Source organism: Flavobacterium sediminilitoris, from assembly GCF_023008245.1.
Classification (GTDB): Bacteria; Bacteroidota; Bacteroidia; order Flavobacteriales; family Flavobacteriaceae; genus Flavobacterium; species Flavobacterium sediminilitoris.
Window position 1 is genome coordinate 3,227,535 of the sequence record NZ_CP090145.1, and the last position, 686,158, is coordinate 3,913,692.

The following is a 686,158-nucleotide window of genomic DNA, read 5'->3' on the forward strand; positions in this document are numbered from 1 at the left end:
ATAACAATATAGAATTAGCCAATACAATTAACAAACTTATCAAAGAATGTATGGGTACGTCTATTACAAAAGATGCTCTTGCTGATTTGACCTTGCAAGAATTAATAATACGAATTATTCAAACACAAACGGTTAAACGTTTTAATAATTCGAAAACTATAAACATTGATAGTCCTATTGTAGCCAGTATTGAATATATCAAAAACAATATTCAAAATCCAATACAATTGAAAGATTTATGTGAAAAAGCATGTATGAGTACTACTTCCTTTTATAGAAATTTTAAGAAAGAGCTAGGAATAAGCCCTATTGAATACATATTAAACGAAAAAATAAAATTTGCGAAAAAATTACTAAGCAATCCTAAAATTCAAATTAACGAAGTTTCTTATGCAACCGGATTTGAAGACTGCAACTATTTCATTCGATTGTTTAAAAAATATGAAGGTGTAACACCAAAACAGTATCAACTAATGAATTTTACAGCTCATTAATCATACGTATTTAATCGAATCTCTTCTAAATTATTCAATTCATCTTCATTAAAAATTCTATATTTTACAATAAATGTCTTATTATAAGGTGTTTCTAACGAAAACCCACCTGCTCCTATTCCATCCATAACATCTAAAGTAAAATGGGCATGTTTCCAATATTCAAATAAATCTTTATCAATCCAAAAATCAAATCCTATAATTTGACCAATGCAGACATCATTCGTTCTTGGAAAAAAAGTACCTTTTTCAAAGCACTGTGGTTGTGTACCTTCACAACATCCACCTGCTTGATAGAACATTAAATCTCCAAATTTAGTTTTTAAATTTTCTACTAATTCTAAAGCAGTATCAGTAACATCTAATCTTTTAATTTTTTCCATAAATTACTCATTTAATAATAAGCCCAGTTTTAAAAAACTGGGCTTAAAAATCTCTTATTAAAAGAACCCTAGTTTATTTTTATCATAAGAAATTAACATATTCTTAGTTTGACGATAATGATCTAACATCATTTTATGATTTTCTCTACCAACTCCAGATTGTTTATAGCCTCCAAATGGTGCTCCTGCTGGATAAGCATGATATTGATTTACCCAAACTCTTCCTGCTTTAATAGCTCTTGGAACCTGATATAATTCATGTGCATCACGAGTCCAAACACCTGCTCCTAAACCATATATGGTATCATTTGCAATTTCTAAAGCTTCTTCTGTTGTTTTAAATGTTGTTACTGCTAAAACAGGACCAAAAATTTCTTCTTGAAAAATGCGCATTTTATTATGTCCCTTAAATACGGTTGGTTGAATGTAATAACCTTCACTTAACTCACCTCCTAATACATTTTCATCACCACCAATCAATAATTCTGCTCCTTCTTCTTTTCCTAATTTTAAATAAGACATAATCTTATCTTTTTGCACTTTTGAAGACTGTGCTCCCATCATAACTGTTGGATCTAAAGGATTACCTATTTTAATTGCAGCAACTCGTTGCAAAACACGTTCTATAAACTTATCATAAATGTCTTCATGAACTAATAATCGAGATGGACAAGTACAAATTTCACCTTGATTTAGACAATATAGAACAGCTCCTTCTATTGCCTTATCTAAATAAGCATCATCATGATCCATTACTGAAGGGAAAAAGACATTCGGTGATTTTCCTCCTAACTCTAAAGTAACAGGAATAATGTTTTCAGTTGCATATTGCATTACTAAACGACCTGTTGCTGTTGAACCTGTAAAAGCAGCTTTAACTACTTTAGGATTGGTCACTAAAGCTCTTCCCAATTCTGCTCCAAAACCATTAACAACATTTAAAACTCCCGCAGGCAATAAATCACCTATTAATTCCATTAAAACTAATATAGAAATTGGAGTATTCTCTGCTGGCTTTAAAACCACACAATTTCCAGCAGCTAAAGCTGGAGCTAACTTCCACACTGCCATTAAAATTGGGAAATTCCATGGAATAATTTGAGCAATTACACCTAAAGGCTCATTTACAATTAGAGAAACAGTATTTTCATCTAATTCACTTAACGAACCTTCCTCTGCTCTAATAACACTAGCAAAATATCTAAAATGATCAATTGCTAAAGGTAAATCAGCAGCTAAAGTCTCTCTTACTGCTTTTCCATTATCTACAGTTTCCACTGCGGCTAAATATTCTAAATTATCCTCCATAATCTGAGCAATTTTATTTAACAAATTACTCCTTTCTGTGGATGAAACACGACTCCATGATGTAAATGCTTCACTAGCAGCATCAACAGCTAAATTTAAATCTTCTTTTGATGAATGAGCAGCTTGCGTAAAAACTTTTCCATCAATTGGAGAATAAACATCAAAATATTGTCCTGAAGCTGGAGCTACAAATTTACCTCCAATATAATTATCATACTTTTCTTTAAAATTTGGTCTCTGAATTAAATTACTCATAATTTTATTTTTTTTGATTCTTTCCAAATTTAATTTCAATACCTAATTATTAATAGCACATTTTATCCATTTTATAGCACAAATTTGATATTAAAGCTATTTTAACGTGTTTTTTTTACAAAAAACATAAAAATACTACTATAAAAAAGTTAAATTATCAATAAATAAGAAAAAGGATTTTACTAAAAATATATTTTAAACTAAAAGCTACAATACTTATCTTTGCAACTTTAAAATTCGATACAAAATGCGTATTTCATACAATTGGTTAAAACAATTCATTAAAATAGATTGGAATTCAGAGGACACATCTTCTCTACTAACAGACCTAGGACTAGAAGTAGAAGGCGTTGACAAGTTTGAAAGCTTAAAAGGAGGATTAGAAGGTATTGTTGTAGGACATGTATTAACATGTGAAAAACACCCTGATGCAGATAAATTAAAAATCACAACTGTTGATTTAGGTGATGGAAAAGAACCTGTTCAAATTGTTTGCGGTGCACCAAATGTAGCTGCTGGACAAAAAGTTCCTGTAGCAACTATAGGAACCAAACTATACGATAAAGAAGGAAACGCTTTTGAAATAAAGAAAGGAAAAATAAGAGGTCAAGAAAGTTTCGGAATGATTTGCGCTGAAGATGAACTAGGACTTGGAGAAGGTCATGATGGAATTATGATTCTTAACGAAGATCTTAAGCCTGGAACATTAGGGAAAGATGTTTTTGATGTAGAAACAGATGAAGTTTTCGAAATTGGTTTAACTCCAAATCGTGCCGATGCGATGAGTCATTTTGGAGTAGCAAGAGATTTAAAAGCTGGGTTAGTACTTAAAGATAAAATTATTGAATTAATAACTCCATCTGTAAGTAATTTTAAAGTTGATAAACGTACTCTGAAAGTAGATGTTTCTGTAGAAGATGACAAACTAGCTCCACGCTATTGTGGTGTTACCATTTCTGATATTACAGTGAAACCTTCTCCGTCATGGTTACAAAATAGATTAAAAGCAATTGGGTTAACTCCAAAAAACAATATTGTAGACGTTACTAATTATGTATTACATGAATTAGGTCAACCATTACATGCTTTTGATGCTAATAAGATAAAAGGAAACAAGGTAATCATTAAAACAGTTGAAGCAGGAACAAAATTCACAACACTTGATGATGTAGAACGTACTTTAGATGCAGAAGATCTAATGATTTGTCATGCAGATGGACCAATGTGTATAGCTGGTGTTTTTGGAGGAAAAGATTCTGGAGTTAATGAAAATACAACTGCTATTTTCTTAGAAAGTGCTTATTTTAACCCTGTTTCTGTAAGAAAAACAGCTAAAAGACATGCTTTAAATACTGATGCTTCTTTTCGTTTTGAAAGAGGAATAGACCCTACAATAACATCTTATGCTTTAAAAAGAGCTGCATTATTAATACAAGAAGTTGCTGGTGGAGAAATAACATCGGATATTGTTGACATTTACCCTAAGAAAATAGAAGACTTCCAAGTATTCTTAAATTTTGAAAAAGTTACAAAAGTAATAGGAGAAGAATTACCGAAAGAAATAATCAAAAAAATATTAGTTTCTTTAGATATTAAAGTTACAAACGTTACTGAAGCTGGTTTAGGATTAGTTATTCCTTCTTATAGAGTTGATGTTCAAAGAGAAATAGACGTTATTGAAGAAATTCTAAGAGTTTACGGTTACAATAATATTAAATTTACTGAAAAGTTAAATGCTACAATTGCAAATTCTTCAAGAACAGAAGAATATAAAGTACAAAATATTGTTGCAAATCAACTATGCTCATTAGGCTTCAATGAAATGATGGCTAATTCTTTAACAACACCTAATTATATTAAGCTATCTGAAAATTTAAAAGAAGAATTCAATGTAATAATGTTAAACCCATTAAGTAACGATTTGTCTGCAATGCGTCAATCTATGTTATTTTCTGGTTTAGAAGCTATTTCATTCAATATAAATAGAAAACGTGGCGATTTAAAATTATTTGAATTTGGGAAAACCTATCATAATTTACCTTCTGGATATGAAGAAAATAAGCACCTTACGTTGTTTGTAACAGGAAATAGAACAGAAGAAAATTGGGTTCAAACTCAGCAAAAATCTGATTTCTTCTTATTTAAAGGATATATAAACTCTATTTTATCAAGAGTTGGTTTAGATAGTAAAATATCTAGTTTACCAGTAGAAAATGATATTTTTTCAGAAGGAATTAGTTTAGCTATAGGAAAAGAAGTTATTGTAGAATTTGGAACTGTTAAGAAATCAATTTTAAAACACTTTGATATTAAACAAGAAGTTTTATATGCTGATATTAATTGGGGAAAAATTCAAAAATACGTTTCTAACAAAATTAAGTTTACTGATATCCCAAAATATCCTGAAGTACGAAGAGATTTAGCCTTATTATTAAACAATGCAACAACCTTTGAAGAAGTTTATAAAATTGCTAAACAAACTGAAAAGAAGCTATTAAAAGATATTAATCTTTTTGATGTATACCAAGGTAAAAACTTACCAGAAGGTAAAAAATCATATGCTGTTAGTTTCATTATTCAAGATGAGAACAAAACCTTAAATGATAAGGAAATTGAAAAAATCATGTCTAAACTACAAACTAATTTCGAAAACCAATTAGGAGCTAGTTTGAGATAAGACTAATATAATCTATAAAAAAACTCGTTTAGAATTTCTAAACGAGTTTTTTATTGAATTATTTATACAAAAGAAAATTATTCCTTAATAAACTTAGTATTTGAGTTTCCTTTTTCTGTATTCACTTTTACAAAGTAATTTCCTTTAGTTAAATTAGAAACATCAACTGATTTCGTTGCATTTGGAACTGTTAATACAACTTGACCTAACATATTATAAATTTCAACCGATTGGATAGCAATATTCTCTTTTGAATTGAAATTTAAAACATCTTGAACTGGATTTGGATATAATGTGAATTTCGAACCAAAATCAAAATCTTGTACACTCAAAGCTTGAATAGCTGTAGTATAAGTATTTGTTGTAACCGGAAAATTATAATCAAAATAAATATTGGCATCATTTGAAAAAGTATCACCAACAACTAAATTTGATCTTGTTTTAATTTTAAAAGCTACAAAACCATCATTTGTAGCATCATTAAAATCTAAATTGATGTTTTCAAAAATAAATTCTACTTTATTATCCTTAATTCTTGTATAATAATCATGGCTTCCTTTTAATGGAACTAAAGTGGTTAAATCAAACATAGATAAATCAATCATATCTTTGACTACAACATTTTCAGCAGAATATGTTCCTGTATTTTCAAAACGAATTAAATAATGCACATACTCTCCTATCATGTCTGGAGCAACCGTTTCTCCTTCTAAACACGTTATATCATTTGGATCATAAGAACCTACAACGGTTTGGTTTAATGTAAATTCATTATCATTTGGTGTTTCGTCTGTGTTTGAAGTTGAAATAACAGCAGAATAATTTAAAATATCACCATTATTAATAGCTGGAGTTTCCATTGGTGAATTTACATTCAAAACGACTTCAATTTCTCTCGTTTCAAAAGGTTGTAAATTGCTATAATTCCAAGTAAAAGTATTTACTGTTTGACTTTCAAAAACTGGATTAGTAGAAACATAGTCTAAAACTGTAGCATCATAAGTAAATGTAATTGTTCCATTTTCTACTTCCGTACCTTTATTTCTATAAGAAATTTTATAATGTGCATCAAAACCTGGTCTTGCAGCAATTCTTGTTATAATAATTGCTTCAACATCAGAATAGACACCGTTTGAAATAATACAAAAATCTTTTAAAGCAGGATTTGCCTGTGTAGGAAAATCTACTGTTATATTTACTGGAGAAATAGTAAAATAACTCGGATTTTCAAGGTTTGGTGTCAATATATGTGTTCCAGCATCTACAGGAATATTAAAATTACCTGAACCATTAGCAATAAAACTACCTGTATTTGTTCCGTTTGCAATTGAAAAATTAAGATTAGGATATAAAGAGTCATCAACATCGCAACCATTACCATTAAAATCATATTTTATATTTCCTGTAATCTCATAATATGTTCCTCCAGGTGTGAAATCGCAATAACTATTTATATTACAATTAGTATATCCAAAACTATCAACAGTATTTTGAATCCATGCAATATCCTCTTCATTTGCACATATATATGCCAAATTGGGAGTATTTTCAGAATATACATCAATTATAGATGGATTATTGTTTTTCAAATTCAAATAAGTCAACTGAGTTTCTGAACAATTTAACTTTCTTAAATTTATTAAATTAGAAAAATCTAATGACGTAATTGGATTATTTTTACAATCCAAGGCAACTAAACTAGACAAACTAGAAACATCTAACACAACTAATTGGTTAATTGAACAACTTAACTCTTTTAGGTTAATCAATCCAGTAACATCTAATGATGTCAATTGATTAGCACCACAATGCAACGTTTTTAAATTTATTAAATTAGAAACGTTTAATGAAGTCAATTCATTAGTAAAACAATTCAATCCTGTTAAACTAATAAAATTTTCTATTCCTGTTAAATCTGAAATATTAGAATTATTAAGATTTAAATAACTTACTTCTTCTGCTTCAATTACTTGTATTTCACCATCATCATTTGCATCAATTTTAAACCATTCTCCAGTTAAGTCTTTTGCAATAGTATTTCCTTGATTAGCAGTTAATAACTTAGTTTTAAAATTAATATCAGGTAAATTTACATTTTGAGCACACATAAAAAATCCTGATAAAATCGTAAATAAAACGTATTTTTTGTTCATAAATATTAGATTTGGATGCACAAATGTACTTTATATTACGAATAACTCAACATGCTGTATTTCCAACTAATCCTACAAAATTCAATATTTAGCTACTCGAAAAGGAATGAATTAACTCAAAAAATGCATTTAAAATAATTTATAGAATGAGTTTTAAAAAAGAATAAAAAAAATACTACTATAAAAAGAAAAAATCCCAATTCGATCAGAATTGGGATTTAAATAAAATTTAACGTTTTTTTAATAAGTAAAAAACTATTTTTTTACAAATTTGGTATTCGAACTACCTTTTTCTGTATTCACTTTCACGAAGTAATTTCCTTTAGTTAAATTAGAAACATCAACTGATTTCGTTGCATTTGGAACTGTTAATACAACTTGACCTAACATATTATAAATTTCAACCGATTGAATAGTTATATTCTCTTTTGAATTGAAATGCAATACATCTTGCACTGGATTTGGATATAAAGTAAATTTTGAACTAAAATCGAAGTCTTGTATACTTAAAGCCTGAAACGTAGTAGTATAGGTATTTGTTGTAATTGGAAAATTATAATCGAAATAGATATTAGCGTTATTAGAAAAAGTATCACCAAGTGCCAAAGTTTGTTTTGTTTTAATTTTGAAAGCCACATAACCATCATTTGTAGTATCATTGAAATCTAAATTGATATTTTCAAAAATAAATTCTACTTTGTTATCTTTAATTCTAGTGTAGAAATCATGACTTCCTTTTAATGGAATTAAAGTAGCCAAATCAAATTTAGTCAAATCAATCATGTCTTTTACTACAACATTCTCAGCAGGATATGTTCCTGTATTTTCAAAACGAATTAAATAATGTACGTACTCACCTATCATGTTTGGACCAACAGTTTCCCCTTCTAAACACGTTTTGTCATTTGGATCATAAGAACCAACCACGATTTGATTTAATGTAAATTCATTATCATCAGGAGTTTCATCTGTATTTGAAGTTGCAATAGTAGCAGTATAATTTAAAACATCATCAATACTAACTGCTGGAGTTTCCATTGGAGAATTTACATTAAAAAACACTTCAATTTCTCTAGTTTCAAACGGTTGTAAATTGCTATAATTCCAGGTAAAAGTATTTACTATTTGACTTTCAAAAACTGGGTTGGAAGATATATAATCTAAAACTGCATCATCGAAAGTTAAAGAAACACTTCCGTTTTCAACTTGATTTCCTTTATTTCTATACGAAATTTTATATTTAGCATCAAAACCAGGTCTTGCAGGAACAGTTGGTAAAACAACAACTTCCACATCATGATGAACTCCATTGGTTGTGACACAAAAATCTTGAACTAATGGACTTGTTTGTGTTGGAAAATTTGCCACGAAACTTGTCGGATTTATGTTGAAATATGTTGGGTTTTCTAAATTAGGGGTTATTGTAAAATTACCATTACCAACTGGAATATAATAACTTCCTGTTTGATTACCTATTGAATAGCTTACATTAGAACCATTATTTATAGAAAAACCTAACTTATCAAATACTAAATCATTGACATCACATCCATTACCATCATTGTCAAAAAATGTGCTTCCTTGTATTTCGTAGAAAATTCCATTAGGTGTAAAACTACAATAGCTATTTACGTTGCAATTATTATAGCCATAAGCTGTAACAATTTGATTGACAAAATTAACATCATCTTCATCTGCACAAATGTATTGTAAGCTTGTGTTATTATAAAAAGATAGACTATTATTAGAACTCCAGAAAGGATTATTGTTTTTTATATTTAAAAAAGTCATATTGTTAGCATCACAATTCAAATCATCCAAATTTATTAAACTAGATACATCTAAACTATTTAGTGAACAATTTCTGCAATTTAATTTTTTCAAATTTGGTAAACTAGATATTAAATTATTTAAATCATTTATACTATGATTATTTTTACAATCCAATTCTAATAAATTAGTTAAACCAGACAAATTTAGATTTGTTAAATTTAAATTATTATAACAATATAAATAATTTAAATTTGTTAAGTTAGAAGCATCTAAACTTGTTAAGTTATTAAAATAGCAATGTAATCTTTTTAAATTTGTTAAACCAGACAAATTTAATGATATTAAATCATTTTCTTCACAATACAATTCTTCTAAATTCGATAATCCAGTTAAATTTAAATTTGTTAAATTATTATATTGACAATACAGTGATTTTAAATTTGTTAATCCAGTTAAATTTAAATTTGTTAAATTATTATTATTACATGCTATTTTTTTTAAATTTGTTAAACCCGAAACATTTAGATTTGTTAAATCATTATTATTACAAAGTAATTGATCCAAATATGTTAGTGCAGTAACATTTAAACTAGTTATATTATTAACACTACAATTTAAATAAACTAAATTGGTAAATGCTTCAATGCCTGTTAAATCATTAATATTATGATTTAGTTTTAAATATTTAATGTTTTGGGCTTCGCTCAACTGAATTTCTCCATCTCCATTAATGTCAATTGTATTATAATTAGTCACATTCCAAAAACCTGTATTTGAATTGTATATTGGTGTTGCCGATGCAATAGTATTACTCGGATTAGCAGCCAACAACTTCCCTTTAAAATTCGCATCAGGTATATTCACAATCTGTGCTTGTACATTCAATCCAAACAAAACAAACAATAAAAAGTAGATTTTCTTCATCATATAAATTTAAGTTCACAAAAATAGTAGAAATTATTAAGATAATTCTTTATTTCTTTCTCTTGTTAACAATTAAATAAGATTGACTTATCCTTAACAATGTCTTTTCTAAAAAAGTAGTATTTTAGCCTCATGATTAAAGTTGTAATTATTGGTAACGGAAATGTTGCCCAACACCTATTAAAAGTAATGTTAAAAACAGACGAGGTAACTATCGTTCAGGTTTTTGCTCGTAATAAAAATAATATTTCTCATTTAATTACCGAAAATCGAATTACTTCAAATTATGACGAAATTGAAGAAGCGGATGTTTATATTATTTCAGTTTCTGATAATGCTATTGCAGAAGTTGCAAGTAATTTGCCTTTTAAAAATCGTTTAGTGGTACATACATCTGGTACTTCTGAACTTTCCGTTTTAGATAATAAGAATAGAAAAGGTGTTTTTTATCCTTTGCAAACGTTTAGTAAATCTAAAGTTGTAGATTTTTCAACTATTCCAATTTGTTTGGAAACGGAAAATGAAAGTGATTATAAAACTTTAGAAATATTGGCAAACTTAATTTCAAAAAAAGCCTATGCTATTTCGTCTGAACAACGTAAAAGTTTACATGTAGCTGCTGTTTTTGTGTGTAATTTTGTGAATCATTTATATCAAATTGGAAATCAAATTTGTAACGAAAACAGAGTCCCATTTGAAATATTGCAACCTTTAATAATTGAAACAGCTAATAAAATAACTGAATTATCACCAAAAGAAGCACAAACTGGACCTGCTTTGAGAAATGATACTAAAACCATTGAAAAACATATTGAATTTCTACAAAATTCAAACTATCAAGAATTATATAAATTATTAACCCAATCGATACAAAATGTCAAAAAGTTATAAAGAACTAATGAACGAAATCACTACTTTCATCCTTGATGTTGATGGTGTACTTACAGATGGAACTATTCATGTTACACAAACAGGTGAAATGCTTAGAAATATGAACATTCGCGATGGATATGCCATGAAAGCGGCTGTTGAAAATGGTTATACCGTTTGTATTATTTCTGGCGGAAGTAATGAAGGAGTACGTGTTCGTTTACGTAATTTAGGAATAACTGATATCCATTTGGGGGTTTCCGATAAAGTAGAAACCTTTAAAGAATTTATAGATATTTACAATATTAAACCTGAACAAGTGTTATATATGGGTGACGATATTCCGGATTATCATGTAATGAAATTAGTAGGTTTACCAACATGTCCTCAAAATGCAGCTCCAGAAATTAAAAATTTAAGTAAATATATTTCTCATATTAATGGAGGAAATGGATGTGTACGAGATGTTATTGAACAAGTAATGAAAGTACAAGGAAAATGGATGGCTCATTTTGATGCTAAATATGATTAATTTAAAGTAATCAGTTATTAGTGTTCAGTTTATTAGCAATAAAATTTAATTGAAATGAAATATCAAGACTCATTGGCTTATAAAAAAAGTTTTGAAATGGCTATGTTAATTTTTAAAATATCTAAGTTTTTTCCACAAGAAGAAAAATATTCTTTAACTGATTAAATTAGAAGGAGTTCAAGAAGTGTTTGTACTAATATTTCTGAAGTCTATAAAAAAGAGATTATCCAAAAACATTTTCGTAGCAAGTTAACCGATTGTGATGCTGAAAATTCAGAGACGCAAACTTAGCTTGAATTCTTTAAAGCTTGTGAATACATTACTGATGATGTTTACCAATCTTTGATTGAAAGAAATAATAAAATAGGAAAACTAATAAATTATATGATTCTAAATCCTACAAAATTTAGTGTAAAATCAGATAAATAATTGACCACTATTCACTGATTACTAAATACTGACCCTAATTACTAAAAAAAATATGAAATACTTAAAATTAATACGCTTTCAAAACCTACTTATACTTGCTTTCATGCAAGTACTTTTTCGATATACATATTTAAAATCGGCAACTTATACAAATTTAACACCAACAAACAATTTTCTGTCTCTTTCAACTTTCCAATTTATACTATTAGTTCTCTCAACAGTTTGTATTGCTGCTGCTGGATATGTGATTAACAATATAATAGATCAAGAGAATGATGAAATTTCGAAACCAAAAGATAGAATTGTAGGGAAATCAATTTCTGAAAGTATAGCTTATAATATTTATGTAACTTTAAATATTATTGGTGTAGGAATTGGATTTTACTTATCAAATGCTGTTGGTAAAAAAGGCTTATTTACTATTTTTATTTTTATAGCAGCTTTATTGTATATTTATTCAACATATCTCAAAAGAATTCTAATCATAAGTAATATTACAGTTGCTTTCATTCTATCCTTCAGTATAATTATTCTTGGCGTTTTTGATTTATTTCCAGCTACTTATAAAGGAAATACAATCCAAATGAGACAAGCTTTTGGAGTACTATTTGATTATGCAATATTCGCCTTTATTATTAATTTTATACGAGAAATTATAAAAGATATTGAAGACACTGATGGTGATTATGCTTCAGGAATTCAAACCTTACCTATTCTTTTAGGAGAAACTAGAACAGCAAAACTAGTTAGCTTTTTAATTCTTATTCCTATTATTCTATTAATTTATTACATTAATGAAAACTTATTAGATTATGATTATGTGTTATATTATGGATTATTATTTATTGTAGGTCCTCTACTCTATTGTATTATTAAACTATGGAGCGCAAAAACCAAGCAAGATTTTAAACATTTAAGTTTAGTTTTAAAATTAGTTCTTTTCTTTGGAATTTTATCAATTGCTGTTGTAACTTATTCTATAAAAAATGCTTAAAGACAAATTAAATCAATATAATATCATTTTAGCTTCTGGTTCACCAAGAAGACAACAATTTTTTAAAGAAATGGATGTTCCTTTTACTATTCAACTAAAAGAAGTTGAAGAAATATATCCAGATACTCTAAAAGCAGAAGAAATAACGAATTTTTTATCTGAATTAAAGGCAAATGCTTTTGAAAACCTTCAAGAAAAAGACATTTTAATCACAAGTGACACAATTGTTTGGCATGAAGAGAAAGCACTAGGTAAACCAAAAAATTACGATGATGCATTTAAAATGTTGCAATCTATGTCGGGAAAAACGCATAGAGTGATTACATCTGTTTCTTTTAAAACTAAAAATAGAGTAGAAACAATTCACGAAATAACTCATGTAACATTTAAAATGTTATCAGATTTAGAAATAACTTATTATTTGGATCATTACAAACCATTTGATAAAGCAGGGTCTTATGGTATTCAAGAATGGATTGGTCTAATAGGCATTTCAAAAATTGAAGGTTCATATACAAATGTTGTTGGTTTACCTGTTGAAAAAGTTTATTCAAAACTGTTAGATTATGCTTAAATTTATTGAAAACCCATATTTACATCAAGAAATACTAACATTCATTGCTATTTGTATTTTCTTTATTTTGAAATTATTCTCTTCGGAAGTAGTTAAAAAATTTGCTCGGGTAAATGAATCTTTAGAACATAGAACAAATCTTGTAATTAAATACATTAATATCCTACTTGGATTATTAGCTATTTTTTCAATCATTATAATTTGGGGTGTAGAAAAAGAACAAATTTTCATTTTTGTATCATCAGTTTTTGCAGTTGTGGGTGTTGCTTCTTTTGCACAATGGTCTATTTTAAGCAATATTTCAGCTGGAATTATCTTATTCTTCTCTTATCCATTCAAAATTGGAGATAAAATAAAAATATTAGATAAAGATTATCCTTTAGAAGGAGAAATTGAAGATATTAAAGCCTTTTATATTATTTTAAAAACAAGTGATGATGAACAAATTACCTATCCAAATAATTTATTAATGCAAAAAGGAATTCTTATTGTGAAATCAAATTTTGAAGATCAAGAATTTACAGATTAAAATCATCTTATAAAATAATGTTAAAAAGGAAGAATTTAAATCTTCCTTTTTTATTTTTAAGCCTAATTTTAAATTTAGAGTTTTAAAAACTATAAAAAAATGATAAAAAAATATCCTTTATTCCTTTTACTTTTTACTCTTTTCGTTCAAGCACAAGCTCCCAAAAAACCAAACTCTAATGAAATTTATGAAGCCATTCAAAAATTAAATTTTTTAGGAAAAGTACTTTATGTAGCCGCTCATCCAGATGATGAAAACACTCGATTAATTACTTATTTCGCTAATCATTATCATGCTGAAACAGCTTATCTATCACTTACACGTGGAGATGGTGGTCAAAATTTAATAGGACCTGAATTAAGAGAAAAATTAGGAGCAATAAGAACGCAAGAATTATTAGCTGCCCGAAATATTGATGGTGGAAATCAATTTTTTACTCGTGCTAATGATTTTGGCTATTCAAAAGAACCTAATGAAACCTTTTCTATTTGGAACAAAGAGCAAGTTTTAGAAGATGTTATACAAGTAATGGAAACATTTCAACCAGATATTGTTATCAATAGGTTTAATCATAGAACTCCTGGTACAACTCACGGACATCACACAGCTTCTGCAATATTGAGTTTAGAAGCTTATAATAAATTATCAACAAAGCCAAGTAGAGTCTTTTTTAATACATCATGGTGGTTTTATGGGAGTGAAGAAGCCTTTGAAAAAGCAGATAAATCAAATTTATTAACATTTAATGCAAATGTATATTATCCACTAAAAGGAAAAAGTAATCATGAAATTGCAGCTTTAAGTAGAAGTCAACATAAATGTCAAGGTTTTGGAGCAACAGGTTCAAGAGGGAGTGAAACAGAATATTTAGAACTTTTAAAAGGAAGTTTACCTAATGCTTCTAATATTTTTGAAGGAATTGATACTTCATGGAATAGAATAAAAAATGGAGCAACAATTGGACAAATATTAAATAAAATTGAAGTAAATTTTGATTTTAAAAATCCATCTAATCATATTCCTGAATTAGTTAAAGCCTATCTATTAATTCAAAAATTAGATGATAGCTATTGGAAAACAACCAAAACCAATCAAATATCTAAAATTATTGAAGCTTGTAGTGGTTTATATTTAGAAGCCATTACTTCAACCGAAAAAGCTACTAAAAATGAAACTATCACAATAAATTTTGAAGCGATAAATAGAAGTAATTCAAATGTAAAACTTTTAAATATTTCTATTCTTAATCAGAATAAGAAGACAAAAAACAAAGTATTACTTAATAATGAAAAAATAAATTTTGAAGAAAAAAACTTTAAAATTCCAAATTCAATTGAATACACAAATCTATTTTGGTTAAAAGAAAAACCAACTGTAGGAATGTATCAAGTATCTAATAAATCTATTAGAATTCTTCCAGAAGAAAAATTACAATTTCCTGTCATTTTTTCGATAGAAATTGAAGGAACAAAAATCGATTTTGTGAAAAATTTAGTCTATAAAAAAAATGATCCTGAAAAAGGAGAAACTTATATCCCTTTTTCAGTTTTACCGGAAGTTACATCTGAAATAGTCAATAAAGTTTCCATTTTTAATAATAATGAGCCAAAAGAAATTGTAGTAAAATTAAAATCTAATAAAGAAAATAGTGAAGGAACTGCAAAATTGATTTTAGATTCTAGTTGGAAAGTTGAACCAAAAGAAATTCCTTTTTCAATTGCTTCAAAAAATGAGGAAAAAACAATACTATTTAAAGTTTTTCCACCAAAAAATGAAAGTAGCACCGATTTTTCTGTTGAAATAAATACCAATACTGAAAAACATCAATTAGAATGTGTAGAAATTAAATATGATCATATACCAAAACAAACTATTTTACAACCATCAGAAGGAAAATTAGTAAAACTAGACATTCAAATTAAAGGTAAAAATATTGGCTATCTAATTGGCGCTGGAGATGAAGTTGGTAAAAATTTAGAAAATATTGGATATCAAATAACATATATCAATCCACATGAAATTTCTGTTGAAAATTTAAATAAATTCGACGCTGTAATCTTAGGAATTAGAGCATTTAATACTATTGACGAACTAAAATTTAAAAACAAAGAACTTTTTCAATATGTTTCAAATGGTGGAAATTTAATTGTTCAATACAATACAACTAATGGGTTATTAACTAAAGAAGTTGCTCCTTATGAATTAGTAATTTCTAGAGATAGAGTAACAAATGAAAAAGCAAAAATCACTTTTCTAAACCCAAATCATCCTGTTTTAAATGCACCAAATAAAATAACTACTAAGGATTTTGAAAATTGGATTCAAGAGCAAGGTTTATATTATCCAAATAAATGGAGTACTTCTTTCACTCCTATTTTAAGTGCAGCAGATGAAGGAGAAAATCAAAAGGAAGGTGCACTTTTAATTGCAAAACATGGAAAAGGAAACTATATTTATACTGGCTTAAGCTTTTTTAGAGAATTACCAGAAGGTGTTTCTGGAGCTTATAGACTACTTGCTAATTTAATATCATTAGACAAATAACTTGCTATGGAAGAAAAAAATAAATGGAAAAGAAGTTACAATTTTGTGTTACTTATAAATGCATTATACATTTTGATTTTCTATATTTTAATGGAAATTTACTCTTAATATGGAAAATTTAGATTGGATTGTACTATCGTGTACACTACTTTTTATTGTTATTTACGGTGCATTAAAAACGAAAGGAAGCGCAAATGTAAAAGACTATCTTTTAGACAATAACGAAACACCATGGTTCACCGTAGGCCTTTCTGTTATGGCAACGCAAGCCAGTGCTATTACTTTTTTATCAACTCCAGGTCAGGCTTATCATGATGGAATGGGATTCGTTCAGTTCTATTTTGGTTTACCACTTGCAATGATTGTTATTGCTTATACTTTTATTCCTATATATCATAAATTAAAAGTATATACTGCTTATGAATATTTGGAACAACGTTTTAATGTAAAAACTCGTACTCTTGCTGCTGTTCTTTTTCTTTTTCAAAGAGGCTTAGGAACAGGAATTACGATTTATGCACCATCTATTATTCTTTCTGCATTATTAGGATGGAATCTAACAATGCTTAATATTATTATAGGTGTTTTAGTAATTATTTATACCGTAACAGGTGGAACAAAAGCAGTAAACGTAACCCAAAAGCAACAAATGTTTGTTATCATATCGGGAATGTTTATTACCTTTTTCTTAATTCTTGATTATTTACCTGAAGACTTAGATTTTACAAATGCACTCCATGTAGCTGGAGCCAATGGTAAAATGGATATCCTAGATTTTTCATATAATCCTGAAACACGTTACACCTTTTGGAGTGGAATTACAGGTGGATTTTTCTTAATGTTATCTTATTTTGGAACAGACCAATCACAAGTTGGACGTTATCTTTCTGGAAAATCAGTAAAAGAAAGTCAAATGGGATTAATAATGAATGGATTTTTAAAAGTTCCAATGCAATTTTTTATCCTTTTAACTGGTGTTTTAGTTTTCGTATTCTTTCAATTTAACGATACACCTTTGCATTTTAATCCAAATAATGTTAATAAAGTAAAAGAATCTACTCATAAAAAATCTTATGAAAATTTAGAAAGTGAATTAGATCATATTAATGAAGAGAAAAAAGTAGTTAATAAAATTTATATTGAACAACTTCAGCATAATGATTTTGACAATCCTACATTAAGAAAACAAATGGTTGCACTTTCATTAAAAGAAAAAGAGTTAAGAGAAGAGGCAAAAGAAATAATTAAGAAAGTAGATACTGGTTCTGAAACAAATGATAAAGATTATGTTTTTCTATATTTTATTTTACATTACTTGCCAAAAGGATTGTTAGGATTATTGTTAGCTGTAATTTTTAGTGCCGCAATGTCTTCTAGTGCTTCAGGATTAAACTCTCTTGCAGCAACAACAGCAATAGATTTATATAAAAGGAATGTAAATGATAAATCTGATAAACACTATGTTTATGCTACACAATACTTTACGCTATTTTGGGGAATTATTGCTATTGGTTTTGCCTGTATAAGTTCCCTTTTTGAAAACCTAATTCAGTTAGTAAATATAATCGGTTCTGTTTTTTATGGAACTGTATTAGGCATCTTCTTAGTTGGATTCTATATTAAATATATAAAAGGTGAAGCTATTTTTATAGGAGCATGTATAAGTCAAACACTTATTTTTATTATCTATTATTTTGCTATTCATATTCAACCAAATGATAGTGAAAAGCTAAGTTATCTATGGCTAAACTTCATTGGTGTTTTACTAACTTTAGTTATTTCATCTATTATTCAATTAATTTTAAATAAAACCAAACAAGAAACTGAAATAAATAATAGTTAAAGAATAAAACAACTCTTAAATCTATTATGAGTATTTTCAATAGTAAACAAAAAAATCCGAACTTTTTAGAAGTTCGGATTTTTTATTTATAGTTTTAAATGATTATTTAGACCATTCTGCAATACTATCTTTATTCATTTTTTCATAATCAGCATTTCCTGCTTTAACCGCTGCATTCAAAGAAGATTTAGCTGTAGCAATTGCTCCTTTTTTATCTCCTAATTTCGCTTGAATCAATGATTTTAAACGTAAATACCAAAATGGTGTATCTGCTCCTGTTGGAGTCATTTCAACAGCACTATTTATCCAAGTTAATGCTTTATTTAAATCATTATTTGATTGGTAATAATATTGAGCCGCTGAAAAATAATCTCTAGAAGTTGGTCCAGCTAACGCTTTTTCTATACTATTCATTGCTATTTCATTTGTAGGAACAGTAAATGGAACAGAAACAGTTGTTCTTTCCCACGCTAAATCTAAAGTAGCACTATCATTTGTTAAACTATTTATTGAAATAGTAAATGATTCTACAGATTTATTCAACGTTTCAGGTTTTACAGTAGTTCTTAAAGCTACTTTACTTTCATCCCATTTTTCTGGTAATCCCCAATTATCTGTTGCTGTATAAAAAATTACATCCCAACTATCTGCTTTTGGAGTTGTATATAAAGCATACTTCCCTTTCTTTAAATCTTTACCATTAACTTTAATGTCTTCATCAAATGAAATTACAGTATTGGCATTTGCTCCTGTTCTCCAATTCTTTCCATAAGGAACTAAATCTCCGTAAACTGTTCTCCCTTTTGCTCCTGGTCTTGAATAATCTATTTTTACATTTGTTAAACCTACAACCTGATCCACTTTTGCAGCAGGACTTGCTTGTGGAGTTTCTACTTGGGCATTAATTGTTAGCGTAGATAATGCAAACAATGCCATTATGAATACCTTTTTCATCTTGATTTTTATTTGTATAAGTTATAATTATGAATTTTTACGAAATTACTAAAAATGTAGAATGAATATGTTAAGCTATTCCTAAAATTAAAAAATATTTGTTTAATATTTTTATATATTTGTTAAACAAAACATTCTGTAGTGAAAATTTATACACTTCATAAAAAACAAAATTTACCCATTACATTAGATGAAGCTTGGGAATTTTTATCAAATCCAAAAAATCTAAAGATAATAACTCCTGATTATATGGGATTCAACATATTATCTGGTGCTGATAAACCTATGTTTTCTGGGCAAATGATACAATATATTGTTACTCCTATTTTAGGTATTCCAACAAAATGGGTTACTGAAATTACTCATGTTCAAGACAAAAAGTATTTTGTAGATGAACAACGTTATGGGCCATATTCTCTTTGGCATCATAAACATTTTTTAAAAGAAATTCCAGGTGGAATAGAAATGGAAGATATTATTGATTATAAGATTCCAATGGGTATTTTAGGTCAATTAGTTCATCCAATATTAGTAAAACCTAAACTCGATGAAATTTTTGAATATAGACGAAAAAAATTGATTGAGTTATTTGGTGAATTTCAACATTAAAATTAAGCTATAAAATATCAATAATGACAATATTCTGGTTTAGAAGAGATTTAAGATTACAAGATAATGTAGGGTTATTTCATGCACTTTATGAAAATGATTCTATTTTACCTATTTTTATTTTTGATCCTGCTATTCTTTCTCAATTACCTAGAAATGATTCACGGGTTACTTTTATTTATAATCAATTAAAAAACATTCAATCACAATTAAATCAGGTTGGAAAATCATTAGCTATTTTTTTTGATGATCCAAAAACAGTATTTGAAAAACTAATTACTGAAAATAAAATAACATCCGTTTATACTAATCATGATTACGAACCATACGCTCGAAAACGCGATAAAAATATTTATCAGATTTTAAAAGCAAATGATATTTCATTCAAAACATTGAAAGATCAAGTTATTTTTGAAAAAAATGAAATTGTAAAAGATGATAATTCACCTTATGTAGTTTATACTCCCTTTTCAAAAAAGTGGAAACAAAAATTAAGTACTACTACTCTACTCTATTATAATTCAGAAGATTTTTTAGATAAAATTGTATCACATTCTTATTCATTTCTTTCATTAGAAACTATTGGATTTGAAAAAAGTGCTTTAAAAATTTCAAAATTTGATATTTCAGAAAAACTTATAGAAAATTACGAGAATACTCGAAACTTCCCTAGTTTAAATGGAACATCAATGTTAGGAGTTTATCTTAGATTTGGAACTATATCTGTTCGTGAAATGGTTAAAAAGGCACAACTATCTAAGAATGAAACTTTCTTAAATGAACTCATTTGGAGAGAATTTTTCATGCAAATACTTTGGCATTTTCCTCATACCATAAATCAAAGTTTTAAACCTAAATATGACGCAATAATTTGGGACAATAATGAAACTCTATTTCAAAAATGGTGTGAAGGAAAAACAGGATATCCATTTGTAGATGCTGGAATGCGAGAATTAAATGCAACAGGACACATGCACAATAGAGTGAGAATGATAGTTGCTAGTTTCCTTTGTAAACACTTATTAATAGATTGGCGTTGGGGAGAAACTTATTTTTCAACAAAACTATTAGACTATGAACAAGCTAGTAACGTTGGTAATTGGCAATGGGCAGCAGGTTCTGGTGTTGATGCTGCTCCTTATTTTAGAATTTTTAACCCAACAGAACAAATTAAAAAATTTGACAAAGACTTAAAATATATTAAAAAATGGGTTCCAGAATTAGAAACATCAAACTATCCAAAACCCATTGTTGATCATAAAGAAGCACGTGAAAAATGCTTAAAAAGATATAAAGAAGCCTTAAATTAAAAACCTTTTTTTAAATTTAAAACATCTAGTTCATTGAAATGGTTAACTATTCTATCGGCTTTAGCTAAATCTTGTAGATTAGAGTTACTACTTCTATAACCGACACAATAAATATCCGCAGCTTTTGCTGCTTCTACTCCATTTGTACTATCTTCAATAACAATACAATTTTCTTTTGGATGTATTGACAAACTTGCAGCATGCAAGAAAATAGCAGGATGTGGTTTTGATTTTGGAAAATCTTCACCACTTACAGTATGTGTAAAATATTGATGTAAATTGAAACGATTAAAAACTCTTTGAATTGTACCTTTTGAAGCTGAAGATGCTAAAATTAATTCAACTTCATTATAATGTAATTCTTTTATTAAATCTTCAACTCCTTCTATTAAATGTAAGTCTTCTTTAGTATCAAAAGCATCATTAAAGAGGAAACGTTTTCTTAGAATTAAATCTTCAACTTCATGTTGCAATTGAAAATTTTCTTTAACTTTTTGAAAAACATTTCGAGTAGAGTTTCCTGTAAATGAAGCATATAACTCATCACTAACTTCAATTTCTAATTCTTCAAAATGTTTATAATAAGCATATTTATGAACGGGTTCTGTATCTACAATTACGCCGTCCATATCAAAAATTACAGTTTTTAGCATTGTTTGTGTTGTTTTTGCAAAAATAGTATTTATAATTTTCATTTCAGAAGTATTAAACCTTTTTCGTTATCTTTAGTCTAAAGATTAAAACATTATAAATTGCAAGACGAAAAAGTGTTTATTGAAGCTTTACTAAATCCGAAAACGCAACAAGAAGCTTTTCGGGAATTATTGCAATTATATCAAAAACCGTTGTATAATCATATTCGGAATATTGTATTAAACCATGACGATACTGATGATATTTTACAAAATACTTTTATAAAAATATTTCAAAATATTTCAAAATTTAAAGGAGAAAGTAAATTGTTTTCTTGGATTTATAGAATTGCAACAAATGAAGCTTTAAATTTTTTACAACAAAAATCTAAAAAACAAGGTATTTCAAATGAAGAAGTACAACAAAAAGCATTAAATAAACTAGAAAGTGATGTTTTTTTTGATGGTGATGAAATTCAATTAAAATTACAAAAAGCAATAGCTATATTACCTGAAAAACAACAATTAGTCTTTAAAATGAAATATTTTGAAGAACTAAAATATGAAGAAATATCAGAAATTGTAGATACATCTGTTGGAGCATTAAAAGCTAGTTATCATTTAGCTGTTAAAAAAATTGAAGAATATTTAAAAAAGAATTAAACCATTTATAGTTAATTTTGTCCTATATATATGAAAGATTTAAAATTAGATAATGAACCGAAAGTAAAATCTGGATTTAAAATTCCCGAAAACTATTTTGAGCAATTTGAAGAGAGGATGATGATGCAATTGCCTAAAAAAGAAACAAAAGTAGTTTCTATATTTCACAGAAAACAAATATGGTTTTCAAGTATAGCCGCTGTTTTATTAGCAATGATTGCTATTCCTGTATATTTTAATTTATCAAAAGCTAAACCTTTAGAAACAGCCACATTAGAATCTTATTTAAGCACGGAATATTCTACTTATGAAATTGTAGATAGATTGTCTAATGAAGACATAATTGCTTTAGAGGATGATTTGTCTCTTAATGATGATGACATTGAAGCTTATTTATTAGACACACAAAACTTAGATTACTATTTAAATCAATAAAGTATGAAAACAAAAATAGCATTACTATTATTATTCATTTCCTCTTTCTCTTTTTCACAAGGGTTTAAAGAAAAAAAAGAAAAAATAAAAGCATTAAAAGTAGCTTTTATAACAGAAGAATTAAATTTAACAACAGAAGAAGCGCAAAAATTTTGGCCTGTTTATAATTCGTATGATGATAAACAATTTGAAATTAGGCATAATAAAATGAAAGCAATTGTCAATCAATATGAAAGTAGTGAAATTGAAAAACTTTCAGAAAAAGAAGCTTTACAACTTGTTAAAAAAATGGAAGCCAATGAAGATGAAATGCATAATCTAAAAAAGAAATATATAAAAGATTTATTAAATGTACTTCCTGCAAAAAAAGTAGTAAAATTAAAGAAGGTAGAAGATGAGTTTAATAGAAAACTTTTTAAACAATATAGAGATCGTAGAGATTAATTAAAAAAGCACTAAAAAGTGCTTTTTTTTTTGATATAGATTGTTATGGAATAGTTTTCTAAGTTCTACTCTAATTTTTAACATAAAAGCCATCTTGAAATTTACAAGATGGCTTTATATATTTAAACTAACTCACTTTTTTAATTCCATCCACCTCCTAAAGCTTTATAAATGTTAACTTTAGCATTCATCAGTTCCATTTTAGCTTCAATTAAATCAAATTCAGATTCCAAAGCATCACGTTGTGTTAACAACACTTCCATGTAATCAGCACGAGCTGACCTAAAAAGATCGTTTGAAATAATTACTGATGTATTAAGTGCATCAACTTGTTTTGATTTAAAGTCATATGTTTTTGACATATTTTTAATCATTGACAATTGATTGGCTACTTCAACATAAGCATTTAAAATAGTACGTTCATAATTATAAACTGCTTGAATTTGTTTTGCATTTGCATTATAATAAGTTGCTTTTATCGCATTTCTATTGATTAATGGTGCTACCAAATCTCCTGCAATTGAATACAATAATGATTGTGGTGTTTTAATCAAATATGAAGGGTTAAAAGCTTGAAAACCAATTCCAGCGGAAATACCTAAAGAAGGATAAAAACGTGCTTTAGCAACTTTAATATCTAATTTAGCAGCAGCCAAATCTAATTCTGCCTGTTTAATATCTGGTCTATTTGCTAATAATTCTGAAGGTAAACCAGCACTAATATTTTCTAAACTTAAATTATTAAAAATAGTTACATCTCTTTCTATAGGTTGGGGATATCTACCTAATAAAAAGTTAATTTTATTCTCTGTTTCTACTATTCTTTGCTCAATAGTAAATTGAAGACTTTGTGTGTTTAATACCTGAGCTTCAAATCGTTTTACAGCTAATTCATTTGAACGTGCAGATTCTTTTAACAATTTTACAATTTTAAGTGCATTGTTCTGAATATCAATATTTTGTTTAACCAAGTTTAATTGATTATCCAACGCTAATAGCTCATAATATGAATTAGCAATTTCTGCAATAAGATTTGTTATTACAAAGTTTTTTCCTTCAACTGTTGCTAAATATCTGCTAACCGCAGATTTTTTAGCATTATGTAATTTCCCCCAAATATCAACTTCCCAACTTGCATAAGCTCCGATCATATAATCTGGTAATGGTTCTGGCATTTCAGTATCAGGTTTAATATCAGTCGTAGCATCATTTGCTCCTTTACTTGTATAACGACCAACTTTGTCAAGTCCTGCTGAACCTTTAATTCCTAGAAATGGTAAATATTCTCCTTTTCTTACTCGAATTTCATTACGTGCAATTTCAATTTCTTGCAACGTGATATTCAATTCTTGATTATTTTTTAAAGCAGTATCAATTAAACTCTTCAAATACGGATCGGCAAAATAATCTTCCCATTTCATTTTTCCTGAATTGATAGTATCTTGAGATGAATTATATTGCTCTGGCACATTAGCATTAGCTATTTTTTCAACCATTTCTGGTGTTTTACAACTAGCTAAATTCAATAATATGAAGGCAATACCTACATATAAATATATCTTTTTGTTAAGCATCTTTATCATTATTTTTTTCATTTATTCTTCTTCTGGAAAACTATCTAATTGATGTACAAAATCTTCTGTTAAAGATCCTTCATCTTCATCTTTAATTAACTTTCTTCCATCTGCTAATGAGGCAAAAATAAAATACAAACCTGGAACAATGATCACACCGAAAACCGTTCCGAATAACATACCTCCTAAAGCAGAAGCACCAATTGTACGATTTCCAATTGCTCCAGCACCAGTAGCAATAATTAAAGGAATTAATCCAGCAATAAAAGCAAATGAAGTCATTAAAATAGGTCTAAAACGAACTTTAGCACCTTCAATTGCAGCTTCTAAAATGGTATATCCTTGACTTCGCTTTAAAACTGCAAATTCAACAATTAATACAGCATTTTTACCTAATAATCCAACTAACATAATAAGTCCGATTTGTGCATAAATATCATTTTGAAGTCCCATTAATTCTAATAATACGAAAGAACCAAAAACTCCAACAGGTAATGAAAATATTACTGCAAGTGGAATAATAAAACTTTCATATTGAGCTGCTAAAACAAAATAAACGAAAACCAATACGATTAAAAATACATAAAGTGATTCATTTCCTCTACCAGCTTCGTCATACGACAAACCTTCCCAAGCAATATCATATCCTTTTGGTAATGTTTGAGCTGAAACCTCTTTAATAGCTTTAATCGCATCCGCAGTTGTATACCCTTTAGCTGGAAGACCTTGAATAGCTGCCGAATTATACATATTATAGCGTGTTACTTCATTAGGCCCTTGTGTTTTTTTAAGTTTCATAAATGCTGAATATGGTACCATTTCTCCATGATCATTTTTGACATAAAGATTTAAAATATCAGATGGAAGTCTTCTGAATTTAGGATCAGATTGTACATAAACTTTAAAGAAACGACCAAACTTAATAAAACCTTGTTCGTAAGTACTACCAATCATTATGTTAAGGTTTTCCATTGCTTTACCAATTGAAACTCCTTTTTGCATAGCTAAATCATTATTGATTTCTAGTTCATATTGTGGATAATTTGCTGCAAAAAAAGTAAACAAGCCTGCTAATTCTTTACGCTTGCCTAAATTTTCCATAAACTGTTTATTCACTTTATCAAATTCTTGGTAATCTGTATTTGTTGTTTTATCTAGTAAACGCATGGAAAAACCTCCAGAAGATCCAAAACCAGGAATTGCAGGTGGTTCGAAAAATTCAACGATAGCTCCAAGTCCTTTAGATTTTTCTTCCAATTCTTCCATAATCTCTTTAACAGTATGATCACGATCTGACCATTTTTTCAAGTTAATAAGACATGTTCCTGCATTAGACCCTCTACCTTCAGTCATAATTTCATAACCTGCCAAAGAAGAAACTGATTCAACTCCTTCAACTTCTTCACAAATTTTTTGAAGTTTTTGAGAAACCTGATTAGTTCTTTCTAATGTTGCTCCAGGTGGTGTTTGTATAATAGCATAAATTGTTCCTTGATCTTCACTTGGAATAAATCCAGAAGGAAGAATTTCACTTGTATAAAAAATACCCGCACAAAATGCCAATAATACACCAAAAGTTAACCATCTTCTATTAACAATTCTTTTTAATACAGCTACATATTTTCCTGTAAGTTTATCAAATACTGCATTAAATTTATCTAAAATTTTAGTCAAGATATTGCTCTTATGAGCTTGCGCATGATGATTCTTTAATAACATTGCACAAAGTACAGGAGTTAAAGTAAGAGCAACAAGAGCGGAAATTACAATTGAACTTGCCATTGTAATTGAAAATTGTCTGTAGAATGTTCCAACAGGTCCAGACATGAAGGAAATTGGTAAGAATACCGAAACCATTACTGCTGTAATTGCAATAATTGCTCCGCTAATTTCACCCAATACTTTTTTAACTGCTGAATATGGTGAAATAGTATGATCTTCATCAAACTTGGCATGCACGGCTTCAACAACAACAATGGCATCATCGACAACAATACCAATTGCTAATACTAAAGCAAACAGTGTTACCAAATTAATTGAAAGTCCGAAAAACTGAATTACAAAAAATGCACCAATTAATGAAACAGGAACGGCTAAAATGGGTATTAACGTAGAACGCCAATCACCTAAGAAAATGAATACAACTAGTGCAACTAAAATAAATGCATCACGTAATGTATGAATAACTTGCTCTATGGAAGCATCTAAGAACTGAGATACATCATAACTAATTTTATAATCTACTCCTGGTGGAAAAGTAGCTTTCATTTCTTCAAGCTTTGCTTTTACTTCTTCAATTACATCACTTGCATTACTTCCATAATTTTGTTTTAATACAATTGCAGCAGAAGGATGACCATCTAAATTTGAATAAATATCAAAAAATTCACTCCCTAATTCTACTGAACCAATATCTTTTAAATGAATACTTTCTCCATTTGAATTAGCACGAATAATAACATTTTCATATTGTTTTGGTTCATTAAACCTCCCTTTATAAGTTAGAACATATTCTAATGATTGAGCAGAAATACCTGAACTTTGTCCAATTCTACCAGGACGACCAATAATACTTTGCTCTTGTAAAGCTTCCATTACTTCATCAATAGAAATATTATAGGCTCTCATTCTATCTGGATTTAACCAAACACGCATTGCATACGTACGACTTCCTAATATTTGTGATCTTGCTACACCTTTAATTCTATTAATTTCAGGAATCATTTTCACATTAGCATAATTGTATAGAAACTTTTCATCCATACTTTTGCTTTTAGAATAAAGATTCACATACATTAACATACTTGGTTGAATTGGTGTGATTACAACACCTTCACGTTGGACTAATTCTGGTAAAAGTGGCATAACTTGATCTACCCTTGTTTTTACCCTAATAACAGCCTGATTAGGATCGGTTCCAGGTTCAAAAATAATTCTAAGTGTTGCTTCACCTGCACTAGTTGCATCGGTTGCCATATAACGCATTCCCTCAACTCCATTTATTGAGTTTTCTAGCGTAATTAAAGTTGATTTTACTAATACATCCGCACTTGCACCTGGATATGCAATAAAGATATTTACCGTTGTTGGTGCAATTTGTGGAAATTGTGAAATGGGAAGCTGTTTGATTGCTAATGACCCTACAAATAATATTATGATTGAAATTACAATCGCAAATACAGGTCTGTGTATAAATCTATTAAACATTTTTTCTCTTTTTAAATTTTATACTACTCGGCATATAACTCCAAATGCGACATTACAGTTTCTGGATTCTCAACTTTATATTCAATTTTATCATTCTCATTTACAAGACGTAATCCTTCAAGAAGAATTTTATCTCCTTCTGAAAGTCCTTCACTAATTGCATATATATGAGGTAATTCTGCTGCAATACTAATGGCTCTAGATTTAACTTGACTATTTTTATCGATTACATAAACATATTTTTTATCAAGAACTTCGAATGTTGCTTTTTGAGGAATTAAAAGAGCATTTTTTATTGGAATAATTGCTTGTACACTACCTGTTTCACCATATCTTAACAAGCCATTTGGGTTTGGAAATGTTGCTCTAAATGGGATATTTCCAGTTTCATTATCAAAATCTGCTTCTATTGTTTCCACTACGCCTAAATAATCAAAATATTGATTATTTGCCATTAAAAGTTTAACTTTTGGTTTGGCATCGGTGTTTTTAAATTTTGCTCTATAATCTAAATATTCTGCTTCTGGAACATTATAATACACCCACATTTCACTATTATCAGAAAGATTTGTAAGTAAATCTCCTTCATCTACTAAACTACCTAAACGTACATGAAAACGGTCTATTATACCATCAAATGGAGCTCTTATTTGAGTAAATTCTAAATGAACATTTGCTAATGCAAGTTCAGCATTGGCTTTGTCTAACTTTGCTTTAGCCATAGCTAACTCATTTGGAGCTACTACGTTATTTTCTGCTAATTTTTTAGTATTTAGATACTCAATTTCTGCAAATTTTGCCTCAGCTTTTGTTTTTTGCATTTCTGCTTCATATAGTTTTGGCATTATCTGGAATAATAATTGTCCTTTTTTTACAAACTGACCTTCATCAACATAAATGTTTTGCAAATACCCTTTTTCTTGTGCTCTTAATTCAATATGACGAATGGATTGGATTTGAGCTACATAATCCTTTGTAATAATAGTATCTTTTCTGATTGGATTAGTAACTAAAAATTTTGTTTCCTCTTCTTTTTCTTTTTTCTCTGTTTTACAACTTGTATTAAACAACAAGGCACAGAAACTCACTAGCATGAGTACTTTTTTCATGATAATTTGGTTTTGATTAAATATGGTTTGGTTTTTTATTTAAGACATGCTGATTTAAACAACACATACTTTTCCCAATAGCAAATTTTGCAATGGAATATTTTTATTTGTTTCCGAAACAAATTGTAGGTAGGCAATAAGATTTTGCCTTTTTAAGAATCATATTCTAAATACTTGAAATATGATGTGTTTTTTATATGAATAAAAGCCTTTAAATCGTTTAAAGAAAAGGAAACGATTTTTAATATAATCAGAAAAATAATTGGACGCTTGAGTATAACAAAGTATATTGAAGAAAGTACTTAATTGTACCTCTTTTTTAAAAGATATTAATTCATCTTCTTCTCCTTCATTATCAGTAGCATGTATTTTATGCTTATTATTATCAATTATGGGAAGTGATGTTCTAACTTTTAATGTGTTATCTAAAACATCAGTATTAAGATTTTTTGTAGTAACGTTTTCAAGAACAGCATGAGAATGACTACTACTATCTACAACAGGTATAAAAGTAGTATTGTATCCTATTGATAAGATGCCAATTAATAAAAATAAATATTTTATTTGTTTCTTTAACATTTCAAGGCAAAATTAAATTATTTTTTTAAACTGACAATTAATAGTACATTTAATAAACTGTTAATATTCAATCGTTAGTTTTACAATTTTATTTTTTCCACCTGCATAAGCAATAGAGTCATTTTGGAAGCGAATAGTATATAAATCTTTGTCTTCTAACATTTTTTTCCAAGTATTTCCACTATCGTTTGAATAATGAACACCTGTTCCGCCAACACAAATTAAAGATTTTCCTTTACTATTTGGTACAAACTGAATGCAAGAAGCGTATCCAAATCCTTGACTTTGCCCTACTAATTGCCATGTTTTCCCACCATCTTTTGTAATGGCTTTATTATTAGAATTATCTTCTTGTTTTTCATAATCGCCACCAGCAATAAAGCCTATATTCTCATCATAAAAATCAGCCGTAAAAATTCCTGTCATCGTTTTTCCTTGTACAATTGGTGTATTATATACTTGCCAAGTATTTCCTTTATCTTCACTTACAAAGCAACGTGATTTTTTTCCTCCTGAAACGATAATTATTTTGTTATTTCTCAACATCACATTAGTGTTACTTGCTGCAAAAGCGGCTTCTCCTTCTTCTACTTTAGGTAATTTATCACATGGTATTTTTTGCCAAGTATTTCCTCCATCATTAGTAATTATGATATTCAAGCAATTTGAAACAGGATCTCCCATAGCTACTCCAAAATTAGTATCTAAAAATTGCATACTATCATAGAATACTTTTTCATTTTCTTCTTGATATACTAATTTTACTACCTTTCTATCATTAGATATTTTATACAATAATGCAGGATTTGCAACACTTAAAATGAAAATAGCATCTTTTGTTTTAGCAATACTTCTAAATTCAGGATGAAGTGAGTCTTTATTTATTCTTCCTCTAAATTTTTTTTGAGTAACCAAATCGATAGCTCCATATTTTCCGTTATTTCCTGAAAACCATAATTGATTACTATCTAAAACAATAGCCCTAATGCTAATTGAATCGTTATAAATTTCTTCACTTATAATTTTTGTAAAGGTAATTTGCTTTGATCCTTGTTTTAAAATTTGCTCTTTACAGGATAATACTATAGTTAGTAGACTAAAAAAAAATAGCTTTTTTCTCATTTTAATTAATTGAAAGGCGAATTTACAACTTATTAATAAAATATTATAGATATGATAATTATCATTTTTCTACTTATTACCTATACTTATTTTTGATGAAACAATTTGAAAGATGTCATTAGTTCAAAAATATAATGTTCCTGGTCCAAGATATACAAGTTATCCAACAGTTCCATATTGGGAAGAAAATCTTTTTTCTATAGATCAATGGAAAAATGCGGTGATACAATCTTTTATTGCGACTAATAAATCTGAAGGTATTAGCCTTTATATTCATTTACCTTTTTGTGAAAGTTTATGCACTTTTTGTGGTTGTAATAAACGAATTACAAAGAGACATGATGTTGAAAAGCCTTATATTACTGCTCTTTTAAAAGAGTGGGATTTATATTGTGAATTATTACCTCAACGACCTAATATTAAAGAGATACACCTAGGAGGCGGAACACCTACTTTTTTTTCATCTGATAATTTAACTTCTTTAATCAATGGTCTTTTTAAAAATGCAAACAAGGCTAAAGACTATGAGTTTAGTTTTGAAGGTCATCCTAATAATACTACTTACGAACAATTACAAACATTATATAATTTAGGATTTCGAAGAGTTAGCTTTGGTGTACAAGATTATGCTGAAAAGGTACAAAAAGCTATTCATCGAAATCAACCTTTTCATAATGTTGCAAAAGTAACATTTTGGGCAAGAGAAATTGGTTATACTTCAATAGGTCACGATTTAATTTTTGGATTACCTTTTCAAACATTAGAAGATGTTTTAGATACGATTGCTAAAACAAATTCATTACAACCAAATAGAATTGCTTTTTATAGTTATGCTCATGTTCCTTGGATAAAAGGCAATGGACAAAGAGGTTTTAAAGATGAAGACTTACCAAAAGATGATATAAAGCGAAAATTATATGAAATTGGAAAAAAGGAACTCTTGAAACATAATTATACTGAAATTGGAATGGATCATTTTGCTTTGAAAAGTGACAGTATGACTAAATCATTTGAAACAGGAAAATTACATCGAAATTTTATGGGCTATACCTCGTCTAAAACAGAAGTAATGATTGGCTTAGGTGTTTCATCTATTAGTGATTCTTGGAATGCTTTTGCACAAAATGAAAAAACTCTAGAAGATTATTATGCTAAATTAGACGAAGACAAACTACCTATTTTTAGAGGTCATATTTTGAATTCAGAAGATTTAATTATTAGAAAACATATTTTAAATTTAATGTGCCAATTTAAAACTTCTTGGAATGATGCTAATACTTATTTTTCTGAAATAGAAACTGTCCTATCAAATCTTACTGAAATGGAAAAAGATGGTTTGTTAAAATTTAAAAATCAATCAATAATTGTTACAGAAAAAGGAAAACCATTTGTGCGTAATATTTGTATGGCTTTTGATTTACGATTAAAACGAAAAGCACCACAAACACAATTGTTTTCTATGACTATTTAAGGATTTTTTAAATATTTAGAAAAACAAAAAACAACCTTAAGGTTGTTTTTTTTATTATTTGCTGCTTAAAATATATTAGTTTGGTGGGCAATATGAATGTACATCTGGAATAGTACAACACCAAATACCTGAATCTGCCATCTTTCCCCAGAATCCACCCATAGCGTCGCAGCTTTCTTTAGTTTTCCAACCACCATTGATTGCTTTTTGTTCTTCTTTACTTAAGCATTTACCTAATTTCTTTAAGTTTTTCATAATTAAATTGTTTATATTGATTTAGCCAATTTACAATTTAATTTTAAAAATATTAACTTTTTTAATGATATTTTTTTTAATGACAATCTGCTTCTGCTTGGACAAAAAGACTTGTTGTTCCTGGTGAAATATAAGGAATATCTAAACCTAGGCCTCTAATAATAAATAATATTCCTATAAAAACTGCAATTATAGGAATCATTTTTTGGATAGTATTTCGAACAGGATTTGTAAGTAAATTAGAAATGATAACTACTAAACTCATCATTGGAACGGTTCCTAAACCAAAAAGTAACATATATAGAATACTATATTGTATGTTTGGCATAGCCAATGCTCCAAATAAAGCGACGTAAACCATTCCGCAAGGTAAATATCCGTTTAATAATCCGATGGTGAAAAAAGATTTATAGCTTCTATTTTTAAATTGTTTACCTAGATTTAATTTCACTTTTGAAATGATTTTATATACAGGTTTTGAAAAATTATATTGGGCTAAAGTCTTTTCTGGCGTTAATGCAATGATAATCATTATTATTCCAACAATTATTGATAACTGTTGTTGCATTCCTGCCAAGAAAAAACCTTCACCCAACAAACCAAAAACTAATCCTAAAGTACTATAGGCTATCAATCTGCCTAAGTGATACACAATTAATTGTGTTATTTTTTTTGCTTCATTATTTCTATCAACAGGTAGCATCATAGCAATTGGTCCGCACATTCCTATGCAGTGAAAACTACTTATTAATCCAAATATGATAGCTGTGTAAAGCATTTTTAAAATGTATTATTATAAACTGTATCTTGTTTTACTTGTATTTTTAAAGAATCGTACCTATATACAGTCAGTATATCATTTTCTAATAATAAATTGATTTTTTATTTCTATATGAAACTCCTTGATATTCCCAATCAATAGTAATGTCCCAAAGACCGCCTACCAAACTACTTTTAGGTATGAGCAAATGTGAAGAAGATAATGAAATTTGCATTTCAGAATCTAATTTCTGGTTAGACGGTCTATATAAGGACACTTTTCCTTTAATAGTTTTATAATCAAAGCTTTCTGGAAAGGAAACCTGAATTCCTTCTGATACTTTTTCAATTTTAATTTTATCAATTAAAGCATTAGCATTGGAAGATTTTTCAATATTTCCTTGCACTTTAAGTTCTTGTTGGTAATAATCTTCTACTACTAGTTCTCTATCATAATTATCATTTAATTGTACTTTTAATACAAAATATAAAATGAATGTTATGAACAATATAAATGCAATTACAATTCCTGTTCCCCAATTTATTTTCATTTTTAATATATTTTAATTTTAAGACTTAATTAAAAGATCTAGGTCCTAAAAAAGTTGTTTTTGTTGTTTCAATTAATTTATCATCATTATAGAAGCCTAATTTTATTTTTATTTTGTCTCCTTTTATTTCTGATGCTTTAATTTCTATAAATAATGTTCCTTGGAATGTTTTTTCAGCTGGAATTTTAATATGAGTATTTCCTACTAGTTTTACTATTCCATTTGGTTTTTCTAATTTAATTGTAATTTTGTCAAAATCTTTAACCGTTTTGTTAATTATTTTATAGGTAAAAACATTACTAATCATTTCTCCTTTTTGTTCGTATAACTGTCCTGGTAAACGAAGTACTTTAGCTTCTACATCATTACGTAAGAAAAGTAAACCTACTAATAATCCTATTAATATTGTAAGCACAGCTATATAACCTTTCATTCTAGCTGTTAACTTAAATTTTTCTTTTTTAACTATTTCATCTTCACTTGCATAACGAATTAATCCTTTAGGTAAACCTACTTTATCCATAATGGTATCACATTCATCAATACAAGCAGTACAATTGATACATTCTAATTGTGTTCCGTTTCGAATGTCTATTCCTGTTGGACATACATGAACACATTGTTTACAATCGATACAGTCACCTTTTCCAGAAGTAGTTCTGTCTTCTCTTTTATCCCATTTTGCTCTTCCTTTTTCTCCTTCACCTCTTACATGATCGTAAGCAACATTTATAGATTTATTATCTAATAGTACACCTTGCATTCTTCCATAAGGACAGGCTATAATACACACTTGTTCCCTAAACCATGCAAAAATGAAATAAAAGACTCCTGTGAAAATCAATAGAGCAATTAAAGTACTTTTATTTTCTACAGGTCCTTCGCCTATGTATTCTAATAATTTATCACTTCCTATTAGGTAAGCTAAAAATACATTTGCTATTAAAAATGAAATAAGAAAGAAAATAATCCATTTTGTAATTCTTTTTCTAATTTTTTCAGTATTCCATTCTTGTTTCGCTAATCGCATTTGAGCACCTCTATCTCCATCTATCCAATATTCAATTCTACGAAAAACCATTTCCATAAAAATGGTTTGCGGACAAAACCAACCACAAAATATTCTTCCAAAAGCAACTGTAAATAATGTAAGTCCTACAACTCCTATTATCATTGAAATAACAAACAAATAAAAGTCTTGTGGCCAAAATGGAAATCCGAATATTGAAAATTTTCGCTCTAAAACATTAAATAATAAAAACTGATTACCATTTATTTTAATGAAAGGTGCTAATAATAAAAAAACCAAAAGAATATAACTTACTACTTTTCGCTTATCATAGAATTTACCATTAGGTTTTTTAGGAAAAATGAAATTTCTTTTCCCTTCTTCATTAATCGTCCCTATAGTATCTCTAAAACTTTCATCAGGTAACTTTTCCATCTTATATAAAATTGTTTAAGAGATTTAATGTACATTAAATCTCTTAATTATTTATTTTGTAGTTAATCCGTTACAATTTCAACTTGTTCGGTTGGTATAACTTCTATTGTCTTTTCTCCCCAAATTTCACCTTCTGCTTCTTTAGCTTCCTTTGGATTCGAACCTTCTAATGATATAATATAACTAGCTAATTTTTGAATATCAGCAGGTTTTATTACTTCTTTCCAAGGTGCCATAACCGGATTTGTTGTACTTCCTTCAGAAACTAATTTAAAGATATTTTTAACTCCTCCTCCATTTATCCAAAATTTATCGACTAGATTTGGACCTATTCCTCCTTGTAAATTTTGTCCATGACAAGAAAAACAATTATTCGCTTCAAAAACTTTTTTTCCTTCTTCAATACTTGCGTCATCAGTTAATAATTCAACATTATCAACATTTACTAAGTCTGGAGCTGTTTTTAAATATTCTTCATGTTCTTTTTCTGCTTTCATCATTTCCATTTCATACTCTTCTTTTTGAGTATAATCACCTATAACATGAAAACGTACTAAATATACAACTGCAAAAATTACACAACCATAGAATAAATATACCCACCATGGCGGTAATACATTATCTAGCTCTTTAATACCATCATAATCATGATCTAGCATTACATCTGCTTCTTGTTCTATAGATTTAGAGCGTGTTAAACTTTTATAAAATTTACTTTCTGTAAAGGATATAGATTGTGCTTCTTCTAATTGTTTTTTCTGCTCTTCTGTTAATAATTGATATGTAACTTTATCAACTGCACTTATAACTATCTCTATGGCTACTAAAAGGAATAAAAAAACACCTAAAAACAAAGAAACCATTGGATATTTTATAAAAGCAGGTTTATCTCCTGAGTCTATGAAGAATTCCATTCCTGCAAAAACTACTGCAAAAATTAATGGAACTCTAACGTATGAAGGAATTAAGTTTTTCATTTTAAAATCTTTAAAAAATTAGTCTTTAATTGGCAATTCACTTAGTTCTTTAATCTTATCTTTCTTGTAACTAAAGACCCAAATAAAAAGTCCTACAAAAAAGGTAAAGAAAATTACTAATGAAATAATTGGATATATTTCAATTCCTGAAATGGTTTCTAAATTATGTTTTATAAACTTCAACATATCTCAAATTATTTAGCGTTATCTTGTTTTGTTATATCAGTTCCTAAACGTTGCAAATAAGCAATTAAGGCTACAATTTCTCTGTCTTTTACTGGAACAAACTCTTTACCTTGTAATCTTTTTTGTTCTTCAAAAGATTTTTTAATGTCTTTATTTTTCATCAAGTTATCTCCTATTTTAGAGGCTTGCTTTTCTATAGAATCCATTGCAGTAGCTACTTCAACATCAGTATAAGGAACTCCTAAAGATTGCATTGCTCTCATTTTATCTTGAGTTGATGATTTGTCTAATGAATTTCTGATAATCCATTTATATCCAGGCATAATAGATCCATCTGAAGTACTTTGAGGATTCCACATGTGATTAAAATGCCAATCATCTGAACGTCCACCATTGTTTGGTTTACCAGGAACTCCTTCTCTAGCTAAATCTGGTCCTGTACGTTTTGATCCCCATAAGAAAGGATGATCATAAACAAATTCTCCTCCTTTTGAATATTCTCCATAACGCATTACTTCTGAACGGAAAGGTCTAATCATTTGTGAGTGACAGTTATTACACCCTTCACGTATATAAATATCTCTACCTTCTAATTCTAATGGAGTATATGGTTTTACACTTGAAATTGTAGGTATATTAGATTTTACCATAATTGTAGGTACAATTTGAATAATTCCTCCTATTAATATTGCAATAGTTGCTAAAATGGTTAATTGAATAGGTTTTCTTTCTAACCATGGGTGAAATTTTTCTCCTTTTAATCTTCCTGATGAAATTTTCACTAATGCTGGAGCTTCTGCTAATTCGTCTTCAACAGCTTTTCCTGCCATTACAGTTCTAATAATATTATAAACTAATACTAGTAATCCTATTACGAATAACGTTCCTCCAATTGCTCTCATTAAATAGAAAGGCATAATTTCGGTAACTGTTTCAAGGAAATTTCCATATTGTAATGTTCCATCTGGTTTAAATTGATCCCACATAGATGCTTGCATAAATCCTGCAACATACATTGGAAGTGCATATAAAATAATTCCTAAAGTACCTATCCAAAAATGGAAATTAGCTAATGCTGTAGAATATAATTTTGTTTTTGTCATTCTTGGTATTAACCAATAAATCATACCAAATGTCATAAATCCGTTCCATGCTAAAGCTCCTACGTGAACGTGAGCAACAATCCAGTCTGTGAAGTGAGCAATTGCATTTACATTTTTAAGGGATAACATTGGTCCTTCAAATGTAGCCATTCCATAACCTGTTATACCTACTACGAAGAATTTTAATACTGGTTCTGTTCTTACTTTATCCCAAACACCTCTTAATGTTAACAATCCATTAATCATTCCTCCCCAAGATGGTGCTATTAACATGATTGAAAATACAACTCCTAAATTTTGAGCCCAATCTGGTAAAGCTGTATACAATAAGTGATGTGGTCCAGCCCAGATATATAAGAAAATTAACGACCAGAAGTGAATAATTGATAATCTATAAGAATATACAGGTCTGTTAGCTGCTTTTGGAACAAAATAATACATTAGACCTAAGAATGGTGTTGTTAAGAAAAAGGCTACTGCATTATGTCCATACCACCATTGTACTAAAGCATCTTGAACTCCTGCATAAACAGAGTAACTCTTCATTGCAGAAACAGGTAATTCTAAACTATTAAAGATATGCAGTACGGCAACTGTTACAAAAGTGGCGATATAAAACCAAATCGCAACATATAAATGACGTTCTCTTCTACGAAGAATTGTCATAATCATATTGATACCAAAAACAACCCAAATTATTGCTATTGCAATATCAATAGGCCATTCTAATTCGGCATATTCTTTTGAAGTAGTATATCCTAAAGGTAATGTAATGGCTGCTGCAACTATAATTAATTGCCAACCCCAAAAGTTAATATTACTTAATACATCGCTATACATTCTTGTTTTCAACAAACGTTGTAAAGAATAATATATTCCTGCAAATATTGCATTTCCTACAAAGGCAAAAATGACTGCATTTGTATGTAATGGTCTTAATCTACCAAAACTTAACCAAGGAATTCCATCGGTCATATTTGGAAAAATAAACATAAATGCCACTGTTAATCCAACTAACATACCTACAACTCCAAATAGTATACTAGCATAAAGGAACTTCTTTACAATTTTGTTGTCGTAATAAAATTGTTGCATCTCCATAATTTAGATTGTTTTTTGTTTTTCTACTTTTATTGTTTTTTCAGAACTCTTTTTTAATTCATCGTCAAATAACATTCTGACCGATGGTGTATAATCATCATCATATTGACCACTTTTTACTGCCTTTATAAAAGCAATCAAAAAGCCAATAGCAACAACTATACTGATTGTGATTAATATATAAATTACACTCATACCTTTAAATTATAAAACAAATGTACTTCTAGCTTTATTCATAAAATATGACATTTATCATGTGTGTTCAAAAAAACAACATCAATTCTTTTTCGCATAATAATTAGACATTATTGTAACAAAGCTAACTACTGTTATAGAGCTTAAAGGCATTATAATTGCAGCTATTAATGGCGATAAATTTCCTGTAATTGCAAACGATAATCCAATTAAGTTATACGATAATGAAAGTCCAAAACTCATATAAATAATTCGCATTGCATTTTTTGAAAATTTCAAGTAATACCCTATTCTCGAAAATTGACTTGCATCCATAATTCCATCACAAGCAGGAGAAAATACATTGACGTTTTCTGAAATAGATATACCTACATTACTTTGCGCTAATGCTCCTGCATCATTTAATCCATCTCCGATCATCATTACATTTTTTCCTTTCTGTTGCAACTTCTCTATATATTCTAGTTTTTGTTCTGGTTTTTGATTAAAAATCAATTCTGTTTTTTCAGGTAATAATTCTTGTAATGTTTGCTTTTCTCCGTCATTATCTCCTGAAAGAATTTTTAATTCATAATGAATACTCAAATTTTCAAATAATTCTTCCAATCCGCTTCTATATTGGTTATCAAAATAATAATAACCTTTGTAAACATCATTAATCTTAATATGAACTCTAGTTTGCTTTGATGTTTCATTCTCTAAATAATTCACCAATGATGACGATCCGATTTTTATTATATTATTTTCGACTTTAGCAATTATTCCCTTTCCTGTTATTTCATTAAATTCATCAATATCAATTTTCTCAATATTTGGTATAAAATCGTATATTTTTCTACTTAAAGGATGATTTGATCCTCTAATTACATTTTTTACTAATTTTAATTCATCATTAGAAAATTCTTTACCATAAAAATTGACTGAAGATTTTTTATTAGAAGTAATTGTGCCTGTTTTATCAAAAACAATAGTATCAACTTTAGCTAATTGCTCAATAACAGTTGCATTCTTAAGATACATTTTCTGATTTCCCATTATTCGCAATACATTTCCTAAAGTAAAAGGAGCTGTTAATGCTAAAGCACATGGACAAGCAACAATTAAAATTGCGGTTAACACATTAAAAGCCATTGAAACATCTATAAATAGCCAAATACCAAATGCTACAAAAGCTAATAATAATAAAATAGGTGTAAAATATCGACTGACTGTGTCAGTTATAGTTTTATGTTTTTGATCGATTTTCTTCTGAAAAACATCATTACTCCAGAGTTGTGTTAGATAACTTTGAGAAACAGAAAATAAGACTTCTAATTCTACTACATTTCCTATAATTTTTCCTCCTGCATAAACCTTATCGCCCGATTTCTTTTCAATAGGAATTGCCTCTCCTGTAACAAAACTATAATCAATTGATGCTTTTTCTGTTATTAAAATAGCATCTACAGGAATTAATTCTTGATTTCTAATAACTAATCGATCTCCTTTTTCTATGTCATAAACCTGAACTGGTACTTCTTTTCTTTCACTTGTCAGTTTTGTAATTGCAATTGGGAAATAAGATTTATAATCTCTTTCAAAGGATAAAAAGCTATAGGTTTTTTGTTGAAATAATTTACCTAATAACATAAAGAAAATAAGACCTGTTAAGCTATCGAAAAAACCTTGTCCATAATCGAAAAGAATATCAATTGTACTTCTTATAAACATTACTAAGATTCCTAAAGCAATAGGAATATCAATATTCAGCATTTTAGATTTTATACTTTTATAAGCTGAAACATAATAATCACTTGCTGAATATAGAAATGAAGGTAGCGATAATGCAAAAATTAACCATCTAAAGAAACCTCTATATTGATTAATCCAAAATTCTTCTACCTCAAAATATTCTGGAAAAGATAGTAACATAATATTTCCAAAACAGAAAAAAGCAATCCCAAGTTTATAAATTAAACTTCTATCTACCTTCTTTTTTCCTTCATCAAAATTATCTAAACTAATGTAAGGTTCATAGCCTATAGAACTTAATAGAAGTACCAATTCTTTAAGCGAAACTTTTGTTGCATCATAAGTAATTCTCACTTTCTTTTCTGGAAAATTAACTTGTGAAGTACTTATACCTTTTTGAAGTTTTTGTAAATTTTCCAAAATCCAAATACACGAACTACAATGTATATGAGGAATAAAAAGTGAAACAATATTTGTTTTATCTTCCTGAAAATCAAGAAGTTTAGAAATAATTTTCTCATCTTCTAAAAAATCATATTTTCCATTAATTTCTTGTGGTGTTGCTCCAGGAGTATTTTGAAAATCATAATAACATGTCAAATCATTTTGACTAAAAATCTCGTAAACCGTTTTACAACCATTACAACAGAAAGATTTTTCATCAAAAATAATTTCGTCTTTTTTTATAATTTTATTACCACAATGGAAACATTCTTTTGTATCCATAAATTTGCTCATTTTACCTATAACAAAGGTTGCAAAAGGAATCAATTTAAAATATGATATTTATCATACTTTGATTATCTTTGTGAGAATAAAAACATCCCAATTATGAGCAAATGTGAACAATGTATAGTTAGGCAATTCAGTTCGATAAAAGCTTTAACAAAAGATGAGCTTATAAAAGTTGCTAATTGTAAGACATCATATACTATAAAAAAAGGACAGCCAATTTTTGAAGAAGGTGAAACCTTAAATGGTATATTTTGCATTAAAGACGGTGTTTGTAAACTATCAAAATTAAGCTCTAATGGTAAAGATCAAATAGTAAAATTGGTTAAACCTGGTGAATTATTAGGGCAACGTTCTATGATAAGTGAAGAATCTGCAAACTTATCTGCTATAGCATTAGAAGACATGGAAGTTTGTTTTGTTCCAAAAAACGAAATTTTACAATTCTTCAATCAAAACAATGATTTTTCAATGAATGTTATGAAAACAATTTGTGGAGATTTAAAAGAATCTGATGATCACATGGTTGATATGGCTCAAAAAACAGTTAAGCAACGTTTAGCAGAAGCCTTATTATATTTAGAACAATCATTTGGAACAAATATTGATGGAACCATCCGAATACAATTATCTAGAGAAGAATTGGCTGGAATGATTGGTACTGCAACAGAAAGTTGTATTCGTTTATTATCAGACTTTAATAAAAATGGGTACATTGATATTATAGGTAAAAAAATACTTATAAAAGATAAAAATACGCTTAAAAAAATCTCCTAATTTATTTTTGGCATAATAATTGAAATCATTCAAATGTAACAATAAATATTGAATGATATGAAAACGAATTTAATAACAGGAATATTTAGTTTTCTCTTTGCAATTACTTCTTTTGCGCAAGATAAAACTACAGTTAGAGCAAATAACAGTGATATTAGTGATAACTTAGATTTAAGAGCCGTTGCTACCATTTTTGGTGATGCATCAGATTTAGAAGACTTTGAAAGACGATTAAATGATCCTAAATCGCAAATATCAAATTTAGATTTAAACAATGATAATTATGTAGATTATCTAAGGGTTATCGAATCTATTGAAGGAAATGCACATATTATTGTTATACAAGCAGTTTTAGACAAAGATCTATATCAAGATGTAGCTTCTGTAGAAGTTGAAAAAGATAATAACAATAATATACAAGTTCAAGTTGTAGGTGATGTTTATATGTATGGAGATAACTATATTTATGAGCCTGTATATGTTCACAGACCAGTAATTTACACCAATTTTTGGATATCAAACTATCGTCCATATTATTCAACTTGGTATTGGAATTATTATCCTACATATTATACTTACTATCGTCCTTTTCCAATTTTTAGATATCGTAATCATATAGCAATACATATTAATTTTGGTAATACTTACAATTATGTATCGACAAGAAGATGTGCTTATGCCTATAACAGCTACTATGGTAGAAGAGCAAATGCTTATGAAAGAAGATATCCTAACAGGTCTTTTAGCTATAGAAATAGTGGGTATTCAAACAGATACGAATTAGATCAAAATAGAAATATAAGAACTCGTGTTTCTGGTTCTAGAGAACTAACAAGCAATAGAAACTCTTCATCAGTAAGAAATAATAGAATTAGTTCAAATGAAAATGGTACAAGAACATCTTCTACAAGAAGAAATGATATAAATGGTACAACTCCTAGAATTTCTACTTCAACAAGAAATAACACTAATTCTGGTATAAGTTCACCTAGAGTTTCTACTTCGACAAGAAGTAATACTAATTCTAGTATAAGTTCGCCTAGAGTTTCAACTTCGACAAGAAGTAATACTAATTCTAGTATAAGTTCACCTAGAGTTTCTACTTCAACAAGAAGTAATACTAGTTCTAGTATAAGTTCGCCAAGAATTTCAACGAGAAGTAATACTAATATGGGTTCTTCAAGAGGAAATAGTACTCCAAAAAACTACTCAGAATCTAGAAGTTCTAGTTCAAATAGAAGTAGTACTCAAACAAGAAGTACAACAAGACAGAGCGGAAATTCTAGCGGAAGCAGAAGTTCTTCATCTGGTCGAGAAAATTCCGGTCGAGGAGGTAGATCATAACAATAAAGAAAGCTGTCAAAATAGACAGCTTTTTTTGTATTAATTACTTATCTTTGCAAGCTGATTAAATAAAAAATGAGATTACATAGAAACTTAGTATTTACTGTTATAGATTCATTATTAACTATTTTTAATGAAGGAGAGTATGCAGACAAAGTAGTAGCAAGAGCTTTAAAAAAAGATAAACGTTGGGGAAGCAGTGATAGAAAATTTGTAGCAGAAACAATATATGAAATTGTAAGATGGAAACGTCTATATGCTGAAATTGCTGAAGTAAGAGAGCCATACGATAGAGATAATATTTGGAGAATATTTGCCGTTTGGGCTGTTTTAAGAGGTATTAATTTACCTGATTGGAAGTATTTTGAAAATACACCTGCTAGGAAAATTAAAGGTAAATTTGATGAATTATCAAAAATTAGAAAATTCAAAGAATCAATTCCTGATTGGATGGACGAATTAGGTGTTAAAGAACTTGGCGAAACTATTTGGACCAAAGAACTTGAAGCTCAAAATAAACAAGCTGAAGTTATCCTTAGAGTCAATACATTAAAAACTACAAAGGAAAAATTAAGAGCTATTTTAATGGATTTGAATATTGAAACAAATATTTCAAAAGATTATGAAGATGCATTAATTTTAAAAGAAAGAGCTAACGTTTTCATGACAGATGTTTTTAAGGCAGGCTATTTTGAAGTACAAGACGCATCTTCACAATTAGTAGCTTATTTTTTAGATGTAAAACCAGGTATGCGTGTTGTAGATACATGTGCTGGAGCTGGAGGAAAAACACTTCACATGGCTTCATTAATGGAGAACAAAGGGCAGTTAATTGCAATGGACATTTATGAAAGTAAATTAAAACAATTAAAATTAAGAGCCAAACGAAATGGAGTACATAATGTAGAATTTAGAGTGATCGATTCTACAAAGGTGATAAAAAAACTACATGAAAAAGCAGATAGAGTACTAATAGATGCACCATGTAGTGGTTTAGGAGTTATGAAACGTAATCCTGATAGTAAATGGAAACTACAACCTGAATTTATTGATAATATCAAAAAAGTACAGGCAGAAGTATTACAAAACTACTCAAAAATTGTAAAACCAGGTGGAAAAATGGTTTATGCAACATGTTCAGTACTTCCTTCAGAAAACGAAGAACAAGTTAAACACTTCTTAACTACGGAAGCGGGACAAAACTTTACTTTTGTAAAAGAAAAAAAAGTTTTAGCGCATCAAAGTGGATTTGACGGATTTTATATGGCACTCTTAGAACGAAAAATATAACACTTTTTTATCACTTAACTATGAAAAAAAACTTTACCCTTTTATTACTATTAACGTTAAGTTACAGCTTTTCGCAAATCCCCACAGGATATTATGATACAGCAACTGGATCTGGATATACTTTAAAAACACAATTATATAATATTATAACAAATCATAATGATCAAGGCTATGATGCTTTTGATGCATTTACGGCTACAAATGATTTAGATCTTTATTATGAAAATGATAACAGTACTATTTTAGACATCTATTCTGAAAACCCTACTGGAATTGATCCATATAATTATACTCCGGTAATTGATGAATGTGGCAATTATAATGGAGAAGGTGTTTGTTATAATAAAGAACATGTTATTCCTCAATCTATTTTTAACCAAAATGCTCCTATGAGAGGTGATGCACACCACTTACTACCTACAGATGGACGTGTAAATGGATTTAGAAGTAACCATCCTTTTGGTTATGTTGGTGCTAATTTAGTTTCACAAAGTGGAATTACAAATCCAACTAGAAATGGGTCTAAATTAGGAAATAATATCAATACTGGATTGTTTTCAGGATATAGTAATACTGTTTTTGAACCAATTGATGAGTTTAAAGGAGATATTGCTCGAATTTATTTCTATTTTATAACTCGATATGAAACACAAGTTACTAATTGGAATTATGATATGTTCAATGGAACATCAGATCAAGTTTTGACAGATACTTTTTTATATACTTTATTAAATTGGCATTTTAATGATCCTGTTTCTCAAAAAGAGATTGATCGTAATAATGCTATTTACACATATCAGAATAATAGGAATCCTTTTATAGATCATCCAGAATACGTTTGCCAAATATATAATTCTCAATGTGCAACATTAAATACTCCTGATTTTGCTTCTGTTGAAAATATCACTGTTTATCCAAATCCAACTATAAATGAGTTTTATATTTCAACAACAACAACTTTAAAAAGTATAATTATATATAATGTAAATGGTCAAATAATTCAAAAAATTGAACAACCAAATACTATTAGTAATGAAACTTATCAAGTTTCTAATTTATCTAGTGGTTTTTATTTAGTAGAAATTGCCTCTGACAATGGAAAAATCATTAAAAAAATCATTGTAAACTAATTTACTCTGATTTAATAATACAAAAAAAAGGAAGACAAATTGTCTTCCTTTTTATTAGTTTATGATTTCTTAATTCTCAATTGGTCCTTCCCATTCAGAAATACCACCTACTAAATTATAAGCATTTGTAAAACCAAGTTCTCTCATAATATTACATGCATTTGCACTTCTAGAACCTGCTGCACAATAAACATAATAATTTTTTTCCTTATCTAATTCTTCAACCTGATAAATAAATCCTTGTCCTTTAAAAATATCGATATTAATAGAACCTGGAATTCTTCCTCTATTAACCTCTTCTTCTGTTCGAACATCTACTATAATTCCTTTTTCATCAGTTAAAAACTGATTCCACCATTGCTGTTGATCTAAATTCATTCTAATAATTTTGATTCAAAAATACTATGCTTTGATTGAACATCCAATAGCTTTTGTAACTTTTACAGTCACTTCTTTATTTTTCAATAAAGCATCAACCGCATTTTCTACATATTTTACTTTTACAGCACTTTCGTCTGAATGATTATCATCAATTGCTCCTATATACTTTACTTTGTTACCATCTTTTCCTTTTTGTAATACATAAACATGTGGTGTTTTTGTAGCACCATATTGAGGATATATTTTTTGTCCCTCATCAAATAAATAAGGAAAAGTAAAACCTTTTTCTTTAGCTCTTACTTTCATCAATTCATAACTATCTTTATCTTGAACTTCTGGATTATTAGGATTAATAGCAATTACAGGGTAACCTAATTTTTTATATTTTTTATCTAATTCAATTATTCTATCTTCATATGCAACTGCATACGGACAATGATTACACGTAAAAACTACAATAAATCCTTTTGCATCCTTATAATCACTTAAAGAAACAAACTTACCATCAACATTTTTAAGCTTAAAATCAGTGGCTACATCATTAATATCATAACCCGAACTAAATGTATTAATTGTAAATGCACTAACAAGCATTAGCAAAAACATAGAAAAAATAATCTTAAATACTTTCATAATATACTTTTATTGGTTTAACATTTTATTCAACTCTTTTTCTAATTCATCATGTGTAAATGACTGTTCATAAAATTTTGAGTTATTTTTATTATAAATAATGGTTGCAGGAATAGCGCCTGACCAACTTTCACTAACTTTTTCAATCCAAGAATTTGCATCTGGATCATCTAAATGAATAACTGTAGATTTTAATTTCTTTTTATTAATAAAAGGAATTAGTCCCTTTTCTACTTGCTTTGGAAAATCTAAGCTAACTAAAATTACTTTTACATTTCTGTTTTTATAATCCTCTCCTACTTCTTCAAAATAAGGTAATTCTTTTATACAAGGCGCACACCAAGTAGCCCAAAAATTAATTATATAAGTGTACTCATCTTTCATATTCATGAAATTTTCAAATCCTTCATAATTATATGATTCCACTTTAATATCATCTATTTCATAAACCTTTATAGGTTTCACTTCATTTTGAGAATAAGCATACCATGAAAATATAAACGTAAAAAATAAATATCGCATCCTAGCTAAGTTTAATTATCAAATTTAACCCTTACTCTATCTCAATATAAAAATTTAACAAAATTTTATTACATACTTGTATATACAAATAAAAAAATGTATTACATTTGTACATACAAATAAAGTACATACAAATGAATATTGAAGCAGAAATAAAAAGTACAGTAAAACTAAGTATAACAAAGAAAGTCATGCTAAACTTAACATTTACCCGAAATTTTATTAGTGACAAATTCAGTGAATTATTAAAGCCTTATGAAATTTCAAGCGAACAGTATAACGTTCTTCGCATACTGAGAGGTCAAAAAGGAAAACATTTGAATATGCAAGATATTCAAGAAAGAATGATTACAAAAAACAGTAATACAACAAGATTAATTGATAAACTATTATTAAAAGATATGGTAAAGCGCAATACTTGTCCAAATAATAGACGTAAAATTGAAGTTAATATTACACAAAAAGGATTAGATGTTCTTTCCGAACTTGATCCAATTATAGAAGAACACGATAAAATTTTTACAAAAAACTTATCAAACTTAGAATTAGAACAATTAAATAATTTATTAGAAAAACTTAGAGAAATTTAAATATGAGTACATTCATTGAAAGCCAAAACTGGCGATATGCTACAAAAAAATTTGATAGCACAAAAAAAATCACAACAGAAGATTTAGAAACACTAAAGGAAGCAATTAGATTAAGTACATCTTCTTACGGATTACAACCTTATAGAGTATTTATAATTGAAAATCCTGAAATTAGAAAACAATTACAACCTGTTTCATGGGGACAAAGTCAAATTATTGATGCTTCACACCTATTTGTTTTTGCAAATATTGTAGACATTCAAGAAAAGCATATTGACGACTATTTAAACAATATTGCAACAACAAGAGATTTAAATATTGAAGATTTAAAAGGTTATAGCGACTTTATGAAATCTAAAATTGTTCCACTTTCACAAGACAAAAAAACAGTTTGGACTTCTAAACAAACTTATTTAGCAATGGCTAACTTATTAAATGCTGCTGCTGAATTAAGAATTGACGTAACACCAATGGAAGGATTTGAACCAGAAAAATATAATGAGATTTTAGGTTTAGACAAACTTGGACTAAATGCGTCATTAATAGCAACTGTTGGGTATCGTCATGAGGAAGATGTTACACAACATTATACAAAAGTTCGCAAATCAAACGAAGAATTATTTATTACACTATAATTATAAACACAAAAAAAACAGAAAAATGAAAAATTTAAAAACAATTGCATTAGCATTAGTAACACTAGTTACAGTATCAGTATCTGCTCAAACTACTAAAAAAGTAAATGTTCAAAAAAGTAAAGTTGAATGGTTAGGTAAAAAAGTTACTGGAAAACACAATGGTACTATTGATTTAAAAGAAGGAGCTTTAGTATTCAAAAAGAAAAAATTAGTAGGTGGAACATTTGTTGTAGACATGACAAGTATTAATACAACTGATTTAACAGGTGACTACAAAGGAAAATTAGACGGACATTTAAAATCAGATGATTTCTTTGGTGTTGAAAAATTTCCTACTGCAACTTTAGTATTCAAAACATTAACAGATAAAGGAAACAACACTTCTACTGTAACAGCAGATTTAACAATCAAAGGAAAAACAAACCCTATTACTTTTGACATTACTATAAATGGTAATTCGGCTACAACTAAATTAATTGTAGATAGAGCTAAATATGATATTAAATATGGTTCAGGTTCATTTTTTGATAATCTAGGAGACAAAACAATCTATGATGAATTTGAATTAGATGTTACACTAAACTTCTAATAAAAATAACAAACTGTTATAAATAGAAAAATGCCCATTAATTGGGCATTTTTTTTTTGACCTTTTAGAAACATTTAATTTTAGTATTTTTATAACTCAAAATAAAGTTATGATTAAATTAGAATTACCAAACTATTTCTTTTCCAAAAAGACATTACCAGAAGTCTATGTTCATTATTTTATAAGTGATGCCCATTCAAATAAAACTAAAATTCAATTAAATGCAAATTTAATTAGTTTCTTACTCGAAGGTTCTAAAGAGCTGTATCATGAAAATTACTCGAAAGCTATTACAAACAATGAGTTTGTAATAGCAAAATCAGGAAATTGCCTCATGTCTGAAAAATTATCAGACAATCAAAAATATGTCAGCCTTTTATTTTTTTTCAATGATGACTTTATTAAAAATTTTAAAAGGAAATACGAACTTTTCACAGATTCTAATCTTCAAAAAAAGCAAGCACACAAAAAGTTTAAAGTCATAGAATATGATAGTTTCATTAAAAATTTTGTGATTTCTATGGAACAATTATTAAATTCAAATACCAAAATAAATGAAGATTTTTTGAAGCTTAAACTAGAAGAAATTCTTTATTATTTGATTCAAGAAAAAGGAGTTGAAATTCTGAATTTTTTCAATACTATTCCTGTTCAAAAACACCATATTCGCTTAAAAAATGCAGTTGAAAATAATATTTTTTCCAAATTAACATTGGAAGAATTAGCTTTTTTATCGCACATGAGTCTATCAACCTTCAAAAGAGAATTTAATAAAATTTATGGTATGTCTCCAAGTAAATGGATACAAGAAAGAAGATTAGAAAAATCAGTTCAAATGTTACTTATTGAAAAAGAGAGACCGATAGATGTTTATGCAACAATAGGTTATGAAAGTCTTTCTAGTTTTACACAATCTTTCAAACATAAATTTGGTATTACTCCTAAGCAATATCAAATTCAAGAATTGAACCAATAGCAACATTTTTTGACCATTTAGAACAATTAATTTAATTCGTGTTAATTTAATTTTGAAGCATCAAATTAAATTAAAATATCATGAAAAAATTAACTTTAGCATTACTTTTATTGACTACAACATTCAGTCAAGCACAAACATTTACTTTGAAAAGTAAAGACGTAGGCGGTCAATCCACAAAAAAACAAGAATTTAATGGTTTTGGTTGTTCAGGCGAAAACGTTTCACCTCAATTATCGTGGGAAAACGCTCCAAAAGGAACCAAAAGTTTTGCCATTACTATGTATGATCCAGATGCTCCTACAGGAAGTGGTTTTTGGCATTGGGTTGTTTTTGATATCCCTTCAAACATAAATGAATTGGTTTCCAATGCTGGAAATATGAGTTTAAATTTAACTCCAAAAAATGTTATTCAAAGTAAAACGAGTTATAATATAAACGGATATGGTGGTCCATGTCCTCCTGAAGGTCACGGAATTCACGCTTACATTATTACTATTCATGCTCTTAAAACCGATAAATTAGGATTAACAGAAAGTACTAATCCTGAAATTGTAGGATACTATTTATGGCAAAATACTATTGAAAAAGCTTCAATTGTTGTGTATTATAACAGATAAATCATGTACAAAATAATTAATACAAAAGAGTTTTAAAAAATATTTTTCAGACTTTTTTATACAAAACTTGTATATAAAAATAAACTTTTGCTATATTTGTGCCTTAATTAAGAAATAAATGATACCGTTTTTAAACAATACTTGGTGGTGGAACAACTTACGTCAAACGTCGTGAGCAAATCCTGCTATAGTATAATTTAAAAAATATAATACATATAAAAGGCTTGTCAATCACGACAAGCCTTTTTTTTATGCCATAAATAGAACTTAGTAAAAAGAAAACACACAATATGAAAACATACAAACTTCACACATCACACAAACAAATACTAGCAGATACAATTACACCTGTAAGTGTATATTTAAAAATAAGAGATAAATTCCCAAATAGTATTCTATTGGAAAGTAGTGATTACCATGCAAATGATAATACATTCTCCTACATCTGCTTCAACCCTATTGCATCATTCAAAGTTGAAAATCAAAAAATTGAAACTATATTTCCAAATAATCATTCTGAAATCATTCCCATTGACAAATCAATCAATGTAATAAATGAACTTGAAAATTTTTCAAAGCAATTTAAAACTGATGAATCAAAATTTAAATTCATAAACAATGGATTATTTGGCTATATATCTTACGATGCAATACAACATTTTGAAACTATAAAAATCGGAAATAAGCCTCACAAAAATGAAATTCCAGAAATATACTATGCTATATATCAAAATATTATAGCCATAAATCATTTTAAAAATGAAGCTTATATTTTTTGTCATAGCATTGATAACACAAATAATACTGACGAAATTAACCAATTACTTCAAGCTAAAAACTTCGCTTCGTTTAGCTTTACAAAATCAAAAGATGGTTATTCAAACTTAACAGATGATCAATTTAAAGAATATGTAACCTTGGCAAAAAAACATTGTCATAGAGGTGATGTATTTCAATTAGTACTATCGAGAAAATTTTCCCAACCATTTAAAGGAGATGAATTTAATGTCTATAGAGCTCTACGAAGCATAAACCCATCTCCCTATTTATTTTATTTTGATTATGGAAATTTTAAAATATTCGGATCATCACCAGAAGCACAATTAGTCATTAAAGATAAACATGCTGAAATTCATCCTATTGCAGGAACATTTAAACGTACTGGAAACGATGAAAAAGATGCAGAATTAGCTAAAAGACTAGGAGAAGATGCTAAAGAAAATAGCGAACATGTAATGCTTGTAGATCTTGCTCGCAATGATTTAAGCAGAAGTTGTAATGAAGTTAAAGTTGAAAATTACAAAGAAGTACAATTCTTTTCACATGTAATACATTTAGTATCAAAAGTAACTGGAAAACTAAAAGAAAACTACAATTTTATGGATTTAGTCTCTAAAACATTTCCAGCAGGAACACTAAGTGGTGCTCCAAAATACAAAGCAATGGAGTTAATAGAAAAAATAGAAAAAACAAATAGAGGCTTTTATGGTGGTGCTATTGGATTCATGGATTTTGAAGGAAACTTTAATCATGCAATTATGATTAGAAGCTTTCTAAGCAAAAATCACGAATTACATTTTCAAGCTGGAGCAGGAATAGTTGAAAGCTCATCTGAAGAAAATGAAATGCAAGAAGTATATAACAAACTAGGAGCATTACAAAAAGCACTTGAAATTGCAGAAACCATATAAATGAACGAAAAAATGAAACAAAACAATAAAATGAAAATAGTAGTCATCGATAATTACGATAGCTTTACTTATAATTTAGTACATTATTTAGAAGATTTAAATGCAACAGTTACCGTTTTTCGTAATGATGAATTTGAATTAGAAGAATTAGAACAATTTGACAAAATTTTACTTTCGCCTGGTCCAGGAATTCCCGATGAAGCTGGATTATTAAAGGAAGTCATAAAAAAATATGCTCCCACAAAAAGCATACTTGGAGTATGCCTTGGTCAACAAGCAATAGGAGAAGTATTTGGAGGAAACCTAATAAACTTAGAAAAAGTATATCATGGAATAGCCACAAATGTTACAAATATTGTTCAAGACACATTATTCACAGATATTCCAAAAAATATTGAAGTAGGTCGCTATCATTCATGGGTTGTTAGTCCTGAAAATTTTCCCGATTCATTAGAAATAACATCGGTAGACAGTAACGGACAAATTATGTCTTTAAGACACAAAACGTATGATGTTAAAGGTGTGCAATATCATCCAGAAAGTGTTTTAACACCTCACGGAAAAAAAATATTAGAAAATTGGTTAAACAATTAGCATAAAAAACACTAATTATTATTAATCATTATCCTAAGCTTATCGAAGGAAACTAATCATTAAAAAAATGAAAACAATACTAAATCGACTTATAAATCACGAAATACTATCAAAAACAGAAGCAAAAGAAGTATTAGTCAACATATCATCAGGAAACTATAATTCCAGTCAAATAGCTTCATTTCTTACCGTTTATCTAATGAGAAGCATCACTATTGAAGAACTTTCAGGTTTTCGTGAAGCTTTACTTGAACTTTGCATTCCTGTAGACTTTTCTGCTTACAATACAATTGATTTATGCGGAACAGGTGGAGATGGAAAAGACACTTTCAACATTTCCACTTTAGCCTCATTTATTGTTGCTGGAGCAGGAATTAAAGTAGCAAAACATGGAAATTACGGAGTTTCTTCCATTTCAGGATCAAGCAATGTAATGGAACAAATGGGTGTAAAATTCACAAATGACATCGATTTCTTAACAAAATCAATTGAAGAAACAAATATTGCCATTCTTCACGCACCATTATTTCATCCTGCAATGAAAAATGTTGGTCCCATTCGAAAAGAATTAGGTGTAAAAACGTTTTTCAATATGCTTGGTCCAATGGTAAACCCATCATTTCCAAGAAATCAAATGGTAGGTGTATTTAGTTTAGAATTAGCTCGAATGTATGCCTATTTATACCAAAATACAAATACAAACTATAGTATTTTACACGGTTTAAGCGGATTTGATGAAGTATCTCTAACGGATGATGTAAAAATTATATCTAATTCATCTGAAATAATCTTAAAACCCGAAGATTTCAAATTACCAAAAATTAATTTAGAATTCATAAAAGGAGGAAAAACAGTTGATGAATCGGCTAAAATTTTTCATAAAGTAATTTCAGGAAACGGATCATCAGAACAAAATAATGTGGTTTGTGTAAATGCTGCAATTGCCATACAAACAGTCGAAAAATCTACCTATGAAAACGCATTAGCAAAAGCACAAGAAAGCTTAAATAGCGGAAAAGCATTTGAAAAATTAAATAAATTAATAACAATAAGTAAAAATTAAAAAAACTTGTATAAATTCGAGAAATCAATCGAATGCAAGTAAAAACATAAAAATAAAATGAATATACTTGATAAAATTATTATTGATAAAAAAAGAGAAGTTGAAGTAAAAAAATCAATTATTCCTGTTTCTCAACTTGAAGCTTCTGTTTTATTTAATGGTCGTACATACTCTATGAGTAAACTATTAAAAAATAGCTTATCAGGTATCATCACAGAACATAAAAGAAGATCACCTTCAAAATCAATTATCAATAATAAACATTCTGTTGAAGACGTTGTTATTGGCTATCAAAATGCAGGAGCTTCTGGAATTTCAGTTTTAACTGATGGAAAGTATTTTGGTGGCTCATTAGATGATTTAATATTAGCAAAAGCTTCTGTAAACATACCTTTATTACGCAAAGAATTTATAATTGATGAATACCAAATTTTAGAAGCAAAAGCACACGGAGCAGATGTTATATTACTAATTGCAGCCGTTTTATCAAGAGAAGAAATTAAACGATTATCAGAATTTGCACAAAGTTTAGCATTAGAAGTTCTACTCGAAGTACACAACCAAGAAGAATTAGAAAAATCAATTATGTATAGTTTAGACATGATTGGTGTAAATAATCGTAATTTAAAAACCTTTGAAGTAAGTTTAGATTTTAGTAAAAAACTATCCTCATTAATTCCTGATGAATTTGTTAAAGTATCAGAAAGTGGTATTGAAACAGTTGATGTAATAAAAGAACTACAACAATTTGGTTACCAAGGCTTTTTAATGGGAGAACACTTCATGAAAACAGAAAACCCAGGTTTAGCAGCAAAAGAATTTATTAATAAAACTATATTATGATGGACGTTAAACTAAAAATATGTGGCATGAAATTTCCAGAAAATATTCAGGAAATCTGCTCATTAGAACCAAGTTATTTAGGCTTTATTTTTTGGAAAAAATCATTACGAAAATATGATAATGATGAAATAATTGAAATTCCAAAACACATAAAAAAAGTAGGAGTATTTGTAGATGAAAACATTGAAGTCATTAAAAGTAAAATTAATCAATTCAAATTTGATGCTATTCAATTACATGGCATAGAATCTCCTAATTTTTGTAAAGAAATTAAGGAATTAAATGTAGAAGTCATTAAAGCTTTTTCAATTGATGAAACCTTCAACTTCGATAAACTTTTAGAATACGAAGACAATGTAGATTTCTTTCTTTTTGATACGAAAGGAAGATTACCTGGCGGAAATGGAATCTCATTTAACTGGGATTTATTAGTAAATTATAAACTATCAAAACCATTTTTCTTAAGTGGCGGAATAGGATTAACAAGTGTTGATGCAATAAAATCATTTTTAAGTACTGGTATAGCCAAATATTGTTACGGAATTGATGTAAATAGCCGATTTGAAAGAAGAACAGGATTTAAAAATTATTCTAAATTAAGAAGACTAAAAAGATTATTATATGAAGACGAAATATAATGTAGACGAAAATGGATTTTATGGAAAATTTGGTGGAGCGTTTATCCCTGAAATGTTATATCCAAATGTAGAAGAATTAAAAGAAAATTATTTAAAAATAATGAATGAACCTTCATTTAAAGAAGAATTCAACACATTATTAAAACAATATGTAGGCAGACCAACACCATTGTATTTCGCAAAACGGTTATCAGAAAAATACAATACAAAAATATACCTAAAAAGAGAAGATCTATGTCACACAGGAGCTCACAAAGTAAACAATACGATTGGGCAAATTCTAATGGCAAAACGATTAGGTAAAACAAGAATTATAGCCGAAACCGGAGCAGGACAACACGGTGTAGCTACAGCTACAGTTTGTGCCTTAATGGGATTAGAATGCATCGTTTACATGGGAGAAATAGACATTAAACGTCAAGCTCCAAATGTAGCTCGTATGAAAATGTTAGGCGCAACTGTCCGACCTGCAACTTCAGGATCAAAAACCTTAAAAGATGCAACAAACGAAGCTATTAGAGATTGGATTAACAATCCATTAGACACCTTTTATATTATCGGTTCAGTCGTTGGCCCTCATCCTTATCCAGATATGGTGGCAAAATTTCAAAGTGTAATTTCAAAAGAAATTAAAACCCAATTATTAGACCAAGAAGACAAGGAAAATCCTGATTATGTAGTTGCTTGTGTTGGAGGAGGTAGTAATGCTGCTGGTGCTTTCTATGAATTTTTAGATAATGAAAACGTAAAATTAATTGCAGTTGAAGCAGCAGGTCATGGAGTTGATTCTGGTGAAAGTGCTGCTACATCAGTATTAGGCAAAATCGGAATTATTCACGGAAGTAAAACTTTGCTAATGCAAACTGAAGACGGACAAATCACAGAGCCCTACTCTATTTCTGCTGGTTTAGATTATCCAGGTGTAGGACCTTTACATGCTCACTTACACGATTCTAATCGCGCTGAATTTATAGCTATTACTGATAATGAAGCTATGCAAGCTGGTTTAAATATTTGTAAAACAGAAGGAATTATACCTGCAATAGAAACGGCTCATGCCTTTGCGGTATTAGATAAAAAACAATTTAGACCAACAGATATAGTGGTAATTAACCTTTCTGGTCGTGGTGACAAAGATTTAAACACATACATCGATTATTTCAAATTCTAAAAAATTTAGAAACAATAAAATGAAAAGAATAAACGCAAAACTTTTAGAAGATAAAAAATTATTATCTATATATTTTACTGCTGGTTACCCTAATTTAAATGATACTGTACCTATTATCAAAGAATTAGAACAAAGTGGAGTAGATATGATCGAAATAGGACTGCCATTTTCAGATCCTCTAGCTGATGGACCAACAATCCAAGAAAGTTCTACAATTGCAATTGAAAATGGAATGACAACAACTATCCTATTCAACCAATTAAAAGATATTAGAAAAACGATACAAATTCCATTAATTATAATGGGATATTTTAATCCAATGATGCAATATGGAATTGAAAAATTTTGTCAAAAATGTGCAGAAATTGGAATTGATGGCTTAATTATTCCCGATTTACCTTTAGACGTATACCAAAATGAATACAAATTTATTTTTGAAAAACATGACCTAAAAAATATCTTTTTAATAACACCTCAAACCTCAAACGAACGCATTACACAAATTGACACTATCTCTAATAGTTTTATTTATATGGTAAGCACAGCAGCCGTAACAGGAAGCCAGTCTGGTTTTGGAATAGAACAATTAGACTATTTTAAAAGAATTGCTAACTTAAATTTAAAAAATCCACAAATTGTTGGATTTGGAATTAAAGACAACGAAACATTTCAACAAGCCACAAAATATCAAAAAGGAGCAATCATTGGTAGTGCATTCATCAAATTTTTAAAAAATAACCCTGTTTCAAAAATTAAAAACTTCATTTCATTTATTAAATAATATACTCATAATATAAAGCTTATAGTTTTTTAACATCATTTTGTAACTTTTTTGTAAAAGTAATCGTATAATTACCATAACTAACTTACAACTATGAACTTTTTAGAAAACTATGAGCCTTTATTAAAGGCGTTTTGGTACATTGCATTACCAGTGAGTATTTTCTTTTCACTACAAACAATTGCTACTTTCATTGGTTTAGGAGGAGCTGAATCGGATGCTGATTCTGACGGAGGTGATGCAGGAGATATGCCTTTTGAACTATTTACTCTTAGAAACTTAATCAATTTTTTACTAGGATTTAGTTGGACAGGAATATCATTTTATCACAAATTTGAGAACAAAACCATCTTAATCATTATTTCAGTATTAGTCGGAATTATTTTTGTTGCTGTATTCTTTATACTAATAAAACAAATTTTAAAACTATCTGAAGATAATAGCTTTAAACTAGAAAATACATTAAACAAAACAGCCGATGTTTATTTAACTATTCCTGAAAATAAATTAGGAAAAGGAAAAATTCAAATTAGTGTAAACGGAGCTTTCCATGAGTTAGAAGCTATGACCACTAATGCTGAAAAAATCCCATCAGGTTCTGTTGTTAAAGTTATTGCTATAGAAAATAGTATCCTTATTGTAGAAAAATTTTAATCCTTATCCTTATATATTAAATTATGTCTGAATTAATTATTATTGTTGTAGCCGCATTTGTGCTATTCGTAACTTTTGTTACCTTAATTTCTCGTTACAAAAGATGTCCGTCGGATAAAATCTTAGTTATTTATGGTCGCACAGGTGGCACATCTGCTAAATGTGTTCACGGTGGTGGTGCCTTTATTTGGCCTGTAATTCAAGATTATCAATACTTAGATTTAAAACCTATTTCTATTGAAGCAAACTTAACAAATGCTCTTTCTCGTCAAAACATTCGTGTTGATGTTCCTTGTCGTTTCACCATTGCAATTTCAACAGAAACAGATAGTATGAATACTGCTGCTGAACGTTTATTAGGACTTTCACCTGATCAGATTCAAGAATTAGCAAAAGATATTTTATTTGGTCAATTGCGTTTAGTAATTGCAACAATGACTATTGAAGAAATTAACTCAGATAGAGATAAATTCTTAGATAACATTTCTAAAAACGTAGATTCAGAATTAAAGAAAATTGGTTTAAAATTAATTAACGTTAACGTAACCGATATTAAAGACGAATCAGGCTATATTGAAGCATTAGGAAAAGAAGCTGCTGCAAAAGCCATTAACGAGGCTAAAATTTCAGTAGCTGAACAAGAAAAAATTGGAGAAACTGGAAAAGCAATGGCTGATCGTGAGAAAGACGTTCAAATTGCCGAAACACATAGAGATCGTGATGTAAAAATTGCAATTACTAATAAAGACAGAGAAGTAAGTATTGCCGCAGCCTTTAAAGACGAAAGTATTGGTAAAGCAGAAGCGCAAAGAGATACACGTGTAAAAACATCAGAAGCAAATGCTATTGCTATTCAAGGAGAAAATGAGGCTAAAATTGCCATTGCACAATCAGAAGCAACTCGTCGTGAACGTGAAGCAGAAGCATTAAGAATCGCTTTAGCTTCTGAAAAAGTACAAAGTGCAAGAGCATTAGAAGAATCATATGTAGCGGAACAAAAAGCGGAACAAGCACGTGCCGAAAGAGAACGTTCTACACAAAATGCTAATATTGTAATTCCTGCTGAAATTGCAAAACAAAAAGCAATTATTGATGCACAAGCTGAAGCTGAAAAAACAAGAGTTCAAGCAAAAGGAGAAGCAGATGCTATTTTTGCAAAAATGGAAGCAGAAGCAAAAGGTTTATTTGAAATCTTAACCAAACAAGCAGAAGGTTATCGTGAAGTGGTTAGTGCTGCTGGCGGTGATCCAACAAAAGCATTCCAATTATTGTTAATTGAAAAATTACCAGAATTGGTTAAAACCCAAGTGGAAGCAGTTAAAAACATCAAAATTGATAAAATTACAGTTTGGGACTCTGGAAATAATCAAGATGGAAATGGTTCAACTGCCAATTTCATTTCTGGTATGATGAAAACAGTTCCACCATTAAATGATTTATTCAATATGGCTGGTTTAAATTTACCAACATATTTGAAAGGTGATGATAAAGCCACAGAAGTAAAACCAACTGAAATTGCCAAAACTAATGATGATAACACTTCATCAGAAGAAGTGAAATAATTAAACAAATTCCAATCTCAAAATTTTGAGATTAAATCCCAAATTCCTAATGGTTTTTGGGATTTTTATTTTTGATATAAAACAACCAACACCTTTTCTATTATCTTTGCCATTCAAATAAATGTATGACTCCTACTCTACTCTCATCGCCTTTACAAGGTTTTACCGATTTCCGATTTAGAAATGCTTTACATAAATATTTCGGTGGTATTGATACTTATTATGCACCATATATTCGTTTAGATGGAAAATTAATTATAAAAAATTCGTACCAACTTGATTTACAATTAGAAAATAACAATACTTTGGAACTCATTCCACAAGTAATGACTAATGATGCTGATGAATTTCTATTTGTAGTCAAGTACATCCAAGAATTGGGATACAAAGAACTCAACTGGAATTTAGGTTGTCCTTATCCAATGGTAACCAAAAGAGGCATGGGTTCTGGACTGATTTGCCAACCTACAAAAATTGATCATATCTTAGAAAGAGCGCATAGTGAAACAGATGTAGTGGTATCAATGAAAATGAGAATGGGTTACGAAAATCCAGAAGAAATTTTGGATGTTTTTCCTATTTTGGATAAATATCCTTTAAAAAATATTGCCATTCATGCCCGAATTGGAAAACAATTATACAATGGCGGTGTTAATTTAGAAGCTTTTCAACGTTGTACCGAAAATACCAAACATAAGTTATATTATAATGGTGATATTACTTCTGTAGCTAAATATAGAGAAATGCAAGAACGCTTTCCAAATATAGATCATTTTATGATAGGTCGCGGTTTAATTGCTGATCCTTTTTTACCAAGCATGATCAAAAACAATACTATTGAGTATCCAAAAGACCGATGGCAAATTTTCAGTGAATTTCACGACACCATTTATCAAGAATATGATGCAGCTCTCTCTGGTCCAACACCTATACGAATGAAAATGCTAGGTTTTTGGGGCTACTTTTCAAATTCTTTTTCCGATCCTCAAAAAACATTCAAAAAAATTAAAAAAGCCCAAAGCCCTAGAGCGTATCAAGAAGCAGTTAAAGAGATTTTAAAAAAGGAAAAGTAAAATAATTAATTCTTACAAATGTTAACATTCAATAAAAACTATTTTATATTAACACTATTTATCTTTGTTATTGAAGTTATAATTGCACTATACATAAAAGATACTTTTATAAGACCCTATTTAGGTGATGTTTTAGTAGTAATACTTCTATATTGCTTCATAAAATCATTCATAAAATCACGCGTAGCAATTGTTGCCCTATTTGTTCTCCTCTTTTCTTTTACAATCGAAACCCTTCAATATTTTAATATTGTTGAAAGACTAGGCTTAGAACAGTATAAAATAGCTCGAATAATAATTGGAACTTCATTCTCATGGATCGATCTAATATGCTATACCATTGGATACATACTTATAGTTATTATTGAAAAAAGGAAAACAATAGGTTTAACAATCAATTAAAGAAAATCAGATTAAATGAGTTTCGTTTATGGCAAAATATACTCTCTTTATTCTAAATATACTGCATTCAAAAATTATAGGTCATAATAGTAACAAAACAATATTTATATATTGCTGATAAATCAATTCGAAAAATTGTTAACCGACTTGATATGTTGTAAATATCTATTAGATTTCATAGAACTCTTAAAATACCAACTATTTAAATAATAAAACTATTAAAAAAATGTTTGTATATATTAAGAGTTGTACACAATTATAAAACTGAACATCATAATTCTTACTTTCAATAACAAAATTGTTAATTAAAAGCTAAATACAAATAGTGCTATGCATTACATAATACTATTTTATAAATTTGTTCTTCATCAAATCAATCAAAAAATGAAAACAAATTTTTTATTATTAATTACAGTTTTATTAGTTTTTTCCTGCAAAGAGAAGGAAAAAAACACTTCTTTAAATCAGAAAAATCCCAAAAACTCTACCTTAAAAATAGATAGTCTCTTAACTGTTTATGAGAAAAATGGAAAATTTATGGGAAGTTTAGAATTAGCTCATAGAGGAAAATCCATTTACTCAAAAACCATTGGATATAGTGACATTGAATCCAAAAAGAAAGCAGATCCAAAAACGAAATATAGAATTGGTTCTATTTCAAAAACGTTTACTGCAGTACTAATTTTTAAAGCAATTGAAGAAAATAAGATATCTCTCAATGAGACCATAGAAAAATACTTTCCAAACATAAAAAATGCTAACAAAATTACTATTGCTAATTTACTTCAACACAGAAGTGGTATTCATAATTTTACAAAAGATGAAAAACTCTTTAAGTATAGAACACAATTTAAATCCTCTAACGATCTTCTCTCAATAATATCAAATTATGAAAGTGATTTTGAACCTAACACTCAAGGAGAATATAGTAATTCTAATTATTTCCTATTATCACAAATTCTTGAGAAAAAATATAATAAATCTTTTAAAGATGTTTTACTAGAGAAAATCACTTTACCATTAGACTTAGAAGACACCTATCATGGCAAACAAATAACCATAAACGACAACGAATCCAATTCTTATAACCTTTCTGAAAAACAGACCAAATTTGCAGAAACTGATATGTCTATACTTATTGGAAGTGGTTCAATTATTTCAACACCAAAAGATGTAAACAAGTTTATGACCGCCTTATTTACAGGTAAATTACTTTCAACAGAAAGTTTAGCTTTAATGAAAACCATTGAAGATAGTTATGGAATGGGGCTATTTCAATACAAAATTACTGACCGAAATGGATTTGGACATCGAGGGCATATAGATGAGTTTAGGTCTACCTCTATTTACTTCCCTAAAGAAGATTTAGCTTTTACCTTAATTTCAAATGGAGCTAAAATTGATATCAATGATTTATATTTAGAAATTATTAAATTATACTTCAATGATGCAGTAATAGAATTATCAGAGACCGAGGTTGAAAAATTTGTTGGAACATATGTTTATGAAAAAGACGAAAAGGATAAAGTAGTTTTTATCCAAGATGAAACTACTTTGGTTCATATTATAAAAGGAGAATTTAAAGAGCCTCTTATTTACAAAGGAAATAACCGATTTGTTATGGAACAAATGTATGGAGAACCTATATCATTTATATTTTCTTCTGATGGAAGCAGTTTAATATTTGAACAAGGCAAATTTAAAGGCAAATATAAAAAAGAATAACTGTATACAACAATGGTAGCTATTGCACAACCCTTCTAAAAAACTATTTTTTTTAAATAATTAATAAAATAAACCTCATTTTGAACATGCCCCAAAAAATTAGACACTATTTGGGGCATTTTTTATGGAAAGAAAAGTAAAAATTTAGTTGACTTACAATCGAGTTTTTGAAGTCTATAAGAACCGATTTTGTAAAAACAAAGTTCTTCTCTTATTTCAAGGGAATAACTTGACATAAAAATAGATATTTTTTGATGGTAAAGTGCAAGTATTTCTTCAAGTTATAGATTAAACTCGCCATTAAGACTTGTTTATTTGCATTTTTAATGCCTCATATGTTCACGCATTTTATATTTCATGAAGTTGACCAAGGTTTCAATGACAGGTTCTATCGTTTTACTTCGCACTCTTGACATTTTCTTGACATAGGTTGATTTTTGGATGAGCTTTTGATACATGCGGTAGTAGTGTACTTTGTAGATACTATCGTCTAGTTTTTTAAACTTGGTACTTTTTCCACAACATTGTATTCTAAATGGACAATTCTTTCAATCAGATTCACTGCTTCGATACGTGTGTTTGGTTACACACATTTTCAACACTGCTTTGAACAAACTTAAAAATACTTCTTCTCCATATAAAACACATGTTCTGCTTGATGTTGTTTAAATAGCCTACCAATAAAATCTTAAAGAATACAATTGGATCAATGTTCTCTTGTTCTTTTTTGCCGTAGTGTTTCTAAGTGAATTTATATATAAAATATAAATCAAGTTCGGTCAATAATTTTCTGTAAAAAATTATCTCCAGAACTATGTCCAACAAATTAAAAGAAACAAATAATTGTGGATTAAAATTCTTCTTTCCTTGTATGAATAAATTTACAAAAAAATATGCTTTTCAATGTTCCATTTTTATTATCTTTGATAGGCTTCTGCACCAAGCACAATAGTTTTTAAGAACAGTGCTAAATCGAAAGTCAGTACTTTTCTTGTATCCAAAAACGGTTTTTAACCTTTTTTTTGTAAGTTAGCGTTTAAAAAATTATTTTCGGTTTATATTAGTGTATAGTAGAATGTTTCTACTTTGCTACCCTGTTACCTTGCAAAGCCGTCAACTATTAGTACAATTATAAGCAGAAATCAAATCGAATAAAAGAAACAAAATGAAAAAAAATATCTTAACAATTCTATTATTTAATTACTTCTTCACGTTTGCACAAGAAAGTAAGGTCTTAACAACATTAGAAACAGATCAACTTATAAATCAAATATCGACTAATCTCAAACAAAATTATTTTGACTCTGAAAAGACAAAAACATTAAATAATATTCTTACGAAAAAGTTAAAAAAAAATGAATTCTATAATCTGCCAACAGATTCATTAACTAAAAAACTGACTTTGTTACTCAGAAATCAAACAAACGATATTCATTTTTACATAGGAAAATCTAACCCTGATGTTGAAAAAGACCCAATAAAAGAATTGCCAAAGCAAAATTTTAATGGTGGATTTACAGAAGTTAAGATTTTAGAAAACAATATCGGTTACATAAAATGGGACAGATGTATTGCAAATGACGAAGCTTTTAGAAAAATAAAAAGTGCTTTAGTTTTTCTTGAAGGAGTGGATAAACTTATAATTGACATTTCAGAAAACCCTGGTGGAGACGGACGAAGTGGTAATTTTATTAATTATCATTTATATGAAAACCCTAGTTACCAAAGCTTATTAATGAAGAGATGTGTAGGAGAAGAAAATTGGTATCAAAGCGAAGTCGCTTACAATTATTCAGATGCACCTAAGTTTTTTGACATTCCACTTTACATTATTACCTCTAAAAACACAGGTTCGGCTTCAGAATATTTTGCTTTTACCGCTCAAGAAATGCAAAGGGCAACTATTATTGGCAAAACAACAGCAGGCGCAGGAAATCCAGTAACTATGGTTACAATGGGAGATTATTTTATGTATGTTCCCGTTTGTGAAATCGTAACTTATGAAGGTAAATCTATAGAAGCAAAAGGTGTAATTCCAGATATAGAACTAATATCAAATGATTTATTGAACGAAACTTTAAACTACATAAATAAAGAATAACTGCCACTAAAATGTGTATAAGCAATAACTGTTTAAGTGCTTAAATCTAAGGCCTGCACTTTTAATAAAAATCAACATCAAATTTAAAATATAAAGTGCTTTTTAATCAGATACTGCTCATACACCCAAACATTGTTTGTAATTTTGACCCGTTCTGAATAAAGGCTATATAACTTTAAACATTATGTATAAAAGCACGACTAAGTTATCAAACGTTATTCAGAACCTTTTTAAATTAAAAATTTTAGATAAACTTACCACAGGTAAAATAAACAAAAACCAATTAGGCAAAACTTACGGAATAAATCCCACTACTATAAACGGAATGGATTAAAAAATACTTTGGTATCTGACATCATTTACATCAGAACCGTGAAAGGATTTTGCTATCTAGTACTTCAGATATGTATTCTCGTAAAATTATCGGTTACGACTTACTCTAAGACATATCACTTTTTGTAATTTATTTTAAAAAATCAAACTTAGAATAACAAAACCTTTTTTTGAGCGCTTTATTATTTGTAGTATGCTATTGAAAACGAAAATTGGATAAACAAAAAAGCCGACAAGAATAATCTTGTCGGCTTTAAGTAGTAATTGTCTTTTGAATTAGTTTACCGCTATCTTTTTATCTATTTGTGTAAGGATAGTTGGGTCTTGTATTTCATTGTCTTTGGCAAACAGGAGTACTTTCGACATTACTTCTGCTGATTTTGGATCATCATCGGCAAAAGGGATGAATAGTCTTCCTCTGTGTTGTGAATGAATAGGTAGGATTGATAAGTATTTTCCTGGTGTTTGATGTACAACTGCACTCCCTAAATGAACGCTATAGTTTGCCATAGTTCCTGTAATTAAGGCATGTGATTCTTTTACCTCAACATTATTAATTTTGAATAATCGCAGTGTCTCTCTTAGTAATACGGCTCTCATTTCAATAGAAGAATGACTGGCTTCTGGATCTACTCCTCCAACGTGGGCTACGCTTACTACGAGGTCTATGTCGCGCATTACTTCTGAAAATATTCTTGGGTTAATGTCTTCAAAAGGAATGTTTTTATAGTCTTTTAATGAATGGAACTCTATGGTTTCTAGTGTTGGGCTTTCTACATCTGCTGGTGAAAACCAATCGGCCATGGCATATAGTTTTACTTGGAAACCTGCTGCATGGAATACTTTTTGTAAGCCTTCTTCATAATCTACTTTCCAACCTTTGTTTTTTAAAAGTGCTAAGGTTTGTTTTGGATGTACTTGATGTCCTGCATATCTACGAGAAATTGCTCTTTCGGCTAACTCGTCTGGTGTAGGTACATATAACTCTCTAAACACTTGTTTGAATGGCTGTACTAACTTGTTATCAAAACAATACGATTGGAAATCTGTCCAAACAGCATTAGCATGCAAATCATAACAATGTGCTATTCTAAATGTTGGGTTTTGATCTAATGGAATAATTTCTCCTGTAGCTGCTACTAAATTACCCGAAGAAAAGAAACCTACTTGTGTATCATTGGCTACAAATACTAATTTTTCTAAATGTTTTGAAATTACTGGATGTTCAAATAGGTTTGTCATTTCGTCTAATGTAAAAGCATCTCCTCTTACCATAGCTTCTTCGAGTCCTTTTCTTGAACGTGACCATTGCTCTCGCATGGTTTTTCTATAACCAGTTAGTTCTATTAGTTCTTTTTCTTTTTTTAGTTTGGCAGGTATGGCTTTTAATTTTTTATCGCCTTTGGTTACTTCTAAATCGGCTTTACCTTCTTGGTTTATAACTAAGCTAATGGTTACATCATCGAAAGTAATGGCAGTATCTTTTGATAATATTTGCTGTACTTGTTTGGTTTCCATTGCCCATGTTAATCGCATTGGGTCTACATAGCCTGCATTTCGGGCTAAGTTTTCCATAGCAACACTAAGAGCCAAAGCTTCACTGGTTTGTTTCATGGAACCAAACTCTTTGCTTTCTTTTTTAAATTGTTGCAGGTATTCATAGCGCTGTAAAACGTCTTTTTCTGGATTGGTTTTACTAAGTGGTACTAATCCATAAACACGCAAATAATCTTGATCGCGTTTGTCTTTTACTTTTGCGGTTACTTCTCTAATTTTTAAACTTCCGGTTAGGGTATCAGAATATAAGCGTGCTCTTCGGTGTCCGTTTCCATCGGTTATGAATTTGGCTGCATCGTATAATATTTCCCATTTGGCTTTTCCTAATTGTTTGTATGATGATATAAACCAGTCTTTATCAACAGCTCCGTTTTTAAAGTCTTGTAGGTCTATTGCAGAATATTTGGCTACTTCGCTTTCTAATTCGGAATTAACATCGCTATAACTTGATGTTTTAGTGTGGGCATGTAACCACCAAATGCCTTCATCTAGTCCTTTCCAGTCTAGGTAATTGCTAATTAGTTTTTGCCATTGTGGTGCGTAGATAGCTGCCTGAACCAGACGTTCTTCTGTGAGTTTACTTTTTTGTATTAATGTGTTAAATGTTTCTTGAGTATCTGTTTGTAATGGGAAACATCTTTTTAATAAGAAGCTAAATAGTTTTTGCTTACTCATTTCGTTATAACCCCATGAATAGATATAGCCTTTGTATATATTGGCTTTTCCTACGTTTTCTAGAAGTTCTACAAAGCGATTGGCTCCGTATATTTTTTCTAAACGTTGTACTAAATGGGTTACGGATGTATTGGCATCTCCTCGTTTGACTTCAATATCTAAGAATGCTTTTCTTATTTTATCTATCATTGGCGATAAGAAAGGAAAGTTTTTCTTTAGGTTAGCGCTATCATGTTCTCTACGGTTGTTTTTATCTCCTGTTAATAAAGATAATCTGTTACCATCTAAAATGCCTTCATATAGTTCTCCTTCGGTTATATATTTGTTTTCGTAAGCCACACAATACATGTACAAAGGTGGTTTGATAAAGGAATAATTTTCTTTTAGGCCAGATAATTGATACCATCTATATAGATTCCAAACTTTATGTTGCTGTTCTGTTGTTAATTTATTTAGTGAAATTGCTTCTAAGAATACGCCAAAATAAGATTCGCTTTGAAAACCATTACCTCTGTCTGAACTTCTATAATAATTGTTTTTTTCGGGCTTATATTCATACTCTAAAACTGATTGAGGTAAATTACTAAAGAGTTTTGAACAGGCATCTATAAGGTACTCTTGTTTTTCTTTGAAAGGGAATTTTAGTTTTAATGCATTTATAATTTTAAACAAAGGGTTTGACCAATAGTATTTATCTTTCTTAGGATTTGGGATTTCATTATGATAGTAGAATACATATTCTTCTAATATATCTCTCCATACTTTTCTATCGCAAGCGGTTGCAAAACTTAATAAGAATAAATCTATAGGCTGTAATTCTTCAGTAAGATACCAATTTTCCCAAACTGTATGTAATGGGTAATTCACAAAACGCTCTTCTGGTGTTACTTTGTCTGTTAATCTTTTTTGTTCACTAAAGTTGTTTCCTAATAGTACTTTTTCTCTAGTATTATCATAATATTCTATTTCATATTCGTAATCTTTATTAGCTTCAAAAAGATTGTATAATCTATCTAATGCTTCTTTGATTGTTTCATATGGTTTTGAAAAACCATATTTATTTTTTTGGGTTACTTGTGTGTAGAAGGAGTCTTTTGCTATTTCGGGTAAAGCATAAGTAGAAATTGCATTTGGATCATAAAAACCATAGCCATTTTCTTGTGATAATACTTCTATATCATTAGATGGATTTATTTGTTCTAAAAACTTAGATTCTCTTTCGGAAAGGTTGCTTTTTTCTGAAAATGCTTTTATCCATTCTTTTATTTTTTCAGGTAATTTTTCTGCTTTTTGAAGTTGTAAAATAAGGTCTAAAGCACTCATTCGTTGTTCAATGTTTCCTTTTTCTATAATTCCTTCTACAAAAGAGATTAAAATGCTATCGTCTTGTTTTATTAGCATTTCAATTATATTTTTCTTCAGAGTAGAATTTTTACGTTTCAGTAAGTCTTCAAAAAGGTCTAATTCTGTTTTATTTAATTCTACAGCACTCAATGTACAAATAGCGGAAGCCATTATAGCTTCTCCTCTATCTTTTATTACTTTTGAGGCAAACTCTCTTTGAAATTCTGTTGGTTTTTCTTTTAAAGCAGTCGTATTATTTTTTAAAGCATAAAAAGAATAACAGTAGTATTTTCCTAATATTTCTCGGGTTATTTTTTCTCTTAAATGAATTGATAGGTTGTCAAAATCATCTAATATAAGTTGTAAATATTCTTGATTTTCTCCTACTAGTGCCATTGCTGAAGCATATAGCGTATCGCGTTCAAATTTAACAGTAGACCAAGAGAATACTTTTCCTTCAAATGTTTTTTCTTTTACAGTTATAGATTGTGTTAAATCATATACTTTTTGAAAAAAGTTGGGATAATCTGGGTTATTTATATAGTATTTTCCTTTTGTGTTTGCTTCTAACAAGGCTTTTAATCTATACGATACAAAAGCTAGTATTTGAAGGTTGTCTGTTTCTAATGCTTTGTAATAAATAGGCATTTCTATGTAAGGATCGTTTGTTTCACCTGTAAATCGTATGGCTAAACATTTTTTTTCTATGGATCCATTTTCTAATAAATCATGCAAATAAGGTACTGTTTTTTGAATATCTAAAACGCCTTGTACCCATAATGCCATGTAAACTTCGTTATTGTTTTTACTTTGAATGCCTGCTGGTATACTATCTTGATTTGCAAAATAGTGCGATGCAAATTGAAGAATGTTACGCACTGTGGTTTCTTTTTCTGCTTCCCAACCTAGTCCTGTCCAGGTATCTATTGCTCTTACTACTGATGAAAAACGAGTTAATTTATTTTCAATAATAACGTTTATCATGTATTCTAAGGCTTCTATACTTGTTTCGTCTAACGATTCTAGAACTGTTTGACGCAATCCTTCTTGTCGTTGTGCAGCAAGTAATAGTTTTTCTACTAGCTCCCAAGAGCTTTTCTTTTCACTATTTAGTAAGGCCTTAATTATGTTTTTTGATACTTTTCCTACTGTTTCTTTATTAAAAATAATATCTTCAATTAATTGATATACTTTTTGATCTCCAGCGTCTATTGCTGCTGACCAAATCATAAACTGGTTTTGAGGATTGGTTATTTCTGTATCATATTTTATTTGTTCTTCTATGGTTAAATTGTAATAGATATTATCTCTATATTGATACAAATAAGAACCTAAAAGTAATGTTCTTAGAAAGTTGACTTGGTTTACTAATAAAATTTTATTGTGATTTGGAGCTCTAAATGAACGTCTTGCATATCCTGTTTGATAGGCTTTATAAGGGAGCTTATTCCAAGCCTCTTTTACATATTTGGCATTGGTTTCTCCAAAGAAGTAAAGTAATAAATCATAATATTTTGGATTGTCCCACATATCATTAGTAACCCATTTCTCAAAAAGAGTTGATTCTTCTGATCCTAGAGAAATGTAATAACTGTAGTTGTTTTTTATGGTTACTAATTGGCATCCAAATTCTGCAACTACTTTTTCTAGTTTATTATTTTGTATTTGTTTTAGTATAAAATCATTATTTATACATTCTTCTAATTCTCTTTTATAGCGAGCAAGAGGGTTCTCTATTACATTTTTCGCTAATGCAAGTTCAATTGACATAGTATTATTGTTTTTTATATAGTATTGATTTTTTTCTTGTTGTTTGTTACCAATAACTTCCTGATAAGAAGGTAAGTCTTATAAAGGTAAGCGCTTTGTTTTCAGATAGCTCTATAGTATCAGAAAGTGTTTGAAGCTCATCATCGCCATAAAAGACAGCAAACAATCCGTCTTCATAAGCTAAAAGAGCTGTTTCTTTTGCTTTTTGTAAATCGATTATATTATGGTTATAAAGTGCTCCAAAGCCTACTTTTCCTGTGTCTGTTAAAATAGGTAAATAGTTTTCTTTGGGTAAATGAATGGTATCTTGATCGTCCCATTCAAAAGAGGAAGTTTTAAATTTTTCAACCTGACTTTCTACAACAGCTTCAAGTAGGTCTTTTAAAGTTACTATTGAGCTAGAAAGTGCTAAACTAATTGTATTATTTTGTAATATAGGATGTTTTTTTCCTAATTGTTTTACTGAAATAGTTAATTCCATAAATGTTATTTTACCATTATATTATACTATTATTATTCACTTTCATTCTATAGTGCCTAACTGTTTTATAGCATATAATATATTATGTTTTACAAGGCTCTAATTTAATAATTTTTACAATATAAAAAGTATTCATTCTTGTATTTTTATAAGATATTTATTACATATATTTTTATTATAATGCAGAATAAAACAGATTCCTAAAAAAAGGAACTACAATAATTTTAACACACATATAGTTAAAAAAATACATATTTAATATCATTACAGTTAAATTTAATGTTATTAATTAATATAAATGATAGTTTTTAAGATATCCAGTTATTTTTTTATTAATTTTATTCTATTACAAATCAAATAAATTATATAGCATATGTTAGACAACATTTTAACGTTAGATGGGATTAAAAAATTGGAAAGAAAAGAGCAAAGAGGAATCCAAGGAGGAAGAGCAAAATGCACTGATGATTATGGAAACTGTATCAAATATGGTCGATTTTGCGCGGAATTAGAATGCGTTTGGGGACCACTTGATTAAAAAGCTTTTTTATAAAAAAACCTAGACCAAAAGTCTAGGTTTTTAATATTTTGTTTTTAACGATTTATTGTGGAAAACAAGTATCACTTACCATTACACAACATCTATGTTGTGGAGGAAGATTGAAATAATATTCACACGTAGGTGCCATTGGTGGTCCCATATAAGTACTACAGTCGCAGCTATTCCCTCCTCCATTAACTGTTTTTTGCTCGTTTCTTGATAACGTTTGTGTTCCTTTTAAACTTAAAATTGATTTTTTCATAATGAGTAATTTGTTTGTTTCTTCAACTTTTTTTAGGTCAATTGAAGTTTTTGACCATTATTGTAATACTATTCTATTCTTTGCTTAATAGAAGATGAAAATACTATATTTATATTAAACTTTAAAAAATTTAACAGTATTTACATACTATTTTTCACCATTTAAAAACAAATTCCTACAATTTAAAAGTTTTTTTCTAAATATTAAATTCTAAAACGCTTAAATCTTATTGATACATTTCTTCTCTAATTTTAATTAGATTAGCTATCGCTTTTTCTTTTATAGGCATTTCTGGAAGGTTGCATTTTTCATATTCCATTTCAATAGTTTCGATTAAATGATCTGCTATTTCAAGCAAATCATCATAATCCATTGCTCCTGCTTTTATTGCTAATAATTCTTCTCTATTTGTTACTCTAATATTTAGTTTACCTGTTGTTATTATTTGCTTTGCAGATTGTAGTAATCGTATTGTATGCATCATGTTTTTTGAATCATACTGTTTTCCGTGTTTTTGGTTTGTATTGTAACGATCTTCATTTCTTTTTGCTATCCAATCCCAATATTCTGCATATTCTTTACAATACATTGAATATCCTTCTAAATTACATGACAAATAAGCTATTTGTTTTTCTTCTTTTGGTACAGAGGACAATGAAACTTCGTTAGATGCTTTATTTTTAATGATGCCTTTATATCCTAAATTTTTATTTTTATCATAAAATAATGCAAAGATTCCTTTCGCATTTGATACTTTCATTAATCCGCAATTTTCCTGTTTGTAATCTTGCTTTTTTAACCATTTTTCTAATGAGATTGATTCTTCATTATTCACACCAAATACATAGCAGAAATCTAATAGACTTTTTCGCTCTTTTGGAATAGGGTTAACTATTTTCTTTTTTAATCCTCTTGCTTTTTTAATTTGAGTGATGGCATACCCTGCAAAACTATCTTTGCTAAGCTTAGATAAAAAATCTTCTATTTGTAAAAGATTCATAATTGGATGTTTGTATAAAATACAATCTTCGGGTGTGGCTAATATTTCTAATATGTTAGGATTATTTTTTAATAATAATTCTATAAAACGTCCTATTTCATAGTAAACCTCATCGTTTGTTTCATTACTAATTTGTGGAATATATTCTAATCCGAAAAATGCTTCTTTAGGTAAATAATACACTCCTTTTATATCTGTATCTGATGTAGATGTATTTAATCCAAACGATTTGCTTCCTGAAATAACTTCAAAGAGAATAAGGTTTTTTGTTTTTAATTCTTGAATCGTCATAAAGGCTTTAATTATTTAATGCTTCGAAATTAAGTTTTTTACTTCTTTTTAGTTTCAATTATTATTTGTTTTTTGCTAAAAACTCAAAATTCTTTAGTAAATTACATTTTCGGTTTTACTATAACCGTTATAAAGCTGTAACTGTTTTTTACTCCGAGTCATAGTAAATAGCGTTTTATTTTCGCCTTTATTTTGAAAAAGGTATCTCTGTCGCATGTGGTTTATTTATATTTGATTTTAAGATAATTACGAATGAAAAAAATATTTTTCTTTTTTGCTTCATTAATTACATTAAGTTCTTTTTCACAAAATAAGAACATTGATAGTCTATTGATAGCATCCGAAGAATTTGTTTATAGAGAATTTGATAATGATATTGATCCTTCTATCATTTTCGAATTAATAAAAAGGCAACCTGAAATTGGAGATATTAATAAACTTGCACTTTCTAACTTTTATATTGCTCATTATTATTATTCCATTTTTGATTATAAAAATTCGGAAGAATATTATATAAAAGCACTAGATGAATTTTATGAAATTAAGAATTGGGGATTATATATTAATACTATAAAGGATTTAGTTTCTATTTATAGGGTTAATAAAGAAACCGATAAGATTAAAAATATTCTTTTAAAGAGTATTACTATTGCACAAAATGAAGAAGTAGGTTTTTATATTTTAAATTCTATACACGAGTTAATTATCTATTTTTCTTATGATGTTAATGAACCTGAAAAGGCTATTGAATATGGAAAATTATTTTTTGATAAACTGGACTATTTTGATAAACAAAACATTACGTCTTCTGAATTTTTATATACTAAAACTGTCGATGCTAATATAGCTTACCTAGAATTAGGACATAGTTATTTAAGATTAAAAGAGTATGGAAAAGCTAAAGAATACTTAGAAAAAGCTCTTGTCTTTTTTGAAAAACGATCTGATTCTGAAAAACTTTCTAGAGTTTATAATCATTTACTTAAATGGGCTATCTCTACTAATCAATCTAAAGAACTTACTTTTAATTATTTAACCGAACTTGAAAAGAATATTAATACACAAAATGATATTGAGTTTAAAAGGTTTAAGATTGCTGTAAAAGAAACAAATAATTTAACTGAAATAAAGAAAAATTTAAAAGAGACTCAAATAAAAAACAAGCAATTATCTAAGTATAATATTATTTTACTGCTATCTATTTCAATAACAATAATTAGTGTTATTCTTATTTTATTTATCATTTATAAATACTATAAAATACAAAAAGAGAGAAACAACAGACTGGCTTATGAAAATTTAATTTTAGAAAAAATTGATGAAGAAAGGAATAATTATTTATCAATAATATCGCATGAATTAAAAACGCCTGTTTTTACAATTTCTGGATTATCTTCTCTTCTGAAAGAGAATAATTATGACAAAGAATCAATTACTATGATTAAAGAAACTAGTGATTATCTTTTACATTTAATTAAAAACATTCTATTGTTACCTTATTTAGAAGATGGAAATTCAAAATTAAATAGTCCTCAAAAGGAAGCCTTTAACATTATAGTACTTATAAAAAATATTATTGATAGTTATAATTTCATTGCAAATCAAAAGCAAATTAAAATACTATATGAATCTGATAATATTAACTTGTCTCAAGATGTAATTGGTTACAAACAAAAAATTTCTCAAATAATAATAAATTTACTTCTAAATGCTATAAAATATTCTCCTAATGGAAAGGAAATCATAATCAAAACTATTATAGATAAAGTTAAAAATACTGATTATATAAAAATGCGCTTTTATATAATAGATAATGGTTGTGGAATAAAACCCGAGTTTCATTCTAAAATTTTTGAATACCGAAAAAAAATAAACCCAGAGGTTGAAGCCAGCCCTAATGACATGAAAGGTATAGGTGTAGGTTTATATGTTGTTTCTAAACTTTTAAAAGAATTGGATTCTGAAATAAAATTTGAGTCCGAATTTGGTAAGGGAAGTACTTTTCATTTCTCTTTAAATTTAAAGCTACATGATGCAATTAAAAAGCAAACGAAATATGAACTTATTTCCCCTATAAACATTCTTATTATTGATGACAATAAGCTAAACATATTAGTTACAAAAAAAATTGTAAAAAACTTAGGGTTCAATGCTTTTTGCTGTACAGATGAGGACGATATTTTACATATAATAGAGCAAAACAAAATTCAATTAATTCTTATGGATATAAATATGCCTTATAGAAATGGTTATCAATTATCTAAGATGATAAAAGAACAATTTAATCTTATTATAATAGCGCATACCGCTGGAAATAATGTTATGAAAAATTCTCCAAAAGTTATTGATGCAAAAATTGATGATGTTATAACAAAACCATATAAAGAAGAAGAATTATTAGAGAAAATAGTTCTTTTCTTCTCTGAAAATTTTAAACTAAATTAATTTATTTTCTAAATAAACAACTTAAAATAAATTATAATTATATTTTTTAACTAAAAAATAGAAAATAAATAAAATAAAAAGTTAATTTTACAAAAACCAAACATTTAAACATTTAAAGAACATGAAAAAACTATTACTTTTATTAATGATTAATTATTTATCAATTTCTAATGCTCAAGTCTTAAATGAAGACTTTGAAGGGGGTATTTTCCCTCCAACTGGTTGGACAACTGACAATACTAATCCATCTCGTCCTTGGGGTTTAACAACCACAATATTTGATGGTGATGCAAACTTACAAAACACCTATAATATTAATGGAACATCAGCCGCAATTGATTGGATTGCTGCTAATAATGATGCTAATTTAATTTCACCAACCTTTAGTTTAGTAGGATACTCAAGTGCTAATTTTAACTTTAACGTGATAGTTGGTTGGTCATATATGATTAATCAGGATTTAGGAGACTTAGTCGCTAAGGTTTCTAACGACGGAGGAACAACTTGGACGCAAGTATGGAGTGAAGATACTGAAACAGGTTTTACAGATGATAATGATAATAATCCGGATTCTGACCTTTATAATACTGTTGCTGTAACCATTGATATGACATCATATCTTGGTCAATCAAATCTTAAAGTTAAATTCCAATATACGGGTAATGATGCTGATGCTGTATCTATTGATGATATAGTTGTAGATGGTAATTTATCTAGTAATACTTTTTTTACTTCAAATTTCATATCTTATCCAAATCCTGTAAGTTCAAATTTGTCTATAAACAATTTAAATAATAATGTTATAAACTCAATCACTATATCTGATTTAAATGGACGAACTATAGAAAATATCAAATATAATAATATGGACTTAGCAAATTTTGAAATTAATACTAGTAATTTAAATTCTGGTATTTATATTTTAAGAATTGATAGTCAAGAAGGTATTGCTACTAAAAAAATAATAAAAAGATAAAACTATTCTTTAATGAAAACAAGCTATCTTAATTCTTGATAGCTTGTTTTTATTTTCTTTCAAAAGCTTTATAAAATTCTATTTCAATTTGTGCTATTTCTTCTTCAATATATTTTCTTGAAAAATGTATAGGAACGGCTTTTTTTACATTTGATTTACGCATTACTTCTCCTGATTGTGATGCATAACTATGAAAATTAAGTATTGCTTTTTCTTTATCTTCATCCTTATAAAATGTTTCTATTAAAACGGTATCACAATCATTAAATAAATTTCTAATTTTATTATGATTCTCTTCGTGTGCTGCATGATCTAAAATAACTCCTAAAGTATTTCCTTTTTCTACTTGCAACAAATAAAAAAGACTTTGAGCTGAATATTTTACTTGATCAATCTCTATTTCACAATTTCTATCCTTATTTATATAAGCATTTTTTAATTCATTTATCCATTTTCCTGGTTTATATGAAGTCTCTGAAATTGCTATATTTATTTTATCATTGTCTTTAAAATGGTATGCAATTACGTCTGTTTTATGGTCTAAAATGGTGTAATTTACAAGTAACCGTTCGTCTTGATAAAGAGAATCCCTATCTTCTAATGGAGTCAATTCCCACTGAGCAGGTTTCATTTCATATACTTTTATCTTGTTTTCGGAAATAATTTCTCTAATTTCATACAGTATAGCGTCTTCTTCTACAAGGTTCCATGTGAATGATCTTAATTTTGCCTGAACTTGTAAGGCTATATTTTTAGGACCACAAATTACAATTCTCTCTTTACAACCTACTTGATGACGCATAATCTGATCAAAATTAATAAAATGATCTATATGCGTATGAGAAATAAATATAGCACGTGTATTCATGCAATCTTTTACAGATAGCATACTTGCTTCTCCACAATCAACTATGTAATTCCACTTACAATTATCTAAGTATATTACAATAGAAATATCTTCTCCTATTTTACTTTTAACTTCTGGTAATATCATTACAATACTATGTGATATTTTTTATTGGGAGTAAAAATAATATTATTATTTTATAAAAAAAATCATACAAAACTATAAACCTCTTACAAAAGAAAAAAGACTGCCTTTTATTGACAGTCTTTTCTATGGTTTTATATATAAATTTCTATAATTTATACATGAAATCATAAATAGCATATAAATTTCCTACAGTAGTTGTATTAAGTAAAAAATTTGGATTTGGTGGCACACAAGTATTAATATTCAAATTATGAGAAATAATACCTGACGAGCTTCCCACTACCCATCTTTTTCCACAACAATTATCGAAATAGAATCCTAATTCTTTCATTGTATAATTTGAGTTTGAAGGTAAGTTTTTATAGGAGTATTTCGCAATATATGGTCCTCCTGATAAATTATATTCAAAAATATCACCACTATTAGGAGGGCATACCAAATTTGTTAAGCCAGATATTACCTGAAGTCTGTTCCCTACAAATGTTAGTCCATTATATTGTTGTACTGGACCAACTGGTGCAAAAGGAGTACAAACTCCTGTACTTACATCTACTCTCATAATTTGAGAAGTACCTTCTTGTATTGCACAAAAGAAGTTTGCTGTTCCATAATTCTCTATATCTTGCAACGGAAAACGTGTTCTTGTTGCAACTGTTGCAAGCCCTGTTGAAATTTGTACTTTAAGTAACGATTGTGGGAAATTAGAATTTCTTCCTGTAACTGCCCATGCAAAATCTGGAACACCTGGCATATCACATAAACCTGTAACACTTGTTACTGGTGTTCCTCCTATTTGTATAGCCGATGTATAAGTATAACCTACTGGTGCTGCACATAGATCTACGCTATATATATAAGAGTTAAATCCTCCTGGGACTGGAGTTCCTGTACCACTAGTTAGTACTAATGCATAAATACTTGGACATGGTGCTGCTGGCGCTTTTGATAATGCTGCATCTTGTTCTTCGTTTAACATGTTCATGTTGGAATCATTTACTTCTTCTGATTTTTGACACGACCATAGAGTCATTGACAAAATACCTGCTACTAATAGCAAGTTTAAATTTAGTTTTTTCATAATTTGTTTGTTTATTTGTTTGTTTTAAAACACTGTATATCAGCACTTAAATTTAACAATAAATTTCATTAACAAAAAACACTCCATCACCAAAATATTAGTTTTAGTTCATATTTTATGATTTTATACATTTTTACTATACCTAGTTTTAACACAAATTAGAATTAAACTATAAAACGATTTTATTAATTTATTATCTCAATTACATTAATTTCAAAACAGGTTCATAATCTACAACCTTTATTGATTTTGGAATCATATATTTTGGCATTTCTTGTGTCATCCAGTTTTGAAACTCCATTTCATTAAAGCTAATCCTATCTTCCACTAATAAGTCCAAATGAATACCAACCATTCCATTTTCTTTGCTACCACTTACTTTTACCCATTTCACTTTTGAATTTCTGTAAATCATCGATTCTATTTCGTTAGGATAAATATTTTCTCCGCCAAGTACTATTAAATCATCCATTCTACCTTTGTAAAAGTAATAGCCTTCATCATTTTTAGACACCAAATCTCCTGTAGTGTAAAAATCATCCTTTTTATCGTCTGATGCCCATTCGCATTTTACAACTAATTGTCCAATATCTTCATTATGTATTGATTTTCCTTTAGTATCCTTCACTTTCATTTTTACACCTAAAATGCTTTTTCCTATTGTGTTTGGGTATTTCTTTAAATCGTCATTCGTTGCAATAATACACACTCCTGTTTCCGATGTACCATACATATTATATATTGCTATATTTGATGTTTTATGAATGTTTTCAATAACCTTAGCAGGCAAAATGTCGCCACCAGAAATAATGCTTTTCAAAGCACTTGTTTGAAGGTCTCGAATAGCATATACTTTCTGAATCATTAACGGAACTACTATCCAACAGTTGATATTTTCTTGCTCTAAAATTTGAAGGGTTTCTTTAGCATCGAATTTTCTAGTCAAGCGGATTTTTTTCTTTAAAAAAATAGATAAAAATAAAGCCGCCAAACCATAACCATGGAAAACAGGTACAGAAATAAATACCGACTTGTTTTCTATTAAGTTCAACTTTTGAATAATGTCGATTACTGGATTTATATATTTTATGGCTGATAATCTTCTTTTTTCATTTTTCGGCTTTCCTTTTGTTCCACTCGAAAGAATAATAATATTACCATTCTTTCTTTTAGCATTTCTTTTTAAAGGCGAAGAAGTTATCGTTTCATTTTCTTCAAAAAAAGGAATATTAAAATCTAAAAACTCTTTCCTATTTTTCCCTACAAGTAAATGGATTGTGTTATTTTCAAAAATAGATTTATAATAGTCTTTTTTCTGATTTGGGTTTAGTAAAATAATATCGGCTCCTAAACTAGAAACAGCAAACAATGTTTTAATCATTGCCACTGAATTATTACTAATGATAACCACTTTACTTTTAGTCTTTATACTATGTTTTACTTCTAAATGATAGGCTAAAGCAATGGATTCTTGATATAATTTTTGATACGATATTTTAACATAATCGTCTTCAAGATAAGCTTCTAAAGAGGATGAATTCTTTACAAAGTCTAACAAAGACAGTAAATTAAAACCGTGTTTGTTGATGGATACCACTAATCTAAACACGTTTTTAACTCCTACGATTTTCATGAATAAGCGAAACTTCATGAGTTATTTTTAGGATGTATAAAATCTACGTTTTCCCAAAGGTATCTCCCGAAAAAACTACCCGTTCTTGGGAAAATACTCCACCAACTTGATGTATGATTTTTTGTTGAACAAATAAGGTTTGCTATTCGTATTGCTGCTTGTTGCGGTAGCATGGCTGGATAATTTGTATAGTTTTCATTTGGAAGAATCATTTTTGTTCTTACCAATGGTAAATATATTGTTTTCCCTTTAATTCCCATGTGTTTCCATTCTAAAAGATTGGTTCGAAACCATTGGTCAAATGCTGTTTTTGACGCTTGATATGCTGCCCATTTTGGAGCTGGTAAAAGCAACACATTAATAGCTGACACATTGATAATTTTTCCTTTGTTCTTTTCTAATACTGGTGTTATTGCCAATAATAATTGCACTGGAGCGAGGTAATTTAATGCATTCGTTCTTGTAAAATCATGATAACGATATAGTGATTTTTCTAAAGAACGTGTTATTGATTTCCCTGCATTAGAGATAAAGATATCTATTCCGTTGGGTAATTCCTTTAAAGATTGAATGGTTTTTTCGACTTCAGTTTCTTGGTACAGATCGGCTGTAATTATAGTGCATTTCGATCCGTTTTGTATTACTTTTTTTGCGACTTCCTCTAGTTTTTCTTTTGTTCTGGCTATCAGTACTAGGTGTACCTTGTAGTTAGAAAAAAGCAAACTCAACTCTTCTCCTATACCATAACTTGCTCCTGTTATTACAATGGTTTTAGTACTTACTTCTTTAGACAATGTTTTTGAATTAATTGTAACAGTAGGAAAAAGTAAGTATTCTAATATTTTTTTCAATGTATGTTTTCTTATTTTAATGACCAAGCCTAGGTTTTAAATACCAAAATAATGATACCGTAATTTATTGTTATTTTATATATCGATATCTTTATTTTAGAAATATATCTCTTTATACATCTGTATCCTTATTTTATTTTAAAAATATATTACATTATGCTTGTATTTCCTGATTTACATCCGTTAAGTTTCAAAAATCAGTTTATTTATTCACATTTTGGCAGTCAAATAGTTTATTTATAAAGTTTTTGTTTATTAATTTTGCCTATAACTTGTCATTTTGTAAAAGAATTCATTAGTATTTTAAAATGATTTTTATATGTTTAAAAATTTTAAGTTACTTATGAGATGCTTTCAGCATGACAAGATTGAGGAAGTTTATTCCAAAAAGAACATTTTAAAAAAAGTAACTAATCAATCCAATTTGTTATTCTTTTTTCAATAAAAAATTTATTTTTTAGTTCAATTCTTTGAGTTTTACCAGTTTCTTCAATCTTATTTGGTATTGATAAAATTCTTTCTTTTAATTCTATGTCAATATCTTTTTCTTTTTTAATATAATATTTGATTAATTCATAAGTAACATAAAATCTAAAAGAATCAACTTCACCTACAAGTGAATCTATTAATGTTATATTAGTATTTTCTAAAATATTTATAGCAAAAAAATCAGGATAAATCTCCTTATATAATTCATCAAATATTATTTCTTTGCCTAAATACTCAAATATATCTTCTTTATCTCTTAACTGCAATGCTTCTATATTAGTAACAATTATTCTTATAAAATCATCAAATTTATTTCTTTCCTTATATGCATTAATTAGTATATCAAAAAGACTCTTAGTCCCATTTATAATAATGACACCTCTTGAAATATTGTATATTACAAAATATAATAATTTATCTAAATCATTATATTTTGAACATATTTTTTTCCATACATAAAAATTATCAGTTCTGTTCCCAAAAACATTAGCATGAATAAATTCTTTTACACAAATTTCAAAAAAAGGTTCAATTTGATTTATTAAAATATAGTCAATTATTTTTAGCCAAAAATCATTCAAATAAGTTATCAAATATTCAAGTTCATTCATTTCTGAATAAATAATACTTAAAGCATCTCTAATTAATGCGGTTGGAATTTTTTTAAAAAAAATCTCTGGATTTAGAGAAGATAAATCAAGATCTCCTACAATAAGACTTTCTATTTCTTTAGGAATATCCTTGGTAATTAACAATGCTCTTACCCATCTATTATCTTTTCTGTCAGATTTAATAATCTCTTGTAATACTCCTTTTTCATAACTACTCAGATTATCCCAATAGGTTATTATATTTTTTAAATTATATAAACTGAAAAATGAATTTTCATAGGTAATAATTTTAATAAATAATTCTTGTCTAACTTGAAAATTATCCTTGGTAAAATCAATTAAATCATCAAGAATTCCTATCTCATAATCTGTTAAATCAATTTTATGTTTAATTTTTTTATCTATTTGAAAATACCAAGCATAAAAAACATTAACTCCATTTTGAAGTGTTAAGTATTTCATAGCTTTCCTCATAGAATTACCAAATCTACCTGAATTAAAATATACACTTGGTGGCAAACTAGAAGAAAATGTAGGATATAATTCTCCCCAAACATTCCATAATTCAAGTTTTTCTTCTTCTGTAAAATTTTTCCAATCAATACACTCTCCAGCATAATCAATTGAAAAAGTTGACATTAAATCACAAGCTCTTATCGAAATTTCTGATTTTGTAAATAAATCTTTTAAATGAGTAAAAATTATTTTTTTTACATTTCCATTCTGTTTGTTCCAACTTAAAAAGCTACCCCAAATAGCATAAAAAACAACTGTTGGATGTTCATCATCAAAAATTTTCTTAATAAGATACTCCTCTTCATCCTTAATTAATGTTGAGAAAAATATTTTTGCGATTTGTTTTCTAATAAAGACTTCATCATACAACAAAAATGACTTAATAATTGTTTCATTTAGTTTAAAATAATTTTCACTTAATAACATTATCTTATGATAATGAACATAAAGCCAAGCGTCATATAGATTAACCTCTTTTTTATTACTAATTAAATCTTCAACTTTATGTATAATTTCATTATTAGGTAGAAACAAACCATCCGCTAAAGTACGTAGCCCTTTTGTTATATATGGTATTTTATCTTTATACCATTTTATAGAACCAGAATCAGTATCACCATAGTTAATAATATTTATAAGTTCTTCTTTTTCTTCTGTAGTAAGTGTATCAATTATTTTTATCAAATTAACTGTAGAATAGTTTTCAACAGAAGGAAAAATTGATTTTGTAGTTAAAAACATTAATTCTTTTACATCTATTTTAAAATCATTTTTTATGTTTGAATATATTGAATACAATTGTTTACACGCGTGAAGTGAATTTTCGTAATTTGTACATCCTAACACCTTTTTTAAAGCATTAATCAAAGTTTTTTGGCTTAGAGTACTTTTCCTGTAAAATAAATTTCGACCAACTTCATAATAATTAGGATGTGAAAAAATTATAGTTTTATTTTTTATTTTTAAAAAGCCTCTTTCTTCAAAATATTCAAGTGCTTTAATATAATCCTTCTTAATTTTGTGCTTTATAGAATATACTGGAAATTCACTTTTCTTATCAAAGAAATTTTTATACCTATTATTGATAAATATTGAATATTCTTCTTGATCTTTAGATAATATGTAGGCAAAATCTATTTCATTAATAGCTAATGTATTACTACAGCAAACTGACAATATTCCAAGTAAAACTGATTCTTCTTTTTTAAACTGAAGAATATCATTTGCGATATCTTTCGAATTATGCCTAGCTATGTTTATTAATTCTATAATAGACTTATTTTCTAATTTATCAGAATCATATTTCGAAAGATAACTTAACTGACCTACTTGGATTTTATCTACTTTCTCATTTTCTATAAACTCACTTATTGAGTTGACAATTATTGGAGTCAATCTTTTTGAAGCGAACTTTTTCCAGAAATTAATTAATACATCACTGTCACTCTCAGTTAAGTTGATTGTTTTATTGATTTCAAAAATTGAATTTTCAAAAAATTCATTTATAATTTCTATTCTATTTGTAACTATCAATTTGTGATTTAGTGGTAATGAGCGAATCAAATCAATTAATTTATTTTTAATATTCATTGATTCATTTGAAGGCTTAGTATGTCCGAACGGATCTTCAAAAATTGCTATTTTATCTTCATTACTATTTTGATTAAAAAAATTTTCAAGTTGAATAAATTCAGTTACTCTAATCGAATTAAAACCGTTATCTATAAAATGATTAGCTAAAACTTTAGCTAGTTCTGATTTACCACATTGAGATACGCCTGTTAAAAAGATAAAATTTGAATTTTTAAGTAACTCTAATGAATTATTTTTCTCTTTTCTTTCAATATAATTAACATCTAATTGGAATTTATTTACCTTCTCTTTATCTATTAATTCATTGAAAATTGGGATAATATTATTTTTTTTATCTCTCCCTTCTTTAACATTCTCAAGTAATTTTAGATATACATATTCAGTATTTGATTGAGATATTGAATATTTCTTATTTAAAGTATTTAAAATAGTATCATCAACTTTATTATCATCTAGCTGTTCCCAAACCATAATATTATTAATGAATTGCTCAACATCTGATTTATTTAAATTTCTTATAAATTTGTCTCTAAAATTACTTCTTTCTTTATCTAATTTTGTATTCTTAAATACAAGTTCTTTTAAAGATTTAGTGATTTTATTTAATTCTTCATTAGAACTTTTTTTATTTTTAATTTGAATTGATGGGAAGTCATTTAAATATTTTAATGTTTCATCATTGCATCTTGATCTAGTAATAAAAAGACATCTACTAGTTTTGTTTTTTACTCTCAATAGTAAATTATTTGAAGAACTTCTTTCTTGAAAATGGAATAACCATTCAAATAATTTAGAAATAGTTAATTCTTTTTTTTCTCTTTTAATCTGAATTTCAATTCTGTCATTGTTTCCATCAATGAATGTTATGTCTTCACTACCTAATTTTTCAACATAAAGTTGATTACTAAATCTATCCCCATAAATCAATGCAAACAATACAGTTATTTTATATTGATATTCATAACCTTTAATTCCTTCAATTGTTACACTCATATAAACTATTTTATTATCTCCCTAAAAACCCTATCCAATTCCTCATTAACAGACTGACCATTTTTTAAACCCTTTGCCTTTTCTTGGTTAAAAGCTATCGTTTCCTTTAAGAAGTTGGTTATTAGAGCTTCTTTTGGGTGTAAATAGGTTTCGTTTTGGTTCGCTTTTATAGTCATTAATTGTTTTACTTTTTCTTGTATATGTTGCGGTGCAATGGGTAACAATTCCATGAAAGCTACTGGTGGAAAGGTATTGTTTTCTATAATCCATTTTCCGGCTAAAGCCGTTCGCAAGGCATAGAAATAACTTTTTAGTTTTACCTCTTCTTGTTCGCAAACGTCCATGAAATTCTTTGTTGTTCCTAAATAATGGTGCAAACATGCAATAGGCGAAAAACAGGCTTTGGCAATGGTTTTTATCTCCTTTGCAAAAACTTCGTTTTCATAATACACAATGGGTGAATGCAGCCACTCTAACAAAGATGCGTTGGATTTTGCTAATAATCGTACTGTTTTCCTCAAATCCCAACCTGATCCATCTAAATCTTCAGCAGTCATGAATTCGATAACATCGGGTTTTTCGAAAATAGAAAGGTAATAGTCCAAATCGTGTTTGTAGATAAAACGAATGTCATAATCACTATCTGGAGAAGCAAAACCCCAAGCTCTACTTCCCGATTCGACTGCGAATAATAGTTCTACGTTTTTTTCTTTTGCAATTTCTTGTAGTTTGGCTAGTATTTTATCTTTCATTGTTTACTATTTTCTCATCAGAAAGTCGGTATTTTTCTGAAGTTTGTTCTATAATATTTCTAATTCTGTTGCGAAGAAATGCAGGTTTAATAATTTCAACTCCGTTTCCAAAGCCTAATAATAAACGTTCTAATTCGTAATTTATAATTAAATACAACGTAATAATTACGCTTCCGTCTTCATTTTCTTGTATTACTCTTTGCGAACTATGAAAGGGTTTCGTTATTACATAGGGCGCATTAGCTGCATCTACATAGATTCTAATTTTTCGAGGATCTAAACCACTATTAACCGTTACTCCTACTACATTTTTATAGTATTCGTCGGCATCAAAATTAGTATCGTGATAGTCTAATGAAAAATCGAAATCAATAGAAACAATTCGATCTAAAGCTAAATTCGTAACGATGCTATCGCCTTCCTTATTTCCTTTCTTGCCTACCAAAAACCATCTATTATTGAATTCTTTAAGAATAAAAGGATGAAAAAAGAATTCGTTGGCTTCTTTGGATTTAAATGATTTGTAACTTATTCTTAAAACGATTTTCTTTATAATTGCCTGATACAATTCGTCTAAAAAATGTAAGCCTTTTAGTTTTTCATTCTTATCGAGATGAATTACTGGTTTTGTATGTGACTTTTCGGCATAGATTTTATCTTCCAATCGTTGTAGAATATCAGATACATCATTAAACAGCGAGAAATCTTTAAACTGTTTCAACATAGAAACTGTTTCGGTTAATACATTAATATCGGTTTCCGTTAGTGGAATATCAGTAATTGAAAATTCTTCATCTTCATATTTATAATACTTTTTGTCATAGACTACAATGGGAGCGTTATAGCCTAATTTTTCACTACGCATCATTTGAATATCCAATTGAATGGTACGTTTACTAATATTATTTTCCTTGCCTTCATATTCAAACAAAGCATTAGAACAAGCTTCAATTAGATCGTCTAATGTCCATTGTCGGTAATTATTTTGTAAACATTTATCGATGGTTTTATATCGTATGAGTGCGTTTTTATTTTGAGCCATTGTTTAAAAAATTAAATGGTGTTTTTATAGTTGAGCTATTTCTTTTTGGATGTTTTCTCTTGCTTTGGTTTCATAAAGCATTCTGTAGGTTTCCGTTTGAAATAGGTTTGTACTTTCTAAAAAGTGTTGCAAGGCTTTTTTACGCCCTGGTTTATATAGAAAATCAGGATAGATTTTGTATTCTTTTCTAATTTGTTCGTAATAATTTTGATAATCTTCCCAATCTTTGGCTAGAATTTCTAAATCAAAATCGATTAACCAATTGGTGTCTTCGTCCTTATTATGTTCATGTTGTTTTGTGGCAACAATCATATCAAAAACTAAGGTTCTATTAATGGTAATTTCTTTAGGTAAGATACTTAAAGCGAATTCGGCACTTTTTAATTCGTTATCTGTTTTCTTCGCATTGTATACGATATCATGATAAAATATAGCATAAAGTGTCTCATTAGGACTTTGAATTTCAGAATGATACTTATTAAAGCTTAGTATCATATTTTCTAAGTGCATCAAATTGTGATAATATCTGTTTTTCTGAGAATATGCTTTTTGTAATGTTAGCCAATGTACTTGAATATCATTTTGATGAAATCCTATTTGTAATAATAGCTTGAAGTATATTTCTTTCAAATTCATGTAAGTTCTTTCCTCAAAAATACAATTTTTTTAAAGTGCTAAACAGAGAAAAAAATATCTATTTAAAATATAACCAAAAAATGGGTAATAAAAAAAAGGTTTTAACACTTGTAAGTGATCGATCAAATGGTGTAACCTGAAAAGCCATAATAAAAAGAGTAAGGAAATTAACATAACAAATTATGAAATTAATCAAAAAAACAGCTTTATTACTTGTGTTTGTATCATTCTTCTCCTGTTCTAATGATGAAGAAACAACTTCTTTAACAAACAATGATTTCAATTCATTAGGGATGAAATCAGATGGCAAACTATTAATTTTTAAAAACATTGAAGATTATGAAAAAGTAGTAAACAATCCATCTGAAGCTTTACAAAATGAAGTTTTAAGTGAAATTGCTAAAATGGGACATCTAACTTATGCTGAAGTGAATCCTATTACAACATTAGATATTAATACAATTAACACTTACATTAGTCCTTATTTTTCACAATTAATTAATAAAGATAATTGTATTCAAATTGGTTCTCATATATTTAAAATTAATAAAAAAAACGAAACGGTGCTTGTATTAGAAGCAAAATATGCAAATGAGTATCTAGATTTAATTCAAGAAAATCTTTCAAACTCACACATTCAAATTTATTCTACAAATGATGATGTATTAGGTTTAATTTCTAATGATGATGAAGCTATTTCAAACAAAGCTTGTAGTGAAGATGCTGCTGGAGGACGTAATCAAGGTGTAGGATTACAAATTGGAGGACGATTAGTTACGCTTTATAGCATTTATGAAAAATCTGGAATTTATTGTTCTGCACATTATTATATGTATTCTAACGCTACTTTTAGTAGTACTGAAAGAGCCTATATACAAACTGAAAACACATGGACAAAAGCAAAATGTAGTTCTGCATCAGGACCTTCTTCATTACCTTGGTATAGTAGTCCTGGACACTATGGTTATGAAAAAACGCTTCCTGTTTACAAATCTACTAAACGATTAAATGGCTACCATTTAAAAGGTAGAATTCGTTTTGAGTCTGGATCTACAACAAGTTATACTACTTCATTTTCTACTTGGGCGGAAATAGAAGCTAATAGTCCTTATTAATAATAAGATGGATTGAACATAAAAAGAAAACCCTGAATTCATACTAAATTCAGGGTTTTTCTTTAATAAATAATATATTACTTCACTTCTTCAAAGTCTACATCTTGAGTTTGATCTTCAGAAGCATTACCTTGTGGTTGAGCATCTTGTGGAGCTCCTTGTCCTTCTGCTTGCGCTTTGTACATTTCTTCAGAAGCATTTTTCCAAGCTTCGTTGATTTTATCTAAAGCTGGAGCAATTGTATCAACATCTTTAGTTTCATAAGCTTTTTTCAATTCTTCTAATGCTCCTTGAATAGCTGTTTTGTTACCTTCAGATAATTTATCTCCAAATTCAGATAATTGTTTTTCCGTTTGGAAAATCATACTGTCAGCTTCATTTAATTTTGAAACTTTTTCCATAGCTGCTTTGTCTGCATCGGCATTCATTTCAGCTTCTTTACGCATTTTTTCAATTTCTTCTGGTGTTAATCCTGAAGAAGCTTCAATACGAATATCATGTGATTTTCCAGTTCCTTTATCTGTAGCTGATACTTTAATGATACCATTAGCATCAATATCGAAAGTTACTTCAATTTGCGGAACACCTCTTTGTGCAGGTGGAATTCCATCTAAATGGAAACGTCCAATAGTTTTATTATCTGTTGCCATTGGTCTTTCTCCTTGTATAACGTGGATTTCAACTGATGGTTGGTTATCTGCTGCTGTAGAGAAAACTTGTGATTTCTTCGTTGGAATAGTTGTGTTAGACTCTATCAATTTAGTCATTACACCACCCATAGTTTCAATACCTAATGAAAGTGGCGTTACATCTAATAATAATACGTCTTTAACGTCTCCTGTTAATACTCCACCTTGAATAGCTGCTCCAATTGCAACAACTTCATCTGGGTTAACTCCTTTTGATGGTTTTTTACCAAAGAATTTTTCTACTTGCTCTTGAATAACAGGAATACGAGTAGAACCTCCTACTAAAATTACTTCATCAATATCTGATGTTGACAAACCTGCATCTTTTAATGCTTTTGCAACTGGCTCCATTGAACGTTTTACTAAAGCATCAGCTAATTGTTCAAATTTTGCACGTGTTAATGTTTGTACTAAATGCTTAGGTCCTGAAGCTGTAGCAGTAACATAAGGTAAGTTAATTTCTGTTTGAGCAGAAGATGATAACTCAATTTTTGCTTTTTCTGCTGCTTCTTTTAAACGTTGCAGAGCCATTGGGTCTTTACGTAAATCAATTCCTTCAGCACTATTAAAATCATTCGCTAACCAATCGATAATCACTTGATCAAAATCATCTCCTCCTAAGTGTGTATCTCCATTTGTAGATAATACTTCAAAAACGCCATCTCCTAATTCAAGGATAGAAATATCAAAAGTACCTCCACCTAAGTCATATACTGCAATTTTTTGATCTTTACCTTGTTTATCTAAACCATAAGCTAATGCTGCAGCAGTAGGCTCATTAATAATACGCATTACTTCTAATCCTGCAATTTGTCCTGCTTCTTTAGTAGCCTGACGTTGCGCATCATTAAAGTATGCAGGAACTGTAATTACAGCTTTAGTAACTGTTGTTCCTAAATAATCTTCAGCTGTTTTCTTCATTTTTTGAAGAGTCATTGCTGATAATTCTTGTGGAGTATATAATCTTCCGTCAATATCAACTCTTGGTGTGTCATTATCTCCTTTTACTACTTTATAGGCAACTGTTGAAGCTTCTTTAGCGCTTTCAGAATATTTATTTCCCATAAAACGCTTAACAGAAGCAATCGTTTTTGTAGGATTAGTTACAGCTTGTCTTTTAGCAGGATCACCAACTTTAATCTCTCCTCCTTCTACAAAAGCAATTACTGAAGGTGTTGTTCTTTTCCCTTCTGCATTAGCAATTACGACTGGTTCTCCACCTTCCATAACGGCAACACAAGAATTTGTTGTACCTAAATCAATTCCAATAATTTTACTCATAACTTTTAATCTTAATTTATTTATTGTGTGTATTTATTTTATTTTTAAAACTTGCTTTTTTACATTTCAATGATTATGCCAACTATAAAAAAGGTTATATTTTGTCATATAACACAAAAAACAATGACAAGATGTCATTATAAAAAAATAGCCACCCATAGGGCGGCTATTCAACCAATTTAATAAATATTAATTTAAATTAAAGTATTCTTCATCTGACATTTCACCTGATTGAATTCTTCTTAATTCTTCAGCATGTGAACGAATATAAGCATCAATTTCAGGATTAAAATATTCTGAACTAGCAGCATTTTGCTTGTATGAACCACTTAAAACTCCTGAATAATAATAGAAGAAGTTATAATCAAAATTAGGTCCGTTTAAAGCATATGCTCCTAATAAAAATCCTAAACGTACTGCTGAACGTCTTTGATAACTTAAACCATGATGTCCAGGACAAGTTGTACAATTATCTCCAATTGAAGCTGCAAATTCATAAGCTGCTGCAATTTGAGAAAAAGAAGTTTTATTAAATCCTGTAGGTCTTCTTAAATAATAACCAGCCATACCGTCTGCTTCTAATTCCGCAGCACGAGCAGTAGATTCATTTTGAGAAGGTAAACCATAAGTATATTGTAATTGATGACCAAACTCATGAGCTAAAATCATAGCATTTACAATATTATCACTTGATTGAGCTTTTGCAGCATTATAGATTGCTTCTCCATAGTAAATTTTACCACTACCATAAGATATAGCGTTAAATGTAGAACTTGGATTACTTGGATCTTTTACAAAACGTAAAGGCACAGCCGGTCTTCCCCAAACGGCTGCAATTTTTGAATTTTGTGTATTCATAAAATTAGTTTCAGCAGAAGTTCCTATTGTAGTACTTAATACAGCTGTTGGACTCCAGTTTCCATCTACATAACCACAATCCCCTTCTAAATGGTTTGGTTGTTCATCTACTATAGATAAAATTTCCTCTTGGTTATTTGAAACAGTTTCTTCGTCTTTACTACAAGATGTTGTAGTTAATACAATTGCACTCAAAAATAGAAATGCATTTTTAAAATTTGTTTTCATTAAAATTATAGTTATAAATTATTAATGAAGCAATATTATAAAAAATAATAACACTTATTTTATATTAAAATTATATAATTTGTTAAAATATTTAATTATTGATATTTCAACTATTAAATTGACGTTTTAACGCCAGAACTACAATTATCATCTTAGTTTTTAACAAAAAATAATGAATAATTGCTAAAAATAACAAAATGTGTTTATTAATCCTTTTGTATTTCTTTGTAGCCTATATTTGCATTTATTAAGTATAAGTATATAATTGTTATGGAATGTATTTCTGTTTTTGATATGTTAAAAATTGGTGTAGGACCATCGAGTTCCCACACATTAGGTCCATGGAGAGCTGCAGAGCGTTTTTTGGAAGATTTGCGAAATGAAAACCTAATTGACTCTATAAATAGAATTAAAGTAGATTTATATGGTTCTCTTTCACTTACAGGTAAAGGTCATGCAACGGATTTAGCTGTCATGCTTGGATTAAGTGGTGCTGATCCTGAATATATTCCTGTTGAAAGTATTGACGTTATAATTACAGCTATAAAAAACAAAAAAGAAATTTTCCTTGGTAACGAAATCATTATTCCTTTTAATATTAGTGATGATATTGTTTTTAATAGAGACTTTTTACCTTTTCATTCAAACGGAATAAAATTTACTGCTTATACTGATAATTCAGAATATGAAAAAACGTATTATTCTATAGGTGGAGGATTTGTTGTTGTAGAAGAAAGAATAAATTCTACTATTAATGAAGAATTAAAATGTGCATTTCCATTTCCTGTTGATAAGGCTTCTGAATTATTAGAATATTGTAAAAAGGAAAACAAGAAAGTTTGGGAAATTGTATATGAGAATGAAAAATCTATGCGTACGGAAGAAAATATCCATTCTGAACTAATGCGAATTTGGGACACAATGCTAGAATGTATGTATATTGGATGTCATACTGAAGGGACTTTACCTGGAGGCTTAAATGTAAGAAGAAGAGCTTATGATATGCATAAAAACTTAATTGGTGTTTTACCTTATGATAATCCATATTCTTGGATGCAGATTATTCGTCAAACTGAAGTAAAGTTTAGACAAATATTAAAATGGGTAAGTTGTTTTGCTTTAGCTGTAAATGAAGTAAATGCTTCACTAGGCAGAGTTGTAACAGCTCCTACAAATGGTAGTGCTGGTGTTATTCCTTCTGTTTTAATGTATTATTTAGTCATTGAAAATCACGATGCAAATGAAGAGCAAATAAAACAATTTTTAATGACCGCTGGAGAGATAGGCAGTATCTTTAAAAAAGGAGCTACTATTTCTGCTGCCATGGGTGGTTGTCAAGCAGAAATTGGAGTTTCAAGTGCTATGGCAGCAGCAGCATTATGCGAAGTAATGGGAGGAACTCCTGAACAAGTACTTGTAGCGGCAGAAATTGCTATGGAACATCACTTAGGGCTAACTTGCGATCCAATAGGTGGATTAGTTCAAATTCCATGTATTGAACGTAATACAATGGGAGCTATAAAAGCGATAAATGCTGCTGAATTAGCATTAGAGACAGATGCAAAAAATGCTAAAGTTCCATTAGATAAAGTTGTAAATACAATGTGGGAAACAGCAAAAGATATGAATACTAAGTATAAAGAAACTTCTGAAGGAGGATTAGCCATTGGAGTTAATCTTGCTGATTGTTAATCTATAATATTATAAAAAAGAGAGAGCAACTAATCTCTCTTTTTTATTTGAATAATCTCCTTCTATAAATGATTCTATTTATGTGGCTAAATCTGATTCATCTACTATTTTATCATTTCTTTTTCTTGAAAGTATAGCTAATCCAAATGTTATAACTCCTAATCTACCTATAAACATTATACATATCAATATTATTTTACCAAATACAGATAAGTCTCCTGTTATTCCTGTACTTAAACCAACCGTTCCAATGGCAGAAGTGACTTCAAATAGTAGTGCTTCAAAAGCATAATTTTCTGTAAAAGAGAGCAGAAAAACACTTAAAAACAATATTGCAGTATAAAATATAAATATTGAAATAGCCATTTCGAGTCTATCAATTGGAATAGTTTTTCCAAAATATGTAACTTTTGATTGATTTCTTAATTTACTTTTCACAATAGCAACAATAGCGGTTAATGTAGTTATTTTCATACCACCAGCAGTGCTTGATGGAGCAGCTCCTACATACATTAAAAAAATAATAACTAAAAGAAAACCTAACGAGTATGTCCCAATGTTAACGGAATTAAATCCGGCAGTTGTCATTGAATTTACAGATGTGAATAGAGCTATTTGTAATTGTTCAAAATGAGTCCTGTTTTTAAATGATGGTTCAAAATAGTTAATTATTGTTGCTAAAAATAAAACAGAAAAAAATGAGTACGTAATCATTTTTGTTGTAAAAGAGATTTCTTTAGTCTTTTTAGTAAAAAAATACCATAAATCTGTAACGACAATAAAACCTAAAGCACCCGAAATTGTTAAAAAAAATACAATTGCATTTAACAAAGAGTTTGTAGCATATCCTTCAAAACTATCATTATATAAACTAAATCCTGCGGTACAAAATGAGGAAACACTATGAAAAATACTTGTCCAGATAGTAAAAAAAGAATCCGAATGTTCTACCCTAAAAACACAATAAAAGAGAATAGCTCCGATTATTTCTATGGTAAATGTAAAAACAATAACTGATTTTAAAAAGTCTTGAACTTTAAATTCTCTTGGCATAGTAAATTCATTATGTAGTATTTTTTTATGCCAATGTGTAATTTGCTTGGTTGTAGATAATAAAATGTAAGTTGTAAAAGTCATATAACCAATCCCTCCTATTTGAATTAAAATTAGAAGAATTAATTGTCCAAAAAAAGTATAATTATCAAATGTACTAACTGTTGCCAAACCTGTTGTAGAAAGTGCAGAAGTAGAAGTAAATAATGTATCAATAAAAGAGGTAGGTATTTTTTGTGCAAATGGCAAAGAGAGAAAAATCCATCCTAAAATCATATACATAAAAAATCCAAAAAAAATACTCTGTTGAGGTGTTAATCGCAAGTGAAATTTTAAATATTGACGTCTTGCTGTTTGAAATAAGGTTTTAGGCATTTTTATTTTCAATTTTAAATTTATAATAATTTTTAACAAAGTGGGAAGCATAAATTAATCCTAGTTTTTCAGCTACCAAACACAAATCTTTCAATTGATTTTCTAAAGGATCTTCTCGTTGTGGACATTGATTAATTTTCATGAATTCATGAAACCATAACCTTGATTCTACATCACTTTGATTAGGGTTAATTATTTCATTAATAGACAAACATGTAGTATTGCTTGGCACATTAGCTGTGTTGCGGATTAATTTTTTCATGTAAAATGCTTTTTTTAGATTAAGGTAAATCGATATCCAATTCCACTCTCAGTAAGTATCATTTCTGGATGATTTGCGTCTTTTTCTATTTTTTTTCTAAGTTGAGCTATAAAAACTCTTAAGTATTGAGTCTGATCACTATAACTTTTTCCCCATACTTCTTTTAATAAATATTGATGAGTTAATACTCTTCCTTCATTTTTAACTAAAGTGGCTAATAAGTTAAATTCCGTTTGTGTTAATTTCAGATCTTCATTATTAACTTTTACAACTCTTGAAACTAAATCAATTGAAAAACTAGAAGAACTTATAATAGGCTCAGAAATTTCTTTAATATGATGTCGTAAATGTGAACGAACTCTTGCCAATAATTCTTGTGTTCTAAATGGTTTTATTAAATAATCGTTAGCACCATTATCTAGGGCTTTAACTATCTCAATTTCTTCACTTTTAACAGATAAAATCATAATAGGATTAGAATACCATTCTCGTAATTGTTCTAATACTTTTTGACCATCAATATCTGGCAAACCTAAATCTAGCATAATTAAATCTGGTTGAAACGCTGCTGCAAATCGAATCCCTTCTAAACCATTTTCTGCAAATTTGACTTCAAAATCATTACTACTTAAAGTTATATCTAAAAGTTTTCTAATTTGAACTTCATCATCGATTACTAATATTTGGCGCTTATTCATTTTCAACGGTATTAAAGTTTGACATTTTAGTTTCAATTTTAATAGTAAATTTTGCTCCTCCTTCAACTCTATTTTCTAATGCTATTTCTCCATTTTGAGCTTCAACAAAGCCTTTAACAATAGACAAACCTAAACCTGAACCACCAGGTCTTGAGTTTTTAAGCCTATAAAATTTATCAAAAACATAATCAATTTCATCTTTAGGAAAACCTTTTCCTTCATCTAAAATTTCTATCAGTAAAATATTTCCATTATTCTTTAAATTGATCAAAATAGTACTATGCTCAGGTGTATAAATAATGCAATTATTTAATAAATTATAAATAATATGCTCTGTTAAACCATAATCTAATTTAAATAAAGGAAAATCTTCAGAACAATTTACTATAATCTTCTGGGAATATAACTTTGTATTTAATGTTCTGATAGCTCCATAAATGATTTCTTTAACATCAACCCAATCCATTTTTGGCACAATAACACCTGACTCTAATCTTGACATATTTAACAAGTTTTCAACTTGATTATTCAATCTTAGTGTGGCAATTGATATTTCTTCTAAGAGTTTTTCTTTTTGATTATCGTTTATCGTTTTATTATTCTGAAGTGCGTCTGTTGAACCAATGATTGCCGATATTGGAGTTTTCAATTCATGCGATAAACTATCTAAAAGTGTATTATATAGCTTTATCGATTTAAGTTTAGCGTCTTTTTTATTAGCTATATGTTCTATTTGTTTGATTTTAAATGTTAAAACTGCATTTATTAGTGCAATAACGAAATACATAAAAAACATTAATACATCTTCTGTATTTTCTATATGAAAAGTAAAATAAGGTTTTATAAAAAAGAAATTCCAAATTAAAGCACTTAAAATAGCTCCAATTAATGTTGGAATAATACGATAAAACATCGCTAAGAAAGAAACTGTAACTAAAAGAATAAATGCTATTACTTTATAACCTATCAAATCTTTAAATACAAAACAAATAAATGATATTAGTATTACAAAAAGAATGCTAAAAAAATATTGCTTGTTTGTATTTGTACTTCTATTTAACACACTTAATTTCTTTATTGTTTAACACAGCAAAGATAAGTTGGGTTTCATAAATAATATATAAAATAATCCTCTGTAAGTATAAAGATTTTATAAAGATTTCATTTTTCTTGTATCAATTATATAGACAATTTTCCATAAATTATCATACTCTTTGATAAGTGTAAAAGAGTTAACTCCTTGATGACTTAACTTTTCATTTACAAAAAATTCATAAGGAGTCCAAACATGAGCTAAATCACCATCAATCTCTATTCTATAATCTAAAAGTTTTTCTAAAAAGATAACATTAGAAGGAATTGAAGCTATCGATTTTAAAAAAACATCAAAACCATCATTCTTTAATTTTGTTCCTTTGTTTTTAGTACTTACTGTACACATAATTATTTCTTCATGACACATTTTCTTCAATTGTGTAGTGTCTTTTAAATGAAAGGCAATAAAAAAATCATCAATACATTTTCTAACTTCATTTTCTTGAGAGAAAGAAGATGAAATGGCAAATAGACTAACTAGTAAAAAGAGAGACTTTTTCATATTCGTTTTTAATTAATTGGTTGTTATTTTACAAAAAATGTTACATTATTCATGATAATTTCAAATTTATTTTATTTGGTTAATTTGTATCCTATTTTGATTTATTACATTTGCCTAGAATAAAACAACGAATCATAAGTAAATTTTAGATTAAATTTCTAATTTAAAATTTCATAACATACAATCGATATAAAATGTCAGTAGCTAAAAAAGATTATAAAAGAATTACTACAAAAACACTAGTTGAAATGAAAGATAATGGAGAAAAGATCTCCATGTTAACTGCTTATGACTTTACAATGGCAAAAATTGTAGATTCAGCAGGAGTAGATGTAATTCTTGTAGGTGATTCTGCTAGTAATGTAATGGCTGGTCATGAAACTACATTACCAATTACTCTTGACCAAATGATATATCATGCATCATCTGTAGTTAGAGCGGCAGAAAGAGCTTTAATCGTTGTTGATTTACCTTTCGGTTCTTATCAATCAGATCCAAAAGAAGCATTGAGGTCAGCTATTAGAATCATGAAAGAAAGTGGCGGGCACGCTGTAAAACTAGAGGGTGGAAGCGAAATAAAGGATAGTATAAAACGTATTTTAAATGCTGGGATTCCTGTAATGGGACACTTAGGACTAACTCCTCAATCTATTTATAAATTTGGAACTTATACTGTAAGAGCTAAAGAAGAAGAGGAAGCTGATAAGTTAATTGAAGATGCTAAAATGCTTGAAAGGGTAGGTTGTTTTGCTATAGTATTAGAAAAAATCCCTGCTGCATTAGCAAAAAAAGTTGCCGAAAGCATCTCTATTCCTGTAATCGGAATTGGAGCAGGAAATGGTGTTGACGGACAAGTTCTTGTGCTTCATGATATGATTGGTATGACACATGAATTTAGTCCTCGATTCTTGAGACGTTATATGAATTTATATGAAGAAATGACTACAGCCATTGGTCAATATGTTACGGATGTTAAATCTGTTGATTTTCCAAACGAAAATGAACAATATTAATTCTTTATTATACTTTTTAAAGATTTTTACTTTTAAATAATGGCAGAAAAAATAATTTCTACTAAAGATAATCTTCAGATTCTTCATGAAGACAATCATATTATTGTAATTAATAAACGCGTTGGAGATATTGTTCAAGGTGATAAAACAGGAGACAAACCATTATCTGAAGTTGTAAAAGAATATATAAAAGAAAAATATAATAAACCTGGAGAAGTTTTTTTAGGTGTCATTCATCGTTTAGACAGACCAACTACTGGTATTGTAGTATTTGCAAAAACATCAAAAGCATTAACACGATTAAATGATAGTTTCAAAAATAGAGAAACACAGAAGACATACTGGGCTGTTGTAAAAAATAGCCCTCCAAAAAACAATGATGTTTTAATTCATTATTTAAAAAGAAATCCAAAAAACAATACTTCGAAAGCACATATTAAAGAAGTCCCAGAGAGTAAAAAAGCAAGTTTAGCATATACAATCATTAGAAAATTAGATCATTATATTGGATTAGAAATCCAACTTCATACTGGAAGACACCACCAAATTAGAGCACAACTATCTGCAATTGGTTGCCCTATAAAAGGAGATTTAAAATATGGATTTGATAGAAGTAATCCCGATGGAGGTATTCATTTACATGCCAGACAATTAGTCTTAACTCACCCTGTAACAAAAGATATTTTAAAAATTATAGCTCCTACACCGAAAGATGTAATTTGGAATGCTATTTCTTCTTAAAATATCTTTTGAAAGGATTTTCATATTTAAATTAATACTCTAGCAAAGCTTTTAATTCTGCTTCAAAACGTGCTTTTGGTAAATATTGATCTTCTAAAGCTTTCACAAAAGGAATAGCACTTTCAATACTTGCTACTCGTTTTACTGGAGCATCTAAATATTCAAAACAGTTTTCCATTATCATTGCAGAAATATCACTTGAAATTCCTCCAAATAAAGTATCTTCTTGTAAAATAATCACTCTATTTGTTTTCTTCACAGAAGTATAAATCGTTTCCCAATCTAAAGGTTGTAAACTTCTCAAGTCAATTAAATCAGCAGATATATTTGAGTTATTAGATAATGTCTCTAATGCCCAATGTACACCTGCTCCAAAAGAAATAATAGTCACAGCGGTTCCTTCTTTTAATAGTGCAGCTTTTCCAAGCGGAATAGTATAATAATCAACAGGAACATCTTGATAAATACTTCTATATAATTGTTTATGTTCAAAAAACATAACTGGATTAGGGTCATTAATTGCTGTGTTTAATAATCCTTTTGCATCATAAGGAAAAGCAGGATATACTACTTTTAATCCAGGTGTTTTGGTAAACCAAGCTTCATTAGTTTGTGAATGAAATGGTCCTGCTTGTGTTCCACCACCACAAGGCATTCTCACAACAACATCGGCCTTTTCATTCCATCGATAATGTTGTTTTGCTAGTAAATTTACAATTGGGTTGAAGCCAGTAGAAACAAAATCAGCAAATTGCATTTCCATAACAGCTTTATATCCATTAATAGAAAGCCCATTTGCAGTAGAAACTACTGCACTTTCACAGATTGGTGTATTTCGAACTCTTTCTTTACCAAATGCATCAACAAAACCATCAGTAATTTTAAACGCTCCACCATATTCTGCAATATCTTGCCCCATTATAACCAAATTTTCATGTCGTGCCATTGATTGACGTAATCCATTAGAAATAGCATCAATAAGACGAATACTCTCCTTTTCTCCAGAGGCTTCAAAAGCTTCAAAAGTATAAGGTTTATACATATCATTTAATTCTTCTTCCAAATTAGCAACTACATCTGGTTCTGTTTGAGTTAAAGCCCAATGCTCATCAATTTCAGCTTTAATACTCGATTTTATTTGAACATCATCCTCTTCATTTATTACATAAGTTCTAATTAAATAATCTTTAAAATTAGAAATCGGGTCTTTCTCTGCCCACATATCCATCAATTCCTGCGGTACATATTTTGTTCCACTTGCTTCTTCATGACCACGCATTCTAAAAGTTTTAAATTCTAATAAAACGGGTCTTGGATTTTCTAACATTGATGCTTTTAATTCAGAAACTAAATTTACAACTTCAAGTATATTATTTCCATCCACAACATAGCTTTCCATTCCATAACCAACACCTTTATCTGCTAAGTTTTCACAACGATATTGTTCATTTGTAGGAGTAGAAAGACCATATCCATTATTCTCAATTACAAATAAAACTGGTAAATCCCATACTGAAGCAATATTTAAAGCTTCATGAAAATCTCCTTCTGATGTAGCTCCTTCACCTGTAAAAACGGCTGTAACCTTACCATTCTTCTTTAATTTATTTGCCAAAGCAATTCCGTCTGCAACACCCATTTGCGGGCCAAGATGAGAAATCATCCCTATAATTTTATATTCTTGTGTTCCAAAATGAAAACTTCTATCTCTCCCTTTTGTAAATCCTGTTTTTTTACCTTGCCATTGTGAAAACAAACGATGTAATGGAATTTCTCTAGTAGTAAAAACACCTAAATTTCTATGCATCGGTAATATATACTCATCTTTATCTAAAACGGATGTTATACCTACCGAAATAGCTTCCTGACCTATTCCAGAAAACCATTTTGATACTTTACCTTGACGTAAAAGAATTAACATTTTTTCTTCTATCATTCTAGGTTTTAAAAGCTTCTTATATAAATCTAAAAGTTCTTTATTACTTAAATTTTTTCTATCAAAATTCATACAAACGTTGTCTATTAATTTCTTTCAAAAGTATAAAAAATAACATTTTTAAAATAGATTGTTACAAAAAAATATTTTTAAATAATTTAAGCTATTCATATAAATGTTAATAACTTTCCTAAATTGAATTAAAAATATTTATTTACATTTGTTTTATGTAGGTGTTAAGCCTATTGTAAGTTATTAACAAAATGTAATATAATGCAAAAAATTCCAAGTGTTGACTTACGTGATTTCCTGTCGGATGATCCGGCACGTAAACAAAAATTTGTAAATGAAATCGGAAAAGCCTACGAAGATATTGGCTTCGTAGCATTAAAAGGTCACTTTTTAGATGACAAATTAGTTGAAGGTTTATATGGAGAAGTTAGAAACTTTTTTTCACTTCCTTTAGAGACTAAAAAGAGTTATGAAATTCCAGGAATTGGAGGACAAAGAGGTTATGTTTCTTTCGGAAAAGAGCATGCAAAAGGTCGTTCTGCTGGAGATTTAAAAGAGTTTTGGCATTTTGGTCAGTATGTAGATACTAATTCAAAATATGCTGGAGAATACCCTGATAATGTTGAAGTAAAAGAATTACCAAATTTTAATACAATTGGTAAAGAAGCATATCAAATGCTTGAAAAAACAGGAATTTATGTTTTAAGAGCATTAGCTTTATACATTGGTCTTGATGAGTTCTATTTTGATAAATACATCAAAGATGGAAATAGTATTTTACGTCCTATCCATTATCCACCTATTACAGATGAACCAAAAGATGATGCTGTTAGAGCGGCCGCTCATGGTGATATCAATTTGATTACATTATTAATGGGTGCACAAGGAAAAGGATTACAAGTTCAAAATCATAATGGAGACTGGATTGATGCAATGGCTGAACCAGATGAATTAATGATAAATGTAGGTGATATGTTATCAAGACATACAAACAATAAATTAAAGTCTACAATTCATCAGGTTGTTAATCCTCCTAGAGAATTATGGGGAACTTCTCGTTACTCAATTCCATTTTTTATGCACCCCGTTAGTGACATGAAATTAAATTGCTTATCTGAATGTATTGATGATAACAATCCAAAATTATATGAAGATATAACAGCGGGAGAATTTTTACATGAAAGACTAGTAGAATTAGGCTTGATTAAAAAATAATTGTAAATTTATATTTTTACAAAAAGGCATTGAGTTTAATCTTAATGTCTTTTTGTTTTTATTTTACAGCAACACAAAATATTGAGAAACTTAACAAAAATTATATAAGAATCTCTTTTGTGTTTCTTAAATTTCATACTATGAGCTTAGAAGACCAACTAAAAAAACTATTTCCTGATCATCAAGTTTCTAACGAACCTGAAATGGTTGAGGAAACAAAACACGAATTATTTGTTCAAAAAGAACCTATGATTTGTAAATATGAAAAAAGAAAAGGAAAACCAACAACAATTATTGCAGGTTATGAAGGAGAAGATGAAGATTTTAAACTATTAGCAAAAGAAATCAAAAACAAATTTGCTGTTGGTGGAAGTTTTAAAGATGGAGAAATTATAATTCAAGGAGATTATCGAGATAAAATTATGAAATATCTTCAAGAAAAAGGTTTCAAAACTAAACGTGTTGGAGGCTAAAAAATGCATTCAACCATCCGTTTTAAAACACTTTAACCATTTAAACTAAAAAAATGATACAAAATTCAGAACTTATATTAAATCCAGATGGGAGTTTATATCACATCAATTTAAAACCCGAAAACATTGCTCACGATATTATTTTTGTTGGAGATCAAGAAAGAGTAGAAAAAATTACAAATCGCTTTGATTCTATAGAATTTACAACTCAAAAACGTGAATTTAAAACACAAACTGGTATATTCAAAGGAAAAAGATTAACTGTTATTTCTACAGGAATTGGTCCTGATAATATTGATATTGTTTTAAATGAATTAGATGCTTTAGTTAATATTGATTTAGAAACTCGCAAACCCAAAGAGAAACTTACCGCTTTAAATATTGTTCGCATTGGAACATCTGGTTCCTTACAAAAGGATATTCCTGTTGACAGCTTTGTCATGAGCGAATATGCTATTGGATTAGACAATATGCTTCGCTCCTACTTAATTGACAAGGTTTCTGAAAAAGATATTGAAAATGCTTTTATAGAACAAACAAATTGGGATTTACAAAAAGGTCGTCCTTATGTAATTAAATGTAGTGAATCTTTAGTGGATAAAATTTTTAGTAATAAAATGCACAAAGGATTTACTGGAACGGCTGGTGGATTTTATGGTCCACAAGGTCGCGTATTACGATTAGACATTCAAGATCCAGAATTGAATACCAAAATGGATAATTTCAATTTTAATGGAACTCGTATGACAAATCTTGAAATGGAAACCGCTGCAATATACGGATTAGGTAAACTTTTAGGTCATAATTGTTTATCTTTAAATGCAATTATTGCCAATAGAGCAACTGGAGATTTTAGTTCAAATCCATATCAAACCGTTGAAAATTTAATCGATTATACTTTAGAAAGATTAGTAAAATAATATGAATTTTAGATTTGCCAGACATACTAATGATTTAGCTAAACTCAAAACCTTTTATACAAATATATTAGGTTTTGAAGTTTTAGGTAGTTTTGAGAATCATGATAATTATAATGGTATTTTTATAGGGAAACCTAATTTAAACTGGCATTTAGAATTTACACAATCCAATGAACAAGCAATTCATGTTTTTGACGAAGATGATGCTTTAGTATTCTATCCTGAAACTATTGAGGAATATGAGCGTCTAATTTTCAAAATAAGACTTGAAAACATTCCTTTTGTTACATCAAAAAATCCTTATTGGAATGAAAATGGGAGAATGATTTTAGATCCTGATGGCTATAGAATTATAATTTCTAATTTAAAAATTAAATGAATAATGTTTACAATTGAAACTGACCGTTTACTTCTTCGCCCAATTGAATATAACGATTCTGAAGGTATGTTTTTACTAGATAGTAATCCAAATGTTCATAAATATTTGGGAAATAATCCATTGAAATCTATAGAAGAAAGTATTGTTTACATTGAAAATATTAGAAATCAATATCTGGCACATGGTATAGGACGATTTGCTGTAATTTTAAAAGAAACAAATGAATTTATTGGCTGGAGTGGATTGAAATATATAACAGAAGAAGAAAACAATCATATCGATTTTTATGAAATAGGATATCGTTTCCGTGAAGAATTTTGGGGAAAAGGATTTGCTTACGAATCTGCAAAAGCTTGGTATGATTATGCCTTTAATGAATTAAAAGTAGATGTGTTATATGCTTCTGCTCATATTGAAAATATAGGTTCTAGGAAAATTCTTGAAAAAATTGGGCTAAACTTAAAAAACAAATACGTTTGGAATGAAAAGATTCCATGCGTTTGGTATTCATCAAATTAAAATTCCAATATGAATTTAAAACTAGAAACAGAACGACTTCTTCTTAGACCATTAAATTTTAATGATGCAGAAGCTATGTTCGCAATGGATGCAAATCCTAATGTTCATAAATACCTTTGGAACAAACCTGCTCAATCCATTGAAGAATCTATAAAAGTTATTGAATATGTACAAAATCAATATAAAGAAAACAATATTGGACGTTTTGCTACTATTTTAAAAGAAACAGAAGAATTTATTGGTTGGACAGGAATTAAATTTGTTAATGATCATGTTGAAAATGGAAATACCAACTTTTTTGATTATGGTTATCGCTTAAATGAACCTTTTTGGAATAAAGGATTTGCTACAGAAGCCACGCAATTTTGGTTAAATTATGGCTTTAACAAAATGAATATTGAAAAAATGAATGCCTATACACATGCTAAAAATGGAGCTTCAAACCATATTCTTCAAAAATGTGGAATGGAGTTTATAGAACAATATAAAGCTGAAGATGGAATTCAATGGAAATGGTGGCAAATGATAAATCCAAATAATTAATTTCTACTCCACAAAAAGGATACTAATCATTTTTTGTGTTTTCTAAGCAAAATAATTTCATTTTCTGCTTAAATAATCTATACCTTAGCCAAAAAATAATCCCAAAATTTCCACAAGAAATCATATCAAAAAATTCAAATAAGATTATCTCATTTATATTCAGATAGTCAACGAATTATATTTTAAAAATTTAAAAAAACCTATGAATTTAACATTACAAACAGATCGATTAATTTTAAGAGAACTTCTATTTTCTGATGCTGAAGCACTATTTAAGATGGATAAAAATCCAAATGTGCACACTTATTTAAGCAGTAATCCTGCAAATGACATTGATAATGTTACAGATTACATTGGCGAAATCAGAAATCAATACATAAAAAATAGAATTGGTCGTTTTGCAGTTGTATTAAAAAAAACAAACGAAGTTATAGGTTGGGCAGGAATCAAATTTGTGACAGAATCTGAAAATAATTTAGTAAATTTCTACGATATTGAATATCGTTTACAAGAAGAACATTGGGGAAATGGATATGCAAAAGAAGCAGCAGAAGCATGGCTTCAATATGGATTTAACAAAATGAAAAAATTTAATATTTATGCTTCGACACATACTGAAAACAAAAATTCTAAAAGAATATTAGAAAGACTTGGAATGAAACAAAAAACAGAATATAATTGGAATAATATTCCTTGCGTTCGATATGAAATCACAAAAGAACAGTTTAATAAATAGTACTAAAAAATTGAGCTAAAAATTCTTTGAAATCAAATACCTTTAAAATCATAACAAATGAAGACAATAAAAATAGCTGGTGTACCAGAACATTTTAATTTGCCATGGCATTTATGCATAGAGAATGGTGAATTTGAAGAAGCAGGAATTGATTTACAATGGACAGACGTGCCAGAAGGAACTGGTAAAATGTGTCAAATGCTAAGAAATGGAGAAACTGACATTGCTGTAATCCTTACTGAAGGTATCATTAAAGATATCATTGCTGAAAATCCTAGTAAAATTGTTCAAGTATATGTTAAAAGTCCTTTAATATGGGGGATTCATGTTGCTAAAAATTCTACATTTAACTCAATTAATGATTTAGAAAATAAAAAAGCTGCTATTTCACGTTTTGGTTCAGGTTCACACTTAATGAGTTATGTGAATGCTCAAAATAATAATTGGGATACAAGTAACTTACAATTTGAAATCGTAAATACCATAGATGGTGCTGTTGAAGCATTAACATCTGAAAAAGCAGACTATTTTATGTGGGAACGTTTTATGACAAAACCATTAGTAGACAGTGGTGTTTTTAGAAAAATAACCGATTGCCCTACTCCATGGCCTTGTTTTGTAATTGCTGTTCGAAATGAAGTTTTAGAAAATCACCCGCAGATTATTGAACAAATTTTAGAAATTATAAATGTAACTACAGAAGAATTTAAACAAATTCCAAGTATAGATAGAACATTGGCATCGAAATATAACCAAAAATTAGAAGATATTCAAGAATGGCTATCTTTGACACAATGGTCTCAAAAACAGTTAGACAAAAAAACAATAGAAAAAGTACAAAATCAGCTTCATACGTTAAATATTATTGAAAAAACCGTTCCTTATGAAATGATAGCTAAATAATTACTTAATTTTATCGTTTTAAACCTAAATGATAACTATAAAACCCATTTCTTTCTCAAAATTAAAAGAAAAGCTTTCCTTACCTAAGCCATGGGATACTATTATCATTTTTTTATTAAATATTCTTATAACAGTTCCAGCATTTTTAATTGCGCATCAAAATTTAATAGAATTAAATTGGGTTTACAACTTAGATAGAATTATTCTTTTTATTTTAATTTTAGGAATAATACAACTTATACTTCAACTATTAAAAACAATTATCATACTATGTATTTTCATATATATCTTAACACTTATATATGGAACACTCTTTGGTAATTATGGCTTTCAAAGAGTTTATGAAGATTATCGCTATATGATTTATGCTATGAGTGAGAATCCTAAACCACAAGATTTAATTATTTCAAAATTACTGCCTTTTCCAAACAAATCTAAAATAATTGATGCTGTTGATTTCACAAATCCAAAAGTTAGAAATTTTGCATTATATGCCACTACAAAACATTTTAAAGAAATAAAAAAATCTAATAATAGAACCTTAATTCAATGCTTTGCGGTTTTTAAAGAAATTAAAAATAACTGGAATTATGTAAACGATCCGAAAGGAAGAGAATATATTGCTTATGCTTCTGAAAGTTTACAACATTTTTCTGGAGATTGTGATGATCATGCCATTTTAATGGCTGCTTCTATAAAAGCAATTGGAGGAACTCCAAGAATTATACACACAGGTGGACACATGTATCCTGAAATGCTAATTGGAAATAAAAATGATTTAGAAACCGCAATCTATTTAATAAAAGAGGTTTTGTTTAAAAAAGAAAGTAAAAACCAACAAATCCATTATCATATTGACGAAAGAGGTCAAACTTGGTTAAATTTAGATTATACGGCTAATTATCCTGGTGGACCATTCATGAAAGAAGAAATTTTAGGGGAATTGACTTTTAATTAATTTACAAATATTTTTATAAATGGAATTAAAAGAAAAAATTAAATTAATAACAATACCCAGCGAAAATACTATAAAAAATCATTTTCTTGGGTTATTAACCGTTAATAACTCTTTTCGATCAGAATTAAAAAATGATACGATTTTACTGTGGAAACGCAATTCAAAAGTTATATCTAATTATCCTATTTTTGAAATAGTTATTAAAAACGAAAGCATTAAATCCATTAAAATAAAAAAATCCAATAACAAAACTACTTAATATCCTTATTTACATAGCTCTAATTGCAAATTATATAGCTATAATATTATTAGGAAAACAGGTAAGAGAAAAAATCATTCTGACTATTATAACATCAATAATTATTTTTTTAATATCAATATTATACAAACAAATTAAAAAAGATAATTATGATCTGTGCCTTTCAAATTTAAATTTTGAATTAAACAAAATCTCTATTTCAAATAAAGTATCTACTACTTTTTTTAAAAACAATAACGCAGTTAAAAATGAGAAAGAATTTGGTATAAAAATGACATTAAGAAGATTACTTATTTATCCTTTTTGTCTTTTTATAATATTCTTTTTACTTTATAATTTAATAGATGGCAATTTTAATACAAATGCTATTTTTGGAATTTCCATAGCTATAACATATCTCATTATTGATTTAAAAATAATACTTGGTAAAAAGAAATAGTCTACCAATCTATTTCTGGTTTCCCAATACTTTTTAAATATTCATTTGCCTTACTAAAATGCTTATTCCCAAACCATTTACCCTGATTAGCACTCATAGGTGAAGGATGACCCGAAGTTAAAATCAAATGTTTGGACGCATCTATAAACTTAGCTTTTTTTTGTGCGAAAGCACCCCAAAGTAAGAAAACTAAATGTTCTTTTTCATTAGACAATATTTCTATTACTTTATCTGTAAATTGTTGCCAATGCAAATGTTTGTGACTATTTGGTGTATCTTTTCTTACGGTTAATGTAGCATTTAATAACAATATTCCTTGTTTTGCCCAACGTTCCAAATTTCCTGATGTAGGTTCAAAAACAACATCAAAATCAGTATTAATTTCTCTATAAATATTTCGCAAAGAAGGTGGAATTTTTATAGTATCATTCACAGAAAAAGCCAAACCGTTTGCCTCACCAATTCCATGATAAGGATCTTGTCCTAAAATAACAATCTTTGTATTTTGAAACGAACATTGATTAAAAGCATTAAAAATTAATTCTTTTGGTGGATAACATTCGTAAGTTGCATATTCGGTTTCCACATTTTGCAATAAAGTTTTAAAATAATCATTTTCCAACTCGTTTTGCAAATGCGTTTGCCAAGAAGCTTCAATTTTTGGGAACATAGTATAAAATTTTACCAAAAATATACATTTATAGTTCAATTGAATGTAAATTTGCATATAAAATCGATATAAAAAGAATGATTTCAGTTACCGATAAAACCTTACAAGATTTAGAATTTCATACTATTTTAGAAACTATTTCTAATAAATGTAATACCGAAATAGGTCAAGAAAAAGCACAACAAATTGTTCCCTTTAAAAACAAAGAACAATTAATAATTGAATTACATCAAACTTCAGAATATGTTGCATCTTATTCTAATAATAATGCAATTCCTAATCATGGTTTTGAAACCATTACTAAAGATTTACATTTTCTAGGCATTGAAGATAGCTTTCTAGATATTAATAGCTTTAAGAAAATTGCTCATGTTGCAGAAACTGCCAATACGCTTTTACACTTTCTAAAAAAGTTTCATGATTATTATCCAAAATTAAATCAAAAAGCACTAACAATTGAAAGTACTAAAGAAATCAACAAAGCCATTGATACTATTTTTGATAAATATGGAGAAATAAAAGATAGTGCTTCACCTGATTTAGTAAATATTAGAAAAAGTATGCAATTAGTTCGCGGAAAAATAAATCAAAGTTTTGGTTTTGCACTTTCTCAATATAATTCATCAGGTTATTTAGATGACATTCGAGAATCAGTTGTTGAAAATCGTAGAGTTTTAGCTGTTTTAGCTATGTATCGAAAAAAAGTAAAAGGCTCATTATTAGGCAGTTCAAAAACAGGAAGTATTGTTTATATTGAACCTGAAGCAACATTACGCTATTCTAGAGAGTTAAGCGAATTAGAACAAGATGAAAGAGAGGAAATTATTCGCATTTTAAAACAATTAACCAATGTTATTCGCCCTTATAAAAGCTTATTAGAAGAATATCAGAACTTCTTAGCTGATATTGATTTGATTTCAGCTAAAGCCAAATATGCTAATGCTATTAATGGTATTTTACCTAAAATTACTGAAGAAAAACATTTGTATTTAAGAGATGCTTTTCATCCTATTTTATATCTAAATAATAAAGCTAAAAACGAAATAGTGCATCCGCAAACTATTGAATTAGATAACGAAAGTAGGATTATTGTTATTTCTGGACCAAATGCTGGAGGAAAAACCATTTCATTGAAAACCATAGGTTTATTACAATTAATGCTACAATCAGGTATCTTAATTCCAGTTCATGAACGTAGTGAGACTTTTTTATTCGACCGTATTCTAACAGATATTGGCGATAACCAATCTATTGAGAATCATTTAAGTACCTATAGCTATAGATTAAAAAACATGAATTACTTTTTAAAGAAATGTAATGCTAAAACTTTATTCTTAATTGACGAATTTGGGACAGGTTCTGATCCTGAATTAGGTGGTGCTTTAGCTGAAACTTTTTTAGAAGAGTTCTATGCTAGAGAAGCTTTTGGAATTATTACCACGCATTATACTAATCTGAAAATTTTAGCAAACGAATTACCATGCGCTATTAACGCAAACATGCTTTTTGATGAAAAAACATTAGAACCTTTATATAAATTACATTTAGGACAAGCCGGAAGTTCCTTCACCTTTGAAGTAGCACAAAAAAACGGAATTCCTTTTGGTTTAATTAATCGAGCTAAAAAGAAAATAGAAAGAAGTAAAGTTCGTTTTGATAAAACAATAGCAACACTTCAAAAAGAGCGTTCTAAATTAGAAAAAACTTCACAAAATTTAAAAGAAGAAGAATCTAAAGCTCGTGAAGAAAGTAAAAAAATGGAGAATATCAATGCGAAAATTCAAGATAAACTGGAACGTTATCAAGAATTGTATGATGCTAATCAACGATTAATTTATTTAGGGCAACGATTAGATGATATTTCTGAAAAATATTTTAATAATAAGGATAAAAAAACATTAATTGGCGACTTCTTAAAAATGGTTGAAATTGAAAATTCAAAAAGAAAGAAAATTTCAGCTAAAGAAAAAAAAGTAAAAGAAATTGTAGAAAAAAAGATTATTGAAGAAGTAAAAGAAAAAGTAGAAGAAATTAGAATCGAGAAAAAAGAGAAAAAAATTAAAGCTCAAAAAATAGAAGCTGAAAAACCAAAAGTTCTTCTAAAAGTTGGAGATAGAGTTCGAATGAGTGAAGGAAAAGCGATAGGTACAATTGACAAAATAGAAAAAAATAAAGCTATTGTTAACTATGGTATTTTCACATCAAAAGTAAGCTTAGATCAATTAGAATACATTCAACCTCTCTAAAATAAAAAAACATTATGGAAATTAAAGACATCCCTAAAAATAAAAAAGTCATCTTATTTGATGGAGTTTGCAACCTTTGTGATTCATCCGTACAATTTATAATAAAGCATGATAAAAAAGATATATTTAGATTCACAGCCATACAGTCAGAAATAGGACAAGAAATCATAAAACATACTGGTATTAATACTGAATCTATTGATTCTATTATATTATATGAACCTGGAATTGCCTATTACTATAAAGCAGAAGCAGCTCTTTTAATTGCGAGAGAACTAAAAGGTATCTACAAACTTATAAGTTACCTTAATTTTCTTCCAAAAGTGATAAAAAATGGTGTTTATGATTATATAGCTAAGAATAGATATAAATGGTATGGAAAAAAAGAAGCTTGCATGATTCCTACACCAGAATTAAAAGCTAAATTTTTATAAGAATATATTTTATAGAAGGGAATTTAAACAAAAAAAGCCTTGCAAATGCAAGGCTTTTTGTGATCGCGCCAGGATTCGAACCTGGGACCTACTCATTAGAAGTGAGTTGCTCTATCCAGCTGAGCTACGCAACCAAAATTTATTTTCGTCGGGGTGGCAGGATTCGAACCTGCGACCTCCTGCTCCCAAAGCAGGCGCGATAACCGGGCTACGCTACACCCCGAAAAACAAAAAAGCGGAGAGACAGGGATTCGAACCCTGGCATCGGTTACCCGATGACAGATTAGCAATCTGCTCCGTTACCACTCCGGCACCTCTCCAATAATCTGATAAAGAACTCATCTTTTTTGCGGTTGCAAATCTATGACATTATATCGCTATTCACAACATTTTTACAATAAATTTTTAATATTTTTTATATATTTTTCAGAACAAACTATTAATCAATAATATACAGTAAAAATATTTTTATCCTAAAAGCTTTTATTAACTTTACCTAATAAGATTTTTAATTCTAAAATCAGAAATCATGCAAATTTACCAATAAAAATAGTAAATTCGCAATTCAATCTAAAAAAATAAATCATGAATAAGAAAGTTGTCATAGTTTCTGCTGTAAGAACACCTATAGGAAGTTTTATGGGTGCATTATCAAGTGTTCCTGCTACAAAATTAGGAGCAACTGCAATAAAAGGCGCTTTAAATAAAATAAACTTAGACCCTAAAGAAGTTGATGAAGTTCTAATGGGTAATGTTGTACAGGCAGGAAATGGTCAAGCTCCTGCAAGACAAGCTGCTCTTTTTGCGGGTATTTCTGATGATGTACCTTGTACTACTATTAATAAAGTTTGTGCTAGTGGAATGAAAGCTGTTATGCAAGGTGCACAAGCTATTATGAGTGGAGATGCTGATGTTGTTATTGCTGGAGGAATGGAAAACATGAGCTTGATTCCTCATTATGTACACATGAGAAATGGTGTGAAATTCGGATCAACGTCATTAGTTGATGGAATGCAAAAAGATGGATTAGTAGATGCTTATGATAATAATGCAATGGGTGTATTTGCTGATTTATGTGCTACTGAACATAAGATTTCTAGAGAAGAACAAGATAATTATGCTATTCAGTCTTATACACGTTCTACTACTGCATGGGAAGCTGGAAAATTTGACTCAGAAATAGTTCCTGTTGAAGTACCTCAAAGACGTGGTGATGCAATCATTGTTTCTAAAGATGAAGAATACACAAATGTTAAACTAGAAAAAATACCTGCTTTATCGGCTGTTTTTACTAAAGAAGGTACTGTTACTGCTGCAAATGCCTCTACAATAAACGATGGTGCTGCTGCATTAGTACTAATGAGCGAAGAAAAAGCCAATGCATTAGGGTTAAAACCACTTGCTTATATAAAATCATATGCAGATGCTGCACAAGAACCAAAATGGTTTACAACTGCTCCTGCAAAAGCATTACCAAAAGCATTAGACAAAGCTGGTTTATCATTATCAGATATTGAATATTTTGAATTAAATGAAGCTTTTTCAGTAGTTGGTTTAGCAAATACTAAAATATTAGGTTTAGATAATGATAAAGTTAATGTTAATGGTGGTGCCGTTTCATTAGGTCACCCTCTAGGTTGTTCTGGTGCTCGAATTATTGTAACCTTATTAAGTGTATTAAATCAAAATAATGCAAAACTTGGAGCGGCAGCTATTTGTAATGGTGGTGGTGGTGCTTCAGCTATAATTATTGAAAAAGCATAATTTATTATTCTTTAATCATTTATCTTTAAAACTTAAAAAACACAATATATCTTAATTTAGATGTTTGGAATTTCTAACTTGGCAATTGTACCGATAAGACTTGAACCTTCAGATAGAAGCGAACAAGTTTCGCAATTACTATTTGGTGATCATTTCAAAATATTAGAACAAATTGAAAAATGGGTCAAAATCGAAACAGCCTTTGATAGTTACATTGGTTGGATTGATAATAAACAATTTCTAAATATTAATGAAGATCAATTCAATTTAATTGAAAACTCTGATGTAGTACTTAATGGTGATTTTATTGAATATATTACTACAAATGATAATCAACTAATTCCAATTCCGTTAGGAAGTTGTGTTTCATCTATTGACTCAAAAATTATCAACACTCCTAATTTCCTTTTTGAAGGATCTAGGATATCTGGAATTAAAGATAAATCTAATATCATTAAAACCGCATTTATGTACTTAAATACTCCTTACTTATGGGGAGGAAAAAGTCCTTTTGGTATTGACTGTTCTGGTTTTACACAAATGGTTTATAAATTAAACGGATACAAAATTCTTAGAGATGCTTCTCAACAATCATCACAAGGAGAAGCACTAAGTTTTATTGAAGAAAGTGAACCTGGTGATTTAGCCTTTTTTGATAATGATGAAGGAAACATTATACATGTAGGCATAATGATGGATAACAATTATATTATTCATGCTTCTGGAAAAGTTAGGATAGACAGATTAGATCATCTTGGAATTTATAATGCTGAAATTAATCGTCATACCCATAAATTAAGAGTTATAAAGAAAATTATATAAAAAAAGACCTCTAAAATTAGAGGTCTTTTTTTATATAAACTCTGTCTAAAAACTAAACATAATACTCTTAGAAGATTTTACAGTAGTAATCTACTTACTTTTAACATGAAATAAAACATTTTGATATCGCCAAAATAAAAACGTTTTTTACGAACACTATCTAATCATCCCTATTAATACTACATCTAATCGATTTACTTCCTCACAAATCTATATTCAAATATTAAAAATTCTTACATAATTTCATCCTATTAATTATAAACTTAGTTAAGAATACTATCGTTTCCACTCATTATCTTTGAAAACCAAATAAACCATCTTCAATAACTATTCATTTTTTTTAATAATTCTTTATTGATAAATGAATAAAATTTATAAATATTTTGTTTAATTTGTAAAAAACAACGACAAAATGCAATATAAAGCAAATGAAACCGATCCTACAACTCTCTATAAATTACTAACAGGAACAATAATTCCAAGACCTATAGGATGGATATCAACTATAGATGAAAAAGGAATTAATAATCTTGCTCCTTTTTCATATTTCAATATGGTAAGTAGCGATCCTCCTTGCGTAATGTTTTCTACACGTAGAGATAATAATAGTTACAAGGACACTTTAAACAATGTATTAAAAAACAATCAATTTGTAGTAAATTTAGTAACAGAAGATATTGTAGAACAAATGAATAGAACATCTGAAGCAGTTGCAGCAGAAGTAGACGAATTTACTTTAGCAAATCTGACTCCTATCGATTCTGTTACTATTAAGCCTAAACGTGTAAAAGAAAGTTTGGTACATTTTGAATGTGAAAAAATACACCATTATTTTATAGACAATGATGAAGGTGGTGGTGCTTGTATTGTAATAGGTAAAATCATTACACTACATATTGATGACGCTATACTTTCAGAAAATAATCGAATAAACTTAGATATTTATAAGCCTGTTGCTCGTTTAGCAGGTTCAAACTATGGTAAAATAGGCGACATATTTTCAATCAAAAGAGCATAAACATGAAAACAGAAACTTTAGAAATAGAAGCAGCAATACAAATTCAAAAACCCATAAATGAAGTATTTGATGCAATTATAAATCCGGATAAGATGTCTAATTATTTTATTTCTGAAAGTACTGGAAAAATGGAATCAGGCAAAACATTAATTTGGAAATTCCCAGAGTTTGATGTAGAATGCCCTATTCGAATTGACAAAATTCAACAAAACAAATACATTTCTTATTACTGGACAATTAGTGAAAAGGAACTTCTTGTTGAAATTACTTTAATTGAAAAAGAAAACAATTCTACTTTAGTTTCAATTACTGAAAAAAGTATGAAAAACGATAATGATGGACTTAAATGGTTTTCAGGAAATACTTTTGGTTGGTCTAATTTCTTAGCCTGCTTAAAAGCCTATTTAGAATATAATATCAATTTAAGAAAAGGAGCCTTTGATTTTATGCGTAAAGAAAATCAATGCTCTTAATTAACCCTAATTTGAAGATAAGAAGATTACTTCTTCCCTTACAATAACAAATATGAAGATAACAGTAATAGGTGGTGGTCCTGGAGGACTTTATTTTTCGATATTAACCAAAAAAGCAATACCAGATTGCCAAATCGATGTTTACGAACGCAATCGTCCGGATGATAGTTTTGGGTTTGGTGTAGTTTTTTCAGATGAAACTCTAGGGGAATTCTTAAAACGTGACATGCAATCCTATGAGTTGATTCGTAGTAAGTTTGCGTATTGGGATGATATTATTATTGCTCGTGATGGAAAAGAAATTAGTATTGCTGGAAATGGTTTTTGTGGTTGTTCTCGTAAAACTTTATTACAATTACTGCACCAACGTTGTCAAGAAGAAGGTGTAAATCTGCATTTTGAAGCCAATGTGGACGATTTAAGTCAATTTTCTGATTCAGATGTAATTGTAGCTTGCGATGGTATTTCAAGCCAAATAAGAACACAATTTGAAAATGAATTTAAAACAAAAATAACACTTAAAAAAAATAAATTTGTTTGGATGGGTTCTACAAAACCTTTAGAAGCCTTCACCTATTTCTTCAAACAAACAAAACACGGAGCTTTTGCAGCACACACCTATCAATATGAAAAAGGAATGAGTACTTGGATTTTCGAATGTGCTCCAGAAACTTGGGAAAAATTCCAATTCGATACTTATAACGAACAAGATACAGTTGAAAAACTACAACATTTATTTAAAGAAGAATTAGATGATCATCCTTTAATAACCAATAAATCACATTGGAGACAATTTCCACATATAACCAATGAAAATTGGTACAAAGATAATATTGTTCTATTAGGCGATGCAAAAGCAACAGCGCACTATTCTATCGGTTCAGGAACAAAATTAGCTATGGAAAGTGCTATTGCTCTATCTGATGCTATAATTCATAATCCTAATAATATTAAACAAGCGTTTCAAGAATATGAAAAAAGCCGTAGAAACACTGTAGAAATGATTCAGTATGCTGCTAATGTGTCCTTAGATTGGTTTGAAAATATGGATAGACATATTCAGCATCCTTTTTATCAATTTGCTTTTGGTTGCATGACTCGTTCTAAAAAAGTAACGTATGAAAATCTACAAATAAGAGATAAATCATTTACAGATAAAGTTTTAGAAGAATTTAATAACGACGTTTACCAATCTGAACTTATTTCAGAATCCAAACCTATAGAAATACCTGCTGCTTTTTCTCCTTTTAAACTTCGCAACTTAAAGCTTCAAAACCGAATTGTAATGAGTCCAATGGGACAATATTCGGCAGAAAATGGATTAGTAAATGATTGGCATTTCCAACATTATTCTTCTCGTGCTATTGGTGGTTTAGGATTGATCTTAACCGAAATGACTGCTATTTCAAATACTGGAAGAATCACATTAGGATGCACAGGAATTTATACTAATAATCAAATAGTTGAATGGAAAAGAATTAATGATTTTATTCATCAAAATACACAAACAAAAATTGGAATTCAATTAGGTCATTCAGGTCGAAAAGGTGGAACAAAAAAGCCTTGGGAAACCGAAGATTTAAAAGATAAATGGGAATTAATTTCCGCTTCAGCAATTGCTTTTAATGAACATTTTCCAACTCCTAAAGCAATGACTTTAGAAGATATGGATCTAATAACTTCCCAATTTGTTCAAGCTAGCAAAAACGCAAATGAAGCAGAATTTGATATGATTGAATTACAAGCGCATCATGGATTTCTATTAGCTTCATTTCTTTCTCCATTAACTAATATTCGCACAGATGAATTTGGAGGGAATATCGAAAATCGTTTAAAATTTCCATTACGCGTTTTCACAGAAATGAGAAATGTTTTTCCAAAAGATAAACCAATGTCTGTTAGAATTTCAGCAACAGATTGGGCTGAAAACGGAATTTCTCCAGAAGAAGTAATAATCATTGCAAATGCTTTTAAAAATGCTGGTGCAGATATTATAAATGTATCTACAGGAAATACAGTAGCACATCAAAAACCGCAAATAGGTAGAATGTGGCAAACTCCTTTCTCTGATATAATTAAAAATACCATTCATATTCCAACAATTACAACAGGATACATTCAAGATATTGATCAAATAAATACTATAATTCTCAACGGAAGAGCTGATCTAGTCGCTTTAGGAAGACCTTTATTATTAGATCCAAATTTTGTAAGAAATGCACAAGCTTATGAAAAATTTCAAGCTAATGATATTCCTAATCAATACAAAATGGGGATTTCTCATTTATATCCTTTAAAAGCATCTGAAAGAAAACAAGTGGAAGGAATGAAAAAAGCCTTAAAACCAAAAAGCAATAAGAAATAATTACGAATTATGAAAAATGATAATATTATTCAAATAAAAAGTTATGCGTTTGCAATTAGAATTGCAAAAGTCTATCCATTTTTATCAAATGAAAAAAAGAACTTGTATTAAGTAGACAGCTTTTGCGTTGTGAAACTTCAATTGTTGCGAATATAGAAGTAGCGATTGAAGGTTAATCTGATAAAGATTTTTTTACTAAATTAACTATTCCATATAAAAAAACCAGAGAAACACATTACTGGGTTAGATTATTAAAAGATACTGGTTACTTAACAAATGAAGAAAGTGAAAGTTTATTAAATGATGTAACTGAATTATTAAAAATAATTGGTTCTATTCAAAAAACGCTTCGTAATTCGTAATTTAAAATTCGTAATTAATCAATGAAACACTACCAAGACAATTTCGCTCACAATAGCTTACCAACTTTGGATTTACAACCAGAATATACCTTTTTGGATTTACCTCAATTTCAACATCCTGAAATGCTAAATTGTGTTGAACGCTTATTGGATAATCATATCAAAAATGGAAATGGTGATGCAATTTGTATTCGTACGTTTGAAGAGACTTGGACATATAATGATTTATATGAAAAAGCCAATCAAATTGCTCATGTTTTAGTAGATGACTTAGGTTTAGTTTCAGGAAATAGAGTTTTATTACGTTCTGCTAATAATCCAATGATGGTAGCTTGCTGGTTTGCTATTTTAAAAGCAGGTGGAATTGTTGTAGCAACTATGCCTCTACTTCGTGCCAAAGAATTAACAACCATAATAGATTGTGCAGAGATTTCCATTGCGCTATGTGATAGTAATCTATCTGATGAAATGAATCTTTCAAAATCTACTTTTTTAAAACAAAAATGCTTCTTTAGAAATAGTAACTTAGAACAATTAATACTATCCAAACCTAAAATATTCCATAATTTACCTTCAAAAGCAGATGCCATTTGTTTAATTGGATTTACTTCTGGAACTACCGGAATACCTAAAATGACAGCACATTATCACAGAGATATTTTAAATATTTGCGAAGCTTTTCCTATGTATTCTTTGCAACCTACTTCAAATGATATTTTTACAGGAAGTCCTCCTCTTGGCTTTACATTTGGATTAGGTGGTTTGGTTTTGTTTCCAATGTATTTTGGAGCTTCAACCTTTTTAATAGAAAAACCAAGTCCAGATTTACTTTTAAAAGCAATTGAAGAATATAAAATAACTATCTGTTTTACTGCTCCAACAGCTTGGCGAGTTTTAACAACAAAACTACACGAATTTAATGTCTCTAGCTTACGAAAATGTGTTTCAGCAGGAGAAACATTAGCCTTACAAGTTTGGCAAGATTGGTATAATGCCACAGGATTAAAAATTATTGACGGAATAGGAGCTACAGAAATGCTTCACATATTTATTTCGTCCAATGAAAACAATATGAAACCTGGTGCAACAGGATTACCAGTCCTTGGATATAAAGCAAAAATTATAGATCATGATGGCAATGAATTACCTCCAAATACTCCTGGAAAACTTGCTATAAAAGGAATTACAGGTTGTAAATATTTAAATCGTATTGAAAAACAAAAAGAATATGTTCAAAACGGTTGGAACATTACAGGAGATATTTACAAACAAGATGAAGAAGGCTATTTCTGGTTTGTGGCTCGCGGTGACGATATGATTATTTCTTCTGGCTATAATATTGCAGCAATTGAAGTAGAATCCGTACTTTTAACGCATAAGGATATATTAGAATGTGCAGTAGTTGGATTACCAGATCCTAATAGAGGAATGGTTGTTTGCGCTCATATTGTTTTAAAAGACAAATCAAAACAATCCGATGAACTAGCCAAAACAATTCAACAATGGTTTAAAGAAGTAGCTGCACCTTATAAATATCCAAGAATTATTAATTTTATAGAAATTTTACCTAAAACAGAAACAGGAAAAATACAACGATTTAAACTAAAATAAACATATTATTCTGAACTTGTTTCAGAGTTTAAAATATAATTAATTTTTTATGAGAAAAGCATTTTTAGTATTTAGTATAACTTCTATAGCTATAATAGGCTTATTGACTTATATAAATTGGAAATTCAGCTTCCTTCTATTAATATTCATCCCATTAATTCTTATGGGATTATACGATATGTATCAGTCGAAACATACTATTAAAAGAAACTTTCCACTTTTAGGACGAATGCGATATCTACTGGAAGATATAGGACCAGAAATGCGTCAATATTTTATAGAAACAGATACCGATGGTAAACCTTTTAATAGACTGCAACGTAGTATGGTGTATGCTCGAAGCAAAAAAGAAACTGATTCAAAACCGTTTGGAACACAACTAGATACTTACAAATCAGGTTATGAATGGATTAATCATAGTATCAGAGCCATTTCTTTTAAAGATTTAAATCATAATCCTAGAGTAAAAATAGGATCTTCTCAATGTACAAAACCATATATGGCGAGTATGTTCAATATTAGCGCTATGAGTTTTGGTAGTTTAAGCAAAAATGCCATTTTAGCCTTAAATAATGGAGCTAAAGAAGGTGGCTTTTTTCACAATACAGGTGAAGGTGGACTCTCTCCTTATCACTTACAAGGTGGCGATGTAGCTTGGAACATTGGAACTGGCTATTTTAGTTGTCGAAATAATAACGGAACGTTTAATGCAGATGAATTTCAAAAAAGAGCAATACTTGACAATGTAAAAATAATAGAAATCAAATTTTCACAAGGTGCTAAACCTGGTCATGGAGGTATTCTACCTAAAGAAAAAGTAACTGATGAAATTGCAGCTATTCGATTAGTAGAAAAAGGAAACGATATTATCTCACCTCCTACTCATTCTGCTTTCACAACTCCATTAGAATTAATGACCTTTATTAGATTACTACGAGAAAAATCAGGAGGAAAACCTATTGGAATTAAAATTTGCATTGGTAATAAATCAGAATTTATAAGTATTTGTAAAGCAATGGTTGAAACGAACACTTATTTAGATTTTATAACTGTTGATGGTGGTGAAGGAGGAACTGGTGCTGCTCCACCTGAATATTCTGATTCTGTAGGAATGCCATTGCGTGAAGCTTTAGCCTTTGTATATGACTGCCTAAATGGCTTCGGAATAAAAAATCAAATAAAAATTATTGCTACAGGAAAAGTTATTTCTGGATTTGATATTATTCGAAACCTTTCTATAGGTGCCGATTTATGCAATTCAGCAAGAGGAATGATGTTTGCCTTAGGTTGTATTCAAGCATTAGAATGTCATTCTAATACTTGTCCTACTGGAGTGGCAACACAAAACCCAAAATTAACTAAAGGTTTAGTTCCTGAAGAAAAAAGCATTCGCGTAGCAAGATATCAAAATGAAACTGTAAAAAGTGCAGTTGATTTAATGGCATCAGCAGGAATAGATCATCCAGATAATGTAACAAGAGATTGTGTTACTACTCGTATTGACAATAATAAAGTAGCCACTTTTGCTGAAATATTTCCAGAATTAGAAACAGGTTGTCTATTAAATGAAAATACTGTGCCTGAAAAATTCTTATATTTTTGGAAAAAAGCAAGTAGCGAAAAATTTTAATTTAATTAAAAATTAGTCATACTACATTATGAATTACTTTATAAAACAAGAAAAAATACGCTTCCAACATGTTGATTATGCAGGCATCGTATTCTATCCTAGATTTTTAGAAATGCTTAACTGCCTAGTTGAAGATTGGTTTGAAGAAGCGTTAGAAAGACCCTTTTCTAAAATGCATGAAACAAATGGTATTCCAACAGTCGATTTGAAAATACAGTTTAAGAAAGCAGCACGTTTAGGAGAAATATTGAATAAAAAACTTTGGGTTAAAAATCTTGGAGGCGCTTCTATTTTGTGTGGTTTTATATTTGAAGATGAAAAAGGAAAAACATGTCTTGAAGGAGAAGTAACCTTAGTAAATGTAGCCTTTAATGAAAATCGAAACAATATAAAAGCAGAACCCTTTAATGAAGAAATGAAGAATAAAATTATGAATTACAAATTATGAACTACGAGTTAATCTCGTTTTCAATTCATAATTCGTAATTTAAAATTCGTAATTAATAAACTATGGAATTTAAAAAATTTAAAGCAGCAACCGTTCAAACAGCACCCGTTTTCTTAAATGTAGAAAAAACTATTGATAAAGCTATTTCATTTATAAAAGAAGCTGCAAATAATGGAGCTAAACTAATTGCTTTTCCTGAAGTTTTTGTAGCTGGTTATCCATATTGGAATTGGATTATGACACCCGTACAAGGAAGTAAATGGTATGAAGAATTGTATAAACATTCTGTTGATATTACAAGTCCTGAAATAAAAAAACTTTGTATAGCAGCAAAAGACAATGATATTCAAATTGTTATTGGAATAAACGAAAGAGGTAAAAGTTTTGGTGAAATATATAATACTAATTTAATTATAGATAATAAAGGGACAATTATTGGTAAACATCGGAAATTAGTACCCACTTGGGCTGAAAAACTAACATGGACTTCTGGTGATGGTTCATCATTAAAAGTATATGATACAGAAGTGGGACCATTAGGAACCTTAGCTTGCGGTGAAAACACCAATACATTAGCTCGTTTTACTTTACTTACTCAAGGTGAATTAATTCATATAGCTAATTATATTTCATTGCCAGTTGCTCCACCTGACTATAACATGGCGGAAGCTATAAAAATTAGAGCTGCTGCTCATTCATTTGAAGGAAAACTTTTCACTATTGTTTCATGTTCGACAATCTCAAAGGAAATTATGGAAATATTAAAGCCAGATGTTCCAAATGTAGAAGAACTCTTAACCCGTAAAAATTCTGCTTTCTCTGGATTCATTGGACCAAATGGAGCTACTATTGGAGAACCTTTAATCGATGATGAAGGAATGATTTATGCCGATATTGATTTGGCAAAATGTATTCAACCAAAACAAATGCATGATATTTTAGGACACTATAATCGATTTGATATTTTTGATTTACGAGTAAATACTGCTCCTACAAAAAATATTACCTTTATAAATAATCACGAAGAATTCAATAAAAGATAAAATACCTGGCAGGTTTATAAAACCTACCAGATATAAAATTATACATTTATGGAAGAACAAAACCAATCAGATGATCAATACGGAAGAGCTAGAGTACAAAATACTCCAGAACTAGAAGCATATTATAAAGAATTAGAAAATCTTGGTGCTGGTGCATTATGGACAGTTGCCAATGATATAGAACCTTGGGAACCTAAATCCAATTCTGTTCCTATGCTGTGGAAATATGATGATTTACGTGATTTAGTCTTAAAATCATCTGAACTAGTAACACCTGAGCAAGCTGGAAGAAGAGTTGTCTATTTAGTCAATGATAAAAGAAAAGACGTTGCAGCTGTTGTAGGTTGGTTATATTCAGGCATTCAAATTACACGACCAGGAGAAAGCACTTCGGCTCATAAACACAAAGCCTCTGCCCTACGTTTCATTATGGAAGGAGAAGGTGGTTATACCGTTGTAGATGGAAATAAAATTACGTTTGAAGTAAATGATTTTGTGATTACACCAAACTCCACTTGGCATGAACATGGTGTTGATCCAAATGGAAAAACTTGTATTTGGCAAGACGGATTAGATATTCCTTTAATAAATGCTCTAGAAGCGAATGATTATGCTGTCTTTGATGGTAAACAACCTTTAGATGTTCCCTTGAACTATTCTCCTATCAATTATGGAACTGCTGGAATAATTCCTGCTGATAAAGTTTGGGACAAACCTTATTCTCCTTTATTCAAATTTTCTTGGAAAAAAGTATACCCTGCTTTAGTTGAAGCTTCAAAAAGCAATAAAATTAACCCTTTTGATGGTGTTATTATGCAATATTCTAACCCTATGACAGGAGGACACGTAATGCAAACTATGGGTGCAGCTATGCAACTTTTACCTGCTGGTTTTAAAGGAAAAGCTCATAAACATACTGGTTCGTTTGTATATCAATGTGCAAAAGGAAAAGGATACACAATCATTGATGGAAAACGATTCGATTGGAAAACACGTGATATTTTCTGTGTTCCATCATGGGCTTGGCATGAACATCATAACGCATCAGAAACTGAAGATGCTTGTTTGTTTAATTTTAATGATTTACCCGTTATTGAAAAACTAGGCTTATATCAAGGAAAAGAATACACTGAAAACGATGGATTTCAAATAATTAAATAATAATTTCAAGAGCAATAATCAATTAAAATTAGAATGGGGAAAAAATTAACTGTATATATGATTGATGGAACTGCTTATGGTCCAAGATTGAGTGAAATTGGTAATTGGGTTGGAAAAGCTATATATAGTCCAAGAGCTTCTATAAATAAAATTATGAATAGAAGTGAATTTGATAATCCTGGGATTTATTGTTTAAAAGGCGATCCTACTGATGATGCTTTTGATGAAAAAATATATATTGGTGAAGCAGAAAACATAAAAAATAGATTAAAACAACATTTAAGCGACCCAAATAAAGACTTTAAGGAATTAATTTTCTTTGTTAGTAAGGATGAGTTATTAACTAAAACACAAATTAGATATTTAGAGTCAAGATTAGTACAAATTGCGATAGAAGCTAAAACTGCTCAAATTGATAATGGAAACTCTCCGAGTTTACCAACATTGCATGAGGCTGATATTTCAGATATGGAATATTTCCTTGAACAAATCAAACTAATTTTACCTGTAATGGGTTTTAAATTTTTAATATCTTCAACTGTCAAACAATCTGATGAAAATCAAACAGAAAATATTAATTCCATTCATGAAACATATTTCATCAAAACAAAAACTTTCAAGGCTTCAATGAAAGAAACTGATCAAGGTTATATTGTAACTAAAGGTAGTGAAGCTAAAAAAGAGCTTTCAGAATCTTGTACTGAAACCTATGTAAATATGAGAAGAAAATTAGTTGAAACTGAAATAATGATTGAAGATAAAGGTAAATTAATCTTTGTGGAAGATACTGTTTTTAATAGCCCTAGTGCTGCTTCAAATATGATTTTAGGAAGGAATTCAAATGGATTCACTGAATGGGTCAATAAAAATGGTCAAACATTCAGAGATGTTCAAGAAATAACAAATGCAAATAATGTATAAACAATAATTTAAAAAAATTAAAAACTGTTAACTTATAACAGCAAACTTAAAAAATATGAAACTACTTACTTATAAAACAGAAACTTCAGAACCAAGACTAGGCTTTATTTATAACAAACAAATTATTGACATGGAAGATTTTGGAGATATTTCCAATTTCCCATTGCCAAGTGATATGTTAGAACTAATTGATATGGGATTTGAAGTCATTTATGAAATTAATAATCTAATAGAAGATACAACAGAAAAACAATTAGCTCAAATTAGTTATAAGATGGAAGAAATAACTATTTTAGCACCTATTCCTTATCCTAGAAAAAACATCATTGGAATTGGATTAAATTATACTGAACATGTTGCGGAAAGTGCAAGAACATTAGATACTGCAAAAGAATTACCACAACAACCTGTTATTTTTTCAAAACCTCCTACAACTGTTACAGCAACAAATACTGATATTTTATTAAATAGAAACCTTACGAATCAATTAGATTGGGAAGTAGAATTAGCTGTTGTAATCAGTAAAAAAGGGAAATATGTTTCTAAAGCCGATGCACTAGATCATGTTTTCGGATATACCGTTATCAATGATATTTCAGCAAGAGATTGCCGTCGTTCAGGACAATGGATTGTTTCTAAAGGACAAGATACTTTTGCACCAATGGGACCAATTATAGTAACCAAAGATGAAATTGAAAATCCTCAAAACTTAGATTTATCTTTAAAAGTAAATGGTATTGAAAAACAAAATTCAAATACTAAGTTTATGCTTTTTAACATTAATGATTTAATTGAAGATTTAAGTACGGTTTTTACATTAGAAGCAGGCGATATCATTGCAACCGGAACTCCTGCTGGTGTAGGAGCTGGAAGAAACCCGCAAGAATGGTTGAAAGATGGCGATATAATTGAGGCTACAGTTGAAGGAATTGGAACTATTGTAAATACGGTAAAAGAGATTTAATACACACTTTAACTAATTGAATGCTTCTTTTGGAAAACACCTTGTCTTCCAGAATGCAGTTAAAAAACTAGAATCCCAATAAAAACCTTATAATGAAAAAAATTGTATTATCACTACTTCTTATTATCAGCCTAAAAAATAATGCTCAAGTTACTGATGTTGTCACCAACATCGATTGGCCACAAGATATAATAACCCACAATAATGATTTGTACATCGTTGAACGTTCAGGACAACGAATAATAAAAACTGATCTTACAGATGCAACTCATCAGATTACAACTTTAGTATCAGGAATGATAAATATGTATGGTGTTGCTATTCATACTAATTATTTATACTTTTCACAAAATACTACTGATAAAATCTTTAGAATAGATTTAACAGCAACTAACCCCACTCCAGAATTAGTGCTCTCAAATGCTCTTGGTGCTTATTCAATAGCTTTCAAAGGAGATGAATTATATATTTGTGAAAGATCTAATAATAAAATTGTAAAAATTAATGTCACAGAATCAAATCCTGTTAAAACTGATGTAGTAACTATAAATACACCAGAAGGTTTGTTTTTTAATGGAGATGATTTGTATGTTTCTGGGAATAATGATTATAAAATTTATAAAGTTGATACGAATAACCCAAATCCTACAGCTACAGTTTTAACTGCTCTTTCTTATGGTATACATGCACAAGGAATGACTGTATACAATAATGAACTCTATTTTACGCAAGCTAATGTTGCAAGGGTTTCTAAGATAGATCTATCAGTTGCAAATGCTTCACCTGAAATTGTAGTTGATAGTGGCTTAAATGGCCCTAGAGCTTTAGCTATCTCTGGTAGTAATTTATTCATTTCAGATTCTTCTGGAGATAAAATATCCCAATTACAATTGGGGACATTAAGTATACATGAAAACACTATAGCGGATCAATCATTAAGTCTTGTTCCAAATCCTGCTAATAATGTAATACAGGTTCGTGGATTACAAGAATTAACAAATTATAGTATTTATTCTTATTTAGGGAAAAAAATTAGTTCTGGCAATACTAATAACAATACATTTATAAACATTGAATCTCTAGAAAAAGGAGTCTATTTCATTCATTTAGAAGCTACTAAATCTACATTACAATTTATAAAAATATAAAAATGAAAAAATACAGAATAGGTCAAATTGTTCCTTCTTCAAATATAACGATGGAAACCGAAATACCAGCAATCTTTCGTTCTCGCGAAACTATTTTACCAGAACGTTTTACGTTTCACAGTAGTAGAATGCGAATGAAAAAAGTAACCAAAGAAGAACTCGAAGCAATGGATGCCATGAGTTTAAAATGTGCACAAGAGCTTTCAGATGCTCATGTGGATGTTATGGGTTATGCGTGCTTGGTAGCGATTATGAGTATGGGACGTGGTTATCATTGTGTTTCCGAAGTAAATCTACATCAAGAAACAATTGCAAATGATTTCCCTACTCCTATTGTAACTTCTGCTGGAGCTTTAATTAATGGACTAAAAGTATTAGGTGCAAAACAAATTTCAATTATTACACCTTATATGAGACCTTTAACCAATATGGTTGTTGATTATATTGAACACCAAGGCATAAAAGTAAAAGAAAGTATTGCTTTAGAAATTCCTGATAATTTAGAGGTAGCCGCTCAAAATCCGATGAATTTATTAGAGATTTACAAACAATTAGACTTAACAAATGTAGACGTATTGGTCGTTTCTGCCTGTGTGCAAATGCCTTCTTTAGAAGCTATTGACATCATTCAATCAGAATGTGGTATTCCTGTAACATCTGCTGCTGTTTGTACTACTTATGAAATGATGAAAAAAATTGGCATTGAAGCTAAATCTACTATTGGTGGAGAATTGTTAAGTGGAAAATATTAAACAATACTTCTTATAAAAAAAATGCTGCTCAAAAAGAAAATATAGTTATTCTTTTTGAGCAGCATTTCTAATTTTATAAATAGGTTACAATTATTTTTTAACAAACTTATTACTAGAGATTATTTTTCCTCCTTTATAAATTTTAATAAAATATACCCCTTCATTCAAATCTGAAATAGTAATAGCTCTCTCTTTTGATGTAATTACTTTTTTCCCTTGCAAATTATAAATTTCTACAGTATCGAAATTACTTTTAGAATGAACATTTAAAACCGAAGATACTGGATTTGGATATATTACAAATAAATCTTTATTTTCTAAATTATTATCCTTCATTTTACCAAAACCTAATTCACCATTTGGATCAAGTACTACTGTATCATGATAAATAACATTTGTTGTTTTTGTTGTTGTACAACCAGTATTCACATCTGTAACTACAACAGTATAAGGATAAACACCGTTTTGAGTCTTAACGATTCCTATTTCATTAGCTGTACTTATTACAGTACTTGTTGTCGTTGTTCCTTCATACCATTTGTAAGTATAATTTCCTGCTGGTAATCCTTTTACTTTCCTAGTGGTAGGTTGGCCTAATTGGTTAATCATATTTACACCAAAATTAAAGCTTGGTCCACCTTTCACAATAATTCTCATCGTTTTCTCAAACCAACCATTGGAAGCACCAGAATTTATAGCTAATTTTACTCTATATTCTACTGTAGTTCCTTCTGGAGCAGTGAAATTATATCCTCCAAGAGTATTATATACTTGTGATAAATCAATTGGTGCATCAGATGGCAATCCAGAGTACCAATTATTAACCCATTGTGAAGTATTTCCATTTGCATCTCTTTTATGTATTTCGATAAAGTAATTAAAAGGCAAATAAGTATCTACTGTACCTGTAGCATCTAAAATTACCGATTCACCACTACAAGTAAAAATACCAATATTAGTATCTGCACTTAACCCATTCAATGCCATACCTACATTACTTGGTCCAACTAGGCTTGGGTTGCCATTACTTTCTATAACTACATCGTCTAAAAACAAATCCATGTTTCTCATTGTAAAATTACTCGTTGGAATATCTATATAAGGAGCAAAAACTAATTGCGTATAATTTTTCGCTGGTGTAAATGTAAATGTTACAGTAGACCAAGTATTAATAGAAGGTGATGTTATATTCTTTACCACTTGAATATCTGTATATGGAAAAATTGTATTTACAGAATTATTAAGGTTAAGATCCATCTCTTGAGGAGAACTTAATGAAATATTATGATTAGGCTTCGCATCATTAGTAGCCATAATGTACAAATGATCGAATACTCCTTTTGTTAACATTTTAAAACTAACAGTATAAGTTACTCCTTGCTTCATTGGATAATACATATAAAAAGTTTGTCCTTCTCTATTCCATTTACCCATATGAGTTATTTTATGGTATGCATGCGCAAATCGGTTTCCAGTAGGAGCATTTACTTGTGCAAAACCACTAGCTTCTGATCTTGGTGATCCTGTTATAGTATACCAACTTGGTCCTAAATTATTTTGCTTAAATCCATCATAATTAGAAACTGTAGTTGTTTGTGTACCATAAATATTTTCAAATCCTCCATTAATTAATTGATAAGGCTGTGCATTTGAAAATAAACTGGCAAGAAGCAAACTCGTAATGATTAATTTTTTCATTGTAATATATTTTATTTATTTATATCACAAAATTAGAGCTAGCAATAGGATTAGTTCCGAGTTACTCAACCTGTTTCATAAAGGTTTATTCACCCTTTCTTATTATTTAAGAATAATGGTTGATAGTTAGTAATAGACTTTATATCAAAAAAAAAAGCGACCTGAATATCTTCAGATCGCTTTCATTTTATTAGGTCAAAAATTACTCCACAATTGTCATTTCATCAACAATGTTTTTCGCTCCTGAGAAATTCTCAATTACCCATAACACATAACGGATGTCAACATTGATTGTACGTTGTAAGTTTTTATCAAAAATAACATCACCAGCCATAGCTTCAATGTTTCCATCAAATGCTAAACCAATTAATTCTCCTTTACCATTTAATACTGGAGAACCTGAATTTCCTCCTGTAATATCGTTATCAGTTAAGAAATTTACGTGTAAAGAACCATCTTTATCCGCAAAACGACCAAACTCTTTTTTAGCATTCATTTCTAATACTCTAGTAGGTAAATCAAATTCTAAATCTCCCTTCTTGTATTTTTTAACTTGTCCTTCTAACGTTGTGTAGTTATTAATCGTTGCATCATTACGTTTGTCTGTTGGCAATGCACGAACTTTTCCATAAGTTAAACGTAAAGTTGAATTAGCATCTGGATATTTAATCTCTCCTATTTTAGACTCTCTTAAACCTTCTACTAATAAACGGAAAGAAGCTCCAAAATCATTTTGTGCTTTTACTAATTCATCACTTTTCGACAAGTAATGATTCAATAAATCATTAGTTAAAGCATATAATGAATCATTTTTAAGTGATTCTTCTGATGGTGTATCTAAAAATGCTTTTACTTTATCAACAGAAGTAAAAATACTTGAATCAAAAGCTTCATTTACATATTTTGTAAAATCGCCATTGTTTTCTTTCGCTAATTTTATAACTATTGGTGCTAAAGTATAACCTGCTTTCTTATTATATAAACTCAATTGAGCTGCTAAAATATCTTTTTCCGCAGGAATATGTAATTCTTTATGCATTGCTTCAGCCATTTCTATAATCATTGGAGCCATTTGTGCTCTCTTTGTAGCATCTGCTTTTGTATAAATATCTAATTGTCTTCCTAAGCCTCTAGCAACTGTTCCAAAAGCCGATGTTCTAAATAACTGCATTAAATAGTTATCATGTTGTGCTTTTTCATTAGTCATTGCATAATACGCATTAATTGTAGGCACTACATTTCCGTATTTTGCTTTATTTGCTTTCTTGTTTGCCCATTTGTGAAATTTAGCTTCTTGAGCTGCTTTTGTTTTAGCTGTACCAAACTTTGATAACGCATCAATCATTCCTTGACGGTTTTTCCAATAGTTGGCAACACCTGCAAATTTAGAAGCATAAATAAGATTTAACGCATCACTTTGCACCATGTATTTTTTCATGTTATCCATTCCAGTTTTTGAACCTTCAACCCAAGCTGGATAAGCAAATTTTACATTTTGTTCAATTCCACCAGCAGGCATCCAACGGTTTGTTCTTCCTGGGTAACCTAAAATCATAGCAAAGTCATTTTCTTGAACTCCACCAATATTTACTGGTAAATGGTGTTTTGGTTGTAAAGGTATATTACTAGTTGCATATTCTGCTGGATTACCATTAGCATCTGCATATACTCTAAACATTGAGAAATCGGCTGTATGACGTGGCCATTCCCAGTTGTCTGTATCTCCACCAAATTTACCTAAACTTTCTGGTGGTGTTCCTACTAAACGAACGTCTTTATAATCTTGATATACAAAATAATAATACTCATTTCCTTGAAAAAACGGACGAACAGAAACAGTATATTTCCCTCCTTCATTATTTTCTTTTTCAATTTTTGCAATTTCTGCATTGATAGCTTTTTCTCTATCTGCTTCACTCATATTCGGATTTACAACCGATAATATTCTTTTTGAGCAATCATCCATACGAACAAAGAAACGTACGTATAAGCTAGAAGGTTTTAACTCTTCTGCTCTATTTTTTGCCCAATAACCATCTTTTAAATAATTTTTTTCTGCTGATGATAATTCTGCAATAGCATCGTATCCACAGTGATGATTTGTTAAAACTAAACCGTCTTTTGAAATCATTTCTGCAGTACATCCACCATTAAATTGTACAATCGCATCTTTTAAACTGTGATTGTTAATACTGTAAATTTCTTCAGCCGTTAATTGCAAGCCCATTTTTTGCATGTCGCGGTGATTTAATCGTTCAATAAACATTAAAAACCACATTCCTTCGTCCGCTTTTACCGAAAAAGGTACAAGCATACAAAATGCAATAAGCGATAATAAAACTTTTTTCATATTATAATATTTCTTTAGTTCTGCGAAGATAATTTTTTTAAAAAAGATTGGTATAATTATCTTAAATAAAAATGAGACATTAAGATAATATTAACGTATAGACGTTCATTTTTATAAATCACAACAAACAACACAAACCAATAATAAAAACGCTTTGTTTGTTATTATTCGAAAATTAAAAGTGTTAATAGAATTACTGATAAAACAATTAACTATTAAACTATATCCTATTAAAGCATACTTCACAAAGTGTTAATTTTGTATTATCTATAGTTTTAATACTTTCTACCGCATCTGTCATAACACATTTTTTATTGGAACAATGTGGTAAACCCAGATTATGCCCAAATTCATGAACCGCAACTTTTTTCAATCTTGTAAAATGAATCATAGAATTTTTATGTTGCAATCGAAAAGTGGAAACAATACAACTATTTCCTGGACAATAAGCTAATCCCATAATTCCCCAATCTTCATATTTGTACTTTGGTTCTCTTGTTTTTCCCGATTTATCTTTTTTAGTTGTAGATATATCGCTTTGAGTTATACCTATAATAAAATCTAGAGTGTCTGCTTTAGCTTTATTCTGAATTTTAATGATACTATCGGCTCTATATCTAGCTGACTTGATTTGGATAAAAGCCTCTTTTGGTAATTTAATTTCAGGCAATACAATTGTTTTAACTTTATAAAATTCGGAAATTGTTATTGCAATAGTATCTGCTTTACCTTTTGAAAAACCAGCATAAGGCTGAATTCCTACTATTGTATTTTTATTTAATCCACGTGTACACGAACAAAGCATTATTATAATGGAACAAAAAAAGAATCTAATTACCATTTTTATTATTATTTATAATTGATATACTAAAAATTAAAAGTATTAAATAAAATTAACACAGTATTAAAAATATTAAAATCGCACAATACAATAAAAAAATTGTCGCAATTACACCTATATAATGTCATAATTATAGACTATTAGTTACATAAAGAATATGGATATTTGTAATAAGATTTTTTATATTTATAAATACAAAACTAAATAATACCTAAAAACAGCAACGTGTAATGAATGCTATGTTGCAAATGAAAAAAATAGATTGCCAAAAATTAAAAAATGTATACAATGAAAACTAAAATTAAAATTACAACACTTGTAAATGCCTCAAAAGAGAAAGTTTGGCGTTACTGGACAGAACCTAAACATATTATAAAATGGAACAATGCTTCCGAAGATTGGCATACTCCAAAAGCAGAAAATGATTTTACTGTTGGAGGAAAATTTGTTTATACTATGGCCTCAAAAGATGGATCAATGAGTTTTGATTTTGGAGGAACTTATAACGAAATAGAAACAAATGAAAAAATAGTATATACTATTGATGACAATAGAATTGTTGAAATCCTATTTGAATCTACTGATGATCAAATAAAAATAACAGAGACTTTTGAAGCTGAGACACAAAATCCAATTGAAATGCAACAAACAGGTTGGCAAGCTATTTTAGATAATTTTAAAAACTATACAGAAAACAATTAAACTATACATATCATGGGAAAAGTATCAATTTATTTAAATTTTCAAGGCAAAACAGAAGAAGCATTTAATTTCTACAAAACAATCTTTAAAACGGAATTTATAGGGAAAATTATGTACAACAAAGATGTTCCTATACAAGAAGGAATGCCTCCATTCCCTGAAAGTGAGCAAAACAAAGTAATGCATGTATGTTTACCTATTTTAGGAGGAACTCATTTAATGGCAACAGATATGTTAGAATCAATGGGACATAAAGTCATTATTGGAAATAATACTAGTATAAATTTAGAACCCGATTCAAAAGAAGAAACAGATCGTTTATTCAATTTATTATCTGAAGGAGCTACAGAAATTCAACCTATGCAAGATATGTTTTGGGGTGATTATTGGGGTTGCTGTTTAGACAAATTTGGAATCCGATGGATGTTTAATTATACTTATCCACAAAAATAGAATAACACTATAATAAAAACTGTGTAAGTCAGAAATAATCGCTTACACAGTTTTTTAAGTATTATGAAAGAGTATATTCTTATTATTACCCATTTGTTCTTCTACTACTTAATTTATACTTCATTACATCTTTTGTGAATGTTGTATTTTGAGTATTCAAGTAATTCAATTCAGAAACAATCTCTGGTTTCTTCTCTATCAGTTGTGCTACCACTTCATAGGTTATCGTTCGTATTTTTTTATTAATAGTATTATTTTTTCCAAACTGATTTTTAATTACTTGAATAAAAGTTTCTCTATTATTCACATTTGTTTTAGTATCATAAATTATCTGAATTTCTTCTTCTAAAGATGTTTTTTGTTCTAAATGCTGAAAATAAATTGTTAAACATTCTTGCCTTTGCAGATTCTTGTCCCAACCATCTAATAATAATTCTTGCGCTTCTTTAGGTGCTTTTATCTTTTCTCGTAAAATTTGTGCGGCCTTTACATACTGCCCTCTGTTTACACTATCATCGGTAACTTTATAATAGGCTTTATGTGCTCTTTCTATATCGTTTAAATTGACATACATATCGCCCACTTTTTCAAAGTTATTAGTCTTTTCATATAAACGTAACGCTTCTGTATATGCTTTTCCTTTTTCAAAACATTCTGCTGCTTTGGTTTCGTTTTTTAAGTATTTTAAATTAATTGTTGCTGCTTCTATATACAACTCACCATCATACAAAACATTAACCGCAGTATAATTATCTTTTAACAATTTCATGTATACATGAGCGGCTTTTTTATATTCTTTTTGTGCAACATATTCTTCTGCTAAACTTCTATATTTTTGTTCAATTTTATTAAAAACACTGGTTTCTAACAATACATTTGAACCCAAACCATTATCTGATCTATTAATACTTTCTCCTGAATTACTTAATCTCTTTAATACTTTATACAAGACCAGAGAAATTACAACTGTTGTAAGCATTAAAATTACAAAATCATTACTTCCTAAATAGAATCCAGAAATTAAAGAATATATTACTTTAGTGAGGAGGATTATGAATACTACATCCATAACCTTCTTTTCGAAAGAACGTTTATTTTCCATCTTTGTCTTTATCTTTAAATATATCTTTTTCTATATTGAACAAATCATTAATTAACGTAGCTATAAAAATTAAAGTCAATATAGAATACCATTTTGTAAGTCCAAAGTTAGCATACATAAAACTAATTAAATAATACAATGAAACCACAAGAATCAAAAGCATTAGTACTTTATTTATTGTAGCTGATTTTCCTTTAAAATCGAACTTGGATCGCATCCCTAAACGAATGATACCACCAATACAAATTGCAACAAATAGAAAAAGTACAAACTTATTACCCGTTGAGGATACTAAATAATCATCGGACAAGCTTTTTGAATGGGAAATGCTGTAATTAGCAAAATACTTAATAATGTTAAACATAAAGAAAACCCCTATAACTAGTAAAATAATATTCACAATCTTTGAACTTTTTTCACTCGCATTTTGAGCAATTGGATTGCCAGCATTATCTGTCCAACCAAAAAAGCGAGAAAAAGATTCTTTAAAACTACCTCCAAATTGAAACACTCCAGCGTTATCTCCTCTAGATGTACCTAAAGTATCTAAGGGTATTGCATATTTCATCGCTAATTCTGGATTTTTATCCATAAAAGCTAAAAACTTCTCCATTTCTTTTTTATTACCTGCTATTAGTTTTTTCATATCGAAAGGTAATTTTTCTAACTGTTCTTCTTCTGTTAACGGATTTTCTAATGCTTCTAAAATGGTCGCTTCATCATATTCCACATGAACCGAACGCAATTGTTTTGGAATAAAAATACCTGAATGAGGTGTTTTTAGCCTTACATTAATTTTTCTAAAAGGATTTAAAATTGTTACCCAATCAATCGCTTCTTCTAGTTCGATTAAACCCAATTCTGGATGTAAAAAATGATAATGCTCTCCCAAAATTTTATTCCCTTCTTCTTTAGATAAAAAAGGAGCAATTATAGCATATTCTGGAATAAATACTTTTTCTTCATACAGTTGTACTTGTAAATGAGCATGCTCCTTCTCAATTGTATTTACAGGAAGTACAACCAAACAACCATATAGTTCGTTTGCTACTGAACTAGGAATTGGATAACAAGCATAGGAAGCGATAGCAATACCCAACTCTTGCAGGTTTTGCAACCATACCAAAGGAGTATTGCCTTTTATCACAATTCCTGCAATAGGATATTTGTTTCTTTTATACGGTTGTAACGTTAGCTTCATGTTCTATAATATACTGAATGAATGGTTTGTAGTATTTATCGTGGAATTCTTGTACTTCAATAATTTTTAAATCATTTTTTTCTGGTAAAAAATAAGGATTACCTACAAATATTTCATCGGTTGACATTGCTGTTTTAAAATCTAAAACAAATGGAATATACATTTTTGGAATACTGGTATTACTGCTTTCTAATTCTAAAATTCCATTATTACTTTTAATAATACTTCCATCTTTAGACATGAAATGCGTTGTTTCAATATAACAAGTCGCTCCTAAATTTTCTAAATCAGCCTTTATACTTTGCGCTTCAACATTAGTTAAATTCTCTTGTATTACCATTATTTCAGTTTTGAATTCAAATATTTCAGTTTTAGTTAAATTCAATTTATGAATAAAATATTGTACTACTTTAGATCTATTGTTTCCATGCTTTTTTAATAGTAATGAAACACGTTCTTCAAAATAAATTGTGTCTTCGGTATAACCTTCATAACCATCAAAAAAAGTAACTTCATGCAACTGTTTACCATTAATAATAAGCAAATTATTACTTATCTTAATTTCCTTAAATCGTTTGAGTAAAGTATATTTTTTAGTATTGTTTCTAAAATTGTACACAAACTCCTTATTTTTAATCACATATCCCTTAAAGCACTCTTTTACAGCATCGTGAGCCGTTACAATACAATCGTACGCATCGGTAATTTTGTAAAATAATTCCCCATCTGAAAGATAAATATTGTTTTCCTTTGAAAAAAGGATTAACGGATTTATGGTATTAACTGTTATTACCTTAGCTTCAGTAGTTTTCCGTTCCAAATCATAGTAATAAAGTGTTTTTTCTTCGGCTATCCAATTTACTAAAAATAAGACTCCTTTTTTATCTTTGTACAACGAATATTGCCCTGTAATAAAAGGAATAGCACTCGCTATTTTTGCAAAACCTTTACTGAGTGGTTCTTCTTGAAAAGCAAACAAACTGGTATTAAAATACAAATAGAATTGCCCTTCATAATGAAATACATTATTATAATTTCGTTCTACAGGATATAAAATAGGCACTTCTCCTTGATTCCTACTCTTAATTACTCTAGTTTGTAATACTGGTTTTTTACTCCATAATTCTTCTAAAGGCAATTGTATCTTTTTTATATGTTTTCTTACCTTATTTTTTACTTTATAAGTATCAATTACTCCAGAAGCAGTAGTTGTGACGATGAAATTAATCTTATCAAAATGTTCGTTAATTACTTTAGTAAAAGGTATTGATTCAAAGTTTTCTTCTTGAGTAAACACGAATAATTCTACCTCCTTAAGACTTCCGTATTCTTTTTCAAAATACTGCTCTAAACCTTCTCCTCCATCTAATCCTCCACTCAATTGTTGCAAACTAGCAATTACTTGGCTTACTGTATCTATTTTTATTGGTGTATATTGCTTACCAAAGGCATATACCACACATTCGATATCGGTTTTTGGATGTTTTGCAATCGCTAAAGCTGTAGCAAAAGCTACTATTTTTGGGTTTCCCCAATTTTTTAACGAAACATCGAGCAACAAAACACGTACTTTCTTATTGTCTTGTGGTGGAATTTCTCGTTGAATGTATAAGGCTTCATTATTAGCCAAACGCGACATGAAAACCATGTCATCATTGGCAAACTCAGACAATAACAACTTATCGAAATCACCTTTATTCGTTAAATCAGAAACACCTCCTATAGGTTGTTGACTTGGTACATTATGATGAAATGGAATATTCAATCCAGACCAAATGCGTTGTATTAAACTACCTACTTGAAACGTTTTTTGTTCTTGAATTAGTTCTTCTATAAAATCAATTGTCTTGTTCGACTCTAAAGGTTGAGAAACTTCTTCTTCTAATACTTCTTCTATTTTTTCAGGTTCAGGTAAAGCTGTTAATGCTTTGAGTAAAGATTCTTTAGTAGGAAACTTTTGTTTTAATAAAGCAATCGTTCTAAAGTCCTTTATAAAATTGGCATCATTGAAAGGAATTGATCCAATTATCTCTAAATAATCTGATTTAATATCTTTAAAATCACTAATTAGCTTCTTAGCAGTTTCACTACCAACTCTATTATGGCATTTTTCAAAAATGGTTTTAAAAAGTAAAATACGATTATCACCTGTTTTGTACTCTTCAGGTAAACTCGCTAATATTTTTAAAAAATCAAAAGCAGCACCTACTCGATACAAATTAGCATTAGGAAATGAACTAGCCCGTTCCTTCGATTTAGCATAATGATGTAAAGTAACTAATAAAGCTTCACTATTTGAATTGGTAGCTACAATAGCTAACAACAATGAACCAAAAGGTGGAATACAATCATCCGAAAGTAATTCTAAAACTTCTGTAACATATTCTTTATACGCTATCGATGTACCATCTAATGATTCAAAAACGTAACGAAAATTATCAGCTTCGTCAAAATGGAAATTACATTTCCAAAAGTAATCCTCATATTGTTGAAAATATTTATTAAAATCCATTTTTTTATTCGTTTACCGTTAGTCGAAACGAGCTAAGGCTTAAAGGTTTACAATCACTCAAAGGAATAGACAAATAGCTGTTATTATTTTGAAACAAAAGCATACTGTCATTATTCGGGTTGAGTTGTTTTTTTATAATTGGAAACAAAACATCAAATTCCAAGGCATAACCTGTTGGAAACAAACAATTGTCTTTTAACCAATACGTTTGTCCTTTAATAGGTAACAAAGGTGTACCTAAAAACAATATGCTATCTTCAATGATTATCCATTTTAAATTCTGCAAACGTACTTGCGGTAGTGTTTCAATATACCCTTTTACATTTTCCAATTTAGTGATTACTCCATAAGGCTTTTGTTCGGCTTCACTTTTTACTATCTTGATGTCTATTTTGTCATGAATACCAAAATAATTCATATTGTATTTCGGTAAATCAATAGGCAAAGCATTCAAAATAGGCATCCACAACAAAGCAGAAGGTAATTTTTTCGTAGGTACTAATTTGTCCTTACGAAACAACAATTGCTCTTTCAATTCATACACTATAATGTGCGGAATTTGTAGCAAAACGACATCGTTAATTTGCAAAGGAGTAAAGTCTTTAATAAAAGCCCTTTCTCCTTCAAAAGCCAATTTCAAATTGTCCCAATGACGTATAGGAGCTAAATATTCCAAATGACTTTTATGTAATTCCACATAGTACATTACGCAAATGTTTTAAGCATTTTCTGCCACAATTGTTCAATTTCCTCTTGAATGTATTTCTTTTGTTCTGGGTTTTTAATCCAATCACAACGGGTTTGCACATAGCGCAATTTATCTTTTATGATATTCTGCTCTTCAAAAGACAAGGTACCGTCGTTCCATTTCTCTGACAAATACTTCACTTCTTTCATTACCTCTTCTGCATCAGGAACTTTATTATAAACTGCTTGTGGATGGGCTTTTTCACTAGTATCTTTTTCAATCACATGATTCACAATACCTTCCAAAACCTCAACTTGTTCTTCGGTGTCCCAAATGTATTTCAACACCCACAAATCCGATAAAATAGCAGTGTCCCTACCACAAATAAAAGCACTTGCCGCAATTAAATTTTGAATTTTAACCGCTCTACGGTCGGAAACATTGATTCCTGCATTACGCAACGAATGAATTAAATCGACATATTCTTTACGAATAGGTGACAAATCTACTTTTCGTGTTGCTGCTTGCAATTCTCTCACTTCATCTGCTTTTATAGTTGGAGTTGTTTCATCTGTTTTATTTTCTAATTTCCAACCCGCTAAAAGTACTTCGTTCAATAAATCAGGATCTACATAATCACATTTTACGCGAAGTAAAAAACGGTCTAGCAAAGCGTTTAATGCTTCGTCTTCTGGTAATAGATTACTCGCTCCCACAAACATTAAGGCTGGCAATTTCTTTGTTTCTTTACCTCTACGGAATATTTTTTCGTTCAAAGCCATCAATAAACTATTCAAAATAGCCGAATTGGCATTGAAAATTTCATCTAAAAAAACCATAGACGCTTCTGGCATCATGGCTTCGGTATTGGTAACCAATTCACCGTCTTTTAACTTTCGAATATCAAAAGGACCAAAAATTTCATTTGGTTCTGTAAAACGGGTTAATAGGTATTCGAAGTTTTTACCGTCTTCGATACCATTAGATAAAGCTCTAACAATAGCACTCTTTGCTGTTCCAGGAGGACCTAACAAAAAAGCATTTTCTCTAGCCAATAAACTTATACCAAGCAAATCGACAATTTCGTTTTTACCGATGAAGGTTTCTTTTATATGTTTTAAAAGGGCGTTTAAAGTATGTAGTGTGTTCATTTATATCAATAATAATTTACAATTCGTTCCAAAAAATCGTTTTATAATCGCCAAAATTGGCTAAAAGCAAGGGTTTAATTACTTCTAAACTTCCTCTATTTTTATCTTTCTTTTCCGTTACTCTATCTAAAAATAATTGCGTTAAACAAGAATCGGATAAAACAATACTTAAGTCTATATTTTCTAAATTCATTTCATATCCTATTCCAGAATAAGGAAACTGTTTTAGTTTTTGTTCTAATACAGGAAGAATCACATCATCTGCATCCATGTGTTGTAATTGTAAAAGCAATTGCGGTAAAAAGCGCAAACACAAATCGGCTGAAAGCATTGCAGAAGGCGTCATAGGTTTGCCAAAATCTGGAAACAACGTACTTATTTTACTAGCTGTATCTTCTCTATTTAAGACCAATTGCGTTGTAAAATATACTATCTTACTTCCCCACAAAGCTGCAACTTCATCAAAATCAGGAGCTTGAAAAGGATAATTGAGTTTCTCTTTTTCATATTCATCCCTGAGAAGTTCAATAACTTCCTTTTCTTCTTCTTTTGAAATATCCAACTTCTTATCATAGATAATCGCATGTTCTCTAGAACGCAAATGATAGATAGTATCTAAAAAGGGTATTTTTTTGTCGGTCATTACTCCTCCTTCGTTATCTGATCCATTAATTTCAATAAATATGGCAGTCTATACTCTCCAAACATATTTTTAATATGATGAGCTACGACTTCTTTCTCTAAACCAATAGCAGATACAAACAACGGATTTTTACTTTCTCCTCGTAAAATTTCAACTACAGTTTCAGTGTTGCTTTGAAAGGATGTTTTTGCCATTCCAATAATGGGAAATTTTTTATCCAAGGCTTCATACAAATGACCTCCTAAACCATATTTTCCATCATTATCTACATAAATATGCCCGTCAATAATAATTGCTTCCAATTCTTCTAAGGAAACTTCTTCTAAGGCATTCATAATACAAGGCAATTCTCTTTTGTAAAAAGAACCCGGTTCATACTCCATCACGTCTTTTGTAATATGTGTCACTACATTACTAGGGGTTTCACTTTGCCAATTTTCAAAAAATAGCAAAACGGTTTTGGCATAATCAGTTTTATAATGAACGTCTATCGTTAAAATCATATTCTGTAAGGTTAATAAAAACAAATATATAGTATTTGTTCAATTTTCAAATTATTTTTAGACTAATTATACTACAAATAAAACCTTTACCAAAGAAAATCTAATGATAGAAAACTTCAGTAAAGGCACATCAAGAGTATTTTATTATAGTAATCCTAATAGCTAATGACTATTCACTAAGAACTAACTACTAAGGACTAATCACTCATTCTCAAGACACCAATGCAGTATCTTAGCAATATTCTTGGCATCATCTACACCTCTGTGGTGTGTGCCTTCTAATGGAATATTTAAAATGTCCAACGCTCCGTTCATACCTACTTTTTTATTCAGTCCTTTCACTTCACTAAACAATTCTTTTACGTTAATGTGATGACTTCCCATAGGGTAACTAATTTTCCTGTAGGAACATTGTTTTTTAAGCATGTTCAAATCGTACTGACCATAACTTGCCCAAGTGTATTGATCGGGTTGGTATTCCTGTTCCAGCATTTCAATGGCATCTTCAAAAGACATTCCTTCATTATCCAATAATTCTTGCGTAATTGTGGTCAGTTCTGTACAAAACGGACTTACCGTTGAATGTTCTGGTTTAATAAGGATTCCTTTATTTTTAGTAATCGCTCCAGAAAGAGTATCTAATTCACAAATACCTATTTCTATTATTTCATTAACTTGCCCTTTAGGTACTGGACCGTTCCAGCAAGTTGCTTCTAAATCTATGATGATTATTTTTTCTGTTGTTTTCATTTTTTATTTTTCATTGCTATAAAGATGGAATCAAATGCTATTGCATTTTTGTTTTTCTCATTCTTTACTTTCATTTCATCTAATTTTACTTTAGCCATGTGTTTATGTATATCATCCAAAAAAGCATTTTTTGGTGGTTTACTATTAACATTTAAGTTACTTAAGCCTACTATACTAGTCACCATACCTATTATTTGTATGGCATGAACTATTCCATGAACTATATTTTTATTTGTATTCTCTTTTTTCATTATTTCTAAGGTTATTTAAAACCTCGAAATAAGAATTCCGAGGTTTTGATTAATCTACTAACAACTGCGTTACGGCAGCTGCATTAATGGCCCATTTTTGGTCGTAAACTTCATCCGCATCAAGTGAATCTACAATTTGTAATTTTTGAGCCTTTGCTTTTATAGTTAACAAACTACCAATATTCAATTTGCTCGATAATTTAGCTAATAGAGCTTGTACTCCTTTGTAATCCAAACCTTGAACTACTTGACCACCAAAAGTCATTTCTAACCAAACGATTTCTCTTTTGGCTACATCAAGTACACCAAAAACTAAACCTTTAGCCACATTTTGAGTTACTCTTACTTGGTGATCTACACAAGAAGGGTCGTATGCTACACCAGATCGCTCTGAAATAGTCATTGGATATTTACTATTCATCCAACCTACAACTAAGTTAGGTGTAATACTTCCATTACTATAAGCATTACAAGTAAAAGTTACATATTTGGCTCCAGCATAAGCTAGTGCATTTACATCAATATTGATATATTCGGCAGTACCTATTTGATTTGGAATACTTCTTATATCTCCACTATGCGTACAACCTGTTGCTTGCAATTGGCTATACGAACAAATCTCTGTTTTATCTGCATACGCAATATGACAACTCAAATCCATATCCAAATGTTGTGCTGGTAAACCTTGTCCCCATTGCATAAACAATCGTACAGTATTGCCTGCTATTGGAAAACGTGTTCCCATTAAGGCTACTGGTAAATCTTGTATGCTCTCACTTCTATCTCCTATAGACACTGGCATATTGAATAATTGTGGATCAATATAAATCGTTTTGTTCTCATTCTCTTGAGCTGCAAATCGTTTCTCCATTGCCAACAAGCACAACTCTTCAATTTGATTTTGCATCGCTTTTAATTGGTCTTCATTGTACAACGATAACAATCTATTTGGTCCAATTTTCTTGTTTACTCCACCTAAAGGTTTCACACTTCTTTGTATGTTGCTATCAAAGTAGTTTTGTGCATACATGTTCAACGTAAACACCAAACGAGCAGGTACTTTATCAATTATCTTCTCAAAAGCCGCTATCGTTTCATCAGGTCCAAACCATAACATATTAGAGAACAAAGAACGAGCAAACAAACCTGGTCTTTCTTGTAATAGAGCAAAAGTGGTAGCCGCATCCGATTTTAAACGGAAATAATTTACTTTTCCTTGCCACACTTCATACGTTTGATTATAAAATACATCTAACAATGTTTTCAAAGCTTCAAATCCTTTTCTCTTACTATATTCTGACAAACGCAAAGCTCTAATAAAACGCACCCACATTGCTCTTTTTGGATGCATCATTTCACATGCTTTTTCTGCTTCTAATGGTAAATTATTCAACCATGTAGCTACCATTAAACATTCCTTTCTTGAATATTTTAATTTCAAATCTATTGCTGTAATCAATTTCGCTTTCGCACTATTATCAGCAGCAACAAAGAAATGTTGGTTATTACTAGCAATTCTATTGATGATTGTTTTTGGTTCAATGATCTGTAATAAATTGGTTTTCTTGTACCATAAATAACGTAAAATATCCGTTGGAGAAGTAAAAAGAGAACTTGCCTTTTCTTCTTTATCCAAGTCGATTAACGTATCAATCACTAACATCATCGTTTCTTTAATTCCAATTTTCACTTCGCTTGGCAAAGGCAAATAAGACAACAATCCCTTCAAACTATCTACTTGTGTAGCATCTAAAGCGGTTTTAGAACTTAATAACGAATGATAAAATTCGTTTAACTCTTTCTCAGTCCAAAGCTCCAATACTTTCATTTTACTACCTTGTCCTTCTTGTTTAGTAGTATCAAACTCAAATGGAGTACCACAATAAGGACAACCATTATAACGCTCTAATGGAAACGTATTCGCAGGAATAATATGTCCACATGCTAAAGTGGTTCCTTTATTGGTTTTAAAAACATTCGCAAAAAAAGTAGTAATATGATCATACAAAGACTCTCCTGTTGGAATTTCCCAGTTTTTTACTAATGGTGTCCAGTTTTTGTTAACTCCTACTACTTCTTTTATAGTATCTTGAATTTCTAATTTATATATTGGATGCACTGCATTAATAGCTTGTAAAGCTTCTTCTGAAAAAGCAAATCCTAATTTGGATACATTAGCTACTAAAACCGATGTTGGTCCTGTAATCGTTGTTGTTGTTCCAGTGATGAATTCACTAGGAATGTATAGTGCGTTTTGACGCAAGCTGATTTTTAATAATTCGTTTGTTTTCATTTTATTTATTTTTAAAAAAATTAGATAATGGTGCTTCTGTTTTCTACCAAAGAGTTTGAAGTAAGAAGCACTTGACCTTAATTCTAGAAGATAATAGGCTAACTAGCATGACAAATTTTAAGTTTGTGGTTGAAGTAAGTTAGTTTTGACCTTCTATAGTGGAGCAGATGGGATTCGAACCCATGACCTGGGCGTTAAAAGCGCTGAAGTAAGTTTGAATTGACCAAAACGCTATTTGAAAATGTACCAACATTTTTGGACTCGAACCAAGACTTCCGAAGAAGTCTAACCTGATTGAAGTATGTTGCTATTGTCCAACTAGTTCTGACGTTTTGATAATGTATAAACTAACCTGCTCTACCACTGAGCTACTGCCCCAAAAGATGAATCAACTGATAATCGTACAAGTGTGTTTTCTGGAAAAAAATTTGAAGTAACTTATACTTGACCTTGTTGACTCATTTTTAGTATTTAAAAGAACGTTTTTATTTCTTTACAAAGATTTCATTATTAGTACGCAATTATTTTACGTAGTGCAAATATTTTTTAAATATCTTATTATAAACAACAACTCAAAACAATTATTCTCAAAGCTATCGTGCTGTAAACGTTCCATAAGTAATTTATATAACATTTTTTAACCACAATTATTTATACATATATTCTTGCATAGAATTTTAAAATATAAACACCAATAGTTCAAAAAGACAAAAAAGCCTTCATCACGAAGGCTATAAATAAATTCGTAAAAATTAATTAAATTACTTTTTTATAATTTTACCTCTCTGTTTATATCCATCACTGTTTTTAATTTCATAAAAATAGATTCCAGACTTCAAAAAATCAATATTTAAATTTTCTTCTAAACTATTCTTTTCAATTAAAATCTTATGATTATTATCAAATAATTGAATAGATAAAGTTTTTAGATTCTCTCCTTCAAATGATAAAAACTCACTTGCTGGATTAGGATAAACATTTACTTTATTTTCAATATTCATCAGTTCATTTTCTATTTCTTTAGAATTATTAAATGAACTTTTACTTTGCTGAACATCACATCCTCCACAGTCTAATACTTTTTCAATCTTTACAACTCTCTTGATTTTATTACCAAAACAGTTCATCATTACATTTCCTCCAGTATTAAAATTTAAGTGAAAAGAATGCATTGTTCCATTTTCAAATTCAATAACAACACAATAACAAGAATGACATAAACTATCTACTTTTGTAACTTTCACACAAGACATAGTTCCACAATTCTCAATAGAAGATATTAAACAATTTTCATTTGTATTATTATTACAAGAATGCTCAACTAAATTGACATAAGCTGGACTTCCAGGTCTTAAAAAATTTATATTCATGGAATTTTCAATAATTAAAAATCCACTTGAAGGCAATGTTTCAAACTTCATTGTTAAAGTATCAAAATCCGCTTGAATGATTATTACTTTCATTCCATTCATTAAGTTAGTACTTATAACTGAATTAGTTGAAGCATCATATTGAGCATTTTGAGATAATGGTAAATTAGGATTAATGATCAATTCTTGACTTCCATTTACTCTTTTTAATACCCATTTAGAATTTAATTTTTGAGAATTTGTTAGTACTGAACTTGACTCTCTTGTATAAGTATGAAAAACATTACAAGAAGCTACATCATCATAATTTGCTCCAGTATCAAAAATTGGAGACTGTACTATTCCATTTCCTACAACTCTATCTATTTGAGAAAAGAGTGTAGATGTAATTAAGACGAATACTATTAAAATTTTATTTTTCATGTTTGTTTGAATTCCTTTTGCATTTACATGCCATTTTATACGAAAACTTTAGGACTTTAGTTAAATGTTCCGTATTTATTATATCCTTTTTAGGATATAAATAATTATATATTACGAATTTATTTAAAACAAAAATAAATTAAAAATTGTAAGAAAAAACACAAAAGTTGTTAAATAATATCACATTAAAAACAAACTCGCCTTTACTTTAAACCCAAATTACGAATTAGAAATCTATTACAAAATCTAATGTATAATCTGGATTAAAGAACGGAAAAAGAGAGGTTAAAAAAAGTGTTGCAATGGTTTTCTATTTCATTTACCCTATTGTACTGGCAAATCATACAAACAGAAAAGCAAAACAGCAGTTCCAGAAACGTACACCCTTTTCAGGTCTTTAGATAATGTTTCTTCATTAAAAAGAAAGGTCTCTTTGCAAAGGCTAATTGTTTTTATAGTAATCTTAAAAGAACGTTTTATTTTCTGACACAAAGATTTCAACAGTAGTACGCAGCTATTCTACGTAGTATAAAAAATGTATAAATTATTCTCAATATTGTCTTATAATCATTAACCATTAATAAATGCTATAACAGTTGCCAAATAGGCTTCTCTAACCGCTTCAAATCGGGTGATGTTTGGAATATGATTCACTTCCAATAAATACTTCTTACCATCATTACCTACTATGTAATCATTTCCTATCATATCCATTTGCATGGCTTTTTGAATGTGTAAAGTATCGGCTAATAATTCAGCATCTACTGGCATAAAACCCGCACTATTGGGATGAATAGATTTTAACCACGTTTCCCCTTCCAGTTTAATTTGCCAATGCTTATCACCAAGTACCATAATACGAACCGCTTCTCCTTCAAAATAAGCTTCGGTTGTAGCGGTAAATTCACTTTCCCATTCGCCCGTAAAACGATGTTTGTTTTCGCCACAATGCCAATTGCCCCATTTAGCAACCGTATCTTCTGTTGCGTTCATTGACGCTCCTGCACTAATAAATCCTCTTGGTGCACTAAATTGCGTATGCGTTAAAGCCTTCACCAAACAAGGAATCTTAAAGCGGCAATCGAGCATGGCAACTGCATTAGGATAACAATCCCCATTCCAGATAGCCAAACCAGCAATAAAATCGAAATCATTATCATAGATACCGTAATAGACTACTTTATCTACAGGTAACATGCCTACTCCATTGGCTTTTTCCATGTATAATACTTGGCCTTTTACCACAATTTTTGGAAGGGCTTGATGCCAAATGATCAGTCCAGAATAATTAGCTCTAATGACCTCATATTCTTCTTGTTCTATGCCAACTAAGGCTATTCTGTTATAGATTTGCATTTTTTTATTGTTTCAAGCGTTCTTGATGGGCTTTATCTCGTTGCTCTATGGCTCCAAAAGGACTCCCTTTGAAATAACCAATATTCACAAAACCATTCTCTTCTGTAATAAGAGATTCTTTCTTAGTAACAGCTCCTGTATATTTAGAACCATAATTCCCTTCTAATTGTCCCGTTGCAGGATTTAAATCGCCCCATTTGGGTGTTTTTCCATTATAAATAGGTTCTACGAAATAAATAATTCCTGTTATCCTCGATTTCATTAAGAATCTTCCTGTTTCGTCGGTATTCGTTAAAAATCGTTTTAGTATATCTTTTCTCATTTTTCTATTTTTTTTAATTGTTTTTATTTTGTTGTTTTTTTAACCACATAGGTACTCTCAATCTGCGTCACTTCGAGTGCGAAGCGTATCGAGAAGCTATCATTATGTTTTACCTATTCAAAAAATAGAGATACAAAGCCTTAATAATACTTTTCACATCGGTATTGGTATAAAAACCAGAACTGTTGATGCAATTTATTTCTACAATTTTCCAGCCATCAGAAGTCAAACAAATGTCCATAACGAAAGCTTCTTCTAAGTTAAAAAGGGAAATCATTTCTTTGGCAAAAGCCATTCCTTCAGCAGCAACACTAGCTTCAAAAGCAAAATCTCCATTAAACTTATAATAACCAGCATCTATAATTTGTCCGCCTACAATCCAAACTCTTGCTTCCTTTATAGTTGTTTTAGGTTTGGAAATTTGTATTTCTGAATCTTTAGTAATGGAAAGCTTTGGATGGGCTAAAGCCTCAATAATAAAATCTTCCCATTCTTCTTTTTCAAATACTTTTCCTGTGAAAATTTTAGCTTCTTTATAAGGTTTTATAAATTTCTTCTCTCCTTTTTGCCAAACCAAATCATCTGTTAGCTTTCCAATCTTTATTTCATCATTCAACAAATGTGAACCATAATAATGAGCATACACTTCATACAAATGATTGCCACCATAAAACGAACCTGGAAACCAGTCTTTATATTGTTTTGCTAATCGTGCCATAGTTACCGAACCATATACAAAAACATCCTTTCGATTAGCTTTCATAGCAATTTCGGTATCGGTTGGTTTTATATTTACAACTTCATATTCTATTCCTAATTCGTCCAAAGCATCAAAAACTTTATAATGATCCGGATCTAAATAGATATTGGCTTGGACTAAAAAATACATGATTTCTAAATTTTTAATTGTTGTTTTTACATAAGACATAAGGTTCTCGATACATTTTTAATTAAATCGCTATTTACATTTCATTAAAAATACTCTAACTGACGAAGTATTAACAACATCAAACCTAGTACTCTCAATCTGCGTCACTTCGAGTGCGAAGCGTATTGAGAAGTTTATACTACCTATGCTTCTATTCTCCGTTTTATTACTTTTATTAATTCTACTTTCACCGTTTCTGGAAAACCTGATAATCCTGGAATATCATTATATTCTACTATAAATTCGTTTCCTTCTTTATCTATTAGCACATCTAAAGCGAGAATATCTGCTTTTAAATGATTGCTTACTTTTCTAATTCTTGTTTCCCAGATAGAGCTTACTTCTATTAATTGAAATTCGTTTGTTAATACATTCGATTTCCAAAATTGTCCTTTGCGTTGCATCGCCCAAACTTTATCTTTTACTATCAAATAGCGTATATCAAACTGATAATCAATATAAGGCTCGATAGTACTATAATCATTGGTTACAAATAACAAATCTTGAATATCTTGCCATTTTTCAGCGTTTTGAACCAATACTTTTCCATAACCACCATGATAGTTACCCACTTTAACTACAAAAGGAAATGGCATTGCTATGTTTTTTAATAATCTAGAATGCGTAACTACTTGAAAAGGAATTACAGGCATTCCTAGATTCGATAAAACATGCAACATAGACAAACGATCATAACCTTGAAGTAACGTTTCAGCACTATTCACACAAACAACATTGGAACTCTTAATGATTTCTAAAGCCGTTCTATGCTTCCAATTGGGTGAAATGGCACCCAATCTCCAAATGATTAAATCGGGTGCACATACTCCTTCACTATCTACAACAAAGAGTTTTTTATCTTTCAGTATAAAATCAGAATCTTGAATTTTCTTCTGAACTACAGTAAACTCTGGAAGATAATCTTGCCAATATTTTTCTCCATTCAGTACTAAAATTGTTTGCATTGTTTTACACTTTAATCGTCATAAACTCTTCTTTAATTAAGCTTATCACTTGGTTATTGACTCTTTTATTGATGCTTTTTTGTTCTTCTTTTTCTAAAACATCTAAAGCTGTTGGGTTGTCTTTTTTAAAATCAGCAATCACATCTTGTGAAAACAATCCTACCAATTTACCCATCATTTTAGGCTGAAATTCTCCTTCTTTACTCAACACATTATACAATCTGTTAATAGTAATATAGTCTTGAATAGTTTCCCAAATGGTTTGTGCTTCTCCTGAAAAATAATTCTCTTTATGCTCTTTTTTAGGTTTGTTGTTTTTACCTACTTCAGCCCATTTTTCATTTTTATTCTTCAAAATCACTCTAGAACCGTTTCCGAAATACTTTGGAATAATTGGCTTAATAATAACTCCTTCGCAAATATTGTTTTCTAATTGGGGTAAACCCAACCAATTTGGAATCAAGGAGTTAAATTCATTTGGATAACGAAAGGCTTCTTCTAAAGTACCCTCAAACAAGGTTTTTGCATAAAAGAAACCTGTTTTTTCAAACACACTATTTGCCGAATCAACGGTTAAGTAATGCGTGCCGTTTACTTTAATATCAAAAGCATAGAAATCATTTTCTGGGCAATAATCCACTCCTTTTTGTACTTTGATAGCGTTTTTTGCTACAGCTACTTCTTTATGGTTGTAATTTCCACCAAACAATTCCCCAAAAATCACAATGAACTTAGTCTCTTGAAATTCCGATTGTACCGTTTTAAAAGCTTCCAATACTTTCTCTTTGTATCGTTTTGCTACTTCATGAGCATTGTAAAAAGTCTCCTCTTCACTAACGAAATCAGTACGCTTTGCAATCTTAATCGTTTCTCCATCCGTATAAAAAGAGAAGTTAGCACCGTGTACCTTTTCTTGTACCACATAGATTTCTTTCTCAAAACCATGAATTATAATTTGTTCCAAAACTTGTTTTTGGTACGTATTTTCTATTGAATTGTATTTTCTAAATTCCATTTTATTAAACTAAAAGTTAAAAACTAAAAATTAAAAGCTAAGTACTAAGTACTATTCACTAAGTACTAATTCCAATCGCTTAACACCAAAATCAGATTTTCTTAACTTACACATTCTGTCATCTACTTTGTGGTGAAAAACAATACCTTCTATATCTGTTTCATCACTCATTAAGAAAGCTTTTAAATCCTCAAAAGCAACACTTTCTAAATCAATTATTTCAGAACCGTGTTTTACCAATTGGTGTGTTTCAAATCGTTCCGGGTTACCTTGCACTTTAGGACCACAGAGTTCATATGTACCATCTAATAATATTGTTAAACTATCAAACCCTTCAAAGAAGAAACGATCTTCTGATTTGGTTCGATCACATTTTATCCAGTGTGGATGATGACCCGATTTACTATCTGCTTCTTGACAAGGAATGGCTCCATCAGGAATTTTTCTACCCTTTTTAGCATCAAATCGTTTAAACAATTCACCATCAATAATAGCCACCGAAGTACCATCAAATTTTCTTGTCGCTATCGCTTCCCCTTCAAAAACCCAAGCATTTTCTTTGTTAATTATGCTCGTTACCCTACCTAAATCTTTAGGATCTTTTTCAAATAATGTACTTATCTTTTTCATCTTATTTTTCTTTTTTATGGTTAGTTAAACCTTAATAATTTGAGTCCAAATCCAATCGAGAAGCTTTACTTCAAAAAAGAGTTCTCGATACTTTTTAACTACGTTGCTCTACGTTAAAAAACTCGAACTGACGAACTGCTAATTACTAAGCACTATTTACTAAGTACTAATCACTTAAACACCAGAAGGAATCGAACCTCCATCTCCAGCATACATTGCTGTTGCTCTAACCTTTGAGCTATAGCATTTTGTTGATTTGTCAGGATTCGAAACCGAACAAAGAGAGTCAAAGTCTTACTATTCACTAATTACTATTCACTAATCACTAATTACTAATTACTATTCACTAGCTACTAAACAGTCTGGGAAGCAGGACTCGAACCTACAACCTCTCGCATCCAAAGCGAGTAAACAACCAATCGTTATCTTCCCAGCGGTTACTCAAAGTCAAGTCTTTTTGAGAGACAGTCAAAAAAACCATCCTTTGAGTGGGTGTTCCTTTCTAAGAACATTTTGTGATTTTGTCAAGATTCGAACTTGAAACCTATTGCTTCGTAGGCAATTGCTCTCTCCAGTTGAGCTACAAAATCAGTTGCGGAGAGCAAGGGAATTGAACCCTCATTACCTTGTGAGTAAACCGATTAGCAGTCGGGTGTAACAAACCAATATTTACCTACTCTCCAAATTTTAAGCATAAAAAAAAGCACCTCGTTAAAGGTGCTTCATGTTTACAAATAAGATAGTATTATCTTATTGCCTATAGTGATGCACCTGCATGTTTCGTTTTACCGCGAAGTCAAAACTCGGGTTTAGTGAAAAGCTACGCTCTAGTGAAATTAAATTCATTTTTTGTTCTCCTTTATACTGTATATCTAGTGTTCTCATGTTTCTTAATTATAAATTGTTACTGATTAATTAATCAATTGTTTTATTACTTCTTCAAAAATCAATCATTACTAATTGATTGCTTCATTATTTCTGCTGCAAAGATAAAGTCAAAAAAAGTAAACTTCCAAATCTTTTTTTAAATTATTTTATTGACTATCAATTAGTTACACTTATTTTTAAGCAAAAAAAAGCCTGTCCGTTTTACAACCGATATTCTTAAATCATCCAAATGACTGTCTCTCATTTGCTTAGCTTTCAAGTCTTATTTTGTTTTATTTTTATTAAGCATTAAACATTTTTTTCTTTTTTTTAAATTCTCTTCTCTTTCCTCTATTCTCTTCACTAATTACTAAGTAATAAACAACAAAAAAAGCGCCCTCTTGTGAAGGACGCTTGTATATATTGTGAAGTAAAAAGTACTTTTTCTGTATTCTAAAACTCATAAAACATTACAAACGACCTATTGCCCTTAGCAGGGAATCCTTCTGCTAAACGGTAGTTACTATCTTTTGATAGTATTACAATATGTTGTCTTAATGTTTTCATTTCGAGGACAAATATAAGATTTATTTTATAAAATTCATTTTTTTAATAAAAATTACATCTAAAAATGCTAAAATTATAAGATTACTTTAAATAGTACTACTTAACCACAAGATCCAATTCTAAAATGGAAACCAAACAATGAACACAATCTTTATTTTTTAGAACATCCTTTTATTGTAGATTCAATGCCTTTCCATATTTGACTTTCAGAAGCTAATCCAGGTTTTTTAATTATTGTATAAGCTACACTGTTACTAGTAGGATTAAAATTAAACTCTAAAAGCACTTCTCCTACAATTGTACTTGTTTTTGCTGTTCCAGAATTAGCTCCAGGTGGAGCATAAACCGTTCCGTGTTCTTTTAAGCTTGTTGCTTTTACACATTCCCAAATTGATGGTGTTACTCCATCAAAAGTTTTTGATTTTGACATAATGTTTATTTTTAAAGTTGTTTATTTTTAGACCCTTAAATATCTTTTCTATTAAATTTATAATGGAAACCTCATCCTTATTTCTAAAGAAAAACTAATTATTTTACTCTATCGAAAAGGTGGACCATAAATCCATAATACCAATGATTTTCTTGTTCCTTTTGTTACAGGAGTAACTCTATGTAAGAAATAAGAAGGAAATAGTATTACGCACCCTTTTTTCCTTGGTAGTTTTACCACTTCATTTCCTATCATAAACTCAAAATCACCACCTTCATAGTCTTCTGGATCTGATAATTGCATGGTAATACTTACTTTTCTTCTAGCATATTTTTCACTTCCTAAGTCCATATGCCAATCAAAATGTCCACCATTATGATGATAAGCTGTATATTGTAAATCATCAACTATTTCTGTAAGATCAAATTTCCAAAGAGATTTATTCGCTTCTGTAGCCATAGTAATAAACCTTTCATACAACCATTTAAAATCTGGAACTTCTTTTTTAAGCCATTTAATTTCACTTTTTCGTTTTATTTCTAAATCATCCGTATCATGTGATATTTTTGCAATATTAAAAGGAATAGGCTCCTGAATTTGTTCAATTTGGAGTAATTCATCTTCTGTAAATGCTTCTTGAAACCAATACCAATTATCTAATTGGCATTGGTCATAATTATCTAATAGCATATTCATAATCAAATATTTATAAGTACTATTTTTTACAATCTAATGATTCCATTAGCTGGAACTTGATATTTCGGGGTTCCAATATTCATAAAATTAAGTTCATTTTGAGCTCTTTCCGTTGCATAGGATTTAGTTTCTAAAGACCCGATACTTCCTCCTACAAATCCTCCTACAACTGTATTCATAAGTCCTGTATCAAAACTATTTCCATGAATGGCATTCGATCCTAATTGAATGGATACATCAATAGCCTCAGATTTTGCTATTCCCGCTGATACTCTTGAAAATAAATTTCCCCATCCAGATTTATAATCAATACCTGGTATTGCCCATGATAATGTAGAACTTAATACTCCTTTGATTAACGCTTCATCCAAACCAGCTCCTAAACTATTTCCATGTGCTGCATTATCTATTAATGTAGCAGATGTAACAGCTAATTCGGCACCAGCAACAGCAAAAGCTCCTTTTATTCCAGCATTGGCTACTTTGGCCAAAGTACTTACAGCTTTCCCTGCATCTGCAGCTGCTTTTACTCCTGTAGCTGCTTCTGCAGCTATAGATCCTGCTGCTCCAAAACCACCTGTTATAGCACCTACAACAAATCCAATTGCTGTATTAATACCATATTCTTTCCAACTGAAATCGTTTGTTATTAAACTAACTGCAGAATACGTTACAGAACTTACTCCTGCTCCTATAAATGCCCCTGCTAAAGAAGCTAACCCTATACTCACAGGTGTAGAAAGACCTCCTGTAACCGCTTCTAAAACTCCTGCTACAACATCTATAGCTACACCTATTAAAATTTCAAATGCTCCAATAATAGCGCCTCCAATTGCGGAAAAGAAATTACCTATAGAAAAATTACCCGATGGATCAATGTAAACTAATGGACTATTCCCAGCATAGATATAAGGACTAAAGAATTGATTATAATTATCAATTACGCCAAATCGACCTATTCTACTAAAATAAAAGCGAGCTTTATAATTATATATGCCTAATTCATAATCATATTCTTGACTAGTAAACAAATAAGGAAAGAAATCCGTTTCAGGCTGAGCAACAACAGTTACGTTTCCATAGATATCATATTCATAAGCCGCAATAGCATTAGCATTATCGTCCATAATTACTCGCACAGAACCTAAATGATCCTTCAAAGTAAAATAGGTATTATTATTTTTTACAAAGGATACTACACCAATTGGTCCATATACCATATATAAAGTATCTTTTACACTATTACTTTTCTTTATTTGTACTAACGGATTACCCGATAAACTTTTTACATACAACGTGCTTTCTTGAACAGAACCTCCAGAATATTGTTGTTTTAATACTCTATCACTTGAATTATTATAAAAGAATTTATACTGTTTTTCAAGATTTAAATCATTTATAACAGCAGTCATACGTGAACCAGCATCATAGGTAAATTGTAATTGCTGCGCTTCGTAACCATCATCATCAGAGGTTTGATAATGTGCAATTGAACCATTTAAATTGTATTGAAAGTCAAATAAAGTACTTTGATTTTCTATATCTGTTACTTTTTGAAGACGATCTCCTTTTCCAATTTCTGGTTCAAATTGATAGGTTTTAGAATCAATCGTTATCGTATCAAAATTCCCATTATTATCAAACTTATATTGCTTAGTATTCAACTCATTCTGTCCTCTACTCTCTTTAACGTTTTCTAATGCATTTAGTGAATTATAAGTATTGGTAAAAGTAGAGCCCGCACTCATATCTGAAGGATATTGAAAACGAATAGCTGCCGATTGTCCATTATAATAAGCAGGTCCTTCTGGCAATGAAGTTTGTAAGGTTTCTTGAAAAATAAAAGAACTATCTTGTGTTTTAGTATCCTTTACATTATCAAGCCATACAGGAGAATTATAGCCATAATTACGAATAAAACTATTTCCAGTAGGGTTTAACGTTTCTTCTAAAGGTTTTCCAGTAGGATTATAAACATAAGAAGCAATATTACTTGAAGAAGCCGTATTTCCTATACGCTCAATTTGTCCTATAGTATTATACGTATAATAAACTGAATATGGAGTACTCCCTTTTTCAACCGGATAATCAATTTGAGTAATACCGCCTAAATTATTGTAATAAAAACGAGTTTCATAATTTTCATTATCAAAATCAATTACCTTTTGAGTTCTACTAATTACATTGCCATAAATGTCATATAAGAAATTTTCTATTACATCTGCATTACCATCGTCTGAATGGTTATTTTCCGTTTTTACTACTTGTCCTATTTGATAAGGAGCATTAGTCCCATCATAGTCATAATACGTTTTCATTCGCCAAGTTGACACATTTTCAGGATATTCTGGATGATAATTGGCCTGATCTTGTAAAGCATTTCTATCCCAAACTCCTGCAACATAGCCAGTTTCACTTATTCTTCCTGAAAGATCATATTTATAATATTGATAATTCCCTTGAGATTTGCCTTCTGCATCTTGGCGGAAACGCAAACGATTAGACCTGTCATAAATCATTTCTGTAGTTCCTCCATTTGCATTTGAAGTACTGATTAATTCACCAATAAAACTATACGTTTGATAACTTATCCAATCTTCGTTATTTTGTCCACCTTCTTCATAATTGGGTGATAATGCACGTATTGGATACCCTAAATCATTATAATAAACTGCTGAAACAATTTCTGCTGTTGCCGATTTTTGACTTACTTTTCTAACTTCTTGATTTCTCTTATCGGTAATAGTATAGGTTTTATTTCCATTTTGATCTGTAACACTTACCTGATAATATTCTCCTTTTGGCAAACCATAAGTTCCGTCATTACTTCCATATTCATACTTCTGAGTATTAGCTCCCAACTTATAAGCTACACCAGGCATGGATTGCTCTAGTATTCTTCCAAGTGGAGAAGTTTCGTAGCGATATCCAAAATAAGGATAACCTTCATCCTCTTGATAAGTATCCGTTATTAAACCTTGCATTTTTTGTGTATCAAAATCATACAAAGCAAACTCTGAGATATACTGAAAAACAGGTGTGCTGGTAGAGGCTTCAACAAAAGCAGGCTTTGTATTGGCAATTATATTTCCTTGATTGTTATAAATATTTTCAATTACAGTCATTCTAGTATTATCTAGTAATTGAGACTGCATATCATTTCCTACAGCATTCACAAATGTTTGCGTAGCCATAGGGCTAATCATTGTTAATAAACTATTTATGCTAATCTTATTGTTTGTAAATAAGCTCAGTTTTCCAGAAATAATACTATTCGATTTATAATTAAACACAAGTATTCCATCGGCAAAAAACAACAATGTATTTTTAGTAACCATAACAGTCCATTGCGATGCTAAAGAAGCTATTTCTGTTGTATTAGAAGTCTGATTTATTTTATAGAACTTATTAAACTCCGATTCATATATGGCATCTTCCTTTGCATTGACAGCATTTCCAATAACTTTAGAATAGCACCCTGTTCTTAACAACAAAGATTGTGCATCCTCTTTAGATTTAGGATGACTTATTTTTATACTTGGTTTTTTAAACTGAAGAATTTGATGATCACTTCCTAATAATTCCCATTGACTAGTAGAAGGATTCCATTGAATGGTATATTGATCTCCTATTTGTAAGCCCAATGAGTTCGAAATGATTTCTTTTGGCATTAACTGAACTAATAATCCATAATCATTCAATTCGTTTCCTTTATAACTTAAAATTCCTTCACCAGAAGATTTTGTATAATTCAATACACCATTTTCTGTTTGCCAGTCTTGCTCATTAGAAGGAGTCCAATAGTTTTTCCATTCATTACCCTGAGTAAAAGAGAGAGCATCTCCTCCATTAACAGCCATTATCTTTAGTTTACTATTAGGATTTTCTGTAGAAAAAGCATTATCATTTCCTGTTCGTGAAAAATAATTCGTTGCCATTGATGTTGTCTTTTCTGCAAAACTTGTATTGGCCACTATTCTTTGGTAATTATCAAAAAACTTTCTTTTTACTTCTCCATTTGAACCTAAACTAGCTTGAATAGCATCAATTTGAGTATTAACCGAAGTTGCAGAAAATAGACTTTGCAAAGGAGAAAAACGAACACAATCTACTAAAACCGCAGTTGCAGTATTATTATTTTGTGCCTTAATACTAATTGTTATAGCACTATTCCCATTTGCTTGTACTGCTTTTAAATTTAAAATTTGATACACATATAGCCATTTACCAACCTCATTACCAAAAGACAACTCTATTTCATTTCCTACTGTTGTTCCATTTTGGCTAAAAGATACAATCCATTTTGCATCGCCTTTAGAAGTATCAAAACCGTCTGGAAGTTTCACATAACTTGAAAAAACATAATCTTGTAATTGATTTTGAGGAGTAAAGCTATTTTCTAAACCTATTCCTTTCTCTATTTTTAACGATGCTTGTCCTATTTTAGCATCTATAGTTGCGTCTTTATCATTAGGAATAATACTTGCATTAGGTAAAATGGTCCATCCATCATTATCTTCATAAGATTCAAAACTCAAAAATGAAGCTTCTTCCCCTATTTTACTAGCGGTTAAAAATTCGGCTATTTGGAATTGTGCATCTGTGCTATAGATATAAGATGCTTTTACCCCTTCCACATCCATCATTTCATTTACAGTATCATAAACACCTCTTGTAACAACCTCTTGTTTTTTTAACCAATCATTATTATTTTGAATAGTAGAAAAATCAAAATCAGGTGTATTCTTATCATTATCTAGCCATTCAAAATTTTGAAAAGGAGACCATTTCCATTCCGCATTAGTTGACCAGTTTTTCCATGTAACGATTTTAGAACTTACACACTTTTTCTCTGTGTTTTTATCACTTATAAACACCGATTCTTGTGCTATAGCATTCAACAAATGTTTTTGTTGCATTGCAGCTTGATAATTTGGAATCTGAATAGCGTATTTTTTCTCACTGGTAATTGTTTTCTGATCACCATTTGAATCATAATAAGAACTAAAAGAACGCATTGGCAATCCAATATCCTGATAGTATTCTATGGTTGATAATTGAGTAACGCCATCTTGTTCTGATACTGTTTTACTTATTCTAAAAAAAGCACCAAATAAATAACTTTTCTGATTTACATTAGCCGTAAATATTTGCCAATAATTAATATCCTTGCTTACTAAATTACCTTCTTTATCGTATTGCAATTTTTGTAGTAAAGCACCATTTAGCAACTGACTATAATTATACACCCAATTTGTATTGTAAGGAATTTCATTTTGCAAAGACACCCCATTAGAAAAATAACTAATTAAAATGCCACTTGTTGTTAAAGCCACATCGGGTATTTTCGTACCCATAAAAGTAGTTACTTTTGGAAATTGTGCTAAACTAGAATGAGCATCATACGTAATAATAGATTGTGCAGAACGAGTATAATCATAAGATTGATAAAAAACATCTTCACTATTTACATCATTCGTAATAGCGATATAAGATACTGGTGTTACCTGAACCGAATCAGTAGCTTTACCATCTACTACTTTATATAAGGCTAGAGAACTACAACTATCAAATTCCTGATTAGAAGGATAGGTTACAAAAACATCTGCTCCAGCTAATAAAGTACCTGCTTTTACTGTTTCTTGATCCACCATTATTTTTTGTCCAAAACCTTCAGAAGTAATAGGTAATTTTACAGGTGCGCTTAAACTACCATTAATAGGATTTACAAAATACGTTTGTGCATTATCATCTGTAGTATCTTGATAAGCAATATACATAGAAGCTCTATTCTGAACTGTTTCAGGAGCGTTTAAATTATTTAATTGCTGTGTTTGCTTAATCCAGTTACCATTTGTATTCTGATAAAAAACATCTTTCCCAACCGTCATATAATTACTACTCACGGTAATATGTTTACCTGTTGAAGCTAAATTTTGAGGCGCTCCCCATGAACCAAAGTTTGGGTTAAATTGTAAATATTGATTACTATTATTTTGTCCTTGTTCTTTAGACATAGTTGCAATGTCTAAGCCAGTTGCAAAATGTACAATATCTTCGGGCTTAGTAATAAAAGAAGCCGCTTTCCAATTTAGCGGATTATTATTATTTCCCATTCCACCAATATATCTATTCAAGAAAGGATTATTGGCTATCAAAGAATCCGTTAATAAAGTAGAAAACAATTGATATTGCGATTTTCCTTCTACAATAGGAGACTCATACGTTTTCACTAAAGGTGTTCCTGCATTAAGCAAATTAAAATTCTTATCCCATTGCAGAATTCTAAGGCTATAACTTATTTTTGTATCCGTTTGATCTGTAATATAAGTAGCCACTCCAAAGGAATTACTCAAAGTCATATTCAATGGAAAATCTAATCCTTCAGAGTCATTTTTATAGATGGTAACATTTGAAGTGTTGTATACTGCACTTTTAGACCAAACATTATTTCCATTGTGATAAAACAATTGAAATTGTAATAATTTTGAAGTAAAATTATAGAAGGTTGCAATATAATAATTATCTCTTGCCTTGATTGCTATATTAGACGCCTTAGAAACATCGGAAGGAGAAGGTATTGCAATTGCTATTCCTCCTTGTTGTAATCTAGCGGAATTATTCCATACTTTTTGTCTCCAATTCCATTGAAATGCTGTAATAGGAGTTGTAGTAATATCTTTACTAGAAACAATAACAAAGTCTTTACCCGATTCGACGCTTACTTTTGATGTTTCTGATTGTAACGGAAAATATTGCGCTCCATTCGTTAAATTAAACGTTCCAAATTGTTCTGGATTTCTTCGGTATAGAAATAATTGAAATTGTTTCTTTGTTTTATCAGTAAAATAAAGCGCTATATAATCTTGTTTGGTTATTACGCCTAAACTATCCATATCAAAATCAACATTATTAAAATAATTTTCAGTTGATATATCTGAATTTAATTGATATTCAGACCAGTTGCCCGACCAAGAATGTACTTTTGCCACTAGTTTTTTATTTGCCTTATCATACCAAGTAATTACCGTATAATCAGAACCAAACCAAACCCTTGGAGTTGCATTAGCCAATGGTGCATTAATTTTAATATTACGAGCACTATTTAAAGGCTCTTCCTTATAACTATAGATAGCTTTTGCTCCTTGCGGATAAAGAATACTTTTTAAAGCACCCGAATTAATATCTTGAATTGTATCATAATACTCAAACTCAATACCAGGCAATGTATTACCACTTGGTTGCACTTGCCAAAAACTTTTTAAAACCCTTTTCCACATCAAAGGATATACCTCAACTTGGCTATTTGTTCCTAAATTAATGAAATCATATTCAAATAAGATTGTAAATTGAAGAATATTCAATTTATTTCTTACTTCAATATAATCTAAATAACGTGTTTCATAGCTGTCTTGGTAAGCATTGGGTGTAGGCTGATTAGTATGACTAGATTGATATTCTACAATATTTTTAGTACTTGGATTTTTAGCTCCATATTTTTCTCCATAAAAAAACACAATTGTTCTTTTAAAACTATCTTCTATTTTTTTAAGATAAGATGCCTGTGTATAAACAAGGCCATTAGCATTTCCTACAGGAACATCTACATTATCATAAGTATAAAATACCGATTCTCCCCAAGTATTTCTAACTTCTGATAAATTCCAAGCATTTGCAAAATGTTCCTGTCCTATAGTTACATTAGAAGCTCCCATCCAGTTGCCCCATTGCACTCCATATTGAACCGTATTTCTACCACTATTTTTATCTCCATAAATAAAAACAGTTCCATCTTCCTTAATTATGGTCCATTTCTCATTATAAGCATCATATTGAGCATCCCAAAACTCATAATTTCTAAGTTGAAACAATAAGATATCTACCGGATTTGTAGGTAAAAATCCATCTTGTATCAATTGGTTTGCACTACCATTACTCACTAAAAAATACTCATCAGACGAGCTGGTACCGCTGCCATTTTTATTGACCGCAATTTTATCAAACGACATATCCCAACCTAATCCTAAAATTCCAGTTGGATTTGAAATATTCCAATTTTTAACTGAATTTTGAACATTACTATTATACATCATATTAATATCTACATCTAATCCTTTTCTTCCCTGAAAAGTGGCAATATTAATGGGTACATTAACCGTTCCTGTAAATAGATTAACACTATCTTTTACTTGACCAACTGCTTTATTATCAAACTGAAACGTAGTAACTTGAGGTTTACTCTGCTCAGTATTAGCTTTTGTATTATTGAAACTCATTTTTTCTGTTGTTTATTTGGTTGTAATAGTTTGTTTATAAAAATTGTAAGCACGCTTTACTAACAAAATTGTTCGTTATGGGCGAACTTCCATAAGTAAGTATAGTATGAACAAAACCACTTGGTCTACCCATTGGCATTTTAATGAACGGACAAGATTCCCATCCTATGTTTTCGTTGTATTTATTAGCCAAAAAGTGTAAACTTTTATCTAGCCATTCTAAGTCTATAGGCTTTTCTAAATAACGAGATGCTATTTCAATGCCAAGCAAAGCAAGCGCAGTTTGTAAAGAATCGGAAGGTTGTTCTGGTAAAGACCATCCACCATCAGCATGCTGAGAATTAAGTAAAAAAGCCAAAGCTTCTGCAACAACTTGTTTATCTCCTTTGCCATAACAAATAGCTCTTAAGCTAACAAACGTGCCATAATAAAGACCATAATACCAAGTGCTTTCCCACGCTCCTTGATTTTGTTTATTATATAAAAACTGTAGTCCTCTTTGAATATCAGTTTCAAAACGTTCTTTATCATATTTTTGTAGCGCATATAAAAAATTAGCCACAACATCAACGTCAGAACCTGTTCCCCATGCTTTATGAATCCATTCATACTGCAACTGCTGTTCTTTTGTTAAATTCTCTTTTGGAAGTATCCATGTTTCCCATCCAAAATCTTCATTTGCCTGATTATTCAATATGGTTTCAATAGGCACTTCAAACAAATCTTTAAAGCCATCTTTTGGATAAAATTTACAAAATACCTGAAGAATTTGTGCTAAATCGTCCACATCTGGAGGCAACTCTTTCAAATCAGGAAAATATCCCCATCCTCCTATTCCTCCTTCTCTTTTAACGCTTTTTAAATAGGTTAACTCCGATGCTATAATTTCTTGTAAACGAATAGGATATTTCTCTTGTGCATCAATTAAAGTATCAACTAGTAAAGCCCTTTGAAAAATATCCGCTATTTGTAATTCTTGTTCCACCTGAAAAGCTTCCTTTGTAAAAGGCATACTATGTTTTGTATTCACAAAACCGGCTTCTTTTTCTGTAACCAAGTGCTTTATCCCTTGCTCAAAAAGGAAGTTCCAAGAGGCTTTTTTTGTGATAAATTCTTCACTATTCTTTAAATATTCTCTATTCGCATGTAACATGGTCTTTTTTTATTTTAAATTGACTTAAATAATCAAACAGCATTTCTTTTGTAACTTTTTGTTTTTCTAAAACTAAACTTTCCACTAATTCATATTCTTTTTCATTGGGTCTACTAAATAAAGGGGCTGAGAGATAGTAATTTTGATCTACATCAAATATATCGGCTCTATTATTGGCCTCAGATTCATTATAGAAATGGTATTTTAACCTACTTTCTGAAGGACCTGCCAAACCTGCTGCTACTATTCTTGGATGCTGACTTTTATTGGTTGGTGAAGCATGAAACAGTGCTGGGCTTCCTATATAAATTTGCCCTGCTTTCATAGGCAATGAAACACCAAATTCTTTTAAAAGTGCATCTTGATACGTAGAAAAAGGAAAAGGAGCTCCACCGCATCTAGGAAAATGTAAAAAATGATGACTTCCCGGTATTACTTCTAAAGCACCATTTTCTAAAGTAGTATCTAGTAAAGGAACCCATAAACCAAGGGGTTGAAAACGTCTTTCATCTAAAAATGAAGGGTCTTGATGCAGGGGAACAATACCTATATTTTGATGAGGGTATTTAATATTGAAATTTCCCCAAAAGAAAGTAACCTCTTCAAAAATAGTCGCCATTGCTCTTTCAAAATGGTTACCTATTCCCTTAGAAACTGCATTTCTATAGATAGCGCTTTTACTCATAATCGTTGAAGCAAAAGCAGCTTCTCCTAGATCTCCTTCTAAAGAATCATACAATTTTTTAAGTGATGCTATTTCGTTATCATTTAAAAAATCGACCACTACATATCCGTTTATATCAAAAAAAGCTTGATGCTCTGGATTTTTAAAAAGAATTCTATTTTCTATACTTGTTTTCATTTTTAAACCGATAATTTCATTTTCTTATGTGCTTCTCCTAATATTGTGGTAACACTTTCTTCATTTTGAGGATCAAAATAATAAGGAACTTCTCCTATTTTTTTTGCTCTAGCCTCATCTGGTCTGCTAAACAAAGGCGTTTCTATATAATAATCTGGTTCCAACTCAAACACCTCCATAGTTGCTCCTGGGTTTCTAAAATCTTGATAATAACAACGCATTTGACTTTCTTCCTCTGCTAACCAAGCTAGCGCAGCTACTCTTTCAGTATTGCTAAAATTAGAAGGCGACCAATGGAACACTTTAGAACTTCCTATATACGCTTGTCCGGCCTTAATATCTAAGCGTTTAAAGTAATTTTCTATCAAATAAGGGCTCAATTCATTGTATGGAAATTTAGGAAGCGTACTTCTTGGACCATCATTTAATTTATGACTGCCATCTATAACTTCAAGAGCGCCATTTGTGGCATTAGTGTCTATAAGAGGTACCCACAACGTAATACCTTGGTATTTTGATTCGTCCACATAAGTAGGATCTTGATGTATAGAACAAATACTTTCCGATTGATTTGCTTGCTTAGATGTAAATATTCCGAAAAAGAGTTTGAAATTTTCTAAATGCAAGGCAACAGCTTTCTTAAAAGTCTCTGTTATGCCATCAGATACTTTCTTTCTGTAATTGGCATCCATACTCATATTAGACGTGGAAAAACCTCTCTCCTTAGGCTGAGCATTCAATTGATTATATAATTGTTGTAGTGTATCAACTTCTGAAGGATTCAAAAAATCAAGTACCACATATCCCTTTTCTTCAAATTCTTTTTGTTGAATGGGGTTTTTAAAAACATTTCTCATATTTCTTTATAAAAAAATTAGACTTTGATCAATTATCTTGGATAAACAACGTTTGCAGTTTGTAAAACCAAGACAAGACAATAGCAAAAGGAACCGCTGGAAAAACCCAATAATTATAAATAGGTATTCTACCCAAAAAGAGTATGGGATAGCCTTTAGCTTTAGGATAATCTTCGAAAAAAAGTTGAATACTTTCGTCAACTTCTAATGGTATCCTTTCAATCATATATAAGGATAAAACAACCACCATTTTAGATAAAAATTTACATTTGGTGCAATATCCTTGATAGTAAATAGCAATTTTATTTTTTGGAATAATGATGCTTTGCTTCATGTGTATAGATAATAAAAATCTAGTGCAGATTACAATGAGTATGCTGCAATAGTAAATTTGAATAATTAAATATTTTGCTTAAAGAGAAAAAGCAGCGTTGTATAACTAAAACTGTAATGAATGTGTTTTAATTAGATACTATTTTATTCTTTAAATAAAGATTTAGTCTTTTATTTCCCATAATGTCTATTCCTAATCCGTAATAAGAAACAGCACATTCGTTTTCTAACACTTCTTTTTGTATTGGAAATGGGGTAACCTTATTTTTTATTGTGGTTTCCTCTAATAAAGTAACCCATTCACTAGGGTTTAGTTCAACGTAAGAAGGACAAGCACAAATATCAATTTTTGCATCAAACAATTTTGAACTGGCAATATGAAAACCTACATTAAATACTACACCTGCTAAATTCACCTCTTTATCTCCTATTACATCGTTAAAAAAATGGGTAACCGATTCATCGAGTAAAACTGGTATTTTTAAATCTTCAATTGTAAGTTTATGGGTTAATCTAAAATAAATTTTAGCCCTTACGTTTTTTAAAGAACTGCCTTCTAAACCGATACTCATAATATTAGCATACGGACTCAACGTTTTTACAAATTCATCAACTTCTGTAGCATTAGGCATTAAATGCTTTAACCAATCACTAAATCTTTTCCAAGAAGCTTCTTTACCACCTCTTCTGCCATCAATATAAATAGCCATACCCTTACTATCAGGAGAAGCGCCTAACCAAAAAACACCATCTGGATATTCTTCCATGTTTTCTTTAGAAACAGGTAAATGAAAGGCTAACATTTCCTCACACATTTCCTTTATTTCTTCCGTTTGTGTGGTGCTATATAATTTTTGCAAAGCTTGATAACTATACTGAAATCGTTCTTCTGGCGAACCTACAATGCATGAAGGATCACTTATAAAACGCCCATGCAAACCTTCGCTTGAAGAGCTAATGCAATATTGCAATGGACTGCCATCTATATTTAAGCCCGATCTACCACCTAGTTGAAGATTAGTTTCTTCTGGTAAAGCCAGTAGTTCATCTCTTAAATCCAACACCTGTTTGGCCGAAGCCAAACTAAGTGTGGATGCATAAGATGAAAGTTGTGCTACGTTTGACAAAATTGAATCTTTAGTCGCATTCATAGCTTTACTTTTTTAAACTTGTTGCAAAATAATATTAGATTGATGTCCATCATTTCCAGATGTACCACTAGTACCTGCACTACCTCCAGATCCTTGTGCTCCTCCTGGTGAACCTGCTTTACCAGCACTTCCGCCATTTCCACCTGTACCTCCTGAACCTCCTTTAGGAACTGGAGCAGATGTTAAAACACTACCTCCATGATATTGCACCACTATACTACTAGCACCGTTTCCTCCATTTCCGCCATTTCCTCCGTTGCCACCTTTTCCGCCATTTCCTGCAGCACCACCATCACTAGCACCACAATCTGAACCAGCAGGACAGCCAGACGCTTTTCCGCCATCGCCACCATTTCCACCAGTTTGTCCGTTTCCACCATTTCCACCAGCTCCTCCGCTTCCTGCGGCAGCAGCAACTACTATAGAGCCTGTTAATTGCCCTATTGTTATTGTAGCATTCGGACAATCGGAACCATTTCCACCAGAAGCACCTGAACCTGCATCGGCTCCGTTAGCTCCTGCTGTTCCTTTTGAAGAACTAGGTCTACAAACCGAATCCCAATCACAGTTGGCATTTGTACCATTATTTCCACTAGGTGCAGCGCTTGAAAAGCCTTGACCAGCCGTTCCATTACTACCATCTGCACCGTATATTATTATATCTCCATTTAAATTACTCATGTCTATTAATTTTTAATGTTGTGTCTATTTTTAATTACATTTTTACTAACTCTGCAATTCGAATATCGGCAGTAGTTAATACTTTTATTTGTCCTCCTGGTTGAATGGTTACTTTATTATAACTCACCTGTACTGGTCCGCTTCCTGAAATAATCAAAGGATTAGCAGGTGTTACCACCACATCAGCTGCTACTTTATAAACCGCTACTTTTGGAAGTGGAGCAGCAGATCTATTAGCTGTTGCAGCAGAAGTATCTATTTTAAAATCTTTTACTTCATTTAAGTCTTTTAATTCTGGCTGAATAGCACAATCCGGATGAGGTGGATTGGAGAAAAATAATTTTCCGTCAGCAGTTGAAATCTCTTTTGTGCTCATGATTTTTGTTATTTGTTATTAATTTGTTTTTTTGTTGATGCCCTACTTTAAAGCACCAATTACATAAAGTAAAGCCAATGATTTATTTGTAAATGACGTCTTTTACAACTATCAAAATAACTTTGAAAAAAGATTCCATTAATTAAAGCTTATCTTAATGAATCTCTTTTTTTGTAGAACTACATACCAAATGTATTCAGAAATAATAGCGAGGTTATAGGTATAAATACCTGTTTTAAAAAATAACCTGTTTTTTAACTTAACATACAGATTATCAATATATAATGTTAAAAAAATAACCTGTACTAAAATAAAAAACGCCCTCTTGTAAAGGGCGTTTTTGTATGGTGAGGAGTGGTTATTTATTTTTTAAAAGTTATTTTTTATGATTCATCTAAGTTAATAATACTATCTCCAAACCATTCTTTCGCTGTTTCTAAAACTTTTTCAGAAGGCTTTATATAATATACCGCTAGATTCTCTTTTGCTCTTGTACAACAAACATAAAATAGCTTTTGTGTTCTTTCAATAATATCTTCCTTATCTTTTGTGTTTTCAAATAGATATTTAAAATTATACTTTGCCCAATTTCCATTATCTAAAACAATTAAGACATTATCATATTCAGAACCTTTTGTTTTATGTTGAGTTGAATAAGGTGTAAATCCTTCTAAATAATTGTATAAATTGATAAATTCTTGATAGGAAACTTCTCGAACTCTATTATAAATGTATTCAGATGATTTTATAAAATCATTTAACGGTTTGTCATTTTTGATAACTATTCTCAATTCATCTGCTATATCAATGACTTCACCAATAGTTGTAGTTTTATTTTTTAATAATTTCTCAATATCATCTTTAAGTTTTCTTTTCTCTTCTATGGAATTAATTTTTCTTTCATTCTTTTTAATTATTCTAAAAAACTCGGAAAAATTCTTGTTCTCATAATACAAAAGAGTATGTTGAATTTTAAAGAGATGTTTAATCAGATTATCTCTTTTTGAACCTTTTTTGTTTTCTTCATCTTCAGATTCTTTTTTATCATCTACTAGATGATCTTTAACAACATAAAGGTTCTTGTACTTAATAAAAGGTTCATCTTTTACTGGTTTATAAATTTCTTCATCTAACTTCTCAACATCTTTTAATATTTTAATATCATACACATAATCAATCTCTATAATACCAGTATCATTTTTAAATTCATTGATTAAGTATTTTTTTGAAGGCTCTATTTTATCTTCTTTAATTGGCTTTAATTTTTGAATTAAATCACTTAAACTTTCATTTTGAGAAGGATGTAAAGTTCTTAATTTTTCTAAATATTTTAATACGGTAAAATGACTTAAACTTTTACTATCAATTTCTTCTTTAACATTTTTAGCAATTTGAGTAAAAACCTGATTTACTGTTGTGTTATCATCAAAATCGACCTGTCTAATTTTTAAATATTTTCTAACTTTAGATAAATGTTCTATAAATTTATCTTTATCATAAATACTCATCAAAGTTGAAAAATTTGCCTGTGATGCAATAAGGTTATGAGTTAAATTCAGTTCTTTGGTGTTTTTAGAATCGTCAAAATTCCATTTTATATCAAGATTAGAAAGATATTTTTTGAGTTTTGGTAAATCAGAATTTGTTGAATGTAAGAATAAAACATTGCCTTCTTTTGCACTCTCATCTACCAACATATTAGGTGCTTTTACATCTTTTGAAGGTTTTTGTATTACATCATCAGTGCGCAATTTATTCGCTAAATCAATTACTTTTTGAGGATTTCTTCTGTTTTCAGCTTTGATAACTTTTTTTAGTTTAGTATCTTCTTTTTTTAAATACTCATCTAAATTACCAATTCCCTCGTCATAGATGGATTGCATTGTGTCACCAAAAAATCCAATTATTGTTTTATTTGTTTTTTTTGAACGAGATAAATGATCTAATAAAATTTCTACAACTTGTCTATCAGTATCTTGATACTCATCTACAAAAATAAAATTGAATTTGTCATTGATGCTATCACAAAGTTTTGAGTAATTAGCAAACATATAATTTGCCAACGTAAGCAATTCATTGTGTGAAATATTACCTTCTGTTAAACTAACAAATTCTTTATATTCAATATCTTTTCCTTCAAAAATAGAAATGTCAGGATTCTCTAATTGAAAACTGGTTACACTTTCTTCTTTAGCTAAATCGATTATACATTTTTTTAGCTCATTTTGAAAGTTCTTAATACAATCCCATAGAAAATCGTGTATGGTAGAAACTTTTAATTTTTTATGATTTACTCTTTCTTCAATTTCTTTTACTGCTGCATTAGTATAGGTAATACAAGCGATTTGTGCAGTAGGTTGTTCATCTAAAATTTGTCTAATAATAGAAACCAAAGAATAGGTTTTTCCACTTCCTGCACCACCACTTAGTAAAAAATGATTTTGATTATCGATGTGCTCTAAAATTTCAAAAACTTCAGGCTGTTTGTCTTTTAGCTCTAGTCTTTTCGTAACCATAATAATCCTTCTCTAATATAATTTGGTATTTGCCATTGTGAATCTGGCTTTTCATTTAATAGAATATCAATTGCCAAAGTTGGTTTTTTATCAACGCCTTTTTCAGCTAAAGTAAAAGCACACTTATTACTTTTAAATTTTTTTAACCATTTAGCAATTAAACCTTGAAAACTATTCTTTTTATTACATATAAAATCATAATTGATATGAAAAAAGGCATCTTCAAAACTTCTTGCGTGATAAATTTTTTCTGCTTTTTCTTCTGTTTGATAAACAATTAATAGATTACCTAAAGCATTTTGTTTCCATTTTCTATCAATCTCTCTTTTTAATATTTTACCTTCAATATTCAGTTTTTTGAAAAAATCTAGATCATTTAATGTTTTTCCAAAGTAATAACGAAGAGAAGAGTTTGATGTTTTATCAGCTTTAGTATCATTAGCAGGACATTTAATAACTTCCATTTTTGGTGTTGTACCGTCAGCTTTGAATTTTAATTGTTGTGTTTTCTCATCTTTTGCTTGTACTTCATAATAGCTATCAATATCAGTAATAATTAAAGACCTTACGCCTATAAAATCAATAAACTTCTCAAAAATATGTGAATGGGCACCTACTTCTACAATAGAAATATTTTGAGATAATAATTTAAGTTCATTTTCTACTATTGATTCTTCATTATCTATTTTCTGCATCATTGCAGGTAATAAAATTCTCTCAGTATCACCTTCTATAAAAATAGCTTTATCAGCAAAAAATAATTCGGCTCTATTCAGTGTTAAATATTGTTTTAAAAAGCGATAGTTCTTCTTTCCTTCTTCTCCTTCTTCTAAATATTCCTTTTCTAAATCTTTTAAATTCTTTGCTTTTATATCATTTACAAATTCATTTTTTAGATACTTAATTGCATTAAAATCTTGGCAATTCGCCACAATGTGTGAAGAGTGAGTGCTAATGATATATTGAAAAGGTTGTGGTTTTAGAGAATTACCATCCTTATCTTTTTTTATTATGCCTTTATTTAAAAGATTTGTAATGTTTTGAATAAAAACATATTGCATTTGTGGATGTGTATGCGCTTCTGGTTCTTCAATTAATAATAAATTGATACTCGCTGGATTTTCATCTTTTTTTCTTGCAAACTCAGAAACTAAAATTTTGATTTGAAAAATCATACTAATAAGATTCATATATCCTAAACCATTATACTGTTCAGGGAAATCGGTCTCATTATGATTATATACAACCGTTGTATTACCTTTTAATAATTCCTTATGCTGTAATGTCGAAATTATCTTGATTACTGATTCATCCTTTTTAATGCCTCCAAACTCTTTTACAGTATCAATAGTTTCACTAAATAAACCTTCATAAACTTTACCTAATTTTTCATCCGTTTCTTCAATTGCTGCATTGAACTCTTGAATTTTCTCTTCATCCGCATCATTTTTTTCACTTCTTTCATATATTTCTGATGTTTGTGTAGATAAGGTTTTATTGTTGTCCTTATTCGTTACCCCTCTTTTAGCATCGATATACTTGAAATTGATAATATCTTTCAAGTTGTTTTTTAGCTTACTTTTTTCTAAATCATTAAAATTTGATTCAATGATTAAATTTTGCTCATAATCATAATCGATACTTTTCCATCTTCTTTTAAAATATTTATCTTGATTGGTTTTGAAAAAGTATTCAAATGTTTTCGGAGTATAAGTTTTACTTGGCTCTAACTTAGATTTTTCAGTTTGTTTTGATTTTTCTTTAGTTAGGAATAATTTATATTCCTTTCTCATTTCTTCATAATCATTGAAATGCAAGGAATATTCATAACCTAAAACAATTTTATTATGATTAGGTTCTAAATCCATCATTAAATCAAATATATTACTCGTGTTATCTTTTTCATCATAAGATATAACTAATCTTAACTTAATACCATAGAGGGTTTTATCGTATTCTTCTTTATTTTCAATTTGTTTAGGATTAGTAATTAGTTTTTCAATTTCTTTCTTATAATCTAAATTAAAATCTTCAGCTTTAATTTTATTTTTATCACTATCACTATTGATAAATTTTTCTAAGCAAGTGAGGATAGAAGTCTTTCCTGTATTGTTTTTCCCTAATACTAGTGATAAAGTGTCTTCTAAATCTAACTTAAAGTCTTTTAATAATCTGAAATTGCTAATGTGTATTGATTCTATTTTCATTTCTTATTTGTAAAAAATTGTATTATCCCAAATATCCCAAAAACGTCTCACACTATTTTACGGTTTCCCGTAACCTTGAAAATAAATAAGTTATAAGGGTTCTCTTTCTCAAATTTAAACAAAAAAGAGTTTACTTTTTCTTTATTTGTAAGAAATTATTGTTTTCAAACATAAGGCAATACCAAGGATGTTTTGCAGGTAGAAATACCTGTTTTTTTAAATGATTGTGATTAATGATTGTGGCAAGGTCTACGCACAGAATTGTCTCCCTGAAAGGGTCTCATTAGAAGATCTATAATATTGAACAGCAAATGGGATGCTTACAGCATGACAAGATTGTGGTTAATGATTACATGAGGTTTACGCACAAAATTGTCTCCCTGTAAAGGGTCACATTAGAAACTCCGCAATGTTGAGCAGCAAATGGGATGCTTACAGCAGGACAAGATTGAGGTAAATGATTACGCACAGAATTGTCTCCCTGTAAAGGGTCGCATTAGAAGCTCCGCAATGTTAAACAGCAAATGGGATGCTTACAGCATGACAAGATTGTGGTTAATGATTGTGGCAAGGTTTACGCACAGAATTGTCTCCCTGTAAAGGGGCACATTAGAAGCTCTGCAATGTTAAACAGCAAATGGGATGCCTACAGCATGACAGGATTGTGGATTTGGTTTACGATTAAATAAACATGCAGATTTACAGCGTTTTAAAAACAAACTTAAACCTTCAACAATTAGTCTCTTTCTATTTAATTGTAAACGTTAGGCTTAGTTTTAATGCTATATTATCTTTAAATTCGGGAAATCCATACGCACCATAACGATAGAAAGCACTACCTCCAAAACCAAGATATCCAATATCTAAATAATTCATTTTTAAAATAGTATCTATTTGTAATCCCGATTCTACGAAAAGCTTTTCTTTAGTAGTAAAAGGCAATTGAAGATGTTGATTCGTTCCGCTCAAATTACCCCAACCCATGTTGTGATGAAGACTAATGCTTGGTTGAAACTGTTTTACTTTGAATAATAGAGAACCAAAATTGTGGTGTAAAAATAAATGCGCATACTGATCGGAAACAAACTCATACAAACGCATGGTTTGAAACGCATCTTTAATAAAATAAGGATATTTTTCTACATAGCTTCCTTCACCTGTAAAGAGTAATCCTAAAGGAACATCTTTAGTAATACTACCTGCTTCAAATCGGTAATGCGTGTTTCCGAAGTTCTTAGTAAAAAAAGTTTGCTCTACACTAGCTTCAAATTTTTGATAGGACAAAGCACTTTCTTGAAAACCTTTAAAACCATTGGCAAAATAGAATGAAAAAACAGGAGCACTGCTGGCAATAGCTACTCTTCTATTAAAGGACTGTATGATTTTCTCATTAGGAGCCCAACGCATTAAAACAGATACTTGAGCATTTTTATAATTTTGTTCTGTTTCATTTTCATCTAGAAAACCAACATTATATTGTGGATTCACAGTATAAAAATCGCCTTTTACTTTCCAAGTAGTATACCTCAACATACGAAAAGTAAAATAGGTAGAATAGTTTTTAATTTGATCCATATACAAAGCCAAATAATTTCTTAAAACTAAACCTTTTTGTTGGCTACTTTTCAATCCGTAGGCACCAATTTCATTCAATTCGGTCTCATAAGCAACCCCCAATCGAATATCGTTTCTCTTTGAAAACTCATATTCTGAAAAGCCTCCATATTTCCATTCATGATCTCTTAACCCATAGCCAACAAAAGCACCTAACTTTATTTTTTTAGAAAACAAATCGCTAGTAATAATCCCTGTTCCCAATCGGAAACCTTCGTGCCTATTGTATTTCAAGGTTTTGCTTAAGTCTAAATCTATTTTTCCTAAAGGTATTTTTCCATCGGCTAATTTTTGCCCTAAATGCAATAAGTTATCAAATTTAAACGCTTCACCCAAACTGTCCATTACTTTAAATGTAATTTTCTCTTTAAGGTTCAATGTTTCACGTCGATTAGCATTCCAAAAAAGACTGTCTTTGTAGGCTGCACCATCTGCCATTCTTACTTTTTCAATACCAAACGTTTTTTTCTTCAATTCTGGCTCTAAAACAACTTGATTAATATAACTTCTACCATTTGCAATAATACCAATCGATTTTTCTTCTGCACTCGTTGTTTCTAAAACATAATTCAATTGCTCAGGAAACCAATGATTGTTGAGAAATTGATACTTTTGTTGTATTGTTAAATCTATTTTTCCTTTCTCAAAAGGAGTTGCAGTAACATTTTGTACAGCATAGCCGTTGGAATTAATATGCATAACCCCTTTTAGACCTTCTATATTTTTGTTTTTTTTAGGTTGATAACTAATTACATAAACAGTATCTACTCCGCTGTAATACTCTTCTTCCAGTCGAAAATTATACTTTTTAAGACTTCCATTCGCTATAGGGTTCAGATAATGAATATCAAAAAGTGTAATATTATCATTATAAAATGAAAACGGTTGCAAATCGGATGCCAATGAAGCGAAGTTAGGATGCTTAAACCCAGAAACACGGGTTGCAATTACGACCTCTTCACTAGTATTGGGAAATAAAAATTTACGATCGCTAACCGATTCCATCAAAAAAACGTGACCTCCTTTTAAAAATGTAGAAATAGAATTAGTATCGTTTTCTTTTGTTGTTGATTCTTTAAAATCGAATACAGTCTTATTATAAGATCTATAGGTAAACGAAGCTAGTTTTTCTGGATTATTCTTGTCTTTATTCTTAATCACTTCTTTAATAATTCTATTGGCTGGATTCTCTGCTGCATAAACAGTCACTTCATTTAAAGCAACCTTAGAAGCATTTAAAGCTACCACAATACTTGTCTCTCCAGAATAGGCCAATTCTTTTTTCTCATAGCCCACATAGGAAAAAGAAAGTACCGAAATATTTTCTTTCAGTTCCAATTCGAATTTCCCATCAATATCACTAACCGTACCCCATTTAGGGTCGTTATTAATTATTATATTAACAAAAGCTAAAGGTTGATTATTGTCTGTAGCTACTACTACTCCACTTATTCTTTGTTGCCCCACAACAACACAACATATGCATAAAAAAAGAATACTAAATATAACGTTTTTCATTTATTTTTAGATGAATAATTAATTAATTTTTCATTGACTTACTAACTCCAAAATAATTAAAGTCAAATTCAAAAATACATATTATCAAAAAGTTATTCTTGCATAATTACCAATTTTTATGTTAAACTACTCCTTTTTTTAGGCTACATCCACAATCTTAACCACTTTGCTCTTATCGTCTATTACCGGAACAAAAGCACCTCCTGTATAATTAAAGAAGCCCAATTCAAGAATCGTAAATACAATCCCTGTACTGTTTGTGGGCGGTTCTAATAAGGGTAAGTGTAAATAATCGGGTAATTGTTTTTTACTATAAAAACAGATAGCACTACTTGTTAATTGTGCCTCTTGCGTAGAAAAATTGAAAGTGAAACAATGTACTCTAGCTCCTAAATAACTGGCTTTTTTGGGATAGCTTAAATAATTTGTGGCAACTTCTAAACAATCGCTAATAGAATAATTTAAATCTATAGCCTTATCTGGGTTAAAATGGTAGCCTTCTAGCATTTTTTTAGCTTCAATAGTTTGTAGGGCTATTGCTAACGTGCGCTTTCCTCTTTCAGATGTTGTATCGCACGTCATTACAGCACGCATTTTCTTCGTTAAGCTATTTACTACTGCTAGGTTATTCTGTTTTGGTAAAATGCCTATTAAATGCATTCTAATTACTTTACACAAAGATGATACTTTTCCAAACTCGGTGGCATTTTCTCTGCATTTTTTATATTTCTTTGCGCTTTTTAAGTCTTTGGTTGTAAAACCGCTAATTGATCTAATAATCATTTGCCCTCTAGACTTATAAATAACATAGTTTCCTATTCTTTTTGGGTAGTTTCCCTCTACTTCTATTATTGCCATAGTACTATATTTTATTGTTTTATTTTTCCTTTTAATCTTGTTCGGGCTTTGTTCGGGTTTTGTTCGGGGTTGTGGTACCCTTAGTTTTGCTTCAATTTGTAATTTTTATTAAAAAATGGGGTGCTTTGCGAACGAAACCTTACTCAATATAAAATGAAACCATAAAAACTATGCCATCTTTATGAAACAATGACTTGTTAAGGGGTGATTGTTAATGATAAATGGTTATTAATTATTAATCAAGATTGAATATAGTTTTTCAAACATATTAATACAATACAAACAAATTTATATTTTATATTTTTCTAGTCATAATGGCTAATTATTAATCACAAATTAAAATTTGTTTTTATAAATTTATCAACATAATACAAATAAGTTTGAATTTTATTTTATAGGTGTTGATGGTTTTGTTTGTGGAATCTCTTATGGGATGCTTACAAGAACAAGGTTGAGAAATAAAAAATCGCAATCTCTCTTTGTAAGTATATTGAATACCTTTCAAAGGTCTTTTAACTTGTGTTTTTTTCTATACTCAAAAAAAAAACGTCTTCAAAAGAAGACGTTTTATTATTAATGAAGTTTTCCTTCTAATGAGGTAATTTATTTTTTAAAAGACCATAGAAATATGTTCCTAACAAAGCTCCTATAAAGACTACTGCTACACCATATATTCCTGCTCCTAATAGGATAAAAATAGGTCCTGGACAACATCCAACAAGTCCCCAACCTAATCCAAAAAGAATTCCTCCTACTATATAACGAACAAATCCTTTTTCCTTTGGAACGATTTCAATAGGTAGTCCTTTAAAATCTTTTATCTTATTTCTTTTGATTATCTGTATTCCAACAACTCCTGTTGTAATAGCGACCATAATAACACCATACATGTGAAAGGATTGAAACATAAACATTTCATATATACGATACCACGAAACTGCTTCTGCTTTAGTTAAAACAATTCCGAAAATAAAACCAGCTAATATAAATTTTAAAAATTTCATACTTAAAAAATTAAAGGTAAAATAATATGTGCCATAACTAATCCTCCTATAAAAAAGCCTATTACCGCAATTAACGATGGTAATTGCAAATTACTTAACCCTGAAATAGCATGACCTGATGTACAACCTCCTGCATAACGTGTCCCAAATCCTATTAAAATTCCACCTAATAGAAGTATTAAAAATCCTTTTGGTGTTTGTAAAATGTCCATTCCAAAAATAGCGTCAGGAACTAACTTCCCATTTGGAGCATCAATATTCATTGTTACTAATTGTTCAATTGTTTTTGGATTTAATTCCACTCCTGTTCCATTACTTAAAAAATGATACGCAACAAATCCTCCTAGAATAGCACCAAGAACTACTGCTAAATTCCATTTTTGTTCGCGCCAATCAAATTTAAAAAAATCAGAATGTTTACCTGCTCCTGCTATTGTACATAAGGTTCGCAAATTAGATGACATCCCAAATGATTTTCCAAAATAAATTAATACAAGCATCATTAATCCGATTAAAAAACCAGAGATTGCCCAATGCCATGTTCCATATAAAAATTCCATACTCAATATTTTTACACAAAAGTAGCTATTCATTTATTTTTATATGTAACTTGGGTTACATAAATTTGAACAAAATTTAAATTAATGAAAAAGTTTGAAATCGAAATTAAATGGACTATTATTTATAGTTTAGTATATATAATTTGGATGTATATTGAAAAACTATTAGGTTGGCATAATGAAAGTATTCTTTATCAACCTGTTTACAATCTATTATTTACACCTGTTAGCGTATTCTTATTTACATTGGCACTAATTGATAAAAAAAGAAATTATTATAAAAATGAAATTGATTGGAAACAAGGAAGTATTTCTGGAATTATTCTTTCTGTTTTAATTACAGTTTTAAATCCTGCCGTTTTATATATAACACATAATTTTATTTCTCCTGATTTTTTTGATAATGCAATTAATGCTTCCATTTCAGATACTTTTACTTTAGAAAAAGCAAAAGCACATTTTAATATAAACACTGCTATTTCAAACAGTGTCTTTGAAAAATTATCTTTTGGAGTTGTCATTTCTGCTACTATTAGCTATTTTATTAGAACTAAAAAAAATTAATTTATGAGAATCTTTTTAATCTTTACATTAACCATTCTTTTCTCGTCGTGCATTAGTACTAAATCTACGATTAAAAATGTTGATAATACAGCTATAAAACCAAAAATATCTAATGGTGCTTTTGAAATTACTGAATATGCTTTAGACTCTCAATATGGCTATGACGCAGATTATCCTATTAATATTGGCCCTCTTTCTGACAGACTTGAAGAGCTAAATATAAAATATTATTTTAATAGACTTGAAGGACCGAATGGGGAAAAAATAAATTATTCAAAAACAGATACATGTTGTCCATTTCCTACTGACACAAACAATATAGGAGCTGGAACATTATCTATATACGAAGTTCAATTTGAAGGAAGTGATAAAAAAGTAATACTTTATTTTAATATATATGAAAAAGGTAAAATAGTATGTCCTAAAGGCTTTACTATTAAACAAAAACAGTAATATATAATTAATTTATTCTTAAAGTAACATAAGTGACCTTCTAAACCTAAGTTTAGAAGGTTTTTATTTTTATCTTTGCACTTCAAAATCAATACATAATGAATTTAGAAAATATTCCTCAAATAAAACATACAAAAAGTGGTAATTTTTTCCTTTTAGCCGGTCCTTGCGCCATAGAAGGTGAAGAAATGGCTATGCGAATCGCAGAAAAAATTGTTACAATAACAGACCAATTAGAAATTCCATACGTATTTAAAGGTTCTTTTAAGAAAGCTAATCGTTCTCGAATTGATAGTTTTACAGGTATTGGAGACGAGAAAGCGTTAAAAATATTAGAAAAAGTTTCAAAAGAGTTTGGTGTTCCAACGGTAACAGACATTCATACTAATGAAGATGCAGCAATGGCAGCAGAATATGTAGATATCTTACAGATTCCTGCTTTTTTAGTACGTCAAACTGATTTAGTTATGGCAGCGGCTGCAACTGGCAAAACTGTAAACTTAAAGAAAGGACAATTTATGAGTCCTGAAAGCATGAAACATGCAGTACAAAAAGTTTTAGATTGCAAAAATGAAAATGTAATGGTAACCGATAGAGGAACTATGTTTGGCTATCAAGACATGATTGTGGATTTTAGAGGGATTCCTACTATGAAACAATATGCTTCTACTGTATTAGATGTTACTCATTCATTACAACAGCCTAATCAAACTATTGGAGTTACAGGTGGTCGACCAGATATGATAGAAACTATTGCAAAAGCAGGAATTGCTGTTGGTGTTGATGGTATTTTTATTGAAACTCATTTTGATCCAGCAAATGCTAAAAGTGATGGTGCAAATATGCTACATTTAGACTACTTTGAAAGCTTAATGAAAAAACTTGTTGCCATTAGACAAACTATTAACCAATTTTAATTCTCAATCATTTTATTACTAATGAAAAAACAATCATTTTTAATGGTTGTACTAACTTTTTGTGTTTTTTCACAGTACGCCTTTTCACAAGAAACAGTTGAAAAACCTGAAAAATACACAGCGCATAATAAAGGGAAAATCTATATCTATTGGGGTGGAAATAGAGAAACTTTCTCTAAATCGGATATTCATTTTAAAGGTGCAGATTATGATTTCACTTTATATGATGTTCAAGCACATGATAAGCCTAAAGGATGGCACATGGATTATATCAATCCAGCGAGAATGACTATTCCTCAAACTAATTTTAGAATAGGATATTTCATTTCTGACCATTACAATATTTCTATTGGATTTGATCACATGAAATATGTAATGTATAATGACAGAAGAGTCAATTATTCTGGCTATTATCCTAATCCTGGAGACTATTATGAAAACCCTATTAATGATCAATTAACACTAACTGAGGATTTTCTTTTGTTTGAACATACTGATGGATTAAACTATGTAAATACTGAGTTTTCTAGAGTAGACGACATTTCAAGTTGGTTTGGATTACCTAATACTGATAAATTTCAAGTTAATGTTACTGAAGGTTTAGGTGGTGGTTTCATTTTTCCAAAAACAAATACAACCTTACTTGGAAAAGATCGATATGATGAATTTCATATATCTGGTTATGGCTTATCTGCAAAAGCAGGATTGAATTTTACGTTTTTTAAACATTTCTTTATTCAAACTGAGGTAAAAGGTGGTTATATTAATATGAATAACATAAGAACTACCAAAGATAAAGCAGATAGTGCTTCACAAGATTTTTGGTTTTTACAAAGTGTATTCACTATTGGTGGAATATTTAGAATTTAAACCTTTCCAAAATATTAAGCAAAAAGCACTCTATAAGAGTGCTTTTCTATTTTTAAACATAAAGTAATTTAGCTTCTTTTAACACTGATATTAAAATAGTATTATCAATTTCTTCTAATTTAAAATACCGTAATGATTTTACTGTGTTTCTATTTTCATCAACTAAAAATTCTTGATTTTCTTTTAATTGGAATCCTTTAGCAAAACCTACATCTACAAATTTTCTTTTATGATTTGGCGCTAAATAACAAAATGGTTTCTTGTTATAATAGAAATAAGGAATTCCCCATTTGAAAAATAATTCTATCTCTGGTAGTTCTTGTTCTATTACTGCAATAATGTGAAATAAAATTTCTTTATATAAATCAGGTTGTTTAAATATATAAGCTTCTGCTGGTTTCATATTTATTCTGTTCCTATTTCTGTAATTTTACTTTTATTTTTTGACCTTGAAATTAATGTACTTCCAAATTTATAAAATTTATAAACCAACCAAAAAAAGAAAAGAAAAACTAGAAATACACCTAAATAATATCCTATGAAATAAGCTAAACCGTTTTCTTCATGTCTTTCATAAAATAAACTATTAATCACACTCAAAATCAGCATTAAAAATAGAAATACACTTATAACTCTAATAAGATAACCTAAAAATATTTTCATTCTTTAAATTTAAAACTTCGTTAATCAATACCATATTTATCTACCAAGTAAAGCAATGAAGTCATTGTAGCAGCTCCTAGTTCTAATTCTCTTTTATTAATAGCATCAAAAGTATCTGTAGCAGCATGATGATGATCAAAATAACGTTGTGAATCAGGTTTTAATCCTGCCTTAATGATATGTTTTGATTTTAAAGGCCCAATATCAACTCCTGCATGACCTATAACAAAACGGTGTACCAAATAAGGTTCAAATAAATATTTCCATTTCGTTATTTTTTCAAAATCGGCTTCATTTGCATCAATTGAAAATCCTCTAGGAGTAAATCCTCCTGCATCACTTTCTAATGCAAAAATATGGTTTTCATTGTTCTTATTCGATAATTCTTCATATTTAAGTCCTCCTCTATTTCCATTTTCTTCATTCATAAACAACACCACACGAATTGTATTCTTTGGTTTATATCCTAATTTTTTAAAAGTGAATAAAGCTTCCATACTTTGCACACAACCAGCACCATCATCATGAGATCCGTCTCCTAAATCCCAAGAATCTAAATGTCCTCCTACAACCATTATTTTATCTGGATTTACAGATCCTTTTATTTCTCCAACCACATTATAAGACAATACGTCTTCGTGAGTTTCACAAGATTGTTTAAAATAAAACTGTAGGTTTTGGTTTTCTTTTAATAAATCACTTAATAAATTAGCTCCATTTGTACTTATTGCTGCTGCCGGAATATACATATCTTTAGGCAAATCTCCATAATTTGTATTTCCTGTATGCGGATAATCATCTATACGCAAAGTCATGGATCTTACAATAACGCCTACAGCTCCTAACTTTGCTGCTTCCCTTGCTCCAGAAGAACGTTGATCTACACATCCACCATAAGCTTTAAAAGTTTCAATATGAATAGGTGTCATAGGTCTATTAAAAAACACTATTTTCCCTTTCACTTTTTCAGAACCTAGTTCATTCATTTCTTCAATACCTCTTACCTCTATAACCGAAGCTTTTAATCCTTTTTTTGGTGTTGCTATAGAACTTCCTAATGCACAAATAGGAACATTTATTTTTTTACCTTTATTTTCTATATAAGCTCGTTCTTTTTCTCCTCTAACCCATTTAGGAACTATAACTTCTTGTAGATAAACACGATCTAATCCTAATTTTTCTAATTCTAATTTTGTATAGTTTACAGCTTCATCAGCAGATTTTGAACCTGATAACCTTGAACCAATGGTATTTGATAAATAATCTAACCAATCATAACACTTAGAGTTTGTTAAAGTTGATTCGTAAATATTTTTCAACATTACTTCATCTTCAGATTGTCCGTATATTGCTAAATTACAAAGCAATAATAAAAAGGTTATCTTCTTCATTTTAATTCTTTAATGGATTACTAGTATTTAGGTTAAAAATATTATAATTATTTCATATTAAATTCAAAATCTAACATATTTAACAAATTAGAAATAAAATTTGTTTTTTTACAAATATTACTTTACTTTGTATTTCAAAGTACTTTAAAATGGAAGCAAGTAAATATTTAAAAGACATACAAGATATTAAAGAAATGATGAGTAAATCTACTCAATTCATTTCTTTAAGTGGTTTATCTGGTATTTTAGCAGGAGTCTATGCCTTAATTGGTGCTGCTTATGTAAATTATCTTATTAACACTCATTATGGTCGTTATATTACTTTGGAAAGTAAAACTTTTAAATTAATTCTTTTAACCGCTTTTATTGTATTGGTTTTGTCATTAAGTACTGCTTATATTTTAACTGCAAAAAAAGCAAAAAAACTAGGTGAAAAAGTTTGGAATCCTGCTTCAAAACGAGTTTTAATTAATTTTGCTCTTCCTTTACTAACTGGTGGAATATTTGCTTTATTATTATTAAAAAATAAACATTACGGATTAATTGCTCCTGTAACATTATTATTTTATGGATTAGCTTGTTTAAATGCTAGTAAATATACTCTAAGAGATGTTCGCTACTTAGGTATTACTCAAATTATTCTTGGCTTAATTGCGGTGGAATTTTCAGGTTATGGCTTGTATTTTTGGGTAATTGGCTTTGGCTTTTGTCACATTCTGTATGGAAGTATTATGCATTTTAAATACGATAGAAAATAGAATGAAAACATTAAAAAAAATAACTTTTATACTTATTGGTTTCTTTATAATTGGTGCTATAATTAGTCTAAAAAAATTATCTAATGAAGTTGAAACTGCTTTTGAGATAATAAACAAAAAGAGTCAGAATACTTATATAAATGGAGATATTATTTTTCAAACGTCAGAATCTGAACAATGTGAAGCTGTAAAAATAGCGACTAATTCAAAATTTTCTCATTGCGGAATTATTTTTATTGAAAATGGGAAAACATACGTTTATGAAGCTGTTCAACCTGTTAAAATGACTCTTTTGAATGAATGGATTAACAATGGAAAAAACAATAGATATGTAGTAAAACGATTAGAAAATGCTGATAAAATACTTACCGAATCTATTTTAAAAAAAATGAAATCATACGGAAAAACATTAAATGATAAAGATTATGATTTGTATTTTGAATGGTCAGATGAAAAGATATATTGTTCAGAATTAGTTTGGAAAATATATAAAGAAGGAGCAAATATTGAATTGTGTAAAACTAAAAAACTAAGTGATTTTAATTTAAAACACCCAGTAGTACAAACTATTCTGAAACAGCGTTATGGAACAAAAATACCTTATAATGAAATTGTTATTGCTCCATCTCAATTATATGATTCTAATTTATTAATAACAGTATTTGATAATTACTAAAATGAAATACCTCATCACCATTAAAAAATACAAAAAATCTCTTTTATCACTATTTGTTCTGTTATTAATTGTAATTAGTATTTCCAATTACACTATTCAAAAGAATGCAAAAAATAAAACGTATTCAACTATTAATTCAATACAAAAAAACAAAGTTGGATTAGTACTAGGAACAAGTAAATATTTAAAAAGTGGTGCTTTAAATTTATATTTTAAATATCGAATTGATGCTACTGTTGAATTATACAAAAACAATAAAATTGATTTTATATTAATTAGTGGAGATAATGGAAATGAAAAATATGATGAACCAACTGATTTTAAGAATGAATTAATAAGCGAAGGAGTTCCTGCTAATAAGATATTTTTAGATTATGCCGGTTTTAGAACCTTAGATTCGATATTAAGAGCAAAACTTATTTTTGGATTAGATCAATTTACTATAATTTCGCAGCAATTTCATAATGAGAGAGCACTTTATTTGGCTAACAAAAACGGAATTAATGCAATTGCTTATAATGCAAAAGATGTCTCGAAACGATATGGAATAAAAGTAAAAATTAGAGAATATTTTGCTCGAACTAAAGTATTTCTTGATATACTTTTTAAAGTAAAACCAAAATTTCTTGGTCCAAAAATTGAAATAAAATAATTAAATATAAAGTAGTGAAAAACATCATTCAAAATATTAATAAAGCCTTTGATCACCGAATTCGTTTAGGAATCATGTCGGTTTTAATGGTAAATGAAAACGCTGATTTTTCAACTTTAAAAGAATTATTAGGCGTAACCGATGGTAATTTAGCGAGTCATGCTAAAGCATTAGAAAATGAAAACTATATTACAGTTGAAAAACAATTTATTGGTAGAAAACCAAACACAAAATATATTGCCACAAAAGAAGGAAAAAAAGCTTTTCAAGAGCATATTGAAGCACTTGAAAAATTAATATCAAACAGTTAAGACTATTTTTTTATTCAACAACTTTGAAATTCAAAGTACTTTACATTAATTATGAAAGATAAAATAATCGAAAAAATGTACGAAATCAGTAAAAAACCATATCAAAAATGGTTTAAAAAAAATGACCCTTGGAAAACAACTCGTGAAGAACTAATTGCGTTACCTAAACAAACATTAGGTTTTCAATTAGGCCATTTCTTAATGCGTTACAATTTTGAAATTCAGGAAAAATTGGAAGATCACGATGTGATTCATGTATTAACGAACACAGGAATTTCTGTAGTAGATGAAATTGGTATGCAATACTATTTATTAGGTAATGGTAAAAGAAGTTTGTATTTATTTATGGTTATTACAACTGGTTTTCTTTTCTATCCTAGACAAAGTCATTATTTCTTAAATCAATATGATAAAGGTAAAAAGGCACATCAATTTTATCATTTAGATTTCCAAAAAATGCTTTCTATTCCTGTTAATACTATTCGAGAATCTTTTAATATTATATAAAATGAAAACGTTATCTAACATCTATTCTACTAATAAAAAACAAAACTTATTTTTACTTTTTCTTTCTCTATATTGCGCTATCTTACTTCTTTTTAGAGCAAAAATTACGCAGTCTATATTCTATTTTTTCTTAATTTGGAATTTATTTTTAGCTGCAATTCCTTATTTGATTTTACAATTTGCCAAACAAAAAATTCAAATATTAGAAAATGTAAAAACTAGGTTTATATTATTTACATCTTGGTTATTATTTTTACCTAATTCTTTTTACATTTTAACCGATTTTGTTCATTTAAAAAAAGGAAAACCTGAATTATTTTGGTTTGATTTGGTTTTACTTTTTTCTTTTGCTGTTCTTGGTTTTTTATTTGGCTTACTTTCATTAAAAGAGTTTAAAAATTATTTTTCGCTCTTTTATTCTAAAAAAACATTGCTCATTATAATACCTACTATTTGTTTTTTAAGTGGTTTTGGAGTTTACCTAGGTAGATTTCTACGATTTAACAGTTGGCACATTCTTACCAATCCTTTTTCTCTTATTCTAGAAGCTTTTCAAACGTTATTCACATCTGAAGCATTATTCTTTTCGGCTCTGTTTGGAAGTCTTATTTATATTACCTTCTTAATTCAAGATACTTACAATGGAAGACTATAATCAAAAAGTAATTTCAGATGGAAATTTAGCTAAAATAGTATTCATTCTTTCTTTTAGCATTGGAACTCTTATTCTAGCATTGTTTAAAATTACAAAGCATGAAACTTTTATAGTTATAGGGTTTTACTATGTAATAGCTGCACTCTTTTTCAATTTCATTCTATTTGTAAATTTAGTTTATGATTTAATAGTTTATAAAACAATGCAACTTTTTCTATTAAAACACATTTTATTACTCTTAATCAATATTCCAATAGCTCTTTTTTATCTGTATTCAGTATTCAAATCGTTTACGAATCAATTATTTAACTTTTAAAAACAATAATCATGGAAAATCAAACACCATCACAAAATCCGAACTCTGTTTCAAAATTCTCTTTTTTTCAAAGTAATACTGCCAAAATGATAATGGTAGGAATACTTTCTTTATTTTTATTAATTCCGTTAAATTTAGTTCAAAGTCTTATTCGAGAGCGTTCTCAACGAAAAAATGAGGTAACGAAAGAAATTACTCAATTATGGGGAAACGATATTCTATTCTATGGTCCTATTCTTAAAGTTCCATACAAAACATATTCTGAAACTGCGGTTGTAGATGATAAAACAAAAGTGACAACTATTCAAAAACAAGCACATTTAGAATATGCCTATTTCTTTCCTAGCGAATTAAATAATAAAACGAATATTGAAAAAGTCGATCAATTAAAAAGAAGCTTATATAATCCTATTGTTTTTAAGGCTAATATAAAGTTTAATGGTACTTTTCAAGATGTTTCATTTGATAAAATTTCGGTTAATGAAGAAGATGTTCTTTGGGACAAAGCAACTATATTAATTAAAACCACTAACCTAAAAAGCATTAAAAGTGATTTAAAAATAAATATTAATACAAATGATTATAGTTTAGAGTCAAAAAGTGACGAAGACAATTATTTTGGTACATTAGAAACAAATTCGTTTGTTTATAAATCAAATGAAAAACTTACTTTTTCATTTGAAATGAATTATAATGGAAGTAATAGTTTACAGTTTATTCCTGTGGGAAAAACGACAACTACATCAATCGATGCAAATTGGGATTCACCTAGTTTCATTGGTAATTTTGCTGCAAGCGACACAACTAAGAAAGTGACAACTAAAAATTTTCATGCTGATTGGAAAATATTGCACATTAACAGACCATTTTCTCAACAATACACTGAAAAAATTCCTAATTTAAAAGGGTATTCTTATGGTGTTAAGTTGATTGAGCCAGTAGATGAATATCAACAAAATGAACGTGCTTCAAAGTATGGCTTTTTAGTTATTGGGCTAACTTTTCTTATTTTCTTTTTAATTCAAACTATTAGCAAAAAAAGTATTCATATTTTCCAATACACTATGATAGGTTTGGCTTTAATCATGTTTTATACTTTATTAATCTCTATCACAGAACATTCTAGTTTCACAATAGCTTATATTATAGCTTCAAGTGCTGTTATTATCATGCTTCTACTCTATTCTTTTTCTGTTTTAAAAGAGAAAAAATTTCCATTCTTCATTAGCATATCTCTTTTAATTTTGTATAGTTTCATATTTGTAATAATTCAATTAGAAAATTATGCTCTACTAGTAGGAAGTATTGGCTTATTCTTTATTCTTGGAGCAGTTATGTATTTCTCAAGAAAAATAGATTGGAATACTAATTAAAAACAAATCATATGAATACACTACATTTTTCGAATGCCTTAAAATTTGCTATCGCTGGAGCAGTTTTAGCATTAGTTTTAATTTCAATATTAGTTTTTACAGTACCAAATCCAAATCCTGAATGGGGCAAATATTGGTACATAAAACCTTTACTTATTACACCCTTTATTACTTCTATTGGCGGTGTGTGCTTCTATTTTATAAATACTAAGAAGACCCAATCCAGACTTTTGAATTTACTTATATTTTTAAGTAGTGTTTTGGTACTCTTCTTCTTTCTTTGGATTGGAACAGTTTTAGGTTTAGATGGTACCCTTTGGAATTAAAAAAATCCTGATTACTACAACGTAATCAGGATTTTATATTTAATTTATAAAAGAAATTATTCTTTATCGTCTACAAAATCTTGTAAATAAGCAAATCGTGGTGTTAATTTACCATTCTCAGTTACTTTGGCTCTTGCCAAAACACCATCAGCATCTTCATTGTAAAAAGCTGGAATGACATGTTTTAAGAACATAACTCCAAATCCTTCACTAGCATCTTTAGGTAATTCACATGGAAGATTGTCAACTGCCATTACCCATATAGCTGCTGGATGAGTCAAAGCTACTTCTTTATGTTCACTTGGTAAATACCCATAAACTGGATTTGCTATTGTACTAGGTTTAATAGTACATGCAATTGGTCCATCAATATCACAAGAAATATCGGCTACAACCTTTAATTTACATTTTGATGATCGTAGCATTTGGTTTGATAAAATAACAGGAGCATCATTTCCATAAAAATGTCCAGCGATAAACATATCTGAAACTTCAGCAAAACGCTCAAAATTAGATTCATATTCAGATGAATTAATATAAAAATCTTTTTTATCTAAAATTTGCCCATCTTTTCTCTTGTTATAATCTAAAACATCAATAAAAGTGTATACTGGTTCTGTATATGTTTTAGTTAAGTAATGCTCTACTGTTACTTGTTTAATTTTCATTGCATCAAGCATTTCCTTTGCTCCATGGGCTACTTTCCCGTTTCCTGTCAATACAATTTTTATATTAGGTAAATGATTTCTTTTTAAACGTTCAATCAGAGCTTTTTGATCTGGCAAATCTTCTGCTTTTGCTAAATTAAATAATTCATATTTCATTCCAAAAGCTCTAATACCGTTATAAGCCCCTACAATTCCCGCATAACGACCGAAACCTATTAACCTACCATTATCTTTATCTACAATGGTTTCATGATCGTATAATTCAATATTCTTTTCTAAAACTGCTCTTAATAATTTCCTGTTATAAGGCTGCTTTTTTATAGTATGCGAAAAGAAAAAGTATTTTTTATTTGGGATTAATGATTCTATTGGCACTTCTTTTACTCCTAATAATACATCACAATCCTCTAAATTTTCTGAAACATTAAAACCTTTTTCTTTATATTTATCATCAGAAAACACTCTAATATCAGAAGATTCAACAATTATTTCAGCTTTTGGAAATTGAGTGATAAAATTAGACAACTCATCTGGTGAAAATACGACACGTCTATCTGGTGGATTTTTACGTTCTTTAATAATTCCGAATTTCATTTGTTAATTTTATATCAAGATTATATTAATAATGTTACAAATATAACTTTATGAATCTCTAAAAACAAGATTGTTTTTTCAAAAAAAACAATGTACTTTTGCGTAACTTTAAAATCATCTTTATTATTATAGATTTTTTTAAATTAAACTTGGGGTCGACTGGTTTTGACAGCGAGTGGAATTGAGAAGTAAGCACGTCGAGAACTGGAACAATTCTCGTTAATAAATGGTTCTAAACTTTTAAACGGCGAAAATAATTACGCTTTAGCTGCTTAATCTGAATTATAGTAAGATTTGCCTAGTCCCAACCAGGTTGGGAAGCTAGATTCACCTCGAAATCCTTGGTTTATGGAGTTTGATTTAGGTGAACCGTAAAAGTAAACCTAGAAACGGTAATGCTTTAAATCCGTTTTGAAAATGTAAAGCTAAGCAAAAAGTGGCTGTTTTTGGTCTTGCTTTTTGTCGAAAATTTAAACAAAAACTAAACGCGTAGAAAGCTCTTCGATTGCTTGTTTGGACGAGAGTTCGATTCTCTCCGACTCCACAAAAAAACCTGTAAAACACTTATTTTACAGGTTTTTTTATTTTCTTCCTCTAAAAAATCATTAACTAAAATCTATTGAAATCAATAACATTATTCTTTTAAATAAAAAACGACATAAACATCAAAAAACTCCTTTTCTCCCCTCAGTTAACTACAAAGAGAAGGTATTAAAAGACTAAACTCACCTTTCAGAAGAGCATTCGTAGGATCAGAAGACCGTAAGAAGCTGTCCCAAGACCATTTTCAGGCTAAAATTGACGTACTAAAAACTTTCCCAATACTTTTAGTAGTGCTAGAAATATAAAAAAAATTAAGTTTGTATCCATACATTCCATTTAGAAGAATAAAAAGCAACCTTTATTAATCAATATTCACATTTAACAGAAGACAGAATATCCCCTTTAAAGTGTTTATTTATATCATTTTAGCTAATATTTAAACTTTTATCAGTAGTTTAGGTACAACAAAACAAATAAATACATCATAGCAATAAACACTACTATACGCATCCAAATTGGAGGCGAATATCTTACGCGATTTTCTAAGTTAGTGATATATTAAAAAGTGCATACACATCACACTTTTTCATTATTACAACCTTTACCAAAAGAATTTGTAAGTCAAGCAATAGATAAATCACAAAGCTATATTGGTCAAACCATAAAAATTGAGATACAACCTTCAACTTTAAGAACATCATCGCCATTTTGTTTAATGGGATAATAACAGAAGTACAAATGATTCGTACTTCGGGAGCAACAGGAGGAATCATAATCAATGACTATAGTCCAACCATTGTAATGGAAGGAACACCAAAAACACAATCTTTGTCAGACGATTCTTTGTCAGATATCATAAAAAAAATCACAGGCAGCTATCCTCAAAGAGAGCTGCAACCGACAGTTGATATAAAAAACGATACAAGTTTGCCTTATGTAGTGCAATACAGAGAAAGTCAATGCTACAGAAGTAAATTATCAGCAGAAAGCTATTCTAAAGAATGATAACCCTGTAGATTGTTAATAAAATATTTTATACGAAAAATTAACACCTAACAACTCCTCACACCATCCTCAAACTCGTTATCCAAACAACGGACTTAACCCTCAACAAATTCCACAAACAAAATTATTGAACATTAATAATTCACCATCAACAATTAGCCTTATTCTACTATCTCAAAAGGCATACCAAAAACTAATAAAAACCTTTTTTTGACCGGTTGTAACTGGTTTTGACTTAATTTGACAGGTTATGACGTATACTGATGTATTAAAAGCGGTTAAATAAGGGTTTTGTTCGGAAGTTGTTCGGAAGCGCTGCGGACGAGTAGTACTAAACAGGCACTTTTTCGCAACAATCTCCGAACGAAACTGCTACCAAACTGCTACCAAACCTAAAAAAATAGTGATTAGTGATAGTGAAAATTAGGAATTAAGAGTTAGAAATGCCTCAAAATAGTGTTATTGATTTTAATGAAAACTGAATGCTTTGAACTTTTCAACTTTGAATTAGAAAAAAATACCCTCGAATATGGTTTCCCATAAGATAACTATTTTTATCTATGCTAAATTTTGGCTTGGAATATATATTCAATTATTCATTTGAAAATAAAAAATTATTTATTAAGAATCATTATAGTTCAGAAAAAGAAAACAGAGCTGAAATTTTAAATATCACTTCTATTATTGGTCAAAATGGAACAGAAAAAACTTCAATATTAAATTTTAAAAAAAATAATTTTGCTGAAGGTTTAGAGTTACATGAACCTATAATTTTTATTTGTAAAGAAGATTCTGTAATTACAATTTATCATACAGAAGAAATTGAGTTTAAAAATGATTTTAGTAAATTTGATTTTAAATTAATAGAATTAAACTACATAAAGAAAAGCTTAAAGATAAAGGTGTAATAGGTAAATTTGGGTTACGGAGAAGAGCAAGTAAAAATACATCATAAAGCGATTATAGAAAAATAGCATCAAAAAGAGAAAAGGATATTTGCAAATACATTTCTTCCCATTCTTGGTATAGTATTCCAATCTGCAAAAGTAGTATACTCACTATCTAATATATTTTCAATTCCCATTTTTAAGTTGAATCTATAACTATTAAAAGTAAAAGTATAATGAGATCCAAAATTCAAAATGGCATAATCAGGCTTTTTAATTTCTCCATAATTTGGTGCATAATGGGTATGCATCAGGTTCCCTTGAACACCTAACTCTGAACTAAATTTTCTTTTCTTAAATTGCATTTTACTCGTATAGGCTAAAGGACTTATAAATGGTAGGTTTTCATTATCGCTCCCCTTTCCATAACTATATACAATTTGATTTATCCATTTTAAATCATTTGTAAGATACATTTCATAATCAAAAACCGATTTTATTAAAGTGGCATAATCTAGAGCATTATACATTTTCACACCATTTGCTCCAATTGTCATAGGTAAAATTGTGGCAGCTGTTGTTCCTATAATGTAATTTGAAATGTGAAAATATGAAGTTGATAATGACGTTTTCAGTTTTGATGACTTATAACGAATAGCAAATGAGCCTTCAATAGATTGTTCGTTTTTTAAATCTGGATTTCCTACATAATCAAATTGATCAAAACTGTTAAACAAATAGAAGCCATATCCTTCTGAAACTGATGGAGCTCTTTCTCCATAAGCTAATCCGAAATTAAATGCAAGCCTCTCTTTTTTCCAATTGTAATTTGAAGCAAAGCTTTTTAAGATTCTGCTTTTAGCAGCATTCATGTTTGGATAAAAAATTCGCAAACTTTCTAATCCAAATGTGCTTTTAACTTCATTAAAGTGATTGCCTAAACTTCCTGAAATTTTTAGAGATGAATGACAGTTAAGCTCGTAGGTATTATCCAAATAAATTCCATTATAAAAAGTAACAACATCGGGCCAAGTAAGCATGAACATTATGTTTTCATTTGGATCACTTGGGTACATTGTCATTTCTGCTTTAGAACGATTGTAAAACGAATTAAAAGTGGCAGAAAAGGTATTCTTTTTTACTTTTCCATTCAAATTTAAATACATACCATACGTATCACTCCAACCCGGCATATCCATATGAATAGGCACATTAGGACGCTTAGTATCATCCATTGTATGTGTAATAGTATTGTAGTAGACTTTTGTTTCTAGTTTGTTTATAAATGAATCTAACGGATTATATTCAAATTTTAATGATGTAATTAAAGCTTCTGCCAAAGACACATCCATAGGTAGCGCAGGATAACCTACATCTGTAGCTTTATCATAAATAACAGCCGTTTCAATATATTTATTTTTATTAAATTGATAGCCAATTGTATTTGAAATATTTAGTTTTCTAAATTGTGAGAACAGTACCTCGTTTTTGTTACCAGATATATAGTTTTCTGCTGTTCTAAACATAACATTGTTGTCTATAAAAAACAAATTATCTGTATAATTCAATGCTGCTCCGAGTATCTTTTGTTGGTTATTAAATTCATATCCAGAATGAACATAACCGTTTATTCCTTTTTCTCCAAACTCACTTTTACTTCTTTTTAAATCAATTGAACCTCCAATAGTTGGACCATGACAGCTTCCACTCTGCCCCGAAGAAATTGCAGCTTCAGAAAGGTTGGAAATCTCAACGTAGGAAGTAATTGGATCCATTTTATCGGTACAAGCTCCAAATATTCTCATACCGTCTATAGTTATCACAGTACGTTCTGAACTCATGTTATTAATATTGGGTTCCCAAGCATAACCACCTCTTTTTATCATTTCCACAGCACCACTTTGCTGCAAATATTCATCTAGTGTAGCCAATGCTTTAAATTGCTTTTGTTCTAATGTTGCTTTTTTCCCAATAAGGAGTATCTCTTTTAATTGCACAGAAGAAAGAGTGTCCTTTTCTTGGGCAAATAAGTTGGTTAGCCAAAATAATAGTAAAACTAAATAATATAATTTTTTCATCTTTTGAGAATAAGAGTTTCTGTTTTACTGTCAAAAACAGTAAAAATTGAAGAATTAAAAAGGTTAAGTGGTAATTCCTAACCTTTGTTAATTAAAAAGATTTTTTAGAATTCTAATTCTAAATAAAGGCTACTAGCAAGGTTCGTTTCAGTAACACTTTCCCCTTTTAATACTGTATTAGTAGAGTTTAAAAGTTGAAGATTTATTTTCCAATAACCAGTCATAGTTAACGATAATTTTCCATGATACAATGCGTCAGTTCCTTGAGTTAGATTGAGATTATTGGGTGAACCATGATTTCCCATACTAGGCATTCTTGGGTCTATTTTTATTGTATAATCATCTACAATTGGAAAATTCATCATGCTTTCCATTTTAAATAATCCGAAAGTAGCATCATTAATAGCAACTTTAGGTAGTTTTGGATCAATCAGTGCAATAATATAACGTGTCCCATCAGCACCCATAAAAGAAGTTACTCTTTGTTTAGTAGAAGCGGGTACATCAATTAATGCAGTTACAATGTAGTTAATTCCATCTATCGAATAATCGATTTTTAAATCCCAATATTCAGCACTATTCTGAGCCATTTGAAAAACAATATATCCATTATATAGAGTTTCTTTGGAAGCTGTTTTAACAATTCCTGATTTCGGACACGAATGCATCATCGATGTCATATGCATTACAGGACTCCAACTAAGGGTTGCATTTTTTTCATATGATCCAGTCGTTTTATTTTTTATACGAAGTGAAATCGCATTATAACCTTGTTCTAATGCTCCATTGGCATTATATAACTCAATAACATGTGTATCATTTGTTATTTCTTGAATTTTATTTAGACCACTTAATTCAGTTACAGTTGTCGCTGTAATATTTTCATCATCAGACGAGCAAGAAATTATAGTTACAAATACAAAAAGCAATGCATATTTTAGATTTTTCATCTTTAATTTTAATTTATTTTTAGACATAAGAAGTTAGTATCAGTTATAAAATAACCAATAGATTGATAAAAATATCAATGTTGTTTTTTATAGTCTATACTAAAATTGGAGGATGAAATATTGAAGTAATATTTATTCGAAAGTATATGCAATTATATTGATTTAATACCTTTTTATTAAGCTGTCTTATAGTTCTCAAACCATTTTGAATGCTATTTTGAAAAAACAATATTTCTAATGATAAGGTTGTATACTTTTTTTTATTGGAATCAGTCGTATCTTTTTTAGCTTCATTAGCCAATTCACTTTTAAGGTGACATTTACCATTACATCCTAATTCTGGCGTACTCGTATTTTCACATAATTCAGTTGCTATAAAATCATAATTAATAATATAATCTAAAATTGGAAAACCAGGTTTAAACAATATTATAACCATTAATATGTATGCGATTTTTTTCAACTTATAAAATTTAATTCCACAAAACTAATAGCGAAAAATGAATTTCAATATGATTACAATCATAAATATAAAAGTAAATCATCCTGAAATTTGTAGTATAAATTAAAAAATGAATTTATGACTAAACTAACTTTATTATTAGCGGTTTTTGCTTTGACAATTTCATGTGGAAAAAGTAAAAAAGAAGAGGGTGAAGATTTCATGCCTTCTTCAACAACAGAACAAACAACGGAACAAACAACAGATGCATCTTCTTATGATCCTAAAAGAGGGGAAGGAAAATATGAAAATGTAGATTTAGGTGCTTCCTTAGATAAGGAACTAGCTGCAGCGGGTGAAAATGTTGCAGGAGTTAAATGTACTTCATGTCATAAAATGACAGACGAACGTTTAGTAGGACCAGGATGGAAAGGTGTAACAGAACGTAGAACACCAGAATGGATATTAAACTTCATTACTAATCCGGATCCAATGATTGATAAAGATCCAGAACTACAAGCGCAATTAGAATTGTGTTTAGTACGTATGCCTAATCAATCCATAAACGATGACGAAGCAAGACAGATTCTTGAGTATATGCGTAAAAATGATGGCGTAAATTAAAACTAATTTTAACATGAAAAATAGATTTTTAAAAACAAGTTTTATTGCTGTTCTTATTGCTTCTTTCTTTGGTTCTTGTAAACCAAAAAACACAAACGATGCTGTAAGTGGTGATGCTGCTCAAAAAGCCTATGTTGCCCCTGGTAAATATGACGAGTTTTACAACTTTGTTTCGGGTGGTTTTAGTGGACAAATGAGTGTTTATGGATTGCCAAGTGGTAGAATGTTAAAAGTAATACCTGTATTTTCTGTTGATCCAGAAAGTGGTTGGGGATTTAGTGAAGAAACAAAACCAATGTTAAACACTTCACATGGTTTTATTCCTTGGGATGATGCCCATCATCCAGAAATGTCTCAAACCAATGGTGAAGTAGACGGTCGTTGGGTATTCATTAACGGAAACAATACCCCACGTATTGCCCGTATAGATTTAAAACGTTTTAAAACAGCTGAAATTATTGAGTTACCTAATAGTGCAGGGAATCACTCCTCTCCTTTCATTACAGAAAATACGGAGTATGTGGTTGCTGGAACACGTTTTGGAGTACCAGGAGATTATGAAGATGGAAATGTGCCTATTAACACTTATAAAGAGAATTACAAAGCACATATCAGTTTTGTAAAAGTAGGTGCTGCAGGTGAAATGGATATCGCGTTTCAATTACGTTTACCTGCTGTAAATTTTGATTTAAGTCATGCTGGTAAAGGTAAATCACATGGTTGGTTCTTCTTTTCTTGTTATAATTCAGAACAAGCTAACACGCTTTTAGAAGTTAATGCTTCGCAAAAAGATAAAGATTTTATCATGGCAGTAAACTGGAAGAAAGCAGAAGAATATATCAAGGCTGGAAAAGGCAAAAGAGAAAAAGCAAGATATGCTCATAATTATTGGGATGAAAAAACGCATACAGCAATTTCTGAAATTAAAGAAGATGTATTAGTGTTGGATGCAATGGCATTAAAAGACATTTGTTACATGATTCCTTGCCCAAAATCGCCTCATGGTTGTGATGTTGATCCTTCTGGAGAATACATTGTAGGTTCTGGAAAACTAGCGGCTTTAATACCTGTATTTAGTTATACAAAAATGTTAGCTGCTATTGACAAAAAAACATATGAAGGAGACTATAATGGTATTCCTGTTCTTAAATATGATGCGGTACTTCATGGTGAAGTTCAAAAACCAGGTTTAGGGCCTTTACATACAGAATTTGATGGAAAAGGAAATGCCTATTCGACAATGTTTGTTTCCTCTGAAATTGTGAAATGGGATATTGAAACACTAAAAGTATTAGATAGAGTACCTACTTATTACTCTGTTGGTCACTTAATGATTCCAGGTGGTGATAGTAAAAAACCTTTTGGTAAATATATGGTAGCTTATAATAAAATTACGAAAGACAGATATTTACCTACTGGACCAGAATTAACACAATCTGCACAGTTATATGATATTACTGGAGATAAAATGCAGCTAATATTAGATTTTCCAACCATTGGAGAACCTCATTATGCACAAGCAGCACCCGCAGATTTAATTCGTAATAATGGACAATACAAATTCTATAAAATAGAAGAAAACAACCATCCCTATGCTACAAAAGGTGAAAAGGAATCAAAAGTAGTTCGTGATGGTAATACGGTTCATGTTTACATGACAAGCACACGATCTCATTTTGCTCCAGATAATATTGAAGGCATAAAAGTTGGTGATGAAGTCTATTTTCATGTTACTAATTTAGAACAAGATTGGGATGTACCTCATGGATTCTCTATAAAAGGAGCTAAAACAGCTGAATTGTTAATCATGCCAGGTGAAACAAGCACTTTAAAATGGATTCCAGAACAAGTTGGAACAGTACCATTCTATTGTACCGATTTTTGTAGTGCGCTACACCAAGAAATGCAAGGTTATGTTAGAGTTTCTCCTAAAGGAAGTACAACTCCAATTACTTATAGTGTTGGTACAAACTTTCCAGCAACTAAATAAAATAAATTTAAAAATAAAGGGAACAGTGTGTTCATTGTTCCCTTTTTAAATATAGTAATTATGAATACCTCTAAAATAACAGTCTTCTCAAGAATAATCCTTGTACTAATAAGCGGATTATTCATTTTCTCTCTTTCTTTTCCAATGTGGCAAATAGAATTAGAAGCTCCACAATATCCTGAAGGCCTAATTTTAAAATTACATGCAGACAAAATTGGAGGTGATGTTGAAATTATAAATGGATTAAACCATTATATAGGGATGAAAACATTGCACACAGAAGACTTTATTGAGTTTAAGATACTTCCATATATCATGCTGTTTTTTGGCTTTATGTCTTTACTAATGGTATTTGTGGCAAAGAGAAAAGGTGTCTTACTATTGTTTGTTACATTTATTCTTTTCGGAATTTTAGCAGGAGTCGATTTCTATAGATGGAATTATGAATATGGACACAATTTAGATCCTAGTGCAGCAATTATAGTTCCAGGAATGGCTTATCAACCACCACTTATTGGATACAAACAATTATTGAATTTTGGAGCCTACTCTATTCCAGATATTGGAGGATGGATATTAATAACAGCTGGATTATTATTAGGCTTTATTTTAGTGAAAGAGTTTAACTTATTGAAAAGGTTTAAAAAAAATAAGATTGCTCTAGTACTAGTAAGTATGGGATTTATGTCTTCTTGTGGAAGCACTGAACCAGAATCAATTAAATTAAATGTAGACCAATGTAGTTTTTGTAAAATGAGTATCTCAGATGGTCGATTTGGTGCTGAAATTATAACTAAAAAAGGTAGAGTCTATAAATTTGATGATGTTGCTTGTTTGTCTAATTATGTACATGAAAATACTGTTGATGCAGAAAAATTTTACGTACATGATTATGCTACAGAAAACACATTAATTCCAGCAGAAACAGCCTATTACATTAATGGTACACAAATTTCAAGCCCAATGAGAGGAAACACAGCTGCTTTTGCTTCAGAAAAAATAGCAACCGATTATATGAATAAACTAGATTCAAAATCTATAACTTGGAATGATGTTCTAAATCCGTAAAATATTTTTCAATGAAAAATAAAATACACTTACTTCTTATACTCTTTTTATCAATTTCAGTACATTCTCAAATTATTGAAGTCGGACCCAAAAAAGAGATAAAAAGTATTAAAAAAGCAATAGCTTTAGCAAAAGCTGGCGATACTATTCTAGTACATAAAGGAACTTATAGAGAAGGAAATATAATAATTGATAAAAAAATTATACTTCTAGGTAAAGATTATCCAGTACTAGATGGTGAAAAAAAACATGAAATACTTTCTATTAAAACAGATAGTATAATTATAAAAGGTTTAAAATTCATCAGGTCGTCTTATGCTTCAATGGAAGATCCTGCGGCTATAAAAGTATATAGTAGTAATTTTATAACTATTGAAAATAATATTTTAGATGATAATTTTTTTGGGATATACATTCAAAACGGAACAAATTGTCTTATAAAAAATAATAAAATTAGAGCTTACGGTAAAGAAGAGCAAAAATTAGGAAACGGAATTCACTGTTGGAAAAGCAATGACATTCAAATAATTGCAAACAATATTCAAGGTCATAGAGATGGTATTTATTTTGAATTTGTATTTGATTCCGTTATTTGGAGAAATATCAGCCAGAATAATATTCGTTATGGTTTGCATTTTATGTTTTCGCATAACGATTCCTATATAACCAACACATTTAGAAATAACGGTGCAGGAGTTGCAGTAATGTATAGCAAAGAAGTTAAAATGATGAACAATTTATTCGATCAAAATTGGGGTCAATCCGCTTATGCTTTGTTATTAAAAGAAATAAATGATAGCTATATTTTAGGAAATAAATTTACTAAAAATACAGTTGCTGTACACATGGAAGGTTCTAACCGAATTAAATTTGAAAAGAACTTATTTCAAGAAAACGGTTGGGCAATGAAAGTTCAAGCAAGTTGTGGTGATAATGAAATTACCAGAAATAATTTTGTAGGAAACACTTTTGATATGGGTACTAATGGTAGTCTTGTTCTCAATTCTTTTAATGAAAATTATTGGGACAAATACGAAGGCTATGATTTAGATAAAAACGGAATTGGAGATGTACCTTATCATCCGTTAAGTTTATTTGCAGTTCTCTCCGAAAATACTCCTTCAACCATGTTGTTGTATCGAAGTTTTATGATTACTCTTTTAGACAAATCAGAAAAAATTTTACCAAGTATAACTCCTGATAATTTTATTGATAATAAGCCTCTGATGAAAATGATTCCAGGTTGAAAAGTTGTTAATTCATGGGGTTAAAATTTTAAGAGATTTATCGTAATCTTACTTTCAACAACACGAAACCCACAACGCATTATGAATTGAAAGTCAATAAGTTCAATCAAAAACCTGTAACTTAAAACCTTTAACTCGAAACTGGAATAATGATAGAAATAAAAAATATAAACAAGAAATTTGGTAAACTAGAAGTATTAAAAAACATTAACCTTTCTTTTAAACAAGGGGAATGTATTGCACTTATAGGACCAAATGGATGTGGAAAAACAACTTTAATAAAGTCTATTCTTGGTATGGTTTTACCAGATAATGGAGCAATTGAGTTTAACGAAAAATCCATAAAAAAAGAATTTCAATATCGAGATAAAATAGGATATATGCCACAAATAGGACGTTATCCAGATACGATGACAATAGGTCAAATCATTGAAATGATTAAAACCATTAGAAACTCAAATGCAATTTTAGATGAAGAATTAATTCAGGCATTTGAACTGGAAAAAATGTTCGACAAACAAATGCGAACGCTTTCTGGTGGAACTACTCAAAAAGTGAGTGCTACTTTAGCTTTCTTGTTTAATCCAGATGTACTTATTTTAGACGAACCAACAGCGGGTTTAGATCCTTTAGCTTCAGAAATTTTAAAAGAAAAAATAATTAAGGAAAAGGAAAAAGGAAAATTAATAGTAATTACTTCACACTTATTAAGCGAATTAGACGATTTAATTACCGAAATAATATTTATGCAAGATGGAGAAGTATATTTCCATAAAAAGATTGCTTCACTTTTAGAAGAGACTAATGAAACTAAAATCTCTAAAGCCATTGCACAAATTTTAAAGCAAAATAAAAAATGAACAGAATTATAAAAATCATACTTTCTGATATTCTAAAAAACAAAATTGTATTGGCATACACTTTAATTTTAGCCATACTATCTTGGGGATCCTTTAGTTTAGAAGATAACTCGTCCAAAGGAATTTTAACTATTTTAAATGTAATATTATTTACAGTTCCTTTAGTTTCTATACTATTTGCAACCATTTATTTATATAATAGTTCAGAATTTATTGAACTTTTACTGAGTCAACCCATAAAAAGAGTAAAAATTTGGATGAGTTTATTTATTGGACTTTCCTCATCTATGGTTATTTCTTTTTTTGTAGGAGCAGGAATTCCGTTACTAATATTTGCACCAACTGCTATAGGTTTAATGATGGTTTTAGTAGGAAGTTTAATATCAATTGTCTTTGTAGCGTTAGCTTTTTTAAGTTCTATTATAACGCGTGATAAGGCAAAAGGAATTGGTATCTCCATTATGACTTGGCTTTATTTTGCCTTGCTTTTTGATGGAATAGTTTTATTCTTATTATTTCAATTTTCAGAGTATCCAATTGAAAATGCTATGGTTGGTATTACTGCATTTAGTCCAATAGATTTGGCACGCATTCAAATATTATTACAATTAGACGTGTCTGCAATGATGGGTTATACTGGAGCAATTTTTAAAGATTTCTTTGGTACTTCACTCGGATTATTTCTATCCTTTTTGTTACTTTGCATGTGGGCTATAATTCCTTACTTTATATCCCTTTGGAAATTTAAAAATAAAGATTTATAATATTTCATTATGAAATCGCCATGATTCTATAACACGAACACTAATAAAGATTTTCATGGTGATACATATTTCCAAAATTTAAATATTATCTATATATGAAAAATGATATTCAAAACAGAAACGACATAATTCTCTTGGTAAATACTTTTTACGATACTGTAATTGCTGATGACGTTATTGGTTATTTGTTTACTGATGTAGCTAAAGTAAATTGGAATTTGCACCTACCTAAAATGTATGATTTTTGGGAAAACATATTATTTAGTACAGGAAATTTTGAAGGAAATCCAATGATAAAACACAAGGAATTAAATCAAAAAAGCAAATTAAGTGAAGATCATTTCAATCATTGGAATAAATTATTTAATGCTACGGTTGATACACTTTTTAAAGGAGAAAAAGCAGATGAAATTAAAAATCGTGCTATGAACATTTCGCAAATGATGATGCAAAAAGCGGTAGATTAATTTTTTATAAATCCACCTTTGTTTTCTGTTCGCTTTAAAGAATGAGAAACTACTAAAAGGGAAACATCTATCATGTTTTCTAATTCGTATATTTCCTTAGTAACTTTATGATTTAATTTTAAACTATCAATTGCTTTTTTCCATAAATTCAACTGGTTTTTAGTTATTTCTAAATCAAGGTTATTTCTAACAATACCCACATTTTTTTGCATCATAATTTGCAATTCTTTTCTCGTTGAAACAATCCAATTTTTATTAAAATATTGTTTATTTTGATCTTTCTCTATTGAATAAACTTCAATTGAATTTGTAATGGTGTTTTCTTTTAAATAATTAAAAATTCTATCCGAGTACACTATTGCTTCTAGTAATGAATTAGATGCTAATCTATTAGCACCATGTAAACCTGTTTGTGAACATTCACCACAAGCAAATAAATTTTCAACAGAAGTTTTACCATTTGTGTCTACTACTACTCCACCACAAACATAATGTTGAGCAGGAATAACTGGAATCCAATCATTTTCAATAACAATTCCAATAGATTTACAACGATCATAAATCATTGGAAAATGCTTTTTGAACTCTATTATATCTAAATGGGTACAATCTAAATACACACATTCATTACCCGATTTTTTTAATTCTTTCTCAATACATTGCGATACAATATCACGTGATGCTAATTCACCACGTTTATCACAATCTAACATAAATCGATGTCCGTCTTTATTACGCAAATAAGCTCCAAAACCTCTAACTGCCTCCGAAATTAAAAAAGTAGAACTTAAATCGTTACTGAATAAAGCTGTTGGATGAAATTGAATAAATTCCATATCTTTTATTGAAGCATTTGCTCTATTTGCCATTGCAATTCCATCTCCAGTAGCAATTACTGGATTAGTTGTATGTCCGTAAACCTGACCAATTCCTCCTGTTGCTAATAAAGTAAAATCAGCTTGAAAAGAGAGTAACTCATTTGTTTTTTCATCTAAAACCCTTGCCCCAAAACAAATATTGTCTTTAACAATTAAATCTGTACCAAAATGATAATCAAATATTTCTATATTTTTTTGAAGATGCGCTTTTGCTAAAATAGCACGTTCAATTTCATAACCCGTTTGGTCTTTATGATGCATTACACGATTGCTTGTATGTCCGCCTTCCCTACCCAAATCAAAAGACCCTTCTCTGTTTCTATCAAATTGCGTTCCCCAATCTATTAATTCTTGCACACGTTTTGGACCTTCAGTTACTACAATTTTTACAACTTCTTCATTACATAAACCATCTCCACAAATTAAAGTATCTTCAATATGTTTTTGAAAATTATCTTCAATTTGATTCATAACAACTGCAATGCCACCTTGTGCATATTTTGTATTCGATTCTTCTTCGTTGGCTTTCGTAACTATTGTAACCTTCTTATTTGGAAAATGTTCTGCAATTTTAATTGCAAAAGTTAATCCAGCAACGCCAGAACCTAGAACTAAATAATTGGTTTTTCTCATATTTACGATAATTCGAGCATTCGATTAATTGGTAATAGTGCTTTTTCTTGAATTTCTAATGGTACTTTAATTTCAGGAGATTCATTCAATAAACAATCATAGACCTTTTGTAAGGTGTTCATTTTCATAAAAGCGCATTCACTGCAAGCACAAGTATTATCTTCGTGTGAAGGAGCAGGAATAAGTATTTTATGCGGTACTTGCTGTTGCATTTTATATAGAATTCCAGCTTCGGTGGCAACAATAAACTTATTTGAAGAAGATTCTTTTACATAATTTATCATTCCAGCGGTTGAACCAATGTATTTTGCAGTTCTTAAAATATGTGTTTCCGATTCTGGATGTGCTATAATTTCAGCATCTGGATGTAGTTTGCATAAATCTAACAGCTTTTCTATTGAAAAAGCTTCGTGCACAATACAAGAACCATCCCACAACACCATTTCTCTTCCTGTTTGTTCCATAATGTACTTACCTAAGTTTTTATCGGGTGCAAATATTATTAGTGTTTCTTTAGGAACTGAATTCACAATTTTTAACGCATTGGAAGACGTACAAACAATATCTGACAGTGCTTTAATTTCAGCCGAACAATTCACATAGGTTATTACAATATGATTAGGATGTTCTTCTTTAAATGTCTTGAATAAATCAGGCGGACAAGAATCGGCTAACGAGCAACCTGCTTTTAAATCAGGTAGAATAACTTTTTTATTCGGATTCAAAATTTTAGCTGTCTCAGCCATAAAATGAACTCCTGCAAACAAAATAATGTCAGCATCAACATTTACTGCTTCTTGAGATAAACCTAAACTATCACCTACATAATCAGCAATTTCTTGTATAGCCTCTTCCTGGTAATAATGCGCTAAAATTACCGCGTTTTTCTCCTTTTTTAATTGAAGAATCTTTTCTTTTAATATATCCGTATTCATTTTCTTCTTGTATTAAAAATTTAATGCCAATCTAATAATCGTTGTTCCCCTTCTATTCTTTTAATATCGGTAATATCTTGCGACATTTCAATTACACCTCTGTATTTTTTATCGTTATCTCTAACCGCAAAATAGCGTATGTAAATCAATCGTTCCTTATAATTTATCCAAAACGAAGCTTCATTTTTATTTCCTTTTTTAAATTCTTCTAAAATTTTTAAAACCGTATCTACACTTTTTGGTGGATGACAAAATTTTACTTCTCTACCAATAATTCCAGCACTTCTTGGAAAAACTCTTTCTTCTCCACGATTATAAAAAATTACCTTATCATTCTCATCTACATAAGTAATATCTAAAGGCATGGTTCTAAAAAGCAAATTAACTTGCTCCACTGTCATGTATCCTTCATCAAAATGAGAAGCCTCTTTCGAAGTAAAATCCAAATTCCGTTCAGTTAAATCTTCTGAAGGATGTATGTATTGATTTTCTGGATAATTTGGAGGAGTTTCTTTTAGCATCCAACCAATCTCTTCTTCTCCTTTTCGCATTGTAATCCAATCTTCTTCTTTTAAAAGGTTTAACGCCATTGGAAATAACATTGTTTCTTCTATTTCCATTAATCGATAAATACCATTTAAAAGATATTCTAAATTTATTTTTAATTTTTCAAAGTTTTTTGTTACTACATAACCTCTTAATAATCGAAATTGCTCTCTTAAAGTATCATGAAAAGACCACATTCCTTTAGATGGACCATTCCAATTGTATTTTTCTAAAAAAGGAAATAGTTGATTCTCTTTTCGAACAAAACGTTTTTCAATTGTTTCTAATTGATTAAAAACATTAAAGAACTTTTGAAAATCATCTTCAGGATCTGATTCTACTAGTTCATTTATTAAATCATTTATTAAATCATTCTCTTGAAAATAAATACTAACTGGATGTCCTTTTTCTAAAGTAGAAATTATTTTTTCTTCCATTTATTTGTCTTTTTTAATACATCATTTTTCTTCTGCAAAATAAAAGTGAATATTTAGTTCTGGTTATGACTTCAATCATAAAAACTAATATGCTTTTGATTGTAATATTGTTACAGATTATAATTTAAAAATCAAGTTACAAAAACGAATAAAACATAGAAATTATGAATATATTAGAAAAACAAACCATCGGAGAATATGTTGCAAACGATTTTAGAACAGCTTCTGTATTTTCTAAATATGGCATTGATTTTTGCTGTAAAGGCAATAGAACTATTGAAGAAGCTTGTAGTAAAAAAGGATTGGATGCTGAACTAATTCAAAAAGAAATTGACAAAATAGTAAAATCCAAAAATAGTAATCACACAGACTTTCAATCTTGGCCAATCGATTTCCTAATTGATTATATTAAAAAAAATCACCACCGTTATATTGAAGAAAAAACACCTACTCTATTAGCTTATTTAGATAAACTATGTAAGGTTCATGGAAGCGCACATCCAGAATTATTGTTGATCAATGAATTATTCAAAAGTAGCGCAGGTGAATTGGCACAACACATGAAAAAAGAAGAATTAATTTTGTTTCCATTCATCGAGAAAATGTCGAATGCAATTCGTGGTAATTTTAGTTTAGAACCTCCTCATTTTGGAAAAGTAGAAAACCCAATCGCTATGATGAAAGATGAACATGAAAATGAAGGTGATCGCTTTGTTAGAATTTCTGAATTGACTAATAATTATACACCTCCAACAGATGCTTGTAATACCTATAAAGTTACGTTTTTAATGTTACAAGAATTCGAACAAGATTTACACAAACATATTCATTTAGAAAATAACATTCTATTTATTAAAGCAATTGAAATGGAAAAAAAGCTTTTCGCTTCATAAAATAGAACAAAAAAAATCTAAAGAAATATATAAATGGAAATATATGTTATTAAAAGAAACGGCGATTATAAACTTTATGAAAGTTATAAAATAAAAGATGCAATCGAGAAGAGCTTTAATAGTGTAACTGTTCCGTATGATGAAAGTATTTATAAAACAGTACTAAACCAAATTGAACAAAAAGAAGTTTGGGCGGTTGAAGATATTCAAGATTGCATTGAAAAAACGCTGTTTGAAAAAGGATATTTTGATGTAATGCGTTCTTTTATGTTATTTCGTCATACTCGAAAACTACAAAGAGAACATGTAGATGGTTTAAACGATGACACTACTTATGTAGATAGCACACAAACTATTGAAGAATACATTTTTCAAACTGATTGGCGCATAAATGCAAATGCAAATACTTCCTATTCAAATGCAGGATTAGTAAACAATACTGCGGGTAAAATAATAGCTAATTATTGGTTAGACAAAGTTTATACTAAAGAAGAAGGCTACGCACATAGAAACGGAGATATTCACATTCATGATTTAGATTGTCTAACTGGTTATTGTGCAGGTTGGAGTTTGAGAGTGCTATTAAATGAAGGTTTTAATGGCGTTAGAGGTCGTGTAGAAAGCAAGCCTCCTTCTCATTTTAGAGAAGCACTCGGACAAATGGCTAACTTCTTGGGAATATTACAAAGTGAATGGGCAGGCGCACAAGCTTTCAGCTCATTTGACACCTATTTGGCTCCTTATGTTTTCAAAGATAATTTATCTTTTGATGAAGTTTTAAAAGCAGTTAGAAGTTTCGTTTATAATTTAAATGTTCCAGCTCGTTGGGGACAATCTCCTTTTACGAATATTACCTTAGATTGGGTAGTTCCCTCTGACTTGAAAGAACAAGTTCCAACTAAAAATGACATTCATCTATTTAGAGGAATTAACAAACAAGTTTTATTAGAAAAAGCAAAAGAAAGAGGCGTTTCTAACTTAGAAGAAATGCGTTACGAACATTTTCAAAAAGAAATGAACCTCATCAATAAAGCTTATTATACGGTTATGACCGAAGGCGATGCAAATGGGCAACCGTTTACTTTTCCTATTCCAACAGTAAATATCACAGAAGATTTTGATTGGGATGGAGAGAACACTGAAATCCTTTTCGAGAATACTGCTAAAATTGGTTCATCTTATTTTCAAAACTTCATAGGAAGTCAATACATTTTAAATGAAAATGGAGAAAAGATTGAAAACGAAAGTGCTTATAAACCAAATGCTGTGCGAAGTATGTGCTGTCGTTTGCAACTCGATTTACGTGAATTATTAAAACGTGGAAACGGTCTTTTTGGAAGTGCCGAAATGACAGGAAGTATTGGTGTAGTTACTATTAATATGGCTAGACTTGGTTATCTGTACAAAAACAATAAAGAAGACTTATATCAACAATTAGATAAATTATTAGAAATTGCTAAATCTACTTTAGAGAAAAAACGTGTCTTTATTCAAGATATGTACGAAAGAGGTTTGTTTCCTTATACCAAACGTTATTTACCCCACTTTAGAAACCATTTTTCTACAATTGGAGTAAATGGAATGAACGAAATGGTTTTAAATTTTACCGATGGTATGTACGATTTAACTTCTGGTTATGGCAATGATTTTTGTTTAGACGTTTTAGATTATATCCGAAACAGAATGAAAGAATACCAAAAAGAAACAGGTAATTTGTATAATTTGGAAGCAACACCTGCCGAAGGAACTACCTATCGATTTGCAAAAGAAGATAAAAAACGTTTTCCTGAAATTTTACAAGCAGGAATGGAAGACAATATTTATTATACGAATAGTTCACAAATACCTGTCGATTTTACTCAAGACCCATTTGAAGCTTTACTAATGCAAGATGAGTTGCAATGTAAATACACTGGAGGAACCGTACTGCATTTATACATGAATGAACGAATAAGCTCTTCAGAAGCTTGTAAAAACTTTGTAAAAACAGTAATAACAAACTTCAAATTACCTTATATAACAGTCACACCTGTATTTAGTGTTTGTCCAACTCATGGTTATTTAAATGGCGAACACGAATATTGTCCGAAATGCGATGAAATTTTAATTGAGAACCTTAATAACACAACTTATGAACACAAAAACTAACGAAGTACTAGAACAAAATCAACATTTAAGAACAAAATGCTTGGTTTATACTAGAGTAATGGGATATCACAGACCTGTAGAGAGTTTCAATATTGGAAAAAAAGGCGAGCACAAACAACGTGTTCATTTTAAAGAAAATGCGTGTTAGCAAAATCCATTTCAAATATAACACCTTTTACTCTTTTAGACTATCCACATAAATCAGCTTGTATATTGTGGTATGCAGGCTGTAATATGAGATGTTTGTATTGTTACAATCCTGAAATAGTTTTAGGTAAAGGAACTATTTCTTTTACAGAAGTAATTTCATTTTTAAAAACAAGAATCGGATTGCTAAATGCTGTTGTTTTTAGTGGTGGAGAATGTCTTATTCATAAAAATATACTAGAACATATTGAACTAGTTAAAAAAATGGGTTTTCTTGTCAAAATAGACACAAATGGAAGTAGTCCAAAGGTTTTAAAGAAACTATTAGACGCTAGTGTAATAGATTATGTAGCCTTAGATTATAAAGCCTTACCCAATAAATTCAAAACAATTACAAAATCTAACTTGTTTGTCGAATTTGAAGCGTCATTTGAACTCTTAAAAGCTTCTAAAATTCCATACGAAATACGAACAACTTACCATTCTGAACTTTGTACCAATGCTGATTTAATTGAAATGCAAAATTATCTTAATAACAAAGGATATACAGGTAATTTCTATGTCCAAAATTTTAGTAACGGAAGCGAAACACTTTCTCCTTTACCTAGATCAGTCAACTTAAAAAAGAAAGATTCAGCTTCTATTAAAAATTCAAAAATTATAATTAGATAAAAAATACCGAAAACAATGTTTCGGTATTTTTTTATGCACTTTTATTTCCTTTTGGTAAATAATACAACCAACTAAACCCTATTAAAAACAACACTAGTGATGCTATAAAGGCAGGTATTAATATTTCCCTATTATCATCTAAAGCATTGTTTAATGCTGTATAAAGCAGCCAAATTTGCAAAGTAACATTCAGTATTAATATAAATATTAATGTTGATAATATGGTATTCAACTTATTTGGATTCGCTTTGTTCTGACTTGTTCTGAAATTACTCATAGTTTTACTTTTTAAATTAGCTTATCGCTTCTTGGAATGATTTTACAAAAACACCCGTTTCTTTAAAAAATACTTCTAATCTTGGTAAAGCTCTTGGCGGTGGGCCTTGTAGAACTTCTCCTGTCATAGCATCAAAATAACCTTTATGACAAGGACATTCAATTTTTCCAGAACCAGGTTCATAAAACACAGAACAAGATAAATGTGTACATTTTTGTTCGTACGCTCTAAATTCGCCATTTTCTAAATGAATAAGAATATAGGGAACTGTGCTTCCTTCAATAACAAAACCTCTAGTTCCTCCAACAGGTATTTCCTCTTTTTCACATACATAATGTTCCCCTGCTACTTTTTCTTTAGGGTCTAAATAGGCTTTTGCAGCTACTAAACCACTTCCAACCATTAAACCACCAGATACTAATGTTAAAAATTTAGCAAAATCACGACGGCTAACTTGTGTTGCATCTTGTTTATGAATAGGAAAATCTTTTTTCCAATTTTCATTATTATTTTTATCAGGCATAACTTAAGTTTAATATATTATTAATTCATTACTACCTTTCGGCATCATGATATTTACTTTTGTATTGACAACTTCTTTTCCAAAAACAAAAGTGTTTACTGGAGAACTGTTAGGACGCATTTCTTGAATTTCTTCTCTTGTACCATAAAATAAAGCACCACTTGGACAAACGGTTGCACACATTGGTTTTTTACCAACGCTTGTTCTATCGTAACACATAGTACACTTCATCATTAAGTCATATTCTTCTACTTTTTTTGGTACTCCAAACGGACAAGCAATTACACAGTTGGAACAACCAATACATCTTTCTGTATTTGCAGTATGTACAATTCCGAATTCATCTTTAGAAATAGCATCCGCAGGACAAACACTTGCACAAACAGGATCATCGCAATGCATACAAACTTGTACTGTTGTTTGAATCGTTTCAGAACGTTCCACATAATTGACATGAATCATAGAATCTTGTCCATTTGTTTCACATTCCGCACAAGCCATTTCACAAGCTTTACAACCAATGCAACGTTGCATATCTACAAAAAATTCTTCATTTTTATTAAAATTGGTATAATTCATATTTTAATTTTTTATAGATTAAATACTAGCGTATGCTTTCGTTTCACTTGATGGTTTTGCTTGTTGTCTTAAAGGTTCTAGTTTACAAGCAGAGACTTTAAATTCTGGAATTTTTGAAATAGGATCCAAAGTTCCAGGTGTTAATAAATTAGCCGATTTTAATCCAGACCAATGGTAAGGAATAAATACCGTGTCTTTACGAATAGTTTCTACAATATTTGCAGGAAATATAGCTTCACCTCTTCGAGTACTTACTTTAATTAATTCATTTTGTTGAATACCATATTTTGCAGCCAATTCTGGATGAATTTCTAATAATGGTTCTGGATATTGGTCAACTAATTTTCCAATTCTACGTGTCTGTGTTCCACTTAAATATTGTGAAACTACACGACCAGTTGTTAATGTTACTGGATAATTTTCATCTGTAACTTCACCTGGTAATTTATAAGGAGCTGGGTTAAAGTGTGCTTTACCATCTGGTGTTTTAAACTTTTTATCTTCCCAAAGTCTTGGAGTTCCTGGATGATCTTCCGTAGGACATGGCCAAAACATTCCCATATTATCTTCAATTCTTTTATACGTAATTCCGTTATAATCGGCAGTACCTCCTTTAGAAGCAACTCTTAATTCATTAAAAATAGCTTCATTATCATCATAAGTAAACTTATCTTTTACACCTAATCTTTCTGCTAATTCTAATAGAATAGAAGTATCTGTTCTTGCATCTCCTGGTGGAGTTACTGCTTGACGAATTCTAATTACTCTACCTTCGGCAGAAGTTGTTGTTCCTTCTTCTTCTTCCTGTAATGAACCTGCTAAAACAATGTCAGCATGACGAGCCGTTTCGTTTAAGAAAAAGTCGATACATACATAATATTCTAATTTTTCTAAAGCTTCACGAACGTAATTACTATTTGGTAAAGAAACCAATGGGTTAAAACATAAAGAAATTAAACCTTTTATTTCACCTCTATGAATGGCTTCAATAATTTCATAAGCAGATAATCCTTTTCCAGGCAAATCTTTTTCATCTATACCCCAAACTTCAGAAATATATTTTCTGTGTTCTGGGTTTTCAATATCTCTATTTCCAGGTAATTGATCACATTTGTGTCCGTGTTCTCTACCACCTTGACCATTTCCTTGACCAGTAATGGTTCCATAACCACAATAAGGTCTTCCAATTCTACCAGTTGCTAATACTAAATTGATACAACCTAAAACATTATCAACTCCTTTAGAATGATGTTCAATTCCTCTTGCATGTAATAAGAAACTTGTTTTGGCTTTACCCCAAAGTTCAGCAGCTTCTTTAATTTTTTCTTTTTTAATTCCTGTTACTTCTTCTGCCCATTCTAATGTATACTCTTTTACAGCATCGATAGTCATATCAAATCCTGAAGTATAATTATCAATAAAATCATGATCTAACATATCGTTATCAACCAAATATTTTAACATTGCCCCATATAAAGCTGAATCTGTTCCAGGTTTTACATTTAAATGCACATCAGCAGTTCTTGCTAACGGAATAACACGAGGATCAACAACAATAAGTTTTGCACCTCTATCACGTGCTTTCCATATCCAATGTGTTAATGTTGGGAAAGTTTCACTAATATTCGCTCCAGCGACAATAATAACTTCAGCATATTCTAAATCTGCATACGTATTAGAAGCTCGGTCTAAACCAAAAGCTTTTTTGTTTCCAGCACCAGCACTTACCATACACAAACGACCGTTATAATCTAGATTTTTTGTTTTAAGTGCTATACGAGCAAATTTACCAACCAAATAACTTTTTTCATTAGTTAAAGAAACTCCAGATAACATAGAAAAAGCATCATTTCCGTATTTTTCTTGAATACGTTTAATTTCTGAAACCGTTTTATCCATAGCTTCATTCCAAGAAATTGGTTCAAAACCTTTACCTTCTACTCGTTTTATAGGACTTAAAAGTCTGTCTGGATGATTATTTTGTAAGTAGCGTTGCACACCTTTTGGACACAATCTTCCTTCGTTAAAAGGAAATTCCATCCATGGTTCAAAACCTACTACTTTATTGGTTTTTACTAATAATTTTATTCCGCATTGCATACCACAAAAGCAACAATGCGTTTCAACCACTTTATCTGGTTCGTCCCTTCCTTCATATCCATCTTTTGGTGAATAATTTAAATGAGGTCCAAATTCTTCTATAATTTTTTCTGCTGAAACAGGTAATTTTGCCATGTCTTTATATTTTCTGTTCTTGTTTTTTTAAGTGTTCTGATTAAATCTCAACTGTAAACTATATTCACAAACTGTGTCTGAACACTAAAAACTGAACACTGATTACTTATAAACTATCCAAATAATTTTCCACCCTCTTGTCTAGCTTTCAAATGTGCTTGAGCTAAACGCGATCTTTTTCCTTCTGGGCTTAAATCTAAATGTGAACTCCCATCTTCTCTATCGAAATTGAAACCTAATTCTTTTGTAACAATTTTTAAGTCATTAACATGAAGATTTGTTGTAAACTCTTTACCAGTATGTTCACAAATTGCCATTCCTTGCTTCATTCCTTCTTTCTTGTAAATATGAGCACCAATTTGTGCTGGTCTTTGAATAATATGAAAGAATTTTCCAAACGGAATCCAAATAAGAAACATAATTACGGTAACCGCATGCGTAACTGCAAGAAAATCAAAGGCAAAACCTTTCATAAATTGGTATGAATAGGTTAATCCCAAACCTGTTACTGAGATTGCAATTAATAAAATTAAAGGAAGTAAATCTCCTTCAAAAGTTTGTGTTGCAATTAAACCAGGGTTTGTAAGACGTCTTCTCAAATAATAAAGAGAACCTAAAATTACCAACCAAGAAGACCAATTTAAAGCATGGAATGTTAAAAACGCAATAACTGAACCCAACTTAAATGACATTATGTGGAAACCAAAAAAATGAGCTTCATAAATATCAATTCCTCCTGGAGCCAACGTAAAATGAATCCATCCAAAAGTCAAAGGAATTGTAATTAAAAAAGCAGAAGTACAACCAACAGCTATCATAAAATGGGCAATCCAACGGTACTTTCCTCTAGGATAAATAAATTTTTGGAAAGCAATATTTTCAATCGATTCTTTAGAAACAAACCAAAGATGAGAAAACACTTTTCCTGTTACTAAGTAACTAACTCCTCTTTTAAAATATATCCATGTTGGAGGACGTTGTAACCAAACAGAATAGCGATATACAATACCAAAAAAAGCAAATAGTGTCCCAAATAAATAGGTAATTAATGCAGCATCGAAGTTTTGTAAATTTCTAGATCCGAAAAACACCAAAGAAATCATAAAAACAGATAAAGCTGTAGCTATGAGCAATGCTTTTGTATTAAATGTTTTGTTCTTCATTTGTATACTATAATTTGTTTTAGTGAGATAAAATTCATCTTCAAAAAAGACAAATTTTACCATCATTTAAATATAATAAAAATTTATAACTTATTCTTTCACAAACACTTCTGTTATGAAAAGAATTATTATAATTATTTATGGATTATCCACTTCTCTTTTAGGTCCTTGATAATACCACCAGTTCAGAATTAAGCAAATTAAATAATAAACTGCAAAACCATATAACGCATATTCAGGCGTTCCAGCAGTTACTTGTTGTCCAAATACATTAGGAATAATAAATGCTCCATAAGCAGCAATTGCAGCTGTCCAGCCTAATACAGGACCTGCTTTTTCTTTACTAAAAATATAAGGAATACTTCTAAAAGTAGATCCGTTTCCAATACCAGTTGTTAAGAATAAAACCATAAATGCACCGAAAAATGGCCACCAATATGATTCTGGAGTTTCAGAACCTCTTGCTTGTACAACATAATAAGCAACTGTTAATGCAGCTATAATTTGAAAAATAGTACTCCACATTGTAATTTTTGCTCCACTATTCACTTTATCAGAAAGAATTCCTCCAATTGGTCTAACTAAAGCGCCAAAGAGTGGTCCTAAGAATGCCCAAAGCATAATGTTAGGAGCATTAGGGTTTACCCATTCTGGATCAACTGGATTTGAATACACAAATATATCTTGCGCTAATTTTGGAAATACCATTGAAAACCCAATAAATGAACCGAAAGTCATGGTATAAATAATTGTCATTATCCAATTGTGTTTGTCACCCAATATTGAAAATTGTTTATTAAGATTCTCTTTTATATCAGCAGGAGTTCCATATTTCATTAATAAAACAGTAAGAACAATTACTATGGGAAGTACTATCCACATTGCAGAATCTTTCATTCCAAATGATTCCCAAGGAATTCCAACTAACATAAAAGCACCAATACCAGCTGCTATTAAACCTAACATTATCATATATAATGTTTTTGAAATTCCTTTTGCAGTATTTGGCATACTTGGAGTTCCTGTAGATACATTATTCATTCCGAAAAATGCAGCTAAAGAAGCTAATATAATAAGCGGAACCCAAATCCATGCTGCATTTTGCATCCCTTCAAAAGGAGCTCCTTTCGCTGTTGCAATTGCACCAGCTGTTCCACCAAATAAAGAGAATGTTACAATAAACGGAATTGTTTTTTGCATCACTGCAACTCCCAAGTTACCTAGTCCTGCATTCATACCTAATGCATATCCTTGTGCTTTTTTAGGGAAAAAGAATGAGATATTACTCATTGAAGAAGAGAAATTACCACCACCAAGTCCAGATAATAAGGCCATAATAGCAAAGAATAAATATGGTGAATTTACATCAGACAAGGCTATTCCTGTTCCTACTGCTGGAATAAGTAATAATGCGGTTGTTATAAAAACTACATTTCTACCACCACCTAATGAAATCAAAAAAGAGTTAGGTAATCGCAAAGTTGCTCCTGCTAAACCTGCAATTGCTGGTAACGTATAGTAAAGATTATTTACTTCTTTTAATGCATTTACATAGGCTTCAGTTCCTACCACAAGTCCATCGGTCATTCCGAAATTGAAGCCAAATTCTTTCATGTACTTAATAAGTACGCCCCACATAATCCATACAGAGAATGCAAGTAATAATGCAGGAATAGAAGTCCATAGATTTTTATCGGCTATCTTTTTCCCTGTAGACTTCCAAAAGCCTTCGTCATCTACGTTCCAATCTTTAATATTTACTGACATAAAATTATTATTAAATTTATAACTAATTAGGTAGCATTAATTGTACTATTATTTTTGTTCGATTTGCGTTGTAAATTCAGGGTTGTTTTTACGAATTGCTTTAATAATGGTTTTATGCATCCATATTAAACAGATTGTTGATACTGCAAAAATGAAGAACCAAGAACTTGTCCAGAATCCTGTGGAAGTTAACAAGTAACCAAAAACAATTGGTCCGAAAAATCCACCAAGTCCACCTATAAGTCCGACCATTCCTCCAACAACACCAATTTCATTTGGAAAATATTCAGGAATATGTTTGTAAACAGCAGCTTTACCAATTCCCCAACATACACCAATAAGGACAACTAAAACCAAATACACCCACATGTTTGCTTCAAATTGAATATGAGTAACACCTTTTGCTAATAATTCTTTCTTTTTAACTGTTTGGTTTTCTGCAACAATTACTTCTTGCCAAGATGATTTTACAGGAAAAATTGGTTTATTTGTTATTTGTTTTTCTGTTTTTGGAGTAATAACATATTCTTTATCATTAACCATTAATTTCTCTGAAGAAACATTGGTAACAATACCATTATTTCCTGCTAAAACTCCAGGACCAGCAGTAAAAACTTCCATTTTAGGAAACATTAATAAGAAGCTGATAACCATTGAAGTTCCTAAAACCCAATACATTACTTTTCTTGCCCCAAACTTATCTGATAAATAGCCTCCAAATGCTCTAATAATACCCGATGGTAAACTGAATAAGGTTGCAAATACACCTCCCATAACTAAAGTTGTATGGTAAACGTTCATGAAGTTTGGTAATAACCATTGAGAGTAAGCTACAAAACATCCAAAAACGAGGAAGTAGTACATTCCAAATCTCCAAACTCTCATCGATTTTAGAGGCTGTAAAAGGGTTTTGATATTTTTTGTTTCTCCTTGAACAATTTTTTCTTTTGTCAAGAAAACAAATAAAAAGCCTATAACTACAAGTACAATACCGTAAGTAATTGGTAAAAGTTTCCAACCATTTTCTGGGTCACTTTCTGAAAAATAATTTAATAAAGAAGGAGCTAAAAAAGTAGTTAATGCTGCACCTGCATTTCCCATTCCAAAAATACCTAAAGCTCTTCCTTGCCATTCTTTTGGGTACCAAATAGAAGTATATCCAATTCCAACAGCAAAACTAGCTCCAACAACTCCAAATAGTAAACTTAAAATGGCAAATCCCCAAAATGAATCTGCAAATGGAATTAAAAATAAAGGAATGGCACATAAAAATAATAACCATGTAAATACTTTTTTACCACCATATTTATCAGTTAAAATACCTATTGGTAATCTTGTTAATGCTCCAGATAAAATAGGAATTCCCATTAACCAACCTGCTTCAATAACAGTCCAATTGAAAATTCCTTTGTCTATTAAATAGGTTACTAAAACACCGTTTAGTGTCCAACAAGCAAAACACATTGTAAACGCGAGAGTGTTTATAAATAATATCTTGTGTGATTGTGATAAATTACTCATACCATTACCCTTAAATAATTAACTTTGTGTAAAATTAGTACTCTAGAGCTGCAAATTTTATGACAATTATCAGTAAATGTTAATTTTTTCTTAACCTCCTATTTTTATCATGCTTCTGTTTTTAGAAAAAAGCTTCGGGTTTTGAAATTCAGTATCATTTTCCATTCCACCTCTTACTAGAAATTTAGATTTAATATTTTCTTCTATAATAGGAAGTATGCTTTCTCCATTTCGTAAAGCATCTAAAAGAGAATTTTCAGTATTGGAAAACAAACAGTTTTTTAATTTTCCATCCGCAGTTAAGCGAATTCTATTACAAGTGCTACAAAACGGATTAGAAACAGAGCTAATTACGGAAAAACTTCCTTTAAAGGACTCTATTTTATGATTTCGAGCTGTGTCATTTATTTTATCATTTATTCGGAGAATAGTTTTCTCTTCAAAATGATTATCTACTTTTTCTAAAATTTCTGCATAAGTTACCAATTTCGATTTGTCCCATTGGTTTCCGTTAAAAGGCATAAATTCTATAAAACGAATTTGGATATTTAAGGCTTTGGTAAGGTTTATAAAGTCAATAATTTCACAATCATTAAAACCTTTTATTAAAACAACATTTAGTTTTACTATGAAATTATTTTCTAAAAGCAATTTGATATTTTTCCAAAGTACCTCAAAATGATCGCGTCTGGTAATTTGCTTGTATTTTTCTTTTTGTAAAGTATCTAAACTTATGTTTAAAGATGTAATTCCTGCTTCTTTAAACGTATCTATATATTCATGAACTAAAAGTCCGTTAGTAGTAATATTTAAATCAATATTTAATTTTCCAAGACGTTCAATAATATCTCGAGCATCTTTTCTAACTAATGGTTCTCCTCCAGTTAAACGAATTTTTTTTACACCAAGTGACACAAATGTTGTGGCAATAGTTTCAATTTCATCAGCCGTCATTATATGTGCTTTTGGAGTTAAGTTTATTCCTTCAGCAGGCATACAATAAGTACAACGAAGGTTACAATTTTCAGTAATTGAAATTCGCAAATAATCATGCACTCGACCTTGTAAATCTTCTATTTTCATGTATGTTTTTTTTTAATGGTCACATGGAATCGCTTATATTAATTATTTTTTATGATATGCAATCAAGGTAATTTCAACATATTATTTTCCGTGGTTAAAACCATTAATTATTTTGAATAAATGCAATACAGATGGGAAAATAGCGTCAATCGATTCGCTTGCTCCATTTGTAGAGCCTGGTAAAGCAATTACTAAAGTAGTTCCAATGAATCCAACCACACTTCGAGATAACATTGCATAAGGTGTTCTTTCTTGTCCATACGAACGAATTGCTTCTTCAATACCAGGAATTCTTCTGTCTAATAATGGAATTAGTGCTTCAGGAGTTACATCTCTGTTCGATAAACCAGTTCCTCCAGTCAAAATAACTAAATCCGTTTTACCGTCTTTTAATGTGTTTACTGTTTTTTGAATATCTGTAATTTCATCAGGAATGATACTATAATTTGAAACTTTTAAACCCAATGTATTCAATTTAGAAGTGATTACTTTCCCTGCTTTGTCTTCTTTTTTCCCATTAGAAACACTATCGGAACAGACAATCACTGCAACATCTAAATTTAAACTTTTAGCATCATTAAAGTCAGATTTTCCACCTTTTTTATGCAGTAATTTAATCGTTGAAATTTCTACATTTTTATCGATAGGTTTCAGCATGTCGTACATTGTTAAAGCAACAATACTTGCTCCATGCATGGCTTCTACTTCAACTCCTGTTTTATAAATCGTTTTAACTGTAATTTCAATATGAATTTCCATTTCTTGAATATCATAAGCAATTGCTGTGTATTCAATAGGTAATGGATGACAATCTGGAATAGCGTTTGAAGTATTTTTCACCGCAAATAAGCCAGCAGTTCTTGCCACTTCTAAAACATCTCCTTTTGGAACGGTTTTATTTTTGATTGCTTCTATAGTTGCTGCACTTCCAACTTTCACAATTGCTTGAGCCGTTGCAGTTCTTTGCGTGATTATTTTATGCGTAATATCGACCATGATTAGTTATTTTTTTTCCAAGTATAGGTTTCGTCTTCAAATATTTCTTTACCAAAAATGGCTACTTTTTCTTTAATTTCTTCTACCAAATAGTTCAATGCTTCATATACTACTTTTCTTCTTGGAGCCGAAACAAATACAAACAGGCAAATTTCACCAGCTTTTACGAGACCTAAACTATGGTAAATATGTAAACATGTTAGATCGTACTTTTCAAAAGCAGCTTCACGAATTTCATAAAAATTTTGCTCTGCCATTTCTTCATAAGCTGAATAGTCAATTGCTGCAACTGTTTTTCCATCTATTTCATCAGCACGAACTTGACCTAAAAAAATATTATGTGCTCCAATAGAAGTTTTAGTTTGGTGCTTAGCAATTGAGTTACCAATAAATTCTGCTGAAATTGGTCCTTGAACAAATGATTTTTTTTTAGGTTTTGATGTTTCCATTTTTCTTTGTTTAAATAACTTCTAATTGTATGTTTTGAATGCCTTTTTGTAAATGTGCTATGTTTGTAAATCCGTTTTCTAAAAATAAGTCTAACGCTTTTTTACTGCGAATTCCACTCTGGCAAAAAAGAACAATAGGTTGATCTTTATTAAATTTCTTAATATGTTTTTCTATTTCTAAAAACGATATATTGATGACGCTTTCATATTTTAATTTTGGTGTTTCATGTGCTTCACGTAAATCGATAATCGTATAGTTTTCATTCGAACAAAGATCTAAAAAAGCCTCTTTACCAATTTCATGATTCTGCTTTTTTGAACTTTCTAATTCGATACCTTTTTTAGTTCCAATACGAATTTGTTCTTCGTTTCTACTAAATTCTAATTCGTTAAAAGACATGTTCAAAGCGTTATAAATAAGTAGTTTTCCTGAAAGAACTTTTCCAATTCCTAAGATAATTTTCAATATTTCCGTTGCTTGAAGCATTCCTAAAGTATTAGGTAAAACACCTAAAACTCCTGTAGTTATACAATTTGGAACTTCTTGAGCATTTTTCTCAGGAAACAAACATCGATAACTTGGTCCACTTTGGTAATTAAAAACACTTATTTGTCCTTCAAATTTATGTATAGAAGCATAAATCATTGGCTTACCCAAATGAATGCTTATATCGTTAATAAGATATCGCGTTACAATAGTATCGGTACAATCTACCAATATTTCATAATCTTTTGAAATAATTGCAATATTACTTTCGGAAATAAATTCTGGATAAACATTTACTTTTACATCTGAATTTATTTTTTGAATTGAATTAGCTGCTACATCCACTTTATTTTTCCCACAATCATTAGTTGTATAAAGCAATTGACGGTGTAAATTCGTTTCATCCACAACATCACCATCCACAATTCCAAGTGTTCCAACTCCAGAAGCTGCCAACATTTGTAAAACAGGACAACCTAAACCACCAGCACCAATGACCAACACTTTTGCGTTTAGTAATTTTTGCTGACCTAGACTTCCTATTTCTGGAAGAGCCATTTGTCGTGTATATCGTTTTGAATGTTCCATCATTGTTTTTTAACCACCTGCAAAAGGAGGTAATAATGCTATTATGTCGTTATTGTTTAAATTAATTGCTGTTGTTGTAATTGATTTATTCACCGCAATAGCAAAAGAAATATTCTGTAAACCTATATATCTTTTATTTAATTCTTTTATCAAATCGTTTGTTGTAAAATCTGATTTTTCAAGACTATACAACTCTTCGTTTGTGTTTGTGATATCAGCTATTAAGCCAAAATATTTTAGTGTTATCGTCATTTTATTAAATTTTGATAGTCCTCTTTGGTATTTATATTTTGTAATAAAGCACACCACTTATCAGGAACTTCAATTGTTTTATGTGGAATTGCTTCAACAACCATTCGTAATCTTAATTGCTCACTTTTTAAATGTTCTTCAAAAACAGTTACTGCTTTTCGATTATAAACCGCAATTAGCGGACTTGTTTTATCTGCGATTTTTACTTGTGTAATTAGTTTTTCGTTATCTATATTATTAATCAGCCAAGTAATAATTTCTGCTGAAATTAATGGAACATCAACACTCAAAATTATATTTTGTTCTGTTTGTGAATGCGATAAAGCTGTAAAGATTCCACCAACTGGTCCTTTATCAGGATAAATATCTTCGATTCGATTACAGTTTAAAAAATCATAATCTGAATTGGTTGAAACAATCGTTATATTTTGAATAGTGGCTTCTTGTAATGCTTTTACAATATGTGCAATAAATACAGTTTCGTTTAAAAGTAGCATACCTTTATCAGAACCCATTCTAGAACTTTTTCCACCTGCTATTATGTATGCTGATATAGTCGCCATTAAATAGTGTAGAGTTTAATAATTGCTATTCCTAAAACGAAAGCCAAGACATTTCGTAATACAATATTGTTGAATTTTTTACTTCCGTAATATGCTCCCAATAATCCACCGATGAAAACAATTCCAATTAATAGAGTTGATGAACTTGGTATTTCGCCTCCTTTTGATAGAAACCCAAAGATTCCAGAAATTGAATTTACAAATATGAATAAAGCAGAAACTGCTGCAGTTTGTTTCATATTTGCCCAGCCTAATAAAAGTAAAACCGGGCTCAATACAATTCCTCCGCCAATACCAATTAAGCCAGATAAGAATCCGATTATTGCTCCAATTAGTAATGCGTATTTTATGTTTATTTCTTTTAATTCAGCCTTTTCTTTCCCGAAGAAACCTAATAATCGAAATACAGCAAATAATAATAATGTTCCTAATATGATTTTATAAATTTTAGAATCCACTGTTAAAAATCCGCCTAAAAAAGAGAACGGTATAGATGTAATAGCAAACGGATAAAATAAGTTCCATTTAAAGTTTTTCTCTCTGTAATAAAAGTAAAATGAAATTCCTGAAACTAAAATATTCAAAATTAAAGCCGTTGGTTTCATGAATGCAATTGGTAAAGCAAACAAACTCATTAAAGCCAAATAACCACTTGCTCCACCGTGTCCAACACTTGCATATAAAAAGGCTACTATTGGTAATAGTAAAAGTAATAATGGTGAATTTATGATTTCTGAGACTAACATAAAGAATGCTTTTTTAATTGTTCATCTAGAAACTGCCAGCAATCTTTATTTATCGTTTCGAAAATAATAATTAAAGATTTTCCATAAGGTGTTAATGAAGTTCCACCTCCTTTTACTCCACCGATCTTGGTTTCAATAATAGGTTTATTTGTGGTTTTACTTACTTCATCAATTAAACGCCAAGCTTTTTGGTACGAAATTTTTAAAGCCTTAGACGCTTTATTAAGAGAACCTGTTTCATCAATCATTTTAAGTAATTGCACGCGACCTTCACTTAAAAGAATTCCGTTATTAGATTCTATCCAAATTTTACTCTTGATTCGCAAAATAAACTTCTTTCGTTATACTTTTACAAAGATAACGAAATGAGAACATCATAAAATATGATAAATATCAACTTTTGAACCTTTTTCTAATTCGTAATTTCCTTCTGGAAGATGAATTAGACAATTTGAAAGCGCAAAAGTATTTAACATAGAGGATTGCTGGTGCGATAATACTGAGACATCATTATCTGAAAAAATAGCTTTTAAAAATTGACTTCGCGTATTATTTACTGCTAAATTATGCGTCAATTCTTTTTGAACAAGATTGTTTTTAGGATTTGTCTTTCCTGTAATACTGTGTAAAATAGGTTCTACATATATATAATAACAAGTTAAACTTGCAGCCGGATTTCCTGGTAAAGCAAAAATCAACTTATTCTCTATTCTACCTGCTAATAAAGGTTTTCCTGGCTTTTGATTAACTTTATAAAATAATGTTTCCACCTTTAACTCTTCCAAAGCGCTTTTAACAAAATCATAATCACCAACAGAAATTCCACCAGAAATTAATACTATATCATTTTCTTTAAGTGTCTTTTCAATACTCTTTTTTGTATTTGAGAAATCATCATTTACTTCGTAAGTGTTAATTTCATCAAAATTAGCATTCAATAAAGCAGCTTGTAACATTATTGAATTACTCTCAAAAACTTTACCGTGTTCTAACACATTTCCTGGTTTAATTAATTCATTTCCTGTTACTAGAATTCCAATACTTGGTTTTTTAAATACGGTAACTGTTGTAATTCCTAATCCAGCTAAAAAACCAATTGCTGCTGCATTTAAAATTGTACCTTTTGTAAGCGCTATTTCATTTTCTTTAATCTGTTCACCAATAGGTCGAATATTAGTATGTAAAGCAACACGTTCGTTTAAAAGAACTGTTTCCTTTGTACAAGTAGTTTTTTCAATCTGAATAACTGCATTTGCAGAATCTGGAACTGCAGCACCAGTAAATATTTTAATAGCTTCACCTGGTTTTAAAACCATTTTATGTGCATCTCCAGCTTTAATTTCTCCTATTAAACGATACGATAGAGAATCGTGTAAATTTAAAGCATATCCATCCATCGCAGATTGTCTAAATGGTGGCATATTTATGGAAGAATACACATCATTTGCTAAACAATAATTTAAGGCTTTTAGCAAAGGAAGTTCAACTTCTTTAGAGTTAGGAATAGCATTATTTAATATTGTTCTAGCTTGATGTACAGAAATCATAATGGTGGTTTTGAATTTCAAATTTAAGATAAAATGAGGACAAAATTGAAAAAGTTATAAATCGAAAAAAGACTATGCCTTATGAATGACATAGTCTTTTATCTCTAACAACCAATTAACTATTTTGAAGAATTAAATATTCTTGGATTAATATTAATCATAACAAAAACCCAATTATTATCTAATCCTTTATTTCCAGCTTTTAAAACTTCTAAAGTCTCTGAACCAAACATTTGTGAGTATCCTGCTGAAATTCCGATATTTTTATGTAATTCATAAGAAGCAACTAAATCAATCTCTGTCCCTAAATAACTATCCATTGTTCTTGTAATATAGGATGGATCAATTACATCTGCTGCGGTCATAAACATATGAGGTGTTACACTAAATTTCCATTTATCTGAAACGTAATTAAATTTCAAGAAAAAATCTTGTAAACCAACCGTATTTTTATGATTTCCAACATAGAAGTAATCCATTAAACCATTGAAAGCGTGGTTTGTTCCAAAAATAGGATTGAATGATTTAATTTTATCATCAGTATCCGTTTGATCTTTACCCGATAATAATTCGTAACCAAGACCTGCTTTTACCTTTTCTGTGAAGGCATAATTTACATTTAACCCAATATTATAAGCACTTACAGAAGTATTATTTGTAGCTAATCTGCTTTTACCTGTTTGTGCATAAATACCTAAATCGGCATCTAATTTATTTTTTTTGTATTTTAAAAACGTTCCAAAAGTTTGCATATAATCTACTTTCAAATCGGTAGTGATAGGCTCTTCATATTGAAACCCAGTATTTAATGCTAACAAACTCATTTGCAAATCACTAAAAACTGTATGATACCAAGCATATTGCATATTTTTATAATTAGTAACATATAAATCACGATATAAACCTTCTGTATCTGCATTTAAAGCAGCTCCTAAGTCTAATTGATTTTTATCTTTTTTATAAGACACAACTAGCGCATCATGACTTTGTCCTTGTTGGATCCAATCAATTTCTCCGAAAATTCTTTGATTATCGTAGGATATAACTTGTCTACCTAAACGAGCATTCCAAGAATCATTGAAGCTATATTGTCCCCAAGCTTCAAATAGCATTACACCATTTTTGTCATTAGTTGCCGTTGTTTTAACATCTCCCCAAGTTCTAACGTTTTGTAATGTAAGTTTTGCAGATATTTTTTCTTGTTTAAAATTAAAATTTAATCGAGTTCTTTGCGAAATAAATGAAGTTGGTAATTCATTATCTAGCATTAACCCTTTAAAACCATTTCTATATTCGTAACGTGGTCTCATTTGTAAATTTACATCAATTTCTTGCGCAAATGATGTTACACCCATTAAGACAAATATAGATAATGAAACCTTTTTTATATAACTTGTTTTCATATGTGATTATTTATTATTTTAATTTATAAGACAAAATTAAAGTTAAGAATTATGCTATTTGATGACATTTATCAGGCATTAGGATATTTTATTTTATTTTATAAAATGCTGATTTATATTATTTTAAAAAAAGAGTTTTTTACTTTTAAATATTAAAATAAAACTTGTTTAAATAGTTCCTAAGCTTGATATAAATTCATTTAAACTATCAACCTCTACATGTTCCATTAACACAATTTTATACCATTTGTTATCGTTATTATGCGATTCGGGAACCAAACCAAATTTAGATGCTATATCTGTTGAAATAAATTCAGATTTTATAGTAACAATATTCATAAAAGATTCTCTAAAATAGGTTATGTTCAAATGGTCTAGTTGCTTGCACAGCCAATCGGTTCTCAATTCCAGAATCTTTACTTTTTCAAACCAACCATTTTTACCATAGGTTTTTAAAATCATCCAAACAGCAACAGCGTTTGCTCCAGAACGGCTACCACTTAATGTTAAATCCATGCCTTCAACGTATGCCGCTTCTTTGGTTAACACATTTTCAATCAAATTTTTTCTACATATAAATATTCCTGTTCCATAAGGAGCTTGAAGCATTTTATGTGCATCAATGGTTATCGAGGAAACATGTTGATTAGTAAAATCTAAATGATTTTTAGGAGTCAAAAATGGATATACAAAACCACCATAAGCAGCATCAATATGAAGTTTGAAAAGTTGGTTGTATTTTGCTAAGAGATTGGTATATATATCGGGATTGTCTACTGAACCAAACATGGTTGTACCCATGTTTGCGACTATTATAAAATATTTTTTACCTTTTGAAATCGCTTCTTGTAATAGTGTTTCTAATTTAATTTCATCAATAGTTCTATCCTCAAAGTTAACTTCAACTCTTAACCAGTCAATCATTAGCAAGTTAGCACCTTTTGCAATTGAATAATGAGTGTCCTCTGAAGCTAAAATACTGATTTCTGATAATTTTGCTTGATAGGTATTCATGAAATGATTTCTATAAATCCATAAAGCTTCGATATTTGCTTCTGTTCCACCAGTTGCAATATAACCATCATAATCATCAGTTGTGGCATTAAAAATATCAACTGCAAGAATTTCGAGAACTTCTCGTTCAATTTCTTGTGTTCCTTTAAAAGCTTTTTCGGAAATACCGATAGTATGACAGCCAATATTGTTTGGATTCGCTACATAGGTCATTAAAACGGGAGCGTCTTTTAAAAAAGAAGCATCATCATAAAATACTTTTCCATCTAATTTTGAAGCTGGGTAACCTAAGGAGACATCTTTTGAAAAGTTAATATTTTCATTTAAAGCTTTAGTAATACGTTCTAATCTATCGTTTTGTGTGGATTTATGCCAGTTGCTCATATTAATAAGATATTGAGTTAATTTCTGCTTTATAAAGATTTAACTGTTGATTAATTGTGTCTTGATTATTTTTCAAAAAAGAAGTGTTTTTAAATAAATTTTGATAATATTCTATACCTTGATTAATGTTATTTCTGTATAAATTCCATTTCTTTATTTGACTTGCTGTTACATCATTAGTTAAAGTATTAACTTCATTTCTCAAATAATCTACATACATTTTTAATTCTTTGATGAACAAATTAGGTCTATCTGATTGAAGCACTATATTCGCGTTACCGTAAATATGTTGCACCATCTCTTTTAGTGAAACTTCTTTGTTAAAATAGGCCAAATTTGGTCCTGGACAGATAACTACTCCTTGTTGTTGCCCTTTTATATCCATACCATTTTCCAAATAGGAAGCATTGGCTAAGCCAACACAAAGACAGGCTTTATCGGTAATCAACGATTTTTGATTTATAAACTCATTCAATGATAATTTCTTTTTGTTTTCTTCTAGTTCTTTTAACTTAATGTCTTGGTATTTTTTGGAAGCAGTACAAAGTCCAACGTCATCATATTGTTTGTTTAGGGCTAAAAACTTCTTCGGACAAGAGCTTCCTGCTTTATTATCGCTAATTCTTTTTTCTTTCCAAAAATCATTAGAAACGCCTTTAATAGAATTAAATGGAACACCAAGCGGAGAAATATTACTCAAATAAAAATCATCTTCTTTTGCATTTGCTAACAATTTTCGAGTTTCTGTGTCTACTGAAGTAGCTTCTGGAACTAAAAGAAAAGGAGAACCCCAACCCACCGATTCTAAATTGTAATTTTCTAATAAAAACTCGTGTTCTTCAGCCGTTCCAACTCCGCCTTGAGCAGTAATTTTTAAAGGCAAAGGTTCTTTTGGAATTGGCATTTGTTTTATTTCTAATGCTTTTACAAATAAATCGTGAGTAGCATTAATTAATTCGGTTTTTTTTGTTTTAAACTCTTCTAAAATTGGTCCTAATAATAAGCCATCCGTAGCAAATGCATGTCCGCCACAATTTAAACCAGATTCAATTCGATATTCAGAAACCCAAAGTCCTTTTTTAGCTAAAAAACTACCTTGGATTAAAGCCGAACGATAATCACTTACTTTTAAAATTATTTTTTTCTTAAGAAATGCATTTTCATTTGGAAAGAAATCTGGGAAATTTTCAAAATAACTATATAATCTAGGATTCATTCCAGCTGAAAGTACAACTGAAGATCTTAAATTACTGTTAGCAAAACCACGTAGAGCAGCATGTGCATCATTAAATTCTGTTGGTAATTTTTCTTTTCCTTCATAATTATCTTTATCAACTTTTGTCATGATATTGACATCTATTTCACCTAATGAACTATTTTTTTCTAAAAACTTCCTTAAGGCATCTTTAAAACAGATACCTTCATCTATAAATTTTTGCAACGTTTTTTTTACGTCTGATTTATTAGGAAGTAAAGCAATGTAGTTTTCTAAAGCTGATTTACTTTCTGTTAATTCGGTTTTAAATTTTTCAAATTTATCATTTACAATAGTATCCATTAAATTTAGATAATGGGTAATTCTTTCAGCACGATAATCATGAAATTTTTGCGTAATTTCTTGATAAGGAAGGCTGAATTTTTTGCTATAAAAGGCACGCATTTTTTCTATTAAATCATCGTCAGTTATAGAGACAACAGAAGAGATACCGAAATGTGCAATTCTAATTGGACTGTCTATTGTATACGCCAAGCCCATTACTGGAATATGGAAAGTATGATTGTTTTGTATTTTCATATAATTGTTCAGTTTTGAAGCTACGAAAGTTGTAAAAATCATTGGAGTAAAGAATGATAATTATCATACTTACTGCACAAAAGAGAATAACTTATATTATTTTCTAGATTTCTATTCAAATTTAAAGGTAGGATGTACTAAAACGTCTGTTTTAATAGAGTTTGAAATCAAACAAGCTTTTTCAGATTTTTGCAATATGCGTTCTGCTTTTTCAGTATCGTTTGGATCGCTAATTGTAAGTACTGGTTTAATAATAACTTGTGTCATTAAATATTTGCCTTCTACTTTCTCTAAAATTCCGTCTGAACTACATTCAAAATCTATAAAGTCAAATTTTGAAAATTCGGCAATAGCCAAAAAAGTAGTCATAAAACAACTTAAAATGGACGCTGTGTATAAATGCTCTGGTGACCAAATATTTGGAATTCCTTTGTCAAATTCTGGTGGAGTTGCGACTTCTATTATAGTTGGTAATTCGTTTGATGATAAAGTTCCTTTTCTATCTGAATTCCATTTTAAATTTACATTATAGCTATGCTTTTCCATTTTATATGTGTTAATTTTTGAATAACACAAATGAACGAATTAGTATTTTTTTTGATTATGATTTAAATCACAAAATATTAAATTATTAATGTTATAATTCCAATCAAAACGAATAAAAACAGACTTAAACTTACTTTCCAAGCTGAGTTTGCCTTTTTTAATTCCATAAACTGAAAAGTTACAACTAAAAACTTGATACTTGAAATTAGTAAAATTGCAATTGTTATAATTTTAGAGGTATTATTATTGGATAAAAAAGCAGTAAGTACTGTAAGAATGATAAGTACTATATATACTTTTGTTAATTGTTTTTTCATATGTAAATATTTATTGTTTTTTATTGGTCATATGCAATTTACAAGTCTTATTTTGTGTTTATGACCAAAAACGTACATGCTTATTTCATTACTAAAAGATTAAATAAAGGATAGGAAAAAGCAATAACCAAATGATATCGCACATATGCCAAAATGTAGCTGAAGCTTCCACATCTTCAAGTTTTGCATTGTTTTTACGAATACTTTTCCCTGTTATAAAAAGAATTATAAGTCCTATTAAAACATGAATAATATGAAAACCTGTTAGCAACCAATAAAAAAAGAAAAAAGTATTTGTTTCTAAAGTAATTCCGTTTTCAATTTTTGTATAGTATTCAAAGCTTTTAAGTAATAAAAACAATACGCCTCCTAACATAGCAAGTTTAAAAAACAAATTCGTTTTCTTAGTATTCCCATCTTTATAAAAACTTACAGCATTTGCAATAAACAGACCGCTAGTAAGTAAAAATAAGGTGTTAATTGCTCCAATAGTTGTGTTAAGTTGTAATTTTGATTGATGAAAAACTTCTGGTTCTTGTGTACCATAATGTACAAATGCAATAAGTGCCATTCCAAAAGTAATTAGCTCTAAAAAGATGATTATCCACATTAAAATTCCTCCAGGGGGATAATAAATATTTTTATAATCAATTGCTGTTTTATTCATTATTTAATGTTTAATTTTTTCGTAAAGCTTTACTAATGATTTTAATAAATCTTCTGGATGTGTTAATATTTGATAATGATTTTGTCCAAACATTAAAGGCAAATAATATTTTGCTTGTGCTTCTATAGCTAAAGCATACGTGTTTATTTGCTTTTGTTTTAATTCTTTTAGCGTTTGTTTTACATCGTGAATACCATACTTTCCTTCGTATTTATCATAATCGTTTGGTTTACCATCTGAAAGAAAAATAATCCATTTATTTTTAGAATCTCTTTTCTCTAACAAAGCACCAGAGTGACGAAGCGCAGCTCCAATTCTTGTATAACCTTGCGGTTCTGCAGCACCAATTTTATTTTTGGCTTTTTGCCAATCTTCATCAAAATCTTTTAAGGTTAAATAAGAAGCATAATTCCTTGTTTTAGAGTAAAAGCAATTGATAGAAAAATCAATATCAAATTCATTTAATATTTCTCCAAACAGAATAGAAACCTGTTTTTCTACATCAATAATTTTATTTCCAGCAGCATAAGAGTCACTTGAAAGACTAATATCTAAAAGCAATAAAATAGAAATGTCTTTTTCTTTTTTTCGGTTAGATAAATAGATGTTTTCAGAAGGTGTTCTTTTTGATAACACATCGATAATCATATCAGTAGTTGCATCAATATCAAATACATCACCTTGTGATTGCCTATGATGTTGTTGCATTTTATTATTAACATTGGTCAACATTTTACGCAAGCCATTTAAAACAGAAGCCTTCTCTGTGATTGTTTTTTTATAATAGTTAACATCCGTTTTTACTTGTGAAATTGGATATACTTTACAAAAGGAGTCTTTATATGCTTTTGAAGAATAATCCCATTCATTGTATTTTATGTGATAGCCTTTCTCATCTCTTTCTGCACTTTCAGAAATGGTTGTATTTTCAATGAAATCAGCTTGATAAACAGAATGTGTAGTATCATTTACACGAACTGTAAATTTCATATTTAGTTCTTCTAAAGCTTCTTGGTGTTTTTCTAATTCATCTGAACCATCAAAATCTCTCCAATTACCATTAAATTCTTCAGCTGTTTCTACTTTTTCGAAACTATGTAGCAATACGTAATCTTCTTGTTGTTTTTTATCAATTGTAAGACTTTTTATTTCTTCAACCGGATTTGCTTTTAAAACGGTTGGTTCTTTTTCACCCGTTGCCTTTTTTGTTAGATCAGAAAAATTATTTAATGTTTTATCTACTTCAACTTCTGCACTATTTCGCATCCATTTTCCATACAACCAACTATAATCAATTTCTTCTTTTGCAGCATAAAAAGTATAAAAATCATTGTGAAGAGAATTTGTAATTGGGAATTCTTCAAATAAACTTTTTAAAACAATTTCAGAACATTCTAAAGCTTTAAGTTGCGAATTATCAAGCGTTTCATCTTTGTTTTCCTTCCAATTAAATCCTAACTTTCTTTGTTCCGTTAAGTACAAAAGTCTAAAAAAGTAAAAAGAAAGGTTTGCTTCGTAAGTAGAAAAATCTCCGAATGAAATAGGAAAAAAAAAGTTATTATTTTTATAACCGCCTTCGCGTTCTGCGGGAAATATTTCAATTACATCCGCAGTAATGGCTCTTGCTAAAATGGTTAAACGTGATTTTATATCTTCTAAATGAACCATACGATTAACTAAATCAGCATCAACCTTTTTATTCTTTTTAAAGAATTGCAAAACCTTGCTATATACTATTTCGTCAAGTTCCATTAAATCATCAAGTTACACAAATCGGTTAAGGCTTCTGCTATTTCCAAATCGTCCGTTAAAGGTTCTACGATAGCTACTTTTACAGCTAGTCTTTTAGGTAAATTGGTATGTATTAATTTTGCTGCGTCTACTAATAAACGTGTAGAAACGGTTTCTGCTAAACCTAATTCGGTAAGATTTCTAATTTTATTACCAATTTTAACTAGTTTTTTAGCAATATCTGGGTCAATATTTGTTTCCTGAATAAGGATTTCAATTTCCTGAGAAGCTTCTGGATAAGCAAAAGACAAAGCAGTAAATCGCTGTTTTGTAGAAGGTTTTAGTTCTTTAAATCCTCTTTGGTATCCTGGATTAAAAGAAGCAACCAACATAAAATCTTCGTGCGCTTTTATGGTTTCTCCTAGTTTATCAATATAAATTTCTCTTCTATGATCGGTTAAGGAGTGAATGGCAACAATAACATCTGGGCGTGCTTCTGCAATTTCATCTAAATATAAAATAGAACCTTCTTTTACTGCTTTTGTTAATGGTCCGTCTATCCAAATAGTTTCAGCACCTTTAATGATAAATCGTCCTATTAAATCTGTTGAAGATGTTTCTTCGTGGCAACTTATTGTAATTAACTTTTTATCTAATTTATGTGCCATGTATTCTACAAATCGCGACTTTCCTGTTCCTGTAGGACCTTTTAATAAAAACGGAATCTTGTTTTGGTATACATTTTCAAAAACCTCAACTTCTTTGTCTATTGGATGATAAAATGGAATATTTACGCTCATTTTGTTCTTTTTTGGATAAAATGGATTTAGTTACTTTTTAACGGTTTCTAATATTTTATCTATCGTTTCTTTATTATTTACACCTAAACCTTCTTGTTGATGAATCAATTCTCCTTCTCTATTAAACACACTTATAATATTGGAATGTGAAAAATCTATAGGAGTAATTTTTTTATATTTTACAGCTAAAACGTTAGCAAATTCTTGAACTGTAGCTGGTGTTCCTTGTAAGAATGTCCAGTGTTTATCATCCATAAAATTATCTTTTGCAAACACTTTTAATCTTTTTGGTGTATCGGTTATTGGATCGATACTGACTAAAATGAAGTTTAAATCTTTTAATTGTTCTTTAGGAATTTTAGATTCAATATCACGCATATCAGCTACTAATCTCGGGCAAGCAGCTTTACAACTAGTATAAATCATAACCATTACCGAAACTTTTCCTCTGAAATCTTTTATTTCAACAGTTTTGTCGTCTTGGGTTTTCCATTTACTAGATAAATTAAAGATTGACTCTTCAGAAATTGGTGTTTCTTTAACTTCCTTTTCTTCTTGTTTACAACCTAATAGAAGTAAACTTGTAATTACGAGTACTATTCTATATTTTTTCATTTTTCAATATCTTTTACACATCTAAAACCTAAATTTTGTATCGAATAATTTGCCTTAATACTTCCTCTAAAAGCATATCTCATAAAAGCAGCATAGTTCATTAAATCAGTAGCGTTTAAAGAACCACTTCCACAGAATAGATTATTGTTTTCTGCTGAATCACTTCTAGATTCACCTGTAATTAAAATAGAGTTGAAATCGGAAGTCCATTCCCAAACCAAACCATGCAAATCATAAATTCCATAATAATTTTTGAAAGTATGACCAACTTCATTTTGGTAGGTTTTTGGTTTTTCGTACCAATCTAAAATATTTTGGTTATAGGATTCAATTTCTCTTGCATCTGCCTTTGTTTCGTTTGCCATTGCTACATATTCCCATTCATCTACTGTTGCTAATCGTTTACCTTGGCAATCGCAATAGGCATTTGCTGCATACCAAGATACGTTTGTAACAGGACTGTTTGGTTTTGAATTTGTACTTAACAAAGTATCATTTTTCCATTTTACAAGATAATTTCCATCTGCAAATATTTTTTTAACTTTTGATTTTTGCCATTTTTCATTTTTCTTTACAAAATCAAGAAATTCTTCATTTGTAACAGGATATATATCCATAAATAAATCATTTACAATTACTTGCTCTTGATTTTTCCCATATAAAGGAACATAACTTCCACCTTTTACTAAAACCATTTCAGTTGTAACTTTAAAAGAGCTATATTGTTCTTGTTCTATAATTACATTTGAAATAGGATTAATTTCAGTAGTTGTTTGTTCTTTACTTTTTTGACAAGAAACGATAAGTGTGAAGATTAATATGAATACTATTCTATACATTAATTTATGTTTTTTCATTATTAAAAAATAACCATGATAGTCACAATCAAGTACTATCATGGTTAATAATAGTACTAACTATTTATTCTCTTGTCTTATTTTAGCTACCATTTCTTTAGTAACTTCTTTTTTACTGTTATCCCAAGTACTATACACATACGTTAAAACGTTTGCAATTTCCTCATCTGTTAATGTTTGTGCCGTCATAACACTATTGTATTTTTTACCATTAACTGTCATTTCTCCCGTTTTACCTCTAAGTACTATTTCAATTGCTCGATTTACATCTGCATTTAAATAATCTGATTTAGCAAGAGGTGGAAAAGCATTTGGTAAACCTTCTCCGTTTGGTTGATGACATGCAAAACAAGTTGTTGAGTAAATTGATTTCCCTTCTGCAATTCTTTCAGGTAAAGTGACAGCTATTGTAGGAGAAGCAGATTTATTTCCTGGCATTGTTTGAATTGTTCCTCCTTCTGGTAAATACACATTATCTGATTGTGTTCCAGAATAAATGGTTTTATTTTCATCTCCAGTTACTTTTAAAATTCCTAAACTACCTTTGTTAAATGTTCTAAAAATAGAATGATCTACAATTACTAATGATCCAGGCACATCTACTTTAAAGTCTACAATTACTGCTCCTCCTGCAGGAACTAAAGTAGTTTGCACATTTTTATTAATCATGGATCCTCCTTCTATATGTACATTGTCGAAAATTTCACCAATAACATGGAATGAAGACACTAAGTTTGGACCTCCATTACCTACATACAAACGTACAGTTTCTCCAACTTTTGCTGTTATTTCATTATCTCCTGTTAGTGATCCTGTTTTTCCGTTGAAAACTACATAATCGGGTTCTTCTTTAATTGCTTTTGCCATATCGAAAGGTTGTAATCCTTTTTCTCCATAAGCACCTTTTGTATAGAAATCTCCTTGCATAACGTAGTACTCTTTGTCTACTTTTGGAAGTCCACCTGCTGGTTCAACCAAAATTAAACCATACATACCATTAGCAATATGCATTCCTACTGGAGCAGTAGCACAATGGTACACAAATAGACCTTCATTTAAAACTTTAAAAGAAAAAGTAACTTCGTGCCCTGGAGCAACAAATGAAGATGCTGCACCACCACCTGGTCCTGTTACTGCATGTAAATCAATATTATGAGGTAATTTATTGTCTGGGTGATTTTTTAAATGAAATTCAACTTCATCACCAACTCTAGTCCTAATAAAACTTCCTGGAACAGTACCTCCAAATGTCCAATACATATACTTAACACCATCGGCCATTTCGCCTTCTTGTTCTAATATTTCTAAATTGACAATTAATTTTTTAGCTGGTCTATCCCCTACAGGTTTTGGAACAAATGGCGGAGAAGTTAATTCTGCAATAATTGGTGCTCCTTCTGTTTTTATATTTGAAGGATCAATGACTACTTCGTTCTTCTCATTTGATTTACAACTTGCTAATAAGGTGATTACTGTAATAGCAAGTATTAATTTCATGCTTTTCATATATAAATTTTAATTAGTTTCTAAAGCTTCGTCTGTTGGTAAGCCGTATTTTATAAATTCGTAGATATACATTCCTATACCTACAGTAAACATTGTTGCACAGATTAATAAAACTACAAAGTGAATTGCAATTTCATTTTGAACATCCATGAAATCCATTTTTAATTTTCTTTCCATATACACTTGTGCAACTCCAGCTACACCAAAAGCTACAGTCATTCCAAGTATACCAATATTGGAAATCCAAAATGCCATTTGTCCTGTTGTATTGTTATAGCGTTTACGACCAGTTAAGTTTGGTAATGCATAACTAATAATAGCTAAAACTATCATTGCATAAGCTCCCCAGAAAGCATAATGACCATGCATTGCTGTTACTAAAGTACCATGTGTGTATAAATTAGTTTGTGGTAAAGTATGTGCAAAACCTAATAAACCTGCACCTATAAAAGATACAATTGCTGCACCTATTGTCCAAAATAATGCTAATTTATTTGGATGACTTTTTTCTCCTTTACGATACATATTTACTGCAAATAATGCCATGGCTAAGAAAGCTAAAGGTTCTAATGCAGAAAATATACCGCCAACAATTAACCAAATTTTGTTTACACCAATGTAGTAATAATGGTGACCAGTACCTAATACTCCAGATAAGAAAGTTAATCCGACAATTACATATAACCATTTTTCAATAACCTCTCTATCTACACCAGTAAGTTTAATTAATAAGTAAGATAAAATACCTCCCATAATTAACTCCCATACACCTTCAACCCATAAATGAACAACCCACCATCTAAAGAATGAATCCATTACTTGACTATCGAACCAAATCATTCCTGGAATGTAAAGTAAAGCTGCAAATACTAATCCCATTGTTAGTACTAAAGCAGTAGTTGTTTTTCGTTTTCCTTTAAATAGAGTTCCTAAAATTAATCCTAAGAAAACTAATACGTTAACAACTACTAAGAAATCTAGTTCTCTTGGAATTTCTAAAAATTTCCTTCCTTCCCAATGATTAAAATGAAATCCTGCTATTGCAATTACACCTACAACTGCAAGAGAAATCAATTGAATATACGCCCATTTTATACTTATTAATTCGCGTTGCGCTTCTTCTGGAATTATATAATATGCTGCACCCATAAATCCAGTTAAAAGCCATACTACAAGCAAATTTGTATGAACAGCTCTTGCTGTATTGAATGGAATTATATCGTGTAAGCCTTGTAATCCTATTCGATCAAAGCCCATTATAAAGCCATAAATAATTTGCAACGAAAACAAGAGCATGCATAATGCAAAAAACCAATAGGCTACTTTTTGTGATTTATATTTCATATTCTTATTTTATTTTATGTTGATCTTTCATTTTATCTTTTGCTAATGGAGAAACAATTCTGTCGAATCCATTTAAATCAATATTGCCTATCCATTTAAAATAAGCTACCATTGCATCTGCATCTTCAGCGCTCATTTTGTATGCAACCATTTTTCTACCTTTTGGAGCCCAAGGTATTGGAGACATTAGGACTGCTTTTATGTAACCTTCTCCCCTCCGTTCAATTACTTTAGTTAATTCAGGAGCATAATAGCCACCTTCTCCCATTATACTATGACAACCCATACAGTTATTGGATTCCCATATTTCTTTCCCCTTAACAACATTTTTATCAATGTCTTTGTAGTTGGTTTGGTCATTTCTAGGCATAAAAGAATAAATAGTCAATCCAATAAATATTAGAAAAGTAACTACTGTTCCGCCTAAAAAAAACGCTCTTGCTTGAGATTTTGAAAGCATAGATTTATAGTTTTAGTTAGTATTTTATATAAAGGACTTATCTGTCTTTTATATAATCAAATTTCCCTATTTTATTCATTAAAAAATATGATTAGAATCATAGTAACAGAAAAAACAGGTACAAAAGTTGTTTTTATGAAATTTATTTTTATGGTCGTGAAGCTAAAATGAAAAAAAGCATAGACTACGACAATCTATGCTTTTCAACTAAAAAAGAAGAATTGTATGAATTAATAATTAACTTTTTTATTTAGGTAATAGAACATCTCCAATTACATGGATTAAACCGTTTGAAGTTTCAATTGTTGCTACAACTTCTGAACCATTTACGAATGTTTTCTCCCCTTGTTTTGTGATTTTTACTTTTCCTCCATAGACCATATCATACTCTTGACCGTCTTGCATGTATTCTGTTTTTAAATTCCCTACATAAGTATGATAACCTAAAATGTTTTCCAAATCACTTTTTTTCTCTGGTTTTAAAAGTCCTTCAACTGTTCCTGCAGGCAATTTTTCAAATGCTGCATTAGTTGGTGCAAAAACTGTAAATGGACCAGCATTACTTAATGAAGTTACCAAATCCGCAGCTTTTACGGCTGCAACCAATGTTGTATGATCCTTACTTCCTGAAGCAACTTGAACAATATTTGGATTAGAAACATCATCTTGCACTCCTTCTTGACCAATACTTAGATCGACTGCATTTTCTGAAGATGGAGCTTCTTGTGGAGTTTCAATATTTTCTTTACAACTAGAAGAAAGAAATATAAATGCTAGTGCTAAAAAGGAAAATGTTTTTTTCATAATAGTAGAGCTTTAAATTTTACTGTACAAAGTACCAACATAAAGACTACATATTTTATGAGTCAAATCATAAGAAAATAAGAATTTTATTTTTCTTTACGATTAAAACTAACTATTGCCAAAATACCTATAAACAATATAAATGCAATGCATAATAATACTTCATTTACATAAGGAAGTATTATATAGTTAAACGAGGTTATACCTTGAATTGCTAAAACAAATTCGTTCAAAAAAATTCCAATTATAAAAATTGCTAATCCATTTCTTGTGAAACGATTTAATACTAATAATTTGTTTGTATATATATAGACTAATAAGAATGATGAGATAATTGCTAATAAAACTAGGTGTAAATAGGCAATAACTATTGGTCTAAATCCGAATGCTAACTTTCCTATTAATGGAACAGTTGAGCCCAATTGAAGAAACAGTTTAATAAACACACATAATAAGATGCTTACATATATATATTTAAAAAGAGAAGAATGTGAAAACTTCGAATTAAATGAATTAACAATTATTTTATAAAATTTTATAAATGCTACAATTTGTAATATTGCAGCAAATATTGCAATTAAATAAACCCAAAATGGAAGTTTTATCCAAAGAATAGACAGTAGGAAAGCTGGAATACAACTAATGAAAAACCAATTAAATGTTGTTCTATTTGCTTTTTCGAGTTGAAGATCTGGAACCAATTGACTCACAAAAAGACCTATACATGCAAACCAAAACCATCCATTATATTGAAAGTGTAAATAAAAATATATGGAAGACAAATAATAATCTTGTTGAATATTTTTAGTTGCCATCATGAATGCCAATGCAAAAGTTCCAAAAGAAGAAATAATATTAAAAAATAACGAAGCCTTAAACCAATCTTTACTTAATGTTGACTTCTTTATTAATTTTAAATCTTTTAAAAATAAATAGGCAAACCAAAAAGAAACGAAAAGAGATAGTGTAGAAAATGCAATTGAAATAAAGTTATATCCATTAAAGATAAAACTAAAAAGCATAATATAAGAACATACCAAATTGGCTATCAAAACTTTATTATATTTATTACTATCAAAATCGACACTGATTTTTGATAGAAAATGTACCATCAATACAAACAATGTTTGAGTAACCCAACCTGAAAAAGCAAAATGAGAATGAGAATGTTGTATGTTTTTTTGATGTATAAAAGGCAATTCAAAAACTATTTTATATCGCATTAAGAGTCCTAAAATTGCAACTAACAATAAATTTAATAATGAAAATTTAATCCAATTTGAAATTCGAAAATTCATATCAATAAAATAATTTATGATTAGTTATCTCTACTTTTTTATCTTTCTTCATCTTTGTTAATGTTCGGATTACTGTTTCTACTCTTAAGCCTGTAAAATCTGCAATCTCTTGTCGAGTAAAAGGAATTTGCACTTTAACAGTTGGAGTTGTACAGCTTTTTTTATAATTGTCTAAAAATGCATTTATTCTAAATTCAGGCTTTTGATTAATAATCTGTCTACTCGTAACCGCTTTTCTGTAGGCTTTAAATGCTAAAAGCTCTAATATTTTCTGATTAATTGCTGGATATTCATGAATAATCGTTAGAAATTTGTCTTTTGAAATTTTAATAACAACACAATCTTCGATAGCAATTGCTGTGCAAGGATATACTTCATTTATTAAAAGTGGTGGTTCACCAAAACTATTTCCTTTATAGAAAAGACCTTGAGTAAACTCTTTACCATCTTCATTTGTATTAAACATCTTTACCGTACCTTGAATAATTTGGTAATAAAATAATGCTAAATCTTCCTCATAAAAGATAACTTCATCTTTTTGATATTTTTTGGAAACTGCTCCCCATGTAAATAGTAAATCTAAATCTATTTGCATTACTAAACATTTTTTTGTCAATACAAATATTATTTTCCTTCTTAAAATAAAAAATGATATTTATCATATCTAATGTCTCAAATAAGAAAAATATGTTAAATAGAAGCAATAAAAGGAGTAAATAACAATTCTACTAGTATCAATACCTCCTTTCTCACGAGCCAAATGACCATCTTGGGTTTTGTAAAAAATAATATCCTCGATAGTACCTTTCAATTTAATTATGCTTTTTTGTCTAGTTATAACATCGAAAAATTTAATAAATAAATCCCTTAATCATAATCCATATTGCAAAATTTCCGATTGATTATAAAGCAAAATTAAGGTAAAATTAGAAGCAAAAATTAAGCACCTACTCAGATGTCACCCAATAAAATAAATGTCATTATAAGCCCTAAGAATAATTAATAAACGAACTTATAACCATTAAAAACCAATTGAAAAGTATAGGTTATTAGTATTTATAGAGTTCTGTAAGTATATTGGTTTAAAAGTAAAACATGTAGAACCGTATATTATATAAAAAAGCTAGTTTAAAAATTAAACAATTTACTTTCAATTCTCTAATATAATTCGTCAATTTATCCCATATAATTTAAGTCAATTTGAATACTATAATGAGGTAATAAAATTGGTTACCCTAAAAAACATTGTAAAGTCTTATAAAATATGGATCAATTAGAGTAGACTGTTTCTCTCCAACTCTACTATTAAAAACACTGTGATCCCTTAATATTAAAGAGCTAACGATTTTAAAGTTTTATACAAAACTGTGCGAATTTCTCAACTTGTTTAAGTACCTCAAAATTATAGTGATATGAAAATTTATTTTACTGAACCAAGTTTTATAATACAACTATAAAAGTAAACAAATCTATAATACTTATAAAATATATCAAGATATTGAAAGTAAATATTTATTATGTGACATCTTTTTACTAGATTCACTTATTATTATTTTACTTTGCTTCTGATTTTAAAAAAAAGAAAATATAATAAAAAAACTGAGCAAAATAATTTTGCTCAGTTTTAACTTTTTTAATCAACTAAAAATTTAAATAAAATTTTTATTGATTTAATGCTTCAGCCTTGTCTTTCATTTCTAAAACTTCATAAGACATTTTTAATACTTTTTTTGTATTTTGATCTTCAGGACTAAGTTCTAAAGCTTTTTCAAAATAAGGCAACGATTTCTTAAATAGTTCCTTACGTTTATTCATCAATTCATCAAACTTTTGTTTATTTTCAAGATTTTTATTAATCTCATCAACTATTTCTTTATCTTTAACAACAATATCATAACCTAGACTGAAATACATTTGAAATTCTCCATTTATCAATTGCTCATCATTTACATTTAAAGATTTTGCTATTTCAAATGCTTCTTTTGCTTTATCAATATTCTTATTTTGTAAAGCAACCAAAGCTATCATTTTATAAACCTCTCCTTTTTTCTCTTCTAATTTTTCATCTCTTGGTTTTTCGTAAGTCCCTAAAGAGACCATATTATCACGAGCTTCTTTGTTAGGAAATAAATCTTCAGTATTATCCATTTTATTAATCGCATAATAACTAACACTCTTTAAATAATCACTATTCTTCAATTCATCATAAAATCTATCTGCTAATAAATAATCTCCAGCTTGTATAGACAATTGTGCTGAATTTTCAAGTGCTAACCCTTCATTTTTGGTATCAAATATGTATAAATTATGAAACATTAATGAGGCTTCTCTAAACTTATTTTCTTTATATAACTTTGTAGCTGTATTATTCAACAATTCTCTAAAATCAGCTTTTTTATTTTTTAAATCGTCTGAATATATATATTTTCCATTATTTTGTTCTAATTCAATTATTCTGTCTATAGTTTTTCCATATTCTTCTAAAAAGTCTGGATTAAAAAGTTTTATTTGATCTTCCATAGTAGCATTCACTCCTTTTGAAGCTAAATCTATAGTTGGATAAATAACTTTAAAAAAATGCGCATACTTTTTATCCGATTCAGAAGAAGCAATTGATATTAGTTTATCAGAAGATTCTTTATATTTTTTTAAATCTTCATTTGAAATATTTTCTTTAAAATAAATTTTCTTAAGTGTTTTTAACTCATCTTTTTGAGCAAAAGTAGTCATTGATACAAACAACACTACTGTTAAAAATAATGATTTCATTTCGTTTGATAGTTTTTAATTTTAAAGCCCAAAACTAATCATTTTGGGCTTTAAATAATTATTCATTTGTTTCTGTGTTTTCTGTTGAATCAAGCTCTATATTGGTAATTTCTTCTGCATCTACAACTTCTGCATCTTCTTCTCTAAGAACTTTCGTTACAGCTGCAATAGAATCTTTCCCTTTAATATTAATTAAGCGAACTCCTTGAGTTGCTCTTCCCATAACTCTTAAATCTGAAATTTCCATTCTAATAGTTAATCCAGACTTGTTAATAATCATTAAATCATCTTCATCTGTTACAGCATTAATAGCAATTAAAGCTCCTGTTTTCTCGGTTAAATTAAGTGTTTTAACACCTTTTCCACCACGATTTGTAACTCTATAAACTGGTTCTCCATCTTCTTCTAATTTTGTACGTTTACCATAACCATTTTCGGTAACTACTAAAATTTGAGAATCATTAATATCTTTTTCATCAATTGATACCATTCCTATCACTTCATCTTTTTCATCTGCTAAAGTGATTCCACGAACTCCAGAAGCAGTTCTTCCCATTGGACGCGTCTTACTTTCTTCAAAACGAACTAATTTACCTGATTTTACTGCTAATAAAACATGGCTATTTCCTGTAGTTAATTTTGCTTCTAATAATTCGTCGTCTTCTTTAATTGTAATTGCATTAATTCCATTTTGACGTGGACGAGAATATTGCTCTAAAGAAGTTTTCTTAACTTGACCTTGTTTAGTTGCCATAATCACATAGTGACTATTAATATATTCTTCATCTTTTAAATCTTTAGTACAGATAAATGCTTTTACTTTATCATCTTTCTCTATATTAATCAAATTTTGGATAGCTCTTCCTTTGCTTGCTTTTGTTCCTTCAGGAATTTCAAACACTCTCATCCAATAGCATTTTCCTTTTTGAGTAAAATACATTAAGTATTGATGATTTGTTGCTACAAATAAATGTTCTAAGAAATCTTGATCTCTTGTTGCAGCACTTTTTTGCCCAACTCCACCTCTATTTTGAGTTTTATACTCTGTCAATGATGTACGTTTAATATAACCTGCATGTGATATAGTAACTACAACTTGTTCATCTGCAATTAAATCTTCAATACTTACATCTCCTCCAGCATATTCTATTATTGAACGTCTTTCATCTCCATACTTCTCTTTAATTTCTGCTAATTCAGTTTTGATAAGTTCCATTCGCAATTCTTTACTTGCTAATAATTCTTTCAATCCTGTAATTAATTTCATTATCTCATCGTATTCAGCACGAAGTTTATCTTGCTCTAGTCCTGTTAATTGACGTAAACGCATTTCTACGATGGCACGAGCTTGAATTTCCGATAATTTAAATCGTTCAATTAATTTATTTCTTGCTTCTTCCCCATCTTTAGAAGAACGAATTAATGCAATTACTTCATCAATATTATCAGAAGCAATGATTAAACCTTCTAATATGTGTGCTCTTTCTTCTGCTTTTCTTAATTCATATTGTGCTCTACGAATTACAACTTCATGACGATGTTCAACGAAATGATGAATTAAATCTTTAAGATTTAACATTTCTGGTCTTCCATTTACAAGTGCAATATTATTCACACTAAACGAAGATTGTAATTGAGTATATTTGTATAATGTATTTAAAACTACATTTGGAACCGCATCTCTTTTTAATTCATAAACAATTCGCATCCCATTTCTATCCGATTCATCACGAATAGTTGCAATACCTTCAATTTTTTTCTCATTAACCAAGTCAGCCGTTTTTTTAATCATGTCGGCTTTGTTAACTTGATATGGAATTTCAGTTACAATAATAGCTTCTCTATTATTTGATTCTTCAAAACCTGCTTTAGCTCGCATAACAATACGTCCTCTACCAGTTTTAAAAGCTTCTCTTACTCCTTCATATCCATAAATAACACCTCCTGTAGGAAAGTCGGGTGCTTTTACATGTTGCATTAACTCATCAATTTCAATATCATTGTTATCAATATAAGCTAATGTTCCATCTATTACTTCTGATATATTATGAGGAGGCATATTTGTTGCCATACCTACTGCAATACCAGATGCACCGTTAATTAACAAAGTTGGAACTTTTGTAGGTAATACTTTTGGCTCTTCCAAAGAGTCATCAAAATTCAATTGAAAATCAACCGTTTCTTTTTCTATATCCGCCAACATATCTTCCGATATCTTTCGCATTCTTGCTTCGGTATAACGCATTGCTGCTGGACTATCGCCATCAACTGATCCAAAGTTACCTTGACCATCAACCATTAAATATCGTAAACTCCACTCTTGAGCCATACGAACCATTGCATCATATACTGATGTATCTCCATGTGGATGGTACTTACCTAATACTTCTCCAACAATCCTTGCTGATTTTTTATAAGCACTATTAGAACGAATTCCTAACTCATGCATTCCAAATAATACTCTTCGATGTACTGGTTTTAACCCGTCTCTAACATCTGGAAGCGCTCTAGATACAATAACCGACATTGAATAATCAATGTAAGCTGACTTCATTTCATCTTCAATGTTAATAGGGATTAACTTTTCTCCTTCAGACATAAGTATTTAAATTAAAATTATATTCATTTTGTTAAACGTGCCAAGATACAGCTTTTTATAATTTTCTATTTAATTTTTCAAGATAAATTTGAATGATTTATTAACAATCTTCTCTTGAAAAATGATTTTAAAAGTTTTCCACAGTATTTTTTTTTGTCATTTTTTTTTTGTCAATTAGCAATAGAAACTGAAAAGGGCATATTTTTTGCTTATTCTCTCATATCTTAGTATATTTACACCTACAATTTTGATTAAAATGGACGATAATTTTTCACCAAGAGTAAAGGATGTTATTTCCTACAGTAAAGAAGAAGCTTTACGTTTAGGTCATGATTTCATTGGAACAGAACATTTAATGCTAGGACTTCTTAGAGAAGGTCAAGGTAAAGCTATGGCTATTTTAAACAATTTAACTGTAGATTTTGATCATTTAAGAAAAAAAGTTGAAGTCTTAAGTCCAGCAAATTCAATAGGAATTCAAAATAATGACAAAAAGAATTTACACCTTACTCGACAAGCAGAAAGGGCTTTAAAAACTACTTTTTTAGAAGCCAAATTATATAACAGCTCTACAATAAGTACGGCACATTTATTATTATGCATATTAAGAAATGAAAACGACCCTACTACAAAATTGTTAAACAAATTAAAAATAGATTACGAATCTGTTAAAGACCAATATACAGCAATGATAACAAACGAAAATGATTATATAGAAAACCTTCCTAAGGCTGAATTTAATGATGATGCAGGTCAGGAAGAAGGTACTCGTGAAGGCGGATTTAATAATCCACCTTCAGGAAATAAGACAAATAAAAAATCAAAAACACCAGTTTTAGATAATTTTGGAAGAGATTTAACTGAATTAGCTGAAGAAGGAAAATTAGATCCTGTAGTTGGTCGTGAAAAAGAAATCGAACGTGTTTCACAAATTTTAAGTCGAAGAAAGAAAAACAATCCTCTTCTTATTGGTGAACCAGGAGTAGGAAAATCAGCTATTGCAGAAGGTTTAGCTTTAAGAATTATAAAGAAGAAAGTTTCAAGAATTCTTTTCAATAAACGTGTTGTAACATTAGATTTGGCTAGCTTAGTTGCTGGTACAAAATATCGTGGGCAATTTGAAGAGCGAATGAAAGCTGTAATGAATGAATTAGAAAAAAATGATGACATTATTCTTTTCATAGATGAAATTCATACAATTGTAGGAGCTGGAGGCGCGACAGGATCTTTAGATGCTTCTAACATGTTTAAACCTGCTTTAGCTAGAGGAGAAATACAATGTGTTGGAGCTACTACCCTAGATGAATATCGTCAATATATAGAAAAAGATGGTGCATTAGAAAGACGTTTTCAAAAAGTAATTATAGAACCAACTTCTGTTGAAGAAACAATTACAATATTAAACAATATTAAAAGTAAATATGAAGACCATCACAATGTAACATACACAGATGAAGCTATAGAAGCATGTGTTAAGCTTACAAATAGATATATGACTGAAAGGTTTTTACCAGACAAAGCTATTGATGCTCTAGACGAAGCTGGTTCAAGAGTTCACATTACAAATATTGATGTTCCAAAGCAAATTTTAGAATTGGAACGTCAGTTAGAAGAAGTTAGAGAACTTAAAAACACAGTTGTAAAAAAACAAAAATATGAAGAAGCCGCTAAACTTAGAGATGATGAAAAACGCATCGAAAAAGAATTAGCAATTGCGCAAGAACAATGGGAAGAAGATGCAAAAAACAATCGAGTAACTGTCACAGAAGACAATGTGGCAGACGTTGTCTCAATGATGACAGGAATTCCTGTCAACAGAATTGCTCAAACCGAAAGTAATAAATTAGCAAAACTTCCAGAATTAATAAAAGGAAAAGTAATTGGGCAAAATGATGCTGTTGAAAAAATTGCAAAAGCAATTCAGCGCAATAGAGCTGGATTAAAAGATCCTAACAAACCTATTGGTTCTTTCATTTTCTTAGGGCAAACAGGTGTTGGAAAAACTCAATTAGCGAAAGTTCTTGCTAAAGAATTATTCGATTCTGAAGATGCACTTGTTCGTGTTGATATGAGTGAATACATGGAGAAATTTGCTATTTCAAGATTAGTTGGTGCTCCTCCAGGATATGTTGGTTATGAAGAAGGAGGACAATTAACAGAAAAAGTACGTAGAAAACCTTATTGTGTAGTGCTTCTTGATGAAATTGAAAAAGCACATCCAGATGTGTTTAATATGATGCTTCAAGTTTTAGACGACGGACATTTAACCGACAGTTTGGGTCGAAAAATTGACTTTAGAAATACTATCATTATCATGACATCAAATGTTGGTGCTCGTCAATTAAAAGATTTTGGTCAAGGAGTAGGATTTGGTACTGCTTCAAAAATTTCTCAAGCTGGAGATAACTCTAAAGGAATTATTGAAAATGCATTAAAAAAAGCATTCGCTCCTGAATTCTTAAATAGAATTGATGATGTAATAGTATTTAATGCTCTTGAAAAAGAAGATATTGATTTAATAATTGATATTGAAATGGATAAACTGTATTTAAGAGTAAAAGACTTAGGATATGATTTAAAACTTTCTGAAAAAGCTAAAGACTATATTGCCGATAAAGGATTTGATAAACAATTTGGAGCTCGACCACTAAAAAGAGCTATTCAAAAGTATGTTGAAGATGCCTTAGCAGAAGAAATTATAACTTCTAAAATTCATGAAGGCGACGAAATTTTTATGGATTTAAATGAGACAACAAACGAGCTCACTATAGAAATAAAAAAATCTGAAAAACCTACTAATTAGTAGGTTTTTCTTTTCTTTACTAAATATTTAAAAAAAAGTATTACATTAGAAATAAATTTTACAATATAAAATGCAAGATAAAGTAATCGTTGGAAGCGAAGAATGGTGTTCCCTTCCTACATTAGGTATTCCAACAATAAAAGCACGTGTAGATTCAGGAGCTAAAACATCTGCTTTACACGCAACAAATATTAAAACATTTCAAAAAGACAGTGAAGCTTGGGTAAAGTTCGATATAAACCCTATTCAAAACAATGCAAAAACAGTAATTCATTGTGAAGCTAAATTAGTAGATCAAAGAATTGTAAAAAGCTCAAGTGGATATCGTGAAAAAAGACATGTAATAAAAACCCATCTTGAAATTGGTGGAAAAAAATGGGATATTGAACTTACTCTTACTAATAGAGATTCAATGGGATTCCGAATGCTTTTAGGAAGAGAAGCAATGTCTGGAAGGATATTAGTTGATCCTGAAAAAAAATATGTATTAGGACAACCGTCAAATGAAAAACTAAAAGAATTTTATTATGACAATTCAAACATCAAACAAGGACTTAGAATAGGTCTTCTTGCAAGTAATCCAGAATTATATAGTAACAAAAGAATTATTGAAGCAGGTGAAATGCGTGGACATGAGATGCACTTCTTAAATTTAAAATACTGCTACATGAAATTAGATGCTGACACACCTGAAATTCATTATCGAGGTGGAAAGGTTTTAAATGATTTTGATGCTGTAATTCCTAGAATTAGACCTAGCATGACTTATTATGGTTGCGCTTTAACTCGACAATTTGAGGCTTTAAAAGTTTTTGCATTAAATAACGCAGCCGCAATTACACAATCAAGAGATAAATTATTTTCACTTCAATTATTATTAAATAATGGTGTTGATATTCCAACAACTGGATTTGCAAACTCTCCATTAGATACTGATGACTTAATTAAAATGGTTGGTGGTTCTCCATTAATTGTAAAATTACTTGAAGGAACACAAGGTAAAGGAGTAGTATTAGCAGAAACAAAAAAAGCAGCTGAATCTGTAATAAATGCCTTTAAAAGCTTAAATGCTAATATATTAGTACAAGAATTTATTAAAGAAGCAAACGGAAAAGATTTACGATTATTTGTTGTAGATGGAAAAGTTGTAGCAGCAATGCAAAGAGAAGCTGCTCCAGGTGAATTTAGGGCAAATATTCACATGGGAGGAACTGCATCTGTTGTAAAAGTAACTTCTGAAGAAAAGAAAATTGCGATAAAAGCTGCAAAAGCTATGGATTTAAAAGTTGCTGGTGTCGACATTATTCGTTCATCTAAAGGTCCTTTATTATTAGAAGTTAATTCATCTCCTGGACTTGAAGGAATCGAAGGTGCAACACAAAAAGATATTGCAGGAGAAATGATTAAAGCAATTGAGAAAAATTTTAAATGGAAATAAAAAATTACTAGAACCCAATTATAAGAACTATTATTTTGGGTTCTAATAATTTAAACATACATATATATTTTAAACTAAAAATTATGAATCTTATTTCACAAATTATTATTGCTTTTGTAGCACTACTCCATTTCTATTTTTTATGGTTAGAAATGTTTGCTTGGACAACAAAAGCTCCAAAAGTATTCCGAAATTTTCCAAAAGATTTATTTGGAAAAACGAAAACTATGGCTGCAAATCAAGGATTATATAATGGTTTTCTTGCCGCAGGATTACTTTGGTCATTAACAATAAAAAACCCTATATGGAGTCAGAAAATTGCAATTTTCTTTTTAAGTTGTGTTTTAATAGCTGGAATATATGGTGCCATATCAGTTTCAAAAAAGATCTTCTACGTTCAAGGTATTCCAGCTATTTTAGGGCTAATTAGTGTTTTATTTTTAAAAGGATTATTGTAAAACCTCACTGTCTATTTGAAAACTCATCAAAAAAGCAATTGATTTTTCAATATCATAATGTAAAATTCTATCTTCACTAACAAATGAAACCTCATCACGATATGCTTTTATAAACATTTCAATAAACTCACTCGATTTTAAAGGTCTTCTAAACTCTATTGCTTGTGATGCATTTAATAACTCTATTGCTAAAATACGCTCTAAGTTTTCAATAATTCTTAATGTTTTTGTCGCTGCATTTGCCCCCATACTAACATGATCTTCCTGACCATTACTTGAAACAATACTATCAATACTTGCTGGCGTAGCTAACTGCTTATTTTGACTTACAATACTAGCTGCTGTATATTGAGGAATCATAAATCCTGAATTTAATCCTGGATCACTAACTAAAAATGCTGGTAACTCTCTTAAACCAGATATCAATTGATATGTTCTTCTTTCTGAAATACTTCCTAGCTCTGCCAAAGCAATTCCTAGAAAATCTAATGCCAACGCTAAAGGTTGCCCATGAAAATTACCTCCTGAAATAATTTGATCTTCTCCTACAAAAATATTTGGGTTATCTGTTACCGAATTAATCTCTGTACGAAAAACTTTTTTCACATAATCAATTGTATCTTTACTTGCTCCATGAACTTGTGGAATACATCTAAAAGAATATGGATCTTGCACATGTTTCTTTACTTTTGCAATAATTTCACTATCTTCCAGTAAATCTCGCATTCTTTCGGCTGTAACTATTTGACCTTTATGCGGTCTAACCATATGAATTAATTCATTAAATGGTTCTATCCTTCCATCAAACCCTTCTAAGGAAACAGCTCCTATAATATCCGCTAAATAAGATAACTTACTAGCCTTTATAAGAATATGAACACCATAAGCGGCCATAAATTGAGTCCCATTTAATAAAGCTAATCCTTCTTTTGACTGAAGAACTATTGGCTTCCAATTCATATTTTCAAGAATCTTAGATGCTGGTTGTCTAAATCCATCTTTATAAACTTCTCCTTCCCCAATTAAAGGTAAAGATAAATGTGCTAAAGGTGCCAAATCTCCACTTGCTCCTAAAGAACCTTGCGTATAAATTACTGGTAATATATCATTATTATAAAAACCTATCAATCGCTCAACTGTTTCAAGTTGAACACCTGAATGTCCATAACTTAATGATTGTATTTTTAACAATAACATTATTTTTACTATCTCTTGTGGAACTTCTTCACCTGTACCACAAGCATGAGATTTTACTAAGTTTTCTTGTAATTTTGATAAATTCTCATTTGAAATTTTCACATTACATAATGAACCAAATCCTGTATTTATTCCATAAATAGGGTTGTCATTCAATTTAAGCTTATCATCTAAATATGATCTACATTTAACGATATTTGCTCTTGCTTCTTCTGATAATTCTAATTTTAAATCATACGAAATAATTTCATTAATCTTTTCTATTGATAATAAATCTGAACTTATATAGTGTACTGTTTCCATTTCAAAAATTTTAAAGTCCAAAATTCCGTAAACAATTGTTAAGAAACAACATTTTTAACTACTATTTTAATGCATTATTATTAATCTGATATTTAGAATTTTACAAAAAACGCATTTTAACAAGTAAGTAAAGTTTAAAAGATAATAAAATCAAAAAAAAATAACAAAAAGTTCTCAATAAGCATAATTTGTCATATATTTGATTGATGTTTAATAACAAAAGAACATATTCTTCAATAAATACAATCAAAAATTTGATTGTATCTTTTGCTATTACAACAACTTCTACAATCATTACTACCCCTTAAGGGGTAAATCATTTCATATAATCCCGTATTATATATTTTTCATTTGAAAGATATACTTCTTATTATATTTTATTTTCAAAAAACATCAAAATGATTGTATTAAAATTTGGAGGCACATCTGTAGCCAACGCTCAAAATATTTCAAAAGTAATTGATATAGTAACTAAAAAATCTAAACAAAATAATTTAATTGTTGTTGTTTCTGCTCTAAGTGGAGTAACTGATTTACTTCATTTAGCAGGAAGCACAGCTATAAAAAAAGACAAAACATATCTTGATATTATTTTAAAGATTGAAACAAAACACATTGAAACAATACAAAAATTAATTCTTCCAGATGAGCAAAATACATTAGTTAACCTCATTAATAAAGAAATAGCCCAACTAAAAATACTATTAGATGGTTGTTATCTTCTTGGAGAACTTACACCTAAAACATTAGACCGCATTTTAAGTTTTGGAGAATTATTATCTTCTCAGATTATTGCGTCCGCTTTAAAAAAAGTAAATATAAATAATTCCTTTGTTGACAGTAGAAATTTCATAAAAACAAATGCTTTTTTTGGCAAAGCAATAGTCGATTTTAACAAAACAAAAATATTATTAACTGATTATTTTTCAAAAAACAATAATCAAATTTCACTATTCCCAGGATTTATAGCATCTACCGATGACGGAAACACAACTACCTTAGGAAGAGGAGGTTCAGATTATACAGCTTCCATTCTAGCATATTGCTTACACGCATCTTCTTTAGAAATTTGGACAGATGTTAATGGAATGTTTACTGCTAATCCGAAAATAGTAAAGCAAGCAAAACCTATCGTTTCTTTATCATATCAAGAAGCTATGGAATTATCTCATTTTGGAGCCAAAGTACTTTATCCTCCTACTATTCAACCTGTCTTAAATTCAAATATTCCTGTTTGGATTAAAAACACATTTGAACCTAACGAAGAAGGAACTTTAATTTTTAATGAATCTGTTTCAAACGGAAATCCTGTAAAAGGTATTTCACATATTGAAGACATTTCGTTAGTTACTATAGAAGGTTCTGGAATGATAGGAATAACAGGCTCTTCAAAACGACTATTTGAAGTACTATCGCTTCATAATATAAATGTCATTTTTATTACACAAGCATCTTCTGAACATTCAATTTGTATTGGAATTTCAAATAATGATGCTGAAAAAGCAAAACTAGCTATTGATAATACTTTTGAAATTGAAATAAATCAAAATAAAATCAATTCTTGCATTGTAGAAAAAGATTTATGCATAGTAGCATTAGTAGGAGAAAACATGAAGAATCATCAGGGATTAAGTGGAAAAATGTTTGGAACATTGGGAAAAAACAATGTTAACATTCGTGCTATTGCTCAAGGAGCTTCAGAACGAAATATTTCAGTAGTTATCGATAAAAACGATGTTAAGAAAGCATTAAACTCACTACATGAACGTTTTTTTGAAGACAATACAAAACAACTTAATTTATTTGTAATGGGAGTTGGAAATGTAGGAGAAAAATTTATTGATCAAATACATCAACAAAAAAAGTATTTGAGAGATAATCTTAAAATCAATATGAGAGTAATTGCCTTATCAAACTCACAAAAAATGATTTTTAACGAAGACGGAATACCATTAAATAACTGGAAATCAAAGATGAATAATGGTGAAAAAGCAAATATTAAAAATTTCATTCATCAGGTACAAAAGTTAAACCTTCGTAATAGTATTTTTGTTGATATTACTGCAAATGCTGAAATCGCTTCTATTTATGATAAATTTTTAGAAAAAAACATAGCTGTTGTTACATGTAATAAAATTGCTTGTTCTTCAAAATTTGAAAACTATAAACATTTAAAAAACTTATCGAGAAAGTACAATGCACCATTTTTATTTGAAACTAATGTTGGTGCTGGATTACCTATAATAGATACTTTAAAACATTTAATTGCATCTGGTGATAAAATACATAAAATCAAAGCTGTTTTATCAGGAAGTTTAAACTTTATATTTAATAATTTTAGTGAATCTTTTTCTTTTTATGATGTTGTAAAAGAAGCTGGAATTCAAGGATACACAGAACCTAACCCAAAAATAGATTTAAGCGGAATTGATGTAGCTAGAAAAATTCTAATTCTAATTAGAGAAAGCGGTTATGAAATGGAAATAGAAGCCATTCAAAATAACTCCTTCCTTCCTGAAGAATGTCTAAATACAACAAATAATGATGACTTCTTTAATTCATTAACTAAGTATGCATCACACTTTGATTCTCTTTTAAAAGAAGCTAAAACAAAAAACAGTAAATTAAAATATGTTGCTTCTTTTGAAAACGGAAAAGCTAGCATTGGTTTAGAATTTATTCCAAAAGAAAGTCCATTTTACAACCTAGAAGGAAAAGATAATATTGTACAATTTTATACTGATAGGTATGTAGATCAACCTTTATTAATAAAAGGTGCAGGAGCTGGTGCAGCCGTTACAGCATCTGGTATTTTTGCCGATATAATTAGAATTGGAAATGTATAAAACTTATTTCTAGTTCTAAGAGTAATTAATTGTCTACGAACTAGAAAATCTAAATAAAAAACAATGAGTAATATAAAAATATTCTGTCCTGCTACAATTGCAAATCTTAATTGCGGATTTGATGTAATGGGACTATGTTTAGAAACTATAGGTGATGAAATGATATTTAGAAAATCACCAACAAAAGGGATAAAAATCACTAAAATAACAGGTGCAGAATTACCTTTTGAAATCGATAAAAATGTTGCAGGCGTTGCTGCATTAGCTATATTAAACAACTATGAAAAAGATTTTAATCCAGTATCATTTGGTATCGAAATTGAAATTCATAAAAAAATTAAAACTGGCAGTGGAATTGGTAGTTCTGCGGCAAGTGCAGCTGGAGCTGTTTTTGGAGTTAATGAAATTTTAGGAAAACCATATTCAAAAAGTGAATTAGTACATTTTGCTATGAAAGGAGAAGCTATTGCAAGTGGATCTGAACATGCAGACAATGTTACACCTTGCTTACTTGGCGGTTTCACTTTAGTAAGAGGTTATGATCCTTTAGATATTATCAAAATTGAAAGTCCAAATGAACTTTTTGCAGTCGTTTTACATCCTCACATAGAAATTAAAACTTCAGATGCTAGAGCCGTTTTAGAACCAATGATAAGTTTAAAAAATGCAATTAAACAATGGGGGAATTTAGGAGGGCTAATAGCTGGTTTATATATGAAAGATTATGAAATTATTAGTAGATCTCTAGAAGATGTAATCATAGAACCGCTTAGAAAAGGATTAATTCCTAATTTTGATAAAGTTAAAAATAGTGCTTTAAAAAATGGAGCATTAGGAGCTGGAATTTCTGGAGCTGGACCTTCAATTTTTGCATTATGCAAAGGAAGTAGCATTGCTAAAAATGTAGCAAAAGCAATGGAAAACACCTATTTAAAAACAAATATCCCTTTTGATATACATATTTCAAAAGTAAATGATGAGGGAGTAAAAATAATTTAATACACCAATTTTAAAATGAAATATTACAGTTTAAACAATAAAAATCATACGGTGTCTTTTCAAGAAGCAGTAATAAACGGACTTTCACCAGATAAAGGATTATATTTCCCATCAAAAATTTCAGAATTACCTAAAACCTTTTTTGAAAACATTGAAAATACATCAAATGAAGAGATTGCTTTTGAAGTGATTAAACCTTTTATAAAAGATGAAATTCCTGAAAAAGAATTAAAACAAATTATTAAAGAAACTATATCTTTTGATTTTCCTTTAAATAAAGTAGAAAATAATATCTATTCATTAGAACTATTTCATGGCCCAACAATGGCTTTCAAAGATGTTGGCGCTCGATTTATGTCACGTTGTCTAGCATATTTCAACAAAAACAAAGACCAAAAAAATATCGTTTTAGTTGCTACTTCAGGAGACACAGGAGGAGCTGTTGCAAATGGTTTTTTAGGAGTAAAAGGTGTAGAAGTAATTATTTTATATCCATCAAAAAAAGTAAGCGATATTCAAGAAAGACAACTAACTACTTTAGGACAAAATATCACAGCATTAGAAGTCGAAGGTAATTTTGATGATTGTCAAGATATGGTAAAAAAAGCCTTTTTAGACGAAGAATTAAGACATCAAAATCTTACCTCGGCAAATTCTATTAATATTGCACGTTGGTTACCTCAAATGTTTTACTTTTTCTTTGCATATAAAGCGCTTAAAAAATTCAACAAATCATTAATCACGTCATGTCCTAGTGGTAATTTCGGGAACATTTGTGCTGGAATATTAGCAAAAAAACTAGGTTTACCTATTCATCATTTTGTAGCTACAACAAATGCAAACGACACTATTCCTAGATTTTTAACAAATGGAGTTTATGAACCAAAACCATCAATTGCTACAATTTCAAACGCAATGGATGTTGGAAATCCAAGTAATTTTGTTAGAATCCAAGAAATGTATAACAATGATTTGTCTGAATTTAAAAAAGATTTTTCATCTTATACTTTTACAGATGAAGATACATTAGAAGTAATGAAAAATATTTATAATCAATATAATTATATTGCAGAACCACATGGAGCAGTTGGCTATTTAGGTTTAAAAAAAGAACTTAAAAATCACCCCGAAGCAATAGGTTTTTTCTTAGAAACTGCACATCCTGTAAAATTTATAGATATTGTTGAATCTACATTAAACATAAATCTTCAAATTCCTGAACAAATAAAAAATGTTCTTAGCAAAGAAAAGAAAAGCATTAAAATAAAAAATTACGATCATTTAAAAACAATAATACTTACAAAATAATGCTATTACAAAAAACAAGAAAAATGTTAAAAACATATCGACAATTTATAAGTTTTCGAGCCTTTTAATTGAGTTTTTTTGAATAAATTAGCCACTTTAATTTTTTAACTACAAATAATGAAAAATACGACTTTATCACACGTTCATGAAAGCTTAGGAGCAAAAATGGTTCCTTTTGCAGGTTACAATATGCCTGTTCAATATGAAGGTGTAAATACGGAACATGAAACTGTAAGAAACGGTGTAGGTGTTTTTGATGTCTCTCACATGGGTGAATTTCTTTTAACAGGTGAAAATGCATTAGCATTAATACAAAAAGTAACATCAAATGATGCTTCTGTTTTAGAAATTGGTCGTGCACAATATTCATGTTTACCAAATAATGAAGGAGGAATAATTGATGATTTAATTATATACAAAATAAAAGAAGATCAATATTTATTAGTTGTAAACGCTTCAAATATTGAAAAAGATTGGAACTGGATTTCATCTCAAAATGATTTAGGTGTCGATATGAAAAATATTTCAGAAGACTATTCATTACTTGCAATTCAAGGTCCTAAAGCTGTTGAAGCTATGCAATCTTTAACATCTGTAGACCTATCAACAATCAAATACTATCATTTTGAAGTAGCAGATTTCGCAGGAATAGAGAATGTAATTATTTCAGCAACTGGATATACAGGATCAGGTGGATTTGAAATCTACTGTAAAAATTCTGAAGTAGAACAAATTTGGAACAAAGTGTTTGAAGCTGGTGCTTCCTATGGCATAAAACCAATTGGTTTAGCTGCACGTGATACACTACGTTTAGAAATGGGATTCTGTTTATATGGAAATGATATTAACGATTCTACTTCACCACTTGAAGCTGGATTAGGATGGATTACAAAGTTTACAAAAGAATTTACAAACTCTGAAAATTTAAAAAAACAAAAAGAAGAAGGTGTAAGTCGTAAATTAATTGCATTTGAATTAATTGATAGAGGAATTCCACGTCACGATTATGAAATTGCAGATGCTAATGGAAATGTAGTTGGAATTGTAACTTCTGGAACACAATCACCATCATTAGGAAAAGCCATTGGATTAGGATATGTTCCTACAGCATTATCAAGTGTTGATTCTGAAATTTTTATTCGAATTAGAAATAAAGACGTAGCAGCAAAAGTGGTTAAATTACCATTTTATAAAAAATAAGTAACAATTTGAATAATTGTAAAGAAACCTTATTTTTGCACATTATACTGAGATAAAACAATTAGAAATGGGAAGAGCATTTGAATTTAGAAAAGCACGAAAAATGAAACGTTGGTCAGCAATGGCAAAAACGTTCACTAGAATAGGTAAAGATATTGTTATGGCCGTTAAAGAAGGCGGACCAAACCCTGACACTAATTCTCGTTTAAGAGCTGTTATACAAAATGCAAAGGCAGCAAACATGCCAAAAGACAATGTAGAACGCGCTATTAAAAAAGCTTCCGATAAAGATACTGCTAATTTCAAAGAAGTTCTTTTTGAAGGTTATGCTCCACATGGAATAGCCATACTTATTGAAACAGCTACAGACAATAACAATAGAACTGTTGCAAATATTAGAAGTTATTTTAATAAATGTAATGGAACAATGGGAACACAAGGTTCTGTAGAATTCATGTTTGATCATACTTGTAATTTTAGAATTCCAGCAGAAGGACAAGATGTAGAAGAATTAGAATTAGAAATGATTGATTTTGGTGTAGAAGAAATTTTTGCAGATGAAGATGGTATTCTAATGTATGCTCCTTTTGAAAGCTTTGGAAATATCCAAAAAGAATTAGAAAATAGAAATTTAGAAATCTTATCTTCTGGTTTTGAAAGAATTCCACAAGTAACAAAAGAACTTACTCCTGAGCAAGTTGCTGATGTAGAAAAGTTATTAGAAAAAATTGAAGAAGATGATGATGTCATGAATGTATATCACACAATGCAAGAAAGTGCAGAATAATTATTCAAAATAAATTCAAAAAACTCCAAGATATACATACTTGGAGTTTTTTTGTATAAATAGACATATTGTAAGATTTTACATCATTTTTATTACATTTGTAATTATAAATAAATTTAAAAATGGAAGACAATCATAAACAAACAGAATTTCAATCTTATACAAAACAAAATTGTAATACTTCTTTAGAAATGTTAGAGCAAAATATTGCTTTATCTCTTGAAAAACAAGGAAATCTTGCTGATATAATTGATTCTAAATCTTGGCAATTTGATATGAATGAAGGCACAATTTCATTTGAAGATATTATATTACCAATTCAAATCATAGGATCACTTTCTTTCAATAACAATTCTTGGATGTGGGGTTGGGCAAATAGCAAAAGTGGAATTCCTGAAAACTTACTTATTCAATCAAATAAATTAAAAGCCATTGGTGAAGAAAAAAACATTGAAGAGTTAACAAATCCTCATTTTCATGTAGAAGAAAATTTTGAGCATAAAATAGGAATGATTGCTTGCGGAATCTTTAATTCAAAGAGCTATTATTGTGCGAATTATGGTCAAGGAACACTTGTAGTTACAATTGATGATGATGCAATTCCAGCAATTGATAAAAGTAAACCTGAAAAAGTAATGACCAATTTTCCACAAGCAATAAGTAGTTTTGATGTTAATCATAAAAATGCCTTTATAAACTACTTAATTGACAGAGAAATACCATTAAAGATTACAAATAATTCTATCGAAGGAAAAAAAGATAACAATATTATAATTGCTAACTTTGATGAACTTAATCGACTTACTTCATTAAATGGAGAATTAAAATAATAGTAACCTATGGTATATTCTGACAACACAATTGAAGCCTTAGAATCAGATTATTTATATATTGAAACCTCTCAATTAATAAATGCTGGTAAAGGATTATTTACGGCTATTAAAATATACCAAGACGAAATTATCTCCATATTTAAAGGAGAAATTCTAAATGACGAACAAGTAAAAGAACGTATCACAAATAAAAAAGATCAATATTTCATTAACATGATTGATGGCAAAACATTAGATTCAATGAATGTTGATTGTTTTGCAAAATATGCAAATGATGCTAAAGGTACTTCTAGTTCTAAATTTAAAAATAATGCTAAAATTACTTTAGATGAAAATAACAATGTTTGCATTATAGCTACAAAAAACATTAAACCTAATGAAGAAATTTTCTGTAGCTATGGTGCAAAATATTGGAAAAACAGGAAATTTTAACTTCTATACATCATCTTAACCATCCTTCTCTATCCAAACTACGATATTGAATAGCTTCAGCAATATGATGAGATTGAATAACACTTGAATCCTCTAAATCAGCTATTGTTCGAGATACTTTTAAAATTCTATCATAAGCTCTCGCTGATAAATTTAATCGTTCCATTGCTGTTTTCAATAATTGCAATGATTCATCATCTAACGCACAATATTCTCTAATTAACTTACTACTCATCTGAGCATTATAATGAATAGTCTTCATGTTTTGAAAACGCAACGATTGAATATTTCTTGCTTTTGTAACTCGTTTTCTAATTTCTGCACTATTCTCTGCCTTTCTTTTTTCCGATAATTTTTCAAAAGGAACAGGAGTCACTTCAATATGAATATCTATTCTATCTAATAAAGGACCTGAAATTTTACTCAAATAACGTTGCATTTCCATTGGCGAACTTGATACAGGAGCATTTGGATCATTAAAATAACCTCCAGGGCTTGGATTCATACTAGCCACTAACATGAAAGATGAAGGATATGTAATTGTAAATTTAGCTCTAGAAATGGTAACTTCTCTGTCTTCTAATGGTTGACGCATTACTTCCAATACTTCTCGCTTAAACTCAGGTAATTCATCTAAAAACAAAACACCATTATGTGCTAACGAAATTTCCCCTGGTTGTGGATAGCTTCCTCCTCCTACTAAACTTACACTCGAAGAAGTATGATGAGGATTTCTAAATTGCCTTTGTGTCAATAACCCAGCCTCTTTTACTTTTCCTGCTACAGAATGGATTTTAGTTGTTTCCAATGCTTCTTGCATGGTCATAGGAGGTAAAATACTGGGTAAACGCTTTGCTAGCATTGTTTTACCAGATCCTGGCGGGCCAATTAAAATTATATTATGACCTCCAGCAGCAGCAATTTCCATACATCTTTTTATAGATTCTTGTCCTTTAACATCAGAAAAATCAAATTCTGGAAATTCTAGTGTTTTATTAAATTCTTCTTGACAATCAATAACCGTAGGAATCAAATCACCTTTTCCATTAAAAAAATCAATTACTTGTAATACATTTTCTACTCCATAAACATCTATTCCATCTACAACAGCTGCTTCTTTAACATTTTGAATAGGCAAAATCACTCCTTTAAAACCTTCTTCTTTGGCCTTTATAGCTATTGATAACGCTCCTTTTATGGGTTGCAAACCACCATCAAGTGATAATTCACCCATAATAACATAATCATTTACTAAATCTATTTTTATTTGATTAGAAGCTGCTAAAATTCCAACAGCAAGCGTTAAATCGTAGGCAGAACCTTCCTTACGCAAATCGGCTGGAGCCATATTTATCGTAATCTTCTTTCCAGGTAACGAATAATTATTGTTTTTGAGTGCAGCAGCAATACGATAACTGCTTTCTTTAATTGCGGAATCTGGTAATCCTACCAAGTGGTAGCCTATTCCTTTATCAATGTTTACCTCAACGGTAATGGTCGTCGCTTCCACACCGAAAACGGCACTTCCGAATACTTTTACTAACATGGCTTATACTTTTAAATTTTGGCTTATATAAGTACAAATATAGAAAAGATTTTGAATTTTAATACTTTTTTAATTATTAACAATTATTCTTAACTGTAAACAATTATAAAAATTTATTTATAAATTAGTAAAAAATCCTTAGTAAATAATATTATGAGTTCAAAGATAGATATTTCTTCAACAGCAGTCGAAAAAGGAATTGAATTAGTCCAAGGATTTCTTGAAAAATTGGTTGGTGCTACCCTTGAAGAAACTGGTCTATTACTTGGTGATAAAATAAGAATATTTAGATTAAATAATCAAATCAAAATGCTTGTAAAAGCTCAAGAAATTTGTAAACAAAATAATATTACTTTAAAACAATTATCTGTTAAAGCGCTTGTACCATTATTGGAATATTCAAGTTTAGAAGATAATGAAACATTACAAGAAAAATGGAGTAATTTATTAGTTAATCTTATTGATACAAAAGAAAATTACGAGTCGTCAATTTTTCCTTTTATACTAAATCAGTTAAGTTCAAATGAGTTATTAATTATTGAAAAAATTTATAACTATAAAAATGAAAATTCACATTTAATCGATTATTCTAGTATTGATTCTAATTTTACTAATATTGAAAGAATAAATTTAATTAGATTAGGATTGATTGAAATGGATATTACATCAAAGACTAATAAAAATAAAGCAACTTTATTATTAGGTGGCAGACAGTTTGGGTTAAGTGATTTAGGAAAGATGTTTATAGAATCTTGTACTTTACATAAATAAGAAGTATCAAATCAAATATCATAAATATTAACCTACAACCCCAATTAAGCATTTCCATTCCTTTTTATTATCTTTTTGCTCGTTAATTAGTTTCATAAATAGTTAATCTAACTATTGTAAATAAGATTTTACATTTTAAAATCTTTTGCTTTGATTATTCGATTTGTAGTTCGCTACATCAATTCTTTGGGAAAAATCTAGCTGAAAAGTATACTCACTTTAAACAATACAACAACCTACTAAAGCATTTACGCCTCTTAAACAAAGTGTAACAACACAGTTTACACCTATAACCTACTCCAAACGCACTATTTTACTACCAACTACACCTGATACCTGCACTAAACGCACTGTTTTAGGAGCAACTACACCTGCTTTTTTGGTTTTTCTATAAACAGGCACAGCAGCTACTTTCTACCATCCTACTCTAAAATTTTGAGGCAATTTTAAATGGCTTTTTGGCATTGTTATTGTTAATGTTTCAAATTATAACTTAGTATTAAGTTAATTTAAAATTAAATACAGTACTTATGGAAACAAATGCAAACAATTCAAAAAATGAAAAATCTACTAAGACTAGAAATGTTCCAGTAGCCGATATTAACTTCGGCAATGTCATTACAACAGTAAGCGAAAAATGGGCAGCTTCTAGTTGGCTAACATTAAAATGGTTAACCGTTGCGCAATTTCAGGCGGATGCAACGAATTATAACAACACACTATCTATTAGATTATCTAAAGGCGCTACACGACCACAAATTACACAAACATTAGAGGCCTTAGAAAAAACAATGGATACGCATTTGTCATATGTAAAAGGCTACATTACAGATAAATATAAAAAAGAAAACAGTACCAGCTATTTTGCAGCTTTTGGTATTGAACACAAAGGCAATCGCTACCTGTTACCAACAGATAAAAACAAAAGAGTGGAAGCCTTGAAATTAATGATTAGCGCACTAACAGAGCACGAGTTTGAAGACAAAGAATTTGGGTTGGCTTTCTGGACTTCCTTACAACAACAATATAGTGTTTTAGTAAAAGAAGCCACAACAACAGATGGTCTGGTTTCGGTTAAAGTAGGTGATAAAAACATCTTAAAGAAAAATCTAAATAAAGGATTAAATGCCATTATTTATACTTTAAAAGCCAATTATCCTGATACATACAAACAAGAATTAAGAGACTGGGGCTTTCAAAAAGAGAAATATTAAGCTTTAACTTGTCCTTTTAGTAAACAAAAGTGTTTGCAAATTCAATTCCTATTATGAAATGTAATAGGAATTTTTATTATCAATGCCTAAATAAAGTGGACCGTTTTTAAATTAGTTTTCATTTAAATGTACTTTTGTAATCAACTTATTTTAGAGACTTGCACGCTGTCAACTCACATCCAACAACCAACAACAGACAACCTGACAATAGACAACCATCAACCCAAATTAGGCATTCCAAATCATTTTTATTACCTTTGCGCCTCGTTATTTGATTTCATACAATAGTTTATCTAACTATTATTTATAAGATTTTAATTCTAAAATCTTTCATTTTAATCATTCGATTTGTAGTTCGCTACATCTAGCCTTTGGAAAAATTCCTTAACAGGCAATACATAATTTTAAAACAAATAAAATGCACGCAGTAGATTATTTAATCTTTGTTGTTTACATGCTAGCTATGCTTGGTGTAGGTTTTTATTTTTACAAAAAAAACAAATCTTCAGAAGATTTTTATGTTAGTGGAAGAAACATGAGTAGCTGGCACATTGGACTATCCGTAGTAGCTACCGATGTTGGTGGTGGATTTTCAATTGGTCTTGGTGGCCTTGGCTTTACTATGGGAATTTCAGGATCTTGGATGCTATTTACAGGATTAATTGGTGCTTGGTTAAGTGCTGTTTTCTTAATTCCAAAAGTAAGTAAACTAGGTCATTTGCATAAGTTTTTTACTTTTCCACAAATTTTCAATCATTTTTATAATGCCAAGGTTGCATTATTAGCAGGAATTATATCAGCTATTGGTTATATTGGTTTTACAAGTTCACAAGTGTTAGCTGGAGCCAAATTAGCCTCAGCAACTATTGAAGGATTAAACCTTCAAACTGCTCTAATCATTATGGGGGTTATAGCAGTAGTTTACACCGCTGTAGGAGGCTTAAAAGCAGTAATTTACACTGATACCATTCAATGGATCATCTTAATTGTCGGACTCGTTTTTATAGGTATTCCTATAGCTTATAATGCAGTTGGTGGTTATGACGTTATCAAAGCAACTCTAGCACCTGAATATTTATCGTTAACCAATGTTTCTTGGCATCAAATCTTAAATTGGTCTGTAACCATAATTCCTATTTGGTTTATTGGAATGACACTATACCAAAGAATTTATGCTTGTAAAGACGAAAAAGAAGCAAAAAAAGCATGGTTTATTGCTGGTCTATTTGAATGGCCTATAATGGCTTTTATGGGAGTTATTCTAGGAATGCTTGCAAAAGTTGCTGCCACACAAGGAATGTTTGACGGAATAACAGATGCCGCTTCAATGGACAGTGAAATGGGATTACCTATACTTTTAAGTACAATTTTACCTATTGGATTAATGGGATTAATGCTTTCTTCCTATTTTTCAGCAATTCTTTCCACTGCTGATAGCTGTTTAATGGCAGCTTCTGGAAATATTGTAACCGATATTATTTCTAAATTTTCTAAAAAAGAATTTTCAGAAAAGAAAATGCTTCAAATTTCACAAATTGTAACACTCTCTGTTGGAGCATTTGCAATTCTTTTAGCTTCTCAAATGCAAAACGTATTAGAACTTATGCTCTACTCCTACGCTTTTATGGTTTCTGGTTTATTTGTCCCTGTTCTAGGAGCATTATTTTGGAAAAAAAGCAATGCTAAAGCCGCTTTTTGGAGTATGCTTTTAGGAGGTGGAACAACTATTGGACTAATTCTATCTAACAACAAATTACCATTAAATTACTCATTACCAAAACATTTAGACGCAAATATCTTCGGAATTAGCATATCTTTAATAACATTCATATTATTATCAAATTATCATTATAAAAAAATAAACAATGGAATTTAAAATTATTACTCCAGAAACAGGAGAACACAAAACATATAATCATCAAATAATTGCCGAATTTCTATTTACACATTTAGAACAATATGGCGACAAAACGGAAGATATCTTAAAATGTATTAACTATGCTATGAATCCTTCTAAAGGAGGAACTATAATTGTAGGATTAGACAATGAAAAGATTGTAGGTGCTGTTATCTTAAACAATACTGGAATGGAAGGCTTTATTCCTGAAAATATTTTGGTTTATATTGCAGTTGATAATAGTCAAAGAGGAAAAGGATTTGGGAAACAATTAATGCAAAAAGCTATTGAAACTGCAAATGGAAATATTGCATTACACGTAGAACCCGATAATCCTGCCAAAAAATTATATGAAAAACTTGGATTTACAAATAAATACTTAGAAATGCGTTTAACTAAATAAAAAGTTTTGAAAGAGCTTATTCAACTTAGAAAAGAATTACATCAATACCCAGAAATATCTGGAAACGAAAAAGAAACAGCTAAACGTATTCTAACATTTCTTTCCCACTATTCTCCTGATACAATTATAACAAAACTTGGAGGAGAAGGAATTTTAGCAACTTACAACGGAAAAGAAAAAGGAAAAACAATATTATTCAGATGTGAACTAGACGCTTTACCTATTCATGAGATTAATTCATTCAGTCATCAATCTGTTTATGAAGATGTTTCTCATAAATGTGGACATGATGGTCACATGGCAATTTTATGTGGATTAGCTAAAGAATTATATCAAAATCCAATAGAAAAAGGAACTGTACTATTACTTTTTCAACCTGCGGAAGAAGACGGAAATGGTGCCAGAAGAGTTTCAAATGATAAAAAATTTAAAGAAATCAAACCCGATTATGCTTTTGCATTACATAATTTGCCTGGATTCAAAAAACATCAAATTATTGTAAAAGAGCATACCTTTACTTGTGCTGTAAACAGTATGATTATAAAATTAAGAGGAAAAACATCTCATGCGGGCGAACCAGAAAACGGAATTAATCCTGCTTTAGCAATTTCAGAAATTATTAATCATTTTGATGCTATTATTAAAAATGATGTAACACAACCTGATTATTGTTTAATTACTCCTATTTACATTAACATGGGAGAAAAAGCTTATGGTGTTTCTGCTGGATATGGTGAAATTCATTTTACAATTAGAAGCAATAGTAATCTTCAAATGAGAACAATAGAAACTCATTTAGAATCTATTATACAATCAATTGCATCAAAACATAAATTAGAACTAAATATAGACTGGACACAAAGTTTTCAAGCTAATGAAAACAATGTTGAAGCTATAAATATAATTCGAGAAGCCGCTTCTAAGAATCGTTTTGATATACTTGAAAAAGAAGAACCTTTTACTTTTGGTGAAGATTTCGGATTGTTTACACAAAAATTTAAAGGAGCTATGCTAGGTTTAGGTTCAGGAGAAAAAACGCCTTCACTTCATAATCCAGATTATGATTTCCCTGATGAAATAATAGAAACAGGAATAAAATTATTCCATCAAATTACAAAAGACATTTTAAATGCATAAGAATTCCATCATAGAAATTAATCAAAATGCTCATAAAAACAATATTGATTTTCTAAAAAAAACCTTTGGTAAAAAAGTAATTCTTTCTTCTGTTGTAAAAGGAAACGCTTATGGTCATGGTTTGAAAGAATTTGTTTTAATGGCATTTGCAAATGGCATAACTCATTTTTCTGTTTTTGACGTCGAAGAAGCTAAAATAATATTTGATACATTAGGAAATAAAGTAACTATTCTTATTATGGGATTTGTTGCAGATGATGATTTGGCTTGGGTAATTAGCCATCAAATTGAATTCTTTGTTTTTGAACGCTACCGATTAGCAAAAGCATCAAAAATAGCAAAAAAGCTAAATCAAAAAGCTATTTTACATATCGAAATTGAAACTGGAATGAATCGAACAGGTTTTAAAATCAGTGAAATTTCAAAAGTAGCACAATTCTTAATCAAAGAAAAAGACAACCTCTATTTCAAAGGCTTATGTACACATTTTGCTGGAGCAGAAAGCATTGCAAATTATTATAGGGTTCAAAAACAAATTGTTATTTTCAATGAAGCAAGTTCAATTTTCAGTACATTTGAATTACATCCTAAAATAAAACATTCGGCTTGTTCTGCTGCCGCTATGATGTTTCCAGAAACAAGAATGGACCTAGTTCGAATTGGTATATTACAATATGGTTTATGGCCTAGTCCTGAAGTTTTAGTTAGTTATTTAAACTCTAAAAAGAAAAAAATAGATCCTTTACAACGTGTTATTACTTGGAAAAGTGAAGTAATGAGTGTAAAACGAGTAAAATCGGGAGAATTTATTGGATATGGAACAAGTTTTATGGCAAAAAATAAGATGAAAATTGCAACTATTCCATTGGGTTACTCACATGGTTATAGCCGTTCATTAAGTAATCAAGGACGTGTTTTAATAAATGGAAAACGTTGCATGGTTATTGGTACAGTAAATATGAATATGCTAACAATTGATGTTTCTGAAATTGAACATGTAAAAAAAGGTGATGAAGTTGTTCTAATTGGCACACAGGAAAAACTTACCGTTTCAGTCGCTTCATTTAGTGATTTTAGTAACCAATTAAATTATGAATTATTAACCCGTATTTCTAAAACAATACCAAGAAAAATTACACTATAATGGCTTTTATAAAACTATATCGAAGAAAACTAAAAGAAAATTATACGTTTTTAAACACCATGTTTAAAGAACGAAATATTGAATGGGGAGTTGTTACAAAATTACTTTGTGGAAATACTATATACCTAAAAGAAATCATTTCATTAGGTGTAACCGAAATGCACGATTCAAGAATTAGTAATTTAAAAAAAATTAAAAAATTAAATCCAAATATTAAAACATCATATATAAAGCCACCTTCAAAACGAAATATTTCAACAATTGTTCAATATGCTGATGTAAGTTTTAATACAGAAATTTACACTATTCAAATGCTTTCTGAAGAAGCGAAACGACAAAATAAAAAACACGGAATCATTATTATGATTGAAATGGGTGACTTGCGTGAAGGTGTTTTAGGAGAAGAATTGCTTCATTTTTACGAACAAGTCTTTAGTTTACCTAATATTGAAATTAGAGGAATTGGAACTAATTTAAATTGTTTAAGTGGTGTAATGCCTACTCAAGATAAACTAATTCAACTGAGTTTATACAAACAATTGATTGAAGCTAAATTCAATGTAAAAATACCTTGGGTTTCTGGTGGAACTTCTGTTGCTGTTCCTTTAATGCTTAAAAATGCACGACCTATGGCTGTAAATCATTTTAGAATAGGAGAAGCATTGTTTTTTGGAAAAGATTTATTTACAGGTGAAACAATAGAAGGGTTACATAATGATGTTTTCAAACTCTATGCAGAAGTTATTGAAATTACTGAAAAACCAGATAATCCTATTGGTGAATTAGGTGAAAATGTAGCTGGAAACACATACGAAATTAATGATGATACTGATTTAAGTACTACTTCATTGCGTGCTATTCTAGACATTGGATTACTAGATATGCAACCACAATATTTAGAAACAGACAATCCAAATATTACTATCGTAGATGCTAGTTCCGACATGATGGTTGTTGATATTTCAAATTCTGAAAAAATTTATAAAGTAGGTGATTTAATCTCTTTTAAATTGCAATATATGGGTGCACTTTATCTTTTAAACTCTGATTATATTGAAAAAATAGTGGAATAAAAAACCCAATCATAAGATTGGGTTTTTGTTTTATTTCTTAAAATTAGCAATACCTTCTTTTAACCATGTTTTATATTCTTCAACATCTGGTGTATAACCTACTGGGTCTGATATATCTTTACCTTCTGAATTCAAAACGATATAATATGGTTGAGCATTATTTTTATATCTTGTAATCTGAAAATCACTCCATTTATTACCGATAGTTTTTATTTCTTTTCCTGTTTCAGGAGAAATGTATTGTTCCTTTTCATCTAATGAACGTTTATCATCAACATAAAGTGAAATTAAAACAATATCGTTTTTTAACATTGAAAGCACTTCTGGTTGTGACCAAACATGCTCCTCCATTTTTCTACAATTCACACATGCATGTCCTGTAAAATCTAAAAGAATAGGTTTACCAACTTCTTTTGCATAAGCGACTCCTTTTTCATAATCATGAAAAGCGATAATTTTATGTGGCCCATAATGGGCATGTGCTGGTAAAACTGAAGTAGCTTCTCCTCCACCTCCTTGAGAATTTCCTACTCCATAAGGACTTTCACTATATGTCATTGGTGGTGGAAATCCTGAAATTAATTTTAAAGGTGCTCCCCAAAGACCTGGAATTAAATACACTGTAAATATTGAAACCAATAAAGCTAAAAATAATCTTCCAACAGATATATGTGATAATGGACTATCATGAGGTAGTGTTAATTTACCAAATAAATATACAGCCCAAGTACCAAAAATCACAATCCAAATAGCTAAAAAGACTTCTCTTTCCAACCAATGTGCTTGTAAAACTAAATCAGCATTTGACAAAAATTTAAAAGCTAAAGCAAGTTCTAAAAATCCTAATGAAACTTTAACTGTATTTAACCATCCTCCTGACTTTGGTAATGAATTCATCCAACCAGGAAACATCGCAAAAAGCATAAATGGTAATGCCAAAGCTGAAGAAAAACCTAGCATTCCTACAATTGGAGCAATTCCTCCTTTAGAAGCTGCTTCTACTAATAATGTTCCTACAATAGGTCCTGTACATGAAAACGATACAATAGCTAAAGCTAATGCCATAAATAGAATTCCTACAACTCCTCCTCTATCAGCTTGTCTGTCTACTTTATTTGCCCATGAATTTGGTAAAACAATTTCAAAAGCACCTAAAAAAGAAGCTGCAAAAAAGACTAATAAACCAAAGAAAATAATATTAAACCAAACATTAGTTGATAATGCATTTAGAGCATCGGCTCCAAAAATACCTGTTACTAAAGAACCTAATAATAAATAAATTAAGATAATTGAAATCCCGTAAATAAAAGCGTTTTTCTTTCCTTCAGCTTTCGTTTTACTTTGTTTTGTAAAGAAACTTACTGTCATTGGAATCATTGGGAATACACATGGCGTTAACAAAGCCGCAAATCCACCTAAAAAAGCCAAAATAAATATACTTAACAATCCTTTTTTCTCTTCTTTTTTTATCTCTTTTTTAGTAGCTGTAGTAGTCTCAACTTTCTTAACTTCTTCTACATTAGAATTTGTTGAATCTGTTATAACTTCGTCTACTTTTGTTATAATTTCTTCGGTAGTCTTTTTATCTTCTTTTGTATCAGTAATTACTGCTTTTTCTTCAACTTTTTCTACTATCGTTTCTTGTTTAATTTCTGGTAATTTGATTGTTAAATTATCATCTTCTTGAATACATTTTCCATCGATACAAACTTGTCCTGATAATGCTATTTTTATTTCTTTAAGGTTTGTATTTGTAACTTTTATAAGCTGTTTAAATTGTGCTTTATTAACAAAAAAGTATTCATCTACTTCAAATATTTCGTTGTATTCTTTTATATATTTACCTTCTGTTGTTTTTCCTACTAAAGTATAATTTCCTTTTGCATTTTTAAATTCAAAAACAAGCGGCTGAGAACCTCCATCTGGTGTGTTTTGAGAATATAGATGCCAATTATAGTCAATTGTAGCATCTATTATTAATTCAAACTCTGTATTTGACTTTTGAATAACTTTAGTAGTCCATTTTACAGGGTCTAATATTTGAGAATTTCCCGTTAAGGAAAATATTATTATTAAAAAAGTAAAAATTTTTTTCATTATTTAAGTTCTATTTTTAGGGTGTTTTGTGTGTTTTCATTTGCTAAAAAACGTTGATCTGCTCGCTTGCCTATTACCCAAACAATTTCATTGTTTGAAACAAGTAACCATTGTTCTTCTTTTTCTAAAAGTGAATATTTTTCATCTTTAAAATATTTACTCAATTTTTTCTTTCCATTCATTCCTGAAGGATAAAAACTATCACCTTCTTTTTTCTTTCTTATCTCTAAAGGAAACTGTAATTTATCTTCATCAACAAATATAATATTGTTATCTGAGTTTGAAATGTAACTTATGTTACAAAAAGAGAGATTTAAGGGAACTTTATGATTTTTTAAGTTTTCATTAATAAAAAAAGACTCTTTTAGTTCTTCTTTTTCTTTTGGAGATAATAATAAATAATTTCTGTCTTTTAAAAGTATGTAAGAATTTGAAAAAACTTGTTTTCCAGATTGTGCATATGGTAAATTATAAATATCATCCCAAGCTGTAAAACCATACTCTTTCAACCATTGATACAAATAACTTTTATAATTCTTTAGTTTTAATAATTCTTCTATGTTGATTTGAATTTTATGATCTAATTGAGTTACTATTCTTTCATACATAATTGCAGTAACATCTTCAACTAGCTCAACAGATTGCTTCAAATGATTCAACGTTTCTTGAAATGATGTTAAAAAGCTAGGGTTCAATTGTTTTAAAACAGGAACAACTGCATGACGGATTTTATTTCTTAAATATTTATCTGATGCATTGCTAGAATCTTCACGCCAATCTATTTGATTTTTATTTGCAAAATTTTCAATCTCATTTCTAGAAAAAATTAGCAAAGGTCTTATTATCTTATCATTTTGCTCTGGAATTCCTGTTAATCCTTCTAGACCTGTTCCTCTAGTTAAGTTTATTAGAAATGTTTCTATTTGATCATCTAAATGATGAGCTGTTACAATATAATCATAGTTGTTATTTTCTATAATTTCATTAAACCAATTATATCTTAATTCTCTCGCAGCTAATTGTGTAGAAAGTTTACGCTGAACTGCATAATCACTTGTAGAAAATTTTTGGATAAAAATGGGAATATTATATTGCGTACACAATTCTTGTACAAAAAGCTCATCTTCGTCACTTTCAGTATCTCTTAACTGAAAATTACAATGTGCAACACCTATTTCCAACTGTATTTTTTTACATAAATGAACCAATACAACACTATCAATTCCTCCACTAACAGTCAATAGTAATTTCTTCCCATATAAATGTGGAAAATTTTGATCTAAATGATTTTTAAATTTTTCTAACATTGTAAAAATATAGAATCACGAATTTAAGGTTTTTCAACAAATTAATTATCTAAAATCCATTTTATAAGATTGTCTTTATCAACTATTGACCATGAATGTGGATGACGATCTCCGTTTTTTCTATATCCTTTATTCTTTGTTAAAACTAAGGATACTTTTTTAAACTCATCTTGCTTCAATTCTTTATAAAATTGTTGAATAAAATATGAATTCAAATCTTTTTCTTCATTGTTCTTTGTTTCTTTCCACCAATCTATATCTGGTTCTGTATAAAATCTAATCTTAATATTTTTTAAATACTTAGCATTACCAATATTTTTTGTTTCTAGTGTAAAAGGGGCTTTTTTTTCATACAAATTAATGCTATCATTTGGATTTCCTAAATCTGATTGAAGTTTTTGAATAATCCAATTAGATTCTTCAACACTATCACTTGATATATTCATACTAATATTCTTCTTTGCAACATAGTATAATCCTAATATATCAACTGGTGAATCAACTATAAAAACACCTTTTGGTACAATTTTATTATGCGTTTTCAATAAATAATTACTCCATAATAAGCTTACATTTCCTCCACTTGAAAAACCTCCAATATGCACATTTTCTGTTTTCACATTCTGTGTTTCAAAAATAGAATTGAATAAATCTGACAATGCTACAAACTCACTTTCATTTAAATACAACTTCTGATTATAATTCATTAATAGTACAGAAACACCTTGACTTGTAGCGTAATCAATTATTGGGAACTCGCTTTTTGTATCTTCTATATCGCAAGGAAAACAAGGAAATAAAACCAATATTGCTTTTTGCTGATTTACTTTAAATAGTTCATATTCTGGCTCAATAATATGCTCATAAGTATTCGATTTTGCTTTACAACTAATTTGCAGCAAACACAAAACTAGAATAATAATCTTCTTTTTCATAACTATTATCTTAATCGTAAAACTTCAAACATTGCTTTTGCTTTTAACAAACACTCCTCATATTCGTTTTCAGGAATAGATTGAGATGTTATTGCGCTTCCTACAGAAAAAGATAAATATTGTTTTTTAGCATTATATAGGATACTTCTTATTACAACATTAAAATCGAAATCTCCTGTTGGACTAAAATAACCAACTGCTCCACTATATAATCCTCGTTTCGTTTCTTCTAGATTTTCAATAATTTTCATAGCTGAAATTTTTGGCGCTCCTGTCATGCTTCCCATAGGAAAGGTAGACTTAATAATTTCTATTGGAGATATTGTATTTTCAACTTCCGAAACAACCGTAGAAATCATTTGATGTACTTGTTTAAAAGTATAAATTCCACATAATTCTTCAACAGTTACGCTTCCTTTTTTAGCTGTATGAGACAAATCATTTCGTACCAAATCAACAATCATAATGTTTTCTGATCGCTCTTTTTCATTTTTAGAAAGCTCCGTTTTTAATTGATTATCTTGTTCAATATCAAAACTTCTTCTTGCTGTTCCTTTTATTGGCTGGGAAATTACTTTATTATTTTCTTTTTTTAAATATCGTTCTGGTGAAGCAGAAAGTAAATAATGATTATCATTTTTAAAATAAGTTGCAAAAGGTGGTTCTGAAATAGCATTTAATTCTTGATATATTGCTACTGGATTAATAACAGCATTTTTTGCAAAAAATTCCATGCAAAAATTAGTTTCATAAATATCTCCTTTATGAATGTATTCTAATATCTTATTAACTTTTAAAAGATATTCTTCTTTTGAAATTCTTTGTTTAATAGCATCTATAACTACTTCTTCAGATTTAGCGTAAGAACATTGCGAAATTTCGATAAAATCTGTTTCAACTTCATCATCACACATATTCAAATATCTAATTTCCAAATAATTATCTCTTAAAAAAAACAACTTTTTAGGTTGAAAAAAATATAAATCAGGAAATTCTAATCCGTCAAAGTTTTCTGATTTTAGTAATTCAACATCATTCTTTACATCATAAGAAATATAACCAAACAACCAATCTTTAGCATGTGATTGATATTGATGCAAATCTTCAAATACATTATGATAATCTGTTTTAATAGATGTGAAAGCTTCAACAGCTAAAATACAATCATAACTAGAATATTTTTGATTATAGTCGTTTGAATCTAAAAACGTAACTTCTCTAAATTGACTAGACCAATGTAAAAGTTGTGATTTAAATTCTTTAGGATCAGAGATAGTTTTAAAAATAGAAGTTCTCAAATTTTGAAATTATAATTTTTTAAAGTTCAAAATTACGATTTAAAAGCAGAAGTGGTTTAAACTTTTTTAATTGAGACAAAAAATAACGTTTTCCCGTCAATCAAAAATGCTTAAACCACCTTATTATTGATACTTTAATCTATTTAATTAATTCTATAACTAGACTACATCCGTTTGCTAATAAATTTGTATTAGTATTAGATAATGATGAATAAATAGAAACGGCTTCATAAGCAGTAAGATTAACCAATTTCACTAAAGATACAGTTCTTGTATCATTTCCAGAAATAGTACTATATGTTCTTGTTCCTGGAATTTCAGTTCCGTAAATTCCTAAATAAAATTCTGGATGAATTGCAGATCCTGAACTTTTTCTCAATGAAACTGTATATGAAATTCTATATAATCCTGTTTTTTGTACTTGAATACTAGAAGCATTTAATGACATTCCATTACTAACTCCATTTGTTCCCAAATTAATGGCTCCTGAAGATAAAACGCTACTTGAATTTTTATAGATTTCACCATATAGTTTCAAATCATTCAAATCTGCCCAACTTGCTTTTCCACTTTCATTAGAAACAAGTACTTTCCCTAAACCTTGATTTCCATCAACTATTTTTATTGAACCATTAACATGTAATCGTTCGTCTGGTGAATTAGTACCAATTCCTATTTTATTATTACTACTAGTTGAATTTCCTAAAATTATTGAATTTGCCTGACTTGCCGTTGCTTGATAACCAATAGCTGTAGCATTCTGACCACTTGAAGTAGCTCCTGTTCCTATAGCTGTTGCTTGTTCTCCTGAAGCTGTTGAAAAATTCCCCAATGCTATTGAGTTGTTATTTGAAGATGAACTATTGAATCCTAACGCAACAGATCTATAACCAGATGCTGAAGAATTTCTCCCTATTGCAATAGCCTCATTTGAAGCTGAAGAATTTGCAGATGTTCCTATTGCTATAGAATGTTCATCATTTGAAGTAGAACCTCTACCAATTGAAATTCCTCCATTAGGATGAAATCTTCCAAAACTTGAGTTATTTATTTTAAACGCTAATGAATGATAATTATTGGTTCCTAAATATTCGCTTCCTGTAGTTAATGTGTTACCATTAAAAGCCCAACCACTAGTTGTTCCTATCGCTCCTGCAGCATTATTCATTTTTTTCCAAACAGTGTCCCAATAGTAAAACCCAGGAGTCACATCTGAAATTGTAGAAGTATTGTAAACTAATAAACTAATAGCTGGGTTGCTAATTGTTGTTTTATCTGTTGAAGATAATAAGTTTACCCTAGGTATTAATAATCCTGAATTATTGCTTTTTATATCCAAAGCTGAGGAAACATCTGGAGACGTAGTTCCGATGCCAACTTGAGAAAATAAAAAACGACTAAAACAAAATGCAATGGTTAATAGCAATGTTTTTTTCATGTTCTATTTTTTTGGGCGCAAAAGTATATAAAACACAAATACGATTTTCACTCCACCTATTACTTTTATTTATAGCACTATAAGTAAAACAATGTTATTAAAATGACCTTAAATACAATGAGAAAAAAAATAAACTAATTAATATATTATGATTAAAACAATAATTTCATCAAAATAGCCCTTATTTATTATCAAATTCTAAAATCAGATGATTTCAACCCAAGAACACTTAAAAAAAACAGCTTAATTTACTATATTTGCGAGGCTTAAAAAAATTTTAAATAAACATAAAATATATATTTCATGTCAAACCAACCTAAGATTATTTACACTATTACAGATGAGGCACCAATGCTAGCAACTCATTCATTTTTACCAATAGTAAAAGCTTTCTCAAAGCCTGCAAATATTACAATAGAAACAAGAGATATTTCATTAGCAGGAAGAATTTTGGCAAATTTTCCAGAATTTTTAAATGAAAACCAAAAAATAGCTGATGCTTTAACCGAACTAGGTCAATTAGCAACAACTCCAGAAGCAAATATCATAAAACTTCCAAATATTTCTGCTTCTGTACCTCAACTTAAAGAAGCTATTGCAGAGTTACAATCACAAGGTTATGCAATTCCTAATTTCCCTGAGGAACCACAAAACGAAGAAGAAAAAACAATAAAAGCAAAATATGCTAAAGTTTTAGGATCAGCTGTTAACCCTGTTTTACGTGAAGGAAACTCAGATAGAAGAGCTCCTAAAGCAGTTAAAAACTATGCAAAAGCACATCCACATTCAATGGGAGCTTGGTCTTCAGATTCAAAATCACATGTTTCGCACATGAATGATGGTGATTTTTATGGTACAGAAAAATCGGTTACAATAAAAGATGCTGGTAGTTTCACTATTGAATTTACTGATGCTAATGGAGCTACTAATATTTTAAAAGAAAATTCTCCTCTAAAAGCAGGAGAAATTATTGATAGCTCTGTAATGAACATGGGGAAACTTAAAAAATTCATTGCAGAACAAATTGACGATGCAAAAGCAAAAGGTGTTTTATTTTCGGTGCATTTAAAAGCAACCATGATGAAAATTTCAGATCCATTATTATTTGGAGCTTTTGTAGAAGTTTATTTCAAAGCAGTATTTGAAAAATATGCAACATTGTTTGAAGAATTAGGAATAGACACTCGCAATGGTTTAGGAGATGTATATGCTAAAATTCAAGGTCATGCAAAACAAGCTGAAATTGAAGCCGATTTAACAACTGCAATAGAAAATGGACCAGCTTTAGCAATGGTAAATTCAGACAAAGGAATTACAAATCTACATGTTCCATCTGATGTAATTATTGATGCTTCTATGCCTGCAATGATTCGTAATTCAGGACAAATGTGGAATGCAGCAGGAAAATCTCAAGATACTAAAGCAATTGTTCCAGATAGATGTTATGCAGGAATTTATCAAGCAACCATAGATTTTTGTAAACAAAATGGTGCATTAGATCCTAAAACAATGGGAAGTGTTCCAAATGTAGGTTTAATGGCTCAAAAAGCCGAAGAATACGGATCACATGACAAAACATTCCAAATGTCAACTAACGGAACTGTTGTGATAAAAGATGCAAATGGAACAATATTAATGGAACAAGCTGTTGAAGCTGGTGATATTTTTAGAATGTGCCAAGTAAAAGATGCTCCTATTCAAGACTGGGTTAAACTAGCAGTTAATAGAGCAAGAGCTACTGGAGTTCCTACAATTTTCTGGTTAGATGAAAACAGAGCACATGATAGACAAATTATAGAAAAAGTAAATTTATATTTAAAAGATCATGACACTGCTGGTTTAGATATTCGCATTATGAATCCTGTTGATGCTACAAAATTCTCACTAGAAAGAATAGTAAAAGGATTAGATACTGTTTCTGTAACAGGAAATGTTTTACGCGATTATTTAACAGACTTATTTCCTATTTTAGAAGTAGGAACATCTGCAAAAATGTTATCTATTGTTCCTTTAATGAATGGTGGTGGATTGTTTGAAACGGGTGCTGGTGGTTCTGCTCCAAAGCATATTGAACAATTCATTGAAGAAGGATATTTACGTTGGGATTCATTAGGTGAATTTTTAGCATTAGGCGTTTCTTATGAACATTTAGGTAATGTTTTCAATAACCCTAAAGCATTAGTATTATCTGAAACACTAGATGAAGCTACGGAAAAATTCTTAGAAAACGATAAATCTCCAGCTAGAAAAATTGGAAGTATAGATAACAGAGGTTCTCATTTTTATTTAGCATTATATTGGGCAAATGCATTAGCAAATCAGGATAAAGATGCTGAACTAAAAGCAATCTTCTCTCCTATAGCTACAGAATTAAATGCAAATGAAGCTAAAATTAATGAAGAATTAATCACTGCACAAGGTAAACCACAAACTATTGGTGGTTATTATCATCCAAATTTTGATGCTACTGACAAAGCAATGCGTCCAAGTGCTACTTTGAATACTATTTTAGCAAAATTGAATTAAAATTCAAACTAATAGAATAAAAAAAGCGACCAAATGGTCGCTTTTTTTATTTCTCAATAATTTTACTTTAATCAAGTTAATAAACTTTATTCTTTCTTTTCTTCTTCGCTAGTACCATCTTCATCCTTAACTACTACAATTTTAGCTAGCACTCCCGTTGTTAAATTCCATTCATTTTTAGTAATTAAAATACCTTTATCATCATAAACAGAAAAAGCAGCAGTATTTGGCCCAGAAGTTCCCTGATTTAAAGCTAAAAATTCAATTTTATTAAATCCTTTTGATAAATCTAAATAAAATTCTTTTGATGCCGATTCCAATAGAACATCAGGAATTAAAATAGCATCATTAACCAATATTCGCACTCTATCTCCATCAGGATATTCATGGTCTCTACATACTATTTTTATATATTTAGCTTTAGTACTAAATTGCCCTAAGAATTGATTACTTTTAAAACTTTCGTCAATAGGTTTATCGTGATGTTTTTTATTTAGATTATCTCTTATCTCATCACCTGGATTAATAAATTTTTTATCATTTTCTAAGATACTTTTAGAATCTGTCTTTTTATTTAAAATGGAATATCTTTTCAAATAACTATTATCTTCATTCAAGATACTCTTATATTCTAAGGAAGGTAGTGACGAAGATGTATTTGATTTTTCTGTCTCAAAAGGATTTTTAAGTTGTATATCAAAAGTACGTTTCTTTTTATCAACTTGTGAAAACAAGCTAATACTAAACAATAATACAACAACAACTAATCTCTCTTTTTTAAATTTCATATAACAAACCTATAATTTAGTACAGAATTAATTACAATAATTAACCATACATTAACAATTTTTGTAGTAAATTTTTCAAAAAAAAATTTCACATTTGCTTAACAAAAATCAGACTATGAGCAAATCTATAAAATTTGTTTTACTATTTATAACAATATTCTATTTAAATAGTAATCAGGCACAAGAAAAGTTCTCTTTAAGTGGAACGATTTCAGATGAAAATACTAATGAAACTTTAATTGGTGTAACTATAATTATTGAAGAATTAAAAACTGGAACTACAACAAATGAATATGGTTATTATTCTATAACATTACCGAAAGGAAATTATACTGTACGGTATACTTATATAGGTTTTGAAGACAAAGTAGAACAAATTTCCCTACAAGAAAATATTCGAAAAAACATAACAATAAAAGAGAGTAATGTTCAACTAAACGAAATTATTGTTACTGAAAATCAATATAAACCAAATATTGAAAAACCTGAAATGAGTGTTAACAAAATTTCTGTTAATACTATTAAAAAAATGCCCGCAGTTTTAGGTGAAACAGACGTATTAAAGTCTATTCTTACCTTACCTGGAGTTACTAATGCTGGTGAAGGACAATCAGGATTCAATGTACGTGGTGGCGCAGTAGATCAAAATCTTATTTTATTAGATGAAGCTACTATTTATAATTCTTCTCACTTATTTGGCTTTTTCTCTGTTTTCAATGCTGATGCCATTAAAGATTTAAAATTGTATAAAGGTGGTGTTCCTGCGCGTTTTGGAGGAAGAGTAGCCTCTGTACTAGATATTTACCAAAAAGATGGAAATAGCAATAAATTCCATATGAATGGAGGAATAGGACTTATTTCTAGTAGAATTTTAGCAGAAGGACCTATTGTAAAAGACAAAGGATCTTTCCTTGTAGCAGGAAGAAGTTCTTATGCACATCTTTTCTTAAAACTTTCTGGTAATGAAAACTCAGCCTATTTTTATGATTTAAATACGAAATTGAGTTATAAACTTAACGATAACAATAATTTATATGTTTCTGGATATTTTGGCAGAGACGTTTTTAGTTTAAGCGAAAGTTTTATAAATACATATGGTAATTCGGTTTTAAATCTACGTTGGAATCATTTATTTAATGATAAATTATTTTCCAACTTATCATTAATCTATAGTGATTATTATTATGGTTTAACTTTAGATTTTGTAGGATTCAATTGGGATAGTGGTATCAAGAATTACAATTTAAAGTATGATTTTAAACATTATTTAAGTAATAAAACAAAACTAACTTATGGTATAAATACTGTATACTATGATTTTAATCCTGGAAAAATTGAGCCTACAGGTTCCGATTCTGGAATTAATCCTGAGCAATTAGATAAGAAATATGCCTTTGAGCCTGCTATTTATATTGATGCTGAGCAAAAAATTACAGATAAATTAGCCATTAACTATGGTTTACGATATAGCATGTTTTATCGTTTAGGATCACAAGAAATTAATATTTATGAGAACAATCAGGCTGTTACTTATGATGAAGATTTAAAAATTTATGAAAAGGCAACACCTATTGGAACAAAAAAATATGGCAAAAATGAAACTATTGCCAGTTTTGACAATTTAGAACCAAGACTTTCCATTGCCTATATTATTGATGAGAATCAATCTGTAAAAGCAAGTTATAATAGAATGAGTCAATACTTACACCTTATATCAAACACACAATCACCTACTCCATTAGACGTTTGGGCTCCAAGTGATAATTTCTTAAAACCTCAAATTTTAGATCAATATGCTATTGGTTATCAAAAAAACATCAAAAATGGAAAATATTCGTTTGAAATAGAAACGTTCTATAAAGACGTAAAAAATCGTTTAGATTATATTGATGGCGCAAATTTAATTGCAAATAATGCTATTGAGCAAGTAGTCTTAGCAGGAAAATCTAGAGCGTATGGTTTAGAAGTTTTAGCCCGAAAAAATGAAGGTAAATTAAACGGTTGGATTTCTTATACACTGTCTCGTTCAGAACAACAAACAGCAGGAAGAACTGCAACGGAAATAGGAATAAATAACGGAAACTGGTACAAAACAGGTTGGGACAAAACACATAATCTATCTGTAACAGGAATATATGAATTAAATGAAAAATGGAGCTTTGGAAGTATTTTTTCATTACAAACAGGTCAACCAGTAACTTATCCAAACGGACAATATATTTACCAAGGACTTTCAGTACCTAGTTATGGAGAAAGAAATGCTAATAATTTACCTGCTTACCATCGTTTAGACATTTCAGCAACATTAACTCCTAGAAATAGTGCTAATAAAAAATTTAAAGGAGAATGGGTTTTTGGAATCTATAACATATATAGCCGTAAAAATGCTGCTTCTATAAGTTTCAGACAAAATGCTGATACTGGTAGAAATGAAGCCGTTCGCCTTTCAATTTTTGGAATAGTTCCAAGCGTAACATATAATTTTAAATTTTAAGTCATGATAAAAGTCATAACAAAAATAACAATAGCAATAATCACCTTAGTTACTATGGTAGCCTGTGAAGATGTGGTAGATATCAACTTAGATACTGCGGAACCTAAACTTGTAATTGATGCTTCTATTAAGTGGGAAAAAGGAACAGCAGGAAACGAACAAGTAATTCGTTTAACTACTACTACAGATTATTATACCAATTTAATTCCAAATGCTACAGGAGCAATAGTAACCATCTTTGATGGAACAACTACTTATGATTTTATAGAAGATTTTGGAACTGGAAATTATATTTGTACTAATTTTAACCCTGTTATAAATGGAACATACACTTTAACCATTATATATAAAGGAGAAACTTACACATCAACAGATACTTTATATCCAACACCAGATATTGACACAGTAGAACAATCGGTAATAACAGGTTTTGGAGGAGAAGATGCTATTGAAATTAAATTCTTTTATCAAGACAATGGAGCTGAAGACAATTTTTATTTAATTGGATTCAAAAATAATACCATAGCTTATCCAGAATATGGAGCTGTTGATGATGAATTCTTTCAAGGAAATCAAATGTTTGGACTTTATGTAGATGATGAGTTAGCGGCTAATGATGTTCTTAATCTATCGCTTCAAGGTATTTCTGAACGCTATTTTAATTATATGAATAAACTTTTAAATATTGCAGGAAGTAATGGAGGAAATCCTTTCTCTTCTCCTCCAGCTACTTTAAGAGGAAATATTATCAACCAAACCAATACTAACAATTTCCCTTTTGGATATTTTAGTTTAGGTGAAATTGACACGGAAACTTATGTAGTGCAATAGCAATTTGAAATTAAAATTCCTACATTCGTAACTCATAATATGTAATTCATAATTTACCATGTCCTCTCATCATATTGTACGTGACGATCAAGAACCCGCATTAATTATTGCAAACGGATTAGCATGCAATCAAGAACTATTAGGCCAATTATTAGAATGGTCTCCATTAGTAATTGTTCTAGATTCTGCAATCGAACGGGTTTTAGAATTAGGAATAAAGGTTGATGTCCTTTTAGGCGATTTTGACAGAGGATTTGATCCAAATTATTATAAAGAAAGTCAATATCCTATTGAAATTGTTCATACTCCAAATCAAGATAAAACTGATTTAGAAAAAGCATTTGATTATTTAATTGCAAGAGGAATTCCTGCTGCAAATGTAGTTTGGGCAACTGGAAAAAGGGCCGATCATACTATTACAAACATCACAAATATTGTTCGTTATAGGACAATGCTTAAAATAGTTATTTTAGACGATCATTCTAAAATACATCTACTACCTAAAAAATTTGAAAAATGGTATCCAAAGAAAACGCCTATTTCATTAATTCCCATAGGTGAAGTATTTGGTATTTCTTCTAAAAATCTCTTTTACCCATTACAAAATGACACATTAACTATTGGCTATAAAACAGGTAGCAGCAATCATGTAATTGAAGATGGAATTGTAACTATTGAACACCAAAAAGGTGATTTATTATTAATGGAATGTTGGGATTAAATATTTTTATTCCCTTTTTTAATGAATCATTATTTAAAATTATTCAAGTACTATTTTCTTTTTTACAACGTCTTTCTCAGAAATTAAAGTAGCTAAATACATCCCTTTAGATAATGCGCTAACATTAATCGTTGTTAATTGTTTATTTCCAATCACAGCTTCAGAAAAAACAACTTTTCCTTGTAAATCATACAATTGTAAAGTGTAATTCTCTTCTGGTGAAGTTCCTAAATCAATGGTTAGATATTGTTTCACAGGATTAGGAAAAAACCTTACTAAATTAACCTTATTAAAAAGATTATCACTTAAAGTAGTATAAGCAACTGCAAAATGCAACATAGCTCCTGTGGCAGCTTTAGCAACATTATAATTATACACAGGATCCATATTTACTAATAAATCAGTAGCCGAATGACCATGAGTTGTTTCATTCGTTTCATAAAAACCTGTAATCACTTCTTCATTATTTTCAAAAGGAATATAGTCAGATGAATATGCATGAGCTAAATTTGTATTTAATGGAGAATAAAGCGTTACACAAGTCATTAATTCGTTTGTAACAGTATTTGACGCTGCATTATTACTTGTTGGAGAACTTGTATCGCGTTCGCAAGTAATTGTATTGTTTGTTTCTCCTGCTACTCCTCCAACCTGATCAATATTAAAAACTAATTTTATATCTAATTTAGGAGTAGTTCCATTTACCACATTATTTACATAATGTTGACTTCCTAATAATCCATCTTCTTCTCCACTAAAATTAATAAACTTTATAGAATATTCTGTTTCAACATTTTGCAATAATCTTGCTACTTCAAGAATAGTTGCCACTCCACTACCATTATCATTTGTTCCTACTCCATTTAATGAATCATAATGTCCACAAATAATAACATAAGTATCTGGATAAACGCTTCCTACTTTAGTCACAATTAAATTTTTACAAGTATAACTACCATTTGCAAAAGTATCTTCCTCAAGTTGAGCAGCCGTATAGCCAAAACTCAGGTACTTATTTCGAAGCCAATTATAAGTATCTTCTAGCTCTTGAGTACCTCTTCTTTTAACTCCTAAATTTTCAAAGTCAGTTAAAGCGTTAGTAATATTTGACTGTGAAACTTGATTCGCAATATCTGCATAGGCTTGTATAAAATTCTGTCCAAATAACCCATTGATAAACAATAATAACAGTGCAACTAAGTGTATTCTTTTTTTCATACATTATAATTTATAGTATATTAGGGCTAAAGCATTAGTAACAAATATATAATTTATTCTGCAATCAAAAAATCTTAGATTAACTTTGTAACTTTACCATTATTAAAAAACGTATCTATTCTAAATGAAATTCCAAGTCGTATCAGATTATAAACCAACAGGAGATCAACCGCAAGCCATTGAAAAATTATCTAATGGAATTATAAATGGGGAAAAGTACCAAACATTATTAGGAGTTACAGGATCAGGAAAAACTTTTACTGTAGCTAATATGATACAAGAAGTACAGAAACCTACTCTAATTTTAGCGCACAATAAAACCTTAGCTGCTCAATTATACTCTGAGTTTAAACAATTTTTCCCTAATAATTCCGTACAATACTTTGTATCCTACTATGATTATTATCAACCAGAAGCGTTTATACCTGTTACTGGAACTTATATAGAAAAAGATCTTTCGATTAATGACGAATTAGAAAAATTACGATTAAGCACCACTTCTGCACTACTTTCAGGACGAAGAGACATTGTCGTTATTTCATCTGTTTCTTGTTTATATGGTATTGGGAACCCTGTAGAATTTCAAAAGAATGTCATTACCATAGAACGTGACCAAGTAATATCACGAACAAAACTATTACATAGACTTGTACAAAGCTTATATGCTCGTACAGAAGCTGAATTCACACCAGGAACCTTTAGAATAAAAGGAGATACTGTAGAGATTTTTCCAAGTTATGCAGACGATCCTTTTCGTGTACACTTCTTTGGAGATGAAATTGAAGAAATCGAAGCTTTTGACCCAAGAACAGCCCAAGTCATTGAAAAATATGAAACACTAAATATATATCCTGCCAATATGTTCGTAACATCTCCCGATGTACTTCAAAAAGCAATTTGGGAAATACAGCAAGATATGGTAAAACAAGTAGACTATTTCAAAGAAATAGGCAAACATTTAGAAGCAAAACGATTAGAAGAACGTACTAACTTCGATTTAGAAATGATACGTGAACTAGGTTATTGCTCAGGAATTGAAAATTATTCTCGTTACCTTGATGGTAGAGAAGCAGGAACAAGACCTTTCTGTTTATTAGACTATTTCCCAGATGATTTCTTAATGGTAGTTGATGAAAGCCATGTTACCATATCACAAGTACACGCTATGTATGGTGGAGACAGAAGTCGAAAAGAAAACTTAGTAGAATATGGATTTCGATTACCCGCAGCAATGGACAACAGACCATTAAAATTTGAAGAATTTGAAGCCTTACAAAATCAAGTTGTTTACGTTTCCGCTACACCTGCTGATTACGAACTACAAAAAACAGAAGGTATATACGTAGAACAAGTTATTAGACCTACAGGATTATTAGACCCAATAATTGAAATTCGTCCAAGTGAAAACCAAATAGATGATCTAATAGAAGAAATACAAATTCGTTGCGAAGCCGATGAACGAGTACTTGTTACAACACTTACTAAGAGAATGGCAGAAGAATTAACTAAATACTTAACCAAAGTAGCTATTCGCTGTCGCTATATTCATTCTGATGTAGACACTTTAGAACGTGTAGAAATTATGCAAGATCTACGAAAAGGAATTTTTGATGTACTAATTGGAGTGAACCTACTACGTGAAGGACTTGATTTACCCGAAGTATCCCTTGTAGCTATTTTAGATGCAGACAAAGAAGGTTTTTTACGTAGTCATCGTTCACTTACACAAACAGTAGGACGTGCTGCCCGAAACGTAAACGGAAAAGCCATTATGTATGCAGATAAAATAACTAAAAGCATGCAAAAAACCATCGATGAAACCACATATCGACGTGAAAAACAAATGGCATATAACCTTAAACATGGACTAGAACCAAAGGCACTAAATAAGAGCCTAGGTAATGCATTAAGCGGAAACTCTGTTTCAACACAATATTATGACAACTTAGAATACAAAGCAGCCGAACCTGAAAGTGAATACCTAAGTAAACCCGAAATTGAAAAGAAAATTCGTGAAAAACGAAAAGCAATGGAAAAAGCAGCAAAAGAACTCGACTTTATGCAAGCAGCCAGATTAAGAGACGAAATTAAAGCATTACAGGAAAAGATATAACAATAAGACTAATGAAAAACACCGCTCAGATACTACAACTCACAGACGAGATTGAAATCATTGAAGCTATAGGCTCACACGTTTGGAATAAGAAACAAGAAAGTGACAATCTTACAGAAGCCGAAACCACTTTTGTCCTTATCGACATATTTGAAGGAGCCATGAACGAAGGCGGTTTTTACTATTTCTTTAATGGGGAAACAGGAAGTTTTGCTAGAGAAATATTAGAGGCTTACAAAAATATTGAAGCACCAAAAACGGCAAATATCATTGCAAAAGCAATTGGCTTATTCGGTATTAATAACTACTTTGACGAAACTGGAAAAAGACAAAATGCGATTAATAAACTTGACGAAAAAGCACTTTCTGGTTGGGAAGATTTAGACGAATTATTCTTTAACGACGAACAAGAAGAAGACATCGTTGCTCTAATAGTAGCCTATATAAAAAAGAATCAAACTCAATTTGATTATTAATTTAAAAATATCTTTTCAACAAAGTATTCTTCCTTGTTTTAATATAAAAAATAAAACCTTAATTATATGAAAACAACTCCCGAACACAATGAACGCATAGCTAAAATGACTTTTGGTTCTGTGTATCCACATTATTTAGCAAAAGTGGAAAAAAAAGGCAGAACAAAAGAAGAGCTACATCAGGTAATTGAATGGTTAACAGGCTTAAATGAAAAGAAAACACAAAAACTTATCGAAGAAAATGTAACTTTTGAAACGTTTTTTAAAAAGGCTAAAATACACCCAAATGCTCATCTTATTAAAGGCTTAATTTGCGGTTACCGCATAGAAGAAATCGAAAATCCTTTAACACAAAACGTAAGATATTTAGACAAATTAGTAGACGAATTAGCAAAAGGTAAAAAAATAGAAAAAATTTTAAGAAACGAATAAAACTATTTTTTTACTATAATCTTAAGATTGATTTGTAATGAAAAATGAAGAACAAAAATTAGACAACCCTGTTTGGTATTCTTTGACAGAAACCCAAATGCCATTTGCTGTTGAATATAATAATATAAAGTTTTATAAACCAAATTATTGCTCATTTGGAGGTTTTACAGATTTAGATAAAACATTAGCAGGATGTGATCAATATTCAACATTGACTACTAATTTTTATATTGTTGGTCCTAAGCCAGAATTTAGTGAATCTTTAAAAATAAATAAGGAATTAGTTTGCAATCAAATGATAACTTCAACACCAATAAATATTGAAATAAAAGAAACAATTATTGAATTGCAAACAAATAACGAAACGGATTTATTTAATCTGGTTAATTTAGTTCAACCCGGTTATTTCAAAAAAGAAACATCACAACTAGGTAGTTATTATGGAATATATAAAGATAATCAATTAGTGGCAGTTGCTGGTGAACGAATGAAGATGAATACTTATACAGAAGTCAGTGCTATTGTAACTCACCCTGAACATACAGGTAAAGGATATGCAAAACAACTAATTGCTCATGTGACTAATAAGATATTAAACGAGAATAAAATTCCATATTTACATGTTGTAGAAAATAATATTGATGCCATAAAATTATATGAAAAACTTGGTTTTTTAACAAGACGAAAAATTAGTTTTTGGAATCTTACAATGAATGACAACTCTGAAACATAAACAACAAATAGCTAGACTAATAAACAATACCTTATAATTAAAAAACGCTGAATGTATTCTCAACTAATAAAAAATATATCAAAATATATTGAATTGAATTTGGAAGAAGAACGTTTATTCGAGACTTTTTGGACAGAAAAAACAATAACCAAAGGAGATTACTTATTGAGAAATGGTGAAGTGTGCAAAACAGATAATTACATCATATCAGGTTCATTAAAAGCTTTTTATATAAATTCAGATAATGGTAAAGAAGAAATTTTATATTTTGCTATTGACGATTGGTGGGCAACAGATATTGACAGTTTTCAGAAGCAAAAAGCCTCAATTTACAATATTCAAGCATTGGAAGAAACAAAATTATTGCAAATTCAGCATCAATCATTTCAAAAAATGCTAAATCTTATACCGAAACTGGAAAGATATTTTAGAATTATACTAGAAAATTATTTAGGAAGCTTACAACGTCGAATTATAATTAATAACTCTTATGATGCAACACATAGATATTATGATTTCTTAGAAAACTACCCAAAAATTGAGAAAAAAGTTCCTCAATATTTAATCGCTTCATATTTAGGAATCTCTCCCGAATTTATAAGTCGTATAAAGAGAAAATAAAAAAAGATTAAACTAGATCAATTTTTATCATTTTATTTTAATAGAATTTTGCTTTTTAAAATAGAAGCAAATGAAAAAAATACTTATTATTAATGCAAGTGTTAGAAATGAAAACTCTCACAGTAGAAAACTTACAAAACTATTTGTAGAGAATTGGCAAAAAAAATATCCAAACGATTCTTTTACTTTCAGAGAAGTTGGATTAAACAAAATTCCTCCTATTGACAACGATTGGATAGCAAGTGCCTTTATAAAGCCCAATAACAGAAATGAAGACAATCAAAAAGGAGTTGAATTAAGCAATGAACTTGTAAAAGAATTAAAAGAGAATGACATTTATGTGATTGGCACACCTATGTATAACTGGTCAATTCCTAGTGGATTAAAAACCTATATAGATCAAGTTATGAGAATAAATGAAACTTGGGCATTTCGTTCTGGTAAACCAGATGGTGATTACATTGGATTACTTAAAAATAAAAAGATGTTCATCCTCTCTAGTCGAGGAGATACAGGATATGGAGAGAATGAAAAAAATCAACACATGAATTTTCAAACAACATATTTGAAATTCATTTTTGGAATGATGGGAATAAAAGATATAACCATAATTTCATTGGATAATGAAGAATTTGGAGGAGACATTTTTGAAAATTCAAAACAAAAAATCTATAAAAAAATTGGACTAATTGAATAAATTATTCTCTATAAAGTAACATTCCAAAACCTCATTTTAATTAATTAAAAATGAGGTTATTTTTTTAATATAACTTACCAAAACACCTCTTCTTAATACTTGCTTTCATTATATTTGTGAAGTTGTACTGTAACTATTTTGATATACAAAATAAATTCTACATTAAAATTTATTTACACAACCTATTTGAAAATAATTAAACTAAAAAATCTAGAAAAATGGGATTATTCAATAAATTACTGGGAAATGCAAGTGAAGTTTCTCCTGAAAAATTAAATGAAAAATACAAACGATTATTAACCGATAATGAAGAAATTGAATTAGGATTTCAACTATTACGAGATACTTTTGTATTCACAAACAGACGTTTAATTCTAATTGATGTTCAAGGTATTACAGGAAGTAAAGTTGAATATAAATCAATGCCTTACAAAAACATCTCAAGATTTTCATTAGAAACGGCTGGAACGTTTGACTTAGATGCTGAATTAAAAATATGGATTTCAAGTGAAGATATTCCATCTGTAAGTAAAAAATTCAATAAAAGCATTGATGTTTATGAAGTTCAAAAATACTTAGCAAATAAGGTAATGTAAAAATTACTATTTGTAATTTAAACTAATCTTACATAGTAATAAATAGATATCAATAGAATAGTAAAACATCAAAAAAAAATTAATATATAAAATATGGAAATGTAATAATCCTTAAAATTTATATTCTTTTTCCTAAAAAATAAAAATATAGTTTTCTAATAAAAGATATAAATTGACAATGAGTAATAAAATTATATTTGATGCAAATATCTAAATAAAAATTCATAAAAAAATAACTTTTATATTTCTATTTGCGTTCTTCACTAACCCTCTTTTTAATCAAATAGAAATAAATTCAACAGAATATTCATATACATAATAAAATTGTTAATGTATAAGAATGGGAATACTTTTCACGGAACAGAAATCATAATAAATAAAAATAGTATTATTACCAATGCTCACAACGTATATGAAAAAGATTCTATTAGAATTTATCAAGATATAATAAAGAAGAAACCTCTCCGTATGGAAAAATTGAAGTTGTTTGTGAGGTAAATAAAACAATACTTTACGCTAAAGAATTTGAAATAGATTCTTTTAAATATTTTTTTGATTTTGCAATTATAAAATTCAACAAAAAGATACAATATATCAAAGAACGTTTTATTAAATTAGAAAATGAACACAAGAGGAGGAAGTAATAATTCTCACTTATGGATTGAAAAAAAATGACCATTAAAATTTAATCAGAAATCCATAATCATCATTTAATTTTTATAAACCAATATTGCTTATATAAAAAAATTAAGTATCTATGTAGTATCTTAATTCTACCTAAAAATACCTTATAGAAATATCTAATTTCATAAAAAAGCCAAAAAATATCCTTTAAACTTAATTTTAAAAACTTTTCTATCTTCGTAAAAAAATATCATTTATTATTAAAGAATAAACATGAACTTTATTATATTTATACCTATTGTTCCATCTTCCTCTGATTTCAACCCTATCCTAATAATAATACCTGTTTTAATATTAGTTTATATACTAATAATAAAAACAAATATTTTTTCATTAGATAAAAAATCTAATGCATATTATAAAAAGGATAAAAAGTATTATTCAATAGAAGATAAATATAATACCGTTAAAATTGAAAAAGAAAGAGAGCTAAATCAATTATTAGAAAAGATAAACAAAAAAGGCATAAACAATTTGTCAGCGAAAGAAAAAAGAAGGCTAGACGAATTATCAAAATAAACAAATAAACACAACAAACACATAAACATGAAATTAATACATGACACTACACTATCAACACTGATTGTGCTTAGCTTAATAGGCTGCAACAATCCTAAACAACAGATCACTAATAATACACAAGAAGTAAAAGATACTATAGCTAAAGTTATTTTTACAAATAAAAATCAGGAAAAAAGTATTGCTATAAAAGATAATTGTGATAACTATCCTGTAGATTCATTATTAACTACTAAAATATTAACAACAGGAACATTCCACAATGACGAAATTGAAAAAGACGATAATGAAAAAGTGTGGTTAGGTCTCTTTAAAACACCTGAAGGATACTCAATAGCTAAAACTAAATTAAATGCATCAAGAGTATATGATGCGGTTTTAGATGAAAATGAATATGAAAAAACAGCTTGGAATATAAAAACCGCAATAGAAGATACTTGCATTGTACTTATAGAACCTTTATCATTTATAAAAGAAAAAAGCATAGAAACCATTACTCTAAATGAAACTTTACTACCCAACCATTCAAAGAATTTTAATTTTTTAGGAATAGATTACAAATTAACTGCAACTGGAAATACAAAAAAAGATTCACAAATTTTAGATTATTATATTGTATCTAACTATAAACTATACCTTACAGCGTCAATAAATGGGAAAGATTATACTCAATTACTAGTTGCAAAACCATCCTTCGATTACCAAATGATCCGAATATTATTCGCTGGAGATATTGACGGAGATGGAAAATTAGATTTATTACTTGATACATCCTCACATTATAATGCTACAAGTCCCACATTATATCTTTCAAAACCTGCTATACAAGGATCTATAATTAGACCTATGGGGAAACACACAAGTGTAGGCTGCTAAAACATTTTAATAATCTAAGATTAAATTAATGACTCCATATAACTTTATTCCTTTTCCTAATTTAGAGAGTAATCGATTAACTTATAGAGCTGTAGAAAAAACAGATATTAATGAAGTAATTGCTCTTAGAGGAAATGCTGAAAATATGCAATACATTCCTAGACCATTAGTTACAAATATTGACGAAGCTTTAAATCATATAAAAATGATACAAGACAAAATAGATTCAAATGAAGGAATAAATTGGGCTATTACAGAAAAAGGAAATAATAAAATGATAGGCATAATAGGTCATTATAAAATAAAACCTGAACATTTTCGTTGTGAAATAGGCTATATGCTTCTACCCGATTATCAAAATAAAGGATATGTTACAGAAGCCATTCAAACTGTATTAAGTTATGCTTTCCATAACATGAAAATGAACTCCGTTGAAGCATTAATCGATCCTAGAAATACTGCTTCTGAGCGCGTTTTACAAAAAAATGGTTTTATAAAAGAAGCTCATTTAATAGAAAACGAATATTATAATGGAAATTTTATAGATACTGTAATTTATTCATTACTAAAAAGAAATTTCATACAATAAAAATATGACCGAATTCCAAAAACAATATATAGAAGTAGAAGAACTTTTAAACTTTGAAGATTATAATCAAGTAATAAAAAGAGTTATTGATTTTACTCTAGATACTGAAAATATTACATTTTATACTAAAACTAATCATTTTTTAAATTGGTTAGATACTAATGACCAAAATACACCTGAAAAAAAAGAAAAATTACAAAACTTACTTAATGAGCTCTATACATTCTTAATTCAAAAAGAATGTCATATACATCAAACTATTATAACTGTAGAACAAATAAAAAAAGTTTATAATTCAAGCTTTGTATTAGGACCTATAAATTTAGACATTAAAACAGGAGAAATAATAGGTTTAGTAGGCGAAAATGGAAACGGAAAAACAACATTGCTACGTAGTTTATGTGGTGAATTAATACCTACATCTGGCTATATAAGATATCATTTTGAATATGAAGACATTTATGATTTAAGAACCAAACTAGTTTATATTCCGCAAAGAACAGATACTTGGAGTGGCTCTATGTATGAAAATCTAGAATTTACGGCAAGTTGTTATGGATATAAACCAGAAGAAAACAATTTAATAATCGACTTAATCATCACTCGATTAGGACTTCGAAAATTTAGAAACTATAATTGGAGTGGTTTATCTTCCGGTTACAAAATGCGATTCGAATTAGCTCGAATGTTACTCAGAAAACCTAAAATATTACTAATTGATGAACCATTAGCTAATCTAGATATTTTAGCACAACAAACCATATTAGATGATTTTAGAAATATTGCTAATTCACCCTTCAGACCTATTGCTATTGTTTTAAGTTCTCAACAATTATATGAAGTAGAAAAAACATCCAATCAAGTTGTATTTTTAAAACAAGGATCTCAAAAGAATTTAAACACTGAAAACGACATAACAAAACACTGCATTATTGAATTTGAAAGCACACAAAATCTAAGTGATTTGAAAACAGCTTTTACAGGATTAAATATAATATCGATAGAACAAAATGGGGGAACATATATTGCCATTTTTCCTGAAGATGTTGATATAATCAACTTTATGAAAACAGTAATCAATCAAAACATTTCAATTAATTATATGCGAAATATCTCAAACTCAACACGTCGTTTCTTCGTTAATTAAAAATTCACATTCAAAATGTTTAAAAATATTCAAAAACAACTTTTATTAAAATATCCTCTCATTTGGAATACTAAATTTATTTCAATGCTCATAATTGGTATCATCTATCATATTATTTACTTTATTTTGGGCTACTTTGAAGGAACAATAGATTTCTCAAATAAAAACAAATATGACATTGAATTTCAATCTGTAATGTTTGGTGTTTTACTCACTATAATACTCACTATATTGTGGTTAGTAAACTATTTTAAAAACAATTCATTAAAATCGTTTTATAGCAAATCTAAATATGCGCTATTTTATGAATGGTTTCAAATTTTTATAATTTGTACATTTCTTATTTCATTTTACTTACCGTTTTCATTTGGAAAACAACTCCACCAACGAAACTATTATTCGTATGAAGAAACACAAAAACGATGTGAAATAATTAGTTTAGCTGATATTTTTATAGATGGAAGTTTCTCTCAAACAGAAATAAATTCATTAAAATCAGATTTAATTGATGAATCAAATCATTCAAAAATAAATGATACCACAATCAATAATACCATTGATAAAACTGAAGAATATGTTAATGAAATTGAAGAACAAGTAGAACAAATATCGCATTACACTTATAAAAATTATATTGTTTTTAATGGTAAAAAATACGATGAATTTTCACTTTTAAACCGTAATGTTTTTCACTTTACAATTAATAGCTATGAAAAAGACTCTATAAATAAGATTAAGGTTAAAACTTGGCTACAAAATAATGACAAACAAGAAATAAAGAGTTTAATGTCTGCTTATCTGAGAATGATAAATGAACATCATTTAAGTACAAATCTTACTTTAAATGAATGGTTAGATATAACATACAAATCACCTTTATTTAAGGATTTTTTATATATAACTCCCTATAAGAATGAATATGAAACCAATAGATATTATAACTATTATAATGATTCAAGAATGAGACAGTCAACTGAACAAAATGAAAGATATTCTAAATATTTTGTACAGCAAAATGTATTGAAAGACAAGTACGAAACTGTTTCAGAAGCCTATACAAATCCTATCATAAAATACGATGAAATTCTTGCTTATTTCTATGGTGCCTTGGGTTTTTCATTATTAATCTTTTCATTTAGAGTAACAACAGGGAAAAGTTGGTTAATTGCTGTACTAACAGTTGGAATCATAAACATTATATTAGGTATTTTTTCTGCTTTAGGTTCTTCAAGCAACATATACCTTTACTTATCACTATTTACCATACTTGTAATCTCATTTTACTTTTTCTTAATTTATAACAATAAAAGAAGCCTTGATTTAAGTAGAATAGCTTTAAATATACTATTATGGTGTTTTCCTTTAATTATTCCTATACTCTATTTTATTGTAAGAGAACATTATTTACGTTATCATTACTACTCTGATGAATATTCACAATATATATCTCCTGAATATAGATGGTTGGAAAACAATATTTCAGAAATATTTTTAATTAATTTTATACTATCAATTGTAGCTTTATTTTTCTTATCAAGAATCATTAGAAACTGGAAAGGACTAGCAGAAAATTAGAACCTGATAATTACAATTATTTCAGCATCAATAACTGTTTTTGGTGCTGAAATAATTTTAAAATAAATAAAAATAATATTTACCCTTTAAAAAATAAGAAACTTTCATTATCTAAACTAACATTAAATAAAGTTGAAATAATTTAAAATCAAATTTTTCTCATGTCTAGAAGTTTGAACAAGAAGAGAGTTTTTTTATGCATAGAACATTAGTTTAACCATACACATAATTTTCAATATCAATTTTACTATTCTCATAAATTAAAAGGTTGTCAAATTTGACAACCTTTACTATTTTTATATTACTTTATGAATCCTATTAAGCGGAATAACAACACCTTGTTTTAAAATAATTCTATTATCAGTTACACCCCAAATTGTTGTTTCTGTCATTTTTATACTTTCGTCATCTTCAAAATAAATTTTTATCTTAAGATGTTCTAAGTTTCCTAACGATAAAGCTCTGTCAAGATCATTTTTCCTTTGATACACCTCTTCTTTATCCTTTAATACTTCTGTGTTAGGAAAATGCAAAGAACTAATAGATTCTTTGTCTATTATTTGATATTCTAAAGTCATAGTAGAAATTAATTAGGTTAATTAACATAAAAGTAATTAAAAAAAACAATTAAATCATATAAAAAATAGTTAAAAAACAACTATTTAACGGTATTTTTAGTAAAACATAATAAGTTGTATTTGTTTTTATAAACATAAAAAACGGTTTAAAATATTTTAAACCGTTTCTTAAAAGAATTAATAATGTATTTTTAATTTATTGAACTGCTAAAGCTGCATTTATATTTCCATATCCATAATCTGAATTTTTATTTGGATATAATGATGCTGATTGTTTTAATTTATTTAAGACTTGTGTTTTAGTCCAACTTGGATTTTTTGCCCATACAAGAGCCGCAATACCAGCAGTAGTAGCGGTTGCTACAGAAGAGCCTCCTACATAATCTGTTTGATTTTCATAATAACTTAAAACAGGTGCGCTATTTCCTGAAGATGAACGCTCCATAACAACTGTAAAATCTATTGTGCTTCCAGAATGGCAATTTGAACATTTATTATATCCAGAACCTTCTTTAATACCTGTAACAGCTACAGTCTCACTCATCCAAGCTGGAAAAATAACTCCTACAAAATTTGTAAAGCTAGTGGAAGTTCCTCCTGCACAAAATATTAATTTTCCTCTATTATTCGCATATCTAACACCATCTTCAATTCTACCAACAGAAAATATATGTCCCATTGACATTGAAATTATTTTAACTGATGAATTATTACCTAAACCAACAAATGCATTTTGTACTCCTTTTTGTTCATGATAACCTTCTAAAACCACATTTGAAGCCGCTCTGTATGAAATTAAATTTGCATTATAAGCAACACCTACAGGTAGCCCTTTATTATTTCTAGGTGCAGTAGCAGTAGCAGTCATACTTGTTCCATGACCACATTTATCATTTGGTCCATCTGTTGAAGTTGACCATGGCCAAGCTGAATCTACATAAGTTCCATATTTTTGAACTGATCTACCAGATGAACTCCCATTGTTAAAATTACTTCCTAATAGAGATTGATTTGGAGAAACTCCTGAATCTATAACACCAATCGTTATTCCTGCTCCTGTACTAGTATTCCAAGCTGTTGGTATATTATGTTTATAGAAATTCCAAGGTACTTTTGCGTTAGGTGTGATTGTTGTATAATCAGAAGAACTTAAAGATTCTGATTCATATCCACATCCTGAAGAACCAGAACTTGAACTTTTATTTGTTCCATTCTCTTGCTCAAATTGGAAGAATTTATAATCTCCAGGTTCTATATATCTTACATGATTGTTTTGTCTTAAAAGAGCTAATGTGCTTTGATCTTTTATGATTACATCAATAATATTCAAAACAGGATCTTTATAAATAAGTGTTTTCTCAGAAGAACTAGTTTCATTATCTCTAATGATTTTTAATATTTCTTCTTCAATTCCTATTGCTTTAGAAGATGCTTTTTCAAAATCATTTTGAGAACTACCATAGCCTATAGTCACAATATTTGACCCATGTTGAGTGGCACTCCAAAGCATTTGTAATGATGCGTCTTTCCAATAAAACTGACCTGTTTGCTCTAAAGTACTTTTAATTCCATCATTAATTTGTTTGGTTGTTAATAATTCTTGATTAAGATTTTCAGACTCTAAAACTGAATCTTTTTCATAATTCTCTTCAGAACATGAAAAAAATAAACCTAAAACTGCAAGACTACAGATTTTTAATACATTTTTTTTCATTTTGATAGTTTATTTATTGTTTGTTGTTACGAATATATAAAAAAATACTATCCAGTAATGATATATATATAGTTTTTTAAGTAAAATAATAATAATTTAATAAAACAAAAATAATAGTCCTGTAAAAACAATTAAGATATTTTGATATCACATTTTTCTAAGTACTTTTGTAATCTTATGCAAAAAACGGTTAACATATTAAACAAAAGAGCAAGATTTGATTATGAAATAATCGATAGATATACTGCTGGAATTGTTTTAACTGGTACAGAAATAAAATCTATACGTTTGAGTAAAGCATCAATCGCAGAAAGTTTTTGTGAATTTCATAACAATGAACTTTTCATAATCAATGCTACAATTGAAGAATACCTTTATGGTACACACTATAACCATAGGGCTAAAAGTGAAAGGAAGTTACTTCTTAATAAAAAAGAACTTAAAAAGCTTCAAAAAGATAGTGATAATAAAGGCTTAACAATTATTCCTTTACGCTTATTTACCAATGAAAAGGGATTAGCAAAACTAGATTTGGCACTTTGTCGCGGAAAGAAAAACTACGACAAAAGAGAGACTATGAAAGAAAGAGATACTAAAAGAGATATTGACAGAATTAAAAAATCATTTTAATTCTTATCTTCTAAAAGTGGAACAAAACGAAACTCACCAAATTCATGTTTTTCAAATTGTGTCTCATTTTTACGAACTAACATTGTCATAATTTGATTCTCTTCTCCTAAGGGAATAACTAATTTTCCTCCTATTTTTAATTGAGCCATTAATGGTTGGGGTATAAAAGGAGCGCCAGCCGTTACAATTATACTATCAAATGGAGCATATTGAGGTAGTCCTTTATAACCATCTCCAAAAGAAAGATGCTTTGGTCTAATTCCTAATTTAGGAAGTAATAATGATGTTGTTTTAAAAAGTTCATTTTGTCTTTCAACAGAAAATACTTTTGCACCCATTACACACAAAACAGCGGTTTGGTAACCGCTTCCTGTGCCTATTTCTAAAATTTTATGTTCCTTTTTCACTTCTAATAATTGACTTTGAAAAGCAACAGTATAAGGTTGAGATATAGTTTGTCCAGCACCAATAGGAAAAGCTTTGTCTAAATATGCGAAATCCTCAAAACTTGAATTTAAAAATAAATGACGTGGAATTTTTTTAATAGCTTCTAATACATTTTTATCAATAATTCCTTTTTCCTCTAATTGTTTAGCAAGTTGATTTCTAAGACCTTGGTGTTTGGATGTATCTTTCAATTTAATCTAGGTTAGTTTTCGGTAAAAATAGAAAACTAATTATCAAATATCAATTATAAATTATCAATTTATTGCTATTTTTGTTGAAAATACTCTATTATGCTAAAAATTGGTGTTCTAGGTGCTGGACATTTAGGAAAAATACATTTACGATTATTAAATCAATCTTCAAAATATGAATTAGTTGGGTTTTACGATCCTTTCGAAGAAAACGCAATCAAAATAGAAGCAGAATTTGGTTATAAAAAATTTGATTCCATTGCAGCGCTAATTAGTGCAGTTGATGTAGTTGATATTGTTACGCCAACTTTATCACATCATGATTGTGCTTTAGAAGCTATAAAAGCAGGTAAGCATGTTTTTTTAGAAAAACCCATTTCTAATACTGTTGAAGAAGCAGAAGAGATTATTGAGTTAGCAAAAAAACATAATGTAAAAGGACAAGTAGGTCATGTAGAACGATTTAATCCAGCATTTATAGCGGTAAAAGATCAAATTCAAAATCCGATGTTTATAGAAACACATCGTTTAGCAGAGTTTAATCCTCGTGGTACAGATGTTCCTGTAGTTTTAGATTTAATGATTCATGATATTGATGCTATTCTAAGTGTTGTGAAATCAAAAGTAAAGAGCATTAATGCAAGTGGTGTTTCTGTTATTTCCGACTCACCAGATATTGCCAATGCTCGTATCGAATTTGAAAATGGATGTGTCGCAAATATTACGTCTAGTAGAATTTCTATGAAAAACATGCGTAAATCACGTTTTTTTCAAAAAGATGCTTATATATCTGTTGATTATTTAGATAAAATCTGTGAAGTAGTAAAAATGAAAGATGCTCCAGAAATTCCTGGTGATTTTGATATGATTCTACAAAATGCAGAAGGTATAAAAAAACAAATCTATTTTGATAATCCAAATGTAAATGCAAATAATGCTATTTTAGATGAATTAGAAACTTTTGCAGATGCTATCAATAATGATACTACTCCAATTGTTACCCTTGAAGATGGTACAGAAGCATTACGAGTTGCTTATCAAATCATTGATTGTTTTAACAAATAGTTTATGTTTAATAAGATTTTTAACGATACAGAAATTTTAATTGAATTTTCTATAATTTGTGGTTTAACAATTATAGCTTCATTACTTTTTGATCGTTATTTAAATCATTATTTAAGCGGAAGAACATCAACTCTAAATAATGATCCTACTAATTTCTATTTTTTTAAACATCTTTTTAAAGCAATTATTTATCTAATAGGATTTGGTTGGGCTTTATTGACTTTACCTATAACAAAAACCTACGGACATTCATTATTAGCTGGTGCAGGAGTTACAACATTAATTGCAGGTTTTGCATCACAACAAGCATTAAGTAATATTGTAAGTGGAGTATTTATACTCATTTTTAAACCTTTTAGAATTAATGATTTAATAGAGTTTCAAGGAAAAAAAGGAAAAGTCTTAGAAGTAAACCTTCATGATACTGTATTATTAGATGAATTTGAAAATAAAATAATAATCCCTAATTCTATTTTATCAAATGGAATTATTACCAATTTTAAAAATAACATAAAATGAAACAAATAGCTGTAATAGGAGCTGGAACTATGGGTAATGGAATTGCGCATACATTTGCACAATCTGGATTTACTGTAAAATTAATTGATATTTCTGAAAAATCTTTAGAAAAAGGAATGGCAACCATTGCTAATAACCTTGATCGAATGGTTACAAAAGGAGTAATAACAGAAGATGATAAACATAAAACTATTGCTAATATTATTACTTATACTGATATTAAAGATGGTGTTGTAGGTTGCGATTTAGTAGTTGAGGCTGCTACAGAAAACGTAGCTTTAAAAATGAATATTTTTAAACAATTAAGTGATGTTTGTGATCACAATGTAATTTTAGCATCAAACACATCTTCTATTTCTATTACACAAATTGCAGCACAAGTAGTGCATCCTGAAAGAGTAATTGGAATGCATTTTATGAACCCTGTGCCAATTATGAAATTAGTTGAAATTATCCGTGGCTATAACACATCTGATGAAGTAACTAAAATTATCATGGAATTATCAATTAAATTAGGAAAAACACCAACAGAAGTAAATGATTATCCTGGATTTGTAGCTAATAGAATTCTAATGCCAATGATAAATGAAGCGATTGAAACCCTATATAATGGTGTTGCAGGAGTTTCTGAAATTGATACCGTTATGAAATTAGGAATGGTACATCCAATGGGACCATTACAATTAGCCGATTTTATTGGATTAGATGTTTGTTTGTCTATCTTAAATGTAATGTACGATGGATTTAAAAATCCAAAATATGCACCTTGTCCATTATTAGTAAATATGGTAATGGCAGGAAAATTAGGAATTAAATCTGGAGAGGGTTTCTATGACTATGCTGAAAGCAAAAAAGCAGAAAAAGTATCAAAACAATTTTCAAAGTAAAAATAGGAAACAGCTAAAAGTGATTAGTAACGAGTTATAAACTTTTGCTAATCACTTTTAACTAATCACTGAAACATGGCTAAAATAATTCCTTTTAAAGCAGTTCGTCCTTCACCTGACAAAGTAGGACTTGTTACTTGTAGAAACTATGAAGATTATAGTGCTGCTGAGCTTGCTGCTTGGTTAAACTTTAATCCTTATTCTTTTTTACATGTAATTAATCCTGCTTATGCCAATGTACAAAGTATTAGCTTAGATAAACGTTTTAAAGGAGTTGCCTTAAAATATAAAGATTTTAAAGATGAAAACATTTTCATCCAAGAAGAAAGACCAGCATTTTACTTGTATGAAATTAATACTAAAAATAAAATTTTCACAGGAATAATCGCAGGAACTTCCATTAAAGATTACCAAAATAATCATATTAAAAAACATGAAGACACGCTAGAGTATCGTGTAGAAATGTTTAAAAATTATTTGCATCAAACACGTTTTAATACAGAACCCGTATTAATTACATATCCTGACAGTATTGAATTAACAACATGGATTTTGTTAAAAAAACAAAACGAACCACTTAGTCAGTTTTCAACTACAAACAAGGAAAAACATACACTTTGGAAAATAGACACCCAAAGTGATATAGATTGGTTAGCAGATCATTTTGAAAATATACCAGATTTGTATATTGCTGACGGGCATCATCGTTCTGCATCGGCTGAAATGCTCTATAAAGACGATAAGCACTTAGGGAATCCAAATTTAGATTACTTTATGAGTTTTTTAATTGCCGAAAGTAATGTGAAAATTTATGAATTTAATAGAATAATTAAAGATCTTAATAATTACACCAAAGAAGATTTTCTAAAAAAAATAGCCCAACATTTTATTATTAAAGCTAAAGAACAAGAATTATGGAAACCACAAAATAAGTTTGAATTTGGAATGTATTTAGATGGGAATTTCTATGCTCTTTTCTATAAGAATGAGAAAATTAAAAACGATTCGTTTTTAGAAAATTTAGATGCTCAAATTTTATATGATACAATATTAAATCCCATTCTTGGAATTGAAGATTTACGTAATGATGAAAGAATAAAGTATATTCCTGGTAAGCAATCTATAACAGCAATTAAAGAAGTTATTGATGAGGGAAACTATAAAGTAGGATTTATGTTATATCCTTCAGATATTTCAGAAATTAAGACTTTAGCAGATAATAATTTAATTATGCCTCCAAAAAGCACTTATATTGAGCCAAAGTTTAGAAGTGGATTAATTGTTTATGAATTGTAATGAAAGAATTGCCTAATTTAACACAATTACGTTTTTTTTTAGCCTTATTTGTACTTTTATTCCATTTGCCTGAATATTGCATAAACAGAGGATTTCCATTTTATAATGAATTACCTTTATTTTTCAAAGGTAAGGAAGCAGTTTTAGTATTTTTTTCATTAAGTGGTTTTTTAATCATAAGAGGATTAATTATTGAAAAAGAAAAAAATGGATTCATCAATTTAAAAAGATTTTATTTCAGAAGAATCTTAAGAATCTTTCCATTATACTACCTTATTTTATGCTTTGGGTTTATTTTTTATCAAGTTATTGCACCTCATTTTGGATACAATATTCAAAACGATTATAATTTAACATTTGGAATTCTTTTAGGAGCAACTTTTTTTGCAAATGTGTTAGCAACTTACAAACCTGGTGGGATAATAGAAATACTTTGGTCTATTGGAATTGAAGAACAATTTTATTTATTTGTAGCACCTATTTTATATAAAGTTAGAATTAAGTGGATTCTAGGTTTTCTAATAGTATTTACAATTATATATTTTTTATTATTTCATTCAAATTTTGAAAACTTAAGCTTTTTAAAAAAGTATTCAATGTATTTTTATCACTTTTCATTTAGTGGCATAATTGCATGTTTATCTTTAAAATTTAAAATGAATTTGCATTATTCCTTTAAAATTATAGTTTTGAGTATTTTCTGCTTATTATTTTTTTCAAATATTTTTGTAGATTATTTTATTTCTCCAATGTATAATTTATTTTGTATGATTTTTTTTTCAATAGCAATTTGGATTTTATCATTAAAGGGAATAGCTGTTTTTAATCATAACTTTTTACATCATTTAGGTAAAATATCCTATGGAATTTATATGTATCATGCTGTTATGTTTCAATTGATTGGTTTTTTGTATCTTAAATTTAATATTACAACTTTAATTTCTGCAAATCAATCTATTTTGTTATTTTACAGTACAGTAATTATTTTCACAATTATAATTTCACATTTTTCATATAAACATTTTGAAAGCTATTTCATAAAACTCAAAAAACATTAAAATGTCAATAGCAATTAATCTTAACGATATAAAATCATCACTTCCTGAGCAAGTTACTCTTGTTGCTGTTTCAAAAACGAAACCTATTAGTGATTTAAAAGAAGCTTATGAAGCTGGTCAGCGTATTTTTGGTGAAAATAAGATCCAAGAAATGACCGACAAATATGAAGAAATGCCAAAAGATATTGAATGGCACATGATAGGTCATGTTCAAACCAATAAAGTAAAATATATGGCTCCTTATGTAAGTTTGATACATGGAGTAGACAGCTTTAAACTTTTAAAAGAAATTAATAAACAAGCATTAAAAAATAATAGAATTATTGATTGTTTACTTCAAATTCACATAGCAGAAGAAGAAACAAAATTTGGTTTAGACAAAAAGGAATTAGAAGAAATTCTATCTTCTGAAGAGTTTAAAAACTTTAAGAATATTAAAATAGTTGGTTTAATGGGAATGGCTACTTTCACAGAAAATCAAAATCAAATTAAAAAAGAGTTTTTACATTTAAAATCTATTTTTAATACCTTACAAAATCAATTCGAAACCTCTAATTTAAAGCTAAAAATACTCTCAATGGGAATGTCTGGAGATTATCAGTTGGCAATTTCATGCGGAAGTACTATGGTTCGAATAGGAAGTAGTATATTTGGACACAGAAAATAGAAGAAATAAAGAAAAATATAAACACTTCTAACTAAATTTACTAAATTATACTAATTACTGAATACTAAATTTGTACGCAATACTCGACATAGAAACTACAGGTGGACAATATAACGAAGAAGGAATTACTGAGATTGCCATCTATAAATTTGATGGACATGAAATAGTAGATCAGTTCATTAGTTTAGTAAATCCTGAAAAACCAATTCAGCCATTTGTAGTAAAATTAACTGGAATAAATAATGCAATGCTTCGTTCAGCACCAAAGTTTTATGAAGTAGCAAAACGTATTATTGAAATTACAGAAGGTTGTGTACTTGTTGCTCATAATGCTGCTTTTGACTATCGCATTTTAAGTACCGAATTCCGAAGACTTGGTTATACGTATAAAAAATCGACACTTTGCACCATTGAATTGGCTAAAAAATTAATTCCAGAACAGCCTTCATATAGTCTTGGGAAATTGGTTCGCTCACTTGGAATTCCTATTGCTGATAGACATAGAGCAAATGGAGATGCTATGGCAACAATGAAACTTTTTCGATTATTACTTTCAAAAGATAGTGAGAAAGAAATTGTAAAAAGTTATGTAAAAACAGAAGTAAAAGCAGGAATTCTTCCAAAATTACTTGATATAGTTGAATCATTACCTTCAAAAATAGGTATCTATTATATTCATAATGAAAAAGGAGATGTTATATACATTGGTAAAAGTAAAAACATAAAAAAGAGAGTAAACCAGCATTTCACAGGTACTAGCCCTAAGAGTAAAAAAATTCAAAGAGAAGTCTTTACTGTAACTTTTGAGGAAACAGGAAATGAATTAGTAGCTCTTTTAAAAGAAAGTGAAGAGATTAAAATTAATAAACCAATATACAATAGAGCACAACGAAAAACATTATTTCAATGGGCATTGTATGCTGAAAAAGATTCTAAAGGTTATATAATTTTAAAAATTTCCAAATCTGATGGCAGAAAAAAAGAAATCACTTCATTTACTTCTCTTCAAGAAGGAAGAAAAACACTTTTTAAAATAACAGAAGAATATAATTTATGCCAAAAATTAAATGGATTATATGACACTAAAAAAGGATGTTTTCAATATGATGTAAAAACTTGTTTTGGAGCTTGTATTGAAAAAGAAAAACCAGAAGATTATAATAAAAGAGTAAATGAATTTATAGATCAAAATACTTTTTTAAACAACAATATGATTATTATTGACAAAGGAAGATCTCATGATGAGAGAAGTGCAATATTAATTGAAAATGGAGTGTATAAAGGCTATTGTTTTTATGGTTTAAATTATCAAATTAATAATATAGAAATTTTAAAAAAGCTAATCATTCCAATGCAAAATAACAGAGATACTAAAAACATTATCCAAGGTTATTTAAGAAAACGAAAAGTAATGAAAGTAGTAACATTTTAATTTTTTTAAATTTGTACTATGAAGTCCGAAAAATCAATATTTAAAAAATTTAGGCAAAAAGCACATATCATAATCTATGGTACAAACACAGTTTATGGTAGACTTTTCGATTTGTTTCTATTAGTCGTAATTCTTTTAAGTGTTGTATTAGTAATGCTTGAAACAGTTCAAGGTTTTGATACGAAATATCATGATCAAGTTGTGTTTTTAGAATGGAGTATTACTATTTTTTTTACAATTGAATATTTTTTACGAGTTATTTCTATAAACAAACCATTCAAATATATTTTTAGCTTTTATGGAATTATTGATTTAATAGCAGTGCTTCCTATGTATTTGTCATTATTTTTAACAGGAACAAGCGTATTAACCATAATAAGAGCATTTCGATTAATTCGATTATTCAAAATATTAAATCATCCTCAATTTACAGGACAATCATTGCATCTTAAAGAAGCTATGCTTGCTAGTAGAGGTAAAATTGTAGTTTTTATTTATTTTGTATTAATTAGCACTGTTTTTATAGGTTCAATTATGTATGTTATTGAAGGTCCAGAAAGTGGATTTACAAGTATACCTACAAGTATTTATTGGACTATTGTTACTTTAACAACTGTTGGATATGGAGATATTTCTCCTGTTACTCCTCTTGGTCAATTTGTTGCTTCTTTTGTAATGGTTTTAGGTTACGGAATTATTGCTGTTCCTACAGGAATTGTTACTGCGGAAATGGCAAAAACAAATCGTAAGCATCCTGAAATCAATAAGAAAAACCCTTGTGCAAATTGTGGAACAGAGGATCATTATACTGACGCTGAATTCTGCTATAATTGTGGAAATATATTAAGAAATGACTAATTTTTTAATTACTATAATTGGTCCAACTGCCATAGGAAAAACAGCTTTAAGTATAAAGTTAGCACAACATTTTAATTGCGAAATTTTATCTTGTGATAGTCGTCAATTTTTCAAAGAAATGAAAATTGGCACTGCTGTTCCTAATGATGACGAATTGAAAGCAGCAAAGCATCATTTTATACAAAACAAATCCATCTTTGAGAATTATAGTGTAGGTGATTTTGAAGAAGAAGCTTTAAATAAACTGAATGCACTTTTTAAAGAAAATAATATTCAAATATTAATTGGAGGTTCTGGATTATATGTTGATGCTGTTTTAAAAGGATTTGATGAATTCCCAGAAATAGACACTTCAGTTAGAACAGAAATAAATGAAAAATATGATCAGTATGGATTAATTTATCTTCAAGAAAAACTAAAGGAATTAGATATAGACTATTTTACTAAAATTTCAAATGAAAATCCACAAACACTTCAAAATCCGCAACGTATGAAACGTTTTGTTGAAGTATGTATTGGAACAGGAAAACCATATTCAAGTTTCATTGGAAGACGAAAAAATGAAAGAAACTTCATCCCAATTATAATTGGATTAGAAGCGGAAAGAGAAATTATGTATGATAGAATAAATCAACGAGTAGATATTATGATGAAGGAAGGATTATTAGGAGAAGCTACTCAACTATTTCCAAATAAACATTTAAATGCATTACAAACTGTTGGTTACAGGGAACTTTTTGAATTTTTAGATAAAAAAACTACTTTAGATTTTGCTGTTGAAGAAATTAAAAAGAATACCCGACGCTTTGCAAAAAGACAAATTACATGGTTTAAGCGAACAGAAAACACAAAATGGTTTGATTATAAAACGAATATAAAAGAAGTTACAGACTATATAAAATCGAGAATATAAAAATGCCTATATCATCAAAATTTACATCAATACTTGAACAAGAATATGAAATTAACTTTTTAAACTGCTATCCAAATGGCTATTTAAAATATACCGATTTATGCAATTTATTACAAATAACTGCTGGAAATCATGCAGATTTAGGAGGAATTAGTTTTACAGACATGCAAGTTTATCATCAAGCATGGGTAATGAGTAGAATGCGTTTAGAAATAGATAAACTTCCTAAATGGCGTGATATTATTGTTATAAAAACATGGATAAAAAGTTTAGAAAATTCACGTTCAATTCGATGTATGGAAATGTATCTCAATGATGAAAAAATAGTTGGGTGTGAAACGTATTGGGCAGTAATTAATACAAAAACAAGGCGTCCTGATTTATTAGCGTTGCCACATGAACATTTTGAGAAATTTCAAATTAATGCAACTCAACAATCTACTATTAAAATTGATATTGATGATTCCAAAGTTATTACTACTAAAAAAATAGTTTTATCGGATTTAGATGTTGTAAATCATGTAAATAACGTAAAATATTTAGAATGGTGTTTTGATTATGAAGATCCTAAAAGAATAATAAAGCAAGAAGTAAAATCATTAGATATTAATTTTATGCGTGAATTAAATTTAAATGACATTGCCGAAATTAATGTTTCTAAAAAAGAAGCACATACTGTTTATAATATTACTAAAGAGGATAAAAATGCTTATGCATTACAAATAGAATGGAAATAAAAAAATTCAGAAAATACAGCCATAAAAAAATGAGTTCAATATGTAATTGAACTCATTTTTTTATGACGAAATATCTTGTATTATTTCTTAACTACTAATCTAAATCCTTCACCGTGAATGTTAAGAATCTCAACATTTTCATCACGTTTCATGTATTTTCTAAGTTTAGCTATGTAAACGTCCATACTTCTAGATGTAAAATAATTATCATCTCTCCATATTTTTGTTAATGCTAACTCTCTAGGCATTAAATCATTTTCATGTAATGCTAACATTTTTAGTAATTCACACTCTTTTGGCGATAATTTAACTGGTTCTTCATTTTCAAATGATAAGAAACGAAGTTTAGAATTTAAATGAAACTTTCCAATTTCAAATTCAAATTTTGTATTATCTGGTTTAACTTCTGTTGCTTTTCTTTGAATAATAGCTTTAATTTTCATTAAAAGTACTTCAGAGTCAAATGGTTTATTTAAATAATCATCTGCTCCTACTTTGTATCCTTTTAAAACATCTTCTTTTAATGTTTTAGCTGTTAAAAATATAATAGGTACTTCTTGATTTTTTTCACGAATTTCTCTTGCTAATGTATATCCATCTTTATACGGCATCATCACATCTAATATACATAAATCGTAAATATCTTTTTTAAATTTTTCAAACCCTTCCATTCCGTTCTTTGCTAAGGTTACATCAAAATCATTAATGATTAGGTAATCCTTTAATATAGCTCCAAAATTTGGGTCATCTTCAACTAATAAAATTTTTCTAGCTTCCATATTTTTTTTAATTTATTAATGGCATTTTAAATATAAATGTACTTCCTTTTCCTTTTTCACTTTCAACAAAAATTTGCCCATTATGGTCTTCAACTATTTGTTTAACATAAGACAAACCTAGACCATGTCCTTTTACATTATGCAAATCTCCTGTATGCTCTCTATAAAATTTCTCAAAGACTCTTTTTTGAGCTACTTTACTCATTCCAGATCCTTGATCTTGTATTTTAATTATAATAAAATCTTTAATATTCTCAGTAAATACATCAATTATAGGTGCTCCTACTGAATATTTAACTGCATTATCCAAAACATTTACTAAAACATTTGTAAAATGTACATCGTTTAACAATATTGTTGTTCTAGTCGCTTCAAAATGCGTTTTTATTTGTCCTTCTCTATCTTCAATTATCAAACTAATATGTTCAATTGCATCTTCTATTATTTGTAAAACATCTACAGGTTCTTTGGAAATATCTAATTCATTTTTTTCTAATTTAGAAATTCGTAAAACATTTTCCACCTGTGCATGCATTCTTTTATTTTCTTCCTTAATCATTTGAAGATAACGTTGTACTTTATCTTTATCTTCAATAATTTTAGGATTCTTAATGGCGTCGAGTGCAAGATTTATTGTTGCAATAGGTGTCTTAAACTCGTGCGTCATATTATTTATAAAATCGGTTTTAATTTCCGAAATTTGTTTTTGTTTAATTAATTGATTTAAAGCACTTGAATAGGTTAAAACAATTATTAATGTAAATAATAAAGACAACATTGTAATTCCTAATATTGATGAGAAAAAGAATTTACTCTTTTGAGGAAATGTAACCAATAATTGATATTGACTCATTCCTTCATTATCCTGAAAGATAGGAATTCCATAAGTAGATCTTTTATCATACTTAAATTTATCTGAACGTATTTTTGTTGCAAGACCATTACTATAAATACCAAACTCAAATGGTGTTTTTATTTGATATTTATCTAACTCGTCTTTTAAATATTTTTCAAGTTCTTGTTTGCCTATTCTGTCTTGAATAGCTCTTTGCGATACAATATCTTTAAAAAAAAGTTGAAAATTAACTTTATCTAAAGAGGATAAACTACCCGATTTTTCTATTGTAACATCTGGCTTTCTAGTCATTTCAATCGAAGGATTATCAATTGAAGTTCCTGCATAAATTTCTGTCTTTCTATTTGAAACTAGACTTCCTACATTTATTGTATCTGCATTTTTATCAAAAAAAGATCCATTTATTCCATAATTTTCAGCAACTAATGAACTTGTATAAATTATTGTTTCATTTGTTTTTCTATTTCTTTCTAAAAAAAAGAATTCTTTTAACGTGTTTGTTTCTGGTTCTTTACCTATACTATCTTTAATTTTATTGTATTGTTGGTAAAATGAAACCAGTTCTTTATTATCTATTGCATCTGCGACATTACCTATAATTTGCTGAACATGAAGCTTAAACTCCTCTTCACTCTTTTTTAATGACGTATTTATCCAATATAATTGAACAATTATTATCCCTACCAAAGATAAACTCATTAAAAAAACCAATAAGCGAAACCTTTTTTTATTCATCAATACAAAATTAGTATTTTAACATTTACTTAGTGAAAACATTAACCAAAGATTAACATTAACAGAATTTATTACGATATTTTTAAAATTTTAAGAATTTTATCAATTTCCAAAAAAGTATCATTTAAATTAATATTCTGCACAATAAAATCGCTTTTCTTTGATTTTTCATCATCAGAAAGTTGATTTTTCATTCTTTTTAATATTTCATTTTTATCAATATTATCTCTTTTCATTATCCTATCCATTTTCACATTTTCAGGTGCTGTAATTAATATTACTTTATCACATTCTTTATCTCCACCTGTCTCAAATAGTATAGCAACTTCTTTAATAATAAAAGGAGCATTCTTGTGTGTTTTTAACCAATCTTTAAAATGTTGCTTTACTTTTGGATGAATTAACTGATTTAACTGATTTAATTTTTCAGGATTTTGAAAAACAATTGAAGCAATTTTTTTTCTGTCTAATTTATGTTTATCGTTTAATATATTTTCTTCAAAAAGCAACTGAACTTCAACAACAACGTTTTCATCGTCCATTATTTTTTTTGCTTCATCATCAGCTATATATACAGGAATATTTTTCGAAGCAATATATTTTGCAACGGTACTTTTTCCGCTTCCAATTCCCCCGGTAAGTCCAATAATTTTTGTCATATTACTTCTTAAAAAATAATTCTGGGTGTGCTTCTTCTGGTTTCTTTTTTAGTACAAATAAATTTGTAAAAGCCTGAATAAATCCTTTTCCATAACCATAGAATTGAATTAAGCTTGCAAAAACAGCGTAACATCCTATTTTAATACTTTTATTTTGTAATAATGCACTCACAAAAATCATTCCAAAATAGAATACATAACAAAATAAAAAGTAAGGAAATGAAAAAACAGCAAAAAGGATACTAAATATAAACCCTAGTAAGAATAAACTAGGAAACCAAAATGTTATTTTTGCATATTCTGGATACCAAAAATTCAATATTGGTCTGGCTTTTCCAAATTTATTTACCTGAGTATAAAACTTATTCCAATCTATTCTTCTTTTATGATAAACATAAGCGTCTGAAATCAACTTTGTTTTAAAGTTCATTTTCCATAATCGAATTGATAAATCTGGGTCTTCTCCAGGATGAATATTTCCAAAACCTTTTGAAGCTTCAAATGCTTTTTTGGAAAGTCCCATGTTAAAACTTCTAGGTTGAAATTTGTCTATTTTTTCGCTTCCTCCTCTTATTCCTCCCGTTGTAATAAAAGAAGTCATAGTAAAATTTATCGCTTTTTGAATATCTGAAAAAGTATCTAATGCTTTGTCTGGACCACCAAAGCAGTCAACAAATTCTAAAGTCAAAGAATCTGAAACTTTTTGCAAATAGTCTTTAGGAATAATACAATCTGAATCTAGAATAATGAAATAATCTCCTTTAGCATTTCTCATTCCGAAATTTCTAGAATCTCCTGGTCCTGAATTTGACTTAAAGAAATAGCTTATATCTAATTTATCTTTATATTTTTCAACTATTTGATTGCATTTTATAGTTGAACCATCTTCTATAATAACTATTTCAAATGCATATTGAAAGCTTAATTGTGTTAGACTTTGTAACAACTCATCTATTTCATCTGGACGGTTATAAACGGGTATAATAAACGAAAAAAGCATCCTTGTAATTTTTTTAACAAAGATACTCTTTATAAAATGCATTTCTAAAAAAATAGAATTAGATTTTAATCCACAATTTTTTAAAAATTATCTCTTATAATTATAAATTTGTACCTTTATACACGCTAGAAAATTAAATATAAAATATAATCTATGAAAATGTTCCCATTAAAAACAAAAAAGCAGTTCCTGATTTTAGCATTCCTACTGTTATTTTGCATTCCTCAAGACCTTTTTTCACAAGGACCACCACCTTGGGCGCCAGCTCATGGATATAGAGCCAAAACAAAACACATCTATTTCCCTGATCAAAATTTTTACTATGATATTGAAAAAGGTGTCTATCTTTATTTAAATAATGGCAATTGGTCAGTTTCTGTTTCCCTTCCTTCTATATTTGGTCGTATCAATTTAAACACAGCCCGTAAAGTAGAATTAGAAATTGGTGGACACACCCCATACCAATATAACGACAAACATATTATTGCCTATAAAAAACCTAAAAAAGAGAAAAAACAGAAAAAAGTTAAGGAGCGTAAACATTAAATTCCAGCTATTTCTTTTATTTCAGATACAAATCGCTCTGCTAAAACGTCTGCTTCATTTTGAGAAGGCGCTTCTGTATAAATACGAATAATCGGTTCTGTATTTGATTTTCTTAAATGTACCCATTCTGTTGGAAAATCAATTTTTACACCATCAATAATAGAAATATTTTCATTCTTATATTTCTCAGTCATTGATTTCAATATTAAATCTACATCTATTTGAGGTGTTAATTCAATTTTATTTTTACTCATAAAATATTGTGGATAACTTGCTCTTAATGCTGCAACTGTAATATCTAAATTAGCCAAATGAGTTAAAAACAAGGCAACTCCTACTAAACTATCTCTTCCGTAATGACTTTCTGGGTAAATAATTCCTCCATTTCCTTCTCCTCCAATAATTGCATTTGTTTCTTTCATTAAGGTAACAACATTCACTTCTCCAACAGCACTTGCTTTATATTTTCCTCCATGTTTTTCTGTAATATCTTTTAATGCGCGAGAAGAAGACATATTTGAAACGGTGTTTCCTTTTGTTTTACTTAAAACATAATCTGCACAAGCAACTAATGTATACTCTTCTCCAAACATTTCTCCATCATTTGAAATAAAAGCTAATCGGTCAACATCTGGATCGACTACAATTCCAAAATCAGCTTTTTCTTCAATAACTAGTTTACAAATATCTCCTAAGTGTTCTTTTAAAGGTTCTGGATTATGTGGAAAATGTCCATTTGGCTCGCAATATAATTCTACTACTTCAACTCCCATTTGTTCTAACAACTTAGGAATAATAATACCTCCTGAAGAATTTACTCCATCTACAACTACTTTAAATTTTCTTTTAGCAACTATTTCTGCATCAACTAAAGGCAAGTTTAAAACTTCATCTATATGAATATCCATATATGCGTCGTTCTCTGTAACTTCTCCTAATGAATCAACATCTGAAAAGTGGAAAGATTCTGCTTCAGCAATTTCTAATATTACAGCACCGTCATCTCCGTTTAAAAACTCCCCTTTTTCGTTTAGCAACTTTAAAGCATTCCATTGTTTTGGATTATGTGAAGCTGTTAAAATAATACCTCCATCGGCTTTTTCTAAAGGAACAGCTATTTCAACTGTTGGTGTTGTAGATAACCCTAAATCAATAACATTTATTCCTAATCCTATTAATGTGTTTACAACTAAATTATGAATCATTGGTCCTGAAATACGAGCGTCTCTACCAATAACAACTGTTAACTTTTCTTTATTACTATTTTGTTTTAAGAATGTTCCATAAGCAGATGCAAATTTTACAGCATCTAACGGTGTAAGATTATCTCCTACTTTCCCACCTATTGTTCCTCTAATTCCTGAAATTGATTTTATTAAAGTCATATTATTTTATATACGATTTATAAACTTTGATTTACAATATTTAATTAATAAATTATAAATTGCAAACAAATATAGTAATTGACCTTTTAAAATCTAAAGGAACTTTAAAAAAAGACAAAATGAATTTCTTAGCCCATATCTATCTTTCTGGAAATAATGACATGATTAAAATTGGTAATTTTATGGCAGATGGTATTCGCGGAAATGATTATTTAAAATTCCCTGATGAAATTCGAAAAGGAATTATGCTTCATCGAGAAATTGACACTTTTACAGATGCGCATCCTATTTTTAGAAAAAGTAAGCATCGCTTGCATGAAAGATATGGTCACTATTCAGGTGTAATTATTGATATTTTCTATGATCATTTTTTAGCTAAAAATTGGGAAACGTATTCTTCAGTTCCATTAGCAACTTATATAAACACATTTTACAAACTATTAGATACTAATTTTAAATTACTTACACTAAAAACTCAAAAGATGTTACCTAGCATGGTTAATCAAAATTGGTTACTAAGCTATGCAACAGTTGAAGGAATTGGTACTATTTTATATCAAATGGACTATCGAACAAAATTTAAATCTAAGATGCAATTTGCTACAGACGAATTAAAACTTTACTATAATGATTTTGAAAATGAATTTACCCTTTTCTTTGAAGAAGTTAGAAAAATGAGCATAGAAAAACTACAGAATGATTAGTGTATTTTTCAATTAAAGGCTAACTTCGCAGAAATTTTAATCTTCTAATGTCGCCAAAAAAAACCAATCTTATTATTCGATTATTGAGCAAAGGCTTTAAGCGTTTAGAACGATTCGTTTTCATTTTAAAATTATTAGTTACACCTAGGCAATTTATCTATTTTTCTTGTGTCTTAGTTGGAATTTCATCTGCATTAGCTGTAATTCTTTTAAAAACATTTGCACACTGGGTTTATAATTTTGCTCAATATTTAGACGGTATACTTCATTTACCATATAGTAATAGTCTTTTGCCTATAATTGGTATTTTATTAACCGTTTTAGTAGTTACAAAGCTCTTAGATGGATCTATACAAAAAGGAACCTCTCATATTATGTATGCTGTTGCTAGAAAGGGAGGAATGATGCCTTTTAAGCAGATGTATTCTCAAATAATTACTAGTTCTTTCACTGTTGGTCTTGGTGGAAGTGCTGGTTTAGAATCTCCAATTACCATTACTGGAGCAGCATTTGGAAGTAATTATGCGCAAAATTATAGATTAAGTCATAAAGATAGATCACTATTATTGGCTTGTGGAGTTGCTGCTGGAATTGCAGCTGCTTTTAATGCGCCAATTGCTGGTGTACTTTTTGCAATAGAAGTTGTATTAGCAGAAATTAGTATTACAGCTTTTATTCCTATTATGATTAGTGCCGCAACTGGAGCATTAGTTTCAACTATTATTCTTAATGAAGATATTTTATTGACCTTTAAACAAGGTGAGGTTATGGATTATCATAATATTCCTCAATATGTACTACTTGGTTTATTATCTGGCTTTGTATCCATAAATTATGCTCGAACTTTTAGAAAAATTGAAAATCATTTTGCTAATTCAAAACTTGGAAACTATAGAAAAGCATTATATGGCGCTTCGTTATTAGCCATTTTAATTTTCTTCTTCCCTTCATTATTTGGTGAAGGATATGAAAGTATCAAAATTTTAGCAAATGCGCATCCTGAAAAAATACTCGACAATACATTATTAGATAATTTTAAAGATAATAACTGGATATTGCTAGCTTTTGTAGGAATAACAATGATGATTAAAGTATACGCAACAGGTCTAACTCTTGGTTCTGGTGGAAATGGAGGTAACTTTGCTCCTTCCCTTTTTGTGGGTTCATATTTAGGTTTTTTTGTGGCCAAATTTTTTAACCTTATAGGAATAACAAAACCGTTATCTGTGAGTAATTTCACTTTAGTTGGAATGGCTGGTGTTTTAAGTGGTTTATTTCATGCTCCGCTTACTTCAATATTCTTAATCGCTGAAATTACAGGTGGATATAATCTAATGGTTCCATTAATGATTGTCTCTTCTGTAAGTTTTGCTATTTCAAAACGTTTTGAGCCTTATTCTTTTGACATTAAGCATTTGGCTGATAAAGGAGAAGTTTTCACTAATAATAAGGATAAAAATATTCTAACCTGTTTAGATATATCTACTTTTATTCTAACAAATTACAAACCTATTCAAGAATCTAAGTCTCTAGAAGAATTAGTAGAAATTGTAAAACATACTGACAATATTGTATTTCCAGTATTAAATGAAGAGAAAGAATTTTTAGGATTAATTTATTTAGATAATATACGTCCTATTATATTTTCTCCATTTAAAATAAAATACACTTCCACACATGAAGTAATGCAATCTCCAAAAGAAATCGTTTTACATAATGATAGTTTGGAAATAGTAATGGAAAAATTTGAAAAAACAGATACTTCGATTTTACCTGTATTCAAAAATGGTCTTTTTTATGGTTTTATCTACAAAACAATGATTCTTGAAAAATATAGAGATCAACTTAAAGAAATGGTAATTGAATAATTTTTATAATTCATTTAAATAAGCTATTTTTAATATCTTAAATTCCTTTTTACATGAAAAAATTAGCATTTACAATTTTTATTTGCTGTATTCTGAATATTTCATTTTCTCAAGAAAAAAAAGATATAAAATTTGACAAACAAAAATTTTTAAAAGAACTATCAGACAACGCATGTATATGTATTGATTCAATAAACACATTTGACAAAATTAAAGATAGTATAGCTTCAGAAATCAGCAAATGTATCGACAATCAAGTTGGCGCTTATCAAATGGGAATTAAAATTGATAAAATTAAAGACTTAGAAAAAGAAGCAAAAACAGTTGATGGTAAAAAACAAATTGATATTTCTATCAATTTCAACCCAAATTCTAAGGAATATAAAGAATACTACTATGAAATTGAAAGATATTTAAACGAGAATTGTGATGTTATAAAATCTAAAATGAAATCAAACGATAAGCTAAGTGCCAAGTCATTATCTAAAAATAGTTTAGCATTAGAATATTACAATAAAGGTTTAGATGCTACAAAAGAAAATGATTTTGAAGGAGCTATCAATTATTATAAAAAAGCCGTTGAAATAGATCCTGAATTTGCTTTTGCTTATGACAATATGGGAATTTGCTATAGAAGATTAGAAAATTATGACGAAGCTATAAAAGCCTATGAAAAATCATTAAAAATAGATCCGAATGGCTTAATGCCTCTACAAAATATTGGTGTTGTTTATATCTATAAAAAAGAATATAAAAATGCTATAAAAGCTTATGAAAGATTAGGCGAAATTCAACCTAATAATCCTGAAGTATTTTATGGCCTTGGTTCTATTTATGCTCAAAATTTAAATGATCTTGAAAAAGGATTAGATAATATGTGTAAAGCATATTTAATTTATGTAGCACAAAAATCACCTTATAGAACAGATACTGAACAATTTATTCAAATGCTTCATAGTGAATTTAAAAAACAAAATAAACTAAACGATTTTAATTCAATTTTAGAAAAAAATCGCATCAAAACAAATTAGTTATTATTGAATAATATTACAATAGAAAACAGTAGCAAAATATTTCACTACTGTTTTTATTTTTTTAAATTTAAGCTTTATTTAGATTTTTCCTCTATAAAATAATCATTTTGATTCTTAAACAATACATTAAATATTCTTAAATTAACATAAACTCTAATAATATATTACTTCTGGTTCTTCCAGTTTACTTGAATTTATTTTTTGTTCCAAGACTAATTTGTCTCACTCCTATTTATCTGCAATTAAAACATGAGGAGCAATATAGCTCCATCTCTACAAGATATTTTCAACTTCAAGTAAACTTATTGCATCCAAATCAGTTTCAACAATTTCAAAATTACTATCTAGATCAATTGTTTCTAACCCATTCTCAATAAAAGTACCCCAGTAAAGTCTAGGAGAAATATTAGTAATAACAACTAATCTAAAATCATTATGCTTTATTCTTAATCCTATTCCTAAATAATTTTAATTTATTAAAAAATAGCCATCTAATTTAAAAATCAAAAATACTTATCTACTTAAAAATAGTATCTTTGCATTTTGCCAAAAATTATGTTAAACACAGACGATACTATTGAGATCATAGGTGCAAGAGCACATAACCTAAAAAATATAGATGTTACCATTCCCAGAGAAAAGCTAGTTGTTATAACTGGATTATCGGGTTCTGGAAAATCTTCCCTTGCATTTGATACTATTTATGCAGAAGGTCAGCGTAGATATATTGAAACCTTTTCAGCTTATGCCAGACAATTTTTAGGTGGATTAGAAAGACCCGATGTAGATAAAATTGATGGTCTTTCACCTGTTATCGCAATTGAACAAAAAACAACTAGTAAAAGTCCGCGTTCAACTGTTGGTACAATAACCGAAATATATGACTTTCTCCGTCTTTTATATGCCAGAGCAGCAGATGCTTATAGCTATAATACAGGAGAGAAAATGGTTTCTTACTCAGATGAGCAAATAAAAAAACTTATTATTGAAGACTTTCAAGGCAAAAGAATTAACATATTAGCGCCTGTAATTCGTTCTAGAAAAGGACATTATAGAGAATTATTTGAACAAATTTCAAAACAAGGTTTTTTAAAAGTTCGTGTAGATGGACAAATTAAGGATTTAGAATTTGGAATGAAAATAGATCGATATAAAACACATGATATCGAAATTGTAATTGATAGACTTGCCATTGAAGATGATGAAGATACTGATAAAAGATTAAATGAAAGTATTAAAACGGCAATGTACCATGGAGATGATATTTTAATGGTAATTGAACAAGAAAGTCAAGAAGCACGCTATTATAGTAGAACATTAATGTGTCCTTCATCGGGAATATCTTATCCTAATCCTGAACCTAATAACTTTTCTTTCAACTCTCCAAAAGGAGCTTGTTCTAATTGTAACGGATTAGGAACCGTTCACGAAATTAATCTTGGAAAAATTATACCTAATCCAAAACTATCTATAAAAAACGGTGGTTTTATTCCTCTAGGAGATTATAAAAATTCATGGATTTTTAAACAATTAGAAATAATTGCACAAAAATTTGAATTCAAAATAACAGACCCTATTGAAACACTTCCAAAAGAAGCAATGGAAATGATTTTATATGGAGGAAATGAAAAATTCTCTGTTGTTTCTAAAGTAATGGGAATTACAAAAGACTATAAAATTGATTTTGAAGGAATTTCAAACTTTATCAAAAATCAATATGAAGAAAGTAATTCAGCTTCCATAAAGCGTTGGGCAAAAGAATTCATGGACGAAAATGATTGCCCTGAATGTAATGGAACACGTTTAAGAAAAGAAGCACTTTATTTTAAAATAAATGAAAAAAACATAGGAGATTTAGTCCAAATGGATATCTCTGAATTAGCAGAATGGTTTGCTAATTTACCAAAGCATTTATCCGAAAAACAAGCGACTATTGCAACTGAAATATTAAAAGAAATAATTGCTCGACTTCAATTTTTACTTGATGTTGGTTTAAATTATCTATCCTTAAATAGAGGTTCTAAAACATTATCTGGTGGAGAAGCACAACGTATTCGCTTAGCAACACAAATTGGATCACAATTAGTAGGCGTTTTATATATTTTAGACGAACCTAGTATTGGCTTACATCAAAGAGATAATGAACGCTTAATAAAGTCCTTAGAAAGCCTTCGCGATCTAGGAAATTCTGTTATTGTTGTAGAACATGATAAAGACATGATTGAAAGAGCTGATCATGTTATTGATATTGGTCCAAAAGCTGGTCGTTTCGGTGGTCAAATTATTAGCGAAGGAACTCCACAAGAAATTTTAAAGCACAATACTATTACCGCTCAATACATGAATGGAAAAATGAGTATTGAAGTTCCTACAACACGTAGAGAAGGAAATGGAAAAACACTAAAGTTAACTGGTGCAACAGGAAATAATTTAAAAAATGTAACTGTAGAATTTCCATTAGGAAAACTAATCTGTGTTACAGGTGTTTCTGGAAGTGGGAAATCTACATTAATTAACGAAACACTCTACCCTATTTTAAATACGCACTTCTTTAATGCAGTAAAAAAACCACAACCATATAAAAAAATTGAAGGACTAGAACATATTGACAAAGTAATTGACATAGATCAAAGTCCAATAGGAAGAACTCCAAGAAGTAATCCTGCTACTTATACTGATGTTTTCTCAGAAATAAGAAGTCTATTTACCCTAACACCAGAAGCTCAAATTAGAGGATACAAACCTGGTCGTTTCAGCTTTAATGTAAAAGGTGGTCGTTGTGAAACTTGCGAAGGTTCTGGTGTTCGTACTATAGAAATGAGTTTTCTACCTGATGTATATGTAGAATGTGAAACATGTCAAGGTAAACGTTTTAATAGAGAAACTTTAGAAATCAGATATAAAGGAAAATCTATTTCCGATATATTAAATATGACTGTTGACGAAGCAGTAGACTTCTTTGAAAACATTCCAAAAATATATAGAAAAGTAAAAACCATCCAAGATGTTGGATTAGGCTATATAACTCTTGGACAGCAAAGCACAACCCTTTCTGGTGGTGAAGCGCAACGAGTAAAACTCGCAACAGAACTTTCAAAGAAAGATACAGGTAATACTTTTTATATATTAGATGAACCTACAACTGGTCTACATTTTGAAGATATTCGTGTTTTAATGGATGTTATCAATAAATTAGTAGACAAAGGAAATACTGTATTAATTATTGAACATAACTTAGATGTTGTAAAACTAGCCGATTATGTTATTGATATTGGATATGAAGGCGGAAAAGGTGGTGGACAATTAATAGCAAAAGGAACACCCGAAGAAATTATAAAAAATAAGAAAAGTTATACTGCCCAGTTTTTAAAAAAAGAATTATCTTAGCAAGCTTGATTAATTTTAAAATAAGAAAAGAAAAATGGCATTAGAGCAATACGAAAACGAAGATTACAGAATTCAAGAGAAATTCAAACAAAAAACTTGGAACGAAATAAGAACAAACGATTCTTGGGCAATTTTTAAAATCATGTCTGAATTTGTTAATGGATATGAAGCAATGGGAAGAATTGGCCCTTGTGTATCTATATTTGGTTCGGCAAGAACAAAACCAGAAGACAAATACTATTTATTAGCTGAAAAAATAGCCTATAAAATTAGTAAAGGTGGTTATGGTGTTATTACTGGTGGTGGTCCTGGTATTATGGAAGCTGGAAATAAAGGAGCTCATTATGGTGGTGGAACTTCGGTAGGTTTAAACATCGATTTACCTTTTGAACAACATTTCAACCCTTATATTGATAGAGATAAAAACTTAAATTTTGATTATTTCTTCGTAAGAAAAGTAATGTTTGTAAAATATTCTCAAGGATTTGTAGTAATGCCAGGTGGTTTTGGAACATTGGATGAATTATTTGAAGCAATTACGCTAATTCAAACTAAAAAAATTGCTAAATTCCCTATAATATTAGTCGGAACAGAGTTCTGGAGCGGTTTAATGGATTGGGTAAAAACAGTACTTTTAGAAAAATTCAACAATGTAAGCTCTCACGATTTAGATTTATTTACAATTGTTGACAATGAAGACCAAGTATTAGAAGCACTTGATAATTTTTATAAAAAATACAATCTGTCTCCTAATTTTTAAATATCAAACCGACCTTATGGTCGGTTTTTTTTATCTTTTATTTTTCTTATGATGCTTCACTTTACAAGTATTTATACCTAAAAGTGCATAAATTCCGCAAAATTGTATTGAAGATGTAACAACCATTACTAAACCTAATACTAATACAATCCATTTTAGTGTACCATCAATAGAACCTGAAAGCCCTAATATCAATGCAATTACACCAATAATAATTCGAAGAAAACGATCCCCATTCCCAATATTTTTTTTCATAAGATATATAATATTAAATTAATTTTCTATTGGTTTTCCATTCGCTTTCCAACTCGTAATTCCTCCATCTAACTCTACAATATTAGTAAAACCTAGATTTTTAAGTTTCTCAACAGCTTTACTACTTCTTCCTCCTGATTTACAATATACTAAAACTGGTTTTTGTTTATCTAGATTAGTCACTTTAACATCAAAATCATCGGCTTTAACATCAATATTCATAGCATTTATAAGATGCCCAGAAGAAAACTCATCAGAAGTTCTCACATCAACTAATTGCACATCTTTCTCATTCATTCTCTGCTCAAACACAACATCAGAAACGGTAATACCTTCTGTTTTTTCTTTTAAACAAGCAGTTGCTGCTAAGAAAACAAAGCTAATAATTACTAATCTAAATTTCATTCGTATTTTATTTTAAATAATTTAAGAAATCAATTTTTGAATCTTTTTAAACCATTTATATCTAAAAACAATTCTTTTTTGACGTCTAAATATACAAAAAAATTAATTCAATTGCTGTTTAATAATTGAAACTAAGTCTCTTGATGAAACAACTCCTGATTGTCTCCATAACATTTTACCTTCTTTAAATAAAATTAAAGTCGGCACACCTCTTACCATAAACTCACTCGCTAAATCTTGATATTGATCAACATTTATTTTAATAATTTTAACCTCATCTTTCAATATCGATTTTGTTTCTTGTAATATAGGCGACATTGTTTTACACGGTCCACACCAGTCAGCATAAAAATCTACCAAGGTTAATTGTTCCTGTCCTATAAGTGCATTAAATTTTTCATTCATAACTATTTCTTTTATATTACGAAATTACAAAAAACTATTCTCAAAAAATGTAATCTAAGTTACATAAAGCAACATCTTCAATCCCAAAAAGATTACGTACCTTTGCCCAAAATACAGCATTGATGAAAACATTTCAAGATTTCGACTTACCTAAATCACTTCAAAAAGCAATAGATGAACTAGGTTTTGTTCATCCAACTCCAATTCAGGAAAAATCATTTTCAGTGGTTTTATCAGGAAGAGACATGATGGGAATTGCTCAAACTGGTACGGGTAAAACATTTGCGTATTTAGTTCCTATTTTAAAACAATGGAAATTTCAAAATACAGATTCTCCTAGAGTTCTTATCCTTGTACCTACTCGTGAACTTGTAGTTCAAGTAGTGGAAGAAGTAGAGAAACTAACCCAATTTATGTCTGTTCGTTCACTTGGTATTTATGGAGGCGTTAATATCAATACTCAACGTAAAAGTTTAGCTGAAGGAGTTGATATTTTAGTAGGAACTCCAGGACGAACAATGGATTTAGCTCTTGATGGAGTTTTACGTTTCGATGCTTTACAAAAATTAGTTATTGATGAGTTTGATGAAATCTTAAATCTTGGTTTTCGCGTTCAATTAACATCTATCCTATCTATGATGAAAAGCAAAAGACAAAATATTCTGTTTTCTGCTACTATGACTGAAGATGTAGATGCTGTTTTAGATGAATTTTTTGAATTTCCAGAAGAAGTATCTTTAGCTCCTAGTGGAACACCATTAGAGCAAATTACTCAAAAATTATATCATGTACCTAATTTCCTTACGAAAGTTAACGTAATTAAACATCTTTTATCTACAGATGAAACAACAGAGCGTGTTTTAATTTTCGTAAACAATAAAAAATTAGTAGATGTTGCTTTTGAATTATTAAATGAAGATTTCCCAGATCAGTTTGGAGTAATCCACTCTAATAAATCTCAAAATTACCGTTTGAGTACAATGGCTAATTTTCAAAATGCAAAACTAAGAGGAATCATCACAACCGATGTAATGGCTCGTGGTTTAGATATTTCAGATATTACTCATGTTTTCAATTTACAATTTTCTGAAATTCCAGAACAATATATTCATAGAATTGGTAGAACAGGTCGTGCTGACAAAGAAGGTATTGCTATTAGTTTTGTGGCACCTTATGAAGACGAAAAATTATTAGCTGTTGAAATGCTAATGAATATGGAAATTGATATTTTAGAAATGCCCGATTCTATTGAAATTTCAGAGAAAAAACTTGAATTTGAAAAAGACAAACGTAGATTTAAATCTATTGGTAAAAAAATAAATACTGACGAAAGAGGTGCTGCTTTCCATGAAAAGAAAGATAAAAATAAGAAAGTAAATCTTGGTGGACCTGGAAAAACAAAACCTAGAAAAACAGCGCCTAGAAACAGAGCTGCTGAAGCAAAAAAAGCAGCTAAACGGAAAAAGAAATAACACATCATCTACATTCAACTTTGTAAATGTTATTATAAAAACAAATATCCAAAATATCGTAAAATGACAAACGATTTTTTTCAAGATCAACAATTTTCAGGAAATATTTTCAAAGAAGATGATATTAAATATAAAGAATTTGAAAATTGTCAATTTATCAATTGTGATTTTAGAAACTGCTATTTTACTAGCGTATATTTTATAGATTGTACATTTACAGAATGTAATTTTAATGATACTAAAATTAATTATGTTTCTTTACGTGGTGTAGAATTTTTTAAATGCGACTTTACAAATGTAAATTTTGCCATGACAGATCAAGTTATTTACGATTTTAATTTTACAGACTGCCTTTTAGATTATTCCAAATTTTATGCTTTAAAATTAAAAAAAATAAGATTTACAGGTTGTAGTCTTGTTTCTGCCGATTTTATGAAAACCGATTTAACAGAAGCAATCTTTGATCATTGCGACTTACGCAGAACCGTTTTCATAGAAACAACACTTAACAAAGCTGATTTCACAACAAGTTTCAACTACACTCTTGATCCTGAAATAAATAAAATAAAAAAAGCACAATTTTCACTAGAAGGATTACAAGGCTTATTGTCAAAATATGATATTATTATAAAATAATACTGTTTAGCATAGAAGTCTTTTAATTAATCTATTCAAAAAATTACGAAAAACTCTATATAATAAAAAAAGCGATACTCATTTTAAGTATCGCTTTTAAAATATAAAATTAGATCTAGTTGATAGTTGTCATACTGATTTTCTCCAATGTAACTTTCACATCTCCACCACCTTTCTTTTTGATTATTACCTCAAAGTTTTTATCAGAATCCAATAAATCATCAGAAACATAATAAGAGTAATTTAGTTTTACACCATTTTCTCCTATAGTATGGTTTTCTCCTGTTCCATGATCATGAGCAACACCAAAAAAAGTCATTGTTCCAACATATTGATCTTCTTTTCCAGGATAGCGAAGATATACCGTATAATAATCTTTTGGCTCTTTATAAACTACTACATCTAAATTCAACACTATATAAGCATTAGCGCTACTTTTTAAAACTTTATTAGTACTTTTCGATAAAGTATTAACTATTTTATGCTTAAAAACATCATCTCCAAGTGTTTTTCCTACTTTTTGTTCCCAAATAACTTTTGTTTTTGGATCTTGAAACGCAATCTTACTCTTTGCCATTGATTCATTGGTTGCTAAAACAGCAGGTTCAGAAGTATAAAGTAAATTATCATAACTATAATCTAAATTAAACACTACATCATATAATTCTTTCATAGTATAGGTAATATGACTTCCATCAGGTTGTATAAATTCATAAACCCAAGGATTGGCTTCTAATTCTGCTAACGTAGGACGTTGTCCATAAGCCGTAACATCCCAAGATTCCCAAATACGATCCACCATACTGTGATGTAACCAAAAAACAGGATCAAAACCAGCAGAAGGCACATTTGCCATTAATCCTGAATAATCATTCAATTGATAAATTTCATTAAAAAAAGTCTCACTTGGATTAGCATATGATCCTCCTATTAAATCATGCATATAACCATGAGGCGAACCTTCTAAACTTCTACTAAAACCAGCATCTCCTGTAAAAGTAGGGTTTGTTTTCAACTCATTAAGTGCTAACTCAATCTGCTCCACATTATCCGCAGGAATAGGTTTCCCTTCATTAAGCACACTATACCTTGCTTGTTCATATAAAGAAGTTTCTTTATTACTCAACAAACTTGGCATCGTATTATTTTGCCCATAATTCCAGTATGGCAAGGCAAAATCAGCTTTCCCCGATAATTCTCTAACTATCTTTTCTAAGTACCAAATATACATTCTATGCCAAAGAAGAAAATGTAGTTTTGCATTTTGTGTTCCATTATGTGTACAATCTCCCCAAGCCCATAATTTATCTGCACTAGTTTGATATTCCGGACAAAGTACATTTTTTCCGTTAATCTCTTTTGGAATATTATGCATAGCACCTTGATAATACCAAGCTATACCATTACTACAGTCCATCTCTCGCATTTTCTTGAAAGCAACATTCATGGCTTCCAAATCAGCTTGTGCTTCAGGAGAAGAAGCATTCAATCGCACGTATTTTACGTTGTTTTTACTTTGACTATAGCTTAAGCCTGTAATCAAAATAGTTGATAATAAAAGAATTAGTTTTTTCATTTTGTCTGTTTTTAGTGAATATTGATTATTTGTTTGTTTACATTAGAGTGCTTCTACTTCAAAAGTTAGAATTTCAGAATAATCAGGATTTGCTTTATCATATATTTTAAACTTAACAACTCCTTTACCTGCTTTTTTAGCCGGAATTACATGAATTGCTATAAAGCCTTGCTGATCTGCGTTTAGTTTATTAAAAACGGAACCTTTAGGAATTCCTATTTGACAAGCTCCATGCTGACACATAGAACAATCCCATTCTTTTGGAAATGAATTATATATTGTTTCCCACACAAGATATATTGGTTTATTAGAAATATTTTCAACTTTAATTTTTGATATATCTAATCGCTTATTTTTTGATAAACTTTCTTTATTTATTGCATTCCCTACTACAGAAAAAGTAGGCTTACTTTGTGAAAATGCAAGTGAGAATGATAAAAGAATAATACTATAAAATAATGTTGTTTTCATAATTATTGGTTTGAATATTAATAAAAAACAGGAATATTTGCTTTAAAATGTACTTTTTTCAAAATTGGATCAATAAAGCGATAAAGAATTCGTTCCTTTTCCTCTATATTCTCTAAAAAAAGAAGTAGTTCTAAACACTCTTTAGGATAAAGCTGTATTTTAATTTCTTTAGATGAAACCAATACATGATTCGCATCTCCAAAAATTAATTTAAATTTCATACTCGATGGTAAAGCTATTTCATGAAGATATAATCCTGAATTGACTAATCTTAATAAAACACCCTCACTTTTAATATCATTTAAAGATTGTAATCCTTTTATATCTTTAATCATTTTACCATTAATCAAAAAATAATCAGGATTATATTTAGGAAGAACTATTGGCTTATTTATATCATCATGTGCCACATTCATAATTTGATCAGTATGCCATTTTGTATCTATTTCATGACTACACCATAATGCTTCATTCCCTTTTTTTTCAGATAAAGAATCGTTCTTTTTTGGTTGTATAATGATAGTTCCAAACATTCCTGCTTGAAAATTAAAAGGATTATTTTCTGGACTATAATAAAGGTAAACACCCGGTTTTTCTGCTTTAAATGAATAAAAACCATGTTCCATGTGGTCAATAGGTTTCTTCTCTTTCATCACTTTTCCATTCTCCTCTTTTTGTAAAAATTCTATACTTTCACAATATAAAGAAACAGGATTTCCTTGAGAAATATTCCAAAAATCAATGTTTACACTATCTCCTTCAATAACATTAATAGAAACACCTGGCAATGTAACTTGACCTGAAAGAGAACTACTAAATCCAAATACTCTAATATTTAATTTTTCTTTAATAGATAATTCTCCTGTAGTACGACCAATAATTAAACATTCCTCTTGAGCAAAAAAGGATATACTCGTACATAAGAAAAAGATTATGATTAATAATCTGCTTTTCTTTTCTACTTGTAAATGTAAATGATTGCTCATATATAAACACTTGTTAATTTTTTCAAATTTAATTTAAAGGTAGTTAAAAAAACAGCGTACAAATACCTGTTTTACTATCATTTTTTGGCAGAAATACTATAATCTTATTAAGATTAACTTATTGATTTTAAAAAACATAAATAATTATTTTTCTTAAAATTAGTTTGTAACTTTAATAGTTATTTTTTACTAAAAAGTATAAGTAATAATAAATACCAAACTTTACTCAAATTAGTTTAAAAAAGCGATTAATCTCTTCAATAAAAATTGAGCTATATGAGAAATGTAATTTTATAGATAGAATATTTAATAAATAAAATATTAATAACTTTCAAAAGATAAATACTTCCAAAAATTATTTCATTTTTTCTCTATTTTAAAGCTTTTATATTTATAAAAAATAATCATTATATTTGTAATAAATCATAATAAAAAAGCTACAAAAAACACATCTGACAAATTTTAAATGACTGATTTTAAAACTTTTGATACTGAAAGATTAATTCTTAGACCAACATCTAAAGAAGATGCAAAATTTATATTTGAATTATTTAATACTCCTAGCTGGTTAAAATATATTGGAGATAGAAACATTAGAACTATTGAAGATGCAGCTATATATATTGAAAATAAGATGCTATCACAACTTGAAAAGCTGAGCTTTTCTAATTACACTATAATACGAAAATCAGACAATGCTAAAATAGGAACTTGTGGTTTATATGACAGAGAAGGATTAGATGGTATTGATATAGGCTTCGCCTTTCTTCCAGAATATGGAAAAAAAGGATATGCATTTGAAGCAGTAGAAAAATTAAAAAACAGTGCATTTGAAGAATTTAAATTAAAAGAAATAATAGCCATTACAAGAAAAGATAATTTTTCATCTCAAAAACTATTAGAAAAACTAGATTTAAAACTAGAAGGAATAGCCAAACTTCCTAATGATGATGAAGAATGGTTACTTTATAAAATTAAAGCATAATAAAATTAAAATAATGGATAAAGAACTATATAAAAAAACATTTACTGAAGAAGATTCAGTAGGCTGGTTATCAATAGATGCTTCACTAGAAAAAATATACGGAAAAACAGAACCTCGACACTATGGTCCATTATGCGGACTTCACTATGTTGCAGGCGGAACTGATCCTATAGATGGTGCCAGCATTTATGATTCTGAAAAGCAAGAATTACATAGACACATCATTAGTTATGGAATGTCTGATTTATACTATAATGAAGAAAAAGCAGGCGAAGAATTTAGTAAATGGGGATTTGAATTTACTTTTAGATTAAAACCTTTTGAAGATGATAAAAATGATCCATTATGGGCTGTACAAGTCATGAACAATCTAGCACGATATGTTTATAAAAGTGGAAACTGGTTTGAAGAAAATCATTTTATTCCTGCAAACGGTCCAATAAGATTAAACACTGAAACAAAAATAACAGGTTTTGTAATAGCATTAGATCCTGAACTTGGAAAAATCAACACTCCTCATGGTGAAGTATCATTTCTGCAACTCGTAGGTATAACAGAAAATGAAGTAGAAAAACTAAATGCCAATCCAACAACAACCGAAGTAGAAAAACTCATATTGGAATTAAAAAAAGACAACCCATTACTAATAACCGATTTAAATAGAAAATAAACAACCCTAAATAAATTTATAATTCTTATTCTATTTAAAATACTAATTCAATTATTATGAAATTTTATACCTTAATACCTAAATCTCTCAAACCTTTTTTCGAAATAGAATTAGAAAATTATAAAATAGAATATGCATCAGGCAATTTAGAAAAAGCTTGGAATCATTTAGAAAGAGCACATATCATTGGACAAAAATATCCATATTCACATAGTCTTGTTCATTGGAAAATGCTTGTATTTGGATTCAAAATAAAAAATGGTAAAGAAATAGTGGGACAAATTCCAAGACTAATTTTTGGAGGAATAAAATCATTTGTAGGTAAAATCCCTGTAGGTAATCCAGGTGGAGCAAACGTACCTCCATTAAAACCATTTCCTATTGAAAAAGAATTACAAAACATTTTCATTACAGCAGGAATAAACCCTATATAAACGCAAACCATTACGGATTTAATGACTCCAAAAGAAATACTTGATAAAATTAATATTGCCAAGCCTAAACTTCCTAATAATGAAGTACTCGCATTAATAGCATTCAAATGGAATAATGATGAATTAGATACTTGGGATGGAGGATTTGATTTAAATGAAAAAACACGAAGTAATATAATCGAATTACTCATCCCTAATTTTATTATAAAAGATAATGACTATTTGGAAATTTTAAGATTTCTATTAAAACAAGAAATTGAAAACTGTAATGAAAGTGAGTCTTTCTTAGTAACACTACAAACTTGTTATGATAGTTTAGCAGATTATAAACACTTAGAAGACATACCTCTTTTACTTGCCGCAAATAATGATACAAGTTTTGATGCAAACTGCGCCTTATCTAAAGATAGATTATTTTACAATGGCTATAATAATGTAATGAATTATTTAAAATCTAATAAAGATATTGATGAAAACATAATCGAACAAATTGAATATTATGCTGATTCCTTTAAATATAAAAATAACAATTAGTCTTAAAATAAATCTCAAAAACATAAAATTTAATTAAAATCATTAAAAGAAGAAAACATAAATGAAAGAAAAGTAGAACCAAACCCAAAAACACAATTATGATCCTCTTTTTCATTTTAAGCATTTCCCTTTTGCAACTAATACTATTCTATTTAATAAATAGATTTTTACTAAAAATACCTATTCTTATAATCTCTATTTTAATTTTAATTTGTCATTTTTTTATATTTCCAAAATTATTTTTCCCTCAATTTCCCAAAGGACAAATAAAATGTGGTTTACCTGCATTTGCAATAACACTAAATTTTTGGATATTTGGTACAATTACAACTTTAATAACCCATTTTATTTGGAAATTAAAAACAACAAAATAGCCTAATGAGTACATTAGGCTATTTTGTTAAATACATAAAAAAATTAACCAATTTTAATAAAACGCTTTGGTTCTGGTAATGTTTCTTCTCTTTTTGGAAGAGTTAAATATAGAATTCCATCAACATAAGTTGCATTTATAGCCTCTTTGTTAACTGTTTCTGGTAAAGAAAAAGAACGTTTAAATGATGAAAAACTAAACTCTCTACGCGTATATTTATCGGTTTCTATTTTTTCTTCTAAATCTTTGGTAACTTCTGATGAAACAGTTAAAAGATCATTATCAATTTCAATTTTAAAATCTTCCTTTTTAAAACCAGGCACAAGCAATTCTATTGAAAAACCAACTTGAGTTTCTTTTACATTTACCGCAGGAACTTTAGTTGTAAAATCTTGAGTTCCTCCAAAAAAATCAGGCTTAAATAATTCTTCTATTATAGAAGGAAAAAATACTTTTGGATTTGTTTTTACTATGTTCATAATTTATTTTTTTAAGTTATACGTTTCCTAGTATCAAACAAAAGACATTCCAAAATATAAAAAAGTCAAAATGACATTTGCATAAAGCATAAAAAGGTCATTTTGACTTTATTTTTAATAATTAACTTTTATTTAACTGACTAAATTTCAGTTTTTTAAATATCAAAAAAGAAAAGAATTAGAATCTTCAAATCGATATAAAAAATCAAAAAACATTGCTTTTGTAAGGCAACTAACATTAAAATAATTTTAGAGATTGTTACTTTACAAAAAAAATAAACAAATGAATTTAACAGACGAATTAAAGAAATACGCAGATCAAAGTGCCGCTAAAATTCCAGCAGAAGTTCTAGCTATAATGAAAAATGCTATACAAGAATTAGAAAGTAGCAATTTAGTCAATCAAGCATTAAAAACAGGAGATAAAATCCCAACAATTGAGTTACCAAATGCAACAGGCAAAATAATTTCTATTCAAGAACAAATAAAAAAAGGTAAAGTAATCATTGCTTTTTATAGAGGAGGTTGGTGTCCATACTGCAATTTAGAATTAAAAGCCTTACAAGAGATTCTTCCTCAAATAAAAGAAAAAGGAGCTTCTCTAATTGCAATAACTCCAGAAACACCCGATAATTCATTAAACACAATTGAAAAAAACAATCTTGAATTTGAAGTACTAACTGATAAAGACAATAAAACAGCTAGCAAATTTAATTTAACTTATAAACTACCTAAAGAATTACTAGATATTTACCTGAATTTTGGAATAAATTTAGAAAAAAGTAATAACAACCAACTTGGAGAACTACCTATTGCAGCCACTTATGTAGTAGATACAAAGGGTACAATTATTTTTGATTATATCAAAGAAGACTATAAGCTAAGAGCTTCTACCGAAGCAATAATTGCTTCGCTTTAAACTACCTTATAAACAAATTAAAAAGATTGATTTTAAAATCAATCTTTTTAATTATGCTGTTCACTAAAAACCGATAATAAAACTTCCCCATCAATCATTCTATTAGGAGAATTTTTCATTAAATGAAGAACACGTTTCATAGCATACGGATTTAAACCCATATTAATGCCTATTTCATTTATCTTAATTTGTTCTCTCTCATGCAAAATGCCATCTGAATGCATTAATAAAGACAACCTATAAAATTGACAAATCCTACTAAACTCATCCTTAATAATCTTTTTTTGCGCTTTTTTCTCAAAAAGCTTCAAAAAAGAAGCCTTATCAATCTCAAGTTCTTGCGACACCATTTCAATGAAATCATACTCTCTATCGTGTAATTCTCCGTCTACTAAAGCAAAAGAAATCATCTCTTGTAATAAGCTAATCTTTTCTTGATAATCATCCATATTATTACATTCTTTTTTGTAAAAATAATAATTCTAAATTTAATTAGATATCTTTGAACCCTATATTTTATAAACATGACAAATAACGATATATTTAAAAAACTAAGAGTTGCACTTCAATTACGTGACGATCAAATTGTTGAAATCTTAGAATTAGTAGACTTTAGAGTTTCAAAAGGCGAACTTGGTAACATTTTTAGAAAAGAAGATCACCCTAATTATGTAGAATGTGGAGATCAATTGCTACGTAATTTTCTAAATGGATTAGTTATTCATCTTCGTGGTACAAAGGAAAACCCTAAAAACCCAATGGATGTAATTAAAAGCCATAAAAATGATGCTCCAACGGAAAAACGAGAAATAAAACCAAAAACAGAGAGCTTCAAAAAACAAACAACAACTTTTAAGCCAAAACCAAAGAAGAAACCACTTCCTAAAAAAGAACCTATTGTGGAAAAAGTACGTTTTAAAAACGGCAAGAATAAATCAAAAGACTAATGCTTCTTTTTGGTATAATAGGAATTTTGGTTCTATTCTCACCATTAGCAGCTCTTTTCTACGATAGTTCTGTAAAAAAAGGATGGAAAAATAGTTTTCTAAACATTTTCTATTTTCTACTAATTATAATAGCATCAAGTATTTTATTAAAAATATTCAAACTATTTTTTATTACTACAATACCATTATTATTCCTCATTTTTTTATCTTACAAAAACATCAAAAAAAATAAATAAGAACAACCATCTACTTTTAACTAAAAACCACAAGATTTTTGTATTTTTGGGCATTATTAAACGAATACCCTCTAAATAAAAATAAAATAAATGCAGTTTAAACATCCAGAGATTTTATACTTCCTATTTTTATTGGTTATACCAATTTTAGTGCATTTATTCCAACTCCGTAAATTTAAAAAAGAATATTTTACAAACGTAAAACTATTACGCCAACTACAACAAGAAACCCGAAAAAGTAGTACGCTAAAAAAATGGTTACTTTTAGCAACACGCTTACTTCTTTTAGCTCTATTAATATTCGCTTTTGCTCAACCTTTTTTTACTGCAAAAGAATCTAAAAACAAAGAAAATGAATTAATCATTTTAGTAGACAACTCCTTTTCAATGCAAGCCAAAGGAAACAAAGGAGAGCTATTAAAAAGAAGCATTCAAGAATTATTAGAATCACTTCCAGAAACACAAAATTTTTCACTTTTAACAAACAATAATGTCTTTTGGGATGTTGACATTAAAACCATACAAAGTGAATTACAAAAAATAGAATATTCAGCACTTCCATTTGAATTAGATTTTTTATTAACACAAATCGATTCTAAAAAACCCAACACTAAAAAAGATTATCTGATAATTACAGATGCTATTGGAACAAATTCTAAAAAAATTGAAGATTTAAACCAAACAAATCAAGTTTACTTTATAAACCCTGTTGCAGAAAACAAAAACAACATTAGCATAGAAAACGTTACCCTATCACAAGTTTTAGATGCCTTTTATGAAATAAAAATCACTTTAAAATCGTATGGTAAAACAGAAGAAGCCATTCCTGTTGCAGTGTATAACAAAGAAGCATTAATTGCAAAATCACAAGTTACATTTGACAAAACAGAAAAAGAACTAAAAATAAATATTCCTAAAAATTCTTTTCATGGAAAAGTAACACTACAAGACAATAGTTTACAATATGATAATGAATTTTACTTTAGCATTTCACAACCCAAAAAACAAAATGCAATTATCATTGGAACAGAAGAAAAAAACAAATTTTTAAATAAAATACTAACCGAAAATGAGTTTGTTGTTACTAATACCGAACTAACAAAATTAAACTATAGTAGCATTGAAAACCAACAAACTATTATTTTAAACGAAATTTCCGAAATTCCACAAGCACTAGGAACTACTCTACTCTCTTTTTACAACAAAGGAGGAACAATTATCCTTATCCCATCAATAGAAAACAACATTCAAAACTTAAATAATTTCTGTAAAAATTTTGGTTCTTTTAAATTTTTAAACACTACTGATACAGAAAAACAAATCACGAAAATAAGTTTTAATCACCCTATTTATAAAAATGTATTTGAGAAAAAAGTTAGTAACTTTCAATATCCTAAAGTAACAAAATCTTTTATCCCTTCAGGAAATGGATTACCCATTTTACAATTTGAAGACAATACCAACTTTGCCATTTCAATTTCAAACAAAATTGGAAATCTATTTGTTTTTACAGCACCCATAAACAAACAAAACTCAAATTTTCAAAACTCACCTTTAATTGTGCCTACTTTTTACAATATGTCACAATCCAAAACAAATTCAAAAACCAACACATTTACAATAGGTGAAAATGAAACTATAATTATTGATGCTATCTTATCTAAAGACGAAGTTGTAAGCATTACAAACAAACAAAACAGCTTCATTCCACAGCAACAAATTATAAATGCAAAAGTAAAGCTAGCCTTTGGAGATTATCCAGAATTAGCAGGAAACTATAACATAAAGCAAACTGAAAACACAATAGAAGAAATCAGTTTCAACTATCCAAGAACAGAAAGCGATTTAAACAATACAAACACAACACTTTTCAATAAAACCACAACCGTAAACAGCATTGAAACCGTTTTAAACGATTTACATTCAAAACGAACCGATACTGCATTGTGGAAATGGTTTATTATTGGCACATTACTTTTCTTATTGATTGAACTACTAATTCAAAAATTCGTAAAATGACAACCGTTTTAATTAAAAAAGCAACCATAATAGATAAAAACAGTTCGTTTCACAACCAAACCGTTGATATAAAAATTGAAAACGGAATCATAATTGAAATTGCAAAAAACATAGCTTCCGAAAACAACATTGAAGTTATAGAAAAAGAAAATCTACATGTTTCACAAGGTTGGTTTGACTCTTCCGTTTCTTTCGGAGAACCAGGCTATGAAGACAGAGAAACCATTGCAAACGGATTACAAGTTGCAGCAAAAAGTGGTTTTACAGCCATAGCACTTCAACCTAACAGCTTTCCTGTGATTGACAATCAATCGCAAGTGAAATTTGTACTCGACAAAGCTAAAAACCAAGCCACTACTCTATTCCCTATTGGAGCACTAACCAAAAATAGCGAAGGAACAGACTTGGCCGAACTATTCGATATGAAAAATGCAGGTGCTATTGCTTTTGGAGATTACAACAAAGCCATTCAAGACGCAAATATTCAAAAAATAGCCTTACAATATGTACAAGACTTTAACGGATTAGTCATCAGCTTTTGCCAAGATTACTCCTTAAAAGGAAAAGGAATTGTAAATGAAGGAATAGCCTCTACAAAATTAGGATTAAAAGGAATTCCCGCATTAGCAGAAGAACTACACATTGCTCGCAATTTATTCTTACTAGAATACACTGGTGGAAAATTACACATTCCAACCATTTCTACTCAGAAATCAATACAATTAATTAAAGAAGCTAAAGCCAAAGGATTACAAGTAACTTGTAGCGTTTCCGTACATCATTTAGTCTTAAATGAAGAAATACTGTCAGGATTCGATTCACGATATAAAGTAACACCACCATTACGAGATGAAGTTACGCGAAAAGCACTAATAGAAGCCGTAATTAATGGAACAATTGACTGTATTACATCAGATCATAACCCGCTAGATATTGAACATAAAAAATTAGAATTTGATTTAGCAAAAGACGGAACCATTGGTTTAGAAAGTGCTTTTGGAGCATTATTAACTGTTTTACCACTTGAAGTGGTTATTGAAAAACTAACCGCTGCAAAAAAAATCTTCGAAATTGAAGAAAACAAAATAGAAATCAATACAAAAGCAGAATTAAGCTTCTTCAATCCAGATGGAGAAGAAATATTTACCAAAGAAAACATTTTATCAAAATCAAAAAACTCCGCTTTTCTACAACAAAAAACAAAAGGAAAAGTATATGGAATATACAACAATAAAAAATTAATAATTAATAATTAATAATTTACAATCATAATGAACGATATAGAAAAAGGGAAAAACGCAGCTCTAGTAAGCTATATAACCATAATAGGAAGCGTTATTGCAATTTTTATGAATCAAGATGAAAAGAAAAGTGAATTTGCCAGTTTTCACATTCGTCAAGCATTAGGTATTTTTTTAACTTTCTTCTTCTTAGGTTATCCTATAGGCTATTTCAATAGTTGGATGGTTTCCTCTGCATTTTGGTTATTTATTTTCATCCTTTGGATTTACGGTTTCCTAGGCGCTCTAAATGGAGAAAAGAAAATAGTACCACTAGTAGGTGAATTTTATCAAAAATGCTTTAAAAGCTTATAAATGATCACTTCTAAAAGTGAAAAAATAAAATCGAAAATCATTTTAACCGATGTAATCAAACTAAAGAGTAAAGGAATATTCATTATTCTTTTACTCTTTCCTTTAGCACTCATTTTAAGTACAATCTACAGTATCTACAAGAGTAGCCCAGTAGAGAAATCTAACATTTTAACACTCATAATCAGTTTCATAGCCCTATTTATTTTAGCAGTAATACCATGCCTAAAAAAAGGACTAGCCACAGACAATCAAAAAAACATTTACATTGTTTATACATTAAAAAACAAAATCCTCCTCAAACAAATCCTAATTCCAAATAATTATAACGAATTTATAATTATAGAAGAACCCTTTTCAAAATCTAACACAAACATCACTATTAACAATAAAATTGCTGAGTTTAAATATCCCATTTACAAATTTGTTGCACAAAGAAAAACCCACAATAAACCCATTTTTACAGTTGATAATAAATCTTCAAAAAATGAACTCCAAACATTTTTAGAGATACAAAGCAATTTAAAACACAAAACATGTTAAAAAATGTAAGTCAGTTTTTACACGTATTGCAAGTTTAAAAAGAATAGGTTACGTTTGTAACACATACTTAACCAATACAAGTTAGTTTTGTATGATTTTATCATAAATTAAATTATACATAATCTGAGGAGCATTGAAACTAATTAAGAAAATACAAATCTGTAATAATCTGGATGATATTCCAAATTTTAAAACCATCAAGTCACTTGAAAGAGGAATTGAATGGAAAATAGTATTTGGTAATGAAATTAAGTCCAAAAGAGAAAAAATTGGTAGTCAATGGAAACTTGAACATCCTGAATTCCAAATTTCAGTTCATACAATAGAACCTGAAATAAATATTGTCAAATTAATTACGGGCAAAGAAATCGAAGAACACCAAGAGTTCTTTGAAAAATGCGCAAAAGATTATAGGAATTTAGCAATTAAATTGATAAACAAATTTTCCGAAAAACATAATATAAAAATTGATCCTAAATACCCTATGAATACTCTATTTCATACTGAAAAACTTGGATATAAGCCAGTTGGACAAATGAACGAATGGAGATATGCTTTTCACGGAATACATTGTGGATTAACCAATAATAAAACTGGACAGCGAATTGAAATTCCTTTAACCTTTGGATTGGAATTCGGACAACTTGACCCTTATTTTTTCACAGATTTTATTAAATCTACTAAAGAATATCTGCCTTTACCAGTTGAAATATATTGCGACTACGCTGACGGAAAAAGAATTTTAGAAAAAATGGTGGAAATTGGAAAATTCGAATACGTGAATTCTAATTGGCCAAATGAAAGAGGAATTGTAGTAACGGATAGAGAAAAAGTTAAAGTTTATAACCCAGATACGGAATTGGAAGAAGAAAGACTATGTACAACAACGTATAAAAATAATGGTGGAATTTCTACCAAAACAAAAGATAATAATAATCTATTTTGGTCTAAACTTAAGCGTATGTGGTCATAAATTCACTACTACTCATACACCAACCGTTGTGTGCAATAAAAAAAACGAAAAACATATGGAAAAATTAATCTACATTTTACTGGTATCACTTATTACTGTTCCAATATTCGGACAAAATTCAGAGGATTATTTTACTCGATTAAAGGCGATTAACAATCAAGATATTATATTTTACAATATTGACGGAGTTAATTTTTCAAGCCAAACTTTTAGCAGTGAATTTTCAGAAAAAGGGCTCAAAAAGATTTTTAGAAAATACTCAATTGATAAAAATGAACTGAAAGTAAAAGACGAAAAATTATCTTTCAATAACTACTATGTTAGCAAAAACGAAAAAATATCTGAAAACTTAACTCAAAATAACTCATATTACTTTGTGGAAAATGAAAGTAAAAGAGTTTCCGTTTTCTGGTTCGGTTCTATAAATAAACAAGATAGAGATTTTGAACGAAAATTTATTAATCTAATTTTGGAAAATAAAATCCCTAAAAATGTCTTTGAACCAATGACAATCGACAGTATTGATTTTGCTGGCAGACAAATAAAACTTGGAAATAGTTGCTATTGGACAAATGTAAATACCGTTCAATGTCCATATTACGGAGAAATGAATTGGTCTATTCATAAAGATTTGACCGACGCTCAAAATTCGGTCGCCAACCAACTTGAGATGACCAAAGCAAAAAAAGGCGGAAAAGTGATTTCAGAAGATTTTGTGGATATTGAATTTGAAGGAAACCCGACCAAAGCTAAAAAAGTTATTTATGATTTTACAGGTGTAACTTCTCTATTGGCTGGAATGTCTGGAGGAAAAACATTAACTATTTACTATGTTGCTAGTGAGGTTAGAGATAATTATGTAAGTTGCGTTTTAAGTTTTTGGAACAACGACACAATTACAGAAAACGGACTTGCACCATTGTTGGAAAAAGTAATGAAACTAAAATAATTACTGCTGCCAACACCGTGTAAAAATAATTGATTGGTTCTCGCCTACTCGGAAAATCCTGCGGATTTCCCTCTGGTTTATTCTTTTTTTAATAAGTTAAGTTACGTATACATAAACATTGTAAACAATTTTGACCCTTCTTGAATAAAGACTAAATAATAGTAACTTTATAGAGATTTTTTTAAATTAAAAGTTTTTAGATAAAAATGAAAAATTATATTTTCCTGTTATTCATTATCACCGTTAAACTATTTGGGCAAAACAATACTCAAATTATACCACCAAAAAAACTATCACCTTCAGAAATATATACTAAAGAATATGATTTTATTGATGAAGAAGAACAAAAATTTGAAAAATTTAAAAGACAAATAAAGGCTGTTACAACAGAAGATTATTTAGAAAAAATTAGAACCTACTCAAAAGATTCTTTAAAAACACTAGCCATAAAACTGCTAAGTCTAAAAGAATTAAATGAAAAAAAATTACTTCAAAAAGATATTTCACTAAATTCAGAATATTATATTCGCTTACTTGAAGAATTAAAATCTAGTGAAATAAATAATCAAGAATATTTTTTTCTAGAAAAAGAATTGAATAGCTACTATTTGATTAATTTAGAAAAGAAACAAACTTTTAGCATAATCCTAAACATTATCTTTGGAATCATAATAGCAATTCTTATCTATACTATTTACTCATTAAAATCTCAAAAAAGATTAAACATTATTGAAGAACTTAGTAATCAAGAAATAAAAATTAAAGAGCATATACTAAATGGTAAAAGCAATAAAGAAATTGCAGAAGAACTCTTTATTAGTTTAAACACTGTTAAAACACACATCACTAATATTTATAGCAAGTTAAATGTCTCTAATAGAAAAGAATTAATTAATAAATTTCAAAAATAGTACCAGTACTAGTACTTAAATCATACAACAGAAAAAGCACTTTAAAGAGTGCTTTTTTTTTATTTGTAGAAGTATTAATTAAAAACACTATTAAAATAAAATGCTTAAAAAATATTATTCATTCGCATTATTCTTCTCTTGTTTAATTGGACTTTCACAAAATAATTTTACTTTAAAAATAGAACTCATAGGTTCAGGAAATGAAACTATAAAAGAAGGTAATGCCTATCTATTTGATGCAAAAACAAACCAAATTATTAAAACAGAATCTATTGTAGATAAGCAATTAATTTTTACTTCATTAAACGAAGGAAATTATACGCTTCTTATTACTTGTGAAGAGTTTGAAGAATTTGAACAAAAAGTTTTTTTAAATAAAAATCTAACTTTAAAAATAGAATTAACTAAAATTAATTTTACTGAACTAAACGAAATTGTAGTAAAAGGGAATAAAAAGACTTTTACAAATTCAAACGGAAACATTAAAGTCGATATTGCCAATTCTATTTTTAAAGCCATTCCAAATCCAATAGATTTACTTTCAAAACTTCCAGGGATACAAATAAGTGGAGATCAGGAAAACATATCTATAATTGGGAGAGGAAACCCATTAATTTATATAGATAATCAAAGAGTAGGAATAAATGATTTAAATACTTTATCGGTTGAAGATATTAAGACACTAGAAATTATCAAAAACCCTTCGTCTAAATATGAAGCCGAAGGAAGAGCAGTAATTTTAATTACAAGAAAACTAAGCAAAAAAGACAAATTTGAAACTACTATTTCTGAAGTTGCTTCAGTTAAAAAGAGATTTAATAATTACTTAGGAATAAATTCAAATTTTAAAAAGAATAAAACCGAAATAAAAACTAATTTCAACTACAATCAATTAAATCCTTGGGAAAGTGCAGCGAATAATCTTGAAATTCCAAATGACAATATAACTTCAAATTTTATTGCCGAATCATACTCCAAAAGACGTCAATTTATTCTAGGAGGTGGTCTTTATCATCAAATTAATGAAGATGATTATTTATCATTCAATTTGAGTGGAAAAATTCAAAAAGACAATGACGAAAACACGACTAATACTTTCCATGATCAAAACAATGTTCAAAATAAAATTGAAACATTAAATAATAATGATGAAAATAGAAACTTTTTAAATTCATTTGTTAACTACAACAAAAAAATAAAACCTTTAGACATAAACTTATTTACAGGTTTCCAATTCTCTAATTTTAATCAAAAATCAAATAGCATTATCCAAAACAATTATGATAACACTCAATTTGACTTAACACAAAACAGAAATCAAAAATTTAATGTAGATGTATTTTCAGGAAAAACTGATTTAGAAAAAACATTTAAAAATGAAATGAAATGGGAAGTTGGAGCCTTATACTTATCAGCAGAAGCTAAAACTGATTTTGAAGTTTTAGACTTTATTTCAAATAATAATGAAAACTCAAATTATAATTTTAAAGAGAAAAACATATCAGGATATACACAATTATCTGGAAAAATTAAAAAAATAAATTATTTATTTGGATTACGAACAGAAAACACAAGCATTAAAGGAAAATATGCAAATGATGATTTTTTATTAATCGATAAAGATTACACTAATTTTTTTCCTAAAATCCAGCTTGACATTCCTATTGATAGCACAAAAACTATACGCTTTAATTATGCTAAAAGTATTTCAAGACCCAATTATTCATCAACAAGCCAAATATCAATTTATACAAACCCTTATTTAGTTTATTCAAGAAATATTAATTTAAATCCAACAATTACAGATGAAATTTCGGGAACTTTTCAGTACAAAGACAAATCTGTAAAGCTAAATTTCTATCGTAGCAAAGATCCTGTAAATTTTGCGTTTTCATATGATTCTACTGTTAACTTAATTACATTTAATTCTATTAATTATACCAAAGAATCGGGTATAGATTTAGAGTTTACACTTCCATTTAAACATAACATTTGGAATTCAACAAACAGTTTTAATTTTATTGTAAACAAAATCGAAGATAAATCTGCTGTTTTTAATGAATCAAAGCCCTATTTATACTATTATTCAAATCATATTTTTGAATTACCTAAAGAATTCAATTTTTCAATTACAGGTTGGGGTTTAACAGAAAGGAAAGAAGGAATTTTTAAACGAAATTCATTATTCATTATGAATTTAGCATTGTCTAAAACATTACTTAAAAATTTTGATTGCACAATAAACTTTAATGATGTTTTCAGGAATATGAATTTTAATGAAGATTTAACCATAAACAATATCATTTCTAAAGGAATATATTATACGGATACAAGAGAAATATCACTTTCAATACGTTATAAATTTGGAAAGATTAAAGATTCAAATTATCAAGAAAGAGATATTGACCAAAACTCGAATAGAATTAGATAAAAAACAACACACAACAGCCATAGCTATTGCACAACCCTTCTAAAAAACTATTTTTTAAAAATAATTAATAAAATAAATCTCTTTTGAAGCCATTTAAAAGAGCCTTATTTTTTTGAAATAAGTACTATTTTATAAAACAGCATAACTTAAAAAATGTTTTTTATATTCGAGTTTTTAAACATAGAGAACCACAAACTTGTCATGCTGTAAGCATCCCATTAGCAACTAACTCTATAATACTATACATTAGTTTAGGTATTTTTATGAAAAGAATGTTAAGTCCTTGTATAACTTCCACATACGCTCCACACCCAAAGGGACGTAGATTGTGTTGAATGATTATACTGAAAATAATACTCCAAACCACCACTCCGTCTGTTCGAGTTTTTTTATGAAATAAAATGGAATAAAACTTCTCGATACGCTTCGCACTCGAAGTGACGAGTATCGAGAACTCGAGAACCACAAAAAACACTCCCTTACAGAAAACCCTAAAATAAATAAAAAGCATCTTATTTTACCAAAGCAAACAAAACACATTGTAAAAAGAATAGGTTAGGTTTGTAAGTATAAAAATATACTTTATCACACATACCTAACCAATACAAGTTGGCTTTGTATGATTTTGTTACACTTAATAAACAAGTTATCTGCAATGCCAAAAAAATCATAGAAATCGACATCTTCTGAAAAAAAAATACAAGAAAAATAAAATCCTTAACAAAACAATATAACCTTAATTAAATTTGATTTTTGTTACCTTTGTTACTATGATAATAGAGAAAATAAATATCGAGCCCTTAAAAGATGAACTGCCTAGTGAATACGCTGACAGATTAGGTATTTATTATACAAAATCAGTTTCTATTAAACATAAAAAAGAAAGCGGACAGTTTTTCACACCTACTCCAATTGCAAATTTAATGGCTTCATTTTCAGATTTAAAAAGTGAAAGTTTAAGAATATTAGATCCAGGTTGTGGAGCAGCAGTTTTAACTTGTGCATTAATAGAAAACCTAACAAATAAGAATAAAAAACTAAACTTTGTAGACATAGTTGCTTACGAAACTGATCCAAATTTAATCTCATTTTCTCAAAAAGCATTAGATTATTTAAAGTTTTGGCTTAAAGAAAGAAATGTTAAATTTCAATATCTTTTGCATATTCACGATTTTATTTTAGATAATGCTAAAGCATTAAAAACAAAAACTTTATCAAAAAATAATTTTGATTTAATAATCTCTAATCCTCCTTATTTCAAATTAGCAAAAGATGATATAAAAACCATTGCGGCAAAAGAACTTGTAAGTGGACAACCAAATATTTATTCCATATTTATGGGAATTGCTTCTAAATTATTAAAAGAAAACGGAGAATTAATTTTTATTACTCCAAGAAGCTTTGCTTCAGGAAATTATTTTAAAGCTTTTAGACAACTTTTTTTTAAAACTGTACAAATTGATAAAATTCATTTATTCAATTCTCGAAAAGATACTTTTAATAGAGATAGTGTTTTACAAGAAACCGTTATTATTAAAGCAATTAATGAACCTATAAATCCAAACAAACAAGTTATAATATCATCGAGTTTAGGAATAAAAGATATATTTGAACCTTCTGTCAAATATTTTCTTTCATCCGAATTAATTGATATGAAATCAGAAGAAAAAATATTACACTTACCAACAAATGACAAAGAAGAAAGTATTTTAAATCTAGTTACTTCTTGGAAAAATAATTTAATAGATCACAATATACAAATCTCGACCGGACCAGTTGTTTCATTTCGTTCTTGGGATTATATCCAAAATAACTATCAAAATGGAACCGTTTTTTTAGCACCTTTATTTTGGTTGCACAATGTAAATAAAATGTTTCTAGAATGGCCAATTACATCAAAAAATAAAGGTCAATTTATCAAAATAGAAGACAGTTCAAAATCTATCTTGCTTCCTAACAAGAATTATATTTTTTTAAGACGTTTCAGTACAAAAGATGATAAAAGTAGACTGATTGCTTCTCCTTATTTTTGCAATTATGCAAAATCTAATTTTATCGGAGTGGAAAATAAATTAAATTATATTTATAGAAAAAATGGACATTTAGAACGAAGTGAAGTGGCAGGACTTTGCGCATTGCTGAATAGCGAATTATTTGACACATATTTCCAAATATTTAATGGAAATGTAAATGTAAGTGCAACAGAATTAAGAGGTATGAAAATACCAACATTAAATGAAATAAAAGAAATAGGAAATAAAATAATACTAACAAATGATTATTCAATGGAAAACGTAAACCAAATCGTGAACTCCTATTTTGAATTTGAGAATATTTTTATATAAATTTATGAGCAAATTACTTGAAGCGCAAGAAATATTAAAAACAATTGGCTTACCGCCAGCACAATATAATGAAATGTCAGCACTTACCTTTTTGGCTATTTGCAACATAAAAGAAAACGATAATTGGGCAAATGCAACTAAACAAAGTTTAGGTGTTACGAAAGGTATAATGATTTTTGTAAATGAAAATTACAATAAAAATTACGCTCCAAATACAAGAGAAACATTTCGAAGAAATGTTTTACACCAATTTGTACAAGCAAGATTAGTAGATTATAATCCTGACAATCCTAATTTACCAGTAAATAGTCCAAGAGCTCATTATGCAATTACAAATGAATTTTTAGAAGTTGTAAAAACCTATAAAACAAAAGGTTGGAATAATTCAGTAAAAAAATTCATTTCAATTGTTGGTAAACTTTCCGAAGTTTATTTAAAGGAAAGAGAATTAATTCAAATTCCTGTTAAACTTGCAAACGGAGATATAATAAAACTTTCAGCAGGAAAACATAATGAAGTTCAAGCAGCAATTGTAGAACAATTCGCACCAAGATTTGCAAATGGTGGTACTTTACTATATTTAGGTGATACAGCGAAAAAGGACTTATATGTTAATGAAGAAAAATTAAAAGAGTTAGGAATTCCAATTGACCAACACAGTAAATTACCTGATGTTGTAATATTTGATTCTGAAAGAAGTTGGCTTTTCCTAATAGAAGCAGTTACTTCTCACGGACCAGTTTCTCCGAAAAGAATTGTGGAATTAGAAGAGTTTCTAAAAAACTGTAAAATTGGAAAAGTCTATGTAACTGCATTTCCTGATATGAGCGAATTTAAAAAGCACTCATCAAATATTGCTTGGGACACAGAAGTTTGGTTAATGGAAGTTCCAGACCACATGATACATTTCAACGGCGATAGATTTATGGGACCAAGATAAACCGAAAATGGCATTACCTACAACAGCCATAGCTATTGCACAACCCTTCTAAAAAACTATTTTTTAAAAATAATTAATAAAATAAATCTCTTTTGAAGCCATTTAAAAGAGCCTTATTTTTTTGAAATAAGTACCATTTTATAAAACAGCATAACTTAAAAAACGTTTTTTTATATTCGAGTTTTTAAACGTAGAGAACCACAAACTTGTCATGCTGTAAGCATCCCACTAGCAACTAACTCTATAATACTATACATTAATTTGAGTGTTTTTATGAAAAAAATATTGAGGTTCTTTTACAACTTCTCGATACGCTGCGCACTCGAAGTGACGAGTATCGAGAACTCGAGAACCACAAAAAACACTCCCTTACAGAAAACCGTAAAATAAATAAAAGCATCTTATTTTTACCAAAACAAAGCAAACAAAACACATTGTAAAAAGAAAATTTGCAAACCATTACAAGTTGGCAACAAGTAAAAATAAAAATCTAATCAATATTTTGAATTATAGAATTTAAGTGTTTTTCATAACCATTGATATACTCTTCAATATTTGGGTTTTTAACAACATCAAAACAATGAAAATTCGATAAATCTTGGAAACCACAAAATCTATAATTCAAAATAAGGTTGAATAATACATCATCAGCTTTTTTTCCTTTCATTAATTGCTGACTTACATCATTAAAACAATTTTCGGGAGCATTCCATGTTGCTACAACAAATACTTTTTTATCTTTTAAAAGACCTCCAGTTCCATATTGCTTTGAAATATCTGAACGAGTTCTCCCATCGCCATCTAACATAGTATTAGATAAAAGCCCTTCCATGAAAACTTCATCAACATATCTTTTATAAATCCAAGGTGTATTAAACCAAAAAATTGGAGTATGTATTATAATTAAATCCGCTTTAAGGTGTTTTTCAACTTCAGTTTTTGAGTCATAACCTTTACCTATAAACGTTTCTTCCAAATGCCAATTTTGATTCTTAAAAAAAAGTCTCGTAGTATCAGCTAAAGTTTTGTTTAACTTTCCCTCTGAGATACCTTCATATTTTTGATGAGTATGTATTATTAATAATTCTTTCATTATTTACTATTTATTATTTATTTGCAAATTTGACAAATAACTACATACTTGTCAAGTACTTACCTCTTAGTAAGTAACTTACTAAAAACTCGGAAAAACGCAATTTGAATGGAAACACGTGAAAAAATAATTAAAAAAAAATCAACAAGCAAAAGAATACTTAATAATAATGGAATGGAGTAATCAGAATCGGAGTTAAAAAATATCGAGATCGTGTACTGAAACAATACTTCTCAATACGCTTTGCTCTCGAAATGACGTGTATAGAGAATAAGACAACAGAAAACGACTACTAAACCCCACCTACTCCCCTATTTTAGTATGAGGAATGACATTGGCTTTGCACAATCGGTATAATTTTCTTTCACTAAAATTAAAAAGCTGTTTAACATCCGCGCTATCTAGCCAATCTTCTTCTTTATGCGGCATTAAGTCTAAAAGTAAAACCTTCATAAGTGTAATTTCTCTTTTTAAATATTCAATTTCTTTTTTCATAACGTAAAGGTTTTTAAGTACAAAAAAACAAATACTAAAACCATTCCATTTTATAAGACAAATTTGTTAAAACAACAACAATTAACACTAATTATTCTATTTTTTACTTTTTATGAAACGAAAATTGAAATTTTACATCAATTTTTCTATTCGTTGTGTTTAAAACAAGATTCATCTTATATTTCTACCCTAAAAAATACTAAACTAAAAAAGTACAAGATCTAAACTCTGTGCCTTTTCACTTCCTAAAATTTAGTTACCATACCATAATTTCCATTATACAACAACAATAGTTCCTAAACTAGCACTTAGTAAATGTTTATGACTGTTAACTAATGACTAAAAGAAACTATTTATCATAATCCAACAACTTTGCCAAAATCACTAAAAATAGGGCTCGTGAATGGTTTTGACGTGTTTTGACCGGTTTTGACGTGTTTTGATGTGTTTTGACGTACTTAAAGGGGTTAAATAAGGCCTTTGTTCGGAGATTGTTCGGAAAAGCTTCGGTCAAGCAGCGGTAAACAGGCACTTTTTCGCAACAACTTCCGAACAAAACTGCTACTTGACTGCTACTAAACCTAAAAAATTAGTGGTTAGTGGAAATTAAAAAAAAGTAACACACTTCATCTTTTCTTCTTCAAATTTCAAACATTTTATATCAAAATTGTTACCCTGTAAAGGGTTTTATTAGCAGTTTCTCAAGGCTATTATAAATGTTGTTTTTATGAAAAGAATGTTGAGTTCTTGTGTAACTTCTCGATACGCTTCGCACTCGAAGTGATGTGTATTAAGAACCACAAACTTGTCATGCTGTAAGCATCCCATTAGCAATGGAAGTTTTTGTATAACTTCTCCATACGCTTCGCACTCGAAGTGACGTAGTTTGAGTCGTCAGTTCGAACTGACAAAAAAAATTATCAAAAATTAATTACACCCAACAGGTTAAATATAATATTTTTTAATTATATATACCAATTACGCAAACTATAATCACGATGTAACGACCTGAATAGTTGCGATTTATAGGTTTTTTGATTGTTTTGTTGACACTCTTTTAATTTATTAAAAACTTTCGTATATATTTGTGTTGTAGCCAATACGAAAAAAGACCAACCAATGAAATTAGAAACAGTTAAAATCAAAAATTTTCGAGGTTACCAAACGGAAACTGTAATTCCAATTTCAAACCTTACCGCATTTATTGGAAAAAATGATGCAGGAAAATCTTCTATACTTGAAGCACTTGAAATTTTCTTCAACAATTCGTTGGTTAACTGTGAAAAAGAAGATTTGAATATATCAGCAGACAATAACAAAATAGAAATTACCTGTGTTTTTACCGAGTTTCCTGCCGAATTAATAATTGACGCTGCAAATCCAACATCTCTTGAAGTTGAACACCTACTCAATGCAGAAAACAAACTTGAGATTAAGAAAGAGTTTCCTGCAACAGCGGCAAAACCTAAGGAGAAAGTTTATATAATTTGTAATCATCCAAGTGTTGAAAATGGTAACGATTTATTGACACTTAAAAAGGCGGAACTTAAACAAAGGGCGAACCAATTAGGGATTCCCACCGAAAATTATAATGGAAATGTAAATTCATCAATCCGTCAAGCAATTAGAGACTCATTTGAAGATTTACAACTTGAAGTAACAGAATTATTAGTAGATAAAGAAGATACTAAAAGGGTGTATGATACTCTAAAATCTTATCTACCACTTTATGCACTTTTTCAATCTGACAGACAAAGTAAAGATGATGACAAGGAAGTAACTGACCCAATGAAAATTGCAGTTTCACAAGCATTAGCAGAACTCAATGCCGAAATTGAACATATAAAAGAACAAGTTAGAATTAAGGCGGTTGACACAGCCAATAGAACTTTAGAAAAGTTAAAAGAAATGTCGCCTGATTTGGCTAATGAACTAATTCCTGAATTTAAAACAGAGCCCAAATTTGATTCACAGTTTAAACTAACCATAAAATCAGAAGAAGACATTCCAATTAACAAAAGGGGAAGTGGAATTAGACGATTAATATTGCTTAATTTTTTTAGAGCGGAAGCTGAAAGATTGAGAGCTCAGAATCCTGGTAATCAAATAATTTTTGCGTTTGAAGAACCTGAAACCTCTCAACATCCTGACCACCAAGAAATGTTAATTCAGGCTTTCATAGAGCTTTCAAATACGGGAAATTCACAAATCATTCTAACTACTCACACACCTGCACTTGGAGGACTTCTTCCACTAAATAGTTTGCGTTTTATTCAAAAAAATGGAAACGACAGAACAGTTGAACTTGGAACAGAAGAGGTTTTTGAGAAGATAGCTGAAACTTTAGGTGTTTTAGCCGACCCTATTTCGAAATCTGCAAACGCGATTTTGCTTTTAGAGGGTAAAAGTGATATTACGTTTGTAAGTCATACAGCCACTCAATTAAAAAATGGTGGATACATTGACCATACTTTTGAGGAGAAAAGAATTGCATTAGTACCAATCGGAGGCTGTGGTAATTTAAAACATTGGACTACATTAAAACTAATTGAACAATTCGATATTCCATATTGTGTTTTGCTTGATTCAGATAAAGGAACTCACGAAGAACAACAAAATATTGATACAATTCAAGAACTACAGAACAATGGAATAAAAGCTTATCTGACATTAAAACGAGAGCCAGAAAATTATGTACATCTTGACGTTTTGAATTTACCAGCAGGCAGTACATTCACCTTTACAGATACTTGTGATGCAAAGGTTTTAATTGCAGCAGAGAAAACCTCAAGAAAGCAAAATGTTCTCGAAAATTATTGGACTTTAATGACTGCTGAACAAATAAGGGAAGTTGAAAAATATGATGATAATAGAACAGATAGATTTGAATTTTCAGAAATGTTTGCTGATTTTTTTAGCCTTGTACCATAAAAGTACTGGCTACAACATTGGCTATAAACAATTGGGGCGAAAGTGATAAAACGAAAATATAAATATAAAGCAAAGGTCGGTGCTAAACCGAAAAGTTAGGGCATGAAAGCCCCAACTGTTCATAGCCGAGACCGTTATAGGCAATGCAACAAAACTCGTCGCAAAAATAAAACGAAGCAACAAATGCAATTTAAAAATATTATAGTCATTGTACTATTTCTACTTTCAATGTTGATCATAATATCAGTGGTGAAAACAATTGTCAACAAAAAAAGAGTAACTAAAATCTTTAAATATCTAAATACCAAACAATATGTAAAACTTTACGGTAACAAATGCTACTATTCTGCAACTGGGCTTAAAAAAAATTATCCAAGTTACCCATGTAAACTAGAAATTTATTTGACCGAAAATGAAGTCATATTTGTTGGAAAAAATAATTTCCCTTTCATTTTTAAAACCATAGAAAATCCATTCATTTTAAGTTCCAATCCAGATGAATTACAAAAAACTCTTTCCTTTAAAAGAATTTTCAAGCCAACTAAAGTTTTCATTACCAACAAAACCTTAAATCTTAATTTTATTGATAATATAACATTTAATACAAATATTGATTATCAAATTGATTTAGTAAACTCTGAGCATATTGACAAATTAAAAAGATTAACTGAATGGTGCTAATATGCACTGCCTATAACAGCGGTTTTAAGAAATGGCTAACGCCAGTGTATAATTGGAGGAGTTAGTGAAAGCACTTCAGTGCTTTTTTTATCAATTATCTTAAAACCTTTTCGGTATATTTGTAATGGGCAGTGACGAATTTTCCGCCACTTCTTAAAGCCTCAAAACGTTAGCAGATAGTTTCTCCTAAAAAACGTAAAAAAATATCCTCAATGAAATTCTATATAATATATCTTTTTTGTCTCTTCAGCATTATAGGAATTGCACAGAGTAATTTTCAAAATGATAGCGTTTCAAAAACCCAAATAAAATTATTGAATTCCGAATACAAAGATTTTGTATCAGTAAAAAATAAATTATATGCTATATCCCAAAATAATGATTTAATTGAAATTGATTTAAAGAAAGATAATTTCAAATTAATTAAAAATAACATTACTGCAATAGCAAAAAAATCAAATAACGAATTGGTATTTGGAAGTAAAGATGGTAGAATATTTATACTAAATAACAAACATAAAGTTAACCAGATTGAGAAAATCGATGCAGAAATATTTTCTGTACTAATAAATTCAAAAGATGAATATATAATTTATTCTAACAAATCTATTTACTACAATAGAAAAGATTATATACCTAAAAAGGAAACCAACTTTTATGGTAAAGTTAGAGCAAAGTACACTGGAAAACAACTAATTGAGCCTGATTTCATCTATTTAGATAGAATGAATTTTATTTGGTTTGCCTATGATGAAGGTGAATGGGGAGGAAATGTTTATTATTTTGATTTAAATAAAAAAGAATTCATTTACGATGATTGGTTAAGACTTGACGATGGGATTAATTATAAAGATAGAAATGAGTATTTCACAAAATTAAAAGAAAAATATCCAGAAATAATTAAAGTTATAGAAAAGGATACAGTTTATAAATATCCTTATAGTTTAGGTATTTCAAGTGTAACCAAAGGTGCTACTTACAATAACAAAGGTGAACTTTTCACCACTTCAAGTGATGTCCTTAACTCAATATACGCAACAAGAAATGGTTTCCATTATTTTGTTGATGATACTATTAAAAAAATCACAAATAAGGATAGTGATTATTATACATCTTGTTTTGACCAAGATATTCTTGAAGCCGAAAGATATAAGATTGCTTTTGAGAGAAATTTTATGGGTTTTAAAAATAAAGATAGAGAATTAAGAGAAAACATATTAACCGAAAATGAAGTTAATATTTTAGGTTATATTTCATATAACAAATACGATAGTAATTTATACTTCTTTAGCTCTAAAGGTTTTTATACTTTAAATAATTTAGATTGTTCATTTTCAAAAAAACTATTTTTTAACCCAAAACTAATATGTAATTCAGAGTATGAGAAAGACTATTGTTTACATTTAAATGTGATTAAGTTTGAATTTATAAGTGAAAAAGAAATTATATTTCTAACCAAAAATGATGGAATTGGATACTATAATGGTGAAAGTATAAAATATTTTAGATAACTTGAATAATAAAACCATCTGCTAACACAGGTAACTGTTGCACAACTACCATTTTTTAAAACATCCCGAAGCTTCAGAATCAAAATCATAAAAATCCAACCTTTTTTAAAGTGATTTAAAGGAGGTTTATTTTTTGAGATTAGTGTAGTTTTACAAAAACAGCATAGCTTAAAAAAACGTTTTTATATTCAAGTTTTTAAACGGAGAGAATCGGAGTAAAACTTCTCGATACGCTGCGCACTCGAAGTGACGTTGATTGTGTTGTCAGTTCGAATGTTTTTTAAGAAATGTGAATAGCAATTTCATAAAAAATGTATCGAGAACCACAAAAAACGCCCCTTTACGGAAAACCGTAAAACAAATAAAACAAAACATCTTATTTTTACCAAAACAAAGCAAACAAAACACATTGTAAAAAGAAGAATCGCAAACCATTTAGCCTTTAGTACGTATAAATACGTATAAAAAAGCATGAAAAATACGTATTTATACGTATTGCAAGACTAAAAAGAATAGTTTAGGTTTGTAAGAAATAAATAATAACGAATAGGCTTTATATACCTATTTACCTAAAAACAAACTATTTTGCATGGTTTTACCATTAATACAAACAAGTTATAATCAAGTTTAAACAAGCCGCACATTTGGTTTTTTGCCGAAACAAAAACCAACGCTAAACTGAATAAAAATTAAGAAAAAACGTAGATTTGACCCGTATATGAAAAAATTAACAGTAATAGACTTTTTTTGTGGAGCAGGAGGCTTTTCCGAAGGCTTTAGGCAAATGGGCTATGATATAATTTACGGATATGACCATTGGAAACCTGCTGTTGACACATATAATCATAACTTCAATTTACAATGTAGCCCAAAGAACATTTTAGATTTCGATAATTCAATTGATGAAATCAACGCTATACCGAACACAGACATTATTCTCGGAAGCCCTCCTTGTGTAAGCTTTTCTAGTTCTAACAAATCTGGAAAGGCAGATAAGTCATTGGGAGTTAAATTAACCGAAACCTTCTTGAAGATAATAGCTGTAAAAAAACATCAACCAAATTCTATACTAAAAGCTTGGTTTATGGAAAACGTTGTAAATTCCAAGCGATACTTACAAACTGCATATACTTTTAAAGATTTAGGGCTTACAGATTGGGCTAATGAGCACAAAATAAGTCCAAACAAAATTGCAATTGATTTATTTGAAAATACAACTGTAATTAATTCAGCAGATTATGGATCAATACAAGCAAGAAAGCGTGTAATATCAGGTGAGATTATTAAACAAAAGAAACTTATAATACCCAATCACACTCATTCTAATCCAAAAATAAAAGGGAGCTTACCTTTATATAAATCAATAAAAATTATTCAACAAAATTTTCCAACCCCATATCAGGAAGAAGATCTCACAAAAGTAAAAGACATAAATTATGATATAAGAATTCCTCAGAATCAGGTTACAGATCATTTCTATGATACTGGTGTTTATGAGGTTGAATGGAAGTTTTCAAAATTTTGGAAACAAAACCACCCTTATATGGGAAAAATGTCTTTTCCTGAGAATAGTAATAACCCAAGCAGAACTATTACTGCAACTAAAATTGCTAACTCACGGGAATCTATTATCTATAAATCAGAGATTAAAAGAACTGGAGATGGAGAATATAGATTACCAACTGTAAGAGAAGCAGCAATTATTATGGGATTCCCAATTACTTATCAGTTTATTGGTTCTGAAAACACTAAATGGAGGCTTGTTGGAAATGCTGTTTGCTGTGCTGTTAGTCGAGCCTTGGCAGATACAACATTGCAGTTTTTTAAACTTAGTAAGCCCAAGAAATTAATTATAAATAAAACACCTAAACTTGAAGGAGTACTTAATTTAAATACCTACAAACTAAAGGAATTTAATAATCCTCCTGTAAAAAATAAAGGTGCAAGATTTAGAAGACACCCTATAAAAGACGGCAATTTAACAGTAACATTATCTAATTACGATATTGATAAAAGTAGTAAAACAAAAAACAAATGGTTTACTTCTATTCAATATGGAACGGGAGAAGGATTTCCAGTCCAAAAGATTGAAGATGAATACTACAAAGAATTAGAACCACTTATCAAAAGTTTCAAGGGTGGCAAGAGATTCTTGGAAATCATCAACAATGGATTTTCTGAAAAAATTGGAAATAAAATACAACTCCAAGATATGTATGAGAAACAAATATCGGTTGAGAATTTAAATGAACCTACAATGCTTGTAGATGAAATTGCAAAAATTATAGAAAAAGTTGGATGCCCAAATTCTACATTTGAGCAAACAGAAAAAGTAGTATTTGAAAACAAATCTGTAGTACCCATTAAACAAGTTTTTGCTCTTTATGCTGTCAATAAAATTTCTTCCATTGCAAATAATAAGTAAGTATGAACAAAGAAGTTAGAATACAAAAAATTAGGGATATAAAAAACCATGAAACTCCTATTGGAAAAATAGATATTCCTTGGAAAGATAGATTGGAACCAATGGAGGTTTATCAGATACCATTAGCATATTTAATCTACAATAAATACAATGGTAGAATTCTAAGCCGAACAAAATCATATGAAAATCAAAATTTAATAATTGATGCTGAAAATGAAAATGGCAAAAAACTAATCGAAGATTTTTTATGGAATTCAAAGGAACAGAAAAATAAAGAGACTCTTGCGAGTTTGGGGAAACTGGGTCAAGAGAAAGTAGGAATTATAACCGAAGATGGAATCATCATCGATGGTAATAGAAGAGCCATGCTTTTAAATAGAATAGACCATATTGATTATTTTAAAGCGGTTGTATTGCCTGTTACCTATGAGGGTAATCCACTTGAGATTGAAAAGTTTGAAACTAAATATCAATTAGGTGAAGAAAGAAAGCTTGATTATAATCCAATTGAAATTTATCTTAAGATACAAAGTCTTTATATTCAATTGAGTGGGAAATCTTTTTACACTCCAGAAAGTGCAGATAAAAATGCAATTAAGAAAATATATGAATGGGTTGGAAATTATAAGAATATAAAGAGTGTAAATGATATTGAGTTTACACTATCTGTTATGAACACAATGGATGAATACTTAGAATGGTTTAACTATAATGGTATTTATACAACACTGGATGAAAGAGAAGAGCAATTCAGAGGATTAACTACCTGGATTTTAAACTATTATGGAGAAGGATCTAACAAACCTTTTGACAATTACACAGATAGTGATGTAGATGATTTAAAGACTTTATGTTATGATTTAATAAGAATAAAATATAAAAATGAGAAATTTAGATATGTTGCTCAGGGCCTAAAGCAAAGTCATTTCTTCGGCAATAAAGAAATATGGGATTCTTTTCAAAATGAACACAGAAGAATAGTAAAAACATTTGATGAGCCTAAAATCGATATAAATGTTAAAAATTTAGAGGTGCATTTAGATAGCATTGATAGTGATTTTAAAAATAAAATAGGCTCTTCTTTAGATGAGAATGTTGATAATCATTATCAAAAACTTAGAAATAAACAATCACAAGATGAGCCTGAAAAATTAATTAGTAAAGCTTTAGATTCTTTCAATTCTATTAACCAGAAAAATAAGAATTTTACATCAAATTCTGTTCAGAAACAAGTAGAAGAACTAGGAAAAAAGGTTTTTGACTCACTCCAAAAAAAATCTCCTTCAAGAGTTTTATCTCATATCATTGAATTATTAGAAGATATTGATGTTGATAAAATCCCCTCAAATGAAGTTGAAGAGCTAAAAGAAAAGGCTAATCGAATCAATCAAATTAGTTATCAAATTAAGAAGAATTTATAATGAATTATTCTATTGATGTTAATATCGTAGATAATTGGTTTGTAATAAAAGGTAATACTGAAGAATTATTACAAAATAAAAGGTTATTTATATCACTCAAAAGACTTAATTATTCGATTGAAAATAATTTTGTTATTATCCCCTTTAGGGAGGAAACTCAGATAAAATCTCTTCAAGAAATTCAAAGTTTACTAAGTAAGTACGATTATAAATTTCAACTAACTGACAATACTCAAAAAGAACTACAAGCTTTTTCAAAAGAAGAGGAAAATTTTGAAGTGTTTAGCGAGAATGCAAGAGCGATTCGTGATAATGAGTTTAAAGAAAATCAACCCTTAGTAAATCAGTTTGATAAATTTCAGGAAGTTTTAAAAGAAACTTTAACAAGAAAACTATATCCCTTGCAATTATTGTCATCTTTCCATATGGCATTTGCTCAAAATTCTTGCAATTTCGCTGTTCCAGGTGCTGGTAAAACATCAATAGTTTATGGAGCTTATGCGTTTTTGAAAAGTTTACCTAAAGAAGATCCTCGTCACGTAAATAAACTTTTAGTAGTTGGACCTCTTTCTTCCTTTGCTCCTTGGGAGAATGAATTTTCAGCGTGTTTCGGATATAAGCCAAACTCTTTTCGTATGTCAGGAGATAACGAAATTTCTATCAAGCAAAAATTAGAACATTTATATTCACCAAACTCACCGGAACTAACATTAATTTTTCACGGTGGGGTTGACCGATTTCAAAATGACATCATTGATTTTTTAAAGCGAAACAAAACAATGGTTGTAGTTGATGAAGCTCACAGAATAAAAAATCCAGAAGGTGTTTGGGGAAGAAGTGTAACAGAAATATCAAAAGAAGCAGTATCGAGAGTGATTTTAACTGGTACTCCAGTTCCAAATGGGTATCAAGATATTTTCAACCTTTATAAATTTATCTATCCATTCAAGTTTAAAGAAATTCTAAAATTTCATTATCACAATTTGGAGGATATGACTAATAATAACTCGACTGAATCACCAAGGGTACAGGAATTAAAAGACAACATTTCACCTTATTTTATTAGAATAAAGAAGAATGACCTCAAGCTTCCACCAATAGAAGAAAAATACATCCCAGTTGAAATGGATTCCCATCAAAGGGAAATATATGATTTTATAGAATCCCAATATCTTCCTCACTTTAAAGAGAATAATTCTGCTACAGTTAAAGACATACTTAACAGAGCAAAACTTATTCGACTTAGACAAGCTTCAACCAATCCGTCACTTTTATCAAAAACTTTGAAAGATTCTTTGGAGAATAATGAGTTAACAGGTGAATTTGACCCAAATGCTATTTTTACTACAGATACTGACGAGTTCATTAATGATTCCGAGTTCTTTAATAAGATAATAAATTATCCAACAGTTGAAACTCCAAAAAAATTTAGAAGTATTTTATCACTGCTTTTAGAGGAAATATTTCCTGAAAATGGAAAGGTAATTATTTGGACTATTTTCATTCAAAATGCTAAGGAATTGAAAACTTATTTAAATCAAAATGGTATTGAATCAAAACTTCTAATTGGAGAAATTCCGCAGGCTGAAAGAGAAGAAACTATAAAGGCGTTTAATGACCCTTTAAATAATGATTTCAAAGTGATAATTGCTAACCCATTTTCTGTAGCTGAATCAATTTCCTTGCATAAAGGTTGTCACAATGCAATATATTTAGAAAGGGATTATAATTGTTCAAATTTCATTCAATCAAAAGATCGAATTCATAGGGTTGGTTTAGATGAAAATCAACTAACAAAATATTTCTATATCCTGTCTAAAGACTCAATAGATGAAGTTATAAATGATAGACTTCGATTGAAAATAGAGAGAATGGAAGAAATTATTAATGATGATATTCCTCTTTTTCAAAGAATTGACAATAATGATGAAACAGACATAATTAATGATTTAATCTCTAATTATGCTAGAAGAACTTAGAAGGTATAGAAATTTTGGCACTCCAAATTATTTCTTTGAATTACTAAGTACATTAAAAGGAAATCAGGAAGCTAAATATACAATAACCGACATTGAAAAATTATTTTACAACCGAGTCATTGATGGTAGAAGTATTTTTGATGGTTGTATTGAAATAGCAATAAAAACAGAAATATTAGTATTTGAAAACGACTTTCTATCTTTAAGTAACGGTGTTATTGATTCTTTGAATAGCATAAGCCAAATGAAAGATAAATTCGTTGAATATCTTTTCAAGGCTTTAAAAGATGATGATGAATTTCACAAAATATTCTGTTCTGATTATTTATCCCACGACATAATTTACAAGTCGTTACAGATAAACAATCGAGCTTTTAGCTTAAAATATTCAAATTTTAAACAATTGTTAATTGACTTTGAGGCGATTAAAACTCATCCAACAACGGAATTAAATAGTTTTATTATTAATAATCGCTACAAGAAACTATTTGATAAGACAGTCCTACCTGAGATTAAAAAAAGAAAGATTGGTATTGAGGAGTTTCGGAAAGCAATGGAGCAACAGCAAATTTATGGCGAAGAAGCCGAAAAGTTTGTTTTAAATTTTGAATTCGCAAGACTTAATGAGCAGAAAGAAATAGATTGGGTAGCTGAATACATTGTTAATGAAGGTTTCGATATAGCTTCATATAATCACGAGCTTGATGAATTACCAAATCGTTTTATAGAAGTAAAATCTTATGATGGTGAAACACCATATTTTTTCTGGTCTAGAAATGAATATTCTGTTGCGAAACGAAAGAAAGATGATTATTGGCTATACTTAGTTAATCGATCAGAAATGAATAAAACCAAGTATGTTCCAATTATGATACAAAATCCATATGAGGAAATACTTAGTAACGATGAAAATTGGGATAAGCAAATTGAAAAATATAAAGTGGAATTAATATACCAACGCTAAAAGCCATACACATTTTGCAATTACTCACGGTTTTACGATTGGTTCTTGGTGTTCATGAACTGCGTTTCACACCAGCTAACACACAAGCCAAAAATTGCAAAAGAGTATGTCTTTACCAATACTAACTAGTTTGCGAAAAAAAGCCAGCAAGTAACAACGTATATAAAAAAAGCGGCTTTGGTGCTTAAACGAAAGATAAATAATAAAATAAAGGTCAATAATTCGAAAATTTAATGCTTAAAAATTCGCTACTTTTCATACAATAACCGTTGGGCGTTATATTATCGTAGAAATTTGTAAAAAACATTATGAAGTATAATTTGGGTATATTTTTTTATTTTTTGTCAATCGTTTTATTTGGACAAAATAAGTCTATGGATTATAATAAAAACCAAAGTGACTTTGAATTTATTGCAAATGAAGATTTAAAAACAGAGTTTAACGAAAATGAAAATTCTAAAAGTAAAATTCAAATAATTGCTAAAATCACAAATGATTCTATAATTTCTATATATTTAAAAAACAACACTAAAGATACTCTAACTTTAAGCAAACAAGATTGGCATCTATACTTAATCCAAGAAGCAAAAAATAAAAATGGAAAATGGAAACCGATTGAATATTGGAGTTATTCTTGGTGTGGAAATAGTTATTTATCTGAAAAAATTACAAGTCAAAAAATAATTAAAACTGAAACTGAAAAATATAATGGAACTTTTGAAACTGAAATAAGATTCAAATTTTTAATTGACAACAAAATATATTATTCAAATCAATTAAAATGTAAAATTGATATAACTCAATTTGATATTCCTGAAGAACTTACAAAACATTCAACCTACAATAATGTTTTAAGAGCTTCTAATAAAGAACTTGCAGAAAAAGTAATGTTCTTAGAACCGAACTCAATGAAAGAATTTTCAGAAAAACATGAAATTTGGTTGAAAAAGATTACTGAAAAAAATAAAGGAAAATAAAAAAACTACCCACAACAACCGTATCTATTGCGCAACATCTCTTTACGACTAATTTTTTAAAATAATTTACAAAAACAGCATAGCTTAAAAAAAGCTGTTTTTATATTCGAGTTTTTAAACATAGAGAATCGGAGTAAAACTTCTCGATACGCTGCGCACTCGAAGGGACGTAGATTGTGTTGAATGATTATACTCAAAATAATACTCCAAACCACCACTCCATCTGTTCGAGTGTTTTTTATGGAATAAAAAAAGTATCGAGAAATCGAAAACACAAACTTATCATCCTATGAGTATCTTATTCGTAATTTAATGTTTTAAATTCAAAACAACAAACAGACGACTGTAACTTACGAACACTTACAAAAAATATCAAATCAAAACCCAAAAAATTAAAATTTAATAATAATTTTGAAAAAAATTATAAAATCAGAATGAACCTACACTACCTCATTAGAGAACCGAAAATACAACAAGAACAAAATCCAGTATTAATTTTATTACATGGTTATGGCAGCAACGAAGAAGACTTGTTTTCTTTTGCAACCGAATTACCAGAAGAATACTATGTCATTTCCGTTCGAGCTCCTTACGACTTACAACCTTATGGACACGCTTGGTATGCCATACATTTTGATGCAGATGAAAACAAATTTTCAGATGATAACCAAGCTAAAGAATCGAGAGATTTAATAGCCAATTTCATAGACGAAATCATTGCAAAATATCCTATTGATAAAAACAAAATCACACTAATCGGTTTCAGCCAAGGAAGTATTCTAAGCTATGCCACTGCTCTATCTTATCCTGAAAAAATTGCAAGAGTAGTAGCATTAAGCGGTTACTTGAATGAAAACATTATTGCAGAAAACTTCAAAAATAAAGAATACAAACACCTACAATTTTTCATCTCACACGGAACAGTAGATCAAGTAATCCCTGTAGATTGGGCTAGAAAAGCAAAACCATTTATGGAAAACTTAGGTTTACCGGTTACTTATAATGAATATCCTGTAGGACATGGTGTTGCACCACAAAATTTCTATGATTTTAAAAACTGGTTAGAGAAAACAAAATAATTATAACAACGACGTTGTTCCTCTCTTTCAATACAATATAAAAACAAGAAAAGCTCTACTTTTATAGTAGAGCTCTTCTAAAAACAAACTAAAACTAAACAACTATGAGCGAGGTAGAACAACAGTATCTACCACATGTATAACGCCATTTTTTTGGTTCACATCGGCAATCGTAACTTTAGAACTGTTACCATTTTCATCTGTGATATAAATATCTTTTCCTTTCATCCAAGCTGTTAGTGTTCCACCGCTAACCGTTTTGAAAGCAAACTTCCCTTTTCCTTTTTTAATAGCAGCCATAATATCTTTTGAACTCCATTTTCCTGTAGCAACATGATATTTTAAAATAGTCTGCAACATTTCTTTGTTCTCTGGTTTTAGCAAAGTTTCAACCGTTCCTTTTGGTAATTTTGCAAAACCCTCATTGGTTGGAGCAAAAACAGTAAAAGGACCATCAGACATTAACACATCTACCAAATCAGCCGCTTTTACCGCTGCTACTAAAGTTGTATGATCTTTAGAATTTACAGCATTTTCTACAATGTTTTTACTTGGATACATTGGTGCTCCACCTACTTCAACTGTTTTTTCCATTTTTTGAGCATTCATTTGAGTTCCAAAAAATAAACTAAATGTTACTAAACCTATTGCTAAAATTTTATTCGTTTTCATGTTATATGAATTTAAGTTATAATTGCATTTACGAGAGAAGTTTAATTTTGGTTTTAAAAAAATAAAAAAAATTTAAAAAGACTTTCAGTAAATGACAATTCAATAAATATTTATTACTTTTGAACCTTATTAAAAAAGACATTATGGCAACAGTAACTTTAGGCGGAAACGCAATACATACAAGTGGAGAATTACCAACAGTAGGTTCAAAATCTCCAGATTTCAAATTAATTAAAAACGATTTAGGAGAAGCTTCTCTATCTGATTTTTCAGGAAGCAAACTTGTTTTAAATATTTTTCCAAGTATAGATACTGGAACATGTGCTACATCTGTAAGAGAATTTAATGCAAAAGCTAGTCAACTAGAAAACACTAAAGTATTATGTATTTCTCGCGATTTACCATTTGCTCAAAAACGTTTTTGTGGAGCAGAAGGATTAGAAAACGTAATCAACCTGTCTGATTTTAATACTGGAAAATTTGGAAAAGACTTTGGATTAGAAATAACAGATGGTCCATTAGCAGGATTACATTCTAGAGTTGTTATTGTATTAGACGAAAATGGTGTTGTAAAATATACCGAACAAGTAAGTGAAATTGCAGACGAGCCTAATTACGAATCCGCTTTAGCTTCCTTATAATTTACTATGAACTTTGAAAAAGATAATACTTTCTTTACTGGCAGACTAAAAAGTATGGCTTTTGCCATAAAAGGAGCTTTTAAATTATTAACAACAGAACATAGCGTAATGGTACAGTCATCACTGGCTCTACTTGTAACAATAGCTGGTTTTTATTTTAATATTACAAAAGTAGAATGGCTTATTCAAACACTAGCTATTGGTCTTGTATTAAGTATTGAAGGTCTAAACACAGCCGTTGAAAAAATTGCTGACTTTATTCATCCAGATTATCATGAACGTATTGGTTTCATCAAAGATATTGCTGCTGGAGCTGTTTTATTTGCTGCTTTCACTGCAATAATAATTGGTGGAATAATATATATTCCTTATTTATTTTAAATTCTCTATTTTTGTAAAATAGTGCTCGCTAAATGGCTAAGAAAAGTAACCAAGAATCTAAAAATACAACTGCAACAAAAGAAAAAAAATCTTTTAATCTATCCAGACAACAAAAATTCAGTATTGGTGTCTTGTTAGTATTATTAGCTATTGCCTTATTATTATCTTTTGTTTCACACTTTACATCAGGAAACTACGATCAAAGTCAAGTTAATGAAGTTCTTGATAGATCTGTTGTTACCTACAATTGGCTTGGAAAATTTGGAGCCTATTTAGCTGATTTCTTTCTATACAAAGGATTTGGTGTTGCCTCTTTTCTTTTTGTTAGACTTCTTTTCCTTGCTGGAGTTTATCTAATATTAGATCTTTCGATATCAAAATTAAAAAGAACCATCTTTTGGGATTTTTATATCATCATCATTTTATCTGTCCTTTTTGGTTTCTTCTGGGACATTCTTCCTCAGCTAGCAGGAACAATTGGTTTTGAAATGAATCTATTTATTCAAGATTATATTGGAAAAGCAGGAACATTATTAGTCCTTCTTTTTGGAATCATTATTTTTTTAATATTCAAAATAAAAATATCACCCGATACCATAAAGAATCTCTTTGAAAAACCTGTGAAAACATTTCAAGAGGAATTAGCTGATGAAAATGCTGAAAACATTTCAAAATCGAAAAATGAAAATATAACATCGGAAAATCTTACTGATAATTTTACAATTAAAGAAGATGATGATGTAATTTCTAAAATTGAATTAAAACAGCCTTCTACTTTTGAAGTTAACAAAGAATCATTAAAACCAACTATTTCTAATTCATCCGAATTAACTTTAGAAACAAAACCAACCAAAGCGCAAGATTTAAATATTGAAGTTTCAAATACTTCAATCACTGATGATTCAGAACCAGTAAGCGATTTTGTAATTGAAAAAGTGGAAGAAGAAGAAATTGTAGAAGGAAATCTTGCCGCAAAATTAGTACAAGACTTTGGAGAGTTTGATCCTACATTAGAACTTTCTAATTATCAAGTACCACCAATAGAATTATTAAAAGAATATGCCACAGGTGGAATTACCATAAACCAAAGTGAACTAGAAGAAAATAAAAACCGAATTGTAGAAACACTGAAAAACTACAGTATAGGTATTACACAAATAAAAGCAACTGTAGGACCTACAGTAACCTTATATGAAATTGTTCCAGATGCTGGAATAAGAATTTCTAAAATTAAAAATCTAGAAGATGATATTGCCTTATCACTTGCAGCACTAGGTATTCGTATTATTGCTCCTATTCCTGGAAAAGGAACTATTGGTATTGAAGTACCAAACAATAATCCGACAATGGTGTCTATGAAAAGTGTTCTTACATCGCCTAAATTTCAACAAGCAGAAATGGAATTACCTATTGCATTAGGTAAAACTATTTCAAATGAAACCTTTGTTGTTGACTTAGCAAAAATGCCTCACTTGTTAATGGCTGGAGCAACTGGACAAGGAAAATCAGTTGGGTTAAATGCTATTTTAGCCTCATTACTCTATAAAAAACACCCAGCAGAAGTTAAATTCGTATTAGTAGATCCAAAGAAGGTAGAACTAACACTGTTCAATAAAATTGAACGTCATTATTTAGCAAAACTGCCAGATACGGAAGAAGCTATTATAACCGATAATACAAAAGTTATCAATACATTAAACTCTTTATGTATTGAAATGGACAATCGCTATTCTTTATTAAAAGATGCAATGGTTCGTAATATTAAAGAGTATAATGAAAAATTTAAATTACGAAAACTAAATCCTGAAAACGGACATCGTTTTTTACCCTATATTGTACTTGTTGTTGATGAGTTTGCCGATTTAATTATGACAGCAGGAAAAGAAGTAGAAACGCCTATTGCTCGTTTAGCTCAACTTGCACGTGCAATTGGTATTCATTTGATTATTGCAACGCAACGCCCTTCTGTTAATGTAATTACAGGGATGATTAAAGCCAATTTCCCTGCCCGAATTGCCTTTAGAGTAATGTCTAAAATAGATTCAAGAACAATATTAGATGCAGGAGGAGCAGATCAATTAATAGGTCGTGGAGATTTGCTATATACAAACGGAAATGACATGGTGCGTGTACAATGTGCGTTTATAGACACTCCTGAAGTAGAAAAAGTCTGTGATTTCATTGGAGGACAAAAAGCATATCCAGACGCTTACCTTTTACCTGAATATGTTGGAGAAGAAAGTGGCACGACTCTTGATATTAACATTTCCGACAGAGATACTTTATTCAGAGAAGCGGCAGAAGTTATAGTAACAGCTCAGCAAGGAAGTGCCTCTTTAATACAAAGAAAATTAAAATTAGGTTACAATAGAGCAGGTAGAATAATTGATCAATTAGAAGCTGCTGGTATTGTTGGACCATTTGAAGGAAGTAAGGCACGTTCTGTTTTAATTCCTGATTTAGTATCATTAGAACAATTTTTAAATAATGAACAAAATAATTAATACAATGAGTAAATTTTTCAAATTAGTATGTTTTCTTTTAGTTGGTTTTTCAATCCAAGCACAAGACGCTGCTAAAGCTAAAAGTTTGTTAGATGAAGTCACTACTAAGGTAAAGACTTATGAGAATATCGTTATTGAATTTAAATATGCATTAAGCAATCCAAAAGAAAATATAAATCAAGAAAGTAAAGGAAATGTTACACTTAAAAACAATCTTTACAATTTGAACTTTATGGGTGTTACTAAAATTTTTGACGGTAAAAAAGTGTACACAATTGTACCTGAAGATGAAGAAATTTCTATTTCAAAGTATGATGAAAATGATGATAGTGCTGTTACACCTTCAAAAATGCTAACATTCTTTAATTCAGGTTATAAATATTCGTGGGATATTTTACAAAATATAAAAGGGCGTAAAATTCAATATGTAAAATTAATTCCTATTAGCTCAAAAGATCAGAGAAAAGAAATATTATTAGGAATAGATGTTCAAACAAAAAACATTTACAACCTTATTGAAACAGGCAAAAATGGAACAAGAACAACATTAACTGTTAATTCTTTTAAAACAAATCAGCCAATATCGAAAAATCATTTTACCTTTACCGAATCAAAATACCCTAATTACTATATCAATAGATTAGACTAAAAATAAGGTGAAATTATTAGACAAATACATTGTTAAATCCTTTATGATTACATTTACTTCGGTATTTGTAATCCTTTTTTTTATATTCATCCTACAAGGAATATGGTTATTTATAGCCGAACTTGCGGGTAAAGATTTGGATTTTTTTACTGTCATAAAATTTCTTTCGTTTTATGCTCCTACAATTGTTCCTTTAGTTTTACCGCTATCTGTATTATTAGCCTCTATTATGACATTTGGAAGCTTTGCTGAGAATTATGAATTTGCAGCAATGAAATCTTCAGGAATATCATTACAAAGAGCTATGAAAATGTTAACATTTGCAATCTTTGGATTAAGCATTGTTTCTTTCATATTTGCAAATAATGTAATACCTAAAGCGCAATATAAATTTCTAAATTTACGTAAAACCATTGTACAACAAAGACCTGCAATGGCAATTGCTGAAGGACAGTTTAATCCTATTGGTTCTACAATAAATATTAAAGTAGAAAAAAAATCTGGTGATAACGGAGAACTTCTTGAAGATGTAACCATGCATATTAAAAACGTAAATGCTGGTTTAGGAGCTAATACTGTTATTAAAGCCAAAAATGGAATTTTAAGAAGTGATAAGGATTCTAATTATCTTCAACTAGAGCTTCTAGATGGAAATTATTATGAGAATGTGATTCCTAAAAAATATGAAGATCAAAAGAAATATCCATTTGCAAAAAGTAGTTTTAAAAAATACATTCTTAATTTAGATTTAACGAAACTAGACAACAATAGTGCTGATGATAGTGATATTACATCAGAAAAAATGTTAACACTAAACGAATTAAATTACACTATTGATTCGCTACAAAATAATTACAACAAAGACATTGTTTCTTTCACAGATAATATTGTACAAAGAAACGATTATGTGTTCCAATTAAAAAGAGTACAAAATATTACTAAAGAAGAAAAAGTAGATGATTTACTCTCTCTTTTTACACTTGCTGAAAAATCGAGAATACTAGAAATGGCAAAAAGCAACACTTCAAGTACAGAATTTAGTATCAATAATAGTAAATCAGATTTAGAATATAAAAAGAAGAATATTAATGCTCACTGGATTGTTATTCATGAAAAATTCATCATTGCATATTCTTGTTTATTAATGTTTTTTATTGGTGCTCCATTAGGTGCTATTATTAGAAAAGGTGGAATTGGTCTACCTATTGTATTTGCAATCATCATTTTTATAGCATTTCATTTCATTAATACATTTGGAAGAAAAATTGCTCAAGAAGATTCGATAACACCTTTCTTAGGAATGTGGATGTCTTCTTTTATACTTACACCATTAGCCGTTTTTTTAACGTATAGAGCAACTAACGATATAGGTGTAATGATCAATTTTGATTGGATTACAGATCCATTTAAGAAATTATTTTTAAGATTTTCAAAAAACAACTAAACCACAATGTCAAACAACATACAACTAAACACAATTGAGGAAGCTATAGAAGATATCCGTCAAGGAAAAATAATTATAGTAGTAGATGATGAAGATAGAGAAAATGAAGGTGATTTTTTAGCGGCTGCTGAAAAATGTACTCCTGAAATGATTAACTTCATGGCAACTCATGGTAGAGGATTAATTTGTACACCACTTACAGAAAGTCGTTGCAAAGAACTCGATTTACACTCAATGGTACGTAATAATACCGATCACATGGAAACAGCATTTACCGTTTCTGTTGATTTAAAAGGACATGGTGTTACTACGGGTATTTCTGCTGCTGATAGAGCAAAAACTGTAATTTCATTAATTAATCCAGAAACTAAATCGTACGATTTAGCAAGACCTGGACATATTTTCCCTTTAATTGCAAAGCAAGGTGGAGTTCTAAGAAGAACAGGACATACTGAAGCAGCTATTGATTTTGCAAGATTAGCGGGTTTTAAACCTGCTGGCGTTATTTGTGAGATCATGAATGAAGATGGAACTATGGCTCGCTTACCTGAACTGGTAGAAGTGGCTAAAAAGTTTGACTTAAAATTAGTTTCTATTGAAGATTTAGTTGCTTATAGAATGCAACATGATAGTCTAATTCAAAAGAAAGAAGATTTTGAAATACAAACTCGTTTTGGAACATATAGACTTCGTGCTTATCTTCAAACTACTAATAAGCAAGTGCATTTGGCTATTACAAAAGGTACTTGGAGCAATGGAGAAGCAATACTTACAAGAATTAATTCTACATTAGTAAACAATGATATTTTAGGAACATTAACAAATGATGCTGATAAGAAGCTTGATGTAATGTTCAAAAAAATTAATGAAGAAGGAAAAGGAGCGATTATCTTTATTAATCAAGAAGTAAAATCCTTAGAATTATTATCTCGTTTAACGGAATTAAAATCGTTACAGGAAAATGGTGTAATTAAAGCTCCGCAAGTGAAGATGGATAATAAAGATTTTGGTATTGGTGCACAAATATTACACGACATTGATATTTCAAAAATAAAATTATTATCAAATACACCTGATCAAACAAAACGTGTTGGAATGATTGGTTATGGATTAGAAATAACAGAATATGTTAATTTCTAGTATTAAAAAAACCACAATTTAATAGCTAAAGATGACACTGTAATTATTAAAAATAGCTTAATTACTTTGTCATCTTTTTTTACAGACCATCGACTTCCAAACCAAGCACCAGATGCATTTCCTATTGTAAGAATAAAAGCCAAAGGGTAATTAATTTTATCTTCCAGTGCAAATACAATTACAGCTCCTATAGTATATATCCATACTACAAAAACTTTCGTTACATTTGATTTTAAAAGGGATAATCCATTTAAATAAGGTAAAATAATAAGCATTAGAAATCCAATTCCTGCATTTATAAAACCACCATAGATTCCTAAAAAGAAGAAAATCCCAATAGCTATATATAATGGTTTCCCTGTTGTTTTCTCAACAATATCTGCATAGTTTTTCTTTGGTCCAAAAAGAAGAGTGAGTAAAACCATAATCATAATAATAGATAAAATTCTATTAAATAATGCTCCATCAATTCCTATTGCAATTTTAGCTCCTATAAAAGAACCTAAGAAAGCTGAAATGCCTAAATATAAACTAAAAGGATATGTTGAAATGCCTTTACTCTTGAACCCTTTTACAGCAGTAAATGTTTGAATTAAAATAGCAATTCTATTTGTTCCATTAGCTAATGGAGCTGGTAAACCCAAAAAAATTAAAGCAGGAAGCGTTAATAAAGTTCCACCACCAGCAATCGTATTTAAAAAACCAGCTATAAAACCTATTGGAATTAAAAGAAGGTATTCGTATTGAAAAGCCATTATATTTTTTTAATGGTGCAAAGATATTTAAAATCATTCGCATATTTCTCGCAACTCTTTTTATATAATATAGTCATACTAAAAAAGGCTCAATTTAATAAGTTGAGCCTTTTTTAATCCTATATTGATATTTAACGTTTCAAAGAAAAATGAGCTTTAAATATTTTTTGCTGTAAGTTTTCGCTATACTCAATTGTAAACCAATAATCGGTTGATGGTAATTGCTGACCGTTAAAAGTTCCGTCCCAACCCGTTCCGTTTGGACTTATTTGTTTAATTAATTTACCATAACGATCAAAAATATGTATTTTAGAATCTGATTGTCCACGTAAAGTAGTAATGTTCCATGTATCATGAATTCCATCTCCATTTGGAGTGAAAAATTTAGGATAATCGATAACCAAAATATCAATCGTTAAATAAGTACATCCTTGTGTATCAACAACCGAAACATTGTGTAAACCACCACTTACGTTAGTAAAAACGTTAGAATTTTGAAATGCTCCATCATCAATTTGATACTGAAATTCACCATTCCCTCCTGTTAATATTATTTCTATAGTAGCGTTATCTGTAAAAGCGTTGGTAACAGTATAATCTATTGCTGTAGCAGGATTTATTTCAGTTACTATTACTATATTTGATGTTCCTGCACAACCTGTTAATACATTTTCAACTACAACATAATAACTACCTGCTGAATCTACTTCTAAAGTAGGAACATTTGTTATTGCAATATGATTTATTGGATCACTTGATTCATACCATGTAAAACTATAGTTTGTTCCAATAAAATTACCTGCATACAATCTGTATTTTTGAAAAACAAGACCTGTTGCTTGTTCAACACATATTGTTCCGTCTTCTAATATTGGTTTTGGAAATGGGTCTACATAAACAGTATAATCGGTATATTCTCCTGTACAATTTCCTAATTTTGATTGTGCACGATAAATTACAAAACCTTGTGTATTTGATGTATTGACTAAAACATCTGTATTTATTTGTACTGGAGCAACTCCGAATCCTCCTGTAGCACCTGTAACTCCTACAGATTGAAGCACAGTCCACTCTACTTCTGTTCCTACTATTATTGGGTTTTCAACTATAATATCAAAATTTGGACTTCCACCACTGCAAATAGTTTGCGATTGTAATACAATAGGTTTTCCAGGTTGCGGATATACTGTTATTTCATCACTTAATATTGGAGTTCCTACACAGCTTCCATTACGCGGTGTGATTTCAAATGATAATGTTCCTATAATTTCTGGATTAGATGTTGTAACAATTAAATTTATTAAACCAGATGTTGTTCCAAAAGTAGTACCTCCTTGAATTGTAACTCCATTTAATAAGGCTACCCAATCATAAACTGTTCCTGTTGGATTTCCTAAAATAGAAACTTGTAATTCATCTCCTGAACAAATTTCGGAAAGATTAAAATTGATTGTATCTACAGTAGGAATTGGAGTTACTACTATTGATACTGGATAAGAATCGCCTTCGCAACCATTTAATACTGGAATAATATTTAATGTTATATAGCCTAAATCTGATGTGTTGAATAATGTTGCTATTTGATTGATATTTGTTTCATCTCCATTTATTTGATAGTTTCCGTCAATATTCTGCACTGTAGCATTCCAGATATAATTTTGACTTCCCGTAACTACAATATCAGTTGTTGTTCCTGAACATATAGTATCTGTATAAGTTACATTAGAAATTATTGGTTTTGGTGTAACAGTAACAAAAACCGAAACTGGATCACTTATACATCCATCTACAGTTACGGTAATACTATATTCTACTAATCCGTTTACAGTATTATCTACTAACGTTAAAAGATTGGTTAATACATCAAATCCAGTTTCAGAGGTAGCTCCTGTTACATTTATAGCTTGTACAACTGTCCAATTATACATTATATTTCCTGTAACAACACTACTATTTAATTGAGCTGTAAACAAGCTTGCTGAACAAATAGTTTGAGTATTTGGTGTTGCTGTTACTACGGGTTTTGGATTAACAATCACTTGAGCTGAACTATTTAATGTTTGGCTACAAAATGGACTTGAATTTGAGACAATGTTTATTAAGTTATAATTACTATTTGTAGTTAATACTGGTGTTGTAATAATTGCTTGTCCTGTTCCATTTAATGTTATCGTTTGATTAGTTCCACTATCTACAGTATATGTTACCTCTGCATTTGGTGTTCCATTTATTGTAATAGTTCCTGTGTTATTTGCACAAATTGTATCTCCTGTAATTGTTGCTGTAGGCAAATCATTAACTGTTATAGTAATATTATCTGTTAATTGATTATTACAAGTACCTATTGCTACGTTTACTAAATTATACGTAACGTTTGATGTTAATATTGATGTTGTTATTATAGCTTCTCCTGTTCCATCTAATGTAATTATTTGATTTGTACCTCCGTCTACAGAATAAGTTACCTCAGCATTTGGCGTTCCATTTATTGTAATAGTTCCTGTAGAATTTTTACAAATAATTGGGGTTGTTGTTGAAATACTAGCTGTAGGAGATGAAATCACAGAGACTGCCACTGTTTCATTTAAAGGTTGGTTACATATTCCAATTGCAACATTATGTAAGGTATAAAAGCTATCCGAAGTTAATATTGGAGTTGTTATTATAGCTTCTCCTGTTCCATCTAATGTAATCATTTGATTTGTGCCTCCATCTACAGAATATGTTACCTCTGCATTTGGCGTTCCATTTATTGCAATAGTTCCTGTAGAATTACTACAGGTTGTAGACCCCATAATTGTAGCAGTTGGTAAAGGTATAACCGTGATTGTTGCTGTTCCTGATTGCACTTGACTACAAAAAGGAGCTGTTGTTGAAGTTGCACTTATCAAAGTATAAACACTATTTGATGTTAATACAGGAGTTGTAATACTAGCCTGACCTGAGTTATCTAGTGTGATTACTTGATTTGTTCCTCCATCTATAGTATATGTTATTTCTGCATTTGGTGTTCCTGTAAAGTTAATGTTAGCACTTGTATTTTCACAAATGGTTACATCTCCTAAAATAGTAACAGTTGGTAATGTTTGAGTTGTAACTGTAACCGATTCGTTTTTAACTTGATTACATAAGACAGTTACATTATCACTATCTAATATTTTTACATTTTCAAGGGTAAAAGTTGTTGTTGCTGTCACAGTTTGTGTAAGAACAAAATCGCCTGTTATTGCATCTAAAATAGCAGATTGTATTGTTCCTCCATCTATTGAATAATCAATACTTGCTCCTGGTGTGCCTGTAAAAGTAACTGTGACATCTTCTCCATCGCACAATTGAGTATTAGAAATTGAAATGGAAGCATTTGGAACTAAATAGACCCTTAAATTAAATTCCATTAAATTATAACATCCACTTACATTATCAACCACTTTAGCATAAATCGTTTGTGGGTTTGATGTATTACTAATAATATTTGGAAGCGGATCTATTCCATCAGTAGCATTTGCTAATGTTGTATAAAATGAGATTGTATTATTAACCAAATCAGGATTAATATCGTTGCGAACGGAATTTAAATCAAATATACCTGTGTTTGCTGTATTACTACATGTTTTATAATCTTCTATCTGATTTGCTACTGGAGGTGTAGGAAAAGCACCATCGTTTTGAGTTGCTGTTCCTGTCCATTGAATTTGAAAACCACCGTCTCCAACAGGTCTGTCTATTGCTATGTAATACGATTGTCCTGCTGTTACCGTTAACCATCTTACATAACTATTACCATTTGCTCCTGGACCAGTTGTGGTTAATGTTGTGCCTCCATTCATTCCTGTGTGATTATTTGGTTGTCCTGCTAATTGCGGATTTGTAGTTGCGCATCGAATTGGACTTCCTAAATTATTACAACTTCTATCAGCTCCATAAACCCAAAAATCATAATCAACCGTTATACTTGTATCATCTGGAATTAAATCAAAGCCTAATGTTCCCGATTGTACTATATTAATTTTTAGCCAAATTGAATTGTGTTCAAATCCGCTACAACCAGATACTTCTTGTATATCTCCTACTCCATTTGCATTTGAACTAAAACTACCATTTCCACATACTACAATAGCATCAACACAATCATTTGGTTCGTTTTGCGCCAACATCAAGTGTATTGAAATTAACGTAAAAAATAAAGTTAAAATACTTCTCATCTTATTTTATTTATTTATAACAAATAGCTAATCTGTTTATAAGACTAGCCATTGTTTTTATTTACAATTACTCCAAAATCCTTAATTATATAATAGTATTTTATTTCTTAACTATTATAAATTCTGATCTTCTATTTTGAGCATGTTGTTCATCTGTACAGTTTGAATCACAGTTTATTTTTGGCATTGTACTTCCATATCCTTTTCCTGAAATTCTATCTTTATCTATACCTTTAGAAATAATATATTGAACTGTTGATTGTGCTCTTCTTTCTGAAAGTTTCAAATTGTAATTCTTATTTCCTTTAGAATCGGTATGCGATTTTACTTGAATAACCATAATTGGATTTTTCAGCATCACTCTTACTAATTTATCTAATTCTGTAGCTCCTCTATCTGTTATATTACTTTTATTAAAATCAAAATACACATCATTTAATAATACTTCTGTTTCTGTAATAATCACTTCCTCTGGAACCATTTCTATGTTTACATTATTTATTCCAGAAACTGTATTTTTTAAACTAGCATCTGCAATTTCATAATGTTCTAGTGTTGCTTTGATTGTATAATTTAAATCGCATTCAACATCATAAATTACTTTTCCTTGACTATCTGATTTTTGAGTAGTAATAATATTTCCTTTGTTGTCTAAGATTGCAACATTTGCATTAGATAATTTATATCCTGTTTTACTATCTGTAATTAATACAATTGTTTGTGCCTTGCAAACAGGTGTTGCGCTATATATGGCATCAAATCCGTTTCTATTTGATGAAAAATATCCTATATTTAATTTCTTATTTACACTAAATGAAAAATCATCTTTTTCAGTGTTAACAGGTTTTCCTAAATTAATTGCTTCTTCACTCTTATTTAAATCTATTTTAAAAATATCTAATCCTCCAAAGCCTTGTTTTCCAGAAGATGCGAAATACAATTCATTATCATCTGTAATAAAAGGAAAATTTTCTTTTCCTGGAGTATTAACCGATGTTCCAAGATTTATTGGTGTTCCAAAACCATTTTCTTGAACTTCCACTTTCCATATATCTGATTCGCCTAAACCACCTACCATATTTGAAGCAAAGTATAATGTTTTTCCATCTTTACTTAAACTTGGACTACTAACCGAATAAGCTGTACTATTAAAAGGTAATGGTTCTACTTGACTCCATTTCCCATCAATTAGTATGGCCTTATATAATCCTTGTTGTCCAACCTTCACGTTTGTGTTTTTGTTTTTAACAAAATTCCCTGTACTATGACCATCTCTGGCAAAAAACATAGTTTTCCCATCAGCAGAAATTGTAACTGGACCATCATGATATGGAGTATTTAACTCATTAACAGGAGTTGATTCTGACAATGTTCCGTCGGAATTTCTGATAATTTTAAAAATATCCAAATAAGGTTGATTATTCCATTTATCTGTTTTCCCACTAGAATTTCTAGTGCTTACAAAATATAACGTATTATCATTTGTTAAATAAGCTCCAAAATCATTTGCTTCTTTTGAGCTAATTGCAGTATCTAATACATCAAACAATTTTGATTTATTGGCTAAACTTGGGATATAGTTCGGGTTCTTTTTGTGTTCAATTGCTCTTATGTCATTAGGAATCATATATGCAAATACATCCATTTGGGCATTAGCTTCTTTGTATTTCCCTTGCGATTTTAATGTTTGCGCATAATGATAGTACGTTTCAGCATCTACTTTTTTAGTTTCTACTGCTTTTGCATACCATTTAGCTGCTGCTTCATAATTATTCAAATTATAATAACTATCGCCTAATTGTTTAAAAACATATTGATTTGGTTCTTCTTTATTTGCTATAGTCAAATATTCCTCAATAGCATTAACATATTGATAACTCTCAAAAAGTTTATCTGCCTTTTGAGTTGTTTTATTTTGTGCGAAAGACATTGTTATTGCTAACAAAAATCCTATTCTTATACAATTTCTTTTCATTACGTAATTCTTTTATAAATTAGAAATATCGAGGTGATATTGATGCTTTTTTCGCGAAATTCAAATCGAATAACAACATAAATTCATGTGATGCTGGTGTTGTTACTTTTAAATCTGAAACTATATGATCATAAGCATATCCTACTCTAATACTTGGTGTTATGGCATAATTAACCATTCCTCCAAACGAATCATCTATTCGATATGTAGCTCCTAGCTCAAACTTGTCAAAAAACATAACATTAGCGGAAACATCTAATGATGGAGTTACATTAAATGCTGATTTTAGCATAAATGATGGTTTGAATTTTGTATTATCTGATAAATTAAAAACGTATCCTCCTGTAAGAAAATAATGTTGTGTTTCTGAACCAAATTGATAATCATTTCCATTTTTAGTAACATCAAGGTATTTACTTTTCAACATATTTGGAACCGACAAGGCTACATAATATTTTTGTGTATAGTAAAAGAATCCTGTTCCTACGTTTAAATAAGTATTATTCACATTTTCACTAAAAGCAATGTCGTTTTCATCTGGAACAAATCCGTTTCCAATTTCACTATAAAGTCCTACTCTATGAAAGGTTGCACCTGCTTTTAATCCTAAAGCTAAACGATGCTCTCCTCCTAGGTTTAAAGTATATGAAAAATCTGCGTAAGCATTATTCTCTTCAACTGGTCCAATTTTATCTGAAATGACAGATAGGCCTAATCCAACATTTTTACCCACAGGACTATGTCCTGATAAAGTAGCTGTTTTAGGTGCTCCGTCAACATTTACCCATTGTTGTCTATATAAAAGACCGATGGATAAATTCTCTTTTGAACCCGCATAAGCAGGATTCATTACATTCATATTATACATATATTGTGTATAATGGGGATCTTGCTGTGCTTGCGATTTTATAGCAAATACAATCAAAAACAAAGATGTTATATATATTTTTTTCATTGTAAACTCAAATTACTATGTTATTAATACAGTCTACTCATTAATAAAACAATAAGTAGACTGCTTTTTTAATTATCTTATAATGTAAACCCAACCTGTTGTTGATTTTCCATCGTTTGTAACAACATTATAGAAATAAGTTCCATCAGGTAGCTCTTCACCTTCATTAGTATTTCCATCCCATTGATTGGTATAGTTCCCTGAAAAAGAATATACTTCTCTTCCGTATCTATTAAATATTGTTACATTCGAAACTCCTAATCCTGTTAAATCAAATACATCATTTGAACCATCCCCATTTGGTGAAATTCCTTTTGGGATTTGATTACAGAATACATATTCAATATTAACTTCAATTAAAACTCTAGAACTTTCACATCCATTAGGATCTACAGAACTTACATAGTAAGATGATGTTCCTGTAACAGTAGGATCTGGTGTTGGAGCTATTGCATTACCTACTCCTCCTGTTGCACTAGTATACCAAAGTAAAGTATATCCAGAAGGAACTGTAGCCGTTAATTGTATTGGTGCTTCAGAAGTGCAGTAATTAATAGGGCTCATCACTGTTGGAACTTCTTCATTTGCTTGATATGTAAATGTTATAGCGTACTGACAATAACGAGTATTCCAGTAAAAGATATAATCACCAGAAGCCGTGAAGTTATTAATTTCAGTACTATTAGCTGTTGGATCTACTATGTTAGCAACAGCTGGATTATTAGCATCTGCTGTCCATTCTCCATACCCTACAGCTTCAACTTGGACATTATTCTGTGTACAATTCAAAGCTTGATTTTGAGTTATAATCTTATTATTAGAAGTAATACTTACCCCATCTAATAAATTTCCAATTCCATTATTTTTTGATCTAAAAATAAATCGTGTAACATTTTGACCTGTTGGAACCGCATAAGTACCTGAAATCAATTGCCAATTTGCTAAACTTAAATTATCTTCAATTAATACAAATGGTCCTGATGGAGGTCCTGCAAATAATTCTACAGCCAAACCAGGAAAACGTGTTGCTTGAGCATAACTATATTCATACTCAACAGTTTCAGAACTATCTAAATCTTGGTACAAACCATAAACATTTACAAAGTCTGTTGGATCGTAAGCGTCTTCAGGACTTAACACTTGAACACATTGATTTCCTTCATAAGGAACTATACTACCACTCAAAGCATCAATATAAAACACTCTATCATGTCCAGGATAATTATATCGCCATGTAGGAACTACATTTTCACGATAAAAATTCCCTAACAAACCAAACGTTGCAACTGGAGCTTCAAACCCAGAGTTTAAAGTACCTATTGAACATAAATTATTAGGCGTTTTAATACAAATATTAAATGTATAGCCATTATGAGCTGCACTATTTAAAGTTAATCTAACTTTATAAGTTGCCCCTATTTCTGTAGCCGATGAATAAGCTGCTAACATTGTATTTTTATCAGAACATGCTAATTGCTCTAAAGTTCCATTATTATCTTTGTATAAAGTTATTGTGATTAACGGATGCGCTGGCGCTCCAGAGTTTATATAATAACTTCCAGAAAAATTATTCAACTCAATAATGTGAGCTGTTTGCGTAGCTATAAATTCAAACCATACATCTCCATTATTACTTCCTGAACAAGTTGAAGCTTCTGAAGATACTGTTGCTCCATAGAAAGAAGCATTCATCCCTGTACTATCACAAATTTCTGTTTCATTAACCGCTAATATGATAGCATTAGCTGAACTATCATTTCGTACAAACTCTTGTGGACCAGACCAGAAACTTTCATCATTTGTACCACAAATAGCTCTTACAAAAAACTCATATGTTCCTGCTTGTAAATCATTAAAATCTGCATCAACTGGCACATAAGAATTTGTATTTACTACAATACCGCTTTGTGGAAGTGTTCCATTACCTAATGGTTGAATAAATACTTCCCATTGTGTTTCAGATCCACCAGCTGTCCATGTTAAAGACCCATCTTCGTTAACTGCTAAATCAGTTGGTTGAGGACAAGTTACTGTGCTACATGAAGTAACTCCTGTGAAAATTGTTGACTGAGTAGCTCCAATACCTAACGGACTTTGATAAACGATAACACTTGAAGAATTAGTCATTGTTACTTGAGCATTCGGATATTGATTAGGAGCAAATCCTAATGAATTCCAGAATAATGAAAACTCTACTCCATCACATAAAAACACTGTGTATGTTGCTGGTGGAGGTGTAACTCCTGGAGATGTTACAGTTGGGAACACTAGCTGTTGAACAATTTCACCATTTTGAATTAAATCAATGGAAGTAGCAGGTCTATTAGGGGCACCATTATCTAAAGTAATGATATACTCACAAAGATTAGCAAAACTACATTTAGTCGTAAATTCAATTGGTCCAGACCACTCACTTGATTCTGAAGTACTACAAACTGAGCGAACATAAAATTCATATTTAATCGCAGGGTCTAATCCTGAAATAGTATATGGATTAGTAGAAACTGTTGTTAAGTATTGTGGGTCAACACTTACATTAGGGTCACTTACTCCTACTGGAACAACATAAACCTCCCATTGTGTTTCAGTTCCTGCCGTTTCCCAAAATAATTGTGCCTCTACATCAGTAATATTGTTTACTACTAAATTGTAAGGTTGTGGACAAGAAGGTATATCTTCAATAATAAAGTTATCAATAGCTAATAACTGTCCTCTATAATTCCATGAGTTTGGTGGATAACCTGGTACATGGAAAGCAATATTAATATTTCCAGTTACACCTGCTGGAAGATTGATTATCATTTCTTCGTATTCCGTATTTGTAATCACCCCTGAATCATCAGTTGAAAAAAGAACCGTTGTAAAATCAGCAGGAGCAATACCTGAAGTTGATAATAAAACTCTTAAATCTTCTTGAAAGAACGAATCGTTTACTCTATAGTAAAAACGTAAGCGTTGATTTGCTGTAACAGTAATTGTTGGCGAAATTAAATAATCGTCATTTGCTCCATTTGTTCCAGTAAACATGGCTGCCGCATGATCGCCTTCATAAACAAATGTTGCAGAGTTTAAGCTCCAAGAGTTTGCATCCGCATTAAAATCGTTAACAATCCAACATCCTTCTGTTGGTGATCCTGTATCAAATGATTCAAAGAAAGGAGACGCAAATTCATTACATAATGTTTTAAATGTAATTGGGCCAATCCAATCACTTTGATCTGTGCCGCTACAAATTGCTCTTACATAATACTCGTACTTTGTATCTGCGGTTAAATTAATTGCAGTATATGAAGGAGTTGTTAAAACTTGTGTGCCATTAGTAGGTACACCAGATCCTATTGGTTGAACGGCTACTTCCCATTCTGTTTCTAAAAACCCTGGAGTCCAACTTAGGTCTACTGTTGTTTGTGAAACGTTAGAAACTTCTAATAAACTAGGATTTGGACAAGATGGTGCATCATCAATACTAATATCGTCTATATTTAATATTGAAACAAATGGATTTGGATCAAAACTAGGTGGTACTCTAAATGCAATATAAACAGGTCCATTAGCATTTATGTAAATATTTTTTTCAACATAATCTGTATTGGTAAATTCGAATAAAGGTGCAATTACGCTAAAACTTGCAGGATCAGTATCTGTTGTAGACATTAAAACTTCAATACCGAATCTTGGATTTGAGAAAAAAGGATTCGTTATAGCTCTGTATTTGAATTTTAATTCTTTAGTTCCAATTACTTCTATAGCTGGTGAAATTAACCAATCATCAAAACCAGGAAACGTACCAAAAATGGGCTTTTGTAACCTTGCTTCTGTTCCTGACAATGTCCATGCTGTTCCATCATTCGCTACATTTAAAATAGAATAACAGAAACTATGTGAATCTGGATCAGTATCGTTTAAACTTTCATAATAAGGAACAGTAAAAGTACCACATTCTGTAATAAAATTAATTGGCCCTACCCAATCACTTTGCAGTGTTCCTGAACAATATGCCCTTACATATAATTCATATCGTGTTGCATGTGTTAATGGTTGTATTAATGTAGAAGAAATGGCATTTGAATTAACTAATGTTCCTGATCCTGTAGGGATTCCAGTTCCTTGTGTTTGAATTACTACTTCCCATTGTGTTTCAATATCTCCTGCTGTCCAATTAAAATCGGCTGATGTTGTTGTAATATTTGAAACTAAAACATCCAAAGGATCAGAACAAGCTGGTTTGTCTTCCACTATTACATCATCAATATATAATCTTGTTGATGCAGGACTATCTTGAATTGTATTATCAAATAACCAAGCAATATTAACTGGTCCTGTTATAGATGATGGAATATTAATTACTTTTTCTACATAAGCATTATTACTATATGTGGTATTTGGTAATAAAACCACAGTAAAATTATCATTTCCTAATCCTGTTGTAGAAAGTACAACCTGAAAATGTAAATTATTGGAATTAACATTTTTATGTTTAAAACGAAGACGTTTAGGTGTTGTACCCAAATCAATCATTGGAGAAACAAACATATCGACATTGTTATTTGTCGTATTACTTTGAAAAAAAGTTGCTGCACTTGAAATATAAGTCCACACAACTCCATCATTATTAATATCTAATGGTGTCCAACAAGGTGCTGGATTTGACGCAGTGTTTCCTGTAAAATCTTGAGAATATGGAGTTGAAAAAATGTCACATTGCGTTTTAAAATTATAAACAGAACTCCAAGCTCCAAAACCAGAACCACAGTTTGAACGAATGTAAACTTCATAATCTGTATTTGGTGTTAATGCTGTGCCTGACAAAGTTGTAGTAACATTAAAAGTCACATTTGATGATGCCGAAATACCTGAACCTGTAGGAACTCCGGTTCCTATTGGTTGAACAGCTACTTCCCATGATGAAGCTAAATTACCCAAATTATTCCATGATAAATTTGCGCTAGTTTGTAAAATACTAGATGCTATAATTCCAGATGGAGCAGGACAAGCAGGTGACTCAACAGTAAGTGTATATGGTATATTTGTTGTTGCACTATAATTTGAAGAAACAAGAATTATATAATTTGTTCCTGCATTCACCGTTAAGTCAATAACTCTAGGTGCATTTGTAGTATTTGCTACACCTCCTACACACGTTACACCTACATTTGAACATTCTTCATAAACAAATAATCCTGTTCTTGTATTAGTAGATGTTAATGTAATTTTTATAACTCCAGAAACAGTTGGTGAATACACATAAAATGCTTTTCCACCAATTGCATAATTATTTGTATAAGATGTACAGCCAGAACCTGGTGTAGACAATACTATACCATTATTATAATTATTAAGATTATCAGTAGTTGTATAAGGTGTGGTAAGATCCCCAACATTAATAGCACTTTCACATGCTCCTCCAAGAGCTAGTGTTGTAAAATTGAAAGGTCCTGCCCAATTACTTACTTCTGTATTAGGACAAAATGTTTTAATATATACATCATAACTTGTATCTGCATTTAGCATAGAAAATGATGTTGTATTACCCGATATAGGCGTTCCTGTCATAGCAGGTGCTGCTCCTTGTAATACATATTGAACTTCAAAATTTGTCGCTGTTGGATGTCCCCAAGTTATGTCTGCACTATCTAAATCTATATTAGTAAAACTCACTTGATTCGCAGCTACATCAATACATGACTCTACTACTTGAATATTATCTACAAACCAACTATCGCCTTCTGGTGTTGATCCAGATTGATTATTAACTGCAACAAATGCAATATAAATATCTAATCCTGCTGCAATACTTGTTGGAATTGCTACAATTTTCTCTTCATAAGTAGTTGCTGAAGTATTCAATGTTGTTTCTGTCCATGAATCTAATACAACTGTAAAACCGCTAATATCTGGTTGACTAGCTGTTGAAACTCTAATTTCATAAGTAGTCCCATTATCTATAGCACTACCTTGTTTTGTAAAAAAACGTATTTGACCATTTTCAGGTACTGTAATTTGAGGTGTTACTAAATAATATTCTGCTGTATTTCCAGTTCCAATATTATCTGATGCTGGATTAACGGTAACAGCGTTTGTTCCTAGATATCCATCTGTTGTTGTTTCCCATGATATGGTCCCAAAATTATTTTGAAATAAATTCCAAGATCCAGGTATACCGCTTTCGAAAGACTCTGTTGGTAATTGACTGTAACTATTAATCGAAAATAGCATCAACATAAAAACAAAGCATACTTTGTTTAATTTCTTTGGAAGTAATAAATCTATTTTTTTCCAAAGAAAATGTTGACAGCTAATTTGTAATAAATGAGAATTTACTACATTAATTAGTTGTAATTTTTTTAGCATTATCATCACATTTTTAGTTAATTGTTAGTTTTGTAAAAATATGTTATAATTTTTCATACTATTACAATATGTCTTTTCAATTTACTGAATTTCAAAAGACAAAAGCAATACACAAAACACTGTATTACAACTGATTAAATAAAAATATAATGCTTTTTAATTCTCCTTAATTATTTCTCATTTTGGAGTGATTGAATACGTTTTTTAAGGTTTTTAGCTTCTTTTTTCTGTTTTTTTCTAATTATAATGAATACTATAAAGCTTAAAAACAAAAATATTAAAGCAATAAAAATGAAGAAATAATATTTAGAAACTTGAGTATTTAATTGCGAATTTGTTTCTACCTTTTTTTCAATTAACGAATCACTTATAGACTTTCTTTCACTTAACTTAATTAAGTTTTGAGTGTTTAAATACTTTGTATGAAACTTATTGAATTCTTCTTTATTATTTATAGCTAAATAATTATTTGATAATCCTTTATATATTTCTTGATTTAGGATTAGGTCATTAACTTCTGATGAGATTAATAAGGCTCTTTCTAATGTTGTAATAGCTTCATTATATTTTGCTTCTAAAGTGTAAGCCTGAGCTAGTCCTTTTAGTGCAAAAGCTTCTAAACTATTTGCTTTAATAGAGCTTGCTTCTTTAATTGCTTTATTAAAATTTTGTTTCGCTGATTCTAAATCAAATGATAATAAGTAGCAATTTCCCTTATTATATTGTACAATGCTAATGTTAGCAATAACCGTTTTGGTTTTTATCTTATTAAAAGATTCTAAACTTTTATTGAAATAATCAATTGCAATATCACAATTAAACTTTTCTTTATAAATAAAACCTCTTACTGCATAATTAATTCCTAGACTAGAATATATGGAGTCTTTTATAGGATATTGTAAAGATAATTGTTCTCCTTCATCTAAATATTGCAATGCTTTATCATATATTTTTAATTGATGATACTGGATTCCTGTTTTAACAATTACTTTTATTTTTAGTAATTTATTTTTTGATTTAGATAAAAGGTGAGTTGCTTTAATTACATACTCTAATGACTTTTCATAATCTCTTTTTGAAGAATATGCATCTGAGATTAGCTTTAGCCCTTGTATTTGAATATCTATATTTTTTGATTCTTTAACGATTTTTTGTCCTTTAATAATAGCTGAATCAGGATTGTCATAAATTAACAATGTACCAGAACGCAGCATTTTATCATAATCTACAGACTCTTGAGCAAATATCAAAGCTGAATTTGGCAGTAATAATAGTACTATAAAATAATATAATTTACTCATAATTAAGCTACTGATTTTTCTTTTTCCTCTTTTAACAATTCGATAAATTTTACTGGTGATATTCCTGTTATAGACTTAAAAACAGTAGCAAAGCTACTATGTGATGAAAATCCTGAACTTTCTGCTAAATAACTAATCTTATAATTTAAATAATTAGAATCTGTTTTTAGTTTATCTACGATATAGCTTATTCTTAACTTGTTGATATATGTATTATAGTTTACATTATAATTTGAATTGATTATTTCTGATAGGTATTTTGTGTTTGTTTCAAATTGGCCTGCAAGCACTGCTAAAGAAAGATCTTTATTTAAAAATCTCGATGACTTTTCAAACTTCTGTAGTTTACTGAGTAATATTTCTTCTGTTTTTTGAGGTATTGTAATTTTTTTAGAATATTCTTTCTTCTCTTTATAATTTGAAATTAAATTTTTTCTGGTTACTTTCAAATAGCTTATAATTTCAAGTAAGCTCTTATTTCTTTGATAATTTTTATACCAAAATAAAAAAAGAATAAATAGAATAACTATTGTACAAATTCCTATGATTCTAAATAGTCTTACATAATAAGCTTCTTTTAAATTCTTCTTATAATTATTTTCTTCCAAAATTAAATTATAAGCAATATTAGTGGTTTCCTGATCTAAACTTTCAACTTCAGAATGAATCCTTTCAAAATCTACATTAGCATTTTTAAAACTAAATGTATCATTTAAAGCTAAATAATTTACAATTTCTTGATCATAAATTTCATCCTGAATATATTTATTTTTTAGTGCATCATTAAAACTTAAAGCTTTCTCTAATTGTTTTAAAGCTTCTAAATAATTATTCTCATAAAAATCAATCTTCGATAATAACAACAAAGCTTCAATATTATAATACCCTATTGTGTTTTTATTTTTTTCATTAAAAATTAAAATTGTATCTACTTTTTTTCTTGCTAAATCGAATTGTTTGTTCTCTAAATCTAGTTTCACAAATTCAATTAAATAATCTAAAATTAATGTAGGAAATTTAACTTTTTCACCTTGATTTATTTGATCTGCAAAATGAATATTTTTATTATAATTATCTCTTGATTCATTATATAATTCTTCAAGTCTAAGAACTTCTTCAATATAACTTTTCACAAAAACATCTGTTATATTTTTCTTTGCTATTGTTAATTGATTAAGATAATCTGTGGCTTGTCTTTCAAGTAATAATTTTCTAAGAATTTGAGCACGCAAATAAATATTTTTTACATTTGAAATAGAAATAATCTGATTTTCATTCAAATTATACTTATATAAATACTCTAATGATTTACCATATTCTCCTTTAACTTTATAAGCTATGGCAACTAATAAGTTTAAATCATCTATTTCTTCTTCAGATGTGTTTTCTTTTTCAAGCAAATGCATTGCTATTTTTAATGACTCATCAGGATTTATAAAAATTAAACTCTCAATACCATTCAATAAAGATTCTTGCTTAGGTGCTATTTGAGCATAAATAACATTTGCTTGAATTATAAAAAAAAATAATGAAGAGAATATAAATTGTTTAATCATTAAAAATAGTTGTGTTTATAAATTATAATAGATTCTACTAGTATTTATATTAATCAAAGTCAAATTTAATTAATTAAAAAGTATTAAACTATACAGAATAAAGATTCTTTCAAAATCATGAAATTTCAAAAATGTTAAATTTATCTAATTATTGTAACAATATATACTAAATAAACAACTAATAGATATATTTGCTTTAACCAAACTTTTTTAAAATGAATCACAAATTAATTTCTGGAACTCTATTATCCTTATTCCTTTTAGGATGTAGTTCTACTTCTAAAGTTACAAATACAAAGCCTGCAGATGTGTCAAAATATATGAATACTATTACTGCGGATGAATTAAAAACTCATTTATATATTGTTGCTTCTGATGAAATGGGCGGAAGAGATACAGGAACAGAAGAACAAAAGAAAGCAGGTAAATATTTAATTGATCAATACAAAAAAGAAGGCATTAGTTTTCCTAAAGAAGCTACAGATTGGTATCAAAAAGTACCTTCTGAATTTATGGCAAGAGGTTTTGCTCCAAAATTAAATGATTCAGAAAATATATGGGCTTTTATCAAAGGAAGTGAAAAACCAGATGAAATTCTTGTAATATCTGCTCACTACGATCATGTAGGAACAAAAAATGGAGAAGTATATAATGGTGCTGATGATGATGGTTCTGGAACTGTTGCATTATTAGAAATTGCACAAGCATTTAAAAAAGCTCAAAAAGATGGTTTTGGACCAAAACGTTCAATTCTTTTCTTACACGTAACTGGTGAAGAGCATGGGTTACATGGATCTCGTTACTATTCTGAAAATCCATTATTTCCTTTAGCTAATACAGTTGCCGACATTAATATTGATATGATTGGTCGTAGAGACAAATTACATCCTGATACAAATAATTATATTTATGTAATTGGTTCTGATAGATTAAGCACTGAATTACACACTATTAATGAAGAAGCAAATAGTAAATATACAAACCTAGAGTTAGATTATAAATACAATGATAGAAATGACCCAGAAAGAATTTACTATCGTTCTGACCATTACAACTTTGCAAAACATGGTATTCCTTCTATCTTTTTCTTTAATGGTGTTCATGATGATTATCATATGCCAACAGACACTCCAGATAAAATTGAATATGATGCTTTAACTAAAAGAACTCAACTTGCTTTTACACTTGCTTGGGAATTAGCGAATAGACCAGAAAGAATTAAAGTAGACAGAGACGGGAAATAATTTTTATATTACTCAAAAACATACAAGTAGTCATTTTATACAAAAAAGAAGTTTTTTAAAACCTACCTTTGTATAGAATGACTTTTTTTATACATTTCTCTTCTACTTTTTATATATTTGAATGAAGTATTTCATTATGCAAAAAGAAAACCATACTAACTTCTGCTAAGAATAATACTATTACGGTACTTTTTAAAAAAGCCATAGTGATTGCTTTTAAAAAACATAAACAAACAAATGAATACACAAACACTATATCAAAAAACCTTATTATTTGCAGCAAAAAAGCACACATCAGTGAGTCAAGTATTATCAGGTAGTGAATTACCCTATATTGTCCATTTAAGTAATGTTGCAATGGAAATATTAATTGCCTCACAACATTCAAAAGAATTTGATGTGAATTTTGCTATTCAAGTTGCACTACTTCATGATACCATTGAAGATACTGAAACTACATTTGAAGAAATTGAAGCTAATTTTAACACCGAAATTGCAGAAGCTGTTTTAGCACTTACAAAAAATGAAACAATTGAAAAATCAAAAAAAATGATTGATAGTTTAACCCGAATTAAAAAGTTAAGGAAAGAAGTTTGGGCCATAAAATTAGCCGATAGAATAACCAATTTACAATCACCTCCAAATCATTGGGACACTGAAAAAATACAAAATTATTATAAAGAAGCTATACTCATAAGCGAAACATTATCAGGTTCTAATGAATATTTAGAAAACCGACTAAAATATAAAATTGAAGAATATATAAAATATCTTGTTATTTCCCATTAATGTATACAATTCTTTTTTACCCATGACATAAGGCTGTCGTAAGTCTAAAATACATTTGCAAAAGATATTAATTTAAAACTCAAAAAAATGATTCGAGTAAACAATAATTTTGCAAAAGCAATGGAATTTACTAGCTTTAAGAAAAAAGATACCATAACTGATGATGAACTAATTAATGCTATTTTACAATTTGAAATACAATTAGCTAAACAAAATGGTTTTATTTTTCATTGCTTAGTTAGAAATTTTAAAAATGAATATGCTAATGTACTATTTGTAGAAAATTTTGAAAACCTAAACGATATAGAAACCCATTTAATGCAAATCCCAGAAGCTCAAAACTTTTTTAAATTAATTGAAAAACAAAGTATTAAAATAGAATTTCATCACATTCAGAAAAATAATTTTCAAATCCCACTTCATTTTTCATGTATAGAATGTGGTACATTTTCACTCAAAAACGAAAGCGAAACAAATCAATTACTTTCGATTTCAAATACAATAGAAACCAATTATTTAAATACTTTTGAAAACACTTCCGAGCATTTCATAGGAAAGATTAAGAGTAACAAATTTTCAGAAATTACCTTCGGAAAAACACTTGGACAAACAAAAAAAATCTGTTTCGGCTATTTTCAAAATCCATTTTGCACACCTTTATTAGAGCTAGCAGATGAAAATTCTATGGAACTAGATTTTTGGTATTTAATAGCATAAAACTAAATAAGCTCAATATAATTCTAGTTTAAACATTACGTTGTATTGAGCTAATCAAAATAGTCTTAAAAAGTTTAAGTACATTTGTATAAGTTACAATTCAAATCAAGAATAAAATGAATGAAAACGAAAAACCAAGACTTTCAAGATTAACATCAATTGTAACCCAACTACAATCAAAAAAAATACTTACTGCCAAAACATTAGCCGAAAAATACAACGTTAGTATTAGAACTATTTACAGAGACATTCGTACTCTTGAGCAATCAGGAATTCCTATTGTTACAGAAGAAGGCAAAGGATATTCTTTACTTGAAGGATATCAGCTTCCTCCTATAATGTTTACCGAAAATGAAGCTAATGCTTTAATTACTGCGGAAAAATTAATTAGTAAAAATAAAGATCAGTCTCTTGTTGAAAACTACACAAATGCCATTATTAAAATAAAAGCCGTTTTACGATATTCACAAAAAGAAACTACTAATCTATTAACTGAAAGAATTGTTTTTAGAACCAATATTGAAAATAAAACAACAAGTAATTATTTAATGACAATTCAATCTGCTATAAGTAAATTTCAACTTATGACTATTGATTATACTTCTCTTCAAGAAGAGTTTACTACACGAACCATTGAATCTTTTGCTTTATATAGTACTCAAGAAAATTGGATTTTAATTGCTTTTTGTAGATTACGAAACGAATTTCGTGCTTTTCGTATAGATCAAATTCAAAAATTAAAGTTACATACTGAAACCTTTGAACCTCATAAAATGTCACTTCAAGAATATTTTGAAATTTGTAGAAAAAAATATTCTTCTAGCCCTGACATACCTTTGTCATAACTCAATATTATTTTTGAACAATTAAAAATTCAAAAAAATGGAAAACACAAAATTAGAAGCCTTTCACATCATTGGAATTAATGTGAGAACTACAAACGAAAATCAGCAAGCAGCAAAAGACATTCCTACACTTTGGAATACATTTATGACAGAAGATATTATAAACAAAATACCCAATAAAGTAGACAATACTATCTATGCTATTTATTCAGACTATGAAAGTGATCATACAAAACCTTACACAACTTACATTGGATGCCAAGTTCTTTCTTTAGAAAACATTCCTGAAAATATGATTGCGAAAACAATTATGAAAGGAAATTACACAAAATTTACTACAACAGGAGATTTATCAAAAGGACTTGTTTATGACGAATGGATGAAAATTTGGAACACACCATTGAACAGAAAATACACTACCGATTTTGAAGTTTATGGTGAAAAAGCTCAAAATCCAACTAATGCAGAAGTAGCTATTTATATTGCAACTGAATAATGAAAGATATAGATCAATATTATTTACAACTAGAAGAACCTACAAAAGGAATATTTTTAGCATTGAGAGAATTTATACTTTCTCTCGATGCTAATATTACAAATGATTTTAAATATAAAATGCCGTTTTTTTGCTATAATGGGAAAATGTTTTGTTATCTATGGAAAGATAAAACTACACAACAACCATATATAGGCATAGTTGAAGGAAATGCTATTAATCATCCTCTCTTAGAACAAGGAAATAGAGCCAGAATGAAAATTTTAAGAATCAACCCTAAAGAAGATTTACCTATTGAAAATATTACCGAGATTTTTAATCAATTATTAATACTCTATAAATAAACATTTTTTACCATTTAAAAAAAGTATAAAAGATATTTTTGTCCTTTATAAAAAATCAATATCTTTGTATCATTAAATCTAACAAAATTATGTTTTCAAAATCATGCGAATATGGATTAAGAGCTATTATTTATATTGCTCAACAAACCAAACAAGATGTAAAAGTTAGTTTAACAACAATATCAGAAGCTATTGATTCTCCCCAAGCTTTTACAGCTAAAATACTTCAACAACTTACTCGAAATAACATAGTAACTTCTATTAAAGGCCCTTATGGTGGTTTTGTAATTGAAATAGATAAAATGAAAACAATTACTTTAAGTCATGTTGTGAAAATTTTAGATGGAGATAACATATATACAGGCTGCGGATTAGGCTTGGCTCAATGCAATGAAAACTCTCCTTGTCCACTCCATTTCAAATTTATTACCATAAGAGAACAGTTAAGAAACATGCTTGAAAATACTTCACTAGAAATGCTAGTAAATGATATGGATACACAACATTTTTGTTTAAAACGTTAATACTAATTTTTAATACAATAAAAGATAAAAAGGTCTTTTACTATTTTATGATAAAATCAACACTAAAATTTACAATTGCAATCACTTTTATTTGGATAGGTTTTATCTGTTCCATTAGTTTTATGGAAGCTTGGTTAAAGTTTCAAGCTCCAAATATTACAACTTCACTAGGATTAGGTATTGGCAAACTTGTTTTTGGAGCATTAAATAAAGTTGAATTATTCTCAAGTTTCTCCATTATAGCATTGTTTATTTATTCTAATGAAAAACCTAAAATAAAATATACACTCTTTTTTACTATTGCTTTTTTAATTCTAATTATACAAACTATTTGGTTACTCCCAAATTTGAACGAAAGAGCTTCAAAAATTATACAAGGAATTTCAGTGCCTAAAAGTCAACTCCATTTTGTATTCATAGCGCTAGAATGCATTAAGGTGATTTGTTTAACTCTTTTTGGCAAAAATCAATTAAATCAATTAAACTAATGAAAAAAACGTCGCTTATAGAAAACATAGTCTATAATGAAGCTAAACCTGTAGTATCAGTTCTTTTAGAAACACAAACTACAAAAGAGATAAGAATTTTAATTCAAAAAAATCAAGTTATGAAAGCACATAAGGCTCCTTTCCCTATTGTGATTGAATTATTTGAAGGTAGTATCCAATTTGGTGTTGATAATACAAAATATCAATTAAAAAAAGGAGACATTATTTCTCTTGAAGCTAATATCATTCATGATTTAACAGGTCTTGAAGATTCAATTATCCGATTATCATTACACAAAAAAGACACTATAGAACGTGTTAATAAAATACTTTAAAAACTTAAAAAGAAAAAAATGAAAAAAATATGGCTTATATTTATTAGTGTTATAATTCTATCCTTTATTGCACTTATTTGGGTGGGAACAGAAATCTATCAAACCCAACCTCCTATTCCTGAAAAAGTAATACTAAAAAACACAGCAGAAATAATCTTTACCAAAGCCGATATACAAACAGGTCAAAACGTTTGGGAATCTATTGGAGGCATGGAAGTAGGTTCTATTTGGGGACACGGAAGTTATGTAGCACCAGATTGGACAGCCGACTGGATACACAAAGAAGCCATTTATATGCTAAACGCTTGGGCAAAGATAGATTTCAATCAACCTTATGACGAACTAAATGCTGAAAAAAAAGCAACTTTAAAAGCGCGATTAATTCAAGATATTAAAACAAATACTTTTAATATTTCTTCCAATACCATTACTATATCAGAAGAACGATATAATGCCATTAAAAGCAATATGATTCATTATACAAAAATATTCTCTGAAGGAAAAGCCGAATATGCCATTCCAAAAGGGGCATTAGTAGACAAAGAAAAATTAGCGCAACTGAATGCTTTCTTGTTTTGGACTTCTTGGGCAGCAAGTACAAATAGACCAAATCATGAATATACTTATACTTCTAATTGGCCTCATGAACCATTAATTGATAATACTATTACTAGTGATTCAATCATTTGGTCTGGTTTATCTATTGTTTTATTGCTCCTCTTCATTGGTATACTCACCTACTATTATTTACTTAACCATGAAAAAGGAGATTTAATCAATAAACCTGAGACTGATCCGTTAACGAATCTAAAATTGTTCCCTTCTCAAAAAGCTATTTTGAAATACTTCATTGTAATTTCATTACTAATAGGTTTGCAAGTTATCTTAGGAATCATCACTGTGCATTATACTGTTGAAGGACAAGCCTTTTTTGGCTTTGATTTAGCAAACTTTCTCCCTTACTCTGTTTCTAGAACTTGGCACACACAATTAGCTGTATTTTGGATTGCAGCAACTTGGTTAGCAACAGGCTTATTCTTAGCACCTATGATTTCAGGTAAAGAAATGAAATATCAAATTTTTGGTATCAATTTCCTTTTTGTTGCTCTATTAGTTATTGTTCTAGGTTCTATGCTGGGAGAATGGCTTGGTGTACATCAGTTTTTAGATTTAACTACCAATTTTTTCTTTGGTCATCAAGGTTATGAATACATGGATTTAGGACGATTTTGGCAACTTTTATTAGCTGTTGGATTAGTACTTTGGGTAATAATGGTAAGTCGTCATATCCTTTATGCTATACGAAAAAATGATGAATCAAAAGATCTATTAATCATTCTATTACTATCAGTAATAGCAATTGGAATGTTCTTCTTTTCTGGATTAATGTATGGCGAAAACAGTAGCTTACCTGTTATTAATTATTGGAGATGGTGGTTAGTTCATTTATGGGTAGAAGGTTTTTTTGAAGTATTTGCAACTGTTGTTATTGCTTTTATATTTTCTAGAATGAAAATCATTGCCGCAAAGACCGCTGGAAGAGTTTCTATTGCTTCTGCATCTATTTTTTTAGCGGGTGGAATTATTGGAACATTACATCATCTATATTTTTCAGGAACACCTGTACAAGCTATTGCATTAGGAGCAACATTTAGTGCTTTAGAAGTTGTTCCACTTACATTAATGGGATTTGAAATCAGAGAAAACTGGAATTTATTAAAAAGTAAAACTTGGATGCAAAAATACAAATGGCCTATTTTTTTCTTTATTGCTGTTGCTTTCTGGAATTTTGTAGGAGCTGGTGTTTTTGGTTTTTTAATTAATCCGCCTATTGCTTTATATTATATTCAAGGATTAAATACAACTGCTGTTCATGCTCACACTGCTTTATTTGGAGTCTATGGAATGTTAGGCATGGGATTTATTCTTATTTGTTTACGTTTTTATTCTGATAGAAATTGGGAAAACACAAAACTAAAAAGAGCTTTTTGGTGTTTAAATATTGGACTTGTAGCTATGGTACTTTTTAGCCTTTTACCTATTGGAATTATACAAGCTTATACTTCAATTACAAAAGGATATTCTTTTGCAAGAGATGCTGAATTATTATATTCTCCAACTGTACAACTTTTAAAATGGCTACGCATGATAGGTGATATTATCTTCTCGGTAGGTATTTTTTACTTCTGCTGGTTTACAGTAAATGAAACAATTTATAACTTTAAGAAAAAAATAAAATAACTTATAAATTTTAACCATATAGAAATATACTAAATCGTCTATTTCTATATGGTTATTTTTTTATAATAAGTATAAAAGATAACTTACTTGATATTATAATCGTTTAGCTTCTTCCCAAAACACATCCATTTCCGCTAATGTCATGCCTGATAATGGTTTACCTAATTCTCCCGCTTTACTTTCTAAGTACATAAAGCGTTTCATAAACTTTTTATTAGTTCGTTCCAAAGCATCTTCTGGATTAACCTTTAAAAAACGAGCATAATTTATCATTGAAAACATTACATCGCCAAATTCAGCCTCAATTTTATCCTGATCTCCTATTTTTACTTCTTCTTGTAACTCTTGTAATTCTTCTTGAACTTTATCCCAAACTTGGTGTGATTCTTCCCAATCAAAACCTACTCCTTTTACCTTATCTTGAATTCGACTCGCTTTTACTAAAGCAGGCAAACTCTTTGGAACACCTTCTAAAACTGATTTTTTGCCTTCTTTTAGTTTTAATTTTTCCCAATTTTGCTTTACTTCCTCTTCATTTGCAACTACAACATCACCATAAATATGAGGATGACGATCTATAAGCTTATCACAAATACTATTAGCAACATCTGCAATATCAAAATCATTAGTTTCACTACCTATTTTAGCATAAAATACAATGTGTAATAATAAATCGCCTAACTCTTTTTTAATTTCCTGTAAATCATTATCTAAAATAGCATCACCTAATTCATACGTTTCTTCAATAGTTAAATGACGTAAACTTTCTAAAGTTTGCTTTTTATCCCATGGGCATTTCTCACGTAAATCATCCATAATATCTAATAATCTACCGAAAGCTTCAAGTTGGTTTTTGCGATTGCTCATTTGTGTTTTTAAAATTGTAATTGATTCTGTAAAATTATAAATTTATTTCTAGAAGACTAATCGTAACTTTTTATTATACATAATAGAAATAAAAACCTTAAATATTAATCAATCAAAATTATTTTGTTTTTAGTTTGAATAACAGATAAGTTATAGCAATCAAAACCGCAATAGAACAAGCATATAAAATTATAGGAACTCTTATAACATTTCCTTGGTAAAATAGTCCTGAAAACAAGGCTCCTAAACCTATTCCTGCTTCTAGTGCAATATACATTGTTGCAATTGCTCTTCCTCTATATTCTGGAAAACTTAAATCTACCGTCCAAGCATTTAAAGTTGGTGATAAAACTCCAATTGCTAAGCCATATATAATTGATCCTATTAATAAGCCTGATATTGTTTTAAAGTATCCCATAACAATTAATGAAATAAATAAAAGTGTAAGCCCTAAAATTAAAATAGGAATACGACTATATCTATCTGAAAATTTTCCTGCTAAAAATCTAATACATAATGAAGCTATTGTAAATACAATAAAGAATAGTCCTTTATTACCCATGCCTAAATGTTCGCTCCAATCTGGAATTAATGTTAATATAATTCCGAAAGATGAATAGGCTAAGAATGTAATAAGTGCAGGAGATAGCGCTTCTTTTGCTAAAATATCTTTCTTTGATATTTTTAAATTAGACAGCTTAAATTCTTGTTTGTTTATTAATGTTTCTTTTATGTTAAAAACAAGAATAACTGCCATGAATGCCATAAAAGATGAACTATAAAATAAAACATCAAATGTATAATGTAATTTTATAAAACTTCCTATTGCTGGTCCTAAAGCTAATCCTGTACTAAAAAACAATCCTTGTATTCCTAATGCTTCTCCCCAACGTTTTGAAGGAATTATATCAGACACATAAGCTGAAATTGCGGTTGGACTAAAGCCTGTTGAAAAACCATGAAACAATCTTAAAAGTAAAAAACCAGAAACAGTACTTAATATAGGGTATAGAAAACCACAAATAATACAAACAATAACACCAATAATTATAACAGGTTTTCTCCCTATAGTATCGGTTAATTTTCCACTAAACGGACGAGATAAACCAGCCGTAAGTGTGAACAAGGCAATAATAAGCCCTATGTATTCCGCACCGCCTAGTTTACTTAAATAAGCTGGTAATTCTGGAATTAACATATTATAGCTCGATGAAAAGAACAAAGAACTTAAACAGATTGAACCAAAGCGTATATTGTATATTGGATGTTTTAATGTAGGCATCGATTAAGAAAATACTTTGTTTTTATTGTAATTAAAAAAGTCCTCAAAATGAGGACTCTTATTTTATATTTTCTACTACTTATTCAGCAGTTTCTTCTTTTTCTTCTTCTTTAGATAAAGCTTCTACAGATACAAATCCTTTTGGTTGTAAAATATTGTACCAGTTTACAATTTTCTTAATATCTGAAGTATATACTCTATCTTCATCAAATTCTGGTAAAACTTCTCTAAAATAGTCTTTTAAAGTAGCATCGTTTTCTTTATGTGAAATAGCTGCTCCATCATTTTCTTTTGTAGCAATTGCTTTAAAAACGTCTGCTAAACGAATTTCTTCAGAATAGGTATAAACTGCAATTTCAGATAGTAAACTTACGTTACTACGCATACCTACGGTAATTTTTTTACCATCTAATAATGACTCAGCAACAAAACCAGTACGCGTTTGAATTTTTAATTCATATAAACCTGGTTTTCCAGAAATAGCTAATATTTTTTGAATGCTCATTTTTCTTTTTATTTATGGTTGGCAAATATATATATTTTTCAATATCAATAACAATAAAAACAACAATTTTAAGACAGTCATTTATTGTTAAATTTATTCTATTTCAAATTATACAATCAATTATCTTCCTTTTTTATTAACGAATTTCATTTTATAATCTGGTCTCGATTTCCCTTCCATTATATTCATCAACTTCTTCCCTATTAATTTCTTCTTTAACATTGATAAATGATCTGTAAATAAAATACCTTCAATATGATCGTATTCATGCTGAATTACTCTTGCTATTATTCCTGAATATACTTCTGTCTTTTTATTAAAATCTTCATCAAAATATTCAATTGTAATAGTGTCATGACGGAAAACATCTTCTCTAACGTCTGGAATACTTAAACATCCTTCATTAAATCCCCAAAGATCACCTTCTTCTTTAACTATTTTAGCATTAATGAATGTTTGTTTAAACGCTTTTAGTTCTTCTGCTTCTTCTTTTGATATATCGTCACTCTCTGCAAAAGGTGAAGTATCTACTAGAAAAAGGCGAATAGCCAAACCTACTTGTGGAGCAGCTAATCCTACACCATAGGCATGATACATTGTCTCATACATATTGGCAATCGTTTCTTTTAAATTAGGGTAATCTTCTGCTATTTCTTCTCCTACTTTTCTTAAAACAGGCTCACCATAGCCATATATTGGTAAAATCATTTTCTAAAATTTAGAATGCAAAATTAAGTAAAATATTTATTATAAGTATCCTAACCTAATAACAATATGTATTCATTATCTGATTTAGTTAACATACAAAGATATTATACCTGATAAATATTAAATAAAAGTTATTTTATCTATTATTTGTGTTTTATATAAATATTTTATTTAGATTTGCCGAAAATTTGGTGTAATGGTGATCAAAATTGAACAAACGAATGCTAATCATTCTATTTTTTGTGAGACAATTATTGCAGAAATGGAAAACTCGGCTAAAGTTAGAGGTACAGGAATCGCAAAGCGTTCCGTTGAATATTTAAATAAAAAGATAACAGAAGGAAATGCCATCATTGCCATTACTGAAGAGAATGAATGGGCTGGTTTCTGTTATATAGAAACATGGAGTGAAGAAAAATTTGTTGTTAACTCCGGATTAATTGTTGCTCCAAAATACAGAATTATGGGGTTAGCAAGAAGCATAAAAAAAGAAATTTTTAAGCTATCTAGGCAGAAATATCCTGAAGCAAAAATCTTTGGATTAACTACAGGGTTAGCAGTCATGAAGATTAATAGTGAATTAGGTTATGAGCCTATTACATATTCTGAAATCACTCAGGATGAGAAATTTTGGGATGGCTGTAAAAGCTGTATCAATTATGAAATATTAATTTCAAAAAATAAAAAAAATTGCCTTTGTACAGCTATGATGTACGATAAAGACGATAAATTAAATCAAAAAAGAGAAAATGAAGAAAATAGTTTTAGCATATAGTGGTGGTTTAGACACTTCATTTTGTGCAGTATATTTATCAAAAAAATTAGGATATGAAGTTCATGCTGTTACAATAAATACAGGAGGTTTCTCTACAGCAGAAATTTTAGCAATTGAAAAGCGTGCTTATGAATTAGGTGTTCATTCTTATACATGTATCAATGCAATAGAAGGTTATTATGAGTCTTGTGTAAAATATTTAATATTTGGCAATGTTTTAAAAAACAACACTTATCCTCTTTCTGTAAGTGCGGAAAGAACTATTCAAGCAAAATCAATTGCCGAATATGCAATAGCAATAGAAGCAAATGCTATTGCTCATGGAAGTACTGGTGCAGGAAACGATCAGGTAAGATTTGATGTTATTTTTAATATATTATGTCCTACTGTTGAAATTGTAACTCCTATAAGAGATTTAAAACTATCTAGAGAAGCAGAAATTGAATTTTTGGAAGAAAATGGTTTTGAAATTAATTTTGAAAAGGCACAATATTCTATTAATAAAGGATTATGGGGAACTTCTGTTGGTGGAAAAGAAACATTAACATCTAGTCTTTATTTACCCGAAACAGCTTTTCCTTCTCAATTAAGTAAAACGGAAACAGATAAAACAGAAGTTGTACTTCAATTTACAAAAGGAGAATTAACAAGTGTAAATAATGAAACTTTTTCACATTCTAGTGAAGCTATTCAGTATTTAGAAAGCATAGCCTCTCCTTTTGCAATTGGAAGAGATATTCATGTTGGCGATACCATTGTAGGGATAAAAGGAAGAGTTGGTTTTGAGGCAGCAGCAGCTACTTTAATTTTAAAAGCACATCATTTATTAGAAAAACACACGCTTTCAAAATTTCAATTGAACTTAAAATCACAATTATCTGAATGGTATGGAAGCTGGTTACATGAAGGTTTATTTTTAGATCCGGCTATGCGCGATATTGAAACTTTCTTTGAAAGTACTCAAGATAAAGTCAATGGAAAAGTTTTTATTACACTACTTCCCTATCGTTTTGTAATAAATGGAATATCATCAGAAAATGATTTAATGAATACTAAGTTTGGAAGTTATGGAGAAATGAATTTAGGATGGTCTGGTGATGATGTAAAAGGGTATTCAAAAATTATAAGCAATTCTCTTTCTATTTATCACAAAGTGAATGCTAATAAAACAGAAGTAGATGCAAACTAAAATAAAAACAGGAATTATTGGTGCAGCAGGTTATACAGGTGGAGAACTTATTCGTTTACTGCTCAATCATCCTAATGTAGTAATTTCTTTTGCTTTAAGCAGAAGTTGTAATGGTCAACCTATTAATACTATTCACACTGATTTAATTGGAGAAACGGATTTAGTGTTTACAAATGAGTATTCAAACAATATTGATGTTCTTTTTCTATGCTTACCGCACAAAGAGAGTAAGGTTTGGATTGAAAGCAATACTATTTCTGATGAAATAAAAATTATTGATTTAGGAAATGATTTTAGACTAGATGGACTATTTAATAAAGGGGAATTTGTCTATGGTTTATCAGAAGTTAATGAGGAAATGATTAAAAAGAGTAATTATGTGGCTAATCCGGGTTGTTTTGCTACTGCTATTCAATTGGCTCTACTTCCATTAGCAAAAGAAAAATTACTAAACAAAGTGTATACAACTGGAATTACTGGCTCAACTGGTGCAGGACAACAATTGCAAGCTACATCGCATTTTAGTTGGAGAACCAATAATATTTCGGCCTATAAAACTTTAAATCATCAGCATGTTCCTGAAATCTGTAAAACATTAGAAAGTTTAAATAAAGAAAAAGTACAATTAGAATTTGTGCCATGGAGAGGCGATTTTACTAGAGGTATTTTTACCAGTTCAACTTTAGAGACTTTTTTGTCGTTAGAGACTCTTTATGCTATGTATGAAACTTTTTATAAAGACAATCCTTTTGTATTTATTTCTAAAAATACAATCGATTTAAAACAGGTAGTAAATACAAACAAGTGTCTCATTCATATTGAAAAACAAGAAAACCAAATAGTCATACATTCGGTTATTGACAATTTAGTAAAAGGAGCTTCAGGACAAGCTATTCAAAACATGAACTTAATGTTAGGTTGGGAATCTAAATTAGGATTAAAATTAAAAGCTTCGGCATTTTAAAACATAAAAAATGAAATCGCAATTATAAAAGCTTTTTGAAAAAAACTATAAAACATGCGATACCATATGACCTTAAAAAACAATTAATATTCTACATATGAAATTATTTGATGTATATCCGTTATTCGATTTAAACTTTGTTTCGGCAGAAGGAAGTTATCTATGGAATGATAAAGAGGAAAAGTATTTAGATTTATATGGTGGTCATGCGGTAATCTCCGTTGGCCATAGTCATCCAGTTTATGTAAAAACGATTACAAAACAATTGCATAATATTGGTTTTTACTCTAATTCTGTACGAATTCCAATTCAAGAAGAAGTTGCTAAATTGTTAGGGAAAATAAGCCATTATGAAAATTATGAATTCTTTATGTGTAATTCTGGAGCTGAAGCTAATGAAAATGCTTTGAAACTAGCTTCTTTTCATACTAACAGAAAGAAAGTAGTTTGTTTTACAAAAGCTTTTCATGGAAGAACTTCCGCAGCAGTAGCGGCAACTGATAATAAAAAAATAATTGCGCCAATTAATGAAACTGATGCTTTTATTTTCTTGCCTTTTAATGATGAAGAAGCGTTAGAAAAAACATTTCAAGAGCACAAAGATATTGCGGCTATAATAATTGAAGGCATACAGGGAGTTGGTGGTGTTCAAATTCCAACAACTGCTTTTTTACAAAAAATTAGAAGCCTTTGTAATGAGAACAATGCTTTATTTATTGCTGACGAAATACAATCGGGTTATGGAAGAACTGGTAAATTCTTTGCGCACCAACATGCCAATGTTCAAGCAGATATTATTACGATTGCAAAAGGAATGGGGAATGGATTTCCTGTTGGTGGAGTAATTATTTCACCAAAAATTGAAGCCAAACACGGTTTATTAGGTACTACTTTTGGGGGAAATTATTTGGCTTGTGCAGCTTCAAAAGCTGTTTTAGAAATTATTGAAGCAGAAAATTTAATTCAAAATGCTACTGAAATGGGAGATTATCTTTATGAACAATTAAAAGATAATGAAAGTGTTAAAGAAATAAGATACAAAGGTTTAATGTTTGGCATTGAATTAAAAACACCATGCGCTCCATTCAGAAATCAATTACTGAGCGATTTTAATATTTTAACTGGAAATGCATCTTGCCCAAATACACTACGGATTTTACCTGCTTTAAACATCTCTAAAAAAGAGTTAGATGTTTTTATCAGTGCATTCAAAACGGTTTCAAAATTAAATAGTAAAAAAAATGAAAAAATTCTTCTCTGTAAATGACATTACAGATTTACATACAATAGTAAAAGAGGCAATTACTCTAAAAAAAACACCTCAACAAAATAATCATCTTGGTAAGGGAAAAACAATAGGTTTAGTGTTTCTAAATTCAAGTTTAAGAACCAGATTAAGTACTCAAAAAGCGGCTCAAAATTTGGGTTTACACACTATTATATTAAATGCTAATCAAGAAGCATGGACGTGGGAATTTGAAGATGGAGCTATTATGAACGGAAATACGGTTGAACATGTAAAAGATGCTGCCAATGTTTTAAGTCAGTATTGTGATATTATAGGAATTCGTTGTTTTGCTAGTTTAACCAATAAAGAAGAGGATATTACTGAAAAAGTGTATACCTTATTTGAAAAGTATGCAAAAGTTCCTGTAGTTTCTTTAGAGTCAGCAACCTTACATCCATTTCAAAGCTTAGCAGATTGTATTACTATTGAGGAACATTTACCAAAGAATAAGAAGCCAAAAGTAGTTCTAACTTGGGCACCGCATATAAAAGCTATTCCACATGCTGTTGGAAACTCATTTGCACAATGGATGAATCAAACGGATTATGATTTTGTGATTACGCATCCCGTAGGTTATGAATTGGATACGAAATTTACACAAAATGCAGTCATTGAATATAATCAGGAAAAAGCATTAGAAAATGCTGATTTTGTATATGTAAAAAACTGGTCTTCATTTCAAGATTATGGAAAAGTAATTCCTGTTGAAGAAGATTGGATGCTTACTAATGATAAATTGAGAGGAACTAATAATGCTAAAATAATGCATTGTTTACCTGTGAGAAGAAATGTTGAAATAAGTGATGAGGTTTTAGATAGCGAAAATTCTTTGGTGTATCAACAGGCTAATAACAGAACTTATGCTGCGCAAATAGTTCTACAAAAAATATTAGAGAATCATGAGTAATCAAAAGGTTTTAATTATAAAAATAGGTGGTAATAGTATTGATAATGTAGAGGAATTAAATCTTTTTATCGAAACTATTGCTACTATTCAAACTCCTTTTATTTTGGTTCATGGTGGTGGAAAATTAGCTACTGATTTAGCTGAAAAACTAAATATTCCACAACAATTAATTGAAGGCCGACGTATTACAGATGCAGAAACTATTAAAATTGCAACAATGGTTTATGCAGGTTATATCAATAAAAACATTGTGGCTTTATTGCAAAAAAATAATAAAAACAGCATTGGATTATCGGGTGTTGATGCTAATTTGATACAAACTACAAAAAGAGTTCATCCCACAATTGATTATGGATTTGTAGGCGATTTAAATGAGAATAGTATGAATACTGATTTTATTGAAAATCTAATACGTTTTGGATTAACACCTGTTGTAAATGCAATTACACACAATGGAAACGGTCAATTATTAAATACAAATGCCGATTCTATTGCAAATGCTTTAGCTGTTAGTTTAGCATCAAAATATGAAGTATCTTTATTGTACTGTTTTGAAAAAAAAGGTGTTTTATTACATCCTAATGATGATAACTCAGTTATTCAAACCCTAAATCTTGAACAATTTAAACAATTAAAAAAAGAAGGTGTCATTTCTAAAGGAATGCTACCTAAGCTTGATAATTGCTTCAACGCCTTACAAAACGGAGTTGCAACAATAGCAGTTTTAAAAGCAACAAATGTTTTGAGTTTTTTAAATAATACATCAAATGAATACACCAAAATCATCAAATAGCACCGCTATTAATTTATATGAAATTGCTATTTCGCTCTTAAAACAGTTAATAGCAACCCCTTCTTTTAGTAAAAGCGAAGATGAGACAGCAACTATTATAAAAGATTTTTTTAAATCTCATGAGATTCCAACTCATCGTAGTATGAATAACATTTGGGCTTATAATAAATATTATGATGCTTCAAAACCTACTATTTTATTAAATTCTCATCATGATACTGTGAAACCAAATACGGGTTATACTCTAAATCCATTTGAGCCAATTGAAAAAGATGGAAAATTATTTGGTCTAGGTAGTAATGATGCTGGTGGTGCTTTGGTTAGTTTAATTTGTACTTTTTTAAATTTCTATGAGAAAGAAAATTTAAACTACAACCTCATCATAACTGCAACTGCAGAAGAAGAAATTTCAGGTGTAAACGGTGTTGAATCGATTTATAAAGAATTAGGGAAAATTGACTTTGCTATTGTAGGTGAACCAACCGAAATGAATTTGGCTATAGCTGAAAAAGGATTATTGGTTTTAGATTGTGAAGCTTCTGGTACTTCTTCTCATGCTGCACATCCTAATGAAGATAATGCTATTTTAAATGCGATAAAAGATATTCATTGGTTTACCCAATATAAATTTGATAGAATTTCGCCTATTTTAGGAGAAGTTAAAATGACTCCAACAATTATTAATAGTGGTTCGCAACATAATGTAGTTCCGAATTCGTGCCAATTTACAGTTGATGTTCGTACCAATGAATTGTATTCAAATGAAGAAGTGTATCATTTGGTAAAAGAAAACGTACAATCAAAAGTAACAGCTCGTTCTTTACGATTGAACTCCTCTTCTATTCCAATGGATCATCCTTATGTGAAAGCTGGTTTAGCCATTGGAAGAACGTATTATGGCTCTCCAACTTCATCAGATCAAGCTGTAATTCCTTGTCCGTCTTTAAAAATGGGACCAGGTTTATCAACTCGTTCTCACAGTAGTGATGAATTTATTTATACAAACGAAATTAAAGAAGCTATAGAAATTTATATTTCTATTTTAACTAAAATACTCTAACAATGGCAACTAAAATTTGGCAAAAAACAAATCATTCTAATTTAGAACATACTTCAATTGTAGAGCAATTTACAGTTGGAAATGATATTGAATTTGATTATTCTTTAGCAAAATATGATGTTCAAGGTTCATTAGCTCATTGTGAAATGCTACATTCTATTGGACTATTAAACGATAACGAATGGCAATTGATTGAAAAAGAGTTAAAAGTGATTCTAACTGAAATTAAAGCTAATAATTTTGAAATTGAAGAAGGAATAGAGGATGTTCATTCGCAAGTAGAACATTTATTAATTCAACGAATTGGAGATATTGGTAAAAAAATTCACAGTGGTCGTTCTAGAAATGATCAAGTTTTAACTGATTTAAAATTGTATTTCAAAGCTGAAATTTTAGATATTGTTTCACTAACAGAAACTCTTTTCAATACTTTAATTCAATTAAGCAATCAACATAAAAACACGCTTTTACCAGGTTATACTCATTTACAAATTGCTATGCCTTCTTCGTTTGGACTTTGGTTTGGAGCTTATGCGGAAAGTTTAATTGACGATTTGGAAGTCTTTTTAGCTGCTTATAATATAGTGAATAAAAACCCATTAGGTTCTGGAGCTGGTTATGGTACCTCTTTTCCGTTGAATAGAACTTTAACCACTGAATTATTAAACTTTAAAACCTTAAATGTAAATTCGGTTTATGCACAAATGACAAGAGGAAAATCGGAAAAGATTGTTGGAATGGCTTTAGCTACTATGGCTGGTACATTGAGCAAATTTGCTTTTGATATGTGTTTGTATTTAAATCAGAATTTTGGTTTCATTTCTTTTCCAGATTCGTTAACAACTGGAAGTAGCATTATGCCTCACAAAAAAAATCCAGATGTGTTTGAAATTATGAGAGCCAAATGCAATAGAATTCAGGCAGTTCCAAACGAATTGATTTTGGTTACCAATAATTTACCTTCTGGTTATCATAGAGATGTTCAGTTGACGAAGGAGATTCTGTTTCCAGCTCTAACTTCTTTAAAAGATTGTTTGGAAATGTTCGATTTTATGTTGGCACACATTCAAATAAAACCAGAAATAGTAAAAGATGAAAAGTACAAATACATGTTTAGCGTAGAAAATGTAAACCAACAAGTTTTAGATGGAATTGCGTTTAGAGATGCTTATAAAAATATTGGTTTAGCTATTGAAAACAATACGTTTGAACCTAATTATGCTATCAATCATTCACATGAAGGAAGTATTGGAAATTTAGGTAATGATTTGATTGTGGCTAATTTTGAGGAAGTGAAGAGTAGATTTGAATAAGATAAAAACCTTTGTCAAAGTTTTGAATTTTGACAAAGGTTTTTTTATACTACAAATTAAGATTAATCCTAGACTATCGCTTACTAGTTTAATTCTAATCTCAATTTTCATTCCATTATTCTTATAATAGAAAAATCATCAGTGGGCTTTAATCCAAATTCGTTTTCTAATATCTTTAGTTTTAGATTAAGCATTTCGTTTTTTTCGCAATTCGTTTTTTCGGTTGTTAAAAACTCGATTATATTAATCTCCTCTTTGAATTTATTTGATACTAATTTCTCAAATGTAAATATTCCGTCAGTCGAAATACTCAAATCTATTATTTTGTTAAATTCGATTTTCTGCTTTTGAGAATTATAAAATGTTTCAAAATCCTCAGATAAATGAAAACCTAAATAATCGGGTTTGTTGTCTTGTTCAAATTCAGTTATTTTACCATTAATATTTACAAACCCATCTCCAATTGCTAAAACTATTCCTTGCTCATTATTTTTATCAATCAACATTATGATTAAAGTTGTCAATAACTCTTTGGAGTCAAGCATTAATGAATTTTTCACAATTTTGAGTTCATTTAATAAATCCTTGAGAATTGATTTTAAATCTTCTTCAATATTGAATTGTAAATTATTTTGTTCAATAAATTCTTTATAACCTTTTTCAATGCAGATTTTCTTTAGAATTTTTCCAACTAAAGTTGAAGCAAAATGACTCTCCAATGCAGTTGTGCAACCATCCATTACTGCACAGAGTATTTTATTTTTTCCATATTCTCCAATATACAAATGATCTTCACAATTATTTTGATGATAATCTCCAATTTGTATCGCTGAATATATTCTCATTTAGGAGTCTTTTGCGTGTTTTACTTTATATTCCCTTCTAACATCTACTAAATTAATATCCTACTTTACCTTCAAAGGATAAGCTGTTTCCTTTTTACATTCATTCATTACAATACTACTATGATATTGCCCTATGTTTGGAATATTAGAAATCACATTCACCACAAAGTCATTATAGGATTTTATATCTTCTGCGACAATTTTTAGCATATAATCGTAATTTCCTGATAAGCTAATGACATCTAAAACTTGAGGAATTGGCGTTATAATTTTTTCAAATTCGTCTAAAGCTTCTTTTGATTGTTCTTTTAAAGTAACATTGCAATATACTACGATTTCAACACCAATTTTGAATCGGTCTACCAAAGCGACGTATTTTTTTATGACACCGTTACGTTCTAAATTTTTGATACGCTCGTATGTTGGTGTAAATGAAAGTCCTATTTTTTCTCCTATATCTTTCACAGAAATAGTAGAATCATTTTGTAAAATTTCTAATATTAATTGATCTTTGGCATCTAATTGGTCTCTCATTATTCAAAAAAGTTTATCGTTTGTATTGTAAATAATCTTGCAAAAGAATAGTAGCTGCAATTTCGTCTATTAGGCCTTTGTTTTGACGTTGTTTTTTCTTCAAGCCACTATCAATCATGGTTTGAAAAGCCATTTTAGAGGTGAATCGTTCATCAATTTTTTCTAATGGCATTGTTGTGAATTCTTTTTGAAATAAAACTATAAATTTCTCAATTAAGGTTGCACTTTCGGAAGGAGTTCCATCCATTTGTTTTGGTTCTCCAATAATTACTTTTTCTACTTTTTCCTTTGAGAAGTATTCTTTTAAAAAAGGAATCAATGTTTCTGATGAAATTGTGGTTAATCCTGATGCTATAATTTGCATTTCATCGGTAACTGCAATTCCTGTGCGCTTTAATCCATAATCTATAGCGAGTATTCTAGGCATAATTCTATTTTATAAAGCAAATATACGGAAAGAAAAGTAGGTTTATAAACAAAAACACACCTGCAAAGAAACAGATGTGTTTATATTTTATTTTAAATGTAGTATTAGTTTACTAGTTTCAACGTCTTACTAGTCATTTCTCTTATTTGTGTACACAATTCATCGTTATCATTTAGTTTTTCCCCAAATGAAGGAATCATTTCTTTCATTTTATTTTGCCAAGCTTCTGAATTGTATTTGTCTGTAAAACATCTACTAATTACATCAATCATAATTGAGACTGAAGTCGATGCTCCTGGTGATGCTCCTAATAGAACAGCTAATGAACCATCTGAATCATTCACTACTTCTGTTCCAAATTCTAAAACACCTTTACCTTCTTTATCTTTTTTAATCACTTGTACCCGTTTTCCGGCAGTTTCTAAAACCCAATCTTCTGTTTTTGCATTAGGAAAATAGTTTTTTAAGGCTTTCATTCTATCTTCTTGAGATTGCATCACTTGTTCAATTAGGTACTTTGTTAAAGGAATATTGTGAATTCCAGCCGAAAGCATTGGCACAATATTGTCTGTTTGAATGGATTTCAACAAATCTAAATAAGAACCGTTTTTTAAAAACTTTGTGGTAAAACCAGCATAAGGACCAAAAAGTAATTCTTGTTTTCCATCTATAACACGAGTATCAATATGTGGCACAGACATAGGTGGTGAACCAACAGATGCTTTTCCATATACTTTTGCTTTATGTTGTTTTATTATTTCTGGATTCATACAACGAAGCCATTGTCCGCTTATTGGAAATCCTCCAAATCCATTTCCTTCTTCTATATCTGCTTTTTCTAATAATCGTAATGAACCTCCACCTGCTCCAATGAAAACGAATGGTGTTTTTACTTTTCTAGATTTATGTGTTTCTAAATTTCGTACTTTAACTTTCCAATTTCCGTCTTCTTGCTTCTTTAATTTTTCTACTTCTGTTTGAAAATATAACGTTACACCTTCTTGATCTTTTAAGTACTCAAACAAAGCTCTGGTTAATGTTCCAAAATTAACATCAGTACCTATTGGCATATAAGTAGCTGCATGTACTTCATTTTTATCTCTATTATGCATCACTAAAGGCATCCATTCTTCAAGAACAGCTTTATCATCACTAAAAAGCATCCTTTTGAATAAACTTTTTTTAGTTAAAGCTTCGTGTCTTTTCTTTAGGAAAGCAACATTTTCTTTTCCCCAAACAAAACTAATATGTGGAATAGAATGTATAAAAATTTCTGGATTTTTTAAGATTCCTTTTTGAACCAAATAACTCCAAAATTGTCTTGAAACTTCATAAGCTTCGGAAATTTTAAGTGCTTTTGTAATATCAATAGTACCATCTTCCTTTTCAGGAGTATAATTTAATTCACAAAAAGCTGCATGACCTGTTCCTGCATTATTCCATGCATCGCTACTTTCTGAGGCAGCTTCTGATAGACGTTCATAAATTTCAATTTTACAATTAGGTTCTAATTCTTTAATCAAAATTCCTAATGTTGCACTCATAATTCCAGCGCCTATTAAAATAACATCTGGTTCTTCCATCTTAAATAACTGTTTTTAAAGATAAATTGAAGCGCAATAATTAATAGTTGTAAATTTCATGGTTTTTTCAATGAAATTATAGCTTTGACACATGCATTTCAAAGTACAAAGATATACAATCTAAAAACAGAATTATAAAAAAACACATCTGTAAAAAAACAGATGTGTCCTAACCATAATTATAAAACAAAATTGGAAATTTTATCTTCCAAAAAATCTACTAAAAAATCCCTTTTCTTCTTCTTCCTTTGTGTTTTTACTATTTAATTTTTCTTGTTCATAGATTAATTCCATAATATATTGCACATAGGTTTTATTTTTTTCTTCTAAGAAACCATTTAAATATTTCTCACTATATTCTACTCCACTTGCCGCTTCAATTTGCCATAATTTTTTATATAATGGTTCTATATGATTTGTTATAACTTCTTGTGGAACGGCTCTTCTTCTAGCGAAATAATTAGCTATTACTCCTTTATCATCTTTTGCTATTTCAAAATCTGTAATTACCCAATAATATCTCCCTGATTTGGCTAAGTTTTTTACAATTGCATGGAAATTTTCACCTCCTTTTAATTTCTCCCATAAGACTTTAAAAATAACTTTGGGCATATCTGGATGTCTAATAATGTTATGAGGTTGTCCCATTAATTCATAATCTTCATATCCACATACGTCTACAAAAACTTCATTTGCATACTCAATAATGCCTCGAGGATTTGTTTTACTCATAATCACTTGAGTCTTATCCCACGAAACCTCTTTATCAATTATTATTGGGGTGTTTTTTGCTTGATTGTCTAAATCCATGTCATTCTTTTTTTGGTTTGTTTTTTTGCTAATTAATTTAAAGGTTATAGCAGTTTCAATGATGGTGCAAAACTATAGAAACATAAAAATAAAAAAACTGATAAAAATCAGTTTTCATTTAATAAATAAATGTAATCAGTGCATGAATACACTATTTTCAAAAATTTTATTTACTATAATTAAAAGCAAAAAAACATCTAAAATTTATTATTTAAAACTTAAAAAAGTAGTGTATATTTTAAAATAATGCAAAAACAAATAAGGAAACTCAATATTCCTTTGAAGAAAAGAAGCAACCTAAAAACATATATTTTAACTTTATTTTAATATTTACAAAACTCACATTTATAATAGCAAAGAAGAAATATGTAACTAAAAAGAAATATGATTTAAAAAAAATCAGACTATCTTTGCAGCAAATTTTTTACAATGACACACTTACAATCTACAATAGAACAAGCTTGGGATAATCGTTCCCTTTTACAAGAAGAAACAACTCAAAATGCCATAAGAGAAGTTATTGAATTAATAGATAATGGATCGCTTAGAGTGGCTGAACCAATTGCTGAAGGATGGCAAGTAAACGAATGGGTAAAAAAAGCTGTTGTTCTTTATTTTCCTATTCAGAAAATGGAAACACTTGAAGCGGGTATTTTTGAATATCATGATAAGATGCCTTTAAAAAGAGGATATGCCGAAAAAGGAATACGTGTAGTGCCTAACGCAGTAGCTCGCCATGGTGCTTATATTTCTAAAGGGGTTATTTTAATGCCAAGTTATGTAAATATTGGTGCTTATGTTGATGAAGGAACAATGGTTGACACATGGGCTACAGTAGGAAGTTGTGCACAAATTGGTAAAAATGTGCACTTATCAGGTGGTGTTGGAATTGGTGGTGTTTTAGAACCATTACAAGCTGCTCCAGTAATTATCGAAGATGGTGCTTTTATCGGATCTCGTTGTATTGTTGTGGAAGGAGTTCGTGTTGAAAAAGAAGCTGTTTTAGGAGCAAATGTAGTATTAACAGGTTCTACAAAAATTATTGATGTTACAGGTGAAGAACCTAAAGAATATAAAGGAGTTGTTCCTGCAAGATCAGTAGTAATTCCTGGTACATATACTAAAAAATTTCCAGCAGGAGAATATCAAGTTCCTTGTGCTTTAATTATTGGACAAAGAAAACCTTCAACTGATTTAAAAACATCACTTAATGATGCTTTACGTGAATATAACGTAGCTGTTTAAAATATTTTACAATAACATGCAAAATTATTTTCAAAGTGTAAAACTGTTTTTTAAACGTTTTACACTTGTTTTATTCTTATACCAAGTTTGTCGTATTTTATTTTACTTATTTAATAGTAGTAATTTTAATGCTATTACTTTTAAAAGTATTATTGGTGGTTTACATTTTGATTTATCTGCAATAGCATATATCAACCTTCTTTTTGCTTTATTTCATTTTATTCCAGGTAATTTTAAATATAAACCTAGTTACCAAAAAGTATTAAAAGTAACTTTCTATACTGTTAACCTTATTTTTCTACTTACTAATTTTGTGGATTTTGAATATTATAAATTCACAGGAAGAAGAAGTACATTTGGTATGATAACAGCAAGTGGAATGGAAAATGAAATTAAAACTTTAATATTTTCTTTTCTTTCTGAATTTTGGTATTTACCAATTATTGCGATACTGCTTTCTTTTCTATTTTGGAAATCAATTCCTACATTAAAAATTATTTCAATTCAAAATAATACTAAAATTCAAATCTTAAAACAATTTGGGTTTTTCTTGCTTTTTATGGGAGTTATTTTTTTATTTGGAAGAGGTGGTTTTCAAAAAAAACCATTACGAATTGTAGATTCGGTAAGTTATGGTTCTATAAACCAATCTGCGTTTGTATTGAATACTCCTTTTTCTATTTTAAAGACAATTGGTAAGAAAGAAACATTAGAGGCTCCTAATTTTTATTCGGAAAAAGAATTAAATACTATTTTCAATCCAGTATTAGAAATTAATCCAAAAGGAGAACCTACAAAAAAAAATGTAGCAATTATAATTTTAGAAAGTTTTGGTAGAGAGAATATCCAACGCGGACAAACTCCTTTTTTAGATTCTCTACTAACTAAATCTTTGTTTTTCGAAAATGGTTTTGCAAATGGCAAACTTTCTATAGACGCTGTTCCTTCTACACTTTCAAGTATTCCAAGTTTAATGAATCATTCATTAATCACTTCCAGTTATGCTATAAACAATGTTTATGGATTGCCAAAAATATTAAAAGACAATGGTTACAATACTTCATTTTTTCATGGTGCTTTTAATGGTAGTCAGAATTTTGATCAATATTGTAATGTTGCAGGTTTTGACAACTATTTCGGTAAAGATGAATATGTGGGTCCAGAATCTTTTGATGGAACATGGGGTGTTTTTGATGAAGACTTTTTTCAATTCTATTGCAGTAAAATGAATGAATTTAAAGAGCCTTTTTTTACTACAATTTTTAGTATTTCATCTCATAATCCTTATACTATTCCTGAAAAATATAAAGGAAAATTTCCAAAAGGAACGACAAAAATTCAAGAGAGTATTGCTTATACTGATTATGCATTAAAACTATTCTTTGAAAGTGCTAAAAAACAAGATTGGTATAAAAATACTATATTTGTTTTAACAGCCGATCATACTTCATCAGAAGCAACAGAGAAAAAATTTGAGACAAATGTTGGAAAATTTAGAGTCCCAATTGCTTTTTTTAACCCTGGTGATAAAAATTTTGGAGGAATCAGTTATCGTAATATGCAACAAATTGATATTATGCCATCAATTCTCGATTTGTTAAACATTAAAACAAAAATGATTACTTTTGGAAAACCATATAAATCTGAGAAAGATTTTGTTGTTTATTATTTAGATAATATTTATCATTATATTGATGGTGATTATTATATGGCTTTTGATGGTAAAAAAGCAATAGGTTTATATCATTTTAAGAAAGATGAATTATTGAAAACAAACCTATTAAACTCGAATAAAGAGATTAGAACTAAAATGGAACGTTTTATTAAGGCATACATTCAATCTTTTAATACTCGATTAATAGATAATAAATTAGTTTTATAGTACTTCAAAATGAAAGTTTTAGTTATTCAGCATAAAATGATTGGAGATGTTTTAGTAAGTAGCATTATTTGTGAAAACTTGAAAAAAGCATATCCTAACGCACAAATTGATTATTTAGTCAATAATAATACTGTTGATATACTAAAGAATAATCCTTCTATCAGTAATTTAGTCATTTTTAACCCTAAAGAACAAAAAGGGATATGGAATTTATTACAATTTGCTTTTAAAATAAGAAAAGAAAAATACGATTTGGTAATAGATGCTTATTCAAAATTACAAAGTTGGATTATTTGTCTTATATGTGGTGGCAAACAAAAAATATCATACCTAAAAAAAGGAAGAGAATTTATTTATACAGATACTGTTCCTTTTGCAGCATTTCCAGAGACTTACTTAGGTTTAGCCATAGAAAGACGGTTATCTTTACTTAATCCTTTACATTTAGCTATAGAGAAGATAACTGAACCCAAATTATATTTGTCATCAGAAGAAATTGAAAAAGCAAACGAAGCTTTTAAATATCATTCTATTGATTCTTCTAGAAAGACAATCATGATTAGTTTACTAGGAAGTGAAAATATAAAAACATATCCTCTAAATTACATGACTCAGGTTGTGGATTATATCGGAATTCATTATAATGTAAATATTCTCTTTAATTATTTTCCAAAACAACTAGAGCAAGCAAAAGAAGTGTTTGAAAATTGTTCTGATAAAACAAAGTCGAAAATATATTTTGAATTATTTGGAGATAGTTTGAGAGATTATATGGGACTTATGAATAATTGTGAATTAATAATTGGTAATGATGGCGGTGCTATTAATATGGCAAAAGCTTTAGGGAAATCGTCATTTATTATTTTTTCACCATGGATTGAAAAGAAAATTTGGGCTACATTTGAAGATGGAATAAAACATACTTCTGTTCATTTAAATGACTTTAAACCTGAATTATTTGAAGGTAAAACAGAAAAAGAGTTAAAAAGCCTTTCTTTAGAATATTATACTAAGTTTGAACCTGCTTTATTTTTAGAAAATATTAAAAGCTTCTTAGATTCTAAAGTTTAAGAATTCCGTTTTTGGTTTGTATAATTTTATTTTTAATATTATAAGCTCTTATTTTTAGGTTTTTATCCCATTCTTCTTGCTTAAAATATCCTCTTTCATGATCTAAATGCAAACAAATTGCTGAATACCTAATCTGTTTAGATAAGATGCCATAGTTTAGCATCCTTTCTCCTATTTCTCTATCTAATCCACCATATTGCATATCTTCATTAAAACCATTCACTGCAATTAAATCTTCTTTAAAACAAGAGGTGTTATGTCCGTTAAATGTCCTTTTTGTAGGAGTAATCCAATTCATAAACAATGTAAAAGGCTTAAATCGGATTAGTTTAGTTAATTTAAAATTTGTTTTTACTTTATTTTTAGACAACCATGAAGGGTTAAAGCACTGTTTAGATAAAATATCTTCTTTTGTAATTATAGAAGATGTGTATAATGGTAATTTGAAATAACCTCCAGATAAAAAATATCCTTTTCTTTTATATTTAAGATGAGTTGATACAAAATCTTCTCTTGGAATACAATCTCCATCGGTAAATATAATATAATCTGAGTTTGCTTTTAAAATGGCTTTGTTTAATATTTTGCATTTTTGAAAACCATTGTCTTCTTGCCAAACATGTATTATTGGATATTTAAATGAGTGTGAAAATTGATCCAATAATTCTCTGGTTTTTTGGGTAGAACCATCATCTGCAATAACTACTTCAAAATCATTCTCAGTTTGGTTTTCATAACCAATAAGAACTTTTTTGAGCCATTCTTCGGAGTTGTAAGTAGTAATTATTACTGATAGTTTCATTCAAAGTATAAAAAGGTGAAAAACGCTTATCTTACAAATTCAAAAAAATATGTAAATGAAAAATAAAGTGTTAAATAGAACCACAGGCAAAAATAGCATAAACAAATAAAAATACTACTTTTTCCAAAACTTTAATTTCTTTTTTAACCTTTTTTTTCTGTGAAACCTATATTGAAAATCCTGAGTAAATTGCCACATTGTTTTAAAAATGTGTTCTTCTTCTTCTCCAGATACTTTTGCATACTCATTACTCATAATTGTAATCATTTCTTTTTTGGGAGTAATTTTTGAAAGATTCTTCATTCTTAATTCAAAACTCATTTCTTTATGGAAATTCATTCTATTTAAATCTACTAAATAAAAATTATAAGAACCATCATGATTATTCTTTATTAAGGTATTTCCAGGAGTATGATCTTTAAATTCAATTCCATTTTTATGCATATCATAGGTAAAATGAATAAACTGACGTAAAATATTCTCTCCATCTGGATAATTCGTTTCAACTAATTCTCTATATGTTAAATCGCAAAATATATGCTCACAAACATAATAACTATCTTTTAGTCCTATAATATCTGTATTTTCAGAATAAGCAATAGGTTTAGGTGTTCCAATATTATTTTTTAGTAAAACAGTTGCATATTCATAAGAACGCCTAGCTTTTGACTTTCTAAAATACTTATAAATAATTCTATTAATTAATATAGGTTTTCTAAACGATTTTATATTCAACGTTAATGCTTCGTCAACCTCAAAAAGTTTAATTGTATTTCTTTTTCCAGCAACAAATAATTCGCCTGATGTATGAAAATTTTCAATACTCGAAATTATTTTATTTTTTAGATTTGTATATATAGGAAAAATGGTAAGCATCTTTTTTTTGCCAAAAATAAGGATAACCAATTAATTATTTGGAAACATATCTTATTTTTACTGAAATTAATTTCATGAACGTTTTTTTAGAATCTCACAACATCAATAACAAAGCAGGTGGTCTTGGAACTTTTAATTACCAACTAATTAAAGCTATTTCTAATTTAGATATTTCCAATTTAGATATTACACTAAATGCAAAACATCCTGAAAGATTACAAAATGAATTTAAAAACACGTTTAAATATTCAAAATATACTAGTTTAGAACGTCATTTTTTATTTAGAAAAAAAACAAAATATGATGTTTGGCATAGTTTAAATCAAAATACAAAAGTTGAGCCCTTTTTTAAACCTAAAAAATACATTTTAACTATTCATGATGTTAATTTTGTAGAAGAGATCTCAACAAATATGAATCATAAGGTTAATAAAAAATTTATTGAAAAATTAAATCGCGCTGATGTTATAACTTACATTTCTGAGTTTGCAAAGAAACAAACACATCAATATTTTAATGTTCCAAATGTTCCTGAGCACATTATTTATAATGGCAATCCGTCAGAAGTAAAAATTGAAAATAATTCTTTCGTTCCTGATTTTAAATTAAACCAACCTTTTTTCTATTCTATTGGTGATTTTATTCCTCGTAAAAACTTTTTATCAATCGTAAAAATGATGTCATTTATTGAAGGATATCGTTTAATTATTTCTGGAAATAATCAAAAAGAGTATGGTTATGAAATTAGTAAGTATATTACTGAAAATAATTTACAAGATAAAGTTATTCTAACTGGAAAAGTCAGTGATGAAGCTAAACAATATTATTTAGAAAATTGTACTGCCTTTCTTTTTCCTTCTATTAGAGAAGGTTTTGGCTTACCTCCTATTGAGGCTATGAAATTTGACAAACCTGTTTTTCTTTCAAATTTAACTTCATTACCTGAAATTGGTGGCGATGCTGCTTTTTATTGGGATAATTTTGACCCAAATTATATGAAAACTTTTTTATTTTCTAAACTGAATGATTTTGAAAGCAATAAGCATTTTTATCTTGAAAAAATAAGAACTAGAGCCAATTTCTTTTCTTGGGAAAAAGCTGCTAAAGAATATATAAAGCTATATATATAAACATGCAAAAAAGCTTTTACTTAAAAAATAAAAGCTTTTTTTATTGTCAAATCTAAAACTCGACTATTTGCTTTTTTTGAACAAAAATTTAAACCACTGCCCAAAGTTCTTTTTTATTAAAAACCAACTACTTATTTTCATTGATTTATCATTTTTGAAGTTTGTTAAAATTTCATCAAGTGAATTTCCTGGCATAAATTTTAATGTTTTCCAATGCATTGGTTCTAGATAGAAGAAGCCTTCATGCTCATGATAATTGGTTTCATTAACTGCATCCCATTTTTTCATAAAACTATCTTTATCAATATCTGAATTGTGTCCCCAATTGTCTAGTTTTTTTATTAAGTCTTCTCGCTCTCTTGATAAACAATCATGCAAAGCAATCGATGAAACATAAATAGAACGACATTTCCCGTGACGACCTACTTTATAGTTAGGTTTATTTGTTGCCACCATAAATTTATCAAACTTATCTACATATAAGACACCACCTTTTACATTCTTATATTGATTAATTTTGAAGCAACATATTTGTATGTGTTCTTTACTCGTAAGAAAATGATTATTTGCTTTTAAATATTCTACAAATGATTTGAAATCAAAAAAATATTCATCAGAATCTAATTGAATTAGCCAATTTCCAATTCCCATTTTTTCTGCTAAAAGTTTTCTCTCTCTTATCTCACATTCCATTGTAGAAAAGCCTTCTACATAAAAACTTTCTTCATAAATATGAATTTTGTTCTTTACATCAAATTCTTTAATCCATTGAAAAAAACTATCATCAATATGAATATCTGAGCCATTCCAAGTCTTCCTATTTTTATCAATTGCTAAAAATATTTCATCTGAATTATCATAAATTGGGGGAATTGCAAATTTTAATAATTCATAATCATAAGATACTAGGAATCCTACTTGAATTTTGTTCATGTTTTTTTTTACAAATATAAGGTTAAAATTTTCTTAATAAAATCTTACATTTGTCCTTCTACTCAAAAAAAAAAATAGCATGAAGAAATTAACTGTAATAATGCCTGTTTATAATGGTGAATTATATATTGAAGAAGCCATTAATAGTCTACAAAATCAGACATTTAGTGATTTCGACTTAATTATATTAAATGATAATTCATCAGATAGTACTGTTTCTATAATTGAAAAAATAAAAGCTAATGACGATCGTATTATTTTAATTAATAAAACAAAAAATGAAGGACCTGCTAATTTAAGAAATGAAGGAATTGATATAGCACAAACTGAATATATTGCATTATTAGATGCTGATGATATTGCTTTACCAACACGTTTTGAAAAACAAATAAATGTTTTAGATAATAATCCTAAAATAGGGTTATGCGGAACTTGGTTTACCATTTTTGGTGATAAAAAAGAAAAAATTTTAAAACATTCTGAAAAACATGAAAATTTAAAAGTTCAATTTTTACACAGTTGCGGATTAGGAAATTCAACTGTAATGTTTCGAAAAACAATGATAGGGAATTTACGTTTTGAACATCAATATGTTCCAGCGGAAGATTATGGTTTATGGAGTGAATTTATTGCTAAATCTGAATTTTACAATATTCCTGAATCTTTAGTACGATATCGTTGGCATTCAGGAAATATTAGTCAAACTAAAGAAGAAAACTTGAGAATCGCAGAAGTGGCAATTAAAAAAAGACAATTAGAACAATTAGAAATTTCTTCTCAGGACGAAAATAGCATCTATTATGTGAATGCTGTTTCATTAAAAAGGAAACAATCAGCGGAAGATATTATAAAAACGATAAAAGCTTCTAAAGTTTTAAAACAAAAAAATGAAAAATTAAATATTTACAATCATACGATTTTTTGCAAACATATTGATAGAATGATTATTAGAACTATTCGTAATTCTAAAGAGTATAATTTAGCCTTTTATAAATTCATCAAAAATGAATCAGATTATTTTAATAAAATTAAAACATTAGATAAAGTTATTTTTTATTTGAAATGTGTTTTTTAAGATTATCCTTTTTTATTGAGAAATCTATATTGAAATATCCTTTTATAATACTTAAATTTAACTGATAAACTTGCATTTGAAAAAAAACTATTAATTAATTTTTCTTGATTTTGATCTATATTTCCTCCATTGTATTTCATTTTTAAGGCTTCAAATGCTGCACTTCTTTTTAAAGTTTTTAAAGTTTTTTCTATATTTTTTGTCTTACTTTTAGTTACAATATTATACATCTCATTAATATTTAACCAAGATGAATATCTTTGAAAATATAATGATTTCATTGAATAAACCCCTCCTTCATGTATTCTATAAACCGAACTCTTAAAATTAAGAAATGCTCCATCTCCTTTATTTAATAAAATCATGTAGAGTGAATTATCTTTGAAGTATTCTAATCTTGATAATATTGACATATCTAATGCATCTTTCTTAAATACAACTGTTAATGTCAATGTACAATAAGGATTAAAAAGATTATCAAAATCTATTGTAGTAACATCTAATTTAAAATTAAATTTATTTTCTCTATAATTTGTTCCATTAAAGTTTAAATAGTCAGTCCAACAAACCACATAATTAGAATTATTTTCTAAAAAATCAACTTGTTTTTGAAGTTTATATTCATCAGACCAATAGTCATCACCTTCACATAGAGCAATATATTTTCCTTTACATTTTGGGAAAGTATATTCTGCCCAAATATTAATATTTTTAGAATATTTATTATCACTTTGAAATATTGCTTTTATTATTTGAGGATACTTTTCTTGATATTCCTTTATAATCAAAGGAGTTCTATCTGTTGAAGCATCATCATGAATAACTATTTCGAAAGGGAAATCAGTTTTTTGATTTAAAAAACTTTCAATAGTTTCACTTATATAATTTTCGTGATTATAACTGTGACAAACTATAGATAATATAGTATTATTCTTCTCATTTATAACTTTATCATTCTTATCTTTGTCCAATATGTCTTTTTTTAATTAGATTTATGTTGTAAATTTAATTTAAATTAATTACAAAATCAAAGGCATAAAAATGAAGTTTGTTTTTAAATAAAACATACTTCTTAAAATAGTCATTTACATATTACTCATTTTTAAAAAATTATAGCTGTGAATCAAAAGAAAAATATTTTAATGATATGCTCTTGGCTAAATATAGAAAAGAACATTGGATCTTTTTTTTGGGAACAAGCAAATTTAGTCGAAGATGATTTTAACATAAAGATATGTAACTTTAAAGAAAAAAGAATAAAGTTGAAAAAACTTTATAAAGCTTTTAAAGTTAATAAAATAAAACAATTAAAAACACCAAATGGTATTGAATCTTATGAAATAGAATATCTGAAATTTGATTTTCTATCTGAAAAATTTAACACTATACTTTTAACAAAAAAAATAATTAGTTTTAACAAATATCTTATTAAAAAAGGGTTCAATATTGATCTAATTCATGCTCAAAGTCTTTTCAATGCAGGAATAGAAGCATATTATTTTAATAAAACATTTAATATCCCATTTATATTTACTGAACATAATCAATTTACTCTTAAAAACAAGAGAAAAAAAGAAATAAAGGTGTTAAATAAAATTTTTGAATTACCTTTTCCCAAATTAGTTGTTAGTCATGATAAAATAAGACAGTTTGCCGCTAATGGCATTTTTTCAAACTTTGAAGTTGTAGGAAATTATGTCAATGAAAGCTTATTTTACTATGATTCAACAATTAAAAAAAACGAATCATTTACAATAATAACTATTGGAGCATATGATGCTTTAAAAGACCAGAAAACATTGCTTCTAGCACTAGACAAAATAGATCAATTAACAACAGAAACTATAATTTTTAATTGGATTGGTTACAATGGATGGGGACAAGATAAAGAATATGATGTAAAACAATTAATAAGTGAATTCAATTATAAGAATATAGTAATTAATTTGACACCTTCTCTTTCACGAGAAAAAATATCGGTTGAATTAAACAAAGCTGATTTGTTCTTATTTTCAAGTATTTCTGAAGGAATGCCTGTATCTGTTTTAGAAGCTCTTGCATGTGGATTGCCAGTTTGCTCTACAAGGTGTGGAGGTGTTGATGAAATTATATCTAAAGAAAATGGTCATATTGTTCAGATTAAAGATTATGAAGAAATGGCAGATTTTTCATTAAGAGTAATCAATAAAAATATCATATATGATAAAAAGACTATTTCTAAATCAATTTTAAAAACATTTGGAAAAGAGAGTTTTGCTAAAAAAATAAAAAAAACATATTCAACAGTAATAAATTAAAAAATGGTTAACGTTACAAAAACTTTTTTACCTCCATTAGAAGAATATCAAAATCTTTTAAAAAAAATTTGGGAAAACGAATGGCTTACTAATAGAGGACAATTTACTTTAGAATTAGAAGAAAAATTAAAAATTTATTTAGGCCTTGATAATATCCTAATTACAAATAATGGTACTATACCTTTACAGATTGCTTTAAAGTTATTAGGAAATAATGGAGAAATAATTACGACTCCTTTTTCTTATGTCGCTACAACTTCTTCTATCATTTGGGAAAATTGTAAACCTATTTTTGTAGACATTAATGAAGATTTTTTAACTATAGATGAAACCAAAATTGAAAATGCGATAACTCCAAATACTACTGCAATTTTGGCAACTCATGTTTTTGGCAATCCTTGTCATATTGAAGAAATTGAAAAAATTGCTAAAAAACATAAACTATATATAATTTATGATGCCGCTCATTGCTTTGGAGTTAAATATAAAAATCAATCTATATTTAAGTACGGAACTATTAGCACATGCAGTTTTCATGCAACAAAAATTTTCCATACAGGAGAAGGTGGTGCAATTATATCCAATGATAAAGAATTAACTAAAAAAATATACTATAGTCATAATTTTGGTCATGATGGACCCCTAAATTTTCATGGACTAGGGATAAACGCTAAGATATCAGAACTTCAGTCTGCAATGGGAATCACTGTACTAAATCATATAGACACTATTTTAAAAAAAAGAAAAGAAGTTGTTGATTATTACAATACTAATTTAAATCTCAATAAACTTAAAATCATAAAAATTAGAGAAAATACTGAATGGAATTATAGTTATTATCCTATAATTTTAAGCTCAGAAAATAAACTTCTTGAAGTTCAAAAAGAATTAAATATTCATAATATTTTTCCTCGAAGATATTTTTACCCTTCATTAAATACAATAAAATATGTTAATGGAGAAAAAATGCCAATTTCTGAATCGATATCATCTAGAGTACTTTGTTTACCTTTATACGCTGGGATTGATAGTTCCGATTTAAAAAAAATAGTATCTATAGTAAATAAAACAATATGTTAATCATTGGAGCTAAAGGTTTTGCAAAAGAAGTTTTGGAAATTTTCAAACAAAAAAACAATCTTGATAATTTAGCTTTTTATGATGATATTAATACTGATATCTGTGATTTATTATTTAACCAATTTCCTGTTTTAAAAGACGAAAACAATGTTAAACTTCGTTTTAAAAAAGGAAACAACGAATTTACTATTGGTATAGGAAATCCGATATTAAGAAAAAAACTTTTTGACAAGTTTACTCTATTTGGAGGAAAATTTGTTTCTACTATAAGCCCGTTAGCAACCATTGGAAGTTTTGATGTAGAAATTGGAGAAGGGTCAAACATATTGTCTAATGCCACATTATCAAATTCTTCTAAAATTGGTATGGGAACTATTGTCTATTATAATGTTGTAATTACACACGACTGTGTTGTGGGTAATTTTGTTGAATTATCTCCAAACGCACTTTTATTAGGACATACTAAAATTGGAGATTTTTCAAAAATAGGTGCTGGTGCAATAATTTTACCTAAAGTAAAAATTGGAAAAAATGTAACCATTGGTGCAGGATCAGTTGTCACCAAAAACATTCCAGACAATGCTGTTGTAGTAGGTGTACCTGGAAAAATTATAAAATATTCAGAAGTATTAAATTTTTAACAATGAATCAAGCTATAAGTACTGAAATTCACAACGCATTTGAGATTATCAAAGAAGGAGGCATTATTCTTTATCCTACAGACACTGTTTGGGGAATAGGTTGTGATGCTACAAATGAAGAAGCAATTAAAAAGATTTATGCTTTAAAGAAAAGAGAAGAAAGTAAAAGTATGATTGTTTTGGTTAATGGTGAAAGGATGATGCATCAGGTGTTCAACGAAATTCCAGAAGTAGCTTGGCAAATCTTAGATTTTGCAGAAAAACCCACTACTTTAATTTTAGATAAACCAAAAAATGTTGCAAAAAATATCATTGCAGAAGACAACTCTTTAGCTGTTAGAATGGTTACTGAACCTTTTTGTTTTAAGCTAATGGAACGAATGAAAAGACCTTTAGTTTCAACATCTGCAAACGTTTCTGGAATGTTTACTCCAAAATCTTTTAAAGAAATAACTCCAGAAATTTTAAAAGGTGTTGACTATGTAGTAAATTTGCATCACGAAAAAATTTGCAGCAATCCATCAACCATTATTAAACTCACATTAGATAGTCAGGTTAAAGTGATTCGTAAATAATTTTGTTTAAAGTTTAACTGTTTAATGTCATTCTTAACATTACATATTAATACTTAAAAACCTTTAAGCCTAAAAAATGAATTACAAACAGAATTTAGATCATAAAATATTTAAAATAGTATCTCAAGCAGCTAAAGAGCTAAACTTAGAATGTTATGTAATTGGCGGTTTTGTTCGTGATCTTTTATTAAATCGTAATCACAAAAAAGATATTGATATTGTAGCTGTTGGAAGTGGAATTGAATTAGCTTTAAAAGTTTCTGAATTAATCCCAAATCAACCAAAAGTTCAAGTTTTTAAAAACTATGGAACTGCAATGCTACGATTTAATGATATGGATATTGAATTTGTTGGAGCTAGAAAAGAATCATATACTTATGATAGTCGAAATCCAATAGTTGAGAATGGAACTCTAAAAGATGATCAGGAAAGACGTGATTTTACCATAAATGCTTTAGCATTATCATTAAATGAAGAAACTTTTGGAACTTTAATTGATCCCTTTAATGGAGTTACTGATTTACATAACAAAATAATTCGTACTCCTCTAGATTCTGATATTACATATTCCGATGATCCTTTAAGAATGTTACGTGCAATACGCTTTGCTAGTCAATTACATTTCGAGATTGAAATAAAATCACTTCAAGCGATCTCTAGAAATAAGGAAAGAATTAATATTATTTCTGGTGAGCGAATTGTGGATGAATTAAATAAAATTCTTTTATCCGAAAAACCTTCAATAGGCTTTTTATTACTATATGAAACTGGACTTTTAGATATTCTTTTACCTGAATTAACTGCTTTAAATCAAGTAGAAGAAATTGAAGGTCATACCCATAAAAATAATTTTTATCATTCATTGGAAGTCGTTGATAATATTTGTCCAAATACAGATGACGTTTGGTTGAGATGGGCTGCTCTTTTACATGATATTGGTAAAGCGCCAACAAAAAAATTCAATAAAAAACAAGGCTGGACTTTCCACGGACATGAATTTTTAGGAGGAAAAATGGTTAAGAAAATATTTGAACGTTTACACATGCCATTAAATCAAAAGATGAAGTTTGTTCAAAAAATGGTAACTATGAGTTCACGTCCAATTGTTTTAGCTCAAGATATCGTTACTGATTCAGCTGTTCGTCGTTTAGTATTTGATGCTGGTGAAGAAGTAGAAAATTTGATGACTTTGTGTGAAGCAGATATCACCACTAAAAATCCCAAAAAGTTTAATAAATATCATCATAATTTTAAAATAGTTCGTCAAAAAATTGTAGAAGTTGAAGAGCGTGATCATGTACGTAATTTTCAGCCACCTATTTCAGGAGAAGAGATAATGGAGTTATTTGGATTAAAGCCTTGTAGAGAGATTGGAACACTTAAGGAAGCTGTAAAAGAAGCTATCTTAGAAGGTGAAATTCCAAATGAATATGAAGCTGCTTTAGCTTTTATTTTAAAGAGAGCTGAAAAAATGGGATTACAAAAAGTTTAACTTAATATTATTTCCAAGATTACTCTTTAGTCGTTATTTTTGTAAAATTGAAAAAAAATCATCAGATGAAAAACAATAGATCTGTTATTATTTGGCTTTTAAGTGGTTGTTTATTGCTTTTTATCATGGTTATGGTTGGAGGAATAACACGTTTAACCAATTCAGGTTTATCTATGACTGATTGGCATTTGATAACAGATACTTTTCCTCCATTAAGTGAAGAAAAATGGGAGAATGCATTTGAAGAGTATAAAAAATTTCCAGAATATCAAAAGATAAATATTCACAAAGATTTTACACTTTCAGATTATAAATTCATTTATTTTTGGGAATGGTTCCATCGCTTTATTGGTAGAATTATTGGGCTTGTATTTATTATACCTTTTATCTATTTCTTAATTAAGAAAAAACTAGATAAACAAACTATACGAAAATGTATTGTTCTCTTATTTATGGGTGGATTTCAAGGCTTCTTAGGTTGGTTTATGGTTAAAAGTGGTTTAATTAATAATCCAGATGTAAGTCATTTTCGCTTGGCTTTACATTTAACATTTGCTTTCATCACGTTTGCCTATACATTATGGGTTGCTTTAGATTTAATATATCCTGAAAAAAATTCAATTATTAAGCCTTTACGTAAAATCGCAAGATTTGCTTTATTATTTTTAATCATTCAAATTATATATGGTGGTTTTGTTGCTGGTTTAAATGCTGGTTTAATCCATAACCATTGGCCTCTAATGAGTGACGGACAATTTTTTCATGAAAGTATTACTTTAGAACAACCAACGCTTATAAAATCTTTCCTTGAAGGAAAAAGTGGCATTCAATTTATACATAGAACTTTTGCTTATGTAGTCGTCTTCATAATGTGTTTTTTATTTTTTAAGAGCAAAAAATACAATTTAAACAAGCTTCAATCAAAAGGAATAAATAGTATAATGATCATTGTTTTTATACAATTTGCTTTAGGAGTTTTAACTCTTCTTTACCATGTACCATTATGGTTAGGGCTAGCTCATCAATTAGTTGCATTTATATTATTATCGGCAATGACATTTACATTGCATCGTCTTTCAAAATAATTATTGTATAGAGTTATAAGATTTTTTGAAGTTTAAATCGAACATCTATAACCTTTTCATCTCTTTCAATTTGCATCTTTATCGTTTTTCCATCTTCTGATTGAAATAGATTTGTTATTTTTTGAATTGTATAATTATATGCTTTTTTACCATTTATTGATAAAATCATATCCCCTACTTTTAAACCTGCAATAGCTGCTGGTGAATTTTCCCTTATAGAGTATATCTGGAAAATAGGTTTTAATTCAAATTTATATTTAAATTCATAAGAGCTCTCATAAATCAATTCTTTAGAATTAGCCCCTGTTTTATTAAATCTTAATTTTTCAGACACCCAAGTAACACCTCCATGTTGCACTTCAATACCTGACATATTATAATTAAATGGAACTTTAAAATATTTATTTTTTGTAAAATAGAAAATTTTATTTCTATAATCAAGAAACCAATTAAACCGCTTAATAATTTCACCACCTAAAGAACCATTTCTTCCTTTCACAACATCTAATTGACTAAAAGACAATCTATCTGGATATGAAACTAATGCATCATTTAATTTAAAATCATTTAATTCAAGTGTTTCCACCCTAGATTTCTTTCCTCTTATGTCTCCTCCTAACCCTCTTCCCAAAATATCTATTATAAACCTCTGATTGCATTTTATGCTATCATTTTCAAACAACCATAATCCATCTCCTAACCCTGTATCCATTAATAATTTAATATTAAACGATTCTATTTCATTAATATCTAATGTAATTTCTAAATATGGTTTATTGCCTATTAATTTAATTTCCTTATTTTCATATTTTCTTGCCTTCTTTAATATTATTTTTTCTGCGTTCTTATGTAGAATAATTTTTTCCGTTTGATAATTAATTTCAACTAAATAGTCTTTAAAAAAAGAAGAGCCTATAATACCATTAATAGGTATTCCCAATTTATTTACCAAATTAATATTTTGATCTGTAACAAGTAAAATTTCAAAATTATTATCTAAATAATCTCTAACTTTAAACTTATTATTACTTGAAATAATTGCTTCTAATACTTCTCCATTTCCTAATCCATTTATTTTAACTTTTCTTGTCTCATAAAATAATATACTGTCATTTTCTGGAAAACTGAATAATAAACTTTTATCAGAGCCTGTATCTAAAAGCATATTTAACTTAGTATCATTTACTTCCACCTCCATAATAATCAAATTATGAGTCAACTCAAAAGGAATTACTATTTTATCCCTTTTAGATAACCATTTTGATTGACCAAACATAGTGATACATAAAAAAAAAGTAAAAATAACGCTTTGTAATTTTTTCTTCATGAGAAAATTATTTTATTCTTAAATGTAAGAAAATTATCGAAATGTATATTATTCTTTAACATTTTAAAATAAAAAATACATCATATTTTGAGAAAAAAAATGCAATTTTGCATATCAAAATAAAACACAATGCCAAAAATATCTCAGAAAGGCTTACAAATGCCTGAATCTCCTATTAGGAAATTGGTTCCTTATGCAGAAATTGCAAAGAAAAAAGGACATAATGTATATCATTTAAATATTGGTCAACCAGACATTAAGACTCCTAAAGTTGCTCTTGATGCAGTAAAAAATGCTAATATAGAAGTTTTAGAATACAGTCATTCTGCTGGTTTTGAAAGTTATAGAAAGAAGCTTTCTGAATACTATAAAAATCAAAATTTACCAATTGACACTCAAGACATTATTATAACAACTGGTGGATCGGAAGCTCTACTTTTCGCTCTTGGTAGTACAATGGATTCTAATGATGAAGTTATAATTCCTGAACCATTCTATGCAAATTATAATGGTTTTGCAGTCTCTTCTGGTGTAAAAGTTGTCCCTGTAATTTCTAATATTGAAACAGGATTTGCTCTTCCTCCTATTGAAGATTTTGAAAAACTTATAACACCAAATACAAAAGCTATTTTAATTTGTAATCCTGGAAATCCAACAGGATATCTATATTCCGAAGAAGAAATTAATCAATTAGCAGAGATAGTCAAAAAGCATGATCTATTTTTAATTGCTGATGAAGTGTATAGAGAGTTTACTTATGACGGTTACAAACATCATTCTATTATGAATGTTAATGGTCTTGAAAATCATGCTATAATGATTGATTCTGTTTCAAAACGTTTTAGTATGTGTGGTGCAAGAATTGGCTGTATTGTATCTAAAAATAAAGAAGTAATGGCTGCTGCAATGAAATTTGCACAAGCTAGATTAAGTCCCCCTACTTATGCACAAATTGCAAGTGAAGCAGCATTAGACACTCCACAAAGTTATTTTGATGAAGTTATAACTGAATATAAAGAGCGTAGAGATATTTTAATTTCTGAATTAGAAAAAATTGAAGGTGTACAAGTAGCTACGCCAAAAGGTGCTTTTTATTGTATTGCTAAATTACCTATCTCAAATGCTAATGATTTTGCTCAATGGCTTTTAGAAACTTATGATTTAAATGGAGAGACTGTTATGGTTGCTCCTGCTGCAGGTTTTTATTCTTCTCCTAATGTTGGTTTAGATGAAGTTAGAATTGCGTACGTTTTGAAAAAAGAAGATTTAATCCGTTCTGTACAAATCCTTAAAGAAGCATTATTAGCTTATAAAAATAAATAATATTATCTAACAACTAAAAAACAATTAGATGATAAAAAAAATAGCCTCACAAATTGTGAGGCTATTTTTTTTATCATCTAATATTAAAGAGAATTATCGTTTTAATGAAAAATGCGCTTTAAATATTTTACTTTGTTGATTTTCTTCATATTCTACAGTAAACCAATAATCTGTTGATGGTAATTGTGCACCATTTAAAGTACCGTCCCATCCTGCTCCTGAAGGGCTAATTTGCTTAATCAATTTACCATATCGATCAAAGATATAAAGTTTTGTATTAGGTTGATCTTGCAATCCTATGATATTCCAATTATCATTATATCCATCTCCATTTGGAGTGAAAAATTTAGGATAATCGATAACTAAAATAGTCTTTTCAAGATAAGTACATCCTTTTTCATCTACTACCGTTAAAGTATGTTCTCCTGCACTTACACCTGTAAAAACATTTGATTCTTGAAGATCTTGATCATCTATTTGATATAAGAAACTTCCATTTCCATCAATAACATTTATAGTTACTGTTGCATTATCTGTAAAAGCATTAGTCACAGTATATGTAAAATCAGTTGCATTATTAATTTCAATAACATTTATAGTATTAGATACATTTGAACAACCTGTATTCAAGTTTTGAACTTCTACATAATAATTACCTGCTAATTCTGCTGCATATGTACTTTGATTTGCTCCAGTTATTAACCCTCCATTATAATACCAATTAAAATCATAATCTGATGTATTTGGTATACCTGAATCCAGTAAATGATTTTGGAATACTAACCCTGTAGACAATTCAACACAGATTGATCCATCTAATAATGCTGGTTGCGGTAATGGATTTACTACTTGAGTATATTCTCTTGGTACTCCTAAACAATCTCCTAATTTTGGAGTAAAAGTATAAACCGCTGTTCCTGCAATTAAACCTGTTGTAGTTAATACATGATCTATTAAATATGTATTAGATGTTGATACTCCACTAGTAATTCCACCTTCTACAGCTACTCCATTTAAAACAACACTCCACTCATATACTACATTAGTATTTCCTGATGATACAGTAACATTTGGTGTTTCTCCACTACAAATATCATTGATTGAACCTGAAAAAGTTAAATCATCTACAGGAATTGGATTAACTGTTACTGTAATATCAATAACCGTTCCTGAACAAATTCCTAATGTAGGTGTTACATGATACACTACTGTTGATGGTGTTAAATTCGCAGTAGTCAAAGTATCTGTTATCATTGTACCTGATCCATTACTTAATCCTGATACTGATCCACCAGAAATAACTTCTGAAGTCCAAGTAAAAGTTGCTGTTGGATATTCATCTGAATACAATTCTATCTGCGTAGTTTCTCCTGAACATATTGAGTCATCTACAATAGTATAGTCTACAGAAGGAATCGGATTGATTCTAACAGTAAACGTTTGTGTTTGACCAATACAATCTGCAACACCATAAGTTGTAACCACTAAATCTACTGGTTGAGTTTGACCTGCTAATAAGGTTATATTTTGATTTAAAACTATAGGTCCAACTCCATTTCCTGATATTACTTCATTTATTCCCTGAGAAGAAGCAGTCCAATATATTGTTGCTCCTACTACATCTGAAGTAATTGTTACATCCATAGCTTGACCTTCACAAATCTCAGGTGTATTATTAACAATAGTTACTGTAGGGGCAATAGTTACATTTAAAACACCACTATCTGATGCTTGTGGTGCACAACCTCCTGTAGTAGTTATACTATAATTATATGTTCCTGAAACTGTTGGTGTTCCATTAATTGTTACAAGATTCGTTGTAGAATCATAACTATAAACAACACCTGCTGGTAATCCACTAACTGAAACTCCTGTTGCTGTTCCTGAAACTTGATACACTATCGAAGTAATAGCAAAATTTTCACAAACAGTTTGGTCTTCAGTTGATATATCTGAATTTAATGATAATGTTGTTGCTGGAAGAATTGTTACTGTCTCTGTAAGATTTAAAACTTGACTACATCCTGTAACAACATCAGTAATTGAAGTTAAAGTAATCGTTTGATCTATTGTAGCTCCTGTAACAACCACTGTTGCTGTTCCTGAACCATTTAATATAACTGGACTAGCTGGTAATCCTACAACTCCTGTATAACTAACCTGAGCTCCTGGAGTACCTGTTATAGTAAAAATAGCATCTGTATTAGAACATATAGAATCATTACCCTCCAATGAAATTAATTGAGGTGTAACATTAATCGTTACTGTAAAACTATTCTCATCTGTACAATTTGGAGTAGTTCCTGTTTCTGCATAAATATATAACGTTTGAGTCGTTGTTATTGCATCACCTGCTGATAACATTGTTCCTAATCCTCCTGTTCCTGTATAATAATTCCCAACTGTTAATGCTGGTAATACATAACTATCACATGCTGTTACATCTGATGGTGAATCTGCTACTGGTGTAGCATTAATCGTTACTACAAAACTATTCTCATCGGTACAATTTGGAGTAGTTCCTGTTTCTACATAAACATATACTGTCTGAGTCGTTGTAATAACATCACCTGCTGATAACATTGTTCCTGATCCTCCTGTTCCTGTATAATAATTCCCAACTGTTAATGCTGGTAATACATAACTATCACATGCTGTTACATCTGATGGTGAATCTGCTACTGGTGTAGTATTAATCGTTACTACAAAACTATTCTCGTCTGTACAGTTTGGAGTAGTTCCTGTCTCTGCATAAATATATAACGTTTGAGTCGTTGTTATTGCATCACCTGCTGATAACATTGTTCCTGATCCTCCTGTTCCTGTATAATAATTCCCAACTGTTAATGCTGGTAATACATAACTATCACATGCTGTTACATCTGATGGTGAATCTGCTACTGGTGTAGCATTAATCGTTACTACAAAACTATTCTCGTCTGTACAGTTTGGAGTAGTTCCTGTTTCTGCATAAACATATACTGTCTGAGTCGTTGTTATTGCATCACCTGCTGATAACATTGTTCCTGATCCTCCTGTTCCTGTATAATAATTCCCAACTGTTAATGCTGGCAATACATAACTATCACACGCTGTTACATCTGATGGCGAATCTGCTACTGGTGTAGCATTAATCGTTACTACAAAACTATTCTCGTCTGTACAGTTTGGAGTTCCTCCTGTCTCTGCATAAACATATAACGTTTGAGTCGTTGTTATTGCATCACCTGCTGATAACATTGTTCCTGATCCTCCTGTTCCTGTATAATAATTCCCAACTGTTAATGCTGGTAATACATAACTATCACATGCTGTTACATCTGATGGTGAATCTGCTACTGGTGAACCAATCGTCACTGTAAAACTATTCTCATCGGTACAATTTGGAGTCGTTCCTGTTTCTGCATAAACATATAACGTTTGAGTCGTTGTAATAACATCACCTGCTGATAACATTGTTCCTGATCCTCCTGTTCCTGTATAATAATTCCCAACTGTTAATGCTGGTAATACATAATCATTACATTCTGTTACATCTGATGGCGAATCTGCTACTGGTGTAGCATTAATCGTTACTACAAAACTATTCTCGTCTGTACAGTTTGGAGTTCCTCCTGTCTCTGCATAAACATATAACGTTTGAGTCGTTGTTATTGCATCACCTGCTGATAACATTGTTCCTGATCCTCCTGTTCCTGTATAATAATTCCCAACTGTTAATGCTGGCAATACATAACTATCACATGCTGTTACATCTGATGGTGAATCTGCTACTGGTGAACCAATCGTCACTGTAAAACTATTCTCATCGGTACAATTTGGAGTCGTTCCTGTTTCTGCATAAACATATAACGTTTGAGTCGTTGTAATAACGTCACCTGCTGATAACATTGTTCCTGATCCTCCTGTTCCTGTATAATAATTCCCAACTGTTAATGCTGGTAATACATAATCATTACATTCTGTTACATCTGATGGCGAATCTGCTACTGGTGTAGCATTAATCGTTACTACAAAACTATTCTCATCGGTACAATTTGGAGTCGTTCCTGTTTCTGCATAAACATATACTGTCTGAGTCGTTGTTATTGCATCACCTGCTGATAACATTGTTCCTGATCCTCCTGTTCCTGTATAATAATTCCCAACTGTTAATGCTGGTAATACATAACTATCACACGCTGTTACATCTGATGGTGAATCTGCTACTGGTGTAGTGTTAATTGTTACTACAAAACTATTCTCATCTGTACAGTTTGGAGTAGTTCCTGTTTCTGCATAAACATATAACGTTTGAGTCGTTGTTATTGTATCACCTGCTGATAACATTGTTCCTGACCCTCCTGTTCCTATATAATAATTCCCAACTGTTAATGCTGGTAATACATAACTATCACACGCTGTTACATCTGATGGTGAATCTGCTACTGGTAATGGATTAACAACTAAATTAAACGTTGTTGTGTAATAAACAGATGGATCTGCAATACTTTCCATTCTAACATAAATCACCTGATTTGTGCCATTAAATGCTGAAAATGGAGATGCTAAATCTGTATTATTATCAGCTCCCGACTGTGTTGTATGATAAGTAATCGTATAATCTGAAGCGGGGTTTATTCCTAAAACCGTAGCGTCTTGGCTTGTTAAATCAAAAATTTCAAAACCATCGTTACTAACATCGTCACACGCAAACATATCATCAGGTTGATTTGCTCCACAAGGAACGGTAACTAAATTAAACTCTGTAAATGCTGGACATGATAATGCAAAATTTTCTACTCGAACATAAATAATTGTAGGTGGTGACGAATCTACATAAGCAGAAGGAAGCTGAGGAAAACCTGCAACAGCATCTGCTGCACTAGCAAAAAAGTAAACATCATAATCTAATGGATCTAAAGACCCTAAAATTTCAGGAATATGAGAATTCAAATCAAAATTTTCATCACAACTCTCTAAGTCTGGTACATCTTCAACTATTGCAGGTGCATCTAAAACTTCTATACATTTTACATTTGTTGAAACACATCCAAAATTATTTACTACTGTATATGTATAGCAATATGTCCCTGGAGTATCTGATTCTACAGTTATTGTATTTCCATTGATATTTGTTATAGTTGGATCGGGAGTCCATGAAACAGAAGATGAAGATGGAGTAAATGATAAATTTGAAGGAGCAAGTGCTGGATCAAAATCAATATTCCAAGAAAAAATATACCCATTATCAACTGCTAAATTATCTGTAACCTTTATTGTCCAAACTCCATTTAATGGACTGCCTAATAAGGGAGCAAAACCTCCACTTGGAAGATACGTACCTGGAGCAATCGCATTACCTGTTGTAACAGCAACTGTAGGTCCATTTACTAAAGTAGTGGCTCCTGACATTGCAAAACAATAATTAAACCCAATTCCTGGATTCACTGATCCATCATCTAGCGCATCTCCTAAATACGTAATACCTCCTCCTGGATATGTATGTAATACTGCTATTTGACCGTTAGGGCTTATTATTTCAATTCCTAAATCACCTAGATACGAATGTTCAATGTTCATACAAATACCCGCAATTTGATTAACATCCGTTAATGTTGAAGATGATGGAAAACAATCTACAACAATTGATGTTGTATAAGATACTCCGCTTCCATCTGGCAAGAAAGTTTGCCCACTTACAGGTGGGGCACAATCATAAGTAAATGTATTATAGCTCACATTTGCTGTTATATCCAAAGGAACATCTTTACATGTTTCATCAGATATAGAATAAAACGAAATTTGTGGATCGTCAGAGACTTGTATGATTTGATTTATAAAATTTGCATTTCTACAATCTAAAGGATCATTAACTACTAAGTTAACACGGTACACACCAGGTGTTCCAAATACATGACTAACATTTTGTCCTGTAGCAGTAGTCCCATCATCAAAATCCCAAGTATAAACAGCTCCAGCACTAGATGTAGAAAACGTTGCTGAACCTGAAAAATCAACAGATTGCCCTGCACAAATTTTAATAATATTATCTGTATCTGCCGTAGGTGTTGTACTATCTAAATTAGCAACAATATTTTGACATGGAGTCACACAAGAAATACCTGCACTCCATCCAGATGCTGTAGTTACCGCATCTGATGTAAATACAAAAGTTATACATCCAGAAGTATTCGTTCCTGTAGGCTGTATAACAGTTGGTAAATCTGTACCTGTAAGCTCCATTAGAAGAGGTGCTGCGGTTGAATCTCCATCATAAACATAAAGGAAATCCACATTTTCTTCCAGATTAAAACTTGTAAAAACAAATCTAATAATACTACCAGCAGTTGATGGACAGAATGTCTTTGTAAAAGTTGAATTATTAGAGTAATCCCCTGTATTTCCTCCTGAATCAAAAAATGTTCCAGCACAAGTATTAACTGGAGCATTTGACATATTATAATTTTGAGAAAAACAAAAAAGAGAACTAAAAAACAATAATATATATGTAATTTTAATTTTCATAAGAATCAATTTTGTGAGTTAATAACTATTAGCCAATCTGTTTTATCAATTCTATACACAATAGTTCTTGAAGAGAAAAATTTCAAATTATATTTAAAAATATTAAAGGTATTAATATCAAAAGTAGAATCTCTTTTTAATGATTTATTGAACTTATCAAAAAGTTTAGCTTTAGATAATAATACAAATTTTTCACCCTTTTCTCTTGGAGTTTGTACAAACTGTATTCTTTCAATTAGTTTATTAACACTCTTTTTTCTATGAATATTATTTAAATATTCACTTTCGTAATGATTAGCGTATACTTCTTTAAGCATCTCTTGATTAAAATAATCTTTATAATAAATCTTCTCTTGCGCCATAGCAGAAAGACTTAAAATAAAAATAAAAACTAAATATTTTTTCATTATTTGTAATTATATTGTTAATTTATAATAGCTAGTGACAAATTTAACAAAATATTAATTCTACGCTAATATTTTTCTAATAATTATTATTATTCCTTTTATTTTAACATAATTAATTATCTTTGCACTTCAAAAAAATTACATATAATTCATATCAATTATAAATGATTAACACAGATAATTTTCAAGACGAAATAGGAGAAAACCACATTGCAACAAATGCAGAAACTCCTCTAAGAGAAGATGCTTTCAACCTAACTGATGATGAAAAAATCGAAAGCATAAAAAAAGATGTAGAAAACATCTTGACAACACTTGGTATGGATCTTACAGATGATAGTTTAAAAGGAACACCAAATAGAGTTGCAAAAATGTTTGTAAAAGAAATTTTTGGTGGATTAAACCCAAATAAAAAACCAAGTTCTTCAACATTTGACAATAAATATAAATACAACGAAATGCTTGTTGAAAAAAACATTGTTGTTTATTCAACTTGTGAACATCATTTATTACCAATAGTAGGTAGAGCTCACGTTGCTTATATTTCAAACGGCACTGTTGTAGGACTTTCTAAAATGAATAGAATTGTTGACTATTTTGCAAAAAGACCTCAAGTACAAGAACGCCTAACTATCCAAATTGTTCAAGAATTACAAAGAGTATTAGGTACAGAAGATGTAGCGTGTGTTATTGATGCAAAACATCTATGTGTAAATTCTAGAGGAATTAAAGATATTGAAAGTAGTACTGTAACTGCTGAATTTGGCGGAAAATTTAAAGAAGACAAAACAAGAAGAGAATTTTTAGATTATATTAAATTAGATACACAATTTTAAAATTTTCTTATAAAGCGATTAACTTCCCTTTTTTATAAATTATACTTAAAGTAAAAACGTGTAAAATTTCAGAACAAACAATAAACAATATGCAATTATATAAAAACCAAAGCCTAAAAATTTACAACACCTCTACTGGTGAAAAAGAAACTTTCAAACCTATCCATGAAGGACATATAGGAATGTACGTTTGTGGGCCTACAGTTTATAGTAATGTACATCTTGGTAATGTGAGAACTTTTATGAGTTTTGATGTTATCTACAGATACCTTAAGCATATTGGTTATCAAGTTCGATATGTAAGAAACATAACAGACGCAGGACACTTAACTGATGATGGCAATGTTGATAATGATCGTTTTGTAAAACAATCGCGACTTGAAAAGTTAGAACCTATGGAAGTGGTTCAGAAATATACTGTAGATTTCCATAATGTTTTAAATCTTTTCAATTTTCTTCCTCCAAATATAGAACCTACTGCAACAGGACATATCATAGAACAGATTGAATTAATTGAAAAATTAGTTAATACTGGTTTTGCTTATGAAAGTAAAGGTTCTGTTTATTTTGACGTTTTAGAATACAATAAAAGAGGTTTAAATTATGGAGAATTAAGCAATCGTAATATAGAAGAGCTATTTTCAAATACACGTGATTTAGACGGACAAAGTGAAAAGAAAAACCCACAAGATTTTGCGTTGTGGAAAAATGCTTCTCCTGCACATATCATGAGATGGAACTCTCCTTGGGGAGAAGGATTCCCTGGTTGGCATTTAGAATGTACAGCAATGAGTACAAAATATCTAGGCGAAAAATTTGATATACACGGAGGTGGAATGGATTTAAAATTTCCTCATCATGAATGTGAAGTCGCACAAGGAAAAGCATGCAACGGAGAATCTCCTGTTAATTATTGGATGCATACAAATATGCTTACTATGAATGGTTTGCGAATGAGCAAGTCTACAGGTAATTATATTTTACCAATGGAATTAATAGAAGGTAAGAATAATTTTTTTGAGAAAGCATTCAGCCCTAGTGTTGTTCGTTTTTCATTTTTACAAGCACATTATAGAAGTGTATTAGATATTTCTAATGCCGCAATGGTAGCAAGTGAAAAAGGATTTAATCGTTTTGTTGAAGGACTAAAAATAGCTAAATCATTAGAATCAAGTGATACTTCTTCATTAGACATTACAAAATGGAGAGAGAGTTGCTATGATGCAATGAACGATGATTTTAACACTCCTATATTATTAGCACAGCTATTTGAAGGTATCCGTTTTATTAATTTAGTTCACGATAAAAAAGAATCATTAACACAATCTGATATTGATTTACTAACCAATACTATTTATACCTTTTTAACTGATGTTTTAGGGATTAAAATAGAAGAAAATTACGATTCTAATACTTCTAACCTTAATTCAAAACTTGATGGTGTCGTAAATATGCTAATTGAAATGAGAAATGAAGCTAGAGCAAATAAAAATTGGGCTTTGTCAGATGAAATTCGAGACAAATTATTAGCACTAGGAATACAGTTAAAAGATGGCAAAGAAGGAACTGGATTCAGTGTTAATTAATACAATTTATAAGTAAAAAACACAAAACTGAAAAAAATATTCAAAACATTAGCTTTCCCTTTTATCCTCTTGGTTCGGTTTTACCAAGTGGCTATTTCTCCATATACACCTGCAACTTGTAGATTTGAACCAACTTGTTCACATTATACAATTGAAGCTTTACAAAAACATGGAATTTTCAAAGGTGGTTGGTTATCTATTAAAAGGATTTTAAGTTGCCATCCTTGGGGAAAAAGCGGTTATGATCCTGTTCCTTAAAGCAGGGCATTGAGTTAAACCTTATAAGTAATAATTCAAGAACATTAACCTTGAACCAATTTTTACTTTAATCTAAAAGTTTATTTTTTTTTAACATCTATACCAATAATAATAATTATTTTTAACCCTTAATACTAAAATCAATAATATGCAATACTCATTAAATATGGTTTGGAACCCATCAGAAGGAATAGATTTAGGATTTTTTATGGTTCGCTATTATAGTTTAATGTTTGTTGTTGCCTTTGGATTAGGATGGTATATCATGAAAAACATATACAAAAGAGAAGGTTTATCAATGGAAAAACTAGACAATCTTTTTGTATATACTGTAATTGCAACACTTGTAGGTGCGCGTTTAGGTCATGTTTTCTTTTACGATTGGGATTATTTTAAAGATCATAAATTAGAAATTCTTCTTCCTATAAAAGAAACTGCAAGCGGATGGGAATTTACTGGTTTTGCGGGTCTAGCTAGTCATGGTGCTGCAATTGCTATTATTTTAGTCATGTATTTCTATAGTAAAAAAGTAGTACAAAAACCAATTCTTTGGGTTTTAGATAGAGTTGTTATTCCAGTTGCAAGTGGTGCCATATTTGTTCGTTTAGGTAATTTTATGAATTCCGAAATTGTTGGAACTCAAACTTCTTCATCATTTGGAATTAAATTTATTAAAGATTGGTATTCTCCTAGAGAGGCTTTCGAAAAAACAGGTATTGGAAATGCTAAAGATGCTTACAAAGCTATTGAAACAAATCCTCAGTTTTCACAAGTATTAGCCGATGTTGTTCCTAAACATCCTGCACAATTATACGAAGCTTTTGGTTATGTTTTTGTATTTGCTATCTTATTTTATATGTATTGGAAAACAGATGCTAGAAACAAGCAAGGACTATTATTTGGAACTTTCTTAGTGCTTCTTTGGACTGTACGATTCTTAGTTGAATATGTAAAAGAAAGTCAGGGTGGATTTGAAAATGCTCTTGGTGTTTTCTCAACTGGGCAATGGTTAAGTATTCCTTTTGTAATAATAGGTTTATATTTTGTTTTTAAATCTTTAGTAAAAAAATAAAAAAGAGAGGCTACAAAAATTGTAGCCTCTCTTTTTTAAATATGTCGTTTCCTAAAATGTTTTAAGATTGCATTCTATTCAAAACATCTAAAACGTAATCATGCATAACACTTCTATAATCCATATGTGTTACCATTCTAAGTTTTCCTTGTCCCATTGAAGAAATCAAAATGCTTTTTTGTTTTAATTTTTCAATAAACTGCTTTTCATCAACTGTAGCATGTAATGTAAAAATAACAATATTAGTTTCTACTGGTTCTACCGATGCAATCCATGATTTAGAAGCTAAAACTTTACCTAATTCTTTTGCTCTTTGATGATCTTGAGCTAATCTTTCTATATTATTTTGCAAAGCATATAGTCCTGCTGCTGCTAAATATCCTGATTGTCTCATGTTTCCTCCAAATAATTTACGAATACGAATTGCTTTTTTAATATCGATTGCATTCCCCACTAAAACAGATCCTACTGGAGCTCCTAGTCCTTTAGATAAACATACCGAAATAGTATCAAATAGACTACCAAAATCTTTTGGTTGTTGTTGCTTTGCAACTAATGCATTCCATAAACGGGCTCCATCTAAATGATACTTTAGATTATGTTCAATACAAACTTGTTTAATTTTTTGCAATTCTTGAAATTCATAACAAGCTCCTCCCCCTTTATTGGTTGTATTTTCTAAGCTTACTAAACGAGTAGTTGGTGCATGATAAAATTCTGGATCATTAATTACGTTTTTAACTTGTTCTGCTGTTATTTTTCCTCTATCGCCATCTACTAAATGACAAGAAACACCACTATTTGCAGCTACTCCTCCTCCTTCATATAAAAAAATATGTGACCATTTATCACAAATTACCTCATCGCCTGGTTGTGTATGTAATTTTATAGCTGTTTGATTTGCCATTGTACCACTTGGAAAAAATAAAGCGGCTTCTTTGCCAAACATTTCAGCAGTGTAACGTTCTAATTCATTGACTGTTGGATCTTGTTTAAACACATCGTCTCCTACTTCTGCTTTAAACATTACATCAAGCATAGCGGGCGTTGGTTTTGTTACAGTATCACTAATTAAATTTATTTCCATAAAATCAAAAGGAATGTTCTATTTTTGTGTTGTAAAACTACAATATTTATGCTTAATACAGAACAAGTAAAAGATATTATTGATCGCCTTGGTGCGTTAAGGAGGTATCTTTGACATCGATAGAAAAACTATCGAAATAACAAACGAAGAAGAAAAAACGTTTGCTCCTGGTTTTTGGGACAATGCTAGAGAAGCTCAAATTATTGTTCGCGATATCCGTTCTAAAAAGAAATGGGTAGAAGATTACAATAAAGGACTTGAAATGGCAGAAGAGCTTCAAATTATGTTAGATTTCCTAAAAGATGGAGATGTTTCAGAAGAAGAAGTAGATGAATTGTATACTAAAACCATTGCTCATATTGAAGATATAGAGTTTAGAAACATGCTTTCTGACGAAGGTGACAGTATGAGTGCAGTATTACAGATTACTGCTGGTGCTGGTGGAACAGAAAGTTGTGACTGGGCTTCCATGTTAATGCGAATGTATTTAATGTGGGGTGAAAAACAAGGCTACAAAATTAAAGAATTGAATTTTCAAGAAGGAGATGTTGCCGGAATTAAAACCGTAACGCTTGAATTTGAAGGTGATTTTGCTTTTGGTTATTTAAAAGGTGAAAATGGTGTACATCGATTAGTACGTATTTCTCCTTTTGATAGCAATGCTAAGCGTCATACTTCTTTTGCTTCGGTTTATGTATATCCTTTAGTGGATGATACGATTGAAATTGAGATTAATCCTGCTGATATTGAGATTACTACTGCTCGTTCTAGCGGTGCTGGTGGTCAAAATGTAAATAAAGTGGAGACCAAAGTACAATTGGTTCATAAACCTACAGGTATTCAAATTCAATGTTCGGAAACCCGTTCGCAACATGATAATAGAAATCGTGCAATGCAAATGCTGAAATCCCAGTTGTATGAAATTGAATTAAAAAAGCAATTAGCGCAAAGAGCCGATATTGAAGCGAGTAAAATGAAAATTGAATGGGGTTCTCAAATTCGTAATTATGTGATGCAGCCTTATAAACTAGTCAAAGATGTTCGCACAGGTGCAGAAACTAGCGATGTGGATGCAGTTATGAATGGAGATATCGATAAATTCTTAAAAGCTTATCTAATGATGATGGGACAAAAAGAGGAAGAATAAGATTTATTCTCAATTTAAATTAATTATCATAAAAAAATCCAAATTCTATCCTTTTTAGAATTTGGATTTTTTTATATAATTCAAATAACATATTGATTTTAAATAAAATAATCTCTATTTTTAGATAATTCAAAATGTACTTACAAATTACAACATAAACAAACAGACATGAAAAGTGAATGTCTATAAAAATTCACTATAACATTAATTTTAATATTTTAAATCATGAAAAATCAAATTTTAAAGTTTGGAAAAGTTTTAACAAAATCGGAACAAAAGGCTATTAAAGGAGCTTCTTCTTATGGAGAATGTGAATCTAAATATTCTTTTGATTGTGGAGTTCCTAATCATGTTTGTTGCAATTACATGTGTGTATTACCTTCACATCCTGCTTGTCAATTTTAAACAAGGTTAAATAAAAAATCCAAATTCCTTTTAAATAATGGAATTTGGATTTTTTATTGAATTAACAATTATGGTAGTAAAAACTTAATTACAACCTTCAATTCCGCAACTATCTCCTTCTGTTGTATTAACTAAAGTTACTTTAGAAGTAAAATTTCCTTCTTTCCAAGTTGTTTCTAATGTTTGTAAAAATGCTTCTTCTGGTTGCGCTCCTGAAATGGCATATTTATTATCAAATACAAAAAACGGAACACCTTGTACTCCTATTTGTTGTGCCATAGCTATATCGTTTTTAACCTCATCAGAATAAGCATCGGAATGTAAAACTTCTTCAACAGTTTCTTTTTCTAAGCCTACTTGTTGTCCTAATGTACTTAAGGTTTCTAAATCATCAACATTTTTACCATCTGTCAAATAAGCTTTTAGCAATTGTTCTTTTAGTTCGTTTCCTAATTTATGTGCTTTTGCTAAATGTAATAAGCGATGTGCATTATGTGAATTGGCTAAAATAGCTTTTTCAAAATGAAAATCCAATCCAGAATTTTTAGCATTTTGGGTCATATTATCGACCATTTCTTGTGCCCAAGCCTTGTTTTTACCATATTTTACTGCTAAATGATCTACAATGTTATCATCAGGCGAAGCTTTAAAGCTTGCATCTAATTGGAAACTTTTCCATTCTATTTCTACATTGTCTTTGTGTTTAAAATTGGCTAATGCTCCTTCTATTCTTCTTTTTCCTATATAACAAAACGGACACATTACGTCGGACCAAATTTGTACTTTTAATGTATTTTCCATTATCTTTTTTATTTGTATATACAAATTTACTTCTATCTGAATGGATAGAAAAGGATTTAAGAGTATATTAACGTATCAACTAAGATAGAGAAAGGAAAATTAAAGGGGATGCATGTAGTATATAAAAGGATAAAAAAAGGTTACAAAACTATAGGTAACTGTTCCAATAATGATAAAAAAATGTCTGTATTGAAAGAAATTAAACTTTGATTTTAAATAATATACGTTAATTATTTCAAGTAATATTCCTAGAGAATAAAGAACATTTGCCATGAAGCCCCAAAAGAAAATTCCAATACAATCTACTAAACCAAAACAGGATGGAAAAATAATCAATAGAGAAAAAATGCCTAAAGCGCCTAAAATTATATTAAAACGAAGTCTATGCTTTTCCCACCAATTAATTGTTTGATTTATTGAACTAAAGTCTATTTCTTTCATATTTTTAAATTTATCTACTAGATATAAATGAAGCTTCCTTAACAGTATTTTTTATTCTTCAACTATCTTGGTTACGAGGTATTCTGGTAATTTATTTACTGCTTCTATTAATTTCTTTTTATTGACTGTTTGTTTTTCTTCGTTTTCTAAATTGTGGTTATAGTTTAAAAACAAATAATACATTAAAATCCTATTGTAATCATCAAGTTGATTATCAACTATCATTTCTAACATTTTTGTTTCTATTTCATTTGCTTTTTCTGTTTCAGATAAAGCTCTGCCTATTCTACCTATACTTCCATAATAATGATTTTTACTTGGGTTTTCAACTCGTAAACTTATTCCTAATAGCAAGTCTAAAACATTAATATCTAAGACTTCTAGCTCTTTTATATAGGTTTTCCTTCTTCCCCATGCATAACTTCCATCACTTACTCTGTCAAATCTATCGTTCATGATGTCTAAATGGGATCGAAGGAATATTTCCCAATTTATGGTTTCAGCCGCTAATTTAGCAATATTTACAGCGTGTATTCTTGGACTATTATCTTGACTACAACCTCCAATTACAATTCTATTCCTTTTTAATTCGAGTGCTGTTTTTGGTGAATAATAAAGTGCTACATATTCTTCTAATTCATCATTAGAGCCTCCTTTTTTTAGCACTTCTTGCACTGCTTTTCCAAGAAGAACATCAAATTTTTCATCAATTACTCTTAAACTATCTACTCTCTTAAGACGTAAAGAATCCCATAATTTGTACTTCTCCGAAAAAATTTGATAACTTTCTTCATTGAATTCAGTATTGTATTCTGGTCTGTTTGTTGCTTTATTAATGTAATCAATAAAATTTTTAGATTTCAAAGGCTCTTTGTTTGAGAATCTAACACCTCCTTTTTCTGCTTTTTCATAAAAAACATGTGCAGTAGTATCGACCATACAATCTGAATATTGAATCATTCTGGCATAACGCTCTGGTATGGGTTGTTGTGTAAAATCTTCCGTAAAATAAAATGCATCAATAGATTCTTTAGAATATTCGCTTTTTTCATGATATCTAAAAACCCATTTCCCTTTTAATGATTCATCATATATTTCTAAATTTTCATAAAAATTAAATTCATAACCATGATTATCATTGAACTCTAAACTACTTAATTCTACAACTTCTTTTTTCTTATAGTTTTTATATTTAAACTTTATAATAACTAAGTCTTTATCTACTTCAGTTTGAATATATTTTTTTATAAAATCATCAAATGAAATATTTGCTTCTATATCTTTTTTTGCTTCTTTTACTAGCGTATCTTCTAATGATACATAATGAGCCTTTGCTTGTGGTTTTGATAAATAGATTTTATCGAATTCGCAAACTTTAAATTTTAAGTTTAACGAATCTACAATAAACTTTAATTGTTTTACAGTGTTATCTGAATAGATGAGTCCATTATTCGATTTGCTAAATTCTGTGTTTTGGGAAAAACTGTTTATCCCAAACAATAAAAGCAGGATTGTTGCTACAAGTGATTTCATCTTCTTCATTTTAGTAAGGTTTTTGAATAGATTTTTTAAGCATTTAAAATATATGTTTACCTATAAGGTGGTCCAGAAACCCAACCCACAATAGATTGTCGTGTGCCTTTTGTAATGGGTGTAACGCGATGCATGATGAAGGAAGGAAAAATGACTATGGTTCCTTTTTTTCGGGGTGCATTTTTTATTTTATTGTTTATCATAAACTGTAAATCGCCTCCTTCATAGCTGTCTTCATCGGATAACTGAATGGTCATGCTTAATTTTCGTGCGGAAATTTCTCCTGCACCAAAATCTAAATGCCAATCAAAAAAATCGCCTTCAGAATATCTTGTTAGTTGTAGTTCCTGATGGAAGCCTAACAAATCAAACCAGTATCTTTCGTTATTGCAGTTAATTGCTAAACTTGCTAATCGGTTATAAATCCAATCGTTTTCGGGTGTATTTTCTATAAACATAACGGAACTCTTTCGCAATTCGTCATTATAGGTATCGTCTCCAGAAAGTGTTGCTTTTATGGTTTTGTCTTCTTCCCAAAAATTGAGTATTTTATTTATTTCATGTGGAAGGAATAATCCCGTGTAATAAATGAATTCTGCAAAGTTATGTTTTAGAGGAAGACCAAATGAATAATTTATTGCCATGTTATTTTACTTTTTAGTACCGTTATATTCTTGTGGCTCTTGCGTAAATTTAAAACAAAAGAGAACAAGTACAAAACTCCTCATGGAATTTTCAAAGACTCTAGTGAGGCAAACAAACGAAATGAAACTCTAAAACACAAATAAAACTTCACAATTGCAACGAAACGGTTGTTGGCAGATAATTTTATTTTTAGAAAAAGTTGTGACAATTTTTTTTTCATTTTTTTGTTTTGTCACAAAACTGTGACAATTTTTTTTCTTCGAATACGAATTGTCACAAATTTGTGACAAAATAATTTTAAGTTAATTATTTTGTCACAGTTTTTGATTGTATATAATTTAGTAGCATTTAATTTATATAGTGGATTGTGAAGAAGCGTAAAATATTTAAAGTACTGATTTTATTTTCTCAAGAAGAAATGGTAATGTTATAGGGTATTACCAGAAGTCAATGAGCAATGTTTAAAATTGGTTAATTTAAAGAACAACAAGTAATGTATTCAACACGAAAAAAACTAAATCGTAATTTCTATGCTGGATTTACTTTGTTTGTGGTTTAAAGGCGGGGATTTTGAGGGGCTGAGTTACTATATACAGACTATATTTGAAATTCTTTTTTAACAAGGTTCAAAATACCTTCTTCCATAGAATCTAAATTGTTATCAGAATATGCAATTTCTTTTAATATTGAAAAAACCTCTACTTTTTTATTCTCCATTTTAGAAACTTCATTTAAAGATTCTCTGAACTGGCTACTATCAGAGTTCATTCTTCTAATTTCACTATCTAATATATCTAAATCCAAAGTGTTATTGGATTTTAAAATTAGGAAATTACAAATTTTAATTCTTTCATTTTCATGTAAATAGCCATCTACCCTCCCCATATATACCATTAAATTTATTTCATGTATATATTCTTGAAAGAATTTCACAATGCTACCTACAGGGGTTTCATTAATTCTATCTTGAATAAATTTTATAGGATTTTCAAAAATTTCTCCAGTTTCAAGATCAACTAATTCTGTAATTCTCGATAATTTGAAACTTCTAATTGAGTTCCGTTCATGACAAAATGAATTTATTAAAAAATCATTGCTGTTTTTAATAATCTTTTTTATAGTAATTCTCCTTTTACTGAAATTCTTTTTTAAATCAATATATCCAATAATAACTAATGCATTTAAATTGATAATTTCATTTTCTTCTGCTTTTTCATAATTTTCAAAAGAATCTTCAAAAGGTAAAACTGTTTCAACTTTTAATTTATTAGGTAAAGGTCTGTCTACTACATTTTGAATCTCAATTTTGGTTTTATTTATAATGTTATAAACATTTTGGCTTGAATATTTAATTTTAGATTTTAAGCTAAAACTAATATCATGTTTTGTCATTACTTTAAAACAATTTCTACAAACTCTTCCACCGTCTAATAATTTACCTCCTCCAAAATTTGGAGTATTTAAAAATCCAAGTTCCTTCTGACATCCAGAGCATATTTGTTTCATAAAATATTGTTTATATGTATGACAAAATCACACAAAACCATCCTTTTTTAGGTAGACAAGTATGATAAAGCCTATTTATTTTATTTATTCCTTACAAACCTAAACTATTCTATTTTGTCTTGCAATACGTATAAATACGTATTTTTTATGCTTTTTTGTACGTATTTATACGTAGTCAAGGTAAAATAGTTCGTTGAAATACTGAAATTAGATAAAAAGCTATTAACAAAAAAGACTAGTTATAAAACTAGCCTTTAAAAAAATATTTTCTATAATTCGAGATAATTACTTATGACTTTAACTTGCTTGATTTTTATTTTTCTGTTTTTAATTTCAGATGAATCAATTAAATAGATAATTTTACCATGTAAGGCATTCATATAGGTTTCTTTAAATCCATTTTTAAGAAAAAAATCAATATCTAAAATGATATCTTTATTTCTTCTCAAAAATGATTTTTTAAATATTTTAAAATCAGTTTTTATTCCTTTTTCATAATCATCAGAATTCATATAATCATTATAAGTAAAAATTATTGTACTAACAGAATCAAGTACAAAAGAATAAAATAAATGATTCTCATAAAACTTTGATTCTCCACCGATGCTTTTATATCTTTTTTCAAATTCTGAATCATTTTTGAAATAAATATATACGGTATCAGTTTTCTTTAATTCACTAAATGATTGGGAAATGCATTTATTAGAAAATAAAATTAACATTAGTAATATTAATTTATTGACAATTTTGTAATGTATTAATTGCATTAGTTCTATATGTGTTATATTTTGTTAATTCAATTAGATTATTTGCTATATTATCTTGATAACTTTGAGAGTTATGTAATCCTTCATAAGCAAGATACTTATAAAAATTCATAAAATTAAAATTTTCTATAATAGTACCATTTGCATCTGTTACCTGTTGATTATTTAAATAACTAATATTTTGAGCAGATAGTAAATCGGCAATAATTTCAAATAAAATATTCTGGAATACCGGAATCATTTGGTTAAACATAAAATCATGTTCTGTAGCAGGTGTAAAATAATAGAACATCAACTCTTCTAATTGTAAATTAGATAAAAAACTATTAACAAGAAAACTAATTATAAAACTAATCTTTTAAAATTATTCTTCAAAACAAGTATAGCATGCTATATCTACTTGTTTGACTTTTATTTTTCTACCTTTTATTTCCTCTTTATCTATTAAATAGACCGTTTTTTTATAAATTTCAAAAAAAATTTCTTTAAAACCATTCTTTTCAAAAAAAGCATAATCTAAAATGATGTCTTTATTTTTCTTTAAAAATGATTTCTTTTCAATTCTTTCATCATTTTTAATACCTTTTTTTATGTTATCTCTATTTTTATAGGTATTACTTGAAAAACTTATTATATTCATAGGGTCAGGATTAAATCTGTACATAATATAATTCTTATAGAATTCAGATTTTTCATTACCAAAAGTTTCTTCTCTAATTGAATATTTTTTATTTCTATCAATATATATATATATAGTATCTGTTTTTTTTATTTCATCTAAAGATTGTGAATATATAGCTCCTTTAAAAAATAAAATTATGAAAAGTATTAAAATTATTTTTGTTTTATTGGCAATCTTGTGATGAATCTTTCGCATAGTCGTTGTATTTAATATGTTTTCTTAATTCAATTGGGTTATTATTTATGTTATTCATGTAGCTTTGAGAGTTATGTAATCCTTCATAAGCAAGATACTTATAAAAATTCATAAAATTAAAATTTTCTATAACTATTCCATTTGTATCAGTTATTGGATAATTATTAGTGTCTACTATATCTTGAGCAGATAATAAATCGGTAATAATTTCAGATAAAATATTCTGGAATACTGGAATCATTTGGTTAAACATAAAATCATGTTCTATAGCAGGTGTAAAATAATAGAACATCAACTCTTCTAATTGTAAATTAGATAAAAAGCTATTAACAAAAAAGACTAGTTATAGAACTAACCTTTAAATTCACATTTCATTGTAGGTAAAATTCATCATTTCAACTTGTTTCACTTTTATTTTCCTCCCTTTTATTTCTTCTTTATCTATTAAATAAATAATCTTTTTATAAATAACTAAATAAGTTTCTAAAAAGCCATTTTTAGTAAAAAAATCAATATCTAAAATAATATTTTTGTTTTTCTTTAAAAACGATTTTCTTTCAATTCTTTCATCGTTTTTGATCCCTTTCTTTATGTTATCCCGATTTTTATACTTATTACTTATGAAAAGTATTGTATTAGTTGGGTCAGGGTCAAATTTATAAGTCAAATAATTCTCATAGAATTCAGATTTTTCAGTAGTTATAGCTTTTTCTCTACTTGAATTTTTTTTGTCTTTGTCAAAATAAATGTATATAGTGTCTGAACGCTTTATTGACTCAAAAGATTGAGAAAATAAACTACTTTTGAATGATAAAATAAATAAAAAAACAACTATTTTTTTTATTTTACTGGCAATCTTTTGATGTATTTCTTCCATTTCTATTGTATTCTAAATGTTTTCTTAGCTCGATTGGATTATTTGCTATACTATCTTGATAACTTTGAGAGTTATGTAATCCTTCATAAGCAAGATACTTATAAAAATTCATAAAATTAAAGTTTTCAATAACTATTCCATTTGCATCTGTTATTGGTGTAATATTAAAATCCGCAATATCACTCGGTGATAGTAAATTGTTAACAATTTCAGATAAAATATTCTGGAATACTGGAATCATTTGGTTAAACATAAAATCATGTTCTGTAGCAGGTGTAAAATAATAGAACATCAACTCTTCTAATTGTAAATTAGATAAAAAACTTAAAGATGTGCCGTGGTTTATATCTAAATATTTAAGATTTAAATAAGCGTGTAAATATTCATGAATAATAGTTTTAGCAATTAGAATATTTGCTTTTTCTAAATTGCCTGCAAGTATATCGCTATTTATTGTAATAACGGTGTAATAATTTCCATTTAGAACTTCAATAGGGGAACAATTTCCATCTGAAGGTAAGTTATTTGAACTTAATAAATTGGGTTGCATTCGAAATTTAACATTAATTTTTTGTTGTTCTCCTCCAAAAGTACCTTCAAATAAACGTTTAAATTCTGGTGAATTAGTTAGTTTATTATAAATACAATCTAGTTTTTCTCCTTGTGGAGTCGTCTTGTCAATTTCAGAAAAATCAATATAAGCGGGTGATTTTTTAGATAGTTCTATGTCAAATTTTAAGCCAGTTTTAACATTTTGGTCAATTATTTCCTTTGCAAAGTCTCTATCTCCTTGGTTGTAGCCATTTTCCTCTAGATAATTACTTATTTTTAGTACTTCTTCATTGTTGCTAGCATTGTTCCACCAAGAAAGTTGTTCTGAAGATAAGTTACTAATAAACAACTGAATAGGCGTTTTATCTGTTAATAAGGGTTGTGTTATAACATCTTCAAATTCGTTTATGGGTGTGTTATTATTGTTGTTGTTTGTGTCTGTAGGGTTTGTATCTGTATTTTGGTTGTCTACTCCTGTGTTGCTTCCTCCGCTTCCGCTTGTGTCTATATTGCCTGTTCCTGTGTTTCCTCCGTTTCCACCTGTGCTTTCACAAACGGTTGAAACAGCAATATACATAGTAGGTGGTACATCCGCAGTACATTGATTCCAAGTGCCAATATTGCTAGAATTGTGAACACCCTCGCTACAGGTTACCCAAACAGTTCGTTCTTCATCACGACATTCTATTCTTGAGTGTAGGTTTAAATCATTTAGGGAATTAAAATCAATTTGAGTGTAGCTCATTTTCGATTTTAAATCAATGTATTGGTGATTGCTTATTTTGTTTTTTTCATCTTCTGTTAGGGTGTATTTTATAATTCCTGTTTTATAATTTCCGTTTGGTGTTTCTGAAAGAATTAGATTTTCTACTGTACTATCGTCATTTATTCTAAAAATTTTAAAAGTATAGGAATTGTAATTGTTAACTTGAATGTTTAGAATGCTAGAGGTGTCAATATAAAAGTCATAAACAGGGCTGTAAACTTCTTTGCTTTGTATTTTTGTTTCTTTTAATTGGTTAATGGAGGTAATTTTATTAAAAGCTTTAGGGTTTTTATTTTCTAATTGCTTTAATGTTAGTTTTTGTGAGGTTATTTGTTGTAGAACTTGTTCGGTTCTTGTAAGGTTTTCTTCTTTTTCACAACTCATAAATAAAAGAAAGGTAAGAAGATAAAATAATGGTTTCAGACTCTTCATGCGTACTTGTTTGAATGTTTGTTTTACAAATCTAATACTTTCTTTTTTATTGTGCAACAAGTATTTATACGTGTTTTTATATTTCTTGTACGTATAAATACGTATAAAATACTAAAATGTTTGTGAATTATCTTTTTTGCGATATGTTTTTTTGTGGTTCTCGAGTTCTCGATACTTTTTTTATTCCATTTTATTTCATAAAAAAAACTTGAACTGACGACACAATCAACATCACTTCGAGTGCGTAGCGTATCGAGAAGTTATACAAGAACTTCCATTGCTAATGGGATGCTTACAGCATGACAAGTTTGTGGTTCTCGATACTTTTTTTATTCCATTTTATTTCATAAAAAAAACTCGAACTGACGTGGTGCTGATAGTTTGGAGTATTATTTTCAGTATAATCAATTATTCAACACAAACTACGTCACTTCGAGTGCGCAGCATATCGAGAAGTATTGTTCTGTTGTTTTATACCAAGAACCAAAATATAATAGAATTACTATTTTTTAAAATTAGGATACTATACTTCTTCCTAAAACAAACATCGTATCTAAATTACTATCAATCACAATTCTTTCGATACCATTTTGCATGGCAATATCCAAAACATCTTTAGCAGGAATAGAAGCAAAAGGTTTTGTTTCTTTAGCCCAAAGCATTAAATTTTGTTGCGAAGTAAAAACGCCCATTACCTTTTGTCCGTCTACTTCAAAAACAGAAGTAAAAGACAATTGAGTTCCTTTTTCAAGAGTAGACCATCCGGCTTCGTTGCGATCTTTGCCTACAACAGGCTCAAGAGTTGGAATAATAAGAAAAGCATTGTTTCCTTGTAATTCCTGTAAAACAGCCATAAAAGTATCTTGATTTTGATTGTTTTGAAAAGCTTTTATAGTAGTTAAAAGAGTATCGTTGTTTGGATTAAATTCGGTTTCTGCTGCGGTGTCCATGTTTCTAAAATTAAAAAGTGTCGCAAAACTACGTATTTTTTTCAAAACCATTTAAAAAGCAAACAAGATTAAATACTACAAACAAGTTTTTCGTTTAAAGAGAATATTTATAGTACCAAACTAATGTTCTTTCATTTAATATTTGAAAAAGGTATATCTTTTTGATGGATTAGTAGTAGTAGAGATTATTTAAAATAACTCCACTAGTGTTGTTCTATAATTGAATATAAAGCATAATTAGTCTATGTTTTTTAGAATAAAAACTGTTTTTTTGAATTTTTTAGTATAAATAGTGCAAATTTGCTAATATCTTTTTTAAAAGTTTATAATTTTACAAAGAAGTGTATAGTATGAAATTGCAAGTAAAACAAATCAAGATTACCTGTTAGGTATAATTCGTTTTTACTCATCTCTTTGAGTACAAAGTGCATTGAGAAGTATTGTTTTGCTTTTCATAAAGAAACTTGAACTGACAGAGTGTTAGTTACACGTTTAAACGCGAATATGCATATTAGTCTCTAATAAAAATAAAAATTAAACAAATGAAAGTAAAGCTTTTATTACCATTATTGCTAGTTTCAATAAGTATTTTTGCTCAAGAAGAAAATGCCTTACAAAAGAAGAAACAATTAGAAACCGCCATTCAAAAAGTGCAAGGAGCAAAACGTCTTAAACTATTAGATAGCCTAGCCACTTATATCTATGATGATACTAATTTGGAGTGTGATTCCATATTACGAGCTACTATAACGTATGCCATAAAACTAGACTCGGTAAATGTAGCCACAAAGCAAGCGTCTAACCTTATTGATTACATCGCTCATGTTTCTAGAGATTTTAAAGAAGGAAAGCAAATTATAGCTACTATGAGTCCTTTGCTTAAGAAAGTATCGTCTCCAAAGTTACTAGATCATTATTATATTAATATAGCCAATATGTATTATTATGCAGGAGATTTTGACGCTTCTATTAATGCTTATGACAAAGCCTCTTCCTATGCTACGCAATATAAATCTACTACGCAAGGTCTCATTACATTTAGAAAAGGGGTTGTTTATGTTGATAAAGGAGAATTTGGAAAAGCATCCTTAGCACTTACAGAAGCTATTAGTTTTTTTCAAAAAGAAAAAGATACTTTAAAATGGATTGATGCTAAAGGATCGATGTCTATTTTATATAGTAAAAGTGGGTTTTATAAAGAATCTAAAAAAGAAAGAGAAGAACAAATTGAATTAGCCAAAACATTTAAATCCTATTCTAATATAGGTGTTATTTATTTCAATATGGCTGCCGATGATAATAAAGCGGGTTTACAAACAGAACGCATTGCTAATTTAAAATTAGCGCTTAAAAGCAATGAAACATCACAGCATAAAACTTTCTTTGAACCTATCTTTAAATCGGCTTTAGCAGTTGCTTATGCAGAAAATGATAGCATTGCATTAGCAGAAAAGATAGTAAAAGCGTTAGAAGCTAATTCTGAAAAATACACAACCAACTATAATGAGGCTTTTTATTTAGAGGCTAAAAAAAGTCTTTTATTTTCTAAAAAAGAGTATAAAGAAGCTATTGTTTATGGTGATGCCTATTTAAAATTAAAACAAAAAGGCAAACAATTTGAGGAAATACAATTGGCCGAAAAATTCTTGTTTGAAGTGTATGAACAAATAGGCGATAATGAAAAAGCGCTTTATCATTTTAAAAATTATTCACATATTAAAGACTCCATTGGAAATATTCAAAAAACAAGAGTATTGGCTTATTATCAAACTTTATATGAAACAGAAAAAAGAGATTTAACCATTGAAAATCAGGAAGCAAATATAGCCTTGTTAGACTCTAAAAATAAGATTCAGAATCAATGGATGTTCTTTGGAGGCTCTGGTTTGCTTGTTCTGTTTGGCTTTGTAACTGTAACACGTTCTCGTAATTTTGCCAAAAAGGAACAAAAAAATCAAGAAAAATTTACCCAAGATATTATTAATGCACAAGAAGAAGAACGGACAAGAGTAGCCTTGGAATTGCACGATAGCGTAGGACAACAGTTAATGATGCTAACACGTAAATCAAAAAATAGCAATGACACTAGTATGGAAACTTTAGCTAAAGATACTTTGCAAAATGTAAGAACCATTTCACAAGGATTGCACCCAGTAGTATTGGAACAGTTTGGTTTTACTGCTGGAATAAATGATTTAATTAATACTATAGATGCTAATACAGAACTTTTTTTCACAACCGAAATAGAAAATATAGACACTTATTTAAGCAATCAAAAAGCCTTACATTTATATAGAATACAACAAGAACTTTTAAATAATATTATTAAACATGCAGAAGCAACTTCAGTAACTATAGATATTCGTAAAATAAAATCAACAATTGAAGTTACTGTAGAAGACAATGGAAAAGGTTTTGATTATCAGCAACAAATAAAATTTTCTAAAAGTTTGGGTATGAAATCTTTAGTAGAAAGAAGCAAAATAATTAATGCTAAACTAAAAATTAATTCTATACTAAAAAAAGGCACAATAACACAATTAACTTTTCCTATTTAAGACTACAACAAAATGAATAAGAAGAATATTTCAATAATTATCGCAGACGATCATCCAATAATGCTAAAAGGGCTAACAGAAGAACTCGAAAGTGCAGGCTATAACATTGTTGCCACAGCCGTTAATGGTGCGGCAGCAGTAGAAATAATAGCATCGCATAATCCAGATATTGCACTACTAGATATTGAAATGCCTTTTTTCAATGGTTTTGAAGTAATTAAAAATTGCCAAAACTTAGGTTTAAAAACCAAATTTGTAGTAATGACTTATCACAAAGAAAAAGGATTTATAGTGCAAGCAAAAAAAGTAGGAACGCATGGGTATTTATTAAAAGAAGATAATTTAGACGAAATAGAATCTTGTATAAAAGCAGTGCTATTAGACGAATTCTACTTTAGTAAATCCTTTCAAGATGATATACAGCATACTGTAGACAATGAACTTCGAAAAGTGGGATTACTAACACCATCTGAAAGAACCATTATCCGACTGATAGCACAAGGTAAAAACTCAACTGAAATTTGTGAAACACTCAAAGTTTCAAAAAGAACTGTAGAAAAGCATCGTGCTAATATTATTGCGAAACTAGAATTAGAACCATCATTAGATACTTTAACCCAATGGACAAACAACTATAAAGAAATTATCATGTCTTTATAGTTCTTTAAATATAAATTTATACCTTGATTATTATCAGTTCAAGGTTTTTTTATAACTTCTCAATACGTTGCGCACTCAAAGTAACGTTGATTGTGTTTACTGTATATTGAAAAGAAATTTCAGTTTTTGCACCACGTCAGTTCAAGTGTTTTTATGAAAAGCGAATAGCAATTTCATAAAAAAGTATCGAGAACTCGAGAACCACAAACTGTCATGCTGTAAGCATCCCATTAGCAACTCCATAATACTATACAGTTAGTTTAGGCATTTTTATAAACGGATTTTCTATCTGGTATTTATTTACTAAATTACGTGCTTAACCACACAACAAATCATATACAAACCGTTATGCGCATTTAAATGACTGAACTTATTTTAGAAATATTAGTAAACTTTGGACTGATTCGGGAGGATTATAAGCATCATAAAAAAATCTCGAAAAAGGAAAAAATTGACGGTAAGAAAAGACCATTCCAAAGGTACTTTCTTCAACCGAGCTCTATTACGGCTATTTCTGTTTTAATAATAGGAACTTTAAGCGCGTTTTTATTCTTTACCTATCAACGAAATTCAATATTTCCAAAAAAGACCGAAACAGAAATCGCTGAAATAACGGAAAGAATGGAAATGTGGAAAGAAAGATTTGGGAAATACCCTAAAGACTTAAACGAATTGATTGGAAACAATCCGATGCGACAAGAATGGAGAACTGACTCTTGGAACAGACCTTACCAATATTCTGTGAGTGAAAGCGGAATTGAATTCTCAATAGTTTCAGCTGGTTTGGACGGAAAATATGAAACGAAAGATGATATTAAATCGGAATAAAAAACGTGCTATAACAATCTATAACCGCAATTACGGCGGATTCAACTACGTCCGAATCCACTCGGAATTGCTAAGCCAATGTCTAACCAAAAATCAATAACTTTAAACCGTAACCGACAGTTATACCAACCGTTGTGTGACATTACCCGAAAAACATAAACAATCCAAAAAAATAAAAAAAATTGAAAAGTTTAATTGAAAAAAATATTGGAAAAAAATATACTCTAAAAGCATATTCACCCGTAATATTACTTTTCTTTTTAATGATTGTATTATTTATATATAGTATTATAAAAAAAGGTGCTTATAAAGAAACTTATCTCAGCACTGAATTTGAAGGAAAGGTTGAAGATATATATGAGGAAAGAGGAGATACATATTTAAAATTATTTAATGAAAATAAAAGATATAGAATCAATAATAGTCGAAATTATAATTATGAAAAAAAAGAACTTTATAATTTTTTAAAAATTGATGATATCGCATTTAAAAATAAATGTTCTGACACATTATTTATAAAACGTGACAAGATTATATATCTTTTTATAATTGAAAATTTATCGTATAACAAAATTGATAAAAAGAAAAAAGAAAACGATTATTGGAATTCTAAACGTCAGATTATGAACGAAAGAAATGATTGTAATTAAATAACATCACACAACAACCGTAGCATGCGAAACCGAGGAAACTTGTGTACTAAAACAATACTCCACTCAAAGTATCGAGAACTCGAGAACCACAAACTTGTCATGCTGTAAGCATCCCATTAGCAACTTTATAATACTATAGGGGTTTTTATAAAAAGAATATTGAAGTTCTTGTATAACTTCTCGATACGCTGCGCACTCGAAGGGACGAGTATCGAGAACACTGAAACTAAACACCAACCTACTCCTCTATTTTATTTAATAAATATTGATTAAAAAAAGCTTTGGGATAATGGTATCTTCCCCCTATCTTAGTATGAGGAATGGCATTAGCTTTGCGCAATCGGTATAATTTACTTTCACTAAAATTAAAACGTTGTTTAACATCCGCGCTATCTAGCCAATCTTCTTCTTTATGCGGCATTAAGTCTAAAATCAAAACCTTCATAAGCGCAATCTCTCTTTTTAAGTATTCAATTTCTTTTTTCATAGCATATAAGGTTTTAAGTACAAAAAAACAAACACTAAAACCATTCCATTTTATAAGACAAATCTGTTAAAATAATGATAATTAACATCAATTATTCTAATTTTTTCACTTTTTATGAAACAAAAATTAAAAAATAAGGCTTATTGATCTTAAAATTGAAATTTTATGTGAAATTTTCTACTCTTTGCATTTAAAACAAGATTCGTTTTATACTTTACCTTCTAAATGCTACACTAAAAAAGGCACAAGATCTAAACCCTGTGCCTTTTCACTTCCTAAAATTTAGTTTCCATACTATAATTTCCATTATACAATAGTAATAGTTCCTAAATACGTACTCGTTGAATTTCGCTTTTCATTAGCAGAAGCAAATAAAGCCCAAACTTCTACTGTAGCACCACTTAAAGTGATGGGTAATAACAAAGTACCCGAAGTAGCACTTCTTTCGGCAACCCCTAACGAATAAATCCAGTTTTTTGTAGCTGGATCATACACCCCTACCACTAACTTATCCGTTGTTAAAGCTTCTCCTTGACCTGAATTGTCATTCCATGAAAAATCAATTGTATTAGCAGTAGTAGCGCTAATTGTTCCAGCTTCTACACCTGTTAAATAGCCTTTTGCCAATTGCACTTTGTTGTACGCAAAAGTAAAATCGGGGTCTGCATAGACTGCTACTTCTTTCATGTGGTACGACATGGCTCGATTCACTCGAGATTTCTCTCCCTGATTTGCTCCATAATAACGGCTCAAAATAGGATAAATAGGGCCTAAAAAACCAATTACAGTCGAAAATTTTAAGCGATGCAACGCTTGCTCTGGTGTTGCTGCTTTGTTACTCTTTCTTGGTAAAGAACGCAATACTTCTTTACCTCTCCAGTTAGCTCCTACTACTGGACCGACTTTTCCTGAGAAAGCACCTAAAATGCCTTTGTTGTAAGTTCCCATAGTTTCAAAATTTAAAAAGTTATACAATTATTTTTAGTCATTAGTGAATAGTTATTAGTACTAAACCGTTAGAAAAAATCAAGTTTTAAGTTTAACATCTAGAATACCAAAACTTTTCCACTTTACTTCTCGCTGTCCACTAATCACTATTCACTAAACTTCAACAACTTTGCCAAAATCACTAAAAAAGGGGCTCGTGAATGGTTTTGACGTGTTTTGACCGGTTTTGACGTATTTTGATGTGTTTTGACGTATTTAAAGGGGTTAAATAAGGCCTTTGTTCGGAGATTGTTCGGAAAAGCTTCGGTCAAGCAGCGGTAAACAGGCACTTTTTCGCAACAACTTCCGAACGAAACTGCTACTTGACTGCTACTAAACCTAAAAAAATAGTGATTAGTGATTAGTGATTAGTGATTAGTGGAAGTTAAAAAAAGTAGCACGCTTCATCTTTTCTTCTTCAAATTTCAAACATTTTATCTCAACATTGTTACCCTGTAAAGAGTTTCATTAGCCGTTTTTCAAGGCTATTATAAATGTTATTTTTGCAAAAAAACAGGTAGAAATACCTTCTTTATTCTTGCCTAAATGGTTTATTTTTGGTAGGTTTGTTACTATTAATACATTAGATAAAAACACTAAAAAAGCAAACTATAACGTAATAATCCCTATACCTATTTCAGATAGGTTCCTTTTATTTTTTTTAAGCCAAATGACAAAATTTAATAACAAATATAAAATAGAGTCTACACGATTACAACATTGGGATTATGGACAAAAGGCGGTGTATTTTATAACCATTTGTACCGCAAATAGGGAACATTTTTTTGGTACGATTGAACCAGAGACGCGATGCATCGCGTCTCAACCCATCACGTCTCAACCCATCGCGTCCCAACGTATGATTCCATCAGAAATTGGGGAAATCGTGGCACAAGAATGGATAAAAACACCCGATATCAGACCTGATATGAATTTGGAATTAGGAGAATTTATCGTAATGCCCAATCATTTTCATGGGATTATTTTTATTGGAAACAATGCATATAATAACGAAAAAATGGGTATCGACGCCATGCATGGTAGAAACGCGATGCATCGCGTTTCCACAGAACCATACAAAAACCAATTTGGCCCACAATCCAAAAATTTGGCATCCATTATTCGGGGATTTAAATCGGCCGTTACGGTTCAGGCACGACGCATCAATCCTGATTTTGGTTGGCAATCCCGATTTCACGATCACATTATCCGAAATCCAAATGCGTATGAAAACATTTCACAATATATAATCAACAATCCAAAAAAATGGAAGGGTGATGAATTTAATAAATGATTGATACGTCATTCCATAAATAACGGTAGAGACGCCATGCTTGGCGTCTCATATGGCGTTTCAATGAATGGTCGAAATACATTTTGCAAACATATCCGATAAATCATGGTAAAACGCATTGCAATGCGTTTTTATGATGATTGAAACAAATCGGAAACGGAATAAGAGACGCATTGCAATGCGTTTTTATGATAATTGAAACAAATCGGAAACGGAATAAGAGACGCATTGCAATGCGTTTTTATGATGATTGAAACAAATCGGAAACGGAATAAGAGACGCATTGCAATGCGTCTCTACCAATAATGATATAAAAAACAAATTTGGTTTACCATTCAAAAATGTAATAACCAAAAAACAATAATTTTATTCAAAATGCGTAAAACCGTAAAACAGTTCCTTTTACGGTTTTTATCTTTGTAAAAACAGGTAGAAATACCTGTATCTCTATTGTTATAATGGTTTATTTTTGGTAGGTTTGAGGAATACAATTATTAAAAAATGAACAAACAACAATTAGCTGCAAAAATCTGGGAATCAGCAAACCAAATGCGTTCCAAGATTGAGCCAAACGAATACAAGGATTATATTTTAGGTTTAATTTTTTACAAATATCTTTCTGAAACAGAACTGCAATTCCTAAAAAAAGAAGATTTCACCGATGCCGATATAAATGCATTAAAAGAAGAAGATGCCGATACCGTTGATTATATCAAGAAAAACATTGGCTATTTTATTTCTTATGACAATCTTTTTTCAACTTGGATTAATAAAGGAAAAGATTTTGATATTGCAAACTTAAGAGATGCCTTATCAGCTTTTAACCGATTAATAAGTCCTGCTCATAAAAAACTATTTGATGGTATTTTCGATACCTTACAAACAGGGTTAAGTAAATTAGGAGATAGTGCCGCTTCACAAACAAAAGCCATTAGCGATTTATTGCATTTAATCAAAGTAATCCCAATGGATGCGAAGCAAGATTACGATGTGCTAGGTTTTATCTACGAATACCTAATCGAAAAATTTGCAGCAAATGCAGGTAAAAAAGCGGGAGAATTCTATACACCTCACGAAGTTTCGGTATTAATTTCTGAAATCATTGCCGACCATTTAAAAGACCGTAAGATAATTGAAATTTACGATTCAACGAGTGGCTCGGGATCTTTACTTATCAATATTGGGGCTAGTGTTGCAAAACACATAGACGATAAAAACAACATCAAATATTACGCTCAAGAGTTAAAACAAAATACCTATAACCTTACTCGAATGAATTTGGTAATGCGTGGTATTTTACCAAACAACATAGTTACCCGTAACGGTGATACTCTAGAAGACGATTGGCCTTATTTTGATGAAAACGACCCGGTACATTCTTATAATCCATTGTATGTAGATGCAGTAGTTTCAAACCCACCATATTCTCAAAAATGGGAACCATCTCATAAAGAAGCCGACCCACGCTATGCTCGTTTTGGTTTGGCTCCTAAAGCTAAAGCAGATTATGCCTTTTTACTACACGACCTTTTTCATATCAAACCTGATGGTATTATGGCAATAGTATTACCGCACGGGGTTTTGTTTAGAGGTGGTGAAGAAAATACCATTCGTAAAAAATTAATCGAAGCCAATCATATTGATGCCATTATTGGATTACCAGCTGGTATCTTTTTTGGTACTGGAATTCCAACCATTATCATCATTTTAAAACAAAAACGACCAAATACAGATGTTTTAATCATCGATGCATCAAAAGGTTTTGTAAAAGACGGTAAAAACAACAAGCTTCGAGCTTCCGATATTAAGAAGATTGCGGATACAGTTCACAATAGAGTTTCCTTACCAAAGTATTCTCAAAAAGTAGAAAGAGCTACCATTCGTGAAAACGAATACAACCTCAACATTCCGCGTTATGTAGATTCATCTGAAAATCCAGAAAACTGGGATATATATGCTTCTATGTTTGGCGGTATTCCTGTAAACGAAATTGAAGAGTTGCAAAACTATTGGGAAGCTTTCCCAGGATTACGTGAAACCATATTTGAAAATAATAATGAGGTAAATACAAAACTAAAAGCAAACGATGTTACAACTACAATTACAGAACACAAAGCTGTAGTAGATTTTAATAATCAGTTTAACCAAGCGTTTCATGATTTTAATAATTATTTAAAAGAGGAATTGCTCTCTAATTGTGAAACGGTTAAAATCTCTAGAGAAAAAATAGTATTAAGCAATGCTATTTTTAAACGTTTAGAAAAGTTACCGCTAATTGACAAATACGAAGCCTACCAATTACTATCTGACAAATGGGATGTAATAAAAGTAGATTTAGAAATCATACAAACCGAAGGTTTTGAAGCTACAAAAGTAGTAGAACCTAATATGGTAATGAAAAAGAAAAATGGCAAAGATGTGGAAGAACAACAAGGTTGGAAGGGACGCATTATGCCTTTTGAATTGGTACAAGAAACCTATTTGTCTGACGAACTAAAAAGCATACAAGCAAAAGAAAACCGACTCATTGAAATTACTACTGAGTATGAAGAACAATTAGACAAACTGGCTGAAGACGACAAAGAAGCTGATGCTATAAACGAAGCACAAGACGGTTTTGTAAATGCTGAGGTTTTAAAAGAAGCCAAACGTATAAAAGCCGAAAACAAGAAAAATACAAATTTTGATGAAGATTCTTTTGAAGCCATTATACTAAAAGTAAACGATTTAATTGCAGAAGAAAAAACACTTAAATCGCAAGTAAAAACTGAAACAATTGCCTTACACAACAAAACAAAGGCAACTATTGAAAATTTAAGCGAAGAGCAAATTAACGAACTTTTAGAACTTAAATGGATTACACCTTTGGTTAATTCAATAAACAGTTTACCTAAAACCATTATTGACCAATTGGCTAACAAAGTACAAACCTTAGCCAGCAAATACGAAATCACTTATGCCGATGTTGCTCATGAAATAAACGAAGCAGAAAAAACATTAGCAACCTTACTAGACGATTTAGAAGGCAACGACTTTGACTTACAAGGACTAAACGAATTTAAAAACTTTTTGCATGGAAAAGAATAAGCCACAAATTCGTTTTAATGGGTTTTCTGAAAATTCCCAACCATTTCAACTTGGAAAAATTTGTGTCATTGGAGATATTGACCATAGAATGCCACCAACAGTTTCTAATGGAGTACCATATTTAATGACTGGAGATTTTATTGGATTGAATGAACTTGATTTCGAAAATGCAAAACTTGTTTCAATTGAAGACTATAATCAATTGTCTAAAAAAATTAAGCCTGAATTAGGAGATATTTTATTTGCACGATATGCATCTATTGGTGATGTTAGATATGTAGAAACAAGTAAAAATTTTTTAATATCATATTCTTGTGCAATAATTAAGAAAAGTGATTCTATTTTTGAAAAATATCTCTATTATTATTTTCAAAATAATAAAATTCAAAATCAAATTGAATTAGAAATTAATACAGGTTCACAGAGAAATATTGGCATTGACTCTATAAGAAAGCTTATTTTTCAACTACCAAAAGAAACGGAACAAAAAAAGATTAGCACCTTCTTTGAAAACCTAGACAAACTAATCACCGAACACCAACAAAAACACAGCAAACTCAAAACCCTAAAAAAAGCCATGTTGTCTAAAATGTTCCCTCAACAAGGGCAAACCGTTCCAGAAATTCGTTTTAAAGGATTTACGGGAAATTGGGAGGAAAAAAAATTAGGTAACATATCAAAAATAACTACAGGAATTTCAAATAGAATTGATTCTGGTTTAGATGGAGATTATGCCTTTTTCGATAGGTCAGATGATATTAGAAGAAGTAATATTTTTCTTTTTGATTGTGAAGCGATTATTGTTGCTGGTGAGGGGTCAGACTTTATACCAAAATATTTCAAAGGTAAATTTGATTTACATCAGAGAACTTATGCAATAATTGACTTTAAAAATATTATTGGAAGGTATTTGTTTTATTATGTACATTTTAATAGAAAACATTTTCTTGACCATGCAGTTGGTTCAACAGTTAAATCATTAAGGCAACCAATTTTTGAAAATATGGTTATTATGTTTCCTAAGGAAGATGAACAAATTTTAATAAGTAACTATTTCAAAAACATCGACCATTTAATTTTCAATCACGAATTACAAATAAATAAATTACAAAACATTAAAAAAGCCTTTTTAGCCAAAATGTTTATTTAAAAAATACACTATGTCGTTTACATCAGAAGCCGCATTTGAAGAAGCCTTAATACAAGCCCTATCTAAAAAAGGTTGGGAAAATGAAGTGTTAAAACACCCCACTGAAAAAGACCTGTTAAACAACTGGGCTAACATTCTATATGAAAACAACAGAGACATAGACCGCTTGGGAGATTTTCCTTTAACAGAAGGCGAAATGCAACAAATTGTGGAGCAAATCAACACCTTGCGTACTCCATTAAAGCTAAACGGTTTCATCAACGGGAAAACGGTTTCCATAACACGAGATAATCCAAACGACATCTTACATTTTGGTAAAGAAGTGAGTCTAAAAATATACGACCGCCATGAAATTGCAGCAGGGCAAAGTCGTTACCAAATTGCACAACAACCCCTTTTTAAAAGCAAATCAAAAATTTTAAACGACCGTCGTGGCGATTTGTTATTGTTGATTAATGGGATGCCTTTAATCCATATCGAGTTAAAAAAGAGTGGGGTTTCGGTAAGTCAGGCACACCATCAAATAGAAAAATACGCTCGTAATGGCATTTTTAGCGATTTGTTTTCTTTAGTCCAAATCTTTGTAGCGATGGAACCAGAAGAAACACTTTATTTTGCCAATCCGGGTCCTGATGGTAAATTCAATAAAGATTTCTTTTTCCATTGGGCAGATTTCAATAACGAACCCATCAACCATTGGAGCGATATTGCTTCCTCGTTACTCTCTATTCCTATGGCACACCAACTTATTGGTTTCTATACCGTGCCCGATGATAGCGATGGAGTGTTAAAAGTAATGCGTAGTTACCAATATTTTGCTGCTAATGCCATATCCGACAAAGTAGCCAAAACCGATTGGAAAAATAAAAATGCGTTAGGCGGTTATATATGGCACACTACAGGTTCAGGTAAAACCATGACCAGTTTTAAATCGGCTCAATTAATTGCTAATTCTAAAGATGCCGACAAAGTAATCTTTTTAATGGATCGTATCGAATTAGGTACACAATCCCTAAAAGAATATCGTGGTTTTTCAGAAGAAGGTGAAGACGTTCAAGCAACCGAGAATACCAGTGTTTTAGTAACCAAACTAAAAAGCAACGACCCAGCCAATACTTTGATTGTAACTTCTATTCAAAAAATGAGTAACATCAAAGATGAAGATGAAGGTCTAAAAGCGCATGATATTGAACTCATAAATAAAAAAAGAATCGTTTTTATTGTCGATGAAGCGCATCGTTCCACATTTGGCGATATGTTAATCACGATTAAAAATACATTTACTTCGGCCATATTTTTTGGTTTTACAGGAACGCCTATTCAAAACGAAAACCAAAAGAAACTAAATACTACCTCAACAGTCTTTGGTGATGAATTACACCGTTACAGTATTGCAGATGGTATTCGCGATAAAAACGTTTTAGGTTTCGACCCTTATAAAGTGCTAACCTATAAAGACAGAGATTTACGCAGAGCTGTTGCACTACTAAAAGCAAAAGCAGTTGACGAAGCCGAAGCATTAGACAATCCAAAGAAAAAAGAGATTTACCTCAAATTTATGAATGAGGTAAGAATGGCTGGTCATGTAGATCCTTCAGGTCAGTATATAAAAGGCATTGAAGATTACATTCCAAGCTCGCAATACGACCGCGAAGAACATTTCGAAATGGTAGTAACCGATATTTTAGAAAACTGGTTAAGACTAAGTCAAAATGGTAAATTCCACGCCATTTTTGCAACATCTAGTATAGCAGATGCTATAGACTATTATCGATTACTAAAAGCCACAAAACCCGATTTAAAAATTACAGCACTATTCGACCCTAATATCGACAATAATGGAAATAGTGAATATAAAGAAGATGGCTTAGTAGAAATTATTGAAGATTATAATGAGCGTTACAACCAAGATTTCAACTTAGCAAAACATGCACGTTTTAAAAAGGATATTGCTGCTCGTTTAGCACACAAAGCACCTTATATCCGTATAGAAAACAAACCGGAAGAACAAATTGATATTTTGATTGTAGTTGACCAAATGTTAACCGGTTTTGATTCCAAATGGATAAACACCTTGTACATGGACAAAGTGCTAAAGTATGAAAACATTATCCAAGCCTTTTCACGTACTAATCGCTTATTTGGCCCTGAAAAACCTTTTGGTACTATTCGTTATTATAGATTTCCACATACTATGGAAAGTAATATCAACAATGCCATACGATTATATTCTGGTGATAGACCTGTCGATTTATTCGTACAGCATTTAGATTCCAATTTAAATGCAATGAATCATGTATTTAACGAAATCGAGCAACTTTTTACTACAGCGCGAGTAGATAATTTTGAACGCTTACCTGATGATGTAGAGGAAAGAGGAAGATTCGCAAAATTGTTTAAAGAATTCAATTTATACTTAGAAGCTGCTAAAATACAAGGTTTTAATTGGAAACAATTAAAATACTCATTTGGTACAGGAAAAGATAAAATAGAAATTGAAGTAAACTTAGACGAGAATATTTATTTAGTATTAGCCTTACGTTACAAAGAGCTATTTAGTGGAACTAGCGGTGGAGGTACTTCATCAGAAATACCATTTGAAATAGAAGGGTATCTAACCGAAATTGATACCGAAAAAATCGATGCAGATTACATGAATTCACGTTTCGACAAGTATCTTAAAAATCTAAAAGATATAAACGTAGATCCGAAAGAATTACAAAACACCTTAGACGAATTGCATAAAACATTCGCTTCGCTTACACAAGAAGAACAAAAGTTTGCTAATATTTTTATTCACGATGTACAAAGTGGTATTGCCCAATTAAAAAACGGAAAGCCATTCAGAGAATATATTACTGAGTATCTATTCAATGCTAAAAACGACCAAATCAAAAAAATAGCAACGATTCTCGGTTTAGGTGAAACGAAATTGCGTAATCTAATGGATATTGGCATCAATAAAACAAATATTAATGACTACGGGCGTTTCGATGAGTTAAAAAATACCGTAGATAAATCAAAGGCAAAAACCTATTTCGAAAAATTAGAAGGAAATACAATACCAGCATACAAGGTAAACATTAGAATTCATAACCTTCTAGAAAAGTTTATTATTGAAGGTGGGTTTGAAGTTGTTGAGTAAAAAACAAAAACTGTTTTCATTAAATAGGAATTAAATAATTTAACTTAAGTAATTAAAGTTTTTTAATGGCTAAATTAGATTTCGAATATTACGTAGCTCCTGATGGGACAAATCATAAGGATTTGTTTGAAAAGCAAATCAGAGATAAATGTCCTGAATATTCTGATAATTTGCAGGATATAATTAAGAATGGTGTAGAAGTTACAGCTGAAGAATTTTTCACTTACGGATTATTTGAAGATTATAATCCCAATAATCCTAGTTTTAGTTCATTAATTGGTTTCAGAGAAATCGCTAAAAGTCGAAAATTAGAATTTGATAGTATTTTTTCAATAAATGGTACCATTGCATTTAATCATTCCGGCAATACAACGCAACAAATTTGTTATGCAGGTTGTGGAGGAACATTAATGACTGCAAATAAAATATTTGGTTTAAATAACTCAGAATATATCAGAATTCCAGAAAAAAAAGGTAGGCCCAAAAAAGGAACCTTACCAGGAGCCAATAAGACGCTAGATTTTGAATACTTGTATTCAAATGGAGAAAGGTTTTTTAGAGTAGAATGTAAAGGTATGGAAGGTCTTGATGGAGATTATTCAAAAAAGGCAAATGATATAATAGCCAAAAAAAAAGCACAACCAGCTGGTGCCGGAGATATAAATTTTGGGATAATTACACAAATACCTTTAGCAAATGACACTAGAAATGCAAAATGTATTTTAGTAGATCCTGAAGTTCCTGATTTAGAATTTAATCCAAAAGATTATCAATTTTATACAAAGCTAAGATTTTATGCAAATAGGTTGAGTTGTCTAGGAAATCCAAATTGGTTACAAAAAATAAAAAAATATATTATTCAAGAAGATGTCAAAGAAAATCAGATAATTGAAAACTATCCTTATTTTACAATAAAAAATAATATTCCTTTAAAAATAATGTTCAGTTCATTTTTTGAAATAGATAAAGACTTTCTACTTCCGCACATTTTTAGAGGAACTATTTTACAGCTTGAAGATAAAATAGTTTTTATAAAAGTAATTCAAATTAAACCAAATAATTATTTTGCTTATGGTTTTACTGAAAGATTATTTGAAATTATGTCGAATGGAACAATTGAAGATTTTATAAATTTCAAAGAAAAACCTAATACTATTTTTTGGAAAGGTGATATTGGATTGAGAAAACATCGCAATGAAAATGATTTTCTTGTTGGAAATATTTCAATTTTAAGTACGGGAGAAGTTATAGGCATATTAAACAAAGAGTTCTAATGGAAGTTAAACACTCAAAATCATTTAAAAACTTACCCAATTATTCAATTGAGTGGGGATATGGGACTTGGTCAAAAGACTGGAAAAAAAAAGATTTTGCGATAAGAAACCGATATAATAAAGATGATGGAGGTTTTAATCTAAGAGGTTCTGCTGAAATACCTTGGAGAGACTTCAATAGGTTAATAACTGAAAGTATAACAGAAAATCAATTCTCCAATAAAGAATTAAAAGCAATAATAAAATTAGCTATAAAACAGTTAATCAAAAATATATTTAAAAAATGAAACACATCTCTCTAAGATTAGCTTGGCATGATGAAGGTTGGAACGGCCATATTTGTAAGAATCCAAGAGCAAATACACACTGTGTAGGGCAACACTCCTATCTAGGTGATTTGATATCACATAGTAGAGATTTAGAATGGGAAGAGCAAGAAAATGTTGCGGGTTGTCATTGTTCAACAATTGACGCTATTCATTTTGAGGTATTTAGACCTATGTTTGAATTTATAATGACAACAATTGCTAATAATTAATTTTTTAATTTATGGAAACCAATTTACTAGAAAAAACAGTTAACGAACTGATGGAGAAATTTGGAGCAGGAAACCATAAACCTGGTTCTGGTAGTGCTGCTGCTTTTCAAGGGATGGTTTCTGCTAAATTAATTTCTACGGTTATTAGCTTAACTCTTGATGTGAAAAGAAGAGACCTATATTATAACCATATAAATGTTTTATTAGATTTTCATAAAGATATTGAAGAGCGTATTTATCCGCAATTAACAGAATTGTTCAAAAGTGATTCCATACAATTTGATAAAACAATTAAATCAAGAATTGCAAGAGATAAAGAAAAAGATGAAATAACTAAAAATCAATTAAGAAGACAAGCTCTTGCAGATTTAAAAGTTTCTATAGAAATACCTTTTCAAATTGCTACTCTTTGTAAAGAATTGGCAATAATGTCAGCTTATGTTTTTGATAATGGATTTAAATCTGCTCGAGGTGACTCACAAGTAGGTTTAAGCGGAGCTGTTTCTGCTTTTGCTGGTTGTTTAGCGATTATAAGACTAAATGTACTTTCTTTTAATAGTGATGAGTATGAATATACTAAATCGGTAGTTAGTCAAGTAGATAATTTATACAATGATTATAAAGAATTAATACTTTTGGCCGATTCTAAAATTGAAATACTCAGAGAAGAATTTGAGATAAAAATTCCTTTATTTGAAGGAATTAATACTTTAATACAAAAAGCTAGAGCAAGTAAGGGAGCTGAAGTTGAAAATTGTGTTAGAGAATTACAAACCTTAATTTGGAATAATAAGCATTTGTTATGGAAGAAAAATATTCCTACTAATCCATTAGAAATTTTAAGACCAGATTATATTTTAAAAAGTGCTTTGGGATATGACTTTATCTCTTCTTCAACTTATGGAGTACTTATTAACGAAGATAAATCTATTAAGGTTGCGGGTATCATCGACCAACCTAATAAAATAGTTGCCGTTTCTAATGGATTTCCTAAGGAGGTTCAGAACTTTACAGCAGCACATGAGCTTGGGCACGCAATATTACATGAACAATCTATATTACATAGAGACATCCCAGTAGATACCAGTGGAAAACGAAATAGTAGAGATAGAGTTGAAATTCAAGCTGACGCTTTTGCAACTTATTTTTTAATGCCAACAAAACTGGTTAAAAAAGAATTTGAAAAAAGATATTCTACTAAAGCGTTTAAAATAAATGAAGAAATAGCATTTAAATTTGGTGGACGAAGTATTACCGATTTAAAAAAAGAATGCAAAAATATTAGAAGCTTATCCAGAAAGTTAGCTTCTACAGAATTATATGATTCAAATAACTTTATTTCACTAGCAAAACAATTTAATGTTTCTATTGAAGCTATGGCTATTCGGTTGGAAGAACTTAATTTAGTACAATATTAATATGATACAATCTAAAAGATATAGTCTTACCAACAAAACCCTTGAATTATACGTAAAAAAATCACCACCTATAGGTCGTGGTTTTATTTTGTTCTTGGCTTTTGTTTCTGTGGCTTTACCTATTTTGGGTATGGTTTTTAGATTTATGGATGGTGGTAGTTTTCATTTTGGGTTTATCATTGGGCTGGGTGCTTTTTCTTTGATAGGTTTTTATTTTGTGCGGTTGTTTCTTTGGAATACGTATGGGAAAGAGGTAATAACTATTGGGGAAACTACCGTAAGTTATTATGTGGATTATCATTATTTTAAAGGCAATCAGCAAGAGATTACTTATGAGGAATTAGTGTTTGACATAGAACCAATAGGTTTTGAAGAAGAAAAGTTAGGTAGGTTGATCATTGCTGCTAATGACAAGGATTTTATTCATAGTAGTGTGAATATGGATTTGAGGGAGTTGGAAGAGATTGTTGAGGAGTTGACAGTTTTAAGTTCACAGTTTACAGTGGCTTAGTTTGTAGTTAGGATTTCTAAATTAATTAATATTTTTTCAACACAAAGTTGTTACCTGTAAGGGTCTCACTCGTTAAGTTGTTACAGTTGCTTGGTTTACTTAGTGTTTATATTTATTTAAAAAAAGGTTTTTTACTATTTTTATGAAAGATTATTTAGTGAAGTTTAAATACATATTTCCGGTTTATGTATTGATTAATTTAGGAACTGTTATTGGTTTATTTATTCTACGTTACTTGTTTACCATAAAATTTCAAATCTTAGCTATTGATGAAAAAATATGGGAATTATGGATTCCTATGATACTCCCAGGTATATTGCTTCTTATTTTTATGCAGCCTCGATTGAAAGTATTGACCTTTAAAAACAATGATGACAAAAGCTTCTTTTTTGTTTTTGTGGGTTGGGTTTTTATAATGGCAACTACCATGAATTCTCAACAATATCTTATTAATTCTACAGGTTCATTAGTTGTTATAAATGATTATCAAGATATAAAAAGTGATACCATTCGATACATTAGTTTCCAAAAACCATTTGTCTTAGATGACAATCAATTGGGTTTTTCGGCCGATTTAAGGGTAAGTGGAAAGCATAATAATGAATTTAATTATGATTTCTTCTTTGTTATGCCTTTTATTCAGTCTAATGTTAGTAAAGAAGATGAGGTTTCTACTGTTTGGTATTGTAAATCGTTTCATAAACAAATTAGTAATCGAGAAAGTGAAGATTTTAAAAGAGATATCTTCAATAAGTTCTACATGGAATGTGTAAATTCTTTGAATGCTACAAATTTTAATACAATTGAATATTTTGAACGCTTAGGAACATCTGGTACTTATAAAAATGGGTTAAAAGCTGTTAATAGTATTTTTCCAGGCACAATCAATAAAGATAAAAAAGATTTGCCTATTCTTTTAAGCCCAGTTTCAAGTAAGTTTGATGAAAGAGCTGGTAACTTATTACCTTGGTTTTTTGTTTTAATAGGTAGTGGTTTATTGGCAATGGCTCTTCTACTTATGTGGCCAACTTATAATAAAAAGAAGCATGATACTATTTTAAAAGGTAATAGAAAAAATAACAATAACCTATATGGTTTTATTCAAATATTAATTCCTAAAAGAAATTATTTCATTGTCTCTATTTTGTTGGATAGTATGATTGTGTTATATTTTCTTCAATTAATCCAATTGAATTCAGGTTTTATGTCTCATTCTGAATTGTTATTACAATGGGGTGCTGTGCGAAAGGATGAAGTGTTTGATGGTGCTTATTGGAGGCTTTTTACGTGTATGTTTTCTCATGGTGGCTTTTTACATTTATTATACAATGGCATTGCTTTGTTGTTCGTTGGAATACACGTAGAACCTTTATTGGGAAGAGTTAAGTTTTCCATTTATTTTATACTTTCAGGTATAGCTGCTAGTTTAGCAAGTATAATATGGTATGATAATGTGATTAGCGTTGGTGCATCAGGAGCTATCTTTGGCCTATTTGGTTTGGCTATTTTTATAGACTATTTCAAAACAAAGTCTTTTGGTTCAAATAAATATTTAATAACTTTATTTGCAATATTTGCAGGTATTAATTTTATTTACGGGCTTATGGTTCCTAATACTGATAATGCAGGGCATTTTGGAGGTTTTATTGCAGGAATTGTATTAGCTTACTTAAATTCGATTATTGATAGTGAGGATGAGTTTGCTACTAAAAGGAGATAAATTTTAGTTTACAGTTTAAAGTTATAAGTTTACAGTTGGTTGTTTTGTGGTAGTTTGCGTAGATCCTTACAGGATGACAAGATTGGGAAAGTGGTTTGTGGTTATATTATACCGAACCTACGGCTCTTTTTATCATGTTGCGTTATAACGACAGGGTTGAAACCCTGCCCTACAACATTAACCGAGCCTATGGCTCTTTTAGATTGTGAATTGTTGATGGATAATGCTGGATTATTAATGATTGTATTGTGGTTAAATTGGTACGCAAATTTTGCAGATTGACGCAGATTTTCTAAACGCAAACTTGTCACCTTGTAAAGGTCTCATTAGCTTGATTGTGTAGGTTTGTGGTGCTTCTAATGGGGTGCTTACAGCATGACAAGATGGTGGATGAAGAAAGTGATTAGTAGGTTTTGGGTTTTCTTAGTTTATGGATGAGTAATTTGTTGTAATTTGTACGCCTTTAAAGAGAAAATTGAAATTGTTAAGTATTAGTATAAATAAAATTAAAAAATGGCTTCAGGAATATTTGCATTATTAGATGATATCGCAGCTTTGATGGATGATGTGGTAGTAATGAGTAAAGTAGCAACTAAAAAAACAGCAGGAATCTTAGGGGATGATTTGGCAGTAAATGCTGAAAAGGCATCAGGTTTTGTTTCGTCTCGTGAGATTCCTGTTTTATGGGCAATTACCAAAGGATCTTTTCTTAATAAACTCATTATTTTACCGCTTGCTTTTTTATTGAGTTATTATGTGCCATGGGTAATTACGGCAGTGCTTATCTTGGGAGCTGTTTATCTAGCGTATGAAGCGGCAGAAAAAATATATGAATATATTGTTCCGCATCCAAAAGCGGTTAGTGTAACAGAAGGAATGGACTTATCTCCAGAGGAATTGGTAACACAAGAAAAAGCCAAAGTAAAAGCGGCTATAGTTACCGATTTTATATTATCGGTAGAGATTGTCATTATAGCTTTAGGTACAGTGCTGGAAAAAACAATCACGACACAAATACTTGTAGTTACTTTTATTGCTCTTTTGGCCACTGTAGGCGTGTATGGTATTGTGGCATTGATAGTTCGTATGGATGATCTTGGTTTTGTTCTGACCAAAAGAAAAAGTAGTATTTCTCAATTTGTTGGCAATTTGTTGATTAAAACGCTACCGTTGATTATCAAAGGGCTTGCTTTTATAGGTACTATTGCCTTAATTTTAGTAGCGGGTGGTATTTTTGTGCATAACATAGAAGCAGTACATCATGTATTAGAAGGATTACCTGCTATTGTTGGGGAATTTATTGCTGGACTTGTGGGTGGTGTTTTAGTGTTTTTAGTTGTGAAAGGGTTTAAGTTGGTTTGGAAGGCTGTTAAAAAGTAGTTGTCAGTTTGTAACATTACTAATGGGATGCTTACAGCATGACAAGATTGTAGAATTACAAGTATTCAATTACTACAGATAATAGATAACATAAGTTTGTAATTAAGCACTTTGTGGAGCTACTTATGGGATGCTTACAGCAAGACAAGATTGTGGATGAGATTTTTATTATCCATTAAAAACTACCAATCTTAACTGAAAACTGAAAACTAAGACTGACAACTAAACTACCCCTTCTCTACTTTACACAACACTTCTGTTTCTAAGTACTTTGCTACTGCTTCTTCTATGTTGGTACCAATGATTTCTAAGTGATTTAGTTTGTCTTTTAAGGTTTGTTGGGCATTTTTCATGATGAGGCCTTTGTGGGCTTGTAATAACATTCGTTCATCGTTGAAACCGTCACCAAAGCAAAGGGTTTCCGAGAAACTACTGTTTTCCAGTTCTAGGATTTTAGCAATCGCATAACTTTTATCTACTCGCTTATCCATGATTTCCAAACAAATTGGTAAACTGAAACTGGTTTCAAAAGCCGAATTGGGTAAGGCTTTGATTTGGTTGTCCAATTGCAGGAGTTTGTCGTGATCTTCGTCTACAAATAGGATTTTTATCGCACTGAGATCAGTTAGTGTTGGGTAATCGACAATTTCATAGGGATAATGCATTTCCTTTTGAAAACTGTTGAGTTTTTGGTTTTCTTTGTTGGTATACCAAAATTCCTCTTTGAACAACACCGTTGTAATCGAAGGATCAATATCAAGTGTTAATAATTCTTGGACTGCTCCACTAGAAATATCAAAAGTATACAGCAATTCTTGATTGGGTCCGTGAATGCGCGCTCCGTTAGATGTCACTAAATATAAGGGTATTCCCAAAGCATTGGTCAACTGCATGGCATCGAGATGATGACGCCCTGTTGCGACAATAATGATATAGCCTTGTTGGTGTAATTCCTGAAAAATCGTTTGGGTATAGGAAGCAATAATATGATCGGCATTCAGTAAAGTACCGTCTAAATCGGTTACGATTACTTTTAGATTGGGGTTTTTATTCATGGTGTTGGGTATTCGGGAGCAAAGATAGTTTTTTTTAGTAACTAGTGTTTGTGGTTATGCGTTAGTAATTAGTTGTTAGTGATAATCGTGACTTGTGACTGAAAACTGTACAATTTCGTAACAAATGAGGAATTTTTGCGTCTAATAGGGCATCATCAATCAAAAAAAAATAGTAATCATGCGTTATGTTTTAGCTTTCTTTTTTCCTTGGCTCAGTTTGATGCTGCAAGGAAAACTTCTTTCGGGTATTGTCTGCTTGATTTTGCAAATCACCATTATTGGTTGGATTCCTGCCTTTTTATGGGCGGTTACGGCTTTGAATCGCATGTATGCGGATCGTAGAACGAATAAAATTATTCGAGAGATGCATAGAGCCTAGTTATCATTTTTAGGGAGTAAGGAATAGTAGTTAGGTGTTCTTTTGCTACACCTGAAGATTATGTAAAAACGGAATCAAAAGTTTTAGAAGCTGTGAATTATCTTTTTACTACCCCTATTGTTAAAGATGATTTGAATGGGATTTCTATCCAATTTATTTTAAAATGGATAGAAGAATAGACATGCGATTTTGCTGATTTACGCAGATTTTCTAAGCGCAAACGTTATCCTGTAAAGGGTTTTATTTATTTGGTTTTATTAGTCTGTGGAGTTACTAATGGGATGCTTACAGCATGACAAGTTTGGGGTTCATTATTAATCATTGTCTTGTGGTTAAATAGGCACGCAGATTTTGCTGATTGACGCAGATTTTCTAAACGCAAAATTGTCTTCCTGTAAAGGTCGCATTTGTTTGGTTTTATTAGTCTGTGGAGTTACTAATGGGATGCTTACAGCATGACAAGTTTGGGGATATTACAAGTAATGATAGGGTTGAAACCTTACCTTACAATATTAACCGAGCCGATGGCTTTTTTATGAAATGAATGGCTTTTAATTTTAAAATGTGATATTCTGTTTTTTTTAATATCTTCGCTTTTAGGCATTATAGTCTAATAACTAACCTTTTAAAAAATTTATTCATGAAAAAAAATTTATTTGCTTTACTTTTTACTGTAGTTACTACATTTTCATTTGCTCAAAATTTCACTGATCTGAATGACTATCCGCTTTCTAATGTAGAAGATTATAAAAATGCTGAAACAAAAGTTGTAGAATGTGCTACTTATTTATTTTCAACTCCTGTTAAGAAAGATGATTTAAATAGATTATCGGCTACTCAATTTATTTTAAAATGGATGGAAGGAAGTGATTATACTTTTAATATAGATTCTAAAATGACGGAATTAACGGATGGTAATACTGATTTATTTGGAATGTATTTGGCTGGAATGTCTAAGGTTGTAATAGAAAGCCCAAATAAGAAACTTAATGATGATGAAATTCGCTCAGAGGTTACTAACATGTTAGTTGCATATTGTAAGGATGCTTCTAATAATGTAAAAGCTACTAAAAAGTTGAAACAATTAATGAGAGAGTAAGTATAATACATCATCTTATCATTCTGTAAAGGGTCGCATTTGTTTGAATTAGTTTGTGGAGTTACTAATGGGATGCTTACAGCATGACAAGATTGAGGTTCATTATTAATCATTGTTTTGTGGTAAAAGTAGGTACGCAGATTTTACAGATTGACACCCATTTTCTAAACGCAAACTTGTCTCCCTGTAAAGGGTCGCATTTGTTTGGTTTTATTAGTCTGTGGAGTTACTAATGGGATGCTTACAGCATGACAAGATTGAGGTTCATTATTAATCATTGTCTTGTGGTAAAAGTAGGTACGCAGATTTTACAGATTGACACCCATTTTCTAAACGCAAACTTGTCTCCCTGTAAAGGGTCGCATTTGTTTGAATTAGTTTGTGGAGCTACTAATGAGATGCTTACAGCATGACAAGATGATGACTGATTACTAATGATTGTCTTGTGGTAAAAGTAGGTACGCAGATTTTACAGATTGACACCCATTTTCTAAACGCAAACTTGTCTCCCTGTAAAGGGTCGCATTTGTTTGAATTAGTTTGTGGAGTTACTAATGGGATGTTTACAGCATGACAAGATTGGAGATATTACGGAAATGATAGGATTGAAACCCTACCTTACAATATTGACCGAGCCGATGGCTCTTACTTGTGAGCATAAAACATGTCAATTCCATAGGAACGATCTATGTTATAACAACGTGGGTTTAATCCGTTGTTTGTAATTAAAATGAGGGATAATTAACAATTATCCCTTTTCCATGGTCCGTTTTTAGTAATATTTATAAAGGTATTATTTTCCATGCGATAGAGTCCGTTGCCTCCTCCTATCCAAAAGCGGCCTTGTTTGTCTTCAAAAATAGTTTGTACGGCATGAAGTGGTAATTTTTGTTTTTTGCTGAAATTAGTGAGTATACCATTTTGATATCGGTAAATACCATATCCTTCTGAACTAAACCAAATGTTTCCTAGTTTATCTTCATAAATAGTCCAAACTTCATTGTTTTCTATTTTGTTCTCTATATTGAAGTTTGTAAATGTGTTTCCGTCATATTTACTTATACCGCTCATCATGGAGCCAAACCAAAGGTTTCCGCTTTTATCTTCTACAATACTTGTAACGCTTTTGTCTTCTTGTCTTCCTTCTGGTATAATTTGTTCAAAGGTTGATCCGTCATATTTATAAGCTCCTACTTTATCGGTTCCTAACCAAAGGTTTCCTTTAGTATCTTCGGTAATAGTCATAATAGCACTTTTAAATTCTTTGCTAATTTCAACAGGTACAAATTGAAATCCTGTAAAAACACTTAATCCGCTAAATGATCCTGCCCAAATTTGTCCATTTCGGTCGTTATAAATGCTCATTACTTTATTATTACACGAGCTTTGAGTTATTTTATAATTATAAAATTGGTTTCCATCATATTGTGATATGCCTGCATTTGTTGAGATCCAAATATTTCCATAATTGTCTTCTGTAATATCTGTTACTTGGTTGCCTGATAGGCCTTCTTTTATTGAAAAGTATTTTAATTCTTTATCATCATAACGAACAACTCCTTCTGAGTTTGTTCCGAACCATAAATTGCCTTTACTATCTTGAAAAGTTATTCTAATATATTCGCTTACTTGCAAATATTTGTCGGGTCTTTGTGCATATTTTTCTCCATACCAGTATTTATAGTCTTCATCCATTACAGTAGCATATTCTGTTTTTTGTGAATTTACTTTGATTGCTGTTACACTTTCTCTTTGTCCGTTACATGATGTGATAACGAGAGAGAAGAAAATAAAGGGTTTTAACATGTTTTTCATTGTACTATCTATTTATAATTTGATAGTCAAAGCTAGAGTTTATCTGGTTTTTAGTTGTTTAAGAAGTGTAAAATAATGTAAATTACATTGTAAAATATAGTTGTCATTTAAATTATTAAATACATTTGTGAAATGAATAATAATTTTAATAAAATACTTCTCTTTCTTTTTATCGGTTTCTTTTTTAGTTTTAATACTAGTTTTTCTCAAAATACAATTCAAGATAATCGAATAAAAGCAGCACTTCGTGTAGTTGGTCACCAATTACTACTTCAATCTAATGATAGTACTTCATTGGTGTTGCCCATTGAAAGAGAAAATAATCGATATAAAATAGCCTTTGATACTGAGTTTCAATTTGATCCGAATTACCTTGTGCATACTATGGATAGTGTATTGACTCACTCTAAAATTGTAAAAAAATATTTGGTAGAGGTTGAAGAGTTTGATACTGAAAAGATAGTATATAGTTATGAAATGGGGATACATTCTTCTATAAACCTAGTGCCTTGTAGAGAACGAATACCGCCCAAAAGTTGTTATACTCTATTTTTAACTGTTTTAGATTTTTATCCTTTACATAGTGCAGAAACGAGTAGCGATGCTGTGAAAAGAGAAAATGTTGCTCCTAAAACATTTATTTCTTCTTTTGTTTCTATAGGTTTGGGGCTTCTTGCTATAACAGCTCTTGTTTGTGTCTTTTTGTATAAGAGAAAAGCAAGATCTTCTTCTTCCAATACTACTGATAGTATTCCATTAGGGCGTTTTATATTTGATAAAAAGAATATGCTGCTTAAGTATGATAATCAAACAATTGAGTTATCTAGTAAGGAAGCTAATTTATTAGCTGTTTTGCATGAATCTGTGAATGAAACAGTAGAGCGCGATGTTATTTTAAATATTGTTTGGGGTGATGAAGGTGATTATATAGGCCGAACGCTTGATGTTTTTATTTCTAAATTGCGTAAGAAAATGGAAGCTGATGATACTATTAAAATTATGAATATACGCGGTGTGGGTTATAAATTGATCATTAATTAACCTGTTGGCGAAATTATTTAAACGTTAGTTTTTTTTATGAAATGAGATAGAGTAAAACTTCTCGATACGCTCCGTACTCGAAAGGATGCGGATTGAGATCTGTTTTTAATAATACAATTGAAAGCCCATAGTAGTACACAAAGCGTAGTGTTTTTCAAATAATATTTCTACTACATCTATTACGTTATCATATTCTTGATATAATCCGAAATAGGCATTATCTAGTATTGTACTTAAAATAGGAACTGGTTTAGCATATCCAGAAATGGCTTTTGCTCCTGTTACATCTAAGAAATATTGCGAGGCTTCTTCGTCTAAATCTAAACGCATCGTATTTGCAAAATGAATTATTTTACCTGTCAGTTTTCCTTCAAAAAATTCGGCAATTTCTTCTAATGTATAATAGTAATTATCTAGTATGATTCTGTTTTCATTTCCTTCAAAAACTAAATATAAAATGGCATAATCCATGAAATTTCGATCTTCATAGAGTAATGTGCTTAAACTTTCCTCTAGTCCTTCAATACTATCGCAAGTTTTATAAATATTTGTAATTCCATAACGAAGTGCAAGGTTTTCTAATGAAGGTAAAATGGCACTTGTATTTGAAACGGATACATCTTTAACGCCTTCAAGACAGTATATATATTTATCGGGATACATAATCACTTTAAAAATTGGGCTTATTTTGCAATAGTACTAAAAATAATTTGAAGCATACGCTTCTCTGCTATTAAATAATTACTGAATTAATTATGAAAGAAAATGATTCTAATTTGGAATATAATAATGTATTTAAAAAAGAAATCCATTGCCTTTTTATTTGAATATGTAAAATATAAATACTTAATTGCGCGCTCCTAAATAATTTTACCCTACTGAAATGGAAGAACATTTTTCGGAATTTGAAGAAAAAAAACACCTAACTAATAAGGAATTGTTTTCAAAATTGGTTTCTGCACCGCAAGATTTTTTTGAGTACATTATTAAAAATAAGTATGAAGAATCTTTTAAATTGCTTCTTGTTCTTGCTGGAATTTCTAATGCATTTGACAGAGCTTCAATGCGAGATTTAGGAGATACTAAGTCTTTAATTTATATTATAATTAATTGTATTTTTTTTGGTAGTTTATTTGGATGGATTACTTATTCTATTTATTCTTCTCTACTAAGTTGGACAGGGAAATGGATAGGTGGAAAAGGAAATAAAAATACAATACTTAAAGTTTTAGCTTATGCTTCTATTCCTTCTATAATAGGTACATTAATTGTATTCCTTCAAATAGGAATTTATGGCGCTGAGATTTTTAAATCAGATGGAGAGGTTCTCAGTGATAATATAATTCTTAATATTGTTTTTTATCTTTCTTTATTTTTAGAATTTGGATTCGGTTTATGGACTCTTTTTTTATATGTAATTGGTATTTCTAAGGCGCAACAATTCTCTATTTGGAAAGCCATTTTAAATTTATTTTTATCTCTTTTTGTTATCATAATTCCTATTATGTTAATCTTTTTTATTTTAAATCGTTAACATTCTTTTAATCTATTGATATAAAAATACTTATCTTTTTATATTGCTTCATGTTAGTATAATTTCTAAATTTGAATGTTTTGATTTTCTTATTAAAACGCAACGCAAACTAACAAAACAAACAACATGAAGAAATTATTACTTACTCTATTCTTTTTTATATCGTTATTGAATTGGGCTCAGAAATCATCACCTGTAATGGGCGATGCGGCTGTTTTAATTGATTTATTAAAAAAGGATTATAATGCTATAAACCCTGATACAAGATTAGAAGAAATAAATACCGATAGAGAAAAAATAATTGGAATATTAAAATCGTATTTAGAAGATTCTAAAAAAAGTAGTTTAGTAATTGATAAAGAAAGTATAAAAAAACTAGATGATAGCAACACACAATATACCAGAGTTTTAAAAGCATTTAATGCGGTTTCAAAAACAACTGTTACGCTCAATAATGGATATAATATTAAAACCGCAGAAGAAGAAATATCTGAATTACAAGAGCAACTTTTAATTAATAAAAAGAAGTACTTCGCTGTAAAATATAACAATGATAATGAACAACTTTTAAAAATAAAAGAGCAATACACTGATAATCCTTATTTGTTAGAAATTGTATGCTTGTTTATTGAAAAATATAAAGTATTAGATGCTAATCAAATGGATTATTTGGCTCAGAATAATTACCAATCTTCCATTCAAAAATCGTTGCCTTTTATTGGTGGTGATTTAGCTTTTGAGACTATTATTGATGGTTTAAGTCGTTTTTTAGCTAAGCGAATTAAGGAAGAATTGACACTGCATGCTATTGACAAAATAAAAAAGTATTTAAATGATCCAAAACCTGAAAATTATAGTGAAGAGTTAGTTGTGATTTTACCAAAAACTACTAATTATTTAAAACGTTTTGATGCCAATCAGTTGCTCAATTTTACCGATGAATTGAAACAGCTTATTGAACAAGATTTAAATGCTATTCTTGACAATGCAAAAGGATTAAGGTTATTACCTAAAATTCAAAATTATATTGCTAATAATCCTGATTTAGAATTTGCTTTTGATGGTCTTGAAATTATACCTCAACTTTCGAAGATAAAAAATCCTGTTGATTATTTTGAGCTTCTAGAAAATAGTAAAGCATTAACAAACTGGAGAAATAATACGGATAATTCTTCTAAATTTAATATTGCACAAGGACTTCGATTGGCTTCTATGTTGGCTTATAGTTTAACGGTTGTTGAAAATGGAGAACAAAAATTTGCTAGTATTGATTTTTTATCAAATTATGGAAATGAAACTAATTTCTACTTTTTATACTTTGGTTTTTTACATCAACAGAATTTGAAATACTTTAATATCCAATTTAAAAAAGCAAATGACATTTTCCCTTTCGAGGTAAAAAAAATAATGACTACTATCACAGTAGAAAAAATACGTGGTGGACAATCTGATTTTAATTTTATAAAAGAGAATCTTGTAAATGTTGCGCAATATGCTGAAAAGATTCATACAACAGCACAATCTATTAAGAAGAAAAATAAAAACAATGAAGAGATAGAATATGAAGAAATTCATGGTTTTGTACATGATATAATAGGATTTACGGAAGAAATTGTAGCCACGTCTGATTTGCTCTTGAAAAACGATTACAATGTTATAATACTTCCTGATAGTGTGTCTACTTCACTTACTTTTAAAACAAAACTTATTCCTTATTTTGCTATTGCTAAAACAGGAAATGACTTGGTTTTAGATTTACATCAAAAGAAGTATTCTAATGCTATAATAAAAGCCATTGAGATTCCTCTTTATTTAAACGTTAAAGATCAAAACTTTAAAAATAATTTATACAATACTAAAATACTATTAGAACAACAAAGTGATTTAATGACTATTCGAAAAGCATTTAATCCTAATATTAAGATTGAAGAAGTTAAGAATTTAAAAAGTCCTTTAACTATTGTTAATCTAAAATTAATGGATAAAAAGGAGCTTAAAAATACTCAAGAAGGTTTGGATGTGTTTTTAAAGTCTTTTGATGATTCAACGCTTACTTTAAACCAGTACAAACAAAATTTAAAAGTTTTTCACAATGCTTTAATTAAGGATAGCACTTATTTATTTGCCAATTTTGGTATTGATACTGAAAAAATAAACAAAAACATACTTGATTATTTAGATAGTAAAGGTCAAAGTGAAAAGGTGCAAGAACACATAAAAAATAAATTAATAGCCTATCAAAAAGCTTTGTTCCAATCTCAAATTTTGTACCAACCAGATGCTACTTTGGTTTTGGAAAATGAACTAAGGGATTTATTTATGGCATTTGCTCCTGATTATATTACAAATAATACTGTTTTAAAAGATACGCAGGCCTTAAAAATTATTCATCTTTTAAATGATATTTCTCTTTCTGCTACTGCTGAAGATGTGGAAAAAGCTATTGAATCTTTTGCATTGCCAGTGGGAAGTTCTTCTTTAAAAGAACGAGCAAGAAGTTATTATGCTATTAATTCTTTTCCTGGTATTATGGGTGGATTTGAATTTTCTGATCATCAAGATAGAGCTACAACTTTAGGGTTTACTGCTCCTGTTGGGTTCTATATTCAGCCATGGGGTGCTTTTAAAAAAGGAACAAGCATTGGTTTATTTATTCCTATCATTGATATTGCAGCTCCTGTTCGTTTACGTCTTGATAGTAATAATGACACGCAAACTCTACCTGAATTTAATTTTAATGATATTTTTTCTCCTGGTTTATATGTAATTTATGGATTTAGAAATTCACCTTTTGCTGTAAATTTAGGTATGCAATATGGTCCAAAACTAAGAGATATTCCAGTAGGAACAGACGCATTTGAATCGGTAGATTCATATCGTGTAAACTTGGGTATTACAATTGATATTCCGCTGTTAACGCTTTCAGGAAAATACAAAGACTAAATGAGGTTTATTTTATTTTTCTTTTTTATTCTTTCTTTTGCTTCTGCACAGGAGGCCGATTCTGCCATGGTTAAAGTAGAGAAAATGATTGATGATAAGATTATTTTTGATAGTAAAATGAATCAGAAGATGTTAGAAAAAATAATTTTGGATGCTTTAAAAAAGGATCAAAAAGTAAATCAAAATATGCTTTTAGAAATGCTCAAAAGAAAGGAGCTTGAAAGTATTGAATCTATAATTGAAGATGATTCTGAAACTTCTGATGCTAGAATCATAATATCTGATTTGGAGCTAAAAATAACAAGGCTTTCTGGTCCTTCTCAATTTGATAGTCGCATTGAGTTATTGCAATTAGATCCAATGGTGAATTGGCAATTTGAAATATTACAAAAAAGTGAATCTGTAGGCATTATTATTGAAAAGGAAAATCTTTCTCAACTAGCTAAGGATACTTATTTTCTGAATGCTTCTCATTCTCTAGGTTCTATTTATAATTTGTGCAATGATGTTCCTTTTTATAATCAAACGGTAGCAGGAATTGGGACTGCATTTATTGTGTCTAAAAATACAATGCTCACAGCTAATCATGTTTTTGAAAGACCAATTACAGATTATATTGTGCTTTTTGGTTATAAGTTAGTGGTTGCAAATGATGTTGTAAATTATTATTTCAATGTAGATGATATTTATTATCCGAAAACTGTTTCTAAAAAAGAAGAAGAGTTAGATCTTATAGAGTTTAAAGTAGATAGGGATTTTAACAGACCTATTTTAGAATGGGAAAATGTTTCAAAGATTCCTTCTAATGAAAATGAAGTATACATGATAGGTCATCCTACTGGTTTGCCTACAAAAGTTGCGCTGAATGCTTCTATAAAAGAAAATACTAATCCGTTTTATTTTTATACTTCACTGGATAGTTTTCAAGGTAACTCTGGTTCTCCTGTTTTTAATTTCTACACACATAAAGTCATTGGTGTTTTGGTTTCTGGTGAAGTAGATTATGTTTACAATGGCAATTGCTATTATAGTCCTAGTTGTAAGATTCCTTTTTGCAAGGGTGAAAAGGTTATCCGCATTGAAAAGTTTATGGAATAGTATGCTAAGAAACATATTCATTTAATATGCGTTTTACTATTACCTCAACTCTTTTTAAAAATCAGGTATTTCTACGGGGTTTTAATGTATTGCGAATTTATAGTTTTGTTGGAATTATAAAACAAACATATTTTCATTTATAATGAATTTAGGTGTTTAATATCGTAATCTTTTTTCCCAAAAGAGTAAACACAGATATAAGTTGAGTAATATTTAAGTTTTAAGTTTGAGAAGATAGTAGTAGGTGTTTCTACTACTATCTTTGTTTTATAACATTATATTAAAAGAAAACTCCATCAACATAGTACCAAATTTCGTTTTCTTGCTTAAAAGTTGACTTTTCGTGATGCATTTGTGCTTGTAAGTTTTCATCTAAATAATACGCTTTAAATTCCACCCAATTGTCTTGTGCTTTTAGCACTTCTAGTTTTAGCCATGTATTTGTTTTTGACCATTCTAGAACTTCTTTTTTCTTATAATATTTACGTTGTGATATATGTGTTGTTTCTATTAAATAATCTGCTTTTTGCAAAACATACGCAGTATAACGAGAACGCATTAATTCTTCAGGAGTTTTTGGTTTCTTTTGATTTTCTAGGTATGGGTTACAGCAATCTTTAAAATCAATATTCGATTTACAATAGCACTTTGACATGTTTACAATTAATAATTATACTTACTCCGATTATTTTCTATTTTCTTTTAACCTGTTGAGTGTAATCCGTTTTGATGTTTTTTTCTCAGTTGGAGTGATTTTTATTATAAGAATATTTCTCAATACTTTTTTGTGAAATTGCTATTCGCTTTCATAAAAAAAAACTCGAAGTGACGTTTTTACATAATTTCAGTCAACGGGTTATCCTTTTAATAGATTTATACTTACTGTTGCATAATCTGTATTTGGAAATTTCTTAAACGATAAAGGTTCTGGAAATAGTCCTACTTCAGAAGCTACATTGTGCAAAACATCTATTTCAACTATAAACTGGTCTGAAAAGCCATGTGTAGCATCATAAGCTGTAGCGGCTGTTTTTCCTAAATTATTAGCTGTTAATTGAGGCGAAATTGTATGCAATTCAATAATCAGTAATCCATATTGTTTTACATAGGGAGCCCATTTTTTTAAATGAAGTGCTAAATTTTCTTCGACGTCATTGTTTGAAATTCGTTTTCCTCTATGTGTAAATGCTCCTGTTGAAGTACTTATTCTTTCTTTGGTAAAAGTTTCTGGTTCTTCCCAAATACGATTGTGATCTAAAAAAGTACGCACATTAAGTAAATCTTTTAAATCTATATTATAGTTTTCTTGAAGGTCTTTCGCTAAAAGATCAGGTCTTCCAATGTCTCCCCAAATCACTTTTGCCCAAATGTCTGCTTTAATTAAATTAGCTCTTGTTACTTTTAATGCAGCCTGATTGTAATCGGCTCCTACTAAAAACAACGGATAATCGTCGAGCATTTTTCCTCGTAATGTTTGTCTTTCTATAACTTCAAAAATATGCTGTAGAAAAGCTCCATTACCACAACCCATGTCTAAAATTCCTTTAGGTTGTTCATTTATTGGTTTATTAAAAAGTTCAATGATAATATCGTCTATTACTTTAAAATAAGTAGCATGTGCTCCACCACTTCCCCAAACATTCATTTCTCTATTTACATGAATTTCATCTTCATTTTGTGCTATATCTCTTAGATCTGCTGGATTTCCAAATAATAAAGTATCTAGGTTTTTAAACATTGGTAAATAGGACACTGTTACGCCATAAGCAGTAGCTCTTTTTGCGAAAAACAGCCCTGTTTCTGTAAATTGATAATTTCCTTTTTTTTCTGTAAACCAACCTAAATATGTAAAGAAATTGAGTATTACTTTAAAAATTTCTGGTTCTTTATGAAATTCTTCTGCTCTAAAAGACGTTTCCATAAAGTATTTATGAAACATTCCTGTCATTCCTAAACTTACAATTATAGGTGCTACAAGATACCCTTCTATGTGTCCTAAAATTTGTTCTTGAATGGCTTTTTCTTCTGAATTAGTTGAAAATGTTATATTAAAGTGTTCTTTATATTTTATAAAAATAGCTTCTAACTTAGTTATAGCATTCGTTGCAATACGAACCGAAGTGAAGATTTGTGTTTCTTTTAATAAGGTAACAACATCTTCATAAAGTGGAAATAATGAAAAAGCATAGCTACTTTTTTCATTGGTATTTATTGTAATTTTATTTGTATTATTGTCTACTTGATAATTTAGAAATCCTTGTGATGCGAGTGTTCTTAGTGCTACATTAAGATAGCCTTCATTTACTTGAAATTTTGTAACTAATTCTGCTAATTGAACTTCTTTTTTTTCTATTAAATAAGAACAAATTTCTTTTTTATATAATGTAAATGCAACTGGAGCTGTTACAATTCCATCTAAATGTTGAAATATTCTTTGACGACATTCTTTTTTTTCAGTCATGTTATTTTTTTGTTGTTCTCAAATTTAAAAAAAATGCGTTGAAAATTTATCTATTAACTTTTTTATTTTCTTTATTATAATCTATTTAGTCGATTCTTTTTTCATTATTTAAAATGGTTTCTTAAAATCGATAGTTTATTATTATTAGAGAGAAATATTATTTTTAAATTTAGCGAACTAAAAAGACGTAAAAACACAGTACAATTAAGATTCAAATGTTTCTTGATTCTTACCCTCTATTCTATTCTTTCTTAAAACATTAAATGACAAACAAATTTATGTTTCGAGAAGACTTAAGGCAGCAACTATAAACACTTTTAGCAGTATAAAACCAATTGGATAAAAGTTACCTCAACTAATTTAGATTGTTTAGGTTTATTTCTTAATGAAAACTTTACAATAGTAAAGTTTAGTGATAAATCAATGTTAAAGCAATTACAGTTTTTCTGTACTTTTTGTTAAATTTAAAAAAATATAATTTTAACCTAATACGCTTTTCTATTTTTGTGTATAGAATGTTCCTACAAAATTCAGTATTGCAACATTACAAAGCAGTAAAACCGTTGAGTTTAATAGTACAAAAAAGTCTAAAAAATTTTTAAAGAAAAACTATTACAATTCACAAAAAACAATATATATAGCGATTAAAATTTAATATATAAGGTTACAATTGCGAGCTTAGATATAATATCTCTAATAAAAAATAATTTCAGATGGCAACAAACATTAGTTTTGGAGGTTATTCTCCTCCACCACCTCCAAATGGAATAGTCAATATAAGAATTGGTGTATTTCTCGATGGAACCATGAATAACAGAACCAATACAAATGCTAGATTAGGAAAAGAAGGAGATAAAGGAAATAAAGCCTATAAAAAATATAGTGGAAATGATAGTTATGAAAACGACTGGTCTAATGTTGCTAGACTGGAAACTGCATATACTAAAAAAACGGATAAGTTTATATCTAAAATATATATTGAAGGAATTGGAACTGAGGATTTTGACAGAGATAGTTCTTATTTTACAAAAGGAGCAGGTGGAGCCTTTGGAGCAGGTTCTACAGGTATAGTGGCTAAAGTGAAAAAAGGATGTGAAAAGGTAGTAGAAGTAATTAAAGAGCTAAAAAAGGATAATAATGTAAAAATTATTTATTTAGATGTTTTTGGTTTTAGTCGTGGTGCTGCTGCCGCTAGAAATTTTGTCTACGAAGTAACGAAAGATAAATACAAACCAATTGAAGCATGGGTTGAAAATAATGATGGTACACGAGATTTAGAAAAACGAGATAGCCATGGAGGTAAAACAGACCTAGATATGTTACCAAAATATGGTCATTTAGGTTTGAAACTAACAGAGATGGGAATTGATGTAAATGATGTACTTGTTAAAGTGCAATTTGTAGGTTTATATGATACTGTTTCATCTTATGACCCTAATACAACAGGAGCGTTTAAAGATTTTGAAAATGATGTTGAAGAATTGCATTTGAATGATATTAGAAAAGCAGCCAAAGTATTTCAATTAGCGGCTGAAGATGAGCATAGAACAAATTTTATGCTCACAAGTGTAAAAGCGGCTGGAGGAAGTGAATATTCTTTACCTGGAGTACACTGTGATATAGGAGGAGCTTATGTTCATGATTCGCCAGACAATGTTCAACTACTGGATTTTGATAATACTGTTTTTGATGGCTATAGTGATGAAGAATGGGACACCGTATTGAATAATGATTTAAATAATTTGATTACGCAGGGTTGGTACAAAGAAGGAGAAGTAGTGAGACCTAATAAATGGCATGAAACGTATGGAAATAGACCAAATATCAGTAATAGATATAGTTTTGTGCCACTGCACATTATGGGCGAAAAAGTATTTGACTTTCAAAAAGAGGTGATGAATGTAGATAAACTAAATAAAAATTTCCCTCTTCCTGATGGCACTGAAGACACAAAATACCCACTTGATTTAACAAAAGTAAAGAAACGATTAGATGACTATATTTCAGGAGAAAAACCTAAAATGACATATTATACTAATGCACAGATAGAGTTGTATAGAGCGCAACTAGCAAACAAAAAGATGACAACAGAAAAATTTAATTTAATAGTAAACGACCACAATATGTTATTAGAATTGAGAAATAAATATTTCCATTGGTCCGCAAAATTTGGAGAAGTTGGGCTAGGTCCTAATTATGAATTTACAGATAAGTTTACTATTCGCAGATTTAGAAAAACAGCAAAAAATTCATAACATGAAAAATAACATATATTATTTAATAATACTAATAATATTTAATTCCTGTAAAACAACTATGGAAGAAAAATTTGAATGGTTACCTACAGAAAGTGCACCAAAATTATACCCAATGGAAATTTATAATGGTCACCTTTTTTTTGAAAATGGTAATAGTATTTATGTGCCTTGTTCAGGAATGGCTTATGATGGATGGGGAAATATTGGGTCAACTCATGTGGTAGGAGATGATTTTAAGCCAGTACCCGTTAGATTAGAGGTTACATGGGCTTCTTTCGTTGAAAACAAATTTTATACAGGGAATTGGGCATTACCCAAGGAAAAAATGACCAAACTTTTTAAAGAAGGAGTGGTAAATTATAATACTAAGAAAAGGAGTAGATATTCCAGAATTATTGTTGGTTTAGCACCAGGAGGTGTAGCTGTTGTTTGGATGTATGGTGAAGGGAATCAGGTAGAAATAGGTCGTTATCAAGCAAAAGAAACTCAAGTAGCTATGAAAGACTTTGTTCCTAATAACCCGAAAATTTCTCAAGAAGAGTATATGGATCTTAGTAAAGAATTACCCGAAGCTATAGAAAACATCAAACAAAAAGGAGGAATAGAGTTTGGACTTTGGGATACCTATCGTAAAAAGTATAATTGGAGAACCAATATTGATATTCCTAATTATACTTTTGAGAAAATTGCTATAGAAATGTTTAATGGAGAAAGAGAAACTTTGTTTGATGAACCACTTTTAAAAAACGAATTTAAAGAAAGAGCTATTCCTGATTACTTATCATTTATAATTACAAATCCAAAAGGAAAACATTATGTGTTTGAGTTTAAGAATATAGACGAAACCGAAATATTCAATTTATTCAAACAAGTAGATGCTACAAAACCGATAGAGATTGTTTTAAAAATGAATGAAGATTTAAGTAATCGCAGGTTAGTTTTCAAACAAGAGGATAAGGAATTTCCTATTACAAAAATAGATTTAGACAACATGTGGGAATATAAAAAATAAGATATTGAGAGTCACAATTATTAAATACCTATTCTTTGTAAGTTTAGTTTTGGCTTCCTGCACAACCACTATGGAAGAAAAATTTGAATGGTTGCCCTCAGAAAGCGCACCAAAGTTATACCCAATGAATATTTATAATGGCCATCTTTTTTTTGAAGACGGCAATAGTGTTTATATCCCTTGCTCAGCCTTAGCTCATAGTGGCTGGGGTAATGATGGGTCAACTCATGTGACAGGAGATGATTTTAAACCAGTACCTGTCAGATTAGAGGTTACATGGGCTTCTTTCGTTGAAAACAAATTTTATACAGGGAACTGGGCATTACCCAAGGAAAAAATGACAAAGCTCTTTAAAGAAGGAGTGGTAAATTATAGGACTAAAAAAAAGAAAACATATAATCAAATTATAGTAGGCTTAGCACCAGGAGGCGTTGCCGTTGTTTGGATGTATGGTGAAGGGAATCAAGTAGAAATAGGTCGTTATCAAGCAAAAGAAACGCAAGTTGCTATGAAAGATTTTGTCCCTGGAAATCCAACAATTTCTCAAGAAGATTTTATGGATTTGACTGAAATTTATCCAGAAGCTATAGAAAATATCAAACAAAAAGGAGGAATAGAGTTTGGACTTTGGGATACCTATCGTAAAAAGTATAATTGGAGAACCAATATTGATATTCCTAATTATACTTTTGAAAATAGTTCTATGGAAATGTTTAATGGAGAGAGAGAAGATTTGTTTGACGAAGCACTTTTAAAAAACGAATTTAAAGAAAGAGCTATTCCAGATTACTTATCATTTATAATTACAAATCCAAAAGGAAAACATTATGTCTTTGAATTTAAGAATATAGACGAGACTGAAATATTCAATTTATTCAAACAAGTAGATGCTACAAAACCGATAGAGATTGTTTTAAAAATGAATGAAGATTTAAGTAATCGCAGGTTAGTTTTCAAACAAGAGGATAAGGAATTTCCTATTACAAAAATAGATTTAGACAACATGTGGGAATATAAAAAATAAGATATTGAGAGTCACAATTATTAAATACCTATTCTTTGTAAGTTTAGTTTTGGTTTTCTGTACAACCACTATGGAAGAAAAATTTGAATGGTTGCCATCTGAAAGTGCACCAAAATTATATCCAATGGAAATTTATATTTAAAAGATGGTGGAAGTGTCTATATTTCAACTTTTGTAGCAGCAATATTGGGCTATAATAGCTTCTTTTTTCTAGAAACTCCACCACCTTCAATGATATAAATGACTTACTTAAAAATTATAATCTACTCAAAAAATTGCTGTATAAATCTTTGTATTGATATCCTGTTTGAAAACGGTTTTTAGACAATTTTTCGTGTTCTACTAATCCCCAAAGAATAAATTCTTTTAAAAAATATTTGTCTTCTTTTGAAAATTCAGGTTGGTATTTTTGAATTATATTTTCTAATGGTAGGACAGCATCTAGTGTTTTTTGATATTGATCATTTGTAAAATGATCTAATAATTCAAAACCACTTTCTGCAAAGAACCATTCTAATAGTTCAGTATAAGCATTTTTCTCTTCTTCGCGTTCTAATTTTTCAATCTTTGGAAAATAGTTTGGAAATAATGTCTTAATGGCATCACCTATTAAATATTGCGCTACTATTGCTGCTCCTTCTTGTTCTCCTTCATATACTAATTCTACTTTTCCTGTTATAGCAGGAATAATACCCATAAAATCGGATAAGCGAACGGTTGTTTTATCTTCATCTGCCAATAAAGTTCTTCTTTCTGCTGTAGAAATCAAATTTTCATAAGCTGTAATACTTAATCGTGCCGAAACTCCGCTTTTTATATCTACATATTCACTTTCTCTTGCTTCAAATACAATTTGTTCTAAAACATCTTTTGCTAAACTAGGTACATAAACTGTTTCATGTTGGTTTTTATCTAGTTTTATTTCTTGTTCTGTAATTGTTTTGGCAATCTCAATACTTTCTGGATAATGTGTTAATATTTGAGAGCCTATTCTATCTTTTAATGGCGTTACAATACTCCCTCTATTAGTATAATCTTCTGGGTTTGCAGTAAATATAAACTGAGCATCTATTGGCAATCTTAATTTAAAGCCTCTAATTTGAATGTCTCCTTCTTGTAAGATATTAAACAACGCTACTTGAATGCGTGCTTGCAAATCGGGTAATTCATTAATAACAAAAATACAACGATGTGCACGCGGAATCATCCCAAAGTGAATGACACGTTCGTCTGCATAATTTAATTTTAAATTAGCTGCTTTAATTGGATCCACATCACCTATTAAATCGGCAATAGTTACATCTGGTGTTGCTAATTTTTCATAGAAACGTTCACTTCTGTGTAACCAAGTAATTGGAGTTTCATCTCCTTTTTCTTTAATTAACTCTTTAGCAAAACGAGAAATTGGATTTAATGGATCATCATTTATTTCCGAACCTTCCACAACTGGAATGTATTCATCTAGCAATTCAATCATTTTACGAGCTAGTCTGGTTTTGGCTTGACCACGAAGTCCTAATAAATTAATATTATGACGTGATAAAATGGCTCTTTCTAATTCTGGAATTACTGTATTTTCAAATCCGTGAACACCTTCAAAAGTAGTTTCTCCTGATTTTATTTTGTTTCTTAGATTCGTTCGTAATTCGTCTTTTATATTTTTAGATTGGTATCCTGATTTTTTTAATTCGCCTACTGTTTTTATGTTTTTCATTATATGATTTTATATTGTATTATTTTTCTTTTTTTATTCTTTGATATGCTAATTTATTTTGGATTTCCCTAGTTGCTTTATTGAATACTTCCATTCCTTCTCTATACCCTGTTGGTAATGAACATTCTCCTATATATTGATACAATTCTTTAGTTTTCAAATAGTCTTTATTTTTTTCTTGAATACAATTATAACTATCATAGCCATTTTCTAAATAAAAGAAAGTGCCTTCGTTCCCTAATATTGTTGCCATTTGTTTCAATCTATCAAATATTTGAGTTCTTACGGCTGTAAAATCAATATTTTCTTTCACATGATGCGTGATTTCTAATGTGATTAAACATTCCCAAATAGCATTTAATTCTAAACCTTTAAAGATTGGATAATCTGGAAGTACTGGTTCTGATAACTCAAAACGCCTATTGTAAATTTCCATTTCAAAAGAAAGAGAATCCTTTTGACAAAAAACTATGTTTGAGAGTAGTATTAAAAAAAATAGAAGAAATTGCTTCATTTAAATGTATTTTTAAAATATATTAAAGTGTTCTCTATGTTCTCGAATATTTAATATAAACTGACTAATTACTATGGATTAATTATTAATCCTTTTTTACCTAATCTTCTTCTTCCTATTATTCTCATAATCTTCAAAAATCATTTCGCCGAGTCCTTTTAAACCCGTGTAAAATGCTTTTCCTTGATTGGCTTCGGTAAAATAATTGACAAATTGTTGCAAATAAGGATCACGAGCAATCATGAAAGTAGTAATTGGAATGTGCAATTTTCGTGCTTGAGCTGCCTGATTATAGCATTTATCTACAATATATTGGTCTAAACCGTTACTATTCATGTAATATTCTCCGTTTTTCTCACGCACACAACTTGGTTTTCCGTCGGTTATCATGAAAATTTGCTTATTGGTATTTCTTTTTCTTCGCAGAATATCCATTGCTAATTGTAATCCTGCAACTGTGTTTGTATGATAAGGTCCAACTTGTAAATAGGGTAAATCTTTTATTTTTATAGTCCAAGCATCGTTACCAAATACTAAAATATCTAATGTATCTTTTGGATAACGAGTTGTGATGAGTTCGGCTAAAGCCATTGCTACTTTTTTGGCTGGAGTAATTCTATCTTCTCCATAGAGAATCATACTGTGTGAAATATCAATCATTAACACTGTACTCATTTGAGATTTATGGTGATTGTCTTCTACAACCAAATCGCGTTCGGTTAGTTTAAATTCCCCTACTCCATTGTTAATTTGAGCATTTTTGAGACTTTCTGTAAGTGAAATTTGCTCAACTGAATCACCAAACTGAAATTCTCTCAAATCGCCAGTTTGTTCGTCTCCTTTTCCTGATTGTTTGGTTTTATGATTTCCCGAACCTGCTTTGTTAAGGTTGCCGAAAATTTGTTCTAAAGCATGCTGACGAATGGCTCTTTCTGTTTTTGCAGTAATTGCCATTCCTCCAGATCCATCGGGTTTTATTTCATCCTTAATGTATCCTTTTTTCTTTAAATCTTCTATAAAATCATCAATAGTATATTCAGGAGTAGTCAATTGGTATTCTACATCTAATTGTCGTAACCAATCTATAGCTTCATCAAAATCGCCTGAAGTGTGCGTAATTAGTTCCTGGAAAATAGGAAATAATTTTTCAAATGGAGTTTTAAATGGTGCTTCATATTTAGTAAACTGAAACCCACTTGTAATGCTATTCTTTTTCATTGACATAAAGATACATAATCTTATAAGTCAATGTAAATAACAAGTATTAATTTTTAGTTAAAGGAATAATCTTTGAGGTAAAATTATTTAAAATACTAGTTAGTTCGAGTTCTTTTATGTGGCAAAACGAAACTAAACTTTTCGATACGCTTCTCACTCCTATAATAAAAAACAACTCAAAACTAATGAAAAATTTTTATCAAAAACTAATTACATCTAACGGATTAAAAAAGCATAATTTGAAGCTGTATCTAAGTAAATTATCTATTCCGCAGAATTTAATTTTACTTGTAAATGTTTTAGAAGAACTTGATATTTACTTAATTCTACTAGAAACTTGTCATCTTTTGTAGTATCTAATAAATCATCGATTTCATCACTTATTTTGACTAATTTATTATTAGCTGTCTTAAATTCTTTAACTGCCATAGCATCAATTACGATTTGAATTTCGTTATGAAGGTGTATTAGTTGTTCCTGATTCATTTGGGTTTAGGTTAAATTTATTGAGGATGGCTTTCTTTTTTGCTTTTAATGCTGCTTTTGCTTCGTTTTCACGATTTTTTTTGGCATCCACTTTTTTCTTGTGTGCTAATCTATTGTTTTCATTTCTTCTTCCCATTCTTAGCTGTAATTTTGTTTAATCTTTATGAATGTATCTTCTGTTTGAATTAATTGATTTACTATTTCTTTTCGAAGGTCTTCAATACTTTCAAATATAAGATATTTTGCCCAGTTTTCTTCTAAAAGTATTTCTCTTATTGTTTGGATTCTTTTTGCTGTTATAGCTGCATTTCTAAGGATGTATTTATCATTGTAATTTGGATTTTCTTTATGTTGAAAATGAACTTCTTTTGTTTCCCAATTTACTTCTATATAATATAATTTTTCATGTTCATTATTTGGATAAAAATCGGTCCAATTTGCATATCCAATTCTTTTAATCTGATTTACTGTTTTGTTTTTCGAATGTAATCTCCATCTACAGTTTGCTGCTCTTCCCCAATGGTTTGAAACTCTATATACTCCTTCTGCTGTAAAATAATAGGCGCTTCCTGATTTGCTTTTGTAACTCAAATTTAATTTTTCTACTATATTATTTTCAACTTCTTGAAAAACGCAAAAAGTGTATTTGTGAAAATTGTACTTATTATATTGCATTAAAATTCGCCTAATTTTAGTTGCCAAACATTCTTTTGTGTTGTTCCAAAGTTTTTTATACTTGGAAAAAAATATACTTTTTGATGTATTTTATATTGTTTGTTTTCTTCATTTTTCACTTGTAAATCATAATGAATAAGGAAGAAATTACCGTTTGAATCCATTTCTTTTTTAAAGTTTGATGTTTCAAAATGAGTTGATGTGTTTTTGAACTTTTCTAGGAGTTCTTGCATTGTTTTTTTTACTTCATTTCCTTCAACAATGTCGGTTAAAATTAAATTTTGATTTAGAAATATGGCTTCAATGTTTGCTTTTATTTCGTTTTTTACATTCGCATTTGAAGTTTGTGCATATAAATTTAGATAACTATAGAAATCTTCTATTTTTTCAACAGCACCATCTTGATAAGCTACTATTGAAGTTTCTGAAAAATTTGCTAGAATGCTGTTTTTATTGCTTACTATTTTTGCATTACTATTTTGTGATATTGCAAAAAATGGAATACAAAAAAATAGGTATATTATGTTTTTCATTATCGTTTTACTAATCGGATGAATATAATTTTATTTTCTGTGTTTTTTTTGATTTCCACTATTTGCAATTGTTTCAACGAAGGTGTTGGAATAATTACTTTTTGAGAAAACTCTTCTTTATTAAAATATTCGGCTCCTAAATTATTTTGTAACATTACTATAACTTCTACATTTTCGTCTAAAATTTTGTCTAACTGTTCTTTTCTTGTTTGCCAGTCTTTTATATCGCTTTTTATAAAACCATGTAGAATATTTGCATAATCATTTGGTTCTAATACTACTTTTTTAATTTCGGGTGTCTTTTGTAAATCAACTATTCTTTCTTCATAAAAAGGACCTTTTACTATTACTTTTGCGTTCTCTTTTACTTCTATCTTAGAGTTTTCAATAGCAATTTCTGTTAAAACAGAATCTTCTACTACAAATGCTTTTGTGGTTTGTGAAGAAATAGAATCGTTGCTATACTTTTCGTTTAATTCTATTGTTTTTGTTTTGTTTTCAGATTGTTTTGTTCTCCAAAAAAGGAATAAAAACAAAACTATAATTGCGAAGCCTAATATCCAATATTTTGTTTTACTTGGAGCCTTGTTTTTCTTTTGAACTTTTTTTGTCTGATTTAAAAAAACGAATTTATATTCGTTCCAAGTTTCTTTGCCTACATATTGTGAAAAAATATCCAACATGTCTTTTCTTGGCAATTTTTCATTAGTTTCTGGTTTTAAATGAGTATAAATCCATTTTTCGCTTACACTATTTTTTGTATTTTCCTGAACATCATCAATAAGATTTAAAATATCTTGTGAACTGAAACTTTTCCAATTTCCATCAAAATACGGATAGCGTTTTTTATAGTGTTCTAAAACACTTTTCTTCAATTCATAAAACACTTCAATATCTGTCATAAATCTTTTGTAAAGCTACTTTTATCTTAAAAATTCATACTGTAAAACTCCTGTAAATGTACTGAAAAAACATTACAATGTATATGCAGTGTGTTTACCATTGCACATTTTAAAATGAACAATATGTTTGCTGCATAAACTTTAAAAAATTATAAAAATGAAAAATTATGTATCGTTTTTGCTTGTTCTTTTAAGTATTACTACACAATCTCAAATTAGTGGAAATCGAATTTATGAATCAAATTCTACTTCTCATTATGGTTCTTCTAAGAATAGTTTTAAAAACACAATTAGTATAAATGATAATCTTCTTACGGTGTCTATAAAAGTACTTTTAAATAATAAGGCCGATTCTTTTACACTTGTTTTAGGAACTAATGAAGAGGCTGAAACTGTTTCTGAATGTAATACTATATTAAATAAAAGAATCAATGGTTTTACTCATGATTTACACAACATGAATATAAAAAAGGAAGATATTTATGTTGATTTTATATCGCAAACAAAAGTATATGATTACAACATTGCTGCTACTAAAGCAAATGAGTATCAGAAAGGATATGAAATAAAAAAGAACATTATTATTTCAAGTAAGAACTTAGCCGAAATTGAACGTATTATTACTCTAGCGTCAAAATATGCTATTTATGATGTTATAAAGGTAGATTATTATAATGATGATATAATGGATATTCATTCTAATTTGTTTGAAGAAGCCATGAAAATTGCGAAACATAAAAAAGACCTTTACATTAAAACATTTAAAAAGAAAATTATAGGCACTCCAAATGCTTCGGAAGACTTTTTAATCTTTTTTCCGCAATCTCAATATAAAAAATATCAAGCATTTGAAAGTGCTGAAATAGAAACGTATTATAGAAATTTAAGTCAAAATCAAAATTTCATAAAAAAGTTGGCTCGAAAAAACACGACTTTCTTTTATGATGGCATTGATACCCATGATTTTGATAAAGTAATTAATATGGCAAAATCAGAAGTTGGAATTCAATATGCGCTTACTCTAACTGTTTCTTATAAGATTGACACTTCACTATAAATTTAAAAACTGAAATAAAATGAAAAATTTAAAATTTACCTTAGCTATTGCTTTATTATTAAGTTTGGAAATCTTTGCACAACATTCTGGAAATGCAAATTCAGAAACTGCAAAAGCACTTTCTAGTGGCAATTACAATTCTCGAAATCAGTATCAAAACAATCAGGTTAATACGATTCAAACAACTACTGGTAATGAAAATGAAATGTATATTCAAATTAAAGGAATTTATAACGAAAAAGCTTCTTCGCAACGAGCTGTTTTTAGTGTGCTTCAAATAGGAAAAACAGCAGAAGAAACAACAAAATTAATGGATGAACGCTTGGAAAATGTAATAAAGCAACTTACTGCATTTAATGCAGAAATTGAAATTATTATTGACATGATTTCTTTTCTTCCGATGTATGATTATGAAATTCAGAAGAAAATTTTTAATCCTAAAACGTATAACGAAAAACCTTCTGGATTTGAGTTAAAGAAAAACTTAATCATCAAATACAAAAAAACAAACGATTTAAACACCATAATGAATGTGTGTGCTAAACAAGAAATTTATGATTTAGCAAAAGTTGATTATGTAACCAGTAATTTAGACCATATTAGAGATGTTCTACAAACTAAAGCTGCTGAAGAATATAAACAAATGTTAACCAATTATTCTGCTATTATGAATACTGATTTGTTTAAAAAAGAGAAATCGTTAACCGAAGGATATAATACGGTTTACCCAATGGAAAGTTATAAAAATTACACTGCCTATAGCCAAGCTAGTATAAATTTTGCACCAGAAAGCACTGTAAACAATATTAGAAAAAACAACACCCAGTTTTATGATGCTTCACTTTCTAAAACGCATACTTTTGTTGTTAATGCCGATATTACAGAACCTACAATTCAAATATTTTATGATTTAATCATTAAAATTAAATTAAAAGAAGATCAACTTCCTAAAAATACTATTATACGAAATAATCGCTATTACATTATTACTGCAAATGGCGATGTAAAACCTTTGAATTTATAATAAAAAAGCAGCGTGTAATATCAAATATTACACGCTGCTTTTTATTTTGACATTCTATATAAAAAAAGAGCTATTGCATAAAATACATTGTCTTCAAAAAAAGAAACATTTAGGCAAAAGCAATTAATCTTTTTAAACAGTCCCAGTTATGTAACAAAAGTAGCAAACAAAATTATTTAGAATAGAGTATCTTTGAATATATTTAGAATCATGAAAGAAAAATTAAAAGACGCTTACGAATATATCTTTGAAGAAGCATTACTAGAGGAAATTGAAAAAGTAGCTACTTATAAAAGTTTTAAAGCCGATGAAAATTTAATTGAAATTGGCGATTATATTAAATCTATGCCATTACTTCTTGATGGTGCCATAAAAATTCTAAGAGAAGATGAAAATGGAGATGAATTGCTACTTTATTTTTTAGAACGTGGCGATACATGTGCTATGACTTTAACCTGTTGCATGGGGAAATCTAAAAGTAAAATAAGAGCTGTTGCAGAAAACAATGGTGCTATGTTTATGATACCTATTGAGAAAATGGAAGAATGGTTAACTAAATATAAAACTTGGAGAAATTTTGTTTTTGACAGTTACAACATTCGTTTAAATGAAATGCTAGAAGCTATTGACACACTAGCATTCATGAATTTAGATGAACGCTTATATAAATATTTAACCGACAAAGCAAAAGTTATTGGCAGTACTGAAATTAACAATACACATCAGCAAATTGCTTATGAGATGCACACTTCTAGAGTTGTTATTTCTAGGTTATTAAAAAGCTTAGAACTTCAAGGCAAAATAAAATTACACAGAAACAAGATTGAAATACTTATAATGTAATGGAAGTATTTGCTTATATTGGTGCATTGCTCATAGGCTTAGTTTTAGGACTCACTGGTGGTGGTGGTTCCATGTTAACTGTTCCTGTTTTAGTTTATGTTTTACACATTAACCCTGTAGTAGCTACTGCTTATTCTCTTTTCATTGTTGGGTCAACATCTGTTGTAGGTGCGTTCCAAAATTATAAAAAAGGACTTGTAGATTTTCATAATGGAATTTTGTTTGCTGTACCATCATTTATAGGTGTTTATTTAACAAGACGCTTTATAATTCCGATAATTCCAGACACCATAATAACCACTTCATATTTTTCTTTATCAAAGAATACTTTTTTAATGCTCCTTTTTGCAATTATTATGCTCCTATCAGCCATTGCAATGCTAAAAAAGAAAAAAGAAAGAATTGTAAAAGAAAAGTCTAGTATTACATCTCTTATTATTCAAACCTTTTTAATTGGAATACTTATAGGTTTAATAGGTGCTGGTGGAGGATTTATAATCATCCCTTCTTTAGTATTATTTGCCAAATTACCCATGAAAAAAGCAATAGGAACATCATTATTTATTATTGCAATTAACTCTTCAATAGGTTTTTTAGGTGATGTTCAAAACTTAACAATCGACTGGTTCTTTTTAATCTCTTTTTCGGCAATTTCTATTTTAGGAATCCTATTAGGTATCTTTTTAAATAAATTTATAAATGAATCTCAGCTAAAAAAAGGGTTTGCATACTTTGTCTTAGCTATGGCTTTCTTAATTTTAGTTAAAGAATTGTAGTTAAGTAACCTTTGTTACTTCATTAAAAATTTATTATTTGTAATTTTGTTTATATAAAATAATATTCACATGAAAATAGAACAAATTTATACTGGTTGCATAGCTCATGCAGCTTATTATATAGAAAACAATGGAGAAGCTGCAATATTTGATCCACTTAGAGAGGTTCAACCTTATATAAATAGATCAGAGAAAGACAAAGCAAAAATAAAATATATTTTTGAAACACATTTCCATGCCGATTTTGTTTCTGGTCATTTAGATTTAGCTCAAAAAACAGGAGCAAATATTGTTTATGGACCAACAGCCAATCCTAATTTTGAAGCAATTATTGCTACAGACAATCAAGAATTTAAAGTTGGAAATTATACTATTAGAGCCATTCACACACCAGGACATACTCTAGAAAGTACTTGCTATCTTTTAATTGATGAAAATGGAAAACAACACGGAATAATTACAGGTGATACATTATTCATTGGAGATGTAGGTCGTCCTGATTTAGCACAAAAACTAGTAGCAGATTTAACACAGGATAAATTAGCTGAATATTTATTTCATTCGTTACGTGATAAAATAATGCCTTTATCAGATGACTTAATAGTATATCCAAATCATGGAGCTGGAAGTGCTTGTGGAAAAAACATGAGCAAAGAAACAACAGACACATTAGGGAATCAGAAAAAAACAAATTATGCTTTAAGAGCAAATATGACAATAGACGATTTTAAAAAGGAACTATTAGATGGTTTACTCCCTCCTCCTGCCTATTTCCCTCAGAATGTTTTAATGAATATTCAAGGATATGAAAGTCTTGACAGTATTAAAGAGAAGGCAGACAATCCTTTATCTCCACAAGATTTTGAAGCTATTGCAAATCAAACTGAAGCTCTTATTTTAGATGTAAGACATGAGACTGATTTCGTTAAAGCACACATTCCAAATTCAATTTTTATAGGATTACATGGACAATTTGCTCCTTGGGTAGGTGCTTTAGTAAGAGATGTGAAACAACCTATATTATTAATTACTCCTGAAGGACAAGAAGAAGAAACTGTAACACGTTTATCTAGAGTAGGATTTGACAACACACTAGGTTATTTAAAAGGAGGTATTGATTCTTGGGTAAAAGCCGGATACGAAACCGATTCCATTTATTCTGTATCTCCTGAAGAATTTGAGAAAAGTTTTGAAACTACACCTATCATTGATTGTCGTAGACCTGGTGAATATTCTTCATTACACATAAATAGAGCTACTAATATTCCTTTAGATTTCTTAAACGATCATTTATCAGAAATACCAAAAAACGAACCTTTTTATGTACATTGTGCTGGTGGTTATCGTTCTGTAATTTGGTCATCAATTATGAAGTCAAGAGGATATCACAATATGATAAACATTGAAACAGGAATGTCTGGAATAAAAAACACAGCTATTCCACTTGTAGAAGGAGTATGCCCTTCAACATTAAAATAGACATAATCTTAATTGAAATTATACAAAGTCAGGTTAATACCCTGACTTTTTTGTGAAAAATTTAATTCATATTTTTGAATATTAGCCTTAAAAATAAATACATTTGCTACTAAATTAAACGATACAATTACATAATGAAGAAAATCTTAGTATTATTAGCATCCGCTTTTGCTTTTATTTCTTGTGAAAAAGCGCTAGAAAATCAATACATCATTACTGGAACAGTTAATGGAGTTGAAAATGGTAAAAAAGTTTTTATTGAACTACGTGGTGAAGCAGAACCCGTTACAAAAGATACAGCTATTGTGACAGATGGTAAGTTTGAATTTAAAGGAACTGCACCAGATTTAGACATTGCTTTCCTAAAAATTGAAAATGAAATGCAAAGTTTGCCTTTTATTTTAGAAGAAGGAAAAATTGAAGTTGTTTTTGATAAAGATACTATTCAAAAATCAAAAATTAAAGGAACTGCAAACAATGAAAAATTCCAAGAATTTAATGACAAATCAACTGTTGTGAACAAAAAGATGATGCAATTTCAAAAAGAAAACATGTCAAAGATGCAAATTGCTCAACAATCGCAAGATACTGCAACTATCAATAAAATAATGGATGATTATAAATCTTTTCAAGATGAAATGAGTAATGTATCTAAAGATTTCGTGAAAAACAATCCAAAAACATTTATCTCTGTTTTATTACTTGAAAATTTCTTAATGAGCCAATCAATGACTCCTGAAGAAGTTAGAGGATATTACGAGAAATTCGATAAAGATTTATTAGAAACTAAAAGTGCTAAAAACATCAAAAAATCACTTGATGCTTTTATTGCAATCGCTATTGGTAAACCAGCTCCTGATTTTTCTGCTCCATCACCAGATGGTAAGACTATTTCTTTAAAAGAATCTTTAGGAAAAGTTACTATTATTGATTTTTGGGCTTCATGGTGTGGTCCTTGTAGAATTGAAAACCCAAATGTTGTAGCATTATACAATGAATATCATGATAAAGGTTTAAATATAATTGGTGTTTCTTTAGATAAAGATGGTGCAAAATGGAAAGAAGCTATTGAAAAAGATGGTTTAACATGGAATCATATTTCAAATTTAAAATTTTGGCAAGATCCTATTGCAGAGCAATACAATGTTAAATCTATTCCTGCTACTTTCATATTAGATGAAAAAGGAAATATCGTAGCTAAAGATTTAAGAGGTGATGAATTAAAAGCAAAAGTAAAAGAGCTTTTAGGTGAATAATCCTTGTGAAAATATAATTAATAAAAAATCTCCTTTAAGGAGATTTTTTTATGCTTTTCATTTACAAATACTTACATTTTTTTTATAAAAATATTCAAAAAAATATTTGTTTATTATAAAAAGCATCCTATATTTGCAACCGCTTACTGAAACAAGCACAGCGTTGGGGAGATACTCAAGCGGCCAACGAGGGCAGACTGTAAATCTGCTGTGAAAACTTCGCAGGTTCGAATCCTGCTCTCCCCACCAAAAACCAAAAGCGTTTAGACATATCTAAACGCTTTTTTTATTACCCCTATATTAATCCAAATACTTTGTGTTACATTTTTATACAATGAATTAATTCTTATTTGTAACAAAACAAAATATTCTTCTATTCCACTCTACAGATAAAACAAAAAAAATCACTCAAGATTCTATCTTAAGTGATTGATTTTAAATATTAAATTCTTCTTTTTCTATTCTAAAATAAAACTAACAGAAACAGTTGCTGTAATATCTATTTCTCCAACAGCTAAAGTCTCTTTAAATCCACCCATATCCATTTCAGCAGATACTGCCATATTTTTATACATTGGTTGCGGATAATAGCTAGCATTTGAGCTATCTGAAATTAAAACAGCCTTACCTACTTTTTGATTTAATGCAGAAACATAATCTTCCGCTTTCTTTTTAGCGTCTAAAACTGCTTTTTTTCTTGCTTCCGCTTCATACTGTTCCATTTTTGAAGATTTAAATTGAACACCTTGAATTTGATTAATTCCACTGTCCACTAAATCCATCATTACAGCATCATACTTTGATAAATCTTTTAAATGAATTACAATTGTTTGATTTGCAACGTAGTTGTTCTTTTTAGTTGCATAATCATAGTTCTTAAACAACGAAACTCTATTAGATTGAAAGTCAGAAGTTGGAATTCCTCTTTTCTTAATTGCTTTAATAACTAAATCTACCGTTTCATCATTTTTCTTTTTAACTTCTGTTGCATCTTTTCCTGTATTTTCAACTCCAACAGTAATTAAAACTTCATCTGGAGTTACTTTAACTTTTCCTTCTCCTGATACAGAAATTTGCGGAACTAATTTGTTGTCTTGTGCTTGAGCCATAACTGTAATAAGTGTTAATACTAAAATTATTCTTTTCATGATATATTAATTTTATTTGTTTTTATTCAATTCTTATGCCAAACTATAATTTATTTGTTTTATTCATATAAAATAATACGATTATTGGTATTGTCAACAAAATAACCATCTTCGTATTTGTTTGCAACAAAGCGGGCTCTCGCATAAGTGTAATTAAATATCCTCCTATTGCTCCACCAAAATGCGCAGTATGACCTATATTATCTCTTTTTGCTTTCATTCCATAAATAGAATACAACAAATACCCTATTCCAAAAAGATAACCTGGTATTGGAATAATAAAATAAAGCCCTAAAGTCATATTAGGATTAAGCAAGATTGCACTATAAATAACTCCCATAACTGCACCAGAAGCACCTATTGCTCTATATGAATAATCATTCTTATGCAAATAAAGCGTTAACAAACTTCCTGCAATCATACTTCCAAAATAGACATATAAAAAATATACATCTCCAAGATTTGCCAGAACATAAGGAGCAAAAAAGTAAAGTGTTATCATGTTAAATGCTAAATGCATAATATCTCCATGAAGAAACCCAGAAGTAATCATTCTAATTTGTTCTCCAGCGCGAATACTTCCAATATGAAATTCATATTTTCTAAAAAAATTGAAATCATTAAACCCTTTATAACTTACCAAAGCGGTAATTCCAATTATTACTATTAATAGTAAACTCATCCTAAATTATTATTTTTTGTAAATTTAATAATACTTTAGGTATTTCCTTATTCTTTTAAAGAAGTATATTTGTAAAATATTTTTAAATAAAAAAACAATGCAATTAATTGTATATATTCTACTATATCCATTATTATTTTTAATATCAATATTACCCTTTAGATTACTTTATATATTCTCAGATTTTATTTATTTTATGGTCTATAGAGTTATTGGTTATAGAAAAAAAGTGGTTCGAGAAAATCTAGCTATGGCACTGCCACACCTAAGCACTGAAGAAAGAAAAAATATTGAAAAAAAATTCTATTCTCACATGTGCGACATGTTTTTAGAAATGATAAAAACAATGACTATTTCAAGAAAAGAAATGGAAAAACGCTATAAATTCATTAACCTTGATGTTTATATGGATTTAGAAAAAAAGAAAAAAAGCATTGCATTACTCTGCGCACATTATGCAAGTTACGAATGGGTTATTTCAATGAATTACCATATTACATTTAAAGGATATGGAATCTATAAAAGAATATCTAATAAATATTTTGACAAATTAGTGCATGATATCCGTTCAAAATTCAAGGCTACTTTAATTACTACTAAAGATACTATATCAACCATTGAACAAAATCAAAAAGATGGAATATTAGGAATTTACGGATTTGCAAGTGATCAATCTCCAAAGTCATCAATAAAATCACATTGGTCAACTTTTATGGGAATTGAAACACCTATTCATGTTGGAGCTGAAATTATCTCAAAACGACTAGATATGAATGTTGTTTTCTTAAAAACAAAGAAAGTAAAGCGAGGTTATTACGAAGCTACTTTAGAAGTCATGAGTGAAGATGCGAAATCAATTCCTAATTTTGAAATTTCCGATGCTTTCATAAGAAAAGTGGAAGAACAAATTTATGAAGCTCCTGAATATTATTTATGGACTCACAAACGATGGAAGCATAAAAAAGAAAATAGAATAACAACTTAAAATGTAATCATGAAACTTGTTTTTGCATCTAATAATAAAAATAAAATATCGGAAATTCAGCAAATGCTTCCTAAAGAAATAACTTTATTAAGTCTTGAAGACATTGGTTGTTTTGTAGATATTCCTGAAACAGCAAACACAATTGAAGGAAATGCAATTCTTAAAGCAAACTATATTACAGAAAAATACGGTTACAATTGTTTTGCAGATGATACTGGCCTAGAAGTTGACGCACTGAATGGAGAGCCTGGAGTTTATTCCGCAAGATATGCTGGAGAGCAAAAAAATTCGGAAGACAACATGAACAAACTTCTATCTGAACTACAAGATAAAAACAATAGAAGTGCAAATTTCAAAACAGTTATTGCACTCAATATTAACAACACTCAACACTTGTTTACTGGTATTGCAAAAGGTACAATAATTGAACATAAAAAAGGAAATCAAGGCTTTGGATATGACCCTATCTTTCTTCCAGAAAATTATGAAAAGACTTTTGCAGAAATGAATTTAGACGAGAAAGCCACCTTAAGCCATAGAGGGAAAGCAACAAAAGAATTAATTACCTTTTTAAACAACAATTACACTTTATGATGTAATGTTGGTAAATACCATTTATTCCTTACTGCTAAAAGGCGTAAAATAATCATAAAAAGAGATGTAATCAAATATAACGCATCATCATTTATATTACATTCTTGCAAAATAAAAAACAGAACACCACCTAACAAACACACTGTAGCATAAATTTCTCTTCTAAAGATAACAGGTATTTCATTACACAAAATATCTCTAATAACACCTCCAAAAGTTGCAGTTATAGTACCTAGCGCTATACAAATGATAGGGTGCAATCCTTTTTCAATCCCTTTTTCTAGTCCTATTAAAGTAAAAATTCCTAATCCAATTGTATCAAACAAAAACATTGAAATTCGCAACCTATCTAATTTCTTCCTAAAAACAACTGCAATAATAAATCCAATAACTATTAAATAAACATATTGTAAATTCTGCATCCAACCCACAGGAGTTCTCCCAATTAAAATATCTCGTAATGTTCCTCCTCCTAATGCTGTTACAAAAGCAATAATAAAAACTCCAAATAAATCTAATTTTTTATTTAAAGCAGTTAATACTCCTGACACAGCAAACACAAAAGTTCCTATAAAATCTAATAATTGAAACATCCTTATTTAATATTTTGTGCAAAAATAAAGTTTAGAGAATAAAAAAATAGTGTTTTTTCAATTCTTTTTTAATATCAAAAATCTGAAATTGAACATTTTAAAACAAATTAGCATATCTCATTAATAAACAGTACCTTTGCACCCAATTTTAAATACATACATGAATAAATTTGAACAATTAGGTCTAAACGAATCGCTTCTGCTCGCGATCAAAGACCTTGGATTTGAAAGTCCATCGGAAGTACAGGAAAAAGCGATTCCCCTATTATTGGAAAAAGACACAGACATTGTAGCGTTAGCTCAAACCGGAACTGGTAAGACTGCAGCGTTTGGGTTTCCACTTATCCAAAAAATTGATGCTGAGAATAGAGATACTCAAGCCTTAATTTTATCGCCTACAAGAGAGTTATGTCTTCAAATTACAAATGAAATTAAGCTTTACTCAAAATACATTAAAGGTTTAAATACCGTTGCCATTTATGGAGGTGCTAGTATTACTGAACAAGCTAATCAAATTAGAAGAGGTGCACAAATTATTGTAGCTACTCCTGGTAGAATGCAAGATATGATTAACCGTAATATGGTTAACATTAAGAACATTAACTATTGCGTGCTAGATGAAGCAGATGAAATGTTAAACATGGGTTTCTATGAAGACATTACTGCTATTTTATCAGACACACCAAAAGACAAAAGTACATGGTTATTCTCGGCTACAATGCCACAAGAAGTTGCACGTATTGCAAAAGACTTCATGAGAAAACCTTTAGAAATTACTGTAGGACATAAAAACTCAGGTAACGAAAACGTTTCTCACGAATTTTATTTAGTAAGTGCTCGTGATCGTTATGCTGCATTAAAGCGTTTAGCTGATGCAAATCCTGATATCTTTTCAGTTGTTTTTTGTAGAACAAAACGTGACACACAAGCAGTTGCTGAAAAATTAATTGAAGATGGTTATAGTGCTGCTGCATTACATGGAGATTTATCTCAATCACAACGTGATGGTGTAATGAAATCATTCCGCGGAAGACAAATCCAAATGCTTGTTGCTACAGATGTTGCTGCTCGTGGAATTGATGTAGATGATATTACTCACGTAATTAACTATCAGCTTCCTGACGAGGTAGAAACATACACACACCGTTCTGGACGTACAGGACGTGCTGGAAAATCAGGAACTTCATTAGTAATTATTACAAAAAGTGAATTACGCAAAATATCAGCTATTGAGCGTATTATTAAAATGAAATTTGAAGAAAAACCAATTCCTTCTGGAATGGAAATTTGTCAAATTCAATTATTCCACTTAGCAAACAGAATCAAAGATGTAGAAGTAGATCATGAAATTGATGCTTACTTACCTGCAATTGAAGAAGTTTTAAAAGATTTACCAAAAGAAGAATTAATCAAAAAAATGGTATCGGTAGAATTTAATCGTTTTATCAACTATTATAAAAAATCAAGAGATTTGTCTTCTGACCCAGGAACAAGAAGAGAAGCAGGTGTTATTCCAACAGATGGTGCCGTTCGTTTCTTTATCAATATTGGTTCAAGAGATAATTTTGACTGGATGTCATTAAAAGATTTCTTAAAAGACACATTAGACCTAGGTAGAGATGATGTTTTCAAAGTAGACGTAAAAGAAGGATTCTCTTTCTTTAATACAGATGCTTCACTTGCTCCTAAAGTAATGGAAATCTTAAATGCTTTCAACTTAGAAGGAAGAAAAATCAATGTTGAGATTTCTAAAAATGATGGTGGAAGCAGCAGTAGAAGAAGAGATCACAATGGTCGTGGTGGTGAAAGACGTAGCGGTGGAAGTGGAAGAAGCGGAAGTGGAGATCGTAGAAATAGTGGCGGTGGAGACAGAAGATCTTCTGGTGGTGATAGAAAATTCGAAAGTAGAAACAACGACAGAAGAGGTGACAGAAGCTCTAGAAATTCATCTGAAGGTGGTTCTAAATTCTTCGAGAAAGCAAAACGTTCAAGAAGAAGCGAATAAGAAAATATAAATTTCTTATATAAATAAAAAACGACTCTATAACAGAGCCGTTTTTTTTGTTTAAACATTTTATTATTTTAATAAGATAAACAGAAATTCTGAATTTAAAATAGAAGAATCTGCAATTCCATTTGTTAGTATAAACATTTCGCATCTAATAGAACAAAGGAATAACCAACAATATCTTTTAACAAACAAACCTCGTTTAAGCTTCTTAAACGAGGTTTGTTTGTTGGATAAAATCTAAATTTTATAAATATGCTTTTTTAATACTATTAAAAAAACATTTACTTCTTCACATAATACTTCCTATACTGAGAATAAGAGACTGTGCTTAATAAAACTACAAAAGCAAGAGAAACGTAAACAAAAACAGGTGTTACAACTTTCTCCCCGCTTGCATAAGAGTGCATTCCAGTTAAATAAAAATTAACACCAAAATATGTCATTAATATAGAATAAAATGCAAAAATACTCATCACATTATAAATCCATTTACTTCGCATTCCTGGGACTAATCTAGCATGAATTACAAAAGCATAAACAAAGATACTGATTAATGCCCATGTTTCTTTTGGATCCCAACCCCAATAGCGCCCCCAACTTTCATTTGCCCATTGTCCTCCTAAAAAGTTACCAATAGTTAGCATTACTAAACCAACAGTTATTGCCATTTCATTTATATAACTCAACTCATCAATAGTCAATTTCATTTTTGCCTTATTTTTTTCTGTAGTAAATAAGATTAAGAACAAAGCCACTATTCCTAAAATCATTCCTAAAGTGAATGGTCCATAACTAGCTACAATTACAGCAACATGTATCATTAACCAATATGAATTTAATACAGGTTGTAAATTAGCTATCGCTGGATCCATCCAACTCCAATGTGCAATCATCAAAATCATTGATGCTACAAATGCTGTTGAAGCTAATGTTAATTGTGATTTTCTACCAAATGCAATACCAAAGAACATTGTTGCCCACGCTACATATATCATACTCTCATAAGCATCACTCCACGGTGCATGACCTGAAATATACCAACGCGCTATTAATCCTAATGTGTGAATTACGAAAAAGAAAATAATTAACCCATGAAAGAAATTAACAGTATAATTTATCCATTTTTTACTTGAAAATAACTGAACAATCGTAAAAGCCAACATTAAAACTCCAGCTAACATATACAAATAATACAAACGTTTGAAAACATCGTACTTATTATACATAATTTCAGAATTAATCTTTTCATCAGATAGCATTACTTTAGCTCCATATTTTTGCTGATAATTTTTCAACCCAGTTAACAATGAGCTTGCTAATTTATAATCCTTACTTTCAGATGCTTTTGATACCGCATTTAAATAAAAAGGCATTACTGTTTTAATTGTATCCAAAGCTGTTCCTGTTGGTTCACTAATTTCTAAATAAGAAACCCATTTATTATTTTTATCATTAGGAATTGGGTACACTCTCATTATTTGACCACTTAAAGCATCATACAACAAGTTTACTTTTTTATCTGTTTCGATAAAATCTTTCTGAAAACTATTTGGAACAGCAGCTCCATAGGCATCTTCTAAAAAAGGAGCCAATTTATAAGCGCCCTCTTTATCAAAGAAATTAACTAGTGAAGCGTATTCTGCGGATGAATCTATTCCTGCAATTTTACGAATACTATCATTTCCTCTTTTTAAATAAATAATCGGTAAATTATACCAATATTGAGGAAACTGTGTCATAGAAATGAAAGCCTGATCCGCATTTAATCCTTCATACGAATCGCTTTTTGATACTTTACGTAGCAACTCAGAAGAAAAAGTATTAACAGGTTTCATTCTTCCGCTTAAATCCTGAATTACCATTTTACCAAACTCAGCAGCATGTTCTTTATCTACTTTATGCTTCTGAATAAATTCTAATACTTTTTTAGCATCTGTTTCTTGATGATTATGCTCTTTATCTTGAGAAAAACCTACAAATGAAAATAAAAGAACAAGAACAGTCATTAACGATTTTTTCTTCACTCCTATTTTATCAATTTTCTTTTTCAAATCACCAAAACGAGTATTCTTATCAAACAAAATTACCATCATAGCAAAATACAATAAGAAATAGCCTAAATAAGTTATCCATGTTCCCCATTGATCGTGATTTACAGACAAATGTGTTCCTTTTTCATCTGGATCAAAACCTGCTTGAAAAAATCGATATCCTCTATAATCTAAAATATTATTCATAAAGACACTATCTTTGAATGTATTATTCTGCTCTGTATCTTGTATTTCAATTTTACTTTTAAATGCTGAATAACTTTTTTCTGTTCCAGGATATTTATCGGCAATAAAATCATCTAGTTGTATTTTGAAGGGAACTTCATACACTTTACTTCCAAAAAATAATGTGAATTCTAATTCTCCTATCTTTATGGTTTGTGGAATTCCTTGCTTTCCTTTTGCTCCTACTAACAATAATTTTTCTTCTTTTCCTTGACTTTTTATTGTCACAGAAAGAGCATCATCTGTTTGTTTATCTTTAAAATCATGGTTTGACTTATATGTTATTTCACCTTTAATAGGTGGTTCAGGAAAAACAAATTGAGTTCCTGCAAGATTATAAAGAGATCGTAATTGTAAAGGTTGAACAGTATCTTTTACTACTCTCCCTTGTTGCTGATCTGCCATTCTCATATAACTTCCTTCAAAAGGAGTCTGAATAAACAAGGCTCCTTCTAAGTTTGAAATATTAATAGCACCTTGTGTAAATTTATTAAAAGCAAATAATACATTATGAATACTTTGAACTTCACCATCTTTTAAGAAATGTTCATGTCGATTTCCATCTCCAGATTCAACCATTTTTATATATTGCTCTCCGTTTTCATTTTCTTCAATAGTTTGAGCAACATTCATCAAATAATTATCATATTCAATTTCATAAGGTATTTTATTAAATTCTCCCTTTACCGAAAAATCATTCGAAAAGAAAAGACTTAAAAACCAATTATTTTCTATTTCTGGAGCAAAATATCTACCTTCTTCAAAAGAACGACGCTTCATTTCTCCATTATACTCTCCGTCTACAAAACCAGATAAATACGTTTTATCAGAATACATTCTGTTTTCTGATTCTCCTTCTCTTATAATCATCATTCCTTCATAACTAATATATCGAGTTATAAAAGCTCCTATAATTATAAAAATAAAAGATAAATGCAATAAAAGTGTTGCCCACTTTTCTTTTTTATACAATTGATAACGTTTGATATTTCCAATGAAATTAATCACAAAAAATACCATTATCACTTCAAACCACCATGCGTTATAAACAATTATACGAGCTGTATCGGTGTTATAAGCATCTTCAATAAAAGTTCCTGCTGCCATTGCTATTATCATAACAATGAATAAAACAGCCATTAATCGTGTTGAAAATAAGAACGAGAATATTTTTTTATCCATTTTTTAGATGTAGTAAGTTAAAACGATTGCAAAAGTACTTAAAAACAAAAACTTTTTTATTAAGTTTAACAAGTCTTTATTAAGTTTTAAGTATTCATACTTTAATAAAGCATTTTTACTTCTTTTATGTCATATTCATTTATTGTATCATCTTCCAAAAGTAATTGTAGTTTTCCATTGTTGGTAACTCCTTTCACAATTGCCATAAATTTTTGATTTGTATTATTTACAAATACAGTAGGAATATCTTTTCTAAACAGAAGATTATTATATTTATCCCAAAAATATGACTTATCTCCTATTCGAGTCATATTAAATTTTAGTCTTTCAATAATTTGTTTTAAAATTAAATCTTTATCAAATTCTTCCTTTTTTAATATTGCTAATGAAGATGCTTGCGGTAAATTATCAAAACTCATTTGATTTATATTTAACCCAATTCCAACTACAGTTTGAATCATTCCATCTGACTTTATAGCATTTTCAATTAAAATTCCGCCAATTTTTTTATTCTCTGACAAAATGTCGTTTGGCCATTTAATGGCTAAATCAACTAATTTTAACTCCGTCAAAACCTCTATAATTGTTATTGGAACTATAATATTAATTAAATAAATAGAAGATACATCTACCTGAAAATCTTTAACAAACACACTAAACGTTAGGTTTTTACCGTTTTCAGAAACCCACACTGAACCTCTTTGACCTTTTCCATTTAGCTGGTTTTCTGCAACTACTACTGTAAAATTTTCAACCATTTCCTTAGCTGACATCTGTCTTAAAAAATCATTTGTAGAAGCTATGGCATTGAGTTTGATGATATTCATTTAGTAAAAATGTAAAGTTTTAATTTTAATCTTATGTTAAGGTTCAAAAATAAAGACAAAAAATGATAACTTTGCATAAACTTAAAAATTTTAAATGGCAAAAAGTAATAATAACGACGATTTATTAGCAAATATCATTAAAGGAATTGAAGATGTAAAAGGTGCTGATATAGATATCCTAGATTTAAGAGAAATTGAAAATACAGTATGCGATTATTTCATTGTATGTAATGGAAACTCAAACACTCAAGTCGTTGCAATCGCAAATTCTATACAAAAAGTAGTATCAAAAGAGCTTAAAGAAAAACCATGGCACGTAGAAGGCATGGAAAATGCAGAATGGGTTTTAATGGATTTTGTGAACATAGTAGTTCATGTTTTCCAAACACACATTCGTGAGTATTACAACATTGAAAGTCTTTGGGGTGATGCTAAAATAACTTCAATAGAAAGTAAATACTAAAAAAATTATGTCTGAGAATAAAAACCCAAAATTCAAGGTTAGTCCGTGGTTAGTGTACGGATTAATTATTGGAATATTGTTACTAATAAATGTTTTTGGCAACGGAATTGATTTTAGCAATCCTAAACCAGCAACATTATCTAAATTTTACGACTTTTTAGATTCAAATCAAGTCGAGAAAGTAATTTTTAGCAATACGAAAGCGCAAATTTATCTTAAAAAAGAAGCATTAGGCAACAAAGAACATGCAAATGCTAAAGATAATATGTTGGGTAAACTTAACGAAAAAGGACCTCACTATTTTGTTGAAATAGGTAATTTAGAATTATTTCAAAAAAACTTAGCAGAAGCTCATAAAAAAGGACTATTAGATGATTATTCTAAAGAACCTGATGGAATTTGGGGCGAAGTATTTTCTATATTACTTCCATTTATTCTTATAGCAGGTTTATGGATTTTTATGATGAGACGAATGTCTGGTGGATCTGGTGGTGGAGGTGGTCAAATATTTAGCATTGGAAAATCTAAAGCTAAATTATTTGATGAAAAAAATGATGTAAAAGTCACTTTTGAAAATGTTGCTGGACTTGAAGGTGCAAAAGAAGAGATTGAAGAAATTGTTGAATTTCTAAAAAATCCAGAAAAATATACTTCTATAGGAGGAAAAATACCAAAAGGAGCCTTACTTGTAGGACCTCCAGGAACCGGGAAAACATTATTAGCTAAAGCCGTTGCAGGTGAAGCAAAAGTACCGTTCTTCTCATTATCTGGTTCAGATTTTGTTGAAATGTTTGTAGGTGTAGGTGCTTCAAGAGTAAGAGACTTATTTAAACAAGCTAAAGAAAAATCACCAGCAATCATTTTTATTGATGAAATTGATGCTGTTGGTAGAGCTCGTGGAAAAAGCAACATGTCAGGTGGTAACGATGAACGTGAAAACACTTTAAATCAATTATTAACTGAAATGGATGGTTTTGGTACAAATACAAATGTTATTGTATTAGCCGCTACAAACCGAGCAGATGTACTAGATAAAGCTTTAATGAGAGCTGGACGTTTTGACAGACAAATTTATGTAGATCTTCCAGACATTAGAGAACGTAAAGAAATATTTGAGGTTCATTTAAAACCAATAAAAAAATCTGAAGAATTAGACACTGAATTTTTAGCAAAACAAACACCTGGGTTTTCTGGTGCTGACATAGCAAATGTTTGTAATGAAGCGGCATTAATTGCAGCTAGAAAAGACAAAAAAGCAGTGGACAAACAAGATTTCTTAGATGCTGTTGATAGAATTGTGGGTGGACTTGAAAAGAAAAATAAAATTGTTACTCCGGAAGAGAAAAGAGCTATTGCCATTCATGAAGCCGGACACGCAACTGTTAGTTGGATGCTTGAACACGCAGCACCATTAGTAAAAGTAACCATAGTACCTAGAGGACAAAGTTTAGGAGCTGCATGGTATTTACCAGAAGAACGCTTAATTGTTCGACCTGAACAAATGCTTGACGAAATGTGTGCTACAATGGGAGGAAGAGCGGCTGAAAAAGTTATTTTTAACAAAATTTCTACAGGTGCATTAAGCGACTTAGAAAAAGTAACCAAACAAGCTAGAGCAATGGTAACTGTTTATGGCTTAAATGAAAAATTAGGAAACATCACATATTATGATTCGTCAGGACAAAGTGAGTATAATTTTTCAAAACCATATTCAGAAGATACTGCAAGGGTAATTGATACTGAAATTTCTAAATTAATAGAAGATCAATATACAAGAGCTATTCAATTATTAGAAGACAATAAAGACAAACTAATTCAGTTAGCAGATATCTTAATTGAAAAAGAAGTAATATTCAAAGACGACTTAGAGGCTATTTTTGGGAATAGACCACATGAAAAAGTAATTGAAATTACAACTGAAGAATCTCCAGAATAAAACTTTTATAACCAAATATCAAAAAAACTTAGCTCTTTACTAAAAAGGACTAAGTTTTTTTTTATCTTTGGTGTTTCGCTAATAACAATCACCTACAAAATTTAAATGAGTCTTTTCAGAAAAATTTTTGGAAACACAGGAAATACTCCTGAGAATAAGGATGAAGAAGTCAGTCCTTATGCTCCAGAAGTAAAACTACCTATTGATGAAATGTTTACCCATAATTTCAAAAAGAATGGAGGAAAATTTATTTATTGTGAAAACCTAAATGAGGTTTCTGAAAATTTCATCAATATATTAGAAGAGAATGATTGGTTTGAAAGCGAAGTCATTTGTCATGAATCAAAACTTTTTCATTTATTAGATGAGAATAAGTTAGATTATAAAAATGCTCCTAAAAACCCTGTTTTTTATTTTTCAACTTGTGAAAATTTAATTGCTGACGAAGGTTCAATTTTGTTTTCATCCAACCAATTTAGGCATTTTAAACCAAATGATTTACCTACAAATATGATTGTACTAGCGACTACAAGTCAGTTAGTAACAAGCAAAGGAGATGGGTTAAGAATTATAAAAAACAAATACGACAAAGAATATCCATCTAATATTACGACCATAAAATACTTCGAAAAAGCAAAAGAAGAAGACTTTTTACATTATGGAAGTTGTCATAAAAACTTATATTTGCTTTTATTTGAAGATCTTTAAGATGAATGAAACTTTAAAAAGAGCAATTTCGGGTGCTGTTTATATTTTTTTACTATTAGGTTGTATCTTATATTCGCAGATAAGTTTCAATATTTTATTTGGTATCTTTCTAGCAATTGCTGTTTACGAATTTTGCAAAATGCAAAAATTAAATTTCTTAATCAACGTTGTAATTGCAATAGCACTTTATATTGTAATAGATAAAACAAAATATATTCAAAAAATAGATCAACCTATTACTATTTTTACAATATTCATTTCATTTCGTTTATTGTATTTTCTATTCAATAAAAAAATAAATACTATTTCAACTCTTTGGAAATATGCCTATTTAATTGGCTATATTATTCTCCCTTTTATTTTAATAGCGAAAGTTCCTATAGGTGTTGGAAATAAATATAACCCAAAGATTTTAATTACAATTTTTATCTTAATCTGGACCAATGACACATTTGCCTACTTAGTAGGGAAAAATATCGGAAAAAATAAATTATTCCCTACCATATCTCCCAAAAAAACAATTGAAGGATTTATAGGTGGTTTAATTTTTTCAGCAATTTGTGGTTATTTATTAGCAAAATATTATTTACATGCTACTTTATATATTTGGTTAATTATTTCTATTATTGTAAGCGTTTTCAGTACATTAGGAGATTTAATAGAATCTAAATTCAAAAGAGTTGCAGAAATTAAAGACAGCGGAAATATAATGCCTGGTCATGGTGGCATACTAGATAGACTAGATAGTATTATATTTGTAGTTCCATTTATATATTTATTTTATTTAATTTTAAATTATGTTTCATAAAGAAGGTGCCAAGATCATTTTAATTACACTTACATTAGTAGTAGGTATAATCTTTTTAAGCGATGCTTTTATTTCAATTAACTGGTTGAGAAATGCGATAATTATATTATCATTAGTTTTTCTTATCCTAATACTTCAGTTCTTTAGAAATCCTAAAAGAGAAACTGACAACAGTGACAATCATATTCTTGCACCTGTTGATGGAAAAGTAGTTGTAATTGAAGAAGTTTTTGAACCTGAATATTTCAAAGACAAACGATTAATGGTATCCATTTTTATGTCCCCAATAAATGTCCATGTTACAAGATATGCATTAAATGGAATAGTAAAATATAGTAAATATCACCCTGGTAAATATTTGGTTGCTTGGCATCCAAAAGCAAGTGAAGAAAACGAACGTACAACAGTTGTTATAAACAATCGTGTATACGGAGAAGTAATGTATCGTCAAATTGCCGGAGCATTAGCTCGTAGAATTATAAACTACGCAGAAGAAGGCATGAGAGTAGTACAAGGAAAAGACGCTGGTTTTATTAAATTTGGTTCAAGAGTAGATATTTATTTACCTCTTGGAACTGAAGTAAATGTAAAACTTGGAGAAAAAGCAATTGGAGCAAAAACCATCATCTGCAAAAAATAGATGAGTAATAAGAATTTAGACATATTATTTGATGAAGCTTTTGAGAATGCAAATAAAATTCCTCAAGAGTCAGTTCCGCAAGATACACAGCTAGTATTATATGGTTTATATAAACAAGCAACTAGCGGTATAACAAATATCTATTTTCAAAATCCACAAGATTTAATAAATGCATTCAAGCTAAATGCTTGGATGCAAGTAAAACATCTATCAATAAGTGAGGCAAAGCAACAATATATAGATATCATTAATCAACTTATGAAAGAGCGAAATTTATGAAACACTTCTACGTTGTATTACCTATCTTATTTTTACTAAACTCTTGCAAGGAAAACAACAATTTAGTTGAAGTACAACTTCCTGAGCCAGAAATAGAAACTTCTGTTGTTTATAGTAATCCATCAGATACAAAAACAAATAGTGGTCCTTTCCAATTATTTAAAATCAATTACCCTTTTGATGCTTTAGAACCTTCAATTGATGGTAAAACTATGGAAATTCATTATACAAAACACTATTTGAGTTATACCAATACATTAAACAAACTAATTGCTAATAATCCTGATTGGCAAGATAAAAATATAGAAGAACTTCTACTGTTTTCAAATGAAAAAAATAATGATTTAAAAAATAATGCTGGTGGTTATTACAATCATTCTTTATTTTTTGAAATCTTGACACCCAAAGGAGCAAAATCACCAAAAGATAACCTTTCAAAAGCTATAAATACTGAATTTACATCTTTTAATTTATTCAAAAACAAATTTATTAGTGAAGCAAACAAACATTTTGGATCAGGATGGATTTGGTTAATTGTAAAAAAAGATGGTAAACTTGAAATTACGACTTCAAACAATCAAGATAATCCGTTAATGAGTGATTCTAAGATAAAAGGTAAACCAATACTTGGTATTGATTTATGGGAACATGCTTATTATTTAAAATATCAAAATAATAAAAGAACATATATAGAGTCTGTTTTTGAAATTATTAACTGGACAGTTGTTTCAAAAAAATATAATGATATAATACCAACCAATCCGCAATAGCGGATTTTTTTATGCAAAAATTACTAACCGACATATCAAATTGCACTCATTGCGCTACATTTTTACCACTAGGCCCTAATCCAGTAGTAAGAGCAAGTAAAACAGCTAAAATCCTAATTATTGGACAAGCTCCTGGCACAAAAGTACACCAAACAGGAATTCCTTGGAATGACCCTAGTGGAAATCAATTACGCAAATGGCTTAACATTTCTAATGATGTATTTTACGATACTTCAAAAATTGCCATTGTTCCTATGGGGTTTTGTTATCCTGGAAAAGGAAAAACGGGAGATTTACCTCCTAGAAAAGAATGTGCTCCACTTTGGCATGAAAAATTACTAATTCAAATGCCTGATTTAGAATTAATATTACTTATAGGTCAATATTCGCAAAAGTATTATTTGAATAACAAGAACAAAGCCACTTTAACAGAAACAGTAAGTTCATTTGAAGAATATTTACCAAAATATTTTCCGCTACCTCATCCTTCTCCTAGAAATAGATTTTGGCTACAAAAAAATCAATGGTTTGAAGAAAGTGTTATTCCAATATTAAGAAAAAAAGTAACCTCTATTCTATCAAAATAAAAAGTCCAATCTAGCGATTGGACTTTTCTATAAAAAATATTTATATTTTATTTTTCAAAGGCTTTCAATGTTTCCGTAATAATACGAACACAATCAAGCAACTGCTCTTTATTCATTACTAATGGTGGTGCAAATCGGATAATATTACCATGTGTTGGTTTTGCTAACAATCCATTATCGCGCAATGCCATACAAATATTCCAAGCTGTTTCACTCTCTTCCTCATCATTAATTACAATTGCATTCAATAAACCTTTTCCTCTTACTAAAGAACAAATTTTACTATCTGCAATATATTTATTTAATTCTGAACGGAATAATTCTCCTAACACTTCTGCATTTTCAGCTAAATTCTCATTTTTAACCACTTCTAATGCTGCAATAGCAACTGCTGCTGCAATAGGATTTCCTCCAAATGTTGATCCATGTTGTCCTGGTTTAATAACATTCATGATATCATCATTTGCTAAAACTGCCGATACTGGATAAACACCTCCTGATAATGCTTTACCAAGAATTAAAACATCAGGTTGTACATTTTCATGATTTACTGCTAATAACTTTCCTGTTCTAGCAACACCTGTTTGTACTTCATCAGCTATAAACAAAACATTGTTAGCTTCACAAAGTGCTTTTGCTTTTGTTAAATACCCATCTGTTGGTACATAAACTCCTGCTTCACCTTGAATAGGTTCTACTAAGAAACCTGCAATGTTTTTAGACGATGTAATTGCTTTCTCTAAAGCTTCAATATCATCATAAGGGATTTTTATAAATCCGGCAGTATAAGGTCCGAAATTTTTACGTGCGTTTTCATCATTAGAAAATGAAATAATAGTTGTTGTCCTACCATGGAAATTGTTTTCACAAACAATTATTTGCGCTTCATTCTCATCAATTCCTTTCTTTTCATAAGCCCATTTTCTACAAATCTTCAAAGCCGTTTCAACAGCTTCTGCACCTGTATTCATTGGTAATACTTTATCAAATCCAAAGAAATCTGTTATGTATTTTTCATAAACACCAAGTTTGTCATTATAAAATGCTCTCGATGTTAATGTTAATGTTTGTGCTTGTTCCATCATTGCTCCAACAATTTTTGGATGACAATGTCCTTGGTTTACTGCTGAGTAAGCCGAAAGAAAATCATAATATTTTTTCCCTTCAACATCCCAAACATAGACACCGTCTCCTTTGCTTAAAACTACTGGTAGTGGATGATAATTGTGTGCACCATACTTATTTTCTAGTGCGATAGCTTCTGCCGAGCTCATTTTTTCTAAAACTGACATGATAAATTTATTAGATTATTAAATCTTCAATTCCTTCTTGAAAACAGGAGAGAAATCATCCTTAAATACAAATGTAAAAATTTTAGTTCAGAGTGCCATGATATAAAAACTTTAATATTATATCAAATATTATGAAGCATCATACATTTCTAATAATTTAGTAACAGTATTCCAATTTCGAATAGTTGCTGTTACACTCAGTTTTTTTTCAATATATTTTTGATCAAACTTTGTCTTCCCTGCTCCTACTGCATACTTTATAAAAATACGACTGCTATCTATTTGTGCTTCATCTGGTTTCACCTGACTCATTTTCAAATCATTCATAGCTCCATCTGCTAATTCTTTCGAAATAAATGCAACATATAGTTTTTTGGTATCACATTCTTTATCTTTAAGAAACTGATTATTATTAAAACAAGCTTCTAAATCTGATTTACCAATAACAATTACAGGAACTTCATGACCAAAGATTTTAAAAATTTCTTGCTTAATCTGAAATCCTACTGAACCACCATTTTTTTCTTCAGTATCTATAAAAACATTTCCTGTTTGAATATAAGTACGCACATTTTGAAAACCTATATTTTCTAATGCCTTTTTTAACGCATCCATTTTTATCATATTGTGTCCTGAAACATTGATGCCTCTTAAAAGTACTAAATGAGTTATCATGAAATTATTTTTTTGTTATGTCTCAAAAATACAACTTTTAAATTATTCGATACTTTTCTTTTGAAAACTCAATATTTCTTTTAACCATAGTACTATTAATAGTGGAGCAATTCCATGACACAAACGGACAACGGTTTCAAAACCATATTGATGCAATGTATCTAAAGGAAAATCTATTGAGAAATTAGCTACTATTCTGGCAAAAGCAGTTAAAAATCCCCAAATAACAGCATAAACAGCAACTTCTTTAGCTATTCTATTTATAAACAAAAGTGGTAAGATTAAAAAATCAATAATCCCTATAATCCATAAAAACAAACGGGCATTATCTTCAGATATATTCAAAATAGAAATTGTCATATCTATAAAATTACCTGGAACAGGATAAAAACCAAAAGCATATAATCCATGACATAAGAACGTTATTCCTACTAACCATTTTAATATTAAAATGCCTCGTGATAATGAAAACGATTTTGAATAAGCATATAACAATAAAAATGGTAATCCTAATTGTAAACTATGTTCAAAATATTGTCCTATATGAAAAAAAGATTCCTTTGTAAATAAAAATACAACTATAAATTGCCAAAAAGCAATCCCTTTTATTAACCCTTTGATAAACTTATTCGAATTTTCTTGTAAAAAGAACACACAAATAGCAGCCATAAGATATAAAAAACCAATCCCTTTTATTATAAACTGAATTTTAGTATCTACTGAAGTATCATTTACAAATTCACTCCATTCAATGTTAAAAAGTCCAAGAACAGGACTCATTAAATTCTCATACCACAATATAGCTCTATAAGGTACATCCCAAAAAATATGCTGATAAGCTCTTGCTAAAAAAACAGTAAAAACAGATAGTTTTAATAAAAAGATAGTTTTAGAATTCATTTTTTATATTTTTTTAACGACAATAATACAATTTTTAGATGTTCAAAAGATTAAACAAACATATCTAATTTATTAAATAATATCTATTATTATTATAAAATCATTAATTTTATAAATGGGACTAACTAATTGATAGTTAAACTAATATTTTTACAAACAAAAACAAAACAAACTAAATGAAACAATTTTACATTCTACTTTTTGTATTATCCTCATTATTTGGATTTAGTAATACAGATAAGTATCGCATCATCTTACTAGATGATCCCAGTACGACGATTACAGTGGCTTGGAATCAAATTTCAGGAACAAATCCTACTGTTTATTATGGAACAACTGATTTTGGAACAAACTGGAACTCTTATCCAAGTAGCAAAATCGTTGATAGAGCTATTACTTATAGAGGCATGAATAATAATTTTGCAAGGATTAGCGGATTAACAGCAAATACAGCTTATTATTTTGTAATCAAAGATAGTCAAGGTACTAGTCAACGCTTTTGGTTTAAAACAGCTCCAAATGATTTAAGCAGACTATCATTTATAGCTGGTGGAGATTCTAGAAATAATAGAACGCCTAGACAGAAAGCAAATAAATTAGTTGCAAAATTAAAACCACATGCTGTTTTTTTTGGTGGTGATATGACTGACAGCGATAATAATAGTCAATGGCAAGAATGGTTTGATGATTGGCAATTAACAATTGCTTCAGATGGCAGAATGTTTCCTATTATACCTGTAAGAGGAAATCACGAAGGAGCTTCAACAATTTACAACTTATTTGATACTCCAAATTCAGATTCTTATTATGCTGTTACATTTGGAGCTAATCTTGTGAGAATGTATTCTTTAAATTCCGAAATTTCAGTTACAGGAAATCAGAATAATTGGTTAAATAATGACTTACAAGCTAATTCAAATGTTATTTGGAAAGGAGCACAATATCACAAACCAATGCGTCCTCATAATGCTGCCAAATCTGAAGGAACTAGTATTTATAATGCTTGGGCAGAAACATTTTATAACAATGAAGTAAGAATGGTTGTGGATTGCGATTCGCACACTGTAAAATCGACATGGCCAGTAAAACCATCAACAGAACCAGGAAGTGATGAAGGGTTTATAAGAGATGACAATAATGGTACTGTTTATTTAGGAGAAGGCTGTTGGGGCGCTCCATTAAGAGCTAATGATGATAACAAAAACTGGACAAGAAATTCAGGTTCGTTTAACCAATTCAAATTAATTTTTATAGATCAAAACAAAATTGAAGCTAGAACTATAAAAATTGACAATGCTGATAATGTAGGCTCTGTGTCTAATACAAATCCTTTTATTTTGCCTTCTAATTTAGATGTTTGGAATCCTAGTAATGGAGCCGTGGTTGAAATTTTCAAAGACACTTATCAATCTGCACCACAAATAGAATTAGCAAATATTACAAACGGACAATGTTATGATAGTGGTAACAATATTAATATCCCAATTAACATAATTGAAAATGGAGGTGGTATAGATAATGTGAAATTGTATATTAATGGTAATTTCGTCACTACAGATGCAATAGCGCCTTACAGTTTTGATCATAACTTTACTCCAGGTATACAAACCATAAATGTAGTTGCTACTGATGCTAATGGACGAACAGCTTCTACCGAACGTTATATTTTTGTTGAAACGTTCACAAACGATGAAACTTTTTCAATATTAACAGGTGATGACGATGTAGAAGAAGCGCAAGACGGACGATTATATACGGATAGTTCCGATTTAGAAATGGTATATGATAGCTACAACGGATTATTATATCAAACTATAGGATTGCGTTTTGGAAATATTAAAATTCCACAAGGAGCAGTAATCAATAGTGCTTATATTCAGTTTACTGTAGATGAAGCCAATAGTGCAAATTGTGAATTAGAAATCGCAATAGAAGACACTGATAATGCTGCCGAATATGTCGAAGCTCTTTCTTACGGAGTAAGTTCCAGAAATTACTATACCAACACCATAAGTTGGTCACCCACTTCATGGCCTACAACTAATCAAAGTAGCACAGCACAAAGAACACCTTCATTGGTTAACTTGATACAAAATAGCATTGATAAATCAACTTGGCAAAACGGAAACGCTATTGCTTTTAGCATAAAAGGTACAGGTATTAGCTTAACTAGCACATCTGCAAAAAGAGTTGCTGATTCCTTTGAAGGAGGAATTTCAAAAGCACCTAAACTGGTTATAAATTATAGTTATTCTTGCAATACTTTATCTAAAACCCAATTTAAAAATCAAGAAAAATTAGGTGTAAAAACTTCTGAAAACACCATAACAGTTGATTATTTAGAAAACATCAAAAGTGTAGCGCTATATGATATTACTGGAAAACTTATTGCCATAAAAGAAAATCAAAACAACACTACAATAATTATTGAAAACATAGATAGAACTAATCAACTGTTATTTGTAAAAGCAATTACACATAATGGTACTATAGTGTCTAAAAAAGTAATCTTTTAAATCTTTATTATCTCTTTTTACCTTAAAACCTAATAAGTTAATACTACTTATTGGGTTTTATTTTTTATTAGATTACGTTTTTAAAATACAACTTTGATTATAGTCAATTTCAAAAGCTTTTAGTTTTTTATCGGAATGAGCATTGTAGAATTTAATGGCTAATGATTATGTATAAATTAGTTTTTGTCCTCCGTCTGTTTGAGTGTTGTTTATAAAATGCGATTAGCAATTATATAAACAGTGTATTGAGAACCACAAAAAAACACCTCTTTACGGGAAGCCGTAAAACAAATAAAAAAAAAGCCCCTTATTTTTACCAAAGCAAACCAACCAAGTACACTATAAAAAAGTGTTTTGGCAAACGATTTAGTCTTTAGTACGTATAAATACGTACAAAAAAGCATAAAAAATACGTATCTATACGTATTGCAAGACTAAAAAGAATAGTTTAGGTTTGTAAGGAACAAATAAAACAAACTGGCTTTATCATACCTATCTACCTAAAACTAGATGACTTTGTATGATTTTGTTATACATATAAATTAGTTGTGCAACATTTGAACGAAAAATTGCGAAGTCAACTCAGACGTTTGAAAATTATAAGATAAATGAACATAAGTTTTGACCTTGATAGTACATTAATTCCAAATGGAAAAGAATTTGAGACCGAGAAACGTGGCGGAATTGCAAAACTGTTCGGAATTGAAGAAATACGTAAAGGAACTGCCGAATTGATTACGGAATTAAAAAATCAAGGAAATAAAGTCCATATTTACACAACATCATTTCGGACGAAAGGAAAAATAAGCCGGACTTTAAAATATTACGGAATAAAGGTTGACCGAATTGTTAACCAAACTGAAAATCAGCGCGAATTAAATAGACGGAATATAAACTCGTCGAAATTTCCACCAGCTTTCGGATTTGATATTCACATTGACGATTCAAAAGGTGTTGGAATAGAATCGGAACGACATAACTTTAATGCAATTATAATTGAACCAACTGACAAAAATTGGATTGAAAAAATTAAAACAGAAATAAAAACGTTGCACAACAAAGTATAACCGCAATTACAGCGGATTTGACTACGTCCGAATCCACTTATAATTGCTAACGTCAGTGCTTAATCAAAACTTTTTGTATATTTAATCCGTAACTGACGGTTATACTAGACCGTTATAAGCAAGCTTAAACAACATCACATAAAACATGAACATTTTCAATCAAATATTAGAAAGATCAAAGTTAAATAAAGAGTTAATCGGTTTGTGGAAATATAATGACGATGAAAAATTTTGGTGTGGATTTGTAATTGATTACAATGAAACTCTCTTAAAAATTCAACATTATACAAATTATGGAAAGCCTGATGGGCAAATTATTGCACAGATTTCCGCGATTCAAAATGTCGACTTTAACGATGATTATGCAAAAGCAATGCAAGTTGTAATTGATTATTCACAAGAATTGGAGAAAGAACAGAAATTAAACATTTCTCTTTCTGATAATGAAGATTGGGATTACCATATTATTAAGCAAATGGAAGGAAATTCAGAAGTTATAACAAGTATTGAAGTAAATAACTCTGATTATTTTTCTGGATTTATTATAGAAGTTTCAGAAACTGATTTTATTTTTAATTGCGTTGGTAAACTTGGACAAGACGAAGGAATGGTTGTCTATAAGATTGAAGACATTACTGGATTTAAAATAAACGACATCGATAATCGTAAAAGAGCAATGCTGTATAAATGGAGAAAAAACAGCTTATAACACAGGTAACTGTTTCACAACCCTTCTAAAAAGCTAAATTTTTAAAATAATTTAAAAGAGGTTACTTTTCATCATAGAATGCCGAGGGAACTTGTGTACTAAAACAAAACTTCTCGATACGCTGCGCACTCGAAGGGACGTAGATTGTGTTGAATAATTGATTATACTGAAAACAATACTCCAAACCACCACTCCCTCTGTTTGAGTGTTATTTATAAAATGCGATTAGCAATTATATAAACAGTGTATCAAGAACCACAAAAAACACCTCTTTATGGGAAACCATAAAACAAAGCAAGTACATTATAAAAAATTATTTAGGAATGGTACTTATGCGTAACAATTCCTCAACAATATCATGTTTAAATTTGCTAAAAGGTCTTTTATGATAGTCTTCTTCTTTAATTTCAATACCAAAAATCATTCTATAGGCTTCTTCTTTTGACATGGATAGTTCAGTAAATGTTTTTTCTAACAAGATTTCTAAATAGTTTTTGGAATATTTATAACGAAGGTCTAACAAATCTTTTAGTTCTTTATTGGAATGAGCATTGTAGATTTCTTTTATTTTAAAATCTTTTAAGGAATTATCCATTTTTGAATTCTCAATAACATTAAGCTTAACATCAAAATTTTGATTTATATCAACATAATTAAAACTAAATTTAAATTTTTCACCTTCCTCTTTTAAAGTATATGGATGAGCAAAATTATTATCAACTACATTATTTAATTTCATATGATTACATGAATGACAACTTGGAATCAAATTATAAAAGGATAATGCTAATAAAGGAAATTCGTCTTTCGAAAACCAATGATCTAGTTCTGCTCTTGAACGATTTGATACAATTTGTAAAGTGTAATTCCTATTACAATAAGTACAAGTTTCTTGATTAATTAAGTTCAATAAATTTTTTCCATAATTTGGCTGAAACCAATTTTTATAACCAGTATTTATAAAAAGAGTCTTGATAATATCATTATCTATTCCTAAAGCATTAAATTCTTCATTGATTTGAAGTAATTCTTCAGGCTTTCCTAATATTAAATCATCAATTTTTTTAGAAGTAAAAAAATTAACACTCTTCTCAGATAAATTTACTTTATGAAGATTTGTTCTGCAAACTTCACATTCATTATCTGCACACTTATAGCCTGATTTATTTTTTATGCTTTTATTTCCGAGTATTTTTTTCGAAAGCCAGCATTTGATTAATTTATGATGAAAGTTTAAAGCTTCATTATTTATATTTAGTGCTAACATGCTTATTTTTTTTGAATGGTATAACCTAATCTTTCTGCTTCTTTTTCTAATGTTTTAATGTTTAATTCTTTATCATATTCTTTTGGAAACCTCTCAAAATACTTTTCTCTGAGTTTATATTTTAAGACAGGCTCATCAATAATTTCAATAATTTGTTTCGCTTCTTCTTTTGTTTGAATAGTGCTTTCTTTTTTATTCAACCAATTAATTACAGTACTAATTTTCTCCTTAGCAAAATCTCCCATCAATCCATCTTCAATAAAAAAACTATCAGCTAATAAATCAGTTATGTTGGCTCCGAAGGACTTTTTATCTTCTGTAGATTGAGGAATCGCAATTTGAATTTTTTGTTTTAGTCCTTCAATTTCTCTTTCACGTTCTTCTGTTTTTAAATAGAGTATATTTTGTTTTGGAATATCTGATAGAATGAAAGGGGAATGGGTAATAAATTGAATATTAATTGATTCTATTTCATTGATTTCTATTTTCTCGATACTATTTAATAAGTTATTTAAAAATTGCTTTTGCATTTCAGGATGAGCATATAACTCTATCTCATCTAAAATTAGATTTATTGACTTATATTTATTATCAAAATCATTTGTCATTGTTGAGTTTATATTTGATAAATGATATAATATTGAATTTATAGAAAATAATTGCTGTCTTTCACCAGAACTTAAATTAGAAAGGGTACTTTCATCATTAAATGAATAATCAATTTCAAAAATTGGGGGAGTTAAAAGAAATATTTTATTTATATTATATTTTAAACTAATCTGGTTGATTTCTTTTGTGTAATCGTTAAGATTTATATTATATCCAATTTTAAAATTATAAACTTCGTCACTTTCAAAATTTAAAGAAAATATTTTTCTATTATTTTTCTCTTCAAATTTACTTAAAATAACAAAATTTATGATTTGTCTTATTTTAAACGTTATATGACTATAATCATTAGACAATTTATCTAAAATGTCTTTTATAAATTTTAAACTTTTTTCATCAGAAAATTCAAAATTATTGATTCCTCTGAATTCTGAATAAATGGAGTATATATTAGAAATTTTTTTTAATTTATTGAATAAGTAATTAAAACAATAATAATCATTTCTTGTAATTGAATTTAAATCAATGTTTTCTATATTTAGTTTATCAATCTTTATTGCTTTTTGCTTAATAAAAAATTCCCATAATATTTTTAAATATTTTTGATTAATAGGGTCGCTAGAAGTATAATAAAGACTATCTCTTTTGAAAATTCTTTTGAAAATCAAACTACTAATTTTCTTTCCATTCTGTCTAATTAATTTTTTATGTAATATCAAGTTTATTAAGAAACGATCTTTTGTTAATTCATTCTCATTATTTATATCAATTATTCCTTTTTCTCTATATGGATTTAAAACGATTGGAGTTTGGTAACCATCATTTTTATGAAAAATTCGCTCAATCCAGTCACCAAGTTCATTAGAATTTAAGCCATACATAGAATAATTTACAACAAGATTATAAAAGATGTTTTTATCAATTATTTTAATTTCTTGCCAAGAATTATTCAAAAGTTCAAAACTTTTAATCTTGTTGAAATAATCTTTATCAGATTTCAATAAATAATATTTACCATTATTTTCATAATAAATTTCGATGAACAAATCTTCAATATTATAAATGAGTCTGTGATCAAAGTAATATTTCCAGTTTTTAATATGCTTAATTATTTCAAAATTTTTTGTATCAAATGAATAACCTTCTTCATATTCTAAATGTCTTAAATATTCATTATAACTTTCTTCAATATTTTTTTTAAACCATCTGTATTCACTTTCATTTTCAAATATTCGATTTTTTTGATGTTCTTTTTCTAATTTAAAACTATCAATATATTTTTCGCTAATCAAACTATCATCTATAACACTCGAAAAATCAAATAAATCTATTATCTTTTCAGAAATTGATAATTGATAAAAAAAGGCATACATCAATTCCACCAAACTACTCTTCCCACTTCCATTTTTACCTACAATAGCAGAAATATTTATTTCTAAATCTTCTTTTATTTTGTATAAATTATCAGGTACAGTTGGAGTATGTTTTATTTCAATAACATTTTCATTTTGCTCATCTAAAATAAACTCATAATCATTATAAAACTGATAAATTCTATTTTCTTCTAAGTTTTTTAAAAATTTAGGATTACAACCTTCTAATGGTCTTATGGCAAGTAGTTTGAAACTCATGTGTATTTGTTTTATTCAAATATATAAAAACCTTGTTCTATATTTTTACGGTAAATCTCAAAACTGTTAAAATTTTAGTATAGTACGTTTATTATTTAAACCAAACTCAATTCGTAATAAATCTAACTTAATTACTATTAAACTAAACTCGATTCATAATAAACCTAACTTAATTAACATTAAGCAAAATTTAATTACTATTAAACAAAACTTAATTCGTATTAAGCAAAACTCGATTAGTAATAAACATAATTTAATTAGCAGTAAACCAAACTTAATTACTATTAAACCGAACTCGATTACTATTAAGCCAAACTTAATTAGTAGTAAACAAATTAGACTTTTAATAAAAAAGAGTATAAAAAAGATATTTTTTTCTTAAACCGTATCTATAAATCTAATCAATACTTTATTTTTGCGCTATGGGAAGAAAGAGAACAGAAAAAATCGTATTCGAAAACGTAAAAGTCCTTGATGCAGGAGCAAAAGGCGTATCGGTAGCAAAAGCACCTGATGGTAAGGTGATTTTTATTCCAAATGTAGTACCTGGCGATGTGGTAGATGTGCAAACAATGAAGAAAAGAAAAGCCTATTATGAAGGGAAGGCAACTACTATTCATGAATTTTCAACAGATCGTGTAGATGTAGTTTGCGATCATTTTGGTGCTTGTGGTGGTTGTAAATGGCAAAACATGCACTACGACAAACAATTATTTTATAAAAATCAGGAAGTTTATAACAATCTAAAAAGGATTGGTAAAATAGAAATGCCCGAATTCGAACCTATTTTAGGCTCAGAAAAACAGTTTTTCTATCGTAATAAAATGGAATTTGGTTTCTCTAATTCGCGCTGGATGACCGATGAGGAAATCAAAAGCGGAAAAGAATTTGAACATAAGAATGCATTAGGTTTTCATATTCCTAGAATGTGGGATAAAATTTTAGATATTGAAAAATGTCATTTGCAACAAGATCCATCTAATGCTATTCGTAATGAAATAAAAGAATTTGCGGTTGCTAATGGCTTAGAGTTCTTTAATCCTCGTGCACATGAAGGTTTATTACGCACCTTAATGATTCGTACTGCTTCTACAGGCGAAATCATGGTTTTGATTCAATTCTTTAAAGAAGACAAAGAACAAAGAGAATTACTATTGAATTTTCTTGCAGAGCGTTTTCCTGAAATCACTTCCCTACTCTATGTGATTAATGGTAAGCCAAATGATACTATTTACGATCAGGATATAAAACTTTTTAAAGGAAGAGAGTATATTTTAGAAGAAATGGAAGGGTTACATTTTAGTATTAATGCAAAATCATTCTATCAAACTAATTCTGATCAGGCGTATGAATTATATAAAATTACACGTGATTTTGCAGGATTAACAGGTGAGGAATTGGTTTATGATTTATATACTGGAACAGGAACTATTGCTCAATTCGTTTCAAAGCAAGCAAAAAAAGTAATTGGTGTAGAGGCTGTTCCTGAAGCTATTGCTGATGCTAAAGAAAATGCTAAACGAAACAGTATAACTAATTGTGAGTTCTTCGTGGGAGATATGAAAAATGTTTTCAATGATGATTTTATAAAAGCTCACGGTCATCCGGATGTTATTATTACAGATCCTCCAAGAGATGGAATGCACAAAGATGTAGTGGCTCAAATTTTAAAAATTGCTCCTAAAAAAGTGGTCTATGTAAGTTGTAATTCGGCAACACAAGCAAGGGATTTAGCTTTGATGGATGAAATGTACAAAGTAGTACGCGTAAGACCTGTAGATATGTTTCCACAAACGCATCATGTGGAAAATGTTGTACTTTTGGAAAAGCGATAAAGAATTATAACAACAATCCAAGTTTAAATAGCCTCTAGGTTGAAAAGAATATAAGTATGAAAAAATATAGCATTGTAATATTGATGGTACTTTTAGCCATTTCTTTTTGGAACTGTGAAAAAGATGATTTGTGTGCAGAAGGAACTCCTACTACACCTAGAGTTGTTATCCAATTCTATGATAATGGAAATGGCACTATGCTTAAAAATGTAACCAATTTAAAAATAGTAGAATTAAGTACTAATAATGCTTTGATTGCTAATGAAACTTCTACAAATGAAGTATTAAAATATTTGTTCAATACAAACAAAGTGTCTATTCCATTGAGAACGGATGCTGTAGAAACAAAATTTAATTTCATTCATGACAGTGCTGGTACTGGTGAAGCTATTGATGAATTGACTTTTACTTATACCAAAAGTGATACTTATATTTCTAGAGCTTGTGGTTATAAAACTACATTTGAAATAACAAATCCTACAACTATTAATAGTACTACAAACTGGATACAAAATATAACGGTAGAAAACGTAAAAATTGAAAACGAAAATGAAACACATATTAAAATATACTTTTAGTTTTGTACTATTCTTGTTTTCATGGCAAGGATTTTCTCAGGATACTTTACAAGTAAAAAAAGCAACTTTTCCAGATCGTTATGGTTTACGAGTAGGTATTGATTTACACCGATTAACAAAGTCTTTCTATGACAAAGATTATCAAGGCTTAGAGATTGCAGGAGATTATCGTTTAACTAAGAAGTTTTACGTAGCTGGAGAATTAGGTAATGAAGAAAAAACAGTTGATGATGATCGTTTAAATTTTACGGCTAAAGGAAGTTATTTTAAAGCTGGTTTCGACTATAATTCTTATGAAAACTGGCTCGATATGGAAAACATGATTCACGTAGGTTTACGTTATGGTTTTAGTACATTTAGTCAAAATTTAAATTCTTATAAAATATATGATCCTACAAATTTTTATGGTGAAAATATTGTTTTTCCAAATCAAAAATTTGATGGATTAAATGCAAGTTGGATTGAAGTTGTAGGTGGTGTAAAAACAAAACTATTCAATAATTTCTTTTTAGGTTTTTCATTGCGTTTAAATTATTTAGTTTCTCAAAAAAAGCCAGAAACTTTTGACAATCTTTATATTCCTGGTTTTAATAGAACCTATGATGGGAAATTTGGAGCAGGTTTTAATTATACACTGAGTTACTTTATTCCTATTTATAAGAAGAATAAAAATTAAGATACTAAAAAAGAGCTTTGAAATTTCAAAGCTCTTTTTTCTTGATAAAAATAAAGGAAATCATGAAAAGGAAGTTGTCTAAAATCAATCTAATAACTATTATATGAAACGTATAATATATGTATAGACAACTTCACAAATTCATTTATAAAACAACCACATCTACATTCCCTATTATTGCCATATCGTTTCCTGTTTCATTATTTTCTCCATCAACATTAAATGAAAAAACGAACTGCAACTTTCCTGTTTTCTCATTAAAATTATAGTTTGAAATTTTAAAATTTGTAACTCCATCATTTAAACTATCTGTATTAAAAGAATCATTCAGAAAAAAATATTTTAAATCCTCATTCACAATGGCAAATTCATTAATATTCACTCTGTCCATCACTAATTTTTGAGTTGGCAAATTTGCATCTATCACTTTTAATCTAAAAGAAATATTCGATTCTTGCCTTGTATCACCAGGAAGATATAAAAACCGAAGTGCATAAAAGCTTAAAGTATTTCCTTCTTTAACTAATATGTTTTGATTTTTATAATCTGATTTTTCAATTGGAACAAATTTAAATAATGAAGAATTGGTAAAATCAATATTATCTGCTCTTTTTCCTACTATTGTAAGTAATATAGAACCATATTTTGTATAATCAATAGTCGTGTTTTTTTTAGTCTGAGCAACATTTTCAGTGGTAAAGCTCAATAATAAAAATATTGAAAAACCAACTATGATAAGCATTGAAAAACAAAATAGTATTATTTTAATTCTTTTTGAAAGCATAATCTTATTTTTTACAAATTTCCGATTATCACTAAAAAGAAAAATCACTATTTCTAGTGATTTTTAAAATTTATATTTATTCTTCTTTCGTTTTATTTTACTTCTTTAATTCCTTTTACGAAAATCCATTTCATGAAGATTTTTTCTCCATCATTTGTTTTTAAATATTGGAATTTTGGACCTAATACTAATGAAATAACAAAGGCTGTAATAGAAAGAACAAACCCTTCTAAATTAGTAATGGATTTTAGAATATATAAAGCAGGAATATAAATAGCTGTAAAACTCAAAAAGTTATAGAAAAATGCTTTTGTTTTTTTACTCATGATATATGCTTTTAAATTTTAATTATCAATTTGAAACTTAGTTCTTTTACTACCTGCGTACATTTCATATTTCACAAAACGAGCTTCTAGTTTTCCGTTAAATAATTTAATTTTTCTACTTGGTTTCAACCCTACAAATTTTAATGCTTCAAGATTTGCTGTAATAAACCAAGCATGTGTGTTTGGATACTTTTGTTTCATAGTATCTCCTATTTCTCTATAAAAACGTTCCATTTCAATATCCAAACGTTCTCCATAAGGTGGATTAAAAACCATATGTAATGGTCCTTCTGTCATTTTCTCAGTTTCAAAGAAATTGGCTTGACGAATGGAAATGTATTCATCTAAATTAGCATTGCGAATATTATCTTTGGCTTTTGCTACTGCGCTAGGTGCTTTATCATAACCTGTTATAGTGTAATGAAATTCACGTGTTTTTTTGAATAATGATTCTAATACTTTATCAAATAATTCACTGTCCCAATCTTGCCATTTTTCAAAGGCAAATTCTTTTCGATTTATGTTTGCTGGAATATTACACGCAATCATAGCCGCTTCTGCTAAGATAGTTCCACTTCCACACATTGGATCAATAAAATGACTGGTTCCATCCCATCCTGAAAGTAACAACATTCCTGCTGCTAATACTTCATTTATAGGTGCAATGTTTGTAGCTGTTTTATAACCTCTTCTATGCAATGATTCTCCTGAACTGTCTAAAGAAATAGTAACTAAATCTCTATCAATATGTACATGAATACGTAAATCTGGAAAGTCTTTATCAATGTTTGGTCGTTTTCCTGTATTATCTCTAAATTGGTCTACAATTGCATCTTTTGTTTTTAAAGCTACGAATTGACTATGATTAAAATGTTCTGAATGCAATGTTGTTTCTACAACAAATGTTTTATACTCTGTTAAATAATCAGACCAATCTATTTTCTGAATACCATCATATAAACTTTTATCGTTATAGGCTTTAAATGTTTTTATTGGTTTTAAAATTTTTAATGCAGTACGCAAAGCTAAATTTGCTTTATACATAAATCCTTTGTCTCCTACAAAACTAACTACACGTGTTCCTTGTTCTACTTTTTGAGCTCCTAATTGAGTTAATTCTTTTGCTAATATTTCTTCAAAACCAAATAAGGTTTTGGCTACCATTTTAAAATTTTCCATCTTAATATTATCATATAAATTACAATTTTTCAATTGTAAATTTTCTAAAAATTCTAAAATTAAAAATCTATAGTTTCAAAAATTAGAATTAAAGTGCAAAAATACACTAAATTTGCAAGATTAATTAGTGAGAAAAAGAATAATGACAGAAAATATAAAATCTACACCTAAGAAATGGTATGCCTCTTGGTTTGATACACCGTATTATCACATTTTATATAAAGACAGAGATTATAATGAAGCTCAACACTTCATGGATAACTTAACAGGTTATTTAAATTTGCCTGAAAATGCTAAGATATTAGATTTAGCTTGTGGAAAAGGAAGACATTCTATTTACCTAAATTCTTTAGGATATACTGTAACAGGTGCCGATTTATCTGAAAATAGTATTATTGAAGCTTCAAAATCTTCTAATGATACACTTCAATTTAAAGTACATGATATGCGAGAAGTGTGTACTGAAAAATACGATGCTATTTTTAATTTATTTACGAGTTTTGGATACTTTGATGATGATGCTGATAATTTAAAAACATTAAAAGCAATTCATAGTAGCTTAAACGAAACAGGTTTTGCCTGTATCGATTTTATGAATGTGGATTATGTAATTGAAAATTTAGTTCCTGAAGAGATAAAAACAGTAGAAGATATTGATTTTCATATTAAACGATATGTAAAAGACAATCATATTTTTAAAGAAATTAGTTTCACAGCAGATGGTGAAGATTACCATTTTACAGAAAAGGTACAAGCTATTCGATTAGCTGACTTTGAAAAAATGATGGAAGAAGCTGGAATTTATTTATTAGATATTTTTGGAAATTATAAGTTACAGAAATTCTTTAAAAATCAATCTGAGCGATTAATTATGATATTCAAATAATGGATTATAGTATTTACTTTTTACCGCTTTTTGCTGTTCTTATAGGGTATTTTATAGCCTTATTTTTACGTCCAAAGAGCAAAAAAAATTTAAAATTGTTATTGGCATTTAGTGGCGCATTTCTGCTTTCATTAACTGTAATGCATTTATTACCTGAAGTATATGAAGCTGATTTACATCATTCAGATGGTCACCATCATCATCATAGTAGTCCTATTGGAATATTTATTATGATTGGTATTGTATTTCAAATTGTTTTAGAATATTTTTCAAAAGGTGCCGAACATGGCCACGTTCACGGTCATGATAAAATGCAAGCTATTCCATGGTTGTTATTCTTTAGCCTTTGTTTACATGCGCTTTTAGAAGGAATGCCAATAAGCAATCATAATCATTTGGCCTATGGAATTGCTATTCATCATTTTCCAATTGCAATTATCTTAACTACTTTTTTTGTTAATGCACAATTAAGTAAAAAAGCTATTTTCTTTTTCATGATGATTTTTGCTTTAATGACACCTCTAGGAACCTTTATCTCGGAGAATTTACATTTCTTAAGTAAATATTACACACAAATTTCAGGAATTGTAATTGGTATTTTATTTCATATTTCTTCCACTATTATCTTTGAAAGTAGTGAAGGTCATAAGTTTAACTTAGCAAAATTAAGTGTCATTGTATTAGGAATTATTTTGGCTTATTTTATGTAAACTTTAGATTTTTTATTCAATCCTTTTTTAACTTGTTTCCTATACATTTAAAAACAAAAATCTTCGTAACTTAGCTACTTTGTACTAAAACCGAACAATGAGTTTTACTAAAACCACAGAACAAGCATCAAAATATCAACATTTAGAACAAATGTCGGTTACTGATTTATTAATCAATATTAATAATGAAGATAAAACAGTTCCTCTTGCTGTTGAAAAAGCATTACCACAAATTGAATCTTTAGTCACTGAAATTACTACCAAAATGAAACAAGGTGGTCGCTTATTTTATATAGGAGCTGGAACTTCAGGAAGACTAGGAATAGTTGATGCTTCAGAATGTCCTCCTACATTTGGAGTTCCTTTTGATTTGGTAATCGGAATTATTGCTGGTGGCGATTTAGCTATAAGAAAAGCAGTTGAAAATGCAGAAGACAATACAGAACAAGCTTGGCTAGATTTACAAGCATTTACAATTACTAAAAATGATGTTGTTATAGGAATTGCAGCTTCTGGAACAACTCCTTATGTTGTAAGTGGTTTAGAAAAATGCAATAAAAATGGTATTAGTACAGGTTGTATTACTTGTAATGCAGGAAGTCCATTAGCCTTAACAGCAAAATTTCCTATTGAAGTGGTTGTAGGACCTGAGTTTGTAACAGGTAGTAGTAGAATGAAAGCAGGAACAGCTCAAAAACTAGTACTCAATATGATTTCTACGGCAACTATGATACAACTAGGAAAAGTAAAAGGCAACAAAATGGTTGACATGCAACTGAGTAACAACAAATTAGTTGACAGAGGAGTTAGAATGATAATGGACGAAATATCTGTTGATTATACATTAGCAGAACAATTACTAAAACAACATGGCAGTGTTAGAAATGCTGTTGACAATTATAAACAAACAAATTAATACTATGCAAAAAACATTTTTAATTTTTGGTCTGCTTCTTTCTGGTTTCATGTTTTCTCAACAAATTGAAATAATAGACAAGAAGTTTTATATTGAAGGAGAACATATTTACAAGCACGATATTAAAAATATATTAGCCGCAAATCCTGAAGCTTTAAATATGTATAAAAAATCGAAAAGAAAAGAAGCTGTTGGAGGTTTTTTATTAGGAGCTGGAATTGGACTAATTGTTGGGGATGTTGTAAAAGGCCTAGTTTCTGATGTTGATTATCCTTCTGGTTTTACTTATGTTGGTGCTGGATTGATTGCTGTATCAATCCCTGTTTTATCTGGACGAAAGAAAATGTTGAATACTAGTATTGAAATTTATAATGAAGGTGTAAAAGGGAGTACTCCAACTCTTGGATATAATTTTGATATGAATATTATCACTAATCAAAATGGAATTGGTTTGAACATAACCTTTTAAATTTGAAAAAAAGAAGAAAATATTACAATAGCAAAGTTTTTCTTTTTGCTTCAATACTTACTATTTTTTTAGTGAGTAGCTATTCTTTATTTTCCAACAAAACGTTTCAGTATTGTTCCAATGAAAATTATCTTTTAGGCATTCATGATTCATTACCTGTAATTGAAATTAATTACAACAATTACAGAAATGACATATTAGAAGAAATTGCAATAAAATTAAAAAAAGAAACTTGTTGCGAGCTTAATGAATTTTTATTGAAATTGAGTACTAATGAAACAGTAAATGTAACACTTTTTAATTATTGTAAGAGCTGTGATGTAATATGCGGTAATAAATCATTTACTCGAATTTTACTAAATAGAGATAACCAATTATTAGTAAATGAAAGACCAATTGAAAATGATTCTCTTACTAACTATCTTCATAATTTGTTAAAAAAACCAGATACAGACTATAATTATGTTGAGAATTGTATGCTATACTGGGATTTAACTACTGACAAAGATTATATAGAAAAAACGTTTATAGCTATTAAAAAATCCTACCAACTATACTATGAAGAAATGGCTCTTCAAAAATTTGGAAAACAGATTTGTGAACTAACCCAAAAAGAACTCGAAGAAATAAAAAGAAAAGAATTGAGTATTTATCTAGGTGTAGGAAATCGAATTTTCGAGCCATTGCCTCCACCACCACCTCCAAACAAACAAAACTATGGGAACAAATAGAAAATTATTAGCCAAAGGCATTAAATATTTATCAGGCTGCTTACCTTTGTTATTTATTGGCCCAGTTGTAATAAATAGTTCGTTTAAAAATGAAGAAAGCCCTTTATTTCCTTATGTTTTAGGTTTGGGAATTATGATAAGTGGCATAGCTATTTTTTTAGGTTTTAAAGGCATAAATACTATAATGAAAAGCTTATTTGATGGAAATAAATAACATATACTTAGCAAGTGTAAAAAAGCAAATGCTTTATTACAAAACTATCGCAGAAAAAGCAATTGATCAATTAGAAACAGAACAACTTTTTATTTCGGTAAACGAAGATACAAACTCAATTGCTACAATTATAAAGCACATGTCAGGCAATATGCTGTCGCGTTGGACTGATTTCTTAACTACAGATGGTGAAAAAGAATGGAGAATGAGAGATGCTGAATTTATGAATTTTAATAGTTCAAAAGACGAGTTAATGCAACTATGGAACATTGGATGGGATTGTTTTTTTAATACCCTAAATAAATTAGAACCACATCAATTAACACAAATTATTTATATTAGAAACGAAGGTCAAACAGCTTTAGATGCTATTAATAGACAATTAGCTCATTATCCTTACCATATTGGTCAGATTGTATTTTATGCTAAAATGCTAAAGCAAAGTGATTGGGACAGTTTATCTATTCCAAAAAATAAGTCGAATGAATATAATGCTGATAAGTTTGCTAAAGATAAGAGTGTGAAACATTTTACTGATGATGAACTAAATAAGCTTCGAGATAAATAATAGCAATTATAAAATTACATTACCTATGTCCTTTTCAACTACTAGAATAGTATTTATTTTATTTACATTTACATTAGTTTCTTGTTATAATCAAGATCGAGATTGTAAAGATTTTAAAACAGGTTCATTTGAATTTACGCAAGAGATTGATGGAAAAAGTGAAACTTCTCACTTTGAACGAAACGATTCAATACAAATTGAAACTTTCAGAGGAAAAACAGATACTCTTTCTGTAAGATGGATAAATGATTGTGAATATATTGTAAAAAATATTCATCCAAAAAATAGAGCTGAGAAAAAAGCAATTCATATTAAAATACTAACTACCAGCGATGAAGGTTATGTTTTTGAATATGCATTTGTAGGTGAAGCAAAAAAACAACGAGGAACTGTAACAAAAGTGAAGTAGTTTACGTTTAACTAAAGTGTTTTAAAAAAAACAAACCAAAACCAATTTAATTACTATGGAAATTTTAATGAATCCAGATGCTTGGATAGCACTATTAACTTTAACTTTTTTGGAAATCGTTCTTGGAATTGATAACATCATTTTCATATCAATTGTAACAGGTAAATTACCAGAAGAAAAACGTAAAAAAGCAACTCGAATAGGTCTTTTCCTTGCTATGTTTATGCGAATTGCTTTGCTTTTTGGTATTACTTTATTAATTGCTATGAAAGCTCCTTGGTTTAGTTTTGATTTTGGTTGGTTCTCTGCTGAAATTACGGGGCAAGCTTTAATATTACTTTTGGGTGGATTGTTCTTAATTTATAAAAGTACTAAAGAAATACATGAAAAAGTAGATCATAAAGGAGAAGAAGAAAAACAGATGAAAACCAATGCTACTGCAACTTTTAGTAGTGTAATTGGACAAATTTTGTTGATTGATTTAATTTTCTCTGTAGATAGTATTTTAACAGCCGTAGGTATGACTAATGGTGTAGAAGGAGCTTTAATAATTATGATTACAGCAGTTGTAATTTCAGTTGGAGTTATGATGTTATTTGCTGTTCCTGTTGGAAACTTTGTAAATAAAAACCCTTCTATTCAAATTTTAGGATTAGCTTTCTTAATCTTAATTGGTTTTATGTTAATTACAGAAAGTATGCACTTGTCAAATGCTGAATTAGCAGGACAACATGTAGGTGCTGTACCAAAAGGTTATTTATATTTTGCTATTGCTTTTTCACTAGCTGTAGAGTTTTTAAACATGAAAATGAGAAAGAAAAAATAAATCTTCGTTTAAAATTATAGACAACTTAAATAAAAAAATAACCGTTCAGAAAATGAACGGTTATCTTTTTTAATACTTATCTGTTAAGGTTTTTAGAAAAACAATCAAATCTTCTTTTTCCTGATTTGTAAGATTCAACTTGTCAGGAGGAAGTGTTTGGTATTCTAATTCTATTCCTAAACCAGTTGCTCCACCTTTATCATAGAAATCTATAATTTCTTCTAATGTTGTATAAACTCCATTGTGCATATAAGGAGCTGTTTTTTCAATATTTCGAACTGTGGGTGTTTTAAAGAAAAACTTACGTTGTTCTGTTTTATAAACGCCATATCGTCCTAAATCATCATCAATTTCTGCATTGATTGTGTCTTTTGATTTTGGAACGCCTATTAATTCTATTTCTGATTCTTTAAAAAGTGTTGGAACTAATCCGTTAAATAATGGTGCAAAATGACACGTTGCGCATTTTGCTTTTCCTGTAAAAATATTAAATCCATTAATCTCGTTTTTAGTTAAAGAGTTTTCTTTTCCTTGCATATTCAAATCAAATTTTGAATTGAATGGGCTTAATGACATAATATAAGAAGCAATAGCATTTCTAATAATATGGTTGTCAATTTCTTTTGCATATATTTTTTTAAATGCTTCCTTGTAATTATCATTTTCAATAACTCTTTTTTCTAAGTCATTAAGCGATAAATGAAACTCATTTGGATTATTTACAACGTCTATAATTTGTCCTTCTAAACTTCCTGTTCTTTTATCATGAAAAAAGCCTTTTTGTAAAGCCGCATAAAACAATGTAGGTGAATTTCTAGTTGTTCCTGGTGATTTTGCTAATCCATCTGTAAAATATAATTCTTGTTTATGACAAGTTGCACAACTAATATCTTTTTTATTAGATAATGAAGTGTCTTCAAAAAGGAGTTTTCCTAATGCTACTTTATCTGCTTCTACAGGATTTCCTTTTTGATCTGTAAAATAATTAATATTAAAGGTTTCATTAGAAAACAAATTACTTGTTTCATAATTTATGGCTTGCTTAAATGGAAATGTTACTTTCCAATCGGTAACGGTTTCTTTCCAAATTTCCAGAGCTTTTTGTGTGTGATTTTTAATAAATGAATAACGATCGAAATCTTGAAATGTTCCTTTTTCTAAATCTATTATACTTTTATTTATCTCTTTTTGCCATTCTTGATATAATTCTTTCTTTTCAAATTCGGTTTCAAAAAGTGTTATCATTTTTTGTATAGATTTATAAACCGTTTGGCTTTCGATTAAGGAATTTTCTAAAACTGGTGAATCAAAACCTGTTATTCCTGTTAATGCAATTCGGTTTATAGCATCACGCAAAATCCAAAGAACATGATGTTTTTTTAAAAATTGTAGGGTTTGATTCTTATATAAAAACTTTAATCTTATTGCTGTTGTTTCAACTTGTTTTGTTAATTCAACCTCATCTACCTTTTCATCAAATAATAATTCTTCAATAACCTGAAAGCCTGTTGGTTCTTTAATTTTTATATCTGTAAAATCTTCTTCTTCAACTTTTAAAATATTCGGTTGGTTCAAATATCCATAATTTTCAGAATCTACAAATGCTAAAATTGGTTCACATATTTTAAAATGCGTTCTTGCTTTTAAATACATTTTTTTCTTTTCGCCAATTGAAGCAGCATTATTTAGTTTATCTAAAGCATTTGATGTGTTTAATAGTTCTGCTTTGAAGTCTTTTTCTAATTTTTTGTAAACTGTAGTTTCTTCATAAGTTGTTTCGTTTTTACAACTTATTAAAAAAGCCAAAAGGCTATATAAAAATATAGCCTTTAAGTTATTTATTTTCAATATTTTAACCATATTATCTCTCCAAACCTTTTATAAGATATAATACACTTGCTTCACTACTATCTGTACTTGGATTTGCATTTACATCTGTAAAACTTGCGTTTTCCCAACCATGATTTTGCGTACAAATTAAGAAACTTCCTTCAACTCCAATAATATCAGATACATCGATCATTCCTGTTAGTTCCCATAAACTACTTGCTGAACCATAACCTGCATTTTGAGCTGCATTTTGATCGCATTCTAAAACTACTTTTAATGCTCCTGTATTTAAATTATATTGGTATAAATATGAAAAGTGTGTTTTATCTGCTGTATCTGGATATCCGTTAGGATCTTCTTGAATGTAGGCATAATCTTTTGTTACAACTATATTGTCTGGACTATGAAATTGTCTTGCAACTCCTGATAATTTATCGCCATCTAAAACACATGTAATAGTAGCTATTTTAGGATCATTTGCGTCTAGAATTACTTTATAAATTCTACCATAGAACGATCCTTTTCCTGTTAATGCAGTTGATTTTCTTCCTGTTACAGCAAAGTAAATTTCTCTATTAGCAGAAGCCGATCCTTTTCTGTAATCAATATCTTCTACTCTTGAGAATCCCATAATGCCATTATCTCTAGACTCTTGTTCTAATTCGTTTAATGTTCTTTCATTATATTCAACAAATTCTACTGGATATGTAACACCTTCTTGCATGTCCATTTCAAAGTTAATTCCTGTTTGAGTAACTTTTAATCCATATAAATTTCCACTAGCTAAATCTCCTCTATTTCCTACATACATCGCTAATTGTCCGGATGGAGTTGTGTTATCACTTGTATCGTCTCCTATGAAAGCTACTGTTTTATTTGGATATGCATCTTTACCTATCACTACTGCATTTTCAGTAGACCATTGTCCTAAAGCTGGTAATAATGTAGCTAATTCTGCGTTTTCAGCACTTTTAAATGGATCAGTAGCAAAAACTCCTTTCGAAGCTCCACCCCATTCTCCTCCTGAAAGGAATAATGGACCAAATCCATGCTCTTCTGGTGTTACTAATGAACCTGAACATTGCGCTGTACGTGCTGTAGCTGCTGCATTTAAAATATATTCTCCCTTTACTGGTTTGAATGTTTTATCAAATGAAATTCTTGCGATAGAATAATCTGCTTCAATATTATTGATTAAAGAAAAAGTACCATCACTGTTTTTCATTAATCCCATTCCGTCTGCCATTGAACCATATACAAAATTAGGAGATTGTGTAAGTTGGTCTTCTGAGCTTAATATTGAATAAATTTCAATATTTTCAAAACCTGATTTTTTAGCTAAAAAAACTGGAGTTTCGGAATGATTGGCTAAAACGACTTTTTCTTCAGTTTCGACATTTGAATCATCATCTTGGTTACAAGAAATGACCATCACTGACATAGTACATAATAATAAAGTCTTAAAATTTGTTTTCATAATAGTAATTGGTTGTTTTTAATGTCCCAAAACTACTTTATGAGTGTAAACAAATAGTAAATTGCTTGTTACGCTTACTACATTCTTATTTTATCAAAAGGTTACTATCTTAATTTTCTATTAATTAAATATCAATTTTCTTTTTTACTTATTAATAGTTTAAATTAACTCCAAATCCAATACCCATATCGCTATCATAATGAGTTGTTATTCCGATATTTTTACTTGCAATATATTTGAATCCGGTCATATATTCTTTATCTGTATTGATCATAAATGCCATTCGTAATCGCTTTGAAATGGGAATATCTTCACGCATTAGTTGTAATCTAACATTACCATCATGATAAACTTCGGCTTGAAAATTAACCAATAAAGGCAACGTATATACAAAACCTAAACTAGCTTGGATTCGTTTATCTTTTGTACTTTTTTGTCCAAAAAGATTTTCTTCAATTTCTCCAGAATCTAACTTTCGATAACGTGCGTCAAAACCAATAAATGGCATAAACCATTGGTTTCTTCCAATATAACGACCAATATGTGTTTCCGATTCATAACCATGATGGTCATTATAACCTAATCTCCATTCGGAATTTATACTCCAACGCGTGTTTTGCAACATTATTTGTCCGTCATTTCCGTTGGTTGCAAAGTCATTTTCTGCCATGAGATGAAACTGATTGCTTTCGGTTTGCAATTTTTTATAAGCTTTTTCTCTATTCGGTAAATAAGGATTAGGTTGCGAATCTTCGTAACTAAAAACACGATTCATTCCTGCCATCATGTGATATAAAATATGACAATGAAAAAACCAATCGCCATCTGCATTGGCTTCAAATTCTATAACATCTGTCTCCATTGGCATAATGTCCAATACATTTTTTAAAGGAGCATAATCTCCTTGTCCATTTAAAACTCTAAAATCATGACCATGTAAATGCATGGGATGGCGCATCATAGAATTATTATATAAAGTAATACGAAGTATTTCTCCTTTTTTTATCAAAATTTTATCGGTTTCCGCCATTACTTTGTTATCCATACTCCAAACATAGCGATTCATATTCCCGGTTAATTCAAAGCGAAGTTCACGAACTGGAGCCTCTTTTGGCAATGTTGTTTTTGTTGGCGATTTTAACATCCCGTAATTCAAAGTAACAACATCAGATGCAGTTGAATTCATATTGTGTTTTGAATGATCCATTCCTTCCATATTCATTCCTTCATGCTTCTCTTTCTTTGTTTTTTGACTGTTTCCTGTAATTTCAGGATACATCACCGTATTCATGTCCATTTTTTGAAAACTCATATCCATTCCCATGTCGTCCATAGTTCCATCCATATTCATCATATCATTCATCATTTTCATCCCTTCAAAATATTTTAATTTTGGCATTGGACTCACTAATTGCTTAATTCCTTTACCTATATAAATAGAAGTAGATTTTGTTCTATCTTCTGGAGTTGCTAAAAATTCATACGAAGTATTTTCGGCAGGAATTGTTACAATAACATCATACGTTTCTGAAACACCAATAATTAATCGGTCAACTTCTACTGGTTCTACATCATTTCCATCATTGGCTACAACAGTTATTTTTCCACCTGCATAGGTTAACCAAAAATAGGATGAAGCACCACCATTAGCTATTCGTAAACGAACTCTATCTCCTGCTTTGAATTGAGATAATTGACTTTCATGTTGTCCGTTTATTAAAAACGTATCATAATACACATCACTAACATCCATGGCAAGCATACGTTTCCATTCGTTTGTCAATTTTGTCTTAAAATGCCCTTCTCGAATAGCTTCAGCATAACTTTGGGTTGTTCCCTTTTTTATGGCAAACCAATCGGAAGCGTTATGCAACATGCGATGTACATTGTTTGGATTATAATCTGTCCATTCACTTAATATTATTGGAACTTGTGGAAGATCATCAATTCCAGTTCTAAAAGTTGGGTCATCTTGTTTTTTCTTTAAAATTAAAGAACCATACATTCCTATTTGTTCTTGCATACCACTGTGACTATGATACCAGTGTGTTCCTGATTGGATAATTGGAAAACGATATACATGTTCGGTTCCTGGCTCAATAGGCATTTGTGTTAAAAACGGCACACCATCTTCTTTATTAGGCAAATACAATCCGTGCCAATGTAAGGATGTTGATTCTTTCAATTCATTATACACATGAATTTCTGCAATATCACCTTCTGTAAATGTTAGCGTTGGCATTGGAATTTGACCGTTTACTGCAATGGCTCTTTTTTCTTTTCCTGAAAAATTTACAATGGAATCCCTAACATGCAAATCATATCGCACCACATTTTGACTAAAAATTGATGCTGTTAGTAATAGTGCGAATAGTAAATAATATGTTTTTCCCATTTTTTAAATTTTTATGGTTCGCAATCGTAATGCGTTTGCAATTACTGATACTGAACTTAAACTCATTGCTAATGCTGCTATCATAGGAGAAAGTAATAATCCAAAAACTGGGAATAAAATTCCTGCTGCTATTGGAACTCCTACTGAATTATAAATAAAGGCAAAGAATAGATTTTGTTTGATATTTTTCATTACAGCATGACTTAAGTTTTTTGCTTTCACAATGCCTTGTAAGTCTCCTTTTACGAGTGTAATTTTAGCACTTTCTATAGCAACATCTGTTCCTGTTCCCATTGCTATTCCTATATCTGATTGTGCCAATGCAGGAGCATCGTTTATTCCATCTCCAGCCATGGCTACTACTTTACCTTTTGCTTGTAATGCTTTTATGTATTCCAACTTGTCTTGTGGTAAACAACTCGCTTTAAACTCGGTTAAACCTAAGTAATCGGCAACTGATTTTGCTGTATTTTCATTGTCACCTGTTAGCATTACAACCTCAACTCCTTGGCGTTTCAGTTCTTGAACAGCTTCAAGACTAGTTTGCTTAATTGCATCAGTAATGGTAATATAGCCTACCACTTTTTTATCAATTGCAATATATGAAACTGTTTTTCCTTTCTTTTGTTCTAAAATTACTTCTTTTTCAATTTCAGAGAGAACTTGAATTCCTTCTTGTTCTAGTATTTTTTTATTTCCTAAGCTTATTTTTTCTTGATTTATAAATCCTATTACACCTTTACCTGTGATGGATTCGAAATTTTCTACTTTAGAAAAAGTTACATTTTTAGATTTTGCAAAACGAACTACTGCTTCAGCTAATGGATGTTCGCTATTTTGATTTAAGGAAGCAATTTTGCCTAAAATTTCATTTTCTAATCTTTCTTTAACTACAATTTTTTCAACAGATGGTTTTCCTTCAGTTAGCGTTCCCGTTTTATCGGTAATTAAAACATCTATTTTGTCCATTTTTTCAATGGCTTCTGCATTTTTAATTAACACTCCTGATTTCGCTCCTTTTCCTACTCCAACCATAACCGACATAGGTGTTGCTAATCCTAAAGCACATGGACAAGCGATGATTAATACTGCAATGGCATTCACAAAAGCGTAGACTAGCTTTGGTTCTGGTCCGAATTGCCACCAAACTATAAACGTAATTACTGAAATTAATACTACAACAGGAACAAAATATTTTGCTACCTTATCTACTAAATTTTGAATTGGAGCTCTTGAACGGCTAGCATCGCTAACCATTTGAACTATTTGTGACAATAACGTTTCGGATCCTATTTTTTCAGCAATCATTAAAAACGATTTTGTTCCGTTAATTGTTCCTGAAGTTACTGTGTCGTCTATTCTTTTATCAACAGGAATGGGTTCGCCCGTAATCATGGATTCATCAATAGTACTATTTCCTTCAATAATTTTTCCATCAACTGGGATTTTCTCTCCTGGTTTTACACGAATAATATCTCCTTTTTTAATACTGTGAATGGCAATAACTTTTTCTTCTCCATTATTTACTAAAGTAGCTTCTGTTGGCGCTAATTTTAATAATTCTTTAATTGCTCCACTTGTTCTACTATGTGCTTTTGCTTCAAGCAACTGTCCTAATAAAACTAATGTTAATACAACTGCTGTAGCTTCAAAATACAAATGAACAGTTCCTTCTGATGTTTTAAATTCTGATGGAAAAACAGATGGAAAAAGCATTCCAATAATACTAAAAACAAAAGCGACTCCTGTTCCAATACCTATTAAGGTAAACATGTTTAAGTTCCAATTGATGATGGATTTCCATGCTCTTTCAAAAAACATCCAACAGGCATAAAAAACAACTGGAATAGTCAATATAAATTGAACCCAATTCCATTTACTTAATTCCATTATCTTAAAAAGTGGATTATTTGGAATCATTTCTGACATGGAAATAATGAAAATAGGAATTGTAAAGAGAGTTGCAATTTTCATTTTATGCCATAACTTCTTGTATGCTTCATTTTCTTCGGAATCCGTTGGCTCCATTGGCACTAAATCCATTCCGCAAATAGGACAACTTCCAGGTTCATCTTTAATTACTTCTGGATGCATAGGACATGTATATTGTACTTTTTGAGTCAATACAGGTTGTTGTACTAAATCCATTCCACAAACAGGACAATCACCTGCTTTATCATAGACTTTATCACCTTCACAATGCATTGGACAATAATATTTCCCTGCTTGATGATTATAGCTTTGCTCTTGATGATTGTGTTCTTTTTTTACTGATGAACAACAACTTTTCTTTGGTGTCTCTTCAGAATGATTGTTTAATAATGAAATTTGATATTTACTTTCTTTTCCGCCCAAAGCTTCTTGTAAAACATTAAGTTCTACATGGTTTGACATGGTTATAGTAACTTGTTTTTCTTCTTTTGAAACGTTAACCTCTTTTACATTTGGAACTTTAGACAAGCTCTCTTTCACTTTAGCTTCACAACCTGAACATGTTACTCCTAGTATTTGATATTTATGAGTCATACTTTTTGCTTTTTAATACTACAAATTTCGGAATACTAAAAACGAATGGTTTACACAATTATGGATTAGATTTGCAAAATTTATAATTGATCTATTTGAATTCGTTTATTCTCTTTGAGCTTTTTAAAGTATGATGGTGAAAAGCCTGTCACTTTTTTAAACTGATTACTCAAATGCGCACTACTACTATAATTTAATAGGTTAGCAATTTCGGTCAGCGATAATTCATCATAAACGATTAGCTCTTTTACTTTTTCAATTTTAAGATTGATAAAGTATTTTTCAATACTTATTCCTTCAATATCTGAAAATAGATTACTTAATTTACTATAATCTTGACGAAGTTTGTCTTTTAAGTAATCTGATATATTTACATTGATATCGTTGTTCTTATTTTGAATTAGGTCTATTAAAATATTTTTTATTTTTTCAATTATTTTACTATTTGTATCATCTAAAATTTCAAAACCAAATGGTTCTAATTGCTTACTAATTTTCTTTTTTTCTTCAATAGATATTGGTTTTGATAGGGTAACTTCTCCTAATTCTATAGAAAGTATGTTAAGCCCGAGTTTTTCTAACTCAGACTTAACTACTAGGATACATCTACCGCAAACCATATTTTTAATGTATACTTTCATAGTGTAATTTATAAATTAAAAAAAGTATATTCAAAGTTTAGATAAAAGCCATTAGGTGCTGTTCTTTGCATTGAATTTATTAATTCTCTTTTATAGGCTAAATCAATTCGTGCTTGACTATTTATAATAAACTGAATGGCTGGAATTACATCTAAATAGGATTTTCCGTTTTCATTTATCGTTTGCCCAACAAATTCTAGCATTAAATTAATATTTGTTTGTTTATAATTAGTGTATTTTTTGGGATACATTAATTTTCCAAATGACAACGTATAATTTGTTGCGTTATTTCCTAAATTATCTGGAAATGGATTTTCTGAACCATTATTGAATACTTTTTCAAAACTTACAGATGAACTAATTGCTATTTTATGAATTAATTTTGTGGCTACAATTCCTGCTTCAAAACCACCATTTTGTCCCATAATTTCTATCTGTTCTTGATGAATTGGACTATTATTAAAACCCAATCTTCCGTATGCTGCCATTCTAAAATGACTGTTTAAATCGTCAGAAGAGAAGAATCTATATTTTGAGTATATGTTTGCTCCTGAAAACTCAAAGTTTCCATTTCTATTACTATTAAAGATAGTTCCTCTAAACATTAGGTTTTTATTTAAGCCATACGTTACTTCTGGATTAAAGCTATAATTGTATTTATTATCTATAGTTCTTTCAAAAAATGTATTTGCTAAGCGAATACTTAATGAATTGGTAGGAACATTACTTGCTGGATCTGTTACTACAAATAATTCTTGCGCTTTACTATTTTGAAAAAAGGTTATAACAAAAATAATCAATATTTTTTTCATTAGTTTACAACTTTAATATGAAAAACATCTTTTGTATTTGAAAGGTATGTTTCAATATTTTTATATTTTTTAGCTAATTTTTTAAATTCTTTGTCTGTTACATATCCTTTATCTAAGATTTGAATTTGTACTTCTTCATTTGTGCTTATTTTTTTGTCCTCAATTAGTACAAATGATTTATCGTTAAGTACATTTTCTGAATTTGTTGTAAGAATAAGTGATCCAATAAAGAAACCTGCTTTTTCAACGCTTTCTTTAAACACATTTGGATTTATTGTGTTTCCTTCTTTAAGTGTAACAATAAAAGTATTTGTATTTAAATCAGTGTCTACTTCTTGTACTTCTGGAAGGTTTTTAAGTTGTTTATTAATTGCATTTGAACACATAGAACAGGTTAGTCCTGTTGCTCTAATTTCTGCTTTTGCTATTTGAGCATTTAAATTATTACTCATCATGATTATAGTAATAATCATGGCTGTTTTTAGGATGATATTTTTCATTTCTTATTTTATATAATTAGTTATTTCTTCTTCAGTTGGGTTTATTGCTATTAATTTCCCTTCTGAATTGAATAAAAAAGTTGTTGGAAGTTCTTCAACACCAAACAAAAGTGCGGTTTCTGCATTAAATCCTTTTGGATCTATAAGTTGTGCGTATTTAATTTTATCTTTTAAAATGGCTTTTTTCCATTTTTCTTCGTCTTTATCAACGGATATGCCAACGATTTCGAGTTTATTATGATCTATTTCATCATATAATTTTACCATCTTTTTATTTGCAATTCTACATGGTGCACACCAAGATGCCCAAAAGTCAAATAATATCCATTTCCCTTTAAACTCATTACTATTAACTTCTTGATTTAAAGTATTTTTAAGCGTAAAAGAAGGTAACTGATCTCCTATTTTTATTTGAGCTTGCATTCCTATTGAAAATAGAAATACTACGATCATTATTTTATTCATTCTATTACTTTATTGTTTCAACTACTTTTCCACATGAAAGCATTTTGCTTCCATAATATGGATTTTTAACTGTACTTTCTTTACTTAACCAATTTGCTCCTTTTCCATTATTTGCCATTGGACAATGTTGAATGTAAATTGGCGATTGAAATTTTGAAACTTTTATAATATCATAGATATCATTCGATAATGTTATGAATTGTTTACGTTGATTATCTATATCTTTTGAACTCGAAATGGCTTTGGTTGTTTCTTCTATTGCGTTCCTTTTTTTCATCCAAACCATGTGAACATCATTTGCTAATACTTTCATATCAACTGCATTTATAGCTGCAATAAGTTCATTAGAAATAGTTGTTGATTTAGATACATCACTCATAACCAAAGCATCTTTTAATATGAAATATTTTTCAAAAACAGTGGTTAATTTTCCATCTTCTTGTTGCATTGTTTTTTCTTCAGAGTGGTGCTTTTCTTCTTTTACAACTTCTTTTGATTCTCTATTGTATTGACAACATCCGTGTAAATTATCATACACATCATTAGGCGCTAGAAATTTTTCATTATCATAACCTGCAAGTGCTATTCTTTTTAGAATTTCATCTTGATTTGTTTTTTTTGAATCAAAAGTAATTTCTGCTGTTTTAGTTTCTTTATTCCAATCTACGTTTGCTACCTTTTTAAGGTTTCCTGCTTTTTCTATTGTAGATTTACACATTCCACAGTTTCCTGATATTTTAACTGTAGCTGTTTTTGCATTTTTAATTTGTGCATCGCAAGCGATGAATGATAACATTGAGAATGCTACCATGAAAATTTTTAATGAATTTTTCATTATATAAGATTTTAAAAACAAATAAGTGATATTTGTTTTTATTAGTAAAATTTTAAATTGTAATAAATAGATAGTGTTGAGCAGAAAAATGCTCAAATTTTGACAGAATATGGGCTGTCATGAAAAGGAGTTAACCTATTTTAGGAGGAGACCAAATAGCATAAAAACCAAGAGTGATAGGTTTTTCTAAGTAGCTAAAGTTGGTTCTTTTATCTTGAATAATTAAAGTTGGTTCTTTAATTTCAAAAGGATAAATTGATAAAATACTTGAAAAAACTAGGGAAACACTACAACTTGAATTGTTACAATTTCCATTACATCCTTCTTTTTCTGATTTTGTTTTATCACAACAACTTTTCTCTTTTTCTAAAGATTTTTCTACTTTACAACAAGATTTTTCTTTTTGTGTGGATTTTGTAGTGCAAGCATAGGCTTCTGTTGGACTCAAAAAGAATCCAAGAGTTACAAATAACACTATGTAGAAAAATCTTGTCATAATTAGGATACAAAAGTATAATAAAAAATATATAAGTCTGTTAAAGATAAGCAAAATATTAATCTAAACTTAATGTAATTTATCACTAATTATAGTATAAACTACACCAAATAAAAAAGGGAATACCCCCTTAATAAAAGGTATTTGTACTCTTTCCTAGCATTAAATATGAGTTTACATTTGTCTCATAAAAATAAATACCTAAAAAAGTCTAATTAACAATAAAAAAAATGAAACAATTATTTAAAAAAGAAATTCTAGTAATAATACTATTATTTATTACTGGAACAATGTCTTCGCAATTTGTTGCAAGACATGCTATGACACCAGCTCAATATCAAACCGAATTTAACAACCTAAGTGCAAAGGGTTATAGAGTTACTTCATTATCAGGCTATACTAGTAATGGTAAAGAATTGTATGCGGCAATCTGGAATAAGGTAACTGGACCAGCTTGGGCTGCTAGACACGGAATGTCATCTACGGAGTATCAAAAAGATTTCAATGATAAAGTTAGCAAAGGATACAGACTTGTTTGTTTATCAGGATATGGTGTTGGAAATCAAGCAAAATTTGCTGCTGTTTGGGATAAAAGCTCAGGAGGAACTTGGAAAGCAAAGCATAATATGACAGCTGCTGATTATCAAAAAGCTTTTAATGATAATAGCAAAGCGGGATACCAATTACAACAAGTTTCAGGCTACGTTGTGAATGGAACAGAATATTTTGCCGCTTTTTGGGAAAAGAAATCAGGTTCTATAATAGCTAGGCATAATCTAAATTCAGCTGATTACCAAAAAGCTTTTAATGACTTTACCAGTAAAGGATATCATTTAAAATGTGTTAGTGGTTATCAAAAAGGGCGCACTGATTTATATGCTGCTATTTGGGAAAAATCTACATATCCTTTGGCAATGGCTAAACATGGTTTGAGTAGAAAAAACTACCAACATACATTTGACAACTTATATTATCAAGGATATGTACCTGTTTTTGTAAATGCATTTGCTTCAAGTGGAGCGGATAATTATAATGCTATTTGGACTAATAAGGTAATGAAATCTGCTGATATTAATAAAATGGATAACGCTGTTGAAAACTACATGTCTACACAAGGAGTAAATGGTTATTCTTTTGCCGTTACTAAAAATGGAAGATTAGTTTTTGCAAAATCTTATGGATATGCTGATAAAGCAACAAATGAAATTATGTCACCCAATCATTCTATGAGAATAATGAGTGTATCAAAATCAGTAACTGCAGCTGGAATTATGAAACTTTTGGAACAAAACAAGATTAGTATGAATCAAAAAGTCTTTGGTCCAAACAGTATCTTAGGATCTAAATATGCTACTCCATCTGATAAAAAGAAACTAAATGACATTACAATTTCACAATTATTACATCATACTTCAGGATTAAGATCATGCAATGGAGAAGCAGAATTTTGGAATAAAGACAAAACTTATGATGACACCATGAAAATGTTGTTAAAATCATCTGATTTACTAAAATTTGATCCTAATACAAAATATTCTTATTCCAACACTGGTTATTTTATTTTAGCACTAGTAATTCAACAAATAAGTGGTCAATCTTATGAAAACTTTATCAGAACAAATGTCTTGAATCCAGCTGGTGTAGGATCAGGAATGTATGTTGGTTTAGCTAATGGTAGTGTAAAATCTAATGAAGCACATTATACTCCAGCAACCAAACAAAATATGCAATTATGGGCAGGTTTTGGTGGTTGGGTTGCCAGACCTATTGATCTTGTGAAGTATTTAGGAAAAGTAGACGGAAGTACTCCTCCTACTGACATTATAAAGGCAAGTACACATGCAATACTAACACAAAACACTCCTTTATCACCAAATTATGGTTGTGGTTGGACAATTTCAGGTGATAAACAAAGACACAACGGAGCGCATGGAGGTTCTAGATCATGGTTGGCAGAAATTGGTGATGGTTATAGCATTGCAATAATCATTAATAATGCACCATCCAATGATGATAATCTTAGTAAACTATTAAATGATATTTCAACTGCGGTTAAAAGTGTTTCTGCCTTTCCAAGTTATGATTTATTCTAAAAAAGTAAAAGGCTGTATCAAAAGATACAGCCTTTTACTTTTTTTTAATCTAGAGACAAAGTGATTTGACCATCATCATCTAAATCTGTTTTTACATCATCAGAAACTGATTCTTCATCTGTGACTTCCATCTTTTCTGGTTCAGGTTCTACTGGTTCTTCAAAAGGAAGTGGTTCCAATAAGTTAATTTGTTTTACTTTATCTGCCGTTAATTGGTTCCCCAAAGCTTTAATTCCTTTCAATGCAATAAATTCTTCTAGATTTACTTGCAAAGTTTCTTTTTGAACTCCTTTTACTTTGGCAAAAATAACCTCAGCCATTGGTTTCCAGTCGGTGGAAACAATCTCTAATTGAGATTTCTCATGTTCAGTAATAAAAATTTCTTCTTTATTTTCATTTTCAATTACAAAACGTTTTACATAATAGCGTTCCTTTTCACCATCAAAATAAATAGCTGAAATGGGTTTATTAGGTTTCCATTTTTCTAAAACCACCATATCTTGATCAAAATGAGTGGTTAATTCTGGAATAATGGTTTTTAATTTTCCTGATTGGTTAATGATTAACAATCTATCATTTGGTTTGAATTCTCCTAACAATTCTCCTCTTCCATCTACATTTAAACGTTGAACTGTTTCATCAAACCATATTTTTCTTGGTCGTAGCGTTGAAATTCCTTTCTCTTTTAATTCAATTTTCTTAATTGGATATTTTGAAACTGAATTCCCTTTGGATCCTCTACCTTTTATTAAAATGTCTGCAAAATCTAAATCCCATTTTAGTTTTTTAATACTGCCTACTTGGCGTAACAAAATAGTTACCACTTCAGCTTCTCCATTAGGATTGTGAGAAAAATAAAGAATTTGTGATCCTGGTTTTTCTTGTGTAATATGATATTCTTTATCACGTGTTACACCTGAAACATTGAAACGCTTTACAAAGGTTGCGCCACTTTTTCCATCTCTATATATGACATTATAAATGGTTCTCTTATCGTTTTTATCAAAAATTGCCACATGAATAATGTCTTTACCTATAAATTTTTTATCATCAACTTTTGTAACAACCATTCGTCCATCTCTTAAAAAGACAATAACATCATCAATATCAGAACAATCTGCTACATATTCGTCCTTTTTAAGTCCAGTTCCAAGGAAGCCTTCTATCTTATTAACGTATAATTTTGTATTTCTTAATGCTACTTTTGTTGCTTCAATAGTATCGAAGCTTCTTAATTCTGTTTGACGTTCACGTCCTTTTCCATATTTTTCTTTTAGTTTAGTAAAAAAAGTAATGGTATAATCAATGATATTTGCCAAATCGTGTTTTACTTGTTCCATTTCTGCTTCTAATTTCGCAATAGCGTCATCGGCTTTATCGGAATCGAAACGAGTAATACGAATCATAGGGATTTGCGTTAATTTTTGCAAATCGTCATCGTGAATATCACGAACTAATAATTTTTTAAATGGTTCAAATTTTTTGTATAAATATTCGTAAAGACTTTCTCTATCGCTATATAATTTAAAGTCAATATACATTTCTTCACGAATGAATATTTTTTCTAAAGTTGAAAAGTGCCATTTGTTTTCTAATTCGTCTAATTGAATTTCTAGTTCACGTTTTAATAAATTGACTGTTCTGTTTGTTGAAATTTTCAACATATCAGAAACGCCAATAAACAATGGCTTATTGTTTTCAATAACACACCCTAAAGGAGCAATAGATGTTTCACATGCTGTAAATGCATACAATGCATCAATCGTTTTATCTGGAGAAACACCAGATGGTAAATGAATGACGATTTCAACTTCTGCTGCTGTGTTATCTTCAATTTTTTTAACTTTGATTTTACCTTTATCATTCGCTTTCAAAATACTATCTATTAAAGAGGAAGTATTTGTTGAAAACGGAATTTGAGTAATAACTAAAGTAGATTTATCTAGTTGAGAAATTTTGGCACGTACACGTACACGACCACCACGTAATCCATCATTATAATTAGACACATCTGCAATACCGGCAGTTGGGAAATCTGGATATAAAGTAAATGGTTTTCCTTTTAATATTTTTATTGATGAATCAATTAATTCATTGAAATTGTGTGGTAAAACTTTTGTTGATAAACCAACGGCAATTCCTTCTGCTCCTTGTGCTAAAAGTAGTGGGAATTTAACAGGAAGATTTATAGGTTCTGCACGACGACCATCATAAGAAGTTCCCCATTCGGTAATTTTTGGAGAATATAAAACATCATGACCAAACTTAGAAATACGAGCTTCAATATAACGAGAAGCCGCAGCGCTATCACCTGTAAGGATATTTCCCCAGTTTCCTTGCATATCGATAATTAGGTCTTTTTGCCCAATTTGTACCATTGCATCACCAATACTGGCATCACCGTGAGGATGATATTGCATGGTGTGTCCAACAATATTCGCCACCTTGTTGTAACGACCATCATCTAGTTCTTTCATGGAATGCATGATTCTACGTTGCACAGGTTTAAAACCGTCTTCAATCGCTGGAACCGCACGCTCTAATATTACATAAGAAGCATAATCTAAAAACCAATCCTTATACATTCCAGTTACTTTTGTAATCGTATCTTCTGGATTTTCGTTGTTTTCATAGAAATGATGTCCTGATGTTTTTATATCATCAAAACCTTCTGTTTCTTGCGATTCACTTCCTGATTCTTGTTCTTCTGGGTTTGTATTTTCTTCTTCGTCTTTCATGTAGTGAAATCGATTTTATTTTATATATAGAATATTTAATTCTTCCTTTACAAATAGTTCTTCTTTTTCCATAATAAGTTTAAGTCTTAATTCTAAAACCTTTTTATCATCCAAATCAGCATAAGCTTCACGCATTTCATCTGTTATAAATAATTCAGAATATTGACCTATATATTCTTGATTTAAAAGAAATGAAAGGTCCTTGTTTTTTTGAATTAGATTATTTAACTCATCATTCTTTTCAACTACAAAAACTACATTCTCAGACACATTTTCATCTTTAAATAATTTATATTCTGCAACTCCTTTTATCTCATTAGAATTTATTGATATTCCATTTAAAATATTATCCTTATTTATAGAATAATTTACCATAAAAAGAGCTAAAGAACTACCTCTTGCACTACCAAAATTAATTTTTCTAGGAAAGCTCTTAGTATGTAGTTTTATAGAGTAAGCTATATAAATAGGATTTTCATTTTCATTTAGAATAAAGTTATTAAATTTTTTATAAGCTAATCTTATATCAGCTAGATTATAAATAGTAAAATAATTAGAATAAGAAGTTATCCAAAACCATTTTTTCAATTCGCTTATTTGTATATTATTAGGAATATTTATTTTATTAAAAAAATTAATAATAAAGATTAATTGATATTGAGAAGAAATAAACTTACTGTTTAAAACAGATATATTTTCAAAAAGAAATTTTACAGTTTTTTCAAAGTTTAACAAAGCATTTAAAGATACATCTATAAAATTATCTTCACTAGCTAATTTTTCTAATTCCTCAGTAGTTTTTGCAATATCAAAATATGCTTTTTCTTCATCAAAAGCACTTAAAACACTTTGTAAAACTAAATCTCTTTTTTTCTTTTTATCATTTTGTGAAGTATAAAAATTATATTTCGCTAAACTTTCGAAAAGCTTATCTATTTCACTACCGAATCTAAAATTACGAGCTTTATTATAACTCAATGCTGATACTTTCCAATCATCAGAAACAATTTCTCCTCTTGAATTTAATCTAGAAAAAATATTAACAGCTTCTTTTATTGATCCTCCAATCAATTCAATTGCTGGAATATCGTAACTTGAAATTTTAGACCCAAAGTTTTTATATCTATTAATAAAAAGCTTTTTATCTTCTTCTGAATATCCTAATGAAACAAGTGACTCTGTAAAATCAAAAAAATTCGACCCATCTATAAAAAAATATAAAGGTATTTGATAAAACTCTAAATCATTTTTAGATTTTCTATTATATTCAAACTTATCCTCTTTTAAATCATAATAAATATCAAAGTTCGTTTTCCAAATTTTTTCATCCCTCTTTAAATGTGTTTTTTTTGAATCAATAAAACATCCAAACAAAGTTGATAAGCGTTGAAAACCATCTAAAATATATTGAAATTCCGAATTAGTATTTTCTAAATAGTAACCTCCTATCATTTGAATTTCTTCATCTATTAAATCGTTTTTAACAGATGAATCTGGTTTCCAAAAAAGAACTGAACCAATGGGAAATCCATTTTTTAAACTGTCTAGCAAATCCTTTTTTTTCTCATTACTCCATACAAAATCTCTTTGAAATGGTGGAATCTGAATTAATCCTGCTTCAAACTCATTCAAATAATTTGATAAACGTCTTACTTTGGTACTTATTTCTAGTTTGCTCATAGTAATTTGTTTATTTTTTGAATAATTTTTTCAAATTCATTTGAATTCACCCTAGCATCTAAAGCATTTTTATTAACAACATCCAATTCAAATAATTTTGGAAAATTTTCTTTAAAATTACCATATCCTTGATGCTTTAGCCCATTTATTAATTTATTCTCATTAAATGGCTCAGTCATTACATTATCAAATAAGCTATTTGTTTCATGATTTATTTGCCGTTTTGTTTTTTTTGGTTGTTGATTATTATCTAAACCACATAAACCTTTTTCAATACTAAAATAATCTTTTTGTAAATTTGACAAAACTCCATATAAATTAATCCAAGCATTATAGCTGCTTCCTAAATTTAAAATTGCTTCAATTGGGACATAATTTTCTATACTTCTTTTTCTTAATATATGACGACTAATATTATTACCAACTAAATGTTTTAGTGTTTTTAATTTATTACCTTTCAATTTATCAGATGGATGTAATTTATCTGAATCCATTAAAACAAAGCATCTTAAATATTTATTCTTATCCGTTTTAGGTAATGCATTAAAAGATTGTTTTTTACCTTCGATAAAATTAATAATATTATCGCAACCACCTGCATTTTCAAATTGAATCCAATTGTTTTGTAAATGATTCTCAATTCTGTTATCATCAGAGAAATGTTTAAAAATAGCATTAATAAAATAAGCATCATTTTTACTGTTTTCTAAAATAATACTTATTGGTTGGATAAAAAAACGAATAGCTTCATCAATTGTAAATTTATTTTTGTCTTCTAAAATTTCTGTTGTAACTATGTACTTTGGGGATAAAAAGACATCTGACTCAATTAATTGATTTGTTGCTAAACTATCATAATTAGCTCGTAATAATAATTGGTCATCATTATCAAGTCTTTTGTATCCATTTGAATTTAACAATTCTTCGTTTATTTCTGCAAAGACTTCATACCTGTTTTTATAAGTACACAATTGAAGAAAAAAATTTAAACCTTTAAAATCTCTCTCTTTAAAAACATTTTTATCAATTTCAATTACCATATTTTGGATTATCTAATTGAGCAGTCCTTATTCCTATTGTCTCTGACAATGTTTCACTAAATATTCCTTCTGGCCACCATTCTACTCTTCCAAACTCATCTAAAACTATTCTTATTAGTACACTTTCGTTTGAATCTTCATCAAAATCAACATAATAAATAGCTAGTTGTTCAGGTTTTAATTTGCCCTCCGCAACTAATCTTCGCATTCTTAAAACAAAATTTTGTGAATGTGTTTCTATTAAATAATTTCTATTATTATCTTCTATAAAAGAATCAACAAATCTTTCCGCCAAATTACCATGTGCAGCAGGATGCAAATGCGTTTCAGGTTCTTCCATTATAATCAATGTAGGTTCATCAACTGGCATAAATGACCTTAAAATAAGAGGAAATGATTGACTAATTCCTGAACCTGTATTTACAATATTTATTGGTTTGTTAGTGCCATTTTTTAGAACAATTTCATATGAAACAACTGATCCAGAAATTTGATTTACTTCTAACTTCCAGTTTTCAAAATTCTCTCTATACCACTCACTAATGGACTTATAAATAGGATTTTGTTCATCATAATATTTTGCATACAAAGAATAAGAATTCTCTCCATTTATCCCCACTTTTTTTATTTCAGAAGCTTTCTTTTGAAAATTAGGTTCTGGTTTTGTTCTAAAAGCCTCTATATAATCAAAACTAAATACATCAAATGATTCTCCTTCAGGAATAAACCCTTTTACTTTTGTAGTTTTCAAATCAATATCTTTACCCTTATAATTCAATGTTCTTAATCTAACATTGTTATGTATATCTCCTATTATTGAACAACTTACTAATAATTTATCACCTTGTGATACTTCAAAATTTAATGAGTCATTCGTAATTTCTCTATTATAAAAAAAGTCCTCTGGATTTAATCCAATTCTTACATCTTCATATTTCGTCTCGAAAGGTTGAGAAAATTCACCACTCAAACTACCAGCAATTAAAGTTGGCAACTTTAACACAGCACTTTTTCCACTATTATTTTTACCTATTAATATTGTAATTGGCTTAATTTCTAGTGTTTGCTTTTCTTTGAAAAGTTTATAATTTTTAAACGATATTTTATTTATCATTTTTTATTTTTCTTTATTTAGCTACAAATTTAACTATTATAAATTCTAAATAACTATTCTTTTTCAATTACATCTAATTCTACTTTCAAATTATTTATGATGAATTCTTGTCTATCTGGCGTATTTTTACCCATATAGAATTCTAATAATTTTTCAATGGTTGTTCCTTTGTCTAGCATTACTGGATCTAATCGGATATCATCGCCAATAAAGAATTTAAATTCGTCTGGTGAAATTTCTCCAAGCCCTTTGAATCGTGTAATTTCTGGTTTTGGCTTTAATTTTTCAATAGCGCTTACTCTTTCTTCTTCACTATAACAATAAATTGTTTCTTTTTTATTTCGCACACGGAATAATGGTGTTTGTAAAATATACAAATGTCCGTCTTTAATTAATTCTGGAAAGAACTGTAAAAAAAACGTAATTAATAACAATCGAATGTGCATTCCATCGACATCGGCATCGGTTGCAATTACAATGTTGTTGTAACGCAAATCACCCATATCTTCTTCAATATTTAAAGCGGCTTGTAATAAATTGAACTCTTCATTTTCGTACACAATCTTTTTAGACATTCCATATGAGTTCAAAGGCTTTCCACGCAAACTAAAAACGGCTTGCGTATTCACATCACGCGATTTCGTAATCGAACCAGAAGCCGAATCTCCTTCTGTAATAAAAAGTGTACTTTCTAGACTTCTTGGATTCTTAACATCTGCTAAATGTACTCTACAATCTCTTAATTTTTTATTGTGTAAGTTTGCTTTTTTAGCTCTGTCTTTTGCTAATTTACGAATACCTGATAATTCTTTTCGTTCTCTTTCTGCTTGTAAAATCTTACGCAATAACAAATCAGCTACTTCTGGATTTTTATGTAAGAAGTTATCTAATTTTGTTTTGATAAAGTCATTTACAAAAGTACGAACTGTTGGTCCATTTGGTCCAATATCTGTTGAACCTAATTTGGTTTTGGTTTGCGATTCAAAAACAGGTTCTTCTACTTTTACCGAAACTGCTGAAACTATTGATTTACGTATATCAGAAGCTTCAAAATTCTTATTATAAAATTCTTTTATTGCTCTTACAATAGCTTCACGAAAAGCACTTAAGTGTGTTCCTCCTTGCGTTGTGTTTTGTCCGTTTACAAACGAATGATATTCTTCTGAATATTGTGTTTTACTATGTGTTATAGCTACTTCAATATCATCACCTTCTAAGTGAATGATTGGATATACCATATCTTCTTCTGAAATATTTTCGTCTAATAAATCTTTTAATCCATTTTCAGAAACATATTTTTCACCATTGTAATAAATCGTCAAACCACGATTTAAGTAACAATAGTTTTTAAGCATTTTAATGATGTACTCATTACGATACTTATAGTTTTTAAAGATGGTTTCATCTGCAACGAAAGATACTTTTGTTCCTTTGCGCTTGGTAGTTTCTATTACGTCTTCTTCAATTGTAAGATTTCCTGCGGAAAATTCTGCTGCTTTTTGTTGGTTATCACGAACCGATTCTACACGGAAAAAATTTGAAAGTGCATTAACTGCTTTGGTACCTACTCCATTTAAACCTACTGATTTTTTAAAAGCTTTAGAATCGTACTTTCCTCCTGTGTTCATTTTGGAAACCACATCTACTACTTTCCCTAATGGAATACCACGACCATAATCGCGAACGGTAACTAGTTTATCTTTAATCGTTACTTCGATGGTTTTTCCAGCACCCATAACGAATTCATCGATACAGTTGTCCATCACCTCTTTTAATAGAATATAAATTCCATCATCTGGTGAGGAACCGTCTCCAAGTTTTCCAATGTACATTCCTGGACGCATACGGATATGCTCTTTCCAGTCGAGTGAACGAATATTGTCTTCGGTGTATTGATTTTGCTCTAGCATAAACAGATTTCGGATTTTGTGCAATATAGCATTTATCTTAAAAGAATGAAAGTATTGAAACCAGAAGTTATTGACAATAAAAATAACAAATAAAAAAATAAAATTTATTGTTTTGTAATAAATATTTTTTTTTTTTGAATAAATTTTAAAAGTAATTCAATATGAATACAAAATCTTCAAAAACTATTTTAACTATCATGAATGTACTTTTTTGGATAGTGTTTATTGCCTTATGCATAGAAACAGGCGTTTTATTATGCAGTTATTTAGCAAGTTTATTTATTACTGAAACCGCTAATTTTAAGCTATACAAACCTATAGACTTAAATAAAATTTTAACTAAAGATGTTGTGCAATATCATATCATTATGACTTCTTATATTATCATGAATTTCTTAAAAACATTTATCGCTTACAAAGTAGTTAAGTTGTTTACTATATTAAAATTTGAAAAACCTTTTACAACTGAAACAACAAAATTTGTTTTTGACATTAGTTTATGGGTCTTTATTACAGGAATTTTTGGAGCTGTTGCAAATTCTAATTTTAAATGGATAAGTAAAACAATCCAAAAACTAAGCATTGAATGGAATGCAAATGAAATTATATTTTTTGCTGGTTTAATTTATATAATTGCAGTAATCATGCAAAAAGGTACAGAAATTCAAGATGAAAATGACTTAACCGTTTAAATTATGGCAATTATTGTAAACCTAGATGTAATGATGGCTAAACGAAAAATGTCATTAAACGAACTATCAGAAAAAGTTGGTTTAACATTGTCAAATTTGTCAATTTTAAAAACCGGAAAAGCAAAAGCCATTCGCTTTAATACATTAGAAATGATTTGCAAGGTTTTAGAATGCCAACCAGGTGATATTTTAGAATATAAGAAAGACTAATTTAGTTATAATGCCAAAAAATTCCTTTATCTAAAACCGTCCAAAGTGCTGCTTTTTGGTTTCCTGCTTTTAAGGCTTGGTTTGCCCAAGTATTGCAAGTATAAAACAAATTATAACTGCCTTTCGCTTCGTAGAAAATGTCGTGTTTGCCATAGGAATGGGTTCCAATGCGTTGTATTTTATTTGAAGTGTCTAATAAAAAGCTATTCTCAATATAATGTATCATTTTTTGATATTGATTTTCAGAAATAAAGAACTTTTTACAATTCTCATCTTCTTTTAGACTGCCATAAAAAGTAATATGCATCGCAGACGAACTCAATCCTGTAACGGCTTTTGCTGCTGTAGAAGCTTTTAAATCAGCCCAAGTAGGTGTGTCTAAATAAAATCCTTTATCTCCCCAACCAAAAGCCAGACTTTGTCTAGTGGAATCTTTTGCTTTGGTATCTAAATATGAAATATCAGTTGACCAATCTTTTATTTCGTTTTTCAATGGTAAAACAATGTCTGTATGTACTCCGTTGGAAAGGATATAGATCGGAATATTTTTATTTGTAACTTCATTATTTTCGTTTACTGAAACTATAGACGTAAAGAAAATAACGATAGCATAAAGCAATAAAAAAACTAAAAGTCCTAATACTATTTTCAGTGTTAATTTTAAAAGTCTTTTCATAAATCAAAATAATTTTCACAAATCAATCTCAAAACTACGTATTTTTTAGAAAAATAACGTAACAAAAAAAATGCTTATTCGTCTCTCTAAAACGTAACATTAATTCTATAAAATAAATTTCAGGAATATCATAAATCTAAAAAAGACTCCTTAATTAAAAACTAAATTATGAAAGATAAACTATTATTTGTAATCCATTGGATCTCTATTTTCATTGTTTCTATCTCAATGTTCGCATACGGAGCTTCTAAATCAATTCAATTTAGAAAAGTATCTGAAGTAGTTGATTTAAGTACCATTTCTGGACAAGATTTAATGTGGGCTTTTTATGGTTATTCTCTAACTTATCCTATCATAATTGGTGTTTTTCAAGTTATTGGAGCAATTAGCTTACTCTTTGCTAAAACTCGACTATTTGGATGCCTTCTTTTATCAACCATTCTTTTTAACATTATTATACAAGATTTTATTTATGATGTTAATCATGGTGCTTTCAAAAGTGCAATTTTATATCAAGTTTTACTTTTTCTATTAATGGCTTTCAATTTTACACACATGAAAGAAGTAATAAAAATTCTATTTCAAAAAAGTAAAACATTTGCCATAAAAAACAAAATTATTTTCTTGTTATTGAGCTTTATAATTGCTGTAATATGGAAAAATTTTGAAACTAGAATTTTATAATTAGCAGATTAATAACTTATATGATTTTTAACACAAGACAAATTATGTATGCATTTCATAGAGTATTTTTTTGTGCTTTTGAATAGTTTCATTTCCTGTAATTAATTAGCCCAAAACTCAGAATTTATTGAAAAACCTGCTCTTTTAAAAGCCTTTAGTACTGCATTCCTAAAAGATTTAATATTGTTTTCTTTACTAATTTGAGTAAAAAACATATTGGTATTGCGTGTATTAGTCGTTAAAAGTTCTCTTTTTTCATTATAAGTGGTAATAGTTTCCGAAACATCTTTATATTCTGTTTCAAAAATAACATTGATATCTCTAATAAAACCTGATATTTTATCTAATGGTACTTCGGCTTTAATTACTTCCCATTGCTCGCTATAACTATTATATTTTTCAACTTCGAGAACTAGTTTTTTACTTTCATCTACGTGAAAAGGTTGAATTATTTTCAAAGAATCTTCATCTGAGAATTTTTTAATTTCTTTCATAAGTTGCTTATTTAATAAGTCAACCACTTTCTTTTCTTGGGAGAAAGTAAATAAACTAAAAAAGAAAAAACAAAATAGTACTATTCTCATTTTTCATTATTTAAATTAAAAACTTTTATTTCTTTTAATATTTAAATCTATAAACTAATTTAGGAAAAAAGTTTTAATTAGTGGTATTTATTAATTACCAAATTAAAATAAGACAAGTCATACATGCATTTCATGGAGTAAAAAAAAGTTTCTCTTTCTTCTTTTTTTTGAGGAATTTGAGCCAGTTTAAGTTTATTTTCTAAAATATACCAAATCATTTCTGTACAGTACATTTTGGAAGCATCTTCAATATCACCTTTATGATCAAATGGAATTTTTAAATTGAGTAATTTTTGTGCTTCAACAACTATCTGGTGTTGCTGTCCTGAAGTAATATTTTTAAATCGACTTACAACAATTTTATTAGGCTGAGAATATTTTAAAAAATCGGTTAATTTCTGAATTTGCATACCATCAATTTCTGAAACATCTGATGAAAGAGAATGAATAACATACCATTCGTTCTTTTTTTTCGTTAAAATTCCAGCGTGTGTCACATCAAAGCCTTTGGTATTTAAATGACTTGCAATCATATCGCTAAAATAACCATAACCGCGTCTTAAAATAATATCTCCTTCTTGTAGTTTTTCAATATCAGAAGTTGTTAAGCGTATTTGTTTTTTATTTTTATTAACTTGATTTATTTCTTCTCTGCTATCAAAATAAAAAAACAGCTTATAGCTTACCATTGTTATTAAAAGAAAAATTCCGAAAATAAAAAGCATTTTTTTCATAAGGCACTTTTATTTTCGGAATTTTAAATATAATTTTAAAAAAATACTAGCTTATAGTATCTAACTCAATAGTTGCATCTTCAACTGTTGTAGTATCTTCTTCTATAGTTTCTGTTTCTAACATTTCTTCTGAAGGAACTTTACCATCTTCTTTATTAGCATCTTCTTTGTTCATAGATACTTTCCATTTTCCATCGATTTTTTTCAAAATCAATTTCTCTTCTTTTGTTTGTCCTTCTTTTGTTTGATTATAAGTAACTGTTGCTACATCATCTTTAATTTCAGAACCTATAATTTTAAATGTAGCTTCTTCTTCTTTTGGTAAATCTTTTGCCATAGCAGCAAAACTTTCTAACATTCCTATCATAGGAGCTGTTTTATCGTCGCAATATTCTTTAGCTTCTTTAAATTCAAATTTATTCAAATGCGTTAAAAATTTCTCAGCAACTGCTTCTACTTCAGATTCTTTAGAACAACCTACATTAAATAATAATACGCTTAATACTACTACTTTTAATACACTAACTACTAGATTTTTACTTTTTTTCATTTTTTTATATTTTCACCAAAAATAGTGTATAATTTGATTTGTAAAATATTTTTTACAATAATTTTCATTATTATTTTAATACTATTAAAATCAAAAATTAAACGTTAAATCTAAAGTGCATTACATCACCATCTTTCACGATATACTCTTTTCCTTCAACGCGTAATTTACCTGCTTCTTTAACTTTTGCTTCTGAACCAAAGTTAGAGAAATCTTCAAAAGCAATTACCTCAGCACGAATAAATCCTTTTTCGAAATCGGTATGGATAACTCCAGCTGCTTTTGGTGCAGTATCGCCAATTTTAATAGTCCAAGCTCTAACTTCTTTAACACCCGCAGTAAAATAAGTTTGTAAGTTTAATAACTTATATGCTGCACGAATTAATACTGCCGATCCTGGCTCCGTTAATCCCATATCTTCTAGAAAAACTTGACGTTCTTCATAGCTTTCTAATTCAGTAATATCAGCTTCAGCTCCAACTGAAAGCACAATTACTTCCGCATTTTCATCTTTAACCAATTCACGAACTTGTTCTACATATTTGTTTCCGTTAACAGCAGAAGCTTCGTCTACATTACAAACATATAATACAGGTTTTAAAGTGATTAATTGGAATTCTTCCATTAATTCTTCTTCATCTTGATTTTGTGCAACAACGGTACGAGCTGATTTTCCTTGCAATAAAGTTTCACGAATTCTGTCCAATAAGGCTTTTTCAGCTTGTGCTTCTTTATTTCCTGTTTTAGCTGCTCTATTTGTTTTTTCTAAACGTTTTTCAACTGTTTCTAAATCTTTTAATTGTAATTCAATATCAATTGTTTCTTTATCACGAATAGGGTTTACATTTCCATCAACGTGCACAATATTATCATTATCAAAACAACGTAATACATGAATAATAGCATTACATTCTCTAATATTACCTAAAAATTGATTCCCTAATCCTTCTCCTTTACTTGCTCCTTTTACTAATCCAGCAATATCAACAATATCAACAGTTGCCATTTGAACACGTTCTGGCTTTACCAATTCTTCCAAACGAGAAATTCTTGGATCAGGCACATTTACCACTCCAATATTAGGTTCAATAGTACAAAACGGAAAGTTAGCACTTTGCGCTTTTGCATTTGATAAACAATTAAAAAGTGTTGATTTTCCAACATTTGGCAATCCTACAATTCCTGCTTTCATTCTTATAAGTTTACGGTTAACACTTTAGGTTAACGGTTAATGTCTTTTTTTTAAAGTCTGCAAATATAGTCAATTGGAATAAAATTTTAACCAAATAAGTTCTAAATGTAAATTATATAAAAGTCTAATAAAATGATATAACACAATACCTTGAATTGCAACTTAACTTTGTCATAGTAATAATCTAAAAATCTATAATTATGAAAACTTTATTTTTAAGCACATTAACATTTTTATTTACAATAGGAATGTATTCTCAAAATAAAAATGTAAAATCGGAAGAAAAAATTGTTAAAACAACAATTAAAGACTCGAAAGGCGAAAAAACAATTGTAAAAAAAGAAGAAGTAAAAGAAGTTCAAAAAATTGAATTTGAAAACCCAAACTCTCCTAAAACGAATAAAGATATGAAACCAACTCCTGTTAATGTTACTACAACAAAGCAGGTAATTGTTGACGGACAGACAAAATACATTGATGTTGATCATTCGGCATATTACAATTTAGACGGTGTAAAATATGAGATAAAAGCCGATAAATCGGGGTATTTAATTTTGAATAACGACAAAAAGAAGGCAAGTGGTGTTTTAAGAAAAACATCGAATAACAGTTATATTTTTAGAAATAAAAACAAAGTTTCTGTTGGATATTTTGATGAAAGTGGAAATTTAGTTTTAGAAACATACGATCCAAAAACAGACAGTATGATTATGGAAAAATATATGGTTGAAAACAAATAAAAAGGTTTAGTTTAGTTGGTTAGTTTAAATAACTTGGTTATAAAAAAGGTTCTTCTTTACGAAGAACCTTTTTATTTAACATTCTTAACATTTTATTAACTAAAATCATTTCAAGCTTAATGCTATGCATACATGATATTTTTTTTGACTAATAATTTTGCATAAAAATAATAATCAAATATATTTTTATGAAAAACTTTCTTCTATTTCTAAGCCTTACTATTTGTAACTTGGTAAGTTCACAAACACTTTACCCCTATTTGCAAAATGCAACTCCTACTTCAATTTATATCAACTGGAAAACAAGCAATAATTCAGAAACAATTGTTGAATATGGCACTGATTCATCGAGTTTAACTGTGACAGTAACAGGAAACACAAATATTTTAACAGATGTGGGTTATCCTGGTAACTACTATTATCATTCTGCTAAACTGACAAATTTGAATCCTAACACAAAATATTATTACAAGATTAAGACAGGTAGTGATGTTTCTGATGTTTACTCTTTTAAAACATTGCCAAATCCTGGTGAAGCTGCTACTGCTGATGGTCATATTCGTTTTTTAATAATGGGAGATAATCAATTAAAAAACGAACCTCGATATGATTCTTTGGTTTCTGCTGCAAAAAGAAAAATTAAAGAAAAATGGGGAGCAACATTATCTCCAGATGATAATATTTCAATGACATTTATGGTTGGAGATCAAGTTGATGTTGGAACTTTAGATCATTATGAACATGTACACTTTAAAAAGAATAGAGAGTTATCTGGTTATTTACCTATTCAAACAACTGTAGGAAATCATGAAACGTATGGAACTCTTGGAATGAATTCATATTATAGTCATTTCTTCATGAGTGAATTATCATATCAAGGCATTTCTTCAAATTCAGAAAATTATTATGCACAACAAGCAGGAAATGTGCTTTTTATAAGTATGAGTTCTGAACATACTGGAACGGATCAATTAAATTGGATACAACAAGTATTAACTGCCGCTGATAGCGATTCAACTGTTGATTGGATATTTTCATTAAGTCATCGTCCTTATCAAGCAGAACAATATGTAGGAGACATATCAAACTGGGTAAGAGAAACAGCCGTTCCGCTTTTAACTACTTCTGACAAATACATTATGCATGTTGGAGCTCATCATCACTTATATCATAGAGGACAATTAAAAAACACACCAACTTACAATATTATTTCAGGTGGAACAGCTTGGGATCAATACTGGTCAATGTCTACCGAAAAAGATTTTGAAGATGTTCAAAAAACAATAAGTAACTGGATGTATCAAATTGTAGATATTGATGTTATTAATGGTAAAATGGATATTGAAAGTTATTCAATAGGTAGTATTTATAAGTGGAAAAACAACCAGTTAATGGATAAATTTCACAGATATAAAAATAAAACAAAACCTAATAAACCATCAATTACAAATACTTTTTCAACTCCTATTGAATTACCTATTACTTTAGATGGTAGTGCATTTTCTACAAACGAACCTGAGTTATTAAACACTTCTCAATTTGTAATTTCTAAATTTCCTGATTTTAATGTAATTGAAAAAGAATCATATCGTGATTTTGAAAACCTATTTGGTAAATATGCTACACAAAGAGATTCTACTGTCGATGTAAACTTAGGTGTTGATATTACTAAAATGGAAATCCTTTCAAACTCAATAGACAATGGCATTTACTATGCTAAATTAAGATATAGAGATCAAAATCTAGAATGGTCAGATTGGAGCGATGCCGTATCTTTTGAGGTTATAAATAGTAATATTGGAGAAACTTCTTTATCTATAGATAGCCCTACGAATACTTATAATGTTAATCAAACTATTAATGTTAATTATATAAATGCTCCTGCTGCAAGTAATACTTGGATTGGCATTTACAAAGATGGGCAAACTCCAGGAGGAGTAGGATCTCAAATATGGCAATATACAAATGGAACATCTAGTGGAACCATTAATTTTTCATCAGGATTAGCAACTAGCGGAAGATATTATGTAGCACTTTTTATTAATGATGGTTATACAGAAGTTGCCGAAAGAGTATATTTTTATGTTGGAGACATTCCTGTTCTAAGCACCGATGAAACAGAATATGCAATAGGAAGTGATGTTGTTGTTTCTTTTTCAAATGCACCAAATTTATCTAATGATTGGATTGGTATTTATAAAATGGGAATTGATGCAGGTGATGCACCATCGACTACTTGGGAATATGTAACTAGCACAAATGGTTCGTTAACTTTTAACAACTTACCAAAAGGATATTATTATGCTGCTTATTATCTACAAGGAGGTTTTAATGCTATCGGAAATAAAGCATTCTTTAAAGTAGGTGATATTGTTACTGAACTTTGGATTAACAAACCTGTTTATGAACTAGGAGAACAAATTAATGCTTCATGGACTGATGCTCCTGGTATTGTAAAAGATTGGTTAGGAATTTATAATGAAAACGATGATCCTAATATTCAACCTTTAATTAGTTACCAATACTTTGAAGGTCTTGCAAATGGAAACGCAGAAATTGAAAGTCAAAATATGCCTACTGAAGAAGGAAATTATTTTATCGTAATGTTTACTAATGATTCTTATGATGAAGTTTCCAATCGAGTTACATTTGAAATAGTATCTCCTTTAAAAAATGAAGGATTTAAAATCGATAATGGAATTAAGTTATATCCAAATCCTACAAATAATAATAAACAAACTTTCATTCAATGTGATTATCCCATTGATGCTATCGAATTATTCAATACTGAAGGGCAATTATTATATGCAACTAAAAATGTAAATAACAATAAATATTCATTATTAACCCAAGATTTACCAAAAGGTGTTTACATTATTAAAATACATTCTAGAAAACTTTTTACTGCGAAACTTATTGTAGAATAAGATACTATAAAATCAAAAAAAGGGTTAGTTTTTCAACTAACCCTTTTTTTATATGAGTAAAATTACTTTATCGTTGAAGATAAACTATCTATAAAATCTTGTTCTTCTTGCGTTAAAATCAACCCTGAGTCTATATTCCAAAAGTCCGTAAGAATTGTATTTGCTCTATTTAAAAGTGTTTTTTCCTTAAATACTTCTTTTGGATCATAAGTAAATAATCTTGTACTAAACTTTGATGTTACAAAATAATTTCTGATTTCTGTTTTTACAATCTCATCATTCTTTTTAGACAAATACCCTATTTCTTCTTTAGCATATATTAAATAATATTCATTCCCTTTTACTCTATATGTAGTTTTAAAACCAGACTTATATATGTTTTTTCTACTAGATATTGAATAGTTAGCATTTTGTTCTGCTCGCTCAGGAGAAATAAAATTATCTATCTCAATAATAATCCTTTTATTATAATCATAAAGTATCGTATAATTAAACAAAAAACCTTTTTCTTCTTCTAGTGGTTTAATAATTAATTGATAATATCCATCATTTTCAGGATATGATTTAATTTGAAAATCATACTTCTCTTTTACTTTAGTACTTAGAATTTCTTCTAAATATTTAAATTGATAATAATTTTCCATTAAATCATTTAGATTATAGCCATAAATATCTTTATCTGAGCTTTCATCTAAAAAACCTAATATTCTATTTTGTTCAATTAAAATGTCTGTTTTTACAGTAGATTTATCTTTTTCTATTTGAAAATTGACTAATCCATCATTATACAAAACATTTGAACCATTACGTTTAAAAAATTCTCTTATATAAATTCTTAAATTTGAAGGAATCGTTAATTTTGCTCTTGAATTTTCCACGATTGCTTTCAAAATATCCTGAGGATGATCTTTAGTTAAAATTATTTCAGGTAATTTATTAACAGTACTTTCCAAATAGACAGTATTTATCTCATCTTTCAATGAAACAGATTTTACAACTACTTTTTTGTAAGAGGAGTGATTTATTTCTAAATAAGATGGTCTTTCTAATTTAATTTTGACAATCCCATTTGCGTTTGACACATAGTTCTCTTTAGTTCTTAATGCTGTTACAGTAACCTCTTCTACAGGCAACTGAGTATCAGTATCTATAAACTCTACAATAATTTCTTTTTCTTGCGATAAACAATTTAAAGAACAGAAAACTAAAATAAGTAATAATATTTTTCTCATTCTAAATAACAATTTTAACAAATTTAACAAATATTAAACTAACTAACCAAAGCCTAACGGTAAAAGGCCTTATATTATGGTTGAAATGAAGCAAACTAAAAAACAGGTGAAATATTTTTTAAATTTTTAAACTAATCTCTAAAAATTACAATTTGAAATATCTCAATAAAAATGACACCAAAAAAAAGAACACAAAACCAAATTAATAGGTCTCGTATGGTAATCCAATAGTTTAAAAACGTAACATATTCATAACGTCCTCTAGATTTATTATATAATACTGTTACTCTTTTATTAAGGTCTTTTTCATACCATTTTAACTGGTCATCCTGAAAAAAATAAAACCATTCCTCATTTTTAAGAATTTGTTTATTATTATTTTCATCTAGTATTTCTATAATAGGATAAATGGTTGTATAAGGTCCGCTAAAATCGATGATTTTACCTTCATATTTAGTTGAAACAATGTAGGTATATGTTTTACAGATAAAATTAGTTGATAAACACCCTAAAAATAAAAATGCAAAAACAATATTAAACGGAATTTTCTTTTTTAGCATATAAAAAAATCCCTTCTTTTAGAAGGGAATAAATTATTCGTTATGTAAAAACGATTGCCTATTAAGCAATGTTTCTTCTGATTCAACATGATCTTCATCTGGCACACAACAGTCTACAGGACAAACCGCAGCACATTGAGGCTCTTCATGAAAACCTTTACATTCTGTACATTTTCCTGGTACAATATAATACACGTCATCAGACAATGGAGTTTGCGCAGCATCAGAATCAATTTCTGTTCCGTCAGGCAAGATAATCTTCCCTAATAATTTAGTTCCATCTTTATATCTCCAATCGTCTGCACCTTCATATATTGCTGTATTAGGACATTCTGGTTCACATGCACCACAATTAATACATTCGTCAGTTATCTTTATTGCCATGTTTTTATATTTGAAGTCTTTCAAGTTTGAAGAATTCTTCTAGATTTCTCCCACTCTTTATAACTTATTACTTATTTTTGTGCAAAAATACAACGTAAACCATTTAAAAACAAAAAACAAATGTTACAAAATGAAATAAAAAAAAGTTTTGTAGAATTAGGTCTATTCCTAAGTCAATTTCACTTAGATAATTACCAAGAGAACAAAGCTGTAAAAAACAATGACTTATTTCATGATGATTTCATTAATTTAATTGAATTATCACAATCACACAATGGTTGGTTCACACCTGAAAACGTATATTTTTCCATTCAATCATGGGCAATTGCACTACGAGAAGAAAACTTAAACAAATGGTTGTCTTCATATCATTTTAAAAATAGTATTCCTAAAACAGTAGGATTAGTTCTTGCTGGAAATATTCCACTAGTAGGGTTTCATGATTTTTTGTCTGTACTCCTTTCTGGTCATAATGTAACAATCAAAACCTCGTCAAATGATCATTATTTAATTCAATTTTTAATTAAATACCTTATCACTATTGATTATAGATTTAACGAAAAAATAAACTTAATAGAAGGTAAACTTGAAAACTTTGATGCTGTAATTGCAACAGGAAGTAATAACACGGCTCGTTACTTTGAATATTATTTTAAAGACAAGCCAAACATCATTAGAAAAAACAGAAATTCAGTTGCTATTTTAACAGGTAAAGAAACAAAAGAAGATCTTCTCTTACTAGGAGAAGACATTTTTAGATATTTTGGATTAGGTTGCAGAAATGTTTCTAAAATTTTCATTCCAAAAGGATATAATTTTGATGCTTTTTTTAATGCAATATTTGAATTTCAAGACATTGTTAAATATGAAAGATATGCTAACAATTATGATTATAACAAAGCTGTTTACCTAATGAGTAATTTTAAACTTCTTGATAATGGTTTTCTAACCCTAAAAGAAGATGAAAGCTACTCCTCTCCTATTTCTTCTGTTTTTTACGAATACTATAACTCGATTGATGAAATTGAGAAAAAATTAAGTAATGATGCTGAACAAATTCAATGTATTGTTTCTAATAATCTAATTCCAAATAGTGTTAATTTTGGTCAAACGCAAAAACCAAATCTTTGGGATTATGCAGATAATATTGACACAATTCAGTTTTTAATTGATTTATAATACATTTCGAAAACGTTATTGTTAATAATTATTAATAACATTAAACAATTATTAAATAATTTTAATAGTTTGTATAAAGTGTATTCACGAAATTTGTAGAATAAACAATCATTATTTTATCACAAATGAAAAAACACAATTACAGCGCAGGACCATGCATTTTACCTCAAGAAGTTTTTGAAAAAGCATCACAAGCTATACTAAACTTTAACAATTCAGGACTTTCAATATTAGAAATATCCCATAGAAGTAAAGATTTTGTTGCTGTAATGGAAGAAGCTAGGTCTCTAGTCCTTGAACTTTTAAATCTTGAAGGAAAAGGCTATCAAGTATTATTTTTACAAGGTGGTGCAAGTTTAGAATTTTTAAGAGTTCCATACAACTTAATGAAAGTAGAAGGAAAAGCGGCCTATTTAGACACAGGAACATGGGCAAATGGTGCTATTAAAGAAGCTAAATCTTTTGGAGAAACAGTAATTGTAGGTTCATCTAAAGAAGAAAACTATAATCATATTCCTAAAGAATATCAAATTCCATCAGATGCAAATTATTTTCATTGCACCTCAAACAATACTATTTTTGGAACACAAATAAAAAATTTTCCAAAGACTAATGTTCCAATAGTTTGCGACATGAGCTCTGATATTTTTTCTAGATCTTTAGATTTCTCAAATTTTGATTTAATTTATGCTGGTGCGCAAAAAAATATAGGTCCAGCAGGAACAACTTTAATTATTGTAAAAGAAGAAATTTTAGGAAAAACAAACAGGAATATTCCTAACATATTAAACTATCAACAACATATTACTAAAGAGAGTATGTATAATACTCCTCCTGTGTTTGCAGTTTATACTTCTTTATTAACTTTACAATGGTTGAAAAAAATAGGTGGAATCTCGGCAATTGAAAAAATTAATGAAACAAAAGCAAACATTTTGTACAGTGAAATAGATCGTAATCCTTTATTTACTGGAGTTGCATCAAAAGAAGACAGAAGTATAATGAATGCTACATTTGTATTAAAAAACCCTGAACATCAAGAATTATTTGATACAATGTGGAAAGAAGCAGGAATTTCTGGCATTAACGGCCATCGATCTGTAGGAGGCTATAGAGCTTCAATGTATAATGCTTTACCTATAGAAAGTGTTCAGGTATTAGTTAATGTAATGAAAGAACTAGAAAACAAAATTTAAAAGTATAACTATGAGGAAGTATATCTTTAACTCCTCTCAAAAACACAAATATGAAGATATTAGCTAATGACGGAATTTCTAAAACAGGTATAAAAACATTAGAAAAAGCAGGGTTTGAAGTTATAACTACAAAAGTAGCTCAAGAACAAGTTGCCAGTTTTATAAACACTCATAATATAAAAGTAATATTAGTTCGAAGCGCTACAAAGGTTAAAAAAGATGTAATTGATTCTTGTCCTGGTCTTAAAATAATAGGTCGTGGTGGCGTAGGAATGGATAATATAGATGTAGACTATGCACGCCAACAAGGTATACATGTAATCAATACTCCAGCAGCATCAAGTGAAAGTGTTGCCGAACTTGTATTTGCTCATTTATTTACAGGTGTTCGATTTCTATATGATTCAAACAGAAACATGCCGCTAGAAGGAGATACTAACTTTAACGGTCTTAAAAAAGCATATGCAAACGGAATTGAACTTAAAGGAAAAACACTTGGAATCATTGGATTTGGAAGAATTGGTCAAGCAGTAGCTAAAATTGCATTAGGATTAGGAATGAAAGTTATTGCTTCAGATAAATATGTTGGAGAAGCTGTTATTAGAGTTGATTTTTACAACGGACAATTTATTAATGTAGATATTAAAACAGAACCAATTGATGATCTTTTAAAACACTCTGATTTTATTACATTACATGTTCCTTCTCAAAATGGCTACATTATAGGTAGAGATGAGTTAAAAATAATGAAAGACAATGTAGGAATTGTAAATGCTGCACGTGGTGGAGTTATTGATGAAGTTGCCTTAATTGAAGCACTAGACGAAGACAGAATACTCTTCGCAGGACTAGATGTATTTGAAGAAGAACCAACACCTGCAATGCGAGTATTAATGCATCCTAAAGTTTCACTTACACCGCACATTGGAGCAGCAACTTTAGAAGCACAGGATAGAATTGGCACAGAACTTGCAGAACAGATTATCAGTTTAATGAAAAATAGTTAAAAAAAAATAGTAACTTTAAACTTTAATCTTAATTTATATAAACATGTCTGGAATTTTAGATTTATTAAACAGTGATATGGGGAAAGAACTCATAGGAAACATCACTGAAAAAACAGGTATAAATGCTTCACAAGCAACTAATGTAGTTTCTTCTGGATTACCAGCAATATTAGGCGCAATGAAAGACAATGTTACATCGGGTGATGGTGCGTCTAATTTATTAGGAGCATTAACAAGCGGTAAACATGATGGAAGTATTCTTGACAATTTAGGAGGTTTTTTTAATGGTGGTGATTTTTCTGATGGATCAAAAATCCTTGGTCATGTACTAGGAAGTAAACAAGATAATGTTGTAAACAACTTGAGTCAAAATACAGGAGTAGATTCTAGTATTATTTCAAAAATACTACCTATGCTTGCTCCTATCATTATGGGATATTTAGGAAAACAAACTAAAAACAATGGCGTTTCTGATTCTGCTGGATTAGGAGGTCTTTTAGGAGGATTACTAGGCGGAAGTTCTGGAGGAAACAACTCTATACTTACTTCTGTATTAGATCAAAATGGTGATGGAAAATTAGATGTTAGCGACGCAATGTCAGCAATTAGCGGAAAGAAAAAAGGAGGTTTAGGTGGTTTTCTTGGAGGTCTTTTCGGGAAAAAATAAATCATACCCTTTTTTTGATATGTTAAAAGCATCAACTATGTTGATGCTTTTTTTTATCTTTATATCGGAAAAACAGAATAAATGAAAATATATGTTTACATACTATTTATAATTATTGGAATTACACTCTCATGTAATTCTAGTAAAAGTTTTTCTGATAAAGAAAATCCCAAACTAGAAAATGATACAATTAGAATTGCAAATGATGAAATTGAATATGAAATAACAATAATAGATATTGGGTTTTCTAATTGGTTTAACACAAATGCAAGACCTAGAAATTTTTATTCTCAAAATTACTTAGAAGCACGCAATAGAACTTGGGTTATTGAATGGAATAGAAGAGCCAATTCTCCTATTAATTTTGACAGTAATCTCTATGAAATGCAAATCGATTATAATAGCACAACAGATTATGGCTACGAAGTAAACTATATGCTTTTTAATTATTTCGTTTATTTTCAACAAAAATACAATCAAAAATTAGGAGTATTCTCTGCCAGATTATAATTATTATATATGAACAAGTTAAAAGAACGCTGGAATATAACCAGTAACATACAACTAATAATCATTTTTATCGTTTTTGCAATTACAGGTTCCTCTTCTGCTTACTTATCTAAACCATTTATTTCTTTTTTAGGTATTACAAAAGAAAGCATGTCATTATGGCTTTATTGGCCTTTACGAATTATACTCATATTTCCTATTTATCAAGTTTTATTAATTATTATAGGAAGTATATTTGGACAATTTCCTTTCTTTTGGGAATTTGAAAAAAAAATGTTGAATAGAATGAAAATGGGATTCATTGTAGACTTTATTGAAGATAAAATAAAGAAACAATAATTCAGAATTATTACTCTTCTCTTTTAATTACATATTGATAAATCCAAGTTATAGTAAATGTTGGAATAAAATCTACTCCTGGAAGTAATTCTTCTATAAAACCAATAACACCAGCCACTTTTCCTGTTGTTCCTTTATACATAGTTACTAAAAGTAAGCCTGAAATAGGCGCCCAAACAACATCTATAACTTCCGAAAATAATGGAACAATATAAGAAATCATACCTATTAAGTCAAAAAGAATTCCTAGTATCAATTTTGATTTCTTACTAGAATCTTTCTGTTTAGTAATTACTTGAACTTCTTCAGCCATTTTACAAATTTTAATCGTTAATTATCTTTACTAAAGCAAAATAAGTGCCAAAATAACCAATCTTTTCCAATTATCATAAAAAAAGACAATGTTCATATATCATAATTGATTTCTTATCCTTTTTAAAGCATTAATTCTTTTCGCTCAATAAATAACATTAAATATAATAAACAATAATATCACTCAACTCGATTTATCATTTATAAAATAAAAATCAATATCGATTAAATTTAATAAGTAGAAAAAAATTGGTTTCTTTGTACAAATGATAACTCATGATTAAGGCAACTAATTTACACAAATACTACGACAACCTACATGTTTTAAAAGGGGTTGATTTACATATCAAAAAAGGAGAAATAGTTTCAATTGTAGGCGCATCAGGTGCAGGAAAAACGACACTTTTACAAATTTTAGGCACACTAGACAAACTATCTATTCTTGAAGGTACATCTTTATTAATTAATGAAGAAGATGTTACTAAAATGAATGATAAAAACTTATCTAAATTTAGAAATCTACATTTAGGATTCATATTTCAATTCCATCAATTATTACCTGAATTCACAGCTTTAGAAAACGTATATATTCCTGGTTTAATAGCAAATAGAAATAAAAAAGAAGTTGAAGAAGAAGCTAAAAAACTATTAGAATATTTAGGATTATCGCATAGAATAGATCATAAACCTAGTGAACTTTCAGGAGGAGAACAACAACGTGTAGCTGTTGCAAGAGCATTGATTAACAAACCAGCAGTTATTTTTGCTGATGAACCTTCTGGAAATTTAGACACAAATACAGCAGAAAACCTACACCAACTATTTTTTAAACTTAGAGATGAGTTTGGTCAAACTTTTGTTATTGTAACGCATAATCAAGATTTAGCGAATATGGCAGATAGAAAACTAGTTATGGTTGATGGAAAAATAGTAACTAATGACTAATTTTTAAATCAAAACTATTATCCCTAATTTTTATTATGACGCAATCTGAACTCAAAGAATTTCTTGACGAAAAAGTTGAATTGTACAACAACCCTGAATTTATTGAATCTGACCCAATTCAAATTCCTCATCAATATTCATTAAAGGAAGATATTGAAATTTCAGGTTTTTTAGCTGCTACAATAGCTTGGGGAAATAGAAAGATGATTATTAATAGTGCTACAAAATTGATGAATGCATTAGGAAATTCACCTTACGACTTCATTATGTCTCACTCTGAAAATGATTTGGAAAAACTAGACAATTTTGTTCATAGAACATTTAATAGTTTAGATGCCAAAACATTCATAAAAGCATTAGAAAATATTTACAAAAACCATAAAGGATTAGAAGCTATCTTCTCAAAACATATAGAAAATAATTCAACCCAAAAAAGTATTTCAGAATTTAAAAAGATATTTTTCGAAGTTTCACACGAACAACGAACAACAAAGCACGTCTCAGATCCTTTAAATAATTCCGCAGCAAAAAGAATCAACATGTTTCTCCGCTGGATGGTTAGAGATGATAAAAAAGGAGTCGATTTTGGGATTTGGCAAACAATTTCACCTTCTACTCTTTCGTGTCCTTTAGATGTACATTCGGGTAATGTTGGTCGAAAATTAAACTTACTTACTCGTAAGCAAAATGATGCAAAAGCACTCCTTGAACTTGATACAAATTTACGAAAATTAGACCCTAATGATCCTGTAAAATATGACTTCGCATTATTCGGACTAGGTGTTTTTGAAGGATTTTAACAGTATTCATTTCATCATATTTTCTACAGAAAAATAAATTAATTCTAAATTTTATAAGAAATTATTTGTAACAATACTTCCATTCTATCGTCTTGTACATATAAATACAAGCAATTTTGGAAACAATACTTACAATAAAAAATCTCAATAAAATTTTCAATAAGAGAGTTCACGCAGTAAAAAACGTGTCTTTTGAAATTTATAAAGGAAATGTATACGGTATTTTAGGTCCTAATGGATCTGGAAAATCAACAACACTAGGCATCGTACTAAACGTTGTTAACAAAACTTCTGGAGAATATCAATGGTTTAATGGTGATCTAGAAACACATGATGCTTTAAAAAAAGTAGGTGCTATCATTGAAAGACCAAATTTTTATCCTTACATGACAGCTGAAGAAAACTTAAAATTAGTTTGTAAGATAAAAGGTATTTCATACACAAAAGCACAAGAAAAACTAGAATTAGTAGGATTAATAGAACGAAAAGACAGCAAATTCAGAACGTTTTCTTTAGGGATGAAACAACGTTTAGCTATTGCTTCAGCACTATTAAATGATCCTGAAATATTAATACTTGACGAGCCCACAAACGGTTTAGATCCACAAGGAATTAGACAAATAAGAGATTTAATAAAACTTATTGCTTCACAAGGAACCACAATCTTATTAGCTTCACATTTATTAGACGAGGTTGAAAAAGTATGTAGCCATGTTGTAGTGCTAAGACATGGTGAAATGCTTTATCAAGGTTCTGTAGACAGCATGTTATCAAGTGAAGGATTCTTCGAACTAAAATCAGAAAACAATATAGTATTAAAACAAACTTTATTTAAACATAATGCTGTTGATACTATTAAAGAAGAGGAAGAAAAATTAATTGTATATCTAAAAGAAAATCTTGAAGCAAAAGAACTAAACCAATATTTATTTGAAAATGGAATTATTTTACAACACTTAGTAAAAAGAAAAAACAGCCTTGAAGAACAATTCCTAGAATTAACAAATAACAAATAGAAAGATGACACGATTAATTTCAATAGAATTCCAAAAATTATATAAAAATAGAGCTAGTAAGTTTTTAATTTTAACCTATTTTATTCTTTTATCTTTCATTGCACTTATCGCATCAATAAAGTTCGATTTTGGAACTTTTAGATTACATATTGCAGAACAAGGTATTTTTAACTTTCCTTTTATTTGGCATTTTAATACCTATATTGCCTCCATTTTTAAATTATTTTTAGCTATTGTTATTGTTTCAATGATGGCAAATGAATATAGCTATGGTACATTAAAACAAAATTTAATTGATGGAATTAGTAAAAAAGAGTTTGTACTATCAAAATTTTTAATGGTAATAGCTTTTGCATTAGCATCTACCTTATTCATTTTCATAATGTCATTGCTTTTAGGCTACTCATTTTCTTCCTACACTGAAATTTCAATTGTATTTTCCGATTTAGATTACTTATTAGCATTCTTCATAAAATTAGTTGGCTTTTTCTCTTTTTGCTTATTTTTAGGCATATTAGTTAAGAGAAGTGCATTTGCTATAGGTTTTCTATTAATTTGGACTATAATTGAGTCAATTGTATCTGGAATACTACGATGGAAGATTTTCCCAAATACTGATATATATGAAAAAATAAATCAATTCTTCCCCTTAGAATCAATGAGTAATCTTATAAAGGCACCTTTTACAAGGCTATCTGCAATCAAAAATATCGAAACCACAATTACTGGTGAAGAAATAGCAAGAGATTACGGGGTTCATTTTGGAGGTGTTTTAATTGTAATAATTTGGACCATAATATTTATTTATTTATCATATTGGATATTGAAAAAAAGAGATTTATAGTATATTTGTAAATGTTATACAATTTACAAATGAGATATTTCTTTATACTTTTTACATTTTTCTTTTTTCAAAAAAACATAGCACAATATATAACCGTTGATGAAACATATACCGCAGAGGAACTGATTAGAGATGTTCTAATCAATAGTACTTGTGCCTCAATCAGCAATGTTAGTGTTATTGGAGGAAATTTTGCAAGTGGTGAAAAATCATACGGATATTTTAATGGAACAGGTACAACATTCCCTTTTCAAGATGGAATTATCCTTAGTACTGGTAAAGTTTCTGAAGCTCCAGGACCAACAACACCTAGGGCAGATAGCAATTTGAGTGGATGGACAGGTGATGCAGATTTAGATCAAACACTTAATGTAGCCTCAAACAATGCAACAATTTTAGAATTTGATTTTGTTCCATTAGGCAATAAAATTAGTTTTGATTATATCTTCTCTTCCGAAGAATATGAAGCCAATACAAACTTTCCTTGTGTATATTCAGATGCTTTTGCATTTTTATTAAAAGAAGCAAATCAACCTTATCAAAACCTAGCTTTGATTCCTGGAACATCAATACCTGTAAAAGTTACTACTGTACATCCTGCTATAAATGCATCAGGAGGTTGTCCTGCTCAAAATGAACAATATTTTGATGCTTTTAATGGGGTTGAACATCCAACAGTTTATAACGGACAAACAATTATATTAACAGCTCAAGCAGATGTTATCCCAGGAACAACATATCATATAAAACTTGTAATTGCTGATGAAGATGATGGTCGTTTTGATTCTGCTATTTTTCTTAAAGGTGGAAGTTTTAACTTAGGAGTAAACTTAGGAGATGATAGGTCAATTGCAACTGGAAACCCTGTATGCCCAGATGAAATTTTAACTCTTGACGCTACAACTGCAAATGTACAATCTTACCAATGGTATTTTGCTGGAAACCCTATTCCTAATGAAACTAATCCAACCCTAACCTTAAATCCTCCTTATAATGATACTCAAATTGGAGAATACTCTGTAGATTTAGTATATAATGCAACATGTACAAATACGTCTAAAATAAATTTAGAGTTTGCTCCTGAATTAGTTATTGGTGAAGATGAATTTACAGAATGTGACTATGAAGGTGAACAAGATGGCATTAGAACTTTTGATCTTAATGCTATAATTCCTGAATTATTTCCAAGTTTACCTACAAATTATCAAGTTGCCTTTTACGAAAGTACTACTTCAACTACTCCATTACCTCTAAATTACAGAAATACAACTCCATTCCAACAAACAATATATGCTAGAACATCAAATATAAATTGTTATGGAAATATTCCTGTAGTATTAAACATCAATACTTTTAATGAAGTTATTACAGATGAGACTTTCTATTTATGTGAAGGAACAACTATGACTTTAGATGCTGGAAGTGGTTTTTCTTCTTATTCTTGGGATACAACCCCTAATCAAACATCACAAACGATTACCATTACAGAATCTGGAACATATAAAGTGATACTAGAAAATGCAACAGGATGTTTTAAAACAAAAACATTTACAATTATTAGCTCTGGAATAGCTACAATTCAAAGTATTAATATTGAGGATATTTCAGATAATAATATAGCTACAATTATCGCTCCTGGTTCTGGTGAATATGTTTTTTCATTAAATGGAATCAACTATCAAGCTTCAAATGTATTTGAAAATTTAATTGCAAACGAATATACCGTTTTCGTAAAAGACATTAGAGGGTGTGGTATTGCTACACAAATATTTTACATAATAGATTTTCCAAAATTTTTCACACCAAATGGTGATGGCTATAATGATACATGGAAAATTAAGAATCTAGAAAAAAGAGGTTTAGAAAATAGTAAAATATACATATTTGATAGGTATGGAAAACTATTAAAAGAAATTTCACCAGAAGGAAATGGTTGGGATGGAACTTTTAATGAAAAACCATTACCTTCAGGAGATTATTGGTTTGTTTTAAAATTAACAAACGGAAAAATAGTAAAAAGTCATTTTTCATTGAAAAGATAAATAAAAATATAGAATAATTAATTTCATAAACGTGGTATCAATAAATATTGATACCACGTTTTACAGAAATAAAAAATACATTTAATACAATAGAATGCTACAAGAAAAAGAAATATCAGAAATAAAATCTTTCCTTAGTTCTCCAAAAAAAATAACGATAACCGCACATAGAAATCCCGATGGCGATGCAATGGGGTCTTCATTAGGTCTTCTACATTTTTTAAAACAACTAAATCATGAAGTAGTATTCATTTCTCCTAATGAATTTCCTGATTTTTTAGCATGGTTACCTGACACTAATAAAGTTGTTATTTTTGAAAGAGAATATGATAAAGCACTACCTATACTACAAAAAAGTGATTTAATATTTACATTAGATTTTAATGCTTTACACAGAACAGGTGATGCTATGCAAAAAACATTGGAAACTCTAACAAACCCAATGATGATGATCGACCATCATCAATTACCTGATGATTATGCTAAATATACTTTTTCAGATGTTAATTATGGTTCAACATGCCAAATGGTTTACGACTTCATAAACATATTAGGCTATAATCATTTAATTAATAAAGAAATTGCAACATGCTTATACACAGGTATCGTAACAGATTCTGGAAGTTTTCGATTTCCAAAAACAACATCAGATACACACAAATGCGTTGCCGATTTAATAGACAAAGGAGCTAATAATAGTGAAATACATAGCGCTCTTTTTGATAACTCTAGTTATACTCGACTACAACTTCTTGGAAAAGCATTGCAAAATCTAAAAGTTTTACCCGAACTTAAAGCATCTTATATTACCCTTAGCCAAGAAGAACTTGACTCTTTTAATTACAAAAAAGGAGACACAGAAGGTATTGTTAATTATGGATTAAGTATAGAGGGAATTATAGTAACGGCTATATTTATTGAAAATAAAGAAGAAGGAATTATAAAAATCTCTTTCCGTTCACAAGGTGGTTTTGATGTAAATGAATTTGCACGAAATCATTTTAATGGAGGCGGACATATAAATGCAGCAGGTGGAAAATCTTTTTCTAACTTAGAAGAAACAGTAAAACAATTTATTGCTATTTTAGCAAAAGAAAAAAAATGAAAATGAAAATCTTCCCATTACTTATAATTAGTATCTTTTTTATAAGTTGTTCTCAACAGCAAGCCAGAAAACCCATTTCTCAGACAAATGGTAATTTTATTAAAGAATCTATTGAACGCAATAAAATACTAATTGCAAAAGAAGAAAAACTAATAGACGCTATAATAAAGAAAGACACATTAAAACAATATATTGCTTCAAAAAAAGGATATTGGTATAAGTATATAGTAAAAATAGAAGAAAACACCCTTCATCCAAAAAAAGGCGACATTGCTTACTTTGACTATGAGATAAATAGTATTAATAACACTGCAATTTATTCAAAAGAAGATTTAAAACCTCAAAAATATATTGTTGACAAGCAAAATATTATGATGGGACTTAGAGATGGAATCAAATTAATGAAAAAAGGAGAAACAGTTACATTTATATTTCCATCTCATATGGCATTTGGTTATCATGGAGATGATAATAGAATAAATCCAAACGAACCATTAATTTGCACCGTAAGTCTTAATGATTTAAAACAAGATACTACACAAAAATAATTTTACAAACATGAAACACTTAACAAGTCTAGTATTTGGCTTATTTGCCATTTTTACATCGTGCACAGATCCATATTCAAAACTAGAAGAAGGAATGTATGCCGACATTACAACAAACAAAGGATCAATTATTTTAAAATTAGAATTTGAAAAAACACCTATTACAGTTGCCAATTTTGTTTCTTTAGCAGAAGGGAAAAACCCATTTGTAGAGGATCAATTTAAAGGAAAACCTTTCTATGATGGATTAAAATTTCACCGAGTAATTCCAGATTTCATGATTCAAGGTGGTGATCCACTAGGTGATGGTTCTGGTGGACCAGGTTATAAATTTAAAGATGAATTTCATCCTGATTTAAAACATAGTAAAGGTGGAATACTTTCTATGGCAAATGCTGGACCTGGAACAAATGGTAGCCAATTTTTCATTACACATAAAGAAACACCATGGTTAGATAACATGCATACTGTTTTTGGAGAAGTAATAGAAGGAAAAGAAGTTGTAGATTCTATAGCACAAGATGACATTATTGAAAAAATTACAATTGTAAAAAAAGGAACTGATGCTAAAAAATTTGATGCTGTAAAAATCTTTAAAGACTATTATTCAATAGAAGCTGAAGAGCAGAAAAAAGAAGCTGAAATACAAAAGAAAGAAGCTTTAAAGGTTGAAAAAGCAAAAGCTGACAAAGCTGTGGAAATTGAACAATTAAAATTAGACGGAACAAAAACAAAAACAGGTTTAATTTATAAAATAATTTCAAAAGGAGAAGGAAAAAAACCAAAAAAGGAAACACAAGTATATATCAATTATGCTGGATTCCTTCAAAATGGTGAATTATTTGATTCTAATTATGAAGATGTGTCTAAAACTTTTGGCAAACTAGATCCTAATAGAGCACAACAAGGAGCTTATAAACCTTTCCCTTTTAAATATGGAGACAAGCAAGGCTTAATTGCTGGTTTTATTGAAGCATTAGAATTAATGTCTTACGGAGACAAAGCTATAGTTTATATTCCTTCAAATTTAGGATATGGCTCACAAGGTGCTGGAAATGTAATTCCTCCAAATGCAGATATTATTTTTGAAATTGAAATGCTTGAGAATTTACCAAATTAATACACTAAAAAATGAATACAAAAAGAATCGTAGTACTATTAACTTTATTATTAACACCTTTTTTTACAGTATTAGCTCAAAAAACAGACGGTTTATTTGCTGAAATTAATACTTCAAAAGGGAAAATAGTTTTACAATTAGAATTTGAAAAAACACCTATCACAGTTGCTAATTTTGTCGCTTTAGTCGAAGGAAAAAACACTTCTGTTGATGAAAAATTAAAAGGAAAACCTTTCTATAATGGATTAAAATTTCACCGAGTAATTTCAGATTTTATGATTCAAGGTGGTGATCCTGATGGAACTGGTTCTGGTGGACCAGGATATAAATTTATTGATGAAATTTCTGATTTAATTCATGATAAAGCAGGCATATTATCAATGGCAAACGCTGGAGCAGGAACAAATGGAAGTCAATTTTTTATTACTCATAAAGAGACACCTTGGTTAGATGGAAAACACACTGTTTTTGGACATGTTATTGAAGGACAAGATGTAGTTAATGCGATTGTTCAAAATGATATTATTGAAAATATTACTATTATTAAAAATGGAAAAGCTGCAAAAAAATTCAAAGCTGAAAAGATTTTCAAAAATTATATGGACAACAAAGAAGCTGAAGATAAAAGAATAACTGCTTTAAACAATGAAAATAAAGAAAAAATAACTGCAATCCAAGAAGCAAATAGAAAAAAACAAGCTGAGATTGAAGCTCAAAAAAGAAAAGAACTAGAAGAAAAACTAGTTGTTATGAATAAAGAAAAAGCAGCTTATTTTACAGCAAATAAAGAAAAAGCTATAAAACTTGCTTCTGGATTAGAGTATATTATTACTGAAAAAGGAAATAACACTAAGCCAACTGATGGTGCTCAGGTTTATGTTCATTATTCTGGTTATTTTGAAGACGGGAAACTGTTTGATAGTAGTTATGAAGAAGTAAGCAAGAAATATGGCAAATTTGACCAAAATAGAGCAAGTCAAAAAGGATATTTACCTTTTCCTTTTAAATATGGAAGCAAAGGTGGATTAATTCCTGGTTTCCTAGAAGGCATTCACAACATGAGTCTTGGAGATAAAGCAATCGTTTTTATTCCTTCTTCTTTAGGATATGGAGAAAAAGGAGCTGGTGGAGTTATTCCTCCAAATGCAAATCTAATTTTTGAAATTGAATTATTAGAAACTCAATCAAAATAAAACTCTATTTTTAAAAATAAAAAAAGAATCTCAATATTTGAGATTCTTTTTTTATACAAAATATTTTACGTAATCTTCTTATTTCAGTTTTTTCCACCAAATTATAAAACCCGTTATAGGTAATGAACAGCCTATAAGTGTAAACAAAAAATAGAACAAGACGCTTTTCCATCCCAAAATTTCGCCTGTATGTAATGGTTTTGAAATCTCTATAAATTGCTTATGTAATGGTTTATCTGAAAACTTTTGCATGTGTTTCAAATTTCCTTTTTTATCAAATGAAAGTTCATCAGGCAACATTGCTCCTAACCAATTTTGAGTATTTATCTTTGTTATTCTAAATTCTGAATCTTCTTTATTTGGAGCTACTATACTAGTTGTTGCTTTATATGATAATTTTTTATTGGCTAATTTATAGATCGAATCAAATGAAATTGGTTTAACATTTTCTAAGCTTTTTTTATCATCTTCTTTAATCATCATTTTCGCTAACATATCATTGAAGTCAACTGAAAGTTCATCATTTTCTTCTAAAGCATCTCCTTTTGAAAGAACAGGATTTCCGCCAAGACTTACAATAAAAACATTTTTCATCCAAGGATAAGTAATATATAAACCTGTTAGAGCTATAAATAATAAAACTATAAAACTATAAAACCCGAATGTTTTATGTAAATCGTAATTAATTCTATAAAACTTTGCTTTCCATTTAATTGTAAGTCCATTCTTTAAGTCACGAAATGTTTTAGGCAACCAGAGAATAATACCTGACAATAATAATAAACAAAAAATAATAGTTGATATTCCTACTATTTGTTTGCCTATATTTGGTATTAATAAAGTTTTATGAATATCTAAAATAAGCTTAAAGAAATCATCTAATCTATTATTATTGTAACCTAAAAGATCAAAAGTATACGGATTAAAATACTGTGTTTTTATAAAACTCGAATTTTCTTCTGAATAACTAATACTCAAACTTCTATTAGAAGATTCTGGAATAACGATTGTTTTAATAGTATTGCCTTCCTTTTTAAAAAAATGCTCAATAGCAGCAATATTTATACTATCGTTTTTAGGTGTTGTAACAAAAACTTTTTCTCGGTTATAAAAATCGTTTATTTGATTTTTAAAAGCATAAATACTACCTGTTAAACATACAATAAGAACAACTATAGATGAAAGCAAACCTAGCCACAAATGGAGAATTGCCATACCATATTTGAACCATGATTCTTTTTTACGCTTTTTTCTAAGTAACGCTTTTTTAATTTTCATATAAAAAGGAAAAAGACGCAATCTTGGTGTATTGCGTCTTTTGTTATTAAACAAATTTATTCTTTATCTTTAAAATCCTGATTTTTAACAATTTTCAAAAATTCAGTATATTGCTCCTCAGATAAATATTGCTTCAAAGCATTTTTTCTTTCTTTATCAAATTTTACCCAATATTCTTTAGCTAATTCAGAATTTCCATGATAAATATCGTGTGCATCATGATATGATTTTTCAAATGCATTGTTAGCTGCTTCTAAAACTTTAGATTGCTCGTCTGTTAAAGCTAACTTAGTTTTAATTTCAGCTAAAACCTTATCGTTATATCTTGGTCTTTTACGGCTGTTTTTATCCATGAACTCCGTATATTTTTGCATTTGATCTTCATTTAAAAAAGTGGAAACTTCTTGCTCTTGTTGTGCATTACGCTCTTCCATTTTCTTAAATGCCTCAACACGATCCATTTTTTCACCCGAAGCTTTAATAGCTGACCTATTTTCTTCTGCTATTTTTATATATTTTTCTATAACTTCATCAAATTGTGTCGTTTGTTCTTCAGATAGCGCAAGTTCTTTTTTAAGTTCATCATAATTGATTCCTCTTCTTTTACCATTTTCAGAGTTACATGAAGTAAGTAATATTGCTGTTACTAAAACTGTAAAAAATATTTTTTTCATAATTGTTTGATTTTATATTAAAAGTAGACTCATATATATATGAGTCTACTAAAATTATTTAGTATTAAAGTTAAAAAATCCCTAAGTAGAAAGCGTCAACACCTGTTTCTAAACTTGCTCCTATTGTATAGCCATTTTCAGAAGTTGATGTAGGATCAAAAATGTAAATATTTCCATTACCACCTAGTGGAGTTAATGCCATAAATAATTTTCCATCAATCACACTTGCCCATTGATATTGACGTAACCACATATTAAATGAAATATTTATTTTAACAGCCGTTTTGTTGTAAAGATCAACACGAACCAAATGCCAATTTGAACTTGAGCTATCTCCTGCATCTGTATTTAATACGGGAACATATCCAATACCATTACCTACATAAAACCAACCAGTATTAGCTTCTGCTCCGTGATTTAATAAAGCTGCAATATCAAATTTCCCGTAAGATGCATCATAATTTCCATTACTAATTTTCACAATTGAAGCACCACCAGATGTAACTAATTGATAAGTATCTTCATTTTCATCTTTATGTGCTACTGGTGTTCTATATCCGTTTGAAGAACCTGCTGCATCAGTTGTAGAAATAGTTGTAGGATTTTGTAATGAAGGGTAATCAACAACCAACGTTTCTACATTATTATATACCATTGTTTCATTAGAACTTGTTAAAGGGTCATAATTTCTTTTCATTACTCCATAATATAACTTACCATTTGCTACAACTGGTGCGTCAATACGAAATACATGGATTCCTTCACTAGCCTCTACTGGTTCCCAAGGATATTCAAATGATGCATTTTGTGTAACTGACATTGTATTTAAGTCAACTAGAGCTAATGTTACTGTCGCTTTAGTTCTTTCATAAACTAAACCAGAAGCATCATATAAGTTTTCAGTAGCCACAGCCTGTAGCATTGCATACTGATCATTAATTTTTGTCCAACGTGGATTAGCAGTACCCATAACCGCCTGAACATCCGTATTTAAACTTAAAGAATAATCTTGTCCACCATTATAATTATATTTTGCTACTGCTCCTCCTCCATAATTTAAATTATATAATGTATTACCATCATTAGAAGCATAAACTCTAGCTGTTCTAGTAGATGGTACTTCAAACCCATAACCATTAAACGAAAAAGTTTTATTTGGATTCATCATGTCTTCAACCGTTACGCCTTGAGTATATGTTGCTGAATTACCTGTAGATCCTTGTCCTAAAACTAAATGATAGGTTTTATAAGCCGAATTATTAGTTGTTGGAGCTGAAGAAGAATCGTCATCACTACATGAAGTTATTGATATTGCTAAAGTTGATAGCAAACTTAATTGGAATAATTTTTTAAAATTGAAATTCATACTAATTATTTTAAATTATTTATAAAATTGAATATGTTAATTTTCCGTAAAAACCTCTACCTGGTTTTTGTAGAGCATAATTATCGAAAAGCTGTTTATTTAAAATATTTTTTGCATCTAAACTAAATGTTAACTTTTTATTTGGAAAAGTATAAGCAACTCCCATATCAAAAACATACTGTGTTGGAATTATTGTTTTTCCTGCGCCTCCTAAAGTATTACCATGCCTAAAAAATTCATGAACATATAATAAGTTAGTAAAAAAAGAGAATCTTGACTTGTCTTGAATTAAGTTCATTTTATCAAAACGTAAGTTATAATTCATTGTAAAATAAGGCGTATTGGATAATCGTTCATAAGAAGGAGTTATGGGTACTCCATTATTATTAAATGTTACATTATAATCGCGAGCATCAAAAATTGAAGTACTTGCATTAAAATATATCATCTTATTAAAATCATAGTTCATTTCAACATCAAAACCTTTGGTATAAATTTTTCCTACATTTCGATTTAAAAAAAACTCTTCAAAATTTCCAACTGGAAGTTGCATTATTAAATCTTGAGTATCTCTAATGAAGCTATTTATTGTAAAACCAAATGTGTGATTTTTAAACTGTACATTAGTTATTGAAAAACCTAAATTATAATTATTACTTTTTTCCGATTGTAATTCAGCTGCTGCATTTATATTTTCTGCAACATTTCCAAATACTTCTTCTGCCTCAGGCAAACGAACAGCTTTTTCTGCGGAACCAAAAACCATAAGGTTATTACTTATTAAATACGAAATAGCTCCTCCAAAACCAAAATCATCAGTTTTCGTATTATTTTCTTTTAAAAGAAGTGTAGAATTTGATTGATTTCCTGTACGAGTTCTAATTTTTGATGTGCGATCCATCAAATAATATTTAGTAAACACATTTGTTTTTAACTTATCCTCAAAAAAATTATTTTCAACAGAAAATGACAATACATTTTTCATATATTCCCTCTGTTCTTTCAAACTATTTTCAGCTATAGAAAGTCTTGGATCATCTGAATTTCTAGTAAATCTATTTAATAAATGATTTAATTGTATTTTATTCTGATTACTAAAATTATATGTAAAATTAGTTCGAGTATTAATTGCTTTATCAATATCTTTTTGAAGTGTAGGCCTACCTGCTTCAGCCCCTGACGCCCAAGAATCAGGGTTTCCAAAATAATACGTTGGATGTCCTAACCAGCTATATTGAGTAGCTATAGTGTCAATTGTTTTTCTGTTAAGTTTTGAATAAGAAATAAAAGTACTTACATCAAAGTTTTCAAAAACATTCTTTTTTGCATAATCTAAACTAAGCATATTAGTGTTTTGAGTATAGTGTCTATTTCCATAAACTACTTCCATAGTAGCTCCTGTTTGTACTTGCTTATCCATATGAGAAAGCAATGTTCCAAACATAAGTTTATCAGCCCATTTTACATCTGTATATCCAAATTCGGCTTTAGCTCCTTGTGAGCGATATCTATCATGAAATCTCTTTGCTTCAATATATACATCAGGTGTTCCTGGAGAAAGTTGAACTGCAACCTGATCACCCCAAACTTTATAATCGTTATCTGCATAATTCAAAAAAGCAGCTCCTTTAACAGTTAAGCCATTTTTATTATTTCTATGAGCTCCATTTGCATCAATTCTATATGTTCCGAATGAACCAGCAGAAGTAGAAACTGTTAAATTATTTTTTAAACTCGTGTTCAAAACAATGTTAATAGCTCCACCCATAGCATCATCTGATAAATGAGCTGGCACCACACCTTTATAAACTTCAATACGTTTAATCATAGATGGTGGAATACTATTTAATGAAAATGAAGGTCCAAAATTTCGAATAGGAACTCCATCTATAAAAATTTTAACTGAATTTCCAGACATTCCATTCAAGATGTAGTTTGTACGTGATCCCAAACCTCCTGATTGTCTAACTCTAATACCAGCACTTTGGTCTAAAAGCTCATTTACTTGAATAGATTGTAAAGCTGCTTTTTCAGTTTCAATTATGTTAACTGCGAATCCTTTTTCTTCAATCTTCCTTTTATATGATTTTGATTGTAGTTCTACTTCATTTAATTGTTGAATTTCTGTAGCCTCTAAAGTAATATTAACTTCTTCTATTCCTTTATCAATAGTTATTTGTATACTTTTTGGCTTTGCATCAAGAGATTGAATTTTTAATTCATAAACACCATAAGGTATTTTATTTATTTCATAATGACCATCAATATCTGTTACTGTTTCTTTTATTATTGAATTTCCTGTTAATATAATATGAGCTCCAATAACAATTTCACTTGTATTAAGAATTACTTCACCTTTTAAAAAGCCACTAGAGTTGTTTTGAGAAAATAACGGTAAGCAGAAGATTACACTAAAAATTATAAATAATTTATTATAGAATAGCATTGTAATTTATTTTCTACAAATATATTTATTTAGATTTAATTAAAATAATGTAATTTCACTTTTTGCATTAAAAGTAATTAGCACTTATTTTTATAAAAATATCTCTTCTTTTTATAAAAATAAGTGCTAATTATTTAAAATTTTATATTTAAAATTTCCAATCAAACTCATCGCTGTTATTAAAAACAGCTCCTATCTCTATTTTAAAAACTTCATTATAATCAACATTTACGAAAATCCAATTATCTTCAAAGAAGTAATTTTCAGTTCCATCAACTATTTCAGTTTCATATTGAGTCATTTTATTATTTGAAAATAATACTTTAACATCTTTCCATTTTTGACCAATTATTTTTTGACCAAATAATTCTAGATTCTGATGTATTGAAGTAATATATCCCAATCTCAATTCTTCTTCATCATAAAAGGTTAACCTCATTTTATGTTCATCATAAACATATACAACATTCTCTTCTTCATCAATATATTGTTTACTTGGTCTACCATATATTGCTTCTACATCTTTTTGTTTCATACCAAAAAGAAGCTTATCAATACCAAATTTTAATTTAATTTCCATAATTTTTAATTTTAAATAAAAAACCACCTCGTAAAAACGGGTGGTTTAAAAATACTATTTTTATAAAAACATTTAAACTATTATAATTTAAAACGTTTTCTATCATTCTCATTTAAATAAATCTTACGTAAACGTAATGATTTAGGTGTTACTTCAACATATTCATCTTTTTGAATATATTCTAATGCTTCTTCTAATGAGAATTTGATTGCAGGAATAATTCTTGCTTTATCATCAGCTCCAGAAGAACGTACGTTAGAAAGTTTTTTCGTTTTAGTAACATTTACAGTCATATCATCGCTACGAGTGTTTTCTCCAATAACTTGACCTTCATAAATATCTTCATTAGGATCAACAAAGAATTTACCTCTATCTTGTAATTTATCAATAGAATAAGGAATTGCTTTTCCGTTTTCCATAGAGATTAAAGATCCATTATTACGTCCAGGAATTTCTCCTTTAAATGGTTCGTATCCTATAAAACGGTGTGCCATAATAGCCTCACCAGCAGTAGCAGTAAGCAATTGATTACGTAATCCGATAATTCCACGAGATGGAATATTAAATTTCACAACCATACGCTCTCCTTTACCTTCCATACTTAACATTTCTCCTTTACGAATAGAAACAAATTCTACCGCTCTTCCAGATAAATTTTCTGGTAAATCAATTGTTAATTCTTCAATTGGTTCACATTTTACACCATCAATTTCTTTGATAATAACTTGTGGTTGTCCAATTTGTAATTCATATCCTTCTCTTCTCATTGTTTCAATAAGAACTGATAAGTGAAGTACTCCACGTCCAAAAACCATAAATTTATCAGCAGAATCTGTTTCACCTACTTTTAAAGCAAGGTTTTTCTCTAATTCTTTAGTTAATCTATCTTTAATATGACGAGATGTTACAAATTTCCCTTCTTTACCAAAGAAAGGAGAATCATTAATTGTAAACAACATACTCATTGTTGGCTCATCAATAGCAATTGTTTGTAATGCCTCTGGGTTTTCAAAATCAGCGATAGTATCACCAATTTCAAATCCTTCAACACCTACAATTGCACAAATATCTCCAGCAACTACTTCTTCTACTTTTCTACGTCCAAGTCCTTCAAAAGTATGTAATTCTTTAATTCTAGATTTAATAACTTTCCCATCTCTTTTTACTAATGAAATAGGCATTCCTTCTCTTAAGATACCTCTTTCTAAACGTCCAATAGCGATACGTCCTGTAAAACTAGAAAAGTCTAAAGATGTAATTAACATTTGAGGAGTTCCTTCTGACACTTTTGGTGCAGGAACATTCTCAATAACCATATCTAAAAGTGGTTCAATATTAGTAGTTTGATTTTTCCAATCATCAGACATCCAATTGTTTTTAGCAGAACCATAAACTGTTGGGAAATCTAATTGTTCTTCTGTAGCTCCTAATTCAAACATTAAGTCAAAAACTTTTTCATGAACCTCCTCTGGAGTACAATTTTCTTTATCAACTTTATTAATTACTACACAAGGTTTTAATCCTAAATCAATAGCCTTTTGAAGTACAAAACGAGTTTGGGGCATAGGACCTTCAAATGCATCTACTAAAAGACATACACCATCAGCCATGTTTAATACTCTCTCTACTTCACCACCAAAATCCGCGTGACCTGGAGTATCAATAATGTTAATCTTAGTACCTTTGTAGGTAACTGACACATTTTTAGATGTGATAGTAATTCCTCTTTCACGCTCTAAATCATTGTTATCCAATATCAAGTCTCCTGTGTTTTCGTTTTCACGAAACAGTTGACAGTGATACATAATTTTGTCAACCAAAGTTGTCTTTCCGTGGTCAACGTGTGCAATAATTGCAATGTTTCTAATTGGTGTCATGCTATATTTTTTTCAAGGTGCAAAAGTAAACTTTATTTTTGGATAAAACACTATATAATAATTAACTAAATTGTTATATCCTCATTTTTATTCATAAAAAAAGCTCTCATAAAGAGAGCTTTGTAATATTTTATCAAGATTAGCTATTATAAAGAAGCTACGAATCTTGTTAATTTTGATTTTAAGTTTGAAGCTTTATTAGAATGAATAATATTCTTTTTTGCTAATTTATCAATCATTGAAATAACTAATGGTAATTTAGCAACAGCATCATTTTTATCAGTAGCTAAACGTAGTGCTTTTATAGCATTACGAGTAGTTTTATGCTGATATCTATTTAAAACTCTTCTTTTTTCGTTACTTCTAATTCTTTTTAAAGCTGACTTATGATTTGCCATTTTGTTTCTTTTTAAGTGTAATAATTATTATAAACTACTAGTTAAAAAAGAAAAACCTCCCACAATTGTGTAAACAATCACTTTGGTTTTAACTAATAAAATAAAAATTTGAGACACTGAACTTTTATTTTATAAAACTTAATTTGTAGCCCGTAGGGGAATCGAACCCCTCTTACCAGGATGAAAACCTGGCGTCCTAACCGATAGACGAACGGGCCATTGAGATTTTGTAGTCCGTACGGGAATCGAACCCGTGTTACCAGGATGAAAACCTGGCGTCCTAACCCCTAGACGAACGGACCATTTGTTTCTCTAATGCGGATGCAAAAATACAACAATTTTTTATTCTTGCAATAGTGAAGCAAACTTTTTTTATTTTTTTTTCATTTTTCTTAATATGCCTTAGCAAAAAGTACTCTTCCAACAGACGGATTCCCAGTAAACACGCAGCTTCCAGCCTCTTCTACCCTATCTAAAGGAATACATCTTATTGTTGCTTTTGTTAAGTCTTTTATCTTCTCTTCTGTTTCTGAAGTACCATCCCAATGAGCCGAAATAAAGCCTCCTTTTGACTCCAAAACAGTCTTAAATTCTTCAAAATCATTTACTTCTGTCGTATGCTCTGTTCGATAATCAATTGCTTTGTTAAATAATTCCTCTTGAATTTGATTTAATTTATTTTTTATAAAATTCTCAATTCCATCCTTAGAAACTACTTCTTTTGTAAGAATATCCCTTCTTGCAACCTCATAAGTTCCGTTTTCTAAATCCTTTGGACCAATCGCAATTCTCAATGGAACTCCTTTTAATTCCCATTCTGCAAATTTAAATCCTGGTTTATGAGTTGTTCTATCATCATATTTAACAGAAATACCTAATTTTCTCAAAGAAACAACTAATTCATCAACTTGATCAGAAATAGCTTTTAACTGTTCATCTGTTTTATGTATTGGCACAATTACAACTTGAATAGGCGCTAAGTTAGGTGGTAAAACCAAACCATTATCATCTGAATGTGTCATTACTAAAGCTCCCATTAATCTGGTCGAGACACCCCAAGAAGTTCCCCAAACATACTCTTGCTTTCCTTCTTGATTTGCAAATTTAACATCAAATGCTTTTGCAAAATTTTGACCTAAAAAGTGAGATGTTCCTGCTTGTAGCGCTTTTCCATCTTGCATTAATGCTTCAATACAATATGTCTCTTCTGCTCCTGCAAATCGCTCAGATTCTGTTTTAAGCCCTTTAACAACTGGAATAGCCATGAAGTTCTGAACAAAATCCGCATATACATTCATCATTCTTTCCGATTCTTCAATAGCTTCTACTTTGGTTGCATGTGCAGTATGTCCTTCTTGCCACAAAAATTCGGCAGTTCTTAAGAATAATCGTGTACGCATTTCCCAACGAACAACATTTGCCCATTGATTAATTAATAATGGCAAATCTCTATATGATTGTACCCATCCTTTATATGTACTCCATATAATTGCTTCACTTGTTGGACGAACAATCAATTCTTCTTCTAGTTTCGCTTTTGGATCAACTATTAATTTTCCTTTATTATCTGGATCGTTTGTTAATCTATAGTGCGTTACAATAGCACACTCTTTTGCAAATCCTTCCGCATTTTTTTCTTCTGCTTCAAACATGCTCTTGGGTACAAAAAGAGGAAAATAAGCATTACTATGTCCTGTTTCTTTAAACATTCTATCTAATTCTGCTTGCATTTTTTCCCAAATTGCATAACCATATGGTTTGATTACCATACATCCTCTTACTCCTGAATTCTCAGCTAAATCGGCTTTAACTACTAATTCATTATACCACTTTGAGTAATCTTCTTCTCTTTTTGTTAAGTTTTTGCTCATTTATAAGGTTTTGGCATAAAAATTGTTTATATTTATTTTAACTAAATAGTTCCACAAAACTAACTATTTTTGTAATGTCCAACAATAAAAAAAAGAGTTATGAAAGCTAATCTATCCTTTTTAAGAAAATTTCACTTGTTTTCCACTATAGGAATTCTAAGTACACTTGCCATTTCGTGTGGTTCATATCAAAACTCATCTTACTATGATAATGATGGGGTTTATGGTACTAACAACCGTTACGAACAAGAAGTCCCTAATAAATATTCAGAACAGAATATAGAACAATCAAATAAATATGCTCAACAATTTAAAAATATGCAAGATGATTATACATATTTTACAGATGTTGAAGATTATTCATCAGAAACAAATGACACTGTTATAACAGTTTACAAAAATAACTATAATAATGATAGATATGGTAGTTGGGGTAGTAATACCAGCGAAGTTACTGTAAATTATTATAATAATGGTTGGAACAATTGGTATTCTCCATATTGGGGTTCAGGATGGTATGGATCAAACTGGGGATGGGGTTACCCATATTACGGTTCAAGTTGGGGATGGAATAACTGGTATGGACCTAGTTGGGGATTCTATTATGGATCAAACTGGGGATGGGGAGGATATTATAACAACCCATATTTTTATGGAAATCACTGGAATCATTATGGTTACTATGGTAGAAACAGAAATATTGCTTATAACTCTGGAAGAAGAGGTGGTTCTAGCTACTATTCTAACGGAAATAGATATTCAGGATCTAGATACAGCACTGGAAGAAATAGCATTTCACCAAGAAGTAATTACAACGGAAGAAATTCTACAATAAGTACACCTAGAGGCACAAGATCTAACACAGCTATAAGCCCAAGAAATAATTATTCTACTCCTAGAAGTAACAGTACAAGAAATAATTATTCTACTCCTAGAAATAACACACCAAGAAGTTCTTATTCTACACCTAGAAGCTCTTCTAACGGAAGTTTTTCAGCACCTAGAAGTTCTGGCGGCAGCAGATCATCTGGTGGTGGACGTTCTGGTGGAGGTGGACGATCTGGCGGCGGAAGAGGTGGAAGAGGATAATCAATAAAAAATGAAAATTTAGATTTAGAATAGAATTGCTATGAAAAAAATTTATATACTATCTTTATTCTTATCCTATTTTGTAGGGATAAGTCAGGAAAACACGTCTAAAGATGCACTTCGCTATGCTGTAGATGATATTACTGGAACTGCTAGATTTAGGTCTATGAGCGGTGCTTTTGGTGCCGTTGGTGGAGATTTATCTTCTATAAATATAAACCCTGCTGGTTCTGCTATTTTTAGCAACAATATAGCCAGTATAACTGCTAGCAGTTTCAATATTAAAAATAACTCAAATTATTTTGGCACAAAAACAAAAGAGAATTATAGTGTTTTAGATTTAAATCAAATAGGAGCCGTTCTTGTATTTACAGATAGTAATCCTGAAAATAATTGGAAAAAAATATCTGTTGCTATAAACTATGAAAATGCTAATAATTTAGACAATAGAATATTTTCAGCAGGTACAAATCCAAATAATTCAATAGGAAATTATTTCTTAAATTTTGCTCAAGGAATTCCCATAAATGTTCTTGAAAATTATTCTTATTCAGATTTAGATTTTGGAGGACAACAAGCTTATTTAGGATACAATGCTTACTTATTTGATTTAGAATCTCCTGAAACTTATATAAGTAATGTTCCTTCTGGACGTTATTATCAAGAAAATCAAATTGTTTCTAACGGATACAATGGAAAGTTATCAGGAAACTTTGCAACATCATACAAAAACAAACTATTTTTAGGAGTAAATCTTAATGCACATTTTACAGATTTTACAAAAAGATTTAGTGTTTTTGAAAGTAATAATAATCCAATTAATGATCTTCCTCGTTCATCAATTAAGCATATAAGATTTGACAACGAATTATATACTTATGGAAGTGGGTTTTCATTTAATTTAGGAGCTATTTTACAAGCTACTAAAGAGTTTAGAATTGGTTTAGCTTATGAATCACCTACATGGTATAATTTAAATGACGAGTTAATACAAGGTATTGAGAGTGTTAGCATTAACAATCCTGATAATAATTCTAATCCTAAATTTTACCCTGATGTACTTAATATATATCCTACTTATAAATTAAAGACTCCTGAAAAATGGACTGTAAGTGGTGCTTATGTATTTGGTAACAGAGGTTTAATAAGCGCTGATATTTCTAGAAAAGATTATAGCAATACTAAATACAAACCTACTAAATACTATGACGACTTAAACATAGATATGAGTCAAAATTTGACTCAAGCTATAGAAGTCCGTCTAGGTGGTGAATATAGAATAAAACAATTAAGTTTAAGAGCTGGATATCGTTTTGAAGAAAGTCCTTTTAAAGTTGACTATGCAATGGGAGATTTAACTGGCTATTCTGGAGGTATTGGATATAACTTTGGAGAGAGTAAATTAGACTTAGCATATTCAAATAGCCATAGAAATTACAACCAAAGTTTTGTTTCTTCTGGTATGAATGATACTGCTAGAATAAGAACAATTCAAAATAACGTAACACTTACCTACTCTATTAATTTTTAAAATAATTATAGATTACAATAAAACAAGAATCCTTCTTAACCGAAGGATTTTTTTATACCTAAGCGTAAACTTATAGCCCTGATGGAAGCGACATCCTTTTTCTTTATATATAAGTTTAAAAATTTGATATAAAGAAAAAGATAAAGCAAACAGCAGGTAGAAACTTTTAAAAAACTCACAAGCGATACTGCTTCTAATGAATAATTTTATGTAATTTTGCACCTCAATTTTAAGTATATGAGAACCAAATCGTTAAAGAAAAATAAAATCAACGTAATTACACTTGGATGTTCTAAAAATGTTTATGATAGTGAAGTTTTAATGGGTCAATTGAAAGCTAATGGCAAAGAAGTGACACATGAAGCAACTAAAGATGAAGGAAACATTATTGTAATTAATACTTGTGGTTTTATTGATAATGCAAAAGAAGAATCGGTGAACACGATTTTAGAATATGCTGATAAAAAAGAACAAGGTTTAGTAGATAAAGTATTTGTTACAGGATGTTTATCGGAACGTTACAGACCTGATTTAGAGAAAGAAATTCCTAATGTAGATCAATTTTTTGGTACTACCGAATTACCGTTATTATTAAAAGCTTTAGGTGCTGATTACAAGCATGAATTAATAGGTGAACGTTTAACAACTACTCCTAAAAACTACGCTTATTTGAAAATTTCAGAAGGTTGCGATAGACCTTGTAGTTTTTGTGCTATTCCTTTAATGAGAGGAAAACATGTTTCTACTCCTATTGAAAAATTAGTCATTGAAGCCGAAAAATTAGCTAAAAATGGAGTTAAAGAATTAATCTTAATTGCTCAAGATTTAACCTATTACGGATTAGATATCTACAAAAAAAGAAACTTAGCTGAATTATTAGAAAATTTAGTAAAAGTTGAAGGTATTGAATGGATTCGTTTACATTATGCTTTTCCAACAGGTTTTCCAATGGAAGTATTAGACTTAATGAAAAAAGAGCCTAAAATTTGTAATTATATTGATATTCCTTTACAGCACATTTCAGATAGTGTTTTAAAGTCGATGAGAAGAGGAACTACTTATGAGAAAACAACTAATCTTTTAAAGGATTTTAGAAAAGCGGTTCCTGAAATGGCTATCCGTACTACTTTAATTGTAGGTTATCCTGGCGAAACAGAGGAAGATTTTGAAATTTTAAAGAATTGGGTTGAAGAAATGCGTTTTGAACGTTTAGGCTGTTTTGCTTATTCACACGAAGAAAATACACATGCTTATAGTTTAGTAGACGATGTTCCATATGAGGTGAAACAAGAACGTGCTAGAATTATTATGGATATTCAAGCTCAAATTTCTTGGGATTTAAATCAAGAAAAAATTGGACAAACTTTTAAATGTGTAATTGACAGAAAAGAAGGAGAATATTTTGTAGGAAGAACCGAATTTGATAGTCCAGATGTTGATAATGAGGTTTTAGTAGAAGCTTCTAAACATTATTTAAAAACAGGTGATTTTGTTATGCTAAAAATTACGGATGCAACAGAATTTGACTTGTATGCAGAACCTGTTTAAGCATTTATTATAATATACAAAATCCTCATAGCATAAAAGTTATGAGGATTTTTTTTATTTTGGAATGATAAATATCACATTCTCTTCTCTCTATTGATTGTATATTTGAATAAATAATTAAAACTGAAAGTAGAATGATTACAAAACACCAATTAACAGTTGATTTCCCAGAATTTGAAACTAAAATTCATGAATTAAAGATTTCTGATAATCATTTCAAAAAATTATTTGATGATTATGACACCCTAGACCATGAAATCTATAGAATTGAAAGCAATACAGAACCTGCTTCCGATGATACTCTAAATACATTAAGGGTTGAAAGAGTTCACATTAAAGATGAAATTTATAATTATTTAAATCAAAAATAATCTTTTTACAAATAACATTAAATCCTTTTCAGTTTTTGAAAAGGATTTTTTATATCTATTCTTTTATTTATACTTAAAAAGTAAATCTTCAAAATTATTCTACAATTATTTTTGAATTAGTAATTTTCAATAATTTTCCATTAGTATCAAATGTTCCTAGAATTTGATTTTCTCCTTTTTTTCCTAAAATAGTGTCTCCAGATAGTTTCACTTCATATCCTTTTTGATTTAGATAACAAAATAATCCATGTTTATGTCCGAAATTCATTCTAGAAACTGTTTTAGAAAAATGAGAACAAATAAGCGCAGGTTCAATAATTTTTTTTGCATCTACTAACTCCGAATTCAATAAAACATAAATTTTTATATTATTAAAGGCTAAAGATGTATAACAACTCGATTTAATTAATCCATTTGCTACAAAAGAAAAATAATGCCCTGGATCTTCTTCCGTTTCTATTTTTGCTGTGATTAAATTTTCTATTCCATGACGTTCTCCAATAAGTTTCATTGCTAAAGATGCTTCTAAAAATTCTTCTGGAATATCACTTTCTTTATTTGCCCAAGCCCATAACCATTCTTTTTGGGTTTCGGAATAGGTTCCTAAAACCTGCATTCTAAACACATAATCTCCATAAACAACTGTACCGTTTAACATATCAAAAGACCATGCTAATTCTTCTACCAAATCAAAAAAAGCATCTTGACGTTCAAATGTTAAGGCTACTGTTTGATTATGCAATTGGGATAAACTTACTTTCGGTTGTTGATTTTGTATTGGTTCCATGTTTTTATTTTAAATCTTTTTCATCATATTTATATATAAATCAAAACTGTTTCATAATGTTCTTTTAATTTTCACTTCCTACATTTTATTTCATAACATAAAAGTTAGGAGGATTTTTTTTTGATAAACTATTTAAAAAGGAGAAAAAAAATAGTTAATGATTTGTTTTTTTTTATTTACTTAAAGTATTGATTCTGTCTTTTCTACTAGAAGTGAAACTAAATTTTTAGGCAGTGCTTTTTGAGTATTTATATAAATTTCTAAATTGTTTTCTTGTTTAATTATCTTAAATTCTTCTGCTTGTGTAATAATTATTTTTTCTATAGTTTTCCAAACTTCTAAAGCCAAAGCATCTTTGCATATAATCTCAACAGCTTGTAAAAAATCAGTTATTAAATCTTTACAATTTAAACGAACATTTCCTTCTTGTAAATCCGTTTTACTTAATGTAAAATCAATTGGTATTTCTAATATTTCTTGCTGTTTTTGTATCCATCTTTTTAATTCTAGAACACTTATTCCCGATTCATTACTAATAGGTCTACTTACTGTTCCTTTGGATAATTCTACTGCTAATGCTTTTGGTTGTTTAATTGACAATAAAGATATCTCTTGAAAATTAAAAAATAAAACTTCATTGTCTTCCGTTTTCATGCATACAAATGTTTGATATTCTTCTTTTAAAATATCAACTACATAACCTTCAACATAAGTACCGTTTTTAAAAGTTAATGCAATTTTCGTTTCTCTTTTTTCTTTAAAAATTATTTCAATTATTGAAAACGGAGATTGTGCTTTAAATTGATCTATATATGCTATTTCCATAATATATTCAATTACTTTATTTTAAATTTTATACTGCTTCTTTATCTATCTGATATTGATAATATTCTAAAGTTTCTTGCCTTATAAACGAAGTGTATTCATTACCTTCTGTAATACTTCTCAATATCGCAACATTTTTTTTCCATGCATCACCATCTAAAGCATTTAAATATCGATTGAGTAAAATAATAGAAGTCAAATTTGGATTTTGAATATTACATTCAATTAATTGCTTACTATATATTGAATAGTTAGGTTTATCTATACTTTCTATTAAATGAATAAATGAAAAATCTTCCTCCATTTCTGGATTATGCTTTTTTAGAAAATTGAAAAGTGTTTTAATTAGTTGTTCTTTATGTAAATCTTCCAGTATTTTCAAATTATCAATACTTTCCATAATTCCATCAAAAAAATCGCTAACTTTATAATCTTCCATTTCTTCATTGACTTTGAAAGTATTAATTTGCAAAAGTATTTGTTCTATATTCATTTTTTATGGTATATGATTAAGAAATAAAAAACGCCATTTTTAAAAAATAGCGTCTCCTATTAAAAATTTTATAAGTTATTCTCTAATAAATCAACCAAAACTTCTGTTCTTTCACTTACTTTATCTGCATTTAAAATAGGACTATGGTTTACCTGTAAAACGCCATTTTCTAAAGTATATGCATGTGTAGGATTATGATGATCATCTTTATTAACTATAATTACTTTTTGCAAACCTTCCTTCAACGCTTCTTTTCCCATATCGTCTGAAGATATTGCAGTAAAGGCTTCAATAAGTGGTTGAAAATAAATTTTAGGATAACTATCTGTGTATAAATGTAAAAAACGATCTTCAAATAAGGTTTCCCATTCAATCTCTAGTGTTACATCAAAGCCCGCAGCAATATCAATTTTTTGCTTTAATGCTGGATATTGTTCCTCTTGAAATTCTTTTGTAAATCTTTTTTCTTTAAGTCCCATTTTGTATTCTATTTTAGGTTACTTTTAAATTAATGTATTAAAATTATACTAAAATATAGGATTGCTAAAAACGATTTTACAAACGTGGTTTTTGATTTTATATCCGCAATTTTATTTAGACAAATTCGCTAAAAATTGCTTCAAATAACTTTTCTTTCTAGAGGCTAAAGGTATTTTTTCTCCATCTTTTAATACTATATCATTAAGAACTATGGAATCTATATATTTTATATTAATTAAGTGTGATTGATGTACTCTTACGAATGTATGATCGTTTAATATATTTTCGTAATATTTCAAATTTCTTGCACTCATTATTTTTTTGTCCTTTGTATAAAAAATGGTATAGCTTCCATCTGATTGACATCTAATAATTGTATCTATAGGTAAAACATGTCGTTCTTGAGTGTTTTTTATAAGCAATGTTTTTTGAACATCGTTTGCATCTGTTTGTGCCATTTTATTCATTAAACCAATATACTCTTGCTCTTTTTGATAAGCCACTCTAAATCGGTTTATACATATTGCTAATTCGTCAGAGTCTATTGGCTTTAACAGATAATCTATAGCATCTACTTTTATGGCTTTTATAGCAAAATCATCATAAGCTGTAGTAAAAATAATTTTAAAATTGATTTTTTCTAATGCGTCTAGTATTGAAAAAGCATTGCCGCCAATAAGTTCTATATCCATAAAAACCAAATCGGGTGTATTGTTTTTCAAAAACGAAATAGCTTCACTTACTGTATCTATTTTAGCAATAATTTCAATATCTTTTTGTGTATATTGTAATAGCTTTGATAAGGTATTTAATGCATTAAATTCGTCTTCTATTATAGCAACTTTTATCATGTAATCTTTATTTTAAAAGTTATTTTAGTTCCTATGGGTTGCTTTTCTGAATTATATAAATCTTCTATTTGAAACGTTTTCTCTTCTGCTTTTTTACGCAGTTTTAATCGTTCCATAAAAACATCAGTAGCATGTAGTGCTTTACTTTTTCTATGCTGCTTTGAATAGTTAGATCTTCCTACTCCATTGTCTTTTATTTCAAAACACAATTGATTCTTTTCTTTAAAAATATTCAATTCTAAAATACCTTCCATTTTTTTTCCTTTTAATCCATATTCAATTGCATTCTCTACAAAGGGTTGTAAAAGCATAGGTGGCACTTTTAAACTTTTAGTATCGCAATTTTCTCCAAGGTTTAAAATATATTGAAATGAATCATCAAAACGTAATTGTTGTGTTTCTATATAATTTAAAATCATATTAATTTCCTCTTCAAGCGTAATTTCTTCTTTGCGTACATAATCAAAATTTTGTCGAATCAACTTAGAGAATTTTGCTATATAATTTGACGATTTTATGTAATCTTCTTCTAAAGTTATATTCTGTATTGCTGCTAATGTATTAAAGATAAAATGCGGATTCATTTGCACTCTTAATAAGTTTTGTTCTAATTTTGAAGCTCTGTTTGCTGCTTTCAATTTTGTAATGTATAGATAAGCTCCTAATAAAATTAACAATAAAGATAAAGTAATCAAAAGACTTCCAAAAAGCCATTTATTTCTTTGATTAGTTTGTTGTTGATATAACAATTCAATTTCTTTTTCTTTTACTTGGTACTTTACCGTTGCAAAACCTAATAGTTTCTCTTTTTCAATAGCTTGCAATTCCACTTGCAGTTGGTCTCTTTCTATTTGATAATTTAAAGCTTCTTCAGAATTTTTATCTTGTATGGCTAAAGTAATTAACTTATCTAATACTTGAATTTGCTCAGGTATATTTTTATTCTGTTTGTAAATTGTTAAAGATTGCTTATAATTTACTATTGATTTATTTACATCTTTATTTAAAAAGTAGACATATCCTAATCCTTTATAAGGTGCTGCATTAATTGCATTAATATTTTTATTTAATTGAATTGCTCCTTCTAAAAACTGAATAGCCGATGGATATTCTTTCGTTTCTATATAAATAAAACCTATGTTATTGAGAATCTTTACTATTGTTTGTGGTGCTTTTATATTTTGCCCTAGTTTTAAAGATTCTTGATATATTTTTAATGCCTTATTATACTTTTTTTGTTTTAGATATATTGCTGCTTCATTACTTTTAATAGCTATTTTAGAAACAGTATCTTTTTCATAAGCAAAAATTTCTTCTGCTTTTTGAATATATTGTAATGCTTTTGAATAATCTTCCAAGATAAAATGAAGTTGAAACAACTGATTATTTGCCTTTCCTAACATTCTTTCATCTCCTAATGATTCAGCCGTATGCAATGCTTCTAAAGCATATTCTTGCGCTTTTTCAAAATTTTCAAATCTTAAATTTGCAGCACTTAATGTTATTAAACTTCTGGTTTTATTGTATTCGTCTTTTTGTTCTACAAATAAATTATACGCTTTTTTATGTTCTATTATAGATTCTAAATAAAAATCATTTACATAATAAACTTCTCCTTTTTTAAAAAATAATAAAGCCGCTTGTTCTGATGATATTATTGAAGAATGAAGCTGTAAACTATCTAAAATCTTTATCGCTTTTTTAGGATCATACTCCATAAGGCTATCCGTTTTGCTTATGATAGCATCAAACTGGTTATCGCTTTCTTTATATTTTGTGCAACTTTGTAGATGGAAAAATAATGCTAAGCAAAAAAGGGATTTATAAAAAAAACAATACCTCATGTTTTTATAATGGAGTTCTAAAAAACGAAAGTAGTCTTTTACTCTCAGAAGAGAAACTTTTTTAACATCAAATAACAGATTTAAAACCATTAACTACAGTTACAAAAGCTTTTTCTGATTTTCAAAAAGTACTATTACTTTTAACTTATAATTAAAACATAAAATATGAGTATATTAAAACTTATAGATACTATTATTACTGGGTTTGGCCTTGAAATGTAATTAAAAGAAAAACACTCCTAAAATAGGTATTGATGATGCTTACCCTGAATTAGTCAAAAAAGCATTATCTATTACTAAAGAAAAAATAGAAGAGAATCTTGATGTTGTTCTAGATGAAATTGCTCCTTTTGACACTTAAAACAGTAAAAGGAACACAAGTAGATTATGTATAATTAAAATATTTATTTAAAATAAATGACCTATAAAGCCGTATTAAACAATCCAAGCCAATTGAATGAAATTATTCATTCTGATTATTTGAATTTCATTAAGGATAAAGTGCAAATAATTAGAATAGATGAAGGTGTTTTTAAACTCTATACTATTGATGAACTGTGCCAACTTGTCACTATTGATAATAAGAAAATGAGTACTATTTATTCTTTAAAAGCGTATGTTGAAACTTTACGAGAATTTCTAGGTAATTTTACTTATGATCAAAATGGAAATCCTTTTACTTTACTTCGCCTTGCGCTAAGTCCTGTTATTGGTAGTGAAAATGGAAATCCTATATTTGTAGACTATAAAGACAAGAATACCATTTATATTTTTCATCCTGATGGTGGTGATATTACTAAAACGACTCTTACCTTAAATAAAATTATTAAAAATGAGTACTAACCGATTAAAAAAACAAGAAAAACGTTATGAAAATTTAGATTTTGCTGTCCAAATTAAAAAAGATAATCTTGGTATTCTTAAACATTTTATAGAAAGCGAAAAAGAAGCTCATGAACACGATTTTCAAGGGCAATTTTATCCTTCTTACCATTATGAAATAAATAGAGTAATGAGCACAAAAATGACTAAAATTCCTGATGAAATCATTCATTTGGCTTTTTATTATCGCCTCAAACTAGGAACTCTTGATAAACCTTTGCCGCAACACTTTTCTTTATTTTTAAATGCTGTTGAAAAAAATATTGCTGATAATAATTTGGACAAAAGCTATTTAAGTGCTTATAAGATATACCTGCTTTTTGGTGTTATGAATAGTGCTGATGCTAAAAATGTACATCATATTACTTATGAAGCCTATACAAATTCACTTCATTTTCTAGCTATTTCTAACAGTTACACTAGTTTTCCTAATCTACGCAAAAAACACATTCGCTTTCTTCCATTCATTGAAAATAAAACATTGATGCAACGCATTTATGAAGGTATTTCTTCTTATTTCAATAGTGATTTCACTACTGCTGGTTCTTTGGTTTTACTACTTTTAGACACACAACAAGCTTCTAAAGATGTTTTATTTGCATTGCACAAAAATAAATTAGAAAACACAACAGTATGGCTATTAGGAAGCTTTTATAAAGATTTTCAAAACACAAATATAAACAAGCAAATATTAAAAAATTTATATGACCTATATCCCAAAGAATGGATTGATGAATATCAACCTAGAAAATGGAGTTAATTAATTATAAGCTGATTTTTTAAAAGGTGTTTTTAACTTTATTGTTTCTTATTAAAACTCAAAAATGGTAGGATTTTATTTATCTTTGAAAAGATAAAATTAAATGTAGAACAAAGAAAATAAACTTAAAAAATGGATTCCCTTTCCCAAATTGTTCTAGGTGCTGCTACTTTCGCTTTAGTAAAAGATAAAGAAATAGGCAAAAAAGCATTATTATATGGTGCTATTCTTGGAACAATTCCCGATTTGGATGTTTTAATAAACCCTTATTTTAATGCTATTGAACAATTATCTATTCATAGAGCTTTTTCACATTCTATCTTTTTTTCGTTTATTTTAAGCTTACTCTTTGCTAAATGGTTTTCTTATAAATATAAAACTTCCTATGCTTCTTGGTTTTGGGCTAGTTTTTTAGCATTGTTTACACATCCGCTTTTAGATCTATGTACTACTTATGGCACTCGAATATTTTATCCATTAAGCAAGTCTTTTTATAGTTTAGATAATGTTTTTGTAATTGACCCTCTATATACAATATGGTTATTAATTGGTTGCATTGTGTTACTCTTTATGAAAAATAAAAATTCGAAAAGACAAACTGTAATTAAATGGTCTTTAGGAATTTCAACTGCTTATTTGTTTTTTGGATTAATTGTAAATTTTTACGTAACCAATCATTTCGAGAAAGAATTAGAAAGACAACAAATTAGCTATGAAAAAATAAAAGTAGTTCCAACTCCTTTTAACACTATACTTTGGCAATGCATTGTAAAATCTAAAGAAGGATTATATTATGCTGATTATAGTCTATTTGACAAGAATCTAACTTCAAATTTTCATTTTGAAAAAAACGATACTGAGTTTATAGAAGATAAAAAAAAGATTAAAGAATTAGAACCTTTTTTCAACTTCACTGAAGGGCTTGAACTGGCTCGAAAAGAAGATAATAAGACTATTATTTATGGAACTAAATTTGGTCCTATAAACATTGAAAATGGAAGAGCCAATTTCTTCTTTCCACTTATATTTAATGAAGATGGAACTTATGAAATAAGTAAAAAAGAACCTGATAATTATGCCGAACTTTTAAATAAACTATATACTCGTTTAAAAGGAAATTAATTTTAATTACTTTACTATTATGTGGGAAGAAAAAAATAATGCATTGATTAAATCTTTTGAATTTAAAGATTTTATAGAAGCGTTTAGTTTTATGACTAAAGTGGCTTTAATCGCAGAAAAAATGGATCATCATCCTGAATGGAAAAATGTTTACAACAAAGTTTTAATAAAGCTAACAACTCATGATGCAGGAAATACTATCACTGAAAAAGACAGGTATCTTGCAAAAGCTATTGACTCTTTATTAAAATAAATTAAAAAATTATGGAACCTAAAATCATAACTATTTCGGCAAAGAAAACAATAGGATTCTCTATTAAAACAAATATGGTAAATGACCAAACAGTAAAAATTTGGCAACAACTAATGCCTAGATTAAAAGAGGTTAAAAATGCTGTAAGCGCTGATTTATTTTCATTACAAGTTTATAATGGTGAAACTTTTGAGGAGTTTACCCCAACTACTGAGTTTACTAAATATGCTTTAGTTGAACTTAAAAATTATGATTTTATTCCTGAAAGTTTTGAGAAGTTTGAAATTCCAGCCGGACAATATGCTGTTTTCATCCATAAAGGAACTAGTGCCGATTTTCCAAAAACATCTCAAATAATTTATGGAGAATGGTTGCCTAATTCTGAATATAAAATTGACAACAGACCGCATTTTGCTGTTATGGGCGATAAATATTTAGGGCACGAAAATCCTGAAACCGAAGAAGAAGTTTGGGTTCCTATTCAAAATAAAGTTTAATTTAAAACTCTATTTATTTGTTTAAATCGATTTGAATAATACGATTCATTTAATGATGAAATTATAACTCCTTCTGATGTAGAAGAATGAATAAATTTTATTTCATCATTTGATACTTCTGTTATCATACCTACATGACTAACAATTCCTTTTTTACGAGTTGCAAAGAATATCAAATCTCCTTTTTGAGCTTCATTTTTCTTTATTAAACTTCCATAATTAGCTTGTCCTAAAGATGTTCTAGGCAAGGTTAAATCAATTTCTTTAAATGTTGTCAACATTAAACCTGAACAGTCAAATCCTTTTGGAGTTGTACCTCCATATTTATATTTTATTCCAATATATTGAGATGCTTTTTCTATTAAAACATCAGCTTTTCCCATTATCTCTTTTGAAAATTCTTCTACTAATCGAGTTTCCTCCGAGTTTAAAACTACACTATCTTGTTCTATTTCGGTTATTATAGCTGGCTCTTTATTTCCTTTAATAATTAAATTATAGCCAACTGGAAAATTAGATTTAATTTCAGGATTTAATCTTTCTAGTTCTTGAACAGTTATTCCGTATTTTTTTGAAACACCATATTTTGTTTCTTTTGGCAAAACAATATGTGTAATATTTTCAATTGTATCATTTACCACATCATTGATTATTACAATTGCTTCTGCTGTTTTTTCTTGTTCTACTTTTTTATCTAAGACTATTTCTTTTTTTACTTCTACTATATGTAAAACATCACCTGCTTTTAATTTTTTAGGTTTTATTTTTGGGTTAAGCTCTGTTAATTTATCTAACGATATGTTATATTTTTTTGAAATACTATAAAAAGATTCTCCTTTTGTTACTTTATGAAATTCTGAAATTTCAGTGTTTTTTACAGATAAATCTGTTTTTGTACTTGGTATTTTCAAAACAGTATTCAACTGTAATAATCCTCCTTTTACTTTCGGATTTAACTCATATATAGTCGTTTCTTTTATATTATATTTCTTAGCAATTGAATAAATTGTTTCCTCTTTTATTACTTTATGGGTATTATATTTTTGTGCAAATGCAGTACTATTTATGAGTAATAATAGAAAAAAAACAAGTTTATATTTATTCATGATCTAATTTATTTTTGATTTTTTCCTTAACAACTTTTATTTTTTCGATAAAACGTATCAAAGCTAACTTTATTGGATTAAAATCAAAAGAAAATAACTTTTTTTTAAATTAATTTTATGATTTTAAAATAATTTCTATTTGTTTTAGTTCCAAATCTGAAAAATCTACTTTATTAAGACTCTCTAAATTATCACTTAATTGGTCAACTGAACTTGCTCCAACTAGTACCGATGTAATTCTATTATCCTTTAAAAGCCATGCAATTGCCATTTGAGCTAATGTTTGCTTTCTGTCTTTTGCAATAGTATTTAAAACCTTTATTTTTCTTATTTTTTCATCAGTAACATCTGATGTTTGTAAATATCCATTCGGATTTGCTGCTCTAGATTTTTCTGGAATTCCTTTTAAATATTTATTTGTAAGTAATCCTTGAGCTAAAGGAGAAAAAGCTACACAACCAACTCCATTATGTTCTAAAACATTAAGCAATTTAAATTCCGAAGAACGTTCAAACATAGAGTATTTTACTTGATGAACAATGCATGGAGTTCCTAATTTTGCCAAAACATTAACAGCTTCTTTTGTTTCTTCCGCATTATAATTACTTATTCCTACATACATAGCTTTTCCTGATTTTACAGCATAATCTAAAGCAGACATCGTTTCTTCGATAGGTGTATTCGGATCTGGTCTGTGTGAATAGAAAACGTCTACATAATCTAACTTCATTCGTTTTAAACTTTGGTTCAAACTTGAAATTAGATACTTTCTTGAACCCCATTCTCCATAAGGACCTTCCCACATTTTAAATCCTGCTTTTGTGGTAACAACAAGTTCATCTCTTAGAAATCCCTTAAAATTTCTTTCTATTATTTTTCCGAAATTCTCTTCTGCTGAACCTGGAATTGGTCCATAATTATTAGCTAAATCAAAATGAGTAATTCCTTTATCAAAAGCATGCTTAACAATATTTTCCCCATTTTCAAAATGATCTACCGAACCAAAATTATGCCATAAGCCTAGAGAAATTTGAGGTAATAATAAACCACTTTTGCCACATCTATTATATTTCATAAAAATAATATTAAATAGTTCCCAAAGTAAAATTACTCTAGGAACCTAAATATACAATTCTATTTTTTTATAACGGAATATTTCCGTGTTTACGTTTTGGCATATCCACCGTTTTATGTTCTAAAATACTAAATGCTTTTAGCAATTTACGTCTTGTATCCTGTGGTAAAATAACCTCATCAATAAATCCACGTTGCGCTGCACTATATGGATTTGCAAATTTTTCAGCATATTCTGCTTCTTTTTCCAATAGCTTCGCTTCATGATCATCTGCTTCAGCAATTTCTTTCTTAAAGATAATTTCAGAAGCCCCTTTTGCTCCCATTACTGCAATTTCTGCACTTGGCCAAGCAAAGTTAAAATCAGCTCCGATATGTTTTGAATTCATTACGTCATATGCACCACCATAAGCTTTACGCGTAATAACCGTTACTTTTGGCACCGTAGCTTCACTCAACGCGTATAACAATTTCGCACCATGAACAATAATACCATTCCATTCTTGGTCTGTTCCTGGTAAGAAACCTGGCACATCCACTAATACCAACAATGGGATATTGAATGCATCACAAAAACGAGTAAAACGAGCCGCTTTTATTGATGAGTTCACATCCAAACAACCTGCTAAAAACATAGGCTGATTGGCCACTACCCCAACACTTCTACCTCCGATACGTGCAAAACCAACAATGATATTTTCAGCATAATTTTTATGAATTTCATAAAACGAATCTTCATCAATTACACCTTGGATTACGTCGTGCATATCGTATGGTTTATTCGCATTATCTGGAATAATAGACGTTAATTGCTCACGGATTTCATTACCCAATTCAAAAGGTACTTTTGTCGTCACCTCTTTATTACTTTGTGGTAAGTAACTTAACAAACGTTTTACATCTTCCAAACATTCTACATCATTTGAAGACGTAATATGTGCAACTCCAGATTTTGTAGAGTGTGTACTTGCCCCACCTAATTCTTCAGAAGTTACTTCCTCATTGGTAACTGTTTTTACCACGTTTGGACCGGTTACAAACATATAACTACTTCCTTCTACCATCATGGTAAAATCCGTCATGGCAGGCGAGTAAACGGCTCCACCAGCACAAGGTCCCATGATAGCCGAAATTTGAGGAATTACTCCAGATGCTTGTACGTTACGATAAAAGATATCAGCATAACCACCTAATGAACGTACACCTTCTTGAATACGTGCTCCACCTGAGTCGTTTAATCCAATCATTGGAACCCCCGCTTTTAAGGCCATATCCATTACTTTACAGATTTTCTCTGCATGTGTTTCTGAAAGTGCACCTCCAAAAACTGTAAAATCTTGTGCAAAAACATACACGGGACGACCATTAATTGTTCCGTAACCTGTAATTACACCATCACCATAGTACACTTCTTTTTGCATACCAAAATCAGTAGTACGATGGGTTACCAAAGCGCCAATTTCTTCAAAAGAACCTTCATCCATTAAATAATTAACACGCTCACGAGCCGTTAATTTTTTCTTTTCATGTTGCTTTGCTATTCGCTTTTCACCTCCACCTAAATAGGCTTGAGCTAATTTATCTTCTAATGTTTTAATTTTATTTTCCATCCTGATTAGTTGATTGGTAAACGTAAGATTTTTTGATCTTCCAAATATTGCTTTAAGGCTACTACAGCAGCAATTTCAGCTTCCTTTTCAGCTTGTGCTTTTAATACTTCTGCATCGTAATATTTCTTAACGAAGTGCGTATCAAAATCTCCTGAACGGAATGCTTCATGCTCCATTACAAAAGTTCCAAAAGGCAAAGTAGTACTAATACCTTCAACTTTATAATTCGCAATAGCTTCAATCATTAACTCAATTGATTCCTCACGTGTTTTTCCATAAGTAATCAATTTTGCCAACATTGGATCGTAATAAATTGGCACATCCATACCTTGTTCGAAACCGTTATCTACACGAATTCCGTTACCAACTGGAATTTGGTATACCTCCAAATTACCTACACTCGGTAAAAAGTCATTTAATGGGTCTTCCGCGTATACACGTAACTCCATAGCATGACCGTTTATTTTTAAATCTTCTTGCTTTATTTGAAGTGCTTCCCCTCTAGCTACACGAATTTGCATTTCAACCAAATCCATTCCGGTAATCATTTCCGTAACAGGGTGCTCTACTTGCAAACGCGTATTCATTTCAAGGAAATAGAAATTTTTATTTTCATCCAATAAAAACTCAACTGTTCCTGCACCAATGTAATCACACGCTTTAGCAACTTTTACAGCTGCCTCACCCATTGCTTTACGAATTTCAGGTGTTAATACCGAAGAAGGAGCCTCTTCCACTACTTTTTGATGACGACGTTGTACCGAACATTCTCTTTCAAATAAATACAAGATATTTCCATGACCATCGGCCATTACTTGAATTTCAATGTGACGTGGTGACCCCACATATTTCTCAATAAAAACAGAACCGTCTCCAAAAGCAGAAGTTGCTTCAGAAATAGCACGATTCATTTGCGATTCGAATTCGGCTTCATTATTCACCACGCGCATTCCTTTTCCACCACCTCCAGCGGCAGCTTTAATCAGGATAGGAAAACCAATTTGAACTGCAATTTCTTTTGCTTTGGCAACATCTGTAATTGCTTCATCTACACCAGGCACCATAGGAATCTCATAATCTTTAACCGCATCTTTTGCTGCTAATTTATTTCCCATCATGTGCATCGCTTTCGACTTAGGTCCGATGAAAGTGATGTTGTTTTTTTCTACCAAATCGGCGAAATCTGCATTCTCACTCAAGAATCCGTATCCAGGGTGAATACCATCCACTCTAAGTGTTTTACAAACTTCAATAATTTTATCGCCCCTTAAATAGGATTGATTCGATGGTGCTTCCCCTATACAAACCGCTTCATCTGCAAATTTAACATGAGGCGCATTTCTATCGGCTACCGAATAAACAGCAACGGTTTTAATTCCCATTTTCTTTGCTGTTTGCATAACTCTTATGGCAATTTCACCACGATTTGCAACTAATATCTTTTTCATCTTATTCGAATTCAATTAATAAAGCTCCTTTTTCAACCGCAGCACCTTTTGTCATGCTTATTGATTTAATCACTCCATCACGAGGCGACACAATACTGTTTTCCATTTTCATCGCTTCTAGAATTAATAAAGGATCGTTTTCTTTTACTTCTTGACCTACTGCTACCGAAATTTCTAAAATCAAACCGGGCATTGGTGCTTTAATAGCATTTACTTGCTTTGCCGAACCAATCTCAAAGCCCATTTCTTTGATAAGAATATCCAAAGCATTAGCAATGGCAACAGTATAGGTTTCATTATTAACTTTTACTGTATAGGTTTTATTGATAAAATCGGTTGCTATTATTTCAGCTTGGTAAGGCGTATTGTTTTTTAAAATGTGAAATTTATTTTTTTCAACACTTACTGCATCTAATTGCGCCACAACATCACTTTCAACATCAAATTGAAACGTATTGTTTACGTTTAACTTATAATGATTACTCATATTTTTACTTTTAAGAGGCGTAAAAATACTAAAAAGAAATTGTTTAGATAAAAGGATCAGCGTTAAATGTCTACAAAACTAATAAGCCGTACTCTTTTAAAGTCAACAACTGTTTAGAATACCAAAACAATTCAAAGTCGTCAAAATGTGACTCAAAGTCAGCTTTCAATTGCTGGAATGTTGTTGTCTTTTCATTTGTAACAGCCAGTGAATTCAATTTTTCAACCAACCATAATCCTTTTTCCTCCTCTAGCATTATATCAAAAGTATGGGTAGGCTGATGAAAGGTCATTTTCAACATCACCCAAGAACTCCCTTTCTTCGATTTGGTAAATTTTGCAGTTATTGGATTTCCTCCAGTCCAGACAATTTTAGCATTGTTTTTTGTAGTGAGAATTGCTACTTTTTCCAATGCGTTTTGAATAAAATCGGGAGCTATTTTTGTTCGCGGAATTTTAAAATCAAACCAATCCTGCAGCTCATAATCAAAACAAATACCGTGCATGTAATTGAACAAAGACTTCTTTAGTCCGAAACTAAATTTATCGTGATTGATACCTGTTTTATCTTTAAAAGCTACATCATTATTCGCAAAGGTAATTTCATTTAGCTGCGGTACTACACCAAACTCTTCCGGATTCATCCCAACGGGACTATGCACTGTCATGGCAAATTGATGCCAAAAACCCGATTGCAACACCCCAACTTCAAACAACTGACGCACCATCTCCAAACTATCTACCGTCTCTTGAACGGTTTGTGTTGGATAGCCGTACATTAAGTAAGCATGTACCATAATACCCGATGCTGTAAAATTGCGTGTTACTTGCGCAACTTGTTCCACAGTAACCCCCTTTTTAATAAGAGCCAACAAACGATCGGAAGCTACTTCTAATCCTCCTGAAACGGCAATACAGCCTGAAAGCTTTAACAACAAACATAAATCTTGCGTAAAACTCTTCTCAAATCGAATATTTGTCCACCATGTTACCGCAAGTTTACGACGCAAGATTTCCAAAGCCAATTCACGCATAAGCGCAGGTGGCGCAGCCTCATCCACAAAATGAAAACCTGTTTCACCTGTTTGTGCAATGAGTTCTTCCATACGATCCACCAACATTTTGGCAGCAATCGGTTCGTACAGTTTGATGTAATCCAATGAAATATCACAGAAAGTACATTTACCCCAATAACAACCATGTGCCATCGTCAATTTATTCCATCTCCCATCACTCCACAAACTGTGCATAGGATTCGCTATCTCAATAACCGATATGTATTGATCTAGTAGTAAATCGGAATAATCAGGTGTTCCTACTTCACTCTGTTTGTAATCCGCTTGAATCATATCATTTTTATAAACCACCTCTCCATTCTCAAGCAAAAATGTACGTTTATACAATTGAGGAGCTTCATTTAAAACCACATTTTTATGCAATAGCTCTACAGGTAGTTCTCCATCATCTAATGTAATAAAATCGAAAAACTCAAAAACACGCTTGTCTTTTAAATCCCGTAACTCTGTATTGGGAAAACCGCCACCCATTCCAGTTTTCACGGAAGGATAATGCAGTTTTATGTATTGCGCACATCGAAATGCACTGTACAAATTACCAGGAAAAGGAACCGAAAACAAAACTAATTTAGGGTTTGCTTCTTCTATTCTTTCCTTTAAAATCTGTAAGGTTATTTTATCTATGTAAGTTAGTGAAAGTTGTAATTCCGAGTAGAGTTCGTCAAACGAATTAGCACTTCTCCCCAATCGTTCCGCATAGCGACTAAAACCAAAGTTTTCATCGACACACTCCACAATAAAATCCGATAAATCTTCTAGATATAGTGTTGCTAAATGCTTCGCTTTGTCCTGCATTCCCATATTTCCAAACGCCCACTCCATATCATCCAATTGGGAAAATCGAAATGCTTCAGGTAAAAAGTTACCCGAACAAATTTGTCGTGCTAATGTAGGCTGCTTCCCTTGTAAAAAGGCAATAACAGTGTCTATTGTTTTGATATATTCGTTTTGAAGTGCAATTATTCGTAAAACGTTTTCAGAAAAATCATTTTCTGCTAAGTCAACACTTTCAAAAATATTTAGCAATCCTTCTTTTGAAAACAATTTTAAAATCACCTCTATTCCCAAATCCATTTGATAGGAATCAATACCCTTAGTATTTAAAAATCCTTTTAAATAGGCTGTAGCTGGATATGGTGTATTCAGCTGTGTGAAAGGCGGTGTAATGAGTAAAATATCTTTCATTATAAATTAAAAAGAAGACAAAATTACTCCATCTCTTTTAGAATATTATGTATTTGTTGGATTTTATCTATAGGTAAAGCATTTATTTTATTAATTAACTAGTTATCAATCTCTTTTTTGGTAAGTGTATGTAGCGCATGATACTTTGGAATGGGGTCTTTTTAAGAAGGTTTAAAATCTAAAATATCGTTTGGAGTGCAATTAAAGCCTCAGCAAAACTTTTCAAGACGTTCTAAATTTATTTCCTGCACTCTATTATTTGTGAGCTTGGTAGCGTAACCTGCTGAGTAACCGTTCTTAGTTAGATAAGTAATAAGGTCTTGCTATACCTTTCAGTTTAAAGATGCGAACAAAATTAAAGTAAATCATAATTTTTATTTCAAAAATAATAAAAAAACACTAAGATATAGTACTATAATAACAAGTAATAGAAATAAATTAATAAGAAATAAAAACAAGATAAATAAGATATAATAAAAGAATAGTAAGGTGTAAAGAAAATTGCATTGAAATTAAAATAGACCTACTACTTATCCTTTTGTAATTTAAATATTATTTTGTAAGTAAGTCAATAGAAATAATTATTTATTCATTCTTTTTATCCGTTTAAGTACTATTTTTGAAACTTTATTTTAAGATTTAAATATGAGATTTTTTTGCGTTTTATTATTTTTAGTTAGTGCTAGTATTGTTTTTGCTCAGAAACAAACTACTTCTATTGGTTTTATTGAAAACAAAGGACAAATTATTGACCAAAAAGGAAAAGAAAATAGAAACGTAAAATATCTTTTAAACACTACTGGATTAAATGTTCAGTTAAGAGAAAATGGTTTTTCTTATGATGTTTATGAGACAGAACGAATACCATTAACAAAAAAGGATAGAGAATTTAATGGTTCTAACCCAAGTTTTGATACTGGAGTGAAAAATCCTGATTATTCTCTAAAGTATAATTTTCACAGGATTGATATTGACTTTTTGAATTCGAATAAAAACGTTACGTTAGTTTCTGAGGAAAAATCTTCTGATCATGATAACTACTACAATGTGACTCATGCTCCTAATGGGATAACGAATGTACATAAATATCAAAAAGTAACGTATCAAAACATTTATAGTAATATCGATGTTGTTTTCTTTATTCCAAAAGACAGTACAAAAGTCGTGGAATATAATTTCATTGTAAAGCCAGGAGGAAAAGTTTCAGATATTCAGTTACAATTTAACGGTGGTAAAACGGAATTGGTTGATAACAAAATAAAGATGAATCTTCGTTTTGGACAAATGGAAGAAACGTTGCCTTTGAGTTGGGTTGAAAATGGCCCTTCGAGAGAAGAAATTTCTATAAATTATAAAAAAATTAAAAAGAATGTTTATGGTTTTGAAGGGGAAGTTAACTCATCTAACAAAACTATTGTTATTGATCCTGTTCCAGTGCGATTGTGGGGGACTTATTATGGAGGAGGTAACCAAGCATTTAAAACAAATACTACTAAAACGGATAATTTAAATAACGTGATTTTCACAGGTCTAACATACAGTAGTAATAACGTAGGAACCGCAGGATCCTTTCAAAATACTGGAATACCTCTATGGGCAACAGCTTTTATAGCAAAAATGAACCCTAATGGAGTGCGAATATGGGGCACATATGTAAAAAACAATACATTTGAAGCTATAATTTATGACCTAGCTGTTAATTCTTCAAATGAAGTTTATGCAGTTGGTTACACATGGGATCAAGATGGACTCGCAAATACAATAACTACTCCCGGATCGTTTAGAGAATTTGGATCTGCATTTTCTAGAGAAGGTATTTTAATTAAATTTAATGAAAATGGACAACGAATTTGGGGAACTTTTTATGGTGGAGAAGGTTTTGATGAAATAAGAACTATTCATTTAGACAGCTCCGAAAATTTAATAATTGCTGGACAGACAAAAAGTTCGACCGGAATTTCAACAAACGATGGTTATTTGTTAAACAACCCAAACAGTAGTTTCTATGGATTAGGTTTTTTTTCAAAGTTTAATTCAAATGGGCAAAGATTATACGGGAGTTATTTTCAAGGAGAAATTACTTTTTGTAGTATTGATATTAATGATGACATTTATTTTGCAGGACAATATAGTGAAAGCACAAATTATTTAAATATAACTACATTAAACGCGCATCAAAATCAATGTTTTATGACAGATGTTTTCGTTGTAAAATTTGATGCAAATTTTAGTAGGGATTGGTGTACCTATTATGGTGGTAATGGTAATTTAGACAAGGTAACTGGACTTGATACTGATAATTTAAACAATGTTTACCTTATTGGTACAACCAGTAGTACAAATAATATCGCAACAGCAGGTAGTTTTAAAGAAAATTTAGCACTTGGTGGTGTAGATGCTTTTTTAGTAAAATTTAATGCTTTAGGAGTAAGACAATGGGGGACTTATTTTGGAGGGAATAATCCTACATCTGATGAAACTGCTGAAAGCGGATCTGTTTCTGACGAAGGTAATATCTACATTGCTGGCAATACAAGAAGTTATTATGAAATAATCTCTACTCCAAATAGTTATCAAACTGTACCAGATGGTTCTGATGATTGTTTTTTTGCAAAATTCAATACTGATGGAAATCTCATTTGGTGTTCTTACTATGGTACTCCTTCTCAAGATTATAGTTCAAATATTTATTTCAAAAATAATATTATTTATCTTTTAGGTTATTCAACAGGTATAGCAACAAACGGAAATGACTTAGGAACTCCTGGTACTCACATGCCAACTGGCTCAGGTTTTTTCTTGGGTAAATTCCAAGATTGTCTTTCATCTCCTCAAATATCTGCTGTTAATCCTTGCATAGGAAGCAATCTTGAACTAACCGCTTCTGGTGGAACCAATTATTCCTGGACAGGACCAAACGGATTTACGTCAACTGACCAAAACCCAATTATTCCAAATGCAACTGTTGCAAATAATGGTCAATATTCTTGCACAGTCACAGGAACAGGTGGTTGTGATGACACTGTTACAATTGATGTAGTTGTTGGTGATAACGAAGCTCCTATTCCAACAATTACAAATTTACCCACTATTACAGGAGATTGTAATACAATAATTACCTCAATTCCAACCGCTACTGATAATTGTGCGGGAACAATTAATGCCACTACTACTGATCCATTGACTTATGCTACCGCTGGGAATTACACTATTACATGGCTTTATGATGATGGCAATGGGAATACTAGTAATCAAACACAAAATGTAACCATTACTGCTGTTACCTTACCTATAGTAACTTCACCACAACAATTCTGTATTCAAGATAACGCAACTATAAACGACATTCTAATTACTGGACAAAATATTACTTGGTATAATTCACAAACTGGTGGAACTATTTTATCTACAGCTACCTCATTACAAAATGGAGTTACTTATTATGCTAGTCAGACTATCAATGGATGTGAGAGTGATCGCGTTCCCGTAAGTGTTACTATTCAAAATACTCCTGCTCCAACAGGAAATGCAAATCAAAGTTTTTGTAGTACTGCTAATGCTACTTTGAATGAGATTGTTAGTAATGGTTCCAATGTAATTTGGTATGATAGTTTAAATGGGAATTTGATTTTACCAAATACTACACCATTAGTAGATGGCACTACTTATTATGCTACACAAACTATTAATGGTTGTGAAAGTGTTAGTAGATCAGCAATAACGATTAGTCTAATCAATACTTTGAATGCAACAGATTATTCAGAGTCATTCTGTGATAATTTGGATGATGGTTATGAAATAATTAATTTAACCAATTATAATGCTAACTTAATTTCTTCAACAGGTAATACTTTTAATTATTACACTTCGTTGAATGGTGCTGAAAATCAAATTATTTCGGATAAAATCACAAATCCAACTAATTATAACCTAACTATTGGCAATCATATTATTTATGTTAGAATTGATTCTCCTAATACTTGTCATCAAGTTGTTACTTTAGATTTTACACTATATAGTAAACCTTTCTTAACTATAAATGATATTATGCCTATTTGCGAAGGCAGTTACATTACTATTTTTGCTGGAAATGGATATGATAATTACCTTTGGTCAACTAATGAAACTTCTCCATCAATTACGGTTTTTCAACCAGGAAACTATTCTGTAACGGTTTCCGAAAATCACAATAATATAACTTGTACTACAACTAAAAACTTCACTGTAGTTAATTCAAATATTGCTACAATTTCTCAGATTATTACTTCTGATTGGAATGATAATAATAACACTATAACGGTTTTATTAACTTCAAATAGCGAAGGAGATTATGATTATTCGTTAGATGGAATTAACTTTCAAAGTAGTAATACATTTAATGGATTAGATAATGGTGAATATACTGTTTATGTAAGAGACAAGAATGGTTGCGGAGAAGTTTCTGGAGAAGTATATTTATTAATGTATCCTAAGTTTTTTACTCCAAATGGTGATGGTTATAATGATTTTTGGAAAATTAAATTTTCTGAAAATGAACCTAGTTTAACTATTAAAATTTTTGATCGTTATGGCAAATTCATAAAGCAATTAGGCACTAATTCACAAGGTTGGGATGGAAACTACTTAGAAAAACCATTACCTTCTTCCGACTATTGGTTTATAGTTACAAGAGAAAATGGAAAAGAGTTTAAAGGTCATTTTACTTTGAAGCGATAAAAAATGAATAAAAAAAGTCTAAAATAAATTTTAGACTTTTTTTATTGTAAGATGTAAAAGAGATGATTAATAACGTCTACATAGTCCTGCAAAATCTCCTGTAGTTTCACAATATGAACCTGTAGGACAAGAACCATCTGGTCTACATGCTAAACCTCCATTAATAGTTCTTTTTTCTTTTTTGTTCAACTTTTGAACTCCTGCTTTTTTTAAAATTAATTCTAACATAACTTTATTGTTTAATTGTTTGTAAAATAATGTATTGTTTTTTTAAAATATATACTAGGAAAGTATATTCAATCTAAAAATCTAATTTTCAAAATTATAAGTTTCTTCATGGAAATGTACAATCACCTGTACTATCAGGATATAATCCTGGTATTGTCCCGTTCGGACAATAAGAGAAGCAATAATGATCAACTCGTTTAATTCCTACATAACAAAAGCATCTACAATTAGAATCTCCAATATTTCCACTTCCTTTAATGCTTTTTTGCTCATTTTTAGCTAGTTTTTGAATTCCTTCTAAACTTAAAATTTTGTTTAACATGATTTATTTGTTTAATTGTTCGTTTTATAATCAATAATTTTTTTTATAATTATCAACTTCCTAAAGGTAAATAAAAACGTAAAAACTATCACTTAAAAAATGTTAAATCCATTCCAGATTTTCTGTATACTTTTCAGGAAAATAAGTTAAGTATTGAACTAGTCTAGGTTTTTTACCATAATTAGGAGTAGCACAATGTGGCAAAGCTTGATGCCAAATAATAAAATCTCCGGCTTTTCCGGTTATGGGAATAGGTACTAATGTTTTTAAAGCTACTTCTCTTGGATTATCTGTCGGTGAAAGGGATTGCATCCAATTTTCAATGTGATGATGAAAACCAGGCACACAATGAAAAGCGCCCTCATTGTCATTGCAATCTGATAAGTACAATAATCCTTGTAAACGGAAAGGAATAGGTTGTTTTAAACTTACATCCCAATGTAATTTACTTCCCAAAAAGCTATAATCTGTTGTGATTGGTGGATTGAAACTGACTTTGTCTATCGTTTTATAAATTTCATTCGTTCCATACAATTGTTCGTATGCCTTTTGAATTTTTAGAGAGGCACGGTTTTTTTCTAAGGTTGGATGATTAAAAAAGTTAACCATCAATCCTTTTTGTTCTGTATGGGTTTTATACCAAGTTGTAGCATCTTCTGGATTTTTTTCTAAAAATTGCCAAATTGCCTTTTGTGTTTTCAAACAATCCTCTTCAGAAATTGCATTTTTCACTACCACATATCCATTGGTTTCCCAAAAATCCAAATCTTCTTTTGTAAGAACATCTGCTATTGCATCGGTTTTCGTTTTTACTTTTTTTTCTTTCTGTTGAATCCAATTTTTGAATTCTATAGGAGTTGGTTTTTCTTCATGAAGATATCGCAAGGTTTCTTCCATACTTATTCCTAATTGATACAAATGTGCTGTTTCTTGATCCCAAGTGGTTTCGATAGTTGTACTATTGTTTCTTACTCTGTTCCAAAAATTTTCTATTACTTGTGCATCCATATTAAAAATGAGTCGTTGGTATCAAATGTAACTGAATTTTATTTTTTTACAAAAAAAGGATGCCTTTTAGCACCCTTTCTTTTTCTTGTTTTTCTTGGATTTCGTTTCTTTTTCCTTTTTAGGTTTTAGAAGTTCCAATTTTCCTTTGATCCTTGCTTTGGTATCATCTAAATAATAATTGTATTCATTATTAACAACTGCTAACTTCATTTCTTTTAAAAGTTGTTTGGCTTCTTTAAATTCTTTTTTAATTTCTAGAAGTTGGATTTTCTTCATCAAAATCTCTACTTTGTTGATTCCTTTAATTGTTAAAGCAAAGTCGATTAACTTTTCTGCTTCTTCAAAATCTTCATTGGCTAACAAAGTTTGAATGTAATAAGGATACACTTCAATAGCATTGATGTTGATTCCTAACGCTTGTTGGAAATAATTTTTTGCTTCTTCATAATTGAATAATTGCTCGGCTTGTATTCTTGCATACAAACACAAAGCTGTGGTATTCTTATCGTCATACGACAAAGCATAATCTAAGGATTCTATGGTTTCTTCCAAACAATATGGATAATTATCCATGGCTTGAAACAAGTATTTATCTATTGATTTCATATTTTTATAAATATTACGCTCCTCTGGAGCTACTTACTTTAATTTATTCTATTTTTTATTTGTGTAAACAAAAAAGTGCTACTCATTATAATCTTATTTTTTAAATTTTAAACGTTCTTTTTTGTAGCTTTTAACTACTTTTTGTTTTTTAAAATCAGAACCTTGAAACACTCTTATAGGATTGCCTCTTTCAATTTGCATTTGGTTTGTCCAAGTGTTTTGCTCTTGGTTTTTATACTGATTCAAATTGTTTGTTTCAATCTTTTGCTTTAAGCGTTCGGTTGCTAGCTTTTTGTTTTGGTGTTGTGAACGGGAATCCATAGCAACAACTGCAATGCCTGTTGGAATATGAGTGGCTCTAATTGCCGAACTTACTTTATTCACATGTTGGCCACCAGCTCCTGAACTTCGCATAGCTTGGTATTGGACATCTTTTTCATGGAATTTAGTTTCACTTGATTGTTCTATTTCAAAAATTCCGATGAACCAATTTTTTCGTTGGTGAAATTTTCGAAACGTACTTTTTCCAATCCATTGAATGGTGCCTAGCCAAGACGTTACAAAATCGTTTGCTTTTTTGCCTTCTATTTGAATAATTGCTGTTTCTACGGTTCCGTTTTCGCTACCTGCTTCTCTTTGCAATACGGTTGCTTTTACTTGTAACTCGTTTGCTTCTTCCAACACTTTTTTAAGCACTTGCCCCACAACCCAAGTACATTCTGCTGGCCCTCTTCCTGAGGTTATTTGTATTATTTTTTCCATTTTTCAATACTTTTTAAGAGCTTCTCTCTATTTTTTGCAGACTTTACAAATTGAGGCAATCTTGAAACCAATGTTTTATTAAAACTTCCTTCATTACTTCTTTCTCGTAAATCTGCTCTTATGTAACGCTCTAAATACTCGATGTGATCCCTATTATAGGCCCAAAAAATAGCGTTATCAAATTGTTTTTGATACCATAATTCACAGTTAAAGTAAGATTCCCTTTGTTTGTTCAGATCAGCATTAAAACCATAAGTAATCTCCTCAATTTTTGGTTTGAAATCTTTCTGTTCCATACAAATTGGACATTTTAAATTTATTTTCTCTGGTTTTTCATTCAAAATCTGAGATTCATACTTGATTTTATCTTCATTGTTACAGCAAAAAGTATCCACTATTGCTTTAAACTTCTTCATTTGACCTTTTTGAGCAAAATAGCAGTGTTTACATTCTAAAATTCGTGTATCTCTATACAAATATTTTGATTCGTATGTTCTTTTAATCACTGCTTTTGCCTCACATTTAGGGCATTTCACATCAATACTATCTGCAAAACTTCCTAACCATTTATTTTCATCTTGAAACCTTTCCATACTTTTTCTTTTTACAAAAAATCCAATAGTTTCCTAGCTAGCCCCGATTGTAGCAAATAGCTCCCGATTACATCGGGACTACTTCGTAAAGCGGGAAAATGGTTGGCTGAAAATGCCCAAGCCATTCGCTCCTAGAAAAACAATTTTCCTTTTTTATTATCGGTCCATTCGCACTATTTTAGGAGTGAATGTTCCTAAGACATCTACTAATTCGGTTTGCAAAGCCATTACTTTGTTGATGTCTTTGTAAGCCATAGGTGCTTCGTCGATGCTTCCTCCTATTAATGTTACTTCATTATCAGCCAAGACTTTTTTAATCTGACTTTGCGTGAAACTCGTTTTACATTTCGCTCTTGAAAACAAACGTCCAGCTCCATGTGAAGCAGAATTGAGACTTTCTTCGTTGCCTTTTCCCATCACTATAAATCCTGGAGCTGTCATAGAACCTGGAATGATTCCCAAAACCCCTTTTTGGGCTGGTGTCGCTCCTTTTCTATGCACAATGCATTCTTTGCCATCCACTTGTTCTTTCCAAGCAAAATTGTGGTGATTTTCTATTGTAACCACTACTCTTTTGCCTAAAGCTTTAGCAATTCTACGGTGAATGTCATCGTGACAAGCCTTTGCATAATCTCCTGCTAAATTCATGGCTAGCCAGTATTCTTGTCCGTCGTGTGTGTTCAAATCGAGCCATGCTAGATGTTGGACATTCTTAGGCAACGGACATTGTTTTGTTGCCAAATAGGTGTAATGTTTCGCAATATTAGCCCCTAAACCTCTGGAACCACTGTGTGATAACACTGCCAAATATTCTTTGGGCTCTAGTTTCCATTCTGGTAACGGGTTGTCTAATTTTACGATACCAAATTCCACAAAGTGATTGCCTCCTCCTGACGAACCTAATTGTTTGTAAGCTTTGTCCTTTAATCTTTTCAGCAAAGGAATAGTATCAAATTCGTTGCGATAGAAAACATCATGATCCGCTTTTGTTTTGTGCGTTTCGGTCATACCAAATTTGGTATTGTCTTTTAAAATCGCTTGCAATTGATGGTCTTTTCCTTTTAAAAAAGAAGCAGGTAAATCGAAAATCGACAAACTCATTCTGCACCCTATATCAACTCCAACTCCGTAAGGAATCACTGCGTTTTCAGTGGCTAAAACGCCACCTATTGGCAATCCGTAACCTGAATGTGCGTCTGGCATTAATGCTCCTTTGACTGCGACTGGTAATTTTAAGGAATCGTACAATTGAAACTTGGCTTGTTCGTCGATTTCGTTTTCTCCAAAAATTGAAAATGGAGCTCTTGTGTTTCTCAACTGGTTGAATTTCACTTGCACTGGATTGACTAATCCTTCTGCAACTTTCCCCCAAGTGCCGTGCATTTTAAAATTTTCTGGATGCAACAACACTTCTTTGGCTTCGTTTAAAATACTTTCCTTTTTTTCTCTTTTTCTGTATCTATTAATTTGCCCTAAAGCAATATTGATTGAATTGTTCTTTGGGAAACCCAATTTGATTAGGTCTTTCCCAGATAATTTATTTCCCATGAAATTTTTAATTATTGTATAACTAAGTACCTAAGTATTGTTCTTAAATCTATTCCTTAAAGTATCTCTACGATTTAGCGAGATACATTCGTAACAGAAAGATTTGAGTGATTCAAAACCTATTCTCGATACACTTTTTCTTCGAAAAAGTACTCGAATTGACGATTTTGAATACAGCACAATGCATTAGGTAAAATCAGCATCCTCTTAAAAAAGACGATGTAAAAGTTCGTGTATCGGGAATTTCTGAAGGGTCTAGAATTAAAAAAGCCCGAATCTAATTAGCTTCGGGCTTTTTCATATATTCTTAACTGAATTTTCTATGAATGAAATAAGCCACGAAGAAAAGCGTCACCAGTATCTACTGATGTGTTGCTTTGGAAGTATGATGTAAATAATGTCATTTTTTCTTCGTTTTTAAAATTGTTATTTTTTCTGAGGACAAATTTTTGTAATTATTTTTTACATTTCCAAATTTATTTTCAAAAAAATATTTTTTAGTTGTTTAAAAACTATATTAAGTGAATGTTAAAGCTTTTACTCACTTGTTTTAATTTCTCTATTTTTACAAAAATTTTAACCTATGCCAACCGACTGTATCAGCTATCAAAATTCAGGATATTTTTCTAACTTAATGGTGGATTATTTAAACGAAAAAGAGGAGCTGAAACAACTGTACAATCGTTTTCCAAAGTTGGAGAATTTTAAAGCACAACTTACTGAAAAACAAGCTAATTTTCCTTTTGAAAATAGAAAAATCTTAGTTTCTGCATTAGAAAAACAATATGAGAATTTTGAGGTTTCTGAAAGTACTTTAAATCATATTCAACTTCTAAATAATTCCAATACATTTACCATTACAACTGGTCACCAATTGAATATATTTACTGGTCCGTTGTACTTTTTATATAAGATTATTTCTACTATAAATTTGTGTAAAGAATTACAGAAAAAATATCCAGAAAATAATTTTATACCCATTTATTGGATGGCCACTGAGGATCATGATTTTGAAGAAATCAATTATTTTAACCTAAATGAAAAGAAAATTCAATGGAAAAAAGACAGTTTTGGACCTGTTGGACGGTTGTCAACGGAAGGTTTAGATGTTGTTTTTGAGGAATTTTCGAAAGCCATTGGGATTAGTGATAATGCCAATTATTTAAAAGAGTTATTCCAAAAAGCCTATTTAGAACATTCGAATTTGGCCGATGCTACTCGTTATTTGGCAAACGAATTGTTTAAAAATGAAGGTTTGGTTATTATAGATGGTGATTATAAAAATTTAAAACAGCTTTTTGTTCCTTATGTAAAGGAAGAATTGTTACATCAAACCTCAAGTGAAGAAGTTTTAAAAACCAATGAACATTTAGCCGATTATAAAATTCAGGTCAATCCTAGAGAAATTAACTTGTTTTATATTGAAGATGATTTGAGAGAAAGAATCGTCTTTGAAAACAAGCAATACAGTGTTTTGAATACCAAAATGACTTTTTCGGAAACAGAAATTCTTGCTGAATTAGAAAATCATCCTGAAAAATTTAGTCCGAATGTGATTTTGAGACCTTTGTATCAAGAAGTGATTTTACCTAATTTGTGTTATATTGGTGGTGGTGGTGAATTGGCTTATTGGTTGGAATTACAATCTAATTTTGAAGCGAATAAAATTACTTTTCCAATGCTTTTATTGCGAAATTCGGTTCTATTAACTACTGAAAAACAAGCTCAAAAAGCAGATAAATTAGACTTAAGTTGGGCAGATTTATTTAGTACTCAAAATGATTTGATTACGAATAAAACCAAAGCCTTATCTCAATTTACCATTGATTTTTCAGAACAAAAAGCCCATTTACAACAACAATTTATTGGTTTAAGAGAAATGGCAAAGCAAACCGACAAATCCTTTATAGGAGCTGTGGAAGCACAAGAGAAAAAGCAACTAAAAGGTTTAGAAAATTTAGAAAAACGCTTACTAAAAGCAGAAAAAAGAGTGTTAGCAGAAAAACTAGAACGCATGACGGCTTTGCAAAATGAGTTGTTTCCTGGAAAAAGTTTACAAGAACGAAAAATTAATTTTGCTGTGTTTTATGCTGAATTTGGGTCTACTTTAATTGAAAAGCTGTTGGAAGAATTAAAACCTTTGGAGCAGGAATTTAGTGTGGTAGTTTTGTGAGAATAAATTTCCTATATTAGTTTTTATTAAATAAACATATGAGTATAGAACATCACCCAAAGTTTGACGATTCAGGATTCTATAAAATAAATGATAATCATTTAATGGTATTTTTGCATTCTGACGGATTTACCGAAAGACTGTTGGGTGTTGATATTTTCATAACTAAATTTTATGAAGTAGAAATTTATTTAAGATCTTTTAAAAAAGGAAACAATTATGGAGATTTTAGATATGAAAACCATACTGTTAAGCTTCCAAATGAAGTATTTAATTTTCTTAAAAAAATTAATCAACTTGAAAAGTTAGAGTTTGGATATAATAAAATTGATAAAAGTTTTATGGAAGATTGTCAAAGACAAGAGATTTTATTTAATCATAGCGGAAAAACAATTGGCTTTTTTATTAGTGGAGGAATGACTCTTAAAATAGACGATTTTGAAACTGATTTTGGTCAAAGCTTTTATGCTTTTTATAAATTCTTGGACAATTGGAAGGAAAAAATTTATATCAATTTTAATGAAAATCACACTTAATATCTAAAAAACACAAGTCCAAACCTATATCCTAAAATCTTTGCAAATTTTATTTATATATTTATAAATCCCTTAAAGAAGAAAACTAATTATACATAAAATAGCATTGGGAAGTCGTCAAAAAAAACATGAGAAAAAAAGAAAATAATATAAAATTTTATACACTTATTTTTAGTGTATTAGCTTTATTACTTCAAAGTTGTTTTTTAGATTGCTCATATCATGAAAAAATTGAGTTTGATAACATCAATAAAAGCATAAAAGTACTTTCAGATAATTATTGTATTATTTCCTTAAGATTAACCGAATACGAGCCTATGGAAGGATACATCAGAGAAATTAAAAACAATAATTTTAAAATTGATTTCGATTTAAATGAAACAGTGAAAAATGTTAATTTGTCAGTTCTCCTTAATTCTAAAGAAAATGATTCAATACTAACACTTTTAGATGAAAAATATATCGCATTCGATTTAGTTTTACATGTGATTGAACCAAAATCACATTCCGAAGAAATAAAACATATCCATTTTGTAAGTGAACAAGTTGAAAAAGGAGAAAAAGTATTTGAAAGTGAGGGTTGTAAGTAAGAAAAACTCTTGTAACAATCTTTTTCAGTTATTGCTAAACTTAATTAAATCTAAAATTCTCTCTAATAGTTTTAATATTCTAATCTAATTAAAATCTTTTAAGCAAAAATCTAATCCAATCATTTTGTAATTTTAGAACATGAAACAACAACTTCCTCCCCTAATAAACGCAACCGAACTCCTAACCTTACACCACACCTCATCTATCATATTAATAGATGCAAGTAACGGTAAAAACGCTTATGACAATTATTTAAAAAGTCATCTTCAAGGGGCTTTGTTTGTCGATTTGAATACGCAATTGGCAGACATAAAAGAAGATGTGGCTGTTGGTGGCCGTCATCCTTTGCCTACTCTAGAACAGTTTTCTAAAGTTCTTTCTGATTTAGGCATTACTCCTGAAAGTCATGTAGTTGTTTATGATGATAAAAATGGAGCAAATGCTTCGGCTCGTTTTTGGTGGATGATGAAAGCGGTTGGTCATGAAAAAGTACAGGTTTTAAATGGAGGAAAAAGTACTGCAGAAGCTGTTGGATTTCCATTAGCAAAAGGAATTGAAAAGGCAGAAAAAGTGGGACTTTATCCTGTCACGAATTGGCAATTACCTCAAGTTACATTGAATGAAGTAGAAAAAGCTTCACAAAGTGAAAGCCATATTATTATCGACGTAAGAGAAACGGCTCGTTACAAAGGTCATGTAGAACCTTTGGATTTAATTGCTGGTCATATTCCGAATGCTGTGAATGTGCCTTTTTCTACTAATTTGGATGAAAACGGTTTGTTTTTATCTCCTTCCCTGTTAAAAGAAAAATACGAAACGGTTTTTAAAGATATTCCTATTGAAAATCGGATTGTGCATTGTGGTTCTGGTGTTACGGCTTGTCATACCCTTTTAGCTATTGCAAGTGCTGGTTTAGATATTCCAAAGTTATATGTGGGTTCGTGGAGTGAATGGTCGAGAAATGAGAAGGAAATTGTGACTGAGGAATAGATTTATTTGTCTTTATTAACTAAAATTTCATAAAAAAACCTGATTCAAAACAATTTTAAATCAGGCTCTTTATATTAAATCTATTATTACATTTCTGTTTCTTCCTCTACAACAAACTCATTCTCTACTTCTTCAATATCTAAAGGATCTTCCATTGTATCGACTTCAATTTTAGAGGCTTTAATGGTATTGAATTTTTCTAAAGCAGCTAAATCGCCTTCTTCTCCACTAAAATAAGGAAAAACATCTATTATAGGTGATTCTGAAATAGCAGGAATGGTGTAATCTCCCATAGTGTCTTTCATAGCATGAACGGTATTGTCATACGCTTCTTTTACATCATTGGCTTGTACTAATAAATACATACTTGTTTTTCGTTCTTTCCCACTTTCTTCATCATAAGCTACTAATGAAACTTTTGATTTAAACCAACGATCTGCTTTTTCAAATGGATGAATTTCTGCGTAATTGGCAAATTTTATATTGGTAATCTTAAATTCTTCACTTACATAAGCTGCCATTTCTTCATTTATTCTTCTTTCTGCTTCTGTATAAGAAATCGCATCTATTAAATAGGGTTCAGTTGTAACTTTTTGTATTCCGTTTTCATCAATTTTTCTATATTTTACTTTACATTCATACCAAATTGCACTCATAACTTTTACTTTTTTTAAGGATGCCAAAGATAATTTTTAAAGAAAAATAATCTCCATTATTTCATAAATAGATATTCACAATTTTGATTATATTAACTTCAATTTTACGAAATATAATATTTTCTATTTTTTAACAAATTGACTATTTTTTTATTACTGTAGTTATTGCAATTTTCCTAATAAAGATATTTTAGGTAATATGGAATTTATAATACTTTGATTAGTTGTTTCAAAGTAGAGAATAATAAATCAACTATTTAATCTATTAAATACGTGCAAATACGCATTTTTTTTTGTATTTAATTAAATCTTATATTTGAAAAAGACAATCAAAACTTCTTGATATTTATTTAAATCATGTATGTAAAATTGGTCTATTCATTTCACAACAAACAAACAAACAAACAAACAAACAAATCAATTATGAAAACAAAATTCTTATTACCATTATCATTGCTATGTTTAAACTCATTCTTTTTTAAAGCAATAGATGTTTTTTATCCTTTTAAAAATGACACGAAATCATCTTCTTACAAAATTTCACAAAAAGAAGAACAGACTGGAGCGCCTACTGTTGATTTTATTTCTTTTAGTAATGGAATTGGAGAAACTGATTATTTTTGCACAAGCCATGTAGGAAATAGTTATGAAATTTATCCAAAACTTTCTAATACAAGTCATCAAATTAGACTTAGAAAATATCCTAGTTTGAATATTGTATATAGTTCTTCTACAAATTATTATGGCGATTCTGGAACATTAAATTATACACCATCAGCAGGCTGGTATGTTTTAGAGGTTAAAAGAACTAATTCTTATGGCACTACTGATTGGGTTGGCTATGAAGTAGAATTCGTAGATTGTTCACAAAATAATGGTGGAGGAAATGAATATCGTGTTTATCCTAATCCTACTTCTGAAATACTGATTGTTGAAGAATCTAGTAAAAGTAAAACACAGAACAATAAAACTCATGGATTAAATAAAATTAATTCTTCTTCTACATACGAATTATATGATTTTAACTCAACTCTTGTAAGCAGAGGAAAAATAAATGATATTACTAATATTGACATCTCTAATTATAAAAAAGGAGAGTATATCTTAAAGATAAATTCGAAAGGAAAATCAAAAACACATCATGTAATAATTGAATAAAGCAAATTATAAAACTTTCGAATTTAAATGATTTCAAAAAACATTAGTAATAAGCATATTGTTGAAAATACAATAAGTAAATTAAATAATATATTTATGACAATGAGAAATAAAAGAGAATTGTCTCAAGAAGAACGTGATGAAATACTTAAAACATTAAAAGTACGCTTTGAAAAAAACATGAATCGTCATAAAGATTTGGAATGGACTAAAATTCAAATAAAATTAAAAGCCAATCCTGAAAAATTATGGTCTCTCTATAAAATGGAGCAAACTGGTGGAGAACCAGATGTTATTCGTTTTAACGAGAAAACTAATGAATACTTTTTTTATGATTGCTCAATAGAAACGCCTAAAAATCGTAGAAGTCTTTGTTACGATCGTGATGCTTTAGAAGCACGAAAAGAACACAAACCTAAAAACAATGTTATTGATGTTGCTACTTCTATAGGTATTGAACTTTTAACAGAACAACAATATAGAGAGTTACAAAACTTTGGAAATTTTGATACAAAAACATCTAGTTGGATCAAAACACCATCTGAAATTAGAGAACTCGGTGGTGCATTATTCGCTGATTTTCGCTACAATACCGTTTTTGTGTATCATAATGGAGCACAATCTTATTATGCTTCCAGAGCCTTTCGTGGTTGTTTAAAAGTTTAGTATATATTTTCCTTGAAGAAATCTACAAAAGCTACCCAATCAAGGTAGCTTTTTATTTAACCCTTGAAAATATTGTTTCATTATAAGCAATAAACTACTTTTGCACTTTGTAAATAACAAATCTTACATAGTAAATTTCAATGAATTACCTTTCAGTAGAAAATATATCAAAAGCTTACGGAGAACGCGTTTTATTTGACAACGTTTCTTTCGGAATCAATAAGGATCAAAAAATAGCTTTCATCGCTAAAAATGGTTCTGGAAAAACGACCATTATGAATATGATTAATGGTTTAGATGAGCCTGATACAGGTCAAATTGTGCTTCGTAAAGGAATCAATATGGCTTTTTTATCACAAAACAATAATCTTCAAGATGAATTAACTATTGAAGAAAGTATTTTCGCATCTGATAATGATACTTTGAAAGTAATTGAAGCTTATGAAAAAGCATTAGAAAATCCAGAAGATGAAGAGGCTTATCAAAGAGCATTTGATGATATGGATCGTCATAACGCTTGGGATTTTGAAACGCAATACAAACAAATCCTATCTAAATTAAAATTAGAAGACTTAAAACTAAAAGTTAAAAACCTATCTGGTGGACAAAAGAAACGTTTATCATTAGCCATTATATTGATTAATCGTCCTGATTTATTAATTTTAGATGAGCCAACCAATCACTTGGATTTAGAAATGATTGAATGGTTAGAAGATTATTTTGCAAAGGAAAACATCACTTTATTCATGGTTACGCACGATCGTTTTTTCTTAGAACGTGTTTGTAATGAAATTATCGAATTAGATAACAACAAATTATACCAATATAAAGGAAACTATTCTTACTATTTAGAAAAGAAAGAAGAAAGAATCGCTTCTGAAAATGCAAGTGTGGATAAAGCACAAAATCTATTCGTAAAAGAATTAGCATGGATGCGTCGTCAACCAAAAGCAAGAACTACAAAATCAAAATCGCGTCAGGATGATTTTTACAAAATCAAAGAAAAAGCAGAAAGCCGCAGAAAAGAAAATGTAGTAGAACTTGAAATTAACATGGAAAGAATGGGTAGCAAAATCATTGAAATGGTTAAGGTTACTAAAAAATTTCCTGAAAAAACAATCCTTGACGAATTTTCGTATTCTTTTCAACGTGGAGAACGTATTGGTATCATTGGTAAAAACGGAACAGGTAAATCAACTTACTTAAACATTCTCACACAAACGATCCAACCTGATTCTGGTAAAGTAATTGTAGGTGATACCATTAAAATAGGTTATTATACACAAAGCGGAATTAATCCAAAACCAGGTCAAAAAGTAATTGATATTATTAAAGAATATGGCGAGTATATTCCGCTTACAAAAGGCAAAATCATTTCTGCATCACAATTACTAGAACGTTTCTTATTTGATGCCAAAAAACAATATGATTTTGTTGAAAAACTAAGTGGTGGTGAATTAAAGCGTTTATATCTATGCACTGTTTTAATCCAAAATCCAAATTTTTTAATTCTCGATGAGCCTACAAACGATTTAGACATTGTAACATTAAATGTGCTTGAAAGTTTCTTATTAGACTTCCCTGGATGTTTATTAGTTGTAAGTCATGATCGTTATTTCATGGATAAAATTGTAGATCACTTATTCGTATTTAGAGGAGAAGGACAAGTTGAAGATTTCCCAGGAAACTATTCCGATTTTAGAAGTTATGAAGATTCTACTGAACCAAAAAGTTTAAATAACGTTAGTACAGAAAAAACAAATTGGAAAGAAAAAAATACTACTTCAACTGGGTTATCTTTCAATGAACAAAAAGAATTCAATAAAATTGAACGCGAAATAAAAGATTTAGAATTCAATAAAAAAGAAATCGAGAAATTATTTTCAGATGGAAAAGTTGCCGATGCAGATATTGAGAAAAAAGCAAACGAACTTCAAAAAGTAATCCAAACTCTTGAAGAAAAAGAAGAACGATGGTTTGAGCTATCTAGCAAAATAGAATAATTTTAAAGTAATTAATTAAAGGGTAATTAACGTCATCAAAAACTAATTACCCTTTATTAATACTAATTACTAAAAAAATGTTACACATAATAAAATCATATCTAAAATTCCTTTGGAAAGCTAAGAATGAACATGGAATTCATTCTCCATTTGTCTATAATTTAGTTACTCAATGCTTTTATGATAAAACTAAATATCCAGAATATAAAAACCTAGAAGAGTATCGAAATTCCCTTTTAAAAAATCAAAACACAATAGAAGTAACCGATTTTGGAGCAGGTTCAAGAGTCTTTAAATCCAATACCAGACAAATAGGTAAAATTGCTAAAACAGCAGGAATAACTCAAAATAATGCTAAATTATTATTTCGCTTAGTTAAATATTTTAAGCCCAATTCAATCTTAGAAATAGGTACATCATTAGGTTTAGCTACTTCTGCTCTTTCATTAGGAAATAGAAATGCAAAAACAATAACGCTTGAAGGCTGTCCAAATACATTATCAACTGCCAAAAATCAATTTCAATTATTAAAATTCGATACTGTAAATATTAATTTTATAAACACCGAATTTTCAAATTATCTTAAAAATTACAGCCTAAACACTTCCTGCTGTGAACTTATTTATTTCGATGGAAATCATTCTAAAAAAGCAACATTAGACTATTTTGAACTTTTATTGCCAACTATAACAAACGATACTATTTGGATTTTTGATGATATTCACTGGTCAAAAGACATGGAAGAAGCTTGGAAAACAATAAAAAATCATTCAAAAGTTACTGTTACAATTGACACTTTTCAATGGGGAATTGTATTTTTTAGACAAGAACAAGAGAAAGAACACTTTATTATAAACACGAATAAAACACTAAGTTCATTTCTTTTTGAAAAAATAAAATTCTAATTGTAACAAAATCATCACTTTTTCTACTTATTAGAAGTTATGAATTCTTTTCTGAATTCCGAATTTTAAAATTCTAAATTTAAATGGCACAACCAATCATCGAAATAAAAGATATTAAAAGAGATTTTCCTCTTGGAGAAGAAATTATTCACGTTTTAAAAGGAATTGATTTAACTATTAACAAAGGAGAATATGTAGCATTAATGGGACCATCTGGTTCAGGAAAATCTACACTTATGAATCTTTTAGGATGTTTAGATACTCCCACATCTGGAAGTTATGTTTTAAATGGAAAATTAGTTTCTGAAATGCATGATGATGAATTAGCCGAAATTCGTAACAAAGAAATAGGATTTGTATTTCAAACTTTTAATCTAATGCCAAGAACAACAGCATTAGACAATGTTGCATTACCAATGGTTTATGCTGGCTATTCAAAATCTGAAAGAAATGAAAGAGCTACGGAAGTACTTACTCAAGTAGGATTAGCCGACAGAATGGATCACAAACCAAATCAACTTTCTGGTGGTCAAAGACAACGTGTAGCTGTTGGACGAGCATTAGTAAACAAACCAGCTATTATTCTTGCTGATGAACCTACAGGAAACTTAGACAGTAAAACATCAGTAGAAATCATGAATCTTTTCAATGACATTCATGCCAATGGAAACACTGTAATATTAGTAACTCACGAAGAAGACATTGCTGCTTATGCACATAGAATAATTCGTCTTAGAGACGGTATTATAGAAAGTGATATTACAAACAAATAACACTCTTTTCTATTAAAAAAAGTCTTATTAAAAGCGAGTGTTTAGCACATTTCTGCCATTCTTATTCCTGCTTTATGTTGCAATCTTAATGCTAAAATTACTTTTAACATTAAGGATTTCCACTTCAATCAGGGCTATTAAATAAATCATTTTTACTTTTATCAAGTTTAAGTTATCTTTGATAAAATTTACATAAAGTCATGATACTTCCACTTTCAATTATTATAATTTTATACATTATCTTAAAGGTTTTGCATAAAAAATATCCTAATAATATGAATCATAGAAAATCATTTCATTTAAAGTCAAATAAGAGAAATGATAATGAAAAAGAAACTATCTAAAATACTTAAAAGTATTATTTTAATAATAATAGTTCTTTCTGGATTACTTTACTTTTTTCAGGAAAAAATAATATTTCTACCTGAGAAACTAGATAAAAACTACGACTTTTCTTTTAAAAATGATTTCGAAGAATTAAATTTTAAAACAAATGATAATACAACTTTAAATGGTTTATTATTCAAAGCAAAAGAATCTAAAGGTTTAGTATTTTATCTTCATGGAAATGCAGGTTCATTAAAAAATTGGGGTTACATTTCAGATCTATATACCAATTTTAATTATGATATATTCATTCTTGACTATCGCGGATTTGGAAAAAGTGAAGAAAAAATAAAAAATGAAGAACAATTATTCGAAGACAATCAATTAGTTTATAACAAATTAAAAGAAAAATATACTGAAAAAGATATTATTGTAATTGGATATTCAATAGGCTCAGGATTAGCTGCAAAATTAGCTTCAGAAAACAATCCAAAACATTTAATTTTACAAGCCCCTTATTATAGTTTAACTGATTTAGTAAAAAGTAAATATTCATTCATTCCTACATTTCTTTTAAAATATAAAATAGAAACCGATAAATTTCTAAAAGATTGTAAAATGCCAATAACAATATTTCATGGAGATAATGACAATGTCATTTATTATGAATCATCTGTTAAATTAAAAAATCAATACAAAGACGAGATAAACTTTATTACTTTAAAAGGACAAAATCACAATGGAATCAATGAAAATTATGAATACGCATATCATTTAATGAATATTTTAAAATACAAACCCAAAGAAATTATAAATGAAAGTTTACACAAAAACAGGAGATAAAGGCACTACAGCTCTTTTTGGAGGAACACGAGTACCTAAACATCATATAAGAATAGAAAGTTATGGAACAGTTGATGAACTAAACTCGCATATCGGTTTAATTCGAGATCAAGACATAAACTCAGATTACAAATCTGTTTTAATTGAAATACAAGATCGATTATTTACACTCGGTGCTATTTTAGCAACTCCACCAGAAAAAGAAATTTTAAAAAATGGGCAGCAACGATTAAATATAAACCGAATTTCTGAAGAAGACATCCAATATTTAGAAAAAGAAATCGATAAAATGGATACAGAATTACCGCAAATGACTCATTTTGTTCTTCCAGGCGGTCACACTACTGTGTCATATTGTCATATTGCACGTTGTGTATGTCGCAGAGCAGAACGTTTATCTGTTCATCTTAATGAAATAGAACCGACAGATATACATGTTCTCACCTACTTAAACCGACTTTCTGACTACCTTTTTGTACTGGCACGAAAGTTGTCTCATGACTTAAAAGCAGATGAAGTTAAATGGATTCCAAGAAAGTAATCATCAACAGAATATAACAACCAGTTTCTGCTAACTGGAACTGTAAATTGAAAACTAAAAACACGTTCTTACAAATAATTAAAAATAAATCAAAAAAAACTTGCATATTTAAGTTAAAAAATTACTTTTGCATAAATTTAAATCGATAGAAAAATGTATTGGACATTAGAATTAGCATCCTACCTGAGTGATGCTCCATGGCCTGCTACCAAAGACGAACTTATCGACTACGCAATCAGAACTGGTGCACCACTAGAAGTAGTAGAAAATCTTCAATCAATTGAAGATGAAGGAGAAATTTACGAATCTATGGAAGAAATCTGGCCTGATTATCCAACAGATGACGACTATCTTTGGAATGAGGATGAATATTAAAAAATAAAATCAAAGCAACTAGAAAAAGTCTCATACTGAGGCTTTTTTTTGTAAATTTATACACGAATTTGAAAAAATAATAGACAATATTATGAGTATAATTAATTCTATACTGAAAGCTTTTGTAGGAGATAAATCTCAAAAAGACGTAAAAGCTATTCAACCACTTGTAACAAAAATAAAAACATTTGAATCGGCTCTTATGTCGCTTTCTCATGATGAATTGAGAGCTAAAACAGCCGAGTTCAAAGAAAAAATAAAAACTGCAAGATCTGAAAAAGATAATCAAATTGCAGAATTAAAACAAAACGCAGAACAAACTACAGATATTGATGCGCGTGAAGATATTTATTTAGAAATTGATGCACTTGAAAAAGAAGCTTACGAAATTTCTGAAAAAGTATTAAATGACATTCTTCCTGAAGCATTTGGCGTATTAAAAGAAACAGCACGTCGTTTTAAAGATAACACTTCAATAACAGTTAGCGCAACTGCAAAAGACAGAGAATTATCTGCAATAAAGCCATATATTACAATTGAAGGAGATAGCGCTAATTGGGCAAATTCATGGGATGCTGCTGGTAAAGCCATCACTTGGGATATGATTCACTATGATGTTCAGTTAATTGGTGGTGTAGTACTACATCAAGGTAAAATTGCCGAAATGCAAACAGGTGAAGGTAAAACTTTAGTAGCAACACTTCCATTATATTTAAATGCTCTTACTGGAAATGGAGTGCATTTAGTAACGGTAAATGATTATTTAGCACGTCGTGATAGTACTTGGAAAGCACCTTTATTTGAATTTCATGGTTTAACTGTTGATTGTATCGACAATCATCAACCTAATACTGCTGCACGTAGAAAAGCATACAATGCTGATATTACTTATGGTACAAATAACGAATTTGGTTTCGATTATTTACGTGATAATATGGCACATTCACCTGAAGACTTAGTACAAAGAAAACATAACTTTGCTATTGTTGATGAGGTCGATTCTGTATTAATTGATGATGCTCGTACACCATTAATCATTTCTGGACCAGTTCCTCAAGGTGATCGTCATGAATTTAATGAATTAAAGCCAAAAGTTGATAATTTAGTTACTCTTCAACGTAAATTAGCAACAGACTGTTTAACAGAGGCAAAAAAATTAATTAAAGAAGGAAATACAAAAGAAGGTGGATTTTATTTACTTCGTTCTTACAGAGCTATTCCTAAAAACAAAGCATTAATTAAATTTTTATCAGAAGATGGAGTAAAACAATTACTTCAAAAAACTGAAAATCATTATATGCAAGATAATAATAGAGAAATGCCTAAAATTGATGAAGCATTATACTTTGTTATTGAAGAAAAAAACAATCAAGTTGAATTAACGGATAACGGAATACAATTTTTATCTAAAGATACTGATGAACATTTCTTCGTTCTTCCAGATATTGGAACAGAAATTGCTAGAATTGAAAAATTAAATTTAGCAAAAGAAGAAGAAGCTGAAAAAAGAGAAGAATTATATAAAGATTTCTCTGTAAAATCAGAACGCATTCATACTCTTACTCAATTATTAAAAGCTTATACTTTATTCGAAAAAGATACAGAATATGTAATCATGGACAATAAAGTTATGATTGTAGATGAGCAAACAGGCCGTATTATGGACGGTCGTCGTTACTCAGATGGTTTACACCAAGCAATTGAAGCTAAAGAAAATGTAAAAATTGAAGCTGCAACTCAAACTTTTGCAACTGTTACATTACAGAATTATTTCCGTATGTATAGCAAATTAGCTGGTATGACGGGTACTGCGGTTACAGAAGCTGGCGAATTTTGGGAAATATACAAATTAGATGTAGTTGAAATACCAACAAATAGACCAATTGCACGAAAAGATAAAGAAGATTTAATTTATAGAACAGTTCGTGAAAAATTCAATGCTGTTATTGAAGATGTAGTTGTATTATCAAAAGCTGGTCGACCAGTATTAATTGGTACAACTTCGGTTGAAATTTCAGAATTATTGAGTCGAATGTTAAAAATCAGAAACATTCCTCACAATGTATTGAATGCAAAAATGCACAAAAGTGAAGCAGAAATAGTTGCTGAAGCGGGTAAACCAGGAGTTGTAACTATTGCTACAAACATGGCTGGTCGTGGAACAGATATTAAACTATCTGACGAAGTTAAAAAAGCAGGTGGTTTAGCTATTATAGGAACAGAACGTCACGATTCTCGTCGTGTTGACCGTCAGTTACGTGGTCGTGCTGGTCGTCAAGGAGATGTAGGTAGTTCTCAGTTCTATGTTTCTCTTGAAGATAATTTAATGCGTTTATTTGGTTCTGAAAGAGTAGCTAAAGTAATGGATAGAATGGGATTAAAAGAAGGTGAAGTAATTCAACATTCTATGATGACTAAATCTATTGAAAGAGCACAAAAAAGAGTGGAAGAAAACAACTTTGGAGTACGTAAACGTTTATTAGAATATGATGACGTTATGAATGCGCAAAGAGAAGTTGTTTACAAACGTCGTCGTCATGCATTACATGGAGAGCGTTTGAAAGTGGATATTGCAAACATGATGTATGATACTTGCGAACTTATTGTTCAAAACAATAAATTAGCTGGTGATTTTAAAAACTATGAGTTCGAATTAATTCGTTATTTTTCAATTAGTGCTCCAATTTCTGCTGCTGATTTTTCAAAGCTTCAAGAAAGAGAAATTGTAACCCAAACTTATAAAGCGGTTTTACAACATTATACTGAAAAATCAGAAAGAAATACAAAAGAAGCTTTCCCTGTTATTAGAAATGTATATGAAAACAATAATGGTCAATATGAGCGTATTGTAGTTCCTTTTACAGATGGTATTAAATCCTTAAACATTGTAACTGATTTAGAAAAAGCTTATAATTCTGAAGCAAAATCTTTATTAACTGATTTTGAAAAGAATGTATCATTAGCTATTATTGATGAAGCGTGGAAAAAACACCTTCGTAAAATGGATGAGCTAAAACAATCTGTTCAGTTAGCCGTTCATGAACAAAAAGACCCTTTACTAATCTATAAATTTGAAGCTTTTAATTTATTCAAAAAGACAATAGATGATGTAAACAAAGAAGTAATTTCTTTCTTGTTTAAAGCAGATTTACCTTCTCAAAATCCGAATGCTATTAGTGAAGCAAAAGAAGTTAGAAGAAAAGAAAACTATACTGAAAGTAAAGATGAAGTTCTAAATACTGACGAATTAGCCGCAAGAAACAGAGAAGCTGGTCAACAAGCACAAAATCGTCCACAAATTACAGAAACAATCGTTAGAGAAACTCCAAAAATTAATCGTAATGATACTGTTACTATTAAACATGTTATGAGTGGAAAGAGCGAAACTATGAAATTCAAAAAAGCAGAAAGTATGATTGCTTCTGGAGAATGGGTTCTCGTTAACGAATAAATTTAAAATATAATCTAAAATATATCCTCAATTGGTAAAACAGTTGAGGATTTTTTTATCTTTGATAAATTAAAAAAATAAACATGAAATCAAAATTTATCTTTCTAAGTATTTTATTTGTTTGCACCCTAAATAGTTTTGCACAAGATTTGAAAAGTCTAAAAACAGAAGCTTTAAAAGCTTATAAAGCCAGTGCAACTATGGATTATGATTTAATATTTGAAACTACATATCCAAAAGTTTTTGATATAATTCCTAAAGAATCAATGAAGGACATGTTTGGACAAATGATGGAAAACGAGCAATTTTCAATTAAACTTATTGAAGTTGATCCTAATTTTTCATTTGGAACAATTAAAAAAATTGGCAATCAAACATTTTGTCTTGTAGATCATGATAATGTTATGACAATGAAGTTTAAAACACCAATGGAAGATGCAGAAGGGATGATTGATATTTTTAAAAATTCAATGGATGCAAAAAATGTAATTTTTGAAAAAGAAGAAAATCAATTTAAAATTGAATTACGTTCAACATTGATTGCTGTTGCTGATGAAAGCACTAAAAACAAATGGAAATTTTTAAATAAAGACAAAGAAAATCAATTATTTAATATGATTTTTGATGAAAAAATAAAAACAGAATTAGGACTATAAAATGGAAAACGAAATTATTTATTCCACTTTTTTTAATGCTGTCCAAGAAAGCATAGCTAATGGTACATTTGCTAAACTTACTTTAGCTAAGACTGTTGGTAAACCAGAATTACAGAACATATATGTGAGAATGCATGTTGAAGATAATATTTTAAAAACAGCTATTACTTTTAAAATTTACACTGGTGAAAAAGAAGAAATTGTAAAAATTTCTGAAGTAAAAGATATTGAAGCTGATTTAATGCCCCATATTAATAATCCTTTCTTATCAGCTTTATTATTTACAACAGAAGCTGATATTACCATGAAATTAAACAAAAAAAGAGTTGCTTCGATTATTGAACAACCTCCAACATTTAAAAATGCTGATCCGGTTTTATTGGAATTTTTAGGTTAGAGAATCTTCCAAACTCAAATAAAAAACGCTCCAAATAGTATTTTAGAGCGTTTTTATATTTTAAAGAAAACACATTATTATTCTTCCATTTCAAGAAAAATAGGTTCTTTCATAATATTATCTGCCAATAATTCTATTCTTTCTGTTATTTGACTACAAAAGAATATACGTTGTCCTTTTTGAATACTTTCCATTAAACGCAAGATAATAGATTCATATCTGTTTTTTAGCAAAACATCTATATCATCAAAAGCGGTTAACTGTAGAGTATTAACATTGAATCCTGCTGAAGAAAACATTTGATTTAACTTATTTGGAGTACCTACTAAAACATCAACTCCTAAAGAGATTAAATTTTTATCTTCATCTAAATCGGTTTTATCATGTGTTCCAAAAACTCTAAGCTTATTTCTCTTATTGTATAGTTCAAATAACTCTAAGACCTCTAATACTTTTGACTTATCATCAACAAGTATTAACGCTCTTGGAGATTCTTGAAAAGGTTGTTTCAACTTATGAATAATATTGATTACCATAGCAGTTGTTTTACCTGTATTTTTTCCTCCTTGAATTACAACATCTGCTCCACTTTTTATTGGTGAAAATGTTTCTAATTGCAATTCTGTTGCTTCCGTCAATCCGTTTTCAATTAAAGCAATCTTGAGGTCTTCGTTTATTTTTTTTAAATTCATTATTTTTTGTCATTGATCACTAATAAAGCTAGATTCTCTATATTGATGTTCTAAAATTATTAATCACTTCATATTATTTACTCGCAAACATTTTCACGTCTTGTTCTGATATTTCTGATCCTCCAAGTATTATTAATCGCTCAACCACATTACGAAGTTCACGTATGTTTCCTGTCCAGTCATATTCTTGTAATAACTTTATAGCTTGAGAGCTAAACTTTTTTGGAGCATTTCCTTGTTCATTTGCTATTTTAACTGAAAAATGTTCTAGCAATTCTGGAATATCTTCTCTTCTTTCGTTTAAGGCTGGAACTTTTATTAAAATTACTGCAAGTCTATGGTATAAATCTTCTCTAAATCGTCCTTCTTCTATTTCTTTACTTAGATCTTTGTTTGTTGCCGCAACTACTCTTACATCTACTTTAATATCTTTGTCTGCTCCTACTCTTTGTATTAAATTTTCTTGTAAAGCTCTAAGCACTTTAGCTTGTGCTGGCAAACTCATATCGCCAATTTCATCTAAAAAAATGGTTCCTTTGTTAGCAGCTTCAAATTTACCTGCTCTATCTTTTACTGCGGATGTAAAAGCTCCTTTTACATGCCCGAATAATTCGCTTTCAATTAATTCGCTAGGTATTGCCGCACAGTTCACTTCTATTAAAGGGAAAGAAGATCGATCACTTTTTTCATGTAATTGATGTGCTACTAATTCTTTACCTGTTCCATTTGCTCCTGTTATTAATACTCTTGCATCTGTAGGTGCAACTTTATCAATCATAATTCTTATATGATTAATAGAATCGCTATCACCTATCATTTGGTAATTTTTGCTTACTTTTTTCTTTAGAATTTTATTTTCAACAACGAGTTGTTTTCTATCTAAAGCATTTCGTACTGTATTTAATAATCTATTTAAATCGGGTGGTTTTGATATATAATCAAATGCCCCTAATCGCATGGTATTAACTGCGGTTTCTAAATCTCCATGACCTGATATCATGACTATTGGTATTTCTGGTTTTATTTTTTTTACTGCTTCTAAAACCTCAACACCATCCATTTTTGGCATTTTTATATCGCAAAGAATTAGGTCGTAATCATCATTTTTAACTTTTTCTACACCTTGTAATCCATCTTCTGCTTCTTCTACTTGATAGGTATCGTTTTCTTCTGAAAGAATTTTTGTTAAGACTCTTCTAATAGCTGCTTCGTCTTCAATTACTAATATCTTTGGCATTACTATGTTGTATTATAAAATTACTGGTTTAAAGTTAGCAAAAATACAATACAATTACTAACTAGCCCTGATTGAAGCGATATCTTTTTTGTTTTAAATTTAAAACAAAAAAATAAAGCGAAAAGCAGGAATATGGAATAATAAATAAGGTTTTAACTTTCGCTTTTATTTACTTATAATGTGAATATCGCGTTGTGGAAATGGAATAGCAATATTATTTTGTTTAAATGCTTCGTCTATTCTAAAACGAATATCGCTTTGTATTCTTGGACTTTTCATTCCATTATTTACATAGAAGTAAACAGAAAAATCTAATGATGAATCGCCAAAGTTCCCAAATAGTACTGATATTTCTTTTGTGTTTACTACTCCTTCTACTCCTTTGACGCAATCTTCTAATATTTTTTTAACTAATTTAATATCGGTTCCGTATGCAACTCCTACGTTTACTTGTTCTCTATTAATAGTTCCGTTTTGTGTCCAATTGAATAAGGTTTCTACCATGAATTTATGGTTTGGAATTACCATTACTCTATCGTTACGAGTAATCATTCGAGTGGTTCTTAGTCTTATTTCTTTAACTTCTCCTACTTTTCCATCTACTTCAATGATATCACCAACATGTAGTGATTGATCTAAAATGATTAATATTCCTGAAATTAAGTCTTGAAAAAATGTTTGCAATGCAAAACCAATACCTACAAATAATGCGGCTGAAGCGGTTAAAAATACACTCATGTTTACACCCGAAGAATGTAGTGTAAACATAAATACTAAAACATATACTACGTATTTAACAAACTGGAAAACACTAATAAATTTATTTTTATCTTCATTAGGTAATTTTCTGGTTATTAAAACTCTAACAAACCTAAGAACAATTCCAGTTAGTATTAATGCTGTAACTAAGACTACTATTGTAAGTACTGTTACATCTATTGTTTTTGTATCTATAAGTTTATAATTGAGTATGTATTTTATCGTTTCTAACATTTATCCCTTTTTTTTAACACCAATACCTGAATATACTTTAGCATCGTACTTTTTTAGTTCTTCTTGACTAAATAAAATACCCGATTCTCTAGTTAGATATTGGCTTCTTATATTAATTATTGCATCACAACAATTGTTAATTGCTAACATTCTTAACTCTTCTAAAAGATCTTTATCTTGTTTTTGATGTTCATTACTCTTTATTTCAAGTAGTCCAATTTTTTCATATTCGAAGTCTATTTTTTCACATTCAAAAAACATATCTACTTCTTTTATATTTTTATCACAATCTATATTTTCTTCTACTCCTTTTAAAGATGTAAAATCTCTTTCATAAGACATTCCAACATAACAAGATTGAAAAAGAAACACTAAAAATACAATTGTTACAATAAGAACTTTTTTATTCATTACTATTCTTAATACTTAAGCCATTTAAATAATTCTTTCCACGTTGGTTTTTTCCCATACATTAAAATACCAACTCTATAAATTTTTGCGGCAAACCAAACTACAAAAACAAAAGTAGCAAATAAAATAATTATAGATAAAATTAATTGCCAATAATGCTCAGGTCCTAAAAATGGAACTCTCATTAACATAACAATAGGTGATGTAAATGGAATTATTGAAAATATTGTTGCAACTGTTCCATGTGGATCGTTTATAACGGTAAAAAAGCCTATATAAACCCCTAAAATTAATGGTAAAATAATAGGCAATAAGAATTGTTGCGAATCGGTTTCAGAGTCTACTGCTGCTCCAATTGCTGCATATAATGAGCTATATAAAAAGTATCCTCCTATGAAATATAAAATAAAACAAACTAACATTAATAATAATGGTAGGTTTAGAATTTCATTGAAATACATTTGAACTTTTGCCATTCCTACGCTTTGCTGAGCTGTTTCTATCATTTCTGGTGAAACTGATGCTGTAGAACTCATTTGTAAACCAAATATATTTTGAGCCACAAACATTAAGATTAAACCAACAACTAGCCAAATTGCAAATTGTAATATTCCTGCAAAAGAGTTTCCTATAATTTTACCCATCATTAGTTGGAATGGTTTAACTGAGGAAATGATAATTTCAATAATACGATTCGTTTTTTCTTCAATAACACTTCTCATTACAAAGTTTCCATAAACGATGATGAACATCATGATTAAATATCCCATTAATCCACCTATAAAAACTTTTATTTCGTTTAATCCCTTTAAGCTTTCTTCACCAGAAAATTTAGACAGTTTTAATGTAGAGTTCGCTTTAGCATTTTCTATTTTACTTTCATCTAGCCCTAATTTTTTAAAATTATTTGATGTTAAAACTGAATCAACTACTTTTTCTACATCTCCGATAAAGTCTAAACTTGCGCTACTTTCTGAGATATATTCTACTTTATCTTTTAGAATTTCTAATGAATCTACTTTTGGAATATATAATAAACCTTCATAACTATTTAAAGCAGTATCTTTTGCTGCTGCAAAAGACATAGATGATAAGTCTGTATAATGTGTGTTTTTATCGTTTTTAAAGTTATTTTTTAAATAGCCTGCTTCGTCATGAATTGCTATTTCTGTAGCTTTATCTTTATTCATTGTTGACAAATATCCTACTAGAACTGCAATTCCGACAAATAATAATGGACTTAAAAAGGTCATTACTATGAACGATTTATTACGAACCTTTGCTATAAATTCTCTTTTTATAATTAAAAATAATGTATTCATAATTTGATGTTAGAAATTTGATGTTAGGATATTATTCGCTAACTGTTTGAATAAATATATCGTTTACACTTGGTATTTTTTCTACAAAATGGGTTACCTGACCAAAACTTGTTAGAATAGAAAGTAATTCATTTGATGAATAGTTTCCTAATTGTACTTCTAATTTTAAATCGTTATTTAATGATTTGAAATCGGTTTGACTAATTTTAAATTTTTGTGTTAATTGATACATTAAGCTTTCTACATTATCTGTCAAAATTCCTATTTGAAATGTGTTACTTCTATATTTCTGCTTTACATCGGTAAGCTTTCCTTCAATTAGTTTATTCGATTTATGAATTAATGCAATATAATTACACATTTCTTCAACGCTCTCCATTCTATGAGTTGAGAATATAACGGAAGTTCCTTGCTTATTTAATTCAATGATTTCGTCTTTTATAAGGTTTGCATTAACAGGATCAAAACCAGAGAAAGGTTCGTCTAATATTAATAATTTTGGCTTATGTAATACTGTTACAACAAACTGTATTTTTTGAGCCATTCCTTTTGATAATTCTTGAATTTTTTTATTCCACCAGTCTTGAATTTCTAGTTTTTCAAACCAATATTTTAATTGTTTTTTAGCTTCTTGATTTGACAAGCCTTTTAATTGTGCTAAATACAAACATTGTTCTCCTACTTTCATGCTTTTATATAATCCTCTTTCTTCTGGAAGATAACCTATATATTGTACATGTTCTGGTTTTAATTTTTCACCATCTAGTAAAACAATTCCAGAATCGGGCATTGTTATTTGATTGATAATTCTAATTAATGTTGTTTTTCCTGCTCCATTAGGACCTAATAATCCATAAATACTACCTGTTGGAATGGCTAAGGATACATTATTCAAAGCTGTGTAATCTCCATATTGTTTGATTACATTATTAACTTCAAGAATATTACTCATATTTTATTATTATTAAACAGCTGATGCTGAAATATTTAAAAAGATTATAAAATGTATGATTGTTAAATATATTAATTCTTTATTTTCTGTATAAGGGAAATTATAGTTTATTATAAATAATTTGTTTTCCAATTTCTCCATGTATACTTGGTTTCAATTTTACAAATTTGGTTCTCCAGGCCATCTAATATTATATAATTTGAATTCCAAAAACTTTCTTTTTTTAAAATTAGAGAATTTAAAATTTCATTTTCAATATAATTAATTTTAATTATCGAATTCCAGCCAAAGATAAACTCTAAAATTACTTTATCTTTTATTTTGGCTTTAAAATTTGACTTCCAAATGTTCAATTTTTCTATTGAACAATTAGTTTTATTTTCAATTGATATTTTTGGATTGTTGTGATTATACCATTTTTCATAGGATAATTGACCAATAATTGAGCTATTGTGTATTAAATTATACTTTCTATAATTTTGAGAAATTATTTTATATTCATCCATACTATAGCATTTACCTAGTTAGTATAGAGATTTTAATTTTGTTACAAAAAACCCACCCCTTTTTTACGAAGGATGGGAAAAATTGCTATGAAAAAGAAAAATTCACTCCCATAAGGAAGTGAATCTCAAATGTATATATTTTTATTCAATTATGAAAACATATCTTTTACTTTTTCAAAAAAAGATTTTTCTGATTTTTCTGGTGAAGGAATAAAGTTTTCATCATTTATCATTTTTTCAAAAAAGCTTTTTTGTTCTTTATTTAATGTTTTAGGTGTCCAAACATTAACATGAACTAATAAGTCTCCATTTCCATATCCATTTAAACTTGGTATTCCCTTTCCTTTCAAACGTAAAATTTTACCTGATTGAATTCCTTCTTCAAGTTTAATTCTTACTTTTCCTCCTACTGCTTCTATTTCTTTAGAAACACCTAATGCTGCTTCTGGAAAACTTACATATAAATCATAATGAAGATTTTCTCCTTCTCGTTTTAAAAATTCATGTTCTAATTCTTCAATAGCTACAATTAAATCTCCTGGAATACTATTACTTCCTGGTGCTTCATTTCCTTTATTTGATACTTTTAATTGCATTCCATCTACAACTCCAGCAGGAATTTTGATTGAAACAGTATCATCTTCCATTATCATTCCATATGCATCTGCTCCAGCAGGCTTATGATCTAAAATTTGTCCAGAACCTCCACAAGTATTACAGGTTGTTGCTGTTTGCATTCTACCTAAAATAGTATTGGTCACTCTCATTATTTGTCCGCTACCATTACATGTAGAACATGTTCTATATGATACTCCTTTAGCTTGAATTTTTCTTTTTACTTTTATCTTCTTTTCAACTCCATTTACAATTTCTTCAAGTGTTAGCTTTACTTTTATGCGAAGGTTACTTCCTTTTACTCTTCTTTGTCCTCCTCCATTAAAACCACCGCCGAAACCAGAAAAACCACCTCCACCAAAAGCACTACCAAAAATATCTCCAAATTGACTAAAGATATCATCCATATTCATGTGACCGCCACCGCCAAATCCGCCTGCTCCATCAAATGCAGCATGACCATATTGATCGTAACGTGCTTTTTTGTCAGCATCACTTAGAACTTCATAAGCTTCAGCAGCTAATTTGAAATTTTCTTCTGCTTCTTTATCACCAGGATTTTTATCTGGATGATATTGAATTGCTTTCTTTCTATACGCTTTTTTAATTTCTTCAGCAGAAGCTCCTTTGCTAATACCTAATATTTCGTAAAAATCTTTTTTCATATATTAATTTTTGAACTAGTTCTAAATTTATCCTAAATAGATTTAGAACATTAGAACCGCTATTTTTAAGCTCTTAATTGCCAATAACAACTTTAGGGAAACGTATAATTTTATCTCCTAACTTATATCCTTTTTCAATTACATCTACAATTTTCCCTTTCAAATCTTCAGAAGGTGCTGGAATTTGTGTAATTGCTTCTGCAAAATCTGCATCAAAAGCATCTCCTGTTTTCACTTCAACTTCTTCAAGTCCTTTTGATACTAATGTTGATTTTAATTTCTCTTGAATTAGTTGTATTCCTTTTACTAATGCTTCATCTTCAGACTTTGAGATTTGACTCCAAGCTCTATCAAAATCATCTAAAACAGGCAACATTGCTTGAAGAACTTCTTGATTTGCGGTTTTAAATAAATCAATACGCTCTTTTGATGTTCTTTTTTTATAATTTTCGAACTCTGCAAATAAACGCAAGAATTTATCTTTTTCTTTTGCTAATTCGTCTTGAAGCTGCTCTTCAACCGATATCTCTGGTTGTTGATTTTCTGAAACATTTTCCTCTTGAATATTTTCTTTTTCTTCGATGCTTTCAGTACTTTCTTGATTCATATTTTGATAATTATTTTAAACGTTTTTATATTTCATATAATTATTGCAAATGTACTGCCAAATCATTAAAAATGTCAAATTGTCATAAAAAAAATACACCATCGCTGTTAGTTTATTTTTTTATTTAATCTTAATTTTAATTACATTTGATTCCTAATTATAAAAAATATATAAATTCAAACTACAATGAAGAAAAACATTTTAAGCTTAGCGTTAATTACTATTATTAGTTTAACTGGTTGTAAAAAAGAAACTACAACAGAAGAAACTGTAACTCCTGAACCTACTGTTGAAACTGTAGACGCTATTACATTTAACATAGATAATGCATCATCAAGCGTTGCATGGATAGGATCTAAACCAACTGGAAAACACAACGGTACAATTACTGTTAAAGAGGGTAATTTTGATGTAACTGATGGAAAAGTTTCAGGAGGTACATTTGTAATGGATATGAATTCAATTACGGTTACTGACTTAGAAGGTGATGATAAATTAAATTTAGAAACTCACTTAAAAGGAACTGGTGACAAAGAAGCAGAAGATCATTTTTTTAATACTGCAAAATTCCCAACAAGTACTTTTAAAATAAATTCTATTACTGAAACTGATGGTGTTTCTACAGTTAATGGTACTTTAACAATGAAAGACATTTCGAAAGAAGTTAGTTTTCCTGCAAAAATTTCAATCACTGATTCTGAAGTTTCATTAGTATCTGAGCCTTTTAAAATTAACAGAACACTTTGGGGAGTTAACTATGCTTCAAAATCAATTTTCGATGATTTAAAAGATAAATTTGTTGATGATGAGATTGAATTAACTGTAACTGCAAAAGCTACTAAATAATAGAAATCAACTATTAATTATACACAAAAGCCTCATTTTTTATGAGGCTTTTATTATTTTAATATATTTTGTAATGCTTTATCTAAAGAAGCATATTTGAACTGAAACCCTTTATTTAATATTTTTCTTGCACTTACATTTTGACTAGCAAATAAAATTTGATGCATTTCTCCTAAAACAAGTTTCATAACAAACTTTGGAACATTTGGTAAAAAACAAGGCATTTTTATAGTGTTTGCAATAGTTTTTATTAGCTCTTTATTAGATACAGGATAAGGAGAAACAGCATTATAAACACCTTCTAATTTATTTTTCATAATAAAGTAAAAAATCTGTGTCAAATCATTAATATGTATCCATGATTGATATTGATTTCCGTTTCCAAACGCTGATCCCAATCCTAATTTTATAGGTCTCAACATTTCTTTTAATGCTCCTCCATTTTGCGCTAATACGAGTCCGATTCTTACTTTTGACACTTTTATTCCTAATCGTTCAAAAACTGAAACTTCGTTTTCCCATTTAGCAACTACTTCTCCTAAAAAAGAATTGTCTACTTGTTTATTATCTTCTTGATACACATTCGTCAAACTACTTGGATAAATTCCTATAGCAGAAGCTGAAATAATATGTTGTACTTGATTTTGATTTTTTGATAATGCTTGAAACAATAATCTAGTTGAAAGCACTCTACTATTTATAATTTCTTCTTTATAAGAAAGAGTCCATCTTTTTGAAACACTTGCTCCTGCTAAGTGAATTATCACTTCTACATCATCAAATGCATTAGTATTTATTTGTCCCGATTTAGGGTTCCAATAATATCCTTTATAATTAGATTGAGTAATTAATTTACTTTTTGATGTTGACAAGTAATGAACTGTAACACCATTTTGAAGTAATAATTTTACTAATTCATTACCTATTAAACCCGTTGCTCCAGTTATTAAAACTTTCATTATTTATATGTTTTAAACAAAAATACAAAGTCTATAGCCTTAATTGAAGTTAATTAACTAATGTTAACATGTCAAACACTAAGAACTCATACATACGTTTTTTCTATCCTCTAACTTTTATTGCCCATTCAAATTGCATTTCTGATACTTGTTCACCTTTTTCATTACTACCAATTGATGTTAGCCATATTGTTTGTCCTTCTTTTGTTTCAATTGCTTTTTGAATAGTTTCCTTGATTAAATTTCCTTGATTACATTTAAATGTAATTCTTCCTGTTGCTTTTTTTGTAAATGTACTTTTATTATTAGCGACTAACATTGATATACTTTTTCCGCTTTCTTTTACTTGATACATTACAAGTGCTCCTGTTGTAAATTCTGCTGCCATAGCCTGCACTGCAAAATACATTGATTTAAATGGGTTTTGATTAAACCATCTGTGTTTAACTGTTACTAAACATTCTTCTTTTACTATTTTTTGTACTCTAACACCACTCCAAAAAGCAGATGGTAATTTGAAAAACATAAATGTATTTAGCTTTGATGGTGTAAATTTCATAGTTTTTATTTTTAGTTTCTGTAAAAATACAAAAAATACTATGCACTCATACTATTTTTTAATATGTTAATTTTTTGTTAATTATTAGTACTATGTGTAACATAATACCTGTTTTTAGACTTATCTTTGTATAAGAAATTAATAGCTATAGTATAATTGCTTAAAAAAATCATCAATATAAATCAATCAAAAATAACTATGAGAACATCAAATGAAAAAAGTCTAGGTTCATTAATACACTTAAGTACATTGAGCCAATACATTATTCCTCTAGGAAATTACATCTTTCCTTTATTACTATGGACAACTAGAAAAGAAAAGTCTGATTTTATAGATCATAATGGAAAACAAGCCTTGAATTTTCAACTAAGTATTTTATTGTATTCTCTTATTGCAATAATTATTTCAATACCAACTTTTATATTTTGGTTAATTAATACAATAGAAAAATTAGAAATGAACAATCAAGTAATAACTATGAGAGAAGTGATAACGACTCAAAATATTACAGGAATGGTACTATTAGGATTAATCGCCCTAATTTTAATTGCCTTTCTTAAGTTAAGTGAGTTCTTTTTAATTATATATGCTTCGGTTAAAAGCGCTAATGGAGAACAATATAATTATCCGTTAACAATAAAATTTATAAAATAGTTTCAATCATCAATCAATAAATCAATCATCTGAAATAATATTCAGATAAAATCAAAAAATGAACAGTTTAATTAAAAAATCAAAATGAATCATGAACATTGAAAACACAAAAGCTCAAATGAGAAAAGGTGTTTTAGAGTTCTGCATACTTTCTGTATTGAAAGAAAAAGATGCATATACTTCTGAAATTCTAGAGACTCTAAAAAATGCCAAATTATTAGTTGTTGAAGGTACAGTTTATCCTTTATTAACTAGATTAAAAAACGATGGTCTATTAAATTATCGTTGGGAAGAATCAACATCTGGTCCACCTAGAAAATACTATGGATTAACCGATGTAGGACAAGAATTTTTAAATGAATTAAATAGCACCTGGACAGAATTGTCTGACGCTGTAAATATAATAACACAACCTAGCCAAAACTAAAAGTCATGAACAAAACAATAAGTATAAATTTAGGAGGTTTCTTTTTCCATATAGACGAAGATGCTTATCAAAAATTAACACGCTATTTTGATGCTGTTAAACGTTCTCTTTCACCAGAAGGTAGAGATGAGATTATAAATGATATTGAAAGTAGAATTGCTGAACTTTTTCAAGAAAGACTTAAAAATGAAAGTCAAGTTATTAGCTTAAAAGAAATCGACGAAGTAATTACTATTATGGGGCAACCTGAAGATTATAAAATTGATGAAGAAACAACGTATTCAAGTTTTTCTCAATCAAATTCAAAATCTTCAAACTCAAAAAGTAGAAGATTATATAGAGATAAAGATAATGCTATTTTAGGAGGTGTTGCATCTGGTTTTGGTCACTATTTCAATATTGATCCATTATGGATTAGAATATTATTTATTATCTCTCCATTCATTAGTTTTGGAACTTCATTAGTAATTTACTTAATCCTTTGGATTTTAATACCAGAAGCTTTAACAACTTCTCAAAAATTAGAAATGAAAGGAGAACCTATTAATATTTCAAATATTGAAAAAAAAGTAAAAGAAGGAATTGATGATATTGCAAGTAAAATAAATAATTTAGATCATCAAAAAATATCAAATACTGCTAAAACAGGCGTGAGTCAAATTGGGAACACATTAAGCACTCTTTTTCTAAGTATTTTTAAAGTAATGGCAAAAATTATTGGTGTATTCATTGTTTTCTTTGCATCAATGACATTATTAAGTATAATCATAGGTGGTATTTTTATGATCTTTTCATCATCATTACCTGATACTTTTATATTTAATCATTTTCATACTCCATTTGATTTCGACATTCCTATGTGGATTCAAGGAATATTATTAATATTAAGCATAGGAATTCCAGTATTCTTTTTACTAATTCTTGGGTTAAAACTATTAGTAACAAATATGAAATCTATAGGAAACTATTTTAAATATTCGCTTTTAGCAATTTGGATTGTTTCTATCATTTGTGTATCATATTTAGGTGTCGTACAAGCTACTGCAATAGGTTTTGATGGGAAAACAGTAAAAAAAGAGCAAGTTTTTATGCAACCAACAGACACATTATTTGTTAGAATGCAATACAATAATTATTATGCTAAAAGCATTAATGAAAGAGAAAGAGGAAAATACACACATGATGAAAATAATAATGAAATCATTTATTCTACTAAAGTAAGAGTACATTTTCTTAAAACAGATGAGAACATTCCTTTTATTCAAATAGAAAAATCTGCAACAGGAAAATCTCATAACGATGCTAAGAACAGATCCGAAAAAATAAAGTATAATTTTGACATTCAATCAAATAGAATTAACTTAGACAATTATTTCACAACTAATTTTAAAAATAAATTTAGAGATCAAGAAGTTAATGTTTATATCTATTTACCAAAAGGGACTTATGTAAAACCAGATATGTACGTAAAAAACTATGACAGATCTGACAATGACTTTTTCGATCTTAAACATGATAGTAATTATGTTTATAAAGTTGAAGAATATGATGTAAAATGCCAAAATTGTCCAAATGATGATGACGATGATATTAACATCAATGACTCTATAAATGAAAATGTTTCTATAAGAATGAATGACAAAGAATTAAAAATCAAAGCCACTAACGATGAAGTAAACATTCAATTAAAATAAAAAATCAACTAAATAAAACAATCATGATAAAATTAATTATTCAAATTACAAAAGTTATCATCACGGTTATAACAGTATTATTACTTCAATCGTGTGTAAACGTAGAATGGAATAGTGAAACTATATCTGGAAATGGTAAGGTTGTAACTGTAAATAGAACTATAGCAGAAAAATTTAATTCTGTTTCTGCACAAACTGGTTTAAATGTCATTATTGAACAAGCAAATACTGTAAACATTGAAGTACAAGCTGATGATAATTTACAAGATCATATTTTCACTACTGTAAAAGACGGTGTTTTAGAAGTATATTCAGATGTAAATATTAAAAATGCTGAAGCAAAAAACATTTATATCAAAACATCAAATTTAGAAGAAATTAGATCTAGTAGTGGAGCAAATGTAAAGAGTGATAATAAACTAGAATTTAAAAATTTAGAATTACATTCAAGCAGCGGAAGTACTATTTTAGTAGAAGTAGATTCAGATATATTATCTTGTGAAAGCAGCAGTGGAAGCTCTCTTGAAGTAAAAGGAAAAACAAATATCCTTAATACAGAATCATCAAGTGGAAGCAACATTAATTTAGAAAATCTTATTGCTCAAAATGGAAAATCAAGTTCTTCTAGCGGAAGCTCAACAACTCTAAATGTTGTTAATCAATTAAAAGCCGATGCTTCAAGCGGAAGTAGTATTGAATTTATTTCCAAACCAAATTCATTAATTGTAGACAAAAGTTCAGGCGGAAGTGTAAGCCAAAAATAACCATTAAAAAACATCAGTATTCGCTGATGTTTTTTTTATATTTGCTCAGTCTATTAATCATTCTTAAATTAATTTTTGGAATGATTATTGAGTATTTTATAGAAATGAAATTATAGTTTATAAAAATGAAAAAAATCACATTATTACTTTTAGTATTCTTAACTACTACCATTACTTTTTCTCAGAAAAAAGAAAAGATTAAAGGATCAAGAGTTATAACGCACACAATAAAAGAAGTAGAAAGCTTTGAAAATATTGAAGTAGAAGACAATGTAGAAATCTTTTTAGTAAAAGCTGATACTTCTTCTATAGAAATTGAAGCAGATGATAATTTACATGATGTTATAGACTTTTCAGTTGTTGCTAACACATTACGAATTACTACATTAAAAAATGTAAGTAGCTCAAAAAAATTCTCTATAAGAGTTAATTATGCTGCTGACTTAAAACAAATTACAGCAAAAAACGAAGCAAGAATTAACGCATTAAATGAATTACAATTAGAAAATGTAATTGTAAAAAATTATGATAATTCAGCTTCTTTTTTAAACGTAAACTCTACTACTTTTACCTTAATCTTGAATGATAAATCTGAAGCTGAAATCAACGTAAAAGCTGAAAACACTACTCTAGAATTAAGCAAAAATGCCGATTTAAAAGCTTTAATAGCTTCTCCAGAAGTAAAATTAGATATGTATGAAAAAGCAAAGGCAAAAATTGAAGGCGATGTTTCTAATTTAAAAATAAGACTTGATAATAATGCTTATTTAACTGCGAATAAATTTCCTGCAAAATCAATTGAATTAGCAATTGAAGGATATGCTAAATGTTTAATTAATGCTGTTAATGACATTTCAATTTCTGCTTCAGGAAAAACAACTATTGAACTATTAGGCGAGCCAAAAATTGATATGAAACAATTTACAAATAGTGCAACTCTTTATAAAAAAGAAAACTAATGCGTTCATACTTTCTCTTTATTCTTTTATTCCCAATTGTTCTTTTTAGTCAAGATGCTAAAGTTTTTCCTGATGATTTTTTTGGAAAATACAAAGGAAAATTAAACATTCACAATCAAAATGGAAATCAGGTAATTGATATGGAATTGCATTTATTACCTACAGATACTATTGCCAGATATAAATACACTATCATTTACAAATCTGACAAAGTAAATCAGGAAAGAAAATATACCCTTTTAGAAAAAGATAAAACAAAAGGACAATATATAATTGATGAGAATAATGGCATTTTACTAAATGCCTTTGTAACGGATAATACGTTGTACTCCATTTTTGAAGTTCAAGGTAGCTTATTAACGACTACTGAACATTTTGCCGATAATTATGTTGACTTTGAAATAATGTATTCTAATAAGAATAATATGGAAAAATCAGGAAAGAACACGGAAGAAATTCCTGAAGTTCTTTCCTATCCTGTTATAAATGTTCAAAAAGCTCGATTATATAAAGAATAATAGTTACTACTTCAAAACACAAATGTTCGAATATAAAATATCCGAACATTTGTGTTCAACTATGGACAAATTATTCCCATAATTCTATTTTGATATTTAAAATGTTTTTTATTCCTTGAAGAAATAGAACAGTTCGTTTATGTTATATTGTTGCTCAATTAAATGATTATTAAAAATTTTAACTGGTGCATAATTAAATTCATTTTCTAAACACCATTGAAAATACATTTCCAATTGGTTATTTTCTTTAGTAAAAGCATCTGTTTTTTTCCATTTTGCTTTCCAATCATCAATATTTAATCTTTCAATATGCCAATCGTCTAATGCTTGTATAACATTTTTGCCATTGTTATATAAATTTAAAACGCTTCTTGCAATATCCAAATATGGGTTATCTACATTGTTTGTATTCAAATTGTAACAAATAGCTAGTTTTAATTTGTTTGGATATTTCATTAATAATTCTTTAGCGTCTTTATATGCTGTGTGACAATGTGGACAACTTGGACTTAAAAATAAAGAAATTACATTTGGAGCATTTTCATCACCAATAATCATTTTATCTAATGCATTAAAACTTTCAACATTATTGATTGTTTCCACTGTTTTTTGAAAAACATCTTCACTTCTTTTAAAACGTAATAATTTATTTAATTCTACTTCGTTTTTATTGAACTTCTCAATCCATTTTTTCAATAAAAACCATAATGGTACAATTAATAATAGTAAACCTACTGCATTTATTACTTGATGATAATCTAAAGAAAACATTCTATAATTAACTAAAAACAGAACAGCATTACTTAGCATTAAAACCGAAATTAAAAGACACAATAAACACCATTTTTTAAGACTAAATTTTTGCAAATAAATAGAATAAAAAAGTACTGGTAATGAAAGTACACTTGCTAAACCTATTAAATATTCCATTTCTAAACCAAATAATAAGCTTATAAATGAAAAACTAAAAAAGATTACAGGTAAATCTACAAATTCTATATACTTTGAGAAAGAATATGATTTTGACTTTATAATAGAATCACATGAAAATTCTTCACTAATAGAACAAAATTTTGAATCTGTGTTGTTTTTATTATTGAAAAAAGTTTCTAAAATTTCTTTACTTATAAAAACTCCTATAGCTGCAATAAGTAAGAAAGTAGTATGTAAATGATTGTTTAGTTTAGTACTGATAGATAGTAGACACAAAAGAATTAATGCTATAGGTAGCATATAACTTGAACTCTTCCATTTACTCGAAATTTCTTCTTTTTCATTTTCTTCAACTAAAAGAACAATTCCTGACCAATATTTTTCTAAATCGGCTCTATTAAGGCTTTTTACTTTTCCTTCCTCATCTTCAATTGTAAACTCATTTTCCCCTTTTGTTAAAAGGTATAAACTTGGATTATCTATCTTCAACTCTGCGATAAATGAATTTGTAAGTTCATCAAAGTGTTCAAAAGGAATACTTGCTGCTATGTTTTCAATGTTTAAATAATTTAAACCATCAGTAATAGCAAGTAAACTTGGATAATTAGGATGTGATTGATAAAATTCTTCAAATTCTACTATTTTAGAGCTATAATTAGATTTTTGCAGGTATTTAATTACAAGTTTCAGCATACTTTGTTTGTTATTTGTATTTCCAAATGTAGAAAAACATCTTTATAAAAGAAATAAAACTTTGAGTTTTCCTTAAAAATTTTACAAATATTTTTTTAATTCTGTTATAATTTCCTGACTATCTGGACTTGGAGCATTACCATTTACTAATTTTCCGTTTTTATCGTAAATTAAATACCTAGGAATGGATTTTAAAAGAATTTCTTTATACAATGTTGCTTCTGGATAATTAGTCGCTAAAAAATTATTATCGCCACTTATAAATTCTTTTTTATAAGCTTTTGTCCACGCATCAAAATTCTTATCGATACTAACATATATAAATTCTATATTCTCATTTTTATATGTTTCATGAAGCTTTCTTGAAGATGGCATTGCTGCTCTACATGGAGCGCACCAACTTGCCCAAAAATCTATATATAGAACTTTTCCTTTATAATTTGACACAACTTCATCTAAGCTAGTTTCCTTCTTATTTTCATTAATGAAATTTACATTTGTAGACTCTTTCTGTGTTGCTTTTTTTGAAATACCATAGTATTTTTTCTCAATTATTTCTATTAATTTCTTATCTGTTACGTTTTCACTAAACAGTTGAAAATATTTCTCCGCATCTGGTTTTGAGAAATTATTTATTATTTCTTCTAAGAAAGTATATAATAAGAACTTTTTTGTTTTTTCACCAAATGATGTAGACTTTATAACGGAGTCAAAAGCTGCTTTACTATCTAAAATACTACCATCGCTTACAGCAATTTCTTTTATTCTATTATTCTTAATTATATAATCATAGATATAATGTCTATAAAATTTATATTTTACTAATGAGTCATTTATCTTATAATCTATAACTTCATTCTCAATTTCATTTTTCAAGTTTATATGCAATAAATTATAATAATTTCTCTGTTTATAATAATTATAATTTACCAATGAAAATTCATTATTCTTATAAATTGAATCAAGAAAAATTCTCTCTTTCGATAGTTCCTTTACAGCGTTTAAATAAATATTTTTCTTAAGTGCTTCAATATTGAAATCTTTTCTTGATAATATACTTAAATCATCAATATAAAATATAGGGTTGTTCTTGCTTTGAATAAAATAAGGGTATTTTGATTTAAATATAAATTTCCTTACCAAAAAGTCATAATCTAAATCATGTTTTCTAACTTCTTTATTTATTATTTTAAAATTAGGCGTTTTATCAATATAATTAATATTTACAGAATCTCCTTTTTTAACTAAAATAGAAATCTCATCAAAAACATTATAAGAATGTACAATCTCAATATAATCCTCTTTATTAGGTATTTTTTTTATACTTTTCTCTTCATTAAGCTTTAAATTAAAAACTTCATTATCAGAAAAATATTGAACATCAAATTTAGAGTTTTCGATTGTTCCTCCTGACTTTAGTGGATACAAAAAATCTTTCGGCACATCTAAAAAAGAAACCACTATTGTATCTAATACAACTTTCTTGTTTTCTGAGAGAGTAACTGACTTCTTATTACAACATAAGAAGATTAAAAAAAGAAAAACAATATTTTTCATTTTATTACAATTTTATTAAAAAATGAATCAAAGACTTGGGCAATTGCCCAAGTCAATAATATTAAAGCCAAGAAGCTTTGTCGCATGAATCACAACACCATTTACCACCACCATAAGTATCTCTTAAATCTTTAACTTGATCTAGAGAAATGTCATGCATAATAAATCCAGAAGAGTGCATCCAAGCACAAGTACCGGCTCCTGCTACAGTTTTCATTTGATCTTTTGAAAGTAATTTAACTCCTGTTAAATTTTACAAATATTTTTTCAATTCTGTTATAATTTCCTGACTATCTGGACTTGGAGCATTATCATTTACTAATTTTCCGTTTTTATCGTAAATTAAATACCTAGGAATGGATTTCAAAAGAATTTCTTTATACAATGTTGCTTCTGGATAATTAGTTGCTAAAAAATTATTATCGCCACTTATAAATTCTTTTTTATAGGCTTTTGTCCACGCATCAAAATTCTTATCGATACTGACATATATAAATTCTATATTCTCATTTTTATATGTTTCATGAAGCTTTCTTGAAGATGGCATTGCTGCTCTACATGGAGCGCACCAACTTGCCCAAAAATCTATATATAGAACTTTTCCTTTATAATTTGACACAACTTCATCTAAGCTAGTTTCCTTCTTATTTTCATTAATGAAATTTACATTTGTAGACTCTTTCTGTGTTGCTTTTTTTGAAATACCATAGTATTTTTTCTCAATTATTTCTATTAATTTCTTATCTGTTACATTTTCACTAAACAGTTGAAAATATTTCTCCGCATCTGGTTTTGAGAAATTATTTATTATTTCTTCTAAGAAAGTATATAATAAGAAATCTTTATTTTTTGATTTTATACTATTAATTTTAAGGACATTATCAAAATTAATTCGAGAATCTACAAATACCCCATTACCTGTTTTTATCTTAACAACAGGGAATTTATTATAAAAACTATATAAAAGACAATTAGAATATTTTTCTATTCCTAAATTTATAGTAGCATTAAAAATACTATCGTGTTTTTCAATATTCTCAAATTGATTAAAGGTATTTATTTGATAAATTTCATCTTCTATAGCTTGCTTTTCCTTTAAAGAATTAAAATGGCTCAAAATTATAGCATTTCTTTCTTTATAATCTTGTTGAGCTTTTTCTTCTTCTTGCTTGTTTCTTTTTCTTTTATTTTTCTCAAAAAAAGAAAGTCCACTTTCAACTAATGGATATTCTAAATTCCTTCTAACATATTCATTTGTTCCTAAACTATCTGCATTTTTATTTAAATAAGTAATATAAGGAGTATCATTTGGATAATTAAAAACAACGGTATCACCTGGTTTTAAAATATAGGTAGCGGAAAAATTTAAATGAAACGGATGCTGTAAGTATATTTTATTTTTAGTAGTAATAACTATAGTATCTGGTTTATTAACATTTTCAACATTTAATTCATAGTCTACAAAATCGTTATTTTCTCTATAAAACATTTTTGCTAAACTATAGCTAACAGAACCACTGGAATCTTTAATAGAATCTTTTTCGTATGTTCTTCCTTTAAAAATAACAGTTATTTTATTTTGCTCTTCCGTTTTTTTAGCAATATTTTTTTTCTTTTCTTGAGAACAAGAAAAATGGAATAGGATAATTAAAAAAAGTAAAAATCTCATAATTTATTTTATTAAGGTTGACCTTAATTAGGCAACCTTTTTAATATTAATACCAAGAAGCTGAACCACAACTTGAACAACACCAATTTCCTCCATAAGCAGCAGCTACAGCCATAGCTGTGTCTTTATCAACATTTTTCCCAACTATTGATCCACCATAATTACATTCTGGACCATGATCTCCTGGAGCTGTACATTTTGGAATATAATAAGCACATGTTCCACCACCTGCTATTGTTTTTTGTTGATTTTTTCATATTTATTTGTATAAAAAATTAAAAATATCTAGACTTTTTAAGTCAGCTATATTTCTGACTATTCTTGTAAAAATATTATATATATATTGAGTATATACATTTGATTTCATAGATATCAATATAAAAATACAAACATATTTGTGCAAATATAAAACAAACCGATTACAATAAATTACAGAAAAATTGTATTTTTTGTTAAATTTTATTACAAATAAAAAACCATTCTGAAAGAAAATATATTCTTCCAGAATGGCTTAAATTATTATAAAAAAACGCTTTCTTAAGCTTTAGAAGCTAAATAACGTTCTGCGTCTAATGCTGCCATACAACCTGTTCCTGCGGCTGTAATAGCTTGTCTGTATACATGATCTGCTGCGTCACCACCTACAAAAACTCCTGCTACATTTGTTTTAGATGTTCCAGGAATATTTTTAATGTAACCTGTTTCATCTAAATCTAAATAGTCTGCAAAAATATCAGTATTTGGCTTGTGTCCAATTGCTACGAAAAATCCTGTTGCAGGAATCTCTGTAATTTCTCCAGTAGTTCTGTTTTTAGCTTTTACACCTGTAACTACTTGTCCGTCTCCTAAAACTTCTTCTGTTTCAGTATGTAGTAATATTTCAATATTAGCTGTTTTTCTCACTCTTTCTTCCATGATTTTTGAAGCTCTAAAAACATCGCTTCTTACTAACATGGTTACTTTTTTACAGATGTTTGAAAGATAATGTGCTTCTTCACAAGCGCTGTCTCCTGCTCCAACAATAACAACTTCTTGGTTTCTATAGAAAAATCCGTCACAAACTGCACAAGCTGAAACACCACCTCCTAATTGTAAGTATTTTTGCTCTGATGGTAACCCTAAGTATTTAGCAGAAGCTCCCGTAGAAATAATTACGGTTTCTGCATGAATCTCAATAGTATCATTGATCCATACTTTATGAATTTCGCCTGAAAAATCAACTTTTGTAGCCCATCCGTCACGAATATCACTTCCAAAACGTTTTGCTTGTTCTTGTAGTTGCACCATCATTTCTGGTCCAGTAACACCGTCTGGATAACCTGGGAAATTTTCTACTTCATTTGTAGTAGTCAATTGACCACCTGGTTGCTGTCCTTGATATAAAACTGGAGCCATATTTGCTCTGGCTGCATATATCGCTGCTGTATAACCAGCCGGACCAGAACCTATTATTAAACATTTAATTTTTTCTATTGAACTTGACATATTTTAAATTTTATTTTAGAAGATTCAAAAGTAACAATTTAGAAACAAACTGAAAGTAATATAGATTACAAAAAAACTATTTAACAATAATTATTATTTATTATTCAACCTTTTTAGTAGTTCTTCAAAATTTACTTTTTCTTGTTCTCCTGTTGTTAAATTTTTAATTCCGAATAAATCATTTTTTATTTCTTCTTCTCCTACTAATATTGCAAAAGGGATTCCTCTTTTATCTGCGTGCTGAAATTGTTTTCCTATTTTAGTAGCATCAGGATACATTTCAACTTTTATTCCTTCTTTACGTAATTTTGCAATAGCTTTCATGGCATATTTAGCTTCTTCAAACCCAAAATTTAAGAATAAAGCTGTTGAAGTTGCTGTAACTGTTTCTGGAAATAAACCTAATTCTTCGATAACCAAAGCAATACGGTCTAAACCAAATGAAATTCCAACTCCACTCATGTTTTTCAATCCAAAGATTCCTGTAAGATCATCATAACGACCACCACCACCAATTGAACCCATTGCAACTCCTTTTGGCGCTGAAACTTCAAAAATAGCACCTGTATAGTAATTTAAACCACGCGCTAAAGTAACATCTAAGTCTAATGTTGCAGTTTGTAAACCTATTTCATTTACATTATCACAAATAAATAATAACTCTTCTACTCCTTTCATTCCTTCTTCAGACGAAGCTAATAAATCTGCTAATTTTGTTATTTTTTCAGAAATAGTTCCTGTGAAATTAAACAACGGTTGTACTTTTTCAATAGCGCTTTCAGAAATTCCTTTTTCAATCATTTCTTTCTTTACTCCATCTTCTCCTATCTTGTCTAATTTATCTAAAGCAACTGTAAAATCGATTAATTTATCAGAAGCTCCAATTACCTCAGCAATTCCTGATAATATTTTACGATTGTTTATTTTTATAGTTACTCCGTTTAGCCCTAATTGGCTAAAAACCGAATCATACAATTGTACCAATTCTACTTCTTGCCAAAGCGAATTTGAACCTACTACATCAGCATCACATTGGTAAAATTCTCTAAAACGTCCTTTTTGAGGTCTATCTGCTCTCCAAACGGGTTGAATTTGGTATCTTTTGAAAGGAAATTCGATTTCGTTTTGGTGTTGGACCACATATCTTGCAAAAGGAACGGTTAAATCATAGCGAAGTGCTTTTTCGGAAATTAATGAAGTAGTTTTTTTAGAAATTATCTTACCTATTAGACTATCTATACAATTTCTTCTGTAATTAATTTTTCCATTTGGGTCTACATATGTTGTATAAAATTCTGATCTTAAAATATCAATAATACAGTCTGTTAAAATGTCTAAATTATTTTTAATATACTTTAGAAATTCTGTGTAAGATTCTGACAAAGACATATACTCTAATAAAGTAGTCTCAATAATTACTAACAATTCTCTTCGAAGTTCATCCAAATTGATATTATCACGTGACTTAATTATATTTTCTTTATCTAGTTCTTTAATTAAATTATCATTCACAAATAATTCAATATTATTTGCTACCTCATCAAACATTTTCATTTCATTTTTAGACAAATAATTTCCTGAATTCAAAATCTTAAAAATCAAACGATCTCCTTCTTCTCCATATTTTCCCATTAAGGTGTCTGAGTTTTCAAAAGAAGGTGTTTCTATAGGTTGGAAACCAAACTTTTCGAAATTGGTTTTTATAGTGCTAAATATATAATTGCGTTTTGCTACTTCAACTGGTGAAAAATCACGAGTTCCTTTTGGTATACTTGGTTTTTGAGCCATCTTTTTTAATATGTCAATTTGTAAAATGTGTCAATTTGAAAGTAAGATTAAAAAATCTATAATAATCAACATTATAATTGGAATGCAAATATCGAATATATTAATGATTAAGAAAAATTATACAACTAATTACTAACAACTTTTTACTAATTACTAAAAAAAATGTAACAAATTTTATGTTCTAAAGTCTAATAGTTGTTATGATAGGATTATTTAAAGAAAACACAAGAATAGCATTAGACTCTATAAAGGGTCAAATACTACGAACTTCGCTTACTGTTTTTATAATTGCCTTAGGAATATGGGCATTAGTTGGTATTTTAACTGTTGTTTCAGCATTACAAAATACTATTTTAAGTGATTTTGCTTCTATGGGAGCTAATACTTTTTCGATAAGTCGTTATGATTTTTCTGCGGAAATTAATCAGAATGATGTAGATCAGAAAGTAAATCCTATTATTAGTTATCCTGAAGCTAAAGGTTTTCAAGATAAATTTGATTTCCCTTTTACGAGTACTTCATTATCATTTACTGCTGCAACCGGAATTGAAGTAAAATATCAGGGTGAAAAAACAGATCCTGAAATTAATATTTTGGGTGTTGATGATAATTTTTGTCCAAACAAAGGATTATTAGTTGTAAAAGGACGAAATTTTAATTCTTTTGATATTTCAAACAACAATTATGTTTGTATTTTAGGTTCTGATTTTGAGAAAGGGCTTTTCAAAGATAGAAATCCATTAGACAAAATCATTTCAATTCGTGGCGCTAAGTTTAAAGTAATTGGTGTTTTAAAAGAAAAAGGATCAACTTTTGGAAATAGTCAGGATTTACGTGTTTTAATTCCTAATCAAATTGCACGTTCTATTTTTTCAATGCCTAATATTAATTATGATTTAGATATAAAAGTCAACAATGAAGCTTTGCTTGACGAAGCAGTTGATGATGCTACTTTAACAATGCGATTAATACGAAAGCTAAATCCTATTCAGAAAAACAATTTTGGAATAGAACGTAGTGATGATTTAATTCAGACTTTATTATCAAATACTGCTACGCTAAGTATTGCTGCTTGGATTATAGGTGTCATTACTGTTTTTGGTTCATCTATTGCATTAATGAACATTATGTTAGTTTCGGTAAGTGAAAGAACAAGAGAAATAGGTATTCGAAAATCTTTAGGTGCTAAACGAAGTACTATTGCTTGGCAGTTTTTCACAGAAACATTAGTTATTGGTCAACTTGGTGGTATTGTTGGTATTCTTTTAGGAATAGGAACTGGTTTAATTATCGCTTCCCTATTAGGGTTTAAATTTAGTACACCTTGGCTAGCCATTATTGCTGCGTTTATTACCACATTTGTTGTTACAATTATTTCGGGTTTGTATCCTGCAATAAAAGCATCAAAATTAGATCCTGTTGAAGCGCTACGTTATGAATAATTTTAGAGAAGACGATTTTCATTCTATTAGAAAAAATTTAGAGTCTTCAAATATTTTAAATTCGAAAGAAATTGAAGATTTATTAAAATTATGCCGACCTAAAACAATTTTAAAAGGTAATTATTTCATTAAAGAAAATAGTGTTTCTAATGAAATAGGTTTTGTTCTATCCGGTTATTTCAGATCTTTTTATCATTCAAGTGAAGGTGATGAAATAACATATTGCATTACTTTTCCTAATCATTTTATTTCGGCTTATTCTTCTCATATTTCTAATGAGAAAACGCTTGAAAATATTGAAGCTATAACTGATGCAACTTTGTTTGTAATTCCAAAAGAGGATATTCTTGCTCTTGAAAAATCCAGTATTAATTGGTTGCGTTTTTTTAAAATGGTTGCAGAACAGCAATATATTGAACTTGAAAATAGAATTTTTCTTCTTCAAAAAGAAAAAGCTGAAATAAGATACAAGAATCTTATTGAGAAACATCCAGAATTTTTACAACACATTCCATTAAATTATTTAGCTTCTTATCTTGGTGTTACACAACGTCATTTAAGTAGAATTAGAAAAGAGCTATCTTATTAGACAAATGTCCTATAGAATTGATTTAATTCGTCATTTCTTTGTTAAAAATAAATTTAGAAATGAAAGAAATATTAATTATCAACGGACATCCAAATAAAGAAAGCTATAATTTTTCACTTGCTGAAGCTTATAAAAAAGGAGCTAAAACTACAAATGCTAATATTGAACAAATAAACATTTGTGATTTACAATTTAATCCTAATTTAGAATTTGGCTATCAAAAAAGGACTGAACTTGAACCTGATTTATTAAATGCTATTGAAAAAATAAAAAAAGCAAATCATATTGTTTGGGTTTTTCCTATGTGGTGGTATGGTTATCCTGCTTTAATGAAAGGATTTATTGACCGAACATTTCTTCCTGGAATAGCATATGAATATTTAGAAAACAAGGCTCTTCCAAAGAAATTATTTAAAGGTAAAACTGCTAGGATTATAATTACTACTGATACGCCAAGATGGTATGACTATTTATTTATGAAGAGTCCTGCTTTAAACCAATTAAAGAGAGGAACGCTTCAGTTTTGTGGAATTAATCCTGTAAAAACCACTTATATCTCTATCATTAAAAATTCTACTATTTCTTTTAGAGAGAAATGGCTTTCAAAAGTGTATTTATTAGGAACTAAATTACAATAAATTATTTCAAAGTTGCCATAATCATTCTATCATTTCCGTAGATGTCTTTTTTCAAATCAATATTTTGGAAACCTAACGCTTGTAATAATTCAATAGTTTCTTTTCCAAGATATTGATTGATTTCAAAAAATAATTGTCCGTTTTCTGAAAGTTTTTCTTTTGCTAATTGAGCAATTTTTCTATAAAAAAGTAATGCATCAGTATCTTCTACAAACAAGGCTAAATGTGGTTCATAGTCTAATACATTTTTTTTTATTTCTTGCTTTTCAAGGTTTCTTACATAAGGTGGATTTGAAACAATAATATCTAATTTTAAATCGAGCTCCTTTATTTCATTTAAAGATTTTGTTTCTAAAATATCTTGCTCTATAAATAAAACATCTGTTTCATTTTGTTTTGCATTATTTCTTGCTATTTCTAAGGCTCCTTTTGAAATATCTATCGCAAACACTGTTGAATTTGGTCTGTTTTTTTTAATAGAAATAGGAATACAACCTGTTCCTGTTCCTATATCTAAAACACTTCTCTTCACTTCATATTCTTTATTTTCTTCTAAAATCCATTCTACTAATTCTTCTGTTTCTGGACGTGGAATTAATGTGTTTTCATTTACAAAAAAATCTAATCCATAAAACGCTGTTTTTCCTAAAATGTATTGTATTGGTTTTTCTTTTTTTAATTCAGAAAGAATAAAATTCCATTTTTCTACATCCTCATCAAGAATTTCATAATTAGGATTTAAAGCTAAATCAATTCGTTTTATTTCATGTAAATGTTCGGAAATTAAAAAGAAAAAACTTTCTATTTCCATTTCATCAAAAACGGATTCTAATTCTTTAAAAAAATGTTGTTTATATTGTTTTAATATCATTTTAAAGTCTTCTTCTATATTTTATAATTTCTTTGTCATCCAAATTTCGCAACTACTATGTCCTGTATTTCCCATTGGTTTAGAAATATTTTCAAATCCTAAGTTATGATATAATCTTTGAGCTGCTTTCATAAAAGGCAATGTTTCTAAATAACAAAGCGTAAAATGATTTTCCTTTGCAAAGTATAAACATTCTGTTATAATTTTTTTTGCATAGCCAGTTCCTCTAATTTTTGGTGAAAAATACATTTTTTGTAATTCACAGATATGTTCTTCTCCATTTTCCAAAGGAGCTATTCCACAACCTCCCAAAATTTCCCCTTCTTTTTCTACTACAAAATATACTGATCTTTTTGCTTGATAGACTTCAAATAATGTATCTAAAATAGGATCTGAATAAGCTGTTCCTACTTTTGGAGCCTCTAACTCTATAAAAACATCGCGGATAATTTTTGCAATTTGCTTATTATCTTTTAATTCAATTTTTCGTATTTCCATGCTGATAAAAATGAAACGTAAAATTAAACAAATTGACACATTTGACTGTTAATTGAATACTAAATATAGTATTTTTGTATTCATGAATACAAATGAATTTTATATGCAAAGATGCATACAATTAGCTAAAAATGGATTAGGAACAACATATTCAAATCCATTAGTTGGTAGTGTAATTGTATATAACAATAAAATTATTGGCGAAGGTTGGCACCAAAAAGCAGGTGAAGCCCATGCAGAAGTAAATGCAATAAATGCTGTAAAAGATAAAACATTATTGAGCAAGTCAACCATTTATGTGAGTTTAGAGCCTTGCAGTCATTTTGGAAAAACACCTCCTTGTTGTGATTTGATTATTTCACATAAAATTCCAAATGTAGTTATAGGTACAATTGATCCTTTTGCAAAAGTTGCAGGAAATGGTATTAAACGCTTAATAGAAGCAGGAAAAAAAGTAACTGTTGGCGTTCTTGAGAATGAGTGTAATGAATTAAACAAGCGTTTTTTTACGTTTCATCAAAAAAAACGTCCTTATATAATTCTAAAATGGGCAGAAAGTTCAGATGGTTTTATTGCTCCTCTAACGAAAGATAAGCAAAAGCCTGTTTGGATTACAAATTTATATTCTAGACAATTAGTTCATAAATGGAGAACGGAAGAACAAGCTATTTTAGTAGGAACTCAAACCGTTTTAGATGATAATCCAATGCTAAATGCTAGAGATTTTAAAAGAACTAATCCTATTCGAATTGTTATAGATAAAAGCAATAGAATTAATGATCAACACTATGTTAAAGACAATTTGACAAAGACTTTTATTTATACAGAAACGGAAAAATTAACAAATTACAATAACTTATTTTACGATTATATCAAATTTGATGATGATTTTTTATTAAATTTAACAAAAAATTTACACAAGAAAGATATTCAATCTATAATTATAGAAGGTGGAGCAAAAACACTTCAGCATTTTATAAATTTAAATTTATGGGATGAAGCACGTGTTTTTATAGGTAACGCAGAATTTAAAACAGGAATAAAAGCTCCTATTTTAAACAAACCGTTTAATAAAACCTATTCCATTATAGGTGATAAATTAAATTATTCAAGAAACTATGATTGACACAATAATTTTTGATTTTGGCAATGTTTTCATTGATATAGACTATAACGCAACTCAAACTGCTCTTAAATCGCTTGGGGTTAAAGAATGGAACTCAGAATTAGATGCCTTAAACAAGGAATATGAAATGGGCAAAATTGATGAGTTACAATTTATAGAAAGTATACAAAAGTATACTGATGGGGCTGATTTAATTTCTATTAGATCTGCTTGGAATGCATTACTATTAGATTTTCCATTGTATCGATTAGAATTTCTTCAAATGATATCTTCAAAATATAGGCTTTTTCTTCTTAGCAATACTGATTCTACTCACATTGATAAATTTGAACATAAAGTAGGTCAATCATTTGCAAGAGATTTTTATAGTTGCTTTGAAAAAGTGTACTTTTCATTTGAAATTGGCAAACGAAAACCAGATGAAAATACTTATAAATATGTTATAAATAGTCATAATTTAACACCGAAAAAGACTTTATTTGTTGACGATAGATTAGAAAACATCGAAGGTGCTAAAAAAAACGGTCTTCTTACTTGGCACTTAAACCCTGAAGTAGATGATGTTACAAATTTACTTGAGATTATAAAAACTTTTCATGATTAAAAAACCGACATTCAATAAGACATAATTTAATAGAAAAGGCTAGATTACTCTAGCCCTTAATATAAATAGCCTATTAAACTATTCAACCTAAAATTAACATTTTACTCAAAAAACAAACAAAAACTTTTTTAAAAAATATTTATTTAGGGTTTTTAAAATTCATTTGTTTATTTGTTTGTTTAATTGTTTTTAGCACATTTAAACTTGAAACACTTATTTAAAAATATTCAACCCCAATTTTTACTTATTAAGCTATTAATATAGTACAAAACAAAGACAAAGAATTTTAAATTTTTATGTTATATCAATTAAATTACCATTAATAAATTACTAAATATAACTAGATTACAAATTTCAGGCTTTTAATCAATACAAAAACTATATTTGAGACTCTATTTTTAGTACACCAAATACATTAATTTTAATTTAATTACTCTCGAATTATATTCCGAAAAACATTCAATTTCATTCGTTTTTTATTATTATCTCTAGTGCTTATAAACTCTTAATCAGCTTATTTCAGATATTGTATCATCTCTAAAATTAAAATTTAGAAAAATTGACGTGCTTTTTTTTATACTTTTTCATGATTTTATATTTATATCTTTGCAGAAGATTCATAACTAGTTTTTTAGCCCCGAAAATTAGAGATCTATAACAAACAAATTACATCTAGAAAAAAGTTGCATTGCGACCAGAACTTCTTTAATGTAATTGATTACATTGATTATATGTAATATAAAATAAACAGCTAAAAAACTAAAAAATTTATGAAATTAAGAAAATTTCAACTTCTTATTCTATTATTACAATTCTCTTTTTCTTTTAGTCAAATTTCGATAAGTGAATCATTTAACAACAGTATTAATGACACACTAAAACCCTTAAAAAGGGAAAATCTTAAAATAAAGGAAGTTTGTAAAATTTTAAATTTACAACCCTCTTTTTATTCTTCAAAGCATAAGGTTGATTTTGATAATTTGTTTTTTGATTTGAAAAAGTCAATAAATACTATTGTAAAAAAAAACGATAAAATTAATGCTTATTATACTCTAATGACTTATTCAATGAATAATTTTGAAGAATATGAGAATAATATATCATATCCAGATTCCATCATAAAATATATAGGAAATGACATAAAAGGGAATGAAGTAAATTTAATTACAACTTATACCATTTTATCTAATCATAATTTAAGTAATGATAATTTTGAGGTAGCATTAAACTATTGTAATGAAGCACTTAAATTATTTAATAAAACTCCAAAAAACAAACAACATTTTTTTGTAAATATCTACAACTCATTTGGAAATATTTACAAATATACATATCAATTTGACAAGAGTAATTATTATTTTCAAAAAGCAAATACTGTTGTAGACTCTAACTCTAATTACTATAAAGACTATTATAGATTTGCAAATAAAGATCTTATTGTTGAGAATAAAATTCTAAAATTTCTTCAAGAAAAGGATAACTTATTACTTGATCAAGCGTCAAAAATCCAAAAAGAAATTTTAATTAATAACCCAAAAGATGAATGGCTTTCAAAATGGCATTTACACAATTCTTATATTTATTATTTTAAAAATGATTTTGCAGAAGCTCAAAAAGAACTAGCGAAATCAAACTCAATTAAGCATAAGAAGCGTAATTGGAAAATAATGGACAGTTATTATTCAACTATTGAAGCTTTGATCGATTTTAAAATTGGAAACGAAGAAAAAGCAATTAGAATAATTGAAAGTAATACTATTGATGAATATTTTGAAAATCTTTTATATACAGAAGTTTACAATTATTATAAAAAAAATGGTAATTATCATAAAGCAAACGTGTATTTAGAAAAATTACTTGCCAGTAGAGCTTTTGAAAATCTTTATAAGAATAAAGGAGAAATTTTAATTGCTCAAAATAAACATAATGTTAGAGAAAAAGAAATTGAAATTGAAAACTTAAAAGAAATTGCTACAATAAGGAAGGTAAAACATAGACTTCAAATTGCTGTTCTAATTCTTGCAATTATTCTCATTTTTATATTTTTAATTCAAATAACAAGAAGACAGCAAATTAAGAAAACAGAGGAAAAAAAGAAATACCAACAAAAGATAAAGTTCATAAAAAAGTCTTTAAAAAATGCTGAAAATAAAATTTTAAATGAAAGAAAAAAAATTGGAATATCAATACATAATACTCTTTTAGGAAATATAATTACACTTCAATATCAGGTTAAACATTTTATAACTAATACTAAAAATGATAAAATATTAAAAGAGTTAATTTATATTGAAAAAGAATTAAGCCTTATTTACAAAGACGCTAGAAATTTTTCACATTCATTAGCATCAGTTTCCAAAAAGAATAATTCTGAAGATATTTTTTTCTACTTAGAAGATATCAAAAAGAAATTTAATAAAATGAACTTATTAAATATAAATATTGAGATTGAAGAAAGCATCAAGAATCAAATCTTAACATTGAAAAACAGACAAATCACGCAAAAGTTAATTCCGGTGATTAAAGAAACTATTTCAAACACAATTAAGCATACAAATTCTAAAAATTATACATTAAAATTTGAAATAATAAATGAGAATAAATTAATTATAAAAATTATTAATGATGGTGTTTTACTTACTAATTCTAAAAATAAAAAACCTGGAATTGGTCTTACATCACTAAGAAAGGAAATTGAAGAAATAAATGGCTTTTTTGAGACTAAACTGCTTCAATCTGGTTTTGAAATAAACATCAACTTTCCGATATCTTAATATCCAAAATTATATCCTTTTTCAATTGATTTTTAAAACTAGATCAACCATTCGATTTACTCCCATTTTCACTATCAATCTATTTGGTATAATTATGAATGGTATTAACACTGAGATTTAATTCTTCAAAACTATATTCTAATAGAACTTAAAATAAGTACACAATTCAATAGAATTATTAAATGTATAAATGGTTATATCTAAAATTTACTTCCTAAATGCAATAAAAGCAAATTAATCATAATTTTATAATCATCCAAAATCCATATTCCAATCATTTAATTAAAAATCAAATAGTTAACATTAAACCAAAACCCATATAAAATTACTATTTCTTAATGAATTTAAGCATTTTGATCTAGCTCGCCAAATCAATTTTCAAGACTCTTGAATCTTAATATTCTATATTTTATAAATTTTGATGTAATTTTGCTTACTATTTCATTTAAATTACTACTATAACATTCAAATAAAAATATTTTAAAATTACTTGTGATTTTTGAAATATCATTTAGTACTAAAAACCAATTATGATCGAATCTACAAAAGATACCTATAAAACATTAGAATCAGCATCAGAAGAAATATTATATAAAGAAAAAAATAGTAAGTTTTTTGGATATGCTTATCCTGTTAAAAATGAAGAAGAAGTCAAAGAAATCATAATTCAATTAAAAAAACAACATCATTCTGCTCGACATTGGTGTTATGCTTTTCAATTAGGAACAGAAACAGTCTACTATAGAGCTAATGATGATGGAGAACCAAACAACAGCGCAGGAGCTCCTATTTATGGTCAGATTCAATCTTTTGATGTTACAAATGTTTTAATTGTAGTAGTTCGATATTTTGGTGGTGTAAAACTTGGTGTTGGAGGTTTAATTTCAGCTTATAAAACAGCCGCACAAATGGCTTTAGAAACATCGAATATTGTTGAAAAAACAATTGATGTACATTACAAAATACTATTTGACTATAAAAACATGAATAAAGTGATGAGAGTTATTAAAGAACAAAACTTAAATATAATTTCTCAAAAGATGGAAATGAATTGCGAAATTGAAATTGCAACACGGAAACAAAATGCAGAAAAAATATTAGAAATATTTAATTCTTTATTTGAAATTACAATAAAAAAAATTGTCGAATAATTAAATCCGACAATCTTTTAAAATTTAGCTTAAAATAGCATTTAATTTCTCCGTTATATAACCTGGAGGCAAGCAAGGTTTACCTGTTTTCATGTCTACAAAAACTAACATTGAATAACCCGTTGTTAATAACTCCATTTTTTCATTATAAATTTCGTAATCAAATTCTATCTTAACTGTTGATTGATTTTTAAAGATTGTTTTAACAGTAAGAAGATCATCATAACGTGCTGGCTTTTTATAATTCATGTTTAGTGCAACAACAGGCAACATTACTCCATTTTCTTCCATCCATTTATAAGAAATCCCCATGTTTCTTAGCCATTCCACTCTTCCCATCTCAAAATATTGAGCATAATTACCATGATAAACTACTCCCATTTGATCTGTTTCTGCATATCTAACTCTAACTTCAAATTGATATTCTCTCATTATATTTTATATTTTAAATTACATTAATTTTACTAAGCCTTAACCTACCTACAATATTTTTTTTACAAAATCAATAGGGTTTTGATTTTTTTTTACCGAAAATTGTTCACATATTTGTTGTCACAATTACAAAGCTATTAACTCATATATTCTTTGTAAGATGACTACTATAAAATCTATAAAGAAAAACTATAAAAAAAGCAAATAT

At 29.3% G+C, this 686,158-nt stretch carries 623 protein-coding genes, 10 tRNA genes, 1 other RNA gene and 1 pseudogene (1 of these 635 running past the window's edge); 338 read left to right on the forward strand and 297 right to left on the reverse strand.

All coding sequences use genetic code 11. The features are described 5' to 3' along the window. Positions 1–494 carry the 3' portion of an AraC family transcriptional regulator gene (locus tag LXD69_RS14830; RefSeq protein ID WP_317236301.1) on the forward strand. The gene continues 433 nt to the left of window position 1, outside the view, so the window shows 494 of its 927 coding nt (coding positions 434–927); its start codon lies beyond the left edge, outside the window; it ends in the stop codon at positions 492–494. On the opposite strand, the gene LXD69_RS14835 is transcribed toward LXD69_RS14830, so the two are convergent. Together LXD69_RS14835 and LXD69_RS14840 are read right to left on the reverse strand one after the other, a co-directional pair. Next, positions 491–877, reverse strand: a complete 387-nt coding sequence (locus LXD69_RS14835; protein WP_045967241.1) for a DUF779 domain-containing protein — start codon at positions 875–877, stop codon at positions 491–493. The genes LXD69_RS14830 and LXD69_RS14835 overlap by 4 nt on opposite strands. A gap of 57 nt (positions 878–934) precedes the next feature. Beyond that, complete coding sequence (locus LXD69_RS14840) at positions 935–2,440, reverse strand: aldehyde dehydrogenase family protein (RefSeq protein ID WP_045967239.1); 1,506 nt, start codon at positions 2,438–2,440, stop codon at positions 935–937. A 247-nt stretch (positions 2,441–2,687) separates the two neighbouring features. On the opposite strand from LXD69_RS14840, the gene pheT reads away from it, so the two are divergent. After that, complete coding sequence (gene pheT / locus LXD69_RS14845; protein WP_045967238.1) at positions 2,688–5,117, forward strand: phenylalanine--tRNA ligase subunit beta; 2,430 nt, start codon at positions 2,688–2,690, stop codon at positions 5,115–5,117. Between the two features lie 77 nt (positions 5,118–5,194). Here pheT and LXD69_RS14850 read toward each other — a convergent pair whose 3' ends face one another. Together LXD69_RS14850 and LXD69_RS14855 are read right to left on the reverse strand one after the other, a co-directional pair. Then, positions 5,195–7,270, reverse strand: coding sequence for a DUF7619 domain-containing protein (locus LXD69_RS14850; protein ID WP_246915957.1), 2,076 nt, complete (start codon positions 7,268–7,270; stop codon positions 5,195–5,197). A 255-nt stretch (positions 7,271–7,525) separates the two neighbouring features. Then, positions 7,526–9,970, reverse strand: coding sequence for a DUF7619 domain-containing protein (locus tag LXD69_RS14855; protein ID WP_246915959.1), 2,445 nt, complete (start codon positions 9,968–9,970; stop codon positions 7,526–7,528). Between the two features lie 129 nt (positions 9,971–10,099). Here LXD69_RS14855 and LXD69_RS14860 point away from each other — a divergent pair, with 129 nt between their 5' ends. The 9 genes from LXD69_RS14860 (at position 10,100) to LXD69_RS14895 (ending at position 18,282) form a co-directional block, all read left to right on the forward strand. Further along, positions 10,100–10,858: a Rossmann-like and DUF2520 domain-containing protein gene (locus tag LXD69_RS14860; protein WP_246915960.1), complete on the forward strand. Its 759-nt coding sequence runs from the start codon at positions 10,100–10,102 to the stop codon at positions 10,856–10,858. Then, positions 10,842–11,369 (forward strand): KdsC family phosphatase, encoded by a 528-nt coding sequence (locus LXD69_RS14865; protein WP_045967231.1) that lies wholly within the window; start codon positions 10,842–10,844, stop codon positions 11,367–11,369. Before LXD69_RS14860 ends, LXD69_RS14865 begins: the two co-directional genes overlap by 17 nt. A 54-nt stretch (positions 11,370–11,423) precedes the next feature. Continuing rightward, positions 11,424–11,534, forward strand: coding sequence for a four helix bundle protein (locus LXD69_RS18115; RefSeq protein WP_449528510.1), 111 nt, complete (start codon positions 11,424–11,426; stop codon positions 11,532–11,534). After that, complete coding sequence (locus LXD69_RS18120; RefSeq protein ID WP_449528511.1) at positions 11,535–11,660, forward strand: four helix bundle protein; 126 nt, start codon at positions 11,535–11,537, stop codon at positions 11,658–11,660. Positions 11,661–11,850: 190 nt separating this feature from the next. Further along, positions 11,851–12,792: a geranylgeranylglycerol-phosphate geranylgeranyltransferase gene (locus LXD69_RS14875; protein ID WP_246915961.1), complete on the forward strand. Its 942-nt coding sequence runs from the start codon at positions 11,851–11,853 to the stop codon at positions 12,790–12,792. Beyond that, a complete protein-coding gene (locus LXD69_RS14880; protein ID WP_045967228.1) occupies positions 12,785–13,366 on the forward strand; it encodes a Maf-like protein in 582 nt (193 codons plus the stop codon). Before LXD69_RS14875 ends, LXD69_RS14880 begins: the two co-directional genes overlap by 8 nt. After that, positions 13,359–13,895, forward strand: a complete 537-nt coding sequence (locus LXD69_RS14885; RefSeq protein WP_045967226.1) for a mechanosensitive ion channel domain-containing protein — start codon at positions 13,359–13,361, stop codon at positions 13,893–13,895. Before LXD69_RS14880 ends, LXD69_RS14885 begins: the two co-directional genes overlap by 8 nt. A gap of 99 nt (positions 13,896–13,994) precedes the next feature. Then, the gene (locus tag LXD69_RS14890) at positions 13,995–16,439 is read left to right on the forward strand and encodes a PIG-L family deacetylase (protein ID WP_246915962.1); all 2,445 of its coding nucleotides are present in this window, start codon (positions 13,995–13,997) and stop codon (positions 16,437–16,439) included. Positions 16,440–16,548: 109 nt separating this feature from the next. Beyond that, the gene (locus LXD69_RS14895; protein WP_045967220.1) at positions 16,549–18,282 is read left to right on the forward strand and encodes a sodium:solute symporter; all 1,734 of its coding nucleotides are present in this window, start codon (positions 16,549–16,551) and stop codon (positions 18,280–18,282) included. Positions 18,283–18,384: 102 nt separating this feature from the next. On the opposite strand, the gene LXD69_RS14900 is transcribed toward LXD69_RS14895, so the two are convergent. Then, complete coding sequence (locus LXD69_RS14900; RefSeq protein ID WP_045967218.1) at positions 18,385–19,236, reverse strand: DUF2911 domain-containing protein; 852 nt, start codon at positions 19,234–19,236, stop codon at positions 18,385–18,387. Between the two features lie 141 nt (positions 19,237–19,377). Between LXD69_RS14900 and LXD69_RS14905 the strand changes: the two genes are divergently transcribed. Then, the gene (locus LXD69_RS14905) at positions 19,378–19,845 is read left to right on the forward strand and encodes an SRPBCC family protein (RefSeq protein WP_045967216.1); all 468 of its coding nucleotides are present in this window, start codon (positions 19,378–19,380) and stop codon (positions 19,843–19,845) included. Positions 19,846–19,868: 23 nt separating this feature from the next. Next, entirely contained in the window at positions 19,869–21,155 is a 1,287-nt protein-coding gene (locus LXD69_RS14910; RefSeq protein WP_246915963.1) for a cryptochrome/photolyase family protein, read from the forward strand. Here the strand turns inward: LXD69_RS14910 and LXD69_RS14915 are convergent. Then, a complete protein-coding gene (locus LXD69_RS14915; protein WP_045967212.1) occupies positions 21,152–21,808 on the reverse strand; it encodes an HAD family hydrolase in 657 nt (218 codons plus the stop codon). The two genes, LXD69_RS14910 and LXD69_RS14915, sit on opposite strands and share 4 nt — an antisense overlap. A 99-nt stretch (positions 21,809–21,907) precedes the next feature. Here LXD69_RS14915 and LXD69_RS14920 point away from each other — a divergent pair, with 99 nt between their 5' ends. From LXD69_RS14920 to LXD69_RS14930, 3 genes are read left to right on the forward strand one after another with little or no spacing between them, the layout of a single operon-like run. Then, a complete protein-coding gene (locus LXD69_RS14920) occupies positions 21,908–22,450 on the forward strand; it encodes an RNA polymerase sigma factor (RefSeq protein WP_045967210.1) in 543 nt (180 codons plus the stop codon). Positions 22,451–22,480: 30 nt separating this feature from the next. Beyond that, positions 22,481–22,885, forward strand: a complete 405-nt coding sequence (locus tag LXD69_RS14925; protein ID WP_045967208.1) for a hypothetical protein — start codon at positions 22,481–22,483, stop codon at positions 22,883–22,885. A 3-nt stretch (positions 22,886–22,888) separates the two neighbouring features. Continuing rightward, positions 22,889–23,329 (forward strand): sensor of ECF-type sigma factor, encoded by a 441-nt coding sequence (locus LXD69_RS14930; RefSeq protein ID WP_045967206.1) that lies wholly within the window; start codon positions 22,889–22,891, stop codon positions 23,327–23,329. 140 nt (positions 23,330–23,469) lie between these two features. Here LXD69_RS14930 and LXD69_RS14935 read toward each other — a convergent pair whose 3' ends face one another. The 5 genes from LXD69_RS14935 to LXD69_RS14955 form a co-directional block, all read right to left on the reverse strand. Then, positions 23,470–24,924, reverse strand: a complete 1,455-nt coding sequence (locus tag LXD69_RS14935; RefSeq protein ID WP_246915964.1) for a TolC family protein — start codon at positions 24,922–24,924, stop codon at positions 23,470–23,472. Continuing rightward, the gene (locus tag LXD69_RS14940; RefSeq protein WP_246915965.1) at positions 24,925–28,110 is read right to left on the reverse strand and encodes an efflux RND transporter permease subunit; all 3,186 of its coding nucleotides are present in this window, start codon (positions 28,108–28,110) and stop codon (positions 24,925–24,927) included. 23 nt (positions 28,111–28,133) lie between these two features. Beyond that, positions 28,134–29,219, reverse strand: a complete 1,086-nt coding sequence (locus LXD69_RS14945) for an efflux RND transporter periplasmic adaptor subunit (RefSeq protein WP_246915966.1) — start codon at positions 29,217–29,219, stop codon at positions 28,134–28,136. A 159-nt stretch (positions 29,220–29,378) separates the two neighbouring features. Beyond that, on the reverse strand, positions 29,379–29,798 hold the full coding sequence (locus LXD69_RS14950; RefSeq protein WP_246915967.1) for a hypothetical protein: 420 nt from the start codon (positions 29,796–29,798) through the stop codon (positions 29,379–29,381). Between the two features lie 60 nt (positions 29,799–29,858). Continuing rightward, the gene (locus LXD69_RS14955) at positions 29,859–30,920 is read right to left on the reverse strand and encodes a WD40/YVTN/BNR-like repeat-containing protein (protein WP_246915968.1); all 1,062 of its coding nucleotides are present in this window, start codon (positions 30,918–30,920) and stop codon (positions 29,859–29,861) included. Between the two features lie 112 nt (positions 30,921–31,032). On the opposite strand from LXD69_RS14955, the gene hemN reads away from it, so the two are divergent. After that, positions 31,033–32,391: an oxygen-independent coproporphyrinogen III oxidase gene (hemN, locus tag LXD69_RS14960; protein ID WP_246915969.1), complete on the forward strand. Its 1,359-nt coding sequence runs from the start codon at positions 31,033–31,035 to the stop codon at positions 32,389–32,391. Between the two features lie 75 nt (positions 32,392–32,466). Here the strand turns inward: hemN and LXD69_RS14965 are convergent, their stop codons facing one another. The 9 genes from LXD69_RS14965 to LXD69_RS15005 form a co-directional block, all read right to left on the reverse strand. Beyond that, positions 32,467–32,646: a hypothetical protein gene (locus LXD69_RS14965; protein ID WP_246915971.1), complete on the reverse strand. Its 180-nt coding sequence runs from the start codon at positions 32,644–32,646 to the stop codon at positions 32,467–32,469. Positions 32,647–32,722: 76 nt separating this feature from the next. Continuing rightward, a complete protein-coding gene (locus LXD69_RS14970) occupies positions 32,723–33,424 on the reverse strand; it encodes a sulfite exporter TauE/SafE family protein (protein WP_045967194.1) in 702 nt (233 codons plus the stop codon). An 85-nt stretch (positions 33,425–33,509) separates the two neighbouring features. Next, positions 33,510–33,956, reverse strand: a complete 447-nt coding sequence (locus LXD69_RS14975; protein WP_246915973.1) for a FixH family protein — start codon at positions 33,954–33,956, stop codon at positions 33,510–33,512. Positions 33,957–33,981: 25 nt separating this feature from the next. Next, positions 33,982–35,400, reverse strand: coding sequence for a cytochrome c oxidase accessory protein CcoG (ccoG, locus tag LXD69_RS14980; RefSeq protein WP_045967190.1), 1,419 nt, complete (start codon positions 35,398–35,400; stop codon positions 33,982–33,984). A 62-nt stretch (positions 35,401–35,462) separates the two neighbouring features. Then, on the reverse strand, positions 35,463–36,377 hold the full coding sequence (locus LXD69_RS14985) for a cbb3-type cytochrome c oxidase N-terminal domain-containing protein (protein WP_246915974.1): 915 nt from the start codon (positions 36,375–36,377) through the stop codon (positions 35,463–35,465). Between the two features lie 18 nt (positions 36,378–36,395). Continuing rightward, positions 36,396–36,563, reverse strand: a complete 168-nt coding sequence (locus LXD69_RS14990) for a cytochrome c oxidase subunit IV (RefSeq protein ID WP_045967186.1) — start codon at positions 36,561–36,563, stop codon at positions 36,396–36,398. An 8-nt stretch (positions 36,564–36,571) separates the two neighbouring features. Next, on the reverse strand, positions 36,572–38,767 hold the full coding sequence (ccoN, locus tag LXD69_RS14995) for a cytochrome-c oxidase, cbb3-type subunit I (RefSeq protein WP_045967185.1): 2,196 nt from the start codon (positions 38,765–38,767) through the stop codon (positions 36,572–36,574). A 3-nt stretch (positions 38,768–38,770) separates the two neighbouring features. Continuing rightward, a complete protein-coding gene (ccoS, locus tag LXD69_RS15000; RefSeq protein WP_045967183.1) occupies positions 38,771–38,962 on the reverse strand; it encodes a cbb3-type cytochrome oxidase assembly protein CcoS in 192 nt (63 codons plus the stop codon). Between the two features lie 81 nt (positions 38,963–39,043). Beyond that, on the reverse strand, positions 39,044–41,419 hold the full coding sequence (locus tag LXD69_RS15005) for a heavy metal translocating P-type ATPase metal-binding domain-containing protein (RefSeq protein WP_246915975.1): 2,376 nt from the start codon (positions 41,417–41,419) through the stop codon (positions 39,044–39,046). Positions 41,420–41,524: 105 nt separating this feature from the next. Here LXD69_RS15005 and LXD69_RS15010 point away from each other — a divergent pair, with 105 nt between their 5' ends. The 4 genes from LXD69_RS15010 to LXD69_RS15025 all read left to right on the forward strand — a co-directional run bounded on the left by LXD69_RS15010 (position 41,525) and on the right by LXD69_RS15025 (position 45,966). Beyond that, positions 41,525–42,202, forward strand: coding sequence for a Crp/Fnr family transcriptional regulator (locus LXD69_RS15010; protein WP_045967176.1), 678 nt, complete (start codon positions 41,525–41,527; stop codon positions 42,200–42,202). Positions 42,203–42,259: 57 nt separating this feature from the next. After that, complete coding sequence (locus LXD69_RS15015; protein ID WP_246915976.1) at positions 42,260–43,546, forward strand: hypothetical protein; 1,287 nt, start codon at positions 42,260–42,262, stop codon at positions 43,544–43,546. Between the two features lie 75 nt (positions 43,547–43,621). After that, positions 43,622–44,836 (forward strand): RsmB/NOP family class I SAM-dependent RNA methyltransferase, encoded by a 1,215-nt coding sequence (locus tag LXD69_RS15020; RefSeq protein WP_246915978.1) that lies wholly within the window; start codon positions 43,622–43,624, stop codon positions 44,834–44,836. A gap of 20 nt (positions 44,837–44,856) precedes the next feature. After that, positions 44,857–45,966 (forward strand): endonuclease, encoded by a 1,110-nt coding sequence (locus LXD69_RS15025; protein ID WP_246915980.1) that lies wholly within the window; start codon positions 44,857–44,859, stop codon positions 45,964–45,966. Positions 45,967–46,035: 69 nt separating this feature from the next. On the opposite strand, the gene LXD69_RS15030 is transcribed toward LXD69_RS15025, so the two are convergent. From LXD69_RS15030 to LXD69_RS15040, 3 genes are read right to left on the reverse strand one after another with little or no spacing between them, the layout of a single operon-like run. Then, the gene (locus tag LXD69_RS15030; protein WP_045967171.1) at positions 46,036–46,344 is read right to left on the reverse strand and encodes a rhodanese-like domain-containing protein; all 309 of its coding nucleotides are present in this window, start codon (positions 46,342–46,344) and stop codon (positions 46,036–46,038) included. A 24-nt stretch (positions 46,345–46,368) separates the two neighbouring features. Continuing rightward, positions 46,369–46,980 carry a thioredoxin family protein gene (locus LXD69_RS15035; protein WP_246915982.1) on the reverse strand — a complete coding sequence of 204 codons (612 nt, stop codon included), beginning with the start codon at positions 46,978–46,980 and terminating at the stop codon, positions 46,369–46,371. Positions 46,981–46,989: 9 nt separating this feature from the next. After that, positions 46,990–47,502 (reverse strand): TlpA family protein disulfide reductase, encoded by a 513-nt coding sequence (locus LXD69_RS15040; RefSeq protein ID WP_045967165.1) that lies wholly within the window; start codon positions 47,500–47,502, stop codon positions 46,990–46,992. 134 nt (positions 47,503–47,636) lie between these two features. Here LXD69_RS15040 and LXD69_RS15045 point away from each other — a divergent pair, with 134 nt between their 5' ends. From LXD69_RS15045 to LXD69_RS15130, 18 genes are all read left to right on the forward strand, one after another. Then, positions 47,637–48,092 carry a MarR family winged helix-turn-helix transcriptional regulator gene (locus tag LXD69_RS15045; protein ID WP_045967163.1) on the forward strand — a complete coding sequence of 152 codons (456 nt, stop codon included), beginning with the start codon at positions 47,637–47,639 and terminating at the stop codon, positions 48,090–48,092. 2 nt (positions 48,093–48,094) lie between these two features. After that, entirely contained in the window at positions 48,095–48,727 is a 633-nt protein-coding gene (locus LXD69_RS15050; protein ID WP_246915983.1) for an NAD(P)H-dependent oxidoreductase, read from the forward strand. 25 nt (positions 48,728–48,752) lie between these two features. After that, the gene (locus LXD69_RS15055; RefSeq protein WP_045967469.1) at positions 48,753–49,319 is read left to right on the forward strand and encodes a YceI family protein; all 567 of its coding nucleotides are present in this window, start codon (positions 48,753–48,755) and stop codon (positions 49,317–49,319) included. 109 nt (positions 49,320–49,428) lie between these two features. Further along, positions 49,429–50,295, forward strand: a complete 867-nt coding sequence (locus tag LXD69_RS15060) for a helix-turn-helix domain-containing protein (RefSeq protein WP_246915985.1) — start codon at positions 49,429–49,431, stop codon at positions 50,293–50,295. Between the two features lie 80 nt (positions 50,296–50,375). Beyond that, positions 50,376–50,915: a YbhB/YbcL family Raf kinase inhibitor-like protein gene (locus LXD69_RS15065; RefSeq protein ID WP_246915986.1), complete on the forward strand. Its 540-nt coding sequence runs from the start codon at positions 50,376–50,378 to the stop codon at positions 50,913–50,915. A 290-nt stretch (positions 50,916–51,205) separates the two neighbouring features. Further along, complete coding sequence (locus tag LXD69_RS15070; protein ID WP_246915987.1) at positions 51,206–52,606, forward strand: anthranilate synthase component I family protein; 1,401 nt, start codon at positions 51,206–51,208, stop codon at positions 52,604–52,606. A 30-nt stretch (positions 52,607–52,636) separates the two neighbouring features. Further along, positions 52,637–53,200 carry an anthranilate synthase component II gene (locus tag LXD69_RS15075; RefSeq protein ID WP_045967467.1) on the forward strand — a complete coding sequence of 188 codons (564 nt, stop codon included), beginning with the start codon at positions 52,637–52,639 and terminating at the stop codon, positions 53,198–53,200. A 67-nt stretch (positions 53,201–53,267) separates the two neighbouring features. Next, positions 53,268–54,263 carry an anthranilate phosphoribosyltransferase gene (gene trpD / locus LXD69_RS15080; protein ID WP_246915988.1) on the forward strand — a complete coding sequence of 332 codons (996 nt, stop codon included), beginning with the start codon at positions 53,268–53,270 and terminating at the stop codon, positions 54,261–54,263. A 57-nt stretch (positions 54,264–54,320) separates the two neighbouring features. After that, positions 54,321–55,106 carry an indole-3-glycerol phosphate synthase TrpC gene (gene trpC, locus LXD69_RS15085; RefSeq protein ID WP_045967154.1) on the forward strand — a complete coding sequence of 262 codons (786 nt, stop codon included), beginning with the start codon at positions 54,321–54,323 and terminating at the stop codon, positions 55,104–55,106. A gap of 26 nt (positions 55,107–55,132) precedes the next feature. Next, a complete protein-coding gene (locus LXD69_RS15090) occupies positions 55,133–55,744 on the forward strand; it encodes a phosphoribosylanthranilate isomerase (protein WP_235270879.1) in 612 nt (203 codons plus the stop codon). After that, positions 55,728–56,915 carry a tryptophan synthase subunit beta gene (gene trpB, locus LXD69_RS15095; protein ID WP_045967150.1) on the forward strand — a complete coding sequence of 396 codons (1,188 nt, stop codon included), beginning with the start codon at positions 55,728–55,730 and terminating at the stop codon, positions 56,913–56,915. Before LXD69_RS15090 ends, trpB begins: the two co-directional genes overlap by 17 nt. A gap of 19 nt (positions 56,916–56,934) precedes the next feature. Beyond that, a complete protein-coding gene (gene trpA / locus LXD69_RS15100) occupies positions 56,935–57,696 on the forward strand; it encodes a tryptophan synthase subunit alpha (RefSeq protein WP_045967146.1) in 762 nt (253 codons plus the stop codon). A 93-nt stretch (positions 57,697–57,789) separates the two neighbouring features. Beyond that, the gene (locus LXD69_RS15105) at positions 57,790–58,350 is read left to right on the forward strand and encodes an NfeD family protein (RefSeq protein ID WP_045967145.1); all 561 of its coding nucleotides are present in this window, start codon (positions 57,790–57,792) and stop codon (positions 58,348–58,350) included. Positions 58,351–58,373: 23 nt separating this feature from the next. Continuing rightward, the gene (locus LXD69_RS15110; RefSeq protein ID WP_246915989.1) at positions 58,374–59,912 is read left to right on the forward strand and encodes a flotillin family protein; all 1,539 of its coding nucleotides are present in this window, start codon (positions 58,374–58,376) and stop codon (positions 59,910–59,912) included. A gap of 125 nt (positions 59,913–60,037) precedes the next feature. Next, positions 60,038–60,985, forward strand: coding sequence for a tRNA dihydrouridine synthase (locus LXD69_RS15115; protein ID WP_246915990.1), 948 nt, complete (start codon positions 60,038–60,040; stop codon positions 60,983–60,985). Between the two features lie 18 nt (positions 60,986–61,003). Continuing rightward, positions 61,004–61,387 (forward strand): ribosomal maturation YjgA family protein, encoded by a 384-nt coding sequence (locus LXD69_RS15120; RefSeq protein WP_246915991.1) that lies wholly within the window; start codon positions 61,004–61,006, stop codon positions 61,385–61,387. Between the two features lie 384 nt (positions 61,388–61,771). After that, positions 61,772–63,112: a serine hydrolase domain-containing protein gene (locus LXD69_RS15125; RefSeq protein WP_246915992.1), complete on the forward strand. Its 1,341-nt coding sequence runs from the start codon at positions 61,772–61,774 to the stop codon at positions 63,110–63,112. A gap of 1,165 nt (positions 63,113–64,277) precedes the next feature. After that, on the forward strand, positions 64,278–65,213 hold the full coding sequence (locus LXD69_RS15130; RefSeq protein ID WP_246915993.1) for a S41 family peptidase: 936 nt from the start codon (positions 64,278–64,280) through the stop codon (positions 65,211–65,213). A 609-nt stretch (positions 65,214–65,822) separates the two neighbouring features. Here LXD69_RS15130 and LXD69_RS15135 read toward each other — a convergent pair. The 4 genes from LXD69_RS15135 to LXD69_RS15150 all read right to left on the reverse strand — a co-directional run bounded on the left by LXD69_RS15135 (position 65,823) and on the right by LXD69_RS15150 (position 73,467). Beyond that, positions 65,823–70,892, reverse strand: coding sequence for a DUF4132 domain-containing protein (locus LXD69_RS15135; protein WP_246915994.1), 5,070 nt, complete (start codon positions 70,890–70,892; stop codon positions 65,823–65,825). A 46-nt stretch (positions 70,893–70,938) separates the two neighbouring features. After that, complete coding sequence (locus LXD69_RS15140) at positions 70,939–71,373, reverse strand: hypothetical protein (protein ID WP_246915995.1); 435 nt, start codon at positions 71,371–71,373, stop codon at positions 70,939–70,941. 602 nt (positions 71,374–71,975) lie between these two features. After that, entirely contained in the window at positions 71,976–72,176 is a 201-nt protein-coding gene (locus tag LXD69_RS15145) for a hypothetical protein (RefSeq protein WP_246915996.1), read from the reverse strand. Between the two features lie 226 nt (positions 72,177–72,402). Continuing rightward, positions 72,403–73,467 carry a DNA polymerase beta superfamily protein gene (locus LXD69_RS15150; RefSeq protein WP_246915997.1) on the reverse strand — a complete coding sequence of 355 codons (1,065 nt, stop codon included), beginning with the start codon at positions 73,465–73,467 and terminating at the stop codon, positions 72,403–72,405. Positions 73,468–73,719: 252 nt separating this feature from the next. On the opposite strand from LXD69_RS15150, the gene LXD69_RS15155 reads away from it, so the two are divergent. Continuing rightward, positions 73,720–75,912: a response regulator gene (locus LXD69_RS15155; RefSeq protein ID WP_246915999.1), complete on the forward strand. Its 2,193-nt coding sequence runs from the start codon at positions 73,720–73,722 to the stop codon at positions 75,910–75,912. A 121-nt stretch (positions 75,913–76,033) separates the two neighbouring features. Continuing rightward, the gene (locus LXD69_RS15160) at positions 76,034–76,888 is read left to right on the forward strand and encodes a T9SS type A sorting domain-containing protein (protein ID WP_246916000.1); all 855 of its coding nucleotides are present in this window, start codon (positions 76,034–76,036) and stop codon (positions 76,886–76,888) included. A gap of 49 nt (positions 76,889–76,937) precedes the next feature. Here the strand turns inward: LXD69_RS15160 and LXD69_RS15165 are convergent, their stop codons facing one another. The 8 genes from LXD69_RS15165 to LXD69_RS15200 all read right to left on the reverse strand — a co-directional run bounded on the left by LXD69_RS15165 (position 76,938) and on the right by LXD69_RS15200 (position 88,076). Then, positions 76,938–77,882 (reverse strand): MBL fold metallo-hydrolase, encoded by a 945-nt coding sequence (locus LXD69_RS15165; protein ID WP_246916001.1) that lies wholly within the window; start codon positions 77,880–77,882, stop codon positions 76,938–76,940. A gap of 145 nt (positions 77,883–78,027) precedes the next feature. Then, the gene (locus tag LXD69_RS15170) at positions 78,028–78,960 is read right to left on the reverse strand and encodes a hypothetical protein (RefSeq protein WP_045971464.1); all 933 of its coding nucleotides are present in this window, start codon (positions 78,958–78,960) and stop codon (positions 78,028–78,030) included. A gap of 202 nt (positions 78,961–79,162) precedes the next feature. Beyond that, on the reverse strand, positions 79,163–80,611 hold the full coding sequence (locus LXD69_RS15175) for a class I adenylate-forming enzyme family protein (RefSeq protein WP_246916002.1): 1,449 nt from the start codon (positions 80,609–80,611) through the stop codon (positions 79,163–79,165). Next, positions 80,608–81,444, reverse strand: coding sequence for an SDR family NAD(P)-dependent oxidoreductase (locus LXD69_RS15180; RefSeq protein WP_246916003.1), 837 nt, complete (start codon positions 81,442–81,444; stop codon positions 80,608–80,610). The genes LXD69_RS15175 and LXD69_RS15180 overlap by 4 nt, the downstream gene beginning before the upstream one ends. Positions 81,445–81,854: 410 nt before the next feature. Then, entirely contained in the window at positions 81,855–85,646 is a 3,792-nt protein-coding gene (locus tag LXD69_RS15185) for an nSTAND3 domain-containing NTPase (RefSeq protein WP_246916005.1), read from the reverse strand. Positions 85,647–85,651: 5 nt separating this feature from the next. Further along, positions 85,652–86,398, reverse strand: coding sequence for a nucleotidyltransferase domain-containing protein (locus LXD69_RS15190; RefSeq protein ID WP_246916006.1), 747 nt, complete (start codon positions 86,396–86,398; stop codon positions 85,652–85,654). After that, a complete protein-coding gene (locus LXD69_RS15195) occupies positions 86,388–87,440 on the reverse strand; it encodes a helix-turn-helix transcriptional regulator (RefSeq protein ID WP_246916008.1) in 1,053 nt (350 codons plus the stop codon). The genes LXD69_RS15190 and LXD69_RS15195 overlap by 11 nt, the downstream gene beginning before the upstream one ends. Before the next feature lie 24 nt (positions 87,441–87,464). Continuing rightward, positions 87,465–88,076 (reverse strand): HD domain-containing protein, encoded by a 612-nt coding sequence (locus LXD69_RS15200; protein ID WP_246916009.1) that lies wholly within the window; start codon positions 88,074–88,076, stop codon positions 87,465–87,467. 182 nt (positions 88,077–88,258) lie between these two features. Here LXD69_RS15200 and LXD69_RS15205 point away from each other — a divergent pair, with 182 nt between their 5' ends. Continuing rightward, on the forward strand, positions 88,259–89,191 hold the full coding sequence (locus tag LXD69_RS15205) for a hypothetical protein (protein WP_246916011.1): 933 nt from the start codon (positions 88,259–88,261) through the stop codon (positions 89,189–89,191). A gap of 77 nt (positions 89,192–89,268) precedes the next feature. On the opposite strand, the gene dnaK is transcribed toward LXD69_RS15205, so the two are convergent. Both dnaK and LXD69_RS15215 read right to left on the reverse strand, forming a co-directional pair. Next, positions 89,269–91,161, reverse strand: coding sequence for a molecular chaperone DnaK (gene dnaK, locus LXD69_RS15210; protein ID WP_045971485.1), 1,893 nt, complete (start codon positions 91,159–91,161; stop codon positions 89,269–89,271). Positions 91,162–91,350: 189 nt separating this feature from the next. Beyond that, positions 91,351–92,247: a neutral zinc metallopeptidase gene (locus LXD69_RS15215; protein WP_045971487.1), complete on the reverse strand. Its 897-nt coding sequence runs from the start codon at positions 92,245–92,247 to the stop codon at positions 91,351–91,353. A gap of 270 nt (positions 92,248–92,517) precedes the next feature. Between LXD69_RS15215 and LXD69_RS15220 the strand changes: the two genes are divergently transcribed. Continuing rightward, positions 92,518–93,939 carry an L-serine ammonia-lyase gene (locus tag LXD69_RS15220; protein WP_246916012.1) on the forward strand — a complete coding sequence of 474 codons (1,422 nt, stop codon included), beginning with the start codon at positions 92,518–92,520 and terminating at the stop codon, positions 93,937–93,939. A 78-nt stretch (positions 93,940–94,017) separates the two neighbouring features. Here LXD69_RS15220 and LXD69_RS15225 read toward each other — a convergent pair whose 3' ends face one another. The 5 genes from LXD69_RS15225 to LXD69_RS15245 form a co-directional block, all read right to left on the reverse strand. Next, complete coding sequence (locus tag LXD69_RS15225) at positions 94,018–95,367, reverse strand: TrkH family potassium uptake protein (protein WP_246916013.1); 1,350 nt, start codon at positions 95,365–95,367, stop codon at positions 94,018–94,020. Then, positions 95,360–95,629, reverse strand: coding sequence for a hypothetical protein (locus LXD69_RS15230; RefSeq protein ID WP_045971491.1), 270 nt, complete (start codon positions 95,627–95,629; stop codon positions 95,360–95,362). Before LXD69_RS15230 ends, LXD69_RS15225 begins: the two co-directional genes overlap by 8 nt. A gap of 14 nt (positions 95,630–95,643) precedes the next feature. Continuing rightward, the gene (locus LXD69_RS15235; protein WP_045971841.1) at positions 95,644–96,327 is read right to left on the reverse strand and encodes a response regulator transcription factor; all 684 of its coding nucleotides are present in this window, start codon (positions 96,325–96,327) and stop codon (positions 95,644–95,646) included. Next, entirely contained in the window at positions 96,320–97,390 is a 1,071-nt protein-coding gene (locus tag LXD69_RS15240; RefSeq protein WP_262916260.1) for a sensor histidine kinase, read from the reverse strand. Before LXD69_RS15240 ends, LXD69_RS15235 begins: the two co-directional genes overlap by 8 nt. Positions 97,391–97,477: 87 nt before the next feature. After that, positions 97,478–97,924 (reverse strand): 3-methyl-2-oxobutanoate hydroxymethyltransferase, encoded by a 447-nt coding sequence (locus LXD69_RS15245; protein ID WP_045971495.1) that lies wholly within the window; start codon positions 97,922–97,924, stop codon positions 97,478–97,480. A 194-nt stretch (positions 97,925–98,118) separates the two neighbouring features. Here LXD69_RS15245 and panB point away from each other — a divergent pair, with 194 nt between their 5' ends. Beyond that, positions 98,119–98,937: a 3-methyl-2-oxobutanoate hydroxymethyltransferase gene (gene panB / locus LXD69_RS15250; RefSeq protein ID WP_045971497.1), complete on the forward strand. Its 819-nt coding sequence runs from the start codon at positions 98,119–98,121 to the stop codon at positions 98,935–98,937. A gap of 39 nt (positions 98,938–98,976) precedes the next feature. Continuing rightward, positions 98,977–99,678, forward strand: a complete 702-nt coding sequence (locus LXD69_RS15255) for an RluA family pseudouridine synthase (RefSeq protein WP_246916017.1) — start codon at positions 98,977–98,979, stop codon at positions 99,676–99,678. Between the two features lie 31 nt (positions 99,679–99,709). On the opposite strand, the gene LXD69_RS15260 is transcribed toward LXD69_RS15255, so the two are convergent. Continuing rightward, positions 99,710–101,686: an alpha-ketoacid dehydrogenase subunit alpha/beta gene (locus LXD69_RS15260; RefSeq protein ID WP_246916018.1), complete on the reverse strand. Its 1,977-nt coding sequence runs from the start codon at positions 101,684–101,686 to the stop codon at positions 99,710–99,712. Between the two features lie 201 nt (positions 101,687–101,887). On the opposite strand from LXD69_RS15260, the gene LXD69_RS15265 reads away from it, so the two are divergent. The 10 genes from LXD69_RS15265 (at position 101,888) to LXD69_RS15310 (ending at position 108,531) form a co-directional block, all read left to right on the forward strand. Then, the gene (locus tag LXD69_RS15265) at positions 101,888–102,841 is read left to right on the forward strand and encodes an isopenicillin N synthase family dioxygenase (RefSeq protein ID WP_045971503.1); all 954 of its coding nucleotides are present in this window, start codon (positions 101,888–101,890) and stop codon (positions 102,839–102,841) included. A gap of 140 nt (positions 102,842–102,981) precedes the next feature. Next, positions 102,982–103,314 (forward strand): translation initiation factor, encoded by a 333-nt coding sequence (locus tag LXD69_RS15270; RefSeq protein ID WP_045971843.1) that lies wholly within the window; start codon positions 102,982–102,984, stop codon positions 103,312–103,314. A gap of 53 nt (positions 103,315–103,367) precedes the next feature. Next, positions 103,368–104,234, forward strand: a complete 867-nt coding sequence (locus tag LXD69_RS15275; RefSeq protein WP_246916020.1) for a nucleoside phosphorylase — start codon at positions 103,368–103,370, stop codon at positions 104,232–104,234. 1 nt (position 104,235) lies between these two features. Further along, positions 104,236–104,613, forward strand: coding sequence for a VOC family protein (locus LXD69_RS15280; protein ID WP_246916021.1), 378 nt, complete (start codon positions 104,236–104,238; stop codon positions 104,611–104,613). 3 nt (positions 104,614–104,616) lie between these two features. Beyond that, positions 104,617–105,132, forward strand: a complete 516-nt coding sequence (locus LXD69_RS15285; RefSeq protein WP_317236302.1) for a GNAT family N-acetyltransferase — start codon at positions 104,617–104,619, stop codon at positions 105,130–105,132. Between the two features lie 9 nt (positions 105,133–105,141). Beyond that, on the forward strand, positions 105,142–105,675 hold the full coding sequence (locus LXD69_RS15290; RefSeq protein WP_246916022.1) for a GNAT family N-acetyltransferase: 534 nt from the start codon (positions 105,142–105,144) through the stop codon (positions 105,673–105,675). Positions 105,676–105,877: 202 nt separating this feature from the next. After that, on the forward strand, positions 105,878–106,411 hold the full coding sequence (locus LXD69_RS15295; RefSeq protein WP_045971514.1) for a GNAT family N-acetyltransferase: 534 nt from the start codon (positions 105,878–105,880) through the stop codon (positions 106,409–106,411). 57 nt (positions 106,412–106,468) lie between these two features. After that, the gene (locus tag LXD69_RS15300) at positions 106,469–107,314 is read left to right on the forward strand and encodes a substrate-binding domain-containing protein (RefSeq protein WP_246916023.1); all 846 of its coding nucleotides are present in this window, start codon (positions 106,469–106,471) and stop codon (positions 107,312–107,314) included. A 28-nt stretch (positions 107,315–107,342) separates the two neighbouring features. Beyond that, positions 107,343–108,272 carry a hypothetical protein gene (locus LXD69_RS15305; RefSeq protein ID WP_045971517.1) on the forward strand — a complete coding sequence of 310 codons (930 nt, stop codon included), beginning with the start codon at positions 107,343–107,345 and terminating at the stop codon, positions 108,270–108,272. 19 nt (positions 108,273–108,291) lie between these two features. Next, complete coding sequence (locus LXD69_RS15310; protein WP_246916024.1) at positions 108,292–108,531, forward strand: hypothetical protein; 240 nt, start codon at positions 108,292–108,294, stop codon at positions 108,529–108,531. A gap of 440 nt (positions 108,532–108,971) precedes the next feature. Here the strand turns inward: LXD69_RS15310 and LXD69_RS15315 are convergent, their stop codons facing one another. Then, positions 108,972–109,640, reverse strand: coding sequence for a uracil-DNA glycosylase (locus LXD69_RS15315; protein ID WP_246916025.1), 669 nt, complete (start codon positions 109,638–109,640; stop codon positions 108,972–108,974). 77 nt (positions 109,641–109,717) lie between these two features. On the opposite strand from LXD69_RS15315, the gene LXD69_RS15320 reads away from it, so the two are divergent. Both LXD69_RS15320 and LXD69_RS15325 read left to right on the forward strand, forming a co-directional pair. Beyond that, positions 109,718–111,886, forward strand: a complete 2,169-nt coding sequence (locus LXD69_RS15320) for an endonuclease MutS2 (RefSeq protein WP_045966840.1) — start codon at positions 109,718–109,720, stop codon at positions 111,884–111,886. Positions 111,887–111,900: 14 nt separating this feature from the next. After that, complete coding sequence (locus LXD69_RS15325) at positions 111,901–112,320, forward strand: thiol-disulfide oxidoreductase DCC family protein (protein ID WP_246916026.1); 420 nt, start codon at positions 111,901–111,903, stop codon at positions 112,318–112,320. A gap of 60 nt (positions 112,321–112,380) precedes the next feature. Here the strand turns inward: LXD69_RS15325 and LXD69_RS15330 are convergent. From LXD69_RS15330 to LXD69_RS15340, 3 genes are all read right to left on the reverse strand, one after another. After that, positions 112,381–112,454, reverse strand: a tRNA-Arg gene (locus LXD69_RS15330). 14 nt (positions 112,455–112,468) lie between these two features. After that, positions 112,469–112,543 (reverse strand) — tRNA-Pro (locus tag LXD69_RS15335). A 13-nt stretch (positions 112,544–112,556) separates the two neighbouring features. Continuing rightward, positions 112,557–112,640 (reverse strand) — tRNA-Ser (locus tag LXD69_RS15340). A gap of 265 nt (positions 112,641–112,905) precedes the next feature. On the opposite strand from LXD69_RS15340, the gene LXD69_RS15345 reads away from it, so the two are divergent. The 15 genes from LXD69_RS15345 to LXD69_RS15415 all read left to right on the forward strand — a co-directional run bounded on the left by LXD69_RS15345 (position 112,906) and on the right by LXD69_RS15415 (position 128,802). Next, positions 112,906–114,084 (forward strand): acetyl-CoA C-acyltransferase, encoded by a 1,179-nt coding sequence (locus LXD69_RS15345; protein WP_246916027.1) that lies wholly within the window; start codon positions 112,906–112,908, stop codon positions 114,082–114,084. A 60-nt stretch (positions 114,085–114,144) separates the two neighbouring features. Further along, entirely contained in the window at positions 114,145–114,906 is a 762-nt protein-coding gene (locus tag LXD69_RS15350) for a C40 family peptidase (protein ID WP_045966833.1), read from the forward strand. 412 nt (positions 114,907–115,318) lie between these two features. Continuing rightward, positions 115,319–115,924, forward strand: a complete 606-nt coding sequence (locus LXD69_RS15355) for a flavin reductase family protein (RefSeq protein ID WP_246916029.1) — start codon at positions 115,319–115,321, stop codon at positions 115,922–115,924. A 2-nt stretch (positions 115,925–115,926) separates the two neighbouring features. Then, the gene (locus LXD69_RS15360; protein WP_045971369.1) at positions 115,927–116,397 is read left to right on the forward strand and encodes an SRPBCC domain-containing protein; all 471 of its coding nucleotides are present in this window, start codon (positions 115,927–115,929) and stop codon (positions 116,395–116,397) included. A 52-nt stretch (positions 116,398–116,449) separates the two neighbouring features. Next, the gene (locus LXD69_RS15365) at positions 116,450–118,762 is read left to right on the forward strand and encodes an oxidoreductase (RefSeq protein WP_246916031.1); all 2,313 of its coding nucleotides are present in this window, start codon (positions 116,450–116,452) and stop codon (positions 118,760–118,762) included. A 206-nt stretch (positions 118,763–118,968) separates the two neighbouring features. After that, positions 118,969–119,124 (forward strand): four helix bundle protein, encoded by a 156-nt coding sequence (locus tag LXD69_RS18060; protein WP_317236323.1) that lies wholly within the window; start codon positions 118,969–118,971, stop codon positions 119,122–119,124. A gap of 21 nt (positions 119,125–119,145) precedes the next feature. Continuing rightward, positions 119,146–120,735: an AMP-binding protein gene (locus tag LXD69_RS15375; RefSeq protein ID WP_246916032.1), complete on the forward strand. Its 1,590-nt coding sequence runs from the start codon at positions 119,146–119,148 to the stop codon at positions 120,733–120,735. A gap of 49 nt (positions 120,736–120,784) precedes the next feature. Further along, positions 120,785–122,365, forward strand: coding sequence for an FMN-binding glutamate synthase family protein (locus LXD69_RS15380; protein WP_246916033.1), 1,581 nt, complete (start codon positions 120,785–120,787; stop codon positions 122,363–122,365). Between the two features lie 28 nt (positions 122,366–122,393). After that, a complete protein-coding gene (locus LXD69_RS15385) occupies positions 122,394–122,813 on the forward strand; it encodes an acyl-CoA thioesterase (RefSeq protein ID WP_246916035.1) in 420 nt (139 codons plus the stop codon). A gap of 62 nt (positions 122,814–122,875) precedes the next feature. Then, positions 122,876–123,856: a carbon-nitrogen hydrolase family protein gene (locus tag LXD69_RS15390; RefSeq protein ID WP_246916036.1), complete on the forward strand. Its 981-nt coding sequence runs from the start codon at positions 122,876–122,878 to the stop codon at positions 123,854–123,856. Between the two features lie 48 nt (positions 123,857–123,904). Beyond that, complete coding sequence (locus LXD69_RS15395; RefSeq protein WP_246916037.1) at positions 123,905–125,017, forward strand: cupin domain-containing protein; 1,113 nt, start codon at positions 123,905–123,907, stop codon at positions 125,015–125,017. Between the two features lie 33 nt (positions 125,018–125,050). Next, the gene (locus LXD69_RS15400) at positions 125,051–125,938 is read left to right on the forward strand and encodes a GIY-YIG nuclease family protein (RefSeq protein WP_045971384.1); all 888 of its coding nucleotides are present in this window, start codon (positions 125,051–125,053) and stop codon (positions 125,936–125,938) included. Positions 125,939–125,993: 55 nt separating this feature from the next. Then, positions 125,994–126,902, forward strand: a complete 909-nt coding sequence (locus LXD69_RS15405) for a fumarylacetoacetate hydrolase family protein (RefSeq protein WP_045971386.1) — start codon at positions 125,994–125,996, stop codon at positions 126,900–126,902. 92 nt (positions 126,903–126,994) lie between these two features. Next, positions 126,995–128,050, forward strand: coding sequence for a DUF6923 family protein (locus LXD69_RS15410; RefSeq protein WP_246916039.1), 1,056 nt, complete (start codon positions 126,995–126,997; stop codon positions 128,048–128,050). Positions 128,051–128,052: 2 nt separating this feature from the next. Continuing rightward, positions 128,053–128,802, forward strand: coding sequence for a maleate cis-trans isomerase family protein (locus tag LXD69_RS15415; RefSeq protein WP_317236303.1), 750 nt, complete (start codon positions 128,053–128,055; stop codon positions 128,800–128,802). Positions 128,803–128,892: 90 nt separating this feature from the next. Here the strand turns inward: LXD69_RS15415 and LXD69_RS15420 are convergent, their stop codons facing one another. The 3 genes from LXD69_RS15420 to LXD69_RS15430 form a co-directional block, all read right to left on the reverse strand. Next, positions 128,893–130,500, reverse strand: coding sequence for a T9SS type A sorting domain-containing protein (locus LXD69_RS15420; RefSeq protein ID WP_246916041.1), 1,608 nt, complete (start codon positions 130,498–130,500; stop codon positions 128,893–128,895). 202 nt (positions 130,501–130,702) lie between these two features. Beyond that, complete coding sequence (locus tag LXD69_RS15425) at positions 130,703–132,850, reverse strand: S46 family peptidase (protein WP_246916043.1); 2,148 nt, start codon at positions 132,848–132,850, stop codon at positions 130,703–130,705. A gap of 220 nt (positions 132,851–133,070) precedes the next feature. Further along, positions 133,071–133,691: a matrixin family metalloprotease gene (locus LXD69_RS15430; protein WP_246916044.1), complete on the reverse strand. Its 621-nt coding sequence runs from the start codon at positions 133,689–133,691 to the stop codon at positions 133,071–133,073. Positions 133,692–133,979: 288 nt separating this feature from the next. On the opposite strand from LXD69_RS15430, the gene LXD69_RS15435 reads away from it, so the two are divergent. Together LXD69_RS15435 and LXD69_RS15440 are read left to right on the forward strand one after the other, a co-directional pair. Further along, positions 133,980–134,393 (forward strand): SRPBCC family protein, encoded by a 414-nt coding sequence (locus LXD69_RS15435; protein WP_246916046.1) that lies wholly within the window; start codon positions 133,980–133,982, stop codon positions 134,391–134,393. 12 nt (positions 134,394–134,405) lie between these two features. Further along, a complete protein-coding gene (locus LXD69_RS15440) occupies positions 134,406–134,846 on the forward strand; it encodes a VOC family protein (RefSeq protein ID WP_045971396.1) in 441 nt (146 codons plus the stop codon). Positions 134,847–134,931: 85 nt separating this feature from the next. Here LXD69_RS15440 and LXD69_RS15445 read toward each other — a convergent pair whose 3' ends face one another. From LXD69_RS15445 to LXD69_RS15625, 37 genes are all read right to left on the reverse strand, one after another. Then, positions 134,932–135,948, reverse strand: coding sequence for a tetratricopeptide repeat protein (locus LXD69_RS15445; protein WP_246916047.1), 1,017 nt, complete (start codon positions 135,946–135,948; stop codon positions 134,932–134,934). Continuing rightward, positions 135,938–137,149 (reverse strand): hypothetical protein, encoded by a 1,212-nt coding sequence (locus LXD69_RS15450; protein ID WP_246916048.1) that lies wholly within the window; start codon positions 137,147–137,149, stop codon positions 135,938–135,940. Before LXD69_RS15450 ends, LXD69_RS15445 begins: the two co-directional genes overlap by 11 nt. Beyond that, positions 137,124–139,661, reverse strand: coding sequence for a hypothetical protein (locus LXD69_RS15455; RefSeq protein WP_052705351.1), 2,538 nt, complete (start codon positions 139,659–139,661; stop codon positions 137,124–137,126). The genes LXD69_RS15450 and LXD69_RS15455 overlap by 26 nt, the downstream gene beginning before the upstream one ends. A gap of 4 nt (positions 139,662–139,665) precedes the next feature. Then, complete coding sequence (locus LXD69_RS15460; RefSeq protein ID WP_246916049.1) at positions 139,666–140,367, reverse strand: hypothetical protein; 702 nt, start codon at positions 140,365–140,367, stop codon at positions 139,666–139,668. Further along, positions 140,367–141,500 carry an AAA family ATPase gene (locus LXD69_RS15465; RefSeq protein WP_045971405.1) on the reverse strand — a complete coding sequence of 378 codons (1,134 nt, stop codon included), beginning with the start codon at positions 141,498–141,500 and terminating at the stop codon, positions 140,367–140,369. The genes LXD69_RS15460 and LXD69_RS15465 overlap by 1 nt, the downstream gene beginning before the upstream one ends. Positions 141,501–141,516: 16 nt before the next feature. Beyond that, positions 141,517–142,143 carry a hypothetical protein gene (locus LXD69_RS15470; RefSeq protein WP_246916050.1) on the reverse strand — a complete coding sequence of 209 codons (627 nt, stop codon included), beginning with the start codon at positions 142,141–142,143 and terminating at the stop codon, positions 141,517–141,519. Further along, positions 142,143–142,646, reverse strand: a complete 504-nt coding sequence (locus LXD69_RS15475) for an endonuclease V (RefSeq protein ID WP_246916051.1) — start codon at positions 142,644–142,646, stop codon at positions 142,143–142,145. Before LXD69_RS15475 ends, LXD69_RS15470 begins: the two co-directional genes overlap by 1 nt. Positions 142,647–142,847: 201 nt before the next feature. Then, a complete protein-coding gene (locus LXD69_RS15480; protein WP_246916052.1) occupies positions 142,848–143,396 on the reverse strand; it encodes a 3'-5' exonuclease in 549 nt (182 codons plus the stop codon). After that, a complete protein-coding gene (locus LXD69_RS15485; RefSeq protein ID WP_045971411.1) occupies positions 143,393–143,647 on the reverse strand; it encodes a hypothetical protein in 255 nt (84 codons plus the stop codon). Before LXD69_RS15485 ends, LXD69_RS15480 begins: the two co-directional genes overlap by 4 nt. Positions 143,648–143,696: 49 nt before the next feature. Beyond that, on the reverse strand, positions 143,697–145,940 hold the full coding sequence (locus LXD69_RS15490) for a TerD family protein (RefSeq protein WP_246916053.1): 2,244 nt from the start codon (positions 145,938–145,940) through the stop codon (positions 143,697–143,699). 761 nt (positions 145,941–146,701) lie between these two features. Further along, entirely contained in the window at positions 146,702–147,733 is a 1,032-nt protein-coding gene (locus LXD69_RS15495; RefSeq protein ID WP_045971415.1) for a T9SS type A sorting domain-containing protein, read from the reverse strand. A gap of 570 nt (positions 147,734–148,303) precedes the next feature. Further along, entirely contained in the window at positions 148,304–149,089 is a 786-nt protein-coding gene (locus LXD69_RS15500; RefSeq protein WP_246916054.1) for an ATP-grasp domain-containing protein, read from the reverse strand. Positions 149,090–149,093: 4 nt separating this feature from the next. Continuing rightward, positions 149,094–149,411 carry a hypothetical protein gene (locus tag LXD69_RS15505; RefSeq protein ID WP_246916055.1) on the reverse strand — a complete coding sequence of 106 codons (318 nt, stop codon included), beginning with the start codon at positions 149,409–149,411 and terminating at the stop codon, positions 149,094–149,096. 109 nt (positions 149,412–149,520) lie between these two features. Continuing rightward, positions 149,521–150,300 carry an ATP-grasp domain-containing protein gene (locus LXD69_RS15510; RefSeq protein ID WP_045971828.1) on the reverse strand — a complete coding sequence of 260 codons (780 nt, stop codon included), beginning with the start codon at positions 150,298–150,300 and terminating at the stop codon, positions 149,521–149,523. A 182-nt stretch (positions 150,301–150,482) separates the two neighbouring features. Beyond that, on the reverse strand, positions 150,483–151,304 hold the full coding sequence (locus tag LXD69_RS15515) for an ATP-grasp domain-containing protein (protein ID WP_246916056.1): 822 nt from the start codon (positions 151,302–151,304) through the stop codon (positions 150,483–150,485). A 4-nt stretch (positions 151,305–151,308) separates the two neighbouring features. Further along, a complete protein-coding gene (locus tag LXD69_RS15520; RefSeq protein WP_045971422.1) occupies positions 151,309–152,319 on the reverse strand; it encodes an RNA ligase family protein in 1,011 nt (336 codons plus the stop codon). Between the two features lie 51 nt (positions 152,320–152,370). Then, complete coding sequence (locus LXD69_RS15525) at positions 152,371–152,949, reverse strand: RNA ligase 1 family protein (RefSeq protein WP_246916057.1); 579 nt, start codon at positions 152,947–152,949, stop codon at positions 152,371–152,373. A 176-nt stretch (positions 152,950–153,125) separates the two neighbouring features. Continuing rightward, positions 153,126–153,197 (reverse strand) — tRNA-Thr (locus LXD69_RS15530). 113 nt (positions 153,198–153,310) lie between these two features. Continuing rightward, positions 153,311–153,383, reverse strand: a tRNA-Pro gene (locus LXD69_RS15535). A gap of 82 nt (positions 153,384–153,465) precedes the next feature. Beyond that, a tRNA-Arg gene (locus LXD69_RS15540) sits at positions 153,466–153,539 on the reverse strand. Between the two features lie 5 nt (positions 153,540–153,544). After that, positions 153,545–153,631, reverse strand: a tRNA-Ser gene (locus LXD69_RS15545). A gap of 903 nt (positions 153,632–154,534) precedes the next feature. Then, positions 154,535–154,813 (reverse strand): hypothetical protein, encoded by a 279-nt coding sequence (locus LXD69_RS15550; RefSeq protein WP_045971426.1) that lies wholly within the window; start codon positions 154,811–154,813, stop codon positions 154,535–154,537. 108 nt (positions 154,814–154,921) lie between these two features. Continuing rightward, positions 154,922–155,509: a 2OG-Fe(II) oxygenase gene (locus LXD69_RS15555; protein ID WP_246916058.1), complete on the reverse strand. Its 588-nt coding sequence runs from the start codon at positions 155,507–155,509 to the stop codon at positions 154,922–154,924. Between the two features lie 26 nt (positions 155,510–155,535). Further along, positions 155,536–163,785, reverse strand: a complete 8,250-nt coding sequence (locus LXD69_RS15560; protein WP_246916059.1) for an RHS repeat-associated core domain-containing protein — start codon at positions 163,783–163,785, stop codon at positions 155,536–155,538. A 34-nt stretch (positions 163,786–163,819) separates the two neighbouring features. Next, positions 163,820–164,938, reverse strand: coding sequence for a prenyltransferase/squalene oxidase repeat-containing protein (locus tag LXD69_RS15565; protein ID WP_246916060.1), 1,119 nt, complete (start codon positions 164,936–164,938; stop codon positions 163,820–163,822). After that, positions 164,922–165,800, reverse strand: a complete 879-nt coding sequence (locus tag LXD69_RS15570; protein ID WP_246916061.1) for a phytanoyl-CoA dioxygenase family protein — start codon at positions 165,798–165,800, stop codon at positions 164,922–164,924. The genes LXD69_RS15565 and LXD69_RS15570 overlap by 17 nt, the downstream gene beginning before the upstream one ends. Positions 165,801–165,802: 2 nt before the next feature. Further along, positions 165,803–166,657, reverse strand: a complete 855-nt coding sequence (locus LXD69_RS15575; protein WP_246916062.1) for a phytanoyl-CoA dioxygenase family protein — start codon at positions 166,655–166,657, stop codon at positions 165,803–165,805. 28 nt (positions 166,658–166,685) lie between these two features. After that, positions 166,686–166,991: a hypothetical protein gene (locus LXD69_RS15580; RefSeq protein ID WP_045971434.1), complete on the reverse strand. Its 306-nt coding sequence runs from the start codon at positions 166,989–166,991 to the stop codon at positions 166,686–166,688. Between the two features lie 127 nt (positions 166,992–167,118). Beyond that, positions 167,119–168,141: a hypothetical protein gene (locus LXD69_RS15585; protein ID WP_045971436.1), complete on the reverse strand. Its 1,023-nt coding sequence runs from the start codon at positions 168,139–168,141 to the stop codon at positions 167,119–167,121. Positions 168,142–168,153: 12 nt separating this feature from the next. Further along, complete coding sequence (locus LXD69_RS15590; RefSeq protein WP_045971437.1) at positions 168,154–168,822, reverse strand: hypothetical protein; 669 nt, start codon at positions 168,820–168,822, stop codon at positions 168,154–168,156. 34 nt (positions 168,823–168,856) lie between these two features. Continuing rightward, positions 168,857–169,198, reverse strand: coding sequence for a hypothetical protein (locus tag LXD69_RS15595; RefSeq protein ID WP_246916063.1), 342 nt, complete (start codon positions 169,196–169,198; stop codon positions 168,857–168,859). 383 nt (positions 169,199–169,581) lie between these two features. After that, a complete protein-coding gene (locus tag LXD69_RS15600) occupies positions 169,582–171,714 on the reverse strand; it encodes a UvrD-helicase domain-containing protein (RefSeq protein ID WP_246916064.1) in 2,133 nt (710 codons plus the stop codon). Further along, on the reverse strand, positions 171,696–173,921 hold the full coding sequence (locus LXD69_RS15605; protein ID WP_246916065.1) for an ATP-dependent nuclease: 2,226 nt from the start codon (positions 173,919–173,921) through the stop codon (positions 171,696–171,698). The genes LXD69_RS15600 and LXD69_RS15605 overlap by 19 nt, the downstream gene beginning before the upstream one ends. A 747-nt stretch (positions 173,922–174,668) precedes the next feature. Next, positions 174,669–177,053: a DUF5686 and carboxypeptidase-like regulatory domain-containing protein gene (locus LXD69_RS15610; protein ID WP_246916066.1), complete on the reverse strand. Its 2,385-nt coding sequence runs from the start codon at positions 177,051–177,053 to the stop codon at positions 174,669–174,671. Positions 177,054–177,191: 138 nt separating this feature from the next. Continuing rightward, positions 177,192–177,911 (reverse strand): hypothetical protein, encoded by a 720-nt coding sequence (locus LXD69_RS15615; protein WP_246916067.1) that lies wholly within the window; start codon positions 177,909–177,911, stop codon positions 177,192–177,194. Positions 177,912–178,501: 590 nt separating this feature from the next. Next, complete coding sequence (locus tag LXD69_RS15620) at positions 178,502–178,915, reverse strand: DUF6691 family protein (RefSeq protein ID WP_045971527.1); 414 nt, start codon at positions 178,913–178,915, stop codon at positions 178,502–178,504. 2 nt (positions 178,916–178,917) lie between these two features. Next, the gene (locus tag LXD69_RS15625; RefSeq protein ID WP_045971529.1) at positions 178,918–179,475 is read right to left on the reverse strand and encodes a YeeE/YedE family protein; all 558 of its coding nucleotides are present in this window, start codon (positions 179,473–179,475) and stop codon (positions 178,918–178,920) included. Positions 179,476–179,559: 84 nt separating this feature from the next. Here LXD69_RS15625 and LXD69_RS15630 point away from each other — a divergent pair, with 84 nt between their 5' ends. From LXD69_RS15630 to LXD69_RS15645, 4 genes are all read left to right on the forward strand, one after another. Continuing rightward, positions 179,560–180,039, forward strand: coding sequence for a DUF4199 domain-containing protein (locus LXD69_RS15630; RefSeq protein WP_246916068.1), 480 nt, complete (start codon positions 179,560–179,562; stop codon positions 180,037–180,039). Between the two features lie 3 nt (positions 180,040–180,042). Further along, entirely contained in the window at positions 180,043–180,492 is a 450-nt protein-coding gene (locus LXD69_RS15635) for a 2-dehydro-3-deoxyphosphooctonate aldolase (RefSeq protein WP_246916069.1), read from the forward strand. 98 nt (positions 180,493–180,590) lie between these two features. Next, on the forward strand, positions 180,591–181,409 hold the full coding sequence (gene kdsA / locus LXD69_RS15640) for a 3-deoxy-8-phosphooctulonate synthase (protein ID WP_246916070.1): 819 nt from the start codon (positions 180,591–180,593) through the stop codon (positions 181,407–181,409). Positions 181,410–181,430: 21 nt separating this feature from the next. Next, positions 181,431–182,279, forward strand: coding sequence for a hypothetical protein (locus LXD69_RS15645; protein ID WP_045971537.1), 849 nt, complete (start codon positions 181,431–181,433; stop codon positions 182,277–182,279). Positions 182,280–182,331: 52 nt separating this feature from the next. Here the strand turns inward: LXD69_RS15645 and LXD69_RS15650 are convergent, their stop codons facing one another. The 3 genes from LXD69_RS15650 to LXD69_RS15660 are packed head-to-tail and all read right to left on the reverse strand — an operon-like array spanning position 182,332 to position 184,333. Further along, the gene (locus tag LXD69_RS15650; RefSeq protein WP_045971539.1) at positions 182,332–182,682 is read right to left on the reverse strand and encodes a DUF1801 domain-containing protein; all 351 of its coding nucleotides are present in this window, start codon (positions 182,680–182,682) and stop codon (positions 182,332–182,334) included. Between the two features lie 2 nt (positions 182,683–182,684). Continuing rightward, entirely contained in the window at positions 182,685–182,942 is a 258-nt protein-coding gene (locus LXD69_RS15655) for a hypothetical protein (protein WP_246916071.1), read from the reverse strand. Positions 182,943–182,962: 20 nt separating this feature from the next. Beyond that, positions 182,963–184,333, reverse strand: a complete 1,371-nt coding sequence (locus LXD69_RS15660) for a M28 family peptidase (RefSeq protein ID WP_246916072.1) — start codon at positions 184,331–184,333, stop codon at positions 182,963–182,965. 149 nt (positions 184,334–184,482) lie between these two features. On the opposite strand from LXD69_RS15660, the gene LXD69_RS15665 reads away from it, so the two are divergent. From LXD69_RS15665 to LXD69_RS15705, 9 genes are read left to right on the forward strand one after another with little or no spacing between them, the layout of a single operon-like run. Further along, complete coding sequence (locus tag LXD69_RS15665; RefSeq protein WP_045971544.1) at positions 184,483–185,091, forward strand: hypothetical protein; 609 nt, start codon at positions 184,483–184,485, stop codon at positions 185,089–185,091. 1 nt (position 185,092) lies between these two features. Next, positions 185,093–185,767: a YiiX family permuted papain-like enzyme gene (locus tag LXD69_RS15670; protein ID WP_045971845.1), complete on the forward strand. Its 675-nt coding sequence runs from the start codon at positions 185,093–185,095 to the stop codon at positions 185,765–185,767. Between the two features lies 1 nt (position 185,768). Further along, positions 185,769–186,419 (forward strand): SanA/YdcF family protein, encoded by a 651-nt coding sequence (locus tag LXD69_RS15675; protein WP_246916073.1) that lies wholly within the window; start codon positions 185,769–185,771, stop codon positions 186,417–186,419. A gap of 14 nt (positions 186,420–186,433) precedes the next feature. Continuing rightward, complete coding sequence (locus LXD69_RS15680) at positions 186,434–186,730, forward strand: winged helix-turn-helix domain-containing protein (RefSeq protein ID WP_045971548.1); 297 nt, start codon at positions 186,434–186,436, stop codon at positions 186,728–186,730. A 51-nt stretch (positions 186,731–186,781) separates the two neighbouring features. Further along, positions 186,782–187,237 carry a hypothetical protein gene (locus LXD69_RS15685; protein WP_045971550.1) on the forward strand — a complete coding sequence of 152 codons (456 nt, stop codon included), beginning with the start codon at positions 186,782–186,784 and terminating at the stop codon, positions 187,235–187,237. Between the two features lies 1 nt (position 187,238). Then, positions 187,239–187,892 carry a DUF1361 domain-containing protein gene (locus LXD69_RS15690; RefSeq protein WP_246916074.1) on the forward strand — a complete coding sequence of 218 codons (654 nt, stop codon included), beginning with the start codon at positions 187,239–187,241 and terminating at the stop codon, positions 187,890–187,892. Continuing rightward, positions 187,879–188,208: a hypothetical protein gene (locus LXD69_RS15695; RefSeq protein WP_045971554.1), complete on the forward strand. Its 330-nt coding sequence runs from the start codon at positions 187,879–187,881 to the stop codon at positions 188,206–188,208. Before LXD69_RS15690 ends, LXD69_RS15695 begins: the two co-directional genes overlap by 14 nt. 11 nt (positions 188,209–188,219) lie before the next feature. Further along, positions 188,220–189,581, forward strand: a complete 1,362-nt coding sequence (gene creD / locus LXD69_RS15700; RefSeq protein WP_045971557.1) for a cell envelope integrity protein CreD — start codon at positions 188,220–188,222, stop codon at positions 189,579–189,581. A gap of 11 nt (positions 189,582–189,592) precedes the next feature. Continuing rightward, on the forward strand, positions 189,593–189,907 hold the full coding sequence (locus LXD69_RS15705) for a hypothetical protein (protein WP_045971559.1): 315 nt from the start codon (positions 189,593–189,595) through the stop codon (positions 189,905–189,907). A gap of 56 nt (positions 189,908–189,963) precedes the next feature. Here the strand turns inward: LXD69_RS15705 and LXD69_RS15710 are convergent, their stop codons facing one another. Beyond that, positions 189,964–191,169, reverse strand: coding sequence for an NAD(P)-dependent oxidoreductase (locus LXD69_RS15710; RefSeq protein WP_246916075.1), 1,206 nt, complete (start codon positions 191,167–191,169; stop codon positions 189,964–189,966). 151 nt (positions 191,170–191,320) lie between these two features. Between LXD69_RS15710 and ssrA the strand changes: the two genes are divergently transcribed. From ssrA to LXD69_RS15730, 4 genes are all read left to right on the forward strand, one after another. Then, positions 191,321–191,716: a transfer-messenger RNA gene (gene ssrA / locus LXD69_RS15715) on the forward strand. Between the two features lie 561 nt (positions 191,717–192,277). Continuing rightward, entirely contained in the window at positions 192,278–192,436 is a 159-nt protein-coding gene (locus LXD69_RS15720) for a hypothetical protein (protein ID WP_246916076.1), read from the forward strand. A gap of 14 nt (positions 192,437–192,450) precedes the next feature. Then, positions 192,451–192,717 carry a hypothetical protein gene (locus LXD69_RS15725; protein ID WP_246916077.1) on the forward strand — a complete coding sequence of 89 codons (267 nt, stop codon included), beginning with the start codon at positions 192,451–192,453 and terminating at the stop codon, positions 192,715–192,717. Between the two features lie 560 nt (positions 192,718–193,277). Further along, on the forward strand, positions 193,278–193,625 hold the full coding sequence (locus LXD69_RS15730) for a hypothetical protein (protein WP_246916078.1): 348 nt from the start codon (positions 193,278–193,280) through the stop codon (positions 193,623–193,625). A 68-nt stretch (positions 193,626–193,693) separates the two neighbouring features. Here LXD69_RS15730 and LXD69_RS15735 read toward each other — a convergent pair whose 3' ends face one another. From LXD69_RS15735 to LXD69_RS15745, 3 genes are all read right to left on the reverse strand, one after another. Then, positions 193,694–195,682, reverse strand: a complete 1,989-nt coding sequence (locus tag LXD69_RS15735) for a TonB-dependent receptor domain-containing protein (protein WP_246916079.1) — start codon at positions 195,680–195,682, stop codon at positions 193,694–193,696. A gap of 104 nt (positions 195,683–195,786) precedes the next feature. Next, complete coding sequence (locus tag LXD69_RS15740; protein WP_246916080.1) at positions 195,787–196,632, reverse strand: hypothetical protein; 846 nt, start codon at positions 196,630–196,632, stop codon at positions 195,787–195,789. 94 nt (positions 196,633–196,726) lie between these two features. Further along, positions 196,727–197,095 (reverse strand): hypothetical protein, encoded by a 369-nt coding sequence (locus tag LXD69_RS15745; RefSeq protein ID WP_246916081.1) that lies wholly within the window; start codon positions 197,093–197,095, stop codon positions 196,727–196,729. A 117-nt stretch (positions 197,096–197,212) separates the two neighbouring features. Here LXD69_RS15745 and LXD69_RS15750 point away from each other — a divergent pair, with 117 nt between their 5' ends. From LXD69_RS15750 to LXD69_RS15780, 7 genes are all read left to right on the forward strand, one after another. Next, positions 197,213–197,698 (forward strand): c-type cytochrome, encoded by a 486-nt coding sequence (locus tag LXD69_RS15750; RefSeq protein WP_045971583.1) that lies wholly within the window; start codon positions 197,213–197,215, stop codon positions 197,696–197,698. Positions 197,699–197,711: 13 nt separating this feature from the next. Continuing rightward, complete coding sequence (gene nosZ / locus LXD69_RS15755) at positions 197,712–199,688, forward strand: Sec-dependent nitrous-oxide reductase (RefSeq protein ID WP_246916082.1); 1,977 nt, start codon at positions 197,712–197,714, stop codon at positions 199,686–199,688. Positions 199,689–199,748: 60 nt separating this feature from the next. Next, positions 199,749–200,756: a nitrous oxide reductase accessory protein NosL gene (locus tag LXD69_RS15760; protein WP_246916083.1), complete on the forward strand. Its 1,008-nt coding sequence runs from the start codon at positions 199,749–199,751 to the stop codon at positions 200,754–200,756. A gap of 11 nt (positions 200,757–200,767) precedes the next feature. Further along, positions 200,768–202,003, forward strand: coding sequence for a nitrous oxide reductase family maturation protein NosD (nosD, locus tag LXD69_RS15765; RefSeq protein ID WP_246916084.1), 1,236 nt, complete (start codon positions 200,768–200,770; stop codon positions 202,001–202,003). Positions 202,004–202,152: 149 nt separating this feature from the next. Continuing rightward, the gene (locus LXD69_RS15770) at positions 202,153–202,863 is read left to right on the forward strand and encodes an ABC transporter ATP-binding protein (protein WP_246916085.1); all 711 of its coding nucleotides are present in this window, start codon (positions 202,153–202,155) and stop codon (positions 202,861–202,863) included. Continuing rightward, positions 202,860–203,627, forward strand: coding sequence for an ABC transporter permease (locus tag LXD69_RS15775; RefSeq protein ID WP_246916086.1), 768 nt, complete (start codon positions 202,860–202,862; stop codon positions 203,625–203,627). The genes LXD69_RS15770 and LXD69_RS15775 overlap by 4 nt, the downstream gene beginning before the upstream one ends. A gap of 95 nt (positions 203,628–203,722) precedes the next feature. Beyond that, a complete protein-coding gene (locus LXD69_RS15780; protein WP_246916087.1) occupies positions 203,723–204,094 on the forward strand; it encodes a group III truncated hemoglobin in 372 nt (123 codons plus the stop codon). Here the strand turns inward: LXD69_RS15780 and nadB are convergent. From nadB to LXD69_RS15795, 3 genes are read right to left on the reverse strand one after another with little or no spacing between them, the layout of a single operon-like run. Continuing rightward, positions 204,091–205,605, reverse strand: coding sequence for an L-aspartate oxidase (gene nadB, locus LXD69_RS15785; RefSeq protein WP_246916088.1), 1,515 nt, complete (start codon positions 205,603–205,605; stop codon positions 204,091–204,093). The two genes, LXD69_RS15780 and nadB, sit on opposite strands and share 4 nt — an antisense overlap. A gap of 2 nt (positions 205,606–205,607) precedes the next feature. Continuing rightward, a complete protein-coding gene (gene nadA, locus LXD69_RS15790; protein WP_045971599.1) occupies positions 205,608–206,540 on the reverse strand; it encodes a quinolinate synthase NadA in 933 nt (310 codons plus the stop codon). A gap of 20 nt (positions 206,541–206,560) precedes the next feature. Continuing rightward, on the reverse strand, positions 206,561–207,511 hold the full coding sequence (locus LXD69_RS15795; RefSeq protein ID WP_246918901.1) for a DUF438 domain-containing protein: 951 nt from the start codon (positions 207,509–207,511) through the stop codon (positions 206,561–206,563). 176 nt (positions 207,512–207,687) lie between these two features. On the opposite strand from LXD69_RS15795, the gene ric reads away from it, so the two are divergent. Genes ric through LXD69_RS15810 form a run of 4 tightly spaced genes read left to right on the forward strand, consistent with a single transcriptional unit; the run spans position 207,688 to position 211,383 of the window. Continuing rightward, entirely contained in the window at positions 207,688–208,416 is a 729-nt protein-coding gene (ric, locus tag LXD69_RS15800; protein WP_045971601.1) for an iron-sulfur cluster repair di-iron protein, read from the forward strand. Positions 208,417–208,449: 33 nt separating this feature from the next. After that, positions 208,450–210,564, forward strand: a complete 2,115-nt coding sequence (locus LXD69_RS15805) for a ribonucleoside triphosphate reductase (protein WP_262916261.1) — start codon at positions 208,450–208,452, stop codon at positions 210,562–210,564. Beyond that, entirely contained in the window at positions 210,548–210,712 is a 165-nt protein-coding gene (nrdD, locus tag LXD69_RS18030; RefSeq protein ID WP_152640771.1) for an anaerobic ribonucleoside-triphosphate reductase, read from the forward strand. Before LXD69_RS15805 ends, nrdD begins: the two co-directional genes overlap by 17 nt. Then, positions 210,706–211,383 (forward strand): anaerobic ribonucleoside-triphosphate reductase activating protein, encoded by a 678-nt coding sequence (locus LXD69_RS15810; RefSeq protein ID WP_246916089.1) that lies wholly within the window; start codon positions 210,706–210,708, stop codon positions 211,381–211,383. The genes nrdD and LXD69_RS15810 overlap by 7 nt, the downstream gene beginning before the upstream one ends. Before the next feature lie 31 nt (positions 211,384–211,414). Here the strand turns inward: LXD69_RS15810 and LXD69_RS15815 are convergent, their stop codons facing one another. The 34 genes from LXD69_RS15815 to gyrA all read right to left on the reverse strand — a co-directional run bounded on the left by LXD69_RS15815 (position 211,415) and on the right by gyrA (position 247,068). Then, the gene (locus tag LXD69_RS15815; protein ID WP_246916090.1) at positions 211,415–211,660 is read right to left on the reverse strand and encodes a DUF6755 family protein; all 246 of its coding nucleotides are present in this window, start codon (positions 211,658–211,660) and stop codon (positions 211,415–211,417) included. A gap of 16 nt (positions 211,661–211,676) precedes the next feature. Continuing rightward, entirely contained in the window at positions 211,677–212,183 is a 507-nt protein-coding gene (locus tag LXD69_RS15820; RefSeq protein WP_246916091.1) for a Rieske (2Fe-2S) protein, read from the reverse strand. Between the two features lie 9 nt (positions 212,184–212,192). Further along, positions 212,193–212,762 carry a 4Fe-4S dicluster domain-containing protein gene (locus tag LXD69_RS15825; RefSeq protein WP_045971610.1) on the reverse strand — a complete coding sequence of 190 codons (570 nt, stop codon included), beginning with the start codon at positions 212,760–212,762 and terminating at the stop codon, positions 212,193–212,195. An 18-nt stretch (positions 212,763–212,780) separates the two neighbouring features. After that, positions 212,781–214,997 (reverse strand): molybdopterin oxidoreductase family protein, encoded by a 2,217-nt coding sequence (locus LXD69_RS15830; RefSeq protein ID WP_246916092.1) that lies wholly within the window; start codon positions 214,995–214,997, stop codon positions 212,781–212,783. A 113-nt stretch (positions 214,998–215,110) separates the two neighbouring features. Next, positions 215,111–216,160 (reverse strand): MFS transporter, encoded by a 1,050-nt coding sequence (locus LXD69_RS15835; protein WP_246916093.1) that lies wholly within the window; start codon positions 216,158–216,160, stop codon positions 215,111–215,113. Between the two features lie 138 nt (positions 216,161–216,298). Next, the gene (locus LXD69_RS15840) at positions 216,299–217,927 is read right to left on the reverse strand and encodes an MFS transporter (protein ID WP_045971614.1); all 1,629 of its coding nucleotides are present in this window, start codon (positions 217,925–217,927) and stop codon (positions 216,299–216,301) included. Between the two features lie 48 nt (positions 217,928–217,975). Continuing rightward, entirely contained in the window at positions 217,976–219,448 is a 1,473-nt protein-coding gene (locus LXD69_RS15845) for an MFS transporter (RefSeq protein ID WP_045971616.1), read from the reverse strand. Positions 219,449–219,538: 90 nt separating this feature from the next. Next, the gene (moaA, locus tag LXD69_RS15850; RefSeq protein WP_246916094.1) at positions 219,539–220,531 is read right to left on the reverse strand and encodes a GTP 3',8-cyclase MoaA; all 993 of its coding nucleotides are present in this window, start codon (positions 220,529–220,531) and stop codon (positions 219,539–219,541) included. Positions 220,532–220,612: 81 nt separating this feature from the next. Continuing rightward, positions 220,613–221,527 (reverse strand): bifunctional molybdenum cofactor biosynthesis protein MoaC/MoaB, encoded by a 915-nt coding sequence (gene moaCB / locus LXD69_RS15855; RefSeq protein ID WP_246916095.1) that lies wholly within the window; start codon positions 221,525–221,527, stop codon positions 220,613–220,615. Between the two features lie 2 nt (positions 221,528–221,529). Further along, positions 221,530–221,976, reverse strand: coding sequence for a molybdenum cofactor biosynthesis protein MoaE (locus tag LXD69_RS15860; protein ID WP_246916096.1), 447 nt, complete (start codon positions 221,974–221,976; stop codon positions 221,530–221,532). A gap of 10 nt (positions 221,977–221,986) precedes the next feature. Then, positions 221,987–223,054: a HesA/MoeB/ThiF family protein gene (locus LXD69_RS15865; RefSeq protein ID WP_246916097.1), complete on the reverse strand. Its 1,068-nt coding sequence runs from the start codon at positions 223,052–223,054 to the stop codon at positions 221,987–221,989. A 6-nt stretch (positions 223,055–223,060) separates the two neighbouring features. After that, a complete protein-coding gene (locus LXD69_RS15870; RefSeq protein WP_045971624.1) occupies positions 223,061–223,303 on the reverse strand; it encodes a MoaD/ThiS family protein in 243 nt (80 codons plus the stop codon). Next, positions 223,300–223,866 carry a molybdenum cofactor guanylyltransferase gene (locus LXD69_RS15875; RefSeq protein WP_045971625.1) on the reverse strand — a complete coding sequence of 189 codons (567 nt, stop codon included), beginning with the start codon at positions 223,864–223,866 and terminating at the stop codon, positions 223,300–223,302. Before LXD69_RS15875 ends, LXD69_RS15870 begins: the two co-directional genes overlap by 4 nt. Then, entirely contained in the window at positions 223,866–224,612 is a 747-nt protein-coding gene (locus LXD69_RS15880; protein WP_246916098.1) for a sulfite exporter TauE/SafE family protein, read from the reverse strand. The genes LXD69_RS15875 and LXD69_RS15880 overlap by 1 nt, the downstream gene beginning before the upstream one ends. Next, the gene (locus LXD69_RS15885; RefSeq protein ID WP_246916099.1) at positions 224,606–224,938 is read right to left on the reverse strand and encodes a winged helix-turn-helix domain-containing protein; all 333 of its coding nucleotides are present in this window, start codon (positions 224,936–224,938) and stop codon (positions 224,606–224,608) included. Before LXD69_RS15885 ends, LXD69_RS15880 begins: the two co-directional genes overlap by 7 nt. 48 nt (positions 224,939–224,986) lie before the next feature. Further along, a complete protein-coding gene (locus LXD69_RS15890) occupies positions 224,987–226,159 on the reverse strand; it encodes a molybdopterin molybdotransferase MoeA (RefSeq protein WP_246916100.1) in 1,173 nt (390 codons plus the stop codon). A 119-nt stretch (positions 226,160–226,278) separates the two neighbouring features. Further along, the gene (locus tag LXD69_RS15895) at positions 226,279–227,562 is read right to left on the reverse strand and encodes an alginate export family protein (RefSeq protein WP_246916101.1); all 1,284 of its coding nucleotides are present in this window, start codon (positions 227,560–227,562) and stop codon (positions 226,279–226,281) included. Positions 227,563–227,730: 168 nt separating this feature from the next. Beyond that, positions 227,731–228,960, reverse strand: a complete 1,230-nt coding sequence (locus LXD69_RS15900) for a pyridoxal phosphate-dependent decarboxylase family protein (RefSeq protein WP_246916102.1) — start codon at positions 228,958–228,960, stop codon at positions 227,731–227,733. A 1-nt stretch (position 228,961) separates the two neighbouring features. Then, a complete protein-coding gene (locus LXD69_RS15905; RefSeq protein ID WP_246916103.1) occupies positions 228,962–230,755 on the reverse strand; it encodes a hypothetical protein in 1,794 nt (597 codons plus the stop codon). Between the two features lie 111 nt (positions 230,756–230,866). Further along, complete coding sequence (locus tag LXD69_RS15910; RefSeq protein ID WP_246916104.1) at positions 230,867–231,301, reverse strand: OsmC family protein; 435 nt, start codon at positions 231,299–231,301, stop codon at positions 230,867–230,869. Between the two features lie 77 nt (positions 231,302–231,378). Further along, positions 231,379–231,618, reverse strand: coding sequence for a cytochrome C oxidase subunit IV family protein (locus LXD69_RS15915; RefSeq protein WP_045971631.1), 240 nt, complete (start codon positions 231,616–231,618; stop codon positions 231,379–231,381). A gap of 91 nt (positions 231,619–231,709) precedes the next feature. Continuing rightward, positions 231,710–232,285: a cytochrome c oxidase subunit 3 gene (locus LXD69_RS15920; protein ID WP_246916105.1), complete on the reverse strand. Its 576-nt coding sequence runs from the start codon at positions 232,283–232,285 to the stop codon at positions 231,710–231,712. Between the two features lie 3 nt (positions 232,286–232,288). Then, positions 232,289–234,037: a nitric oxide reductase activation protein NorD gene (locus LXD69_RS15925; protein WP_246916106.1), complete on the reverse strand. Its 1,749-nt coding sequence runs from the start codon at positions 234,035–234,037 to the stop codon at positions 232,289–232,291. After that, positions 234,037–234,816, reverse strand: coding sequence for a CbbQ/NirQ/NorQ/GpvN family protein (locus LXD69_RS15930; RefSeq protein WP_246916107.1), 780 nt, complete (start codon positions 234,814–234,816; stop codon positions 234,037–234,039). Before LXD69_RS15930 ends, LXD69_RS15925 begins: the two co-directional genes overlap by 1 nt. Before the next feature lie 30 nt (positions 234,817–234,846). Continuing rightward, on the reverse strand, positions 234,847–235,431 hold the full coding sequence (locus tag LXD69_RS15935; protein WP_246916108.1) for an SCO family protein: 585 nt from the start codon (positions 235,429–235,431) through the stop codon (positions 234,847–234,849). Further along, positions 235,428–236,288, reverse strand: coding sequence for a formylglycine-generating enzyme family protein (locus LXD69_RS15940; RefSeq protein WP_246916109.1), 861 nt, complete (start codon positions 236,286–236,288; stop codon positions 235,428–235,430). The genes LXD69_RS15935 and LXD69_RS15940 overlap by 4 nt, the downstream gene beginning before the upstream one ends. 60 nt (positions 236,289–236,348) lie before the next feature. Beyond that, on the reverse strand, positions 236,349–237,794 hold the full coding sequence (nirK, locus tag LXD69_RS15945; protein WP_246916110.1) for a copper-containing nitrite reductase: 1,446 nt from the start codon (positions 237,792–237,794) through the stop codon (positions 236,349–236,351). A gap of 9 nt (positions 237,795–237,803) precedes the next feature. Beyond that, positions 237,804–239,138, reverse strand: a complete 1,335-nt coding sequence (locus tag LXD69_RS15950) for a cbb3-type cytochrome c oxidase subunit I (protein ID WP_246916111.1) — start codon at positions 239,136–239,138, stop codon at positions 237,804–237,806. Between the two features lie 4 nt (positions 239,139–239,142). Further along, the gene (locus LXD69_RS15955; RefSeq protein WP_045971645.1) at positions 239,143–239,598 is read right to left on the reverse strand and encodes a c-type cytochrome; all 456 of its coding nucleotides are present in this window, start codon (positions 239,596–239,598) and stop codon (positions 239,143–239,145) included. A 246-nt stretch (positions 239,599–239,844) separates the two neighbouring features. Next, a complete protein-coding gene (locus tag LXD69_RS15960; RefSeq protein ID WP_045971647.1) occupies positions 239,845–240,402 on the reverse strand; it encodes a fasciclin domain-containing protein in 558 nt (185 codons plus the stop codon). An 86-nt stretch (positions 240,403–240,488) separates the two neighbouring features. Continuing rightward, the gene (locus LXD69_RS15965) at positions 240,489–241,700 is read right to left on the reverse strand and encodes a hypothetical protein (protein WP_246916112.1); all 1,212 of its coding nucleotides are present in this window, start codon (positions 241,698–241,700) and stop codon (positions 240,489–240,491) included. A 1-nt stretch (position 241,701) separates the two neighbouring features. Further along, positions 241,702–242,295 carry a Crp/Fnr family transcriptional regulator gene (locus LXD69_RS15970; RefSeq protein ID WP_045971651.1) on the reverse strand — a complete coding sequence of 198 codons (594 nt, stop codon included), beginning with the start codon at positions 242,293–242,295 and terminating at the stop codon, positions 241,702–241,704. 1,067 nt (positions 242,296–243,362) lie between these two features. Next, on the reverse strand, positions 243,363–244,469 hold the full coding sequence (locus tag LXD69_RS15975) for a hypothetical protein (RefSeq protein WP_246916113.1): 1,107 nt from the start codon (positions 244,467–244,469) through the stop codon (positions 243,363–243,365). Positions 244,470–244,527: 58 nt separating this feature from the next. After that, positions 244,528–247,068, reverse strand: a complete 2,541-nt coding sequence (gene gyrA / locus LXD69_RS15980) for a DNA gyrase subunit A (protein ID WP_045971711.1) — start codon at positions 247,066–247,068, stop codon at positions 244,528–244,530. 256 nt (positions 247,069–247,324) lie between these two features. Between gyrA and LXD69_RS15985 the strand changes: the two genes are divergently transcribed. From LXD69_RS15985 to LXD69_RS15995, 3 genes are all read left to right on the forward strand, one after another. Continuing rightward, a complete protein-coding gene (locus LXD69_RS15985; RefSeq protein ID WP_045971713.1) occupies positions 247,325–249,871 on the forward strand; it encodes an ATP-dependent Clp protease ATP-binding subunit in 2,547 nt (848 codons plus the stop codon). Positions 249,872–249,941: 70 nt separating this feature from the next. Then, a complete protein-coding gene (rimK, locus tag LXD69_RS15990) occupies positions 249,942–251,309 on the forward strand; it encodes a 30S ribosomal protein S6--L-glutamate ligase (RefSeq protein ID WP_045971715.1) in 1,368 nt (455 codons plus the stop codon). Between the two features lie 83 nt (positions 251,310–251,392). Beyond that, positions 251,393–251,767 (forward strand): DUF1304 domain-containing protein, encoded by a 375-nt coding sequence (locus LXD69_RS15995; RefSeq protein ID WP_246916114.1) that lies wholly within the window; start codon positions 251,393–251,395, stop codon positions 251,765–251,767. Here LXD69_RS15995 and hutH read toward each other — a convergent pair. Then, positions 251,759–253,267: a histidine ammonia-lyase gene (hutH, locus tag LXD69_RS16000; protein WP_246916115.1), complete on the reverse strand. Its 1,509-nt coding sequence runs from the start codon at positions 253,265–253,267 to the stop codon at positions 251,759–251,761. The two genes, LXD69_RS15995 and hutH, sit on opposite strands and share 9 nt — an antisense overlap. A gap of 398 nt (positions 253,268–253,665) precedes the next feature. On the opposite strand from hutH, the gene thrA reads away from it, so the two are divergent. The 7 genes from thrA (at position 253,666) to LXD69_RS16035 (ending at position 261,672) form a co-directional block, all read left to right on the forward strand. Further along, a complete protein-coding gene (gene thrA, locus LXD69_RS16005; protein ID WP_246916116.1) occupies positions 253,666–256,113 on the forward strand; it encodes a bifunctional aspartate kinase/homoserine dehydrogenase I in 2,448 nt (815 codons plus the stop codon). A 63-nt stretch (positions 256,114–256,176) separates the two neighbouring features. Continuing rightward, positions 256,177–257,112, forward strand: a complete 936-nt coding sequence (locus LXD69_RS16010) for a homoserine kinase (RefSeq protein ID WP_246916117.1) — start codon at positions 256,177–256,179, stop codon at positions 257,110–257,112. A 15-nt stretch (positions 257,113–257,127) separates the two neighbouring features. Beyond that, positions 257,128–258,420, forward strand: coding sequence for a threonine synthase (thrC, locus tag LXD69_RS16015; protein WP_246916118.1), 1,293 nt, complete (start codon positions 257,128–257,130; stop codon positions 258,418–258,420). A gap of 117 nt (positions 258,421–258,537) precedes the next feature. Next, on the forward strand, positions 258,538–259,620 hold the full coding sequence (gene gcvT / locus LXD69_RS16020; protein ID WP_246916119.1) for a glycine cleavage system aminomethyltransferase GcvT: 1,083 nt from the start codon (positions 258,538–258,540) through the stop codon (positions 259,618–259,620). Positions 259,621–259,687: 67 nt separating this feature from the next. Next, positions 259,688–260,407 (forward strand): YebC/PmpR family DNA-binding transcriptional regulator, encoded by a 720-nt coding sequence (locus LXD69_RS16025; protein WP_045971730.1) that lies wholly within the window; start codon positions 259,688–259,690, stop codon positions 260,405–260,407. Positions 260,408–260,529: 122 nt separating this feature from the next. Beyond that, the gene (locus tag LXD69_RS16030) at positions 260,530–261,237 is read left to right on the forward strand and encodes a DUF6882 domain-containing protein (protein WP_246916120.1); all 708 of its coding nucleotides are present in this window, start codon (positions 260,530–260,532) and stop codon (positions 261,235–261,237) included. Positions 261,238–261,246: 9 nt separating this feature from the next. Beyond that, positions 261,247–261,672 (forward strand): SET domain-containing protein-lysine N-methyltransferase, encoded by a 426-nt coding sequence (locus LXD69_RS16035; protein WP_246916121.1) that lies wholly within the window; start codon positions 261,247–261,249, stop codon positions 261,670–261,672. A gap of 10 nt (positions 261,673–261,682) precedes the next feature. Here LXD69_RS16035 and LXD69_RS16040 read toward each other — a convergent pair whose 3' ends face one another. Next, positions 261,683–263,218 (reverse strand): YifB family Mg chelatase-like AAA ATPase, encoded by a 1,536-nt coding sequence (locus LXD69_RS16040; RefSeq protein ID WP_246916122.1) that lies wholly within the window; start codon positions 263,216–263,218, stop codon positions 261,683–261,685. Positions 263,219–263,371: 153 nt separating this feature from the next. Here LXD69_RS16040 and LXD69_RS16045 point away from each other — a divergent pair, with 153 nt between their 5' ends. The 7 genes from LXD69_RS16045 (at position 263,372) to LXD69_RS16075 (ending at position 270,857) form a co-directional block, all read left to right on the forward strand. Next, positions 263,372–263,989, forward strand: coding sequence for an Abi-alpha family protein (locus LXD69_RS16045; RefSeq protein ID WP_246916123.1), 618 nt, complete (start codon positions 263,372–263,374; stop codon positions 263,987–263,989). A gap of 530 nt (positions 263,990–264,519) precedes the next feature. Then, positions 264,520–265,203 carry a hypothetical protein gene (locus LXD69_RS16050; RefSeq protein ID WP_246916124.1) on the forward strand — a complete coding sequence of 228 codons (684 nt, stop codon included), beginning with the start codon at positions 264,520–264,522 and terminating at the stop codon, positions 265,201–265,203. A gap of 418 nt (positions 265,204–265,621) precedes the next feature. Beyond that, on the forward strand, positions 265,622–267,079 hold the full coding sequence (locus LXD69_RS16055) for a sodium:solute symporter family protein (protein ID WP_246916125.1): 1,458 nt from the start codon (positions 265,622–265,624) through the stop codon (positions 267,077–267,079). Continuing rightward, on the forward strand, positions 267,069–267,503 hold the full coding sequence (locus LXD69_RS16060; protein ID WP_246916126.1) for a GNAT family N-acetyltransferase: 435 nt from the start codon (positions 267,069–267,071) through the stop codon (positions 267,501–267,503). Before LXD69_RS16055 ends, LXD69_RS16060 begins: the two co-directional genes overlap by 11 nt. Before the next feature lie 6 nt (positions 267,504–267,509). Beyond that, positions 267,510–268,640, forward strand: coding sequence for an amidohydrolase (locus LXD69_RS16065; protein WP_246916127.1), 1,131 nt, complete (start codon positions 267,510–267,512; stop codon positions 268,638–268,640). Next, positions 268,633–269,784: an alanine racemase gene (alr, locus tag LXD69_RS16070; protein WP_246916128.1), complete on the forward strand. Its 1,152-nt coding sequence runs from the start codon at positions 268,633–268,635 to the stop codon at positions 269,782–269,784. The genes LXD69_RS16065 and alr overlap by 8 nt, the downstream gene beginning before the upstream one ends. After that, positions 269,784–270,857: an alanine/ornithine racemase family PLP-dependent enzyme gene (locus tag LXD69_RS16075; RefSeq protein WP_045971744.1), complete on the forward strand. Its 1,074-nt coding sequence runs from the start codon at positions 269,784–269,786 to the stop codon at positions 270,855–270,857. Before alr ends, LXD69_RS16075 begins: the two co-directional genes overlap by 1 nt. Before the next feature lie 30 nt (positions 270,858–270,887). On the opposite strand, the gene LXD69_RS16080 is transcribed toward LXD69_RS16075, so the two are convergent. The 5 genes from LXD69_RS16080 to LXD69_RS16100 all read right to left on the reverse strand — a co-directional run bounded on the left by LXD69_RS16080 (position 270,888) and on the right by LXD69_RS16100 (position 277,932). Then, positions 270,888–272,954, reverse strand: a complete 2,067-nt coding sequence (locus tag LXD69_RS16080; RefSeq protein WP_246916129.1) for a protein-disulfide reductase DsbD family protein — start codon at positions 272,952–272,954, stop codon at positions 270,888–270,890. Next, the gene (gene tilS / locus LXD69_RS16085) at positions 272,954–274,261 is read right to left on the reverse strand and encodes a tRNA lysidine(34) synthetase TilS (RefSeq protein ID WP_246916130.1); all 1,308 of its coding nucleotides are present in this window, start codon (positions 274,259–274,261) and stop codon (positions 272,954–272,956) included. Before tilS ends, LXD69_RS16080 begins: the two co-directional genes overlap by 1 nt. A gap of 41 nt (positions 274,262–274,302) precedes the next feature. Beyond that, a complete protein-coding gene (locus LXD69_RS16090; protein ID WP_246916131.1) occupies positions 274,303–275,196 on the reverse strand; it encodes a hypothetical protein in 894 nt (297 codons plus the stop codon). Between the two features lie 5 nt (positions 275,197–275,201). Continuing rightward, a complete protein-coding gene (locus tag LXD69_RS16095) occupies positions 275,202–276,494 on the reverse strand; it encodes an anthranilate synthase component I family protein (RefSeq protein ID WP_246916132.1) in 1,293 nt (430 codons plus the stop codon). Positions 276,495–276,633: 139 nt separating this feature from the next. After that, positions 276,634–277,932 carry a hypothetical protein gene (locus LXD69_RS16100; protein ID WP_246916133.1) on the reverse strand — a complete coding sequence of 433 codons (1,299 nt, stop codon included), beginning with the start codon at positions 277,930–277,932 and terminating at the stop codon, positions 276,634–276,636. Positions 277,933–278,235: 303 nt separating this feature from the next. On the opposite strand from LXD69_RS16100, the gene LXD69_RS16105 reads away from it, so the two are divergent. Further along, positions 278,236–280,458: an NADP-dependent isocitrate dehydrogenase gene (locus LXD69_RS16105; RefSeq protein ID WP_246916134.1), complete on the forward strand. Its 2,223-nt coding sequence runs from the start codon at positions 278,236–278,238 to the stop codon at positions 280,456–280,458. Positions 280,459–280,544: 86 nt separating this feature from the next. Here LXD69_RS16105 and LXD69_RS16110 read toward each other — a convergent pair whose 3' ends face one another. Next, the gene (locus tag LXD69_RS16110; RefSeq protein ID WP_246916135.1) at positions 280,545–281,246 is read right to left on the reverse strand and encodes a hypothetical protein; all 702 of its coding nucleotides are present in this window, start codon (positions 281,244–281,246) and stop codon (positions 280,545–280,547) included. A 115-nt stretch (positions 281,247–281,361) separates the two neighbouring features. Between LXD69_RS16110 and LXD69_RS16115 the strand changes: the two genes are divergently transcribed. From LXD69_RS16115 to LXD69_RS16125, 3 genes are read left to right on the forward strand one after another with little or no spacing between them, the layout of a single operon-like run. Then, on the forward strand, positions 281,362–283,740 hold the full coding sequence (locus tag LXD69_RS16115; protein WP_246916136.1) for a TonB-dependent receptor: 2,379 nt from the start codon (positions 281,362–281,364) through the stop codon (positions 283,738–283,740). A 3-nt stretch (positions 283,741–283,743) separates the two neighbouring features. After that, complete coding sequence (locus LXD69_RS16120) at positions 283,744–284,571, forward strand: DUF4249 domain-containing protein (protein WP_045966626.1); 828 nt, start codon at positions 283,744–283,746, stop codon at positions 284,569–284,571. A 58-nt stretch (positions 284,572–284,629) separates the two neighbouring features. Continuing rightward, positions 284,630–285,292 (forward strand): thiamine diphosphokinase, encoded by a 663-nt coding sequence (locus LXD69_RS16125; RefSeq protein ID WP_045966624.1) that lies wholly within the window; start codon positions 284,630–284,632, stop codon positions 285,290–285,292. Between the two features lie 39 nt (positions 285,293–285,331). On the opposite strand, the gene LXD69_RS16130 is transcribed toward LXD69_RS16125, so the two are convergent. Continuing rightward, positions 285,332–286,510, reverse strand: coding sequence for a M28 family peptidase (locus LXD69_RS16130; RefSeq protein ID WP_246916137.1), 1,179 nt, complete (start codon positions 286,508–286,510; stop codon positions 285,332–285,334). A gap of 124 nt (positions 286,511–286,634) precedes the next feature. On the opposite strand from LXD69_RS16130, the gene uvrB reads away from it, so the two are divergent. The 12 genes from uvrB to LXD69_RS16190 all read left to right on the forward strand — a co-directional run bounded on the left by uvrB (position 286,635) and on the right by LXD69_RS16190 (position 297,568). Continuing rightward, entirely contained in the window at positions 286,635–288,623 is a 1,989-nt protein-coding gene (gene uvrB / locus LXD69_RS16135) for an excinuclease ABC subunit UvrB (RefSeq protein ID WP_045966619.1), read from the forward strand. Positions 288,624–288,634: 11 nt separating this feature from the next. Next, positions 288,635–289,099, forward strand: coding sequence for a DMP19 family protein (locus tag LXD69_RS16140; RefSeq protein WP_045966617.1), 465 nt, complete (start codon positions 288,635–288,637; stop codon positions 289,097–289,099). A 66-nt stretch (positions 289,100–289,165) separates the two neighbouring features. Then, positions 289,166–289,531: a DUF2200 domain-containing protein gene (locus tag LXD69_RS16145; protein WP_045966615.1), complete on the forward strand. Its 366-nt coding sequence runs from the start codon at positions 289,166–289,168 to the stop codon at positions 289,529–289,531. A gap of 37 nt (positions 289,532–289,568) precedes the next feature. After that, positions 289,569–290,264: a GNAT family N-acetyltransferase gene (locus tag LXD69_RS16150; RefSeq protein WP_246916138.1), complete on the forward strand. Its 696-nt coding sequence runs from the start codon at positions 289,569–289,571 to the stop codon at positions 290,262–290,264. A gap of 51 nt (positions 290,265–290,315) precedes the next feature. Next, positions 290,316–290,885 (forward strand): Crp/Fnr family transcriptional regulator, encoded by a 570-nt coding sequence (locus tag LXD69_RS16155; RefSeq protein WP_045966611.1) that lies wholly within the window; start codon positions 290,316–290,318, stop codon positions 290,883–290,885. Between the two features lie 70 nt (positions 290,886–290,955). After that, entirely contained in the window at positions 290,956–291,582 is a 627-nt protein-coding gene (locus LXD69_RS16160) for an FMN-dependent NADH-azoreductase (RefSeq protein WP_246916139.1), read from the forward strand. A gap of 218 nt (positions 291,583–291,800) precedes the next feature. Continuing rightward, positions 291,801–292,178 carry a PH domain-containing protein gene (locus tag LXD69_RS16165; protein WP_045966608.1) on the forward strand — a complete coding sequence of 126 codons (378 nt, stop codon included), beginning with the start codon at positions 291,801–291,803 and terminating at the stop codon, positions 292,176–292,178. Positions 292,179–293,075: 897 nt separating this feature from the next. After that, the gene (locus tag LXD69_RS16170) at positions 293,076–293,381 is read left to right on the forward strand and encodes a DUF6576 domain-containing protein (protein ID WP_052705037.1); all 306 of its coding nucleotides are present in this window, start codon (positions 293,076–293,078) and stop codon (positions 293,379–293,381) included. Between the two features lie 27 nt (positions 293,382–293,408). Further along, positions 293,409–294,257, forward strand: a complete 849-nt coding sequence (locus LXD69_RS16175; protein WP_246916140.1) for an FG-GAP repeat domain-containing protein — start codon at positions 293,409–293,411, stop codon at positions 294,255–294,257. A gap of 28 nt (positions 294,258–294,285) precedes the next feature. Then, entirely contained in the window at positions 294,286–294,846 is a 561-nt protein-coding gene (locus tag LXD69_RS16180) for a GNAT family N-acetyltransferase (RefSeq protein WP_246916141.1), read from the forward strand. A gap of 4 nt (positions 294,847–294,850) precedes the next feature. Beyond that, positions 294,851–295,993, forward strand: a complete 1,143-nt coding sequence (locus LXD69_RS16185) for an ABC transporter ATP-binding protein (protein WP_246916142.1) — start codon at positions 294,851–294,853, stop codon at positions 295,991–295,993. Positions 295,994–296,008: 15 nt separating this feature from the next. Then, entirely contained in the window at positions 296,009–297,568 is a 1,560-nt protein-coding gene (locus LXD69_RS16190; RefSeq protein WP_246916143.1) for a hypothetical protein, read from the forward strand. Positions 297,569–297,864: 296 nt separating this feature from the next. Here the strand turns inward: LXD69_RS16190 and LXD69_RS16195 are convergent, their stop codons facing one another. Both LXD69_RS16195 and LXD69_RS16200 read right to left on the reverse strand, forming a co-directional pair. Continuing rightward, positions 297,865–298,146 carry a hypothetical protein gene (locus tag LXD69_RS16195; protein ID WP_045966307.1) on the reverse strand — a complete coding sequence of 94 codons (282 nt, stop codon included), beginning with the start codon at positions 298,144–298,146 and terminating at the stop codon, positions 297,865–297,867. A gap of 196 nt (positions 298,147–298,342) precedes the next feature. Next, complete coding sequence (locus LXD69_RS16200) at positions 298,343–299,860, reverse strand: S8 family peptidase (RefSeq protein WP_246916144.1); 1,518 nt, start codon at positions 299,858–299,860, stop codon at positions 298,343–298,345. 177 nt (positions 299,861–300,037) lie between these two features. Here LXD69_RS16200 and smpB point away from each other — a divergent pair, with 177 nt between their 5' ends. After that, a complete protein-coding gene (gene smpB, locus LXD69_RS16205; protein WP_045966311.1) occupies positions 300,038–300,490 on the forward strand; it encodes an SsrA-binding protein SmpB in 453 nt (150 codons plus the stop codon). Here smpB and LXD69_RS16210 read toward each other — a convergent pair. Then, positions 300,487–301,128 (reverse strand): protein-L-isoaspartate(D-aspartate) O-methyltransferase, encoded by a 642-nt coding sequence (locus LXD69_RS16210; protein WP_246916145.1) that lies wholly within the window; start codon positions 301,126–301,128, stop codon positions 300,487–300,489. The genes smpB and LXD69_RS16210 overlap by 4 nt on opposite strands. 99 nt (positions 301,129–301,227) lie before the next feature. Between LXD69_RS16210 and LXD69_RS16215 the strand changes: the two genes are divergently transcribed. The 10 genes from LXD69_RS16215 to LXD69_RS16260 all read left to right on the forward strand — a co-directional run bounded on the left by LXD69_RS16215 (position 301,228) and on the right by LXD69_RS16260 (position 310,560). Next, complete coding sequence (locus tag LXD69_RS16215; protein WP_045966313.1) at positions 301,228–302,193, forward strand: Gfo/Idh/MocA family protein; 966 nt, start codon at positions 301,228–301,230, stop codon at positions 302,191–302,193. 3 nt (positions 302,194–302,196) lie between these two features. Then, entirely contained in the window at positions 302,197–302,712 is a 516-nt protein-coding gene (locus LXD69_RS16220) for a mechanosensitive ion channel family protein (RefSeq protein ID WP_052705036.1), read from the forward strand. Beyond that, positions 302,709–303,599, forward strand: coding sequence for a 3-hydroxyacyl-CoA dehydrogenase family protein (locus LXD69_RS16225; protein ID WP_246916146.1), 891 nt, complete (start codon positions 302,709–302,711; stop codon positions 303,597–303,599). Before LXD69_RS16220 ends, LXD69_RS16225 begins: the two co-directional genes overlap by 4 nt. A gap of 75 nt (positions 303,600–303,674) precedes the next feature. Further along, positions 303,675–304,895 (forward strand): DUF1015 domain-containing protein, encoded by a 1,221-nt coding sequence (locus tag LXD69_RS16230; protein WP_246916147.1) that lies wholly within the window; start codon positions 303,675–303,677, stop codon positions 304,893–304,895. Continuing rightward, the gene (locus LXD69_RS16235) at positions 304,895–305,953 is read left to right on the forward strand and encodes an acyltransferase family protein (RefSeq protein WP_246916148.1); all 1,059 of its coding nucleotides are present in this window, start codon (positions 304,895–304,897) and stop codon (positions 305,951–305,953) included. Before LXD69_RS16230 ends, LXD69_RS16235 begins: the two co-directional genes overlap by 1 nt. Position 305,954: 1 nt before the next feature. Then, entirely contained in the window at positions 305,955–306,620 is a 666-nt protein-coding gene (locus LXD69_RS16240) for a YggS family pyridoxal phosphate-dependent enzyme (RefSeq protein ID WP_246916149.1), read from the forward strand. Positions 306,621–306,690: 70 nt separating this feature from the next. Beyond that, positions 306,691–308,052: an exonuclease domain-containing protein gene (locus LXD69_RS16245; protein ID WP_246916150.1), complete on the forward strand. Its 1,362-nt coding sequence runs from the start codon at positions 306,691–306,693 to the stop codon at positions 308,050–308,052. Positions 308,053–308,070: 18 nt separating this feature from the next. Further along, positions 308,071–308,910 (forward strand): ion transporter, encoded by an 840-nt coding sequence (locus LXD69_RS16250; RefSeq protein ID WP_246916151.1) that lies wholly within the window; start codon positions 308,071–308,073, stop codon positions 308,908–308,910. Further along, the gene (gene miaA, locus LXD69_RS16255) at positions 308,903–309,823 is read left to right on the forward strand and encodes a tRNA (adenosine(37)-N6)-dimethylallyltransferase MiaA (protein ID WP_045966322.1); all 921 of its coding nucleotides are present in this window, start codon (positions 308,903–308,905) and stop codon (positions 309,821–309,823) included. Before LXD69_RS16250 ends, miaA begins: the two co-directional genes overlap by 8 nt. Before the next feature lie 2 nt (positions 309,824–309,825). Continuing rightward, positions 309,826–310,560: an acyl-[acyl-carrier-protein] thioesterase gene (locus tag LXD69_RS16260; protein WP_246916152.1), complete on the forward strand. Its 735-nt coding sequence runs from the start codon at positions 309,826–309,828 to the stop codon at positions 310,558–310,560. An 80-nt stretch (positions 310,561–310,640) separates the two neighbouring features. Here the strand turns inward: LXD69_RS16260 and LXD69_RS16265 are convergent, their stop codons facing one another. From LXD69_RS16265 to LXD69_RS16280, 4 genes are all read right to left on the reverse strand, one after another. Further along, positions 310,641–311,339, reverse strand: a complete 699-nt coding sequence (locus LXD69_RS16265; RefSeq protein WP_045966655.1) for a response regulator transcription factor — start codon at positions 311,337–311,339, stop codon at positions 310,641–310,643. Positions 311,340–311,346: 7 nt separating this feature from the next. Continuing rightward, on the reverse strand, positions 311,347–312,930 hold the full coding sequence (locus LXD69_RS16270; RefSeq protein WP_246916153.1) for a sensor histidine kinase: 1,584 nt from the start codon (positions 312,928–312,930) through the stop codon (positions 311,347–311,349). A gap of 71 nt (positions 312,931–313,001) precedes the next feature. Next, positions 313,002–313,589, reverse strand: a complete 588-nt coding sequence (coaE, locus tag LXD69_RS16275) for a dephospho-CoA kinase (protein WP_045966650.1) — start codon at positions 313,587–313,589, stop codon at positions 313,002–313,004. Between the two features lies 1 nt (position 313,590). Beyond that, positions 313,591–314,589 (reverse strand): glycosyltransferase, encoded by a 999-nt coding sequence (locus LXD69_RS16280; protein WP_246916154.1) that lies wholly within the window; start codon positions 314,587–314,589, stop codon positions 313,591–313,593. A gap of 153 nt (positions 314,590–314,742) precedes the next feature. Between LXD69_RS16280 and LXD69_RS16285 the strand changes: the two genes are divergently transcribed. After that, positions 314,743–315,135, forward strand: coding sequence for a hypothetical protein (locus tag LXD69_RS16285; protein ID WP_052705057.1), 393 nt, complete (start codon positions 314,743–314,745; stop codon positions 315,133–315,135). Here LXD69_RS16285 and glmM read toward each other — a convergent pair. Further along, on the reverse strand, positions 315,132–316,520 hold the full coding sequence (glmM, locus tag LXD69_RS16290) for a phosphoglucosamine mutase (protein WP_246916155.1): 1,389 nt from the start codon (positions 316,518–316,520) through the stop codon (positions 315,132–315,134). The genes LXD69_RS16285 and glmM overlap by 4 nt on opposite strands. A 119-nt stretch (positions 316,521–316,639) precedes the next feature. Between glmM and LXD69_RS16295 the strand changes: the two genes are divergently transcribed. The 5 genes from LXD69_RS16295 (at position 316,640) to LXD69_RS16320 (ending at position 324,273) form a co-directional block, all read left to right on the forward strand. After that, a complete protein-coding gene (locus tag LXD69_RS16295) occupies positions 316,640–317,224 on the forward strand; it encodes an acyl carrier protein phosphodiesterase (RefSeq protein ID WP_045967435.1) in 585 nt (194 codons plus the stop codon). Positions 317,225–317,271: 47 nt separating this feature from the next. Next, positions 317,272–319,092 (forward strand): chloride channel protein, encoded by a 1,821-nt coding sequence (locus LXD69_RS16300; RefSeq protein WP_246916156.1) that lies wholly within the window; start codon positions 317,272–317,274, stop codon positions 319,090–319,092. Between the two features lie 53 nt (positions 319,093–319,145). After that, positions 319,146–320,123, forward strand: a complete 978-nt coding sequence (locus LXD69_RS16305; RefSeq protein WP_246916157.1) for a tetratricopeptide repeat protein — start codon at positions 319,146–319,148, stop codon at positions 320,121–320,123. Between the two features lie 558 nt (positions 320,124–320,681). Further along, positions 320,682–323,513, forward strand: coding sequence for an excinuclease ABC subunit UvrA (gene uvrA, locus LXD69_RS16315; protein ID WP_246916158.1), 2,832 nt, complete (start codon positions 320,682–320,684; stop codon positions 323,511–323,513). Positions 323,514–323,547: 34 nt separating this feature from the next. Then, the gene (locus tag LXD69_RS16320; protein WP_045971747.1) at positions 323,548–324,273 is read left to right on the forward strand and encodes an LOG family protein; all 726 of its coding nucleotides are present in this window, start codon (positions 323,548–323,550) and stop codon (positions 324,271–324,273) included. 30 nt (positions 324,274–324,303) lie between these two features. Here the strand turns inward: LXD69_RS16320 and LXD69_RS16325 are convergent, their stop codons facing one another. The 3 genes from LXD69_RS16325 to trxA all read right to left on the reverse strand — a co-directional run bounded on the left by LXD69_RS16325 (position 324,304) and on the right by trxA (position 325,338). Beyond that, complete coding sequence (locus LXD69_RS16325) at positions 324,304–324,528, reverse strand: YgaP family membrane protein (RefSeq protein ID WP_045971750.1); 225 nt, start codon at positions 324,526–324,528, stop codon at positions 324,304–324,306. An 18-nt stretch (positions 324,529–324,546) separates the two neighbouring features. Continuing rightward, positions 324,547–324,933, reverse strand: coding sequence for a rhodanese-like domain-containing protein (locus LXD69_RS16330; RefSeq protein ID WP_045971752.1), 387 nt, complete (start codon positions 324,931–324,933; stop codon positions 324,547–324,549). Positions 324,934–325,035: 102 nt separating this feature from the next. Beyond that, complete coding sequence (gene trxA, locus LXD69_RS16335; protein ID WP_045971754.1) at positions 325,036–325,338, reverse strand: thioredoxin; 303 nt, start codon at positions 325,336–325,338, stop codon at positions 325,036–325,038. Positions 325,339–325,460: 122 nt separating this feature from the next. Between trxA and LXD69_RS16340 the strand changes: the two genes are divergently transcribed. Then, entirely contained in the window at positions 325,461–326,810 is a 1,350-nt protein-coding gene (locus LXD69_RS16340; RefSeq protein WP_246916159.1) for a DEAD/DEAH box helicase, read from the forward strand. Between the two features lie 63 nt (positions 326,811–326,873). After that, complete coding sequence (locus LXD69_RS16345; protein ID WP_246916160.1) at positions 326,874–327,446, forward strand: pentapeptide repeat-containing protein; 573 nt, start codon at positions 326,874–326,876, stop codon at positions 327,444–327,446. A 115-nt stretch (positions 327,447–327,561) separates the two neighbouring features. Here LXD69_RS16345 and LXD69_RS16350 read toward each other — a convergent pair whose 3' ends face one another. The 3 genes from LXD69_RS16350 to LXD69_RS16360 are packed head-to-tail and all read right to left on the reverse strand — an operon-like array spanning position 327,562 to position 330,479. Further along, on the reverse strand, positions 327,562–329,022 hold the full coding sequence (locus LXD69_RS16350) for a tyrosinase family protein (protein WP_246916161.1): 1,461 nt from the start codon (positions 329,020–329,022) through the stop codon (positions 327,562–327,564). A gap of 42 nt (positions 329,023–329,064) precedes the next feature. Continuing rightward, a complete protein-coding gene (locus LXD69_RS16355) occupies positions 329,065–329,493 on the reverse strand; it encodes a hypothetical protein (RefSeq protein ID WP_045966604.1) in 429 nt (142 codons plus the stop codon). Positions 329,494–329,510: 17 nt separating this feature from the next. Beyond that, positions 329,511–330,479, reverse strand: a complete 969-nt coding sequence (locus LXD69_RS16360) for a multicopper oxidase domain-containing protein (protein ID WP_246916162.1) — start codon at positions 330,477–330,479, stop codon at positions 329,511–329,513. 466 nt (positions 330,480–330,945) lie between these two features. Here LXD69_RS16360 and LXD69_RS16365 point away from each other — a divergent pair, with 466 nt between their 5' ends. The 4 genes from LXD69_RS16365 to LXD69_RS16380 are packed head-to-tail and all read left to right on the forward strand — an operon-like array spanning position 330,946 to position 333,102. Continuing rightward, positions 330,946–331,464, forward strand: a complete 519-nt coding sequence (locus LXD69_RS16365; RefSeq protein WP_045966602.1) for a GNAT family N-acetyltransferase — start codon at positions 330,946–330,948, stop codon at positions 331,462–331,464. 13 nt (positions 331,465–331,477) lie between these two features. Next, positions 331,478–332,134, forward strand: coding sequence for a suppressor of fused domain protein (locus LXD69_RS16370; protein WP_045967432.1), 657 nt, complete (start codon positions 331,478–331,480; stop codon positions 332,132–332,134). A gap of 56 nt (positions 332,135–332,190) precedes the next feature. Continuing rightward, entirely contained in the window at positions 332,191–332,568 is a 378-nt protein-coding gene (locus LXD69_RS16375) for a DUF3703 domain-containing protein (protein ID WP_045966600.1), read from the forward strand. 21 nt (positions 332,569–332,589) lie between these two features. Next, positions 332,590–333,102 carry a hypothetical protein gene (locus LXD69_RS16380; protein ID WP_246916163.1) on the forward strand — a complete coding sequence of 171 codons (513 nt, stop codon included), beginning with the start codon at positions 332,590–332,592 and terminating at the stop codon, positions 333,100–333,102. Between the two features lie 417 nt (positions 333,103–333,519). On the opposite strand, the gene LXD69_RS16385 is transcribed toward LXD69_RS16380, so the two are convergent. Further along, positions 333,520–333,954, reverse strand: coding sequence for an Hsp20/alpha crystallin family protein (locus tag LXD69_RS16385; protein WP_246916164.1), 435 nt, complete (start codon positions 333,952–333,954; stop codon positions 333,520–333,522). A 283-nt stretch (positions 333,955–334,237) separates the two neighbouring features. On the opposite strand from LXD69_RS16385, the gene LXD69_RS16390 reads away from it, so the two are divergent. After that, positions 334,238–334,873, forward strand: coding sequence for a peroxiredoxin-like family protein (locus LXD69_RS16390; RefSeq protein WP_246916165.1), 636 nt, complete (start codon positions 334,238–334,240; stop codon positions 334,871–334,873). Positions 334,874–334,920: 47 nt separating this feature from the next. Here LXD69_RS16390 and LXD69_RS16395 read toward each other — a convergent pair. After that, positions 334,921–335,331: pseudogene (locus LXD69_RS16395) on the reverse strand (TerB family tellurite resistance protein); the annotation flags it as partial. A 66-nt stretch (positions 335,332–335,397) separates the two neighbouring features. Between LXD69_RS16395 and LXD69_RS16400 the strand changes: the two are divergent. From LXD69_RS16400 to LXD69_RS16445, 10 genes are all read left to right on the forward strand, one after another. Then, positions 335,398–335,820, forward strand: a complete 423-nt coding sequence (locus LXD69_RS16400; RefSeq protein ID WP_045966592.1) for a DUF1456 family protein — start codon at positions 335,398–335,400, stop codon at positions 335,818–335,820. A 326-nt stretch (positions 335,821–336,146) separates the two neighbouring features. Next, positions 336,147–338,075 (forward strand): BatA domain-containing protein, encoded by a 1,929-nt coding sequence (locus LXD69_RS16405; protein ID WP_246916166.1) that lies wholly within the window; start codon positions 336,147–336,149, stop codon positions 338,073–338,075. After that, positions 338,072–339,331, forward strand: coding sequence for a dihydroorotase (locus LXD69_RS16410; RefSeq protein ID WP_246916167.1), 1,260 nt, complete (start codon positions 338,072–338,074; stop codon positions 339,329–339,331). Before LXD69_RS16405 ends, LXD69_RS16410 begins: the two co-directional genes overlap by 4 nt. Positions 339,332–339,346: 15 nt before the next feature. Next, on the forward strand, positions 339,347–339,670 hold the full coding sequence (locus LXD69_RS16415; RefSeq protein ID WP_045966587.1) for a DUF4870 domain-containing protein: 324 nt from the start codon (positions 339,347–339,349) through the stop codon (positions 339,668–339,670). Between the two features lie 673 nt (positions 339,671–340,343). Next, a complete protein-coding gene (locus LXD69_RS16420) occupies positions 340,344–341,183 on the forward strand; it encodes a DUF6896 domain-containing protein (protein ID WP_246916168.1) in 840 nt (279 codons plus the stop codon). A gap of 55 nt (positions 341,184–341,238) precedes the next feature. Further along, entirely contained in the window at positions 341,239–342,132 is an 894-nt protein-coding gene (locus tag LXD69_RS16425) for a hypothetical protein (protein WP_246916169.1), read from the forward strand. A gap of 206 nt (positions 342,133–342,338) precedes the next feature. Then, positions 342,339–343,043 (forward strand): response regulator transcription factor, encoded by a 705-nt coding sequence (locus LXD69_RS16430; RefSeq protein ID WP_246916170.1) that lies wholly within the window; start codon positions 342,339–342,341, stop codon positions 343,041–343,043. A gap of 100 nt (positions 343,044–343,143) precedes the next feature. Further along, the gene (locus LXD69_RS16435; protein ID WP_246916171.1) at positions 343,144–345,474 is read left to right on the forward strand and encodes an outer membrane beta-barrel family protein; all 2,331 of its coding nucleotides are present in this window, start codon (positions 343,144–343,146) and stop codon (positions 345,472–345,474) included. 770 nt (positions 345,475–346,244) lie between these two features. Then, on the forward strand, positions 346,245–347,819 hold the full coding sequence (locus tag LXD69_RS16440; protein ID WP_045966583.1) for an Eco57I restriction-modification methylase domain-containing protein: 1,575 nt from the start codon (positions 346,245–346,247) through the stop codon (positions 347,817–347,819). A 4-nt stretch (positions 347,820–347,823) separates the two neighbouring features. After that, on the forward strand, positions 347,824–348,759 hold the full coding sequence (locus LXD69_RS16445) for a BsuBI/PstI family type II restriction endonuclease (protein WP_045967430.1): 936 nt from the start codon (positions 347,824–347,826) through the stop codon (positions 348,757–348,759). A 490-nt stretch (positions 348,760–349,249) separates the two neighbouring features. On the opposite strand, the gene LXD69_RS16450 is transcribed toward LXD69_RS16445, so the two are convergent. Further along, positions 349,250–349,852 carry an NAD(P)H-dependent oxidoreductase gene (locus LXD69_RS16450; protein ID WP_045966582.1) on the reverse strand — a complete coding sequence of 201 codons (603 nt, stop codon included), beginning with the start codon at positions 349,850–349,852 and terminating at the stop codon, positions 349,250–349,252. Between the two features lie 303 nt (positions 349,853–350,155). Beyond that, positions 350,156–350,347, reverse strand: coding sequence for a helix-turn-helix domain-containing protein (locus LXD69_RS16455; RefSeq protein WP_246916172.1), 192 nt, complete (start codon positions 350,345–350,347; stop codon positions 350,156–350,158). Between the two features lie 1,119 nt (positions 350,348–351,466). Between LXD69_RS16455 and LXD69_RS16460 the strand changes: the two genes are divergently transcribed. The 9 genes from LXD69_RS16460 to LXD69_RS16500 all read left to right on the forward strand — a co-directional run bounded on the left by LXD69_RS16460 (position 351,467) and on the right by LXD69_RS16500 (position 364,315). Beyond that, positions 351,467–353,278 (forward strand): AAA family ATPase, encoded by a 1,812-nt coding sequence (locus LXD69_RS16460; protein WP_246916173.1) that lies wholly within the window; start codon positions 351,467–351,469, stop codon positions 353,276–353,278. Between the two features lie 102 nt (positions 353,279–353,380). Continuing rightward, complete coding sequence (locus tag LXD69_RS16465) at positions 353,381–353,959, forward strand: hypothetical protein (RefSeq protein ID WP_246916174.1); 579 nt, start codon at positions 353,381–353,383, stop codon at positions 353,957–353,959. Positions 353,960–354,171: 212 nt separating this feature from the next. Beyond that, positions 354,172–355,470 carry a hypothetical protein gene (locus LXD69_RS16470; RefSeq protein WP_246916175.1) on the forward strand — a complete coding sequence of 433 codons (1,299 nt, stop codon included), beginning with the start codon at positions 354,172–354,174 and terminating at the stop codon, positions 355,468–355,470. Positions 355,471–356,188: 718 nt separating this feature from the next. Then, positions 356,189–357,895 (forward strand): DNA cytosine methyltransferase, encoded by a 1,707-nt coding sequence (locus LXD69_RS16475; protein WP_246916176.1) that lies wholly within the window; start codon positions 356,189–356,191, stop codon positions 357,893–357,895. A 2-nt stretch (positions 357,896–357,897) separates the two neighbouring features. Continuing rightward, positions 357,898–359,316 (forward strand): hypothetical protein, encoded by a 1,419-nt coding sequence (locus LXD69_RS16480; protein ID WP_246916177.1) that lies wholly within the window; start codon positions 357,898–357,900, stop codon positions 359,314–359,316. Continuing rightward, the gene (locus tag LXD69_RS16485; RefSeq protein WP_246916178.1) at positions 359,316–361,295 is read left to right on the forward strand and encodes a DEAD/DEAH box helicase; all 1,980 of its coding nucleotides are present in this window, start codon (positions 359,316–359,318) and stop codon (positions 361,293–361,295) included. Before LXD69_RS16480 ends, LXD69_RS16485 begins: the two co-directional genes overlap by 1 nt. Further along, a complete protein-coding gene (locus LXD69_RS16490) occupies positions 361,279–362,259 on the forward strand; it encodes a DUF3883 domain-containing protein (protein WP_246916179.1) in 981 nt (326 codons plus the stop codon). Before LXD69_RS16485 ends, LXD69_RS16490 begins: the two co-directional genes overlap by 17 nt. A 374-nt stretch (positions 362,260–362,633) precedes the next feature. After that, complete coding sequence (locus LXD69_RS16495; RefSeq protein WP_045966570.1) at positions 362,634–363,236, forward strand: hypothetical protein; 603 nt, start codon at positions 362,634–362,636, stop codon at positions 363,234–363,236. A 434-nt stretch (positions 363,237–363,670) separates the two neighbouring features. After that, entirely contained in the window at positions 363,671–364,315 is a 645-nt protein-coding gene (locus LXD69_RS16500; RefSeq protein ID WP_045967426.1) for an alpha/beta hydrolase, read from the forward strand. Positions 364,316–364,417: 102 nt separating this feature from the next. Here LXD69_RS16500 and LXD69_RS16505 read toward each other — a convergent pair whose 3' ends face one another. Beyond that, positions 364,418–364,987, reverse strand: coding sequence for a fasciclin domain-containing protein (locus LXD69_RS16505; RefSeq protein WP_246916180.1), 570 nt, complete (start codon positions 364,985–364,987; stop codon positions 364,418–364,420). 143 nt (positions 364,988–365,130) lie between these two features. Between LXD69_RS16505 and tpx the strand changes: the two genes are divergently transcribed. The 6 genes from tpx to ribB are packed head-to-tail and all read left to right on the forward strand — an operon-like array spanning position 365,131 to position 371,746. Then, complete coding sequence (gene tpx / locus LXD69_RS16510) at positions 365,131–365,628, forward strand: thiol peroxidase (protein ID WP_045966560.1); 498 nt, start codon at positions 365,131–365,133, stop codon at positions 365,626–365,628. Positions 365,629–365,634: 6 nt separating this feature from the next. After that, complete coding sequence (locus LXD69_RS16515) at positions 365,635–366,009, forward strand: diacylglycerol kinase family protein (RefSeq protein ID WP_045966558.1); 375 nt, start codon at positions 365,635–365,637, stop codon at positions 366,007–366,009. A 32-nt stretch (positions 366,010–366,041) separates the two neighbouring features. After that, positions 366,042–368,513 carry a DNA translocase FtsK gene (locus tag LXD69_RS16520; RefSeq protein ID WP_246916181.1) on the forward strand — a complete coding sequence of 824 codons (2,472 nt, stop codon included), beginning with the start codon at positions 366,042–366,044 and terminating at the stop codon, positions 368,511–368,513. Further along, positions 368,497–369,162: a LolA family protein gene (locus LXD69_RS16525; protein WP_045966554.1), complete on the forward strand. Its 666-nt coding sequence runs from the start codon at positions 368,497–368,499 to the stop codon at positions 369,160–369,162. Before LXD69_RS16520 ends, LXD69_RS16525 begins: the two co-directional genes overlap by 17 nt. Before the next feature lie 7 nt (positions 369,163–369,169). Continuing rightward, positions 369,170–370,606: an LptF/LptG family permease gene (locus LXD69_RS16530; protein WP_246916182.1), complete on the forward strand. Its 1,437-nt coding sequence runs from the start codon at positions 369,170–369,172 to the stop codon at positions 370,604–370,606. A 6-nt stretch (positions 370,607–370,612) separates the two neighbouring features. Continuing rightward, positions 370,613–371,746, forward strand: coding sequence for a 3,4-dihydroxy-2-butanone-4-phosphate synthase (gene ribB / locus LXD69_RS16535; RefSeq protein WP_152640668.1), 1,134 nt, complete (start codon positions 370,613–370,615; stop codon positions 371,744–371,746). Positions 371,747–371,748: 2 nt separating this feature from the next. On the opposite strand, the gene LXD69_RS16540 is transcribed toward ribB, so the two are convergent. The 7 genes from LXD69_RS16540 to LXD69_RS16570 form a co-directional block, all read right to left on the reverse strand. Next, a complete protein-coding gene (locus LXD69_RS16540; protein WP_045966550.1) occupies positions 371,749–372,501 on the reverse strand; it encodes a sulfite exporter TauE/SafE family protein in 753 nt (250 codons plus the stop codon). Positions 372,502–372,632: 131 nt separating this feature from the next. Beyond that, complete coding sequence (locus LXD69_RS16545; RefSeq protein ID WP_246916183.1) at positions 372,633–376,703, reverse strand: T9SS type B sorting domain-containing protein; 4,071 nt, start codon at positions 376,701–376,703, stop codon at positions 372,633–372,635. A gap of 100 nt (positions 376,704–376,803) precedes the next feature. After that, positions 376,804–378,678: an OmpA family protein gene (locus tag LXD69_RS16550; RefSeq protein ID WP_246916184.1), complete on the reverse strand. Its 1,875-nt coding sequence runs from the start codon at positions 378,676–378,678 to the stop codon at positions 376,804–376,806. A 19-nt stretch (positions 378,679–378,697) separates the two neighbouring features. Beyond that, a complete protein-coding gene (locus tag LXD69_RS16555; protein WP_246916185.1) occupies positions 378,698–379,633 on the reverse strand; it encodes a PorP/SprF family type IX secretion system membrane protein in 936 nt (311 codons plus the stop codon). Between the two features lie 72 nt (positions 379,634–379,705). Further along, on the reverse strand, positions 379,706–385,984 hold the full coding sequence (locus LXD69_RS16560; protein ID WP_246916186.1) for a choice-of-anchor J domain-containing protein: 6,279 nt from the start codon (positions 385,982–385,984) through the stop codon (positions 379,706–379,708). 170 nt (positions 385,985–386,154) lie between these two features. Then, on the reverse strand, positions 386,155–387,285 hold the full coding sequence (locus LXD69_RS16565) for a tetratricopeptide repeat protein (protein ID WP_045966537.1): 1,131 nt from the start codon (positions 387,283–387,285) through the stop codon (positions 386,155–386,157). 2 nt (positions 387,286–387,287) lie between these two features. After that, the gene (locus LXD69_RS16570; RefSeq protein WP_045966535.1) at positions 387,288–388,841 is read right to left on the reverse strand and encodes a helix-turn-helix domain-containing protein; all 1,554 of its coding nucleotides are present in this window, start codon (positions 388,839–388,841) and stop codon (positions 387,288–387,290) included. Positions 388,842–389,056: 215 nt separating this feature from the next. Here LXD69_RS16570 and LXD69_RS16575 point away from each other — a divergent pair, with 215 nt between their 5' ends. The 10 genes from LXD69_RS16575 (at position 389,057) to LXD69_RS16620 (ending at position 396,864) form a co-directional block, all read left to right on the forward strand. Continuing rightward, complete coding sequence (locus tag LXD69_RS16575) at positions 389,057–390,085, forward strand: M28 family metallopeptidase (RefSeq protein ID WP_246916187.1); 1,029 nt, start codon at positions 389,057–389,059, stop codon at positions 390,083–390,085. A gap of 237 nt (positions 390,086–390,322) precedes the next feature. Beyond that, positions 390,323–390,874, forward strand: a complete 552-nt coding sequence (locus LXD69_RS16580; protein WP_246916188.1) for an HD domain-containing protein — start codon at positions 390,323–390,325, stop codon at positions 390,872–390,874. Positions 390,875–390,961: 87 nt separating this feature from the next. After that, positions 390,962–391,591 carry a hypothetical protein gene (locus LXD69_RS16585; protein ID WP_246916189.1) on the forward strand — a complete coding sequence of 210 codons (630 nt, stop codon included), beginning with the start codon at positions 390,962–390,964 and terminating at the stop codon, positions 391,589–391,591. A 116-nt stretch (positions 391,592–391,707) separates the two neighbouring features. Continuing rightward, the gene (locus LXD69_RS16590; RefSeq protein WP_045966525.1) at positions 391,708–392,436 is read left to right on the forward strand and encodes a helix-turn-helix transcriptional regulator; all 729 of its coding nucleotides are present in this window, start codon (positions 391,708–391,710) and stop codon (positions 392,434–392,436) included. A 37-nt stretch (positions 392,437–392,473) separates the two neighbouring features. Beyond that, complete coding sequence (locus LXD69_RS16595) at positions 392,474–392,932, forward strand: GyrI-like domain-containing protein (RefSeq protein WP_045966523.1); 459 nt, start codon at positions 392,474–392,476, stop codon at positions 392,930–392,932. Beyond that, entirely contained in the window at positions 392,932–393,276 is a 345-nt protein-coding gene (locus tag LXD69_RS16600) for a DUF1801 domain-containing protein (protein WP_045966521.1), read from the forward strand. Before LXD69_RS16595 ends, LXD69_RS16600 begins: the two co-directional genes overlap by 1 nt. Positions 393,277–393,365: 89 nt before the next feature. After that, positions 393,366–393,800 carry an RrF2 family transcriptional regulator gene (locus LXD69_RS16605; protein WP_045966520.1) on the forward strand — a complete coding sequence of 145 codons (435 nt, stop codon included), beginning with the start codon at positions 393,366–393,368 and terminating at the stop codon, positions 393,798–393,800. A gap of 47 nt (positions 393,801–393,847) precedes the next feature. Then, positions 393,848–394,288, forward strand: coding sequence for a hypothetical protein (locus LXD69_RS16610; RefSeq protein WP_246916190.1), 441 nt, complete (start codon positions 393,848–393,850; stop codon positions 394,286–394,288). Then, complete coding sequence (locus LXD69_RS16615) at positions 394,288–394,623, forward strand: cupin domain-containing protein (RefSeq protein WP_045967424.1); 336 nt, start codon at positions 394,288–394,290, stop codon at positions 394,621–394,623. The genes LXD69_RS16610 and LXD69_RS16615 overlap by 1 nt, the downstream gene beginning before the upstream one ends. Before the next feature lie 18 nt (positions 394,624–394,641). Next, positions 394,642–396,864, forward strand: coding sequence for a nitric-oxide reductase large subunit (locus LXD69_RS16620; protein ID WP_045966516.1), 2,223 nt, complete (start codon positions 394,642–394,644; stop codon positions 396,862–396,864). Positions 396,865–396,957: 93 nt separating this feature from the next. Here LXD69_RS16620 and mazG read toward each other — a convergent pair whose 3' ends face one another. From mazG to def, 4 genes are all read right to left on the reverse strand, one after another. Beyond that, the gene (gene mazG, locus LXD69_RS16625; protein ID WP_246916191.1) at positions 396,958–397,731 is read right to left on the reverse strand and encodes a nucleoside triphosphate pyrophosphohydrolase; all 774 of its coding nucleotides are present in this window, start codon (positions 397,729–397,731) and stop codon (positions 396,958–396,960) included. A gap of 118 nt (positions 397,732–397,849) precedes the next feature. Then, positions 397,850–399,013, reverse strand: a complete 1,164-nt coding sequence (locus tag LXD69_RS16630) for an MFS transporter (RefSeq protein WP_246916192.1) — start codon at positions 399,011–399,013, stop codon at positions 397,850–397,852. A gap of 79 nt (positions 399,014–399,092) precedes the next feature. Next, positions 399,093–399,518 (reverse strand): DUF5606 family protein, encoded by a 426-nt coding sequence (locus tag LXD69_RS16635; RefSeq protein WP_246916193.1) that lies wholly within the window; start codon positions 399,516–399,518, stop codon positions 399,093–399,095. Between the two features lie 120 nt (positions 399,519–399,638). Further along, the gene (gene def / locus LXD69_RS16640; RefSeq protein ID WP_246916194.1) at positions 399,639–400,226 is read right to left on the reverse strand and encodes a peptide deformylase; all 588 of its coding nucleotides are present in this window, start codon (positions 400,224–400,226) and stop codon (positions 399,639–399,641) included. 196 nt (positions 400,227–400,422) lie between these two features. Here def and LXD69_RS16645 point away from each other — a divergent pair, with 196 nt between their 5' ends. The 8 genes from LXD69_RS16645 (at position 400,423) to argH (ending at position 408,515) form a co-directional block, all read left to right on the forward strand. Continuing rightward, positions 400,423–401,001, forward strand: a complete 579-nt coding sequence (locus LXD69_RS16645; protein WP_045966506.1) for an N-acetyltransferase — start codon at positions 400,423–400,425, stop codon at positions 400,999–401,001. After that, the gene (locus tag LXD69_RS16650; RefSeq protein ID WP_246916195.1) at positions 400,976–402,190 is read left to right on the forward strand and encodes an argininosuccinate synthase domain-containing protein; all 1,215 of its coding nucleotides are present in this window, start codon (positions 400,976–400,978) and stop codon (positions 402,188–402,190) included. Before LXD69_RS16645 ends, LXD69_RS16650 begins: the two co-directional genes overlap by 26 nt. Then, positions 402,180–403,154 carry an N-acetyl-gamma-glutamyl-phosphate reductase gene (gene argC, locus LXD69_RS16655; protein WP_246916196.1) on the forward strand — a complete coding sequence of 325 codons (975 nt, stop codon included), beginning with the start codon at positions 402,180–402,182 and terminating at the stop codon, positions 403,152–403,154. The genes LXD69_RS16650 and argC overlap by 11 nt, the downstream gene beginning before the upstream one ends. Before the next feature lie 97 nt (positions 403,155–403,251). Beyond that, entirely contained in the window at positions 403,252–404,421 is a 1,170-nt protein-coding gene (locus LXD69_RS16660) for an aspartate aminotransferase family protein (protein WP_246916197.1), read from the forward strand. After that, positions 404,396–405,349, forward strand: a complete 954-nt coding sequence (locus tag LXD69_RS16665; RefSeq protein ID WP_246916198.1) for a Rossmann-fold NAD(P)-binding domain-containing protein — start codon at positions 404,396–404,398, stop codon at positions 405,347–405,349. Before LXD69_RS16660 ends, LXD69_RS16665 begins: the two co-directional genes overlap by 26 nt. After that, positions 405,342–406,142 carry an acetylglutamate kinase gene (gene argB, locus LXD69_RS16670; RefSeq protein ID WP_246916199.1) on the forward strand — a complete coding sequence of 267 codons (801 nt, stop codon included), beginning with the start codon at positions 405,342–405,344 and terminating at the stop codon, positions 406,140–406,142. The genes LXD69_RS16665 and argB overlap by 8 nt, the downstream gene beginning before the upstream one ends. Continuing rightward, positions 406,117–407,202: a M20 family metallo-hydrolase gene (locus LXD69_RS16675; protein ID WP_246916200.1), complete on the forward strand. Its 1,086-nt coding sequence runs from the start codon at positions 406,117–406,119 to the stop codon at positions 407,200–407,202. Before argB ends, LXD69_RS16675 begins: the two co-directional genes overlap by 26 nt. A gap of 2 nt (positions 407,203–407,204) precedes the next feature. Next, positions 407,205–408,515, forward strand: a complete 1,311-nt coding sequence (argH, locus tag LXD69_RS16680) for an argininosuccinate lyase (RefSeq protein WP_246916201.1) — start codon at positions 407,205–407,207, stop codon at positions 408,513–408,515. A 107-nt stretch (positions 408,516–408,622) separates the two neighbouring features. Here the strand turns inward: argH and LXD69_RS16685 are convergent, their stop codons facing one another. The 5 genes from LXD69_RS16685 to LXD69_RS16705 all read right to left on the reverse strand — a co-directional run bounded on the left by LXD69_RS16685 (position 408,623) and on the right by LXD69_RS16705 (position 412,714). Beyond that, entirely contained in the window at positions 408,623–409,360 is a 738-nt protein-coding gene (locus tag LXD69_RS16685; protein WP_045966490.1) for a protein phosphatase 2C domain-containing protein, read from the reverse strand. Between the two features lie 60 nt (positions 409,361–409,420). Beyond that, positions 409,421–409,894 (reverse strand): Lrp/AsnC family transcriptional regulator, encoded by a 474-nt coding sequence (locus tag LXD69_RS16690; protein ID WP_246916202.1) that lies wholly within the window; start codon positions 409,892–409,894, stop codon positions 409,421–409,423. 13 nt (positions 409,895–409,907) lie between these two features. Next, a complete protein-coding gene (ruvX, locus tag LXD69_RS16695; RefSeq protein ID WP_246916203.1) occupies positions 409,908–410,321 on the reverse strand; it encodes a Holliday junction resolvase RuvX in 414 nt (137 codons plus the stop codon). Positions 410,322–410,425: 104 nt separating this feature from the next. Continuing rightward, positions 410,426–411,904 carry a malate:quinone oxidoreductase gene (locus LXD69_RS16700; RefSeq protein WP_246916204.1) on the reverse strand — a complete coding sequence of 493 codons (1,479 nt, stop codon included), beginning with the start codon at positions 411,902–411,904 and terminating at the stop codon, positions 410,426–410,428. Between the two features lie 201 nt (positions 411,905–412,105). Then, positions 412,106–412,714, reverse strand: coding sequence for a PAS domain-containing protein (locus LXD69_RS16705; protein ID WP_045966484.1), 609 nt, complete (start codon positions 412,712–412,714; stop codon positions 412,106–412,108). A gap of 429 nt (positions 412,715–413,143) precedes the next feature. On the opposite strand from LXD69_RS16705, the gene LXD69_RS16710 reads away from it, so the two are divergent. Genes LXD69_RS16710 through LXD69_RS16720 form a run of 3 tightly spaced genes read left to right on the forward strand, consistent with a single transcriptional unit; the run spans position 413,144 to position 416,912 of the window. After that, positions 413,144–413,959 carry a 2,3,4,5-tetrahydropyridine-2,6-dicarboxylate N-succinyltransferase gene (locus LXD69_RS16710; protein ID WP_045966480.1) on the forward strand — a complete coding sequence of 272 codons (816 nt, stop codon included), beginning with the start codon at positions 413,144–413,146 and terminating at the stop codon, positions 413,957–413,959. A 16-nt stretch (positions 413,960–413,975) separates the two neighbouring features. Then, entirely contained in the window at positions 413,976–415,841 is a 1,866-nt protein-coding gene (locus LXD69_RS16715) for an LTA synthase family protein (RefSeq protein WP_246916205.1), read from the forward strand. A gap of 9 nt (positions 415,842–415,850) precedes the next feature. Next, a complete protein-coding gene (locus LXD69_RS16720) occupies positions 415,851–416,912 on the forward strand; it encodes a glycosyltransferase family 9 protein (protein WP_045966476.1) in 1,062 nt (353 codons plus the stop codon). Here the strand turns inward: LXD69_RS16720 and LXD69_RS16725 are convergent. Continuing rightward, the gene (locus LXD69_RS16725; RefSeq protein WP_045966474.1) at positions 416,902–417,714 is read right to left on the reverse strand and encodes a glycosyltransferase family 2 protein; all 813 of its coding nucleotides are present in this window, start codon (positions 417,712–417,714) and stop codon (positions 416,902–416,904) included. The genes LXD69_RS16720 and LXD69_RS16725 overlap by 11 nt on opposite strands. A 114-nt stretch (positions 417,715–417,828) precedes the next feature. Beyond that, complete coding sequence (locus tag LXD69_RS16730; RefSeq protein WP_246916206.1) at positions 417,829–418,590, reverse strand: Kdo domain containing protein; 762 nt, start codon at positions 418,588–418,590, stop codon at positions 417,829–417,831. Positions 418,591–418,664: 74 nt separating this feature from the next. On the opposite strand from LXD69_RS16730, the gene LXD69_RS16735 reads away from it, so the two are divergent. Beyond that, complete coding sequence (locus LXD69_RS16735; RefSeq protein WP_246916207.1) at positions 418,665–419,720, forward strand: glycosyltransferase family 4 protein; 1,056 nt, start codon at positions 418,665–418,667, stop codon at positions 419,718–419,720. Positions 419,721–419,783: 63 nt separating this feature from the next. Here the strand turns inward: LXD69_RS16735 and LXD69_RS16740 are convergent, their stop codons facing one another. Then, a complete protein-coding gene (locus LXD69_RS16740; protein ID WP_246916208.1) occupies positions 419,784–420,653 on the reverse strand; it encodes a hypothetical protein in 870 nt (289 codons plus the stop codon). 79 nt (positions 420,654–420,732) lie between these two features. On the opposite strand from LXD69_RS16740, the gene LXD69_RS16745 reads away from it, so the two are divergent. Next, positions 420,733–421,728: a glycosyltransferase family 2 protein gene (locus LXD69_RS16745; protein ID WP_246916209.1), complete on the forward strand. Its 996-nt coding sequence runs from the start codon at positions 420,733–420,735 to the stop codon at positions 421,726–421,728. Positions 421,729–421,730: 2 nt separating this feature from the next. Here the strand turns inward: LXD69_RS16745 and LXD69_RS16750 are convergent, their stop codons facing one another. After that, the gene (locus LXD69_RS16750; protein ID WP_246916210.1) at positions 421,731–422,699 is read right to left on the reverse strand and encodes a glycosyltransferase; all 969 of its coding nucleotides are present in this window, start codon (positions 422,697–422,699) and stop codon (positions 421,731–421,733) included. Positions 422,700–422,846: 147 nt separating this feature from the next. Here LXD69_RS16750 and LXD69_RS16755 point away from each other — a divergent pair, with 147 nt between their 5' ends. The 6 genes from LXD69_RS16755 to LXD69_RS16780 all read left to right on the forward strand — a co-directional run bounded on the left by LXD69_RS16755 (position 422,847) and on the right by LXD69_RS16780 (position 428,898). Beyond that, on the forward strand, positions 422,847–424,025 hold the full coding sequence (locus tag LXD69_RS16755) for a glycosyltransferase (RefSeq protein WP_246916211.1): 1,179 nt from the start codon (positions 422,847–422,849) through the stop codon (positions 424,023–424,025). A gap of 3 nt (positions 424,026–424,028) precedes the next feature. Beyond that, positions 424,029–425,105 (forward strand): DegT/DnrJ/EryC1/StrS family aminotransferase, encoded by a 1,077-nt coding sequence (locus tag LXD69_RS16760; protein WP_246916212.1) that lies wholly within the window; start codon positions 424,029–424,031, stop codon positions 425,103–425,105. Further along, on the forward strand, positions 425,099–425,746 hold the full coding sequence (locus LXD69_RS16765) for an acetyltransferase (RefSeq protein ID WP_246916213.1): 648 nt from the start codon (positions 425,099–425,101) through the stop codon (positions 425,744–425,746). Before LXD69_RS16760 ends, LXD69_RS16765 begins: the two co-directional genes overlap by 7 nt. Before the next feature lie 2 nt (positions 425,747–425,748). Continuing rightward, the gene (locus tag LXD69_RS16770) at positions 425,749–426,321 is read left to right on the forward strand and encodes an L-threonylcarbamoyladenylate synthase (protein ID WP_246916214.1); all 573 of its coding nucleotides are present in this window, start codon (positions 425,749–425,751) and stop codon (positions 426,319–426,321) included. 76 nt (positions 426,322–426,397) lie between these two features. After that, the gene (locus tag LXD69_RS16775) at positions 426,398–427,813 is read left to right on the forward strand and encodes a CCA tRNA nucleotidyltransferase (protein ID WP_246916215.1); all 1,416 of its coding nucleotides are present in this window, start codon (positions 426,398–426,400) and stop codon (positions 427,811–427,813) included. Between the two features lie 65 nt (positions 427,814–427,878). After that, positions 427,879–428,898 (forward strand): COX15/CtaA family protein, encoded by a 1,020-nt coding sequence (locus LXD69_RS16780; RefSeq protein WP_246916216.1) that lies wholly within the window; start codon positions 427,879–427,881, stop codon positions 428,896–428,898. Between the two features lie 13 nt (positions 428,899–428,911). Here LXD69_RS16780 and LXD69_RS16785 read toward each other — a convergent pair whose 3' ends face one another. Beyond that, positions 428,912–430,225, reverse strand: a complete 1,314-nt coding sequence (locus LXD69_RS16785; RefSeq protein WP_246916217.1) for a retropepsin-like aspartic protease — start codon at positions 430,223–430,225, stop codon at positions 428,912–428,914. Positions 430,226–430,354: 129 nt separating this feature from the next. Here LXD69_RS16785 and LXD69_RS16790 point away from each other — a divergent pair, with 129 nt between their 5' ends. Next, positions 430,355–431,548: a pyridoxal phosphate-dependent aminotransferase gene (locus LXD69_RS16790; protein ID WP_045966444.1), complete on the forward strand. Its 1,194-nt coding sequence runs from the start codon at positions 430,355–430,357 to the stop codon at positions 431,546–431,548. Between the two features lie 93 nt (positions 431,549–431,641). Here LXD69_RS16790 and LXD69_RS16795 read toward each other — a convergent pair whose 3' ends face one another. Next, complete coding sequence (locus LXD69_RS16795) at positions 431,642–438,055, reverse strand: T9SS type B sorting domain-containing protein (RefSeq protein ID WP_246916218.1); 6,414 nt, start codon at positions 438,053–438,055, stop codon at positions 431,642–431,644. 5 nt (positions 438,056–438,060) lie between these two features. Next, the gene (locus LXD69_RS16800; RefSeq protein WP_246916219.1) at positions 438,061–438,462 is read right to left on the reverse strand and encodes a hypothetical protein; all 402 of its coding nucleotides are present in this window, start codon (positions 438,460–438,462) and stop codon (positions 438,061–438,063) included. A 164-nt stretch (positions 438,463–438,626) separates the two neighbouring features. On the opposite strand from LXD69_RS16800, the gene folE reads away from it, so the two are divergent. The 4 genes from folE (at position 438,627) to lgt (ending at position 442,214) form a co-directional block, all read left to right on the forward strand. Further along, positions 438,627–439,298 carry a GTP cyclohydrolase I FolE gene (gene folE / locus LXD69_RS16805; RefSeq protein ID WP_045966438.1) on the forward strand — a complete coding sequence of 224 codons (672 nt, stop codon included), beginning with the start codon at positions 438,627–438,629 and terminating at the stop codon, positions 439,296–439,298. Between the two features lie 89 nt (positions 439,299–439,387). Further along, positions 439,388–440,884, forward strand: a complete 1,497-nt coding sequence (gene cysS / locus LXD69_RS16810; RefSeq protein WP_246916220.1) for a cysteine--tRNA ligase — start codon at positions 439,388–439,390, stop codon at positions 440,882–440,884. A gap of 27 nt (positions 440,885–440,911) precedes the next feature. Continuing rightward, positions 440,912–441,142 (forward strand): membrane protein insertion efficiency factor YidD, encoded by a 231-nt coding sequence (gene yidD / locus LXD69_RS16815; protein WP_045966434.1) that lies wholly within the window; start codon positions 440,912–440,914, stop codon positions 441,140–441,142. Positions 441,143–441,290: 148 nt separating this feature from the next. Continuing rightward, positions 441,291–442,214 carry a prolipoprotein diacylglyceryl transferase gene (gene lgt / locus LXD69_RS16820; protein WP_045966432.1) on the forward strand — a complete coding sequence of 308 codons (924 nt, stop codon included), beginning with the start codon at positions 441,291–441,293 and terminating at the stop codon, positions 442,212–442,214. Between the two features lie 61 nt (positions 442,215–442,275). On the opposite strand, the gene LXD69_RS16825 is transcribed toward lgt, so the two are convergent. Beyond that, a complete protein-coding gene (locus tag LXD69_RS16825) occupies positions 442,276–443,301 on the reverse strand; it encodes a threonine aldolase family protein (RefSeq protein WP_045966429.1) in 1,026 nt (341 codons plus the stop codon). 48 nt (positions 443,302–443,349) lie between these two features. Here LXD69_RS16825 and prfB point away from each other — a divergent pair. Both prfB and LXD69_RS16835 read left to right on the forward strand, forming a co-directional pair. Then, a protein-coding gene (gene prfB, locus LXD69_RS16830) for a peptide chain release factor 2 (protein WP_152640664.1) occupies positions 443,350–444,448 on the forward strand; the annotation gives its coding sequence in 2 pieces (ribosomal slippage) (positions 443,350–443,412 and positions 443,414–444,448; 1,098 coding nt in all). Positions 444,449–444,673: 225 nt separating this feature from the next. Continuing rightward, entirely contained in the window at positions 444,674–444,853 is a 180-nt protein-coding gene (locus tag LXD69_RS16835) for a hypothetical protein (protein WP_045966426.1), read from the forward strand. 84 nt (positions 444,854–444,937) lie between these two features. On the opposite strand, the gene LXD69_RS16840 is transcribed toward LXD69_RS16835, so the two are convergent. The 12 genes from LXD69_RS16840 to LXD69_RS16895 all read right to left on the reverse strand — a co-directional run bounded on the left by LXD69_RS16840 (position 444,938) and on the right by LXD69_RS16895 (position 455,000). Then, the gene (locus LXD69_RS16840) at positions 444,938–445,654 is read right to left on the reverse strand and encodes a DsbA family oxidoreductase (protein ID WP_246916221.1); all 717 of its coding nucleotides are present in this window, start codon (positions 445,652–445,654) and stop codon (positions 444,938–444,940) included. 99 nt (positions 445,655–445,753) lie between these two features. Continuing rightward, the gene (locus LXD69_RS16845) at positions 445,754–446,095 is read right to left on the reverse strand and encodes a hypothetical protein (protein ID WP_246916222.1); all 342 of its coding nucleotides are present in this window, start codon (positions 446,093–446,095) and stop codon (positions 445,754–445,756) included. Positions 446,096–446,146: 51 nt separating this feature from the next. Further along, the gene (locus LXD69_RS16850; RefSeq protein WP_246916223.1) at positions 446,147–447,637 is read right to left on the reverse strand and encodes a hypothetical protein; all 1,491 of its coding nucleotides are present in this window, start codon (positions 447,635–447,637) and stop codon (positions 446,147–446,149) included. 47 nt (positions 447,638–447,684) lie between these two features. Next, the gene (locus tag LXD69_RS16855) at positions 447,685–448,272 is read right to left on the reverse strand and encodes a 2OG-Fe(II) oxygenase (protein ID WP_246916224.1); all 588 of its coding nucleotides are present in this window, start codon (positions 448,270–448,272) and stop codon (positions 447,685–447,687) included. A gap of 598 nt (positions 448,273–448,870) precedes the next feature. Next, entirely contained in the window at positions 448,871–449,779 is a 909-nt protein-coding gene (locus LXD69_RS16860; protein ID WP_246916225.1) for a TerB family tellurite resistance protein, read from the reverse strand. Positions 449,780–450,048: 269 nt separating this feature from the next. Further along, the gene (locus LXD69_RS16865) at positions 450,049–450,501 is read right to left on the reverse strand and encodes a hypothetical protein (RefSeq protein WP_246916226.1); all 453 of its coding nucleotides are present in this window, start codon (positions 450,499–450,501) and stop codon (positions 450,049–450,051) included. A 13-nt stretch (positions 450,502–450,514) separates the two neighbouring features. Then, complete coding sequence (locus tag LXD69_RS16870; protein ID WP_246916227.1) at positions 450,515–450,838, reverse strand: hypothetical protein; 324 nt, start codon at positions 450,836–450,838, stop codon at positions 450,515–450,517. Between the two features lie 72 nt (positions 450,839–450,910). Next, positions 450,911–451,423 carry a hypothetical protein gene (locus LXD69_RS16875; RefSeq protein ID WP_246916228.1) on the reverse strand — a complete coding sequence of 171 codons (513 nt, stop codon included), beginning with the start codon at positions 451,421–451,423 and terminating at the stop codon, positions 450,911–450,913. Beyond that, on the reverse strand, positions 451,392–451,715 hold the full coding sequence (locus LXD69_RS16880; protein WP_246916229.1) for an ERF4 family protein: 324 nt from the start codon (positions 451,713–451,715) through the stop codon (positions 451,392–451,394). Before LXD69_RS16880 ends, LXD69_RS16875 begins: the two co-directional genes overlap by 32 nt. A gap of 72 nt (positions 451,716–451,787) precedes the next feature. After that, positions 451,788–452,300 (reverse strand): hypothetical protein, encoded by a 513-nt coding sequence (locus LXD69_RS16885; protein ID WP_246916230.1) that lies wholly within the window; start codon positions 452,298–452,300, stop codon positions 451,788–451,790. Then, positions 452,269–454,050: a hypothetical protein gene (locus LXD69_RS16890; protein ID WP_246916231.1), complete on the reverse strand. Its 1,782-nt coding sequence runs from the start codon at positions 454,048–454,050 to the stop codon at positions 452,269–452,271. Before LXD69_RS16890 ends, LXD69_RS16885 begins: the two co-directional genes overlap by 32 nt. A 515-nt stretch (positions 454,051–454,565) precedes the next feature. After that, positions 454,566–455,000 (reverse strand): SseB family protein, encoded by a 435-nt coding sequence (locus LXD69_RS16895; protein ID WP_246916232.1) that lies wholly within the window; start codon positions 454,998–455,000, stop codon positions 454,566–454,568. 542 nt (positions 455,001–455,542) lie between these two features. Between LXD69_RS16895 and LXD69_RS16900 the strand changes: the two genes are divergently transcribed. From LXD69_RS16900 to LXD69_RS16915, 4 genes are all read left to right on the forward strand, one after another. Then, positions 455,543–457,558 (forward strand): tetratricopeptide repeat-containing sensor histidine kinase, encoded by a 2,016-nt coding sequence (locus LXD69_RS16900; RefSeq protein WP_246916233.1) that lies wholly within the window; start codon positions 455,543–455,545, stop codon positions 457,556–457,558. A gap of 12 nt (positions 457,559–457,570) precedes the next feature. Then, positions 457,571–458,218 carry a response regulator transcription factor gene (locus tag LXD69_RS16905; RefSeq protein ID WP_246916234.1) on the forward strand — a complete coding sequence of 216 codons (648 nt, stop codon included), beginning with the start codon at positions 457,571–457,573 and terminating at the stop codon, positions 458,216–458,218. Between the two features lie 360 nt (positions 458,219–458,578). After that, positions 458,579–459,046, forward strand: coding sequence for a type II secretion system protein GspG (locus tag LXD69_RS16910; protein ID WP_246916235.1), 468 nt, complete (start codon positions 458,579–458,581; stop codon positions 459,044–459,046). A gap of 182 nt (positions 459,047–459,228) precedes the next feature. Next, positions 459,229–459,696 carry a hypothetical protein gene (locus tag LXD69_RS16915; RefSeq protein ID WP_246916236.1) on the forward strand — a complete coding sequence of 156 codons (468 nt, stop codon included), beginning with the start codon at positions 459,229–459,231 and terminating at the stop codon, positions 459,694–459,696. Between the two features lie 241 nt (positions 459,697–459,937). Here LXD69_RS16915 and LXD69_RS16920 read toward each other — a convergent pair whose 3' ends face one another. Further along, positions 459,938–460,186, reverse strand: coding sequence for a helix-turn-helix domain-containing protein (locus LXD69_RS16920; RefSeq protein WP_045972300.1), 249 nt, complete (start codon positions 460,184–460,186; stop codon positions 459,938–459,940). Between the two features lie 306 nt (positions 460,187–460,492). Further along, positions 460,493–461,134 (reverse strand): DUF6266 family protein, encoded by a 642-nt coding sequence (locus tag LXD69_RS16925; RefSeq protein WP_246916237.1) that lies wholly within the window; start codon positions 461,132–461,134, stop codon positions 460,493–460,495. Positions 461,135–462,032: 898 nt separating this feature from the next. Between LXD69_RS16925 and LXD69_RS16930 the strand changes: the two genes are divergently transcribed. The 11 genes from LXD69_RS16930 (at position 462,033) to LXD69_RS16980 (ending at position 476,690) form a co-directional block, all read left to right on the forward strand. Further along, positions 462,033–462,467: a transposase gene (locus tag LXD69_RS16930; RefSeq protein WP_246916238.1), complete on the forward strand. Its 435-nt coding sequence runs from the start codon at positions 462,033–462,035 to the stop codon at positions 462,465–462,467. A 501-nt stretch (positions 462,468–462,968) separates the two neighbouring features. Beyond that, positions 462,969–465,554 carry a type I restriction-modification system subunit M gene (locus LXD69_RS16935; protein WP_246916239.1) on the forward strand — a complete coding sequence of 862 codons (2,586 nt, stop codon included), beginning with the start codon at positions 462,969–462,971 and terminating at the stop codon, positions 465,552–465,554. Continuing rightward, entirely contained in the window at positions 465,541–466,704 is a 1,164-nt protein-coding gene (locus LXD69_RS16940) for a restriction endonuclease subunit S (RefSeq protein WP_246916240.1), read from the forward strand. Before LXD69_RS16935 ends, LXD69_RS16940 begins: the two co-directional genes overlap by 14 nt. Positions 466,705–466,714: 10 nt before the next feature. Continuing rightward, positions 466,715–469,849, forward strand: a complete 3,135-nt coding sequence (locus tag LXD69_RS16945; RefSeq protein ID WP_246916241.1) for a type I restriction endonuclease subunit R, EcoR124 family — start codon at positions 466,715–466,717, stop codon at positions 469,847–469,849. A 65-nt stretch (positions 469,850–469,914) separates the two neighbouring features. After that, positions 469,915–471,123 carry a hypothetical protein gene (locus LXD69_RS16950; RefSeq protein WP_246916242.1) on the forward strand — a complete coding sequence of 403 codons (1,209 nt, stop codon included), beginning with the start codon at positions 469,915–469,917 and terminating at the stop codon, positions 471,121–471,123. After that, positions 471,123–471,410, forward strand: coding sequence for a hypothetical protein (locus LXD69_RS16955; RefSeq protein WP_246916243.1), 288 nt, complete (start codon positions 471,123–471,125; stop codon positions 471,408–471,410). The genes LXD69_RS16950 and LXD69_RS16955 overlap by 1 nt, the downstream gene beginning before the upstream one ends. Further along, entirely contained in the window at positions 471,407–471,661 is a 255-nt protein-coding gene (locus LXD69_RS16960; protein ID WP_246916244.1) for a hypothetical protein, read from the forward strand. The genes LXD69_RS16955 and LXD69_RS16960 overlap by 4 nt, the downstream gene beginning before the upstream one ends. Before the next feature lie 11 nt (positions 471,662–471,672). Then, a complete protein-coding gene (locus LXD69_RS16965) occupies positions 471,673–473,079 on the forward strand; it encodes a cyclodeaminase/cyclohydrolase family protein (RefSeq protein WP_246916245.1) in 1,407 nt (468 codons plus the stop codon). Between the two features lies 1 nt (position 473,080). Beyond that, positions 473,081–473,590, forward strand: a complete 510-nt coding sequence (locus LXD69_RS16970; RefSeq protein ID WP_246916246.1) for a hypothetical protein — start codon at positions 473,081–473,083, stop codon at positions 473,588–473,590. 142 nt (positions 473,591–473,732) lie between these two features. Further along, positions 473,733–475,310 carry a rhomboid family intramembrane serine protease gene (locus LXD69_RS16975; RefSeq protein WP_246916247.1) on the forward strand — a complete coding sequence of 526 codons (1,578 nt, stop codon included), beginning with the start codon at positions 473,733–473,735 and terminating at the stop codon, positions 475,308–475,310. A gap of 513 nt (positions 475,311–475,823) precedes the next feature. Further along, a complete protein-coding gene (locus LXD69_RS16980; RefSeq protein WP_246916248.1) occupies positions 475,824–476,690 on the forward strand; it encodes a DUF808 domain-containing protein in 867 nt (288 codons plus the stop codon). 227 nt (positions 476,691–476,917) lie between these two features. On the opposite strand, the gene LXD69_RS16985 is transcribed toward LXD69_RS16980, so the two are convergent. Next, entirely contained in the window at positions 476,918–477,745 is an 828-nt protein-coding gene (locus LXD69_RS16985; protein ID WP_246916249.1) for a Cof-type HAD-IIB family hydrolase, read from the reverse strand. A 178-nt stretch (positions 477,746–477,923) separates the two neighbouring features. On the opposite strand from LXD69_RS16985, the gene LXD69_RS16990 reads away from it, so the two are divergent. Together LXD69_RS16990 and LXD69_RS16995 are read left to right on the forward strand one after the other, a co-directional pair. After that, entirely contained in the window at positions 477,924–478,124 is a 201-nt protein-coding gene (locus LXD69_RS16990; protein WP_045972277.1) for a YqaE/Pmp3 family membrane protein, read from the forward strand. A gap of 640 nt (positions 478,125–478,764) precedes the next feature. Next, the gene (locus LXD69_RS16995) at positions 478,765–479,223 is read left to right on the forward strand and encodes a hypothetical protein (protein ID WP_246916250.1); all 459 of its coding nucleotides are present in this window, start codon (positions 478,765–478,767) and stop codon (positions 479,221–479,223) included. A gap of 741 nt (positions 479,224–479,964) precedes the next feature. Here LXD69_RS16995 and LXD69_RS17000 read toward each other — a convergent pair. Then, the gene (locus LXD69_RS17000) at positions 479,965–481,038 is read right to left on the reverse strand and encodes a ligand-binding sensor domain-containing protein (protein ID WP_246916251.1); all 1,074 of its coding nucleotides are present in this window, start codon (positions 481,036–481,038) and stop codon (positions 479,965–479,967) included. A 132-nt stretch (positions 481,039–481,170) separates the two neighbouring features. On the opposite strand from LXD69_RS17000, the gene LXD69_RS17005 reads away from it, so the two are divergent. Further along, the gene (locus LXD69_RS17005; RefSeq protein WP_246916252.1) at positions 481,171–482,079 is read left to right on the forward strand and encodes a winged helix-turn-helix domain-containing protein; all 909 of its coding nucleotides are present in this window, start codon (positions 481,171–481,173) and stop codon (positions 482,077–482,079) included. A gap of 105 nt (positions 482,080–482,184) precedes the next feature. Here LXD69_RS17005 and LXD69_RS17010 read toward each other — a convergent pair whose 3' ends face one another. Further along, positions 482,185–482,742 (reverse strand): DUF6642 family protein, encoded by a 558-nt coding sequence (locus tag LXD69_RS17010; protein ID WP_045972271.1) that lies wholly within the window; start codon positions 482,740–482,742, stop codon positions 482,185–482,187. A 220-nt stretch (positions 482,743–482,962) separates the two neighbouring features. Here LXD69_RS17010 and LXD69_RS17015 point away from each other — a divergent pair, with 220 nt between their 5' ends. The 3 genes from LXD69_RS17015 (at position 482,963) to LXD69_RS17025 (ending at position 487,654) form a co-directional block, all read left to right on the forward strand. Then, positions 482,963–483,613, forward strand: a complete 651-nt coding sequence (locus tag LXD69_RS17015; RefSeq protein WP_246916253.1) for a Yip1 family protein — start codon at positions 482,963–482,965, stop codon at positions 483,611–483,613. 126 nt (positions 483,614–483,739) lie between these two features. Continuing rightward, the gene (locus tag LXD69_RS17020) at positions 483,740–486,556 is read left to right on the forward strand and encodes a hypothetical protein (protein WP_246916254.1); all 2,817 of its coding nucleotides are present in this window, start codon (positions 483,740–483,742) and stop codon (positions 486,554–486,556) included. Beyond that, the gene (locus LXD69_RS17025; protein ID WP_246916255.1) at positions 486,557–487,654 is read left to right on the forward strand and encodes a trypsin-like serine peptidase; all 1,098 of its coding nucleotides are present in this window, start codon (positions 486,557–486,559) and stop codon (positions 487,652–487,654) included. It begins immediately after the preceding gene. A gap of 280 nt (positions 487,655–487,934) precedes the next feature. Here the strand turns inward: LXD69_RS17025 and LXD69_RS17030 are convergent, their stop codons facing one another. Beyond that, entirely contained in the window at positions 487,935–488,309 is a 375-nt protein-coding gene (locus LXD69_RS17030) for a YchJ family protein (RefSeq protein WP_045972263.1), read from the reverse strand. Between the two features lie 201 nt (positions 488,310–488,510). Beyond that, positions 488,511–490,115 carry a class I SAM-dependent methyltransferase gene (locus tag LXD69_RS17035; RefSeq protein ID WP_246916256.1) on the reverse strand — a complete coding sequence of 535 codons (1,605 nt, stop codon included), beginning with the start codon at positions 490,113–490,115 and terminating at the stop codon, positions 488,511–488,513. A 713-nt stretch (positions 490,116–490,828) separates the two neighbouring features. Between LXD69_RS17035 and LXD69_RS17040 the strand changes: the two genes are divergently transcribed. The 4 genes from LXD69_RS17040 to LXD69_RS17055 are packed head-to-tail and all read left to right on the forward strand — an operon-like array spanning position 490,829 to position 494,551. Beyond that, positions 490,829–492,370 (forward strand): T6SS phospholipase effector Tle1-like catalytic domain-containing protein, encoded by a 1,542-nt coding sequence (locus LXD69_RS17040; protein ID WP_246916257.1) that lies wholly within the window; start codon positions 490,829–490,831, stop codon positions 492,368–492,370. Position 492,371: 1 nt separating this feature from the next. Further along, complete coding sequence (locus tag LXD69_RS17045; protein WP_246916258.1) at positions 492,372–493,385, forward strand: DUF2931 family protein; 1,014 nt, start codon at positions 492,372–492,374, stop codon at positions 493,383–493,385. 4 nt (positions 493,386–493,389) lie between these two features. Continuing rightward, a complete protein-coding gene (locus tag LXD69_RS17050) occupies positions 493,390–494,409 on the forward strand; it encodes a DUF2931 family protein (protein WP_246916259.1) in 1,020 nt (339 codons plus the stop codon). A 4-nt stretch (positions 494,410–494,413) separates the two neighbouring features. After that, the gene (locus tag LXD69_RS17055; protein WP_246916260.1) at positions 494,414–494,551 is read left to right on the forward strand and encodes a DUF2931 family protein; all 138 of its coding nucleotides are present in this window, start codon (positions 494,414–494,416) and stop codon (positions 494,549–494,551) included. Positions 494,552–494,665: 114 nt separating this feature from the next. Here LXD69_RS17055 and LXD69_RS17060 read toward each other — a convergent pair whose 3' ends face one another. The 8 genes from LXD69_RS17060 to LXD69_RS17095 all read right to left on the reverse strand — a co-directional run bounded on the left by LXD69_RS17060 (position 494,666) and on the right by LXD69_RS17095 (position 500,451). Next, positions 494,666–496,123, reverse strand: a complete 1,458-nt coding sequence (locus tag LXD69_RS17060; protein WP_246916261.1) for a MoxR family ATPase — start codon at positions 496,121–496,123, stop codon at positions 494,666–494,668. A gap of 19 nt (positions 496,124–496,142) precedes the next feature. Beyond that, complete coding sequence (locus LXD69_RS17065; protein ID WP_246916262.1) at positions 496,143–496,559, reverse strand: hypothetical protein; 417 nt, start codon at positions 496,557–496,559, stop codon at positions 496,143–496,145. Positions 496,560–496,733: 174 nt separating this feature from the next. Then, positions 496,734–497,861, reverse strand: a complete 1,128-nt coding sequence (locus tag LXD69_RS17070; protein ID WP_394799730.1) for a vWA domain-containing protein — start codon at positions 497,859–497,861, stop codon at positions 496,734–496,736. 258 nt (positions 497,862–498,119) lie between these two features. After that, complete coding sequence (locus LXD69_RS17075) at positions 498,120–498,341, reverse strand: hypothetical protein (protein WP_045972251.1); 222 nt, start codon at positions 498,339–498,341, stop codon at positions 498,120–498,122. Beyond that, positions 498,310–498,477, reverse strand: coding sequence for a hypothetical protein (locus tag LXD69_RS17080; RefSeq protein ID WP_161794167.1), 168 nt, complete (start codon positions 498,475–498,477; stop codon positions 498,310–498,312). The genes LXD69_RS17075 and LXD69_RS17080 overlap by 32 nt, the downstream gene beginning before the upstream one ends. A 2-nt stretch (positions 498,478–498,479) precedes the next feature. Then, positions 498,480–499,016, reverse strand: a complete 537-nt coding sequence (locus LXD69_RS17085; RefSeq protein WP_246916264.1) for a hypothetical protein — start codon at positions 499,014–499,016, stop codon at positions 498,480–498,482. Continuing rightward, on the reverse strand, positions 499,016–499,549 hold the full coding sequence (locus LXD69_RS17090) for a hypothetical protein (RefSeq protein WP_246916265.1): 534 nt from the start codon (positions 499,547–499,549) through the stop codon (positions 499,016–499,018). The genes LXD69_RS17085 and LXD69_RS17090 overlap by 1 nt, the downstream gene beginning before the upstream one ends. Further along, positions 499,549–500,451 carry a hypothetical protein gene (locus tag LXD69_RS17095; RefSeq protein ID WP_246916266.1) on the reverse strand — a complete coding sequence of 301 codons (903 nt, stop codon included), beginning with the start codon at positions 500,449–500,451 and terminating at the stop codon, positions 499,549–499,551. Before LXD69_RS17095 ends, LXD69_RS17090 begins: the two co-directional genes overlap by 1 nt. Positions 500,452–500,608: 157 nt before the next feature. Here LXD69_RS17095 and LXD69_RS17100 point away from each other — a divergent pair, with 157 nt between their 5' ends. The 7 genes from LXD69_RS17100 (at position 500,609) to LXD69_RS17130 (ending at position 507,135) form a co-directional block, all read left to right on the forward strand. Beyond that, the gene (locus LXD69_RS17100) at positions 500,609–501,508 is read left to right on the forward strand and encodes an SIMPL domain-containing protein (protein WP_246916267.1); all 900 of its coding nucleotides are present in this window, start codon (positions 500,609–500,611) and stop codon (positions 501,506–501,508) included. A gap of 19 nt (positions 501,509–501,527) precedes the next feature. Continuing rightward, positions 501,528–502,532: an SIMPL domain-containing protein gene (locus LXD69_RS17105; RefSeq protein ID WP_246916268.1), complete on the forward strand. Its 1,005-nt coding sequence runs from the start codon at positions 501,528–501,530 to the stop codon at positions 502,530–502,532. A 210-nt stretch (positions 502,533–502,742) separates the two neighbouring features. Then, on the forward strand, positions 502,743–503,375 hold the full coding sequence (locus LXD69_RS17110) for a Crp/Fnr family transcriptional regulator (protein WP_045972240.1): 633 nt from the start codon (positions 502,743–502,745) through the stop codon (positions 503,373–503,375). After that, entirely contained in the window at positions 503,375–504,151 is a 777-nt protein-coding gene (locus tag LXD69_RS17115; protein WP_045972238.1) for a sulfite exporter TauE/SafE family protein, read from the forward strand. Before LXD69_RS17110 ends, LXD69_RS17115 begins: the two co-directional genes overlap by 1 nt. 69 nt (positions 504,152–504,220) lie before the next feature. Then, a complete protein-coding gene (locus LXD69_RS17120; RefSeq protein WP_246916269.1) occupies positions 504,221–505,630 on the forward strand; it encodes an MBL fold metallo-hydrolase in 1,410 nt (469 codons plus the stop codon). 134 nt (positions 505,631–505,764) lie between these two features. Beyond that, entirely contained in the window at positions 505,765–506,886 is a 1,122-nt protein-coding gene (locus LXD69_RS17125) for a TlpA disulfide reductase family protein (protein WP_246916270.1), read from the forward strand. Positions 506,887–507,051: 165 nt separating this feature from the next. Further along, positions 507,052–507,135, forward strand: a tRNA-Tyr gene (locus LXD69_RS17130). A gap of 209 nt (positions 507,136–507,344) precedes the next feature. Here the strand turns inward: LXD69_RS17130 and LXD69_RS17135 are convergent. Together LXD69_RS17135 and LXD69_RS17140 are read right to left on the reverse strand one after the other, a co-directional pair. Next, complete coding sequence (locus LXD69_RS17135; RefSeq protein WP_246916271.1) at positions 507,345–508,034, reverse strand: SIMPL domain-containing protein; 690 nt, start codon at positions 508,032–508,034, stop codon at positions 507,345–507,347. A gap of 43 nt (positions 508,035–508,077) precedes the next feature. Next, positions 508,078–508,716: a rhomboid family intramembrane serine protease gene (locus tag LXD69_RS17140; RefSeq protein ID WP_246916272.1), complete on the reverse strand. Its 639-nt coding sequence runs from the start codon at positions 508,714–508,716 to the stop codon at positions 508,078–508,080. A 97-nt stretch (positions 508,717–508,813) separates the two neighbouring features. On the opposite strand from LXD69_RS17140, the gene LXD69_RS17145 reads away from it, so the two are divergent. Beyond that, the gene (locus tag LXD69_RS17145) at positions 508,814–509,701 is read left to right on the forward strand and encodes a lysophospholipid acyltransferase family protein (protein ID WP_246916273.1); all 888 of its coding nucleotides are present in this window, start codon (positions 508,814–508,816) and stop codon (positions 509,699–509,701) included. A 9-nt stretch (positions 509,702–509,710) separates the two neighbouring features. After that, positions 509,711–510,295 carry a non-canonical purine NTP diphosphatase gene (locus LXD69_RS17150; RefSeq protein WP_045972225.1) on the forward strand — a complete coding sequence of 195 codons (585 nt, stop codon included), beginning with the start codon at positions 509,711–509,713 and terminating at the stop codon, positions 510,293–510,295. Here the strand turns inward: LXD69_RS17150 and LXD69_RS17155 are convergent. Continuing rightward, positions 510,283–510,888: a trimeric intracellular cation channel family protein gene (locus LXD69_RS17155; protein ID WP_045972223.1), complete on the reverse strand. Its 606-nt coding sequence runs from the start codon at positions 510,886–510,888 to the stop codon at positions 510,283–510,285. The genes LXD69_RS17150 and LXD69_RS17155 overlap by 13 nt on opposite strands. 160 nt (positions 510,889–511,048) lie before the next feature. On the opposite strand from LXD69_RS17155, the gene LXD69_RS17160 reads away from it, so the two are divergent. Continuing rightward, positions 511,049–512,893: a DEAD/DEAH box helicase gene (locus LXD69_RS17160; RefSeq protein WP_246916274.1), complete on the forward strand. Its 1,845-nt coding sequence runs from the start codon at positions 511,049–511,051 to the stop codon at positions 512,891–512,893. A gap of 287 nt (positions 512,894–513,180) precedes the next feature. Here the strand turns inward: LXD69_RS17160 and ccsA are convergent, their stop codons facing one another. Both ccsA and LXD69_RS17170 read right to left on the reverse strand, forming a co-directional pair. Next, positions 513,181–516,357, reverse strand: coding sequence for a cytochrome c biogenesis protein (ccsA, locus tag LXD69_RS17165; RefSeq protein WP_246916275.1), 3,177 nt, complete (start codon positions 516,355–516,357; stop codon positions 513,181–513,183). Between the two features lie 101 nt (positions 516,358–516,458). Continuing rightward, a complete protein-coding gene (locus LXD69_RS17170) occupies positions 516,459–517,184 on the reverse strand; it encodes a biotin--[acetyl-CoA-carboxylase] ligase (RefSeq protein ID WP_246916276.1) in 726 nt (241 codons plus the stop codon). Between the two features lie 94 nt (positions 517,185–517,278). Here LXD69_RS17170 and rsfS point away from each other — a divergent pair, with 94 nt between their 5' ends. The 8 genes from rsfS (at position 517,279) to LXD69_RS17210 (ending at position 523,375) form a co-directional block, all read left to right on the forward strand. After that, positions 517,279–517,647 carry a ribosome silencing factor gene (rsfS, locus tag LXD69_RS17175; protein WP_045972215.1) on the forward strand — a complete coding sequence of 123 codons (369 nt, stop codon included), beginning with the start codon at positions 517,279–517,281 and terminating at the stop codon, positions 517,645–517,647. A 7-nt stretch (positions 517,648–517,654) separates the two neighbouring features. Next, the gene (gene ftsH, locus LXD69_RS17180; RefSeq protein ID WP_045972213.1) at positions 517,655–519,583 is read left to right on the forward strand and encodes an ATP-dependent zinc metalloprotease FtsH; all 1,929 of its coding nucleotides are present in this window, start codon (positions 517,655–517,657) and stop codon (positions 519,581–519,583) included. Positions 519,584–519,688: 105 nt separating this feature from the next. Beyond that, positions 519,689–520,291 carry an LUD domain-containing protein gene (locus LXD69_RS17185; RefSeq protein WP_045972211.1) on the forward strand — a complete coding sequence of 201 codons (603 nt, stop codon included), beginning with the start codon at positions 519,689–519,691 and terminating at the stop codon, positions 520,289–520,291. A 1-nt stretch (position 520,292) separates the two neighbouring features. Next, positions 520,293–521,099, forward strand: coding sequence for a phosphatidate cytidylyltransferase (locus LXD69_RS17190; protein ID WP_045972209.1), 807 nt, complete (start codon positions 520,293–520,295; stop codon positions 521,097–521,099). After that, the gene (locus LXD69_RS17195; RefSeq protein ID WP_045972206.1) at positions 521,089–521,739 is read left to right on the forward strand and encodes a phosphatidylserine decarboxylase family protein; all 651 of its coding nucleotides are present in this window, start codon (positions 521,089–521,091) and stop codon (positions 521,737–521,739) included. Before LXD69_RS17190 ends, LXD69_RS17195 begins: the two co-directional genes overlap by 11 nt. Continuing rightward, complete coding sequence (locus LXD69_RS17200) at positions 521,740–522,018, forward strand: acyl-CoA-binding protein (protein WP_045972204.1); 279 nt, start codon at positions 521,740–521,742, stop codon at positions 522,016–522,018. After that, positions 522,015–522,788 (forward strand): superoxide dismutase, encoded by a 774-nt coding sequence (locus LXD69_RS17205; protein ID WP_246916277.1) that lies wholly within the window; start codon positions 522,015–522,017, stop codon positions 522,786–522,788. Before LXD69_RS17200 ends, LXD69_RS17205 begins: the two co-directional genes overlap by 4 nt. Before the next feature lie 11 nt (positions 522,789–522,799). Continuing rightward, positions 522,800–523,375 (forward strand): uracil-DNA glycosylase family protein, encoded by a 576-nt coding sequence (locus LXD69_RS17210; protein ID WP_045972200.1) that lies wholly within the window; start codon positions 522,800–522,802, stop codon positions 523,373–523,375. Between the two features lie 47 nt (positions 523,376–523,422). Here LXD69_RS17210 and rocD read toward each other — a convergent pair whose 3' ends face one another. From rocD to LXD69_RS17225, 3 genes are all read right to left on the reverse strand, one after another. Next, the gene (gene rocD / locus LXD69_RS17215) at positions 523,423–524,667 is read right to left on the reverse strand and encodes an ornithine--oxo-acid transaminase (protein WP_045972198.1); all 1,245 of its coding nucleotides are present in this window, start codon (positions 524,665–524,667) and stop codon (positions 523,423–523,425) included. A gap of 129 nt (positions 524,668–524,796) precedes the next feature. Beyond that, a complete protein-coding gene (locus LXD69_RS17220) occupies positions 524,797–525,342 on the reverse strand; it encodes a DUF1697 domain-containing protein (protein WP_246916278.1) in 546 nt (181 codons plus the stop codon). A 42-nt stretch (positions 525,343–525,384) separates the two neighbouring features. Further along, positions 525,385–526,242, reverse strand: coding sequence for a hypothetical protein (locus tag LXD69_RS17225; RefSeq protein ID WP_246916279.1), 858 nt, complete (start codon positions 526,240–526,242; stop codon positions 525,385–525,387). A gap of 176 nt (positions 526,243–526,418) precedes the next feature. Between LXD69_RS17225 and LXD69_RS17230 the strand changes: the two genes are divergently transcribed. The 3 genes from LXD69_RS17230 (at position 526,419) to LXD69_RS17240 (ending at position 530,534) form a co-directional block, all read left to right on the forward strand. After that, positions 526,419–528,758 (forward strand): T9SS sorting signal type C domain-containing protein, encoded by a 2,340-nt coding sequence (locus LXD69_RS17230; protein ID WP_246916280.1) that lies wholly within the window; start codon positions 526,419–526,421, stop codon positions 528,756–528,758. A 608-nt stretch (positions 528,759–529,366) separates the two neighbouring features. Then, entirely contained in the window at positions 529,367–529,825 is a 459-nt protein-coding gene (locus tag LXD69_RS17235) for an HAD family hydrolase (protein WP_246916281.1), read from the forward strand. A 145-nt stretch (positions 529,826–529,970) separates the two neighbouring features. After that, the gene (locus LXD69_RS17240) at positions 529,971–530,534 is read left to right on the forward strand and encodes a hypothetical protein (RefSeq protein ID WP_246916282.1); all 564 of its coding nucleotides are present in this window, start codon (positions 529,971–529,973) and stop codon (positions 530,532–530,534) included. Positions 530,535–530,847: 313 nt separating this feature from the next. Here the strand turns inward: LXD69_RS17240 and LXD69_RS17245 are convergent, their stop codons facing one another. Both LXD69_RS17245 and LXD69_RS17250 read right to left on the reverse strand, forming a co-directional pair. After that, entirely contained in the window at positions 530,848–531,801 is a 954-nt protein-coding gene (locus tag LXD69_RS17245; protein ID WP_246916283.1) for a hypothetical protein, read from the reverse strand. A 2-nt stretch (positions 531,802–531,803) separates the two neighbouring features. After that, on the reverse strand, positions 531,804–534,041 hold the full coding sequence (locus tag LXD69_RS17250; protein ID WP_246916284.1) for an AAA family ATPase: 2,238 nt from the start codon (positions 534,039–534,041) through the stop codon (positions 531,804–531,806). A 422-nt stretch (positions 534,042–534,463) separates the two neighbouring features. Here LXD69_RS17250 and rlmD point away from each other — a divergent pair, with 422 nt between their 5' ends. From rlmD to LXD69_RS17265, 3 genes are read left to right on the forward strand one after another with little or no spacing between them, the layout of a single operon-like run. Next, on the forward strand, positions 534,464–535,876 hold the full coding sequence (gene rlmD, locus LXD69_RS17255; RefSeq protein WP_246916285.1) for a 23S rRNA (uracil(1939)-C(5))-methyltransferase RlmD: 1,413 nt from the start codon (positions 534,464–534,466) through the stop codon (positions 535,874–535,876). Positions 535,877–535,932: 56 nt separating this feature from the next. Next, positions 535,933–536,454, forward strand: a complete 522-nt coding sequence (locus tag LXD69_RS17260) for a DUF6452 family protein (RefSeq protein ID WP_246916286.1) — start codon at positions 535,933–535,935, stop codon at positions 536,452–536,454. Then, positions 536,426–537,130: a DUF6048 family protein gene (locus LXD69_RS17265; RefSeq protein WP_246916287.1), complete on the forward strand. Its 705-nt coding sequence runs from the start codon at positions 536,426–536,428 to the stop codon at positions 537,128–537,130. Before LXD69_RS17260 ends, LXD69_RS17265 begins: the two co-directional genes overlap by 29 nt. A 145-nt stretch (positions 537,131–537,275) precedes the next feature. On the opposite strand, the gene LXD69_RS17270 is transcribed toward LXD69_RS17265, so the two are convergent. From LXD69_RS17270 to LXD69_RS17280, 3 genes are all read right to left on the reverse strand, one after another. After that, a complete protein-coding gene (locus LXD69_RS17270) occupies positions 537,276–537,914 on the reverse strand; it encodes a hypothetical protein (RefSeq protein WP_246916288.1) in 639 nt (212 codons plus the stop codon). Between the two features lie 92 nt (positions 537,915–538,006). Further along, positions 538,007–538,240, reverse strand: a complete 234-nt coding sequence (locus tag LXD69_RS17275; protein ID WP_045972179.1) for a hypothetical protein — start codon at positions 538,238–538,240, stop codon at positions 538,007–538,009. 18 nt (positions 538,241–538,258) lie between these two features. Beyond that, positions 538,259–539,419 (reverse strand): THUMP domain-containing class I SAM-dependent RNA methyltransferase, encoded by a 1,161-nt coding sequence (locus tag LXD69_RS17280; protein WP_045972177.1) that lies wholly within the window; start codon positions 539,417–539,419, stop codon positions 538,259–538,261. A gap of 142 nt (positions 539,420–539,561) precedes the next feature. Here LXD69_RS17280 and LXD69_RS17285 point away from each other — a divergent pair, with 142 nt between their 5' ends. The 9 genes from LXD69_RS17285 to LXD69_RS17325 all read left to right on the forward strand — a co-directional run bounded on the left by LXD69_RS17285 (position 539,562) and on the right by LXD69_RS17325 (position 545,148). After that, a complete protein-coding gene (locus tag LXD69_RS17285) occupies positions 539,562–540,305 on the forward strand; it encodes a class I SAM-dependent DNA methyltransferase (RefSeq protein WP_045972175.1) in 744 nt (247 codons plus the stop codon). Further along, positions 540,305–541,015, forward strand: a complete 711-nt coding sequence (locus LXD69_RS17290) for a ZIP family metal transporter (RefSeq protein ID WP_246916289.1) — start codon at positions 540,305–540,307, stop codon at positions 541,013–541,015. The genes LXD69_RS17285 and LXD69_RS17290 overlap by 1 nt, the downstream gene beginning before the upstream one ends. 97 nt (positions 541,016–541,112) lie before the next feature. Then, on the forward strand, positions 541,113–541,931 hold the full coding sequence (gene murQ, locus LXD69_RS17295; protein ID WP_246916290.1) for an N-acetylmuramic acid 6-phosphate etherase: 819 nt from the start codon (positions 541,113–541,115) through the stop codon (positions 541,929–541,931). A gap of 4 nt (positions 541,932–541,935) precedes the next feature. After that, on the forward strand, positions 541,936–542,400 hold the full coding sequence (locus LXD69_RS17300) for a hypothetical protein (RefSeq protein ID WP_246916291.1): 465 nt from the start codon (positions 541,936–541,938) through the stop codon (positions 542,398–542,400). A gap of 2 nt (positions 542,401–542,402) precedes the next feature. After that, positions 542,403–543,131 (forward strand): hypothetical protein, encoded by a 729-nt coding sequence (locus tag LXD69_RS17305; protein WP_246916292.1) that lies wholly within the window; start codon positions 542,403–542,405, stop codon positions 543,129–543,131. Further along, on the forward strand, positions 543,118–543,345 hold the full coding sequence (locus tag LXD69_RS17310; protein ID WP_045972166.1) for a DUF6095 family protein: 228 nt from the start codon (positions 543,118–543,120) through the stop codon (positions 543,343–543,345). Before LXD69_RS17305 ends, LXD69_RS17310 begins: the two co-directional genes overlap by 14 nt. Then, the gene (locus LXD69_RS17315) at positions 543,332–543,913 is read left to right on the forward strand and encodes a DUF1572 family protein (protein ID WP_246916293.1); all 582 of its coding nucleotides are present in this window, start codon (positions 543,332–543,334) and stop codon (positions 543,911–543,913) included. Before LXD69_RS17310 ends, LXD69_RS17315 begins: the two co-directional genes overlap by 14 nt. A 25-nt stretch (positions 543,914–543,938) precedes the next feature. Then, complete coding sequence (locus LXD69_RS17320; protein WP_045972162.1) at positions 543,939–544,322, forward strand: hypothetical protein; 384 nt, start codon at positions 543,939–543,941, stop codon at positions 544,320–544,322. A gap of 55 nt (positions 544,323–544,377) precedes the next feature. Next, entirely contained in the window at positions 544,378–545,148 is a 771-nt protein-coding gene (locus LXD69_RS17325; protein ID WP_045972160.1) for a TerC family protein, read from the forward strand. 69 nt (positions 545,149–545,217) lie between these two features. Here LXD69_RS17325 and LXD69_RS17330 read toward each other — a convergent pair whose 3' ends face one another. The 10 genes from LXD69_RS17330 to LXD69_RS17375 form a co-directional block, all read right to left on the reverse strand. After that, positions 545,218–546,996, reverse strand: a complete 1,779-nt coding sequence (locus tag LXD69_RS17330; RefSeq protein WP_246916294.1) for a cytochrome-c peroxidase — start codon at positions 546,994–546,996, stop codon at positions 545,218–545,220. A 13-nt stretch (positions 546,997–547,009) separates the two neighbouring features. Next, a complete protein-coding gene (locus LXD69_RS17335; protein ID WP_246916295.1) occupies positions 547,010–548,455 on the reverse strand; it encodes an alkaline phosphatase PhoX in 1,446 nt (481 codons plus the stop codon). Between the two features lie 151 nt (positions 548,456–548,606). Further along, a complete protein-coding gene (locus tag LXD69_RS17340; protein ID WP_246916305.1) occupies positions 548,607–550,850 on the reverse strand; it encodes a multicopper oxidase family protein in 2,244 nt (747 codons plus the stop codon). A gap of 3 nt (positions 550,851–550,853) precedes the next feature. After that, entirely contained in the window at positions 550,854–553,376 is a 2,523-nt protein-coding gene (locus tag LXD69_RS17345) for a heavy metal translocating P-type ATPase (RefSeq protein ID WP_246916307.1), read from the reverse strand. 80 nt (positions 553,377–553,456) lie between these two features. Next, positions 553,457–554,017: a helix-turn-helix domain-containing protein gene (locus LXD69_RS17350; protein WP_246916309.1), complete on the reverse strand. Its 561-nt coding sequence runs from the start codon at positions 554,015–554,017 to the stop codon at positions 553,457–553,459. Positions 554,018–554,025: 8 nt separating this feature from the next. Then, entirely contained in the window at positions 554,026–554,829 is an 804-nt protein-coding gene (locus LXD69_RS17355; RefSeq protein ID WP_045972147.1) for a hypothetical protein, read from the reverse strand. After that, on the reverse strand, positions 554,829–555,329 hold the full coding sequence (locus tag LXD69_RS17360; protein WP_246916311.1) for a heavy-metal-associated domain-containing protein: 501 nt from the start codon (positions 555,327–555,329) through the stop codon (positions 554,829–554,831). Before LXD69_RS17360 ends, LXD69_RS17355 begins: the two co-directional genes overlap by 1 nt. A gap of 3 nt (positions 555,330–555,332) precedes the next feature. Continuing rightward, a complete protein-coding gene (locus LXD69_RS17365) occupies positions 555,333–555,794 on the reverse strand; it encodes a TlpA family protein disulfide reductase (RefSeq protein WP_246916313.1) in 462 nt (153 codons plus the stop codon). A 4-nt stretch (positions 555,795–555,798) separates the two neighbouring features. Beyond that, positions 555,799–556,629 (reverse strand): DUF3347 domain-containing protein, encoded by an 831-nt coding sequence (locus LXD69_RS17370; protein ID WP_246916315.1) that lies wholly within the window; start codon positions 556,627–556,629, stop codon positions 555,799–555,801. A gap of 130 nt (positions 556,630–556,759) precedes the next feature. Beyond that, positions 556,760–557,125, reverse strand: a complete 366-nt coding sequence (locus LXD69_RS17375) for a hypothetical protein (protein WP_246916317.1) — start codon at positions 557,123–557,125, stop codon at positions 556,760–556,762. A gap of 230 nt (positions 557,126–557,355) precedes the next feature. Here LXD69_RS17375 and LXD69_RS17380 point away from each other — a divergent pair, with 230 nt between their 5' ends. Further along, entirely contained in the window at positions 557,356–559,218 is a 1,863-nt protein-coding gene (locus tag LXD69_RS17380; protein WP_246916319.1) for a serine hydrolase, read from the forward strand. 44 nt (positions 559,219–559,262) lie between these two features. Here LXD69_RS17380 and LXD69_RS17385 read toward each other — a convergent pair whose 3' ends face one another. The 5 genes from LXD69_RS17385 to LXD69_RS17405 are packed head-to-tail and all read right to left on the reverse strand — an operon-like array spanning position 559,263 to position 567,700. After that, the gene (locus LXD69_RS17385; protein ID WP_246916321.1) at positions 559,263–561,956 is read right to left on the reverse strand and encodes a DNA gyrase/topoisomerase IV subunit A; all 2,694 of its coding nucleotides are present in this window, start codon (positions 561,954–561,956) and stop codon (positions 559,263–559,265) included. A 15-nt stretch (positions 561,957–561,971) separates the two neighbouring features. Further along, the gene (locus LXD69_RS17390) at positions 561,972–563,636 is read right to left on the reverse strand and encodes a DUF262 domain-containing protein (RefSeq protein ID WP_246916323.1); all 1,665 of its coding nucleotides are present in this window, start codon (positions 563,634–563,636) and stop codon (positions 561,972–561,974) included. After that, positions 563,633–564,676, reverse strand: coding sequence for a hypothetical protein (locus LXD69_RS17395; protein ID WP_246916325.1), 1,044 nt, complete (start codon positions 564,674–564,676; stop codon positions 563,633–563,635). Before LXD69_RS17395 ends, LXD69_RS17390 begins: the two co-directional genes overlap by 4 nt. Beyond that, on the reverse strand, positions 564,666–565,790 hold the full coding sequence (locus LXD69_RS17400) for an AAA family ATPase (protein ID WP_246916327.1): 1,125 nt from the start codon (positions 565,788–565,790) through the stop codon (positions 564,666–564,668). The genes LXD69_RS17395 and LXD69_RS17400 overlap by 11 nt, the downstream gene beginning before the upstream one ends. 53 nt (positions 565,791–565,843) lie before the next feature. Next, positions 565,844–567,700, reverse strand: coding sequence for a DNA topoisomerase IV subunit B (locus LXD69_RS17405; RefSeq protein ID WP_246916330.1), 1,857 nt, complete (start codon positions 567,698–567,700; stop codon positions 565,844–565,846). Positions 567,701–567,861: 161 nt separating this feature from the next. On the opposite strand from LXD69_RS17405, the gene LXD69_RS17410 reads away from it, so the two are divergent. Together LXD69_RS17410 and LXD69_RS17415 are read left to right on the forward strand one after the other, a co-directional pair. Continuing rightward, positions 567,862–568,392: a hypothetical protein gene (locus LXD69_RS17410; protein ID WP_246916332.1), complete on the forward strand. Its 531-nt coding sequence runs from the start codon at positions 567,862–567,864 to the stop codon at positions 568,390–568,392. A gap of 3 nt (positions 568,393–568,395) precedes the next feature. After that, positions 568,396–568,602, forward strand: a complete 207-nt coding sequence (locus LXD69_RS17415) for a helix-turn-helix domain-containing protein (RefSeq protein ID WP_045972134.1) — start codon at positions 568,396–568,398, stop codon at positions 568,600–568,602. A 1-nt stretch (position 568,603) separates the two neighbouring features. Here the strand turns inward: LXD69_RS17415 and LXD69_RS17420 are convergent, their stop codons facing one another. Further along, positions 568,604–569,278, reverse strand: a complete 675-nt coding sequence (locus LXD69_RS17420) for a TIGR02117 family protein (protein ID WP_246916334.1) — start codon at positions 569,276–569,278, stop codon at positions 568,604–568,606. Between the two features lie 168 nt (positions 569,279–569,446). On the opposite strand from LXD69_RS17420, the gene LXD69_RS17425 reads away from it, so the two are divergent. Next, entirely contained in the window at positions 569,447–569,962 is a 516-nt protein-coding gene (locus LXD69_RS17425; RefSeq protein ID WP_246916336.1) for a hypothetical protein, read from the forward strand. A gap of 101 nt (positions 569,963–570,063) precedes the next feature. Here LXD69_RS17425 and LXD69_RS17430 read toward each other — a convergent pair whose 3' ends face one another. The 4 genes from LXD69_RS17430 to ychF form a co-directional block, all read right to left on the reverse strand. Continuing rightward, a complete protein-coding gene (locus LXD69_RS17430; protein WP_246916338.1) occupies positions 570,064–570,456 on the reverse strand; it encodes a hypothetical protein in 393 nt (130 codons plus the stop codon). Positions 570,457–570,623: 167 nt separating this feature from the next. Further along, a complete protein-coding gene (locus tag LXD69_RS17435; RefSeq protein ID WP_246916339.1) occupies positions 570,624–571,280 on the reverse strand; it encodes a YiiX/YebB-like N1pC/P60 family cysteine hydrolase in 657 nt (218 codons plus the stop codon). Between the two features lie 46 nt (positions 571,281–571,326). Then, the gene (locus LXD69_RS17440; RefSeq protein WP_045972126.1) at positions 571,327–571,830 is read right to left on the reverse strand and encodes a nuclear transport factor 2 family protein; all 504 of its coding nucleotides are present in this window, start codon (positions 571,828–571,830) and stop codon (positions 571,327–571,329) included. A gap of 97 nt (positions 571,831–571,927) precedes the next feature. Continuing rightward, on the reverse strand, positions 571,928–573,022 hold the full coding sequence (ychF, locus tag LXD69_RS17445; RefSeq protein WP_045972124.1) for a redox-regulated ATPase YchF: 1,095 nt from the start codon (positions 573,020–573,022) through the stop codon (positions 571,928–571,930). A gap of 200 nt (positions 573,023–573,222) precedes the next feature. Here ychF and LXD69_RS17450 point away from each other — a divergent pair, with 200 nt between their 5' ends. Beyond that, positions 573,223–573,762 carry a hypothetical protein gene (locus LXD69_RS17450; RefSeq protein ID WP_045972122.1) on the forward strand — a complete coding sequence of 180 codons (540 nt, stop codon included), beginning with the start codon at positions 573,223–573,225 and terminating at the stop codon, positions 573,760–573,762. A gap of 188 nt (positions 573,763–573,950) precedes the next feature. Further along, positions 573,951–576,689, forward strand: a complete 2,739-nt coding sequence (locus tag LXD69_RS17455) for a fibronectin type III domain-containing protein (RefSeq protein ID WP_246916341.1) — start codon at positions 573,951–573,953, stop codon at positions 576,687–576,689. A 62-nt stretch (positions 576,690–576,751) separates the two neighbouring features. Here the strand turns inward: LXD69_RS17455 and LXD69_RS17460 are convergent, their stop codons facing one another. The 3 genes from LXD69_RS17460 to LXD69_RS17470 form a co-directional block, all read right to left on the reverse strand. Next, complete coding sequence (locus LXD69_RS17460; RefSeq protein WP_045972118.1) at positions 576,752–577,921, reverse strand: hypothetical protein; 1,170 nt, start codon at positions 577,919–577,921, stop codon at positions 576,752–576,754. 131 nt (positions 577,922–578,052) lie between these two features. Then, a complete protein-coding gene (locus tag LXD69_RS17465; protein WP_246916350.1) occupies positions 578,053–578,481 on the reverse strand; it encodes a hypothetical protein in 429 nt (142 codons plus the stop codon). 33 nt (positions 578,482–578,514) lie between these two features. Continuing rightward, a complete protein-coding gene (locus LXD69_RS17470) occupies positions 578,515–578,865 on the reverse strand; it encodes a 4Fe-4S dicluster domain-containing protein (RefSeq protein WP_045972113.1) in 351 nt (116 codons plus the stop codon). A gap of 120 nt (positions 578,866–578,985) precedes the next feature. Between LXD69_RS17470 and LXD69_RS17475 the strand changes: the two genes are divergently transcribed. The 6 genes from LXD69_RS17475 (at position 578,986) to LXD69_RS17500 (ending at position 583,763) form a co-directional block, all read left to right on the forward strand. Beyond that, positions 578,986–580,044: an acyl-CoA reductase gene (locus tag LXD69_RS17475; RefSeq protein WP_246916352.1), complete on the forward strand. Its 1,059-nt coding sequence runs from the start codon at positions 578,986–578,988 to the stop codon at positions 580,042–580,044. A 125-nt stretch (positions 580,045–580,169) separates the two neighbouring features. Further along, entirely contained in the window at positions 580,170–581,240 is a 1,071-nt protein-coding gene (serC, locus tag LXD69_RS17480; protein ID WP_246916354.1) for a 3-phosphoserine/phosphohydroxythreonine transaminase, read from the forward strand. 50 nt (positions 581,241–581,290) lie between these two features. Continuing rightward, positions 581,291–582,247, forward strand: a complete 957-nt coding sequence (locus tag LXD69_RS17485; protein WP_045972107.1) for a D-2-hydroxyacid dehydrogenase — start codon at positions 581,291–581,293, stop codon at positions 582,245–582,247. A gap of 43 nt (positions 582,248–582,290) precedes the next feature. Continuing rightward, on the forward strand, positions 582,291–582,914 hold the full coding sequence (locus LXD69_RS17490) for a DUF937 domain-containing protein (protein ID WP_246916356.1): 624 nt from the start codon (positions 582,291–582,293) through the stop codon (positions 582,912–582,914). Positions 582,915–582,995: 81 nt separating this feature from the next. Beyond that, positions 582,996–583,424, forward strand: coding sequence for a DUF6146 family protein (locus tag LXD69_RS17495; protein WP_045972104.1), 429 nt, complete (start codon positions 582,996–582,998; stop codon positions 583,422–583,424). A gap of 9 nt (positions 583,425–583,433) precedes the next feature. After that, positions 583,434–583,763, forward strand: a complete 330-nt coding sequence (locus LXD69_RS17500) for a DUF6787 family protein (RefSeq protein ID WP_045972102.1) — start codon at positions 583,434–583,436, stop codon at positions 583,761–583,763. A 10-nt stretch (positions 583,764–583,773) separates the two neighbouring features. Here LXD69_RS17500 and LXD69_RS17505 read toward each other — a convergent pair whose 3' ends face one another. Then, a complete protein-coding gene (locus tag LXD69_RS17505) occupies positions 583,774–584,076 on the reverse strand; it encodes a hypothetical protein (RefSeq protein ID WP_246916358.1) in 303 nt (100 codons plus the stop codon). Positions 584,077–584,351: 275 nt separating this feature from the next. Here LXD69_RS17505 and LXD69_RS17510 point away from each other — a divergent pair, with 275 nt between their 5' ends. The 9 genes from LXD69_RS17510 (at position 584,352) to LXD69_RS17550 (ending at position 593,688) form a co-directional block, all read left to right on the forward strand. Beyond that, positions 584,352–585,020: an ABC transporter ATP-binding protein gene (locus LXD69_RS17510; RefSeq protein WP_246916360.1), complete on the forward strand. Its 669-nt coding sequence runs from the start codon at positions 584,352–584,354 to the stop codon at positions 585,018–585,020. Positions 585,021–585,055: 35 nt separating this feature from the next. Next, positions 585,056–585,820 (forward strand): TIGR02757 family protein, encoded by a 765-nt coding sequence (locus LXD69_RS17515; protein ID WP_045972096.1) that lies wholly within the window; start codon positions 585,056–585,058, stop codon positions 585,818–585,820. 116 nt (positions 585,821–585,936) lie between these two features. Further along, positions 585,937–586,836, forward strand: a complete 900-nt coding sequence (locus LXD69_RS17520) for an ABC transporter ATP-binding protein (RefSeq protein WP_045972094.1) — start codon at positions 585,937–585,939, stop codon at positions 586,834–586,836. 4 nt (positions 586,837–586,840) lie between these two features. Next, on the forward strand, positions 586,841–587,680 hold the full coding sequence (locus LXD69_RS17525; protein WP_246916362.1) for an ABC transporter permease: 840 nt from the start codon (positions 586,841–586,843) through the stop codon (positions 587,678–587,680). Between the two features lie 29 nt (positions 587,681–587,709). Beyond that, complete coding sequence (locus LXD69_RS17530; RefSeq protein ID WP_246916364.1) at positions 587,710–589,722, forward strand: T9SS type B sorting domain-containing protein; 2,013 nt, start codon at positions 587,710–587,712, stop codon at positions 589,720–589,722. Positions 589,723–589,816: 94 nt separating this feature from the next. After that, positions 589,817–590,827, forward strand: a complete 1,011-nt coding sequence (locus tag LXD69_RS17535) for a DHH family phosphoesterase (protein ID WP_246916366.1) — start codon at positions 589,817–589,819, stop codon at positions 590,825–590,827. Continuing rightward, positions 590,824–591,375, forward strand: a complete 552-nt coding sequence (gldI, locus tag LXD69_RS17540) for a gliding motility-associated peptidyl-prolyl isomerase GldI (protein ID WP_045972088.1) — start codon at positions 590,824–590,826, stop codon at positions 591,373–591,375. Before LXD69_RS17535 ends, gldI begins: the two co-directional genes overlap by 4 nt. 10 nt (positions 591,376–591,385) lie before the next feature. Next, positions 591,386–592,495 (forward strand): peptidylprolyl isomerase, encoded by a 1,110-nt coding sequence (locus LXD69_RS17545; RefSeq protein WP_246916368.1) that lies wholly within the window; start codon positions 591,386–591,388, stop codon positions 592,493–592,495. Positions 592,496–592,506: 11 nt separating this feature from the next. Continuing rightward, entirely contained in the window at positions 592,507–593,688 is a 1,182-nt protein-coding gene (locus LXD69_RS17550) for a peptidylprolyl isomerase (protein ID WP_246916370.1), read from the forward strand. Between the two features lie 78 nt (positions 593,689–593,766). On the opposite strand, the gene LXD69_RS17555 is transcribed toward LXD69_RS17550, so the two are convergent. The 10 genes from LXD69_RS17555 to proS form a co-directional block, all read right to left on the reverse strand. After that, entirely contained in the window at positions 593,767–594,966 is a 1,200-nt protein-coding gene (locus tag LXD69_RS17555) for a PepSY-associated TM helix domain-containing protein (RefSeq protein WP_045972081.1), read from the reverse strand. A 56-nt stretch (positions 594,967–595,022) separates the two neighbouring features. Continuing rightward, a complete protein-coding gene (locus tag LXD69_RS17560; RefSeq protein WP_246916372.1) occupies positions 595,023–595,640 on the reverse strand; it encodes a hypothetical protein in 618 nt (205 codons plus the stop codon). A 70-nt stretch (positions 595,641–595,710) separates the two neighbouring features. Next, positions 595,711–597,006 (reverse strand): hypothetical protein, encoded by a 1,296-nt coding sequence (locus LXD69_RS17565; RefSeq protein WP_246916373.1) that lies wholly within the window; start codon positions 597,004–597,006, stop codon positions 595,711–595,713. 19 nt (positions 597,007–597,025) lie between these two features. Continuing rightward, positions 597,026–599,452: a TonB-dependent receptor gene (locus LXD69_RS17570; RefSeq protein ID WP_246916375.1), complete on the reverse strand. Its 2,427-nt coding sequence runs from the start codon at positions 599,450–599,452 to the stop codon at positions 597,026–597,028. Between the two features lie 148 nt (positions 599,453–599,600). After that, positions 599,601–600,032, reverse strand: a complete 432-nt coding sequence (locus tag LXD69_RS17575; RefSeq protein ID WP_246916377.1) for a hypothetical protein — start codon at positions 600,030–600,032, stop codon at positions 599,601–599,603. A gap of 80 nt (positions 600,033–600,112) precedes the next feature. Continuing rightward, a complete protein-coding gene (gene typA / locus LXD69_RS17580; protein ID WP_045972069.1) occupies positions 600,113–601,909 on the reverse strand; it encodes a translational GTPase TypA in 1,797 nt (598 codons plus the stop codon). Between the two features lie 146 nt (positions 601,910–602,055). Next, the gene (gene rpsT, locus LXD69_RS17585; RefSeq protein WP_246916379.1) at positions 602,056–602,307 is read right to left on the reverse strand and encodes a 30S ribosomal protein S20; all 252 of its coding nucleotides are present in this window, start codon (positions 602,305–602,307) and stop codon (positions 602,056–602,058) included. Between the two features lie 146 nt (positions 602,308–602,453). Then, positions 602,454–602,525 (reverse strand) — tRNA-Glu (locus LXD69_RS17590). 12 nt (positions 602,526–602,537) lie between these two features. Continuing rightward, positions 602,538–602,609: transfer RNA gene (locus LXD69_RS17595), tRNA-Glu, on the reverse strand. 90 nt (positions 602,610–602,699) lie between these two features. Next, positions 602,700–604,178, reverse strand: coding sequence for a proline--tRNA ligase (gene proS, locus LXD69_RS17600; protein ID WP_246916381.1), 1,479 nt, complete (start codon positions 604,176–604,178; stop codon positions 602,700–602,702). A 99-nt stretch (positions 604,179–604,277) separates the two neighbouring features. Here proS and LXD69_RS17605 point away from each other — a divergent pair, with 99 nt between their 5' ends. From LXD69_RS17605 to LXD69_RS17620, 4 genes are all read left to right on the forward strand, one after another. Beyond that, positions 604,278–605,267, forward strand: a complete 990-nt coding sequence (locus tag LXD69_RS17605) for a hypothetical protein (RefSeq protein WP_246916383.1) — start codon at positions 604,278–604,280, stop codon at positions 605,265–605,267. Positions 605,268–605,307: 40 nt separating this feature from the next. Continuing rightward, entirely contained in the window at positions 605,308–606,798 is a 1,491-nt protein-coding gene (locus LXD69_RS17610) for an OmpP1/FadL family transporter (RefSeq protein WP_246916385.1), read from the forward strand. Positions 606,799–607,035: 237 nt separating this feature from the next. Continuing rightward, complete coding sequence (gene rimO, locus LXD69_RS17615) at positions 607,036–608,346, forward strand: 30S ribosomal protein S12 methylthiotransferase RimO (RefSeq protein ID WP_045972059.1); 1,311 nt, start codon at positions 607,036–607,038, stop codon at positions 608,344–608,346. Positions 608,347–608,480: 134 nt separating this feature from the next. Beyond that, complete coding sequence (locus LXD69_RS17620; RefSeq protein WP_246916387.1) at positions 608,481–608,717, forward strand: YdcH family protein; 237 nt, start codon at positions 608,481–608,483, stop codon at positions 608,715–608,717. 94 nt (positions 608,718–608,811) lie between these two features. Here the strand turns inward: LXD69_RS17620 and LXD69_RS17625 are convergent, their stop codons facing one another. From LXD69_RS17625 to LXD69_RS17650, 6 genes are all read right to left on the reverse strand, one after another. After that, entirely contained in the window at positions 608,812–609,504 is a 693-nt protein-coding gene (locus LXD69_RS17625; RefSeq protein WP_246916389.1) for a DUF6882 domain-containing protein, read from the reverse strand. Positions 609,505–609,684: 180 nt separating this feature from the next. After that, on the reverse strand, positions 609,685–610,329 hold the full coding sequence (locus LXD69_RS17630) for a hypothetical protein (protein ID WP_246916391.1): 645 nt from the start codon (positions 610,327–610,329) through the stop codon (positions 609,685–609,687). A gap of 28 nt (positions 610,330–610,357) precedes the next feature. Beyond that, the gene (locus LXD69_RS17635) at positions 610,358–610,822 is read right to left on the reverse strand and encodes a hypothetical protein (RefSeq protein WP_246916393.1); all 465 of its coding nucleotides are present in this window, start codon (positions 610,820–610,822) and stop codon (positions 610,358–610,360) included. A gap of 68 nt (positions 610,823–610,890) precedes the next feature. Continuing rightward, positions 610,891–611,301, reverse strand: coding sequence for a hypothetical protein (locus tag LXD69_RS17640; protein ID WP_045972049.1), 411 nt, complete (start codon positions 611,299–611,301; stop codon positions 610,891–610,893). A 111-nt stretch (positions 611,302–611,412) separates the two neighbouring features. Continuing rightward, the gene (locus LXD69_RS17645) at positions 611,413–612,153 is read right to left on the reverse strand and encodes a LytR/AlgR family response regulator transcription factor (RefSeq protein WP_045972046.1); all 741 of its coding nucleotides are present in this window, start codon (positions 612,151–612,153) and stop codon (positions 611,413–611,415) included. Continuing rightward, entirely contained in the window at positions 612,150–613,871 is a 1,722-nt protein-coding gene (locus LXD69_RS17650; protein WP_246916395.1) for a tetratricopeptide repeat-containing sensor histidine kinase, read from the reverse strand. Before LXD69_RS17650 ends, LXD69_RS17645 begins: the two co-directional genes overlap by 4 nt. 543 nt (positions 613,872–614,414) lie before the next feature. Between LXD69_RS17650 and LXD69_RS17655 the strand changes: the two genes are divergently transcribed. The 5 genes from LXD69_RS17655 to LXD69_RS17675 all read left to right on the forward strand — a co-directional run bounded on the left by LXD69_RS17655 (position 614,415) and on the right by LXD69_RS17675 (position 617,511). Continuing rightward, a complete protein-coding gene (locus tag LXD69_RS17655) occupies positions 614,415–614,840 on the forward strand; it encodes a hypothetical protein (protein WP_246916397.1) in 426 nt (141 codons plus the stop codon). After that, on the forward strand, positions 614,830–615,639 hold the full coding sequence (locus LXD69_RS17660) for a hypothetical protein (RefSeq protein ID WP_246916399.1): 810 nt from the start codon (positions 614,830–614,832) through the stop codon (positions 615,637–615,639). The genes LXD69_RS17655 and LXD69_RS17660 overlap by 11 nt, the downstream gene beginning before the upstream one ends. Positions 615,640–615,771: 132 nt before the next feature. Then, positions 615,772–616,761 carry a metal-dependent hydrolase gene (locus LXD69_RS17665; protein ID WP_052705379.1) on the forward strand — a complete coding sequence of 330 codons (990 nt, stop codon included), beginning with the start codon at positions 615,772–615,774 and terminating at the stop codon, positions 616,759–616,761. Positions 616,762–616,780: 19 nt separating this feature from the next. Further along, a complete protein-coding gene (locus LXD69_RS17670) occupies positions 616,781–617,014 on the forward strand; it encodes a 4a-hydroxytetrahydrobiopterin dehydratase (RefSeq protein ID WP_246916401.1) in 234 nt (77 codons plus the stop codon). An 11-nt stretch (positions 617,015–617,025) separates the two neighbouring features. Beyond that, complete coding sequence (locus LXD69_RS17675) at positions 617,026–617,511, forward strand: GyrI-like domain-containing protein (RefSeq protein ID WP_246916402.1); 486 nt, start codon at positions 617,026–617,028, stop codon at positions 617,509–617,511. Here LXD69_RS17675 and LXD69_RS17680 read toward each other — a convergent pair. From LXD69_RS17680 to LXD69_RS17705, 6 genes are all read right to left on the reverse strand, one after another. Continuing rightward, positions 617,508–618,617 carry a C40 family peptidase gene (locus LXD69_RS17680; protein ID WP_246916405.1) on the reverse strand — a complete coding sequence of 370 codons (1,110 nt, stop codon included), beginning with the start codon at positions 618,615–618,617 and terminating at the stop codon, positions 617,508–617,510. The genes LXD69_RS17675 and LXD69_RS17680 overlap by 4 nt on opposite strands. A gap of 115 nt (positions 618,618–618,732) precedes the next feature. Continuing rightward, positions 618,733–619,692, reverse strand: coding sequence for an aldo/keto reductase (locus LXD69_RS17685; RefSeq protein ID WP_246916407.1), 960 nt, complete (start codon positions 619,690–619,692; stop codon positions 618,733–618,735). 67 nt (positions 619,693–619,759) lie between these two features. Continuing rightward, positions 619,760–621,301, reverse strand: a complete 1,542-nt coding sequence (locus LXD69_RS17690; protein WP_246916409.1) for an acyl-CoA carboxylase subunit beta — start codon at positions 621,299–621,301, stop codon at positions 619,760–619,762. A 5-nt stretch (positions 621,302–621,306) separates the two neighbouring features. Further along, the gene (accC, locus tag LXD69_RS17695; protein WP_246916411.1) at positions 621,307–622,749 is read right to left on the reverse strand and encodes an acetyl-CoA carboxylase biotin carboxylase subunit; all 1,443 of its coding nucleotides are present in this window, start codon (positions 622,747–622,749) and stop codon (positions 621,307–621,309) included. A gap of 1 nt (position 622,750) precedes the next feature. Next, positions 622,751–623,236: an acetyl-CoA carboxylase biotin carboxyl carrier protein subunit gene (locus LXD69_RS17700; protein ID WP_045972031.1), complete on the reverse strand. Its 486-nt coding sequence runs from the start codon at positions 623,234–623,236 to the stop codon at positions 622,751–622,753. Between the two features lie 70 nt (positions 623,237–623,306). Next, positions 623,307–625,496 (reverse strand): B12-binding domain-containing radical SAM protein, encoded by a 2,190-nt coding sequence (locus tag LXD69_RS17705; protein ID WP_246916413.1) that lies wholly within the window; start codon positions 625,494–625,496, stop codon positions 623,307–623,309. 645 nt (positions 625,497–626,141) lie between these two features. Here LXD69_RS17705 and LXD69_RS17710 point away from each other — a divergent pair. Next, a complete protein-coding gene (locus LXD69_RS17710) occupies positions 626,142–630,212 on the forward strand; it encodes a DUF7948 domain-containing protein (protein WP_246916415.1) in 4,071 nt (1,356 codons plus the stop codon). A 66-nt stretch (positions 630,213–630,278) separates the two neighbouring features. Here LXD69_RS17710 and LXD69_RS17715 read toward each other — a convergent pair whose 3' ends face one another. The 7 genes from LXD69_RS17715 to LXD69_RS17745 form a co-directional block, all read right to left on the reverse strand. Next, a complete protein-coding gene (locus LXD69_RS17715; RefSeq protein WP_246916417.1) occupies positions 630,279–630,440 on the reverse strand; it encodes a hypothetical protein in 162 nt (53 codons plus the stop codon). Positions 630,441–630,546: 106 nt separating this feature from the next. Further along, complete coding sequence (locus tag LXD69_RS17720) at positions 630,547–630,762, reverse strand: hypothetical protein (protein WP_045972021.1); 216 nt, start codon at positions 630,760–630,762, stop codon at positions 630,547–630,549. Positions 630,763–630,864: 102 nt separating this feature from the next. Beyond that, positions 630,865–631,770 (reverse strand): phytanoyl-CoA dioxygenase family protein, encoded by a 906-nt coding sequence (locus tag LXD69_RS17725; protein WP_246916419.1) that lies wholly within the window; start codon positions 631,768–631,770, stop codon positions 630,865–630,867. Positions 631,771–631,836: 66 nt separating this feature from the next. Further along, positions 631,837–632,376 (reverse strand): tetratricopeptide repeat protein, encoded by a 540-nt coding sequence (locus tag LXD69_RS17730; RefSeq protein WP_246916421.1) that lies wholly within the window; start codon positions 632,374–632,376, stop codon positions 631,837–631,839. Positions 632,377–632,469: 93 nt separating this feature from the next. Beyond that, positions 632,470–633,138 carry a peptide chain release factor H gene (gene prfH, locus LXD69_RS17735; protein WP_246916423.1) on the reverse strand — a complete coding sequence of 223 codons (669 nt, stop codon included), beginning with the start codon at positions 633,136–633,138 and terminating at the stop codon, positions 632,470–632,472. Continuing rightward, positions 633,126–633,731, reverse strand: a complete 606-nt coding sequence (locus LXD69_RS17740; protein ID WP_246916424.1) for a hypothetical protein — start codon at positions 633,729–633,731, stop codon at positions 633,126–633,128. The genes prfH and LXD69_RS17740 overlap by 13 nt, the downstream gene beginning before the upstream one ends. A 156-nt stretch (positions 633,732–633,887) precedes the next feature. Next, positions 633,888–635,279, reverse strand: coding sequence for an RtcB family protein (locus tag LXD69_RS17745; protein ID WP_246916426.1), 1,392 nt, complete (start codon positions 635,277–635,279; stop codon positions 633,888–633,890). A 583-nt stretch (positions 635,280–635,862) separates the two neighbouring features. On the opposite strand from LXD69_RS17745, the gene bshC reads away from it, so the two are divergent. The 4 genes from bshC (at position 635,863) to LXD69_RS17765 (ending at position 639,569) form a co-directional block, all read left to right on the forward strand. Next, entirely contained in the window at positions 635,863–637,452 is a 1,590-nt protein-coding gene (gene bshC, locus LXD69_RS17750; protein WP_246916428.1) for a bacillithiol biosynthesis cysteine-adding enzyme BshC, read from the forward strand. 38 nt (positions 637,453–637,490) lie between these two features. Then, entirely contained in the window at positions 637,491–637,988 is a 498-nt protein-coding gene (locus LXD69_RS17755) for a hypothetical protein (protein WP_246916430.1), read from the forward strand. Between the two features lie 128 nt (positions 637,989–638,116). Beyond that, positions 638,117–638,578, forward strand: coding sequence for a hypothetical protein (locus tag LXD69_RS17760; protein WP_045972002.1), 462 nt, complete (start codon positions 638,117–638,119; stop codon positions 638,576–638,578). A gap of 139 nt (positions 638,579–638,717) precedes the next feature. Continuing rightward, on the forward strand, positions 638,718–639,569 hold the full coding sequence (locus LXD69_RS17765) for a sulfurtransferase (protein ID WP_246916432.1): 852 nt from the start codon (positions 638,718–638,720) through the stop codon (positions 639,567–639,569). 86 nt (positions 639,570–639,655) lie between these two features. Here the strand turns inward: LXD69_RS17765 and LXD69_RS17770 are convergent, their stop codons facing one another. Next, positions 639,656–640,225, reverse strand: a complete 570-nt coding sequence (locus LXD69_RS17770; RefSeq protein WP_246916434.1) for a DUF4494 domain-containing protein — start codon at positions 640,223–640,225, stop codon at positions 639,656–639,658. Between the two features lie 423 nt (positions 640,226–640,648). On the opposite strand from LXD69_RS17770, the gene LXD69_RS17775 reads away from it, so the two are divergent. The 11 genes from LXD69_RS17775 to LXD69_RS17825 all read left to right on the forward strand — a co-directional run bounded on the left by LXD69_RS17775 (position 640,649) and on the right by LXD69_RS17825 (position 652,320). Further along, positions 640,649–641,383: a T9SS type A sorting domain-containing protein gene (locus tag LXD69_RS17775; protein ID WP_246916436.1), complete on the forward strand. Its 735-nt coding sequence runs from the start codon at positions 640,649–640,651 to the stop codon at positions 641,381–641,383. Positions 641,384–641,485: 102 nt separating this feature from the next. Continuing rightward, complete coding sequence (locus tag LXD69_RS17780; protein ID WP_246918903.1) at positions 641,486–642,049, forward strand: DUF4256 domain-containing protein; 564 nt, start codon at positions 641,486–641,488, stop codon at positions 642,047–642,049. Positions 642,050–642,189: 140 nt separating this feature from the next. Next, entirely contained in the window at positions 642,190–644,052 is a 1,863-nt protein-coding gene (locus tag LXD69_RS17785) for an ABC-F family ATP-binding cassette domain-containing protein (RefSeq protein ID WP_246916438.1), read from the forward strand. Between the two features lie 77 nt (positions 644,053–644,129). Then, the gene (locus LXD69_RS17790) at positions 644,130–644,957 is read left to right on the forward strand and encodes an O-methyltransferase (RefSeq protein ID WP_246916440.1); all 828 of its coding nucleotides are present in this window, start codon (positions 644,130–644,132) and stop codon (positions 644,955–644,957) included. Between the two features lie 83 nt (positions 644,958–645,040). Beyond that, complete coding sequence (locus tag LXD69_RS17795) at positions 645,041–645,730, forward strand: ABC transporter ATP-binding protein (protein ID WP_045971993.1); 690 nt, start codon at positions 645,041–645,043, stop codon at positions 645,728–645,730. Positions 645,731–646,054: 324 nt separating this feature from the next. Continuing rightward, a complete protein-coding gene (locus tag LXD69_RS17800) occupies positions 646,055–646,900 on the forward strand; it encodes an alpha/beta hydrolase (RefSeq protein WP_246916442.1) in 846 nt (281 codons plus the stop codon). Next, on the forward strand, positions 646,872–647,441 hold the full coding sequence (locus LXD69_RS17805) for a cob(I)yrinic acid a,c-diamide adenosyltransferase (protein ID WP_045971989.1): 570 nt from the start codon (positions 646,872–646,874) through the stop codon (positions 647,439–647,441). The genes LXD69_RS17800 and LXD69_RS17805 overlap by 29 nt, the downstream gene beginning before the upstream one ends. A gap of 153 nt (positions 647,442–647,594) precedes the next feature. Then, the gene (locus LXD69_RS17810) at positions 647,595–647,816 is read left to right on the forward strand and encodes a DUF2795 domain-containing protein (protein ID WP_045971987.1); all 222 of its coding nucleotides are present in this window, start codon (positions 647,595–647,597) and stop codon (positions 647,814–647,816) included. A gap of 91 nt (positions 647,817–647,907) precedes the next feature. Beyond that, complete coding sequence (gene secA, locus LXD69_RS17815) at positions 647,908–651,267, forward strand: preprotein translocase subunit SecA (RefSeq protein WP_246916444.1); 3,360 nt, start codon at positions 647,908–647,910, stop codon at positions 651,265–651,267. Positions 651,268–651,350: 83 nt separating this feature from the next. Next, entirely contained in the window at positions 651,351–651,923 is a 573-nt protein-coding gene (locus tag LXD69_RS17820) for a hypothetical protein (protein ID WP_246916446.1), read from the forward strand. 1 nt (position 651,924) lies between these two features. Beyond that, the gene (locus tag LXD69_RS17825) at positions 651,925–652,320 is read left to right on the forward strand and encodes a hypothetical protein (RefSeq protein WP_045971981.1); all 396 of its coding nucleotides are present in this window, start codon (positions 651,925–651,927) and stop codon (positions 652,318–652,320) included. A gap of 77 nt (positions 652,321–652,397) precedes the next feature. Here LXD69_RS17825 and LXD69_RS17830 read toward each other — a convergent pair whose 3' ends face one another. From LXD69_RS17830 to LXD69_RS17870, 9 genes are all read right to left on the reverse strand, one after another. Continuing rightward, complete coding sequence (locus tag LXD69_RS17830) at positions 652,398–653,012, reverse strand: DEAD/DEAH box helicase (protein WP_045971979.1); 615 nt, start codon at positions 653,010–653,012, stop codon at positions 652,398–652,400. Positions 653,013–653,085: 73 nt separating this feature from the next. Then, positions 653,086–654,249, reverse strand: coding sequence for a sigma-54-dependent transcriptional regulator (locus LXD69_RS17835; RefSeq protein WP_045971976.1), 1,164 nt, complete (start codon positions 654,247–654,249; stop codon positions 653,086–653,088). A 165-nt stretch (positions 654,250–654,414) separates the two neighbouring features. Then, complete coding sequence (locus LXD69_RS17840; protein WP_045971974.1) at positions 654,415–655,242, reverse strand: mechanosensitive ion channel family protein; 828 nt, start codon at positions 655,240–655,242, stop codon at positions 654,415–654,417. Next, positions 655,243–655,653: a hypothetical protein gene (locus tag LXD69_RS17845; RefSeq protein WP_246916448.1), complete on the reverse strand. Its 411-nt coding sequence runs from the start codon at positions 655,651–655,653 to the stop codon at positions 655,243–655,245. A gap of 8 nt (positions 655,654–655,661) precedes the next feature. Beyond that, on the reverse strand, positions 655,662–656,975 hold the full coding sequence (locus LXD69_RS17850; RefSeq protein ID WP_246916450.1) for an ABC transporter permease: 1,314 nt from the start codon (positions 656,973–656,975) through the stop codon (positions 655,662–655,664). Between the two features lie 31 nt (positions 656,976–657,006). Next, complete coding sequence (locus tag LXD69_RS17855) at positions 657,007–657,927, reverse strand: ABC transporter ATP-binding protein (protein WP_045971968.1); 921 nt, start codon at positions 657,925–657,927, stop codon at positions 657,007–657,009. A 110-nt stretch (positions 657,928–658,037) separates the two neighbouring features. Further along, positions 658,038–658,433, reverse strand: a complete 396-nt coding sequence (locus tag LXD69_RS17860) for a hypothetical protein (protein ID WP_246916452.1) — start codon at positions 658,431–658,433, stop codon at positions 658,038–658,040. A 149-nt stretch (positions 658,434–658,582) separates the two neighbouring features. Further along, positions 658,583–659,713: a molecular chaperone DnaJ gene (gene dnaJ / locus LXD69_RS17865; RefSeq protein WP_045971964.1), complete on the reverse strand. Its 1,131-nt coding sequence runs from the start codon at positions 659,711–659,713 to the stop codon at positions 658,583–658,585. A 73-nt stretch (positions 659,714–659,786) separates the two neighbouring features. Continuing rightward, positions 659,787–660,320, reverse strand: a complete 534-nt coding sequence (locus tag LXD69_RS17870; protein WP_045971962.1) for a nucleotide exchange factor GrpE — start codon at positions 660,318–660,320, stop codon at positions 659,787–659,789. Positions 660,321–660,506: 186 nt separating this feature from the next. Here LXD69_RS17870 and LXD69_RS17875 point away from each other — a divergent pair, with 186 nt between their 5' ends. Beyond that, on the forward strand, positions 660,507–661,166 hold the full coding sequence (locus LXD69_RS17875) for a YceI family protein (protein ID WP_246916454.1): 660 nt from the start codon (positions 660,507–660,509) through the stop codon (positions 661,164–661,166). 53 nt (positions 661,167–661,219) lie between these two features. On the opposite strand, the gene LXD69_RS17880 is transcribed toward LXD69_RS17875, so the two are convergent. Both LXD69_RS17880 and LXD69_RS17885 read right to left on the reverse strand, forming a co-directional pair. Beyond that, entirely contained in the window at positions 661,220–662,125 is a 906-nt protein-coding gene (locus LXD69_RS17880) for a TIGR01777 family oxidoreductase (RefSeq protein WP_246916456.1), read from the reverse strand. Between the two features lie 103 nt (positions 662,126–662,228). Further along, positions 662,229–662,684: a DUF4442 domain-containing protein gene (locus LXD69_RS17885; RefSeq protein WP_045971954.1), complete on the reverse strand. Its 456-nt coding sequence runs from the start codon at positions 662,682–662,684 to the stop codon at positions 662,229–662,231. 198 nt (positions 662,685–662,882) lie between these two features. On the opposite strand from LXD69_RS17885, the gene LXD69_RS17890 reads away from it, so the two are divergent. The 6 genes from LXD69_RS17890 (at position 662,883) to LXD69_RS17915 (ending at position 667,700) form a co-directional block, all read left to right on the forward strand. Beyond that, on the forward strand, positions 662,883–663,338 hold the full coding sequence (locus LXD69_RS17890) for a DUF4870 domain-containing protein (RefSeq protein ID WP_045972446.1): 456 nt from the start codon (positions 662,883–662,885) through the stop codon (positions 663,336–663,338). Between the two features lie 91 nt (positions 663,339–663,429). Further along, complete coding sequence (locus LXD69_RS17895) at positions 663,430–663,765, forward strand: PadR family transcriptional regulator (RefSeq protein WP_045971927.1); 336 nt, start codon at positions 663,430–663,432, stop codon at positions 663,763–663,765. A 5-nt stretch (positions 663,766–663,770) separates the two neighbouring features. Continuing rightward, a complete protein-coding gene (locus LXD69_RS17900) occupies positions 663,771–665,459 on the forward strand; it encodes a PspC domain-containing protein (RefSeq protein WP_045971926.1) in 1,689 nt (562 codons plus the stop codon). A gap of 23 nt (positions 665,460–665,482) precedes the next feature. Beyond that, positions 665,483–666,223 (forward strand): GIN domain-containing protein, encoded by a 741-nt coding sequence (locus LXD69_RS17905; RefSeq protein WP_246916458.1) that lies wholly within the window; start codon positions 665,483–665,485, stop codon positions 666,221–666,223. 125 nt (positions 666,224–666,348) lie between these two features. Beyond that, positions 666,349–667,182: a GIN domain-containing protein gene (locus LXD69_RS17910; RefSeq protein ID WP_045971922.1), complete on the forward strand. Its 834-nt coding sequence runs from the start codon at positions 666,349–666,351 to the stop codon at positions 667,180–667,182. Further along, the gene (locus LXD69_RS17915) at positions 667,182–667,700 is read left to right on the forward strand and encodes a hypothetical protein (protein ID WP_246916460.1); all 519 of its coding nucleotides are present in this window, start codon (positions 667,182–667,184) and stop codon (positions 667,698–667,700) included. Before LXD69_RS17910 ends, LXD69_RS17915 begins: the two co-directional genes overlap by 1 nt. Before the next feature lie 108 nt (positions 667,701–667,808). On the opposite strand, the gene LXD69_RS17920 is transcribed toward LXD69_RS17915, so the two are convergent. The 6 genes from LXD69_RS17920 to hisS form a co-directional block, all read right to left on the reverse strand. Then, positions 667,809–669,326: a vitamin K epoxide reductase family protein gene (locus LXD69_RS17920; protein WP_246916462.1), complete on the reverse strand. Its 1,518-nt coding sequence runs from the start codon at positions 669,324–669,326 to the stop codon at positions 667,809–667,811. Positions 669,327–669,407: 81 nt separating this feature from the next. Then, positions 669,408–670,883, reverse strand: a complete 1,476-nt coding sequence (locus tag LXD69_RS17925; protein WP_246916464.1) for a TlpA family protein disulfide reductase — start codon at positions 670,881–670,883, stop codon at positions 669,408–669,410. A gap of 61 nt (positions 670,884–670,944) precedes the next feature. Next, positions 670,945–671,100, reverse strand: a complete 156-nt coding sequence (locus LXD69_RS17930) for a hypothetical protein (protein WP_246916466.1) — start codon at positions 671,098–671,100, stop codon at positions 670,945–670,947. A gap of 36 nt (positions 671,101–671,136) precedes the next feature. Further along, positions 671,137–672,552 (reverse strand): TlpA family protein disulfide reductase, encoded by a 1,416-nt coding sequence (locus LXD69_RS17935; RefSeq protein ID WP_246916468.1) that lies wholly within the window; start codon positions 672,550–672,552, stop codon positions 671,137–671,139. Positions 672,553–673,089: 537 nt separating this feature from the next. Further along, positions 673,090–674,037, reverse strand: a complete 948-nt coding sequence (trxB, locus tag LXD69_RS17940; protein ID WP_246916470.1) for a thioredoxin-disulfide reductase — start codon at positions 674,035–674,037, stop codon at positions 673,090–673,092. Between the two features lie 93 nt (positions 674,038–674,130). After that, on the reverse strand, positions 674,131–675,825 hold the full coding sequence (gene hisS / locus LXD69_RS17945) for a histidine--tRNA ligase (RefSeq protein WP_246916472.1): 1,695 nt from the start codon (positions 675,823–675,825) through the stop codon (positions 674,131–674,133). A gap of 200 nt (positions 675,826–676,025) precedes the next feature. Between hisS and LXD69_RS17950 the strand changes: the two genes are divergently transcribed. Genes LXD69_RS17950 through LXD69_RS17960 form a run of 3 tightly spaced genes read left to right on the forward strand, consistent with a single transcriptional unit; the run spans position 676,026 to position 678,494 of the window. Next, positions 676,026–677,267, forward strand: a complete 1,242-nt coding sequence (locus tag LXD69_RS17950) for an ABC transporter permease (protein ID WP_045971909.1) — start codon at positions 676,026–676,028, stop codon at positions 677,265–677,267. Continuing rightward, complete coding sequence (locus LXD69_RS17955) at positions 677,260–677,856, forward strand: Crp/Fnr family transcriptional regulator (protein ID WP_246916474.1); 597 nt, start codon at positions 677,260–677,262, stop codon at positions 677,854–677,856. The genes LXD69_RS17950 and LXD69_RS17955 overlap by 8 nt, the downstream gene beginning before the upstream one ends. A gap of 59 nt (positions 677,857–677,915) precedes the next feature. After that, complete coding sequence (locus LXD69_RS17960; RefSeq protein WP_045971905.1) at positions 677,916–678,494, forward strand: NAD(P)H-dependent oxidoreductase; 579 nt, start codon at positions 677,916–677,918, stop codon at positions 678,492–678,494. Between the two features lies 1 nt (position 678,495). Here the strand turns inward: LXD69_RS17960 and prmC are convergent, their stop codons facing one another. Together prmC and LXD69_RS17970 are read right to left on the reverse strand one after the other, a co-directional pair. Beyond that, positions 678,496–679,365 carry a peptide chain release factor N(5)-glutamine methyltransferase gene (gene prmC, locus LXD69_RS17965; protein ID WP_246916475.1) on the reverse strand — a complete coding sequence of 290 codons (870 nt, stop codon included), beginning with the start codon at positions 679,363–679,365 and terminating at the stop codon, positions 678,496–678,498. 21 nt (positions 679,366–679,386) lie between these two features. Further along, entirely contained in the window at positions 679,387–679,863 is a 477-nt protein-coding gene (locus tag LXD69_RS17970) for a GNAT family N-acetyltransferase (RefSeq protein WP_246916477.1), read from the reverse strand. Between the two features lie 82 nt (positions 679,864–679,945). Between LXD69_RS17970 and ribD the strand changes: the two genes are divergently transcribed. From ribD to LXD69_RS17990, 4 genes are all read left to right on the forward strand, one after another. Next, the gene (ribD, locus tag LXD69_RS17975; protein ID WP_246916479.1) at positions 679,946–680,989 is read left to right on the forward strand and encodes a bifunctional diaminohydroxyphosphoribosylaminopyrimidine deaminase/5-amino-6-(5-phosphoribosylamino)uracil reductase RibD; all 1,044 of its coding nucleotides are present in this window, start codon (positions 679,946–679,948) and stop codon (positions 680,987–680,989) included. Continuing rightward, positions 680,982–681,593 (forward strand): HAD family hydrolase, encoded by a 612-nt coding sequence (locus LXD69_RS17980; RefSeq protein ID WP_246916481.1) that lies wholly within the window; start codon positions 680,982–680,984, stop codon positions 681,591–681,593. The genes ribD and LXD69_RS17980 overlap by 8 nt, the downstream gene beginning before the upstream one ends. Before the next feature lie 770 nt (positions 681,594–682,363). After that, the gene (locus LXD69_RS17985) at positions 682,364–684,367 is read left to right on the forward strand and encodes a sensor histidine kinase (RefSeq protein ID WP_246916483.1); all 2,004 of its coding nucleotides are present in this window, start codon (positions 682,364–682,366) and stop codon (positions 684,365–684,367) included. A 530-nt stretch (positions 684,368–684,897) separates the two neighbouring features. Next, entirely contained in the window at positions 684,898–685,518 is a 621-nt protein-coding gene (locus tag LXD69_RS17990) for an IMPACT family protein (RefSeq protein ID WP_045971892.1), read from the forward strand. 24 nt (positions 685,519–685,542) lie between these two features. Here the strand turns inward: LXD69_RS17990 and LXD69_RS17995 are convergent, their stop codons facing one another. Further along, a complete protein-coding gene (locus LXD69_RS17995; protein ID WP_246916485.1) occupies positions 685,543–685,950 on the reverse strand; it encodes an acyl-CoA thioesterase in 408 nt (135 codons plus the stop codon). Between the last annotated feature and the right edge of the window lie 208 nt (positions 685,951–686,158).

Coding starts and splice junctions, on each gene's coding strand:
- LXD69_RS14835 (WP_045967241.1), bottom strand. CDS start 877: ATGGAAAAAATTAAAAGATTAGATGTTACTGATACTGCTTTAGAATTA.
- LXD69_RS14840 (WP_045967239.1), bottom strand. CDS start 2,440: ATGAGTAATTTAATTCAGAGACCAAATTTTAAAGAAAAGTATGATAAT.
- pheT (WP_045967238.1), top strand. CDS start 2,688: ATGCGTATTTCATACAATTGGTTAAAACAATTCATTAAAATAGATTGG.
- LXD69_RS14850 (WP_246915957.1), bottom strand. CDS start 7,270: ATGAACAAAAAATACGTTTTATTTACGATTTTATCAGGATTTTTTATG.
- LXD69_RS14855 (WP_246915959.1), bottom strand. CDS start 9,970: ATGATGAAGAAAATCTACTTTTTATTGTTTGTTTTGTTTGGATTGAAT.
- LXD69_RS14860 (WP_246915960.1), top strand. CDS start 10,100: ATGATTAAAGTTGTAATTATTGGTAACGGAAATGTTGCCCAACACCTA.
- LXD69_RS14865 (WP_045967231.1), top strand. CDS start 10,842: ATGTCAAAAAGTTATAAAGAACTAATGAACGAAATCACTACTTTCATC.
- LXD69_RS18115 (WP_449528510.1), top strand. CDS start 11,424: ATGAAATATCAAGACTCATTGGCTTATAAAAAAAGTTTTGAAATGGCT.
- LXD69_RS14875 (WP_246915961.1), top strand. CDS start 11,851: ATGAAATACTTAAAATTAATACGCTTTCAAAACCTACTTATACTTGCT.
- LXD69_RS14880 (WP_045967228.1), top strand. CDS start 12,785: ATGCTTAAAGACAAATTAAATCAATATAATATCATTTTAGCTTCTGGT.
- LXD69_RS14885 (WP_045967226.1), top strand. CDS start 13,359: ATGCTTAAATTTATTGAAAACCCATATTTACATCAAGAAATACTAACA.
- LXD69_RS14890 (WP_246915962.1), top strand. CDS start 13,995: ATGATAAAAAAATATCCTTTATTCCTTTTACTTTTTACTCTTTTCGTT.
- LXD69_RS14895 (WP_045967220.1), top strand. CDS start 16,549: ATGGAAAATTTAGATTGGATTGTACTATCGTGTACACTACTTTTTATT.
- LXD69_RS14900 (WP_045967218.1), bottom strand. CDS start 19,236: ATGAAAAAGGTATTCATAATGGCATTGTTTGCATTATCTACGCTAACA.
- LXD69_RS14910 (WP_246915963.1), top strand. CDS start 19,869: ATGACAATATTCTGGTTTAGAAGAGATTTAAGATTACAAGATAATGTA.
- LXD69_RS14915 (WP_045967212.1), bottom strand. CDS start 21,808: ATGCTAAAAACTGTAATTTTTGATATGGACGGCGTAATTGTAGATACA.
- LXD69_RS14925 (WP_045967208.1), top strand. CDS start 22,481: ATGAAAGATTTAAAATTAGATAATGAACCGAAAGTAAAATCTGGATTT.
- LXD69_RS14930 (WP_045967206.1), top strand. CDS start 22,889: ATGAAAACAAAAATAGCATTACTATTATTATTCATTTCCTCTTTCTCT.
- LXD69_RS14935 (WP_246915964.1), bottom strand. CDS start 24,924: ATGAAAAAAATAATGATAAAGATGCTTAACAAAAAGATATATTTATAT.
- LXD69_RS14940 (WP_246915965.1), bottom strand. CDS start 28,110: ATGTTTAATAGATTTATACACAGACCTGTATTTGCGATTGTAATTTCA.
- LXD69_RS14945 (WP_246915966.1), bottom strand. CDS start 29,219: ATGAAAAAAGTACTCATGCTAGTGAGTTTCTGTGCCTTGTTGTTTAAT.
- LXD69_RS14950 (WP_246915967.1), bottom strand. CDS start 29,798: ATGTTAAAGAAACAAATAAAATATTTATTTTTATTAATTGGCATCTTA.
- LXD69_RS14955 (WP_246915968.1), bottom strand. CDS start 30,920: ATGAGAAAAAAGCTATTTTTTTTTAGTCTACTAACTATAGTATTATCC.
- hemN (WP_246915969.1), top strand. CDS start 31,033: ATGTCATTAGTTCAAAAATATAATGTTCCTGGTCCAAGATATACAAGT.
- LXD69_RS14965 (WP_246915971.1), bottom strand. CDS start 32,646: ATGAAAAACTTAAAGAAATTAGGTAAATGCTTAAGTAAAGAAGAACAA.
- LXD69_RS14970 (WP_045967194.1), bottom strand. CDS start 33,424: ATGCTTTACACAGCTATCATATTTGGATTAATAAGTAGTTTTCACTGC.
- LXD69_RS14975 (WP_246915973.1), bottom strand. CDS start 33,956: ATGAAAATAAATTGGGGAACAGGAATTGTAATTGCATTTATATTGTTC.
- ccoG (WP_045967190.1), bottom strand. CDS start 35,400: ATGGAAAAGTTACCTGATGAAAGTTTTAGAGATACTATAGGGACGATT.
- LXD69_RS14985 (WP_246915974.1), bottom strand. CDS start 36,377: ATGAAAAACTTAATTCCTTCATACGTTAGAGTTCCATTAATTTTTGCA.
- LXD69_RS14990 (WP_045967186.1), bottom strand. CDS start 36,563: ATGTTGAAGTTTATAAAACATAATTTAGAAACCATTTCAGGAATTGAA.
- ccoN (WP_045967185.1), bottom strand. CDS start 38,767: ATGGAGATGCAACAATTTTATTACGACAACAAAATTGTAAAGAAGTTC.
- ccoS (WP_045967183.1), bottom strand. CDS start 38,962: ATGAGTGTAATTTATATATTAATCACAATCAGTATAGTTGTTGCTATT.
- LXD69_RS15005 (WP_246915975.1), bottom strand. CDS start 41,419: ATGGATACAAAAGAATGTTTCCATTGTGGTAATAAAATTATAAAAAAA.
- LXD69_RS15010 (WP_045967176.1), top strand. CDS start 41,525: ATGAGCAAATGTGAACAATGTATAGTTAGGCAATTCAGTTCGATAAAA.
- LXD69_RS15015 (WP_246915976.1), top strand. CDS start 42,260: ATGAAAACGAATTTAATAACAGGAATATTTAGTTTTCTCTTTGCAATT.
- LXD69_RS15020 (WP_246915978.1), top strand. CDS start 43,622: ATGAGATTACATAGAAACTTAGTATTTACTGTTATAGATTCATTATTA.
- LXD69_RS15025 (WP_246915980.1), top strand. CDS start 44,857: ATGAAAAAAAACTTTACCCTTTTATTACTATTAACGTTAAGTTACAGC.
- LXD69_RS15030 (WP_045967171.1), bottom strand. CDS start 46,344: ATGAATTTAGATCAACAGCAATGGTGGAATCAGTTTTTAACTGATGAA.
- LXD69_RS15035 (WP_246915982.1), bottom strand. CDS start 46,980: ATGAAAGTATTTAAGATTATTTTTTCTATGTTTTTGCTAATGCTTGTT.
- LXD69_RS15040 (WP_045967165.1), bottom strand. CDS start 47,502: ATGCGATATTTATTTTTTACGTTTATATTTTCATGGTATGCTTATTCT.
- LXD69_RS15045 (WP_045967163.1), top strand. CDS start 47,637: ATGAATATTGAAGCAGAAATAAAAAGTACAGTAAAACTAAGTATAACA.
- LXD69_RS15050 (WP_246915983.1), top strand. CDS start 48,095: ATGAGTACATTCATTGAAAGCCAAAACTGGCGATATGCTACAAAAAAA.
- LXD69_RS15055 (WP_045967469.1), top strand. CDS start 48,753: ATGAAAAATTTAAAAACAATTGCATTAGCATTAGTAACACTAGTTACA.
- LXD69_RS15060 (WP_246915985.1), top strand. CDS start 49,429: ATGATTAAATTAGAATTACCAAACTATTTCTTTTCCAAAAAGACATTA.
- LXD69_RS15065 (WP_246915986.1), top strand. CDS start 50,376: ATGAAAAAATTAACTTTAGCATTACTTTTATTGACTACAACATTCAGT.
- LXD69_RS15070 (WP_246915987.1), top strand. CDS start 51,206: ATGAAAACATACAAACTTCACACATCACACAAACAAATACTAGCAGAT.
- LXD69_RS15075 (WP_045967467.1), top strand. CDS start 52,637: ATGAAAATAGTAGTCATCGATAATTACGATAGCTTTACTTATAATTTA.
- trpD (WP_246915988.1), top strand. CDS start 53,268: ATGAAAACAATACTAAATCGACTTATAAATCACGAAATACTATCAAAA.
- trpC (WP_045967154.1), top strand. CDS start 54,321: ATGAATATACTTGATAAAATTATTATTGATAAAAAAAGAGAAGTTGAA.
- LXD69_RS15090 (WP_235270879.1), top strand. CDS start 55,133: ATGAAATTTCCAGAAAATATTCAGGAAATCTGCTCATTAGAACCAAGT.
- trpB (WP_045967150.1), top strand. CDS start 55,728: ATGAAGACGAAATATAATGTAGACGAAAATGGATTTTATGGAAAATTT.
- trpA (WP_045967146.1), top strand. CDS start 56,935: ATGAAAAGAATAAACGCAAAACTTTTAGAAGATAAAAAATTATTATCT.
- LXD69_RS15105 (WP_045967145.1), top strand. CDS start 57,790: ATGAACTTTTTAGAAAACTATGAGCCTTTATTAAAGGCGTTTTGGTAC.
- LXD69_RS15110 (WP_246915989.1), top strand. CDS start 58,374: ATGTCTGAATTAATTATTATTGTTGTAGCCGCATTTGTGCTATTCGTA.
- LXD69_RS15115 (WP_246915990.1), top strand. CDS start 60,038: ATGACTCCTACTCTACTCTCATCGCCTTTACAAGGTTTTACCGATTTC.
- LXD69_RS15120 (WP_246915991.1), top strand. CDS start 61,004: ATGTTAACATTCAATAAAAACTATTTTATATTAACACTATTTATCTTT.
- LXD69_RS15125 (WP_246915992.1), top strand. CDS start 61,772: ATGAAAACAAATTTTTTATTATTAATTACAGTTTTATTAGTTTTTTCC.
- LXD69_RS15130 (WP_246915993.1), top strand. CDS start 64,278: ATGAAAAAAAATATCTTAACAATTCTATTATTTAATTACTTCTTCACG.
- LXD69_RS15135 (WP_246915994.1), bottom strand. CDS start 70,892: ATGTCAATTGAACTTGCATTAGCGAAAAATGTAATAGAGAACCCTCTT.
- LXD69_RS15140 (WP_246915995.1), bottom strand. CDS start 71,373: ATGGAATTAACTATTTCAGTAAAACAATTAGGAAAAAAACATCCTATA.
- LXD69_RS15145 (WP_246915996.1), bottom strand. CDS start 72,176: ATGAAAAAATCAATTTTAAGTTTAAAAGGAACACAAACGTTATCAAGA.
- LXD69_RS15150 (WP_246915997.1), bottom strand. CDS start 73,467: ATGACGATTCAAGAATTAAAAACAAAAAACCTTATTCTCTTTGAAGTT.
- LXD69_RS15155 (WP_246915999.1), top strand. CDS start 73,720: ATGAAAAAAATATTTTTCTTTTTTGCTTCATTAATTACATTAAGTTCT.
- LXD69_RS15160 (WP_246916000.1), top strand. CDS start 76,034: ATGAAAAAACTATTACTTTTATTAATGATTAATTATTTATCAATTTCT.
- LXD69_RS15165 (WP_246916001.1), bottom strand. CDS start 77,882: ATGATATTACCAGAAGTTAAAAGTAAAATAGGAGAAGATATTTCTATT.
- LXD69_RS15170 (WP_045971464.1), bottom strand. CDS start 78,960: ATGAAAAAACTAAATTTAAACTTGCTATTAGTAGCAGGTATTTTGTCA.
- LXD69_RS15175 (WP_246916002.1), bottom strand. CDS start 80,611: ATGAAGTTTCGCTTATTCATGAAAATCGTAGGAGTTAAAAACGTGTTT.
- LXD69_RS15185 (WP_246916005.1), bottom strand. CDS start 85,646: ATGAGTGTAACAATTGAAGGAATTAAAGGTTATGAATATCAATATAAA.
- LXD69_RS15190 (WP_246916006.1), bottom strand. CDS start 86,398: ATGAAAGATAAAATACTAGCCAAACTACAAGAAATTGCAAAAGAAAAA.
- LXD69_RS15195 (WP_246916008.1), bottom strand. CDS start 87,440: ATGGCTCAAAATAAAAACGCACTCATACGATATAAAACCATCGATAAA.
- LXD69_RS15200 (WP_246916009.1), bottom strand. CDS start 88,076: ATGAATTTGAAAGAAATATACTTCAAGCTATTATTACAAATAGGATTT.
- LXD69_RS15205 (WP_246916011.1), top strand. CDS start 88,259: ATGAAATTAATCAAAAAAACAGCTTTATTACTTGTGTTTGTATCATTC.
- dnaK (WP_045971485.1), bottom strand. CDS start 91,161: ATGAGTAAAATTATTGGAATTGATTTAGGTACAACAAATTCTTGTGTT.
- LXD69_RS15215 (WP_045971487.1), bottom strand. CDS start 92,247: ATGAAAACAAATTTTAAAAATGCATTTCTATTTTTGAGTGCAATTGTA.
- LXD69_RS15220 (WP_246916012.1), top strand. CDS start 92,518: ATGGAATGTATTTCTGTTTTTGATATGTTAAAAATTGGTGTAGGACCA.
- LXD69_RS15225 (WP_246916013.1), bottom strand. CDS start 95,367: ATGCCTAAAACCTTATTTCAAACAGCAAGACGTCAATATTTAAAATTT.
- LXD69_RS15230 (WP_045971491.1), bottom strand. CDS start 95,629: ATGAAAAAATTAATCCGCAACACAGCTAATGTGCCAAGCAATACTACA.
- LXD69_RS15235 (WP_045971841.1), bottom strand. CDS start 96,327: ATGAATAAGCGCCAAATATTAGTAATCGATGATGAAGTTCAAATTAGA.
- LXD69_RS15245 (WP_045971495.1), bottom strand. CDS start 97,924: ATGAAAAAGTCTCTCTTTTTACTAGTTAGTCTATTTGCCATTTCATCT.
- panB (WP_045971497.1), top strand. CDS start 98,119: ATGTCAGTAGCTAAAAAAGATTATAAAAGAATTACTACAAAAACACTA.
- LXD69_RS15255 (WP_246916017.1), top strand. CDS start 98,977: ATGGCAGAAAAAATAATTTCTACTAAAGATAATCTTCAGATTCTTCAT.
- LXD69_RS15260 (WP_246916018.1), bottom strand. CDS start 101,686: ATGAATTTTGATAGAAAAAATTTAAGTAATAAAGAACTTTTAGATTTA.
- LXD69_RS15265 (WP_045971503.1), top strand. CDS start 101,888: ATGCAAAAAATTCCAAGTGTTGACTTACGTGATTTCCTGTCGGATGAT.
- LXD69_RS15270 (WP_045971843.1), top strand. CDS start 102,982: ATGAGCTTAGAAGACCAACTAAAAAAACTATTTCCTGATCATCAAGTT.
- LXD69_RS15275 (WP_246916020.1), top strand. CDS start 103,368: ATGATACAAAATTCAGAACTTATATTAAATCCAGATGGGAGTTTATAT.
- LXD69_RS15280 (WP_246916021.1), top strand. CDS start 104,236: ATGAATTTTAGATTTGCCAGACATACTAATGATTTAGCTAAACTCAAA.
- LXD69_RS15285 (WP_317236302.1), top strand. CDS start 104,617: ATGTTTACAATTGAAACTGACCGTTTACTTCTTCGCCCAATTGAATAT.
- LXD69_RS15290 (WP_246916022.1), top strand. CDS start 105,142: ATGAATTTAAAACTAGAAACAGAACGACTTCTTCTTAGACCATTAAAT.
- LXD69_RS15295 (WP_045971514.1), top strand. CDS start 105,878: ATGAATTTAACATTACAAACAGATCGATTAATTTTAAGAGAACTTCTA.
- LXD69_RS15300 (WP_246916023.1), top strand. CDS start 106,469: ATGAAGACAATAAAAATAGCTGGTGTACCAGAACATTTTAATTTGCCA.
- LXD69_RS15305 (WP_045971517.1), top strand. CDS start 107,343: ATGATAACTATAAAACCCATTTCTTTCTCAAAATTAAAAGAAAAGCTT.
- LXD69_RS15310 (WP_246916024.1), top strand. CDS start 108,292: ATGGAATTAAAAGAAAAAATTAAATTAATAACAATACCCAGCGAAAAT.
- LXD69_RS15315 (WP_246916025.1), bottom strand. CDS start 109,640: ATGTTCCCAAAAATTGAAGCTTCTTGGCAAACGCATTTGCAAAACGAG.
- LXD69_RS15320 (WP_045966840.1), top strand. CDS start 109,718: ATGATTTCAGTTACCGATAAAACCTTACAAGATTTAGAATTTCATACT.
- LXD69_RS15325 (WP_246916026.1), top strand. CDS start 111,901: ATGGAAATTAAAGACATCCCTAAAAATAAAAAAGTCATCTTATTTGAT.
- LXD69_RS15345 (WP_246916027.1), top strand. CDS start 112,906: ATGAATAAGAAAGTTGTCATAGTTTCTGCTGTAAGAACACCTATAGGA.
- LXD69_RS15350 (WP_045966833.1), top strand. CDS start 114,145: ATGTTTGGAATTTCTAACTTGGCAATTGTACCGATAAGACTTGAACCT.
- LXD69_RS15355 (WP_246916029.1), top strand. CDS start 115,319: ATGCAATATAAAGCAAATGAAACCGATCCTACAACTCTCTATAAATTA.
- LXD69_RS15360 (WP_045971369.1), top strand. CDS start 115,927: ATGAAAACAGAAACTTTAGAAATAGAAGCAGCAATACAAATTCAAAAA.
- LXD69_RS15365 (WP_246916031.1), top strand. CDS start 116,450: ATGAAGATAACAGTAATAGGTGGTGGTCCTGGAGGACTTTATTTTTCG.
- LXD69_RS15375 (WP_246916032.1), top strand. CDS start 119,146: ATGAAACACTACCAAGACAATTTCGCTCACAATAGCTTACCAACTTTG.
- LXD69_RS15380 (WP_246916033.1), top strand. CDS start 120,785: ATGAGAAAAGCATTTTTAGTATTTAGTATAACTTCTATAGCTATAATA.
- LXD69_RS15385 (WP_246916035.1), top strand. CDS start 122,394: ATGAATTACTTTATAAAACAAGAAAAAATACGCTTCCAACATGTTGAT.
- LXD69_RS15390 (WP_246916036.1), top strand. CDS start 122,876: ATGGAATTTAAAAAATTTAAAGCAGCAACCGTTCAAACAGCACCCGTT.
- LXD69_RS15395 (WP_246916037.1), top strand. CDS start 123,905: ATGGAAGAACAAAACCAATCAGATGATCAATACGGAAGAGCTAGAGTA.
- LXD69_RS15400 (WP_045971384.1), top strand. CDS start 125,051: ATGGGGAAAAAATTAACTGTATATATGATTGATGGAACTGCTTATGGT.
- LXD69_RS15405 (WP_045971386.1), top strand. CDS start 125,994: ATGAAACTACTTACTTATAAAACAGAAACTTCAGAACCAAGACTAGGC.
- LXD69_RS15410 (WP_246916039.1), top strand. CDS start 126,995: ATGAAAAAAATTGTATTATCACTACTTCTTATTATCAGCCTAAAAAAT.
- LXD69_RS15415 (WP_317236303.1), top strand. CDS start 128,053: ATGAAAAAATACAGAATAGGTCAAATTGTTCCTTCTTCAAATATAACG.
- LXD69_RS15420 (WP_246916041.1), bottom strand. CDS start 130,500: ATGAAAAAATTAATCATTACGAGTTTGCTTCTTGCCAGTTTATTTTCA.
- LXD69_RS15425 (WP_246916043.1), bottom strand. CDS start 132,850: ATGAAAAAAGTTTTATTATCGCTTATTGCATTTTGTATGCTTGTACCT.
- LXD69_RS15430 (WP_246916044.1), bottom strand. CDS start 133,691: ATGGTAATTAGATTCTTTTTTTGTTCCATTATAATAATGCTTTGTTCG.
- LXD69_RS15435 (WP_246916046.1), top strand. CDS start 133,980: ATGAAAACTAAAATTAAAATTACAACACTTGTAAATGCCTCAAAAGAG.
- LXD69_RS15440 (WP_045971396.1), top strand. CDS start 134,406: ATGGGAAAAGTATCAATTTATTTAAATTTTCAAGGCAAAACAGAAGAA.
- LXD69_RS15445 (WP_246916047.1), bottom strand. CDS start 135,948: ATGGAAAATAAACGTTCTTTCGAAAAGAAGGTTATGGATGTAGTATTC.
- LXD69_RS15450 (WP_246916048.1), bottom strand. CDS start 137,149: ATGAAGCTAACGTTACAACCGTATAAAAGAAACAAATATCCTATTGCA.
- LXD69_RS15455 (WP_052705351.1), bottom strand. CDS start 139,661: ATGGATTTTAATAAATATTTTCAACAATATGAGGATTACTTTTGGAAA.
- LXD69_RS15460 (WP_246916049.1), bottom strand. CDS start 140,367: ATGTACTATGTGGAATTACATAAAAGTCATTTGGAATATTTAGCTCCT.
- LXD69_RS15465 (WP_045971405.1), bottom strand. CDS start 141,500: ATGAACACACTACATACTTTAAACGCCCTTTTAAAACATATAAAAGAA.
- LXD69_RS15470 (WP_246916050.1), bottom strand. CDS start 142,143: ATGACCGACAAAAAAATACCCTTTTTAGATACTATCTATCATTTGCGT.
- LXD69_RS15475 (WP_246916051.1), bottom strand. CDS start 142,646: ATGATTTTAACGATAGACGTTCATTATAAAACTGATTATGCCAAAACC.
- LXD69_RS15480 (WP_246916052.1), bottom strand. CDS start 143,396: ATGAAAACAACAGAAAAAATAATCATCATAGATTTAGAAGCAACTTGC.
- LXD69_RS15485 (WP_045971411.1), bottom strand. CDS start 143,647: ATGAAAAAAGAGAATACAAATAAAAATATAGTTCATGGAATAGTTCAT.
- LXD69_RS15490 (WP_246916053.1), bottom strand. CDS start 145,940: ATGAAAACAAACGAATTATTAAAAATCAGCTTGCGTCAAAACGCACTA.
- LXD69_RS15495 (WP_045971415.1), bottom strand. CDS start 147,733: ATGAAAAATAAAATTTTAATAGTATTCGTCTTAATTACATCTACACTC.
- LXD69_RS15500 (WP_246916054.1), bottom strand. CDS start 149,089: ATGCAAATCTATAACAGAATAGCCTTAGTTGGCATAGAACAAGAAGAA.
- LXD69_RS15505 (WP_246916055.1), bottom strand. CDS start 149,411: ATGAGAAAAGATATACTAAAACGATTTTTAACGAATACCGACGAAACA.
- LXD69_RS15510 (WP_045971828.1), bottom strand. CDS start 150,300: ATGTATTTTTTAGTCCAAGCCAATATCTATTTAGATCCGGATCATTAT.
- LXD69_RS15515 (WP_246916056.1), bottom strand. CDS start 151,304: ATGCAAACAATTTTAGTACTGAATGGAGAAAAATATTGGCAAGATTAT.
- LXD69_RS15520 (WP_045971422.1), bottom strand. CDS start 152,319: ATGGAATTTAGAAAATACAATTCAATAGAAAATACGTACCAAAAACAA.
- LXD69_RS15525 (WP_246916057.1), bottom strand. CDS start 152,949: ATGAAAAAGATAAGTACATTATTTGAAAAAGATCCTAAAGATTTAGGT.
- LXD69_RS15550 (WP_045971426.1), bottom strand. CDS start 154,813: ATGTCAAAATCAAAAACTTTTGATGGAGTAACACCATCAATTTGGGAA.
- LXD69_RS15555 (WP_246916058.1), bottom strand. CDS start 155,509: ATGAATATGCTATTAGATAATTATGACCAATGCCAATTAGATAATTGG.
- LXD69_RS15560 (WP_246916059.1), bottom strand. CDS start 163,785: ATGAGTTTCAATAATACAAAAGCTAATACTGAGCAGAGTAAACCTCAA.
- LXD69_RS15565 (WP_246916060.1), bottom strand. CDS start 164,938: ATGTTACATGCGAATAGAGAATATTTAAAGAATAGTGAAGAATTTATC.
- LXD69_RS15570 (WP_246916061.1), bottom strand. CDS start 165,800: ATGAAAACAAGTATAGAAAATAGAATTCTTTTTAAAAATCCAGAGCAT.
- LXD69_RS15575 (WP_246916062.1), bottom strand. CDS start 166,657: ATGAGAAATGTTTTTAAAAACCCCATTCAACAAAAAGAATTTGAAGAA.
- LXD69_RS15580 (WP_045971434.1), bottom strand. CDS start 166,991: ATGAAGCAAAGCATCATTATTCCAAAAAATAAAATTGCTATTTACTAT.
- LXD69_RS15585 (WP_045971436.1), bottom strand. CDS start 168,141: ATGAATGCGACTAAAGATTCAATTTTGTCAAACGTAGCACAACTTTCA.
- LXD69_RS15590 (WP_045971437.1), bottom strand. CDS start 168,822: ATGAGTAATTTAAATGGAGATATAATAATATACGGTGCAGATGGTAGT.
- LXD69_RS15595 (WP_246916063.1), bottom strand. CDS start 169,198: ATGAGCACAAAAGAGATTTCAACTGCTGACGGAAAATTATTTTTCTCC.
- LXD69_RS15600 (WP_246916064.1), bottom strand. CDS start 171,714: ATGGTTACGAAAAGACTAGAGCTAAAAGACAAACAGCCTGAAGTTTTT.
- LXD69_RS15605 (WP_246916065.1), bottom strand. CDS start 173,921: ATGAAAATAGAATCAATACACATTAGCAATTTCAGATTATTAAAAGAC.
- LXD69_RS15610 (WP_246916066.1), bottom strand. CDS start 177,053: ATGAAAAACGTTATATTTAGTATTCTTTTTTTATGCATATGTTGTGTT.
- LXD69_RS15615 (WP_246916067.1), bottom strand. CDS start 177,911: ATGGCAATAATAGAAGTAGAGGGAAACTACCCAAAAAGAATAGGAAAC.
- LXD69_RS15620 (WP_045971527.1), bottom strand. CDS start 178,915: ATGAAATTTTTAAAATTTATATTAGCTGGTTTTATTTTCGGAATTGTT.
- LXD69_RS15625 (WP_045971529.1), bottom strand. CDS start 179,475: ATGGAATTTTTATATGGAACATGGCATTGGGCAATCTCTGGTTTTTTA.
- LXD69_RS15630 (WP_246916068.1), top strand. CDS start 179,560: ATGAAAAAGTTTGAAATCGAAATTAAATGGACTATTATTTATAGTTTA.
- LXD69_RS15635 (WP_246916069.1), top strand. CDS start 180,043: ATGAGAATCTTTTTAATCTTTACATTAACCATTCTTTTCTCGTCGTGC.
- kdsA (WP_246916070.1), top strand. CDS start 180,591: ATGAATTTAGAAAATATTCCTCAAATAAAACATACAAAAAGTGGTAAT.
- LXD69_RS15645 (WP_045971537.1), top strand. CDS start 181,431: ATGAAAAAACAATCATTTTTAATGGTTGTACTAACTTTTTGTGTTTTT.
- LXD69_RS15650 (WP_045971539.1), bottom strand. CDS start 182,682: ATGAAACCAGCAGAAGCTTATATATTTAAACAACCTGATTTATATAAA.
- LXD69_RS15655 (WP_246916071.1), bottom strand. CDS start 182,942: ATGAAAATATTTTTAGGTTATCTTATTAGAGTTATAAGTGTATTTCTA.
- LXD69_RS15660 (WP_246916072.1), bottom strand. CDS start 184,333: ATGAAGAAGATAACCTTTTTATTATTGCTTTGTAATTTAGCAATATAC.
- LXD69_RS15665 (WP_045971544.1), top strand. CDS start 184,483: ATGGAAGCAAGTAAATATTTAAAAGACATACAAGATATTAAAGAAATG.
- LXD69_RS15670 (WP_045971845.1), top strand. CDS start 185,093: ATGAAAACATTAAAAAAAATAACTTTTATACTTATTGGTTTCTTTATA.
- LXD69_RS15675 (WP_246916073.1), top strand. CDS start 185,769: ATGAAATACCTCATCACCATTAAAAAATACAAAAAATCTCTTTTATCA.
- LXD69_RS15685 (WP_045971550.1), top strand. CDS start 186,782: ATGAAAGATAAAATAATCGAAAAAATGTACGAAATCAGTAAAAAACCA.
- LXD69_RS15690 (WP_246916074.1), top strand. CDS start 187,239: ATGAAAACGTTATCTAACATCTATTCTACTAATAAAAAACAAAACTTA.
- LXD69_RS15695 (WP_045971554.1), top strand. CDS start 187,879: ATGGAAGACTATAATCAAAAAGTAATTTCAGATGGAAATTTAGCTAAA.
- creD (WP_045971557.1), top strand. CDS start 188,220: ATGGAAAATCAAACACCATCACAAAATCCGAACTCTGTTTCAAAATTC.
- LXD69_RS15705 (WP_045971559.1), top strand. CDS start 189,593: ATGAATACACTACATTTTTCGAATGCCTTAAAATTTGCTATCGCTGGA.
- LXD69_RS15710 (WP_246916075.1), bottom strand. CDS start 191,169: ATGAAATTCGGAATTATTAAAGAACGTAAAAATCCACCAGATAGACGT.
- LXD69_RS15725 (WP_246916077.1), top strand. CDS start 192,451: ATGATTCGTACTTCGGGAGCAACAGGAGGAATCATAATCAATGACTAT.
- LXD69_RS15730 (WP_246916078.1), top strand. CDS start 193,278: ATGCTAAATTTTGGCTTGGAATATATATTCAATTATTCATTTGAAAAT.
- LXD69_RS15735 (WP_246916079.1), bottom strand. CDS start 195,682: ATGAAAAAATTATATTATTTAGTTTTACTATTATTTTGGCTAACCAAC.
- LXD69_RS15740 (WP_246916080.1), bottom strand. CDS start 196,632: ATGAAAAATCTAAAATATGCATTGCTTTTTGTATTTGTAACTATAATT.
- LXD69_RS15750 (WP_045971583.1), top strand. CDS start 197,213: ATGACTAAACTAACTTTATTATTAGCGGTTTTTGCTTTGACAATTTCA.
- nosZ (WP_246916082.1), top strand. CDS start 197,712: ATGAAAAATAGATTTTTAAAAACAAGTTTTATTGCTGTTCTTATTGCT.
- LXD69_RS15760 (WP_246916083.1), top strand. CDS start 199,749: ATGAATACCTCTAAAATAACAGTCTTCTCAAGAATAATCCTTGTACTA.
- nosD (WP_246916084.1), top strand. CDS start 200,768: ATGAAAAATAAAATACACTTACTTCTTATACTCTTTTTATCAATTTCA.
- LXD69_RS15770 (WP_246916085.1), top strand. CDS start 202,153: ATGATAGAAATAAAAAATATAAACAAGAAATTTGGTAAACTAGAAGTA.
- LXD69_RS15775 (WP_246916086.1), top strand. CDS start 202,860: ATGAACAGAATTATAAAAATCATACTTTCTGATATTCTAAAAAACAAA.
- LXD69_RS15780 (WP_246916087.1), top strand. CDS start 203,723: ATGAAAAATGATATTCAAAACAGAAACGACATAATTCTCTTGGTAAAT.
- nadB (WP_246916088.1), bottom strand. CDS start 205,605: ATGAGAAAAACCAATTATTTAGTTCTAGGTTCTGGCGTTGCTGGATTA.
- nadA (WP_045971599.1), bottom strand. CDS start 206,540: ATGAATACGGATATATTAAAAGAAAAGATTCTTCAATTAAAAAAGGAG.
- ric (WP_045971601.1), top strand. CDS start 207,688: ATGAATATATTAGAAAAACAAACCATCGGAGAATATGTTGCAAACGAT.
- LXD69_RS15805 (WP_262916261.1), top strand. CDS start 208,450: ATGGAAATATATGTTATTAAAAGAAACGGCGATTATAAACTTTATGAA.
- nrdD (WP_152640771.1), top strand. CDS start 210,548: ATGAACACAAAAACTAACGAAGTACTAGAACAAAATCAACATTTAAGA.
- LXD69_RS15815 (WP_246916090.1), bottom strand. CDS start 211,660: ATGAGTAATTTCAGAACAAGTCAGAACAAAGCGAATCCAAATAAGTTG.
- LXD69_RS15820 (WP_246916091.1), bottom strand. CDS start 212,183: ATGCCTGATAAAAATAATAATGAAAATTGGAAAAAAGATTTTCCTATT.
- LXD69_RS15825 (WP_045971610.1), bottom strand. CDS start 212,762: ATGAATTATACCAATTTTAATAAAAATGAAGAATTTTTTGTAGATATG.
- LXD69_RS15830 (WP_246916092.1), bottom strand. CDS start 214,997: ATGGCAAAATTACCTGTTTCAGCAGAAAAAATTATAGAAGAATTTGGA.
- LXD69_RS15835 (WP_246916093.1), bottom strand. CDS start 216,160: ATGAAGAACAAAACATTTAATACAAAAGCATTGCTCATAGCTACAGCT.
- LXD69_RS15840 (WP_045971614.1), bottom strand. CDS start 217,927: ATGTCAGTAAATATTAAAGATTGGAACGTAGATGACGAAGGCTTTTGG.
- LXD69_RS15845 (WP_045971616.1), bottom strand. CDS start 219,448: ATGAGTAATTTATCACAATCACACAAGATATTATTTATAAACACTCTC.
- moaA (WP_246916094.1), bottom strand. CDS start 220,531: ATGAAAATAGAAGATTTACAAGGTCGAGTGCATGATTATTTGCGAATT.
- moaCB (WP_246916095.1), bottom strand. CDS start 221,527: ATGGTCGATATTACGCATAAAATAATCACGCAAAGAACTGCAACGGCT.
- LXD69_RS15860 (WP_246916096.1), bottom strand. CDS start 221,976: ATGGAAACATCAAAACCTAAAAAAAAATCATTTGTTCAAGGACCAATT.
- LXD69_RS15865 (WP_246916097.1), bottom strand. CDS start 223,054: ATGATGGAACATTCAAAACGATATACACGACAAATGGCTCTTCCAGAA.
- LXD69_RS15870 (WP_045971624.1), bottom strand. CDS start 223,303: ATGACGATAACACTAAAATATTTTGGCTTAATAGCTGATATCACAAAC.
- LXD69_RS15875 (WP_045971625.1), bottom strand. CDS start 223,866: ATGGCGACTATATCAGCATACATAATAGCAGGTGGAAAAAGTTCTAGA.
- LXD69_RS15880 (WP_246916098.1), bottom strand. CDS start 224,612: ATGTTAGTCTCAGAAATCATAAATTCACCATTATTACTTTTACTATTA.
- LXD69_RS15890 (WP_246916100.1), bottom strand. CDS start 226,159: ATGATTTCTGTACATCAAGCTAGAACAATATTAAATAATGCTATTCCT.
- LXD69_RS15895 (WP_246916101.1), bottom strand. CDS start 227,562: ATGAAAACAAGTTATATAAAAAAGGTTTCATTATCTATATTTGTCTTA.
- LXD69_RS15900 (WP_246916102.1), bottom strand. CDS start 228,960: ATGAGCAACTGGCATAAATCCACACAAAACGATAGATTAGAACGTATT.
- LXD69_RS15905 (WP_246916103.1), bottom strand. CDS start 230,755: ATGAAAATACAAAACAATCATACTTTCCATATTCCAGTAATGGGCTTG.
- LXD69_RS15910 (WP_246916104.1), bottom strand. CDS start 231,301: ATGGAAAAGCATAGCTATAATGTAAATTTAAAATGGAATTCAGATAGA.
- LXD69_RS15915 (WP_045971631.1), bottom strand. CDS start 231,618: ATGAAAAAACAATTAACAAAAGTATATATAGTACTTATCATTCTTACA.
- LXD69_RS15920 (WP_246916105.1), bottom strand. CDS start 232,285: ATGAATAAAACAGCAATTGATTATAAAAATATTTATTATCCCCCTGGA.
- LXD69_RS15925 (WP_246916106.1), bottom strand. CDS start 234,037: ATGGAACTTGACGAAATAGTATATAGCAAGGTTTTGCAATTCTTTAAA.
- LXD69_RS15930 (WP_246916107.1), bottom strand. CDS start 234,816: ATGAGCGTAAATATTCCATTTTATCATCCAATAGACAAAGAAGTTGAG.
- LXD69_RS15935 (WP_246916108.1), bottom strand. CDS start 235,431: ATGAAAAAATATAGAATAGTACTCGTAATTACAAGTTTACTTCTATTA.
- LXD69_RS15940 (WP_246916109.1), bottom strand. CDS start 236,288: ATGAAAAAACATAAATTAATGTATAGAATAGTATTCATATTAATCTTC.
- nirK (WP_246916110.1), bottom strand. CDS start 237,794: ATGAAAAGCATGAAATTAATACTTGCTATTACAGTAATCACCTTATTA.
- LXD69_RS15950 (WP_246916111.1), bottom strand. CDS start 239,138: ATGAAATATAAATCACAAAAAGTAGCCTATTGGTTTTTTGCATTATGC.
- LXD69_RS15955 (WP_045971645.1), bottom strand. CDS start 239,598: ATGCTTTCAAAATCTCAAGCAAGAGCGTTTTTTTTAGGCGGAACAGTA.
- LXD69_RS15960 (WP_045971647.1), bottom strand. CDS start 240,402: ATGAAAAAAACATTTTCCTTTTTAGCACTAGCATTTATATTTCTTTCT.
- LXD69_RS15965 (WP_246916112.1), bottom strand. CDS start 241,700: ATGAATTTTCGAATTTCAAATTGGATTAAATTTTCATTATTAAATTTA.
- LXD69_RS15970 (WP_045971651.1), bottom strand. CDS start 242,295: ATGCAAATAGATTTAGATTTACTATTTACATGGGGAGCAGTTTCCAAA.
- LXD69_RS15975 (WP_246916113.1), bottom strand. CDS start 244,469: ATGAAATCATTATTTTTAACAGTAGTGTTGTTTGTATCAATGACTACT.
- gyrA (WP_045971711.1), bottom strand. CDS start 247,068: ATGTCTGAAGGAGAAAAGTTAATCCCTATTAACATTGAAGATGAAATG.
- LXD69_RS15985 (WP_045971713.1), top strand. CDS start 247,325: ATGGACGATAATTTTTCACCAAGAGTAAAGGATGTTATTTCCTACAGT.
- rimK (WP_045971715.1), top strand. CDS start 249,942: ATGCAAGATAAAGTAATCGTTGGAAGCGAAGAATGGTGTTCCCTTCCT.
- LXD69_RS15995 (WP_246916114.1), top strand. CDS start 251,393: ATGAATCTTATTTCACAAATTATTATTGCTTTTGTAGCACTACTCCAT.
- hutH (WP_246916115.1), bottom strand. CDS start 253,267: ATGGAAACAGTACACTATATAAGTTCAGATTTATTATCAATAGAAAAG.
- thrA (WP_246916116.1), top strand. CDS start 253,666: ATGATTGTATTAAAATTTGGAGGCACATCTGTAGCCAACGCTCAAAAT.
- LXD69_RS16010 (WP_246916117.1), top strand. CDS start 256,177: ATGAGTAATATAAAAATATTCTGTCCTGCTACAATTGCAAATCTTAAT.
- thrC (WP_246916118.1), top strand. CDS start 257,128: ATGAAATATTACAGTTTAAACAATAAAAATCATACGGTGTCTTTTCAA.
- gcvT (WP_246916119.1), top strand. CDS start 258,538: ATGAAAAATACGACTTTATCACACGTTCATGAAAGCTTAGGAGCAAAA.
- LXD69_RS16025 (WP_045971730.1), top strand. CDS start 259,688: ATGGGAAGAGCATTTGAATTTAGAAAAGCACGAAAAATGAAACGTTGG.
- LXD69_RS16030 (WP_246916120.1), top strand. CDS start 260,530: ATGGAAGACAATCATAAACAAACAGAATTTCAATCTTATACAAAACAA.
- LXD69_RS16035 (WP_246916121.1), top strand. CDS start 261,247: ATGGTATATTCTGACAACACAATTGAAGCCTTAGAATCAGATTATTTA.
- LXD69_RS16040 (WP_246916122.1), bottom strand. CDS start 263,218: ATGTTAGTAAAAGTATTCGGAAGTGCCGTTTTCGGTGTGGAAGCGACG.
- LXD69_RS16045 (WP_246916123.1), top strand. CDS start 263,372: ATGAGTTCAAAGATAGATATTTCTTCAACAGCAGTCGAAAAAGGAATT.
- LXD69_RS16050 (WP_246916124.1), top strand. CDS start 264,520: ATGGAAACAAATGCAAACAATTCAAAAAATGAAAAATCTACTAAGACT.
- LXD69_RS16055 (WP_246916125.1), top strand. CDS start 265,622: ATGCACGCAGTAGATTATTTAATCTTTGTTGTTTACATGCTAGCTATG.
- LXD69_RS16060 (WP_246916126.1), top strand. CDS start 267,069: ATGGAATTTAAAATTATTACTCCAGAAACAGGAGAACACAAAACATAT.
- alr (WP_246916128.1), top strand. CDS start 268,633: ATGCATAAGAATTCCATCATAGAAATTAATCAAAATGCTCATAAAAAC.
- LXD69_RS16075 (WP_045971744.1), top strand. CDS start 269,784: ATGGCTTTTATAAAACTATATCGAAGAAAACTAAAAGAAAATTATACG.
- LXD69_RS16080 (WP_246916129.1), bottom strand. CDS start 272,954: ATGAAAAAAATTTTTACTTTTTTAATAATAATATTTTCCTTAACGGGA.
- tilS (WP_246916130.1), bottom strand. CDS start 274,261: ATGTTAGAAAAATTTAAAAATCATTTAGATCAAAATTTTCCACATTTA.
- LXD69_RS16090 (WP_246916131.1), bottom strand. CDS start 275,196: ATGAAAAAGAAGATTATTATTCTAGTTTTGTGTTTGCTGCAAATTAGT.
- LXD69_RS16100 (WP_246916133.1), bottom strand. CDS start 277,932: ATGAAAAAAACATTGCTATTAACCATTGCATTTTGTTTTAGTCGTTTT.
- LXD69_RS16105 (WP_246916134.1), top strand. CDS start 278,236: ATGTCAAACCAACCTAAGATTATTTACACTATTACAGATGAGGCACCA.
- LXD69_RS16110 (WP_246916135.1), bottom strand. CDS start 281,246: ATGAAATTTAAAAAAGAGAGATTAGTTGTTGTTGTATTATTGTTTAGT.
- LXD69_RS16115 (WP_246916136.1), top strand. CDS start 281,362: ATGAGCAAATCTATAAAATTTGTTTTACTATTTATAACAATATTCTAT.
- LXD69_RS16120 (WP_045966626.1), top strand. CDS start 283,744: ATGATAAAAGTCATAACAAAAATAACAATAGCAATAATCACCTTAGTT.
- LXD69_RS16125 (WP_045966624.1), top strand. CDS start 284,630: ATGTCCTCTCATCATATTGTACGTGACGATCAAGAACCCGCATTAATT.
- LXD69_RS16130 (WP_246916137.1), bottom strand. CDS start 286,510: ATGAAAAAAAGAATACACTTAGTTGCACTGTTATTATTGTTTATCAAT.
- uvrB (WP_045966619.1), top strand. CDS start 286,635: ATGAAATTCCAAGTCGTATCAGATTATAAACCAACAGGAGATCAACCG.
- LXD69_RS16140 (WP_045966617.1), top strand. CDS start 288,635: ATGAAAAACACCGCTCAGATACTACAACTCACAGACGAGATTGAAATC.
- LXD69_RS16145 (WP_045966615.1), top strand. CDS start 289,166: ATGAAAACAACTCCCGAACACAATGAACGCATAGCTAAAATGACTTTT.
- LXD69_RS16150 (WP_246916138.1), top strand. CDS start 289,569: ATGAAAAATGAAGAACAAAAATTAGACAACCCTGTTTGGTATTCTTTG.
- LXD69_RS16155 (WP_045966611.1), top strand. CDS start 290,316: ATGTATTCTCAACTAATAAAAAATATATCAAAATATATTGAATTGAAT.
- LXD69_RS16160 (WP_246916139.1), top strand. CDS start 290,956: ATGAAAAAAATACTTATTATTAATGCAAGTGTTAGAAATGAAAACTCT.
- LXD69_RS16165 (WP_045966608.1), top strand. CDS start 291,801: ATGGGATTATTCAATAAATTACTGGGAAATGCAAGTGAAGTTTCTCCT.
- LXD69_RS16170 (WP_052705037.1), top strand. CDS start 293,076: ATGAACTTTATTATATTTATACCTATTGTTCCATCTTCCTCTGATTTC.
- LXD69_RS16175 (WP_246916140.1), top strand. CDS start 293,409: ATGAAATTAATACATGACACTACACTATCAACACTGATTGTGCTTAGC.
- LXD69_RS16180 (WP_246916141.1), top strand. CDS start 294,286: ATGACTCCATATAACTTTATTCCTTTTCCTAATTTAGAGAGTAATCGA.
- LXD69_RS16185 (WP_246916142.1), top strand. CDS start 294,851: ATGACCGAATTCCAAAAACAATATATAGAAGTAGAAGAACTTTTAAAC.
- LXD69_RS16190 (WP_246916143.1), top strand. CDS start 296,009: ATGTTTAAAAATATTCAAAAACAACTTTTATTAAAATATCCTCTCATT.
- LXD69_RS16195 (WP_045966307.1), bottom strand. CDS start 298,146: ATGACTTTAGAATATCAAATAATAGACAAAGAATCTATTAGTTCTTTG.
- LXD69_RS16200 (WP_246916144.1), bottom strand. CDS start 299,860: ATGAAAAAAAATGTATTAAAAATCTGTAGTCTTGCAGTTTTAGGTTTA.
- smpB (WP_045966311.1), top strand. CDS start 300,038: ATGCAAAAAACGGTTAACATATTAAACAAAAGAGCAAGATTTGATTAT.
- LXD69_RS16215 (WP_045966313.1), top strand. CDS start 301,228: ATGCTAAAAATTGGTGTTCTAGGTGCTGGACATTTAGGAAAAATACAT.
- LXD69_RS16220 (WP_052705036.1), top strand. CDS start 302,197: ATGTTTAATAAGATTTTTAACGATACAGAAATTTTAATTGAATTTTCT.
- LXD69_RS16225 (WP_246916146.1), top strand. CDS start 302,709: ATGAAACAAATAGCTGTAATAGGAGCTGGAACTATGGGTAATGGAATT.
- LXD69_RS16230 (WP_246916147.1), top strand. CDS start 303,675: ATGGCTAAAATAATTCCTTTTAAAGCAGTTCGTCCTTCACCTGACAAA.
- LXD69_RS16235 (WP_246916148.1), top strand. CDS start 304,895: ATGAAAGAATTGCCTAATTTAACACAATTACGTTTTTTTTTAGCCTTA.
- LXD69_RS16240 (WP_246916149.1), top strand. CDS start 305,955: ATGTCAATAGCAATTAATCTTAACGATATAAAATCATCACTTCCTGAG.
- LXD69_RS16250 (WP_246916151.1), top strand. CDS start 308,071: ATGAAGTCCGAAAAATCAATATTTAAAAAATTTAGGCAAAAAGCACAT.
- miaA (WP_045966322.1), top strand. CDS start 308,903: ATGACTAATTTTTTAATTACTATAATTGGTCCAACTGCCATAGGAAAA.
- LXD69_RS16260 (WP_246916152.1), top strand. CDS start 309,826: ATGCCTATATCATCAAAATTTACATCAATACTTGAACAAGAATATGAA.
- LXD69_RS16265 (WP_045966655.1), bottom strand. CDS start 311,339: ATGGAAGCTAGAAAAATTTTATTAGTTGAAGATGACCCAAATTTTGGA.
- LXD69_RS16270 (WP_246916153.1), bottom strand. CDS start 312,930: ATGAATAAAAAAAGGTTTCGCTTATTGGTTTTTTTAATGAGTTTATCT.
- coaE (WP_045966650.1), bottom strand. CDS start 313,589: ATGACAAAAATTATTGGACTTACCGGGGGAATTGGAAGCGGAAAAAGT.
- LXD69_RS16280 (WP_246916154.1), bottom strand. CDS start 314,589: ATGCTTTTTTCGTTTATTATACCCGTTTATAACCGTCCAGATGAAATA.
- LXD69_RS16285 (WP_052705057.1), top strand. CDS start 314,743: ATGAAAATGTTCCCATTAAAAACAAAAAAGCAGTTCCTGATTTTAGCA.
- glmM (WP_246916155.1), bottom strand. CDS start 316,520: ATGACTTTAATAAAATCAATTTCAGGAATTAGAGGAACAATAGGTGGG.
- LXD69_RS16295 (WP_045967435.1), top strand. CDS start 316,640: ATGAATTTCTTAGCCCATATCTATCTTTCTGGAAATAATGACATGATT.
- LXD69_RS16300 (WP_246916156.1), top strand. CDS start 317,272: ATGTCGCCAAAAAAAACCAATCTTATTATTCGATTATTGAGCAAAGGC.
- LXD69_RS16305 (WP_246916157.1), top strand. CDS start 319,146: ATGAAAAAATTAGCATTTACAATTTTTATTTGCTGTATTCTGAATATT.
- uvrA (WP_246916158.1), top strand. CDS start 320,682: ATGTTAAACACAGACGATACTATTGAGATCATAGGTGCAAGAGCACAT.
- LXD69_RS16320 (WP_045971747.1), top strand. CDS start 323,548: ATGGCATTAGAGCAATACGAAAACGAAGATTACAGAATTCAAGAGAAA.
- LXD69_RS16325 (WP_045971750.1), bottom strand. CDS start 324,528: ATGAAAAAAAATATTGGGAATGGGGATCGTTTTCTTCGAATTATTATT.
- LXD69_RS16330 (WP_045971752.1), bottom strand. CDS start 324,933: ATGAAATTTAGATTAGTAATTATTAGCTTTGTTTTCTTAGCAGCAACT.
- trxA (WP_045971754.1), bottom strand. CDS start 325,338: ATGAATGAAAAATTTAATGCACTTATAGGACAGGAACAATTAACCTTG.
- LXD69_RS16340 (WP_246916159.1), top strand. CDS start 325,461: ATGAAAACATTTCAAGATTTCGACTTACCTAAATCACTTCAAAAAGCA.
- LXD69_RS16345 (WP_246916160.1), top strand. CDS start 326,874: ATGACAAACGATTTTTTTCAAGATCAACAATTTTCAGGAAATATTTTC.
- LXD69_RS16350 (WP_246916161.1), bottom strand. CDS start 329,022: ATGAAAAAACTAATTCTTTTATTATCAACTATTTTGATTACAGGCTTA.
- LXD69_RS16355 (WP_045966604.1), bottom strand. CDS start 329,493: ATGAAAACAACATTATTTTATAGTATTATTCTTTTATCATTCTCACTT.
- LXD69_RS16360 (WP_246916162.1), bottom strand. CDS start 330,479: ATGAGCAATCATTTACATTTACAAGTAGAAAAGAAAAGCAGATTATTA.
- LXD69_RS16365 (WP_045966602.1), top strand. CDS start 330,946: ATGACTGATTTTAAAACTTTTGATACTGAAAGATTAATTCTTAGACCA.
- LXD69_RS16370 (WP_045967432.1), top strand. CDS start 331,478: ATGGATAAAGAACTATATAAAAAAACATTTACTGAAGAAGATTCAGTA.
- LXD69_RS16375 (WP_045966600.1), top strand. CDS start 332,191: ATGAAATTTTATACCTTAATACCTAAATCTCTCAAACCTTTTTTCGAA.
- LXD69_RS16380 (WP_246916163.1), top strand. CDS start 332,590: ATGACTCCAAAAGAAATACTTGATAAAATTAATATTGCCAAGCCTAAA.
- LXD69_RS16385 (WP_246916164.1), bottom strand. CDS start 333,954: ATGAACATAGTAAAAACAAATCCAAAAGTATTTTTTCCTTCTATAATA.
- LXD69_RS16390 (WP_246916165.1), top strand. CDS start 334,238: ATGAATTTAACAGACGAATTAAAGAAATACGCAGATCAAAGTGCCGCT.
- LXD69_RS16400 (WP_045966592.1), top strand. CDS start 335,398: ATGACAAATAACGATATATTTAAAAAACTAAGAGTTGCACTTCAATTA.
- LXD69_RS16405 (WP_246916166.1), top strand. CDS start 336,147: ATGCAGTTTAAACATCCAGAGATTTTATACTTCCTATTTTTATTGGTT.
- LXD69_RS16410 (WP_246916167.1), top strand. CDS start 338,072: ATGACAACCGTTTTAATTAAAAAAGCAACCATAATAGATAAAAACAGT.
- LXD69_RS16415 (WP_045966587.1), top strand. CDS start 339,347: ATGAACGATATAGAAAAAGGGAAAAACGCAGCTCTAGTAAGCTATATA.
- LXD69_RS16425 (WP_246916169.1), top strand. CDS start 341,239: ATGGAAAAATTAATCTACATTTTACTGGTATCACTTATTACTGTTCCA.
- LXD69_RS16430 (WP_246916170.1), top strand. CDS start 342,339: ATGAAAAATTATATTTTCCTGTTATTCATTATCACCGTTAAACTATTT.
- LXD69_RS16435 (WP_246916171.1), top strand. CDS start 343,144: ATGCTTAAAAAATATTATTCATTCGCATTATTCTTCTCTTGTTTAATT.
- LXD69_RS16440 (WP_045966583.1), top strand. CDS start 346,245: ATGATAATAGAGAAAATAAATATCGAGCCCTTAAAAGATGAACTGCCT.
- LXD69_RS16445 (WP_045967430.1), top strand. CDS start 347,824: ATGAGCAAATTACTTGAAGCGCAAGAAATATTAAAAACAATTGGCTTA.
- LXD69_RS16450 (WP_045966582.1), bottom strand. CDS start 349,852: ATGAAAGAATTATTAATAATACATACTCATCAAAAATATGAAGGTATC.
- LXD69_RS16455 (WP_246916172.1), bottom strand. CDS start 350,347: ATGAAAAAAGAAATTGAATATTTAAAAAGAGAAATTACACTTATGAAG.
- LXD69_RS16460 (WP_246916173.1), top strand. CDS start 351,467: ATGAAATTAGAAACAGTTAAAATCAAAAATTTTCGAGGTTACCAAACG.
- LXD69_RS16465 (WP_246916174.1), top strand. CDS start 353,381: ATGAAAGCCCCAACTGTTCATAGCCGAGACCGTTATAGGCAATGCAAC.
- LXD69_RS16470 (WP_246916175.1), top strand. CDS start 354,172: ATGAAATTCTATATAATATATCTTTTTTGTCTCTTCAGCATTATAGGA.
- LXD69_RS16475 (WP_246916176.1), top strand. CDS start 356,189: ATGAAAAAATTAACAGTAATAGACTTTTTTTGTGGAGCAGGAGGCTTT.
- LXD69_RS16480 (WP_246916177.1), top strand. CDS start 357,898: ATGAACAAAGAAGTTAGAATACAAAAAATTAGGGATATAAAAAACCAT.
- LXD69_RS16485 (WP_246916178.1), top strand. CDS start 359,316: ATGAATTATTCTATTGATGTTAATATCGTAGATAATTGGTTTGTAATA.
- LXD69_RS16490 (WP_246916179.1), top strand. CDS start 361,279: ATGCTAGAAGAACTTAGAAGGTATAGAAATTTTGGCACTCCAAATTAT.
- LXD69_RS16495 (WP_045966570.1), top strand. CDS start 362,634: ATGGATTATAATAAAAACCAAAGTGACTTTGAATTTATTGCAAATGAA.
- LXD69_RS16500 (WP_045967426.1), top strand. CDS start 363,671: ATGAACCTACACTACCTCATTAGAGAACCGAAAATACAACAAGAACAA.
- LXD69_RS16505 (WP_246916180.1), bottom strand. CDS start 364,987: ATGAAAACGAATAAAATTTTAGCAATAGGTTTAGTAACATTTAGTTTA.
- tpx (WP_045966560.1), top strand. CDS start 365,131: ATGGCAACAGTAACTTTAGGCGGAAACGCAATACATACAAGTGGAGAA.
- LXD69_RS16515 (WP_045966558.1), top strand. CDS start 365,635: ATGAACTTTGAAAAAGATAATACTTTCTTTACTGGCAGACTAAAAAGT.
- LXD69_RS16520 (WP_246916181.1), top strand. CDS start 366,042: ATGGCTAAGAAAAGTAACCAAGAATCTAAAAATACAACTGCAACAAAA.
- LXD69_RS16525 (WP_045966554.1), top strand. CDS start 368,497: ATGAACAAAATAATTAATACAATGAGTAAATTTTTCAAATTAGTATGT.
- ribB (WP_152640668.1), top strand. CDS start 370,613: ATGTCAAACAACATACAACTAAACACAATTGAGGAAGCTATAGAAGAT.
- LXD69_RS16540 (WP_045966550.1), bottom strand. CDS start 372,501: ATGGCTTTTCAATACGAATACCTTCTTTTAATTCCAATAGGTTTTATA.
- LXD69_RS16545 (WP_246916183.1), bottom strand. CDS start 376,703: ATGAGAAGTATTTTAACTTTATTTTTTACGTTAATTTCAATACACTTG.
- LXD69_RS16550 (WP_246916184.1), bottom strand. CDS start 378,678: ATGAAAAGAAATTGTATAAGAATAGGATTTTTGTTAGCAATAACAATG.
- LXD69_RS16555 (WP_246916185.1), bottom strand. CDS start 379,633: ATGAAAAAAATATATATAACATCTTTGTTTTTGATTGTATTTGCTATA.
- LXD69_RS16560 (WP_246916186.1), bottom strand. CDS start 385,984: ATGCTAAAAAAATTACAACTAATTAATGTAGTAAATTCTCATTTATTA.
- LXD69_RS16565 (WP_045966537.1), bottom strand. CDS start 387,285: ATGAGTAAATTATATTATTTTATAGTACTATTATTACTGCCAAATTCA.
- LXD69_RS16570 (WP_045966535.1), bottom strand. CDS start 388,841: ATGATTAAACAATTTATATTCTCTTCATTATTTTTTTTTATAATTCAA.
- LXD69_RS16575 (WP_246916187.1), top strand. CDS start 389,057: ATGAATCACAAATTAATTTCTGGAACTCTATTATCCTTATTCCTTTTA.
- LXD69_RS16580 (WP_246916188.1), top strand. CDS start 390,323: ATGAATACACAAACACTATATCAAAAAACCTTATTATTTGCAGCAAAA.
- LXD69_RS16585 (WP_246916189.1), top strand. CDS start 390,962: ATGATTCGAGTAAACAATAATTTTGCAAAAGCAATGGAATTTACTAGC.
- LXD69_RS16590 (WP_045966525.1), top strand. CDS start 391,708: ATGAATGAAAACGAAAAACCAAGACTTTCAAGATTAACATCAATTGTA.
- LXD69_RS16595 (WP_045966523.1), top strand. CDS start 392,474: ATGGAAAACACAAAATTAGAAGCCTTTCACATCATTGGAATTAATGTG.
- LXD69_RS16600 (WP_045966521.1), top strand. CDS start 392,932: ATGAAAGATATAGATCAATATTATTTACAACTAGAAGAACCTACAAAA.
- LXD69_RS16605 (WP_045966520.1), top strand. CDS start 393,366: ATGTTTTCAAAATCATGCGAATATGGATTAAGAGCTATTATTTATATT.
- LXD69_RS16610 (WP_246916190.1), top strand. CDS start 393,848: ATGATAAAATCAACACTAAAATTTACAATTGCAATCACTTTTATTTGG.
- LXD69_RS16615 (WP_045967424.1), top strand. CDS start 394,288: ATGAAAAAAACGTCGCTTATAGAAAACATAGTCTATAATGAAGCTAAA.
- LXD69_RS16620 (WP_045966516.1), top strand. CDS start 394,642: ATGAAAAAAATATGGCTTATATTTATTAGTGTTATAATTCTATCCTTT.
- mazG (WP_246916191.1), bottom strand. CDS start 397,731: ATGAGCAATCGCAAAAACCAACTTGAAGCTTTCGGTAGATTATTAGAT.
- LXD69_RS16630 (WP_246916192.1), bottom strand. CDS start 399,013: ATGCCTACATTAAAACATCCAATATACAATATACGCTTTGGTTCAATC.
- LXD69_RS16635 (WP_246916193.1), bottom strand. CDS start 399,518: ATGAGCATTCAAAAAATATTAGCTATTTCTGGAAAACCAGGTTTATAT.
- def (WP_246916194.1), bottom strand. CDS start 400,226: ATGATTTTACCAATATATGGCTATGGTGAGCCTGTTTTAAGAAAAGTA.
- LXD69_RS16645 (WP_045966506.1), top strand. CDS start 400,423: ATGGTGATCAAAATTGAACAAACGAATGCTAATCATTCTATTTTTTGT.
- LXD69_RS16650 (WP_246916195.1), top strand. CDS start 400,976: ATGAAGAAAATAGTTTTAGCATATAGTGGTGGTTTAGACACTTCATTT.
- argC (WP_246916196.1), top strand. CDS start 402,180: ATGCAAACTAAAATAAAAACAGGAATTATTGGTGCAGCAGGTTATACA.
- LXD69_RS16660 (WP_246916197.1), top strand. CDS start 403,252: ATGAAATTATTTGATGTATATCCGTTATTCGATTTAAACTTTGTTTCG.
- LXD69_RS16665 (WP_246916198.1), top strand. CDS start 404,396: ATGAAAAAATTCTTCTCTGTAAATGACATTACAGATTTACATACAATA.
- argB (WP_246916199.1), top strand. CDS start 405,342: ATGAGTAATCAAAAGGTTTTAATTATAAAAATAGGTGGTAATAGTATT.
- LXD69_RS16675 (WP_246916200.1), top strand. CDS start 406,117: ATGAATACACCAAAATCATCAAATAGCACCGCTATTAATTTATATGAA.
- argH (WP_246916201.1), top strand. CDS start 407,205: ATGGCAACTAAAATTTGGCAAAAAACAAATCATTCTAATTTAGAACAT.
- LXD69_RS16685 (WP_045966490.1), bottom strand. CDS start 409,360: ATGAGAATATATTCAGCGATACAAATTGGAGATTATCATCAAAATAAT.
- LXD69_RS16690 (WP_246916202.1), bottom strand. CDS start 409,894: ATGAGAGACCAATTAGATGCCAAAGATCAATTAATATTAGAAATTTTA.
- ruvX (WP_246916203.1), bottom strand. CDS start 410,321: ATGCCTAGAATACTCGCTATAGATTATGGATTAAAGCGCACAGGAATT.
- LXD69_RS16700 (WP_246916204.1), bottom strand. CDS start 411,904: ATGGAAGAACCAGATGTTATTTTAATAGGCGCTGGAATTATGAGTGCA.
- LXD69_RS16705 (WP_045966484.1), bottom strand. CDS start 412,714: ATGGATTTAGACAATCAAGCAAAAAACACCCCAATAATAATTGATAAA.
- LXD69_RS16710 (WP_045966480.1), top strand. CDS start 413,144: ATGACACACTTACAATCTACAATAGAACAAGCTTGGGATAATCGTTCC.
- LXD69_RS16715 (WP_246916205.1), top strand. CDS start 413,976: ATGCAAAATTATTTTCAAAGTGTAAAACTGTTTTTTAAACGTTTTACA.
- LXD69_RS16720 (WP_045966476.1), top strand. CDS start 415,851: ATGAAAGTTTTAGTTATTCAGCATAAAATGATTGGAGATGTTTTAGTA.
- LXD69_RS16725 (WP_045966474.1), bottom strand. CDS start 417,714: ATGAAACTATCAGTAATAATTACTACTTACAACTCCGAAGAATGGCTC.
- LXD69_RS16730 (WP_246916206.1), bottom strand. CDS start 418,590: ATGCTTACCATTTTTCCTATATATACAAATCTAAAAAATAAAATAATT.
- LXD69_RS16735 (WP_246916207.1), top strand. CDS start 418,665: ATGAACGTTTTTTTAGAATCTCACAACATCAATAACAAAGCAGGTGGT.
- LXD69_RS16740 (WP_246916208.1), bottom strand. CDS start 420,653: ATGAACAAAATTCAAGTAGGATTCCTAGTATCTTATGATTATGAATTA.
- LXD69_RS16745 (WP_246916209.1), top strand. CDS start 420,733: ATGAAGAAATTAACTGTAATAATGCCTGTTTATAATGGTGAATTATAT.
- LXD69_RS16760 (WP_246916212.1), top strand. CDS start 424,029: ATGGTTAACGTTACAAAAACTTTTTTACCTCCATTAGAAGAATATCAA.
- LXD69_RS16765 (WP_246916213.1), top strand. CDS start 425,099: ATGTTAATCATTGGAGCTAAAGGTTTTGCAAAAGAAGTTTTGGAAATT.
- LXD69_RS16770 (WP_246916214.1), top strand. CDS start 425,749: ATGAATCAAGCTATAAGTACTGAAATTCACAACGCATTTGAGATTATC.
- LXD69_RS16775 (WP_246916215.1), top strand. CDS start 426,398: ATGAATTACAAACAGAATTTAGATCATAAAATATTTAAAATAGTATCT.
- LXD69_RS16780 (WP_246916216.1), top strand. CDS start 427,879: ATGAAAAACAATAGATCTGTTATTATTTGGCTTTTAAGTGGTTGTTTA.
- LXD69_RS16785 (WP_246916217.1), bottom strand. CDS start 430,225: ATGAAGAAAAAATTACAAAGCGTTATTTTTACTTTTTTTTTATGTATC.
- LXD69_RS16790 (WP_045966444.1), top strand. CDS start 430,355: ATGCCAAAAATATCTCAGAAAGGCTTACAAATGCCTGAATCTCCTATT.
- LXD69_RS16795 (WP_246916218.1), bottom strand. CDS start 438,055: ATGAAAATTAAAATTACATATATATTATTGTTTTTTAGTTCTCTTTTT.
- LXD69_RS16800 (WP_246916219.1), bottom strand. CDS start 438,462: ATGAAAAAATATTTAGTTTTTATTTTTATTTTAAGTCTTTCTGCTATG.
- folE (WP_045966438.1), top strand. CDS start 438,627: ATGATTAACACAGATAATTTTCAAGACGAAATAGGAGAAAACCACATT.
- cysS (WP_246916220.1), top strand. CDS start 439,388: ATGCAATTATATAAAAACCAAAGCCTAAAAATTTACAACACCTCTACT.
- lgt (WP_045966432.1), top strand. CDS start 441,291: ATGCAATACTCATTAAATATGGTTTGGAACCCATCAGAAGGAATAGAT.
- LXD69_RS16825 (WP_045966429.1), bottom strand. CDS start 443,301: ATGGAAATAAATTTAATTAGTGATACTGTAACAAAACCAACGCCCGCT.
- LXD69_RS16835 (WP_045966426.1), top strand. CDS start 444,674: ATGAAAAATCAAATTTTAAAGTTTGGAAAAGTTTTAACAAAATCGGAA.
- LXD69_RS16840 (WP_246916221.1), bottom strand. CDS start 445,654: ATGGAAAATACATTAAAAGTACAAATTTGGTCCGACGTAATGTGTCCG.
- LXD69_RS16845 (WP_246916222.1), bottom strand. CDS start 446,095: ATGAAAGAAATAGACTTTAGTTCAATAAATCAAACAATTAATTGGTGG.
- LXD69_RS16850 (WP_246916223.1), bottom strand. CDS start 447,637: ATGAAGAAGATGAAATCACTTGTAGCAACAATCCTGCTTTTATTGTTT.
- LXD69_RS16855 (WP_246916224.1), bottom strand. CDS start 448,272: ATGGCAATAAATTATTCATTTGGTCTTCCTCTAAAACATAACTTTGCA.
- LXD69_RS16860 (WP_246916225.1), bottom strand. CDS start 449,779: ATGAAACAAATATGCTCTGGATGTCAGAAGGAACTTGGATTTTTAAAT.
- LXD69_RS16865 (WP_246916226.1), bottom strand. CDS start 450,501: ATGTTAATTTTATTTTCTAATAAATGCATTTCCCAATCATTTAGTGAA.
- LXD69_RS16870 (WP_246916227.1), bottom strand. CDS start 450,838: ATGTTCTATTATTTTACACCTGCTACAGAACATGATTTTATGTTTAAC.
- LXD69_RS16875 (WP_246916228.1), bottom strand. CDS start 451,423: ATGCGAAAGATTCATCACAAGATTGCCAATAAAACAAAAATAATTTTA.
- LXD69_RS16880 (WP_246916229.1), bottom strand. CDS start 451,715: ATGTTCTATTATTTTACACCTGCTATAGAACATGATTTTATGTTTAAC.
- LXD69_RS16885 (WP_246916230.1), bottom strand. CDS start 452,300: ATGGAAGAAATACATCAAAAGATTGCCAGTAAAATAAAAAAAATAGTT.
- LXD69_RS16890 (WP_246916231.1), bottom strand. CDS start 454,050: ATGAAGAGTCTGAAACCATTATTTTATCTTCTTACCTTTCTTTTATTT.
- LXD69_RS16895 (WP_246916232.1), bottom strand. CDS start 455,000: ATGGACACCGCAGCAGAAACCGAATTTAATCCAAACAACGATACTCTT.
- LXD69_RS16900 (WP_246916233.1), top strand. CDS start 455,543: ATGAAAGTAAAGCTTTTATTACCATTATTGCTAGTTTCAATAAGTATT.
- LXD69_RS16905 (WP_246916234.1), top strand. CDS start 457,571: ATGAATAAGAAGAATATTTCAATAATTATCGCAGACGATCATCCAATA.
- LXD69_RS16910 (WP_246916235.1), top strand. CDS start 458,579: ATGACTGAACTTATTTTAGAAATATTAGTAAACTTTGGACTGATTCGG.
- LXD69_RS16920 (WP_045972300.1), bottom strand. CDS start 460,186: ATGAAAAAAGAAATTGAATACTTAAAAAGAGAGATTGCGCTTATGAAG.
- LXD69_RS16925 (WP_246916237.1), bottom strand. CDS start 461,134: ATGGGAACTTACAACAAAGGCATTTTAGGTGCTTTCTCAGGAAAAGTC.
- LXD69_RS16930 (WP_246916238.1), top strand. CDS start 462,033: ATGATTCCATCAGAAATTGGGGAAATCGTGGCACAAGAATGGATAAAA.
- LXD69_RS16935 (WP_246916239.1), top strand. CDS start 462,969: ATGAACAAACAACAATTAGCTGCAAAAATCTGGGAATCAGCAAACCAA.
- LXD69_RS16940 (WP_246916240.1), top strand. CDS start 465,541: ATGGAAAAGAATAAGCCACAAATTCGTTTTAATGGGTTTTCTGAAAAT.
- LXD69_RS16945 (WP_246916241.1), top strand. CDS start 466,715: ATGTCGTTTACATCAGAAGCCGCATTTGAAGAAGCCTTAATACAAGCC.
- LXD69_RS16950 (WP_246916242.1), top strand. CDS start 469,915: ATGGCTAAATTAGATTTCGAATATTACGTAGCTCCTGATGGGACAAAT.
- LXD69_RS16955 (WP_246916243.1), top strand. CDS start 471,123: ATGGAAGTTAAACACTCAAAATCATTTAAAAACTTACCCAATTATTCA.
- LXD69_RS16960 (WP_246916244.1), top strand. CDS start 471,407: ATGAAACACATCTCTCTAAGATTAGCTTGGCATGATGAAGGTTGGAAC.
- LXD69_RS16965 (WP_246916245.1), top strand. CDS start 471,673: ATGGAAACCAATTTACTAGAAAAAACAGTTAACGAACTGATGGAGAAA.
- LXD69_RS16970 (WP_246916246.1), top strand. CDS start 473,081: ATGATACAATCTAAAAGATATAGTCTTACCAACAAAACCCTTGAATTA.
- LXD69_RS16975 (WP_246916247.1), top strand. CDS start 473,733: ATGAAAGATTATTTAGTGAAGTTTAAATACATATTTCCGGTTTATGTA.
- LXD69_RS16980 (WP_246916248.1), top strand. CDS start 475,824: ATGGCTTCAGGAATATTTGCATTATTAGATGATATCGCAGCTTTGATG.
- LXD69_RS16985 (WP_246916249.1), bottom strand. CDS start 477,745: ATGAATAAAAACCCCAATCTAAAAGTAATCGTAACCGATTTAGACGGT.
- LXD69_RS16990 (WP_045972277.1), top strand. CDS start 477,924: ATGCGTTATGTTTTAGCTTTCTTTTTTCCTTGGCTCAGTTTGATGCTG.
- LXD69_RS16995 (WP_246916250.1), top strand. CDS start 478,765: ATGAAAAAAAATTTATTTGCTTTACTTTTTACTGTAGTTACTACATTT.
- LXD69_RS17000 (WP_246916251.1), bottom strand. CDS start 481,038: ATGAAAAACATGTTAAAACCCTTTATTTTCTTCTCTCTCGTTATCACA.
- LXD69_RS17005 (WP_246916252.1), top strand. CDS start 481,171: ATGAATAATAATTTTAATAAAATACTTCTCTTTCTTTTTATCGGTTTC.
- LXD69_RS17010 (WP_045972271.1), bottom strand. CDS start 482,742: ATGTATCCCGATAAATATATATACTGTCTTGAAGGCGTTAAAGATGTA.
- LXD69_RS17015 (WP_246916253.1), top strand. CDS start 482,963: ATGGAAGAACATTTTTCGGAATTTGAAGAAAAAAAACACCTAACTAAT.
- LXD69_RS17020 (WP_246916254.1), top strand. CDS start 483,740: ATGAAGAAATTATTACTTACTCTATTCTTTTTTATATCGTTATTGAAT.
- LXD69_RS17025 (WP_246916255.1), top strand. CDS start 486,557: ATGAGGTTTATTTTATTTTTCTTTTTTATTCTTTCTTTTGCTTCTGCA.
- LXD69_RS17030 (WP_045972263.1), bottom strand. CDS start 488,309: ATGTCAAAGTGCTATTGTAAATCGAATATTGATTTTAAAGATTGCTGT.
- LXD69_RS17035 (WP_246916256.1), bottom strand. CDS start 490,115: ATGACTGAAAAAAAAGAATGTCGTCAAAGAATATTTCAACATTTAGAT.
- LXD69_RS17040 (WP_246916257.1), top strand. CDS start 490,829: ATGGCAACAAACATTAGTTTTGGAGGTTATTCTCCTCCACCACCTCCA.
- LXD69_RS17045 (WP_246916258.1), top strand. CDS start 492,372: ATGAAAAATAACATATATTATTTAATAATACTAATAATATTTAATTCC.
- LXD69_RS17060 (WP_246916261.1), bottom strand. CDS start 496,123: ATGAAAAACATAAAAACAGTAGGCGAATTAAAAAAATCAGGATACCAA.
- LXD69_RS17065 (WP_246916262.1), bottom strand. CDS start 496,559: ATGGAAATTTACAATAGGCGTTTTGAGTTATCAGAACCAGTACTTCCA.
- LXD69_RS17070 (WP_394799730.1), bottom strand. CDS start 497,861: ATGTCAATGAAAAAGAATAGCATTACAAGTGGGTTTCAGTTTACTAAA.
- LXD69_RS17075 (WP_045972251.1), bottom strand. CDS start 498,341: ATGAATCAGGAACAACTAATACACCTTCATAACGAAATTCAAATCGTA.
- LXD69_RS17080 (WP_161794167.1), bottom strand. CDS start 498,477: ATGGGAAGAAGAAATGAAAACAATAGATTAGCACACAAGAAAAAAGTG.
- LXD69_RS17085 (WP_246916264.1), bottom strand. CDS start 499,016: ATGCAATATAATAAGTACAATTTTCACAAATACACTTTTTGCGTTTTT.
- LXD69_RS17090 (WP_246916265.1), bottom strand. CDS start 499,549: ATGAAAAACATAATATACCTATTTTTTTGTATTCCATTTTTTGCAATA.
- LXD69_RS17095 (WP_246916266.1), bottom strand. CDS start 500,451: ATGACAGATATTGAAGTGTTTTATGAATTGAAGAAAAGTGTTTTAGAA.
- LXD69_RS17100 (WP_246916267.1), top strand. CDS start 500,609: ATGAAAAATTATGTATCGTTTTTGCTTGTTCTTTTAAGTATTACTACA.
- LXD69_RS17105 (WP_246916268.1), top strand. CDS start 501,528: ATGAAAAATTTAAAATTTACCTTAGCTATTGCTTTATTATTAAGTTTG.
- LXD69_RS17110 (WP_045972240.1), top strand. CDS start 502,743: ATGAAAGAAAAATTAAAAGACGCTTACGAATATATCTTTGAAGAAGCA.
- LXD69_RS17115 (WP_045972238.1), top strand. CDS start 503,375: ATGGAAGTATTTGCTTATATTGGTGCATTGCTCATAGGCTTAGTTTTA.
- LXD69_RS17120 (WP_246916269.1), top strand. CDS start 504,221: ATGAAAATAGAACAAATTTATACTGGTTGCATAGCTCATGCAGCTTAT.
- LXD69_RS17125 (WP_246916270.1), top strand. CDS start 505,765: ATGAAGAAAATCTTAGTATTATTAGCATCCGCTTTTGCTTTTATTTCT.
- LXD69_RS17135 (WP_246916271.1), bottom strand. CDS start 508,034: ATGAAAAGAATAATTTTAGTATTAACACTTATTACAGTTATGGCTCAA.
- LXD69_RS17140 (WP_246916272.1), bottom strand. CDS start 508,716: ATGAGTTTACTATTAATAGTAATAATTGGAATTACCGCTTTGGTAAGT.
- LXD69_RS17145 (WP_246916273.1), top strand. CDS start 508,814: ATGCAATTAATTGTATATATTCTACTATATCCATTATTATTTTTAATA.
- LXD69_RS17150 (WP_045972225.1), top strand. CDS start 509,711: ATGAAACTTGTTTTTGCATCTAATAATAAAAATAAAATATCGGAAATT.
- LXD69_RS17155 (WP_045972223.1), bottom strand. CDS start 510,888: ATGTTTCAATTATTAGATTTTATAGGAACTTTTGTGTTTGCTGTGTCA.
- LXD69_RS17160 (WP_246916274.1), top strand. CDS start 511,049: ATGAATAAATTTGAACAATTAGGTCTAAACGAATCGCTTCTGCTCGCG.
- ccsA (WP_246916275.1), bottom strand. CDS start 516,357: ATGGATAAAAAAATATTCTCGTTCTTATTTTCAACACGATTAATGGCT.
- LXD69_RS17170 (WP_246916276.1), bottom strand. CDS start 517,184: ATGAATATCATCAAACTCAATGCCATAGCTTCTACAAATGATTTTTTA.
- rsfS (WP_045972215.1), top strand. CDS start 517,279: ATGGCAAAAAGTAATAATAACGACGATTTATTAGCAAATATCATTAAA.
- ftsH (WP_045972213.1), top strand. CDS start 517,655: ATGTCTGAGAATAAAAACCCAAAATTCAAGGTTAGTCCGTGGTTAGTG.
- LXD69_RS17185 (WP_045972211.1), top strand. CDS start 519,689: ATGAGTCTTTTCAGAAAAATTTTTGGAAACACAGGAAATACTCCTGAG.
- LXD69_RS17190 (WP_045972209.1), top strand. CDS start 520,293: ATGAATGAAACTTTAAAAAGAGCAATTTCGGGTGCTGTTTATATTTTT.
- LXD69_RS17195 (WP_045972206.1), top strand. CDS start 521,089: ATGTTTCATAAAGAAGGTGCCAAGATCATTTTAATTACACTTACATTA.
- LXD69_RS17200 (WP_045972204.1), top strand. CDS start 521,740: ATGAGTAATAAGAATTTAGACATATTATTTGATGAAGCTTTTGAGAAT.
- LXD69_RS17205 (WP_246916277.1), top strand. CDS start 522,015: ATGAAACACTTCTACGTTGTATTACCTATCTTATTTTTACTAAACTCT.
- LXD69_RS17210 (WP_045972200.1), top strand. CDS start 522,800: ATGCAAAAATTACTAACCGACATATCAAATTGCACTCATTGCGCTACA.
- rocD (WP_045972198.1), bottom strand. CDS start 524,667: ATGTCAGTTTTAGAAAAAATGAGCTCGGCAGAAGCTATCGCACTAGAA.
- LXD69_RS17220 (WP_246916278.1), bottom strand. CDS start 525,342: ATGATAACTCATTTAGTACTTTTAAGAGGCATCAATGTTTCAGGACAC.
- LXD69_RS17225 (WP_246916279.1), bottom strand. CDS start 526,242: ATGAATTCTAAAACTATCTTTTTATTAAAACTATCTGTTTTTACTGTT.
- LXD69_RS17230 (WP_246916280.1), top strand. CDS start 526,419: ATGAAACAATTTTACATTCTACTTTTTGTATTATCCTCATTATTTGGA.
- LXD69_RS17235 (WP_246916281.1), top strand. CDS start 529,367: ATGAACATAAGTTTTGACCTTGATAGTACATTAATTCCAAATGGAAAA.
- LXD69_RS17240 (WP_246916282.1), top strand. CDS start 529,971: ATGAACATTTTCAATCAAATATTAGAAAGATCAAAGTTAAATAAAGAG.
- LXD69_RS17245 (WP_246916283.1), bottom strand. CDS start 531,801: ATGTTAGCACTAAATATAAATAATGAAGCTTTAAACTTTCATCATAAA.
- LXD69_RS17250 (WP_246916284.1), bottom strand. CDS start 534,041: ATGAGTTTCAAACTACTTGCCATAAGACCATTAGAAGGTTGTAATCCT.
- rlmD (WP_246916285.1), top strand. CDS start 534,464: ATGGGAAGAAAGAGAACAGAAAAAATCGTATTCGAAAACGTAAAAGTC.
- LXD69_RS17260 (WP_246916286.1), top strand. CDS start 535,933: ATGAAAAAATATAGCATTGTAATATTGATGGTACTTTTAGCCATTTCT.
- LXD69_RS17265 (WP_246916287.1), top strand. CDS start 536,426: ATGAAACACATATTAAAATATACTTTTAGTTTTGTACTATTCTTGTTT.
- LXD69_RS17270 (WP_246916288.1), bottom strand. CDS start 537,914: ATGCTTTCAAAAAGAATTAAAATAATACTATTTTGTTTTTCAATGCTT.
- LXD69_RS17275 (WP_045972179.1), bottom strand. CDS start 538,240: ATGAGTAAAAAAACAAAAGCATTTTTCTATAACTTTTTGAGTTTTACA.
- LXD69_RS17280 (WP_045972177.1), bottom strand. CDS start 539,419: ATGGAAAATTTTAAAATGGTAGCCAAAACCTTATTTGGTTTTGAAGAA.
- LXD69_RS17285 (WP_045972175.1), top strand. CDS start 539,562: ATGACAGAAAATATAAAATCTACACCTAAGAAATGGTATGCCTCTTGG.
- LXD69_RS17290 (WP_246916289.1), top strand. CDS start 540,305: ATGGATTATAGTATTTACTTTTTACCGCTTTTTGCTGTTCTTATAGGG.
- murQ (WP_246916290.1), top strand. CDS start 541,113: ATGAGTTTTACTAAAACCACAGAACAAGCATCAAAATATCAACATTTA.
- LXD69_RS17300 (WP_246916291.1), top strand. CDS start 541,936: ATGCAAAAAACATTTTTAATTTTTGGTCTGCTTCTTTCTGGTTTCATG.
- LXD69_RS17310 (WP_045972166.1), top strand. CDS start 543,118: ATGGGAACAAATAGAAAATTATTAGCCAAAGGCATTAAATATTTATCA.
- LXD69_RS17315 (WP_246916293.1), top strand. CDS start 543,332: ATGGAAATAAATAACATATACTTAGCAAGTGTAAAAAAGCAAATGCTT.
- LXD69_RS17320 (WP_045972162.1), top strand. CDS start 543,939: ATGTCCTTTTCAACTACTAGAATAGTATTTATTTTATTTACATTTACA.
- LXD69_RS17325 (WP_045972160.1), top strand. CDS start 544,378: ATGGAAATTTTAATGAATCCAGATGCTTGGATAGCACTATTAACTTTA.
- LXD69_RS17335 (WP_246916295.1), bottom strand. CDS start 548,455: ATGAAAACAAATTTTAAGACTTTATTATTATGTACTATGTCAGTGATG.
- LXD69_RS17340 (WP_246916305.1), bottom strand. CDS start 550,850: ATGGGAAAAACATATTATTTACTATTCGCACTATTACTAACAGCATCA.
- LXD69_RS17345 (WP_246916307.1), bottom strand. CDS start 553,376: ATGACTCATAAATATCAAATACTAGGAGTAACATGTTCAGGTTGTGAA.
- LXD69_RS17350 (WP_246916309.1), bottom strand. CDS start 554,017: ATGAAAGTATACATTAAAAATATGGTTTGCGGTAGATGTATCCTAGTA.
- LXD69_RS17355 (WP_045972147.1), bottom strand. CDS start 554,829: ATGAAAAAAATATTGATTATTTTTGTTATAACCTTTTTTCAAAATAGT.
- LXD69_RS17360 (WP_246916311.1), bottom strand. CDS start 555,329: ATGAAAAATATCATCCTAAAAACAGCCATGATTATTACTATAATCATG.
- LXD69_RS17365 (WP_246916313.1), bottom strand. CDS start 555,794: ATGAATAAAATAATGATCGTAGTATTTCTATTTTCAATAGGAATGCAA.
- LXD69_RS17370 (WP_246916315.1), bottom strand. CDS start 556,629: ATGAAAAATTCATTAAAAATTTTCATGGTAGCATTCTCAATGTTATCA.
- LXD69_RS17375 (WP_246916317.1), bottom strand. CDS start 557,125: ATGACAAGATTTTTCTACATAGTGTTATTTGTAACTCTTGGATTCTTT.
- LXD69_RS17380 (WP_246916319.1), top strand. CDS start 557,356: ATGAAACAATTATTTAAAAAAGAAATTCTAGTAATAATACTATTATTT.
- LXD69_RS17385 (WP_246916321.1), bottom strand. CDS start 561,956: ATGAAAGACGAAGAAGAAAATACAAACCCAGAAGAACAAGAATCAGGA.
- LXD69_RS17390 (WP_246916323.1), bottom strand. CDS start 563,636: ATGAGCAAACTAGAAATAAGTACCAAAGTAAGACGTTTATCAAATTAT.
- LXD69_RS17395 (WP_246916325.1), bottom strand. CDS start 564,676: ATGGTAATTGAAATTGATAAAAATGTTTTTAAAGAGAGAGATTTTAAA.
- LXD69_RS17400 (WP_246916327.1), bottom strand. CDS start 565,790: ATGATAAATAAAATATCGTTTAAAAATTATAAACTTTTCAAAGAAAAG.
- LXD69_RS17405 (WP_246916330.1), bottom strand. CDS start 567,700: ATGCTAGAGCAAAATCAATACACCGAAGACAATATTCGTTCACTCGAC.
- LXD69_RS17410 (WP_246916332.1), top strand. CDS start 567,862: ATGAATACAAAATCTTCAAAAACTATTTTAACTATCATGAATGTACTT.
- LXD69_RS17415 (WP_045972134.1), top strand. CDS start 568,396: ATGGCAATTATTGTAAACCTAGATGTAATGATGGCTAAACGAAAAATG.
- LXD69_RS17420 (WP_246916334.1), bottom strand. CDS start 569,278: ATGAAAAGACTTTTAAAATTAACACTGAAAATAGTATTAGGACTTTTA.
- LXD69_RS17425 (WP_246916336.1), top strand. CDS start 569,447: ATGAAAGATAAACTATTATTTGTAATCCATTGGATCTCTATTTTCATT.
- LXD69_RS17430 (WP_246916338.1), bottom strand. CDS start 570,456: ATGAAAGAAATTAAAAAATTCTCAGATGAAGATTCTTTGAAAATAATT.
- LXD69_RS17435 (WP_246916339.1), bottom strand. CDS start 571,280: ATGAAAAAAATGCTTTTTATTTTCGGAATTTTTCTTTTAATAACAATG.
- LXD69_RS17440 (WP_045972126.1), bottom strand. CDS start 571,830: ATGAAAAAAAGTAAAAATCTAGTAGTTAGTGTATTAAAAGTAGTAGTA.
- ychF (WP_045972124.1), bottom strand. CDS start 573,022: ATGAAAGCAGGAATTGTAGGATTGCCAAATGTTGGAAAATCAACACTT.
- LXD69_RS17450 (WP_045972122.1), top strand. CDS start 573,223: ATGAAAACTTTATTTTTAAGCACATTAACATTTTTATTTACAATAGGA.
- LXD69_RS17455 (WP_246916341.1), top strand. CDS start 573,951: ATGAAAAACTTTCTTCTATTTCTAAGCCTTACTATTTGTAACTTGGTA.
- LXD69_RS17460 (WP_045972118.1), bottom strand. CDS start 577,921: ATGAGAAAAATATTATTACTTATTTTAGTTTTCTGTTCTTTAAATTGT.
- LXD69_RS17465 (WP_246916350.1), bottom strand. CDS start 578,481: ATGCTAAAAAAGAAAATTCCGTTTAATATTGTTTTTGCATTTTTATTT.
- LXD69_RS17470 (WP_045972113.1), bottom strand. CDS start 578,865: ATGGCAATAAAGATAACTGACGAATGTATTAATTGTGGTGCATGTGAA.
- LXD69_RS17475 (WP_246916352.1), top strand. CDS start 578,986: ATGTTACAAAATGAAATAAAAAAAAGTTTTGTAGAATTAGGTCTATTC.
- serC (WP_246916354.1), top strand. CDS start 580,170: ATGAAAAAACACAATTACAGCGCAGGACCATGCATTTTACCTCAAGAA.
- LXD69_RS17485 (WP_045972107.1), top strand. CDS start 581,291: ATGAAGATATTAGCTAATGACGGAATTTCTAAAACAGGTATAAAAACA.
- LXD69_RS17490 (WP_246916356.1), top strand. CDS start 582,291: ATGTCTGGAATTTTAGATTTATTAAACAGTGATATGGGGAAAGAACTC.
- LXD69_RS17495 (WP_045972104.1), top strand. CDS start 582,996: ATGAAAATATATGTTTACATACTATTTATAATTATTGGAATTACACTC.
- LXD69_RS17500 (WP_045972102.1), top strand. CDS start 583,434: ATGAACAAGTTAAAAGAACGCTGGAATATAACCAGTAACATACAACTA.
- LXD69_RS17505 (WP_246916358.1), bottom strand. CDS start 584,076: ATGGCTGAAGAAGTTCAAGTAATTACTAAACAGAAAGATTCTAGTAAG.
- LXD69_RS17510 (WP_246916360.1), top strand. CDS start 584,352: ATGATTAAGGCAACTAATTTACACAAATACTACGACAACCTACATGTT.
- LXD69_RS17515 (WP_045972096.1), top strand. CDS start 585,056: ATGACGCAATCTGAACTCAAAGAATTTCTTGACGAAAAAGTTGAATTG.
- LXD69_RS17525 (WP_246916362.1), top strand. CDS start 586,841: ATGACACGATTAATTTCAATAGAATTCCAAAAATTATATAAAAATAGA.
- LXD69_RS17530 (WP_246916364.1), top strand. CDS start 587,710: ATGAGATATTTCTTTATACTTTTTACATTTTTCTTTTTTCAAAAAAAC.
- LXD69_RS17535 (WP_246916366.1), top strand. CDS start 589,817: ATGCTACAAGAAAAAGAAATATCAGAAATAAAATCTTTCCTTAGTTCT.
- gldI (WP_045972088.1), top strand. CDS start 590,824: ATGAAAATGAAAATCTTCCCATTACTTATAATTAGTATCTTTTTTATA.
- LXD69_RS17545 (WP_246916368.1), top strand. CDS start 591,386: ATGAAACACTTAACAAGTCTAGTATTTGGCTTATTTGCCATTTTTACA.
- LXD69_RS17550 (WP_246916370.1), top strand. CDS start 592,507: ATGAATACAAAAAGAATCGTAGTACTATTAACTTTATTATTAACACCT.
- LXD69_RS17555 (WP_045972081.1), bottom strand. CDS start 594,966: ATGAAAATTAAAAAAGCGTTACTTAGAAAAAAGCGTAAAAAAGAATCA.
- LXD69_RS17560 (WP_246916372.1), bottom strand. CDS start 595,640: ATGAAAAAAATATTTTTTACAGTTTTAGTAACAGCAATATTACTTACT.
- LXD69_RS17565 (WP_246916373.1), bottom strand. CDS start 597,006: ATGAATTTCAATTTTAAAAAATTATTCCAATTAAGTTTGCTATCAACT.
- LXD69_RS17570 (WP_246916375.1), bottom strand. CDS start 599,452: ATGCTATTCTATAATAAATTATTTATAATTTTTAGTGTAATCTTCTGC.
- LXD69_RS17575 (WP_246916377.1), bottom strand. CDS start 600,032: ATGGAAATTAAATTAAAATTTGGTATTGATAAGCTTCTTTTTGGTATG.
- typA (WP_045972069.1), bottom strand. CDS start 601,909: ATGACACCAATTAGAAACATTGCAATTATTGCACACGTTGACCACGGA.
- rpsT (WP_246916379.1), bottom strand. CDS start 602,307: ATGGCAAATCATAAGTCAGCTTTAAAAAGAATTAGAAGTAACGAAAAA.
- proS (WP_246916381.1), bottom strand. CDS start 604,178: ATGAGCAAAAACTTAACAAAAAGAGAAGAAGATTACTCAAAGTGGTAT.
- LXD69_RS17605 (WP_246916383.1), top strand. CDS start 604,278: ATGAAAGCTAATCTATCCTTTTTAAGAAAATTTCACTTGTTTTCCACT.
- LXD69_RS17610 (WP_246916385.1), top strand. CDS start 605,308: ATGAAAAAAATTTATATACTATCTTTATTCTTATCCTATTTTGTAGGG.
- rimO (WP_045972059.1), top strand. CDS start 607,036: ATGAGAACCAAATCGTTAAAGAAAAATAAAATCAACGTAATTACACTT.
- LXD69_RS17620 (WP_246916387.1), top strand. CDS start 608,481: ATGATTACAAAACACCAATTAACAGTTGATTTCCCAGAATTTGAAACT.
- LXD69_RS17625 (WP_246916389.1), bottom strand. CDS start 609,504: ATGGAACCAATACAAAATCAACAACCGAAAGTAAGTTTATCCCAATTG.
- LXD69_RS17630 (WP_246916391.1), bottom strand. CDS start 610,329: ATGGAAATAGCATATATAGATCAATTTAAAGCACAATCTCCGTTTTCA.
- LXD69_RS17635 (WP_246916393.1), bottom strand. CDS start 610,822: ATGAATATAGAACAAATACTTTTGCAAATTAATACTTTCAAAGTCAAT.
- LXD69_RS17640 (WP_045972049.1), bottom strand. CDS start 611,301: ATGGGACTTAAAGAAAAAAGATTTACAAAAGAATTTCAAGAGGAACAA.
- LXD69_RS17645 (WP_045972046.1), bottom strand. CDS start 612,153: ATGATAAAAGTTGCTATAATAGAAGACGAATTTAATGCATTAAATACC.
- LXD69_RS17650 (WP_246916395.1), bottom strand. CDS start 613,871: ATGGAGTATGATCCTAAAAAAGCGATAAAGATTTTAGATAGTTTACAG.
- LXD69_RS17655 (WP_246916397.1), top strand. CDS start 614,415: ATGACCTATAAAGCCGTATTAAACAATCCAAGCCAATTGAATGAAATT.
- LXD69_RS17660 (WP_246916399.1), top strand. CDS start 614,830: ATGAGTACTAACCGATTAAAAAAACAAGAAAAACGTTATGAAAATTTA.
- LXD69_RS17665 (WP_052705379.1), top strand. CDS start 615,772: ATGGATTCCCTTTCCCAAATTGTTCTAGGTGCTGCTACTTTCGCTTTA.
- LXD69_RS17670 (WP_246916401.1), top strand. CDS start 616,781: ATGTGGGAAGAAAAAAATAATGCATTGATTAAATCTTTTGAATTTAAA.
- LXD69_RS17675 (WP_246916402.1), top strand. CDS start 617,026: ATGGAACCTAAAATCATAACTATTTCGGCAAAGAAAACAATAGGATTC.
- LXD69_RS17680 (WP_246916405.1), bottom strand. CDS start 618,617: ATGAATAAATATAAACTTGTTTTTTTTCTATTATTACTCATAAATAGT.
- LXD69_RS17685 (WP_246916407.1), bottom strand. CDS start 619,692: ATGAAATATAATAGATGTGGCAAAAGTGGTTTATTATTACCTCAAATT.
- LXD69_RS17690 (WP_246916409.1), bottom strand. CDS start 621,301: ATGGAAAATAAAATTAAAACATTAGAAGATAAATTAGCTCAAGCCTAT.
- accC (WP_246916411.1), bottom strand. CDS start 622,749: ATGAAAAAGATATTAGTTGCAAATCGTGGTGAAATTGCCATAAGAGTT.
- LXD69_RS17700 (WP_045972031.1), bottom strand. CDS start 623,236: ATGAGTAATCATTATAAGTTAAACGTAAACAATACGTTTCAATTTGAT.
- LXD69_RS17705 (WP_246916413.1), bottom strand. CDS start 625,496: ATGAAAGATATTTTACTCATTACACCGCCTTTCACACAGCTGAATACA.
- LXD69_RS17710 (WP_246916415.1), top strand. CDS start 626,142: ATGAGATTTTTTTGCGTTTTATTATTTTTAGTTAGTGCTAGTATTGTT.
- LXD69_RS17715 (WP_246916417.1), bottom strand. CDS start 630,440: ATGTTAGAATTAATTTTAAAAAAAGCAGGAGTTCAAAAGTTGAACAAA.
- LXD69_RS17720 (WP_045972021.1), bottom strand. CDS start 630,762: ATGTTAAACAAAATTTTAAGTTTAGAAGGAATTCAAAAACTAGCTAAA.
- LXD69_RS17725 (WP_246916419.1), bottom strand. CDS start 631,770: ATGGATGCACAAGTAATAGAAAATTTTTGGAACAGAGTAAGAAACAAT.
- LXD69_RS17730 (WP_246916421.1), bottom strand. CDS start 632,376: ATGAAATCAATAGATAAATACTTGTTTCAAGCCATGGATAATTATCCA.
- prfH (WP_246916423.1), bottom strand. CDS start 633,138: ATGGAAAAAATAATACAAATAACCTCAGGAAGAGGGCCAGCAGAATGT.
- LXD69_RS17740 (WP_246916424.1), bottom strand. CDS start 633,731: ATGGAAAGGTTTCAAGATGAAAATAAATGGTTAGGAAGTTTTGCAGAT.
- LXD69_RS17745 (WP_246916426.1), bottom strand. CDS start 635,279: ATGGGAAATAAATTATCTGGGAAAGACCTAATCAAATTGGGTTTCCCA.
- bshC (WP_246916428.1), top strand. CDS start 635,863: ATGCCAACCGACTGTATCAGCTATCAAAATTCAGGATATTTTTCTAAC.
- LXD69_RS17755 (WP_246916430.1), top strand. CDS start 637,491: ATGAGTATAGAACATCACCCAAAGTTTGACGATTCAGGATTCTATAAA.
- LXD69_RS17760 (WP_045972002.1), top strand. CDS start 638,117: ATGAGAAAAAAAGAAAATAATATAAAATTTTATACACTTATTTTTAGT.
- LXD69_RS17765 (WP_246916432.1), top strand. CDS start 638,718: ATGAAACAACAACTTCCTCCCCTAATAAACGCAACCGAACTCCTAACC.
- LXD69_RS17770 (WP_246916434.1), bottom strand. CDS start 640,225: ATGAGTGCAATTTGGTATGAATGTAAAGTAAAATATAGAAAAATTGAT.
- LXD69_RS17775 (WP_246916436.1), top strand. CDS start 640,649: ATGAAAACAAAATTCTTATTACCATTATCATTGCTATGTTTAAACTCA.
- LXD69_RS17780 (WP_246918903.1), top strand. CDS start 641,486: ATGAGAAATAAAAGAGAATTGTCTCAAGAAGAACGTGATGAAATACTT.
- LXD69_RS17785 (WP_246916438.1), top strand. CDS start 642,190: ATGAATTACCTTTCAGTAGAAAATATATCAAAAGCTTACGGAGAACGC.
- LXD69_RS17790 (WP_246916440.1), top strand. CDS start 644,130: ATGTTACACATAATAAAATCATATCTAAAATTCCTTTGGAAAGCTAAG.
- LXD69_RS17795 (WP_045971993.1), top strand. CDS start 645,041: ATGGCACAACCAATCATCGAAATAAAAGATATTAAAAGAGATTTTCCT.
- LXD69_RS17800 (WP_246916442.1), top strand. CDS start 646,055: ATGAAAAAGAAACTATCTAAAATACTTAAAAGTATTATTTTAATAATA.
- LXD69_RS17805 (WP_045971989.1), top strand. CDS start 646,872: ATGAAAGTTTACACAAAAACAGGAGATAAAGGCACTACAGCTCTTTTT.
- LXD69_RS17810 (WP_045971987.1), top strand. CDS start 647,595: ATGTATTGGACATTAGAATTAGCATCCTACCTGAGTGATGCTCCATGG.
- secA (WP_246916444.1), top strand. CDS start 647,908: ATGAGTATAATTAATTCTATACTGAAAGCTTTTGTAGGAGATAAATCT.
- LXD69_RS17820 (WP_246916446.1), top strand. CDS start 651,351: ATGAAATCAAAATTTATCTTTCTAAGTATTTTATTTGTTTGCACCCTA.
- LXD69_RS17825 (WP_045971981.1), top strand. CDS start 651,925: ATGGAAAACGAAATTATTTATTCCACTTTTTTTAATGCTGTCCAAGAA.
- LXD69_RS17830 (WP_045971979.1), bottom strand. CDS start 653,012: ATGAATTTAAAAAAAATAAACGAAGACCTCAAGATTGCTTTAATTGAA.
- LXD69_RS17835 (WP_045971976.1), bottom strand. CDS start 654,249: ATGCCAAAGATATTAGTAATTGAAGACGAAGCAGCTATTAGAAGAGTC.
- LXD69_RS17840 (WP_045971974.1), bottom strand. CDS start 655,242: ATGTTAGAAACGATAAAATACATACTCAATTATAAACTTATAGATACA.
- LXD69_RS17845 (WP_246916448.1), bottom strand. CDS start 655,653: ATGAATAAAAAAGTTCTTATTGTAACAATTGTATTTTTAGTGTTTCTT.
- LXD69_RS17850 (WP_246916450.1), bottom strand. CDS start 656,975: ATGAATACATTATTTTTAATTATAAAAAGAGAATTTATAGCAAAGGTT.
- LXD69_RS17855 (WP_045971968.1), bottom strand. CDS start 657,927: ATGAGTAATATTCTTGAAGTTAATAATGTAATCAAACAATATGGAGAT.
- LXD69_RS17860 (WP_246916452.1), bottom strand. CDS start 658,433: ATGGATGAATATAAAATAATTTCTCAAAATTATAGAAAGTATAATTTA.
- dnaJ (WP_045971964.1), bottom strand. CDS start 659,713: ATGAAAAAAGATTTTTACGAAATATTAGGTATTAGCAAAGGAGCTTCT.
- LXD69_RS17870 (WP_045971962.1), bottom strand. CDS start 660,320: ATGAATCAAGAAAGTACTGAAAGCATCGAAGAAAAAGAAAATATTCAA.
- LXD69_RS17875 (WP_246916454.1), top strand. CDS start 660,507: ATGAAGAAAAACATTTTAAGCTTAGCGTTAATTACTATTATTAGTTTA.
- LXD69_RS17880 (WP_246916456.1), bottom strand. CDS start 662,125: ATGAAAGTTTTAATAACTGGAGCAACGGGTTTAATAGGTAATGAATTA.
- LXD69_RS17885 (WP_045971954.1), bottom strand. CDS start 662,684: ATGAAATTTACACCATCAAAGCTAAATACATTTATGTTTTTCAAATTA.
- LXD69_RS17890 (WP_045972446.1), top strand. CDS start 662,883: ATGAGAACATCAAATGAAAAAAGTCTAGGTTCATTAATACACTTAAGT.
- LXD69_RS17895 (WP_045971927.1), top strand. CDS start 663,430: ATGAACATTGAAAACACAAAAGCTCAAATGAGAAAAGGTGTTTTAGAG.
- LXD69_RS17900 (WP_045971926.1), top strand. CDS start 663,771: ATGAACAAAACAATAAGTATAAATTTAGGAGGTTTCTTTTTCCATATA.
- LXD69_RS17905 (WP_246916458.1), top strand. CDS start 665,483: ATGATAAAATTAATTATTCAAATTACAAAAGTTATCATCACGGTTATA.
- LXD69_RS17910 (WP_045971922.1), top strand. CDS start 666,349: ATGAAAAAAATCACATTATTACTTTTAGTATTCTTAACTACTACCATT.
- LXD69_RS17915 (WP_246916460.1), top strand. CDS start 667,182: ATGCGTTCATACTTTCTCTTTATTCTTTTATTCCCAATTGTTCTTTTT.
- LXD69_RS17920 (WP_246916462.1), bottom strand. CDS start 669,326: ATGCTGAAACTTGTAATTAAATACCTGCAAAAATCTAATTATAGCTCT.
- LXD69_RS17925 (WP_246916464.1), bottom strand. CDS start 670,883: ATGAAAAATATTGTTTTTCTTTTTTTAATCTTCTTATGTTGTAATAAG.
- LXD69_RS17930 (WP_246916466.1), bottom strand. CDS start 671,100: ATGAAAACTGTAGCAGGAGCCGGTACTTGTGCTTGGATGCACTCTTCT.
- LXD69_RS17935 (WP_246916468.1), bottom strand. CDS start 672,552: ATGAGATTTTTACTTTTTTTAATTATCCTATTCCATTTTTCTTGTTCT.
- trxB (WP_246916470.1), bottom strand. CDS start 674,037: ATGTCAAGTTCAATAGAAAAAATTAAATGTTTAATAATAGGTTCTGGT.
- hisS (WP_246916472.1), bottom strand. CDS start 675,825: ATGGCTCAAAAACCAAGTATACCAAAAGGAACTCGTGATTTTTCACCA.
- LXD69_RS17950 (WP_045971909.1), top strand. CDS start 676,026: ATGATAGGATTATTTAAAGAAAACACAAGAATAGCATTAGACTCTATA.
- LXD69_RS17955 (WP_246916474.1), top strand. CDS start 677,260: ATGAATAATTTTAGAGAAGACGATTTTCATTCTATTAGAAAAAATTTA.
- LXD69_RS17960 (WP_045971905.1), top strand. CDS start 677,916: ATGAAAGAAATATTAATTATCAACGGACATCCAAATAAAGAAAGCTAT.
- prmC (WP_246916475.1), bottom strand. CDS start 679,365: ATGATATTAAAACAATATAAACAACATTTTTTTAAAGAATTAGAATCC.
- LXD69_RS17970 (WP_246916477.1), bottom strand. CDS start 679,863: ATGGAAATACGAAAAATTGAATTAAAAGATAATAAGCAAATTGCAAAA.
- ribD (WP_246916479.1), top strand. CDS start 679,946: ATGAATACAAATGAATTTTATATGCAAAGATGCATACAATTAGCTAAA.
- LXD69_RS17980 (WP_246916481.1), top strand. CDS start 680,982: ATGATTGACACAATAATTTTTGATTTTGGCAATGTTTTCATTGATATA.
- LXD69_RS17985 (WP_246916483.1), top strand. CDS start 682,364: ATGAAATTAAGAAAATTTCAACTTCTTATTCTATTATTACAATTCTCT.
- LXD69_RS17990 (WP_045971892.1), top strand. CDS start 684,898: ATGATCGAATCTACAAAAGATACCTATAAAACATTAGAATCAGCATCA.
- LXD69_RS17995 (WP_246916485.1), bottom strand. CDS start 685,950: ATGAGAGAATATCAATTTGAAGTTAGAGTTAGATATGCAGAAACAGAT.